Source organism: uncultured Roseobacter sp., assembly GCF_947491795.1.
Lineage (GTDB): Bacteria > Pseudomonadota > Alphaproteobacteria > Rhodobacterales > Rhodobacteraceae > Roseobacter.
The window spans coordinates 115,344-974,185 of record NZ_CANLKW010000003.1; the positions used below are offsets into that span (position 1 = coordinate 115,344).

The following is an 858,842-nucleotide window of genomic DNA, read 5'->3' on the forward strand; positions in this document are numbered from 1 at the left end:
CTGCTCTGCGGCCTGGTAGTCCGGTTCAAGCGCTGCATAGGCGATGGGCCATCCCGGCGTCACACCGCCCGGGTGTTGGACAGGCCCAAAGTCGGCCTCCCGGTAGCGGATCAGCGCCGCGCCATAGAACCTGGAATTGCCGCCGACGTTGTAATAATTGCCTGGATTAAACGGCCTGTCCGCGCCATCCAGCCAGTCCTCCGTACTGCGAAAAATGCCATCGCCAAAGATCGCACCCGCATCGCGATCATGCGCGGAGGGGCGCAGATGCTCTCCGCGTTCAAGGATCAGTATGCTGCGCCCGGTCGGTGCCAGGGCCGCCGCCAGTGTCGCACCCCCCATGCCGGAGCCGATGATAACAACATCCGGCTGCATCAGGGCGCGATCCTGCTTTCGGTCGCAGGATCAAAGGCCACGGCCTTTTCCATATTCACCGCAAAGCTGAAATCCGCGCCCGGCCGGACATCTGCATCTGAGCGCATCCGCGCGATCACGTCCTTGCCACCCAGGGTCATGGTCACAAAGGTGTCGGAGCCTGCAGGCTCAGTCACCACGATCCTGTTGGTCAGATGTGCAATATTCGACGACTTGCGATCAGCCGCGTCCTCGTCGGTGATCGTCTCGGGCCGGATGCCAAGCAGAATTTCCTTGCCGGACCAGTCCGCCATGTTGTCCTGGCTGAATGGCAGCGCCACAGGCGATCCGTCATGCAGCGCCACCTGCGCCACCGGCCTGCCGTTTTCCACCGCAACCGTTGCTTTGACAACGTTCATTGCAGGCGATCCCATGAAGGTCGCAACAAAGATGTTTGCAGGTTTGTCATAGATCTCCTGCGGGGTTCCGAGCTGCTGCACATAGCCGCCGTTCATCACGGCGATGCGCGTTGAAAGCGTCATCGCTTCGATCTGATCGTGGGTGACATAGACGATCGTTGTGCCCAGTTTCTGGTGCAGCTTCTTGATTTCGGTGCGCATATCAACGCGCAGCTTGGCATCCAGGTTCGACAGCGGCTCGTCGAACAGGAAAACGTCCGGATTGCGCACCAGCGCACGCCCCATTGCGACGCGCTGGCGTTGTCCGCCGGACAGCGCCCCCGGCTTGCGCCCCAGCAGGGGTTCGATCTGCAACAGGGCGGCCGCTTCTTTCATGGCCTTTTCACGTTCAGCTTTGGGAACACCGTGCATTTCGAGCCCGAAGGTGATGTTCTGACCGACGGTCATATTCGGGTAGAGGGCATAGGACTGGAACACCATTGCGATGTTGCGCCGTGATGGATGGACCCCGTTCATCAGATTGTCTTTGATGCGGATCTCGCCGCTGGTGATCTCTTCCAGGCCCGCAATCATGTTCAGCAGAGTAGACTTGCCACAGCCGGACGGACCCACCAGGACAAGAAACTCCCCTTCCTGCACAGAAATGTCGACATTGTGCAGAACTTCGACCGAGCCATAGGCTTTTGTCGCGTTGTCGATATCAAGAAAGCCCATCGGTCTTATCCTTTGACTGATCCCGCCATCAGGCCACGCACGAAGTAGCGGCCTGCGACGATGTAGACGAGAAGTGTTGGAAGTGCGGCCAGGATCGCGCCGGCGAAATGGACGTTGTATTCCTTTACGCCGTGGCTGGCCTGCACCAGATTATTCAGCGCCACCGTCATCGGCTGACTGTCAGCACCGGCAAAGGACGCCCCGAACAGAAAGTCATTCCAGATGTTGGTGAACTGCCAGATGATCGAAACCACGGCAATCGGCCCCGAAGAGGGCAACAGAATGCGCCAGAAAATCTGAAAGAAACCAGCGCCATCGATCTGGGCTGCACGGATGAGTTCTGTGGGAAAGACGGCATAATAATTGCGGAAGTAAAGCGTCGTAAAGCCGACCCCGTAAACCACATGCACCAGAACCAGACCCCAGGTGGTTCCGGCAAGCCCCATCAGCCCAAGCATTTTCGCCATCGGGATCAGAACGATCTGAAAGGGAATGAAACAGGCAAACAGGATCAGACCAAAGACGATCGTGTCGTATCTGAACCGCCATTTGGTCAGGACATAACCATTCAACGCGCCAAGCACGGTCGAAATCGCCACTGCCGGAACAACCATCTTGATCGAGTTCCAGAAGTACGGTGACAGGCCGGTGGGCTCCACGCCGATCTGCGCCGACGACCAGGCTTTTGCCCAGGGCTCAAGCGTAAAGACCTGTGGCAGGTTCATCATGCCCCCGCCCGTGATCTCGTCCAGCGGTTTGACCGAGTTCACGACCATCACGTAGAGCGGCAGCATGTAAAACAGCGTAAAAAGCAGCAGCACGAGGTAAATCAGCGTACGCATGACGCGCCCTGTGCGGATAGCGGTGTCCTGGGAGGCAACTGACATTACTTTTTCTCCCGCAGTTCGGCGTAGAGATAGGGGATCATGATGGCCGCAATCGTCATAAGCATGATCGTTGCAGATGCCGCGCCGATCCCCATCTGGTTGCGCGAAAAAGTATAGGAATACATGAAAGTCGCCGGCAGCTCTGTCGCCCGGCCCGGCCCGCCCCCGGTAAGCGCGATGACCAGATCAAAGGTCTTGATCGCCAGATGGCTGAGGATCACAAAAGCGGACAGAAACGCGGGGCGCAACTGGGGAATGATAATCCGGCGGTACAGGTTCCAGTTTGACGCGCCGTCCATCTGCGCGGCCTTCAGGATCTCATTGTCAATGCCCCGCAAGCCGGCCAGAAACATCGCCATCACGAACCCGCTGGTTTGCCAGACCGCAGCCAGAACGACCGTGTAAATCGCAAAATCCCGGTTTTTGATCCAGTCGAATTCAAAACTGGTCCAGCCCCAGCTCTGCATCACGTTTTCCAGCCCGATGCCCGGGTCCAGAAACCATTTCCACGCGGTACCTGTTACAATGAAACTCAGCGCCATCGGATAGAGGTAAATCGTCCGGATAAATCCTTCACCGCGAATTTTCTGATCGAGAAAGATCGCGAGGCCAAGGCCCAGCACGGTGCAGATCCCGATATAGAGAGCCGCAAAGATACCCATATTCGTAATCGAAGTTTCCCAATGGCTCAGGCGCCACAGCTTGGAATAGTTTTCCCATCCGACCCACCCGAATGAGGGCAGCAGCCGGCTGTCAGTGAATGACAGATAGACCGAGAAAAGGATGAACCCGTAGACGAACACCAGCACCATGGCCAGGGACGGCGACAAGACCAGCTTTGGCAACCAGGCCTGGAGTCGCGTTTTGAAGTCTGCGTTGGCGGACAAGGCCATCAGACGGCCTCCTTTGTGGTGACGGGACGGGTTCGGGTGCGGGATGGGGCAACGACCTGCGCTGCCCCGCCGCCGGTGATGATTACTGAGCGATTTCAACCGCGTCGACGAGTTCGACAACGGCTGTTTCGCTGTCGTATTCGCCGTTGAAATGCGCTGTGATCACGTCGTACATCGCGTTTTTGACGGATGCCTCATTGGCGTGGCCATGTGCCATGGAGCCAAAGAGATTGTCGCTTGCAGCTGCAGCGGCCAGGTCCGCCATGCCTTTCTGACCGCAGGCATCGAATGCCTCGTCAGAGACGTCGGTGCGTGCCGGGACAGATCCCTTGACCACGTTAAACGCAGACTGGAACGAGGGTGACAGGATTGCCGATGCCAGTGCGGCCTGTTCTGCCGAGACGTCACCACCCTGGTCAAACATCATGAACTGGTCAGCGTTGAAAGTGACCTGTTCAGACGTACCGGGGAAGCGGAAGCAAAGGAAATCCTCGCCCGGCACTTTATCCGCGTTCAGGAATTCGCCCTTGGCCCAGTCGCCCATCATCTGAAAACCGGCTTCGCCGTTGATGACCATCGCGGTTGCCAGGTTCCAGTCGCGACCAGAGAAGTTGTCATCCACATTTGCGCGGATCACGCCCATGCGGTCAAACGCCTCTTTCATGCCGTCGCCACCCAGAACTTCGGGGTCCAGATCAATGAAGGCTGCCTTGTAGCCATCCGGCCCGAGAACAGACATTGCAACCGCGTCAAAGACGGTGGCTTCCTGCCAGGCCTGACCACCATGGGCGATGGGCGTGATACCCGCGGCCGACAGGGTCTCCAGTGCCGCAACAAAGTCGTCCCAGGTTTCCGGCACGGCGATGCCATTGGCATCCAGAACCGCTTTGTTTGCCCAGACCCAGTTGGTCGAGTGGACATTCACAGGGGCCGAGACCCATGCGCCATCCACTTTCGCAAACTGCTGCAATGCGGCTGGCACAACGTCGTCCCACCCTTCGGCAGCGGCCACATCATTGAGGTTCGCCAGTGATCCCTGTTTGGCCCAGTCGATGATATCAAAGCCAAGACCCTGCACGGCTGTCGGCGCATTGCCTGCCGTGACACGGGCGCGCAGAACTGTCATCGCCTGTTCACCGCCACCACCGGCAACCGGCATATCTGTCCAGCCGATGCCCTGGCTCTCCAGATCATCTTTGAGCACATTCAGTGCGGCGGCTTCACCACCGGATGTCCACCAGTGCAGAACTTCCACTCCGCCGTGACCATCCGCAGATGCTGTGCCTGCTGTCACGGACAGCGCGAGCGCAATCGCCGTCTTCGTTTTCAAGAATGAACGCATGGTATCCTCCCAAAATTGCGTTTCGTTTATTCGGGCTGTTTCAGCCCTCTTGTTGAACCCAGGGTGTCCGGCTGCGCCCGACGCGCATGACCAGAGATTTCACCTCAAGAAACTCCTCAAATCCATAGCGGCCGATTTCGCGGCCCTGCCCGGATTGTTTGACACCCCCGAATGCAAGTTCAGGGTAACCGTCCATCCATGTGTTAGACCAGACTGTTCCTGCTTCGGCCCGGCGGGCGAATTCAAGGCAGGTATGGATATTCTCGCTCCAGATACCTGCAGACAGACCATAGCTGCTGTCATTGGTCAGCGCGATGGCCTCGTCCAGTGTCCGGTAGGTCAGAACAGTCAGGACCGGGCCAAAGACCTCCTCGCGCGCGATCGCCATGTCAGGAGAGACGCCGCTGAGGATCGTGGGCTGGTAAAACTGATCGCCCAGGCCATCAACAGGCAGCACGCCGCCGCCCAGTTCCAGCCGCGCGCCATCTTCCACGGCGGCCCGGACATATGCGTCGATTTTTGCGTTGTGATCAGCCGTTACGATAGCACCCACCTGCGTTTCAGGGTCCATCGGATCGCCGAATCTGACCTTGCGGGAAAGTGCCACGACACGGGCGACGAAATCCTCCGCGATGTCCTCATGCACGATGATCCGGCTCGACGAATTGCAGCACTGGCCGACGTTGAAATACACCCCAAAGGTCACGGCATCTGCAGCACTGTCCAGATCAGCATCCGGGCAGATCACCTGCGGGTTTTTGCCACCAAGCTCCAGCGCGACTTTCTTCAGCGTACCCGACGCGGCCTGCGTGATCAGCTTTCCGACAGCGGTAGAGCCGGTGAAGGTCACCATATCCACCTCTTTGTGCGACGACATCAGGCTGCCAACAGGGTGGCCATACCCCAGCACGATGTTGCAAACCCCGGCAGGCAATCCTGCCTCCAGCAACAGCTCTCCCATCATTACGGTCGATGATGGGGTCATTTCAGACGGTTTGACGACCACGGTGCAGCCGGCGGCGAGGGCAAAGGGCAGTTTTTGCGACAGGATCCAGAAGGGGAAATTCCAGGGCGTGATGATCGAGACAACACCGATGGGGTCCTTGAGCACGACCCCCAGCATGTCTTCGCCAAGCGTATTGTGACTGTCGCCATGCGCCGTGCGCGCCAGGGACGCCGCATAGCGCCAGAGGTCTGCCGCACCGCCCACTTCACCGCGCGACTGCGCGATTGGCTTGCCGCTCTCCAGTGTCTCAAAAACAGCGATCCGCTCGACATTGGCCTCGATAAGGTCAGCAGTTTTCAACAGGACTGCGGCACGTTCTTTGCCCGACATCCGGCTCCATGTCCCGGCAGCAAATGCGGTACGCGCCGCGCCGATCGCCTGTTCTGTGACAGCCTCATCCCCTTTCGCGGAAATGCTGACAACGGTGCCATGCGAAGGCGAGACGCGCTCAAACGTCTCTGCACCTTCGATCCACTTTCCGTCAATCAGATGCCTGCCAGCAAAAGGCGCAGGCAGGTCGACATCTGTCGCAGTGTTGATTGTCAGGTCATTCACAGATCAGTTTCCATTGAATTCAGGGGGGCGTTTATCAAGAAAGGCCTGCACGCCCTCGTCGCGGTCCCCGCTGGCAGCCGCCGCAGCGCTGCCGAGCATTTCGATGGCGGCTGCCCGGTCTTCATTCACAGCCGCGTGGATCATCGCTTTGGCAATTTCGTTGGCCCGGGGCGAGACATCTGCCAGAGACGCCACCATATCCTGCGCCCAGGCCACCGGATCGTCCGCCACATCTGCGGCAAATCCAAGCGCCAGGGCTCTGTCTGCGGTAACCCGACGCCCAAAAAGCGCCATTTCCTTGACGACAGCTTCGGGCAGCAACCGTGCCAGACGTTGCGTGCCTGACCAGCCCGGCACGATGCCGACCCGCGCCTCGGGAAGCGCCAGCGTGGCCCGGGGTGTCATCACGCGGATATCGCAACAGGCCGCAAGCTCCAGCCCGCCCCCAAAGGCATGTCCGTTGATCGCACCAATCGTCGGTTTGGACAGACGCGCCAGCCGGTCAAATACGCGGTGACCGTCACGGACCCAGTGCCTTGCAAATTCCGCAGGTCCAAGCGACCCCCATTCAGCAATATCAGCCCCGCAGCAAAACGCCTTTGGCCCGTCACCTGTTACAATAACGGCGCGCACGTCCGCGTTGCGATCCACCTCAGCCAGATGCGCCTCAAGCCGGCGCAGCATGTCTGTCGTCAGCGCATTCAGCTTTGCCGCGTTGCGCAGGGTCAGAACTGCGGCACCGGCTTCATATGTGCAACTCACCGTGCTCAAAGCGTCAGACCCATCGGCGACTGCCCCAAAAGCGATCTGGGCATGATGCTGGCGTTTTCGGCAATCTGAACTCGCCTCTGCGACGGGCCAACAATGTGTTTTTGCGGGTCTATTCCAGGCATGATCTCAGTTGCGACCAATCCGTTCCCGGTCAGACGGATCACACAGCGTTCGGTGACATACATCACGTTCTGTCCCTGCTCGACGGCCCGGCGCCCTGAAAAAGTGACATGTTCGACCTCATCAACCATTTTGGTGAATTTGCCGGGTGCGGCAATGTCGATGCCTTCCTCGTTCAGCGAAATCTTTGCCCCGGCTTCAAACCAACCCGAAAAAACAATGTTTCTGGCGCGCGCGGTGATATCCACAAATCCGCCGCAACCGGCTGTAAGATAGGGTTTCTTGCCAAGTTTTGAGACGTTCACATTGCCATGGGTATCGACCTCAAGAAACGACAGGAACGACATGTCGAACCCCCCACCCTGGAAATAGATGAATTGCTGGGGCGACGGCACAAATGCATCGGCATTAGAGGCACAGCCAAAGGCGAACCCTGTCAGGGGCACCCCCCCAACGGCCCCTTGCTCAATCGCCCAGGTGACCGCATCGCTGTGGCCTTCTTCCAGCAGCACGCGCGGGATCATGGCACTGATGCCAAAGCCGAGGTTGGCCGTCATTCCACGGCGCAGTTCCTGAGCCGCGCGGCGCGCGATGACCTTTTCCACACCGTGTTCTGCCAGGCCGAAACTGTCCCACGGGCGCATCACCTGCCCCGATATGGCCGGATCATACAGCGTTTCGGTGGTTTGCTTCTGGTCGGGATCAACCACCACGCAATCGACCAGATGCCCTGGCACACGGACGTCATGGGGCCTCAGGCTGCCGGCTGCGGTCACACGTTTGACCTGTGCAATGACCAGTCCGCCGTTGTTGCGCACGCATATCGCCTGTTCGAGCCCGCCCAGATAGGCGCCCTCGTGCTCATAGGTCAGATTGCCCCGCGTATCAGCCGTCGTTGCACGAATGATCGCCACATCCGGCACGACATTGGGAAAATGCAGCCAGGTGTCACCCGCAAATTCGGTCCGCGACACGATCGGCGTGGCCGCCCCCAGTTCATTCATGGCGCAGCCCTGGCGCTCCGGATCAACAAAGGTGTCGAGGCCGACCCTGGTCAGAACGCCCGGTCGGTGCGCTGCTGCCTCACGGTGCATATCGAACATAATGCCCGAAGGCACGTTGTATGCCGCGACACGGTTCTCGACGATCATCTTCCAGATTTCGGGCATCTCGACACTTGACGGTCCGGACGGATACGACCCGGCCAGCACGCGGGTCAGCAGACCATCTTTAGCAATATGATCCATTCCCCTGACGCCATAAACGTCGCCTGCCGCAATCGGATGCAAAGACGTGATGCCGCGCGGATGCCCTTCTTGTTCAAAACGCTCACCAATCGCTTTCAGAACGGCGTCCGGGCAGCCAAGCGTCGAGGAAGACGAGACAGACACGACAGCGGCGTCCGGAATACGGCCAACCGCTTCACTGACTGGAACAGTCTTGTTCATACTACCTCCCCCGGCGCCAATTCCATGCGATCTGAAACTGGAACGTTCCACAAATTGATATTGGAACGTTCCAGTTTTGACAAGGAGTTTATGACAGGGCCCGTAATACTCGGAATTTATGTACTTTTTAGTTCATTTTATCTCGTAGAGTTCGACAGGCAGCCCATCGGGATCAGCAAAGAACGTGAACCTGCAACCGGTGTTTTCATCGATTCTCACCGGCTCGGTCTTTACGCCTTTGGCCGCAAGCTCGCGCATTGAAACGTCAAGATCCGCAACCCGAAAGGCGAGATGCCGTAGGCCGCAGGCTTCGGGCCGCGTCGGCCTGTCGGGGGTATCCGGAAAGCTGAACACTTCCAGCTGTCCGCCATCTGCCAGCCCCAGATCAAGTTTCCAGGACTGACGCTCCGCCCGGTAACTCTCCAGGATAACGGGCAGACCAAGCGTCTGCGTATAAAACTGCTTTGACCTTGCGTAATCACTCACAATGATTGCGACGTGGTGAAATCTGAGATCCATGTAAAACCCTTCTGATCTTTGCCCGGTATGCTCTCATTCATGTCATCGGCCACAGGTTTTGAAAACTTCGAAGTCCAGACTTGCTTTGGTTCAAAAGCAGTATCGGTCACCACGTTAAATTGTCGCTCGGTCTGGTCTCTGCCCTTCTGCCAGAGCTTCATTGGGCCCCGCTGCACCAGAACAAAATGCCAGCCGCCGATGCAGGAGTTTTGTGTATCACGCAGCGGCAATTCACCCGCTTCACAGATGCTCTGCACCAGAGGGACACAACCCGAACCCGGGCAGAACCTGCCTTTGCCGAGCTGCCGGATCCTGCACCCCACATGCGGTGATCGTGGACCACGCCGCTGTCTTAAAATCCGGCGCTGACCCGGTGCGCATGCGCCAGCCGCTCTGCAAGTCGTCCGTTTTCACCGTGCAAGCGATGCCAATGCGGTTACATCTTGCCCGCCGGGCCATCATCTGGCAGGTTCCCTTTATCTCTGGCACAGACCTCAAGGGCCGCTGAAGGAACTCCGGACTTCGGAGTGCCAAAGGAGGCATTGTGAGAGAACTTACCTGCAGCGGCGGCCACACAGCGCTGACCAACTGGCCGAGACATCTGACCCTGACATCCTGCTGTTCAGGTGCCGCAACATGACACCTCGGCACCATACGCACAAAATCGCAGGTGTCGGCGTACCGGTATCTCTGCTGAGCGACCCCGAAGCCTTTGGCGGTACGGTTGAGGGCGATCTCCGGGCAGGCACTCTGTTGGTGAGGGACGGCCGCGCTGTCGGCCTCGAAAATCCTGGCGCCCATCAGCCTGTGTCCCGGATCGTGATGCCGCGTCTGACCGAAGCCCATGTGCACCTGGACAAATGCCATACCGTGCACCGGATGGATGCCGTCGGCGGTGATCTGGCGGCGGCGCTGGCCGCGCAGCGCGAGGACAAAGCCAACTGGACCGGGGACGACCTGCAGGCGCGTATCCGGCGTGGCCTGGATGAACTTGCCCGCGCGGGCTGCGGTGCCGTACGCAGTCACATCGACTGGGCCGCCGGGACCGATACGTCTGACGCACCACTGGCATGGGAGGTCATCTGCGCTCTGAAAGACAGCGCACAGGATCAGGGCATCCTCCTCCAGCCTGCGGCCCTCACCGGTATCGATGAAATGGCGCGGGGAGATCAGGCCATGGCCGTTGCGCGCCGCGTCTCGCGCGATGGTGGCGTGCTGGGCAGCTTTCTGCTGGCCCACGAAAATCGCCAGGCGGGCCTCAGAGCACTGTTCAGGGCCGCTGACAGGTTTGGACTGGCGCTCGATTTTCACGTGGACGAAGGGCTGGATGCATCCCTCAACGGTCTGGAGATGGTCGCAGATCTCGCGCTGGAAATGCGCTTTGAGGGGCCGCTGCTCTGCGGGCATGCCTGCAGTCTTGCCTCCAAAGCGCCCGGCGATGTGACGCGTATCGCGGACAAGCTGCAGCGGGCCGGAATTGCCGTCGCGGCCCTGCCCTCTACCAATCTCTACCTCCAGGGGCGTCGTTCCGGTACGCCGGACCGGCGCGGGCTGACCCTGCTGCACGAACTGGCCAAACAGGGAGTGGAAACGCTGGTCGGGACAGACAATGTGCGCGACGCTTTTTGCCCCGTCGGGCGGCATGATCCGGTCAGCACGCTGTCGCTTGCGGTGCTGGCGGGGCATCTTGATCCACCGTTCGGCAGGCATCTCCCCATGATCACAACCACCGCCCGAAAAGCCATGGGGCTTGCACCCCTGCGCATTGACGGCGCCGCCTGCGCGGACCTGATCGCGACACCCGCAACCGACCTGTCGGAACTTCTGTCCGGCACTGCCGCCCCCGTTTGTCTCACAAACCTGATCCGGGAGGCCCGCCATGACTGAGCCCATGACCGATGCACGGCGCGCGCGCATCATGGCAGATCTTGCGCCGGTCGCCGTCACTGATGACCCTGTTACAGTCAAAAAGCGCAGCCGCGATTTTTTCTGGTATTCACCGCTGCTCAACGCGCAGCTGCGCCGCACCTTCGGGGATCTGGTGGCAAGCCCGGCGACGAGGCAAGAGCTGGCGCATTGCCTGTCTGTTGCCTGGCAACATGATCTGCCGGTTGTGCTGCGCGGCGGTGGTACGGGCAATTATGGTCAGGCCGTACCGCTCCGGGGCGGGCTGATCATTGAGACAACGGGCATGAACCGCGTGCTGGAGACCGGCGCGGGGTTTGTCCGCGTCGAGGCCGGTGCGCTGATGGCGGATATCAACGCCGCCCTGCAGCCCGAAGGGTACGAACTGGCCATGTTTCCCTCAACCCAGGACATCGCCACAATCGGCGGTTTTGTCGCCGGGGGCAGCGCTGGCATCGGCTCGGTGTCCAACGGCCCGCTGCGCCAGAACGGCAACATCATCCGGATCAGCGCGCTGTCGGTCAGCGAAAACCCGCAGGAGCACGTGTTCGACGGCGAAGACGTCCTTGGGATACATCACGCCTGGGGGATAAACGGGGCCATAACCGAGGTCACGATGCGCACGGTGCCCACACAGGACTGGATCGGCTGTATGGCCGGATTTGCCAGCTATGAACAATGCTACGCCGCCGGTTATGCCCTGGCCTGCGCAGACGACGATGCAATCGGGCGCAAACTCTGCTCGGTGGTGGATGCACGCATTGCCGGCTATTTCCCGCGCCTGCGCGAGCACGTGCCACAGGATCAGCACCTGCTGGTCACCCTGGTGCCGCGCGCGCATCTGGCGGCATTCCGTGCGCTCACAGAGGCCCGGGGCGGAACGGTGCATCTGGCGATTGACGATGCGGAACGCACCGCGCTGAAACTGCCGCATGTCTTTGAGTTCGCCTATAATCACACCACCCTGCAGGTGCTCAAAGCCGACCGTTCGGCCACCTACCAGCAGATCGGCGTGCCCGATCCCGGTGACGCTGCCCGCGTGGCGGCCATGCGCGACCGGCAGGGGGACGAGGTCTGGCCGCACCACGAATTCACCCGCTGGGACGGTGCCGTCATCTGCGCCGATCTGCCCATCATCTGGTATTCGACCCCCGAACGTCTGGCAGAGATCAACGCCACCTACGCCGCGGACGGCTTTACCGTCTACGACGCCCATATCTGCGCCATCGAGGGCAACCACATGCAGCCCGACTTCCGCCACCTCGCCTGGAAAAAACGCATGGACCCGCAGGGCCTGCTCAACCCCGGCAAATCCCGCGCCTGGGAAAAAGTGCGCCACCTGAGTGCGGACGAGATCGAAGCGCTGACGACGCTGGATGGGGTGTAGACGGACGGCTGGCCCGACCTGAGACACCTTTGCGCCAAAGATAAGAACCGCTCAGCGGGGCCGGCACCATTATGTCCATCCACGCGGCCATGCCAAAAAGACTGAAGGTCCGCCTGGAGCCCGAAATTACCGATGCTGCGCTGGTCAAGAAAGTTTGCAAATTGCTAAATTCGCAGACGCGAACTAGTCGCTTGGGTATTGCCCGCAGCTTCGGTGGTCGTAAAATGTAGAATTGTCAAAGTCAGATTGGGAGCTTGCGACAAGCTCAATCGGTTTTCCTTGTGCGAAGTCAAAGGCATCTGCCCGGTCCAGTTGTAGCTCGAACAGTTCTTGTCCACCAAACTCGAATTTGATTTCAAGAATCTTGTCGGTCAGGTGCCATGTTCCGTCTTCCGCCCGATCATCCCGTCCAGCTGAATTGCCCCGTTCGGATGTGAAGACCCTGTACCAAAGTTTGCCGTCAGAAAATAGTACCGCCTGCAAGGAATAGTCGTTTTCTTCAGGGCCAAGTGGCAGCAGCTCACCGTCCGGCAACTTATCGTTATAGCGGTCTGTTAGTTCGTTGAACAGGGTACGCAGTTCTTTCCTACCTTTGGTTTCGCCCCAGCTAAAGTTGCAAGCGTAAAGTGCTCGAGAAGTAAAAATCAGTTGCTCGTTGGCCTCTGTGAGAGTTAGGTACTCTTTCTGTGCCGTATCCAACAATCTTGTTTGAGCAGCATGGGTTTTGCCCAAAACGTCGAAGATACCGCCCCAAGTCAGTAAAGCGGCCGCGGCCAAAGCCCCAGCACCGCCTGCGAGGAACTTGTAGAACCCATCGTTTTCCCAGAAGCGCAGCTTCGGCGGAGGTGCTTGAAGTTTCATGGCTTCGGTGTACTTCAAAAGATCATCGCTGTTTTTTATCGAGTTTTCTACCCTATAGAGAGTTTCTTCACTGAGTTGCATCGGACATCCTAAAGACTATTGCGATTGTTCGAATCTTAGGAGCCAACCGCATGCACAGCAATACTGCTCCAGTTTGAGCCCAACAATTCGCTGCGCTTGTGGTTGACCCCCATTTGGCCATTGATCAAAAGTCGTGCGTTTCCGTTAACTGCGAAAACGGCCGTTTTTGACACTGCAAATTCGGTAGTGCAGACCTCGGCGAAGTCGCAGCGAAAGCTCACTTCGTCCGCACAGCCGCCCTTAACCCCGCATCAACTTTTCCACAGCGTACGCTCTGTTATTGCGCCAAAACCCGCGCAACACCGCCGTTCGCACCGACGTTATACCGACGCAACACCGACGTGATACCGACATCGAATTTTCCTTTGTTTTGCTGGCAAAAGGGCCAAAGTTTCACCCCGGGGCCCCATGCCCTCACGCGCCGTTGCGCGTGCGCTGCGTTAACACCCGGCGCGCGGTCCGCGGCTCCTTACTCTCCGCGCGCCACGCCCTTGCCCGCTATCCCTCCAACACAGACGGTGGTGCCGCGTTGGCAGGGAGCAGGCAAAACCCCCGGCTGTTGCCAGTGCGTCATGCGCGGCATTACAAAGCCGCCGATATCGCCGGGGTCGCCGCCATATCCCCGGTCTGGTCTGTGTACCTACCGGGCGGTCTCTCGGCGTATTATGAGACCGTGCTCCCGGTCAGCGACTTTTTGCTCCAGTCGGCAAACTCATCCCGGTTCATACATCTTTCGCTGCCCGGAAGTTTCAGGCGTGATCCTTTGCCTGTCTCCGCTGGCACGTCACGCCAAGACGCACATAATATCCCGGGCAAGGACGCATTCAGAAAACGCGGTCCGGGAACGATTGGTAAAGGTTCGTTCTGATCCTACTGCACCAGCTGCCGGCTGGTTTCGATCAGTCTTTTCCGGCCCGAACAGGCGGGCGGCCCCGCTTCAGGCTTTGGAACAGAGCGCCGAGCGGAACCACGAACGCAAAGAGGGCTATGGCCAGCCAGAGCGGGCTTTGCGCATCACCTGTTCTGTCAAGGACCGCCCCGGCGACAGGGGGTGCGATAAGCAAAAAGGCGTAATAGACCGTAAAGAAAACACCCATGCCAAAGGCGCGGACCTGAGGGCGCATCGCCTCGCCTGCAATGGCGATGATCACCCCGGCAGGGGCCATGCCAATCAGGCCAAAGAGCACGCTTGCGCCAACTCCGGCACCGGGCACGCTGAGCAGCAAAAGCGACGCGATGGCTCCGCCCATACAGACCGCCAGCACAATGGTCCGGCCTCCGAAACGATCCACGATCTGCCCACAGGCGGCACCGGATGCAATCATGATCCAGCTCGCGATACTGATGGTGCCTGCCGCCGCGATGGTGGACTGGCCCAATCCCTCAAGGACCTTCGGGCCAAAAGAAAGGTAAGTAACGTAGGCCGCGTTAAATGCACCCCACGCCGCCGCCGCACAGAACGTCAGTTTCCATTCCCGGCCGGTCAGTGCCGCGGCCGCGCCCGCGCCTGCCTGCAGCTGGTTCTGCGGTGACCGGTAGAGCAGCAAAAGTCCGAGTGCCGCGACCAGACAATAGGCGGATGCCGCGTGAAACGGGACCTGCCAGCCAAAAACCTCTGCCAGCCATGCGTGACCGATCTGACCCATGGCAATACCGAACGGCCAGCTCATGACCAGCACGCTCATAGCCGTCGCGATTTCACGCCCTTCGAACCAGTCGGCAACCATTTTGGTAAAAAAAATCATCGTAAAAACGAATCCCGCCCCGGCGACGATCCGGCCCAGACCAACGGTCCAGCTTTCTGTGGCAAGGGAGGATATGAGCCCGCCTAAGGCCAGCGCCCCCAGTCCGGACACGACCATGATGCGATCGGTGGCGCGCTGCCCCCAGTAACCGGCAGGTATCGCCAGAAACAGCCCTGGCGCCATGAAAAGCCCGATCAGAAAGCCAAGCTCGGCATAGTCCAGCCCAAAGACAGTGACCAGATCATCGCCCACGGATGCAACAGTCTGGAACTGCAGCCCAACGCCGATACGGGCCAGAAACAGCAGCCCCAGAACACGCCAGCGCATTACCCCCAGCCCAGCCCGCGCAGCGCCTGAACATCGTTCCAGATCTTTGTCATGTGGCTGATCCTGTCCCCGTCAAACTGCATGACGTAGGCATAATCTGACACCACGGTTCTGCCCGTCGGCGCCACGGGCCCGCCCTCACCGGTGTGTGTGCCGTGAAACTCTGCGGCGGCAATAACGCAACTGCGCGCTTCATCCACCGCAAAGGCCGTCAGCACGTAGCGACCGTCTGGTACGGGGGTCAGCAACCCTTTCATCCAGTCTGCATAGGCGGCGAGCGTTGTCGTTCCCGCAAACGCATCTGCCTGACATGAAAAACCCGCTTTCTCATGAACCCATGATTTACATCCCTCCCACCCCTGTCCTGTTTCGCAGGCATGGAAAAAGGCGGTCGCCGTATCGTGCATTGTCATTGTGCTGTTCCCTGTGATGCGCTTGCCTGTGTGACCATAGAGGACAATCGCAGCGGCCGTGTATCCCGCAGATGCAGTAAATCCGATGTCCGGCCTGCAGTATTCAGACTACAGCATTTGCGGGATTGCGTGCTGGCACGGTTCTGAGCAGACTTGTGTCAGGGTACCAGGGGAAGGAGCTTTTCAGATGTCGGAACACGTCGGCCTCAGCCAGAGGGAATTGCAGATCGCAAATTCCTATGCGGGTGGCGCGACCTACCAGACAATCGCGGATACGCTGTGCATTGCCCCCAGTACGGTGCGCACACATCTGGCGACAATCTACCGAAAGCTTGAGGTTTCCTCGAAACTGGAGCTGGCGAACCACCTCAGTGGCAATGCTGCACAGCCCCGTAACCCTTCCGAACTTGCGAAGGTTGTCTCCGAGCTTGCCCTGAGCCTCGAAGAAGCCATCAGCCGGGAAAAAGCGCTCAGCGAAGTGTTACGGATCATCAGCGCCGCCCACGGAGATCTGGATGCGGTGATGCCGCTGATCCTGTCCTATGCGCTCGAGCTTTGTGACGCGGAATTCGGCATTTTGTTCGAGTACCGGCAGGACTGTCAGTTTGTTGCCAACCACGCGCTGGGAATACCGGCACCCTTCAGGGCATGGCTGGACGATCAGGGCGTTTTCGTTGCGGGCGCTGAAACGGGCCTTGGCCGGATGAACCAGCAGCGCAGGGTGATCAGCATCATCGATGTCAGATCCGAAGCCGTGTATCTGACGGACGATCCGCTGCGATATGCGACGGCGGATCTGGGCGGCGCGCGCTCCTTTGTTGCGATCCCCATGCTCGCGGGTGACAGGCTGGTCGGCGCTTTTACCATCTACCGGCAGACGGTCCGGCCCTTTTCCAACGATACAACCCGACTGGCGCAGATGTTCGCGGATCAGAGCGTGATCGCTCTGGAAAACGCCCGTATGATCAGAGCAATGCAAGAGAATATATACTGACGTCCGCCATTTTCAGGGGCAGAAATCACGGCTGCCTGGGTCACAGGCAATGGTGATCTGATCTGCATAACGCATCAGATTCAGGCCCGTCTGGTCACAGATCACAGTCAACCGGCACAGCGAACAGACCCGGCGGCAAAAGCCAAACTGGCCGGGCCCTGGCGCGGTTCAACCGCATCGCCAACGCCATGCCGCAGCCGCCGGGACAGTACGGTATCCGCCCCGACGAAACCCATCCTTCTGCGCCGCCCCCCCACGCAGGGGTTACCCTGCGAGTGATGGCAGGAAGAGCACGATCCCGGGAAAGGCAACCAACAGGGCGATGGTCACCGCATCGGCCACAAAGAACGGTGTCACACCCTTGAAAACATCCTGCACTGTCAGGTCATCGCGCACGCCTGCGACGACGAAACAGTTCAGCCCGATGGGCGGTGTAATCAGACAGAACTCGGCCATTTTGACCACCAGAATACCGAACCAGATCGCGCACATCGGACCGGACATGCCAAAGGCACTGTCAGCGGCACTGACGAACTCCCCGCCGTTCAGCGCCATTACGGCCGGGTAGACGACGGGCAGCGTCAGCAGCAGCATGCCGATGGCGTCCATGAACATGCCCAGAACCGCATAAGCCAGCAGGATGCAGATCAGGATCAGCATCGGCGACATTTCGAGCGCGGTGATCCAGGCGGCAAAGGCTTCGGGCAGTTCCGCAAAACCCAGAAAACGCACATAGATCAGCACACCCCAGATGATCGAAAAGATCATCACCGTCAGTTTGGCGGTATCCAGCAGCGCCACTTTGAGCTGTTGCCAGCGCATGCCGCGATAAAGCGCCATCAGAAAGATGATGAAAGCGCCGATTGCGCCACCTTCTGTTGGTGTGCCCCAGGCGTCTCCGAACGGGTTATAGACAAAGAAGATGATAATCACGACCACCGCGAAAATCGGCAGCGCCGGAGGCAGGGATTCAAAACGTTCACGCCATGTAAAGCCACCAACAGGCGGACCGACTGTTTTGAAGATCACTGCTATTCCGATAATCAGGATGGCATATACGACCGCCGAGAACATGCCGGGCAAAAAGCCCGCAAGCAGCAGTTTGCCCACGTCCTGCTCGACGATGATCGCATAGATCACCAGAATGGCCGACGGCGGGATCAGCGAGGCGAGAGTACCACCGGCGGCAACAACCCCCGCGGCGAACTGTTTGTTGTAACCGATCTTGAGCATTTCCGGGATCGCAATACGCGCGAAAACGGCCGCCGTGGCAACCGACGCCCCCGACACCGCGGCAAAACCTGCTGTGGCAAAAACGGTAGAGACGGCCAGACCGCCAGGCACCCAGGCGATCCACCGTTTGGCGGCTGTAAACAGCGCCGTTGTCAGCTTTGCGTGATAGGCCAGATAGCCGATCATGATGAAAACAGGGATCAGGCTGAGGACCTGTGCGGACACTTTGGAATGCGGGGTCAGACCTGCGATTTTGACACTGATCTCCAGTGCCTTGCCAAAGCGCTCCGGGTCATAGTCAAACCCGTTCCAGCGCAGCCAGACAAGGCCGACAAACCCGGCAAGCGCGGCGGCAAAGGCCACGCGCATCCCAAGCACAACCATGACCAGCAGACCACCACTGACCCAGAGGCCAATCTCGATCGGTTCCATCAGTCAGAGCCCTCCAGCGCTTCTGCCTCGAGCCGAGCCTGTTCGGCGACCGACAGGTTCAGCGGCACAGCGACGGGGTTTTCAAGCCCCAGCACAAGCGCACGACCATAGCCCCAGGCCTGCAACAACAGCCGCAGAACCAGAACGCCAAAAGCAATCGGCACCACCAGTTTCGACGGCCAGATCGGCAGACCGATATCGATGGAGCTGTCACGGCTGCACAGCGGACGGGCGCAGTCAAAAGACCGGTCAAAATGGTCCCATGCACCCCAGGTCAGCGCCACAATCAGCACCAGAATGAGCAGGACCGACAAAAGCTCAAAAAACCACAGCATCCGGCCCCTGAGCGCGCTGACCAGCATGTCCATGCGGACGTGCGTGCCGTCTCGCTGGACAAAGGACACGCCCATAATCGCAATGATCGGCATCGCCGCTTCGATATAGTCCACATATCCCGCCAGCGGAGACGCAAAGAATTTGCGCCCGGTCACAGACCATGCAGCCAGAAACATAAGTGAGAAAATCGCAAGACCGCTCAGCAGCGCGCAAAAGCGTTCGATTGGTAATAATGCTCGATCCAGCCTGCTCAGCAGACTGGAATCTTCGAGCACCGCAGCTGATCCTGCCATTGCTCTGCCCCCCGGTCGTCTTATTGAAAAGGGCCGCCCCGGTCAGGGACGGCCCGGGTAAATCAGCTGCCGCCTTTTGCTTCAGCCAGTGCATTGACCACCAGGTCATAGAGCTCCTGGCCTGGCAGGCCCTGAGATTCCATGTCAGCAATCCATGCGTTTTTGGCAGGTTCTGCCGCAATCGTGCGGAACTCGGCAATAACAGCTTCGTCGATCTCGACTTTCTGAACACCTTTTTCCTCGAGCACGGAATCCCATCGCTCGAGCAGTTCAGCATAGTTGGACAGGTAGTGCGCGATGGCTTCATCAACCGAGCTGTCCAGTGCTTCGCGGTGCGCATCCGACAGCGACTCGTAGGCGTCGATGTTCACCACAACGGGGCAGTTCACGGTGCCGGGGTTGAGGTTCGCCGTCCACCAGTCCGCCTGGTTGATCGTGCCAAAGCTCAGGTGCGCGTGCTGGGCAAAGGCCACTGTGTCCACAACGCCGCCTTCCATCGCCTGATAGGCTTCGGTTGCTGTGACGGATGTCGGTACGCCGCCCACGGCTTTGAACGCTTCGCCCAGGCCACCGGTTGCACGGACACGCATGCCTTCAAAATCGGCCAGTTCGTCACGGGGCTCGCCTGTGCCGACCAGGTTGTACTGCGGCATCGGCGAGGTCATCAGCAGTTTTGCGTTCCACTGTGCCATTTCTTCTGTGGCTGCAGGGTGCGCATAGACCGCTTTGGACACTGCGACTTCCTGCTCCAGGTTCTCGACCCCCAGGAACGGCAGTTCCAGAACGGTGATCACGCGGTTTTTGTCACGGTGATACCCCGCGCAGAACTGCGCCATCTCGAACGCGCCAATGGAAATACCATCGAGATTTTCACGGTTCTTGCTCAAACCGCCGTAGCTGACGTTCATCGTGAATTCGCCGCCCGTTTTTTCGGACACCAGCTCGGCAAGTTTTTCAACATGCTCTGTGAACGCGCGCCGCTTTCCCCAGACGGAAACGTTCCATTCTGTAGCTGCGGCCTCGGATACAAATGCGAAGCTTATGGCGCCAACCGCTGCGGCGCTGAGTAATCTGTTCATATGTTTCTCCCTGTTTGCACACCTCACAAGGGGCGTGCTTGGCGCAAAACTAGTACCGCAGGCTCCTGGTGCCAAGCCCTGAAACGCGCATCACCCAGGGGCGCTCGGCGATGCAGTATCATTCGTCCGGGCGGCTGATCCCTTTTGCACTTATGCTGCAGAGCAGAACACAACCCGAACGGGAGCCAGCGCCAAAAGCAGGAATTGACAGTCAATCCGCAGGAAAGACGCAGAAAATTGCGCCGATATCAAAATGCTTTACAGATGCCGCAAATGCGAAATCAACAAATTTACAATTAAACCTATATATTCCGGTGGGTTATTCACTTCTTTTCAGATAACGGTATGATCCGCGCACATCTGCCCGCTGATCCGCCCTGTGCCAGGGATGAGAAACCTGCGGTGCGGCGAATATAACTTCTGGGGGGACACCTGAATGGCCGATACCGGTTCCGCGCAAAAAACCTTTCCACCATCTGCTGAAATGACTGCCCGGGCACATATCGACGGCGCAAAGTATGATCAGATGTATACCGCCTCTGTCACTGACCCGGACGCATTCTGGCGCAGCGAGGCCGAGAGGATCGACTGGATCAAGCCCTTTACGCAGGTCAAGGATATCGACTTCACGCTCGGAAACGTGTCGATCAACTGGTACGCGGACGGCACGCTCAATGTTTCGGCCAACTGCATCGACCGGCATCTTGAAACACGCGGTGACCAGACGGCGATCATCTGGGAGCCTGACAGCCCGGAGGACACGGCAAAGCACATCACCTATCGTGAGCTGCACACCTCCGTCAGCAAAATGGCCAACGTACTCAAAGATATGGGCGTCGCCAAAGGCGACCGCGTCATCATTTACATGCCGATGATCCCAGAGGCCGCTTATGCCATGCTGGCCTGTGCACGGATTGGCGCAATCCACTCGATTGTCTTTGCCGGCTTCTCTCCGGACGCGCTGGCGGCCCGGGTCAACGGGTCCGAGGCAAAGGTTGTCATTACAGCAGACGAAGCCCCGCGCGGTGGCCGCAATACGCCGCTCAAAGCCAATGCAGACACGGCTCTGGCGCAATGCGCCGACAGCGTCAAATGCCTCGTGGTAAAGCGTACCGGCGGTCAGACAACATGGACCGAAGGCCGCGATTTTGATTACAACGCGCTGGCCGCAGAAGCCTCGGCGGATTGCCCGCCCGAGGAAATGGGCGCAGAGGATCCGCTCTTTATCCTGTACACATCCGGCTCTACCGGTATGCCCAAAGGCGTGGTGCACACCACCGGCGGCTATATCGTCTACGCCGCCATGACACATGAGATCACCTTTGACTATCACGAGGGTGATATCTTCTGGTGCACCGCAGATGTCGGCTGGGTGACCGGCCACAGCTATATCGTCTACGGACCACTGGCCAACGGGGCCACCACCGTCATGTTCGAGGGGGTCCCCACCTATCCCGACGCCTCGCGTTTCTGGCAGGTCTGCGAAAAGCACAAAGTCAATCAGTTCTACACAGCACCAACAGCCATCCGCGCGCTGATGGGCCAGGGCAACCAGTTTGTTGAGGGCTGCGATCTGAGCGATCTGCGTGTCCTTGGCACGGTGGGTGAGCCCATCAATCCCGAGGCCTGGAACTGGTACAACAACGTTGTGGGCAAGGGAAAATGCCCGATCGTTGACACATGGTGGCAGACCGAAACCGGCGGACACCTGATGACCCCGCTGCCCGGCGCGCATGCGATGAAACCCGGCTCTGCGATGAAGCCGTTCTTTGGCATTAAACCCGTGGTGCTCGAACCCACATCCGGTGAAGTCATCGAAGGCAATGACGTGGAAGGTGTTCTGTGTATTGCGGACAGCTGGCCGGGTCAGATGCGGTCTGTCTGGGGGGATCACGAACGGTTCGAGAAGACCTATTTCTCGGATTACAAAGGATACTATTTCACAGGTGATGGCTGCAAACGCGACGCGGACGGAGATTACTGGATCACCGGTCGTGTGGACGATGTGATCAACGTCTCGGGCCACCGGATGGGCACGGCCGAGGTGGAAAGCGCGCTGGTCGCGCATGCCAAAGTTGCCGAGGCTGCCGTGGTCGGCTATCCGCATGATATCAAAGGCCAGGGCATCTATTGCTATGTCACCCTGATGGGCGGCGAAGAGCCCTCCGAAGAGCTGCGCAAAGAGCTGCGGACCTGGGTCCGTCAGGAGATTGGCCCGATTGCCAGCCCGGACCTGATCCAGTGGGCACCGGGCCTGCCGAAAACCCGCTCTGGCAAAATCATGCGCCGTATTCTGCGTAAAATCGCTGAAAACGACTATGGCGCTCTGGGCGATACGTCGACCCTTGCGGATCCGTCCGTAGTGGATGATCTGATCGACAACCGTATGAACCGCTGATGACAGCACGCGACACTCTGACCGCGCGGCCCACGAGCCGCGCGGTTGCGTTTTAAACGGTCGAAATCGTTTGGTGCGCCTTGCCCGCACAGGTGCGGGCGTTATGTCGAAGCTGAACAGCGCTCTGAGGACGCAACAGCCCGTGGCAGATACTCCCCTGAACTTTGAGCCGTCGCCTGACGACACCGGCAACCTGCGCCGCGCTTTCGGCTGCTATGCAACGGGCGTGACCGTGATCACCACAGAACGGCCCGAAGGCAGTCTGGGCATGACGGCAAACTCTTTTTCTTCGGTGTCGCTGGACCCACCGCTTGTTCTGTGGTGCCCGGCAAAAAATTCAAAACGTCACAATGCCTTTGTTGAGGCAGAGCGTTTTTCAATCCACGTTCTGGCGGCGGATCAGCTGCATGTTGCCCGTCATTTTGCGACCAGCGGCGATGGTTTCAGCACAGCCGACTGGGCCCCGGGGGCGGACGGCAGACCCATATTGCGCAACTGCCTCGCCGCCTTTGATTGCGTGCCTTACGCCGTGCATCCGGCGGGCGATCACTCGCTTGTTCTGGGGCTGGTCAGAAAAGTGACGCTGAACAACCGCAACGCACCCGGTCTGTTATTTGACCAGGGCCGGTTCGGCAGCTTTACGGAAACGACGCTTACCGCTCAGTAGTCGCGCTCAAAAAAGATGCCCACACCGGTGTTTCCGTCACCGTCGACGGACCCGCGCGCCTTGAAGGAATCCGTCAGGTCGATGTTCAGCGAAATCTCGGCATCACCGCCGGACGTGGTGACATCTGTGTAGACATTTTCGGAGATGTACTTGCCCGCACGTACTTCGGTCTCACCGCTGTCAGAGGTGGTGACATCAAAGTCATCGAGCCCGAAGCCTTCGCGCAGGTTGCCAATGATGCCTGAGCCGCCGCGGCCTGCCAGAGTGGCAACAGCGTTGGCCAGTTGCAGCGCCTGAAAGGCGGACAACTGGCTGATATCACGGCCAAAGAGCAGCTGCGCCAGCACTTCGTCCTCAGGCGCATCCGGATCAGAGACAAAAGACACCTCCAGATCATCGGCGGCCCCCTCGATCACAATGCTCGCCGTTCCGTCACGTGTCGTCGAGGTGGTTACAAAGCGGATATAGGGCGTCAGACTGCCCAGAAACTGAACCGACCCTTCGGTCAGATCATAGCGTTTTGCCAGAATATCCAGGCGACCACGGACCAGATCAAACTGACCGGCAGAGATGATGCGCGCAGTGGTTCCGGTGATCTCAAGGTTCCCGCCCAGTTCAGCATCGAGGCCGCGCCCCCTTACGAAAATACGCCCCGGCGCATTGACCACAATGCCTAGGCCAAAGACAGGCCCACCGGCTGACGCCCCCTGCCCGCCGCTGTCAGGCTTTGGGATAACATCCGCGCGCCGGCGCGTCACATTAACATCCCCCGGCGCGCCGACATGTGTGATGGGCGGAATGCTCCCGATGCTGGTCAGCCCCGTCGAAGGCACCGTGACAGTCGTGTCGCCGATATTGATCTCTCCGCCGATACGCGCACCGCCGCTGAGTGGGCCATTGATGCCGATATTGCCGTTCAGCGTCGTGGTATAGAGCCGCGGATCTGTCAGCACAGTATTGAGCAGCCGCACGGTCAGATCAGCGGGCAGCGACCCGCCCAGACCCAGACTGCCACCGGCCTCGATCCTGCCACCCGCAACTACGTCACCGCCCATATCAATCTGAGCCCTGCCGCCGGACAGATTGATCCTGGTGTCCAGTCCGGTCAGGCCAAGGCGCAGGTTCGGCGCAGTGAATGTAGCGCCGGAGGTCGTAATGCGCCCGCTGACAGCCTCGAGCCCCGGCGCGCCCTGCACGGCCAGATCAAACTGCGCCTGCCCCTGCAGACTGCGCGGCGCCAGAAAAGGCTGCGCGAGACCAAGTGGCAACGCGCCATCAATCGTCATATCCAGCATCCCGTCCGGCGCGACAGTCCCTGCGATGTCAGCGCGCGTGCCCGAAGGACCGAGCGCCTCTGTATCCACGCGCCAGGCCTCACCCGCCCGCGCGGCAAGGCCTTTGAGGTTCAGCGGACCCCGAATTTCCGGCACAAAAACCCCGATGTCCGGCAGATCCGCGGTGAAATTGACTGACGCGTCCGGTCCGGTGGCCAGACCATTGACGGCCACACGCGCCTGAAAGGGCCCGCCGGCTGTCGCATCGACACGGTAGCCCTGCGGAGATTGCCAGATACGCGCAGCGGCATCCAGCGGTCCGCTCGCCTGGGGGACCAGCGGGCTGATCTCTGGCAGGCTGACCGTGATGTTCATGTCTGCGTCCGGTCCGGTGACGAGGCCCGCCACAGTGAGCAACCCGTCATAGGGTGCCTCGACCTCACCGTCGACGGTCCAGCCGCGCGCATCCTGTGACGCTTCGGCCGTCACAACCACAGCGCCCTTATACTGTGGCAGCACCAGCGCGATGTCAGAAAGGGCAGCCCTGCCTGCCACGGCGCTCTGACCACTTTGCAGCGATGCATCTGCGGCCACATCCAGAGCTGCATTGCGCAGCAGCAGATCGCGCACGAATGTGCCCGACTGATCCCGGACAGCCTGCAGCGACAGCTCCGTCCGCCCTTTCATCAGCGCATCTGCCTGTTCAATCTGCAGCGTGATATCATCTGTGCTGCCCGCAATCCGCAGATCAAATGTACCGGCCAGGGGCGTGATATTGCCGGACACTTCCAGATCAGCGGCCCCCGCAACCGGCTGCCCGGCCAGAGGTGCAAACCGCGAAAGGTCAGCAGCTTTGACGGCCAGTGTCAGTCGCGTTGGAAAGCCGCCATCGAGGCCGCGGATAATGACATCGCCGTCCAGCCCGTAGTCCGCACCGGACACCCGCAAATCGCTGATCCGTATCGGCTGGCCTTCGATGTAGTTGATGTTGGCCTGGCCGGTCACGCTGTCGCCGAGGGCCGTTGCCACATCCGGGTCTGCAAGCTCAATACCCGTGGCCGCCAGATCAAGGTCAGTGAGCAGCTGCCCGATGCTGCCCGGCGTCCCTTCGAGCGTACCATCCAGCCTCAGCTGCGTTCGGGCGATCTGCACGTCTTTCTGCACAAGATCACGGATGTCAAAGTCACCCCTGAGCATATCGCCGTTGGCCGCGTCAAAATCCACCGACAGGGTCACGGCACTGATGGTTGTTCCGGCATCTGTCCCCGGCAGAACAACAGGCTCGCCGCCCTTGCCGATCTGTCCGTCCACATCGATAAAAGCAGGCCACCCGTCTTCGTTGATGCGCACGCTGCCCTCAAGCTGTGCCGCCGCCGAACGCAGAGCAAAACGGCTGACATCCACGGCACCGCTTGCCTCCAGCAGGGTATCCGCTGTCAGACCCACGTCCTGGCCAAAGAAATCGCGGTATTCCGGTGCCAGAATTGCGGTGATGTCGCCACCAATCTCTGCAATGATACGCCGGTCCGGCGCTGCGCCTTCTGCCTCTGGGGTCAGGGCGATCAGGTCCACGCGCCCTGCCATCCGGGGCGCGCCATCCGTGGCCAGGTTGATCTCGGCCGTGAACGCATCGAGCGGGCCCTCGCCCGCAACACTGAGATCGACGGACGGGTCTCCCGGCAGGTTCAGCAGATGGGATGCGATCCCTCCGGCTTCTTCCTCCAGATCGAGATCCAGCAGGATAATTTCGGTTTCCCGCGCAAACCCGGCCTTGAGCAAAAAACGCCCCGCAGCGCTGTCGAGGCGGTCAGCCGTCAGGTCCAGCTGTAGCCCGTCATCGTCCAGACGTGCCGCCGCCGCAACTTTCAGAACCGTCTCTTCGCCCAGCAAGGGAGCGCCCAGTTCAATGCGGCTGACCTCAAAGGCTTCGATATTGATGCTTACGGGCAGATCGGGCAGCGCAAATCCACCCGCCTCGGCTGCAGGCAGCTCCTCCGTTTCCTCCGCCTCTGGCAGACGGGGAAGTATCAGCGACGCGGCACTCAGCCTGTCCACCTGCAGGCGTCCGCGCAGCAGGGCGGCGCGGCTCCAGTTGAGCGTTACCTCTTCCAGCGTCAGCCAGATACCTTCGGCATCCGCGATCGTCATCCGGTCAAAAGACGCCTCTGAACTCAGCGCGCCGCGAAACCCGCTGATCTGGACATCGCGCCCGGCACCGGAGAGCGCATCCTCTATCGTGCGGGTCAGAAAGCCGCCGCCGTCATCGTCCTGCGCAAAAGCAGCAGGCACCAGAAGGCACAAGGAAATCAGCAGACCAAGTAGATGTCTCAAAACGATTGTCCTATGCCAATATAAATCTGAAAGGATGAGGCATCATCGTTGCCGGACGTTGCCGTGGCCAGATCCACACGGATCGGCCCGATCCCGGTGTCATAGCGCAGACCCACCCCTGCGCCGGATTGCCATTCGCCTGATCCATCAGGAAAGGATTCCTCGCCGATGTAGCCCGCGTCGATGAAACCCACATACCCCAGGCTGCCGGACGTACGGAAACGCATCTCTGCACTTAACCCCAGAAAAGACCGGCCGCCGACTTCGCGCCCACCGCCCAGATCCACACCCAGCGACTGGAAATCATGACCCCGCACCGTGCCACCGCCGCCGGAGTAAAACAGGAAATCAGCCGGTGCCACGTTAAGCGCCGGTCCGGCCACCGAGCCAAACTGCAACCGCAACGCCAGGGTGGTCGGGTTCGTCTCTCCAAAGGTGCGGTACCCGCGCAGATCGGCGGTGGTCAGCACGCCATTGTCCGCGCCGCTGAGCGCAACAAAGGGTGAGACTTCGACATCGGCATAATATCCCCGGCGCGCATCCAGCGGCCGGTCGCGATAGTCAAAAGTGGCACCTGCAGGGACCAGCAAAAGCGTATAATCGGCTTCACCAAAGTCGTCGCGCGTCTGCGCACGACGCAGCCCAAGTCCGAGCCGGTAGCTGCGCTGGTCAGATGCAATACGTTCAATCCCAGCCTCCACCGTCACCTGGCGCGAGAAGAAACTGACCTGATCCAATTGTTCGATTTCGGTCAGTGCATAAAAGCCTGTGTCCTCGTTAAAGGTTGCCGGACGATCAAAACGTGTCTCGAGACGGTAATCCGTGCCGCCGGTCTCCCCACCGATGCCCTTGATCTCTCCCTCAAAGCGCAGCCGCTCGGCACCGCCCAGCAGGTTGCGGTGCATCCAGAACGCACTGAGGGTCAGCCCCTCCAGCGTCGCCAGTTCGGCACCGAAACCAAACCGCCGTGGTTTTGCATCAGCCACTTTTACCGTCACGGGCAGGGCATCCCCAACCACCGGTCCATCGGCCTCGACCATCGCCACAGAGCTGAAAGCGCCGGTACGGCGCAGCCGGTCACCCGATGCGCGCAGTTCGTCAGGCGAGAATACCTCCCCCTCGGGCAGGCCTGCGATTTCAAGGATTCGCTTTGTGCGAACGGTGCTCTCCCCTTCAACCGACAGAGGGCCAAAACGGAAACGCGGTCCAGGGGCCAGAACCAGGTCTGCGTTGATCTCCTGTTGCGCGTGGCGTGCGGTCAGCGACTGGCTGGCCAGTTCCGCGCGGGCATGACCTGCGTCGCGCCAGCCATCGATCCCCGCGCTGGCCGTGTTTTTGAGCAATCCCAGCCCGGCGGTCTGGCCAGTGGCGAAACCCTCAGGCAGGTCTGTTCCCGGTGCAAGCGGCGCGATGGAGGCCCGGCCAAACCGGAAAACACGCCCGGGCCGGATCGTCACAACGGCCTGTCTGACAGACGAAGGCGGATTTACAGGGGGGATGGATGTCGCCTCGCGCCCATCCAGTTTGATCTCTATGACTGCGCCGAAATAGCCCGCATCGTAAAGCACCGCCAGAAGTCTCTGATAATCGGCCTGAGCAGTGGAGACGATTTCCTGTGGTGAAACAGCCTCTTCTGACGCGGCCTGCTCGACCAGGAGCGAGCCCCCCTCCAGCTGAACGCGCAGCGCTTCATCAAGCTCACCACGTATCTGAACATCAAATGCGGCTGCGGGCAGTGCCAACAGGCAGGAAAACAATACAGTTACGCAAACAGGGTACAGCGGTACCCACCTGGCCAAAGCCGAAAATCGCATAGTCTGCCCCCCAGGGCCTGCTCGTGAAAAGCACGACGGGCAGCGTCGTGCCGGAACTCGTAGTCCTGTGTAACGGGTTCCGCCACCGGACTGCAATCAGTCTGCTTGGGAAATTTGACGCACCCGCGCCGGTCAGCCGGTGCGGCGTGCGATGCACACCTGCCAGGGGCCGAGGTGCAGGCGGTTTTCCGCACCGGGACTGCAACCGCCCAGTTCCTGGGCGATGGTTTCCCATTCGCCAGGCGGCAGCGCATGCATGGACGGGGTGTCCGACATGTTAAAGGCACAGAACAGTGTTTCATCATCAGCAGAGCGGGTGAAATGCAGGACATCACCATAGGCAAAAACGCCGTCATGTGTCCCATGCCGCAGCGCCGGGTGTTCTTTGCGGAAGGCCAGCGCGTGGCGGTAATGCTGCAACAGCGATCCGGGCGCTTTCTCCTGAATATCGACGGCGTGTTCCAGGTGGCTGTGCGAAACCGGTAACCAAGGAACAGACGGTGTGAACCCCGCATTCAGTGCGTCGGCGGTCCAGGCCATGGGTGTCCGGCACCCGTCACGGCCTTTGAATTCCGGCCAGAATTCAATGCCATAAGGGTCCTGTATGTCTTCGAATGGCACCTCTGCCTCGGGCAATCCCAGCTCTTCTCCCTGATAAAGGCAGGCGGCACCGGGAAGGCACAGCAGAAGCGTCGCATGCAGCCGCAGCGCCGCCGGTGTCAGGTCCCAGCGGGACCCGTGGCGCATCACATCGTGGTTCGAAAACGCCCAAGCCGCCCCGCCATTTCCCGCAACACGCCCCAGCTCATCAAAGACCTGCGCGACCCTGGAGGCCGTCAGCTTTTCGCCTGCCAGAAACTCAAAGGCATAGCACATGTGCAGCGCGTCATTGCCGGACGTGTACTGCCCCAGCAGGTCCAGCCCATGCAGCGCGTCGCCGATTTCGCCCAGAGACGTGATTGCGTTGTATTCATCCAGCAGCGCGCGAAACCGGGCAAGAAACTCGAGGTTTTCAGGACGGTTCTTGGAAAACACATGGTCCTGGTGGTTATACGGGTTGACCGATGGGGTCAGCACCGCCGAACGCTCTTCTTTTGGCAGCGCAGGATTGTCGCGCAGATCCCGGTCCGCATAGTAGAAATTCACTGTATCCAGACGGAAACCGTCTACCCCGCGGTCCAGCCAGAACCGCGTCACACCCAGCAATGCGTTCTGTACATCCTCGCTGTGGAAGTTCAGATCGGGCTGCGACGTCAGGAAATTGTGCAGATAGTATTGTTCGCGCTGTGCATTCCACTGCCACGCGGGACCACCAAAGATAGACAACCAGTTGTTTGGCGCAGTGCCATCGGGTTTCGGATCTGCCCAGACGTACCAGTCGCTGCGCGGGCCTTCGCGGCTGGCCCGGCTTTCGATGAACCATGGGTGCTGATCAGAGGTATGAGACAGCACAAGATCGATCATAACGCGCAGACCATGATGGTGTGCGGCCTCAACCAAGGCATCAAAATCGGCCAGTGTGCCGAACATCGGATCGACATCACAGTAGTCGGTCACATCATAGCCAAAGTCTTTCATCGGCGAGGTGAAGAAAGGAGAAATCCAGATCGCATCCACACCCAGCGAGGCAATATAACCCATCCGGTCTACGATCCCGCCCAGATCGCCGATACCATCGTCGTTGCTGTCCTGAAAACTGCGCGGATAGATCTGGTAAATTGTGCAGCCTTTCCACCAGTCGGGGTCTGTCTGCAATTGTGTTTGCTGAACCATCTTTTCCTCAGGTCGCTGTGTGCCCGGTCAGGGCCACAGGTAACCACCATCCGACAGGAATAAAACCCTGCAGCACGGGCCGGCCGGTCAAAATCAGGTAAAAAAGCGTGCTGCTGCACAGTGGCGCTGCACTCAGGGCTGCGTCAGACAGTGGCCCCGTCTGACGCGACACCGACATCTATTCCGACGGCCAGCGTCGCCAGGATTTCACCACCCGAATCGACGTATTCATAGATCGTGAACTGCTCGCCGCTGCCGTCCGTCACAGTGCCCAGCCCGGCATCCCACAGGCTCTCGCCTGCGCCCGTGGTCACGTTCAGAGTATCGCCGGTTTCACCATAGATCGTGACACTTTCCGGCAAAGCCGCGCCAAGCAGTGCCTCCAGATCCGTGTCGGGCGTATCGGACAATGACACGATGTCTGCAAGATCCAGTTCAAGCGCGTCCGCGCGCCCGTTGTCCATGTCAATTGCCTCAATCCCCGACAGGTCAGTTGCCGCCAGCAGTGCCGTGATGTCAGCAACATCCGCCGCAAAAACGTCGCGCCCAACGCCCCCGCGGACCACGTCAGTGCCAACCGGCATTTCGCTCGCTGTGATCCGGTCGTCACCATCACCCGCCAGAACGGTGTCGTCCCCGGCACCGGCGTTGATGATGTCATCCCCATCATAGGCAAGAATGACATCATCACCGGCCCCGCCGTTGATCGTATCGTCCGCGTCGCTGCCAAAGAGCAGATCCGCATCGTTCAGACCCGTGATGACCTGTGCGCCGTCCGCACGTCCAAGCGCATCGAGCGAAGTCAGTTCCAGCTCAGCTGTGCTTTTGTCGCCATCCGTGTCAAAGCGCGCCGTAATCGTCAGACGGTTATCATTGCCCAGAAGATCAGCGATATTTTCAATTGAGGCCAGCGGGAGTTCATAGTCGATGCCCTCCAGCCGGAGCCCCGCAATCGTCTCGTCAGCGATTTCGCCACGATCAACCCCGTCTGCTTCGAGCACGACAGAAAGATCGATCAGCTCAGGTGCAAAAAGAGGCGTCTCCTGAAAGGCCGCCGCCAGATCCGAAGGGGACGCAAGCAAACTGGCGTCCGGGTCCACATCCCTCAGCTGAACCAAATCCGCGTTGCCAAAACCAAATGCGCTTATGAAAACCGGGTCCCGCCCGTCGGCAGGGTTGGTCAGATCCGCAAGAGACGTCTCCCAGCCTCCGCTGGATGGTTTGCCATCGGTTACAAAGATCATGTAGTTCGTCTGGCTGGCCGGCTCTTCCAGCAGAAACTCGCCCGCCTCACTGAATGCCTCCTGCCAGTTTGTCCCCGTCCCCAGGTAGGGCAGGCCTAGGATCACAGAGGACAGGTCGTCGCTTTGCAGATCGACCTTTGCGGAAGACGAAGCGAATGATGCGAATGTCACAAAGCGCAGGTCCACCTGTGTGGACGAGCCCGCAAACTGATCCGCAAGTATCTGCATCGCATCATCCACAGACTGCAGCAGACTGGCCCAGAGGTCTGTCGAAATACTGCCCGAACTGTCCATAACAACCGCGAGGTTCACCCGTGTTGTCGGCGCGTCGTTTTCTACGTCAAAGACGACCGCACCGGCGGCGGTATCCGCAGTTGCATGGCGAGACACGCCGATCGTCACACTCTGATCGCCATCCGTAACATCGGCGTTTTCAACCTCGATCTCGACAATACCGGTGGTCTGGCCACCATCACCATCCGCAACCGTATAGGTAAAGCGGTCGACACCCATAAAGCCCGGATCAGGAATATACGTGAACGTCCCGTCAGAACCGATTGATACACTTCCATTTTCCGGAGCATCACCGCCCGCTGCAAAAGTCAGCGGACCGGTGCCGTCAATGTCGAGGGCTGTCAGCGTATCCGCAACGGCGATACCATCTGTCGTCTCAAAAATACTGGTCCGGCTGACGATCGGCGCGTCGTTTGTGCCGGTCACGGTCACCGTCACCGTTTCGTCGTCAAAAGCGCCAAACTCATCTGTCACGCGCACGGTCAGCGTTTCTGCAGCCGTTTCGCCTGCTTCCAGCGGGTCAGCTGCAGCGTTGTCGATGGTGTAGGTCCAAACCCCACTCGCTGTTACCGAGAAAACGCCATAAACTGCGGAGGATGCCGCAATCGTCCATGTCAGCACAGAAATGTCATCTGCATCCGTGGCCGCGAGAGTTCCCGAGATGCTGGTATCCTCGACGGCCTCGTCGATGTCTCCGCTCAGATCGCTGTCACCCGCGCTTGCTACAGGCGCGTTGTTAATACCGGTCAGCGTGATCGACACCTGCTGGTCCGTCGACGCAGCCGCAGCATCCGTAACGGTCGCTGTAAAGGTTACGACTTCGGTTTCGCCCTGAGAGATACGGCGCGCACCGTCCGGGTCCAGGGTAAAGGTCCAGGTGCCACCAGGATCGACACTGAACGCGCCGAACTCGCTGGTTCCGGTACCCGACCAGGTTTGCGTGTCGCCCGGGTCGATGTCACCGGCAACGAGATCGCCACTGACCGTTTCCACGGTCGGACCAACCGTAAGAGACCCGGTCAGATCAGACGATCCGGGGATGACAAACGGCGCGTCGTTTGTCTGGGTCACAGTAAGCGTAACCACGCCATCAGATGTCAGACCGTCGGGGTCCGTGACGCGGAAACCGAAACTGTCAGTGCCAGCAAAATCGGTATCCGGCGTGTAGGAATAGGTACCGTTGTCCTGCAGCACCAGTTCACCGTTGGCAGGTGCACTCAGGACAGAAAACGCGAGGACGTCGCCGTCGATATCGGTCGCAGGTGCGGTTCCGATCAGAATACCATCTTCCGGGACACTGGCAGCACCGGCGGTCGCCACCGGTGCGTCGTTTACCGGCAGAACTTCGACAAACACAATACCCTGCGCGGTATCACCTTCTTCGTCCACCACAGTAAAGCTGAAGCTGTCCGTCCCGTTGAAATCGGGGGCCGGCTCAAAACTGAACGATCCATCCGGATTAAAGGAGACGGTTCCTGCGCCGGGCGGTGCGGACAGCGAATAGATCAGCGTGCCTGTCCCGCCAACGACATCGACCTGTCCGGAGATCGCGCTGGCGCCGGATGCATCCTCAGGGCCTGACACGGTGAAAATCTGTGGTTCGTCGCTGAGGTCGGGTTGCAGTTCGCCATCATCAAACGGCACAAAATCATCCGTGTCGTCGGCATCGACATCCGGCACTGTTTCGATGGTGGTTGGTTCGTCTATGGAGTCGACCTGGAGGCTGTTGTCACCTGTAAGTCCGCTGCCCGACGGCAAAGGAGAAACATCCGGATCGCTGAGCGTCACAAATGTGTCACCGCTGTCAACGCGCGCAACAGCGGAACGGAAAGCAGCGAAGGCCTCCGCGATCAGAAGATTGTCATCCGCATCATCCTGAAGGGTGCGCAGAACTTCACGTGTTTCTCCACCGGCAGACGAGACCAGCCATTTGGTGTCCGTGTCAGTAATATTGGCGACGAGGTTGCCATCAGCGTCCCGCAACTCAACAATGCCAACACTGCCATCCGGGTCGCGGGTCAGGGTGACCGCACTGGTCACAACACCGCCTGTGGCAGTGACCTGCACCAGAACGGTCGTACCGCGGATACCCATAGTGGACGACGGGGTGCTGACTTCCATATCTCCGGTTTTGGCGACCTGCCCGGCGATGAAAACAAAGCTGCCCTGCAGCAGGCTGAACCCCCCGGCATTCTCCGTCGACTCCGGATCATAGATAAGTTCGTCGATCACCATCCGCGAGGCCGACGCCAGCGTGAAAATTGTTCCGTCGACAAAAGTAACAGAAACCGCTGCGCCGTCAGCCGTCTGGATCACATCCTGCTCATAGATCCGCGATCCGACCTGCAGCACCTCAACCGTGCCATCTGTCCGCTGTACCGTGGCCTCGCCGTTCACGGTCTCGACCTGACCGATCGGGTTACCGCCCGGGGCAACAGCACCGGTCTGCGCATACTGACCCGGCGCCAGTGGTCCGGCCAGAAGCGCAATCGTTTCGCCCTTGAGAACAGCGCCGTTCGGATCATAAATGTCGAACGGATTTTGGCTCAGGAAATAGCCTGGAATGAAAACATCCGGCATACCATCGTGTGAAATAAAAAGATCGGATCCGGACCGCGTGAACGTCCCGGCAAACAGCTGGTCGCTGTTTTCAACGGTCAACCGGCCGTCACTGCCCGCAATGAGTGCAACAACAGCTTCAGAAGGCTGACGGATCCCTGTGATCTGCAAAGACACTTCAGTATTCCCAGTACAAACAACTTAATCAGTTTTTTAACAATTACCGCGCGGCCCGTATGTGAACCACGACACATTCCCCTGACAATTGCCCAAATGCTGCCACAATTCAGCGCAAGAGCAACTTTTTAGCTCGATTATTAACACTTTAGAAACAATTAGACGAATCCCACAGGGTTGATCCGCTCAGCTTTTTGGTCACAAATGGTCCTCAGGAATTCAAAAGTCGGCCTTGATGCTGATATTGTTCACAAATTAACCGTCAGGCCTGCGCCCCTATGAAAGACTGGTTTTCCAAGTGGCTCGGCTGGATCAGGGTTTTTGCCTTTTTAGGGCTGCTGTTCGGTCTGGCGATTCGGGTTGGTGACCCGCTGCCGCTGGCCACGCTGCGGAACGCTGCATTTGATTTTTATCACCAGTCAAAGCCGCGCGATCTCGCCCAGCTGCCCGTCACAATCCTTGACGTTGACGACACAAGTATTGAAGAGATCGGCCAATGGCCCTGGCCCCGGACCCGTGTCGCAGAGCTTGTGACGAGGGCGACCATGGACGGTGCCGTCGCCATAGGGTTCGATATTGTGTTTTCAGAACCCGACAGGCTGTCCCCGCCCCAGATCGCAAGGGACAATCCGGACATGCCAGGGGAACTGGCAGAACAGTTGCGCAGGATGCCGGAGAATGATGCACTGCTGGCTGAGGCTTTTGCAAAATCACGTGTGATCGTCGGTCAGGCGACGGTCCGGTCGCTCGCCGGGAACCGCTCCGAAAAACGTGAGATGGTCGATATGCCCCCGGCTCTGATCGGCCCGGATCCGAGGCCCTTTCTGCTGAGCTTTCCGGACATTCTGCAGAACCTGCCGGAGCTGGAAGCGAATGCTGCCGGACGCGGAATGTTTGCAACGCGGCCTGATCCGGACGGTGTCTACCGCAGGGTGCCACTGGTGATGCTGGTCCAGGGCAAAATACGGCTGGGACTGACGCCTGAGCTGTTACGGGTCGCGACCGGCGGCGGCACCTATGCGATACGCACGAACGAGGCCGGCATCGAGGGGGTCGTTCTGGCGCGCCAGCTTGTTCCAACCGCACGCGATGGCACTGTCTGGCCCTATCTGACCCCTTCGTCCGCGGCCCGATACGTGCGCGCGGCGGACCTGCTGGAGGGACGAATGCCGCCCGGGCGAATGGCAGGTCATCTGGTGCTGGTGGGGACCTCTGCCATCGGGTTGGAGGATTTTCGCGCCACCCCGCTGGGCGTGCCGATGGCCGGGGTGGAAATCCATGCCCAGGTGTTGGAAAACATTATGGCCAAAACGCTGCTGAACCGGCCCAACTATGCGATTGCCGTCGAGCTGGTTCTGACGCTGGTGCTGTGTTCGCTGGTGATCATTTTTGCACCCAGCCTGACCGCGCGGCTGCTGATTTCCAGCTCGATGGTGTTGCTGGCGGGTTATGTCGCCTGGTCGTATTACATGTTTTACGAACACCGAGTTCTGGTGGACCCGACGTTCCCTGTGCTCGCAACGGCCACAGCGATCATGCTGATCTCGACCGTGAATTACCTGCGCGAGGAACGTCAGCGGCGCGAGATCAGAAATGCCTTTGGCCAGTATGTCTCGCCTGATCTCGTCAACCAGCTCAGTGAGAACCAGGGCCAGCTGACCCTCGGCGGAGAATCGCGAGAACTCACACTCCTGTTCAGCGATGTGCGTGGCTTTACCGCCATTGCAGAGGATTTCAGGGACGACCCACAGTCCCTGACGGTCCTGATGAACCGCTTCCTTACCATCCTGTCCAAAGCTATCATGGACAACAAAGGTACCATCGACAAATTTATGGGCGACGCGGTCATGGCCTTTTGGAACGCGCCGCTGGATCACGACCAGCACCCCCATGCCGCCTGCCACGCCGCGCTGCGCATGATCGCGGATGTGGAAAAATTCAACACGCGGCGCGCCCGCCCCGGCGCGCGGCGCGCCCGCCCCGGCGCGCGGCGCGCCCGCCCCGGCGCGCGGCGCGACAAGGCAGACGGGCGCTCTACACACCGGCTCAACGTCGGGATTGGGATCAACACCGGACAGTGTGTCGTCGGCAACATGGGAAGCGATACCCGCTTTGACTATACCGCTCTGGGCGATCCGGTGAATGTTGCATCGCGGCTGGAAGGACAATCGCGCTATTATGGCTGCGCGATCATTCTGGGTCAGACGACCGCTGCGTTTGTGCGCGACGACATGGCTCTTCTCGAACTGGACCGGATACGCGTGGTCGGCAAAGAGGTGCCGGAAACTGTTTTCGGGCTCTTCGGACACGACAGGCTGCGGTCTGATGCGTCGTTTCAGGCACTGACTGCCGCAAACGACCGGATGCTGGCGGCCTACCGCGAGCGGGACTGGGACACAGCAGACAGCACTCTTGCGTCACTGTCCGGGCTGAGCCGCGCTGCCGGTGTTGATCTGGAAGAATACCTGGAGCTTTATCGCGGCCGTATCGCTGACCTGCGCGTCGACCCGCCACCCCACGACTGGGACGGGGTCTATGCCTCTACCGGAAAGTAACCGCTCAGCGCTCGCGCAGTGCTTCAGCGCGTGCGCGCAGGATCGGTTTCGCAAGGTAGGATAAAACTGTTTTCTCGCCGGTCTGAATATCAACCGACGCAATCATGCCCGGCGTAATCGGCAAGGGGTTTTCATCTGTCCCCAGCCACGCCTTGTCAGTCCGCACGATCACGCGGAAAAACTCCTGGCCTTCCCCGGTTGTGATTGTATCTGCACCGATACGCACAACTTCACCGTTCAGCGCACCGTAAACCACATAGTCATAAGCAGATATCTTGACCGATGCAGGCTCACCCGTCCGCACAAAGGCAATGTCGCGGGGGCCAAGGTCTGCCTCAATCAGCAGGCTGTCATCGGCAGGCACAATTTCGATCAGGGCCGCACCGGGCTGCACAACCGCGCCGATGGTCGTTGCATTCACCCGGTTGATCGTGCCGCGCACGGGCGCGCGCAGTCTGGACCGGGTGACACGGTCGTTTGCACTGCGCAGCGTTTCCTGAACCACCGCCAGTTCCAGTTGCAGTTTTGCCAGACGCTGCCGCGCTGTCAGCACATAGGCCGACCGGGCGGCGCTGATCTGGTTCTGCGCTTCCATGATCGCAGCCTCAAGCCTGGGTTCACTGGCCTGGCTGACGGCGATGTCACCGTTCAGCTCAGCAAAACGCGCCTGCAGACGCAAAAGCTCGATTTGCGGCACCAGCCCACGATCAAACATATCCTGCGTCAGCGTTATTTCCTCGGCCAGGGGTGCCAGGATATCGCGTGTCCGCTGGCGGATCGCGCGCACCTCGTCCAGCTCGCTGCGCCGCTGCTTAAGCTGAGAGGCCAGCACTTCAAGCTCGCGGGTTAACTGTTCGCGGCGGCTGGCGAAAACCTGTTCTTCTGCGGTTGTTGCCAGCGGCGCACGGGCAATCAGATCGTCCGGATAAACCAGCGCTTCCAGGAAGGCGGCCTCGGCTTCCAGACGGTGGGTTTCCGCGAGGATGGCGGCCTCGCGTTCCAGCAGCTGGCCACGTTCGGCATCAAAGCGCGTATCGTCAATCTGCATCAGCACGTCTCCGGCCTCGACAAGATCTCCCTCACGCACAGAGATATCCCGCACGATCCCGCCTTCAGAGCTCTGGACGACCTGCACCTGCTGTGAGGGGATCACCCGGCCGGTTGCCCTGGCTGTTTCTTCGATGCGGTGTGTTGCCGCCCAGCCCAGAAAAGCCGCAATGCCAAGGGCCGAAACCAGCAACAACCGCCAGGGCCCGCGATCGCGGTCGCCCGGGCCAGCCGAGCCGATGTTGTTGACAAAGAGATCTTCCTCTCGGTTACCGAACACGGGCATCTCCCTCGTCGCCGGCCTGTGCAGCGCCCATAGCGCGCAGCCGCTCCATGATATCGTCCGGTGGGCCATCCATGACCGCGCGCCCCTGATCCATCACCACCAGCCGCCCGGCCATTGCCGCCAGCGATTGCCTGTGGGTCGAGATCAGCATGCCCATGCCGCCGCGGTTCAGCTCCTGCAACCGTTCAACAATCTGCTGTTGCATGCGCTGATCCATTGCGTTTGTCGGCTCATCAAGAAACAGCGTCGCCGGGCGACGCAGCAGCAGCCGCGCCAGAGCGATCCCCTGCCGTTGCCCCCCGGACAAACGGCTGCCCTGCTCGCCGAGAAAAAGGTCGAGCCCTTCGGGTACTGCGGCCACGAATTCATCCATCGCGGCAAAGTACAACGCGCGCCCGATCTCTGCGTCTGTCGCCGCCGGAGCGCCGATCACCAGGTTCTCGCGCAGTGTGCCGGTAAAGAGCTCCGGCGACTGTGGCAGATACCCGATGCTGCGCCGCAGCTCTGCAGGCTCATACTGTTCCAGCGCGATCCCATCGACGAGGACGCTGCCAGCTTCGGGCTTCAGCAGCCCGGAAACGACCTTGCCCACTGTTGTCTTGCCGGACCCGACACGCCCCAGCAAAGCAACGCATTCCCCCGGTTTCATGTCCAGACTGAAGCCGGACAGTGCCGGGCGTTGTGCTTCCGGATAGGTAAGACTCACCTCGTGCAGCGAGATGGCACCCCTGGAGACAGCCGCATCAGAGCGCACAGCCCCCTGCTGCTCCACCGGCAGGGACATAAACCTGTTCAGCGCCCCGAGTGCACGGAAGGCGTATTGCGCCCGGAAGATGGTCTGGGCAATTGTGCCCAGTGGTGCCAGCACCCGCCCGGCCAGGATGTTTGCGGCGATCAGCCCGCCGATCGTGATCTGCCCTTCTGATACCAGAAAAACACCCCAGACGATGATCAGAACACTGACAGACTGCTGCACCAGTATGGTGCCATTCGCCGCCACATTCGACCAGAACCGGGTGCGCCCGTTTACCTGAGAAGACGCCGTAACGGCGGCCTCCCACTCGCGTTGCATCACCGGCTCGGCGTTCAGGCTTTTGATCGTTTCAATACCGGTCAGGGATTCGACCAGCACCACATGACGTTTGGTAGCCATTTGTTGTGCACGGCCTGCCGCACGCCCCAGTGGCAGCTGCGCCAGAAGCGCCAGGACCAGGACCACCGGCACCGCGCACAGGGGCACAAGCGCGATCGGACCAACGATAAAGTACAGTGCTGCAACAAAAATTCCGATAAAGGCCAGATCGATGACAGCGACAAAGGTGGCAGAGGCAAAGAACTCCCGCACGACTTCAAAATCGCGGATCGTGCTGACAATCCCTGCCGCCCCTCCCGGCCTGCCCAGCAGCCTTGCCTGCATTGCCTGACGGAAAAGCGCCGAGGCCACCTTCAGATCCACGCGGCGGCTGATGTTTTCAAGGATATTCGCCCGGATGGTGCGCATCACCAGATCCATCGCCAGTGCGATGCCAACCCCTGCGGCCAGTGTCCACAGCGTCACATAGGCAAGATTTGGGATGACCTTGTCGTAAACGTTCATAACGAAAAGCGGCAGCGCAAGGGTCAGCAGGTTCAGCAGGAATGCCGCGAGCAGGACCTGCAGCCAGCCCGACCAGCTGGCGCGTACCGGTTGCCAGAACCAGTGGCCGCGCGGTGCAGCGGCGGAAACCGCCTGAGGGGACAGCATTCCTGCGGCACGGTCATCCGCAGGTGTCACCAGCAGAACATCCGGCCTGATCATGCGCCTCAGCGCAGAGGTTTTCATCTCGGTCACCAGACCGCCTGCTACGGGATCGACTGCAGTGACATTTTTGCCCCGGCCCGCCAGCCCGGTCACAATCAGCGGCCCACCCGACGTGCGGAATACAACAAATGGCAGCGCAACGGGATCAACACGTGCAGGGTCCCGCCGGATCAGCCTGCAGCGCAGTCCCACCGCTTCCAGCGCACGGGCGAGCAGCCCCGGATCCGCCGGGTCCGCACCCTGTGGCAGGCGTGACGCAACGGCTGTTTCAGAAAATGTGCAACCGAAATGCGCAGACAGCCAGTGAACAACCCGGAAACGGTCGGACACCGGCGGGGTCCCCATCGGCACGGCCTTTGGGGCGGTGCCATCCTCGGGGCTCACTTCAGCGGCTCTATCGTTACGTCGAACACGTTTACCGGATTTGACGCCGCGCGGTCCCGGAACTCAGGCTTCAGCGCCAGTTCGCTTTTGGGCAGCCCGAAATGATCGGCCAGGCGGCTTTGAGCGGCCAGGGCCCGATAGGTGCTGAAAACAAGCCCCGACTGTGCGCCCACGCTCTCAAACTCTACCGTGAACCGCGCGCGCTCCACTTCCAGCAGGTCCAGCAGGGTACGTTTTGCAGCCTCAAATTCGTCCCCGTATACTTCGACAATCGAACGGTTGATCCGCAGCTGATCCGACAGCTGCGACGCGCGCTGACGGTCGGTGGTATAGGTATTCCATGTCCGTGCAGCCAGTTCACGGATATCGCGAACTGCAACTTCCTGAGCAGCAATGGCACGGCTGTTCATTGCCGCAAGCGCGTTTTTCTCGGCCTTGCGCCCGCCCTGGTAGATCGTCCAGCGCATACCCACACCGATGCTCTCGTCTGTGCGGGTGCTGCGGACACCGTTTCTGTTGATGTCACGCACGACGCCTGCGCCCAGCGTGAACTGCGGATAGCGGTCGGCCAGAGCGGCCTCTGTTTCAGAGCGTGTCTGATCAATCTGCGTTCTGGCAAAGAGCAGCCGATAGCTGTTTTTGAGCGCGTTTTCCGTCAGCTCCTGCAGAGATTTTGGCGCAGGGGCGGCAGGCGTGCTCATCCCCCCAGATGGTGCGCGCCCGACAACCCGTTCGTAACGTGCATTGGCATCGCGCAGTGCGCGTTCCACTTCGAGCTGCGCAAGCTTTGCGGACCGGATCCGGTCCTCGATGGTCAGCTGATCGCTGAAAGGCAGCCGTCCGCCCTCTACAAGACCGGTGACCTGGCGCCCGATCTCTTCGTGTTTGGAGACATTCCGGCGGGCCACTTCCAGCAGAGTGCGGTGGCGCGCCACATCAATATAGGCTTCGGTCGCATTAAGCGCCATTGTCTCGGACGCATCCAGAAGGCGGAAAATGCTGCCATCGACCCGCGCCGCATTGGCGTACACAAGGTTGGAGCGGCGATACCCGTCAAAGAGTACGATTTCGGCACGCACGCCGATCTGGTTGCGCGGCTTGCCGGAGAAATTGTCTTCGACCGATAATGAGGTCGGATCATCGACCCGCTGGTAGCCCGTTTCACCCGAAACTGTGACCGTTGGCAGATACTGACCGCGCAGCTGCATCAGTTCCCACGCCGCCGTACGCATTTCAGCCGCATTGGCCCGCACCGACGGATTGGTTGTCACCGCGAACCTGACAGCGTCACGCAGACTTTCCGCCTGAACCGGCTGCGCCACCGGCGAGGCCAGGAGCAGTGCGCACAACAGCTTTTGCATGATCTTCAAGACACATCCCCCGCAGGCAAAACAGCCCACAACCCTTTAAACTGCCTTTACGTTAACCGACTGCCGGGAAAAAGCAATCTGAAGCAAAAGCCGCAACCATGGCGGGAAATCAGGGGGTTATGCGAAAAAAGCGGGGGGACTTCAGCCTGCGGCGAGGGCAAGCCAGAGCCATATCATCCCGATATAGGTCAGCTGATGCAGTGCCTGGTCAATGCCGGAAGCGCGCCAGTAACCGGCATCTGAAGGGGTGAGATTCTGATCCGATGTATGCCGTCCCTTCCACCAGTCTATGTGGAAATGCACTGCCCATTCAGCGAGCACAAGCGGGATGACAAAGCTGAATGGCGCGCCGATCAGCGCAAATGCAATCAGCGAACCTGCCGCGTGAACGCCGGCATGCAGGAAACGGCCCAGGTGCATGTACTGATCGCGGCCATCCAGCATGATACGTGTCTGAAGGAAGTAATCGCCCAGCATATGTTTGATCTGCAACAAACACAGCAGCACCAGTAACACACTATACGTTTCGCCCAAAACACGCCCTTCCGAACATCTCGCCGTAAACAAATGTTAAGGCGAGCAGCCCCGATCTGTAAATCCGCCTTACACTCAATTCAGCGCACAAGCGCTTAATATTTGTTATGACGTGGCGCCCCCTGCCCGTTACAGGGGAAATGTACCGCTGAACTCCCTCCCTTTCCAGGCTGTCAGTCACGGTACAGCAACGAGTGCCCGTTCGAGAAGAGATGCACCTTTTGCGGAACGGCCGTCATATTCAGTACCTTTCCGCGGACGTCAGAATGAATGCCAGGCAGTTTGCCGATCACCGAGCCGTCCTGGCCGGCTGTTTTCGCGAAATAGAGCTGTGTAACCTCGCCCAAAGCCTCAACAATCTCAACCTTGCCAGAGAATGCAAAATTCTCATCGTCGGTTTGCACCATGTCCTCGGGTCGGATACCGACGTTCACCTTCAGCCCCATGTCGCTGTCGCGGGTGGGAATGGCCGCCGCTATTGTGCCCTGCCCTGCGTCGAGGCGCACCTGCGTGCTCTCGCCTGTTCCGACAACCTCTCCGGACAACAGGTTCATGGCGGGCGAGCCGATAAACTGCGCGACAAATTCGTTCTCGGGCCGCTCATAGAGTTCCAGCGGTGTGCCGACCTGAGCGATGCCCTTGTTTGCGAGAACCACAATCCGGCTTGCGAGCGTCATTGCCTCGACCTGGTCATGCGTCACGTAGATCATGGTGGAATTCGGCATGCTCTCTTTGAGCTGCGCGATCTCGATCCGGGTGGCCACGCGCAGCGAGGCATCCAGGTTGGACAGCGGTTCGTCAAAAAGATAAACCTTCGGGTCACGCACGATGGACCGTCCGATGGCCACACGCTGGCGCTGCCCGCCGGACAGGGCTTTGGGCAGACGGTCGAGGTATTCGTCAAGCTGCAGCACCCGCGCGGCACGGTTCACGGCCTCATCAATTTCCTGAGGTGACTTCTTGGCCAGTTTCAGCGCAAAGGCCATGTTGTCCCGCACGGTCATATGCGGGTAGAGCGCATAGGACTGGAACACCATCGCGATGCCACGCTGTGCCGGTGGCACGTCATTCATCCGGTCGCCGTCGATCTGCAGCTCGCCCGAGGTGATCTTTTCCAGACCGGCAATCATCCGCAGCAGTGTGGACTTGCCACAACCGGACGGGCCGACAAAGACGATCAGCTCGCCGGTTTCGATATCCAGGTTGATGTTTTTGAGAACCTCAACCGTTCCGCCATAGGCCTTGCCGACATCCGTCAGTTTCAGATTTGCCATTGCTGTCCCTCTCCCTTCAGGCCGGTGTATCTGACGCGATTGCGTACAGAGCCTGGTGGGGCGGCAGGTCTGTGCCTTCCGCCGTTTCGATAAATGTAAATGGTGCGCCACGGTCGATGTCCCATGCCCCCTGGGGCAGCTCAATCCGCTGGACGGTGTCCGACAGATTGAAGGCGCAGAAGACACGCGCGCCCTGATGCCGCCGTTCGAAACACAGCCTTGTGTCGTCGGCGGAAATCAGCGTGATGTCGCCTTTCAGGATCGGCAGATGCGCTTTGCGAAAGGCCAGCATGTCCCGGTAGAACTGCAGCATCGAACCGCTATCGTCCGCCTGGCTCTGGGCGGCGCGCTGCACGTGTTCCATTGCGACAGGCAGCCATGGTTTCTCATCCGAGAACCCGCCATTGCGGTTGTCCCGCGACCAGGGAAACGGCGTGCGTGCGCCGTCACGGCCCTTGAACTTTGGCCAGAACCGTTTGCCATAGGGATCCTGCAGATCTTCATAGGCCACATAGGCTTCCGTCAGACCCAGCTCTTCTCCCTGGTAAAGGCAGACCGACCCCTTCAGGCTCATCAGCAGCGCTGCATAAAGACGCAGACGTGGCTCATCCATGTTCCAGCGGGTCGCATGACGGACAACATCGTGGTTGGAGTATGCCCAGCAGGCCCAGCCTTCGGTGACGATCCGGTTGAAACGTTCGAGGATATCACCGACATGCCCGCCGGTCGGATAGGCATTGGCCAGAAATGCAAAATCATAGCACATGTGCAGCAGATCATCGCCCGCCGTATAGGCCGCCTGCACTTCCATACCGCGCTGGCTTTCGCCCACTTCGCCCACGGCTGTGGTTCCGGGATATTCATCCAGCAGCGCGCGGAACCGGCGCAGGAAATTCAGGTTTTCGGGCCGGGTCTTGTCGTAGAGGTGATCCTGGAAGTTATAAGGGTTTACAGACGGTGCCGTATTGTCATTGCGCTCCTCCTCGGGCAGCGGAGGATTGTCGCGCAACTGCTGGTCGTGCACGTAGAAATTCACCGTGTCGAGGCGGAAACCATCCACCCCGCGCTCCAGCCAGAAACGGGTGATGTCCAGCAATTCATTCTGAACTTCGGGGTTATGAAAGTTCAGGTCCGGCTGCTCCGACAGGAAATTATGCAGATAGTACTGCATCCGTTCGCCGTCCCACTCCCATGCGGAGCCCCCGAAAATGGACAGCCAGTTGTTAGGCGGGGATCCGTCGGGTTTTGCATCGGCCCAGACGTACCAGTCAGACTTTGCATTGTCCCGGCTGGCGCGGCTTTCCTTGAACCAGGGGTGCTGAGCGCTGGAGTGGCTGAGGACCAGATCAATGATCACCCGCACCCCCAGCTGATGGGCACGTTCGATCAGTGCGTCGAAGTCATCCAGCGTGCCGAACATCGGATCCACGTCGCGGTAATCCGAGACATCATAGCCGAAATCCAGCATCGGAGACCGGAAGAAAGGCGAAATCCAGATCGCATCAACACCGAGATCCGCAATATAGGGCAACCGGTGAATAATCCCGGACAGATCGCCGATACCATCGCCGTTGCTGTCCTGAAAACTGCGCGGATAGATCTGGTAGATCGCCGCACCACGCCACCAGTCCGGATCGTTCTTCAGGCCCTGGTCGGGCATACCGACTGTGTCCATCTTGCTCATCAGATGCGTTCTTTCGTTACTTGACGGAGCCGGCCAGAAGACCGCGCACCAGATAGCGTTGCATTGTAAAGAATACCGCCAGCGGAACCGCGATGGAGATAAATGCAGCGCCCGCCAGAATACCCCAGTCCCCCCCGCGCGAGCCGAGCAGATCATCCGCAATTTTTACGGTCATCACCCAGGATTCCGAATTTGACGGCAGAAACACCTTGGCCACCAGCAGATCGTTCCAGACCCAGAGGAACTGGAAAATTGCGAAAGACGCGAGTGCCGGAAAGCTCAGCGGCAGCACGATCTTGGTAAAGACCTGAAAATCCGTGGCCCCGTCGACCTTGGCGCTTTCAATAATGTCACGCGGCAGGCCGACCATGTAATTCCGCAACAGATAAATGGCGAGCGGCAGACCAAAGCCGGTATGCGCCAGCCAGATGCCCAGAAAGCTCTGACCGATGCCGACCTTGTTGTGCAGCTGCAACAGCGGCACAAGGGCCAGTTGCAGTGGCACGACCAGCAGCCCGACGACCATAGCGATCAGAAATCCGCGCCCTTTAAAGTCCATCCAGGCCAGGGCATAGGCCGCAAAGGCAGCGATCAGGATGGGGATGATGGTGGCTGGAATCGTCACCGTAAAGGTGTTGATGAACGCCACATCCATACCGTTGGAGAAGAGAATGGTCCGGTAATTCTCCAGTGAGAACCGCGGCGGCGACAGGCTGGTGACATAGAGCGATGGTGCCCTGCGCAACTCCCCTTCGCTGACATAGCGGAAATCACCGTTGACCTGAGCCTCAAGACTGCGGTCCAGAACAGCCGTATCTGTCAGAATACGGTTGCCGTCGTCATCTGTCTCCGGGAATGCCGGGTCCGACCCGACCGGATAGGCCAGCTCCAGCCGCGTGTCATCGATCGTCCCGTCGGGCTCTTCGACATCCACGTTGAACCGTGCGTACACCTGACCGGGTGACGCAGCGTTCGGCGCGCGCGCGGTGATCCCGAACCCGGACACCTCGCCGCTGCCTTCTGCCCCGAACAGGTTCCCTTCGAGGACCGAATAACCGTTGTCCTCCGTGACGCCATCCAGCTCAGGCTGAACACGGTAAGCCTGTTCGACCGAAAACGGCGACAGCCACCAGCCGGTTGCCGTGATCGCGTCCCGGTCCCTGAAAGACGACACCAGCAAACCCACGGTCGGAATGAGCCAGAGCACAACAAGGGCGACGACCGAAATGTGCACGGCCCAGCTGAGAGAAGATTTGGTACCTGCGATATTGTCCATTATCTCATCTCCGCTCTGGCTTGCCGGATGTTCCAGATCATCACCGGCAGCACGATTATCATGATGACAAAGGCCACTGCCGTGGCGCGTCCATCATCGCGGAACATGTAGGACATCATGTAACTGGGCAGGATCTCGGTCCCGAAATTGCCACCGGTCATGGTGTAGACGATGTCAAAAACCTTGAGCACCAGGATGGTGATCGTTGTCCAGACCACCACAATTGTGCCCATGATCTGCGGCACCTTGATCTTGAAGAAAACCTGGAACGGGTTGGCCCCGTCGATGATGGCAGCCTCTACCGTTTCTTCGGGAATGCCGCGCAGCGCGGCCGACAGGATCACCATGGCAAAGCCTGTCTGGATCCAGATCAGAATGAACATCAGAAAGAAGTTGTTCCAGAAGCGGACCTGCAGCACATCGAGCGGCTCTTCGGCACCAAAAAAGTCACGCAGCGCGTTGATCAGGCCGATGTCGGCGTTGTTGGCATAGACAAATTTCCAGATCAGCGATGCACCCACAAAGGAGATGGCCATCGGCATAAAGATCAGAGATTTGGCGATGTTGCCCCATTTCAGCCGGTCGGTCAGCTGCGCAACCAGCAGACCAAGGAAGGTCGCGGACGCGGGCACAAAGAGCACCCACAGAAAGTTGTTGAACAAGGCGACCTGAAATCCATCGTCGGAAAACATCGTCATGTAGTTGCCCAGACCGATGAATTCATCGCCCGACCGGTTATACAAAGACCGCCAGAAGGATCCGATCACCGGATAGACAAGGTAGAGACCCAGGGCCGCCATCGCGGGAAAAAGGAAGAGCCAGGGACGTACAAGGTTGGCGCGGTTGATATTCAACCCGGGATTTTCAGAACGGGTCGGAAAAATAACCTTGTCGAGAATGAGGTTGGACAGAAAGAAGTATCCGACGCAGCCGCCGACACCGATGAAAATAGTCAGCAGGCCCTGAACCAGCGGCGACATAGCATCCCTCCCAAGACGTGATGTACCCTGTTGCGCGCACCCCGGCACTGCAGCGCGCCGGGGTGTATCTTATAAGGTCAGCTTACTGGATCGCGTCCCAGCGTTCCTGAATACCCCTGGCAACGTCCGCCGCGGGTGTGCCGGTGGTGTAGTCAACCATCCCTGTCCAGAACGCACCTGCACCGATCTCTCCCGGCATAAGGTCTGATGCGTCGAAGCGGAAGGTTGTGGCATTCAGCAGGATTTCACCCTGTGCCCGCAGGCTGTCGCTCGCATATGTTTCAGGGTTCACACCTTTGTGCGGTGTCAGGAAACCGCCCTGTGCCATCCAGAGCTCGTGGCTGACCGGCAGCTTGAGGAACTCGATCATCGCATTGGTCGCCTCAGACGGGTTGGTGATGGCGAAAAGTGCGCCTGCACCCAGGACAGGTTTACCCAGATCCTTGCCCTCGTAGGCCGGGAAGTAGAAGAAATCCACATCCTCACCCACTTCGGTACCTTCGGGGAAGAAGGCCGGGATAAAGGAGGCCTGCCGGTGCATGTAGCAGCTTGGCGGGATTGCAAAGAGGCCTGCAGGGCTGTCACGGAAATCAGTGTTTGCCACTGCCGTGGAGCCACCGTCCACATAGTCGTCGTTCAGCGCAAAATAGCCAAACTCGTCCATGGCGGCGATGATCGCGGGATCATCAAACTTCATCTCGTTTGAAACCCACTGGTCGTAGACCGCAGGTGGTTGCGTGCGCAGCATCATTTCCTCGACCCAGTCGGTCGCCGGCCAGCCGGTCGCAGCACCGGAACCCAGCCCGATGCACCAGGGTGTGCCACCGTCATCCACAATCTGGTCTGTCAGCTCTTTGAGCTCTTCCATGGTTTCCGGAATGTCATAGCCTGCTTCATCAAAAGCAATCGGCGAGAACCATACCAGCGACTTCACGTCGACCCGGTAGAACAGACCATATGTCTGATCATTGCCGTCGGCGTCAGCGTATGTGCCCAGATCAACCCAGGACTGGCCAGCCGCATAGTTGTCTGCAATCCACGCGGCCGATCCTTCGGGCAGCGGGCTCAGCAGGCCCTGGCTGGCCAGGTCTGCCGCAAGTCCGGGCTGCGGGAATGCCGCAAGGTTCGGTGCCGAGCCGGAGCGTGTCGAGATAACGATGTCCTGCTCAAAGCTGTCGGATCCGGAATAGTTCACAGTCGCGCCGGTCGCGGATTCAAAATACGAAAAGACGGCATCGACCTTTTCTTTTTCGTTGCCCGTCCATGCACCGGTGATCTCCACCGTTTGTCCGGACAGATCGTATTTGTCCGCGAATGCCGTGAAGCTGTCCCAGCTGAAACCGCCCTCGCCCACTGCGAAAGGCTGATGCCCGTCCGCATGTGCCATTCCTGCGAAGAGAGCCAGCGCCGCAGCGCCGGCATATAAACGTGCCGTCATGATTTTCTCCCGTTGCAGTGCCTTTGCCCGGCACCGTCGTGCTCATTTTTTAAGCGATCAGAATCACTCCAAAGCGCTTTGAATAGTGAAAAGGTGAAGCAACGCGCATTGCCTGTCAACTCAGGGATGAAAAAACAGAATATTTTAAAACACGTATCACAAGCGGCTTGTCTGCGGACCCGATTACTCTTTGACGCGGGCAAATTCTCTGCCTAGGGTCGGCCCGGCAAAAATGACGCCCAAGCGGAAAAAGCGCCGATGAACCTCAAAGAACTGTCAGAGCGGCTTGCCCTGTCACCGACCACCGTCAGCCGGGCGCTGAACGGATATCCCGAGGTTAATGAGGCAACCCGTCTGCGCGTCACCGAGGCTGCCGCGCGGTACAATTACCGCCCAAACGCGCGCGCCCTGCATCTCGCAACAGGCAGGTCCATGTCGATCGGGCACATCATCCCGTTTTCGCGCACAAATGAAATGGTGAACATCGTTTTTGCCGATTTCATTGCCGGTGCGGGCGAGGTCTATTCGCTGAACGGGTACAACATGACCCTGACTGTTGTCCGGGACGAGGACGAAATGTCTGCCTATCGGCGGATTGCCGAAAACGGATCGGTGGACGGGCTGATCGTTCAGTCTCCCGTCTGCGATGACCCCCGTATCGCGCATCTGGCTGCGCTGGACATCCCATTCCTCGTGCACGGGCGCGCATCTGACATCAATATTCCCTATGCCTGGATGGACGTGAACAACACGCAGGCACTGGAAGTGCTGACGGGCCACCTGATCGGCCTGGGGCACCGGCGGATCGGGTTTATCAATGGCCAGGAACGCATGGATTTTGCACAGCGTCGCCGGCAGGGATATCTGAATGCCCTGAAAGCCGCAGGCATCACGCCCGAGCCTGCGCTGATGTATTCGGGGGAAATGAGCGAGCAGAACGGGCACGCCTCAGCCGACGCCATGCTTGCCCTTGATGATCCGCCCACAGCTTTTGTCACCTCCTCTGTAGTGCCAGCCCTTGGCATCCGCCGCGCCATAAGCGCGCGCGGTCTGCGCCTTGGTCAGGATATTTCGCTTGCGTGTTTTGACGACGATATCTCTTATCTGCGCAACGGCGATGTCGTGCCTGAATTCACAGCCGTGCGCTCATCCGTTCGGGCTGCGGGACGGCGATGCGCCCAGATGCTCATTGACCAGATAAACGCCCCTGATCACAGGCTGGAGCACGACCTGTGGGAAGCGGAACTGATTACCGGCCAGTCAACTGGCCCCTGCCCCGGAGTACAGACCTGATGCAGTTCAGCCGATCCGATTTCCCGTCCGGCTTCCAGTTTGCTGCCGCCACATCTAGCTACCAGATCGAAGGGCATGCCTTTGGCGGTGCCGGCCGGACACACTGGGACACTTTCGCAGCTACTCCCGGGAATGTGGTGCGCGCAGAGCATGGGCAGACCGCCTGTGACCATTATCACCGCTGGGAAGAAGACTTGGACCTGATGCAGGCCATGGGTCTGGATGCCTATCGGTTTTCCACCAGCTGGGCGCGTGTGATGCCCGAAGGGCGCGGGACAGTGAACCCCGAAGGGCTGGATTTCTATGACCGTCTGGTCGATGGCATGCTGGCACGTGATCTGAAACCCATGGCCACACTCTATCACTGGGAGCTGCCGGCGGCGCTGGCGGATCTGGGCGGCTGGCGCAATCCGGACATCAGCCACTGGCTTGCCGATTTCGCCACTGTGGTCATGGAGCGCATCGGCGACCGGGTGTTCAGTGTCGCGCCGATCAATGAGCCCTGGTGCGTAGCCTGGCTGTCGCATTTTTTGGGTCTGCAGGCACCGGGCATGCGCGATATCAGTGCGGCAGCCCATGCCATGCATCATGTTTTGACAGCTCACGGCAGGTCGGTTCAGGCCATGCGCGCGCTGGACGTCAAAAACATCGGCGCCGTGTGCAATTTCGAGCACGTCATGCCACTGGATGACACCGCCGAAGCCCGGCGCGCAGCAGATGTCTATGAGGCGACGTACAACCGCTTCTTTGTCGGCGGTCTGTTCAAAGGCGAATACCCTGCAGAGGTGATGGAGGGGATCGAAAGCTATATGCCAAAGGGCTGGCAGGATAACTTTGACCTGATCAGTCAACCGCTCGACTGGTTTGGCGTAAACTATTACACCTGCAAGAGAATTGCCCCCGACAGCGGCGCCTGGCCCTCCTTGAAAGAGGTGCCGGGGCCGCTGCCTAAAACCCAGATGGGCTGGGAGATCGAACCTGATGGACTGGAATATATCCTGACCTGGTTGCATCAGAATTATACCGGCGATCTGCCCGTTTACATTACGGAAAACGGTATGGCGAACGCCGATACCCCGGACCGCGAAGACACAGAGCGCATGGCCTATCTCGACAGCCATCTTGCGGCTGCACTGCGCGCAATCGACAAGGGTGTGCCGCTGGCCGGCTATACCTTCTGGTCGCTTATGGACAACTACGAATGGTCACTGGGATATGAGAAGCGCTTCGGCATGGTGCATGTGGATTTTGACACGCTCGAACGCACCCCCAAGGCGTCATATCATGCCGTCGCAGAGGCCCTGCGCCGCTGATCACGGTTGAAACCAGATGGGTACGCCAAAGGGCGGCGTGTCCACTGTGCTGCCCGTCAGGCTCTCCAGAAACGCGACAATCTGAGCAATCTGGCGCTCTTCAAGGGCCCGCGCGTCGGGGGGCACAACTGCGGCCTGCCGCGCCATTTCGAGCCGGTCGTTCTGTATGACAAAATCGACGGCGGCCAGCCAAGGGATCTCAGGCAGGGCTGCGTCCGCCTGTGTCCAGGCCTCGCGTGCGGCCTGCGGGTTTAAATGATGGCGGACTGCGGCCTCCAGCGTGGGCCATGCACCGTTATGGCCATAGGGTGCGGTCAGCGCCACATTGCGCAGCATCGGTGTCCGGAACGCATAGGCATCCTCCAGACGATTGCTCTCGCCCATCCGCCCCACATCCCGCGCATAAGGATCGAAAACGCGGGTCCGGCCCGGACCGAATGCCGGCAGTCCCAGGGCGTGGAATTCCTGATCCGACATCAATGCACCCGCATGGCAGGTGCTGCACCCCGCATCGCCATAAAAAAGCGCCATGCCAGCCTGCTGGTTGGGCGTCAGCGCGGAACTGTCACCGGCCAGATACTGATCGAACGGGCTGTCAAAGCTGGTCCACTCGACCGCCATAAAGGCCGCGAGCGCGTTGGCAATCTCGACGATCGTCACCTCTTCGGGCGCGTTGATGTGATCAAAGGCCGCGACAAAACGCGAGCCATAGTCGCCGGTCGTCCGCACGCGCTTTGCCAGGATGGGCCAGGCGTTGTCGATCCGGTCATGGACCGCCCCGATCACCTCGTTTTCGCCCGGGTTTCCGGCCATCTCAAACTGTGCCACCAGCGGGAACACGGCCTGGGCTGCCAGCAATGAATTGAACCCCGTCGGCAGCCATTCCTCGGCCGGTGAGTTGAACCCGTTGCCATAGATGTCTGATATGCTCAGCCGCCCATCGTGGAACATCACCGACAGATCGCGCGCGCCCAGGTTCCAGAGGCCCGGCGCATTGCGCGGGATGCGTTTGCGCACACGGTCAGCACCCGTGCCGGGTGTCCGTTCAGGCCCCAGCCCCTGCCCGCCTTCGCCAATGCCCAGAGACAGCCCGTCGCCGGTGCCAAGATCCGGGTGATGACAATGCGCACAGGAGATATTGCGGTTGCCGGAAAGCACCGTATCGTAGAACAGCGAATGGCCCAGAGCGGCCTGGGCGGGCTCAAACGGAATAAAATCCGCCTGCGTCAGCGGCGGCGGCAGATCACCCGCCGTCACCAGCGTTGCAAAACAGGAGAAGACCAGACCATGCGCGCCGTATTTTTTGCCCTTGCCCTGCTTGCCACGCCAGCTGTTGCCGAGATTGAGGCCGCGCGGGACATGATGGAGGAAGGTCTCTTTGAGGAGGCTTATGAGGCGCTCTGGCCCGCGGCCCGGTCCGGCAATGCGGATGCCGAAGAACTTATCGGCGTGATGTATGCCATGGGCCTTGGTGTCCCACGCGACGATCAGCGCGCGTTCGAGTGGTACCTGCGGTCGGCCATGAAGGGCCATCCCGGTGCGCAGTCGGGCATCGGCTGGTATTATGAGGTCGGGCGTGGCATGCCCGCCCCCGATCTGGTGCGCGCATATATGTGGTACACGCTCAGCGCCATCGGCGGTGACCCCGATGCGGCGATCAGTCTTGAGGAAGTTGTGAAAAAGATGACGGCGGAAGAGATTGAGAAGGCGCATATTCTCGTCTCAGATTACAAGGTCTGGATGTACCCGTTCCGGTAAATGGCGGGGCGACCAGAAGGCCGCCCCTGCCGGTATCAGTTCAGATCCGCGTCACGCGAAGCGTTCACATCGGCTTCGGCCTCTGCAACGGCAGCTGTCAGCGCGTCAAAGATTTCCTCGCCGCGACCGACGTTGCCTTTGAACCAGTCAAACACTGGTGCAGCCCCTTCTTTGAAGGCCGCTTTCTGCTCGGGTGTCGGCACGTAGAGGTCACCGCCTTCTTCCACGAACTGCTCGTAGGCAGCGATGGATTTACGCTTGGGCGAGGCAAATGTCGCCTGCTGCAGCGCATAGAACCCGTCAACCACCACGCGGCGCATGTCCTCGGGCATGGATGTGAACTTTTCGTTGTTCATCCACCACAGCGCGCCCATATAGGCGTGACCGTCGAGCGTGACATATTTCAGACCCGCATCCGGGAATTTCATGCCCATGATGTCGGTGATACCGTTTTTGGAGCCTTCGACCACACCGGTCTGGAAGGACGTGAAGAGCTCAGGCCACGGGATCGGCGTCGGGGCAGCACCCAGCGCCTTCACTAGTTCCTGCGGCAGGTCCGCAACCACTGTCCGGATTTTCAGGCCTTCCATGTCGGACGGCTCTGCAACACGGCGTTTGGTGTTGGCAAAGTTGCGCCAGCCGCCTGTGTTACCGATCGTCATCAGACGGATTGAATCACCGGAGTCTTCCAGTGCCATCTCACGCATCTTGCGGGTGAAATCGCCCGAAAGGACATGCTCGGCGATCCGGTCGTCCGCCATCAGGTACGGCAGGTCGAGCACCTGTACATAGGGGAAGATACCGGATGCACCGCCCGAGGTGGACACATAGACGTCGATTGTGCCGTCGGCTACGCCCTGGAGGCATTCCGCGCCGTTGCCGCACAGCTGTGTGCCGATGAATAGCTCCACTTCGATGGCGCCGTTGGAGGCCGCCTCGACGTAGTTTTTGAAAACAACCAGACCGTCATAGTCTTCGTCGTTTTCGTTGGAGTTGGCTGTCGCACGGATCGAGAAATCCGCGGCTGAAGCAGCCATCGCCGACCCGGCCAGCATGGCCGCTACGGTCAGCGATTTAAGTGTAGTACTGAACATTTGGTATCCTCCCATTGGATTTGTTTTACTCAGTTCGCGAAGCCCGTCAGACGCGGGATCGTCATGGAAATCGGCTCGAAGTAAGTGATCAGGAAAATCACAACGACTTCAACAGCCAGGAACGGCAGAATTGCCTTCGAAATTGCCTCAACACGTTCACCGGAGACAGACGAGGCGACAAAAAGCACCAGCCCCATCGGCGGTGTTGCCAGACCCACCGTGAGGTTCACGCTCATGATGATGGCAAAATGGATCGGGTCGACGCCAAGCTCGACAAAGATCGGTCCGAGAATAGGGCCCAGAATGATGATCGCAGGGCCCGCATCCAGGAACATGCCGACCACAAACAGCAGCAGGTTGATCAGCAGCAACAGGATCAGCGGGTTGGACGTCAGCGACAGAACGAATTCGGCCATCGCCTCGGGCGCATGGCTGAGGCTGACAACCGTTTTGAAGGCCATCGCGGCCCCCACCAGCAACAGCACGACAGAGGACGTCAGACCGGACCGGCCCAGTACTCCCGGTAGATCGCTGAGTTTCAGCGTGCGCATGACAAAGAGCCCGATAAAGAGCGCATAGGCCACTGCAACCGCCGCCGCTTCGGTCGGTGTGAAGACACCAGCAAGGATACCACCAAGGATTATGACAGGTGTCAGCAGCGGGAAGAACGCCTTGAGGCTCGCCTGCCCCCGCTCGCCCCAGCTGTGTTTTTTGGTGGCGACAGGGAAGTCGTATTTATCTGCCTGAAGTTTGACCATGAGCATCAGGCCAAGGCCGACCAGGATCCCCGGCACAATGCCCGCAAGGAACAGAGCTGCAACGCTTTCGCCCATGACATAGGCGTAGATGATCATGATGCCTGACGGCGGAATGATCGGGCCGATAACCGAGCTTGCCGCTGTGATCGCGGCGGCAAATTTGCGGGTATAACCCTGTTTCTCCATCGCCGGGATCAGCATGGACCCCAGGGCGGAAGTATCCGCCACAGCAGAGCCCGACAGCCCGGCAAACAACATAGAGCTGAGGATGTTCACATGGGCCAGGCCACCCCGGAAATGCCCCATCATCGCCTGGCTGAATTCCACAAGGCGCATGGTGATGCCACCGCGGTTCATCAGCTCGCCGGCCAGCATAAAGAACGGGATCGCCATCAGCGGAAAGCTGTCCATCCCGTTGTAGACATTGCGGTAGAGCAGTGTGATGTCCTTGGTGCTGAATTCCGGGTCCAGCCAGAGAAGCAGTCCAGGCGCAGCCAGCAACCCAAAGAACACCGGCAGGCCGATCATCAGGAAGACGAGGAAGAGCGGAAGGAACCAGACCAGCATTATTCGGCTCCTACCTGTTCTTCGAGGGTTACAGGTGGCAACTGATCCTCGCCCCCCATCATGCGCACCAGCGCCCGGAGGATGAGTTCGACGTTCACAGAAATGAGCAGGACGACACCCACCAGCAGCGATGCCATCATCCAGCTGCGTGGCACGCGGAACCAGTTCTCAAAGCTCAGGTCGGTGGGCAGATAGAGCGAGGCCGTCGCAAAGCGGCCGGCAAATCCAGTTACTTCTGACCAGCCGATCCGTACTGCAATGATCAGCACCAGCAGGCTCAGGAAAAGCAAAAGCAGTGACAATAGCGCACCGACCGCCCGGGGCAGCAGGCGCACCAGCGTGTCAATGGAGACAAATCCACCTCTGCGGAACGCAGTGGGGGCCATCAGGCCAGTCATCCACAGCATACAGAAGCGCGCGGCCTCGTCGGGCCATGGCAAGGCATTGTTCAGCGCATAGCGGTAAAATACCTGGATCAGAATGGCCGCGACCATAAAGGCCACAGCTGCGACGCCGATCGCCCGGCCAACAGCCAGAACGGCCTCGTTGACCAGCCGGAGCGGTGTCATCACCGCCAGCAGTGCACCCATCACGGCGCCTCCTCCCTGTTGCCCGGGTTGACCCGGGTCAAAATCCTGCGGGTTTTCCCCGCAGGCCCATTGGCGCGTTTTCAGACGTCTTTGTCAAACTGTCCGAAGCGCCCTTCGCAAAAAATCAGTGCATCCCCCTCCCGGAATGCGGCCTGATGAACCTGTGCAACCACAATCGAATGATCGCCCGCGTCATGAATGTCCTGGGTTTCACACTCGAAACGCGCAAGACACTGACCCAACAGCGGCACACCCTGCGCGTTCACAGCGATGTCGAGACCGTCAAATGCAGCGCCTGAGCGTGCAAAGCCCATAGCAATATCGGCATGCTCAACACCCATCACATGAATGGCAAAGTGTTTCGCACCAATGAAATGTGCATAGCGGCCCGACGATTTGGCGGGGCACCACAATACCAGCGCCGGATCCAGCGAGACACTGGAAAAAGAGTTAGCCGTCATTCCGATGGGACCGGCGTCGGTCATTGCGGTGATCACGGTGACACCGGTGCCGAATTTACCCATCGCGTGGCGCAGATCACGGGCGCTCTCTGCGTCCGGCGCGAACTGCTGCATCTGGTTCATCTGAAGCGATCCGTCAGCCATCATGGCACCTCATATCCGTTAGCCGCCTCATAAAGCTCAAACCAGGTCTGGCGGTCGATTTCCACCCGGAGAGCGTCGCTGAACGTCGCAATACGCGACAGTGTATTGGTGCCCATCACCGGCAGAATGCCCGACGGATGCGCGAGTAACCAGGCGACAGCAACCGCCGCGCGGTCAACGCCCTGCGCTGCAGCAATCGCGTCCATCTTTACCGCAACGGCACTGTTTTCCGTCATCAGGCTGCCGCCTCCCAGCGGCGACCAGGCCATCGGGGCCACGCGGTGCATCTGCAGATGGGCGAGATCACCGTTGGCGTAGCTGTCCCGCGCGCCCAGGCTCAGCTCAATCTGATTGGTCACCAGGCGGCTGGTCATGGCCGATTGCAGCAGGTCCCAGTCCCACGGTCGGAAATTGGAAACACCTGCCGCTTTGATCTTGCCACTCTGCACAAGGGCATCAAGCGCAGCACCGGTTTCGGCTGCATCCATCATGGGATCGGGGCGGTGAATGAGCAGCACATCAATCTGCTCGATACCCATATAGGAGAGCGACGCATCGACAGAGGCGTTAATGTGCTGCGCGGATGTGTCGTAATACTTGACCCGGCGATCAGCATATTTCCCGATGGGTGCCACGATATCGCATTTAGTGACAATCTCCAGGTCATCACGCAGGCCGGGACTTTGCTTCAGGCAGGCGCCCAGAACTTCCTCGGCCACATAACCGCCGTAGATGTCCGCCTGGTCCATCGTGGTGATCCCCTGCTCCAGGCAGGCATCGATTTTGGCACGGACATGACCGGGCGACGTGTCTGAATCGTCCGCCAGACGCCACATGCCATAGACAATGCGGCTGAACTCAAGGCCTTCCGCCAGGGCGACGCGTTCCATACTCATTTGCGTTCTCCCGCAGCCAGAGGTGTTTTTGGTAATTCAGCCGGAACCCGGCCGTAGGCTTCGGGAAGCGAACAGGTTTTCAGATGCGGCATCACGAGGCGGCCAAAATGCTCGGCCTCGTCGATGTGCGGATAGCCGGAGAAGATAAACGCCCGCATGCCCATTTTCTGATACTCTTCGATCTGGCTCAGCACCTGATCGGCGGAACCCACAAGAGCAGCACCACAGCCCGAGCGAGCCCGGCCAACACCCGTCCACAGATGCGGTTCGATGTATCCGAATTCGTCAGCGATATCGCGGTTCGCCGACTGGTGTGACACACCCAGCGATGTTGCATCCAGCGCACGTTCACGGATTTTGCGGCCGTATTCGTCGTCCAGTTTCGACACGATGTAATCTGCGTATTCCTTGGCCTCGGCCTCGGAGTCGCGCACGATCATATGCACCCGCAGACCATAATCCAGCGTCCGCCCCTTTTCCGCCGCACGCGCGTGCACGGCCTTCATCCGTTCAGCCAGCTGGTCTTTGGGTTCGGGCCACATCAGATAGACGTCACAATGCTCGGCGCACAGGTCGAGCGCATCCGGAGAGTAGCCACCAAAGTAAAGCAGCGGACCGCCGGTCTGATACGGGCGCACCGGATCCGTTGTCAGACCCGAGAAGTTGTAAACCTCGCCTGCGTGGTTGATCTCGTCCCGGCTCCAGGCCTGCTTGAGGATCTCCACCACTTCGCGCGAGCGCTGATAGCGATAGGGGCTGGGTTCTTTCTGACCCGGGAAATCAGAACTGATGATGTTGATCGTCAGCCGCCCTTCGAGCATGTGATCAAGCGTCGCGATGGTGCGGGCCAGCATGATGGGCTGCATCTCACCGCAGCGCACAGCCGCCAGCAGATTGATCTTTTCAGTAATCGGCGCGCAGCCCGCAACAAAGCTCAGCGTATCCTGCCCCACCTGATAAGAGGACGGGCACAGGATGTTCCGGAACCCTTGCGCTTCAGCTGTCTTTACAATGTCCGAGCAATGCGCCCAGCTGGACCGCAGATCGCCGTCCGGCACACCAAGGAACTGATAATCGTCCGAGCAGAGCGCAGAGAACCAGGATACCTCGGCGGCATCAAGATCGGCAGAAGTCACTGGCACAATGGTCATTTTGTTTCCTGTTACAGTCGGTCTGTTTCTTCTTGCATAGCATTCTGATCATGGTAGATCAATCGTGTATCAATTTTACGGATTCCACCCTCTTCAATGGCGCCCGCTCCTGAAAATCCCGGCCCTCTGCCGAAATATGTTCAGCTTGCAGAATTGCTGATCCGGGACATTGACACCGGGCGGCTGATGGACGGCGAACGCCTGCCACCGGAACGTCAGATGGCGACTGACCTGCACACCTCTGTCGGCACGTTGCGAAAAGCGCTGCGCGTTATGGAGCATAAAGGCCTGCTGCGGCGCGTCCAGGGATCAGGTAACTACATTCAGCGCAAAGGCGGACCGGGCGGCACATATGCAATGTTTCGCCTTGAACTGCTGTCAGGTGGTGGCCTGCCCTCGGCGAAAGTCATCGACCTCGCCCCCCTCGAAAAACCTGATGATCTGCCCGTTTTTGGCACCGCGTCACGGGCCACGCGCATCCGCCGCGAGCGCTTTCTCAATGATACAGCAATTGCCGTCGAAGAAATCTGGCTGGACGCCGGAATGGGCGAGCTCAGCCGCGCGATGCTGTCTGATTCCCTTTACCAGACATACCTTCAGCGCCTCGGCTTCTGGGTCACCCGCGCCGAGGACAGGGTCAGCATCGGGACGCTTCCAGACTGGACGCCGGTTCACTTTGGCACCCCCGGCACGCCCTGCGGCTACATCGAACGCTACTCGTGGGCGGACCGGCCCCAGGCAATCGAATTTTCACGCACCTGGTTTGACCCGACGCGGGCCAGCTATGTGCAGCGACTGAGATAGGAACAGGACCCCATGAAAACTCCAACGCGTTATGGCATCATCGGTTGCGGCATGATGGGACAGGAGCATATCCGTAACATTGCTCTGCTGCCCGACACCGAAGTGCACGCGATTTTTGAACCGGACGCAGGTATGCGGGACGCAGCCGCAGCGCTTGCGCCGCATGTTCAGTTTGCCGCGTCGGTTCAGGAGCTGCTCGAAATCGATGCGCTCGACTGTCTGGTCATCGCCAGTCCGAACCATTGTCACGCGGCACAGATCCGCGAGATCGCTGAAAAACGCCCCCTGCCCCTGCTCGTTGAAAAACCCCTTTTGACGGACCCCGGCGATATCGCCCCGCTGCAACAGATCATCGCGGACTATTCTGCGCCTGTCTGGGTGGCTATGGAGTACCGCTATATGCCTCCCATTTCGGCCCTGCTGCTCGCGGCACCAGAGGTCACCGGCGGCATCCGCATGCTGAGCATCCGTGAGCACCGCTTTCCATTCCTGGAAAAAGTCGGCGACTGGAACCGCTTCAACGCAAAAACCGGGGGCACGTTTGTCGAAAAATGCTGTCATTTCTTTGATCTGATGCGGCTGGCCATCGGATCGGAGCCGGTGCGCGTCATGGCCAGCGCGGCCCAGTCTGTAAATCACCTGGACGAGGCCTATGACGGCCAGACGCCTGACATCATCGACAATGGATATGTGATTGTTGATTTCGCCTGCGGTGCCCGGGCCATGTTGGAGCTGTGCATGTTCGCCGAAGGCGCGCGATATCAGGAAGAAATCTCTGCCGTTGGGCCAGCCGGCCGGGTGGAGGCTTTTGTGCCCGGCCCCGGGCGGTTCTGGCCTGCCGGGCTGGGCGATGCGCCGGTCCCTCTTCTGGAGCTCAGCCCGCGTCATCCCAAAGGCCCCAAGATCCGGGAGATTCCGGTGGACCCTGCCCTGTTGGAAGCGGGCGATCACAACGGCTCGACGTTTTACCAGCACCGCGGGTTTCTGGAGCTGGTGCGCGGTCAGCGCAATGCGCCGGATGTGTCCTTTGACGATGGTCTGATGGCCGTTCGAATGGGCATGGCGGCTCAGCAATCCGCACTGACCGGTCAGGTGGTTACCCTGTGAGTGCGTATCCAGACGAAATCAGGGTTGTGTCCGGAATGCGACCGATCTCAAAACTGCCCTCATCTCAGGCTGCCGTCATGTCGGCGATAAGGTCTGCGTTCCGGCCGGGCATCTGTGCGACTTCAACCACAATGGCGGCGCATGCTAACTTCTCAGGCAAGGCGACCATCACGCGTCGCAACCGAAATTCTGTCAGGGCCGGGCGCGCGGTGATTTGGCGAATGCTGCTGGCAGAAACATTGCCGGCTTGCGCTGAGCCAAAAAACCAGTGTTCGTCCGCCGCGAATACGCCGACAAGATGGCGCATACATTCTGGAGCATTCGGACAGAGTACGCCTTTACGAAGCGCTGCACGCGGTGCTCCGCAGATATGCAAATGGGACAGCCGCAGCCTGTCTGCCTGCTGATTAAGCACGCTGGCTTCCTTCAGAATGTCACGCGCATTCCGTGCCGCCTGAGCGTCCGACAGTGACGAGGGTAAATTCGCACATCAGTTGGCGATATTGTCCTGGCCCGGGCAAGATGATGCCACTGGGAACAAGAGTATCCTTGTTGCGCACAAAACATTCCATGAAGCAGTCTTCTTCGGTGAAGTGCGCCCCCTGAGTGAAAAACGGGCTGCATCTGCGTCCCGGACCGGGGCAATTTCGGTCTGCAGAGGCGATCGTGCATATGCGCAGGGTTCAAACCCAATCGACAAGCCGAATTTTCGCTATTCCCCTCTTGCACGATGCGCGCAAACTGACTAAACGACCGCCGAGTGCCCCTATAGCTCAGCTGGTAGAGCAATTGATTTGTAATCAATAGGTCCGCGGTTCGAGTCCGTGTGGGGGCACCATTTATCCCTTTAAAACAATTGTTTTAATGGCAATTCTTTGAGATGCGCCCGGTTTTCACCCATTCCTCGGCTTCTTTCTGCCTGCACAGATGCTGACCTTAGAGCGATTTGGTATTGCCGGGAATCTTTCCCTGACTTTGACCAAACGGCTGCAGCCTTTGGCCGGAAATTACTGACCGCACCCTTTGGTGGGCACTGTCCGCGTCCTGTGGCACGGGTATCGATGTGGATGGTGAGACCCTTGCTTTACATGGGCTGTGTGGACGGATACCGGGCACGAAAGCGTCTTCACGACAATAAGTGCGTATTGCCCCGTTAGCACGGAACGAAAAGGCGAACTCATCAAAGCACACAAATTCCCGGTCCAGGCGCTGAAACTTCGAACAGTACTTTCGCGACGGCAACTTCTGGCCCATGGCTGCTGCTGTTGGACAAGGCCTTTGGATGCTGCGAATGCAGCCCGCATTGCGGTCATTCGCTGCAAGCGCGAACTCCGGGCTTCTTCAAACTTACGAACCGCGGGACGAAGCCGTCGTTCGCAAGCATCTTGTTTGTCAGCAGTCAAGCGTCGTGTCACGCTCCCATTGAGTAAGATGCTGGCAAAATTGCGTCCACTCCCGCATGCGCAATTTCAGATAGGCAAGCGAAAACTCCGAACCCAAGGCTGCCGTCAGATATTTGTCTTTCTCAAAAATACGCAACGCATCGAGCATGTTCAGTGGCAAATTCTTCGCGCTGCGAACTTTGTGCCCTTCAGAGTACATGTCGATGTCGAGCCGTTTGCCAGGGTCGAGCTGCCTTTCGAGACCATCAAGGCCCGCAGCTAACAGCACAGCTTGAAGCAGATAAGGGTTTGCCGCGCCATCGGCGAGACGCAGTTCCAAGCGTCCGCCATCAGGGATGCGTACCATATGGGTTCGGTTGTTACCCCCGTAAGTCACAGATTGAGGAGACCAGGTCGAACCCGAAAGGGTCGCTGGTGCATTGATACGCTTATAGCTGTTCACTGTGGGATTGGTGATCGCGCAAATAGCTTGCCCATGTGCCATTAATCCGCCCAAAAAGTGGTAGGCCACTGCGGACAGGCCCATCTCGTCTTCACCATCAAACACACAGGTTTGCCCATCGGCGGTCCAAAGCGAATGGTGCACGTGGCAGCCGTTGCCAGTCAGGTGAGAAAAGGGTTTGGGCATGAAAGTCGCACGGAAACCATGTTTCTCCGCGATTTCTTTAACCATAAACTTAAAAAATGCGTGCCGGTCGGCGGTTTCAAGGCATGGACCGAAGTCCCAATTGATCTCGAACTGGCCGTTCGCGTCTTCGTGGTCGTTTTGGTAGGGTTTCCAACCCAACTGGATCATCGACGAGCAAATCTCTGCAATAACATCGTACCGGCGCATGAGTGCTGACTGATCATAACAGGGCTTTTCTTGGGAGTCGCGATTATCGGAGATATCAGTCCCATCTGCATCGATCAGATGGAATTCTGGTTCCACACCTGATTTCAGCATGAACCCCTGATCCATAGTTTTCTTAACAAGAGACTTCAGGACGTTTCGGGGCGCCTGAGCAACGGGTTGACCGTTCATCCAGGGATCACCTGCAACCCATGCAAGTTCCGGTTTCCACGGCAATTGAATTGCGCTTTCGGCGTCAGGCATCACCAGCATGTCCGGATCGGCGGGCGTCATGTCGAGCCAGGCCGCAAAGCCTGCAAACCCCGCGCCACCCTCCTGCGCACCGGCGATTGCTTCAGCCGGGACAAGTTTGGCGCGTTGTACGCCAAATAGGTCAGTAAAGTTGCACAGGAAGAACCTGACGCCTCTATCGGCGGCCCATTGGGCGAGATCGGTCATAAGCAGTCTCCCTTTTGTCCGGGTATCCATTCAGTGCCTGCAAGAGGTACGCCCGCCATTGCGGCGGCTTCGATTGTAAGCGCGCAGAGGTCTTCCGGCTCGAGGTTCAGAACGTGGCTTTTGCCATTGGCCCTTGCGATGGTCTGGGCTTCCAGGGTCATGACTTTCAAGTAGTTGGATAGTCTGCGCCCTGCCGCAATGGGGTCAAGTCGGGCAGCCAGATTCGGATCCTGGGTAGTGATGCCCGCCGGGTCGTTTCCTTCGTGCCAATCATCGTAGGCACCGGCAGTGGTGCCGAGTTTGCGGTATTCGTCCTCAAGTGCAGGGTCGTTGTCACCCATGGCGATCAGAGCAGCGCTGCCGATGGACACTGCATCGGCCCCCAGTGCGAGCGCCTTGGCAACATCCGCTCCCGTTCGCACACCACCCGAAATTACAAGCTGTACCTTGCGATGCATGTCGAGATCCTGAAGCGCCTGCACAGCGGGTCGGATACAGGCAAGCGTCGGCTGGCCCACATGTTCGATGAACACATCCTGCGTCGCTGCCGTCCCGCCCTGCATTCCGTCAAGCACAACGACATCAGCGCCAGCTTTCACGGATAGGGTGGTATCAAAATAAGGGCGCGCTCCGCCGACTTTGACAAAGATCGGGACTTTCCAACCAGTAATTTCGCGAAGTTCGAGTATTTTGATCTCGAGATCGTCCGGGCCGGTCCAATCCGGGTGGCGACAGGCAGACCGCTGGTCAATCCCCGGGGGCAGATTGCGCATTTCGGCCACCCGGTCGTTGATCTTTTGACCAAGTAGCATCCCACCACCGCCTGGTTTGGCCCCTTGTCCGACAACAATCTCAATTGCGTCGGCTTTGCGCAGATCGTCAGGGTTCATCCCATAACGAGAAGGTAGATATTGGTAGATCAGCTTATTCGAATGACCGCGTTCCTCAGGCGTCATGCCACCGTCTCCGGTGGTCGTGGAAGTGCCCGCGGCCGACGCGCCACGCCCCAGCGCCTCTTTCGCCTGGCCGGACAGCGCACCAAAACTCATTCCCGCAATCGTGATGGGAATGTCGAGTTCAAGAGGTTTTTCGGCAAAACGCGTTCCCAGAGTAACCTGAGTGCCGCACGCCTCGCGATATCCTTCCAAAGGATAGCGAGACATGGACGCGCCCAAAAAGAGCAAATCATCAAAATGCGGAACACGCCGTTTCGACCCGCCACCGCGAATGTCGTAAATTCCGGTGGCGGCTGCACGCCGGATGTACGACGTCGTACGGTCGTCAAAGGTCCAAGGCTTTACGGGGTGCGTCTTGGGCGTTTGATCCATCAATAGGCTCCCGCGTTGTCGATATCAAAATTGTAGAGCTGTCTGGCAGAACCGTAGCGGCGAAACGTGGAAGGGTCGGCATCGCATTCGGCGGCGCTTAAAAGTTCCGACAGCTTCGCGATATGCTCGGGACGCATCTCCTTTTCGATGCAGTCTGCACCCAGGGAGGCGACCGAACCGCGTACAAAAACCTGCGCTTCGTAGATGCTGTCGCCCAGAGCGTCGCCTGCGTCACCGCACACGACCAGGGATCCGGATTGTGCCATGAACGCACTCATGTGGCCGATGTTGCCGTGGACAACGATATTGATCCCCTTCATGGATATCCCGCACCGGCTGGAGGCGTTTCCCTTGATCACCAGCAGGCCACCGTGGCCCGTCGCGCCAGCGTATTGGCTGGCGTTGCCCTCGACCACGACTTTGCCTGACATCATGTTTTCACAAACGCCCGGACCGACCGAGCCTGCCACGCGGATTGTTGCGTGCTTGTTCATCCCTCCACAGTAGTAACCGGTGGCACCTTTCACTTTTACGTCGATTTCAGCGTCGAGGCCGCAGGCAATAGCATGCGCTCCTTTCGGATTAAGAATCTCCCATTCAGTATGGTTTGTTTGGGCATCCTGCGCCTGCAACATGGCATTCACCTCGCGGAGGGAGTGGGTCTCAAGGTCCAATTGCTGCATCAATGGCTCCAGAAATAAACAGTGGCCGGCTCAGGTTCCCACACGTTGGCATGTGCAATTCCAGGCAGGTTTACCAAAGCGCGGTATTCCGACCCGAAGGCAACATATTGATCGGTCTCGGCCAGCACAGCCGGTTTGCAGGCAATTGGGTCTCGCAGAACGCCAAACCCGTTCTCGGTGCCCACGACGAAGGTGTAGAACCCATCAAGGTCGCTTAAGCCGGCCTCAAGCGCCTCGCCCAAGTCGTCACCCTGTTCCATGCGGTGCGTGAGGTACGCTGCGGCAACCTCAGTGTCGTTTTCAGTCTGAACCTGAGTGCCCTGACGCGCCAGCTTACGGCGCAAACGATTGTGGTTGGACAGCGATCCATTGTGCACAAGGCACTGATCAGCACCCGTTGAAAAAGGATGCGCCCCGAGGGTTGTTACTGCGCTTTCAGTGGCCATGCGCGTGTGCCCAATTCCGTGGCTGCCCGACAGATCAGGAATGTTAAAACGGTCAGCAACCGATTGCGGCAGGCCAACCTCCTTGTAGATTTCGATCGCTTTTCCACGTGACATCACGCGCAACCCGGGATGCGCAACTTCAATTTGTGCCAGAACTTCTGCGATTTCGTCAGATGGAACGGTCAGGATGGCGTGGGTGTCAATCACCTCGATTTTGACGCCAAGGTCCTGATGGAGGTCAGCGAAATCGACGGCTGGGTTTGCCGATTGCACGGTTATTTTGAAACACCCTGAGGCCGTTTCTCTGTAGACCGCGATACCAGCACTATCCGGCCCTCGATCGGACATGGTGACCAGCATATCCGTCAGCAGTATACCCAACTGAGGCTGCAATTGCTTGTCTTTCAGAAATAAGCCAACGATTCCGCACATATCCGCACCGCTTGATTTATCCGAAGCCTAGCTTCGGCGCCGATACTGTCGAGCGAAAACCTACCAAAGGGAATATTTTTTTCCTTTGGGGAAATTTCTGACTACTATCATTCCTGCGAGTAACAGATGATCGACAGGTACCGCGCTGGTAACTTGGTTAGTGTTTCCGGTCCGTGCGGTGCATCCGCGTCGAAGAACAAACTGTCACCCGGAGCGAGTTGGAAAAGCTCTGAGCCATGCCGGTAAGTCACGAAACCTTCAATCATGAAAATAAATTCCATTCCGACATGCTGAAATGTTTTGAAGGTATCGGATTCCTCGCTGAGCGTGATGAGGTAAGGTTCAACCACGACAGAACTTGACTGGGCGCTGAGATGGCCCAGCATGGTATAATGGTGACCGGCACGCGTTCCTGCGCGCTCTGCTTCCGCTCCTTCGCCAGCTTTGACCTGCATGACCGGGCGGTGCTCTTCATAACCTTGGAAGAACGCCGTGAGCGGAACAGACAGGCTGCGCGACAAAAGCTGAAGCATAGACAATGATGGAGACACCTGGCCGTTCTCTATTTTGGAAATCATCCCTTCGCTCACATCTACATCGAGCGCAAACTGAGCGATCGTCCATCCACGTTGCTTTCGCAACAGGCGGACTTGACGGCCAATGGCCAACTCCAGCTCCTTTTCGCGGAACTGCGCTGTGTTGTGCGGGTCTTGCGACAATACTGTTTTCATGTCCCCTCTCTAAAGCCACGATTTCAATTTGTCAGCTTGACCAGAACTCGGGCAATGGAAGCAGCGGGTATCTAAGGCCTTGGAGAAAGTTCGGATTGTCCGTTGCTTGTTCTGCAGCTCAGTTCCCGTATGTCGTTTTTGAGAACTTTGTGGCCTGGAACAGGGCGGCTGATCGCGGCTTTTGTCATTCCCAATGCCATGCAGGCTGGGCTCTTTGCGGTTGTTTGCTACGTTTTGCTCCGACGTCTGCCTAGTGCATTTTCGCGATCGATAGATCGAACGCAGCATTTTCAGTTATCAGGTATTGCTGCCCCAGCAAGGACGGCCCAGAGCAGATGAGGTGGATGGCTCCTGCTCCAACGGCATGGAGGGCCAGTGGCAATTACCACCCAAACAGGCCGGATACACGACTGAACTGACGGACCATCGCAAAACCACACAAACGCTTGCAATGCAGGAGCCATCCAAACACGACATTGAACGCCGGTCCCAGTCGCTTCGGTGCAGCTCGTCAAACTGGCCGTTCGCTGCGTGTGTTCCAGGCAACGAATTGCGGACATTTCGCCGACTGAACGAGGGTTCTCTCGGAGCTGAAACTCATAGGTCAAGCGCCGCTCGGTGTGGAGGTACCGGAGCATTCTGGCCGGATATCAGAGCAGCTTAGTCACCAGCACTTTGGCACTGTGTTTTCGCATTCAGTCAAAACGCCCCGGCATGCACAGGGCCTGCCGGGGCGCTTTTCTTTCGAATGCAACCAGCATCTGTATGAAAAGACGCCGGTCTGTCAGAGTTTACCGCTTGCTGGTTTCTACTCAGCCGCTGTTGCGTTACCGGACGGCCTCGGTTGTTGTGAAGCGTCATTGTCACTTTCGACCAGGGCGGTATCATCATCCGGCCTGGTCAACTGGCCGGGTGCCGCTCCGAGACTGTTCGCCAGACCGGCAACACCGTCTTCCATGGATACTCCCAGATCTTCCCCCAGTTTTTTCAGCGCAGGCAACTGGACCGCCATACCCATGATCGAATCGAGCGCCTGGTTGATGGGTGCCTTGTCGCCACCACCGCCTGCGCCAGCAGAACCGGGCAGTGCATTCATGCCACCGATATGGTGGATTTTGATGGAGTCGATTTTCTCGGCTGGCTTGACCATCTGGGCAACCACCTCAGGCAACTTCTCAAGGCGTGCGAGAGCGATTTTCATATTCACGATCTCGTCCGTGATCGCATTTTCGGATTCGACAATCGCCCGGCGGCCTTCGGCTTCGGCCAGCAGGTCGGCCTTTTTCGCGTCCGCTCGGATCGTCAGCGCATCCGCATCTGCGCGCGCTTCTTCACGCAGCGCCTCTGCCCTGTCCTGTGCTGCATCTTTTTCGGCCTGAGCCGCCAGACGGATACGGGTTGCTTCTCGTTCCGCTTCACGCTCTGCTTCGATCAGCGCGATGCGTTTGGAGCGTTCCGCGGTTGCCACCGAACGGGCAGTTTCAATGCTTTCGGAGGCCTTGGTCGCTTCGGCACGTGCCTCGTCGGCAGAGGCGCGGGCGCGGCTTTCTTCTTCTGATTTGGTCGCGATGATGATCTGGCGTTCCTGATCGGCTACTTCCAGTTCGCGGTCACGGGTAATCTCCGCCTCGCGGATGGCACGTTCGCGCGCAATATCTGCACCACGGATAGCCTCTTCACGTTTGATACGGGCCTGTTCCTTCTCGCGCTCCGCATCCTCCTGCCGGCGGGCGATCTCGGCTTCCTGCGCGGCTTCAAGGGTTGCGATTTCCTGGCGTTGCGCGATTGCGGCCTGCCGCTCATCCTGTTCGATTTTCAGCTTCAGACGTTCTGCTTCCATCGCGGCACGGCGCACGGACACATCTGCATCCGCATCAATCTCGGCGCGTTCTTTTTTGGATTTCGCGATAACTTCCGCCAGTTTACGCATACCGACTGCGTTAAAGGCGTTGTTTTCATCCAGTGCCTCAAATGGCGTCTGGTCCAGCGCCGTGAGTGATACAGATTCAAGTTCGAGACCGTTCTTAAGCAGGTCTTCGGAGACCGCATTCTGAACTTCCTGTACGAATTCCGCGCGGTTTTCATGCAGCTCGTCCATGGTCATCTGAGCCGCAACTGCGCGCAGACCGTCGACAAGCTTGCCCTCGATCAGTTCCCGCAGCTGGTCGACGAAAAACGTCCTGTCGCCAAGTGTCTGCGCGGCGCGACCGATGCCTTCTTCGGTGGCATTTACGGAGACGTAGAATTCGACGCCCACATCCACACGCATGCGGTCTTTGGTAATCAGCGCACCCTCGTGCGATCTCTGGACCTCCAGGCGGAGCGTTTTCATGTTCACCGGGCTGACTTCATGCAAAAGCGGCACAACAACGGTACCGCCGTCCATGATTACCTTTTTGCCACCAGCACCGGTTTTCACAAGGCTCACCTCGCGGGTCGCCCGGCGGTAAAGCCGGCCAAGCACAAGGCCCACAAAAACCAGAAATCCAATAATACTGGCAACAATTATGCCAAGTGTTGCGAGGTCCATATTCGTCTCCTTTATTCGTTTCGACAGTATTTTTCAGAATTCACGCATCAGCGGCCAGCGGTACAAGCCTGTAGCCCTGATCGCGCCGGTGGCGCAGCACCAGCACCTCAGAACCTGCCGGGATTGGTTCGTCATCCTTCAGCGGCTCACCGCGCAGGTAATGAACATTGCCGTACCGGTCCGTGACACGGACTTCGGCCGGACTGCCCCGCCGCGCGGTCCCCTGTGTCACCCTGCCGGTACGCCGCCCAAGATGACGGGCAGACAATGCCGTGGTCTCTGTTTTTGGCAGCAGTCTGGCAAAAACCACGCTGAACTGCCGGGCAAACCAGACGCCTGCGATGCTCGCCGGAACAATGGCTACAGAAGCAAGGAGGGGCGCTCCTGAAACAGACAGGGCCAGTTGCTGCACCACAAGTCCGGACAGACCAAAGCCCAGCAAAAGTGCTGCAATCCAGATCATGACCGGCACTTTGCCAAAACCGAGCCAGGCTGCGGGCCCGGCTGCCGCCCCTGCCCCGGCGCCCGCGTCGTAATCTGCGTCTATGTCCGCCAGTTCCACATCTGCAAGGTCCGCCGCGTCCAGATCAAGATTCAGATCGGCCAGGTCAACAGCGCCAAAATCCACATCGACGTCTGCTTCTGCACCGGCACCCAGAAGACTGCCGCCAATGAGCAGCAAAAGAGCTTCCAGCGCGAGCAACCCAAAAAGCAGCGCGAGCGAAAGTGTAAACGGAACAAGGGGTTCCGTCAGAAACAGGTCGAACATAACCCGGCCTTTCAATTGTGTACTGTGGTATACAGTATATAGGTTCTCACAGTTCCGTTACAAGACGACGCCGGCACCATAGGGCCCGGACGACGACACAAACAGGCAAAATTAGTCGGTATTGTGTCAAAACGTCAGGTATTTTTGCAAACCGCCACGAACAGGTCAAAACCCCTTCATGCACATGCTTAACCAGACGCCTGACAGGGATGGCCGGTGCCCGGACGTCACCGAGCAGGCATCACGCTGCAGGCACCGGCAAAGATTTCAGTTGATCGAATCAATGCGCTGGTCTAACGCCCGGAACAGCATTGGCTATGCCGGGAGAAGACGGATATCCGTCGCCGAAGGAGCAACCGCCCCGGAAACTCTCAGGTCCCAGGACCGGCACAGCCAGAACACTCCGGAAAGCGGCCCGAAAGGGTCCACCGTAGGAGAAAGCCCGGTATCGGGTGAAACTCTCAGGTTCCACGCACGGAGGGGGCAAGCGGCACAGTCCGCACGTGCGAGGAGAATTACTATGTCCAGAGTTGCTGTCATCGGCGCCGGTGTGACCGGCCTGACCACTGCCTATGAATTGCTTGACCGCGGTTTCGACGTCACTGTTTTTGACCGCAACCGCTATGCCGCAATGGAGACCAGTTTTGCCAATGGCGGGCAGCTCTCGGCCTCGAACGCGGAAACATGGACGCAGTGGGGCACTGTGCTCAAAGGGTTGAAATGGATGCTTCAGGCGGATGCGCCGCTTCTGGTGAACCCCGCTCCCACGCTTCACAAAATGCGCTGGATGGCAGAATTCCTGTCCAACATCCCGCACTACAAAGCAAACACCGTGGAAACCGTGCGTCTGGCAATTGCGGCCCGTTCTGTTCTGTTTGAAATGGCAGAGCGCGAGGGTATCGATTTCGATCTGGAACGCCGCGGCATCCTGCACTTCTACGACCGGCAGAAAGATCTGGCGCACGCACGTAAAGTGAACCTCTTGCTGCGCGAAGGCGGCCTTGAGCGCCGCGAAGTTGGTGTGGACGAAATGCGCGAGATCGAGCCCACGCTGCACGGCGATCTGGTGGGAGGATTTCTGACGGAATCCGACAGCTCGGGGGACATCCACAAATTCACCATGGGTCTTGCCCGCGCCTGTGCCCGCCGCGGCGCAGAGCTGCGTTTTGGTAACAGCGTGGATCGTCTGGTCTCCAAAGATGGCAAGGTCCGCATTTCCGAAGGCAGCCTGCGGCATGAATTTGATGCGGTCGTCGTCAGTGCGGGTATCCAGAGCCGTGAGTTCGCGCGCCAGCTTGGGGATCGCGTCAACATTTATCCGGTCAAAGGATACTCGGTCACCGTGTCACTGGACGATGCCGAGAGCCAGGCAGCGGCCCCCTGGATCAGCCTGCTGGACGACCGGGCCAAGATCGTGGCCAGCCGTTTTGGCGCAAACCGCTTCCGGATCGCCGGTACAGCTGAATTCAACGGTGCAAACCGCGACATCCGCGCCGACCGCATCCGCCCGCTGACTGAATGGTGCGAGAAACACTTCCCCGGTGTTTCGACCGAGAACGTGACCCCCTGGGCCGGACTGCGCCCGATGATGCCCTCCATGCTGCCGCGCGTTGGACGCGGCAATGCGCCGGGCGTTTTTTACAACACCGGTCACGGGCATCTGGGCTGGACACTTTCAGCAGCAACCGCGCGGATCGTGGCAGGCTGCGTGGCCGAAGCGCATGCGCCGGAAACCTTTGCAGCCGCTGAGGTTACGGCCCGCGCAGCCTGACCCCACGCTGACCGGGCAGGCCGTATCTGACATCATCGCCAGGTACGGCCTGCCCGCAGCTCTCTCCCCGGAGCCTTGCTCTTCAGGCAGCGGCTGAAACCGCACCAGGCGGTGTTACCGCTTTTTCCCCGGACCTGGGCGACAGCAAAGCCAGCCACTGTGCGGCATACTCCTCTGCGCTTGTCCCCGCTCTGACAGAAGCCGGAATTTCTGTCTGGCCGACCTCGTCCAGCCGTTTTTCGAGCACCCGCGCCCAGGCTTCGGGCGTTCGCTGCGAAACAGCGGAAATACCGGGGGTAATCTGATCCCTGAGACCATCAACAGCTGATACAAGAACGGATCGCCCCGACGCACGCGCCTCCTGCGCCACGAGACCAAAGGCTTCCCATCGGGAAGGCATCGCAACGATATCAACCTGTGCATAGGCGGCAGTCAGATCATCTGTGTGGCCTTTGAAGGTGATACGGTGGTCTGCACCGGCGAGCATCTGCAGTCTGTCCTGCTCCTGACCATCGCCAAAAATAACAAGACGCGCCCGGGTGTCGGGGCACAGGCGAAATGCTTCGATCAGCGTGTCAAAACCCTTTTGCGGCTCAAGCCTGCCAAAAGCGCCGATCGTGCGACCACCGGGCCGTGGCGCCGGAATACCGGTCAGGGCCGACATATCGACCTGAGGATGTATGACAGTCAGCGCGTCGTTCCGGACCAGAGCCCGGGTGCGCATCCATGCGGCCTGAGTGTGGCTTACGGCCACCACGTCATCAAAGAGCGAATACGCAACGCGCAGCATCGTGTGAAATCGCTTTTTCCGATTAACGTTTAATGCTGCAGACGCCGGGGTATAGCTGTGCTCGATGTGAATGATCCGGGCCAGAGGGTTGAGCGCCCGCAGGGTAACGAGCGCCGGCAGGCCGCGCCAGCTGAGCGCAAGATGAGAGACGATGACATCCGCACCGATGTGGTCTGCGGACCACGAGCCGCGCCGCACGGTTCGCACGGTCTGATGCACCTGCGCGGACAACTCTGGCAGCGTCAGAAGGTGGTCAAGCATTCGCATTATGCCGCCCGGAGTACTGTCATCGATCAGATGTACAATTCTAATGCTTTTCATGGGTGAAATCTCCTTTTCAATATCCGGGACGGCTGGCGATCAGCCTTGCCGCACAACGGACGGGCTTTGGACCCAGCACACGCAGAACTGCAGCGGCAGCAATGGTGACGCCGGATTTCAGCGGCTCTTCAAAAACGGGCCGTGTGGAACTGGCAAGCGCGCGCCGGATGAGAGGCCAGGCGTTGTCACCATCCATCGCACTGACCGCCCGACGGGCCAGATAACGCAGCTGGTACGCCCGCGCGGCCCCCAGGTGCGCGTCGAAAAAAGCAGGGTTAAACGGGCGCAGCTTCGCAATCATCAGCTCCCAGGCAGCCAGTTGCCTCTCGGTTGCAGATGAAAGTCCTTCGGGGTTGACCCGGTACCCTGTCAGCAGTCCGGGCACCCCCTCAATTTCCCAGTCCGTTGTGAGCATGAGCCGCAGCCAGCATTCAATATCCTCCGACTGACGGAACGTCTCGTCAAAGTACCAGTCGCGTCTGCTCTCTGTAGCGGGACGCCAGGCGATATCTGCCAGTGCCTGACGCCGCATGACCGCCGCCGATCCGTTGCCGACGGGGTTACGACACAGGACATGGCGCGCTGTGATGTTGCGCAGGCGGGGTTTCTGGGCCAGACCCGTCGGACGGGACTGTGCGTCGATAAATGCGGATCCTGAAAAGCTGAGGCCGACATCCGGTGCGCTGTCCAAGTGGTTTACATGGGTCATCAGTTTGTCAGGCATCCAGACATCGTCGGCGTCGCAAAATCCGACATATTCCCCGCGGGCCTGATCGATCCCGGTGTTGCGCGCACCGGCCAGTCCGCGGTTGGCCTGTGACAGAACGCGGATACGCGGGTCTGTCCTGAATGCATTTGCAACCTCCAGTGTGCTGTCGGCAGAGCCGTCATTGACGACGAGGATCTCAAAATCCTGAAAACTCTGTGCCAGCAGAGACAAAAGGGTTTCTGCAAGTGTCGTTTCACTGTTGAAAGCGGGTACAATAACAGAGGCTTTGGGCATTGGTCTGTCCTTTATCAGTGTGAAAAAAGCGCGCGTCGGGCTCGCCGGGGTAAAACGGAGACTGCCAGAGCGGCGAGCGCCGTAGCGCCCCCGCGGCGCAGCGGAAACAAAAACCCGGAGGCATCGCACCACAGGCCAGACGCGGTAAAACGCAGGGCTTCCAGCCGTCCGGTATCAAGACGCAAAGCCCGCCGCGCCAGATACCGCAGGTACGCGGCCTCCTGCGCAGGTGCAGGTTCATATCCGAACCGGCGGGCTGTGTGCAGCGCACTGCTGCGCCCTGCCCGCATCGCGTTCAGATCAGACGACAGGCCCGAGGGGCTGGTACGGTACCAAACGTGCAGGCTGCTGACCGGGTGCAGCTGGTGGCCGGCACCTGTAAAGCGGATCAGAAATTCCAGATCCTCGTTATGCACAATTTCTGGATCCAGCCCGCCGGTAGTCAGGAAAGCACCGCGCCTGACTGTCAGGTTCGACATTGTACAGACCGGGTTTTCCGCCAGCAGGTCCCTGATGCTTAGCGGGCGTTCCGGCACCTGCGAAACAGCCCGCCCATCGCCGGGTCTGGTACGGAAAAAACCGACACGTCCAAACGCGCCGGATACGCCGGGGCTGCGAAACAAATGGTTCAGCTCCTCAAGGCGACCGGCCAGCCACAGATCATCCGCATCACAGAAAGACAGCAGCGCACCGAGGGCCCGTGACGCACCAAAGTTGCGGGCATTGCTTGGTCCTTTCGACGGATTGCGCAACAACCGGATGCGACTGTCTTTCTGTGCTGCTCTGGCGACAATCTCTGCCGATCCGTCTGTGGCACCGTCATCAACGAACAACGCTTCCCAATCCGGCAATGTCTGCGCGCAGATGCTTTCGATGGTCTGCCCGATAACCTCTGCTTCGTTGAAAAATGGGACAATTACAGAAAACCGGGGCATATCAGCCTCTCCCTTGAAGGTGCGCCAGGCGCAGCGGAAAATGATAAAAGGCCGCACCCAGCATGATGATTGCCGATGTGATCAGGTAACCGGTGGCAACGGCCGTCAGACCGTGCGGTGCCAGAAGTGCCGTGTTGATCATCAGGCCGAGGGCCAGCAGAACGCTGACCGCCAGTTCATCGCCAGGCCGCCCACCGGACCGCAGCCAGCCCGCGACCGCGGACCAGATCACGGCAGGAAGGGCCGCAAGGCATAAAATCGAGACTACATGCGAGAATTCGCGCCACCCGTCGCCCAGCAGAAGCGGGACATACCAAGGCGCCAGTGCGGCCTGGGCCACAACAACCGGCGTCAGGACGGCAAGTGTGATCCCCAGACCGTCTTTCAGCGCAGCACAGCGGTCGTCAGCGGCGCAAAGATGCGGAAAGAGAACGACGGAAAACGCCTGTGTGAATGAGGTTGCAAGCCCCAGTCCCGCATTGAAAGCCATGAAATAAATCCCAAGGCTTTCGGCACCCAGCATTGCACCTACGATGAGTTTGTCCGCCTGCAGCCGCAGCACTTTGACGACTTCGACACCCAGCACCATCAGCCCATAGGTCCAGAACGGCCGCAGTGGCGCCTGCCCGGCACTCTGACACGCGGTCCAGGGCCGCAGACGGCGCATCAGTACAAGCCAAACGGGGGCCGCGACGATACGCGGCAGCACGAGCGCCAGGGGAGAGGGCCAGATCAGCGCCAGAAGAACCGTGGCAATGTTGGCCCCTGCGACCTGGGCCCCGGCAATTGCTGCCGTCTGCCGCAATTTGCCCTCGCGCATCGCCAGAGCCGCCTGGACCAGACCCGCTGGCATGAACAGATACTCCAGAGCCAGTAATCCCAGCAGCATTGCCAGCACTTCAAGGCCGCAGGCGGCCAGCACTACCGCTATCGCTGATTGCAGCAGAAACAGCCCCCCGCACCACCAGGTAAATATCCGCCGTGCGGTGTTGCAGCGCTGGTCCAACTCGTCCGGTGGGGAAGCTATGATGCGCTGCCCGACGCCATTTTCCGTCAGAGCCTTGAGGATGTCGCCCGCAGCCAGTGCTGCAGCGGCAACACCGATCACGGCAGGATCCATCGTGCGGGCAATCACGACAACCACAAGCAGTCTTGTTGCCTTGCCTGCTGCTTCAGAGGCCGCATAGGACAGCAACTGCCCTGCGAAAACCGTTGTTGCGAAGATACCCGCCATTACCCTGTCCGATCGTTAACCTGAAACCTGCACTGCTTCTAACGGAGGCAGTTTTCACTGTCCTGCGCGCTCCCGGACACAAAAGAGGGCCGTTCGGGCAGCAGCCTATCCGTTTGGATGATCCGATCATCCCGATGACAGTATTCTGAAAAACGGACCTGCCGTGTATCTCCGGGGCACACCAATGGAGTACGTTAAAGATGACCGGATTTTTGAAAAACAGCGTTATGAGCCTGGCCGCGGCCGCTACAGTTTCAGCATGTACAAGCATGCGCACCCCCGACAACATTGAACCTGTCGAAAGTGGCAAAGGGTATCAGTCCCAGTACAGAGAACCGGTTGTTGCCCGCAACTCGATGGAATTTCTGCAATCAAGCATGATCAACGAAAGCACGTGTCTGCCAGAGGCCGGCGGAAGCCTCGATGTGATCCCGGCCAAGTGGTCGAGCCCGACACTGAATCCTTTGCTGGGAGAAAAGCTGTCGCGCAACGATATGGTTCAGGTCACCATCGACGGCGATAACGCCCTCAGCGGAACCTTTGTTGTGTCGCGTGACGGGACGCTCAAGCTGCCCTACCTGGGCGCGGTTCCGGCACAGGGACGCACCGCCGTCGACGTGGAGCGCATTCTGAGTGCGGCACTTGTATCTGCCGAGTTCTACAACCGCCCGCCCAGACTGACAGTGCGCATCACGGATTTTGCCTCTGTAGTGGTTGGTGTGAAAGGCGCGGTTTTTGAGCCGCATGCGGTCGAGATTGGTGGCATCACCGGCGACGCTCTGGATGCGGGCCGTCAGAACGCGCTCGGCGCCTCAACCGAGGGGCGCAACCTGGCTGCGGCGCTGCGTGCGGCAGGTGGTGTGCGTCCCGATGCTGATCTTTCGTCGGTCGAACTGCACAGAGCCGGCCGCGTCTACCGGATGGATCTGCGCGGCGTGTTCGACGGCACCGACCCGACCGATATCATGATGCTCAGCGGCGATGAGATCGTCGTGAAAAGCCGCCATTGTTTTCAGGATGATCTGATGCGCCCTGGCCCGATCAGCCCGCCCGGCGTGTCTCTCTTTTTGTCCAACCTGACCCAACCCGCTGCAGGTAATGCGGTCTCGGCCATTGGCCGCGAAGTCCGCCAGATGCCCTATGGCACACGTTTCATGCAGGCAGTCGTTGACAGTAACTGTGTCGGCGGAGCGAAAACAACGAATGCCAACCGCAGCGCGGTGCTCTTTTCGCGCAATCCCATCACAGGCGTGTCCGTGGTGATCGAGCGTGACATCGAGGATCTGTTGCGCCGCGGAGACAGGGACGACTTTGACCCCTATGTACTGCCCGGAGACGCCGTGGCCTGCTATGACAGCACCGTCACCGGTATCGCCGAAATCGGCCGCGTCCTGGGGATTGTCGGCACGGGCCTGCTGATTGCTCAGTGAGCACTATGAAATGTCGGGTAACTTTCTGCGGGACGTTGCCCAGACACCCCGCGCCCGATGAGCCAGAACCTCAAGCCGGTCGTGCGCCTGGTGTTCAACCGCGACCTCGGCATCGATCAGAACATCGCGCAGTTCCGGCATGCCAAAAAGCGCTGCACTCCCGGCAATCCGGTGGCATTCCATTTTCAGGCTGCTCTGATCGCCGTGCTGCCAGGCCGCAGTTTTCAACCGCCCGATCAGGCGATCTGTTTCATCCGCGAAGCGGGTCAGCAACCCGGCAAAGGCCTCTTCGCCCAGATCCGTACGCATCTCTTCCAGCGTACCGTCACCAGGGTGACCGGATGTTACCTGCGCGCCGGAGCCGGTCACTTCGGCAAGCGCCCGGCGCAGAGCAGCAACTGAAATCGGTTTGCCGACAAAGGCATTCATGCCAGCATCGGAAAACTTTTCGACGGCATCGGCCAGCACATTGGCAGAGACCGCTACAATCGGGACATCGGCGGACCGCCCCGTCCCGCCGCGTATGTGCCGCGTGGCTGTCAGACCATCCATTACCGGCATACTGATATCCATAAGAATGGCGTCATATCTGTGAGCATCTGCGGCATCGACGCCGGATTTCCCATCAGTTGCCACCGTCACTTTGTGTCCGTCTTTTTCCAGCATGCGGGATATCACAAGCAGGTTGATTTCGTTGTCCTCAACAACCAACAGGTCAAGCGATCTGCTCTGCGCGGACGTATCGTTCACAGGTTGCCAGATTTTCTCCGGCGCCGAAGGCGGCAAGGGCAGACGCACCCAGAACACACTGCCTTCACCCGGTTCACTTTCTACGCCAATGTCACCGCCCAGCGCCTTGGTCAGGCGTTTCGCAATACCCAGCCCCAGGCCTGTGCCCCCGGCGACGCGCCCGATAGACGGGTCCATGGTGTGAAAATCCTCAAACACTGTCTCTGTATCTGCCGCGGCAATGCCAACACCGGTATCAATGATACGAAATTCCGTGACCGGCACATCTGTGATTTCAACCCGGCCGGAAACCTCCACCTCCACAGAAACCCGGCCCTGATGAGTAAACTTGATGGCATTGCCCACAAGGTTCAGCAGAATCTGACGCAGTTTCTGACCATCCGCGACCACCCAGGGCTGCGCTTCGCCGATCCACTGCCATTCGATCACGTTGCCCCGTTCCGCCGCGCTGCCGCTTTGACTGTCCACGATTTCCTGAACCAGCTCGCCCAGATTGACTGTGTCGCGCAGCACACTCAGCTTGCCTGCCTCAAAACGCGCGATATCCAGCACTGAATTCACATGGTTAAGAAGCACTTCGCCGGATATTTCCATGTTCCGGGTGAACTGTTTCTGGTCCGTTGAAAGGCGTGTGTCGCCCAGCAGGGAAAGGTTGCCGAGAATCCCGTTCAGCGGTGTCCGGATCTCATGGCTCATAACGGTCAGGAATTCGTCCTTGGCCTTTTTGCCCGCCAGGGCCCTGTCCCGCGCCGAAATGAGCTCCTGCTCATCAGCGACCTGGCGCGAAATGTCCCGGATAAAACCGATGATGATTTCGTTTCCGTCATCTGTCGCTGACTGCAGTGCCAGCTCGACCGGAAAAACCTCGCCACCGGCGCGCATGGCTTCCAGCTGAACCCGGCCCTTGCCGACCACATGTTTTTCGCCCTTTTTCTGCATGCGTTCCATACCAGTGTCGTGCGCATCGCGCAGATGCGGAGGAACGATCAGATCACCGATGGATTTGCCCAGCACATCGGGTTGGGCATAGCCGAAAATACTCTCGGCGGCCGGGTTGAAATGGATAATCTGCCCATCGATGTTCACTACAATGACGGCGTCCAGAGATGTCGCCAGCACAGTGTTCATCCGCGCGTTGACCTGCGCCGTCTCGGCACTGCTGCGGCGGATTTTGCGGTTTACAAACAGCAGCCAGATACTCACTCCGGTCAGGGAAAGGAGCAAAGCGCCCGAGAACGCCGCAAGTCGGCTCAGCGTGCGGGCCGTGTCCATTCGGCGTGCGTCTGACTGCCGGGCGAAAAAGTCCAGCCCCGCCACTGAAAGACTGCGGACCTCGCTTCTTATTGCCAGTGCCCTTCTCCAGATGTCATCTGTCTGTCGTTCGAGTTCCCTGTCGTCGCCATCCATCTGCCGGGCGGTCTCGTCCAACAGGTTCGAGACAACGGCGAGGGGCATTGCAAACTCTGGTTTTTCACGCAGATCCGCAAACAGCCGCGCGCTTTTCAGGGTGTCGACCCGGCTGTAAAAAATGTCGAACTGCCTGCGCAACCGGGGCAGGTCAATATCGCCTTCTTCTGTTCCGGAACGCGGCTCCGTATGTCCGAAATGCTCCAGCGCGTTGAGAAAAGAGAGGTATTCAACCTCTACCTGGGTCAGCGTCCACTGCACATTATCCGAGCTGGCGGAACGCTGTTGTTCCAGATCCTCGACGACCTGTCGTCCCAGAGCAATTGTTACTACTAGGAACGCGAAAAGCCCAAAGCCGATGAGCCATACGACCCACCGGCTTTGACGCGGACTGCGCAGTTTGCTGAGGTTCACATTACTGCCCCTGAATAATGCCTGACGCCCAGGCTATTCGACCATTTCGAGCCTGTCGAGTTGCCAGATACTGCGGGAATAGACCACTTCCGAGCGGAATTCCGGATCGCTGTCATACGGATAAACGATCCAGAGCGGCCCCTTTTGCCGGCGCGACATTGGCGCATCGTTCAGCAGATATGCGATAATCGGTGCCTGCGGGGTGATCGAGCTTACCGGTATCTCGACGGTATAGTCATTTATTGCGGTGGCCAGAACAGTCTGCGCCTCCGCCCCCACGGCTTCAAGAAGTACTGCCAGCGGCACACCGACAAACGTGTTCTCACCTTCTGTCCAGATCGTGCTGGTTTTGTATGTCCCGGCTGGAAGCGCAGACAGCATTTCTCTATCAAAACGGGCTGTGTCATCGACGTTTGTGTGACTGATTTTGCCAGTCACAATCAGAACCGGATCCCCCTGTGGCATATCGAGGTGTTCCGCAGCAACGAGCCCGGACCAGGCCAGCATAATACCGGCAAATATTCCTGTGATACGACGCATCGCGTCCTCCAATGATTCCCTGCAGTCCTTATGCACGGCACGTCACCGGCGTCACAATCAGGCATGTGGATAGCAGCCTATCCTTTCGGATAGGTTGCCGTTCAGCCCGCAGTCATCCGCTGTTTTTCCATTGTTTTCAGCTATGCCTGGCATTCCTGCGACTGGTGGCCTGTTCCGAACAACGTGCCGCCGGCATCAGGCCTTGCGCCTTCAGTAAGCCCCGCGCCCGGACAGGACCGCCCGGAGCGTCAGCCCCATCAGCACAATGTCGAGAAGGGTCGACTGCGACCGGACATAGGCCAGATCCATGTCGACCATTTTCTCAAACCCGATGTTTGCGCGCCCGGACACCTGCCAGACACCGGTGATACCAGGTTTCGCCCGCAGACGCCCTTTTGCGCGTTCGGGAAAGGCTGCTACTTCCTCGGGCAGCGAAGGACGCGGGCCGACAATGGACATATCTCCGCGCAGCACGTTGATCAGCTGCGGCAGCTCATCCATCGAGGTGCGACGCAGCAACCGGCCGACCCGTGTTACGCGCGGGTCGCTCTGCGCCTTAAAGCAGATGCCTTCGCGGTCGGAAGCCGCAAGCAATGCCGCCCGCGCCGTTTCCGCATTGGTGTGCATGGAGCGGAATTTGAGAATCTGAAACGGTTTGCCATCACGCCCGATGCGTGTCTGCCGAAAGAAAGCAGGGCCGCGTGTTTCAATTCGGATAACCGCCGCCAACAGCAGCAGCGGCAATGCCAGACAGATCAGCGCGGAAGCAGATACAGCAATGTCGACAGCGCGTTTTGTGACCACGTTCCGGTCGGATACGCGCGCAGCATGCAGCGCCGCACGACAAAGGAAAGCACCGTTTCCAATAAGATAGCGCTGAGCCAGCCGCCGCGGTTCGATTGCCAGCCGCCATGCCCATTCAAGGCGCGCCCGGCGCACAAAGACAGGTGCCCGGCGCACGTTACCCGCCAGAAAGTCAAACAGAGCCCCGACACCAACCACAAGATCCGCATTGATCAGGGCGCGGTTCCGGTCAATCCAGATTTCCTGCCGGGGAACCCCCATGGCAACCAGCACGATATCTGCGGCGGTTTCATTGATCTCTGCCACGGCATCTGCTGCCGGGTGGGCATCGTTATATCCATCGCGCGTTCCGGCTATGCGCAGACCAGGCAGGTCCATACAGAGCCGCGCAGCTGCCGCAGCTGCCGTACCTGGCGTGCCCCCGATGAGAAACACCGATCTCCCCAGCCGGGCAGCCTCGCGGAGCAAGAGTGGGATAAAGTCGGTGCCATTGAGGTTTGCGGTCAGTTTTTTGCCCCGCATTCCTGCAGCCATATCAACACCGACGCCGTCCGGAAGAATGTAGTCTGTCCGCCCCAGAGAGGCGGCATAGCCCCGGTGTTTCGCCCGTACGTTGGCGCAATGTGCGTTCACAAAGGCCACTGTGGCCCGACCGCCGGCCAGCAGGTGCTGTGCGGCTTTCAGCGGTTCTGCATCGACGAGAGGAAGCCCCATAACTTCCTGAACCGGCAGCGTCTGTCCGGCAACAGGCAGTGACCCTGGGAAAAGGCTGTGAGACGGTTGGTAGTGCATGGCGATGCTCCGTTTGTGGCAATGTCAAATCTGCTGCCACAGATGAAACATCGCCGCTCACCGCGACAGACGGGCGGACGGACAGGTCGCGGCGCTTGTGGTGGATTTGACCTCTCCTGCCGGTCGCGGAACAGTACGGTCAGGTGCCAGTTTACCCGAACGGGTAGAAAAACCTGTCCGATTGCCCGTATTTTTTGGTTAGTCACGAAGAGATATACCCGTATCAGTAGAGCACGATTCGCTGCAGGAGACTTAGTGTGAGAGTACTGATTGCCGACGACCATGGGTTGGTCCTGGATACTATTGTCGCCTATGTGCAGGCGGCAGGCGACGTTGAGGTCGTGACCGCGCCTGACTTTCACCAGGCAAAAAGCCTTATCGAGGAGCAGCCGCCTTTTGATCTGGTGCTGCTGGACCTCAACATGCCCGGTATGAACGGTCTGGAAGGACTTAAGACCGCCCTGACGCTGGATGGTGCAGCACATGTTGCACTGCTTACCGGTGAAGCGTCCCGCGACATTGCCGAGCGGGCACTGGAGGCGGGAGCCGCCGGTTTCGTGCCCAAGACCCTGCCCGCAAAGTCACTGGTCAACGCGATCCGTTTCATGGCCATGGGCGAGCAGTATCTGCCCGCGGGCTTTATGGCCGCCGCTGAAAAAGAAAACGATCACCCGCTCGCGCAAAAGCTGACACAGCGCGAACTGCAGGTTCTCAAAGGACTGACCGAAGGCAAATCGAATAAGGAAATAGCCCGCGACCTCGACTTGTCAGAACCCACAGTCAAACTGCATGTCAAAACGCTTTACCGCAAAGTCGGTGCAAGCAACCGGACACAGGCGGCCATGACGGCCCGCGAGGCTGGTCTGTTCTGAACACCGGGCACTATCCTTTCGGGTAGTACGGGCTACCCTTGCCCCGCCGGGTATCCGTTGGCGCAAAAGACACACTGCATGGCACATCGTATGACCTCTTCAGATTAAGAGGTATGTTATGTTCGGATCAGTTTCCCCCACTAACCAAAACGACGGCAGTGCGCGCAGCCTCAGTTGGCTGAGCGTCTCCAGACGGCCACTTTCCAGCCTTGGCTGGAGACGTGTGCTGTGCGGCGGACGTTTGTCAGATGCAGGCCGTCTGCCCCGCTATGTTGCGGTTTTTCTTTTCGGCGCAAGCTGTCTCTGGGCTCCAATTGCGGGGTATCTGACCACAGCGCCCCTGCAATACACGTCTCATGCATCGCTGATCCTGCCCGGGTCCGGAGCATCGGCCTCTGTAAACCTCAGCAACATCGGACAGGCATCTTCCTACGCCAATTCCGCTTTTTCCAATGGCTCCGTCAGCCCGACAGAAACCTACAAACGCCTGATCGGCGCGGACAGGATCCTTGAAGCGGCCGCTGCAGATCTGGACATCACCACCAAAGCACTGGGAAAACCACGCGTGACGCTGGTAGATCAGACCAGCCTCATACACCTCGAACTGAAGGGTGCGACACCGGCCCAGGCACAGATCTATGGCGACGCCATTATCCGTGCGTTTTTTAAAGAGATCGATGCCCTGCGTGCTGATGAAATCCGGACACGCGAAAACGGCAGTCAGGGCGCGATCGAAGAATACACCCGGTCTGTGAGCGAGATCCGCGGGGCGATCAACGAGCTGCAAAGGCGCAGCGGCCTTCTGACCGCAGAACAATATGCAGAAAAGGTCGCCGCCAATGATCGTCTCAAAGAGCAGATCCGGCACCTCGAAGCCCAGGCGGACGACCAGATGCAAAAAGTCGCAGCATTACAGGGTGCGCTCGGTCTGCCGCCGGAGACAGCCGCACTGACCCTCAAACTTTTTGCAGACAGCCAGTATCTGTCTCTGCTTGATGATGTAGCCACGCATTCAGCGACACTCGCACAGGCAGGTGCGGGATATGGCAGGCGTCACCCCAACTATATCAGTGCTCAGGAAGCGTTTGAGGGTGCACGTGATGCTGCTCTTGCGCGCGCGTCGACCGTCACAGGCCTCGCGCCGGAACTTCTTGCCGGTCTGGACAGGGCACCTGCGGGCGAGCGCGCCGCATTGCTTGCGGAACTGGTGCGCGAAAACGCGCAGCTCGCCGGGCTGACGCAAAGAGCTGAGACACTGAAGCAAAGAGCACAAACCGATGGCGCGCACCTGAGTGCATTGTCAGAAGCCGCCGCAGAACTGGAGGATCGCCAACGCGATTTCGCCGTTGCCGAGGCCGTTTTTGCCTCCGCGATCGCGCGTTCGGAATCCTCCAAAACAGACGTCTATGCATCCTATCCCCTGGTGCAGGTCCTTGAGGATCCTTCCCTGCCCACAGATCCCTCCTCGCCGCGTCGCAAACTCTCGCTTGTCGCGGGTGCCGCGGCAACCTTCCTGTTGATGATGGGCCTCCTTCTGGCATGGCTGCGTCAGCCTCTGATTTCTAAGCTTATCGTTGCACCGAAAAGGGCTGTGGAATGACGCGGGTTTCACCCGCAAACCCGGCCGAAAAGATCATCTGGCACACGCTGATCTGGACATGGGGTTTTTATGCCCTCGGTGCACTCTATTTGGTGGGCCCGGTGCTGGCCTGGGTGCTCGGTGCAATCGCTGCCCTGTCTGTCTATCTGGGTCCGGCGATCCGGTCAGATCTGCGCGCTTCCGGGCCTGTGCCCTGGATCATCTGGTTATGGTTTGCAGGCATGGCTGTGCTGCTCGTTGCGCTCTGGGCCGGACACCTGGACTGGGGGCTGGGGCTCAAAAAGAGCATCAAATCCTCCGTGGGATGGGCCAAGGGCTGGGCACTTCTGGCGCTCTTCCCTCTGGCGGGTGCGGTACTGCCGGTCCGGCGCGAAATCCTGATCAGAGCGCAGTGTATTCTGGCTTTGAGCACGCTGATCATCGCCCCGGTCCTGCTGGCTGCACCGTACGTCGGCCTGCCCGAGCGTATTTTCACTTCACCACTGAAAGCCGTGGGCGGACCGGGCCCTGAATACTTTACCGTCTATCTCTATACCTTTGATCCGGCGAGCTGGACCGCGCGCTGGCAGTTTTATGCGCCCTGGTCACCCTTTGCTGCGATCCTGGGCATTCTCACTGTCCTGTTTGCATTGGAAGAGCGCCACCGGGGCTGGATGCTGGCCGGGCTCTTTGCCGGGGTTCTGATGATCCTTGCCTCCAAATCCAGGATGGGCCTTGTCGGACTTGTGGCCTGCACAATGGGCCCGCGCCTTTTGCCGCTGGTAGCCCGGACCTGGGCGTGGATCGCCTTCTCTGCGTTGGTGGCCAGTCTGGCGGTTTGGGGCGCCTTTGCACTGGAGCTGGGCAAAGCAGGCATTGAGAACTTTCGCGGCGCCCGTGCTGACAGCACGCGGGTGCGCGAAACCCTGCAGCGCATCGCCTGGGAACGCTGGCAGACAGATGCCGTCTGGTTCGGGCATGGAACGGTACAGCCCGGGCCGCATCTGGTGGAATACATGCCCATCGGCAGCCATCACACGTGGTATGCGCTGCTCTTTGTCAAAGGGCTTGTTGGTTTTTTCGGATTTCTTGTGCCCTTTGTTGTCCACTTCACCATGGTGCTGACCGACACAGTCAGGTCGCCTCAGGGGCGGCTGCCACTGGGCATCATGATGACATTTCTGTTGCTGTCCTTTGGCGAGAACATCGAAATCGAAGCCTATCTGATGTGGCCTGCGCTGATCCTACTCGGGTGCCACATCCGCGAAATGGACAGCCGCAGACGCTGCGCCACCCCGACACCCGCCCCAAAGTTGGAGGCCACGTGATCCGGCGCTGTCAACCGACAGAGCATAAGACGTAAACCGGACTGGACCAGGCCTGCGTGCCATCCTCGAGTGTGACCCGTACGTAAAAGGGATTGTCCTCGCCCCGCTGCGGCCGAAGCGTCCGGTTCAGAGACACGGTTTTATGCGGATTTTCGTCCGGCAGACGGAAGAGACGGATACCACGCGGCAGAATGTCAGAGGCATCCAGAACAATGTCCTCATACCCGATGTCTGCCAGCGCGACCGTCTCACTGATCAGATCGGTACGGATATCGATGCTGCCAGACCTGCTGTCCTCCAGTGAAGCAATAAAGCCCGCCAGATTGCCCGTCGTCACGGACTGCCACGCCAGAGCCGATGCGCCTTTCTGCTCCAGGACCTTGTCCCGGTTAAAAAAATTGACCGGTGTCGCGGCGCGGATCCTGGCCGCGTCGAAACTGGCGGTACCGTCCCAGGGCACCGCGCGGAACCGCCCGCGGTACTCGGCTCCTTCCCACAATACGCCAATCCTGTCGCCCGGCGGCAGGTCTGCAAAGGGGCGAATGCACTCAAGATGCCTAAGCCCGTTGAAGATATCGATCCTGCGCACCGGTGAAGCGGCAGACACCTCCAGCCTCAGCTCCACATCCCCATCGGGCAGATGAACAATATCGCCCATCATCGCGCTGGTGCATGCTGCGTGCCGCGCATCCGCCACCAGCGCAGGATCGTCCAGATACAGCGTTGCGGGCTGATCAAAGGCCGCCGCCAGCTCCATACGGATCCGTCCGCTGGGCCCGCCGCTGGTCGCGTAATGATGCCGGCGGTTGATGCATTCGATAAGACCGCCCCGGGTCAGTTCGGGCATCAGAAAGCAGGTGAGCCCGCCCACTGCGCCAAACCAGCCCGCACCGGGATAACTGGCACCGGGCCGGCCCTTGTGGCCATCTGAATTGCCGATGATGCCAACGCGGTACCCGCTTTTGAATGCATCCTGCACGATCCATTCAAAGGTGCCCCACGCGGAATGCACCTCCACTGACTTTTCAAACCTGCCGTCATGGGCCAGCGTAATGTCAGCATACCGCCCGCCACAATGCGCGAAACAGATCACATCCCATTCGCCCTGATCGGCAAAAGCCTCAAACAATTCCGCCGCCGTGTGACAATCTGTACCCGCATCGCTCTGATCCTCGATCAGCGCATGGGATGACCGGCGCATTGTGCGCCCCTCCACAGGGAAAAACACGTTTCTGTCACCGCCAAGTGCCGTATTGCCCGACCACTCATACCCGGGCAGCGTTACAAACCGCCCCGGCTCGTCGAAATGCGCGGTCACAGCGTTCAGGTCTTTCCAGAAGGTGTCGGTCATCTGGAAATCGTTGCCCTGATGGGCGCAGGCATCCAGAAACGCCCGGTCCCGGCCAAAGGCAAAATAGTCCGCAGCGCTGTTTGTGCCCAGCGTCTCGTCCGACTGGCCGTGCAGATCGCCCCAGTAGCTGCGCAGCTCTGCAGATGCCACCACGCGGGCAGGATTGCACAGTGTCAGCAGTTGACCGTCTTGGGTACAGAGCCCGATTTCAAGCGGCCCCACCGCCTTTGCCACCAGCCCGGAGATTTCCGTTGCAAACTGACCGCTGGCGATGTCGATCACTGCAGGCAACCCGTCCAGAGGCTGATCCGGTTTTGCCACCAGTTTTGCATTGGCTTTGTCCGTCGGGTTGCCCCATCTGTCCTCTGCCTTGATCTTCAGGGTAAAGGGTTCGCCTACAACACAGGTCGACGGCACAACGGCAACCCATGTTTCTGGTGCGCCGGGTACAATCGAGATAGCGGGCTGTTCCGGCAGGGTCTGAAAATTATAGGTCGCAATCGGGTCAACCAGTACGCGGAATTCGAAGCGGCTTTCGCAAAACGTCTGCAGGCGCATGCCCGGACCACCATGGTCGGTAACGCCGAACCGGATGGTGATGGTGTCGCCTTCCTTCATGAACCCTTTGACCACTTTGACCTGCAGGGTCCTGTCCCAGGGGCGGATGTTCCCCTTGGGGTCAAACCGGGCCTGCAGCACCGCATTGTTCGAGGCGACAACCTCGGTGAAGCCTGCGGCAGACGGGTTGTCGAACTGCGGGTTGGTCTGGTCTGTGGCAAAGCGAAACGCCACACGCAGGCTGCCGCTGTCATCAATACCGAACCGTCCCGCGGTGTAGGTCAGCGTGAAACTCTGATAGCTGCCCGCCTCAAATGCGCCCGTTTTGTCCAGAACCGCAGTACCCAGCAGATCCGGCGCAATGGGGTTGCGCAATGCGCCGTTGTTGATCACAGGCGGGGTCATCTGCGGCAGAGTGTCGGACATGTGATTACCTTTCTGGCACGGGGCCGCTGTTGTCGGGCCTGTTGCGCCTGGCCGGGTTTCGCATTTTCCGGCAGGCGGGCTCAGTCGTCCATATTGCACTGACTGATAAATCTTGTTCGGCAGTAGGCGTCAAAACCCTCAGGGCCCCCTTCATAGCCAAATCCGCTGTCTTTCACGCCACCGAACGGTGCTTCGGCCAGCGCTGGCGAAAAATTGTTGATGCCGATCCATCCGGCTTCCAGATCATCGGCGATGTTGGTCGCTACATCCAGTGACCGCGTAAAAGCATAGGCCGCGAGCCCGTAGCTGAGCCCGTTGGCCCGTGCGACGGCCTCGTCATAGTCAGAAAACGGCACGACAGGCGCTATGGGCCCGAAAGGCTCCTGTGTCATGATCCGGCTGTCATGATCGAGATCCGTGACAACGGTCGGTGCCCAGAAATGCCCCCTGTTCCCGATGGCGTGCCCACCGGACAAAATCCGCGCGCCCCGGGCAGAAAGATCATCCATGATCTTTTCCATTCCCGCCACACCGCGCGCATTGGCCAGCGGCCCCATGGTCACACCATCGTCCATGCCGTTGCCGACCTTCAGCGCGGCAACCCTCTCCTGAAACCGGGCGAGGAACCTGTCGAAACCCTGCTCGTGCACATAGATACGGCTGACACCCAGACAGACCTGCCCGGCATTGCGATACTTGAACGCGGCGGTCATATCTGCAGCCTTTTCCGGATCAGCATCCGCAAAGACCAGAACAGGCGCGTGGCCGCCCAACTCCATCGTCGCAGGCTTCAGCATCTCACCGGCCAGTGCGCTGAGCTGCCGCCCCACCGCAACTGAGCCTGTCAGCGACACCTTGGCGATGACCGGTGACCTTATCAGATGTTCCGAGATCATCGCCGGATCGCCCATCACCATATTGAGCACACCATCCGGAACGCCCGCGTCCTGGCAGGCCCGCACGATACCCGCCGATACCGAAGGCGATTCCTCAGAGGGCTTGATGATCAGCGAACACCCCGCCCCCAGAGCCGCAGCAACCTTGCGCCCGAACATGACGCCAGGGAAATTCCAGGGCGCAAAGGCAGCAACCGGTCCGACCGGTTCCTTGATGGTTGTCTGACGAAACCCGCGGCCACGCTGGGGCAAAAGCCGTCCGTAGGTGCGGATTGCCTCTCCTGCACACCACTGGAAAACATCAACCGTCCGGTCCAGCTCTCCCATGGATTCTGCCAGCGGCTTGCCCTGTTCTCTGGTCATCAGAACGGCCAAATCCGACATACGCTCGGCAATCAGTGCAGCACACCGGTTGAGCACCTGCGCGCGCTCCCACGGCGATGTCCGCGACCAGACCCGAAACCCGGTGTCAGCTGCCGCAAGTGCCCGGTCGAGGTCATCCTTTGTGGCACAGGCCGCCTGGGCGACCGCCTCGCCCGTTGCCGGGTTGATCACAGCGATGGTTTCCCCGGCACTTCCGTTGCACCAGTCTCCGGCGATGAACAGTTTGCAGGTGTCCATGTTAAAAATCCCCGTTTTGCCTGCAGGGATCATCCGCAATCACCTGACGGTCCATTTATACATAGTAAAAACGATATCTGTACAGTTACTATATAGTAACTGACACATTCAGGATCACCGACATGCCCACGGCCACGATACTGCAACAGATCAACAACAGGCTTGATGCGCACAGAGCGCTGCATGGTCAGCAGGCCAAGTACCGGCAACTGTCTGAGGCGGTGCTGCAACTTGCTGAAGACAACATCCTGAAACCCGGCGACAGGCTGCCCACGGAATCAGAACTTGCCCGGTCCCTCCCCTTTTCGCTGGGGACAATCCAGAAAGCCCTGCGCAATCTTGCAGAACTGGGCGTGGTTGACCGGCGCGCGGGACGCGGGACAGTGATTGCCGCAAAATCCACAGAGATTTTTGATCTCTGGCAGTTTCGGTTTGTTGATCCCATGACCGACCGGGTGTTTCCGGCCTTCAGCCGCGTCACAGACCTCAGCCGGGTTGCGCCGGGCGACCCGTGGAGCCGGTTTCTGCCTGATGATCCGTGCTACGTCCGCATAGAAAGGGAAATTGATGTGGATGGGCGTTTTCGCGTTCTGAGCAGTTTTTACGTCCCGGACAGCCTGTGCACCGGGATGGGCGACCGCGCGCCGGCTGATCTGGAAGGCGTGCATCTGCATGCCGTGCTGCGCCGGGATTTCGGACTGTCCACCGGGTATCTGACAAACCGGATCACCTGTACAACAGTCCCGGATGCGGTCTGTCTGCGGCTTGGGCTGCCCTCTGCGGCGCGCGGGCTGCTGTGCCATATCCGTGGGTATTCGGCGCGGGACAAACCTTTGTGGTTTCACGAAATTCATGTTCCCGCAGATGCCGATCCGATGGAATTCCGTGAAGTCCGCCCCGCCCGTTGAAAAGTTGTTACCGGCCCATAACGGCAAACGGGGGGCTTTGCTGAGAGACGCTATGTCGAAATTAACTCCTTGCAGCGCTCACTGGCGCCATGAGACGCACCAGTGGTTCCGTCTGCGCCGCCACCGTTTCACAGAGCCTTTCCAGTGACATGCTGTCATCTTTGACGAAATCGATAAAGTTCTGATTGAGATTGTTGAACAGCAGCGCCCCGAGCGCCCTGCTGTCATGATGTTCGGCGATGTCCCCCCGGTGCTGGAGTTTTTCGACAAGGCCCGTCACCTGTGCTGCCAGCCGACGGTCAAGCGCGTTATAAAGCTGCCCGTTGCGCGTGCCCGGCGCTTCGATCGACAGGGCCATGGCCGTGCGCCACATCTCTTTGGACAGGTATTCGAGCGAATGATCATAGTAGCTGAAAACCAGTGCCAGAATGGCTCTGGCCGCGTCCCCGGGCGGGTCATGGACGATAAGGCTGCCTGCCTCCAGCACCTCTTCCACTTCCATCGCGACAACAGCGATCAGAATATCGCCCTTGGTCTGGTAATAATTATAGACTGTGCCGACTGATACTCCGGCTTCGCGGGCGATGTCCTCGATCCGGACAGACCGGTACTCGCTTGCGCGAAACATCCGCACCGCCGCCCCGAGAATGCGCCCTCTTCGGTCGGCCTTCTGTTTTTCGCGCAGTCCGGACATTTGATATCCCCGTTGGCCGATTTATGTCACAGCAAGTGTTGACTGAAATAATGAATGGGTTCAACTTTTTGCACAAGCCGCGCCACAGCGGCAGATTACCAACCAGCGGGAGACCAAAAATGAACCGACTTAAAACTGCCCTGACGGGTACCACAGTCCTGACACTTGCAGCGGGTGCTGCCATGGCAGAGGGCGAACTGAACGCGCTGGTCTGGTGCGATCACACGGATCCGGGCCTGATTGAGCCCTTTGAGCAGGCGTTCGGCGTCAAGGTGAACCTGCGCGAGTATGAGGGCACCGGAGCGGCACTGGCACTGCTGGAACAGTCCCGACCCGGCGACTGGGACGTTCTGGTGATTGACGGTATTGACGTGTTCCGCGCGGTTGATGCCGGTCTGCTTGCCCCCTTGCCCGACGAGGCACTGCCCACGGATGATTTCTTTCCACAGGTGGTGATGGCCGAAAACAACTCTGTAGACGGCGTGACGTATGCCGTGACCGAGAAGTTCGGCTATAACACGATCTCCTATAACGCAGACAAAGTTGATCCGGCGGACATGCAGAACCTGTCCGCTGTTTGGTCCGAGAAATACGACGGCCGGATCAGTATTTATGACTACTATCTGCCGGTGATGGGTCTTGCCGCGATTGCAAACGGTATCGATACAGCCGGTATTGATGGTGCCTCGCTCGCCGCCATTGGCAGCACGCTGGGTGAAATGCGCGCGCGCGCAGCCTCAGTTGCAGGTGTCGTCGCCGCACAGACTGCACTGGCCACAGGCGAGGTTGACATCGTCGTGGGCGGCGGCGAATGGCTGACCGCCGTTCTGGCCGAGGAACAGCCCGAACTGACCTGGACCATTCCTCAGGAAGGTGCCGTCCGCTGGGCACAGTCCATTGGTGTGCTGGAAAGCAGCGAAAACAAGGATATGGCCGTTGAATTCGTCAAGTACATTACCAGCCCGGAAGGCCAGGCACGCCTCGCGACATCGTCGTGTTTCTGGGGCATGCCCGCCAATGCAAAGGCCGGCGAGTTTCTGACAGATGCGCAGAAAAACACGCTGCGCTGGGATGAACAGCCGGACTATCTGGCGCGGACACAGCTCTATCCGGCGCCGGACACTGATCTCGATATCGAGATGCAGGACCTCTGGCTCGACACACTGCAGCAGTGAGCACAGGCCATCAGCGCCTGAAAGGGCCGGGCTTTGTAACACCGGCCCTGATCTGGACGTTTGCTTTCTTTGTCGTGCCCTTTCTGGTGATGGGCACGATGAGCCTTGCAACGCTGGAGGGCCGCACCCTGGTGTGGGGGCTCTCGCTGGCCAATTATGCTGAATTGACGGAAAAGGCCTATCTTTGGCGGGCCATCATGGTGTCGCTGGAAATCACACTGACGGTCACTGTGGTCTCGGTTATTCTGGCTTATCCGCTGGCCTGGATCATCGCCTACCGAATTCCGCCACGCTGGCAGCGGCTTGCACTGCTACTGGCGATTTTGCCCTTCTGGACGTCCTACGTCGTGCGCTCCTATGCCTGGCTTCTGGTGCTCGCCCGTGAGGGGGTGGTCAATCAGACACTCATCAGCATGGGGCTGATCTCCGAGCCGATAACGCTCGCAAACACCCGTTTCGCCACGGTGACGGGTTTTGTGCATTTCTTTGTGATGCTGCTGACGCTAACGATTTATGCCAACCTGGTGCAGCTGTCACCGAACTACCGCAGGGCAGCCATGGATCTGGGCGCGTCCGCGTTCCAGACATTCCGCCATGTGGTTCTGCCACTGACCCTGCCGGGCATTGTCACAGGTGCGTTTCTGACCTTTGTGCTCTGCATCGGCGACTATGTGACGCCGCAGATCCTCGGCGGAAACACCGAACTGACGGTCCCGCAGGTCATCATGGTGCAACTGGGACGGCGCGCAGATTTCCCACTGGCCTCGGCCCTGGCCATCGTCCTGATGGCTATCGTGACACTGGTCTACATCCTGTCGGCCCGCTGGCTGAGGCTCGACCGGTTATGACACGCCTGCTTCCCTGGCTCTACCTGGCCGCGGCATTCCTGTTCATCTATCTGCCCGTCGCAGCACTTGTGCTCTTTTCCTTTCAGGACGGTGGTCTGCCGGTGCCGCCGTTCGAGGGGCCATCACTGCGATGGTATGCTGATATTCTGAGCGATGACGACGTGATGGCGGCTTTGACTAATTCGCTGATGGTCGCGGTGGCCTCTGCGGCGGTTGCCTGTGTGCTGGGGTTTCTGGCGGCCTATGGCCTCGCACGGCATGTCCTGCCCGGATCAGCCCTGATACGCGGGTTGCTGATCGCCCCCCTGACGGTCAGTTACCTGATTGTCGGGCTTGGGCTGCTCATTGTTATCCAGCGCACGGGGCTCGGGCTGTCGCTCTTTACCGCCGGGATCGGCCATGTGGTGATTAACCTGCCATTGTGTTTTGCCATCATCTACGCCTCGATGGGCGCGCAGCAACAAAATGCAGAACGGGCCGCGCGCGATCTTGGCGCTGACGAATTCCGGGTCATCACACTGGTGACGCTCCCCATGCTGGCCCCGGCGCTCGCCGCTGCCTTCTTTTTGTCGGTGACACTCAGCTGGGACGAATTCATCATCTCTTTTCTGCTCACACGGTTCGACGTCACCCTGCCGGTCGAGATCTGGTCCATGCTGCGATCCGGCCTTTCGCCGCGCCTCAATGCCATCGGCAGCCTGGTTTTTCTGATCTCTGTCACCGCGGTGCTGGTGCTTGAAATATTTGTTTTCCGAAAGCGACGCCCATGACTGCGCCCGTCACGCTCACCTCTCTCAATCACTGGTTTGGTGACTATCACGCTCTGCGTGATATCACTCTCGACACTGATGCGGGCGAATACGTCACGCTGCTGGGCCCGTCCGGGTGCGGAAAAACCACTCTGTTGTCCGTTCTGGGTGGTTTTATCGAACCGACAGACGGCACCGTGCGCATCGGCGGGCGCGATATGACACGGGTCCCCCCTGCGCGCCGACCGACCACAACGATGTTCCAGGATTATGCGCTTTTCCCGCATATGTCCTTGCGGGACAACACCGCATTCGGGCTCCGGATGGCAGGCGTGGCCCTTGCAGAACGTCATGCACGCGCACACGAGATGCTGGAGCTTGTCGGGCTCTCTCACGCCGCCGCGTCCCGGCCGCATGAGTTGTCCGGCGGTCAACGCCAGCGCGTGGCCCTGGCGCGGGCACTGGCGGTCAGGCCCGATGTTCTGCTGCTGGACGAGCCCCTGGGCGCGCTGGATCTGAAGCTGCGCCGGTCAATGCAGGACGAACTGAAATCGATCCAGCGCAGCATCGGCACAACTTTTGTTCATGTCACCCACGACCAGGAAGAGGCGATGGCCATCGCAGACCGTATCGTTGTGATGAATGCCGGCCGGATCGAGGATGCGGGCACGCCTGCACGGATTTACCGGCAACCCTCGACCCTCTTTGCCGCTGATTTCATGGGCGATATGAACCATATCCCCGCGCAGGTCTCAGACGGCATTGCCACGACGGCATTCGGCAAACTGCGGGCGCCGAATGTGCCCGATGGTGCCGCGGTTCTGTGTATCCGACCCGAAGCGCTGGGCATTTCAGGCGATCTGGATATCGGCGCAGCAACGGTGACAGATACCTCATTTTTTGGCACATACGTGCGGGCGCATCTGAGACTGGAGACAGCCCCCGATCTGAAGGTGACAGCGCATCTGCCGCCTGAAAACCCGCCCGGGCCCGGGGCACAGGTGCAGATGTTCGCCACAACCGGTGCGGTCAGCATCTTTGCAAAAGGAGACTAGCAGCATGGACCGCGTCAGACCCGAGGACTGGTACCGACTGGAGCGCAAGACCGATGATGTGACGCTTATTGCAGAGCCATGGATACAGGAGTTTTACCGCTGCAACATCTGGCACGTGCGCGGGCGCGAACGGGACATGCTGGTCGACAGCGGTATGGGCGTCGTCTCTTTGACCGACTGGGTGCCGCTGGTGACCGAACGCGCACTGACCGCCGTGGCAAGCCATACTCATTTCGATCACATCGGGTGTCATCATGAGTTTGACGACCGCTGCGTGCACCGTCTTGAGGCAGATATCATGGCCAATCCGACACGCATCGCCACGCTCGCCGATCCCTATGTCACGGACGATATTTTTGACCGGCTTCCACCGCTGCCCTACACCTCGATCGACTATGCGGTGAAGGCAGCACCGGCAACGCGTCTGCTCGAGGATGGCGATATTGTCGATCTTGGCGACCGGCATTTTGAGATCATACATACGCCCGGCCATTCGCCGGGCGGCATCGCGCTGTGGGAGGCGTCAACGGCCACGCTCTTTTCGGGCGACATCGTCTATGACGGTCCGCTGATCGAAGACACCTGGCATGCGAATGCGCGCGACTATTTCCGCTCGATGGTGCGGCTGCTGGATCTGCCCGTGCGTGTTGTGCACGGCGGCCACTTTCCCAGCTACGGCCAGGATAGGCACCGGGAGATCATCCGCGCCTGGCTGGACGGTAAGGAGAAAGCCTGAGAGAGCGGGAAACATCCCGCCCCCTCAGGCACTTATCACACAAAGCTTACGCCGTTCTCTGCCATAGGCAGGCTGGAAACCCGCAGCGCGCTGGCGGCAGCGATCGCGTTTGCCAGTGCAGGTGCTGCGGGCGGCGTGCCCGGCTCTCCGACACCTGTTGGTGCTTCGGCAGAGGCAACGATATGCACATCAATCTGCGCAATGTCGCTGATCCGCAGGGGCTCGTAGTCCGGGAAGTTGTACTGATCTACAGCGCCATCTGTCAGCGTGATCTGGTCGCGCATAACATGCCCGATACCATAACCGATCCCACCTTCCATCTGCGCTTTGATCACGTCCGGGTTCACGGCCACACCACAATCCGCTGCGCAGGTGACTTTCTCAATCCGCACACCGTCATCGGCATTGCCTGATATCTCAACAACTTCGGCGACATAGGTGCCAAAGCTCTTGTGCACCGCAACACCCTGGGAGCGGCCTGCAGGCGCATTGCCCCAGCCCGATTTCTCTGCTGCCAGTTTCAGCACGCCAGCCATACGCTGCTGATCAGCCTCGCCGCCGTCAAGGTATTTCAGCCGGAATGCGACCGGATCCTGCCCGGCGGCATCAGCGGCCATGTCCATCATGACCTCCATCACATAGGCCGTGTGCGTGTGACCGACCGCGCGCCACCACAGAGTGCTGGTCGCTTTCTCTGTGTCGGTCAGACCGAAATGCGCGCCCGGGATAAGATAGGGCGTGTCTGCCGCGCCCTCGACCGAGCTGTGGTCCACACCGTCGCGCACGGAAAACCCTTCGAAGGCAGTGCCTTTCATAATCGACTGCCCTGCAATGCGATGCTCCCAGCCGACAATGCTACCGCTGTCATCCAGACCGACACGCACCTTATGCCCGAAGGCCGGGCGATAGTAGCCGCTGCGCAGGTCGTCTTCGCGCGACCAGACCAGTTTTACCGGCCGCGACCGGTCTGTCATGACAAAGGCAAGCGCGGCCTCCACCTGATAGTCAGCCGAAGGTGTCGCCCGGCGTCCGAATGACCCGCCCGCCAGCATCGTGTTGATCCGGATTTTTTCCATTGGCAGCTGGAATATTTCAGCCATCGCCATATGCGGTCCGGTGGGGAACTGGCAGCCGTCGTGCAACAGAATGCCGCCGTCTTCGGTGGCTTCAATCGTACAGTTCAGCGGCTCCATCGGTGCATGGGCGAGCAGCGGAAAATAGAACGTTTTCTCGACAACCGATGCCGCGCCATCAATGGCTGCAACCGTGGCTGCAGCATCCGATTTGTTGACGTTATAGACAGGTTCTGCATCAAGCGCTGCACGGATTTCCGCTTCGATCTGATCGGATCCACGTGTTTCCGCAGCCGAAACATCCCATGTCACGTCCAGCGCATCGCGCGCCTGCATGGCGGCCCATGTGTTTTCTGCATAAACCGCAACACCTGCCTGATTGGGCAGAACCGCTGCGTTGATGAACCCTTTGATCTCTTTCGAGGCGGCATCATCAAACCCGGTGGCCAGAGCCCCGCGCTGCTCGGGACGCGCGATCATCACAACCATCTGGTTGGGCAGATGAACGTCCATTGCATACATTGCAGTCCCGTTGCCTTTGATTTCGCTGTCCAGACGCCGCACATCCGGGTTACCGATCAGACGGAACGCGCCCGGGTCTTTGAGTGCGGGTTCCGCAGGCGGCTCCAGCCCGGAGGCCGCCGCGACGAAATCGCCCAGAGGCGCAGACTGCCCCGCGCCTGTAACGATACCATCGACGATATCCAGCGTCGCAGGGTCGGCATCCCACGCGGCCGCCGCCGCCCTGATCAGAACGTCACGGGCAGCAGCGCCCGCCTGACGGTACTGCAGGTAAGAGTTTGCCATCGCCGTTGACCCGCCGGTTCCCTGAAAGGGACCAAACAGCAGATTGTTGTAAACCTGTGGGTCAGAGGGCGCGAATTCATAGCCGATCTGATCCATCGTCAGACCGATTTCCTCGGCGATCAGCGTGCTGAGACCTGTCGCAGGTCCCTGCCCCTTTTCAATGTGCTTGACGATTGCCGTGACAGAGCCATCGGCCCCGATCCTGACAAACGGGTTCAGCATGGCGCCCTCGCCCCCGGCGGCCAGAACGCCGTCAGGGCGCAGTCCGACCATCAGAACAGCGCCGGTCGCAGCGGCGGCTTTGAGAAACCCGCGGCGGGATGTATTCACTGTCATATCAGGCCTCCAGAATTTCTGCAGCGCGCTGAATGCCGGCGCGGATGCGTTGATACGTGGCGCAGCGACAGGCGTTGCCGTACATGTAGCTGTCGATGTCTTCGGCCGATGGCTTTGGGTTTTCGCTCAGCAGTCCGACGGCTGACATGATCTGACCGGACTGACAGTATCCGCACTGCACCACGTCCAGCTCAACCCATGCCTGCTGGACCGCCGCACCGATTTTCGTGTCTGCCATCGCCTCGATTGTTGTAATCTCAGCACCCTCCACGTCTTCGATGTAGGTCTGGCAGGACCGCACCGGTTCCCCATCCAGGTGCACAGTGCAGGCACCGCAGGACGCGACACCACACCCGAATTTCGTGCCGGTCATTTTCAGTTCGTCGCGGATCACCCACAAAAGCGGCGTCCCCGGTTCGGCGTCCACCTCGTGCGACTTGCCGTTCAGTTTCAGTGAAATTGCCATGTTATACCTCCATGCTGCTCCTCAGTGACCTAGTCACCGGCAGGATCACTGCAAGTATAACGCGAAAAACAAATTGAGTCCTCGCCGGAGTTTTTCGCCATGACCGGTACCAGCGGTTTCCGGCCAAAGCGTCGCTCGTCAGAATTCAACGCCTTTCTGAGCCTTGACCCCGTCCCGGAACGGGTGGCGCAGCAGCGTCATTTCTGTGACCAGGTCGGCTGCCTCGATCAGCTCAGGTTTGGCGTTCCGACCCGTCAGACAGACATGCGTCATGTGGGGTTTTTCGTCCTGCAGAAAAGCAACGACTTCGTCGATGTCCAGATAGTCGTAGCGCAGCGCGATATTGATCTCATCCAGTAACACAAAACCAATCTCCGGATCGAGGATCTGCTCTCTGGCGATTTTCCAGCCGTTCTGAGCCGCAGCAATATCCCGTTCGCGGTCCTGCGTTTCCCAGGTAAAGCCCTCGCCCGAGACAAAAAACCGGCACTCATCGGCAAAACGGTCGCGCAGGAATGTCTTTTCACCTGTGTCCCAGTTGCCTTTGATGAACTGCACCACGGCGCAGGGAATTTCATGGGCAATGCAGCGCATTATCATGCCAAACCCGGAAGATGATTTTCCCTTGCCCGGACCAGTATGGACCATGATCAGGCCCTTCTCCTCGGTCTTAGTCTCCATCATTTTGTCACGCGCGGCTTTGATCTTGCGCATCTTTTCCGCGTGGCGTTCGTTCTCGTCGGTCATCGGGGCTCTCCGGTGGCGGGTTCTGGCCCGCACTAAACGCATTCCGCAAAGCGATGGTCAACCATTGACATCCCCCCCGCTGCCTGAACAATGCGTGCTTCGATGGTTGTTCCGGATTGCACCGGAACGCAAAAGGGAACGCGGTGAAATACCGTGGCTGCCCCCGCAACTGTAAGCGGAGAGCGTGCCTGCACCATGCCACTGGTCTGACCTGACCGGGAAGGCGCAGGACCGCATCGACCCGCAAGCCAGGAGACCTGCCATCGCGTAACGCAAATCAGCCCGGGCGGGGTGTCCCGGAGGAAAGAGAGAGATGATGTACCCAGCTGCCACGCCAGTGGAATGCCGCCCCTCGGGGGAGGCTTTCACATGACTGAAATCACCGAACTGCTTGTCTGCGTCAAATGCAAACGCGGTACCGAGGTGACCGGTGACGGTGAGCGACCCGGCACCCGCCTGATGGAAGAACTGCAGGCGCGGGGCATGCCCGAAGGCGTCGTGCTCAAGGCCGCCGAATGCCTGCAGAACTGCGATCACGGCTGTTCTGTTGCCCTGCGCGGCGGGCCCGCAAAATGGACCTATGTGTACGGAAATCTGCACGAGACGTCGCATCTGGACACGCTGCTGGAGGGCGCTGCCCTTTATCATGAGGCAGGTGATGGTCTGATCCCGTGGCGCACGCGCCCGGAACATTTCAAACGTAACTGTATCGCGCGCATTCCGCCGCTGGAGGACAACAATGGCTGATCTGGCAAAACTCCCTGTGACCGTCGTAACGGGCTTTCTGGGCTCGGGCAAAACCACACTGATCTCGAACCTCATCAAAAATCCCGGCGGCAAACGTCTGGCGGTTGTTGTCAACGAGTTCGGTGACGTGGGCGTGGACGGCGACATCCTCAAAAGTTGTGCTATTCCGGACTGCCCGGCAGAAAACATCATGGAGCTGGCGAACGGTTGCATCTGCTGCACAGTTGCCGATGATTTCATTCCGACGATCGAGGCGCTGATGGCGCTGGAGCCGCGTCCCGAACATATCATCATCGAAACCTCTGGTCTGGCCCTGCCGAAACCATTGCTCAAGGCGTTTGACTGGCCGGATATCCGCTCAAAGATCACCGTGGATGGGGTGATTGCGCTGGCCGACGCCGAAGCGGTCGCAGCGGGCCGGTTTGCAACAGATGTGGCCGCCGTCGATGCCCAGCGTCTGGCCGATGAAAGCATTGATCATGAAACGCCGCTGTCCGAGGTTTTCGAGGACCAGATTTCCTGCGCTGACATCATCCTGCTGACCAAGCCGGATCTGGCTGGTCCGGAGGGGGTCGCAAAGGCCCGCGCCGTGATCGAGGCGGAAAGCCCGCGTGCCATTCCGGTGGTCGAGGTCGCCGAAGGTGAAGTTGACCCGCGCATCATCCTCGGGCTGGAGGCCGCGGCAGAAGACGACATGGACGCGCGCCCGTCCCATCATGACGGCCACGATGATCACGAGCACGATGATTTTGACTCAGTCGTCGTGGACATCCCTGAGGTCACCGATCCTGCCGAACTGGTTGCCCGCATCGAAGATCTGGCGCGCAGCCAGAACGTGCTGCGGGTCAAGGGCTATGCCGCCGTTGCAGGCAAGCCGATGCGATTGCTGGTGCAGGCCGTGGGAGCCCGTGTGCGCCACCAGTATGACCAGCCCTGGGGTGACCGCCCCCGCACAGGCCGTCTGGTGGTGATCGGCGAGCATGACGATATCAGCATGGATGCGATCCGTGCGGTTCTGTCGCCCGCCCGTGAGGCTGCTGAGTAACGAGCTATGCATGTAGTCTTCCGCGAGAGCCATGGTCTGGAAGAGACAGAGACACCAACCGATCTGGGGCAGTCGCCTGCGGATCTGGTGGTGCTCAGCCTGTCTGATTCCGACCTCGGCGCACTCGCGGAAGCCTGGCATCGCGGCGGCGGGCCCGAGGGGCGCCTGCCGGGTCTGAGGCTCGCCAATATTGCCGCGCTCAAACACCCGCTGTCCGTCGATACCTATGTGGACCAGACGCTCAGCGGTGCAAAAGGTATTCTGATCCGGCTGATCGGCGGTGTGCCGTACTGGCCCTATGGTCTGCAGCAGATCGAGGCGCTGGCGCGGGACAAGGGCATCGCACTTGCCGTTCTGCCCGCAGACGGGCGCACCGATACCCGCCTGGATGATATCTCGACCCTGCCGGTTTCAACGCTGCGTCGCCTGCAGCACCTGTGCGATACAGGCGGCGTCGTTGCCTGGCAGGCAGCACTGGCGCAGATGGCGCTGGCCTCCGGTCTTTATGCGGGTCCCGTGCGCGGGGCGAAAACCCTGCCGGTCGTGGGCGGCTGGACACCCGAGCATGGTGTGGGCTGCCCTGTCCTCGCCGGTGGAACAGACAGGCCGCTGGTACTGGTAGTGTTCTACCGTTCCTATCTTGTGGCCGCTGATCTGGCCCCGGTGGAAGGGCTGTTTGCGGTCCTGCATGCCGAAGGGATGGAAGTCATGGGCCTCTTTGCCCCCTCTCTCAAAGCGCCGGGGGCCGCGGAATGGCTGGCGCGTCAGTGCGCGCATCTGAAACCCGCGGCCATCGTCAACGCCACCTCCTTTTCAGGCCAGGGCGCGCAGGGGCGTTCGCCGCTCGATGCCGCAGAAGTTCCCGTGTTTCAGGTTGCGCTGTCGACCTCGGGCGCACAGGCCTGGGAAGAGGCTGAACGCGGACTGTCACCGGCGGATCTGGCCATGCATGTGGTTCTGCCAGAAGTTGATGGCAGACTCTTTGCCGGGGTGGCCTCTTTCAAAGAGCCTCAGCCCCGTGACCCGCACCTTGAGTTCTCCCGCTTTGTGCACAAGGCCCACAAAGAACGCATCCGGGCAGTGGGAAAACGCGTTTCTGCCTGGATATCTCTTGCAGCAAAGCCCGCCGCCGAGCGCCGCGTCGGCATCGTTCTGTCCACCTACCCGGGCCGCGACTGGAACTTGGCGCATGCTGTAGGGCTGGATGCCATCGCATCCGCCAGCGCTGTCCTGGAAGATCTGCAAAAGGCCGGGTATGAGACAAGCGGTACCGTCTCGGCAGAAGATCTTGCTGAGGCCGCTCTGAACTGGTCTGAGGACGCCTATTCTGCTGCGCTCAGCGCCCTGCCCGAAAATCCGCGACAAGACCTGGAGGCGGCCTGGCCCGCCCCGGAAGCGCCACAGGCCCTGCGGGCGTTCAGACGGGGCAATGTAATTGTCGGACTGCAGCCCGAACGCGGCAATCCTGAAAATCGCGGCGATGAATACCACGACCTGTCGCGCGTTCCCTGCCACAGCTATGTCGCGTTTTATCTCTGGCTGCGCAGTCAAGTTGATGTGATCGTGCATATCGGTGCCCACGGGACACTGGAATGGCTGCCCGGTAAAGCCGTGGCCCTGTCCGGAGAATGCTGGCCCGAGGTTCTGACCGGCGGCACCCCGGTCATTTACCCGTTCATTGTCAATGACCCGGGCGAAGCAGCCCAGGCCAAAAGGCGTATCGGCGCCGTCACCCTGGGGCACATCCCCCCGCCAATGGCGCAGGCGCAGACACCGGGACGGCTGACGCGCCTCGAAGCGCTGCTGGATGAATTTTCCAACGCCGACGGTCTGGATCCGAAACGCCGCGACCGGTTGCAGGATGATATACGATCCGAAGCGCGCGCGTTGGGGGTCGAGGACGAACTGGGCCTTGCCACCGCCACCTGCGAGGCCGAGGCGATCACCCGGATCGACCGTTTTGTCTGCGATGTGAAAGACAGCCAGTTCGGAGACGGTCTGCACATCTGGGGCCGCGCGCCGGAAACCGAAACAACGTTCGACGCTGCCCCCTCTGCGCGCGCTGAACAGGCCGGATTACTTGCAGCACTGGATGGCAAAAGGATAGACGGCGGCCCGTCCGGCTCCCCCTGGCGCGGCCGTATGGATGTTCTGCCAACCGGACGCAACCTTTACACCGTCGACCAGCGCGCCGTCCCGACCCGCGCCGCCTCAGCCCAGGGCAAAAAGCTCGCGGATGAATTTGTGCGGCGGTATCTGCAGGATGAGGGCGACTGGCCCCGCGCACTGGTCGTTGATCTGTGGGGGTCTGCCACCATGCGCACAGCCGGTGAGGAATTCGCCATGGCGCTGGACCTGATGGGCATTCGTCCGGTCTGGGACAAAAACTCCGAACGGGTGTCGGGGATTGAAGTGATCCCCATCACCGAACTCGACCGGCCGAGAGTCGACGTCACGCTGCGTGTATCAGGCCTCTTTCGCGATGTTTTCCAGACACTCACGGCGCTCTATGCCCAGGCGGTCAGGGTGCTTTCGGAACGTGACGAGGCGGCGGACTGGAACCCCTATGTCGCCGCCGCCGGCGCACGGGTGTTTGGCCCTGCCCCGGGAAGTTTCGGGGTCGCAATGGGGTCGCAGATCGGTGACTATTCCGAAGACGCACGCGCCGCGGCAGGCAATGCATGGCTTGCTGCATCCTCCTGGGCGATTGATGGCGCCGCGATCACCCATGCGCCAGAAGCGCTGCGTGCACGCGTCGCCGGGGCATCGGCTTTTCTACATCTGCAGGACCTTCCTGAGACGGACATTCTGCTGGCCGAAGACTATGCAAGCCACGAGGCAGGATTTGCAGCCGCTCAGGGTGTCGCCGGTGGCAGCGCCAGGCTGTATCACATGGACGCCACGGATTTTGACAATCCGCGTACACGCAGCCTGACCGAAGAGGTCGCCCGCGTCGTTCACGGCCGCGCAACACAGCCCGCGTGGATCGCCGGGATGCAGCGCCACGGCTTTCGCGGTGCGGCTGAAATCGCGGCAACTCTGGAAAACATGGCGGCCTTTGCGCAGCTGGCCGATGTGGTGCCGGACCATCTGTTTGATCTCTACTATGACGCCACGCTGGGCGATCCGTCTGTCGCGGCCTTTCTGGGTGACGCAAATCCCGAAGCCTTCGCCGCTATGAAGGACCGGTTTGCCGCCCTGCACGCAGCAGGGCTCTGGAAGTCACGACGCAATTCCATCCTCGCCTCGCTTGAGGCTGCGGAATGAGTGCTGCCCCACGGATACGCGGATGGTGCCCCGGTGCCTACAGGCCAATGATGTCGGGCGACGGATTGGTCGTACGGGTCCGCCCGCGTTTGTCGCGCATCAGCCGCGATCAGGCGCTGGGTCTGTGTGATCTGGCGGCCCGGTTCGGCAACGGGGCAATTGACCTGACAAGCCGTGCAAACCTTCAGATACGCGGCGTGACCGAAAGCGATCATCTGACGCTGATCAATGCATTGGTGGCACTGGACCTGGTAGATGCAGACCCGGAAGCAGAACACCGCCGCAATATCGTCGTCACGCCAATGGCACCGGCAGGTGACCTGACGCGCGCGCTGTTCGACGTTCTGGTGGAACAGTTGCCCGGATTGCCGGAGTTACCCGACAAAGTGGGCTATGCCATCGACACCGGGCCCGCGCCTGTTCTGAGCACGGTATCAGCTGATTTCCGTTTCGAGACCGCGCCCGATGGCACAGCGATCCTGCGCGCGGATGGTGCCAGCAGCGGCATGTCAGTCACCGCCGCTGATGCCATGCAAAAGCTGCGCAGGCTTATCGACTGGTTCTGCGCAACCGGCGGCCCGGAGGCGGGGCGCATGTCGCGGCACCTGAAAAACACAGCTCTGCCCCGGGAATTCACCGGCAGCCTGCCCGCACCGGCAGGCAGGCCAATGGCGCCCGGTGCGGCTACGGACGGTCAGGTTTATGGTGCTACTTTCGGGCAGACGGATGCGGATGCACTCAGATCTCTGGTTGTTGACAGCAAAGCCACGGCGCTGCGTGTGACCCCCTGGCGGCTGCTGGTGCTCGAGAATGCCGAACCGGTTTCCGGATCAGATTTCATTGCCACGCCGGGCGATCCACTGTTGCGCGTTCATGCCTGCCCTGGCGCGCCGCGCTGCTCTCAGGCGCAGGTCGAAACCCGCAGCATCGCAAAACGGCTCGCGCACCAGCTGGTGCCGGGCACAAACCTGCATGTCTCGGGATGCGCCAAGGGCTGCGCCCACCCCCGGGCCGCCGATATCACTCTGGTCGGCAATGCAGCGCGCTTTGATCTTGTCAGAAAGGGTGCGGCATGGGATGAGCCTGCGCGCAAATCACTTTCTGCTACAGAGACACTAAAGGAAATGACCGGCTGATATGCCCTATGAATACGAAAAAAACGGCGCGGCAATCTATCTGGAAAGTTTTGCCACGATCCGGGCAGAAGCCGAGCTTGCGGGGTTTGAACCGGATGCCGAACAGGTTGTCGTGCGTATGATCCACGCCGCCGGTATGGTCGGTCTTGAAAAGCATGTGAAGGTCACTGACGGCATGGTGGCCGCCGCGCGGACCGCACTGGAAAATGGCGCGCCGGTGTTCTGCGACGCCTATATGGTCAGCGAGGGTGTCACCCCCAAACGCCTGCCCGCAGACAATGACGTCATCTGCACGCTGCGCGACCCGCGGGTTCCGGATATGGCCGCACAGATGGGCACCACCCGGTCTGCGGCAGCGCTGGAACTGTGGCGCGAGCGGCTGGACGGGGCTGTCGTTGCGATCGGCAATGCGCCCACCGCGCTGTTCCACCTGCTGGAAATGCTCGAGGATCCGGCCTGTCCGCGTCCGGCTGCAATCATCGGCTGCCCTGTCGGGTTCGTCGGCGCGCGCGAAAGCAAAGACGCCCTGTGGGACGCACAGCCCGTTCCCTGCATCATCGTGGAAGGCCGCCTTGGCGGCAGCGCAATCACCGTCGCCGCAATCAATGCCATCGCGAGCCGCACGGAATGACCGGGACGCTTTATGGTGTGGGTCTGGGCCCGGGTGATCCGGACCTGATGAGTGTCCGGGCCGACCGGCTTGTCCGGCAGACCCGCCACATCGCCTGGTTCTGCAAGGCAGGCCGCAAGGGCCGCGCACGCAGTATCGTGGAAGGTATGTTCCGGGAGGATGCAGAGACCTTTGCGATGGAATATCCAGTGACGACGGAAATTCCCCTGACGGATCCGCGTTACAATGAAATTCTGTCCGCGTTTTACGCCGAAAGCTGCGCGCATCTGGAGAAAGCCGTGGCCAGCGGTGAGGATATGGTGGTGCTGTGCGAGGGGGATCCGTTTTTTTACGGCTCATTCATGCATGCGTACACGCGCCTGAAAGACCGGATCCCGGTACAGGTTGTACCCGCGATTACGGGGATGTCCGCGGCGTGGACGGCCTCAGGTGCGCCGATCACCTGGGGCGATGATATTCTGTCCACGGTGATGGGCACACTGGATGAAACCACACTTTGCGATGCTATGGCGCGTGCCGATGCGCTGGTGGTTATGAAGATCGGCCGCAACCTGCCCAAAGTGCGCCGGGCTCTTGCAGCGGCGGGCAAGGCAGACAAGGCGGTCCTTGTTCAATATGCGAGCATGCAGGGTCAGACGGTCTGCCCCCTTTCAGAATACGACGGTGAAACCCTTCCCTATTTCTCCATCATCGTCGTGCACGGCCAGGGGCGGCGACCATGACCGGACAGGTTGTCATTGCAGGGCTGGGCCCCGGTGCCGGCGACATGATCACGCCACAGGTCGCACAGGCCGTAGAGCAGGCCACCGATGTCGTGGGTTACATTCCCTATGTCCGGCGCATCGCGCCGCGCCACGGTCTGACGCTGCACGAAAGTGACAACCGGGTCGAACTGGACCGTGCGCGCCATGCGCTGGAGATGGCGTTGCAGGGCAAAAGGGTCGTTGTCGTCAGCTCCGGTGATCCGGGTGTCTTTGCCATGGCTTCTGCCGTTTTTGAGGCGCTCGAAGCGGGCCCGCCCGAATGGCTGGATCTCGATATTCAGGTCCTGCCCGGCATCACAGCAATGCTGGCGGCGGCAGCAGCAGCCGGCGCTCCGCTGGGACATGATTTCTGCGCGATCAATCTCAGCGACAATCTCAAGCCCTGGGCATTGATTGAAAAGCGGCTGCGTCTGGCCGTCGAAGGGGATTTTGCCATGGGGTTCTACAATCCCCGCTCAAAGTCACGGCCTGAAGGATTTGCGCGCGTTCTGGACGTCATGACAGAGACCTGCGAGCCGGAACGCATCATTCTCTTTGCACGCGCCGTCAGCACGCCGGAACAGGTGCTTCGTGTTGTCCGCCTGGCTGATGCGAGACCGGAGATGGCCGATATGCGTACCGTTGTCCTCGTGGGATCATCGCTCACACGTCTGATCGAAAGGCCCGGCGCGCCGATTGTCTACACCCCAAGGTCGGCACCGGTATGAGCCAGCCAGTCCAGAACCGCATCCGCTGTCGTGACCTCGTGCCTGTCCGGCACCGATGGGCGGTCAATCATGATCACCGGCAAACCCAATCGGCGCGCAGCGGCGATTTTCGCATAAGCCCCTGTTCCACCGGAGTTTTTGGAAACAATAATATCGATGTGATGGGCCTGCATCAGCGCTGTGTCTTCCGCCTCGGCAAACGGGCCGCGCGACACGATGACTTCTGCGTCGGGAAAGGGCAACGCGCCCACCGGTGGGTCCACCAGACGCAGCAGATAGAAATGCTGTGGGTTCGGGGCAAAGTCTGCCAGATGCATACGGCCGACCGCCAGCATGATCCGCGCCATGGGCCTGTCCAGCGCCGCAACAGCACCGGCAATACTGTCCACATGCGTCCAGCGGTCACCGGGCTGCGGCGTCCATGCAGGCCGCGTCAGCGCGACCAGCGGCACCCCCGTTTCAGCAGCGGCGAGACAGGCATTCCGGCTCATCTGCGCGGCAAAAGGGTGTGTTGCATCCACAAGGTGGCTGATCTGATGGTCGCGCAGAAACCCGGCCAGCCCCTCCGCACCGCCAAACCCGCCCGTACGCATGGGCAGTGGCTGGCGGAGGGGCCGGTCCACGCGTCCGGCAAGCGAATAAACCCCAGACAATCCGGCTTCGGCGACGGTTCTGGCCAGGGCCGTTGCCTCGGAAGTTCCGCCAAGGATCAGCAGGTTGGGTCTCATGTCTGAGTTTCCGTGGATTACAATCATCGGGCTGGGCGAGGATGGACCGGATGGTCTGACACCTGCAAGCCTCGCCGCACTCCAGAAGGCCGAAACCATCATGGGCCCGCCGCGGCACCTGGCACTTTTGCCCGAAACCGGCGTTGAACGTATCAGCTGGCCTGTTCCCTTTGCCGACGGTCTCGAAACGCTTGCGGGTTTTGCGGGCAGACAGGTTGCTGTGCTGGCCTCTGGCGATCCGTTCTGGTTTGGCGCGGGCACCGTGATCACCCGCCGCTTTGGAACTGGTGCTGTCAGAACCTTTCCGGCGCCATCAACCTTTGCCCGCGCGGCGGCCCTGATGGGTTGGGGACTGGAGAAAACGGTATGCCTCGGCCTGCACGCGGCGCCTTTGCAACGTCTGCGCCCGCAGCTTGCCTCCGGCGCACAGCTTCTCGTGTTGCTGCGCGACGGCGATGCTGTCTGTGCTCTGGGACAGTATCTCGAGGACGTCGGGTTCGGCAGCTCGCAGCTCACCGTGATGGAGGCACTGGGCGGCAAGTCTGAGCGTGTCACCAGGACAAACCCGTCCGGTGCTGCGACCGGCACCTGGGCCCACCCTGTCTGTGTTGCGATTACGGCTGCTGGCGCGGGGCCTGCATTGCCCGCCACAGCAGGGTTACCGGATGATCTGTTTCAGAGCGACGGCGTTATGACCAAGCGGGCGGTTCGCGCAATGACGCTGTCGGCGCTGGCGCCCTGTGCGGGCGAGCGGCTCTGGGACATAGGCGGCGGATCCGGGTCTGTGTCAGTCGAGTGGCTGCTGGCGCATCCTGCCTGCCAGGCCATCGCAATAGAGCCGCGCGAAGACCGTATCGGCTTTATCCGCGCCAACGCCCGAACGCTCGGAGTGGACAGGCTGGAGATTGTCACCGGCAACGCCCCCGACGCGCTGGATGGCTTGCCCGCACCCGATGCTGTTTTTGTCGGCGGCGGGCTGAGTACCGATCTGATCGAATATCTGAAAAATACGCTGCCACCCGGCACGCGTGTTGTCGCCAACGCCGTAACGATCGAGGCAGAAGCGCTGCTGGCCGGGCTGCACACAGAAAAGGGCGGTGAACTGTTGCGCCTGGATTTTTCGGTTGCCCGCCCGCTGGGCAGCAAACGCAGCTGGGACGCTGCCTATCCGATCGTACAATGGAGCGGGACGCTGTGATTGTTGCAGGCTTTGGATTTCGCAGCAGGGCAACCGTGCAGAGCCTGCAAGGCGCGTTGAGCGCAGCGCAGGTGGGTACACCCCTGAAACCAGACGCCGCCGCGACCATCAGAGACAAGGCCGAAGCCCCTGTTTTCCTGAGATTTGCCGCCGATCAGAACCTGCGCCCCGTTGCTATTGACGACGCCGATCTGCAAAGGCAACAGACAACAACACAATCGGCCGCATCACTGGCCGCGCGCGAAACCGGTTCGATGGCAGAAGCAGCCGCTCTTGCCGCCGCCGGACCAGGCGCGCGTCTGATCGCCCCAAGGGTCGTTTCGGACGACGGTATGGCCACCTGCGCACTGGCACAAGGAGAGACCACATGACCGTGCATTTTGTCGGTGCCGGACCAGGGGCCGCGGACCTTCTGACCCTGCGCGGGCGCGATATCATTGCCGCCGCGCCGGTGTGCCTTTACGCGGGATCTCTTGTGCCCGAGGCCGTGCTGGCGCACTGCCCGGCGGGCGCGCATATCGTCAACACGGCACCGATGGATCTGGACGCCATCATGACCGAAATCGAAGCAGCCCACGCCCAGGGCAAAGACGTAGCGCGTCTGCATTCGGGCGATCTGTCGGTCTGGTCGGCCATGGGTGAACAGATCCGTCGCCTGAAAGCGCTGGAAATTCCCTATACAGTCACGCCGGGTGTGCCCTCTTTTGCTGCAGCAGCCGCCAGCCTTGGCCAGGAACTGACCCTCCCGGGCCTGTCTCAATCGGTTGTACTGACCCGAACGCAAGGCCGGGCTTCTGCCATGCCGGACGGCGAAACACTGGCGGGCTTTGGCGCAACGGGCGCAACGCTTGCCCTGCACCTGTCGATTGGCAACCTGGCACGTGTGGTGTCCGAACTGACACCGCATTACGGCGCGGACTGCCCTGTTGCCGTGGTCTTCCGCGCGACGTGGCCTGACGAGCGCATTATCCGGGCAACGCTTGCAACGATTGAAGCACAGATGGACGCCTCGGTGACGCGCACGGCGATCATTTTCGCAGGGCCCTCCGTGTCCGGCGAAGGATTCGACAACAGCCGCCTGTACGCGGCCGACTATGACCGGCGGTACAGGCCACAAACGGCCGAAAGCCCCTGGTCAGAATGGAAACATGGCGATGACTGATACCCCCGGCGGCATTCTGATCTCTGCCCCCTCTTCGGGCACCGGAAAAACAACGGTGATGCTGGGCCTGCTGCGGGCGCTGCGTGACAGCGGACTGCGCGTACAACCCTACAAATCCGGCCCCGACTACATTGACCCCGCCTTTCACAGGGCCGCCTCCGGGCGGGCCTCTTTCAATATCGATACCTGGGCGATGCACGATGATCTGCTGAACGGCATCGCGGGCCAGATGTCGGATGCTGATATCTGCGTGGCCGAAGGATCCATGGGTCTTTATGATGGCGTTGCGACGCGGGGCCAGACCGGTTTCGGCTCCAGCGCGGAGACCGCCCTGCGCATGGGCTGGCCTGTTGTTCTGGTAATCGACGTCGGGGGTCAGGCACAGTCTGCCGCCGCGACGGCACTGGGTTTCCGGGCCTATGCACCTGATCTGCCCTTTGCCGGGGTGATCCTGAACCGGGTGGCCAGCCCCCGTCATGAACGCCTCGCGCGTCTGGGCATGGATCAGGCCGGCATCCGGGTTCTGGGGGTGTTGCCACGCCGGGGAGATCTGACCCTGCCAGAACGGCACCTTGGATTGATCCAGGCGGTCGAGCACCCCGATCTGGAGAAAGCCATCGCGGGCTATTCAGATTTTCTGACGGAGCATGTTGATATTGCGGCCATTCGTGACGCGGCAGCCAGCAACGGCGTGCCCAAATCCGGGCATCTGCCGGCACCACCTGCACAGCGTATCGCACTCGCAAAAGATGCAGCCTTTTCATTTGCATATCCGCATCTGGTAAAAGGCTGGCGGGATGCAGGTGCTGAAATCCTGCCTTTTTCCCCACTGGGCAACCAGGCTCCCGCAGCGGATGCAGACATCGTCTGGCTTCCCGGCGGATATCCGGAACTGCACGCAGGCAACATTGCATCAGCTGAGACATTCCTGAGCGGGCTGCGAAAACACGCCGAAACCCGCCCGGTGCATGGGGAGTGCGGTGGCTATATGGCGCTGGGAACAGCGCTCATCGACAAGGACGGCACGCGGCATCAGATGGCCGGACTGCTGGGCCTTGTGACATCCTATGAAAAACGCAAATTCCATCTGGGGTACCGGCGCGCCGTTCTGCAATCAGCACTGCCCGGGTATGAGGCCGGTCAGGCACTGCGCGGCCACGAGTTCCACTATTCCAGTATCCTGGACCAGCCCGACAGCCCGCTGGCAGATGTATTTGACGCGGACGGAAACCCTGTACCCGAGACCGGATCCCGCCGGGGCAACGTCACCGGCACATTCTTTCACCTGATCACGCCAGAGGCCCCATGAGTGGTTTTGTATCCTTTGTGGGCTCCGGACCCGGTGATCCCGAACTGCTGACACTCAAGGCCGTGGACCGCCTGAAACGCGCTGATGCCGTGCTCTTTGATGACCTGTCAGCGGGGCCGATCCTGACCCATGCCCGCGCGGGCGCGGACCTTGTCGGCGTTGGGAAACGCGCAGGCCGACCTTCGCCCAGACAGGACCATGTGAGCCGGCTGCTCGTGGATTATGCGCGCGAAGGCGGGCGAATCGTGCGCCTCAAATCCGGCGACAGCGGTCTCTTTGGCCGTCTGGAAGAAGAGCTGGTTGCCCTGCGGGATGCAGGTATCAAATACGAGATCATTCCGGGCGTTCCGTCCGCCGTTGCAGCCGCTGCGGCCTGCGGCATCCCCCTGACCCGGCGCCTGACGTCGAGGCGTGTTCAGTTTGTCACCGGGCATGACGCGACAGGTGCCCTGCCCGAAGATCTGGATCTTTCGGCACTGGCCGATCCAACGGCCTGCACTGTTGTTTTTATGGGCAAAAGAACCTTTCCGGCGCTCTGTGCTGCCCTTGTTAAACGGGGGTTACCGGAAACGACACCTGCCATTCTGGCCGAGGCCGTGGGCACGCCGGAGCAGACCATTACCCGTAGCACGGTCACCGGTCTTGCGACGCAGCTTTCCGGTGAAATCGGCCTGAAACCCGCGTTGATCCTCTACGGTCCGCTGGCAGCACTCTAAGGCCGCTCCAGCGACATCTGACGTCGCCTTTGGTCTTGTGCGACCAGGCGCACCTGTTATGGTTAAAAGTGCTTTCGGTGCTGCAGCATGCAGCTGAAAAGGGAACAGGGTGAAATGCCCGGACTGCCCCCGCAACTGTAAGCGGTAAGCGCAATGGAAGACCACTGGCCCGCAGGGCTGGGAAGGCCGGCGCGCAGCAAACCGCGAGTCAGGAGACCTGCCGAAAGAGAGATCAACGCCGGTGCGCCCGGTAACATGCTGCCGGAGGGGCAGCGCTTAGAAAGGAATAACCCATGCATATCGAACCCGGTGTTGTCGACAGCGCAAAAATGGCCCTCGCCTATACCACTGCCGCAGGTGCCGCCGCATACAGCGCGAAACTGGCGATCGAGGATCTTGGCCGCAGCAACGCCGTTTCATTCGCCGCGCGGGCCGCAATGGCGACGATCGGCGTTTTCATCTTTTTCGAGGTTCTGCCGCACTTTCCGGTGGGCGTCTCTGAGGTTCACTTCATTCTGGGTACAACGCTCTTTCTGCTGATGGGTGCCGCTCCCGCCGCAATTGGCCTGGCAGTGGGTCTGTTGATCCAGGGCACCTTCTTTGCCCCAACCGATCTGCCGATGTACTTTGTCAACGTAACGACACTTCTGGTGCCGCTTCTGGCGATCACTGCACTGTCGCGACGCCTGCTGCCGCAGGAACGCGCCTATGTCGATCTCAGCTACAGCCACGTGCTGAAACTGTCAGCCATGTATCAGGGCGGTGTTGTCGCATGGGTCGCCTTCTGGGTGCTTTACGGACAGGGCGTCACGGTTGAAGCATTCTCCTCCATCGGTACATTTGCCGCGGCCTACGCAATCGTGCTGCTGATCGAGCCTGTTGCCGACCTGGCAGCGCTGGCCGGTGCAAAAGCAATGCGCGGCGCGACAGCGGCCGGGCTCTTCACGCAGCGTCTTTACAACGCAGCCTGAACGTAAAAACAGACCCGGTACCTGAGAGGGTGCCGGGTCTTTTTGTGTCCGGAGTGTCGCGATGATCAGGGAACTTTGGCTAGTCGGCATTGGAACCGGGTCGCCGGTACATCTGACGCTGGAAGGCCGCGACGCTTTGCGGAATGCCGCGGCGATCCTGCTGCCGCGCAAAGGACCGGGCAAAGACGATCTGGCGACACTGCGGTCTGATCTGCTGAAATCCGTCGGGTCCGGGGCCAGGGTCCTTCCCTTTGACATGCCGGTGCGCGACGAAACCCTGCCCTATATAGAGCGGGTCGAACGCTGGCATGACGAGATTGCGCAGCGGTGGCAGCAGACACTTGCCAAGGCCGGGGAAACAGGGCCTGTGGCACTGATGGTCTGGGGCGATCCGGGGCTTTATGACAGCACACTGCGGATTGCAGAGCGGCTGGACCCTGCACCTGACATCCGGGTCGTGCCGGGTATCACAGCGCTTCAGGCGCTGACTTCGGCCCATGCGGTGCCCTTTAACACGATTGACGGCACGGTTTGCATCACCACCGGTCAGCAGCTGCGCGAAAACGGCCTGCCACCGCATGCGACGTCGGTTTTTGTGATGCTGGATGGTCAGTGCAGCTTCCGTTCCGCCGCGACAGATCACTGCTATATCTGGTGGGGTGCGTTTCTCGGCATGCCGGAACAGGTCATCCTCAAAGGCCCCGTTCAGGACATCGCCGGTCAGATTGCAGAACGCCGAGCGACAGAGCGTGCGCGCCACGGCTGGATCATGGATACCTATCTGCTGCGGCCAATGGGCTGATCCGTCAGGCGTCGAGAAAATCCAGCACCAGCGCGTTAAACAGCTCTGGCTTTTCCAGATGCACGGCATGTGCACAGCCCGGCACCACAGCCAGCTGCGCGCCCGCCGTGTCCTGCCAGAGCTGTTCGACCTGTGGCCACTGGTACGTCCTGTCGCCATCGCCCCAGAGCACCAGCGTCGCGGCGGCGATATCAGGCAGCCAGTCCACACCGCTCCAGGCATCCATCGCGGTGAGCCCCCCCTCGAAAGCAGCAAGACCCGTCTGTTCTGCTATGGCCGCGCACCCGGGGTATCCGGGCGCATCCGTTCCATCCTGAAACCACGTCGCGGAGATACGCCGCGCACTTGCAAGAACGCCGTCACGGGCGGCGCGGGCCTTGCTCTCAGCGATGGTTTCAAAACGACCGGGCAACCGGCCACGCGGGCCGGTGCCATAGAGCACAAGACGGCGCACCCGATCCGGCACCTGGTGGATCATCTGCTGAACGATCATACCGCCCATGGAATGGCCCAACAGATCAAATCGCCCGATCCCGCGGGCATCGAGCTGACGGATCACATCGTCCGCAAAGCCTCTGATACTGGCCACAGCTGCCTCGGCATTGCGCGCCCCAAATCCGGGCAGGTCCAGCGCGATCACATCGCGCCCCCGGCTGAAGGCTTCGGTCTGGTGCTGCCACTGGGCGCTTCCCCCCATAAAGCCATGCACCAGAACCAGTGGGATCATTTACGCTGGCCCTGCACAATCCGGTCAAGGATCATCGCACAGAAGAGGATAGAGAACCCGGCCAGGATACCCTGCCCCACGTTAGCATATTGCAGCGCCTCAAGAACGTCCTCGCCCAGCCCCTTGGCCCCGATCAGCGAGGCAACAACAACCATAGCCAGTGAAAGCATGATCGTCTGGTTGATCCCGGCGCGGATAGACGGTGCCGCCAATGGCAGATCAACCTTGGTCAGAAGGTACCATTTGTTGGCCCCAAAGCTGATTGCCGCCTCGCGCACACTTTCAGGTACCCCGCGCAGCCCCAGCACGGTCAGCCGGACGACAGGTGTGCCGCCAAAGATCATGGTAACCACAACAGCAGCCGGTTTGCCGACGCCGAAAAAGGCGATAACGGGCACCATGAAGACAAAGGCCGGCATGGTCTGCATGAAGTCCATAATCGGCTGGATAAAGGAATAGAACCTCGGGCGCCGCGCCGCGAACATGCCCAGCGGAATGCCGATGGCAATCGACAGACAGGCCGCTGTGCCCAGCAAGGCAAGTGTTGTCATCGCAGCTTCCCAAAAGCCCAGAAGGCCCATGTAGGACAAAAACGCGCCCGAATAGATGGCCGTACGGATACCTGCCGTCAGCCAGGTCAGCAGCACGATCAGACTGGCGATCACGATCCAGGGGGTCTGAACCAGAATAACCTCCAGCGCGTCCAGCAGCGTGCGAATACCAAGGGTCAGAATGTCAAAGAATGCCTCGCTGTTGCGCACACACCAGGCGATGAAATCCTCGACCCACTGAATACCTGTCAGACGGATATTCGGGTCGGTGGGAAATTCGCTGAGCAATGAAAACCGCCCCGGAAAACTGTAGTGGATCATCGCGGCTGTTACGATCAGCGCCATGAAAATCGCGCTGAAGACGATCTCCTGCACAGGCATTGCAGACCGTACCGTGCGGTCAGACAGCCACTCGGAAAACCGTCCTTCCAGCGCCCAGTTTGCCACAACCGCCTGAACGGCCTTGGCGATCAGCAGGATGGCAAGACCTGTGAGCGCGATGCCTGGCCCGTCAGCAGCCATAGCCTCGGCCTCGGCACGGATACCGCCGATGTTCGCCTCCAGCGACTCGACGGTCCTGCGATACACGTCAATCTTGTCGGAATTTGCCTCGATTGCCGCTTCCAGCTGCCTGCGGCGCAGATCCAGCGTCCCTTCGATCGAAGCGATGCGTTCCATCGCATCCGCTGCCAGATCGCCAAAGAGACCCCGGGCCATCTGAACAAAGGCCAGGGTTTCAAGGATCAGAAACGGCAGCGCCCAGGTCCACAGGCCCCGCGCCCCAAACCACACGGGGCCAAAAATGCCTGCCATCAGGTTGAACGTGGCGGTAAACCGTGACGATTCACCGATCCTGTCAAAGTTGCTGATGTAATAGTCAGGGCTGGTTCTGACGAATGTGCGGATGTTCTCGCGCCGCTCTTCGGCATAGGCCAGTGCCGCTTCGCTTTCTGTGTCTTCCAGGGGGTTTACGCCATGCGGGTTCACATCAGAGGTGCTCATGATACTTCGGTCCCTTCGATCACTGTGCGGAGCAGATCGGCACGGGTTATGACGCCGACATCTTTGTCGCCCTCTTCCACAAGAATGGCGCTGCTGTTGTCGATGGCCAGATTGATCAGTGTGCTGAGGTTTTCGCCTTCGTTTACCCGCGGCGCGTCCGCTGGCAACGGACCATGTGTGGCGACGTATTCGGGGATGGGCTGCATAACCGCATGGGCGCGCACGACCTTGAGGCGGGATATCCCCGCGACAAAATCCGCCACATAATCATCCGCCGGGTTCATCACGATATCTTCCGCGGTCCCGATCTGGACGACCTTACCATCGCGCATGATCGCAATCCGGTTCCCGATGCGCACGGCCTCATCAAGGTCATGCGTAATAAAGATCGTCGTCTTCTTGAGGATTTTGCTGAGCCTGATGAATTCATCCTGCAACTGCCGCCGGATCAGTGGATCCAGCGCCGAGAAAGGCTCGTCCATCAGCAAAACATCCGGGTTGGCGGCCAGTGCCCTCGCCAGCCCGACACGCTGTTGCATACCACCCGAAAGTTCATGCGCAAACTTGGCACCCCACGCGCCAAGCTCAACAATGTCCAGAATGGCCGCGGCCTGCCGCATGCGCTCGTTTTTACTGACCTGCCGGATCTCCAGCGGCATGGCCACGTTATCCAGGACCGAACGGTGCGGCATCAGCGCAAAATTCTGGAACACCATGCCGATTTTCTGGTTGCGGAACTGCTGAAGCTCCTGCGTCCCCAGCGCCATCACGTCAGTGCCTTCGATCTCGATCTTGCCATCTGTGGGTTCCAGCAACCGGTTAAAGTGGCGCACCATCGTGGATTTGCCACTGCCCGAGAGGCCCATGATACAGAAAATCTCGCCCCGGTTTACAGACATACTGACATCGGCAACGCCGACCACACAGTTAAATTCAGCAAGCACTTCGGCCTTTGTCAGGCCCCTGTCCCTGATCGCCTGCAAGGCAACCTCGGGCTTTGCGCCAAAAATCTTCCAGACATTCGAGATTTTGATAACGGTATCGTCGCTCATGACTTACCTTCTCTTCGATCAAACGGGGTGAGGCCGGATCGGCAGACAGGCCGGCCCGGCAAACGCCGGACCCGCCAATTTCAATCAGCTCGTCTGATCAGAGACCCAGCCAGGCGTCGACACGCTCGGGGTTTGCTTCGACCCACTCGCGTGCAACATCTGCCGGATCACGTCCATTGCCGCTGATTTCATAGGCGAAACCGGACACGTCATCTGCCGTCAGAGAGAAGTTCGCGAAGAATTCCGCAATTGCCGGGGACCGCTCTGGCAGGGAATTCGACCATGCGATCTGAACGTTTTTCAGAGCGTCCTTGGTCGCCACGGAAGATTTTTCATACCAGTCAGCATCGTCGGAGGGCTGCACCATCACGTATTTGGCCGGATCAAACGTCGGCTCGGACAGCATTTCAACGTCAAACTGGTACCAGATTGCGTGCGGCTTATAGCAGTAAAATGCGTAGCCCTCATCCTTGGCGATCGAATCCTTTACACGTGCTGTCTTCACACTTTCCTCGGCGCGCACAGGTTCGATAAAGTCCAGCAGACCATAGTCGCGGACTTTAACCTCGTTGACATTGGCAGAAGCCCAGCCGGGCGCGCCAATCCACATCTCACCTTTGCCGTTACCATCGCTGTCCATCAGTGCAGCAACGTCAGGACGGCCCAGATCAGCGATATCGGTGATGCTCTGCGCCTCGGCAAAATTCTTGGAGACGCAGAAGCCCTGATTGCCCTCGTACGGGTTCGACGACAGGGTCACAGTTCCGGCCTCGTCTACGTATTTTTTCGTAAAGCTCTCCTGGTTGGGCAGCCAGACATCTGGGTGTACGTCAATATCGCCTTTGCCCTGATCCATCGCCTGAAAGATCGTGGCGTTGTTGCCCGGCACCATCTCGGCTTTGCCGCCAATGCGCATTTCGACAACGGCTGCCAGCAGATGCGCAATAGCCTGGGCACCCGTCCAGGACGGTACGCCGATTTTCACTTCCTCAGCCGCCAGTGCAGGCGCTGCACTCAGGGCCATCGCAGCCGTGGCGGAAATCAGTTTCATTCTCAGTGACATATTCATTCTCCTTGTTGGTCGTTTTTTGTCGTTTTTTAATTTGTGTATCCCGGCAGATCGAAAGTTTCCGGGTATCCGAAAAGCGCGGCACTGCCACCAGTATGCAAAAACACAATGTTTTCCATATCGCCAAAATGGCCTTTGCGAACCAGATCAATGAGTCCATCCAGCCCTTTTCCCGAATAAACCGGATCGAAAAGCAGCCCCTCTGTCTCGGCCAGTAGCCTGACCGCCATTTTCATGCCCTCGGTTGGCAGGCCATAGCCGGGGCCCACGTAGTCGCAGTTTGCCCGCACCATGTCGCGGTCAATCTCCAGCCCTGTCCCCAGCTTGGCGGCCGTGCGCTGCGCCAGATCCCAGACCATCTGCTCCTGTTTTTCCTGGGGTGCACGAACCCCGATCCCCAGCAGGTGGATGTCGCTCTGAACGGCTGCAAGACCGGTTACAAGGCCCGCCTGTGTGCCGGAGCTGCCGGTAGCATGAACCAGGGCATCGATTTTAAGGCCAAGGTCGACGGCCTGCTCGGACAGTTCGCGCGCGCAGTTGACGTACCCCAGTGCCCCGATCGGATTGGACCCGCCGCCCGGTACCACATAAGGCTTGTGGCCGTCGCTTTTCAGTTTTTCGGCAACAGCGTCCATTTCTGCATTCATATCGGTGCCGTCACCGCGTTTTGAAACAGTCGCACCATGCAGACGGTCCATCAGCACGTTGCCGTTCAGAATGTAATTCGGGTCGTTAAAACCTGTCCGGTCCTCAAGCAGGATATGGCACGCCATGCCCAGTTTCGCAGCCGCCGCAGCGGTCTGACGGGCATGATTTGACTGAGTTGCCCCCTGGGTGATGATCGTGTCAGCGCCCTGGGCCTGAGCATCCGCCATCAGATATTCCAGCTTGCGCGTTTTGTTGCCGCCCGACGACAGACCGGTACAGTCGTCGCGCTTGACCCAGATCCGCGGGCCGCCAAGCATTTCGCTCAGCCGGTCCATTGGTTCCAGAGGGGTAGGCAGATGCCCCAGGCGTACTCTGGGAAACTTAGCCAGGACAATCGACAGTTCCTTGCACAGCCCCTTTGTCATCTCTGGTGACTGCGCCTCTGCCGGTTGTGTCATAACTGTATCTTCACTCACACGCCTGCCCCTTCTCCCTGATTCAGCCAAAGCGTGCCGAATAGCAGATTGGAAAAAAAGTGCTTTTATCTTAGGCTGCCCATACAAATTGTTTGGGCAAGGGAAATACATCTTGGATCTGCACTGGCTCGATGACGTTCTCGTCCTCCTTGAAGAAGGCAATATGACCCGGGCGGCGGCCCGCCGGAACATTACCCAACCCGCATTCTCGCGCCGTATCCGCGGGTTCGAGCGCTGGCTGGGGACCGAAATATTGTCACGACATGCAAACTCGGTAGAGATCAGTCCGGCACTTGCCGCAAACGAACATGAAATCCGGGCACTTATGGCCCGTATCCGCGAACTGCGCGGGCGTATATCTGCCTTTGATCCGGCCAGCACAACACTGGCCGTCGCGGCTCAGCATGCTCCGGTGTTTTCCGCATTCTCCGAGATGGTTCTGCACGCCCGGCGCAGATATCCGGCGGTCAGGTTCAGGTTGCGACCCGGCAATCTGAGCGATTGTGTCTCCACCTTCCTGCGCGGCGACAGCAATCTGTTGCTGTGTTATGTCTCCGAGACATCCCGGCCTATGCCCTTTGGCGATACAATACGGCGCGAGATCTGGGGCGAGGATATTCTGCTGCCAGTCATAGGCGGCCCCCTGCGTTACACGCTGCGTGACGATGGCTCAGTGCCCGCCGACACGCCAGCGGTGGTCTATCCGGAAAACAGCTATCTGGGAGAACTGCTTCAGGCGTCTGAACGCTCTTTTGCAACCAGCAGTCTGAGCAACAACGCAGTATGTGAAACCGCCCTGTCGAGCGGGATCAGAGAGCTGGTTTTGCAGGGCGTCGGTGTCGGCTGGCTGCCTTTCAGCATGGCATTCCGGGAGATTGAAAGCGGGCAGATGATCTCGATGGCCGGCCGCTATGGCCAGGAACATGTGAAAACCGCGCTCTATGGTGATACGCGCGACGAAATGGCCTGCGCGCTGTTGGATCTTTGGAGCACGGGTCGGCGGTAACCGGGCACCATTCGCAATAAGCCGTTGACCGCATGTTATAGCCGGTAAACTGCGGGCATGTCACAAAACCTGCAAACGGTATCAGGCGTCAGGGCTATGACCTTTGGTGCAAATGCGGTTTTTGAAACGTTGAGCGGAAACACTCAAAGGATAGGCTTCAGATAGATCTGTGATGTAGAATTTCGGTATTGCCGCTGCAGACGCGCAGCATTTTTCAATCCCAATCTGCGGTCACAGAATAGTTTCGCTCTTTATGCAATTTGCAGCCCCTTCATCCGAAGTCTCTGAACAGCATTGCGCATACACTGGTCCTGCTTCGATCCAAGAGATCAATTTTGTGGTTCAATACTTAAGAGACGGGCTTCAGACCGGTTGCCGATGTTTTTGCAGCTTGCCGGGATCACGCGGTGTTGCATCGCAGAGACGGAAACAAGTGTTCGGTGACAACCGAAAGGGCGGCAGCCAATCGAAACGACCGCGAACTTTGCATTGGTCCACGCTGGTCAAACACGCCGAAACGCAGCGCCTCAGGGATCTACCTGACAGCCTACCAGTCGTTTCGCTCGTATGTTTCGTTCATTTCGGGGTCCTGCCCGGCATCCGGGTTATCGGCAATCTCTTCATTGAGCGCGTTTTCGTCTTCTTCATCGCCCGAAGGTCCGCTGTCCGCTGTCTCCACCCAGGATCCTCCGGCCTCTGTGTCAGAGCCGGCAGCCCATGCATCCTCTTCTGCACTGTTGTTGCCTGACGAAGTGTTTTCGACATCGCCGACATTCAGAACAAAGGGACTGGAACCCGTGACCTCTTGTCCGTTGAATGCAGTATCTGTGGTAATGACTTCGCCATTGATCCGGCCTTCGAAATCAGGAGGCGGGGCGATTTCCAACAGGTCAAGATCCCAGCCGGACAAGTCCACTTCTCCGCCGTCAGCAACCGCAACCTTGTCATCGCTCATCAGAATCGTGTCTGCCGGCAACCCTTTGATCACGACGCTGGCCGCGTCCGACAGCCCCGGGTCATCAAGTTCAACCGCAATCATTCCATTCTGTTCGACGCTCAGATCGTCAGAGGCGGTGACCAGTTCCCGACCATCTGTGCCGGGGCCTTCCCATTCAAGTTTCAAACCGGCATGCCCGTAATTCTCGAAGTAGCGGATCTCGACTTCATGCGTACCAGGTTCCAGCTCAATCTGCCCGCTTCTTGTCCGATAGCTGTGCAGGCCATCGTCTGCAACGACCTCTTCGCCATTGATAAACAAGACGACGCCGTCATCTCCGCCCAGAAAGAAATTGTACTCCCCCCCCTCTGACACATCGATTTCGCCGGTAATGCGGGCGCCGAAAGTGTCATCGTCTCCACCCTCCCAAAAGGAGTTGCGGCTGTTTGTATAGTTGATCTCGCTGACAACTTCTTCATGCGTAGGCTCCGAAGACCAGTCGATCTCATCAAGGCGGCCAAGGCGACCATCGACATCAAAGTAGCTGGCGCGAAAGCCGGTTGTCATCGCGTTGTCAGGCGCTGGCAGTTCGGCCTGATCAACCTCAAATGTAAGGCTCTTTTCAGTTGTGACCGAAACGCCGCTTTCGGATGTCGTTGTCGTCACCACACGCGCCTGCGCCGTCCCGGTAAATTCTACGGGTGTCGTTACAGACAGCATTGAAAGATCGAGCCCGCTGATATCAACGGCGCCGCTTTCATCTGCGGTCAATACGGTTCCATCCACCTCGACCCGGGTGCCCTCGGGAAGGCCGTCCAGGACGTGCTGCGTCACCACACCATGGCCCGCGCCCTGGTCAAGATCCAGTGCCAGCGTCAGCGGCATCCCGTTCACAGTCTGCAGATCGTCAAGACCCGGCGCGGTCACCAGTTCGCGGCCGTCTGTTCCAGGGCCTTCCCACTCGAGTTTCAGACCGGCATGACCGTAGTTCTCAAAGTAGCGGACTTCGATGTGATGGGTGCCCGGTTCAAGCTCAATGTCACCGGAGCGGGTCCGATAGGAATGCAGCCCGGCATCGGACACGACCTCCTGACCATTCACAAAAAGCACAACGCCATCATCACCGCCCAGATGGAACGTGAATGCACCGCCTTCTTCGACTTCGATGTTTCCCGTTATCCTTGCGCCGAAAGTATCCGTATCCCCACCGTCCCAAAAGGAATTGCGACTGTTGGTGTAGTTGATGTCGCCAACGACCTCCTGGTGTGTGGCCTCTGCAGTCCAGTCGATATCATCCAGATTGCTCAGTCGCTGATCTACGTCAAAATAGCTGGCATGGAACCCACTGCTTCCGCTGAAGTCCGGAATGTCGATCACTTCCAGTCCGAAATCCTGCGTCATCGAAAAACCTGACGGCCCCCGGGCCGTCACTTCCAGCGCCAGAGGGCCGGTGTCGTCATCCGAGAAAACAACACCTTCGCGCAACCGGATCTGGCCACCATCAACTTCGAACCGATCGTCTGAAACTTCAAAAATATAGTCGGAATAGTCTCCGTCACCTGTCAGTTCCAACTCCCCGACAACAAAACCATCGGTATCCGTCGGAATGCCCATACCGGAAATGGTCAGCCCATCGGGCTCGGGAATCGCGGCAGGCAGTTCAACCTCAAATGCACGGGTGACAGCCGGGTCGCCATCGACATCAGCAACGATTTCCACACGAACGGGGCCACCGGCGCTGTCCGGGAAATCTGCCTCAGGTGCTACCTGTAAACCAAAATCGATGATTTCAAAACGGGCGTCGGACACGGACAACCGGTCAATGCCACCGGCTTCATTTGCGAAATCTGTCAGATCGATCAGTACACCCGCCCCGCTTCCGGCGTCGTCAGAGTTTTGAGAGCTGTCAGGTTCTGCTCCAGAACCGCGGTTCTGATCCGACGATGTCGCCTGTGGATCAGGCTGCACACCGTTTTCGTCTTCAAACACAGGCGGGGTGGATTGATCAAACCCATCATCACGCGGAGCGCCATTGGCGCTGGCCTGCTCCTGCTCGCCGTAGTGCAGAGTGCTTCGGGACGTATCTTCCTGCCCTGCGTCAGTGCCTTTAAGCGACTGAACGGCAACCTTTTCTTTGTCCGACGTGGTGTCCTGCTGATGAAGCAGAATGCTGTCGTCCTGTGAGTTCTGATCGCTTTCGGCCATTGTCGCATCTCCCTGAGCAGCGTGCAGACCATAGTCAGAACGGCATAATAAATCACTTCAAATAAAAACTTTAAGCAACTGTTTTTATTAAAATACTATCCAAATTTCGCAATGGGTAAATGGTTTGATAATGACCATGGTTTATCCGTTCCTCGGGGATGGCAGGAGGTGCGCAGGGCGTGCGAAAATCAACAGTCATGAATGGGAACATTGTTCGGCCGCCAAGGCTCGGTGCACCGGTTATCGTCACATCACTGTGCGTTAACCTGCTCGCACTCGCGCTGCCACTGGTTGTGCTGCAGGTGTTTGACCGGGTTATTCCGTTCGAATCCTATTCGACGCTCAGCCTGCTGTTCATCGGCCTGTGTATCGTTGCCGTTCTTGACTTTGCCCTCAAGTGGGCCCGGCTTATTCTGCTGGGACATGAAGGCGAGAAATTTGAGCTTGATCTGGGCGAACGGTTTTTGGACAGATCTCTGAACGCTGACCCCTCTGCCTACGACAAGTCATCTACCGGTGATCATCTGGAGCGTCTGAACGCGCTTGCCCAGCTCAGGGATTACTATTGCGGGCAGGGTCGTCTTTCTGCAATCGACCTCCCATTCTCTGGAATTTTTATTGTCATGATCGCTCTGATTGGCGGTTGGCTGGTTCTCGTACCTCTCACTGGCCTGGCACTGCTTTACGCGTTCAAATTCGTACTGCAGCGCGCCCAGGCGCCGGTTTTTGAAAAGCGGAAATCGTTGGACGGGCGTCGGTACTCCTTTCTCATTGAGTGTCTGTCCCAGATCATGACGGTCAAAGCCGACACTATGGAACCGCAACTCCTGCGCAGATATGAGGTTTTGCAAAACCAGTCGGTCGATATCAGTGAAAAACTGATCAGGCTGTCCGGCCTGTCGCAGTCGTTTGGCGCACTCTTTTCACAGGCCGCAGTGGCCGCAACGGGTCTTTTCGGTGCCTACCTGGTCATCAACGGTCAGATTGGTGTTGCAGAGCTTGCAGCGTGTATGCTGCTGAACGGTCGGACGGTTCAGCCGCTGCTGAAAATGCTGAGCCATTGGGCACAGTCTGAAAGTGTTGAAGCCGCGCTTGCCAGGGTCAACGAAACAGGAAATCTGCCACAGCGCACCAAAAGAGCGCGACCTGACGGCCCTCTCAAAGGTCACCTGGTTTTTGACACCGTAAGTGCCAGACCAAATGCCGATGGTAAAAGACCATTCTCAGATGTGAATCTGGACGCGCAGCCTGGTGGGATCATCAGCGTACTGGGTTCTGCAGGAACTGCCCGGGAAACCTTCATGCGTATGATCCTAAGCGAGGAGATGCCCGAGTCCGGTCACATAAGTCTTGACGGTCGGCCTGTAGAAGAATTCAGCGAAGCACGCGGACACGGGGGTATTGTTTTTCTGGATCAGAACCCGGTCATGTTCTCGGGCACTCTTCTGGAAAACATTTCCTGTTTTGGCGAAGGCGAGGCAATTGCCCGAAGCCTGGAATACTCCGCTCTGCTTGGCCTCGAAAAGACCGTTCACCGCATGCCAATGGGCTACAATACCGTGATCGGTCCGGTGGGAGAGATCGCCTCCAGCCTTGCCCTGATGCAGACGGTTGCCCTGGTACGCGCATTGTCACTGGAACCAGCCGTACTGCTCATGAATGATGCCACGTCGGCGATGGACGACCGTGCTGTAAGACGGCTCGTTGACTGCCTGCAGTCATTGCGTGGAAAAACGACGATTGTTCTGTCGTCAGGCCAGGCAATGCTCAATGACATCGCGGATCAGTCCATTCTGCTCGCCGACACGCGCGACCAGGACTTCAGCCTTTGGGACGAAGACGCCGAACTGGACAGTTCGTCACAGATCCGTATCAGCAGCAGGAGCGCGTGATGGAACTCTCAGTTCACCCCGGCCTCGGCCTCCTCCAGCGCCTTATGATGGCAGCAGGATGGCACAGCAGCCACCGCAACCTGACCGAAGCTGCACCGCATCTGGCCGCCGAAATTTCGGCCAATGAACTGCTCGCGACACTCGAAAACCTGAACGTTCCTGTTTCCAAAGCAAAAACCAGACCTGACAAAATAACTCCTGACGACTGCCCCGCCCTCTTTGTCGAGAAATCAGGGCACCTTTACGGAATTCTGGACGCACGTGATGGCAGTCTGCTGACCTTCGCCGCCGGCGACAGTGAGCCTGTCTGGCGGGCCAGGGACGCCGGAACCGGAACGCTTGTGCGGATTGAACGTTTTGCTTCCTCCGATGAAACGGATGTACAGGATGATTTCCGAACCATCACATCCGGTTTCGGGGGGCTGATGCCCGGCCTAGTCCTCGCCTCTTTCATGACCAATCTGATGGGGCTTGCGACACCCCTGATGATCATGATGATCTATGACCGGGTCATCCCGGCAAGCACGGTGCCTCTTGTGGTTTCGCTCGCCGCTGCGGCCGCTCTGGTGCTTGCGGCAGATGCCGGTTTCCGCATCGCGAGGTCCCGCGCCGTTTCCTATATGGGTAAAACGGTCGAGCACCGGCTTGGCCTTGCGCTTTTTCGCAAACTGATGTCGCTGCCGACGGATCAGATCCAGAGCTCCGAAGTCGACCAGCAGATTGCACGGTTCAAACAGTTTGAAGGACTGCGCGATCTGTTTTCAGGTCAGATCATGATGACCCTGCTGGATATGCCGTTCATCCTGATTTTCCTGGGGCTCATTTTTTATCTCGCACCGCCTGTGGGCTTTCTGGTGATCGGGCTGATGGTCGTTTTTGCACTTGCCATCTGGATCACGCTGCCGGTGCTGGAAACGCTGAACGCGCAGGCCGCAAGGGTCAAAGCGCGGCATCAGAAGCTTATGTTTGAAACCGTGAAACTGCAGCGCAACATCTACAGGCTGGGGCTGGGCGAATACTGGCAGCAGAAAAACGCAGCCATCGCCGGGGAATCTGCGTCAGCCTCAAGGATCGCGCGGCGGTTTCAGCTGTTGTGCCAGACATTCGGGCAAAGCCTGATGATGGTTGCGGGTGTTGGTGCGATTGTCCTTGGCACGGTTTCGGCGATGCAGGGAGATATGACTTTCGGTGCTCTGATCGCGGTCATGGCTCTGGTCTGGAAGGTCCTGACCCCGCTGCAGTCCATCTATTCAAACGCGTCCCAACTGGCCGGTTTTCTGCGTAGCCGCAAACAGATTGACCGCGTTCTGGCGATGCCTCAGGAAACTGTACGGGGTGCTGCATCCTCTCATCAGAAAACCTTTGAGGGTAAAATCTCCATGTCCGGTGTCACGCATCGTTTCCCGGATGCAGCGGACCCGGTAATTTCCCAGGTATCGCTGGATATCCCCGCAGGGTCTCTGGTTACCATTTCCGGCAACAGCAGCAGCGGCAAGACCACCCTGATGGAAATGATGATGGGGCTGCGCACCCCTCTGATCGGATCTGTTCAGCTGGATGGTATGGATGTGCGCCAGATACCTGTTGATGACCTGAGGCAGGCATTCAGTTATGCCCGCAAAAAACCCGACGTCTTTCACGGCACCCTGCTCCAGAATTTCAGGCTGGCCGCGCCGACCGTTGGTGAAGATGACATTCACCGGATGATTTCAGTGATGAACCTGGACGAAGACCTCGCTGCTTTACCCGAGGGGCTGAACACCCGTCTGACGGAAAAATTCAGACGATCACTGCCGTCATCTGCATCGCGTGGATTTGCGCTGGTCCGAACATTTATCCGACCTGCGCGGGTCTACCTGCTCAACGACCCGGACGCAGGTCTCGATTATCTGCGCAAAGAAGCTCTGATCGCGCATCTGCAGGAAATTCGGGGCAGTCATACTGTGGTCGTGGCATCTAACGATCCCGACTACATCCGCCTGGCAGACCGATGCATTTACATGTCAGCAGGCCGGATCACCGCAAACGACAAAGGTGCTGACGGCCGCCGCAAGGTTACGGCTCTTATCGCAGCGAACAAGGAAACCTGACATGCCAGGACACTCGACAGAACCTCACAGGCCCGGTGTTTTCGAGCAGAAAAAACTGCGTGAAAAGTCCCATGCGCCCCGCATTTCCTCGATGGTAGCATATACACTCAGCGCGTTCATTGCCGGCGCTGTAGCAGTTGCCATGACAACAACCATCCCTGAGCTTGCCCGTGCTCCCGGAGAAATCACCACCGCTGGCCGGGCCCATCAGGTGGAAAGCATCAATGGCGGCATCGTGCAAAATGTCCACGTCCGTGAGGGCCAGACTGTTGCGCAAGGGCAAATCCTCGCCAGTCTTGTCTCTCCGGAGCTGGACAGAAACATCAGGGCCGTTCAACAACAGATCACTGCGATGAATTCGCGGGTCGAAACCCTCGAAAGCATCCTTGAATATCTTGATCGTCCCGACGGAGAAGCGGCACTGAGCCCGGTACAGGCGACGGATGTCCGCGACTATGCCCGTTCTCGTGTCTGGTTGCATGATCTTCAGAAGGAGATTTCTCAGGCGCGGGCGGAAAGTCTGAAGAATATTATTACCGAGTTGGAAGCCGCGCAGACTTTGATGGCAGGCAGAGTACGCGAGAAGGAAATTTCGGTCGAACGGTTGAGCCAATTGTTCGATTCCGGCAGTATCACAAGAGTCCGGCTCGAAGCCGAGCAGCAGTCACTCGACGAATTGCGCGGCAGGCTGATTGATGCCGGGATCGAGCTGGCCACCAACAAGGCGAACTATGCAGAGATCAGAGATAAACCTCTTGAGAGCGATCTGGCCCTGCGAGAGCAGACGCTGACCGAGTTGTTCGGTCTGCAACAGGAGACCGATCAGTTAAACACACGCCTTTCGACCCTTGAGACACAACGACAGGAACTGTTGATACGCGCTCCTGTTGCCGGTGCCATCCAGGCCGTCGATTTCCCAAAAACGGGAGAGGTTATCGAAGCCGGCAGCACACTGTTTGAACTGATAAACACCGATGAGAACCTTATTGCGGAGCTTCGGGTCGGAGAAGCGGACATCGGCCACATTCAGGTAGGTGATCACGTGTCTCTTAAACTGACTACCTACGATTCACGCAGGTACGGCGAAATCACTGGTCGCATTGAAAGCCTGTCTCCCAATGTCGTTACAGATCCAACTGACGGATCGACTTTCTTCCGCGGTGTTGTGGCGCTGGATACACTGACGATTGGCCAGGGCGATCTGGAGCGGCCCGTCCGTGTCGGCATGGCCGGCGTCGCAGAGGTGGTGACTGACGAGCGGAGTATGATGGCCTACCTTGCAAAGCCGGTTTACCGGTCCCTCGAAAGCGCATTTGGTGAAAGATAAAAATCGGGTTGTTTGAGACATCGGGCATTTTACGGCATCAAAAAGAATGCATTGCCCGTTTCAGACAAAATCGGTGAAGGCTGCTCCCGCAATCTGATCACAGGTATGGCCAGCGTTCATTCTTATCCAACCGAATACTGTGTTCCAAAGCACGCATTTGGTACCAGTTTCGTTCAGCGCAACAATGAAAACAGACCCTCCATGCGCCTTTCAGGCGCGCTTCAGATGAGTAGCATTCGCCCGGTATTCCGACAGGAAAGTCGCAGTTTTTGCAGCATTCATCGGATAGGCCAGTGCATAGCCTTGCAGATACCCACATCCAAGGGTTTGCAAAATTGAAACGTGATCTGGCGTTTCAACCCCCTCTGCGACGACTTCGATGTCGAGCATCCTGCCGATCTGGATGATTGTTTCAACCAGCGCGCGCTGCCGTTCCGACCTGACAACCGGCTGGATGAGCAATCGGTCAATTTTCAGTTTCTTCGGAGCAATCTCTAGCAGGCTGACAATAGAAGCGTGCCCACTGCCAAAATCGTCAATTTCAACGTCGATACCCATCTCATCAATCAGTCTGAGGTTGTTTTCGATCACGTCGTTTTTGGAATCGAGAAAAGCCGATTCAAGAAGCTCGAAAGAAACCCGGCCGCGGGGAATATTCAAACTCTTGATTCTGTTTCCGAGCGACGGATCGTTGAGCCTGTGGGCAGATACATTGACAGAAATCCGCGGTACCCCGACCCCCTTCTCTTCCCAGGAAGTCATATCGCTCAGCGCTTTTTGCAAAACCAATTCATCAAACTGGGCAACGAGACCCATATCTTCTGCCATGCCAAGGAATTCATCCGGCATCAGCAAACCAAACTCTGAACTTTCCCACCGCACCAGCGCTTCAAGGCCGGAAACCTCCAGCGTCCGGGCGTCAAACTGCGGCTGGTAATGGCAGGTGATCTCGCCCTGATCGAACCCCGCCAGCAAGGCATCAAATGAATTCTTTCGGCGTTTCGCCTCTTCACGCATGGCCCGGTCGAAAAACCTGCAACGGCCACGGCCGGCTTTCTTGGCCTGGTAAAGTGCGATATCGGCATCAATGAACAAAGAGTTCCCCAGAGAGCTGCGGCTCCTCGACACCGCAATGCCGATACTCGTTCCGATGTTACATTGCTGGGATTCGTAGAAATACGGGCGTGCCATTTCCGATATTATGCGTTTTGCGATCTCTCTCAGCACATCATCGGTCGGCGCGTCCGGAACCAGTGCCACGAATTCATCGCCACCAACTCTGGCGACAAGAGCATTGTCCGGCAGGTTATCCTGCAACAAAGCAGCTGCATGTTTCAGGGTCGCGTCACCCGCGTCATGGCCCAGTGTGTCGTTGATCTGCTTAAAGTGGTCGATGTCAAAATGTAGAACAGCAATCCTGTCGCGATGTTTGCTTTCGCTGTTGATTAGTTCGGTGAAGACGTCATCAAGATACCGCCGGTTCGCCATTCCGGTCAGCGCATCATGCCGGCTGTCATGTTCAAGCTGGGCACGGGCGGCTTCCAGTTGCTGAGCGTGTTCATAATCAGACGTCACATCGAAGTTCACACCGAAATATCGGGCCCCGTGATCACTTGATTTGACATATTTACCGCGCGTTCGGATATACCGCACTGAACCATCAGGTCGCAACATACGATAATCTGTTGCGATGTCGCGCTCTTCGGCAAGACACTGTTCCGAAAGCCGGGTGACGGCCTCGCGATCTTCCGGGTGTATTGTCTGTGACCACGCGTCTGCATCAACAATGTTTTTGCCTTTTGGCATATGGAAAATTTCCAGAAGCTGGTCGTCCCAGAAGGCATATTTTGCACCGACATCGTATTCCCAACGCCCCATGCCGGCGGCTTCCATCGCGATTTCGAGGCAGCGCGCGATGTGCTGGCTTTCTGCCTCGCCCGCCTTGATGTCGGACACATCCGTATCGGTGCCGATGATCCTCGCCGGCCTGCCTTCCTTGTCGCGACGCACAACCATACCGTTGCTGAAAATCCAGACCCAGTGACCCGCGGTGTGCTTTTGCCGGAATTTGTAGCTGATGGTTTCCGTCTCACCGGTCTCAAGACGCTCAAGTTCGTGGAGAATGTGGTCTCTGTCCTGTGGGTGTATCGTTTCCAGCCAGTCATCATTGTTCGTCGGCACCTCAGCGTCCTGCGTCATACCGCGCATGCGGCGCCATCCGGCGGAAACATAATGCTGGTCGTTTTCAAAATCGTGATCCCAGACGCCCTGGCTTGCACTGACGATTGCGGTGCGCCAGCGCCACTCGCTTTCCGCCAGACTGCCGGGTTCCGGCTCATCAATCCGGAGCACTGCAGGATGTTGCCGACCTGCATCCAAGCCTTCTGCAAAGGTCTGTGCCTGGTAGAAAAACAAATGCTCCTCGCTGTCCGGCACCCGAAACGCGCGGAGTCTGAAAGCAACCGGCGGCTGCGCCGGCGGGCCGTTCAGCTTTGCAACACAATCGCCGGAAACCCCGGACCATACCTCTGCCAGATCGGTTTCTGACGGGCACCCGGTAGACGGACAGCATAAAGACCGCAGATCGGCGCCGGCAAGATTGGCTTTGGACGGGAGCCCGAGGATTTTTGCGGCCTCCTCGTTCGCTGCACGGATTTTCAGGTCGGCGCCGGCCACAAATGCAGGAAAAGCCACGGCATTAAGTAATGCCGTACTCATTTCCGTTGTCTGATCCGGATAGTTATCGCCCAAAACAGCGCCCTCGTTTCTGACGGCCTTGGTACGATGCGGGCTTTAAGGACCAGTTATCATTTAAAAATCTAGGTTTAATCTGTCACAGATCAATTTGATCGCAGGTTGTCTGCCCTGCTTCAAACTGCAAGGGTAACACGGTGCTTTCCGGTGTTGGCACGCCATTGATACGCGCCAGCAGATGACGTGCGCCGGTGATCCCCATCAGCCGCCGCTGTGTCCGGATTGTTGTCAGTTTCATCGGCAGGACGGTCGCCAGATCAAGTCCGTTGAACCCTACGATCCCGATGTCTCCCGGCACCGAAAGACCGCGCGCCTGACAGCACATCAGACCACCGAAGGCCATGTGATCATTGAGATAACAGATGATATCCGGACAATCCGCATCCAAGAGTTTTGCAGTGCCGTCAAAGCCTGTCACAAAGGCATTTCCCAGCGATGGTCTGGATGCCGCTACATCGGCCCCGCCAGCCGGACCAAAAACACTGCGCAATCCTTCCAGTCGCGCATCTGCGCGCTTGTCATGTCCCAGCGGTGTGCTGACGAAGGCGGGCCGGCGGTACCCCAGAGACACAGCATGTTCCCCGATCATCTGACCGGCTCTGAAGTGATCAATGCCGACACAGATGTCGATCGGATCATCCGTATGGTCCCAGATTTCCAGCACGGGTATCGGTGAGGCCCGCAACAGTTCCCGGGTCTCCGGATGATGATCAATGCCTGTCAGTATGATCGCGGCGGGCTGCCATGAAAGCAGCCGTCGAACCCAGCTGAGCTCTGCATCCGGATCATATTCGGTGGTGTCAATCACACTGGAGTACCCGGCGCTGTCAAAAGTCTGACGCATGCCGTTCAGAATATCCGCAAAGACCTCTCCGGCGAAAGTTGGCAGGGAAATACCAATGAGGTTCGAGTTAGAGACCACCAGTGAGCGTGCCGCACTGTTAGGCATGTATTTCATCTGACGCGCCACTTTGAGGATGTCCGCGCGCGTTTTTTCCGAGACGCCCTCAACGCCTCTGATAGCGCGGGAAACGCTCATGACACTGACCCCGGCCCGTCGGGCGACATCCTCAATCTTTGTCGGCGTGGCACGTCGCGGCACTCTGGCTCTCCCGTCATCAGGTCCAGCGGATCTCTGAATTACTCAGCAGAATCAATCGGCTGAACAGCGATTTACGTTAACGTTAACGTAGTTTTCGGTTTTTGTCCTTCCTGAATTCAGCGGGGGCATGCACTCTGTAAGGACCGGTCGGCTGCTTCATTGTGCTGTCCGGATGCGCATCGGGGGGAGAACGACGTGCCGAGAATTGTGTTTGATCAGGTGGCTAAAAGCTATGGCTCTGTAGAGGTGCTGCCACCCTTTGATCTGGAGCTCGACGACGGCGAGTTCACCGTTCTTGTTGGCCCGTCGGGCTGCGGAAAATCTACAACCCTGCGCATGCTTGCTGGCCTTGAAACACTGTCGGGCGGCGAGATTTACTTTGATGAGCGACCGATCAGCCGGCTGGATCCCAAGGAAAGGGACCTGGCGATGGTGTTTCAGGACTATGCTCTTTATCCGCATATGAACATCGCCAAGAACATGTCCTTTGCGCTGCGCCTGGCCCGGGTGCCAAAGGCGGAAATCGACGAAAAGGTCCAGCGCGTCGCAGAAATGCTGAACATCGCGCATCTGCTTGACCGCAAACCGGCAGAGCTTTCGGGCGGTCAGCGCCAGCGCGTTGCGATGGGCCGGGCGCTGGTCCGGGATGCGGGCACGTTTCTCTTTGATGAACCGCTCTCCAATCTGGACGCAAAACTGCGTGGCAAAATGCGCGCGGAACTGGCCGAGATGCGCGATACAATCGACAAAAACATGGTCTATGTGACCCACGATCAGGTCGAGGCGATGACGCTGGGAGACCGGATTGTCGTTATGAGCGACGGGCTGATCCAGCAGCAGGGCTCGCCCCAAGAGCTGTTTAAGGAGCCGCGCAACAAATTCGTGGCAGGCTTTATCGGCTCGCCGACAATGAACTTTATCGACGGTGAACTGACAGAGGAACAGGGGACCATCTGGGTGCGCGGAGACGGCTTTCACCTGCCGCTGGACGCCGATGCGGGCGCCCGCGCAAAATCTGCACCCGACCGGAACATCACTCTGGGCCTGCGCCCTTCGAGCTTTACCACGGATGTCACCCAGGGGGCGCCGATCGAGCTGCGTGTCGTGGTTTCGGAATATCTGGGCGCGCAATCGGTCCTGGTGACGCGTTGCGGTGACACGGACGTTCTTGTGGAGACACAAAGTGCGGCCCCTGTCAGATCCGGCGGCACCCAGACCTTTGGCGTCCTTACGGACGAACTCATGATTTTCGACAAGACGTCGGGGCTCAGGCTCTGACACATCAAAAGAATAGCATCAGGGAGGACTGACGAATGCTATCACTCAAATCAATCCTGACGGGGACAGCCGTTTCCGTTTCAATGGCCGGCATGGCGCTGGCTGACGGACATGGCGGGCCCTACGCGCCCTACGCCGGCACCACGCTGGTGATCAACGTGCCCGCGCACCCCCACTATAACGCCATGATGAAGGTGATCCCGGAATTCACCAAAGAGACCGGCATCGAGGTCGAGGTTGACCAGCTGCAGTATCTCAAGATGCGCGAGCGTCAGACGCTGGAGCTGACCAAGAGCGAAGGCGACTATGACATGATCGCCTATGTGGTCTTTTCCAAGGCGGATTACATCTATGCGGATCAGCTGGAAAATCTGGCCAAATACTTCATGAACCCTGCACTGGCGGATCCGAACTATGACCAGGGCGACCTGATTTCAGGCTATGTTGAGAACATCGGTGTCGCCGGTGGCCAGAAGGGTTACCTGCCCGGACAGCTTGGCTCTGCGTACGGCATTCCCTTCGGCTCCGAGACATCCGTTCTCGCTTACCGCAAGGACATCTTTGAAAAGCACGGCATCGGCGTGCCGGAAAGCTATGACGATCTGCTGGATGCGGCCTGCAAGATCCCCGAGGTCGAGGAAGGCATGGGTGGCATGGCCTCCCGCGCGGCATCCGGCCACCAGGCCAGCCACGCATTCCTGCTGCACCTTGCCCCGCTGGGTGGTCGCGTCTTTGACGACAGCTGGGAGCCGATCATCAACAATGAAGCCGGTGTCGCAGCGGCCAACGCTCTGAAAACCATCGTGGATTGTGGCCCCGAAGGCAGCCAGACGTTCGGTCCCGCCGAAGCTGCCGCTGCTTTCAGCCAGGGTCAGGCCGCGATGTTCATGGACAGCATTGCCTTTGCTGCCGGGTTTGAAGACCCGAGCAAATCCAAAGTGGCCGGCAAGGTCGGTTACGCGCTGCACCCCGCAGGTGTGCGCCGTGGCAGCCAGACCGGTGGTTTTGGCATCGCGATACCGAAAAACGCCCAGAACAAAGAGGCCGCATTCCTGCTGATGCAGTGGCTGACCTCGAAAAAGGGTGACCTGATGGTGGCCATGGCGGGTGGTAACCCCTCGCGCTTCTCCACCTACGAGAACGCTGAGCTGAACGCCAAATACCCCTACTCCGCGACCTTTGGTGAAGCGCTGAAGTACGCTGACCCCGACTGGCGTCCGATCATCCCCACATGGGGCAAGATCAATGCCGACATCGGTACAACCATGAGCCAGGTGCTGACCGAGGGCCTCGACCCGCAGGAAGCGCTGAACGGTGTGGCTGAACGCGCCCGCGCAATCATGGATGAGGCCGGGTACTACACCTGGCAGTAAGCTCTCCCTCCCAGGAGCACCGCCGGGCCGCACGATCTGCGGACCGGCACCCCCACCCTGCACCGATGGATCCGTGACATGCAGACCGCAAACGTCAACAGGCTCACGCCATATCTCTTTCTGGCCCCTGCCGCGATCATCATGGGCATCGCCCTGCTCTACCCCATCGGCTACATGGTCTATGCCAGTTTTCTTGACTGGAACCCCAGCCAGCGCATCGGAGAGGCAGAGTTTGTAGGCCTGCGGAACTACATCAACCTGCTGGGCGATGCCGCTTTTCTGGAAAGTTTCTGGGTCACCATCAAGTTTGCCGCCGTCGTTGTGACACTCGAGATGTTTCTCGGTGTTGGCCTCGCGCTGCTGCTCGACCGGAACATCCGCGGCATGTCGTTGCTGCGCACGCTCTTTATTCTGCCGATGATGATCGCACCCATCGTTGTGGGTCTGATGTGGCGCTACATGTACCACCCGACCGTCGGCATCTTTAACCGCACCCTGAAATCATTGGGGCTGGACTCTGTGCCCTGGCTGTCGGACGGCAACTGGGCCTTTGCCTCGGTCGTGATCGCCGACGTCTGGCAGTGGACACCGTTCATTTTTATTCTGTCACTGGCAGCGCTCCAGTCCCTGCCCCAGTCTGCGATGGAGGCCTCGCGCATTGATGGCGCCACCGGCTGGCAGCAGGTCATCTACATCAAACTGCCGCTGATGCTGCCCGTGCTGATTGTGACACTGCTGCTGCGCCTCATTGATGCCTTCAAGGTGCTGGAGGTGATCCTGGTGCTGACCAACGGCGGGCCGGGTCTGTCGACCGAAATTCTGTCGTTGCGCATCTCGCGCACCGCATCAGAGTTCCGCGAGCTGGGCGAGGCTGCGGCCATGTCGAACTTCCTGCTCATCCTGCTGATGGTCCTGACCTTTGGCATGTTCTTCTACAACAAGGCGATGGAGGTGCGCGCCGCGCGCCTGCGCGCCGCCGCCGAAGAGGATCTGTAATGGCCGACAAGACCTACGACCGTCAGAACCCAGCGTTTTATGCCCTGCTGGTCGCCCTGGTGGTGATGTCCGTCGGGCCGATTGCGATGATGCTGATGACGTCGCTCAAGCTCAACGTCGACATCATGTCGGATACCTCTTCGCTGCTCTTTATGCCGACATTGCGCAACTATGAAACCGCGCTCTGCGACTTTCTGTGGTACGAGGCCCCGCACATTGACTACTGCGACAAGACCTTCGGGCGGGCGCTGGTCAACTCGCTGATCATCGCGCTGGTCTCGACCGTTCTGACGCTGGTGATCGGCTGTATGGCCGCCTATGCGCTCGTGCGGTTCCGCTTTATGGGGCGGGACACGGTATCGCTGGCCACACTTGGTATGCGTATGGTGCCGCCGGCGGTCCTGCTGGTACCAGTGTTCGGCATCTGGACGTTCCAGTTCCAGATCGACGGGACACGGGCGGGTATCATCCTGGTCTATGTCGCGATGAATCTGCCTTTTGTGATCTGGATCCTGCAAAGCTTTATCGTTCAGGTGCCGATCCAGCTGGAAGAGGCCGCGCGCATGGACGGTGCCGGACCCTTTGGTGTGTTTTTTCTGGTCGTCCTGCCGCTCATTAAACCGGGCCTTGCTGCTGCGGCGATCTTTACCTTCCGTGTGGCCTGGAATGAGTTTTTGCTGGCTAACGCCCTTGCTGACCGAAACTCCCGAACTGTGCCGGTGACAATCGTGAATTCCATGACTGAGTTTGATATCGACTGGGGCGTGATCATGGCGACCGGCATGCTGCTGGCCATTCCGCCGATTATCTTCACCTTTGTGGCCTCCCGCCAGATCATCACAGGAATGACCGCAGGCGCGGTCAAGGGCTGATGCTGGGCTGGCTGCTTGCACCAATGGACCCGGGGGTGGCCCATGATGTGGGCGGTATGCTCAGCTGGCACGCACGGGTCATGGTGCTGGCCTGGGGCGTGCTGGTCCCCTGGGGGATTTTCGTTGCGCGCTACTTCAAAGTGCTGCCGGGCCAGGACTGGCCGCGCAAGCTGGACAACCATGTCTGGTGGAACACGCACAGGATCTGCCAGTACACGGCCTGCGCGCTGATGCTCGCCGGTCTCTGGCTGATCCTCAGCGCCGGGCCGGTCACTACGCGCCCAGGCCCGCATGCACTGATCGGCTGGGCGGCCCTGGCGCTGGCGCTGGTTCAGATTGCCGGTGGCATCCTGCGTGGCTCCAAAGGCGGGCCAACAGACCCGGCAGCAGATGGGACGCTGCATGGCGATCACTATGACATGACCCCCCGCCGGCTGGTTTTCGAATATGTTCACAAATCAGCGGGGTATGTGGCCCTGCTGTTCGCGGTGGCCGCAATCCTGACCGGCCTCTGGCAGGCCAATGCGCCGAACTGGATGTGGCTTTGTCTCGTTTTGTGGTGGGGCGCCCTTTTGGTCGCATCGGTCATTTTGCAAAACCGGGGCATGGCCGTGGACACCTATCAGGCCATCTGGGGCCCGGACCCCCGATTGCCCGGCAACCAGCGTAAACCGATCGGTGTCGGTGTATCCCGACGCGGAGAAGGCAGCGATATTCAGGGCTCTTCCTGAAAAATCAGACAATCTGCGCCAGTTTCATCCGCTGGATTTTGCCTGATGGCCCTTTGGGGAGTTCGGAAAGAAAATGAATGCGCTCAGGCGCTTTGAACTGCCCCAGTTTTTCGATGCAGATGCTGATCAGATCACCGTCAGACAACCCCGATCCGTTGCGTACTCTGACTGCGGCCTCGACCCGCTCGCCATAGGTCTTGCAGGGCCTGGCAAAAGCAGCGGCCTCGATCACGTCGCCATGTGAATAAAGCGCTTCATCGATTTCGCGCGGGGCGATGTTTTCGCCGCCTTTTATAATCAGTTCCTTGAGCCTGCCCGTCACAAACAGGTATCCGTCTGCATCTCTGCGCCCGAGATCACCGGTGCGCAGCCAGTCTCCGGAAAAGGCCTGCTCTGTAGCTTCGGCATTTTTCAGATATCCGAGCATCACATTCGGGCCCCGCACGACAATTTCCCCTTCTTCATCCTCATTACAGGGGGTCATATCGGAGCGCATCACTGCAACCTCGTTGCCCCATGCGACGCCGGGAGAGCCTATTTTACGCAGGCCTGGTGGCAGCGGATTGGACAGGATCTGTGCAGCCGTTTCGGTCAGCCCCATGGTTTCGACGACGGCCACGCCAAAACGTTTCTCAAACGCCTTCTGAACATCGGGCGCCAGCGCCGATGATGCGGAGCGGCCAAACCGCAACCGGGTTTGCGTGCCCTGGTCCGGATCAGCCTCACCGTGCAGCAGATGTGAAATGATCGTCGGCACAACCGAAAACCACGTAGCGCCCGTATCCGCCAGCTGGCCCCAGAACCGGCTGGCAGAAAACTTCGGACACATCGCCACGGACCCGCCCGACACCAGCGCGCCCATCAGTGTCACGCACAGACCGTTAATGTGGCAGATCGGCAGAACACAGAACCCACGATCCCTCTCGTTCAGGTCATGGGCAATGGCTGCTGTCCAGCCCCCTGCGAGCAGGCTGGACTGTGTGTGCAAAACCCCCTTGGGACGACCGGTGGTACCAGATGTATACATCAGCAGGGCATGGTCTCGCGGACCGACCGGATCAGGCTCCCCGGCTCCGGCACCGGTCCGAGGTACAAATCGGGCCATATCAGCCGGACGTGTTGCCTCAAAAACATCCTGTACGCTGTCGTGCACCAGCGCGAGGCGCGCGTCACAGTGATCCAGCGCAAATGCTATCGCCTCGCGTCCGGCGGCCAGATTGATCATCGTTGCCCGGAACCCGCCATAAACCGCCGCGTAAAAAGCCAGAACTCCTTCGCGGCCATTGGGCTGCATGATTGCGATGCTTTCCCCGGTAACGGCGCCTTCCGCCTTGAGTTGCAGGGCGATATCGCGCGCCGCCTCCCGCAGGGCGGTCCAGCTCAGATCAGGTGTTCCGTCAGTAAAGACAAACGCGGCACCACCTGCTGCCGCACGCATGTCCAGCCAGGTGCGCAGAGTGCCCGCCGGCGGACAGCCGACCTCCGCTTTCATTGGCCTGCAACCTTCCAGTAGTCACCGAAAACCTCTTCCAGAGAGGGCTCGCGCACAGGGATTTCCCGAATGATTTTCGTGGTCTGCATGAAGTGTTTCCAGTGCAGATTGTCATCGATCGAATTGCCGCCCCATGAGCCGCACCCCATAGACAGCGAAAACGGCATCCCGTTGTTGAACGCGCCACCTGTGGCAAAACAATGAGCCTGGTTCACGATCACCCGGCACGTCGGCAGAGCACGTCCCAGAGTAACAGCGCGGGCGTCATCCTGCGAATGCAGTCCGACCGAATGCCCCGCCCCCTGATGGGCCAGAATCCGGCCCGTGACAGCCACTGCATCCTCAAAGTCCGCTGCCCGGTAGAGTGCCGCAACCCGCGACAGTTTTTCACCCGACAAGGGATGACCGGGGCCAATGCCAGACGTCTCAACCGCCAGGTATTCCGTGCCTTCAGGCACATCGTTTTCCATCCCCAGCGCGCGCAGCATTTTGTCGGCATCCTGCGCAATGACCGATCTGTTCAGGTGCCCGTCCGGCCAGAGGGCGCTGACAATCCGCGCCTCGTCCCGGACAACCGCGCCTCCTGCACGGGCCATGGCTGCCAGAAAGGCGTCATAGACCGCGTCCACAACAACAATCGCGTTTTCGGAAGAGCACGACGTGGCATTGTCAAAGGTCTTGGAAGCGCGGATTTTTTCGGCGGCTGCATCCAGATCGCAGGTTTCATCCACGATGACGGTGACATTACCTGCCCCGACCGCCAAAGCCGGCGTGCCGGACGTATAGGCCCGCCGCACATTGTTCTGCGAGCCGGTGACGACGATCAGATCCGCGGTCTCCAGCAGCCGCTGGGTCTGTTCCTTGCTGCCCTTGCCCGGCACCATCTGCACCAGGTTCGGATCTTCTCCGATCTTCTCAAATTCGCGGTGCACGTAATCGAGCAGCGCGACACAGGCAGGCACGCCTTTGGGCGATGGCGACAGCACAATGGAATTGCCGCACTTCAGCGCGTTAATGATATTGTTCGCCGGCGTTGCCGCCGGATTGGTGGACGGCACGACCGCACCGATCACACCCATGGCACGCGCGATACGGGTGATCCCCGTTTCGGCATCCTCACTGATAACACCATAGGTTTTCTGACCCGCGATGTCGCGCATCAGCCCCAACGTTTTGCGGTGGTTTTTGGTGATTTTATCCGCTGTGTTCCCAAGGCCCGTGGTTTCGACGGCAAGCCCGGCCAGATGGCGGTTGCGCGCGGGCTCCATAGTCGCCCATGCAGCTGCCTGCGCTGCACGGTCATAGCGTTCCTGCGACCCCTGCGCCTCATACATTTTCTGGGCGGCACGGGCGCGGGCCACGATCTCATCTGTCTGAGCAAGACTGTCCGGCGCGTTCATGATGTTTTCCCAATGCCTGGGCCCCACCCCGCAGGTGCGGGATGGGGCGTATTGATATCAAAGACCGGCAAGCAGCTCTTTGAGTGTTTCCTCGCGGGCAGCCCACATGGCCAGCACCTCGTCCCGGGTCATGATGTTCATCGGCGATCCACCGGCTTTCATCTTTCCGGCCACGCGTGTGTTTTCAAACATCGCGGGCACCGTCTCGGCCAGCTTGTCGATCACACCCTGCGGCGTGCCTTTGGGCACCATGACACCGCGAAAGTTCACCGAGGAATTGTCAACGTCCAGGCCGCTTTCCTTCATGGTCGGCACATCGGGCAGAAATTCGTTGCGCTCCAGATCGGCGACGGCCAGGATTTTGACATTACCCGCCTCACGCGCGCGGAACGCGTCGCTGAGGTTGTTGATACCGGCCAGCACTTCGCCTGCAATCACCGCTTTCATCGCTGCAGCACCACCCCCTTTGGTGGGGATATAGGCCATTTTGAACCCGCCTGCTTTTTCCATCTGCAGCGCGGCAATGTGGTGACCCACAAAAAGACCCGCACCGGATGTCGTCAGCTTGCCCGGATTGGCGGAGGCGAAATCCATGACATCCTGCAGCGTGTTGAATTCACTGTCGGCACCGACAACCAGAACCGCCGGATCAGCGCCCCAGTTTGCAATCGGCTCAAAGCTGTCTGCTGAATACTCAACGCCGCCCTTGATCGACTGCGCGATGAAATGCGGGATGTTGTAGGCCCCCAGCGTATAGCCATCGGCCTCGGCCTGCGTGGCCAGCCAGTTCCAGCCGACACGCCCGCCCGCACCGGGTTTGTTCAGGATCGCGATGGGCATGCCCAGGGCGTCCTCGTTCCCGGCGGTCATGGTCACGATACGCGCCTGAAAGTCGGTCGCGCCACCTGCGCCATAGCTGACCATCATCATGATGGGCCGCTCAGGATAATTGGCGTGTCCGTCAGCAGCCGCTGATGTCGTCAGACCCGCGAGGGCAATGGCCGCCCCTGCCAGTAGTTTCTTCATGTTTCTTCCTCCCAATGAAATTCTGCCGCTTTGCGCGGTTCAGAAAAATATCTCCCGCGGTGTGTACACCTTGAGCAACAATGCAAAGAGACCGTACATAACGGCCATAAAGCAGGCCGTGATGATGATGCGCCGGACCCATGACCTGGCTTCCCCGTGAGGGGCCGGATCGTACAGGCTCAGCAAGATGAAAAAGGCGATGGCAGTGGCGGTATAGAACCCCAGACCCCTGGCCGCCCAGAAGATATAGATCAGAGCAACCAACAGCCCCGGTGCCAGATTGGTCAGCTGGCGCAACGAGAGGCCATTGCCAACCCGGGTCCATCCGAGGCACGCCTTGGCGAAAGTCCACAGTGCCAGAACGACAAAGACCGTTGCAATCAGGCGCGGAAACAGAAAGGCCTCTGATGGCTGCTGGGTATAACTAACCCATGTCACCCAGATGCCAACGGCGGCGACAACACCCGAGCCGATGATGTGCTGAACCCGCGGAAGGGACATATCGCTCATGCCATGATCTCCTCTTTTGAGGTGTACCGGCGCGCGCGCAGCTCCATCCATGCCGAATAGATGATCGAGGCAATCACCACCACGATCAGGAAAATGTTGAGCGTGCCGCCAAAGAAATAGGGGGCCATGCCGTCTGTTGCGCTGGCAATCATGCTGCCCTGGATAAAGTTGGATTCGGCAATGGGCCCGAGGATCAGGCCCAGCACGAGCGGTGCTGCCGAAAAGCCGAAACGCTCGAGGAAATACATCATCACGCCGAGACCCGCCATGACATAGACGTCACCCATACTGGACTGCACCGAGTAGCTGCCAAAAACCGCGAGGCCCAGAACCACAGCGGCCATCACGCTGTGTGGCACCTGGGCGACCTTTGCCGCCATGCCCGCCACATAGAGCCCGAAGAGGCACATCAGAACCTGTCCGATCAGCATCGAATTGATAAATGTCCAGGCCACGTCCGGGTGGTTGTCAAACAGATCCGTGCCGGGAAAAATCCCATGGATCAACAGCCCGCCCAGCAACACAGCCGCCGTCGGGGAGCCCGGAATAGACAGTGTCAGCAGCGGCACCAGCGACGGGCCAACCATGGCGTTGTTTGCAGATTCTGCCGCGACCAGACCCTCGGGATGCCCGGTGCCGAATTTATGCTGATCGGGGCTGAACTTCTTGGACTGATCATAGGCTACCAGCCCGGCAATCTGGCCACCCACCCCGGGAATGAGCCCGATGATCGACCCGGTGATCGTGCCGATGCCCATCGCGCGCTTGTTCTTCATCAGTTCACGGACCGCACCGCTGATTGGGTGTTTTTGCACACGGATCACCTCGGCCCCGTCGTTGCGGCGTCCCTTGGCAAACATCGTGATCACCTGCGGAATGGCAAACAGCCCGATAAGCGCCGCAATGATGTTGATGCCACCGCCCAGAGCAGGATGGAAAATGAAACGCTGCGCGCCCATAATGTCGTCAAATCCGATGGTGGCCAGCCACAGGCCGATGCAGCCCGACAAAAGACCCTTTACCACCGAGCTGGAATCGAGCGAACCAATGACCGTGACACCCAGAATGGCCAGCCAGAAGAGATGGCTGGGGCCAAAAGCAAGCGCCCATTGCGCCAGAACCGGTGTCAGGAAAATCAACAGCAGCACACCAAAAATACCGCCGACAGCAGACGACAGGAACGACAGCTGCAGCGCCTTGGCCCCCTCGCCTTTCTGCGCCATAGTGTGCCCGTCAAGGGTGGTGGCGATGTTGGCCGGCGCGCCTGGGATCTTGAGAAGAATGGCAGATACGGCCCCTCCGGCCACGGTAGAGGTATAGGCCGCGCCCAGCAGGATCAGCCCCTGGGCCGCTTCCAGCTGAAACGTAAACGGGATAAGAAGAGCCACGGCCATCGTCGGAGACAGACCTGGTGTCGCGCCAAGGATCAACCCGCCAATGGTCCCCAGCAGCAGCAAACCAAAGTTCACCGGTGTGAAAACATCGCCAAAGTAAAAAATGAATTCCACTGTGCCTCCCCGGGAGCAAGTGCCCTTGACTTAAAAACCGTAAACAATGAAAACAGTTTTGCAAATGTTTTCATTTTTACTTTCAGATATGGTCTCAAGTGGCTGAAAAAAATCATAATAAAGTTGATATTTTCGATGTCGCGAGGCGTTCCGGCGTTTCGATTTCAACCGTATCGCGCAGCTTTAACCACCCCGAACAGGTAAAACCTGCGACTCGCAAAAAGATTGACCGGGCCGTGCGGGACCTGGGCTATATCCGAAATCGCGCGGCTCAGACCATGCATGGCATCCGCAGTGGCACGATCGGGCTGGTCGTGCCCACGATTGACCACACGATTTTCGCGGAGCTCATCCATTCCTTTTCCCAGTCAGTCGAAGAACAGGGATTTCTCATTCTGGTTGCCAGCCACGGATATGACCTGGAAAAAGAATACGCCGTGGTCCGTAAATTCCTGGAGCACCGCGTCGACGGTGTCGCTCTGATCGGTCAGGACCATTCCGAGGCAACCTACCAGCTGCTGGAAAGCAACGGCACACCGGCAGTGTCCATGTGGAATTACGACCCGGCGTCCCGCCTGTCCTGTGTGGGGTCAGACAATGCGCTGGCGGGGCAGTTGGCCGCACAATGCCTGCTCGACCATGGGCACCGGGATATCGCGATGCTGTTTCCGCCCCGGTCAGACAACGACCGTGCGCGGGGCCGGTATGACGGTGCGATGCGCACCCTGCAGGCCGCAGGTGTTCACCCCGAAGGCGATATGCTGGCCGAAAGCCTCTACAGTCTGCGCGAGGCCCGCGAGGCGATTGCCGGTGTCCTGCGCCGCCCGTCACGCCCGACAGCATTGCTTTGCGGAAACGACGTGCTCGCCGCCGGCGCGCTCTGGCAGGCACAGGACGAGGGTCTGCGGGTGCCGGACGATCTGTCCATCGTCGGTATCGGCGATTTCAAAGGGTCCGGGGAGATGAGCCCTGCCCTGACCACAGTTCATCTGCCTGCACGCGAAATCGGTTTTCTGTCAGGTCAGCAGATGGTGGCAATTATCGCGGGCAGTGCCAGCCAGACCATACGTATCGACTGTGCCATCAGGTTGAATGTGCGCCAGACCTGCCGCCGGATCTGACGCCGGAGTTATCCAGCAAAAAGTGGCGTGCTGGCCGCGATTGCCCAGGCAAAGCACAATCCCAGAGCAATACCCGCTGTTTCGGGTCCTGCCCTGCGGCTGATCCAGTGGCCCATCGTCCCGTAGACCAGCCAGAACAGCAGCAGAACCGGCAGCACCGTAAAAAGAAGTCCCATCTGGCCTGTGCCGGTGCTCATTAACAGCGCCAGAACGCCCACCGGCGCAACACGCCCGGTTATCCGCTGCCACAGTGGCGCGTTGTGATGCAACATCCGGTCGGCGAGCATAAACGGGAGTGTTCCAAGGCACAGAACGGCCATCAGCGGCAACCGGGGACCGACTGGCACAAACGCGGCACCATACCGGTCCAGCGCCAGCGCAAACACGCCAAGACCCCAGAAAAGGAGCAGCGCGGTACCGGCAGGCGACGGCGCTCTGAACCTTCGTCCGCTTTTGTACAACAGCGCCAGGCAAACAGCCCCCCAGACACACAGAAAAACGGCGAGGCCCTGAAAAGCAGCGATCCCCGCGACGCTTCCCGCGCCAAAGGATGCCGCCACGAAACCCGCGCTCCCCGCCGCCACCTGAATTCCCAGATAGCGGCCAGGGTTCAGTGGCGTCCCCTCAATCTGGCCGGCGGGAAGGACACGGGACAGAGGGCGTAACAACATTACCAGCGAGACAAGCAGCACAAGTATCCACGGGCTCGTAACAACAGATCGCCCGTCGGGCGTATGCCCGAGCGTTGCCGCCAGCCAGTCGCGGGTTTCCCGAAGTGTTGTTGTGCTGAAAAGAACGCTCAGATGCTCCGTACCTGGTGCCGCGACCGCGCGGCGCATCAGATCACCGCGCCGCACTGTCTGGCCTTCGACTGCCTGCGGGTCCGTCTGCGCCAGATAGCCAAGCGCTACGGCGCGCAGCCGGTGCTCCCAGGCGCCCGAAATCATAAGCAGCGCTCCGGGGGCCGTTTCAGTGACCGCATCCGAATACATTGAGATCGCAACGATGGAAGAAGCATCCGGTGTGTTTTCTGCGGCACGGATTATGACATCTGTTGCCATGGAATGCCCGACAAATCCGGCAGGCCCTGTCAGACCGGTATGGCCGCGCAGCCAATCCAGAACCTCTGCCGTCTGCGCCACCAGCTGCCGTGTCGTCCCCTCGATCCGCGTAATATCAGCGGACATAAGGGGTCTGCTGCGGCCATGACCGTGAAAATCAAAAGCCGCGACCGTAAATCCGGCGCGCGCCAGATCGAGCGATATGGTTTGCATCAGCGTTGTGGACCCGGCAAACCCGTGTGCAACAACCACAGGCGGGCCCACCGCGCGGCCCCCTGCATGGTAAAGCGTGACCGGCCCGGCACCTGTTTCGATCCGCTTAACGGTGATCCCTGCGCGCTGCTGCTCAAGCTGCCACACCGACAAAAGCACCAACAGCGCCGCAGCAACCGCTAACCAAAAATCATACTTCTTCAGCCCTGCCATACCGCAGGACATAACCCACCGCCGCGCCAATGACAGGAAAATGATCCCACCTCTCTCGACCGGTCGCGTCGCGCGCACTACGTCCGGATTATGTTTGTCGTGAGCCAGAGCACAGTTCTCAACCCCCAGGCACTGGAGACGGTGACCGTGCCGAAAAGGATGCTGGGTCGTATCGCCATTCTGCCACGGCGTGGCGCCGGTCTGCGGATCATAGCGCGGCTGGTCTTTGAAGCGCAGATGCTGCGCTATCTTTGTGCTCTGGCGCCATTTGTGATCGCCATGTTCATCTGGCCTCATCTGGCGCTGCCGATTTCGCAGGCACCTGTCCCTATGCTGATCGTGATCGCGGTGGTGGAGACAAAGGTATTTGCCATCAGGCCCGATGCGCGCGAGGCTCTGATCAGCGATGCGGACATGGCCAGACAGCTGGACGCTCTTCGATTTAACAGCCTGCACATCCTGACCCGCATCGCTGCTGCGCGCCAGATTACGACAGGTGAATTGCATCTGGTCGTGGAACAATCTGAGATTGCGCGGGTGTCCCCGCTCACGCTGGTGTCCGCCCAGATGGGCGGGCAAAAGCCCCGGGTGCTGACGCTTGATCCGACCGAGCGTGCTCTGATCACCGATGCGCTCTTTGATGACACGCTGACCGAACGCGATCTGCTGCGCGTCAGCCTGCGCGAGGACAAAAACCTGCATGACACAGTACTGGATGCCAGCACCGTTCCCGCCCACGCCCGGATGGCGGCACTAATGGATCAGTACTCAGCATCCCCTGCCCTGCAGGAGGCATGAACGGATGTCCGTAAACACAGCCCCCCTCTCGGCAGGCCGGGTTCTTGATCTGCTGCGTGCGGGATGGGCCGCTCAGAGGGACGGCGCCCTGACAGCGTCGTGGATGCTTCATGGCAGACCAGGCGTCGGCAAGACCGATATCGTCCGGCAACTGGCCGAGGAAACCGGTGCCACGCTCTTTGACCTGCGGCTTACCACAATCGAACCGCAGGATCTGCGGGGCCTGCCCTACTATGACCATGCCGCGTCCAAAACCGTCTGGTACCGGCCCGAAGACCTGCCGGATGATCCGGATCAGCCGGCTATCCTGTTTCTGGATGAGCTGACGGCCGCGTCTCCCTGGCTGCAGCCAACGGTTTACGGTCTGTTGCAGGAGCGTCGTGTTGGCCGGCACCGCCTGCCCGACAATGTGTTTATCGTCGCCGCTGGTAACATGGTCGAGGACGGTGCAATCGCCTATGAGATGGGAACCGCCCTGTCAGACCGGCTGATCCATCTGATGATCCGCGCCGATGCAGAGGACTGGCTGCTCAACTTTGCAGCGCCGCGCGGGCTGGACCCGGCCGTTACCGCCTTTCTGCGCGGCCGCCCCGATCTGCTGGAAACGACCGCAGACAGTCTGCAGCGCGGCCACATGATCGCCTGCACGCCGCGATCATGGGAACGGGTCAGCGCGATTATGGGCGCAGTTCAGGACCGGGCCTCCCGCCAGGCGATGATCGCCGGAACTCTGGGCGACGCGGTCGCTGCGGAGTTTTCTGTTATCGCCGATGACATCAGCGCAACTGTGCATATCGGTTCTCTGCTCGCGGCATCCGACAGGGACCGCCCGGCACAGTACCCGAACACGCTGCACGGTCTGAACGCTGTGGTGTTCGGACTGGTGGGCGCGACCACGCAACAAACCGTCACGCAGGCGATTGCGGCCATGGAGGACATACGACATCTGGCAGAAACGCGTCCGGCGGAGGGTTTCGGGCGATTGCCCCTCGCCGAGCTGTGCAGTTTCGGCTTTGAAATGCTGATGGCCCGCGCGCTCAAAGAGGATATGGGTGCGGCTTTTGCTGCCTCGGAACCTTACGCGCGATATGCAGCCGACCGCCGTGCTGCGGGCCTCGACTGAGTATGGTGCAGAGATCCCGGCGGGCCGAACGGGCGCTGGCGCATCTGCCGGGTGCAGACCCGGGCCTCGCGATGCTGGCCTTGTGGTGTGACGTGACCGACGCAGAGGACGGCACGCCGGATACAATCACCGCAGACCACCGCATATATGTCGGCGAAACCTTTGCCGCGCACCCGATGCATGAACAGATTGGCCTGATCGGGCATCACATTCTGCATGTTGCCCTGCGTCACAGTGCCCGCGCCCAAGCCATGGCCGCACGCTGCGGAGCTGCTTTTGAGCCGGAAATCTATGCGCTGGCCTGCGATGCCGTTGCCAATGAAATCCTGGTCCAGGCAGGTCATGCCCTGCCCCGCCCTGCTGTTTTGTTGCGCAGCCTGCTGCGTGACGTCTTGCTGGAACCACAGGAGCCGGAGCACGCAATTCTGGCCCAGTGGGATACGGACAGGCTCTATGCCATACTGGCCGCTCAGGACGGCAGGGGGTGCACGCGGCGGCAAAAATACCAGCAGGCGCATGGTTTTCGTCCGGACGTGGAGCCAGGTGCAAAAGCAGCAAATGGCGCAATGCCACCCGACGAATGGCGTGGCCATCTGGTGCGCGCAGCGGGTGCTGCTCAGGGTGCCGGTCGCGGGATCGGGCCGCTGCTGGCCGCCCTGGCAGAGACAGCACAGGACCGAACCCCCTGGGAGGTGCTGTTGCGACGTCTGCTGGTCAGAGCAACTTCCCCGCAGCCCGGAAGGTCGTGGCGGCGACCGGACCGTGCCTGGGTTGCCGCAGAGGCAGACGCCCGGTCGCGCGGCGGACCTGAGCCTGTTTTTCAGCCTGGCCGATCGAGAGACAGGCTGCGCCCGCGCATTGTCATTGGTATGGACAGCTCCGGGTCTGTTCCCGACAGCCTACTGGCACGGTTTTCCGCAGAGTTCTCGGCCATCGCCAGGCGCACCGGCGCCGAAGTTCATCTGATGGCTTTCGACGAAACAGTGTACCACCACATGGCCCCGATGGCCGGGGCGTCGGACAGGCTGCCCGATGATTTTCAGGTGCGTCGCGGTGGCGGCACAGCATTCATCGACGTGGTGGAAAAGGCCGCGGCTTTGCGCCCGTCAGCGCTGGTTGTGCTGACCGATTTGGAGGGGCCATTCGGTCCAGCCCCGCACATGCCTGTCATCTGGGCTGTTCCTGATGTGACGTCGATCACCCCACCCTTTGGCGAAGTCATCACCCTGACGCATTGACCCTGCCTGAAAGACCATAACCCGGGACATGAAACGCCCGCCGGTCCTCTGCGATATCCGCGATTGCCTGCTTTGCCTTGTTCAGGCCTGTGATGGCAGCCGCGCGACCCCCATGTAAATCACTGCCTGAACCGGCAGGGACCCGAAAACAAAATCTCCCCGTCTGTTCAGACCGCGCGGCCCCAGACCGGTGCTGGCACCGGGGACAAGCCCCGCTCCCGTCAGCGCAACGCGCAGTTCCGCGGGCCGGATAAACATTGCCGGGTCATGGGTGCCTTTTGGCAGCAGCCTCAGCAGATCCTCGGCTACGGTGACAACCACCGTCCGCGCGATAATGTTGCGGTTTATCGTATCATACAAAAAGAGCCCGCCCGGGCGCAGAACGCGGGCCACTTCTGCCAGCACCTGAGGCAGATCACGCACGTGCTCCAGCACATCCACACAGACCACGATGTCAAAGCTGTCGCTGGCATAGGGCAGCGCCTCGCCGTATCCGGTGTCATACCTGATCCCGAGCCCCTGCTCTGAGGCATGTGCACGTGCTGCCGCGACGGCCTCGGCCGCCGGATCGATACCTGTCACCTGCGCGCCGCGTTCGGCGAGCGCTTCGGCCATGAAACCACCGGCGCATCCAAGATCGAGCACATCTGCGTCCTGCCAGTCAGCATAGGTGTCAAACCATTTCAGCCGTCCCGGCACCATATTCCGAAGCGTGCGGACCCATCGCACATCGTCGGACCACCACTGCTGTGCGAAATCATCATAGATGCCAAGGTTGTTTCGCCCGGCACTGCTCACAAAAGCACCCGGGGGATGTCGCTGACCGTTTTCGCATTCACGACCATCAGGAGGCTTCTTCCTGATCCTGATGGCGTTTGAGAATACGCTGCAGGGTCCGCCTGTGCATGTTCAGCAGGCGCGCGGCCTGAGAGACATTGCGACCTGCTGCCTCGAACACGGTTTCAATGTGGGCGATCCGGGCCTCGTCAGGGGAAATCGGTGCTTCGGGCGGGGCCGGCTGGGTGTTGCGGGGCGCCGTGAGCGCGGCAATGATTTCATCCGCGCCTTCGGGTTTTGCGAGATAGTCCACAGCACCCGCTTTGATCGCTGCTACCACCGTCGGCGTATTGCCGTAACCGGTCAGCACGACAGCGCGTGCTGACGGCCATGTGTCCCGAAGCAGGTCAATGATCTCGAGCCCATTGCCGTCCCCGAGCCGCAGGTCGACCACGGCAAAATCGATCCGTGCCTGCGCGATGGCATCGCGCGCCTCGCTGACGGTACCCAGACAAATGGTGTGATATCCGCGCCGGGTCATCGCTTTGTCCAGACGCGACCGAAAGGTCACGTCATCATCAAGGATCAGAAACGTGCCTCCACGTCCGGCTTTATCGCTTTTCATCTCAAACTCCTTTGAGAAGAATACGGGCCGCGTTTCAGACGGGATCACCATCGCGGCATTCTGTCGCGAATGTGCCTGCCCGCAGCACCGGCGCCAGAACCCTGTCCAGATCGACCCGCGCCCTGAGGCGGGTCGCCAGAAGGTACATACCGCCCACTTTGCGCTGCAGAAACAATGCGTCTGCAGGCGGAATGACCCAATAATCACCCTGCGCCGCAAAATCCATGCCTGCCTGACGCAGCCGTCCAATCAGATCGCTCTGGCCGAAATCAAAAACGCCACCCGATCGCAGAGGGGCCATGGCCATGTCAAACATATTCCATATCGCTTCTGCATGATGCGGGCGTGTGTCTGTCGCCAGAAATCCAATCGTTTCCAGACAGGACAAAACAGCATCACGGTCCCCATCGAGACCCGCGCGAAAAAGCCCGCGGTATTGGCCTGTCAGTTGCGCGGGTATGGAACGACTGGCCCCGAAATCCATCAGGACGATCTGACCGCTGTCCGCGTCCCAGGCATAGTTGGCAAAGTTCGGATCGGTCTGCATCAGCCCATATTCAAATATCTCCTGCATCATCAGCAGGATCAGGCGGGACACCACGTGGTCGCGTATGTCCTGCGGTGCGCTGCTCAACTGATCCACAGATCTGCCCGGCATGTAGCTCATGGCCAGAATACTGTCCGTCGTCAGATCGTTATGCAGCTCCGGCACCAAAAGGTCCGGATCATCCGACAGCAGCTCGCCGAAACGCGCCATCATCAGGCCCTCACGCGCATAGTCTGCTTCTTCATGCAACTGGCGACGCGCCTCGCCCAGCAACGGCTCTATGTCCAGCTCGCGCGGCAGCAGACGGGACATTCGCAGCAGCAGTGCGACGTTGGCAACATCACTGTCGATACTGCGCCGCACCCCGGGATACTGTACCTTGATCGCCAGATCATGACCATCACGGGTGCGCGCGCGGTGCACCTGCCCGATGGAGGCCGCTGCAATGGGACGTACGTCGAAACGGTCAAACCGCTTCATAAAATCCTGACCCCAGTGACGGATCAGAACCGTTTTCAGCTGTCGGGGCGGCATGAAATCCGCGTCATTGCGCAATCGCGCGAGGATCTCTGCCATCTCAGGTGGCAGAAAGTCATCGCCCTCCATCGACAACAGCTGCCCCATTTTCATCGCAGCGCCCCGCATCCGCGAAAGCTCCCGCGTGATCCGACCGAGATTTGCCGGTGTCAGAACCAGCCGGTCCACCCGGGGGCTTGACCCGCTCAGCCATTCGCGACCGCCATGAAAGGCCACGTTTCCTGCCACGCCAAGCGCCATACCCCCCAGTCGTGACAGACGCGACAGGCGCGTCCCCGGAACGGCAATGCCTCTGGGTGTCTGGCGGGTATCTGACATTTCAGCCTTTCAAAACTGCTCAGGCTGAGAGTTAGGGCACCCGTCCCCGAAACCAATGCAATCGCGCGTTTCGCGGAGTGTTTTGCAAAAACAGTGGCAATTTTTCAGAACAGCAGCGAAGGTAGCCGTGGGTGAAGTAAGCGACGGGGCATCGTCGCTGTGTTTTTTTGGGGAACTACGTGGTCCAATCTTTGTCAAATCCGTTTCGCGGCACCGGCCTGCCTGCGGATAGCAGTGTGCAGAAACTGTACCCGTCTGAAAACGCGCGGGCCGTTTCAGAACTGCTCGCCCTGTGTCCTAAACATGTTGAGACACCACTGGTCGATGCGCAGGAAGTTGCGATGGCCGCCGGTGTCAGACAAGTCAGCATCAAAGACGAACGCACGCGCATGGGGCTGGGGAGTTTCAAAGCTCTGGGTGCGGCCTATGCCATCGCACAGGACGCACAGCGTGCGCAGGCGGGCGACTGGGCGACAGCCCTCACTGAGCGGGTGTATGTAACTGCCAGCGCTGGCAACCATGGCCTGTCCGTTGCGGCGGGTGCGCGGATTTTCGGTGCACAGGCCGTGATCTATCTGGCAAAGAGCGTGCCCGAAGCATTTGCCGAACGTCTGACCCAGACCGGTGCGCGGGTGGTCCGTGCCGGGGATACCTATGAGCAGAGCATGCAGGCCGCAGCAGATGCCGCTGACGCCAACGGGTGGCAGCTGCTCTCTGACAGTTCCTGGGCAGGATACACCGAATGGCCGGGCGCGGTGATGGAAGGATACCTGCAGATGGGTGCGGAAATATCCGCACAGCTGACAGAGGCACCGGATTACATCCTGCTGCAGGCAGGAGTGGGCGGCATGGCGGCAGCACTGGCCGCGCATTTCCGAGCCGAATGGGGCGATGCACCTGTAATTGCAGTGGTCGAGCCCGAAGCCGCCCCGGCGCTGATCGAGAGCATTCGCGCAGGACGGCTGACCGACACCGCAGGGCCGGTGTCGCAGATGGGACGTCTGGATTGCAAAACCCCTTCGATGATCGCGCTGGAGGGTCTTGCCCGGGATGCCGATCTGTTTCTGACAATCACAGAAGAAGAAGCCGCCGCCGGTGTTGCATCGCTGGCACCATTTGGTTTTGAGACGACGCCGTCGGGGGGCGCGGGGCTCGCTGCGCTGTTGTCCGGCGCACCGGGGTGCGATGCCGAAACTTCTGTACTGGCCGTTCTGAGCGAAGGCCCGGAGGATGTCTGACCCGGCGACGCGGTTCCCGGCAAGTGAATTCCGAAACCGCGTTGACGCGCTGCAGGCGGGATTGCAGGCATCTGATACCGACGCCCTGCTGCTGACGTCTCCTGCTGATATCTTCTATGTCACTGGTTTTCTGACGCGATTCTGGGAAAGCCCGGCACGACCATGGTTTGTCATTGTGCCCGCGCGCTCCGCCCCCATTGCCGTTATCCCTTCGATCGGCCTGGAACTGATGTCGAAGTGCTGGATCAAGGACATCCGTACCTGGGACGCGCCCTTTCCAGGCGATGACGGTGTCACGCTGCTCGCTGACACGCTGCGGTCAGTCATTCCCGAAAACGGGCGGCTTGGGATACCGATGGGCGCGGAAACTCACGTGCGCATGCCGCTTGCGGATTTCCAGAAAGTTGTCGCGCTGCTGACCCCACGCCGGGTCGTGGATGCAACAGAAACGCTGCAACGTGTGCGTGAGATAAAGTCTGATGCCGAGATAGAGCGGATCAGGGCAACCTGCCGCAGCGCTGACCTTGCCTTCGGCCAGATCGCGGATATCGCAGCGGCAGGCATGCCCATGGAGCAGGTATTCCGCGATTTTCAGATCGCCCTGCTGGCCGCAGGCGCAGACTGGGTCAGCTATGTCGCCGGGGGCGCAGGCCGTGGCGGGTACAGTGACGTCATCTCGCCCGCCCCAAGGCGAAAGCTTGCGCCTGGTGATCTGCTGATGCTGGATACCGGTGCGGTCAGAGGCGGATACTTTTGCGATTTTGACAGGAACTTTTCAATCGGACGGGCCGACGATGCGTGCAGGCGCGCCTATGATGCGCTCTTTCAGGCGACGGAGACTGTCCTGCAGGACCTGCGTCCGGGCAACAGGGCCTGCGACGTTCACCGTATGCTTTCTGACGGGCTCAAAGACGCCGGTGCGACGCCAGGCGGTGGCAGGCTCGGGCATGGTCTGGGAATAACTCTGACAGAATGGCCCTCGTTCATTCCCGCGGATCAGACAGAACTGCGCGAAGGCATGGTGCTGACCATCGAACCCAGCGTCGAAATCAGCCCCGGGCGCTTCATGGTGCACGAAGAAAACATTGTTCTGCGTGAAAACGGCCCCGAGCTTCTGAGCCGCCGCGCGGCAACCGAGCTGCCTGTACTGGTGTGAAAATATGGAGAATTTCCCCTATCAACTGACAGGCCCGATTGGCACCGGTGCGACGCTGGGGCTTGTGGTGCTGCAGACAGATGAAACCGTTGAGCAGGACTTTCGCCGCCTTTTCCGTGCAGATGACACGGCACTTTATGTGACACGCATTCCCAGCGGCGCAGACGTTACACCCGACACCCTGCGCGCCATGCAAAAGGCTCTGCCGGAGGCAACCAGACTGCTGCCCGCTGCTGCAGAATTCGACTGTGTCAGTTACTGCTGCACCTCCGGCGCGACACTGATCGGCCCGGACAACGTCGCCCGTATTGTACGCGAGAATGCGAGCGTACGTGCGGTTACCGACCCGCTGACAGCGTCCAGGGCGGCCTGCAAAGCTGTCGGCGCGGAAAAGCTGGCCATCGTTTCTCCTTATATCGCTGCGGTCGCGGCCCCCATAAGCGACGCTTTCTCAGAGGCGGGCTTCAAGGTGACGGGCGCTCTGTCTTTTGGCGAGGAGATCGAAGCGCGCGTGGCGCGAATTGATCCCGCATCCATCCACACCGCCGCGCTCAGTGCAGGAGAAAGCAGTGACTGTGACGCGGTTTTCCTGTCCTGCACGAACCTGCGCACGCTGGATATCATCGACGATCTGGAAGAGCGCCTTGGCAAGCCGGTGATCAGCAGCAATCAGGCGCTGGCCTGGCACACGGCGGGTCTGGCGGGGGGAACAGCGCTCGATCACCCACCCGGCAGGCTATTCCGCCACCCGGGATCCGGATCGTAGAGGACCGGCCGTTCAGGTCAGGTCAGCGGTCTGCCAGTCGTCAAAACGCGCAGCCGCTGGCAGATCCGTCAGTGGCGCGTTCAGATACCCGCCAGAGAACAGACGAAACTTCACCCCGGCATTTTGTGCTGTGTGAAAATCCACGGCACTGTCGCCCACGTACAGCGCCTGATCCGGAGCAACGCCAAGTGCGTTCAGACAGGACAACAAAGGGTCTGCATCCGGTTTACGGGCCAGACCCTCGCGGGCCCCTGTTATAGTCTCAAAGTACTGGCTCAGGCCAAGATCGTCGCAGATCATATGTGCCGGCCTTTCAGGTTTGTTGGTGCAGACGCCCATCAGACAGCCCGCGTCCCGCAGCACCTCCAGACAGGCAGTTACGCCGGGATAAGGCACCGTGAGCCGGGTCATATTGGCTTCATAGACTTTCAGGAACACTTGCAGGGCTTTGCGATGCAGCATCTCGTCCGAGCCGCCGGTCGCCGTTAAAGCCAGATCAACAAGAACAGGCACACCATTGCCGATAAAGGATATTACCTGATCCAGGCTGATCCTGTCGCGGTCCAGCGTCGACAGCGTTTCATTCACAGCAAAGTGCAGATCGGGCGCGCTGTGCACAAGCGTGCCATCGAGATCAAAGATGACCGCTGCCGGCAGCCCCGCGCCTTTTTGGCTCACGTCATGCCCAGCGCTTCTTTGTACATCTCCAGAACCGCTTCTTCTTCGGCGATGTCATCGGCATCACGTTTGCGCAGAGCAATCACCTTGCGCAGAACTTTGGTGTCATACCCGCGCGCCTTGGCTTCGGCCATCACTTCCTTCTGCTGTTCGGCAATGTCTTTTTTTTCTGCATCCAGGCGTTCGATCCGCTCGACAAACTGGCGCAGCTCACCCGAGGACGCGCGATATGTGGCATCGGCCTGGGATTCTGTGGCGGTAGGGTCTGTGGCGGTGTCACTCATGATGCGCTCCTGGTGCGATGTGGATCAGCTGTCTGCCTACCGCCCTGCCTGCGCTGCTGCAAGCAGGTTTGACGCACCCCTTCCGACCCTGCGGCATTCAGGCGCGCATGCCCTGCTCTTGCCAACGGCCCTGCGATTGAGTAGCCACCGCGAACATGGAAAACAGCAGTCCAACAACCATTTTCGACATCATCATCTGGTCGGGTGCGGGCGTGTCGCTCCTGGGCCTTGCAGGTCTGGTTTGGTGCATTGTCTACGTGGCCCGCGCCCGCCGCGCCAGGCTGTCGGATGAGGACATGCGTGCGGTGCTCGCGAGAGCGCTGCCATTCAACCTGGGCGCATTGTTTTTGTCTGTGATCGGCCTTGTCCTGGTAATAATCGGCATCTTTCTGGGCTGATCGCGCACTTGCACCGCCACACACATCGGACGTATGCTGGTGGCGGTTCATAGGAGCGCGCTTATGTCACCCGATGTTACAGCTTTTTTTGATACGGCCACCAATACAGTCAGTTATGTCGTCCAGGATCCGAAAGGTACTGCCTGCGCCATTGTCGATTCTGTTCTGGATTTCGATCATGCGTCCGGGCGGACCGATACGACCTCTGCCGACCGGGTCATCGAATTTGTTCAAAAGGCCGGTCTGCAGGTTCAGTGGATCCTGGAAACGCATGTGCATGCCGACCATCTGTCTGCGGCCCCCTATCTCCAGGAAAGTCTTGGTGGCCGCATCGGGATTGGTGCGCAGATCACCACTGTCCAGGACACGTTCGGCAAGGTGTTCAACGAAGGGACGGAATTTCAGCGGGACGGCAGTCAGTTTGATGCGCTGTTTGAAGAGGGGGCGTCTTTTCACATCGGACAGATGCGTGTTGATGTCCTGCACACGCCGGGACATACCCCGGCCTGCATGACCTATGTGATTGGTGACGCAGCCTTTGTCGGTGACACGCTGTTCATGCCAGATTTCGGGACCGCACGCTGCGACTTTCCGGGCGGGTCAGCGCATGATCTCTACCGTTCTATTCAGAAAATCCTGTCCCTGCCGGACGAGACCCGCATTTTCGTCGGCCACGATTATAAAGCACCCGGACGCGAGGAATTTGCCTGGGAGACAACCGTTGGCGCTCAGAAAGCCGCTAACGTGCATATCGGCGACGGGCGCGATGAGAACAGTTTTGTGGAAATGCGCGAGGCACGCGATGCCACGCTGGGCATGCCGAAACTGATCCTGCCCTCGCTTCAGGTGAACATGCGGGCAGGACAGATGCCTGAACCTGACGAACACGGCGATGTCATGCTGAAACTGCCAATCAACAAAATATAGCAGAGCAATGTATTCAGACTGGATTATGGGCGCCTTTGGCGGATTGATGATCGGCTGCGCTGCGGCTGTGTTTCTGCTGGGCAACGGGAGGATTATGGGGGCCTCCGGGATCCTGGGCGGCCTCTTTGACTCAGCAGAGGGCAACTTGCGCCCTGAGCGGCTGGCATTCCTCGCCGGGCTCATTGGCGTTCCGGCAGTTATTCACCTGCTGGACCCCACACCCGCTGAAACGGGTCTGACCGGCAACCTGGCACTTGTGATGATCGCCGGGCTGCTGGTTGGGCTTGGAACACGTATCGGAAATGGCTGTACCTCCGGTCATGGTGTCTGCGGCATTTCCCGGCTGAGCCTGCGCGGTATGGTCGCCACCGTCATTTATATCAGCGCCGGTGCCCTGACGGTCGCAGCGCTGCGTCACTTGACGGGGCTGATCTGATGCGGCTGTTGATTGCATTGCTTGCCGGTGGTTTGTTCGGGGCCGGTCTTTATGTATCCGGTATGACTGACACGCATAAAGTTCAGGGCTTTCTGGATTTTGCAGGCGCATGGGATCCGACGCTGATGTTTGTGATGGGGGGCGCGATCCTGCCAATGGCAATTGCCTGGCGGCGCACGCAATCCGGAACGCCTTTGACAGGTGGCAGCTTTCCTGCCGCATCCCAGGCCGGTGTGAACCGGTCACTTGTTACCGGAGCCCTTCTTTTCGGCGCGGGATGGGGGCTGGTGGGGCTGTGTCCGGGGCCTGCGATGGCCTCATTGAGCTATGGGGGTTTGGGTGGTGCCGTTTTTCTCGTGGCGATGATTGCTGGCATGCTGGGCGCAATTCCGCTGCGCAGGCGTCTGGACAGCCGCGCGCACCTCGCCTAATCCTTGCGGCTATGGATATCCGACAGATTACACCGACGTTTTATGCAGCCCCTCAGCTGACCCCCGAGGATGTGCCTGCCCTGCTTGAAGCAGGGATCCGGCTGATTTTGTGCAACCGTCCGGACGAGGAGGTCCCGCCCGGATACCAGGCCAGCGACATGCGGGCGGCAGCGGAAAGCGCTGGCATCCGTTTTGAGGAACAGCCGCTGACACACTACACCATGACACCGGACATTATTTCGCGAAACTATGCGTTGATCTGTGATTGCGACGGACCCGTTGTGGCCTATTGCGCGTCTGGGACCCGGTCGACGATCGCATGGGCGCTGGGATCAGCCGGCGATATGGACGCCGGTGAAATTGTCGAGGCGGCGCGTTCAGGGGGATACGATCTGTCTGGGCTGCGCCCCACGCTGGAGGCCGCATCACAGCGCTGAACGGATTGCGTCTACGCCGTGTTGAGGCTTGGCAGATCCTCAAGTTCGGGCAGATCATCCAGCTCCGGCAGATCTCCCAGATCTGGCAGGTCCGGCAGTTGCCCGGCATCGCTTTCCGCGCCGGAGCTGTCCGCCAGATCCGGGAGATCCGGCAGGTCGGGAAGATCCGGAAGATCGGGCAGCCCGTCTGGTGAAGCTTCTGAGAAATCTGTGTCCGGCGAAAGCTCGATGTCTGGCAAATCGGGTAAATCCGGCAGATCATCCGACATCGGCGAAATGTCGGGCATACCGCTGTCCACCATATCGCGCGGCGCCGGCATTCCCATTGCCGCCATATCGACCGGCGCATTCTCGCCCTGTTTTGCCTCTTTGTTACCCGGCATCTGCTGTTGCAGCTGAAGAGCCCTGAAACCGTCAATCTGGCCCATGGCGCCCTTTGCAATGACTTTGCCCTGGGCTGTCACCAGAGACACCCGGTCGAACGCATCCACCGGTATCGACAGCGTATCGCCGACGGCAAGTGCGCTGACCCGGGAAAGAGGCAGGCGTTGCCTTGCGAGAACGGCGGACAGGTCCGCTTCCAGTTCCATGACCGAGTTCTCAAGTGTTACGGGAGGCGCGGGAACAGTACTTTCCCCCTCCTGCTGCGGCGCTGCCGATTCTTTGTTTTTCTCGGGAGCAGGGATCAGAAGGACAATCGGGGCCTGACCTGTACCTGCGGCAATATCCACCGTCAGGCGCAGCACGGCATATTCGCCCCCCTCAAGAGCGAGATCAAAGAGACGCGCGTTTTCGGCGCGCGCGCCAAAGCGGAAGGCCCGGATCAGCTGGCGGTCTTCGGGCATCTCGACGATATCATGACACCGCTGAAACAGTGTATTTATCAGGGGTGCACACAGGGCCGCATCCGTCGCGGTCGGACGCCGACTGAAATCGTCCGGCAGTGCAGAGACCCGGCCCGTGGTCTGTTGCTGCACCAGCGCATGCACCAGACCCATTCCCAGCGAGATTCCCGCTGTTGATCCGTCCGGACCGTCGAGCAGGATGAGCATGCTTTCTTCTTCCACAAGCTCCTGCAGGCTGTCGCCTTCGAAACGGTCCTGGGAAATGGCAATCACGGCCAGCGCCAGATCAAAAATATTGTCTGCGACCTTTGCCATACAGACGCGCATAGCCTTTGGCACGGTCATAGCCCGCGCCTGATGTTCCTGTTTTCCTGCCTGCGCCTTGCGCTGCAAAACTGACATCTGTGGCCCTTATCCAACGTACCGGACGGCTGAACACGGACCGGCACCTCTGTCTGTGGGAGTAAAGGTGAATGGTTACCATTGCCTTTAAAAAACAACAGAAACCGCGTGTTAAAGTGGTGTTTTACTGTGCGGCAAGCGCCAGTGTCTGCGGCATCATCACCCGAAAGGCCGTGCCGCCGGAATCGTCAAGATAGGACACATCGCCCCCAAGACGCACCATAATTTCGCGACAGATTGCCAGGCCCAGGCCCGCCCCGTTGCTGTCCTGCGCCCCGATCCGGCTGAACTTCTCGAACATCATCTCGCGGGCCTCATCAGGAATGCCGTTGCCATTGTCGCGAAAATCAATAACCACAGTTTCGCCGTGACGGGCGGCCTCAATCCGCAATTCCGGCGTCTCTGACGCGCAGTATTTCTGGGCGTTTGTGATCAGATTAATGAACACCTGTGCCAGCCTGTCGAGATCCGTGTTCAGGGTAATCGTCTCGTCCAGACGCCTGCGGTGTATGGTAATTTCGCGCGCCTCGCTGGCCTGTGCGGTTGCGATGGCCTGGTCCAGCAGGTCACCCAGATTGCCGCTCTGACGGTTCAGCGTCACCTGTCCGTTTTCCAGGACAGACAGATCCAGCAGATCATCCAGCAGACGGGTCAGACGTATAGCTTCGGTATTGATAATACTGGCATATTTGGTCTTTTCCAGCGGGCGCAGCCCATCGGTGTCCCGCAAAATCTCGGAGAACGCGCGGATAGAGGTCATGGGTGTGCGCAGCTCGTGGCTGATCTGGCTGAGAAAGGCATCTTTCTGCAGACTGATCTGGGTCAGCTTCTCGTTGGCGCGGCGCAGCTCTCCGGCTGTGCGGCTCAGCTCGCGGGACTTTGCTTCCAGCTGACTGGAATATTCCAGCATCTGCGCGGATTCGTCGGCCACAGCCATCAGATCCTGTACCGATACGGCGGTGCCGCCCACAATCTGCCCGATCATCGCATGGGCCGTCGCAGCACCCACGGAGCCCGCGAGCTCTCTCTCCAGACGTTGCAGAAAATCCGGTGTTGGTTCAGGCAGATGCCCGGGCATCCCCTGCGCGCGCGTCTGGGTTTCAAACAGATGACGTGCCTCCTCCGCTCCCAGAATACGCTGCGCCATGATCAGCAGATCTTCGCTTTCAGCAAAGGAAGCATGCCATCCTCTTGCCTGCCCCGAATGATCAAAAACATTTACGAACTGCGCACCCTGCAGTCTTTCCAGAGGCAAAGGAAAGCTGATCAGCGAAAAGACAGCAAACCCGAGGACGTTCAGCGACAGGCTCCAGAATACTGCATGCACTGTCGGATCAAGGCCCGCGATGCCAAACAGCGCCTGCGGATTCAGCCACCCGATCCCCCACAGGCCCGACGCGAATGTTTCAGCAGAGAAGACAACGCCCGGACCAAAGCTGGGAAGCAGCATCGTAAACATCCAGACGGAAAACCCGATCGCCAGCCCTGCAAGAGCCCCGACCCGCGTGGCGCCGCGCCAGAAAAGACCGCCCAGCATCGCCGGTAGAAACTGTGCCACACCGGCAAAGGAAATCAGCCCGATGGCCGCCAGTGCCCCGGAGCCGCCCGAGGCCTGAAAATAGATGTAGCCCAGGCCAATGATGCCCAGAATCGACAGTCGCCGGGACAGGATGACCACATCGCGCACATCGCCTGACTGCGTCGCCCCGCCCTGCCGCAGATACAGGAACACGGGCATAACCACGTGGTTGGACACCATGGTCGAGAGCGCGAGTGTGGCCACGATCACCATGGAGGTGGCCGAAGAGAACCCGCCCAGAAAACTCAGCATCGCGAGCCCCTCGCGCCCCTCACTCAGGGGCAGGCTCAGCACGAAAAAGTCAGGATTGGACCCGGCGGGAAGCACCTCGAGGCCGATCACCGCGATAGGCACAACGAACAGGCTCATCAGCATAAGATAAAGCGGAAAGGCCCAGCTTGCGACCTGCAGATGGCGCTCATCATCATTTTCGACCACCATGACCTGAAACATCCGTGGCAGGCACAGAAAGGCCGTTGCAGACAGCAGCGTCAGCGTCGCCCAGCGACTGCCGTCCGTCTGCCAGGTGCCAAGCGCCGAGGCATCTATCCGCGCCATAGTCGCCGAAAGCCCGCCGGCAACGCCCCAGACAACAAAGACCCCGACCGCCAGAAGTGCGATCAGTTTAACAACCGCCTCTACCGCCACCGCGATGACCACACCGTGGTGGCGCTCATTGGCATTCAGGTTTCTGGTCCCGAAAAGCACCGTAAACAGCGCAAGCCCGATGGCGATCCACAGCCCGCCCGCGCGCGAGGTTTCAGGGTCCGGCACGCCCCCGGTTTCCGCGGAGGAAAAGATCGACAGAGACAGCGCAACCGATTGCAGCTGCAGTGCGATGTAGGGCGTCACACCGATCACCGCCATGATCGTCACCACAATCGCCAGTGTGTTGGACTTGCCATAGCGCGAGGAGATCAGATCAGCGACAGACGTCACTTTGTGACTGCGCCCGATCCGCACCAGCCGCCTGAGGATCCACCACCATCCGATAATGACCAGGCTCGGGCCAAGATAGATGGTCACATATTCCAGCCCGGACCGCGCCGCGTTGCCGACCGCACCGTAAAATGTCCAGGCGGTGCAGTAGATCGACAGGGACAGCGTATACACCAGCGGCGAGCGCAGCAGCCAGTCCGCCCGCCCCCTGACCCCCGCGCGTTCGGCTGCAAAAGCAACGCCGAAAAGCAGTGCCACATAGGCCATGCAGACGGCGATCAGGACGTTGAGCGACGTCACTGCGGGTCCTCGTCTTCGCTTTTATCTTCTCCGGGCATCCGGCCCATACGCCGCACCAGAAAAGCGCCGGCGCAGATAAGCGCCAGCCAGACCCCAAACACATAGTAAAGCGCATGAGACATCGGCATGCCGCCGCCCGTTGAGCCCGCATCCGTCGGCCAGAGCAGCGGGATCATCCACAGAACCGCGCCCAGAACCGCAAGAAGCCGCACCGCATCCGTAACCCGCCGCTGGCGATAGCTTCCACGCTGCAGAAACAATGGGGACTGGCCACGGTCTGCCATCTGCTCAGCTCTGCTGACGGTGCAGACACAGCATGTCACGCACGGCGTTCAGCACCTCAGTATTGGAAAACGGTTTGGTCATAAAACGGCTGACCCCGGCCTTTTCGGCCATTTCCCGGTCACGGCTCTGACCGCGCGCTGTCAGCATCAGCACCGGCAGATCCGCAGTCTGCTCGTGTGCGCGCAGCTCTTCCAGTATATCAAACCCGTTTTTGCCGGGCAGCATCACATCAAGGATCACAATATCGGGTTTCAGGTCACGGATGACCTCGGCCGCATCCGTCCCGTTTGAATGTGTATCCACCTCCCAGCCTTCGCGGCTCAGCAGGAAGCGGATGGCCTCGATGATATTTGTCTCATCCTCGACCAGCAGCAAATGGTGTGACATGATCCCCTCCTCACGGGAAGCGCGCCGCGGGCCTCTCCCTGACCGAACTGCGATGCGCCGTATTTGAGTATTGTCGGATTCCACAGGGCAAGTCAAAACCGGACAGCATGCAAAACATACCCATCCGGCCCTAGTTGTTTGGCGCAGCTAACCACCGGCTGCATCAGATCATGCAGGTCCTTGCCGAACACCCCAACAGGGCATCATCATAACCCGTCACGCAGGATAGAAGGCTCGCGCCTGCCCGGGCAGGAAACACGCGGACAGACCCGACAGGTACTCCCAACCTCGGACACAGATTGCTCTGGGACTTCGGGGCTGGCAGCGGGCAGGATCAGCATACTGGCCTGCAGCAACGGGGGCACATTGTACTGCGGGTGCCCGGTAATTTCAGAGATGGCAAAACACTCGAATGCAGCACGCCCCCTGCCAAGCTGTACCACAGGAGTACGGATGACCTGCCCCGGCTGAGCGAGCGCCTGGAACAGAGGCCAGAGCACGCAGGCCGGAGCAAAGCGCGGGATGACGAACTGCCCGACCGGTTTGCGAAAAAGAATGCTGCCCGCCCTGTCACAGACCACAAGACCGCATTTCGGGTCCTGCAGGCTGGCCATACGCCGCATCACAGCCGCGACCGGCACGTCAAGTAACGCCGCAAGGCGCACGGGGTCCGGTCCGGTTGTGTCCACAGCTGCGCCGAGCGCATCAATGCTGACCAGTGCCGCATCATCCCGCATCCTGGTGAGCACCGCGAGGGCAAGCTCGCGTGCGGCCTGTGTGCGCAGACCAGTGGCTGCTTTCAGGACGTCCTCAGGTGCTGTTCCGCCTTCCTCAAAATCCTGAAAAAACCAGTTGTTCTCGCTCAGAAAGGCATCGACTTCGTCTTGGGGGCTGGAGGCCGCGTCCTCTGCGCCCTGCCCGGCCTCAAAATATTCGACCAGGGATTTTGAACTGTCCGCCAGACGGCGGCTGTCTTCATTCAGGTTCGCATGGAACCTGTCACGCCACTGATCTTCCAGATCTTTTTCGTCCGCGAGGATCGAGGCCGTGGAGCGAATTGCAGCGGCGGTGGAGAGCAGTTCATGCACAGATGCCGCCAGCAGCGGGTCGTGCGTCAGACGGTCGTTGAGCGTTTCCACTGTGCGTTCCAGAGTGGCAATCCGGCGATGACTGGCCGCCAGAACCTCTGCCCAGCCGGGAAAGCGGCCTGCAAGCTCGTCGGCCCGCTCGATCTCGGAGGACGGCAGGTTAGCGCCCGTCGCCGCCTCGCGCAGCGTTGCGATAAGTGCGGCCTCTGCCCCCTCGGTCAGCATCGTGGGCTCCACGCCGAGGGTCTTTGCAATGTCCAGCAGCAGTTTGCCGCCGATTCTGCGCCGGTTGTGCTCGATCAGGTTCAGGTAGGAGGCTGATATCCCCAGAGCCCGCGCCAGATCGGCCTGGCGCATTCCCGCAACCGACCGCCGCTCCCGGATCCGGCTGCCCGTAAGGCCTTCGCGTGGCATGTGAACACCTCCCGTAATTCAGCGCGATATCAACAGGTTTCTGCGTTGCAACAACACTTAATTTACATAAACCATGGTGTGATTGTAGATTTATTTACAAAATAATTGTGCATTTCAAGGGACTTGTTGCGCAATTTTCACTTCACACGCCATAAGTTATCTGCACCTGTGTGCCTCATGTTGCTTAGGGAGGAGTCCCAGGGCGGCCTGATTTTATCAACTGGGAGGATATTCATGTCCAATTCGAAACTCACACGTCGTGGTCTGATCAAGACCGGCGCTGTGGCCGGTGCTGCCGGTCTGACGCTGCCGACGTATCTGCGTGCGGACGGCCACGCCGGCTTTACCAACGCACCTACAGGCGACACCGTGACACTCGGCTTTAACGTGCCGCAGTCCGGTCCCTATGCCGACGAGGGCGCAGACGAGCTGCGCGCCTACGAGCTGGCGGTCGAGCACCTGAACGGTGGCGGCGACGGCGGCATGATGAATACTTTCTCGTCCAAAGCGCTCAAAGGCAACGGCATCCTCGGCAAGAAAGTCGAATATGTCACCGGTGACACGCAGACGAAATCCGACGCGGCGCGCGCATCTGCCCGCTCCATGATCGAAAAAGACGGCGCGGTGATGATCACCGGTGGTTCGTCCTCTGGTGTGGCTGTTGCTGTTCAGGCGCTCTGCCAGGAAGCCGGCGTCATCTTCATGGCCGGTCTGACACACTCCAACGACACAACCGGCAAGGACCGCAAGGCCAACGGTTTCCGTCACTTCTTCAACTCCTACATGTCCGGTGCCGCTCTCGCGCCCGTTCTGGCGGCAAATTACGGCACAGACCGTAAAGCATACCACCTGACGGCGGACTACAACTGGGGCTACACCACAGAAGAAGCGGTGAAATCCTCGACCGAAGCCATGGGCTGGGAAACAGTCGCCGCTGTGAAAACACCGCTGACGCAAACTGACTTCTCGTCCTATATCGCCCCTGTTCTGCAGTCCGGCGCGGATACGCTGGTTCTGAACCACTACGGTGGTAACATGGTGAACTCGCTGACAAACGCGGTTCAGTTCGGTCTGCGTGACAAGCAGGTCAACGGCAAAGACTTCCAGATCATCGTTCCGCTCTACTCCCGCCTGATGGCGAAGGGTGCGGGTGCCAACGTTAAAGGCATCTTCGGTTCGACAAACTGGCACTGGTCGCTGCAGGACGAAGGCAGCCAGGCATTCGTCAAATCCTTTGGCACCAAGTACGGCTTCCCGCCAAGCCAGGCTGCACATACATGCTACGTGCAGGCGCTGCTTTATGCGGATGCGGTCGAACGTGCCGGCTCCTTCAACCCCTGTGCGGTTGTGGAAGCTCTGGAAGACTTCGAGTTCGACGGTATGGGCAACGGCAAGACGCTCTATCGCGGCGACGACCACCAGTGCTTCAAAGACGTGCTGGTTGTGAAGGGTAAAGAGAACCCGACATCCGAGTTCGACCTTCTCGAAATCGTCGAAGTCACACCGGTCGCTCAGGTCACATACGAGCCGGACCACCCGCAGTTTGCAGGCGGCAACCTGGGAACATGCAACCCGGGCGCATAAGCCTCTGAGAGCTGACAACAGTGCCGGGCGGAGTTCCTTCGCCCGGCTTCTCCCCAGGCGCGACTGTGCCTGAACACGCATCCTGAAGGTGGGACCATGGACGCAATCATCCTGCAAGTTCTGAACGGCCTCGACAAAGGATCAGCCTATGCGCTGATCGCTCTGGGTCTGACACTGATTTTCGGCACCCTCGGGGTTGTCAACTTTGCCCATGGGGCGCTCTTTATGATCGGCGCATTCTGTGCGGTGACGCTGAGCCGTATCCTGACGCTCAGCCATACGATCATCGACGATACAAAAAAAGACTTCCTGGGCAACCCGCTCAAGGTGGAAGTGCCTTATATCTATGATATTTTCGGGCAGACCACCGGTGATGCGATCATCGACTGGGCCGTCCCGCTGTCGATCCTCTTCTCGATCCCCGTCATGGTTGGCATCGGTTTTGCGATGGAGCGCGGCCTGATCAAACACTTCTACAAGCGCCCGCACGCGGACCAGATCCTCGTGACTTTCGGCCTTGCGATCGTTCTGCAGGAGATCATCAAGTATTTCTACGGTGCAAACCCGATCCCCACCCCTGCACCCGAGGCCTTTACCGGCTCGTTCGATTTCGGCGCAATGCTGGGCTTTGATCCGAACACGATCATCTATCCTTACTGGCGTCTCGTCTACTTTGCCTTCTCGGCCATTATCATCGGTGCTGTCTTTGCCTTCCTGCAGTTCACCACCTTCGGGATGGTGGTCCGGGCGGGCATGGCGGATCGCGAAACCGTGGGCCTGCTGGGCATCAATATCGACAAGCGCTTTACCATCATGTTCGGCATCGCCGCCGCTGTCGCGGGCCTTGCGGGCGTGATGTACGCACCGATCAACTCTCCGAACTACCATATGGGCATGGACTTTCTGGTTCTCAGCTTTGTGGTGGTCGTTGTCGGCGGCATGGGCTCGCTCTCGGGCGCTGTTCTGGCCGGCTTCCTGCTGGGTATTCTGGAAAGCTTCGCGTCTATGGGCGCGGTTCTCGAGATCCTGCCCGGCATCAACCAGATCATCATCTATCTGGTGGCCATCATCATCTTGCTTACCCGTCCACGTGGTCTCATGGGCCGCAAAGGCGTGATGGAGGAATAAGACATGTTCGGACTGACAAAACGCGACACAAAGCTGCTGATCATCGTAGCAATCCTTGCAATCTTTGCACCTTTCATCCTGAACCCCTTCCCCGAAGGCTCAGCAATGGCTCAGTTCAACGGCGGGTATCCCGACCTGATGCAGCGCCTTGTGATCTTTGGTATCTTTGCCATCGGCTTTAACATCCTCTTTGGCCTGACGGGCTATCTCAGCTTTGGTCACGCGGCCTTTCTGGGTGTGGGTTCCTATGCCGCCATCTGGATGATGAAACTGCTGACGATGAACGTCATCCCGGCGATCATGATCTCGGTCATCGTTGCGGGCCTCTTCTCGCTGCTGGTGGGCTGGATCTCGCTGCGCCGCTCGGGCATCTACTTCTCAATCCTGACACTGGCCTTTGCGCAGATGTCCTATTCGCTGGCCTATTCGGTGCTGACGCCGATCACGGGCGGTGAAACGGGCCTGCAGCCAAAGGTGGACGATCCGCGCATCCTCGACGGTGCACTTGAGGCCGGCCAAAGCCCCCGCGCGAACCTCTTCGGGCTGGAAATGGGGTCGAGCTATGAGCTGAACCTCGGGTCCTGGGTGTTCACGTTCAACGCAGGTTACTACATCGCGGCGGTTGTGATGCTGCTGGCCTTCTATCTGTCGATCCGCATCTTCCGGTCGCCCTTTGGCATGATGCTTAGGGCGGTGAAATCCAATCAGCAGCGCCTGAACTATACCGGCCTGAACTCAAAACCCTACACGCTGGCGGCCTTCGTGATCTCTGGCATGTATGCGGGTCTTGCGGGCGGTCTGCTGGTGGCCATGGACACACAGGTGGGCGCGGAACGGATGTTCTGGACCGCTTCTGGCGAGGTCGTTCTGATGACCATCCTCGGCGGTGCCGGAACGCTCATCGGCCCGGTTCTGGGTGCGGGCTTCATCAAGTACATGGAAAACATCATCTCCAAGATCAACAAATCGATCCTGGAACAGTGGTTTGCCTTTATGCCCGACGGGATGGAAGATTTCTTTATCACCATCGTCTACCCCTTCATCGGCAAGGGCTGGCACCTGACGCTGGGTCTGATGTTCATGATGGTCGTGATCTTCCTGCCAGGTGGCCTGGTGCAGGGTGGTCAGAAAATCGCTGGTCTTTTCCGCGGCAAGAAAGCGTCTGACGACGCAGCCGACGGCAAAACCACACCTGCAGAATAAGGAGACGACGTTATGGGTATTCTTGAAGTCAAAAACGTCGGCAAACGCTTTGGCGGTCTGCAGGCTCTGGGCGATGTGAACCTCTCGGTTGCCGAAAACTCGGTCCATGCGATCATCGGGCCGAACGGTGCGGGTAAATCCACCCTGCTGAACTGCCTTGTGGGTAAGCTGATCCCCGACACCGGCTCCGTCAGCTTTGACGGCCAGTCGGTGCTGGGGCGCAAGCCTTATGAGATCAACCAGATGGGCATCAGCCGCGTGTTTCAGACACCTGAGATTTTCGGTGACCTGTCGGTGCTGGAGAACATGATGATCCCCTGCTTTGCCAAGCGCGATGGGGCGTTTGAGCTCAACGGGATTTCGTCTGTCTCCAGCCAGAAGGATATTCTGGAACGCGCTGAACATATGCTCGAGGACATGAATATGGCCGACAAGCGCCACATGACCGCAAGCTCCATGTCCCGTGGCGACAAGCGTCGCCTTGAGATCGGCATGTGTCTCAGCCAGGAGCCCCGCCTGTTGCTGCTCGACGAACCCACGGCTGGTATGGCCCGTGCGGATACCAACAACACCATCGACTTGCTGAAACAGATCAGCGACGAGCGCGACATCACCATCGCGATCATTGAACACGACATGCATGTGGTGTTCAGCCTGGCAGAGCGCATCACCGTGCTGGCCCAGGGCACGCCCCTGGTCGAGGACACGCCCGACAATATCAAAGGTCACCCCAAGGTGCGCGAAGCCTATCTGGGCGAAACCCAGACAGCGGCGTAAGGAGTATTTCAGATGAACGTCAAACCCGACTTCTCCAAAAACGCCAACCACGCAGCAACGGCCCCGGCCTTTCTGTCGGTCTGGGACATGCATGCCTACTACGGCGAAAGCTATATCGTGCAGGGCATCAGCTTTAACGTGCACGAAGGCGAAATCCTGGCCCTGCTTGGCCGGAATGGTGCGGGAAAAACCTCCACCCTGCGGGCCATTGCGCGCCTTGCAGATCCGGAGGTCAGACATGGCGAGATCTGGCTGGACCACCAGCCGCTGCACAAGATGAGCAGCTATCAGGCCAGTCAGGCCGGTCTGGGCCTCGTGCCTGAGGACCGCCGCATCATCGCCGGTCTGACGGTTGAGGAAAACCTCAAGCTTGCGCAGATTGCGCCGCCCATCGGATGGTCTCTGGACCGGGTCTATGATCTCTTCCCGCGTCTGCGGGAGCGCCGCAACCAGGAGGGTGTGACCCTTTCGGGCGGCGAGCAGCAGATGCTGGCCATTGCCCGTGCGCTCTGCCGCGACATCAAGGTTCTGCTGCTTGACGAGCCCTATGAGGGTCTGGCGCCGGTCATTGTGGACGAGATCGAAAAAACACTGCGGATCATCAAGGATCAGGGGATCACCACGATCCTGGTTGAACAGAACGCCGTAAGGGCCCTGCAACTGGCAGACCGCGCGGTGATCATGGACACCGGCGGTATCGTCTTTGATGGCAGCGCCGCCGAGGTGCTGGAGAACAAAGAACTGCGCGAAGAATACCTCGCCATCTGATCCGTCAGAGCTCAGCGCCCGCGCGCCATTCGCCCCAGCGTAACCGCGCAGTGGCACCCGCACGGGCGATCATATCAGGCGGCAACTTCTTTGGGGCTGCCGCTTTTTTCATGCGCGACCAGGCCTCTGAGATCACCCCGTTTGCGGCTTCAGCGGCAATCATGCCCGCCAGAGTACCCTTGGCCGTGCCCAGACCGTTCTGACAACAGGCCGTCCAGAGCCCCGGCTCCAGCTCGCCCACCACCTGGACGTTGTTGCGGCTGAGGCAGAGCCGTCCGCCCCAGCGGTACTCCATCCCGACGCCTTTCAGCATCGGGAACCTGGCTGCAAAGGACCGGTCGTGATCGCGCCCCGCCGACGCAACACGGCCATCGGGCACCTCCATTGATGGGTCAAAAGTGAAACGGTTCCGTATGACAATACGGTCCCCGCCGGTGCCGGATATGCGCCGCACCGTGGTGCCCAGCGGGTCCGCCGGTGTTAGCCCCCAGTTTTCGTTACCCCCCAGCCTCGCGCATTCCTCACGGGTCAGTCGCCGGGTCATTGAAGCGTAGGTGAAAACATGCATCAGTTGTCCGGCCATATGCCCGAAACTCTGCAAATGGCCGTTCACAGCCAGTATGACCTTTGGCGCCGTTACCTGTCCGGACGGCGTTTCCGCAATCCAGTCGCCCGCGCGCTTCAGCGATGTCACGGGGCTGTTTTCAAAAAGCGACACCCTGTTTGATGCCAGCCCGGCAGCGAGGGACCGCACAAAAAGCGCGGGCTGCACCACGGCAGCGCCAGGCGTAAACAAACCGCTGGTGTAATAGCCGGTGCCCGTAATTTCGCGCATCCGGTCCGCATCCAGCATCTCGAAGGGTTCGTTCATCGCGCTCAGATGACGTGCGAAATCCTGGTTATGCGCATCTCCGCGCGGGCTCGCCGCACCGTTGATTTTTCCCGTTTTCGAAAAGGCCTCAGCAGTCATTCCAAAGGTGCGCGCCATTTCCTCTGCAAACCCGACACCCCGCCGGTTATCTGCCGTCTGAGCCAGGTCGGCAGCCAGAGCACCGCCATAATTGTCTGACGCCAGATCATGCGGCAGGTCGATCATAAAACCGGAATTCCGCCCGGCAGGCCCCTGCCCGACCCGTGTTGCCTCCAGCACGGCGACGCGGTCGCCCGGGCACAACTGCGCCAGGCGGTACGCGGCCGCAAGCCCTGCAAAACCAGCGCCGATCACCAGCCAGTCTGCGGTGATGCGGGCCTCCAGCGACACCGGCGCGGGGGCTGCGGGCAACAGCGCATTCCAGCCCGCCGGGCCGGGATCTTTTGGCAGCCGGGCGACACGACCCGCCACGATCAGAATTCCTGGTTCAGCGCATCCGCCGCCGGTATCTCGTGTTCGCGCCGGGCAATGTAGTCGCGCAGCGCCTCATCGACACCGCTATCCAGCTTTGGCTCTTCGTATTCGTTCAGCATGTCACGGCAGCGTTGCAGGGCGCGTTCGTTGATCTCTATGCCCCCTTCGGCCTGCCATTGCTCGATGGAGTTATTGTCGAACATTTCCGGCATAAAGAACGCTCGCTGGAAATTTTCCAGTGTGTGCGGGTGCCCCAGGTAGTGCCCGCCCGGGCCGACGTCACGCACCGCGGCCAGGCCTGCATCGAAATCATCCCACCGGATGCCTTCGGCCATCCGATACCCCATCGCGCACATTTCGGCATCCACCATGAATTTCGCCATGGAACAGTGCATCCCGGCTTCGTTCCAACCTGCCGAATGCCACATATAGTTCGCGCCGGCCATCAACACGGCATTGAGGGTCATGGCACTTTCATAGCCCGCCTGTGCATCGAATGTTTTAGCACCGCCCAGCGTGTTTGACGTCCGCCAGGGCACACCGTAAAACCGCGCCATCTGCCCGATCATAAAGTTCATCAGACTGATTTCGGGTGTTCCCGCCATCGGCGCGCCCGATTTCATACTGACCGTACTCAGATAATGGCCGTAGATTGCGGGCGTTCCCTTGCGGATCACCTGGGTATAGGCGAGAGCACTCAGCGCCTCTGCGTTCAGCTGTGCCACCGCGGGTGCGACAGAGGCCGGTGTATTGGCTCCTCCCAGCACAAAAGGAGAGCACAGGACCGGCTGGTTGCGCCGCGCAAAAGCCCGCAAGGCCCCCAGCATGGTCTCGTCCCAGACAAGGGGGCTGTTGCCGTTGCAGTTTCCCGTACATACGGGATGCGTTTCCATAAATTCTGCGCCGAACAGAATGGCACACATCTCCATCACATCCTCGGCGTTTCTGGGGCTGGTGGTCATGCCCATGAATGTCTTGTCGGAATGTTTCATCGACGAATAGGTGATGCGCAGATGCCGCTGGCTGATCGGGTGATCATAGGGCTCGACAATGTGATGCGCCGACGAATGCATGCTGGGCAGCATATGGCTTAGCTTGTGAAAGTTCGCCAGATCTTCCAGCATCGGATTACGGCGTTTGTCGTCGAGATCCCGCAGATAGGGCGCGCCGGTCATCGGCACAAAAATCCCATGGTCTGCACCAAAGGGAAGGTTTTTCTGCGGATCGCGGGCGTGGTACGTAAAGGTTTCCGGAATTGTCGCGATCAGTTCGCGCACCAGGCCACGGTCCAGGTGCACCCGCTCACCCCGCACGTCGGCCCCGGCGCGTTTCCAGTCCGCCAGCGCGATATCATCGCGGAAAACAACGCCGACATCCTCAAGAATGCCCATAGAGGCGTCGTCAATCCGCGCGATCTGGCCTGCATCCATCGGCTCAGTCAGAGGCAACCGCCGCCTGAGCGCGGGGAGCATGGTCACGTTGCGCGTTTCACGCACCTTTCTGCGTGCCCCCCGTCCACGGCGGACGGTTCCAACGGCATCGACACTCACTGTGCTGTCTCCATGCTGGCTCTGATCCGGCTCAGCAATGCGGGCAAACCATCAAATGCCCCCGCGCCTTCCAGCCCTTCCACCATCTGGCGGTTCAGCGTACCAGGCGTGGCAAGCGCGCGCTTTTCGGCATCAAGCCGCCCTTGCTGCGCAAAATCACCATGCCAGAGAAACCCGCCCGCAAGTCCCGATGTATAAACCTCTGCGGCGGCCCGCTCCCCTGTAGTCTCGCCCAGCCATCCGGCAGCCGACCCCAGCAGCCCCAGAACACCCGAGACCAGGGATGAAGCCGCAAAATAGGCGGAAAGGTCCGCTTCATCGGACAGCGGAATAACGGCGTTGGTCCCGCCAAAAAGCTGCTGCACCGCGCCGGGATCCCCAGCGACAGGCAGCGGGCAGCCGCCGAACTCGATAAACCCATAGGGAATGGTCGAGCAGACAGTGGCGGCAGGCGCGCTGGTTTCGCGCAGGTCTGACAGTGTCACGCCCGCCATAACGGAAATAATCCGGTGGCGTGCGTCCCAGCTCAGGTCTTGCACCACGGATTGCCAGACATCAGGCCTCAGACAGAGAAAGACGATGTCGCTTTCATCAGCCACCTGCTGGTTCAGGCCGACCCGGATGCCAAGCCCGGCCTCGGAAAGACCGCGCGCGGTGTCTGAATTGCGCTCAGAGACGATCACTTCATGCCCGTCCCGCGCCAGGGCACGCGCCATCGGCGCTGCGATATGGCCGGTACCGATGAACCCGACGCGGCTCATCCCACGTTGTCCCCGTCTGCAGGATCGGTGAGGTCAATCCAGATGGTTTTCAGCTCCGTATACTGATCATGGGCGTGAACCCCGTTGTCACGCCCTCCGAAACCGGATTGCTTGTATCCGCCAAACGGCGTCGACATATCGCCCTCGCCATAGCAGTTGACTGTGACGGTTCCCGCCCGGATGTCCCGGGCCGCGCGGATAGCCCGGCGGGTGCTGGCGGTGAAAACACTGGCCGTCAGCCCGTAGTCGGTATCATTGGCGAGAGCGATTGCGGCTTCGTTCGTCGCGACGGTCATGACACAGAGGACGGGGCCAAAAATCTCCTCCCGGGCGGCCTTGTCCTGCGGGTCGACCTCCAGCACCTGCGGGGTCACATAGGGGCCGGTGTCTTTGCTGCCCAGATAGCCACGCACCTTCCTGCAGTGATCGGCATCAATCAGCGCACCGATATGGTTTGCCGGATCGAGCGGATCGCCGGTTTTCCAGTCCCGTAACCGCGCGTTTATCCGCTCCATCAGGGGCTCTTTCACATCACGGTGTACGATCAGCCGGGACGCCGCAGAACAGTTCTGACCAGCATTCCAGAATGCTGCATTGACGACGTGCCCGGCAACATGATCGAGGTTTTCTGCGTCTGACAGGACCACGGCCGGGTTTTTGCCACCACATTCCAGCACAACTTTTTTCAGGTTGCTGTCGGCGGAATAGTGCAGGAAACGGCGGCCCGTTTCGGTCGAACCGGTAAAGCTGACCATGTCAACGCCCCCGTGCCGGCCCAGCGGCTCTCCCACCGCGGGGCCATCTCCGGGCAGAACCTGCAGCACACCGCGCGGAACACCCGCCATATGTGCCAGTTCCGCGATACGCAGGGCGGTCAGCGAGGTCTGTTCGGCTGGCTTGACAATTACCGAACATCCCGCCGCCAGCGCAGGGCCGATTTTCCAGGCCAGCATCATCAGCGGAAAGTTCCACGGCAGCACGGTGGCAACAACACCGACAGGCTCACGTACAATCATTGAAATTGCATCGTCACCCGCAGGCCCCGCCTGATCATAGATTTTATCGATCGCCTCGGCATGCCATTTCAGGCAATGGATCGTTTCAGGAATATCTGTCAGTTCGCAGTCGCGCACGGGTTTGCCGGAATCGATGCTTTCCATCACTGCCAGTTCGCGTCGTCGGCGCGTGATGAGTTTGCAAAGTCGGATGAGGACATCTTTGCGATTTGCAGGATGCAGCCGCGACCAGTGCCCCTGATCGAAGGCCTCGCGCGCTTTGCGGACGGCCAGGTCAATATCCTCGCCCCCAGCTGTGGAAATCTTCCCAAACTCCTGTCCGGTTGCCGGATTGATTGTGGGCATATCCGGGCCTGTGCCACGGCGGAACCTGCCATCAATGAAAGGCGACAGAGGCAGGTCCAGGTCCCGGGCAATCGCCTCGTATTCGGCTTTCGTCAGCAGATCTGTCATGTCGATGCTCCTTCAATTGCAGCAATTGCCGTGTTCATCGTCCGGATGACTTCCTCAAGTTCGCGCTTTTCGTCTTTGTTGAGCGGTTGCAGAGGTTTGCGCGGCGGTCCTGCATCAATTCCCCGCGTGCTCAACCCGTGTTTGATACATTGAATAAAGGTGCCGCCCTGCTCCAGAACCCGCATCAACGGCATCATGGCCGACATAATGGCACGTCCTTTGGTGAAATCACCCTCCAGCGCACAGGCGCGGTACAGAGCGATATGTGCTTCGGGCGCAAAATTGGATCCTGCGCATACCCAGCTGCGCGCACCCCAGGCAAAAAACTCCAGAGCCTGGTCGTCCATTCCGCAGCTCAGAGCGATGTGTGGATAGTCCCGGGCCAGCATATGCAGCCGGTCCGGTTCCCCCGAACTCTCTTTAATTGCGCGGAAATTCGGGCTGCGCCCCAACCGGTCGAGGCATTCCGGGCCCATATTGACGCTCATCCTGCCGGGGTAATTGTAGAGCATCACAGGCAGATTTGCAGCGCGATCCACGGCAAGGCAGTGCAGTGCGATCTCGCGGTCATTCGGGTTGGCATAGGGCGGTGTCGCCACAAGTATGGCGTCCGCGCCCTTGTCGCGTGCAGCTTTGGCAAGCGCCACGCTGTCTTCTGTCCGCATGGCGCCGGTGCCAACGATCACTGGCACCCGGCCAGCAATCATTTCCCTGACGGTGTCGATCAGTTCAATCCGCTCGGGCATCGACTGAGCGTAGTATTCGCCGGTCGTTCCCGCTACAATAAGGCCGTGGACCCCAGCTTCAACCAAAAGATCAATAACGTCATGCAACTCTCTCTTTTTAATTGCATAAGCGTCATCATATGGCGTGACAACCGGCGTGTATATTCCCTCAAACTGCATCTTTTTCCTTTCGCGCCACCAGGTCTACAGGCAGCGGATCGGGGCGCACAAAACGCTCGATACTGTCCCGGGACAGATCCCAGTGCTGCAGTGTCAGTTCTATGGCGAGATCACCATCCCGGGCATCGATTGCACAGATCAATGCGTCGTGCTGCTCTGAAGCACGCGTGACAAGTGACGCTTCACGAGGGCCTGCAGGGCGGTAGAAGGTCTGGCTCAACCGGGTGTGATCAATGAGCAATCGGTTCAGGGCAGCGACCAGATAGGGGTTCTGCGCCATCTCGCCGATCAGCGCGTGGAACCTGTGATTGCAAAGTGCTGCAGCGGGCGCGTCCCCTTCTGATGTGCAGTTTGCAAACTCAGCCTGCGCTCTTTGCAAATCAGACAACTGCGCCCCTGTCCTGTTTTCTGCTGCCAGCCGGCTGATGTTGGCATAGACCATCGGTGCTGTCTGAAAAAACGTGCGCATTGTTGTCACGTCCATCGAGGCCACTTTGGCGCCTCTGTTCTCGCGTATCGACAGATACCCATCCCCGGCAAGACGCTGCAATATTTCCCGCAAGGGCGTGCGCGACAGACCGAAATGCGCGGCGAGCGAGGCTTCATCCAGCAGCATGCCCGGCTCCAGCTCCATCCGCAGAATGCGCAGCTTAAGCTCGTCGAGACAGGCCTCTTTTGATACCCGTGGCATGGCTTCTCCTTTGTATACAATATGTATACAAAAAGACTGTGCCATAGGTCTGTTTGCGACGTGTCCGCATTGCAAACTGCCGCTTTTCGCCCGATTTCATCGGATGTGCCCCGGTGCGTGCCGTTTCACGCCCTTTACCCTTTCCGGAGAATCGCTCTCAGATCCGTCTTGAGAACCTTGCCGTAGTTGTTCTTGGGCAGCTCCTGAACAAAGATGTAGTCCCTGGGTCGTTTAAACCGCGCGATACGAGCCAGGCAAAGGCGATCCAGCTGTGCGGGATCTGCATGTCCGACCACGAAAGCCACCACTTCCTCGCCCCACTCCGCATGCGGCCGCCCGACAACGGAAACCTCTTCAACGCCCGGGTCCGTCTGCAGAACCTCTTCCACCTCCCGGGGATAGACATTTGATCCGCCGGTAATGATCATATCGCGGGACCGGTCACGCATGGTGACATAGCCCGCGTCGTCTATAAACCCCATGTCGCCCGTCATCAGCCAGCCATTGCGCAGCGTGTCCGCCGTTGCCTTTGCGTTCTGCCAGTATCCGGGCATAACCGTATCCCCGCGCACCATGATTTCTCCATGTGAGCCCGGTGCAACCGGCATACCCTGCTGGTCCCCGATCCTGACCTCAACTGCGGCCTGGGCGCGACCGACCGACTGCAGCCGCGCAGCCCGGTCAGGGTGCGTGCGGTCCGCCACATCGTGACGCGACAGGGCCGTGATGCCCATCGGGCACTCCCCCTGTCCGTAAATCTGGACAAAAACCGGGCCAAATGTCTCTGTGGCCTCGATAATATCGGCGTTGTACATCGGCCCACCTGCATAAACGACCGTGCGCAGCCCCTCTCCGGACAGACCATGTGCACGGGCATGGCGGGTCATCCGCTGCACCATTGTCGGCGCGGCAAACATCTGAACACTGCCGAAATGCGCGCTCAGCGAAAAAATCTCAGCGGGGTCAAAACCGCCTGACAACGGACAGACATGCCGCGCCCCGACGCGCACATGCATCATGTTGTAAAGCCCTGCGCCATGGCTCATCGGCGCGGCATACAGCACAGCGTCGCCCGGCAGGACAGGATCGACATCCAGCGCGTAACACAGGCTCATGGCAAAGAGCATGCGGAAGGTGATCATCACGCCCTTGGGCCTGCCTGTGGTGCCGGATGTGTAAAAGAGCCAGGCCAGATCAGATGCGGCGCGGTCCGCAACCGCCATGAGAGGCCGGTGCGCTGTTACAGCCTCAAAAGCATCCTTTTCCGTATCGATGACCCTGCCAGACACACCTGCCTGGATCAAAGCCTCTGCCAGAGCACCGGAGCCAAAGGTGACGGCAGCACCGGCATCAGAGATAATGAATGCTGCTTCCTTGCCGTGCAGCTTGGAATTGATTGGCACAACCACCGCACCGGCACACCAGACGCCATAAAAGATGATCAGAAAATCGGGGCTGTTGCTCATGAACAGGGCAACGCGGTCACCGGGCTGCACGCCCTGCGCTTTCAGCCATCCCGCAACAGCCAGCGCACGCTGGAAAAAGGTCTGGTAGTCAGCCACACAGGTCTCGCCGGCAAAAAGAGCCGGTCTGTCGGGCGTCAGTGCCGCGGTTTGGGCCAGCCAGTTTGCAAGGTTCATCTGTTCCCCCCGTTTTTCGGCAAGGATACGGGCGGTACGGACCGGTGCAAGAGGCGGGTTTCCATGGCGTAACCCTTGGCCTATAACAGGCAGGCAGAAAGGGGCCGGGACAGACAAGGCCCGCCCAATGGTTGAGGACTTACATGACAAAGAAGAATCATGACGCGGACGTGGCCTTTATCCAGGCCCTGGCGGAATTGCTGCGGGAAAACGATCTGACCGAGCTTCAGGTCAAACGGGACTATGGCACCGATGACAGCCTGAATGTGCGGGTCAGCCGCCACATCCAGCAGGTCGCGGTTCAGGCCGCACCGGTGGCACAGGCGGCAGCACCTGCCCCGGCCGCCGCAGCGCCGGCAGCAGCAGCAGCGACGGCAGAAGCAGACGACCCGGCAGACCTGCCAGGCGCGGTGACATCGCCGATGGTCGGCACCGTCTACATGCAGGCCGAACCGGGTTCGGACCCCTTTATCAGTGTCGGTGCAAAAGTGGCCGAGGGCGACACACTGCTGATTGTCGAGGCGATGAAAACAATGAACCACATCCCGGCGCCGCGTTCCGGCACGATCCGGCGCATTGTCGTCGAGGATGGTGCCGCTGTTGAATTCGGCACACCTCTGGTCATCCTCGAATAGGAGGGTGCGCCCATGTTCAGTAAAATCCTGATTGCCAACCGCGGCGAAATTGCGCTGCGCGTTGTCCGGGCGGCGCGCGAGATGGGCGTGGCAACTGTTGCCGTGCATTCCACTGCGGACAGCGATGCGATGCATGTGCGGATGGCCGACGAATCCGTCTGTATTGGCCCGCCGGCGGGCACGCAGAGCTATCTGTCGGTGCCCGCGATCATCTCTGCCTGCGAGATCACCGGAGCAGAAGCCATTCACCCCGGCTATGGGTTTTTGTCCGAAAATGCCCAGTTTGTTCAGGTGGTTGAAGACCACGACCTGACATTCATCGGCCCGACGGCGGAGCACATCCGCATCATGGGCGATAAGATCACCGCCAAAGACACCATGAAAAAGCTCGGGGTGCCCTGTGTGCCCGGCTCTGAAGGAGGGGTTGCTACGCTTGAGGACGCAAAGCGCATCGGCGAAGAGATCGGCTATCCGGTAATCATCAAAGCCACAGCGGGCGGCGGCGGACGCGGCATGAAGGTTGCCCAGAATGCAGCAGGCATGGAAAAAGCGTTCATGACAGCGCGCGCCGAAGGCAAATCCAACTTTGGCAATGACGAAGTCTACATCGAGAAATATCTGACCACGCCCCGGCACATCGAAATTCAGGTGTTCGGCGACGGCAAGGGCCGTGCGGTGCATCTGGGGGAGCGTGACTGCTCGCTGCAACGCCGCCACCAGAAAGTCTTTGAAGAGGCGCCAGGCCCCGCAATCTCGCCCGAGGAACGCGCGGCCATCGGCAAAACCTGTGCCGAAGCGGTAGCGCGCATCAACTATATCGGCGCTGGCACGATCGAATTCCTGTACGAGAACGGCGAGTTCTATTTCATCGAGATGAACACGCGTCTGCAGGTGGAACACCCCGTGACCGAGGCCATTTTCGGTGTCGATCTGGTGCGGGAACAGATCCGCGTGGCATCCGGGATGGATATGTCCTTTGTGCAGGAGGACCTGAAAATCAATGGCCATGCCATTGAGGTTCGGATCAACGCGGAAAAGCTGCCCAACTTTGCGCCCTGCCCGGGTCGGATCACGCAGTATCATGCGCCGGGTGGCCTGGGCGTGCGGATGGATTCCGCGCTCTATGACGGCTACTCGATCCCGCCCTACTACGACAGCCTCATTGGCAAGCTGATTGTGCACGGTCGTGACCGCCCGGAAGCGCTGGCGCGGCTGAAACGCGCGCTGGGAGAGCTGATTGTGGATGGCGTGGACACCACCGTGCCGCTCTTTCATGCGCTGCTCGAAGAAGAAGCGGTGTTGTCAGGCGGGTACAATATTCACTGGCTGGAGCATTGGCTCGAGACCAATCTCGGCGGCGGCTGACGCGGGGCTGCGATGCAGCTGACGCCTGAACTTCTCATGCAGGGGTATGCATCGGGCATCTTTCCGATGGCCGAGCACCGTCACGACGATGAGGTTTTCTGGGTCGATCCGCGCCGCCGGGGCATTCTGCCGCTGGATGGGTTTCACATATCGCGTTCGCTGCGCCGCGACATGCGAAAGTCCGGCTTCACGGTTACCATCAATGAGGGTTTTGAGGCCGTGGTAGACGCCTGCGCCGACCGGCCGGATACCTGGATCAATGAGACGATCCGCGATCTCTATCTGGCTTTGCGGGAACGGGACCAGGCGCACTCGCTCGAAATCCGCGATGATGGCGCGCTGGTGGGCGGTGTTTATGGCGTGACACTGGGGGCCGCTTTCTTTGGCGAGAGCATGTTCTCGCGGCGCACGAATGCGTCAAAAATTGCACTGGCCTGTCTGATCGACCGTTTGCGCGACGGCGGATACCGGCTCTTTGACACACAGTTTCTCACGGCGCATCTGGCCTCGCTGGGCGCACAGGAGATTTCGCGCAAGCAGTACCGCGCGCTGTTGCGCACGGCAATCGAGCACAACGCCGACTTTCACGCAGCACCGGTTCGCAGCCTTCAGGAGGTTGTGCAGCGCATGACCCAGATGTCGTAACGTGCATGATCCATTGCAGAAAGTGCGGGGGTCGAGGCGATCATCCAGCCGGAAAACACCTCTGCGTCCCGGTTGGTATCGCGGATGCGCAGGGCTGCAAATGCGTCGCCCGCCGGGTTGCCCACAGGATAGCGGCAGGCGCTGAGTGAAATCTGCAGGGCCCCGAATGTGGCCGTTTCACCGACCGGCAGATCGATGTCGTAGACAAGGCCGTTGATCTTATCGAGGCCGCGCAAAATCACGCCCGGCGCATCGGTCGCGGCCTGCTGGGCGGAGACAGCCGTCCCCAGCAGCACTGCAGCACAGACCGCCGCCGTTTTCATTCGGACTGGCCGCCCACAAACTTGAGCAACAGGCTGATCAGACTGACGGCACCCTGAGTGTCTTCGATGGTGTCGCCCGGCTCGTAATAAAACGGGGAGCCACCTGGCACGATTTCCACAAAATTGCCGCCCAGAAGGCCTTCGGAGGAGATCACGATCGCGCTGTCATCGGGGATTTCGATCCCCTGCTGTACCAGCACTGTCGTGTCTGCACGGTATGTCTCGGGGTTCAGCGTGACCTCGGTGACAGAACCCACACGGACCCCGGCCAGACGCACCTCGGAGCCGACGCTGACGCCTTCCATGCTGCGGAAACTGGCTTCCAGCGGGTAGCCGGCAGAACCGCCGGAAAACCCGGAGACCTGGCCTGCATAAACCACAAAGGCAACGGCGGCGGCCAGTACGGCAGCCCCTGTCAGTACTTCGGTCGTATTCTCAGCCATGTGATGCTTACTCCGGCGTCCAGGCCTCGTAATCGCTGCGCGGCGCGGGATCACCCTTGCGGATCGATCCCTGAGGCGCGTAGGCGAGAGCCGTGCCTGTCAGATTTTCCTGATGCGGTTTTTCCCAGGATTTATGCGCCAGCGGCTTGTCCGTGGGCGGTGCATCCCAGGTGTGATGCAGCCAGCCGTGCCAGTCCGGGTCAACACGGCTGGCCTCGGCCTCGCCGTTATAGATCACCCAGCGGCGCGATTTGTCCTTGTTTTCATAGAAAATATTGCCCTGGCTGTCCTCTCCGACGCGGATGCCATGACGGGACGTCCAGAGCTGTGTGTTCAGCGTCTGGCCGTTCCACCAGGTCACGGCGCGCAGCAAGGTGTTCAGTATGCCCATGGGTTTGTCTCCGGTCGCACTGTTCCCCCACATATGGCCGATCACAGGGCAAAGGTCCAGCGTGATGCGGGGGCAGACCTGCGGCTTTCTGCCCGGATCAGCCCGCGCCGGGCAACAGAGCAGTCACCTCGATCTCGATACGGAATTTCGGATCAATCAGACCGCATTCGATCATCGTTGCTGCGGGGGGCTCGGCACCGAAGGCTTCGCGCAAAACAGGCCAGCAGGGTTCAAACTCGGCACGGTCGGGCAGCATATAGGTGACGCGGACCACATCGCCGAAACCACACCCCGCTTCGGCCAGTGCTTTGCTGATGGTGTCCAGGGCCGCGCGGCACTGCTCTGCCACTGTGTCGCCCTCGCCCACGGTGCCCGCCACATGCACCCAGCCGCCCGCGATCACCACGCGGCAATAGCCGATTTTACTCTCGAATGCGCCGCCGGAATGGATACGTGTGATGCTCATGTTGCCCTCGCTTTTGTCTGTCTGTGCGAGCCGTCGGTGGCACGTCGGTAAAGCGTCGGTTTCACGTCGGTATTACGTCGGTGCGCGGCGCGCGCATGATTTGCCCCTTTTTAACGTCTCCGGGCGGTGCCGGAAACGCAAAAAGGCAGGTCCGGGACCTGCCTTTTGCAATAATCTGGTGGATCGTCCGGGGGCCGGTTCAGCCTGCGCTGGCCGGTTCCTTTTCCGCGTCTGCGTGGATCATCAGCGGTGCCGCGTCAGAGTTCACAGCCTCTTCGTTCACGACGACCTCGGTCACTGAATCCAGTCCGGGCAGCTCAAACATGGTGTCGAGCAGAATATCCTCGAGGATAGACCGCAGGCCCCGTGCACCCGTCTTGCGCTCGATGGCGCGTTTGGCAATGGCCGACAGCGCGTCATCGGTAAAGCTCAGCTGGGTGTCCTCCAGCTCAAAAAGACGCTGGTACTGTTTGACCAGAGCATTTTTCGGCTGTGTCAGGATGGTCACGAGCGCGTCCTCGTCCAGATCCTCGAGCGTTGCCAGAACCGGCAGACGGCCGACGAATTCCGGGATCAGACCAAACTTCAGCAGATCCTCGGGCTCGAGATCTGTAAAGATCTCTCCCACGCCCCGTTCGTCATTGTCCCGCACATCGGCACCAAAGCCCATGGCCGAGCCCTTGCCGCGCGCGGCGATGATCTTGTCCAGACCGGCAAAGGCGCCACCACAGATGAACAGGATGTTCGTGGTGTCCACCTGCAGGAATTCCTGCTGGGGGTGCTTGCGCCCGCCCTGCGGCGGCACGCTTGCCACGGTGCCTTCCATCAGTTTCAGCAGCGCCTGCTGCACACCCTCGCCCGAGACGTCGCGGGTGATCGAGGGGTTTTCGGATTTGCGCGTGATCTTGTCGACCTCGTCGATATAGACGATGCCGCGCTGCGCCCGCTCGACGTTGTATTCAGAGGCCTGCAGCAGTTTGAGGATGATGTTCTCGACATCCTCGCCCACATAGCCGGCTTCGGTGAGCGTGGTGGCATCGGCCATCGTGAAGGGCACATCAAGGATGCGCGCCAGCGTCTGGGCCAGCAGCGTCTTGCCGCAGCCGGTGGGGCCGATCAGCAGGATGTTGGATTTCGCAAGTTCGATATCGCCGCCCTTCTGGGCGTGGTTGAGGCGTTTGTAGTGGTTGTGCACGGCAACCGAGAGCACGCGTTTGGCCATGGCCTGGCCGATCACGTAGTCGTCGAGCACCTCGCAGATGTCTTTGGGTGTGGGCACACCGTCTGTGGACTTGAGCCCGGAAGCTTTGGTCTCTTCGCGGATGATATCCATGCACAACTCGACACATTCGTCGCAGATGAACACTGTGGGTCCGGCGATCAGCTTGCGCACCTCGTGCTGGCTCTTGCCGCAGAAGCTGCAGTAAAGCGTATTCTTGCTGTCGCCGCTTGAATTCGTTGCCATGACAACCCTTTCAGGTCTTACGTGTTATCAGTTGCCCCCGTCCGGAAACGGAAACTCCTCACCCTTTATGCCAGCTTAAGCCAGCACCGGCAGGTCCACAATCGCTAATTGGTAAACTCACTGTGCGCCTGCCGGACCTTATCAGCTGTCGTCATCCTCTTTGGAACGGCTCTCGACGATCTCGTCAATCAGGCCGAATTCCTTTGCTTCCTCGGGGGACATAAAGTTGTCACGCTCCAGCGCGGCCTCGACTTTTTTCAGGGTCTGGCCGGTGTGGCGGACATAAATTTCGTTGAGCCGGTCCTTGAGTTTCTGGGTTTCGGCGGCGTGAATCATGATGTCTGTTGCCTGGCCCTGGTAGCCGCCGGAGGGCTGGTGCACCATCACCCGGCTGTTGGGCAGCGAGAACCGCATGTCTTTTTCACCGGCGGTCAGCAGCAGCGAGCCCATGGAGGCGGCCTGGCCGATCACCAGTGTCGAAACCTTGGGTTTGATGTACTGCATGGTGTCATAGATCGACAGTCCGGAGGTCACGACACCGCCCGGGCTGTTGATATACATGGATATTTCCTTGGAGGGGTTCTCGGCCTCCAGGTGCAGCAGCTGGGCCACGATGAGCGATGACATGCCGTCATGCACCGGGCCGTTGAGAAAAATAATCCGCTCCTTGAGCAGGCGCGAGAAGATGTCATAGGCCCGTTCGCCCCGGCTGGTCTGCTCCACCACCATAGGGACAAGGTTCATATATGTTTCAACTGGATCGTTCATGAGGGGTGCCTGTCTGCTGTTATCCTCCGAGACCATACCCGCAGGACCATTTACGAAACCTTAGTATCGCCACAGGGGGGCTGCAAGGGGGCGGCGGGGAAGTTTTCCCGCCCGCGTTGAACAGGCCGGCGCGCGCGCCAGGTAGCGCGGTATGACAGTCTCTGATCTCTTTATCCCCGACCGGACCGCAGCGCTGGAACGCCTGCAGCAATTTCTGCCCCATGCCGGGCGCGACTATGCCGCGCGGCGCAATTATGACACCGGGCCCGGCGCACCGGCGGGTGTCTCCATGCTGTCGCCCTGGCTTCGCTGTCGTCTGATCACCGAAGAAGAAGTGGTGCGCGCGGTGCTGGGCCGGCACAGCCACGCGGCGGCGGAAAAGTTCGTGCAGGAGGTGTTCTGGCGCACCTACTGGAAAGGCTGGCTGGAGCTGCGGCCCGGTGTCTGGAACCAGTACCAGGCCGCAGTGGGCGCACACTGGGACGCGGTGCAGACCCAGGCCGGGCTGCGCGCCCGCTGGGAGGCGGCCTGCCGGGGCGAAACCGGCATCAGTTGTTTTGATTTCTGGGCCAGGGAACTGGCAGAGACGGGCTGGCTGCACAACCACGCGCGCATGTGGTTTGCGTCCATCTGGATCTTTACGCTGGAGCTGCCCTGGGAGCTGGGCGCGGATTTCTTTCTGCGCCATCTGCTGGACGGCGATCCCGCGTCCAACACGCTGGGCTGGCGCTGGGTGGCGGGGATACAGACGCCGGGCAAGACCTATCTGGCGCGCACATCAAACATTTCCAAATACACCGAAGGGCGGTTTCACCCCAAATGGCAGCTGGCGGGCGTGGCACGGGCCATCGAGGCCCCTGCCCCGCCGGCGGCGGGCCTGTTGCCCGCGCCCGCCGCCCCGCGGCCCGGTCTGCGCACCGGTTTCGTGCTGCATGAGGACGATCTGAGCCCCGGTTTCATGCTGGACGGACCCGACAGCATCAGGCCGCAGGCTGCAGCACTGCTGATACCGCAGACCCGGCTGGGCCCGCTGCAGAGCGCGCCCCATGTGGCGGCGTTCCGGCGTGCCGCGCTGCGCGACGCGGCCGCGCGCTGGCAGGACCGGATGGGCGGTCCGCCGGCAGAGGCAGAGAGCACCGAGGCCCTGCTGGACTGGGCGGCGCGCGAGAACCTGGAGCAGATCATCGCGCCATACGCCCCGGTGGGACCGGTGGCCGGAACGCTGGCCGGGATAAGCGCGCAGAAAGACGCCCCGGCACTGGTTCAGATCATGCGCCCCACGGACAGGGCGGCCTGGCCGCTGGCCACGCGCGGGTTCTTTCCCTTTAGCAAACACATCCCCGCCCTGATTGAGCAGATGATCTGAAATTCTTGCATTGCGCGAAGTTTCCCGATTAAGCTGGCCGGTGCCGGACTGTCACAGCGCCGTCACAAGAAGCGGTCAGAAAGACACCGGACCTGCGCTGCGCAGGGGCGCGCAAGGATGCGCGACAACCAACTATTTCCAGCAAGGGAGCCAGAAATGGATCGCAAGAGTATTATCAACGACCCCGAACACGGCAACAAGGCGGAAGCCTTTGAGGCCTTTGACGACATTCCGACAAACCCCAATCTGGGCCGCACCATCGGGGATGTGATCAACGCCCGCTATGGCCGCCGCGACGTGATGAAGGGCATCCTGGGCGTCAGCGCCACAACCGCTCTGTTCGGGACCTCTGCGATGATCGCGCCAAAGCAGGCCTCTGCCGCCGCGGGTGGCCGATACAACTTTGAGGAACTGACCTGGGGCAATGACGAAGAGCACCATATCGCGGAAGGCTACAACGCCGACATCCTGCTGCGCTGGGGCGATCCGATCACCGCAGATGCACCCGAATTCGACGTGATGAACCAGACCGCCGAGGCACAGCTGAAGCAGTTCGGGTATAACAACGACTATGTGGGTTTTACCGCCCTGAATGACGAAGGCACGCGCGGCCTGCTCTGTGTAAACCACGAATACACCAACGAGGAAGTGATGTTCCCCGGCCTTGGCCGTCAGGACCGGGCCGACTTTGAAGGGATGACCAGAGAGCTGGTCGACATCGAGATGGCCGCCCACGGGGGCAGCGTCGTCGAGATCGCACAGGGAGACGATGGCAAATGGGCGCTGGTGCGTGACAGCCAGTACAACCGCCGCATCACTCCGCACAGCACGGAAATGACCATCAGTGGCCCCGCCGCCGGTCATGCCCGCATGAAAACCAACGCCGACCCCGAAGGCATGACCGTTATCGGCACGGTGAACAACTGCGCGGGCGGCATGACGCCCTGGGGCACCTACCTGATGGCCGAAGAGAACTTCCACGGCTATTTCTGGACCGACAAGGTGGACGCAGAGGGCAAGCCGGACATCTCGGAACAGCCGGAAGCGGCGAGCATGAAGCGCTATGGCGTGCCGGGCCGCTGGTATGCCTGGGGTCAGTACCACGACCGCTGGAACATCGACAAAGAGCCCAATGAGCCCAACCGCTGGGGCTGGATCGTCGAGGTGGACCCGCGCAACCCTGATGCCGCACCGATCAAACACACAGCGCTGGGACGGTTCCGCCACGAGGGCGCGGAGACGACCATTTCGTCGAGCGGCAGGCTGGTAGTCTATTCGGGCGACGACAACCGTTTTGACTATCAGTACAAATATGTCTCCAACGGCACGGTGACGGATGACGCGGGCTTTGGCAGTTCGCTGCTCTCGGACGGCACGCTTTATGTAGCGCGCTTTGACGCCGACGGCACGGTCGAATGGATGCCGCTGGTGCATGGTGAGGGCCCGCTGACAGCGGAGAACGGGTTTGACAGCCAGGCGGATGTGATGATCGACACGCGCGTCGCCGCGGATCTGCTGGGGGCAACCCCGATGGACCGCCCCGAAGACGCGCAGCCCGGCCCCGATGGCACGGCCTATCTGATGCTGACCAACAACACCCGGCGCAAACCCGATCAGGTCAACGCGGCCAACCCACGGGCTGAAAGCTCCTTTGGTCATATCATCGAGATCAAAGAGGACGGTGGAGATCATGCATCGCCTAAAGGCACATGGTCGATCCTGGTGAAATGCGGCGATCCGGCAATTGCCGAAGTGGGCGCCCAGTGGAACCCGGAAACCTCGGAAAACGGCTGGTTCGGCTCGCCCGACAATGCCGCCATCGACGCCGAGGGCCGGCTGTGGATTTCGACCGACCAGGGCTCCGGCTGGGGCAAGACGGGCAAGTCCGACGGGCTTTATGCGCTGGAGACCAGCGGCGAGCTGCGCGGCACCTCGAAGCTCTTCTTCCGCTGCCCTGTGGGCGGCGAGCTTTGTGGTCCGTACTTCCACGACAGCGGCGAGACGCTGTTCCTGGCCGTACAGCACCCGGGCACAGATGGCACCAAGGATTTCAAAGGGTTCGAGCGCAATTCGACCTTTGAGGACCCGGCAACCCGCTGGCCCGACTTTGACCCGGCGATGCCGCCCCGGCCGTCGGTTGTTGTGGTCACGAAACAGGGCGGCGGCAAAATCGCCGTCTGACCGGAGGGTCGTGAGAAATGCGAAACCCCGCTTCAGTGATGAGGCGGGGTTTTTTGGTGGTGAGGCTGTGAGGGGGCGGTTTGAGGCCGAAATTACTGATGCTATGCAACGCACCTGGGTCCGCTTTTGCGATGACGTCATGCCGCCAAAGTTGCTAGTTTGATCGCATGACCAGCAAATCCACCTACACATTTCAGCGAGCGTCCTTGGATGATCTTGCCTTACTGGCAACATGGCAGTCGGCTCCACATGTGCGCAAATGGTGGGATTCTGACGAGCCATATGATTCCGGATATCTGGCAGATCCTCGGGTGGCACGTTGGATAGTCTCATTCGCTGACCATGCTTTCGCGTTCATGCAAGACTACACAGTGCACGGGTGGGACGACCATCATTTCGCTCATCTGCCCCAAGGATCGCGCGGTATTGATCAATTCATCGGAGATCCAGCCATGGTGGGCTGCGGGCACGGATCGGCATTCATCAAACAGCGCATGGACCAACTATTCGAAGGTGGCGCACCGGTCATCGCAACCGATCCACACCCGGAAAACAAAAGAGCGATTGCGGTTTATGGGAAGGTGGGTTTCAAACCCTTGGGACCAACCCGGGAAACCAGATGGGGTTTGATCCTTCCGATGGCTGCAAAGAGGTAGCTGAACCTGGGTTCCCTTTTGATGTGTGCCAAGGAGTAAACTACTATGATTGATACGACCTATGCGCGGACAATGGCGCGGTATGACAGATGGCAGAACCGGTCACTCATCGCGGCGGCAGAAAAGATGACGGACGAAGACCGGTGGAAGAACCGGGGCGCATTCTTTGGGTCAATTGCTGAAACACTCAACCACGTGCTTTGGGACCATCGGGTCTGGCTTGCCCGTCAGCGGGGCGACAGTGCTGCCGTTCATGAGATTGGCGTACGCCATCCTTATACCGATGCCCCGCGCGACTGGTCTGACTACAAGCGCCAGCGAGAGGCGTTGGACAAGGAAATCAGGTTATGGTGCGATAGCCTGACCGATGCCAACATAAGACGAGAAGTCAGATGGATGAGGGGTGACACGCCTGCAGAAACAAATTTCGGTTACAGTCTCGTCCATATGTTCAATCACGCTACACACCATCGCGGGCAGGTTCATGCGATGCTCACGGGTGCGGGTATTGATCCGGGTTCTACAGACTTGCCAATGCTACCGGACGATGTCTGAACAAGAACAGGCGGATTTTCAGATACCGGGGCAAAGCCGCCATCGGTGCATCCGCAGCGAAAGTCGGAAATTTCCCGCAACCCGGTCACGCCCCCCCGAGACATTCCGTCAGCGCGTCGGCGATCTGCTGGAGCAGTGCGCCATAAAAGCCGGGACCGGGGATCAGACCGGCGCCGACCGGATCGGCGGTCACAATCCGCAACCCGTCTTCGGAGGCGACCGCGTCGATGAGCCCCTCGCCGGAGGAGGGATCGTTGAGCGCGCAGGCGGCCCCGGCGCGGCCCACGGCGGCGCGCACTTCTGACAGTCTGCCCGCGCTGGCGGCACCGGCGTCGGCCAGGGTGATGGCAGCCACCGCAGAGACGTCAAAGCGCGCCTCGAAATAGTGATAGGCGTCGTGAAAGACCACAAAGGGCTGGTCGTGCAGCGGCGCCATCTGCGCGCGGATCACCGCCTGTTGCGCGGCGACGGAGGCTGCGGCCGTTTCGGCATTGCGCTGGTAGAGATCGGCATTTTCCGGGTCAATTTCGGCCAGGACGTCTGCGATCATGGCCAGCCAGACCTGCGCGTTTTCGGGATCGAGCCAGAGGTGCGGGTCGGCGCCGTCATGGTCGTGACCGTCATGGCCCGCGTGATCCTTGTCATCCGCATGGCCCGTGTGGTCGTCATGGCCCTTTTCCGCGGCGTGTTCATCATGCGCGTCGTGATGGCGCTCTTCGCCTGCGTGTTCGTCGTGGTCGTCGTGATGGCCCTCTTCGCCTGCGTGGTCGTCGTGGTCGTCGTGATGCCCCTCTTCACCTGCGTGGTCGTCGTGGTCATCGTGCCCGTCATGGCCGTGCTCATCATCATGGCCGTGATCCTCCGCCTTGTCGTGAACCGCGTGATCATGGCCGGAAAAATCAGCGCCCTCGCGGAACGCAAGCAGCGTGACACCGTCGGTTTCCGTCAGCGTCACATGGCGCGCTGACGCGGCCAGCGTTTCCACCGGCCCCGCAAGCCAGGGGGTCAGAGACGGCCCGATCCAGAAGACCACATCCGCGCGCGACAGGGCGCGTGCCTCGGACGGGCGCATGGCATAGGCATGGGGCGAGGCGCCGGGCGGGATGAGCAGGTCGGGTTCGCCCGCGCCCTGCATCACCTGCGACACAAGGCTGTGCACCGGCCCGATGTCGGTTGCCACACGGGGCGCTTCCGCGCGGGCCGCAGCGGCCAGAAGAACGAAACAGGCGAAAAGACCGGACAGCTGACGCATAGTACCCCCTTGAAGATCAGACGATGACCGGGTATCAGGCATGTTATAACATATCAACCCCGAAAGAACCGGAGACGGCATGTCCCCCAGAGGTTTCAGCTGCCACGACCACGCAACCTGCATGTCCGACATGCTGGAACGTGCCGAAACGCGGTGTCGCGACAAGGGTCTGAACCTGACGCCGGTGCGCCGCCGGACGCTGGAAATCCTGCTCGATGAGCACCGCGCGCTGGGGGCCTATGATCTGCTGGCGCAGCTGGCCGCCGAAGGCCTGGGCTCGCAGCCGCCTGTGGCCTACCGTGCGCTGGATTTTCTGGTGAATGCGGGGCTGGCGCATAAGATCGAAGCACTGAACGCCTATGTGGCGTGCACCCATTCCGGTGCCGACCACGCGCCCGCCTTTCTGATCTGCCGGGGCTGCAGGGCGGTGGCCGAGGCCAGCACCGCGCCCGCATCAGGACGGCTGGGCGATGCGGCAAGGGCCGCCGGTTTTCAGATCGAGCGCACAGTAGTCGAAGCCCAGGGCCTCTGCCCCGACTGCCAGCAGGACCCGGCGGCATGAGCGCGCTGCTGGAGACACGGGGGCTGAGCCTGGGCTATGGCGGTCAGCTGGTGATGCGCGATGTGAACCTGTCGGTGATGCGCGGCGAGATCGTGACGATCGTCGGGCCCAACGGGTCGGGCAAATCCAGCCTGATCCGCGCCTGCATCGGGGCGCTGAAACCCGCAAAGGGGCAGATCACCCGCATGAGCGGTCTGAAAATCGGCTATGTGCCCCAGACACTTGCCATTGATTCCACCCTGCCGCTGACCGTAGCGCGGTTTCTGGGACTGCCCCGGCGGATCTCTGCCCGGCGTGCCGAAGCCGTGCTGGCGGAGGCAGGCGTGCCGGGGCTGGGCAACCGGCAGATGCGCGATCTGTCCGGCGGGCAGTTTCAGCGGGTGCTGCTGGCGCGCGCGCTGCTGGACGCGCCCGACCTGCTGGTGCTGGATGAGCCGACCCAGGGCCTGGACCAGCCCGGATCAGCCGCCTTTTACCAGCAGATTGAAAACGTCCGCCAGCAGACCGGTTGTGCGGTGCTGATGGTCAGCCATGATCTGCATGTGGTGATGGCCGCCTCTGACCGGGTGCTTTGTGTGAACGGGCATATCTGTTGCGAGGGCACGCCCGAGATTGTCGCCAGTGCGCCGGAATACCGCGCGCTCTTTGGGACGGGCACCCGCGGCGCGCTGGCGCTTTACCGGCATGAGCACAGCCACAGCCACGGACCGGCCTGCGAGGATGATCATGGCCACGACCACGGTCATCACGGAAATGAGGCGGCAGAGTAATGCTGGATGATTTCATGGTGCGGGCCGCCCTGGCGGGCCTGGGTGTTGCGCTGGCCGCTGCCCCGCTGGGCTGTTTCGTGGTCTGGCGGCGCATGGCCTATTTCGGCGATGCCACCAGCCATGCGGCGATCCTGGGCGTGGCGCTGGCGCTGGCGCTGGATGTACCGGTCTTTGGCGGCGTGCTGGTGATTGCGCTGGCCATGGCGCTGGCGCTGACCGTGCTGACCGGGCGCGGCGTGGGCAGCGATGCGCTGCTGGGTGTCTTTGCCCATGCAGCCCTGGCGCTGGGACTGGTGGCGGTTTCGTTTGTGCCGACGGTGCGCGTGGACCTGATGGGCTATCTGGTGGGCGATATTCTGGCCGTATCGTCCGGTGATCTGGTTGTGATCTGGACGGGTGCTGTGCTGGCCTCTGCGCTGATTGCCTGGCGGTGGTCGGCGCTGCTGTCGGCCACGCTCAGCCCTGATCTGGCACAGGCCGCCGGGCTGAACCCGCGGCGCGAACATCTGGTGCTGACACTGGCGCTGGCGGTAACGGTGGCCGTCGCCATCAAAGTGGTCGGCGCACTGCTGATTGCCGCCCTGCTGATCATTCCGGCGGCAGCGGCCCGCCCGCTGGCACGCACGCCCGAAGCGATGGCCGTGGCGGCGATGGCCATTGGTGCAGGCTCGGCTCTGGGCGGGCTGATGCTGTCCTTTGCGCTGGACACACCCACCGGCCCGACGATTGTGAGCCTGGCCGCGGCGGTTTTCTGTGTCACCCAGGTGATGCAGACCGTGCACGGCTGACCCTGCCCAACGGGCTCAGTTCTGTGGGATTTCGGCGGTGGCCTCGATCTCGACCCGGGCCTCGTCTTCGATCAGGCCGGCCACGACAACCATTGTCATCGCCGGGAAATGGCGGCCCATCACCTCGCGGTAGGCCGCGCCGACCTCGGCCTGGGCTGCGAGATATTCTTTTTTGTCCGTCACATACCAGGTCAGACGGGTGATATCGCCGGGTGCGCCGCCCGCGGCTTCGACCACCGCGCGGATGTTGCTGAGGGCCTGGCGCATCTGGCCGATAAAATCATGCACCTCAAAAACCTGCTGTGCGGTCCAGCCGATCTGCCCGCCCACATAAAGGGTGCCACTGTCGCTGAGGACACCGTTGGCATAGCCTTTGGCGGGCTTCCAGCCGTCGGGGTGTATGATTTTATGGGCCATTGCGGGCTCCCTTTATTGCGGTTTCGGGCGCTCAGACACCCAGATACTGATCGGCGATTTCAGGCGTGATCCCGGACATCGGGCCCGCCCAGACGGTGGTGCCCCGTTCCAGAATAACCGCGCTGTCGGCGACCTGACGCAGTTCGGACAGGGATTTGTCCACCAGCAGGATCGCCATTCCGGTTTCCGATTTCAGCCGCCGGATTGCGGCCTGAATTTCCTGGCGCACCACGGGGGCCAGGCCCTCTGTCGCCTCGTCCAGAATGAGCAGGCGCGGGTTGGTCATGAGCGCGCGCCCGATGGCCAGCATCTGCTGTTCGCCCCCCGAGAGCGACACCGCCATCTGGCCCGCGCGTTCGCCAAGGCGCGGGAACAGCTCTGCCACACGGTCAAGATCCCAGTCACCCGCCCGGGCAGCGGCAATCAGGTTTTCGCGCACCGTCAGATTGGGAAAACAGCGCCGCCCCTCGGGCACCAGCCCCAGGCCCAGACGGGCCGCCCTGTGCGGCGGCAGTGCGGCGATATCGCGCCCGTCAAAAGAAACCGAACCGCCGGAGTGTTTCAGCAGGCGGCAGATCACCCTGATGGTCGAGGATTTGCCCATGCCGTTGCGCCCCATCAGCGCACAGACCGCCCCGGGCTCCAGCGTCAGATCAACCCCGAACAGCGCCTGTGCCGGGCCGTAGGAGGCTGTGATGCCTTTGAGTTCCAGCAGGCTCATACCCCGGCCTCCTCGCCCAGATAGGCCTCGCGCACCTCTTTGTTGGCGCGGATTTCCGCAGCCGTACCGGTCGCGATGATCCGGCCATACACCAGCACCGAAATCCGGTCCGCCAGGGCAAAGACCGCGTCCATGTCATGCTCGACCAGCAGGATCGGCGCTTCGCGGCGCAGATCATCCAGAAAGGCGGTGAGCGTCTGTGAGCCATCGGTGCCCAGCCCCGCCATCGGCTCGTCCATCAGAAAAGCACGCGGGCGCAGGGTCAGGGCCACGGCAACCTCCAGCAGGCGGCGCTGGCCGTGGCTGAGTTCGGCGGTGCGCTGTGTGACGAGCGTTTCAAGGCCGACGCGTTCTAATGCCTGTTCGGCCCGCAGACGCAGCGCACTGTCCCCCATCACGGGCCGGAAGAACCGCCAGACCGAGCCCGCCTGCCCCAGCGCGCCCAGCATGGCGTTCTGCAAGACGGTGTATTCCATCGCCAGCGCAGAGATCTGAAAGGTGCGGCCCAGACCGGCGCGCGCGCGGGCCACGGTGCTGAGTGCGGTCACATCCTGGCCGTCAAAAACGACGCGGCCTGCATCCGGGGCCAGCCCGCCCGCGATCTGTTTGATCAGCGTGGATTTCCCGGCACCGTTTGGCCCGATCAGTGCGTGGATTTCACCAGGGCGCAGATCGAGCGAGACATCATCCGTGGCCCGGAGTGCGCCAAAGGACTTTTGCAGGTTCTCGGTGCGCAGCAGCGGTTCAGTCATGTGCGACCTCCCGTCCGGCGAGCGCCCCGATCAGCCCGCCGCGGGCAAAGAGCACGACCAGCAGCAACAGCAGACCCAGGTACACGTGCCAGAAATCACTGAGCCCGCCCAGCACATGTTCGAGCAGAATAAAAAGCGCGGCCCCTGCAACCGGCCCGTAGAGCCGTCCGACCCCGCCCAGAATGATGAAAATCATGATCTCGCCCGACATCTGCCAGCTGAGCATCGTGGGGCTGACAAAACGGTTTAGGTCCGCAAACAGCGCGCCCGCCAGTGCTGTCACCGCGCCCGAGATCACAAAGGCAACCAGACGGAGGCGATAGGGCGACAGACCCACTGTCTCGACCCGCTCGGCGTTTTGGCGCGCGGCCTGAAGGGCGAGACCAAAGGGCGAGGCCGCCAGCCGTCCTGCTCCCCAGAGCGCCAGTGCCAGAAGCACAAAGGCGATCGCAAAAAACTGGATGGGATCGAGCGTGTTCAGCCCCGGGAACCCGTTGCGCACCCAGATCGACAGCCCGTCTTCGCCGCCGTAAGCGGGCCAGCTGATGGCGAAATAATAGAGCATCTGCCCGAAGGCGAGCGTGATCATGATGAAATAGACACCTGTGGTGCGCAGCGACAGCGCGCCGATGGCGAGAGCCGCCAGAGCCCCCGCGATCACGGCGACGAGCCAGATCACCGGCATGGATTTGGTGCCCTCGATCAGAAAGGGGGCCTGCATCAGCGGAGTAAAGCTCTGCGCATGAGAGGCCAGAATGCCCATAGCGTAGCCGCCGATCCCGAAAAACGCCGCATGGCCGAGACTGACCAGCCCGCCCAGACCCAGCGCGATGTTGAGGCCCACGCCCGCCAGCGCCAGAATGGCAACTTTGGTGGCCAGCGTGATGATAAAGGGCTCGTCCAGCATCAGGGCCGCACCGGCGGTCAGGGGCAGCATGGCAAAGAGCGCCAGATTGATCAGACCCGCACGCGACATATCAGCGGCTCCCGTAAAGGCCGGTGGGGCGGAAAATCAGCACCCCGGCCATCAGAATGTAGATCGACATCGACGCGAGCGAGGAGCCGAGCGCTGTTGCGGCGGATGCCTCCATAAAGGTGGCGAAAAACCCAGGGAGCAGTACCCCGCCCAGCGTATCCGTCAGACCAACCAGCAGCGCGCCCACCAGCGCGCCTTTGATCGAGCCGATACCGCCGATCACGATCACCACAAAGGCAAGGATCAGAACCGGCTCTCCCATACCGACCTGCACCGACTGGATCGCACCGACCAGCGCACCGGCCAGGCCCGCGAGCGCCGCCCCCAGCGCAAAGACGATGGTGTAGAGTTTCGAGATGTCGACACCCAGCGCCGCGATCATCTCGCGGTCGCTTTCACCGGCGCGGATGCGGATGCCGATGCGCGTGCGCGCGATGAGCTGAAAGAGGCCGATAGCGACCAGCAGACCGACGCCGATAATCACCAGACGGTAGAGCGGATACTGGATGCCACCGGGCAGCATCACCGGGCCTGCCAGCGCATCGGGGATGTCTAAAAACAACGGAAATGACCCGAAAAGCCAGCGGGTTCCTTCCGAAAATATCAAAATTAATGCAAAAGTGGCTAAAACCTGATCCAGATGGTCCCTGTCGTAAAGACGACGGATCACCGTGAGTTCGACCACGGCCCCTGCGGCCGCAGCGGCCACCAGACTGGCAATCAGCGCCAGCACGAAAGACCCTGTCGCCCCCGCCACCGCCGCTGCCGCAAAGGCGCCGACCATATAGAGCGACCCATGCGCCAGATTGATCAGCCCCATGACCCCGAAAATCAGCGTCAGGCCCGCGGCCATCAGGAACAGCATCACGCCGGACTGCAGACCGTTGAGCACCTGTTCAATAAGCAGAATGACAGACATCGGATATGGGGTCTCCGGCCCGCTGGCGCGGGTTTTTCAGAACGATGGGTGGAAAGGGCCGTCCGCGACCGGAGCCGCGGACGGTGGTCGCATCAGTAGCTGCAGTCAGCGGCGTAGGCGTCGCCGTGATCGGTCAGGCTGGCACCGATGATCTTGTTGGTGAAAACGTCACCCTCTTTGATCACCTCGCGCACGTAGAAATCCTGGACCGGGTGCTGGTTTGAGCCAAAGGCGAAATCTCCGCGCACCGAGTCAAATTCGGCAGCGGCAAGGGCTGCGCGGAATGCATCAGCGTCGCTGACGTCGGCTTTGGCCATCGCGCTCAGCAGCAGGTTTGCGGTGTCATAGCCCTGGCTGGCATAGAGCGACGGCAGGCGTCCGTATTCCGCCTGAAAGGCCTCGACAAAGGCCTTGTTGGCCGCGTTGTCGATGTCCTTGTTCCACTGGCTGGTGTTTTTCACACCCAGTGCCGCCTCGCCCACGGCCTGGAGAATGCCCTGGTCAAAGCTGAAGGCGGGGCCGACAACCGGCAGGTCCACGCCCGAGCCTGCATATTGTTTGAGGAACGAAATCCCCATACCGCCGGGCAGAAAGAAAAACACAGAGTCAGCACCCGAGGCACGGATCTGCGCAATCTCGGCGGCATAGTCGGTCTGACCCAGTTTGGTGTAGATCTCACCGGCCAGCGCGCCGCCATACATGCGTTTGTACCCGGTCAGCGCGTCCTGCCCCGCGGGATAGTTGGGCGCCAGAATAAAGGTGTTTTTGTAGCCTGCGTCATTGGCATAAGCGCCGGCTGCCTCGTGCAGATTGTCATTCTGCCAGGCCACGTTGAAATAGAGCGGATGACAGCCTTTGCCCGCCAGTGCCGACGGGCCCGCATTGGGCGAGAGGTAGAATTTGCCCTGCGCCGTGGCCGCCGGGACCACCGCCATCGCCAGGTTCGACCAGATAATACCGGTCATAACGTCGACCTTTTCGGACTGGATCATCTTGTCGGCCAGTTGCACGGCAATCTCCGGTTTGCGCTGGTCATCCTCGATCACGACCTCGAGGTTGTCATTGCCGGCCATCTTTGCGGCCAGCATAAAACCATCGCGAACATCAATGCCCAGGCCTGCGCCGCCACCGGACAGCGTCGTGATCATGCCAACCTTGACCTTGCCTGCATGACCATCGGCCAGGGCGAGGCTGCCTGCTGCGGCCAGACCTGCCGCCAGCATAAGTGATTTGAATTTCATCCCGTTATCTCCCTTTTCCGGGGCCGTTCCGGCCCGTTATTGAAGGTGCCTGTGCACCTTTGTGTTGCGCATCAGGTAACCCTGTTGCGTGTTTTGAATTTCGGGTCATCCCAGAGGCGATCATGCATAACACGCGCGATCCGTTCCACCGCAATTTCAACATCTGCCGCATCAAGATAAAGCGGTGTAAAGCCAAAGCGCATGATGTCCGGCGCGCGGAAATCACCGATAACATCCATGTGGATCAGCGCCTGCATCGCGGCATAGCCCTGCTCAAAGCGGAAAGAAACCTGGCTGCCGCGCCGCGCCGGATTGCGCGGGCTGACCAGTTCAAGCTGCGGGACAGCCCTCTCAACACCGGCAATAAACTGTTCCTGCAGGGCGATGGAGGCGTTGCGCACGTCCTGCATGTCCACCCCTTCCCAGGCCTTCATTGCAAACTCCAGAGCAGCCATTTGCAAAACCGGCGGCGTGCCCACCCGCATCCGCTCAATTCCGGCACCGGGCTGGTAATTCAATTTGAATTCAAAGGGTTGCTCATGCCCCAGCCAGCCACTGAGGGCCGGATCAATTGTGTCTGCCAGATCGGGACGCACATAGATAAAGGCCGGCGCACCAGGCCCGCCGTTGAGATATTTGTAGGTGCAGCCCACGGCCATTTCGGCCCCGCCAGCGGTCAGATCGACCGGGATCGCACCGGCAGAATGCGCCAGGTCCCAGATCATCACCGCACCCTTGTCGTGCGCGGCGCGGGTAACGGCACCCATGTCGTGCATGCGGCCCGTGCGGTAATCCACTTCGGTCAGCATGACGGCTGCAACATCCATATCGATGGCTGCCGTCACATCGCCGGGGGCCACGGTGCGCAGCTCATACCCCTGGTCAAGCGTCCGGATCAGCCCCTCCACCATGTAGAGATCTGTGGGGAAATTGCCTGTGTCCGACAGAATAACCTTGCGGCCCGGACGCATCTTTAACGCGGCGGCCACCGCCTGATAGACTTTGATTGAGAGCGTATCGCCCATCACAACAGACCCCGGTGCGGCACCGATCAGACGCCCCACGGTATCGCCCACGCGTGTCGGTTGCTCCATCCAGCCAGCGGCATTCCAGCCTTTGATCAGCAGATTGCCCCATTCATCCTGCAAGACCGACCCAAGCGCCTCTGGTACAGACTTTGGCAAAGGCCCAAGGGAATTGCCGTCCAGATAGATCACGCCATCCGGGATATGAAACATGTTTTTTCTTGTAACGTCAGCCACCTACAGGGCTCCTCTCACGTTCCATAACTCCGGGAACAATTCCACTTCGAGCATCCGGCGCAGATATCCGACGCCGGAGGTGCCACCTGTACCGCGCTTAAACCCAATCACCCGTTCCACCGTCGTGACATGATTAAAGCGCCAGCGTCGGAAGTAGTCCTCCAGGTCCACAAGCTTTTCCGCAAGTTCATATATTTCCCAATGGGTTGCGGGGTCTTCATAAACCTGTTTCCACTGGTTTTGAACAGCGTCATCCGCCGTACGCGGTGCGGTCCCCGGGGCACCTGATAGGTCGTCCTCGCCAAGCCTGTCGGACAGAAGGGAGAGTGCCACCTGATAAAGGCTGGGACGTGCAATCTCTGCTTCGAGGGCTGCCAGGGCGGGCGGATTGTGCCGGTGCAACTCCATCAGTCTGAGGTTGCGGTTGCCCAGCAGAAACTCTATCAGCCGGTACTGATGGGATTGAAAACCAGAGGATTTGCCCAGCGATGGCCTGAAAGCCGTATATTCGCTGGGGGTCATCGTCCGCAACACGTCCCAGGCGTTGTTCAGCTGTTCAAAGATCCGGGCGACACGCGACAACATCTTGAAAGCAGGACGTAATTCTCCGTTCTCAAGCGAGGTTCGGGCGGCCTGCAACTCATGTATCGCCAGACGCATCCACAGCTCAGAGGTCTGGTGCTGCACAATGAAGAGCATCTCGTCATGTGCCTCTGACATCGGATGCTGGGCGTCCAGAACAGACCCCAGACGCAAGTAGTCGCCGTAGGACATATCCTGCGAGAAATCCATCCGGGCGCCTGCGGCGGGATCCTCACTCATGATCCAGTCCGCAGAGCAAAACGCTGGATCTTTCCAGTCGCCGTTTTTGGCAGCGTGTCGGTGAAGCGCACATCACGTGGGTATTTATAGGGTGCAATTTTTGCTTTAACATGATCCTGCAACTTACTGATCATAGTTTTATTTCCGATCTCACCCTCGTTCAGAACAACATGCGCCTGCACGATGCTGCCCCGGCTCTCATCCGGGTGAGCGACCACGGCGCATTCGCGCACGGCCGGGTGGGAAAGCAAAGCGGCCTCCACTTCAGGACCCGCGATGTTGTAGCCTGCAGAGACGATCATGTCGTCATTACGCGCGGCGAAGTACAGATAGCCATCGGCGTCCATGCTGAAGCTGTCTCCGGTGATATTCCAGCCATCGGTGACATAGGCCGACTGGCGGTCGTCCGCCAGATAGCGGCAACCTGTCGGCCCGCGCACGGCCAGCCTGCCGACCGTGCCCGGCGGCACGTCATGCCCGTCTGCATCCAGTATCCGTGCCTCATATCCCGTGACCGGCCTGCCGGTACAGGCCGCGCGGTGATCGTCGAACCTGTTGGACACAAAGATGTGCAGCATTTCGGTGGCACCGATCCCGTCGAGCATGGGCTTGCCGGTCTTTTCCTGCCAGTCGGCGTAGACCGGAGCGGGCAGCGTTTCCCCCGCCGAGACGGCGGCCCGCAGGCTGGACAGATCCGCGCCCTCTTCCATCGCCGCCAGCATCGCACGATAGGCGGTGGGTGCCGTAAAACAGACCGTAGCGCGGTATTTTTCGATGATTTCAATCATGTTGGGCGGCGACGCCGTTTCCAGCAGGGTCGCAGCAGCACCAAACCGCAGTGGGAAGATTGCCAGGCCACCCAGCCCGAAGGTAAAAGCCAGCGGCGGAGAGCCCACAAAGATGTCCTCTGGCACAACGCCCAGCACGTCGCGCGCGTAGCCGTCCGCGATGATCAGCAGATCGCGGTGGAAATGCATTGTCGCCTTGGGCGATCCGGTGGTCCCGCTGGTGAACCCCAGCAGGGCCACGTCGTCCTGCGCTGTGTCCGCCGCCGTGAACTGCACCGGTTTTTCCAGAGCCAGCCTGTCCAGTTCGGCATCGTGGTTCGAGGTGCCGTCAAATCCGACAACAGAGGTGAGCCAGTCGCTGGTTTTCGCACAGGCTGTCAGCTCGTCCATCAGGCGGGTGTCACAGAGGGCGTGGCTGACCTCGGCCTTGTCCACAATTGCGCTGAGCTCGCCCGCGCGCAGCATCGGCATGGTGTTGACCACCACAGCACCCGCCTTGGTCGCGGCCAGCCAGCAGGCGACCATCGCCGGGTTATTGGCGGAACGGATCAGGACCCGGTTGCCGGGACGCACCCCCAGATCATCGACCAGCGCGTGGGCCAGCCTGTTCGTCCAGTCTGCCAGTTCCTTATACGTCCGGCGACGCCCGTTCCCGATCAGCGCGGTGTGATCGCCAAAGCCCCGGTCGACCATCGCATCGGTCAGTTCAACTGCGGCATTCAGGCGGTCGGGGTAATCGTAGCCGTCGAGCAGGAGATCGGGCCACAGACTGTCGGGCGGCAGATTGTCCCGCGCAAAACTGTCCTCGTGACCGGAGCGCCGCATCACAGCGGCGCCGTGCTGGTGGCGGCCTGCCCGCGCGGGACACCAGCGGTCTGCGTCTTTCTGGCCAGCGGCACTGTATCGTCAGAGAAGACACGGCGCGGCCAGCACACTGTGGCCGTTCCGGACAAAGAGTTCAGCATGGCTCACCCCTCTGTGTTGCGCACGGCAGAGCCGCACCTGGTGCCCCAGACGTTAGGATGAGTCGCAAAATGCTTCAAGGGAAAATATTTTAGACCTAAAGTATTTTCCCTCAGTGCTGAAAGGATCAGCGAATACGCGCTTCGGTCTGCGCGTCAAAGACCATAGCGCGGCGTGCCTCAAAGGTTACATCAACGGTATCGCCTTCGTTTGCGCGCTCGTCACCACGCTCCTCGACGATGATGCGCTCACCTGTCGGTGTATCGAGGTGCAGATAGGAGACCCCGCCCAGCGCCTCGGAAAGCTCCGCCTTGAGCGCGCCCTGCCCGATCTGAACTTCCAGATGCTCGGGACGCACGCCCAGTGTCACAGGCGTTCCGGGTGCGGGCAGATTTGCCTCGACAGCCACGGTGCGGCCAAGGCCCGGCACTTCGACACCGCCCTCGGCGACTGTGCCCCTGAGGAAGTTCATCGCGGGCGAGCCGATAAAACCGGCCACGAATTTGTTGTCCGGGTTGCGATAAAGCTCCAGCGGCGCGCCAACCTGTTCGATTTTGCCCAGGCGCAGCACGACAATCTTGTCTGCCAGGGTCATCGCCTCGACCTGGTCGTGTGTCACGTAGATCATCGTGGCACCGATTTCCTTGTGCAGGCGGGCGATCTCTACCCGCATTTCCACCCGCAGTTCGGCGTCAAGGTTCGACAGCGGCTCGTCAAAGAGGAACACTTCGGGGCCGCGCACAATGGCCCGGCCAATGGCGACCCGCTGACGCTGACCACCCGACAGAGCCGCCGGTTTCCGGTCCAGATAGACATCCAGCTTCAGCACGTCAGAGGCGGCTTTGACCTTGGCGTCGATCTCGGCTTTGGGCACGCCGTTCATCTTCAGGCCGAAGCCCATGTTTTCCTTGACCGTCATGTGCGGATAGAGCGCGTAGGTCTGGAACACCATGGCCACGCCGCGCTCGGAGGGATCCATATGGGTCACCTCGCGCGCGCCGATGTGCATCTGGCCCTCGGTGGTTTCCTCCAGGCCCGCAATCATGCGCAGCAACGTGGATTTACCGCAGCCCGACGGGCCGACAAAGACGCAGAATTCTCCGTCCTCAATCTCCAGATCAATCCCGTGGATAACCTGAACATCACCATAGCGTTTAATGGCTTTCTGAAGCGTGACACCTGTCATGGTTTACGTCCCTGTGTTTTGCAAAAATGAATCGGGGAACCGCCAGGCCTGTGCATCAAGTGCAATGGACCGGGCAGCAGCGGCAAGCCGTGGCGCGAGCGCGCCCAGCTGGTTGAGTGAGGTTGTCCGGGTGGAGCCGGTCACGGACAGCGCGCCCAGCACGCGGCCCTGATCGGTCAGAATGGGCTGTGCGACACAGATGATGCCGGGCTCGTGTTCTTCGTCGTCAAAGGCGTGGCCACGTGTGCGGATCCGCGCGAGTTCCGCACAGAGCATCTCCCGGCTGATCAGGGTTTTGTCTGTGAAGCGGTGAAACGACTGCTGTTCCAGCGCACGCTCCAGCTCCGCTTCGGGCAGAAAGGCAAGCATCGCTTTGCCAACGCCGGTGCAGTAGGCCGGGCCGACCTTGCCTGCGTCCGAAAACATCTCGACGGGCTGTGCGGCGTTGCGCTTGTCGACATAGAGCACCTGCGCATGATCCATCTGTGCCAGGTGCACGGTCTGGCCCACTTCGGCGCTCAGCTGGTCCAGCATCGGGCGGGCAATCGGTGCGAGGCTGCTCTGGGTCCAGGCCGCATGGGCCAGGCGGACGAGACGCACACCCAGCGCATAGGTCTGCGTGTGAGAATCGTATTCCAGCATCCCCTGAGAGGTCAGCGTCTGCAGAAACCGGTAGAGCGTTGCCTTGGGAAAGCGGCTTTCCGCCAGCAGCACGGCAAAGCGGACGGGCCGGCCATATGCGGCCACCTGATCCAGTACATCCAGTGCTTTACCGACGGTGCCGTCCCCCGACATGTCAGCTGCCTCCCTCTGTTTTGCCCCGACTGCGGCACCCGGTGCCGCGCCTCCCCCGGGGCGTTGTCTTCTGTGTCAAAAGCAAGAAGACTGTTGACAGTTTAGACAGAGTGCGCTGTAGTTTTCAATATATAAAACTTGGTTTCAAATAATGGAACAACATTAGGCGAAAACCAGGGGGGACCAAAACCGCAAACGTACCTTAGGGAGGACACCATGCGTTTCACCACCAAATCAATGCTTATGGCATTGGCCGGCTCCACGATGCTTGCCGGTGCTGCGTCAGCTGAGCTGACAGGCGAGTTGAAGATTTTCCTCGACACGTCGAACCCGGCGCCCCGCGCCACCATGGAAAAGATGATTGCAGACTTTGGTGCAGAGCACCCGGGCCTGGAGATCTCGACCACTGTGATCGACCGCGAAGCCTATAAAACACAGATCCGGAACTTCCTGACAGCAGACAGCCCGGACGTTGCCACATGGTATGCGGCCAACCGGATGACACCCTATGTGTCAGCGGGTCTTTTTGAGGACGTATCTGATCTGTGGGCAGAGCCTGAAATTGCCGAGAACCTGGCCTCCACCAAGGGTGCGATGACCATCGACGGCAAGCAGTGGGGCGTGCCTTACACGTACTACCAGTGGGGCATCTATTACCGCAAAGACATCTACGAAGAGCTGGGCCTGAACGAGCCGGCCAACTTTGATGAGATGAAGTCCAACTGCCAGGCGATTATTGATTCGGGCCGCAAGTGCTACACCATCGGCACCAAGTTCCTGTGGACGGCCGGCGGCTGGTTTGACTATCTCAACATGCGGACACACGGGTTTGACTTCCACATGGAGCTCGCACAGGGCAATGTGAAATGGACAGATGACCGCGTGAAAGAGACTTTTGCCAACTGGCGTCAGCTCATCGACATGGGTGCTTTTGTCGACAACCACCAGAACTACTCGTGGCAGGAATCGCTGCCCTTCATCGTAAACGGTGAAGCTGCGGCTATCCTCAAGGGTAACTTTGCCGTGGCGCCGCTGCGCGAAGCGGGTCTGGATGACAGCAAGCTGGACTTCTATCAGTTCCCGGCGATCAACCCGAATGTTGAACTGGCCGAAGATGCGCCAACAGATACGTTCCACATCCCCGCCAACGCTTCCAACAAGGAAGCCGCGCGCGAGTTCCTGCGGTTTGTTGTGTCTGCCAACGTACAGACAGAGATCAACAACGGCGCGAACCTGGGCCAGCTGCCTGTGAACGCGGGTTCTGCTGTGGATGACGACAAGTTCCTGAACGAAGGCTTCACCATGCTGTCCGAGAACAGCCCCGGTGGTGTTGCACAGTTCTTTGACCGTGACTTCCCGGCTGAAATGGCCGCTGAAGCCATGCAGGGTCTGCAGGAATTCATGGTCTTCCCGGATAACTTGGACGACATCCTGGCCCGCCTCGAAAAGGTACAGGACCGGGTTTACAAGTAACCTGACCAGTGGCCGGGCGCGACACAGAGCGCCCGGCCTTCCCCACTCCTGCGACACGTTCGCCAGCACGGTTTTCACGTGCTGCCGTGCGCGCCGCGCCACCCCCGGTGAACCCTGCGCGCTGACCAGCGAGGAGATGCGTCGATGACAGCAACCGATCCCACAATTGCATCCGCGAAATCAGAGCGGGGCTGGTACAAGCGAAATGAAATCGCCGTCACGCCGTGGCTCTTTCTCGCACCTGCCATTCTGTTTTTTGCCTTTTACGTGATATGGCCGATCTATCAGTCGATCGCGATTTCTTTTTATGACTGGGACGGGCTGGGAGAGGCGCAATATGTTGGCATGGCCAATTATGTTGAGCTGATGGACGACAGCGCTTTTGAGGTCTCGCTCTGGAACAACTTCAAGTGGCTGCTGTTTTATCTGCTGGCCATTCCGGGTGGTCTGTTTATTGCGCTGTTTCTGAACCAGACGGTCACGGGCATCCGCATCTACAAGTCGCTGTTTTTCTTTCCCTTTGTGCTGTCCCAGGTGGTTGTGGGTCTGGTGTTCTCGTGGTTCTACCTGCCTAACGAAGGGCTGCTGAACGGTGTGCTGGGCCTTGTGGGTCTGGGCCCGGTCAATGTGCTGGGTGATCCGACGATGGCCACCTATGGCATCATTGCCGCCGGTCTCTGGCCGCAGACGGCCTATTGCATGATCCTCTATCTCACCGGTCTGAACGCGGTGGACCCTGAGCAGATCGAGGCCGGACGGCTGGACAATGCCAAGGGCTGGAAGATGCTGTGGTACATCATCATTCCGCAGCTGAAGCCTGCGACATTCATTGCCTTTGTGGTGACGATCATCGGTGCTTTGCGCAGCTTTGACCTGATCTCGATCATGACCAATGGCGGCCCCTTTGGTCAGACCCGGGTGCTGTCGTTCTACATGTTCGAAAAAGCGCTTTCGGAATACGGGTTCCGCATGGGGTACGGGGCTGCCATCGCCGTGGTGCTTTTCCTGATCATGCTGGTCTTTATCGCCTACTTCCTGTGGTCCATGTGGTCCGAGGAGAAAGGCCGATGAGCGTGTTTCACCCTCAGGACGCCTCCGGCGGGAGTATTTACCGAAGGGTGAAGGGGGTGCGCTCATGACGCGGCCCGACTTTGATGCGCTCTGCGCTGTGCACCCGGGTGCGGTGCTCTCCGGTCCTGGTGAGTTGGATGCCTGGAAAGTAGGCGGCAAGATGTTTGCCTGTTTCGGTCACGCCGAAAAACGCGCTGTGAACACGGAAACCGTTGCTGTGAAATGCCCTGACGCTGATACGGCCGCGATGCTGATCGACGCTGGGGCCGCCAGCAAGGCACCCTATTTCCACCGCTCATGGGTGCAGCTTGATCTGCCCGCGCTCGTCGCAGACGAGGCCCGCCACCGCATTGCCATCAGCTATGACACGATCCGTCGTGGTCTGCCAAAATCCGTCCGGGAGGCGCTTTGATATGTTTCCGACACCGATTGAAAAAACCCCGCGTTCATGGCAGCTGACCTATCAGTCGCTGTTGCCCATTGCCCTGATCATGTGGCTGCTGCCGCTGATTGCGGTGGCTGTCTTCTCGATCAAACCGGCCGTGGACTTTACGCAGGGCAACTACTGGGGGATGCCGTCCTCTTTTGAGCTTTTCAACAACTACGGGCAGGTGTTTTTCAACTCCGATATGCCGCGATACATGCTGAACTCTGTCTTTATCACGGTGCCCACAGTGATTGGTGCGGTGGGTCTGTCCTGCCTTGCCGGATTTGCTCTGGGTATTTACAGGTTCAAGGCCAACATCTGGATTTTCTTTATGTTTGTCGCGGGCAATTTTGTCCCGTTCCAGATTCTGATGGTGCCGGTGCGGGACCTGACGCTCGATATGGGTCTTTACAACACCAAAACCGGTCTCGTGCTCTTTCACGTGGCCTTTCAGACCGGGTTTTGTACGCTCTTTATGCGCAACTTTATCCGTGCCCTGCCCATCGAACTTGTTGAGGCTGCACGTGTCGAGGGCATCGCGGAATGGAAGATTTTCTGGTATGTGGTGATCCCACTGATGAAGCCTGCAATTGCAGCTCTCAGCGTGCTGATCTTTACCTTTATCTGGAATGACTATTTCTGGGCTGTGGTTCTGACGCAGGGCCCGGAAAGCCAGCCTGTGACCGCCGGTATCACGTCATTCAACGCCCAGTTCCGCGCCGCCTATCATCTGATGAGTGCGGGCTCGATCGTGGCGGCTCTGCCGCCTGTGCTGATGTTCTTTCTCATGCAGAAGCACTTTATCGCGGGTCTGACCCTGGGGGCCGTAAAGTGACACAATGCTGGCGGCTGGATGACGAGCGTCAGACCCTGGCGCTCGCCTCCTCTGGTGGCCTGTGCCCGCAGGTCATCTATTGGGGTGCCCCCCTTCCCGCGTCTGAGGATCTGACGCAGCTGGTGCAGACAGCCACGCTGGATGTGACCGGCGGCATGCTGGATGAAAACCCGGAACTGTCGATCTGCCCTGAGGCCTCGCGGAGCTTTCCGGGCCAGCCCGGGCTGGTGGTGCGGGATCAGGACGGCACGCCGCTCCTGCCGAAATTCCGTCTGAAAGAGGTGGTAGAGGCCGACCAGAGGCTGACAGTGATCTGCGAGGATGCCGCTAACCGGCTGACCTATGAGGCAGGCTTTGCGCTGGATCCGGAAACCCATGTGATCGAGATGGACGCGCGGCTTGCAGCGGACCGCCCGCTGCATCTGCACTGGCTGGCCGCGCCCGTTTTGCCGGCACCGCAGCATTCCGATGAGATGATTGACTTCGCCGGACGCTGGTGTGGTGAATTTCAGATGAACCGCACCGCCTGGTCGCCCGGTATCCGCTACCGGGAAAACCGCACCGGACGAACGGGGCATGAGCATTTCCCGGGCCTGATGGTGCCTGCACGGGGTGCCACCAATGCCACCGGCGAAACCTTTGCCTTTCATTACGGATGGTCCGGCGGGCACCGGATGATCGCCGAAGAGCTGCCCGATGGCCGCCGCCAGATTCAGTTTGGCCACGCTGCGCGCATGGAAACGGCACCGGCGACCGAATTCCGCACAGCGCCACTTTATGCGGTTTACTCCTCGGACGGGCTGAACGGTTGCGCCGTTTCGTTCCAGCGCCACCTGCGTGACCGGATCGTGACCTGGACGGATACGGGCCGCCCCCGTCCGGTGCATTACAACTGCTGGGAAGCGGTTTATTTTGATCACGATCTGCCAAAGCTCAAAGATATTGCGACGCGCGCGGCCAGCCTTGGGGCGGAGCGGTTTGTGCTGGATGACGGATGGTTCGGGCAGCGCGACGATGACACCTCGAGCCTGTCGGACTGGGAAGTTGATCCGCGCAAATATCCCGATGGCCTGGGGCCCCTGATTGATCATGTGCACGCCGAGGGTATGAGTTTTGGCATCTGGTTTGAGCCGGAGATGATCAACCCCAACAGCAATATTCACCGTGCTCACCCGGACTGGGCGCTGGGGTCCGAGGATCAGATCCTGGGCCGGCAGCAAAAGGCGCTGAACATGGCGCTGCCAGAGGTACGCGATTTTCTCTATGACCGGATCGGCGCGCTGCTGGCCGCCCATCCGATCGACTATATCAAATGGGACCACAACCGTGTTCTGCCGATGCCCGATGCCGCGCAGACACGCGGGTCTTATGCGCTGATTGACCGGCTGCGGGCTGATTTTCCCCATGTGGAGATCGAAAGCTGCGCGTCCGGCGGGGGTCGGATTGATTTCGGTATTCTGAGCAGGACCCAGCGGGTCTGGTTGTCTGACAGCAATGATGCGCTGGAGCGGCTGATCATGCAGCACAACGCGGCACTTTACCTGCCCTCTGTCGTCACCGGCAGCCATGTGGGCCCGCGTCACTGTCACACCTCCGGGCGCACGCTCGATATTGAGTTCCGCGCCTGGGTCGCTGCCCAGCGTCATATGGGGTTCGAGATGGACCCGCGCGAGCTGACCGACCACGAGGCAAAAGTGCTGCGCAACGTCACCGGTTGGTGGAAAGACAACCGCGACTGGATGTATGACGCGGACATCCTGCGGCTTGACGCCTCTGACGCCTCGGTGATTGCGGAACAGCAACAGGCGCGCGATGGCGGCCGCTTTGTGGTTTTTGCCGGTAAGTCCGGCACCTCGCCGCAAATTGCCCCGCGTCCGCTGCGGATGACGCGGCTGGACCCGCAGGCCCACTACGAGGTCAGCCTTGTGAACCGGGCCTCTGCCCCTGCCCTGTCCCGCGGCAAGCTCAAACTGAAAGACGGCGCTGTGACCCTGACCGGCACCGCCCTGATGCACAACGGGCTTACCCTGCCCTGGCATTTTCCCGAAACCATGTGGGTGCTCGAAGGCCGTCGGCTGTAACGGATACAGCCCGCCCGGGACCCCTGAAATCAAGGCATACCCATGACACAGACTGCAACATTTCACGACCTGAAGGGCGCATCGGTTTACATCACCGGTGGTGGCTCTGGCATTGGCGCTGATCTGACAGACGGATTTCTGGCACAGGGCGCGCAGGTGGCCTTTATCGGCCGCTCGGACGCCAGTGCCTTTGTCGATGAGATGGCGGAAAAGCACGGCCGCGCACCACTGTTTTTCCAGGGTGACATCACCGACACCGAAGGGCTGCGCGGCACCATCGCCGCAGCGGCAGAGGCGCATGGACCTGTACAGGTGCTTGTCTCCAACGCCGCCAACGACAAACGGCACAACTGGCTGGAGCTGACGCCCGGGGAGTGGGACAGCCTGCTGGCCGTAAACCTCAAGGCGTACCTTTTTGCAGCCCAGGCTGTGGCGCCGGGCATGATCGCCAAAGGCGCGGGGTCAATCATCAATTTCAGCTCGATCAGCTACATGATGGGCAACGCGGGCTACCCGGCCTACACGACAGCAAATGGCGGGATCACCGCAATGACCCGCAGCCTCGCGCGTGAACTGGGGCCCAACGGCATCCGGGTGAATGCACTGGCCCCGGGCTGGGTTCTGACCGAAAAGCAGCTGGACAAATGGGCCACGCCCGAAGGGCTCGCCGCGCATCTGGAGCGACAGTGTCTGAAAACGCACCTGGAACCCCGCGACATCGTCGATGCGGTTCTGTTTCTGGCCTCAGAAACCAGCCGAATGATGACCGGGCAATGCATGGTTGTTGACGGCGGCGTGGTAACCACCGGATAAGCAGCCCATGACAGACTTCCTGACACCAGATTGGATCGCCGTTGACTGGGGCACGACAAACCTGCGGGCCTGGGCCATGCAGGGGGCAACCGTGCTGGACCGTGCGTCTTCTGATCAGGGTATGGGCGGGTTGTCACGGGACGGGTTTGAGCCTGCGCTGGCATCGCTGATTTCTAAGTGGACCGCGGCGGGCCCGGTACCTGTTGTCGCCTGCGGCATGGTCGGCTCCCGCCAGGGATGGGTCGAGGCGCCGTATCGTTCGGTGCCCTGCACGCCGATGGACAGCAACCTGACCCCTGCGCCGGTGTCCTGCGGTCTGGACGTGCGGATCATCAGCGGCCTGTCACAGCAGGCCCCCGCGGATGTCATGCGGGGCGAGGAAACCCAGATTGCAGGGTTCCTGCAGCTGAACCCCGGCTGGGACGGCGTATTGTGCATGCCAGGGACCCATACCAAATGGGTCCACCTGAGCGCGGGTGAAGTCGTCAGTTTTCAGACCTTTATGACGGGTGAGCTTTTTGCCCTGCTGAGCAACGCCTCTGTGCTGCGTCATACGGTGTCTGGCGAAGGCTGGGATAATCAGGCCTTTGAGAAGGCCGTCAGCGACACGCTGGCGCGGCCGGAAAAACTGGCGGGCATGCTCTTCGGGCTGCGGGCCGGACAACTGCTGGCGGACACGGCGCCCGAACAGTCACGCGCGGCGCTTTCGGGGCTGCTGGTTGGTGCCGAACTGGCCGCATCACGCCCCTACTGGCTGGGCCAGAACCTGGCCATCCTGGGCACCGGCACACAGGCCAATGCTTACCGGAACGCGCTCACCCCCCAGGGGGTCAGCTGCCTGATGGTCGATACCGAACGTGCAACCCTGGCCGGTCTGACGGCTGCATACAGATTGCTGAGAGAGGCGCCATGACCCTTCCCATTATCGCCATCCTGCGCGGTGTCACGCCCGCAGAGGCCCCCGCCATCTGTGCCGCCCTGATCGGCGCCGGTATCACCAAAATCGAAGTGCCGCTGAACTCGCCCGATCCACTGGACAGCATTGCCGCACTGGCGCGCGAATTCGGTCATGATGCTCTGATCGGCGCGGGCACTGTCCTCAGCGTGGCGGATGTTGACGCCGTAGCCGGTGCCGGTGGCCGCCTGATCGTATCGCCCGACTGCAAACCCGAGGTGATCCGCGCTGCCAAAGCGCGCGGCATGGAAAGCTGGCCGGGGGTTTTCACCCCCACCGAGGCCTTCGCCGCTCTGGATGCCGGGGCCGACGGGCTGAAGCTTTTCCCGGGGTCGATGGCGGGGCCGTCCGGTCTGCAGGCCATGCGGGCCATACTGCCACCCGGCACGCAGGTCTATGCAGTGGGCGGCGCAGGGCCTGACAATTTTGCCGAATGGATCGCTGCGAGTGCTGACGGATTTGGCATGGGGTCCGCGATTTACAAACCCGGGCTGAGTGCCGGGGATGTTGCCGGACGCGCGGAAACCATCGTCAATGCCTGGCGCGCAGCAACGTCATGACCCCGGCGGCTTTTGACGACCGCTCCTGTCGTCTGGGCGAAGGGCCGCTCTGGCACCCCCGGCGTCAGCAGCTCTTCTGGTTTGATATATCGGGGAAAAAGCTGCTCAGCAGGAACAGCTCCGGCGCAATGGAATGGACATTCGACGAAGAGGTTTCCGCCGCAGGCTGGATCAGTGAAACCATGCTTCTGATCGCGTCGGCCTCTGCGCTGTGGTCCTTTGATCTGTCGGGCGGGAGCCGCAACCGCCTCTGCCCGCTTGAGGCGGACAACGCTGTCACACGCTCAAATGATGGCCGCGCCGATCCCTGGGGCGGGTTCTGGATCGGCACCATGGGGCGCAATGCCGAAACGGGTGCCGGTGCGATTTACCGCTTCCACCAGGGCGTCCTGCGCCGATTGTTCAGCGGTATCACAATTTCCAACGCGATCTGTTTCGCGCCGGACAGGAGTTGTGCCTATTTCACAGACACGACGACATCGCAGGTCATGCAGGTGGCACTGGACCGCAATGGCTGGCCGTCCGGCGCGCCGGTGGTGCATCTTGATCTGTCCGCCGAAGGCCTCGCGCCGGATGGCGCGGTCACAGATGCCTCCGGCACGCTCTGGATTGCGCAATGGGGCGCCTCGCGCGTCGCGGCCTATCAGGGCGGCGCACTTGTGCGGACAGTGGATCTGCCGGCAGCCCATATCACTTGTCCTGCTTTTGGCGGTTCTGACCTGACGACACTCTTTGCCACTTCCGCCACCCAGGGTATTTCACAGGCGGATCTGACCGGGGCGCATGCGCATGGTCAGACATTCGAAATCCCCGGCGTGGCACAGGGCCAGGCCGAACCACAGGTTCTGTTGCTATGAAACGCAGCCTCGGCGTCTGCTATTATCCTGAACACTGGCCCCGCGACATGTGGGAGAAAGACGCCACACGCATGGTGGCCAGCGGTATCACATGGGTACGGATCGGCGAATTTGCCTGGAGCCGGATAGAGCCCGCGCCCGGCACGTTCGACTTTGACTGGCTGGATGACGCCATTGACGTTCTCAGCGCTGCCGGTCTGCAGATAATCCTCGGAACACCGACCTGCACCCCGCCTGTCTGGATGACGGAGCGCTTCCCCGACATATTCGCCCGCGATGCCCAGGGACATGTGCGCGGTTTCGGCTCGCGCCGGCACTATTGTTTCAGTCATGCGGGCTACCGCGAGGCCGCCGCAGAGATCTGCACGGTGCTGGGCGCGCGGTACGGCCGGGACCCGCGCATTCATGCCTGGCAGATCGACAATGAATACGGGTGCCACGACACGGTCCTGTCCTGGTCAGAAGCCGCGCGCGATGCGTTTCAGACCTGGCTGGCCACACGCTACGAGACGATTGACGCGCTCAACACGGCCTGGGGCAATGTGTTCTGGTCGATGGAATACAGCCGCTTTGATCAGATCGGCCTGCCCAGTCTTATGGTGACCGAGGCCAACCCAAGCCATGAAATGGCGTTCAGACGCTTCAGTTCCGACCAGGTCGTGCGCTGGCACGAAGCGCAGGTCAGTGCGCTGCGCGCACAGACCGAGGCACCGCTGGTGCACAATTACATGGGCCGCGTGCTGGATTTCGACCATTTCCAGGTTGGTGCCTCCATCGATATCGCCAGCTGGGACAGCTATCCCATCGGGTTCCTGTCTGACCGGCTCGAAGGGCCCCCGGAACACAAAGCCCGTTATCTGCAACAGGGTGATCCCGATATGCAGGCCTTTCACCACGATCTGTACCGCGCTGTCGGGCGGAACGGCCGGTGGTGGGTCATGGAACAGCAGCCTGGTCCGGTGAACTGGGCGCCCTACAACCCCGCGCCGCTGCCCGGCATGGTGCGGCTGTGGACCTGGGAGGCCTTTGCGCATGGGGCCGAAATGGTGAGCTATTTCCGCTGGCGCCAGGCGCCCTTTGCTCAGGAACAGATGCACGCGGGGCTGCTGCGCCCGGATGATGCACCCGCTCCGGGTCTCGGAGAGGCAGAGGTGGTCGCACGCGAACTGGCAGATATGCCCGACGTCAGTGTGGTCCGCGCAGATGTTGCGCTGATTTTTGACTATCCGTCCGAATGGGCGTGGAACACCCTGCCGCAAGGGGCTGATTTCAATTACTTTCGTCTCGCGCTTGATACCTATCGCGCGTTGCGGCGCCAGGGGGTGTCGGTTGATATCCTGCCCTCTACTGTCAGCGATCTGGAGGGCTACAGCCTGGTGCTGGCGCCTGGCATGGCCAGCCTGCCCGAAGCACTACGGGAGGCATTCAGGGGCCGGACGGTGCTTGCCGGTCCGCGCACCAATTGCATAACGCCCGAGTTTTCGATCCCGGACCCGATGGGGCCCGCGCTGCCGGGCCTCGACGCAACTGTCAGCCGGGTCGAAAGCCTGCCACCGGGCATCGTGCGGAGCGTTCCCGATGGCGGCGCAGTGCTGCGCTGGATCGAAACACTGGAAACGGAAGCCACGGTAGATTTTGAAGATGAGACAGGCGCGCCGGTTCTCGTGTCCTCCGGAAACGTGCATTACCTGGGCGCCTGGCCGGACGAAATGCTCTGGGCCCGCATCATTCCGATGCTGGCAGAAAAAGCGGGTGTCGCGCTGACGCCGGTCCCGGAAGACCTGCGCATCAGGGACACACAGACGCACAGATTTGCGTTCAACTACGGGCCTGATACTGTTGAATTCAATGGAGAAGTTATCGCAGCCGCCGGTGTCGCATGGTGGCCGCTTCAGCCCATCGAGCGCGCATAGGCGAGGCATCCGAGCAGGGCTGCTTCGTCCTGGGTGATGACAGAAACACGCAGGGGCTGCATGTTCTGTTTCACCGTGGGCTGACCTTTCAGGGTTTCGACAAAAGTCTCCCGCGCGGGGCTGGACAACAGACCGCGCACAACGGACCCGGCCAGATAAATACCCCCCGACGGCATATAAAGCAGCCTCAGGTCCTGAATAAATGCGCCCAGCATGCGTGCGTAGACCAGGGTAGAGGCCAGCGCATCCGCATCCCCCGCACCGGCAGCGGCCATCACATCACTGGCATCTATCAACGGTGTGCCTGTCGCAGCAGAATGAAGTTCCGCAAGGCCAGGGCCCCGAACCGCATCCTCGGCACATCGGACCCAGCTTGCCGGGCCGCCAATATATTCTTCCAAGATCTGCTGTACCCGGGACGGCAGGCTGGTCAGGCCGGCCTCGGCCCTCAGACATACCGTCTGAGCACCGGAGCCAAGCACCGGGCTGACGTTGAACCCAGTGCCCGCACCAACCACCAGGCGCTGATCATCGCTGTGTATGTCTGCAGGTAGGACAACCTGCGCGCCCTCTTCATCCAGACTATCAAGAGCGTATCCCAGAGCACTGAGATCATTCAACAAATGCGCTGGAGCATTTCCGTATTTTTCGGACAATTCCGCGGTGTCAAAATCCCAGCCACGGTTGGTCAGGCGGGCACGGGTGCCATTCACCGGGCCGGCAACAGCCACGGTCAGTCCGGCCACCTGCCCGACACCCGCCGTCTTCAGATACGCATCCAGAGCGGCATCAAAGCTGGCATAGTTGTCGTTGCGATACCTGCGGATAGCAGGGGCATCGATCACCCCCCCGCGCGCTGTTGCGAAGCGTACGTTCGTACCACCCACATCCGCCAGTATCAGAGCCATTTCGTCCCGCCTTCAGACAAATCTGTTTACATAGTTCTCAAGTATTTCCTGCCGGCCAGACCGTGGTTCCGGGTTGATACCATTCTGCTCAACCGCAGCCGAGATACTCTCAAGGCTTTCGGACGTCAGCCAGGATTGGGCCTGATCACTCTGCCAACCGGCATATCGTGCTGCCCGTGCGTCTTCAAGGCCACCGTCTTCCAACATGGCCGCTGCAGCTTTCAACCCGCGGGCACAGACGTCCATCGCACCGGCATGCGACGCAATCAGATCAACAGGATCCAGGCTCTGGCGGCGCAGTTTTGCGTCAAAATTAGTGCCGCCTGTCGTGAAACCGCCCGCCTTGAGAACCTCGTAATATGCCAGCGCCACCTCGGGCACGGAATTCGGGAACTGATCGGTGTCCCAGCCAGACTGATAGTCGTTCCGGTTCATGTCGATGGATCCGAAAATTCCGAGCGAGGCTGCCATTGCCAGCTCATGCTCAAAACTGTGACCGGCCAGGATGGCGTGGCCCTGCTCCAGGTTCATCCGAACCTCATTTTCCAGGCCAAAGTCTTTGAGGAACCCGTAAACGGTTGCAACATCATAGTCATACTGATGCTTGGTCGGCTCCTGAGGTTTTGGTTCGATCAGGATTTCGCCTTTGAAACCGATCTTGTGTTTGTAGTCGACAACCATCTGCAGCATGCGTCCCGCCTGGGCACGTTCCTGGGTCAGATCGGTGTTGAGCAGTGTCTCATACCCCTCGCGCCCCCCCCAGAGGACATAGTTTTCCCCACCCAGACGGTGGGTGACATCCATGCAGGTTTTGATCGTCGCCGCGGACCAGGCGAAAACTTCAGGATCCGGGTTTGTCGCCGCACCCGACATAAAGCGACGATGTGAGAACAGGTTTGCCGTCCCCCAAAGAAGCCGTGGGCCACCGGCAGCCATTTTCGCTTCAAGATAGTCGGCTATCTCATTCAGGTTTTGTGTATTTTCGGCAAAGCTGCTTCCTTCGGGGCGGATGTCCGCATCGTGAAAACAGTAAAATGGCTGGCCAAGCAGGGCAAACATTTCGAAAGCCACATCAGCTTTGAGCCGGGCCAGATCCATCGTGTCGCCAAACCATGGGCGTTCAAAAGTCTGACCACCAAAAGGATCGCCACCGGGCCAGGCAAAGCTGTGCCACCAGGCAATGGCAAACCGCAGGTGTTCGGCCATTGTTTTGCCAGCCACCACTTCATCCGGGTTATAGTGCCGGAAAACCAGCTGATCGGCCGGGGCATCCGGTGCATAGCGGAGCGGTTCGATACCGGCGAAAAAGTCTGTCATAGTGCCTCCCTGAGTGCGTGGTATGCGGCGCGGTAACGGGTCAGTCCCGCCTCAAACGCGTCGCTGAGTTCGGTGTCCGGCGCGATCGTCCGCGCGGTAGACGGCGGCTGTGCCAGTTCCGCACCACCGCCCGTCGCGGCCATTTGCCCAAGCCGGGCGGCGCCGAAAGCACCGCCAAAATCGCCCGCCTCGGGCACGTCGATGGGCATATCCAGCACGGTCGCCAGCAGTTTCAGCCAGTATTCAGACCGGCTGCCACCTCCGACGGCAACCAGACTGTCGATGATTGTTCCTGTAGATTTCAACGCTGTGGCGCAATCCGCAAAGGCATAGGCAACGCCCTCCAGAACAGCGCGCGCACCAGCTGTCCTGTCCGTGGCATGGCCCAGTCCCAGGAATGCGCCTCTTGCGGCGGCATCATTGTGCGGTGTGCGCTCCCCGCCCAGATAGGGCAGAAACAACGTCTGAGACGGTTTTTCAAGAGAACCGAGCTCTCCTGTCAGTGTTTGCGCATCTGACCCGACCAGTGATGCGTACCAGTTCAGCGCATCCGTACAGGCCAGAATGACACCCATCTGGTGCCAGGTGTCCGGCAGTGCATGGCAGAACGTGTGGACCGCACTGGGTGCATCGGGCTGATAGGCACTGCTGGAGGCGAACAGAACTCCGGAGGTTCCCAGGGAAATGAACGCCTGCCCCGTCTGTACTACACCCATGCCTACCGCAGAGGCCGCGTTGTCTCCCGCACCCCCTGCAAAAACCACATCCCGGCGCAGCCCCCAGCGGTGCGCAAGCTCACTGCGCAGATGTCCCGACACTGCGGACCCTTCGACGAGGCGCGGCATGTGATCACGGGTCAGTCCCGAGGCGGACAAAAGCCTGTCCGACCAGTCGCGTGCCCCGGTGTCCAGCCAGCTCGTCCCTGCGGCATCTGACATTTCTGATACAAACTCACCGGTCAGCCAGTACCGCAGATAATCCTTGGGCAACAGTACCCTGGCGCAGTTTGCAAATACCTCAGGCTCGTTTGCAAAGACCCAGGCGACCTTTGGCGCGGTAAAGCCGGGAAATACGATGTTCCCTGAGATATCGCGCCAGAGAGGGTCTGCATCCATCGCCGCCGCTTCACGGTGGCTGCGCGTGTCGTTCCAGAGCATACAGGGGCGCAGAACCTCACCGGCGGCATCTAGCAGGGTCGCTCCATGCATATGTCCGCTGAGCCCGATCCCCTGAACCGCCGTCAGGTCATGGGCACGGCCCAGGTCTGTCATAACGGCCTCTGTCGCACCCAGCCAGTCTGCAGGGTTCTGCTCCGACCAGCCATCATGCGGCCGCTGCACTGTCAGCGCAGCGGATGCCTCGCCGAGCAGCGTCTGATCTTCGCCGATCAGCACGCCTTTCAGCCCCGAAGTTCCCAGATCCAGTCCCAGATACATGGGTCAGGCCGCTTTATCAGGCTTTTTGCCCATAATGATCATGCTCAGAATATCGTCTTCGGTGACATCCTCAACGCGTTCAGTTCCAATGAGCTGGCCGTTTTTCATGACGGATACACGGTCGCACAGCTCCAGCATTTCACGCGTGTCGTGGCTGATCAGAAAGATGCCGAGGCCCTGTTTTTTGAGTTCCTGGATCAGTTCCGCCACCATCTGCGTTTCATGCACCCCCAGCGCGGCGGTTGGCTCGTCCATGATCAGGATTTTGGCGTTGAAGTAGACAGCGCGCGCAATCGCAACAGACTGCCGCTGCCCACCGGACAGGGCGGACACAGGCTCTTTGAGCTTGCGGAAGTTCGGGTTGAGCCGCGCCATAATCCTGCGGGTTTCCGCTTCCATTTTGTCATCATCGACAAAACCCATCCAGTTGGTCAGTTCCCGGCCCAGAAACAGGTTAGAGGCCGCATCGAGGTTATCCGCCAGCGCAAGCGTCTGGTAAATCGTCTCGATGTTGTAGCGGCGGGCGTCACGGGGCGTGGCGATACTGGCCTTTTCCCCCTCGACATAGATTTCACCGCTGTCGGCTTTATAAGCCCCTGACAGGATCTTGATCAGGGTGGATTTTCCAGCGCCGTTGTGGCCCAGAAGACCGACGACTTCGCCAGGGTTCACGTGGATTGAAACGCCATCCACCGCGCGCACGCCGCCAAAGGAAATGGAGATGTCGCGCATTTCACATAAAGGTGCCATTTACCGGCCTCCTGTCTTTTTGCGGTAGATCGTGTCGATCAGGACGGCGGCCACCAGCACGGTGCCCACGACGATGTTCTGCAGCGGCGCGTCCACGCCCACCATGGCCATGCCGGATTGCAGCGACTGCATGATAAGCGCGCCCAGAATGGCACCGTAGATGGTGCCGATGCCGCCCGCCAGAGCCGTACCGCCGATCACAGCCGCCGCAATAACGCGCAGCTCATCCAGCGTTCCGATGTCATTGGAGTGGTTTGTCAGCCGGGCCGAGGCAACCACCGCAGAGAGCGCGCAGAGAAAGCCCATCAGCGCAAAAATCTTGACGGTCAGCATACGGGTGTTGATGCCAGAAAGCTCTGCCGCATCCGGGTTGCCGCCTGTGGCAAAGATGTAGCGACCAAGCCGTGTGCGCTGTGCAACAAGGGTCATCGCGACGGCCACAGCGATCAGCAACAGAACGGATACCGGCAGGCCATAAGCGGCTGTGAACCCTTCGGGCATGGTCTCTCCACGCGCCTCAAACATCCGCTCCAGGCGGCGTTCAGGGATCTGATAGGCATTGAGAATTCCGATAAATCCAAGGATCCCGACCGCGATGATACCCGCGATTGTTGCCTCCGCCCAGGCCGGCTTCACAGGGAAATCATGCGCGATCTTGGCCTTGCGCGCGGACCACAGCGCCCAGAGCGCCCAGGCAACGGCCAGGATACCGAAGATCCAGCTCCAGGTCTCTCCCAGCGTACCGTTGATGCCACCGAATTTCATGAATGTCGGGTCCAGCGGGCCGATCGTCTGACCACTGGTCTGATACCAGGCAACGTTGCGCCAGACGAGCAGACCACCCAGCGTAACAATAAAGGCCGGAATGGCGAGAAAACCAACAAGCCAGCCCTGAAAAGCGCCGATGACCGAGCCAACCAGCAGACCCGCTGCGATGGTAACCCACGGGGTCAGCGGATGGCCGAGCCCCAGGCCAAACATGTCCGGCAGATACCGGGTCTGCAACATGGCCATAAAGGCAGAGCAGGTCGCCAGGAGCGCACCTACCGCCAGGTCGATGTGGCGGGTGACGATCACAAAGACCATTCCCGTCGCCATGATGGCGACGCTCACGGTCTGGATCGTGAGGTTAAAGATGTTCCGGGGCGTCAGAAAACGCCCTTCTGTCAGTATGTTAAAACAAAAACAAATGACCAGAAACGCGCCAATCATGCCCAGAAGCCGGGTGTCGACCTCCAGCGCCTGAAACCCTGTGCGTTTCTTTACCTGTGGTGCGGATACATCCGTCATGGGGTGCTCCCGGGTAAAAAGGGGGTGAGTGCCCGCGCCGGTCCGGCGGGGCATCGAAGGGTGGGCAGGCCCCGGAACAGGGGCCCGCCGTTTTCAGAGAAATCAGTTACAGGGAGCGGGGCCGCCGGAGACGCCCTGGCAGAGTGCTTCCTGTGTGATCCAGCCCGCGTCAACAACCGCGGACAGGTTCGCAGCTGTTACCGGCACGGGGGCCAGGAAACGTGCTGTCATTTTTGTACCACCGGGGGACGTCCATTCCTGGGCGCCATCCACTGCGGACATTTCAGTACCTTCTGCGAGCGAAACAGCGATTTCGGCGGCTGCTTTGCCCAGATCACGCGCGTCTTTCCAGACAGACACAGTCTGCGTGCCTTTGGCGACACGGTTCAGAGCCGCGTGGTCACCATCCTGGCCGGAAACCGGGATACCTTCCATGCCCTGAGCTGTCAGCGCTGCAACAACACCACCCGCGGTGCCGTCGTTGGAGGCCACAACAGCATCAACTTTGTTGTCGTTGGCTGTCAGGATCTGTTCCATGTTGCGCTGTGCGTTCGCAGGCAGCCAGCCATCTGTATAGGCTTCGGCAACAATGTTGATTTTACCCGCATCGATGGCGTCCTGCAGAATTTCCTGCTGACCGCCGCGCAGGAAGTCTGCGTTCGGATCAGTGGGCGAGCCTTTGATCATGACATAGTTGCCTTCGGGCAGTGCTTCGAGCACGGCACGGGCCTGCATGCGGCCAACCTCGACGTTGTCGAATGTCAGGTAAAAGGCGCGGGGATCTTCGATCAGACGGTCATAGCCGACAACCGGAATACCTTCATCCGCAGCCGCCTGAACCGCCGGGCCGATGGCCGCGCTGTCCTGCGCCAGGATGATCAGAGCGTCGACGCCCTGTGCGATCAGGCTTTCCACGTCCGACAGCTGCTTGGCCGAGGAGCTCTGAGCGTCAGCGGAGACATAGGCAGCACCAGCAGCCTCGAGCGCCGCCTTGATGGCCGCTTCGTCCGTTTTCCAGCGTTCTTCCTGGAAGTTTGACCAGCTGACGCCAACGGTCATGGAATGGCCGTCTGCCAGTGCGGTTGTGGAGAGAGCAGCCGACAGTACGACGCCCATAATTGCGATTTTCTTCATTGTATCCTCCCAAAGGACAGCTCTGTGTCTGTTGATGCCGAATGTTTGTCTGGCATGGCATTAAGGATTGACTGTTTTAATTCAGCTGTCAAAATAAATTTATCGTCTTTGCGCAAAAAAACCGTGCAAGCGGCGAAAAATTTCGATCTGACGCCCTAAATTCTGGGATTTTTGGACGTTAATTTTTGAGAGGCTGAATAAATGAATGTCGAAATCCCCCGTTCAGACCCCTCGGACGCCCCTGCCGGATGCGGCCCGATCCGCCCCGAATCAGACGCACCAGCCAACAGCCTGCGGCACCGGGTGTTCGAATGCGTCAGGTCTGCGGGCGAAATTCCCCGCATTGATGTTGCCAAACAATTGCGGGTCAGCCCTGCTTCGGTGACAACGGTTGTCGGTGAGCTCATCGAGCTGGGCCTGCTGCAGGAAAACCCCGACAACAGCCGTGCACCCAGCCGTGGCCGGCCACCTGTTGCACTGTCTGTTCAGCCTGATGCGGGATATGTCGTTGGGATCAAACTGTCGCGCACACGGCACACCGCCCTGCTGGTTGATGCTGCAGGACATCCGCTGGCCGAGGTCAGCCTGGAGACAGATCAGCGCAGACGTTCGCTCGACCAGGTGCTGACCGAAACCGGTGAGGTGCTCGATGCGCTGCTTGCCAAATCGGATCTGCAAAGGGCAGACATCGCCTGCATCGGCCTTGGCATGCCAGGCATGATTGATTATGGATCTGGTCGAATGGTCTGGTCACCACTGCTTACGGAAACGGACCGCCCGTTGCGGCATCTGGCCGAAGACCTTTTCGGCATTCCCGTCGCCGTCGATAACGACGCCAATCTTGTGACGCTGGCCGAGCTGTGGTTCGGCAAGGGCCGTGCGATGGCGGATTTTGCCGTCGTGACCATTGAACAGGGTGTGGGCATGGGGCTGGTGCTGAACCACCGGGTCTATCGTGGTGCGGGATCGCTGGGTATGGAACTGGGTCACACCAAAGTGCAGATGGACGGTGCCCTGTGTCAGTGTGGTCAGCGCGGATGCCTTGAAGCCTATATCGCCGACTATGCCCTTGTCCGCGAAGCCTCAACCGCGCTCGATTCCATGAACGCAGGGACCGTCGGACCGGAAGTCATGCTTCAGCAGCTTTATGAGCAGGCAAAAGCCGGGAATGAAGCTGCGCGGGTCATCTTCCGGCGTGCCGGGCGTTTTCTGGCACTGGGGCTTGCGAATGTTGTGAACCTTTTTGATCCCTCGCTGATCATTCTGGCCGGCGAGCGGATGCAATATGATTACCTTTACGCAGATGACGTGATGGGCGAGATGCACCGGCTGGCCCTGAACCGGCCCGAGGATGCGCCGCAGAAAGTCGAAACCCATGCCTGGGGGGATCTGATGTGGGCGCATGGCGCTGCGGCCCTGGCCCTGTCAGAAATCGCCGATGCAATGGCCGAGGGTCACACATGAGGTGGCCTGTTCTGGCCCTGGCACCGGCAATATGCGGACAGGCTCTGTGGGCAGAGGTCCGGTTTGAGGATATGTCGCACCACCTGCCCCCGCACGTCTACGCCGGCGGCTGGGAGCATTTTGTGGGCGGCGGTGTCGCTGTGCTGGACTGCAATGGTGACGCTCTGCCCGATCTCGTTGCTGCCGGTGGCGAAAACCCGGCGCAGCTGATGATCAACCGGGGGAACATGCAGTTTACAGCCGGCGGGTTTCCCACCCTGACCGGCACGACCGGTGCCTGGCCGCTGGATGCGGATGGCGATGGGCACCTGGATCTGATGGTGCTGCGTGTTGGTGAAAATCAGCTGCTGCGCGGCGATGGGTCCTGTAGGTTCACCGCAGCCAATGCCGATCTTGGGTTTGATGGCGGAACAGCATGGTCCACGTCGTTCTCTGCGACCTGGCTCGACGATGCTCTGGTCATGGCTGTGGGCAATTATGTCGACCGGGACAACCCCGAAGGCCCGTTCGGGGCCTGTGATGACAACAGTCTGCACCGCAAGGTTGGTGCCAGGTTCCGGGCTGAAACGCTCAGCCCTGGTTTTTGTGCGCTGTCAGCGCTGTTTGCGCGTGATGCCACTGGTAAAACGCGGCTGCGGCTGTCAAACGACCGGCACTATTACGTGCGCGGCGGCTCAGAGCAGATGTATGACCTGCAGCTTGGCCGCTTTCTGGGGCCCGAGGACGGATGGGAAAATGTCCAGCTCTGGGGCATGGGCATTGCCAGCCGCGACATTACAGGCGACGGACGCTCCGAAGTGATGCTGACCTCCATGGGTGACCAGCTGATGCAGATCGCCGGTGCGGACGGTTACTACACCCCGGCTCCCTATGCACTGGGAACCTATGCGCAACGCCCGCACCTGGGCGATGACGGACGACCGTCAACCGGCTGGCATGCGGAATTCGGAGACATCAACAACGACGGCCGGGCCGACTTGTTTATTGCCAAGGGCAACGTGGACCAGATGCCGGGGCTTGCGATGGAAGATCCGAACTCGCTGCTGATCCAGCAGGCGGACGGCAGTTTTGCGGAACAATCGGTCGGGGCAGGCGTTGCCACGACGGCCCGCTCCCGTGGCGCCGCCCTGGCGGATCTGGATGGGGACGGCAGGCTGGATCTGGTTGTGATGAACCGCCGCGCCGGAATGGAGCTGTATCGCAATATCACCGAAGTTACCGGGAACTGGCTGCAGATCAGCCTGCGTGCGCCCGCGCCGAACACCCGTGCTGTATCTGCCCTGGTTACAGTGACGGCAAACGGACAAAGCCAGCTGCAGGAAGTTACCGTCGGCGGCGGTCATGGTGGCGGGCAGTCGGGGCCTTTGCACTTTGGCCTGGGCGCTGCGGAGGCGGCACAGGTCACTGTGACCTGGCCTGACGGCACGCTTCTCGATCTGCAGGCCGACGCAAACCAGCGCCTGGTGCTGACGCCCTAGCGGTCTATGGGCAGACCACTGGGGACGGCATCCGGAATGCCGAGGCGTCCCTGTATCGCGGTCTCGTCGGTCAGGCTGCCCAGAAAGGCAATCAAACGGTCAAGGTCTGTATCTGAGAGAGGCCGCGCGGGTGCAGTGACAGAAGCTTTCAGGCTGGCCTGAGCCGCCGGGTCATCGATGTGTCGCCAGTCCGACACCCCGGGCAGGTCCGGCAGTCGCACCGTTGCCGGGTCATAACCGTCAAAGGCAGTCGCAGGGTCCGCGTGATAGGCCAGAAACCCCCGCAGGTCTGCATGGCTGCCGGTGTGCCCGTAGGGACCGGTCGCAGCGACATTACGCAGCGATGGCGTGCGGAATGCATAGGCGTCTTCCACACGGCCCGTGACACGCATCCTGCCGGTATCACGAACGTGCTGTTCAAAGCGGGCGGCTTTGCCGGGCCCGAACTGCGGAACCCCCATGGCATGAAAGCTGTGATCCGTCAGGAACGGGCCACTGTGACAGTCTGCGCATCCCGCGCTGCCATAAAAGAGATCCATACCAGCAGCCGCAGTGCCCTGCAGCGCTTGTTCGCCACGCAGGTGCGCATCAAACGGGCTGGTATCGGAGCGCCATTCAAAGGCCATAAATGCTGCAATGGCATCCGAGATATGGGTAAAACCAAAATCCTCTTCATCCGGGAAAGCGGCCGTAACCAGGGGCGCATAGCCCGGCGTTTCCTGCACCCTCGTGCTCAGCAGGTCCCAGGCTCCACCCGACCCTGTGATGCGTCCCTGACGTACGGCTTTGCTGATCTCGTTCTCGCTGTAGTGGCCCGCCATTTCATCCGCGCTCAGAACCGGGAACATTGTCTGTGCAGAGAGCAGACTGGCAAAGCCGGAGTTCATTTCCGCCCCCATGGGCGTGCGGATGCCACCTGGTTTACCGGCGTCGGCCTCGATACGGCCATCGTGAAAGAGCACGGTGAATTCCCGCGCGCCCAGATTGAACAGGGCTGGCGCGTTTCGCGGTATGCGCTGCTCGGGCATGTTGTCAGGGTCCGGGCGCCGCTCCGGCCCCAGACCGATACCGCCCTCGCCCAGCGACAGCGCCACACCATCTGCGGTGCCGAATTTTGGATGATGGCAGGTCGCACAGGAGATGTTGCGGTTCCCGGACAGGAGCGGATCATAAAACAGCATCTGCCCGAGGCGGACCTGCGCCATATCCACCGGCCCATAGTCTGCATCCGTCACAGCGACCGGTGGCCCGGCGACGGCCGCCGAACCGGCAAGAACCCAGACGGATATGCCGCGCAGGTATTTCTTAAAGTTTCCGGTCTTATCAGGCACGGCGGCGTTCCCTTTTCGATGTCGCGGGATGCTTTTCAAAGCCAGCCGCCGTGTCAAGAGGCAGGTGCCTGCGGATCAGGTTTTAACGTCCGGATCCACGCGCCCGATCAGGTTCTGCAGATCAGCAATCTGCAGCAATGCGGCGCGCACCTGAGACAGAGCGGTTTCCGCATCCAGACCATGATCTTCGCCGGGCGCTGCGTATTGCTCCAGATAGACCCGCAGGGTGGCACCCTCTGTACCGGTGCCTGACAGCCGCAGAACAGCGCGCCCGCCTGAGGCAAATCCGATGCGCAGCCCCTGGTTTTCACTGACCGATCCATCCACCGGGTCGTGATAGGAAAAGCTGTCGGCTGAACTGACTTCTGCGCCTGCGGCCGTGGTCCCTGGCAGGCTGGAAAGCTGGCCCGTGACATGGTCCATGACGGCATTGGCCGCTTCGGTCGGCACCGCCTCATAGTCGTGCCGGGAGTAGTAATTGCGCCCGAACTCCGCCCAGTGATCGTTCAGCATTTCTGCCACTGATTTACCTGTCTCTGCCAGAATATTCAGCCAGAGCAGAACAGCCCAGAGGCCATCTTTTTCCCGTACGTGATCGGACCCGGTGCCGGCACTTTCCTCGCCGCAGAGTGTGGCCTTGCCCGCATCAAGCAGATTGCCAAAAAACTTCCAGCCGGTCGGTGTCTCAAAACTGTTGATCCCCAGCTTTTCGGCAACCCGGTCGCTCGCACCACTGGTCGGCATAGAGCGCGCCACACCGGCAAGGCCGCCCTTATACCCCGGCGCCAGATGCGCGTTTGCTGCCAGCAGTGCCAGGCTGTCTGACGGGGTCACGTAGACGCCGCGCCCGACAATCATGTTGCGATCCCCGTCACCGTCAGATGCAGCACCAAAATCGGGCGCGGTGTCCGACATCATCTCATCCATCAGGGTTTTGGCCCAGACCGGGTTCGGATCGGGATGACCTTTGCCAAAATCTTCGCTGGGAACGGCGTTGATCACCGTGCCTTCCGGCGCGCCCAGACGTTCTTGCAGAATGGCTTTGGCATAGGGTCCCGTCACGGCATGCATGGCATCAAACCGCATGGTGAAGCCGGATGCGAACAGCGCTTTGATTTTGTCAAAATCGAACAGCGTCTCCATCAGCGCCTGATAGTCGGTCACAGGATCAACGATCTCGACCTCCATATCGCCAATCTGCGCCGTGCCGGTCGATCCCAGGTCTGCATCTGCTGTGTCCAGCGTCGCATAGGACGTGATCGTCTGGGTCTGCTCAAAAATCCCCGCGGTGATGTTCTCGGGTGCAGGGCCGCCATTGGCAATATTGTACTTGATCCCGAAATCCGCATCGATGCCGCCGGGATTGTGACTGGCGGATAAAACAAGGCCGCCATCTGTGCCGCGCTGTCGGATCAGGTTCGATACAGCCGGCGTCGACAAAAGACCGCCCTGCCCGACGATCACACGGGCTGCGCCATTGGCCGCAGCCATACGCAGAATGGTCTGAATGGCATCTTTGTTAAAGAAACGCCCGTCGCCGCCAACCACAAAGCTTTTGCCCTGCGCCCCGCCGATGGCATTGAAAACCGACTGCACGAAACACTCCAGATACCCGGGCTCCATGAAGACACGGGTCTTTTTGCGCAGTCCTGACGTGCCTGGTTTCTGCCCGTCAAACGGTCCTTTTGAAACGGTTACGATTTGCATCCGGTTTCCTTTCTGCTGTCTTTGTGTCCTGCAGACCTGCCCGCCCGGGCCATGATCTGCGCGGTTCGTTTCAGGCCCGGGTTGCCCGCGAGCTCCTCGACCCTGGCAGGATAACGTCTTTGCCAGTTGGGATGTTCCGATATTGTGCCCGGCAGGTTCTGTGCATCCGTTACATTGAGCACATCATCCAGCTGTACCGCAACCAGTGCCGCAGCGCTGCGCGACAGCGCACGGTGCACGCCGTCTCTGAAGCTATCTCCCTGCGCAGCCGTGCCACCGCCCCCACCGGGCAGTGTCGCCAGATCTTTTTTGCGTGCAGTTTTTGCTTTGGCCACCTCGTCTCCCGAGATCCACCCCAGCTTTTCCCACCAGCGGATATCATCGCCCGCGCGGTATCCCTGCAGGGTCGGTGTGTCATGGGTCCCAAAGCAGGCCAGCGACCGCGACCGCAGGCGCGAAGGCCGCCGGAACCTGCCGTTGCGGGTTTTTTCGTACTGCAGCACGGTATAGCCATACAGGCCCCTGGCGGCCATTTCATTGCGAAAACCGGTCGGTACAAGACCCAGATCCTCGCCGACAATGGCTGTGCCTGCGCGCTCGGCCTCGATGGCGATCACTGCCATCAGAGATCGGAAAGGCTGGCGGATGTAGCCCCCCGGAGTGCCGTCATCGGGGATCCAGTAGCTGCGATTCATACCCAGCGCATGATCGATGCGCAAAAGACCACAATGCCGCATGGACTGCGCCAGCACCTGGCGAAACGGCGCATATTGCTGCGCGCGCAGTTTCACGGGGGCATATCCGGTCAGTTGCCAGTTCTGCCCTGCGGGGCTCAGATGATCCGGTGGTGCACCGATGGAGACCCCTTGTGCCTGAGAGGCCTGTGCGCCCCAGGCTTCGGCCCCCCCCAGACGCGCGCCAACAGCAAGATCGAGATACAGTCCGACAGGCATGCCCGCAGATAGCCCCGCCGATTGCGCGGCGCGCAGCTGTGCGTCTGCCATCCACTGAAGCCACAGATGAAACCGTATCCGGTCATCCGGCGCACCCGGCGCACTGGCCTGCGGTATGCGCAGATGGTCCGGCCAGACACGCCAGTCGGCCCCATGAGTTTCGCTCAGCGTCTCAAACCGTGCAAAATCCAGTAAAGGCTTCCCGCCGTTCCTGCAAAATGCGTCGAAACTCCGTTCCTCAGCGGTGGTACGTGATGTCCCGAAGAGGTCAAATGCTGCGGCGAGCGATGCATCATGCAACGGTCGGTGCGTTGCGTAATCAATCAGCGGGCCAGGCGAACAGGACCGGTGCCTGCCTGGTACTGCGATATGTCCGGTGTGCAGAAAACCGCGATGGGACGGCGAATAGGGGCTGATCGTTGAATTATCCGACCATCCCAGCGCATGCACCGGGTTGATGCCCAGAAAACCCGCGCCCGAACGCCCCGCCGTGCGCGCCAGTTCTGCGAGATCACTGTAGTCGCCCGGCCCGGCGTTTTCCTCGGAATGCAGCCCGTAGAGTGCGGCAACGATGCCCCAGGTTTCCTGCCCCGCACCCAGATCGGACAGTGAAGGGGTTTGCCGGGGGCTGACAATCAGACTGAAAGACTGTTTTTCACCGCCCGCGTCCAGGTGCAGGGTATGCACACCCGACACCAGTGGCGGCAGGCTTATCCGGCAACCCTCGGATCGTCCTGCGGCAAGGACCTCGCCTGTGGTGTCTGCGCAGACATGCCAGGCCACTTCCTGGCGGGCAGTCAGAACAGTCGCCTCACCTGTGGTGGCGTATTCATCGCGCCCCAGCAAGGCGGACTTTTCTTCCGCCTCCAGTGCCTGCAGACTTTCGGACACCTCTGCCGGTGTGCCTGCCGCAATCCCGCAGGCCCTCAGAAGAGCGCGGTATGTATCGGGGCTGGTCGGACGGACCTGTTGTTCAAGATCCCGGAACCTTGGGAAAATGCCCGCCTTTGCCGCAAGCGCAGAGAGACGATCATCCGCCGTCATTGAGTGGCACCGGGAACTGCATAAAAAGCGACCACCGCGGGGCCGTCCACGCTTACTTTTCCACTCTCAACGGCCTCGCCGCTGAAGCTGTCCGAAGCGCCGGTGTTCACGCCGGTGTGCCAGAGGTATCCCCCCGGCAGCGCCGGCAGAGTGACCACGGTGTGGCCAGGTTCGTTGATGAACACCACATGCACAGCATCGTTGAGCGATGCCGCCTCAGATACTTCTGCAGAGCCGCGAAAGGTCACACAGATCGCCGACAGCCCCGGATCGAACCAGTTCAGCTCCTGCCCGTCTGTATCGTACCAGACAACGTCCCGGGCCCCATCCGCCGGGCGCGCTTCTCCGTGCAGAAAACGCGACTGGCGCAGCGCAGGGTGGGCGCGTCGAAACGCCGACAGCCCGGCCACGAAATCGGTCATATCCGGATCCGCAGACGCCCAGTCCAGCCAGGTGGTTTCGTTGTCCTGACAATAGGCATTGTTGTTACCACCCTGCGAATGTCCGATCTCGTCGCCCGCCAGCAGCATCGGCGTCCCCTGGGACAGGAACAGAGTGGCCAGCATATTGCGCTGACGGCGGCGGCGGCGGGCTGCGATGTCGGGACTGTCGGTTGGCCCCTCGACACCGCAGTTATCCGAATGATTGGTGTGGTGGCCGTCCCGGTTGTTTTCGCCGTTCGCCGCGTTGTGCCGCTGGTTATAAGCAGTGATATCGGCCAGTGTGAAACCATCGTGGGCGGCGAGGAAATTGATCGAGCTCCAGGCCCTGCGGCCACTGTGGTCAAACCGGTCAGCTGATCCTGTGAGGCGAGCACCAAGCTCCTGACCTGAATGCGCGTCCCCTTTCCAGAAGCGCCGCGCCGTATCCCGCCAGGCGTCATTCCACTCGGCAAAGGGCGGGGGAAAGCCACCCAGCTGATAGCCGCCCGGGCCAATATCCCATGGCTCCGCGATCAGTTTGACGCCCGCCAGAACCGGATCCTGCCGCAGAGCATCAAAAAAACCGCCCCGCGGATCAAATCCGTGGTCCTCGCGCGCGAGGGTTGAACCGAGATCAAAACGGAAGCCGTCAACGCCCATCGTTTCCGCCCAGAACCGCAGGCTGTCCATCACAAGACGCAGCACATGCGGATGGGCGACATTCACGGTGTTGCCGGTGCCCGTGTCATTGACGTAGTACCGCGCGCGGCCTTTATGCAGGCGATAGTAGGACGCATTGTCCAGCCCGCGGAAAGAAATCGTCGGCCCGCGCTGATCACCTTCGGCGGTGTGGTTGTAGACGACATCAAGGATCACCTCGATGCCAGCGGCGTGAAACCGTTTTATCATGTCCCGGAACCCTGCCAGACCGGCGGGCCCGAAATACCTGGGCTCGGGCGCAAAAAAACCAACGGTATTGTAACCCCAGTAGTTGGTCAGGCCCTTTTCCAGCAGGAATGCGTCGTTCAGAAACGCATGGACGGGCAACAGCTCCACGGCGGTCACACCCAGCCTGTGCAGATGGTCAATCACCGCGTCGGATGCCAGCCCCTCGTAGGTGCCGCGCAGCGCCTCAGGCACGCCCGGATGGCGCTGCGTAAGCCCTTTTGCATGGGCCTCATAGATCAGTGTATCCTCCCAGGGTGTGTTCAGGCGCGGCTCGCCCGGCAGGAAAAGCTCAGGTTCCGAAACCACGGATTTTGGGACAAGCGGCGCGGAATCCACCGTGTCAAAGGAAAGATCCTCCTCCCGCGCGGTCTTTTTGTATCCCAACAGTCCGGGGCCGTTACGCCAGGCCCCCCGCAGCTCGCGGGTGTACGGGTCCATCAGCAGTTTATGGGGGTTGAACCTGTGCCCCTCCAGCGGAGCATAAGGTCCGTAAACGCGGTAGCCATAGAGCGCGCCAGGCCGCAGCCCGGGCAGAAACCCATGCCAGATGTCCCCGCTGCGTTCCGGAAGCGTCAGCCGTTGTTCTTCGCGTGCACCATCGGGTGAGAAGAGGCACAGCTCCACCCTGTGCGCATTGGCCGAGAACACAGCAAAATTGACCCCGTCGCCCTGGAGCGTGGCGCCCATCGGATGCGGGCTGCCCTGCGTGATATCAAATGACATGTTCTTTTGTCCGTCAGGTCGCAGGGTCAGCTAGACTGCGGTAGAGTGCCATGTACTCCTGTGCCGCGCTGTCCCAGCCCACAGGGTGTTTCATCGCGCGGCGCATCATGCCCGTCCAGACTTTGGGCTGCGCAAACAGATCGCAGGTCCGGGCAATGGCGTCTTCCAGTGCCGCTGTGGTGACGGGCGCAAACTGCACACCCGTTGCAACACCGGCGGTCAGTGCCGCCTCGTTCGCATCAATCACAGTATCGGCCAGCCCGCCGGTCCGCGCGACAACCGGCAGTGTGCCGTATCGCAGGCCATAAAGCTGTGTCAGCCCGCAGGGCTCGAACCGGGAGGGGATCAGAATAGCGTCACTGCCTGCCTGCATCAGGTGGGACAGCGGCTCGTCGTAGCCGGTGACCACGCCCACTGTCCCGGGGTGCGCATGTGCTGCCGCCACAAATCCGGTTTCCAGCTCTTTGTCGCCGCTGCCCAGCAAAGCAAGGCGCGCGCCCCGTGCCACAAGGTAGGGTACGGCCTCCAACAGCAGATCCAGTCCTTTTTGCGTGGTCAGCCTGCTGATCACACAAAAGAGCGGCCCCTTGCCAGGAGACAGCCCAAACCTTTTGAGCAATGCCTTTTTGCTGGCTTTCTTGCCGCCCATGGCGCGCGCTGAAAAAGGTTTGGCAATATGCGGATCTGTGGCCGGATCCCAGACATCCGTGTCGATCCCGTTTAGAATGCCCAGCAGATCGTCGCGGCGGTACCGCATCAACCCTTCCAGCCCCATGCCGAACTCCGGCAGCATGAGCTCTCTGGCATAGGTGGGGCTCACGGTCGTGATCCGGTCTGCCATCGCCAGACCCGCCTTGAGAAATCCCAGGTGGCCCCAGAATTCAGCACCGTCCCGGGAGTAGTGGCGCTTTTCCAGGCCAAGCTTTTTCATCATCGCCGGGGGGAACAGCCCCTGGAAGGCGATGTTGTGGATCGTCATCACCGTCGGAGGCGGTGTGCCGGACTTCTGGCGCATGTAGGCCGGGACAAGCCCCGCCTGCCAGTCATGCATGTGCACAAGATCCGGCTTCCATTTTTTCAGTGCACCGATTCCGACGGCCGCCGCAACACAGGACAAAGCTGCAAAACGCTCCGCGTTATCCGTCCAGTCTTTTCCATCCGGGCCCAGATAGATCGAACCCTCTCTGTCATAAAGATGCGGTGCGTCCAGCAGCAGCAGATCAATGCCTTCTGATGTGCAGGCCAGCAGCCGCGCCGGCCCACCCATCAGTTTTTCTGCATGCCAGACCTCTGCCGCGCCCGCGACCAGCGCTTTGAGTGCCGGATAGGCCGGCAGCATCACGCGGGCCTGAATGCCTGACTGTGCCAGCGCCTTTGGCACGGCGCCGATCACATCGGCAAGTCCGCCGGTTTTTACAAACGGCGCGCACTCAGAGGCGACAAAGAGTATCTTCATACTGTCAGGCGTCCAGTTTATCGATCATCGGCTGTGTGATCAGACAGATGCCGTTGTCTGTGCGCCGGAACCGTTTTGCGTCCGCTTCCGGGTCTTCGCCGACCACCAGCCCCTCCGGGATCGTCACACCGCGGTCGATCACCACATTGGTCAGACGTGCATTCCGCTTGATCTCGGCATAGGGCATTGCCACCACACCGCGCAGTTCTGAATAGGAATGCGTCCGCACGCCCGTGAACAGAAAACACCGGTCAAGCTGCGACCCTGAGATGATACAACCACCCGAGACCATGGACGATACGGCGTGGCCCCGGCGGCCCTCTTCGTTGTGGATGAATTTGGCCGGTGGCACGAGTTCGGAATACGTCCAGATCGGCCACTCGGTATCATAGAGATCCAGATCCGGCTCGAAGTCAGTCAGGTCGATATTGGCCTGCCAGAAGGCATCCACCGTACCCACATCACGCCAGTATGAGCCGTCTTCGCGGTCCGTGCGGACACAGGAGCGGCTGAACGGATGCGCCACGGCTTTGCCTTCGCGCACGATTTTCGGAATTACATCGCCACCAAAATCGTGGTTGTATCCTTCTTCTGCGGCGCATTCTTCCATGATACGGAAGAGATAAGCCGTCTCGAATACGTAAATGCCCATGCTGGCCAGGGCCTCGTCCGGGTTGCCGGGCATCGGTGGCGGGTCTTTGGGCTTTTCAACAAAATCAAGAATGCGGTCTTCGGTATCAACCTTCATGACACCAAAGCCCGTTGCCTCCATCCGCGGCACTTCTATACAGCCCACAGTGACATCCGCACCGCTTTGCACATGGTGGCGGATCATCTCCGAGTAGTCCTGTTTGTAGATGTGGTCGCCTGCGAGAATGATGATGTACTTTGGACCATACCCTTCGATGATGTCACGGTTCTGCGCGACGGCATCTGCGGTGCCCTTGTACCAGTTTTCATCGTTCATCTGCTGGGAGGCCGGCAGGATATCGAGCGATTCATTACGTTCTGCGCGAAAGAAGCTCCAACCGCGCTGAAGATGGCGGATCAGCGAATGCGCTTTATACTGTGTGGCGACACCGATACGGCGGATGCCTGAATTCACAGCATTGGACAAAGGGAAGTCGATGATCCGGCTTTTGCCACCGAAATACATGGCCGGTTTCGCGCGTCTGTCGGTAAGCTCATAAAGCCTGCTGCCCCTTCCGCCTGCCAGAACAAAGGCCATGGTCTGCTGTGCAAGTCGTTGCGATTCCCTGTTCATTCGTCGTCCTCCCCTTCTTTGTTGCCGCTCCCCTTTTGACCCGTCGCTCAGTCGCGTTCGGGTACAAAAAACAGCGTTGTCAGCGCAGGCAATGTCAGACTGAGCGCATGTGGCCTCCCCGCCACCTCGCGTTCCTGCGTCCGGACACTCCCCATATTTCCATTTCCATCACCACCATACACAGTAGCGTTCGTGTTCAAACGCTCAAGCCACACGCCAGGTTCCGGCACGCCGACAAGATAATTTGTTCTGGTGACAGGTGTCATGTTGGACACCACAAGAACCGGTGGCGTGTCACCCTCTCCCCGGCGCAGCCAGGAAAACACCGATTCCTCGGCATTGTTCTCTTCTATCCACTCAAAACCCTCAGGTGACGCATCGCGCTGATAAAGCGCAGGGCACGCCCGGTAGAGCCCGTTCAGATCCCGTACGAGTGACTGCATACCGTGGTGCTGACTGTGCTCGAGCAGATGCCAGTCCAGACTGCTGTCGTGGTTCCATTCTGTGCCCTGGGCAAACTCGCCGCCCATAAAGAGCAGCTTTTTACCCGGGTGCCCCCACATAAAGCCGTAATACGCCCGCAGATTGGCAAACTTTTCGTCGCCATTTCCCGGCATTTTGTCGAGCAATGAACCCTTGCCATGCACCACTTCGTCATGGCTCAGCGGCAGCACGAAATTCTCGGAAAATGCGTAGTGCAGCCCGAAAGTCATCTTGGAATGATGGTATTTGCGGTGAATGGGGTCCTCGGCCATATAGCTGAGCGTGTCATTCATCCAGCCCATGTTCCACTTGAAGCCAAAGCCCAGACCGCCCTGGTCGGCCGGCGCGCTGACACCAGGAAAGGCGGTGGATTCCTCGGCCACCGTCATGATCCCGGGCACCTCGCCATAGGCCTGAATGTTCATGTTCTGCAAAAAGCTGATGGCCTCATAATTTTCCCGGCCACCGTCTTTGTTCGGCACCCATTCGCCTTCTTTGCGCGAATAATCCCGGTAAAGCATTGACGCCACGGCATCCACGCGAAGCCCGTCAACATGATGCTCCTGGAGCCAGTAAAGCGCATTGGCCGTCAGATAATTGCTGACCTCGGCCCGGCCGTAGTTGAACACAAGCGTGTTCCAGTCCGGGTGAAACCCTTCTTTGCGGTCCGCGTGTTCATAAAGATGCGTGCCGTCAAACTGCCCCAGCCCATGTGCATCCTCGGGAAAGTGCCCTGGCACCCAGTCCAGGATCAGCCCCAGACCGGCAGCATGACAGGCTTCGACAAATGCGCGGAATTCGTCTGCCGTGCCATGGCGGATCGTCGGCGCATAGAGCCCGACAGGCTGATATCCCCATGATCCGTCAAACGGAAACTCTGAGACAGGCATCAGCTCAATGTGGGTGAACCCCAGGTCACTCGCATAGCTGACAAGCTGCTCGGCATGCTCGCGGTAGCTCAGGGGCCGGTTGCCGTCTTCAGGCACCCGACGCCAGGATCCCAGATGCACCTCGTAGACAGAAACGGGTTTGTCATGCCGCTGCAGGTCAGCCCGTGACGACATCCAGTCTGCATCAGACCAGTCATACCCACGGATGCTGCGCACAACCGAACCCGTGCGCGGTGGATGTTCAGCGCCAAAGCCAAAGGGGTCTGCCTTTTGTGGCAGCGGATTGCCACCGGCATCCAGAATTTCATACTTGTAGACAGCACCATCGCCTGCGCCGGGCACAAAAATCTCCCAGACACCGGTCGCGCCACGGCGGCGCATCGCATGGCGTCGCCCATCCCAGAGGTTAAAGTCGCCGACAACTGAAACCCGCAAAGCGTTGGGCGCCCAGACCGCAAAATGCGTACCCGCGACGCCCTCGTGAATCATCACATGAGCCCCCAGAATACGCCAGAGCTGCCGGTGTGACCCCTCGTTGATCAGGTGCTCATCCATGTCACCGATCACAGGTCCGAACCGGTACGCATCTTCCTCTGTCCAGGTGTGGCCGTTTCCAGTCACGCGGTACCTGTAGGCAAAGGGCTTTTTGCGCCGTGTGGCAACTCCTTCGAACAGGCCCGGAGTATCCTTGACGGGAGACAGGCTGACGATCCGTCTGCCCGTTTTGATATCGACCGCTTCGATCGCTTCTGCGCCCGGAATAAAGGCGCGCAGCACAAAGCGGCCGTCGACTTGCTGCAGGCCCAGAACCGAAAACGGATCGCCATGGCGTCCGGCCGCAATATCATGTCTGTCACTATCTGGCAGGGTCAATGATCCAGCTCCTTTCGGAAAGTATTGCGCAATCAGGCAACGTCGCGGCGCTGACCACCTCCAGCGCTGAGAGAACGGACGTTCCAGATATCACGGGCGTATCCATTGATCGTGCGGTCAGACGAGAACCAGCCGACACGCGCGGTATTCAGTGCGGCCAGACGCGTCCAGGCACGTCTGTCGCGGAATGCCGCGTCAACGTTGCGCTGCGTGCTGTAGTAGCTGTCGAAATCACAGGTCACGAGGAAATAGTCGTGGTTCATAAGCCCATCCACCAGACCGGCGTAGCGGTTTTTGTCAGCGCCCGAAAAGGCACCGCTGCGGATCTGCTCCAGTACACGCTTAAGCCGTGGGCTGGCAGCAACTGCCTGCGCGGCATAGCCTGGCACCAAACGGCGCTCGGCCACCTGGGCTGCGGTCAGGCCGAAAAGAAAGAAGTTTTCCGCCCCCACACATTCGCGGATCTCCACATTTGCGCCATCCAGCGTACCGATGGTCGGCGCGCCGTTCAGGGCAAATTTCATGTTGCCCGTGCCAGAGGCCTCTTTCCCGGCTGTCGATATCTGCTCGCTCAGGTCCGTGGCAGGAATAAGCAGTTCGGCCATCGAGACGTTGTAGTTTTCCGGATAAACCACCTGCAACAGGTCGCGCGTAACCGGATCATTGTTGATCACAGTGGCCACGTCATTGATCAGGTGAATGATTTCCTTTGCCACCACGTAACCGGGGGCCGCCTTGCCACCGAAGATTTTGACGCGCGGCGTCCAGTCCGCAGACGGATTGTCCCGGATATCATTCCACAATGCCACGGTTTCCAGCAGGTTCATCAGCTGGCGTTTGTATTCGTGTATACGCTTGATCTGCACATCGAACATGGCGTCGGTATTCAGGGTGACGCCGTCCCTGTCGTGCAACCAGGCCGCAAGACGGGATTTGTTTGCATCCTTTGCCTGCTGAAAACGGTCCAGAAACGCATTGTCGTCCAGATGTGCGTTCAGACCCTGTAACTGCTCCAGATCGTCCGGCCAGCCGGTGCCGATTGTATTGTTGATCAGGTTCCGCAGCGGTGCGTTGCAGGAATACAACCAGCGCCGCGGGGTGATGCCGTTGGTCTGGTTGATGATACGCCCCGGATAGGCGGCGTTCAGATCAGCAAAAACGGTTTCCTTGACCAGATCAGAGTGCAGCGCGGAAACGCCATTGACCCGGTGTGCCATAACAAAGGCAAGTTCACCCATTTTGACCTCACCATGCTCAAAGATCCGCACGGTGTCTCCGGCTTCGGCAAAATGTGCAGCTTCGATCAGCTGAATGATGCGGTGATGTCTGGGCAGGACACGGGCAAACAGGTCCTCGGGCCAGCGCTCAAGCGCTTCTGGTAAAAGCGTGTGGTTGGTATAAGCGAGGCAGTTTCTTGCCGTTCTAATCGCTTTCGATACCTCGAAGCCGTGCATATCGACAAGGATGCGCACCAGTTCCGGCCCTGCGATTGCGGGGTGTGTATCATTCAGCTGGATGGCCACATGATCGGCAAGCGCTTCCAGATCGCCCTCTTCACTCAGATAGCGGCGGATAAGGTCCTGCAGGGAAGCCGAGGTAAAGAAGTACTCCTGCTTGAGGCGCAGCTCCTTGCCAATCTCTGTCGTATCGTCCGGATAAAGCACCCGGCTGATCGTGCGTGCGAGCGCCTCGGGCGCGCTGGCTGCCAGGTAGTCGCCCCGATTAAAGCTCTCGAGATCGAAGTTGATATCAGGCCGTGCGGCCCAGAGCCTCAGCGTATTGGCCCAGCTGGCTTTCCAGCCGACCACCGGTGTATCATAGGCCGAAGCAATAACCGTCTCGCCAGGGTGCCAGACCGTTTTGCCTGCCTCGGTTGTGACCCGCCCGCCAAAGTGAATGGGATAGGTCACTTCCGGACGCTCGAACTCCCAGACATGGCGCTGTTCGAGCCATGTTTCGGCTGTTTCGATCTGGCGTCCTTTGTCGAAATGCTGCTCGAACAGGCCGTGTTCATAGCGGATACCATAGCCATATGCGGGGATGCCCAGTGTCGCCAGCGAGTCCATGAAACAGGCCGCCAGACGCCCCAGCCCGCCGTTGCCCAGTGCGGCATCAGGCTCATCGGCAACGACAGCCGCATAGTCCTGGCCCAGTTCGGCCATTGCCGCAGCAGCAGTCTCTTCCATTTGCAGATTGACGGCGACGTCTTCGATCAGACGGCCCATCAGAAATTCCATCGACAGGTAATAGACACGCTTTCCCCGCGCCTCATACGTGCGGCGAGTGCTTTCGAACCACGGGTCTACAACCATGTCGCGCAGGGCCAGTGACATGGCGACACGCCAGTCATAGCGTGACGCGTGCGGGGCATCTTTGCCCAGTGATGTTTTAAGATGGCTCAGAACGGCGGCGCTGAACTCGGAAACGGAAGGAATGCTCTGATCGGGCATAATATCTCTTTACTGTTATCTGGGCCGCATAAGCCCGTGTATCTGGAGCGTGACCCTAAAGCGAAGTCACGCCGGGTCCAAGGCGGAAAGCTCATGCGCCCAGGGCGGGTTCGCCCCGGCACGTGACACGGTGATGGCCGCGACCTCTGCGCCACGGCTCAGTGCGGCGCGCATATCCACCTCTGTAATCTTTGAAATTCCTGCGCGGTTCAGCAGCCCGCGGGCGTTCAGGGCTTCAAGCACGCCCGCATTGAACGTATCCCCTGCCCCCACGGTATCGGCCACCTGGACCTTGCGGGCAGCGACGTCCACGTGACTGCCATCCGCAACCCATGCCGATGCGCCCTCGCCACCGCGCGTGACAATGACCACAGAAGGGCCTTTTTGCTGGATGGCCTGCGCTTTTTCACCGATTGGTCCGGGCCCGGGCAGGATCCATTCCAGATCCTCATCCGAAACCTTCAAAACGTCTGTACGCGCAATCATCTTGTCCAGACGGGCCCTGTAGCGGGCCTCGTCGCGGATAAATCCAGCGCGGATGTTTGGGTCCATAACGATGGCGCGGCGGTCCGCCTCGCGCAGCGCAAGGCCTGCATAAAAGTCAGCGCAGGGTTCGCTGATCAGGCTGATACCCCCGAAATACAGCGTTTCCACATTATCTGGCAACGCGGGCAGGTTGTCGGGTGACAGGCTGCGTCCGGCGGTGTTTTCGTCATAAAAAGTGTAGGTTGCGTGGCCGTTTGTCAGGCGCACAAAGGCCAGCGTTGTTGGCAGATCGGACAGAACAGACTGGCTGAAATCCACGTCGCTTTCCGACAAAGCAGTCCCAAGAACTTCGCCGAAAAGATCCCGCGAGAGCCCGGTCAGAAACCCGGGCTTCACGCCCAGCCGACCGAGCGCGATTGCCGTATTGAAAACCGCGCCCCCTGCGTGTGGCACAAATCCGGTATCACCGCCGGTTGTGGGCGACGGGATCATGTCAATGAGTGCTTCTCCGCAACACAAAATCATATCGGTATCCGAATTCCTGTTCTGACTGTTATTCAGACCGCAGGGGCCTGCGTCAATCCTGGTGCGGCTCAGCGACCCAGCGCAGAGGCCTCACTGGCCAGCGCTTCAATCCCCGCCCAGTCACCTGCGGCGACCTTGTCAGAGGGTGCGACCCAGCTGCCGCCTGCGCAGATAACATTTGGCAGTGAAAGATAATCCATTGCGTTTGACGGGCTGACACCGCCTGTCGGACAAAAGGATATCTGCGGCAGTGGAGCGCCGATTGCCTTGAGGGCAGGCGCGCCGCCCGAGGCCTCGGCAGGGAAAAACTTCAGCACATCATAGCCGCGCTCCAGCATCCGCATGGCTTCTGAGGCTGTCGCAGCCCCGGCAAGCAACGGCAGTTCGTGCTCTTCGCAGGCGGCAATCAGCGCGTCCGTCGCGCCCGGTGACACGCCAAAGGTGGCGCCTGCAGCCTTGGCCGCGACCACGTCCCGGGGGGTGACAAGCGTCCCTGCACCGACAACACCGCCGGGCACCTGCGCCATTGCTGCGATAGCATCCAGTGCTGCGGGCGTGCGGAGTGTGACCTCAAGCGCAGGCAGACCGCCTGCGACCAGGGCTTCGGCCAGTGGCAGCGCTGTTGATGCGTCCTTTACGACCAGCACGGGCACAATCGGTGCCAGACCACAGATTTCACGGGCTCGCAGGCTTGCTTGTTCAGGAGTCATCATCGTTTCAGGTCCTTTAAAAAAACACGCAGGCGCCGGTGTCGGCGGTGCCGACTTCGCGACGGAAATTACGGAATAACTCTCGCCCCAGGCCGAACGCGTTACCGGACAGGTCAGCGGTTGCCGGCTCTCTGTCCATCACGTTTTCGGTCAGAATATCCAGGGTTCCGGCAACCGCATCCACCCGCACAATATCGCCATCCTGCAGTTTGCAGATGGCACCGCCATCCAGTGCTTCCGGGCTGACATGAATAGCCGCCGGGACAGAGCCTGAAGCGCCCGACATACGGCCGTCAGTTACCAGCGCCACGTTCAGACCCCTGGCCTGCAGGTTCTTGAGCAGCGGTGTCAGACTGTGGAGTTCCGGCATACCGTTGGCTTTTGGCCCCTGAAAACGGACGACAACCACAGTGTCGGCTGTAATCTCCTGCGCCCGGCAGGCCGCCTTGACGGCTTCCTGATCGCTGAACACGCGCACAGGTGCCTCGATGATCTGATGTTCCGGCTTGACCGCAGAAACTTTCATCACCGCGTTGCCCAGAGAACCCGAAAGGCGTTTGAGGCCTCCGGTCGCCTGGAACGGGTCGGCGGCGGGTCGCACGATTTTTTCGTTCAGGCTTTTTGTTGTGCCCGCTTCCCAGACGGCCTTGCCGTCGCGCAGCTTGGGTTCCTGGGTGTAAAGCTCAAGCCCGCCGCCCGCGACTGTCGTCGTGTCGGCATGTACCAGCCCTGCCCCCAGCAACTCGTGGATCATATACCCCAGACCGCCTGCGGCATGAAAATGGTTCACGTCCGCAAGACCGTTGGGGTAAACACGCGCCAGCAGTGGCGTCACTTCTGAAATCTCAGAGAAATCGGCCCAGTCCAGGATAATCCCACCTGCCCGCGCCATGGCGACCAGATGAATGAGCAGATTTGTCGACCCACCTGTCGCATTCAGCCCGACGATTCCGTTCACAAAGGCCTTTTCGTCCAGCACATCGCAGACAGGTGTATAGTCATTGCCAAGATCGGACATCGCCAGTGCACGGCGGGCGCCCTCTTTGGTCAGCGCGTCACGCAGACCGGTGTTGGGTGTCACAAAACTTGTGCCCGGCAGGTGCAGCCCCATGAACTCCATAAGCATCTGGTTGGTGTTTGCCGTGCCGTAAAAAGTGCAGGTGCCGGGGCCGTGATACGCCCCCATTTCCGCCTTCATAAGCTCTTCGCGCCCGACTTCTCCGGCGGCAAATTTTTGACGAACCTGGCTTTTCTCTTCGTTTGACAGCCCCGACGTCATCGGGCCCGCAGGCAGGAATATCGTCGGCACATGACCAAAGGTCTGTGCGGCGATCACCAGCCCGGGAACGATCTTGTCGCAGACGCCGAGATAGACGGCGGCGTCAAATGTGTTGTGGCTCATGGCAACGGCCGTCGCCATTGCGATCACATCGCGCGAAAAAAGGCTGAGCTCCATACCGGGCTCACCCTGGGTGACGCCATCACACATCGCAGGCACACCACCTGCCACCTGTGCCGTGCCCCCGGCTTCGCGGGCGGCATCGCGGATAAGTTCGGGATACCGCTCAAAAGGTTGATGTGCAGACAGCATATCGTTGTAAGTCGTAACGATCCCGAGGTTGCCTGCGGATTTATGCGCCAGAGCGTCCTGATCCGCACCGGCACCCGCATAGGCATGCGCCTGGCCAGAGCAGCTCAGATGTGCCCGGGCAGGCCCCTTGGTGCGCGCTGCCTGCATTCGTTTCAGATAATCACCGCGCGGGCCCTCGCTGCGGGCGATAATACGATCAGTGACGCGTGCAATTGTATCGTTCAACATCATCAACCCTCCTCAGAGAAGGTAAGTTTCCGGTTTGCGCCTCAGACTTTGGACAACTGCGCCAGTTTACGGCCGGTATCGATCATGCGGTTCGCAAAACCCCATTCGTTGTCATACCAGCTGACAACCCGGACAAGCCCGTCTGCCGTGACGCTGGTCTGCGCGGGAGCAAAAGTCGAGGAATGCGGGTCGTGGTTAAAATCGATGGAGACCAGCGGATCGGCCTCATATCCCAGAATACCCTTGAGCGGGCCCTCTGCGGCGGCTTTCATCGCAGCATTGATCTCGTCTTTTGTCGCCGTTTTTTCCGGCACAAACGTCAGATCCACCAGCGATACGTTGGCGGTCGGCACGCGCACGGCAGAGCCTTCGAGGCGGCCTTCAAGGTGTGGAAGTACAAGCGAGATCGCCTTTGCCGCCCCTGTTGATGTCGGCACCATCGACAGTGCCGCAGCACGTCCGCGGTAGGGATCTTTGTGCGCAGAATCGTGGGACGGCTGGTCGCCTGTGTAGGCGTGGATCGTTGTCATGTAGCCGGTTTTGATACCGATCAGCTGATCAAGAACCAGGGCCACAGGTGCCAGACAGTTCGTTGTGCAGGACGCATTCGAGATAATGATATCGTCCTTTGTCATGTCCTTGTCGTTCACGCCAAAAACGACCGTGCGGTCAACGTCTGTCCCAGGCGCGGAAATCAGCACACGACGCGATCCGTTTTTCAGGTGTGCTTCGGCCGCAGAGCGTTTCGTGAAAAACCCGGTGCATTCCATCGCGACGTCCACACCGCTCCAGGGCAGCTCTTCGGGGTTGCGGATGGCCGTGACCTGAATGCTCTTGCCATTCACCACCAGCGCGTCCCCCTGGACGGATACCTCACCGGGAAAGCGGCCATGCACGGAATCGTATTTCAGCAGGTGCGCAAGGGTTTCCGGTGAGGACAGATCATTGATCGCTGTTACCTCAACATCTGAAACACCGTTTTCTGTGATTGCACGCAGCACACCCCGGCCGATCCGGCCAAATCCGTTAATTGCGACTGTATTCGACATGGTCTTCCTCCTGAAAGATACGGTCTGCAGGCGCTGCAGGCGGCGCCGCTGTCTGTTAGCGCTAACGACCACATAACGGCGGAAAACGCAATGGCTGAATCAGGCAACAGTTGCCTGGAGGGTGCGTCATAACTGCGCGCCTACCGAACACCCTTAAACATAGGCCATGCTGTGCAATTGAACAGAATTACACAACCAGCGGTTCGTCAGAGCACGGATTCCATAATGCTGATCAGTGTCTTTTCGGGCAATTCACACGGGTTGGCCTTCATCGAGGATGCTGTTGCAGCCTCGGCTGCGATCGCCCCAAGGTCAGAGTTTTCCCGCGTCCACTGGCCCAGCCGGGGAATCTCCCAGCTGTCGAGAAGAGGCGTAAGCTGCGAAAATACATCGCTTTTCAGGCCGAAAGCCTGCCCCACGGCCTGCTCAACCATATCAAAACGTGACAGATCTGCGCCCATCCGCGCCAGACAGGCGCGGTTTTCCGTCAGCACCGGCCCGAGCAGACGCCCGCAGATCAACCCGTGTGGCGCACCAAGACGACCACCCAATACACCTGCAAGTCCGTGAACCGCTCCCAGCCCCGCATTGGCCAGCGCCAGACCGCCGGACAGGCTGCAAAAAGCCATCTCATCGCGGGCTTCCGGATCCTCACCCCGCTCCAGCTTTGCGAGTGCCTGAAGCCCTGAGGGAATCGCTGCAACGCACAATGCATCCGTCAGCGGGTTCGCCCGGTTGCACAGATAGGGCTCAATCACCTGGGTGACCGCGTCAAGCCCTGCAGCAAGCGTCACAAAACGCGGAGAGCCGTCTGTCAGCGCGGGATCAATAATTGCGACGTCGGGCAACATGCGGTCGTCGCGCAGGCTGACCTTGCGCCCGGCCTCCGGCACCGCAATGACAGCGTTCTTTGTGACTTCAGCGCCCGTGCCCGATGTGGTTGGCAACGCGACAAACGGCAGCGGCGATGCCGCAAGTGGCAGGCCATGGCCCACGCCTTCGAGATGGTCAGGCACGTCGCTCTGGCCAGGGATGAGAGCTGCGGCGGCCTTTCCAAGATCAACAACGGCACCGCCGCCGACAGCAACAACCACATCGCAGGCGGCGGACCGGCCCGCAGAAATGGCCTCCTGCACCATAGTTACTGTCGGCTCTGTGCTGCAGATACATTCCGTGACATCCGCGCCTGACTGGCGCAGACCCGCGGCCAGCTCATCCGCAAAAGAGACCGAACGCCCCCGAACCAGCAAAACACGTGACCCGAAAGACAGGACGGCGTCGCCTGCGGACGTTGCGCTGCCACGGCCAAATACAATGCGGCCGGATGTCAGGAAGCTGAACGATTGCAGCATCAGTCCGTCAATATGCCAGTGTCGATTCTACCGCGCGCTTCCAGTCGCCGTATTTTGCGCTTCTCTGGTCCTCTGCCATCTGCGGGTCAAACGTGCGTTCCAGTCGCCAGCTTTCCGAAAATCCGGCCATGTCCGGATAGATGCCCGCCCGCTGACCGGCGAGCCAGGCAGCGCCCAGTGCAGTTGTTTCCAGCACTTCGGGCCGGTCAACAGATGCACCGATAATGTCGGACAGGAACTGCATCGCCCAGTCAGACGCAGACATCCCACCATCCACACGCAGGGTCGCACCCGCCCCCTCGCCCTGCCAGTCAGCCTGCATCGCCTCCAGCAGATCGCGGGTCTGGTATCCGACACTCTCCAGTGCCGCGCGCGCAAACTCCTCAGGGCCTGAGTTCCGGGTCAGACCATAAATCGCGCCGCGGCATTCCGCGTGCCAGTATGGTGCGCCGAGGCCGACAAACGCGGGCACAAGAACGATATTCTGGTTCGGGTCGGCTTTTTCTGCCAGCGGCTGGGTTTCAGCAGCGTCACGGATGATCTTCAGCCCGTCCCGCAGCCACTGGACGACCGCACCAGCCACAAAGATCGACCCTTCCAGCGCATATGTCGGTTTGTCGTCAAACTGATAGGCGATCGTTGTCAGCAACCGGTTGTTGGAGGTCACAGCTGTCTCGCCGGTGTTCAGCAGCGCAAAACACCCCGTGCCATAAGTGGATTTCAGCATGCCAGGCTCAAAGCAGGCCTGGCCGATGGTCGCAGCCTGCTGGTCACCCGCCACACCCAGGATCGGCACCGGACGTCCAAAGAGATCGGGCCGGGTCATGCCAAAATCTGCAGCACAGTCTTTGACCTCCGGCAGCATGTTCATGGGGATATCAAAGAGCTCGCAGATCGTGGTGCTCCAGCGGCCCTTGTGAATGTCGTAAAGCGATGTGCGTGCGGCATTTGTGGCGTCGGTCACGTGCGCCGTGCCGCCGGTCAGCTTCCAGATCAGAAAGCAATCCACAGTGCCAAAGAGCAGCTCACCCCGGCTCGCCCGGTCGCGCGCGCCCTCGACGTTATCGAGGATCCATTTCAGCTTGGTCGCCGAAAAGTAAGGGTCTGCCAGCAAACCGGTCCGCGCCCTGATCATCTTGTCGTGCCCGGCCTCGCGCAACGCGCGACAGTAATCCGCCGTGCGGCGGTCCTGCCAGACAATTGCATTATACACCGGCTTGCCGGTCTCTTTGTCCCAGACAACAACAGTTTCGCGCTGATTTGTGATGCCAATGGCGGCAATTTCGTTCGGGCCCAGCCCCGCTTTTTCGATTGCCGCCCGGCAGGTGCCTGCCGTTGTGGACCACAAATCGCCCGGGTCGTGCTCGACCCAGCCGCTGTCGGGGAAGTGCTGCGGAAACTCTTCCTGCGCGGATGCGGTGATTTTCATGTCAGCGTCAAACACGATAGCGCGCGACGATGTGGTTCCCTGATCGATGGCAAGAATATGGGTCATGGGTCCCCCGGGCATCTGATGTTAATTTCGGGCGGGATTAACCCGCAAAAAAGGCCGGGGCGCAAGTCAGCGCACCCCGGCCTTATTTTCAGTGATTTACTGCCAGGACTTGATCAGCTCGTCGTAGCTGACTGTCATTGGCTCTTCGTCCTCGTTCTCCAGCTTGGCATAGGGCGCGCCTGGCTGTGCAAACCAGTACTCTGCATCCTGCTCTTCGTTCAGAACAGGACCCAAATCGCCCTGGACGCCTGCACGCTCAAGACGCTGGAGCACACGCTCCTGATCTTCGCACAGAGCATCAAGTGCTTCCTGAGGTGTTTTGGCACCCGACATTGCGTCGCCGATGTTCTGCCACCACAGCTGGGCCAGCTTTGGATAGTCAGGTACGTTTGTCCCCGTGGGCGACCATGCCACACGCGCAGGCGAGCGGTAGAATTCGACGAGGCCACCCAGCTTGTCGGCACGGTCGGTGAAGTGCTGGCTGTCGATGGTGGATTCACGGATGAACGTGAGACCAACGTCAGACTTCTTCAGATCGACCGTTTTGGAGACCACGAACTGGGCATAGAGCCATGCGGCCTTTGCACGGTCCACAGGTGTGGATTCCATCAGTGTCCAGCTGCCTGCGTCCTGGTAGCCGATCTTCTGGCCTTCTTTCCAGTAGACACCGTGCGGGCTGGGCGCCATGCGCCACTTGGGCGTGCCGTCCTCGTTCATCACGGGCAGACCGGGCTCGACAGTTGCCGCGGTAAAGGCCGTGTACCAGAACATCTGCTGGGCGACGTTACCCTGCGCCGGGATCGGACCCGCTTCGCCGAATGTCATACCGGCAGCGGCTGGTGGCGAGTACTTTTGCAGCCATTCAATAGCCTTGGTCACGGCGTAAACAGCAGCGGGCGAGTTGGTCGCACCACCACGGGCCACACAGGAACCTGTCGGCTGGGAGTTCTCGTTGACACGGATACCCCATTCATCGACCGGCAGACCGTTTGGCTCGCCCACGTCGCCCATGCCCGCCATGGACATCCACGCGTCAGTGTAGCGCCAGCCGAGCGACGGGTCTTTTTTGCCGTAGTCCATGTTGCCAAAGACTTCGCCTTCAACACCCATATGGCTCAGGTTACGGCCCGTGAAGAACTCAGCGATGTCCTCATAGGCTGTCCAGTTGACCGGAACACCAAGGTCGTAGCCATAGGCGGCTTTGAAGTCGGCCTTGTTCTTTTCGTCGTTGAACCAGTCATAGCGGAACCAGTAGAGGTTCGCGAACTGCTGTGTGGGCAGCTGGTAGAGTTTACCATCCGGACCGGTTGTAAATGACGTCCCGATGAAGTCATCAACGTCCAGAGACGAGAGGGTCACGTCAGCGCCCTCGCCTGCCATCCAGTCGGTCAGGTTGCGCACCTGCTGGTAGCGCCAGTGCGTGCCGATGAGATCGGAGTCGTTGACATAGGCGTCATAAATGTTTTCGCCCGACTGCATCTGCGTCTGCAGCTTTTCGACAACGTCACCTTCGCCGATCAGGTCGTGCGTGACCTTGATACCGGTGATGGCTGTGAACGCCGGTGCAAGAACCTGGCTTTCATACTCGTGCGTTGTGATCGTCTCGGAGACCACCTTGATCTCCATACCCTGGAACGGTGCGGCAGCATCAACAAAGAACTGCATCTCCGCTTCCTGTGCGGCACGGTCCAGCACGGACAGGCCGGCAATCTCGTTGTCGAGAAACGCTTTTGCAGCCTCCATGTCGGCCCACGCCGGCATTGCCATACACGCGACCATCGCGCCCACAGCTGTGGTTGATTTCAGTGAAAAGTTCATTCTGGCCCTCCCTTAGACTCTTTGAACTGTATGTACGGCCGCCCGGAACACTGCCCGGACGCACCATTCTTCCTGTCTCAGACCCAGCGGAAAACCACCGCGGCCCAGACAAGGCACGCCAGCAGCGCATAGGGCTGCGGTGCGACCTCAAGACCCAGCCAGATCAGATTGATAAAGGCCGAGCCCAACAGCGTGATGAACAGACGGTCACCGCGCGTTGTTTCAATGCGGAGAATGCCGACGCGCGGCGTCTCCGGATACTTGATTGCAAGTATCGTGAAGGTGATCAGCAGGCAGGCGATCACGCCGAAGAAAATTGCCGTCGGTACGGTCCATGCCATCCAGGCCATTGTTTTCCCCCCTTATACCCGCCCGAGGGCAAAGCCCTTGGCGATGTAGTTGCGCACGAAATAGATCACCAAAGCCCCCGGCACGATGGTCAGGACACCCGCCGCGGCCAGCACACCCCAGTCGATGCCCGCAGCCCCCTGTGTTCGCGTCATGATGGCAGCAATCGGCTTGGCGTCAACCGTTGTGAGAGTTCTGCTGAGCAGCAATTCCACCCAGGAGAACATGAAGCAGAAGAACGCCGCGACACCGATGCCGCTGGCAATAAGGGGCGTGAAAATTCTGATGAAGAAACGTGGGAAGGAATACCCGTCCAGGTATGCCGTCTCATCGATTTCTTTGGGCACACCACGCATGAAACCCTCCAGGATCCAAACGGCGAGCGGCACGTTGAACAGACAATGCGCCAGCGCCACGGCAATATGCGTGTCGAACAAGCCCACGCTGGAATACAACTGAAAGAACGGCAGTGCGAAAACCGCCGGTGGTGCCATCCGGTTTGTCAGCAGCCAGAAAAACAGGTGCTTGTCGCCCATAAAGCTGTAGCGGCTGAAGGCATAGGCCGCGGGCAAGGCCACTGCGAGGCTTATGACAGTATTCATCACCACGTAAATCAGAGAGTTCACATAGCCGATGTACCAGCTCTCGTCCGTGAGGATCTTGACGTAGTTTTCCAGCGTCAGATCACGCGGAAAGAGCGAGAACTCCCCCAGAATTTCCGTATTGGTCTTGAGGCTCATGTTGAGCAGCCAGTAGATCGGCAGCATCAGAAAGAGCAGATACAGCCCCATGACGATGGCAGACCGGTTGATCCGCGGCTCCCTTCGCCGGGCCACCTTTACGGACGATCCAACGACTGCGCCCGACGGCGCCTGAACGGTTGTATCAGTCATCAGACGCCATCCCTTTTGTCGAGGTTTGTCATGACCGTGTAGAACACCCAGGAGATCAGCAGGATCACAAGGAAGTACATGATCGAGAAGGCAGCGGCTGGTCCGAGATCAAACTGTCCCAGAGCCATTTTCACAAGGTCGATGGACAGGAACGTCGTTGCGTTGCCTGGACCACCACCTGTAACCACGAAGGGTTCGGTATAGATCATGAAACTGTCCATGAACCGCAGCAGAATCGCGATCATCAGAACACCGGCCATTTTGGGCAATTCGATGTAGCGGAAGACTTTCCAGCGGCTTGCCTGATCGATTTTTGCAGCCTGATAGTAGGCGTCCGGGATCGACTGCAGCCCGGCATAGGCCAGCAGAGCCACAAGCGATGTCCAGTGCCAAACATCCATGACGATAACGGTTACCCAGGCGGCAAAGATGTCCTGTGTGTAGTTGTAAGAAACACCCATTTTATCAAGCGTGTAGCCCAACAGGCCAATGTCGACACGGCCAAAAATCTGCCAGATCGTGCCAACAACATTCCACGGAATAAGCAGTGGCAGCGACATCACAACCAGGCAAAACGATGCCCAGAAGCCGCTCTTGGGCATGTTGAGCGCCACATAGATACCCAGCGGGATTTCGATCGCCAGAATGATGCCCGAGAACATCAGCTGCCGCCACAGAGCTTCCCACATACGTTCTTCGGCCAGCATAACCTCGAACCATTCAAGCCCTGCCCAGAAGAACTCATTGTTGCCGAACGTGTCCTGAACCGAGTAATTGACCACTGTCATCAGTGGGATGACCGCCGAAAAGGCGACCAGAACCAGCACTGGCAGTACGAGAAACCATGCTTTCTGATTGACTGTCTTGTTCATCAGGCCGCCTCCCCCTGTGGTGCAATCCGCCAGTCATCGGCGTACACATTGATACCTTTGGGATCGAAAGTGATGCGGGCCATATCGGCAGAAAAGTCATCACCTTCTCCCGCGATTGCACTGATCCGGTTGCCATCCACATCCAGCCGCACGATTTTATGACGCCCGACATCTTCCACCCGCGTGATGCGGGCTGGCAAACCGCTTTCGGCATGCCCGATGCGGATAAACTCGGGGCGAACGCCAACCTGCAGACGCCCACCTGACGGCGCATAGGCTGCGCCCAGCGGAACGCGTGTCCCCGCAATCCGGGCCGTATGGCCGTCAATCTCGGCATCAAAGAGGTTCATACCCGGCGAGCCGATGAAATACCCGACAAAGGTGTGTGCAGGGCGTTCAAAGAGCTCCTGCGGTGTGCCGATCTGCACAACGCGTCCGTCATACATGACCACCACCTTGTCGGCGAAAGTCAACGCCTCGGTCTGGTCGTGCGTGACGTAAATCATGGTGTGTCCGAACTCATGGTGCAGCGATTTCAGCTGCGTTCTGAGTTCCCATTTCATATGCGGATCGATCACTGTCAGCGGCTCGTCAAAGAGCAGGGCGTTAACATCCTCACGCACCATGCCGCGTCCGAGCGATATTTTCTGTTTAGCGTCCGCGGTCAGACCACGCGCCTTGCGATCCAGCTCGGCCTCCATACCAATCATCTGAGCGATCTGGTTGACACGTTGCGCGACATAAGAGGCGTCCTCTCCACGATTACGCAGCGGGAAAGCCAGGTTGTCGCGCACTGTCATCGTGTCATAAACGACCGGAAACTGGAAAACCTGAGCAATATTGCGCTCTGCAGTCGGCGCCTCTGTGACATCCTGATCATTAAAGAGGATCCGGCCCTGGCTTGGATGCAGCAAACCGGAAATAATGTTCAGCAGGGTCGACTTTCCGCACCCCGAAGCGCCCAGCAGGGCATAGGCCTCGCCGTCAACCCAGTCGTGGTTCAACTCCTTGAGCGCAAAATCATCCTCTGACTTTGGATTGGGCAGGTAAGAATGCGCCAGATTATCAAGCGTGATTTTCGCCATTATGCCGCCTCCGCATAGGGGGCTGCGGATACCAGCGCACCGTCTTTTGCAAACAGATAGACATGTGCCGGGTCCAGATAGACCGACAGGTCCTGACCAGGCTGCAGGCTGTGCACACCATGAACGAGCCCGACCCATCGCGCGCCATGGTGATCCAGATGCACAAATGTTTCAGAGCCGGTGATCTCTGTGACGCTCAGCTTTGTATCAAACCGCATCGTCCCCGCCACGTGCGGCGCGAGCTCGAGGTGATTTGGCCGAAATCCGGCAGTGTATTCGCCGTCTGCAAGGCCAGCCGCACCCGCTGGTACCGGGGTTGTCTGATCCGAGCCAAACTTCAGTTCGTGCCCGCGCTTGTTCACAGTCAGGAAATTCATGGGCGGATCGGAAAAAACCCGTGCAGTTGTTGCGTTGACGGGCCGGCGATAAACCGAAGGTGTCAGACCGAACTGCGTGACCCGCCCCTCCCACAAGGCCGCGGTGTTTCCACCAAGCAGCAGCGCTTCTTCGGGTTCTGTGGTTGCGTAGACAAAGATCGATCCGGATTCTTCAAAAATGCGGGGAATCTCCGCGCGCAGTTCCTCGCGCAGCTTATAATCAAGGTTGGCCAGCGGCTCATCCAACAGCACAAGTCCTGCGTTTTTCACCAGTGCGCGGGCAAGGGCACAGCGCTGCTGCTGTCCACCGGAAAGCTCCAGCGGCTTTCGTTTCAGCATCGGTGTCAGCTGCATCAGCTCAGCGGTTTCCCGGACGCGCGCATCGATTTCCTTGCGGGATTGCCCCAGCAGCCGCATGGGAGATGCGATGTTATCATATACTGTCATCGACGGATAATTGATGAACTGCTGATACACCATGGCCACTTTGCGGTCCTGGACACGCACACCGGTAACGTCGTCACCATTCCAGATAACACGCCCCGTCGCCGGCACATCCAGCCCGGCCATCAGCCGCATCAGGGTTGTTTTGCCCGAAAGCGTTGGCCCAAGAAGCACATTCATTGTGCCTCTCTGCAATTCAAGATCAGTCGGATGGATATGAGTATCCGCACCGACAGTTTTCGACACTCCCTCAAGTACCAGGGTCATGTCATCCTCCCCCCGTTTATTCTGCGGCCTCCGGCTGCAGAGAAGGCCATTCCGATCGCATAAATGCGTCCAGATCAGCCACTTCATCGTCGTTGAGCCTGAGCCCCAGTTTGTTCCTGCGCCAGACGACATCCTCGGCAGTGCGCGCGTATTCACGTGTCATCAGCCAGCGCACCTCACGCTCGGTCAGTGTCGCGCCGAAAGACCTGCCCAGTCCAGCTTCATCTGCAACATCGCCCAGAACATTCCAGCTGTCCGTGCCATATGCGCGGACCAGACGACGGGCCCAGAAGTCGGACAGAAACGGATAATCCTCGAGCAGACGCGTCACCAGTGTATCAAATCCACCCACAGCAAAATCGCCACCTGGTAAGGGCACACCCGCCGTCCAGTGACCTGAAGTACCGGCAAAAAACGGCACGATCTTCTCCATCGCGTCTTCAGCCAGCTTTCGGTAGGTGGTGATCTTGCCGCCGAACACGTTCAGGATCGGCGCGCCTCCGGTGTCATCAACTTTGAGCGTATAGTCGCGGGTTGCTGCGGTCGCGCTGCTCGCACCATCGTCATAAAGCGGCCGCACGCCGGAATAGCTCCAGACCACATCATCCGCCTTTATATCTTTTTTAAGATACTGATTTACAAAATTAATCAGGTAGTCCCGCTCTTCGACGGAACACTCCGGACGCTTGTCAGGGTCTGCATGTTCCGCATCCGTAGTGCCGATCAGCGTAAAATCGGTTTCATACGGGATTGCAAAGATGATACGGCCATCAGTGCCCTGGAAAAAATAGCATTTGTCGTGATCGTAGAGCCGTTTCGTCACGATATGACTGCCGCGCACCAGACGAACCCCTTCCGAGGAATTGATCCTGACTTTCTGCTGAATGATGTCGCCAACCCATGGGCCGCCTGCGTTCACAAGCAGTTTTGCAGACTGCGTTTTCTGCTCTCCGCTCAGTGTGTCCTCGGTCACGATCTCCCAGACTTCGCCGACGCGGGATGCAGAAACGACCTTCGTGCGCACCATTATGTCGGCACCACGGTTTTCCGCATCCCGGGCGTTCAGAACAACAAGCCGGGAATCCTCGATCCAGCAATCGGAATACTCATAGGCTTTTTGAAACCGATCCTCGATCGGTGCGCCCTCGGCTGTGCCACTCAGCGAAAGCGTTGTGGTCGCGGGCAGAATTTTGCGCCCCCCGAGACTGTCATAAAGAAACAGACCGAACCGTATCAGCCAGGCAGGTCGGCGCCCTTTCATCCATGGCATAACCGTGTTGAGAATACGCGATGTGGGGGTGCTGCCCTCAAACCGCATTTCCGGGTGGTACGGCAGGACGAAACGCATCGGCCAGCTGATATGAGGCATCGCCCGCAACAGTGTCTCCCGCTCGGCGAGCGCATGCCGAACCAGGCGGACTTCAAAATATTCAAGATAGCGCAGACCGCCGTGAAAAAGCTTGGTAGATGCAGAGGACGTGGCAGAGGCAAGATCGTTCATCTCAGCCAAAGCGACGCTCAGACCCCGGCCCGCCGCGTCCCGCGCGATGCCGCAGCCATTAATCCCGCCGCCGATGACAAAAACATCGTAAACTGACTTGTCTGCTTCCGACAAAAGTCCCTCCCGGTTCTCCGAAATCACCCTGAAAGGCGTACCTCAGTGAATGTGCGTTTTCAAGTTAATATTTTCGCTTTTGTTCGTTTTTGCATTTTCGAACTGGGAAATCCAGCGCCCGATCCACGGCAAAAGCAAACTGAAATCGCAGCGCGTTGAATCCAATAAATAAATTGCTTCTGCCAGGTATCAGCGATCAGGCCAGAAACAACCCGAAAACCCCGGATCCAGTGTTCACCATTGATAACAGGCACATTGTCGACCACAATTGACGCTGTAGGAGGCAGCATTCATGTCCCAGACTTTCAGGCACCCCGACATCCTTGATATTGCAAGGCGGGAGGGAAAAGTAACGGTGGAGCAACTGGCCGCTCACTTTGGCGTCACGCTGCAGACGATCCGTCGGGATCTTACCGAGCTGGCAGAAGCGAACAAACTCGAACGTGTGCATGGTGGCGCGATTTTACCGTCCGGTACTACGAACATCGGGTACGACGAGCGTCGCAATCTCAATGAGACGGCAAAGCTGTCTATCGCAAAGGCCTGCGCTGAACATATACCAGAGGGGTGTTCGATTTTTCTCAACATCGGCACCAGCACAGAGGCCGTCGCGCGGCAGTTATTGCGGCACCGGGATCTGATGGTCGTCACAAACAATATGAACGTCGCAAACATCCTCGTCGAGAACCCGGACTGCCAGGTGATCGTGACCGGCGGCACAGTAAGACGTGCGGACGGTGGACTGGTCGGAAACATTACCATCGACACGATCCGCCAGTTCAAATTTGATATCGCCGTGATCGGTTGCTCTGCGATGGACACCGATGGCGATCTGCTCGATTTCGACACCCAGGAAGTCGGCGTCAGCCAGACCATTATTTCACAATCGCGCAAAGCCTTCCTGGTTGCTGACCATTCCAAATTCGCACGAACCGCGCCCGCGCGTATTGCATCAATGCGATCGCTTGCAACCATTTTCACAGACAAGCCATTGCCCGACGACCTGGCCCGCAGGTGCCGCTCGTGGGATACCGGGGTTTTCGTGGCCGGGTGATTACCCGGCGCGGCCCACAGTCGGCGGCACTGCCATCTTTTCCAGTCCACGCAGCATCTGAATAAACCCCCGCACCTGGTGGTGGGCAGTCGTCCGCCCTTTCTGCGCGCTCGCAAGGTGGGCTTCGCCTGTGACGCCATCAGGGTTCAGATCGGATGCGACCCAACCATAGGCGACCGGCCCGACCGGCGATATCTCAGACGTTTCTGCCGACGATCGGAAGTCGCGGGCGGCTTCCATGTCCACTGTTTCGGGGCGGAAGGCCAGCATCAGTGACGTCTCAACATCCCCCCCGTGCAATCCGTGAGCCAGCTCATGTTCTGAATACAGCCCGTCCGGAAACCCAAAGGCACCCCATTGACACCGGACGGCCAGCATTCCCGCATCAATCCGCAACCGGCGTACCAGCACAGAGAGCAGATCAGAATTCCCGCCATGACTGTTCACAAATACGATTTTCCGTATCCCCGTTGCGGCGACGGACAAAGCAATATCTGACCACAGGGCAAGAGCGGTCTCGGCGCTGAGAGTGATAGTGCCAGCAACAGCCGCATGTTCATCAGATTTTCCAACGGCCTGAACAGGGAGAATACAGATGTCAGGTCCGGTGGTGTTCTGGCGCCGCAGCTCCTCAAGCATCCCCTCGGCAATCATGCTGTCCGTTCCCGTCGGCAGGTGCGGGCCGTGTTGCTCAATGGCGGCAACTGGCACAATCGCTATCGTGCGCGCAGGGTCAGCTTTCTGAAAGTCACCGGCACGCATCGCGACCCAGTCCAGCGTTTGCCCCATCACACGTTCCTTTTCTTGCGGGAAAACATCATCGGGACGGTTCCATGTAATGGGGCGCAGCACAAGTCAGGCTTGTTTTGCCGCGGTGATTGCCTTTTCAGCCGGATCTGCAGACCATGGCCTGCAGGTGTTCTTTGTGATCCGGGCCGACGATAGCCCAGACTTCTGTTTCCGCGTTTTTGTGATGGACCACAGAAACGTCACCTTCGAGGCCGCCGCTCCACATGACGGTTCCGGGAGTATCCGTGTCCCAGGTGTGTGTCGCACTCCAGTGCCGGAAAACGGCCAGCCGCCGGGCCGTTTCGAGATCGCCCAGGATCTGCTCTTCTTCACCCTGGCGGCATTTTATTGTTGAGGTCGCGATATCCGACAACAACAAAAGAATGTCTGTATCGTCTCCTTCAGGCTTGCAGAAAGCTTCCGCCAGTTCGTCGGCAGAAATGCCTTCGGCGTTTTCAAAATTGGCGCCTTCAGGACGCTCAGCCGTTACGTCAATCGTCAGAGCATCCTTGCACAGAGACCGGATTGTTTCGCACAAAGCCTTGGCATCATTCGTTGTTGGCCTGCTGTGCGCCGCTTCCGACGTCAGCTGGTCAGAGGCCTCGATTGCTTCGAAAAGTCTTCTGTTTCCTGCAGAAACTTTGATCCACGCGCCTGTGTCACTGGTAAACCGCAAATGTCGATGGAGGATAGTTTCCCCGATTTCGCGAACTACAGCTTCCCATGCGCTGCCTGCCTCTCCTTTGAAAATCCGCCTCCCGGAAGGACCGTTTTCAGATGGGCCGGATGCCAAAAGTGTCAGCGCGGCATTCAATCTGCTGGTGTTATTGCCACTCATGCATCCACACCTGTCTCGGTCAAAACTGTGCGGGCCGCATTGACCAGACCATCAATATCACAGCCTTCTTCGCACAGGAAACAAAGCGCTTCCTCGCCCAATACCGGGGAGCGTACGTGGCAGGCAGTTTTGTCATGGAAACGTGACACAGCATACCAGGCGCCTGCAACAGTCTGTCCATGACCTCGTGCATTGAAGACGTCAGGCATATCAGGCGCGAAACATCTTCCTCCATCGCGGCACAGTGCGTCAAAGGTTTCCTGGCCAACGCGTTCGGTCGTGCTGGAAACCAGAACCATCCCTGTAGACAGATCAGCAAAAACCGCGATTGCACAGCCGGGAAAACGGGCTCGCAGATCATTCAGCCTTGCACTCATCGTCATTTTTTTCACCAATGTATGACGGTTTCACCGGTCCGGTTTTCGGAACACAGCTATCAGTATCCATCGATGATGCAATTTTGGTTAACGGACTCAGGAGAATTTGGGCGCGAATGACACTTCGTCATCTTCGTCCGGGTCAGGTCGGGCGGGCCGGACAACTCGCTGGCCAGAAGTTACGGGTCTTCGAGGTGTCACGGAGCCTTCAGCGGCAGTATAGAGGAGTTCCGGCTCACCAACTTCAGGATCGGCTTCGTACGATGCGAGACCTACGGGTAATGGCTGGTCGTCTGGCAACTCCCCGCGCGCGGCAATTTCTTCTCTCAAAGACCCGACAATCTCGAGAAACCGCGCGACAAACTGATCTGCACCACTTTCTTCCCAAAGGGTTTCATCGTCTCCGCTGTCGCGCGCCTGCAACAATGAGATCATCAGCGTATCAGCGAAAACATCCTGAGTTTCAGCCGTTACCCGTCGCAATACCCGGGCTTTGTCGCGCTGGGTGGCCAACATGTCTCCACGCGTCAGCAACAGCAGCGAGCGCGCGTGCAATTCTTCCGGCAGTGATTTCCATACTGCGGCCTCACTCTGGCGCCAGGCCTGTGTCGCAGGACTGCACCACACAACTCCATCCGCCAGCGGCAATACGCGCTCCCAGACATCAGACGACATGTTCGGGTCAGATATTCCGGGAAGGTCAAGAATATCGCAGTGTTTCAGGATTTCCTCACGACAACAGACACGGATATATGCGGTGCCTTCACTGGGTATCGATCCCGGGTTTTTCAGGTCGCATTCTTTTTCCGTACCGTCCAGGCCAACAAGCACCGGTTCACTGTCGCCCCACGTCACCCAGACCGGTGGAAGCTGGGTTGCGATGACCTGCTCCGGCAGGTGATTTGTCCCGATCATCAGATTTGCCAGCGTGCTTTTGCCCGCGCTGAATTCCCCCATCAGGGCAATTCTGGGCAATCGAAAGCCTGTTTTATCTGCGGCGGAAAATTTCGGAGAACCGGTCATTCTGCCACCAGCCCCCTGAGGGTTTCAATCGCAGTCTTCATCTGCAACTGCCGTTCACGTGGTGCACTGTTTTCTACAAACTCGGCGAGTTTCCCGGCCCCCTTCTGATACATCTTTTCCATAGTTTCAAACACGGACAATTGCTCGTTAACAAAAGTCTCAAATTCCGCGCAGGCTGTCTGACGCACGCTTTCAGCAAGGTCGTCGCGCAATTCTTCAACAAAAGGATCCGTTTCTGCCCGTATCAACTCGACGAAACCGGAAGCGTAGGCCTTGTATCCTTTGCGCTGGACCCACCAGCGCTTCCACCAGCTGCCCTGAAGATCCAGCGCAATGGTGCGCCCCAATGAAACCGGGGGCGGCACCTGCGGCGCTGCCGGCAGTGTTATCGGGATATCTTCAGAGCCGAGGCCGAATGCCTGGTGGTAGACACCGGCGATCTCCTCTGCCGCTTTGCCTGCCGCTTTGTCGAAAGCAGCCGTGCTTTTGCGCGCCAGAACTTTATGCGAAGCGCTCAGCAGTACCCGCAATCCGGCCGGATCATATGTCCATGGGCTCTGTTCGCCGAACTTTTCCAGGTGAACGGTCAACGACGCTGTTGCGCGCTCCAGAAAGCTTTCCTGCACTCTGTTCATGCGTTCAGAAAAGCTTTCGATGATTTCGTCGAATGCTTTGTCGAGATCACGGGCTGCAGATTCTGCGATTTTGTGCATTTTTACCCTGGCGTCATCAACAGACAGGCTGCCCTTGTTCCTCTTCGCCGGATCAGCATCCAAAAGGCTGTTTGCAGCAGTAAGGCCATTGGCCAGGTTCAGTCCGCTGGTCGCCGCCCGGTGCAGCATGGCCGCGCCAACTCCCTGTTGAATCCGTTCCGCAACTGCTTTCTGAAGCTCCGGAAGTCCGGAGAACGCCCATGCAGCCTCAAGCGGATCATCCATCGACAGGTCTTCAGCCCCGGCAGGTGGGTTTTCGTGTGAAATTCGCGTGTCCAATGCACGCTTGCTGGCCGGCGGAAGCGAACCGAGATCTCCATCGAGAGCTGCACAGGCCCAGAGTGCGCTGCCGAAAATGACCTGCGCATCTGTGGGGCCATTGTGCGCTTCCAATGTGTCGGCAATTGACTTTGATATCTGATTTATCTGCGCGGGCGGATCGGCCAGTTCATCTGTGCGGTTTACAAAAATCAGAACATCACGCGATTTCACATGCGCAATCAGTCTGATCAGTGCAAGGTCGGTTGAAGAGAGCGCCTGATGTGCCGACAGCACAACGACACAAAGCCTGCTGTCGCGTATGGCCCGGATTGTAATCTGCTCGCGCATGAGAAACGTGTCGTTCACGCCTGGTGTGTCGCGGATACAGATTGGCATTGGCAGGGCACCGCGCTGCAATGAGATATCCGCAGACTTTGTGATATCCGCAAAACGACCCTGTTCATCACCGCCGGGACCGTCAGGATCTTCGTAGTCGTCACCCAGGCACACGTACCGTTCCACAAGTTCCTTGTCGAAATAGCCGTAATCATGCTCCTGACCGAGAAGCATCTCAAATTTCCGCCCCAGGCGTGCTTTGGACTTCTCGCGCATGCGCGAGACCTGCTCTTTGATCTGTTCCAGTTCCTCGTCCGCACCTGCGCGGCTCGCAAGTTCGCCAATGCGCCCTCCACCGCACACCAGCTTTTCCCACTCGTCCTCGTCAAAAAACCGGAAGATCGCGGTGTTTTTAAAATCCGGCTTTTCGGGATGCATATGCAAAGACGTTACGACGGACGTCCATGGGTTCACATCAGCAGGCAAAAGATCGTTGTGACCAGCAAATGCGTTCACAAGAGTAGTTTTACCAGATTTTATTTGCCCGATCATCGTAACGCTGGGTTCAAATGCATCAATCTGGCGGACTACCCGTGCCGCGCGGCGGGCGGCATTTTCGTCGGCGCAGGTCTCAATCACTTTGAGCGCATCACGCAACCGTTCTGTATCCTCGGCCAGAAGATGCAGATCAGACAGCCCGGCGGAGAGCAGTCGGGCGACTGCAAAATCCGTCCGGTCAGTGATGTTCATAACGTTCATGCCAGCCCTCCTGGCCAGCGGGACCGGCCAGAATACGGCGTCGTGACCGTGATCAGCCTCCGTATTCTGCGCATTCATGCCCCCGGGGTAAAAACCTGCTCACGCCCAAAATGCAGTCAAAAAGTGCATACTTTGTGACTTTTGGCTGGCCAGAGTGTTAAGTTTACCGAGGATTTGAAACAAAATTTTCAAGTTGGAGGTCGCGAGACAGCTGTACAACAATGGATACTGCGTCTGCGGCGGAACGTGTGTCGTTCTCCAGGCCCATCAGCACAAGCCTGTCACTTGCGTCAATAAGCTCATCTTCCCAGTCGCGAAGCCCGGTGCAGTCGGTATCATTTTCTGACACTGCATCGCTCAATGCTTCGGACAAGCTGTTACAGATATCGAAAACTCTGTCCGTTTCCTCATCACCTGCGGAACCGATTGTGACAAGCTGCTCTGCGTGTTCCGAAATGAGCGCGCGTACTTTTTCAAGTCCGGGACCCCAGTATCTGGTCGGGTTTTCACTGGTTTCTTTTTGCGGGAAGGCTTCGACGCTGTGGCGTTCGAGAAACAGGAGGGCGCTGTCCAAGTCAGCACGACGTCCAGACGCGGCAATACGCCGGACCGTTTCGCAAAGAGCCGTCATTCCACTTGCGGAACGCTGGGCAGCATCCGGCGTTCCACCGCTGCTCAGAACGGCCTCGACCGATTTTGCAGATGTCGGGAACATGCTGTGAAATTCTTCTGAGACGATGTACTGCAGCGCGTCAATTCGTTCTTTCAGTTGGCCCGCGTCCATCAGTTCGTCTGCTTTTGTCAGCACCAGAAAACTGTGGTCTTTCAGATGATCAGGCGCTTCTGCCCAGATTTCAGCTTCGTTGGCCGCAAACGACTGACTGCACCACAGCACAATATCGGCCAGTTCGAACGCGTCCTGAGTCGCTTTACTGAACGCCGCTGGCTCGGTGGGCAGATGTATATCGATCAGGCAGATGTCCTGCAGGAATTCAGCATCAATGCATATCGGCGGTCCTGCTTCCGGAACAAAGTCAATGCCCGGGTTCGCGCCTGCACGCACGTAAACAAAGGTCGTTTCCTCTGGTTCATGGGCAGGTACTTCCTCGTTGATCAAAGCCTTGCACAGGGTGGATTTACCACTGCCGCCGCTACCCAGTACCACAACTCTCACGCCGGTTTTGAGACGGCTGTACAAGTCAAGGGCATGCGCCCGGTTCACCGCGCTGAGGGAAGACGCCGAGGTGGCAGCATTCAGTCTTTTCAGCGTGCGTTCAAACTCTTCACTATCCGGCACGGCGTATGCCTTCCCCCTGCACTCCGGAGTGGCCGGTCGCACCGATACTGGCGGCTTCCTGCAGTTTAACCAAAGAGAACGAAACGTTATCGAGCTCGGGGTCTTCCAGTGCAATGACCCGGTCCATCAGGTGATCTGCAATCGCTGCACTGCTGTCGTGGCTGTGTTCTGTCAGCACAGTTGTGATTTCTTCGTCTGTCAGGAACTGCAGACCGTCGCTGGCCACAATCAGAATATCGCCTTGTGCCAGAGAAAATGGGGCGTCCGGGCAATCCACATGGGGTACACTTTCTCCGAACAGGACGGATGTCAGAATATTGCGGTCCGGATGATGGCGCGCCTCTTCCGCACCCATCAGACCATTGCGCACCATGAAATCGATCTGTGGCGCCATCGAGTGATCCTCGTTCAGCTGCCTGAGCGCTCCGTCACGAAACAGAAACAGCGGCGAGTCGCCTATGGATATCCAGTAAAGATGCTGGTTGAGAATGACAGTGGCAACAAGCGTTGCACCCATCCCGTGCGTTTCGGGATGCGCCTGGACATGCGCGCGCAGGCCAGCGTTGGCAGCCATTGCCGCTTCGGTCAGGCGGGTTTTGATCTGCTTTTCAAAACCCTCGCGGTCACCGCATTGAAACATCAGTTCACTGAAGACCTCTGTCACGACGATCTTGCTCGCAATGTCGCCCGCCGCGTGACCACCCATGCCGTCTGCCAGCACTGTAAGACCGATGTCAGAGCCTCGGGAGTAATCCGCAATAACGGCGTCCTCCTGGTAACTCCGGCCGCCCTTGCTCAGCGCCGACGCCGCATCAAAGTCAAAACGATGCGGCATGGCCATCTTCCGTCATCTCCCATCTGAAATCAGATCCGCACAGCGCTACGAAACGGAGTGTGGTTTCGCCGATACGGATCAGATCCGTATGGTTCAGCTCCTCTGTGCTCAGCACAGGGCGGGCGTTGCGACGGATGATGTTCGATTTGCCACCGTGGCCAATGTAGAACTTGTTTTGTTCCTCGTCATAGGCAATCGCCGCATGGTTCTGGCGTGAGATCGAGTTGTCACCGAAATCCAATCGGATCATCTGATCCTCACCGCGACCGATCATCGACGCACCGCTGAAGATACTGAAAGAATGACCAACACCGGGGCCTTCGACCACAACCAGCCAGCCTACCGGAAACTTCTCATGCTGCGGTGCCGCAGTGGCTTCGTTGACGGCACCAAACGGATCAGCAGGGTCCGGCTCAGCACGATTGAAACCCAGCAACCTGGTTTTCACACGACCTGCACGACGGCCAGCGCGGCCTTCGGCCGGAGCGGGCAGACTGGAAAGATCAGCTGCTGGTGCTGTATCCGGTTCTTGCGGGCCCGTCGCATCTGCCGGAGGCTGCACATTCAACTGATCCCTCGCAAATGCGCTGAGATCCAGACCACCTTCAGACGGCTCCGGTTCCGACTCTGCGATTTCCCCGGAAACCCGCACTTCTGCAGTTTCTGCGATGTCGGGAGACGTAGTTTCGGCAGGCGATGCGACTTGCTCATCCTCATCCCCCGGGGCTCCGGCCTCGCGCGCTCGTGCAAGCAGGGCACTGATGTCCGCGTCGTCCGAAGCGGTTTCGCCCTCGACTATTGCGATGTCTTCGCTTGTTTCCGACACCTCAGACGCGCCATCGAAGTCATCAGTATGGACCTCCGCGTAGAGAATTTCCGGCTCTTCTGCTGAATATTCTTCTGCAGGTGCTTCCGGCGCATCGCAACCTTCGTGGAAATCATTCGCTCCGAACGCGGATTGGTCCTCCGACGGCTCACCGATCAGATCTTCTTCTGCTTCGCCGGGCCCGGTCGTAGCGGGGGGTTCCGAATCCTCACTGCCCTGAACCGCAAACGGATCAAGTCCCAGCGGGCTGTTGTCTTCCAGAGACCCGCGCATTGCCTCGCGCAGCGCGTCCTCGTCGGGTGCATCCAGCGCGGTCGCCTCCTGTGACTGGTTCTGAAATACTTTTCTGAAAAGTGTCATCCGTTCGCCTTTCCTGTTTTTGCAAAAGCAGAAAGGGTCATCTGCCCGATGCCTTTCCGATGAGAGATTTCGTCTCGTTGCCGTGTCATTCTTCAGCCTCCAAGCCCGCCGCGGTGCACCCGGACGGACTGGCTGTCCGGTTTGTTCCAGTCCGCAATTCCCTGCTCCAGCATCTGCATCGGCGCACGCGCTGCGGCCTGTACCGGTTCAAATTGCAGGGCCACGTGGGTGTACAAAAAGAACGAACAGAAAACGACAGGAACGGTGGCGAGGCGCCGTTTGTTGAGCTTTACCTTCGGGAGTTTAACTTTTGGTGTGTCTTCGGCGTGAGACTGTTCGAACCTGACCCGCTGGGCGGCGGCCACAATTCGGGCATAGGGTGTTTCGCGGGCGGTCGTCTGCGCAGGCCCGTCAGTTGGATCAGCATCCGTTGCCCGACGTGCCGGGTGTGCATCCACGCCGTCGGAGGCGAGGATTTCCCCGTCGTCCAGTGAAAGAATTTCCTGCGGCCTGTCCGGTTTCGCCCCGATATCCTGGGGAACAGGGTCCGTGGCTTCAACCGCCGCCGCAGCTTTGGCAGTGTCGCCGAGGTCTTTGTTGACCCTGCGCACCAGATCCATCACCGTCAGATCAATAGCCTTATCATTCTGCGCTTCAGCGCGGGCGAGTTCTGTGCGCCGCCGGCGGTCAATCATCAGCGCCCATTCGCTGGCGGATTGCAACCGTTCGGATGGCGCGATGTTCATCGACTTGTCGATCGCCTGAAGAAAGGCCTCGTCATATTCGGGGAACCTGCCAGCAAGCGGTTCATAGAGATCGGGCTGGTTTGCCGCGAGTGCGCCAAGGCGCGCCTGACTGTTGGGCGGCGCCTCTCCGGTAATGAGGTGATACAGTGTTGCGGCCAGAGCATAGAGGTCGCTGCTGGGGGACTGCTGGCTGCCGGCCACGTAAAATTCCTGCGGAGAATAGCCGTCTTTGACCACCAGAACCTGCGACATTACCCGGCTTTTCCGGCTGGCTTCTTCGCGCGCGGCGCCAAAGTCGATCAGAACAGGGCGCCCGGTCGTATCTACCAGAATATTGTCTGGGGAGATATCGCGGTGCAGCAGATCCTGCGCATGGACATGACCGATGGCATCCAGCAGCTTGATGGCCATGGTATGTACTTCATGCGGCTCCATCACCGGACCGCCTTCTTCAATGATCTCCAGCAGATCTTTTCCGTCCACCAGATCGAGCGCCATATAGGCTGTTTCGTTATCCTCGAAAACCTGGTGCACACCCACCACGCTCGAATGGTTGAGACGCGACAGGGCGTGCGCCTCGCGGATAAAGAGCTTTACGATTGACTTGAAATCGTCCGAGTAGTTCCGCGTTCTGGCGCGGACCGTTTTGTTGACCCTCGCGCAGAATGCCTCCGGAAAACACTCTTTGATAACGACCGTTCTGTTCAGGCTGTCACGCGCCAGATAGGTGATCCCGAAACCGCCGCTGGAGAGATAGCTGATAATCTCATACTGACCGCTGAGCAGGCGGCTCCCCGGGGCAAGGGCCTCTGCGCATACCTCTTCGGGCAAATCTGCGTCCTGCGTGCTCATAGTTCTGTTATCGATCCGTAGCCTGCGAAAACCCGGCCCGGTTTCAGACGGACGGCGGGCAGTGATTTCGCAGTCAACTTACATCAGAAGCTGTGGCCAAAAGATGGCTCAAGATGGGTGTACGCGTGCCCAGAAATTCTGATTTATCGATAATTTTAAAATACTTACGGGGTATTTTTTGCCAAAAGTGCGACAGCCGGCGGGTGCGTGACCGCCGGCTGTACGTGTAATAACTGCCTGTCAGAACAGGAGAATTTCAGAGCGCGACGCGCGTCGCCTTGCCCTGCGCCTCCGCCTCCCGCGCGGCAACAGAAGCGACGGCGAGATCCTGAAGGCCTACACCAGTCCCGTCGAAAAGAGTGATCTCATCGGCGCTGCTACGGCCGGGGTGGTCCCCGTTGATCACAGCGCCAACCGGTGTGATATCTTTCTCTGCGATCAGCCCGCTGCCCACAGCATGCTGTGCTTCTCCGATGGTGATCGATTGCGCGATCTCATCGGCGAAAACCGTGGCACCCGCGAGGATCTGCGGGTCCACTTCCTGTTTGCCCCTGGTGTCTGTGCCCATGCAGGCGATATGCGTGCCGGGTTTGATCCAGTCCTTCATCAGCAATGGCTCGAAGGCAGAAGTAATTGTGATGATGACATCAGCCTGCGCCCCCAGTTCCTCCTGAGATACAGCCTCAAACGCCAGGCCCAGTTCCCCGGCCACCGCGCCCAGACGGGGGAGCATGTCAGGATGCGGGTTCCAGGCAACCACTTTCTCAAAGTCACGCTGCTCTGCCGCCGCACGCAGCTGGAAAGTTGACTGGTGCCCTGCCCCGACCATGCCGAGGACCTTCGCGTCCTGCCGCGCCAGGTGCGCAATTGATACCGACGACGATGCCGCTGTGCGCACGGCCGTCAGATAGTTGCCGCCAACCAGCGCCTGCAGCATACCTGTATCCGGATCAAACAGAAAAATGGTGGATTGGTGGTTGGTCAGCCCTTTGTCCATATTCCCGGGCCAGTACCCTCCCGACTTTACACCAAGCGTCTTGCCTGCGCGGTCAAACCCGGACTTGAAGCCATATAGGGCATCCTCGTATCCGATGGCTTCGCGGATCACCGGAAAATTGTATGCGTCGTCCCGCGCCATGGCGCCGAATACAGCTTCGACAGCCGTAAACGCATCTGCGCTGCTCACAACTTCTGCACAAACGTCTTCACCAACGATCAGTAATCCTTCGGACATCGGGTCTTCCTGTCTTTGTCTTGAAGTGAAACGCGCCCGGGATGGCCCGGACGCGCGAGTAAGGGTGCGTGCCAGGCAGTTCAGTAGGCTTTGCCGCGGGCAGATACCGGCCAGAGGGTTTCGACCTTGCCGCCCCGCACACCGACATACCAGTCATGCACGTTGCACGTAGGATCGCAGTGACCCGGCACCAGTTTCAGCTTGTCGTTGACCTTCAGAACAGCATCGGGGTCAGCAACGACACCATGCTCATCCGAGCATTTGACATATTCCACGTCATCGCGCCCGAAGATGGTTGGCAAACCGCTGTCCACAGACTGTGCCTTGAGCCCGGCATCAACAATCGCCTTATCTGCTTTCGCATGGCTCATCACCGATGTCAGGATAAAAAGCGCGTTTTCCCACTCACCCTGGTCAATGCGGTTGCCATCCTTGTCCAGGATCCGGCCATAGTCCGCATCCATGAAAGCATAAGAGCCACACTGCAGCTCGTTGTAGACGTTCGAATTGGACTCGAAGTAGTAGCTGCCTGTACCACCGCCGCCAACGATGTCGCACTCCAGACCTTCAGCCTTCAGAGTATCGACCGCATCCTGCACCATATCGATAGCAATCTGCGTCTTGGCCTTGCGCTCGTCGTAGGAATCAAGGTGCTGCATCGCGCCCTGATAGGCCTGGATACCGGCGAATTTCAGACCCGGTGCGGCATCAATCGCCTTTGCCAGCTCAACCACCTGCGGGGTCGTCGTCACACCACAGCGGCCCGCGCCACAGTCAATCTCCACCAGGCATTCAATCTGGGTGCCGTGACGGGTCGCCGCTTCGGAAAGGTCGGCCACATTGCCCGGCATGTCCACACAGCAGATCGTGCGCGCACCAAGTTTGGGCATCCGCGCCAGACGATCGATCTTGGCCGGCTGAGTCACCTGGTTGGAAACCAGTACATCCTTGATGCCGCCGCGGGCGAATACCTCCGCTTCCGATACTTTCTGGCAGCAGACACCGACAGAACCGCCCAGCTTTTCCTGCAACAGCGCCACGTCTACCGATTTGTGCATCTTGCCGTGAACACGGTGACGCATACCGTGGCTGGCCGCATAGTCGCCCATCTTTTTGATGTTACGTTCCAGAGCGTCCAGATCCAGCACCAGACAGGGTGTCTGAATTTCACTCTCATCCATCCCGATGGCCGCCGGAATGTCATATCCCACTTCGTAGTCTTCAAAGTTTACTTGCTTGTTCATTTCATTCTCTCCTCAGCCCAGTGTCCAGGGCAGTTTATCCAGATCCACATTGCCGCCGGTGATCACCACACCTACGCGTTTGCCGCGAAACAAGTCGGGGTTGCGCAGGATCGTGGCCATTGGAACCGCACAGCTCGGCTCCATCACAATCTTCATGCGTTCCCAGGTCAGCTTCATCGCATCGATGATCTCCTGTTCGGACGCCGTCAGGACATCCGTCACGAAATTCGATACAAAATGCCATGTGTTTTCTTTGAGTGGCACTTTCAAACCATCGGCGATGGTATTCGGCGCGTCATCGGCGATGATATGACCTGCACGGAAGGAACGCGCCGCGTCGTCGGCCTGATCCGGCTCGGCGGCATAAATTTCCATATCCGGGGCCAGATTGGACAGGGTCAGGCAGGTGCCGGAAATCATACCACCGCCGCCGATGGGTGCAATCACTGCATCCATGTTGTCGACCTGGCTGAGCATCTCCAGCGAACACGTCGCCTGTCCGCATATCACACGCGGGTCGTTGTAGGGATGCACAAATTCAGCACCTGTGGCTGCCTGTACTTCCGCGAAAAGTGCCTCGCGGCTTGTCGTGGATGGCTCACATTCAGTGATGATCCCGCCGTAGCCGCGCACCGCCGCCTTTTTTGCCTCGGGCGCCGTGCGGGGCATGACAACATGGCACGGGATGCCCCGTCTGCCTGCAGCATAGCTCAGTGACAGCGCATGATTGCCGGACGAGTGCGTCGCCACGCCCTTTTTCGCCACTTCGTCACTCAGACCGAATACGGCGTTTGACGCCCCGCGCACCTTGAATGCGCCTGCTTTCTGAAAATTCTCGCATTTGAAGAACAGTTCCGCACCGGTCAGCTCATTGAAGTAGCTGGACGTCAGAACGGGCGTTTCGTGTATATAGGGCTTGATGCGCGCGTGCGCAGCACGCACATCCTCGATTGTGAGGTCAGGCCCGGTTCTCTGATCCAGCATGATATCTCCCTCAGGCTGCGGATTTAACGGTCGCGCCGCTGTTGGCGCGCAGGAATTCCTGGGCCGCAGCAACCCCGCTGCCCAGTTCAACAGGATAGTCCAGATCTGCCATAGCCATTTCAATTGTGGCGAGCCCGGACAGCACCATAACGTCCGTCAGGCTGCCAAGATGTCCGATACGGAAGGCTTTTCCGTTCATCTCTCCCAGTCCGATGCCAAAAGACACACCATACTGGCTGAACGCCTGATCCGTCAGCGCATTGCTGTCAAAACCCTTGGGTACATAGATGGCGCTAACAGTGTCAGAGTAGAGGTCCGGACTGTCTGCCACAAGGTCCATACCCCAGGCGCTGACCGCGCGACGCACGCCTTCGGCAAGACGCGTATGGCGTGCATAGACGTTGTCGAGCCCCTCCTCGAACAGCATCTTCAGGCTTTCACGCATACCGTAGATAAGCTGCAGCGGCGGTGTATAAGGAAATCCGCCCGACGCGTTCGCCTCCATCATGTCCCGGAAGTCAAAGAACGTTCGCGGCAGCTGTGCCGTTTTCATGTGATCAAGTGCTTTTTCGCTCACACCAAGGATGGCCATGCCCGTGGCGAGCATGAACCCTTTTTGTGAACCGGACACAGCAATATCCACACCCCATGCATCCATGTCGAAGGGCATCGATGCCAGCGAACTTACACAATCCACAAACAGCAGTGCGTCGTGGCTGGCCGCATCCATCGCGGCGCGCACAGCAGCAACGTCAGACTTTACGCCCGTGGCCGTTTCGTTGTGTGTCACAAGAACGGCTTTGATCTCGCCCGCTTTATCTGCGGAAAGGGCCGCTTCGAATTTTTCCGCCGGAGCGCCGCTGCCCCACGGGCACTCGATTACCTGCACATCAAGACCGTGGCGTTCGCACAGATCAATCCACTTGTGACTGAACATGCCGTACCGGGCGACGAGCACTTTGTCGCCTGCACTCAGTGTGTTACAGACCGCAGCCTCCCAACCGCCCGTACCGCTCGCGGGGAAAGTGATGATCTTGCCAGACGCCGTCCCGAACACTTTTTTGGTGTCCTCAAGAACCGGTGCGAATGTTTCAACGAAATCAGGGGCCCGGTGATCGCGGGTCTGAACCTGCATGGCCAGACGCAGCCGGTCGGGTATATTTGTCGGGCCTGGGATAAATACGGGGTTCTGATCTGACATAGCGGTATCCTCTCCTGTCTCGCCTTTGAGACTAAACGATAGCGCGGCGATTGCAATTTTCTCGAAATCGTTTTTCAAAAATGAAATTAAATACCCTACCTGCTGTTTTTAATCATTTAATTGTTTTTCAAAAAATATTTTCAAAAATCAGTTGAAATTATTTTTCATTCCTGTTCTTATTTTGGAAACCTGTGATCCCGGGAGGGTCAGCAAGACATGACAGTACAAAAGCGTCAGCGCGGACGACCAAAATCTCAGTTCCGTGAGAGCTCTGCCGGCACGCTCCAGTCGCTGGACCGTGCACTGGGCATTCTTATCGGTGTCTCCCGCGCCCAGCGCGCGACCCTGACAGATCTGTCGATGTCGCTTGGCGTTCCGACAGCGACAACCCACCGTATTCTGACGACGCTGCAGAAACATGGCTTCGTTGCCTTTGATGAAGAGCATCAGGACTGGTCAGTCGGCATTGAGGCCTACCGCGTCGGCGCGAGCTTTATGAACAGAACGAACCTGACAGAAGTGAGCCGCCCTGTCATGCGTACACTCATGGAAAAAACCGGGGAGACATCTAACCTGGCGATCCCTGATGGCGCTGAAGTTGTGTTTGTCGGCCAGATCGAAACGCCCAATCCGATCCGGGCCTTTTTCTCCCGCGGGACGAGGACATCAATGCATGCTTCGGGCACCGGCAAAGCGATTCTGTCTGCGCTGCCTGAACAAAGGGCCCGGGACCTTCTGATGGGGGCCGGTCTTACTGCTTTTACGGAAAACACGCTGGTGACACCTGCGGCTCTTTTTGAAGACCTGAAAGGCACCCGTGCGCGTGGCTGGTCATTTGACAAAGAAGAGCGCTATGACGGGATGTCCTGCATCGGAGCGGTCATTTTCGACGAACACGCCGAGCCCTGTGCAGGCGTTTCAATATCCGGCCCGAGCACCCGTTTTGATGCCGTCCGGGTACCTGAACTGGGCAGCATCGTTTCTGGTGCAGCGCAGGAAATCACGCGGCTAATCGGCGGCAGAAAACCGGGAATCGCCGGATACGGCGACCATAATCCCACAACGGAAAACCGCTCAATTCAAATAACTTAAGTCAGAAACACCGAAGAAAAGATTGAAAGGTTAATTGCGTATCGGACGGAATTTTCAGAGGAAATCACCCGGTTTCTATCAGGGGTTGCGCAGCCGTCACGATTATTCAGGAGGGACGACTTGTCGCAGGCAGGATACCTGCTAATTCAACGGGTGAAAGATGGAGGATTTGACGTCCGGGCGTCTCGGAGGAGGACCAGCCCGGACCGAAGCGCCCCGCGTGGCGTTCCCGCACTTTCACCATGCTAACGGCCTGACGGCCACAAACTGTATGGGGGCATCCCGCCCCTTCCATGGGAGGAAACATGACAGATAAACTTAACCGCAGAAAGTTCCTGCGCGGCTCCGCGGTTGCGGGCGCAGCAGCTCTTGCAACACCGGCGATCGCGGATGGTCACGGCACGACTCTTAAAATGCAGGCGGCCTGGGGCGGCGGTATCTTCCTTGAGAACGCCAAGTCCTTTGCGAATCGCGTGAATGAAATGTCCGGCGGCTCGCTGACCATCGAAGTCCTTTCTGTGGATGCGGTTGTGAAAACCAGCCAGATGCAGGACGCGGTACACCGCGGCGTTCTGGATGCGGCCCACTATGTACCTGCCTACTGGTACGGTAAGTCCAAAGCGGCTTCGCTCTTCGGCACAGGCCCCTGCTTTGGCTGGTCGAGCCAGGAAGTTCTGGGCTGGGTCCACGCAGGCGGCGGTCAGGAACTCTTTGACGAACTGATGGATACACTGCGTCTGAACGTTGTGTCGTTCTTCAACTCGCCGATGCCAGCACAGCCTCTGGGCTGGTTCCAGGAGCAGATCACTGATGCCTCCCAGATGGACGGTCTGAAGTACCGTACCGTTGGTCTGGCGGCTGACGTTCTGCTGGAAATGGGCATGTCGGTTGTTCAGCTGCCCGGCGGCGAAATCCAGCCGGCCATGAAATCCGGCCTTATCGATGCGGCGGAATTCAACAACCCGACATCCGACCGTGACTTTGGTATGCAGGACGTATCCAAGCACTACCACCTGGCGTCCTACCACCAGAGCCAGGAATTCTTTGAGGTCACGATCAACAAAGACAAGTTCAACGCTCTATCGCCCGATCATCAGGCGATTATCAAAAACGCTTCCATGGCGGAAAACTCCGGTTTCTACTGGGGCAATACCAAGCGTTATTCCGACGACCTGCTGAAACTGCAGGAATCGGACGGCGTGAATGTGTACCGTACGCCGGACAGCGTTATGGCTGCCCAGCTGGAAGCATGGGATGTGGTTACAGCGCGTATCGCAGAGGACGATCCGTTCTTTGCCAAGGTGATGGAGTCACAAAAGGCCTACGCCAAAGACGTGATGAACTACCTCAACCTGAACCAGCCTGATTACAAACTGGCCTACAACCACTACTTCGGTTAAGCCGTTCAGTTTTCAAAACAATTCCGGGTGCCTGACCTTTGGGCGCCCGGCTCGGAATACAGGGTGCCCGGCCCGGCGCCCGTCCACAAGTCGCAGGGGGAGCCGACCTGATGAAATTTGTTCACGCCATAGAAGGCCTCAGCCTCTGGGTCGGACGTGCCTTTGGATGGTGCATCCTGATCCTGACGCTGTCCGTGTCTTATGAGGTTTTCGTTCGCTACGTGCTGAATGCGCCGACGGTCTGGGCTTTTGACATGATGATCCAGATGTACGGCGCTCTCTTTTTGATGTGTGGTGCATATGCTCTTGCCCAGGACACCCACGTGCGCGCCGACGTTGTTTACCGGCTCTTTCCGGTGCGCGTTCAGGCGACCCTCGATTTCGTGCTCTACTTTCTCTTCTTTTTTCCGGGCATCACGGCGCTGGTCTGGTTCGGCTACGAGATTGCCTCCGACAGCTGGCGCTACAAAGAAGTCAGCTTCAACAGCCCGGCCAGTATCCAGATCTACTTCTTCAAGTCCCTTATCCCCGTCGCGGGCGGCCTGCTGATGATCCAGGGCCTCGCCGAGCTTGTGCGTTGCGTCCTCGCGATGCGCAGCGGCGAATGGCCTGAGCGCCTCGCTGATGTGAAAGAAACCGAAGATCTGCTCTCAGAATTGGATCTGAACGAGATCGCGGCAATCAAGCCGGCCAACAAATAAACTCGCTCACGCGCACGGAAAGACAAAAAGATGACAAATCCCGAAGTTGCCCTGTTGATGCTGGGCCTGTTTATTGTGCTGGTTCTGCTGGGTTTCCCGATTGCTTTCACCCTGCTCGCAATGGGCGTCGCCTTTGGCTACTACGCCTACCATCAGGGCGGCTCGATCGAGAGCTTCAGCGATATTTTCAACAACAATATCTTCTATCTGCTGAACCAGAACACCTATTCTGTGATGGAAAACCCGACGCTCGTGGCCATCCCCCTCTTTCTCTTTATGGGGTATGTGGTGGAACGCGCCAACATCGTGGACAAGCTGTTCTTCTCGCTCTACCAGGCTGCGCGCAATCTTCCCGGCTCGCTGGCCATCGCGGCCCTTCTGACCTGTGCAGTCTTCTCGACGGCTTCGGGTATCGTTGGTGCGGTTGTGACGCTGATGGGCCTTCTGGCCTTTCCTGCGATGGCCAACGCCAACTACAACAAAAGCTTTGCGTCGGGGGTTATCTGCGCTGGTGGTACGCTGGGCATTCTGATCCCGCCGTCGATTATGCTGATCGTTTACTCCGCGATTGCTGATCTGTCGCCCCTGCGGCTCTATGCGGCGGCGGTATTCCCCGGGCTGCTGCTGGCCGGCCTCTACATCGTCTATGTGATCGTGCGCGTCTGGTTTAATCCGGCCCTCGCCCCGAAACCGACCGATGAAGACGTGCCCCCCCCGCGTGAGATCTACATGAACCTGCTCATCAGCTTTGTGCCGCTGACCGTGCTCATTGCACTGGTGCTTGGCTCAATTCTGGGCGGTCTTGCAACCCCTGCCGAGGCCGCCGCAATGGGCGCGCTTGGCGGCATGATCCTGGCTGTGCTCTACCGCTCCATGAGCTGGACAAAACTGAAAGAGAGCGTCTTTCTGACCGCCAAAGCCACGGCCATGGTCTGCTGGCTCTTTGTCGGCTCCTGGACCTTTGCCTCGGTCTTCTCTTATCTGGGCGGGCACGACATTATCGCTGACTGGGTCGGCGGCATGGATCTGGAACCCTGGCAATTCCTGGTGCTGGCGCAGGTGATTATCTTTCTGCTGGGCTGGCCGCTCGAGTGGTCGGAAATCCTGATCATCTTCGTGCCGATCTTCCTGCCGCTGCTGGAAGTATTCGGGGTAAATCCGTACTTCTTTGCGATGCTGGTCGCGCTGAATCTGCAAACCTCCTTCCTGACCCCGCCCATGGCTATGTCAGCCTATTACCTCAAGGGAGTTCTGAAAAAACAGATCGAACTGATGGATATCTTCAGAGGCATCATGCCCTATCTGGGCATCGTCATCTTCACCATGGTCCTGATGTACCAGTTTCCTGGCATCGCACTGTGGTTCCCTGACTATCTCTTTGGTGAATACATTCCGTGAAGATAAAACCACATGATCTGAGTGCTCAGGAGGCGGCGGCCTACATCGCCTCCGGACAACTCAAATCGGTCCAGCTGGTACGCTCCTGTCTGGACCGGATTGCAGAAACCGATGGCCAGATCAAAGCATGGGCGCATCTGGATGAGGAGGCCGCTCTGGCACAGGCCGCCGAGTGTGACCGGATCCGCGAGCGCGGACTGGCAACCGGCCCCCTGCATGGTCTGCCTGTTGGTCTGAAAGACATCATCGATACCGCAGATATGCCAACCCGGCGCGGTACCGCGATCTTTGCCGACCGGCAGCCTGACAGCGATGCCCGCACTGTAGAAATGCTGCGCGAAGCCGGTGCGGTGATCATGGGCAAAACGGTCACGACCGAACTTGCCTTTGTGCACGCGAACGAAACACGCAATCCCCATGACCTCAAACACTCACCGGGTGGTTCCTCCAGTGGCTCTGCAGCCGCAGTGGCAGCCAATCATGTGCCCCTGGCGATCGGCACTCAGACCAATGGGTCGGTTATCAGGCCGGCCTCTTTCTGCGGCACGTTCGGGTTCAAACCGACGCGCGGGATGATCCCGCGAACTGGTGTGCTGCAGACATCCGTCTCTCTCGATCAGCTGGGCACATTCGGGCGTACGCTGGGCGACGTTGCTCTGTTGGCGGATGCGATCAGCGGCTACGACCAGCGTGACCCGGTCAGTTTTCCCCGTGCACGGCCCGACATGACGGCCGGCGCAGCCGCAGAGGCTCTGATGGAGCCGAATTTCGTCTGGTTTGACCTGCCCTTTAACGACAGACTGTCCGAAGCTGCGGCCGAAGGGCTGGAAGGCGTGATGGAGATCATCGGTGACGGGCGCGTCGAGAGGATGGAACCCGCCAACCAGATGGGCGAGCTGGTGGCTGTCCAGGCGCGTATTCACGAATACGAAATCTGCCAGCATCTGAAAGAAACCTTCGACGCCCACTGGGAAGATCTGAGCGACACGCTGAAACCTGTGCTGGAACGCGGACGTCAGATCGGGCAGGCAGAATACGAAGACGCCCTGGCGGTCAAAAGCTCTGCAGAGAGCTTTTTCGCCGATTTCTTTACCGAGTTTGACGCCATCATCGCACCCGCTGCCGCAGGCGAGGCGCCAGAGTTCGGCAACGGGACCGGAGATCCGATCTTTTGCACGCTCTGGACCCTCGCCGGATTGCCCACCGTCACACTGCCGCTGCTGGTCGGTGACAACGGGCTGCCCGTCGGCGTGCAGATTGTCGGGGCGGCGGAAAAAGACGACAGGCTGCTGCGCACTGCGCACTGGCTGCAAAAACACATCGCGGCGCGAGCCGCCTGATCAAAAGGACGTAAATGATGTCTTACGGTATCAAACTGATCATGGGCCTGATTGGCACCGCCCTGCTGTGCATATTTGTCGGTGGGCTGGCACAGAGTATTTCCAGTGGCTTTGCCGGGTTCTGGGGCGGCTTTCCGTTTATGGTCATCGCGATCATCGTTTGCGGCATGGCCGTCTATGACTATTTCGACGAATGCATCCGCAAGAAAAAATAACCCATGGCTGACAAACCCCGCCTCTGGATCACCCGGAAACTGTCGGATGCAACGCTGGAACGCGCCGCGCGTGACTATGACACCGTTGTCAATCTCGCCGACACGGCGGGCAGTGCCGACGAGCTTATCCGCGCATCTTCAGAGTTTGACGCGATTATCCCCTGTCACTCAGAGCATTTCAGCGCCGAAGTTGCAGCACGTCTTGATACCCGCCTGAAAATCATCGCCAACCATTCTGTCGGCGTGGATCATTGCGATCTTCCGGCCCTCAAGGCCCGGGGCATTGCCGTGACGAACACGCCGGACGTGCTGTCCGATGCCACGGCCGAGCTGGCGATGCTCCTGATGCTGGGAGCCGCGCGCCACGCGGTAGCCGGAGACCGGATTGTACGGACCGGCGCATGGGATTTCTGGTCGCCTTCCTTCATGGTAGGCAAACAGCTGACCGGGGCACGGCTTGGCATCATCGGAATGGGCCGTGTGGGGCGGGCCTTTGCAGCAAAAGCCCGTGGGTTCGATATGGAAATCCACTACTACAACCGTTCTGAGCTGACGCCGGAAATGGCACAAGGTGCAACCTATCACGACAGCGTCGACAGCCTGCTGGGCGTCGCTGACTTTTTGTCCCTGCACTGCCCCGCGACGCCCGAAACGACCGGTCTGATGAACGCAGAGCGGTTTGGGCTGCTGCCTCAGGGTGCCGTCATTGTAAACTCTGCCCGTGGCGCGCTGGTGGACGAAGAAGCGCTGATGGCCGCGCTTGACGCGGGCCAGGTCGCGGCTGCCGGTCTTGATTGTTTTCAGACGGAACCCGGCGGCAACCCGGCCTTTGCAGCATATGACAATATATTCATGTTGCCCCACATTGGCAGCGCGACGGCGCGCACCCGTGATGCCATGGGGTTTCGTGCGCTGGACAACCTCGATGCCTTTTTCGCAGGGAAAACACCCGGCGATCTGCTTTGACGCCCAGGCATTCCTGAACGAATAACGGCGCCCTCTAAGGCGCCGTTTTCCTTTGACCTTTGAGCCGGAAGTTTCAGTCGAGGCGCACGGCCCCACCTGTTCCCTGTTCCTCAGCAGAGAACCCCATCTCATCAAGGGCAACATCCGCCCCGACAGCGATGGCCGCCATGGCAACCAGTGCAAGCAACAGAGCCTTCATGACGCACCTCCGGAACTGTTCTGGCGGGCCTCCACGTCATCAACCCACAGGCTGTGGTGTTCGCGCGCCCACTGCAGTTCGACCTCGCCCGAGCCCATAGCGTCATAGGCACCCTCCATGCCGACAGACCCAATGTAGATATGCGCGAGGATGATCCCCATAAGCACAAAGCTGACGATGGCGTGCCAGAGCTGGGCAAACTGCATTTCTTCATGCGGTGCCAGATCGGTGCGCAGCTCGCCAAAGCCCAGCATCTGCGGCAGCCCAAGCGCGTTCAGCTTTTCAAAGGTGGCCGCAAACATTGGCAGCTCGAACGGAAAGAGCAGTGACAGCCCGGACGCTGCAATAGACCCGCCCAGAATGATCACCGACCAGAAGATGATCTTCTGACCCGCGTTGAACTTTTTGGCAGGTGGGTGCCCGCCGCCCAGAATACCGCCGCCTTTGAGCAGCCAGTTGATATCCGTCCGGTCAGGCAGATTATGCACGACCCAGAGAACAAAAACGAAAACCAGCGCCAGCATAAAGGCCCATGAGACATTATTGTGGATCCACTTGGAACCGATCGCGAGAACTGAAAAAGCTTCATGTCCAAAAAGCGGTATCATCACCTTACGCCCGGCAAGCGTGATCAGACCTGTCAGCGCCAGAAGGATGAATGAGCTTGCCAACAGCCAGTGTGAAAAACGCTCAAATGCCTTAAAGCGGGTGATGGTCTTTCCGGTCTTTTCTCCGTCAATGCGAATGCGCCCGCGCAGCAGGAAAAATACGGCCAGAAGCACCAGCATAACACCCAGAAAACCCGTGCCCCAGGTCAGCAGAGGCCCCTGTCTGAACTGCAGCCAGCGCATTCCGCCGTCCTGGATCAGGACAGCCGCAGCGGGCCCACGGACCTGGGTTGTGATATCAGCTGCGTCAAAGCGCAGCGCCCGCCAGAGGTCCGGATCAGAAGCGCCGCCACGTGTTCCCAGCAAGGCCGATGGGTCAGCACCTGCGGCATTGCCGGTATTGTCGCTGCGAAAGCTGTTGTCGACATTCAGGCCCTGCTGCCGGGCCATAATATCCTCGAGCGTCTGCGCGCCACCGGTTTTTGTGCGATCCGGTGGCGGAGCAGCCTCCTGGGCAACCGCGCTGAAACTAAGGATGAAGGAGAAGAAAAGGGCGACGAAGATACGAAGCATGCGTATATCCCGTTTATGCAATAACGGGGCGACGCGCCGGCGCCGCCCCTGATCAGGTACTACCTATACTAGTACGATGGCTGAATAAGTCAGCCGCCTTTCTGGTCGTAGGCTGTGCCCCATCCCCAGGCGCCGGATCCGAAACCGCGTGCAACGACGCGCTCGCGGTAGATGCTGGAGACCACATCGCCATCACCGGCCAGCAGTGCCTTGGTTGCGCACATTTCCGCGCAGATCGGCAGTTTGCCCTCGGCAATACGGTTGCGACCATATTTGGCGAATTCGGCTGTGGAGTTGTTCTCCTCGGGACCACCGGCACAGAAGGTACATTTGTCCATCTTGCCCCGGCTGCCGAAGTTGCCCGCCTGCGGGAACTGCGGTGCACCGAAGGGGCATGCATAAAAGCAGTACCCGCAGCCAATGCAGAGGTCTTTGGAGTGCAGAACCACACCCTCTTCGTTCTGGTAGAAGCAGTCTACCGGGCACACCGCCATACAGGGTGCGTCCGAGCAGTGCATGCATGCTACAGAGATCGACCGTTCACCCGGTTTGCCGTCATTGATGGTGACGACCTTCCGGCGGTTGATACCCCATGGCACCTCGTGCTCGTTTTTACAGGCTGTGACACAGGCGTTGCATTCAATGCAGCGTTCAGCGTCGACGAGAAATTTTGCTCTTGCGGCCATTTTTCATGTCCTCCCTTATGCTGCCCAGATTTTGCAGAGAGTGGCTTTGGTCTCCTGCATCTGGGTTACGCTGTCATAGCCATAGGTCTGTGCAAGGTTGGTTGATTCACCCAGCACATAAGGATCGGCTCCTTCGGGATACTTGCCCCTTAGGTCCTCACCTTCCCAGTGTCCGCCAAAGTGGAACGGCATAAAGGCAACGCCCGATGCGACCCGTTCGGTGACCATGGCCATAACCTTGACCTTGCCGCCTTCGGGGCCCTCGACCCAGACCTGTTCGCCGTCACGGATGCCCAGGTTGTTGGCATCGCGCGGGTTCACCTCGACAAACATGTCCTGCTGCAGTTCAGCCAGCCAGGGATTGGAGCGCGTCTCATCCCCGCCACCTTCGTACTCAACCAGACGACCGGATGTCAGGATCATCGGATAGTCAGACGAGAAGTCATTGTCCTGGATCGACTTGTACATCGTCGGCAGGCGCCAGAACTTCTTGTCCTCGTAAGTCGGATAATCTGCCACAAGGTCGCGGCGGTTGGTGTAAAGCGGCTCGCGGTGTTTTGGCACCGGATCCGGGAAGGTCCAGACAACCGCGCGGGCCTTGGCGTTCCCGAAGGGCGCACAACCGTGCTTGATCGCGACCCGCTGAATACCGCCCGAAAGGTCGGTTTTCCAGTTGGTCTTGGGTCCGGCCACCGCGTCAATCGCTGCGCGTTCGTCCGCGGTCAGATCGCCGTCCCAGCCCAGGTCCATGAGCATCTGCATCGTGAACTCAGGATAGCCATCCTGGATTTCTGCGCCAGGGTTGGAGACCCCTTCGGCCAGCAGATTGTCACCATCCCGCTCGACGCCAAAGCGTGCGCGGAACGCAAGACCGCCCTCAGCCACCGGCAGAGACATGTCATAAAGGTTGGGCGTTCCGGGGTGGTTCATTTCCGCAGTGCCCCAGCTCGGCCATGGCAGACCGTAATAGTCACCGTCAGCCGGTCCGCCAATGGCCCGCAGCGATGTACGGTCAAAGGTGTGCTGGTTTGCCATGTGCATTTTCAGGCGCTCAGGCGACTGCCCGGTGTACCCGATGGTCCACATGCCACGGTTAAACTCGCGGGTGATATCCTCAACGTTTGGCTCTTCACCATCCATCGCGATGTTGCGGAAGATCTTGTCGTGGAACCCGAACTTTTTAGAGAACATCGACAGGATCGTGTGATCCGGCAGCGATTCAAACAGCGGGTCCACAACCTTGTCCCGCCACTGCAGCGACCGGTTGGATGCTGTAACAGATCCGCGTGTCTCGAACTGTGTACAGGCCGGCAGCAGGTAAACGCCGTCCGAGCGGTCCTGCATCACTGCCGTGACCGTCGGGTATGGATCAACCACGACAAGCATGTCGAGTTTCTCCATCGCCGTTTTCATTTCTTTCATCCGGGTCTGCGAGTTGGGCGCGTGACCCCAGAAGACCATGGCCCTTGTATTGTCGGGCTGATCCATGTTCTCGGCATCTTCGAGAACACCGTCGATCCAGCGCGATACCGGAATACCAGTCTGGTTCATCATCTTCTTGTCGCCAAATTCGGCATCCGAGAATCGGCCTTTGAGCCAGTCCAGATCTTCTTCCCAGACCCGCGCCCAGTGGGCCCAGGATCCGTCGGACAGACCGTAATAGCCCGGCAGCGTGTTCGCCAGAACGCCAAGGTCGGTTGCACCCTGAACGTTGTCGTGGCCGCGGAAGATATTTGTACCACCACCGGCAGTGCCCATGTTGCCAAGCGCCAGTTGCAGGATGCAGTACGCGCGGGTGTTGTTGTTACCGTTGGTGTGCTGGGTGCCGCCCATGCACCAGATCACCGTGCCGGGGCGGTTATTGGCCAGTGTCCGCGCGACGCGCTTGAGCTGGCTGCCCGGTGTGCCGGTAACCCGTTCAACTTCTTCAGGGTTCCACCTGGCGACCTCTTCCTTGATCTGGTCCATGCCCCAGACGCGTGTCCGGATGAACTCCTGATCTTCCCAGCCGTTCTCAAAGATGTGGTAGAGAATGCCCCAGATCAGGGCCACGTCCGAACCGGGACGGAAGCGTACATATTCATCTGCATGTGCGGCCGTGCGCGTAAAGCGCGGGTCGCAGACGATGAACGGCGCATTGTTCTGCTCTTTGGCTTTCAGCATGTGCAGCAGCGAGACGGGGTGCGCCTCTGCCGGGTTGCCACCAATCAGGAAGATCGCCTTGGAGTTATGGATATCATTGTAGCTGTTGGTCATGGCGCCGTAGCCCCATGTGTTCGCCACTCCGGCCACAGTCGTCGAGTGACAGATCCGCGCCTGGTGATCCACGTTGTTCGTGCCCCAGTAAGCGGCGAACTTGCGGAAGAGATAGGCCTGCTCGTTATTGGACTTGGCAGAGCCCAGCCAATAGACAGAATCCGGTCCGCTTTCCTCGCGGATTTTCATCATGCCGTCGCCGATCTCGTCGACCGCCTGCTCCCACGAGATACGGACCCATTCGCCGTTCTCTTTTTTCATCGGGTACTTCAGACGACGCTCCCCGTGGGCATGCTCCCGTACCGCTGCACCTTTGGCGCAGTGAGCACCAAGGTTGAACGGGCTGTCCCACCCGGGCTCTTGTCCTGTCCAGACGCCGTTTGCGACCTCTGCAACGACGGTACAGCCAACCGAGCAGTGTGTGCAGACTGATTTGATGGTTTCAACTGCACCGCTCACGGCTGTCTGTGCAGACGCCTGCGTTACTGTTCCGCCAGTTGCGGCCACGGCGGCGAGGCCCCCGATGGCGAGACCGGATCCGCGCAGAAATGCACGGCGGTCTACGGATGTGGATGCCGCTTCAGCGAGAATATTTGTCCGTCCCGCACGCTGGCTGACCGAGTTGGTCTTTTTCCTAAGCATATTTTCCTCCCTTGCTGCCCCTTACAGGTGGCTGGGTTATTGATGTCTCAGCAGTCCGGCGGGGTCACTTTGTGATCTTTGCCGGGCCGCCACCTGTTCAGAAGCGTGTGCTTTCCAGATACGCACGGGTGTGTGCAGTATCCTGCATTTTGTCCGAGGACAGATCGACCGGAGCAGCCTCTGCAGCAGAGCCTCCCGCTGCGACCGCTGCGACGGCAGCCGGTGCGGCCGTCCCCGCCAGTTTCAGAAAATCACGGCGGCTTGCGGCGCCCTCAGTTTTCTTTGTCATGTCTTTCCTCCTCATAGTCTTTGTTGGGCGGCGTCCCGCCCGGTCTGCGCAGATCAGTCTGCTGTCATACGAAATGCTTCGCGTTCGATTGCCATAAACTCCCGGCCAACCGCGCCAACGGACGCATAGAAAACCGACGACTTTGCGGCTTCCAGATCCGTATAGAAATGCGTGGCCCAAGGGGCGATATGGTTGTTAAAAAAGGTGCGCTGCTGGTCGAGTGTAGCCGCATTGCCAAACCGGCCCACAATCATGCCTGCCATCATCTCCATCAGCGACGCGATGCTGTCTTCCGGCTCGAACACATTGTCCGAACGCGTCATCTGGTGCGCCAGCATGTCCTGACGCAGCCTGGCCAGCGGCTTTTCGTTCAGAAACCCGGTGAGATAGTAGCTGGCATAGGGCAACAGCTCGCCCCGGCCAAGCCCGATGAACAATGCGTTGAATTCGCGCTCAACCGCCTTTGGTTTGCTGGCTCTCGCAACGCGCGCCAGACCGGAAACGGCCTCTCCCAGCCCGCTGCTGTCACCGCTCAGGCCCGCTGTCTGATCCAGCGTTCCCTGATCAGCAGGCCGCGCCAGCAGCAATCCCAGAAAATTGTAGAGATCAGCGCGCAGCCGGTCTTCTGCGGTCACTTCGGGGGTTTGCACCTGCGCGGTCATACAGTTGCCTCCTCAAACCGGAAGGCCATACGCCGGCGCGGGGCCGCATCTTCTGACGTGGGCGGGCTGTTTTCGATGGCCGGCTGCTCCGGGACAGCTTCCTGCGGCGCAGCATCTGCAACGGTTTCTGCTTCTGCTGCCTCATCCGCCGGCGAAAGCTGATCATCCGCTTCTGGCTGCGGCAGATCCTCTTCATTGATGGCTGCCAGTGCTTCGCGTTCCTGACGCTCCATCTCCTCGACGTGAGCCAGCATACCCTTGCCAACCTGATAGGCGGTCTTGATCACCTGGCCCGTCATGCCGATCGTGTAGTCGTCGTCATATTCATTCAGCCCGTCCACGTTGGCGAGAACCGGATTGCTGCGCCAAAGTTTTCTCAGGGCGATCTTGCGGAAACGTTCCGGCACCTCCTGCGCCATGAAAACCGAAAAGTCATCGCCTTCTTTCAGCGTTGCCGGGTCTGGCAGGTTCAGACTGGCCAGAAGCTCAGTATCGTCCCGCCCGGCATATTCGGCCTCGCGCGATTGCGCGGCAGCATTTTCTGCTGATTTCTCTTCGGCCTGCGCCTCTGCGGCAACAGCGGCCTTGCGCCTTTCCCAGAATGAGACGGTTGCGTTCATTCTGACACCGCCTTCAGGCGGACTGGTGCGCGATAGACATCACTGGTCTGAGAAATCCGCGCGTCCCCGATGCCATTCACCGGTTTACCTGCGCCCGCTTTATCACGGCGCCGTTTCACAAAGGGCTCTTCGACGTGATGTGCGTCCACAAAGCCGCGCACCCAGGCCAGAACTGCCGGGGGCATCGGCACCTTCTCGACAATCTCTTCACCGGAATCGGCGTAGTCCTGCGCCTCGTAGGGAGATGCGGTGATCTGCACCACTTCCAAAGGCGTATCCGTCTCTGCCGCGAGTGGCGTCCGGAGCACAACATAAAGAGATGGATGCGCGGTGCCGAGCTCATGCGTATAGGCTTCTGTGTCGGAAACATAGAGCCACACATCGCAGGTCTGCGCATGGTACTCGGACACATCGCCTTCAGAGCGAAGCAGTTTCCAGTCGGCAGGTGCGGCACCAGGCAGGACATCGGTTGCTTTCCATACCCACGCAGCCCAACGCGTCACGCCCGGCGTGCGGCGCATGACAACTCCCATCGGCATTGACTGCGAATTTGGATAGGCTACACCCAATTTCGTTCCCTGTATTCTGTGTGTCCCTCACCCTAGCAAATCGTACGCGTTATCCCAGAAAAAATTGCATGCATCTGCACACATTCACGCGCCCTGATGAACTATGCACCCGGCTCACTGCGTCAGAGCCATGATTCAAAGGCGGAAACGGCAAATGCGCTGCGCCCTTTCCGGGTGGAAATATAATGCACACAATCAAAGCTATCCATGTTTTGCGTCTTTTGGTGCTCGAATCCTGTTTACCTCCGGCTCCAGACCTGAATAGCTGTGCAGCGTCGCGCCACCGGGAGGAGGATTTCCCTGCGGACCGGCAAAACAGGGAGAGGACATGAGCACCAAACTGATCCTGTGTGACTGCCTGGGCAGCCAGTCGCCCGACGCAGATGTGATTTCGCGCGTGACCGGGCTGGAATGTGCGGGCACGCTTTCTGACGCCTGTGGCAAACAGATCGATCACACCGCGCGGCTGATGCAGGACGGCGATGTGATGATCGCCTGCCAGCAGATGGCGCGGCTTTTCAGTGATCTGGCCGATGAGGTAAATGTCCCGACACCCGCTTTTGTTGATCTGCGCGACCGCGCAGGGTGGAGTGAAGAAGCAACAGCCGCACAGCCGAAAACCGCCGCTCTGGTTGCCGAAGCGCTGTTGCCGCGACCGGCTGAGAAGACGCTGGATATCTCCTCCGAGGGTCTGTGCCTGATAACCGGACCGGCAGAGGCGGCTCTGGCCGCTGCCGCCGAACTCAGCGCGACATTGCCCGTAACTGTCCTTACAGACACGCCTGGAACGGTTGATCCGGCTGCATCTTTTGATGTTGTGGCTGGAAGTATCGGACGCGCCACCGGATCGCTGGGCCGGTTCAGCCTGCGGATCGATGCCTTCCGGCAACCTGTGCACGGCGGGCGTGGCGATACTGTCTGGACGGAGCCGCGTGACGGTGCCATGACCGAATGCGATATTCTGCTTGATCTGTCAGGAGACGCGCCGCGCTTCAGCGCACATGAAAAGCGGGACGGATACCTGCGGGCGGACCCGCGCAACCCTGCCGATGTGTCGCGCGCGCTGCTGGAAGCGGCGCAGCTGACCGGCACCTTTGAAAAGCCTCTCTATGTGCGGCTTGAAGCTTCGCTCTGCGCCCATTCGCGGGCAGAAAAACCGGCCTGCTCCAAATGCCTGAATGTATGCCCGACAGGTGCAATCACATCGGCAGGAGAGCATGTGGCGATTGATCCGCTGATCTGCGCGGGCTGTGGCGCGTGCTCTGCTCTTTGCCCTTCGGGTGCGATCACATATGACGCCCCGCCGGTTGCGACCGTTTTCTCACGGCTGAATACACTCGCCTCAACTTTTCGCAAAGCCGGTGGAACAGATCCGCGTTTGCTGGTGCATGACGCGCACGGCGGCGAAATGATTTCTCTGGCGGCGCGCTGGGGTCGCGGGTTGCCCGCGGATGTTATCCCGCTTGAGGTCAATGCCCTTGCTGGTTTTGGACACGCGGAAATGCTTGCGGCGCTGGCCTGCGGCTTTACATCTGTCAGCATCCTGCCTGCGCCGAAAACCGAACGGGCCGTTGTGCAATCCGAAATGGACCTGGCAAACGCTGTCTCAGGCGGGCACCGGGTCCGTCTGCTGGACCTGAATGACCCTGACGCGCTGAGCGACGCCCTTTATAATGCTGAGCGACCTGCTTTGTCCCACGATCCGGTATTGCCTATGGGCACACGCCGCCAGGTCACGCGACTGGCTGCCAAAACGCTTCAACCCGACGCCGAACTGCTCGCTTTGCCGGCAGAGGCACCCTACGGTGCTGTACTGGTCGACACAGATGCCTGCACATTGTGCCTGGCCTGTGTATCGCTGTGCCCGTCGGGCGCGCTCGGCGACAACGCTGACCTGCCTCAGCTGAGGTTTCAGGAGGACGCCTGTCTGCAATGCGGGCTGTGCAGCAATGTGTGCCCGGAAAAAGCGATAACGCTGGAGCCGCGCCTGAACCTGACGGATGAGGCCTTTAGCCAAAAGGTCCTGCACGAAGAGGAACCCTTTGCCTGCGTTGAGTGCGGAACGCTCTTTGGCACGAAATCTACCGTTGAGCGGATTATGGAAAAGCTGGCAGGCAACCATCACATGTTTGCCACAACAGACGCGGCGCGCATGATCCAGATGTGTGATAACTGCCGCATCCAGGCGCAGTTCCACTCTGAAAACAACCCGTTCTCAGGCGGCGAAAAACCAAAGGTGCGCACGACCGACGACTATCTGAGCAAACGCAGGGATCACTGAAGTTGCAGCGGAGCGCCCAGATCGGCCGGGCTCACGCCCGACATATAGGCGAGGATCGCCTCCAGATCGTCGACCGTCAGTTCGACCGGCACGATCGGCGGCGGCAGGGACGGGTCAAAGGGATCGGTCACGCCGTCAATCTGCGTAAAGCTGGGGTGGGGATTGAGCAGGTGGAAATTTGCAAACCGCCGGTCCCAGTCACTGAAGCCGCGCAGAACGCGGAACGAGGGTGTGGACCCCATGCCGTTCATCCTGTTGCTTTCGTTGATCACATGGCATCTGCCACACAGCGAGAGCGAGAGCTTTTCGCCCCTGACACTGTCGCCGTCAAAAGAAACCTCAATCTCGACTTTTGCCGCCGTCAGCTCGGCCGAATAGGTCGTACCATCTTGTGCCGTGAAACTCTCGATGGTGCGCTTGCCCACATCAGAACGCAGCCAGTCCAGAAAACGAACAGCGCGCGGATCACCGTTGTGCTCCAGCCCCCAGCGTTGCGCGGGCCCCTGGAATACGGCTGTTCCGCCGGACGTGAGTTGCATCTCGGACGCCTCGCCCGGCCCGACGCGGGTGATCCGCACAGATGTCTTGAGCGAAAAGCGCGGGACGAGATACTGCGCCAGACCGGAAACCTCCAAAGCCTCTGGTACGGAAAGCCGCAACTCTTCAGCTGTCAGCGCACCGGGCAGCAGACCCACAGTGCAGACAACCGCCCCGATCCATCTCCGCATGCCGCGCCTCCTGTGCTGCCCCTATTGCACACAGCCTAGGCGGGCGTTTTATCCACCGTCAAGTTTTCATCCTGATCTCGAAAAGGACCACACCATGTCAGAAGACTTCAACATGTCGATGCGCAAATTCCTCAAACAGGTCGGTGTGACCTCGCAGCAGGCGATCGAGGAAGCGATGCGCAACGCCGGTGACACCACCGGAAAAACCTATGAAGCCCGCGTCGTTCTTACCATCGACGGGCTGGATATTGAACACGTTGTAACAGGCCAGATCACGGGTGGGCAGGGATAAATGAGTGTCACCCGTGAGGCGGTGCTGGCCGCACTGAAAGAAATTGAAGATCCGGTCAGCGGCTCTGATCTGATGTCTGCAGGCCTGGTCAAAGCGCTGACGGTGGGCGACGATGGAGCGGTGCGTTTTGTGGTGGAAGTGCCGCCGTCACAGGCCGAAACATATACCAAAGTGCGGGACACCGCCGAGGCCGCACTCAGGGGCCTGGGTGCAGAAAACGTTTCGGTTGTGCTGACAGCGCACAGCAGCCCGGCAGCCCCGCCCGATCTGAAACCGCAACGCAGCGCTGAACCCTCCGGCCCGCAGAAAGTACCCGGCGTCGACAGGATCATCGCGATTGCCTCCGGCAAAGGTGGCGTGGGTAAATCCACGGTATCGTCGAACATTGCCTGTGCGCTGGCCGCAGAAGGCCGCCGCGTCGGCCTGCTGGACGCTGATGTCTACGGGCCGTCGCAGCCGCGTATGCTGGGCGTATCGGGCCGTCCTGCCTCGCCCGACGGTAAGACAATTCTGCCGATGCGCAATTTTGGTGTAACCATGATGTCCATCGGCCTGATGACCAACGATGATCAGGCAACGGTCTGGCGCGGTCCGATGCTGATGGGTGCGCTGCAGCAGATGATGAACCAGGTGCAATGGGGCGCGCTGGACGTGCTGATTGTGGATCTGCCGCCGGGAACAGGCGATGTGCAGATGACCCTCGCACAGAAATTTCATGTGGATGGTGCTGTTGTTGTCTCCACACCTCAGGACGTGGCGCTTCTGGATGCGCGCAAGGGCATTGACATGTTCAACCAGCTGGGCACGCCCATTCTGGGTATGATCGAGAATATGTCGACGCATATCTGCTCCAGCTGCGGGCACGAAGAGCACGTGTTCGGACATGGTGGCGTGGCCGCCGAAGCCGAGAAAATAGGTGTACCTCTGCTGGCCGAAATACCGCTGCATCTGGACATCCGGATCGCAGCCGACGGAGGCGCGCCCATCGTCGTCTCAAAACCTGACAGCCCGCAAGCGACAGCTTTCCGGGATGTGGCAAAGCGGCTGATCGCTGACGGCAAGGCATGAGCAGTCCTCAGTTTCCACCGCTTTTTACCGGCATGGCCACCGCCGGGGCCGATCCGCTGGCTGCTGCCTGTGCAGAGGCCGGGCGGGGCTGTGATGCCGGTCTTGTCACGTGGGATATCCGACCCGAACGCCTGCGGGCCGCTGTTGTTTTTGCACCGGAGGTTTCGCTGGCAGAGGCGATGGTGATGTTGCCCATCTGCGGCGTGGGGTTTCAGAATGCGCTTGGGGCGCTGGCACCACCCGAGGTCAGTGTGCATCTGGACTGGTCGGGAACGATCAGAGTAAACGGCGCGCGCTGCGGCGCACTGACACCCGTTGCATCCTCAAAAGATGCGTCCGAAGTGCCCGACTGGCTGGTTATCGGGCTGGATCTGACATTTTCGGACGGCACCGAGGAAACGGGGCTGACCCCGGATGTAACATCGCTCAGCGCCGAAGGCTGCGCGGAAACAGACCCTCGCGATCTGCTGGAGGCATGGGTGCGGCATACGCTGGTCTGGATCAACCGCTGGATGGATGAGGGGCTGCGCCCGGTGCACCGGGAATGGGAAGGGATTGTGCATGGCCTGAACGAAGACACCCGACGGGGCGGCCATACCGGCACCTTTCTGGGTGTCGATGAAGGCTTTGGAATGCTGTTGCAGAACGAGGGCCGGACGAGCATCATACCGATGACAGATACCCTGCAGGACATCCCATGAAACTTGCCCGTGCCATTCACTTTGACGACAGCGACACCCGGGTCTTTCACAGCCCTGCCAGAACCGGCGAGTGGTGTATCTCTGGCGGGTTTGAGTTTTCAAACTGGTCCGAAGGCGATCTGGTCGGAAAGGCAAAACAGGCTTTCACCAATGGGTGGATGGGTGTGGAAACCTTTGGTCGCACCAGTTTTGTCGCCGTCACCCAGATCGAGCAAAACGAAATCGACGCACTGGCACTGGCACTGGCTCAGCACTTCGTCGACATCTATGGCGCACCATCGCCCGAAGCGGCCCTGCCTGTCGCCGTTGAGGAACTGAACCAGATGATCAGCCTGTGTGATGACCACGCGGCCAACACGCTGCTGACGGTCACACGGGAACTGACCGATGCCGGCGTGCGCGAAACCTACAGCATGATAGAACCACAGGATGCAGGCATTGAGCAGTTTGCCGTGCACGGGTCACTGGATGACGAGCCGCATCAGCACTGACCGCTATTTCGGAACCGCGTTAAAAGTGAACAACGCCTCGCCGGCGATCGTATAGCCGTTGATCAGCTCAACGGCCCGTTCGCCCGTCAGCCATGTTTCCAGCTGCGCCACCAGATCGTTTTGCACATGCGGATGTTTCTGTGGGTTTACAGGCAGATAGGCGTATTGGTTAAAAAGTGCGGGATCGCCGGAGTAAAGCAGCACCAGGTCCCCCTTGTTCCCAAAATTCAGCCAGCTCGCGCGGTCCGCCAGGATATAGGCATTCAGGCCCGATGCGGTGTTGAGACTGGCGCCCATGCCCGCACCGACCTCGCGGTACCAGCCCGTAAAACTGCCTGCGTCCAGCCCGGCCGCACGCCAGAGCGACAGCTCTTTCTTGTGTGTGCCACTGTCGTCACCACGGCTGACGAAAGCAGGCTTTTCCTCACCGATTTTCTGAAGGGCATCCGCAGCTGACGTGGCGATGCCAACGGCTGCCGGATCGTCAATCGGCCCGACAAAGACAAAATCGTTGTACATGATCTCGCGCCTGTGCGTGCCATAGCCGCCCGCGACAAAGGCTTCCTCCGCAGCACGGGAATGGACAAGAATGGCGTCTACATCGCCCGCCTCGCCCAGTCGCAGGGCCTGACCGGTTCCGACCACAAGCAATTGCACATCGATCCCTGTGTCTTCCCTGATTGCCGGCAAAAGAACATCCGACAGGCCGGAATTCTCAAAGGATGTCGTGACAGCCAGTTTAACTTCTTCGGCAAACACAGTGCCCGAAATCACAGATGCCGTCAGAACGGCAAGCAACCTGACAATCATGCCACGATATCCCCTCTCAGAAAGGCCCCGAGTTCTGCGCTCTCCGGGGCGTCGAAAAACTGTGGTGCAGGGCCGGATGCCCCGATCTTTCCATGCAGCATGAACACCGCATCACTGGCAAGACGCCGCGCCTGACCCAGATCATGGGTTGTCATCACAATCCGTGTGCCGGCGGCAAGGGCATCGCTGAGCAATGCCTCAATGGCCCGGGTCGAAGCACCGTCGAGATTGGCGCAGGGTTCATCCAGAAAAAGCACCTGAGGGCGTCTGATCAATGCGCGCGCCAGCGCTAGGCGTTGTTTTTCCCCACCGGACAAACGGGTGGCCTGCAGTTTCATCCTGTCCTGCAGATCAATGCGCTCAAGCCAGTCGGACACAGCCGCTTCTGTCTCAGCGCGTGGTGTTTTCACCAGGTGCAACGGATAGCGCAGGTTGTCGCCGACCGAGCGCCTGAGCATGATAGGCGTCTGGAACACATAAGCCTGGTGGTGCTGTGCGTGCTCGTCCGGCACGGCCCAGCGGACACGGCCCTCGCTGATCCGCTCAACCCCGTGCATGACCCGCAGCAGAGTGGTTTTACCGCTGCCATTCGGTCCGATGATGATGGTGAGACCCTCTGGCGCCAACGCATAGTCGACAGGCCCGATCAGCCGTTTTCCACGACGCCGCACAGAGGTGTTTTCCAACACAAGAGGCAAAATCGAAGTCACCATCGCCCCTCCCGCTCTGTTCTGGACAGCCAGTGGATCGCGATGTTGACGCCGATGGCCAGTGCAATCAGCACAAAACCAAGCGCAAGCGCGAGAGCGAAATCCCCCCTGCCCGTCTCGAGCGCGATGGCCGTTGTCAGCACCCGTGTTGCGTTGTCGATATTGCCCCCGACGATCATGATTGCACCGACCTCGCCGATGGCCCTGCCAAAACCCGCCAGAGAGGCCGTCAGCAGATTGCGCCGCCCGTCAAGAATGAGTGTCGTGATCCGCTGCCGTCCGGACGTGTTCAGCGAGATCAGGAGATCATGATACTCGGCCCAAAGCTCCCGCATCGCCTGGTGGGTAATCGATGCGATCAGCGGGGTGATGATGATGACCTGGGCAATGATCATGGCCGTGGGCGTAAAGAGCAGCCCCAGCACCCCGAAAGGGCCCGAACGCGACAGCAGAATGTAGACGATCAACCCGACCACGACCGGCGGCAGACCCATCAGGGCATTCAGCAGCGAAATCGTCAGGCGACGATAGCGAAACCGCCGGATCGCGAGCAGCGTTCCCAGAGGCAGGGCAATAGCTGAAGCGATGACCAGCGCTGTGAGGCTGACCTGGAGCGAGCGCAGGCTGATCTCGATCAGGTCTGCATCCAGCGTCATCACCAGCCAGAATGCAGCTGCCAGACCTTCGTAGATATCGTTCATGTGCAGGTCAGCCCGGGCACCAGAAATTGCAAAAAGCGTCCCGGATGAGTAGGCCAATCAGGCAGCCTGTGCAACGCTCGCACCAGTGGTTTTTCCCGGCGTTCCGAATTCAGTGCCCGTCTTTATCTTTGCCTGCAGGCAGCTTGTCCCAGATTTTCTGCAACAGGCTGAGCAGCGCAAAAACACCCACAGCCCAGATCAGCAGCTCATAGGGCGCCGCATCCGTCCCACTCAGCCAGCGCGCCAGCAACCCGCCCTGAGGGCGCAGTTCCTCAATGCCAAAGAGCCCGGAGCGCGGCCAGAGCGACCATGTCCAGAAACGCGACAGGTACAGGATAATCGCGGTCACAAGACACATGAACGCAAGGGTCAGAACGCGGCGCATTATCTGACAACCTCCACTGTGGCAGGGTCCATCTTCAGCACCAGCAGATCGCCCCGCCGTTCCACATCGCCCTCAAGCGAGATGAACTGTGCGACGTGATGATAGGCGCTGGGTGGCAAGGCAGTGCCTTCGGGCCCGGTGATCAACAGAAATTCGTGGCCCTCAACCGGTTGTGTGGTGACAAACACCGGCGGGATATCTCCCAGCAGACACAGGTTGGCACAGGCTTTGTGCGCAATGCCGCGCCCGGGACGCATCGCGCCCGCAAGACATTTGCCGTCACAGATCTCGCCCGCCAGACGCCAGCGGCCAAGCTGCTCAGTCTGCATCTGCGGCGCAGTGCCCTCAACTGCCGACAGGCCATTCCGCCCACCCCGCAGTTGCAGCATTTCCAGATCTCCGCGGTCCAGGATAACGCCTGACACTTTTACCAGCTGCCCTTCAAGCGGGCTCGCGCGCGTCATGATGCTGTTTTTGCCTTGCCCGGACAGCATAAGGGTCTGCCCGTCTGCGATGCGCTCATTGCCTTCGGTCACACGCACAACGGGATAGGGCGTCATCTCCAGCACGCCGGTAACCGTCTGACGCCCGTAGTCAAAACGGAACGCCCCATCACCCGGATCATCCTGGGCGACACCAAGCGCCAGCCCAAGACCCGCAAGCCCGGACACAAAGACCACACAGATCACCATCAGAAACGTGCGCAATGCCTGTGGCGCAGAGAGATATCCGACAAAGAACGGGCTGTTTTTATCGCTCATGCCGGGGCCTCCTGCTGCGCATGGCCGGGCACTGCCACGGGCTCCACGTAGGTGCCCGGCGGATTGGCAGCCGGGTCCACCTGTACCCGTGTGCCATCAAGGCGCAGGTTGTATGTGGGCACTTTTTCCGTGAAGGGCGCAGGAGAACGGCCGGAAGTCACATCGTACTGGAAACCGTGCCAGGGACAGGTCACCAGACAATCGATGATGCGCCCCTCGCCCAGCGGGCCATTCTGGTGCGCACAGGCATTGGATATTGCGCTCAGCGTACCGTCGTTCAGATACACGGCGACGCGCTCGCCCGATGGCAGCAGCCGTATCTTGGCGAACCCGTCGGACATCTCTGAAACATCGCAGATATCAACCCATGCAGCTGCGCGGGCCGCAATGGCCGCATCGGCCCGGCGTTCATGCAGGGCGGCCATCAGATGCAACACGCCCACAGCGACGGCTCCGCCGATGAAAATAACAGTGAATACATGGTTCTGCTGATCCTGCAGGATGCCCAGAGAGACATGCGCCACAACTGAAAGATATGCGGGATAAATCAGGTAGTGAATGCGTTTCCAGACCGGAGGTGTCAGAAACTTCATCCAGAAGTCGTGGCTGGTTGCGGCCAGGATGACCAGAACGGTGAGGGCGAAAATTCCAAAGACCTCGAACGGGAATCCGCCAAGCTGCGCATAAGATGTATTTGCGAACAGCAGCGCTTCGAATTTGTCCGAACTGGAAAATGCGAAATACCAGTTCAGGATGTACGAAGCATGTGTGATCGCCACAAAAACCGTCATCACACCGAAATGGCGGCGGTTGTACAGCAGCGGGAGAAAGCGCTGGTCCAGACGGGCAAGGGGTCCGATGCACAGGATCACCGTCAGCATCACAAAGGCGCAGGCCCCGAAAGCACGGGCGTTGTGAACCTGTGGATTGACAGGCCTTTCATGACTGAGAAGGCCCGGTGCCGCGTACAGGAAAACATACAGAAACAGCGCCACGCCGGCGAGCATCACGACATCATAGATGTATTTGTTGTTGTTCCACTGAACGGGAATGTATTTGACGCTCACTGGCTCACCTCCTGGGCCGTGGACAGCTGCACAGGGGCAATATCTGCAGGCCATGTCTGGCGCAAAACCAGACCTGTCAGAATAATGACCGCAATTCCCACCGGCAGGATCAGACCGACCGCGAAATGCGCGCGGCGCGGTGGTGCGTAGCGCCTGCTCCAGACCTCGCGCCCGCTTTCGTAAACATACCAGCGCCACAGCACGAGCGGCCATATCACAAGGACACCGGGGATCAGCAGAGGTCGAAAAATATACGCACCCTGCGCATCCTCGTCGATCCGGTCCATGCCGACGGTCAGGAATACTGCGGCCACGACAGCCCCGATCATTGCCCAGACACGCAGGCCCATCAAAATGGCTTCAGCTTCGTTCATCGGTCTCCCCGGAAAAGTGGCGTTTGTTGCGCGCAGGGTGCGTCAGAATGCAGAGGATTCAAAATCACATTTTCACTGCCGCTCGGGGAACGGACTGATTTATCGCAGTTGTTGCACAGCAGCGTCGGTCAAGCCGCTCAGTAACCACTATTTTTCGATCAGCGAGACACCGCGCACGGCCCGTACACCCGCCCGCACAATGGCAACCACCGTCAGGACGGTCAGACCCCAGAAAAACCAGGTGATCGGCCCACGGAACAGAATGGCCGGATCGCTTCCTGACATCAGCATTGACTGGCGGAAGTTATCCTCCAGCAAGGGCCCCAGGATAAAGGCAATCAGAAAGGGCGCTGCAGGGATCCGATAGCGTACCATCATGAACCCGACCCAGCCCATCACAAACATCACGCCAACATCAAAGATGTTATTGTTTACGGCAAACACTCCGTAGATGCACAGCACGAGAACGCCCGGGATCAGAATGCGTTTGGGTACGTCCGCCACGTATTTGAAGCCGCGGATCGCCACGGAGCCGATAACAAACAAAAAGACCGAACTGACGATCAGCCCGATAAAGAGCCCGTAGATGATGTCGACATTTAGGATGAACATCATCGGACCCGGCTGCAGCCCGTGGATCATAAAGGCCCCAATGATGATGGCCGTGATCACATCGCCCGGCACACCGAGTGCCAGCAGCGGGATGAGTGTCGCCCCGGCAACCCCGTTGTTCCCGGCCTCGGACGCGGCAACCCCCTCGACTTCGCCCTTGCCAAAGTTCTCCTTGTTTTTGGAGGTGCGGCGCGCTTCCGAATAGCTCAGGAACGCCGAAGGCGCCGCACCGATCCCGGGGATAGACCCCAGGAAAACGCCGATAAAACTGCCGCGTACAATGGATTTAAAGCTGCGGCGGTAGTCGGCAAATGTCACCCAGTTTTTGCCCAGACTGCGCGCTGTTCCCACATGCGCTGTCGGATGCCAGACCATCGCCAGAATTTCAGGAATTGCAAACAGCCCAATCAGTACTGCAATGAAATTCAGCCCGCCCATCATGTTCGGATCGCCAAAGGTAAACCGGTTGGTGCCGTACACAAGGTCCAGTCCGATTGTCGCCAGCAACAGACCCAGCAGCGCCGAGAGCGCACCGCGCAGCAGGCTTTTGCCGGACACACCCGCGATAATGGTCAGTGAAAAGAGGATCAGGGTGAAGAATTCCGGCGGGCCAAAGCTGAGCGCGAAAGAGGCCAGCCACCCGGCAAAGAGAATAAGTGCAAGATTCGAGATCACATCCGCCGTGCAGGACGCCCAGAGCGCCATGCCCAGCGCGCGCCCGGCCTCTCCCTTCTCGGCCATGGGGTACCCATCCAGAATGGTCGCCGACGAGGCCGGTGTTCCCGGCGTTTTGATCAGGATGGCCGGGATGGACCCGCCAAAGATGCCCCCCTTGTAGACACCCAGCAGCAACAGGATTCCGGTGATGGGCTGCATCGCAAAGGTAAACGGCAGGGTCAGAGCAACGGCCATGGTTGCGGACATGCCCGGGATCGCACCGCCGACAACACCGATGGCGACACCAACAAAAAGCGCCAGAAAGGCTTCGATGTTTCCAACGACACTCAGGCCGGCGGCAATACTGTCGAGAAAACTCATGGCAGCCTCAGAAAATTGCCCTGCGGGATCGCAACTCCGGCGACATGCGCAAAGAAGGCGTAGAGCACCAGCGGAATGATCACAGCGCAGACCACTGCGGTAACCGGGTGGCGCGTGCGCACCAGAAAGGCGGTGGCGACAAAGACAAGCATGGAGGTCAGAACCATACCCAGACGCGGCAGCAGAAACATCGTCAGCGCCATGATAACCGCCATGCCCAGCAGCCGCATCCAGGCGGCACCGGCATCCTGTGTCGGCTCATTGACCGGGTTGCCGTCATCCGTCATGCGCAGACCACCCAGCACCAGGCCAAGCCCGACAAGACCTGTAAACCCGGCCAGCGCAAAAGGCCAGAAAAGCGGTGACAGAATGATTTTCTGAACGTTGCTCGGCGAAGATACCCACTGCGGGATCGCCCATAAGACCAGAAACAAAGCCGCGGCGATCGCCCCCAGCCCCAGTCGCATCTGCACCTGCCACTCTGTCATCTGCCATCCCCCTGCCCGAAACGTTAGAGGCGAAAACGCCGGGCTACAAGAAGCCCGGCGCGTGTCGTCCGTCACCGATAAGACCGTCAGCCCTCGATACGCATTCCCAGATCATCAACAAGCTTGCGGAAGGTGTTATACTGACCTTCAATAAACTCGTTGGCCTTTACCGGGTCCATCAGTTCGATGACCGACCCGCGGGATGTCATCTTTTCCAGGAAATCCGCATCTGCCGTGGCTTCTGCCATCCAGGCTCCCCACTTGTCGGCGACGTCATCAGGCAGGTCGTCCGGCCCGGCGATGCCAGTCCAGCCCACAAGCTGATGCAGCGCCGGCTTGCCCAGATCCGCCGCCGTCGGCGCATCAAAGCCAGGCACGGGATCCGGGGTGGTCACCATCAGCGGAACGAGTTGCTTGTTCGCAACAAATCCGGCAAGCGCAGAAGAGTTGGTGCACAGGAAGGTGGCCGTCCCGTTCAGAACTGCCGTGGCCGCGGCACCGCCGCCTTTTTGCGGAATATGTGTCGTCTGTGTCAGCGGCTCCTCGACACCGAACTCAGACAGTACCATAACGGCGGCAATGTGCAGAAGCGAGCCCACGCCAGAGGATGAATATGTAACGCCGCCTTCGGCAACTTTCGCAATCAGATCATCCATGGATGTGATGCCCGAGGAGGGGCTGACCGCGCAGGCCACCGGATTGATTTCGTAAACGGTCACAAAACGGAAATCATCCAGCGTATAGGGCAGCGTAGCCTTCATCGCGGGGTTCACCGAGTGCGAGCCGACACGCGCGAAAAGCATGGTATACCCGTCGGCCCTGGCGTTCTGAACGGCCACGGAACCTGTCGCGCCACCGGCGCCTGTTACATTGGCCATGACCAGCGGGCTGCCGACCGCGTTGCCCAGTGGCTCTGCGATTGTGCGCGCTGAAATATCTGTGGCACCTCCGGCACCGTAAGGAATGACCATGTTGATCGGACGTTCGGGATATTCGGCAACCGCCGCAGTCGCCAGTCCGAGCCCAAGAGCGCAAACCGCGCCAATAGTTCTGAATTTCATCGTTTTCCTCCCAGTTCGATCCATTTTCAGACCTGACGGTTCAACAGCCCCCAGTGCCCTTGACAATTGGTATCGTTAAGACTTCCTTTGAAGAAGCAATATAAAATTACACAGATCGTTAGCTGAGCTAACACAAAAGGCTGTCCCTCATGTCCATCCGAACCCTGCGGACACTGATCGCCATTGACGACCACAAGACGTTCAGTGCCGCCGCCGATGCGGTCTTTGTCACGCATGCCGCCGTCAGCCAGCAGATGCGTGCTTTGGAGGAAAACTGGGGAGTTCAGCTTTTTGACCGGAGCAGACGAACACCGGAGCTTACGCCGCTGGGGCGCGCGCTTGTTGCAAAAGCACGCGAAGTGGTCCGCGCCTATGACCAGATCCTGCCATCCGTTCTGGGTGAAACCGGTGTCAGCGGTGAAATTGCCCTCGGTGCACTGCCCACGACACTGACCACGCTGGTCCCTTCCGTCATTTCGATGCTGATGGCGCGGCATCCCGATGTGCGCGTGCGGCTGTTTCCGGGGCTGACCACCGGTATGGTGTCACAGCTTGAACGCGGCGCGCTTGATGCAGCCCTGATCACCCGGCCGGAAACACTGCCGCCCGGCCTCGCGTTTCACGACATCGCAGAAGAACCCGTACAACTGCTGGCCTCGCAGGATACGGACAGCGATGACCCTTTTGAGCTGCTTGCAAAAATGCCGTTCATTCGCTTCAACCGCGACGCGGTGGTCGGTCATATGATCGAGGCCTGGCTGCAGAAAAAAGGGCTGCGTGTGAACGAAACGATGGAGCTGGAAGACCTGGAGGCGATCTCCAGCATGGTTCAGGCCAATCTCGGGGTCGCAATCGTGCCGCGGCGCTGTGTGCAGATGCGCGCGCCCCTCCCGCTCAAGCGGCTGTCGCTGGGGCCGGATGCGCCGGTCCGCCTGCTGGGTCTGGCGCACCGGCATGACAATCCCCGCACGCGCATCATCACCGAACTGCATGCGCTCAGCCTGCGCGCTGTGGCAGAAAACAGCCCCCATGATATCAGGGCATGACCGGTCAGGAGGCGCTTTTCATTGCGATGGGCGCGGCAGCAGCCGGGTTCATCAATGGTATGGCGGCTTTTGGCACCGCTCTTTTCGCCCTTGGCTTTTTTCTGACGGTGATGCCCCCGGTTCAGGCCGTCGCGCTGAGTGTTACTATGGCAACCATTAACGGCCTGCAGGGGTCCTGGCTCGTGCGGCGCGAAATTGCGGCGCAGAAACTTCGGCTTGCCCGTTTTGTTCTGCCCGGACTGGTCGGCGTCCCGCTGGGTGTATCGCTGTTACAGCAGATCAACGTTGATGTGCTCAAACTGACGATTGCCGCTTTTCTCATCCTCTATGGTGGCTACTTTTCACTGCGCAGGCAGCTGCCGGAGATCGGGCACCGCACTCCCTTTATTGATGGTCTGATCGGTTTTCTGGGCGGTGTTCTGGGGGGGGCCGCCGCTTTGTCGGGTGCGCTGCCCACGATGTGGTGTTCCCTGCGCAGCTGGCCGCGACGCGAACTGCGGGCCGTGCTGCAGCCCTTTAATGTGGTGATACTCTCTTCAACCCTGGCTCTCCTGATCCTGAACGGAGCATTTACGCGCCAGACGCTGATTTTCCTTGCGCTTGCCCTGCCGGTTGCGGTCGTCTTTGCAAAACTTGGACATGCAGTTTTCAACCGCTTGCCGGACCAGGTATTCCGCCGCCTGCTGATCGGGCTTTGTCTTGTCTCAGGCACCGCACTGCTGCTCAGGGAGCTCATATGAAGATTGACCGTATTGAAGTCTTTGTGTTCCGGGCTCCGACGCCTGTGCCGGTTGCGACATCATTTGGGATCATGCGGGACAGACCCGCTGTATTCCTGCGCCTGACGGATGACACGGGCGCCTCGGGCTGGGGCGAGATTTTCGCAAACTGGCCGTCTGCCGGGGCAGAGCACCGCGCAGAACTGCTGATACAGGATATCGGGCCGCTGGTGCTGTCACACAGGTTCGATGCCCCAGCAGACCTGTGGCGGTACCTGACAGAGCAAACCCATGTGCGGGCCCTGCAATGCGGGGAGCCTGGCCCCTTTGCACAGGTGCTCGCTGGTCTCGATACAGCGGTGCATGATATCGCCGCGCGCCATGCGGGACTGCCGCTCGCACAGGCGTTGAACGCTGGGGCGGCAGACAGAGTGCCCGTCTATGCCAGCGGCATTGCCATCAAACAGGCGGCGACCCTGATCCCCGGGGCCCGCGCAAAAGGGATCAGCCGCTTTAAGCTCAAGGTAGGCTTTGACATGGCCGGGGATATCGCGCTGCTCTCAGAACAGGTCGCAGGGTTGAAAGCGGGCGAGGAAATCTGCGCAGACGCAAACCAGGCATGGACACTGATACAGGCCTTGCAGTTTGTCTCGGCTGTCGGTGGCATGGGGCTGCGGTGGCTGGAAGAGCCAATCGCAGCAGACCGTCCGGCGGCGGAGTGGGCCGCACTGGCAAATACAGGCGCAGTACCACTGGCCGCCGGAGAAAACATCGCAGGCATGGCTGCGTTTGACGCAGCTGTCGCAGATGGCAATTTGGCTTTTCTGCAACCGGATGTGGCGAAATGGGGCGGTGTAACGGGATGCTACGACGTGGCACGAAAAGCTCTGGCCGCCCGTGTCAGCTATTGCCCGCATTTCCTCGGGGGCGGCATTGGTCTGCTGGCCTCGGCACACCTGCTTGCCGCTGCGGGCGGTCCAGGCCTTTTGGAACTCGACGCAAACCCCAACCCGCTGCGGGATGCCTTTTTCGAAGAGGAGCCCGTAACAGCCGGGCAATGGGCCGTGAATTCAGCTGCAGGCCTTGGCATCGACGCATTGCCGGAAGCGATTGCCCCCTTCCAGACTCACGCGCTTGAACTCCACTGAAAACACCCCACCATACCGGTGAACAACGCTGGGGGAAAATCATGTACACGCTCTATATGGCCAAAGGCTCATCTGCTCTCGCGGCGCACATCCTTCTTGAGGAAATCGGGGCGACCTATGAGACAGAAGTGCTGTCAGTTCCCGCAGGCGATCACCTGGCCCCGGGTTATCTGGCAGTAAACCCGCGTGGACGGGTACCTGCCCTCAAAACGCCGCACGGCGTGATTACAGAAAACCCGGCCATACTCGCCTATCTCGCCCAGGCGCATCCCGAAAAATCGCTTGCGCCCGAGGATCCGTTTTCCTTTGCACGTGCACAGTCAGCCAACATGTATCTGGCCTCTACCATGCATCCCGCCTTTGCCCACAAACTGCGCGGGGCCAGATATGCCGATGACCCGGCCGCGATTGAGGCGATGAAAGCGAAAGTGCCGGCCAACATCCGCGAATGTGCGCGCCTGGTCGAAGACCACCTGCTGCAGGGCCCATGGGTACTTGGTGCGGATTATTCGATGTGCGATCCGTATTTCTTTCTGGTGCACCGCTGGATGGCCGCCAATGACGTCTCACTGGACGACTTTCCAGGGATCAGCGCTCATGTCCGCGCGATGAAAGCCCGGCCCGCGACCAATGCCGCACTGGCGCAGCATATACCCTAACCGATGATCTCATCCGAGCGGTCGTCAGTTTCACCATACCGGCGCATGACGGCGGGTTTCGTACCTTCGTAAATCCGGTCGATGTTTGCCTCGATCTTTGCGTTCTCACGCTCAAACAGGCAGTCGCCGTTCATGTCAGAGGCAACAATGAATGGCCCCATGCGGCGGGCACGGATGACCCACATGGCCTGTGCAATACCGAGCTCTTCGTGCCAGTGAACGGCCTCGACCGTTTCGACCCCGCGCCCCAGAAGCGCGCCGGTGCCGTACCCGACGGTGGAAAGATAAACGGCACCATTGGGCACAAAGTATTCCTTGTAGTCCTTTGAGGACATCCCGCCCTTGCCGATAATCAGCCGGGCACCGGTCCGCGCAATCCATTCGGGCAGCCATTTGGCAAACCGAAAGCTCGCCGTGGCTGTGACTGCGCCAAGATCAAAGGACCCATCCTGCCGGATCACGGCCGCCGGAGAGCAATGGAAATTAGCCGCACTTTCGGACGGCAGTTCCATCGGGATGTTTGCGTTTTCCTCAAGTGCGCGCATGTAAACGCCTTCGCGCGCAGTATAGATCAGACCATCGAGATAGACGATGTCCCCCAGACGCAGATCGGCAACGGCTTCGGGCGTGGGTGTGGTGCTCAGTACGACTTCGCGCAGGCTCATTGTGCTGCCTCCAGAGCCGGTTCCCAGTCGATGCCCTCGCGCCGCTGATAGTCCGTAAACCAGTCCGGATCAGTCCGGTGTTCCACACGGCCATCGGGAAAGATGCGCGCGACAGCGCGGCGTGACGACAGGCAAAAGGCATGCACCGACATCTGCATGCCACCCGTATGGCAGTACCCCACCTCTATGTTGCAATCGATCACCATGTTTTTCCCGACAAAGCCCATCGCCCCCATGCCGATGGAATTACCCAGTTCTTTGAATTCGTCCTCCAGCGCCGCAATTTTCGGATCAGAGTTCCGGCTGCCTACAACGCGCAGGGTGGACGCGCGTTTGCCCAGCACCATGCAGGTATCCTTGGACCCGCCGAGGCCGATGCCGATGATGGCTGGCTGGCAGGCAAGTCCACGTTTCCCAAAGGCCATCAGGCTGTCCAGATAAAAGCGTTTTATCCCCTGAATGCCGTCTGACGGGAAAAGCATGCGGTAATCCGTCCCGAAAAGGCCCCCTTTGTGCACGGTGATCAGGTCGATCCATTCGCCCTCAGGCTCAAAACCATATTCAATTTCCGGCGCGCCAATGCCGACGTTGTTGTTGTGATCTGTTCGCCAGAGCGGATGCACGCGGTTTGGCCGCAGCGGCACGCCACTTGTCGCATTGGCTGTGGCCCGCCGCAGTGCCGCCTCAAGCGCGACAGGTCCGCCTTCAATGCGGGCCTCATTGCCCATCTTCACAAACCACCTTGGCACACCTGTGTCCCCGCACATGGCCCGGCGATCCTCTTTTGCAGCCTCATAATTGTCCAGCATTGCTTTGAGAACAAAGGAGGACAGATCGCCATCTTCCGTTTTTGAGGCTGCTTTCAGGCCGTCGAGGTAGTCCTGCGGGATTTCAATGGCTGCCTTGTCCATCAGCGTCCCGGCTGTGCTTTCAATCAGACCAATGGGTATCATCCAGGTTCTCCCTTAGCTTACTCAGGCCGACCGGGCCGGTGTTTGCCCGAACCGCTTTCGGGCACGCCTGCCCGCCCGTACAACGGATGCGCACGCACGCATCATTGGGCGGCGACAAGAGTTTCCGGCTCACCTTCCGGCAGGATGGTCTCGCCTGGTTTGACAACGGTAAACTGAACATCCTCGCGGGTCACATCCACGCCGGTTTCTGAACAGCGCGCAACGGTAAAGTAACTTTCCTCAATGGATCCCTCGCCCGGAAAATCCTCGCGGAAATGCGCGCCGCGCGAGTTCTCTCTTTGAAGCGCGGCCTTTGTGATCACCTCCGAGACTTCGCACAGGCTGGCAAGGTTCAGCCAGTCATGCCACGTCAGGTTGAACGCCAGATTGTCCGATGCAACGCCGGTCTGCAGCAGTTCTGCACCGACCTCCCGGATGCGTCCCAGCCCGCGGGTCAGCCCGGACGCTGTGCGCATCACGCCCACGTCCTCCCACATCGCTTCCTGTAGCTGGTTTCGCAACGGCTGCACCAGTGCGGGCTTTTGTTTCAGCGGACGCATGGCGCGGTCCACCTCGGCAGACAGCACGGTCTCATCCGGTTCGCGCAGCGCACCCATATGCCGGATATCAGCGCCCATAACATCACCGGCGATCCCGCCATACACTGTCGAATTCGCAACGCCATTCCCGCCCAGTCGGTTGGAACCATGCGCACCGCCGGCATCTTCGCCCGCCACATACAGCCCTTCGAGCGCTGTGCGCGTGTCTACATCAACCACAACACCACCCATGAAATAATGGGCAGTGGGAACCACCTCGACCAGGCCACCGGCCAGATCAAACCCGCTGTCTGCACAGCGTTTTACCATCCCGCTGAATTTCTGACGCACGTTTTCGGGGCCCAGATGCGCCATCGAGATGAACATGCCCTTTTGTTCCGGATCGTTGTTCTTGCGCATTTCTGCATAGATGCCCCGGCTGACAACATCGCGCGTCGCCCGCTCGCCCAGGCCATCATAGTCGTACATGAAACGGTGCCCGGCTGCGTTCAGGAGCTGCCCGCCGGCACCGCGCAGACCTTCTTCGAGGACCGTGCCGGTCATCCGGCTGTGATCGCCCGCCAGAAGCCCCGTGGGGTGGAACTGCACCATCTCCATGTCCCGCAGCGGCAAGCCCGCGCGCAGTGCCATGGCAAGACCGTCCATCGTCTTGTCACCGCTGGGTGTGTGATACTTGTACATCGTCGGCCCGCCACCCGTCGCCATCAGCACGGTTTTGGCCCGCACAAAGCGGAAACGCCCGGTGCGCATGTCGATCATCAGAACGCCTGCCAGCGCAGAGCCGTCGGCCGTCGGGATCAGGCCGACCGCGCGGTGTTCCTGCAGCTTTTCCAGCGGACGCGACAGCACCTGCTCCATCAGCCGGTTGATAATCTCGATGCCGGTCAGATCCCCTTTGTGCACTGTCCGGTCAGCGGTCTGACCCGCAAAGGCCTTCTGGTGCAGCGACCCGTCCGGGTTGCGGTCAAAAAAACAACCTATTTCGTTTTCAAGTTCGGTAATCCTCACGACTGCCTGCTCACACAGCCGCCACGCCATGTCCTGATCCGGCAGCCATTTGCCGCCATGGATCGTGTCCATGAAATGCCGCTCAACCGTATCACCACCGCCGAGCGCCACGTTGTACCCCCCCTGCACCATTCGGGTGCAGCCGCACTTTCCGATGAGCCCTTTGACGGCTATCGTGATTTTTGTGCCCGGCGGGGCGGACTGCTGGGCATGTAGCGCGGCAAAGAGCCCCGCGCCCCCGGTGCCGAGGATCAGAATGTCCGTTTCGTGTCTGTCGATGGCCTGTGTCATACGGAAATCACCTGAAGAAAAAATGCGCCGGACAGCAGCAGGGCAGCACCAACCGCGCCCGCCGCGAGGGATTTTTGCGGACCACTCCACGGAAGCCATTCCATCGCCATCAGACGCAGCCCGCCTGCCAGGTGTACAGCCAGCAGAAACACCAGGCCGAATTCAGCAATTTTCACAAGCGGCTGATCTGCAAAGCTGAGAAACCGGTCGAGCTTTTCCGGTTGTGTCAGCGCATAGGACAGAACCCAGAAATGCACCGGCAAAAAGAGCGCGAGCGCCACACCCGACACCCGGTGCAGTACAAAGGCGAGCCAGAGCGGATGCGCGCGCGAAGGTCTCATGCGCCACCTGCCCCGGCGGTTACTGCCCAGACGGCTCTCGCCCCCATCGCAATGAGCACCGCAAAAACGGCCCAGGTCAGCGCCGTCAGTGTCTTGCCGGAAATGCCGACGTGTTCATAAACGATCACACGCAGCCCGATTGCCGCATGAACAGACACAGCGGCAACAAAGGTGCCGTAAAACAGAAACCAGAAAACAGAGCCCTGGGTTCTGCCCAGAATTTCACCAGCCGACAGCCCGCCCTGAACGGCCCAGATCATAACGGCGATGTGGCCCAGCGTCAGCGGTGCCATGATCAGCGCCGAGATACGCTGCGCCATGTAAAGCCGGAGATCGAGCATCTGTCAGCCCCGCTTTCTGAAGAAGTTCTTCGCCGTTTCGCGTTTCAGGCCCGCGATGGCCGACATCGGATCAAGTTCATTTGGACAATAGACCGTACAACTGCCCATAGAATGGCAGTTATGGCATCCACCCGTCCCGGACACCGCATCCAGAATACTCTCGCGGGCGTCATGTTTCGCATCATTATAGAGCGTCCAGGCCCGTTGCAGCGCGGCAGGTCCGAGGTAATCTGCATTGCCTGCGACCGTATCACAGGCCGCATAACACACAGAGCAGTTGATACATTCGATACCGGCGCTTGCCTCTGTCCGTTCAGGCCCTGCGGGGTCCACCGGTTCTATCGGATCATAGCGCGAACCACTGGGTGCGTGAACACCACCGGCGGCAACCCATTTGTCAAAAAACGGGTCCATGTCCGCCGCAAGGTCCTTGATAACCGGCAGATTTCGCAACGGCCCGATTTGTACCGCGCCATCTTTCACCACGGTTTTTATATGCGTTCGGCACGTCCAGCGCGGACGGCCGTTCACCATCATGGCGCAGGACCCGCACATACCCACCCGGCAGGCAAAACGATAGGTCAGGGTAGGATCCGCATATTGCTGAATCCATGAAACGACATCCAGGATAGTCTGGCTCTCGTACGCAGGCACCTGAAAGGTCTGATATGCCCCGTCGGAATCACCCCGCCAGACCGACACGTCCAGTTTTTCGGCTTGCGCGCTCACCCGGTGCTCCTGACTTGTGGAAAACAGCTTCGGCAAGGTATAACTTGGAGCACAGCTAACGAGAAGGAATATGTTCTTATGGTTTTCGTAAGCACTGCTTACAATGCAGGCAGCAGTCACCATGGATGATACCGGTCTTGAAACGCTGATCTGTGAACGGTTCGGAGAGGCACCGGAGGTGCCGGAAAGCCTGAAGAAAAACATCGGGCTTTGCCGTATGGCCGGCCGCGGCTCCTGCAGGTCATTTCTGCCAGGCGCTCCGGACAAAGCTGTTCTGAAGACGCTCGCAGCTGTCGCACTCGCCGCGCCCTCGAAAAGCGATCTGCAGCAGCGTGACATTCTGCTCGTCCAGGATGCTCACAAAACCGCACAGCTTAAAGACCTTCTGAAAGCACAGGAGTGGATTGCCGGCGCACCTGCTTTCGTTGTGTTTCTAGCCGACAACCGCCGCCAGCGGCAGATACAGGACTGGCACGCACAGCCCTTTCCCAACGATCACCTGGATGCGTTCTTTAATGCGTCGCTCGACGCGGGAATCGCGCTGAATGCATTCATGACGGCCGCAGAAGCGACCGGGCTGGGATGTTGCCCGATCAGCACGATCCGAAACCACATGTCAGAGGTGCGCGATCTCTTCGGGCTACCGGATCATGTCTTTGCCGTTGCTGCGATGGCGGTAGGCCACCCCGCAGAGCGCCCGCGTATCAGCCCCCGGCTGTCGCTGGAAACAACAGTTCACTCAGATGTCTATCGCGACACCAACTGGCCGGACGTCGCAGAATATGATGCCAGACGGCGCGGAAATTCAGACGCGCCCGCCTGGTCTGAGGCAAAAGCCCAAATGTATTCAAAAACACAACGCACCGGTTTCGGCGATTTTATCCGAAGGATCGGGTTTCGCACTGATTAAGTGCGTACATCAAAGCACAGCATCAAAAGTCTTTTTCAGCTTGCTGACAATCTCGTCCACATGCGCGTCTTCCATAATAAATGGCGGTGCAAGCAGTACGTGATCGCCGTATTGTCCGTCGACCGTGCCACCCATCGGGTAGCAAAGCAGCCCGTTGGCAAAGGCAGTCTGTTTCAGTTTCTTGTGCGTGGCCTTTGACGGGTCAAAGGGTTGTTTGTCTGCTCTGTCCCGGACGACTTCCAGCCCGATAAAGAGACCGCGCCCACGGATATCGCCAATGTGCGGATGCTGTCCAAACTCGGACCGCAGAGCTGCCTGCAGGGTTTCGCCCATTTCGGCACACCGTGCGACCAGCCCGCCTGTCAGTTTGGCGACAACCGCATTCCCGGCAGCGCAGGCCGTAGGGTGCCCGATGTACGTGTGCCCGTGCTGGAAAAAGCCCGACCCGTTCGCGATGGCCTCGTGAATTTTGCCCGTGCACATCATAGCCCCGATCGGCTGATACCCCGCGCCCAGTCCCTTGGCGATAGTGACGATATCTGCTGTTATCCCCTCCTGCGCATGTGCAAAAAGACTGCCGGTGCGTCCCATGCCGCACATAACCTCATCCAGGATCAGCAGAATGCCGTGCCGGTCGCAGATGTCCCGGACCCGTTTAAAGTATCCTTCCACAGGTGCGACCGCCCCAAGCGTGGCGCCGACAACCGGCTCTGCCACAAAAGCGATAACCGTTTCGGGTCCGACCCGCTCCAGTTCAGCTTCCAGCTCATTGGCGACGCGCTGTCCGTAGTCAAACGCGCTCTCGTCTTCCTGTTGCCCCCTGTATGCATAGCAGGGCGAGATCAGCGAGGTATCGACCATGATCGGCGCAAAAGCCTGCTTGCGCCACACATTGCCGCCGGTGGCCAGTGCACCCAGCGTGTTGCCATGGTAACTCTGCCGCCGTGCGATAAAATGCCGGCGCGCAGGTTCGCCTGTTTCAACAAAATACTGACGCGCGAGTTTCAGCGCCGCCTCAACCGCTTCTGATCCGCCGGAAACGAAATACACTTTCTCCAGATGACCCGGGGCCGCCGCAACCAGGCGGTCGGCAAGTTCTTCGGCAGGGTCGGATGTGAAAAAACTTGTGTGAGCATAGGAAAGAGAGGCGACCTGCTCCTGGATCGCCCGGATGACGTCGGTGTCTCCGTGTCCCAGACAGGACACGGCAGCTCCACCCGACCCGTCGAAATACTGTTTTCCATCAGCATCATAGAGATAGACACCCTTACCGGACGCCGCCCGGGGCGGCACCGACTTCGAATTGCGCGCAAAGACATGTGACACTGATCTTTCCCCCGTCTGATGGTCATCACAACTGAAACACATGGCGCTCAAGTTGACAATGCGGTGAAACAAATGAATCATCCGCGTCAGATTCGATTGGGGGATGAATGTCCGGTTCAGCGCGGCTCGACAGCAGAATTTCGGCGCAGTACAGCGACCTGAGCGGTCGTCTTAAACAGGCGGCGGACTATGTGGTGGCGCACCCTTTTGACATCGCCACGAGGTCGTTGCGGTCTGTTGCCGCCGAAAGCCGGATTGCACCGGCGTCTTTTTCCCGGCTGGCGCGTGCACTCGGGTACGACGGTTTTGCAGACCTGCGCGGTGATATCCGCACCGCGATGAACCACCGTGTGAACAGCCAGACCCATCGGGCAGCACAGCTGAGCAATCTGCAAAGTACACCCCAGCGGGACTTTATGGCCGACCACATGGATGCCTGCGTCGGAAATATTCGCAGCCTGCAGGCGCGCATGGACCCACAGATCATGGCCGATACAGTGTCCCGTCTGCATGCGGCACGCACTGTCAAAGTATTCGGCGCCCCCGGTTCATCCGGAATTTCCGAACAACTGACGTATATGGCCAGCCTGCTTTTCGATAACTGGCAGTTTGCAGGCCACATGGGAGCATCTCTGGGGGCGGAAATTGCCGCTCTGACCGATCAGGATGCCCTGATCGTGATTACAAAGCGACCTTTTGCGCCCAGATCAGTGCGTGCGGCGGAACTGGCGCGTCAAAAAGGTACCTTTGTGGTTGTAATTACGGACACGCACACCTGCCCTGCCTTGCAACATGCATCGGCGCAGTTCATCATTCCAAGCGACTCACCAAATTTCTTTTCATCATATACGGCGAGCCTTTTTTTTGCAGAGACCCTGATCGGGATGCTCGCTGGTATCGGCGGGGAAGCGTCCCAGGCGCGGATTGCCGAGGTGGAAAGTAATAATCGCCGTCTGTTCGAAGTGATCGACGGTTAAAAGACGACCAAAAACAAATGGGAGAAACCAATGTTTAACAAACTGAAACTGACAGCGGCAGGCGCCAGCCTTGCGATGCTGATGGCACCTGCGGCAATGGCCGAAGAGTTCATCACCATCGGGACAGGCGGCGTTACCGGCGTTTACTATCCGACAGGTGGCGCGATCTGCCGTCTGGTGAACAAAGGCCGCAAGGAGCACGGCATCCGCTGTTCTGTGGAATCCACAGGTGGTTCGGTCTACAACATCAACACAATCCGCGCAGGCGAGCTTGAGTTCGGCGTTGCCCAGTCTGACTGGCAGTACCATGCCTACAACGGCACCTCCCGTTTCGAAGAACAGGGTGCATTTGAAGACCTGCGCGCTGTGTTCTCTGTACACCCGGAGCCCTTTACGGTTGTGGCGCGCGCAGATGCGGGGGTGAAAACCCTCTCTGACATCAAAGGCAAGCGTGTGAACATCGGCAACCCCGGTTCCGGTGCGCGCGGCACCACAGAGGTTGTTCTGGAAGCAATGGGCTGGTCCACCGATGATCTGGCACTTGCGGCAGAGTTGAAAGCGGCAGAGCAGTCAGCCGCGCTTTGCGACAACCAGATCGACGTGATGATCTATACCGTCGGCCACCCGTCGGGCTCTATCCAGGAAGCGACAACCGCCTGCGATTCCGTACTGGTCGAAGTGTCCGGTGCCGAAATCGACAAGCTGATCAGCGAAAACTCCTACTACCGGACGGCTAAAATCCCCGGTGGAATGTATCGCGGGTCGGACGCGGATGTCAGCACATTTGGTGTAGGCGCAACCTTTGTGACCTCAGCCGGTGTGTCAGAAGATGCGGTTTATGCTGTTGTTGCTGCGGTGTTTGACAACTTTGACGATTTCAAAAAGCTGCACCCGGCGTTCGCCAACCTCGAAGCTGAGGAAATGGCAACAGCAGGTCTGTCTGCGCCGCTGCACCCCGGTGCTGCGAAATACTACAAAGAAAAAGGCTGGATTGAATAATCAACCGGCTTTCTGATGATGTCAGGGGGCGGTTCGCCGCCCCCTGCGCACCCGCACCAGCGGGACATATTTAAAAATGTAAAAGCCGTATAAGCGGTATTTCAGGGAGACAGTAACATGGCCGAACAGACCGGTGGCGGACGCGCGCTTTCCGACGAAGAACTGGCAGATCTCGTTGCATCCTCGGACGCAGGGGGACGGAACCCCGTCGGTGCCGTGGGCACTTTTCTCGCCATTACCGCAATCATATGGTCATTGTTCCAGGTGATCCTTGCGTCACCGCTGGCCAACCAGCTGCTGCCAGGATCGGTCATTAACAACTCCCGCCAGATCCACCTGGCCTTTTCAGTTTTCCTGGCTTTCATGGCCTACCCGATGTTCAAATCCAGCCCGCGGCACTACATCCCGCTGCAGGACTGGGGGCTTGCCATAGCGGGTGCCGGTATCGCGATGTACGGGTACATCTTTTACGACAAGATCGTGAATTCAGGCGGTCTGGCCGATGACGTCGACAAGTGGTTTGCGCTGGCCGGTCTGATCATCCTGTTCGAAGGCGCGCGCCGCGCTCTTGGGCCGGCGATGGCGATCATCGCCACGATTTTCCTGCTCTATGTCTTCTTTGGATCGTCGCAGGCGGTTCCGGACGTTATCCGCTGGAAAGGCGCGAGCCTGCAAAAGGCGATGAGCCATATGTGGATCACCTCCGAAGGCGTTTTCGGCATCGCTCTGGGTGTTTCGACAAAGTTCGTCTTTCTCTTCGTGCTCTTCGGCGCCCTGCTCGATAAGGCGGGAGCGGGCAACTATTTCATCAAAATGGCGTTTGGCGCGCTCGGTCACCTCAAGGGTGGCCCGGCCAAGGCGGCGGTTGTGGGCTCTGCTGCAACCGGTCTGATCTCCGGCTCTTCAATCGCCAACGTGGTGACAACCGGTACCTTCACAATTCCGCTGATGAAACGCGTAGGCTTTTCGTCCGAAAAGGGCGGCGCCGTTGAAGTGGCGTCCTCTGTGAATGGCCAGATCATGCCACCGGTCATGGGGGCTGCTGCCTTTCTGATGGTGGAATATGTCGGCATCTCGTACGTCGAGGTCATCACCCACGCCTTCCTGCCCGCAACGATCTCATACATCGCGCTGGTCTACATCGTCCACCTTGAGGCGGTGAAGAACAACATGCCGACGCTGGGCAACCGAGTCGTTTCGATGGGCAAAACCATTGGTGGCATGGCAGCCTTCTTTGTGGGCTTTGCCGGCCTGTGCTATGGCGTTCAGTACCCGGTCGGCTGGATCGTGGCGGCCACGGCGAATTCCGGGCTTGTCCTGTCCGTACTGATCTTTGTGGCCTATGCGCTGCTGCTCTGGATGGCATCCTCTGTGCCCGATCTGGAACCGGACGATCCGAACGCAGAAGAAGTCGAACTGCCTGTAGTCGGCGAAATCTACAAATCCGGTCTCTACTATCTGCTGCCGATCATCGTGCTGGTGTACTTCCTGATGATCGAACAGAAATCACCCGGCCTGTCTGCTTTCTGGGCAACGATGCTGCTCTTTGTCATTCTGCTGACCCAGAGACCGCTCAAAGCCATTTTCCGGGGTGAGGGCAGCGTTCTGATGGAACGCTTCCGCGACGGGGTGGCGGACCTGCTGCAGGGTCTCATTGACGGCGCGCGCAATATGATCGGTATCGGTCTGGCGACAGCGACCGCCGGTGTGATCGTGGGTACCGTGACACTGACCGGTGTGGGCCAGGTTATGGCAGACCTTGTTGAGTTTCTTTCGGGCGGCAACCTGATCCTGATGCTCATCATGGTCGGGATTCTCAGCCTGATCCTTGGCATGGGTCTGCCGACGACGGCAAACTACATCGTGGTGTCATCGCTCATGGCGGGTGTCGTTGTTGAACTGGGCGCACAGTCCGGCCTGATTGTGCCGCTGATCGCGGTGCACCTCTTTGTGTTCTACTTCGGTATTATGGCGGATGTGACACCGCCCGTGGGTCTGGCGAGCTTTGCCGCCGCTGCGGTGTCCGGCGGTGATGCGATCAAGACCGGCTTTGTGGCCTTCTTCTACAGCCTGCGCACAATTGCGCTGCCGTTTGTGTTCATCTTTAATACTGATCTGCTGCTGATCGACGTCACCTGGGCGCAGGGCATACTTGTCTTTATCTCTGCGACGATTGCCATCCTGGTCTTTACAGCCGGTACAATGGGCTACTTCCTGACACGCAGCCGCATCTATGAAAGCATCGCGCTGATCCTTGTGTCGTTCATGCTCTTCCGTCCTGACTTCTTCATGGACCGTCTGCAGCCTCCGTTCGAGGACATCGCGCCGGCAGCCTTTGCGGAAAAGGTGGAAGCTGCGACGCCTGGCAAAGAATTCCGTGTGGTTGTGAACGGCCCGGATTTCGATACAGGCGAGCCGCTGGAAACCACGCTGCTGGTTGTCGTGGGCGATGAGGCCGAAGGCAGCCGCATGGACGCACTTGGGCTTCTGACAGTGCCCGACGGCGATGTGGTCACACTGGAAGAGCCGCTCTTTGGCACGCCCTATGCCGACACATTCCAGGGCTATGACTTCTACGGTGACGACTTTGTGACCATCACGGCTGTCAAAGCCCCGGCGGATCAGCTGCCCAAGGAACTGGTGTTCATTCCGGCCCTGCTGCTGCTGCTCGTGATCGTCATGCTGCAACGCGGACGGGCAGCGCGTGAACCCGAGCCCGTAGCGGCGTAAACGATATGCTGCGGCGCTGCACTGATCCGGTGCGGCGCCGCAGCATTTTTCGCATCTGTCATATTTCTCTCATATAACAGCGGTACAGCGTCAGCGTGATCAGTTGCCGATGTTACCCGCAATTCCCCGGCAGGCAGTGCACCCCCACAGTGCGCTGCCTGTTCATTTCATGTTGCAAGGCAGGGCTGAGCCGGGGACAGAAGCAGACACCCGGGGCCCGCACGCAAAATACCGCGTCGCAACCCTTCGCAGACAGGACCGGAGAGAACCGAGACGATGACAACTTATGCACTGAATGGCCTGGGACGGATTGGCAAACTCGCGCTGCGTCCAATGCTGGAGGCAGGCATGGATATTGCCTGGGCGAACGATGCGACAGGGGATGCAGCCATGCATGCGCATCTGCTTGAGTTCGATACAGTGCATGGTCGCTGGCCAGCTGAATTCAGCGCCACATCAGGGGCCATTACCATCGATGGAACGCATCTGCCGGTTTTCGGCCACAGCCGACCGGAAGACCTGCCGTTGGACGGCGTCGACGTCGTCGTGGACTGCACGGGCGCTTTCAAAACCGAAGCTGCGCTCGCCCCCTATTTTCAGGCTGGTGTGAAAAAAGTCGTTGTCTCTGCGCCGGTCAAGAATGGCCCGACTGCAAACATTGTCTACGGCGTGAACCATGATGTCTACGATCCTGACCAGCACTGCATCGTTACGGCTGCCAGCTGCACCACAAACTGCATCGCGCCTGTGGTCAAAGTCGTGCATGAAAACCTGAAAATCAGGCACGGATCAATCACAACGATTCACGACGTTACCAACACGCAGACAATCGTTGACCGGCCTGCAAAAGACCTGCGCCGTGCGCGGTCCGCCCTGAACTCCCTGATCCCGACGACGACGGGAAGTGCGACGGCGATCACCCTGATTTATCCTGAACTCAGGGGGCGTCTGAACGGCCATGCCGTGCGGGTGCCTTTGCTGAATGCGTCGCTGACGGACTGTGTTTTCGAGCTGGAGCAGGAAACCACAGCAGAGGAGGTCAACGCGCTGTTCCGCGATGCTGCAAACGGCCCCCTCAAAGGTATCCTGGGCTACGAGGAACGTCCCCTTGTCAGTGCGGATTACACGAACGACCCCCGGTCCGGCATTGTGGATGCGCCCTCGACCATGGTGGTCAACGGCACGCAGCTGAAAGTCTATGTCTGGTATGACAATGAGTTCGGCTATGCACACCGGCTGGTCGATGTCGCGCGAATGGTGGGCGACAGCCTCTGATGGCACGCGACGCCGGAACACAGGACGGGCTGGCGGCTTATATTGCTGTCACTGTTGCGTACTGGGCCTTTATGCTGACCGATGGCGCGCTGCGGATGCTTGTTCTGCTGCACTTCCATACGCTGGGCTTTTCACCCGTTCAGCTTGCCTATCTGTTTGTGCTCTACGAGGTTGCCGGTATCGTCACCAATCTCAGCGCCGGCTGGATCGCGGCCCGGTTTGGCCTGACAAGTACGCTCTACGCCGGGCTGGGCATTCAGATCCTTGCCCTAGTGTCGCTGACCCTTTTGGATCCGTCCTGGAGCGTCGGCGCCTCGGTCGTTTTTGTGATGGCCGTGCAGGGGGCGTCCGGCGTGGCCAAGGACCTGTCAAAAATGAGTGCCAAGTCTGCCGTGAAGCTGCTGGCGCCGCCGGAAAACGGCGGTCTGTTCCGGTGGGTGGCGCTTCTGACCGGGTCGAAAAATGCCGTCAAAGGTTTGGGGTTCCTGCTGGGTGCTGTGCTTCTGGGAATTGCAGGCCTCAAGGCCGCCGTTCTGGGTATGGCTCTTGTGCTGACACTTGTGTTTGTCGCTCTGGTGGTGCGGATGCCATCTGGCCTGCCCACAGGACGAAAAGATGCAAAATTCAGGGATGTTTTTTCCAGCAATCCGAACATCAACTGGCTCAGCTTTGCGCGCGTGTTTCTTTTTGGCGCGCGCGATGTGTGGTTCGTCGTCGGCATTCCGATCTATTTCTACGCCGTTTTGTCGGATGGCACCGAAGCTGGCAACCGCGCCGCGTTCTTTATGATCGGGAGCTTTATGGCGCTTTGGATCATCCTGTACGGCGCGGTTCAGGCCAACGCGCCAAAAGTTCTTCGCGCCGCGACGCGGCCCGGCGCGGAACTTGTGGCGGCTGCTCGCAACTGGAGCGCAGCGCTGGTGGCGATCCCGGCGCTGCTGGCTGTACTTGTCTGGGCAGCGAACACCCCTGCGCTGTGGCTGACCGCAACACTGGTTGCAGGGTTACTGGTCTTTGGCGCAGTATTTGCTGTGAACTCTGCGCTGCATTCCTATCTGATCCTCGCCTTCAGCACAGGCGAGCGTGTCACGATGGATGTGGGGTTTTACTATATGGCAAACGCCGCAGGCAGACTGCTCGGAACAGTGTCGTCCGGTGCCAGCTACCAGATCGGCGGTTTGCCTGCCTGTCTGGCCACAGCGGCAGCTATGCTGGTCCTCAGCACATTCGGCGCATCAAGACTGCGTGCCTAGCCCGTGCTGGTTGCCAGAATTCTGCTGATTTCTTTCAGGGAACGACCTGATTGATCGGCCCAGGTGTTGAATGCCGCCTGCACGGCCATCATCGACTTTTTTGACGATGGTGCCTTGTCGATGACCCCTTCTGCCACAAGGCGGCCAACAACATCACGCGACAGGATGTACCCGTCCACACCCATGAAGCGCAGGAAGTACTGACCCGTTGCCCCACCCAGCCGGGAACCGTCCGATTTGAGGCGCAACAGCAGGCTGGCGAACTCTGGTGCCGGCCAATCCGCGATGAAACGCCCAAAACCGCCGTGCTCTTTTCTGATATCAAGAATAAACGCCGCATTTTCCTGAACTGCACGAATCTTGGGCCCGTGCCGGACAATGGATTTGTCTGTCACCAGCGCGTCAAACCATACGTCATCCATGAAAGCGCAGGGACCTGGATCAAACCCCCGGAAAGCAGTTTCAAAACCGGGCCACATGCTGTCCACGACTTTCCAGTTAAAACCTGCCTGAAAGATTGATCTGGTCATCTGCGCCAGCCACCGGTCATCCGGGATCTGAGATATCTCGCCCGCGGTCAGAGAAGGTTCAAACCCTTCAAATAATGCTGTTTCGCCACCTTTGCGCTCACTGCTGATGGCCAGAATATCGTTCAGGGTCCGCATGGATCGCTCCTCAGGTGTCAGAAAACGTCAGGATGCCACAAAACCACAGGATACTGCCATAACCTGACAGCAGGTCGCAGGGCTTGCACCCTCCGGGCACCTGCACGACAGTACATCCATGATCCCGCGCATCCTCTCTGCCCTGATACTTCTGTGCTCTTGCCTGACACTCACAGTAACGACCGTGCGGGCCGAACAGATTACCGTTTTTGCGGCGGCCAGTCTGAAAAACGCGCTCGAGGAAATTGCTGCGGCCTACGAAAGCCAGAGCGGTCATAGTGTCCTTTTTTCTTTTGCGGGCTCGTCTGTGCTGGCCAGACAGATCGGGCTGGGGGCACCTGCGGATGTGTTTGTTTCCGCCAATTCTGACTGGATGGCATACCTGGACACCAAAGGCGCGACGGCAACGGGCACCCGCTTTGACCTCACGGGTAACCGGCTCGTTCTGATTGCTTCCCCTCCGGTCGGACAGAAAAGCGTGGCAATGACGGCCAAGAGCCTTTCGAGCATTATTGGTGCGGACCGGCTCGCCATGGCGCTGGTCAATGCGGTTCCCGCGGGTGTTTACGGCAAAGCCGCGCTGCAAAAGCTGGGCGTCTGGCAGGAGCTTGAGGCAAAGGTTGTTCAGACAGACAATGTGCGGTCCGCGCTTGCACTGGTGGCTACAGGCGCTGTGCCCTTCGGGATTGTCTACGCCACGGATGCCCTGGCGGAGCCCCGCGTCAGCCTTGTCGGTCACTTTCCGGATGGCAGCCATCCTCCGATCATTTACCCGGTGGCCGCAGTAACAAACCGGGACAGCGAAACCGTGCGCGCATTTCTTGACTATCTGCGCGGCCCGCAGGCAGATAAAGTCCTGACGCGGCTCGGTTTTGCCGCGCTGGCGGAGTAGGCATCCCATGGAGTGGCTGAGTGCAGACGAATGGCAGGCCGTTGCGCTGTCGCTGCGTGTCGCCTTCTGGGCCACTCTGTTGAGCCTGCCCCCTGGCCTTTGGATCGCTTTTGTCCTGGCCCGGCGCGAATTTCCGGGCAAGCAGCTGGTCAACGGGCTCGTATTGCTGCCACTGATCCTGCCCCCGGTTGTCACAGGATACCTGCTGTTGCTGGGCTTTGGGCCTCAGGGCCCGCTGGGCCGTTTACTGGATGTGTTTGGCATCACCGTCGCCTTTCACTGGACCGGTGCCGCACTGGCTGCAGCCATCATGGCCTTTCCGCTGATGGTACGCGCAATGCGCTTGTCCATCGAAGCCGTTGATCGGAAGCTCGAAGACGCAGCGGGCACGCTGGGCGCATCGCGCCTGTGGGTTTTTGTGACAATCACTCTGCCCCTGATCCTGCCGGGCATTCTGGCCGGTGCAATTCTGGCCTTTGCCAAAGCCATGGGGGAATTCGGCGCAACCATTACCTTTGTCTCCAACATCCCCGGGCAGACGCAGACGATCCCGTCGGCAATTTATGCATTTCTCCAGGTGCCCGGCGGCGAGAATGCCGCACTGCGTCTGGTCATGGTGTCTGTCGCCATTGCGATGGCAGCGCTGCTTTTGTCGGAAGTGTTGTCCCGGCGCATCGCACGCCGCATCGGAGGTAAGTGATGCTCAGCGTCCGGGTGACCCAGACTTTCTGCGAATTTACCTTGGATGCCGCATTTGAGGCACCGCGGGGCATCACTGTCCTTTATGGGCGCTCTGGCACCGGGAAAACCAGCATCATCAATGCGGTTGCAGGCCTGCTGAACACCGCATCGGGGCGCGTCACTATTGGTGACCGGGTTCTTTTTGACACCGAACAGGGTATCTGGGTCCCGCCGCACAAACGCAGGGTCGGGTACATTTTCCAGGAAGGGCGATTGTTCCCACATCTGACTGTCCGGCAAAACCTGCTCTATGGACGCAGATTTGCGCCGCGCACTGCCGCACCGGAAAGCCCCGACCGCGTCATCGAAATGCTGGGTATTCATCACCTGCTGGATCGACGGCCCGCATTGCTGTCCGGCGGGGAAAAACAACGTGTGGCCATTGGCCGGGCGCTGCTTGCCAGCCCGGAGATCATCCTCGCAGATGAGCCACTCGCAGCACTGGATGACGCCCGGAAATCGGACATCCTGCCCTATTTCGAGCGGATCCGTGACGAGGTGTCAGTGCCGGTGCTCTACGTAAGTCACTCCGCCAGCGAAGTGACCAGACTGGCCACAACCGTCATAGCACTTGAGAGCGGCCGCGTTACCGGACAGGGACCAGCGCTGCAGATCCTGAGCGATCCGGCGGTGATGCCACTCGGCGTGCGGTCTGCGGGTGCTATGCTGAACGCGACACTGGTGCGCCATCACGACGATGGGATCAGCGAGCTGTCAGCCGGCGGGTTGCCTTTGCTGCTGCCGCGTGTCGATCACCCGCCCGGGCGCGCACTGCGCATAAGGATTGAGGCGCAGGATGTGATGCTGGCCACGCGCCCACCCACGGGCATATCCGCCCTGAATGTCCTGCCGGCGACCCTGACTGATCTGCGACAGGGCGACGGGCCGGGTGTGCTGGCGCGTCTTGATGCCGGCGGAAACACGCTCCTTGCGAGGATCACGAGGCGCTCCTGCGATGCGCTGGACCTGCGCCCCGGCATGCAGGTTTATGCCGTGATCAAAGCAGTATCTGTGCCCCGCGATGCGGTAGGCGACGGGCACGGATCAGACGGGCGGTGACCGGTCCTGCTGCATAAGCCCGGCAAGCAGCGGGTTGGGAAACCGCCGCGCGACCGTCACACCATAGAATGTCTCTGTCAGCTCCGGCAAAACGGCAAGTTCCGCCAGAGTTCCGGCGGCAATTTCGTCGCGGACTACAATGGGGGGCAGAACGGCCAGGCCCGCACCATCGCGCACCAGCAGGCGCATCATGGCCATGTCATCCACCTCTGCCGCAATCTGCGGACGCAGGCCCAGCCGCTCTGTCAGGGCATCGAACCCGGCCCGGACACCGCTGGCACGCGTTGGCAGGATCAGTGGCGCGTGCAACAGCAAATCCGTCAACGGCATTTTCATGCTGACAGTATCCGGAGGACCAATGAGGCTGACATTCTGGCGGTCCAGCTGCTGCACCTGAAAAGGCGTCAGCGCATCTGCGGGCGGCGGCTGATTGGTCAGAACCAGATCAAGGTGCAGCGCTGCCAGCGCCGTACTCAGCTCCGCCATACTTCCTGACCTGAGGACAACCTCAACATCCGGACGCCCCAGCACCGGCTTCAGAAACGCCAGCTGAAAGTTGCGCGACAGTGTTGAGATTGCGCCGATGCGGCAAACCTGCCGCGCGGCACCGGTCTGTTGCAGCGTCGCGACCATTTCGCGCCCCGTCGCAAAGATTGCGTTGGCATGATCCAGGGCGATGCGCCCGGCCTCGGTCAGCAAAAGCGCGCGCCCGCGCCGCTCAAACAGGTCCTGACCCAGGCGTTCCTCTAACTGCCGGATCTGCATAGAGACCGCCGATTGAGACACGTTCAGGATTGATGCAGCCCGGGTGAGGTTTCCCTCTTCGGCGACAGCCTGAAAGTATCGCAGATGGTGATAGTTGAATTCCATATGTTCTTAAAAACAGAACATTTTAATACATACAATATATTTTTCTTATTTATCGGCAAAAGCTAACTCCCGTGCAACACACCTTTGCGCCGGAGTTCGCCATGTCCGTTTACCTGATCCCACTGATTGCACCTGCCCTGCTGGCCATTGTTGCGATTGCTGCACGCACGACCCCTGGATACCCGACCGACCGTCTGGCACGCGCCAGTGAATGGGCCGCACTGGCAGCTGTAACTTCCTCCGCTGCAGGGCTAGTCGCACTGCTGATCAAAGGTCCCGGCTCGGCAGGTCTGATCGCGGCTGGTTTGTCGGTGCGTATCGATGCGCTGACGGTCACCATGTCCCTGCTGGTCTCCTTTGTGGGCTGGGTGGTTTTGCGTTACAGCGGCACCTATCTGCGCGGGGAAAAAGATCAGAACAGGTTCACCGGTCTGATCTGCGCGACGGTTGCCAGTGTTCTGCTTTTCGTTCAGTCGGGTGGCCTGACTGTCCTGGTTGTTACCTGGATCGCTACAAGCCTGTTTCTGCACCAGCTGTTGATTTTCTGCAAAGACCGCACAGCCGCAACACGGGCTGCATTTAAGAAGTCAGTGACCGCGCGGCTCAGCGATGCGGCGCTTATCGCGGCCACCGCACTTTTGGCCGGTTACTACGGCACTGCCGATATCGCCGGTATTCTTTCTAAGGCCCAGGCGGGATCTGGCGCACCTGAGCTTTATGCAGTGGCTGCCTTGCTGGCCATCGCGGCCGTCCTGAAATCCGCACAGTTTCCATTTCACGGATGGCTGACGGAGGTCATGGAAACTCCGACGCCCGTTTCTGCTCTGCTCCACGCAGGCGTCATCAATGCCGGTGGTTTCCTGCTGATCCGCTTTGCGGACGTTATGCTGCTGGCACCGGCAATACTGGCTTTTCTGGTTCTGATCGGTGGCTTTACAGCGCTGCTTGCCGGGCTGGTCATGCTGACACAACCCGCGATCAAAACCTCACTGGCGTGGTCAACGATCGCACAGATGGGGTTTATGGTCCTGCAATGTGGCCTGGCGCTCTTTCCCATTGCCCTCCTGCACATCGTGGCACACTCACTTTATAAGGCGCATGCATTCCTCTCCTCCGGTACGGCGGTTGACGCCGTGACAGCCGCTCGCAAACCCGGCCCAGTCGCAATCCCCGGTCCGCGTGCTGTGCTGCTTGCTTTCACCGTAGCGCTGACCATCTATGGCACCCTCGCAATTCTCTTCGGTTTTTCTGGCAAATCACCACAGGCACTTGCGCTTGGCGCCATCCTGATCTTTGGGGTCGCGTATCTTCTGGCCCAGGGTTTTGCTGACCGCGCACCGGTCCAGCTGACACGACGCACAACCCTTTATGCGCTTGGGGCATCGCTGAGTTACTTTGCGCTGCAGGCAGCCGCGGACGCCATCTATGCGGGGACACTGCCCCTGGCCCCCGTCCCGGGCGCGCTGGAATGGATGCTGATTGCGCTGGCGCTGATCAGTTTTGGTACCGTCGCCGTCGCACAAAGCATGTTTGCACATTGGGCAAACATCCCTGCAATCGCTGGCCTGCGCGTCCACATCGCCAACGGATTTTACGCCAATGCACTGACGGACAGACTGTTGAAAACACGCAGCCTGACAAAACTTTCATGATGACGCTTACAGAGGACGCCCCCATGGCCCTGGACAACACTTCGCAATCACTGCACGCTGAAACCCTTGTGAAAATCGCTGAGGACGCCGGACGGCAGATCCCCCCGGTCTGGCCGCTTTCCTCCTCTGTCGCGGTCAACCCTTATCTCGGTCAGAGCACTCAGTCTCTCGCCGCGACAGGACAGATGCTGTCCCGGATAAGCACCGCCAGGGTCACGATGCCGCGGTCCTGGTATCAGCAACAGATCATGGACGGACAGATTACCGACACAGATCTCGCTGGCGCGCTGGCGGCCTGCTCCCATGGCATCAAACCCGAGACAACCGAAGTGCTCAAACTGGCGGCCAAAGGATCGGAGAAGACGCGCGCGCCACTGCCGACCGTTGCAGATCTCGCCGCAGAGCAAACCGGCTTTGACTGGCCCGGCTTTGTCGCAGAGCGCACAGGTGCCTGGGCTGGCGGATATTTTGATGCAGGTCAGGCCATGTGGCACGCACCAAAAGACACAGGCACCTGGGCCGCTTGGCGCGCCTGGGCCACAGCCGATCTGAGCCCTCAGATCATGGGGCTGACGACATTCCGCGCGCATGTCCGCGCGACACCACTCGCGGCTCAGGACGCAATCGCGCAGGCCTGTGCGATCCTCGGCCTGAGCGAAACGGCATGTGCAAGTTACTTCCATCAGCTGTTGCTCGGTCTCGGTGGGTGGAGCCAGGTCGCAAGGTATGAACTTTGGAAAGCTGAACTGGCAGGTACGACGGACACCACTCTGACAGATATGCTGGCCATAGCCCTGACGTGGGAAGCTGCGCTTTTCAAAGCTTTTAAAGCAAAGCTGGAGAATACCTGGTTCGCCGTGCAGCTGACCCATGCCGAGCCTGCCCAGATCACGGAGGCGTTTGTCATTGACGAGATTTTGCAGGAAGCAGGGGAACGGGCGCATCAGCGGCAGATTGCCGGAAAATTTTCACCCCGGACCGCTGCAAAGACCGGACGCATGGCGCTTCAGGCGGCGTTCTGTATCGACGTCCGGTCAGAGGTCTTCCGCAGAGCGTTGGAAAACACCGATACCGGGATACAAACCCTCGGATTTGCGGGGTTCTTTGGCCTCGCGGTGAAGCACAATGCGTGCGGCTCAGACGTTGACGAGCTGCGGCTGCCCGTATTGCTTAATCCAGGCCTCAGCTCTGCCGAAACCGGGACGGATGCTGATGCTGCGCGCGCAGATAACCAGTCACGCTGGCTGGCCCGGGCCGAGCGCGCCTGGGGTCGGTTCCGCCAGGCTGCGGTGTCCTGTTTTGCCTGCGTTGAAGCAACCGGACCCTATTATGCCGCGCGGCTCGTGTCCGACGGGCTGGGCCAAAGCGCCAGGACCGCGCCCGGAATGCAGAGCGCCTGCCCGCAGCCTGACATGGACACCGGCGCACAGATCAGCGCCGCCGCTGCAATCCTGCAGGCGATGTCGCTCACCGACGGCTTTGCCCCTGTTGTGCTTTTGTGCGGCCATGGCGCAGAAACCAGCAACAACCCGCACGCCAGCGGACTGCAATGCGGTGCCTGCGGTGGATACTCCGGCGAAGTCAACGCAAGGTTGCTGGCGGGCATCCTGAACCGGGCCGACGTGCGCGCGGGTCTGGTTTCGCATGGAATATCCATCCCGCAGGATACGGTTTTTGTGGCGGGGCTGCATAACACAACGACCGATGATGTGGCTGTGTACTGGCAGGACATCGATCTGTCGGTATATGCGCCGGACAAGGCGCAGACAGAGGCCTGGCTGAAGCTTGCCTCACAGAGCGCTCGGTCCGAGCGGATGCCAGCGCTGCCGGGTGCCGGCAGTCACAGCGACATTCACACCCGCGCACAAAACTGGGCGGAAACGCGCCCCGAATGGGGACTTGCCGGTTGTCGCGCGTTCGTTGCCGCACCGCGGAGCCAGACCGGCGCGGACAGCTTCGACGGACAGGTGTTTTTGCATGAATACGACCACCACAAGGATGCCGGTGCCGGATACGGTGTACTGGAACTGATCCTGACCGCCCCGGTCGTGGTCGCCAGCTGGATCAGTCTGCAATACTATGGCTCATCGGTGTCTCCTGACGTTTTCGGGTCTGGAAACAAGCTGCTGCACAACGTGACCGGTGGCATCGGCGTCGTTGAAGGCAACGGGGGCATGCTCAGAACCGGCCTGCCGCTTCAATCCGTTCACGATGGCGAAACGCTCCGGCACGAGCCGCTGCGGTTGTCGGTCTACGTGGCAGCACCCCAGGAGGCCGTGACCGCAATACTTGAGAAACATCCGCAAGTCCGGGCATTGTTTGACAACCGCTGGCTGCATCTGTTTGTCCTCTCGGACGATGGTCAGGTCACGGACCGTTATTCAGGGGATCTGACCTGGACAAAGGAACACGTTGGCTGATCCGGGCGGGTTTAAACCGTTGGCAGTCTTTGCTTTTCGACGCTACTGCGCCAGCAGCTCCTGGGATGTTTCAGATTTGAGGAGCTGCCAGATGCGCGCTTTATGCCGCACTACAGCTGTTTCGTGCAGGCATCTGAGGCGAACGTCTTTAAGCGCCCTGCGCAACCGGTGAAATTTGCGCCGCCGTGATCCTGCCATTCCCAAACAGGAGGATCATTTATCCTGGCCGTCTCATCTCACATTGATTTCAGACGATGGCCCGGATTTGTCTACGCCCCCGTCGCGGCGGGAGGCACCCCGGTCAATATACTGCTTTTGGTTATCGTGGCAGTCCGGCGCATGGCTGCCGATCTGTTGTGAGATATTCAGGACGTATCATCGCGGACTTGCAGGCTGAATCTCGTGGTCCCCAGGCCGGTTAATTTTTTGCAAATGTCGTTCAGGAACGTTTGCGTTTAACGTCATGCGGAGGATGAGAACTCCGCAACCCTTGTCTGCCATTGCGCTTGCGCTGCGGATCAAAAAACCACAAGGCGGGTGCCTCGCTCATCACCTCACAATTGCTTCGGCCTCAATCTCCACACGGTAATCGCCGATCAGCCGGGACACCTCCAGCAAAGTATTGGCAGGTTTCACATCACCGAAAACACGCCCATGCGCTTGAGAAACCGCGAGAACATCCTCAGCATCACTCAGATAGACCCGTGTCCGGATAACATCCTCGGTACTGGCCCCCAGAGCGCTGAGCGCCGCACCGATTTTGTCCAGAATGAAGGTGGTCTGGGCCCCCGCATCGCCACCTGCAACAACCCGGTCCGAACCGGCCGTTGCCGTTGTGCCCGAAACCAGTATCCGGTCTCCGATCCGGCGTGCTCGGCAGTAGCCCGCGATATCCTCCCATTCGCTTCCTGTCAGCACCCTTGTCTCACCGGGCCGGTCGGGCACCTCTTCGACGGTCATTGCACGCGGCATTTCATCCAGGTGATGGCTCAGATCACCTGATGCCGTCAGGAACGGCGGTTTGCGGTATTCGTCACCACAATCACCCGGCAATGGCCGTGACCGGCCAAAGGCGTCGTTCAGTGCGGCATGATCTTCTGCATCCAGCTCAAAGCTGAACAGCCGCCGGTTGTCAGCGGAATGCTGCGCCTCGCCCAGCCTTGCGCCGATAATGACACCGGCAACGGCAGGGTTTTCCAGAACCCAGCGCGTGGCGACGTTTGGTATGGAAACACCGTGCTTTTTCGCTATTCCGGCCACCACTTCAAGCAGGGACTGAAAGACATCCCAGCCACCGGCGGTGTCGATAAAGCGTTTGTATTTCATTTTGCTCCAGTCGCCGATGTCTTCGGGCTCGGCACGGCCCAGCCAGCGTTCGGACAGAAAGCCACCCGCAAGCGTTCCATACCCCAGAAGACGGACACCACTGGCAGCGCACAGTTCTGCAAGCGGACCAGCCGCGCGCCTGTCAATCAGGGAAAACGGCACCTGATTGCTGACCAGCGGAATGCCATCCGACAACGCCAGTCTGAGATGTGCGGCATCAAAATTTGTCACACCGATTTCGCCGATCAGCCCCTCGTCGCGCAGCTTTGCCATCTCGTGGAGCGCATCAAGCCAGGCGGGGTGTTCAAAACTCCACCAGTGAAACTGCAGCAGATCCACACGGTCTGTCCCAAGTCTGTCCAGCCGCTCCCGGACCCCGGCCCGCACGACCTGCGGTGTCATCGCGCCAGGCACAGGGCACCATTTGGTGCAAACCACAGGGCGCGTCCCGGTATCACGGCGCAAAAGCGCGCCGGTTATGAGCTCTGAGGTGCCATAGTGATCGGCCATATCAAAGGTCCCGAACCCGTCCCGCACATAGTCTTCCAGATATCCCGCACCTGTTTCCGGATCGATCAAATCACCGTCTTTTTCGATGTCCGCGACCTGCCACAGGCCTACCAAAACGCGGGATATGGAGAGTCTGTCGGTCAGCGGATACTGCGGGAGCGGCGTCATAAGTTCTCCGGTCTGAGGGCATTAAGTGATTTCTGATTGATCACGCACCCGTTGTCCATGACCCGCCGTGCAGCTCAGAGACAGTAGCGGTTGACAGCCCGCTCTGTTAGCCGCAGCCTGATGAAAAGACCGGATATTGTCCTGCGAACGGCAGACCGGCGCTTTGGGGGTAAAAGATGACAACCGGCCCGGATGATAACGGCTTCTGGCTTTACGACCTGCGTGTGGAAACCGTGATCGGAGACCGAACACCCGTTTGCCGGCACGTTGAGGGCGAGAGTTTCCGGGTTGAAGGCGAGTTGCTGATTTTTGATCAGGGACAAAAAGTCTCTATGTACGCGCTCGCAGCGCTGTTGCCTTTGCTGCCGGCGAAACAGCGTCCGACTGCGCCCGCCGACTGGATGTCCACAGACGCGGAGATCGACTGCCCCGATCCGCACTGCGGTGGCCGGTTTCGTATCCTGCGGGGGGAGAAACGCTGGTTCTCGCATGCCGAGACCACCGGACTGCCCGAGGCGCGGGACACACCCTATTGGCTGAAAGAACAGGAGAGCCCGAGTGGCTGAGACAGCAACACTGCGGCCCGGGCATGACATTTCCCGGGTGATCAAAGGCGGCTGGCAACTGGCAGGAGATCACGGCGAGGTGGACCGCGAGAGTGCCATCCGCGACATGGAAGCTTTTCTCGATGCCGGCATCACCACTTTCGACTGCGCGGACATTTATGTCGGTGTAGAGGAAATGATCGGAGAATTCATAGCGGATGTCCGCCAGCGGCGGGGGGCGTCTGTTGCCGACAGGATCTGCGTGCACACCAAGCTCGTGCCCGACCTGACCCTTCTGGAACATATCCGGCCAGCCGATGTTGAAGCCATTATCGACCGCTCCCTGAAACGGCTGCAGGTCGAAAGGCTGGATCTGGTGCAATTCTACTGGTGGGACCTGAAGATGGGCGCACCGCTTGAAGGGCTGAGCGTGCTGAAAGACCTGCAGGCAGCGGGCAAAATCGGAAACCTTGGTATCAACAACTGGGATCGTGGCCAGATTGCGCCCTTTGTCGAGGCTGGTTTTGATATTGCCGCAGCCCAGGTGCAGTATTCGGTGCTCGACCGCAGACCAGCGGGCAGCCTGTCAGACTGGGCAACAGATCAGAACATTCAACTGGTGTGCTATGGCACTCTGGCGGGCGGATTTCTGACAGAAAACTGGCTGGGCAGACCGGACCCGGGCTTTCTGTTTGAAAACCGAAGCCTGGTTAAGTACCGGCTGATCATTGACGAATTCGGCCCCTGGGACGTCTTTCAGGAATTGCTGCGTGCGCTGAAAACTGTCGGCGACCGGCATGGTGTGTCGCTGAGTTCAGTTGCCACCCGCTGGGTCCTTGACCAGCCTCAGGTCGCGGCAGGAATTGTCGGCGCACGCTACGCCCGCCACCTGCCCCGTACACTGGAAGTCTTTGATCTCAGTCTCGACGAAACGGATCGGGCGACGCTGGATGCCGTGCTGACCCAGGCGCCGGGACCACAGGGCGATGTCTTTGCGCTGGAAGCCGACCGGACCAGCCGGCACGGTCGCATTATGAAATACAACCTGAACACAAAACCCGTTGATAATGTGCTGGGTGCAGATGGCTGAGACAATCCTCAGCCTGCGCGGGATAACCCGTGATTTCGGACCGTTCCGCGCCGTGGATGACATCACTGTGGGCATCGAAAAGGGCAGCATTACCGGCTTGATCGGACCGAACGGCGCCGGGAAGACAACGCTTTTCAACGTGTTGTGCGGCACACTTGCGCCCACATCCGGCACAGTCATGCTCAAAGGCAGCGACGTGACCGCTATGCCGTCGGACAGGCTGTTTGCGGCTGGTCTGGGACGGACATTCCAGATACCCCGCCCGTTTGCAAAAATGTCTGTGCTCGAAAATGTCATGCTCGCGCCGCTTGCCCAGACAGGTGAAAAGCTTGCCGGTCCGTTCCTGCGCGCGCGAGACATGCGCCGCGAAGAAGATGCAATCCGCGCCAGAGCGATGGAGGTCCTGGAGTTTGTCACCCTAGATCATCTGACCGATCAGGCCGCAGGGCAGATCTCCGGTGGTCAGATGAAACTGCTGGAACTGGCAAGAGTACTGATGGGGGATCCTGATCTGATCCTGCTGGACGAACCCGCCGCGGGCGTGAACCCCACGCTGACCCGCGTGCTGATCAGTAAGATCGAGGAACTGAACCGCGCCGGCAAAACCTTTGTGATTATCGAGCATGACATGGACTTTGTCATGCAGCACTGTGCGCCGGTGATCGCGATGGCCGAAGGACGCATGGTGTTTCACGGCAGCCCCGAAGAGGCACAGAACGACCCGTTGTTGCTCGAAGCTTATCTGGGGGCTGCGGCAATTGACTGATCCCGTCCTGAAGGCCCATGGAATAGTGGCGGGCTACGTGCCCGAACTCCCGATCCTGCAAGACGTTTCACTTGCGGCGGAACGCGGAAAAGTAACCGTTGTTATCGGACCTAATGGCGCAGGAAAATCCACTCTGATCAAAGCCATAGCAGGGCTGGTTCCGGTCAGCGCCGGTCAGGTGCATCTGAGTGGCCAGGACATCACCAATCCGCGCCCGGACACCATGGGCGCGCGCGGTGTGGCCTATGTTCCGCAGACCGACAACATCTTTCGTTCGCTGACAATCCGGCAAAACCTTGATCTGGTTCTGCGACGCGCCGGACAGGACCGTGCGCGACGGCTGGATGAGCTTTTTGCCCGGTTTCCCCCGCTGGCAGCAAAACAAAAGGAAAAAGCCGGTGCGCTCTCTGGCGGGCAACGGCAGTTTCTGGCAGTTGCCATGGCGCTGGCGATTGAGCCGTCCGTGATCCTGATGGATGAACCATCTGCCGGTCTTGCCCCCAGGGCCGCAGAAGAGGTCCTGCAACAGGCCCGCGCCCTTACGGACAGCGGTGTTACGATCGTGCTGGTGGAGCAGAACGTCCGCCAGGCGCTGCGTATTGCCGATCACTGCTACATTCTGGCGGATGGCCGTAACCAGGTGGACGGGCCTGCCGCCGATCTGATGAATGACCCGGTGGTGGGCCAGATTTATCTGGGCGGCAAGCGGATGGCCGCAACATGATCCAGCATTTTGCAGACGGCATTCTGGTAGGATCGATCCTGTCTCTGGGCGCAATCGGGCTGACCATGGCCATGCACATGCTGCGGTTTGCGAACTTCTCGCATGCCGAGCTTCTCTCTATCGGTGCCTATTGTGCGCTGGTTTTCGACGGCATTTTTGCGGGCATTCACAATGGTCTTGCCGCAGCGGTCGGACCGCTCAGCCTGACCTGGTCACTGTCCCTGTCGATCATCGTGGCGATGGGCGTGACCGGGCTTTCAGCTGTTGCGATTGACCGGCTGGTGTTCCGACGCGTGCGCGCAAAGGGGGGCGAATTGTCGATGGTTTTTGCCTCTTTCGGTGTCGCCATGATCGTTCGGAACATTCTGGGGCTGATCTTCGGCCTCCAGGCGCAACTCTACACAAATGATATTATCTTCGCGGTGATGATCAGCAGTGATCCGCTTTTGCTGATCAAGCCTGATCAGGTGTTCTCGCTTGTTGCGGCCCTGGTGATCATGGTGATCCTGCATCTGGTGCTGTCGCGCACGACCTTCGGCTACAGCCTGCGTGCGGTCGCAGAAAACCCGACACTCGCGCAGGTATCCGGCATCAGCCTGAACAGAATGATCACTCTGATCTGGCTGATCGGCGGCGGCCTGGCTGCGGCAGCCGGTATCTTTTACGGGCTGACCAACCAGATCAACCCTGTGCTGGGCCGCGATCTGGTGCTGCCCATATTCGCGGCAACCATTGTTGGCGGCATCGGCAGTATCTATGGCGCAGTTCTTGGCGGGTTTCTGGTTGGCATTGCGTCAAATGTCGCGCTTCTGATCCTGCCTTCGGGGTACAGCCCCGCCGTACCGTTTCTGATCATCCTCGCCGTTCTTCTGGTACGCCCGACCGGGCTATTCGGAGAGGAGCGCACGTGATCGGCGTCATTTCATATCTGGTGTTCTTCACAACGGTCGCCGCGATCCTGGCCATTGCCGTGCTTGGCCTCAATCTCCAGTGGGGAAATACCGGGCTCTTTAACGGTGGAGTTGTCGCCTTTTTCGGCGCAGGTGCTTACGGCACCCTGATCCTTGGCGGCACGCCCCAGGACGCGCATCTGGGCGGATACCAGCTCTTTTACCCGCTGGCGCTGCTGGGCGGAATGATGGCTGCCGGACTGATGGCTTGGGTGGTGGGTGTACTGACACTGCGGCTGCGGCATGACTATCTGGCGATTGCCACCTTCGGCGTCGCCGTAGCCTTTGAAAACCTCCTGCGCAACGCTAGCGGGTTTGCCGGCGGCGCACAGGGGCTACGCGGGTTCCAACGCCCGTTGCTGGCCTGGCTGGGGGACGGTTTTACCTACAACCTGCTCTTTCTGGCCTTTGTTCTGATCTTGCTGGTACTGGTCTATCTTTTCCTGCAACGTCTGATCCGGTCGCCGTTTGGCCGACTACTGCGCGCGATCCGCGAGGACGAAACTGCGGCAAAATCGCTGGGCAAGAACCCGGCGCGCATCCGTCTGATCTCATTTATAACAGGATCAGTCATCATGGGCCTGAGTGGTGGACTCTATGGCACCTTTTACGCTTTTATCAGTCCACAGGATGTGCTGCCGATCCTCACATTCCAGATCTGGGCAATGCTGATCGTTGGCGGGGCGGGAAATAACCGTGGCGCTGTTGCAGGTGCCTTTCTGATCTGGGGGGCCTGGACGGCCAGTGGCTGGGCCCTGTCGCGATTTGCGCCGCTGGAGATGCAACTCTACACCGGTTCGGTCCAGTTTGTTCTGATCGGTTTTGTCATTGTGGGCATGCTCATGTGGCGCCCGCAGGGGCTTTTTGCGGAAAGACTGGTTGTCTCGCAAACGGGACGTGCCAGACAATAATTACAACGGGAGAAAAACATGAAAATTAACGTTACAAGAACCGGCCTTGCCATGGGCCTTGCCGCGGGCATTTCAGCCGCAGGCGGTGCTGCAGCAGCGCAGGACTGCACCACCAAAATCGGTGCGGTGCTGCCAACCTCCGTAGACTGGGGCAAACCGATTGCTGCAACCGCGCAATATGTCGTTGAACAGGTCAACGAGGCAGGTGGTGTTGCAGGCTGTGATATCGAAATGGTTTTGCGCGACAGCCAGGTTGATCCAAAAGTCGGCGTCGACGCGGCCAAGGCGCTGGTCGACCTGGACGGTGTTCAGGTGCTTCTGGGCGCTGTATCCAGCGGTGTTTCCATGCCTATCCTGACCTCTGTAACGGCACCTGCGGGCGTGATGCAGATGTCGTGCTGCTCTTCCTCCACGGCTTTCACCGGACTGGCCGAAGAAGGCAAGACAAAGGGGCTGTGGTTTCGCACTTTTGCAACCACCGGCGTTCAGTCTGCCGTGGCCGCAATGGTGGCACGTGACAAGGGCTACAAGTCAGTCGCCGTTCTTTACAAGAACGATGACTGGGGCCAGGACATTGGCAAGCTCGTGGCGGCCGATTTTTCAGCCCTTGGCATCGAGGTCACCGGCTCGGTTGCGCTGAACGACGGCCAGGCATCTTACCGCGCCGAAGTGACGGAAGCGCTCAAGGGTAAGCCTGAAGCGGTCTATCTGGCGCTCTACCCCAAAGAAGGTACAGCTGCCGTGCGCGAGTGGCTTTCGCTGGGTGGCACGCAGAACATGATCGTGGCCAATTCGCTGAAATCTGACGAATTCCGTGAAAACGTCGGCCTTCAGTATCTTGGCAACATGGTTGGTACTGATACCGCCTCGCCACGCAGCGCGTCGGCCACAAAGTTTGTCGATCAGTACACTGAGCACTTTGGTGCCGCGCCAAATGGTCCGGGCCTGTCCAACAGCTATGACGCGACAATGATCGCGCTCCTGGCGATGGAAGCTGCCGGCAAGGATGCCACCGGAGAGGCCATCGCAGCCATGGTCAGCAAAGTGACAGATCCGGACGGGACGCCCGTTTCTGCAGACGCCGAAGGGTTTGCTGCTGCCAAGGAAATTCTGGCTTCGGGCGGCAACGTCTTTTACCAGGGCGCGACAGGCAACGTGCGTTTCGATCCCAACGGCGACGTTTCGGCACCTGCGGTGACCTGGGGTTTCACTGAGGCTGGCATCGAAGAGTTGCAGTACATATCGCTGGATGAAGTTGACGCCTTTATGGGCACACTCAACTGAACCAGCCGGCGATGGAGTCCGGGCCGGTCTGAGAAAGAGCGGCCCGGTTTTTTATGAACTAACCGGCTGACAGGCTGGTCAGTTAAAGTGGATCGGACTATTCGGCCGCCAGACGCACCGGCAAAGGAGCCGTCTTTTCTGACGGCGCTGATGCCGTCTTTTCTTTTTCTGCCCGGCGCGCACTTGCGTATAGCAACGCAAAAGCAGGCGGTGTGAAGTAGAACGACACAACCGCGGACAAGAGCACACCTCCCGCAATCGCGACCGCAAATGGTGGCCAGAACCCGCCACCTGCGAGGATCAGAGGCAGAAACCCTCCAAAGGTCGTGATGGTTGTCGAGATGATATGACGGCTTGAGCCCCCCACAACGCGTGCCATGGCCTCGGTATCACCCGCGACTGCTTTGCTGTCCGCCTTCAGACCGGTCAGAATAATGATGGCTGCATTGACGGACACACCAATCGATCCGATGACACCGATGATCGCGTTGATCCCAAAAGGAAACTGCATTGCCGCAAGCGCAAGGAACGAAAGCCCCGCTGACAGCACACAGACCACCAGGGCAATCGCGGTCAGCCGGAATGAGTTGAATGTCAGAACAATGGTCGCGATTGTCAGCGTAATGATCAGGCCGACAGAGGCCATCAGATTGCCCACTGTGCTGGAGCGCGCATCTGAATCGCCCCCCAGTTCCATGCGATATCCCGACGGCAGGGCAAACCCGGCATCATCCAGAGACGCGAGTACGGACTGCAATGCTTCTTCTGGCAGAACACCCGGCACAATAAAGGCCTGCACCGTGTTGGTACGTTCGCCGTTGCGCCGCGTGATTACGCTTTCCGCCGGCTCCAGAACCGGCTGTGCCAGCGCAGACAGGGGCACCGCAGGAAAGACGCCTTCGGCCGACAGGGTTGCTGCACCGGGAAGTACAATGGGCATATCTGTGATCGCAGTGAGGTCGCTGCGCACGCCCTGCCCCATCCTGACCCTCACCGGCAGCTGATCCGTTCCCTCAACAAGACTGCCGCCCGTTACACCGACCAGCGCCGTTTCCAGCTGGCGTGCGATGTCAGTGACATTCAGTCCAACCAGCCGGGCCGCAACCTCGTCGATTTCGAACCGTAACTGCGGCGCGCCGCCGGCAACCACAGACCGGGCCTGCGTCACCAAAGGCAGGTTCGCCATCAATGCGCGTGCCTCATCGCCAAGGTCGCGCAACACCTCCAGATCAGGGCCAACAAAGCGCACCTCTACCGGAGCATCCACAGGCGGGCCCTGCACGAGTGAGCGCAGAATGATGCGCGCCTGAGGAAAGCGTGCCTCCAGTTCCGCCTGAAGGGACGGCACCAACTGCGCGGCATCCCCGGCCGTCTGCGTTTTGATCATCGCCTGGGCATACCCCGGCTCGGACGACCGGCCTGCGGTGATGTTGTAGTAAAACGCAGGACCAGAAGAACCGATACTCCAGTAAACCTTATCGATCCCGTCTTCTTTCGCCAGAACACTGTCGATCTCGCGCGCAATCCTGGCGGTTTCGTCAATCGCCGTTCCAGGCGGCATGTCCACTTCCAGGTAGAACTGGTCGCGCTCTACACCGGGAAAAAACTGTGCCGTCAGGGTAGGAAAAGAGGCAAATCCCACCACCGGCAAGATCAGCGCAAGCGCCATCGAACGCAACGGATTGCGCACAGACCACCGCAGCGATGCAGCAAACAGCTTTCCAACAAACGGAACAGCGATGCCCGACGCCGATCCTGATTTCAGGAACCATCCGGCCAGTGCAGGTGTCACCGTCAGCGCCACAATCAATGACCAGACCAGCATCATCACAACCGCAATTGCGATGGCGCCCACAAAATCCCCTGCCGGGCCGGGCAGCAGGATCATCGGCGTGAATGACAACGCAGTTGTAATGGTCGACGCCAGCAAAGGTGCGGCCAGCCGTTTAGTGGCATCACCCGTCGCTGCCTGACGGGACATGCCGCGTTCCAGCCGCTGACGTACTTCATCGACCATGACGATTGCGGCATCAACCAGCAGGCCCAGTGCCACGATCAGACCGGTTACAGACATCTGATGGATGGGCAGTCCTATGAAATTCATACTCGCCAGCGTAGCCAGCGACACCACCGGCAACACCAGAGCGACAATTGCCGCCGCACGCACGCCAAGGGTCAGAAACAGCACAGAGACCACAAGGCCGACCCCGATTGCCATGTTCGTGCCGACTTCGGTCAGGCGGTCGGCCGTATACTGGCTCTGGTCGAACATCAGCGTTTCGGACAGACCCGACGGCACAAGGGGGCCGCTCTCTTCCAGAGTGTCGCGCACAAATCCCATCCAGCGGTCAATCTGCACACCGTCCTGTGCCAGAACGCCCACAAGCACCGCAGGCCGGCCGTTTGCGATGGCAAGCTCTTCGGCCGGATCTGCCTCGGTTCGTCGGATTTCTGCAATATCGCCAAGCAAAACCCGCGCGCCCTGAGCATTCTCGCGCAGAACGACCCGGCCAAGGCGCTCCAGTTCTTCGATTGCGCCGGACGTTGTGATTGTCAGGTCGGTGTCACTGCGCTGCAGCCGGCCGGCCTGGACTTTTCCGTCGGCGGCTGCGATGCGCGCTGACACTTCATCCGCTGTCAGGCCGAGTGCTGCAGTAGTCTCTGGTTCAAGCTGCACCAGAACCTCAGGTATAACCTCGCCAAAAAGGTCGACAGCGCGGGTCGCAGGGACCGACCGCAACCGGTCCGCCAGGGCGTCCGCATGGGCCTGAACCACTGACATCGGAACCATGTCGTGCTCTGCGGTCACGGCGATGACCGCAGAATAGGCAGATATCCCTTCCGCGTTGAATTCAGGCGGCTGGACACCCGCAGGAAACCTGCTGCGGGCTTCTTCCACGGCATCGCGGGCTTCTGACCAGACCTGCTCGATGGTCTCTTTGCCGAGTGTTTCCAGCAATTCGACCGACACAACAGAGACGCCGGAACGTGAAACCGATGAGATAACATCCACCTCGGCAATTTCGCGAAGCTCCTCTTCAATCTCGGAGGTCACCAGGGTTTCAACGCGCGCAGGATCCGCTCCGGGAAAGGCTGTTGTGACGGTTGCGAAAAGGTTGGTGATTGTCGGGTCTTCCTGCCGGCCAAGCGACAGGAATGACGAAAGGCCCGCTGTAATCAGCACAAGCAGTATCAGTGCGACCAGACGTGGCTGGCGAAACGTGAGCGTTTCCATCGATCAGCTCTCCCCCGTCATGGGGCGCACGCGCTGCCCCGGCACCACCCGGTGTGCTCCCGAGATGACAGCCAGAGCGCCCTGTTCGAAAGAGCCGCGGATAAAGGCACGTGTGCCCTGCATGTGGATCAGCTCGACCGACGCCGCTTCCAGGGTGTCATTCTCGACCAGATAGACCGTCCACTGACTGCCCGCCCCTTCTTTGAGGGCGTCCACAGGCACCCAGGCTCCCTGCGCCTCGACCGTCACCGGCAATTGCAGCGTCGCTGTCTGTCCAAAGACCATAGCGTTTTTGTTTTCAATCGTAAAAAGCGCCGTGCGCGTGCGCGTGACCGGATCAAGATCAGGCCGGATCTGACGCAGCCGGGCATTAATTTCGTGCCCGCCGAGCGACACGGTCACTTCGCTGCCCACCACCACGTCAATCGCGACCGGCAGGCCTACGCGCACTTCAGGAGCTGTGGTTCTGATGAGTGTCAGAACAGGCTGCCCAGGCGACAGAGTGACAGCAGGATCGGCATGTTGTGTGCCGACCCGCCCGGAAAACGGTGCGGTAACCACCGACTTGCTGATGTTGATCTGCACCATATCCAGGGCCGCTGAAATCTCTGCCATCCGGTTGCGCAGTGCGTCCCTTGTGCTGACGGCCTGATCAAGTGCTTCCTGGCTCGAAAAACCACTTTCACGCAGACGGGTGGCCCGTTCTACCCGGCTTTCGGCAAATGTCAGTTCATCCCGCAGGGCCGCCCGAGAAGCATCAAGTCGCCGCGCATCCGCCTCCAGCAGCGCTGTGTCGAGGCGCGCAATGACCTGCCCTTTGGTCACAGGCTCGCCTTCACGGACGGTGAGATCGCTCAGCCGGCCAGAGAGCTCGAATGACAACGTTACCTCTTCGGCGGCCTCGATCTGGCCTGAGAAACTGCGCATCACCGAATAGCTGTCCTCGTACGTCAGTACCGCGACCTCAACGGGTGTCAGATCTGCGGCGTCGGGCAGTACAACGTCCGCAGCCCGCCCCGCGAGAAAGCCGCTTGCCATGGCAACAATCAGACCGGCTGCGGCCATTGTGCCCAGTGTGCCAGCGATAGTGGCGGCGCGGCGCAGACCCCGGCGGAGCCTTCCTGACTTCTCTGGTTTGCTTGTCATCACTCTCAGATCCCGTCTTGCATGTTAGCATCTCTAACATATGTTAGCGGCTCTTACTTTGACAAGAGTTACGTTCTCTGAAAAAGATTGGATCATGGAAACAGATGAAAAAACTTCTGCGCGCACCAGCTATCACCACGGTGATCTGCGCGCCCAGCTTCTGGAAGCAACGCGTCAGCTGGTGGAAGAAAAAGGCCCCGACCGTTTCTCTGTTTCAGAGGCGTGTCGCAGGGCCGGTGTTTCCACTGCGGCGCCCTATAAGCATTTCAAAGACAAAGAAGAAATGCTGCATCATATCGCTCTGGCGGGGATGGAACGTCAGCGACAACAGATGCTTGAAGAGCTTTCGCTCTGTTCGGCTGGCACCCTGGACCGTGTGGTCGCGATGGGCCGCGTCTACATCAGATTTGCGCGGGCAGAACCCGGGGTTTTCCGGCTGATGTTCGGTTTGTCAGAGGATCACGCGGACCATTGCGACATGGTCCAGCTGGGAGATGACACATTCACTGTGGTCCAAAGCGAAGTGGCCAAATGCCATGGCCGGGACACCATCATCGAATCAGATGTGAACGAAGCCTTCTTGCTGTGGAGCTTTGTTCACGGGCTTTCTTTTTTGCTGATCGACGGCAAACTGAAAGACGCCAAAGTCCCCTTTGATCTGGAAACGACCCTGCGCGAAGTCGCCGAAAGGGTCGTTGGAACGGAAATCAGCGGCGGATAAGGTTGCCTGGCCTCAGACCTGTGATGTCTGCCGCAGTCTGAGGATTTCAACCGCCTCCTGCGATGTCGCCACCCGGCATCCCAGGCTTTCAATCAGGCCCGTCACCGTGGCAACCTGCCCGGCATTCGATGTCGAGGGTTCACCCGGACCGGCCCAGAGGGAATCTTCCAATCCCACCCGCACGTGACCCCCGCCCGCAATGGACTGTGCGGCGATCTTCATTTGTTGTGCGCCCGCCCCAAGCACAGACCAGACCATATCGTCGCCGAACAGGCGCACCGCCGTGCGTCGCATATGGGCCACGTCATCCGGATGCGCGCCAATGCCCCCAAGCAGTCCAAAAACCGTCTGCACGAAAAAGGGCGGCTCGATCATGCCCTGATCCGCAAACCAGGCAAGATTATAGAGGTGAGAGGTATCGTAGCACTCAAACTCAAACCGGGTGCCATTGTCACGACAGGCATCCAGGACAAAGCCGATATCTTTGTAGCTGTTCCGGAACACCAGATCGCGTGACCCCTCCAGGTGGTCTTTCTCCCAGCCGCCAATATCGGGATACCGGCCCAGCATCGGGAAAAGCCCCATGTTCATCGAACCCATATTGAGCGATGCCAGCTGCGGCGCAAAATGCTGCGCGGGGCGCACACGTTCCGCAACGGTCATATACGGGCTGCCCCCTGTTGTCAGGTTGAGCACAGCGTTTGTTCGCTCCCGGATTTCCGGCACGATGCGGGCGAACCCCTCGACACTCTGATCTGGTTTGCCGGTGGCCTCGTCGCGGGCATGAAGATGCAGGATTGCCGCACCAGCCTGTGCTGCATCAACTGCAGAAGCAATGATTTCCGCAGGGTTTGACGGCAGATGGGCGGACATCGACGGTGTATGGATTGCGCCTGTAACAGCACAGGTGATGATAACAGGACGACGCCTGGCCATGGGAACCTCCGGTGGCAATTCGGGTCCGGCAAGGCTTGCATGAGACACAATGGTTTACAATCAAAGTCGTACGGGGGAACCTCCGCTTCAGTGCGGCGGAGGGCCTGATGAATATTCTCTATATTATGTTCGATCAGTTGCGGCATGACTATCTGGGCTGTGCAGGACACCCTGCCCTGAAAACGCCGAACATCGACAGGCTGGCCGCCAGGGGCGTTCGCTTTTCGAACACCTATACCCAGTCGCCCGTCTGCGGTGCGGCACGTATGAGTTGCTACACAGGGCGTTACGTGTCCTCGCACGGTGCACAGTGGAACGGATACCCCCTGCGCGTCGGGGAACAGACGCTGGGAGATCACCTGCGGGCCGGCGGGACCGATTGCTGGCTGATCGGGAAAACCCACATGAAAGCCGATGCCGAAGGGATGGCACGGCTTGGGCTGAGCCCGGACAGCACCATCGGTGCGCGCCAGGCGGAATGCGGGTTTGATGTCTGGTGCCGCGATGACGGTTTATGGGCCGAAGGACCGGATGGGTTTTATGACAGCAGGCGAAGCCCCTATAACGCCTACCTTCAGGAAAAGGGATACCCGGGCAATAACCCCTGGGCTGATTTTGCCAATGCCGGTGTCGATGGAGACAACATGGCCAGCGGCTGGTTCATGCAGAATGCAGATCGCCCCGCGAACATCCGCGAAGAGGACAGCGAAACGCCATGGCTGACCTCTCAAGCCATTCGTTTCATCGACGAGGCCAAAGGGCCCTGGTGCGCACATGTCAGCTATATCAAGCCACACTGGCCTTATATCGTGCCCCGCCCCTACCACAATATGTACGGCGTTCAGGACATCGTTCACCCCGTCCGCGCGCCATCCGAGCTCGAAAACCCAAACCCTGTTTACAAAGCCTTCACCGAGAGCTTGGTGGGTCGCAGCTTTTCAAGAGACGAGGTCCGGGAAAAAGTGATCCCCGCGTATATGGGCCTGATTGCCCAGTGCGATGACCAGATGGGCCGGTTGTTCGACCATCTTGAGGCCACAGGGCAGATGGAGACCACAATGATCATCCTGACGTCCGATCATGGGGACTATCTGGGCGATCACTGGATGGGTGAAAAAGACCTTTTCCATGATCCTTCTGTCAAAGTACCTCTCATCATTTATGACCCGCGCCGCGAGGCCGACCCCACACGGGGGACCGTCTGCGATGATCTGGTTGAAGCTATTGATGTCACTGCCACAATAATCGATGCCGCCGGGCAAACCGTTCCAGATCACATCGTTGAAGGGCGTTCTCTGATGCCCTGCCTGCGGGGCGACAAAAACCGCAAAAAGCGTGACTTTGTCATCAGCGAATATGACTACAGCCAGCATCCGGTTGCGGCGGAACTGGGGCTTGCGCCCCGTGACGCCCGATTGTTCATGGTTGCCACGCAGTCATGGAAACTGGTGCACAGCGAAGGTGGCGTTCCGCCCATGTTGTTTGATCTGCACAACGACCCCGATGAGTTGTGTGACCTTGGCCGTGATCCGGCTTTTGCTGAGAAACGGGACGAGATGTATGCGCTGCTGCACGCTTGGACCAGACGGATGTCCCAGCGCGTTACTGTCAGCGACCAGGACATCAAAAGGCGTGCGGAAAGCCCACCGACAACGGGAATACTGCTCGGGCTTTTTGACGGCACAGAGGTAAACGCGGAGTACTCGGCACGCTATCGCGGTAAGGCAGCCAAGGATTTCACCAACGGCTGAGTATCACGCATTTTTGCCCGCAGCCTTCAGCGCCTGTCGCAGGATTTCGCGATCACCGATGTGATTGCTCAGGATCAGGATCAGGCGTGCATTAAAGGCATCGCTCTCGGCCTTGCTCAATTCATGATGCGCGGCGAGCAGTTCGTCATAAAACCCATCAGGGTCATCGAGGCCGGGATCAAGTTTCAGATCAGCCATTCCTGTCTCCTCCTGTCGCCGCTGTCAGCGCAGCAGCAATGGCCGCGGGTTCTGCCTGCGGCCAGCGGGCTGCCACATGCTGGTCCGGGCGAATGAGATAGGCAGCCGATGCTGCATTCCCCAGATAGCGTTCAGCCAGCAGCTGTGACGGATCATCGGTTGCCGTATCCAGCAGAACAACGCGCAATGGCACGCACAATTCATCGGTCACTGTCATTTCCGTGTTGATACACAACAGCGTAAATTCTCCCATCAGCAGGTCCAGCAGAAAGCCGTCTGCCAGCGGCGCGTCCACACAGGCAGATCCCGGACGGGTTTCAGCAGGCCCATCCAGCGCGTCCGGCGTGTCTGACCCTGTAGTGTTATATACGCAGGGAACAGAAAGGCGGCCCGAATTCACCAGAGGCCGGGCAAATGGGTATGTGCCAGCCAGCTCAAGCACTGCGTTGCGAAAGACGGAGCTCATTTCCGATTTGGGCGTCAGGAAATCAGTCGCGCGGGTGGAATTCAGTATGTTTTCGTCAGCTGCAAGCACCCGTTCGTCGCAATAGCTGTCCAGAAGCCTTTCCGGTGCCTGCCCGCGAAGCACCATATCCAGCTTCCAACTCAGGTTGTCCGCGTCCTGTATGCCCGAGTTTGCGCCCCGTGCCCCGAATGGTGACACCTGATGCGCCGCGTCGCCTGCGAAAAGCACACGGCCATGTCTGAACTTCTCCATCCTGCGGCATTGGAACGTGTAGATCGAGGTCCATTCCAGCGCGTATTCCACGCCTTCCCCAAGCATCGCATCGACCCTGCTCCGCACCCGGTCCGGTTCCAGCTCCAGCGCTCTGTCGATATCCCAGCCCAGCTGAAAATCGATGCGCCAGATGTCGTCTGGTTGTTTGTGCAGCAGGGCTGACTGGCCGCTGTTCTCGAAAGGCGGCTCAAACCAGAACCACCGCTCAGTCGGGAAGTCCGCCTTCATTTTCACGTCTGCTATCAGGAAGTTATCCTCAAACACCCGTCCGTCAAAGCTCAGCCCCATCATGTGTCTGACCGGTGACCTGGCCCCGTCACAGGCAATCAGCCAATCGGCCTCAATAGCATAGGGCCCGTCAGGCGTATCCACCTGCAGCACTGTGTAATCAGCGCGTTGCTCCAGCCCCGTTACCGCATTTCTGCCCCTTATCTCTATGGGCGCTCCCGCATTCTGAGCCGCGCGGATTTCATCAATCAGAAACTTTTCGAACCATGGCTGCTGCAGATTGATAAACGCTGGCCGTCGGTGACCCGGCTGTGGCTGCAGATTGAACTCGAAAACACGCCGGTCGCCATGGAACACCTTGCCGACATTCCAGACGACCCCCTTGTCGACCATTTCCTGCCCAGCCCCCAAACGGTCAGCAATTTCGAGAGTGCGCTTGGAAAAACAGATGGCCCGGCTGCCTTGCCCCACGCCTTCATGATCATCCAGCACCAGAACAGGGGTTCCCTTTTTACCCAGGTCCAGAGCGGCAGCCATGCCAACCGGCCCACCGCCAACAATAACGACCGGGTGCCTTCGCGGGGCGGCGTCCTGCGCATCCACGCGTTCATAGGGATAAAGGCGAAACGCGATGTCATACCGGACGTCAACCATCAGACTGCCCTCCCGCTCAGCCCTGCAGCTGTTCCCACATTTCCAGGTCGCGCTTGTCGGTCCAGATACGCGGCGTATCCATGCCGCGCGCCTCATCAAACGCCCGCGAGACATTGAAGGGCAGGCAGTGCTCATAGATCGCATAATCACTGAATTTAGGATCGCAGGCAGCCCGCACAGCCTCCCAGGCCTCTTTCAGCGTGCCCCCCCGCGCAGCTACGCGGGCAGCGGGCCGGTATGTGCTGTCAACAAAATCACGGGTTGAGGAGATCGCGCGGTTTACAGCCTCCTGTCCGACCAGCGCACCGCCACGACCGGGTGCGACGGCGTCCAGCTCATAACTCCGGATTACGTCGAGAGTGCCTCCCCAGTCTGCAAAATGACCGTCACCGCAATAGCAGGCCGAGTGGTCCTCGACGATGTCGCCAGTGAACATGACGTTCTGATCCGGCACATGGATCACCGCATCCCCTGCTGTATGCGCCCGCCCGGGGCAACTGATGTCTACCCGGCGCTTACCCAGATAAACGGTCATGCTTTTGCTGAAAGTCGTCGTCGGCCAGGTCAGGCCGGGAATGCTCTCATGTCCCTCAAACAGACGCGGAAACCGCTGGAACTCACTGTCCCAGTCTTCCTGTCCGCGCTCGGCCACCATGGCCCGGGCCTGATCAGACATGATGATCTGACCTGCATCATAGGCCGATGCGCCTAAAACACGCACAGCATGATAATGTGTCAGCACCAGATGGCTGATCGGTTTGTCCGTCACCTCACGGACTTTTTCGATAACCAGGTGTGCAAGCCGCGGTGTCGCCTGGGCTTCGACGATCATCACGCTTTCATCGCCGATAATCACGCCTGAATTCGGGTCTCCCTCGGCTGTGAATGCCCAAAGCCCTTCCCCTACTTCATCAAAAGTGATCTTTTTCTCACTCATATCACCCTGAGATGCGAATTTCTTTGACATTTTTCGATTTCTCCCTGCCTGGCGCTGCCCGCACCCTGTATTGCCGATTTTGGAACCGGCGTCGCCTTATCTCTGGCCTGCTGTGTGCACCACCTGATCGATGGCACCAAAAACTGACTGCCCCTCAGCGTCTTCCATCCAGATCTTCACCCGATCCCCCCCGCGCAGAAACGGTGTCACAGGCCTGCCTGTCCGGATCAATTCAATCATACGCTGTTCAGCAATACAGGCGTAACCTGCACCACCTTCAGCCACAGGTTTCCCGGCCCCCCCATCCAGCTTGTTCGACACCGTGCCTGACCCGACGATGGTACCGGCTGCAAGGCGACGTGTTTTAGCGGCATGGGCAATCAGCGTTCCAAAATCAAAGGTCATATCAACCCCGGCATCGGTACGGCCAAAGGGCTCGCCGTTCAGATCCACGTGCAGAATGCCGTGCAGCCGCCCGTCCTTCCAACCGGGCAGCGCGTCCGGAGTGACCGCCACAGGTGAAAAAGAACAGGCAGGTTTGGACTGAACAAAACCAAACCCCTTGCCCAGTTCGTCCGGAATAAGCGCGCGCAGCGAGACATCGTTGCACAGCATAACAAAGCGGACAGCCCCGAGCGCCTGTTCGCGGCTGGCCCCCACAGGGACCTCTCCGGTGATGACGGCTATCTCGCCTTCAAAGTCGATCCCCCAGTTCACGTCGCCGGTAATGTCCTCTCGCGGGCTCAGAAAACTGTCTGAACCGCCCTGATACATCAGAGGATCCGTCCAGAAGCTGTCGGGCATCTGCGCACCGCGCGCCTCGCGGACAAGTTCGACATGATTGACGTAAGCTGATCCGTCGAGGAACTGATAGGCCCTTGGCAGAGGCGAGGTACAGCGCGCTTCTGAAAAAGGCTGCGCATCGCCCTCGGGGACGATCCGATGCGCATCAAGCGCGGCCTGAAATGTCCGGCTCCCCGCGAACCGCTGCGTTTTCAGATCGTCCGAGACCACCACCAGCCGTCCGTCCGGCGTGCCATCGTTCAGCGTTGCAATTTTCATTTCTTTTCCGGTTTCCCGTCAAATTTTTTCCCCAGGCTTTCCCAACAATCGATGTAGTCATCCTGGAGTGGCGCTTCTTTGCCTGCAAAGACTGTCAGATGTTGCGGAAAGCGTGTCTCGAACATGAATGACATCGTGTTATCGAGCTTGTCAGGACCCAGGTTGGCATTGCTGGCCCTCTCAAATGCATTCCGGTCCGGACCGTGCGGCAGCATCATATTGTGCAACGACATCCCGCCCGGAACGAAGCCTTTGGGTTTGGCATCATACTGACCATATATGTTGCCCATCAGCTCCGACATTATGTTTTTGTGATACCAGGGAGGGCGGAATGTTTCCTCCGCCACCATCCAGCGTTCCCGGAAGAGCACAAAGTCAATGTTCGCAGTGCCAGGCTGACCCGAAGGCGCTGTCAGCACTGTGAAAATCGACGGGTCCGGGTGGTCAAAAAGCACTGCACCAACCGGGCAGTATGTGCGCAGATCATACTTCAGCGGCGCGTAATTCCCGTGCCATGCGACCACATCAAGCGGTGACTGGGCGATACGCGTCTGATGAAACTGACCGCACCATTTAACCGTCACAACAGATGGTGTTTCGCGATCCTCAAAAGCGGCAACGGGCGCTTTGAAGTCGCGCGGATTGGCCATACAGTTTGCGCCGATCGGACCGCGGCCAGGAAGCTCGAACTTCTGTCCATAGTTCTCACATACAAAGCCGCGGCATGGTCCCTCCAGCACTTCAACGCGATAGAGCAGCCCGCGTGGCAGAATAGCAATTTCTTTGGGTTCCAGATCAATAATACCCAGTTCTGTACAAAACCGCAGCCGCCCCTCCTGCGGCACAACAAGCAGTTCGCTGTCCGCCGAGTAAAAGTAGCTGTCTTCCATGGACGCCGTCACCAGATAGACGTGACTGGCCATCCCGACCTGTGTGTTCACATCGCCCGCTGTGGTCATTGTGCGCATACCGGTCAGCCAGGTCAGCGGGCTGTCCGAATGCGGCACCGGGTCCCAGCGGTACTGGCCCAGACTGCTCACATCCTCCGGCATGTGTGGCGCAGATTTCCAATAGGGCAGGTCCGTTTTTTCATAGCGGTGCGAGTGTTTTACAGACGGGCGGATCCGGTAACACCATGTCCGCTCCGGCCTTTCATGCGTAAAGGCCGTTCCGCTGAGCTGTTCGCCATAGAGGCCATAAGCACATTTCTGAGGGCTGTTCATTCCCTGCGGAAGCGCGCCGGGCAGTGCCTCGGTTTCAAAATCATTGCCAAATCCGGGCATATAGCCCTGGTGCGCACCCTGCAACGAAGGCGCCTGGATCATTGTGTCGCTCTGGATATGACTGTTCACGGGGTAACCTCGCCAGCGTCAGTTGTGCACAAGGTGTATTTGTTGCTTTTGTAACTATCAACAGCTGCATTGGATCTCTGAAGCCGGATAAAGACTGCGCAATGCTTCTGATGCCAGCAAGCGCTCCGATCACCTGCCGGCGCGGCGGGTCAGACGCTGGACTTCGCGGCGGATATCTTCGGCCGAAAGAATAAAAGCATCGCGTGCAGCAGGGTTCCCGGACGTACCTGGTCTGAGCGCTGCGACCATACCAACCAGCTGACCACGGGTGTCGAAAACCGGCCCTCCGGAAAATCCGTGGCGCACGCCTGGCATGCTGACGATGAAACCTCTGCCAAAGGGACGCACGGTCTGCAATGCTGATGAAACCCTGCCTGTTGCGGTTACCTGGCGTCGGGGCGACCCGCTGGCAGCGACAACACCCACCGCGTAGACACGTGCGCCGCGTCCGTCGCGGGCCGATCCAAACGGCGTTACAGGAAGCACCGCATCGGCCACTGACAGAACTGCTAGATCCATAAGCGGGCTGATGGCGACGACACGGGCAGAAATGCGCGGGCGGTCCGGCACCATGAGATAGACCGTATCACCGGCCCTTTTCGCGCCGATCACATGCGCATTGGTCACGGCCATGCCTTCTGAAACAGAGAATGCCGAGCCGGTAACCGCTCCGTTCAGCACGGCTGCGTGATACTTTACCGGCTGCCGGGCTTCTATCGCCAAAACCTGACTGACCAGGACCGTTACTGACAGAAAAACCGCGGTAAAAAACCGGACAAAAATGCGACGGACACAGATGTGATTGTGCCCTGCCCTGACAGAAAGCATGGTATTACTCCGACCCAAATTGCCCGAAACTTCGGACAAACCCGGGACGGATACTGGCGCGGTGGTCTTAACCAGGCGCTAAGATCATGATCTGCAATTCAAGCGATTTTAGTAAATTACGTCACCTGGCCGGTCAGAAACGGGCTACGGCCCCAAGAAAGAAACGGGTTTCGGCGTCTCCGTCCGGCGTATCGCTGGCAGTGCCACTGATCTGGCGAACAATCTGGGGCGTCAGTGAAAGCCATGGCGTTACGGCAATCTGTGCGCCGACGCCAAAAGAGCCAAGGTTTTCCCACTGCTGACCATCGCGCAGCACCGATCTGTCATAGGCGCGCCCGTAGTCCACAAAAGCATAGACATTTGCTGCTTCGGCAAACCTGCCCAGAAATTCGGGGCTGAGGGTGCGCCGCAACTCGGCGCGGCCTGCATAGCCGGCGTCGCCGGACGTATTTCCAGGCGCAAATCCACGGCCAATTGTTGCCCCGCCCAGATAGAACCGTTCGGAATTCGGCTGAACACCCCGGGACAGCTGACCCACGGCTTCGCCATAGAGCGACCAGGGACCCTGCCCGAGAGATTGCAGACGCGAGACACGGAACTGTGCCGATGTGAACGACAACTCGCCCGCAGCAGGCCCCGTGGCTGAACGTCTTGCTCCGGCGATATCGAGGCCCTGGCGCAACGAAACATCCACCAGACTGATCCCACCTCGCCGGTCGGCGATATCCCAGGCGAACCCGGTTTCCAGCACCACCAGTCTGTCCTCTTCGCCGGTCGTCAGACCCGACAAACTGGTTTCTGCATCACTGTGCCTTGCGGTAAGCCCGAAGCGGCCAAAAAGGTTTGACGTACGCGTACGCACAAACGGCACTACCAGAGTGGCCGATACTTCCTGCTGTTCCGAAATGGTCGTCAGGCCCGCGGTTGCCCCGGCCTGGGTCAGATCAGGATCGCCTCGGAACACATTGGCGTCCAGCCGCAGGCGTGCGCCATCAAGGACCGTGCCGGAAACACCTGCCAGCGGGGCATCAAAAGTCACGGCACCAAAAGCGAGCGAAGTCCCCTGAGGAGCCAGTGCCAGCGTGTAATCCAGCGTTTCGTTGAGGCCCAGCGCGTTGAAACTGCGCAGCCCGGCCCCAAGCGTCCATTCACCATAAAGCCGCGATCCCCGGTTATCCGCGGAGAAGTACCCAGTCAGTTTCTGCGGAGTGATGCTGACATCCAGATCAGCTGCACCAAAAGTGTCCGGTGACGGGCCCAGCACTGTTTCCACAGAAGTGGCAGAGGCCCCGCCAACAGCATCACGCGACAGCAGCACACTGCGCTCAAGGGTTTCGAGACGCAGTGGTTTATCGGTGGCTGTTGCCTCAAAATATTGCGCAACAAGCCGTTGCTGTTCAGGCGCGCCGCCATTCAGTCGCAAATCGTCGATGAAACCTTCGACCACCAGAATGCGGACAATCCCGTCGTCGATGGTTTGCGCTGGCAAAATTGCCTGGGACAATACATAGCCGCCTGCCCTGTAAGCTGCACTGATCCGGGCAGCGATCCCATCAAGGGTTGCAACTGTCACCGGTTCGCCCAGCAGATCTGTCCAGATCGGCTCCAGATCCTTTTCAGGCAAGGCAGAAGCGCCTTCAAGGCTGACCCCGCGCAGAATGAAAGATGGCCCAACACCGCCTGGCTGCAGTGGATCCTGATTGTCCAGGTCAGCAGGTGCGGTTACCTGCGCACCAGTCTGGGAACCTGTATCTGGCAGCGTTGGCACCTGCGGCGCCTGGGCAAGCGATACAGCCGGAGTTGTCATCAGCAAAAATGCGGCAACTGAACGGATCCGGCGCATCAGTTCTGCTCCCAGTAGTTCTCCGAGCGCACAACGGAAACGCACCCCGCCCTTGGGGCCGTACCGATGTTCGCAGCAACCCCGCAACTGCCCGTGGCGGTATCTTCGGCGCCACCGGCTGCAGGCACAAAGCCTTGAGAACCTGCATCACCTGCAGGCGCAAATGTGACAACCTCACCCAGCGAATAAGTCAGCGCGAAGGGACCGGCCTGCGCCAGCGGTGCGTCGCGCTCGGTGGTACGGAAAGCGGCGTCCCCCGGGGTCAGTGGATAGGCGCGGCGCCCGGCGCGGCGCACGCCGGTCACGCCACCTTCGGTCAGGTTTGAAACCGCGAATCCCTCGGGCGCAGGCGACCCGACTGTCAGTGTGCCATCTGCGAAAGTGATGGCGTAATTCGATGACGTCACACCACCCGGTGTGATCGCGAAAAAGCCCGCCGGGCTGGCCGGTGTCGCGGCTGTGGTAAGGGTGAGAGAACCTGCAAGGTCAGCCAGGCTTTCGCCCAGGACGAACCCAGTGACAGTTTCAGTAAAGACCGGATTGGGTGCACCAACATCTCGGCTGGCGTCATTTGCCGCAATGGTAAGTGCTGCCGGGTCGATCGTCAGCGTGCCGTCATTGGTGATCAGATTGTAGCCCTGGTTTGACGCTGTCGCAGACATGACGATCGCATAGGGGCTGCCCGCAACCGGTGCCGTCGCAACGGCCCCCGTGCTGCTGACGGATGCGGGCGCTGTCAGCGCTGTCGCTTCACTGTCTCCGGGCCGGAGTCCTGACGTTGAAAAAGACAGCAGGCCCGTCGCGTCCTGCCCGTATGTCTTGGTCAGTGACGTGGCCGTCAGCGTCAGCGTCGGTTGCTCTCCGTAAACGATCCGGTTGCCTGCAAAACCGCGCAGCGATCTGGGGCGCGTTGTTGCATAGGGCCTGTTGTAAAGGTCAAACTGACCGGAAGCAGGCTCAGTCCCGCTCAGACCGGCAAAGGTGTCAATGTAGAGCAGCCAGCGCGCATCTGCCCGGGTCGTCTGAAGAACGTCAGCGCCTGCATCATTGCGAAAAGACGGGCCCGCCGCGACCACCACGGGCGTGCCCGCGCTTCTGCCGGTGATCCGCGCGTCACGGTCCAGCTGCACACCAGCGTCTGTCTGAAGCAGGACCGTGGTTGCCTCGACCGGGCCACCGATACGGATCATCCCACCGGCACCGGCGTCAGCTGTCGTGCGCACATCAAAGCGTTGGTTGAGCGATTGAAAACTGCCGGAAACGAGCCGGAAATCCGATCCCGCGTTCAGATCAAAACGCGGGCGCACCGTTGCGGTGACGTCCCCGGTGATCGTTGTATCGCCTGTACCACGAACGAAACCGTCCCATGTCTGCGACGCTGCGTCGAGTGTCAGCGACGCGCCGTTCAGAGCCTGAACCTGTCCTCGTGCCCCACCAGCGCCGTTCGAGACAATCAGAGTGTCCGCATCAATGCTGATCGAGCCATCGCGCCCGGCAAGTATCTGTCCGTGGCCCCGGTTTGAGCCATCTCCACCACGCACTGTCACCAGAGGCGCCGTCAACGAGATGTCGGAACCGCCGTTGGCTGTCCGGCCCAGACGGGCAAGTTGCCGCGTACCCGTACCGCCCTGAACGCGGATTTCTGTACCGGCCACAATGTCAAGATCACCGGAATTGGAATAGACTTGGGTATTGCGGTTGGCGGCGTTCGTCCGTTCGATCAGAACACTGCCGGTCGTTGCCTCAAGCAGCATGCGACCGGAGTTGCTCCTGAGTACCTGATTGCCACCGGAGCCCCCGAAAATGACATCTCCGCCGCGCGATTGCACCGTCAGATCCCCGCCGCGGCGCGAAATAACATTCTGATTAACAACCACATCGTTCTGCGCGCGCAGATCAATGTCGCCTTCGCCGCGGGACTGGATCGATCTGTTGATCACCAGGCGGTCACCTGCATCAATCAGGTACCGGCCTGTACCGCGGTTTTGCTGTCCACGATCAACGGTCACCAGACCGTCTGCCCGGATTTCCACGTTGCCCGCGCCCCGGCTGAACACTGATCTGTTGAGATCGACATTGCCCCCGGCATCGATGTTGATGTTACCCGTGTTAAAAGTCTGAACGTTGCGGTTGATCGCCACGTCGCCCAGGGCCGTCATTTGGATATTGCCCGTGCCGCGCGACTGAACATCACGCTGAATTTGGATTTCGTCGCCTGCGTTCAGGGTCAGATTTCCCGCACCTCTGGTTTGCAGCGACTGGTTAACAAAGATACCGGCGTCCGCATCCAGCGTCAGGCTGCCAGCCCCGTTCCAGCGCAACGCAGAAGCAAGAGTGATGTTACCCGCATCCGTGGATCCGGCCTGATCCGTAGTGATCGTTACATCGGAGCCTGCATTCAGAACATTCAGAACCGAATTGCGTCTGATCCGGAAATCCCCGGTACCCGCCGGGGGGTTATTCGTTCCGGCAACGATATCGGTGCCGTTGCGGACAATTGTCACGTTGCGCGGGTCGAGCAGCCATTGGCCGCCGCTGCCAAGCGAAACGTCTGCGTTTTCACCCACATCCAGGTTGATGCGACCGGAGGTTTCGACAAAGCCACCACCAATGCCGCCTGAAGCGGAAACCGCGCCGTCAAACCATGTCGATCCGTCCGACCAGACAACGATTTTTCCGCCATCCCCATCCGCACCATCTGCAGAGAGCCGGGCCCCTTGCGCAACCCGTGTTTCCCAGGAGCGACGCAGATCGCCGCCGCCTTTGACGTCGCCCCCCACCAGAATACTGCCGCCGTCCGTCGCGCCATCTGCTGACAGCCGCGCCTCTGGCGCCAAAGTGACAGTCTCGCCCAGTACCCAGATACTGCCGCCCGCGTCATTGTCCGATGCAACATCCAGATCCCCGGATACCGTCACGGATGTCTGTCCGCGCCCGACCAGTTCAATACTGCCGCCACGCTGCGTGCCCGATGACGCGCGGATAACGCCGGATGTGTTAATAACGGCATCCAATGCACCCGCAGCACCTCCTGCCGTCAGCAGCACGCGCCCGCCTGATACGTTCACCGACCCGGATTGCGTCACTTTTGCACCGGCCCGGTCACCGTCAACAGACACCTGGAAAACCCCGTCACCGGCGAGATCAATTGTCGTCAGTTCACCAGAGGCCAGGGCCACTGTGCCCATGTGTGCCATGATCACACCGGCATTTTCGACGTCAGTGCCAACCAGGGCTGCCAGCCCTGCCTCACCAATCGTGAACTCGCCCTCATTTAAGACGCGTGCGCCATGCCGCTCCCCGCCTCCGATGCGGAAATTGCCAGAAGCCATAAAGTGCCCGGGGTCGACGCGCTGGCTGGCCGCAACAAGACCGCCCGCATCAACGCGCGCACTGCCGGAAAACACCACGCCTGCTGTATTCTGAATGACGATTGTACCCGGTGCTGTCAGCGTTCCCTGGATCAGGCTGGGAGTGACCGACTGGACACGGTTCAGCGTGGCCGAGCTCCGCCCCGGCTGATCAAAAGTAACGGTATGGTTTTTGCCAACGTCAAAACTCTGCCAGTCAATGATCGCACGCTGGGTTGTCTGGCTGATGACCGACTGGCTGCTGTTTTGCGAAATCGTTGCCGCGCCGGATGCAACAACACCGCCTTGTGGTGATTGCGCATTTGTCTGCCCCGAAGCGAGCGCCAGAACCGCGGCTGCCGCTGTCGTCAGCAGAAACCGCGTGTTGCGTTTACCTCCGGCGGAGAAACACCTGAAATCCGAACACTGCATACCTGTATTCCACTTTCCAAAACTGGATCGATTACTCGTATTTCGACTAAAATTTTACTCAAAGTATAAAAACCACAAACATTTTTGGAGTGTTTAAATTGCAATAGGTTAATGCAGTTCAGGCGCTGATTTTGCACACCGTCACATCCCTGACGGGTGGCAGCTCAGGTTTTGCAACCCCTGCCCATCACAGATACGTTCTGAGTTCAGTCCGCCTTTGGGCCGGCGAGCGACCCGCGCAGGCAGACTTTGGCCTCCAACTGCACTGTCTGGCCTGTGATGCCTTTCTGGACCATCGCAAGCAGCGTGCGCGCGGCCCGTCGTCCCATTTCCCTGTGCGGCACATGAACTGTCGTCAGCGGCGGGGTCAGGATACCCGCCAGCTCGATGTCATCAAATCCGGTGACAGATACATCACGCGGGACTTCTATGCCCATTTCCCCGGCAGCCTTCAGTGCGCCTGCAGCCAGCACATCATTTCCACAAATAACTGCGGTCGGAGGGGTATCCGCTTGCATCAGATTATGGAAAGCCTCTGCTCCGTTTGCGATATCATAAGGGGTTTCAATAACCGGTACCCCGGCCATATCCAGACCGGCAGCTGTTACCGCATCTGAAATGCCTTCGACCCGGCGCCTTGCCCGGTCATTTCCGTCCGTAATCCCCGAAATGACACCAATCCTGGTGTGGCCCAATGCGAGGACTTCTTCTGTCAGCGAACGCATGGCACGCCGGTTGTCAAAGCCGATAGACGGCAACTCCGCGTCGGCCTCGTAGCTCCAGGCCGCCAGGGCCGGCGTTCCCTGTTTCCTGAGGAATTCAGACACAGTTTTGGTCCGGTCATGCCCGATCAGGAGCAACCCGTCAGCACCGCGGGCAATCAGAGCTTTGATCTGCTCCTCTTCGATCTGAGGGTCATAAGCAGAACTTGAAACCAGCAGCGTGTATCCGCCCGCACGCAGCTCTTCCTGAAAAGCCTGAAGCCCACGTGCAAAGATCGCGTTTTCCATGGTCGGGATAACGGCACCGATGGTGTAGGTGCGTTTGGCCGCCATCGCTCTGGCACCAAAGTTCGGCGTATACCCCAGTTGATTGATCACCTCGAGCACGCGCTTGCGGGTGTGCTCGACGACCTGTTCAGGCGAGTTGAGACATCGCGAAACGGTCGCGGTCGAGACACCGGCAGTCTTGGCGACATCATACAATGTCGGAACGGACCTGTTTGATGTCATTTCCTGACGCCTTCGGGCATTATTGATCCATTCAGTCTCATAAAAACAGTATGCAGGCCATTTCTGATAAAGTAAATCATTGCAGTCACTGCAAAATCCTTCCGGCACGACGCGGTATAGTTGCAGGTATCATATGAAATGTAAGCCGTTGCATTAAGTTAATGTAACGGCTTACACTCAAATCACGAACCGATTCTGTACGGAGTTTTCCCGATGTTTCTTGCTGCTTCAGCTGTGGTTTTCGCCATTTTTGCCGTGAACGTCGCACTGGGTGCTTTCACAGGAAACGTGTTTATGGGGGACGTCTCAGAAATGCTGGTTCTTTTTGCTGCTTCGATCCTTTTCGTCGTGGCAATTCTGAAAAAAGAAGCTGACCGGAAAAATAAAGACGGCGGCTGACTGTCCAATGGGAGGACGAAGATTGGATAACGAACGCAAAGAACTGGCCTCGGCAGAGCGCCGGAATTTTCTGAAGCTTGCGACGACAGGCAGCTTCACTGCAGCGCTGGTTGCTGGTGCCGCTGGCACGCTCTGGTCGACAGAGGCCGCGGCCCAGACAGCCAACGAAGAGCGTGACCGGGAAAAGGCAGCCGAACACATCATGACAGTTGCCACGGCCTATGTGCTGGGCGCGTCACGCAGCTACCCCATCATGCAACTGGACCTCAAAGAGAACATCCAGAACGCCACAAACGGCAAGATCTACGTCAAACTGGCCCCGGGCGGTCAGCTTGGCGCGGGTGGTTCGCTCGTACAAAAAGTACAGGGCGGCACCATTCAGGCAGCCCAGCATTCGCTGTCGAACTTTGCACCATTCGCCTCGACAGTTGACCTGATCAACATGCCGTATCTGTGCGGTTCCAACCAGCGTTTCACCAACCTTGTCACGTCTGACTACTGGAACACTCAGGTGCATCCGGGTGTTGAGGCTGCAGGCTTCAAGGCTCTGTTCTATGTCAACATCGATCCGCGTGTTGTCGCAGTACGCAAGGGCGGTGCCGGCGCAGTTCTGAGCCCGGGCGACCTGTCAGGTGTGAAATTCCGCGTGCCAGGCTCGAAGATGCTGCAGCAATACTACCGTATGGTCGGTGCGAACCCGACGCCGGTGGCGTGGGGCGAGACGCCTTCCGCGATCAAGCAGGGCGTTGCAGACGCGCTCGATCCTTCTGTTGGCGCTCTTTATGTCTTTGGCTTTAAGGACATCCTGAGCCATGTGACCTTTACCCAGGCGGTGCCGGACAGTCAGGTCTATTCGTGCAATCTGGAATGGTTCAACAGTCTGCCGGCGGATGTGCAGGAAGGTGTGATGTGGGGGTCAGAGATGACCGCACACCAGAACCTCTCCAAAGTGCCCTCAGCCCGTGCCTATGCGATGTCAGAACTGGCGAAATCCGGTGTCGAATTCCACTCGCTCAGCAGCGATCAGCTGGCCGAGTGGCAGGATGCAGGTGGCTATCAGCGGTCCGAATGGGACCCCTTCAAGACCGAACTCGCCGGATCGATGGATGCCTTTGCCAAGCTGGAAGAAGCAGCGGGCACGCAAGGAAAATACTACGTCCACGACGCGTAAACACCCCAGCGGGCACCTTTGGGTGCCCGTTTTTCCGTCCGCCCAGACTTTCAGAACCGGCCGGGTGCCGGAGCGGGTGGATTCCATACTCTGACAATCGGATGCCCTATGGATATTCTGCGCCGAATTGACCGCGATGCCGAACGCTGGCTGCTCCTGACCTTTTACGTAATGCTCGTCATCACAATGGCTGTCGAAGTTCTGCGACGGGAGATTTTCGCATATTCCTCAATCTGGGGAGAGGAGATCGTCCGGTATTCGTTCATCTACCTTGCCTGGATCGGTGCCGCTGCGGCGGTCAAGGAACGTGCACATATCCGCATCGACGTTCTGATGCATTACCTGCCGCCGCGTCCCAGGGCACTGCTCTATATTTTCGGAGACCTGGTGATGTTTGCTGTGGCGATCATCGCCCTCTACTGGTCGTTTGAAACCGTTCATGTGTCAGCAAAATTCGGGTCGGTGACTGACGGGCTGCGTGTATCGAAAGTCTGGTTTCTGATGGCTGTGCCTGCTGGTTTTGCCCTGATGGTCTGGAGACTTCTTCAATCTTTCGCGTGTGATCTGCGCTCTCTCAGGGACGGAACACCCGTCTTTGAGGGCGACAAGCTGTTTGACTGAGGAGACAGGCAATGCTTTGGAATACCCTCAATCAGACCGTTGAACTGGGCTGGGATTTTTACGTCCCCGTCATCATGTTTGTTGTGCTCATCGCGCTGGCGGTGCCCGTCTGGGCGGCAATCGGATCAGCAGCTATTGTAATGCTGGTCATGTCCGGCGACCTGCCGCTGAGCCTTGTTGGCGAGAGCCTTTTCGCCGGCATTGATGCCTTTGCTCTGACGGCTGTGCCGCTTTTTATCCTGACGGGTGACGTACTGGTGCGTACGGGGCTGTCCCGCAAGTTTCTGGATGTTGCAGAAGCACTGACCTGCTTTGCCAAGGGGGGCTTTGGCTCTGCAACGGTGCTGGTCTGCGGTATGTTTGCCGCCATATCCGGCTCGGACGCCGCGGGTGCCGCGGCGGTGGGCCGCATGACAATCGACCGCCTTGTGGAAAGCGGATACCCCCGCCCCTACGCCTGTGCGCTCGTCGCTGCCGGCGCCTGTACGGGCATCCTGATCCCGCCCTCCATCGCCTATATTATCATCGGCCTGGTGCTGGGTATATCGGCATCAACGCTCTTCCTTGCCGCTCTCATCCCCGGACTGGCCATTCTGATATCAATCCTGGCAACCAATATCGTCATGAACCGGCTTTATGGCTGGGAAGGTGGCGGGAACATGTCCATGGCCGAATGGTTCAGCAATCTGCTGCGTTCCCTGAAATCCGGTTGGTATGCATTCATCGTGCCCGGGATCATCTTTTACGGGATCTTTTCCGGTCGCCTGACACCCACCGAAGCCGGCGCCACAGCCGTTGTCGTTACCATCATCATGGGCTTTATCCTCGGCACCCTGCGTTTTGCCGACTTTCCCGCCATGCTGGTCAGTTCCGCCAAGGTGAACGGCGTTATTCTGCCGATCATAGCCTTCTCTGCGCCACTCGCCGAGGCGCTGGCAATCATGGGCGTGCCTCAGGGTTTTGTGACCTCCGTCACCTCTTTGACGGATGATCCTGCAATGCTGATCCTGCTGATGATCTGCATTCTCGTGGCGGCTGGGTGCGTTATGGAAACAACGCCGAACATTGTGATCCTTGCGCCGATCCTCAAGCCACTGGCCGACAACATCGGCATGAACGAAATCCAGTTCTGCATCATGATGATCACAGCTCTGGGTGTTGGCTTTATTACACCTCCCCTCGGCCTCAATCTCTTTGTTGTCTCAGGGATCACGGGCGAATCCATTCTCAAGATTGCCTACCGTGCCGTACCGTTTGTGCTCTTTATGCTCGCCGTGACGTTGCTGATTGCCTACGTTCCGGCGATTTCGACTTCACTGTTGCCAGAGATTTACCGATAAACGGATCTGTGTCCGGGTGATTTGATACGTGTCAATGTGCCCGGACAAAAGGTATCCTATGCTATAGCCTGGGTGTTCCGAACCAATGGCCGCCTGAAACACTGGGCGCACCGGGCGCGCATGACGGAGGAAAAACATGTACAAGAATATTATCGTCCCAATGGCACTGGATCACGGGGTGTCGCCTCAGTCTCTGGAAATCGCCCGGGCATTGCTGGAGCAGGGCGGCACGATCACTGCCCTGCACGTTTATGAAGCGCCCGAAGGTTCAGTAAGCGCGTATGTGGACGAGGAGACAATGCGCGCGGCGTATGAAAAGGCCGCAGAACGCCTGAAAGAAAAGGTCAGCGGCATTGAAGGCGTGACCGCGGTGATCGTCAGAGGGCACTCTGCCCGCACGATCATCGACTATGCGGTCGAGAACGCAGCCGATTGCATTGTCATGGGCTCACACAAGCCGGGCATCAGAGACTATTTTCTGGGATCAACCGCTTCGCACGTTGTGCGACATGCAAAATGCGCAGTTCATGTGCACCGGGACAGCTGAGCGTTCAACTTTCGTATTTCAAAGAAGCAAATCTGAGCCACCACTCGGTTCGTACCGCGTGGCGTTTTTGGGTCACAGGTTTCGGCAAAGCACGCAGTATGACGCGTCTTTGCAAGTCCAGCCGTTGTGATCTCAAACCGTCAATTCAGGGTTTTGAATTGCTGCGGGAACACTGCATGCCGAGATCGGAGCACTGTACACGAGCCCGTCTTATTCATAACTGCCAAGGGTTCACCAACATGTTCAGGCAACCCTTCCCGGAAACGTTCGAGGGCGCGCGCAACCGCATCATCCGGCGGCATATATCGGTAGCTGTGCTCGATCACCTGACGCCAGACGTCTGTGCCAGACGTCCCTGATCCCGGAGCATAGCAAAAAGCTTACTTTGTCGGCTGTGCTCGCCTGACAACGGCCCAAGCGCTTTGACACAGGGGCGTCGTTGAAACCGATGTATGGTCCGACACAGCCGCGCGTCGAACCATAGTGCTGTGTCACCTATCCCCGGATATACTGCTCCAGAGCAGCGGTTGTGCCTTTGGACCAGATCAACTCCAGCCAGCCCGCGAACGCAGCTCTGAAAGCGTCATTGTCCGCCAGGGCACCATAGTACTGGCGCTGTTCCAGCCAGCGTTGCGGGTTGTCTTTTGCTTCCAGGGCTGTCTGGTTCAGGTCATCCCAGAACGGATCGTTCGGCTCGATAGCACTTCCATCTTCACGTGTGCCTGCACACATCCGAGCCCAGAGCGCCTCGACAAGGCTGAGACCGGAAACGCTGCCGCCTGCAGCAAGTGCGTCTCGCAGGACAGGCAGAATAAAACCGGGGTGGCGGGAAGAGCCGTCAAAGGCAACCCGCCGGGTCGTGTCGCGTATTTCCCGATTGGCGAAACGTGTTTCAATCAGCTCTGCATAAGCCTGTGGTGTCATGCCCGGCACCGGATCGACCTGCTGTGTAATCTCGGCTCTCTGAACCTTGCGAAAGAAATCCAGAATTAGGGGATGCGCCATGCATTCAGCGATGGTTCCGCAGGACAACAACTCGCCCGCATTTGCGATAACCTGGTGACCGCCGTTCAGAATGCGGATTTTCATGGCCTCATAGTCATGCACGCGGTCAGAAAACACAGCGCCAGCTTTGTCCCAGTCGGGACGCCCGGCGCAGAATTCATCCTCGATGACCCACTGGCGATAATTCTCGTGCGTCACGGGTGCTGAGTCATCGATACCTATGCTCCTGGCGAGGGCTATCTCTGACGGCCCTGTGGCCGGCACAATGCAGTCGACCATCGAATTCGGGAACGCCGCCTCGTTGTCGATCCACAGGGCGAGTTCGGAATCCGACATCCGTGCCAGTGTTACCAGTGTCTGGCGCAATACCGCGCCATTGCCCTGCAGATTGTCGCAGCTTTGCGCTGTGAACGGCCCGACACCGGCATCCCTGCGCAGGCGCAGCGCGGCGATCATCGCGCCAAAGGCCGTGCGCGGCGCGTCCGGGTGGGCCGCGTCATAAATCATGTCCTCGTGCGTGGAATCAAAGCCACCCGTCGCCGGATCAATATAGTAGCCGCCTTCTGTGACCGTCAGCGCAACAATCCGTATCGCCGGATCGGCCATCGCCCTGATCAGAGCGCCGTTGCCTTCTTCGATCGGCAGATAATCTGTCATCGCGCCCGACACTTCTGCTGACATGCCGGTGGGATCAAGTTCTATCAGGGTGGTCAGGCAGTCCTGTGCGAGCAGTTTTTCGCGCATTTTCGCGTCATAAGGCCGGACACCGGCGCCGATTATTGCCCAATCCTGCGCCAGGCCTTCCTGCATCAGACGATGCAGATACCACGCCTGGTGCGCACGGTGAAAGTTGCCCAGGCCGATGTGAACGATCCCAGGTGTCAGAGCGGTCCGGTCATATGCCGGGCGCGGAATTCCTGCGGGTACATTGCCCAGCGTCTCGTTGCTCAGGCGTACTGCCATTTGCGGATCTTGCACTGTATCCCCCATCAGCTCATCCATTGTCCGCCGTCAACATTGTAGCACTGCGCCACAACGTAGTCGGCATCGTCACTTGCCAGAAAAACGGCCATCCCGGTCAGATCTTCCGGCCGGCCCATGCGACCGTAGGGAACACCTGCCGCGACTTCGCGCTTTTTCTGTCCGGGCGCCTTGTTTTCGTATTTTGCAAAAAAAGCGTCCACGCCGTCCCAGTGCTCACCGTCGACCACGCCCGGGGCGATGGCGTTCACATTGATACCGTGCTCTATCAGGTTCAGACCCGCAGACTGGGTCAGGCTGATAACGGCTGCCTTGGTCGCGCAATAGACCGCAACCAATGGCTCTCCGCGGCGTCCCGCCTGGCTGGCCATATTGATGATACGGCCTTTTACACCGCGCTCGATCATATGTCTGGCGACAGACTGCATGGTAAAAAGGCAGCCGCCGACATTGATGTCAAACACGCGGTTATAGTCAGCGCGGTCAATCTCCGTAATCGGGGCAGCCGTGAAAAGAGCGGCATTGTTGATCAGAATATCAATCTGACCAAAGGTTTCCGCCGTTTTTTCCACAGCGGCGTCTATACTCGACTGATCAGTGACATCCATACGGACGGCAATCGCGGACGGCCCGAGCGCGCTGGCAGATGCCTCGGCCCGGGCCATGTCGATGTCAGCGATTGCGACCTGCGCGCCTTCTGCGACATAGGCCTCAGCAAAGCTGCGGCCTATGCCCCGCGCTGCCCCTGTGATCAGGGCGGATTTACCCGCCAGTCTGGTCATCCGATCCGGAGCCCCTGCGCATCAAAGCGGTGCACAACGTCCTCACGCGGTGTCAGGTAGACCGTATCACCATGCTTGAAGCTGACTTCACCATCAGCCCGCACCGTGAGCGTCTCCGCAAGGCCCGTGTCGTGCACGTGGAAGAATGTATCAGAGCCAAGGTGTTCAGATACACCTACGCGCCCTTTCCACGCTCCTTCCGTGCCCGAAATCGCAATGTGCTCAGGGCGCACGCCGACTGTGTGAGCATCGTATTTGGCAGCCTCTGCTCCCTCAACGAAGTTCATTTTAGGTGACCCGATGAACCCGGCCACAAAAAGGTTGCGCGGTGCTTTGTACAGTTCCAGCGGGCTGCCGACCTGTTCGATATGACCGGCGCGCAGCACGACGATCTTGTCGGCCATTGTCATGGCCTCGACCTGGTCGTGGGTCACATAGATCATCGTTGTCTCAAGCCGCTTGTGCAACTCGCTGATTTCGAGCCGCATACCTACCCGCAGAGCCGCATCAAGGTTTGACAGCGGTTCGTCAAAGAGGAATGCAGCAGGTTCACGCACAATCGCCCGGCCAATGGCCACACGTTGTCGCTGACCCCCGGAGAGCTGACCCGGGCGGCGGTCGATGTAGTCAGCCAGGTTCAGAACGGAAGCCGCATTGTCCACACGGCGATCAATTTCCACCTGATCCATCTTTGCCATCCGCAATGGGAAGGCGATGTTCTTGCGAACCGACATATGCGGGTAAAGCGCATAAGACTGGAACACCATGGCCAGGCCGCGTTTTGCAGGTGGCACGGCTGTCGCGTCCATGCCGTCAATGTCGATGTGACCGGTGGTGATATCCTCAAGCCCGGCGATCAGGCGCAGCAACGTTGACTTACCGCAGCCGGAGGGCCCGACAAAGACGGTAAACTCGCCGTCTTCGATGGTCAGGTCCAGCGGTGGAATGACCTGTGTTTCGCCGAAACTCTTGGTGACTTTATTGAGTGTAATACGTCCCATGATATTTTCCTATTTCACAGCGCCGAAAGTGAGGCCGCGGACAAGTTGTTTCTGGCTGAACCAGCCAAGGATGAGGATTGGTGCAATCGCCATTGTCGATGCTGCCGAAAGCTTGGCGTAGAACAGACCCTCAGGGCTGGAGTAACTGGCGATGAACGCGGTAAGCGGTGCCGCATTTACAGCTGTCAGGTTCAGCGTCCAGAAGGCTTCGTTCCAGGCGAGGATAAAGTTCAGCAACAGAGTGGATGCGATACCCGGGATGGCCATCGGTGTGAGAACGTAAAGGATCTCTTCCCTGAGGCTTGCCCCGTCCATCCGCGCAGCTTCCAGAATCTCACCCGGAATTTCGCGGAAGTAGGTGTAAAGCATCCAGACAATGATCGGCAGGTTGATCAGCATCAGTACGATCACCAGACCAAAGCGGCTGTCCAGCAGTCCCAGTTTGATAAAGCCCAGGTAGATGGGGTAAAGCACACCCACCGCCGGAAGCATTTTTGTGGACAGCATCCAGAGCAGGATGTCTTTGGTCCGCCTCGAAGGGACGAACGCCATCGACCAGGCCGCTGGCACCGCGATGATCAGACCCAGAACAGTAGACCCCCCCGCGATGATAACCGAGTTCCACAGGAACTTCATGTAGTTGGATCGCTCCTGGACGACGGCGTAGTTTTCCAGCGTCCAGTCAAAGAACAGAAAGATCGGTGGATCGTTGATCGCCTGCGCTTCTGTCTTAAAGCTGGTCAGAATGGTCCAGAGGATCGGGAAGAAGATCAGCAGACCAATTGCCCATGCAATGGTGGTGTTCAGGATCTTGCGGTTTGTTGTGACAGTTCGTGCCATGTTCGACCCCCTCCTAATTGTCCAGGTTCTTGCCGACGATGCGCATCAGGAAGATGGCAACGATATTGGCCAGAATGATTGCATAAACGCCGCCTGCAGACCCCAGTCCGATGTTCTGGCTTTCCAATACGCGCTGGAAGATCAGATACGTCAGCGTACGGGTTCCAAAGGCACCACCGGTGGTGACGAAGATTTCCGCGAAGATCGAGAGCAGGAAGATCGTCTGGATCAGGATCACAATTGTGATGGCCCGGCCGAGATGCGGCAGGACGATGTACCAGAATCGCTTGATAAAGGGTGCGCCGTCCATCTCGGCTGCTTCGAGCTGCTCTCCGTCCAGCGACTGTACTGCTGTCAGAAGGATCAGCGTCGCAAACGGGAGCCACTGCCAGCTGACGATCATAACGATCGATTGCAGCGAGGCCTGGCTGAGCCATTCAACGGGCGTAGCTCCAAAGAATTTCCACAGATGGGCAAACAGTCCGTTCACCGGGTCCATGAACATGTTTTTCCAGACCAGTGCGGATACCGTTGGCATCACAAAGAAGGGCGCGATCACAAGGATACGGACGATACCCTGCCCCCACATTGGCTGATCAAGAAGAAGCGCCAGAACGATCCCCAGCAGAACAGTAATGACCAGCACGCCACCCACAATAATCAGGGTTGTCTGGACACTGGGCCAGAAAGCACTGGATCCGATAAACCGGGTATAATTTTCAAAACCGACCCATCCCTGATCTCCACCGCGGAGCGGCAGATAGCGACGGAATGAGAAGTACAGTGTCGTAATGAGCGGCGCGAGCATCCATCCGAGCAGGAGGATCACAGCGGGCGCCATCATCAGGCGGGCTGCTGAGCGTGAACTCTGTGTGGCCATGACATACCTCTTTCGTTGACGGAAAAACCCGCCTTAGGAGATGACTGTGCAATTTTTTGGGGAAAAGTGCCAGGGGGCGGACGTGCCGCCCCCTGATTTAACGGTAGCCGGGCGTTAGCGGTAGCCGGCAGCTTCCATTGCGTCGTTGGTAATGGCCTGAGCTTTTGCCAGCGCTTCGTCGATGGACTGCTGTCCAGCGTAGACTGCCGAGAACTCCTGGCTGACTTCGGTGGCGATACCAGCGAACTCAGGGATAGCGGCAAACTGAATACCTACATAAGGTACCGGGTCGACCGTTGGATTTTTCGGATCTGCTGACAGAATGGAGTCCAGCGTCATCTGCGCGAAAGGCACCTCAAGATAGTTCGGGTTTTCGTACAGCGATGTACGCGCACCAGGAGGTACGTTCGCCCAACCTTCGTTCTCAGCAACCAGTTCGATATAACCAGTGGATGTTGCCCACTCGACGAACTCTTTTGCAGCCGCTTCTTTCTGAGTACCGGCAGGAATTGCGAGAGCCCATGCCCAGAGCCAGTTAGAACGTTTGCCAAGGCCATTATCGGGTGCCAGAGCAAAGCTCACGCTGTCGGCGACAGTCGAGTCGTTCGGGTTGGTCACAAAGGATGCCGCAACGGTTGCGTCAATCCACATGCCGCACTTACCCTGTTGGAAGAGCGACAGATTTTCGTTGAAACCGTTTGTCGCGTATCCGGGAGGGCCCGATTCATTCATCATGCCGACGTAGAATTCCAGAGTGTCTTTCCACGGCTGCGTGTCGAACTGTGCATTCCAGTCTTCGTCGAACCAGCGTGCGCCAAAAGAGTTGGACATTGCTGTGATGAATGCACCGCCTTCACCCCAACCGGCCTTGCCCCGGATGCAGATGCCGTTGATCTCGTTGTCACGATCGGTCATTGCCGCCGCCGCTTCACGAATGAACGACCATGTGGGCGCTTTAGGCATTTCGAGGCCTGCTGCTTCCATCAGATCTGTGCGGTACATGACCATCGAGCTTTCGCCATAGAATGGCGCGGCATAGAGCGTACCATCGTAGCTCAGACCGCCCGCCATTGCCGGCAAAATGTCGTCGACGTTGTAATCGTCAGACAGATCGTCCAGCGGCACAAGCCAGCCGTTGGCACCCCAGATCGGCGTCTCGTACATGCCGATTGTCATGATGTCGAAGGCACCGCCCTTGGTCGAGATGTCTGTTGTCACACGCTGACGAAGAACGTTTTCTTCGAGCGTGACCCATTCAACTTCATGACCGGTCTTGGCTGTGAAGTCATCGGTCAGGCCCTGCATACGGATCATGTCACCGTTGTTCACCGTCGCGATTGTAAGTGTTTCTGCCTGAGCGGCGCCTGTTGCGATAATCGCAATGGCGCTGGCTGCACAGAGTGCTTTAGAAAAGTACATCCGGTCCTCCCTGTTTTGGATGCTGTGGGGAGACCATACGAGTTAGATTAACCATTCGTCAAATTAAAATTTTACGCGAGTAAACTTTTATTTCTTAATTGAATGAAACCAATTAGTTAGGCGGACATGCGCTTCACCAGTCTGCCCTCAAACAGTTGTTCGCGGCGCGCAGGGTACTCAGAATCGCCCAGACTGAGCAGCGTCAGAAGCGTTTCAACAGCAGAACTGGACACGGCCGCATAGTTTTGCGCCACAGTCGTGAGCGGCGGGCAGGTGAACCTGGCAAAGGGGTGATCATCCATACCGGCAACACGCAAGGCGTTCTGCGGTCCGACCCCGACGCGATAGCCTTTCTCAAAGCAGGCAGCCAGAAAACCAATGGCCAGGCGGTCATTACTGCAAAGCACTGTGTTGGTCTGCAGAAGACGCTTTTCGATAACCGCCATACCCTGTCTGTAACCAATGTCCTCAAAGGCCCATCCGGTGCCCTCAACACTGATGACATGCGGCTCATAGCCAAGCTCTTCCATGGTCTGAAGATAACTCTGACGCCTTTTGTTGGCATTTGGGTTGGCAGGTGTCCGCATCTCGAAAAAGCACGGAGGCTCACCTGAACGGCACAGGTACTCTACAATGTCCCGGGCGTACTGGCGGTTATCCGCACCAACAAATCCATGACCTATATTACTGATATTACTGTCAAAAAGAACGGTTGGCACGTCCTCACAAAAAGCTTCAAGCGCCGATCTGTCAGATTCCCGGCCCAGTGGTGCGATCAGCACCCCCGCCGGACGAAACGAGCGCAGGCTTTCCAGGTTTTCGACCTCATGCTCGGATCGGCCCTGTGAGTTCAGAAGAATAGGCCGGTAACCTGTTGCAATAATCAGATTCTCGATGTTCCGGGCGATTTCCGCAAAGAACGGGTCCACCAGAAACGGCACAACAAGCCCGATGCTTTTGGTCAGCCTGCGGTTCTGGTTGATAGCATAGATGTTTGGCCGGTACTCGTGCTGCTCCAGTGCCTGTTCAATGCGCATCCGCGTCGATTTGCGTACGCTTTCCGGATCGTTGAAATATTTGGAAACAGTTGGTCGCGAGATGCCACTGACGGCCGCAAACTCTTCCATGTTCCGTATTCTCGGTTCGCTCATGTGGTCTGCGTTTCCTGTTTTCCGTTAACGACCCCGCGCTGTTCGCGCCGGCTCTGTCGCCAGGATAGACGATAAAACTTCGCGCGCGCAAATTTTTCTTAATCATGTTGTCAAGAAAGTTACTGCGCACCGCGACATGCCGCCTCGTTGAGCGCTGTGCGCTGCCACCCTCTTGTTCTCTGCAAATTTGGAACATAAAGTGAACAAATGGCAAAAATGACAATTGAACAAAAACTGGCAATCCTGTCCGACGCTGCAAAGTATGATGCTTCCTGCGCGTCTTCCGGCTCGGACAAGCGCGATTCACGCGCGGGAAAGAGCCTGGGCTCGAATGAGGGCAGCGGGATATGTCACGCCTATGCACCCGACGGACGCTGCATCAGCCTTCTGAAGATCCTGATGACGAATTTCTGCATCTATGATTGCAGTTATTGTATCAACCGGTCCTCCTCCAACGTGGCGCGCGCCCGGTTTTCAGTGGATGAGGTGGTGCAGCTGACCGTTGAATTCTATCGCAGAAACTACATCGAGGGTCTGTTTCTGTCCTCGGGGATCATCAGGTCGCCGGATGCAACCATGCTGGATATGGTGCGCATTGCACGCAAACTGCGGCATGTGGAAAATTTCCGGGGATACATCCACCTGAAAACCATTCCCGATGCCGCCCCGGAACTGATCGCGGAAGCCGGCCTGCTGGCCGACCGGTTGTCCATAAACGTAGAAATGCCCACAGATGCTTCGGTCAAGCAATATGCACCGGAAAAGAGCCCGCAACAGATCCGCCGTGCGATGGCGGACGTCCGGCTGCGCAAAGAAAGCGCAGGCGACAGGTCATTCAGCGGCAAACGGCCGCCGCGCTTTGCACCTGCAGGCCAGTCGACCCAGATGATTATCGGGGCAGACGCATCCACCGACACCACGGTTCTGCACCAGTCGACACGCCTCTATTCCGGTTACCGACTGAAACGCGTGTACTATTCGGCATTTTCACCAATACCCGACGCCTCAGCCAGGCTGCCACTGATCAGCCCTCCCTTGCAGCGCGAGCACCGTCTGTACCAGGCGGACTGGTTGCTGCGTTTCTATGGTTTTGAGCTGAACGAAATCACAGGTCACAGACCGGACGGCAATCTGGATCTTGATATCGACCCGAAACTGGCATGGGCGCTGGCGCATCGGGATCTGTTTCCCGTGGACATTAACAGAGCGCCCCGGGAATTGCTGCTGCGTGTGCCTGGCTTTGGCACCAAAACCGTCAAACGCGTTCTGGGCACCCGGCGTCACAGGACGCTGCGCTATGATGATCTGGTCCGAATGGGTGCCCCGATGAAAAAGGCCCGGGCGTTTGTGACCTGCGCAGGCTGGACGCCCGGGGGTCTGACAGACAGCGAAAACCTGAGGGCACGGTTTGCCCCGCCCCCCGAACAGATGTCCCTTTTCTGATGCCACATGTCGTTCTGCCCCGCATTGGTACCGATACGGCCTGGCGCGATGCGGCGCGTTGTTTTCTGGCGGCCAGCGTGCCCCCGGATCGCATCACATGGGGGGACACGTCTGGCCAGAAAGGATTGTTCGATGACCCTGCCCTGCCCAGCGCACCAACAGCTGTTACCGTGCCGCGCGCGTTTCTTTCGATGGCCAACTGTGTTGTCTGGCACAGCGATCCCAGCCGTTTCGCCAGGCTTTACAGTTTTCTCTGGCGGCTGAAGCAACACCCGCATCTGATGTCAGACCGGGGCGACGCAGAGTTGGCCAGGCTCCGGCATATGGAAAAGAACGTGCGCCGGTGCCAGCACAAGATGAAAGCCTTTGTGCGGTTTCGCGATACCGGCACCGACAGCAGCGGGCGCCGGTCCTTTGCGGCCTGGTTTGAACCAACGCACCATACGGTAGAGCCAACAGCACAGTTTTTCGTACGACGTTTTGCGGATATGGACTGGCAGATTGTGACGCCGGACATTTCCGCATTCTTCCAAAACGGTCAGCTGCATTTCAAACAGGACCTGGAACGTCCCGACCTGCCCGAAGATGCCAGTGAAGCGCTCTGGGTCACGTACTTTCGCAACATCTTCAATCCGGCCCGCCTGAAGGTTCAGGCGATGAAATCGGAGATGCCGCAAAAATACTGGAAGAATTTGCCGGAGGCCGCAGCCATTTCGGAGCTCGTGTCTGCCGCCCCTGCACGCGCCCGCGAAATGGCGCGCAACGCGCCCACCCTGCCCCCTGCCCGTGTCGCTTCAATCCGTGCGCAACAATCAGCAAATACCTCTGCCTGGACGGGCGACGGAGGTGAACTCGAAGACGCCATCCGCGCCTGTGACCGGTGTGCTCTGCATAAAAACGCAACGCAGGCTGTGGTCGGGGTCGGCCCACGGCAGGCAAATCTCATGATCGTCGGGGAACAGCCCGGTGATGCCGAAGACCTTTCTGGTTTGCCGTTTGTGGGACCGGCAGGAAAGCTATTTGATGAGATTGCCGTCCAGGTCGGACTGGACAGGAATAAGGCTTTCGTCACGAACGCTGTAAAGCATTTCAAGTTTCTCCCACGCGGGCGAAAACGTATCCACCAGCGTCCCGACGCGGGCGAGACAGAGCACTGTAAGTGGTGGCTGGACGCCGAACTGCGCGCAGTACGCCCCAGCCTTGTGCTGGCGATGGGATCCACAGCAGCGTTCTCCCTGACGGGCAACAAAAGAGGCCTGAAAGAACGGCGCGGAACAATCGAAAGCGGCCCTGGCTGTGTTTCTGTTCTGATTACGTATCATCCGGCTTACCTGCTCCATTTGCAGGATCCGGCTACCCGGGCAGCGGCGACAGCTGCCTTTCGGACAGATCTGCAGGCAGCTGCGGCCTTTGCTTCTTCAGAGGGCGTAGTGGATGCGAAAGAAATCAGGTCCGTTTGACTGCCAGGCAGGGCTTTCTCAGCCGCACAGTCTCCTCAGTCCGCTTTAGAAGACGGCAGGCGCAGCAGAACAATGACAACCAGCTGTCGCCGTGGCATCCTGACAGAACAGAATAGGAGCAGCGCATGAACCTTGCAAAACTGGCCGCAGAAGCAGGCGATCGGGGCACGCCGGTCCGTGCGGGACTGATCGGCGCCGGTAAATTCGGATCAATGTTTCTGTGCCAGGTTCCGGGGATAAAAGGGCTTACGGTACCAGCGATTGCTGATCTGAAGCCGGACCGGGCTCGCACGGCCTGCGTCGCGGTCGGCTGGGAAGACACGCGCATCGATGCCACGGCCTTTCTGGACAGCGGTTTGGCACTTGCCGAACGCGACGATCTGGATGTCATTATCGAGGCCACAGGCAATCCGCGCGCGGGCATCGCGCATGCGCGGGCTGCGATCGCTGCGGGCAAACACGTCATCATGGTCAACGTAGAGGCCGATGTCCTGGCGGGCCCTGCGCTTGCCTGGGAGGCCCAGCGGGCCGGTGTTGTATACTCAATGGCTTACGGAGATCAGCCCGCGCTGGTGGCCGAGATGGTGGACTGGGCACGGGCAACTGGTTTTTCGGTCGCCGCTGCGGGAAAGGGTACCAAATATCTGCCGGAATATCATTCGGTCACACCGGACAATGTCTGGGATCACTATGGCCTGACATCCAAGGAAGCGGCACGCGCCGGGATGAACCCGCAGATGTTCAATTCCTTCCTCGACGGCACCAAGAGCGCTATTGAAATGGTGGCAATCGCAAACGCCTGCGGGCTGGACGTACCCGCACTGGGGCTTTCTTTTCCGCCCTGCGGCGTGGATGACCTGGCTCATATATTGCGCCCCCGGTCCGTTGGAGGTCAGCTTGACGGACGTGGTCTTGTGGAAACGGTGTCGTCTCTTGAACGCGACGGAAGGCCGGTCTTTCGGGATCTGCGCTGGGGCGTTTATGTCGTACTTGAAGCTCCGAATGACTATGCGGCCGCCTGTTTCCGCCAATATGGCCTTCCTACCGACGACACCGGCCGTTTTGCCGCGATGCACAAACCCTTTCATCTGATTGGCCTCGAGCTGTCCGTGTCCGTCCTGAGTGCTGCCCTGCGGCAAGAGCCGACTGGCTGCGCGCAGGCGATGCGCGGCACGGTGGCCTCGGTCGCGAAGCGCGATCTCAGAGCCGGCGAGGTACTGGATGGAGAAGGCGGATACATGGTCTGGGGCAAAGCCATGCCAGCCGGACAGGCGGGAGAGGCTCTCCCGATTTGCCTGGCACACGGCGTGGCTCTCGAATGTGACGTGCCGGCAGGTGCTGTACTGAAAATCAGTGACGTCCGCTCTGACGAGGATGCAGTAACGGATTTGTATCTCTCACTTTTGCCAGAGCGGTCCTGAACAGGCATCTCGCGCGGGTCTCTCGGGAAGCCGAACAGTTTAGCCGTTCCTCGGCTGAAACCGGTTTTTAGTCCTGAGGGCACCACCTAATATACGGTCTGACTGTCGACCAATACGCATTGTGCGATTCAGCACACTCTCATCATTCTGTACAGTGTTGAAACGCCGGCTTCTGACAGCGTTTGTTTGCCTCAAAAGCACATTCTGACAGCCTGGTTTTCGGCTGTGGTGGCGGTTGTTCAGAAGTTGCTTTCCGCTGCAGGAAAACAGCACCAAACAGCCCGGCCGTTAGGGGAAATTTAAATCACCCGAACTATTGGTCGCAGCTGACTTACCTGCGGGAGCTGCGAACATGAACATTCTGGGTAAAATTGGTGTCGGTGGTCGGCTGTGCCTGCTTGTGCTGATTTCGGTTGCAGGAATCTTTACGATGCAGAAGGTCTCGATCAAGACTTTCTACAGCGCCTCTCTGGAGCAAAAGGGTGTGGAACTCACCCATCTGACAGATCTCGCGATGTCGATTGTTCAGAGCTACTATGTATTATCTGAAAACGGTGAGCTTTCGGTTGATGAAGCTCAATCAAGAGCGCTCGGTGTTCTTGGCGAACTCCGCTACGAAGGCGACAACTATTTCTGGGTAAACAACCGCGCGCACGAGATGCTGGTTCACGGCGCAAATCCCGCTCTGGCAGGCCGAGACTTTTCTGATTTCACCGACCCGAATGGTGTTTATCTGTTCCGCAAAATGGTTGAGGGAACACGGGACGGTAGCCCTGCGACGGTGGCCTATCAATGGGCCGCACCTGGTGCCGCTGAGGGCGATCCCCCTGTCGACAAGCTTTCTGTTGTACAGCCTTTCGTCCCCTGGGAATGGGTCATTGGGACCGGAGCGTACCTGACCCGCATTGAAGCGGCACAGGTTGGCATCAACAGGGATCTGAACCTCATGCTTGCGCTTCTTGCAGCGGGCCTTATGTGCGTCGCAGCCGTTATCGCATACAGCGTTACACGGCCGATTCGCCTGCTCACATCCCGGATGTCCGCCCTGTCAGATGGCGATACCGAGGCGCCGGTACCCTATGGACGTGATCGGACCGTTTTTGGCGAAATTTCCCGGGCGTTGGAGACTTTCCGACTTGGCATGATCGAACGAAAAGAAATGCAGGAGCAGGAGAAAATCCGCGCTGAAGAAGAGCGCGAACGGGAGCGCATGTCGGAAAAAGAGCTTCGGGAAAAAGAAGCGGCGCAGCTGAAAGCAGAACAGGCTTCCGAAGAGGAGAAACACCGCGCGGCGGAAGCACTGAGAGCCGAGAAAGAAAAACAGCAAAGAAAAGAGATGGAAGAGCGCGAAGCGCGCGCGGCTGAGTTGAACCGCGTCGTTGATGCCCTGGGCGCTGGCTTGCAAAGCCTTTCCGAAGGCAACCTTCTCAGCGACATCACAGAGCAATTCCCGCCCGACTACGAAAAGCTGCGCGGAGACTTTAATGCGGCTCTTGGATCATTGCGAAAAGCAATCGGTGCTGTGATGGAAAACGCAGAGTCCATCAGCCTCGAAACCGGCCAGATCGCCACGTCGGCTGATGACCTGTCGCGCCGTACCGAAAAACAGGCCGCAACTCTTGAAGAAACAGCGGCCGCGCTGGATGAGCTGACAAGCTCCGTCAAATCAGCGGCTGAAGGTGCCGACGACGCGGCAAACATGTCTGCAGAAGCAAGGGACCGCGCCGAAAAAGGCGGCCAGGTGGCTGGTAAGGCTGTTGAAGCCATGGACAGTATTCGCAACTCGTCTAAAGAGATCTCCAAAATCACTCAGGTGATCGACGACATCGCTTTCCAGACAAACCTGCTCGCTCTGAATGCGGGAGTTGAAGCTGCACGTGCAGGAGAAGCGGGGCGCGGGTTTGCCGTAGTTGCGACAGAAGTCAGGGCGCTTGCTCAGAGGTCTTCTGAGGCAGCACAGGAAATTCGAACTCTGATAACAAATTCCAGTGGTCAGGTGGAAGAAGGGGTTTCGCTGGTAGGCGAGACCGGCACTTCACTGGAAGTAATTTTACAATCAGTAACAGATATCTCCGAAAGGATTTCGACTATTGCGGCTTCTGCGCGCGAGCAGTCCGCAGGCATCGGGGAGATAAACTCAGCCGTTAACGAGCTTGATCACGTGACACAGCAAAACGCAGCGATGTTCGAGGAAACCACGGCAGCCAGTCATGCCCTGACACAGGAAGCCGGAGCATTGGTCCAGGCTGTAGAGCGCTTTAGCCTTGGACAAAGCACCACCCGGAAGCATGCGCGGCCTGCAAAGAAACCAGAACCGGACCATACAGCTCCGACGCCAGCTCGCAGAAAAGCTGTTTCTGCAGGCACATCTCTGGCACCGGCAACTCCTGACTTTTCTACAGACGAGGGGTGGGAAGACTTTTAACCGGGAATACACTCCCGGAAACTGAATGAAATCAGGTGGCTTGGTTTCCGACGCAGTTCGATCCGGCATCGGGCTTCTCCTGTTCCATTATCCATTCGTATGGTGTCCACGAACATACTTTGCTGAGCCGGGAACCAGACCTCTAGTCAATGGAGCCGTGTTCAATTCGCATTCTGGGCAACCTGATTTTTCTGGTGACTGGACTTGCGGCATGTCAGAGATATCGGAACCATAGAGACCGTTCGGGCTGCACTGATGTCTGAAGGCAAAAGTTTCAAAAAAACGACATAAATACAGCAGCTGAAATCAGGCTGATCACCGGTTTTGAGACCAAACTCTGGAAACTCCATTGTTTGGCTACGAACAGGAGGATTTCCTCGCGGGCCTAGTCTGCACAGCTCAATATCCCAGCTCCGGGCTCACAGTGTTCAGCAATGGATCACCTGCGATCCAGCGCTTCAGGTTATCGAGAAACAGCGAGAACGAAGCTTTTTCCCAGCCAGCGTAAACAGATGAACAATGTGGGGAGATCAGCACATCGGACCGGCTCCAGAATTCATGGTTGGCCGGCAAAGGCTCGGTCTCAAAGACATCCAGTGCCGCCGCCGCGATCTGTCCAGATCGCAGGGCCTGCACCAGCGCGCGCTGATCCACGACCCCGCCTCTCGAAACATCCACCAGTATCGCGCCAGGTTTGACACACGCGAATTCCGCGTCTCCGAGAAGCCCTCGTGAATTTGCAGTCAATGGCGCGCAAACCGCCAAAAAATCCGCCTGCGCTAACAATCGTGACAATTCCTCCGGTGCACACACCTCATCGATATTCTCCATCTGACGCGGTCGCGCCCTGGTGCCGGCAACATTCATGCCCAGTGCTTTCGCACGTAGTGCAATCGCCTGTCCGGTTTTTCCAAGACCGACTATAACCAGGCTGGATCCTTTTAGCGGCCGAACAACGCGCTGGCGCCAGATCCGGTGCTTCTGGTCACTGATCAGGCCGGGAACATCCAGCGTGAAGTGCAAAAATGCTCCCACCACATACTCGGCCATCATATCCGCCGCGACGCCAGCGGCATTAGTCACCGTGACGATGTCAGCGTCCCAGAGCCCAAAGTGATCGGTGCCCGCCCCGCCGTTTGCCACCCATTGCGGACCGTCATTACCAAACAGAGCATCACGGGGAAAACCATTCGATCCGGCGAAACGGACCGTGTAGACAATGTCAGGGCGAAAGCGCGCGATCGCTTCTGGCAAGCCTTCGTAAGAGTTGCATTCTGCCACCTCTGCCGCAGGGCATGCTTTGACCAGCTCAGCCGCAAGGCTGCTTGTCTCTTTGTTGTGCAGGAGCACCCTTGGTTTCATTGCTCAGACCTTTTTCCGGTACGCATGGACGACAGCGCGGCTGAAAAATGACACGCACCAACCGGTTTCTGAACACCCCGGAGATATGCGCGCCGCATTCACTTTGTTGATGTTGACAACAACCGGCCAAATCCGTGCAGTTGTCCTTTCCACGAGACAGCCCTGATGACCGCAGCCAGAAGCGCCTGATTTGACGTAATGACGGGCTTGCCTGTCTCTTTTTCCAGCGCATCAATGATTTCGACGCTGCGCATGTCGGTACAGGACAGCACGATTGCCCCGATGTCGTCACGATCTGCCGCCAGGCCCAGATTGAAAACCTCTGAAGGGGTCATAGCGCCCTGTCCTTCGTTGCTCAGAGCACTGTCCACTTCAGCCCGGGACACAACCTGAAACCCGGATTTTTCAAGGTAGGACACAGCAAGACTATTGATTTCAGCTACATAGGGTGACGCAAAGCCAATCCGGTCGACACCTGTCCGTCGCAGACCTTCCACAAGCGCCCCTGCCGCTGTTATGGCCTCGCAACCGCTCATTGCCGACATTTTTTCAGACAGGCTTTGATCAAATGAAGGCCCGTGCGTCAGCGTCGCTGAAGTACAGCCATAAACAATCACGTCCGGATGCGCGCCATTCAACAGACGGAGAGGTTCATCCAGACCCGACGTACCCAGCCCCCGCATCTGATCTGCGCCGGGGATCGCTTCTTCTTCGTAGCCTCCCATGCGCACAGTATGCACCATAAATTCCGGCGGGCACATCAGTGCAAAATCAGGCTCGAGGTTGGTGTTGGTAAAAGGAACCATCAGCCCGATCCGAAATTTCCCACGTCTGCTGCTCATGCCCGCTCACCTTCTTGCCAACGTATTAACGCGTCGAAAGCAGCCTGCATGCAAGGCTCCTGGGCAATGGTCCAGCGGAGGACTTGCGGCAAAGACGCTGCATTCTGGCGCCGGAGAAAAATCCCAGCCTTTTTCAGCGCATTGTCTGCCTCTATAGCTTCGGCTGCATCATCAAACCGCAAAAGCAGAAAATTGGTGCATCCGGGTACCGCGTTGAACCCGGCTGACTGCAATTTTCCGGCCCACAGGTTCGCGATCTCTGCGGTCTGCGCACATGTCTGACGCATGTATTCGCGGTCCTCCAGAGCTGCGACAGCTGCAGCCTGAGCGGTCAGAGCAAGGTTGTTCGGATTGAGCACTTTCCGCACGTGGTTCGCCAGTTCCCCGGGGAAATACCCCCAACCCACGCGCAGACCAGCAAGCCCGTAAGCTTTCGAAAAACTGCGCAGAACAATGCAGTTTCCAGCATCGGTCATGTCCCAGAAACGCTCGCCCAGATGGTCATTGAACTCGGCATATGCTTCGTCAACAACCAAAAGGATATCCGGCCGCAAGCCGGCCCTGAGCCTGCGCAGCGCGTCCGATGAAATGCGTGTCCCCGTCGGGTTCCCCGGGTTTGCGACAAACACGATCCCCGTGTCAGGGCGGACAGACTGCAGCAGATTGCTGACGCTGACACCCGATCGTGTTTCCGGCGCAGTGTCGAACCGGGCGCCGGACATTGCGGCCGAGGTTCGAAAAAACGGATAAGCATGCACAGGTGCGAGCACGGCCCGTCCGGGACCAGAGAAAGTTCTCGCAACAGCGGTAATCAGGTCAAGCGAACCGCTGCCGCATAAAATGCGGTCTTTCTCTATTCCGTGGAAGTGGCTCAACGCATCCCGCAGCAGCGTCCATTCCGGATCAGGGTACAATTCTGCACCGCTCAGTATTTTGCGGACTGCTTTCATCACTCCCGGGGCGGGTGGGCGCAGACTTTCGTTCTGGGCCAGCATCACAGGTGCAATGCCGTCCGGGACTGTCGTATCTGCCAGTGCATATGGGGACATCACCGCCACATGCGGCTGAACGGGTATCATGGTTTTGCTCCAACGTATTTTCTTGCGCCTTCCGGACTGACTAAGCCGGCTTTGACATCTGCCTCCAGGGCCGCTCTCGCTCTGTTTTCCGGAGGTCCGAAACCACCGCCGCCTGGTGTTTCAAATATAAGCGTATCGCCGTTGCTGACCTCAAAAACCCCTTTTCCCGGAAGATCGCCTGAGCCTGCTCCCTGCTTTTCAAGCCGGATACGGCCAGGTTTACCATTCATGCCACCCATCCGGCCCCGCGCCGCGTTGCGTACACGTTCCACAGACAGGAAAACCATAAACGCCTCACCGCCAGACGGGCCGATTTCAATGCGCTGTCCAAGACCGCCGCGCCTTTCACCCGCACCGCCGGAATCCTCTCTCAGTTCTCTTCTGCGGAAAAGTACCGGCGCAGCGGCCTCAGTCGTTTCAATCTGGCTGCCCCAGACACCGCTGGGAAAGGCCGTTGCGGACAATCCGTCAAGCCCCGGCCGCGCGCCTGTTCCCCCGTTGAATACCAGCTCCAGTGCGAAATGACGGCTCGGGTCCGACGCGGCGCCGGGTGTGTGGCGCAGCGGCAGATCATACATACATGACGCTCCTTCGGCTGGCACAGCTTGGGGCAGCGCTTGCGCAAGGCAGCCATAAATCAGATCCGGCGTCATCTGGCCCAGTGTATGCCGCATGGCCACAGGCGCCGGCGACAGAGCATTCAGAATGCAGCCATCCGGTGCTGTTACGCGAAAAAGTTCCAGTGAGCCGGCATTATTCGGGATATCCGGGCCTACGATACAGCGCAGAGCAAAAACAGTGTAGGCCGTCGCATAGTTCAGCGGAACGTTGATACCCTTGTCCACACAGGAATCCGTTCCGGCAAAGTCCACGTCAATGCCAGCTTGCGAAACGGTCATGCGCGCGCAGAGCCGGATATCAGCATCATAGCCGTCACAGATCAGTTCACTTGTCCAGGTGCCCTGCGGCATCGCAGCGACCGCGCGCAGAGTAGCATTGCGTGATGTTGTGATGATGTAGTCGGAGAGGTCCGTGAGGTCACTTATGTCAAATTCCTGCATCATGTTTTGCAGCCGGTTCGCGCCCGTTTCACAGCACGCAATGAGCGCATATATATCGCCTTCGTTTGCAATAGGCTCTCGCGAGTTTGCACGGACGATATCCATCAGAAGTGTGTTCAGATCGCCGCCCGATACGAGCTTGCACGGGGGGATCAGCAAACCTTCATCATAAATATCCGATCCCTCTGGCCCCATCCCAAGTCCACCAAGGTCAACAAGATGCGAGGTACAGGCCGAGAAGCCGACCACACGGTCGGAATAGAAAACGGGCATCATCAGAAGAAAATCGTTCAGATGCCCGGATGCGATCCAGGGATCGTTTGTCAGGAAAATGTCGCCCGGGTGCATCTGCCGTGCATCAAATGTCGCGCAAAGGGTCTTTACCGCCTCTGCCATGGTGTTGATGTGCCCCGGCGTCCCGGTCACTGCCTGAGCGAGCATCCTGCCATCTGCGTCGAATATACCCGCCGAGATGTCACCACATTCCCGCACGATCGGGCTGAATGCAGCCCGCACGAGCGCCTGGCCCTGCTCTTCAACTATGGCCAGAAGCCGGTTCCACATAACCTGTAACTGCATAGTAGCTGGTTTCACTGGCCCCGCTCCCCCGTTGATGTCAGCCAGATATTGCCATCCGCATCGGTGCGTGCACTGAAATCAGCGGTGACCAGCGTTGTCGTCTGCGGCTCGCAGATCAATGCAGGTCCGTTGATCTCGTCGCCTGCACTTAGTTCTGACCTTTGAAATACTCCGGCCTTGCGCCATGTGCTTGTGACGCTGCACCAGATCTGGCGGAACGTATCCGCCGATTTTGTGGTTCCGGACGTCGCGACAGCACCAGATGGTGGAACCGGCGCGTCCGACCAGACCGAGACACCCCAGTTGAGCACTTCTGTGATCATGCCCGGGACAACCCGGCCAAACTGACGGCTGTATTCCTGTTCAAATGCAGCAATCAGACGGGCGCGGTCGGAACTGATCAGCTTCTGACTGCCCAGATCAACCTCAATCTCATGCCCCTGACCATGATAGCGCATATAGGCTGTGCGCCGCTGGTACAGCCGGCTCTCCGGCGCGCCGGCACGAACAACGGCCTCTGCTTCACCGATCATGTCGTCAAACAGCGCGTTAATCTGATCTGGTTCCAGCCTGTCAATCCGCGTGTATCTGGAGCGGATAATCTCAAAAGAAACCGGCGCAAACAGAAACCCTACCGCCGAGCCGACACCCGGATCAGGTGGTATCAATATGCGTGAAATTCCTGCGCGCCTTGCGACCCGCGTTGCGTGCAACGGGCCATTTCCACCGAATGCGATCATTAACCGGGAACTGATATCCTTACCGGATTCAACGGCGTGCATGCGGCCTGCGCTGGCCATCGCCTCGTCCACAATCTCGCTGACGGCTGTCGCGGCCTCCTCAACCGTGAGGTTCAGAGGCGTTCCGACGTCCCCCAGCAAAGCTTCAGCGGATAGATCAGAACTGACCTGCAACCTGCCTTCGGCAAACCCATCGGGCGGGATATACCCCTGAATAATGTCCGCGTCGGTGACGGTCGGTTGCGTGCCGCCTTTTCCAAATCCGGCGGGTCCGGGTTCGGAGCCCGCGCTTTGCGGGCCAACAGTCACCCGCCCCAGATCATCCGCCGCGGCGACAGAGCCGCCCCCCGCCCCGATCTCGATCATTTCAATCACCGGTATTCTGACCGGCATTCCCGACCCTTTTATGAAACGGGCAGCTCTGGCAATTTCGAACCGTCGTGCCATCTGCGGACGGTATTCGTCTATCAGGCAAAGCTTCGCCGTGGTTCCGCCCATGTCAAAAGACAGGATCTCGTTTTCCTTTACGCCCTGTGCAATTCGCGCAGCCAGAACCGCACCACCGGCAGGCCCGGATTCGACCAGCCGGACCGGCATGCGCACAGCCGTCTCAAGCGTCGTCATGCCACCACCAGCCGTCATCATCAGCACAGGGCAGCGCAACCCGTTTTCTGCGAATTTTCGCTCAAAATCAGCAAGGTATCTGGACATCAGGGGCTGGATATACGCATTGGCAATCGTTGTGCACAGCCGGTCAAACTCTCGCGCTTCCGGGCTTATCTCATGGCTCAGCGAGACAACTGTCCCGGGCAGGTATTGTTGCAGCAGTTCTGCCAGCCTGCGTTCGTGGGCAGGGTTCGCATATGCGTGCAGCAGGCAGATCGCAACCGCCTCGACACGTGCCTCCCGCAACCGGTCCGCCAGATCAGCGACCGCAGCTTCATCCAGGGGGATCAGTTCTGCACGGCGCGCATCCATCCTACCACCGATTGTGAAGGCACGCGATCTTGGGACAAGCAGATCCGGCTTCACCAGATTGATGGCGTACTGACTGTACCTGCGCTCATAAGCAATTTCGAGGATATCGCGAAACCCCTCGGTGGTGACTGTTGCAACTCTGGCACCGCGCTTTTCGATATGCGCGTTGGTCGCAAGGGTAGTGCCATGGATAAACCCATCGATTTCCTGCATGGAAGCACCGGCCGCGGTAAGGGCTTCCTGTGCACCAGAAAGAGCGGCTTCGACAGGGGCGTCCGGAGTTGTCGGGACTTTACAGGTCGCGACAACCCGAGCGTTGGCGTCCACAATTGCTGTGTCTGTAAAAGTGCCACCGATATCGATTGCCATGCGCAATCCGCGCGACTGTGTCATTGGCATATCCTGAAGATGAGAAAACGTGCAAGTTGCAGGCCCGCATGTCCGGGCTGGGCTGATCTGCTGTCAGACGACGAGGTCGCACCCCGTATGCCGGCGCGTCATGCCCGCGGCTCCGGATATCAAAACAGTATCTGTGCCAATCAACATATGTGCCTCTCTCAGGGTCTGAGTTTAGGCAGTGGCCATGAGGATCTGTCAAGGATCAATATCTATTTCGCAAGCTCACATGAGCGCTCATCCTCATGAAAGGCGGCGAAGAAGGATCGGCCCGTTATAGGAATAGTGACAAATTTTTGTACTTGGATTTCGCCCGTAAAGCAGCCGTTTACCGGTTTAGTGGCAGTTTGCGGCAGCAAAAGCTGAATGGGCGGAAAAGCATTGTATCGGATAATCGAATGTCTGACCCAGGAACATGATTACTTCCTTGTCGCCGCCGCCGCTCTTGTCTGCGTCGTTGGTTCCTGCCTGTCCGTCCTCATCGCACGACGCCTGATTTTCGCGACGGAACGGCGCAAATACATCCAGTTGGGTCTTGGCAGTCTCATCTCGGGTGCAACAATCTGGTCCACACATTTTATCGCCATGCTTGCCTATGAACCCGGTTTCGAACACGGATATGAACCTGTTCTGACCGGTGTTTCCCTGGCGGTGGGTGTGCTGGGCGTTCTGGCCACAAATACCTTTCTTGCCTTTGGCAAGCATCGCTGGGTTTTCGTGATCGCGGGAGCCGGTTTTGGGTTGACTGTTTCAGCCATGCACTATGTGGGCATGGCCGCTTTTCTTCTCCCCGGGCAGATCAACTGGAATGTCACCAGCGTGGCCGCATCGATCATATTGGGAACGACGCTGGGTGCCGCAGCTTATCACCGGATAGTTTATCCGGTAACGCGATATTGCTGGATGGGTGGCGCTTTTCTCATGGTTCTGGCGATTTGCTCTATGCACTTCACCGGAATGTCTGCGATCACGCTTGAGCTCAGCCCGTTTATCATTGTTCCGGAACAGGTTTTGCCTGATGGTCTGCTGGGTCTTCTGGTTTCAGCCGTGACAGTAATCATTCTTGTTGTCGGCTTCGCTTCTATCAGCCTTGAGGTGAACCTGGAACGCGAAGCGATTGAACAGCTGGAGCATACTGCCCATCATGATCGCCTGACAGGGCTGCCCAACAGGCTGGAGCTGTCCCGCCAGACAAAAGTATTCGATAAAACCCTCGCTGATTTTGGCGGCATGAATGCGGCAACGTTCACCATTGATCTTGATCTTTTCAAGGAAATCAACGACCTGCACGGAAACGCTGCTGGTGATGAAATCCTGAGAAAAATCGGGCAGCGGCTTGGTGCTCTCTGCGGCGAGGGCGAATTCATAGCGCGTAGCGGTGGGGATGAATTCGTTGCTCTGAAACTGAACATCGTAACAATAGAAGAAGCAAAAGCTTTTGCGGAGCGCATCAGCAACCAGATTTCCATACCGGTCGATATTGCAGGATTGTCTACGATCGTCCGCGCTTCAATCGGTGGTGCGACGACGCTTGATGACGGCAGAAAAACATCGGATCTTCTCCAGAAGTCTGACCTTGCGCTTTATCGGGCCAAGCTCGATCCCGAAACGGATGTCTGTTTTTACCACCCGGACATGGATGAACAGAGCCGCGAAAGGCTTCTGATGATCGCAGATCTGCGGCAGGCCGCGTCGCGCGGCGAGTTTGAACTGGTTTATCAGTTGCAAAATGACCTGGTATCACTTGAACCGGTAGGGTTTGAGGTCCTGATCCGATGGAACCACCCGGAAAAAGGCCGGATCAGCCCAAGTGAGTTCATCCCTCTGGCGGAGGAAACGGGTCTGATCCGCGAAATTGGTCTTTGGGTTTTGCGAACTGCCTGCCTGCAGGCTGCCACCTGGACCAAACCGTTCAGCGTCGCGGTCAATGTCGCGCCCCAACAGCTTGTACAACCTGCTTTTCTTGAGCATTTGTCCGACATCCTGATGGAAAGCAGATTGCCGCCAGAGCGTCTTGAACTGGAAGTTACAGAAGCCAGCATTATCGAAGATCAGGCCTCAACCATTGAAGTGATGCACAAGATCAAGAAAATGGGCGTTCGGATCGCCATGGATGACTTTGGCACCGGCTATTCCTCACTGGCGACACTGCAAGCGTTTCCATTCGACAAAATCAAAATCGATCAGAGTTTTATACAGGACGTCGATACGGATCATCAGCGGGCGGCCATCGTGCGCTCGACACTGCTTCTGGGTGACGCGTTGAAAATCCCCGTCCTTGCTGAAGGTGTCGAACAGCTGAAAGAGCTGAACTTTCTGCGGTCCGAAAACTGTACCTATGTTCAGGGTTACTATTTCGGAAAACCCCTCAGCCTTGAAGACATCCAGCCAATCGTGAGAGCAGTGGACGCAAAAAAGGTTTCGTGACCTCACCTTTTCGTTGCTTTGCAGAATTCAGGTCAGCGCAAGAACATCCACGGGTTTCTCAACCCCTTTCAGTTCCGGCTGCATAAAGTCAGCGGGGTCATGTTCCAGGCCCGCTGCTTCGCAGGTGGCCCGGCTGATCAGTGCCTGTCCTGCGCCCGCCGCAGCAGATATACGCGCCACCACGTTTACCTCGTGTCCAAAGGCACTGATGTCCTGGATGTCGTTGCTGGCAGCGGCAATCGTGCCGAGGTAAGCTTCTCCGGTATGCACACCAATGCCAATCGGCAGCTCAATCCCCCTGGGCGCCAGTTTGCCGACCTCCTGCTGAAGACGCCGGGCGGCGGCAATCCCCTTTTTGGCATGATCGGCTCCGGCAATGCCGGGTGGCCAGACGGCGACGACGCCATCACCAATGAATTCGAGCACTGACCCATCCGTCTTGGCCATTGCATCCAGCGCCACATTGCGCAGTTCGGCCACCAGGTTCATAAACTCCCGCGCCGGCATGTCTGCAGAAAGGCCGGTTGAATTCCGAATATCCACAAACATCATGGTCATCGGCGTGTCGGTTCCGCCGGGATAGGCCTTGAGAAACTCATCACATGCATTGCAGAACAGTGGATTTCGTTTGGACTGGCGGATCCCTTTGAACGTACGCAATGCCCAGCCACCCAATCCACTGAAGGGCGCGATACAAAGCTTGCATCTTGGATCACTTGGCAGTGACCCAAAACGTTTTTTCTTGGACAAAAGAAGCGGATGGCCCTCGATCAGGACAAGTTTCCAGACTTCCTCGTTGCCGTCTTGTCGCGCATAATCTGAAGTCATTTTAGGTATTCCTATTGTTTTGCGATCAGGAACCGGTCCGGTGTGGGTGAGATATTCATCGATTCAGCCTCCGGGCAGGGCATGACAGCCTCGCTGTTTGATACGCCTGTTGCGCAGAGCACCGTGTGCCCCACAGTGACCTGACGGGGCGGCCCCATCCCGCGATACATCACCTCGATGGTTTCTCCGTTGGCAAAGGGGCTTGAGCACGGAATAGTCGGCTTCCCCTCAGCGTCACGCAACCGAACCGAAGGTACAGTGACGATCACGCCGGCTTTCAGAAGGGTCGGATGAAGCCAGGAGGGCGCGGATTTCAACGTCAGCTGATGATCATAGTCCGGCCCAAAAGCATCGGGCTCAAACGGTCCGCTGGCCAGACTGGCCGTTTGCAGATTTGTCATATGCGCTTCACCATCCTCACCAAAAAGCAGGTATGTAGCGATGTCAGGCTGCTGGTAATGGTGGGCAAATGGACGGAACAGAACCATCCGTCCGACAGTTGCGGTAAAATCGCCCGCGATCGGCTGGACGACTTTTTCAGGATCCCATGGGAAAAAATGTGGATCATCCAGGAATTCGGGCGGAAAAGACGGCATGCCCTGAAAAATATTGGCGCGGAATGTCCGCTTTTCCCGGGAGGGTATCGCCGGAATAATGAAGGGATCTTCGGCGTGATTGCACATCACGATAAAATCGCCCGGGTTATTGCGGCGGACCTGGCGGTATTCTTCCAGCACCGCATCCGGCAGCTCTGCGCGATAGGCAATCTGATACTTGTGAACTTCGTGGTGATACTGGGTCATATGAACTGCAAAGACATGCTCGTAACCAATCAGCGAGAACGCATGCAGATGGGGGGGATTGTAGACAACATTCGCCAGCTGTGGCTCAATTGCGCCTTCGGGCGGTGCGTGATGATGTGAATGATCCATTTGCAGTCCCCCTCAGTCCTCTGGCGTCTTGATGGCTTCGATCGCTGCCGGCAGATCGGAAGAACTGTCGGGCAACTGTGGCCCCTCATAGGGTGAGCCACCCGCACGGTAATACTCCCGCCCGTGATCAAACTTGTGCTGATCGCGCACATAGTGTGCAGCTTCGGTCGCGACGCCGTGGAGCACTTTTATGATTTCCGGCGTAAAATCCCCTTTTTTGGTCTGGGTCAGCCACGGGTTCTGCTGTGTGGAGATCAGGAACTTGATCCCGACGCCCGGCTCCGGGTTCACACCGATCCGCCGCGCATAATTGTCGACAAACTCCTGGCCGTACACATCCGGATCGAAGCTGGAGGCCGTCACCAGCAGATCGACGCCCGGTTGCCCGTCGTCACTGAACTTTTGCATGCTCATCGCTTCGAACATGCGTTCGTTCATTTCATTCAGGCGCGAAATTTTCCGGTTCTGAGCATACCCGTCGATATAGTTAAAAGAATAGGCCACGATGCACTGATCCGAACCCATTTCCGCAAAAAGCTCACGCAGTTCAAAATCATGCGCCAGGGCGGCCAGCAGATCATCATCAGACGGTGCCTTAAAGACCTTGTCCCGGATCATGGCTATCTGTTTGCGCACCTCGGTTCTGGAAGCGCCAACCTTTTCGGCCGGCAACCGCTGGAAAGTGGTCACATAAAAGGGATCTTCCGGCCCGGCCATTCCCACCAGCCCGGCGTAGAAACGCTTGCTCGCGAACATGCATTTTCCCAGCAGGGCACCGTAACCTGTGCGATCCGCAGGGATCAGGCTGTGTGACATGTAAACAGCAGTGGCCGCAGCACCGGGTTTTGACCCCTCCACCCCGTAAAAGCCGACCGATTGGGCGATGTCGCCGTGCTGAACTACGGGGGATGCAAAAGCGATCAGATGGCGCAGTCCGCCGTTCCGGTAGCACAGTGCGCCTGCCGGGTAGACGACAAATCCGCCCTTGTGCGGGTCAACGGTGATTGTATCGCAATGATGCAGTGCTGCGTACTGCCGCCGTACATATTCGTTCAGGTCGATGCCTGGCGCAAACTGCACGTTGCGCCGCGTGAACATATCCTTGGAAGCCCAGTCTTTGAGACTGGGAACCTTGCCCGGGGGCACAGATGACTTTGACGCGGGCAGTTGCGTGTCAGGCAGCGCATCGGGGTCATCCACACCGTAAATTTTTATCATCTGGCGTTCCAGATCGGCGCGCTCTGCATCTGTTTTGGCAGCGTCATACTGCCTGTCCAGCCAGGAATTGCGCAGCATGGATGCAAAGTACCCACCCCATGCTGCATCCGCATGCAAAGAGAACTCCAACCCACGCTGGCGAAACTCGTTTCGGATTTTGACGATCTCATGCAAAGGATCGACAGCGCTTTCTTCGGTGCTTCCAATCACTGCAACGACCTGAACGACAGGTCTGCCTTCCTGCAGGCACGCCTCCAGCATCTGCCGCAGATGAACGGGATCGGTCCGGGCGTCCAGATCCACCCTTATGCCGTGCACCGCGGCGCGACCAAGTCCCAGCAGCGAGCCCGCCTTGATCCATGAATAATGCGCGGTTGCAGGCGTCATGACCACCGGGGAAGGCGTATCCGGCAGAAAACGCCGGTGGAACTCCAGCAGTCCAAGATCCTGCACCGAATACGCCGCCAGAGCAGCCTTCAGAGTGTCTTCGCTGATACCGGCCGTTTTGCTGATGCGTGTCGGCAGTTTGATCGCCTGATCAATCGGCAGGTTCAGCAGGCTCCAGTTATCCAGATCCAGCAAACGCCGTCTTTTGCCCTGCAATGTGGTAACAGTAACGTCCCGTGCCGCAGCCATATCCGGATCATGACGAATGGCCTGTGCCAGCCCCACCCCCAGATACTTGATGTTTCTCGCGGCCCACATGCTTTCGATATTTGCAACACTGCCGTCACAGGTAATGTGACCCCACGGACGAATGGCTCCGTGACGCACCGCCTCGCGATCCGGAATCGTATAGCCCAGCATGCGACACATATCGTCGCCCGCCTCCATCTCCAGAGCCGTGGTGATGGGCGAGGCCTCGGGTGTGCAGTTGTTCTGATTGTAGAGCATCGTGGAAAAGTAACCGACGACGCTGGGCAGCGTTGTATCCCAGTACATATGGCTCTGGTTACGGTAGCTGGACATCGGGACAGAGCCCTTCAGAAAACCCAGTACCTCCCTGAAACGCTCCTCAAACAGCGCCCGTCCAGTGGTGTATCCGCTGTTCTCCAGTTCCGTGACAGAGAATGCTTCAGGATCATCCGGCTGGTACTCCCGCCGGGCACTTACGGCCTCGTCAATTGCAAGAGTGATCATTTCGCGCAGGAAGTCTTCGTTTTCGGCCTTGGGGCCCAGAAACCACGCCGCAGGCAGACTGCCACCTGGCCGGTCGAGACTGAGCTTATCCTGGAACGCGTTACGCCTGAATTCGTCGATATCGCGCACGAGTTTCGTGCGCTGGCGGCTGATCACCATTGTATCCCCCTGTTCATCCCGCGACCTTTGCTGTGCGGGCCGTCTTTTGACGTAACGGTAACAACTAAACTCCTCAGCGACTAGAAAAATCGCCTTTCCTACAATTCAGAGGAGAAAAGCGGCGCGAAATCATACAGAAAACGGCAATACTGTTCCTGTTCACACCTGTTTGGCGCGAGTCTCATGGAACACTGAGAGCAACCCGCAGCAGATGCGTGATTGCACCTGACATTCGTATTTTGCAGACACAATTCGCCCCCGCCATTTTTCGATTGAGGTGAATTCAGAACCTGTTGCCGAGCCGGATGTTATCACGGCAATCCAGCGCATTTGCTTTGGCAAACCTGGTAAAATAGCCCATCACAAATCGCTCGTTATGTGGCAGGCGCCCCGCTGAACGAACGCGCCACAAAGGCCCACTGGGACAGCGCACCTGCAAGTCACAAGCCTGTACGGATGCTGTAAACCAGGCCTCTCGTCGTACCGTCTGATGCCATCGCTTACAGCTGGGAAACGGAAACCACGCTGGATCACTGAGCCGCGCCACCCGCCGTTAAAAAGTTGTGAACAGCGGGTTTCAGTCGCGCGGGCCAGACGTGCGCAGTGCCGGTGCCAGAGCAAATGCCAGCAAGGCAAGCAGTGCCAGCAGCACGAAGGAAAGCCTTAAGCCGGTCATCTGAGCCACGAAACCAATAACGGGGGGCCCGAGTAACAAGCCACCGTAACCGAGTGTTGCTACTGCGGCGATTGCCGGGCCCGGTGCCACATGTGCGTCACGAGCGGCGCGCGAAAAGGCGAGCGGCATAAGGACAGCGTACCCGGCCCCGACCAGCGCGAAACCACCCAAAACAACAATCGGTGTTTGGCCAAGAACGACAGTCGTCAGTCCGGCAAATGCCGAGGCAGCACTCGCTCTAGTCGTTACCACCGGCCCGAAACGCTCAACCAGACGCCCGCCGGACAGGCGGACGAGCACCATCGTCACACTGAATGTGGCATATCCCAGAGCAGCCTGCGCTTTTCCGGACCCGACCGCAGTGCGCAGGAAAACAGCACTCCAGTCAGCGATTGCGCCCTCTCCCATCGAAGCTGTAAATGCGATCAGACCAATCAGAACCAGCGGACCGGTCGGCAAGGCGAGCAGCGGTCCGGATGTGTTGTCTGGTGTGGCCGCCACGCGCTCCTGCACTGCAGGGATCATAATTGCAACCGCAGTCAGGCCGCCGGCAAATGCCACGATGATGAAATGGACCTGTGGCTCCAGTCCAGAGCGCACGGCAACATACCCACTGGCGGCGCCGATCCCGGCCCCCAGACTGAACATTGCATGAAAAACCGACATCGTGCTACGTTTCAGCCGATCTTCACATTGCGCGCCCCAGCCGTTCATGGCGACATCCATTGACCCGTGCACCGCCCCGAAGAGAAACAAGGCCGCCCCGAGAGAAACCGGCCCCGGTGCCAATGCGAGCCCGACGAGAACCGGCCCGTATACCCAGCCGCAGCGCAGCGTTAATCTGTCCGCACCCCATTTTTCAGACAGGGCCCCGGCCAGTGGGAAGGACACGATTGCCCCCGCCGCCAGAGCCAGCAAAAGCAGCCCCAGCGCGCCGGGTTCGAGGTCAAAACGCTCTTTGAAAGCGGGAACGCGGGACGCCCAGACACCAAACAAAAGCCCGTTAAACAGAAAGGCTGCGGTAACCGCACGCCATACGCCATCCCGCCAGAGTGGTCCGCCGGCAACCGGCCCGCTTTGTGTTTCTTCAGACATTCAGCAAATTTACCCCTGCATCGCGCAACAGCCCCGCCCGGCACCTGTCTACAGAGGGCACAATGACGTTAAATTCGGCGAGCGCCAGTGGCATCCAGGGCAGGGGCGCTGACAAATCGTAAGCTGAACTTGATTTGCGAACGCGGGCGGGCCGTTCAAAGCGTTACCACTGTTGTCAGTGATGCTGCAGGCACCCGGTGTCGCAGTACGCATAACCGAAACCTTTGCATTGGCTGAATTTCCCGGCATTCTGCGAGAGAACAATACAGGCAGAACATCATGGAGACAGATCTGGTCATACGCGGCGGCCGGGTGGTAACGCCGGGGGGCGTTACCAACGGTGATGTTGGTGTGCGCGCCGGAAAAATCGTCTCCGTCGGAGAACCTGTCGATTATTCCAAAGAAACCATTGACGCGACGGACATGCTGGTGATGCCCGGCGGGGTGGATACCCATGCGCATATCGAACAGATGTCCGGTATGGGTCTGTGGAACGCCGATACCTTTGAAACTGCGACACGTTCTGCGGCCATGGGCGGCACCACAAGTGTGATCTCTTTTGCCGCCCAGGGTCGGGGCCAGACGCTTGCGGAAACCGTTGCCGACTATTCGGTCCGCGCGCGACGGGGTGCTATGATTGACTATGCCTTTCACATCACGGTGACGGACACCAAAGTTGCGGATTTTGAGAAGGACTTGGCAGAACTCGCAGCCGCAGGACATCGTTCTCTGAAAGTCTTTACCACCTATGATATCCGGCTCGGTGATGCAGAACTGCTCTCTGTTTTTGAGCTTGCCAGACAGAGCGGCGCGTTGGTCTGCGTACACGCGGAAAATGACGCAATTATCGCGCAGGCCCGCGACAGGCTGATCCGGAGTGGGCAGACAGCCCCGGTGCATCACGCGGCATCCCGCCCCGAAATGGCCGAGATCGAAGCGATTGAACGCATTTGCCGCTTTGCAGAATACCTGGGTCAGCCGGTCATGGTTTTCCATGTCTCTACCGCCGGCGGCGCCGCCGCCATCTGCGCGGCCAGAGCCCGGGGCGCGCCGGTCAGGGCTGAAACCTGCCCGCATTATCTGCTGATGACAGCTGATGTTCTGGACAAGCCCGGGCTCGACGGCGCGAAATGGATGTGCTCTCCGCCTCAGCGCGGCATTGCCGATCAGAACGCGCTCTGGGACGCTCTCGCAGACGGCACCCTGTGCCTTGTGTCGTCAGACCACGCGCCCTACCGTTTCGATGAAACGGGGAAACTCTCCGCCGGGCCGGACGCCGGTTTTCATCAGATCGCCAATGGATTGCCAGGGCTGGAAACGCGTCTGCCGTTAATGTTTGATGCCATGATATCCAACCAGCGGGCTGGGGCAGAGGCATTTGCAAAAATAACCGCAACAGAACCTGCTGCGGCTTACGGGCTTGAGAACAAGGGGGCAATCGCCCCGGGAAGGGATGCAGACATCGTGATCTGGGATCCGGAAAAGTCTGTGACTTATGGCGAGAACGATCTGCATGACAACACCGGTTACAACCCCTGGGCCGGGCGCACAGTCCGGGGATGGCCGGAAAGAGTGATTTTGCGCGGGCGGACGATTGTTCTGAATGGCACGCTCACCGCCCTGCCCGGAGATGGCCGGTGGATAGACAGGCCAGCACCAGCGGCGACAGCAAGGCGGGGGAAAAGCATATGAACACAGTTCTGGAGATGGTTCAGGGTATATGAAAACACTGGTTGTCATAAATCCGAACGCGTCACAGACCGTGACGGCGGGCATTGAACAGGCACTTGATCCACTGCGCCCCTTTGGCATTCCAATACGCTGTCTGACGCTGGCCCAGGGCCCGCCGGGCATTGAGACCCAGGCGCAGGCTGACCTGACAATCGCGCCAATGCTTCGACTGGCCGCACAGCAAACCGATGCGGCCGGGTATGTCATCGCCTGTTTCGGTGATCCCGGGCTGCATGCGCTTCGGTCACAGACCTCCCTTCCCGTCACGGGTATTCAGGAAGCAGCCGTGATGACCGCACTGACGCTGGGCCAAAGGTTTGGTGTCATCGCAATTCTGCCCGCATCCGTGCCGCGCCATCTGCGCGCCTTTGGCGCGATGGGCGTGCTGGACCGGCTGGCCGGCGACAGGGCATTGGGCCTGGGTGTGGCAGATCTGGCCGATCCTGATCGTTGTCTCGATGCGATGATCGGCACCGGCAAAACCCTGCGTGACCAGGACGGGGCCGAGGTGCTGATCATGGGCTGTGCCGGAATGGCGCAGTACCGTGAGAGGCTGGAACAGGAAACGGGCCTGCCTGTCGTAGAGCCCACTCAGGCCGCGGCGGGAATGGCGCTGAGCCAGATCGCACTGGGTCTGGCACACCAGAGCGGAGCCAGCGATGATTAACGAGAGCACCCGGGGCGTATTCACCATCGCCGCAACGCCATTCCTGCCAGGCGGCGCCCTGGACCTCTGCAGTATGGACAGTTTGACAGACGCCTACATTGAGCGTGGGGCCAACGGGCTGACGATCCTGGGTATGATGGGGGAAGCCGGAAAACTCACTGCCGAAGAGTCCACAAGCATCGTGAAATCGGTCACATCCCGGGCGGACGTTCCGGTCATCGTCGGCGTCTCCGCGCCCGGATTTGCTGCGATGGCGTCCCTCGCGCAAACCTCGATGGCGGCAGGCGCAGCGGGGGTCATGGTGGCGCCACCCCCGTCACTGCGGACTGATGCGCAGATCCTGGCATATTACCACCAGACAGCGGAAACTCTTGAGGACATTCCTTTTGTGCTCCAGGATTTCCCACTTGCCACCGGGGTCCAGATATCTGCTTCCGTGATCCTGCAGATCGTGCGGGACTGCCCGACCTGCGTCATGCTCAAACATGAGGACTGGCCCGGGCTCGAGAAAATATCCGCTCTGCGGGAAGCCTCAGATGCTGGCAGCAGGCGCATTTCCATCCTGTGCGGTAACGGTGGCATGTACCTGCTCGAAGAAATGATGCGCGGCGCGGACGGTGCAATGACCGGGTTCGGGTATCCGGAGATGATGGCGCTGGTGACCAAAGCATACAATGACGGCAACGCAGAACGCGCCCGTGACATCTTTGATGCTTATATGCCAATGATCCGCTATGAAGCGCAGCCCGGCATGGGGCTGGCGATCCGAAAATACTCGCTGTGGAAGCAGGGCGTGATCGCACACCCGGTCCTGCGCAGGCCTGGCGCTGTACTTTCCCAGACCGCCTGCGCAGAAGTTGACGCACTCGCTCTTCGACAGGTGGCAAAACTGCGGGACCTCGGCATCGAACCGGCTGTGTGATTACGCTCCTTGTCGGTTAAATCTCCGTTTTACTGATCCGGTCAAAAATCCGCAGCGCATCCAACCTGACCTACCGGATCGGCGCTCTGGCCGTTTCCAGGGGTCATTTGGGTGCGGCCACCCAGGTGAACTGCGGTCTCTTGTCCGGCAAGCATCCAACCTGATCGCCGTACCGGGTTCGGGCTACTCCAGAAACTCTCTCAGGTGGTCGATGAGCGCGCGGATGCGCGCCGTCAGATGCCGCCCGGGCGGATACACTGCATGCAGACCGATCGGCGGGCTTTCGTGTGTCTCAAAGAGCACCTGCAACCGGCCGTCGCTGATCAGCGGGCGCGCGGTATAGAGTGGGACCCGTCCGATCCCAAGGCCGCCGGCAGCCATCCTGGCAACGGCCATCGGTGAGTTTGCCCGGAACGAGCCGCGCACAGGAATGGCCTTTGTCTGGTTATCAACAAAAAAGGTCCAGTGATCCGTCGTGCTTCCAGCGGACTGAAGCAGACAGTTATGCTCTGTCAGGGCCTCCGGCGTGTCCGGCATCCCATGGGACGCCAGGTACTCCGGCGATGCGCAACAAATAATCCGCATATCCAGCAGCTTTCTGGCCACCAGGGTGGAATCCTGCAGATCACCAAATCGGATGGCCAGATCAAAACCCTGTTCGACAACAGAGACGTGATGATCTGACAGGTTCAGTTCGATCTCCACGCGCGGATGCGCGCTCTGAAACGGGCGTAACGCGTCAACAAGATGCGTGCTGCCAAAGCCGGTTGGGGCTGTAATCCGTACGGGACCGGCCAGCTCTGACTGTTTGTCCTGCACCAGGCCCTCAAGCTCATCGAACTGATCCAGAAGCGGCAGGCAACGGTCATAGTATGCGCGCCCCGTTTCGGTCAGCGTGACGCTGCGCGTGGTTCTGTGAAGAAGCTGCGCGCCGAGCCTCTCTTCCAGCTGGCGCACGTATTTGCTGGCCAGTTTGGTGCTGATACCAAGCCGGTTCGCGCCCCCGGTAAAGGACTGCTCTGCCGCAACAGCGGCAAAGGTACGCATTCCGTCAATCGTATCCAAGGCCGCACCTCACTCCGCCGGGCTCGCTCCGAGAAACCAACCGGTTCTCTGGCACCCTGCACGTTACACGTGTGGTCTGATCTGGTACACCAATGCGCTGGCCGTGAGCGGATTTCTGATCATGTCAGGTGAGAAAGTCTTCCCGGCGCGGGGTAAAACAATCGATAAGCTCGCCAGCTTCGCGGCAGATGCAGCCGTGTTCTGTATCTGCTGGTATCACCAGGCTGTCGCCTGGCCCCAGTTCATTTTCGGCACCACCGCAAAAGAACAGAAAACGCCCGGATCTGACATAGGTGGACTGCACGTGTGGATGCTGGTGAAGCCTGCCCTCTGCCCCCTTTTCAAAGCGGAACGAGACCATCATCAGATCGGGATGGTCTGCCAGAACCTGACGCGTCACGCCGGGATCAGTTGCAACAACCGGGTGGGTATTCTTCATGAAAAGTCATCTCCTGCGGAGCTGTGTGGTCGAGCGCGGCGCCTGTTATTCAAAGTAGTCTGAATGTTTGATATGGATTTCCGCGATGGTTTCATCCAGACGGCCCAGGTGCCTGCGCGTTACCTCTGTCGCGGCCTCGACATTGCCTCCGGTAAGCGCTGTTGCAAGCTCTCTGTGATCAGAAAACAGGGTCGCAGCCTCACTCTGACGTCCCAGACTGAGCACGCAGAGCCGGTCAATGCGCTGTTTGCACTCCTGAATAGTGTTAAAGGCAAGCGGGTATCCGCCCAGCTCGCAGATCAGTTTGTGAAACTTGTAGTCAAGCCCGTGGAATGCCTCTGCATTCCCCGTACTGATTGCTTCCGCCTGTTCCTCAAGGTTCCGGCCCAGAGTATCCGTGTTTTCTGCGCTCCAGGTCAGACAGGCGCTGCGAACAACTTCCAGCTCAACCGCAAGCCTTACAAACCGCGCATGTGCGATACGTAACAGGGAAAACCCGCGTACTTTGGTAGCCTTCTGCGGTCGGATCAGCAGCAGATCCTGTGCCTCCAGACGATTGAATGCATCCCTTACCGGTTGACGCGAAACACCAAACCGTTTCGCAATGTCCGCTTCTGACAGCTTGGCACCCGGCAGGATTTCCAGCGACACGATTTCTTCAAGCAGTTGATCAAAAACGATATCTGTCGTTGTGCGCCGTTCAAAGACTTCTGAAAATCCCTGCATAGGTCTCTTTTGTCCTTCTTTCCGTGTCCCCTCGCGGGTCAGAATCCGCGGGCACCGTCACATATCACCGGGTTATCCGCATCCTCTGCGCCCGCCAAGGCTTTCCCGTTTGGCGAGAGCACTTGATGCCGCCCGGGCGACAGACGCCATAAACATAGTTGTTGACAATACTAGTATACTAGTCGTCTAAATAATCCAAGAGACTCATTCGACTAAATCTGCCGGTCCGTCAGCGGCCCGTCAGGCAAACCAGAAACGAGGGACAACGGCATGGATCAGCCACTGATCGACACGGCAAAGAACGGCCGCAGTCTGGAAGGCAAGACAGCGATCGTGACGGGTGGTGGCAGGGACATCGGACGCGCCTGCGTGATGGACCTTGCACGTGCAGGTGCCAGTGTTGCCATCAATTACCACAGCTCCTCTGAGGGCGCAGAGAGCGCCGTATCAGAGATCAGGGCCGCCGGAGGGCAGGCCTTTGCCCGGCAGGGCGATATGACGAGCGATCAGGATGTTGCCGCCCTCGTTGAAGAAACCGCACAGACTTTCGGACAGGGTGTGGATGTGCTCGTGCATGTCACTGGCGGTCTTGTAGCGCGCAGGACAATGCTGGAAATGGATACCGCGCACTGGAACTATGTCATGGACCTGAATGCAGGTTCGTTCATGCGCGCCACCCGCGAAGTTCTGCCGCATATGTCCGGTTCAGGATCAATTGTGGGCATCGCAAGTCAGGCGGGACGCGACGGAGGAGGCCCAGGCGCCGTGGCCTATGCGGCCTCAAAAGGGGCGGTTATGACAATGACGCGGGGGCTGGCCAAAGAGCTGGGTCCGGGCATTCGCGTGAATTCTGTCTGCCCGGGAATGATCGACACCGATTTCCACAACACTTTTACAAAAGACGAAGTCCGCAGCCACGTTGCGAATATCACGCCACTGAAACGCGAAGGCACGTCAGAAGAGGTCGCAGCGCTGGTGAGCTTTCTGGCATCAGACGCGGCCTCGTTCATAACAGGAACAAATATCGACATAAACGGAGGTTTGATTTTTTCATAACCGGCCTGTGGCCGGTACGCTGGACAGATGTCCACCATTCAAGGGAGGAAAGAATGACTTATTCACTGACAAAAACACTGCTGGGCGCAGCAACTGCTGTATCTGTACTTTGCACGGCCGCTGTCGCGGCAGACTGGCGTGGCTGGAACATCCACACCGAAGGCTATCCGAACACAATCGCGATGGACCGGTTTGCAGAACTTCTGGCGGAAAAAACCGGCGGCGAGGTCACGCTGCAAATGTTCCATGGCGGCACTCTGGGCAGCCAGCCTGACGCGATTGAGCAGGTCCGTCTGGGTGGTCTGGAAATCGGCAACTTCAATCTGGGGCCAATCGGGCCGATAGCCCCCGAAGCCAATGTAGTTTCCCTGCCATTCATCTTTAAAGATGTCCCGCACATGTTCCGCGTTCTGGAAAGTGACGGCGGTGCTGCGATTGCCGAAGGCATGGCGGCCAAAGGGCTTGTGCCTCTCGCATGGTATGACGCCGGCGCCCGTTCATTTTACAACGGCGACAAACCGATCAATGCACCGGCAGATGTGGCAGGCATGAAAGTGCGGGTCATGAACAATGATCTCTACTCTGGCATGATTGCAGAGCTGGGCGGAAACCCCTCGCCCATGGCATTTGCCGAAGTCTACCAGGCGCTGAAAACCGGCGTTGTGGACGGTGCGGAGAATAACTGGCCCTCCTACGAGTCCACCGGTCACTTTGAGGTGGCAGGCTATTACTCACTCAGCCAGCACCTGATCATTCCGGAATGCATCTGTGTGAATGCTGATGCCTACAACGCGCTGTCTGACGAAATGAAAACCGCTGTGAAAGAAGCCGCGATGGAATCCGCGGACATGCAGCGGGAGCTTTGGGCGGAACGCGAAGCCAGCAGCCGGAAAATGGTCGAGGACGGCGGCGTCATCGTGAATGTGATTGCGGACAAAGGTCCCTTTCAGTCCGCTATGACGCCGGTTTACGAGACGTATCTGGCGAGCAACCCGGATCTGCGTCCGCTGGTCGAGCTGATCCAGGCCACTGAATAAATCTGGCCTGACGTCGCGCGCCCGCAGACACAGCGGGCGCGCGATCCATTGATTTCCGGAGATTGCAGATGTCAGAGCATCAGACCAATGCGGATCTGTCCCGCCCCGTCGCGGCCTTTGAAAGGCTGCTGGACAGTATCGCCGCGATCTGCCGGGTCTTAACGGGTGTGTCACTGGTGTTTCTCACCGTGATCTTTGGCTGGCTTGTTTTTGGGCGTTATGTCCTGAACGCCACACCGACGTGGGTGGAGCAGGCAGCATTACTGCTGGTCATGACCATCGCATTTCTGGGCGCGGCAGTGGGCATACATGAAAACACACATCTGTCTGTGACTGTCCTGCGCACAGCTGTCCCTGAAAAAGTACAGCGCATCCTCGCCGCAGCCAGCGACATACTGCTCGCCGGTTTCGGGTTTCTGATGCTCTGGCAGGGCGCAAAACTCACAGCATTCAAATGGGGCTCTATGATACCGTTGATACATCTGCCCGAAGGTTTGCGATCACTGCCTCTGACCATCGGTGGCGGTCTTATTGTACTCTTCACGCTCGGCCATCTGATGCGCCTTGTACAGGGACGCGACATGCGTGCCGCCAGCCTGCAGCAGGATATCTGAATGGGCCTCTTCGTTCTTCTTGGGATGTTCGCGCTGAGCGTCATCATCGGTGTGCCGGTCGCTTTTGCACTGGGCATCTCCGCAATCGCCGCCTTCTGGTACGAGGGACTGCCCCTGATGATCGGCTTTCAGCGGATCATTTCAGGGATCAACGTCTTTTCGCTGATGGCCATTCCGTTTTTCATCTTTGCGGGCGAGCTGATGTTTCACGGGGGAATCGCCGCCCGGCTTGTGCGTTTTGCTTCTGCCGCTGTTGGTGCGGTGCGCGGCGGTCTGGGCATCGTGAATGTCTTTTCGTCCATGCTCTTTGGTGGCATTTCCGGGTCTGCAGTCGCCGATATCTCTGCTCTGGGGTCCATACTGATCCCGGTGATGAAGGAAAAAGGCTATGACGCCGACTATGCTGTAAACGTCACTGTCACGTCATCAATTGCCGGTATTGTCATTCCGCCCAGCCACAACATGATCATTTTTGCCATCGCAGCCGGCGGCGGCATCTCAATCTCGAAACTGTTTCTGGCAGGTGTCCTGCCCGGCATTCTGATGTGTCTGTGCCTCGCTGTCGCCGCCTATGTCGTTGCGGTCAGACGCGGCTACAAGGCCGAAACCTTCCCGGGGTGGCAGGCGCTTCTTCTGAGTTTTGCAGCGGCAATCCCGGGGCTTTTTACAGCCGTGATTATTGTCGGCGGCGTTCTTTCCGGCATCTTTACCGTGACGGAGTCAGGTGCATTCGGCGCGATATACGCATTCGTTGTCACGCTGCTGGTTTATCGCAGCATCACCTGGATAACGTTCAGAACCGCCGTTGCCCAGGCCGTACGCACGACGGGAATGGTGATGATCCTGATCGCCTGCGCGGGTGCGTTTGCCTATATGCTGACGTTTTACCGCGTGCCTGCACAGATGGTCACACTGCTGACCGGACTGACCGACAATCCAATTCTGATCCTGTTGCTGATCAACGTCGTGTTGCTGATCCTGGGCATGATCATGGATATGGCCGCCCTGATCCTGATCTGCACGCCGATCTTTCTCCCGGTTGCAAACAGCCTCGGTATTGACCCGCTGCAGTTTGGGATGATCCTGATGGTCAATCTGGGGCTGGGACTGTGCACGCCGCCTGTGGGTGCCTGTCTTTTTGTCGGATGTGCGGTCGGAAAACTGCCCATGGAGCGGGCAGTACGCACGATCTGGCCTTTTTATCTCGCGATTTTTGCGGCCCTCATGATGATCACTTTTGTGCCCGCCATTTCGCTGACCCTGCCACGATTGCTGGAATAGTGCGCCTGTCTCACTCCCGCCCACCGGCGGGCTTACCGCACCGGCCCGCCCCACAGATCTGAGGTGCCCGCCAGACGTGCGGCACCCTGGGGCACATGTGTCCAGTCCAATGGCAGAACGTCGTCAATGCATCCCATGTCCGGGGCCAGATCCGGCCTGTCGATAAAGGCAAGCATGATCTGCCGTGCACAGTCTGTCCCCTGTGCTGTCGGCGTCGCCCCCAGGACGCCATGTGCGCCCTGGGGAAAAACAGCAAGCCAGCCGTTTTCGATCTGCAGTTGCTGTGCAGCAAGGCGTGCTGCATCCAGCGGTGCGGGCGCATCCAATGCGCCATGCAGGACCAGAACGGGCGCTTTGCCGGCCTCTGTCAGAGCTGTATCCGGCACCGGGGGATCATACTTGGGCCAGGTGGGATGCAAGCGCGCGTACTCTGCCTCAGCGCCGGTTGAAAGGACGGCACTTTCAAAGTCAGCCTGCAGGCGCGCCGCACTCTGACCGGGCCGGTACATTTCGGAAAGAACGACGTGGTTGTGCAGTACTGCAGAGAACGTTCCGTTGCGCGTGGCCGCAGAGAAATTCAACACCAGACGCGATACGAACCAGATATCCCGCCAGCTGCAGCGCCTGATGCGGTGCACAAGCGGCGGGATCAGAACACGCGTATCGGCAAAGAAAGTCATGGCCGCCAGAAGACGTCGCGCCACATCAGGCGACAGGTTCAGAAATCCACAGTGCCCCGCCTCCAGCTCTGTGAACATCCGGGAAATCTGGTCTTGCAGCGGGCTGTCAAAATATCGGCTGCAACTGATTGAGCCATCACATTTATCCAGAAAGGCCAGCGCACCGGCTTCCAGATTTGCATCATAACCGGTCATACCCCCGTCAGATGCCACGAGGCCCTCGAGCACTGCACCGGCAGGCGGATGCTGCGTCAATTGCAGATACCGGCGCACGAGGTGGGTTCCATAGGAGCCGCCATAGACAAACACGGGGACCTCAGGTTCACGGAATTTTCGCACAAGCGCATCAAGATCGAGCGCAGACGCTTTGGTCGAAAAGTGCGCCAACCGACTGCCCTGATCATTCCTGACGGCCCGGATACAATCAGGCCATTCCGATGGTACAATCAGCGCACCGCCCGGGCTGCCAGCGGCCTCCTGCCCGGCACAGCCCAGGCGCTCTGATCCTCCGACCCCCCGATGATCCACCGCATAATAAGCGATGTCCGGGCGCAGTTCTTCAACGCCCGCGCTGAGATCAGGCATCCCGGCGGTGGCGGAGGCACCAGGCCCCCCATGCACCAGCCAGATCTGGGCTGTGGTATTTCCAGCAGGCAGACGCCGTTTTACAAGAAGATCAATCTGATCTTCGGATGGCACGCTGCGATCGAGGGGCACCGAAATACGCGCACATTCCGCCAGCCTGTCACGGGCCAGTGGGTCCCAGGCACAGTCCTGCCACAGCGGTGGCTCACTGAGATCGGTCGCGATGAGATCATCCGGAAAGTAGTCAGGCACAGGTTTCCAGAGCAGGAAAACAACAGCACTCATCACAACCAGCAGCACAAGAACGCCAGCCGTCAGAATACGTTTCAGCCTGGATCCGCGCGGACGTGTCATACGAAGAGAACGCTAACACGACAGGACCTGCACCGAAAGCCAGCCACATCAGGACATCGTCAGTATGTCGAAATCGCGACCTCTTTCGAACTGTCTGCCTGCGCATGAACCACCCTTTCCAGGTCTTCCAGAAACCGGTCCGTGCTCCGGGCATGGATGGGTGTCAGCGTCATTTGCAATCCGACCGGGTGCGCTGTGCGGCTGGTGTACCAGCCCAGGCGCCCAAGACGGTCCTCGGAAATGAAGGCGTCACGGCCGGGAGACATAAATGAGAGCACGCCAAGCGGTTGCTTTCCCATCAGCTCAAATCCACCGATGTCGCGCAGTCCCGCTTCGATGCGGGCCCGTGTCTGCATGATCTGCCCGGCCCGCTCTTTGTATCCCTTCTCGCCAAGATTAGTCATGACCGCCCAGGCTGCTGCCAGCGCGCCACCTGATCGGGTGCCTGCAAGAGTGCGGGTTTCATAACCGCCCTTGGGCCAGTTATCAAAGTAAAAGCGGTTGCGCGCCAGGTCCTCTGCATCCCGGTATGCGATGAGTGCGTTTCCCTTTGGGGCATAGCCATATTTGTGCAGGTCTGCTGACAGGGATCTGACACCCGGCACGGACAAATCATATTCCGGCACCGCGTGGCCCTGCGCACGCACAAAGGGCGCGAGGTATCCCCCCAGACAGGCATCCACATGCAGCCAGAGATCATACTTCTGCGCCAGAGCGCCCAGTGCCGGTATGGGATCGACCGTACCAAAAGGCAAAGATGGTGCCGACCCGACGATACCGGCAACATCACCGGTGACCGCGCCCGCAACGGCCCCCGGGTCCATGCAAAAATCCGACCCGAGAGGCACGCGGTGGATGTGCATGCCCAGCAGGCCCGCTGCTTTTTCCCAGGCCGGATGCGCACTCCGACCGGCCAGAACCACCGGACGGGCCAGCGCCGGCCGCTGTTCGCGGGCGCGGTGACGGATTGCCTGCATGGCGAGGATAATGCTTTCTGTACCGCCCGAAGTTACCGCAGCGCCTGCACCAACGGGCGCCTGCCACAGAGGCAACGACATCGCGATGATCTCCTGTTCCATCTGCTGCAAGCCGGGAAAGGCGCGCGGCGCGAGCGCGTTGCTCTGCTGGAACATCGTATAGGCCTGAGCCGAGATCCTCTGAACATCCTCACCCGCCCAGTAAACATGCAGCGCGGAGCGGCCCGCACGCCAGTCTGCATCGGATGACTGCAGATCCTGCAGGCGTCTGAACACTTCTGTCTCACAGGTCCCGGTCCGGGGGAGTGCGGATTCTGAAGGGGCCTGCGGGACCATCATCCCGCCTGCTCCGGAAACCAGAAACGGTGCATTCTCGGGGTAATGTCCGGATCCGGCGAGGCGAGACAGGCAAACTGCCCGTTTTCCAGCACTAGCTCCTGCAGGTAAAACTCCGGGCTCCGCGGGTTACGCATCCTGACGGGTTCTTTGCCTGTTTCGGCCCCAACAACACAAAAACTGTCCAGCGGTACAGAAAGTCCGGTTCCGATGGCCTTGAGCACAGCTTCTTTCCGCGTCCAGATGCGATAAAACCAATCGAGGCGTTCCGATGCAGGGACATGGGACAGGAGCTGTCTTTCAGCCGGGTGGAACATTCGTGCGATACCGAAGAGTTCGGGAACAGGCCGGCGGATTTCGAAATCCAGTCCGATCTCTGCCCCTTGGGAAACCGCAATCAGCGCCGTGCTTTCGCGCCGGGAAACGCTGAAAACAAGATCGCTGTGTTGCAAAGCAGGCTTGCCAAAAGGACCAGCGCAAAACCGCAATTCTGACGCGGGCAGATGCGTGATGTGACCCAGCAGCATGCGCAGCGCGACACGCGTCGCCGCCCGGTCAGCGCGACCGGCAGTTGCCAGCCTGTCAGATTGGTTCAGGTACGGATGGCTCAGAACTTTTCCGCATATGCGGCTCAGATCAACGTGCCAGATGTCCACAGTTCTGCCTGGCTGGTCTGTCTCCCGGTCTTTTCCATGTGCGGTCCGGGACAGTGTGCTGTTCTCACCCATACCAGACCGATCCGACCGACGCTCCCTGAGAGTTCAGAGACGACATCATTGCCTTTATCCGGCGGGCCAGCGCCTCTTTCTGCATATCGATAAAGAAATGGCCGCCAGGTAACTGTTCAAAGGTGCCGCCCATCACACTCAGCGGCAACCATGCGGCGAGATCAGCAGCCGTGACTTTTTCGTCCTCTCGGCCCCCAAGGGCGTAAACCGGCACAGGAATTTGTCGTCTGTGCGCAAACTGATATGTCTCGCAAAGCTGAAAATCAGCGCGCAACCGCGGCAGAACAAGCGCCATCAACTCGCTGTCTTCCAGCATCTCGGGCGGTGTTCCCTGGAACCGGACGAGCTCTCCGATCAATGCGTCATCATCCATCAGATGAAGCGGCAGTTCGCGGGCCGGAACCTGTGGTGCGCGCGTCGCCGCCGCGATGAGAACCGCGGGCAATGGGCCATTCAGATCCATAAGGCGGCAGACAAGTTCGTAGGCAATCATTGCGCCCATGCTGTAGCCGAACAACCCATAGCTTCGATCCGCCCTGCCCTGTAAAACCGGCAACAGATATTCGACGGCGTCCTGCATGCGCAAAAACGGCGGACGGTCATAGGACGAGCCGCGCCCGGGCAGATCCGGTGTCACCAGTGTGATGCGCCCGGTTGTCTGTTCTGCGAGGCCCGCGAACATCGCAGAGGTTGCGCCCGCTGCATGCAGACAGACGAGTTCGGGCACTGATCCCCGAGGCGCAAAAGAGCCGTTCACGGCGTATCGCCCGAATTTGCAGGCGGTGCGGGCGGTGCGGTTTCCCGGACGCCGCGCGCAATACGTCTGATCCCCCGGCGCTCCGGTTCGCCCTGGTTCGAGGCGGCGCGCTCTGCCAGACCTGCCGCCGTTGGATCAATGAAGAAATCGCGGATACCCAGATCAAGCGAAAAACGGTCATTTGCGCGCGCCAGAGCCCGCGCGGCCAACAACGAATGACCCCCGGCAGCAAAGAAGTTTTCATGCGCCGCGACCTCATGGCCCACCACTTCGGAAAAGACGCCTGCGATATTCTGTGCAAGTTCATTATCGGCATTTGCCGACCTGGGCACCTCAGGCTCTGCTCCGGCTGTGTCAGCGCTCAGGACCAGAGCGGTACGGTCAATCTTGCCCGATGGTGTCTGCGGCATCTGGGCCAGGATGATGATACGTTCAGGAACCATATGCGCAGGCAGCGAGGCGGAAAGGGTTGCGCGTATCATTGCGATATCCGTGTCGGCATCCCCGTGCGCCGTGATCCAGGCCCATAATCTGGTACTGCCGTCCGGCCCCGGAACACCGGCAGCTGCAACTGCAGCAACCCCATCCGTTGCCGCCAGGGCCGCTTCAACTTCGGCCGGGTGTACCCGCATCCCGCTGATTTTCAGCTCATCATCCATACGGCCCAGTATCTCAATGCGCCCGTCTGTACGCCGGCGCGCGCGGTCGCCGGTGGACAGCAGCTGCAGCGTGCCATCAGACGTGTCGAGCGAAACGAACCTGTCTGCATCCGGGCTGTTGTCGTGAACAATCCCAATGCATGGCGCCGCACCACCTGCAAAAAGCTCACCCGGAACGCCGTCGGGAACGGGCTGACCCCTGGCGTCAAGAATAACGGTCTCAACACAGCTGATCGGCGCCCCCACCGGCACCGGGTCTGTCATCGCTTCCGGGTCCGGATCAGTGTCACAACACATATCCCAAGCCTCTGATGTGCCGTAAATGTTAAAGAGCCTGGCCTGCGGAACAGCGCTTGCAAACCTGCGGGCCAGCTCGGCTGGCAGTTTTTCTCCGGTGATGAACCAATGGGTCAGCTGTGGCAGCCGGTCGCCCGGATCAGGGACCGCTTCGAGCAACAGCCGCAGATAGGACGGGGTCAGCCACATACGTGTCACACCGTCCTGCGCCAGCTGATCGCACAGTGCGCCCGGCTCCAGCAGCGTTTCGGTATCTACAATCGTGGCCGGACGCAGAGCAATCAGTGGCCCCGCAAGCTCCCAAAGAGAGTCGATAAAACTGGTAGCTGTTTTGACGGCCTCCACCTCATGACCGGCGTGCGGAAACGTCTGCCACATCCAGTGCAGGCGGTTCAGAACCTGACGGTGCGGCGAAACAGCGCCGCGCGGCTGCCCGGTGGATCCGGAAGTATAGATGATATGGCTGGGATCCTCTGGCGACAGCGGAACAGCTGCAAAAGGAACAACCGGCTCAGACAGGTCGCCGATTGCACTATTGACGTTCAGCCTGGGAATAGTCTCCGGCAGACCTTCTCCCGTGTCATGCCGGACGATCAGAAGCGACGCTCCGGCGTCACCCGTCATGAACGCTAGTCTGGCAGCCGGATAGGCCGGATCAAGCGGCAGATAGACGGCGCCTGTCTTCCAGATGGCCATCAGCGTGGCGGCAAGCTCGACAGACCTTGGCAGGCAGACGCCGACCACATCGCCCTTACTGATACCTGCCCCGGCGAGTGCTGCCGCAATTCTGTCAACGCAGGCGGCAACCTGTCCGATGGTGGCACAGGCCTCACCTATATAGAATGCAGGCGCGTCCGGGGCCTCCTCCGCCGCCTGTGAAAACAGCGCCGTTACTGGAGTTTCCCCCCACGTCGCATTAATTGACATTGGGATCCGGGGGTGCTCACCCTCCAGGAGAACATCCAGAGAGGCAATTGGCGTTTGTGGCGCCGCTATAGCCTGGCGCAGCAGGTATTCCAGCCGCTGGCTGATCCTGTCGACCGTCTTCCGTTCAAAAAGGTCAGTAGCGTATTCGTAGGTAAAGTGCAGTTGTCCGTCCTGGACATAGGCCGTGACCGTCAGATCGAACGCTGCAGCCGAACGCTGGTAATCTATCATCGCCGAGCCACCACCCGGCTTGTCCTCTGTCGCGTTCTGCAGTTGGAAGACAATCTGAACCAGAGGGTTACGGCTCAGATCACGCGGCGGGCTGAGCTCCTCGACCAAACGTTCAAAAGGCAGGGACTGGTTCGCATAAGCGCCCAGCGATGTCTCGCGCACTTTCTCAAGGGCCTGTGCAAACGTTGCGTCTGCGGGAAGTTCGGTACGCAACACCAGCGTGTTCAGAAAAAACCCGATCATCCCCTCGATCTCGGTGCGTTCGCGATTGGCAATGTAGGTTCCAACGGCGATGTCCTCGCTGTCAGACAATCGCGCCAGCAACGTTTTGAAACCGGTCAGCAGGGTCATGAACAGCGTGACGCCCTGCGCCCTCGAAAATGCTTCCAGCGCTTCGGTCAGATCGCGCGGAAAGGTACTGTTGTGGAACGCGCCCGTGTAGCTCTGGACAGCGGGCCGGGGAAAATCCGTCGGAAAATCCAGCGGTTTCATGTCGGACAGTTTTTCTGCCCACCACTCCAGCGCGCCGGAAAATCCGCCGCCGTCCCCTTCTCGCCGCTGCCAGGCTGAAAAATCCCCGTACTGCAGTTCCAGCGGTTTCAGTGGTGAGGGCCGGCCATCGGCAAAAGCCTCGTAGAGCGCCGTCAGTTCCCGGCTGAAAATACCCATCGACCAGCCGTCAGCCAGAATGTGGTGCAGGTTGAGCAGCAACAGATTTCGTCCAAAGGTCAGGCGCACAAGACGGGTTCTCACAAGCGGCCCGCGCCCCAGATCAAATGGCTCGGTTGCACAGGCCTTGCGAATATCAGCAAGGCGTTTGTCGCGCAGGCTGGCCGGCAAAGTGCTCAGGTCAATCTGTTCAAGCGGCACATGCAGTTCTGTCGCCACTTTCTGAACCGGCTCGCCGTCCACTTCGACAAAGGTCGTACGCAGCGATCCGTGCCGCTCCACCACCCCGTTGATCGCAGCTTCCAGTACTGCGGTGTCAATCGTTCCCAAAGGCAGTGCGGCCTCGACATTATACGCCGGGCTGTCCGGCGCCAGCCTGTGCATGAACCACAACCGTCGCTGTGAGTAGGAAGCGGGATATGTGCGCGGCAGTCTGCGCCCGCCTGACAACCGCTCGCGCAGCAACCTGCGTTTTTCTTCTGTCGACAGTTCTGCTGTGCTGTCCGTCATGGAACGTCGTCCCCTGTCTCTGCCTCCAGCAGTGCCAGAGCACGTTCCAGATCCTCTGCGTTCATAGTGTCGATATCGGGCTCCTCCAGCGACGCGGTGATTGCCGGGGACTGATCACCAGCTTTTGCGCGCTCGATCTCGCCGGTCAGACCGGCAACCGTGCCATTTTCAAAAATTGCCCTCAGCGGCACGGTCACGCCGAATTCGGTTGCGATACGGGAAATGACCTGCGTTGCTTTCAGTGAGTGCCCGCCAAGGCGGAAAAAGTCGTCATCCAGTCCGACCTGCGGCACCTGCAGAACCGCGCAGAAAATCTCGGCGAGGCGCTGCTCGGTATCTGTCCGGGGCGGACGCGCCGGGCCCCGCGTGGTCGTCATAACACTGGCCGCAAGCGCTTTGCGATCGACCTTGCCGTTGGCATTCAGCGGCATCTGGGACAGTCGGACATACCCCTGCGGCAACATATAGTCGGGCAACAACTGTTCCAGATAAGTCCCCAGTTCAGTTTCCAGCCTGCGCAGACCGCGCCCGCGTGCCGGGTTGCTGGTCAGGCACGCGTCCGTTCCAGGCGGCACAGCGGGCATCAGGGTGCCTCGGTCCAGGGTGTCCGCAGAAAGCCGCAGGTCAAAACAGGCCGGATCCGCATTCCACACAATCTGAACGCTCAGGCCTGCATTGTCGCAGGCACGCCAGACCGCTTCCGGTGAAATGACTGTGCTCTCTGCCCCATTGTCAGATCGGACAAGCGCATCGACCGGCACACCAACAGGCGCGTCCCGTAACATCTGCATGTCGCCCACGGCCTGCGCGGTCCGTGCGTTCGGAACCCCACGAACAATCAGATCGGGCGATCCCTTTGCCGGTGCACGGTCCAGAACATCATCAAGCGTCGTAACATCCCCGCCCCAGGATATTTCGGCAACCGTTCCGGGATCAGTTCTTTCTCCGGGCCGCAGCACCACATCATACCGGAAGCGCGCCAGCTCGTTATGGCCCTCGCCACGTTTGAGCTGAATGGACACATCGCCGAGACCGGCAAACCGGTCGCGCAGCCCGGTAAACCAGTGCGGGTCCAGCAAAAGCTCCTGCTCCTCTTCGACACGTCTCGTGACTGCGCCCCAAACAGCAGAAGCGGCGGCGGCACCGTCGGCCCGGTTCAGCTCAATCTCTGTCTGAAACGCCTCAAGCAGTCCCAGATGGCGGATGTCGCCAAGAAACACAGCGCCACCCGGCCGCGTCACGCGCAGCAGCTCTCCGATCAGCGTTTCCAGATATTCCGCAGACGGAAAGTACTGGACCGTCGAGTTCAGAACGACTGTATCAAAACTGTCATCTGCTATATCAGCAATCGCCTCGGCGCTGCCCTGCCGGACGGAAATGTTCGTCAACTCAGACGCTTCAGCCGTGCTGCGGACATGTTCGAGAGCACGCTCAGAAATATCAATCCCCAGGATCGATTTCACATGCGGCGCCAGCGGGAACATGATCAGACCGGTACCACAGCCAAACTCCAGAATATCGCCGCCACCGAGTGCCAGAATACGATCACAGGTCTGCCGGACCTGTTCCGCCATGTCATCCTCAGACAGCAGCGCCCCGGTTGCGGTGTCGGTCCAGCCGGTTATGTCAAACTGTGCATCCTTGTCCGGTCCGGCACCAACGTCCTGATAGACGACCTCGTCATAAATCTTTTGCCAATAGGCCACCGCCTCATCCTCGGTTTCGGAAACGGTATCGGCGGCATCATCATCGGACACTGGCAGGTAAAACGCCATGACACGGTTGTCGGCGGACCCATCACTGCCTGGTGCTTTGCTGATCAGAGCCTGTGCCTCTGCAATGCGGGGGTGTGACTGCAGTGCTGTGGCGATTTCATCGGGTTCGACGCGGAACCCGCGGATTTTCATCTGGTCGTCATATCGCCCCAGAAAATCGATGGACCCATCATGGCGCATGCGGACCCTGTCGCCTGTGGCATAAAGCCTTTCGCCCTCTCTGAACGGGCTGGGGCCGAATTTTCGAGAAGACTGATCGGGATCACCCAGATAGCCCAGAGCAACCCCGGGGCCGCCCAGAAACAGCTCTCCGGGAACGTTGCGCGGAACAAGGGTGCCTTGGCGGTCCAGAATATACGCCGTTGTGTTCACAATGGGCTCACCGATCGGCACGTTGACCAGAGGCTGATCAAAGTCGCCGATCTGCCAGGTCGTTCCCAGGGTCGTTGCTTCTGTTGGCCCGTAGGCGTTTACAAAGACGTCCGGGCGGCCCGCTGAGACGACACGGCGTACACAGTCCGGTTCCAGACGCGATCCTCCTGTTATCAGGGTTTTGAGCGGCGCGAAAATGCCCGGGGCTTCTTCGGTCAGCCGGTGAAAGAGGGCGGTGGTCACAAAAATATGGTCAAAATCGCCCGCAGTGATGCGTTGTCCGATCTGAACGGGAGACAACAGTTCGTCCCGTTCGACCCCCACAAGACGGCAGCCGTTCAGCAAGGCGGTCCAGACTTCGAGGGTTGCAGCATCGAAGGCGCAGTTTGACGCCTGGGCGATACCATCCCCCGGACAGGGTCTCCAGAATTCCTGGACTGTGGCGAGCCGCACAATGCCCTCATGCGGAACGAGCACGGCCTTTGGTTTGCCGGTCGAGCCCGAGGTGAACATGATATTGGCAACATCGCCGGGCGCGGTAACAGTTCGTTGCCAGGGGTCAGCCTGCAGCCAGTCAGAGATATCAGCAGACAAAACAGGCCTGTCGCCGCCACCGGGTATTGCGGCATGGTCCGCGTCACTGACAACGGCGGCTGCATCGATTGACTCCAGCAAACCCTGTACCCGCGCAATGGGGGTATCTGTGTCCAGCGGTACATAGACAGCCCCCAGCTTCAGTATCCCCAGCCAGGAAATGACCATTTCCGGCGATCGCGGCAGAAAAACACCAACATGATCGCCTGCAGCGACACCCATGTCAGAGAGCCAGGCCGCGACACCGTCTGATGCGCGATCAACCTGCGTATAGGTGCAGGTGCGACCATGCCAGTCGAGTGCAACGCTGTCTGCGTAACCAGCGGCAATCTGCTCGAAACATTCGACAATACCAGCATCCTGCGGCCAGGGCCTGTCCGACTGGTTCGTATTTTCCATCAGCCAGTCAAATTCGCGCTGCGACATCACCCCCGCTTCGGCCACCGGCTGATCAGGCATGGTCAGAAGCTGATGCAACAACACCTGGAACTGTTCGGCCATCAGCTCGGCTGTCGCGTGATCATATAGGTCCGTGCTGTATTCCAGCTCGCCCGCATAGCCTTCGTCTGTGTCCCAGAGATCCAGCCTGAGATCAAACTTCGACGTGCCGCGCTGACGCTCCTCGGGTGTTTTGTTGCCCACGGTCCGGTCGGGCGCCGAGAACAGCTGAAACACAACCTGTGCCAGCGGGTTCCGGTCTCCGCGCCGCTGCGGCGCCAGTTCTTCGATCAGCCGGTCAAAAGGAAATTCATCGTGCGAGAATGCCTCAAGGCAGGTGTCGCGCACCCGGCTGACCACTTCGCGGAACGTCGGCTCTCCGGACAGATCGCCGCGCAACACGAGCGTGTTCACGAAAAACCCGATCATGGCTTCCAGCTCGCGGCGCTCCCGCCCCGCCGAGGGCGCTGCCACCAGGATGTCGTCCATGTCCGAATACCGGCCCAGCAACACCATCCAAGCCGACAGCAGAACCATAAAAGGCGTGTAGCCTTCTTTGGAACAGAGCGCCTGGATATGACCCGCGTACTCCGCGTCCAGTTCAAATGGCACAAACGCCCCGCCATATGTGGGAATTGCAGGGCGCTGGAAGTCGACAGGCAGTGACAGTTCCGGCGCGTCCTTCAGCTGGGTCCGCCAATAGTCAAGATGTCCTGCCATGCGTGTGCCATTCAGCAGATCACGCTGCCAGACGGCAAAGTCGCGGTACTGCGTCGTCAGATCCGGCAGCGTGTGTGGCCGGCCTGTTACCAGAGCCTGATATATTTCCGTAAGCTCACGCCCCAGAACCTTAAGAGACCAGCCATCGCAAACAATGTGATGAAGTGTCAGCAACAGCAGATGGCGCGAAGCCGACAGACGGACCAGCCGCGCAACGGCCAGAGGCCCCTGCATCAGATCGAAACTGCGCGCCGTTTCCTCGGCGGAAAGATCGCCCAGCATCCGCATCACAACAGACTGCGGACGCCCGGACAGATCAATGCGTTCCATCGGAAATTGCGGCTCACGGTGCAGGATCTGCACCGGCTGTCCGTCTTCTTCGGCAAAAGTTGTGCGCAAAGCATCATGCCTTCGGGCAATTTCGAGAAGCGCATTTTCCAGATGGTCCGGGTAGACCACGCCATTCAGCGGAAGCTCCAGGCTGACGGTATAAAACGGATTTCCCGGCGCCAGCCTGTCCAGAAACCAAAGACGCTGCTGCGCAAAGGACGCAGGCACCGGGCCGTCATGATCCAGCGCAGGGATGCCTGTATCAACGGGCGTCGAGGCATCGCTTTCACCACGCCGACGCCGCAGCAAGGCAAGGCGCTTTTGTTCTGTGGTCATGGGGGACTGCAGGTTTTTATTCATCAGACAGGCTTTCAGGTTGTGCCAGAAGGGCGTCCAGTGCGGCGTCATCAAGGTCTTTTGTTGCCTGGTACTGCCCGGCGATGGACCGGGCGTCAGGGATCTGATCTGCGATGCAGGCGGCGAGTGTTTCCGGGCTGGGGTTCTCGAACAAAAGCCTTAGCGGCAGCGCATCGCCAAAAAACTCCCGCAGGCGTGCGACGGCCTGGGTTGCCAGAAGAGAATGCCCGCCCAGGGCGGCAAAGAAATCGTCTTCCCTGCCGACCTGCGTGATCCCCAGCACCTGGGCAAAAACATCCGCGATGACCTGTTCAAGGGCATCTGACGGGGCTTCAAAAACAGTCTCCCGCACCGGTTCATGCGGCATGTTCCGGGTCAGCGACAGATAATCCAGTTTGCCACTGGTAAGCGTCGGCATCCGGTCCAGAACAGCCACGCGCGCAGGACACATCACGGGCGGAAGCCGCTCCTCCAGCCAGGCGCGCAGTTCCGGTGCCAGATGCGCGGTCAGCGCCCGCAGGGTTGGCTCCGTTGACAGGGTCAGGCTGGTGTTTCCACGGCCCGGCCGGGCCGCATCAATACTACCGGCGAGTGTTCCGTCATGCACCACCAGATCAAAGCAGTCGGGATGCCCCCTGCCTGGCAGCAGCTCGGTCGTCAGACCTTGCTCTTTGGCCAATTGCACAAGGGCGCCTGGAAAAACCGCGTCCCGGGACGCTTGTTCAGCTTCCGCCAGCAGCTCTCGCCGCGTCGCGGACGGATCAGCCTCGCGTATCAGATGCGACAGGGCAACATCCCTTGCCACGCGGGCGTTTGGAATACCGTGGACGGCAATCGGGCAGGCGCGGTTTGCAATGGCCTGGCGAATGCCCGCCAGGCTCGTCTCTCTGCGACGCCAGTTAAGCCATTTCAGGCGCGCAGGATCAGCAGCGTCGCCGCGCCGGATCGACACGTCATAGCGATAGGCAAAAAGCTCGTTTTCATCCGACGCATTTTTCAGCCGGACGGCGACATCGCCCTGTATCTCTCCGGCACCCAGCCGGTAAAAAAACTCCGGATCAAAAAGCAGCTCTTTTTCCTGAGAACAGGCAGCCTCGATCCTTTTGCGCAGATCATCCACTGTTGCACTGTCTGACGCACGCTCCAGTTCGGCAGCCGTATGAAATGCACGCAGAAGTCCCAGCGGCCGGACATCCCCGATGAACAGTTTTGCGTTTTCCGGCAGACGCGAAGCGTTGCTTTCAAGCACGTCACGCAGATGTTGTGCGCCCGGCAGGTACTGGACGACCGAATTCATGACAATCGTGTCACAGCCCTGCAGACCGATACCATCAGTTTGGTCCGCGGCCGCCACATACAGGTCGACATTGCCCGGATCGTTCTGCGCCACCCATGCGCTCAGCCGCCCGATCACAGGTGCCGACAGATCACAGCCGACATAGCGCACGCAGTTACCGGCGAGACGGGACAGGATCAGACCGGAGCCGCAGCCGATTTCGAACACGCCCTGCGGCTCCAGCGCCGCGATCCGTTCTGCTGTCTCATCTGCCCAAAGGCGCATCTGCGCGGTTGGAATAGGCTGTCCGTCAAAGCTGCTGTTCCAGCCCGTGAAATCATTGACCGCGTCCTGCGGAACATCATCGCCATCGGCATAGACAACCTCATAAAGGCTTTCCCAGTCGGCGACCGCTTTTGCCTCTGTGCCCCTGCGCAAAGTCTCACAACGCGGGTCATCGCGCAGGGTCACAAAGGCTGCCAGCGCTGGCTGGTCCCGCTCGGTGTGCAGCACAACGGCAGCCTGTTCCACGAGTTCGTGGCCGGACAGCACTGCTTCAATCTCGCTCAGCTCTATCCTGTTGCCGCGCAGTTTGATCTGTCGGTCCCGCCGGCCTGAACAGCGCAGCACGCCGGCGTTGTCATACCAGCCCATATCGCCGGTCAGAAACGCCCGTTGACCCGTCTGTGACAGGGTGACAAATGACGCCTCTGTCAGATCGTCACGCCCCAGATACCCATTGGCCAGAGGTGCCCCTGAAACAGCGATTTCACCCCGCATACCAGGCGGACAGATCAGGCCATTCTCATCCACAACCAGTACTGTGCAATTGTGAACGGGGCGTCCAATCGGCAGGGGGTCTTGCTCGTCCGGGCTGACAGCATGCCAGGTGACATCGATAGTGGCTTCTGTCGGTCCGTACAGGTTGATGATCTGTGCATCACCGAAAGCCGCTCGCAGGCTGTGGCTCAGTTGCGCGGTCAGCGGCTCGCCCCCGCAGCAGAGTATCCGCACCGCCGCACCGGCCCGCGACAGATCCTCGTTGGCCAGCATATGTGTCAGCAGTGACGGCACACACTGAACGATTGTGGGCTGCATATCCTCCATCGCCTTTTGCAGCGCAGATGCGTCGGCCGCATGGAATTCAGGCGGCAGACACAGTGTCGCCCCCGTGGTCAGCGGCAGCCAGAATTCCCAGATGGACGCATCGAACTGCGCGGGTGTCCGTTGCAAAACCCGGTCGCCGGAATGTGCGGAGAATGCCTCCTGCATCCATTGCATGTGATTGGCCAGTGCGCCGTGCGAGACTTCCACGGCTTTGGGTACTCCTGTGGAACCCGATGTAAACAGAACGTAGCAGATCTCCTCCGGTCCAACCGCGGGAAGCGCGGCCAGCGGCTCGCATGCAGACGCAAACTCCAGCAGGTCACCGACCCGACCGCTGGCACCGTGCTCGTAGGCCGGGCCTTCGTCTGCGGTGATCATAATCCGGGGGCTTGCTGCATCGGCCATGGCTTTGAGCCGTCCTGGCGGGACAGCCGGATCAACGGGCAGATAAGCGGCCCCAAGTTTCAGCGCCGCCAGCATACAGATGACAAATGACCGGTTCCGCGGCAGGGCCAGACCCACAATATCGCCTTGCGAAATGCCAGCCTGCTGAAAGGCCGTCGCCACCTGATCTGACTGCAAATCCAGCTGGGCAAATGTCATCTCGCCGACTTCGTCCTGCAGAGCAGTCAGGCCTGAATGCTCCGCCGCTGTTTCGCAGAACCACGCATGCATGCTTTCAAAGGGTTGGTTTGTGGATTTGCCGGTAAGTCGCGAAACAGCACGCCTGCTGAACTGCGCGTCACAGACCGGCAGGTGCGACAGTGTCAGTTCCGGATCAGCGGCGGCTGCCACCACCACCAGGCGAACGGCTTCAGCAATACGCGCTACCGTTTCGCGGTCGAACAGATCCGTCGAATATTCCATGCCGCCGATCAGACCGTCCGGCGTTTCCCAGAGCGAAAACGCCAGATCCAGGATGGCGGAGCTGCGTTCAACCCGGCGAAAATCCTGCCCACCCGTGACCGGCCGCTCGGAAACGCCCGGCGCGTTCTGGATCTGGAAGGACACCTGAAACAGCGGGTTGCGGCTCAGATCACGGTCGGGGCGCAGCTCTTCCACCAACCGCTCAAAGGGCAGGTCCTGATGGGCATAAGCTTCCAGGGTTGTGTCACGCACCCGCGCAAGAATTTCAGAAAACGCAGGGTCGCCGGACAGATCACTGCGCAGCGCCAGAGAGTTGACAAAAAACCCGATCAGCGGTTCCAGATCAGAATGCGCACGATTGGCAATAGGGGCGCCGACAACCACATCCCCCACCCCGGCATAGCGCGCCAGCACCGATTTGAACGCCGCGAGAAGTGTCTGGAACAGAGTGCATCCGTGCTCGCGTGCAAGCCTGCGCGCGGCATCTGTCGTCTGTTTGTCAAAGTCGACGTCCAGAAAATCACCCCGGAAAGTCGCTGCAGGCGGTCTTGGGCGGTCTGTGATCAGCGGCAGGTCCTGCGCGCCGTCGAGCTTGTGCCGCCAATACCCCAGCAGCTCTTCAAGTGCCGTGCCAGACAGCCTGTCCCGCTGCCATTGTGCAAAGTCACCGTACTGGATGTTCAGTTTCGCCACGGTAGCTGCCCTGCCCTCCTGCCCTGCGGCATAAAGCTCAGTCAGTTCTCGAAACAGTACCCCCATAGACCAGCCGTCCGCCGCCACATGGTGAACGGTCAGCAGCAATACGTGACGGGCGCGTGACACCCGTATCAGTCGGAACCGCATCAGCGGCCCGGTGGACAGATCAAATGGCAAGGCGGCCTCGCTGGCAGAGATATCATCCAGCGCCTTTTCCGCCGCAGCGAGACCGCCGGTGGATAAATCTGTGATTTCGAGCGGACGGTGCACATGCGGGCGCACAATCTGACAGGGCTGCCCGTCAATTCGCTGATAAACCGTGCGCAGGCTCTCATGCCGCAGGACAATTGTGTTGAGCGCTTTTTCAAGGGCATCCACGTCAATCTGACCGTTCAGCGGGACCGCCGCCGGTATGTTATAAAACGAATTGCCGGGTGCCAGTTCCTGCAAAAACCAGATGCGTTGTTGCGCAAACGACATCGGCATCGGTCCATCGCGGGCCGTGCGGACAATCCCGGGCACCTGTGTTCTGTTGTGCTTTTTTTGCTGCAGGCGCTGTCTGAGAAAGGCGCGCTGATCCGAACTGCGGTCCTTTCGCTCGGCAGATTTCTCTTTGGGGCGCAATTCTTCTTCGTCGTACATCAGTCTTCTTCCCTGCTGCCAGGCTCGAACTCGGCCAGCAGTATGTCCTCCAGCCGCGCGGCCAGACCGCGTACAGTCGGGTTTTCAAAAATGGTCTGCAGCGGCAGGTCGATATCCAGCGTCTCGCGCAGCCGCGTCACGACCCGGGTGGCATGCAATGAATGACCGCCCATATCAAAAAAGATACCATCCGGCGGCACCGAGGACTGGCCGAGAATTTCTGCGAATGTTTCGGCCACGAGGTCTTCAACCTCTGTCAGCGTATCGGATGATCCGGCCCCGGTGTCAGGCAGGGGCGGCAGGGCAAGCAGGGCCGCGACATCAACTTTTCCGTTCTCACCCAGTGGCAGCCTGTCCACAGGAACGATGGCCGACGGACGCGCCTGCGCCTGCAACCGCCCTGCCAGGGCACCGCGCAACAGCGACACATCCGGCGTCTCATCTTCGAAAACAACAAAGGCAATCAGGGCCTTTTCGTCCGCCCCGGCACCGCGCACAGCCACCACACAATCGCGCACGCCCGGGTGTTCACGGATCTCACGCTCGACTTCGCCGGGTTCAATCCGAAAGCCCCGGATTTTGACCTGCCGGTCGCAACGGTCCAGAAATTCAAGCTCTCCGTCAGATGTCCAGCGCACAAGATCTCCGGTGCGGTAGACCGTCCCGCCATCCGGATCAACCGGGTCGGGAACAAACCTGCCATTCCCTGCCCTGTCACCCAGATACCCCGGCGACACACCTGCCCCGCCAGCGACCAGTTCGCCGGGAATGCCTGCTGGCACCGGATGGCCCTCCGGATCCAGAACCCGCAGCCTGGTGCCCGGCACAGGCCGTCCGATACGGATACCTGCGTCTGCCGCATCAGGGCGGTCCATAACGGAAAAGCATGTAAAAACAGTATTTTCCGTGGGGCCGTAGCCGTTGATGACTGTTCCGCCGCGTTGCAGGATGCGTCGCACCGCCTGTTCAGACAATACATCGCCGCCGGCAAACACAGCCTGGAGCCCGGCGAGCCTGTCCGGGCAAACTTCGCTCATCTGACTGAACAGCCCGGCAGTGAGCCATGCTTTGGTCACACCCGCCTTTCTGATCCAGACATCCAGTTCCTGAGGAGACAACTGCCCCTCTGGCGCCAGCGCGATGCAGCCGCCCCCAAGCAACGGACCCCAAATCTCAAACGTCGACGCGTCAAATCCAAGAGGCGCAAACCCCAGCATCGTCTCGCCAGGGGCAAAGGAAAAAGGTGCTCCACCCCGCATCAGCCGGATCACTGCACGGTGCATGGTGGGTACGCCCTTGGGCGTTCCGGTCGAGCCGGACGTAAAGGCTGCATAGGCGATGGACGCAGGCCTGACCAAGCTCGGATCTGTGTCGCCCTCAGCATCAGGCACATCTGCAGACATGCATTCAAGGCCCAATTCCAACCATCTGTCCGCATCACCTTCCGCGATCACCAGCTTCATCTCTGTGGTGTCTGCGATGGCACGCAGGCGACCGTCAGGCCAGGCCGGATCAAGGGCAACATAGGCAGCACCTGCTCTGACGATCCCCAACAGACTCACAATCCGGGCGCGGGTACGCGGCAGCGCAATACCGACATACTCTCCGGGCTGAATAGCGGCCCTGATAAGTGCCCCGGCAATGGCACCGGACCCGGCCTCAAGATCGGCGTAGGTCATATCGCCTTCGACATCGCGCACTGCGGGCGCATCGGGGTAACGCTTTGCAATCTGCGCAAAGAGCTCAGGCAGTGTGGCGTCTTCCGGAAAGTCCTTGCTGCCTTCAGCCCATGAACCCAGCAGGGCCTCCCGCTCGGCGTCGGTCAGCATGTCGATCTGCGCCAACGGGATGTCGGGCTGCTGCAGTGCTCTTGCCAGCAGAGTATTCAGATGACCTTCCAGGCGGGCTATGGTTTCGGGCTCATAGAGATCGCGCGCGTATTCTATGCGGCCTTTCAGAACGCCGTCCTCTTCCCAGAAGTCGAGTGTCAGATCAAAATTAGCAAAGCCTCTGTGCAGATCGACCACTTCGATGGACCCGGTCTTTGTCCGCTCCAGCGGGTTGGAAAGATACTGGCTGGTCACACGAAACAGCGGGTTCAAGGACAGGTCTCTTTCAGGGTCCACCAGTTCCACAACCCGCTCAAAGGGCAGGTCCTGCAGCGTAAGCGCCTCGGCGACGGAACGGCTGATCCGCTGGGACAGTTCGCGGAACGTGGGATTGCCGCGCAGATCCGCACGCAGCACAAGCGTGCGCACAAAAAACCCAATCAGCTCTTCGAGATCGGATCTGTCGCGCCCTGCGGTGGGCATCCCGATCATGAAATCTTCAGCCCCGCCATATCGCCGCAGGACCTCTGCAAAACAGCCTGTGATCAGCGCATAGGGGGTCGCAGCGAATTCACGGCTGTGCTCCCGGCAGGCCCGGGACACATGCGCTGGCAGGACAAAGCGGTGATGCGCGCCGGGCTGTGTGCTGCCCGGACGCCGCGGGTGATCCGAGGGCAGATCCAACTCGCATGTTTCTGCCAGATAAGAGCGCCATCCGTCGATCAGCGCGTCTTGTCTGTCGCCTTCGACCTGGTCACGCTGCCAGGCGGCATAATCAATGTATTGTATAGGCAGATCCGGCAACTGAGCAGCGCGGCCAGACACTTCGGCCACGTAAAGCTCCAGCAGGTCCCGCACCAGAATGTTCATCGACCAGGCATCTGAAATGATATGATGGATGGTGATCAGCAGAACGCTGCGGCCCGCTGGCATCAGCACCAGCCCGACCCGCAGCAAAGGCGCCGTGCCAAGCTCAAAAGGGGTCGCTGCGTCCTGCTGGGAAAGGAGCGCCAGCTCTGCTTGGGCTTCTGTTGCGCGCATGCTCCGCAAATCAGCCATCTGCAGGCAGGATGGCACGTCTTCGACAACACGCTGCACCGGTTCGTACCCATCCCAGTCAAAACAGGTGCGCAGCGTTTCGTGCCGCATTGTCAATGCCACACAGGCCGCCGACAATGGCTCGGGCAACAGCGCAAAGGGCGTTCTGAGCGCGGCATGCAGATTATAAGCCGGATTGCCCGGTGCGATCTGATCCATCAGCCAGAGGCTCTGCTGACCGTGAGAGCAGCGGAAAACGTCGGGTTCTGAATGCTGGTGATGCACGGTGGTCATGCCTGCCAGATGTCCTTTCGTGCTTATTCGCTGCCCTTTTGCCCCGGCTCATCGCTGTCAGAGACACGCGCAACGCTGCCGTCCGGGGAAATTGCAAAGGCCTCCTGCCGGGCATCGCCGCGCGCAGTGCGCCGGGTGAAGGATTTGACCATCGTGCGATCGGCTCCACGGCCAGACGTCACCGGCTTGCTGTCAGACGCATCCTGAGGCTTTTTACAGATCGACTGGTCCAAAGCTTCCGCCAGGTCTTCGGCCTGCAGGATCACAGCGCCGATACTTGCAACTGTGACCACAAGGTTGCCGCGCAAAAATACGAATGTCCCCTGGCCGGGCACGGCCTCGGCCTCGGCAAAGCGCGGCGGGATGCGCAGCAGATCCGCAGGATCACGCTGAAACCGCGCCAGTGTTTCCATGAAAAGCGCGCGGCCCTGGCCGGCATCTTCTGTTTCCAGAATTTCGATCCGGGCCATACTTTCCGAACCTGTGGCCTGCGCGTTGACCTGGATCAGCCGGACACCCCGCCCGGTATCGATTTCCCGCGCACGGGCAAATATCCAGCCGGGCAGCATATCCGCCGTGAATCCAAAATTGCGGACCGAGATTTCCTCCTCTGGGGCGGGCGCAAAAGCCTCCTCACCCACAGCCTGACCAACGGCATCCATCTGTGCCCGGGACGTCGCAGTAAAATCGGTGTCGCTCATATCAGTGCGCGCCTCCGTCGCTCTTCAGGCAGGGGGTGGCAGATCAGCAGGGACTCCGGTGCTGCAAGCATGCGCCTGTAAAAGGTCTGCCATATCGAACCAAACGGAATGCCCGCGGGCAAAAGCGGCACGGGCAGATGGGCAAAGGGCGACAGGTTGCTGTCGACAACAACTGAAGCATCATAGATCGCGTCATCCTGTTCGCAGTCGCCACTCCAGCCGACTTCGTGAAACATGAACCCAAGACCCAGATTGCACGGGCTGCCCCAGGAACTGTGGCCGATGGTCTGGCTGTCGCGCAGCATAAAGGCGGGCACATACTGGCCCATACGACCCTGCCAGAGGTCCGCGCCCAGCAGATTGGCAAAAGTTGATACGGCACAGGCGCAGTCTGTGCAGTTCACGTAGGGCCCGTTACCCAGTCCTCCGCGCGCGCGCTCCAGAAAGGCGGTCAGATCGAAAATCCCCATGGGCGTGTTGGTGTACATCTCACGAGCACCCACCGGGCAGCCATACTCGATCTGGCCATAGCCCATAGCATGTACACCTGCGCATATCATCGCAGCCACATCCCGCTTCAGCCGTGCACCCGATGCCCAGCTGCAGGCGAGCTCCAGCGCACCCGACCAGGGCAAAGCACTGTTCCAGACTTCTGCGGGCTCCTGCAACCAGGGGGTCGCCGGCAGATCAAGCGTGGTGAATATCCGGTGGAAGGAGGTGTCAAAGTCCTGCCAGCGTGGTGAGGTCGCTGTCCGATACTGCCAGCGCCAGGCGATCTCGTGAATGCCGACGGCACTGGCCCGCAGACGCCCGCCATTCAGCTTCAGAAAAACCGCGCCGCTCTCACCGTCCGCACCGATTGTGACCGGCGTTGGTGGAATGCGCCCCAGGATCGGCGGGGCGTCGGCTGCCAGTTCGGCAAGAGATGCGTAATAGCGCGAAAGGGTTGGATTGATCGGTGCCCAGCTGTCTGCCAGAGACCTCAGCAGAGCTGTGCGCGGATCGGCGTCTGACAGACGCGGTTGAGCCGGAACGGCCTGTATCTCCAGCCTTTGTGGCGGCAGCCCGTTCCAGGAAAAATTCGCAAAAATGCCGAGGGCGCCAGGATCAATGTGACGTGCAGCATAGGCGATGGGCAGTTCAATCGGCAGTCTGACCGAAGTGCGGGACCATTCCGGCCCGACAATGGCCTCGTCATAGTCGATGCGCAGGTTCAGCGCGCTGCCACGTTTGTCTGTGGCGTCGTGATTGAAAAGAAGCTGTTTCAGCGAAGCGGACACTCAAATACTCCCACAACTGGGGCCTGCCAGCCCGGTTACTCTTGCTTCTTCGCACCTGTCTTGCCGGTCGCCCGGGTTCCGTCTTTTGCGGCAGTGCCGGATTTTGCCGGGCCCGAAGCCGCAGATTTCGTTACTTTGGTTTTGCTTTTTGCAGTGCCGGTTCGCGCAGGGGTCGGTTTTTTCTTAGCCGCAGCTGGCCTGGCTGCCGCTGCTTTCTTTGCTGCCGGTGCTGCCTTTTTCGTTTCAGCAGGCTTTGCCTTGGCTGGTTCCGGCACGTTAACCCAGCTTGCCCGTGGCATGCTCGCGGTACTCACGGACATCGCTTTTGTCGCCCGGGCGGTGTCGGCTGCAGACCGTGCCGACGCCGCTGCAGGTGCGGGTCTTGCGACGGGTTTAGGTGCGGCAGCTACCGGCGCCGGGGCCGCCGGCTTTCGCGTGGTCGTCGCAGTGGACCGGAACTCACTGGCCGGGGGTGGTCTGCCCGCGCCGTCGCCACCGTCCAGTTTGTCCTGCCAGAAGTCGGTCGCGGCTTGCGCTGCCGTCTGGTAGGCCTCCGCCATATCCTCGCTGACAGCCGTAATCTCGGCGCTGAAGTCCATGACCGTCGCATTCAGATCAAAGGTCTGTGACGCTTCTTCGGCCGCACGGCCAATGCTGCTGTTAAGCTCCTCAGCCGCCTGCTGCAGGCCTTTGCTGATCTCTTCCTGGAGTGCGCTGAGGTGACTGACATAGTCGCTCTGGGCCCCGGAAATCTCACCAGCGAGGCTGTCGTTTACCAGAGTGCTGTTCAGTTCCTGATAAAAGGCCTCAATTGCTTTTTGCGTGGCGCCGGCAGGGTCCGCATCGGTTTGCGCCTCTTCCATTGCCGCACCAAGTCTTTCCTGCGCCGGAGCCACGATGTCAGCCCAGCGCGCAGGATCCACATACTCGCCGTACTTCATTGCAAAGGAATTGAAGGCCTCAACCGTTGGCTCAAGACTGGGGCTGCCAGCATAGACCGTCGATACTGTCTCTGCGTAATTCTGGTAAGCAGCCGTAACGCGGTTGCTCAGATCAGACATGTATCCCTGCTGAACCTGCGTCAGCTTGCTCAGTGCCTCCCGGTACCGGCCATCCAGGGGTTCAAGTGCGGATGTCAGCGCCTCGGCATAGACAGCAAGAGCCTTTTGCTGAATTTCGGCGTGATCAGCAGCCATTTCAGCTGCGCTCATTATATCTGCGGAAGCCACGGCATACTCCCAGAAAAAAGTTCCAGAACAAGTCAGATGCGGTCAGAAAAAACCGCCCGAATTCAGATTTCAGCAGCAACAGAAAAGCCGCAGAAACCAGTGTCAAAATCAACTGTCACGATAACGTGAAGCTAGCATCGCAACCCACGATTCCGCAACAAATAAAGTTAACAAGCCCTACTCCTGCGTGTGTCTTTTCCAACTTTTACGTGTACACCAATAGCGATTTCCTATTATTAACAGGTGCTTAAAAAACGCGCTTATACCCGCAAAGGTTAATTTTTCTGACAGGTTGCAGCATGCGGCGCGGGGCACGTATCACGTAGTTTGGGACCGTCAGATCAGGCAATGTGCACCGCAAAAAGCATTCCGGTACAATGCTTTGTCAACGGCGAACCGCGCGCCAGGCAAAGGGTCTTTTCGGTCAATTTGAGCGGCGTTTCACAACCTGTTGCACGCTGCAGATTTGCAGCAGGTTCGCCGACAGGTTCTGGCCGCGGCGTTCAGGCGTGAATCCGCCGACAGGCAGGCCCGGCCACGTCCGACAAAAGACCGCACGTTCAGAAAATCACGCTCATCACCAGGAGGGATACCACCAGGAACAGGAGGGTCATGATCCCGCCGCTTTTGATGAAATCCGTCACTCTGTAACCGGCGGGCCCCATGATCAGCGCGTTCACCTGATGCGTGGGAATGAGAAATGAGTTGGACGTCGATATCGCGACCGTCAACGCGAAAATCGCCGGATCTCCTCCGGCTGCAACGGCAATCGATACCGCCAGCGGGACCAGCAGAACCGTGGCACCGACGTTGGACATGATGAGTGTGAAAACCGTTGCCAGAACAGCCACGCCAGCCTGCAGCGACCATATGGGCCACCCATCCAGCAGCATCAGGATCTGCTGGGCAATCCAGCCCGCGGTTCCTGTCGTCTGGACGGCCTGGCCAAGGGGTATCAGGCTGGCCAGCAGGAACACGGTGCTCCAGCTTACGGCCTCGTATGCATCATCGATATCCAGCACACCCGTCAGGATCATGCCGACAGCCCCTGTCAGCAGACAGAGTGACAGACGCAGATCGGTGAAGAGGATCAGTGTCAGGGCGATCAGGAAAAACAAAAGTGCCCAGCCGACTTTTTTGGGCCGCAACTCCTCCTGCGGGAAATCCGTTGTAATGACCACAAAGTCCCGGTCCCGGGTCAGACGGGTCAGCGCCTCCCAGGTGCTGTGAATGACAAGGGTATCACCCGCGTGAAAGGGTTCTTCGCCAACGGCGGTTGGCGCATGATCCTCGGTTTCCACATAGCTCATCGTCTCGCCGTCCCGGTGGATCGCCAGCAGACTGGCCCCATAGGTTTTGCGGAACACCAGATCGTGCGCGCATTTGCCAATGACCGAAGAGCCGGGTGGCACAACCATTTCGGCAACGCCGGACTTTGTGGCGGCATAGTCCTCTGCAAAGACCTCGAGGCTGTCGTGGAGGATGTATCCCCCTTCGCGGACCATCTGTTCAATGACTTTGGCCCGTCCCAGAACGGCGATGCGGCAGGGGGCGGTAATCTCGGTCTGAATGACCGGTGCAAACCAGCGTTTGCCCTGGTACGCGCTGCCGATGATATAAATGTGATAGCGCTGCATAACGTCGTCAAAAGTCTCGCCGACACACGGATGCCCGGCCGGAATGGAAATTTCGAAAATGTCCGTTTTCAGCCCGTATATGTTTTTGAGATAGTTCTTCAGGGACTGCCCGCTTGTGCCGTCGCCGACCTTTTTGCCGGCCGGCAACACCCAGCGCCCCAGCAGCGTGAAGTACAGAATGCCGGTCAGAACGAGGCACACACCGACGGGCGTGACCGAGAACAGACCAAAGGGTTCCATCTGCTGATCTGCCGGCAGGGTCTGATTGGCACTGAGCAACAGGTCGTTGAGCAGGATCAGGGGCGAAGAGCCGACCATAGTCATTGTGCCGCCCAGGATCGCACAGAACCCCATCGGCATGAGCAGGCGGCTGAGCGGCAGTTCGGTCCTCACTGAAATCCGGCTGACCACCGGCAGGAAAAGAGCCGCAGCGCCCACATTCTGCATAAACGACGATATTACCCCGACGGTACCGGAGACGATCGGGATAATCCTTGTCTCTGTTTTTCCGCCATGCTTCAGGATCAGCGAGGCGACTTTGCTCATCAGGCCGGTTTTATCGAGGCCCGCACCGATGATCATGACTGCGATGATGGAAACCACAGCGTTGGAAGCCAGACCGTCAAAAAGCGTGCTGACATCTGCGAGCGATCCCAGCCCGGGCAACTGACTGAGCAGGCCAAGCAGAACCATCACGAGGATTGCGGCAAAATCGATCCGGACAATTTCCGAGACGAAGAGAAAAACTGTGAATGCCAGAAGGCCGAGCACAACGGCCATCTCTGTTGTCAGGCTGATCAGTTCCAATGCGTTAATCTCCCCCATGCAATTGTTACTACCAGCAAGCTGTTTTACGCAACAAAACCTTATGGCAAATACTGTGGTTGCGTGTTTTCCGCTGTGCCGGATGTTCCGGAACATCCGGCCAGTGCTGTTCAAACAAGGGCGCTTTGCGGATTCTCAAGGTCACAACGGCGCCTTCATCATGCGCCGGTAATGGCCCGGATGAGCAGTTCATCGGACGCCAACCCCAAAGAGGCGCAGACGCGACGCACGCAGGTTGGCCAAGCCGGCAACCATGGTCGGGTATGCTGTTATCGGATGGGTGCAATTTGTCCGTTTCAGCCACGCTGCGCGATTGCGCAGTGCTGGAACGACGGGTCGAGATGTCACCCGGGCAGCATTTTGCACCGGGGAGCAATGCCAGCGGACTGATTATGCGCCACAACGCGTCACCGTCGCGCGGGCACCCGCTTTGTGCTAGCATATCGCCGGAAAAAGGGGACTTTCATGACAAAATACTTTGATCTGGGCACCTATTCGCGCCCTGCCAGCCCGCATCCGGAAGCTCAGCTCTGGGCGGACAGAGGGCTGATCTGGCTTTTTGCCTACAATCACGAAGAAGCGGTCAAGTGCTTTGAAAAAGCCGTTGCGGCCGACCCGACATGTGCCCTGGCTTATTGGGGGATCGCTTATGGCATTGGCCCGAATTACAACAAGCCCTGGGAGGTTTTCAGCCCTGAAGAGAAGGCTCCCGCCCTTGCACTGGCGCATGCGTCGCTGGCAACAGGACTGGCGCTCAGCCATGCCCGCCCGGAAGAAAGCGCGCTGCTGGAAGCTCTGGCGCTGCGCTATCCGAATAACCCGGCGACCGAAGACTATCAACCTTTTGCAGATGGCTTTGCCGCTGCAATGAAACCTGTCTACGAGACGTTCCCGGATGACCTGGACATCGCCTGCATTTACGCAGAAGCACTGATGAACCGTACACCGTGGAAGCTGTGGGATTTCTGGAAAGGCATTCCTAACCCCGAAGCCTCGACCGAAGAAGCTATGGCGGTTCTGGAACGTGCCTTTGCACAGACCCCGGGTGCCTGGGATCATCCCGGTCTGCTGCACATGTACATCCACCTGATGGAAATGTCGCCACACCCGGAACGTGCGTTGCGCCATGGAGACCGCCTTACCGGGCTTGTGCCGGATGCGGGCCATCTGGTGCATATGGGTTCGCACATCGATGTGCTGTGCGGGGACTTCCAGAATGTTCTGTCGCGCAACCTCGCTGCCGCCGAAGCGGACGAAAAATTCAAAAGCTACGCAGGGGCCGCAAACTTTTACGCGCTCTACCGTATACACAATCTGCACTTTGCGCTCTATGGGGCGATGTTTCTGGGGCAGAAAACTGCGGCCCTGAGCATCGCTGACCGGCTGCTCGCTGAAGTGCCCGAAGAAGTCGTGCGGGTCTATCCGGATCTGTTTGAAACCTTCGTTGCAGCGCTGCCCCATGTCTACATCCGGTTCGGCATGTGGTCAGAAGCCCTGGTGCTGGAACAGCCCGAAGACAAGGAACTCTACACGACAACCAACGCACTTATTCTCTATGCCCGGACCGTTGCGCTGGCAAATCTGGGCAGGCACGACGCGGCGGAGGTCGCGAAATCCGCTTTCATGCAAGCCTATGCCGCCGTGCCCGAAGAGCGGATGCTGTTCAACAACAGTGCACGGGATGTCCTGGCTGTGGCAGAACAGATGATGCTGGGCGAGGTCGCTTTCAAAGCAGGGCGACACCAAGAGGGCCTGGATCATCTGCGGGCCGCGGTCGCGCTCGATGATGGCCTGATGTACGAAGAACCCTGGGCCTGGCCACAACCCACCCGGCACGCGCTGGGGGCTTTGTTGATGGAAGCCGGCATCTGGGACGAAGCGGAAGCCGTGTACCGCGCGGATCTCGGACTGGATGACCGCCTGCCGCGTCCAAGCCAGAATCCGCGTAATGTCTGGGCTCTGCACGGACTGCACGAATGCCTGAGCAGGCGCAATGAGGTCACAGAAATCGTTCACATCAGCCGGCTGCTTGATCTGGCTAAATCGCGCGCGGACATTCCGATCCATGCCAGTTGCCTGTGTCGTTCCGGAGCGGCCTGAGAACAGCCGTTTCAGCGCCCCGGAATACGCGGGCAGCGGTGGGCCGACCTGAATGCGTCGCCGAAACACCGGCAAGGCCTGACATATCCCGATCACCTGGAAATCTGGCCTGGCCGGGTTTTCGCCGCTTTGAGGGGCCTGGCGAAACGACAGCTGTCCGGGCAATGTCACCTGCGCTCATTTTGGTAGTATTTCACATGCGACCGAACTCAACCCGGAGGACAATCAGTTTGTTTGCAGATCGCATGAGCCGCTGTTTTCAGCCATCGAGCGTCAGGGTCACCCGGTCACCGGCAAACCAAGTCCGGCCATATTCGACCGGGTTGCCCTGACTGTCTGCATTCACCCCGGTGGACCGCAAAAGCGGATCGCCTTCGCTGATCTGCAGGTGAAGCGCCTGCGTGGCATCTGCCAGGACAGCCGTAAGGCGCGTGGAAACCCGCGTGTAGTCGGCCACCCCAACGAGATCCAGCGCCTGAGTAACCCCCAGGGTCTGCTGCAGGGCCTGGCCAATTCCAGGCAACCGGGTTTCAGGAAACATGCTTTCAAAAAACGCAATCGGCCTGCCATCCGCAAGGGAGAGCCCGAGGCAGGCGCAGATATGATCTCCTGTGGCAATTGCCAGCGCTCTGGCCTCGCGGGGTGTTGCTGAACGCGTCACCGTCTGGAGCAGGCGCTTTTCGGGATGCCGCCCGGCTGCCAGAAGGTTTTCATGAAACCTCACGCGCTGACCGATCGGATAATCGGTTGGCGTTGCGGCCACAAAGGTGCCCGATCCACGCCGGGTCCGCACCAGGCCCTCATCGCTCAGCGCCGACAGCGCGTGGCGGACTGTATGACGGTTTACATCAAAACGCCCCGACAGCTCAGCTTCGGTGGGCAATCTGTCACCAGACTGATAGCGCCCTTCGGCGATGTCCCCGCGCAGACTGGTCGCAATGGCCTGCCAGATCGGGGTGCGCCGCTTTTTTGGTTTATCGCCTGCCAATGTTCGCAAAGACCCTGTCGGAATGGAGTGATGCCTGATAGGATATGTATAGTTGTATAGATTTCGAAAGAGTTGTCCAGATGCACCGACATGCCGTGAGCGTTTGCCATCAGAACCAGACACAGGGAGCGGCTTGTGCCTGAAACCTGGTGGCTGTACAAAACGCGCCCTCACCCAATCTCAAGGCGGCAATGCCCTAGCACCAGGCCGACAATTTGCCGGGCACACCCAATAAGGGTGCAGCCCATGTCGATGAGTGGATTTCGTTTTCAGTCAGTGCAGGCCGGATACGATTTGTTTCTGAGCCAGCCTCAGAAAGCAATAGATGCAATTGCGGTACGACTGTCCGAAACAACTGTACGCCAAACTGGCCTCACTGATCACCCTCGCTGTCACTCGACCATGGCAAAAGCCTGCGTGACCAGCTCACCGGATGCCTTATCATGACGCGCGGATGTCTTGTTGCAGTGGTCGGTCCCTCTGGCGTTGGCAAGGATACAGTTATCCAGGGCATCGCGGCGGCGGCCCCGTCGCTGAGCATTGTCAGAAGAACAATAACCCGGCAGGCGTCCTCGGGCGGCGAAGAACATGACGCAATCAGCCAGGCGGCATTTGAAAGATCTGCAGCATGCGGCGCATTTTGTCTGCACTGGCAGGCGCATGGCCTGCGTTACGGCATTCCAGGCCGTGTCGCCGGGGATGTTCAGCGGGGCAGGATCTGCGTCGCCAACCTGTCACGCAGTGTTCTGGAGACAGCTGCTACTGTCTTCCCCGCTATTTTCGTGCTGCATGTCACGGCCTCCCCTGAGGTATTGGCTGCGCGCCTCGCCGCACGGGGCAGAGAAAGCGAAACAGAAATCAACAGCAGGCTGGCTCGCAGTACCCTGCCGCTCGCTGACAGCTTGCCCATCGCAAACATCAGCAACGATCGGACCCCGAAAGAAGCGATTGCCGCAGCCCTTTCCGCATTAAGAGAAAGCGGGCTCATCCCGTGAGGTCATTTTCCCGAAATCAAATGAACGCTAAGATCAGCAGTGCAGCCGGGCAAAAAGACCCGGACGGAAACTGTGCTCTTCATGATCAGGGACGCAAACTATTCGCGGCGCTTTCCTCAAAAAGGCATATGAAATGAACACACCTTCGGACCCTTTGCCCAAAGCCATCCCCTCGCGGAGCGGTGAGACCGGCAGTCTGTCTCTGGCGAATGCGCAGCTGGTTCTGCCCGACAGAGTACTGACCGGAAGCGTTACCATTTCAGACGGACAGATCACTGCGATTGAGGAAGGCACCCATGTACCAGACGATGCGGTGGACTGCCACCTCGACTGGGTCATGCCAGGGCTCGTCGAACTGCACACCGACAATCTGGAGCGCCATATTGAGCCGCGTCCCGCCGTTGACTGGCCGCACCTGCCCGCCCTTATTGCGCATGACGCCGAATTGGCCTCCACCGGAATTACCACAGTGTTTGACGCGCTGCGGGTCGGCTCTGTTCACAGCAGCTCGGCACGCTACGGTGCCTATGCGCGCAAAATGGCAAATGAAATTCTCGCAGCCCGCGCAGAGGGGTGCCTGCGCATTAGTCACTTTCTTCATCTTCGCGCAGAGATCTGCTCGGAAACACTGATGCAGGAAATGAGCGAGTTCGGGCCCGCAGACCGCGTCGGGATTGTCAGCCTGATGGATCATACACCGGGCCAGCGGCAGTTTCGCGATATGGCAGTCCTGAAAAACTATGTGTCCAAAAGAAGAGGCCTGTCAGACAATGAATTCACGGCCCATGTCGCGCATCTGCGGGAGCTTCAGAAACATTATGGTGACCGACACGAAGCCGGTGCCGTGATCGAGGCGCGGCGGTACGGCGCAGCCCTGGCCAGTCATGATGACACAACTGCCGCTCAGGTGGCCCAATCTGCAGACAAAGGGGTCACCTTTGCCGAATTCCCCACAACAAAGGAAGCAGCCGAGGCCTGTGCCGACAAAGGGATCGCCGTGATGATGGGCGCGCCCAATATTATCCGCGGGGCCTCTCATTCGGGCAATGTCTCGGCACGTGAACTGGCAGGTGCAGACCTGCTGGATATTGTATCCTCAGATTATGTGCCCTCTGCACTGCTGCTTTCTGCGTTTTACCTGGCTGAACAGTGGCAGAGCCTGCCCCGCGCAATCCGGTGCGTTACCGAAAACCCCGCCAGAGCGGCCGGGCTCGCCGATCGTGGCAGGCTGGAGACCGGGCAAAGGGGTGATGTGATCAGAGTGTCTTCGCATGCGGGAACGCCGCTGCTGCGCGGCGTCTGGTGTCAGGGCGTCAGGGTAAGTTGAGAGAAGGCGGCAGTGACCCCGGTTATTCATCATGGCGCACTGTCAATTCCGGGGCCGCGCACCAAGTTAGCAGGTACGTTGAACTGGTAGGCCACCCCGGATGAAAGCATGGATCACAGCTGGGATACTCGTTTATCATCTGAGCGGAGCGGCCGCATTGTCGGAGGATCTTACACTGGAATTGCAACCGCGCTGGGAATATGTGGCAGACAGTGTCATGGGCGGCCTGTCAGAAGGTCAGGCAGGTAAAACTGAGGTGCAGGGACGCCCGGCGATGCGTCTGACCGGCGAGGTTTCTACCAGAAACAACGGCGGGTTCATCCAGATGGCTTTCGATCTGAAACCGGATGGCAGCGCCTTTGACGCGAGCTCCTGGCGTGGCATTGCATTCGAGCTTTCTGGCAACGGTGAGGAATACGATATCCGTCTGCGCACAGATCAGCTGGAACGCCCGTGGCAGTCCTTTCGCACTTCAGTCACGGTAAATCCGGCATGGTCGACCATCCGGATTGATTTCGGCGAATTTGCCGCCCACCGTACCAGTGCAGTTTTCGATCCTGCACAGCTGCGACGGATCGGTGTTCTGGCCATTGGTCGCGAATTCACGGCAGATGTTGCAGTCGCAGGTATATATTTTTACCGCTGACTGAAACAGACAGTGGCTCAGGGGGCGTTATGATGATCTCAGTCGGGCTTATCGGTTATGGTGCCATTGGCGCGGAAATACTTGATCAGCTGAACGGTGACAGCGCGCTGCGGATCGCGGATGTCCTGGTGCGCCCGGAACGCGTCACAGAAATGCCTGCCCCGCCGGACAGCCACACCCGCCTGATCACACATCCGGATGGCTTCTCGTCTGATATCGGTTTCGTGCTGGAATGCGCAGGCCATCAGGCGCTTGCAGAGATCGGTCCCGACGTAATCAGAAAAGGGATCAGCCTTGGTGTGCTTTCCGCAGGAGCGCTCGCTGACCGAACTGTTCTGCAAGAACTGAAGGACGCAGCAAAAGAAGGTGGGTCACAGATATCTGTACTCCCAGGAGCAATCGGTGGCATTGATGCACTGGCCGCAGCAGCGGCCGCCGGACTGACAGAGGTAATTTATACGGGCCGAAAACCACCTCAGGCCTGGCGCGGAACCCCGGCGGAAGACACATGCGATCTGACGGAGATCAAAGAGGCAACAACGGTTTTCGACGGCTCTGCTGGGGATGCCGCCCGGCTTTTCCCCAAAAACGCCAATGTTGTTGCAACGGTTGCGCTGGCGGGTGTGGGGTTTGAGAACACACAGGTCACGCTGATTGCTGACCCGGGGGCGACTGGAAATTCGCACCGTATCCAGGCACGGGGGCCACTGACCTCGCTTGACTTTACAACCGCGGGCGCACCGCTGCCATCCAACCCGAAAACCTCGGCACTGACGGCAATGAGCGCTGTGAGAGCGCTCCGAAATCAGGCGGGTCTGATCTGTATCTGACCCCCGTCAGAAGGACTTCATCCAGTCCAGCGTTTCATCCGTCGCCAGGGTTGATTTGTACTCGGCACCCAGTGGTTGCACGTATCCGATCTGCGCAAGATGTGCAAAGATATGGGCATAGCTGACCTCCCCATGATCAGGCGTTCCCCTGTCCGGCACACTGGCAAACTGAATATGGCCGATCATGGGGAGAAGGCGGCTCAGACGGTTTGTAAGATCACCTTCGATCAGCTGAATGTGGTAACAATCAAACATCAGTTTCAGGTTTGCTGCCCCCAGATCGTCGATCAGCGTTTTTGCCTGCCCGGTAGAGCTCAGGAAGTATCCGGGCGCGTCGTAGGGGTTCAGCGGCTCGATCAGAACAGTAACCCCGGGGCCCGCGGCTTGTTCGCAGGCATAGGCCAGATTTGACCGGAAACAGGCGTCCGCCTCAGGACCATGTGCAAAGCCGGCCATAACATGCACAGCCCCTGCCGCAATGGCCTGGGCGTAGCCCATCGCCTGATCAATCGCCGCGCGCGCTTCTGCCTCGCGGCCTGGTAGAGCAGACAACCCGTTCTCCCCCGCGCTGACGTCCCCGCGGATGGTGTTCAGGCCCAGCATGGCAAGCCCGGTCTCGTCCAATGCCGCCCTGACATCAGCGGGGTCATTGTCATATGGCCAATGGCATTCGACAGCAGCAAACCCGGCAGCATGCGCCGCGTGTATCGCATCAGCCAGAGGTCTGTCAGCCCAGAGAAATCCGAGATTTGCAGAAAAAAGCGTCAATCATCCCACTCCACATCAAACTGTGTTACCAGCGCGCTGACCTGCTCCGCCGTCAGCATCCGCGCCTCGACACCTCGCATCATCATGGCAAGCCGGGCGGTATCTTCGAGCTCTTCAATTGCGTTACAGGCGGCTTCGACGTCTTTGCCCGCGACCACCGGCCCGTGATTGGCCAGCATGACCGCCGAGCGCTTCCCCGCCAACCCGCGTACAGCTTCGCCCATCGCCGGATCGCCCGGCAGGAAAAAGGGCAGCAGTTTGACCTTGCCCAGCTTCATAATGGCGTAGGGCGTCAGGGGGGGCAGAAAATTGTCGTCATCCGCATCCGGCATCATCGACCAGGCAACCGAATGACATGAATGCAGATGCACGACCGCCCCGGCGCTGCTCCGCGTGTCGTAAAATGCTGAGTGCAGGGGCATTTCTTTCGTCGGAGAATCGCCACCGATCAGCCGGCCCGAGGCATCAAAACGACTGAGCCGGCCTGGATCGAGGCGCCCGAAGCTTGTCCCCGTGGGAGAAACCAGCAGACCTCCATCGTCCGTCCGGGCCGAAATATTGCCTGTACTGCCTCCGGTGAGACCCCGCTCAAAAAGAGAGGCCGCCAGAGTGCATATCGTTTCACGCAGATCGGCTTCAGTACTCATGGTATCCGTTCATAACAGGTTCGCAATTCCGTACAATGGCACTGTGCACAGGCGTGTTCAGAGCTGGTGAAAGCGGTGCCGCCGCAAAAGACCGATGAGCAATGCGCCTGCCTCTTTCCGGTGCGCGTGGTGTATCCGGTGGGCGGCTTCGGCGTCCCCTGCCCGGATTGCCTCAAGCACACCGCAATGATCTTCGTGCGATTTGACCGGCGCCGGCCTCATATACAGCGTCATTGCCCGTGCCCGCCGCACCTGATCAGCCATCATCGCCGTGATCGCTTCAATCCGGCCGTTCCCGCCAAGGTGCACCAGAGCTGCGTGAAACCGTTCGTCCGCGTCGGCCCAGGCCTGGCGGTCGTCGGCCTCAAGCGCTTTTTCCATATCGCTGATACTGCGCTCCAGTGCCGTCAGATCGCGATTTTCCTGCGCTGCTTTTGCCGCGTTCGCAGCAGCAAGTGCCTCCAGTTCCGTCAGAATGTCATAGATCTCCTGCATGTCCTCCGGAGACACCGGCAGAATGCGCATGCCGCGGCGGGGACGAACCTCAACGAGCCCCTGCGCTTCGAGCATCAGAGCGGCCTCCCGCACGGGTGTGCGTGACATGCCCAGGCGCTCGGCAAGTTCGGTTTCAAGGTGGTCCGACCCCGGAGACAGTTCCCCGGAAAAAATCAGCCTGCGCAACTCGCCGACTGCCCGGTAGCTGTTTGACTTTTCGCGAAAATCATTCGGCGGGCCAAAGATCACATTGACACCTTTCGTCCTTGCTCGGCGGATGCGTAGATCGCATCGCGCACGCGGATTACGGTCAGATAGTCGGCAGCAGTATTCTCGGGCGTTTTGCCCCGGCGCAGGCAGTCCACCACATGAGACTGCAGATGGAACACGCAGTCTCCGCCGAACCCCGGCCACGGATCGGGACCAAGAACCTCTTCGCAGATATCGCTTCCAAAGGCCCGGAACGACACGCTGCCATCTCCGGCGAGTGACAGCGACCCGGTGGTGCCTTCAAACAAGGCTTCTCCCATGGTCCGGCGCAGATTGTCGGCGGCATGATCAGACAGTCGGTTGCCGTCCAGCAACGTACGCACGCCGCCCGGATGGTCGAACAGAACCATTCCCGCATCCTCGCCGGAAATCACCGGATTTAGCTGCCTGAGATCGGCATAAACGGCAGTAGGATCCCCGAAAATGAACCGGAAAGTGTCAACCCAGTGCACGCCGGTTTCATGGATCAGAAAACGCGGCATCTGCTGGAAATACGGTTGCCGGTCAAGATAGGCGTCAGGCCCCTGCCCATCGCCCGGTCGCAGACGGAATGTCGCCTGCATCGGAGTGCCGATCCTGCCTTCTTTTATCTGCGAGCGGATGGCGCGGTACCAGGGCATGAACCGGAAATTTTCATGCACAACCAGTGTCACACCGGCTTTATCCGCCTCTTCGACAATCTGCTGCGCCTCAGCCAGATCAAGACAAAAGGGTTTTTGGCAGATAACGGTGCGGACACCTGCCGCAATGGCTGTGCGCACTGCAGACGCATGTCCCGGCGGTGGCAGTATGATGTCCAGGATATCCGGCACGGCGGCCTCCAGCATCGCACCGAGCGATCCGAAAGCTGGCAGACCGGTTGCCCGGGCAGCAGCGATGTTCAGATCTGCGGAACCAACTGTTCTGACGCCCTCGATGCGCGACCAGGCATCATAGTGAAACTGGCTGAAATAGCCCGCTCCCAGGCAGGCAACCGTCAGCTGGTCCGTGGCGCTCACAGATCCAGTTCGGCAGCGACGGCCTGCGCTGCCTCCTCTGTTCCGGCGGCGCCCCCCAGGTCGGCAGTCAGAAAGCGCCCTTTGGCAATGACGGCTTCAACGGCCTCACGCAGTCGCCTGCCATCGGTTTGCAATGCCGGTGTGTCATGGCGCAGACCCAGCCAGTCGAGCATCATGGCGGCAGACAGGATCATCGCCAGCGGATTTGCTTTTCCCTGCCCGGCAATATCGGGTGCGGAGCCGTGACAGGGCTGAAACACTGCATTGTCGAGGCCAATGTCGGCAGAAGGCGCAACCCCCAGGCCACCCATCAGCCCCGCCCCAAGGTCTGACAGAATGTCGCCAAACATATTTTCTGTCACCAGGACGTCGAAATCCCAGGGTTTGAGCACAAACCAAAGCGCAGTTGCGTCAACATAGGCGTGATCTGCTGCGACATCGGGATGTTTCTGTGCCTCGGCATCAAAGAGTGACCGGAAATATGCAAAAGCCCGAAAGACATTTGCCTTGTCCACACAGGTCACCTTTCCCGGTCCACGTCCGGCCGCTTTGCGCTCGCGCGCCAGCCCAAACGCGAATTCAAAAAGTTTTTCAGATATCTCCCGGGTGATCAGAAGCGTTTCGCGTGCTTCATCTGCAGTCACTTCGCCTTTGCCCTGCGTGTGGAACAATCCTTCTGTGCTTTCGCGGATCAGCACGAAATCAACTTCGCGGCCGTCAGGCATTTTCAACGGTGTGCGTTGCCCGGGAAAAATGCGGACAGGTCGCACACCGGCAAAAAGCGTCAGCGCCTTGCGCAGGTCAATCTGCGGCGAAATTTCCGTCCCGTCCGGATACCGGACGGAGGGAAGACCCATCGCCGACAGCAGGATCGCATCTGCATCTCTTGCTGCCTGCATCGAGCTTTCGGGCAGCGACTCGCCCGTTTTGGCGTAATGCGCAGCCCCCGCTGGTGCCACGGCAAAGCGCATGCTGTATCCCCCGGCCTCGGCCAGAGCGGCAAGTATCTCCACCGTTGGCCGCATTATCTCAGGTCCGATCCCGTCACCCTCAAACACAGTAACTTCAAATGCCGATTTCATTCTTTCTCCTGACGTTGGGTCTTAACAGATCAAACCGATGTTTTCTCTTTAATGTATACATTAAATTATGCAAGAATATATTCATTAACCAGCAGCACGCGTCTTGCCCGATCAATCAGTCCGGTGCAGTCTCAAGTCGGTGCCGCGCGCAGGCTCAGAAAATACAACCAGAGGCACATTATGTTTGCAGTTACAGTAACTTTCGAAATTCACCCCGATCAGATGGGGCACTTCCTCCCACTGATGCATGCAAACGCATCTGCTTCTCTGGACTCTGAACCCGGCTGCCGCCAGTTTGACGTGGCGACTGATCCATCGCGACCAAACGCAGTCTTTCTGTACGAGTTGTATGAAACCGAAGCCGATTTTCACAAACATTTATCTCTGCCGCATTTTCTCAGCTTTGCAGAAAAAACCGACCCGATGATCGCTTCAAAAGCAGTCACAACCTGGTCGGAGGTCCGCCAATGAGTGTCTGGGAAGTCCACGCCATAAAGTATGCCGACCGCAACAGCCGGACCCGCGCAGACAGCTTTATCTTTGATGACAATCACGACGCACCGCATCCGATGGACTATTTCATGTGGCTGCTGCGCTGTGGTTCGGAAAAGATCCTCGTAGATACAGGCTATGACACAATGGAAGCGAGGGAACGCGGGCGTCCGATCCGGCTGGATCCGGGCGCGGCCCTCGCGCCGCTGGGTATCACGCCAGATGATATCACTGACATCATCGTCACCCACCTGCACTATGATCATGCCGGTGGTCTGCATCTGTTTCCGAATGCGCGGTTGCATCTGCAGTCGGCCGAAATGGCCTATGCGACCGGACCGTGTATGTGCCATGACACACTGCGCATGCCATTTACCGCCGGTCACATCTGCGAAGCTGTGAAGCGGCTTTATTCGGGCAAAGTCGCCTTCACGGATGGCGATGCCGAAATTGCCGAAGGTGTTACCGTTCATTGCATCGGCGGTCACAGCCGCGGATTACAGGCCGTACGGGTGCGCACGGAAGCAGGATGGATGGTCCTGGCCTCGGACGCCGCGCATTTTTACGAAAATGTCTTTTCCCGCAAACCGTTCCCGATCGTGGTTGACTTGCAGAACATGCTGGATGGCTTTGACACGCTGCGCCGTCTCGCCAGCCGTCCGGAACTGATCATACCCGGCCACGATCCACTGGTGACACAGGTTTTCCCGTCAGGTCCGGCAGAACACATCTGCCGCCTTAATCAGGGCCCGGTGCATGGGATACCCGGCCTGTCCGGCAACGCCTGAGCGGGCCTGAACTGCACAAAATTTGGGCATCTTTTGATGGCGGCGTTCAAAAGGTTAATTGAAGTTGGTGAATCGCAAAGAGCCATGTGACAGTCTGGCAGACGATCTGAAACACCCGAAAGCTGTCCCTTTTGCTGATGCGTTCCCCGACACCTCTGGACCAACCACGCGCCATTGGACAGGCACGTGTCGGAGTCCGGTCACGCGGGTCTGTCACAGCCATTGACACGCTCCGCCAGTCGGGCGCGCTCAAACTGCTTTTCCCCAGGCAAAGCACCCGGGTGGAGGCCGTCCTCGTCAACACTGCGGGCGGCATCACCGGCGGCGACAGGTTTGACACCGAGGCAACAGCCGGTGCCGGATCAGATCTCACAGTAACCACCCAGGCGGCAGAGCGGGCCTATCGTGCACAGACCGGCCAGACCGGAACCGTGCGCAACCGTCTGGCGGCACAGGGCGAGGCCACGCTGCGTTGGCTGCCGCAGGAAACCATTTTGTTCGATGGCGCTTCGCTCAAACGGGACCTGCGCGTCGATCTGGCCGAAACGGCCCGGTTTCTGATGGTCGAGCCTGTTCTCTTTGGACGGCAGGCAATGGGCGAGGATGTCCGGCAACTTTACTTTTCAGACCGGATTAACGTCAGGCGCGAAGGCACGCCTGTTTTTCGCGACGGTTTGCATTTCGACGGTGACGCTGCTGCCGAACTGGACAAACCCGCCGTTGCAGACGGCGCGCGTGCAATGGCCAGTCTGCTCTGGATCGCGCCCGGTGCGGGCGGTGCGCTTGGTGCCACCCGCGACATCATCGGGCATGCCGGAGGAGCCAGTCTGCCAGCCCCTGACATTCTGGTCTGCCGCCTGCTGGCGCAGGACGGGTTCGAATTGCGCCAGAAGCTCGTTCCACTGCTTGATCATTTAACACAAAACAACCTGCCCCGATGCTGGAGACTGTAATCCTGTGCAACTGACCCCGAGAGAAAAAGACAAACTGCTGATTTCCATGGCCGCAGAGGTCGCCCGCCGCAGGCTGGCGCGTGGCGTCAAACTGAACCATCCGGAAGCCATTGCGCTGATTACCGATGCCGTGGTCGAAGGTGCACGGGACGGACGGTCTGTCGCCGACATGATGGAGGCAGGCGCACAGGTCATCACCCGTGATCAGTGCATGGAAGGTGTTCCCGAAATGATCCACGACGTTCAGGTGGAAGCGACCTTTCCCGACGGCACCAAGCTGGTGACCGTTCACAACCCGATCCGCTGAGGAGGCCACGATGATACCAGGAGAGATCATAACCGTCGCAGGCGATATCAAGCTGAACGAAGGCGTTGAAAGCATCACACTGATGGTCGCCAATACCGGTGACCGCCCCGTGCAGATCGGCAGCCATTACCATTTCGGCGAAGCCAACGAAGCACTTGAATTTGACAGAGCAGCAGCGCGTGGCATGCGCCTGGACATAGCTGCCGGAACGGCCGTGCGTTTTGAACCCGGGCAACGGCGCGAAGTGCAGCTCATTCCTGTTTCTGGTGCCCGTCGCATTTTCGGTTTCAACCAGAAGATCATGGGAGACCTCTGAGCCATGGCAACCAGTATTTCACGCGACAACTATGCGGCCATGTTCGGCCCCACAACCGGAGACCGTGTCCGCCTCGCAGACACCGATCTGATCATTGAGGTTGAAAAAGACCTGACAACCTATGGCGAAGAGGTCAAATTTGGCGGTGGCAAAGTCATACGCGACGGCATGGGCCAGAGCCAGGTCACCAGGGCAGATGGCGCCGTGGACACCGTCATCACCAACGCGCTGATCGTCGATCATACGGGTATCTACAAAGCGGATGTGGGACTGCGCGATGGCAGGATCGAAAAGATCGGAAAAGCGGGCAACCCGGATACGCAGCCTGGTGTCGATATCATTGTCGGCCCTTCAACAGAGGCCATTGCTGGCGAGGGGCGCATTCTGACTGCCGGAGGTTTTGACAGCCATATCCATTTTATCTGCCCCCAGCAGATAGAGGACGCACTGCATTCCGGTATCACGACAATGCTCGGTGGCGGCACTGGCCCGGCCCATGGCACGCTGGCCACAACCTGCACCCCGGGCGCCTGGCATATCGGGCGGATGCTGCAGGCGCTGGACGCGTTTCCGATGAATTTCGGCATCTCCGGCAAGGGTAACGCATCCCAGCCTGCCGCACTTGTGGAAATGATCGAAGGCGGTGCCTGCGCCATGAAACTGCATGAGGACTGGGGCACAACTCCGGGCGCCATCGACTGCTGTCTGAGCGTTGCAGACGATATGGACCTTCAGGTGATGATCCACACAGATACGCTGAACGAAAGCGGTTTTGTGGAAAACACCGTTGCTGCAATCAAAGGCCGGACCATCCATGCCTTTCATACCGAAGGCGCGGGCGGCGGCCATGCACCGGACATCATCAAAATCTGCGGTGATGCCAATGTGCTGCCCTCCTCCACCAACCCGACGCGGCCCTTCACAGTGAACACGCTCGAAGAGCATCTCGACATGCTGATGGTCTGCCACCACCTCGACAAATCGATCCCCGAGGATGTCGCCTTTGCCGAAAGCCGCATCCGGCGGGAAACAATCGCTGCCGAAGACATTCTGCACGACATGGGCGCCTTTTCGATCATCGCAAGCGACAGCCAGGCGATGGGGCGTGTGGGCGAGGTGGCAATACGCACCTGGCAAACGGCTGACAAAATGAAAAAACAGCGCGGCAGACTGGCAGAAGAGACCGGCGAGAATGATAATCTGCGTGTCCGGCGCTATATCTCGAAATACACCATCAATCCCGCAATTGCCCACGGTATCAGCCATGAGATCGGCAGCATCGAGGTCGGAAAACGCGCGGATCTGTGCCTCTGGGATCCGGCGTTTTTCGGCGTCAAACCCGCAATGGTGCTGATGTCCGGCACAATCGTCTGTGCGCAGATGGGTGATCCGAATGCGTCGATTCCGACGCCGCAACCGGTGTACAGCAGGCCCATGTTCGGCGCGTTCGGCCGGTCAGTTGAACGGTCAGCTGTGACCTTCGTGAGCGCAGCGGCAGAGGCGGCGGGCATTCGCGAAACACTTGGACTGGCAAAAGATATCGCCGCTGTGAAAAATACGCGCGGTATCGGGAAAAAGGACCTGATCCTGAACGATGCCCTGCCCCGGATCGAGGTTAACCCCGAAACCTATGAAGTCAGGGCCGACGGCGAACTTCTGACCTGCCAGCCCGCCGACGTGCTGCCCATGGCGCAGCGCTATTTCATGTTCTGACGGAGACTAAAGATGCTGACCGCACAATCCGTATTGCTACAGGCCGCAGATGCCAGTGACGAGATTTGCCTGGACTATGATGCGCGTTTTCTGCGGCGCAAAGTACTGACCACGACAGGTGGGCAGCAGGTTCTCGTTGATCTGCCGCGAACGACCTCGATTGATCACGGGGATGCCCTGGAAACGGTGGACGGCAGCCGCATTCGCGTAATCGCCGCGCCTGAACCACTGCTGGAAGTCACCGGGGACGATCTGCACCGGATCGCCTGGCACATCGGGAACCGTCACACGCCCTGCCAGATCGAAGACACACGGCTGCTGATCCAGCGCGACAGGGTGATGGCGGATATGCTGGCGCAGCTGGGCGCGCATATTCACGAAGTGACCGAACCCTTTACTCCCGAGGGCGGTGCCTACGGTCACGGGCGGACACATGGCCATGACCACACGGCGGCTCATGGCCCCGGGCACAGCCATGAGCATGGTCATGAGCACTGATTTACTGACACTGATGCAGTGGCTGTCGCCCGGTTTCCCGGTCGGCGCCTTTGCCTACAGCCATGGCCTTGAGGACATCATCACTTCAGGCAGGATTTCCGACGCAGATACGCTGCAGATCTGGATGCAGGATCTGGTGTCGCAGGGCAGCGGGAGAAGCGATATCTCTCTTCTGGCACGCGCGTGGCGCGGGGAGGCTATGGATGAGCTGACCGCAACCGCTGTCGCTCTGGCCGGCTGCTCTGGCCGGGTGACGGAAACAGGCGAACAGGGCGCTGCCTTTTGCCGGACAGTCGACGCCGTCTGGGACACCGGGATCGGGGTTCAGGCATATCCGGTCGCTGTGGGGTGCGCTGCGGCACGGCACGGTCTGCCCCTTGAACTGACGGCACAGGCATACCTGCATGCTTTTGCCGCAAATCTGATCAGCGCCGCGGTACGGCTTGTACCCCTTGGTCAGACAGAGGGACAACAGGTGCTGGCCACGCTGGCGCCGCTGATCTGTTCTGTCGCACAGGAGGCCACAGCCGACGGTGCGCCGCTTTTCAGCAATTGCATTGCCGCAGATATCGCCGCGATGCGTCACGAAACTCTCTATTCAAAAGTGTTCCGCACATGAAACCGTCAAGGGGTGAGACATGACAAAACTGAACGGTCCGCTGCGCATTGGCATCGGTGGCCCGGTGGGGGCTGGCAAAACAACCCTGACCGCCGCATTGGCCAGAGCCCTTTCGCCGCAGCATTCCATCGGGGTGATCACCAACGACATCTACACCCGCGAGGATGCCGAGGCACTGATGCGCCTGCAGATTCTGCCACAGGACCGGGTTATCGGGGTGGAAACCGGCGGCTGTCCGCACACCGCAATCCGGGAAGACGCGTCAATCAACCTTGCCGCAGTTGCCGAAATGCAGGCACGGCATCCGGGGATCGAGGCCATTCTGATTGAAAGCGGCGGGGACAATCTGAGTGCTACTTTTTCGCCGGAGCTGGCGGACGTGACGCTCTATGTTATCGATGTTGCCGCCGGAGAGGAAATTCCGCGCAAGGGCGGGCCCGCGATCACACGCTCCGATATTCTGGTCATCAACAAGACAGACCTCGCGCCTCACGTCGGCGCATCGCTCGAAGTTATGGAACGTGACGCCACACGGATGCGGGCCGGCAGGCCGTTTATCTTTACGTCGCTGCGCCACGGCGATGGCGTGGACACAGTGATCAGTGCCTTGCGCGCCATTTCGGGGCTGGGTCTGGAAACAGCTCCGGCCTGAGACCTGCCTTTTCAGTCAGTGGCGCAGGGCTGGCCCGCATTGCCCCAGATGCGCAGATCCCGGATGTGTATCTCCAGGCTATAGGGTGCAGGTTCGCGGGTGCCGCCCGGCGTCCATGCCCAGTGCAGGATCACATCGTGATCAAGATGCTCTGCCAGTTCCTCCGCGGTCCGGTCTCCGTTCCTTTCGGGATCCCGTAACTGCTCACAGATCGTTTCGCTGGACTGGCCGAACCAGTGTGCCTCCACTGGTGCAAGACGCCATGCATCCGCGACCTGAGGTGCGGCATGGGGCGTTTCGTTCCGGGCGTTTTCTGCCGTGACATGGCAGGTGCGGCAGGGAATATACTCTGCACCGATCCGGCTCTCGCCTGCCCGGACGTTCATACCGTGCACACGTGTCTGCCCATATGACGGCCCCGACCACATCGGCCTGTCCGAGGGACCCGTGTGGCAGTTTGAACAGCGCGGGTGTGACACAACCTCAAAAATCCGGTCCCAGGCAGCCAGGCCATCTTCGGGACTGACCGTCACCTGCTGCGCCAGTGCCATCCCGGGGAGCAGACAAATCGCAAAACCGAGGCGCACTACGCACCATTCAGACTGCGCGCAGCGGCCTTTACGGCAGCGCGAATGCGCGGATAGGTGCCGCAGCGGCACAGATTACCACTCATTGCCGCGTCAATGGCCTCTTCGTCCGGGTCGGGGACCAGATTCAGAAAAGACACCGCCTGCATGATCTGCCCCCCCTGACAATAGCCGCACTGTGCAACCTGATGCTCGATCCAGGCGGTCTGAACCGCGTGCAGAGCCTCAGCAGAACCAAGACCTTCAATCGTTGTGATGTCACCGTCAACGTCGCCCACTGCCAGCTGACATGACCGTACAGCGATTCCGTCCACGTGCACGGTACAGGCGCCGCACTGGGCAATCCCGCATCCATACTTGGTGCCGGTCATTCCGAGAGTGTCACGCAGGACCCAGAGGAGAGGCATTTCCTCTGCCACGTCCACATCAAAATCAGTACCGTTTACCGTCAGTTTCATTGGATGAATTCCTGCCTGTATTCAAATCAGGATAGGTCAGGACCATTCTTGCCGCAATGCTGACGCTGTGTCCGCAGGCTGCTCAAAACTCCACAACAGCGCGGATGGATTTACCCTGGTGCATCAGGTCGAACCCGTGGTTGATCTCGTCGAGGGTGAGTTTATGGGTGATCATCGGGTCGATCTCGATCTTGCCGTCCATGTACCAGTCGACGATTTTCGGCACATCCGTGCGCCCCTTGGCACCGCCAAAGGCCGTGCCGCGCCAGACCCGGCCGGTGACCAGCTGGAAAGGCCGCGTCGCGATCTCGGCGCCCGCAGGGGCAACCCCGATGATGATGCTCTCGCCCCAGCCCTTGTGCGCGGCCTCAAGTGCGGTGCGCATCACGTTCACATTGCCCGTGGCATCAAAGGTATAGTCACAGCCCCCGCCTGACAGCTCCACCAGATGCGCGACCATGTCGCCCTCCACTTTCGAAGGGTTCACAAAATGCGTCATGCCGAAATGGCGGCCCATTTTCTCTTTGTCGTCATTCAGATCGACGCCGATGATCTGATCCGCGCCGGCCATCCGCAGCCCCTGGATCACGTTCAGACCGATGCCGCCCAGACCGAACACGGCCGCCGTCGAGCCGATCTCGACCTTGGCGGTGTTGATCACCGCCCCGATGCCCGTGGTCACGCCGCAGCCGATGTAGCAGATCTTGTCAAAGGGCGCGTCCTTGCGGACTTTCGCCAGCGCGATCTCGGGCACCACCGTGTGATTGGCAAAGGTCGAGCAGCCCATATAGTGGTGAATGGGCGTCCCATCGAGCATCGAAAACCGCGTGGAGCCATCGGGCAACAGCCCCTGCCCTTGCGTCGCGCGCACCTTCTGGCAGAGGTTGGTTTTGGGGTTCAGGCAATAGTCACACTCGCGGCATTCCGGCGTGTAGAGCGGGATCACATGGTCGCCCACTTCCAGGCCCGTGACCCCCTCGCCCACCTCAATCACAACGCCCGCGCCCTCATGGCCCAGGATCGCCGGAAAAATGCCTTCGGGATCATCGCCCGAGCGCGTGAACTCATCTGTGTGACACAGACCCGTCGCCCTGATCTCAACCAGAACCTCGCCCGCCCGCGGACCCTCCAGGTTCACTTCCATGATCTCCAGAGGCTTCCCAGCCTCAACAGCAACTGCGGCGCGCGTTCTCATCAACATATTTCTCCCAGCCGTGGCGTTCTGTGCACCACTGTATTCAACCACCAGTATGAGCCCGGGGCCGCGCTGCAAACAATTAAGACAATGGTGGGTATTGGGATGCATCGACAGCCGCGCGATGCTCCGCCATACTATCGCAAAACGGGGGAGGACGCCGGGACATGTTGCTCAGAATGGCACTGATAGTTGCGTTGCAGGGCGTGACCGCACCGGTTCTGGCCGCGGATTTTGCGGACCCCACCTGGCCCTGTATCCAGCGCAAGGTCGAAACTCTGTCTGCCGGGCTGATGTGGGCCGCACCCATTGATACTGCCGCACCGCAAGACACTGCAGATCTGGAAAAGGACGTCCGCGAAATTGCCGATCTGCTCGCTCTGCGGCGGCTGTCTGTGGACGAACTCAGACCAACCGTGGAGACTTTTGCCGCCAGATACGACGGCAACCCGGCGGTGCTGGGTCAGGTCTTTGAGGATGTTTTCACCTCTCTCAACGCCCGGCGCTCGCGCATCATCGGGGGGATCGGGGATTTCTCGCTGAGCCAGATCGCGCTTTCAGAGCGCATTGAGGCCGCGCGCATGCAGATGGATGCGCAGATGACCGCTGACGCGCCCGATTACGACAAGGTCGACGCGCTGGAAGAGCAGCTGGACTGGGATCAGGTGATTTTCAGCGACCGCCAGAAGTCCATCCAGTATCTTTGCGAAACACCCGTGATCATCGAAAAACGGCTCTTCGCCATCGCGCAGATGCTCCAGCAGATGATCAACTGAGCGGCCCGGATCAGTCCCATTCCAGTTCGGTAAAGGCAACGGTCGCATTGCGCGGATTATAGGCCTCGAAAAGGGCCCAGTTGCCGCGCTCTTCTGCACCGATGGTCTCCACCGCCTCTCCCAGCCGCGTGCCTGCGTCGATCGCCGCCCGGGTGTCGGTTTCCAGCACCTTCAGATAACGGTTCAGCCCCTCTGCGCCCTCCGGCCAGTCCAGCACCGGACCCCCATGGCCGGGCACGATGCGGGCCACCTCCAGCGTCGCCATCTCGGCCAGCACCGCGCGCCAGCCGGTCAGGCTGCCATCAAGCGCGGGGGTATGGCGGTGAAACACCAGATCACCAGTAAACAGGGTCCCGCTCGTCTCGTCGAAAACCGTGATGTCCGATCCGGTATGCGCCAGCGGCCACGCCCGAAGATGCACCCGGCGCGCCCCCAGATCAAGGGTCAGTGCCTCATCCACCGTCACATCGATGACAGGCCCCCGCGTGCCGATCATCGCCTGCGCCCCGATCAGACGGTCCAGGCTTTCGATGTAATTCGCCTGCCGGTCCAGCAGCGCACGCGGCAGCGCATCGTGGCCGACAATCTGCGCACCGGTACCCGCAAAAGCCGTGGCACCCAGGACATGGTCCGGGTGCATATGCGTCAGGATCACATGGCTGACAGGCAGCTCCGTACGCTGGCGAATGGCACGCCACAGCGCCTCGCCCATCCAGCGGGCCGTACCGGTGTCAATAACCGCCACGTGGGTCTCCCCGACCACAAAGCCCAGGTTGGAGACGTCGCCCAGGTTCCCCGTATCAGGTTCCTCGACCGCGCCCATATGCACAAAAACGCCTGGTGCTGCTTCCTGCATGTCCAGGGCCGGCCCTGCGGCACGGCATTCCGGATTATCGGCGAATTGCAGGCCCGGGTCCCGGGGCAGTGCCGGGGGCCGGGCGCGCAACGCCCCGGCGCAACCCGCCAGATCTGCCGCTTCATACCCCGGGATCAGCTGGGCCCGGCAGATCTCCGGCGCGCTTACGAGACAGGCAAGGATTACGGCTTCGAACATCGAAAATCTCCTGCGCGAAACTCTCACATCGCGATGCTGTGACCTATTACGCCATAGGTATGAGTGTTTTTTCCACGGAATTCATGCTATGGCAAAGCGCCTGCCCTGATGGAGGACTGCTGACATGACACCCAGGATCTTACTCGCGACTGCCGTTGCGGTTGCCTTTGCCGGACCCGGCTGGGCCGGATCGACGGTCAAAAATCCTCTGACGGACAGCGCAACATGGGACGACCTGCGCGGCGATGTGATCGGTGACGTGGCGCTGGGCGATGCGGCGTCCGTTCTGTCGGTGGATGCGCCCTACAGGGCACATGACGCGGCAACCGTCCCCGTCGTTCTGACCCAGACCGACCCCGGTACCCGGATCACCGGCGCGACTGTGGTTGTTGATGAAAATCCGGCCCCGGTTGCAGCGGTTTTCGCCTTTGGCGAAGCCATGGGCCAGCTGGACTTCGAACTGCGGGTGCGGGTCAATCAGTATTCAAACGTGCGCGTCATCGCTGATACGCCGGACGGCTTCAAAATGACCGGGCGCTTTGTCAAAGCATCAGGCGGCTGTTCCGCGCCCGCGTCCAAAGACCCGACCGTCGCGCTGAACAACATGGGCAGGATGAAGCTGCGGACGTTCAGTGCCGCCAGCGCCCAGATGTCGACACCCCGGCGCGAAGCACAGATCATGATCCGCCATCCGAATTATTCCGGCCTGCAGCGCGACCAGATCACCCAGCTTTTCATCCCCGCGCATTTCATTGACCACATCGAAGTGTGGCAGGGCACCGATCTGCTGTTCACAATGGATGGCGGCATTTCGATTTCCGAAAACCCGGTTTTCCGCTTTGGCTATAATGACAACGGGACGACCACGCTGACCGTCAGGGCAACGGATACGGATGGCAACAGCTGGGATCAGGTGCTGCCCAAGACAGGCGAGAGTTAACAGCTCTCCTCAGGGGATATGACCGGCGCCGCTGTCCCGTTGAGGGCCGCGGCGCTTTTTTCTGCCAGCGCCCTTAGCAGGGTCTGCGCTTCAGAAACACACGATCTCTGCCTCGGCCTGTGCCCGGCGCAGGCGTGCAACGATCTCTTCGGCCATGGCGGAACTTTTGAAAAAGGACATCCGCTCGCCCCCGACCCGGCGCATGGAGAGTACCGTTTCCGCTTCCAGATAGGCGTCATAGGTCAGGATCGACGCAACCTCGTCGATAGAGCAGGCACACCGTTCCAGCATTTCGCGGCTCTGGCCATTGGCGGCCATGCAGGCGAACACATAATCCGCCCGCGCCGCTGTCGGAAAATCATTGAGCCGTTCGGCCGCCGTTTGCGCCATGCCGGAAACCGGCACCGCCGCAAGTACGACCGACAAAAGGACGCCGCGCATCATTCGGCCAGCTCAAGCCGGTCGAATTTCAGCTCGGAGCGGTAGACATCCCCGCCCGAGGCCTCTGCCACAAGGCTCATGTACCAGCCGGGTACCGCGTCGGACATGGTCACCCGCAGTTCCAGATCGCCAAAACCCTGCATACGGTCGCGGTTGGGATCGTCGCGGAACGGATAAATCCGAATCGTGCGGGTCGGCACGGTCTGCCCGTTCACCTCGCCTTCGCCCTCGATGATATCAGAGGTCCGGATCAGCGAATCCTTTACCCTGTTGCGGATGTAGTAGGGCGACCCCCCCGCCGCTTCGGCCATGTCGCGCACCACAGTCTCGTAAAAATACATGATCATCGGATTGCCCACGCTGGCCGGAAAGCTGCCCAGCTTGCGGTACTTCTCATCCTTGCGGAACTCCAGCTGTGCCATGGTTGCCTGCCCTTCGGAAAAGCTGAGCGCTATCTGCCCGGTGTCGCGGTCTTCGGCCTCCGGGTTCAGCGTATTCGTCACGGTGCGCGCGTAAACCAGTTCGGCCGCGCGGCTCACCTCATCCAGTGTGCCGTTGCGAAACAGCATGTCATAGGTCTTATCACCTTCCAGCGGCGTGGCTGCCGCAATCCCGGCGATCAGTGCAGCAACAAGGCTGCCGGTCAAAAGCTTCTTCATGGCGATCCCATCCTCCCTTGTTTCAAACCTCATGCCCGGAGGCGCGGCTGTCATCGCAGACTTTGGTCTGTAGTTCCGTCTCTGCCGCCTGCCCCGACTTGACGTGCAGGCGGATTTTCCAGTCCATCAGGGGCCGCAGCCGGGTCAGGTTGACCGGCTTGGTCAGAACCGACACGTCCCTGGGCACACTCGCGCGCCGCCGGGCAACACCGCGATCCGCCGTAATCAGGATCGCAGGCACATTCGATGCAAAAGCCTGGCGCAGCGCGTTGATTGCCTCGACACCTGTCTCTCCGTCATTCAGCTGATAATCTGCCAGCACGATGTCGGGCGGCATGCCCAGCTCTGACGCCAGCGTCATCGCCTCACCCACCGAAGAGGCCGCCAGCACACTGGCACCCCAGTTCTCCAGCCAGCGCACCGTGCCAAAGAGCACATCCGGATCGTTCTCGATCACCATGACAATGTAATCCAGGGGCACCTCGTCATTGCGCTCGATCCGGCTTCTGGCGGGCTGGGGTGGCACGACATCGCTGACCACCTCCATCCCGATGCTGAAAACAGACCCCCGCCCCGGTTTCGATCTGAGGGACAGTTTATGATCCAGCAGTTTGCAGGCCCGGTCCACAACGGACAGGCCAAGACCGACGCCGGGCTGCGTCATCACCGAATCCGCCCGGGCAAACTCCTCGAACACCCGTTCCTGATCGGATCGCGAAATCCCGATGCCTGTATCCCAGACCTGCAGCACCGCGCGCCCGGGCTTGCGGCGGCACCCCACCAGCACCCGGCCCCCCGGTTCGGTGTACTGGATGGCGTTGACGACCAGGTTCTGAATGGAGCGCAGCAGATAAACCGGGTCGGAGCGCACCACCAGCGTGCTGGGCACCACGTCCAGACGCACCGACTTTTGCGCCGCCAGCAGTTCCTGATCCGCCCGGACCCCGTCCATCAAAGCGCCGAGGCTCACAGCCGCAGGGTCGACCGTATCTGCATCCGCGCTGTCCAGACGCGAGATATCCAGCAGCGAATGCAGGATCTGTTCAGACGAGCTGAACGCGCCCTGGAGCCGCTCGACCATGGGCAGGAAGGGCGTGTCCCGCGTGGTTTCCTCCAGCGTCGAGATCAGCAGTTTGGCCGCATTGATCGGCTGCAACAGATCATGGCTCGCACCGGCAAGAAAACGGGTCTTGGAGGACACGGCAGCCTCTGCGCGTTCCTTGGCCAGACGCAGTTCCTCCTCGATCCGGGCCAGCTGGTCATATTGTTCGGTCAGGTTGGCATTGGCGCGGGTCAGCTCTGCGGTACGCTCCATCACTCTGTTTTCCAGCAGTTCGGTAGAGCGTGTTTCCAGCGTCACATCCTTGATCTCCACCAGAAACCCGCCGTCGGGCAGTTCGTTGGCGTGAATGTCCAGCACCCGCTGCGCCCTGTTGCCAAGCCTGCGGCGCAGAAAGCCGCGTTTGCTCAGCTCCTGCCGCCAGGATTCCACAAGCAACAGATCGTTTTCCGCGATCATCGACCGCCCGTGCATGAAATCGAGCAGTTCCTGCAGCGGCATGCCCGGTTGCAGCACGGTCATCGGCAGGCCCAGGATCTCCCGGAACCGGCCATTGTGCATCATCAGCTCGTTGCGGGCCGAAAAGCAGCAGATCCCGGCGCTCATGTTCTCGAACACCGCGTTCAGATAATCGGCCTGGCGGTCAATCAGATGCTCTTTTTCGACCCGGTTGCGGCGCATCAGTGCCGTGATCTCGGTCAGCAGGATCACGATGTTATGCGGCGCGGTCACCTGCGCGCTGATCTGATACCAGCGGTCGCGCACAAACTCCGCCACCATGGAAATCGGCGCAGAAGTTTCAGAGCCCGCCACCAGCCGGCGGCCAGCCGCCCTGAGATCGCCGTCAACAGAGACCAGTTGCGAACTTCCCGCCAGCAGCCCGAAAAAGGTCTCCAGTTCCAGGCCCGGTTCCAACCGGTCCGACACATCCGGCAGCAGATTGCGGAACAACTCGTTGCACACGCCCAGCTGCCCGTCGAAAAAGAGCGCAAACCCCTCCTCCATCGAGGACAGCGCCTGCGTCAGGCTGATCCGGGTCTGCTCGGTTTCATGGCGGACGCTTTCCAGTTCACGGCTCTGCGCGGCGACCTGCTGCTGCAGCTCGATGGCGGACTGAAAGGCCTGATAGGCGGATCGGTTTATCCCGTTCTGCCGCCCGGCCCTGCGGATCAGCGCGTCGATGATGCGGGTCTGTTTGGCGACCTGCACATCGGGCGTGTCATTCGGGTCAATCATGCTCAATGCAGGGTCCCCTTTGCCGGTTTGAAAAAGGCGATGCCCACAAAGGTCTGGTTCATATGCACCCCGCCCTGCTGCTCGCCAAAGGTATTAAAGCCAAAGACCCGCTCGTCGCACAGGATGTCGCTGACGGGCCGGCCCAGCTGCTTTTGCTCAATCTCCAGCTTGCGCAGCACGCAATCAAACCCAAGGATGAAATCCGGGCGCACACCATGGGTGTCGCGGATGTGCAGACCGGAACGCAGCGTCTCGATGATTTCCTGCCCGCGCCCCAGACGCATCACCAGACCATCATCAATGGCGGCCAGAAAAGACAGCGCGCCCGCGTCATCCGCATCCGAGATCGCGCGCACATAATGATGGTTGCGGTATTCAACCAGCAGGGGGTTTTCGGCAAAAACCTGTGGCGACAGTTCCTGCACCGGACAGCCGACCAGCCGCGCATATTCAGAGGCTGCGGGCGCGCCGTTGATCTCGAACACCTTGCGCGCATCCGGGTCCGCGTCGGTAATCACAATCTGCGTCTCGGCCGGCAGGAAATGGTCAAAGCCGATGCCGGTAAAGGGCAGATCGGTTTCCAGCAGCAAAAGCACCGCCGCGTTGCAATAGGCCTGGCCACCCTGCAGCACAAAGGTCTGTTCAAACTCCAGCGCATCCCCGGCAGAGCCCCCAAAGATGGGCAGATCATCCAGCACCGCTTCCAGCGTCGCGACCAGCAGATCTTCCTGACGCGACAGCCCGTCTGTAAAGACCAGCCCCAGACGGTTCCATCCCGCCGTATGGCGGAATTTGCCCGAATGACGCTGCACCTGTTCCGCAATCGCGGTGGTAGAGAGCGGGGCCAGCGGTTCGATCAGGATCGAGGAACAGCGGAAATGCTGCTTGGGGAAAACAAGCAGCAGCAGGACGTCGGTTTCATAGCCCTGCCCGGTGATCTGGCCTGCGGACGAACAGCCAAAGACCGGCATACCGCCCAGGCGGTGGTCCAGCTCCCGCGCGATTGTCGCAATGTCCTGCCCGCCCGACACAAAGGCCAGCGCAAAGCAGCTGTCATCCACATTGACCTGTGCGGCGACCTCCTCGACTGCCATGACCGGATCGGTCGCGGCAGAGGTCACGGCGCGCACGAACATGGGACCGTCACGAATAACGTCAGCCATCGCGCGGGTCAGTTGCGCAGGAAGGCCAGCGCCTCCGGCTCATTGGCGGCCTGCCGGGCCACGGCCCCTTCAACCAGCACCACCGCCTGCGTGCGGTTGCGCACCCCAAGCCGCCGCAACAACGCCGTGATATGCGCTTTTACGGTGGCCTCGGCGAGCGACAGCTCATAGGCGATCTGCTTGTTGGGCTTGCCGGTGCAGATCAGCTTCATGATCCGCTGCTGCTGTGGCGTCAGTTCGGACAGAACCGGGTGGCTGGCATATGTGGCGTTGTCCCTCGGGGCCGCCCCGTTGGTCCGGTAGTCTTTCGGCACATAGATGTGGCCCCGCACGATCTCTGCCAGAACACCCTTGAGCTCTTTGGCCGAGGCGTCCTTGGGCACGAAACCCGACGCGCCAAGCCCGATCAGCGATTGCACCAGATCAACCGAAGCCAGCGAAGAAATGACCAGAATACGCGCAGAGGGCAGTTCTGCCCGCAAGCGCCGGAACCCCGAAATCCCGGAGACATCCGGCAGTTTCAGATCGAACATCACCAGCTGCGGGTCAAACCGGCCGGCGCAAACGCTGATCGCCTCGCCCAGTGACCGGGCCTTTTGGATATCGCAGTCCGGAAACATCACCGTCAGTGCCGATTCCAGTGCATCAAGATAAAGTGGATGGTCGTCTACAATCAGAATTGAGGAAATATCCTCCTCAGCGACCAGCTGCGTCGCACAACTCATATTAGAATCCTCCCAGATTGAGACTAACAAACATCTGAGCAACTACAAATGCTTATGTGCCGGCGTGTGCCCCTGCGGCGCTGCGCCAGGCGGCGCACCCTCAACCGCGGGTCGTGATCTGCGGGCGCGCTTTCACAAACCGGCGCGCAAATTCGACAAGGTCGGGCGGTGCCGTGCTGCGCGCAAACAGCCCCTTGTCGAGGGCTCTGAGAAGGCTCTGGCGCTGGTTTGAAGGGCCATCGCGCGCCAGCATCTGTGCGGCGACCCGCCGCGTCCGGGCGGTGTTGCCTGCGCGGGCCGCCTGCCGCAGATGGCGGGTCAGCGGATCAAGCAGGGCAAACCGGTGCAGCGCTGAAACCCCCTGAAAGCGCCAGCCGGAAACCGCCGATGCAAGGCCACCGGCAAAGACCAGCGCCCCCAGCAGCAGCATGCTCCACCCCGGCAACCGCACCGATGAAGCCGAAGATTCTTCCACCCCGGGCACTGGCACCGGCGGCGGGGTCACATCCCCATAGGCGATCCGCTGCGCCGAAATTTCGATGCTGTGGCTCTGGCGGGTGTGCGTGTCAAAGTACTCCAGCGTCACCGGTTCCACCACGGTCGAGGTGTCGTTGCCCGGCCGGATCGTCCAGCGCCAGAAGGCATAGGAAATCGGCCCTTCGGGCGAGAGTTCCACCAGCCGTTTGTCCGGGTGCGGAAAGACGATGCCCGAGGGCGAGCGCAGTTCCGGCATGGGTGGCAACATCTCGGGTGTTACGCCAACCGCCTCGACCCGGATGACGCGCAACACCCCCTCGCCCCGTTTCAACTGGTCCGGCGCGTTGGACCACTGGTCAGAAATCCGCAGATCCCGGACCGGAAACCACCAGGCTTCGGACACCGGGGCCGGGTCCACGCTGATCGTAACCGGCTCGGACCGGACCGCGTGTTCAAACCATTCGTCCTGTTCATCTGTCAGGGTCAGGTTGTGCGTAAAGGCCCCGATGGTCAGCTCGCCCGCGCCATCAGGATAGATCGCCATACGCCGGGTCATGGTTTTGACCTTTTCGCCGCCGATCCGTTCCTCGCGCCAGGTGTCCGCGCCCAGCTGGGTCCAGCTGAAACCCGCAAAATCCGGCTGCTCCAGCGCCTCGCGGGTGATGTGCCGCCGGTAAATACCGTGGATCGTCAGGATCACCATCTCGCGCGCCAGGGGTCTGTGCCCGGTGGTCTCCACGGTGACCGACAGTTCCAGCTCTTCTGGCAGGACGGTCCTGGATTGCGCCAGCACAAAACCTGGCAGACACCACAGGCAAAGCAGCAAAGCCAGCACCCTCATCGCGGATCCTCCGGATCGGGGGGCGACAGGCCCAGCTTCTGCCGCCGCCTGTGCTCCTGAACAATGCGCGCCTTCATAAAACTGCCGGGCACGTCCGACAGCTGTTGCAGCCAGCGATCATCCGCCACGATGAACTTGTCGTCAAAGACACGCCGCACCTCCAGCCGCCCCCTGCTTTCCAGCTCCGCCAGCCCCATCATCGTGTTGTTGTTGGTGACCTCGCTGCCGGTGCCCGCCGCGCGGCCATCACCCCGCGCCACAAAGCTCTCCTTTTTGGGGCCGTCCCTGTCCCGTTTGGGAAACAGTGCCAGCGAGGCCGCATCAATACCGAGGCCCGCGTAATAGGCGGCGACCACGTCGAAATTGGCCCGCGCGTCCGGGTTCCCGGCAACAATCGCCTGGTCGAGCGATTCCAGCGCTGCCGCATACTGTCCCGCATGGGCCTGCGCGGTGCCCAGGCCATAGGCATCCCCCGCCGCCTCAAAGGCCGCCGCCGCCTGATCAAACGCGCCCGCCCGAAAGGCGGCAACCCCGCGCCACTGCGGATCGCTGAACGCCAGCAGTGCCGGGCCGGGCAGCCCCGCCCCCAGCAACACACGCCCCAGCGGGGCCATGCCCCCCAGCGCAAAGGCCAGCACCAGCGCCACAGCAGTCAGAAGCGCCAGAACCCTCATGCCTCGCGCCGCCTGAACAGCAAAAGCAGCGGCAGGAGCGCCAGCAGCAGAATATAGCGGCCCATGTCCTTCCAGAAGAGCAGCGGATAGTCCTGCGCCTCCAGCCGGGTCCGGGCATCCTGTTGCATCCAGTCCGCCAGTGCATCGGTCTGCTCCAGCGTGAAAACCCGGCCCCCGCCCGCGCTGGCGTGGGTGCCAAAGGCCGCATCCGGTGCCTCCGGCGCGATCAGCGACAGGCGCACGCCCTGCGCCGACAGCGCTGCGGCTTCCTGCAGGGTCGCAGGGCCCAGCCCCTCCCCGTCCGTCAGCAGGATCACGTCACCCGCGATCACACTGGCCTCCTCCAGCAGACGCCGCGCCAGGGCCAGGCCGCGTTCCGGCCGCGATCCGGGGTCCGGCATCATCTCTGCATCGATCAGCGAAAAGGTCTGGCCCAGCTGCAGATGATCCAGCGTCATATCCGTGGCGACATAGGCGTCGCCGCCAAAAACGATCAGCCCGCCGGGGCGCGTGCCCAGCGATGCAATGCCAAAGCGCCCCATGGTCTGCATCTGCGGCCAGCGCGCGTGTTCCATGACGCTCTGCGAGGCATCGACCAGAAACAGCACTCCGTCGAGGTTGCGAAAAGACAGCGTGTCGCGCCGCTCTACCGCCGGGCCGCAGAGTGCCAGCACACACAGCGTCGCGGTCGCCAGACAGGCGATCAGCGGCAGGCGGCTGGATGACTGATCAACCCGCCCCAGCGCCGCCATCGCCTGCAACAGCGCGGGATCTGCTGCCCGGTGCCAGTCACCCAGCCCGCCCCGCCGGGTGAACAGCCACCAGCCGGCCAGCGCCAGCGGCGGCAGGGCCAGCAGCCACCAGGGCCGCAGCAGCGCAAACTCCAGGCCACTCATGACACATCCCTGAAGGCAAACCAGAGCATCAGCACCGCCGCGAGACCCGCAGGCCAGGCCCAGTAGTCGTGAAACACCTCTGCCGCCAGCCCGTCGCTGTCGGTGGATTCCAGCGCGTCCAGGGCCGCACCCACCTTAAACAGGTCATCGGTTGTTTTAACGCGGAAACTCTCGCCCCCGGACATTTCGGAAATCGCCTGCAGGGTCACCACATCGACCACCCCATGCTCACCCTCTTCGGCGCTGGCCATATCCTTGGGCCCCAGGGCGATGGTATGCACCCGCACGCCCATCTCTGCCGCCAGTTCCGCGACCCCGCGCGGGTTGGTGGCCCCTGCGTTATTGACCCCGTCCGACAGCAGGATCACCACGCGCGAGGCCGCATCGCTGTCCTGCATGCGTTTGAGCGCAAGGCCCAGCCCGTCAGAAATATTCGTCGCCCGGCCCGAGATGCCGATGGTCGCCTCTTCGATCCGGCGGGCCACGGCCTCGGTGTCAAAGGTAAAGGGGGCCGCGTAATAGGCCTCCGAGCCAAAGAGGATCAGCGCCACCCGGTCCCCTGCCCTGCGGCGGGCAAAATCCGCGCCCACCGCCCTGACGGCCTCCAGCCGCGTGATCTGCCTGTCATCCAGATAAAAATCATCCCGCACCATCGAGCCCGACAGATCAAGCACCACCGCCAGATCGCGGCCCGTGACCTTGAGCGCCGAGACAGGTGCCAGCTCGCGCGGACCAGAGATCGCAACCAGCACAAGCGCCCAGACCAGCCAGAGCAGCCCCTGCCCGGCAAACAACCGGCCGATGCTGCGCGCCTCCTGCTCCTGCGCCAGCAGCCGCCCGCCGATCCGGTCGGGCACGCGCAGCGCCCCGCCGGTCATGCGCCCGCGCCCCAGCAGAAATACAGCCAGAACCGGCAGTGGCAGCAACACCAGCGCCAGGGGATTTGCCAGATCAAACAAGGCGTTCCAGCTCCGCTTGCAGCGCCTCGGAGGTCAGAGCGCTCCGGGGGTGATAGAGATCGCGTGCCAGCTGAGCATAGCGCTCCGGCGCGTGGTGGCGCAGCAGATGCAGAAACGCCGGACGCCGCTGGCTTTCGGGCAGGTCGCGCAGCTGGCCAAGCCGGTCCTTCAGATCAGGCGGACCGCTGCGCCGCGCCCGCCGGCCAAGCGCCCGCAGACCGCCAGCCACGATCAGCGCTGCAACACCCGCCAGACCGACCGTCATCGCCAGATCCGAGGCAAGCCCCCCGGCGGCCTGCGCGGGCAGGCTGATGTCATGCAGACTGGCCAGCATGGCCTCTTCGCTCAGCGCCCGCTCCGCCATCAGTGCTGCCCTGCCGGAAAGGCGGAGGCGATCCGCTGGGCGGTCTGCTCGATGCTCTCACCTGCATCCAGTACCAGCGCAGGAAGGCCTGCGATCTCCTCTTCGCCCGGGTTCTGTGATGCGCTGTCTGACCCCAGGGTCAGCCGCGCGCGGCGTCCGTCTGCCAGGCGCACCGGGTAGCGTCCGCGCGGGATGTTCCGCACGGCCTCGTCGCTGATCAGCACCAGCCGGGGCGTGCGCCGCCGCGCCAGCGAGGCCAGCCGGTCCTCCAGCGCGGCACCCGGCGCATCAAAGCCCGAGGCGATCACCAGCTCTGAGCCCGAGGGCACCAGCCGCTCCACCCGCGACAAAGCCTGATCGAGAGGGGCATCCTCCCCCTGCCCTGCCGGAACTGCCTGCAGGGCACTGGCATGGGCCTGCACCAGACCGCCGATCACATCGAGCATCCCCCGCTGCCGTCCGCGCGGCGGCACGATCACGGGCTTGTCCGGTGTTATTGCAAACAGCCCCACACGCCCGCCGCTTTCCACGATCGACCAGCCGATCAGCGCCAGCGCCTCTGCTGCCGCGACCGACCGCAGGGCACGGCGCAGCCCCCAGAACATCGATGGCCGGAAATCCGCCACCAGCAGGTTGATCCGGTCGCGCTCCTGCTGAAACTGGCGGATGTGCATGCGCCCGGTGCGCGCTGTGGCGTTACGATCCAGATGCCGGATATCATCGCCCGGCACATATTCGCGAATGTCGGCAACCTCCAGCCCGTGTCCCTTGCGCCGGGTCGAAAACCCCCCCGGCAGATTGGCCAGCACCGGCCCTGCCGTGGCCTGCAGCATCACCCGGCGCAGCGCAATCAGCTCCTGCGAGCCAAGCGCGACACCGGGAGCCTGCAGCGCCGCCGTCACAACGGCTCGACCGCGTTCAGAATATCGGCAACCACATCGCGCGGTCTGCGCCCATCTGCCACTGCGCGCCAGGTCAGCACCATGCGGTGCGACAGGGCATCGGCGGCCAGCACCGCCACATCCTCCGGAATCGCATAGTCGCGACCCTGCATAAAGGCACGCGCCCGGGCAGCCGCCGCCAGCGTCAGCGTGCCCCGGGGCGAAACCGCATGTTCGATATCACCACACAGCGCGCCCTGCCGCGTCGCGGCCACAAGGCGCACGATATAGTCCCGCAGTTCCGGGGCCAGATGCACCGCACGCACCGCCGTCCGTGCTGCCGCCAGATCGGCCAGCGACATCGGCTCGGGGTGCCGCTCGCCCGCCTGGGCCTCTGCCTCGACCAGATCCAGAATGCGCCGCTCCGTCTCCATGTCCGGCAGCTTCAGCTCCACATGCAGCAAAAAGCGGTCCAGCTGCGCCTCGGGCAGCGGAAAGGTGCCGTCATGCTCGATAGGGTTTTGTGTCGCCACCACCAGAAACGGGTCCGGCAGCGCATGGGTGTCATTGCCCACCGTGACCTGATGCTCTGCCATGGCCTCCAGCAGGGCTGACTGCACCTTGGGCGGGGCGCGGTTGATCTCATCCACCAGCACCAGGTTGTGAAACACCGGGCCGCGCGCAAACTCAAACGCGCCGTCCTGCGGGCGGTACACCAGCGTGCCCGTCAGGTCCGAAGGCATCAGATCGGGCGTGCACTGGATGCGGGCAAATGTGCCCTCCACGGCCTCGGACAGCCATTTCACCGCGCGGGTCTTGGCCAGGCCCGGCGGTCCTTCGACCAGGACATGCCCGCCGACCAGCAAAGCCACCAGCAGGCGTTCGATCAGATCATCATGGCCGATCAGACCCTGGGACAAATGCGCCCTCAGCGTCGCGACACCGTTGGGCGCGATTTCAGCTGCTGTGTCCATGGCTCCTCCCAACCGCCGGAACGGGCGGTTTCCCCGCATAACGCTAGCCCATGAACCGGACCCTACAAATACACCATAAGGTCTTAATGCCGCTAAAGGTCCGGGGCCGCGCAGACAGGATCAAGGATGGCCGCATAGGCGGGATCACCCATGGTCGCCTGCGCGCGGGTATAAAGATCGTCGTAATTGGCGTCGACATATTCGATAAAGGCCGGCTCGTTGGTCTGGTCCACAGGCGCTTCGGCGACCGCATACATCATGAAAACATCAAAGGTGCACAGCCCCGGCGGGTTAGACCGCACCAGAGCACGCATAAAGGCCGGCGATTCCCAGGGCAGCCGCCAGAGGTTGAGCGGGGTTTCCTGCAGCTTGGAGCGCCAGGCGACAGAGCGGTCAAAGATCAGGATATCCATGCCAAAGGTAAAGGACTGGAACAGTTCCTCAATCAGGATGGATTTGTAGAATGCGGCTTCGATCCTGCTGCGGGGGGCAGCGGCAGGCTGTTTGACCATGATATGCGTCCCCTGCCCCTGACGCCCGAAAAAGGTCTGTGCCATGGCAGGCGATGTCGCCGCGAAATACCCGCGCCCGGGCAATTCCAGCTGATAGGTGCGGTCCATCCACTGCAGGTCCGCCGACAGCGCCGTATTGGGCGGAAACCCGGAGTAGAGCCGCAATATCACCGTGCGCCCCGATCCGCAGGCGCTGGCGTCCTGCCCGGCATAGCGCATGGTCATAGGCTTGCCATAGGTCTGCAGCAGCAGGGCGCGGAAACTGTCGATTACCTCCAGCGAGGTGCGCCGCGGCCTCTCTCCCACCACGCACAGGCTGGCCCCCGCCAGCTGACGCCCGTTGATCAGCACCGGGATCGACAGATCCCGCCCGATCATCGTGGTCCGCAACTCATAGCTCCAGCCGCGTTTTGCCAGCTCGATATATGTCGCACGGTCCGCATGAGCCGCCGGACCGCAGAACAGGACAAGAAGGACGAGCAGATAACGCAACGGGCATTCCTTTCGCTTCAGGCAAGGTAGTGCGCGCCGCTGTGCGGGTCCAACCTTTCCTGTGGCGCGGCGTTCCCGGCCTTGGGAAATGCAATAACTACAGGGGGTTACCCTTTGCATAGGAGGCAAAGAAAGCCAGATAGGCCCGGTCAGGGTCTTTTGCGGGTTCCTTTGTTGCCGCCCAGGTGCGCCATTCGCTTTCGACAAAATAGATGTCATAGCCCGGATGGCGCAGCCGCGCGGTCTGATAGGTGTCGGTCATCAGCGGCGCGCCGAATTTTTCCATCGCAGCCGGACGTGGTTTCAGATCGACGCCCGTCACCACCTCGGCGGTGCCTTCGGTACGCGGTTTGCGCCCGACCTTTGAAAACGTCAGTTCGCGCGCACTGGCCCCGACCCCATCCGCGTCCTTGCGCCACCAGCGCAACTCCACATGGGTGATCCTGCGCCCGGTCTTGATCGGATCGATCTGCACTTCGAAATCCGACAGCGCGTTGACCTCCTTGATCGCCGGTTGCAGGGCGCGCAGGTTCAGGTTGGACCAGCTGGTCAGCTTGCCGTCCGGCACCCCCAGAAAGCCGCGCAGCTCTTCCAGCCGGAAGCGTTCTTTGGAGATGTATTTCAGGTTGCCGCGCTTTTGTACGATCTCGTAGAGGGTCAGCGCATATTTTGACGTCAGCGCAAACATCACCTCGCGTTTGAGCCGGGCAAAGACGGTCGAATCGCCGATGATCCGGCGCAGGCGCGCGGGTATTTCATAATGCAGCAACCCGTCACGTTTGAGCGATTCGACGTTTCCGCCCAAAAGCTGCACCCGCTCCAGATGCGGCTCGCCGTTGCGGCTGGTTTTAACTCGCACGATCGCAGACATCAGCCGTTCGATGCTCTCGCCCACCCGGTCATTGGAATTGTGACTGCCGCGCAACTCGGATTTGGAGATCACATGCTCCACCTTTTTGTCGATGGCATCCCAGGCGTTTTCCAGCAACAGGTTATAGATACGCCGGTCGTTCAGCGTCAGCGGCGTCACCTCGACCACGTCAATCAGCTCGCCGGGCTTGACGATTGACTCGGCGTTCGGACGCACCTCTCTGGTACGGGTGATGGTGGGTTTGCTGACCACGAAGGCTCCTGCAAAACTCTTACATTATTGCTGCTCTCGACGTAAGAGTAATGCGGCTTCCCCCGGCGGGCAACTAAAATCCCCGCCCTGCCCGAAACACCCGAAAAGTAAGTTTTAGCGATCGTGCAGAACAACGGACCCGCAACATCGTACTGAAAAGACTCTGAAAAAGCCCAGTGTTAGGGACAGTTTGCGAATCGTCCCGATATGTAAGCTTTGCGCGCACCCAAAAGGTAACGCCAGCCCACCCGATCTGTAAGAATTACCGTCCCGATCTGTAAGCCAAACCATCCCCGTATGTAAGCCTGAGGATCACAAACCATATATTTTTCAGTATATTACGGTTGATGAATATAGAATCTAAAGAACTAAGAAAAGAGGGTTTTCTTTTCATGGTATTTTGGATTTTCAGATGCCACGCGCTGCGCACAATGGCAAAACACCTGAAATATGCCGGCGTTTGCAGGCAGGCACCCTGCCCCACCGGCAGATTACGCTGGCAAGCGGTGCGTTTTTGGAGCATTTTGACAAAAAAACCGAACCCCGATGCGTTTTGCAAAAAAGTTCGAACAGGAGAGCAATATGTCATTCAGGTCCGATCCCGGCAGGGTCAATCTCGCCCAACTCAATATGCTGGCGGATCGCTCGCACGATATCATCGAACGGCTCAGAGACCAAGTCTATGCGCCGGATGCGCGCAAAACATTGGATATCCGCTTTAATGTAAAGACCGCCGCCGAGATGGTGGGCCGCAGCGAGAAGTCCATTCGCGAGGCGGAAGCCGCGGGACATCTGCAGCATCCCGACAAGGACCCGGTCACCGGCCGTCGCAGGGGATATACGCTCGCGCAGGTCAACGCCATGCGGGCCCATTTTGGCGCCCTGCCCCACCGGCAGCCTGACGAAAACCCGCTGGTGATGGCTGTGCAGAACTTCAAGGGCGGCGTGGGGAAATCCACAGTGGTCTGCCACCTGGCGCAGTACTTTGCCCTGCGGGGCTACCGCGTCTGTGTGGTCGATTGCGACAGTCAGGCCTCCACCACGTCGATTTTCGGGCTGAACCCGGATGTGGATGTGGATGAAGACGAGGACACGCTCTATCCGTTCTTCCGGCACGGCGGGCCTGGCGATCTGATCTATGCGATGCGTGCGACCTACTGGCCGAATATTGCGCTTATCCCGGCGAACCTCGGGCTCTATGATGCCGAATACGAATTTGCCGCCCGTATGGCGCGGGAAAGCGATTTCGTGCTCGACCGGTTGCGCGACGGTATCGCCACGATCAAGGGCCGCTTTGACATTGTGTTGCTGGATCCCCCGCCCGCACTGGGCATGATTTCCCTGTCGGTGCTGCGCGCCGCAGACGCGCTGCTGATCCCGGCGCCGCCCAACAACATCGACTTTGGATCAACAGCGCATTTCCTCAAGATGATGGCCGCGACGCTGGAGCAGCTGGCCGAGGCGGGCGGTGCGCGCGATTATGCCTTTGTCAAGATTCTCGCCAGTAAAATGAATGATAACAAATCCGCTCATGGCGCAATCAAACGCATGATGGATGCGGTCTTTCCCGAAGAGATGATGACCGCCGTGCTCAAGGACAGCGCAGAGATTGATAATGCGACGGCAAATCTGGGCACCGTTTACGAGGTCACCGGACCGGGCGCGCGGACGGAAACACACAAACGCTGCCGCGCCTATCTTGATGCTGTCGGGCGCGAGATCGAACTGCTGGTGCGCAAGACCTGGCCCAGCCATCACAAAGCGCTCGAGATGGAGGGGCTGCTATGACCAAACGCCATGATGATATCTTTGACGCTGTGCTGAGCGGCACACCGGACGCGCGCAGGGCAGGTGATGAGGCGGGCGGCAAGGGCAGGGCGCCCGCGCGCTTTCTCAAGCGTGGTAATGCCATCAGCGACCGACTCTCGGGCGAGAATGAGGAGAAGACCCTGCATTGGGTGGACCCCGCGCGCTGTCGTATGTGGGCACGTCACAACCGGGACTATGATCTGCTGACCGAAGAGACCTGCAGCGACCTGATCGAGGGCATCCGGGCGCAGGGACGGCAGGAATTTCCAGCCGTGGTGCGCCGGATCGATGACCCGGATTTTGACTTTGAGGTCATCTGTGGCGCGCGCCGTCATTTCGCGGTGAGCTGGCTGCGGGCGAACAATTATCCGCAGTTCAAATATCTTATCGACGTGCGGGATCTGAGCGATGAAGAAGCCTTTCGCCTCGCAGACATCGAGAACCGGGACCGCGAGGATATCTCTGACTACGAGCGGGCGGTGGATTATGCCGAGGCGGTAAAGCTCTATTACGGCGGCAGGCAAAAGGCGATGGCCGAACGGCTGGAGGTCTCGGAAGTCTGGTTGTCGCGCTACCTGGAACTGGCGCGTCTGCCGCAGCAGATCGTTGCTGCGTTTCCGACGGTGCGTGACCTGCGGGAGCTGCATGCCCGGACCCTCAAACCACTTCTGAAAGACGCCGCAAACCGCGAGGCGCTGTTGAAATGCGCGCGCAGTATCGCTGCCCGGCAAGACCAGGCGCGCGCGGGGCAGGGCGGCTTTGTCGACGCGCAAAAGGTCATGTCAGAGCTCAGGGCCGTGGGAGCCGCGCCAAAGCCGAAAACGGCGCTGAAAAAGACCTATGCCGCCCCCTCTGGCGGGGGTGAAATTACGCTGCAGCGGCGTGGGAAAAAGCTGCAGATCGAGGTGCCTGCGGGCATGTCGCGCAGTGATCTGGAAGCGGCTTTTGCCCGATTGCTGGATGCGGAATACTGAGAATTACCAATTGGTAATTTCCAGTCTTTCCAACTGGTAATTTCAGGTATTATTGAATAATAACAGTGATCTGTGCGAAACGGGGCGACTGGAAATCAGTCCGCCTGAACCACGCCGCGCTGAGGCTGTGCGCGGTAATTCAGCGGAGCATCGACCTGCACCGCATGGGTGTTGGCCTGCTGTTGCAGTGCACCGTGATGGGGGGATTTGATGCAAACCGGATCGGTCGCATTCGGATCGCCGATGATGGCCATGGCCTGACAGCGGCAGCCGCCGAAATCGACCGTTTTGCGGTCGCAGCTCTGGCAGGGTTCGGGCATCCAGTCCGTCCCGCGATAGGCGTTAAAGGCAGAACCCTTGTACCAGATTTCCTGCAGCGGCTTGTCCTGCACCCGGTCGAATTCCAGGTGCGGAATGGTCTGTGCCGCGTGGCAGGGCAGCACCTGTCCGTCCGGGGCCACGTTGAGCCCGGAGGTGCCCCAGCCGCCCATGCAGCGCTTGGGGTAATCGTCGTGATAATCGGCGGGCACATAGTCGATCACCAGCGTGCCTTTGAGCGACTTGCGGGCCTCGGCCACGATCTGCGTGGCCTCCTGCGCCTGCGCGCGCGTCGGCATAAAGGCATCGCGGTTTTTCAGGGCCCAGCCGTGAAACTGCACGGTGGCGACCTCGATCCGGCGCGCGCCCATTTCAACGGCCATCTCGATGGCGCGGGGCAGCTGGTGCAGGTTGCGCCGGTGCAGCACAGCGTTCAGCGTCAGGGGAAAGCCGATCTGGCCGATCCATGTGGCCACCTGCATCTTGCGTTTGAACCCGCCCTTGTAGCCGCCGATCTCGTCGGCCATTTCCGGGTTGGTGCCCTGCAGCGAGAGCTGCACATGATCGAGCCCCGCCGCATCCAGCGTCTGCAGCCGTTTTTCGGTCAGGCCGATGCCCGAGGTGATGAGGTTGGTATAGAGCCCCGCGTCGCGCGCGGCGGTGACCAGCTCTTCGAGATCGCGCCGCGAGGCAGGCTCGCCCCCCGACAGATGCAGTTGCAGAACCCCCAGGCCAGCGGCCTCGCGAAAGACCCGCGCCCAGGTCTGCGTGTCCAGTTCCTGATCAAGCCGGGTCAGTTCCAGCGGGTTGGAGCAATAGGGGCAGGAGAGTGGGCAGCGGTGCGTCAGCTCGGCCAGCATCGCGATGGGGGGCGGGATTTTCATGAGACGACATCCAGAAAGCGGCGGTCGCGCAGCGCGTCCAGAAACCCGGAACTGTCACTGGAGATCTGCTCCTGCGGCGCGCCAAAGCTTTCCGCCAGGTGATCGACGATTTCCTCAAAGCGCCGGGTGCCATCCACGGCGTTCAGAATGGCATGTCCGACACCATCAAGTGTCACCGCCCGTTCGGGGGCCAGCAGCACCCAGGTGTCGCGTACCCTGTCAAAATGCAGTCGGACACCGCGGGGCAGGGCAGGGATGTCCTGCGCCTCCATCAGGAGGCCCTCTGGAGCGACAGACCGGTGCCGGGCTGCCATGCCCCCGGCGGGATGCGTGCAGGCGCCACATAAGCGCCCCAGAGCGCGTCAAGCTGTGACCAGAGCACATCGGTCTTGAAGATCAGCGCCTGTGCCGCCATGTCGCGTTTTTCGTCGGTGTCGGCGTGATCCAGCACCCAGGCCAGCCCAAAGGCCACGTCTTTGGGGGCTTCTTTCAGACGGTTCTGGAAATAGGCCATCGAACTGTCATCGGCAAAATCGTAATTGGCCAGCAGCCCTTTGATCCTGTTGGCGTGGATTTTGGGCGCAAAGAGTTCGGTCAGCGAGGCCGCAACAGCCTCTAACAGGGTCTTTTCGCGTACAAACCGCACGTAGGCATCAACGGCGAACTTCGTGGCCGGCAGCACGCCCTCGCAGGAGGCGACATAGTCCGGGTCGAGCCCCACGGCCTCGGCCAGCCGCAACCAGCGTCTGATGCCGCCTTCGTTCTCTGCGGTGCCGTCGTGATCCTCGATCCGGCTGCGCCAGGCGCGACGCAGGGCAGGGTCCTCCACGCGGCTCATAAAGGCGGCGTCCTTCATCGGGATCGAATGCTGGTAATAGTACCGGTTGATGACCCAGGCGCGCACCTGATCCGGCGTGCAGTCACCCCCATGCAGCCTGTCGTGGAAAGGGTGCAGATCGTGGTAGCGTTCCGCCCCGATCTGGCGCAGCCGGGCCTCGAATGCATCTCGGTCCGTGGTCATAGGGTGATCTCCATTCCGTCCTGAGCGATGGTCCAGCCTGCGGCCCCGGCCTCTGCATGCTCCGGGGATCCGGGACGCAGCACAGGGTTGGTGTTGTTCATATGAACATAGATTTTCCGGCCAATGTCCATTCCGACAAAAGCCGCAATCGATCCGTCCTCACCGCTCATGGACATATGCCCCATGCGCGCGCCGGTTTTCTGGCCCAGCCCCGCGCGGACCATTTCGTCATCGCGCCAGAGCGTGCCGTCGAAAAACACCGCATCCGCCCCGTCCAGACGCCCGCGCAGGTCGTCATTCATCAGGGCGCAACCGGGAATGTAATAAGCGGTGGTACCGCCGCCTTCCAGCCTGACCCCCACGGTCTGATCGCCGATCAGATCGGTCTGCACCTGCTCGCCCTCCAGATAGAGGGGGACCTTGCCGGGCACCGCAAAGAGCGTGGCCGTCAGTGTCGGTGTCAGGGCAAAGGGTGTATCGAGCGCGATGGTCTCGCGCAGGACAACCGCACTGTTGAGCGCATCAAAGATCGGGTTCGCCGACAGAACCTCATGAATGCCGGCTGTGGCAAACAGGGTAAAGGGCTGCATTTCGCGCAGGGTCAGCAGGCCCGCCACATGGTCGATGTCACCATTGGTCACCAGCACCGAGGCCAGCGGCACATCGCGCAGCCCGGTCGGGTGCAGGGCAGGGGTCTGTGCCAGTTGGTGGCGGATGTCGGGCGAGGCGTTCAGAACGGCCCAGGAGGCACCATCTGCGGTCACAGCAAGTGAGGATTGTGTCTGGGAGGGGATTTTGCCCGCGCGGGCCAGATTGCAGTTTTCACAACCGCAGTTCCACTGGGGCAGCCCGCCACCGGCTGCTGCCCCAAGGATATGCGCGCGGAAAGACATGGTTCCCCCCACGCGCCAGGATATCAGATCAGGACTTCGCGCTCTTCGTCGCTGTCCGGACCGTACATGTTGATTTCCATGCCGCACTCGATTTCGCGGATGATGGGTTTTGTCCAAGCCATGCCAGTTCCTCCAGGGTTAAGGCCAATTGCCTTTGTCAAAAATGCCAAAGGTCGCGGCAATGATCGACTCTTATTTTATAAGAAGAAACTAGACTTTGGTCGGTGTTACCCGTCGTCAGGCACCGGAACAGTGCCTGAAAAGCAAAAGCCCTTATTACGTAACGTTTTGATTTCAAAACTAAAATACTGCCCCGAGAGCTTTTTGCGCAGATAGCCGATATAGACGTCCACAACGTTTTCGTTACCAGAGCCGTCCGAGGCCCAGAGGGTCTCAAAGATCATATTCCGGGGCAGGGGGGTCTCTGCGTGCCGGATCAGGAGCGACAAAAGCTCAAATTCGCGCTCGGTAAAGACCACTTCCCGGTCGTCGCAGCGCAGTTTCCGCTGTGCAGAGCACAGCGTTGCCCGGCCCGGGCGATGGCTGCCGGCGCGGCGTTGCTGGACCCGCAGCCGGGCGACCAGCTCGTCAAAGCTGAAGGGTTTGACCACATAGTCATCCGCTCCGGCTTCGAGCCCCGCGGCGCGGTCCTCCACATCTGACAGGGCAGAGAGCATCAGGATCGGCAGGGTGACACCGGCGGCACGGACCTGGCGCACCAGATCAATACCGCTGTCTGCCCCGAGCATCACGTCGATGATGGCCCCGTCAAAACCGGGCTGCGTCAGCCGGGCCAGCGCCCGGTCGGCGCGGTTTTCGGTCCGGGCCTCATAGTCATGCAGCGCGAGACCCCGGGCCAGGGCAGAGGTGATTTCCGGGTCGTCGTCAACGATCAGAAGGCGGGTGGTCATGGGCAGAGGTTATCCTGTCGCACGGGGCAGGCAAACCGAAATGACCGTGCCGGTGACGCCCGCGGGGCGCAGGGGCGCGGGCAGGGGGCTTTCTGCGGTGATCGTGCCGCCCTGCTCTTCGATGACCCAGCGGGCCAGCGCCAGCCCGAGGCCAAAGCCCTTGCCCGCATCTGCGCCCTTGCCCTGTTCGAACCGGTCGAAAATCCGGGGCAGCTGGTCTGGTGCAATGCCCGGGCCGTGGTCGATCACCTGCAGGGTGATCTGCTCTGCATCCGGTTCTGCCGACAGCTGTACGACACCGCCAGAACGGGCGTGGCGGATCGCGTTGCGCATGAGACCGACAAGGACCTGCCGCACCCAGTTGGGATCACAGTGCAGCACAACCTGCGGCATCGCGCCGACCCGCAGATCAAGGCCTGCGTTTTCCGTTTCCGCCCGGATTTCCGCGATGGCCTGCTCTGTCAGACCGGGCAGGGGCGTGTCCTGCAGCTCCAGCCCCAGCTGGCCGCTGTCCGACCGGGCGATCCGCAGCAGATCGTCGATCCGCCGGTTCAGGCGGGCGGCGCGGGTCTCGATGGTGGCAAAGGCGTCAGCGGCCTCTGGTGTGGACTTTCTGCCGATCTGCGCCTCCATCAGGATCACCGTGAGCGGCGTGCGCAATTCGTGACTGACATCTGCGAAAAAGCGGCGGCGGTTGGTGTCGATCTCCTCCAGCGTTGCGTTTGCGGCGCGCAGCGCTTCGGTGCGTTCGCGGATGGTTTCGTTCAGCCGCGCCCATTCCGACTGCACCTCCTGCCGGCGGTCGGCCAGTGCTGTGGCCATGCGGTTGGTCTCGGCAGAGATCTGTCCGATCTCATCCATGCGCATGACCGGCAGGGCGACGGCAAAATCCTCCTGCCCGATCCGCTGTGCCGCATCCCGCAGCCGGTCCAGGCGGGCGAACTGCGGCCGCACCAGGCCCAGGTAAAAGGCCGCCACAAGAGCGAGGGTGACAAGCGCGATGACCAGTGCCGCCAGCGCCAGGCGTTTGCGCAGGTCGTCGATGCCGGTCAGGATCTCGTTGCGGAACCGTATCTCGTTGTTCACCGCCTGGCTGAGCAGCGGATCAAAGCCCGAGGCAAAGCTGTCGATATAGGCGCGCAGTTCGTCCGCGTCCCCGGTGTCGGTGCCGAGCCCGGTTTCGGTGTTTTCCAGCAGCGCCTGCATCCGCGCCAGCCCCAGAGACTGTGTGGCAACGCGGGACTGGGCATCCAGGCCGATCTCCTGCGCCCGGTTTACGGCGGTTTCGGTGTCTGCGTTCAGCTGTGCAAATGTGCTGCGCAGGCGGTCTGTCACGGGGGCGATGCGGTCGCGGCGCACGGCCCTGGATTGCCCGGACTGGATCATCTCGGTGGTGATCACCAGAAAGGTCGCGGCCTGCTGAGAGAGGCTCGAATAGCGCGCCATGCGGGTTTCGGCCTCCAGCGCGGTGCTGAGCCGTGTGGAAACCTCATTCAGCCCCGAGACGAGAATAAGCGCGGTGACGAGCGTGCCCGCGCCGAGGATCGCCGCCCCGATACCCAGCCGCGCCTTGAGCGACAGCACGCGAGTGGAAAGGGGGCTGCGGCTCATGGGCCGGACACCCCGATAAGTGCCTGAATTCTGTGCAAAGGGGCGTTCCGAAAGGGCCGGAACAGGGCGATTAAGGATAATTTTACCGACTTTAGTCTATGTTCGGGCGTGCGCAGAGCAGTTAAACATACAGGAACGGACCCGAAATGATTGAGCTTCTTTTTGTCGCCTGTCTGGCCAATGCGCCGGATGATTGCCGTGAACGCAGCCTTGTCTTCAGTGATATCAGCCCGATGCAGTGCCTGATGGGCGCGCAGCCGGAACTGGCGAAATGGTCGGTGGCCCATCCGAATATGGAAATCCGCAGCTGGCGGTGCCAGGCCGTTAACTTTGCCGAACAGAAGGCCTGAGCCGGTCATCGCGATTTGCGCTGCATCAGCCCGCGCGCTGGGTCATAGCCCCACATGGCCGCGAGGCTGAAGAGCACCGACCAGAACACCACCCAGCCCAGGGCGGTCAGGTTCAGCTGCAGATAGAGCAGGAACCGGATCAGTTCGACCGCATGGGTGAACGGGTTGAGCGCACAGATGTCGCGCAAAAGCGGTGAGCTTTCCGCCATTTTCCACAGGGGATAAAGGGCGGAAGACAGGAAAAACATCGGGAAGATGACAAAGTTCATCACACCTGCAAAGTTCTCCAGCTGCCGGATGAAACTCGACAGCACAAGACCCAGTGCGCCCAGCATCAGCCCGCCGAGGATCAGACCCGGCAGCACGGCCACATAGCCCATGAGCGGCATCGTGATCCCGAAGATCGCGGCGATCCCGAGGAAGGTGTAGACCTGCAAAATCGAGATTGCCGTCGAGCCCAGCAGCCTGCAAAACAGCAGCCACCAGCGCGGAAAGGGACTGGTCAGCAGCAGGCGCATGGACCCGGTCTCGCGGTCATACACCAGGCTGAGCGAGCTTTGCATGCCATTGAACAGCAGGATCATCGCGCAGAGCCCGGGCACGATATAGGTCTCGTAGGTGATATAGGTCTGATAGGGCGGGATGATCGACAGGCCAAGTGCGGCGCGAAACCCGGCGGCAAAGATCAGCAGCCAGACCAGCGGGCGCACCAGAGCGGCAAAAAAGCGTTCGCGCTGATGCACGAATCGCAGAAACTCCCGCCCGACAATGGCCCGGGTGACCGTCCAGTATCCGGTCATGCCGCCACCTTAGTGCGCGCCAGGAACCAGTCATTCAGCGCGCTGTCACCGCGGATATCACCGCATTGTCCGTCGGCCAGAATTTCGCCCTGATGCAGCACCAGCAGGCGGTCGCTGTCGCGCACCTCGTCGGTCAGATGGGTGGTCCAGAGCACGCAGAGACCCTGATCCGCCAGGTCGTGCACATGGTCGGTGATGGCCGCGCGCGAGGCTGCATCGAGCCCCACCGTCGGCTCGTCCAGCAGCAGCACCTTTGGCTGGTGGATAAGCGCACGCGCCAGCTCCATCCGCCGCCGGTGCCCACCGTTCAGCGCGGCGGCTTTTTCATCCGCCCTTTCGCCCATGCCCAGCCGCGCAAGTGCCGTTTCGATCCTGCCGGGCACCTCATTGCGGGGCAGACCATGCAGCGCGGCGAAATAGGCCAGGTTCTGACGGACTGTGAGGCTGAGATCCAGGGTCGGCTGCTGAAAAACGACGCCGAGGTCAGCCAGGGCCATGCGGGATGCGCTGCGCAGGTCGTGGCCCGCGATATGAATGGCGCCGTCGCGCGCAACGAGCAGGCGGGTCAGCAGCGAGACCAGCGTCGATTTACCCGCCCCGTTCGGCCCCAGGAGCGCGCAGAACCGGCCGGGGGACAGGTCAAAGGAAACGTCCCTGAGGGCGGTTTTCGGACCATAGGAGAAATTCAGCCCAGCGACCGTCAGCCCACCCGTCATTGCCGTTTCCTTGCGTCATTTCCCACTGCTTTGCAGACTGCCCGCAAATCGACAGGGTCACAAGCGCTTGCAGGGCGCGCATGTGTCTTGACAAACTTTGCCAGGGTGCCCAGATTGGCAGTATGGCGACGATGAATGTTTCTCTTCCCGATCCGATGAAATCCTGGGTCGAAACCCGCACAAAAGACGGGCGTTACAGCAATGTCAGTGACTATGTGCGCGATCTGATCCGCAGGGATCAGACCCGCCAGCAGTCCATTGACGAAGTGCAGGCGCTGATTGACGAGGGCGTGCAAAGCGGTGCGCCGCGCGCCTTTGACGTGTCGGGCTTTATCCGGACCAAAACCGGGGCGTGATCCGGCAGATCCTGTTCCGGCCCCGCGCCATCGCTGATCTGGAAGACATCTGGCAGTACACAGAGGAAACCTGGTCTGTGGATCAGGCCGCGCGCTATCTGACGGGCCTCGACGCAGCGGTTGCCCTGCTCGCTGAGTTTCCCGACATGGCGCGTGCCCGGACAGAATTCACGCCGCCCGTCAGGATACATCCATACCGGCGGCATCTGATCCTGTATCTGGCCGAAGAGGAGAGCATCGACGTGCTGCGCATCGTGCACGGTCGGGCCAACTGGGCGGAGTTTCTGGCGGACGATGAGGAGGCCGGGGGAACCGGTGCCTTTTAGCGCGGGGCGCAGGGGCGGTTGCGTTCTGCTGCTCGCACGTCCCTGTGACGCAGCGCAGTGCCGGTTTTTATGGGTTTGGTGCACCCCTTGCCAGACAACATGCGGATGCAGAAGAAGCCGGATAACGTCCGTCATCTGAAAATCCAACGGGCGCCAAAATTCAGACAAGATCCACCGGTATTTGTTGGAGAATAAACCCAGACGGGTGGTTCGGGCTGGTCAGATCAGGGCCCTGCCACCCCGTTTTGTTTGAATGTTCAGGACCCGATACCGATGATTTCCAGATTACTGAGAAAGCCAAAGCATCAGCCTTTTCTGGCATTAAGAGCACCTGCGGAGAAAATGATCCGCCGCAGGCAGTTGCCCACGATCGACCAGTTGCGCAGTGAGATCACAGTGGCGTCTTCGAATATCGCCGGTTGGGCTGCGATTGAAGACAAGCGCCACAGGCTCAGCTCCGGCGTTCCGCCAAAGCCGGACATGGCACCGCTTCTGGCCTCGGTCAGTGCCGATATCACGAGACTCCAGCCAATTGAAAAAGGCAGGGGCATGACCGTCGAGCAACTGGCCGAGCGGTCGACGATTTACCGCCTTGTGGCGTCGCAGGGTCAGGATGCGGAGGATGTGATCGCTCTGTTTAAAGATCGCGACGCTGCGCGTGCCCTGTGGCTGCGCGCTGAAGCGATACGCGGGCAAATCGACCGTTACGAGACAGAAGCCGAAGCGTACCGCCGTGCGATGTCAGACTGGGAGCAGAACGGGAATATCCCGCGCTATCACGAGGATGAAGATCTGGTCGGCATTCTTCGGGAAACCGAACCGCATGACAGGGATTTGTGGCATGTGATCGCCTGCGAAAGTGAGCCGGGCCGGAAAGCGGATCATGACGCACTTTACTGGATTTTCGCGCAACCTGCCTGTGATAAGGCCAGCGTTGCAGCGTTTATCCAAAGGTATGCCTCTGCGGGTTATCTGGAGTATCTGGCGAAAGCCGGGCAAAAGCACGGGCACACAGAGTTTGCGGATCAGACCGCGCAGATCATTCAGCGTTGGAATGACGGGTTTTACAAAACCAGTGAATTCGGGTTTGCCGGCAAAGACCTGGAAACTGTGGAGCAGGCATTTCTGCGGCAACGGGACAGGGCAGAGGAAATCCTTGGCCGCACGCCCTGGGGTGTTCCGGATGGGTTGTTCCGATCATTTGAGGGGAGAGCACCGGCACCCGCTCTGCATTTTCGACATGGTGACGGGCTGATGAAGTTACCGCCGCGTCCGGAAGACTTTTTTACGTCCCTGGCGACAGGAGGCTCCTGAGCGGGGCAGTCACTGAAGTAGCGTCAGCCGATGCCGTTCAGGTTACGCACGGCGGTCCTTTTGGGACAGCCTTTAAGGGGCAGCATTAAACAAGAAAGCGGGTGGCGCCGTGCGGGTGTGGCGCGGATTTGACCCATATGGACCGGGTTCCGCCAGTGGTGTGAACCAAAGGCTGTTCGCCATCGTCCATATTTGCGTAAGACTTATTATGTAAACCCGGAAGCGGTATAATCAGAACCTCTCTGGCCCCGCGACGGTTACCCCAGCATGTCTGCTGTAATTCCCGCATACCATCCTTCGGATTCCTCATAGGTCGCTTTTCTGACATCTCCGGTCTCGCCGACCTGCGAGATGAAACCGTCGACCCGGGAGATTTTTTCTGGGGTGGCTTCATAGGTGGCTCCGACTTTCACGCCGTCGTTCTCGGAGATCAGGGACCAGCAGGTATTTGCGTAGCGGGCGGGAAACACCGCAGAACCGGTCAGCGCGCCGCGTACCGCATTTGCGCAGACCTTGGCCTGGCTGTTGGCGGAAAAGGCGGATTTTGGCATATCGCCCTGCTGAGCGGCATCGCCGAGCACGTGGATGTCCGGATCGGCCCTGCTGGACATATCGGCGGCCTGCACGGGCGCCCAGTTGCCATCGGTGACCCCTGCGATCTCGGCGATGCGCCCGGCTTTCATGGCAGGGATCACGTTGCAGACATCCACTGCGAGCGTTTCACCGTCAATGGTGAGGGTCATCGCGCCGGGATCAACCTCGACCACACCGCCCCCGAAATCCTCGCCGATCCAGTCGATCATGCCGGGGTAATGATCACCCCAGCCCTCCTCAAAGAGCGACATCTTGGAAAACTTTGGTTTGGGATCGGCCACGATGATTTTGGCGGTCGGGTTATGCGTTTTGAGGTAATGCGCCACCATCGACACCCGTTCGTAGGGTCCGGGCGGGCAGCGGTAAGGGTTGGGCGGGGCGACCATGGCAAAGGTACCGCCTTCGGGCATGGCTGCGATCCGGGCTTTCAATAGCTCTGTCTGCGATCCGGCCTTATAGGCATGAGGCATGGCGTTCTGCGCTGAGATATCCCAGCCCGGAACGGCCCCGTCGACAAAATCAATGCCCGGGCTGAGGATGAGCTTGTCATAGCCCAGGGTTGCCCCGCCTGCCAGGGTCACGCGGCGCAGGTCGCGGTCCACGCCCACGGCCCAGTCATGCACCACGTTCACGCCCGCTGCGGCGAGCCGCCCGTAGGAATGGCCGATATCGTCAATGGCCTTGAAGCCGCCAAGATAGAGGTTGGAGAAAAAGCAGGAGTAATAGGTGCGCGTCGGTTCGATCAGGGTGACAGAGATATCCCCCGCGCTGTCTTTGGCGATGTAGCGCGCTGCCGTGGCCCCGCCCGCGCCGCCGCCGATTACGACCACACGGGGTTTTGCATGCCCTTCTGCCAGTACCATGGGCGCGGCCAGCGCTGTGGATGCGACAGCCGTCGAGCGCAGAAAGCGGCGTCTGTTCATGGTCATGGCGGGTCTCCTTACAGGTCGTTTCAGGGGTCGAGCGTGTTGAAGTAGGCGGCCAGTGCGGCAATTTCTGCGTCTGAGAGCCGCCCGGCAATCATCTGCATAACCGGGTGATCCCGGCGTCTGGCCTTGTAGGCCTGCATGGCAGCCACAAAGTCAGCCTCGGGCCAGTTCACGATGGACGGGATACCGGCATCGCGCCCCTCCCGGTGATGGCAGGTGGTACATTCGCCGCTGAGATAGGCGCCATAAGCAGGATCGCCCCTCAGCTGTGACGTCTGGGTCTCTGCAAGGGCTGTCTGACTGCTGAGCGCCACCGAAATAAGCACAAGGCCTGCAGGGCGGGGCGCAAAGCGTCTCACGAGGTCACTGTGACCCTTTTACTGTCGTGGTAGACCGCGCCGTCATCGTCATACCAGGCAAAGGTAAACGTGCCCGATGCGGGCACGCGCGCCTCGAACTGGAAATAGGGATTGGTGGAAATGGAGGGCTCCATCGCGATGTCGATCACGCTCTCGCCATTGAACGCAGCGGTGAAGCGGTTGATGATCGAGCGGGGGATCAGGTTGCCGTTGTCGTCGGGGCGATGCCCGCTTTCCATTTTGTGACTGACCAGCGTCTTGATCGTGATCGTCTCGCCCGCGGCCGCGGTTTTGGGCACTTTGACCCGCGTCTTTACACCTTCTGCCATTGCGGTTCTCCTTTTTGTCGCGTGTCAGGCACCACAGCCGCCCAGGGTGACATCCACATGGGTGCGGGCGATGCGAAACGACCCGTCGGGCATCTCGGCCAGTGCCACGACTGTCTGGGTTCTGGCGAGCCGGATGCGCGTCGAGACGTCGCGCGCACCGCTGAGCGGGCCGAAACGAAAACGGGCGACACGGGGGGCCGGGTTGTGTTCTGCAAGCACCGTGATCGCCACGGCCTCACCGGGTGCGCTGACCCCCAGCGGCACGGTATAGCCATCCTCTGCGACGGCGGGCAGGGTCAGTGTCACGCCGCCCTCGATAACGGGCGCATTGCCGGTGAGCGCCGCATAGGCTTCTTCAAACAGCGAGGCCTGCGCGGGCGCGCCGACCAGACCCGTCGCAACCAGAGCGCCGGTGCCGATCACAAGCGTGTGCCGCCTTGTCAGTTTCATGTCACCCTCCCGGTCCGCTGTGCGCAGGCTTTGGCGCCAGCCTGATCCGATGGGTCAATTCTAACCATAATGATCCTTTTTGCACCTTTTTTGATGCCAGACCGCCGCTGCGATGACGGGAAGTTGATGACGTCCCGGGGATTGCACCCTGATCTGTTGGCCGGAGCGTAAGAATGCGCAGCGCCAGACGTTCGGCCTCTGGCAGCGGGCGGGTCGCGGATTTCTGCCCGGCAATCAGCCTTTCCGTCAGGGTGCCCACCGATTTTGCGGTCCCGGTGTCGAAGCCAAGCTGGATAGTGTTTGCCAGTTCCCGGTTGACGGTCCCGGTTTTCAGGACGGCCAGACGCACCACGGGCAGATCACTGGCCGGGGCCGATACGCTGAGCTGTGATCAGAGCAACCACCCGCCAGATAACGCATGGTGATCTTCTGTGGTGCGCCACCGCAACGGGTTACTCCGCGCGGCGGCTGACTTCCTTCAGGTCACTGTCCAGCTTGATATCGAACTGGTTGCCGCCTTTGCAGATCACGTCATCCAGATCATAGCCGTCGTCTTCGACCTCGATGTCATCGGGGTCCATCTGGCATTCGATGGAGGCAAGAAACGCTTCGATTTTGGCGACTGTATCCGCATCCACATGTCCGTCCGCATGGAGCGGCGCTGCCAGGGTGGTGAGGGCGAGAGTGCACAGAAGTTTACGCATGATAATGCCTTTCGAATTTTACTGGATAGAGAAAGTGACCGATTGGCTGTCGCCGGTAGAGCCGGGAATACGCAGGGTGTGCCGGCCGGGCTTGATGGCGATAAACGACAGCTCCACCACACCTGCCTTGTCGAACTCAATGGAATCGATGGCCATGGGGCGTATTTCGATCGAATTGATAACGATCTCGTTCATCCAGATCGCGCGAAAGAAACCCGCCCCTTCCAGCGCCAGTTCCGCCGATCCGTCTGCCGTGATCTCCAGTTTATAATAGGCGCCCGATTGCAGTTCGACGTCCTCGCCCACGGGCTGACCAGAGGCCAGCGTCAGACTGATCGTCTCGCCGCGGTTGCACTTGGCCAGCAGCCCGGCAAACCCCAGATCATCGCACAAAGGTGCGGCCAGCGCGGGCGTGGACAGCGTAAAAGCCACAATGGCTGCCAATAGTTTTTTCATGGTCGTCTCCCCGGATTTGTTATCAGTCAATTGTCACCACGCCCCAGGGCTGCTGGCCCACCTGCACAGAGCGGATCGCCTTTTCCCTGGCCACGTCGATGACGGTGATGTCGTTGGAGTTGCCGTTGGTGGTCAGCAGGTATTTTTCGTCCGGCGTGAAGTCGAGCTGCCAGACCCGCTGGCCGACCAGAATGTAATCGAGCACCTCAAGGCTTTGCGCGTCCACCACGGCGACCCGGTTTGCGGGCCCCAGCGCCACAAAGAGCCGCTTGCCGTCCTGCGTGACACGCGCACCCACGGGCTGCAGCCATTCCGGTTGCACCCCGGCGACCTCAAAGGAAATCTTGCCAATGACCGTTGGCGTACCATCCTCGGCAATATCCATGACGCTCACAGTGCCGCCAATTTCGGAAGTCACGAACAGCCGTTTGCCGTCGGCGGTGTAATGGGCGTAGCGCGGGCGCTGGTCCACCAGGATATTGTGCTTGATCTTGTAGTCTTCGGTCGAGATGAAATGCGCCATGTTGGTCGTCTCGGAGGTGTTGACCACGAATTTCGCATCCGGGCTCATCCCCATGCCTTCGGGCTCCACGCCGACGGGCACTTCGGCCAGAACGGTGCGGGTTTCGGTATCTGTCACCGTCACCAGATTGTCGTCCTCGTTCGCGATATAAAGCCGCTTGCCCGAGGGCTCCAGAATGAAGAGCTCCGGGTCCGGGCCGGAGGGCAGGCTTGGCAGTTCCTCATAGGTGGTGGAATCAAACACCCGCACCAGATTATCGTCCGAGGCGCAGACATAGATCTTGCTGCCATCTGGGCTTACGGTGATCCCACGCGGGCGGTGCCCGGCAAAGAACTCGGTTTCCACCTCCCACGTGTCGGTGTTGACCACCGTGATCGTGTTGCCGCGTTCATTGGACACAAATGCCTTTCCGGCCAGGGCAGGCGCTGCGAGCAAAAGGCTGATGGCAGTCGTCACGACGAGGGATTTCATCGGGAGGTCTCCTTAGTTGAATGCGGTACAGTTGGATTCAGGGCGGTCCAACCCCATCGTGTCGAGCGGCGATACCTGATGCAGAAAACCGTCCTGCGGCGAAACACTGACCGTGATGCTGCCGTCATAGAGCAGGATTGGCTGGCGCAGCTGCCCGTTCCAGTTCCGGAAGGTCACCCGCGTGCCCTTGAAGGCGGCAAGCTCAAAAGCATCGGAAACCGCATAGTCGCGCACACCCATCGGGTCGGCGGTATTGGCGCGGGTGACGGCCTCTCCCACCACGCGCAGGGCCAGCCAGACGTTGTAGTCCTGCGGTTTGGCGTAACGCCCGGTCAGCGCTTCAAAGCGGGTCTGGAACTGTGTTGCGCCATAGGCTTCATGGGCTGCATGAAAGGTCGTGGGCACCAGCCCGCCCGACCCCATGACCGGGCGCGGGGTCCAGAGGTGATAGCTCAGATACCGGGCGAAGTAATCCGTACCATCCGCTGCGACCACCACATCATGGTCATCAGCGCCCTGCGTGAACGTGGGCAGTTGCCGCTGCACCAGCACATGCCCGGAATCGGTCCGCCGGGACCCGCCTGTATCTGTAAACTCCCGGTCCTCCGTGATGCGCACGCCGAACTTGCGCGCCGATGTCCGGTAGGCTTCGGCCAGGGCGATATCCTGCGGATTCGAACCGGAGATCAGGAACCATTCGTCCCATTTCTTCCAGACTGCAAATTGCGCCACCGCATCGGCTTTCATGGCATCGCTCGGGGCGATGTGCAGCAGGTTTCCGCGACACTGGTCGTCACGCAGCGCCACGTCGCCGGTCGCCGCATTGAAAACCAGCGCACCCGCCGCCGCTGCCTTGTCGGTCAGGCGCAGCAGATCCTCTCCGCGCGCCTGCACGACGATCAGCCGGATGCCCTGGGCCAAAAGCGCGTCAAACGCGCTGTCGGCCTCTTCGGGGGCGGTGGCGATTGTCGTGGTCTCGTAGGTATGGCCCAGAAAACTGCCGGTGGTGCCATTGTCCTCATCCGCCAGAGCGGCCCCGGCAAAACCCAGATCATCGGGGCGCAGATCATAGCGGCTGATTGGCAGCAGGGTGGGATAGTCTACACGCAGGACCGCTGCTTTCACATCGATGGCCTGTGCCGGAATGGCAAACGCAATCCACGAAAAAGCCGCCAGCAGAGCCGCTGAAAGTCGTCCCACGATGTCCTCCCCAGAAGCATTTTGCTTCGGTTTTTTTATTCAGTTCCGACAGCTGGTTGTGAACCTATACTTTTGGCCGGGTTGCTTTCGGGAGCCTATCACCCGCACCATCAACTACGAATCTTATTTTTTAAGAATGACCATATGCGGCTGATATTGCTTATATTTCTGCTGACTTCAGCCGCTGCTCAGGCCGAAGACAAAGTGGCGTTCTTTGGCATCTTTCTGCTGGACAGTTCCCTGCAGACCACCGAACTGGGCCAGGACCCGGCAGAGCAGGCGCGGCTGGAGATGCTCAATACCATGGTCGCAGAGCGGTTTGCGGCCGAAGGCTATGCTTTCGTCGATCTGCAACCGGCGGCGGGCGACATTGACCGCTATGTCAATCTGGCCAAATGCTATGGCTGCGACAGCCGTATCGCGCAGAAACTCGGCGCTGATTTCTCGCTGGTGGGCGAGGTGCAGAAAACCTCTGACCTGATCATCGCCATGAACCTGCAACTGCGCAGCGCGGGGACAGGCGATCTGGTCCGGGGCGGCGTTGTCGACATCCGGGGCAACACCGACGACACCTGGCGCCGCGGCATGCGCTACATTCTGAACAACCGGATTTTCACGAAGGAGGCGAAATGAAACGCAGAACACTTTTGGGCGCGGCTTGTCTGGCACTGGCAATGCCGGGACTGGCGCTCGCCCATGGCCCGACACGGCAGAAAATCACCCTGACGGCAGAGGTCGGCGCGTCGCCTGACGCGGTCTGGGCGGTCATAGGCGATTTCCAGGATATGTCCTGGCACCCGGCGGTCTTTGCCAATGCGGGCGAAAACGGCAACGAGATCGACGCCACGCGGGTGCTGACGCTCGGCGCAGAAGGCGGGCCAACGATTTCGGAAATCCTCTACAAATACAACGCCGAAAAGATGAGCTATTCCTACCGGATCACCGATGTTCTGGTCGAGGTGCTGCCGGTCACGAACTATTCCTCGCATCTGACGGTCAAACCGCGCGACGATGGTGGCGCGCAGATTGAATGGCGCGGCGCGTTCTACCGCGGCTATCCCAACAACGATCCGCCCCCCGAACTGAACGACGAGGCCGCGATCGCCGCAGTCAGCGGTGTGTATCAGGCGGGGCTGGATGCACTGGTTGAAAGATTTGGTGCGCCGGGTTCCTGAGCTCATCAGCGTCGCGGCCTGTGTCGCGATGCCTGTGATGGCGGATACCGCCTATGTGACCTGCCAGACCGGCGATGCGCTCAGCGTCATTGATCTGTCCGCGGGGCAGGAAACAGCGCGCTGGCAGCTGCCGGGCAAGCCTGCGGGTGTTGCCGTTTCCGCAGAGGCGGTCTTTACCGTCTCGGCCGACAGCAAGACAGTGCAGCGGATGCATCCCGGCACAGGCACCGTCGAGGCCGCGAAAACGCTGGAGGGCGGCCCGGTTGGCATCGCCCTTGATCCGGCGCGCAACCGGCTCTTTGTGTCTGATTGGTACAGCGCGCGGATCTGGGTGCTGGCGGCGCCGGATCTGACCGTCCTGCAGCAGCTGGTGGTCGGGGCCGCGCCCGCCGGGCTGGCCCTGTCGCCGGATGGCCGGTTTCTGGCCTCTGCCGACAAAGAAGCGGATCAGGCCAGTGTTTTTGATGCGCAGACCCTCGAGCCGCTGCACCGCATTTCCGTCGGCACGCGGCCTTTCGGGTTGTCCTTTGCACCCGACGGGCGGCTGTTCGTCGCGAATGTCGGCACCAATGACGTGACCGTGGCCGACCCCGCGACCGGCGTGGTCCTTGCCACCATCCCGGTCGGCGACCGCCCTTATGGTGTGGCTTTTGCGCAGGGCCATGCCTTTGTCACCAACCAGTATGACGGCACGGTCAGTGTGATCGATCTGGAGACGCTCACCGTCACCAAAACCCTGAGCGTTGGTGAATATCCCGAAGGGATTGACGCTACGCCCGATCAGAGCCGGATCGTTCTGGCCAACTGGTTCGACAACACCGTCACAATCATCGACGCAGGCACGCAATCTGTGATAGAAGACGTGGAAACCTGTGACGGCCCGCGCGCCTTTGGCGCTTTCATTCTGGGAGAACAGCAATGACACGAATGACCCTGGCTGCAGCTTTGCTCTGCGCGACCGCCCTGCCCGCCTTTGCTGCGGGTGAAGCCTGGGAGTCTGTCAGAACGCAGCTTTATGGTGAGCGCGGGCTGCTGGATGGCCGCAACGTGATCGCCATCGACGCGCCCTACCGGACCTATGAGGACGCCCGCACGGAACTGGCGGCACAGATTGTCGCCCCCAAAGGCACGGCCGTGTCCAAAGTGACGCTGGTGCTGGATGAAAACCCGATGCCGGTTTCTGCGGTTTTTGCGCTGGAAGAGCCGCAGACCACCTTTTATTTTGACGTGACCATGCGCATCAACGGCCCCACGCCCATGCATGTCATCGCCGAAACCACCGATGGCCGGGTTTTTGTCTCTGAACAGATGGTCAAAACGTCCGGTCAGGGGGCCTGTGCCGCACCGCCGGGCACGGACCCTGAAGCGGCTCTCGCCACGCTGGGCCAGATGCAGATCGACGTTGCGGGCGACCTGCCCGGTGTCGGCGACGGCAAGCTGCAAAGCCTCGCCGCGCGGCTGAGCCGCATGGACCTGGACATTTCGCACCCGTCCCATTCGGGCATGCAGATGGATCAGATATCGCTGCTGTTCATCCCGCTGCGCTATGTCGAGACGGTCGACGTTGATCTGGACGGCGCGGGCTTTGTGGAGATGACAGGCTCGATCTCGCTGTCTGAAAACCCGCGCGTCGGATTGTCTGTGCCGCGTCGCACGCAATCGGTGGATGTCACCATGACCGATACCGACGGGACCATTGCGACTGCTCACAAAACGCTGCCGGGGTTCTGAGCCTGCGTCAGTTGCCGGTTTGCGGCTGCCCTGCCTCGGGGTCCGTTTTCGCGACCGGATAATCCCAGAGCTGCCAGCCATCGGTGCCCTCGGGCAGCCAGAAAACGGACGTATAGCCCCATTCGAGCGCGCGTCTTGCGGCGTTCCAGCTCATCCAGCAATCCTCGAGACAAAAGAAGACGAGCGGGTGGTCCGGATTGCCCCCGCTGGCTTTCTCCAGTCCGGCGCGAAAGTAGTCAGCCGTGACATCCGCAATGGCACCGTATCCCACATTGGGCAGCCAGACAGCACCAGGAATGGTATAACGCGGCTTGTCACGCCAGATCGTGCCTTTGGGCAGATTGGCCGGTTTGGGCGGCTGCGGCATAACGTCGATGAAACCGGCGCCGCCGGCCTCCCACATCTCAAAGGCCTGTTCAGGCCCCACGACAGTGCCGCCGGTAATCGCATCCGGCACCGGCGCACGGTAATGATCCATCCGGTAGTCACCCGGTTCGGGAACGGTTTGCGACAGGGCAGGCAGGGGCAGCAGAAACAAAGCTGCCACCAGCGCCCGGATCACTTTGAGATCTCCAGCACCTCTGTGCCAAGGTCCGTGGTCAGGGGCACTCCGGCCTCGACAAGCAGCGTGTTGATTTCATCCTGATTGCGCCGGATCAGCGAATTGAGCTGGCGCTGCCAGACCTTTTCGCCCTGCCGGACACCCATGGTGATCCGGAAAAACAAACGCGGCGGTCGCTCTTCGCCGACCAGCGGGATGACCCTGAGACCGGGATACCCGGATTTGACAAGCGGACCGCCCAGAGGCCCCCAGAGGATCGCCGCCTGCGTCTCACCCGCCACAAGATCATCGAGCATATCGTTTGCGGGGGACTGATACCGCCGGTCCACAACCAGGTTATAGACCTTTGAGCGTGCAATCAGGCCGTTGCGCGCCAGATGCGCTGATGGTGGTGTGCCCGCAATGATGCCGATCCGCTTACCCTTCAGCGCCGGATCCGTCAGCGTTGTCACCCCCGCCAGATCACTGTCTTTTGGCACAATCAGCGTGTAGACTGAGGTGAAATAGTGGTTGGTGTTCAGAACCAGTTCGTGCCCCTGCGCATAGCCCATGACCACATCGCATTTCTTGGCGGTCAGCGTGTTGCGGATAAAACCGGTGGCCATCGGATACCAGGTGTATTGCACCGGCAGCTCCAGCTTGCCTCCGACCATATCGGCCAGATGGTTCTCGAACCCGGTCCCTTCCTTTGTGGACATGGGATAATTTGCGGGGTCCGCGCAGACCCGCAGCGCAGAGGACGACACAAGGTCAGACGTCTGGGCGGATGAGCCGGACCCCGCCAGGGAGAGACCCAGCAGACACAGAACAAAGAGATGCCTCAGATTTTCAGCCCATGCAGGCATCTTCATCCTCGCGAATGATATCTGATTTCGCTTCTTTTTTGGCAGGACGTCCCCGGGGCAGGACATCGAGCCCGCGCGCCTTCAGGTAGACGTAAATATCGTCGAGGTAACACATCACATTCCGGTTGTCGCCAAAGTGCGGCATCACAGAATTTCCGTTTTTGCGGCCATTGACGACCACCTCGAAAAAGCCGTCATATCCCAGGCTGATCGAGGAATTCTTGACCGCAGGCGCATAGGTCGAGCCTTCGCCATCAGGGCCGTGGCAGACGTGGCATTCCGCATGGTAGCGGCGAAAGCCGGAAAACGTCAGCCAGTCGACTGTGCCGTCTTCCTGAATATTAAAGGTGGGGACATCGTCATCGGTATAGTACCGCCCGTCCTCGCTGTAAGCTGCCTCATAAAGCTTTGGGTCGACAGGGCTCTCTGCCAGCGCCGCCAGTGGCAGGGCCGCGATCAGGCTCGTCGCAATCAGGTTTACCGTTTTCATTCTCTCACCCCTTTGGTTGGGAAAGCGCGACCCCGAAAGGCCGCGCCAACCATCATTTCAGACCAGGCGATCAGTCTGGCAGTGCAAAGACTGTCAGCTGTCCCCCCAGCGCGGTGTAGTCGCTCAGGGCTGCATAGCCGCCCACAGCACCCAGACCGTCGTTGGGATTGGTCAGACCAGCTGCGAGACCAATACCGGCCCAGCCGCCGACACCCGACAGGATGCCGATGTACTGTTTGCCGTTGGACTCGTAGGTCATCACGTTGCCGATGATACCCGATGGTGTTTTGAAGCGGTAAAGCTCCTCACCCGTGTCAGCGCTGACCGCTTTCAGATGACCTTCGAGCGTGCCGTAGAAGACCACGTCACCGGCTGTGGCAAGTGCGCCGGACCAGACCGAGAACTTCTCGGGGATCGACCACTTGATCTCACCGTTGATGTTGTCCCATGCGATGAAGTTGCCCATGCCGCCATGGCTGTCAGGGGCAGGATACATCGACAGGGTCGCACCCACATAGGGCTGACCGGCGGTATAGGAGACCCGGAACGGCTCGTAATCCATGCAGACGTGGTTTGTCGGCACGTAGAACATTTCCGTTTTCGGGCTGTAGGCCGCAGGCTGCTGGTCCTTGGTGCCAAGTGCTGCCGGACAGACGCCGGTGGTGTTGACGTCTTCACCGTTCTGGGCAGTGGAGTACTGCGCCACAACAGCAGGACGACCGTATGTATCCGAATTCGGATCCATGTCGACGCCGGTGGTCCAGTTCACGACGGGGTCGTATTTCTCGGCAACCAGAAGCTCACCCGATACACGGTCCAGCGTATAGCCCAGACCGTTACGATCAAAGTGGGTCAGCAGCTTGCGCTCTTCACCGTCGATCGACTGCTCGGTCAGGATGTTCTCGTTGATACCGTCATAATCCCACTCGTCATGCGGGGTCATCTGGTAGAACCACTTGGCCACGCCCGTGTCGATGTCACGCGCCATGAGCGTCATGGACCAGCGGTTGTCACCCGGACGCTGAGCAGGGTTCCAGGTCGAGGGGTTGCCTGTGCCGTAATAGAACAGGTTCTCGTCCAGATCTGCAGAGAACCAGCCCCATGTGGTGCCGCCCCCGATCATCCACTGATCACCTTCCCAGGTGTTCGTGCCTGAATCTGCGCCAACCGGCTTGCCCAGGTGCGTCGTGTTTTCCGGATCCGCCAGGATGTCACTGTCCGGACCCATGGAATAGGCCCGCCAGACAAGCTCGCCGCTGTTCATGTCATAGGCCGTTGTATGGCCGCGGACACCGAATTCACCGCCCGAGATGCCAACAATCACCTTGTCTTTCACCGGCAGGACTGTGGCTGTGTTGGTTTCACCGATTGCCGGATCACCGTTGACAGCTTCCCAGACCACGTCACCGGATTTGGCATCCAGTGCCACAAGTTTGGTATCGGCCTGATGCAGGAAGATCTTGCCGTCGGCATAGGCCACACCGCGGTTCACGGTGTCACAGCACATCACCGGGATAACGTCCGGATCCTGCTTGGGCTCATATTTCCAGATGATCTTGCCTTCGTTCTGGAGATCAAGCGCGTAAACAATATTCGGGAATGGCGTGTGCACATACATCACGTCATCAACCACGAGGGGCGAGCCTTCGTGGCCACGCAGAACGCCCGTCGAGAACGTCCAGGCCACCTGCAGATCGCCCACATTTTCCGCGTTGATCTGGTCAAGCGCAGAGTAACGGTGGTTCTTGTAATCACCGGTTTGAATTGCCCATTGCGTGGAATCACCCATCTGGGACACGAGATCGTCATTTGCGGTAGCCATGCCGGCGCAAAGCGCGATCCCGGAGGTCAAAAGCAAAAGCTTTTTCATAGTAGTGCCTCCCTAAATGCGGCGGAATTGCCGCGAAAACGGCCCCTGGCCCCCCTTTGGGCCAAACGCCAGGTCTTTTTCATTGCGGGCCGGTTCTGTTGCCATCCCGCAAAGAAAAACTCGAATTACGACCCGTCCGCAGGGAAGGTCGCCAGATATGCAATCACGTTCATGCGGTCGTCTTCCTTGCGCAGTCCGGCAAAGCTCATCTTTGTGCCCTTTGCATAGGAACGCGGTTTTTCAAGAAAGGCCGCCAGTTCTTCGGGCGTCCAGGTCTTGCCCTCTTCGGCCAGGCCGACCAGAACATCGGAGTACTTAAAGCCATCGGCAGAGGCGATGGGCCGGTCGATAATGCCATTGAGCACCGGACCGACCTTGTTTTCGGCCCCCTCGCCCACGGCGTGACAGGCCTTGCATTTACGAAAGACCTTTTCGCCCGCAGCCGCGTCACCGGTGATATGGCCGTCTGCAAAAGCCAGTGTCGGCAACAGCAGCAGACCGGACGCGGCAAGTACTCGTTTCAGCATAGATATATCCTCTGTATCCTGTCAGTTCAGTCGCTCGGCGTGCCATTCCACATGGTCACGGGCGAAAGTGTTCACGAAAAAATAGGAGTGGTCATACCCCTCCTGCATACGCACCTGTCCCGGCTGGCGGCGGCGCGCCATCATATCGGCCAGCGCTTCGGGCTTGAGCAGGTCAAGGAACTGATCGTCCGCGCCCTGATCCACCAGCAGGTCACTTTTCCACCCGAACTCTTCCAGCAACAGCGTGGCGTCGTGCTCTGTCCAGGTCGACTCGTCATCGCCCAGATAGGCGCTCAGCTGTTTGCGGCCCCAGTCGGACTGGGTCGGGTGCGCGATCGGCGCAAAAGCCGAGAGCGAGTCGAACAGGTCCGCATTGCGCAGCGCCAGTGTGATCGCTCCGTGCCCGCCCATGGAATGGCCGGTGATCCCGTGACGGTTCTGAACGGGCAGATTGTCCATCACCACCCCGCGCAGCTCGTTCAGGATGTAGTCATACATGCGGAAATGCCGCTTCCAGGGATCACGGGTCGCATTAACGTAAAACCCTGCGCCCTGGCCCAGATCATAGGCTTCATCATCCGTGACCCCTGCGCCCCGCGGTGAGGTATCGGGATAGATAACGGCCAGACCGTGCCGGGAGGCATGCTCCTGAAATCCACCTTTGAACATGGCGTTTTCGTGGGTGCAGGTCAGACCCGACAGATACCACAGCAGCGGTACCGGATTGTCAGAGGCCTGCGGTGGCAGGTAGACCGCAAAGGTCATTTCGCATCCGCAGGTATTGGAAGGATGTCTGAACACCTTCTGGCGTCCTCCGAAACTCCGGTTTTCCGATACCAGCTCCAGCGTCACCTCAAAACTCCACAACAGCGCGGATGGATTTACCCTGGTGCATCAGGTCGAACCCGTGGTTGATCTCGTCCAGGGTCAGTTTATGGGTGATCATCGGGTCGATCTCGATCTTGCCGTCCATGTACCAGTCGACGATTTTCGGCACATCCGTGCGCCCCTTGGCACCGCCAAAGGCCGTGCCGCGCCAGACCCGGCCGGTGACCAGCTGGAAAGGCCGCGTCGCGATCTCGGCGCCCGCAGGGGCAACCCCGATGATGATGCTCTCGCCCCAGCCCTTGTGCGCGGCCTCAAGTGCGGTGCGCATCACGTTCACATTGCCCGTGGCATCAAAGGTATAGTCACAGCCCCCGCCTGACAGCTCCACCAGATGCGCGACCATGTCGCCCTCCACTTTCGAAGGGTTCACAAAATGCGTCATGCCGAAATGGCGGCCCATTTTCTCTTTGTCGTCATTCAGATCGACGCCGATGATCTGATCCGCGCCGGCCATCCGCAGCCCCTGGATCACGTTCAGACCGATGCCGCCCAGACCGAACACGGCCGCCGTCGAGCCGATCTCGACCTTGGCGGTGTTGATCACCGCCCCGATGCCCGTGGTCACGCCGCAGCCGATGTAGCAGATCTTGTCAAAGGGCGCGTCCTTGCGGACTTTCGCCAGCGCGATCTCGGGCACCACCGTGTGATTGGCAAAGGTCGAGCAGCCCATATAGTGGTGAATGGGCGTCCCATCGAGCATCGAAAACCGCGTGGAGCCATCGGGCAACAGCCCCTGCCCTTGCGTCGCGCGCACCTTCTGGCAGAGGTTGGTTTTGGGGTTCAGGCAATAGTCACACTCGCGGCATTCCGGCGTGTAGAGCGGGATCACATGGTCGCCCACTTCCAGGCCCGTGACCCCCTCGCCCACCTCAATCACAACGCCCGCGCCCTCATGGCCCAGGATCGCCGGAAAAATGCCTTCGGGATCATCGCCCGAGCGCGTGAACTCATCTGTGTGACACAGACCCGTCGCCCTGATCTCAACCAGAACCTCGCCCGCCCGCGGACCCTCCAGGTTCACTTCCATGATCTCCAGAGGCTTCCCAGCCTCAACAGCAACTGCGGCGCGCGTTCTCATCATGGCGGGGTCCTTTCGCTGAATATGACGGTTCAACTCAGAAAGACAGAGCGCTGCGATGTCAAGTCTCAGAGGTCAGGGCAGACAGGGTGCGGTCAGAGACTGGCGATCAACAAACTCTGTCTCCAGCATCACCGATGGTTCGGTCCCGGGACCATTCACTCCATTCAACAACAGCCGGGCTGCGGCCTGACCAATCTCAATCTGAGGCACACGCACCGTCGTCAGCGCAGGATGTACCACGCGCGCAAGCCCGATGTCATCGAAACCAACGAAAGACATATCAGCCGGCAGACTGAGCCCCATCGAACGCGCCTCTGTCATAGCGCCGGCAGCCAGAACGTCATTACCACACAGTACGACTGTCGGTTTTTCCCGCTGCGCCATGATTTCTGAAAACGCGCGCCCGCCGTCATCCAGCAGATAAGGGGCCTCGGCGACATGGGTGATCCGCGCGTGGTCACCCCATCCGTTTACTGCGTCCCGGACACCGTCAAGCCGGGCGCGTGCCCGGTCATTGCCTGCAACCCGACCGCTGATCACGGCGATACGCCGGTGTCCCAGAGCAAGCGCCCGTCTTGTGGCGTCCGCCGCGGCATCTTTGTTGCTGAACCCCACAAACCGCGACCCTGGACGGGCAACGTCGCACCAGGCAACAATGTGAGCAACACGGCGTTTGTCCAGAAACGCCCAGGTTGCTGCCGGACGCTCGTTCCCGATCAGCATCAGACCGCCGGCACCATGTGCGACCAGCGATTTAATCGCCGCCATTTCCTGGTCCGGATCAAACCCCGTTGTCGCCACAAGCAGATTGACCCCGGTCTCGGACAGTGCTTCCTGAAAGGCCTGCAGTGCGTTGGCAAACATCGCGTTGGCCATAGAAGGGATGACTGCGCCCACTGTGTTCGCACGCCCGGAGGCCAGAGCGCGGCCCCCGAAATTCGGCGTATACCCGAGGTTTTCAACTGCCTGTTCGATACGGGCACGGGTCTCCGGCGCGACTTTCTCCGGTGAGTTAAGCGCACGCGATATGCTTGCCGTGGACACACCGGCCAGGCGTGCAACATCTTCCAGTTTTGGCGCAGACATTCGATCGATCCGTATTTTGCCCGGTTTCCGGAACACGCTGGCCGGGCGGCTTACAAAAAAGTTAACACCGATGTGTGTAAGCGCTTGCATTGATCGATGCAAGCGCTTACACGAGACATCAGATCAGGAGAATCCCCGATACGTCCGGACAAGGACTTTTTGGGCCAGCTCCCGAACACAGCATGACCCGGGAGGTGCGCACATGGCACGTGATTATCTGAAAAAAGCAACCAAGACAGCGATGACGGACGCAGGTGACGTCCGCGAAACCGTTCAGGGAATTCTCGCTGATATCGAAGCTGGTGGAAACGAAGCCGCCCTCAGATACGCTGAGAAATTCGACAAATACAAAGGCAACGTGATCCTTACGGCCGATGAAATCGACGCGGCAGCCAGCCAGGTTTCCCAAAAGCTCAAGGACGACATCGCATTTGCCCACGACAACGTGCGCCGCTTTGCCGAAGTGCAGAAATCAACAATGACAGACGTGGAGCTGGAAGTTGTTCCCGGGCTGATCGCGGGTCAGAAAGCCATCCCCGTGCGGGCCGCCGGCTGTTATGTGCCCGGTGGACGCTACAGCCACATCGCCAGCGCGATCATGACCGTGACAACCGCGAAGGTTGCCGGCTGCCAGCACATCACCGCCTGTTCGCCCCCGCGTCCGGACGTTGGTATCGCTCCTGCTATTGTTTATGCGGCACATCTTTGCGGTGCGGACAAAATTCTGTCCATGGGTGGTGTTCAGGGCGTTGCGGCCATGACATTCGGTCTTTTTGACCTGCCCAAAGCGGACATTCTTGTGGGCCCTGGCAACCAGTTTGTTGCAGAGGCAAAACGCATTCTGTTTGGCCGGGTCGGCATCGACATGATCGCCGGCCCCACAGACAGCCTGATCCTGGCAGACAAAACAGCAGATCCGTTCATCGTGGCCACCGACCTGGTGGGCCAGGCCGAACATGGATATAACTCGCCGGTCTGGCTGGTTACGGACGACCGGGCCCTTGCGGAAAAGGTCATGGAAACGGTGCCGGGGCTCATTGCCGATCTGCCAGAACTGAACCGCGCAAACGCCGAAGCCGCCTGGCGCGACTATGCAGAAGTTATCGTCTGCGCAGACCGCGAAGAAATGGCCGCCTGTTCAGACGATTATGCCCCTGAACACCTGACTGTTCAGGCCGAGGACCTGCCCTGGTGGCTGGAACGCCTGCAGTGCTATGGCTCCCTCTTCCTTGGTGAAGAAACCACCGTTGCCTTTGGCGACAAAGCGTCGGGAACAAACCACGTTCTGCCGACGTCGCAGTCGGCGAAATACACCGGTGGCCTGTCCGTGCACAAATACATGAAGATTGTGACCTGGCAGCGTGCAACACGCGATGGCGCAAAACCGGTCGCAGAGGCAACAGCGCGGATTTCCCGTCTGGAAGGCATGGAAGGGCACGCCCGCACGGCGGACGCAAGGCTGCACAAGTATTTCCCACAGGAAAACTTCGACCTGTCTGCGGCAGACTGAGCCGATGAACGGGCTGTTTGATGTCAGCGGCAGGGTGGTCTGTGTGACCGGTGCCAGCAGCGGGCTCGGCCGTCAGGCCGGGATCCTGCTCGCGGAAGCCGGGGCAAAAGTCGTCGGTGTCGCACGCCGCGTCGACGCCCTGGCCACCTGGGCCGGGGAAGCCGGAGGCGAGACAGCCTGTATCACCGGTGATCTCTCGGATCGTCACGCCCTTGGCACTATTGCAGCCGCTGCGGCAGAGCCTTTTGGTGCGCCGGACATTCTTATCAATGCTGCGGGCATTAACACCCGCCAGAATGCAGATGATGTTACAGCAGAAGGCTGGGACGTCACCCTGAACCTGAACCTGGCAGCACCGTTTTTTCTGGCACAGGCCATGGTGCCCGCAATGAAAGAACGCGGCTGGGGGCGTATCATCAATTTTGCCTCGCTTCAGTCGCGCCGCGCCTTTGCGAACGGTATCACATATGGTGCGTCCAAGGGCGGCGTCGAACAGATGACCCGCGCCATGGCAGAGGCCTGGTCCGCCGATGGCATAACAGCCAATGCCCTCGCACCCGGGTTTTTCCGTACAGAACTGACCGGGCCGGTTTTTGCCGATGCTGCTCTCGCGCAGCGCAACGCAGACCAGACATGTATCGGACGTAACGGAGAGCCAAGCGACCTGGATGGCCCGCTGATGTTTTTCTGTGCCCCCGCCTCTGACTATGTGACGGGCCAGGTACTCTTTGTGGACGGGGGGTTCACCGCAAAATGAAAGCACTTGTATACACAGATGTTGAGGAACTGACCTATCAGGATCGCCCGATGCCCACTGCGGGTGCTGGCGAACACCTGATCCGCATTATGGCGTCTGGCATCTGCGGGTCCGACATGCATGCCTTTCTGGGGCATGATGCGCGCCGCCCTGCCCCTCTCACGCTCGGTCATGAAGCTGCCGGTACAATAGTAGGCGGACCGCGTGACGGGGACACAGTCACAATCAATCCACTTGTTGCCTGCCAGACCTGCAACGCCTGTTTGTCCGGCAAGGAAAACCTTTGCCCTAACCGCCAGATTATTTCCATGCCACCACGTGAAGGCGCGTTTGCCGGATACGTCGTCATGCCGGAACGCAATCTGGTAAGCGTGCCCACAGGGGTTGATCTGCGGCATGCGGCTCTGGCCGAACCGATTGCCTGCGGATGGCATGCCGTGCGGCTTGGCCGCGATGTGCTCGGTGGCGATCTGATCAGTCGCAGATGCGTTGTTATCGGCGGCGGTGCAATCGGTGTTGGTGCGGCCTTATCGCTGCGCGCGCAGGGTGCAACAGACATTTCTCTGATCGAGCCAAACGATCTTCGGCGCGACCGTCTTGCAGGTGTCGAAGGCTTCAGTGTCTTTGCGCCAGATGATCCCAGCGGACCTGCCGCCGGAACTGCCGATCTGATTGTCGACGGCGTAGGCTATGCTGCGACACGTGCCGCTGCCTGCGCGCTGGCAAAGCCCGGCGGTGTAATCACACACATCGGTCTTGGCGAAGATACCGGGGGGCTCGATGTCCGCCGGATGACACTGCAGGAAATCACATTCATTGGCACCTACACCTATACTGCTGAAGATTTCCGCTACACAGCCGCTGCCATCTTTGACGGGCGTCTTGGGGCGCTCGACTGGATTGAAACCCGCCCTCTGGCCGATGGCCAGCAGGCGTTCCGAGATATTCGTTCCGGTGCAGTTGCTGCACCGAAAATCATTCTGATCCCCGAACACGAGGAGTAATCAAACGTGTCCATCAGTTCCAAAATTGTGGACGATTTCGTCGCCGAAGGCGTTGAATTCATCACCACAGTGCCCTGTAAACAGCTCGCAGGCGTTATCGACGAAGTCGAAGCGCGCCCCGAGATACACCACGTCCCGTCCAACAAAGAAGACGAAGGCATGGGCCTGTGCGCAGGTGCCTTTATGGGCGGCAAAAAACCAGCCATCATCATGCAGAACACTGCAATCGGTGTGACCATCAACACACTGGCAACGCTGACCCAGTTTTACCGCATGCCACTGCCAATGCTGATCTCTTACCGGGGTGAGCTGCGTGAGCCGGTATCCTGTCAGGTTGAGATGGCCGTTCACACAAAGGCACTGCTCAACCAGATGCTGATCCCGACGTATCACTTCCACAAAGAAGCGGATGCGGCCGAACTGCCCGAGATTCTGAAATACTGCTTCATGTCCAACAAACCTGTGGCGATCCTGACGGATGCGTCCTTCTGGGGAGGCTACGGAGACCAATGATCCGTTCTGATATCCTGCGCGAAATCGCACCAATCCTTCGGGATCAACTCGTTGTCTGCAACATCGGTCTGCCCAGCCAGGAGCTGCACATGATCGACGACAACGCCAAAAACTTCTACATGCTCGGCACAATGGGCCTGTCATCCTCCATCGGTCTGGGTCTTGCCATGGCGCAGGACAAAACAGTCATTTCCATCGACGGCGACGGCTCGGTCCTGACGAACTTTGGCACCCTGCCGACGATCGCAAACAACGTGACCGACAACTACATCCTGCTGATCATCGACAACGGCTCTTATGGCTCGACCGGTGACCAGCCGACATATGCGGGCAAGAAGACAAAGCTTGAGGATGTTGCAAAAGCCTGTGGCTGCGAAAACGTTGTGACCTGTGCTGCTGAAGATACGGGCGCCGTCCTGCAGGCCGCGATCGACAGCAAACAGATGACGATCATCGTGGCCAAATGCGAAAGCGGCAACATCAAGCTGCCCGTCATCACCATGGACCCTGTTGTGATCCGTCACCGGTTCATGGAAGCGGTAAAGGTATAAGAACCCGTGGGAGGGGCGAACGCCATCCACTCTTATGCAGACGCGCGGCGGCTGGCCCGCAGGCGACTGCCGTGGATGGTGTTCGATTATATTGACGGAGCGGCCGGAGAAGGTGTGGCAGAAGCCCGCAATCTGGCCGCTCTGCGCGACATCGCGCTGGACCCGCGTGTCCTGGTTGACGTCTCGGACCGCGATCTGGGCGTAAAGGTCTTTGATCACGATGGCACCGTGCCATTCGGCATCAGCCCGATGGGCATGTGCAACCTCTCGGGGCCTGGTGCAGACCTGATGCTGGCGCGGATCGCCGCAAAACATCGCGTCCCCTGTGGCGTATCCACAGTCGCCTCCACATCACTGGAAACGATGATTGAGACAGCGGAGGGCCATGCCTGGTTTCAGCTGTATTTCTCAGGTGATGGCAGCGGGACAGCCAAACTGGTAGAGCGGGCCAAGGCCGCTGGGTACAAGACGCTGATCATGACGCTGGACGTGCCAGAAGTCGGACGGCGCCCGCGCGAGTTACGGCGCGGCTTCAAGATGCCGTTTCGGATTGGCCCCAAACAGTTCATTGATTTTGCCCTTCATCCACTGTGGTCCATCTCGAGCCTGCTGGCCGGTGCGCCCGATCTGGCGAATTTTCAGACGCCCGGGTTTACGTTTGATCGCACCGAAAGCCGTGCGCGTGCGGACTGGGAATTTCTGAAACGGCTTCGGGATCAGTGGGATGGTAATCTTGTCGCCAAGGGCGTGACCCATGTCGGAGATGCGGAGCGTCTGCGCGACGAGGGCGTTGACGCCATCCAGGTATCAACACACGGCGGCCGTCAGCTGGACAGCGCGCCGCCGCCGATCCTGGCCCTGAAGGCGATCCGGGACGCTCTGGGCCCTGAGTATCCGCTGTTTTATGACACCGGCCTGCGCTCCGGCGAAGATGTGGTCAAAGCCTACATGATGGGCGCGGATTTTGTGTTTTTCGGGCGTGCGATGCAGTTTGCGATCGCCGCCGGTGGCCGGGACGGTCTGAACGCTTTCTGGAAACTCCTGACCGATGAGGCGAGCCTTACCCTTGCCCAGATGGGGCGCGTCAGAATGCCGGACGCGACTGCGCGGTTCTGATCTTCTCAGCGCCCCGCATCGTGACTTCGCTGTGTTGAAGGACGGATCATATCAGCGGCCCTGCGCGCGAGACGGGCGTGCATCTCGTCCCCTTGGTCCAGGCAGCACTCCACACCCCGGGCTGTGCAGATATCCAACCTGGATTATCCGTTCACCCAATGCCCGCGCCCGGGTTCTCATCCGCGGAATTGCCCCGTGACTGCCACCGGCGGAGATCAATCGATTTGTCTACCCGTTGCAGACAGCTCAGGCACGATTTTCCAGAAATCATTGCCACCGCCATTCAGGATCACACTGCCTTACAGGCCTGGATATGTTAAATCCAAGCGCACCCAAAATCGAGAATCGGAGCAATGAATGCGTCCGGAACGCAGCGGTCGACAACCGGTTCATTCAGGATCTTTCGATGGCAGACGACACCGGTGCACCCGAGCCATGATGCCAGACCAGCCCAGAATAACCCATGGTCAGAAAACAGGCGTGGTAATCCTCAGATATCTACCCGATGCAGACCAGCGGAGCGCCCGCGATGACCAGAAATCAAAAGAATGCGGATCATTCTGACCCTGACGGCTTGCCGTCATGCTCATGTGGTCTAACCTGCACTTGCGTGACCACCAAATATGAGGCGGAACTCCTTTGACACCCGCCACCAACAGACCAAAGAGACAGTGATCTTCTGTGTTTCCGAAACAGACGGAACAGTATGCTGCACTGGCTCCCTGCGGAAGGCCCTGAAATGAAACTGCGCGACGCTCATCATTATCCTTCAAGACGGTCCGCCGTGCTGGCGGACAACATCGTATCGACTTCTCAGCCGCTTGCGGCACAGGCAGGTTTATCCATGCTCGCGCGGGGCGGCAACGCGGCAGACGCGGCGATTGCGGCTGCGATCACCCTGACACTGGTAGAACCGACCGGTAACGGCGTCGGCTCTGACGCCTTTGCGATTATCTGGGATGGCAGCGACCTGCACGGGCTGAACGCGTCAGGGCGCGCGCCGGGAGGCTGGACGCCTGAGCGTTTCGCGGGCCTTGAACAGATGCCTTTTCACGGCTGGGACAGCGTGACCGTACCGGGAGCTGTCTCTGGCTGGGTCGCGGTGTCAGAGCGTTTCGGATCACTGCCTTTTGCCGATCTTTTTGAACCCGCCATCCACCTTGCAGAAACGGGTTTTCTGGTATCGCCCAAAATCGCAACACTCTGGGCCCGCGCGGCTGATCAGCTGGCAGAATATCCCGGATTTGCCGGGACATTCCTGCCGGACGGGCGCGCACCGCAAGCCGGAGAGCGTTTTGTGAACGCGCCTCTGGCCGAGACGTTCCGCAAGATCGCGGAAACCCGGGGCCGCGCGTTTTACGAGGGTGACCTGGCACGTGCCATCACTGATTTTGCTGCACAACACGGGGCTGCACTGTCGATGGCGGATATGGCGGCCCACCGGGCTGACTGGTGTGGCACTATCAGCCGGCGTTTTGCTGGTACCGAATTGCACGAAATCCCCCCCAATGGTCAGGGCATTGCTGCACTGATGGGTCTGGGTATCCTGGAACACAGCAGCATCCGCGACCTCGATGCCGATGATCCGCAGGCCTTTCATCTGCAGATCGAAGCCATGAAACTGGCGCTCGCCGATGTCGAAACCTTTGTTGGCGATATCGAACATATGACGGACACGACCGTTGCCCATCTGTTGGACGACGGCTATCTGGCTTCGCGCGCTGAACTGATCGATCCGACCTGCGCACAGGATTTCGGTGCAGGAGCGCCGAAACACGGCAGTACGGTTTACCTGACCGCGGCGGATGCCTCAGGCATGATGGTGTCGTTTATCCAGTCAAACTATGCAGGCTTCGGCTCTGGCGTGGCTGTTCCCGGCACAGGAATTCATTTGCAGAACCGTGGCGCCGGGTTTTCGCTGGACCCGGAAAGCCAGAACTGCGTGGGCCCGGGAAAGCGCCCTTTTCATACGATTATCCCCGGCTTTCTGATGGGTCCGGACGGTCCGCTGATGAGTTTTGGCGTGATGGGCGGTCCAATGCAGGCGCAAGGGCATGTTCAGATGGTGTTGCGGACGCAGATCTGGGGACAGGACCCGCAGATGGCCGTCGACGCGCCGCGCTGGCGGGTCACGGAAGCTCTGGGTGTGGCGATTGAAGACACAATGCCAGACCGCATTCTGGACGCGCTGCGCGTGCTCGGGCATGAGATTTCGCTTGAGACGCCGGACAATGCATTTGGATTTGGCGGTGCACAGCTGATCTGTCGCTTACCCGGTGGTGGGTATGCCGCAGGGTCTGACCCGCGCAAAGACGGTGCTGCCGCAGGTTTCTGAAAAGAAAACGCCCCGGAAGTTCCGGGGCGTGTTCAGGCATTGACTTGTGGCAGGATCAGGCCAGATCGAACCGGTCCAGTTCCATGACTTTGACCCAGGCGTCCACGAACTGCCGGGCAAAGACTTCTTTGGCATCATCCTGCGCATAGGCCTCGGCCAGCGCACGCAGCTGCGAATTGGACCCAAACACAAGATCAACGCGCGTACCTGTCCATTTTTTCTCACCACTGGCGCGGTCGGTCCCTTCATAGATACCTTCTTTGCCAGACGCCGGTGCCCAGGACACGTTCATGTCAACGATGTTGGTAAAAAAGTCGTTGGACAACGTACCGGTATTGGCCGTGAACACGCCATGGTCAGACCCATCTGCGTTCGTACCAAGCACACGAAGGCCGCCAACCAGAACCGTCATTTCAGGAGCGGTCAGGCTGAGCAGCTGGGCCTTGTCGACCAGCATTTCTTCAGCCGATACAGAGAACTCACGTTTCTGATAGTTGCGGAAACCGTCTGCCTGAGGCTCCAGCAGCGCAAAGCTCTCTTCATCGGTTTGTTCGGCCGAGGCGTCCATGCGGCCTGGCGTGAACGGCACGGTGATATCAAACCCGCCATCACGCGCAGCTTTTTCAACACCGGCCGTACCGGCCAGCACGATCATATCCGCCAGCGACACGGGTTTGGCAAAACCCGCACGAATGCTTTCGAGCACTTCAAGAACCCGCGACAGCTGCTCAGGCTGGTTCACTTCCCAGTCTTTCTGAGGTGCGAGGCGGATACGTGCCCCGTTGGCGCCACCGCGCTTGTCTGAGTTGCGGAACGTCGAAGCCGAGGCCCAGGCTGTTGAAACAAGCTCAGATACCGTCAGGCCAGAGGCCAGCACCTGTTCTTTCAGCGCTGCGATATCCGCATCATTGATCAGCTCGTGGTCAACTGCCGGGATCGGATCCTGCCAGATCAGATCTTCCGCAGGCACTTCTTCGCCCAGATACCGGGATTTTGGCCCCATATCACGGTGGATCAGCTTGAACCAGGCACGCGCATAAGCATCCGCAAATTCATCCGGGTTGGCATGGAAATGCCGCGAGATTTTCTCGTATGCCGGATCAAAACGCATTGCCATGTCCGCAGTGGTCATCATGGGCGCATGTTTCATTTCGCCTGTTGCGGCATCCGGTACGGACCCTTCGCCGCCGACGGCTTTCCACTGCTGTGCACCAGCGGGCGACTTTGTCAGTTCCCACTCATAGCCAAACAGCGTGTCGAAATAAGACATGTCCCAGGTCGTGGGTGTGGGTGTCCATGCACCTTCAATCCCGGAAACGGTCGCGTGCCCGCCGACACCGGATTCAAAGGCATTTTTCCACCCCAGACCCATTTGTTCGATGGGGGATCCTTCGGGCTCGGGGCCGACCAGTGCCGCGTCGCCCGCGCCATGCGCCTTGCCAAATGTGTGGCCACCGGCTGTCAGCGCGACGGTCTCATAGTCATCCATCCCCATCCGCGCGAAAGTTTCGCGAATGTCACGGCCTGATGCCACGGGATCGGGGTTTCCGTCCGGACCTTCGGGGTTCACATAGATCAGACCCATCTGCACGGCCGCCAGCGGATTTTCCAGCTCCCGGTCGCCGGTGTAGCGCGCATTGCCGAGCCATTCGGTCTCTGTGCCCCAGTAGATGTCTTCTTCAGGCTCCCAGGTGTCCGCGCGACCGCCGCCGAAACCGAAAGTTTTGAAACCCATCGATTCCATGGCAACGTTTCCGGCCAGCACCATCAGGTCAGCCCACGAAATCTGATTGCCATATTTCTGTTTCACCGGCCACAGAAGACGCCGCGCTTTGTCCAGGCCGCCATTATCAGGCCAGCTGTTCAGCGGTGCAAACCGCTGGCTGCCAGAACTCGCCCCGCCGCGCCCGTCGCCTGTCCGGTAAGTCCCTGCAGAGTGCCAGGCCATCCGCACGAACAATGGTCCGTAGTGGCCGTAATCCGCCGGCCACCATTCCTGGCTGTCTGTCATCAGCGCCGTCAGGTCTTTCTTCAGGGCCTGATAATCAAGGCTTTTAAACTGTTCAGCATAGTCAACTTCATGTCCGAAAGGATCGGTTTGCCGTGCGTTCTGATTGAGAATTTTCAGGTTCAGCTGGTTTGGCCACCAGTCACGATTGCTCCTGACTTCATTTGTAGCGTGGATACTCGCTCCATGCATCACCGGGCATTTTCCGATATCGTTTCCGTCCATGTTTCTCTCCGTCCGTGAGGTTATTCAGGCGATCCAGGCTTGGAGTTAGCGCGAACACGTCTTTGATCGAGTGCGCTTTGCCAGAATGGCAAAATCGTTCTTCACCCAGCTTTCTTCAGAACAGTAACAAAGAAAAATGATTAGTATAAGTTGTATTTTCTGATCGTTTCGATAATATTTTCCTATGATAAACCCTACTCTCCGACAGTTTCGTTATTTTGAGGCTCTGGTGCGTCATGAACACTTTGGCAGAGCGGCAGAAGCAAGCGGCGTCTCACAGCCTGCTTTGTCCATGCAGATCAGAGAGCTGGAGGAAACACTGGGCTCCGCACTGTTTGAACGCGGGATGCGGCAGGTAAAACTGACGGGTTTTGGCGAAACCGTATCACCACGCATTCACGACATTCTGCGCTCCGTCGACGAGCTGGGCGATATCGCCCGCATCGCCGGCAAAGGACTGGCAGGCCCGCTGCGACTGGGTGTCATCCCGACGATCGCCCCCTATCTGCTGCCAGGGATCATCCGCGAATTGTCCGGCAGTTTCACTGGTACAGATGTTCAGGTCAGAGAAACTCTGACTGACCGGCTGATTGCTGAATTGTCAGACGGGCGGATCGACGCCGCCATCGTAGCCTTGCCGGTCTCGGAGCCGTCCTTGCAGGAGACCGCGCTTTTTGATGAGGAATTTGTGCTTGTCCGCCCTGTTTCAGCACAGGGTGAGCCAGTGCCGGACCGCGACAACCTGCGCGCCCACCGATTGCTGCTGCTGGAAGAAGGCCACTGCTTCCGGGATCAGGCCCTGTCGTTTTGCAACATCAGCCCGTCGCTACCCCGAGACGGGCTTGACGGGTCTTCCCTTGCGACACTGGTGCAACTTGTCGGCTCCGGCATCGGTATCACGCTTATTCCCGAAATGGCGGTCGGTGTAGAGACCGGTTCGGCACCTGTGGTCACGGACCGGTTTTCCAAAAACCCTCCTCACCGGACTGTTGGCATGATCTGGCGCAGATCGAGCCCGCTGGGACCGCAGCTGGAACAGGTTGCAGAAGTGGTACGAAAGGCCGCTGCTGCAAAGAGCGCGGCATTGCCCCGCCAAAGCGGGAACGCAGGTACCCGCTGACTGATTTCCGGGCAGAATTAACTTTCATGACAGAGACCACAGCAAAAACCTGCGCAATTAGTTTTCACGTGTTGCCAAGTTTTATTTTATAACATAACAAATTCCTGTAACGGAGGGTTGGGAAGTGAGAAAACGCGCGGCAGCCCGGCAAAGTGATGTACTGAGCGTTCTGGACGCCTGTGACCGTCCTATGACGGCCTATCAGATCCTTGAAAAACTGCAGGAGAATGAGCCGGATATCGCACCGCCAACGGTTTATCGCACGCTTTCCGCGCTGACCGATCAGGGACGCGCGCACCGTCTGGAGTCAAAAAAAGCGTTTGTGCCCTGCCGTTGCCGGCATGTCGAAAGCGTTCCCGTGCTGGCGATCTGCCAGGACTGCGGTTCCGTTGACGAACATGACGGGAGCGCACTTCTGCCCCGCCTGACGGCACTGACCGACAATAATGCTTTTCGTGCCGACCGGCACATCGTGGAAATTCACGGACGATGCGGTGCATGCGCTGCCAGCACCGCCTGAAACAGGGAAATCACTATGAAACACTCACTGACACTGCTTGCGCTCTTTGCTGCTGCCCCTGCCCTCGCAGAAGAAACCCGCGAAATGGACGCACACGAACACGGCGTGGGTGAACTGAACATTGCCGTTGAGGCCAGCACAGTTGTAATGGAATTTCACGCGCCCGGCGCGGACATAGTCGGCTTTGAATACGAAGCGAAAAGCGATGCTGATCTCGCAGCCATCGATGCGGCCATTGCAAAACTGAATGCGCCGCTTGATCTTTTTGTTCTTCCGGCGGCCGCCGGATGTACCGTTGTCTCGGCACATGCTGAGCTTGAAAGCGAAGACGAACATGACGCTCATCACGAGGAAGAAGAAGAACACAGCGCCCATGATGATCACAAAGAACACGAGGAGCATGCGCATGACGAGCATGACCACGATGAGCACGCGCACGACGAACACGGGCACGACGAGGCAGAGGCCGGGCATACTGAATTTCATGCAGAGTATGAGCTGACCTGCAACAACCCCGACGCTCTGATGGCGATTACCTTTGCTTACTTCGAGACCTTTCCAAACGCACTGGAGGTGGAAGTGCAGATCGTGACGGCAAAAGGTGCGCAGGCCTTTGAAGTCGAACGCACTGCGCCGGTTCTGACTCTGGAGGGCATGATCTGAGGTGACGGATCTGGTTCTGGAACTGTCTGATGTCCGGTACAAATGGCCAGGCCGGGGCGCTTTTTCGCTTGCCGTGCCCCGTTTGTGCGTGTCGCAGGGAGAGACGGTCCTGCTTCTGGGCGAGAGTGGTTCCGGCAAGTCAACGCTGCTTTCACTGATATGCGGGACAGTTCTGCCGGATCAGGGTGACCTGCATGTTGCAGGTTGCTCGCTGAAAGGGCTCTCCGGCGCCGCGCGGGACAGGTTCCGGGCCGAACAGATCGGTGTGATTTTTCAGCAGTTTAATCTGCTTCCTTTCGGAACAGTTTCCGACAACATTCTCTTGCCGCTGCGGTTTGCACCCAGGCGGCGCAAGCGCGCGGGCAACGCAGGCGCAGCGGCTGAAAAGCTCTGCTCGGACCTTGGATTACCGCCTGGCCTGGGCCGGACGAAGGCAAATACACTGAGTGTCGGCCAGCAACAGCGCGTAGCGGTCGCGCGCGCGCTCATTGGTCAGCCTCCACTGATCATTGCTGATGAGCCGACCTCTGCTCTGGATGCAAACAGCCAGGCGGCGTTTATGGATCTGCTTTTTCAACAGGTCGCCCATTACGGGACGTCTTTGCTGATGGTCAGCCACGACGCGCGTCTCGGTGACCGTTTCGACAGGGTGGTACATATGGACGAGATCGCCCAGGTCGAGCGGGCAGCGGCATGATCATGCGCCTTGCCCTGGCCTCGCTGTTGGCCCGTGCCCTGACCGTTGCAATGACAATTCTGGCAATCGCCCTGTCCGTGGCGCTTTTTCTGGGCGTCGAAAAAGTGCGTACCGGCGCAAAAGCCAGCTTTGCGGATACGATTTCCGGAACCGATCTGATCGTGGGCGCACGTTCCGGATCGGTGCAGTTGCTGTTGTATTCGGTTTTCCGCATCGGCAACGCGACCAACAACGTCACGTGGGAAAGCTATCAGGACATTGCCGCCCGACCGGATGTTGACTGGATTGTGCCGATATCGCTGGGCGACAGCCACCGGCAGTTTCGTGTTATGGGAACCACCCGCGCGTTTTTTGAACACTACAAATACCGTCAGGGGCGATCGCTGGACGTCAGCGCGGGGGACATACCAGACGACCTTTTTGATGCTGCCATCGGCGCAGATGTCGCGGCGACACTGAGCTATGAAATTGACGATCCTATCATTGTGGCGCACGGGCTTGCCTCCTTTACAGAGCACAAGGACCAGCCTTTTCGCGTGTCGGGTATTCTGGAAAAGACAGGCACGCCCGTAGACCGCACGGTTATCGTCAGTCTGGAGGCCATCGAGGCCATCCATGTTGACTGGCAGGGCGGCGCCCAAAAGCCAGGCCAGCCGACGCCGGTCGAAGCGATAAGGGCAATGGACCTGACGCCGAGGGCGATTACCGCCGCCCTGATCGGTGTTGAAAGTCCGCTGCAGACCTTTGCGTTGCAGCGGGCGATCAACGAATATCCCCAGGAGCCGCTCCTGGCGATCCTGCCTGGTGTCGCACTGCAGGAGTTGTGGGGCATCGTGGGCATTGCAGAGACGGCTCTGCTCGCTGTCTCAGCCATGGTCGTCATCACAGCGCTGATCGGCATGATGGCGACGATTTTTTCCAGCCTCAGCGAACGTCGCAGGGAAATGGCCATTTTCAGAGCCATGGGCGCGCGGCCCGTAACAATCCTGGCACTTCTGGTGCTTGAGGCGATGGTCATGGCTGCGGTCGGGGCTCTTCTGGGGCTCGCATTACTATACATTGGCCTGATGGTCGCCCAGCCACTCGCAGACAGCGCGTTCGGCCTCTGGTTGCCGATAGAGGCGCCGACACTACGGGAATTCCAGGTGCTGATTACCGTTGTCTTCGCTGGCGCAATTGTGAGCCTTGTCCCTGCATTGCGGGCTTACAGAATGTCCGTTGCTGATGGTATGATGGTCAGAACGTAACGCTGAAACTCAGGTGAACTGTATGCTGAACCGGAGAACAACACTCTCTTTGTTATCAGCCGCTCTGGCGATACCGGGCAAAGCATTTGCCGCGTCTCCCAAAGAGATCATGTGGGAAGACCTGATCCCCCCCGGGGTGCCTTATTCCGAGATTATCGGTGAAGGCGAACTGGATGAGGTAAACGACTTCTGGAACCCGATCTATGACGAGAACGGCACCAAGCTGAACACGGCCCTCGATGGGGCCTATATCAGAATGCCCGGCTTCATTATCCCGCTCGACATCAGCGCCGACGGTGTAAGAGATTTCATGCTCGTCCCCTATGTAGGCGCCTGCATCCACACGCCGCCGCCCCCGGCTAATCAACTGGTTATAGTTCGCACAGACAAACCCTGGCCCGGTGATGAGCTCTGGGAGCCGGTCTGGGTGACCGGCGTGATGCGTACGCAGCTTCAGTCAACTGATCTGGGCCAGACCGGCTATGCGATTACGGCGGACGAGATGGAAATATACGAATGGTGAGATCAACCGTCAGCCGCCGGGCGATGCTGGCCGGAATGACAGCCACAGCCGTAGTGCCAGGTGCAGTCAGGGCCGAAGCTTTCACGGATCTTGACTGGCAGGACCTGCTGCCCGAAGGCGAAGTTGTGGTCCCGGACGTTTTAAGCGGGCTGATCGATCACGACAGCGCGCCAATGTCGAGCCAGCAACCTGTGTCCAGCGGCGTGAGAACGGACTGGAACGGACAGATCATCAGGCTGCCTGGTTTTATCCTGCCCATTGAATACGATGGGACAGGCGTCACAGCGTTTATCCTGGTACCCTATGTGGGCGCCTGCGTGCATGTGCCGCCGCCGCCTGCAAACCAGCTGGTATTTGTGACAACCGAAACACCCTATGAAACCGAAGGGCTCTACGAGCCCGTGAATGTGATCGGTATGTTCGGCGTGTCTTCTGTCTCAACCCAGCTGGCAGAGATCGGATATGCGTTGTCGGCTGACAGGATAGAGCCGTTCGGCATGTAACCTTCGTGGTGCCGGAGGCGTTTTTCCGGCAATCGGTGAGTTATGAAGTGGTGCACCGGGGAGGAACAACCTAGAACCTTCTGAGTGCGACCAGATCCTGACAGAATTAGAGGAATGGACAAGCATTCTTCGGGCCGAGCCAGAAATTATCCACAGGCTGGCGGCGTTTGCTGAGCCGGCGGAAGATAATGCAGATCAGATAGACGATAGTCCAGAATTGGGCGCTTCGTTTGAGGAGCCTGCGCCATGACCCGCATTGCCTCGTCGGACGATTCCAACGTCAAGCCTGTGTTCGCAAAGGCATCCTTGGGCAAAACACGCACGGCGTTGTCGCCATTGACTCTGCGCCTGACACCGGAAGAGCGTGCTCGGTTGGAAGAACTGGCGGCGGGGATGACCTTGAGTGCCTACGTTCGGGCTTGCGTGTTTGCTGAGAAGACTAAGCTCCGCAAAACGCGACCTGCCGACGCCGTCGAAGAAAAGAAAGCAGCGGCGGAAGCTTTGGCTCTGCTAGGGCAGTCGCGGATCGCCAGCAATCTCAACCAACTCGCCTACCACGCCAACATCGGCGCACTCATCGTCGGTGAGGCTGAGAAAGCCGATATCGCTGAAGCCAATGCCCATCTTTTGGCCATTCGAACGCTTTTGATGGACGCGCTTGGCAAGAAGACGCGCCGCTCCTCTGGCAGGAGACGTCAGGCGTGATCCTGAAAGGCAACGAACGCGGATATGGCGGACAGCTTGCGCATCACCTGCTGAACCCGCGCGACAATGATCATGTGACAGTGCATGCCATCGACGGGTTTGTTGCCGACGATCTGTACGGTGCGTTTGCCGAAGCTGAGGCGGTCTCGAATGCCACTCGCTGCGACAAGTATCTGTTCTCTCTGTCGCTGAACCCGCCACAGGATGCCAAGGTCTCTGTCGAAGATTTCGAAATGACTATTGCCGAAGCCGAGAAACGACTTGGCCTGACTGGCCAGCCCCGCGCGATTGTCTTTCATGAGAAGAACGAACGGCGGCATGCGCATGCGGTCTGGTCGCGGATTGATGGGCAAGAACTCAAAGCGATCAACCTGCCGCACTACAAACGCAAGCTTGGGGGGCTCGCGCGCGAGCTCTACCGCAGCCATGACTGGGAGATGCCGCAAGGCTTTGTGGATGCGGAGAAACGCGATCCGCTGAACTACTCCCGACAAGAGGCCGGACAGGCGAAACGGGCCAGGCGCGGTCCACAAGCTTTGAAAGCCATGTTCCGCGCTTGCTGGGAGGCCTCAGATTCCAGGGCCGGGTTTGAGGCTGCCTTGAAAGAACAAGGTTTTGCCCTGGCGCGCGGCGACCAGCGCGGCTTCGTTGCCGTCGATGCCAATGGCAAGGTCTGGTCGCTCTCTCGCTGGTGTGGTGTGAACCCGAAGGAGATGCGCAGGCGTCTCGGGTCCGAGATGGAACTGCCATCGATTGAGGATGTCGCGGAGCATCTGAGTGATCTCCCCAGACAACCCGTCGATCCATACAATGCCGCCTTTGAAGAACGGCGTACCAAGCTGGTCGCAACTCAGCGCGCAGAACGTACCGCGCTGCTGAAAGTTCAGGAAGAACAGCGGTTGAGAGAGATCGAAGCTCGGCAAGCGCAATTGCCCACTGGCTTGCGCGGGCTGTTGTCGCGTGCAACGGGTCAATATCAAGCGACACTCAAACGCTTTGAACAAGACGCCCAGACCGCTGCGCAGCGGGATCGTGATGCGCGGCGGGCGCTCATCTCCAGACACCTTGCTGAACGACAAGCCCTGACCCGTGACGGTCAATCGCAAGGATTGTCACCAGCCTTTCACGCGCAAAGGCAATCTGATCCAAAGCAGGCCTTGGTTCTGCCCGATGAAGGCCTCCCCCATTCCAGGGCCCAACTGATCCGGTCACCTGCCTTGGTGCTGGATCATGTCTCGCGGACCAAAGCCGCCTTCAAACGTGTTGATGTGTTGCGCGCGCTGGCGAAGCGGATCGATGATCCGATGGCGTTGCAAAAGGCTGCAGATCAAGCGATGCAGTCACCGCAACTGGTGCGATTGGCCGATGATGGATCAACGCCTGTCTTTACGACGGTAGATTACCAGCAAGCCGAACAGTCCTTGGATCGCGCTGCGGCGTCGATGTCGGCCAAAACCGGATTTGCCGTCAACACCACACATATCAAACAAGCGATCACAGCACAGAACGTCAAAATGCGCCGCGCCTTTGGCGGCACGTTGAGCGACGAACAACAGGGCGCTTTGCGTCATATCCTCGGTGCACGACAAATGTCGTCCGTCGTTGGGCTTGCAGGCGCGGGCAAAAGCACTTTGTTGGCCACAGCGCAGGAAGCGTGGAATAAGCAAGGCATGACGGTCCACGGCGCAGCGCTCGCGGGGAAAGCCGCAGAAGAGTTGCAAAGCGCGTCCGGGATTTCCAGCCGGACATTGGCGTCGTTGGAGATGTCCTGGAAGAATGGATATGAGCCGATCTCAAAAGGCGATGTGCTGGTCATTGATGAAGCTGGCATGATCGGGACCCGCCAAATGTCCCGCATCACAACGAAAATGGACGAAATCGGCGCGAAGCTGGTTCTGATGGGTGACCCCGACCAGTTGCAACCGATTGAGGCCGGGACGCCCTTCCGGCGCGTGGTGAAAGACCAAGGGGCGGCGCGCCTGACTGAGATTCATCGGCAGAACGCGGATTGGCAGAAACAGGCCTCCCGAGGACTGGCGGCGGGTGAGCTCACAAAAGCTGTCGACCAATACCGTAAGATGGATGCTGTGACGCAAGTGAATGATCAAGCTGACGCCATCGAAGCCTTGGTCGAAACCTATGCGATGGATATCGCCGCAAATGGCGCCACCAAATCACGCCTTGCCTTTGCCCATAAACGCAAAGATGTGCATGCCCTCAATCAAACTATTCGCGCCGCGCTGCGAGCAAATGGGGATGCGCCACCGGAGACACTGTTCGCAACCGCTACTGGCAAACGCGCCTTTGCAACGGACGACCGTATTGTCTTCACGCCCAACGACAAAGATATCGGCGTTAAGAACGGCATGTTAGGCACGGTCATAACCGTGCAAGATGGCGAGATAGCCGTTGCTCTCGATGGGGACAGAGACCACCTCGTTCGGTTCAATCCGCAAGACTTCCGCAGCTTCGACCACGGATACGCCGTTACCATCCACAAGTCGCAAGGCGCGACGGTCGACCAATCCTACGTCCTCGCCTCCCGTTCCATGGATCGTCACCTCGCCTACGTCGCCATGACCCGCCATCGCGACGACATGCGGCTGTTCATCAACAAAAAAGATCGACCGAGGTGGGCGACAGATCATCAACGTTACAGCCGCCCGGCACAGGTGCGTAATCGAGGTGGGCCGTCGCTGGGGTGATCTTGTCACGCCTAGATGACAGCAGCCGTTCATGCAGAGCGCAGAGAAAGCTGACTGTGAGCCCAGAGTCACCGATGCCGCGCTATGGACGAATGTCCGCGTTTTATGAGTTTTTGGAAATTCATGCGTCTTCGTTGCCGCTGTTTCGAAAACCTGGGATGTTCATAAGATCAAGCCAGAACCTTACTCTCGCTCGTGTCACGACCTCAGAATTGTCTTCAACCACGAAGCCGTTCGGGCCTTGAATTGCAAGGTAAGCCAAAGACTCACTGTCCTCACTGAAACGAATAGTAGATGTGTCAGCGCTTTCGTAAGGTTCCCAAGCAACATTATCTTTAACTATGAAAAAAACCTCTTCGCCGTTTTTAGGGCGCTCAATCGCGAAATACGCAAGATGAACACTGTTCGGGCTAAATAACAAGCCACCGGAGCCGAAGGAATCATACCGATCCCATTCATTACCATCAGCGACGACAAAAGCCTGCCCACCATCAAGTGCAACGTAGGCAAGTCGTTCACTATCTGGGCTAAATGTCAGTGTATTTTCCCCCGAGCTATCGTAAGCCCGCCATACGCGGCGATCAACGACGACGCGGTGCATGTCGCCTTCTATGGCTATGTAGGCAAACCTTTGAGAGTCCGGGCTAAACTTCAGGCTATTGTTCACAAAACTTTCGAAATTCATCCAAGGTTGGCCATCGACGACGGCAAATACCTGATCGCCCAAAAAGGCAGAAAAGGCCAACCGCTTTGAATCAGGGCTAAAAGTTAGTGAATCACGCCCAATGAAATCATAGGGTTGACTGGTCCACTCGTCGTCGACAACTACAATCTGATGTTCAGCATTCTCATCTGAAGAGGCGACTATTGCACCGTAAGCAACGCGAGTAGAGTCGGGGCTAAACTCTAATAGGCCTCGAACAAAGGAGCGTGAGCGAAACTTCCAAGGGGCATTGTCTTTGACCAAATAGTACAGCCCGGACCTACCCGAAGCGAGATAGGCAAGGCTCTCGCCATTGTCCGAGAAAGTCAGTGTTTCGTTACCTACGCCGTGATGTGGATCCCAAAGGATGCCGCTATTGTTCACGGCAATCCCTCCGTCCTTAGCATCAACCAAAAATGCGACGCTATCGCCCTCCTTCGAACAAACAATTGTATCTACAAATGCATGCTCAGAATTGGCAATCTTCTCGCCGTTTCTGTATACGTATACTGTACTATCTTCCATTGCCGGATAAATGATCTGGTCGTCCATGAAGCAATACGTCATGAATTCAGGATAGCACTCTTGATAGAACCCAAGTGGTTCGCCATTGACCAGCACAATGGCGTCATCTCGAAGCCTGTGCTGAAGGCACGTAACAATCTGCGACTGACTTTCATTAATCGCAGGATCAGAAAAATAGCCTTCTCTCTGCATTGTCTCGAGAAGAATGTCTTCAAAGCTCCGCTCGGCAGATAAACCATTATCGCCGATGGGTATGAGGTAAAATGAAGCTCCTAGAACTACCGCTAGCACAAATGCAACGATTAGTGTTATGCCAACCGCACCAACGCCAGACTTGCTCACTATTGAGATGTCGCGCCCTGCTTCAGCTTTGCCTATAAAAGAACGCGCACTCGGGGCGGCTGAACCCGAGCCGCCGGTCAATTTCCCGACGGCGACCTTACGTTCTTGAACGTCATATCGCCCTGGGAGCTGGCTGTTTTTGCTCTGATCCCTTCGACGGCGTCAAACAGCAGTGACCCGCCAGCCATAATGTCATCGATGTTCACTGCATAGCTTGACCGAGTTTCTGCTGAGAGTGCTTCAATCGATTCTCGTAACGTTTCTGCAAGCGCCAGTAGCTCCGCATCTTCCGCTATCGCAGGTTTTTCCAGATCGGCCTTGACCGCAGCCTCAAAGGCTGGATTGTCCGCTGCATCTTCTAGAAGTGATAACGACTTGAGCTTGTGCCGTTCAATCAATCGGGACTTAATCGCCTCATAGGCACTCTTTCCACCGGCCTTTGAGAATTCTCCGAGCGCGCTAGATGCGGCGAGCTTAGCGCCACTTACGAGTAGGCTGAACAATAGTTCAATCAATTGAATCTCCAATCAGTAGAGTCAGAGTTTTAACGTGCACCGGTGTCCATCAGGATTTCAACAAAAAAGGATACCTTCAAGAACGCCGCAGCTTTTTTCAGAAGTTTGTTAGTCCTCGCCGTTGTTTCCATCTACCCAGGCAAAAGCAAAAAAAGGTCAAATTCGATCGCACCGCAACCCACAAACATTTATCCGCTCGGCGCTTCGCGGGACAAGGAAAAAGCAGACAGTACCACTCATGGCAGCACAATCTTTCGTGGCGCAGTTTCTCTAAAGCAGCCGATCGATCAGCCGCAGCGAAAGTCAACTTTGTCCCGCAATTCACCCCTTCGTCCCGATTGCAGCGAATGATCTTTTCTCTTTGATTGCTTAGCGATCCGATGCCGCGCGCATTTCTGGCGGGAGCATTGATGCGATCCTGAACCGCAGGGTCAGGATCGCAATTTTATTTTCGGCTTGTAAACGTAACCTCACAGGGCAAGTATTACGTCGCTCTGTGAGGTCTGGATCGTCATTCAGCAGCAATGGCGACTTCTGCTTCTGCTGCCTCAGCAACTTCCTCAAACCCGCTGCGCTCGGTATATCCCTGCTGTGGCACCGCCATGTAGCGCGGTGTCCAATTCTCCACCTTGGCGATACGGGTGCCATCAAGGCAGGCTTTGATGATGGCTTTCTGGGTCTTGGCGGTCGCCGTGACATGCTCTCGTGCGGCACTGTCGCCCGCAATTTCCGCAACCATGCCATTCAGTGCTTCTTTGTCCCGGATCAGGTCAAAGAACGTCTCGTCGATTGACCACGCTGCCTGCATGTCGGTGCCAAAGCTCTGCGCCAGAATTTCGACCACGCCTGTTCCAACTGCGAGACTGTCCGCCATCAGACAAGTCAGCACACGCATGACCTCGGTATCCTCCAGCGCCATCAGCTTCGTCAGCACTTCGGCAATGTCGGGACGCGCGTTGTAGTCGTTATGTTTGCGCATCAAGGCACCATCCAAGCCCAACAACTCAGCAACGGTATGGTGTTCCACCTCAAATGCCTGCTGCGCGGTATTGGTGGCAAGACTGTCCGTGATCTCAGACTTCGCTGCTTTTTGCGGGTCAGCTTTCACATCCCACAAATCAGACCCCGCAATCATATGCGCCGTGATCAGGCGCAACGCCACATTAGGATGACTGAGCAAATCATTCCGCACGGCGGCATGGCGGTGCAGTTCAAGATAGTTGCCCATGGCTTTGGTGATCTCAGGCCGCACGGTTGTTTGTGCTGTCTCGCCCGCCTTGGCTCTTTCACGCGATTTGATCTCCTTGCGTGACAATTGCCCTTCGTAGAACGTCACCTCGCCATCATGGGCGATATGCACATAGACCTTGCCGCCATTCTCTTTTGGGGTGTCCACGTATTCGTAGCTGGGGAAGTATTCACCGACATTGAGCAGGATGACCTCATCCCAATCGGCGTCCAGATAGGTCGCCTTGGCCTCGGCAATTGCGACATTCTGCAACGCCCAGAACGCCTCTGGATCATCAAAGTAGCTGTCTTCACCAAAGAGATCAGAGATGATGTTGCCAGCATAGCTCTCAAGATCGAACAGCGCGTTGTCGGTTGAGATTTCGGTGCCACCAAACAACCATTGTTTTAACCGATACCCTTGCGGTGCATGATCTTCCTCACTGCGGAATAGGTCTAGCCAAGCCTTTTGCTGCTTTTTTGTCGCCATGGTCAGCAAGCGCAGGGTTGCGGGTTGGATTTGATCCTTGCGATACGCCGTCAGAATAGGATTAAGCAGATTCCCCAAAGCCAGCCGCTGCTGCACCATGCGCTCTGTCAGGCCAAAGCTATAAGCGATGTCATCAACGCTCTTGCCCTGTGCCACGAGCTTGGCAAAGGCCTTGTACTCGTCCACTTCATCCATGGGAGCACGTGCCATGTTTTCCGTCAAGGACGCTTCTATTGCGGTGACATCGTCATCCGCTGACATGACGACACAAGGAACGGGATCAATCTCGGTATCCTCGGCGATCTGACACAATGCATGATAGCGGCGTTGCCCTGCAACCACCTCGAAGGCCTCCCCTGCGGGACGCACCAGCAAAGGCTGTAGCAAGCCAATGGTGCGGATGGACTGCACAAGGGCATCCACGTCTTTTGCACCCGTCTTGCGCACGTTGATGTTGGTGGTTGTGAGATTTTCTAATGTAATGTGTTGAATGTTCATGGTCATTTTCCTTTTTGACTATCGGCACAGGATTGCACCCTGAAACCGCTCAAGCAGAGCGGCTTGGGGCTGCACTCCAGTCATGCGCTGCGATAAATCAGGGAGGTGCCTGCAATCTCGGTTTGCGCGTAGTCGAGGCTCAGGTCACGGGCGATGGCGTCATAGTCGATGTAGAATTGCAGGCGTTCGGGAATGTCCCCAAACAGACCATCGCCTACGAACTGCTCGGCAAGATCGCGCATCGTGTCCAACTCGTAGATATCCACGTCAAAATCGCTTGGCTGGGTGCTGGCATCGAAACTGTAGCCGCACTCACCAACAGCGATGATGACAACGCGTTTGTCGTGATCGTTCCACTCGTCAACGGCATCGAAATACTGCGCGATTGTGCTTTGATAGAGGCCGATGGCTTTCGCCAGTTCACAATCAATCGCCTCGCCATCAATGAACTGGATTTCGAATTCCTCGACAGGGTCGCCGTAGTCATTCCGTAAAGCTGCCGCCTTGGCTTGATATTCCCCCACTGTCTCAAAGTAAAAACCTGTGGCCGCTAAATCGTAGGGTTGTGCGTGGAGTGTCACCGCCCTCAAGTAGCGAAGCGGTAGGGCATTTTCATTTGTCATCTTTCTTTTCCTTCCTTGGATCAGGGGTTGCGTTTGCAACCCTTGGCCCTCGCCGAGAGTGGGGGTGCAAACGGAAGGAAAAATCGGCGAAAGAGCCTCTTCATTGTTGGGGGCAACCTTTAGGGGGAGCCGACAATGAAAGGGTCTCTTCGATCTGTTTTTGCTGAAGTGCGCTGGTGGGCGAAGCCGCAAGACTTGACTTTAAAAAAACGTGCGCAGCGCAAAACCTGTGCGAGGGATGGACGCCGACTGGCCGAGACTGCACCGCAGGCTTGGTTCACGACAGCCCGGTCCGCCAACGGCGGATGCACCAAAAAAGAGGCGAGCTAAAGCCCGCCTCTTCCCCACGCAAACTGATTACAGAACTATCCCGCTGGGGATCGCTCAATCACGTCGCCTTCAGCCTGGCGATCATCTGACGGCTCGCGCAAAACAAGCCTGCCATCAACTGGTACCGCGTCCATGCGCACTTCAAAGCCCTGTCCGTCTTTGTGTGCCCATGCCGCCGCCACACGGCTCCAGGATGATTTCTTGCCATCGCCGATCTGTTTGACGGAATAGCCGATCATGTCAGGACGGCGTGCGCGTGTTGGTTCTAAATGTTCGGTGTTCTTGTCTGTGGTACTCATAAAATATCCTCACTCAATATTGGTTCAACTTATCGGAACATATAGTGAACAAATACAGCCGATGATTGCAAGAATAATCATGAAAAACATACGCTTGTATGTAACGGAGTGGGGCGGAAAGGAGCCGTTCGCTGCGGGTGCGAAATACATTTTTGGCATCAATGAAAGCAGCCGTTCCGCCTTCGTGAACCACACGCAGAACCCCAACTACAACTCCGATAGATTGCGAGAATATTGCCGATAAGGAATTGAAGCTTAAGCACCAGCCGGAATGTCAACTGGCACGGCTATTTGATTTTCAATTTCTGTCCTGAGATCAACCTCTGCCTCCGCGCGCAAACTTAAAACAAGCGCGTAACGTACGGTTCGATCATACCGCCCAAGGGCAGCCTTTTCACGCCACCAACCTCCGACGGGAAACACTGCCATTCCATTCAGGTCAGCTAAATCTGAGGCCACACCTCTCCAGATGTCCGAATGCAGTGACCCAAGGTCACGCAGGTTCGGCCCAAGGGTCCAGCCATCACCACCGCCACCTCCTTGGGAGCTTTCGGGTTCGCGCGCAGCGGCATTAATGCGACGTCGGAAACGCTGCAGGCTTTCATCGGGGCGCTTCAGGGCAAATCGCAGACCATGACCAGGATAGCTATGGCGTTTGGTCCATCCGCGTTCGCCGGGGTTGGGCTCGACGAAGTAGCTCAGCGTGACGCGCAGTTCGACGGGCATATTCTCCAATGCTTCGAGTGTCGTCGTTGGCCAAGGCAGATCGTGGAGGATCATCTCATTAGTTTTGATCCCGCCTTGATTCTTGAGAAACGGTGTGATGTCGCGTTCGATGACGATGGAGACATCATTATCCGTTCCTGCAATCGCTCGACCAAGATTTGGCAACCCAAATCCATAGCGCCGAACGATCTGGCGCATTTGAGTCTTATTTGGTTTTGCAGGGACGTGAGAGAGCATCTTGGGCGTCCATTCGGCTGATTGGACAATCAAAGCACGAACGGTCTCTGGCCATAGACCGGGTTTTGCAGACATGATCTGAGCCGCCATACGCGCTGCGTTTGCGGTCGCAGCGCTGGTGTCGAACGTCGTTGTAAATGCACGCTCTTCGGGTGCACGAAATGTCGTCAATAAGCCGAGATCATCTATTTTTTGAATATGGCCGTCTGTCGGATTGACCGCATAGTTACCCCCCTCAAAAACGACGTCAGGCTTGAGAGGCCAAACTTGAGACCAAGGCAGAGATGTTCTGCTGGCCGGAGACAAATCTCCCCCCGCATCGACGACTTCCCAACCATCATAGGTTTGGTCGGTGACGTTAAGTTTTTCGGTAGTGGCACCGACTGTCAGCACATTCCAAGCTTGAGCGGGATTTTCGATGCCGGAGACATCATTCTGGTTGAGGTATTCATTTGCAGGGTAGGGAGATGCGATGTTGCCTGCTGAAACGGTGATGAAACGCTGTGCCTCGCCTTCACCGTATGCAAGCTCGTCTAGTCGAGCGGACCAAGATGAAGGGCGACCGGTGATATAGGTGTCGGCACTTGTTACAGCTAGGCAGAACGCTCGTTCTCTGAACGGTGCTTCGATTTCGGGAAGGCTGATGGCAGATGCCGTGATATGCCCGTAGAGTTCAGGCGGATTTGCTCCAACATCGGGTAAGATTTTCACCGATTCGAGCTTGTGGCTGAGGGCGACTGCTCCTTGACCTGCAATAAGCTCTGTCAAATCACCATAAAGGCTAACTCCGCTCATCTCGGTACCGTGTCCGCCCCAAGGTTCTTGGCTTACATCCTCAACCGGAAGGCCCTGATCCCAGGCCTGTTGATCTGCCGCCGCAAGACCGGGGCCGATCAGGGGATGACGGCGAGTTGATCCACTGTCGAGCAAACAGACAGCTGGCGCGTCGTCGGAAGGCGGAACGATGCGATCTGCAAGTTCCTGCGCCCAGTCATATTGCTCACCACCGTCCATCAGCATGAATTGAGAAGGCGTATCAGTCGCCAGCCGAAGCTCGGCGATTGCATCTGTGTTCGATACGATTTGTCCAAGTTGTTCTGCTGTACCCCGGGCAAGAAGTACATCCCGCTCTGCAAAATCTAAGATATGTTGGCGGCTTTCCATTCCAACGGCGGCTGCAGCACGGAAAAACACTTGCCGCCTATTGCTGCGCAACCAAACTTCCCACCAAATGTCGCGATCAGGTGCGGGATAGGATGCCGGTCTGCCGGTGAAGAGAGATTTGACTTGCCCGAGTCGCGCGTCTTCCATGGCCGCAACCAACGCTTGGTTTTTGGGTCGCCTGGATTTTTCTACTGGTTGGCCGTCTCTGAGAACTCGGTTACCTTCGTCATCTTTCTCATATGTAACGTTGTCCTCAGTTTCATAGGCATCGATGCGTTGCACGTAGTGACCGCTCTTGCTCTCTGGGACAAAGACAGTTGCCGACAATCGTGCTTCATCCTCAGGATGTTGACGCACGGAAACCAACTCGATTTGTTCTTTGCCTTGACGTGCTTCAAGCTTCTCAACAACAGCTGGATTGGATGCATCTACATCGATCTCCAGATAATATCCCGACGTACCTCCTTCGATCTCAGGATCGCGAGCTTGGATGAGCTGATCGCCAAGTGCTAGCGCGTCATGGATAGCCGTTTTGAGTTTGGCGGCGTGTAACGCCCTATCCCTTGTGGGCAATTTGCCGCTGCCACCCCCCGTCGATGGGGACGTGAAGTCTTCGCTTTGACCATGACCGCTGAAATAGAAGTGGGACTTGTTGCGGCCGGGAGTGTCTACCAAATGGAGTTAGCCTTTATGCTCTTGAGGAACGTTTTCGATCCGAAATGGCCGTGTTGAAATCGGCAAGGGAAATGATCGTCCTACCGTCGAGTACCGAACTTTTTGCTGCATCTGCCGCTACGCGCGCCAACTCAGCCTGGCTATATCCAGAGGTTGCGTCCACAACTGCATCCCAGTCCAGATCAGTGGTATCGAAGGTTCTTAGACGGGCTTTCAGAATACCTTTGGCGATTTCATTGGTTGGAATCTCGTACTCGATGACGTCGTCGAACCTGCGAAATAGAGCGGGGTCAAGCAACTCAGGGTGATTTGTCGCAGCAACAATGAGTCCGTCACTGTCATCGTTTTCGAGGAGCTGCAGAAACGAGTTTAAAATACGTCGTACCTCACCGACATCATTGGTTCCGGTGCGCTTTGCCCCGATTGCGTCGAACTCATCAAAGAAATAGACGCCCCTTGTTTGGCGCATCGCTTCAAAAACCAAGCGCAGCTTTGCGGCCGTTTCACCCATAAAACGGGTCATTAAGCTCTCGAAGACAACGGTAAACAATGGCAACGACAACTCACCAGCCAGAGCCGACGCTGTCATGGTTTTCCCAGCACCTGGCGGACCAATCAGGAGGACTTTGCGGCGCGGTTTGAGTCCGTGTTCCGCGAGTCTCCTCTGTTGCCGATGTTCATGGATGATCCGCATAAGGCGCAATGACAAGTCCGGTGTCAGAACCATGCTGGACAGTCGGGTTTCGGAGTAAGATGCCGACAAAAGTTCCGCTAGATCGCCCTTAGGCTGTGCAAGGGCGATTGGCCGCGCTGTCTGAACTCTCTTTTTGGACCGCGCTTCTTCAACGATTGAACGCAGTTCGGTTGCCACTTTCCCGTGCCCTTTGCGAGCTTCACTGGCAGCCATCTGAAGCGCAACCGACAGAAATTGGTCGTTGTCCTCATCAATGTGGCTGCGCAAGAGAGCCAGAAGATGTTTGGAAGTCGTCATCAGTTAAACCATGCTCAAATTCTCGGGCGGATGCTCTCCGCGAAGCCTAAATTCATCCTAGGGTAACAAGGCTGCTCAAGCAATGAATGAGCTGCATCGTTGATACAAAGTGCTGTTTTCGCAGAACACACCATCGTGCGTCACCGCTTCGGCGTGTGCATTGCTCCGAATACCGCAGCGTACATTAACGTCAGCTATGTCGAGCCGCCCTACAGCATCGATCACCGCATCTGGATGTCTCTCTTGGGCCGCCCTGTAAGCGGCCCTCTTTGTTAGATTTCGATGGCTTCTGCGATGGCCAAAGCATCTTCAAGTTCAACACCAAGATATCGGACAGTGCTATCCATCTTGGTATGCCCCAACAAAAGTTGAACAGCACGCAAATTGCCTGTTTTCTTGTAAATCTGCGTCACCTTCGTCCGGCGCATCGAATGGGTGCCGTAGGCGGTCGCTTCCAAGCCAATCGACGTCACCCAATCCCGGACGATCCGCGCGTACTGACGGGTTGAGATGTGTAGGCGTTCATGGAAGCGGCCAGGCCAGAGATATTCCGACCCAACCATCAGCGGATCTTCCATCCACTTTGCGACCGAAGCTCGAGTGCCTTCAGAAATCTCGAACCGAACGGGTTTCTGTGTCTTGCTTTGTAGAACCGACGCCCGCTCCTTGATCTGGCCTGACGCCATCACATCGACGACTTGCATGCGACAGAGGTCACAACCACGCAGCTTGCTATCAATCGCCATGTTGAAGAGGGCAAGATCACGATGGTTCTCTGCTAGCTCCAAGCGAACCCTGATCGCCCAGACATGCTTTGGCTTCAACGGGCGTTTCTGACCGACGATGCGGCCCTTGTTCCAAGCGGGGCGAAGCGCGCGAATGGCAGGTAAGTTTGGTGTTTCCATGACTGATCCTCCGATCCACCATTCCCTCCCACAACGACAACCAGACGTTGACCGAGGCAGCATATCACAGGATGCTGCGCCTCATCCGATGGCAGTTCTGAGCCCACAGTTACCGATGCTGCACAGAACACAAATGTCGGCAATGCCTTTTCGTGAAGTTCGCTATCTTTCAAATTTGGGAACGATCATTGGTTAGAAAATCTTTATGATCGCCCAACGACTTTCAGTTCTCCAAGGCTCTGTTCAAAGCCTACCATCCAGACAGATCACGGGAGGAAACCATGAAACTCTACAAGTCCGGCAGCGACACCCTGCCACCAAGCATCGAAAACGCCGCTATGTCACAAGGCGCTCGAACAGACAATGTCAACCGCCGCGAGTTTCTCGCCATGGCGACGACCTTCGGGGCCACAACGGCAACCGCCTATGCCATGCTGGGGATGTATGCACCCGCGTGGGCGTCCGAGATCCCAAGAGCCGGAGGCACGCTTCGGGTTGGCATGGTGGTTCGAGCAGGCAAAGACCCCCGATCCTATGACGACAGTCCACAGGCCAACATCAGCCGGGGCTGGTTGGAGTACCTCGTGCGGTACACGCATGACTTCACGTTTGAACCGATGCTGCTGGAAAGCTGGGAGATCAGCGAAGACGCAAAGACCTACATTCTGAACGTGCGCCCCGGCGTGACGTGGCACAACGGCGATGCGCTGACGGCGGAGCATGTTGCGCACAACATTGCGGGTTGGTGCGACAAGGATGTCGAGGGCAACTCCATGGCCGGACGTTTCGGGACATTGATCGATCCCGAGACAGGCAAGGCTGCGGAAGGCACGATTGAGATCGTGGATGACATGACCGTCCGCTTGAACCTGCCCGCGCCGGACATCACTCTCATCGCTGGCATGGCCGACTATCCTGCCGCCATCGTGCATCCAAGCGCAGGCAGTGCGGACCCCTTCAAGGCTCCTCTGGGTACCGGCCCCTACACCCTTGAGAGCCACGAGGTCGGCGTGAAAGCGGTCCTAGTCCGCAAGGAAGGTCACACCTGGTGGAACGCTGGTAACGGGGCTTGGCTCGACCGCATCGAATACATCGACGTGGGCACCGACCCCACGGTGATTGCCTCGCTCTACGAGTCCGAAGAGATCGACGCGAATTATGAGAGCAGCGGTGAGTTTGTGGCCCTCCTGACTGATCTGGGGCTTGAGCAGAACGAGGCTGTCACAGCGGCCACAATCGTTTTGCGGACAAACCAATCCACGGACACAGATCCTGACAACCCATATGCTGACGTGCGTGTTCGCCGCGCCTTGTCCATGGCCGTTGACAACAACATCCTGCTGGAACTGGGGGTCAACGGTCTGGGTATCACGGCTCAAAACCACCATGTCTGCCCGATCCATCCTGAGTACGCCGAGGTCGAGCGCCTGTCATATGATCCGGCGGGGGCCATGGCCCTGCTGAAAGAAGCCGGGATGGCAGACTTTGAGCATGAACTGATCTCGATCGACGATGACTGGCGCAAGAACACAACCGATGCCATGGCGGCACAGCTGCGCGATGCCGGCATCAAAGTGAAACGCTCCGTCATTCCCGGCTCATCTTTCTGGAATGATTGGGCAAAGTTCCCGTTCAGCTCAACCAACTGGAACATGCGCCCGCTCGGGGTGCAGATTTTGGCACTTGCCTACCGCTCTGGCGAGGCATGGAATGAAACGGGGCTCAACAATGCCGAATTCGACAGCTTGCTTGCCGATGCGTTGGCCACGCCTGATGCGAACGCACGACGCGAGATCATGGCCAAGCTGCAGACCATCATGGTGGAGGAAGGCGTGGTGACGCAGCCCTACTGGCGGTCCCTTTACAATCACAGCCGTCCCTACGTGAAAGGCATGGGCATGCATCCGACCTTTGAAATCCATATGGATAAGATGTGGTTGGACGGGTAAGGCAACGTCCATGTCGGCCGGGGATGAACAGCTGAAGGCTGGCACAAGCAAGGAATGGAACTGGCATCCGGATCTGCCTCTCGCCGTCACACCCCTGTTTTCCTGGCCGCCGAGGCCATTGGCAACATTGCGGTGGTTTGTAACTAACTGGCTGCCGATCACCGAATACCTAATCTATGCACTGATGGCCTGGGCCGTCTGGGCTTGGGTGGTGCCACCCTTGGAGCAAATGCAGCACTTAAGCTGGGGATGGGTGTTGCAGCTTTGGGCGCGCAATTTGATCCTGATGACCTTCGTTGCACAAGGGCTGCACCTGTGGCTTTACGGATGGAAGAAGCAGGGCGACGATTTCAAGTTCGACCGGCGCGGGCTGGCCAAGAACGCGCGTGTTTTCCTGTGGAACGATCAGTATTGGGACAATGTCACTTACGCGCTTCTGTCGGGGGTGACCGTGTGGACCTTCTATGACTTCATCGTTTGGATGGGCTATGCCAACGGTTGGGCACCGATGATCACATTCAGCAGCAATCCGATCTGGTTCTTGGCCCTGTTCCTGTTGCTACCCGTTCTACAGTCTTTCCATTTCTATTGGCTGCATCGCGTGCTGCACGTCCCATGGATCTACAAACGCGTGCATTCGGTGCATCACCGCAGTGTTTCGGTGGCCCCTTGGTCCGGCTTTTCCATGCATCCGGTCGAGCATGTCGGCTACATGTCTCTGCTGCTGATCTTTCTGGTTCTCCCTGCGCATCCGACCCACTTCCTCTTCATCGGATATTCCCTGGCGCTTGCCTCAGCTACGTCGCACGCCGGATTCGAAAAACTGGTTCTTGGAGACAAGGCCCACCTGAAGGTCGGCTCGTTCCACCACCAACTGCATCACCGGTACTTTGAGTGCAACTACGGCGGCCCGGAGATGCCGTGGGACAACTGGTTCGGCAGCTTTCACGATGGCAGCCCGGAAGCAACAGAACGTGTGCGTGATACCAAGCGGCGCATGCACGCGAAGTGAGGGCTGAATCCCCGTGGAGACCGCCTCCCTGTCAAGCAGCTGTCTGTGTGGTTCTAACGGTCGGGTCGGACTCCATCTCCGCTATCAGCCAATCCACGAAAAGGGCAATGCTCGGGTCGGGCTTCCCCTCCTTTTTTGTCGCAACAAACCACGGCAGAGGCTCGGGGACCGTCTGCTCGAAGGGTTTGATCAGGCGACCAATGGCCAGATCACGCGCGACAAAAGGCGCACGCGCAATGCCAATGCCCTTGCCATTCAGCACCGCTTCGCGAACCAGCGGGTAGTGGTCAAAAACTGGCCCGTAGGCCATTTTTTCGGGGCTTCTGCCGACGTGGCGCAACCAACAGTCCCAGTCCGCCACGTTCCCGGTGTTTGGGACGGAGAGAAGTTCTGCAGTGTCCAGCAAGGCCAGATTAGCGGGACCTTCTTGCGCTCCCGCCCAACCCGGCGCGCAAACCGGGAAGATGTCGGTTTGAAACAGGAACCGATAGTCATATCGGGGATCAAAAGGCGGCCCGTTGAAAACGCCTACGTCAAAGCGGTGAATGTCGTAGTTCCCATCTTCAAAGGACGAAATGATGCGGACCCGGATCGTCGGATTGTCCTGCAAGAATTCGGCAAGCCGGGGCTGCAGCCACATCGTGTTGAAGCTGTTGTAGGATTGCACCCGCAGAACATTCGCCTCATCCGGCGCTTGCAGGCGCTGCGTGGCGTCCATGATGCCCTGAATGTGTTCACGGATCGACGGATAGTATTGCGCCCCTGCCGGTGTCAGTTCCACGGACCGGCTGTTTCGAACGAACAGTTGGATGCCGACAGCTTGTTCCAGTGTTTTGATTTGATGGCTGACGGCAGCATGGGTGACATGCATTTCATCGGCTGCCTTTCGAAAACTCCTGAAGCGCGCGACAGCTTCAAAAGCACGAAGAGACGTTAAGGTGGGTATGCGTGTAGCCAAGTATTCTTCCCTTCAGAGTGAAGCGCGGGGTCAGCCGAAAAACCCCGCAGCAAACGGTAAATATCTTTTGCCGGTGAAACAATTCATTTCACTACTCAACGCGAGGCCGGGCGGTCAATCTGTCTGAAGAAAAACGGCCGGAAAATCCGGCTCATCAGGATCATCCATGTCTGGTACGAACACAGAAAAATCCATGCGCATCCATGCGCTCGTCCGCGCGATCATCCAGTTTTTCGAGGCCAATCGTGCCCGTGCAACGGGCATAGATCAGGCGTTGGAGAAGATGCGGGCCATGGACCTTTCATTGAGGGCCTCCGTGGATGTCCCACCGCGTGACACGCGTCATGCTACTATTCTGACCGAAGCGATTGAAGACATCACCTCGCCGGACTTGCGTGACATTGCTAGCTGCCTCAAACGCGCCCGACGCGATCTGGTCTGGCGCGAAGACAACGCACAATTCTACGCGCCGAATGCCGATCTTGGCGACGGGTATCGCAATTGCAACTTGCACAGCCTGCTTATCGGTCCGAATGCATGTGGGTTTGAAGCGCAAGACTTCTGTCTTGGCTTCTTCATGCTGGGACCGCGAACACTTTACCGCGATCATGCCCATGACGCACCAGAGCTCTACGTGAACCTGTCCCCTCGCTCGGGATGGAGGTTGTCGTCCAAAGTGTGGCAAGACTACGAGGCCGGATCGATCATATGGAATGCGCCCGGCGAATCCCATGCCACACGCGCATATGACCGCCCCTTTCTGTCGGTGTTCGTCTGGTTGGAAAACATCGGTTCCATTTGCCGAGTCGTTCCGTTCCCGGACTGGGTAGAGATAGAAGATAGCCTGTTCCGGAACGAGTTTTGACACCACTGGCGGACATTGCCTCGGAGTTCGTGTAAGGCAGCAATGTCCCGCGATGTGTGAGTTCGACGAAGCCAGAAGTTCGCGCTTGCAGCGAATGACCGCAAAGCGGGCTGCGACTGCAGCATAGCGATTGGGTGGTTAATGTCTCTTATGGGCCGCCCGCATCGGTAGCCGATTTGACCGCAAGGAGATGCCGCACCGCTTTCGATGTACGTTGAGAGTCGTACCTACCGCATCGCTGCAAAACGACGAATGGCAACTTTGGGGCCAACGGCCAAGTGCGAAGCACTAACATAAGTCACTTCGGTCAGGTTTCAGAGATACAGATTGGCGTACAGATCGCGACTTTGCTTGCCTTGGGCGGATAGGGCGCGGGCAGGGGAGAAATTCTATTGACGCATCGAGGATCGAGGTATATGTGAACCGCATGAACAAGATTGCGAACACACCGAACCTGCTCGACCCCGACTATTGGGGCAATACGATTAAAATGAGCCTGTCAAAGTTCTTCATTCTTTGCGTTCTGCAGGATGAGGAATTGCATGGCTACGACATCGCCAAATCGGTTAAACGGCGCACTGATGGCTGCTGCACCCCGCGTGAAGGCACGATATATCCAGTGCTCAAGCAGTTCACCGAAGGTGGATATGTCACCTTCAAATCCGAAATCGTCTCGGGCCGGGAACGCAAGATCTACGCGGTGACCGACAAGGGACGCGAGGCCTTCCAGGTCGCCTTGACCGAATGGATGAAGATCACACGCTGCCTTCAGGACTGTTCCTGCACGACCTGCCCATAAAAAATTTGCCAATATACTTTGATGCTCGATGCATCGAGCCAACGACAAGGACCCATCATGAAAATCGTCAGCTTCAAGATCTGCCCGTTTGTTCAGCGCGTCACCGCACTGCTGGAAGCCAAAGGCATCGACTATGACCTGGAATTCATCAGCCTTAGCAACAAACCCCAGTGGTTTTTGGACATCTCACCCAACGCGCAGGTGCCGCTCTTGATCACCGACGAGGGCGAGGCGCTTTTTGAAAGCGACGCGATCGTGGAATACATCGAAGAAGCCTACGCCCCCCTTCGCGCAGGCCTGACACCTGTGGAAAAGGCGCGCGAACGCGCTTGGAGCTATCTGGCTACCAAGCACTACCTGCCCCAATGCGGCGCGCAGCGCAGCGCCGATCAGGACATCCTGACCGAACGCAGCCAAAAGCTGAACAAGGCCTTCGACACGGTCGAGGCACAGTTGGGCGACACTAAATTCTTTGCGGGTGATGAGATTGGCATGGTTGATGTAACTTGGCTGGTGCTGTTGCACCGCGCCTGCATCATCGAACAGAAAAGCGGTTATGACTTCCTTGGCAACCGGCCCAAGCTGAAGGCTTGGCAAACCAACATCATGCAATCCGGCCTGCCCGCCAAATCAGTCGCACCCGACTTTGTCGCGGATTTCTCGGACTTCTACCTGTCCGACCAGACCTATCTGGGCCGTGGTGCCGCCGCCAAAAACCACGCGTTCAGCGACAGCACGCCGTTGGAAATGTGCTGCTGAGCGCGGGATAGGACACGGCCATGAGCATATTTGACACCGCCCCCGCGAAAACAGGCGACACCTTTGTGCGCCACAACCCCAACTATCTGAAAATGTTCTACGGCACCGATCAGGTCACCCCGTTCTGGGTGGCCGATATGGACCTGCCCATCGCCGACCCGATCAAAGAGGCCCTGAAATACGTCGCCGAACGTGGGCAATTTGCCTATGAATTCAATTCAGAAGGCATCTTTGCCGCGATCTCTGGCTGGTTCGCCCGCCGACATGACCTGGTGCTGAACCCAAAAAACTTCGTGCCGTTCCCCGGCGTGTTGACGGCGATTTCCTTGCTGATCCGAGAGCTGTCTGACAAGGGCGATGGCGTCCTGATCCAGGTCCCCGCTTACCACCAGTTTGGCAAGATCATCAGCTCTGCAGGGCGTGAGATTATCAAATCGTCGTTGATCAACGACGACGGCCACTACCGGATGGACTTTGCCGATCTTGAGGCCAAACTGACCCCCGAAAACGTCAGGCTGATGTTGCTGTGCAACCCGCATAATCCGGTTGGCCGGGTCTGGACGGCCAAGGAACTCGCACAGGTTGTCGCAATTGCCGAACGTCACGGTGTGACGATCATCAGTGACGAAATCCATGCCGACATCCTTTATGGCGACCACAAGTTCACCAGCCTATCGTCTCTAGATAACCAGCGGCATGTCGCGGTGCTGGGGTCCCCTGCCAAAACCTTTGGCATGCAAAGCATCTCAAATGGCTACATCTACACAGAAAACGAGGGCATCCTGAAACGGATGAAACACGTCGAAGACGCGATGTATCTTGGCCATGGCAATGCCTTCACAACATTTGCCACCATCGCAGCCTATGAAAAGGGCGACGCATGGGTCGATGAGCTGTTGACCTATCTGCAAGGCACCGTGGACTGGATCGGCGCGTTTCTGGCCAATGATCTGCCCAGCGTGAAAATGTCACCGGTCGAAGGCACCTATCAGGTCTGGCTGGATTGCACGGATACCGGGCTCGAGGGCGAAGCGCTCAAGGCCAAACTAGGCGAAGCAGGCTTCGGTGCCACGCCGGGCACATGGTTCGATGATACGGCCACCCAGTTCATCCGCATCAACATCGCCGCCCCGCGCAGCGATATTCAGGATTCGCTTCGGCGTTTCAATGATGTGCTGGATCGAGTGGAGGTGTATGGCGATTAGGGTGCCGGTTGCCTACATCCGCTAACGGTATCTTGTTCCCACAACGAATGGCAGGAATGCGGATTGCAACCGCAGCATCGTAGGTGGGCGTTGAATGTCTCTTAAGGGCCGTCCTCATCCGTGATTCAGCCCGCTTGGTTGCGGGATCCTGCGCCGCCTTCGTTGACCGCGAAGAGCCCACTCTGTCAAGCGCTGCGCCGCGAACGAAAGTCCGGTCTAAGTGAATGCTGAGTTGTCTATGGCTTTGTCGCAATCTGGCTTACGTAAGACATAAAGCCGAAGAAGGTCTTCTCAGCCACCCGGCGTCGTGCCTCGGCCTTCAACGCCTCTGCTGTTTCGGGAAACAGAACACGTTCTTCGATCATACGGTCGGCACCTCGGTCTATGACAGTCAAGAAGTATGTCGCTTCTGCTTCGGCGACGTATCCATGCCCCTTTCGTGCCCCAAGTTGAAAGCCCGTCTTGGCGAGTATTCCGGAGACTTGTCGCATGATCCAAAGGTTGGTGACGTTTTGATTGATCATGAACCGAATAAGTTGATCCAGCGGATCGAAATCTGCAATCTGTGCCGTCGCGGTATCGTAATCGCCGTCGCAAATCGCCAACACACCGCCCGGCTTCAGGATGCGGAAAGCTTCCTGCACAACAGCTTCAGGGCCGGGCACGTGACACAGCAAGGTATGCATCAAAACCAGGTCGAATGAGGCGTCCTCAAACCCCGTGTCCTTTGCATCACCGATGTCGAAGCTGAGCCGTGTATCATTTCCAAAGCTCTTTTTCGCCCGTTCAACCATCACCGGTGAAGGTTCCAGCCCATGCGCTGTTTTCGCGCCAGCAAGGTCCAGTAGGTCCTTGGTTACGTGGCCTGTGCCGGACCCGAGTTCCAACGCACGCGCATCGCTCGGGAGCTTTAGGTCACTCAAGTAGGCCTTGCGAATTGCGACCTGTGCGGGCTCAAGGCAACGGGCTTCCATCGCCGCTGCTATACGTTCCTGAAGCGCAGTGTCTTGTGCGCCAAGATCAGAATATGGGTCAGACATGGCTTAGCTCTCAAAATACATCCTGCCGAAATGCTAGACACACTTACCCAAGAAATCAAAAAACCGGGCCTTTGAGCAGCTCGATCAGACGGTAACTTGGTGTCCCGCGACCCGGTCATACGCATTGTGGAAATGCTGCACGCTGCGCGAAGGTCCGCTATGCGGGCTGCGATCGCAGCATGGCCGAGGGTGGGCTGATGTCTGATTGGGGCCGCTCCCAACAAAGCGGGTGCCCTTGGTTTCAGCATGCCGCGTTCGCTCCGAAGGCCGCTTGCCGCGTTAGTGGTTTTACTCACCGGCCTTACCGCTGGAACCGAAGTAAAGCTTCGTCGGACTACTCATTTGGCGGCAACGCGCCAATTGAAGTCATGACCGCCATCAAATCGGTAAAATAGCGCATCTCTAGGATCTGGCGATCGCGGAAGGTCAGTATGGTGACATCAGGAACACTCACTTCGGCACCGGATGCAGGTACACCCAGGAAAAGACCATCGTGTGTGCCGCTGAGATGACCCATCACGACAACGTTGTTTCCTTCGGCAACAATTCCCTGGATCGACATTTCCAACCGTGGAAATCCGACGAACAACTCTGCGTTGAAGTCGATCATGTTTTCGACTCCGGTTACAGGCGGGAACGCATGAAAGTACGACGTTGCGCTTTCCGATACGGCCGATCGCCAGTGATCTTGCCAGCCGTCGCTTGTGCCCCAGCCAGCGCTGAAGAATTGCTGTGCTGCGCGCACATTTTGGGCCTCTTCCGTTGAACGATCCTCTGCCAAAACTTGTCTTCCTGAAATGAATGCTGCGCACAACAATGCTTGCCAACTTCCATGCATTTCGATGTTCTATACAGTATGTATGGTGGTTCTTATTGCATGCCTTAGAATTGGATTCCATACATACCGTATGGAACAGGGTACTCCGCAAAGTGAGCAATTCTCTCGGGACGCCTGGGTCGCTGCGGCGCTAGGCCTCTTTGAGAGCGGTGGTCCGAAGGCGGTCTGGGTCGATTCAATTGCAAAGAGCCTGCAAATCACTCGAGGCAGTTTCTACTGGCATTTCGCGAACCGCGCCGATCTGCTTAATGCGCTGCTGGAGCGATGGACCGATGAACAAACAAAAAGAATTATCTCTGAAAACGAAGCGCAAGGCGGAGCGCCTCGCGAACGTTTGCTTCGCCTCCTAAAGATATGCGCCGCAGATGATGGCAGGCTGGAATTGGGGATCAGAGACTGGGCAAAAGAAGATGGAAAGGCGCGAGCGGTTCTTCAAGGCGTCGATAAACACAGAACGCACTACCTTGCCCGATTGATCGAAGGCTGTGGACTTTCAAAGAGCGAAGCTGAGGTCCGAGCAAACCTTGTCTATCTGTCATGGCTTGGTCTCTACAGTAACGCAGCAGTCCCCAATGTGGATCAACGCATTCAACTCATGGTCGATCTTTGCAATATCATGATATCGAGAGGCAAAACGTCAGAGTGAAGGCCCGTGGGGATGACTTCTTCGAGAACGTCCATAAAGTCATCCGCGCCCGTAGGATCAAGTGGCACGGACGATCGGCGCGATGAGTGCGACGAACAACGGCAAAAGCAACGCGACATCGATCCAGACAACGCGATTGATTTGCGCACTCGACCCGTCACGCCAGCCAAGCAAGACAAACGATCCGACGCTTATCAAGGCGCCAACAAGTGCAATGGTCTGAACGGACGGTTTCACCGAAGCGTAAATCAGGAATGCACCAAGCAGACCAAATAGAATGGCGCGATGGCGCAAGAGAAGCTCAAGATCAGGTGTCGAACCCTCAACTCCGTACAGTCTTTGCAGATGTGCTCCCCCAAGCACGCCCGACAGCGGGATCAGGTGGATGACGCCAGTGACCAGCAGAGTTCCGATGATAAAATACTGCATAGAAAGACCGATTGACTCAGGTTGATAGTGAATTCTAACATCTGAGTAGTAATTTGCAACCCAGGCAGGATTGAGGTGATGCCTTGACGGAAACGAGTCGCGCAGTTCAGCGATCTCCGGTTGCGCCGGTTGACTGCAACCTGGCGCGAGCTTTCGAAGTTATCGGGGACAAATGGAGCCTGATGATATTGCGGTCCGTGCTTTATGGCGTGGTCCGCTTCGATGATATCCAGGCCGATATCGGTGTTACGAAATCGGTGCTCAGCAGTCGTCTGAAGCGGCTTTGTGACGCCGGCTTTCTTCAAAAGGAAGGCTACAAGATCAAAGGGGAGCGGGCGCGCATTGAATATGTGGCGTCACCCATGACGCATGCGCTGACCATTCCCTTCATCGCACTCACACAATGGGCGGATCATTGGCTGGATGAACGCGAGGGAAAGCCCGTTCGCTTTCGAGAGCGACGAGATAACTCGGATCTCCGGGTTGCATTGGTGAACGACGACAAAAGAGTGGTGGACTTGCGGGATGTATTTCCTGAGTTTTCGCAGACATCTCGATGAATAAGCTGATTATCGTACACCTACCAAAATTGCGTCTCGCTCGCTTCGAAGCGCGGTTCCGTCCATAGATCGGTGCGTAAAGTGAGATAGCGATAAATGTCCGCTTCCGGGAAGCCGCAATGCAACATCGATGAGCATCTTCAGCGTCTGACTAGGGCCGGGTTAGGCAATTCGTTGTTCGGGTATTTGACCATTGATGTGTTGGGTCAAATTTCGGGGTTCAGTCAGAGCGTTTTAGCTGAAATCTGCAACGCGTTCGGTAACAGTTCACGCACCATTCCAGCAAATTTTGCACCAGCATAACCGGCGGCGCCATCGGGCGTGGGGTGCATCTGGGGCGCTTCCTCCATTTCCTGGATTTCAAGGACAGTGTAGGGTCTTTGGTAAAGCCATTCGCGGTTCTCGACGGCGGTCAGGTCAGGGTTCGGGCGATGCTCGTCAGTGAACGCGTAAAAGTACAGCGTAAATCCGAACCCATGCACATGCTGCACGGAGAGTGGAGTCATTCCCCAATCCAAACAGCTTTTGTGGATGGCGGCGATGTCATGGGTCCTGAGCGTCAGGAGATTGAGCGTAGCCCCTCCCCCCAAACGCGCGGTGTCGTGTTGCTGGTCGGGTCGATTTCCTTTGAACCAATGCTCGATCAGTTCAATTGTAAAGCCTTCTGGATCCTGAAAATGTGCAAGGTACCCGATGTCCTGAAACTGACGGGCCGCGCCGACCTGCACGCCTTTGCGGTGCAACTGATCACAGGCCAATTCGATATTGGGCACCGCGAGTGCGATTTTCCAGTACACATCCTGATTTGACGGTTGATATGGTTTTTCCGCAAGCTCGAAAACCAGCCCTGCTTCCTCATCCCTATACCCAATCGTTCCGTCGTTGCGACCAACCATGCCCAGAACGTCGACGTAGAACCGTTGCTGCGCTTGGGGATCGCGGCAGCGCAACGTGATCTGATCAATTCTGGGCATGGTCTTGTTCCTTTCGCTGCGAAGGCGCTTATTGTGCGACCTCAAAATGGTCTTCGCGCAACAGCGCCGTTCCATCAGGCTGAAGCGCCCAGAGCTCTTTGGTGATAATGCCATGCGCTTTGTTCATGCGCCATTCAGCGGAGACCACGGCAGTTTCCAGATCCTGAGCGACAACGGTGGTTGTATTGAAATAGACAACGTCGTCAAAGCCGCCTTCGACAAGCTGTGTCCAGAATGCCTGGATGGCTTCGCGGCCTTCGAAAGTCCCGAATGGCTCGGCCACCATCACGGCATCTTCTTCGTACATGGCGGCTGCGCCTGCAGCGTCGCCCGCGTTGAAGGCATCCCGCCACTGGCGGCTTGCTGTCGCAACGGCCATGCTGAGTTCGAATTCGCTTGCCGCGCGCGTAGCGGCTTCGTCGGCATGGCCCGGAACTGCCGACAAGGCCAATAATGCGGCGACAGTCAGTCCGAGCGGTGTCGTAAGCTGGTTATGCATTTCATTCTCCGTTGTTGATGACAGAGAAATACGCATGTCCCTTTATCCGAAAAACCCACTCGCACCGGACTGAGCGTTCGACTAAATCGGACAGTGTGGTCTGCCGGCGAAAGGCCCTATGCCACCTCGCTCAACTTCTGCTTCATGAAATCAATCATCGCACGAACGCTCAGCGGCGGGACGGTTCCGAAGGGGTGGATCGCGTAGATGCCCGTTGAGCGCGGCTCGTATTGCGGCAAGAGCTCAACAAGTTCTCCGGTCTCCAGCCTGCCACGCAAGAAGAAGTGCGGCAGGATCCCGATACCTGCGCCATTGCTGATGAGCGCCTGAACTGCATTGACCGAATTGGCCGTAGCAATCTTGTGGAACCTGAAAGTTTTCGATGTGCCCCCCGCCCGCGCCGCGACGCGATGCACTGCATCTGAAGTTTCCCAGTGATGCGCAACGTACGGAAGGCCTTGCACGGCTTCCGGGGCAATCCCGACCTCAGGGTCGAGGCCGTGGTCGCGACAAAACGAAGTTGAGGCGCAGAGGATATCCCTGGCAAAGCCGATCCGTTGCGCCTTGAATTCACTGTCCGGAAGCTCGCCTACCGTTATTGCCAGATCGATGTTGTCCCGGATCAGATCAAGGCGCTTGTCGTCCACAATCAACTGCGGTTCGATGCGGGGATAGCGCGCGACCAGATCGCCAAGTGCAGGCGCGATGGTGCATTCGACCATTGCGTGAGGTCCGGTGATCCGAAGCAGGCCCATGGGCTCGGCAAGGTGCTCGCTGACCTCTTCCAGAGCCGCATTCGAAAGGTCGTTCATTTCCCGGCAGCGACGGTAGAATTTTTCGCCCATGGCTGTGAGGCTCTGACGGCGTGTCGTTCGGATCAGCAGCTGTGTCCCAAGCGACGCCTCAAGTTGTTTGAGCGCATCGCTGACACCTGACTTTCCCATATCAAGCGCATCTGCAGCTTTGGTAATCGATCCCGCATCTACAATGGCCAGAAAGATGCGAACGTGGTTGGAGACAAGGTATTTCATTGTCCGGAAACTGACGCCACTTAGCGCGTGAGTGCAATCGAAATCGGACAGTGAATTGTTTCGATGTGCGGGCGCTGCATTTCAGTTTGGGCGAAAAGCCAACTGAAAAGCCCTGCCGCGCTGCCAGATTACTCGTATCTCACCATCGCACTCACTTCGGCAAAGGTACGCTTTCGGTACTTAAACTGCAGCGGGGCAATATTTAACGGATGTCAGATTTGACCCGATACTAATTTGGTAGCACGAGAAGCGGCTTCAAAATGCTACCCATATGATACCCAAGATGGAATCTTATCGAGGGCACTGTCAGTGAAGCCCATCTATCACTTTGATTTTAAATTATTTTTGTGGTGCCCGGGGGCGGAATCGAACCACCGACACGAAGATTTTCAATGCGCGTCACGGCAGGGTGAGTAATTGAAATTGTTAAGTGCAAATCGAACTGTGCTAGCGTTGTACTAATTGGGTCATGAACACGCGGACCAGTATTTTGGGACCATAGAGCAGCGGACTGAGTATACTTCGACACTTGATACGAGAAATAAGCGTCATCTTGACATGTACGTACATCGTACGTTAAATGGGCATTGAGTTAGGAGTGTCCTATGATCCCCGCAAGCGACCCAACATCTGCATTCAACGAGCCCAAGTCTCAGCGCAAAGACCTGCGGTTTAAGCCATCGGTGATTGATGCAATCGAACGTGCATCGAGTGCTGTTGGCATGGACAGCAGCACATTCATAACGTCTGCAGCATATCGTGCGGCTCAGGAGATTGAAGCTGCGCAGCACAAAACAGTTATTTCATCAGAGGCCTTTGACGCGTTTGCTGCTGCTGTTGATCGTCCAGCGCAGGCCAACCCAGCTTTGTCCGCTCTGTTCGAAAAGCGAAGCGAACTGCTAGGCGATGACTAAACCAAAATTCAGCGTTCAAAAGTTCGACAAAGCCTCGCATGATCGCGAGGCTTTTTCTTGTGGCGTTCTAGCCATGGATAGGTGGTTTAGGGAAGGCATCTCAGATCAGATCAAAGCCAACCGAACTCGAGTTTGGTGCGCGGTTGACCAAACCGGCAAGGTTGCTGGTTTCTATGCTTTGTCCGCCCATGCTGTCGAACCTTCCATTTCTCCTGCACTTGCAACTCGAAGAGATCGGCATCCAATTCCCGCCGTTTATCTTTCTGCTTTGGCAACTGATCTTTCGGTTCAAGGACAAGGGCTAGGCAGCGCGCTTATAGCGGATGCAATGGCCAAGGCACTCGAGATTTCAGAGATCATAGGCGCTGCAGCCTTGGTTTTGGATGTGCTACAAGACGACGCCTATGACGAGCGGATGAAATTCTACACTAACCTTGGGTTCACACCAATCGGTCCTGACGTAAATCCGAAAAGAGTATTCCTATCGATTAAGGAAATCTCACAGTCTGCCGCGATGCGGCGGATACTCAAGTAACTGAAATCTAATCACTTATTGACGGATGGATAGAGATGTATAGCTTGCAGACAGCCTTGGACGGATCACATCCATGACGAACACTGACGTTGATGCACAGCTTGCTGAAACGCTTAACGAGCGCCTCAAAACGCCTCGTTCAAATTTCTACGAAATGGATAGCGGTGATACTCTCTTCGAAGACCTTCGGCTCATGCTGAGAAAGCTCGGCGAAGACCAGTTCAGCGAGAAACTTGATTAATTCAAATTTGCATAGACCCGTCAAAAGGTGCCGAGCCACCCTATCCCAAGACCTCGAGCTGCAAACCTCAGGATCATATTCCAGAGCGGAATTTCATAAGTTGGTTTGGAGCCAGCCCATGACAGAGTTGGCACCGAGCATCCGTGTATCAACCACCTTGATCTCTGCTGCATGCAAAGAACACTGTGTGCCAGCTCCGCCGCGCGGATACTGGTCAAAGGTCCGTGCCGGAAAACCAAAATCAAAAATCCCGTTGCCAGCTCGCCCACCGGGAATGTCAAACTGCATCCGCATCGGTCGGCCAAGGAGTAGAGCAGATTCACTTCCGCCAGAATTTTTGAGTTCCATTAAAGAACTACGTGTTCAGATTTTTTCGGCTGTGCGGATCAGCCAGCACGTTCAGAAGAACCAGGGAAACCCTACAAGCCGCATCAAGGGCATTTGGCGCGTCCTGTCCAACGCACTTGCTGATTTTGGCGGTGTAATCATCCCCAAACTAGATGAACCAACGTCGGCGATCATCCGAATTTACCACCAGAGCGTCTTCATAGACTTAGAGTTTTGTGGCGGCTCCGAGGACGAACCAAGAAGCAGAGCAACCCCATCATTGCTTATGTTGACCATGACCAAGCAGGGCGGAACCAAAGAGCCCGTCAAAATCTGGAAAGACGCGGAAGACGCCGCCTTGGAGACAACGCTACATGAGATCACAACCGAAATTGTTGTTCTGGCAGAGATCAAAGAGCGCGATGCTCAAACTGCCAGATATGCATGGCAAATTGCTCAACTAAAACAGGAGCAAACCAACCAAATTGAATGCGATGTACAGCGCCAAGAGGAAGCTGAAACACAGTCTGCAGCGCGCGTTTCATCTCTTCTGGAGCTTGCAAAACGACATGAACAAGCAAACACACTACGTTGCCTGTTGGCCAAGGTCGACGTCAACTACCCCTCAGGATCTGACCTGGAAATCCAAATGTGGCGCCGCTTAGTTGTCGCAGAAATCGAACGCTTGGATCCGCTGATCGACAAACGTTTTCTGACCGTCCCTGGCACCTATCCCCATTCTGCAAAAGCTGCATAGCTCCGTTTCATGGCTTCGGGAGCATCCCTCACCACACGGTTTGGGGGAAAAGAATACGTCGAGAAAATTTCTTGAGGACAGTTTCTTGAAGATTTTTCTTGGGAAAGACCGCCTCCTTCGCTGGAGACGCTTGCAGGATCGGCACATCGACGCAGCAGTGGACGTTAGATAAAAGTCGAAGCCAACCAGGCTGAATGCTCGAACAGCCAAAGCACCGCCGACCAAAATTTCCTTTAATCAAGCAAACAATGAGTGAAGCACCTAAGGGAAAACGAGAAAAGGACGAACTGGCACGGTGACCATCGTTCAATCCAACGTTGTTGGTGACACTGGTCGAAAAACGTGCTTTTCTCCAACAAGTATACTACAGCATACCTTTCCGAACCGCGATTGAGTACCAGATGCCCCTGAGAAATATTATCTCATCGATTTCCCCAATAGAATTTCTAGAGCCAATTTCAAATGTCCTAAATAGCATAGTGCAGTCCGCAAAGTCAGCGAACCCCAAAGCTGACTTTAGTATTTGGCTTGCTGAAGAATATGAGCCCGATTGGCACTTCTTCTACTTGGCAGCATCAACACAGAAAATCGGTGAGAGCCCAGATACATCAATAATTTCATCACCGATACAAACAAGTGTGTCTGATGAAGAATTAAAAGAGAGCATTTCCAAGGAATTTGGCGGATCTTACGCCGAGCATTTTCCTTTCTCCGGACCACGCTTTGGCCAAAAGTATCGCGACCAATACCTCTATCCTGTAAGGTCGCTTATTGGATTCATGACGGTCGCAGGAGAGCACGATAGAGCCAGCGTAGACGCAGTTCTGTCCCTTGCATCTACTCTAATTTGGCAGCATCGGAGCAGTCGATTTCTCGCATGCGAAAATACTGTTCGGCAGACCTTGGAGAGCGCGAAAGAACGAAATGTCAATTGGAAAGAAATTATCCCTAAACTAAGTGCTGTAACGCACTCGGACACGATTACTATCTTTCAAAGAAACAAGGGCGAATTGCAGTGTAGGTTCGCTTTGGATGAATCTGTAATGGGAGTTGAGTTTTTCAAACAAGAGATTGAAGAAAATATGGGAGAACTCTTATCTGGACGCTGGCTAAGAAGTAAGTGGACCACATTGAAAGACGTAGAGGATAATCCATACTGGATGGTTGTTCCGATACAGTCAACTTTCTATAGCCATGAGGAATCAAACGCCAATTCTCAAGAACTAAGAGTCACATCTAGGGCGCAGCATTTTGCAGTTTTTGAAACACTTCCTACAGAGTTCAGTAGTACATTTAGATCCATGTACTCATCGGCAGATCGTCGTGTCATTGAGCAATCTCTAACAAGATATCTTGATGGAATTGCACAATTCCGGATTGAATTTCATACAAATCAGATACTCAAGCACCTCCCAACAGTGTTTCCAGAGGACCCTTTACCTGCTCTGGAAGCAATAATGGAAGAAATTTGCATTTCAGTTCATGATGTTGTGGGCGCTTTTGCTGTAGAAGCCACCAGTATAAAGAACGAAAAGGGATTCTTTAAATCGTTCATTGGCTCAAACATACCGGAGAACCTGGAAACAGAACAACTTGAAAAACTACTAATGTATGATCACATCGCAACGTCGTATATGAACACACATCATGAGAAGTGCGTCAAGATCTCCGGATTTGACTGTTTAGCGTTCAGTATTGGGACAGTATTTCGAAAGCGTTTTCTCATTTTTATGTTTAGCGAGCCATATTCGAGCTACGTTACAACCGAAATTTGTTCGCGCCTTGCAAGCAAAATAGAGCTTTTTTGGAAGGGTTGTGACCTACAGAATGATCAAACTTCGATGCTTACCCAAATTTCTCATGTATTGCGCGGCCCGGTCAATTCGGCTTTGGAAGATATCAAAGCAATAAACCAAGGCAAAAACTCTCAGATTCTACAGAAATTTACCATCAAGGGTGAGCGAACAGACAGACAGATTATGGCTGATGTCATTTCGTCATTGTCGAGAGCCAGAGCGCTTACAGATTCGGCAAAACACCTTCTGGGGGCATTAAAAGAAGGCAACTTTCAAAACAGGAAAGTTGACTTCCTTTCGGTTTACAATGAAGTTCGATATTCTTTGGAAGTTCAGCGCTCGCGCCGGAATGTGGTGATCGATATGAGCGATCAAACCAGTCCAGTAGACAAAGGCACGCTTTTCATCCTTGGGGATGAAGATTTACTGTGGCTTTTGCTCTATAACTTAATGGAAAACGCAATAAAATACAGCCGTAGAGCGTCAACTGTGCAGGTTCGAATAGTCGATGTTCCAGGTGAACACATTCGTTTCACGGTTGCAAACGAAGGCGATCTAATTTGGGAGAGCGATGTGGAAAGAATCTTCTACCCATACCAGAGAGCCGTTGGTGGTATGCCGATGAACGGTAGGCAAGGAACCGGGATCGGCTTACCAGCAGCCCTTCAGATCGCAGAAGCATTTGCTCCAAACTTCGGTATTAGGCTACACCAGTCCAACAAAAGGTCCCGAGCGGTGAAGACTGGCACTATTACTTTTGAAACGAGGCTAGAGAGATTCAATGATAAGTAGAGTCTGCGTAGTACACGTGGATGACGAAGAGGAAGCACAACGAAAACTTCCGGAACGTTTGCTCCATGACGCCTTCCCCAAGTTCTTTCCGATCGACGAGATAAGTGAAGCGTCATTTACCGCCGAAGATGGAGGGTTTGGTACGGTCTCGATACTTTGGACACATGCTGCCAAGAAGTATGAAATCAAGTACTTCAAATGCTTAACTGCTGACGAGATCAAGGCGGTTCAAGTGTCTGAATACGAAGTTGTCGTTTTCATTTTTGACGTACATCGAGACAACGATAACGGCCAAGGTGCTGGAACGTTCTTGGAGCAAAGTGTGCGAGCCGCAGAGGAGCTGGTTGGGACGAATGAACTCCGTGCTGTGATTTGGACGCACTTTCCCACTTCAGATGCTGCAAAGAAATCGCGATACGATGCGGTAAGGAAGCAAGACACCTCTGCTTTTGCAATGAGAATCATGGAGATGTTGGGGTTCGAAACCAGTGGATGAATTATTTCAGCAAAGAAAGTGGCGTGAATGGCTAGATGCCGAGGACTGGAACCTAGTATCTGACTTGAACGATGTATCCTGGGATCCAGTGTCGGTTTTACCTGATGGAGTTGTCGCTAGTTGGGTTTTCGACGATAGATTCCAATCTCTGTCTTTCGTATGTGGTGTTGCAAGTGGTTCTAGCAGATTTTTTGGAGATCCTTTTCGGGATAAGAAGGAGACCCAATTAGTCTATTTTTTGTTGGCCAAAGCAGTGTGGCAAACACGTGAACATCCCGAAACGCCCTTTTCTTCCATAAGGGAGATCTTCTTACGGGACTTAGGTCATGCGGAAATAAGTCAGGAAGACAACGAGAGGCTTGAATGGTTGGCAGAGAATTGTACGTTGTACAGCCTACTAGATGGCGAGTCTTACATGTGTGTGTGTATGCCAAGTCATTCTAACGCTAACAGCCGACGTATCTACTCGGAAACAGAAGCTCTACCACGCCTCCAAGCTAACCTAGCGCGATATCTCGCATATAACCCGACTTACAAGGTCATCCCTTCAAAGTTCTTCGAACTGAATTCGAATTCTCCTGAACAGCTATTTAGGAACTACTGGTCTCCAAAAGTCTTCTTACCTGATAGTACTTCCGAAAAATTTTGCTGGCCATGGCAAAAAATTGTTCGAGACAATGATGGGAAGTTCCGGGCGCAGAGCATTGAAACAACATCAATTTGCGTTGACCTTAGGCGATCAACAAAAGCGATGGAATTGTCAAAAAATAAGGCGGATTTTGCAAGGTTCATTACAAATGCCGTTACCGAAATGCGGTCCATTACAACGCGAAACGGTGGATTTTTCGACAAAGAAACGGGAGATGGGATTGTGGCTCACTTCATAGATGATTCTGGCATGCGAAGTGCTTCACAAGCATTGAATGCGTGTCGTGAAATTCGCGCCAGTATTAGCGGCCTATGCAGTGACTTTGTTAGTGATTGCTTGACGCAGAGATTCAAATTCAATGTTGGCATCGGAATACACACTGATGCGGGACATTGGTTTGCAGTTCAGAATGAAAGAGTATCAGCAATCGGCGCTTCCGTGGTTGGTGCTACGCGTATTTGCGGTGGAGCAGGAGTAGGACAGATTCTTATGTCCCAGTCGGCCTATCGATGTGCTCAAGGCTGCGAAAGTGGCGTGAACTGTAGGACTGAAAAATACGTTGAGGTCAAGTTCAAAGAATACGCAGAACCAATCGAAGCTTTCTCGATGTCAGAGTAAAACACTACAGAAAAAAGGCTATGACTGCAGCCAACCCCAAGAATACGGTCGACAAGACAAATTGAATATACTTTGACGAAGCAATATTGGATAGAACGTAAATTTGCTCGACAATGTCTTTTTCCCCATCAGAAATTTCGCCAGCAATAATCGATGAATCTCTTAACTTCTCTTCGTATGCTTTCGACGTCGGAAATGCTGCTACGTCGGAAAAGAAATACGCGCTTCTTTCAACCGAATCATCGCTCGTCGTGATTTTTAGACTTTTGCCAATCCTGTTAAAAATTCTTACCCGTACGTTGTGTTTAGACAAAGCTGGAAAAACAGAGACTGCGGATACCAACGTAGCTGCGCAAAACAATGATAACGCAAGAAACTCTGCGGCAGCAGTATCTTTGACACCCAGAATGGTCAGAACATTCCATGAGACGCCGGGTTCGATATACACATAGCTATAGTATGAGGAGGCTAGCGTTGCACTAAGCCCAAACAAAACGCCATTCTTAGCATCGGCAAACCGTAAGTAAGCTCCGATTTCTCGCCAGATATTCAAAAGGTTACTGTTATTCATACGGCTGCATCCCCTTCCCAAGTGTTATTTCATTCTTGTCGCCGACTTGCAAACTTCCAGATTACTTTGTCGTTCTATCATAACTAATTTCTGGCTTGCTTGCACTTTGGAGTTGGCAACATACGGAACTTCGCTGTTGTCCTTGGTTGTCAATTGGCTTTGGGGTTTTATCTGCCCCTACTTAGCGTTTGCGAGGCAAGCAAAACTGTCTGTGCGATTTTGGCGGAAAATACTGACTGATCTCTCTTAGGCAAGCGCGGTACGTCGTCAACTTTAGGTTATACCCGTCAACTTGAAGAACCTAACAAAACTCAAGTTTTCTGCTCCTATGCCCTACCAAGTTGAGATCCTTGGCAATCAGAAAACGGTCGCTCTGCCCGTTAGGTGACAACATAACGTTTGCAGCTCTCCTTCAGGAAAGCGTTACGTTTCAGTCATTTGGCGGAGAACAGATGAAACAGGCAAAAGTGTTATCTTCTGAGGAGCTAAAGCGCGTGATGGCCATCTGCGCAAGCATGCAGAACGGCAAGCGCAACAGGTTGATGCTCATGCTGTCACATTATGCTGGGCTGCGTGTGGGTGAGATCGCCTCGCTCAAATGGGCTGATGTGCTGGATCGTGAGATGAAGCCCAAAGCGATGTTCTACTTGAAAGCTGAGAACACCAAAGCCAAGGAAGCACGGCAGGTGCATCTGAACGCTAAGCTGCAGAAGGAGCTTTCAACCTACTGGGCGCAACTGGATCGCTGGAGGGCACCTGATCGGCCTGTGATCGAGTCTCAAAAGGGTGGGCATTTCACGCCCAACGGCATGGTCCAGGCCTTTGCCCGTGTATTTGATGCGGCTGGGATTGAGGATGCGTCCTCACACAGCGGGCGGCGTTGGTTCATCACGCGTCTGGCCCATTCTGGGATTTCGCCAAAGGTGATCATGGAGCTGGCTGGGCACAAACAGCTGACCACCACACAACGCTATATTGATGTGTCCGATGAACAGAAGCGCAGCGCGGTAGAGGTGCTGTAGGTTTTCCCAGGAAAATTCTGCCAAGAACTTTTCTGCGGAAAGTTTCCACGAATTCTTTCCGGAGAAAGCCGTTTCCTACTGGCCGCCAAGATGAGCGTCTATGTCCATCCGCTCATGCAGCACACGGACAACAAGGATTTGATCGTCACCAGTTTCCCGCAGCACAATCAGATGCCGCCCTTGTTTCAGTTTCAGCATGTTTGAATGCTTGGATTGCAAAGGTCGGATCGTGGCCAAACCTTTGGCCACACGATCCATTGCCTGCTCCAGACCATCCAAGTAGCTGTCAGCTTGCTGCTCACCCCACTCCACATATGTGTAAGCGTAGATTTCGCGCAGATCAGTACGGGCAGCGCGTGTAAGTCTTAGATGTGGCAAAGGTCATCTATCTATGATCTGTTTCGCCAGCGCCTTGCCTTCGGCCCGAACAGCGTTCCATGAGAAGTCTTCATCCACACCGCTGTCCAAACCAATCTGGATCGCAGCATCCAAAGCGTCTATTTGCCTGTCACGATCTTCAACGAGCCGTAGGCCCTCGCGGATCACCTCACTTGCTGATGCATAACGGCCCGCCTCCACCTGTGTGGCTACAAAGCTGTCAAAATGCTCACCAAGGATGAACGATGTTGTCTTGGGCATGGTGGCCTCCGATGACTTATAGCAGATACTAGTATTTAGGCTGGCACGGATCAAGTGTTTGGCTATGCTGCGTGAGATTGCAGAGCTGGAAACCGCAGATGATCAAGCTCAATGCCATAGCCGATGATGATCCCCTGCTGGACCAATCCAAGCTGCTCTACGCGTTGGAACAGACAATCCGATATGCTGAGGAAAACGGCGGCGTCGGCTTGACCCAAACCAAACTGTTCAATCGCAAGTTTGCCCATTGGGGTGCGCGGAATTTCAACTGGCCCACTTATTCAGAGGAAAAGCTGCTGAGGGTTCAAAAGGTACTGAACGAATGGGACGTGCCACCGGTGATGGTGGTCCATGATGTGATGACCATTGCCAAATGGGGTCGGCACGTGAAGGGCAAGTTTCTGCTGTCCAAAAGCATCAAGCAGCTGGCGCAGCATCGTGGTCAGCTTTTTGGGGAACTGACCCAACAGTTTCCGTTCCGCTACAACCATGGCCGTATGAGCCGCATCGATTTTCAAGCACCTGGGGATTGGCGAGACTTTTTGAACATCATCAACGTTGAAGCCCATGAAGGCATGACTGAACCGCAGTTGGTCAAAACTCTATATGGGATGGACGAGCCAGATGATCCGTTTGAACGAGAGTACCGCGATCATCGTAGGTTCCTATCATCCGAGGTACTGCGTCCACTGTGCTGGATGGGTTTCCTAGAGGAAATACGCGTCAATGAGGACCGACTAGCTGACCGCATGTTTTGGAAAACCCCGCTTTGGTCCAAGTGCTTCACGCTGGAGACAGATCACTATCTGGTCGAACCAACCAAACACTGATTTTCCTCAGAAAACCATCACGTGAATAATGATTTTCCTTTGCCAAGGCGTCAGAGTCTAAGCAAGCCAAAGACATATTTGAAAGGAAAACAATGTTTTACGATCTTGGAACTCTGAACTTCGACGAAAAGCTGCGTCGATATGTTTATTTTGAAGACTACTCCAGTGTAGCTGACGGGGATGTATTTCACGCTTGGATGATCGAAGCACTATTTGACCCGTACAAAACAATAACTCCTCACTTCATCAATGAAGTGCGTTATGCCGAGCGCAAACACGACCCGATCGCTATGGAAGAAAAGATGGAGCACATCGTTGTGTTGGGGCTTTCAGAGTCTACTGACTATGATCAGATGCGGCCTAGGGATCGCCTGGATGAAGACGAAATCAAGATCGAAATCACCGAAGGTTTCATGGACTCGACTATCACGATCACTCTTCTAAAAGACATCAACAAGTCTATTGAAGTCTTAAGCGGTTTGCGTCTGTTTGTAGAACATAGAAAGCACCAAAAAGCCGCGTAAGCATCTGTGAAAAAACAACTTCTCGCCGCGATGTGCGGCGGGAGGCACATTGGATGCATGACACAGACATCCAAACACATCTACTTCGTTATCTCCGTTCAACACTTCATACCAACAGGCGGGATTGGGTCCTTCTTCAGGGGTTTTCTGAGAATGGCCAATGCCTCCAACTGGGATGTTACGGTTGTGCTGGACAAAAAGCCCTTTGGCCAATCCCGTGAACTGATGGAGGCTTCGACGAACGCCAAGTTCGTTTGGCCTGCCACGGTCCGTTCCTACGCCGAACACACCAAAGCCACCCAGTTCAAAGGCGAGCAAATCAACCAAGCCAAAGTCGCCAACTTCAAAGACGCGTTGGGCATGGCGCTGGCTCAGCGTGAACCTGACCACATCCTCATCAACACACCGGATGCCTTTCAATCTGTGGAAGAGCTGGGTCTGCAGGATCGGTTCCGCACCACATTCTACACCCTCCATGAAAACTTGGTTGTGCCACCCGGTGAGGCGTCAGATGTGTTTGCGCAGGAATACAACGAATTTCTGTATCGTATCCCAAGCGTACCGAATGTCCGCATTGCCACGCAGTCGAATTTTAATGTGCAGCGGATGAACGCGCTGAAATTTTGGACATCACCTATCATCTTGCAGATGCCTATCCCTGATGCCGAATTGTTGCTGCCATACACAGGCCCTCGATCCGGCGTTTTGTTCATCGGTCGTCACGAACCACGCAAAGACCCCAAGCTTTTTGTAAAGACAATCGCGGCAACTGGCCTGCCAGCGAAGGTGCTCACTAACAAGCGTGGGATCAAGAAGTTCCAAACGCTCTTTGCCAAGCATGGCGTTACAGATTTTGAAATCAAAGGTCAGATCACTGGCAAGGAAAAGACCGACTTCATCAAATCAGCCAAAGTGGCGTTCCACCCAGCCACATCGGAATCCTATGGGTTTTCAGCGATGGAGACGCTGGCAGCTGGAGTGCCAACACTGCTGATTGAAGAACGTGAGTGGTGGCGTTCTTTTGCAAAGGATGGCGTGCATCTGACTTCTGCTGGGGACGTCCCTTCAGAGCTTTCGAAGCTGTATGCGACTGCGAAGCCTCAAAACGCTCAAATTTGGGCCGCACGTGAGCAAGGAACGCAAATTGCATGGCAAGCGTACATCTGACCGATTGAGGCGGGGCTATTCCCTGCCTCAATCTTCACATGGGCATATTGATTTCCACGGGATTGCCCTTTTGCGTTAGCATGAGCGGGAGCGTTATTGAGTAGGCCATAGGCAATCCTCGGATGTGGAACTTCAACCCTGTCAGTCCCTGATGCCCGGCCAAAAGATCAATCTGATACGTAACCCCGTAGTCCATTGTGAGCTGGATCAGCTTGCGCACCATATGGAAGTCCGCGAAGCGCAGGCCCTCGGGGCGGTCTATCAGCGGCTTTGATACCAGCTGGCCCAAATCACACCGGTGGTCATCGCGATCCGGCAAGGCAAGCTGCAACCCATCATCTTCAACGCAAAGCAGTTGGTAGCGATGAAATGCATTGCGACCATGCAGTTTCAGCTTGGCGAACTCGGATTTCCAGAGATGCAGGTTTTCCAGCATTGGTTTGGTCAGCTCATAACTCGCAAGGGTCACTAGCTCAGGATCAAGATTGCGCCAAGTGACAACGCCTTCGACATCACTCGCCGGAAACACTTGTTTTCCATCATGTGAGCGCAGCGCCAAGCCTTTCGCTTTGCGGATCAGTTTCCAGGGTGTCTCATGGGGGAATTTCTCAACAAACTGAGCTGCGATCCGACTTGGTATCGAAAGCGGGCGATCAAACAGTGGTCGCTGGGGTCGGCGGTCAAACTGAAGCTCAAAACTGGGGTTAAAGGGTTGAGTTGTGATGCTCGTGCCGTGCCATCCAGTTTGCGTTTGCCGGAACTGCAAAGCATCCAATAGAATAAACTTCTTGGCCATCTGCAGTGCTTTGGCGTCACGCTCCTCTTGCGTGACCTCATCGCCATAAGGCTTCGCTTCCGAACGGTTTTCTCGCCACCAATCCATGTACGCTGCCATTTCTTCAGCTGACGGATTCTCTCCAAGAACAGGTTGCCTACTGTTTTGAGTGGCCCGCTCCCAATCCTCAACAGCGGCGATCTTGGGCAAGAAGCGTTGGAAGATATCGCAAGTTGCAAACAAAACGTAGGCAGGTTCTTTCGACAGCAAACCGCGCGCCAGTTTGGCTTCATCGGGAACCAAAGCAGCAACGTCAGTCATCACCTTTTCGTCTGAAACGCCTGTATAGAGCTTCACCAGCTGGAACCTGTTATTGTTCACGTGGATCATTGCAGGCACGAAGCCGGTCTTGCTGATCGGCATTGGCATAGACTGAGAGAATTTGCCGGACGGTAAACTGCTGCTGCTTGGTGTATTCAGCAAACTCTGTTTGGCTCGCGCAAACTGTTGGGGGAGTTTTTCCGCATATTTTTCAAACGGGTCTAAACGCGCACCTTCTGCGGCCTTATCGTACAACTCATTGATAGATGAGGATGATAATTCCGTCACCAACTGATCAGACGTCATGCCATGCTTGAAGGCGTGTTTTAGGATCATCCGGTATTTTGAAAGCTGCGGTGCAGCCGTCATCGACTTGTTGGTCTTCGGATTGATGATATCGAAGGCCACCGAGACGATACCATGAAAGAAGTTGCTATCGCTCTTGGCTGTCCATGGTTGATCTTGATACTGCAAATATTCCTTCAGTGCGGCGAAATCGTCCTCAAATCCTGCAAATATCCGCCCAAGCTCAAGCGCCTTACCCAAAGCCACATAGGTGGCTTCGTTGGACTTTTTCTGCAGTTTAGCTGCTGAGCACAGGGACGTTTCGATGTCACTAAGTACATCATTGTATTCTTTGAATTTCTTTTCTGCATTGTCGCCGATTTGAGCGTCTGAGTGATCTTTCATTTTCCAAATACTCCTTCGTAAGACAACGCATCGAGTTGGACCGCCCACTCGTCGATCACAGCGAACGGATCTTTTGCGATAAAGACGGCGCGGATAATCTTGTTCAAATGGGCGACAGACTCTGGCCGATCTGGAAAGCTCTTTTCGTCCAGGAACCGGTAAGCCTTGCGGAAACCTTCGATGAGAGCCTGCGTATTATGATGAACCAACATCGCTTGCTGCAACGCTGATGGCACCCTATTGTAGGTCTTCGGATCGGCAGTCCCGACCAAGTCTTTTTGCCGGAGGATGTACCCAAGCGTTGAACGTGCTTTGTGCCGTCCATATTTCTTCGCGACCCATGCGTCAGCGGTGTCTGCCAACAGCACGTCTGATCCAAGGTACTTTTTGAGATTGGTTTTCTCAGTCCGGACGCTCCAGCGATCCGGTCCAAAGTCATATCCGACGATGGCCTGATATCCGTTGGCCATAGCATCCACAGGGCTCTTTGAATCAAAGGTTAGCTGGATGCCCTTGGCGTCCGTGTATTTGCGCAAGGCCCGTTGGATCATCGACAATGCGCACCCCACTTTGAACGTCGAGACACCCAAAAAATGCATGTAGCTGTTGGGCCTTAGCTTGCCGTCATCGCGCATCTGAATCAGACGCCGCAAAGTGATCGACAAATGTACAGAGTGCTTCCCAGCAAAGGCCCATCCTTCAAATGGGAAATCTCGGACTTGCTCGTACCAGAACCTGCTCTCTTCCTCATTGCGTCCTTGGATGACGTTGAGAAGGTTGGTGGCTCCTGGAACGCGGTTCGTTGCAAAGTAATCGTTGTTTTGGCGGGTGCGGATTAATGCTGCCATGTAGCTGCTGGAAAAGCCCGCTTTCTTGGCTTCGCCAAACACATCAACCCCTTCAGCGATTAGCATCTCTGTGTGGGGCACCAACGCTCCAGTGGCGACGCCGCCAGTCGGAAAATCCAGCACCATGGATTGATCCGCAACGCGTTCGAGCCAGCGCAACATGCGCTCAGGTGTCGTTTGCGGGTCAAATGGGATGGATTGTTCTTGAATCTGATAACCACCGCTATCACCGAGCAAGACCACACGCTTGTCGCGAGGTGTTTTGGTTATCCAATTGTTGCTGATTGCAGAGTTGGCGGTGCGGGCACCTTGGCCACCGCTGAACAACGCCCACGGGTAGAAACACAGTTTGGAGTCCGGGTTGGTGAACTTCAGGTCTTCAGCGCCAAAGGCAAATCCATCAAATGGATCCTCGCTCGGATCGGAGGTCTTTTGCGCTTCGATCTCGCGCATCCCCAAGCGTGCAACCGAATTTATGTACCCCTCGCTCAGCGCCGGAGTATAGCGTGCCACATTTTTAAACAGCTTGGATTTTGAATAGTCCAAGTTGGGGTTCTGGTGTTCAAACAGGGCCTGGTGAGCTTGCAACGCCAAACGCAGTTCTTGTTCGTCTTCGATGTCATCCAGAGGTTTCTTGGCCCGATGTTTCGCTATTTTGATGGTCGTTTTCTTATCGAAGGACATGGCGATACAGCTCCCTTCCGTTGAAAAATTCGTCACCAACAGAGACAGCCAGTTCTTCCAAGGTTGATGGATCGCGGCTTTGAATTGCGGCTTCAATGAACTGCGCGAGCTGTCTCGCGTGATCCGCAACGGCTTGTTCGTTCGCACTCCATTCCGACGGATACGCCCGGTCCCCATAGATTTCGGTGTAACTGAGCCGATTGGGTACAATGGGAACGGCACCAGCCAGCAAACCTTCGAAGGTGCCGATACCCAGTGTCTCTTGCAAGCTTGCTGAGAACACCACCAAAGCGCGGGCCAGTTCCTGATGATATTGCTGCTTGGTCAGCGCCTGTTCTTGTGCAAAGACAATGCGGTACTGAGGAAGGTGATCTCGCAGAATTTCCAAAGCTTTGGGCATTTTTTCTGAGGCTAAGCGGTGCGGGAACAAGATCGTGTCCTTTTCCGTGGAACCGGCCAGTGGCTCCAGCAACGGGCAAAGGTATTCCATCGGCCAACCGACAGTCTTCGCCCGTTCGGGTTGGTCAGGTCTCAAGGCGTCATGGAACATCTCCCAGTGAAACTTTGTTGCAAAATAGTTGGTGTCGCTTGCCTGGAAGACCGCTTTCTCAAAAGCGTAGCTCCAAGCCTTGTTGGAGACCTTTTGGCCGAGCTGGTCCCATGGGTCATAAGAACCAGCATGCCACATCACGTCGATGGAAAGATCGATATCCAGAAGGTCTGCGATGTACCGACATTGGATCACCCCTGGGTGCCAAGCATCTGCAAACAGAACGCGGTCGCTATCCCGAACCGTGCCAGACTGGACCATCGCAACAAATTCGCTGACCTGCGCTGCCTTGTAGGCATTGGTTTCGGCAAAATCGAGGAACCCACCAATCGACGTTTTGCCGGAAGTTTGGTGACCTGACACTACCTCAAGGCTCCACGCTTTTTGTCCTTTCAAGTACATCGCAGCATGAAGCTGTTGAGGTAGAGTTTTTTGCCACTCGCCGGTGTAGCGTTGTTCATGGGGTTCGATGTCAAAGAGCCAAAGCCTAGGCATTATTGCGCCTCCTTTTGACTCACAAAGAATGTGGTATCGAAGGACCAACCGAACCGATAAATGACCCATAGAAAGACCGCGAATGGTGCGACGGACGCGCAACCCGCAATAACAAAGCTCTGACGAGCATGGCCCACTTGCAGCGTCGTGCTCATAAAGCAAACACCCCCAATGCCCGCGAGCACCAAGACCAAGTGCCAGATACGCAGCTGATTTCCCAAGTGCTTACGCAGATTAAAGAAAATCTGACTAACAATCATAAAGCTGAGAGCGACACCAGTTTGCGCTAGGCTGTCCCTTAGGAACCAGGCGACTGCAATTATGAGAATGGGATGGTAGAACTGTAAGGGCGTCCATACCCAGCGGGTGAGCAAGAATAATACGATAACAGCGTATCCAAGTATGAACTGCTGGACGACGAACAACAGCGCATTTTCGAAGTTTGAAACCCAAAAAAGGTTGTTCACAATTGCAAGCAAAACTGTGGGTACGAGCACGACCAAAGTGGCCGTCGGTGATTGTCCGAAATGTGGCTCACTCATGTAGCCACCTGCGTCGGCGAAGCTTTTTCACGCCGGTTCAGCACGGCCCAGAACACCAATGCTCCAAGCATTTTTGCGGCGCTGACCAAAGCAACGGCTGTCCAATCGAAGATCCCAACCATCTGCAAAAACACGATGGTGTCCACGGGAACGGCCACAGCCGATGAAAGCAAAATGCGCTGTGACAAAGGTTTGCGTGTGAACGTGTAAACGGCCCAATCAATGGCTTCAGAGATCAGAAAAGCCGTCACGCTGGCCAAAGCCACAACCGGGGCCGACATGAAATAGCTTATGCCACCCGCAACCAGCATGGCGATGACAACCCAATGCCCAATCTCCCTTTGCGCAAAATCCCGGAACACAAACACAAAGCCAACGACGAGCATCACGGGCGGGAACATCGTTCCCAACACGGGCACCATGGGCACCACAACAAACAGCCAATTGATGGCCACCACCGCGCCGATATAGGCGGTTGTCGAAAACCCTTTGGGCATTTTCCCCTCCACAGTAATTTTTATGGGGGAACAGTTGGCAGAGTTTTTGCGGGTCGTGTGTGCGGATATCCCCTAGATGGGATGCGGAAATCCCCTAGATCGGCTTGGCTGGAAGAAATTTCCCAAGAAAAAACTCGGAGAAACTTTTCTGCGGAAAGTTCTTTGGTGTTCTTTTCTGCACTGCTGCTTACGCTTCCGGATGCACCTGCTTGGCGAAACGCAGTTCTGCCCGATTCGGCTGAAGCTCAAACTGTGCATCAAGCAGCTGGGCAATCTGTTTGACGATATCCAAACCAAACCCAGCTTGGCCATTCACGTTGGTACTAGTGGTGACCTGATCAGCGACAGTGATGACCAGCGCGTCGTCGGCTTCCATCGCTTGAACCATGACCACCTCACCTTTGGAGCTCAATCGGATGGCGTTCTGAACCAAGTTGGATAAGGCTTCCCAAAGCAGATGAGCATCAGAGTTGAGCTCTAAATGGGTGTCTTGAATATCCAATTGAATGCCTCCAGCGTCAGCTTGAGGCCTAAACGTCTGTTGAACTTGGTCAAACACCCTTTGGATTGCAAAGCGTTCCGCCAGCAACTCGACCTTGCCCGCATCCCGTTTCGCGTAGTTCAAAACACGCGAGATGAAGTCACCAGCAGTTACGCTGATATCCCGTGCTTGCTCCAAGCGTTCTGCGGATGCCGTGCCCTTATGTTCTCGTACCAACCCTTGCATCATCATATGGATGGATTGCACGGGTTGCCGCAGATCGTGGCCAATGGATCGCATCAGATGCTGCTGGAATTCATAGGCTTCACGCAGTTCGGCAGTACGATCATGCACCTGCTGCTCCAAGTTTTCCTCGCTGCGTTTGACGGCATCAAAGGCCAACTGCCGATCCGTGATAGCGGCACCAATCATCAAGCTGATGCCAGCGGACACCAGTAGGAGAAATTGTAGCGGCACCCGATCTCCTTCAAACCCAAGCAAATATGCAGTTGGGGGAGTTAACAGCGTAGTTAATGCTGTGGCTGTCGCCGCTGATGGGAACCCACCACGGACTGCAAAGAACACCGGCGGGATCAAAATCACATACCAAAGCGGCCCTAAGCTTGCCGCCTGTTGTGCGCCCCAAAACGCTATGAACATGGCGAGCAGGATCACCAACACTTGGAACGCTGTGACGCTTAAATCTGGAAAAACCGATTGTTTGTTGTTGGGTTCAAACAGGCGTTTCAACAACGGAACCAGCAGAGGTGGCACGATGAACGCGCCGATGGCGTCGCCAACCGCCCAAGGTGTGAGGATGTCCCAGGCGACTGACCATGGAAAATTGCCAACAGCAGCATGCAGTGAGACACCACTCAGAGCGCCGATGATTGCCGCGAGTATCGTGACCATCAGAACTCTGATCTGGTCTTGCAACTCGTTGCTGCTGTGAATGCCGAAACCAAACCGCAGCAGCAGGCCCGCACCGCCATAAACGAGAAACAGCCGGAAACTATGCAGGATGGGATCACGATACCCAGTGTGTTCAATGCCCAAAATGTTGCAGATGATTGGGACAGCCAGCAGCAAATTGGCTACCAACGGGGCCAACACAAACCGAACCGGCGCAACCATGGTAATGGAAAGCGTCACGCCAGCTGGCAGAAACCACAGGCTGGAATAGGTCTCAAAGAAGTTGAATACATCAGCGGATTTGTAGGCGACCAGCCAAAGCAAGATCAGTCCAACAAAGATCACTGCATCGCGGCTGGTAAATTCAAACGTCTTTCTCATGTCCGTCAAATGAGCCAAGCTGCTGACATAGATCAACAAAAGAAAATTGCGTGATGAAAAGCCTGTTAATCGCAGACGACCATCTGATGTTTGGTAATGCCATGGCCTACATGCTGAGCCAGATTGACTCTGACGTACGCGTTGTGGCTGTAGGTTCTGTGGATCAAGCCTTGGATCAACTGGCGACAGCCGGACCATTCGATCTGGTTCTTTTGGACTATGACATGCCCAGGACCAACGGCTTGCAGGGTTTGGAAATGATCCAGCAGCAGTTTCCGAACCAAACCGTTGGGATGCTATCGGGCCGAACCGATGCACATTTGGTGAAATCCGCCATCGATGGCGGTGCCATTGGTTGGCTTCCCAAAGTGATGTCTGAGGAACCATTGCTGCATGCGCTGCGGATGATGGCTGTTGGCGGTCAGTTCATCCCCAAAGAAGTGCTCGCAGAACTCAAGCAGTTGGAGGATCGTTGGGGTTCGCTGACCCAAACGGAAACACAGGTCGCCAACTTGGTTGCTGAAGGGCTCACTGACAAAGAGATTGCAGCGCAGATGGAGCTGTCGCCGAAAACCGTGGAAAACCATGTGCGGTCGCTGCTGAAGAAGGCCGGTGCGGTAAACCGAACCAAGTTTGCCGTTATGTATGTGGCGGAACGAACGTGAAGGCCGAAATCGGGCCTTTGTCATCGTATTTGATTATAAAACACTGCCTGCTTGAGAGCAGACATTCCTTCCGGGCACGATAGATTTACCGAGGTAAGAGGCTCAGCTAGTGTGGACAGTAAGGTGGCCACAAATTGGCATATACAGTCCCGTTCGCACAAAATTTGACACATGAGCAGCAAGAATGACGAACAAAATTCTTATACAGAGGCGTTTTGCCCCCACAGAGGAAAAGCAACTCAGTGATCCCGACTACCTTTCGTATTTCGGAGACCAACCTCACGGCGTCAAAGCATGGTCAGACTTATTAGGAATGAGTCCTGTCGTGGTGCTTGGTGAGGGGCGTATTGGTAAGACCTTCGAGTTCATGTCGCAAGTTGAGCAACTGAGATCACAGGATCAATTTGCATTTTTTGTGCCGTTGGAACGCCTACATGATGAGAGTTTTGATGAAGCGTTAGAGCCAGAAGATATTGAAATATTCGATGCCTGGAAAAACTCGGCAAACTGCACAGGCTTCTTTTTTCTAGATGCTTTGGATGAGTTGAAACTCCGCGAAGGCACTCTGCGCAAGGCTCTAAAGAAGTTAACGGATGCAGTTGAACCTTATTTTGGGCGCGTCAATGTCATTCTGTCCTGTCGCCCCTCCGATTGGAAACATTCGGTAGATCAACGTTCCTTGAAGCGTTTCTGCATTTCAAGAAATGCGAGCCGACCAGAAGTCACTGCAGATCCAGAAGCAGCTTTTCTTGCTTTGGTTTCAAAAGAAGACACAAGTACTGAAGAGAAAGGCCCAGCGACTACCGAATATGTTGGCGTAGATCGAAGCCAAGTAAACATCGTTTCCATGTTACCGCTAAGCAAGAATGAAGTACGAGATTTTGCGGGGCTTTACTCCGAAAATTACGCAGAGGAGTTTTGCAATCACCTTGAAACCAATGATCTCTGGCATCTTCACCGTCTGCCCGCAGAGATCATGGACACTCTTGATCAGTTGCAGGCGGGCCAGCCGCTGGGACATTTGGAAGAGCAAGTTCGGTTTGGTATTCAGGAAAAGCTTGCTGAGACTGAAGAAAATAAGCGCCGGTCCTTAAGCTTAGACAAAGCCGTAGCTGGGGCCGAGCGGATCGCACTTGCATTGTTCCTTCTCAAACGTCGCAGCTTGAAGACTGAGAAAAACAATGATCCTGACACCTTGCACGTAAACGACGTTCTCACTGATTGGCAACCTCAAGAGCAGGAGGAACTGATTGGGAAGGCATTGTTTGACCCAAGCGGCGTTGGAGCAGTTCGCTTTCACCATAGGTCGTCGCAAGAGTATTTAGCCGCCCGAAGGTTGCTCCATCTACGTGAGCAAGGCATGCCAATCCGTGAGTTTTTCGAGCTACTTTTCAGCAATATCGGCGGTAAGCAGGTCGTCAGGCCTAGTATGGCACCGATAACGGCTTGGTTGTCGCTGTGGCTTTCAGATGTTCGTCAACAGGTATTGGTTCTCGAACCAACTCTTCTTTTTCGACAAGGTTTGCCCAGTGCTTTGCCACTTGATTTGAAGGCTGAAATTTTAAGAGCATACGTCAAACAGTATTCAAATAAGGACTGGTGCCGAACAGGGATTGACGCAGAAAACCTGCGACGAATTGCAGATAAAAATCTAGCTCCGGTGGTGCGGGAGCTTTGGGCGGAGGGCTACACCGGGCACGACAGCCGAGAAATCCTACTGGATTTTATCTACGCAGCTCCAATTTCGGAGTGTGCTGATCTCGCACTTGACGCCGCTTTGGATTCAGAAACCGGGCCCGTTCACCAAACCTACGGAGCTTGGGGCGTTCTAGATGGCGGTACGGACGATCAAAAGCATTTGCTAGCTGACGAGTTGCTGCAAGGCCATTTGTCAGAGCGGGTTACGAGGAACATACTGCCGCGATTGGTCCCGCAACAAATCGGCATAGATGAAGCCTTTTCTCATATTGATGGCATGGTGGAGATACCAAATTCAGTTCATGGATTGAATTATACGGTTTATCAAATCTCGAAGAACGCAGAGGTGTCACGTTCGGATAGGATTTCATTGCGCAGCAGCTTAGCTGACGCCATTTGGCGAACACGGCGCGCCGATTGTAGAATGTACCAGGCGCGCTCGGAGAAAGATCACTATCAAGATGGTCTCATTGCTGCATGTGCCGCATCGATACCTACAATGAGTGAGAATCCCCAAGTCTGGGCGCGTGCTGTTGCTATAGCAATGCACTTCGGTGAACGACGTGAGAGCATCATCGCAAAAGAGGAGACCAAGGCAGTTTGGGTTGCTTTCGGTGAGAACCCCATCCTTCGCGCGAGCTTGTTCTGGGCGTGCCTTGAGATGGCCGACGAACTTGAGGGGCATGAGGATGACTGGCCGAGGTTCATTCGATCGATTTCAGAGAGCAGAAGATCAACCCGACTGGACGACAGCGACTTAGAATGGCTTCTTCCAGCTCTCGAAAACGATGCACCCGAATACCAGCGAGGCGTCGCATTTGAGGCCGTAAAGTACTTCTTTGATCTGAGAAATAATGCGGATTTGGCGCAATCAGTGTCGCAGAGGATTCAAGACAAGCCAGCATGGTGTGAAACATTGCATCACATTTTGAATCCGCAGCCGCGCGAACCCGATGAATTCGAGCTGGAGATGCAGGCTCGGGATGCAGAACATAAGCAGGAAGACGCAAAGCGAGTACAGGACTGGGTTGATTGGCGCTCAGAAGTGCTTGCTGATCCAGACTTTCTGTTGGGTGGTGACAAGCGTCTCGGAGTTCTTTTTGATGCTCACAAGGTGATCGAGCAAGGCGTGCAACGTGACAGCCACTGGGGGCTCTGGGATAGTAATCTCATTGCTGGTACCTTTAGCGAACAATTCCTTGAACGATACCGAGCGGAATTGTCCAAATACTGGCGCGAAACAGAAGTATTGTTGCCAAGTGAACGCGAGACCAGCCAGCGCAATACGATTTTCAACAAGTACCTCCTGGCCCTGGCAGCAGTTAAGGCAGAGGCAGAAGTTCCAGGTTGGGCAACCCGACTTGCACACGAAGAAGCTATCCAAGCTTCGCGCATTGCTTGCTTGGAACTAAACGGATTTGGCAGCTACTATGTTGAACTCGACAAAGAGCACCCAGACGCGACGGCACAAGCCGTTGTCCAAGAGTGCCTGGCGCAACTGAACCAGCTGGGTGAAACAGGTCGCGCAGACATGTTTCATGACGTTTTTTATCACGGAACGGACAACATAAAATCTGCCTTTGCAGCTCATGTTGCACCGCAGCTGAGCACTACACCGCTGGATGACATTCAAGGTTTACGCGACGCCGTTGACTACGCCGTCCGTATCATTTCTACGCACGGCTCGCACGAAGAAAAGCAGATCGTAACAAATGCGTTGCAGTCTGGAATGACCGGTGACTGGCCAATTGGCTTCAACATTTCCCTTTTGGCAACCCTAAATCCTGAAATTGGGTGTCAGGCACTTTTGGATCAAACATGCGATCTAGACGACAACTCTCAACGTTCTGAAGCTGTGGCAATTTTCGCATTAGTGTTTGGTGACCGGCACGACCGCCGAACGCCAAACCTGAACTCAATTCCCGTTGAGCGCCGAGTGCCTTTGCTTCGTGATCTCATATTGCGTGCCTATCAAGCTGTTCGCCGCGACGAAGATGTTAGTCACGATGGTGTCTATTCGCCAGGGGTACGAGACAACGCTCAAGATGCGCGATCATTCCTGTTTGACACCTTGCTAGATGTAAAGCACGCGACTGTTCTATCCGTGCTACATGAACTCGCAGAAAGAGCAGAGTTCTCCCATATGCCTGACCGGCTCCGCCAAATGTCCTATGAAATCGCTGCACAGATCAGCGACGATACACCTTGTCCGCTGACTGTGTTTCAAGCACTAGACCGTGAGAGTGCCTTTGTTCCATTCGACAAGAGATCGCTTTTTGTAGCAATGATGGGACGGCTTGATGCATTCGAGCACGACATTCTGCATGCGGAAGATCGGCCAATTGAGGCTCTCCGATTGCTAAAACCGGAGACAGATTTGCGCTCATTCATCTCAAATTGGCTTCGGGGACGAGATAGAGGGGTTTTTGACTTCACCCAAGAGGCAGTTGTCGCTGATGAGAATCGTACCGATTTGCGTCTCCATCCAAAGTCTATGCCAGGATATGCAACTGTCGAGCTAAAGCGCGAGACGTGGAGCATTTCTGAGTTTGAAACCGCCCTTCACGATCAGCTTGTCGGCCAATACCTGCAACATGAAAGATGTCAGGTTGGCTGCCTACTAATTTGCCAACGAGTTCAGAAACAGTGGCGGAACCCAGAGGGTGGAGAAATGTGGGGACTACAAGAAGTCGTTGCTCATCTCCAAACACAAGCTGATGAGCTGATGTCTCAAAATCCAGAGTTACATCTCTCGGTAAAGGGCATCGACTATTCATAATTTTTTCAAGAGATAGCCGTTCTCGAGTGTAAACTCTGCATTTTGGTTTTCAGAAGGGGCGAAATGGACCCTAAGGATCGCTACCCGCCCTACGCTGTGAGCCCCATTACTTCCGACGATACTGCAGCAGCCGCTTCTTTGACCAATCCGGTATCAGCTGCGCGATCTCATCGGTGGGCCTGATCTTGCTGTAGTAGGCATCGATCATTTTGCTTGATGTGCCAACGTTGCGACCCAACAGATGGTGCCCAACACCTTCCCGGATTTGCTGGGTGATGTAGAAGTGGCGGAAGCTGAAACTGTCTCTGAGTTTACCGTTGCGGGCCTCACGTAGGTCAGCGGCGACCAGTAGTTTGGCCAAACCAATTTTGAAACTGCGGATGCGCTTGCCTTCGTGGTTGAAGAACACTGGATCACTGTCCTCGGGCATCCTACCTGTAGCCACATAAAACAGTGACTTGAGCAGGTTTATGAATGTCAGCGTTTCCGGCATGGCAGCCATCTCACGTTCTTTGCCTTTGCCGCGCACCTGCATCACGGTGACATCACAGAGTTCACCGTTTTCCGCGTGGATTTTTCTCGCTTCGATGTCACCCCAGCTGAGATTGAACAGTTCGGTGGGCCGCATGCCGGTGAACGCCGCTATCATGCAAAAGCAATGAAGTCGGAGCCGGTCCTGATAGGTTTTTTGATTTTTTCCGGTTGGGTCATCTTGGGAAAATTCATACTCGCGCACACGATTTTCGGAGACGGATTTCAGATGCATGAACTCCTCCCAAGTGAACCCAGGCCTGCTGTTGTCTTTGCGTCGTTTGTCTTTGGGCGCATGGATCTCAGGGATTTCAATGACGTAGCCACGGCGTTGGCCAAACTCGAACAGCTGGCGCAACAGTAGGCTTTCCTTGTGCAGGGTCGATTTCGATGGATAGCCTTCCTTAACGGGCCGGAAAACCCGCGTTTTCTCTCCTTTGATCATGCGGGTGTATTCGATCAGTGGGTTTTTCGAACCGGGGCCGGTGATCCAGTATTCCTTACGGAAATCCCAGTACTCGTCGATGTCATCGGCTTTCAGCGCACTCATCAGCTTGCCTTTGAAGTGCTCCACAAAGTAGCGGCGGACAATCATCGGATACTGTTTCGCGTGATATTCTGCTTTCTCCCCGCGTTGGACAGCCAGTTCGATGCCCGCGATGAACTCTTCTGCGATCTTCTCGAAGTGCTTTTTGTTTACGGACAATCCCACTTCGGCCAGTGCACATGCTTTGATCCATTTGGATTGAGCGCGGCGTTCCGCCTCAATGGGGTCTGAGGTGCCCAAAGACAGCCGCTGCTGCCCCTGGCCCTTGATTGAGTACTGCACGTAGTAGCGCCCGTTGGGTGGGCGTTGATAGAGCGTGTAACCTTCTGAAACTGGGTCCATTTTGATCTGCCTGTGGTTGATGTCACCTTTGGCATAAAGCCACCGCATCATCTGGACGAGTTCAAGAAGTGGTTCTTACGGGCTTAGCCTATGGATCACAGTCGCCCCAAAGTTCATGCGCAAAAACAATATCTTCGCCAAACTTGAGGAGTGGGTCAGACCCAACGTGTCAACAAAGGAGACACGCAATGGAACAATCCAAAATCAACCGCTGGGTCGAAGTGAGTTTTCAACGCGACCTAGTTCACGGTGACAAAAATGTTGAGGTGCCTATCGGCAAGCAGCATCGTCATCGCGTTACGTTTTTCGTAAGGGTAAATGTGCATCATGCGGATCGTGAAATCGAGTATTTTGCCCTTCGCAAGTTCTGCATGGAGCTTTGGTCCGGTGACACGCACCAAGTTGGTGATGCCAGCCTGGAGGCTATTGCTGAACGCATGTTGAGCCAACTGGTGGCTGAATATCCAAACCGTAATTGGGAACTGCGTGTTTTGGAAGATGCCGAGAATGGCGCGGTGATCCAATACGCAGATGCCGCCTAAGACCCAATAGGAAAGCCGCTGGCGCGAACCAGCGGCTTTCACAGCAACGCACTGCTGGACTACCCTTTTGGCTTGCCAGCGGGTTTCTTTGGCTTCGTTTTGACCATCTGCTGCAGTGCATCATCCAACTCTCCGGCCAGAACCGCTGAACGAACCGTCTGCAGCACCTCAACCAAGTTGGTGATCTCACCAACTTCGATGCTGTTCTTGTCTTCCAGCAGTGGTAGTTCTTTCGCCCCATCCCGCAGGGTCAGCATCCAAGCGCCGGTGTGATGTTGCCACCACCATTTGCGCACTGCGCGTTGTTCGGTGATCTGTTTGCGCTCGCCGTCCTCCCCGCGCACCCATTTGCGGATATCTTCGAGGAATTCTTCGTCACGCAGCTCAGCTTCAGCAGCTTCGATTTGGGTTTCCAGCTTGCGCAGGAGGTTCAAACGCTTCTTTGCCACCGGTGAAACAGGTGTCTTCTGAGAGCTTACTGTGAGTGAAAGTTGGGGGAGATGTTGCATGGCATGGGCCTTCTTTTGTGGAACATGCCAGGATCAGTTAATGCCACCTGGATCGAAGAGCGACTGGTTTATGCGTCTTCCAGCACCTGCAAGTCATCCATCACCTCCACAAAAGTCATCTCAACGTTGATCCGCGCCACCAATTGTTCCAACTGATCATACGCTTGGTTCAAGTTTTCCGCATATGGTTGGCGGAAATGCTGGTTGCCAACGAATGCGGCCATGATGGTTTTGGTCACACTCATCAGTGTTTCCAACACGCGCCGACTTGGTTGGCGGTTCCGCGTGACCATGCAGGAATAGTATGATGGCCCCATTCCCAGAATTCTGCGTGAAAATGCCTGCTGGGACCGGGTTAGGTTGTTTCGTCGGTATAACTGGAACGCATCTCGTAGAATATTGTCACCGGCGTATTCGTTGTATCTCATGGATTTTTTCCTTTGCTGCTCAGCTATTTATCCGCGCAGCGAAGCCGCCTTAAATAATGATTTCAGAACAGCGAAGTTGTATAAATAGAAGCAGTTGCAGGAGACTGCACTGCACATAGAGGGAACTGAACTTGAAACGGGGGCGGGACGAAGACCGTCACTATGAGGCACCCTTAGCCGACTGGAACGTAGCTGCGTTGGGCCCTGAAAACCGAATGGGACATCCCAACAATTGGACTGCCAGGCATCGTCAGATGCGAAATGGTCACCTCCGTGGAGAACTGTGGCTTCTTGATGGGGTAGAAATTTGACTGTGGTAGGCGTTGGAAATTGCGCTGAAGCAGTGCTTGCTGGTGTCGGTTTCATAGCACCAATAAGCAGCTGGATATCATATCCTAACCGTGCATTGAGGTCGGGAATGAGGACGGATAACGGGGCACCGCCGTCCAAGCAACACGCACATTCCTTATGAAAAAAGCGATCAACTCGTCTGAAGTCTGGAACTTCGAAGACCCTCTCCCCTCCACAACCACTTCTTCCAAGTTGGTTCGCTGGGGGGGGGAGAAAAAGCTCTAATCTGTCTGAGTATGGAAGTTCAGCTTTCAGCTTCACTCAAGTCGCCAGTGATAGTCATCCAAAATCAGTGTTCTTGGTTCTTTCAAAAAGCAATGAAACGAAACACAAAATCGATGTTCACGCCAGTTGAGCGTCAGCGAATACTGGATGTGCACAGAAGATTTGTGCGGCATGTGCGCAAGCAGATGCCAAAGCGACCAAGCTTATGATTGCTTATGGATTTGTTTGCGTTCTGTGCCTGATCGGACTGCATTGGCTTCCCGGATATCTTTGCAAAACACAACCAGCGCAGGAAAAGGTCTGTGTTCATCAAAGACGCTCAATGCTTGGCGGCTTTCAATTCCACCGGGTTCACATAGACGGTGCTGTCACCAACAGACACCATCACTTCGCCTTCTTGGATATTCACCTGCATCTGCATGCTGCGGCTGGCCAATTCGGCCAGTTGTTTACTCTCCGATTGAGCGAGGTTCACCACCGTGAGGTTATCAAACCGCGTGGTGCTGTTCTTGATCTTTGACCACCACATCTCCGCTGGATTGCCGCCATACGAATAGATGATCACGGACTTGGCCTTACCGCAGGATTGGCGGACGATTTTTTCACTGGGCAAACCCAATGTGATCCACCTGTTGAGTTCACCGCTTAGGCTTCTTTCCCAAATGTCTGGCTCATCATCAGTCGAAAGACCTTTGGTCATTTCCAGCTGTTCATCCGCATTCAACGCAAACGCCAAAATACGCAGCATCATGCGTTCATCGGTTTCCGAAGGATGCTTGGCCACAGTCAGTTTGTGCGTCTCATAATAGTGGCGATCCATATCTGAGACAGAGAGCTCGACTTTGTAGATGGTGGCTTTCTGCGCCATGTTGGCTCCCGGTTGCTTGGTTAGGGATGCCTATTTGGTCTGATGGGCCAGTGAAAGCTCAAAACCAACCAAAGGGGCACGCAACCAAGTTGGGAAAACCAACCAAACTTTCCTGAAAAAACTTCTTCCAAGAACTTCCCCAGAAAAATCCCATCACATAGGCGGTTGCTGACGTGTCCGACGAATGTCCCGATAATACAATTCTGCTGGTTGCACCCGACGCAAACTATCCGCGTTGGCCAAGTAGATGCCAAAATCAAAGTGGTTCCGCCCCACATGCTCGGGGATCAAGGTGCGCCCGTTGAACTGAACCCTTTGCTGGCCATCCACAAACACACGAACTTCCCCATCATTCCCGGTGCTCCAGCGCACATACACAACAAAATGTGCCCACCGCCCCTCAATCTCGCGCAGGTCAATCACAGGGATCAATTCATCTGGTTGGCAATCACCGTGACGATGCCCAGGAATGATCTGGCTGGTACGCAAATGCAGCATATGAGAGTTCCGCCCGCCCCAAATGCCAAAGTTCATGTGCGGGCAAACCCCGTTGTGCCATTGCCCAAACAGATAGTAGCCACGGGTTTGGCGAGGCCCAAAAGGAAAACCGTCGGGGAAACCAATATCCCATTCATACCAAGCTTCACGGGGCTGAATGCGACCAAAGCGGGTGCCACGATGGTTGTTTTCCGCAAGCTCACTGCGCACAGCATTGTAGGAACAATCGCCTTGATCCAGAGGGCTACCGCATTCACCGGTTCTGATTTCAAAGCGATGAACTGGACCGTTGCCACTTCCGCCAAATGGGTCTGTGCGGATCACGCTGTAGCTGTTGGGTAGGTTCCGGTCCTTTTCAAAGAAGGCCCGTCGCGGCCCTGTTTCCATGCTGTTGTAAGTGAATGTGCCGTGGTTTTCCTGTGCATGGATTGTCGATGGTTGGGTTGAACCAATCAACAGCACCAAAATTGTGGCGAAGACTTTCATAAGATATCCCTTTGGGCAAAATGCGTGAGATTGAAAACTTGATCAAATCAAGTTTTTGGCCAGTTAATCGGTCAAGTTGATCGACCGGATGGTTGCTTCCCAACGCAAAAATGGGTGCAAAGCAGGGTCCACATCATCCAACTGCAACACCGGCCAACACTCGCTCCAAACTTGGTTCACACCGATGATGCGATCCGTGTTGTCGTATCGGGTGGCCAAAGCGCGGGAGTGGTTCCGCTGATATCCCTGCAGTTTGAAACGCAATCCGGTAATGGCGGCATCACCACCATTTCGCACTGTGATCCGCACATGATCTCTGGGGCAGTTCTGCGCAAAAGCAGCCGAAATGATCACATTCTCAGTGTCTTCGGCCAGCTGATCTGCCCCATATTTGTACAGCGCAGCAATGCAGCAGAGCCCAACAATAAGCCAACGCGGATTGCGGAAACCCCACCCCAAAAGGTGGAACGCGAGCAGCAGAAACAGCGCAACAATGAGCCCCGCCAGCAGCGCCATTCAGCGAAGTTCACCCGCATAATTGTTGAGCACCGAACCCCGCCCGTATTGGGCTTCCAGCTTGCGAACCGCATCTGTTTGTTTCGACGCACTCACTTGCACTTTGGTGGTCTGTCCATTGCTCAGTCGAACTGTGGCTTCAAAAGTCTTCATCTGCTGCTCCTTGGCGTTCAAAGACGGGTTTGATCTCAAATATCGGCTCTTAGAGCCGACTACCGCAGCAATAAGCGAAACCACATTACATGGGCAAGTGCTTTACACGGCTTTATAGATCATCATATGAGTAAGCAGTTGAAACAAAACATCGGGTTGCGCGTGAAAGCAGCACGTACCCAACAGGGGCTCACACAGGCTCAACTGGCGGAAGCCATCGACAAAGCGTTCGAGACAATTTCCAACATCGAGCGTGGCAAAACTGCGCCCAACTTTTCCACACTCTATGACATCGCCAATGTGCTGGGTCTGCCCATGCGGGAGTTCTTCGATGTGGATGAAGAGGATCTAACCGATGCGCGTCAACGTCTTCTCATGCAAGTGAACTCAATGATTGCACAGATGGATGATCGACAGCTGAACTTGCTGTTGAAGTTGGGTCAGGTGCTGCGGGAAGACGGCGAAAGCTGAATTTTCGGGGAAGTTTTATTCAAAACTTTTCTCACGAAAGTTTTCCTGCGTTTTTACAGCAGCGATAACCTTCAAGAACTTGATCAAATCAAGAAATCTACGCGTTTGGATTGCACATCACAGTTCTCGCAGCGGAAATCATCGTAGCAGCTGTGAAGCGTCCATTCCTGTGCGTTTTCATCCCAACACGCATATGCATCCCGTAAGATGTCGGAGCTCCCACAACTTGTGCAGCGTGGCTTTGGCATCTGCTCTGGTTCCACCATCACCATTCCTCCGCCAGCATGACGGTGAGCACACGTTTGGTCCTGCTTAGGTCCGTAGGATCATCCGAACCCATGGAATAGTCGTAGTCATACGCGTCAATCTTCCAGAAGCAGGTTTCGCCCAAATATTCAAAGGTGCCACAGTCGTGCTCCCCGTGTGGGTCGTTGTCCTCTGTGAACACATTGAACTCACTGACAGTCCGAACGATCTCATCACCATCCACACTGTTCCGTTTGAGCAGTTCGATGATACCCGCTGTGAGGAACCGCATCCCTGGTATGCTTGGATCACATCGTCGGAACTGGTCGTTCAGTTGAGCGATGAGCTTGACTGTAGGTGACGCCATTGGGGACCTCATACTGTGGGGTCCAAAGCAGTTATGGCGATATGGTTCAAAGAGCGACTGAAGAATGACTAATTGAAGCCGCCGTTCGTGCAGCATGCAGCGGATTCAACGAAAGAGCCCAATGCGCCGAATGCTGCGGTGTTCATCAATGTCCGCCTTGCTAGTTGCGGCCCCAAAAGTGACAGGTTCAAAGCTATTTATGGCGTACAGATATTAGCAAGACGCTTATGTCAGGTGTACAGGACTTGCCGCCATCAGCTCCGCTAGATTTTCCGTTCGAAGAACAACGCCCACGTTACCCGATTAGGAACTCCGCGAGCGTGCGGTTGTAGCTCTCCCAGCATGGGCTACCGTACAGGGGCACGTGGTTGGCCGTCTCAAGAACCACCAGTTCGGCCCCCGGAATGCCCGCCGCCAGCTTTTGTGCTTGCGACAGGGGGTGCACGGAATCGTCGCGCGCATGCAGGATCAACACCGGGCAGCGCACTTGGCCTAGCAGATGCGCGACTGTCGCATTGTTGACCGATTCGCGGGCGCGCAGCATCATCTCGGGTGGGCAAGCAGCCTGCGACATGTGCTGGATTTCGCGCCTTTCCTCTACTGGGCCTTCGGGAAAGTAGGTCGTCGCAAAGCCACTCGCGAAGGCGCTTTCGGGCCGCGCCCAGCCCTCGGCTATCATGCTCTTCAACGCGTCGGGCGACGGATCCGCGCTGCGACGCGACCGCCCCTCGACATATCCGCCCACGATTGCCAACCGTTCAAGCCGCTCGGGATAGAGCGCCGCGAAAGTCAGCGCGGGAATACATCCGCCCGAATAGGACACTGCGGCAAAGCGGTCAAAGCCGGCCGCATCGACGACAGCCGCTGCGTCACGCGCCTCGATTTCAAAGTCCAGGTCACGCAGGACTCGTTCCGACTGGCCGCTACCGACGTTGTCGAAGCGCAGGTATCGTGTGTAGAGCGCCATCGACGATATCCAAGATCGATGAAGCCCGTAGGCCCATTCGAGTTCCAGATCGTGGAGTGACGGAGGGCCGAACCGCAGCACGGGCGTGCCTTCACCGCTGACGGCATATGCGATTGCATTGCCATCCTCGCTTCGGCAAAAGCGAATTCGCTGGGCCGCCGGAGTGGTCGTCGGAGAAGGGGCCGCAACCGAGACATCATCTGGGGCGTTCGCGTCACCCTCCACCTCTGCCACAAGCATCAGCCCCCGCCGTGCAACGGTTCGGATGACCGCTTGTTCCTTGCCGGTGTCACCTACCGCCTTTCGCGCCCCCGCGATGCAGGCGGAGATCGCTGACTCCGACACCACCCTCCCGTCCCAAACCTCTTCTACCATCCGGTCTCGGGTCACAAGGTCCCCGGCATTGCGCACCAACAGATGGATCAGGTCGAACACTTTGGGCTCGACGGCAACTTTGCTGCCGCCACGCGTGAGCGTCAGGCGGGCGTCGTCCAGCGTGCAATCGGCGAAGTGGTGTTCCATGTGCCCATAACTAAAACGCTTTTTGAGGGCCTCGCCAACAAAAATCCAAACGCCCGTAGAGTTTCCCAAGACAATCCAAAGGGTTTCCAAACCTTTCCCACAAGCAAGGGCATGCGGGACCGTCCACCTTTGGGTCATTAGCCAAGGAGACAAACCATGATGACCCCTTTTCACACCGACCTTACGAAATACAGCACCCCAGTCGCCCCAACCACGCATGAGCGTCACGCGATGCGCAGTCTGCGCCAAGTCCGCCGCGTAGCGCTCTCCGCGTTCATAAAATGGGTCCTGTCGCATGTCCCGCGCTTCCCGGTCGCGGCGAAGCGGTCGCGCGCCAACGCGACATCCTGATACCAACACGCCTGCCAATTCGACCAGTACCTTCGCAGCAGTATGCAAATGCTGCTTTCCCTTCAGCTAGAATGCTTTGCGGTGGCGTGTAGTCATGCAAGGGCGGTCTAACGAGCATCGCAGGATCTTCCAAACTGTCAGGCTTTCTGCAAAGAGTGTGAACAACCGATCGTAGCACGGCCGAACTCCGAAGCCGATCTTAGCGCAGCCGCAGCAAATTGGTGCTTTGGCCGCCGTTTACCCGTTCAATTATTCTGCTGCGAAGGTCCACTTCAACTAAAGAGTTGATCAAATCAAGATTTTGCGACGCAACGAACCGCACAAAAACTCTTAAAAACTTTCGTCACGAAAATTCGTAGCGAGACTTTCCTGCGAAAAGAAATTTGTCTTGACAACCACTTGGCCACAAACCGCAAAAACCACAGATTTCACCAAACAATTCCAGCAGCTTAAACCCACATCATCATTCCCAAAGCACCATAAGCACGGCAAGGAGCGTTGCTAGGCTGATGTGCTAGAACTGTGCTAAGCGCACGGCGCGGCGCTCACAACACACTGTGCTAACAGGTGTTTTCCCAACTGTGCTAACACTGTGATAGGATATTTTCGGGTTTTCAGCGATTTATGCTGCATCGCAGAAATCCAGCAAGCTACTGTTTTCGCTTGATTTAAATGGTGCCCGGGGGCGGAATCGAACCACCGACACGAGGATTTTCAATCCACTGCTCTACCCCTGAGCTACCCGGGCACGGGATGCCAAACACATGGCTGGGTGAGCGGGTTCTAGGAGTTTGTTGCCAGGGTGTCCAGAGCCTTTTTGCCGTCTTCACACATTGCTTTGGATGTTGATGACGTATTGGCCTTTACACGGCTCAGGGACGCACACTGCCGGTTTGTCTGAACCCGTCAACAGTGCGCTTCAGTGGGGCCTTTCCAGCTTGTCTTCGGATTGTGCGGCCTCGTCAAGAGCTTCCTGCAGCTCGTCAATGCTGTCAGGATCTTCAGATGCCACCGCGTAACTACCGTTGAACCAGCGGGCCAGATCCAGATCGGCGCAGCGTTTTGAGCAGAACGGACGCAGGCTCTGGACCACAGGTTTTCCGCAGATCGGACAACTCACGTAAAAACCTCCGACAATGGCAGCCGGGCACGTTTACGCTGTAGTTCATAGTGACCCAGCGGTGTCCATCCGACAAGCGCAGTGTCAGTGTCGTCATTGCGCAGGGCCTGCCTGAGCGCCGTCTCAAAACTGCGCCGGTCCTTTTTGGGCATTGGTGCGGGATCGATGACGATCTGGCCGCCCAGGCCGCGCAACCTGAGAGCGCGGGGCAAAGCCCGGGCACAGGCAAGATTTGCACGCAGACCAGCCGCCAGGGACACATCGGCACCTGTGTTCACGTCCACAGCAACGAGCGCGCGTGTCGGCTCTACAAACATCGCACCGCCACCCTCAAGCGCAACACGCGGTGAGTGCAAGGCTTCAATGGCATCCAGCGCGCCATGTACCTCCAGGCCACCCGGCTCGGTGCTGACCTCGGCCGGTGCCGTCCACTCGCGCCATGCCACGATGTGAGGACCGTCGCCCTCGACCAGGGTCTCCGCTCCCTGCCCTGTGTCTGTAGCGACCCGCTCCGCAAGTGCAGCCATAGCCGCAATGTCGTCGGCGATGTCATCGCCTCCCACGCCGTCACAGCATGAGCGCAGGATCAGACCGTCCTCTGAGCCCTCCATCGCATCATGTGCGATCTCAAGCAGTCGGTCGCGTTCGGCTTCATCACGAACTGTGCGGCTGATGTTAAGCCCCAGAGCACCGGGCGTAATGATCGCGTAACGGCTCTTGAAGAGCAGTTTCTGTGTCACAGGCAGCGCCTTGCCGGGTTCCGCATATCCGGTCACCTGCACGAGGATCATTTGCCCGGGTGCCAGCCCACGGATCTGGCGCAGGAAAGCAGGGCCATCAGGTGTTTTCAGGAACATGCCGCCCTGCCCTTTCACAGGCCGGTCGGCGATTGCGCGATAAACCGTTCCAGGGCGCGGCTGATCAGTATCCGTCAGCAGATCATCCAGATGCCCGTCCACCATCAACGCCGCGGTTTCGCGGCCCTGCCAGTGATCCAGAATAACGGTTCGTCCTTTCATGAAAACACCTTTATGCCAAAGGCCTGCAACAGGCTCGCCGTCTCTGAAAGCGGGAGTCCGACAATACCGGTGAACGAGCCACTGATCCATGGGATCAGTGCACCCGCCGGACCCTGGATACCATAACCGCCCGCTTTCCCCCGCCAGTCATCTGTTGCGAGATAGCCAGCAATCTCCGATTGCGACAAAGACTTCATCCGCACCATGCTGACGACGTCTTTTTCCGCAATTTGCTCACCTTTTCGCACCGCCACAGCAGTAATGACGCGGTGCCGGCGACCCGACATTGCACTCAGAAAAGCCCGCGCCTCGTCTGCATCTGCGGGTTTTCCAAGGATGCGTCGCCCCAGGGCCACGGTGGTATCCGCACAAAGCACCACGTCACCGTCTTCTGCGGGGACGGCCAGCGCTTTTTCACGGGCCATCCGCGCGCAGTATGGCCGCGGCAGTTCACCGATTTGCGGGCTCTCGTCGATGTCAGGTGCCCTGATTTCGTCCGGCACAACACCGATTTGCGCCAGCAATTCCTTGCGGCGCGGCGAGCCTGACCCGAGAATAAACAAGGGTTATTTAAAGCGGTAGTTGATCCGACCCTTGGTCAGATCATAGGGGGTCATCTCGACCTGCACCTTGTCGCCTGCCAGAACGCGGATGCGGTTCTTGCGCATTTTGCCTGCCGTATGTGCGATAATCTCATGGCCGTTTTCAAGCTCGACCCGAAATGTCGCATTTGGCAGGAGTTCCTTGACGACACCGGGGAATTCGAGCGTATCTTCCTTGGCCATGGTTTCTCCTGATTTGCACGTCCACCAGGGTGTGAACGCCGCTTAAATGCGCTTGTTTGACCGTTATTTCAAGAGCAATTCAGCGCAACTGCACAATTGTGGCACCGGCGTCACGGCCCGTCTGCTCTGTCCAGTGCGTTTTGTTCAGCACGACGCCATCCGCGCGCACATGCGCAATCCGCGTTGGGTCAATCTCGGCAAATGTCCATCCGGGACGACCTGTTTCCCCAACGGCCAGGACACCATCAGATGGAAATCCTGTATCCGGCGGCCCGAAAACACCCCCCGCACCTGTCGTGACATCCACCGCATCGGACCATGCCGCCTCGCCCACAAGTGAGGACATGATGGTCACACACTGGTTCTCCAGAGCGCGTGCCATGGCACCGATGCGCACCCGCCAGTACCCCGTCAAGGCTTCGGTACAGGACGGCACGAGAATGTAATCACATTCCGCCAGTGCCCTCCCAAGCAGGGGAAACTCGGCATCATAGCAGATGAGAACGCCGATTTTACCCAAGGCCGTATCGAAAACCTGCAGCGGGCCGCCGCCCTGAACCCGCCAGACATCGCGTTCAAACCGGGTCATTATCTGTTTGTCCTGAACGCCATGCCTGTCGCCCGGCGCAAAGAGGCGCGCGCGGTTAACCGGCCTCGCTCTGGTCGCCGCCGGACCGGAGGCTGCGAGGATGTGAACGCTGAATTCTTCGGCCAGCCGGACATGCAGTGCGTCGGCATCCGCCAGCCGGTCCGAGACCGCAAACAATGATGCCTCCAGGTCAGCGGCGACATCTTTTCCTGCAAGCGTCGCAAGCTCCATGGCACCGTATTCGGGAAAAACCAGAAGCTCGGCACCTTTTCCGGCGGCTTCGCGGACCCAGGTATAAATCTTGTCCTCGTATTGCGCCCAGGATGTCAGAAAATCCAGAGGATAGGCGGCGGCGGCGGCTTTCACAAAATGTCTCCTAAAGGCGTTTCCCGCATCGTCTGCAATAAGATGCACGCTGACAAGGTGTCATGTACCTTTTACATTTTCCGAATAAATAATCTGGGATCGATATAAAACGTTGAATTTTTCACCGGTCAGATTAAAAAAAACAGAAAGCAGCACGAAAGACCACCATGACAATGAAAGGCGTTACACTGCGCGGACTGGAAGTGTTTGAATCGCTTGCCGGAACCGGATCAGTTGCCAAAACAGCAATGCAAACCGGCCTCAGCCAGCCGGCCGTAAGCCAGCAGATGCGCAATCTGGAAGCCGCACTCGAAACCGAGCTTGTTGATCACTCGCGCCGGCCGATGCGCCTGACGCAGGCCGGAAAAACTTTTCTGGTACGTACGGAAAAAGCGCTGGCAGAGCTGCGCAAGGCTCAAAGCGAAATGACCGTAATGGATCTGGCGCATGTCAGGTCCCTGAGCATCGGAATAATCGATGACTTTGACGATAATATCACGCCCAGGCTGGCAACGATCCTCGCAGACAGTCTGACCGGCTGCAGTTTTCAGATGACCACCGCTTCCAGCCATGATCTCACAGCCGCGGTGGCTGAGCAGAACCTGCAGCTGGCTGTTACTGCAACCGCAGAAAACATGCCTGACAATATCGTTGAGCACCCGCTCGCCCGCGACCCTTTTATGGCCGTCGTCCCGCGCGGTGCCGGGCTCAGCTCGCAGACACTGTTCAGTCAGCGCAGCCTGCCGTTTCTGCGCTATGAACAGGACCAGCTGATCAGCGTTCAGACAGAGGCAGCCCTGGAAAAACAGGGCATTGTCCTGCCAAAACTGTTCGAAATCGGCAGCCACCAGGCGCTGATGGCAATGGTCGCCAGAGGCATCGGATGGGCAATTACCACGCCTCTGGGATACATGCGCGCGCAGCGGTTTCACGGCGCTCTCGAAGCGCTGCCCCTGCCAATGACACCATTTGCGCGACAGATCTCGCTGATTACGACACCGGAATGGGATGGGGACGTGCCGCGCGACATTGCAGATACGCTGCGCCGCCTGATGAAGAGCGAGATGACCGATCCTGCTCTGGCAGACCTGCCTTTTCTTGCAGATGAGCTGCGTATACTGGACCGGTAACAGGCGCATAAGAATGGAGCTGGAATGATGCCGCAAAAAATCGTTATCCTGACTGGTGCGGGCATCTCTGCCGAAAGCGGGCTGGGAACCTTTCGTGCCGAGGGAGGCCTCTGGGCGGAGCACAGGATCGAGGACGTCGCGACGCCGGAAGGGTTCGCGCGAAACCCACAGCTGGTCATGGACTTCTACAACGCCCGGCGCGCGCAGGCGGCAGCGGCCAGTCCGAATGCGGGTCATGAGGCACTCGCCCGGCTGGAAGCCGGGTTCAGCGGCGAGGTCATCCTGATCACGCAAAACGTCGATGACCTGCACGAGAAAGCGGGAAGCCAGCGCGTGATGCATATGCATGGCGCACTCACAGGGGCGTTGTGCGGTGCCTGTGAGCACCGCTGGCCAGCGCCCGACCGGATGTCGCCGGGAGACAGCTGCCCGCAATGCAATGCGCCGGCGGCACGTCCGGATATCGTATGGTTCGGCGAGATGCCCTATGACATGGACGAGATATTCGACCACCTGAGCGGGGCGGACCTCTTTGTCAGCATCGGCACTTCCGGCAATGTGTACCCTGCTGCCGGTTTCGTCGCAGAAGCGAGGCGACATGGCGCGCAAACCATTGAATTCAATCTGGAACCCTCTGAAGTGGGCAGCCAGTTCGATGATATCCGCCTTGGTCCTGCGACCCGGACACTGCCGGACTGGGTCGCAGAAGTTCTGGGCTCCTGAGCGCGGAGCAGACGCGGTCAGTCAGTGGCGCCATGATCCATTTTGCTGTGATCATGCGACATACCGGTGTGCTCTGGTTTGCGCTCGTTGTCTACGGGGATCGTGACCGAAACCTCTCCGGCCTTTTCGAAAGTGAAGACCACGATGACCTCGCTGCCCTGCTCCAGCGGCATCTCAATCCCCATGAACATCACATGGTCGCCGCCGCGTTTCATCATATGTGCAGCACCGGCAGGAAGGATGATGCCGTCCTCCAGTTCCGTCATTTTCATGACGCCGTCGCCCTGATCCTTGTGGGTGTGCAACTCGACACGTTTGGCCACATCGGAGGTCACGCTGACGAGCCGGTCATCCGTTGAACCGGCATTGCGGATCATCATGAAAGCGGCACCCGTTGGTGCATTTGGTCTGGACACGCGCGCATAGGCATCGGTGATAACGATGTCACCGGCAAGTGCAGCACCGGGGAGAACGCAGAGCGCAGAAAGAGCCGCGCCGCGCAGAAAGGTTTGAAAGGACATAACTGTCTCCTGTCTGATCTGAAGTTGTAAACGCTGAAATCAGATCAGAAGGGAGGCGCCCGGGTTCGGTTGTCCCGCGCAAGAGCCAGCCGCGCCCCTGGTACGGAATAGCCTGGCAGGACCAGTAAGGTTTCCGCACGGACCGGGCTGCAAACAGTGTCCCTTGTTGCAGTCGGCGCGATCGCCGCAGCTGTGCATTCCGGGCAGATATGAGGTGCTGAGGTCGGATTGCCCTGGGTGTCTGTGTAGACTGTTTTAGTGACAGAGCCGGTGCAGATCACCATCTGACCTGTCGCCGCCGCCGCACCGCGCGCAACGGCCATGCTCTGGCCGGTTGCAATCAGCACCAGACAGAGAACACAGGCCAGCCAGGATTTCAGTACCGCATTCATGCTTCAGATATACCCGGACGCAGAGCACTTGCCCTGTGCCAAAACGACGCGAACCCTGCCCGTTGCAGGGCAGGGTCCGGTCTGTTCGTCCTGTCGGTCAGATCAGCTGAGTGCTTCAGCAGTGTCCGAGGAGTTCGCGATGGCTTTTTTGACTTTCAGCGCATTCGGGGACAGCTCAGCGTCCTTCGCTTTTGCCAGGAACTTGTCGAGGCCACCACGGTGATCGACTGTACGCAGAGCAGCAGCGGAAATGCGGAACTTAAAGCTGCGACCCAGTGCTTCGGACTGCAGGGTCACATCATTCAGGTTCGGCAGAAAACGCCGGCGTGTTTTGTTGTTGGCATGGCTGACATTGTTGCCAGTCATCGGGCCTTTTCCGGTCAGTTCGCAAACGCGTGACATGGGTTCTTCCTTTTTTCTCACGTCGCCCCGGCGGTCCGGTAAACGACAAAAGGGGGCAGCCTCAGGCCACGCCCCGGAAATTCGTTCGCTGGCTTTAGTGGGAATCGCGCAAAGCGTCAACCCGCGCAGGACAGGTTTCGGCTACTTTGACCCCGTGTTGCCGTGCAACCGGGCGATAAACTCTTCTGCCGCTGCAGATGGTCGTAATTCACCCGCTGCAACTGCTTCACCAAGTGCCGCGAGCGTTTGTCGCGCGCCGGGGTTTTCCAGCTGGGACAGCAGCGCATTTCTGACGTCCTGGCCAAACCAGTAACGCGCCTGATCCGCACGCGTTCTGTCCCAGAATCCGGCATCCCGGCGCCAGGCCACAAGCGCGTTGAGATCCTCCCAGACCCCTGCAAGGCCTTCGTCGTGCAAGGCAGAGACCATCACCGCGCGGGGGTAGCCCTCCGGATCCTGCGGGCGTTTGCGAAGCAGGCGCAACGCGCCGGAATAATCCGCACAGGTCCGTGTGGCTGCTGCTTTCAGATCGCCATCTGCCTTGTTCACGACAATCATGTCGGCGATTTCCATGATACCACGCTTCACGCCCTGCAACTCATCGCCACCCGCTGGAGCGAGCAACAACAAAAAGACGTCAGACATCTCTGCCACTACCGTCTCTGACTGCCCGACACCCACTGTCTCGATCAGAACTGTGTCAAAGCCCGCCGCTTCGCACAGAGCAACCGCTTCACGCGACCGGCGCGCAACACCGCCCAGATGCGTCTGACTTGGCGAAGGGCGGATAAAAGCGTTCGGGTCGCGGGACAGCCTGTCCATCCGCGTCTTATCCCCCAGGATCGAGCCACCGGAACGGCTGGACGAAGGATCCACAGCAAGGACAGCAACTTTCAGCCCCTGCCCTGTCAGCATCATCCCAAAGCTTTCGATAAAAGTTGATTTGCCGACGCCCGGTGTGCCGGAAAGTCCGATCCGCAGCGCCTGGCGGTCTTTGGGCAGCACTTCCAGCAGTTCAGCGGCCTGTGCCCGGTGATCAGAGCGCGCGCTTTCCACAAGCGTAATTGCACGGGCCAGCGCCCGGCGCTGTCCGTTGGCAACTCCCTGTGCAAGTTCTGCGATATCCATGGCCCTGCCCTGCGTTTCCCTGACAGGTTTTCCGGTCTTGTACGGCAAAAGTCCAGTGCTTGGCGCGCCGTTGCGGTTTCGCTATGCAGGGCACATGCGGTTTTCCCTGCCCATTGATGATATCCTGCAACGCGTTACGGATGTTCTCCGGCGCGACAGACGCGTTGTGTTGCAGGCACCGCCCGGCGCAGGCAAAACCACGCGGGTGCCGCTGGCCATCCTGGAGGCGGGCCTCACGGACGGGCGCATTCTGATGCTGGAGCCGCGCCGGCTGGCCGCACGGGCCGCAGCCGACAGAATGGCGGCAACTCTGAACGAAGAACCAGGCCAGACGGTGGGCTACAGGATGCGGGGCGCGTCCAAAACCAGCAAATCCACACGGATCGAGGTGATCACCGAAGGCATCCTGACACGGATGCTGCAGGAGACGCCCGACCTGCCGGGGGTTGGTGCCGTCATTTTCGACGAGTTCCACGAGCGCTCTCTGAACGCTGACCTTGGCCTTGCGCTTTGTCTCGAGGTTGCATCGGCGCTGCGCGACGATCTGTTGCTGGTCGCAATGTCAGCGACACTGGATGCCGGACCGGTCGCCGGTCTGATGCAGGCCGAAATCCTGACATCCCAGGGACGGGCCTTTGCTGTCACCGAGCACTTTCTGCCCCGCCCGCGTGGCAAGGAACGCCTTGAGCAGGCCGTCGCCGATCTGACACTACACGCTCTGTCTGCCTCAGAGGGCAGCGCCCTGGTGTTCCTGCCGGGCGAAGGCGAAATTCGCCGTACAGAAGCCGCGTTGCGGCGCCGGTTGCCGAACGGCGTTACGCTTCACCCTCTGTTCGGCGCGATGGATTTTCGTGCACAGCGCGCAGCAATCAGACCCGCGGAAACCGGGCGCAAAGTCGTGCTGGCCACGTCCATCGCGGAAACATCGCTGACCATCGAAGGGATACGCATTGTGGTGGATGCGGGCCTGTCCCGCCGGGCGGAATCCGATCCGTCATCCGGAATGTCGCGCCTTGTTACAACGCGCGTCTCGCGCGCTGAAGCCACCCAGCGCATGGGACGTGCCGGACGCGTAGCACCCGGTGACTGCTTCAGGCTCTGGACCCGCGGCGAAGATGGCGCGCTGGCCGCTCAGCCGCCGGCAGAGATCGAGGCTGGTGATCTGGCGGGGTTTGCCCTTGAGCTGGCCGTCTGGGGGAGCAAAGCTGCGGATATGGCGTTCGTGACACCGCCTCACGCGGGGCGCCTCGAAGAAGCCAGATCGGTTCTGAAAATGCTCGGTGCGCTGGACGGGGATGACCGTATCACGGCTCACGGCAGGCAACTGGCGTCCCTTCCGCTGCATCCCCGGCTTGCACATATGGTTGCAAAAGGGGGCAGATCTGCACCGCAGCTGGCGGCAATCCTGTCCGAACGCGATGTTTTGCGTGATGCACCTGTGGACCTGTCGCTGCGTGTCAGGGCCGTAGCGGATCCGGGTGGTTTCGAACGCGACACAGGGCGCGTGCCCGACCGGTCGACCCTCTCGCGCATTCGCGAAGAAGCCAGAAGACTTGCACAGCAGATAACCGGAGGCGGCCCTGAAGAAACCGCCGTCCTGGCAGCACTGGCCTATCCGGACCGTGTGGGCTTTCGACGCAGCGGCGATGCACCACGCTATGTGCTTTCTGGTGGTAAGGGTGCTGTGATCCCACAGGGCGATCCTCTGTCCGGTGCCCGCCTGATTGTGGCGACCAGCCTCGACGGGGATCCGCGCGAGGCGAAAATCAGACAGGCACTGGAGATCAGCGAAGCAGATCTGCGCGAAACCTTCGCCGATCAGATCACCTGGCAAAACCTGTGCCAGTGGTCGCGTCGCGAGGGGCGGGTTATGACGCGCCGCCAGGAGCGCTTCGGCGCGCTCGTCCTGGCGGATCGTATATGGCAGGACGCACCCCCCGAAGACATTGCGGCCGCCATGCTGACAGGTGTCCGGCAATTGGGATTGCTGCCCTCTGCTTCTGCGGAACGCTTTCTGGCGCGGGCCCGGCTGCTGCAGTCTGCAACCGCTTTTCCGGATTTCGGCGAAGAACACCTGCTGGACACGCTTGAGGACTGGCTGATGCCGCACATACATGGTGTCCGCACAACGTCCGACTGGAAACGGTTCGACATCACGGATGCCCTGCGCGCCAGGCTGAGCTGGGACCAGATGCAGCAGCTTGACCGCGAAGCGCCTGCGCATTTTACGACACCCCTGGGGAACCGCGTAGCCATCAGTTATGAAGGTGCCCAGCCACAGATTTCTCTGCGCCTGCAGGAACTCTTTGGTGTGACGCGACATCCGACAGTTGCCGGAACGCCGTTGCAGCTGACCCTGCTCTCGCCCGCGCGCAGACCCGTGCAGGTGACAGAGGATCTGCCCGGCTTCTGGGCGTCATCCTATGCGGATGTGCGCAAAGACATGCGCGGGCGCTATCCCAAACACCCCTGGCCAGAAGACCCGACAGCGGCCGACCCGACACTGCGCGCCAAGCCACGAAAGAGCTGATTTTTCAGCGCTGGAGACACCAGCGCATGATCGCTTTCTGCGCGTGCAGCCGGTTTTCGGCCTCGTCAAAGATCACCGAATGCGGCCCGTCCATTACTTCGGATGTTGCCTCGTCATCGCGATGCGCCGGCAGACAATGCATAAACAGCGCATCAGGTTTTGCCTGCGCCATCAAATCCGCGTTGACCTGATACCCCCGCAGCTGGTTGTGACGACGTTCGCGCGCAGACTGCGGATCGTGCATGGAAACCCAGGTGTCTGTAACCACCAGATCAGCCCCCTGAACCGCCTTTGCCGGGTCGCGTTCGATCGAATACATCCCCTCAAGTGCGGGTTCAGGATCCAGCGGGGGCGGGCCGGTAAAGACCAGGTCGAAATCAAACTGCCGGGCCGCGTGCGCAAAGCTCGCAAAAACGTTGTTGCCATCGCCCGACCAGACGACCCTGCGCCCTTTTATCGGCCCGCTGTGCTCCTCGAACGTCATCACATCCGCCATGATCTGGCAGGGATGTGTGCGGTTGGTCAGACCGTTTATGACCGGAACAGTCGCGTGTTCTGCCATCTCCAGCAGTGTCGCCTCCTCAAAGGTCCGGATCATGATCAGGTCAACGTACCGGCTCAGTACCCGCGCGGTATCGGCGATGGTTTCCCCGTGGCCAAGCTGCATGTCTGTGCCGGACAGCACCATCGTCTGACCGCCCATCTGCCGCACCCCGACATCAAAGGAAACGCGGGTCCGTGTCGAGGGTTTTTCAAAGATCAGCGCGACCATGTGGTCCCGGAGCGGCTGCGCCTCGTCCAGCGCCCCCCGGGGGCGGCCCGCACGGGCAGCCTTCATTGCAGCGGCACTGTCAATGATGCCGCGCAATTCAGCCGGGTCAGTGGTATGGATATCCAGAAAATGGTTCATGTTATCGGACTTTTCAAAAAAGGATCAGGGTCAGGCAGCGGAAACGGCTGTGGCAGCCGCGTCCAGACGCGAGACGGCTTCAGCGATCTCATTGTCCGAGATCGTCAACGCAGGCAGAAGGCGGATGACATTGTCTGCCGCAGGAACAGTCAGCACTTCACTGGCATATCCCGCCGCGACGATATCCGTGTTCGCAGCCCTGCACCGTATCCCCAGCATCAGACCGCTGCCCCGCACGCTCTCAAAGACATCCGGATGGGCAGCGATCAGCCCTTCCAGCTTCTGGCGCAGCAATCCGGCTTTGCGGTTTACCTCCGCCAGAAAATCGCGGTCTGCGATGACATCCATCACTGCACAGCCAACGGCACAGCCCAGTGGGTTGCCGCCATAGGTCGAGCCATGGGTTCCTGCCGTCATCCCCGAGGCGGCCTCTTCGGTCGCCAGCACAGCACCCAGGGGAAAGCCGCCCCCGATCCCTTTGGCCACCATCATGATATCAGGCGAGATCCCGGCCCATTCATGCGCAAAAAGCCTGCCCGTGCGGCCCACGCCGCACTGTACCTCATCGAGGATCAGCAGGATGCCGTGCTCATCACACAGATCGCGCAGCCCTTTCAGACACTGGTCCGGCACCGGACGGATACCGCCTTCGCCCTGAACAGGCTCGATCAGAATGGCTGCGGTATTTTCAGTGATCGCAGCGGTAAGGGCGTCATGATCCCCAAATTCCAGATGAACAAACCCGGGCAGCAGCGGACCAAACCCTTTGGTCATTTTCTCTGATCCTGCTGCGGCAATTCCAGCAGCGGAGCGTCCATGAAACGAACCGGAGAACGTAATGATCTCCGTCCGCTCCGGCTGATCTTTGTCGAACCAATACTTGCGTGCCATTTTGACCGCCAGTTCACAGGACTCGGTACCTGAATTGGTAAAGAATACCGTATCTGCAAATGTGTGCGCAGTCAGTTTGTCCGCCAGCTCCTGCTGCTTTGGGATCTGGTACAGATTGGACGTGTGCCACAGTGCCCCGGCCTGATCCGTCAGTGCCGCAACCAGTGCCGGATGCGCATGCCCCAGCGCATTGACCGCAATGCCCGCACCCAGATCCAGAAAACGTCGCCCGTCTGCTTCCACCAACCAGGAGCCTTCGCCTTTTACAAAGCTCATCGGGGCACGGGAATAAGTCGGCAGTATGGTCGGGATCATCGGATCGTCCTTGTCAGATGCGCTCTGGCTGAAGCACGGAACGTGCATGAGCCTCTGGAGCAGGTCAACATTTTTTAAAGAGGAGGAAAACAATGGGCACAGGGCCCGGGATCACGCAGTGGTGGTTCAGGCGCTCAGGCGTCGTCGGACCGGATATGTCTGCAAGGTGATCATGCTGCTGGCTAACCCGGGAAAGCGCGGAAGAAAAGCCTTTTGTGCTCTTGTCAGCAAACGGGTTCGGGCGCATAGGGCGGCATGGCTGCAACAACCGCGCAAAATCCCAGGCTTGCCCTCGTCCTGATGGCCGTTGCCACAGCCTTTATTGCCGGCACGATGCTGATCGCAAAAACGCTGGGCAGCACGGCCTTTGGCCCCGCGCTGCATCCCTTGCAGATATCACACGGCCGGTTTGTCTTTGCCTTTATGACAATTGCGGCGGTGGCTGCCATGATCCGTCCGCAATTACAGCGGCCTGCGTGGCGGCTGCATCTGGCGCGTACTGCCTTTGGGTGGGCCGGTGTCACGCTCATGTTTGCGTCAGTGGCATGGATCCCGCTGGCCGATGCGACCGCGATTACATTTCTCAACCCGGTTTTCGGAATGATGCTGGCAATTCCATTGCTGGGGGAAAAAGTGGGGCGCATCCGGTGGTCGGCGGCGGCGATGGCCATTGCCGGGGCAATGATCCTGCTGCGCCCTACCCCGGAGAGCTTTCAGGCCGCAAGCCTTCTGGCACTTGGTGCTGCGATGCTGATGGGAATGGAACTCATTTTCATCAAAAAACTGGCCGGGCGCGAGACTGCCTTTCAAATTCTGCTGATCAACAACTTTCTCGGCCTGCTCCTGTCATCGCTGGCTGTTCTGGCTGCCTGGGAACCGCCGACACCTCAGCAGTGGATGCTGCTGGTGGCTCTGGGCAGCTGTATGGCCGCGGCCCAGGCCTGTTTTGTCAACGCCATGGCCCGGGCGGATGCCAGCTTCATAGCGCCTTTCAGCTATGGCACCCTGCTTTTTGCGGCGGTTTACGACATGGTTTTTTTCGGGCAGTTCCCGGATTTTGTCACCATTCTGGGTGCCTGTGTTATCCTGACAGGCGGTATCATTCTGGCAATCCGTGAGGCCAGCGCCCGCCCGGCGGCACCCAATCCACAAAGCTGACCGTTCACCGCTTGTAACTCGCCGCGCGTTGCTTAAAATAGAGCACTGACGAAATGACAGAGCGGTCCGGGAAACAGGGCCGCTTTTGACGTAAGGAATATCCGATGTCCTGGACCGACGAACGCGTTGAGATGCTCAAAAAGATGTGGGGGGAGGGCCAGTCCGCCAGCCAGATCGCCAAGGAGCTGGGCGGGGTGACCCGCAACGCGGTCATCGGCAAAGTGCACAGGCTGGGTCTGTCAAACCGTGCAACGGCTGCTGCCAAGCCCGAGGCCAAGGCAAAGCCAGCGCCCAAAGCCGAAGCCAGGCCAAAGCCCGCCCCTAAACCAGCAGAACCTGCAGCACGTGCAGAGGCGGAGCCCGCGGCACCAAAACCGCTGCCCGCACGCAAGCAGATCATTCCGGCAGGTCAGCCGCTTCCGCCTCAGCCCTCGGCCAATGAGATCAGCCCAGAAGCGCTGGCCAAAGTGTCCGAGATCGAGAAAAAGGCAAAAAAGCTCTCTCTGATGGAACTTACCGAGCGGACCTGCAAATGGCCCGTGGGAGACCCGGCAACCGATCATTTCTGGTTTTGCGGCCTGCCCGTTCAGCAAGGCAAGCCATACTGCGAGGCGCATGTCGGCGTGGCATTCCAGCCAATGTCATCGCGCCGCGACAGACGCCGCTGAGACCGCTTCGCTGAAATTTTTCCAACGCAATGGTGAGTTGCGCTCGCGCGGGCATCGTATATGCCCTTGCCCGGAGAGATGAGACGGAGAGACGCAGATGTCCAACCCCCAGACAATTCGGGCCGCAGATGCGCTGGCGCAACGGTTGTACAGGGCGGGCTGCAGGCACGCCTTTGGCATGCCCGGCGGCGAGGTTCTGACCCTGGTGGATGCACTTGAGGCGGCAGGCATCCGTTTTATCCTGGCAAAACACGAAAACGCAGCTGCCTTTATGGCCGAGGGCGTCTATCACCGGACCGGCGCGCCAGGCATTCTGGTCGCCACGGTAGGACCAGGTGCACTGAATGGTGTGAACGCGGTTGCCAATGCCCATCAGGACCGTGTGCCGCTGATCGTTCTTGCAGGTGCGGTGGATGCAGATGAGGCACAGACATATACTCACCAGGTACTGGACCAGCAGGCAGTGTTCCGCCCGATCACCAAGGCAAGTTTTTCGCTGGTGCCCGGAGCCGCGCATGTGATTGCCGACAAGGCGGTCGGGATTGCAACCGAGGGCAGACCCGGCCCGGTTCATATCGACGTGCCGATCACAGTTGCAGATGCCAGAATCTCAGCCGAAGCCCCCGCACCGCGCGCTGACGCGGCGATCGTTGCACCGGCTGGCGCGGATCTGCAGACCGCCCGGGGCTGGCTGGCACAGGCGCGCCGCCCTGTGATCGTGGCCGGCCTTGATGCGATGAACGATGCGGCGGGAGACGCTCTGGTTGCTTTTGCCGAAAAACACCATATCCCTGTCATCACCACCTACAAAGCCAAAGGGTTGATGCCCGAGGATCACCCGTTGTGTCTGGGGGGTGCCGGTCTCTCTCCTCTGGCGGACAGGCACCTGCTGCCGTTTTTGGCCCGGGCCGATCTGATCCTGTGTCTGGGCTATGACCCGATCGAGATGCGCACGGGCTGGCGGGATGCCTGGGATCCGCGAACGCAGAATGTCATCGACATCACTGCAGAGCCGAACCACCACTTTATGCATCAGTCGGGTCTGAACTTTATTGCCGATTGTAACGCTGCACTGAAAGCACTGTCTGACGGCGTGGCGCCGCTGGAAACCTGGGCGGACGGCGGCATTGAAAGCACAAAAGCCGCCCTGGCAGCGGCCTTTCCGAAGGACGACGTATGGGGCCCGGCAGCCGTGATCGCGACATGCCGTGACATCCTGCCTCGCAATACGCTCGCCACTGTCGACAGCGGCGCGCACCGCATTCTGCTCAGCCAGATGTGGGAGTGTTATGAGCCGCGCGGCCTGACCCAGTCCACCGCTCTGTGCACGATGGGATGCGCCATCCCGCTGGCGATGGGCGCACAGGTCGCCGAACTTGACCGGCCCGTCGTCTCTTTCAGCGGCGACGCCGGATTTCTGATGATCGCGGGAGAGCTGAGCACGGCCGCCGAACTGGGGCTGCGCACGGTTTTCGTGGTATTTGTGGACGCCTCTCTTTCGCTGATCGAACTCAAGCAGCGCTCACGCCAGCTGACCAATCACGGCGTCGACTTTGCGCGCCATGACTATGCGGCGATGGGACAGGCATTTGGCGGTGCGGGCCACACGGTCACAAACCGGTCCGAGCTGGAAACTGCGCTCAGCACAGCACTTGCTGCCGACACGTTCACGGTGATTGCCGCTGTCATCGACCGGGGTGGGTATGACGGACGCATCTGATACACCGATGGCGCTCGACGGACTCGTCGTGCTTGATCTCAGCCGGATCCTCGCGGGTCCCACAGCCACACAGTTGCTGGGCGATTTCGGCGCAACTGTGATCAAGGTCGAGAACCCCAAAACGGAGGGTGATGACACCCGCGGCTGGGGGCCGAATTATGCGCTGGATACAAATGGCCAAAAGACAGACCTGTCTGCCTATTTCATGGCAGCCAACCGCAATAAGCAATCGGTTGCGGTTGATCTGTCTACAGACGCGGGGCAGGAAATGATCCGCCAGCTTGCCGCCCGCGCCGATGTGGTGGTCGAAAATTACAAACCGGGCGGGTTGCGCAAATACGGGCTGGATCACGAGACGCTCTGTGCAGCCCACCCGGGCCTTGTCTATTGCTCGATCTCGGGTTTTGGCCAGACCGGGCCAAACCGCGATCAGCCCGGATATGACCTTATGGCACAGGGCTATGGCGGCATCATGTCCCTGACGGGTGCACCGGACGGGCCACCAATGAAGGTGGGCGTTGGCATCGCTGATGTCATGTGCGGGATGTATGCGGCCGTTGGCATACTTGCTGCTTTAAGGCACCGGGATGCAACCGGCGAGGGGCAGCACATTGACCTTTCGCTGGTGGATGCGCAGATGGCCTGGCTGATCAACGAGGGCACAAACTATCTGACCTCTGGCAAGGAGCCGGTCCGGCGGGGGAACGCGCATCCGAACATCGTGCCCTATGATGCCTTTGCCTGTTCCGACGGCCACATTCTGATTGCCGTCGGAAACGATGCACAGTTTGCGCGGTTTTGCGATGTTCTGGGTCTGGGTCAGCTGGCAGAGGATGACCGTTTCAAGACCAACGTGGCACGGATCGAAAACCGCGACACGCTGATCCCCCTGCTGTCACCCGCAGTCGCCGCGCTCAGCACTGCTGAAGTGCTGGACCGGCTCCATTCAGTCAAGGTACCGGCGGGCCCGATTCACACGGTTGCGCAGGCGCTTGGCTCCGATCAGGCACAGGCCAGGGGAACTGTAGCAGAGGTCGCCGCAGACGGGGTGCAGAACGGGCATGTCAGGTTGCTGGGCAACCCACTGAAGCTGTCGCGGACGCCGGTGCAATACCGCAAGGCGCCGCCGTTTTTCGGGCAGGATACCGCTGCGGTCTGCGACACCTTTGGCCTGAGGCCGCCAAAGGCGTAACAATCGCCCGCTGACCGGCAAAATTTTGCCTTTCTATTCATCTTCTGGCTGTAAATCGCTGAAACATTGGCGCGAACGGGACACGGTCCTTCACGTTGGCGTGTGTCCGGCCGGACGCGCCTTCGCCCGCACCAATATTGCGATACACAGAACCCATAACTTGTAAAAGGCGCGTTCTCGATGAAATACGATATCTGCCAAGGCCCCGTATCCCTGACGACCGATGATGCGGTGTCGGAATGGAACAGCATGGTTCATGCTTTCCTGGCACACGGAACAGCAACACCCACCCACCTTGGAGCGGTGTTGAAAAGTCATCCGGATTTCGCAATGGGCCATGCCGCGCGCGGTCTTTTTTCAATGATGATGGGCCGCAAGGAACTGGTCACGGTCGCGCAGGAAGCCGCCGCTGCTGCACACAGAGCGGCAGGCAACAGCGCAATCTCCCCGCGCGAACGCGCCTGGATCGATGCCCTGGATCACTGGCTGTCCGGCAGCCTGTCCGGCGCGGTCACCGAAATGGAGAAAATCCTCAGCCAGAACCCGGCGGATACGCTTTCAGCCAAGGTCAGCCACGCCATCCGTTTTATCCTGGGCGATGCCCACGGTATGCGCCGCTCTATTGAACGGGTTCTGGAGGCACATGACGAAGATCACCCCCTGCGTGGTTTCGCACTGGGATGCCATGCATTTGCGCTTGAGGAAACGGGCGACTATGAAAACGCGGAAAAAGCCGGGCGTCACGGTCTTGTTCTCGTACCCCAGGACAGCTGGGGGCTGCATGCGGTCACCCACGTCTACGATATGACCGCACGTTCCGGCGATGGCATCCGGATGATCGAAGACCACACAAGCGCCTGGGACCACTGCAATAATTTCCGCTATCACGTCTGGTGGCACAAAGCGCTGCTCCATATGGACCGCGGAGAGCTGGACGTTGCTCTTGGACTCTATGACGCCCAGATCCGCGCGGACAAAACGGATGATTACCGCGATATATCCAACGCCACCTCACTGCTGACACGGCTGGAGCTCGAAGGCGTCGATGTCGGACCGCGCTGGGATGAACTGGCCGATCTGGCGCAGAACCGAACGGAGGATGGCTGTGTGGTGTTCGCGGACCTGCACTACATGCTGGCGCTCACCGGCGCTGACCGTCCGGACGCGATTGCCGAGATGACGGACCGTTTTGCGCGGGATGCTGCCTGCGACGGCGAGATGCAGTCGCGCTATGCCGATCCCGGCGTTGCCGCACTGCAGGGTTTAAACGCTTTCGCCGAGGCACGCTATGACACCGCCTTTGCAAACCTTGCCGCCGCGCGCCCTGCAATGCAGACAATAGGCGGCAGCCACGCGCAGCGCGACGTGTTCGAGCGGCTGACGATCGACGCAGGTCTGCGCGCCGGGCGCTATGACGCCACCGAAACCATTCTGTTGGACAGGCTCGACCGCCGCGCGGGAAATGCCGACCGTTACACCACGTCGCGCATGGAAACCATTTCCCGGGCCCGGCGAATCCCTGCGCAGTGACACCGGCGACCTGATGACATTCGCGCAGCGACGGAATAAAGACCGGCTATGACACTTGCCGACCCAAATACGCTTTCTGCCGGTGCCCCGGGTACTGCCGCTGCGCGCGCGCGCGCTCAGGGCTCAGGACGTGTGCGTGATCTCAGGCTCGACTTTTTCCGTGGTATTGCGATGTTCATTATTCTGTTCGCGCACACGCCGGGAAATTTCTTTACCTCATGGATTCCTGCCCGCTGGGGTTTTTCGGATGCGACAGAAATTTTTGTGTTCTGTTCCGGCATGGCCTCTGCAATTGCTTTCGGGTCAACCTTTGACCGGGCTGGTTTCGTTCTGGGCACAGCCCGTGTGGGCTACCGCGTCTGGCAGGTTTACTGGGCGCACGTCGGTCTGTTTTTCGCAACGGTCGCGATGGTCGTTTTCCTGACTGGTCTCGACATCACCGGACGCAATTACTGGGGTCAGCTCAATCTCTGGCCGCTCTTTGTCGAAAGCGAACGCTGGGCGAACCAGGACATATGGCTCAGCTTTATGACGCTGCGCTATGTGCCGAACTACTTTGACATTCTGCCCATGTACATGATCGTGCTGGTGATGATGCCGGTTGTGATGGCCCTGGCCCGGGTAAACCTGTGGCTGGTAGCAGCTTTCATTGCCGCAACATGGCTTATGGGACAACGGGCCCTTACAGATATGCTGGGCCTGCCGCACTGGAATTTTGTGGCCGAGCCCTGGATCAAAGACAACGGCACGCAGCGGGAGTGGTTTTTTAATCCGTTCGGATGGCAACTGATCTTCTTTACCGGCTTTGCCTTTATGCGCGGCTGGCTGCCCAAACCACCCGTTGCGCCATGGCTGATCGGTCTCGCACTGTTTCTGGTGCTGGCGAACATTCCGCTGAGCAACATCGGCGTCCGCGAATTCGGGTTTGACTGGGCGCGTGACTGGCGTGTTGAGAACCGCGCGTGGATCACGAAATCCGATTTCGGCATTTTGCGCTATATCCATTTTCTGGCCCTTGCGTACCTCTGCTGGGTGGCCGCCGGGGACAAGGGCGCCCGGTTGCTGGCCACAGGTCAGAGCATTGCTGCGCGCGTCTGGCAGCGCGCGCTGACGATCATCCTGAAAGTGGGGCAGCAGTCTCTTGCCGTCTTTATCGTCAGCATGTTCACCGCGCGTGTCAGCGGTTTTGCGCTCGACGCGCTCGGGCGGGACACTCTGACAGTGATCGCTGTAAACTTTGCGGGCATGGGCATTCTGGTCCTGACCGCCTACAGCGCCAGCTGGTTTAAATCCCAGCCATGGCGCGTACAGAAAGGAGCTGCCTGATGCTGCGACGTGATGTTCTCAAATCACTGATGGCAATGGTGGCGGTGCCAACAGTTGCTCTCGCGCAGGAGCCTGGCCTGCAACTGGGGGACGGTACGCCTTTTGACGCAGAAACTGTAATCAGCCGGGCCCGCGCTCTGGCTGCAAAGCCCTACAGCCCGCGCGATTTTATCCCGGAAAGCTGGCGCAATCTGACCTATGACCAGTACCGCAAGATCTGGTTCGACAGCCGCAATGCGCTCTGGGAGGGCACGGATAGGCCGCAGCGCGTTGATGTATTTCCGCCCGGGCTCTACTTTCCGCAGCCGGTTGAAATCAGTGTCATCGACGGCGGCCGCGCAAGGCCTCTGGCCTTTGACATGGGTGTATTCGACAAGACGGACAAATTCCCGGATGTCGAGATCGACGGCACACTGGGATACTCCGGGTTGCGACTGCGTGCAGAGCTCGAACAGCCCGGGATTTTTCAGGAATATGCCGTTTTCCAGGGGGCCAGCTATTTCCGCGGCATTGGAACCGGCGAGATTTACGGGCTGTCGGCGCGCGGTCTGGCCCTGAAAACCGGTGATCCCGCGGGCGAAGAGTTTCCGGATTTCACGGCCTTCTGGCTGGAAACACCACAGCCCGGCGCAAAACGGGTGGTTCTGCATGCGCTGCTCGACAGCCCCAGTTGCACAGGCGCGTACAGGTTCGACATTATGCATGGCGAGACCCTGCAGATGCGTGTGTCTGCAACCCTTTTTGCCCGCGAGGACATGCGTCACGTCGGCATTGCCCCTCTGACATCCATGTTCCTTTTTGATGAAACAATGCGGCAGCGGTTTTCTGATTTCCGCCCCGCGGTTCACGACAGCGACGGGCTGCTGATCCACAATGGCGCAGGTGAAGTGATCTGGCGGCCCCTGGCAAATCCAGTGTCTTTGCAGATCAGCGCCTTTTCAGACAACAATCCGCGCGGTTTTGGCCTGATGCAGCGCCCGCGCACCTTTGGGGATTTCGCGGATCTTGAGGCGCTTTATCACAAGCGCCCCGCGCTTTGGGTGACCCCTGGTGAAGACTGGGGCCAGGGCTCCGTGGCGCTCGTGGAAATTCCGGCTGATCTTGAGATCTACGACAACATCGTTGCCTACTGGCGTCCGGCACGGCCCATTGCCGTAGGCGAAAGCCACCAGATGAGCTATACGCTCGACTGGGGTGCATCGCCTGCCCCATCATCCGGTATGCCCCTGCGTGTGCTGAACACTGCGATCGGCGGCAGGCCAGAGGGTGGCAACATCGTCGCAATTGACTTTGAGGACAGCGCGCTGGTGCCCGATGACCTGTCGCGGCTGGACATTCTCGTGCGCGGCAGCGCAGGCGAGGTCACGCCCGGGCTGGTGCAGCGCAACCCGGAAACCAACGGACCGCGCCTGGCGTTCACATTCAAACCGGGAGAGGCCGATCTGATTGAATTCCGTGCGCAGCTGCGTCTGGACGGTGCCCCGCTGAGCGAAGTCTGGCTCTACCGCTGGACTGCCGGATGACAGAGCAGCCGCATATCTCCATGCCCCCCCGGGCGCCTTTGCAGATGCGGGTGCAGGACCTGACCGCGACGCCGGAGCCGAGGCCAACAGCCCACACTGCGCCGCCGCGCCTGATGCGCTGGCGACTGGGTGTATTCCTGCCTGCGTTGATGGGAACAGCGTTGCTGGTTGCGGGCATGTATGGCTGGCTGTCCGAGACCGGTATGACGGGCCTCGAATGGGCGCTTCTTACGATGATCGGGGCGACCTTTGTGTGGGTTTCACTTTCTGTAAGCACCATCGGCGTTGCCGTCGCCGGACTTCTGGCGCGCGAGGATGCTGATGATCCGGCAGTTGCCACAGCTGCCGGAATGGATGTCGCGCTGCTGGTGCCAGTCCACAACGAAGACCCAAGCGATGTGTTCGGCAACGCGGCGGCAATGCTTGACGATCTTGCCCGCCGTGACAGCCCGCACAGGTATACGTTGTTCATCCTTTCCGACAGTTCCGATGCTGACATCATCCAGGACGAAACCCGCGCCTTTGCAGCACTCGAGGCGGGGGCACCCACCGGGTTTGCCGTGCACTACAGGCGCCGCGAAACGAACACGGACAAGAAGGTAGGCAATCTGGTCGACTGGATTACCGGTTGGGGTGCCGGCTGGGAGGCCATGCTGGTGCTGGATGCTGACAGTCTGATGACCGGCAAGGCCATAGACAGGCTGTCCAGTGAGCTGAGCCGGGATCCTGACGCCGGTCTGATCCAGACCTTTCCCATGCTGATCGGTGCGGGCACTCTTTTTGCCCGGCTGCAGCAGTTCTCGAATATCGCTTACGGCTGGCTCCTGGCCGAAGGGCTGGCAAACTGGGCGCAGACCGAAGGCAACTACTGGGGTCACAATGCCATCATCCGCACCCGTGCTTTTGCCGCCTCTGCCGGGTTGCCGTATCTGGCCGACAGCAAGGGGCGTTCCGAGCTTATCCTCAGCCACGATTTTGTCGAAGCCGGTCTTCTGCGCCGCGCGGGCTGGCAGGTGCGTTTCCTGCCACGCGTCACCGGCAGCTTTGAGGAAACACCTGGCACGCTGATCGACTATGTTCTGCGCGACCAGCGATGGTGCCGCGGAAATCTGCAACACCTGCGCCTGCTGGGCACCGCCGGGCTGCATCCGGTTTCCCGTTTCCATCTGCTGCATGGTGCCGTGGCCTATCTGTTGTCGCCCGCCTGGTTCTTTTTACTTGTGGTCTGGGCTCTGCTCGGGAAAAGCGCTGAAACCAACGTGATCCGCTACTTCAACGAAGCCAATCCGCTCTTTCCGGACTGGCCCCCCGCGATGAGCCATATCGATTCAGCCGTCTTTCTGGTGATTATGTATGCGATGCTGCTGACCCCGAAACTGGTTGGCGCGGGCATCATCGCCCTGCACCCCAAAGCAACCAGGGTTTACGGCGGCAGACCTGCTTTTCTGGGCGCATTCCTGGCCGAGATTGTGCTGTCGGTCGCCTATGCGCCGATACTGATGATCCAGCAGACCCGCGCTGTGATCCGGGCGGGATTGGGCAAAAAAGTCACCTGGGCACCCCAGGCCCGTGCGGCCCGCGCTTACCCCGCATCCGTTTTGCTGCGGTTTCACTGGGTTGAAACCCTGCTGGGCGCCGTGCTGCTGGCCGGGCTCGCATCCGGCCTTGTTTCCTTGTGGCTGGTGCCGATTGCGGTAAGCCTTGCGCTCGCCGTGCCGCTCTCGGCACTCAGCGCACTGCCTGTGGCTGGCCGTATGCCGGGCCCTTTGCGCATGAACAGCCCGCACACGCTGCGCGAGCCTGCTATCGTTGCCCGCGCGCTGGAACAGCGACGCAGGGTCTCCGAGCACCTGTCCGCAACAAGAGTGCCCGCTGAATAGAGCTGGGTGTTTCGTCCGCTTCCGAATTACAGCCAAAAAAAACGTTCTGAGCCCGGGGGGGCATCAGAACGGTTTCCGACGGAGCCGCTGGTGCTCCGTCTTGGGTCAATAATTCAGGGCCTGTAGACCGGCAGTTCCCGCTTGATCCAGCCGGGGCCGGCACCAGACCCCAGCATGCCCTCAGGCACGTCAATGATCCGGGTGAACCCTGCCGCCTGCAAACGTTCGGTCATGCGCCGCGAACGAACGCCGCGCGCGCAGATCAGCGCCACTGGCATACTGCGATCGCCGTTGGTTTTCAGCAGCAGCTCATCGATGAAATCAGCGCGGCGCATATCAATCGGCAGGGCACCCTCGCCAACGCCCCAGCGCTCCCACTCATCCGGGCGCCGGATGTCCACAAGTGTGATTTCACCGCCGACAGCGGCTCGGTGTGCCTCGTCCGGACTGATGGCAGCATCGCCGCCGTTTTCGGCCAGCACATTGTACCACTGGGCAGCGACAGCACCACCGGTGGCAATACCGGCGAGGCCCAAAACAAGTGCACCCCGCCGCGTCATCCGCAGCGGGGGTTTTGGCTGGCCGTCCCTGGTCAGATCAGGCCGGTGCATGATCAGTTAACCGGTGCAGAACTGGAAAACTGTGGAATGGCGCGGTCAGAAGCCGCCGCGGATTCAATGTTTACCCAGTTGTTTTCAGACTTGGACAGGTTGCCGGAAATGTCTTCTTCCCAGAAGCCCACCACGTTTCTGGTGATGTTCAGGTAGAGTTTGTCATCCACGATCCGCCACAGGTTGGGGTTGGCCGGTACTTTGCCGCCCTGCGCCACGCCGTAAGCGCAATGCCCGTCGTACTGAGGCGCGTAAGCGGCCGGATTGGCAACAAAACGGTCGCGGTTTGCTTCGCTCGAAAAGGCGAAAACGGCACCATTGTATTCAGCGGTAATGTCTTTGTCGCCGGGAACGGCCGCAGGCTGTGCTGTGCCAACGGATGACTGCTCCAGGTCAAAATAGGCGACGACGTCGTAACCTGAAACGGCAAACCCTGTGGGGTCGACATACTGATCACCCGCATAGGACGCTGTTGCGAAAGTTGCTGCTACGGCTGTTGCAGCCAGAAGATTCATGGGGAAACGCATATGGGCATACTCCGGTTCTGACGGTTTTCGCGGACCCAGCGTCCGCCTGTGGCCAACATGTAAAAGCTAAATCCCTCGCTGTGCACCCTGTTACCGCCCTTCTCGCAGGCTTGTGACAATTTCCCGATATGCGTGATCAGAATGTGAATACCTCCCCGTAAAGACGCCCGATTATTTCAGACGCGGCGGTTTTTCAGGATCGCTCCCCGGGGCCGCGGGGACACTGGAAACGTTTTCCGGCAGCTGTGGCAGATCAAATCGCAGACCGTACTGCTCCAGCTTGGCTGCCAGGGGGTCGGCGCTGCTGAAAAAGCCGACATCCATTTCACCGGCCTCGATACCGGAAAACGTCAGCGCTTCGGCTGCCGCTCGGGCGAGCGCATCCTGTGCCTGGGGCACAGCGTCGACAAAGGCCAGAAGATGCCCCCGACCGCCGCCGTCGTAGTGCACCCCGGCAAGGCACGCAAAACGCGCAAGCCCCATCGCGGTTGCCAGTTTTGTGTCTATTGCGGCGATCAGACTGTCGGGCAGACCGGCGGGCGCCTCGACCTGTGTGATCCGTGCTTCCACCTCGTCCGGTGCATTTCCCAAGGTCCGGGCAAGCCACTCCGCAGCCTCTGCCGGCAGCAGCACTGATGACGGGGCCACATCGGGGTTCAGGCCGAGGCCGATCCCCTGCCCTTGCAGCATCCCGGCAATCGCCCGGCCGGAGAGTGCCACGTAAGCTGCAGTCTGTCCGGCGAAGGCCGCCAGCCTTTCCAGCCGGTCAAACACCAGAACATAGCGGGCATCGCCCACGTCGAACAGCTCCGGCGTTACCGTTTCATCCGTGTCATCAGGTTCTGCTTCCAGCATCAGAAACAGTTCGCAATCGGCCAGCCGTTCGTAAAAACCCAGACGCGCCGTATCGCTGTCCGGGGCGGCCATCATCGCGGCATGTGCGGCATCCAGTGGGGTTGTGTCAGTCATCCGGTGCCTTTCTTGCATCCTGCCGCGGCCCGGGCAAACCGTTGGCCTCGAACCACGGGCTTTGTCGAACCTATCCCGTATTGCGCCAGCTCGGATGTGGCAAGACCCGGATGCCCCGGCTGCGGCCGGTCTGTTTCCGCACCGCTGCGGTTACCGATGCGACAGGTCCCCGGAGGTTTTTTATGGCACAGGCACCAATAGCCAATGACACAGCCACAGCCGGCAGCATCCTGAGAACGTCTTTGCGCCAGGTCGAGTGAAGATGCGGGGTGGGCATAAACCAAAAAACCGGTCCAGTGGCCGGCCGGAAAACCGGGGCGCGCGCAGAGTACAGGCAGACGGTTCCGAGCGGATATCTTGCATAAAAACTGACGTAAGGCCGGCACCACCCGATGAAATGACCCGGCCGTCACTTCCGGAAACCACAAATGACCAAACTTTGTGCAGACAGCTAATGAAGCTCCGGGTTCAGGAGGCTGTCAGTCTGACCTGCCTGACCAGGTTATGATCGCCGTGCGGCGGGAAATTGCGCACAATCGTTTTTCGCAGGCATGTTATCGCCAACAAAGCGCCGACAATGCTGGGCTGCGTTGTACATTTGTTTCAATTCGCGACATAATTAAGTCAAATTCAGTGGATATTCCTGAAAATAAGCTCTGGCTTTAAAGAGCATTCAAGCCCGTGTCGGGCCAAAAGAGGCAGGCGGAGCAGTCATGCTGGCGTTCGAGAATGTATCCAAGTCCTTCTGGACCGGGACTCAGCACAAGGTCATCCTGGATCAGGTGTCCTTTAAGGTTGAGCTTGGCAATTCGCTTGGCATCCTCGCGCCGAACGGGACCGGGAAAACGACCCTCATCAACATGATGGCCGGCCTTGAAAAACCCGATACCGGTGAAATCAGGCGGGGATGCAACATCTCGTTTCCGCTCGGTTTTATGGGTGGCGTGGTCAACAAGGTCTCGGCGGTTGAAAACGCACGCTATATCGCGCGGCTCTACGGGCTCGACCCCGACTACGTCGAGAGTTTCTGTCGCTGGATGTGCAACCTGGATGAATACTTCGAGCAACCTCTGGGCACATATTCCGCAGGCATGCGGGCACGGTTTTGCTTTTCGCTGATGCTGGCGCTCGACTTTGATATGTATCTGATTGACGAAGGCATGCCATCAACCACTGATGCAGAATTCAACCGGCGTGCGGGAGAAGTTCTGCGCGAAAGGTTGCAGTCCACGACAATCGTGATCGTCTCTCATCAGCCCGAAATACTCGAGAAATTCGCCCGCTCTGCTGCAGTTCTGATCGGCGGTCATTTTCATATGTTCGATACTCTGGAAGAAGCGAAACAGCTTTATGACTACGAAACCCACAGCTAAAAAATACCGCATCAGACGCACGGGCCCAGGGTTGACAGCACCGACTGCGGATCCTGCGCGACGTCCGGTTTCTCACGAACCTCCGAGGGCAGATGCCGGGACGAAGGCACCGGCGGCAAAGGCGCCCCGGCAAAAGCACCATACCCCTGCCGTTCAGGTATCTCAGGCGCGCATGCATTCTGATCCCCACGCAACAGCAGGCGCAAAAGTGCAGCGGCCCGGGCAGCCTGAACGCAGAACACCCGCGTCACCTCAGGAACAGGCAGCGCATGAGATCGACGCCATCCGTCAGGAGAGCCTTACGGGTCGGCAGCTGCGCATGGCGCGCCGTGTCGCACAGAAACACGGAATGGCCCCTGCGTCGGATTTCGATGCCGTGCGGCTGCTGCGTCAACGGGGGATCGACCCCTTCCAGCGTTCGACACTTCTGGAACTGGTGGTTCCTGATCAAGAGGAAGTCACACAGAAACCCTCTGAAAAAGAGCCGCGTGTTCAGCTGCCCCAGACGGTTCCGCCCCCCGGTGAGACCCTGCCCTCAACCGAAGTGAACCCCGCCGACTGGCGCAACCGCCAGATATCTGAAATTCAGCAGGACATTGCCCGTCGCCGGAAGCGCAAAATACGAATGCTTGTTGCCAGACTGGCAGCATTTGTTTTTCTGCCAACACTGCTGGCCGGCTGGTACTTCTTTGCTGTTGCCACGCCGATGTATGCGACAAAATCGGAGTTCCTGATCCTTCAGGCCGATGGCCAGAGCGGCGCAGGCGCATCGGGTCTTCTCAGCGGGAACCAGGTTGCAACCTCTGCCGACAGCATCGCAGTTCAGTCCTATCTGCAATCCACCGAAGCAATGCTGAGGCTCGACAGTGATCTCGGGTTCAAGTCCCATTTCTCGCAGCCATTTATTGATCCGATTCAGCGGCTGTCTGACGACTCCACCAACGAGGAAGCGTACCGGACTTACCAGAAGTCGGTCAAAGTCGGATATGACCCGACAGAGGGCGTTCTCCGGATGGAGGTTATCGCCGCAGACCCGGAGGTGAGCACAAGCTACAGTGAAAAGCTGATCGGCTATGCCGAAGAGCGGGTCAACAGCCTCAGCCAGCAAAAGCGTGGCGATCAGATGGCAGATGCCGAAGAAAGCTTTCGCAATGCGGATGAAGAACGCCGTGCTGCACAGGAAGCCCTGGTAAACCTGCAACTGCAGGGTGCGACGCTGGACCCGGAGGCCGTCATCGCAAGCCTGCGGGCACAGATCACACAGATCGAGCTGCAGATCCTGGAAAAAGAGCTGCAACTGGCTGCGCTGCTGGACAATGCCCGCCCCAACCAGTCCCGCGTAGACGGTGCGCGCGGCGACATCCGGCGTCTGAACGACCAGCTTAACGAGCTGAACACGCGGATGACCGATGCCAGCCAGGGCGAAAACTCTCTGGCCCAGCTCAGTGTGCGCATCCAGATGGCACAGGCCGACCTGGCCACGCGCGATATGCTGCTCCAGTCAGCTTTGCAGCAGATGGAACAGACACGGCTCGAAGCAAACCGCCAGGTCCGCTATCTGACGATCAGTGTGAAACCTGTTACGCCGCAGGAAGCAAGTTATCCGCGCAGTTTCGAGAATACCCTGCTCGCCTTCTTGATCTTTGCGGGTATCTACCTGATGGTCTCTCTGACGTCTTCAATACTCAGAGAACAGGTGACTTCCTGATATGCAGCATGTTTCAGTCGGCGATCTGACGATAGGCAATGACCTGCCCCTGACCATCATCGCGGGCCCCTGCCAGCTGGAAAGCGAAGACCACGCGCAGATGATCGCTGGCAAAATGAAAGAGGCCTGCGCGGCGGCCGGTGCCGGCTATGTGTTCAAGGCCTCCTATGACAAGGCAAACCGCACGTCGCTGGACGGGAAACGCGGGCTTGGCATCGATCAGGGCCTGAAAGTGCTGCAATCCGTCGGCAAAGCAAACGGCGTGCCTGTGATCACTGATGTACACAACGAGGCACAATGCGCTATCGCCGCTGAAGTGGCGGAAATTATTCAGATCCCTGCGTTTCTGTGCCGGCAGACCGATATGCTTCTGGCCGCCGGTAACACCGGTGCAGCGATTAATGTGAAAAAGGGTCAGTTTCTGGCACCCTGGGAGATGGAGAACATCTGCACCAAGATCGAAAGCACCGGCAACAAACGCATCCTGCTGACGGAACGCGGTACAACATTCGGCTACAACACACTTGTCGTCGACATGCGCTCGCTGCCTCAGATGGCGACCACGGGCTATCCGGTTGTGATGGACGCCACGCATTCGGTGCAGCAACCCGGCGGGCGTGGCGGCTCATCCGGCGGTCAGCGCGAGTTTGCACCCGTCATGGCGCGGGCGGCAGCGGCGGTCGGTGTTGGCGCCATCTTTATGGAAACGCACCAGGATCCGGACAACGCGCCCTGCGACGGCCCGAACATGATCTATCTTGACCAGATGCCTGCCCTGATTGAGACGCTGATGTCTTTTGACCGGCTGTCCAAAGCATCACCGCTTCAGTTCTGAGCGGCCAGAAAGAGACACAGCATGAAACCTGCACCCATCGTTACCCCGAACACGTGGGAATTCCTGCGCGATCCGATGATCGCCCCGACCGGGTTCCGGGAATATGACGCGCGCTGGCAGTACCCCGAAGAGATCAACCTGCCGGGGATGACCGCCCTGGGCCTGGGCCTGGGCACGCAGATACACAGACGGGGAATTGAGCCCGTGATTGCTGTGGGCAACGACTATCGCGACTATTCGCTGGCCATCAAAAACGCGCTGATGATCGGCCTGATGCAGGCTGGTATCCGTGTGCGTGACATCGGCCCGGCGCTTAGCCCGATGGCTTATTTTTCGCAGTTTCACCTGGATGCGCCCGCCGTCGCCATGGTAACGGCAAGCCACAACCCAAACGGCTGGACCGGTGTGAAGATGGGGTTTGAGCGCCCCCTGACCCACGGACCGGACGAGATGAGCGAACTGCGCGATATCGTTCTGAATGGTCAGGGCGCGCCGCGTCCCGGCGGCTCCTATGAATTTGTCGAAGGAGTACGGGAAGCATACCTCGACGATCTGGCAGGCGATTTTCGCATGTCTCGCCCCCTCAAGGTAGTCTGTGCAACCGGAAACGGAACCGCTGCGGCCTTTGCGCCTGACCTGCTGCGCCGCATCGGTGTCGAGGTGGTCGAAAGCCACGCAGAGCTGGACTACACCTTCCCGCACTACAATCCGAACCCCGAAGCGATGGAGATGCTGCACGACATGTCGGCATCCGTCAAAGCTTCCGGCGCTGATCTGGCCCTGGGTTTTGACGGAGACGGTGACCGCTGCGGCGTAGTCGATGATGAGGGCGAAGAAATATTCGCAGACAAGGTTGGCGTCATCATGGCGCGCGATCTTGCACAGCTGCATCCGGGCGCGACATTCGTTGCCGACGTCAAATCCACCGGCCTTTTTGCGTCCGATCCGGAGCTGAAAAAACACGGTATCGTGGCGGACTACTGGAAAACCGGGCACAGCCACATGAAACGCCGGGTGAAAGAGCTGGGCGCACTCGCCGGATTTGAAAAGTCCGGGCACTACTTTCTCGCCGAACCTATTGGCCGGGGCTATGACTGTGGCATGCGGGTGGCCGTGGAAATCTGCAAACTGATGGACCGCAACCCAGGCAAATCCATGTCAGACCTGCGTCGCGCGCTGCCGGTGACCTGGTCTATGCCCACCCTGTCGCCATGGTGTGCTGATACAGAAAAATACGATACGCTGACGCGGATCGTCGCCAAAATTGAGGCACTTGCCCAAAACAGCGGCACGCTCGGCGGGCGCGGCATCTCTCAGGTTGTGACCGTCAACGGCGCGCGCGTGATTCTCGACAACGGTGCCTGGGGGCTGGTGCGCGCGTCTTCCAACACGCCCAACCTTGTCGTGGTCTGCGAAAGCCCGGACAGCGAAGCCGAACTACGCGCCATTTTCAGCGACCTTGACGCGATCATACGCACAGAACCAGGTGTCGGTGACTACGACCAGTCCTTCTGAACCTGTCAGTCAAACAAACCGCGCAGCTTGTCTTTGACTTTGTCTTTGGCGGCATCCTCAATTGACTTGGTCGCCCCGCCAAGTTTTTCGTCAATTTTTTCCTTGGCCTTGGCTTTCAGCTCTTCTTTTTCCTGCTCAAGGCGGAAATCAACCGCGGCTTCGAGATCCGGGCGGATTGACACATCTGTCCACGGCCCCTGGAACCGGACCGGAATGGCGATCCCCTGACCGCTGTTGGCGCGCAGCGCCACCGGCGTGAAGGTATAATCAACATTCTGCGCACCGATGCCGACAATACCCTCGCCGGAAGCACGGTAGTTTTTGAGCTGCAACAGCAGGTCGCGATTATTGAGAACGCCGCCGGCGATCGTCCAGGAGCCGGTGAGACTGTCAAATATGGTAGTGCCCCCGCCTGCGTCCCCTGATCGCATCAGCCGGTCAAGGTTGATCCCCTCTATGGTGCCCTGACCAATGCTAAGACTGCCATCACCGGACAGAGACTTCATGATCGCATCCACAGAAGACCCGGCCCCCAGAAAGCTCACTTTGAGGTTTCCGACACCGGTAAGACGGTCCAGATCAATGGCATCCCGCAGGACAAGCTGCATCTGGATGGAAGCTGCGTTTATCGCGCCCCCGACAGACAGCCCGCTGCGATTGTTGATCACAAACTGTCCGGTCACGTTACCCTGATAGGCTGCAACTTCACGCAACTGGAACACCATTCGGGAATTATCGTTGCTCAGCACCGTGCGCGTCTGCCCCAGCTGGAACGTGCCGAGATCGATACTCTGGGCGCTCAGCGCGATATCTCCATTGAAAGCTGCAAGGCCGCTGGCATCCACCGGATCTTTGGGCCAGCCACCCGATGACGCGGCAGGTGATCCGCCTGCCGAGCCGCCGCTCTGCCCGCCGTCACCACTGCTCAGATCGCTGAGATCCAGTGGGCCTGCGTCCAGTTGTGCATTGATCTGTGGTACGCCGTTCAGCCCGATATCAGCAGCACCGGTCAGCCGGTTACCCCCGAGATCCACAACAAGATCACGCAGCGAAAGCTGCCGGTCCGCAGTCAGCGTGAGCGCCGTCGACAGATCGATACTGCGCCCAAGCTTTGCCGGCAGATCAACCCCCGGCAGGCCAAGTGATTGCAAAAACGCCGACGTGTCGGCGGTGTTCATCGCCAGTTGACCCGCCACTTCTCCGGCCGTGCTTGCCCGGCCATCCAGCGACATCGTGCCCGGGCCCGCCTTTACCGACAGTGTAACGTTCTGCACGTTGCCGGTGATAAAGCCCGCAAACCCGTCAACAACGGCCTCTACTTCAACAGGTGTGCCAGCAGGGCGCAGCGTGGCCCGGATATCCGCGGGCCCGAGACGCTCGGGCCAGTCGAGCGTCAGATCAACTCCGGCATAAGACACGATATCGCTGCCTTCGGCGTCATAGATAAGCTGGGCGTCTTTTATACTGACACGCTCAATACTGATCGGGCGCGCCTCGCGGGCCGGCGAGGTTTCGGTTTCTATCTGCGCCTCGCCGCTTGCGTCCGTGAACTGCCAGCTGGCGCGTCCGTCGCGCTTTTGCTCCAGACGGATCGTCGGGCTCTCTGCCTCGATATTGGTGATCCGGATTTCACCTCGCAGCAGGCTCGCGGCATCCACACCGATAGCGGCATTCGCAGCCTGCAGCATCGGACCCTGTTCGGACCAGTCTGCATTGCCAACTTCCAGCCCGGCGGCCCGCACGCCCAGTACCGGCCAGAACGTCAGCGCGACATCCCCGTTGATTGAAACGTCCCGCCCGGTCACTGTGCGCAGCTGGTCCGTTGCAATCCGGGCAATGCGGTCTGCCGGCAGAAACATCACCGACACAACAAGAATAATGGCCAGAACGACCACCAGCGCCAGAATCCGGAAAACCCACTTCATGACCTGCTCCTCATAATTTCACCGCCCCTTTTCGCTGGGGCTCAACTGCACTATAGCGCGGTACATGAGCACCAACCCGCCCGATCTTCGCCCTGACATCGCCCCACGTGCCCGACTGGCAGACCCTGCACGCGCAGGTCAGCCAACGGTCGGGATGGTCAGCCTGGGCTGCCCCAAAGCTCTCGTTGACAGCGAACGCATTCTGACGCGGCTGCGGGCCGAAGGCTATGGCATCTCTCCTGATTATGCAGGGGCAGATGCGGTCATTGTCAACACCTGCGGTTTTCTCGACAGCGCAAAAGCAGAGAGCCTGTCCGCTATTGGTGAGGCCCTGGCGGAAAATGGTCGCGTGATCGTGACCGGCTGCCTGGGCGCCGAGCCGGAATATATCACCGGTGCCCACCCTAAAGTGCTGGCTGTGACGGGGCCCCACCAGTATGAACAGGTGCTCGATGCGGTACATGCCGCAGTACCGCCGGACCCGGACCCTTTTGTTGATCTGCTGCCTGCCAGCGGCGTCAGCCTCACGCCCCGGCACTTCAGCTATCTGAAGATTTCCGAAGGCTGCAATCACAAATGCAGGTTCTGCATCATCCCTGACATGCGCGGCAGGCTGATGAGTCGACCAGCGCATGCGGTTGTGCGCGAGGCAGAGAAGCTGGTCGAAAACGGTGTACGCGAACTGCTGGTGATCAGCCAGGACACGTCGGCTTATGGGGTGGATATCCGCCACGCAGAAGATCGCGGGCACCGCGCGCATATCACCGATCTGGCGCGCGACCTTGGCTCGCTGGGGGCCTGGGTGCGGCTGCACTATGTATACCCCTATCCCCACGTGCGGCAGCTGATCCCGCTGATGGCCGAAGGACTGGTCCTGCCGTATCTGGATATTCCGTTTCAGCATGCGCACCCGGAAGTACTGCGGCGCATGGCGCGCCCGGCGGCGGCGGCAAAAACGCTGGATGAAATCGCCGCCTGGCGGGAGATCTGCCCGGACCTGACACTGCGTTCGACCTTTATCGTGGGATACCCCGGCGAAACGGAGGCGGAGTTCAGGACTCTGCTGGACTGGCTGGACGAAGCACAGCTCGACCGGGTTGGCTGCTTTCAGTACGAAAACGTAGAAGGCGCACGATCCAATGCCCTGCCCGATCATGTTGCAGCGGATGAAAAACAGGATCGCTGGGACCGTTTTATGCAAAAAGCCCAGAGCATATCGGAGGCGAAACTGGCCGCCAAAGTGGGACAGACGCTTGACGTTATCGTCGACGAGGTGGACGACGAAGCCGCAACCTGCCGCACAGTGGCGGACGCGCCGGAAATCGACGGAAACCTCTTTATTGACGAGGGTTTTGAAAACCTGCGCCCCGGCGAGATCGTTAAAGTGCTGGTCGATGAGGCAGGCGAATATGACCTCTGGGGCCGTCAGCTGTCTCAATAGTCAGGTTTTGACCTGAGCGTGACCCGCTCCATGTTGTTGCAACAGTACCAACAGCGGAGAGGCAAATGTCCGATACACCCAAAGTCGCCAAAAAAGGCCCCTACCCCGTGGATGTGACCGCGGGGAAAACCTATTTTTGGTGCACATGCGGCCAGTCCGGAAACCAGCCTTTCTGCGACGGTTCGCACAAGGAAACCGGCTTTTCCCCGATGAAGTATGAGGCCGAAAAAGACGGGAAACTCTTCTTTTGCGGGTGCAAGGCCACTGGGAATGCCCCGCTCTGTGACGGATCGCACAACAAACTCTGAGCAGCGGATACAGGCTCCATCAGTGGCACAACCGGGTGCCGGGTGCCGCTGCACTTGAAAATGTTCTTGTTATGTTCCAGATTAACAGAACATGAATGGAGCAGTTATGTCCTTACATCCCGCCCTCCCCGGATTGCTGACGCCGCAGCAGGGTACGCTTGCCTTGCACCAGCCAACGCCGGGAAGTGAAAAACAGATCCGCTACGCCCAGGCACTGGCGCGCCGGTCCGGTGTGTCGTTGCCGGGCAGCGTCATACGTGATCGCCGGAAGCTTTCGGAGTGGATTGACCTTCACAAACCGCGCTTACCCGAAAGCCGTTTTTCTGACTATCCCACGTCAAAGCAGGTTGCTTTTGCCGAGCGGATTGCCCGGGTTCGCCGACGCGACATTCCGCGTGAGTGCTTTCGTGATAAATCGCTCATGTCCGGGTGGATCGACAGCAATAAACCACGCTGAGCGTTTCGTCGCACCGGGCTGGTGATGGCGGAAATGAGACCTATCTGCCGGACATGATGGAACAACAATCTGACGAGACCGCAGTCCTGTACAACGATGCCTGCCCGGTATGCGCCAAAGAGATCCGGCACTATGCCGGCATCAGCGAAAAGCAGGCACTGGCGATCAGATATGACGACCTGAACGATGCAGCACGGCTGCAAAGCTGGGGTCTGACGGCCGATCAGGCAGCCCGGCGCCTGCATGTACGCAAAAACGGTCAGGTTCTGGACGGAATACCCGCATTCATTGCCCTGTGGCAGGATATCCCGCGGTATCGCTGGCTTGCGCGCCTGGTATCACTGCCCGGTGTGCATATTACTGCCCGTCTTTTGTATGATCACATTCTGGCGCCGCTGTTGTATCGCCGTCACCTCGCACGTTCGGCGCGCGGCTGATAAGGTCAGAGTCCGGCGGCTGTTTTGCGCACGATTTCGATGCGTTGCGCGTTCGGCGGATGGGTTCCCAGGAACCGATCGCCAGGATCAGGGATGCGGGTAAAGAACTTTGCCCCCCGCAACGGGTCATAGCCTGCACGTTTCGCGATGACAGTGCCCAGAGCATCCGCTTCCAGCTCAAAATCTTTTGAATAGGTGCGCGCACCTACCCGGGCCCCTGTACGCTGTGCATTCTGTACCGAGACAGGATCGCCCCCCAGCAACACCGCGAGACTGCCCGCGATCACAGCACCGGCGACAGCATTCTGCTGCTGACGTGCGATGTGCCCGGCAATGTGGTGCGCCGCCTCGTGCCCCAGGACAAAGGCCAGCTCGTCCGTGTTGCGCGCATCATCAATCAGCGCGAGCGTGAACGCGATTAGAGGTCTGCCGGATTTGTCCAGGGTCTGAAAGGCATTGGCGGGCATGCCCGGACGATCATCCACAAGGATGCGGAAATCGCAGTTTACGCCGCGGGTACGCGCGCGGCACTCCCGTTCGGCCACAGGTTCCACCGTTCGGACGACCTGGTCAAAACTGCGCTTTGCCGCTGCAGAGGATGTGCCGGTGGGCGCGGTAGCGCTGCCCGACTGCGGTGAGGCAGGACCTTGCACAGTGGTAACTTCGCACCCCGCCAGCAAGACAGCCATCGCTATCATCGAAACTTTTCTCAGCATCACCATGGCGCCTCTGATTACCTTACAACCGGTTTCCATCTTAGCGTCTCTGTGATCAGGTGCCACCCCGAAGACGCCGCTTTGTGAGCCTTGCAAAGACCTGCGCATGGCGTAGTCTGCGCCTATGTTTACCATCGAGCATGAATTTGACGCGACAGTTGTCACGCTGGTTGATGAAGGCCAGGCACCGCTGCAGGAAGATGTCACTGTGCACGCCACAGAGAGTGCTATCCTGCTCAATCAGTATGACCCCAGGACGGACAAGACGGTTTCGGTGACCCTGTCTCCGGAACAGTGGCGCGATCTGAACGCCGCCCTTAACCTGCCTGAAGGCGTCTACAGAACCGAGTGAGCGATTGACCACGCCATAAGGCGATGATGTAACGTTCACAGATCGTCAGGGAGAGGGCAGATGAGCACCGGTACAAATATTGTGACCTGGTTCCGGAACCAATGGCACAGGGAAGATGTGGCCATTATGCGCGCCGCTGATCACGGCTCCTGGCTGGGAACCAGCGTTTTTGACGGCGCGCGCATGTTTGCGGGCCGTACACCGGATTTGCTGGCACATTGCGAGCGGGTCAACCATTCCGCACGGGCGCTGATGATCACGCCAACCGTCGCGGCAGCTGAAATGGTGGAAATGATCCGGGAAGGTCTGCGCCACTATGGGCCCGATGATGCGGTCTATATCCGCCCGATGTACTGGGCGATCCATGGTGACGCCACGGCCATCGTTCCCGATCCGGATGCGACCGGTTTTGCCATCTGTCTGGAACAGATCCCGATGGCACCGGCAGATGCCTCGACGACCCTGGGCAGGACACGTTTCCGCAGACCCGTGCTGGAAGACAACGTGGTAAACGCAAAGGCGGGTTGTCTTTACCCGAACAACGCACGGATGCTTACCGAAGTGCGCGCCCGCGGATTTGGCAATGCGCTGGTGGCAGACGCTATGGGCAATGTCGCTGAATCGGCCACGGCAAACGTGTTTATGGTGCGCGACGGAGAGGTCTTTACCCCCATTGCCAATGGCACCTTTCTGGCGGGCATTACCCGTGCGCGCCACATCACCAACATGAACAGTGACGGGATGCGCGTACACCAGTCGGTTCTGAGCTTTGAGGATTTTGAGCGGGCGGATGAGGTTTTTCTGACCGGCAATATGTCCAAAATCACCCCTGTCACCGCATTTGAGGACAAGTTTTACCAGATTGGGCCAGTCGCCCGGCGTCTGCGCGAGATGTACTGGGACTGGGCAGCGTCCGAGACCCTGTAATACCAGAGGCGGAGATCAGGCGCTCATCCGTCGGCGGCGGGAAGTTTGCGATTGCGCACGGTCTGCCCAGAGGTCATGATCTGCCCAAAAGGGAGGCGTCAGAAGATGCGCAAGTTTCTCGTTATTCTCGACGACAGCAGGGAATGCCTCAACGCGATGCGGTTTGCCGCGATGCGCGCAGCCCACACCGGGGGCGGTGTCGAGGTGCTGGCGGTTATTCCCCCCGATGAATTCAACCACTGGATCGGTGTCGGCGAGATGATGCGCGAAGAAGCCCGCGAGCGGATCGAAGTGCACTATGAGGTCTTTGCCAAGTGGATGCGCGACCGGCAGGGTGTAGAGCCCGAACTGGTGATCCGCGAAGGACAGCCCGTTGATGAGATCATGGCGCAGATACGGGAGGACCCGGAGATCGGCGTACTGGTTCTGGGCGCTGGCACGGACAAAAAAGGCCCAGGCCCGCTTGTAACACAGCTGACAAAAAACGCCGGAGGGTTGCCCATTCCGATAACGATCGTTCCCGGCGATCTGAGCAAAGAGAAGCTGGAAGCGATCACCTGAAGCCAGCCTTTGGGGCTGCGACCGGTGCCTGCATCAGTGCACAGATTAGAATCGTTCCAAACCTTGACTTACTCAGGCGCTGTCCGCATATCTGATGGACCCTCAGGAGAGAGCAGATGTTTATCCAGACCGAATCCACACCGAACCCTGCAACGCTCAAGTTTCTGCCTGGCCAGACCGTGCTCGACATGGGAACAGCAGATTTCCCAACGCCGGACACAGCTGACAAATCGCCGCTGGCGACGCGTATCTTTGCCGTCGAAGGTGTGACAGGTGTATTTTTCGGCAATGACTTCGTCACGGTAACAAAAGCAGACGCCGTGGACTGGGATCACATCAAACCCGCTCTGCTGGGTGCCATTATGGAGCATTTCCAGTCTGGTCAGCCGGTCATGGCAGGTGATCACACACCCGTCTCCGGCCATGCGGAGCATGATGGCGAGGACGGCGCAGTCGTCAGCCAGATCAAAGAATTGCTGGACAGCCGTGTGCGTCCGGCCGTAGCCCAGGACGGCGGCGATATTACATTCCACGGCTTTGAACGCGGCGTGGTTTACCTGCACATGCAGGGTGCCTGCGCTGGTTGCCCCTCTTCGACGCTGACGCTGAAAATGGGCATCGAAAACCTGTTGCGGCACTATATCCCGGAAGTCACAGAAGTACGCCCGGTCGCAACCTGATCCGCTGAATCCCGGCCGGAGCATGCACCGGCCCGGACAGACGGAGACCAGACAACTATGACCCAATCCGTTGTGCAACCTGCCTCCGGTGACCAGCCGCTTGTACTGGCGTTTGACACGTCTGCCGCACGCGTCGCGGTATGTGTACTGCACGGCCAGAACGTGCTGGCGCAGGCCGAAGAGGAAATGGCTAAGGGTCAGGCTGAACGCCTTATGGGCCTTTGCCAGGAAACCCTGAAGTCGGCCGGCGCGGCGACTTCAGACATCAGTCTTATCGCAACAGGCACGGGCCCGGGCAACTTCACAGGCATTCGCATTTCCGTGTCTGCGGCCCGTGGTCTGGCACTGGGGCTGGACGTGCCCGCAATCGGCATAAACAACCTGGAGGCGCAGGCCTTTGGGATTCAAGGCACTGTTTTCTCCTCGCTTGATGCACGGCGGGACGCGCTTTATCTGCAGGTTCTGCAAAACGCGGAACCTGTCGGCGCGCCGGTTCTGTGTGATCTTGAGAGCCTGCCTGAAGTGCCCGCAGGTGTTCCGCCGCTCTGTACAGGCCACCGGTCAGAGGAAACAGCAGCCCGGATAGGTGGACAGTCTGTGCACCAGAAACTCCCGGTTGCTGAAACCATCGCACGCTGCGCACGCGCCCGCCGTCACCTGCAGAACCCGCGCCCTGCACCCGTTTATATCCGTCCCGCTGATGCCGCACCGGCGAAACACGCTGCCCCTGTGATCCTGCCGTGACCCCCGGGGAAATGAGTCTGATACATCGGCGTGCTTTTGAACAGGAGCGAGGCTGGACATCTGATGAAGTGGCCGCACTGCTGGCATCCCCACATGTATTTGCGGTCTGCCGGGCACATGGCTTCGCACTCATACGGGTCGTCGCAGAGGAGGCCGAACTGCTCACGCTGGCCGTTGATCCGGCGCACAGACGCGAGGGGATCGCCGATGCGATCATGACCGAATGGATGCAAAACTGCGACGCCACCGAAGCCTTTCTCGAAGTCGCCGAGGACAACCACGCAGCGCGCGCGCTTTACGCAAGGCACAGATTCGCGCAGGCAGGATGCCGCAGGGCCTATTATGCGCGCGCAGATGGCCCGGCGGCAGACGCGTTGCTGATGCGCGCGCCGCTGACCCGCGGTCAGATGCCCTGACACCGTGTCTTTCCTGCAAAAACCGGTTGACCCTGCCTGCCGGACAGGTCCTAATTTGGCGAGGATCAGATAACATCTGCTCAATACGGGCAGCACCGGCAATAAATGACTGGTGCGAACCCCGAAACACAACCTGGGAGACACCTGAATGACCCTTTTTAACAAACTTCTCGGCGCTTCAGCCGCGCTGGCTCTTTCTGCCGGTGCAGCACTGGCCGAGCCTGCGCTGATCTTCGATCTGGGCGGCAAATTCGACAAATCTTTTAACGAAGCGGCGTTTAACGGTGCTACCCGCTGGTCCGAAGAGACCGGCGAAAGCTTCCGCGAGATCGAACTTCAGTCCGAAGCACAGCGCGAGCAGGCTCTACGCCGCTTTGCCGAGGCAGGCTCCAACCCGATCGTTATGGCCGGTTTTGCCTTTGGCGACGCGCTGGGTCAGGTTGCGGCTGACTATCCGGACACGAGCTTTGTCATCATCGACATGGTCGTAGATGCACCGAACGTCCGCTCCGTTGTCTTTAACGAGCACGAGGGCTCCTATCTTGTTGGCATGATGGCGGCTCAGGCTTCCTCTTCCGGCACTGTTGGCTTCATCGGCGGCATGGATATTCCGCTGATCCGCAAATTCGCCTGCGGCTATGCTCAGGGCGTCAAGGCGGTGAACCCCGACGCGACCGTCATCGCAAATATGACAGGCACAACACCTGCTGCGTGGAACGACCCTGTAAAAGGCTCGGAGCTCACCAAGGCACAGATCAGCCAGGGTGCTGATGTGGTTTATGCCGCTGCAGGCGGTACCGGTGTTGGCGTTCTGCAGACAGCTGCGGACGAAGGCATCCTGTCGATCGGTGTGGACAGCAACCAGAACTACCTGCATCCGGGTAAGGTACTGACCTCCATGATGAAACGCGTCGACAACGCTGTCTATGAGGCCTTTACCGACGGCCCCGGCCTTGAAACCGGCTTCCAGGTCATGGGTCTGGCCAACGGCGGTGTGGGCTATGCCATGGATGACAACAACGCATCTCTTGTCAGCGCCGACATGCAGGCCAGCGTCGACGACGCAGCTGCCAAAATCGCTGCGGGCGAAGTGGCAGTGCATGACTATATGTCCGACGACAGCTGCCCCGTTCTGAACTTCTGAGCAGGCTGAGTATACTCCGGGCCGTGCCGCATGATCTGCGGCGCGGCCCGCTTTCACAACAGGAAGCCAAAACCGAACAGGCACCGCCCGCCTGGCATACGGATTTCTGACAAGGCTTCACGGGAACGGACACCGCACCATGACAGCCCCCGCGATTGAGCTCAAAGGCATCTCCAAGGCCTTCGGACCGGTTCAGGCGAACAAAGACATCTCCATCCGCGTCATGCCTGGCACAATCCACGGCATTATCGGTGAGAACGGCGCGGGAAAATCCACGCTGATGTCCATCCTCTATGGCTTTTACAAAGCCGATAAGGGCGAGATTTTCATCTCCGGCACCAAAACGGAGATCCCCGACAGTCAGGCCGCCATCGCCGCAGGCATTGGTATGGTTTTTCAGCACTTCAAGCTGGTCGAGAATTTTACCGTCCTGGAAAACATCATTCTGGGTGCAGAGGACGGCGGCCTGCTGCGTCCGTCACTGGCCAAAGCCCGCAAGTCACTGATCGGCCTTGCGGAGGAATATGGTCTGAATGTCGACCCGGACGCGCTGATCGAAGAGATCGGCGTGGGCATGCAACAGCGTGTCGAAATCCTCAAGGCACTCTACCGCCAGGCGGATATCCTGATCCTGGATGAGCCCACAGGCGTTCTTACCCCGGCAGAGGCCGACCAGCTATTCCGGATCTTGGGACGTCTGCGTGAAGAAGGCAAAACCATCATTCTGATCACGCACAAACTGCGCGAGATCATGGAGGCCACCGACACCGTCAGCGTCATGCGGCGCGGCGAAATGACGGCAACGGTCAAAACATCTGACACCTCCCCAGCGGAACTGGCCGAGCTCATGGTAGGCCGTAAGGTTCTGTTACGCGTGGACAAAAAACCTGCAGCCCCGGGGGATGTCGTTCTGGATATCAAAGGTCTGCGGGTTGTTGACGATCAGAAGGTCGAGCGCCTCAAGGGCATCGACCTGCAGGTCCGCGCCGGCGAGATCGTTGGCATTGCCGGTGTTGCGGGCAACGGGCAGTCGGAGCTGCTGGAAGTGCTGGGCGGATATGCGGATGGCACGGGCGTGGTCACACTGAACGGCCAGACCCTTGATCTGAGCGGCAAACACTCGGACGGACGATCACGCCGTGGCCGGGGGATCGGACATGTACCCGAGGACCGCCAGCGCGAGGGCCTGATCATGGATTTCTCGGCCTGGGAAAACACGGCGTTTGGATACCACCGTGCCGAAGCCTACCAGTCGGGCCTTTTGCTTAACAACCAGGCCATTCGCAATGACACCGCCGAAAAAATGGCGCGTTTCGATGTGCGCCCGCCAAATCCGGCACTTGCCGCCAAGAATTTCTCGGGTGGCAACCAGCAGAAAATTGTTCTGGCCCGCGAAATCGAGCGGAACCCTGATCTGCTGCTGATCGGTCAGCCGACACGCGGCGTCGACATCGGCGCTATTGAGTTCATCCATCAGCAGATCGTCGCACTGCGGGACCAGGGCAAGGCTATTCTGCTGGTTTCTGTGGAGCTGGAGGAAATCCTCGCACTTGCCGATCGTGTGGCAGTGATGTTCGACGGGCACATTATGGGAGAACGTCTGTCGTCAGAGACGGACGAAAAAGAACTTGGCCTGCTCATGGCCGGGGTGGGGAGCTGACGCATGGATGTGATGCCTAAATGGGCCGAGGTTGTTCTCGTGCCACTCATTTCGCTGATACTGGCCGCAATCCTGTCTGCACTGGTCATCCTTGCCATCGGCGAGGACCCGGTCGAGGCCGTGAACCTGATGATCACCGGCGCGCTCGGCAGCACCTATGGCTGGGGCTACACCCTGTATTACGCAACGAATTTTCTGTTTACCGGGCTCGCCGTCTCCGTCGCCTTTCATGCCGGTCTCTTTAATATCGGTGGCGAAGGTCAGGCGATGCTGGGCGGATTGGGTGTTGCTCTTGCCTGCCTGCTGATCCCCTGGCCGCACTGGACGCTGGCGCTGATCGGGGCAACCCTGGCCGCCGGGCTCTTTGGCGCAGCCTGGGCAGCAATTCCAGCGTTTCTGCAGGCCAAACGTGGTAGTCACATCGTGATCACCACGATCATGTTCAACTTTATCGCAGCCGGTCTGCTCAACTATGTTCTGGTCAATCTGATGCGCCCGGCGGGCAGCATGGACCCGGCGACAGCGCGTTTTCCCGAAACGGTCCATTTGCCCACCCTGCACGATATCCTGGGAACCGTCGGCATCAGTTTTTCCAAGGCCGCGCCGGCAAACGTAACCTTCCTGATCGCCGTTGTGGCCTGTGTTCTGGTCTGGCTGCTGCTCTGGCGCACCTGGCTCGGGTACGAGATCCGCAGCTACGGAAAATCAGAAGCCGCCGCTAAATACGCCGGAATTTCACCCGTCGCCATTACCATGATCGCCATGCTGATCTCGGGTGCTCTGGCGGGGATGATGGCCATCAATAACGTGATGGGCGAGGCGGAACGGCTTGTTCTGAACGCCGTTGAAGGTGCCGGATTTATCGGGATCGCCGTGGCCCTTATGGGGCGCAGCCATCCCTTTGGTGTGTTCCTTGCAGCCATCCTTTTCGGGTTCCTCTACCAGGGCGGCGCTGAACTGGCCCTCTGGACATCGATCCCGCGCGAACTCATCGTTGTGATCCAGGCTCTGGTCATTCTGTTTACCGGTGCACTCGACAATATGGTCCGGATGCCGCTTGAACGTCTGTTCCTGATGATGCGCCGGGGGGATGCATGATGGACTTCCTGACGCTCATTCAGCTGCTCGACAGCACGGTACGCCTCGCCACTCCGCTGCTTCTGGCCTGTCTTGCCGGACTGTTTTCCGAACGCGCCGGTATTTTTGATATCGGCCTTGAGGGCAAGATGCTCGCCGCCGCCTTTTTCTCTGCCGCGGTTGCAGCCCTCAGCGGATCTGTCTGGGTCGGGCTGCTGGCAGGCATCGGCGCGTCGGTCGCTCTCAGCCTGCTGCACGGGCTGGCATCGATCACATTTCGCGGCAATCAGCTGATTTCCGGTGTCGCGATCAACTTTCTCGCCGCCGGTCTCACGGTCCTGATTGCGCAGGACTGGTTCAGCCAGGGCGGGCGTACGCCGTCGCTTATGGGCGGCGCGCGGTTCGAGCCGGTCTCCCTGCCCTTTGCAGAGGCACTGTCCGCTGTTCCCTTTCTGGGCCCGGTTTACTCTGAGCTCATCTCGGGCCACTCCGTGCTGGTTTACCTGGCTTTTGCGACCGTTCCCATGACCTGGTGGTTGCTCTACCGGACACGTTTTGGTCTGCGCCTGCGCGCCGTAGGTGAAAACCCGGCCGCCGTCGACACAGCGGGTGTCTCCGTGATCGGCCTTCGCTATGCTGCGGTGATCATCTGTGGCGTGCTGTGCGGGATTGCCGGCGCCTACCTGTCAACCGCACTACAGGCAGGATTTGTAAAGGATATGTCTGCCGGACGCGGGTTTATTGCGCTGGCAGCGCTGATTTTTGCAAAGTGGCGTCCGTGGTACGCGCTCTGGGCAACACTTCTTTTTGGCCTTTTCGGTGCGCTGGAAACACGTCCGGATGTGATCCAGTCGCTGATTGGCATCAAGGTCCAGGGCCAGTTGCTGGCCGCGCTGCCCTACATCATGACGGTTATTATCCTGGCTGGTTTTGTGGGCAAGGCAATTCCGCCCCGCGCCGGTGGCGAGCCTTATGTGAAAGAACGCTGAAAATAAGTCCAGTTCAGTGATTACATCGGTCCTGTTTGCTGCAGAGCAGCAGGACCCATTGATTTTGAAACCATCGGGGCCTAACAGAGGTCATGCAGATATATCTTCCCATCGCCGAAGTATCGGTCAATGCCTTCCTGTTGCTGGGGCTTGGTGGGATTGTGGGTGTTCTGTCCGGTATGTTTGGTGTCGGCGGCGGTTTTCTGATGACGCCACTGCTGTTCTTTATTGGCATACCCCCGGCAGTCGCCGTCGCAACAGAAGCCAACCAGATCGTCGCCTCGTCCTTCTCCGGTGTTCTCGCACATCTCAGACGAAAGACGGTGGACCTCCGAATGGGTACCGTGCTGCTCATTGGCGGCCTTATCGGGGCCGCTCTGGGTGTTGTGGTCTTTAACTATCTCAAGGCGCAGGGCCAGGTCGATCTGCTGGTTAAGCTCTGCTACGTGGTTTTCCTGGGGATTATCGGCGGGCTGATGTTCTTTGAAAGCCTGCGGGCCATCCGGAACACCAAAAAGGGCAAACCGCCTACACGCAAAAAGCACAACTGGATCCACGGCCTGCCCTTCAAAATGCGGTTCCGTGTCTCCGGACTTTATATCTCCGTGATCCCCCCGGTGCTGGTCGGTATCGCCGTTGGTATTCTGGCAGCCATCATGGGTGTCGGCGGTGGCTTTATCATGGTGCCTGCAATGATCTATCTGCTGGGCATGCCCACCAAGGTCGTAGTCGGGACATCCCTTTTCCAGATCATTTTTGTGACAGCCTTCACCACAATGCTGCACGCCACCACCAACTTTACCGTGGATGTGGTCCTTGCAGTTCTGCTGCTCGTGGGCGGTGTGATCGGGGCGCAGATCGGCACACGTATCGGTGTGAAAATGAAGGCCGAGCAATTGCGCATTCTTCTGGCAATGATGGTTCTGGCGGTTTGCGGCAAACTGGCGCTGGATCTGCTGATCATGCCATCCGAGCTCTACTCCATCGGCGCGGCGGGTCACTGATGCGCAGACTGGCCCTCCTGATCACAGTCCTGCTGCTGGCGCTGCCTGCAATAGCCGAAGAGGTTGTGCTGGGTCTGAGCAAAGACACGGTTTCGATCAATACCAGCTTTGACGGCTCCGAAATCCTGATTTTCGGCGCGGTGAAACGCGAAGCGCCGATCCCGGACGACCCGCGTCTGCAGGTCATTATTACCGTCGCCGGACCAGACGAGACATTCACCGTCCGGCGCAAGGAAAAGAAGTTCGGCATCTGGGTCAACACCGACGCCGTCGAGGTCGACCGAGCTCCCAGTTTTTACGCGGTTTCGACCAGTACGGCGCTGGGACTATCCCTGAGCAACACAGAAGATCTGCGGCACAAGGTATCTATCCCCCGCGCGATCCGGTCCGTCGGGGCGCCCGATACGATCAGGGATGCGACCCTCTTTACCGATGCGCTGATCCGTATCAAGTCCGGGTCGAACCAGTACCAGCTCAACGAAGGTACAGTCAGCGTCGATGCCCAGACTCTGTTCCGCGCAGCGATCGAGCTCCCGGCCGCGCTGACAGAAGGGGATTACGAGACACGTATTTTCCTCACCCGGGGCGGAGAGGTCATCTCGCGGTATGAAACCAGCATCTATGTCCGCAAAGTCGGCCTGGAGCGCTGGCTGTTCAAGCTGTCACGGGAAAATGCACTGATGTATGGTCTGATGTCGCTGGCCATTGCGATCAGCGCCGGCTGGGCCGCATCCGCCGTGTTCCGCATCTTCCGCGCCTGAGCCAATACCCGGAATGAGCCTAGCCACGCCCGATGTAGGGCATGGTTGTCGCCATCACCGTCATGAACTGCACGTTTGCCTCTGCCGGCAGGTTTGCCATATGCAAGACCGAGGATGCCGCATGGGACACGTCCATCGTTGCCGTGCCGGGCTGGGTCTTTTTCAACTCCTGCAGCAGCGCCGTTTCCGCATTGCCTATGTCGATCTGACCACAGGCGATACCGAACGGCCTGCCATCCAGTGACAGGGTTTTCGTGAGCCCCGTTACCGCGTGTTTCGTTGTGGTATAGCACACAGAGTTCGGCCGCGGCACATAGGCGGAGAGCGACCCGTTGTTGATAATGCGCCCACCCTGGGGATCCTGGGCACGCATCCGCGCAAAGGCGAGGCGTGCCGCGATGAACATCCCTCCGACATTGACGGAAAGAACCTGCGCCCAGTCCTCCAGCGGCACCTCGTCTATGGTCGCGGGCGGGCCAAAAAGACCCGCGTTGTTAAACAACACATCGATATGCCCAAAGGCCTCAAAGGCCGCCGCCATCGCCGTCGCATCGGTGACGTCTGCCGGCAACGGCACCGCGGTTTCGTACCTGTCGGCCAGCGCCTCCAGCAGATCGCCCCGCCGGGCGATCAGACCAACGCGCCAGCCTTCCGTCAGGAAAAGCTCAGCAGTGGAGTGTCCGATGCCGGAACTGGCTCCGGTGATGATAATGGATTTCACAGCAGATCCTCCTCAGGGGGTTCAGACAGGGTCAGGGCAGTAGCAGGCACACTGCGCAGGTCATCGGTGTTCAGTGGCCCGGAGGGACGCGCGAGCCGGTTTCGCACCACCCACACCAGACGCTCCTGTGCACGCGTAATCGCGACATAGGCAAGGCGTTTCCAAAGGGGCTGACCGGCCTCTGTCCGCCCCATCCGCGCAGCCGTATAAAGATCCGGCGCAAAGACCTGGACTGTATCCCACTGGGAGCCCTGGGCCTTGTGTATTGTCACGGCAGCACCATGCAGAAACGTGGCCCCCATCCTGGCCGCGAATGGAATAAAGGGCTCTTCCTCGTCCGGCTTTTCGATCTTCACGATTGATGCGGCAGAAACCTGCGGATCCTCGGCCCCCATGACATGCAACCGGCTGAACCCTGGCTTGCGCCCCTCGCCCAGAAAAATGACCTGCGCGCCTTTTATCAGCCCACGCGCCTCGAGATCGAGCCGTTTTTTGCGGTGTTTCAATGGCAGCTCAAGACCGTCGCATATCAGCGGCTCACCGGCGAGCAGTGCATCCTCGGGCGCACCATGCACCTGGCGGAACGCGTTGATCAGCCGGATACGCGTGGCATTGCGCCAGACCAGCACAGGGCTGCGGGCCATCAGATCAACCTCGACGCGCTGACCCCAGACGACACGGTCGTCCCGGGCGGCAGCCTGTTCAACCATCCGCTCAAATTGTTCAAAGGTCAGGTCCGGATCGCTGAGCGCATGCGCAAGGTCGAGAATCGGGTTGTCGGCATCCTGACGGTGAATACGGCTCAGGTTCAGCACCCTCTGCTCTGGCAGCTTGTCGAATACCATTGTGCCCGACTGATTGACCGGTGCCAGCTGTGCAGGATCGCCAAAGAGAAGCAGCGTCGGGAAGATTTCCTGCAAGTCCTCAAACTGCCGGTCATCCAGCATCGAGGATTCGTCGATAAATCCTATGTCCAGCGGCTCTTCGCGCCGTTTCCATCCCGTGATGAAATCCGACCCGCGCAATCCGGCGGCAGCCAGAGCGCCGGGGATGGACTTGTTGCCGGCATAGAACTTTGCTGCCCGTTCAAGAGCCTCGTCGGTCAGGCCCTCGATTTCCGGCTTTTCACCGTTTCCCGTCAGCCATTCCGCGATCCGCTCGTATTCAGGGTCATACACCGGGGTGTAGAGAATGCGGTGAATGGTGGTCGCCGGCACGCCCCGCAGACGCAGGACAGAGGCCGCTTTGTTCGTCGGCGCAAGCACCGCCAGCGTGCGTTTGTCCTTTTTCCGCCGGCTTTCATAGTCACCCGAGACAATTTCAGCGCCCGCCCCTTCCAGCGCCTTGTAAAGCTCTGCAAGTAATAGCGTTTTCCCGGACCCGGCCTTGCCGGTGACAGCGAGAACCGAGCTCGTTGTGCCCCGCGGCGGCGTTAGTAACTGGTCATCCAGATTGACACCTGCGCTGCGCAGCACGTCGGAAATCGTGTCAAAGGCCTGCGCCTGATCGTCGGAAAATGTGAGCGCCGGTGCATTCATAGCGCGACCCTACAGTCAGGCCGCGCCGGGTGCCAGATGTCACGTGCCGCTCAGCAGGCACGAACCAGTTTCGGCGCGGTTGTTGCACCGAATGCCCGTTCAAACCACAGGCGGGACAGCTCGGGCGACACACCTGCCCGACGCGCGACCAGAGCCTGTGCTTCGGGCGTGAATTCCCACAGACCGACGCTGATTTTGTCGCGGCCTTCACCTTTGCTGCCCAACACGTCCGGGGACGAACCGATCATACGGTAGATCCGCACCATGCGTGCGTCGAACACACCCACAAAGTGTCTTACCCCGAAACCGTTCATGATCTCTCCGCCCCCCAGCATCAGTGCGGCCGCAACTGTGCTTGGTGCTTCGCGGTTCAGACAAAAGCGGGTGCATTCCCAGATCAGGGGGCTGGTCACAGTGCCGCCGCCCATCACATCGGTGAAATGGTCGTTTACCATCGTGCGTTCGGTTGTGGGCAGAAAGCGCATGGAGCCACCGTGCGTGCCATCGGCTTTTTCCCAGATCACGTACAGCGGATTGAGGTCGTCATATTCGTCACGTTCCCAGCCCTGTGCATCAACATTCACTTCCCAGCCAAGTCTGGTTTTGAACTGGTCTGCCCGGTCCCGGAACATGGTATCTGTCAGAAGCGGGTACTGTTTCAGCTGGTCTGCATAGAGGTAACGAAGCATGTTGTTGATCCTTTGGTCGCATCAGAAGGTGCACCAAGGATTGCTTGATCATGATTAACCGACGGAAACCGCCACGCGCGGCCCGGTAACCTTTTCGGGCAACAAAGGTCGGGTTTTCACACCACAATGACGCCGCGGCTGATGGCTCTGGCGACGGCATGGGTCGTGTTGGCAGCGCCCAGTTTGAAGCGGGCGCTTTCAATGTAGACACGCAGTGTATGCTCTGAAATCGAAAGGGTTTCAGCCACTTGCGCCCTGTTGTATCCGATTGCCAGCAGTGTCAGCGCATCCGTTTCGCGCGGCGACAACGGCTGGGAATGTTCCGGAGTTTTGTTCGGCTCAAACTCCAGGGCCTTTTGGTTAAAATAGTGGGCGATCAGGATCAGTTCACGCCGGTTGGTTTCTGTGAAGGTCTCCCACTCATCGTCGTCACAGGTGTGATTCACGGTAAAGAGCGCGAACTGCCCGTTAGGCCCTCGGATGGGAATCGAGTACCCCTGATTCCCTATTCCGTATTCTACAGATTCTGCCTGGAGTGCCCGGGCAGCCTTGCTGGACCAGTCCAGCTTTTTCCAGTCTACCGGATGGAACCGCTGGTAACATCCGATAACCACCGGGTCGATGCGCAGGTAGTTCTGCTGCTGATAGCGTTCGGCCCAATCGAGGGGATAAGTGCCGTAGCCATACTGAGCGCCTGCGCTATCGACCCAGTGATATACGATATTGTCGACCTGAAAGTGCGACCTGAGGGCGACAATCGCATCCTGGATACCTTCAAGCGTGTCCGCCTGCTCCAGCGCCGCCAATACCGCTTCCACCGGGTTCAAGTTGTCTTTCATGTTGCGTTTCGCCCTGCGTCTTCTCATGAAGCGCCGCAATTTCGGCCAGAGCAACAATCGCGGTATCGTCTAACTGTTCGGCAAGTACCGGCAAGTCATTCGCTGTCGCAAAAGTTTTCAAGTCCGTCAGAACGTCCAAAATCCAGTCACTTCTCATATCAGACTCGCCTTTTAAAGGTTAATGAAGCATTAACACAACTCTAGCATGTACTAATACCACTTGAAAATTCGCGGTTATTTACTCCCCAGAAATAGCGAGGGCGAATTTTCTAAGTCACTGTTCCCAAAAAGCGACACACGTATAACGGGAAAACCCTGTGAAATCGTTAGTCGATTCGCAGGGTTCAGTAAAGTAAAACGACTCGCTGGAACCTTAACGCCTGGCCTCAAGCGCATCCTCGAGCGTTCTCAGACCCGTGGCAGGTGCCTGCACCAGCACAGACATGTTCCCGGGCTTATGCTCGTTGCGCATCATCTTCATATGCGCCTGGGGCAGATCGTTCCAGGCGAACACTTCGGACATACATGGATCAAGACGGCGCTCCAGCATCAGCTTGTTCGCTGCACTTGCCTGCTTGAGGTGTGCAAAGTGGCTTCCCTGCAGGCGTTTCTGATGCATCCACATATAACGTACATCAAAAGTGAGGTTAAAGCCGGTGGTACCCGCACAGATCACAACCATGCCGCCCTTTTTGACAACAAAGGTCGAGACAGGGAAAGTAGACTCGCCTGGGTGCTCAAAAACCATGTCGACATTGACACCCTTGCCGGTGATGTCCCAGATCGCCTTGCCGAACTTGCGGGCTTCCGTAAACCACGCGGCATATTCGGGGGTATTGACCGTCGGCAACTGACCCCAGCAGTTAAAGTCGCGCCGGTTCAGCACGCCCTTGGCGCCAAGGTCCATCACAAACTGACGTTTGCTCTCATCAGAGATCACACCGATGGCATTGGCCCCTGCCGTATTGATGAGCTGGATCGCATAGGAACCAAGCCCCCCCGACGCGCCCCAGACCAGAACATTCTGCCCGGGTTTCAGGTCATGCGGCTCATGCCCGAAAAGCATTCGGTAGGCAGTTGCCAGTGTCAGCGTATAGCAGGCCGCTTCTTCCCAGGTCAGATGCCGTGGCCGCGGCATCAGCTGCTGGCTCTGGACGCGGGTGAACTGACTGAAAGATCCGTCGGGTGTTTCATAGCCCCAAATGCGCTGGCTGGGGGAATACATCGGATCACCGCCATTGCATTCTTCATCGTCGCCGTCGTCCTGGTTGCAGTGGATGACCACTTCGTCGCCGACTTTCCAGCGGGTGACCCTGTCACCAACGGCCCAGACGATGCCCGCGGCATCCGATCCTGCAATGTGATAGGGCTGTCTGTGTCCGTCAAACGGGCTGATCGGCTGGCCAAGCGCCGCCCAGACGCCGTTATAGTTCACACCGGCCGCCATAACGAGGACCAGCACGTCCTGGCTGTCGAGCTCAGGGACATCGACAACTTCCTGGAGCATGGCTTTGTCCGGCTCGCCATGCCGTTCACGGCGGATCGCCCAAGCGTACATCTGTTTGGGCACATATCCCATGGGCGGCATCTCACCGACCTCATAGAGATCTTTCTCCGGGGCCTCGTATTGAGCGATCGTTGTATCCAGTGCCATGCCAGTCTCCAGCTAACCAAAACCATGCCGCATCGCAGAATCGCGGCGCTTTGAGACTGGAATAGGCACCATCACGCAACATTGCAACCGTTGAAGGGCATTTTTTGTAATTTTATAACCGAGCGACTGCAGAAACCCTCGAAATTAGTCCCTCGATTCCAAAAACCGGTGCGAAACTGAATGCGCATAGAAATCGAGAACAGCCTCTTCTCCGGCGCAGACCTGCCAGTGTCCGCCTTTTTCCCCGATCACTTTGTGCCTGGTCAGCAGGGTAAGCGCGCGGATGACTGCCTGGGAAAACTCATCAGAGGACATCTGCGGCATGTGCTCCCGCACACTGCCAGACATTATCACTGCCCGGTCCAGGACCTCAGCGGATGTCAGCGGGGCATCAGCTGTCCGGATCACCTGCGCCACCAGTGGCACCATCAGCACCGGCATCGCATCCTCGATACGCTGCATCAGTTCACCGGCCAGCGCCTCCACCGGTTGCTCCGGGCCGAAACTGCGCAGCGACAGCGGCTCGCCAAAAACTACGCCCGCTGTGCCAAAGCGGATGATCCGTCCGCGCAGCCCCTGCCAGAACTTGCGCAGAACAAAACCGACCACAACTGACACCCGTGCACCAAACCGGCGATCCCCGCGTTTACCGGCAGCAATAAGCACCCGGTCCTCCAGCACCCTGTCATAGTTGATCGCGACAGGGACAAAGACCACATCGCGTCCTTCGGGGTCATATCCATCCCTGAGGTATGTGAGCAGGCCCATCTTTGGTGGCATCAGCCGCCCGGTCAGGCTCAGCCCGCCTTCGGGGAACACCCCCTGGGCCACGCCGCCCTTGGTCGCCATCTGAACGTACCGGGCCAGCACCTTGCGATAGAGCGCGCCCCGTGATTTGCGCCGGATGAAATAAGCACCCATCATCCGGATCAGGCGGCTGATGGGCCAGACCCGCGCCCATTCACCGACTGCATAAGACAGTGCAGAGGCCCGTGCAGCCAGATAAGTGACCAGCACATAGTCCATGTTCGAGCGATGGTTCATGATGAAAACGATGGTGGCATCGCGTGGGATGCTCTGGATCACGGCATCATTGCGCGGGCCGGTCCATACCTCATATATCGCGCGCACCAGAACCCGGGCCATCCGTGTACCGAGGCCGAAGTAGGTAAAGGCGCTGAAACTGGGTACGATCTCACGCGCATAGGTCCGGGCCTTCTCAAATCCGACGTTCTCTGGCACGCCGTGCTCATGGGCGTAGTTGACGATTTCCTGGGTGACTTCGGGGTCATAGATCAGGCGCTGGATCATGTCATAACGGCGGGCCAGCTTAAACGGCTCGATCGGACGGGTCAGGCGCTGGTTCAAACGCGCAACCGCCCGCTCCAGCCGCCGGCGAAAGAACCAGCGCACCGAAGGAAACAGAAAATGCGAAGCAAATGTCACCGCCGCGAAAAGCAGCACCAGCACAAACAGCCAGACCGGGATTTCAACCACTTGCGTCATGACGCCGACACTTACAGGCTCTCTGTCAGAGGGCAATGATCAAAAAACACCGACCTGTTTATGCTGCAGTGCAAATGCCGCGTCGCGGCGAATTGACAACGGTATAAAATTGCAGGTATCTGTCATCTGACGCAATAAAATTACCATTCCGATTCAGGAGCGCCGCAGATGACCGAAACACGCAAAGACCGCCCCTGGTTGATCCGCACCTACGCCGGACACTCCACAGCCAAAGCATCCAACGCGCTGTACCGGTCAAACCTGGAGAAGGGTCAGACCGGTCTTTCCGTAGCTTTCGATCTGCCAACACAGACCGGTTACGACAGCGATCACGTTCTCAGCCGGGGCGAGGTGGGCAAGGTCGGTGTGCCGGTCTGTCACCTGGGCGATATGCGCACGCTTTTTGACGAGATACCTCTGGAGCAGATGAACACGTCAATGACAATCAACGCCACAGCTCCGTGGCTGCTGGCCCTCTACATTGCTGTCGCGGAGGAACAGGGCGCGGATGTTGCCGGCCTCCAGGGGACAGTTCAGAACGACCTGATCAAGGAGTATCTGAGCCGCGGGACCTATATCTGCCCCCCTGCCCCGAGCCTGCGCATGATCGCGGACGTGGCCGAATACTGCTATACAAATGTGCCGAAATGGAACCCGATGAACGTCTGCTCCTATCACCTCCAGGAGGCGGGCGCGACGCCCGAGCAGGAGCTGGCATTTGCGCTGGCCACAGCCACGGCGGTGCTGGACGCGCTGAAACCGCGCGTACCGGCAGAGGATTTCCCGGCTGTTGTTGGCCGCATTTCTTTCTTTGTGAACGCAGGCATCCGGTTTGTTACCGAGATGTGCAAAATGCGCGCCTTTGTCGATCTCTGGGACGAGATCTGCCGCGACCGCTACGGCGTGGAGGACCCAAAATTCCGTCGGTTCCGCTATGGAGTGCAGGTCAACAGTCTGGGGCTGACCGAACAGCAACCCGAAAACAACGTCTACCGCATTCTGATCGAAATGCTGGCTGTGACCCTGAGCAAAAAGGCCCGTGCGCGCGCCGTGCAACTGCCCGCCTGGAATGAAGCACTGGGCCTGCCGCGCCCCTGGGACCAGCAGTGGTCGATGCGGATGCAGCAGATCATGGCCTACGAGACCGACCTGCTCGAGTTTGATGACCTGTTTGACGGGAACCCGGCGGTGGACGCGAGGGTCGAGGCGCTGAAGGAAGGCGCGCGGCATGAACTGGCCAATCTGGATGGCATGGGCGGCGCAATCGAGGCGATCGACTATATGAAAGCACGCCTCGTGGACAGCAACTCCGACCGCCTGGGCCGTATCGAAGCCGGTGAAACCGTGGTTGTCGGCGTGAACAAATGGCAAAAAGGGGAGCCTTCGCCCCTGATGACCGGAGATGGCGGGATCATGGTCGTGGACCCGGCTGTCGAGGCCGAACAGATCAACCGTCTGGACGCATGGCGCAGCGAGCGTGATGCGGAGGCCGTGAAAGCCGCTCTCGCGGATCTGCGCGCAGCCGCAGCTGAGGGGCGCAATATCATGCCGCTCTCCATCGCAGCGGCAAAGGCTGGTGTGACAACGGGCGAATGGGCCGCGCAGATGCGGGCCGTGCATGGCGAATACCGTGGCCCCACCGGTGTCTCGGGCGCCCGGTCCAACAGGACCGAAGGGCTGGATGATCTGCGCGAAGCGGTCGATGCGGTCAGTGACCGCCTGGGCCGCCGGTTGAAATTCCTTGTGGGAAAACCGGGCCTTGACGGGCATTCAAACGGTGCAGAGCAGATCGCCGTTCGGGCACGGGACTGTGGCATGGACATCGCCTATGAGGGCATCCGGCTGACACCGTCAGAGATCGTTGCCGCGGCACGCGACGATGCGGCCCATGTTGTCGGCCTGTCGATCCTGTCCGGATCGCATATTCCCCTGGTCGCCGACCTGATGGACCAGATGCGGAGTGCGGGCCTGGCCCATATCCCCGTTATCGTTGGGGGAATTATCCCTGATGATGATGCAGACCGCCTGCGTGGAATGGGCGTGGCCCGCGTATATACACCCAAGGATTTTGAGCTGAACACAATCATGATGGATATTGTGACACTTGCCGACCCAAAGGCGGTTGCAGCCGAATAGCCGCCTGCCCGCCAGAGGCGAAGTCTGTTCAACAGCCTTGTGCAAGGCCTCTGCCTGGTAGTAATGACCCTGTCAGACCCTAACGCCGGAGGAGTGACAGTGGCCGACCTGAAGAAAATGAACCGCAAGCAGTTGGAGCGTCTGATCGCAGATGCGCGACGTGCCCTTAAATCCATTGAGACAAAGGAAAAACGCGAAGCCAAAAAGGCGGCCGAAAAGGCGGCTGCGAAATTCGGGTTCAGCCTGTCTGATCTGGTGGGCGCAGAGAAACAGGCAAGTGCAGGCAAAAAGAAGGCCGCCCCCCGTGCACCGGGCAAACCCAAATATGCAAACCCCGCAGACCCATCGCAGGTCTGGACGGGGCGCGGGCGCAGGCCCGGGTGGTACACACAGGCTGTTGAGGCCGGTGCCGATCCTGCATCCATGGAAATCTGAGAGATGACAGTTCACATCGGAGCCAGTGCCGGCGATATCGCGGAAACCGTGCTCATGCCGGGCGATCCCTACCGCGCGAAATGGGCAGCTGAGACATTCCTGGAGGATGCGAAGCTGGTCAATGAGGTGCGCGGCATGCTGGGTTTCACCGGCATGTGGCGGGGCAACCGGGTGACGATACAGGGCTCTGGCATGGGGATGCCCTCCCTGTCGATCTATGCTAACGAGTTGATTTCAGAGTATAATGCACAAACGCTAATTCGTATCGGCTCCTGCGGCGGCATGCAGTCTCATGTGAAAGTGCGCGACGTGATCATTGCCATGTCAGCCACCACCATCACCTCCCCGTCCTCGGGCATCTTCCGCGAAGTGAACTTTGCCCCGACGGCCAGTTACGACCTGCTTGCTGCTGCTGTACGTGCCGCGGAAAGCCGGGGCACGCCGACCCATGTGGGGGGGATTTATTCCTCGGACGTCTTTTATGCCGAACGCCCGGATCTGGACGAACAGATGGTGCGGCATGGTATCCTGGGCGTCGAGATGGAGGCGGCGGAGCTCTATACTCTTGCGGCGCGTCACGGGCGCCGGGCGCTGGCTGTGCTGACGGTGAGCGATCATCTGCAGACCGGCGAGGCGCTGCCTTCGGAAGACCGGGAAAAGACCTTTGGGGATATGGTTGAGATCGCGCTGGAGGCGGCCTTTACCTGAGTGTTGCCGCAACGGCCGGTGGCTGCCGCCGGCCGTTTTCAGTGGTTTTCACCTAAGCCGCTGAATTTTCTCAGAATCCCACGTCGGTTTTACGTCGGTATAACGTCGGTATTTCGTCGGTGCATATGTCAGTGCCGGGCGGTTTTGCCGTGAAAAACCGGCAGGACACCCGGAATGTTAACCGTTTGCGCCCCCTGGCGCACGCTGGGACATGAGTATTTTTGGAAGGGTGAAATCAGGGGCCGTGGGTGCCATCGTAGCGGGAGGCCGCGGGGCTTTGCCAGCCGTCCAGCGCGCCCGGTGCCGGGGCAAAAATCTCTACCAGCAGCGGGTGACAGCGGGCGGCATCGCTGGAATGCCCGGACGCGCAGTCGCCGCCGGGACAGGCCGAGAGATTGCCCAGCAGATCGGTTTCGGCAAAAAACTCGATGAAATCGCCGGGGCGTACCGGGCTTGCTTTCATAAAGTACTGGCCGGTGTCGCGGGTGAAGCCTGTGCACATGAAGACGTTCAGCACGTCATGCACCAGCGGTTCTGCCTCTGCCCGGGACAGGCCCATATGTGCGGCCAGTGACCGGGTCAGGTTTGAGTGGCAACAATGGTGATACTGGCCACCATCCGACAAAAGCGTATGGGTGTAGGGATCGCAGCGGGTGCCGATCACATCGTGCACGGAGCCGCCGAAGTCATCGATACCGTACCAGCCAAGCGTGTCGTGGGTGACCGTGGCGAGCGGGCGCAGATGCGGAAACGAGGACCACATGCGTTCGCCCGTGGTGATATGGGTGCCATGCAGGGCCCGCGTCTTGCCGGAATAGAAGCGTTCCGAAAGATCATGGGCGTTGTGCAGGTTCAGATCGCCCACCTGCGCGCCCTGGACCGAGGTGATGCGGAAAAAATGGCCCGCGGGCACCTGAAAGCAGCGCGCATCCCGCGGGGGCACTGTGACCTCTGCGGTTTTTGTCAGCTTGGCACGCGCGGCGGTATAGAGCGCCATATCGGCCTGGGGCAGTGTGTCTGTCGGATAGCAGATCACGGGCGGGACGGCGCGGCGGGCGTCGGCATCGGCAGGCCTGGTCATCGGGCGGGGCTCCTGTAGCAGGTGTCTGCGTCTCTTAAACCTTTGGCAGTTGCGATTTGCAATCACGCGGCGGGCCGCCGGTGGCAGAAAAGCCTGTCGCCCCGCAGGCCGCACAGCGGTATTTTTTCAGAGCACCGCGATCGCCGGTATGATCGGCACGCCAGCGGCAGTTGCGCGTCGCCCGGTTCCGGCGCGCGAAAATGGCCACGATGACAAAGGCGATGATCAGACCGATGACAATATGCATGAAAGGCCATGTAGTCAGGGGAAAGGGTGCTGTCCAGAGTGCCGGATTGTCCGGGCGCGCTTTGTCTGTTTCGCGTTGAAAAAGATGCATTATTAACCGGGCCGGGCAGGCAATACGGGGTGAGCACTGCAAAACGGCGCAAAAACCTCCGAAATGTGTTCAGAATGTGTTAAGCTGTGAGTCCGACAGATTTAAAAATTAACCCCCGGAGCTTATTATGATTTCCATTTCCAGTACGAGAATTTCCACCCTTGCCGCAGCAGCACTCGCTGTCGGGACAATACTGTCCGGATCGATGGCCTCTGCGGCGTCCGTCACCAGCGACGTTGACCTGACCAACGCGCTCAGCACCACAGCCCTGGCCGGTTTCGCGACCAGCGGCACCAGCGGTAATGCCGACAGCGATATGGATGGTCTTGTGGCAACAGGGTCATTTGACGGTGTGGCCGATGAGGCACTGACCTTTGCCGCAGGCACAACCGCGCCGGGCAGTTTCACGCTGACACAATCGGGCGACACCTTTTTCAACAGCTGGTCCCTGACAGTTGCTGATGGCTTTCTGCTCACCTCCCTGCTGCTGCAGGGCGGACCGGGTGACACGGTGTTCGACATCGCAACAGGCGATGCGGGAGGGTCCACGACGGGCAGTTCTGCCGGCCTGACTTTTGCTGAGACTTCTGGTCTGACCGGGTCCATCGACGTGACATATTTCAACCCGGTTGGCGTGACGCCGGATGATCCGGTGGGCGATATCTTTGAAAGCCTGCTGATTGATCTTTCTGGTCTGGACGGAGGCGGTCTGAGTTTTGGTCAGACCCTGACGTTTAACCAGGACACGGACAACCTGAGTATTTCGGGTGATATCCGGCCCATGAACCCTGTGCCGCTGCCTGCCGCCGGCTGGATGCTGATCGCCGCACTTGGTGGTATCGGCGTCATGAAACGTCGCGGCAAAGCCTGAGAGGCCTTACAGATCTGCGGATGGAACGGGCCCTGGCGGGCCCGTTTTTTTGGGTAAGGTGCGCCGGTTTGTTCTGATCGCAGGCGGCACGGCGGTGAACTGCGATCCGATGCGCCCTGATCTGTCCGTTCGGACAGGGCCCCCACCATAAGGACAGGGTACCTCTCCCGATGCGCGCTCGCGCCGGAGGATCCGATCTGCAACACCCGCTGCAACAGACAGCAGGAGTTCAGAGTATGAGTATCATCAGACAGTTTATTGCATCCGCCGCTGTGGCAATCGCCCTGAGCGGCTTTGCCCAGGCGGCAACGGTCGACATCACCAGAACGGACGGCACCCTTCAGAGCACCACGGGCCTGACCGGATACACCACCGGCGGGGCGGATATGGACGGGATGGTTGTGACGGCCGGTTTCCGGAGCGGCGCGACCCGCCGCGCGGTCTTTGCAACCACCGGCACCCGTGCAGGTGCGGCCAAAGGCGAAGGGTTCGCCCTTGGCTTTTCGGGTTTATCGACATTTTCGGCACCCTTTGAACTGAGTGTGTCGCGGGGCGTTCTGACATCGCTGCGCATCGACGCGCTGGCGGGGGATACGGTGTTTGACACGGCTTCCGGCAATACCGGCACGCCGGGCAGTGCCAATGGAACCGGTTTTCGTCTGCGCGGCACGGTCGACGGGCCGGTTTCGGTTCTGTTCACCGACATTCTGGCGCTGGAGAACGAGACACCGGCGGGGGATCTCTATGGCACACTGCGCATCGGGTTTGAGAGACTGGCCGGGGGCGGGCTGCAGTCCGGGAGCACATTCAGCTTTGTGCAGGATACCGACAACCTGACAACGCCGGCCGCACCGGTTGTTACTTCGGTGCCGCTGCCATCAGGCATGCCGCTGGTGCTGAGCGGGCTTGTCGCTCTGGGGTACCTGCGGCACAGACGCACGCGCGCCTGACCGGGCCCCGAAACGGAAAACGGGTGCCTGCACGCGGAAGGCACCCGTCTTTATCTTTGCCTGGCAGCTGGATCAGACCCGGCGTTCGACCATCATTTTCTTGATGTTCGCGATTGCCTCTGCAGGGTTCAGGCCCTTGGGGCATGTTTTGGCGCAGTTCATGATCGTGTGGCAGCGATAGAGTTTGAACGGGTCTTCCAGATCGTCCAGACGCTCTCCCGTGGCCTCATCCCGGCTGTCGATGATCCAGCGGTAGGCGTGCAGCAGGGCCGCTGGCCCGAGATAGCGGTCGCCGTTCCACCAGTAGCTGGGGCAGGAGGTCGAGCAGGAGGCGCACATCACGCATTCATAGAGACCATCGAGCTTTTTGCGGTCCTCAATGGATTGCTTCCATTCCTTGGCCGGACGGTTCGTTTTCGTTTCCAGCCAGGGCATGATGGAGGCGTGCTGGGCGTAGAAATGCGTCAGATCCGGGATCAGGTCCTTGACCACGGGCATGTGCGGCAGCGGGTAGATTTTCACATCGCCCTTCACCTCGTCCATGCCGTAGATACAGGCCAGCGTGTTGATGCCGTCGATGTTCATCGCACAGGAGCCGCAGATGCCTTCACGACAGGAGCGGCGGAAGGTCAGCGTGGGGTCGATCTCGTTCTTGATCTTGATCAGCGCGTCCAGGATCATCGGCCCGCAGGTGTCCATGTCCACGAAATAGGTGTCCACGCTGGGGTTTTCACCGTCATCCGGGTTCCAGCGGTAGATTGAGAATTTGCGCAGGTTGGTGGCACCTTCCGGCCTGGGCCAGGTCTTGCCCGTGCGGATACGCGAGTTTTTCGGCAGTGTCAGTTGAACCATGTTCCGGGTCTCCTGTCGGGGTCAGAGTGTCAGCGCAGCAGCCGGGGCGGCGGCGGCGAGGCATTGTTGTGTCACCGGGCGCGCAAGCACGGCCCGGATGGTATCGGCGGTTCCGGCGTCCACACCGGTCACGGCGTCTGCGGCAAGGGACTGAACCTCGCTGGCGTCCGCGTTGTCGACGACGCAGTCGGTAAAGGGTTTGAAGAGGCTCTTGGGCACCTGCGGAAAATAGACCGCCAGCGCCTCGGGCAGGATGGTTTTGGCCGTGTTGCGGCCCGCCTGATCGGTCGCCTGCTGGATGTCTGCGCAGGCGCCGAGCACCAGGCAAAGAGGAAGTATCAGTCTGATCATACAGCCCACCTTGTAAAAACGATGTTCATATTTCCCGGTCCTGCGGCACCCGCATCAGGTTCAGACCCACGCAGCCGGGGCGCCGGGGTTCTGGCCGGGTGCACTGTCTGCCCCCTGCCCCGCAGGTCCTGGCGCATCTGCCACGTGGTATCGGTGTCTTTGCCCATCAGTTCAGCGTTGTTCCGTGCAAAAGATATTGCCGCGGTAAAACCCGGTAAAGCCCGCAGGACAGGCCTGGTGACGCGGGGCGCGGACGGCACGCACAGGGACATAACAATAAAGATCACCCCGGTAGATGCCCCGGTGCTCGACCGGGCAAAAGGCCAGAGCATCGCCATGCCCCCCGCCGCGCAGCACCTGCCGCTGGCCGTGCGTGTATTTGCCACCGTGATATTTCTGGTCGGTAATGCCGCGCGACACATCCGCCATGGCGGCCGTGGCCCCGGTCAGCAGCAATGCCAGGGTCGCCGCACCAGCGACTGTGCGGGTCAGACGGCCCATCAGAACGTCCTCTTTTTCGGAGCGATCTTTTTGGGGTCGATGCCGCCGTCATTGTGGCTGGTCAGCGCCTGTTCATGCACGCCACGATAGCCCAGGCTCGCTTTGCTGCCCTTGAACCAGATCAGCGAGTGTTTGCGCCAGTTCACGTCATCGCGCTCGGGGAAATCCTCATGCGCGTGCGCGCCACGGCTTTCCTTGCGCGCTTCGGCCCCGGTGATGGTCGCCACGGCGTTGGGGATGAGGTTGGCCAGTTCCAGCGTTTCCATCAGGTCCGAGTTCCACACAAGGCTGCGGTCGGTCACGCCCACATCCGCCCATTTGCCCGCGACCTCTTCCATAGCTTTTTTGCCGTCAGCCAGAGTGTCATTGGCGCGGAACACGGCTGCGTCCTTCTGCATGGTCTGCTGCATTTCGAGCCGCAGTTCCGCCGTGGGCGTGTGCCCCTTGGCGTAGCGGGTGTTGTCAAAGCGGTCGAGCGCAGCCTGGATCGAGTTTGCATTCGGTGTCGGCACAGCACTGTCCGGATCGACGATTTTACCCGCACGGATCGCCGCAGCCCGGCCAAAGACCACCAGGTCAATGAGCGAGTTGGAGCCCAGGCGGTTGGCCCCGTGCACGGAGGCACAGCCGGCCTCGCCCACGGCCATCAGGCCCGGCGAGACGCGGTCAGGGTCGTCGGATGTCGGGGCCAGCACCTCGCCCCAGTAGTTCGTGGGAATGCCACCCATATTGTAGTGTACGGTGGGCAGCACCGGGATCGGCTCTTTGTTGAGGTTCACACCGGCAAAGACGCGCGCGCTTTCCGATATCCCCGGCAGGCGCAGTTTCAGCGTCTCGGGCGGCAGGTGGCTGAGGTTGAGGTGAATGTGGTCACCGTCCTTGCCCACGCCCCGGCCCTCGCGGATTTCCATCGTCATGCAGCGGCTGACATAGTCGCGCGGTGCGAGGTCTTTGTACTGGGGCGCATAGCGTTCCATGAAGCGCTCGCCCTCGGAATTGGTCAGGTATCCGCCCTCGCCGCGTGCGCCTTCGGTGATCAGACAGCCCGCGCCGTAGATGCCCGTGGGGTGGAACTGAACGAATTCCATGTCCTGCAGCGGCAGGCCCGCACGTGCCGTCATGCCGCCGCCGTCGCCGGTGCAGGTGTGTGCGGACGTGGCCGAGAAATAGGCACGGCCATAGCCGCCCGTGGCCAGCACGACCATTTTGGAGGCAAAGAGATGCAGCGTGCCGTCATCGAGTTTCCAGCAGAGCACCCCCTGGCAGACGCCATCGTCGGACATGATCAGGTCGATCGCGAAATATTCGATGTAGAATTCCGCGTTGTTTTTCAGCGACTGGCCATAGAGCGTGTGCAGGATCGCGTGGCCGGTGCGGTCAGCGGCAGCACAGGTCCGCTGCACGGCGGGGCCTTCACCGAATTCGGTGGTGTGACCGCCAAAGGGACGCTGATAAATCTTGCCTTCTTCGGTGCGGGAAAAGGGCACGCCGTAGTGCTCCAGCTCATAAACCGCTTTGGGGGCCTCGCGCGCCAGGTATTCCATCGCATCCGTGTCGCCCAGCCAGTCAGAGCCTTTGACGGTGTCATACATGTGCCACTGCCAGTTGTCGGGCCCCATGTTGGCCAGCGAGGCGGCGATGCCCCCCTGGGCCGCAACCGTGTGCGACCGGGTCGGAAAGACCTTGGTCACGCAGGCGGTGCGCAGCCCCTGTTCGGCCATGCCCAGCGTGGCGCGCAGACCAGCGCCCCCGGCCCCGACGACAACAACGTCGTATTCGTGTGTTTCGTATTCGTAAGCAGCCATGGAATTTCTCCCGGATGTGTGAGGTTGCGCCGGGCACGTACGGCCCGGTGCGGAATGTTCGGTCAGAGGGCCAGTCGCACGATGGCGTAAAGCCCGGTCGCCATTGCGGCATAGGACAGGCATGTCGTGGCGATGATGGTAATTTTCTGCGCCAGCCCGTGCACGTAGTCCTCGATCAGGGCCTGCACCCCGCCGGCAAAATGCTTAAACGTCACGATGATGGTCAGCGCTGCAACGACCGCCGGGAACGGACGGGCGAAATAGGCGGTGACGTCCTCATGGGGGGCGCCCAGCATCGGGCCAAAGGTAAAGACAAAAAGCGGGATCAGGATCAGCAGGGCGCCGGAACTGACGGTCATGGACCAGTGGTGTTCTGTGCCGGTTTTGGCCGACCCCATTCCGGTGGCGCGTTTTCGGTCAGTCAGATAGCTCATACCGGCCCCCTCAGACAATGATGATGGTCAGCAGGGTCAGCACAAAAGAGCCGCCGATCACTGCATAGCCGAGTTTATAGGCTGTCTCCAGGTCCAGCCCGACGCCCTGATCCCAGATCAGATGCCGCAGACCGGCCAGCGTGTGATACCACAGGCCCCAGACCGACAGCAGCATGACCAGATCGCCGAACCAGCTGGTCAGCACCCCGTCTGCAACGGCGAAATACTCAGGAGATGTCGCCGCGGCCAGAAACCACCAGACCACCAGCAGCGCAGAGATCAGCAGCGCATTGCCGGTGATCCGCGTCAGGATCGACGTCATGGAGGTAAGCTGCGGGCGATAGATCGACAGGTGCGGTGACAACGGGCGATTGCCCCGGTTCACATCGGCCATAATAGATTCCTTTTGTTCCCTGAGCGTATTAGTACCCTATATTGCCGTATTGTCACCTGGCCGGAGCGGCCACAGGCGCGGTAATTTGGCGCGATTTAGCAGAATTCTGTTCACTTTTTGATAATGTGATCACAAGAAAAACCTGTGTGATCACATTGTGGCAGACCACTGAGCTGCCGCGTGGTCTCGCGCTGCAGTTTGCGGCGGATCTGCGCAGGGTAATCCTCAAAGCCATTGGCGGTGATCACAAAGGCCCCCTCGCCCGTGATCAGGTTCTCGTAAAACCAGCCCGTCAGATCGGTTTCGTCTGTCTCGATCGCCAGGGCGTTGACCGTCACGCCCATTTCCGCGAGCGCTGCATGGCGGGTGGCGGGCTCCGGCCCCTCGTTGGAGATCCCGTCGCCCGAGACATCAATCACGCGGCGCGCACAGTGCGGCACCTGCAGGAGAGCAGCTTCTGACGCGCTCAGTGCCTCGCCGATGGCCGTCGAGAAATTCCGCCAGACACGTTTGTTCGTGGCAACAGCCTCGGCCAGAGCGTCTGCATCATCGCCGCTGCGCACCGGTGTCCAGGGGATGGTCTGGCGCTGGCGCGAGGAGCCTGTCCACTGGATCACCGTGACCATCGCCTCCTGACTGATCAGCGCGTCAATGACGATACCGTCCCGCAGCGCCTCGGCCAGCCCGTCCATCTGAATTCGGAATTCCCGCGCATCGACCGAGCCGGAGACATCCACGGCCAGAACAAGCGCCAGCTGACAGGCCATGGCTGGCGTGCCGGTAATGAGTGTCAGGAGGATGGCAAGCGTCCGGAGCATGCGGCCAAGCCTACCCGACCCGGCGCGGTTGTCACCTGGAAAGCGGTGGGGTGGGATGGCCGGTTTGAGCGTGCACCCACTGAGATACCACATTGCTTCAGTATCTGCTGTTGAGCATTTCGCCCGATGATGTTCTCTGTGTGCGGAACAAAGCTGTCAGATCTGAGCTCAAACGCCTGCAATGGATACTTCAGGATTTTGAGGACACCCGGAAAATGGCTGATGCGCCCGATCGGCTGGAGATTCCGTACACGTGGCACAAAGTCATTCCGTTTATCGGCGAACTGACACCGGCTCCGACCATCAGTAACCCGAACGCCGTGGTCATGTTCGGCTCTTATACCCTGTGGCGATACGCACTGGCCAACGACCTGAAACCCGGTGTTTTTAAAATCAGACCCTTTGTCCATGAGATACCCTGGCACCCGTTTCTGCTTAATGGTGCGGATGCTCTTTTCTTAACGCTGCGCGATGTTCCCGAACACCTGCCCGATGACGGAAAAGACTGGTTCTTACGCCCGGTGGAAGACAGCAAAGAAGAGCCGGGAAACGTAAAGTCTGCCGGTGAAATCATTGATTTGGCCAACAAGGTACTCGCCCTGGAAGAGCACGAAATACCAAAAGGCTCTCTTCGTCACGATACAGAAATGATGTTCACGCCGCCCGTTCGCATTCTCAAAGAATGGCAACTGTGGGTGGTAAGAGACGCAATTGTTACTTTCTCTCTCTCTCTACAAAGAGGGCTCGCGGGTCGTTTACAGAACTGAAATTGATGATGACGCCCTGGAATTTGCAAGGACGCTGGTCGCGGCGAACCCAGGCTATGCACCCGCTTATGTGATCGACATCTGTCGCACAGATGACGGGCTGAAGATGCTCGAAACGAACTGCATCAATGCTGCCGGCTTCTACGAGGCTGACCTGCTGAAGCTGGTATCGTCCATCGACGCATTTTCGGCTGGCTGACATCAGAAACTGAGTTTTTGCTGTCGCGGAGTTGCGTCGGGTTTGTCGCGCACATTCCGCCCCTCAACACCCCACCTGCGCCCGGCACATCCCGCGCGCCGCGGCCTTGCTTCAGAAATCCGCCAGGTCGCGCAGATACCCGTCGAGTTCAGTGCAGATGGTGATGCGTGCCAGTTCAGGATCGTAGAACCCGTTGGCCTCGCCGCAGTCCCCGACAACGATGTCCAGCTGCGCGGGCAGGTCAAAATCGGTGTTCAGTGCGGCAACCTCCTCTGCCACCAGTGCGCCGATCAGCGTGTCGCGGGGGCCGTCATAGACCATCGACTGCGCGGGATCACCTGCGGTGATGTCATCCAGCACCGGGCCCCAGCTGTCAGCGGCCAGCGCGTATTCTTCCTCGCAGGTCTCTGCGCGCTCATCAGGCAGATCAAGCTCGGCGGCCAGATCCGCGCGGTCCCCGGGATTTGCGCCATAGAAGAGGCAGATCATTGTATAATAGCGCTGAAGGTCAGGTCCGTGCACATCCCACAGGGCCGGTTCGTTTTCCTGCGCCTCGCCCAGAAAGCCAAAGGCCGCATCATAGATAATGCCCGTGGCGTCGTCCTCGTCATAGAGGTCGTGGATCAGCAACACGCTCAGCACATCGGCTGCGTCCTCTTCCTGGCCAAAGACCGGCAGCGCCAGCAGGTCAATCAGCGCATGCCCCATCTCATGATAAAGGATGGCCAGCACATTGGCCTCGACAAAGGCATCTTCACGCTCGGAGGCCAGAACGCCGCCCCCAAGACAGAGCAGAAAGGAAATTGCGGCGGTCAGCGTTCTCACAGGGTCTCCCGGGGATCAGAGCGGCATCAGCGCCCAGTAGTCCAGATCGAGCAGCACATGCGGCAGATATTTGCCGTCTTCGCCCCGCAGCGTAAAGGGGTCGCCGCCTTTTGTCGCCACCAGTCGCAGCCGGATGGTTCCGACCCCCGGCGCATCGGTTTCTGCCTTGTCCAGCACTTCGGACCAGGCGCGCACCGTGTCACCGGCAAGGCATGGGTTGGCATGGGCGCCGCTGTTCAGCCCCACAACCATCTGTGCGTTTGCCAGACCATTAAAGCTGAGCGCGCGTGCCATGGAAATCACATGGCCGCCATAGATCAGACGGGTGCCATCAGGCCGGGCCGACGTGTCAAAATGCACTTTGGCTGTGTTCTGCCACAGTCGCGTGGCCATCATATGCTCGGCTTCCTCGATCGTCACGCCGTCAACGTGATCGATCTGTTCGCCGATGGCGTAATCGCCCCAGCGATGCGGCTCGCCCGCAAGGGTGAAGTCATAGCCGGTAAAGTCGAGGCCTCCCGGGATCACCAGCCGGTCTGCCGGGACAGCCTGTGCAAGCTCGGGGATCACCGTCTCCGGCGCGGGTGCGTCCAGCCGGTTTTTGCGCACCATGACCCAGCGGACATATTCCAGAACAGTCTCGTCATGCTGGTTGAGGCCACGCGTCCGCACCCAGACCACGCCGGATTTGCCATTGGAGTTTTCCTTGACCCCGATCACCTCGGATTCCGAGCGCAGCGTGTCTCCCGGCCAGACAGGTGTGATCCAGCGCCCTTCGGCATACCCCAGATTTGCAACCGCATTGAGCGAGATATCCGGCACCGTTTTGCCGAAAACCACATGAAAAGCGATCATGTCATCCAGCGGGCTGAACGGCAGGCCCGAGCTCTGCGCGAACTGATCCGAGGAATAAAGCGCGTGCCGGGCGGGATAGAGCATGTGGTAAAGAGCCCGCTCGCCCATCTTAACGGTCCGCGGCACGGCGTGGCGGATCACCTGGCCGGGCGCGTAATCCTCAAAGAAACGGCCCGGGTTCGTTCTGGCCATTACTGCGCCCCCAGTCTGGTGTCAGCGGTATAGACGCCGGGCGCGTCTTTTACGACGGCCTGGCCGCAGCGCATGACACCGGCCGCATGATCCCAGGTCTGGGTCGGGCTGCCGTGCAGCTCCCAGCCTTTGTTCAGCGCCTCGGTGACCTTGTGACAAAAGGCGGATGTGTCCTCTTCAGAGAGAAAACGGTAAAGTCTCATCAGGATACCCCGTGTTCAGAGAGGGAAGGGCCAGACGCCCAGCCAGTTGTGAAGCGCGGCGATGGCCGCAAAGAGCACCAGCGAAATGACCGCCAGACGGATATAGGTGGCACGCCCCGCGGGCTCGGGCGCGGTCCAGTCGGGCTCGGCGCGGTTGATCACGATGACCTGTCCCACGGCCCAGGCCAGCAACCCGCCAAACAGGATCAGCGACGCCAGATCCCCGTTTACCAGCAGGTGCGCAAAGGCCCAGATCTTGAAACCGGTCAGCTGCGGGTGGCGCAGTTTATACGCGGGCCAGGCTTTGGCACCTTTGGCGGCACTGGAGCCATAGACCCACAGCGCCAGCAGCATCAGCGTGTTGTTGACATGCACCATAAAGGCCGGCGGGTTCCAGACGGGCACAAAAGGCGCCGCGCGGTAGCCCATGATCATCAGCACCAGCCCGGCAACAATGCCCAGCGCCACCAGCCCCTTGCCCGCATTGCCCAGGCCCGCGCGCTGTGCCGGCATGATCCGTTTGAAATAATGTGCCGCAGTCCACAGGATCAGCCCAAGGACCAGCAGTGCTATGAAAAACAGACTCATGGGGTCACTCCGCGCGCATGGCTTCTATTGCTGCGGACTTTGCCAGTGTTTCGCGTGCCGTGGCAACATGCAGATTTTCAACGATCCTGCCATCGACCACAGCAACCGCCTGACCTGCGGCAACAGCGGCGTCATAGGCTTCTATCTGCCGCGCAGCCAGGTCGACCTCCCCTGCAGTGGGCGAAAACGCGTCGTTGGCGGTGTCGACCTGCGCAGGGTGGATCAGGGTTTTGCCGTCAAACCCCATATCGCGGCCCTGGGCGCATTCGTGTTCCAGGCCTTCGGTGTCTTTGAATGCATTGTAGACACCATCGACGATCGCAATCCCATGGGCCTTTGCCGCAAGCAGGCAGAGCGACAGCCCCCCCATCAGTGGCAGCCGGTCCGTGCGGAAACGCGCGCCCATGTCTTTTGCCAGATCGTTGGTGCCCATCACCATCCCCTGCAGCGCGGGATGCGCCGCGATGGATGCCGCATTTATAATGCCCAGGGGGGTCTCCATCATCGCCCAGACCGGCAGATCGCCGGTGATTGCCTGCAGCGCATCCAGGTCATCAGGTCCGTCCACTTTGGGCAAAAGCACCGCATCTGCCCCCATCGACGCAACAGCATGTGCGTCATCAGCGCCCCATTCCGTGCCCAGCGCATTGATCCGCACAATTTTCAGGCGCGCACCATAGCCGCCCGCCGCCAACGCAGCGGCCAGTGTGCCCCGGGCGGTCGTCTTTTCGTCAGGGGCCACCGCATCCTCAAGGTCGAAAATGATGGCATCCACAGGTAAAGACTTGGCTTTTTCCAGCGCCCGGTCGCGGGAGCCGGGGATATACAGCACAGATCTGAGCGGGCGGGATGAGGCGGTCATTGAATTCTCCGGTTCCGATACGCCGGTCGGGCGCATTATAAAGTTGCGCGGACACACGCATTTTTTTGCAGAAAGTTCAAGAAGAATCCCGCTGCAATGCAGCAAATATCAAATTCGAACAGTTTGCGTGCGGCGGGTTAACCAATATTTCAGTCCTGAGGACGATGCTGTACGTGTTCCTGATGCCGGATCCGCCTGGGTGGTGAAACTGCCTGGCAGAGCTCCCGGGGTCGCCGGAACGCTATCTTGAACCGGGGCCGCCCGGTCATCGCCGGGAACCGGCAGGCCAGATGACAGCGGGTGAAGCCTTTCGAATGAAGGCATACACACTATGAAACGCACATCAAAGATACTGCATCTCGGCGCTTTAACCGCCGCATCGGCGCTGTGGATTTCCGCGACTACGGAAGCTTCTGCGCAAAACACCCGCAACTGCGGTCCGCGTGAAGCCGTTGTTGACCGGCTAGCAGACGGCTATGGCGAGACGCGCCAGTCCATGGGGCTGGGTGCCAACAACGCCGTGGTCGAGGTTTTTGCCTCTGACGAGACCGGCACATGGACGATCACTGTCACCACCCCGAACGGTATGACCTGCCTTGTGGCATCCGGTCAGTCGTTTGAGGAACTGGCAGAGGCTCTGCCCGCCAAAGGCAACGACGCCTGATCAGAAGCGGCTGTGCAACGGCCTGCCGGGAGAACCGGCAGGTGTCTGCGCGCCAGCCGTGCATGAAAACCGGGCGCCGGCAGCCCCGGCAGCTCAGAAAAGCCCGTCCCAGATCAGCTTGCATCCGGTCACGGTGAGCAGCACGTACGTGAGGCCGAAAAACAGCCTCTCCGGGAAAAGGTAGTGCGCCCGCACCCCCAGCCATGCGCCCAGCAACGCAAAGGGCGCAAGGTAGAGATTGGCTAGCGCCGTCTCGGCCGTGAACATGCCCAGCCAGGCATAGGGAACGAATTTTCCGATATTCACAATCCAGAACACCAGCACGGTTGTGGCCTGGTATTCTGTTTTCGACAGGCCCTTTGACAGCATGTAGATCGCTGCGGGCGGGCCGCCTGCGTGGCTGACAAAGGACGTGAACCCTGCAGCGACCCCGGCCAGCGCCCCCGCCCAGGCCGGAACCTCTCTCTTTCGGATCGAAACAGTGCCCCGCCGCTGGGCAAGCTGCCAGATGACAAATCCGACAGAAATGCCCCCGATCAGAATGCGGAAATGATCCGGTTGCGCCACACGGTAGAGCAGTGCGCCCAGCACCACACCGGGCACGGCCCCCAGCATCAGCAGCTTTGCAGCCTCTCTGTCCCAGCGTTTCCAGTAAGGCGCCAGCGTGCTCAGGTCGATCAGCATCAGCAGTGGCAGCATCACGCCCAGTGCCAGCCCCGGATCAATCACCAGCGCCAGCACACTGGCCGATGCAAAGGCCGCACCCGACCCGAACCCGCCTTTGGATATGCCCGCAAAGACAACCGCGGGCCCCGCGATGGCAAAGAATGTCTGGTCCATAATCAGCACGCGCCAACTCCTGGCGCGAAACAAGGCACTTGTCCATGGCGCACGCCGCGCGGGGCACGCCACATCACGCTTTGCGCTGTGAACTTGCGCTTAGAGGCATGATTGGATAGCACGATGCCAACCTAAACCGCATGCGGAGCATTCACCAATGGCAAGACCCAAAATTGCGCTGATCGGCGCTGGCCAGATCGGCGGCACACTCGCCCATCTCGCCGCTCTTAAGGAACTCGGAGACGTGGTCCTTTTCGACATCGCAGAAGGCACCCCCGAGGGTAAGGCGCTGGACATCGCGGAGAGCGGTCCGGCCGGTAAATTCGACGCATCGCTGTCCGGCACACAGTCTTACGAGGACATCGCAGGCGCAGATGTCTGTATTGTAACCGCCGGTGTGGCCCGCAAACCTGGAATGAGCCGCGACGACCTGCTGGGCATCAACCTCAAAGTGATGAAATCCGTGGGCGAGGGCATCGCCGCGCATGCACCGGACGCTTTTGTCATCTGCATCACCAACCCGCTGGATGCGATGGTCTGGGCGCTGCGCGAATTCTCCGGCCTGCCGCACGAGAAGGTCTGCGGCATGGCGGGCGTTCTGGACTCTGCCCGCTTCCGTCATTTCCTGGCCGAGGAATTCAATGTCTCCATGAAAGACGTCACGGCCTTTGTTCTGGGCGGACATGGCGACACGATGGTGCCGCTGGTGCGCTATTCCACGGTTGCCGGTATTCCGCTGCCTGATCTGGTGAAAATGGGCTGGACAACCCAGGAAAAGATGGATGCGATCGTCCAGCGGACGCGCGATGGCGGTGCTGAAATCGTGGGACTGCTGAAAACCGGATCGGCGTTTTATGCGCCCGCCACATCCGCAATTGAAATGGCGGAAAGCTATCTCAAAGACCAGAAACGCGTGCTGCCCTGTGCCGCCTTTGTGGACGGTGCCTACGGCCTGAACGGGTTTTATGTGGGCGTGCCCACCGTGATCGGTGCCGGTGGCGTCGAACGTGTCGTCGAAATCTCGATGAACAAGGAAGAACAGGCCATGTTCGACAGCTCCGTAAAGGCTGTGAAAGGTCTCGTAGAGGCCTGCAAAGGCATCGACGGCAGCCTTTCCTGAGCGATTCTCCAGGAAATCAGTTTGAAAAGCCGGCGCCGAGTGGGGCCGGCTTTTTTTGTGCAAATCGCTCAGCGCATTCCTGATTTCCCGCGATGGTAGAGATTTTGCCCTTATTTGGCCATTTTCCCAAAAATCAGTTCTTAAATGCCCTGTTAACGTTTAGTTTACTTTTGCGGGAGTGTTCCCGTCGGGTTGGAATTATCCACCTGGTACCATGCAAATCCGGCCTCAGAAAAAACCGGTCGGAAAACGAGGGATACAATGTTCACAAGAGTACTCGCGACGGCGGCAGTCGTTGCACTTTCATCTATGGCGGCACATGCCGCTACTTTTGACTTTGATGCTGACGCAACTGCGTTCTTTAATTCCAGCGTCGACAATGTCGGTGGCAAAAAGTTTGAAGGCACCTTCGATCAGGTTTACGGCGACAGCGCACGCGCCGTCGATGCCGGTACTTCCGGCAAAGACACAAGCATGGGCATCACCGTGGCAGCCTCTTCGCTGACAGGCACGCATCCGTTCATGGACGCGCGCAATGCTGGTCTGGGCGTCTGTTCGTCCGGCACCTTTGGCGCGGGCATCAGCCAGTGTTCGTCCAACGTCGGCACAACACCGGGCGATGACAACCTGGTCAGCCCCGAAGAACTGACACTGTCTTTCAGCACGAGCGTCAAACTGACAGCGCTGCAGATCCGTGACGCAGGTCACAACCTGATCAGCAACGTGGTCGGCGCTCTGCTGATCGATGGCGTTGCCTTCGATACAGGCGACAACGGTATGGTCATTCTCGACGCGCTGGGTTCTTCCCGCGACTTCGACTTTACCAGCATCGGCTCAGCAAAGGGTCAGGAAATCTACCTGTCCGTTGCTTCCGTCGAAGCCGTGCCGGTCCCGGCATCCCTGCCCCTGCTCGCAGGTGGTATGGGCCTGATGGGCTGGTACGCGCGTCGTCGTAAAAACGCCGCCTGATACAGCTGACGGGACACCCTGTCCAGGACACAATGCGTCGCCTCCGGGCGGCGCATTTTTTGCGAGTCGCGCAAAAGTGCTGGAATCAGCAGAATAATTAAGAATTTATTGCCAGCCACCGTTTTGTGATCACACCCAAAATCCCTGTGATCACAAAATTTGCTTTTCTTCGCCACATCACGGGTTTACGCCTGAAACCGGTTGTTTTCGTCCGTTGTTGTCCTCTTAGTTGGGACAAGACTCCAGACACAACCACAGGACGGACACCATGAATATCCATGAATATCAGGCCAAGGCACTGTTGCGCAGCTATGGCGCCCCTGTTTCTGACGGACGCGTTGTTCTGCGCGCCGAGGAAGCAAAGACCGCTGCAGGCGCGCTTGATGGTCCGATGTGGGTGGTCAAGGCGCAGATCCACGCAGGTGGCCGCGGCAAGGGCAGCTTCAAAGAACCCGACGCCGGCGAAAAGGGCGGTGTGCGTCTGACGAAATCGGTAGAGGAAGCCGCGGAAGAGGCCAAAAAGATGCTGGGCCGCACGCTGGTCACCCACCAGACCGGCCCCGCAGGCAAACAGGTCAACCGGATCTACATCGAAGACGGCTCCGGCATTTCCACCGAGCTTTATCTGGCGCTTCTGGTGGACCGCCAGACCAGCCGTGTAAGTTTTGTCTGCTCCACCGAAGGCGGCATGGACATCGAAGAGGTTGCAGCCGCCACGCCCGAGAAAATCCTGTCCTTCTCTGTTGATCCCGCCTCCGGCTATCAGGCGTTTCACGGTCGCCGCATCGCCTTTGCCCTCGGGCTTGAGGGCAAGCAGGTCAAACAATGCGTCGGTCTGATGGGGCTGCTCTACAAAGCCTTCATGGAAAAAGACATGGAGATGCTGGAGATCAACCCGCTGATCGTGACCGACGGCGGTGATCTGAAGGTCCTGGATGCCAAAGTGGCCTTTGACGGCAACGCGATCTACCGCCACGCGGATATCGCCGAACTGCGCGACACCACCGAGGAAGACAGCAAGGAGCTGGAAGCCTCCAAATATGACCTCAACTACATCGCGCTCGATGGCGAGATCGGCTGCATGGTCAACGGCGCGGGCCTTGCCATGGCGACGATGGACATCATCAAGCTCTATGGCGCCGAGCCTGCCAACTTTCTCGATGTGGGAGGCGGTGCGACCAAGGAAAAGGTGACCGAGGCGTTCAAAATCATCACCTCTGACCCGAACGTCAAAGGGATCCTGGTCAACATCTTCGGCGGCATTATGCGCTGCGATGTGATCGCCGAAGGTGTGGTCGCCGCGGTCAAAGAGGTCGGCCTGCAGGTGCCGCTGGTGGTGCGCCTCGAAGGCACCAACGTTCAGGAAGGCAAAGACATCATCAACAACTCTGATGTGGATGTAATCGCCGCCGACGATCTGAAAGACGGCGCACAAAAAATCGTGAAAGCTGTAAAGGGCTGATCTTTGGCACCGGCTGGCCACATGTCTGTTGCAGCGGCCTGTGCGGCTGTTCTCCTCGGCGGATGTTCCGCCGGGGCAGTTTCCTCTGATGCGGCAGAGCTGAACAACATGTGGCGCGCCAACCAGGTGCCCAAGGCAACCCCCGCGCAGATGGTCGCGACCTTTGACCGCTTCTGCGTGAACGGCAGCCGTGATACAGCCCAGGCCGAACGGGACCTGCGCGCGGCGGAATACATCCCCCTGCCGAACAGCCGCAGCCCCGGCGCGCGCGCCTGGGTCGAGGATGACGAAGCCCCCGCCGTGGCGCTCTCGGACAGCATGTGCGTGGTCGCGGCCAGCAGCCGCTCCGGCCAGACGGACCGGTTCCGGCGCTATGTGGCCGATACATTCCCGCGGGCCCGCGCGGTTGATCCCTCCCCCCTGGGCAAAACGATTGAACAGGCCTGGGAGGTTGACGCACCAGCCCCGTTTCTGATCGCCACGGAACGCACGCCGGATGTCGACTGGTACCGCTATATGCTGATCCTCTACCGCCCGGAGGCAGAGGCATGAGCAGGTTTGTGAAACCCCTCGTGGCGGCCCTGGCCCTCGCTCTGCCGCTGCCTGTCGCGGCGGACAGCCCCGCGGATATGGCAATCGGTGCCTTTAACGCCATCTGTTTCAAAGCGGGCCAGACCGCAAAAGAGGCCCGCGACCGGATGGAACAGCGTGCAGGCAGCCCCCTGCCCTTTGATCTGGAATTCTGGGACCGCACGCTGGAGCCCGGGCCCGCCGACAATCAGCGTATCGAACGGCGCTGTCAGGTAAGCTTTGATGGCAGCCACACCGGTGCTGCAATCACCGCGCTGCGCGCGCAGATGGCCAGACCGCCGGTCTTTGGCTTTGCCATTGACCTGCCGGACACCCACACCGCCGAAACTGGCACCGCGCTGCTTGAGGGGCGCGAACTGCTGCGCGGTCGTGTGGCGGTCGTGCATGTGGGCACACGCGGCGCGCGCACCTTTATGGCCGTCGACCGCCTGCCCGCCGGATGGGAGGACAGCTGACATGCATGATGCCCCGCCCCGCGCCTGCCCCTGCTGTGACAGCACCAGAGCCGAGCCCTGGACCGCCTATTCGCCGGACAGCTGGGAGGTCGTGCGCTGCACCAGCTGCGATCTGACCTATCTGCGCAATCCCGTCGCCTATGAAGCGCTGGAGACAGATTTTGCCTGGGAAAAAACCTATGAGGCGAAAAAGGAAAGCTCCAAAGGCTCTACATCGCTCAGCCCGGCGATCCGGTCACTGCGCAAAAAGCTGGGCCTGACCCATCGGGACAAACAGGCAAAATTCCGCAGCTGGTTCAATGATGGTCATGTGCTGGACATCGGCTGTGGTCTGGGCGGGCGTATCCGCCCACCGATGACCCCTTACGGGATCGAGCTGTCGCGTGAACTGCATGCCCGGGCGGATGCCTATATGCGCGAACACGGTGGTTACTGCGTCTTTGGCCCCGGTGCCGAAGCGATCTGGGAATTTGACGCGGGCCAGCTCGATGGCATCGTGATGAACTCCTATCTGGAGCACGAAACCGAAGTGCTCAAAGTACTGCGCGGCGCACACCGGGCGCTGAAAGACACAGGGGCCGTCTATATCCGTGTGCCCAACTTCGGCTCGGTCAACCGCCGGGTCATCGGGCCGAAATGGTGCGGCTTCCGCTATCCCGACCACGTCAATTACTTCACCCTGTCCACCCTGCGCGACACCTGCGCGCGGGCCGGTTTCCGTACGGAACTGATCAACCGCATCGCGCTGCCGGTGGACGACAACATTACCGTGCTGCTGCACAAGGAAACCTCCTGATGCAGCGGCCCAACACCAACAGAACCGCTGGCGGACCCACCGCCGCTGTCGCCAAACTGTAAGTCAAAGGAACCAACATGGCCGTACTCATCGACGAAAACACCAAAGTGATCTGTCAGGGGCTTACCGGCAGCCAGGGCACTTTCCACACCGAACAGGCGATTGCCTATGGCACAAAAATGGTCGGCGGCGTGACCCCGGGCAAGGGGGGTCAGACGCATCTCGATCTGCCGGTCTTTAATTCGGTGCACGAGGCGAAACACGTGACAGAAGCCAATGCCAGCGTCATCTATGTGCCCCCGCCCTTTGCGGCGGATTCGATCCTCGAGGCGGTTGATGCAGAGATGGAGCTGATCGTCTGCATCACCGAAGGCATCCCTGTTCTGGACATGATGAAAGTACAGCGCGCGCTCGAAGGCTCCAAAAGCCGTCTGGTCGGGCCGAACTGCCCCGGTGTGATCACGCCGGATGCCTGCAAGATCGGCATTATGCCCGGCCACATCCACAAACGCGGCTCCTGCGGGGTGGTCTCGCGCTCCGGCACGCTGACCTATGAGGCCGTCAAGCAGACGACCGATCTGGGTCTGGGCCAGTCCTCGGCCGTCGGCATCGGCGGTGACCCGATCAAAGGCACCGAGCATATTGACGTGCTGGAAATGTTCCTGGCTGATGACGAGACACAGAGCATCATCATGATCGGCGAAATCGGCGGCTCTGCCGAAGAGGACGCCGCACAGTTCCTGGCCGATGAAAAGAAAAAAGGCCGCTGGAAGCCGACTGCCGGTTTCATCGCGGGCCGCACGGCGCCTCCGGGCCGCCGCATGGGTCACGCAGGCGCGATTGTCGCCGGTGGCAAGGGCGGCGCCGAGGATAAGATCGAAGCCATGCGCGCCGCCGGCATCGTTGTGGCCGACAGCCCCGCGACGCTGGGCGAGGCCGTGAAAGAGGCTATTGATAAGGGGTGAGGACCGATCCGGGCATAAGCGAGGCGAAAGCGCCTGTGGCGCTTTCGAGCGGCGAACGGGCGGAGCTCCGGGCCGGTCTCAGTATGCGCGCGGCAGAGGCCCGACGGATTGGCACGCCATCCGAACCAGCTGAACCCCGATTTACGACTTACCGTCAGACCAACGCGCTGAGGGCAGCGCCCAACCCTGGGGTGGGCGAGAAGCGCCCTTCCTGTGGGGAAGGTCCGGCGCTGCCCGGCGGTATCCGTGGGCCTGGAGTTCTGTGCAAATGACATTCAGACAAGCCGTCATCACCTGCTTTCAGAAGTATTTCACCTTCTCTGGCCGCGCTTCACGGTCAGAATACTGGTGGTTTTTCCTGTTTACCGCACTGGGCGGGTTTGTTGCAGGCTTTCTGGAAGGCTTTATCAACGCTGCCTCAGGCACGCCCGGTGGCCCGACCCTGCTGTCGGGCGCTTTCAACCTGGCGACCTTCATTCCCGGCCTCGCCGTTGGCTGGCGGCGGATGCACGACAGCGGGCGTTCCGGCCTCTATCTGCTCTACCCGATGATCGCGATTGTCGGCCTGTCGCTCTTTATCGGCATGTTCGGCGGTGCCGAGGTGCTCAATGGTTCGGATCCTTCCGCTTTGTTTGAGGGCGCCTTCGGGATTGTTGTCATCCTGGCACTCATCGTCGTCGCCATTTCGCCCTTTCTCGTTCTTTTCTGGCTCACGCGGCCTTCGCAACCCGGTGCAAACCAATACGGTCCCAACCCACATGAGGTATCCCCATGACCGAACATTCCCCCAATGACCAGTTCCATGCCTCTTCCTTTATGCAGGGGCACAACGCGGAATATCTCGAACAGATGTATGCGCGTTATGCCAATGACCCCCAGGCGGTTGATGATGCCTGGCAGGCGTTTTTCAAGGCGATGGGCGACGATGAGGTCTCGGTCAAGCGCGAGGCCGCGGGCCCGAGCTGGGCGCGCGCGGACTGGCCGCCGCAACCGGGTGACGACCTGACCGCGGCCCTGACCGGCGAATGGGCCCCCGATGCCGAGCTGAAAGGCGCAGGCGACAAGATCAAGGCCAAAGCGGCCTCTGCCGGTGTGGACGTCTCTGAGGATCAGATCAAACGCGCCGTGCTGGACAGTATCCGCGCGCTGATGATCATCCGCGCCTATCGGATCCGGGGGCATCTGGTGGCCGATCTGGACCCGCTGGGCATGCGCAACAACGACCCGCACCCCGAGCTTGACCCCAAATCCTATGGCTTTTCCGAAGCGGATATGGACCGGCCGATTTTCATCGACAAGGTGCTGGGTCTCGAGATGGCCTCGATGCGCGAGATCATTTCGATCGTGAAACGCACCTATTGTGGCACCTTTGCGCTGCAGTACATGCATATCTCCAACCCCGAAGAAGCAGGCTGGCTGAAAGAACGCATCGAAGGGTTTGGCAAAGAGGTCACCTTTACCCGCGAAGGGCGCAAGGCGATCCTGAGCAAACTGGTCGAGGCCGAGGGGTTCGAGAAATTCCTGCATGTGAAATACATGGGCACCAAGCGTTTCGGCCTTGATGGCGGCGAAAGCCTGGTGCCTGCAATGGAGCAGATCATCAAGCGCGGTGGCGCGCTGGGGGTCCGCGACATCGTGATCGGCATGCCCCACCGCGGGCGTCTGTCGGTGCTCGCCAATGTGATGGCCAAACCCTACAAGGCGATCTTTAACGAATTCCAGGGCGGGTCCTTCAAACCCGAGGACGTGGATGGCTCGGGCGATGTGAAATATCACCTCGGGGCCTCATCCGACCGTGAATTTGACGGCAACACCGTGCACCTGTCGCTGACAGCCAACCCCAGTCACCTGGAGGCGGTGAACCCGGTGGTGCTGGGCAAGGCGCGCGCCAAACAGGACCAGAACAACGACGACCAGCGCACGAGCGTAATGCCCATTCTGCTGCACGGGGACGCGGCTTTTGCCGGACAGGGCGTGGTGGCGGAATGCTTCGCGCTCTCGGGCCTCAAAGGGCACAAAACCGGCGGCACCATGCACCTGGTGGTCAACAACCAGATCGGCTTTACCACGGCCCCGCATTTCAGCCGTTCGAGCCCGTACCCGACGGACAACGCGCTGGTGGTCGAGGCGCCGATTTTCCACGTGAACGGCGATGACCCCGAGGCGGTGGTCCATGCCGCCAAGGTGGCGACAGAATTCCGTCAGAAGTTCCGCAAGGACGTGGTGATCGACATCATCTGTTATCGCCGGTTTGGCCATAACGAGGGCGACGAGCCCATGTTCACCAACCCGGTCATGTATAAAAAGATCAAGGGCCATAAAACCACGCTGAGCCTCTATACAGAGCGTCTGGTGCGCGACGGTCTGCTGCCCGAAGGCGAGATCGAGGACATGAAAGCGGCCTTTCAGGCCTACCTCAGCGAGGAGTTTGAGGCGGGCAAGGAATACCGCCCCAACAAGGCCGACTGGCTGGATGGCAAGTGGTCACATCTGGACAAACAGAAAAACAGATACCAGCGCGGCAAGACGGCCATTTCCAAAGGCACAATGCAGGAGGTCGGCAAGGCGCTGAGCAGCGCGCCCGAGGGCTATCCGCTGCACAAAACAGTCGGGCGTCTGCTGGAGACGAAACAGAAAATGTTCGACAGCGGCGAGGGTTTTGACTGGGCGACCGCCGAGGCGCTGGCCTTTGGCTCGCTGCTGACCGAAGGCTACCCGGTGCGCCTGGCAGGCCAGGACAGTACACGGGGCACGTTCTCGCAGCGTCATTCGGGGCTGGTGAACCAGGACACCGAAGAGCGCTACTACCCGCTCAATAACATCAAAACCGGCCAGGCGCAGTATGAGGTCATCGACTCGATGCTCAGCGAATATGCCGTGCTGGGTTTTGAATACGGCTACTCTATGGCTGAACCCAATGCGCTGACCCTCTGGGAGGCGCAGTTCGGTGATTTCGCCAATGGTGCACAGATCATGTTTGACCAGTTCATCAGCTCGGGCGAAAGCAAATGGCTGCGCATGTCCGGTCTGGTCTGCCTGCTGCCGCACGGGTTCGAGGGCCAGGGGCCCGAGCACTCATCCGCGCGGCTGGAGCGGTTTTTGCAGATGTGCGGGCAGGACAACTGGATCGTGGCCAACTGCACAACGCCGGCGAACTATTTCCACATCCTGCGCCGGCAGATCCACCGCTCTTTCCGCAAACCGCTCATTCTGATGACACCCAAATCGCTGCTGCGCCACAAAATGGCGATCAGCAGGGCCGATGAGTTCACCACCGGATCGAGCTTTCACCGCCTGATGTGGGACGATGCCCAGCAGGGCAATTCCGACACAAAGCTGGTCGAGGACAAGAAAATCAGACGCGTCGTCATGTGTTCGGGCAAGGTCTATTACGACCTGCTGGAAGAACGCGATGCACGCGGGATTGACGATGTCTATCTGCTGCGCGTCGAACAGTTCTATCCTTTCCCGGCGCAGTCCGCGGTCAAAGAGCTGGAACGCTTCAAGCAGGCAGAGGTCATCTGGTGCCAGGAAGAGCCCAAAAACCAGGGCGCCTGGACCTTTATCGAGCCCAACATCGAATGGGTGCTGGGCCGTATCAAAGCCAAACATCCGCGGCCCCGCTATGTGGGCCGCGCCACATCCGCCTCGCCCGCCACGGGCCTGGCCTCGCAGCACAAAGCACAACAGGCAGCGCTGGTGAACGACGCGCTGACCATTGAAGGGAAGTAAGCCATGACCACTGAAGTACGCGTGCCCACGCTGGGCGAATCCGTGACAGAGGCCACTGTGGCCACCTGGTTCAAAAAGCCCGGTGAAACGGTTGCCGTGGATGAGATGCTCTGCGAGCTGGAAACCGACAAGGTCACGGTCGAGGTGCCCTCGCCCGCCGCCGGAACCCTGGCCGAAATCGTCGCCGCCGAGGGAGAGACCGTTGGCGTGGACGCGCTGCTGGCCACGCTGACCGAGGGCGAAGGCGCAGGTGCCGGGAGCGCTGCTCCCGCCGCTGCACCCGCACCGGCCGCCCCGGCGGCCGCCGCGCCGTCGGGCGGCACCGTGGACGTCATGGTGCCCACCCTGGGCGAGAGCGTCACCGAGGCCACTGTCAGCACCTGGTTCAAGGCAGTGGGCGACACCGTGGCCCAGGACGAAATGCTCTGCGAGCTGGAAACCGATAAGGTCTCTGTCGAGGTGCCCGCCCCGGCAGCAGGCACGCTGACCGAGATCACGGCAGCCGAAGGCACAACCATTCAGGCTGGTGGCAAACTGGGTGTGATGGCACAGGGTGAAGGCGCGGCTGCCGCGAGCCCCGCCCCGGCGCCTGCCGCTGCCCCGGCCCCTGCTGCCGCCCCATCGGGTGGTGCAGATGTCGAGGATGCGCCCTCGGCCAAAAAGGCCATGGCCGAGGCCGGGATCAGCCGCGATCAGGTCACAGGTTCGGGCCGCGATGGCCGGGTGATGAAGGAGGACGTGGCCGCCGCTGTGGCCGCCGCCTCTGCCGCGCCTGCTCCGGCAGCAGCCCCTGCTGCACCACGCGCCCCTGTCGCCGCTGACGATGCCTCCCGCGAGGAGCGGGTCAAAATGACCAGGCTCAGACAGACCATCGCACGCCGCCTCAAGGACAGCCAGAACACCGCTGCCATGCTCACCACCTACAACGAGGTGGACATGACCGGCGTGATGGAACTGCGCAATGAATACAAAGACCTGTTCCTCAAAAAGCACGGGGTCAAGCTGGGCTTTATGTCCTTCTTTACCAAGGCCTGCTGCCACGCGCTGAAAGAGGTGCCGGAAGTCAACGCAGAGATCGACGGCACCGACATCGTCTACAAAAACTTTGTGCATATGGGCATCGCCGCAGGCACCCCCACGGGCCTCGTGGTGCCGGTGATCCGGGACGCGGACGCCATGAGCTTTGCCGCCATTGAAAAGGCCATCGCCGAAAAAGGCGCCCGCGCCCGTGACGGCAAACTGAGCATGGCCGAGATGCAGGGCGGCACCTTTACCATCTCCAACGGCGGGGTCTACGGCTCGCTCATGTCCTCGCCCATTCTGAACCCGCCGCAATCGGGCATCCTGGGCATGCACAAAATCCAGGACCGCCCCATGGCCATCGGCGGCCAGGTGGTGATCCGCCCGATGATGTATCTGGCCCTGTCCTATGATCACCGCATTGTCGACGGCAAAGGTGCCGTGACCTTCCTTGTGCGGGTCAAGGAAGCGCTGGAGGATCCGCGCCGGCTTCTGATGGATCTCTGAGCCGGTGTCGCAGCTGCTCGACCATATCCCCAAGGAATGGCCACGGGTTTTCTCCGTGGTCTCCATCGGGTTTGTCGGGATCTATGCTGCGATCGAGCTGCACGGCGATCTGAACGGGCTGGACAGTTTTTCCATCATCGGCTGGGCGCAGGAAACCATTGAACCGCTGTCGAGTATCGGCGCGGGCATGATCCTGTTCCTGTCTGTTTTTGCCGCCTATGCGGTGGGCGAACTGATCACCACCATGGCACCGGTCTATGTCACGCAGGAGCAGAAAAAGCGGCGGCTGCAGATGCTGATGGCCGCCCGCGACGACAAGAGCGGTTTCATGCGCGAACTGCTGCGCAAGACCGATAACAAAGTGGAGTTTTTCTGCGGGCTCTTCATGATCATGATGATCTCCTGGAGCGCAAAACTGATCGTGCTGGCCGCAGGCGGCTTTTATGGCGGCGCGCTCTACCAGGTGCCGGGCATCGTGCTCAGCCTCATACTCTTTCACTTTGCCCGGGTGATGGCGGTGCGGGACATCCGGATGATGATCCGCCTGAAAGAAGAACATGACGCAGAGGCACGGCGCAATGCCTCCTGAAAGGACGGACACATGACCGAAACAACAATTCTGGCCCTCTATGGCCTGCTGGTGCTGCTGACGCTTCTGCTGCAGGCCACCGGCGCTCTGACGCAGCTTGGCATGGGCTATCTGCTGGGCAGCCGCGACGAGGGGCGCACCGTTTCCGGCATCGCCGCGCGGCTGGAACGCGCGCTGGCCAATTCGGTCACGGCCATGGTGCTTTTTGCGCCTGCCGTACTGCTGATCGAAATGGCCGAGAAAAACAGCAGCCAGACAATGCTCGCCGCGACCGCGTTTCTGATTGCGCGCCTTGTGTATCTGCCGGCCTATGCCTTTGGCATCACGGGCATCCGCAGCCTCGCCTGGACGGTCGGTTTCTTTGCCACCGCACTGCTCTACTTTCTCGCACTCTGACCCGCGCAGACCAGACCCCGGAACATGACAGGACGGCCACCCGATGACCCCTGAACTCACTGTGCTGACCCTGGCCGCCCTGTTGCAGGTGGCGCAGTTCGGGCTGATGGCCATCCCGGCAAACCTGGAACTGGGGACCGCCAAAACGCTCTCGCCGCGCGATACGGACCGCATGGGGGGCAAACCGCTCGCCGATCAGATGAGCCCGCGCACCGCCCGGCTGAACCGCGCGCTGAACAACCACTTCGAGGGGCTGATCCTGTTTTCCATCGCCTGCCTCGTGATCACCCTGTCCGGTCAGTCCACCGCGCTGACGTCCACCTGTGCCTGGATTTACCTGGCCGCACGCCTGGCTTACGTGCCGGCCTATGCCTTTGGCCTTGTGCCCTGGCGGTCGCTGATCTGGTTTGCGGGTTTCATGGCAACAACAGTGATGTTGATTGCCGCCCTGATTTGATGCCACTGTATGAACAGACCCCTGATGCAGCGTGCGCCGCGCACCGACGTAATACCGACGCTGTACCGACGTAAAACTGACGCACCACAGACACGCAAAACAAAGGAATTTATCAATGGCCAGCTATGACGTCATCATCATCGGTTCAGGTCCGGGCGGCTATGTCTGTGCGATCCGCTGCGCGCAGCTGGGTCTGAAAGTTGCCTGTGTCGAGGGGTGCGACACCCTGGGCGGCACCTGCCTGAATGTGGGCTGTATCCCCTCCAAGGCGCTGCTGCATGCCAGCCATATGCTGCATGAGGCCGAGCATAACTTTGCGGCCATGGGCCTCAAGGGCAAAAGCCCTACTGTGGACTGGAAACAGATGATGTCCTACAAGGAAGACACCATCGGCCAGAACACCAAGGGCATCGAATTTCTGTTTAAAAAGAACAAGGTAGACTGGCTGAAAGGCTGGGGATCGATCCCTGAAGCTGGCAGGGTCAAAGTTGGCGATGAGGTGCATGAGGCCAAAAACATCATCATCGCCTCAGGCTCGGAGCCTGCCTCTCTGCCAGGGGTCGAGGTGGATGAAAAAGTTGTCGTGACGTCCACCGGCGCGCTGGAACTGGGCAAGGTTCCCAAAAAGCTGGTGGTCATCGGTGCGGGCGTGATCGGGCTGGAGCTGGGCTCTGTCTATGCGCGTCTGGGCACCGAGGTGACCGTGGTGGAGTTTCTGGACGTGGTCACCCCCGGCATGGATGCCGAGATCCAGAAGACATTTCAGAGAACGCTGAAAAAACAGGGCCTTACCTTTGTCATGGGGGCCGCCGTGCAAAAGACCGAGGCCACAAAGACGAGGGCAAAAGTGCATTACAAGATGCGCAAGGACGACAGCGAACACGTGATCGAAGCAGATGCGGTTCTGGTCGCCACAGGGCGCAAACCCTTTACCGAAGGGCTGGGTCTTGACGCGCTGGGGCTGGAAATGTCCCCCCGGGGACAGATCGCCGTGAACGACAAATGGGAAACGAGCGTCAAGGGCATCTATGCCATCGGCGATGTGATTGACGGCCCGATGCTGGCACACAAGGCCGAGGACGAAGGCATGGCCGCCGCGGAACAGGTTGCGGGAAAACATGGCCATGTGAACTATGGTGTGATCCCCGGCGTGATCTATACGCACCCCGAGGTGGCCAACGTCGGTGCGACCGAGGAAACCCTCAAAGACGAGGGCCGTGCCTATAAGGTCGGCAAATTCAGCTTTATGGGCAACGGGCGCGCCAAGGCGAACTTTGCCGGGGATGGTTTCGTGAAAATCATCGCGGACAAGGAAACCGACCGCATTCTGGGCGCGCATATCATCGGCCCGGCGGCGGGCGATCTCATTCACGAGATCTGTGTGGCAATGGAATTCGGTGCCTCAGCCGAGGATCTGGCGATGACCTGTCACGCGCATCCGACCTATTCCGAAGCGGTGCGCGAGGCTGCCCTCGCCTGTGGTGACGGACCTATTCACATGTAACGGCGGGGCATTGGGTGCTGCGCGTTGGCGACACGCGCCGCGCGGCCCCAATGCTGTCAGCTCCACATTGTGCCTGCGGCCCGGTCGGCCCAGGCCTCGTCATAGGGTCTGCCGCCCTCTTCACCGTCGGTCTGCTCGGCGAGGATTTCCCCGACCGTCGGCAACCCACCGCTTTCATCCGCACCCGACCAGGTGCCCGAGCGGATCAGCGCGCGCGCGCACTGGGTATAGATCTCTGCAATCCCGATCACGATAACAGTCGCGGGCAGGTGCCTGTCGCGGGCAAACCGCTGGCGCAGGTCTGCATCCTCTGTCAGCCACGCCTGCCCGTTCACGCGCACCACATTGTTCGATCCGGGCACCATGAACATCAGCGACACGCGCCCGTCTTCGACAATATTGCGCAGTGAATCCAGACGGTTATTCCCACGCCAGTCCGGCATCGCGAGCGTGCCCGGATCCAGCTCGGTGACCACTGGTCCGGCATCCCCGCGCGGGCTGCCATCGGTGCCTCCCGGCCCCACGGTAGTCAGCACGCAGAATTTCGAGGACATGATCCACTTGCGGTAAAGCGGCGTCATCTGCCGCGCCACCTTGCGCAGGGACGGCGCGCCCGGCGTACCATAGAGCGCTTCAAGTGCGTCAATGCTTGTGATTTTCTCAGCCATCTTTTGCTGCCTCAAACCCGGCCTCAGCCATCAGCGCGTCCGAGCGTGCCTCGACCGACTGCTCCAGTTGCTCCATAAAGACGTCCCGCGACAGGCCCGGCTCGATCACGGGCAGAAACTCCACCACAGCAACGCCAGGTTTTCGCAACAGGCCGCGCTTGGGCCAGAGCACCCCCACGTTGGTGGCGACAGGTGCCACAGGCTGTCCCAGCTGCTCATAAAGCACCCCGGTGCCGACTTTGTAGGGCATCTTTTTGCCCGGTGGCACCCGCGTGCCCTGCGAATAAATGATCAGTTGTCCAGGCTGCGCACGGCCTGCCTCCACATCGGCAACCATCTTGTCGATGGCCTTGCCACGTTTGCCCCGGTCCACTGCCACACAGTCCAGCATCCGGGCGTACTGCCCGATAATGGGCATCATCAGAATTTCCTTTTTCATGATGAATTTGGCCGCTGGCAGGGCCGTGAAAATCATCATGATATCCAGGAAAGACTGGTGTTTGGCCGCAATCAGCGCCTCGCCTTCGGGCGGTGTACCGCGCACTTCGCATTTCATGCCGACCATCCAGGACGCGGTCCAGAAGACCCAGCGCGAATAGCCCTTGCAGGCCGCATAGGCCCCGCGTCTGCTGAAAAGCGCCCAGGGCAGCAGCCCGATGCCGATGATGGGCATGGCAATGTACATCTGTGTGATGAACAGGACAGAACGGATGTATTGAAACACTATGCCAACTCCTTCAGCGCCCGGTGGGCCGCAATGCGGGTCGCCACAAAGGCAACAGCCGCCATCAGCGGCGGGATGACCGCAGGCAGCAGCCAGCCTGCGCCCTCAAACCCGATGCCGGACAGAAATCCGGCCATATCCGTGGCCGCAGGCATCATGCGCAGCACTACCATGCCCAGAGCAGCCCCCGCAAAAGCGCCCAGCAACACGCGCAGTGTAAACCGCCGCACGAAAGCCTGGGCGATGTAGCTGTCCGTGGCACCCACCAGGCGCAGCACGCGGATGACCTGGGCGTTGGCTGCAAGCGAGGCATTGGCGGCCAGGGTGACCATCGCAGCCGAGGTCAGCCCCAGCAGCAGCACGCTGATCCAGCCCACCGAGCGCAGCCGTTCTGCGGCAGCAACCAGGGGCGCGCGCCACTGACTGTGATCATCCAGAGCAGCGCCGGGTACTTCTGCTTCCAGTCGCAGGCGCAGGCCTTGGGCGTCAAAGCCCTGAGTTGCCTGCGTAATTTCGACGAGGCCAGGCAGCGGCAGCGCCGACAGATCCAGCCCGCTGCCAAACCAGGGCGTCAGAAGCGCCTGCTGATCCGCTGTGCTGAGCGTGCGGACGCTGTCGACCCCGGCGGTGGATTCCAATATGGCCGCGACCTCTGCCTGCAGGGCCGGCATCTGGTCTGCAGGTGCAGTGATGCGCACGGTTGAGGTCCGCGCCAGTTCACTGCCCCAGTTGTCCGCCAGACGCCCGGCCGCCACCGACAGAGCCAGCGTAAAGACCGCAAGAAACCCCATCGCGGCTGCCGCAAACACCGTCAGTCGCGCGGTAAAGCCCGAGGGCGGCACCACGCGGTCAGACTGTGCGTCGCCGCGGACCAGCATGATCAGATCGTCTGCCAGGCTCACAGATCTGCCCCCGCCTGCTGAACCCGGCCATTTGCGATGCGCAGCACACGGGCCTGGACCTGTGCCTTGGCTGCGCGGATCAGGCTCAGGTCATGGGTTGCAACGAGGACGGTTTTGCCCATGCGGTTCAGCTCGGTCAGCAGGCGCAGCAGGCGCTGGGACATTTCCCAGTCCACATTGCCTGTCGGCTCATCGGCCAGTACCACGTCCGGCGACATGATCACCGCCCGTGCCAGGGCCGCGCGCTGGCGCTCTCCGCCCGAGAGTTCCGGTGGCAGCGCATCCGCCCGGTGTGTCAAATCCACCCAGGCCATCAGTTCGCGCAGATCGTCTTCTGCTTCCGATGTCTGCCGGCCCGCGGCGCGCAGGGGCAGCAGGATATTTTCCGACAGGCTCAGATGATCGAGAAACTGGCAGTCCTGGTGCACGACACCCACCCGCCTGCGCATCAGCGCCACACCGTCACGCTCCAACCCCGCCATGTCCTCGCCAAAGGCAGAGACCTGACCGGTGGTGGGCAAAAGCGCCCCGTAGCAGAGTTTCATGAAGGTGGTCTTGCCCGCCCCGGAAGGACCGGTCAGAAAATGAAATGACCCCGGAGCAAAGCTCATGGTTATGTCAGATAAAAGTGCACCACCGCCGTAGCTGTAGGCGACGTTGTCCAGCTTGATCACAGGGCCTCCGATCACGTACAGGCGCTGTTGTGCCTCAGCACAGGTCTGGTTTCAATGCATCACTTGCCCGCTTAAACACCAGATAACACTTTTCGCAGAGACACGAAGAGCCTAAGATAACGCAAAACCAAAAAAAGTGGTCCGAGGTTATGAAAAAGCAGGTTTATCCATGCGACTGATATGCCCGAATTGCGACGCCCAGTACGAAGTGCCCGACGAGGTGATGCCACCCGAAGGGCGCGATGTGCAATGCTCGAACTGTGGTCAGACATGGTTCCAGGACCATCCTGACGCGCTGGCCGAAGCCGAGGCTGCAGAGTTAGCGGCCCCACAGGACGACGAAGAGGATGTGGCAACCGCGCCGGATCGCCTGTCGCAGGAGGATGCGCCGCAGCTGGCCGCCGCCCTGCCGGATGAACCGGCATCCGAACCGGAAGATACAGCGCCCCGGACACCGCCGGAACCGGTGCAGCGCCGGGTCGATCCGGCGGTTGCAAGTGTTCTGCGCGAGGAAGCCGAGCTGGAAGCCCGCGCGCGCCGCAACGAATTGCCCGATGCGCTGGAAACCCAGCCAGACCTCGGATTGCCCGAAGCCGGCACAGGCGACGACGCCGCGCGCCGCTCTGACGCGGCAGGGATGCAGGAAGACGCGTCCGGAAAAACAGATGCCCAGGCGCGTGACGCCACACAGGGCACCGCCGCAGCTGCCGCTGCCATTGCGGGCTCGCGTCGTGATCTGCTGCCGGACATCGAAGAGATTAATTCCACCCTGCGCTCGAACAGCGATCGCGGCCCGGGCGGAGATCCGGGCCAGACCGCTCAGGCAGAAGTGCTGGAGAAACGCAGCTCAAGACGCGGCTTTGTGCTGGTTGTGGCACTGGTGGCCGTTCTGGCGCTGGTCTATGTCTATGCGCCGCAGATCGCCGAAGCCCTGCCGCAGCTGGAAAATGCTCTGCAGACCTATGTGGCGGTGATCGACGACTGTCGGGTCTGGCTGGATGCCCGTGTCGCGGCCATTCTGAGCTGGCTGGATGATGTCGCTGTCTCCAGCAGCCAGTAAGCGGGCGCTTCAGGACACCCGCTAACGATCAGAAACGGTCCAGCAGACGGTTGAGGTAATCACGCTCCACTTCCGGACGCGCGGCCTCACCGGACCGGCGGCGGATCTCATCCAGCAACTCGCGGGCCCGGCCATAGGCATCATCGTTCAGAGCCAGCGGGCTGTTGTCTCCGTCTGCGCCTGAGTTACCGGCTTCGCGTCCCAGCGGATCCCGGTTATCTGCGCGGCGATCTGATTCCTGTGCGCCCTGCCCCGGTTGCTGCTGTTGCTGCTGCTCGGCCATCATCTCTCCCAGCGCACGCATGCCCTCGCGCAGGGCCTCCATCGCCTGACCCTGGTTGTCGATGGCTTCTGCCAGATCGTTCTGGCGCAGAGCCTCTTCTGCCCCTTCCATCGCACGGCCTGCACGGTCCAGCGCGTCACGTGCAGCGTCGCCTTCGGGAGAGCCCGCACCCGGCAGGTTCTGCTGCTGGCGGCGCAGTTCATCGCGCAGGGCCTGCTGGCGGTTTGCAATGCTGCCTTCTGCATCCCCGTCACCGCTCTGGCCCGGTGCGCCCTGCTGGGCGTTCTGGTCGCCGTTGCCCTGACCCTGGCCCTGCTGGCCCTCATGGCTCTGGCCCTGCCCCTGACCGCCATTGCGCCCCTCGTTGCCCTGGCTTTCACCGGCCTGGGCCCCGGGATTAAACTGCTCCTGCAGATCGCGGAAGGCCTGATCGCTCAGACCCTGCTGTTCGCGCAGCGTCTCTGAGAGGCCCTCCATCGCCTGCTCGCCTGCGCTCTGACCGCCCTGGCCCTGCTGGCCCTGGGTGACGCGCATATTCTCCATCATCTGCTGAAGCTCCTGCAGCGCCTGCTGTGCCTCGGCCATGCGGCCCTGCTCCATCAGTTCCTGGATACGGTCCATCATCTGCTGCAGATCGTCCTGCGTCATCTGCATGGAATTCTGCTGTTCGCCCTGCTGTTGTTGCTGGCCGTTCTGCTGTTCCTGCTGCTGGCGCTGTGCCTGACGGGACAGCTGCTGCAGATAGTCTTCGGTTGCGCGGCGCAGCTCCTGCATCAGCTCAGCGATTTCCTCATCTGAGGCGCCGTTTTTAATCGCCTCATTCAGGCGCTCCTGCGCGCGGCGCATGCGTTCTGCCGCATCTGCCAGATCGCCCTCTTCCAGCAACAGCGCCAGGTCCCAGAGCTCCTCTGCAATCCGGTTCTGCTTTTCGTCACTCATGCCGTGTCTGGCATGCGTCTCCAGCTGGCGGATCACCTGGCGCAGACGCAGCACGTCGGTCTGGCTGCGGAACACATCGTCGGGAACATAGGTCACGGTACGCAGGACCTGCGCAATGCGGGTCATGTTTCCCCGCGACCACAGCAGATCACGCCGCGCCTCGATCACAGCTGCAGCCAGCGGATCAAAAAACCGCCGTCCGGGCAGCACGATGGCACGCGGGTCTGTTACTGCCGTCTGTTCTGCACCATCCAGCGCCTGCAGGCTGACCTGCACGGGCAGATTTGCCCAGGGGTGTTCCGAGAAATCCTCGATCAGGTTTTCCTCGAACGCGGCGCGGTTGCCTGCAATCGGCGTCGGCAGTGGCACCACCAGATCCGGGCGCGGTTCGGGATCAATGGTCAGACCATAGCGCCGGTCAACCGACACCAGATCCAGAGTAAAAGTGGCCTCTCCCGCCTCGACGCCATAGTCATCGCTGGCCTCAAACGGCAGGGTCATTTCCCCCATGGCAGAGGCTGTCGGATCGGACAGGACCGCAATCTGAGGCGGCTCATCGGCAATAACCGTGACCTGCCAGCTGCGTCCGCCCGGGCCCATAATCGCAATTTCGCCGTCGCGCGTGACGGTGAAATCCTGTGCAGGGTCAGAAGCGGGCGGCACTTCCGTTCTGCCGGAAACTGTCTCTGACAGGGTCAGCGCGCCAATCTCGCCGTAAAGGCGCAGCGTGATCAGGCTGCCTTCGGGGATTTCCAGTGTTCCGGCGTCAATATCGTTAAGGTAAATCGTTGGTTTACCCGTATAGCGCGGGCTTTCCGCCCAGCCTTCCCAGACGGGACCACCCGCCAGACCACCAGCCCCCGGGGCCATGTCGGCAACGGTGCCGACCCGCCAGATGGATCCGAACAACAAGGCAACGGCAAAGAACAAAACAGCCATATAGCGCAGCGCATAAGGGTCGCGGTCAGCAATGCGCAGATCGGCGGGCACCGCTTCGGCCTTGCGCGCCCGCGCGGCCATCCGGGCCTGGTGCGCGCGCCACACAGCGGCAGAGGCCGCATCCTCCTGGCCGATGGTCTGCGTGTCGAGCAGAGCCTGCATCGGCCTGCCGGGCAGGCTGGCATCCAGCCGGGCCAATGCTTCGGATTTTGTGGGTTTTGTGAACGTTCTCAGGGCATAGACGGTTGCAGCCACGCACCCCAGCACGGCAAACACGGCACCGCCCCAGACGACCTCGACGCTCACACCGTCCTGCACGCCCAGCATCAGCGCGGCAAGCACCGTCAGCACAAGAGTCATCAGCGGCCAGCAACTGCGCAAAAGCTGTTCCGAGATCATCCCCAGATGCGTCAGCCGCAGAGGCCAGCGCAGGGACAACAGTGTTTTATCTGCGTCGTGACGGGAAAAAGATGACATCGGTACCTCTCCAGCGGGCGGGTCGGGCACTCTGTGCCATCACAACCATTCAGGAATGGTATCCCGATTTATCATTTCGTCAAAGGTCGGCCGTCGGCGAATAACCGCAAATTGATCGTTATGGACCAGAACCTCGGGAATCAGAGGTCTGGAATTGTACTCACTGCTCATTACCGCGCCATAGGCGCCCGCCGAGCGGAATGCGACAAGGTCCCCGGCGGCCAGCGGCGGCATCATACGCGCGCGCGCAAAAGTGTCACCGGATTCGCAGACAGGGCCCACGATGTCATACCTGACCTGCTCCACACCTGCCGCGGTCTCCTTTACCGGTACGATGTCGTGATATGCCTCATACATCGCGGGCCGGATCAGGTCGTTCATGGCGCCGTCGATGATCAGAAAGTCACGGTCTTCACCAGATTTGACATAAATTACCTCAGAAACCATTAACCCCGCGTTACCAGCGATCAGACGGCCCGGCTCGATCTCGATCTCGCAGCCCAGATGCCCCAGTTTGCGGCGCACCATCGCGCCATAGTCCGACGGCAGCGGCGGCGCCTGGTTGTCACGGGCATAAGGAATGCCCAGACCGCCCCCCAGATCGAGACGCCGGATGGTATGCCCATCGGCGCGCAGCACTTCGGTCAGCTCGGCAACCTTTTCATAGGCCAGTTCAAACGGGGCCAGCTCCGTCAGCTGGCTGCCGATATGCACGTCGATCCCGATCACTTCGAGCCCGGGCATGGAGGCGGCCAAGCGGTAGACCTCGCGCGCGCGCGAAATCGGGATGCCGAACTTGTTCTCGGATTTACCCGTGGCAATTTTTGCATGGGTTTTCGCATCCACATCCGGGTTAATGCGGATCGTTACAGGGGCCACTTTGCCCATTGCCTGCGCCGTGGCATCCAGCACCACCATCTCCGGCTCGGATTCCACGTTGAACTGGCGGATGCCGCCCTCCAGCGCCAGACGGATTTCGGCGGCGGTTTTGCCGACACCGGAAAAGACAATCCTGTCGCCCGGCACACCGGCGGCTTTGGCGCGCATGTATTCGCCGCCGGAGACCACATCCATACCTGCTCCGGCCTGTGCCAGCGTTTTCAGGATCGCCTGGTTGCTCGCCGCTTTCATGGCGTAGCAGACCAGGTGGTCGACGCCTTCAAGCGCGTCGTCAAACAGTTTGAAATGACGCAGCAGAGTGGCTGTGGAATAGACGTAGAAAGGGGTTCCTACAGCATCTGCTATCGCAGAAACCGGGACGTCCTCGGCGTAAAGCGCACCGTTTTTATAGAGAAAATGATCCATGTCCGCGCTTTAGCCATGAATCGCGGGGCAGATCAATGCAGATTGCCGCTCCGGCGGGGGCACGACGTACCGAACGGACAAAGCTGCCCGCGCAGTTACGCCTGCCGCGCGTCACGGAATGTACGCAGAAAAAGATAGAGCGGCAGCCCGCAGCTGACCCCGATACAGAATGTCGCCGGGATGGCGATCAGACCGCGCCAGTACCGCGTGCGGACAGTTTCCGCGATGATCCAGACTGTCAGTGCCGTGGCGGCCACGGTCAGGTCCCAGACCAGACCACTGGTGGCTGCGTTGACGTGCCAGGCATCGACCATGGCCATCAGGTCATAGCCGTTCTCGTTGAACCAGGCGATGAACCAGCTCATCGGATGGATGGTGCCCCAGACGGCCAGGGCCAGGTAAACGTAGCGCATGCTGACTAGAGCCCCTTTGAGACGCCAAACCGCGCATCACCCGAAAAGGTCACGCCTGTCTGCGGCGCGGGATCGCGCGGGATCGGTTTCAGCGTGGGATCAACCGGCGCAGGCCGGGTACAGGCCGCCAGCAGAACACACAGGCCGACGAGCGCACAAAGTCGTATCACAGGCCCACCCGCACAGAGACGGGGCCGCGGCCCAGGCCGATGCTGGCACTGGGATAGATGCCACTGTTCGAGATGGTCACACCGCCATTCACGGTCGGCCGGACGGGTTCACCGTCGGCGCCGCAGGCGGCCAGCAGACCCAGTATCAGGGCGGCTCCGGTCAATCTGATCATGCCATCAGCTCCTTCCAGCGGGCGACCTGTGCGCGGACCTGCGCAGGGGCTGTCCCCCCATAAGATGTACGCGAATTCACCGAATTTTCCACCCCGAGCACGTCAAAGACGCCCTGGGTGATGCCATCATGGGCGGATTTCATCTCGTCCAGCGACAGATCCGGCAGGTCGCAGCCTTTGGATTCGGCCAATGCCACAAGGCTGCCGGTGATATGGTGGGCATCGCGAAAAGGCAGGCCAAGCACGCGCACGAGCCAGTCGGCCAGATCGGTTGCCGTCGAGAAACCCGACCCCGCCGCCGCCGCCAGACTGTCGCGGTTTGCCGTCATATCCGTCACCATGCCCGTCATCGCCGCCAGCGCCAGCATCAGATTGTCAGCGGCGTCAAAGACCTGCTCTTTGTCTTCCTGCATGTCCTTGGAATAGGCCAGCGGCAACCCTTTCATCACCATCATCAGCGCGGTGTTGGCCCCGAAGATCCGGCCCACCTTGGCGCGGATCAGCTCTGCGGCATCGGGGTTTTTCTTTTGTGGCATGATTGACGAGCCGGTCGAGAAACGGTCGCTCAGCGTGACAAAGCGGAACTGGGCCGAGGACCAGATCACCAGCTCTTCGGCAAAGCGGCTCAGATGCATCGCGCAGATGCTGGCCGTGCTCAGAAATTCCAGCGCGAAATCACGGTCACTGACGGCATCCAGTGAATTGGCCGCCGGGGCATCAAACCCCAGCGCTTCGGCTGTCATATGACGGTCAATCGGAAAGGATGTGCCGGCCAGGGCCGCGGCGCCCAGCGGTGAGGTATTCATGCGCGCCCGCGCGTCGCGCACGCGGCTCAGATCACGCCCGAACATCTCCACATAGGCCATCATGTGGTGGCCCCAGGTCACCGGCTGCGCCGTCTGCAGGTGGGTAAACCCGGGCATCACCCAGTCGGCACCGGCCTCTGCCTGATCCAGCAGCGCGCGGATCAGCGCCTGCAGGCCCGTCTCGCAGGCATCAAACTGATCGCGGACCCAGAGTTTGAAATCCGTGGCAACCTGGTCGTTGCGGCTGCGGCCCGTGTGCAGACGTCCCGCAGGCTCTCCGATGATGTCTTTCAGACGCGCCTCCACATTCATGTGAATATCCTCAAGCGCTGAGGAAAACGGAAAATCGCCGGCCTCGATCTCTGACAAGACCGTGAGCAGGCCTTCCCTGATGACCTCAACATCGCTAGCTTCCAGGATGCCTGTCGCCCCCAGCATTGCGGCATGCGCGCGCGAGCCTGCGATATCCTGTGCCGCCATCCGCTGGTCAAATCCGATCGAGGCATTAATTGCTTCCATGATCGCATCGGGCCCGGCTGAGAAACGGCCACCCCACATGGCGTTGGATCCGCCGGGCTTTTGTGTGTCGCTGGAATCTGTCATCTGCCTGAACCCTCCGGAGGGGATATGAAAAACCTTATTTCTGCGCTCGTTTATACGGCCCTGTCACTCGGCGCAATCACAGGCGGCACCGCCGTTCGCGCCGATCTGGACGCCGCAGCGCTCCTGCGCGAGGGCGACATGAAAAAGCTGGTGATCCACGAGGTGCCCCAGGCCACATCGGACGCGCAGTTTGATCTGGCAGACGGCGCGGGCAAGACATCGCTCGAGGCGTGGCGGGGCAAGTATGTGCTGTTGAATTTCTGGGCGACATGGTGCGCGCCCTGTCGCAAAGAGATGCCGATGCTGTCCGAGCTGCAGACCGAATTCGGTGGCGACGATTTCGAGGTGCTGACCATCGCAACCGGTCGGAATTCGCCCGCGGGCATTCAGAAATTCTTTGAGGAAACCGGGATTTCCAACCTGCCGCGCCACCAGGACCCGAAACAGGCACTGGCCAGTCAGATGGGCATATTTGGCCTGCCAATCACCGTCCTGATCGATCCCGAAGGACGCGAGATTGCCCGTCTGCGCGGGGATGCGGACTGGTCGTCAGACAGCGCCAAAGCCATTCTGGCCACGATCCTCGGAGAAGACGGCGGCAGCTGACCCTGTTACGCCGCCCGCCGCAGCGCAGCCGTTTTTTGGCGGCATGCATTACAGCCGCAGATCCAGGGATCAGAACCTATACCGGCCAAACTCACGCGCAGCCGTGATTGGCTGCCAAACCTGTCGTCGTGACAGCGCTCTGGTGTCACACGCCAGCGCCAGATCGTCAGCGCGCAGAGTGTCATTGCGCGCCTCACCACCACGGGGTGCGGATACGCACGCCCGGTAAAAAAGAGAGCCCCTGGCCACACCATGCATTTCTGAGATGACAAAGGACCCCGGCTAACCCGGCTTTATCTCAGCCCCCATAGCCCATCTCTTGGTCAGTGATCTGCGCTTTTCCTGCGGTTCCAAAAAGCAGGCCGGGCAACCGGTCACACCGCCTGCAAAGGGTGCCGGCGGTTTCTACAAAAAGCGGGCAAAACCTGTTCGTATCAGACGTACGGACATCCCCCCCGGCTTTCACATGTTCGGAGACCGCATCAGCCGCCGGGTATCAGAACCAGATTGCCCAGGTGTTTTTTGGCGACAAATGCCTCCTGCGCCGCACCGATCTGCGACAAAGGCCATGTCTGCGCCAGCAATGGGCGCACTTCATCCTGTTCGATGTATCCAACGAGGTCACGGAAAACCTGCGGCGGCAGCACGGTCGAGCCGGTAAAGGTCAGATCCCGCAGATAGAGCGTTCGCAGGTCCAGCGAAACGATGGGGCCGGCTATCGCGCCCGAGCAAGTGTAGCGCCCACCCCGCGCCAGTACGTCGATCAGCGCGGCAAATCCGTCACCCCCAACGATGTCAGCTACCACATCAACGGTGTCCCGTCCGGTCGCTTCCTGCAGAGCCGCACCGAGGTTGTCGGGCGCACGCGGCAGGATGGCAGAGGGATTCAGCGATGCGACCTGTTCCCGCTTGGCCTCGCTTGTCAGAGAGACGACCCGGGCACCTCGGCGGTGTGCCAGCTGCACCAGCGCAGAGCCGACACCGCCCGACGCGCCTGTGACCAGCACGGTGTCATCCGTTGTGACCGCCGCGCGGGTCAGCATCCCTTCTGCCGTGCTGTATGAGCAGGCAAAAGTCGCCAGTTCCGCGTCGGACATCGGGCTGTCCACAGGCACGGCATTGCGGTGATCCACCGCCATAAACTCTGCAAAACCACCATCACACTCGGACCCGACATAACCTGTTTTGCTGCGGTCCATCGGATCACTCCAGTCCCGCAGCCAGCAGTCGACCATAACCCGGCGCCCGGTCAGCGACGGATCAGCATCGCTGCCTGCCGCGACCACCTCGCCCACGACATCTGCCCCCTGAATCCGCGGAAAATGAAGTGGCGCACCACCCCAGCTGGGAGCGTCATCCGCCGCGTCCTGCCCGTCGCCGGTGCCCCTGGTTGCAGATTTTCCATACCAGCCGGTGCGCGTGTTGATGTCGGTATTGTTGATCCCGCAGGCGCCCACGCGGATCAGTACCTCGTCAGATCCCGGCACCGGAACGGGCCAGTCATTGCGCACCTGCAGCATGTCAGGGCCACCATGGCCGGTCAGCACCGCCGCCTGCATTTTTTCAGGATGGGACATGATCTGGCTCCTTTTCCGGGCAGTCGCGCGCCGCGCGTTCAGGCAAATGGGTAAATCAGAGGAGACCCAAAGACCAGCAGCAACGGGCGGGTGCGTTTACCGAAAATTTTCACTCCCCGCGCATAATGGGCCCACAGAGCTGAATGTCAGGAAAGGGGCACAGATGAGCGGAGCAGATGTGGCCCGAATTTATATCGGTGGCCTGACCGAGCTTTTTCTGAGCGCTCTGGGGTGGACAGTTGTCATCATGCTGCCGCTGCACAAACTGACGGTCGCGGGTAACATTGGCCTCGACACAGGCGCTGCATTCCTGTTGATTTTCAGCTCGATTGTCCTGATGGCGCTCTGGCCGGGGCAGACATTCTGGACCATTCGCCGCAAAACCGCCGCCGGCTTTGAGCACAGTGTCATCGGTGCCCCCAGCGATGATGACGAGGCGGCGCGGATCCGCCTGATGGTGCGCCATCTTACCGGTGGGTCTGGTTCCTGAGCGGTCAGATACAGACGGCTGGGTTCAGCCGCATTTGGAATACCCGCATGATCCACAGGTCATGCATCCCTCGACCATCCGCAACTCATACTGACCACAACTGCTGCAGGCCTGACCGCGCTGGTTTTCGAGGCCCACAACCTGCGCCCGCGGGTCGCTCTTCAAACCCATTCCCTCGCCCGCGATAAATCCGGTCGCGATCATATGCTGCTCGATCACCCCACCGATCGCGGCCAGGATCGACGGAATGTACTTGCCCTGCATCCAGGCACCGCCGCGCGGGTCAAACACCGCCTTCAGCTCCTCCACCACAAACGACACATCGCCACCGCGCCGGAACACGGCAGAGATCATCCGCGTGAGCGCCACCGTCCAGGCAAAGTGTTCCATATTCTTGGAATTGATAAAGACCTCAAAGGGTCGCCGGTGACCGTTCAGCACAATGTCATTCACGGTGATATAAAGCGCATGTTCGCTGTCTGGCCATTTGACCTTGTAGGTGTTGCCTTCGAGTTCCGACGGCCGGTCAAGTGGTTCGGACATATAGATGACGTCGCCGTGGGGCTGCTGCGGTTCGGCGTCCGAGGTGGTGATGACTTCGGGGGCGGTTTCCGCTTCACCGAAAAGGAGCCAGCCGGCAGAGACACCGAAGTGCTCAGCAGCTAGTTTTGCTCCTTCTTTGGAAAGATCCTGCATACCCGTCGTCCAATTCGCGTACCGACTTCTGGCAACACCAAGTTTGTCTGCGGCAGCTTTTTGAGTGTCAAATCCAGCATTTTCTTGTGCCCATTTTAGCCGTTCTGCTGCGGATCCGAGAACCGGCTTTTTCTCCTCCGACACGCTCAGCACAGACCCCGTCACGGCATTCGGCCGGTAGGTCGTGCAGCCTTTGCAGCCCGTATCCCAGGCCTGCATGTAAACGTCCTTAAAGGCATCAAACCCGATGTCTTCCGGGCAGTTGATCGTCTTGGAAATAGACGAATCCACCCATTTCTGGGCTGCTGCCTGCATCTTGACGTGCTCTGCCGGGGCCAGTGTCTGCGCGTTCACGAAATACTCCGGCAGGTCGGCATCGCCGAATTTCTCGCGCCACATCTGCACTGCGTAATCGACCACTTCCTCTTCGGTGCGCGATCCGTCCTTCTGCAGCACCTTGCGGGTATAGGCATAGGCGAAGACGGGCTCGATCCCTGACGAGACATTGCCCGCATACAGGCTGATGGTCCCGGTGGGCGCGATAGAGGTCAGCAGCGCGTTGCGGATACCGTGTTCGCGCACGGCCTCCCGCACGTCCTCATCCATCATCTGCATAGTGCCCGAGGCAAGGTATCCTTCTGCGTCAAACAGCGGAAACGCGCCTTTCTCCCTGGCAAGCTGCACCGACGCCAGATAGGCGGCGCGGGCGATCAGGCGCAGCCATTGTCCGGTCTGACGCGCCGCCTCGTCCGATCCATACCGCAGACCGACCATCAGCAGCGCATCCGCCAGTCCGGTGACCCCAAGACCAATCCGCCGTTTCGCCTGCGCCTCACGGGCCTGCGCCTCCAGCGGGAACTTTGAGGCGTCCACCACATTGTCCATCATGCGCACGGCCACGGCCACCAGGTCTTCCAGCGCGTCCTCGTCCAGTGCGGCGTCCTTTTCAAAGGCATCCGTGACCAGCCGCGACAGGTTCACCGATCCCAGAAGACAGGCGCCATAAGGCGGCAGCGGCTGCTCGCCGCAGGGGTTGGTCGCCGCGATGGTCTCGCAATAGCTCAGGTTGTTGGCCGCGTTGATCCGGTCAATGAAAATCACGCCGGGTTCGGCATAGTCATACGTCGCCTGCATGATCCGGTTCCACAGATCCCGCGCCTGCAGACTGCGGTAAACCTTGCCTTCAAACACCAGATCCCAGGACGCATCGGCTTTGACCGCCTCCATAAAGGGGTCAGTGATCAGCACAGACATGTTGAACATGCGCAACCGGGCAGGGTCAGATTTCGCCGCGATAAAATCCTCGATGTCCGGGTGATCACAGCGCATTGTTGCCATCATCGCGCCACGGCGCGACCCTGCGGACATGATCGTGCGGCACATGGCATCCCAGACATCCATAAAGGACAGCGGGCCGGAAGCATCAGCCGCCACACCGTGCACATCGGCCCCTTTGGGACGTATGGTCGAGAAGTCATACCCGATGCCGCCGCCCTGCTGCATGGTCAGGGCCGCCTCTTTCAGCATGTCGAAAATACCACCCATGCTGTCGGGCACCGTGCCCATGACAAAACAGTTGAACAGTGTCACCGAGCGCGCCGTGCCGGCCCCGGCGGTGATGCGACCTGCGGGCAGGTACTTAAAGTCTTCCAGTGCCGCATAGAACCGGTCTTCCCAGACTTCCGGCTCCTTCTCGACGCTGGCAAGGTCCCGTGCGATGCGCCGCCATGTGTCTTCTACAGTCACATCCTTTGGCGTACCGTCAGCGTCCTTGAAGCGGTACTTCATATCCCAGATCTGTTCGGCAATAGGGGCGGCAAAGCGGGTCATCGACAGGTATCTCCGGTGTGCAGGAAGGAAACCCAGACTAACCTGGAATCGCACCGTATTCCACAAGAACTTGAAGCAGACCTCGCCCGCATTACCGTATATAGTAGCGACTCTGAGATTCTGTGCGTAATGCGGTGGGTAACCTGTGGATAAGTCCGTTCATCTGATCAAACTGTCTGTCGGGACTGAAAATATCGAAGGACTGGCGGACTGGCAGGCCACAAAACGCGCGCAGGCGCCGGACGGTCTGCCGCGCCACGTCACGCGCATGTGGCCCCGCCGCGAGGCCGAGGTGCTCAATGGCGGGTCGATCTTCTGGGTCATCAAAGGGGTCATCCAGTGCCGCCAGCGGATAGAACGGCTGGATGAATACATCGGCCAGGACGGTATCCGGCGCTGCGCGATCGTACTGGACCCAGAACTCGTCCGCACACAGACCAGCCTGAAACGCCCCTTTCAGGGGTGGCGGTATCTGCACCCTGCGGACGCACCGCCCGATCTGCCGCAGGGGCGGAGCGATGAAGAACCCTTGCCGGTCGAGCTGAACCGCGCACTTGCCGAGATCGGCGTGCTCTGAAGCAGAACTCAGCCTGCGGTCAGGCGTTCCGTCAGTTCCCGCGCCACCAGCCTGTCAGCGTCGGACAAATCTGCAACCCGGCTGCGCCAGAGCGTCGCCTGACTGCGCAGCACCGGCCCGTCTGACAGCACTTTGAGGTGATTGGCGCGCAGGGTTTCACCGCTGGAGGTAATGTCCGCGATGGCCTCGGCGGTCTCATTGGCGACGGTCCCTTCGGTCGCGCCCTGACTGTCGACCAGCGCATAGTCTGCAACGCCACCCTGACGCAGATATTCGCGCACGAGCCGGTGGTATTTCGTGGCGATCCGCAGCCGCATCCCGTGATGCTGCCGGAAAGCTGCCGCCACGGCGTCGAGATCATCGAGCGTGTCCACGTCGACCCAGGCGCGGGGCACCGCCAGCACCAGATCGGCAAAGCCAAAGCCCAGCTCCTGCACCGGGTCGACCTGCTGTTCCCAGAGCGGCAGTTTCTCCTGGATCAGATCGGTGCCTGTCACGCCGAAATGAAGCCGCCCGGCAGACAGCTCGCGCGGTATCTCTCCGGCCGAAAGCAGGACCAGCGATACACCGTCGATCCCGCCCACAGCGCCGGCATACTCCCGGTCAGAGCCACTGCGTGACAGGGTTATCCCCGCCTTTGCAAACCACTCAAACGTCTTGTCCATCAGCCGCCCCTTGGACGGCACACCCAGCCGGACGGTCACAGAGCGCCCTCCAGTTCCAGCATCAGACCCGGCCGCAGCACACCGCCCACCGCCGGTATCTCTGCGCCACCACCCAGCCTGCGGGTCAGCGCATCATAGCGCCCACCTGTCGCAACAGGCGGCAGGTCAGGACGGTCGGCACTGAAAAAGCCAAAAACCATACCGTCGTAGTACTCCATGGACGTGCGGCCAAAGCTTGCCTCAAACGGCAGCGCGGCCACATCCACCCCGCGCTTTTCCAGAGCCTCCGTGCGCGCGGCCAGGCGCTCTGCCGCAGGTGCAACAGAGGTCAGATCAACCGCCAGATCACGCAGCTGCTCCAGCGCAAAGGGCAGTGTTTCGCGCACGTTCAGCAGTGCATCCAGCAGTCCGACTTCTTCAGCGGAGAGCGGATCAGCGGCTGCATCAGCGCGTAGGGCCGCGATGCGCGTCTCAATTTCCTGCCCCGTCCGCCGCCCGGTGTGCGGTGCCTCGCAGAGGGCCGCTTCTCCCGACAGCAGCGCTGCCCGGGCGGGGCTGATTTCTGTGCGCCCGGCAAACCGGTCCAGCAGCGCGCGGAACCGGCGGGGCCGCCAGATGTGCCGTTGCAGCGCCGCCTTGCGCGCATCCGTGGTGCGCAGGCCCTGCACCGCATCCATCAGAAAGCCGATATCCCCCATGACAGACCGCAGGTTCAGCCCGCTGACAGCATCTGAAAAAAGCGCGAACACTTCGGCATCCGCAGCCGCCGGGTCTGTGCGGTCAAAAACCTCGTATCCCACCTGGATGTATTCACTGGCCCGGTCCGGATCGTGTTCCTGACGGCGAAAAACCTCGCCAGAATAGGTGTAGCGCGCAGGTTCCGCTCCGCCGGCCATATGCATCTGCACGACCGGAACGGTAAAATCCGGGCGCAGCATCTGCTCGCCCCGCAGCGCGTCCGACGTTACATAGGCACGCGCACGGATTTCCTCTCCGTAAAGGTCCAGCAGCGTGTCCGCAGGCTGCAACACCGGGGTCTCAGCCGGTATCGCACCCGCAGCCTCAAAACCGGCCCGCAAAGACGCGGCCCGCGCAAGGGTCTGCGCGCGGCTTATCATTTTGTGCCCTCGTCCAGACCGTGCGCGCCCAGAATTTCGCGCACCTTTTCCACCAGCTGGTCACGCGGCACCTCAAACTGGCTGGGCCGGTCTTTCCATTCCTCCAGCGTGGCGCTTTCAGCAATTTTCGCACCCAGGATCAGGTCCTTGATCTGGATGACCCCGCGCTCTTTCTCGTCGCCACCTTCGATCACCGCCGCCGGGCTGCCACGCCTGTCTGCATATTTCAGCTGGTTGCCAAAGTTCTTGGGGTTGCCCAGGTAAACCTCTGCCCGGATACCCGCCTTGCGCAGCTCTGCCACCATCGCCTGGTAATCCGCCATGCGGTCGCGGTCCATCACGGTCACGACCACCGGGCCTGCCGTGTCTGCCTGCAAACGCCCCTTGGCCTGCAGCGCGGCCAGCAGACGGTCAACCCCGATGGACACGCCCGTCGCAGGCACGGCCTGGCCGGTGAACCGTTTGACCAGATCGTCATAACGCCCGCCGCCTGCCACAGAGCCAAAGTTGCGCGTGCGCCCCTTTTCGTCCTCGATATCAAAGGTCAGCTCAGCCTCGTACACCGGGCCGGTATAATACCCCAGGCCGCGGACGACGGAGGGGTCGATGACGATACGGTCCGGGCCGTAGCCTGCAGCCTCGAGGAGCGACGCAATTTGTTCGAGTTCATCTACGCCTTGTCTCCCGACATCTGAGCCCAAAATGAGATCCTTGAGAACACTCACGGTCTCACGCACCCGCATTTCGAGCACTTCCGGAAATTCCGCGAATACTTGCCTTTGGTAGTCGTCACCCGCGAGTCGTGCCGCGGAAGCAACTAGGTTCGCGATCCCGGGCATCGCTTTCGCCTTCTCCAACAACCGATTGTCCACATGCTCGCTTGCGCCGACGAAATTCATAATCGGGATAATCTGAGCCTCGCTCAGACCGGCTCCTTCGGTAAAATCCCCACTCTCGTCCTTACGGCCCGCACCCAGCAACGCGCGGACGCCTTCAACACCCAACCGGTCCAGCTTGTCGATCGCGCGCAGCACGATGCCGCGCTCGCGCTCTTTGTCATCGCCCGCCAGTCCGGCCACTTCCAGCACGCCATTCAGAACTTTGCGGTTGTTCACCCGGATCACATAGTCACCACGCGGGATGCCAACCTCTTCCAGGCAGTCGGCCAGCATGGCGCAGATCTCGGCATCGGCGGCCACCGACGGTGCACCCACCGTATCCGCATCACACTGATAAAACTGACGGAACCGCCCGGGCCCGGGTTTTTCGTTGCGCCAGACCGGCCCCATCGCATAGCGGCGGTAGGGGGTGGGCAGGTCATTGCGGTGCTGCGCATAGACGCGCGCCAGCGGGGCCGTCAGGTCATAGCGCAGCGCCAGCCAGTCGCCCGGCTTGTCGGTGTCCGCGTCTTCCTGCCAGGCAAAAACGCCCTCGTTTGGCCGGTCCACATCGGGCAGGAATTTCCCCAGCGCCTCGACCGTTTCCACGCCCGAGCTTTCCAGCGCGTCAAACCCATAACGATGATACACCCCGGCAATCCTGCGCAGCATTTCGGTGCGCTGAGTGACCTCGGCACCGAAATAGTCACGAAAGCCCTTTGGCGTCTCTGCCTTGGGGCGCGGGGTTTTCTTGGGCTTGGCCATGGGATTCCCTTTGTGCCAGGTTTCGCGCGGGGTCTAGCGGATGGGGCAGGCTGAGACAAGGCGCGGCGGGTGCCTCTTTCCCGCAGGTTCCGCCCGTGCTAGGGCATGCCGCCGCAGGAGAGACACCGATGACCCGGAAACTGGAAGAACAGATCGCCCACCTGACCCGCACGGTCGACGAGTTGTCGGATATTGTTGCGCGCCAGGAAAATGAGATCGCGACGCTGACACGGCGGGTGCATATGCTGATGCAGCGCGAAGGGGAGCGAGACTCTCAGGCCACCGGCGGTATCGTTGTGGGCGACGAGCGCCCGCCGCACTACTGACGTCTGCACCGACGTAATACCGACGTTTTACCGACGTTTTACCGACGCAGCCAATCAGGTCAGATATCCTCGACTTCGAGAACCCCGCTGAGGGATTTTATCGCGCCTTTGATCTGCGGGTTGACGGCGAAATCCTGACCCAGATCAACCTCTACCTCGCCCGGCAGATCGGGGTGCATCAGACAAAGCTGAACAGGGCCGCGCCCCGCCCCGCGCACCGCGTTTGCAGCGCCCTCGAGCACGCTGGCAACAGCAGATACGGCAGAAGCTTCATCTACAAACACCCGCAATCCCATGCCGCCCGCATCCGCCGTAACCGTGTCTATCGGCGCCACGGAACGGCCCAGCAGCTTGAGCTGATCGGCCTCCATATTCGCCTCGACCGTGACAACAACCTTGGCACCTGTTTCCAGGTGTTCGCGTGATTTTTCAAGGGTTTCCGAGAAAAGCGTGACCTCAAACGCGCCGGTCGTGTCGGACATCTGGCAAAAGGCAAACCGGTTGCCCCGGGCAGATTTGCGTTCCTGCCTGCCTGCCACCACTCCGGCCAGCTTTGCCACCAGCGGCGCGCGCTCGGCCTTCGACGTCAGCTCATCCAGGGTCAGAACACCTTTGCGCTTCAGCGGCCCCATGTAGTCGTCCAGCGGATGGCCCGAAAGATAAAAGCCCACGGCCCGGAACTCTTCGCTCAGACGTTCCGCGGGCAACCAGTCGTCCAGAGGATGCAGGCGCGGCTCGGGCAGATCGTCGCCCGCCTCTCCGAACAGTGACACCTGGTCCGAGGCGCGCTGCTCGTGGATCGCCGCGGAATAATTCACAAGGGAATCAAGTGCTTCAAAGACACGCCTGCGGTTGCCATCCAACTGATCAAACGCACCGGATCGCGCCAGCATTTCAAGCGGCCGTTTGCCAACCCGTTTCAGATCGACCCGCCGCGCGAGATCAAACAACGTGGCAAAGGGTTTGTCGCCACGGCCTTCGGTGATCAGTTTCATTGCCTCGGTGCCGACGTTTTTCAGAGCACCCAGGGCGTAGACCAGAGCACCGTCGACCACTTTGAAAGTCGCATCTGACCGGTTCACACAGGGCGGCACCCAGGGCAGTTCCAGTTGCTTGCGGACCTCCTCAAAGTAGATCGCCAGTTTGTCGGTCAGGTGGATATCGCAGTTCATCACGCCGGCCATGAATTCCACCGGATGATTGGCCTTGAGCCAGGCCGTCTGATAGCTGACCACCGCATAGGCCGCCGCGTGTGATTTGTTAAAGCCGTAGTTGGCGAATTTCTCCAGAAGGTCGAAAACCTCGCGGGCTTTGTCCTTGTCGACCCCATTAGCCACAGCGCCCATTTCGAACTTGGGGCGTTCCTTGGCCATTTCCTCGGCGATCTTCTTGCCCATCGCGCGGCGCAGCAGATCAGCCCCGCCAAGGCTGTAACCGGCCATGACCTGGGCGATCTGCATCACCTGCTCCTGATAGACGATAATCCCTTGAGTTTCCTTCAGAATATCGTCGATGAGCGGGTGAATGGATTCCAGCGCACGCTGCCCGTTCTTGACCTCGCAATAGGTCGGGATGTTCTCCATCGGACCGGGCCGATAGAGCGCAACAAGCGCCACGATGTCCTCGATACAGGTGGGTTTCATGCGCTTCAGGGCATCCATCATGCCCGAACTTTCCACCTGGAACACGGCGACTGTTTTGGCACTGGCATAAAGCTTGTAAGAGGCCTCATCATCCAGTGGGATGGTGGCTATGTCGTCGATCAGCCCCTCGGGCGGTTCAAAAAGTTCCGTACCATCAGCGGCGATATGCAGATGCCGGCCTGAGGCTTTGATCTGATCCACCGCGTTCTGAATGACGGTCAGGGTTTTCAGGCCCAGAAAGTCGAATTTCACCAGGCCGGCCTGCTCGACCCACTTCATATTGAACTGAGTTGCGGGCATGTCCGAGCGCGGGTCCTGGTAGAGCGGCACCAGCCGGTCCAGCGGCCTGTCGCCGATGACCACACCAGCAGCGTGGGTCGAGGCGTTCCGGAGAAGCCCCTCGACCTGCTGGCCGTATTCCAACAGGCGCGCCACGACCTCCTCGTTGCGCGCCTCTTCGCGCAGGCGTGGCTCGTCTGCCAGCGCCTTTTCGATGCTGACCGGTTTCACACCTTCGACCGGGATCATTTTGGACAGACGGTCCACCTGACCGTAGGGCATCTGCAGTACACGCCCGATATCGCGTACGGCAGCTTTTGACAAAAGCGCACCAAAGGTGATGATCTGCCCCACCTTGTCGCGGCCATACTTGTCCTGCACGTACCGGATGACCTCCTCACGCCGGTCCATGCAAAAGTCGATGTCGAAGTCGGGCATGGACACCCGTTCCGGGTTCAGAAAACGCTCAAACAGCAGGTTGTAGCGCAGCGGATCAAGGTCGGTAATCGTCAGCGCATAAGCAACCAGCGATCCGGCACCCGAGCCCCGGCCCGGGCCTACCGGAATGTCTTCGTCCTTGGCCCATTTGATGAAGTCGGCAACGATCAGAAAGTAGCCCGGGAAGCCCATCCCTTCGATAATGCCCAGTTCGAAATCAAGCCGTTTCTCGTATTCCGCGACGCTCACAGCATGTGGAATGACGGCGAGACGGTTTTTTAGCCCCTCATGGGACTGGCGACGCAGTTCCTCGATCTCGTCATCGGCGAACTTTGGCAGGATCGGATCACGGCGATAGGCCTGAAAAGAACAGCGCCTGGCGATTTCGACGGTGTTTTCAATGGCCTCTGGCAGGTCCGCAAAAAGGGCGGCCATCTCTGCCTGGCTTTTGAAATAGTGCTGCGGGGTCAGACGCCTGCGTGCGTCCTGCTGGTCAACATAGGCCCCTTCGGCGATACAGATCAGCGCGTCATGCGCCTCGTACATTTTTGCATCCGGGAAATACACGTCGTTTGTAGCAACCAGCGGCAGATCCATCGCATAAGCCATTTCGACGAACCCACGTTCTGTCAGCCGTTCGGCCTCCGGCTGTCCGTCCTCGCCCGGGTGTCGCTGCAGTTCGACGTAGAGCCTGTCTCCATAGATAGCTTTGAGCCGGTCCATCAGCGCCTGTGCGGCTGGCAACTGCCCGGCCCGCAGCAGCCGGCCTACCGGCCCATCGGGTCCGCCGGTCAGACAGATCACATCCGCCGGAAAGCTTTCCAGCTCCTCCGGAGTGACCTGCGGCAGCTGACCGCCCTTGTCGACGTAAAGACAGGAGTTCAGACGCATCAGATTTTCGTACCCGGCCTCTGACTGTGCCAACAACACCACAGGTGCCGGGTCCGGGGGTCTGTCTCCGGGGCGGGCCGCGAGATAGGCGACATCAACCTGACACCCGAGAATTGGCTGCACCCCCGCGCCCGACATGGCAACCGAAAACTCCAGTGCGGAAAACATGTTGTTGGTGTCGGTCAGTGCCATCGCGGGCATGGCGTTTTCGCGGCACAGAGCAGGCAGCTTTTTCAGCCTCAACGCCCCTTCCAGCAGTGAATACTCGGAATGCGTGCGAAGGTGGATGAATCGGGGATCAGTGCTCATTGCGCAAGGCTATGCGAGAGCAGCGTCTCCCACCAGTGGCCCGATGCGATCAGGTGATGAATTTTTCACAGCAGCCGGGCAGGTCGCAGATTTGCCGGATCGTTTTCCCTTGCCAAGGGCCATCGTCGCCCGATAGCCTCACTGTCGATATCGCCCGTCCGACGTTCTACGCCGCATCGAACATCGGACCTCACTGTGGGCTTATGGTACCGCGGCGGATCTGACCGAATGAACATCACGTTTCGCCTGAACGGAGAAACAGTGGCGCTGACAAATGTCGCGCCAACCCAGACGCTGCTGGACTGGCTGCGCGAGGAGCGCGGACTGACGGGCACAAAGGAAGGATGCAATGAGGGCGACTGCGGCGCATGCACGGTTATGATCACCGATGATACGGGCGCGCAGACACTGAACGCCTGTATACTGTTTATGCCGCAACTGAATGGCCGGGCCGTACGCACGGTCGAGGGTATTTCGGCACCCGATGGCTCCCTGCACCCGGTTCAGGAGGCCATGATTACCCACCACGGATCACAGTGCGGCTTCTGCACCCCCGGGTTTGTCGTTTCAATGGCCGCCGCGCATCTGAACGGGCGCAGGGATCATGACACGGAACTGGCCGGTAACCTGTGCCGCTGCACCGGATATGCGCCGATCATTCGCGCCGCTGATGCTACTGCCCACAGTCCGGTGCCCGAGCACATGCACGACCAGGCGCCTGCCGCCTGCCCGCAGACCGTCGCGCCCCATGCGCAACCGGAAAACAGCGATGAGCTTGCTGCGTGGTACGCGGAAAACCCCGATGGAACACTCGTCGCGGGCGCGACAGATGTCGGCCTGTGGGTCACCAAGGGGTTTCGCGATCTGGGACCGGTCGCATTCCTGAACCGCTGCTCGGACCTGCGCGGTGTCACTGTCAACGACGATCAGGTGGAGATTGGTGCGACCACCACGCTGTCGGAACTGGAAGCCGCCATGGAACCGCTGCATCCGTCATTCGCCGCGATGATCCGCAGATATGGGTCCGTCCAGGTCCGGAATGCAGCAACTATTGGCGGGAACATCGCGAATGGCTCGCCCATCGGTGACGGGCCGCCTGCCCTGATCGCTCTGGGTGCAACGCTGCATCTGCGCAACGGATCGGAACGTCGCAGTCTGGCCCTCGAAGATTTCTTTCTGGACTATGGCAAACAGGACCGTGCGCCCGGCGCCTTTGTCGAACGCATCACCATTCCACGACAGACCGACCGGCTGCGGTGTTACAAACTGTCCAAACGCTTTGACCAGGATATCTCTGCTGTCTGCGGGTGTCTGTCTGTTCGTGTTGAAGACGGCTTGGTGCGTGAGGCGCGGATCGCCTTCGGCGGCATGGCCGGTGTGCCCGCACGCGCGGCCAAAGCAGAGGCCGTTCTGCTCGGCGCTCGCTGGACAGAAGAAACCGTTCAGGCCGCCATGACAGCCGTTGCTGATGACTTCACACCCCTGTCTGACATGCGGGCCAGCGCCGGATACCGGCTGGAAACAGCGCAGAACATGCTGTTACGCTACTGGCTTGAGGACAGCGGCAGTCTTGCCAGTGTGCTGGAGGTGCGGTCATGAGCGTGGCGAAATCACTGCCCCATGATGCAGCGCGGCTGCACGTTACAGGCGAGGCCCGCTATACCGATGATGTGCCATTGCCCGCCGGCGCTCTGCATCTCGCCTTCGGGATCAGTGACGTTGCTGCAGGTACAATAGACAGGCTTGACCTTGCCGCCGTACGCGCAGCAGAGGGTGTCGTGGCGGTTCTGACCGCCGCCGATCTGCCCTTTGCAAATGACGTCTCGCCTTCGGCGCATGACGAGCCGTTGCTGGCCACAGATCAGGTCCACTACCTTGGGCAACCACTCTTTCTGGTCGTGGCAACCTCCCACCTTGCCGCACGCCGCGCTGCCCGGCTGGGTGATGTTGCCATCACAGGGCACAAAGCCATCCTGAGCATAGACGACGCCATCGCGGAAGACAGCCGGTTTGAAGAAGTACCCCGCATTTACGGGCGCGGCGACGTTGCGGCTGATCTGAAAGAAGCACCACAGCGCATTCAGGGCACCCTTAAAATCGGGGGCCAGGAGCATTTCTACCTCGAAGGCCAGGCCGCAGTCGCTCTGCCACTTGAAGGTGGCGATATGCATATCCTGAGTTCGACACAGCATCCCACGGAAATCCAGCACAAGGTAGCCGATGCCCTGGGTGTGCCGATGCATTCGGTCCGGGTCGAAACACGCCGCATGGGTGGGGGATTTGGTGGCAAGGAAAGTCAGGGCAACGCGCTTGCGGTGGCCTGTGCGGTGGCCGCACGACTGACAGGACACCCCTGCAAAATGCGTTATGACCGGGATGATGACATGATCATCACCGGAAAACGCCATGACTTCCGCATCGCCTATGACGTCGGTTTTGACGACAGCGGGCGGATCAGCGCGATCGATTTTACGCACTGGGCAAGGTGTGGCTGGGCGCAGGATCTGTCTCTGCCCGTTGCCGACCGCGCTATGCTGCATGCGGACAACGCCTATTTCCTGCCTGCTGTGCGCATTACCAGCCACCGGCTGAAAACCAATACCCAAAGCGCCACGGCCTTTCGCGGGTTTGGGGGCCCGCAGGGGATGGTCGGTATTGAACGCGTGATGGATCATATCGCGGCACATCTTGGACTGGATCCGCTGAAAGTCCGGCGCGCGAATTTCTACGAAACAGGGGGCAGCGCACGTGACCGCACCCCATATGGCCAGGCGGTTACAGATTTTATCCTGCCGGACATGATCCGGGACCTGCTGACAAGCAGCGACTATGCAGCGCGCAGAGAAGCGATAGCAGCATGGAATGCATCCAGCCCGGTCCTTAAGAAAGGGATCGCCCTGACGCCGGTGAAATTTGGCATTTCCTTTACGCTGACGCATCTTAATCAGGCAGGCGCGCTCGTGCACGTCTACCAGGACGGATCGGTGCACCTGAACCATGGCGGGACGGAAATGGGCCAGGGCCTGTTTCAGAAAGTGGCCCAGGTGGCCGCCGACCGTTTCGGAGTGGAAATGTCTGCGGTGAAAATTACGGCCACGGACACCGGCAAGGTGCCCAACACCTCTGCCACGGCCGCGTCTTCGGGCAGCGATCTCAACGGGATGGCCGTTATGGCGGCCTGTGACACCATACGCGACAGATTGGCAAAGATGCTGGCGGAGCGACATCAGGCTGATCCTTCGGATGTGGTTTTCGTGGATGGCCAGGTCACGGTGGGACAAGCCTCGGTGCCTTTTGCTGATGTTGTAAAAATGGCCTATGAAGCGCGGATCAGCCTGTCGTCCACCGGGTTTTACAAAACACCCGGTCTCGCCTGGGACCGTATCCGCGGAGAGGGCAAACCGTTTTTCTATTTTGCCTATGGTGCCGCCGTGACCGAGGTTGTCATAGATACGCTGACCGGCGAAAACCGCATATTGCGCGCGGACCTGCTGCACGATGCGGGCGCGTCGCTGAACCCGGATCTGGACATCGGGCAGATCGAGGGTGGCTATGTCCAGGGCGCCGGATGGCTGACGACCGAGGAACTGGTCTGGGATGATCAGGGGGGGCTGCGCACCCATGCGCCATCAACCTACAAGATACCCGCCTGCTCCGACCGGCCGGATGTTTTCAACGTCCGGCTTTGGAATGCCCCGAACAGCGAGGAAACCATTTACCGGTCCAAAGCCGTGGGAGAGCCACCGCTTATGCTGGGCATATCGGCCTGGTCTGCCCTGGCAGATGCGGTGCAGTCCTGCGGCAATAACTACGCGGACCTTCAGGCCCCCGCGACCGCAGAGGCTGTTCTGAAAGCCGTGGCCCGTGCCCGGGGGAAAGGACAAGGCGATGTCGTTTGACCGCGAGGGCCTGATCTCTGCCTGTCGTCGTGAAGGGCGCGTGGCCCGTGTTGTGGTCGCACGTGTTGCCGGATCCACCCCGCGCGAAACCGGTGCCTCCATGCTGGTCTGGCAGACCGGTCAGTCGGGCACGATCGGCGGGGGAGAGCTGGAGTTTTCCGCAGCCCGGGCCGCGCGGGAGATGCTGGACACTGGCAGGTCCGGGCGCACCAAACACGCGCTGGGTCCGGACATGGGACAGTGCTGTGGCGGCGCTGTGGAGTTGCTGACAGAGATCTGGACGCTGCAGGAGGCTCTTGATCTGCCAACAGATGTGGTAGCGCGTGGTTCGGGCGCTGCACCGCTTGAGGTGCGCAGAATACTGGCTCAGATGCGCAATGCTGGTCAGCGCCCGGAGCCCGCCCTCATCGGTGAATGGATGGTCGAGCCGGTCACGGCCTCCTCACGACATGTCTGGATCTGGGGCGCAGGGCACGTGGGTCGCGCCATTGTGTCGGTTATGGCTCCTTTGCCCGACGTCACCATTACCTGGGTCGATACGGCCGACGATCGGTTCCCGGACATCATTCCCCCCGGTGTGCAGAAACTGCCAGCCGCAACACCCCGGAACCTCGTGCGATATGCACCTTCGGCAGCCGAGCACCTGATCCTGACGTATTCGCATGCGCTTGATCTGGAGCTTTGTCACCAGCTGTTGCTGCACGGATTTGGGTTTGCGGGCCTGATCGGGTCCGCCACCAAATGGGCACGCTTTCGCAAACGGCTCGCGGCCCTGGGGCACACACCAGAGCATATCGCCGGCATCACCTGCCCGATCGGAGAGCCTGCGCTCGGAAAACATCCTCAGGAAATCGCCCTGGGCGTCGCAACAGACCTGCACCGCCGCCGCGTCCTGACCGTGGAAAGACTGGAAAACTCTGCATGACTGCCCTCTTGTCGCTTTCGGGCCTGACCAAAGCCTATCCGGGCGTTGTCGCAAATGATGACGTATCTCTGGAAATCGCGCCCGGCGAGGTACACGCCCTGCTGGGCGAAAACGGTGCTGGAAAATCCACACTGGTCAAGATGATCTATGGTCTGGTCAAACCGGATCAGGGCGAGATGCGCATGCGGGGCGAGGCCTTTACCCCGGCGGAGCCCCGCGCGGCGCGCGCGTCAGGCGTTGGTATGGTCTTTCAGCACTTCTCGCTGTTCGATGCGCTGACCGTTGCCGAGAACATTGCGCTGGGGATGGAAAATGCGCCCGCCATGCGCGCGCTGTCAGAGCAGATCCGCCAGGTTTCTGACACCTATGGCCTGCCGCTCGCGCCTGACAGAACCGTCGGTGATCTTTCCGCAGGTGAGCGTCAGCGGGTCGAGATCATCAGATGCCTTCTGCAGGAGCCGAAACTGCTGATCATGGACGAGCCCACTTCTGTTCTGACTCCGCAGGAAGTGGAAATTCTGTTCGAAACACTGCGTAAACTCAGCAGTGAAGGCACCGCAATTCTCTATATTTCCCATAAGCTTGAGGAAATACGCACGCTGTGTGACGCTGCCACCATCCTGCGGCTGGGCAAGGTCGTAGGCACCTGCGTCCCGCGTGAGACGACTGCGCGCGATATGGCCGAGATGATGGTTGGCAAAGTGCTGGCGACACCAACGCGTGCAGGGCATTCTCCGGGCGAGCCGGTCCTGAAACTGTCCGGCCTGTCGCGCGCTTCACCTTCTGCTTTTGGCATGCCGCTGCGGGACATTACGCTTACGCTGCGCAGGGGAGAGGTTCTGGGCATCGGCGGCGTTGCAGGTAACGGTCAGGACGAATTGCTTGCTGCCCTTTCCGGCGAGATGATATCGCCTGCTGGCATGATCGCGTTCAAGGGGGCTGATATCGGTACTGCAGGGCCGGATGCACGTCGCCGCCTCGGCATTCTGGCAGCGCCGGAGGAACGTCTGGGGCACGCCGCCGCACCCGATATGACACTGACCGAAAACGCGATGCTGACAGGGGCCGAGCGCGAGGGGCTGGTGCGCAATGGTTTTCTGAACTGGCCCGCAGCACGGGATTTCGCAGAACGCATCATCAGCACCTTTGATGTGCGCACGCCCGGCCCCGGCAATGCGGCCCGGTCCCTTTCGGGCGGGAACCTGCAGAAGTTTGTGATCGGACGCGAAGTGCTGCAACGGCCCGAGGTTCTGGTCGTCAATCAACCGACCTGGGGTGTTGATGCCTCTGCCGCAGCCGCCATCCGTCAGGCACTGCTCGATCTGGCGACGGGCGGTGCGGCTGTGATTGTCATCAGTCAGGACCTCGACGAACTGATGGAGATATCAGACCGTTTTGCAGCCCTCAACGAAGGCCGGCTGTCAGAGCCGCTGCCGGCACAGGGCCTGAGCGTCGAGCAGATCGGCCTGATGATGGGCGGTGCACATGGCATGGAGGTGGCGCATGTCTGAGCTGACCAGCAATGGCTGTAAACGCCACAGAAAAGGAGCCGCCTTGTGATCCGGCTTGAAAAACGCCCCCAGCCCAGCCGGGCCTTTGCCTGGGCGACGCCGCTGCTCGCAGTACTCGCAACATTCTTTTTCGGCGGGCTGCTTTTTGCCGTGCTGGGCAAGGATCCGATACAGTCCATTCTGACGATTTTCTGGCAGCCTCTGTTCGGCGAATTTTCGTTTTTTTACCGCCCGCAACTGCTGATCAAGGGTGCTCCCCTTGTGCTCATTGCCATAGGTCTCAGCCTCGGCTTCCGTGCGGGCATCTGGAACATCGGCGCCGAAGGACAATACATCATGGGTGCGCTGTTCGGGGCTGGTGTCGGCCTGGCCTTCTATCCGGCAGAGAGCGCGCTGATCTTTCCCGCAATGGTGCTTGCGGGCGCGTTCGGCGGGTGGATCTGGGCAATGATCCCGGCGGTCCTGAAGGTTCGCTTTGGCACGAATGAAATCCTGGTGTCGTTGATGCTGGTCTATGTGGCTGAGCAGTTTCTGGCCTCTATGTCGCTGGGACTGATGAAAAACCCGGAAGGTTTCGGCTTTCCCGGCAGCCGCAACCTCCAGCAATACCCTTCGGCGCACAACGCCGAACTGATCACCGGATCGGGCATGCACTGGGGCGTGGTTTTTGCGATGATCGCCGTGATTTTTGCCTATGTTCTTCTGACGCGTCACCGCCTCGGATTTGCTGTCCGCGTCACCGGTGAGGCCCCGCGCGCCGCAAAATTCTCGGGCGTCAATCCCGGTCGGCTGATCCTGTTCTGCCTTGGCACATCCGGGATGCTGGCGGGACTGGCCGGCCTTTTCGAAGTCTCCGGGCCGTCCGGCCAGGTGACCATTGATTTCAACACTGGCTATGGGTTCACGGCCATCATCGTCGCCTTTCTGGGCCGCCTGCATCCCATCGGGATCGTGCTGGCGGGTCTGCTGATGGCGCTGACCTATATCGGCGGTGATATCGCGCAAAGCCAGCTGGGCCTGCCCGCTGCTGCAATCCAGGTTTTCCAGGGGATGCTTCTGTTTTTCCTGCTGGCTTTTGATCTCTTTACCAATTACCGGCTGCGCACAGGCCGGACGGAGGCCGCATAATGGACCTGTCCGCAATCAATCCCATTCTGCTGATTGCCGCTCTGATGAGTGCAGCCACGCCCATTCTGCTGGCGGCCACCGGCGAGCTGGTCGTGGAGAAAGCGGGTATTCTGAACCTCGGGGTCGAGGGTATGATGATCATCGGCGCTATCTGCGGATTCGCCGTTGCCGTGGAAAGCGGATCACCCGTAACCGGTTTTGTGGCTGCCGCCGCGGGCGGCGCCGTTCTCAGCCTGCTCTTTGCCCTGCTCACGCAACTGACACTTGCAAACCAGGTTGCCTCCGGCCTCGCGCTTACACTGTTCGGGCTCGGCCTGTCGGCCCTGCTGGGGCAGGGATATGTCGGCGTCAAACCTCCCTCGATGCCGGACATCAGCTTTGGCTTTCTCTCAGATCTCCCAGTGATCGGCCCGATCATTTTTGGCCATGATCCTGTGCTGTACTTTGGCCTGATGCTCGTTGCGGCGGTCTGGGCGGTGCTGCGCTTCACCCGCGCGGGCCTTGTGTTGCGCGCCGTGGGCGAGAACCACGACGCAGCTCACGCGCTGGGGTACAAAGTTATCCGTGTGCGGACGCTGGCGATTATGTTCGGAGGGGCCTGCGCCGGAATGGGTGGTGCCTACATCAGCCTGATACGCGTTCCGCAATGGACAGAAGGCATGACAGCAGGTGTCGGCTGGATCGCGCTCGCCCTGGTGGTATTCGCTAGCTGGAAGCCCTGGCGGGTTCTTCTGGGTGCTTATCTTTTTGGCGGAATCACGCAGTTGCAGCTTAATCTGCAGGGTGCCGGCGTTGCCATTCCCGTGGAATATCTGGCAATGTCCCCTTACCTGATCACCATCGTCGTGCTTGTTATTCTTTCTGCAGATAAAAGCGCGGCACCCGGCTCACTGGGCCGGCCATTCCATGCCTCCGGATAGAGGCCAATCAACGCCCCGGAAAACGGGGCGAATTAACATGGGGAAGACCTGAACATGAAATTCACCACACTTCTGGCAAGCGCCGCGGTCGCACTTGGCCTTGGTGCCGCTGCTTATGCTGATGGCCACGAAAAGACCAAAGTCGGTTTTGTTTACGTGGGCCCGATCGGCGACGGCGGCTGGACATATGAGCACGACAAGGGCCGCCTCGCGGTCGAGGAAGCACTGGGCGACAAAGTCGATACGGTCTACGTGGAAAACGTGGCCGAGGGCCCGGATTCGGAGCGTGTGATGACGCAGATGGCGCTGGACGGTGCCGATCTGATCTTCACCACGTCCTTTGGCTATATGGACCCGACGATCAACGTGGCGGCGAAGTTTCCGAATGTAAAATTCGAACACGCCACGGGCTATAAGCGCGCAGACAACGTCTCGACCTATTCCGCGCGTTTCTACGAGGGCCGCGCAATCCAGGGCCACATCGCCGGCAAGATGACCAAATCGAACATCATCGGCTACATCGGCTCTTACCCGATCCCCGAAGTGATCCGCGGCATCAACTCTGCCTTTATCCATGCACGCAAAGCCAACCCCGATGTGCAGTTCAAAATCGTCTGGGCCTACACTTGGTTCGATCCTGCCAAAGAAGCGGATGCCGCCAAGGTTCTCATCGAACAGGGCGCTGATGTCGTGCTTCAGCACACAGACTCTACAGCGCCCCAGGCGGCCGCACAGGAAGCCGGGAATGTTGTGACATTCGGCCAGGCCTCTGACATGGGCCAGTATGCGCCCTTCCCGCGCGTATCCTCCATCATCGACGACTGGGCGCCCTACTACATCGCGCGCACCCAGGCAGTGATTGACGGTACATGGGAGAGCACAGACACATGGGATGGCATCGGTGCCGGCATGGTTGGCATCGGCGAGATCTCTGACGCTGTACCGGCAGATGTCAAAGCCGAAGCTCTGGCGCTCAAGGCGTCTCTGGCCGATGGATCCTATCACGCCTTTACCGGCCCGCTGAACAAGCAGGATGGTTCTGCTTTCCTTGCGGATGGCGAGGTTGCAGACGATGGAACGCTTGCCGGAATGAACTTCTATGTCGAAGGCATCGAAGGCGATATTCCGCAATAACTGCAGCACTGCTGGAAAATCCGGGCCCTGCGCATCGCGCGGGGCCCTTTTTTGTACGGGTAAGTGTCGCGTGCACCAGGTTTACTATGTGGAACGGCAGCGGCGGTTCGCCCCCGTCAACCCGGCGCCGGTGTCAGCCGGTTGCGACAGACGCGCACTGCCTGAAATGCGAGCAGGCCTGCCGGGCCAAACATGAAAACCAAAGGAAGACAGGGGGCCACAAACCAGAAGCGTATGCCTTCCATGCGCGCTGTGCGACAGACCCATGCCCCGATAAAGAGGTCAAAGGCCAGAAAGTGCACCCAACCAGCAAGTGCGGCCTGCTCATACGAAAACAGCTCCATCACGTCTGCCAGTGTACCAAAACCGCCTCCTTTTTCATGAGCAGGCCAGATCAGGAGACCGAAATAAATGAGTGACAGAAAGACCGGCAGGATCACTCCCGCGATACGGTCTGACAACTTTGGAAACAGCGGCGAGAACAACAGAAAAAGCCAGCCGGTCAAAGAGATGACACCGGCGAGGGAGAATAGGGTTTCGAAATTCATGTCAGATGCCTGTCTCAGAGTTGGAGTGATCAGATAATATCGTGCAATATGCTTGCATACGCAATCGATTCGCAATAGATAAACTCTATGACTGATCAACACACAACCAACGCACTTCGCCTGCTCCAGGTCGCAGACGACTTCCGGGCCGGACTGGCCAGCGAGTTTTCGTCTGTTCACGGTATTTCTGTGAACGAATTTATTCTGCTGCTCCATCTGGAGCGTGCAACGGCCAATCGCCTGTCCCGCGTCGATCTCGCCAAACGGATGCACGTCAGCGCATCAACGATCACGCGCATGGCGGCTCCAATGGAGAAAATTGGCCTGGTCGGCCGGGAGACCGATGAGCGTGATGCGAGGCTGGTTTTTGTGGTCGCCACAGACGCAGGCAGGGAAAAACTGTCTGACGCTCTTGCGACCTTTTCCAAACGTGCGGGCTATCTGTTCAAGGATCGCCTGGAGGAGGCTGAGACAGATCAGTTCGCCTTCATGCTGCGTCGTTTGATGGCCGGGACGGGAGATACGCTGGCCTGACATCAAGGTGGAGTTGATGGCCAAACAAGCGCCCCCCACCAGCCAGTTATGGCCGACGCCACCACAACGCGCACCACAGGCTTTTCCTGCACCGGCCCGATGCCTCCCAACCATCGTCTGGTTTTCCCGGTCAGAACGGCACTGGCCGGGTGGTGCGTTGTAGCTTTCCAAACAATCCGGGCACAGTTCGCCTAAACTTCCCGGACTATGTCCCGGGATTTCCCAGTCGATGATCCCTACAGCAATCCCGACGGTCGCCTGTTCTTACCTGGCCGACGCCAGACGCGCGCCTTCTGAAAGCGCCGCAAGCTTCGCATAGGCGATCTCCGGATCAACCGCGCCAAATCCGGCAAAAGTGCCAAAGCCGCAATCAGATCCCGCGATCACCCGATCAGCGCCGACGATACCCGTAAACCGTTCGATCCGCTGGACCACCACTTCGGGATGTTCCACAAAATTGGTTGTCGTATCCACCACCCCGGGCACCAGCACCTTGCCTTCCGGAATATCCGCTTTGCGGTCACGGAACACCGTCCACTCATGCGCGTGACGCGGGTTTGAGGTCTCAAAGAGGACATAACGCGCACGCGCGGACATCAGCGTCTCGAACACTTTGTCCATGCCGATGTCACAGGTATGCGGGCCCTCGTAATTGCCCCAGCAGATATGGATGCGCACCCGCTCTTCGGGCACATTGGCCAGAGCGTGGTTCAGCGCCTCGACATGGCCGGCCGCGATTTTGAGAAACTCTGCATCGCTGAGATCATTGAACAGCATGTGGCGCGACAGGGCGAGATCGGGGCAGTCCAGCTGCAGATCAAGACCGGCAGCGACAATGGTCTCGTATTCCGCGCGCATGGCATCGGCGAGAGCGGCCAGATAGGCATCGCGGGTTGCATAGTGTTCGTTTTGCAAAAACAGAGAGATCACACCCGGACTGGCCGCATTCATAAAGCCGCGTTCAGCGCCATGTTCCTTCATGCCCGCCCTGAGGTTGGCTATGTCTTTTTCCAGCTCCCCCTGGCCTTTTGAGCGCACTTCCCCGGTGCACATCGGGCGCGCGTATTGCGGTGTACCACCCTCGTCGGCAAGACGTTTCAGAAACGATGGAAACTGCTTGAGATCAGCAGGGGCATTGCGTTTGCTGTCTCCGGAAAACCCGGTGTAGCGGTCCTTAACGTATGTGGCATAGGAGATTTTGGAGGTCTCACCGTCACTGACGATGTCAACGCCCGCTTCGACCTGTCGGCGCACCGTTTCGGATACGGCAGCGGTCATAGCTGCATCAAATGCCTGTTGGTCAAACGGCTCCTCCCGCTCGCGCGCAAAGATAAAATCCACGACGTCCTGCGTCCGCGGCAGGCTGCCTACGTGTGTAGTTCTAACCATGTCGTTCTCCTTGCTGGTCCGGACCCGCGCCATCGCGGATCCGGTATTTGTCTCAGGCCTGCGCGGGCGACCGCTGCAGAAACCATATGTTCAGGCGCCACATTCCCCAGGCCAGCGGTATGGCTGCAAACCCGCCAATGACATAGGCCAGTGGCTCACTATAAAAGGTCTCGAACATCTGTGTATAGGCATGAATACCTGCAAAGGTCACCGCCGCGTTGAACAGTCCCCGCTGATTTTTATGCGCGGCCACAAACATGATCCCCGCCAGAGCCACGGCCCAGAGGATTGTGAAAACGTGTTCGCTGATGACCAGAGCGCTGGCGCGGAAAGCCGTAACAAGGTCAGACCATTCCTGATAGGCAAGCCCCCTGTTTGACCACCGCGCACCAGGCCCCCAGACGGTTTCGCCGACAACATCCCCCCAAAGGCTGCCAACCAGAGCGCAGAGGTTCGCCACAACAAACCCCATCATCACATGGATGCGCGCATGCCGGGCCAGCCGCTCGGGCATCCGTTGTGCAAGCCAGAGCATGGTCACGATAAGCAGGGTCATCTGCAGAATGGAGAGCGTCGCCTCGGGTGAATAAAAAACATATGCCGCATGGAAATAGAGAGTTCCCGTGTCGAGCATCTGGGCGAAAGGAACAATCGCGAGTGCTGAAACCAGCCGCACGTTTGTCAGCCACCCGGCCCCGGCAACAAGCACAGCACAATAGAGCCAGAAGGCCGAGACCGGCAGGCCGGACATTTCCGCGTCCCAGACCATGAAACCCGCTCCGGTCAGATGCAGCGCCAGAGCCATAAGCATGACCGACCCGCTCAGAAATGCTGTGCTGACGTGCCGGCCTGCGCGCGCCCACGCCGCAAGACAGACCAGCACCGCCCCCGCCAGTGCCATAACCGGACCGGCAATATACCTGAAGTTTTCCGTCAGCTCGAACCCGGCACCGCCAATCAGCATACCCGCACCGATCAGTGCTGCCGCATTGCCGAACATTGCATAAAGCAACGCTCCTTTGCGCAGAACCAGCGCACCGGCGGTCACCAGGATCAGACCGGATACCGCAACGGCAAAGGCATCTGCCAGCCAGAATATCAGTCCGAAAGTTGCAAACAGAATACCTGTACAAAGAACGGCGTTAATGGCCAGCGCGACCATTGCACCGCGCGCCCTTTCTTTGATGATGCCGGCGGCCTTTTCCGAAATCACGCTCTCTTCGACCAGCATGTCTGTGTCAGCTATCGTATACATTTCTTACCTCGTGAACATTGTTCACAATTCAGATAACTGATGTCATGGCGCCGATCAAGACTTTTCGTGAACTACGTTCATTTTTCTGTCCAGGTCGCACCTGCCGGGTCGTCTGTCGCTACGATATGATACAGACCTGCTGCTCCGGTCATCGAGGGGAAGGCCGTGTGCATCAGATTTTCGGGCACAGACATCGTATCCCCCGGGGCCAGGGTTGTGCTGCCGCCTTCCCAGGTTACGTGCCAATGGCCCTGAACCGGCATGAGCACAGATGGCCGGTCATGACTGTGCATTGTCCGGACCGAGGAACCGCGCGTGACAAAATCAACTTCAAACCCCGGACGGTCGCGCAGAATGCCCTCTGCCCCGATTACCTTTACCGGCTTTTTGTCGGCCAGCGCGACCATATCCCAGTAGCGGGCAACATACCCCGGAACCACATCGCGGGCTGAGCGTTCAGGGTAAGATTTCAGCTCCTCGTCTGTCAGGACCGGCATGGGCCCCACGCCCTCTGGCAGTGCCTCGCCTTTTTTGCTGTCGTAGAGCTTGCCCTGTTCTGACAGCACGAGCCCATGGGCCTGCGCGTCCTTTATCACCTGCGGAGCCCAGATCACGCCACCACCGGCGTCGTCGCCCCCCAGGATCGCCATGATCATCCCATAGTCCTGGCCGATGTTCTCAAACCCCCGAAAAATGCCCGTTGGAATGTTGATAATATCACCCTGCTCCAGAATGACTTCGCCCGCATCGCCCCACCGGCCCCAGAAAAAGCGCCAGCGCCCGGACAGAACAAAGAACACCTCAGCCGTCCGGTGACTGTGCAGACTGTTACGACATCTTGGCGGCTGGCCTGCGGCACCGATGTTGAAGCCGTGGGGAACAGCGATGTGTACGTGCTGATCCGGGCTCTCTGAAACGCCGCCACCGATAATCGTAAAGTTTTCTTTCTGGTCACTGCCTGGCGTATGCGCATCAATAAAGGCGGTCTTGCAGGGTTTCAGATCGCCATATCGGACGATGCGGGATTCCATTTCGGCGGGTGTCATGTCATCTCTCTCAGTGCGGTTCAGGTCATCCGGCCGTTCAGCCGGTTTGCAGCATGATCTGTTTCCAGATCGCCGTTTCGTCGTAGATCACGTATTCGCGTCGCAGACCCCAGGGCCCGAATTCGGCGTGGCAGATGCCCAGCAGATAGATATCCGCTCCGGTCGGTGCCCCGAACGTGCCCCAGCCGCTGTGTTTTCCGGTCAGAGACCAGCGAAGCGCTGCTCGGGGCGGCATCAGCGGATCGTCACGTCCGATCTGGTGATCAATGCGGAACTCAGCATCCGGAAAAGAAGCACGCAGCCCCATCCAGAACTGATCAACCGCCGGATGGCTGTGCACACTCATGCCCCCGGGATACTGGGCATGAACTGCGCGGTCATACTCTGCGGGGATGGCGGCCATATCAGCACCCATGATCCGGGTCAGGATATCCGCGTGTTTCTGGCCCCACTCATTGTCATTGCCGCGCCCTTTGTAAGGGCCGGGCTGATCATTTGCCGGGCTCAGAGGCTGCACACATTTCTCCGGGCCACCCTCTTTTTCGATCAGATCAGCGGCATACTGCCTGGGGTCCACACCCAGCTGCCGGACAATCGCCCCCTGATCCCGGATCAGCCATTCATCGTTGATCTGGTTATTGATGGCATGACAGTCCGCCAGAATGCGGTAGACCAGCGGCTTGCCGGTGGCCTTGCCGTAGACACCATCCCGCGCATGGGTCGCGGTACTCAGCAGCCTGTGGGATGACAGCATCCCCTCCTCCGGCGTGCCCGACCAGATCACGTCCTCTCCCAAAAGGGTCCGGTCCGGAAACTCTGCCAGTGTCGCCATGGTCGCACCAATGACATTCTGGTTGCCGATGACCACCGAAGCAGGCGTGCGCACCACGATATCTTCTGAGTAGTACCGGTGCAGTGTCGCAATACCGCGATCTTCCCAGATCTCTTTGGTGATCCCGATAATGTAGTCGGGGAAATCCCTGAATTTCGGATCGAAACCTTTCACGGGCATTATTCCTTTGCTGTGCGGGCAGAGCCGCGGATCATCAGCGGACCGTCCAGCGCAATGCGCCTCGGTGCCGTTTCCCGGTCTGACAAGCGGTCCAGCAGAACGCTGACCGTCTCGGCGACCATACGGTTGGCGGGCTGGCGTACTGTCGTCAGGTCATAGCTGGGCCAGCAGGCCAGTGCCACATCATCATACCCCACAACTGATACGTCTTGCGGCACTCGGAGCCCCAGCTCGAAGCGCAGAACATCCATAACGGCAAAGGCCATATGGTCGTTGGCGACGAATACGGCGTCGGGCCGTTCTGTACCCGAGAACATTTCGCGCGCAGCGGCGCGGGCCTTTTCAAAGTTAAAATCACCCGCCGCCCGCGCATAAAGTGTCTGACCGGCGTCTTTGAGCCCTGCGACAAACCCGGTTTCACGGTCGATCTGTGTCGAGGCACCTTCCCAACCGGCGATATGCGCAATCCGCCGGTGCCCGCCCGCGACCAGAAACTCTGCCAGTTTGCGGCCACCCGCAACATTGTCAGAGGTGACGCTGGACAGCCGGTCGTCGTACTGGTGGCGGTTGAAAAGCACAATCGGGATGCCCAGACCTTCGCAGCGATCAGTCAGATCATTCGACAGGCCAACAGAAGCCGCGACGATCGCATCCACCTGATAGTCCAGCAACTCGTCGATCACGCTCTGCGTTGCCTCGTGATCATTGGACGCCATGAATACGAGCACGTGATACCCTTCGGCCTGAAGCGCTTTGGACAGTCGCTCAATTGCTTCAGGGTAGAACTGGTTTTCCAGATAGGCGACCACGAGCCCGATGATGCGGCTGCGGCCGGTGATCAGCGAGCGGGCCAGGACATTCGGGCGATAGCCAAGCTGCGCTGCGGCCTGGCGTACCTTGTCCGCGGTCCGCTTGCTGACCGATGCACCCGGTGTAAACACACGGCTGACAGCCGAACGGCTGACCCCGGCTTTTTCGGCCACTTCCAGAGAGGTCACCTTACCCATGAAAGGGGCCCCGCCGTTTTATGTGCCGCTGCGGTACCATCATCCGGCGGTCCAGCCGCCGTCGATCAGCATGGACGTGCCTGTCACCATAGCAGAGGCGTCTGATGCCAGAAATACAGCAGCACCCATTACATCCTCGACCTCTCCGACACGCGGGAGTTTGATTTTGTCCATGATCCAGGCGAGCCGTTCCGGATTGTCAAAAGTGACCTGGCTGAGCGGTGTGCGGATAAATGTGGGACAGATCGTATTGATGCGAACACCCGATTTGCCCCACTCAATCGCCATAGATTTCACCATGCCTTCGAGCGCATGTTTTGAGGCGCAGTAGACAGCACGGTCCACACCACCCACGTGCCCCATCTGACTGGAGATATGAATGATGGATCCAAGCTTTCCTGCTTTCATCAGCGCATCCGCCGCATATGCAGACAAAAAATACGCGCTGCGCAGGTTGACGTTCATCACGGCGTCATAGTCGTCGGGCGTCGTCTCCACCGCGGCCGAGTGACGCGCGAGGCCTGCCGAATTAATCACCACATCAAAGGGCTGCTCAAACACATCCGCCAGTGTAACAAGATCCGTCTGGTCAAGCGGCAAGGCTTCTGCAGAAAGACCAGCGGATGCCATGGCCCCGACGGCTTCCTCCAGCGGACCGGGCCGCCGGGCGGCACAGACCACATGCGCACCGGCCTCTGCCAGGGCAACGGCGCATCCCAGCCCGATGCCGGATGATGCGCCGGTGACAAGCGCGCGCCTGCCGGTCAGATCGAATGCGGGTGTTCTGGGTAGGTTGCTCACAGCGCTGCTCCGGTTTCGGGATCAAACCCATGTCTTGCCTTGTTAAACTCCCGCATACGGGCCAGTACGTCGACCCCGATCTGATCATACATGTGCAACAGATCGACCATGACCCAGTTTTCGCGAATGCGGCCATCTTCGAGGCGCCAGAAGTCCAGACTGCGCATCGTGATCTTTTTGTCCGGTGGCGCGATCCCCAGCCAGCCACCTTCTGTGATCGACTGCACCATATTGGGCCAGCCCGTTACAGCGGCGTAATTGCGATCACCAAAGAAATGATATTCGATCTCATCAAGGTACTGGCCACGGTCGGGCATCGCATTCAGGAACGGGATCTGATGCCAGTTGCGAAAGCCGCTGACGCCACGCCCTGTCCCAATACCCGAGGGTCCGTACCAAGACATCTTCGGGTGCCAGAACCGGTCCATTTCCATGACCTCCGGCCCGCCTTTTGAGGGATGTTTTTTCATGTGGCTGAGCATATCGACAATACGCTCACAGGAGCGCATGGCGGCTGCTTCGTCTGATGGGCCCGGAACCAGCCCGTCACAGGTGGCAGGGCCAGGGACATGCCATTCGCGCCCCAGCGACGGGCTCATCGGCCAGGCACCCGCCTGCATCATCACTTCGGGAATGTCCCAGAGCGCCTGCATTTCGGTAATGCGCCCGTCTTCGACCCTGTAAAACTCGTGAAACCGCAGGTGCATCATGTGACCGGTGGCGGGAACGTCGAGCCAGGGCGCGGCAAATGTTCCGCAATAGTAACCACCGCATCCGACCCAGTCAGCACCTTCGGGCGTCGGACCCGCCATGACGATAAAATCGCGGCGTTCCAGATCAGGCACAGCACGCAGCAGCGGCATGTAGGCACCTTCGACATAGGCGTCGACACCACGGATGGTTTCAAAGGGAAAAGCCAGATGAAACACCGCATCCGGTGCGCATATGTCATGCAGAACCCGGCGCAGCACATCCGGCTCGAAATCATACAGTGCCGCCCGCAGCGGCGCGATCAGTTCTTTGTTTCGGGTATGTCTGTCGGTCGTCATGTATTTACCTGCGCGTGCATCCTGGCAAAAAGATCGACGCCCATCTGCGCAAAGAGATGCACCATATCCACGAAAACCCAGTTTTCCGTGAACTGACCACCTGTGCGCAGCCAGAAATCGAGGCCTGAAACTTCAATCGGACTGCCCGTCGCCGCATGCCCAAGATAGGTGCCCCCGTGCGATCCGACGACCCCCATCGGGCCCGAGGCCGCCAGCAACCTGTCTTCGGCAAAGAGGCTTTCCAGGTGCATGACCTTGCGGTCCGGAAAGGCAATGAGCCAGGGCTGCTGGTGATAAACCTCAAATTCTTTCAACGACATGCAGGCGCCTATGCCACCGGGCCCGTACCATTTGACGTTCGGGTGAAAGAACCGGGCCATTCCCATACTGGACAGGTCGTTCTCGTCAAAGCTGTTCAGCCCGCCGAAAATAAAGTTGCGGCCAAACGCCAGTGTCTGCCGTGTCTCATCGAGGTTCTGATGCCCTGTCAGCACGCCATCATATGCGGTGGGCGCGGGATAAACATGCGCGGCCCCACGCGGTGCAGGCAAAACCGGCAGACCGATCTGGTCAAACCAGTCCACAAAATCCCAAATGGTCTGCGCCCGGATGATCGCGCCCCCGGCATCAAAGCACAGAAATTCACCCCACCGGATCCGCAGATCGTGACCGGTTGCCGGAATGCCAAAAGCAGGCTTTGCCGCCCCACCGGTGTAGTATCCCGTCCCTGCAACCCACCATGCGCCGTCACCCTCCCCGCTCTCATGCGCAGAGGACTGCCCGCCCATCAGGATATGTGTCTCGCGGGCCAGATCCGGGATCGCCTCCCGCAGTGGCGCGAACACGGTTTCTGTCACCTCTGCCGCTGTGTTCATCCGCCCGAAAGGCTCCGGCCCCTGCCAGTGCGACAGATGTTCCAGCATCGACAGTGCCGCGGCGGGGTCTCTGTCCAGCAGAGACCACAGTCGCAGCGCCGTCTGCTTGTTTCGCTGGTTTTTGTCCACCGGCAGTTACTCCGCCGCCGCTTTTGCCGGTGCACCTTCGCCGTAAGGCACATTCACACCGCCATAGCGACGGACCCGGAGGTTGCACTGCTCGGCGTGCCCCACGAACCCCTCAAGCATACAGAGCCGCGAGCCATAGGCGCCGATCTCGGCGGCGGCCTGATCGGTCGTCACTTTCTGATAGCTGTGGGTTTTGAGGAACTTACCCACCCAGAGCCCGCCGGTATACCGACCGGCCTTTTTGGTTGGCAGCGTGTGGTTTGTCCCGATCACCTTGTCACCGTTCGCCACATTGGTGCGGGGCCCAAGGAAAAGCGCGCCGTAACAGGTCATGTTATCGAGGAACCAGTCGTCGCGTTCTGTCATGACCTGCACGTGCTCTGACGCGATATCGTCGGCCACCTGCAGCATCTCCTCCCAGGTGTCGCACAGGATAACCTCGCCATATTCGTCCCAGCTGACCCGCGCCGTTTCAGCCGTGGGCAGAATGGTCAGAATACGGTCGATCTCGGCCAGGGTTTCATCGGCCAGCCTGCGCGAATTGGTCAGCAGCACAGCGGGAGAGTTATATCCGTGCTCGGCCTGGCCCAGCAGGTCGGTCGCGCACATCTCGGCGTCTACGGTCTCGTCGGCGATGACCATCGTCTCGGTCGGGCCCGCGAAAAGGTCGATGCCCACACGGCCAAAAAGCTGCCGCTTGGCCTCGGCGACAAAGGCGTTCCCCGGCCCCACCAGCATATGCACCGGCTCAATCGTTTCGGTGCCGATGGCCATGGCGCCCACGGCCTGGATGCCCCCCATGACATAAATCTCATGCGCACCACCCAGATGCATGGCGGCGATGACCGCGGGGTTTGGCTTGCCCTTAAACGGCGGCGTGCAGGCGATGATGCGCGGCACACCGGCCACGCTGGCCGTCGCCACGGACATATGCGCCGAGGCGACCATGGGGAATTTGCCGCCCGGCACATAGCACCCCACGGATTGCACGGGGATGTTTTTGTGGCCAAGGATCACGCCTGGCATCGTCTCGACCTCGATATCCAGCATGCTGTCGCGCTGCGCCTGGGCAAAGTTGCGGACCTGCGCCTGGGCAAATTCGATATCGTGCAGCTCCTGCGGGCTGAGCTGCGCAATCAGCGCGTCGATCTCTTCCTGGCTCAGTCGAAAGGAAGCTGGCGAGTAGTTGTCAAATTTCTCGCTCAGTTCGCGCAAAGCCGCGTCGCCGCGGGCTTCGATATCTGCCAGCGTGCTTTCGACCGCCGCGCGGGTCTTTGCATCATCATCCGCGCGTTCTGCATCCGATTTGCCGCGCTTGAGATACTCAATTGCCATTCTTCCTGCTCCTCACTGACCGGGGCGCGGCGGGGTTTTCTCGCCGCGATCAAAGGCCTCCCAGCCTTCGCCTCCGAAAACATCATGACCCAGCTGGGCCAGCACATGCGGGAAATCCACCATCACCCAGTTGTCGGTGATCTTCCCCTCTTCTACTTTCCAGAAATCCATGTAGCGGATCTCAACCCGCCTGCCGGTCGGTGCGATCCCCATAAAAGTGCCGGAATGGGTTGCTTCCTGGCGGCCAAAGGCGGCTGCCCATTCGCCCATATAGAGACGCGCCTCATCCACACAGACCTTGTCGGAAAACGCCGCCTGAAAAGGGCGCTGCCAGTTGTCCTGGAATTCGCGCAGACCGTTTTTCGTGCCGCAGCCCTGATTGCCCATCCAGCGGAAACTTTCGGCAAAAAACGATCCGATATCGTCGATGCGATGATCGTTGAGCCCGTCCACCATGCCTTCGATCACGGCGCGGGTTTCGTCTGTCTTGCTCATGTCCGTGTCTTTGCTCAGCACGGCCTGTTCTGGTCTGGAGCCCTTCATCCGGACCCTCCTTTCTTCATCAGGTTGGGAACGCGTTGCTTATCCGCGTGTCCCACCGATGAAATCGCGGGGCATCCTGTTCAGTGCCGGGTGGCGCTGCATCCGCCCTGATCTGGCGTTTCTGCTCATCAGCCCTTCACCGCCCCTGCTGTCAGACCGCTCACAATCTGCCGCTGGAATACCATGACCAGCAGGAAAAGCGGTGCTGTGATAGAGACCGCAGCGGCCACAGCCTCGACCTGATCGGTCGTGGTGGTTTCGCGGTTAAAGTAACCTGCAATGGCCGGCACCATCGTCTGGTTCTGCGCATCAAGGAGCAGCGACGTTACAAGAAAATCGTTGTAGCCCAGCAGGAAGCTGAAAAGACCTGTCGTGATAACGCCCGGCCACATCACCGGCATAATCACCCGTCGGAAAGCCTGGAAATGGCTGCATCCATCAACGCGGGCGGCCTCATCAAGCTCGGCCGGAATGTTCTGAAAGAAGCTGCGCAACATCCAAATGGTGAATGGCTGGTTGATGGCGACCAGCGCCGCAATCACCGCCCAGGGCTGGCCATAGAGCGTGGGCGCACCATCGCCGAGGATGGGCCGCAGGATTTCGCTGGAATTGATAAAAACCGGCAGGTAGCCCGCGACGAGCACAGAGTGTGGCAGAGCACGGAATACAAGGGCCAGGATCAGCAGCCAGAAAGCCAGATCAGAGCCCGACCGTGCAAGGCCATATCCGGCCAGTGTGCCCACCGTCAGCGAAATGGTCACGACGCCTGCCGTCACCAGCATTGAGTTCAGGAAGTTCCGGTAAAACTCATTCTCTGCCCAGACAGACACATAGTGTTCGGTGGTCAGGCCGAGCACGGGTGTTCCCAGAGGCCCCAGCAGGCTGTTCAGTGCACCGAGCACCAGCGGCAGCAGGCCAAAGAAGATCAGTACAAATGCAACAGCGTATAAAACGGCACCAAAGACCCACCCCAGCACAATCAGCGATGGCGGGCAGTACTGCTGCACAAGCCCGGGCAGGCGCGTGAAAGCCCAGCGAATGGCAAAGTAAAGGACAGCGAGACCCGCAATGATGTCAATCACCGACAGGCCGTGCCCTGCGGCCCGGGTCGCCGGGCCCGTGATCACGTCCCAGGGACTGTCGGCAAAGGCGTCAACAGGCGATTTGAAGCTCATCACGGCGATCCAGAAGATCGGAAAGGCCGCAAGCAGGCACCAGAAGGCAAGGAAAGCGCCGGAAGAAAACCGCAGTGCGAATGACTGCTGCATGGCTTTGGGCGTAGACATCAGTGTGCGCTCCCTTTGTGGTCACGCCATGTGCGGCGCAGTGGCAGGATCAGCAGAAAGACGATCCCGATCATGGTCAGCATGGCCGAGGCCGAGGCACGGCTGATCGCCCGGTTGCCGGCGTCATCCGGTGTCATGAAGTCATAGGTCAGCCATTGCAGCGAAATGACATGCGCCTGACTGCGGAAACCGACAATCTCTTCGAACACACGGTAGCAATCCATCAGGTGAATGAGGGCGATGAAAATGATGAGCGGCATCAGATGCGGCACAATCACGTGGCGCAGGCGTTCCCAGCGGCTGGCACCGTCAATCACCGCTGACTCCAGAGTATCCATGTTGACGGTTTGCAGGCCCGCGTAAAAGATCACAAAAGCAAATGGGGCGACATGCCAGACGCGATAGAAATACATCAGCAGTTCGATCGTCCAGGCCTGTGCAAACATCGAGATATTTGTGCCGGTCCAGCGTTCCATCATCGCGGTCAGAATGCCGTCACCGACAAACAGCCAGTAAATCGACAGCGACCCGATCACCGGGGTGATGATGAACGGCAGCAACGAAATAAAGATGATCGGTCCGCGGATAGCCCGCGCCGCATTGTTCACCGCAAGTGCTATGGCAAGCCCCACTCCGACGACGAGCGGCAGGGTCAGAAGCGTAAAGGAAAGCGTGAACCGCAATGCCTTCCAGAAATCGATCTGCATGATCTCATTCCAGCTGCCATTGCCAATCGCCGCCCAGACCTTGTCCATTTGCAAAACGTTCTTGTAGCTTTGCAAACCCACCCATGATGTCTGCGTCATGGTTTTGCCATCCTCACCGAGGATTGGCACCGTCTTGATCTCGGTCGTGCAGGTTTGTGTCAGAAACCCAGGCGTGCAGGTCTCTACCTCAACCTGCTGGAGGATCGGTTGGGTCACCTGAAAGCTCTGAATGAACACGCTGATAAGCGGTGCCGCGATAAAGAGTATCATCATAAAGACCGACGGGCCGACAAAGGCTGCAAATGTCTTGAACTTCATGGGGTTACTCCTTGCGGCAGCACGGTTTGCAAATCATCCGGGCAGTTTTGCAAAACCAGCCCATGGTCTGGTTTCGCAGAACGCCCCGGGTTGGCGACGCCGGCCGGGACATCCCGGCCGGCGGTATGTCTTACTTCAGCACACCGGCTTCTTTGGCCGATGTGGTGTAGGCTTCCTCAATTGCCGCAAGCGTCGCCGCAGCGTCCTGTTCGCCTGTCAGGAAGGACGGCAGCACGTTGCCCAGTGCCGTGTGCAGCAGGCCCATCTGCGTCGTAGAGGGATAGGCCGGAGGCGCAGGATTGGCAGTTGCCGTTTCAATCGCACCCTTTGCGATGTCCGTCGGTGAATAGCCGTTCACCAGCCAGATTGCCGCGTCGTTGGCACTCTCGACCATCTCCTTGTCGAGACCTTCCATCGCCAGGCGAAACGCAGCATCCGCTTCTTCGTCGGTGATGTTTTTCGCGATCACGATACCGTCCCACCACAGCGTTGTAGCAGGTGCACCGTCGGCCACGGCCCGGGGTGCCGCGGACATTGCAACCTTGCCAACGACCTGGCTTTCAGCTTCGTCGTTCATCGCACCGGCACGGCTGGCCCAGAGGTTTGCCATGGCAATTTTGCCCTGCTGGAACTGCTGCTGCACATATGTGGAGTCGCTGACCAGCACTTCCGGATCGGTGTAAGCCATGGCCTTTTTCATGGTCGCCAGTGCCGCCAGACCTGCGTCTGAGTTTACGGCGGTCGTGTTGTCGTCGTTAAAGAATTTGCCACCGTGGCCTGGGTACATGTTTACGAATTCCTGGGCCAGGTTCCAGCCGGATTTCATGGTCGCACCAAGCGGATAGTCTACAACACCGGCTTCTTGGATCTTGTCCGCAGCAGCAAAAACCTCATCCCATGTCGTGGGTGTTTCGATGCCCAGATCCGCCAGAATATCAGAGCGGTACATCAGGTGCTGTGTGTTCACCATCATCGCCACGGCCATGATTTCGCCGTTGATGCGGATCAGCTGGTTCGGGCTCAGGTTCTGGCCATATTTGGCGACCAGATCGTCCAGTGGGCGGATGGTGCCCGCGTTCAGAAGCGGCGTGATTGTTCCGTTGGAAACACCACCGATCTGGTAGAGCGAGGGATTTGCCTCGAATGCCGCGGGCTGTTTGGTGCGGAATTCCTGATCCAGCTCAGCCTGGAAATTTCCGCACTCGCCCATTGCATCTGTCACGGCTTTCCATGCTTCAAACCCGGCCGAAAGTGATTTCAGCGGCACTTCATTTTCATAGGAACACGCTGCAAAAGCAGCGCTCCCCATCAGCGAGACAGCGCCCGCCAGAGCAATTCTTTTCAAAAACATATGCAAACTCCCTGTTGCGTTTACGCGGGTGCATCTTGCAAGACTGCACCCTTTGTTGGCCCCCTGCCGGGGACGTGATCTGTTCAGGACGCAGAGATCCGCGCCCCACTGTCCCTGTCGAACAGGTGACAGATGCTGACCGGTACGGAAAAGGAGATCATGTCCCCGATTTCCGCCCGGAATTCTTTGTGCGCTTTCACCGAGACAAGCTGCCCGCCTGCCCTGACTGTCAGCATGGTGGCATCGCCCAGCAGCTCGATGGTGTAGATGGGGGCGTTGATCTGGCCCTGACCCGCCTCTGCCAGTGTTGCATCCTCCGCGCGGAACCCCAGCGTGACGGCGCCATCGGACGCTGCAAGGCCCGAAATCTCTACATTCTTGCCTGTGAAAGTCCCGTTGCTGATGTCGCCGTCCATCAGGTTCATCGCCGGGCTGCCAATAAAACTGGCAACAAATGTGTTGGCGGGATTGTCGTAGATGTCGGTGGGTGTACCAACCTGCTGCACTTTACCCTGCTTCATCACCACAACGCGGTCTGCAAGCGTCATCGCCTCGATCTGGTCGTGCGTTACGTATACGGTCGTTACTTTCAATTCGTGGCTGAGGTTCTTGATCTGGGCGCGTGTGGAAACGCGCAGCTTGGCATCAAGGTTGGACAGCGGCTCGTCCATGAGGAACACGTTGGGCTCGCGCACGATGGCACGGGCCAGAGCCACACGCTGGCGCTGCCCGCCCGAAAGCTCGGCTGGTTTGCGGTGCAGGAAATCGTCCAGCTCGACCATCGCAGAGGCACGGCGAACACGTTCGTCATGCTCGCTGTCCGGCACTTTGCGCACCTTGAGCGGAAACCGGATGTTCTCGTACACATTCATATTCGGGTAGAGACCATAAGACTGGAAAACCATCGCCACATCGCGGTCTTTCGGATCGAGATCGTTGACGACCTGACCGTCAATTATGATCTCACCTTCTGTGGCATCTTCCAGCCCAGCGATCATGCGCATGGTCGTTGTCTTGCCGCATCCTGAGGGGCCCAGCAGCACCAGAAATTCCTGATCCTCGATTGTCAGGTCAAAGTTATCGACACCGACAAAGCTCCCCCAGCGTTTGTTGACGTTGCGCAGTTGAATTTCGGCCATATTGCCCCCACTGACACGAGCCCACGGATTGCGGGTGTTAACCAACGCTAGTCAACGGTGTTAACGGTTGGCAAGGCTTTTTTGCACACGTGTGCAAAAATCAGCGGCAGGGGCGGAAAATCAACCCGCTGCTGAAGCTTGATCTCAGATTACTCAGGTGGCAAAGCCCCCCAGGTTGTGGCGGAGAGCGTAATTAGGCCGTACCATCACATTACCTCAACAGACTATGGAAAATGTGCCCGGGTGATGCGGCGTCTGCGGTTCGGAAAACCTGAGGTGGAACCCGTGCCATCAAGCGCCCGGAATTGCCGCGCAGTACTTGCCATGGCTGTTCCGGTACCTGCCCGTTTTTCAGGCGCCGTCCGGGTTACCGGGCGACGCTCCGAGCTGATCAGATTACCGGTACAGACCTGGTTGCACCCGAATCATCGCGCTCCACCAGATCGCTCGGCAGGTCAGAAAAACGCCTGAATACCGGTCTGTGCCCGCCCAAGGATCAGCGCATGTACGTCATGCGTGCCCTCGTAGGTATTGACCGTCTCAAGGTTCATCATGTGGCGCATGACCTGGAATTCACCCGAGATCCCATTGCCGCCGTGCATATCCCGCGCGTGACGTGCCACCTCAAGCGCTTTTCCGCAGTTGTTACGTTTTACAATGCTGATCATCTCTGGTGCTGCACTGGCAGCATCCAGCAGCCTGCCAACCTGCAGCGAAGCCTGCAGTCCCAGCGAAATCTCGGTCATCATATCCGCCAGTTTCTTTTGGAAAAGCTGTGTCCCGGCAAGAGGTTTGCCGAACTGGTGCCTGTCGAGCCCGTATTGCCGTGCCGCGTGCCAGCAGAATTCGGCGGCACCCATGGCGCCCCAGCTGATCCCGTAACGCGCACGGTTCAGGCACCCGAATGGCCCTTTGAGGCCCTGTACATTGGGCAGCAGAGCGTCCTCGCCCACTTCCACGCCTTCCATTACGATCTCACCTGTCACAGAGGTGCGCAGCGACAGTTTGTTGCCAACTTTCGGCGCGGTCAGCCCCGGCATGCCTTTTTCCAGAATAAAGCCGCGGATTTTCCCACCGTGTTCTTCTGACCTGGCCCAGACGACAAAGACATCCGCGATCGGTGCATTTGAAATCCACATCTTGGACCCGGTCAGCCGGTAGCCGTTCGCCGTCTTCTCGGCACGCGTTTTCATCCCGGCGGGGTCGGAGCCAGCGTCAGGTTCCGTGAGGCCAAAACACCCGATCCATTCACCAGAGCACAGTTTGGGGAGAAATTTTCGGCGCTGCGCCTCCGAGCCGTAGGCATAGATGGGATAGATCACCAGGCTCGACTGTACCGACATCATGGAACGGTAACCGGAATCAACGCGCTCCACCTCGCGCGCGACGAGGCCGTACGACACGTAAGAGCCACCGAGCCCACCATATTCCTCGGGGCAGGTCACCCCCAGCAACCCCATGTCGCCCATTTCGCGGAAAATGCCCGGCTCTGTCGTTTCATCAGCAAAGGCGCTGATAACACGGGGTTGCAGCTTTTCCTGCGCATACGCGTGGGCGCTGTCGCGGATCATGCGTTCATCTTCTTCCAGCTGGTCGGAGAGACGCAGCGGATCGGTCCAGTCAAATGCACCGAGATCAGGTGCGTCCTTGGCCTTGAGCAGCGGGGCTTCAGCATTCATGACTTTTCCTTTCGACGAAATCAGCAGGTTTTGCGTTTGGGGCATTATTGCAAAAGAACGCGGGAATGACTAACGATGCTTTGTCGCGTGATGTATGAGGAAAAATCATATGATTGCCCCCCGCCGGTTTCTGCCCTCCGTTTCTGCGCTGCTGTGTTTCGAGGCTGTTGCAAGGCTGGGCAGTGCGACGCAGGCCGCCGCTGAGCTTTCGCTGACGCAGGGTGCGGTCAGCCGCCAGCTGCGCGCGCTGGAAGACCAGCTGAATGTCCGGCTGCTGGAACGGGCAGGCCGTGGCCTGACCCTGACGGCCGCCGGTACAAAGTACGCAGAAGAGGTCCGGACCATTCTGGCCAGCCTCGCACGGGCCTCTGTTGGCGTGCAGACCGACGCGTCGGGCGGGACACTCAACCTGTCGATCCTGCCGGCCTTCGGGATGCACTGGCTGGCCCCGCGTCTGCGCGACTTTGCCCGGCAGCATCCCGAAGTCACCGTGAACCTCTCGACCCGGCTGGCCCCTTTTGACTTCCGGGGCAGCACATTTGATGCCGCCATTCACTTTGGCCGCGAGGACTGGCCGGGAGTACATTACCTGCCGCTGATGCCCGAGACCGTCGTCCCGGTCTGTGCGCCCGAACTTTTTGCCCGACCCGCAGATGACCCCGCGGATCTGCTCAGACATGATCTGCTGCACCTGGACACCCGCCCGCGCGGGTGGGCGCGCTGGTTCCGCGCTGTGGGGGTCACAACGGACCCCGCAGGCGGCATGGTCTTTGACCAGTTTTCCACCATGGCCCAGGCCGCCATCCACGGGCTGGGCATTGCGCTGCTGCCCACGTTTTTTGCCGAACCCTATCTGGAGAGCGAACAGCTTGCGCTGGCATCGCGCCATACAACAGAAAGCATCGGCAGCTATTATCTGGTCTGGCCCGCAGGCCGGGAGACGGACGCGGCACTCACGGCCTTCTGCGACTGGCTCTCGGCGGAAACCAGCCCGTGACAACGCACCCGCCGGCTTTCCCCTATAACGAGAAAACCTGTTTATTTTGAATATTGTAGCCGGAACAGAAACACTCTGTATGCACCCGGAATGCCGCGTGTGAGCCATTGCCCTGGCCCAATTCAGTCTCAATTCAAATTTATCACAAACTCATCTGCTGATTGGGTGGGGCTGGTCTGAGGATGTTTGTTTTGCGAGTTAAATCTGTTTTTGTTGTTACCCTGTTCTTCCTCGGACTGGCCCCATTCAGCGCAGCAGCGCAGGAGGTCCGCGAACACGTTATATTCATCCTTGCGGGCACCTATTTTCCGGTCGTGACGGAGGTTACCGCGGGCGATCATGTCCGCTTTGTCAATGTCAGCGGCGCGGCGCACAGTGTGCGCCACCTTGAGGGCCTCTGGGAGACACCGCAGATGCCCGAAGGGCAGGAACTGGTCATTGCCGTCACGGATGAAATGACCGGCATATTCAAAGATGACGCCGGCCATTTTGCACAGGGCGAGCTGAAACCGCTGAGCGCACCGCAACAGGACTGAGACCGGGTCAGCTTTCTGCTGCTGCCGCCTCGTCTGACAATGGCCGGATCAGCTCCGGCCCTGATGCCCGGTTGGAATTGACGGTACGGGCCACGCGGTAAAAGGTCAGATGCTCTTCGGGTGCGGCCTTCATCAGAACGGCGGCCCCGTGCCCTTCTTCTCCAAGCCAGAGCGCGATGTCTTCTGTGCGCAGAATCACCGGCATACGGTGGTGAATCGTGGCCATTTTCGGGTTGGCTGCTGTTGTGACCACGGCGCAGGTCCGCAGGGTTTCACCCTCTGGCCCGGTCCATTCCTGCCAGACAGCCGCCATCACCATAGGGCCACCGTCAGCCGGTGCGATATACCAGGGATTGCGCGCGCCATCGGGCGTTTTTGTCCATTCGTAAAAGCCATCTGCCACCACAAGCGCCCGGCGGTGACGCACCGCATCGCGAAACGCCGGTTTTTCAGCAATGGTTTCGCCGCGCGCATTGATCAGCAGCGGCCCGCCCGCTGGTTTTTTGTACCAGCGCGGCAGAAATCCCCAGCGCATCATGGTCAGACGACGCGGCACATCCGCACCGCCGGTGACAACATGAATGCCGGTTGTCGGGCAGACATTGTAGTCTGGCACCTCTGGCAGATCATTGTCAGGCCGGGCTGAAAAGAGCTGCGCCATGGCGTCACTGGGCAGGGTTATCGCAAAACGTCCGCACATAACCTATGAATAAAGCTCATTGGTCGGCTCTGCCACATGAAAAACGCCCGGGGGGTCCCCCGGGCGTTTTTTGCGTTTTCCGGCCGTCCGTGCGGCGTCGGTATCACGTCGGTAATACGTCGGTATTACGTCGGTGCGTGGCGCACGGGCGCGTCACTTTTTGGTAATCCGCCCGTCTTTGTAGGGCGTGTAGGGCGCGTTGGCTGCGATGAATTCAGCCGTCACATCCGCCAGATCAGGACCGAAGTCATAGGCATTCTGCGCGTCCTGGAACATTTTGTACCCGTCCCCGCCGTTGCGGACGTAGTTGTTGGACACAACGCCATAGAGCTTGTCAGGGTCTACAGGCGCGCCGCCAATCATCACATCGCTGACACGACTGCCCGCAGGCTGTGCCGCGTCAAAGGCAAAGCTCATGCCGGAGACCTGCGGGAAGCGGCCCGCGCCTTCTTCGATCTGACTGACACCGTTTTCCAGCGCCGCGACGATTGTGGCGCCGGTCACCTCGAACGTGCTGAGCGTGTTCTGGAACGGCAGCACGGTGAGCACCTCGCCCATCGTGACCTCGCCCGCGTCGATGCTGGCGCGGATGCCCCCGCCGTTCTGGATGGCGACATCAATGCCCTGGTCTTTCACCCGGTCGAGCATCGCATCTGCAATCAGGTTACCCATGGCACATTCCACGGCCCGGCATTCTTCGCGCACGCCCACGATTTCCTGCGCGGTTTCGGCCACCACACGGTTGCGGATTTCCTCGAGCGGTGCGGCAGCGGCGGCAATGCGCGCGGCGGTGTCCGCATCCGCCGTCACAGCGGCATCGATGATCAGCGGCTCGCCTGCGGCTTGGGTGATGTTGCCCGCGTCATCAAAGGTGAGGTTCAGCTCGCCCAGGAATTTGCCGTAGGCATAGGCCTGAACGATGGCCGTGTTGCCCACCATCGTGGGATAGGGGCCGACCGCACGTTCATTGGTGTTGGACAGCAGGCTGTTGGAGTGCCCGCCGACGATCACGTCAACACCTGTGGTTTCGGCGGCCACACGCTGGTCGGTGCCATAGCCCGAGTGGCTGAGCACGATGATTTTGTTCACGCCCTCGGCGGTGAGCCGGTCGACCTCGGCCTGAACGGCGGCCACCGGATCAGAGAAGGTGATGTTGGGACCGGGCGAGGCCAGCTCGTCTGTGTCCTCGGGCGTCAGGCCGATCAGGCCCAGCTTTTCGCCGCCGCGTTCGATCACTGTGGATTTCGCGAGCGTATCGGCCAGCAGGGGCTCGCCCGAGACATCCGCATTGGACATCAGAACGGGGAAATCCACCGCGTCCATGAAGCCGCGCAGCACTTCAGGGCCATCGTCGAACTCGTGATTGCCCACGGTCATGGCGTCATAGCCCAGCTTGTTCATCATCTCGGCGGCCAGCGCGCCCTTGTAATAGGTGTAGAAAAGGGTGCCCTGGAACTGGTCACCGCCGTCTACAAGAATGGAGTTATTGCTGCGGGCACGGGCCTCGGCCACGGCTGTGACCAGACGCGCGGAGCCGCCAAAGCATTTACCCTCGGCATCGTCCTCGGCAGAACAGCCGCTGTCATATTTGCTGATCGGCTCGAAGCGCGCGTGAAAGTCGTTGGTATGCAGGATGGTCAGGCTGTAATCAGCCGCGGCCATACCGGATGTCACGGCCAGGGCGGCTGTGGCGGTCAGGAATCGTTTCATCATTTTACCCCTCAGAAAACGCATTGCGTCATGGTGGCGCGGCTTTGCCAGGGTGTCAAAGCCTCTCTGGTTCAAAGGCGGTCTGCCCCTGCGTCAGCCGCCCTGCCCTGCCTCTTGACCGGGCGCGGGGCACAGGGCATGAGCGGCGGTATGGAGATTTACAAGATATTCCGCGAGAGCGAATGGGCGCAGCTGCGTGCCGATGGCGAAACAACGGGTGCCCCGGTGGACGTGGCCGACGGGTATGTTCATTTCTCGACCGCAAAGCAGGCCGCTGAGACCGCCGCCCGGCATTTTGCCGGTGAGGACGGGCTGATGCTGCTGGGCATTGAAGCGGATCGGCTGGGCGATGACCTGAAGTGGGAGCCGTCGCGCGGCGGGCAGCTTTTTCCGCATCTCTACCGGGTGCTGCGCCTGTCAGACGTGGCCTGGGCCCAGCCCTTGCCGCTGACCGGTGGGCAGCATGTCTTTCCGCCGGGTCTGGGGATTTCTGAGGCATGAGCCCGAAAACGCCGCAGGACAAACTGTGAAGGACCTGCTGGAACAGGCTGGTCTGCGCGTGTTGCGGCGCATCGACCCGGAGACAGCGCATGCTCTGGCGCTGCGGGCGCTGAACGCAGGTCTGGCACGCGGGCCGGGGCCTGTAACCTCCGACCGGCTGCGCACGGATCTCGCCGGGATTGCCCTTGATAACCCGCTGGGCCTGGCCGCCGGGTTTGACAAAAACGCCGAGGCTGTTCCCGCCCTTTCGCGCGCCGGTTTCGGCTTTGTCGAAGTGGGGGCGGCGACGCCGCTTGATCAGCCCGGAAACCCAAAGCCCCGCCTCTTTCGGCTGACGGAGGATCAGGGCGCGATCAACCGCTTTGGTTTCAACAATGACGGGATGGAGGCCATCGCCGCACGTCTGGCAAAGGCCCCTGCCGCCGTGCCGGTGGGCATCAATCTGGGCGCTAACAAAACCAGCACGGACCGGGCTGCGGATTTCGCGCAGGTGATGGAGAAAATGCGCCCGCATGTTGCCTTTGCGACGGTCAATGTCTCTTCGCCCAACACCGAAAAACTGCGGGATCTGCAGGGGCCGGAAGCTTTGGCGGCCCTGCTGGACGGGGTGATGGCGGTGCGCGGTACCACGCCGGTTTTCCTGAAAATTGCGCCCGATCTCGGCCCTGCAGAGATCGGCGATATCGCGTCAGTGGCGCGTTCTGCGGGTGTGCACGGCATCATCGCGACAAACACCACGCTGGCGCGCGAAGGGCTGAAAAGTGCCCACAGCGCCGAGGCGGGCGGCCTGTCCGGTCAGCCGGTGTTCGAGCGGTCGACCCGGGTTCTGGCGCAGCTGTCTGCGCATTGTGACATTCCGCTGATCGGGGTGGGTGGTATCTCGAGCGGGGCGCAGGCCTATGCCAAAATCCGCGCAGGGGCCTCGGCGCTGCAGCTCTATACGGCGCTGGTTTTTGGCGGATTGTCGCTGGTTACGCGCATCCTGGAAGATCTGGACCAGCGGCTGGCAGACGACGGATTTTCATCCGTCGCCGAGGCCCGGGGAACCGGGCGGGATAACTGGCTCTGATCACATGGGTCAGTTGTTGCTGCGAAACGGGTTTTGCGCATTGCTCTGGCGGTCACCACAGTCAACAGAGCGTTTGCGTTCCTGCTGTTGCGGCTGAAGCTGCAGCACAACCGCCGGAATAACCCGTGCGACAGGGCCCAGATCACCGGCATTCCAGGCCGTGGCAATCCGGCTTTTTTCCGTCGGGGTCAGCTGCGCCATCTCGAGCATCAGTTTCATGATCAGCGTTTCACGCACATCCCCGAAACCACGCGCCACCAGGTGGAACGCACCAGGGCCGCCGATCACGCAGTCTGCGTAAAACCGGGTGACCCGCTGCTGGGGAGACTCCTCGAAAGACGGTGCGCCGGCAGAGACCTCGATCGGCAGGCCGTTGACCGTCAGCCCCATGCCCAGCAGGCGTTCGCGTGCCTGAAGGATGGCGGATCCGTCATTGATCACACCGTCGCCGGAGATATCGATGATGTAGTCACGCGCAGTGACCGGCAGCGCAGACATGGCTGTTTCTGCCGCCAGCAGCGCGTCGCCCACAGCCGTGGGCTGCAGATACATCGGATCGTTTGCGCGGTCTGGAATGGCCATGATGTCATCGGCAAACTGAACCATTTCCGCATGGGTCGACATCACCCGGATCGGCAGATGCACCCGCTGATAGCGCTTGCCGCTCCATTCCATATAGGCGATGGCAACACGCCCCGCCCCGCCCCCCAGCGCCATAGCGGCCACGCGCGGATCGCGGAGCGCCTGGGCATAGGCCTCGCGCTGAAAGAGCCGTTCTGACGAGCTGATCGAGGACGAAACATCCGCAGCCAGTACCAGCGCGATATCGACCCGGGTGGGATCATTGATATCTGCCTGGCCCGAGGCATAGCGCAGATGTCCTGCGTCGCGCGCGAAACTCATTGACGTCAGCAGTGTGAAAATCAGTGCCAGCAGAGCGGTGCCCAACTGACGCGTCGTGCAATTCGTGTACATTTGCCGCCTCCTTCAAGGTACGGCCATCTCCCACGTGCATTAAATGCGGTACGGTTTTAGCAAAAAGGCGTTAACAACTGATTTGCGCCGCGCCCCCCTGTGGAAAAGACCGCAGGACAGTTGCATTTGTGCAAGAACGCAAGGGGGCGCGCCGGTCAGTTTCCGGCCTGTCGCTCCAGCGCCGGGTAGCGCAGACCCAGCGTGATGCCCCGCGCGACAAAGGAGATCAGCAGCGCCAGCCAGAGCCCGTGGTTGCCCAGCACAGGCAGCAGGATGAGGATCGCCGCCCAGTAAATCACAAAGCTGAGCGCCATCATGTTGCGCATATCGCGGCTGCGGGTGGCCCCGATGAATATCCCGTCCAGCATCCAGGCTGCACAGCCCAGAAACGGCGCGGCGACCATATAGGGCAGAAAGACCCGCGCGGTGTCCTGCACATCTGTATCCTTGGCCATCAGGTCGATGATCCAACCGCCGGACAGGGCAAAGGCCAGGCCCATGCTGACGCAGATGACCAGGCCCCAGGTCGACGTCACGAGCGCCGAACGGCGCACATAGGACCTGTCACCGCGCCCGATGGCCCGTGCGATCAGGGTTTCTGCCGCAAAGGCAAAGCCATCCATCGCATAGGCGGTGATATACATGAACTGGATGAGGACCTCGTTCGCGGCCAGGGTCACATCACCGAACCGCGCGCCAAGAAAGACAAAAGACGAAAAGATGATCATCAGCATGGCAGAGCGCAGCAGGATATCGGTGTTCAGCAGCGCCATGCGGATCAGTTTGGCCCGGTCAAAGATGCGCGGCCAGTCGCGCCAGTCGGGCCGCGAAAAGGCGCTGCGGCAGAACCACAGCCCCAGGCCCGCACCCGTCAGCTCGGCGATCACCGTGGCCGAAGCTACACCCGCAACACCCCAGTCAAAGACCAGCACAAAGAGCAGATCGAGCAGGATATTGACCCCGTTCATCACCAGCTGGACCCAGAAAACACCCGCGGTTTTCTCCATCGCCACCAGCCAGCCGGTCAGCGCGTAGACGGCAATGGCGGCCGGCGCCGTCCAGATGCGGATGCTGAGGTAGGTGCGCGCCAGGCTCTCGACCTCGTCACTGGCCGGTGCGAGCGTCAGGGCCCCCCAGAAGATCAGTGGTTGCAGCACGATGAGCGCCAGCCCGCCCGCCCCCGCCACCAGCAGGGCGCGCGTGAGCCAGGCAGAGACCTCTGCACTGTCGCCGGCCCCGTCCGCCTGGCCCACCAGCCCGACCGTGCCCATGCGCAGAAAGCCAAAGATCCAGTAGACGGTCGAGAGGATTATCGCGCCCAGACCCACGGCCCCGATGGGAGCGGCCTCGCCCATCTGGCCCACGACGCCCACGTCGACCGCGCCGAGGATCGGCACGGTGGCATTTGACAGCACGATGGGCAGGGCGATTTTCAGAACCCGGCGGTGACTGACCGCGGCCTTTGCCTGAGCGGCGGTGTCAGTCACGCGGCTGTGGCATCAGAAAATGGCCGGTGGCCTGGGCAAAGAGGCGGTCGCGGTTGTCTTGCCAGGCCTCGACATGCACGCTGGCATAGCGGCGGCCCGAGCGAATGATACGCGCGCGGGCATAGGCATCACGCGGCAGGCCGGATCGCAGGTAATCGGTTGAAATATCGATTGTTTTTGGCAACCTCGGCAGGCCGTCGGTCTCGAGCCCCGAGGCATCGATTGCGCCGGATTCCACATCCTCCCACAGATAGGTCCAGCTCAGCGTGATGATCGCCGTGACCTCCAGAAAGGCGGCTGTGACACCGCCGTGGATGGCGGGCAGCATCGGATTGCCGATCAGTTTCTGGTCAAAGGGCAGGATGCCGGTCAGTTCATCGCCCCGGCGCTCGAACCGGATGCCGAGAAACTGGATATACGGCACGCCGTCCACCAGCGCGCGCAGCGTCGCATCGCGGCGCTGTTTGATCACCTGGACGGGTTCGGGCGGGCGGCGGGGGGATTTCATCGGCTGCCCTCCACGGTAAAGGCACCGGTTGCCGCTGCGACCGGGTTGTCCGCATCTTCGTCCGTGGCTGTGGCGCGCACAAAGGCGACCGACCGCGTGACGTGATAGCAGGTGGCGCGTGCTGTGATCCGCTGACCGGGTTTTGCCGCGCGCATATAGTCGATGCGCAGGTCAATGGTCGCTGTACCGCCCGGGTTGGCCGGATGGCTCATAACCGCGGCCCCGCAACAGGTATCCATCAGGGCCGACACAGCCCCCCCGTGGATCACACCGGTTTCCGGATCGCCCACAAGACGGCTGTCATAGGGCATTTCGATAACCGCCACGCCATCGCTCAGTTCGGTCAGCTGCATGCCGAGCGCCCTGCTGTGGGGAATCGCCTCGATGAACTGACGGGCGATTTCTGTCTTTGATGCCATGATTTACCTGCTCTGTTCCGGCCGCCGCGCGGCCCCTGCCCCTTTATCAGCGCAGACATACACCAGGATCAAGAGCAGGAGTTGCGCTTGGCTGAAACGCGGCCTACGTTTGGCGTGGGAGAGAGAAAAGATGACATCAGATCGTCTCACGTTCAAAGAGATGTGCGCGGCCTTCGACGTGACGCCCCGCACCCTCAGATACTATGAGTATATAGAGCTGTTGCAGCCGGACCGCGAAGGCCGGTCACGCTTTTACGGACCCCGCGAAAGGGCCCGGATGAAGCTGATCCTGCGCGGGCGGAAATTCGGCTTTCAGCTCGAAGATATCCGCCAGTGGCTGCTGATTTACGAGAATGAGGGCAACGAGGCGCAGATGCGCGCCTGGATTGACCTTGCCGATCAGCAGCTTGGACAACTGGCAGAGGACAAGGCCCAGCTGGAAGAGGCCATGGCCGAGTTGCAGAAACTGCGCGACACCACAGAAGCCTCGCTCAACCAGTAACCGCGTCACCCGCGTCGCTTTTTTCGACGGCCTGCGACAGACGCTCCAGGGCTGCTGCCATCAGGATCAACTGGGCCACCAGCTCTCCCGGCTGATACCCGGCCAGCTCGTAGGCCGCCGTTTCGGTCAGGCGCGCGGCCCGGCGCAGCTTTTGCACAGGCGTTTCGGTTTCCGACAGGTCTGTGCCGTCGGGCTGACCGGGAGATCCGGCATTTGTGCCGGAGATATTGTTCATGGGCATTGCATCACTCGCTCAAAATACTGATGCGGTCTCATAAAAGCTGTGGCTCGATACGTCTGTCACGCACCTGCGCGACAAACACAGTGTCAGACCACCTGCCCGCCGTGAAAGTGCAACAGCCCTGATCCCAGCCCCCGGATGGCGGCTGTGGTGCGGTCGTTGACCTCCAGCTTTTCAAAGATGCGCCGCGTCAGGGTGTCGACACTGTGCCGCGAGATGCCGAGGATTTCGGCGATGACAGAAGTGCTCTTGCCCCGCGCGATCCACCGCAGAACCTCATGTTCACGCGGTGACAGGGTCTCGGCGCTGGCATGCGCACTCTCGGTCAGTTCACAGTAGCGCAGATGGGCAATCTGTGCGGCGCATTGCAGCTCGAACACCATGCCGGGGGCCAGTTCGGGCCGCTGGCGGCCAAACCCCATACCGACATAGGCATTGCGCATGTTGGGCCCGTGCACGCGCATCGCAACACCGTCGCCCAGGCCGGAACCAAGCAGCGTCTGCATATATGCCTCACCCTGTTCGCTCAGCCGGGTCAGTGCGGGCGCTTCGCTCCAGAAAAACGGGCGCGCAATCATGCCGGTCAGTTCCGGGATCGGGTCAATCAGGTGCAGTTCGGTTTCGATGTACTGGCACACCCAGCGCTCCGGAAACCCTTCGGTGACAATGCCCAGCGGCTGACTTGAAGGCGCATCCGCATGGTCGCTGTGATAGCTGACCATTTCGATGCCGCGTACCTGCAGAAAGTGCAGGGTATGATGCCACAGCACGGACACCCTGTCCGTTTCGCGGCACAGCAACACAAACGCGTTCAGAGACCCCTCGCCGGACACTGCTTTCCCCCATCATGATCCGCTGCGCGAATCCCCTGCATGATCTCAGCACAAATCCCGCAACCGGCAAAGACCGGCCGAAAACAGCCTGCCGTAAAGTCCGCTTTCAAAGTGACGCAACGTTCGGGTTACGTAAACGTGAGCCGATGTTGTAGCAGATATTCCACCGACTATCTGAGGCGTATTCCGTCGCCACGAGAGAAAAGCATATGCCTGAAACATATATGACCATCCGCCAGATGTGTGACGCCTTTGATGTCACGCCGCGCACGTTGCGGTTTTACGAATCCAAAGAGCTTCTTTTCCCGCTCCGCGAGGGCCAGAAACGTCTTTTCACGCGCCGTGACCGCGCGCGGCTCAAACTCATCCTGCGTGGCAAACGCTTTGGGTTCAGCCTGGAGGAAATCCGTCAGCTGCTGGATCTTTACGACGCAGGCGACCAGCAGCGCACCCAGATGATGGCAACATTTGACGTGGCGCAGCGCCGGCTGTCCAGCCTTGTCGAGCAGCGTGACGCGCTCAATGACGCAATCGACGAGCTGCGCGACCAGCTGAAATGGGGCGAGCAGATGCTTGCTTCGATGAACAAGGCCCCCCGGGCCGCAGAATAACCAACACACGACCGATTTCGTATCAGGGAGAAACCGATGCCCAGCTATACCCCGCCCACCAAAGACATGCAGTTTGTGCTGCATGATGTGCTGAATGTCACCGGCCAGGACATCCCGGGCTATGACGAGCTTGAGGCTGATTTCACATCGGCCATCCTGGAAGAAGCCGGCAAGCTGACCGCGGGCGTTCTGGCCCCGCTGAATGTTGTGGGCGACGCCGAAGGCTGCCGCCTGGAGAACGGTGTTGTCCGCACGCCCACCGGGTTCAAAGCGGCCTTTGATCAGGTGAAAGAGGGCGGCTGGCCCGGTCTGGACATGCCCGAAGAGTTTGGCGGTCAGAACATGCCCTATGTGCTGGGCACTGCCGTGGGCGAGATGTTTTCCTCGGCCAATATGGCCTTTACGATGTACCAGGGCCTGACCCATGGCGCGGCCTCGGCGATCCTGGCGCACGGCAGCCAGGCACAGAAAGAAACATATCTGCCAAAGATGGTTGCCTGTGACTGGACCGGCACGATGAACCTGACCGAGCCCCATTGTGGCACTGATCTGGGTCTGATGCGCACCAAAGCCGAACCGCAGGACGACGGCAGCTACAAAATCACCGGGCAGAAGATCTTTATCTCCGCCGGTGAGCACGACATGTCCGACAATATTGTTCACCTGGTGCTGGCCAAGATCACCGGTGCGCCAGAGGGCATCAAGGGTGTATCGCTCTTCATTGTACCGAAATTCATGGTCAATGACGATGGCAGCCTGGGCGCGCGCAACGATCTGGCCGTGGGCAAGATCGAAGAGAAAATGGGCATCCACGGCAACTCGACCTGCGTGATGAATTATGACGGTGCCACCGGCTTTCTGCTGGGCGAAGAGCACAAGGGCATGCGCGCGATGTTCACCATGATGAACGAAGCGCGTATCGGCGTCGGCATGCAGGGTCTCAGCCAGGCCGAGGTCGCCTATCAGAACGCCCTGGAATATGCCAAGGACCGCCTGCAGGGCCGCGATGTGACCGGCACAAAAAATCCCGATGGCCCGGCTGATCCGCTGATCGTGCATCCCGACATCCGCCGCTCGCTGATGGACCAGAAAAGCTTTGCCGAAGGCGGGCGCGCGTTTCTCCTCTGGGCCTCTACGCTGATCGACGCCTCGCACCGTGGCAAGGACGCGGATGCCGATGGTCTGGTCTCCCTGCTGACCCCGGTGATTAAAGGGTTCCTGACCGATCAGGGCTACGACATGACCATCAAGGCGCAGCAGGTCTATGGCGGACACGGCTACATCGAGGAATGGGGCATGTCGCAATATACCCGCGACGCCCGGATCGCGATGATCTATGAAGGTGCGAACGGCGTTCAGGCGCTGGATCTTGTGGGCCGGAAACTGGCCCAGGACGGCGGCAAGCACGTGATGGCTTTCTTTGATCTGGTGAAGTCTTTCATCAAGGACAACGCGGGACAGGACGCAGATTTTGACGCTCAGTTCCTCGAGCCCCTCAAGGCTGCGAGCAAGGATCTGCAGGCCGCAGGTATGTACTTCATGCAGAATGGCATGAAAAACCCCAACAATGCGCTGTCTGGTTCTTACGACTTCATGCACCTCTTTGGTCACGTGTGCCTTGGCCTGATGTGGGCGAAAATGGGCAAATCAGCACGCGACGCTCTGGCTGCCGGTGCATCCGACGTGGCGTTCTACGAGACAAAGCTGCATACGGGCCGGTACTATATGGCACGCCAGCTGCCCGGCACCGCCCTGCACCTGTCGCGCATCCAGTCGGGTGCGGACACGGTCATGGCGCTGGATGCGGCCAACTTCTGAGGCGGGGCGCGGGCAAGACCCGCGCCTGTGCCAGACGTTCTGAGGAGCCCGGATGCCAAAACGTTTCCGCCTGACCCGCCGTTTTCCGGTCGCCATGACAGAAGACGGGTACCGCAGGCTGAAACGTCTCGCCAAACAGGCCGGGCTGGACGAAGGTGAAGCGTTGTCGTTTCTTTTCGAGAACTTCGACAGCGTGATTGACGCGGAGAGCTTTGGCCACCGGCTGCGGCTCTCTAATGCAGAACTTGACGCGCGCAGGCGCTGATCTGACGGACAGAGCCCGGGGGAGCACCATGAATACCAGCCCATCTGCCTGGATGACCGACGAACACCGCATGATTGCGGAGATGACGGCACAGTTTATCACCAATGAATGGGCGCCGCGTTTCGAGACCTGGCGCAAACAGGGCGAGATGGACCGCAGCACCTGGAGCGAAGCGGGCGCACTCGGGCTGCTGTGCCCCTCGGTGCCCGAGGAATACGGCGGCGCGGGCGGTGATTTCGGACATGAGGCCGCCATCCTGATCGAGGCCAGCCGCGCCAATCTGGCAAGCTGGGGACATGGCATTCATTCCGGCATCGTGGCCCACTACGTGCTGGCCTATGGCACCGAGGACCAGAAAAAACGCTGGCTGCCAAAAATGGCGTCGGGCGAACTGGTGGGTGCGCTGGCCATGACCGAACCCTCAACCGGCTCGGATGTCCAGCGCATCCGGACCCGCGCACTGAAGGACGGAAACGCATACAAGCTTTCAGGGCAGAAAACCTTTATCACCAACGGGCAGCATGCCAGTCTGATCATCGTCGCGGCCAAAACCGACCCCTCCGAAGGGTCCAAGGGTGTCTCGCTGGTAGTTGTCGAAACAGATGGAGCTGACGGGTTCAAACGGGGGCGCAATCTGGACAAGGTCGGACTGCACGCGGCCGACACATCTGAGCTTTTCTTTGACGAGGTGGAAATCCCGCCCGAAAATATTCTGGGCGGCTCCGAAGGCCAGGGTTTTTACCAGATGATGCAGCAGCTGCCACAGGAACGCCTGATCATTGCCTGTGGCGCTGTCGGCGCCATGGAAGGTGCCGTGGCGCGGACAATCGAATATTGCAAAGAACGCGAAGCCTTTGGCGGACCGCTCACGCAGTTTCAGAACACCCGTTTCAAACTGGCTGAGTGCAAAACCAAAGCAGCCGTATCCCGGGCCTTTCTGGATGAATGCATGGCCGAGCACCTTCAGGGCGCGCTGACCGTGGAAAAGGCCGCGATGGCCAAATACTGGCTGACTGATACCCAGGGCGAGGTACTGGACGAATGCGTTCAGCTGCACGGCGGTTATGGTTTCATGCAGGAATACGCCGTCGCGGAAATGTGGGCTGACGCGCGGGTGCAACGCATCTACGGTGGGACCAACGAGATTATGAAAGAGCTGATCGGGAGGTCACTGTGAAAGCACGCAGGTCAGCACTTTGGGAAACCGGCGGCAGCCTCCGGCGGGAGTATTTTCAGAAAGGTGAAGACGCGAAGACACTTCAGCCTCTGGGCGTTGGCCATCCCGGCCGAAGCGCCTTCACCCTTCACGGTCATCGGCTCTCCAGCCTGTACCGTGAACAGAATTTGCCCGCATCAGGGTTAACAAATCGTTCAGGGCGGTGCGGAATGCCGCTTCACCCTTCCAAAAATACTCAGATACCGGCCTGACAGCCCGCTCAGAAGGACGCCATTTTATGACCATCCAACTCTATTGCTTCGGGGAAAGCGGTAACGCGTACAAGGCGGCACTGTCGCTGGAGCTTTCCGGCCTGGACTGGGAAGCCGTCAAAGTCGATTTTTTCGGTGGCGAGACCCGCAGCCCGGAATACCGCGCTGATGTGAATGCGATGGGCGAGGCGCCGGTTCTGGTGGATGGCAGTATCCGGCTCAGCCAGTCGGGCGTTATTCAGGACTATGTCTCCGAGAAATCAGGTAAATTCGGCGGAAAAGATGCGCACGAACGGCGAGAGATCCTGCGCTGGGTATTCTGGGACAACCACAAGCTCAGCTCTGCCGCCGGGATGACCCGGTTTCTGATGAATTTCCTGCCCGAAGACAAACGCCCGCAGGAGGTAATCGGGTTCCAGCTCGGGCGGCTCAAAGCCGCGTATGCAGTGCTGAACGATTACCTTGAGGGTCGCGACTGGATCGTGGGCGATGGGCTGACCAACGCCGATATCAGTTGCTGTGGTTATCTTTTTTACCCCGAGCCCTTTGGCTTTGACCGGGCCGACTGGCCCAACATCGACGCCTGGCTCACCCGCATTTCTGAAACGCCGGGATGGAAACATCCCTACGACCTGATGCCCGGCTCCCCTGCGGACCGGACCTGACAAGACAGGCGCACCAGGCGCCTTTAGGAGAAGAAAATGACCGAAGCCTATATCTATGACGCGCTGCGCACCCCGCGTGGCAAGGGCCGCAAAGATGGCAGCCTGCATGAAGTGACCGCGCTGCGCCTTTCGGCCCAGACCCTAAACGCCGTGAAAGAACGCAACAACCTGGAAGGTCACGCCGTTGAGGATGTGATCTGGGGCAATGTCACTCAGGTGATGGAACAGGGCGGATGCCTGGCGCGCTCGGCCGTGCTGGCCTCTGATCTGGACGAACGCATTCCGGGGCTGGCGATCAACCGCTTCTGTGCCTCGGGCATGGAAGCTGTGAACCTCGCGGCCAACCAGGTGAGGGGCGGCGCCGGTGACGGCTATATCGCCGGCGGTGTCGAGATGATGGGCCGTGTTGCGATGGGGTCGGACGGGGCGGCAATCGCTGTCGATCCCACGCTCGCGATGGAGAAATACTTTGTACCCCAGGGCATCAGCGCCGACATCATCGCAACGGAATACGGGTTCACGCGGGATGATGCTGACCAGCTGGCCGTTGAATCCCAGCGCCGCGCCAAAGCGGCCTGGGATGATGGCCGTTTTGCAAAATCCGTGATCGAAATCCGCGATCAGAACGGTCTGCCCATTCTGGATCACGATGAATACATGCGTCCCCAGACGGATATGCAGAGCCTTGGCGGTCTGAACCCGGCCTTCCAGGCGATGGGCGAGGTCATGCCCGGCTTTGATAAGGTCGCGCTGATGAAATATCCGCACCTGGAAAAGATCAACCACATCCACCACGCAGGCAACTCCAGCGGTATCGTGGACGGGGCAGCGGCCCTGCTGATCGGCTCCAAAGAGTTTGGCGAAAAACACGGGCTGAAGCCGCGTGCGCGCATCCGTGCGACCGCCAAGATCGGCACCGACCCCACGATCATGCTGACCGGCCCCGTGCCCGTGACCGAGAAAATCCTTTCCGACAATGGCATGGACATCAAAGACATCGATCTTTTCGAGGTCAACGAGGCCTTTGCGTCGGTGGTGCTGCGGTTCATGCAGGCGTTTGACGTGGATCACTCTAAGGTCAACGTCAACGGTGGTTCGATCGCGATGGGCCACCCACTGGGGGCGACCGGTGCCATGATCATCGGCACACTGCTTGATGAGCTGGAACGCGCGGATAAAGAAGTCGGGCTTGCCACGCTCTGTATTGCATCCGGTATGGGTGCCGCCACGATCATCGAAAGGGTCTGACGCGGGGCATGCACAACGCCAAGGCCATATATCAATCCGTGCTGGACAGGCTCGCACAGGCGGTTTTCGACAACGATTACCGGTCCTGGTCGACAGTCTTTGGTGTGCCGTTTAAGATGACGACCGCCGAAGGCACTCTGGTACACGAAAACGAGCGTGATGTTGCTGTGGGGTTTGCCGATTTCGTCGGTGCCCTGCGGCGCAAAAATGTCGTGCGCATGGCCCAGGTCTGTCAGTTTGCCTATCTGTCAGAGCCGGACACGATCACAGGCTACCATGACACGGTGATGTATCAGGCGGATGGGACCGCCCTGCCGGAATACACCGTTAAATGGGTTCTGCATCTGCATCCTGCGGGGCACTGGCAGATCACCAAGGATATCAGCACGATCAGCGCTGAGGACAGACAGCTTTTGCCGCACAGCGACTTCACACAGTTTCAGCGCGAGGACACCTCGGAAGAGCTGCGGCTGCGGCGCGTCGTCCAGACCATGCTGGACAAGGCGGACAGCACACTGCTGCATGGCGCTTTTGAGGAGTGGCAGAACTCGTATCTGCTGCCGCTGGTCGTCGAGACGCGTCAGGGGCAGACCATCATAGAAGATGCCAAACACCTCCGCGAGGATTTTGCGATCTACCGCAAGGAGTTCAGCATCCATAATGTGACGGACATAACCCGGGTGATCCGCACCGCAGAAATGCTGGACCAGGACCTGATGCTCGCGACCTACCGCGCGCATGTGATCAGCGGTGCGCGTTATGTCGTGCCCCCCTGGACAGGTGCAATGACCTTCCGTCGCCACGACGGGGCCTGGTACATCACCAAAATCATGCACGCGATGGGACATCTGAACTGGAGCGGCCGCGCCTCAGATATTCAGAATGACAGCGCGACTGACAACATCATCGAAATGAACAGACAACGCCCGGGAAAAGGGAAGACGTGAAATGACTGACTTTACAATGAAAACAGATGCCGATGGCATCGCAACCATCACATGGGACGTCGAGCATAAATCGATGAACGTGATGACCCTCGATGCCTGGGACGTGCTCGAAGGGCTGGTGGATGACGCTCTGGCCGACGAGGCCGTCAAGGGCATTATCATCACGTCGGGCAAGGACAGCTTTGCAGGTGGCATGGACCTGAATGTCATTGCAAAAATGAAAGAGATGGCCGGTGACAACCCTGCCAAAGGTCTCTTTGACGGCATCATGAACGCCCATCGCATCATGCGTAAAATCGAACTGGCCGGCATGGACCCGAAAACTCAGAAGGGCGGCAAGCCGGTGGCAACCGTGCTGCCCGGCACAGCCCTGGGCATTGGTCTGGAAATCCCGCTCTCGACCCACCGCATTTTTGCGGCCAGCAACCCAAAGGCCAAAATCGGCCTGCCCGAGATTATGGTCGGCATCTTTCCCGGTGCGGGTGGCACAACGCGCCTGACCCGCAAAATGGGTGCCATGGCGGCCTCGCCCTTCCTGCTGGAAGGTAAACTGGTGGACCCTGCAAAAGCCAGGGCTGCGGGCCTCATTGACGAGGTATCTGACGACCCGATGGCCGACGCACGCGCCTGGGTTTTGTCGGCGAAAGATGCCGATCTGGTCAAACCCTGGGATGCCAAAGGCTACAAAATGCCCGGCGGCGCGCCCTATCACCCGGCGGGTTTCATGACCTTTGTCGGGGCCTCTGCGATGGTCAATGGCAAAACCCAGGGCGTTTATCCCGCTGCAAAAGCACTGCTGTCGGCTGTCTATGAAGGCGCGCTTGTGCCCTTTGACACAGCCCTGAAGATCGAGGCGCGCTGGTTTACCTCTGTGCTGATGAATCCATCCTCCGAGGCGATGATCCGCTCGCTCTTTATCAACAAAGAGGCGTTGGAAAAGGGTGCTGTGCGCCCGGCAGACGTGGCCGACCAGCGCGTGAAAAAACTTGGCGTTCTGGGGGCTGGCATGATGGGGGCCGGCATTAGCCTGGTCTCTGCTCAGGCGGGCATTGAGGTCGTGCTGATCGACCAGACGCAGGAAGCCGCCGACCGGGGCCGCGACTATACGGCCAAATTTGCCGACAAAGGCATCGCGCGCAAAAAGACCACGCCGGAAAAGAAAGAACAGCTGCTGTCGCGCATCACGGCCACAACTGACCTCGATGCGCTCAAAGACTGCGATCTGATCATCGAGGCGGTTTTTGAGGACCCGAAAGTCAAAGCCGAGATGACGCAAAAGGTCGAGGCGGTGATCCCGGAGGACTGCATCTTTGCCTCCAACACCTCGACCCTGCCGATCACCGATCTGGCCAAAGCCTCGGGCCGTCCTGAGCAGTTCATTGGCATCCACTTCTTCTCGCCTGTCGAGAAGATGCTGCTGGTGGAGATAATCAAGGGCAAGGGCACGGGCGACCGCGCGGTGGCCAAAGCGCTCGACTATGTGCGCCAGATCCGCAAGACGCCGATCGTCGTCAATGACGCGCGGTTCTTCTATGCCAACCGCTGCATCCTGCCATACGTGAACGAAGGGGTGCGGATGCTGAAAGAAGGCGTGGCGCCTGCGCTTATTGAGAATGCGGCGAAACTGGTGGGCATGCCGCTGGGTCCGCTGCAGCTGACCGACGAAACTTCTATCGATCTGGGTGCCAAGATCGCGCGTGCGACCAAAGCCGGGATGGGCGAGGCCTATGACGACTTTGCCGATGAGGTAATCTTCTGGCTCGAAGAAGAGGGCCGTCTGGGCCGCAAGAGCAACGCAGGCTTTTATGCCTATGACGAAAAAGGCAAGCGCCAGGGGCTCTGGGAAGGCCTGACAGAGAAGTACCCGACATCCGACGAGCAGCCCGATCTGGTTGATGTGCAGCATCGTCTGCTCTTTGCCCAGACGCTGGAGGCCGTGCGCGCGCTGGAAGAGGGAGTTCTGATGGACATTCGTGAAGGGGACGTGGGCGCGATCCTGGGCTGGGGTTTTGCGCCCTGGTCCGGCGGGCCGCTGAGCTGGTTTGACATGCTGGGTTCGGCCTATGCGGCAGAGCGTTGCGACGCGCTGACCGCTGCCTTTGGCGCGCGCTTTGCCTGCCCGGATCTGCTGCGCGAGATGGCGGCGAAAAACCAGAGCTTTTACGGACGTTTCGGAGCGAATGCCGCGGCCGCCTGACAGGCATCTGACATATGATCCGAAGAAAGGGGCTTTGCGGCCCCTTTTTTCATGCTCTGCTGCCTGAAGCACAGTGCGAAAACCTGAATCACTCAACGCTGACTGAAATCAGGGATTTCAATGCGTTAAGAGATCAGCGATGTCTCAGGTATTTCTCACTGTGCTCCAATTGCCGCGAAATCAGTCGCGGTCTGCGGCGAAAACGCAGACACAGTCTTTTCAATCCGCGCAAAAGCAATATCCTGTGCGACGCGGCGGGAAAATGCTGTGATCATATCGGCTGGGGAGAGAGACGATGGGCTGGATGAGCGATGAGACCGGGCTGGAAAAATGCGCGGCAAATCATGTGGCGCTGACGCCGCTGTCCCATCTCAGACGCGCGGCCCGGGTCTTTGCCGGTCGCACGGCTGTGATCTACGGCGCGCACCGGGTGAGCTATGCGGAATACTATGCCCGCTGCAGCCGCCTTGCCTCGGCACTGGCAGCGCGCGGTGTGGCCCCGGGCGATGTCGTCGCCACCCTGATCCCCAACCTGCCCGCGCAGGCCGAGGCACATTTTGGTGTGCCCGCCTGTGGCGCGGTGCTGAACACGATCAACACGCGGCTCGATGTGGATACGGTCAGCTATATCTTTGACCATGGCGAGGCCAGGGTTGTGCTTGTCGATACGCAGTTTCTGGACCTGGCCGAGGCGGCGCTGGCCCGGATGGATGGAACACCGCCTCTGCTCATCGAGGTGGCCGATCCGGCCGCCGGTTACCCGGCCACCGGGCGGCACCCCGAATACGAAGAGTTCCTGGCCTCGGGGGATGCAGGGTTTGACTGGATCATGCCCCGGGACGAATGGGAAAGCCTGTCGCTGAACTATACGTCCGGCACCACAGGCAGGCCCAAGGGCGTGGTCTGTCACCACCGCGGGGCCTATCTGATGACGATGGGTACGGTGGTCAGCTGGCAGATGGTCCTGCGGCCCGTCTACCTGACCATTGTGCCGCTCTTTCACTGTAACGGCTGGAACCACACATGGATGATGCCCATGCTGGGCGGAACAATCGTGTGCTGCCGTGATATCACCGCAGGGGCAATCTATGACGCCATCGCGGACGAAGGCGTCACGCATTTCGGCGGCGCACCAATTGTGCTGAACATGATCGTGAATGCCACAGAAGCCGACAGGCGCAGCTTTGATCACGTTGTCGAGGTCTTTACCGCAGGCGCGCCACCGGCGCCGGCCACCCTGTCCAAGATCGAGGCACTGGGGTTCAATGTGACCCAGGTCTATGGCCTGACGGAAACCTATGGCCATGTCACCGAATGCCTGTGGCGCGGCGAGGACTGGGACGCGCTGGACAAACCCGCGCGCGCTGCGGTCAAGGCGCGCCAGGGCGTGGCCTTTCCGATGATGGAGGACATCACCGTTCTGGACGGGGAGATGCAGCAGGTCACCCGGGACGGTGCAACACAGGGCGAGATTATGATCCGCGGCAATTCAGTGATGAAGGGGTACTACAAGAACCCCGAAGCAACGCGCGAGAGCTTTGCCGGTGGATACTTTCATTCCGGCGATCTGGCCGTCCAGCACGATGACGGCTACATGCAGATTGCTGACCGCGCCAAGGACATCATCATCTCGGGCGGGGAGAATATCTCTTCGGTCGAGGTCGAGGGCGTGCTGATGGAACACGACGACGTTCTGCTGGCGGCTGTGGTGGCAAAACCCGACGAGAAATGGGGCGAGGTGCCCTGCGCCTTTGTCGAGCTGAAACCCGGGGTTGCCGGCGATGCCGCGGCACTTATTGCCTTTTCCAGACAGACGCTTGCCGGGTTCAAAGCGCCAAAGCAAATCGTCTTTCAGGAACTGCCAAAAACCTCGACCGGCAAAATACAAAAGTTCGAACTGCGCAAACTGGCCAAAACTCTCTGACGCGGCGCGGCATTGCCGTTTCGCACAGGCCGCGCGGGTGCTAGACTGCCTGCGAGTGGGAACGGGCAGACATATCCGCAATGACGGCTCTGACGAAATACGCAAGGATCGAAGCAAGCGGTCTGTGGCGCGCGTCGCTACAGGACCAGCGCCGTGAGGTGGTGGTCTCGATTGGCGAGGCAACGCTGACCATTGCCGATATGCAGGACCGGCCCGTCACGCACTGGTCGCTGGCTGCAATCCGGCGCGCCAATCCCGGCAAGCGCCCGGCGGTCTTTCACCCTGATGGCGATCCGGGTGAGACGCTTGAACTGGACCCGTCAGAAGCCCAGATGATCGACGCGATTGAACAGTTGCGCCGCGCGGTGGAACGCGGGCGGCCCAGGCCGGGCCGGCTGCGCTGGGTCGGAATGGCGGTATCTCTGGCGCTGGTCGCGGCGCTCGCTGTCTTCTGGCTGCCCGGCGCGCTGGTCAATCACACTGTCAGCGTCGTGCCCGGGGTGAAACGCGCGGAAATCGGTGCCGCGCTGATGACCCGCATTGAACGCATGACCGGTCCGGCCTGTTCGGATCCGGCAGGCATACGTGCGCTGAGCAAACTGCGCGCGCGGCTGGGCACCGGACCGATCAGCCTGATGCCGGGCATCATCGGCACCAGCCTGCATCTGCCTGGCGGCAGGATCCTGATGGACCGCGCCCTCGTCGAGGACTACGAGGAGCCGGATGTCGCCGCAGGCTTTGCGCTGGCCGAGCATACGATGGCGCGCCGCTCCGACCCGCTGCGCGATCTGCTGGAAGCCACCGGGACATGGTCGAGTTTCCGACTGCTGACCACCGGGCGGCTTGAAGGCGAAATCCTGGACGGATACGCCGAACAGCTGCTGACACAGGAGCGCGGCACCCCACCGATGGACGGCCTGGTCGAAGCCTTTGACGCGGCCTCTGTCCGCAGCACCCCCTATGCCTATGCCATAGATATTACAGGCGAATCCGTCCTGCCTCTGGTCGAGGGAGACCCGATGTCGGGCAGGCAGACGGTCGCCCTGCTCAGCGATGCTGACTGGCTGCGTCTCCAGGGGATCTGCGGCGGCTGAGGGCGATCACCTGTCGCTGTCGCGTTCACGCATCGGCGCTGTGAGCGACCAGGTCTGCTGCATTTTGCGGTGTCCCTCCAGCGTCTGTTCGGCGCGGCGCGGGTTCATGCGGCCATCCGTCCAGGCTTTGCGGTATCCTTTGGGCACTTTCACCGGCCGGTAATCGCGGCGCTCTGCCCAGACATGGCGCGGCAGGACTCTGTCCCTGTCGCCAACACCCAGCTCTGATGCGGTCTCTGGCGTGACCACGACCCCCACCGGCGCCGAAGGTGCGCTGCGTGTCACAGGTTTCTTTGCCGACACCGGCACCATTGCGCGGACCGGCCGGGGCGTGGGCCGGGTGACCTGAGCCGGGGCTGTCACGGGTGCGGCAGCAACGGCGGCAACAGACAACGGTTCGGCCTGAGCGGGAGCCTCCTGCACCTGTGGGGCCGGGGCGGCGGCAGCCTGTGTGCTGGCCGGGGGCAGTTGCGGAACCTCGATCACCACTTCGGTGCCGCGCGGGATGATGACATTTTCTGTGACAGGGGCAGCTGTTGCCGCCGTCGCAAAGGTTGGCGCACGGCCACAGATATGCTGGCGGTTGCGGTCAACGCGCGGTGCCCAGCGAACAGCATCATCAATTCCGATCCGCGTAAAAACGCATCCGGTGCTGTCCACAAACTGAGTTCCGGTGAACGACACAGGCGGCAGTTCACCCGGCTGCACGCTCTGTTGCGCGCTGACCCCTGCTCCAGAGAAAGCAAGGCAGAGCGCCACACCACAGACCGCAACAGTTCTGGTAATTTTCATCATTGCCCCCACAAGATGTGGAGACGATGCCCGAACACGGGCGGCTTAGCAAGATGAGAGCCGCCACAGCGCAGCGGTGCGGGTGGTTATTTGGTCCCGAACATCCGGTCACCTGCATCCCCGAGGCCCGGAACGATGTAACCGATATCATTCAGGCGTTCATCCACCGCTGCCGTTACAATCGGCACATCGGGGTGCGCCTCTTTCATACGGGCGATTCCCTCAGGGGCGGCCAGCAGACACAGAAAGCGGATGTTCGTGGCACCGGCTTTTTTCAGCAGATCAATGGCCGCGATCGAGGAATTGCCTGTCGCCAGCATCGGGTCCACCGCGATCACAAGGCGGTCGTCCAGCCCCTCGGGGACCTTGAAATAATACTGAACCGGCTGCAGCGTTTCCTCGTCCCGGTAGAGACCCACAAACCCGACACGCGCCGAGGGGATCAGCTCCAGCACACCATCCAGCAGCCCGTTGCCCGCGCGCAGAATAGAGATCAGCGCGAGCTTTTTTCCGTCCAGCGTCGGCGCATCCATCGCCTGCATGGGCGTCTCGATCTGTTTTGTTGTCATCGGCAGCCCGCGCGTCACCTCATAGGCCAGCAGCTGGCTGATCTCGCGCAGCAACTGACGGAAAACAGCTGTCGGCGTTTCCCTGTCCCGCATGATGGTGAGTTTGTGCTGGACCAGCGGATGGTCAACGACGGTCAGATGATCGGACATGATTTCTTCCTTGCAGGTTTCATTTCCTTTAGACCTGAACGGGGCAGTCCCGCAAGAGACAGGCGCGGTGATCAGGCCGGAACCGCAACACCCAGATGCCGGGCCACCAGACCGGCCACATCCGTAAAGCCCATCTGCCCCAGCGCGCCCTGCCCGGCACCGGCAACCAGAACCGGCACACGCTCGCGGGTGTGGTCTGTACCGCTCCATGTCGGATCGTTACCATGGTCTGCCGTCAGCACCATGATATCCCCGGGTCTGAGGGAATCGACGATCCGGGCAATTTCGCCGTCGAACCACTCCAGCGCGCGCGCATAGCCTGACACGTCCCGCCGGTGTCCGTACAGGCTGTCAAACTCCACAAAATTCGCAAAGGTCAGACTGCCGTCCTCCGCCGTTTTGACCGCATCCGCCAGATGCTGCATCAAAACCGCATCGGGACCTTTACGGACATCATCAATCCCTTCCATGGTGAAAATATCACCAATCTTTCCAATAGCATGAACCGCTCTGCCTGCCGACTGAACCCAGTTCGTCAGGATCGGTGCCGGGGGCCGTATGGCATAGTCGCGCCGGTTGGCTGTGCGTTCAAACCCCGTCTCGGGCGTGCCCCTGAACGGACGTGCAATCACCCGGCCCACGCGCATTTCATGCAAGGACGGTGCCAGCCGCGCGCAGAGGTCCAGCAGGGCCTCCAGCCCGAAGTATTCTTCGTGCGCAGCAATCTGAAACACGGAATCCGCGGAGGTATAACAGATGGGATGCCCGGTCCGGATATGCTCCGCACCGTGTTCTGCGATGATGGTCGTGCCAGAGGCATGACAGTTGCCCAGAATGCCGGACGCGCCCGAAATCTCGCAGACGCGCGCCACCAGATCAGCGGGAAACGCCGGTGTCTCATCCGGAAAATAGTACCAGGCCCAGGGCACCGGCAAACCGGCCAGTTCCCAGTGACCCGAGGGCGTGTCCTTGCCGCGCGAGACTTCGGTGGCCGCGCCCCACTGCCCTTCAGGCTCCTGGCCCAGTCCCGGCGCGGTTAAACCGCTGGCCAGTTCCAGTGCCCGCCCCAGCCCCAGCCGGTCCAGACACGGCATCTGCAAGGGCCCGCTGCGCCCCTCCTCTGCCTCGCCCGCAACACAGGCCCGGGCGATGTGGCCCAGGGTATTAGCGCCACTGTCCGGGCGCGTGCCGTTGAAAAACTGGTCCGCATCCGGCGCGCCCCCGATCCCGACGGAATCCATCACAACCAGAAAAGCGCGGCCCATCAGTCAATCCTTTCGTGAATGAGTGCCGGGAGCATCGCAGGCGCGGTATCGTCTATACGCATTGCGGCGCGCACCGCGGCTGCGGCGGCATCGGCGGCATCCGGGCGCGCAGCGTGTACAACACCCAGCGGCTGACCCCGCGCAACCGGGTCTCCAAGCCGCAGCAGACCGGTCAGCCCGACCGACGGATCAATGCGGTCCGTCTCGACACGCCGCCCGCCGCCCAGGGCCACAACCGCAAGCCCCAGCGCCTCGCCGTCAATTGTCCCGACAAACCCGTCCTGTGCTGCCCGGACCTCGCGGATGACAGTCGCTTCGGGCAGAAAACGGGCCCGGTTTTCCAGGAACTGAACAGGCCCGCCCATCGCTGCCACCATTTTTGCAAACCGTTCAGCCGCACGGCCATCGCGTACAGCGGCATCAATGGCATCCGCCCCGGCCTGCACGTCAGATACAAGCCCGGCGTTGGACAGCAACACACCGCCCAGAGCGGCAGATATCTCGATCAGCGGGCCGCGCACCTCACCTGTCAGAACGTGTAGCACCTCTGCCACCTCAAGCGCATTGCCCAGCGCAGGGACCAGCGGCTGGTTCATGTCGCTGATCACAGCCGTCGTCGGGCACCCGGCAGCATTGGCGGTACTGACCAGCGCGCGCGCCAGATCACGGGCTGCATCAGTGTCTTTCATGAAAGCACCGCTGCCGGTTTTCACATCCAGCACCAGCCCGTCGAGTCCGCCTGCGAGTTTCTTGGACAGAATGGACGCACAGATCAGATCGAGACTGTCCACGGTCGAGGTTACATCCCGCACCGCATAAAGCCGCCTGTCCGCAGGAGCGATACCAGCGCTGGCACCCACGATCGCGCAGCCCGCCGCCGCAACTGTCTGACGAAACCGCGCCTCGTCCGGCTGAGTAATCAGACCCGGGATCGCATCCAGCTTGTCCAGGGTGCCCCCGGTGTGCCCGAGGCCGCGCCCCGAAATCATCGGCACATATGCCCCGCAGGCCGCCAGCGCCGGTGCCAGCAGCAGCGACACACAGTCACCGACACCGCCGGTCGAATGTTTATCCAGGACAGGCCCGTCGAGATCCCAGGCGAGTACCTGGCCGCTGTCGCGCATGGCAAGGGTCAGTGCCACGCGGCCTGCCTCGTCCAGACCACGCGCGCAGATGCCCATGGCAAATGCCCCGGCCTGGGCGTTGCTGACCGATCCGTCGGCCAGCCCCCGCGCCATCCATCGCAGATCTGCCGGCGTCAGCGGCACCCCATGCCGTAACCGGCCCAGCAGAGAACGCGCGTCGCTCATCTCAGCCCGCCATATGCGCGCTGTTGAAAACACCGGGCAGCAGGTCGCCCACGGTTGTCTGTTGCTCCTGTCCGCCGGTTGTCGCCATGGTCACCACAACGCCCGCGCCTGCAAACTCCGCCAGTTTCTGACGGCACCCGCCGCAGGGTGTCACCGGCTGCGGCGATCCGGCAATCACATAGGCCTCTGTCAGCTCCGTCTCACCCGCAGCGACCATGGCGGCGATGGCACCCGCTTCAGCACAGGTCCCTTCGGGATAGGCCACATTCTCGACATTGCAGCCAACATAAACGGTCCCCGAAGCGCCGCGTACCGCCGCGCCGACCCGGAAACCCGAATAGGGTGCATGTGCGTTGTTGCGCACGGCTGTCGCCGCCTCTCTGAGGGTCATGGCGATGTCTCCTGTCACAAGTTCCAGGCCCCAGCCTGTCGCCCGACGCGCGCCATTGCAAGGGCGCGGTGTTAAATTACGGTCTGAACGGGCGTTGTTTCAAAAACCCCCGGCAGGGAAACTTCCAGCAGTTCCAGATCCGGGCTCAGATCATCATAGCGAACAGCCATACCGGGTGGGATGACAAAGGCATCCCCTGCCTCAAGGCTGTGCGGCGCCCTGCCATCTGCGTTCAGGGTCATCCGCCCCTCCATGACAAAGGTAAAAAGGATGTCACTATCGTGCACACTGGCAGGCACCTCTCCCTCCCCGGGCCGGACCACATGCACACCCGCCACATTGCCGGTATGCGCCGCAATCGTGGTGTCGCGGCTGAGAAAACCGGGAATGCGGAACGGTGCCCAGACCGCCTCCTCTGCCCGGTGGTGCACAAACCGCTGACCCTGAAACAGACGCGCCGGGTCTGGCGGGCCGTTGGGCAGCTCCATCTCATGATCGATTGTAGTGACATGCTCCGCAGGCACACCGATCTCGATCACCTCGATATTGTCTGATGCAAAAAGCACCCTGTGCCGGATCTCCGGCGGCTGGATCACACAGTTGCCCGCCTGCAGGCGAAAGGGCTCTCCCTGATCCTCATAAACCAGATCAACCCAGCCCCGGTAACAAAAGATCAGCTGAAACCCGACCGTGTGGTAATGCACCATATCCGACACCGGCCCGCCGTCGGGAATACGGATATGGCTCGCAATGATTGACCCGCCCAGCCGGTCGGGGATCAGATCACGGTAATGCATGCCAGCACGCCCGATGATCCAGGGCGCCTGATCCGCCAGACGGCGCACCACAAAACTGTGCACCGTCTCCGGCATCACCAGGGGCTCGTGCAGCGGCGCAATCTCGACCCGGGTGCCATTGGGGGCGGTCAGCCCGCGCGCACCTTCCGCAAACCTGTCCGGATCTTCCGTCAGTATACGCAGAACGCCGGGTGGGTTTTGCGCATCCCTGTCGATCCGCACCCGCAGACCATGGCCTGAAAACACAGCTACCGACGGGTCATCCGCCGGATAGATCATATCCATCCGCATCCCCAGCACTTTGGTAAAAAACGGAATGTCTTTCCGCAGATCACCTGTCGGCAGCAACACCTCGGCTCTGATCTCAGCCATATCACCCTCGCAGTTATGCGCGCAGACTGCGCCGCACCCCGGGGTTTGACAAGAGCGTGCCCCTTCTTCTGGCCGGAAATATCCCGGGGTGTCTGAGGGGCAGCGCCCCTCAGCCGGTCACAGGCCGCCCCGCGCGCTCTGATCACAATTGCGCCGCCCGGGCCTCTGCCGGCGAACTACGCCTTGGCGCTCCGGCCCGGGTCGTTTAAGGCTGAACCATATCCGGAAATACGGGAGAGGACATTCCATGAGCGACACCAGCAACCTGCGCCAGGCGGCCCTCGACTACCATGAATTTCCAAAACCCGGGAAACTGGAAATCCGCGCCACCAAGCCGCTGGCCAATGGCCGGGACCTGGCACGCGCCTATTCACCCGGCGTGGCAGAGGCCTGCCTGGAGATCAAAGAAGACCCTTCGGCTGCCGCCCGCTATACCGCACGCGGCAATCTTGTCGCCGTTGTCTCCAACGGCACCGCAGTGCTGGGCCTTGGAAACATCGGGGCGCTGGCCTCCAAACCGGTGATGGAAGGTAAAGCTGTTCTGTTCAAGAAATTCGCCGCCATCGACTGTTTTGACATTGAGGTCGATGAAACCGACCCCGAAAAACTCGCCGATATCGTCTGCGCGCTCGGGCCTACCTTCGGAGCCATCAACCTTGAGGACATCAAGGCGCCGGATTGTTTTACCGTTGAACGGATCTGCCGCGAACGCATGAATATCCCGGTGTTCCACGACGACCAGCACGGCACCGCCATTGTTGTCGGTGCCGCCGTAAAGAACGCGCTGCATGTGGCGGGCAAGAAATTCGAAGACATCAAAATCGTCTCGACCGGCGGGGGCGCGGCGGGCATTGCCTGTCTGAACATGCTGCTCAAAATGGGGGTGAAACGCGAAAACGTCTGGCTGTGCGATATCAACGGTCTTGTCTACGAAGGCCGCGAGGTGGACATGAACCCGATCAAATCGGAGTTTGCCCAGGCCTCTGACCTGCGCACCCTGGGTGATGTGATCCCGGACGCGGACCTCTTTCTGGGGCTGTCGGGCCCCGGTGTGCTGAGCCAGGACATGGTCAGAAAGATGGCCAAAAGGCCGATCATCTTTGCGCTGGCGAACCCGACACCCGAAATCCTGCCCGATCTCGCGCGCGAAGTGGCACCAGACGCCATTATCGCCACGGGCCGGTCTGATTTTCCCAATCAGGTGAACAACGTCCTGTGTTTTCCCTTTATTTTCCGCGGTGCGCTGGATGTCGGTGCGACCACGATCAACGACGAGATGCAGCTGGCCTGTATTGACGGGATTGCCGAGCTGGCGCGTGCGACCACTTCGGCCGAGGCTGCCGCTGCCTACCAGGGTGAAGAGCTTACCTTTGGTGCGGACTATCTGATCCCAAAACCCTTTGACCCGCGCCTTGTGGGGGTTGTGTCCTCGGCGGTGGCGCGGGCCGCAATGGAAACTGGTGTCGCCACCCGGCCCATCGAGGATCTGGAGGCCTACCGTCTGAAACTCGACGGCTCGGTGTTCAAATCGGCCCTCTTCATGCGCCCCGTCTTTGCCGCCGCCCGCAGTGCCACCCGCCGCATTGTCTTTGCCGAGGGCGAGGACGAACGCGTGCTGCGCGCAGCCCAGGCCGTGCTCGAGGAAACAGTGGAACGCCCGATCCTTATCGGCCGCCCGGACGTGATCAACAGCCGCCTGGAACGGGCAGGCCTGACCATAAAACTGGGTGAACACGTGGATCTGGTGAACCCCGAAAACGATCCGCGCTACCGCGACTACTGGGAAACCTATCACCACCTCATGGCGCGGCGCGGCATCACGCCCGATCTGGCCCGCGCCATCATGCGCACCAATACCACCGCAATCGCCTCGGTTATGGTGCATCGCGGCGAGGCCGAAAGCCTGATCTGCGGCACCTTTGGCGAATTCACCTGGCACCTGAATTACATCAATCAGGTGCTGGGCCAGGACGGCCTGCATCCGGTCGGCGCGCTGTCGATGATGATCCTGGAGGACGGCCCCCTGTTCGTCACCGACACCCAGGTCCACCTGCACCCCGATCCGCAGCAGATTGCCGAGATTGCCATCGGTGCCGCGCGCCACGTGCGCCGCTTTGGCATTGAACCGCGCATCGCCTTCTGCTCGCAGTCCCAGTTCGGCAACAAGGGCGAGGGCACAGGCGGGCGCCTGCGCGCTGCGATCCGCCTGCTGGACGAGGGCAACTATGACTTCTGCTACGAGGGCGAGATGAACATCGACACCGCCCTCGATCCCGAGCTGCGCGACCGCATTCTGCCCGGAAACCGCATGCAAGGCGCCGCAAATGTGCTGGTCTTTGCCCATGCAGATGCGGCCTCCGGTGTGCGCAATATCCTCAAGATGAAAGGCGGCGGGCTGGAAGTCGGCCCCATTCTGATGGGCATGGGGAACAAGGCGCATATCGTGTCCCCCTCGATCACCGCGCGGGGCCTTCTGAACGTCTCGGCCATCGCCGGCACGCCGGTGGATGTCTACGGCTGATCCCGTTTCAGGCGGACAGCTGCTGCCTGACTGTGCATCTTTCGCGCCCGGCAGGCCAAAGCAATGTGCGAGGGGTTGCCAGACCCCCCGCATCCGCTACCTTCAGTAGTACAAAACTGCTGTCCCGGCGGAGGAAACCGAATGCGCTCCAGATATGCCCTCGTCCTGACGATGCTCCTGCTGGCGGCCTGTGGCACGGTCACGTCCCAGGAAACATCGACCATCCGGTTTGAGGGCGACGACTATCTGCTGCGCACCCAGACCATCGATCAGGGCGGCAGGTCATATACCACATCGCATGTACAGGTTCTGAACCGCTGGTACCTGTGCATCCCGGACAGCCCCGGGGACTGCCAGTCTGCCGTGCGCACCGGGTTGCGCGAATACTCACTGCGCTGATCCGCAGCGCCGGGCATCTGGCCGCGAAATCGCCCCCGACAGCGCACAGACCCGGCGGGCCGCGTGAAACTGACGCAGGTCTTGCGCGCGACCCGTTCCAGGGCGTAACCATACCCCAGCAATGCGACCGGGGGAGGGACTGCCGTGAATTACCGTGAAACCTATCGGGCGAGCCTGGACGATCCTGAAACCTGGTGGATGCAGGCCGCAGAGGCCATCGACTGGGACCGCAAACCGCAAAAGGCGCTGACGGATCTCGGGGACAGTCTCTATGAGTGGTATGCCGACGGTATGGTCAACGGCTGCTGGAACGCGGTGGACCGGCACGTGGCCGCCGGGCGCGGCACGCAGGCCGCCATTATCTACGACAGCCCGATCACCGGAGCGAAATCCACCATAACCTTTGCGGAACTGCAAGGCCGGGTCGCCTCTCTCGCCGGGGCGCTGGTCGCTCAGGGTGTGGGCAAGGGTGACCGTGTCATCGTCTATATGCCGATGGTGCCCGAGGCGCTGGAGGCGATGCTGGCCTGTGCGCGCATCGGTGCCGTCCATTCTGTCGTCTTTGGCGGGTTTGCTGCCAATGAACTGGCCGTGCGCATCGATGACTGCACGCCCAAGGCCATTCTTGCTGCCTCCTGCGGGCTGGAGCCCGGGCGGGTGGTGAAATACAAACCCCTGCTCGATGGCGCAATTGAACTGGCCGATCACAAACCCGACGTCTGCATCATTCTGCAGCGTGAGCAGGAACGCGCAGAGCTGATCCCCGGCCGCGATCTGGACTGGCACGCAGCCCGGCAGGGTGTCACGCCTGCGGACTGTGTCCCGGTGGAGGGCAATCACCCTGCCTATATCCTCTATACCTCCGGCACGACCGGCGCGCCCAAGGGCGTGGTCCGCCCCACCGGCGGCCATCTGGTAGCCCTGCATTGGACCATGAAAAACATCTATCAGTGCGATCCGGGTGATGTGTTCTGGGCTGCGTCAGATGTGGGCTGGGTCGTGGGGCACAGCTATATCTGCTACGGCCCGCTCATTCACGGCAACACCACGGTTGTGTTCGAGGGCAAGCCCGTGGGCACCCCGGATGCCGGCACATTCTGGCGCGTGATCTCTGAGCATAACGTGCGCAGCTTTTTCACCGCCCCCACGGCCATCCGTGCCGTCAAGCGTGAAGACCGCAAAGGGCTGGAGCGGCAGAAATACGATCTGTCCTGCCTGCGCGCGCTTTATCTGGCCGGGGAACGGGCCGACCCCGACACCATCGAATGGGCGGGCGACATTCTGGACGTGCCGGTTTACGATCACTGGTGGCAGACCGAAACCGGCTACACCATCGCGGGCAACCCCGCAGGGCTCGAGGCGCTGCCCGTCAAGATCGGCTCACCCACCGTGGCCATGCCCGGCTATGACGTGCAGATCCTTGACGAGGCCGGACACCCGATGAAACCCGGAGAACTGGGTGCCATCGCCGTGAAACTGCCCCTGCCGCCCGGCACGCTGCCCACGCTCTGGAACGCCACCGAACGGTTCCGCAAAAGCTATCTGACGACGTTCCCCGGCTATTATGAGACCGGTGATGCGGGCATGATCGACGAGGACGGGTATCTCTACATCATGGCGCGCACCGACGACGTGATCAACGTGGCCGGGCACCGCCTGTCCACCGGTGCCATGGAAGAGGTCCTGGCCGGTCATCCGGATGTCGCCGAATGCGCCGTCGTGGGCGTGTCGGATGCGCTCAAGGGCCAGTCGCCTCTGGGACTGCTGTGCCTGACCACAGGCGTGAACCGCCCACATGACGAGATCACAGCCGAATGCGTGAAGCTGGTGCGTGAAAAGATCGGCCCGGTGGCCGCGTTCAAAAACGCCCTGGTGGTGGACCGGCTGCCCAAAACCCGCTCGGGCAAGATCCTGCGCGCCACGGTGGTCAAAATCGCCGATAACCAGGACTTCAAAATGCCCGCGACCATTGATGATCCGGCCATTCTGGATGAAATCCGCGCCGCCCTCAAAACCATCGGCTACGCGCAGGAAAGCTGAAAACAGGCCCTGCCCAGAGCGATCAGACCACCCCGGGCTTTCGGGGATTGGCGCGGTTTCGGCGCCAATCCTCAATCGCCCGCGTCATTGTTTACACCCCTTTCGCGCCCCGGTGGAAATCCGTTCACGTTTTTGTTTACCGCTGTGTAAACTTCTTGTTTCCCCGCGCCCGACCAGTCCTTTTGCATTTACATAAAAATGTCAAAAATGGGACGAAGTAAGGGAAATAAATGGTATACAAAAGTGTTATTGCCGCCGCCGCTCTGCTGTTTGCAGCGCCCGTGGCCTCCTTCGCAGGGACAGTAAACCTCGTAGATGATGTCTACTACCTGACGGATTACAACATCGGTGCCGCGTCGAACCCGCGCACTTTCTACAGCAACCACGTGACCGGCAGCGGTGTCAGCATCCACTGGTCCGCTGACCGGCAGAGCCGCTTTGTCGTCGAGGGCGAAAAAGCCACAATGACCGGATCGGCAAAGAACACGGGCGCTTCAGGCCTGACCTTTGATTTCGAACTGAGCTTCACCCGCTCCGGCCCCGGACCCAAAGGTGCCTACTGCCAGTTCCTGGGCAGGATCGACCAGGGCTGTGATGACGACAACACCAAAGAACTGATTGCTGCCGGTGATCTGGACCCGACCGCCTGGGACTATTTCAACCTGGACATGGGCACGATCACAGGTACCGGCGATCTGGCGGGCTATGCCTGGGCGCTGACCAACAACAGCGGTCACCAGACACAGGCCGGTGCCAGCGCCAATGCGCTGCTGCTGGATGGCGCGCTGGGTCTGTCGCTGTGGTATGACTACACGCTGATCAGCGCACCTGACCAGCAGGCTTCGGCCTTTGCAGCACAGTCCGTGCCTGCATGGTCTGTCCGCGAACGCGGCAAAGGCGACATCAACGCCGACCTGATCCCCACGCCGCTGCCCGCAGCCGCGTGGATGCTGATCGCCGGTGTTGCCGGTCTCGGCGCGATGGGGCGCAAAAAACGCAAAACGGCCTGAGACCACCCGCACAGGGCCGACAAAACAGGGAAAGGGCGCTCACAGGGGGCGCCCTTTTCAGTACCGGGTCCGGCCTTTGACATCCCCGACACACCCCATATTCTTTGCCCGGGCACCACAGCGACAGGCCCCGAGGGTAAAGCGATGGACACTGTCCCCGGCAGAGATGACACAGCAGATACCACCGTGCTCGCTGCGCAACTGGTCCGGATGGGCCTTGCCGGCGCGCATTTCGCTGACATTCTGGAAACATTCGGCACCGGCGTGAATGCCGCTGGCATCCCGCTGATGCGCGCCCATGTCACGCTGCGCGCTCACCACCCCGAATACGGCAGCCTTTCGCACCGGTGGCACCGCCAGGACGGGATAGTCTCGGAAAGTTACGAACACACCGACGAGCTGCGCGGGAACTGGCTGGCAAGCCCCCTCTATCACCTCCTCGCCCATGACATTTCTGAACTGCGCGTGTCACTGCGCGATACCCCCGCCGATATGGAGTTTGAGGTCTTTGACGACCTGCGCGCACAGGGCGGTACAGAATATCTGGCCCTGAAAACGTTCTTTTATGATCCCGGCGACAGCCTGGCGGTCGATCCGGACAGCCCGCCCGAAGGCAGCCTGATCTCGCTGACATCGGATGGTCCGGACGGCTTTTCCGACGTGCAGGCGGATGCCCTGCGGCAGCTGTTGCCGGTGCTCAAACTGGCACTGAAATCCGGTGCCAACCGGCGCATGGCCAGTGATATCGCAGATATCTACCTGGGGCGCGATGCGGGGTCGCGGGTGCTGTCGGGTGACATTCTGCGCGGCTCTGTGCGGCGCCTGGATGCGGTGATCTGCTACTTTGACCTGTCGGGCTTCACGAGGCTGTCAGAGACCCTGTCCGGCCCCGACATCATCGCCATGCTCAACGACTATTTCGGCGTGGCGGTTGATGTGGTCCAGAACCACGGCGGGAACGTGCTCAAATTCATGGGCGACGGCATGCTGGCGATCTTTGACGTGACCACAAATGAGGATGCGGGTGCCAGTGCCGTACAGGCCACCGTGGCTCTGCGCGAAGAGCTGGCCCTGATCAGCAAGCAGCGCAGCGACAAGGGGCTGACCGCAACCGGCTTCACCGTCGCCCTGCACAGCGGAGAAGTGCTCTATGGCAATATCGGTGGGCGCACACGGCTTGATTTCACGGTGATTGGTCCGGCGGTGAACACTGCCGCGCGGCTTTCGGGCATGTGCGCCCATGTGGACCAGAACATCGTGATTTCCGCCACTGTGGCACGGCCACTGCTGACCCGTCGCAACGATCTGGTCTCTCTGGGTCAGTACCGGCTGCGGGGCGTGGCCGAGCGCCAGGAACTCTTCACGCTGGACTGACCCTGCGCGGCCCGGCACCCCACATCCGAAAAACGTGATCGCGCCGCGCCACCATTTGTGTTGACCGGTGACCGGGGCACCGCCAGGCTGGGTTCATCAGAAAGGAGCCTCCATGCACAGAATTTTCAAAGCGGCCCTCGGCCTGTTGCTGGCGCCCCTCGCCCTGCCCGTTTCGGCATCCGAGGGAACGCGCATTCAGGTCACGGGAGAGATCATCGACACCTGGTGCTATTACTCCGGCGTGATGGGCGGCCCCGACGCGGTGGTCGGCTCTGCGCATCACACCTGCGCACTCTGGTGCTCGGCGGGCGGCATTCCCGTCGGTCTTCTGGCCGAGGATGGCACCGTCTATATGGTGCTCAAAATCGAACAGGACGCGGGCTCTGCCAGCGGCGACACCCAGCTCAGCCTGGCAGCACACACCGTCACCGCCGATGGGATGCTCTATGAACGCGACGGTCTGAACTATCTGGTGGTCAGCGAAGTCGTCAGTGACCTGGATATCGCCAACATGACCCACGAGGACTATGGCACCGTTCCCCCCTTCTCCTTTCCGGATCCGAACAAATGAGAAAAACAGCCCTTTTGCTGGCCCTGCTGGCCAGCCCCGTCACAGCCCAGGATTTCTCCGAAGGCTCTGAAGCAAAAACCTGGAACCTCTATGCAGAGGTCCCCGCCCGGTTTGAGGCGACCGTCGTGGATGTTCTGTGCGAGCTGACCGGCGACTGCCCCGCCGACTGTGGTGCCGGAACCCGCCAGCTCGGTCTTGTGCGCAGCGCCGATGATGTGCTGGTTCTGCCGATGAAGAACAGCCAGCCCGCCTTTACCGGTGCTGCCGAGGAACTGCTGCCCTTTTGCGGCCAGACGGTCGAGGTCGACGGGCTGATGATCGAGGATGAGGATCTGGCGGTGAACAACGTCTACCTTGTGCAGCGCATCAAGGCCGGCGACGCCGACTGGATCAAGGCCAACACCTGGACAAAGAAGTGGGCGAAAAAGTACCCGGAGGCCAAAGGCAAAGGACCCTGGTTCCGTCGTGACCCGCGCGTCAAAGAGGTGATCGGGCGCGAGGGATATCTGGGCCTGGGCCCGGAGGCAGACGCTGCTTACGCCGAGGAGAACTTCTGATGCGGCTGGCGGCGCTGGCACTGACGGGCGCGCTTGGTGCCAGCGCGGCGACCGGCGGCACCGGTACGCCGCTGCCTTTTGACATCGGCGGCCCCTATGAGCTGACCGATCAGTACGGCCAGACCAGGACCGAGGCCGATCCCGATGGCCGCGCGCAGCTGCTCTTTTTCGGCTATGCCAACTGCCAGAACATCTGTTCGGCGGCCCTGCCGGTGATGGCCGGTGTGGTAGACACCCTGGCCGCCGAAGGGATCCAGGTCACCCCGGTGATGATCACCGTGGCCCCGGATCAGGACAGGGTCGACACCATGGGCGCACCGCTGGCCGCAATCCATCCGGATTTCATCGGGCTGACCGGCACAGACGCTCAGCTTGCTTCCGCCCGTGATGCCTTTTCGGTCGAGGTGGAGCCGCTGTTTCAGGACCCTGAATATGGCTGGATCTATTCACATGGCAGTTTCGTGCATCTGCTCGATGCACAGGGCGACATGCTCACACTTTTGCCGCCCGTGCTGAGCGTCGGAGAAACCGCGCGTATCCTGCGCGGCTATCTCAGCGCCGAGGGCTCATAAAAAAACGGACGACCCTTTAAAGGCCGCCCGCTGATACTCGTTACTCTTTTACATCGCGCCTGGTCAGGCCGCGTTTTTCACACTACGGAAAAATTCGTCGACCTGATGTTCGGCGTCGGCTTTGGCAAGCCCGTATTTTTCCTGGACAAGGCCCACGAATTTCTCGCGCTCACCGCTGGCTTCGGAAATCTCGTCCTCTGTCAGCTCGCCCCATTTGCTTTTAATCTCGCCGGTCATCTGCGACCAGTTGCCTTTGATGATGTCCCAGTTCATTGGTCTCTCCTTCGTCGTTGTGTCTCAGTTGAGCCAGGCACATGCGCATCACATGCTCTTGCCACAACAACGTGTCCGCAGAGCAAAGAGTTCCAAAAAAATCGCAGAAAAACCGGAGGCGTCCGTCAGGGGGCGGAATCGTCGCGCCTCTCACCCGGTTCGGGTGTCAGATCATAAGGGGCGGCAATATCCCACACATGCCCCGGCACCATGTTCTTGACCCGGGCGGGCATCTGCCGGCGCAGGTGCAGGATCGTTTCCGCCGCTTTCATCTCCAGCCGGGCACGCGCAAATTCCAGCCCCCGCGGTCCGGTGCGCGGCTGCAGCCAGCTGACCACCGGGCGCAGCCAGTCGGGCATCCGGCGCAGCGGCAACCCGCCTGCGGCCCGTGCCGTATTGGCGATGAACCCTTTGACAGCACCAGCGCGTTTTCCCGCAGATCCCGGCGCGCTCAGGACAATCCGGTCCCCCAGCGCCGCCAGTATCTCGGCCCCCCGCGCGTTGCGCACAAGCAGCCACTGATCGCCCTCGCCACCCATATAGCCCACGGTGATATCCGCCAGCGCATTGGTATAATCCACGCAGGTCCGGCAGGTCAGCGGAAAGAAATCCTGCGGCAGGTCCGAGATGGGCAGCGACAGAAACGGAATGAACCGCACCCGCCCATCCGCATAGCGCAGCTCAACCCGGTAATCGGCGCGAAACTCCAGATAGGTGATGCTGTCCGGATCCTCGTCCAGCAGCGCCAGAAAGCTGTGAAAGTTCTCGGTTGTTGTATTGTCCGAACAGGGCGTGCCGATCACATAAAGCGCCTCCAGCCCCAACTGTTTCTCCAGCCGGCGCAGCGCATAGATCTGACAGGGAATGCCAATCACGGCCAGCCGCGAAAACCCGCGCGCCTGTGCCTCCTCCAGCAGCGCCAGCAGCGGCGCATATCCCATGCGCATGCCCCGCGCTGCTGCCATGCCCTCGGGGTCGGTGATCAGGGCAGGCACCGGCCGCCAGCGGTCGTGGGCGTCGGGCACCATGGTCAGCACCGCCTCCACAGCCCCATCCGTCAGCAGTTGCGCGCCCAGCGCTGTGGTGATCCCTGTCCATTGTGCGCCCTCGGTGGCCGGGGTCAGGCGGGCGCGGTGCATGGCGTGAAAAGGCCCGAAAAACCGCTCGTCTCCCTCCCGACGCGCCCGCCCGTGCACCTGCTCTTCCATGGCTGGATAATCGGGTGCGATAAACTGGCAGGCCCGCCCGCAGTCTTTTGCGTTTTTCATGCGCGACAGGCCGCAATCGGTGCACAGGCCCCGCTGTGCCGGCTCTGCCAGATCGGGCGTGATAATCACGTGAACTGCTCGTTGATCAGGCGTTCCTCCAGCCCGTGGCCCGGGTCAAACAGGATCCGGTGCGCCACCGAAGGCTCGGAACGGATTTCCACCGTGACCACACCGGTGACCGATTTGGCATCGGCCTCGGCCATCACAGGGCGCTTTTCCGGTTCCAGCACATCAAAGCGCACCGTGGCATCCTTGGGCAGCAGCGCGCCGCGCCAGCGCCGGGGCCGGAAGGCGCTCATGGCGGTCAGCGCCAGCACCTCCGAGCCGATGGGCAGAATAGGGCCATGGGCCGAATAGTTATAGGCGGTCGAACCTGCGGGCGTGCTGACCAGCGCCCCGTCACAGACCAGTTCGGCCATGCGCAGCCGGTCATCAATGGTGATCTTCAGCTTGGCTGCCTGGGGGCCCGCGCGCAGCAACGAGACCTCATTGATCGCCAGGGCCTCGACCACCGTGCCATCCGCCTGCGTGGCCCGCATGCTCAGCGGGTTGATCACTGCCTCTTCGGCGGCGGCCAGCCGGTCGCGCAGGTCAGTCTCGGAATAGGTGTTCATCAGAAAGCCGATGGTGCCCCGGTTCATGCCATAAACCGGCGCATCCAGCTGCTGCGAGGCATGCAGCGTCTGCAGCATAAAGCCGTCGCCGCCCAGCGCCACGATAACTTCTGCATCCTCGGGGGCCACGTTGCCATAGCGCGTGATAAGCGCCGCGCGGGCGGTCTGGGCCACTTCAGCGCGGCTGGCAGTAAAGGCGATTTTGTCTGGCATGGTCTTTCGCCCATCAGGATTTTCTCCCTGAAACAAGCACATATGGCGCGCCATGACCAGTGCCCAGCCACCGGGTGGGTGACAGGGGTTTCCGATGCGCGCGGGCAATGCCGCCGCAAAGCGGCAGGGCGTCGCTTTACCGCCTTTTGCCGGAGGAGCGATTAGGGTATGAGGCGCGCATATCTGCTATTTTGCCAGGGAGACTGCCTCATGAATGCCCCGCACCGCACACCCGGATTTTTCACCGAAAGCCTCGCCGACCGTGATCCGGAAATCTTTGGCGCCATCACCGATGAACTGGGACGCCAGCGCGACGAGATCGAACTGATTGCCTCCGAGAATATCGTCTCCGCCGCCGTGCTCGCAGCTCAGGGCTCGGTCATGACTAACAAATACGCCGAAGGCTATCCGGGGCGGCGTTATTATGGCGGCTGCCAGCATGTGGATGTCGCGGAAAACCTGGCCATCGAACGGGCTTGCAAACTCTTTGCATGTGACTTTGCAAATGTGCAGCCCAACTCCGGCAGCCAGGCCAACCAGGGGGTTTTCCAGGCGCTGCTGCAGCCCGGTGATACGATCCTGGGGATGTCGCTGGATGCAGGCGGCCACCTGACCCACGGCGCGCGCCCCAACCAGTCGGGCAAATGGTTCAACGCGGTACAATATGGTGTGCGCAAACAGGACAATATGCTCGACTATGATCAGGTCGCAGACCTGGCCAGAGAGCACCAGCCGAAACTGATCATCGCCGGTGGTTCTGCAATCCCCCGCCAGATCGACTTTGCAAAGATGCGCGAAATCGCGGACAGCGTCGGGGCCTATCTGCACGTGGACATGGCGCATTTCGCCGGTCTGGTCGCTGCGGGCGAGCACCCCTCGCCCTTCCCGCACGCCCATGTCGCCACGACCACCACGCATAAAACCCTGCGCGGCCCGCGCGGCGGCATGATCCTGACCAATGACGCCGATCTGTCCAAAAAATTCAACTCGGCCATCTTCCCCGGCATTCAGGGCGGACCGCTGATGCATGTGATCGCGGCCAAGGCCGTGGCCTTTGGCGAGGCCCTGCGTCCGGAGTTCAAAAGCTACATCCAGCAGGTCATCACCAACGCCCAGGCCCTCAGTGATCAGCTGATCAAAGGCGGCCTCGACACAGTGACGCACGGCACCGACACCCATGTCGTGCTTGTCGATCTGCGGCCCAAAGGCGTCAAAGGCAACGCCACAGAAAAGGCCCTGGGCCGCGCGCATATCACCTGCAACAAAAACGGCGTACCGTTTGATCCGGAAAAACCGATGGTCACCTCCGGCATCCGTCTGGGCAGCCCTGCGGGCACGACACGCGGTTTTGGTGAACCGGAATTCCGCCAGATTGCAGACTGGATCATCGAAGTGGTCGACGGTCTGGCCGCCAATGGCGAAGATGGCAACGCAGCCGTCGAGGCCAAGGTAAAGGCCGAGGTCGAAGAGCTCTGTGCGCGCTTCCCGATGTATCCCGGCCTCTGATCACTAGAACCTGAATACCCTCTTAAAAAGGGCCCTGCATATCTTGTGCGGGGCCTTTTTGGTGACAGACCTCAGCCTTCTGCAGGTCGGGGGTGACGTTCACGCGGCAGGGCGTCGATCTCGCGCGGCTGCAGCATACGCGACTTCACCCGGCGGCTCGACTTCACGTCGCAGGCGGGCGATTCCCCAAACTGGTGTGACTGTCCCTGCAGGTCCGTAAACCCCCAGCGGGCCACCACAAGCTGGAAAATCTTGACCTCTTCGCCGTCGTCATCGGCATAATACTGGTGCTGCCAGGCCCCTTTGATCTGCACAGGCAGGCGGATGGCATCCTTGGGCGGTGCGGGGCGGCGCTCCGCCGCGGCGCGCTGCGCGGCCAGGCTTTCCAGCGCCTGCAGCGTCTGCGCCAGCGGGCCGGTGTCCAGCGCCCGGCGGCCGGAAAACAGGGTCACAATCTCTTTGTCCTGCTGAAAAAAGGCCCGCGCCAGAAACAGGTATTTTCCGGATCGGTGAAACCCCGGCACGATCTCCACCCTGATCGGCCCGCCATAGGTGCGGAACAGGTCGCGGTCTTCCTGCTCTGGTGTCTCGCCCAGACGGCCGATAAAGTTTTTATTCATGATACGGGCAGGTCCTCGCGCCTTCTTGCTCAGTCAGCGCCCCCGGACTGTGAGTAGTGTGCAAACCTTAACAAAATCTTATTACGGACCGTCTCAGACCAGCCAGACTGGCGCATGGCGGCAAAATCCGCTACCTCCGGGCTCATGCTGAACTACACCGAGACCGGCGCGCCGGACGCGCCCACCGTCATAATTGTCCACGGGCTATACGGCTCCGGGCGCAACTGGGGTGTGATTGCCAAACGGCTGTCCGACCGGTTCCGCGTGATCACACCGGACATGCGCAATCATGGTATGAGCCCGCGCACGGACAGCCATTCCTACCCGGATATGGCCGGTGATCTGGCAGAGCTGATCGCCCATCTGGGGGGGCCTATGCATGTGGTTGGCCACTCGATGGGGGGCAAGGCCTCAATGCTGCTGGCGCTGACCCGGCCCGACCTGGTGGCGCGCCTGATCGTTGCCGATATCGCGCCCGTCTCTTACGGCCACAGCCAGATCCAGTATATCAATGCCATGCGCGCTGTGGACCTCTCCAAAGTCACCCGCCGGTCAGAGGCAGAGGCACAACTGGCCCAACTGGGTGTGGAGCCTGCCCTGTGCAGCTTCTTTACCCAGTCGCTGGATGTACCAGGCAAAAAATGGCGGCTGAATCTCGATACACTCGCGGCAGAGATGGACAAAATCCTTGGCTTTCCGCAGGTTGACGCACGTTTTGAAGGTGACACCTTAATTCTGTCCGGTGCCCTGTCTGACTATGTCCAGCGCGACCACAGGCCAGAGATCAAACGCCTCTTTCCGCAGTCACATTTTGCAAAACTGCCAGGTGCCGGTCACTGGCTGCACGCCGAAAAACCGCGCGCCTTCGAAGCAGCGGTGCGCACCTTTCTCGCAGGCTGACGCCACCCCCGGCCCGCCGCCGGAACAAAGACCTGTGGAATCGCCCATTCCCCCTTGCGCAGCGGGTTCTCATGCCTATAACGCAGGACAATTTGGACACATGGGGGTGTCTGATCAACAGGGGGCCGCGCCATGCCAAAGAGAACCGATATCAAGTCGATTATGATCATCGGAGCGGGGCCCATCGTGATCGGTCAGGCCTGCGAATTCGACTACTCCGGCGCACAGGCCTGCAAGGCGCTGCGCGAGGAAGGCTACCGGGTCATCCTGGTCAACTCCAACCCCGCCACGATCATGACCGACCCCGGTCTGGCGGATGCCACTTATATTGAGCCGATCACGCCCGAAATGGTCGCCAAGATCATCGAAAAAGAACGCCCCGACGCGCTGCTGCCGACCATGGGGGGCCAGACCGGTCTGAACACCTCGCTCGCGCTCGAGGAAATGGGCGTGCTCGACAAATACAACGTCGAGATGATCGGCGCCAAACGCGAGGCCATCGAGATGGCCGAGGACCGCAAACTCTTCCGCGAGGCGATGGACCGGCTGGGCATCGAAAACCCCAAGGCCACCATTGTCACTGCTCCCACAGATGCCAATGGAAAGAAAGACTTGGCCGCCGGCATTAATGCGGCACTTGAAGCTCTGGAAGAGGTCGGCCTGCCCGCGATTATCCGCCCCGCCTTCACCATGGGCGGCACCGGTGGCGGCGTCGCATACAACCGCGATGACTACGAGGCGATCTGCCGGTCGGGCATGGATGCGTCTCCCGTCGGTCAGATTCTCGTCGATGAATCGCTGCTGGGCTGGAAAGAATACGAGATGGAGGTGGTGCGTGACACGGCTGACAATGCCATCATCGTCTGCTCGATTGAAAACGTGGACCCGATGGGCGTGCACACCGGCGACAGCATCACCGTGGCCCCGGCGCTCACGCTGACGGACAAGGAATACCAGATCATGCGCAACCACTCGATCGCCGTGCTGCGCGAGATCGGTGTGGAAACCGGCGGCTCCAACGTGCAATGGGCCGTGAACCCGGTCGATGGTCGTATGGTCGTGATCGAGATGAACCCCCGTGTGTCGCGTTCCTCGGCGCTGGCCTCCAAAGCCACCGGTTTCCCGATTGCCAAAATCGCCGCCAAACTGGCCGTGGGCTATACCCTGGACGAGCTGGACAACGACATCACGCGGGTGACCCCTGCCAGTTTTGAGCCGACCATCGACTATGTGGTCACCAAGATCCCCAAGTTCGCCTTTGAGAAGTTCCCCGGCGCCGAGCCGAACCTGACCACTGCGATGAAATCCGTGGGCGAGGCCATGTCCATCGGCCGCACCATCCACGAGAGCATGCAGAAAGCACTGGCCTCGATGGAAGAGGGCCTGAGCGGATTTGACGAGATCGACATTGACGGCGTGGGCGTGGCCCACTGGGAGAGTGACGGCGCCAACAAGGCCGCCATTGTCAAAGCGATCAGCCAGCAGACGCCCGACCGTTTGCGCACCATCGCCCAGGCCATGCGGCACGGGCTGTCGGATGATGAGATCCACGGCGTGACCATGTTTGACCCATGGTTCCTGGCCCGTATCCGCGAGATCGTCGAGGCCGAACGCGGGTTGCGCGACGCCGGGCTGCCCCAGGATGCAACCGCCATGCGCCGGCTCAAGATGATGGGCTTTACCGATGCCCGACTGGCCGCCCTCACCGGTCAGACCGAAACCGCCGTACGCCGCGCGCGTACCGATCTGGGCGTGACGGCTGTTTTCAAACGCATCGACACCTGCGCCGCCGAGTTCGAGGCGCAGACACCCTATATGTACTCCACCTACGAGGCACCCGTCTTTGGCGAGGTCGAATGCGAAGCGCGCCCCAGCGACCGCAACAAGGTGGTGATCCTGGGCGGTGGCCCCAACCGGATCGGCCAGGGGATCGAGTTCGATTACTGCTGTTGTCACGCCTGCTACGCGCTGACCGATGCGGGCTATGAGACGATCATGGTCAACTGTAACCCCGAAACCGTTTCAACCGACTATGACACCTCCGACCGGCTCTATTTTGAACCGCTCACTTTTGAGCACGTTATGGAAATCCTGCGCGCCGAGCAGGAGAACGGTACCCTGCACGGCGTGATCGTGCAGTTTGGCGGCCAGACACCGCTGAAGCTGGCCAACGCGCTGCATGACGCGGGCATCCCGATCCTGGGCACGACACCCGACGCGATTGATCTGGCCGAAGACCGCGAGCGTTTCCAGCAGCTGGTCCAGGGTCTTGGTCTGAAACAGCCCAACAACGGCATCGCTCATTCCGACGCCGAGGCGCTGGAGATTGCAAAGGACATCGGCTTCCCGCTGGTGATCCGCCCCTCTTATGTGCTGGGGGGCCGCGCGATGGAAATCGTGCGCGATCAGGCGAGCCTTGAGCGCTATATCACCTCTGCTGTGGTCGTCTCGGGCGACAGCCCGGTGCTGCTCGACAACTATCTCTCCGGCGCGGTGGAGCTCGACGTCGACGCGCTTTGTGACGGCAGGGACGTGCATGTCGCCGGGATCATGCAGCATATCGAAGAGGCCGGCGTGCACTCCGGTGACAGCGCCTGTTCCCTGCCGCCCTACTCGCTCTCTGCGCAGATCATCGAACGGGTGAAAGAGCAGACAGAGGCACTGGCCCGGGCGCTCAACGTTGTGGGTCTGATGAACATCCAGTTCGCGATCAAGGACGATGAAATCTACCTCATCGAGGTCAACCCGCGCGCCTCGCGCACCGTGCCCTTTGTGGCCAAGGCGACCGATTCGGCCATCGCCTCGATTGCCGCGCGCATCATGGCCGGCGAGCCACTCAGCAACTTCCCGCTGCGCGCACCCTATGACGCCGATGCCGCCTATGAGGCCGTGCTGCCGCTGGGCGATCCGATGACCCTTGCCGACCCGGACATGCCCTGGTTCTCGGTCAAGGAGGCCGTTCTGCCCTTCGCCCGCTTCCCGGGCGTGGACACGATCCTGGGGCCTGAAATGCGCTCCACGGGCGAGGTCATGGGCTGGGACCGTGACTTCCCCCGCGCCTTCCTCAAGGCGCAGATGGGCGCAGGCAACCCGCTGCCCACTTCCGGCTGCGCCTTTATCTCGATCAAGGATGCGGACAAGACAGATGACATGCTCTCAGCTGCAAAAATCCTGCTGGAGCAGGGCTTTACCCTGGTTGCAACCCGCGGCACGGCCCAATGGCTGAACGAACATGACCTGACCTGCGGCACGGTGAACAAGGTCTACGAGGGCCGCCCGGATGTCACCGATATGATGAAGAACGAAGACATCCAGCTGGTGATGAACTCCACCGAGGGCACCCAGGCCGTCGAGGACAGCAAATCCATCCGTTCCATCGCGCTCTATGACCGCATCCCTTATTTCACCACCGCTGCCGGTTCCTATGCCGCAGCTCTGGCGATCCGCGCCCAGGCCGACGGCGATGTCGGGGTAAAATCGCTGCAAGGGTGAAGTAGTTCACAGACTTTCCACTTTAAAGGGAGCAGGCTCAGACAATCACAACCGACTTGGAGGTCGTCATGAGTCTGTCTACCCAGGAATTCAAAGCGCTGCGCCACCCGTCTGAAGCCTTCAGATTTACCCTTACACTCTTTGTTCTCGTCCCTGCTGTCATCATCGGGTCCGTGATCGTTATGGCCACCTCGGGCATTGCCCTGATTGTGATCCCCACGGTTATTGTGACCCTCTGGTTCGCTGTGCGTCTTTTTGCGGCCAACCACCTGAACAACTCCATCGAGTGTTCCGAGCAGAATTTCCCCGAAGTGATCCGCGCGGTCCAGGACGCCAAAGAGTACTTTGGCTACAAGGGCGAGGTCATCGCCTTTGTCGTTGACGAGGGCGATTTCAACGCAAAACTCGTCATGCTGCTGCGGCGCAAATATCTGATGATCAATGCCGGCATACTCTCCGAACCTGACAGCGACGCGCAGATGCGCTTTGTCGTCGGCCGCTTTGTGGGCGCGCTTGCCACCAAAAAGTACCGCTTCATGTGGCTCCAGGCCGTTCTGTCGTCGGTCGAAAGACTGATGATCTTTAACCTGCTGCTCTATCCCTATGAACGTTCGACGCAGCTCTCGGGCGACCAGATGGGTCTGGCCATGATCAACGGCAATCTCGACGCAGCACTCAACGCTATGATGCGCATGACCGTCGGCAACAGCCTGGCCAACCGGGTCAGCATCGAGGGTTTTGTGGAACAGGGCCAGCGCCACGGACACGGGTTCTTTTCCTGGCTGGTCCGGGCCCTCTCGACCTTTCCGCATAACACCAAACGGGTCGAGAACCTGATCGAGTTTGCCGAAGTGCTCGAAGCCCGGCAGACGGTCGTCCGCACCCCGCAGCATGTCGCGCAAGGCGACAAAACGCTGATGCCCCTGCCCGCCTGACCCGGGACCGGCCCGCGTTCCATCCGGGGCGCGCGGCCTGCCCTGCGGCATGGTGGCCGGGGCCCGTCACGGCCGCCCCACAGGTCACAGGCCGGAACGGGGCCGCAAATATCCGGCCTGGAATGATGCGGCCAGATGCGCCCGGGCGGTCAAAGACCCCATCCATCCGCCCCGGCGCGCTCTGCAACAGAAAACCGCGCGCGCCCCTGGCGTCTGGTTCAGATGCCGAACCTCTCGCAATGCGACACAGGCTGACGGCGATGTTGGGGAAATCACTGCAGGGGCACAAACAGCACACGCCTCCGGCTGTTGAACGCAGTGTTCTGCCGATGCAGGGCGGCAAACAGGCCTTTCAGCCAAGTACCGCTGGGCACCCTCTTTTCAGGGCCTCTTCGCCCTGGCTCATGTCTGCTGGCATGATGGCGGCAGAACGCTAAAAACCACTTGGATTTTGAAAGAGGATTTGTGGAAGCATCAGTCTGCAACTTTTTCGGGCCCGTCAAAACGGTGTGTTCCTGCAAACTACCTGGCGATTAAAAGGGCTGATCATTGCAGAGATGCAGATGACACACACAATCAGAATACGCAAAAGCCCTGTCGACTTCGAAAAGAAATGCGGCTTAAACGATCTGCAGCGTCAGTAGAAAAACGCGAAAATTCCAATGTAGCAAAAAGTGTGGAAAACCTTTGCCGTCAATAGAACCTGAAAAGACCGCTTACAGGGCTGAAATAGACGGGCTGAGAGCCTTTGCTGTCCTTTCGGTTGTTTCGTATCACGCCTTTCCGGCCGGCTTACCCGGTGGCTTCACCGGGGTTGACGTCTTTTTCGTCATCAGTGGTTATCTCATCACGGCCCACATCTTCACCAGCCTTGACGAAGATAAGTTCTCTTTTCTGGACTTCTTTCAAAGACGCATCCGGCGGATTTTTCCAGCCCTCATTCTTGTGATGGTCAGCTCTCTCATTTTTGGCTGGTTCGCACTGATATCAGAAGAGCTCCAGCAACTTGGAAAGCATCTTTTCAGCGGCGCGGCCTTCATCGTCAATTTCGTTCTTGTGAGCGAAAGCGGGTATTTCGACACAGCCGCGGATACCAAGCCCATGCTTCATTTGTGGAGCCTGGCCGTCGAAGAGCAGTTTTATATCTTTTGGCCGGTTGTTTTGTGGCTGGCCTGGCGGCAACACTTCAATCTCATATGGATCACGTTATTGGTTGCTGTTGCATCGTTCTGTTTCAATATGCGCTTTGTGACGCCAAACCCGACCGAGGTTTTTTTCTGGCCTTTTGGTCGCTTCTGGGAACTTTTGAGTGGCAGCATTCTTGCCTGGCTGACGCTGTATAAGCGGGACGCACTGGATCTCGCCAGGAAGCGCATAGACACATGTATCGCGCGGATTGTGCCGTTCTCTGTTGAGCGTGGAAAGATCGCCTTTACCGAAAACATCATGGCTCTGGGTGGGCTTTGCCTGTTGATCTACGGTTTCGCAGAGATCAGCTCAAACGCGCCGTTCCCGTCCACCTGGGCCCTCGTTCCGGTTTGCGGCACCTTACTCACCATAGCAGCGGGAGCAGCGGCGTGGTCCAATCGGATATTTATGATGAACCCTGTTGCGGTCTGGTTCGGGTTGATCAGTTATCCACTTTATCTTTGGCACTGGCCAATTCTGTCATTTCTCCAAATTGTCGAAAGCGGTGAACCTCCGCATCGGGATGCACGCATTGTCGCGGTAGTTCTGGCGATTCTTCTTGCCTGGCTCACAGTAAGGTTTGTTGAAAAACCCTTGCGGTTTGGACACCGGAACGCCCACCTGAAGACAGTCGGTTTGACAGGAACTATGATTTTGGTGGGTGCAGCGGGGCTGTTGATCAGTCGGACGGATTTATCGGAATCGCACACGCTCGAAAAGCTGCTCGTCGAACGCCCGGGGGCTGAACACATTTATGGCCGATCTTCGAGATGGTATCAGGGTCAGGAGGACTGGCTGTTTTTGGGGAATGCGTTTGACGACACAGTTGCCAAACTGAAGCTTGCCTCTCCTCCTGATCCGGCGAACATTGAGCAAGAGACAACTCTTTTCGCAAACCTGGCTGAAGCCGCCGAAACAGCGGGATCTCGGGTCGCGTTATTGATCAGCCCCAATAAATCAACCATCTACCCGGAATATCTCCCCGTCGGGATCGAACCTTCTGAGCGGCGCTACGTAAGTTACTTTTCTGAGCGCCTGGACGCCATTGCAAACTTGACTGTGGTTGATCCAACCGAAGACTTGCTGCGCACCAAACAAAGCGCAGGATTGTTGTACTACAGAACTGACACGCACTGGAACGACAAGGGTGCGTTTCGGGCTTTCTCGGTATTGGCAGACCGCATCGGCTTGCCCGTTCCTGAAGTATCTTTTAAAGCCAGCACGCCGTACTCAGGTGATTTGGTAGGAATCTCTGATCTTGCGGGCTTTCCCGTCACCGCCGGCGACAATTGGCAAATCGAATGGGCCAGCCAGCCAGATCTGGAATCCCTGCCTCTGGAGCACCAACCGGAAACGTCCTTTGGCCGCACTGAGATTGTGATGAACAATGCGCCACTATCCGAACAGACAGTATGGGTTATCGGTGATTCCTTCACGAACTCTGTAGCGCCTTACATCAACGCTGCTTTTCAAGAGGTCCATTATCGCGGGCACTGGAATTCGAAACTGCGCACACTTCCCCAGGACCTTACAACTGCGAAGGAAAAACCAGACCTGATCATCGTGATCCGCGTGGAGCGGTCGTTTTGAACTGAAACTGAGAAAGCTCCACCAATATGCGTGATTTGCTGCAAAGGTCAGGGTCATGGGTTCGAGCCCGGAGGGTTCCAAGATGACCGCTCGCTGAACGATCCCGAAGCAGCCATCGGGCCAACGCAGACATGTTCGCAAGTCCCGCACACACCCGCCACCGGCGTCATCCGGTTTGGACACAAGCCCCCGTTCGGCATAGACTGCATTCCATTCACTGATGGAGCAACAGCATGCGTTTTGTCACCGCCATTATTTGTGCAGCCCTCGTCGCTGCCTGCACCCCTGCCCCCGAACCCGTCACCGGGTCTCTGCCGCTTTTCGGCGACGGTTACCGGTTCAAGGGCGATATCTGCCGCCGCGTGGGCGAGGATGATTTCACCAACCAGTTCCTTGATGACGCCGCTGATCTGGTGGGCTGTCCCGAGGATGCAGAGAACCTCGGCGTGTTCGTGATCGACACCGGCGCGGTCGAGGTCGCGCGGCGTGACGGATACGTGCTTTACTCGGTGCCCGTACGTTAAGACCGGGTAACCGCCCCGTGCGCGCCGCACCGACGTAATACCGACGTTATACCGACGCGATACCGACCCGGCACCGACGGCGGCTCTGGCCCCGCCGGACGCTGCGTCACTTTCGCGGCTGTGGCTTGACGACGCGGGCCTCTTCCGGCGAGAACGGCACACCCTGGGAGAGATGAGCCATGCATACACCTGCCATTACCGGAACCGGCGTTTTCACCCCTGAAAACGTGATCACCAACGCGGAACTGGTCACCGCCTTCAACGCATATGTGGACCTTTTCAACGCGGAACACGCGGACGACATCGCCGCAGGATCGGTGAGCGCCAAAGAGTATTCGTCCGAGGAATTCATCCTCAAGGCATCGGGCATCGAACAGCGCTATGTGATTGATAAAACAGGTGTTCTGGATCCGGAGGTGATGCACCCCCTGCTGCGCCAACGCAGTGATGACGAACCGTCACTGATGGCTGAAATGGGTATGGACGCCGCGCACAGGGCCCTGTCACAGGCGGGCATTGACGCCCGCGATGTTGATCTGGTGATCTGTGCGGCCTCCAATATGGAGCGCGCCTACCCCGCAATTGCCGTGGAAATTCAACAGCTTCTGGGTGCGGGCGGTTTTGCCTTTGACATGAACGTTGCCTGTTCCTCGGCCACGTTTGGCATTCAGACCGCGGCGGATATGATCCGCGCGGGCTCTGTCCGGCGGGCTCTGGTGATCAACCCCGAGATCTGCTCCGCCCACCTGGAGTGGCGCGACCGGGACTGCCACTTCATCTTTGGCGACGTGGCCACAGCGACCCTGATCGAGCGCGCAGAAGACGCAACGGGCGCGTTTTTCGAGATCATTTCGACCCGCTGCGCCACCGAATTTTCCAACAATATCCGCAACAATAACGGATACTTACGCCGCTCACGCCCTGCAGGGATGGTGGATCGGCGCGATATGCAGTTCATGCAGAACGGCCGCAAGGTGTTCAAAGAAGTGCTGCCCATGGTTGCCGAACATATCGCAGCGCATATGCAGGGCGTCGGCACCGGTGCTGCGGATCTCAAACGTCTCTGGCTGCACCAGGCCAATAAAACTATGAACGATTTTATCGGAAAAAAAGTGCTCGGCCGCACGCCCGCGCCTCAGGAACAGCCGAATATCCTGCAGGATTACGCCAATACGTCCTCGGCGGGCTCGATTATCGCGTTTTCAAAATATTCCGATGACATGGCCGACGGCGACATCGGCCTGATCTGCTCATTCGGGGCCGGATACTCCGTCGGATCGGTCCTGTTGCGCCGGCGGGGATAAGCCCGCAACCCGCCTCAGGCGCCCCCGTGGTCCTGCTCCAGGTGCAGCTTCATATCGACCAGAACCTGCTGCAGCATCGTGGTCTCTTTCAGCAGGCGTTTGGCCTCGTTGATGGTGATTTTGCCGTCTTCCATAGACTGCTGATATTCAGCCATCAGCATCGCAAACCGTTGACTTAACGCGATAACATCGCTGTTCACGCCCCCGGGCCGCTCTTCATTCGGGCGGCGCTCATCGTATTGGAGAGACGTGCCCGAAAGCTCGGCCAGCGCCCCGGTGACATGCGGATACCCGGACGCCTTTTCCAACAGCGCAACTGTCTCGATGGGCATGAACCGGTCAGCATGTTCGTCGTGATCTGAATAGTAGCGGCCAAGCGTCGCCTTGGACTTTCCGGTCACCCGGCAGGCCTGCTCAATGCCCACATCCTTGACCAGAGCCTCGGTATGTTTTTTCAGATATCGCCCGATCGCAGTCATAAAGTTCACCTTCCCCACCCGTATCAGCCAGAAAACCATTGAGAAATCTGTTCTGGCTTTCCCCATTAATCGGATGGCAGGGAAATGTCATTTATAAAAACGCACCCACGTGTACTGGGGGTTTATGAGTGGCCGGCTTCCCGCAGCCGGTAATTTGGTAGGAGCAGCGCTGCGCTCTGTTCATACGGGAGAACAGTCCGGCCCCCGCCGGATGTTGCGCAGCTGCTCCCCTTTGCCCTTCCGGCGGCTTGCGAGCCCCGCTGGCAAGGCCTATCAAGCAGTGTATGGCCAAGCTCTACTTCCACTACTCCACCATGAATGCCGGCAAATCGACAGTGCTTTTGCAGGCCGCGCACAACTACCGGGAACGGGGGATGGTGCCGTATCTGCTGACCGCGCGATTCGACAACAGAGCCGGTGACGGCAAGATCGCCTCGCGCATTGGCATCGGTCAGCCGGCGGATACCTTTGAAGAAGGGGACGATCTGTTTGAGCGGCTGCGGCTGCGCCAGGCAGAAGGTCCGATGGCCTGTGTTTTCGTGGATGAGGCACAGTTTTTATCACGCGACCAGGTCTGGCAGCTGGCGCGCGCGGTTGACGATCTGAAGGTGCCCGTGATGTGCTTTGGACTGCGCGTCGATTTTCGCGGCGAGCTGTTCCCCGGCTCTGCAACTCTCCTCGCTCTTGCCGATGAGATGCGTGAAGTGCGCACCATCTGTCACTGCGGAAAAAAAGCCACGATGGTCGTCCGGATGGATGCCAACGGCAAGGCCCTGCGCGATGGTGCTCAGGTGCAGATCGGCGGGAACGAAACCTATATTTCTCTGTGCCGCCGACACTGGCGGGAAGCCGTCGGCGACACGGGCTAGACAGCGTTCGGCAGTGGTTTACCGTCAAAAAACGCCACCAGATTGTCGACGCTCATCAGTCCCATATCCTCGCGAACCTCAAGTGCCGCCGTCCCGATATGCGGCAACAACACCACATTCTCGAGCCTCTTGAGCGCTTCCGGGACCGAGGGTTCGAACTCGTAGACATCGAGGCCCGCCCCGCCGATGCGCCCGGTCTGCAATGCATCGATCAGGGCCGCCTCTTCAACGACATTGCCGCGCGCGATGTTGATCAGATGGGCATGCGGCCGCATGGCCGCAAGAACCTCTGCATTGATCAGATGATGCGTCTCAGCGCCGCCTGGAACGGCCAGAACCAGCACATCCACTGACCCGGCCAGAGCCTTCAGGCTTTCGGCACGGGACGCCGGAAAACTCAGTTCTTTGGGCGACCGGCTGTGATAGGCCACCTTCATGCCGAACCCATCATGACAACGCCTGGCGATGGCCTGCCCGATGCGCCCCATTCCGACAATGCCCACCGTTTTGCCGCCCAGGTGCATCCCCAGAAGCTGCGTCGGATGCCAGCCTTCCCAGGCACCTGCGCGGACCAAGCGCTCGCCCTCGCCTGCGCGACGCGCACTCATCAGCATCAGCGTCATGGCCGTGTCGGCCGTGGCGTCTGTCACAGCACCAGGCGTGTTGGACACGGCAATGCCCGCGGTACGGGCTGCATCTGTATCGATATGGTTGTAGCCCACTCCAAAATTGGCCAATACCCTGCAGCGCGCATCAGGCACGGCTGCAAAAACCTCTGCAGAAAACAAATCACCCAGCGTCGGAACGACACCGTCAAAATCGCGCAGCGCTGCCTGCATTTCCTCGGTGCTCAGAGGACCGGTTTCAGGACGGACGGTCAGATCAAACCTGTCGCGGGCGGCGGCCTGGACACGTTCCGGCAGCGGGCGGCTCATGAAAATCCGGGTCAATGCATCCGCCCTCCGTCGGGCACCGGGTGGTCCGGGCTCAGTAACACGACCTCTCCGTTCTCATCGGCAACCCCCAGCAACAGGACCTCGGACATAAACGGGCCAATCTGTCTGGGCGGAAAATTCACCACCGCCATCACCTGTTTGCCAACAAGCGTCTCCGGGTCATAGTGCGCCGTTATCTGGGCAGAGGTCTTTTTCTCGCCAATATCCGTCCCAAAATCGATCCAGACTTTGAGCGCAGGTTTGCGAGCCTCCGGGAATGGTTCGGCGCGCAGCACAGTGCCTTTGCGGATATCCACTGCCATAAAATCATCGAATGTAATCTCAGCCATCTGCCAGCTCTCTTGATCTTTCTGTTGCTGCCTTTACTGCGCGTTTCAGCAAAGCAGGAAATCCGTTATCTGCATCCATCAGCACTTCGAGTGCCGCCTGTGTCGTGCCGTTGGGTGATGTCACATTGACGCGCAGCTGGTCCGGGCCAACATCTGCGTCGCGCGCCAGAGCGCCCGCACCGGCCACTGTCGCCGTGGCCAGTTTCATTGCCAGTTCAGGGGAAAGACCCTCTGCCACACCGGCGGCAGCCATCGTTTCAATCATGTGAAAAACATAGGCCGGGCCTGAACCGCTGACACCGGTCACGGCATCAATATCCGCCTCTGTCTGGAGCCGGACGACCTCCCCGACAGCGCTCAGCAGCGTTTCGGCCTCTTCCATTGCCCGCGTCCCGGCTGCGCTGTTGCCGACAATCGCTGTGATCCCCTGAGAGATTGCAGCAGGTGTGTTGGGCATGGCGCGTACGATGGGTGTCTGCGCGCCAAGTATCTGTTCAAAATACCGGATCGTGATCCCCGCGGCGACGCTGACAAAAACCGTGTCTGAATTGCCCATGGCCTTGAGGGAGGGGAGCGCATCTGCCATCATCTGCGGCTTTACCGCAACCAGCACAATGGCGGGCTTTTCCGGCAGCTCTGCGTTCAGGTGGACGCCCGTGCCCTGCAACCAGTCAGACGGAAACGGATCACTGACAAAAACCGATGCAGGTGGCAGGCCCCGGTTCAGCCAGCCCTGAAGCATGGCCGATCCCATCTTTCCGCATCCAAGCAGCACAAGTCCTTGGCGCGCAATCCGGCTTTTGTTCATGAGACCCCCAATTAACTTTGTCTTCGGGGGTCAGGTTTACGCGCGCCCGTAGGCCTCTGCAATGGCCACCTGCAGCGCTTCGCTGGGGGTCCGGTCTCCCCATGCCAGCAGTTGCAGCGCCGGATAGTAACGCTCGGCGCTCATCACCGCCGCGCCGATCATGGTATCAATCTGCTCCGCGCTTGCCACATGGCCACCGGACAAAACCAGCCCGTAGCGGTAGACCATCAGTTTCTGCTCGTCCCAGTAGGTGAATGCACCCGCCCAGCACTGGTCATTGATGTGATTGAGCAGCTCATAGATCTGTGCTTGTTTTTCCTCTGGCGGTTCCATATCGAATGTACAGATCATCCGCAGTGTCTCGTCATAGGCCGACCAGGCCAGCGTCAGCGAGTAAGTGCGCCACTGTCCCTCAACGGCCATCGCAATCTGTTCGTCGGAAATCCGGTCAAAATCCCACTCGTGATGGGCTGCCAGATGTTCAACGATGTCGATGGGGTGAATGTCTTCTTCCAGATACTGCTCGGACAGGGCCATAGATACACCTCTTTTGTCGCTCTGGCGATGGAGGCAGGGTGCGCCCCCAGGAACCAGGTGCCTGCGCTATGGATCGGGGCGATCCCCTCGACCCATACAGGATATGGTGCTGTGCCAGCGCCAGTGTGACAACCCCTTTTATTGCGGGTTAACACAATAAGTTGTGGATATCGTATGAATCGGCCCAAAATCTCCGCAACCGTTAACACTTGGCACGGGGGTAAAGAATTTGTTCACCGGCTGGCCGGGTATTTTGGATTAACGCATGAGCTATTGGTTGTCTGGCAGCGACGCGGTCAGCCTTTGGCTTCGAGGGCGTCGAGACGTGCCTTCAGCGCTTCGTTCTCCTCGCGGGCTTTCTGCGCCATGCTGCGCACCGCGTCGAACTCCTCGCGGGTAACGAAATCGCGGTCCGCGAGCCAGCGGTCCACAAGGCTTTTCATCGCCGTCTCGGCCTCTTCCCGCGCGCCCTGAGCCACACCCATTGCGTTGGTCATAAGCTGTGAAATGTCGTCGAACATTTTGTTGCGCGTCTGCATGCCATGTCTCCGTTGTGCTGCACAGCTAATATGGGGTCGATTGAAGGCGCCTGCAAGGTTGACTTCCGCATCCCGGCGCGGGCAATTGAGCGCATGCACGCAGTGATCCCGTTTCCAGACATATCCCCCGAAATCTTTTCCATCTCTGTTTTCGGGTTTGAACTGGCCCTGCGCTGGTACGCGATGGCCTATATCGTGGGCATCGTGATCGGCTGGCGGCTGGTTATCGCGGCGCTGCGCCGGCCCGCCCTGTGGCGCAGCCAGACCCCCCCTGTGACACCCACCCAGATCGAGGACCTGCTGACCTGGATCATCCTGGGGGTGATCATCGGTGGCCGACTGGGATATGTGGCTTTTTATCAGCGCGCCTACTACCTGGAAAATCACGGTGAAATCCTGGCTGTCTGGCAGGGGGGCATGGCCTTTCACGGCGGTCTGCTGGGAGTTGTGGTCGCTGCATTTCTCTATGCCCGGCGGCAAAACCTGCCGATGACGGGCCTTGCAGATGCGATTGCGCTTGGCGTGCCGCCCGGTCTGTTGCTGGGGCGGCTGGCCAACTTCATCAACGGAGAGCTTTGGGGCCGGCCCACTGATCTTCCCTGGGGCGTTGTTTTTCCCGGTCCGGACGCGCAGTTCTGCCCCGATGTCACTGGTCTTTGCGCGCGGCACCCGTCCCAGCTTTATGAGGCGGGGCTGGAAGGTGTTGTTCTGGGCGCGCTGCTGATCTGGATGGTCTGGCGATCCGGGGCGCTGCATCGCCCGGGCCTCGTCGCGGGGACGTTTTTCGCAGGCTACGGGCTTTCCCGCTTTGTTGTGGAGTTTGTGCGCCAGCCGGACGCGCATTTTGTCTCTCCCGGCAATCCGCTGGGTCTGGCATGGCATATCGGCGGCTGGGGGCTGACCATGGGTCAGATACTGTCCCTTCCAATGATACTGGCCGGTCTGTGGCTGATACAGCGGGCACGGCGCACGACATGAGCCTGAGCGATCTGCTGAAAGCGCGTATCGCCGCTGACGGTCCGATTTCTGTTGCCGAATACATGCACGAATGCCTGCTGCATCCGGAGTTCGGCTACTATGTGACCCGCGAGCCTTTCGGACGCGCGGGAGATTTTGTGACAGCGCCCGAAATCAGCCAGATGTTCGGTGAACTGATCGGCCTCGCGCTGGCACAGGCGTGGTGCGATCAGGGCAGTCCCTCTCCTTTTACACTGGCCGAGGCAGGTCCGGGGCGCGGAACGCTCATGGCCGATATTCTGCGTGCCGCGGGTCAGGTGCCAGGGTTTATAGATGCAGCCCGGGTGACACTGATCGAGGCCTCGGACAGACTGCGCAATGTTCAGCGAGAGACCATCGCAGGCGTTGATCTGCATTTTCTGGAGAGTTGTGACGCCCTGCCGGAGGCCCCGCTGTTTCTTGTGGCAAATGAGTTTTTCGATGCCCTGCCCATAAGACAGTTTCACCGTAGCGACGCTCACTGGCGCGAACAGCAGGTCGGGCTGCAGAACGGAAGACTGTCCTTTGGGCTCGGGCCGGAACTGCCACAGCCCGCGCTCAGTGCCCGTTTGGACGATACCGCCCCGGGCGATATCGTGGAATACTGCCCCGCCGCCGCCCCAGTAGCCGAGATGGTGGGCCGCCGCATTTCCGAGCACGGCGGCGTTGCACTGATCATTGACTATGGCGACTGGCACAGCCTGGGCGACACCCTGCAGGCCCTGCAGGACCACAACCCCGCCGATCCGATTGCGGCTCCGGGCACTGCCGACATTACCGCTCATGTGGATTTCGAAGCACTGAGTATTGCCGCACCCTGCGCGCATACAAAACCGACGCCACAGGGCGTTTTTCTGGAACGCCTTGGGATTACAGCACGCGCGCGGGCCCTGGCTGCCGGACTGAGCGGTGACGCGCTTGAGCAGCATATCGCTGCACATCGCCGCTTGACGCACCCGGAGGAAATGGGAAACCTGTTCAAAGTTCTCGGGTTGTTTCCCGAAAATGGCTCTCCGCCACCGGGACTGGATGCATGACACTCGAAATTCTGACCAGTGACGCCCTTTCCGCCGTCAGACACGGTTTTTTCACACGTCGGGGCGGGGCGTCCTCGGGCGTATTCGAGGGGCTGAACTGCGGCACAGGCAGTTCGGATCAAACCGAAATCGTCGCCATCAACCGGGCGCGGGTGGCTGCTGCCATGGAAGTTGCCCCGGATCATCTGGTCGGCGTGCATCAGGTGCATTCGGCAACTGTGGTCACAGTGGATGCACCATCAGAGAAAAAGCAAAAAGCAGACGGTCTTGTTACGTCGACGCCCGGCATCGCTCTGTCCGTTCTGACCGCCGATTGCCAGCCTGTGCTGTTTGCCGATACCAGAGCGGGGGTTGTAGGAGCAGCGCATGCAGGATGGCGCGGCGCGCTGGATGGCATTCTGGAAGCAACCGTCGATGCCATGGTGGCTGCCGGGGCAGACCGTGCCAGTATCAGCGCCGTGATCGGGCCCTCCATTTCACAAGCTGCATATGAGGTTGGACCGGAGTTTTTCGAAACCTTCATCGCCGAGGACCAAGACTTCACCCGCTTTTTTGCCAACGGAGAAGGCGACAGGATGCATTTCGATCTGCCCGCATTCGGCTTGTACCGGTTGCGCGCGGCCGGGATCGGCTCTGCAGAGTGGACACGGCATTGCACCTACGCAGATCCCGACCGGTTTTTCTCCTACCGACGGAGCACACATGCACGCGAAGCTGACTATGGCAGGCTGATCGCCGCGATAGCGCTTTGAAATCGAACGGATACTGGCAGGAACAAGGCACTTACCGCCGCGAAATCGCCTGATTTTCGCTGAACAATCCGTGCCAGCGTGTTCGATTGTCGCCGAAGACTGCGCTTTGGTTCGGGTTTTACCTAATAAATTCAATTCTCTGAAGAATTTCAACAAACCTGGGCAATTCGTTCAAAATTGCAGCCCGGGGCCCCGGAATATTTTTTCTTTTTTTGCGACAATGCCAAAATGCCGCCGGAATGAAGGGGCAGATTAGTGGTCAGCAAGAGGCAAAAGGCCCAATCGCAGATAATCGAGCAGGACGCGATAATGAAAACGAACGCACACTTCATCGCTTCGGTCATCCGAACAGCCGCTACCAGCAGCGCAGAGCTGCCCTGGTCGCGGGGTGGACATCGCGCCGCTTTCATTGCACGTCGCAAAACCGGGCAGACCCCTCTGAAAAGGTCCGCCTGAACCCCTCTGTCCCTGGAGGTTTTACTGTCCGTAAAAGCCCTCTCGCACCGAGTTGCGGGAGGGTTTTTCTTTGGCACAGGCAAAACCCGGATTGTGACAAAACCCGTTCTGCGAACGAAACAATGCCGGAAAATGATCGCAACTGATCCTGCGCACCGAACAGTTTTCTGATTTTTTTGACAGAATGGACTGCGGCGGGGCAAATTACCCGAACCCAAAACACGAAAGAACACTAAATCGTCCTTTCCGTGATCGTCGGTGGGGGCCGGCACGGGATGTGACCAACCTGATAAAGGTGATCGCATGACCCTGAACCATCCCCCCGCCACGCACCGTGGTGACCGCGCGTTGCGACCAGAGCGCAGAACCGGACAACAGACCGCTGTCGGGGCCCGCATTGTCGACATTGCTGCGCTGCGCGAGGATGGCAGCATGGTCGTCGGACAACGCAGAGTGCCGGCGATGCCATTGTTCGATGCGGCCTTTTCAGCCTTTGCCCAAGGGACACTGATCCAGACCGATACCGGACAGGCATCAATAGAAGATCTTCAGCCAGGAGACCGGGTCCTGACGTCTGATGGTGAAATGAGCGAGATCACCTGGATCGGATCCGCCGTCTTTGCGCCTGCGGAGAACGCATCAAAGATGCCGCTGACGCGCATTGTAGCCGACAGTTTCGGGGTGAGTCGTCCCGACAGTTTCATCAGTCTCGGCGCGGGCGCCCGGTTGTTGCAGCCGCTTCCGGGCATGTCTGGCGGGCGGGAAGGTCAGCAGGTTATGACACCTGCCAGTGCATTTGTTGACGGCGTCAACGTCATCGGAATGTCGCCCCCCACGCCCGTACGCCTGTTTCATATCGCACTTCGGCGCCATGCAGCAATAATTGCCGCTGGACTGGAGGTGGAAAGCTATCATCCCGGGCGCGACCCGCTGCGCAATGTCTCACAAACCCTGAGCGATGTTTTTATGACGCTCTTTCCACATATGGACACACTGGGTGCATTTGGTGCTGTGAGGTTTATGCGCTTTAATCCCGGTGACGAGGACCTGACCGCGGCTTAGCTGTCAGATGCCAGCCGTTCCTCGAGAACATCAAATGGTACACCCGGCTCGTCCTTGGCCCCACGGATGACAAGCGATGTTTTGACGCTGGCGACATTTGGCGTCGTCAGCAACTCGCCTGTCAGAAACTTCTGAAATCCTGACAGATCGGGTGCCGCGCATTTCAGGATGAAATCAACCTCGCCGTTCAGCATGTGGCATTCCCGCACAAGCGGCCACGAACGGCACCGGTCCTCAAACGCGGTCAGATCTGCCTCTGCCTGACTGGCCAGGCCAACCATCGCAAAAACCTGGACCTCAAACCCCAGTTCGCGGGCATCAACCTCCGCGTGATACCCTCTGATGTACCCGGATTCCTCGAGCGTGCGTACACGGCGCAGGCAAGGCGGCGCTGAGATGCCAACACGGCGCGCCAGTTCAACATTGGTCATGCGTCCGTCAGCCTGCAATTCAGCCAGAATTTTTCGATCAATCGGATCAAGCCGCGTTCCAGCCATAAAGCCCCCTCATTTTGCGGAAGTTATAGCATACGCCAAAGTATGCGCAATAATGTTTCGCAGTTGCGCAACATTATTTCTTATCTTTCCAAATCGCTCAATTCGGAGTTGCAGTAAACGCCATGACAGCAGGGGTTTAAGAGCGCCGCCGCGATCTGTATATCGGGTCTGCTACTCAGTGCCAGATTCTTGGGGGATTCAATGGGCGACACACGGAAAACACGCGTTCTGATCATCGGGTCCGGTCCTGCGGGATACACCGCAGGCGTCTATGCCAGCCGCGCGATGCTGGAACCCATTCTGGTACAGGGCATTGAACCGGGCGGGCAGCTGACCACAACGACCGAAGTGGAAAACTGGCCAGGCGATACAGAGGTTCAGGGCCCCGATCTGATGGTGCGGATGGAAGCACATGCCAAGGCAATGGGTACAGAGATCATCGGGGACATCATCAACGACCTGAATCTGAGCAATCGGCCTTTTGTCGCGACGGGTGACAGCGGCACGACTTATATTGCCGATGCTGTCATACTGGCGACAGGCGCACGTGCGAAATGGCTGGGTCTGCCGTCCGAGGAGAAATTCAAAGGCTTTGGCGTGTCCGCCTGTGCGACCTGCGATGGCTTTTTCTATCGCGGGCAGGAGATTGTTGTGATCGGCGGCGGCAACACCGCCGTGGAAGAAGCCCTTTTCCTCACAAATTTCGCGTCAAAGGTTACACTCATCCACCGCCGCGACGAACTGCGGGCCGAGAAAATCCTCATCGACCGGCTGATGAAAAACCCAAAGATCGAACCGCTGTGGTTCCATGAACTGGACGAAGTTGTCGGAACAGACGCGCCGCTCGGCGTGGAAGCGGTGCGCGTGAAACACACCAAAACAGGCGAAATCACCGAAATCCCGGCAAAGGGTGTTTTTGTGGCAATCGGCCATGCACCCGCCAATGAACTGGTTGCTGACGTGCTTGAAACCCATATGGGCGGCTATGTCGTCACAAAGCCAGACAGCACTGAAACCTCCATTCCCGGAGTGTTTGCCGCGGGCGACCTGACAGATCATAAATACCGCCAGGCCGTTACGTCGGCGGGCATGGGGTGTATGGCAGCGCTCGAAGCGGAACGGTTTCTGGCAGAGAATGAAGCGGACGAGACCGCCGTCCTTGCGGAAAGTGCTGCAGAATAAGGCCGCAGCGCCGGGGTGTTGCGTGCGTACGGTGGGTTAAGCCGCTCCCAACCTTGCAGATGGATAAAGCAGTCTGTGCCCTGTCGGGTGCTGCCATTGTCCGTTTCATGCGAGGTCTCCCATGCCCACCCGAGCCGCTCTTTCCCACATTCCCGGCCCCAAGGCCCCGCCCATCATTGGCCACACACTGACCATCGCACGCGACAGCTATGGCACGCAGCAGGATTACATCAGCCGCTACGGGGATGTGTACAAAACGAAAATGCTGGGCGTCTGGCGGGTCAATCTGTGCGGCCCCGACGCGCTTGAATATGTCCTGATGGACAAGGAAAAAAACTTTTCCTCAGAGGGCGGGTGGGACGCCCTGAAACTCATTTATCCCGGCGGGCTGATCCTGCAGGACTTTGACCATCACCGGCAGAACCGCCGGATCATGACCGCGGCGTTCCGCGCATCGGCGATCCGTGACTACCGGGAGCGGATGGCCGCCACGATGCGCGATCTGCTGACCACCTGGCCCAAAGACGAGCCCTTTTGCTTCTACACCGCAATCAAGGATCTGACGCTGCGTGTTGGTGGTGCCGTCTTCATGGGGCTGCCGCTGGACGGGGATCTGGCGAAGCGCATCAACCGCGCCATCACAGACGAAATCCGCGCGTCTGTGACGCCGATCCGGCAACCGCTGCCGTTCACGCCGATGTGGCACGGGGTCCGCGGCAGGGACTTTCTGCGCGAGACTTTCCGCACTCTGATCCCCGAGCGTCGCGCAAAGGGGGGAGACGACTTTTTCTCGCAGATGTGTCTTGCCACAGACGATGACGGCAATGCGTGGAGCGAGGACGAAATCCTCAATCAGTTCAATCTGCTGATCATGGCGGCACATGACACAACCGCCACCTCGCTGTCCGTCATGATGGCGGCTCTGGGCACACATCCTGACTGGCAGCGCCGCATTTCTGCCGAGGTCGCGGCACTTGGGAACGGCGCACTGGACGAAGACGCACTTGGCAGGATGACCGATACCGACAGGGTGTTCCGCGAGGCGCTGCGCCTTGTGCCACCTGTCCCGTTCATTCCACGTATGGCGTTGCGCGACTTTCACTGGCACGGGTATGATATCCCGGCAGGTACTTCGCTCGCGCTGAACCCGGGCGTCACTATGTTGTCACCGGAGCTTTATACCAACCCAACCGAGTTTGATCCGGACCGTTTCTCGCCGGAACGCGCAGAAGACCGGGTGCACCGTTTTGCCTGGACACCATTCGGCGGCGGCGCCCACAAATGTATCGGCATGCATTTTGCCACCATGCAGGTAAAGCTGTTTGTGGCGACGCTGTTGCGGGACCATCACATCGTGCTGCCCCACGGTGCCCCTGAATGGCAAAGGATGCCGATCCCAAAACCCAAGGGAGGCCTGCCCATCGTGCTGCGCCGATCCGAGCCACTGCGCCTTGCTGCCTAAATCCCTTGCGGAAAGGTCACTGTCCCGGACATGACGACAGCACCGGAGCCGCTGACCTTTACGCCTGAAATCGCATCGCGCGGCCCCAGGACCTCGACACCTGCGCGGCCGGGGCGGCCCATGCCATCACCCTGGGCCGCCGTAAAACTGTTGGCAGCGATATGACCGCCCGCCCAGAGATACGCCGCCATTGCGCCGGTGGCAGAGCCGGTAAACGGATCTTCGGGAGGGCTGGGTGGCGCCAGTAACAGACGACTGAGCGTCGAGGCCCCCGCAGGCGTATCCTCCAGTGTCACCCAGAACGGCTCCATCATGTCGACATCCTCCTGGCCGAGGTGATCCGCCAACCGGCGCAGCGCCCCGGCGTCCATTTGCAGGCTTTCCAGCACGTCGCGGTTCCGGAGCAGTGTGATACAGAATGGCAGCCCCGTTGAAACGATACGGGGCGGCGCAATGATGTCTTCGGGTGCAATGCTTCCTACCGCGGCAACCAGCGTCTCCGGAACATATGGACCAAACTCCGGCGCAATCTGCGTCATCTGCACGTCGTTACCCCGCACAATGACCGGCACAAGCCCCGCGCCTGTTTCCAGCACAAGCTCTCCGTCGGGGATCATATCCCGCTGGCGCAGTGCCACAACAGTTGCGATTGTCGGGTGGCCCGCAAAGGGGATTTCGCGACTTGCCAGAAAATACCGCACACGCAGGTCGGCAACGTCCGAAGGCCCGGTAAAGGTGCATTCCACCAGGGATGTCTCGCGCACGTAGGCCATGCACATTGCATCGGACAAACCAGCGCCCTCATGCACCACCGCACAGCCATTGCCACCGAACTGGCGGTCCGAAAAGGCATCCACCCAATCAAAACGGAACTGCACCTCATCGCCTCCCGGTTCAAAAAAAAGCCGCTGTGATCAGCGGCCTTTCATGTATTTGCGGATCAGGCGCGGGCGTCAATGCACCGCGACAGGCGCATAGTCATTTTGCCGCGCGAGGCGAAACGCCAGACGCCGGTCTGCCACGAGAGCCAGTTGCTGCCCTTCGCTGTCATGTACTGCGTAGAGCTGTTCAAATCCTTCGACCTGGCCCTGCACTTCATCCGGCAGCTCGGCCACATCAACGGTCTTGACGTAGACAATCCGGCTTTCCTGTGGCGCTGTCTCAAATGCGTCGGTCATAGCTCAGCCCTTCCTGATATTGATTGTCTGCACGACCTTTTGCGGTTTCGCGCGGGTCAGATCGACATGCAGCAGCCCGTTTTCCATCACCGCCTCGCCCACATCCACGCCGTCGGCCAGGACAAAACTGCGCTGGAACTGGCGCGCTGCGATGCCGCGATGCAGAAACACACGGCCCTCACTGTCATCATTCTGACGCCCGCGGATAACCAGTTGCCTGTCCTCAACGGTGATCGAGAGGTCGTCTTCGGCGAAACCGGCCACCGCCAGTGTAATGCGATAGGAAAAATCAGATGTCTGTTCGATATTGAAAGGCGGGTAGCCTTCGTTGCCGGACTTGGCGGTACGCTCAAGCAGGCGTTCCAGCTGCTCAAAGCCCAGCATATGGGGATAGGATCCCAGGGTCATTTTCGTCATGCGACACGTCCTCTGTGGTCAAGCGACAGTCTGTTAAAAGCCCCGTTACGGCGACTCCTGACAGGAATATGGGGGCCGGAATGTGATGACGCAAGGGCTAGGCGCTCAGGACATGAAGGCCTATGATGGGGGTGCTGAAATCTTGGAATCATACCTTCATGAATGCTCCCTCGGATCTGTCGATGAAAACCGATGAGGTGCTGCGCGTGGAGCTGGAGGTTTTCCGCCGCGAACACCGGGACCTTGATGAAGCTATTCAGGCCCTCGCGGACAAAGCGGTCAGCGATCAGCTGACGTTGCAACGTCTCAAAAAACGCAAACTGAGGCTCAAAGACATTATCGCGCAGATTGAAGATCGCTTGACGCCCGATATCATTGCCTGACCTACGGTTTTGGCTATAGTGCCGCTTCGCAGGTTACGGGCGTAAGGGGCCTTTTCATGACATCAGTTTCCGTCGGGATTATCATGGGCAGTCAATCCGACTGGCCCACAATGTCCGAGGCCGCAGAGATCCTGGACACGCTGGGCATCAGCTTTGAAAAACGCATCGTATCGGCGCATCGCACGCCGGATCGTTTGTGGGACTATGGCAAAACGGCCGTCGACCGCGGGCTTCAGGTGATTATCGCGGGTGCAGGTGGCGCGGCCCACCTGCCCGGTATGATGGCGTCCAAGACGCGCGTGCCGGTGATCGGTGTGCCGGTTCAGACGCAGGCCCTGTCCGGCGTCGATTCCCTCTATTCGATTTTGCAGATGCCACGCGGCTACCCTGTTGCGACCATGGCAATCGGTGCAGCCGGCGCAAAGAATGCCGGCCTGATGGCAGCTGGTATTCTGGCCTTGCAGGATCAGGCTCTGGCAGGCCGGCTGGAAGACTGGCGTGCAGCCTTGTCTGCCTCTATTCCGGAGATCCCCGTCGATGAATAGCCCCCTGCCATCCGGCGCAACCATTGGCATTCTGGGCGGTGGGCAACTGGGACGCATGTTGTCTGTCGCCGCGGCGCGTCTCGGCTTTAAGACGCATGTTTTTGAGCCGGGCTCCGACGCCCCGGCCGGTCATGTGGCACAGACTGTGACAACAGCTGCCTATGACGACGCAGGCGCGCTGGAACGTTTCGCGCAAAGTGTCAGCGTGGTCACATATGAATTCGAAAACATTCCCACCGAAGCACTCGACATCATCGAGAAAACTGTGCCGATCCGTCCAGGCCGTGAAGCATTGCGTGTCAGCCAGGACCGCCTGACAGAAAAGAATTTCCTGCAGGATCTGGGGCTGCAGGTGGCGCCATATGCGGAAGTGTCTGATATGGGTTCGCTGGAGCAGGCGATTGCAAAGACGGGTATCCCGGCGATCCTCAAAACACGCCGGTTCGGTTACGACGGCAAGGGTCAGGCGCGGCTCAGCTCGGCGGATGACGCGACGGGCGCATTGAGTGACATGGCCGGGCAACCCGCAGTCCTCGAAGGATTTGTGAACTTCTCGCATGAAGTCTCTGTCATAGCCGCGCGCAGCGCTTTGGGTGAGGTTGCCTGCTTTGATCCGGGCGAAAACGTTCACCGCGATGGCATTCTGCACACAACCACTGTGCCTGCCCGGCTGAGCAGCGCACAGCGAACGGATGCGGTTTTGCTGGCGGCCAGAATTCTCAACGCACTGGACTATGTGGGCGTCATGGGCGTCGAGCTTTTTGTCACGCCGCAGGGCCTGATCGTGAACGAGATTGCACCGCGCGTACACAATTCCGGTCACTGGACGCAAAACGGCTGTGCCGTCGATCAGTTCGAACAACATATCCGCGCGGTTGCCGGCTGGCCGTTGGGCGACGGCACCCGGCATTCCGATGTTGTGATGGAAAACCTGATTGGCGATGACATGGACAAGGTCCCCGCTCTTGCCCGCGAAGCTGGTGCTGCTCTGCATCTCTATGGAAAATCAGAGACCAAAAAAGGCCGGAAGATGGGTCACGTCAACCGCGTGACCGGTTGAAGCGCGCTAGCCGAACAGGCGGTCTCCGATCGTACCGCTCAGATAGCTTAACTGCCCGCCTGCGAGCGTCGCCGCAACATGCCGTGTCTCTTCGTGCAGAATAACGATGTCCGCGCGCATGCCCGGTTCCAGTGTTCCGCGATCTTCAAGACCCAGTGCCCGGGCCGGACCCTCAGAGATCATGCGCCAGGCTTCAGCAAAACTGACGACACCACTGTCCGCCAGCAATAGTGCGGCCCGCCGTGGGCTGGGGTAATGATAGTCCGAGGCCAGCGCATCGCATAGTCCCATCGATACCAGATCCAGAGCACTGACGTTACCCTTGTGTGATCCACCACGCACGACATTCGGCGCGCCCAGGACAATTGTGTCACCCGCGTCCCGCGCGGCTTCTGCGGCTTCTGCGGTTTCCGGAAACTCCGCGATCCGCGCGCCACGCTGATGCCAGACAATGCGCCCTTCGGCCGAATGATCATCGTGACTTCCCAGGCGTACACCCTGTGCCGTCAACCGGGGACAAAGCGCATCCAGCGCTGCAGGGACCTCAGCGCGGCGCGCGTGCAGATCAAGCAACATTTCAAAGTGCTTTTCCGGATTGCGCCCGGCTTTGAGCGCCTGCCCTGTCAGACGCGGTGGTTTTCGGCCTTCTGCCAGACGATCATGCGGCAGATGGTCATTAAACACCACGTAGTCGACATTCCAGTCTGACAGGCGATCAGGCAGGTCTGCATAGAGCTCAAGAAGATGGATTTCGAGGCGCAGCTGCGCGCGGATGTCCGTCACAAGTGCTGGCGCGGTATCGCGGATGGCTTCAAAAACCTGCGCGGCAAATTCCGGCCCCCTGACGCCGCCTTCCCAGCTGACGAACTGGGCCAGAACACCCGTTGTGATACCGTTTGCTGCCAGTTCAGCCCCTGTCGCAATCAGGCCTTCTGACATCTGTTTCATTGCGCCACGCCGCGGGGCCAGGTGCCGCTCAAAACCATCGCCGTGCAGGTCGATAATTCCTGGCAGCAGAATGTATCCGCTCAGGTCTACCACGCGCCCGGTGGTATCCGGCGCGATCCGGCCCTCGTGAACTGAAAGGACACCCGGTTCTAAACCTGCAGGCCCAAGAATTTTGTCAGATTTCAGATCAAGGTTTGCCAATGACCGTCCCCACCCCTGGCACACAGCTGCCATCCGGGCAGCCCAGCTGGCTGAGTACTGCATCAAGCCAGCTGAGGGAATGATCAAATTCACCTGTTTTCAGAAATGCGACTGTCTGCGCGATGACGCGCGGGTTGTTCATCATAAAGGTATGTGTGACCGGTAATACGATGTGATCCCGCATCCCCGCGACACGGGTGGACGACACGGAAACCTTGCCATCATCGCGGCCCGGCAACAGCGACGAAAAATACGGGTTGAGCGACTGATCACCAGCGATCACACCCAGTGGGAATGTCACCGGCGGCAGCCTTCTGGGCAGCGAGTCCGGACCTGTCCCCAGCTGCGCACCTGCCGGGCCATTGATCCAGTCAAAGGCCTCGATATCGTCCAGAACGTCCACAACCTCACTGCCCTGGTTCGGTGGTGCCAGCATGACGACCCGGCCAATTCTGGCATCGGGGTTCGCGGCGGCCCACTGACGCACGAGAATTCCGCCCATAGAATGGGTCACAAAATCCACGCTCTCGCGCGGCCCGCAGGATGCCACCGCGTCGGGAACGGTGCGGCGTACCAATTCCTGAACTTCCGCTTTGGTCGATGGATAGCCCGGGCGCACAACCTCGTAGCCCTCGCCGGCCAGTGCGGCTTCCATCAGTGCAAATGAGAATTCTGTCCGGGCGAGCCCATGCAGCAGGACCACGCAACGTGCCTGAACAGGCGCCGCAAAGACCCAGAGCAGGGAGACTGCGGCAAGAATTATGCCATGAACTTTCATACGCAATGAGATAGGGCTGATCACAGAACTAAAAAAGAATGACGTCACGCGAATTTGCTGGAAGATTCTAAAATGCCCACAAAATCACCCAGAATTGCCGCGCGCGCCGTTATCGTACATGAAAACCGCCTTCTTCTGGTAAACGCCTGGCCGGGCGGCAAGAGCGATCTTCTGTGCGCGCCGGGTGGTGGGGCGGAACCTGGTGCCAGCCTGCCCGACAACCTGAAACGGGAGGTCTTTGAAGAGACCGGCCTGCATGTGTCCGTTGGCGCGCCCTGTCTGATAAACGAATTTCATGATCCCCGCGTCGGGTTTCATCAGATTGAAATATTCTTCAGGTGCACGGTTACAGGAGATGCGCAAATTGCCAGTAACTGGCAGGATCCTGAGGACATTGTCGATCGTCACATCTGGGCGCGTCAGGATCAGCTGGGCGATTTGCGAGTTAAACCCGACAGCCTGGCGCAGGCAGCGTTTTCCGAAGATGGCCCGGCTATTTACGACGCGCTGGAAACGATTGTGATGTAATCGCAAGGGCGATGCCTCCAAGAACCATTGCTGATGCAGCAAGTGTCGAAAACGCTATGGCCTCACCCAGAAAAAGTGCTCCGCCAACGATTGCGATGACCGGCACGCTCAGTTGTACCACCGCAGCGATGCTCTGGCGAAGTTGCGGCAGCACGAGATACCACAGCGCATATCCAAGGCCCGACGTCAGCCCACCGCATACAAGTGCCAGCAGGTATCCATTCAGGGTTACCTGCCTGTCCGGAACGGCCAGCAGGATAATGATCAGTGGCAGGCACAGCATGAAATTTGCGCCTGTTACAGAAAGCGGATCAACTGCTGAGCGCCCTGTTATCGTGTAAACCGCCCAGCCGACTCCTGCGACAATCATCAACAATGCGCCAGTCAGATCGGTCTGACTTTCGGCACCGGGCCAAAGCACCACAAGCAGACCACAAAACGCGACACCCGCGCCTGTGAACTGCCGGGCTGTTGGCCCCTGGCCTTTGATCACGCCGTGCGAAAACATCGAAATCTGAACGACACCGAACAGGATCAACGCGCCAAGTCCTGCGTCGAGTGTAAGGTATGCCAGAGAAAACCCTATCATGTAGGAAGCCAGACTGAGGGCTCCCACAAAACGTTTTGCCGGGCTGAACACGATATCGCGTCCGGACAAGATCATGATCACTGCCAGCACACTGGCCCCGGCCAAAACCCTCAGCACTGCAAAGCTGTAAGGATCGGCGGCGCCGGATTCCACTGCCATTCTTGTCAGCAGAGAATTCGACGCAAAGGCGATCATTGTAACGGAAGTCAGGAGAACAAGACGCATTCAGCGGGCTTATCCGTTGTCTGTTCCGCTGCCAAGGGGCGGGCGGCTCACACTTCTGGCACCGTTCAAAGTCGCTGATTTCAGTTCAGGGTCCGGGAGTGCGCCGCGAAAAAAAACCTGTGCTGTCGCGCTATCAGCAAGGATGTCCTCGTTGCCATGGAAATCAGGTCTGCAGAACGACGTGCGACTGGGCTTACCGTCAGACATCGCTGTCAGTACTGCGTCCTGCATCAACAAGGGGGTCAGGCTGTTCTTGTCCAGAACTGCGAGCTCCGGGTTTGACGATGCAGCCAGCTCCGGAGAAGAAGACACCAGAATGCACCCGCATCCTGCGGACACTGGAAAATCCCTGAGTGCGGAAACCACCCTGTCGCCGCGCACATCGGGCAAGTGATAGTCAACGATAACAACATCCACTGCTTCTTCCCGCATCACCTGCTTCAGCTCTCGGGTGTCACTCACGGTTGTCACCTGTGCCAGGAGCCCGGTGCCTTCAAGTGATTTTTGAAGCAGTAGTCTGTCGGCCTGATTGTCATCAATAATGACGACAGCGATTGGTCTCGGATAAATACGGTGGAGCGCAGGCTGGCGAGCGACAGCAGCATTCATGTTTTCTTCTCCATTGTCCGGCCGGAAAGTTCTTTTCCGGACCGCTAAGCCGACTAATATTCAAAATGTGTTGCATGGTCAGGTGCCCGATCGGACACCGGGGAACACAACTTTGACCGTTGTGCCTCTTTCTGTCGCGTCTGACAGAATGGAAATCGAACCGCCGTACAGATGCGCGATCTTCCGTGCGATGGCGAGCCCCATACCGCTGCCTTCGACCTCATCGCGCGGCTTCAGTGTCGTCATGGCATCAAAGACCTGCCTGTGGAAATTCTCTGGAATCCCCGGCCCGTCATCCTGCACGGAAAGGACTGTCACGGTTCCCTCCCCGTGCGCGGAAACGGTAATTTTGCCGGCCTCCCGGTCATGGTGTTTAGCTGCGTTTGAAACCAGCGCAGTCAGCAGCGTCAGGATATCGCGTTCACCTACATGTATGTGAGAACAGTCAAAAGCGCTCGTGATCTCAAAACTGCCGGGTATCGAAACCTCATCCAGCACCTCGTTCAATGCTTCCCCAAGATCAACAGCGACAACTTCCTGCATCCGTCCGACACGGGAAAAAGCCAGTAAGTCCACGAGCATACGGTCAAGGCGTCCGGTGTGCCGGTTCATCAGTTCAATATTCTGGGCTATCGGTCCTTCAACACGAAAACCGGCTTCGACCAGGTCCTCTTCGATCCATTGCGGAAGCTCAATGAGTGCGCGCACTGAGTTACGAACGTCATGGCTGATCAGATATACAAAGTCTTCAAACTCTTTTGAGGACGAAAAGTCTGCTGCTGCGTCCGGACCGGATCCGGTATCAGACTGCAGTTTGGGAATATTCATGAAACGGACCTCTGATACTTTGTCCCCGGGCTGATATCAGCCAGCATTGAATACTCGGTTAACGGTGGAGGTCTGACCATCTGCCAAAGCACGGGTCCTGCCTGCAACCATGATGCAAACGTCCGGTGTCAGGGACAGCAAGTGCGGCGCTGGAAATAATCCGTAAAGGTTTATCGTTTTATACTCATTTGACTTCGGGGGCCCGGGATCAGCACATCGACATCCGGCGGCTTCGGTTTTTCCCTGCGGCGTTTCCATGCCGCGCCGGATGGCACATGCGCATGCCGCGCTGAAACAGAATACGATTACCTGGGAGACTGGTGAATGTCACAGCACACCAAAGAAGCGACCTTTCTGCTCGTAGATGACGACCGGGTGAGCATCATGTCACTGGAGCGTGCGATCAAAAAACTCAAGATCGTCAACCGGACAATTGTCGCCCGGGACGGTGAGGAAGCGCTGGAAATTCTGCGATCCGAGGCTGCAGAGGCCAACGGCACGCTTCCACCTTTCATTGTAACGCTGGACCTGAACATGCCGCGCATGAACGGTCTGGAGTTTCTGGATGAGGTGCGTGCTGACCCAACGCTGCGCCGGCTCGTTGTCTTTGTTTTCACAACATCTGATATGCCGCATGACATTCAGTCTGCCTATAGTCAGAATGTTGCCGGATACCTCGTCAAAGACAACCCGGGCGAGACCCTCTCACATGCGTTGCAGATGCTGGGCACCTACTCTCGCATTGTCGAGCTACCGGCTTAGCCTCTGCCCAACCATACCCGTACAATAAAAAAGGCCCGCCACACAGGCGAGCCTTTTCTCATTTCGGATGCCGGGTGGCTTACATCATGCCGCCCATGCCGCCCATGTCGGGCATGCCGCCACCGGCGCCGCCTGCGCCCTCTTTGGAGGGCTTGTCAGCAACCATTGCTTCTGTAGTGATCAGCAGACCAGCAACAGATGCCGCGTCCTGCAGCGCGGTACGTACAACTTTGGCCGGGTCGATCACACCGAAAGCGAACATGTCGCCGTATTCTTCGGTCTGAGCGTTAAAGCCATAGGTAACGTCCGAGCTTTCGCGGATTTTGCCAGCAACAACCGCACCGTCAACGCCCGCGTTTTCGGCGATCTGACGCAGCGGCGATTCGATTGCCTTGCGAATGATGTTGATGCCAACGTTCTGGTCGTTGTTCACGCCTTCGAGGCCGTCGAGTGCTTTGCCCGCCTGAACAAGAGCAACGCCCCCGCCCACGACTACACCTTCCTGAACAGCGGCACGTGTCGCGTTCAGAGCATCGTCCACACGGTCTTTGCGCTCTTTCACTTCGACTTCGGTCATGCCACCGACGCGGATCACAGCAACACCGCCTGCCAGTTTGGCAACACGTTCCTGCAGTTTTTCACGGTCGTAATCGGAAGTGGTTTCTTCGATCTGGGTGCGGATCTGAGTAACACGCGCTTCGATTTCGGCTTTCTCGCCGGCACCGTCAACGATGGTTGTCTCGTCTTTTGTGATCTGCACTTTCCGGGCCGAACCCAGCATGTCCATTGTGACGGACTCAAGCTTCATGCCCAGATCTTCGGAGATGACCTGACCGCCTGTGAGGATCGCGATGTCCTGCAGCATGGCTTTGCGGCGATCGCCGAAACCAGGTGCTTTGACGGCTGCGATTTTCAGACCGCCGCGCAGTTTGTTCACAACCAGAGTTGCCAGTGCTTCGCCTTCAACATCCTCTGCGATGATCAGCAGCGGCTTTTGCGACTGAATGACCTGCTCCAGCAGCGGAACCATTGGCTGCAGCGAGGAGAGCTTTTTCTCGTGCAGCAGCACGATGCAGTCTTCCAGCTCTGTGGTCATTTTGTCGGCGTTGGTGACAAAGTAAGGGCTCAGGTAGCCGCGGTCGAACTGCATGCCTTCGACAACGTCTGTTTCTGTTTCCAGACCTTTGTTTTCCTCAACGGTGATAACACCTTCGTTGCCAACCTTCTGCATCGCGTCTGCGATCTGCTGACCAATTTCAGCTTCACCGTTTGCAGAGATGGTGCCGACCTGCGCAACTTCTGCGCTGTCGTTGACTTCACGGGATGCGGATTTGATTGCTTCAACCACTTTGGTTGTTGCCAGATCGATACCACGCTTCAGGTCCATCGGGTTCATGCCCGCTGCAACCGATTTCATGCCTTCTTTGACGATGGCCTGGGCCAGAACGGTTGCGGTTGTTGTACCGTCACCTGCTTCGTCATTGGTGCGGCTGGCCACTTCTTTGACCATCTGCGCGCCCATGTTCTCGAACTTGTCTTCAAGATCGATCTCTTTGGCCACGGACACACCGTCTTTGGTGATGCGCGGAGCGCCAAAGGATTTGTCCAGAACAACGTTACGGCCTTTCGGGCCGAGCGTCACTTTCACCGCGTCTGCCAGGATGTTCACACCCTTGAGCATACGGTTACGGGCATCTGTGTCGAATTTGACTTCTTTTGCCATGTTGTCTTCTCCTCTTGAGAAATATCAGTTTGAAATCAGCGAAAGGTTCAGAGCAGCGGGTGCGCTTACTCGATGATCCCCATGATGTCGCTTTCTTTCATCATCAGCAGCTCTTCGCCGTCGAGTGTCACTTCTGTGCCGGACCATTTGCCGAACAGAATTTTGTCACCAGCTTTTACGGCCATTTCGATCAGCTCGCCGCTGTCCTTGCGTGCGCCTGCACCGCAAGCCACCACTTCGCCCTCGGAGGGCTTTTCCTTTGCGCTGTCGGGGATGATCAGTCCGCCAGCAGTTTTCTCTTCGCTTTCCGTGCGGCGTACCAGCACGCGGTCATGAAGCGGTTTCAATGCCATCTTTGCAGCTCCTTGAGGCTCAAAGTTTCTCCCATTCAGAACCGCCGCACTCTCTGGCAGACGGTCCGTTATCACTCACCACAGGCGAGTGCTAACGCGCCTTAGCTAAGGAAGGCGCCCGAGCCTGTCAACCAGAGCATTTGCAAAAATTTTCGGAATCGTCCGGTGGACGTTCAGACCGCGCCCAACACATCACCGCCACTGGCCACAGCTTCAGCCCCGGCAGGTGTCAGGCCGTAAATTCCTTTGTCGACGCGTTCAAACCACCCATAGTGGTCGTCCGCCATCATGCGCGTCGCACGGGGCACGCCGGTTTCTCGCGCAACATCCGACCCTTTGCTGGCACCTGCCTCAAACAGAAAGACCGCCAGCCGCAGGGCATCCTGCCTGTAGGCAGTCACCAGACCCCGGCGGGTTTGCCCCCCTTCATTCGGATCGCCCGTTCGTCTCGCAAACTCCCTGAGCAAAGCGGCGGTCCGCTTTTTTGACTTTCTCGGCGAAAAAGGCCCCGGATCGCAATGTACCTGCACAAGACCATCTGACAGGCGCACCGTCAGAAGCCCGAGCCCGAGACGCCGGGCCATTGCCGTGTTGTCCCTGACAGCACGGGCGAACCGCTTCCCGGGTTGCCGGCTGACAGCCATGTAGACGTCATCCGTGGTCGCCTGCCGTGCGATACACTGGTGAAAGAGCGCCAGCGAAAACCCAAGCTTGAGCTCAACAATCACGGGCGGCTCACCACCGCGCAGCGCCACCACATCCGCCGCACCCACTTCGGATTTGACCACATATCCCTGATCCTCAAGAAAGGATTTCACAGGAGGATAAAGATCCGTCTCGCTCGCCTTTGCCATCACTTCTGCCCCGGAACCGGTCGGCCTGATCCTGTACGCAACAGGGCCGGAACTGCAACCACCCCCTTGCGTTTACCACAATGCCGCACTGCAGCATTGAAGGGGGTGACACAGCAGTCGCCCATGTTATAAGGCCCGCAAATATGACGCATCATCAGGAACGGATATTATGACAACGCTTGTTTTCGGCCACAAATCCCCGGACACTGACAGCACCGGTTCACCTATCATCTGGGCGTGGTATCTCAGCCAGATCAAAGGTGAAGAAGCCGAAGCCGTTCTGCTGGGAGAGCCGAACACAGAGGCCAGATTCATGCTCGAGCGCTGGGGGCTGACCATGCCACGCGTTCTTGGCAAACTCGCAGAGGACGCACCTGTTGTCATCGTGGACACGAACAACCCCGCCGAACTTCCAGACAATATTAATGACGCGGACATCCGCCAGATCATAGACCACCACAAACTGGTGGGTGGTCTTGAGACGAAAGGGCCGATCGATATCCGTATCGAACCTCTGGCCTGTACGGCGACGATCATGTGGAAGATGATCGGTAAGGATCTGGCGCAGATGCCCGACAATATCAAAGGCGCAATGCTTTCCTGCATCCTTTCAGACACTCTGGAGTTCCGCAGCCCGACCACAACCAACGAAGACAAGGCCATTGCATGGGATCTGGCACAGGCGCTCGATATCAACATCAGCGAATATGCCGCTGAAATGTTTGCTGCCAAGTCGGACGTGTCCGCATTCTCCGAAGCCGAACTGCTGCGCATGGACAGCAAGGAATACGGCGTTGGCGGCAAACAGTTCCGTGTCTCTGTTCTGGAAACCACGTCGCCCGCGCAGGTACTCGCCCGCAAGGGCGCGCTGATGGATGCGATGCCGGGTGTCGCAAAAGAGGACGGCGCGGACGAGGTTCTGCTCTTTGTCGTGGATATTCTGAACGAAGAGGCAACGCTGCTGGTCCCGAATGACACAGTAAAAGCAGTTGCAGAACAGAGCTTTGACGCAAAAGTCAGCGGCGATACCGTGGTTCTGCCCGGTATCATGAGCCGCAAAAAACAGATCATCCCCAATCTGAAAGTCTGAGGCTCATACCTCTGCCCTTTGAAATTCCGAATGGCGCCCCTGTGGCGCCATTTTTCCATTCCAGACCCGGTTTATGAGCTGTTCAATCCTTGTTTCTGCCGGCCTGGTGATCATCAATCTGGTGAGTTTCGTTGCGTTCCGGGCTGATAAGATCCGCGCTACAGATGGTGGCCGCCGTGTTCCCGAACGCAGCCTGCTGACACTCGCTTTTCTTGGCGGTTGGATTGGTGCCAAAATTGCGCAGCGGATGTACCGTCACAAAACCACAAAGCAACCATTCCGGCTGATGCTGGATCTCGTGCCCGTCGCCTGGCTGGGGGTGATCTTCATTCTGATTGCTGCAACTGCGATGCCAGACGTGGACTGGCCCGGCTTCCAAATGTCATCTGATCGCGAAACACCGCGGTTCTTTCAGCGCGTCGGCAACTGACAGCCCGACATGGGGGTGGCGCGCCGCCGGTCTCTGCGGCATAGAACGCGCAGCAGTCTGTTTTCTGAAAAGGTGCTCGCATGACCCGTATCATCTCCGCTCTCTCTGAAGTGTCACAGCAGTATGATGCGCTCTTCGTCGATTTGTGGGGATGCGTGCACAATGGTGTAAAAGCCCTGCCGGGCGCGGTATCAGCGCTCCGGGAGTACCGGGCGGGTGGAGGCAGGGTGGTACTGGTCACCAATTCCCCGCGGCCGCGCGCTGGCGTAAAAAAGCAGCTTGTACACTTTGGCGTTCCTGATGACACCTGGGATACCATCGCAACGTCCGGTGACAGTGCACGTTCCGCGATGTACCGGGGCGTCGTGGGGCAAAAAGTCTGGCACATCGGGCCGCCAACCGACCTGAAATTCTTTGAACCGCTCCAGGTGGTTGAAAACCCCCTGACCATCGAACGGGTGGAACTGGAGCAGGCCGAAGGCATGGTGTGCACCGGACCTTTCGACAGCCTGGCCGACCCTGACGTGATGCGACCACAGTTTCTGATGGCAAAACAGATGGGACTGCCACTGCTCTGCGCAAACCCTGACATAGTTGTTGATCGCGGCGATGTGCGTGAATGGTGCGCGGGTGCGCTGGCAGGTCTGTACAGCGAGATGGGCGGCGAAAGCCTTTACTTCGGCAAGCCACATCCGCCCATCTATGATCTCGCGCGGCGCAGACTGGCGGCGCTCGGCACTCCGGTGCCCGACGACCGTATTCTCGCCATCGGTGACGGAGTTCTGACCGACATCGCGGGCGCAATGGGCGAGGATATCGATTCGCTCTTTATCTCGGGTGGTCTGGCTGCCGAAGAAACAAATACCTCCGACCAGCCTGACCCGGATTCGCTAACTTCTTACCTTCAAAAAGAAATGTCCAATCCGACCTACACAATAGGACACCTTCGCTGACATACTTTCCCCTTGATTTTCTGCGTGCGCAAAGTAATAAAGTTTCAACTTTAATGGCGTAAGTGTCAGAAAATTACCGGAAGGGTCATCATGTTGGACAATCTGCCCCGCGGAACGATTTGTATCGAAGACATCGAAATGGGCATGTCGCGCTACCTGCAAAAGGTCGTGACGGATGAGGACATTGAGATGTTCGCGCAGATTTCAACCGACCGGAACCCGGTGCACCTGGACGATGACTACGCCCGCGACACCATATTCGAAGGGCGTATTGCCCACGGAATGCTCACCGCCGGTCTGATTTCAGCTGTGATCGGGGAACAGCTGCCAGGCCACGGCACCGTTTATCTCGGCCAGTCGCTGAAATTCCTCGCACCTGTCCGCCCGGGCGATCTGGTGCATGCCGAAGTCACTGTTACAGACATCGAACCCTCGCGCCGCCGTGTGAAAATGGAATGCCAGTGCCTGGTTGATGGGAAAAAGGTGCTGGTGGGCGAAGCCACTGTCATGGCGCCCTCGCGGAAATTCGACTGACCGGAAGCGCTGCTTTCCGGCGCGCACCGCTTGCACCCGTTAGCTGCGGCGGCTAACCAGGAAGCATGAAGATCCTGCGTGACTACCAGTATGTTGACCCGGCAGATCGCGGTGCCACCGCAGCTATCGGCAATTTTGACGGCGTGCATCTGGGCCACCAGTCAGTGATCGATCTGGCGCGCAGCGCAGCGCCCGCCGCCCCTCTGGGGGTTGTCACGTTTGATCCGCATCCGCGCGCGTATTTCGCACCCGACGCCGCTCCTTTCCGCCTGATGAGCCGTGAAGCCCGTGCCAGCCGGCTGGAAAAACTGGGCGTCGAGATGCTGTATGAGATAAATTTCAACGCGGCTCTGGCCGCGCTGACACCGGAAGAGTTCGCCCGCCGTGTGATCGCAGACGGCTTTGGTCTTACCCATGTTATCGTCGGCTCGGATTTCTGCTTTGGGCGGGGGCGCGCTGGCACGGCGGCAGATCTGGAGCGTTTTGGCGTAGAGATGGGATTTGGCGTCACAATTGCCCCGCTTGTCGCACAGGCAGAGACCACCGTTTCCTCAACAGCTATTCGCAAAGCGCTCAGCCGTGGTGCGCCGCGTGAGGCAGCCGCGATGCTGGGGCACTGGCACCGGATCGAGGGGCCGGTGATCGGCGGTGAACAGCGCGGACGGGAACTGGGGTATCCGACGGCGAACATGTCCATCGACGGACTGCACCCGCCCGCCTTTGGTGTCTATGCAGTTCTGGCCGATGTGCTCAGCGGCCCGCATCAGGGCAGCTATCACGGTGTGGCCTCTATGGGGGTGCGCCCGATGTTCGGTGAAAACCGTCCGAATCTGGAAACATTTATCTTTGATTTCCAGGGCGATCTTTATGACACGCCCCTGTCTGTGGCTCTGGTCGACTACCTGCGCCCCGAAGAAAAGTTTGACGGGCTTGACGCGCTGATCCGTCAAATGGACGCCGACAGTGCCCGCGCCCGCGATATCCTGGCGGCATTGTGACAGATCCAATCAACCGCACCGGGCTGAAGCCGCGCTTCTGGGAGCGCAAGCCACTGGCGAAAATGAACCAGCAGGAATGGGAAGCACTCTGCGACGGCTGTGGCAAGTGCTGCCTGAACAAACTGGAAGATGAGGACAGCGGGGATGTCGCCCTGACGCGCATCGCCTGCCGGTTGCTGGACGATGACAGCTGCCGTTGTGCGCAATATGATGTTCGTCACCAATTTGTGCCTGACTGCATCGTCCTGAAGCCCGACAATCTGGACAGCCACGCATACTGGATGCCTGAAACCTGCGCCTACCGGCTGCTCTGGCAGGGCAAACCGCTCTATGACTGGCATCCGCTGATCAGCGGCACGCCCGGCTCGGTACATGACGCCGGGGTCTCTGTGCGGGGCATCACACTCAGCGAGTTCGACATTCCCGAAGATGAGTGGGAAGAGTATATAATTGAGGAACCAACCTGATGTATTTTGCTTCTGACAATGCCGGTGCCGCGCACCCTCAGGTGATGCAGCATGTCACAGATGCCAATACCGGCTTTGCCCTGCCTTATGGTGCTGATCCGATCATGGAGGGCGTGCGCGCCAAAATCCGCGAGGTGTTTGAGGCACATCAGGCCGCTGTCTATCTGGTGGCAACAGGTACCGCCGCCAACAGCCTGGCACTGGCCTGCTATTGCGCGCCCTGGCAGACGACGTTCTGCTCTGAGGTGGCCCATGTGCACGAGGACGAATGCAACGCGCCGGAGTTCTTTTCAGGGGCCAAACTGACCCTTGTGCGCGGCGGCGACAAGATGACTGCAGACGCGCTGGAAACGGCGATCCGCTCTGAAAACACGCGCGGTGTACATGGCCCCCAGCGCGGGCCTGTGTCGATCACTCAGGTGACAGAACGCGGCAGGATTTACAGCCTGGAAGAGCTGCGCGCGCTGACTGATGTGGCGGCCAGATACGCATTGCCCGTGCACCTGGATGGCGCGCGGTTTGCAAATGCAATGGTGGCTCTGGAGTGCACCCCGGCGGAGATGACCTGGAAGGCCGGCGTTGACGTTGTCAGTTTTGGGGGCACAAAAAACGGTTGCCTGGGGGTAGAAGCGGTCATCCTGTTCGATCCGGACAAGGCCTGGGAGTTTGAGCTGCGGCGCAAACGGGGCGCGCACCTCTTTTCCAAGCACCGCTATCTGTCGGCGCAAATGGCGGGATACCTGGAAAACGATCTCTGGCTGGACACCGCGCGCCAGGCGAATGCGAATGCCGCGCATCTGATCGCAGGGTTGCGGTCTGCAGGGGCAGAATTTGTGCATGAACCGCAGGCCAACATGATCTTTGCCGCGTTTCCGCGCCGCATTCACCGCGCGCTGCACAACGCCGGAGCGGTCTATTACATCTGGTCAGGCGAGCTGGAGGGCGATGACCCCGAAGAGATGCTAGAGGCGCGCCTTGTCTGTGACTGGTCAGTGACAACCGCGCAGATTGACACGTTCCTCGGTCATTTCGACCAGTGACCGGATTGCTTCTGCGCTCTCTCTGGCGTGGGTAACAGGGGCCATATGCCCGGCACCCTCGATCGTCACCTCATGCGCGTCAGGCAGCCTCTCTGCCAGCGCGTGATTGATGTGGCCGGTGACTTCCAGACTTCGCGCCCCACGAACCAGCATCACAGGCATATCTGCCCGCTCAGCGGCACCAGACCGTAACAGACCCGCATTATCGTCAAAGATCGCAGGTGCCTGGGCCGGCACCATATGAACACGCTCTGTCATATAATGTTGTGACTTTTCAGGGATATCTACCCAGCGCGTGCCATCCCCCCACTGGCGGTTGAAAAGCCTTGCGGCCAGGGCAAAATCCCCGCGTTCTATCGCCTCCGTCCATGGTATGGCGGACGTGATATGGGTTGCCAGATGTGCCTGCCCGGTCTCGTTCAGTGCGGCAAAGAATACCGGCTCGAACAGGGTCAGGCTGCGCACCATCTGCGGATTTTCGACCGCCAGCCGCAACGCGACCGTGGCCCCAAACGAATGACCGATCAGGTGCAGCGGTGCGGTCAGATACGGCAGCGCGGTATCGCAACAGGCGCGGTGCAGATCTGTGGTGCCGTCCCATGCGGGGCCCCGCCCATGGCCGGGAAGATCAAAGGCGGACAGGGTCAGCAGGTCGCTCAGATGCTCGCCAACCCCGCGCCACATGCCCGAATGTCCCAGCGTACAGTGGATGGCCAGAGCCGGGTATGGACCCGAACCCCATACCCGCGCCCCGGAATGTGCGGTCACAGCTTTCCGGACAGATGCGCGTCCAGGTCGTCGATGCGGTCCTGCCCCCAGAAACGTGCGTCCCCATCCGTGATGTAGAAGGGTGAGCCGAATACGCCCCGCTCCACAGCCTCTTCGAGGTTCGCCGCATAGGTTTCCGCCCCGACCAGCATACCGCTGTCCGCGAGCGACGGGTCAAACCCTGCAGCCTCCAGGCAGGCGCGCACAACATCGTCCTGGGCAATGTCTTTCTCTTCGGCCCAGACGGCGCGGCAAATGCCCGCACAAAGCTTGCCCATATCCCCGCCACCGGCGTTCTGCGCCGCGATCACCGCATAGGCCGAAGGCGCCTGGTTCGTGGGCCAGTATGCCGGTTTCAGGTTGAACGGCATATCCAGTTTTCTGGCCTGGCGCACCAGTTCCTGTGCGCGGTAATCCACGCGGCTGAAATGCCGGTCTTTGGGCGGCGTGCCCCCTGTGCGGGAAAACAACCCCATAATATCCAGCGGTTTATAGGTGATTGTGGCACCATGCTTTTGCGCGACCTCTTCGGCGCGGTTCCCGGCAAGGTAGGCATAAGGAGAGATGGTTGAGAAAAACAGGTCGATATGCGCCATTTTGCGGCTCCTTGCTGGGTCTGGGTTCTTTGCCGATTGGTAAGGCCGTGTTAGGTGGAGTCAACATCACGAATCTGTCACATTCCCGTGCCTCTGCTCCAGGACCCCTCCCCCATGCCACAGCTTCACGAACCAAAACTGATCTCCGGCAATGCAAATATGCCGCTGGCCCAGGCCATCGCGCGGCGCATGTCGATGCACCGGGGCATGCAGGTGGGGCTGGTCGATGCCCGGGTCGAGCGGTTCAACGACGGTGAGATCTTTGTTGAGGTGTTCGAGAATGTGCGCGGCGAGGATATGTTCATCCTGCAGTCCACCTCGAACCCTGCCAACGACAATCTGATGGAACTGCTCATCATGGCCGACGCGCTGCGCCGGTCCTCGGCCGCGCGGGTCACAGCCGTTCTGCCCTATTTCGGCTACGCCCGCCAGGACCGCCGCACCAAAGCCCGCACACCGATTACGGCCAAACTGGTCGCCAACATGCTGGTCGGCACCGGTATCGAACGGGTCCTGACGATGGATCTGCACGCGGCTCAGATCCAGGGTTTCTTTGATATTCCGGTGGACAACCTTTATGCTTCACCGATCTTTGCCCTTGATATCAAATCAGAATTCAAGGGCCGGATGGACGAGCTGATGGTCGTCTCTCCCGACGTGGGCGGCGTGGCACGTGCGCGCGAACTGGCCAAGCGGATCAACTCGCCCCTGTCCATTGTGGACAAACGCCGCGAAAAGCCGGGTGAAGTTGCGGAAATGAAAGTCATCGGTGATGTGACGGGGAAAATCTGCCTGATTGTGGACGATATGTGCGACACCGCCGGGACGCTTTGCAAGGCCGCCGAGGTGCTGATGGAGCACGGTGCCAAAGAAGTGCACTCCTATATCACCCACGGCATCATGTCCGGCCCCGCGGTCGAACGTGTCACGGCCTCGGTCATGAAGTCGCTGGTCATTACCGACACGATTGCGCCGACCAAATCCGTCACAGAGGCTGCCAATATCCGCGTTGTGCCCACAGCGCCGGTCTTTGCCCAGGCGATCCTGAACATCTGGAACGGCACCTCGGTCTCTTCGCTCTTTGAGGCGGACACGCTGAGCCCGATCTATGACGGGATGTATGCCGCGGAGTAAACGCAGCGTACGCGCAACACAGCGGACACGGTGGTGGGGCCCCGGGTCAGCACGCGGGAAAACCTCCTGTAAAACATGGCAAAACCGCAGGTCGGTATCACGTCGGTAAAACGTCGGTATTACGTCGGTGTTTTTGTCGGTGTGTCCCGCGCGGTGGCTGAAACGGGCTGTTTCCAAACGCTCCCTTACCGCTGCGACCGGTGCATGCCATCCCCGCAGACCCCTGCCGCGGAGCGCCGGACGCGTGTTCTCACGCGGCCCGGGGCATGGCGTCTGTCCCGCGCGCCCGCGCGGGGCAGTCCTTTGGATCAGAGCGGGTTCACGACCAGCGGATCAGCCCGATAATGGCAGAGGTCGCGTAAAAGAACTGCAGCACCAGAAAGGCCCAGCGTTTGTCGATCACCGCCCAGCCCGCAAAGAGCAGCGCCGAGGCCAGCAGCAGGGCAAAGCCGGTGATCTCGTTGCCGGTGTTCGAGGCAATGAGCAGCGCATAGAGGATCGCAAGACCCGAGCCCAGCACCTCAAAGAATGTCGTCCATCTGCGCTTGTTCATCGCGTCCTCACATATTCGGGAAATAATCCTGGCAGTCGCCTTCACGGTAGACGTCAGCTGTACAGCAATGCAGCCCGCCGCCAAAGGCATAGGCGTCGCGCAGTTCCACTTCGACGACCTCCATACCCAGTTTATCCATCTGTTCGGCCTGGTAGACTTCTGATTTCTCAACACAGACGGTTTTCGGGTCCAGCACCAACACATTCATGCTGAGCCAGGTCGAAGAATAGCACAGCGGCGGGGGCGTGTTGTGCGCAGGCTGTGCGGCATCGACAATATCCCAGCCGTTTTTCTCGAACATACCGCGCTGGTCGTCCGGCAGACGGCGCTGTGGGTTGTTCAGAATCAGGCCCGGGCGCAGGGGTGTGAATGTCGCATCAATGTGGATCGGATACGGGTCACCGGGGAAGTTCACCGTATGTACGCGATGCTCGGGGAAATGCCGGCGCAGCCATTCGATCCCTTTGAGGTTCGTGGTAAATCCGTGCTGCACCACCAGGTCGCGGCCAAAGCGCAGCACATCGGCGGCATCAAAAAGCGGCTCTTCCTCGGTGGTGACAAAGAATTTCTCTGCCGCCCACTGCAGGCGCTTTTCCACGCCGATTTTATCGCTCAGATAGTCCGGGTGGTAATCCGCATCTGTCAGGCGTGGCTTTGGCGCGCTTTCATGGCGGAAGTTCGGGTCTTCATCAAAATACTGCTGCATCAGCGGGCGGTAGTTGAGGTATTCAAACCAGCGGCAGCGATAGGACATCGTGGCCTCCAGCATCTCGGACCCCACGGTCAGCAGCACGTCGCGCGGCGGCATGCAGCCAAACTGGCTCTCGGTATGAAAGTCCGGGGTTGTGGCGGGCAGCGAATGGTCAATCGACGTGGGCCGGTCGACCCGGATGCCGCGCGCCTGCAGCTGTGCGGCAAAGTTGTCCAGCAGCTCGTTGGCGCGGTCGATGGTTTCCTGCGGGCGGCGGCCCCACTGGCCGCGCATGTCACTGTCTTCAGGCACTTTGGCATCCAGGGCGGGCTCTTCGGGCGGGATGTGGCAGTCATCCGCGCGCCCGACGATCACATGTTTCAGCGGGTCCCATTCGTTCCAGCTGTTGACCACTGTTTTTGCCATGTCGCACCCTCCCCGGCGTATCTGTCCCGCCTGTTCCTAGGACCATTCCGCCCGGGTCTCAAGACCTGCTGCGACAGCTTGCGGCCGGGGCGCGACCTGGCGGCGGGTGCGCCGGTTTTCGGGGCGGAACCTGTCGCCGCCTGCAGCGCGCGTGCTGGTCAGCGGGTTAACCTGACCGGGGAGGCTCAGGTGCAGAATTGAATCAAATTTTAGGTAAAGTCGCGCTGTTTACGCACTGAATTTTCGACCAATTTTACAATGAACTTAACATCCTTTTAGGAAATTCCGCTCTAAATCAGAAGGGTGCGGAACACAGAGCAACAGCGTTCCGAACCGCACGGGATACATAGTTTCAGTGGAGTAAGTGGATGAACTGGTACGCAGAACTGCTGGACGATATTATTGCAACGGGCGCCGATCTGGGCGCCGAAAAGGTCGAAGAGCTGCGCGCTGCACGTGACAGGCTGGCGCAGGGGGCCAGTGTGCTGCCGCGTCACAGGGCGACCGACGAGATCATGGGCGAGATTGACGAAGCCGAGACCCTGGATCAGGTGGCCGCCGTCTTTGGCCGCATGCCCCAGGAATACGGGTTCAACGATGCCACGCTGATCATTCTGAGCGAGGGCAAATCCTGCCTGTCGCGGCGTGTGATCTCCAGCCTGCCCGCCGCCTGGTGGGATGACTATAACCGGCTGGGATTGTCCGAGGATGATCCGGTGATCGGCGGGATCACCTCACAGGAGCATGAGCTCTTTCTGGACGAGCTTGTGCCGACCCATGATGCGCCGCTGCGGTATCTGCGCGCCGCAGAGGCCCATAACATCGGCTGTAACGGCGTAATTTTCAAAGTCAGCTATCACACAGGCCTGGTGGCGGCTGTGGTGCTGAACACCGTGAAAACGCCGGACTATGCGCGCCGCCAGTTCCGCATGTTCCGCGAGGATCTGCATCTGCTGGCCCATGCGGTCTGTGACGCGCTGGTGTATTTTTCGCAGGTGGGCACCTCGAATTCCGCGCCGCTGACGCCCGAGGAAATCCGGTTTCTGCGGCTTGTCGCGATGAACGAGGACCCGGCAGCAGCACTGGAGATGAAATGCTCCTTTGGATCCCCCCAGACCCTGCAGATGCAGGTCATTCGTAAACTGGGGGTCAAGTCGATCTTTCAGGCCGTCATGGTCGCCTCGCGCCAGGGGCTGATCGACACGGCTCTGCTGCACCCCGACGAGATCATCCCCACCCGCCCAAAGATCACCGGCTGGGATCTTGCCTCACAATGGCAGGAGATGGACACAGAGATCCCCGGTCTTGCAGAAGACCCGGCCGAGATGCCGGGCCCGCCCGAAAACCGGGGCCGGGGCAGACGCAGATACACCTGAACACCCCGAAACCAGACACCAAAGCCCCGCAGGACCAGCGTGGCTTTTTTGCGCCCGGGCAGGGTGCACAGGGCTCAACGGCCGCGGCGCACCCAGCTCTGCGGTGCTTTCCAGCGTCCGCGCGCGCCGGTTGTCCGGCGCTCCACCTCGGACATCAGTCCGGTCTGCTCGGGCAGTGCCCCCCGGTGCCCCCAGACGTCCTGGCGGGTTGCTGTCTTCAGAGTATGTGAAAGTATGCCGAACATATCAGTCTCCTTGATTTCTGTACTGGCACCCAACATAGTGGCATCAACCGGATCACAGCAAAGCAATACGCTTTTCAATATGTAAGTTAAGATTATAGATATGAACTGGAGTACCATCCCTTCCCTCGCTGCGCTGCGCGCTTTTGAGGCAGCGGCACGGCATCAGAACCTGAGTGCGGCGGCGCGGGAACTGAACGTGACGCACGCGGCAATCGCCCAGCATGTGCGCGCCCTGGAGCAGGAGTTTGGCGAGAGCCTGCTGGTGCGCGAGGGCCGCGGTGTGGCCCCCACAGATGCAGGCCGCCAGCTGGCCGCCGGGCTTGCGGAGGGGTTTGGCCAGATCGGGGAGGTAGTCGCAGAGCTGCGCCAGCGCGGTGCAGAGCGGCCTGTGACCATCAGCGTGACACCCGGTTTTGCGGCGGGCTGGCTGATGCCGCGGATCGGGGCGTTCTGGGCCGCGCATCCGGATGTGCAGATCAGCATCAGCCCCGCCACGACTGTGATCGATCTGCGCCGGGACGGGTTTGATGTGGCGGTCCGCTATGGCGACGGGAACTGGCCGGGTCTCAGCGTTGAACTGCTGACGCGGGCGGATTACACGGCTCTGGCGCATCCGGACCTGATCGCGGGGCGCAGGGTGACCTGTCTGGATGATCTGCTTGATCTGCCCTGGCTGCTGGACACGCAGGTAATGGAGCGCCGCCGGACCATCGAGCGCGAGGGTGTCGATCTGGATCAGGTCAAAGTGACCATGCTGAATACCAATGAACTGGCCCTGTCAGCGGCTGTTTCGGGCCTCGGGGTGACGTTCCAGCCGCGATCCCTGGTTGAGCGCGAACTGAAAAGCGGGCAACTGGTGGCCCTTTGCGCGCTCCAGGAACAGGGGGTCGGGTATCACATCGTGACGGTACCGGGCCGTACCTCTGCGCAACTGGACACGTTTCTGAAATGGCTGAGGGCGCAGAAACCGCAGAGTGTCAGCGCTTCGGAGTAACACTGGCCTGGCACAGCGCGGTCTTTCCATGGTCGAACGCGGCTAGCAGGATCTGTCGCCTCAGGGTAAAGTCGAAACACTGTGAAGTGCCCTGCCAAAACCCAGGATCACGCGAGGCCGCCTGAAACCAGGAAAGTTAACCCGGTGTGTCATGCCCTGGGTATTTCGCCAGCCGCCATAGCTGCCGCCGGATGCACAAAAGGCCCCGCACCGGGGGCCTTTCGAAAATGTACTGGATATCGCGCGACGTGTCAGACGCTGATGTGATCGCCCACGGCCACCATATCGGCCAGCAGCTTGGCTGCATCATCTACGGGACCGGGTTCGTTGGCAAAGGCCTCTTTGGCGTTTGCCAGCGCTTCCTCGGCCTCTTTCACCATCGCATCGTGGTCCGCTTTGGTCATATCGGCCTTGGGGATCGCACGCTCGGCCAGAACCGAGATACCCTCGGCGCTGATCTCGGCAAAGCCACCGGTCACCACGTAATCCGTGGTGCCGTCCGGCCCTTCGGCGCTCAGCACACCGGGGCGCAGCGTGGTGATGGTGGGCGCATGGCCCGCCATCGCTGTCATGTCGCCGTCGGCACCCGGGATCTGCACCGCAGTCACCTGCGCAGAGGCGAGGCGGCGTTCCGGTGAGACGAGGTCGAACTGGACTGTATCTGCCATTGTTCAGGCTCCTTAAGCGGCGTCGGCCGCCATTTTCTCGGCTTTGGCTTTCACTTCCTCGATGCCGCCAACCATGTAGAAGGCGCCTTCGGGCAGGTGGTCGTATTCGCCGGCCACAACTGCTTTGAAGCTTTCGATGGTCTCGGTCAGCGGGACCTGAACACCGTCAGAGCCGGTAAAGACCTTGGCCACGTCGAAGGGCTGGCTGAGGAAACGCTGGATTTTCCGGGCACGGGCCACGGTCAGCTTGTCCTCTTCGGAGAGTTCGTCCATCCCCAGGATCGCGATGATGTCCTGGAGCGATTTGTAGCGCTGCAGAATACCCTGTACGTCACGGGCCACCTGATAGTGCTCCTCGCCGACAACGGCAGGGTCCATCAGACGCGATGTGGAATCGAGCGGGTCCACAGCCGGATAGATGCCCAGCTCGGAAATCGCACGGGACAGAACCGTTGTCGCGTCAAGGTGCGCAAAGGATGTCGCAGGCGCAGGGTCGGTAAGGTCATCCGCAGGGACGTAGACGGCCTGCACAGATGTAATGGAGCCCGCTTTGGTCGAGGTGATCCGTTCCTGCATCGCACCCATGTCGGTGGCCAGTGTCGGCTGGTAGCCCACAGCGGATGGAATACGGCCCAGCAGAGCGGATACTTCGGAGCCCGCCTGTGTAAAGCGGAAGATGTTGTCCACAAAGAACAGAACGTCGGTACCGGACTGGTCACGGAACTGCTCTGCCAGTGTGAGACCGGTCAGAGCCACACGCATACGCGCTCCGGGAGGCTCGTTCATCTGACCGTAGACCAGAGCCACCTGAGAGTTCTCGAGGTTTTCGGGGTCGATCACGTTGGATTCGATCATCTCGTGGTAGAGGTCGTTGCCCTCACGGGTCCGCTCGCCCACGCCCGCGAACACGGAGTAACCCGAGTGCACTTTGGCGATGTTGTTGATCAGTTCCATGATGAGAACGGTTTTACCCACGCCCGCACCGCCGAAGAGACCGATTTTACCACCCTTGGCGTAGGGGGCGAGAAGGTCGATCACCTTGATGCCGGTTTCAAGCACTTCGGAGGAGGTGGACTGTGACGCGAAATCAGGGGCTTCCTGGTGGATGGAGCGCCGCTCGTCTGCGTTGACGGGGCCCTGCTCGTCCACAGGCTCGCCCACAACGTTCATGATACGGCCCAGTGTGGCGTTGCCCACGGGGATCGAGATCGGACCGTCTGTGTCGGTCACGGTCTGACCGCGCACGAGGCCTTCGGTGGAGTCCATCGCGATGGCGCGCACTGTGTTCTCGCCGAGGTGCTGTGCGACCTCGAGGATCAGGCGGTTGCCGTTGTTGTCTGTTTCAAGCGCGTTCAGAATCTCCGGCAGGTGATCCTCGAACTGGACGTCGACGACCGCGCCGATGACCTGTGTAAGTTTGCCGACTGCATTTGCCATGTCGTTTCTCCGGTTTGTTCTTTACAGCGCTTCCGCGCCGGAAATGATTTCGATCAGCTCGTTGGTGATGACAGCCTGACGCGAACGGTTAAATTCGATGGTCAGCTTGTCGATCATCTCGCCAGCGTTGCGGGTCGCGTTGTCCATTGCAGACATCCGCGCACCCTGTTCAGAGGCACCGTTCTCCAGCAGAGCAGAGAAGATCTGTGTCGCCACGCCGCGCGGCAGAAGATCGGCGAGGATCGCCTCTTCGTCCGGCTCGTAATCAAAGAGCGTGGAGGCCTCATCGCCCTCCGCTGCTTCGAATTTGGCGGGGATGATCTGCTGTGCTGTCGGGATCTGGCTGACCACGTTCACGAACTTCGCATAGAAGATCGTGGCGACGTCAAACTCACCACCGTCAAAACGTGCCAGCACGTCTTTGGCGATGCCCTGTGCATCTGCATAGCCCACGCGCTTGACCTCGGTGAGATCCACGTGGCCCACAGAAAGCGAACCGAAATCGCGTTTCAGCTGGTCGCGGCCTTTTTTGCCGACGGTGAGGATTTTGACCTCTTTGCCCTCGGCCTGCAGTTTTGCTGCGTGGGTCTTGGCCAGCTTGGCGATGTTCGAGTTGAAACCACCGCACAGGCCGCGCTCGGACGTCATGACGATCAGAAGCTGCACCTTGTCGCTGCCGGTGCCCGACAGCAGTTTGGGTGCGGAATCCGAGCCGCCCACGGAGGCGGCAAGGTTTGCCATCACCGCGTTGAAACGTTCCGTGTAGGGGCGCGACTGCTCGGCAGCCTCCTGCGCGCGGCGAAGTTTCGCCGCGGCGACCATTTGCATGGCCTTTGTGATCTTGCGGGTCGATTTGACCGACTCGATCCTGTTTTTCAGGTCCTTAAGACTTGGCATGGGCCTACCTTTTAAGCGAAGTCAGTGGCGAAGTCGCTGATCGCTGCTTTGAGCTTGTCGGCGGCATCGCCTTTGATCTTCGGATCCTCATTGGTGATCCATTCCAGCACGTCGTTGTGCTTGGAGCGCATATGCGCCAGCAGACCTGCCTCGAACCGGCCAACGTCCTTGACGTCCACCTTGTCGAGGAAGCCGTTTGTACCGGCAAAGATCACGCAGACGATTTCCGCGTTGGTCAGCGGCGAATACTGCGGCTGTTTCATCAGCTCGGTCAGACGGGCACCCCGGGCCAGCAGCTGCTGGGTAGAGGCGTCGAGGTCAGAGCCGAACTGTGCAAAGGCCGCCATTTCGCGGTACTGCGCCAGCGACAGTTTCACCGGACCGGCCACCGACGACATTGCGGATGTCTGCGCCGAGGAGCCCACACGGGACACCGACAGACCGGTGTTCACAGCCGGGCGAATACCCTGGTAGAAAAGTTCTGTTTCCAGGAAGATCTGACCGTCGGTGATCGAGATCACGTTGGTCGGAATAAAGGCCGACACGTCACCGCCCTGGGTTTCAATGATCGGCAGAGCCGTCAGCGAGCCGTTTCCGGCGGCATCACCCAGCTTGGCAGAGCGTTCCAGCAGGCGGGAATGGAGATAGAAAACATCGCCCGGATAGGCTTCGCGGCCCGGCGGGCGGCGCAGCAGCAGGGACATCTGGCGGTAAGACACGGCCTGTTTGGACAGGTCATCATAGATGATCAGCGCGTGGCGGCCATTGTCGCGGAAATGCTCGGCCATGGCTGTCGCGGCATAGGGTGCCAGGAACTGCATGGGTGCGGGCTCGGACGCGGTCGCGGCGACCACGATGGAGTAGTCAATCGCGCCGGTTTCTTCGAGCTTTTTCACCAGCTGCGCCACAGTGGAGCGCTTCTGGCCAATGGCGACGTAAACGCAGTAGAGCTTTTTGCCCTCATCGTCGCCGGCAGCATCGTTGTAGGATTTCTGGTTCAGGATCGCGTCCAGGGCCACGGCTGTTTTGCCGGTCTGACGGTCACCGATGATCAGCTCACGCTGGCCACGGCCGATCGGGATCATGGAGTCGACGGCCTTGAGGCCTGTCGCCATTGGCTCGTGCACGGATTTACGCGGGATGATGCCCGGCGCCTTGACGTCTGCCTGCGAAGAGGTTTTCGCGTTGATCGGGCCCTTGCCGTCAATGGGGTTGCCCAGACCGTCAACAACGCGGCCCAGCAGTTCGTCACCTGTCGGAACGGACACGATCGAGTTCGTGCGCTTGACGGTGTCGCCTTCTTTGATGTCACGGTCGGAGCCGAAGATAACCACACCGACGTTGTCGGACTCGAGGTTCAGCGCCATACCCTGGATACCACCGGGGAATTCGACCATTTCACCGGCCTGCACGTTGTCCAGACCGTACACACGCGCGATACCGTCACCGACGGAGAGCACGCGGCCAACTTCGGCCACTTCGGCTTCCTGGCCGAAGTTCTTGATCTGGTCCTTCAGGATCGCAGAAATTTCTGCTGCTTGGATACCCATTTATCCGACCTCTTTCATTGCATTCTGGAGGGAATTCAGTTTCGAGCGGATCGACGTATCGATCATGCGCGAACCAACTTTGACGACGAGACCGCCGATGAGGCTGTCATCGACGGATGTTTTCAGTTTGACGTCCTTGCCTGTGGAGGCTTTGAGCGTTTTGGCAAGCTTGTCCGCCTGCGTTTTCGTAAGTTCCTTGGCCGAGGTCACCTCGGCGGTCACCTCGCCTTTGGCTTCTGCGATCAGCGCCTGCAAAGACGTCAGCAGCTGCGGCAGCACGAACAGACGGCGTTTCTGCGCCATCAGGGCCAGCGTATTGGCCATGGTCGCTGAAAGACCCATTTTCGCAGCAATCGCCGTGATCGCGGCCCCCTGCTCGTCCCGGGTGTAGACCGGCGAGTGGATCAGCGCGTTGAAATCAGAGCTGTCGGCCTGAGCGGCCTGAAGCGCATCAATGTCCGCCTCCAGCGACGTTACGGCTTTGTCCTCGTTTGCGATCTCAAAGATCGCGGTTGCATAGCGTGTCGCAATGCCTGTGGAAATCGAAGCTGGTTCTGACACGTCCACCCTTCCGATGTTCTGGCCCCGGATATGCGAAATAGTCGCGTCACCAGGCTTGTTGGCGCGGCTTGAATCAAGTCAAGACGTCGAAATCAGCGGTGATGTAACAGACGTGATCAGACCCCGCAACATATGATCGTTAACCCGTCAGAGAGGTGTTTCCCCATGTTTTCAGACCCTTGGCACAGGTGCGACGGTTTGGCAGGTCAGAAACTTCGCGAAAATGCTGAAATATCCCGCCATCTGCCCGATTCCCATGCCGGAAAATCGGGCATTTCGCGCAGATACGGCCTGCCCGTCTGTCAGACCGGCTTGGCCGCGGGCTTCATAACACCAACGGCACTCGGGCGGCGCGATTTCTCCACTTTGCCTTTGGGCGGATAGACCAGTTTCGTGGCCTCGACCATAAAAGCGCCACCCGCCATCATCGTGGGCATCCGCCGTCCGATGTTCTCGAAGGCCGCGCCCGACTTCATCCACCAGCGTTTGCTGGAAGGCACCTGGTAAAGCGCCCCGAGGTGACGCTCTGGCAGAAACTGATGTTTGCGTAATTGTGTTTCCAGCTGCCCCGGTGAATAGGGCCTGCCAAACCCAAAGGGCGTCCGGTCCCGCCGCGCCCAGAGCCCCGCACGGTTGGGCACGATAAAGAGCGCGCGCCCCCCCGGCCCCAGCACGCGCCAGCATTCCTCCAGCAGATCAAAGGCCCGTTCAGAGGTTTCCAGCCCGTGCAGCAGTACCAGCTTGTCCACATGGCCTGTCTCGATGGGCCAGTGGGTTTCCTCGATCAGAGCAGAGACATTGTTGAGCCCGGGCGGCCAGGGCATCACCCCCTGCGGCCCCGGCATCAGCGCCATCACCCGGCGTGCATCCTTGAGATAAGGGCGCAGCAACGGGGCGGCAAAGCCGTATCCGACGACCGTCTGACCCTTGGCTTCGGGCCAGATTTCCAGCATCCGGCCCCTCAGACTGGCCTGCGCGGCCCGGCCCAGAGCAGAGCGGTAATAGAAATTGCGCAGGTCCTGGACGTCCAGATGCATTGCAGCCGGTCTCATGTTGGGTCACTGTTCAGGCGGCAGTGTCGCAAATGTGCAGGAGAATGACCATGGCCCTCGAACTCGTTACCATCCCGTGTCTCAGCGACAATTACGCCTTTCTGCTGCATGACACAGGCACCGGCGACACCGCGCTGATCGATATTCCTGCGGCAGGTCCCATCCTGGCCGAGCTGGCGCGCCGGGGCTGGACGCTGTCGGATGTCTGGATCACGCACCACCATGATGACCACGTTCAGGGTTTGGGGGAGGTGCTTGCGGCCCACCCTGCCCGCGTGACAGGTGCTGCCGCGGACGCGCACAGGCTGCCACCGCTGGATGTGCAGGTGGCCGACGGCGACACGCTGGAATTTGCAGGTAACACCGTTGCCGTTATGGATGTCTCCGGCCACACGGTCGGGCATGTGGCCTATTATATACCGGCAGCGAATACGGTTTTTACGGCAGACAGTCTGATGGCTCTGGGCTGCGGGCGGCTCTTTGAGGGGACGGCGGAGCAGATGTGGGGGTCGCTGACAAAGCTGATGGCGCTGCCCGCTGACACGCTTGTATGCTCAGGTCATGAATACACCGCCGGGAATGCTAAGTTTGCATTAACCATTGATCCCGATAATCCTGAACTTATATCACGCAATGAGCAGATCACGGTGGCGCGGGCCACCGGGGTTCCCACTGTCCCTTCAACTCTGGCTCTCGAACGGGCGACCAACCCGTTTCTGAGAGCTTCAGACCCCGGCATTCGCAGTCGTCTGGGCATGACAGACGCTTCAGACGCCGGGGTTTTCGCTGAAATCCGCGCCCGCAAGGACGCATTCTGACGCCTGTATCGTGACCAGCATGACGGCTTCACACAATTTGTGACTGCATTTGAGCAGAAAAAACTTGAAGCCGGGACATGATCAACCAAACTCTAATACTACGAGGCTATGGTTGGATGAGGGGCTGGCATAAATCAGCCTTCCCACCGACCCCGATAAGAAGGAGCACTGACCGTGCCTTCATTTTCGACCACACTGGAACAGGCAATTCATTCTGCGCTGGCGCTGGCCAATGCGCGCCGGCATGAATTCGCAACGCTCGAACATCTGCTGCTGGCTCTGATTGATGAGCCGGACGCAACCCGCGTGATGAAGGCCTGCAGCGTCGATGTCGACGATCTGCGTGCCACACTGGTGGAATTTGTCGACGAGGACCTGAGCAATCTGGTTACCGACGTGGATGGCTCCGAAGCCGTGCCCACCGCTGCATTCCAGCGGGTAATCCAGCGCGCCGCGATCCATGTACAGTCTTCGGGCCGCACAGAAGTGACAGGTGCCAACGTCCTGGTCGCTATCTTTGCCGAGCGCGAAAGCAACGCCGCATACTTCCTGCAGGAGCAGGACATGACACGCTATGATGCGGTGAATTTCATTGCCCACGGCGTAGCCAAGGACCCCGCCTATGGCGAACAGCGCCCGGTGTCCGGTGCGCCCGAAGCCGAGGAAGAAGCCCAGGGCGTCACCGAAGGCGAGAAAAAAGAGAGCGCGCTTGAGAAATACTGCGTGGATCTGAATGCCAAATCCCGTGAGGGCGACATTGACCCGCTGATCGGTCGCGATTCAGAGGTGGAACGCTGCATCCAGGTGCTGTGCCGCCGCCGCAAGAACAACCCCCTGCTGGTGGGTGATCCGGGCGTGGGCAAGACGGCAATTGCCGAAGGCCTCGCACGCAAGATTGTCGCCGGTGAAACACCCGAGGTTCTGGCCGAGACCACGATTTATTCGCTGGATATGGGCGCGCTTCTTGCGGGCACACGGTATCGCGGCGATTTCGAGGAACGTCTCAAGGCCGTTGTTTCCGAGCTGGAAGATCACAGGGATGCGGTTCTGTTTATCGATGAAATCCACACGGTAATCGGTGCAGGCGCCACATCGGGCGGGGCGATGGATGCCTCCAACCTGCTCAAACCTGCGCTTGCAGGTGGCAAACTGCGCACCATGGGCTCCACAACCTACAAGGAGTTCCGCCAGCATTTCGAGAAAGACCGCGCGCTGAGCCGCCGGTTCCAGAAAATCGACGTCAATGAGCCGTCGGTCGAGGATGCGGTGAAAATCCTGCGGGGTCTGAAACCCTATTTTGAGGATCACCACTCGGTGAAATACACCGCCGATGCGATCAAGACGAGTGTCGAACTGGCGTCGCGTTATATCAACGACCGCAAACTGCCGGACAGTGCCATCGACGTGATCGACGAGGCCGGTGCCGCGCAGCATCTGGTGGTCGCGGCCAAACGTCGCAAGACCATCGGCACCAGAGAAATCGAGAATGTAGTCGCCAAAATCGCGCGCATCCCGCCGAAAAACGTCTCCAAGGATGATGCTGAGGTTCTGAAAGATCTGGAAGGCTCGCTGAAACGCGTGGTCTTCGGCCAGGACAAGGCAATTGAGGCGCTTTCCTCGGCGATCAAACTGGCCCGTGCGGGTCTGCGCGAGCCTGAAAAACCAATCGGCAACTATCTTTTTGCCGGCCCCACCGGTGTTGGCAAAACCGAAGTGGCAAAACAGCTGGCCGATACGCTGGGTGTGGAACTGCTGCGGTTCGATATGTCGGAGTATATGGAGAAACACGCAGTTTCCCGTCTCATTGGCGCTCCTCCGGGCTATGTCGGCTTTGACCAGGGCGGCATGCTCACGGATGGTGTCGACCAGCATCCGCATTGTGTGCTGCTGCTGGACGAGATGGAAAAGGCGCACCCGGATGTCTACAACATCCTGCTGCAGGTGATGGATCACGGCAAACTGACCGATCACAACGGCCGGACTGTGGATTTCCGGAATGTCGTACTGATCATGACGTCGAATGCCGGTGCTGCCGAACAGGCTAAAGAGGCAATCGGCTTTGGCCGGGACCGTCGCGAAGGCGAAGATACAGCCGCGATCGAACGGACGTTCACGCCGGAGTTCCGCAACCGTCTGGATGCGGTGATCAGCTTTGCGCCACTGCCCAAAGAGGTCATCCTGCGCGTGGTCGAAAAATTTGTGCTGCAGCTGGAAGCTCAGCTGATGGATCGGAATGTGACCATTGAACTGACCAAACCCGCAGCCGAATGGCTGGCTGACAAAGGGTATGACAGCAAGATGGGCGCGCGTCCTCTGGGCCGCGTGATCCAGGAGCACATCAAAAAACCACTGGCCGAGGATCTGCTGTTCGGAAAGCTGGCCAAGGGCGGTGTCGTCCGCGTCGGTGTCAAAGCCGGCGAGATCGATCTGAAGATCGAGGGACCCGACAAGCCGCGTTTGTCGGGCAACAAGCCGCCGCTGCTGACAGCGGAATAACCAAAACGGACAAAGCCCTGCCAGAAACGGCGGGGCTTTTTCGTTCCTGGTCACCTGAAGTTTTGCAAACCTGAACAGGGACGTTTTTTGACAGCGTGTGCTGCGTATTGTGAAACAGGTCCCAGTGCCCGGAGAACGCCGGGTTGCGTAAAATCGGGCCGAGATTCCCACCCCTGGAAGACCTGACAAGCAATCTGACGGAATGCAGCCCGGGGCCTGCGTTGGTGAGGTTCGGCGTTTCCAGAGGTTTGCTCAGAGAAACGCTGCCATTCCGGCTGCTCAAACGGTCTGTGGCGGGGAATCCCAGGATTCAGATATTCGGGGGTTTGGCCAACCTTGCTCAAACCGGATGCTGACCCAGCGAGCGCCCGGCGTTGGCATATGCAATCCGGCTCGGATCGCATCGTGAACCTCTCCACCGCTTGCAGCCCGATTGCCTGCCTGTGGCATTGATCAGACATTCTGTACTTCAGAGCAGATGCATCACCGCGACAGATTTCATGCACGGCGCCCTGCAACCGTCTAGAAAATCCGGCAACCTGCTACTTTTCAGTGAATTTCAGTTCAATGCGCCGGTTGAGTGCCCGGGCTTCTTCGGTGTCCTCTTCGGCCACGGGCTGGAACTCGCCAAAACCATTGGCCGCCAGCCGGTTTGGCGGAATACCCAGCGCGCTGACCATATAGCGCACGACGGACAGGGCCCGCGCCTGACTGAGTTCCCAGTTATCTGCAAAAGCACCGAAACCTGACAGAGGCAGGTTATCTGTGTGACCGTCCACCCGGATGATCCAGTCAATCTCCGGTGGGATTTCGCCCGCCACAGCGGCAATGATCTCCGCCACTTTTGCGATCTCCTGCTGACCTTCGGCGGACAAGTCGGCGCGCGCAGGCTGAAACAGAACCTCAGAGGAGAACACAAAGCGGTCGCCTTCGATCCGCACGCCTTCCTGGCGGCCCAGAACATCCCGCAGCCGGCCAAAGAATTCGGATCTGTACTGCTCCAGATCCTCGGCTTCAGCGGCAAGGCGCGCGGCCTCTTCTTCAAGCCGACGGCGCTCCGCCTCTTCCAACTCGGCGCGGCGGCGTTCCTCGGCCGCAACACGGGCAAGCGCTGTGTTCAGATCCGAACCCAGAGACTGCAGTTGTACCTGCTGGGCCGCGTCGCGTTCTTTTGCGTCATCCAACAGCGCCTGCAGACCGCCCAGTTGTGTGCGCAGCGCTGCCACCTGCTGGTTCAGCAGTTCGGTCTGACGCTGCGCCTCGGCGCTTATGGTTTCCTCATCGGCCAGCGCACGGCGGGCTTCGGCCAGAAGTGCTGCACGGCGGTCGGCTTCTGTGCTGGTATCCTCGGCAAGCGTCTCGGCGGCAAGTTGCGCCGCCAGCGCGCGGGCCAGTTCAGCGCGTAGGGCCTCGCGGTCGGTCGCGGCGGTTGTGAGCGCACCCGCAAGCTCGGCCTCGGCTGCAAGACGCTCTGCCTCCAGACGCGCGGCCTCTGCCTGCGCCTCTGTCAGCTGTGCTTCTGCCGCCTGCAGCCGGTTTTCCAGGTCCCGCGTGCTGGTCTGCAGCGCGTCGACCTGCGCCCGGGCAATCGCCAGGGCTTCTGCCGTTTCAGCGCCGGAGCTTTCCAGGCCCTGCGCACGCAACAGAGCAGCGGCAAGGGCGCGGTCGAGGTCAGCCTCCGCCGCGCGGGCAGCGGCCAGCAGGGTCAGGGTGTCTTCTGCTTCTTTGCGCTGCGCCTCGAGCGCGAGTGTCATAGCGGTGAGTTCCGCATCTGCATTGGCCAAACGTTCGCGCAGTGCTTCGGCAGCGGCGGCCTCGGCAAGCCGTACGGCTTCCTCAGAGGACAGGGCCTGCCGGGTTTCGTCCAACGCGCCTGTCAGTTGCGAGATCTGGCTGTCGGCGGCCTCGTTGCGGGCGCGCAGATCGGCGACCAGCGCATCAAGTGCCTCTCGCTGCGCCGCGGCCAGGCGGGCCGCCTCCTCCTGAGCATCCACCTCATCGCGCGCGGCGGCCAGGGCCAGGTTCAGCGCTTCCTGTTCACTGAGAAGCTCCGCCTGCGCTGCCTCAAGGCTTTCCTGAACATCCTCCAGGGCCACGACATTGCCTAACGCGCTGTCCCGCTGGGAGATCAGTGCGGCAACCTGTGCTTCAAAACCGGTGATCTCAGTGCGGGCCGCCTCGAGCGCGGCAACCTGCGCATCGCGGTCCGCCGTCAGCGCCGCGATCCGGCTTTCCGCGTCACTGAGCGAGGCATCCAGCGCACCGACCCTGTCACGCAGTGTTTCATTTGTCTGTTCCTCAAGACCCAGCGCCTGGGCCAGGGCTGCAACCTCGCCTGCGAGCTGGTCCAGTTCGCTTTCCTGACCGGTGATCCGTTCTGTCAGAACAAACTGCACCACCATGAAAATGGTCAGGACGAACATCAGCACCAGCAACAGGCCGGTCATGGCATCGACAAAACCCGGCCAGATCGAGGCCTGAAACCGGGTGCCGGTGCGCCGCGAGAGAGCCATGTTCAGCTCTCTCCGCCGGGTCGCCGTGGGACCGGCCGGCTGCGTTGCGCGCGCAGCACCTCGGCCAGACCTGCGATATCACGGCGCAACTCGGCCATGCTTTCCTGGCGTCCGGCCGAGATTTCCTCGAGAATGCGCAGCATCTGTACATCGATAGAGCGCAGACGCATCCGGCTTTCAGCATCGATGCCGTCACCGCCCTGCCCCTGGGATTCAATAAGGGTGATCAGCCGTTCCTGACCCGCAGCCACCCGCTCAAGCGCTGAATTGGTGGGGTCCGCCCCCTCAATACGCTGCGCCATATGCTCAATCGCGCCCACAACAGCGCCCAGCCGTTCCTCGACGGCGGAATTCCGTGCATCAGCATTCAGGAACATGCCCTGCAGCGCTTCCATCTGTTCGCCCATGTGGTCCACGACGACGGCCATGACGTTGCCGTCCGCCGCGGCTTCCTCACCAGAGGAGAACCCGACGCGGGTGATCGAGCTCAGCCATTCTTCTAGCTCGCGGTAAAAGCGGTTCTGACCGTGGCCCGCAAAAAGCTCCAGCAGCCCGACGATCAGCGAGCCCGCCAGCCCCAGAAGTGACGAGGCAAAAGCCACGCCCATGCCCCCCAGCTGGGTCTGAAGGCCGCTCATCAGCCGGTTAAAGACCTCGACACCGCCCTCCCCGTCCCGGGGGGCCAGCCCGCTGATAGTTTCCACGATAGCCGGCACCGTGGTCGCGAGGCCGTAGAACGTGCCCAGCAGACCCAGGAAAATCAGCATGCTGACGATGTACCGGGTGATCTCGCGCGCCTCTTCGATGCGGTTGACCACAGAATCCAGAATGGACCGGGTCGACGAGGCGCTTACCTGCATCCGGGCCCCACGCTGGCGCAGAAGTGCGGCAAGCGGTGCCAGAAGCTGCGGTGCCTTGACGCTGGAATCCAGCGTGTCGGTTGCAAAACGTTCGATCCAGCGCACAGAGCCGATCAGCTGGAACACCTGATAGAAACAGGCGAAAACGCCGATGATAAACACAACAACGATAAAGCCGTTCAGATAGGGGTTTGCCTCAAAGACAGGCAGAACGCGCGGCAGCGCCAGAAAGACGCCAAAGCCGGAGAGGCTGAGTGCAATGAGCATCAGCGAAATCTGCCGCCAGGGCTGTGAGAATACGGGTCTGATTTCCTGGTCCGGTAACGCCATGCGCCCTTCGCTCCTGACCGTTATTGTTCTGCTCTGCGCGCAGTTTAACCTGAAAAGGACAGGCAGCGCCAAGGAATTATGACGTCAGCGCGCGGACCCTGTGGCTGAGCCATTCCAGATCGGGATCATGCAGGCCGATCTCTGCCAGGTGACTGGCGGTATTGTAGAGATATTCGTCATTCGGCCCCATGCCGCCCCGTGCGCGCGCGATGATCTGCGCCTGGTCTTCCAGAGGCATACCGCCACAGTACTGCACGTGGTCCGGGTTGATCACGTAGACCACGGCGGTAACCCGCCGCCCGTCGTGCAGATCAATCTCAAGCTCGCGTTCCAGATAGGCCGAGGAGATCAGCTCGCGTTCCCGCAGGTAGGCGAGCGTTTTCGCTTCTTTTCCCGCGGCAACTGCCAGAGCGACCCCTTCGCAGGCATGCGACGGGTCCGCATCCAGCGCCAGCACCAGGCCTGGTTCTGTTTCGGTGCCTCGGTGGTGGATCGAATGCATGCAAAAAGAGCGCGCATACCCCGGCAGGGTCGCAATGGCCTGTTCGGCCACCTCGAACCCGGGGTTCCACAACAGGCTGCCGTATCCGAATACCCACATGGTCATGACGCTGGTTCTCCTTGCATGCTTTGCGTAAACCTCAAATCGAGGCAAAGGAAAAGGGGCGGTAATGCGACGGATCGTCTGGATAACACTGGTGGCCGCGGGGCTGTGGTCGGTCTGGTGGGGCATAACCGCATTTGGGTTGCGAAACAGCATCGACACCTGGTTTGAGGAGCGCCGCGCCGAAGGCTGGCAGGCAGAGCTGAGCGGTATCGGACTGTCCGGCTGGCCACTGTCGGTCATTGCCGCTTTGCAGACACCCGTTCTGGCAGACCCCGACACAGGGGCCGCTTTTTCAGCGCCAGGGCTCACATTTACGGCTGCGGCCTGGTGGCCCGGCTACGTTACGCTGAAGCTGCCGGATGACGGGGTCACTCTGGCCAGCCCCGAAGGCCGCGCACAGCTGACCACGGTTGATGCCACCGCCGGGTTGCGGCTGCGTCCGGGTGCGGCACTGGAGCTGGAGCAGCTTGCAGCGGAGGCCGCAGGCTGGGGCATTACAATTGCCGCTGGGGATCTTGCGTCCGGTGGCCCGCTGACAGCTGTGATGGAACAGTCACCTGAGACGGCCGCGAGCTACAGCCTGTCGTTCGATGCAGCTGCGTTCCGGCCAGGATCTGTGCTGCGCGATGCGCTGTTTGTACCCGCAGACTGGCCGGTGACCTTTGACGCGCTGCGGCTGGATGCGGATATCACTTTTGACAGACCCTGGGGTATTTCCGCCCTGGAAGAGGCACGCCCGCAACCGCGGGACATTCATCTGGAGCGGGCCGAAGCGGTCTGGGGAGACCTGCTGATCCGGTTCGCCGCCGATCTGACAGTAGACGGGGGCGGCATTCCCGAGGGCAGCCTGAGCATTCAGGTCCGCAACTGGCGCGACATCATTACGCTGGCCGCGCGTGCCGGAACGCTGCCCCCGGCGCTGGTGCCACAGATTACGCGCACGCTGGAGACATTCGCCGGGCTCAGCGGCAACCCCGATGCGCTGGATCTGGATCTGACACTGAGCGGAGGGCTGGTTTCGCTGGGGTTCATACCAATCGGCCCGGCCCCGCGCCTGATCCTGCGCTAGCGGCAATAAGAGCCGCCGCCGTGGCGCGCCGTGTCGAAGTGAAAATGATCCTGGTGAAAACGGTCCGATTCAGGGCCCAGCACCGTGCCAAAAATTCCACAGGCATCGCGGTGCATGTTTTTCAGCGGTTTAAAGCCGCGTTTGGAATCCCAGTCTTTGAGCACTGTCAGCTCGGAGCCGTCGCGCAGGCGGAAGCCTGAAATGTCGATCGCCTTGCCCTTTCCGTGCTCAGAGATCCGCGCGCCGGAGCGGTTGTTGCGGGTCCGGCAGGCATAATGCCCGACAACCCGCATCGCGCGCAGGCCGCCACCTGTTTTGCGCAGGCGCGGCACGGCGGATTCTGTGACCCAGAAATTCAGCGTCTGCGCGGTCCGGCAATCCATCACAGATGCCGGGCTGAGAGAGATGCCGGAAACAGAGCGCACGCGCACGGCCTCTTCAATGCCGCATCCCCTTGTGGGCGAGCTGACACGCCCGATGGGTTCGCCCTGGATATCCGGGTTTCCGCAGATGGCGCCGCGTTCGCGCAGCAAAGCGGCCTGGCGCCCCTTGCGTATCACGCTGCGGGGGCGTTTGAGCGGTCGCAACACCTGCAGAACCGGTGCTGCAGCAGGTGCAGGCTGGGTCACGGGCGCGGGTGTTTCCGGGCGCGGTTTTGGGCGCGGCGACGTATCAGCCGCTGCTGCAGCATTCCCCGCGAACAGCAGACAGCCCAGAGCAACGACCCGGATCAGCCTCACGGTTTTTTCGCACCACGGCCAAAGTCAGGCGCGTCCGTGTCCTGGCCGGCCTCGATAATGCCGCGCCGGATGGCACGGGTCCGCGTAAAATAGTCATGCAGATGCGCGCCATCGCCTGTGCGGATGGCCCGCTGAAGCGCGAAGAGCTCTTCGGTAAAGCGCCCGAGGATTTCCAGCGTGGCATCTTTGTTGGACAGAAACACATCCCGCCACATGGTCGGATCACTGGCAGCAATCCGGGTGAAATCACGAAAACCCGCGGCGGAGTATTTGATCACTTCGCTGTCGGTCACGCGGCGCAGATCGTCTGCGACACCGACCATCGTGTAGGCGATCAGGTGCGGCGCATGACTGGTCACGGCGAGGACCAGGTCGTGGTGATCCGCCTCCATCTCCTCGACATTGCTGCCGAGATCCTCCCAGTAGCGGCGCAGCCGGTCGACAGCCGCGCGATCTGTGTCTTCGGGCGGGACCAGCAGGCACCAGCGCCCGTCAAAGAGTTCTGCGAAACCGGATTCCGGGCCTGAATGCTCTGTGCCGGCGAGCGGGTGCGCAGGGACAAAGTGTATACCTTCGGGCAGATGCGGCTGCACGGCGTTGATCACTTCGCGCTTGACCGAACCCACATCGGTCACCGTCGCACCCGGTTTCAGCGCGCCCGCGATTTCCGCGGCGACATCGCCCATAACACCCACAGGGACGGCGAGGATGACCAGGTCCGCGTCCTCAACCGCCTCGGCCATGTTGTCGCAGACGCGGTCGCACAGACCGATCCGCCGCGCGGTATCCCGGGTTTGCCGGCTGCGGGCATATCCGGTGACCTCGCCCGCCAGGCCCTTGCGTTTCATCGCCCAGAACATCGAGGAGGCGATCAGCCCCAGACCGATCAGCGCCACACGGTTGTAAATCACGCTCATGTCGCTCCCCGGAATGTTGCCAGTGCGTCCAGCACGCGGGTGACGTCCTGTGCACTGCCGACGGTGATGCGCAGCGCTTCGGGAAAACCGTAGCCTTTCACGAGACGCACAAGGATGCCGCAGGATTTCAGGTGCGCATCGGCTGCCAGTGCCTCTGCCTCATCCGCGAAACGTGCGAGCACAAAGTTTGCCGCGCTGTCATCACAACCAATCCCCAACTGCCGCAGCCCGCCTGTCAGACGCGTCCGCTGCTCTGCATTGTCCGTCAGGCAGCGCGCCACGAAGGCACGGTCGCGCATGGCGGCCTCGGCCCCGGCGAGAGCAATGTTCGACAGGTTAAAAGGACCGCGGACCCGGTTGAGCACGTCGATCACTTCCTGCGTGGCATAGGCCCATCCGACCCGAAGGCCACCCAGCCCATAGAGTTTAGAAAAGGTACGGGTCATCACCACGTTGGAATGCGCGTCAACAAGGCCCGCGCCGCCGTCGTAACCGTCTGAGAACTCTGCATAAGCACCGTCGAGCACCAGCAGGCAGGTTTCCGGCACAGCCCCGGCCAGGCGGGAAAGTTCGTCAGCCGCCAGGGCAGTTCCCGTCGGGTTGGCGGGATTGGCGATATAGATGAGCCGCGTCCGGTCCGTGATACGCGCAATCAGCGCATCAACGTCCACGCAGCGGTTCGTCTCTGGCGCGGTGACCGGCGTGGCCCCGGCGGACAGGGCAAAGATGCGGTACATCGAAAAGCCGTGCTCGGGGTAGAGAACCTCGTCGCCCGGACCTGCATAGGCCATTGCCAGCAGGGTCAGCAGCTCGTCCGAGCCTACGCCGCAGATAATACGCTCCACCGGCAGGTCGTGCACCTCCGCGATAGCCGCGCGCAGCGGTGAATGGTCGGTCGACGGGTAACGGTGCAACCCCAGCGCTGCTGCACTGACGGCAGCACTTGCCAGGGGGCTGCAGCCGAACGGGTTTTCGTTCGAGCTGAGCTTGAGCGGATTGTCCTGGCCCTCAATTTCTGAGGCACCGCCCTGGTAAAGGGCGATGTCCATAATGCCGGGCTGCGGGCGAAGCGCTGTGGTCATCTCTCATGTCTCCTGTCGGGCGGACATTATCGGGCGTTCCGGGCGAGTGCCACCACCAACAGCGCCGCTGCGGGCGGAAAAACGCGCGGTCATCCGGTTCAGTTTCGCGCAGATACCGGCGTGCGACGCCAGGGTTGAATTTCGAGCACCCCGGCCAGAAGCACCAGCGCCCCGCCCGTCATTTCCAGCGCGCTGAGGTATTCGCCCGCGATCACCGCCGCGGAAACCGCCCCCACCAGCACTTCGGACATAAACAGGATACCGGTCCGCGCCGGTTCGAGCCGCACGGTTGCCCACATCAACCCCACCACAAACAGGCTCCACCACAAAGCGCCGGTCAGCAGAGCCAGCCCCGCAACCGCTGCTGAATTCTGGAACGGTATTGCAGTGGGCAGTGGATCGAGCAGTAAAGCGATCGGCAGGGCGGCGCAAAAGGCGCCCACCACAAAGACAAGTGTGGCGTCTGCCGGTTCAAGATCCGTGTGAACCCGCATGCCGGTCGTTGCAACTGACCACATGATTCCAGAGACCAAGGCCAACCACTCGCCAACATTGCGCGGAATGGGCGCTTCGCCACCAGCGCCGAGCATGACACCGAGCCCCACAAGGCCCACGACAATCGCGAGTATACGCATTATTGGTGTGTGCCAGCCCATGACAAAACGCCCGATCAGTGTGCTCCAGACCGGTGTCAGGAAAAACAGCAGGATGATGATGGCGACCCGGCCATAGACAAACCCGATGGAATAAAGCGCAAAGGACGCGCCGCCGAGGCCCACCCAGAAGATCCCTGTGTATGATTCTGTGCGCAGGCGGCTCCCCCGTAACAGCGTAACGACCAGCATGACCAGCACCGCACAAAGAGTGACTGCAGCGGTTCCCCAGGCCCCTGAAAGGCCCATGGTCTGGAGGCTGCGCACGGGAAGCCAGTAAATGCCCCACAGGATACCGGAGGATACGACGAGGAGTGAAGCTGGCAGGGCGTTGCGGTTTTCAGTCATTTGAGTGCCATAGAACAAGCTTTTCAGCGTGCAGCATACCTGCGCAATAAAAAAAACCGCGCAGCGATCTGCGCGGTTTCTGGTGTTCTTCAGTGTCGCGAAGAGGCTTAGTTCTTCGCGTAGAATTCGACCACGAGGTTTGGTTCCATCATCACCGGATAAGGCACATCGCCCAGTGTCGGTGTGCGCACGAACTTGGCAGCCATTTTGGAGTGGTCGGCTTCGATGTAGTCCGGCACGTCCCGCTCGGGCAGTTGTGTCGCTTCGATCAGTGCGGCCATTTGCTTGGAACGGTCACGGACTTCGATCACGTCACCCTCTTTCACGCGGTAAGAGGGGATGTTAACGATCTGGCCGTTTACGCGCACGTGCTTGTGATTCACGAACTGGCGCGCTGCGAAAACAGTCGGCACGAATTTGGCGCGGTACACAACCGCGTCGAGGCGACGCTCCAGCAGACCAATCAGGTTTTCACCGGTATCGCCTTTGACACGTTCAGCTTCGGCATAGATGCGGCGGAACTGCTTTTCGGTCAGGTCGCCGTAGTAGCCCTTGAGCTTTTGCTTGGCGCGCAGCTGGATACCAAAGTCGCTGAGTTTGCCCTTGCGGCGCTGACCGTGCTGGCCGGGGCCATATTCGCGACGGTTCACAGGGGATTTGGGGCGACCCCAGATGTTTTCGCCCATACGGCGATCGATTTTATACTTGGCAGACGTGCGTTTTGTCACGGCTGATCTCCTTCGTTTAAGGTTTCGAAGGGCGTTGTCCTCTTTCCGGATTTGGCCGGACTGACAGGAAACCCCTTGCGGGGGCCACCAACACCAATGAGGCCGCGCTTATACGCAGCCCCAGCCAGGAGTCAACGCCTGATCAGCGCCTTTACCTCTGTGTGTCGCGGGCAGGTTGTCAGGTGATCGTTGACCATACCGACCGCCTGCATAAAGGCATAGACAATCGTTGGGCCACAAAAGCGGAACCCCTCCTTTTTCAGATCTTTAGATATCTGCTCCGACAGGGCTGTGAAAGCCGGCACCTCTGCCAGCGTCTTCCAGCTGTTCTGAACCGGCGTGCCGCCGACATAGTTCCATAAATACGTGTCGAAACCCTCCCGCGCCTCAATCTTTTGCCAGACCCGCGCGTTTGAGAGGGTGGCTTCAATTTTGCCCCGGTGGCGGATGATGCCGGCATTGCCAAGCAGCCTGTCCACATCATCCGGGCCCCAGGTCGCGATGACATCAGGATCAAATCCGGCAAAGGCTTCGCGGAAGTTCTCACGCTTTTTCAGGATGGTGATCCAGCTCAGCCCGGCCTGGAACCCATCGAGGATCAGCTTTTCCCAAAGCGCACGGCTGTCATACTCTGGCACGCCCCAGTCGGTGTCATGGTATTCCAGATAGATCTGTTCGGGCCCTGCCCAGCCACATCTTTCCATAGGTTCCGCCTCCTCCCGTGACCTGCAATCCACCTCAGATCAGAGCACAGATAAAATTAGAACAAAATGCGAAAATTAACGCGGCTTTAGGACCTGCGGTGCAAATGTGTTCCCGCAGCAGACACGGAGAATGATAATGCCCGGCAACCAGAAACGCATCATAGAAAACCTGCTGTCAGGGACCGACGCAACCCTCAGTTTCTCCCCGTCCTGCGAGAACCGCGAAACCCTTGAAATGGTCGCCCGGGCGATCCGGCAGAAACAGGTCCTGCTGGCATACCAGCCGATCATGCAGGCCCGGGATCAGACCTGCGTCGCCATGTACGAAGGGCTGATCCGTGTGCTGGATGACAGTGGACGCATCATTCCGGCGGGTGATTTCATGGGCGCTGTCGAGGATCACGAGATGGGGCGTCAGCTGGATACGCTCGCGCTCGGTCTTGGCCTGCGCACCCTGCACGAAAACCCGGATCTGCGTCTTGCAATCAACATGTCTGCACGATCCATCGGCTACACCGCGTGGGACCGCACACTTGAGCAGTGGTTGTCGCGTAACGAACTGATTGCCGAGCGGCTGGTGCTGGAGATCACCGAATCCTCGGCAATTACGGTACCTGAACGTGTTGCCGGTTTCATGCACAGCCTGCAGCTGCGCGGTATCAGCTTTGCGATGGACGATTTTGGCGCCGGGTATACTGCTTTGCGGTACTTCCGGGATTTTGATTTCGATATTGTCAAAATAGATGGTCAGTTCGCGCAGGGCATAGCACAAAACCCGGACAATCAGGTCATAACGTCGGCGCTCGTGTCGATTGCCCGGCAGTTCGACATGCTGACCGTTGCAGAGTTTGTCGAAAACGAGGAAGACGCGGACATGCTGACAAGCCTCGGCGTCGACTGTCTGCAAGGGTATCATTTTGGTGCTGCCATTACACAGCCTCACTGGCTCGCCGAGCCACGGCTGAAGAAAGCCGTCTGACGCTTTTCCCAGCCATGCACGCAGTGCAAACCGGCTGACCAGGCGGTGCGACCGGACGTCATGTTGCCGCATGATTTGCCATTTCGTATGCACCCCCGTATGGAAGTATGGGGGTCCGCAACGCCGTTTCTGCGCTGTTTCACCGGGCCCGCCCGGATAAATGGCAAAGGACCAGAACATCATGACGAACGTCGTAATCGCATCGGCTGCCAGAACTGCCGTCGGCAGCTTTGGCGGGTCTTTCGCAAACACACCCGCCCATGATCTCGGCGCAGCGATGCTGCAAGAGATCGTAAAGCGCGCCGGTGTGGATGCATCGGAAGTCTCCGAAACAATTCTTGGTCAGGTTCTGACTGCGGCGCAAGGCCAGAACCCTGCCCGTCAGGCGCACATCAACGCCGGTCTGCCGCAGGCCAGCTCGGCCTGGACAATCAACCAGGTCTGCGGCTCCGGTCTGCGCTCTGTTGCGCTGGCCGCCCAGCATATCCAGCTTGGCGATGCGGATATCGTTGCGGCTGGTGGTCAGGAAAACATGACACTCTCGCCCCATGCTGCCCCGCTGCGTGCCGGCCATAAAATGGGTGATATGAAGTACATCGATACGATGATCCGCGACGGATTGTGGGATGCCTTCAACGGCTATCATATGGGTCAGACGGCAGAAAACGTCGCTGAGAAATGGCAGATCAGCCGTGACCAGCAGGACGAATTCGCGGTTGCCTCGCAAAACAAGGCAGAAGCCGCGCAAAAGGCCGGGAAATTCGACGACGAGGTTTTTGCCTATACCGTCAAGACCCGCAAAGGCGACATCGTGGTCGACAAGGACGAATACATCCGGCATGGCGCGACCATGGAAGCGATGCAGAAACTGCGCCCCGCTTTCACCAAGGACGGGTCTGTTACGGCAGCCAACGCGTCGGGTCTGAATGACGGCGCTGCCGGAGCACTGATGATGTCGGCCGATGCGGCCGAAAAACGCGGCATCGAGCCGCTCGCGCGCATTGCGAGCTATGCCACTGTCGGCCTTGACCCGTCAATCATGGGCGCAGGCCCGATCTATGCAAGCCGCAAGGCGCTGGAAAAGGCGGGCTGGAAGGCCGAAGACCTGGACCTTGTAGAGGCCAACGAAGCCTTTGCCGCCCAGGCCTGCGCAGTGAACAAGGACATGGGCTGGAACCCTGAAATTGTGAACGTGAACGGCGGCGCCATTGCGATCGGCCACCCGATCGGCGCCTCTGGTGCGCGTATCCTGAACACACTGCTCTTCGAAATGAAGCGCCGTAACGCCAAAAAAGGTCTCGCCACTCTCTGCATCGGTGGCGGCATGGGCGTGGCCATGTGCCTTGAGCGTCCCTGATACATCCAGGGCGGTGACCTGAAAGGGTCCCGCCCGCTCTTTCGCAGCGCGCGGTAACACCCGCTGTATCCCAAACCGAAAAAACAGGAGAACAATCCATGTCGCGAGTCGCACTTGTCACCGGAGGCAGCCGCGGAATCGGCGCCGCAATTTCCAGCGCTCTGAAAGACGCAGGCTACAGCGTCGCCGCCACCTATGCCGGCAACGACGAAGCTGCCGCCAGGTTTACCGATGAAACCGGTATCAAAACCTACAAATGGAATGTTGCGGACTACGATTCCAGCAAAGCAGGCATCGAGAGTGTGGAGGCCGATCTGGGGCCAATCGATGTCGTTGTTGCCAACGCAGGGATCACACGCGATGCGCCTTTCCACAAAATGACCCCTGATCAGTGGAATGACGTTATCGACACAAACCTCACCGGTGTTTTCAATACGATCCACCCGGTATGGCCCGGCATGCGTGAACGCAAGTTCGGCCGGATCATCGTGATCAGCTCCATTAATGGACAGAAAGGTCAGTTCGCTCAGGTGAACTATGCAGCCACAAAGGCGGGTGACCTCGGGATCGTCAAATCACTCGCACAGGAAGGCGCGCGTGCCGGCATTACCGCCAACGCGATCTGCCCAGGCTATATCGCCACTGACATGGTGATGGCTGTTCCTGAAAAAGTCCGCGAATCCATCATCGCTCAGATCCCCGCAGGCCGTCTGGGCGAGCCCGAAGAGATCGCCCGCTGCGTGGCGTTCCTCGCCTCTGACGATGCGGGCTTCATCAATGGCTCGACCATTTCCGCAAACGGCGCGCAGTTCTTCGTCTGATCTGACGCCACTGCATGCAAAAGGGCCGGTTCCACCAGGAGCCGGCCCTTTTTTCATCCCGTAAGAAAGCTGCAGTCAGTCAGCGGGAAGAAGAGGCAAACAACCAGCGCCATGCGTCACGCATCGCCTGAGCGCGTTCTTCGTGGGCACGTTGCATCGCTGTGCGGGCGATCGGGTTTGTTGTGGCTTCAAGCATGTCGTTTCCTTTTCGGTGGATACCAGTGTTTCTGAACTGAACCCTATATGGCAGTCGCTAACAAAACTGACAAACGAGACTTTTCAACGCTTCACTTAAGATATACTTAAGTGATCATGAGTGATCGCCTGCCCCCGCTGACCGCCCTGCGCGCTTTTGATGCCGCCGCACGCCATATGTCATTTGCCAAAGCGGCGGACGAATTGTCCGTCACGCCCGCCGCGCTTAGCTTTCAGATCAAATCACTTGAAGAGCATCTGGGCGCGCAGCTGTTCCGTCGACTGAACCGCGCGGTAGAGCTGACCGAAGCAGGCGCGGCACTGGCCCCTTCTGTGGCAGATGGCTTTGCCTCGCTCGCCGCAGGCTGGCGATCAGCTCAACGGTTTCAGGACGAGCAGACGCTTACTGTAACGGCTGGGCCCGCATTTACAGCAAAATGGCTGGCGCCGAGACTGTACGAGTTTGCCCAGGCGCATCCGGAGATCGAGCTCAGGTTCTCGGCCTCTCTGAGGAAAATGGATTTTGCCCGGGATGGGATCGATGTTGCCATCCGGTTCGGGTCAGAGGGTGACCCCGGCATGTACTCGCTGCCTCTTGCAGATGAATGGGTAGCACCGGTCATGACCCCGGCACTGGCGGCCCGCTTTCCGACGCCCGAAAGCCTGACGTCTGCCCCGCTGGTTTTTGACGATTCCATCAATTTCCTGAACCCGCCGTGCGACTGGACGGCCTGGTTCCGCGCTATGGGCATCGATTTTGCCCCGCACCATGGCCCGCGGTTCAGCCAGGCGGATCATGCCGTTGATGCGGCTCTGGCAGGTGTCGGTGTGGTGCTCGGGCGACGCGCGCTGGTGGTAAAGGACATCGACGAGGGACGGTTAGTGATGCCTTACGGCACAGCGATCCCGACCGGCGCCCGTTTCAGGTTTCTGTGCCCCGATGGTTCTGAGAACCGGGCACAGATCGTTGCGTTCAGAGAGTGGATGCTGGCGGAAATAGACAAAACCACGCATATCACCGAAGCACTGACAATCCTGAACGTTCCGGGGTCGTGATCGGGGCGCTGCGCCACCGCGCATGCGCCCGCTGGTTTCTCAGTTGGTGAGTCGGCTGATTTCTTCTTTCAGCCTCAGTTTTTGTTTTTTGAGATCTGCAATTTCGAGGTCGTCGATACCGGGAGCGCGCTGCGCCTGCTCCACTGCCTCGCTGAGGGTTTCATGTTTCTTTTTCAGTTGGTCAACATGTGCTGTTAAGCTCATTCAGTCCTCCATTTTTCGACACGTAAATTGGACCACACCCCGTGGGACAAGTCACGCCGCACCCGCAGCATGGGCACAAAACAGGTTAAAAATGTCTTAATTTGGCTCAGAATGGCAGCGATGCGCCCTCTCTGAGCACTTCACGTATAGGTTGAACATAGCTGTCGCCGTCTTTTTCGTGGCGTGCGCCCTCATGGAGAATCAGCGGCGCGTGCAGACAAAACGCGCCCCGTCCTGATTTTCGGGCCCGCACGATAACCAACTCGGGTGGGCGTCCTGCGCGTGCGCAGAGCGGCAAAACCTCGACGCTGCCCAAGTCATGCTCCATCGCGCCCAGTATCTCTGGCAGACGGTCGCAGCGGTGAATGAAATGGGCCATGCCGCCCGGTGCCAGTCGTTTTCCAGCGATCCGGACCCAGGTTGCCAGTGGTGTCCCACTTGCCAGAGCATTCTCGCGTTTGGTGTTCTGGCTCGCACGCCGTACACGCGGATCGAAATATGGCGGGTTTGCGATCACATGCCGGAACTGACGCTGGCGCAGTGCGAGCGGCATGTCTGCGATATCTGCCGTGATAACTTCCAGAGACCCGCCGCCGTTGCGCCTTGCAAGCTCAGCGTATTCAGGCTCAATCTCTACGCCGGTCAGTTCGAGCCCGGGCACACGCGCGCCCAGGCACAACGCCGCCGCTCCGACCCCACAACCCAGATCGAGAACGGTATCCCCGGCTTTGGCAGGCACCGTTGCCGCAAGGAGGACCGGGTCAATCCCCGCGCGGTAGCCTTTACGCGGTTGATACAGGTGGAGTTTGCCGCCCAGAAAGGCGTCGCATGTCAGATCGTCCGTCACAGTCCAAGCGGGATTTCATTGTCTCGCATGACCCGGATCGCAGCATCGTGATCATCCGTGCGCACCATAAGGCGGCGCGGGAAGATTCCGATGCCGCCTTCGAGAATGCTCATGTTTACGTCCATTTCAAAGCAAGCTATATCCTCCCCCTGAAGAAGGGCGGTGGCGAAAGCGATGATCGTGGGGTCGGTGCTGCGCAAAAGTTCCTTCATATCAGGGATGTAAGGGCAGGATCGGCGCGTGTCGAGCCTCACTGCCGGGGAAGTTATGCAAAAGACCGAAAATTCGCAGAAACCGCATGACAGAATGGCCGCCTTTCTGGCCGAAGATATGGCTGCGGTAAACACGCTGATCCGAACGCGGATGGCCTCTGAACATGCGCCGAGGATTCCCGAAGTAACTGCACATCTGGTCGACGCAGGCGGCAAACGCCTGCGCCCCATGCTGACGCTTGCCGCAGCTCATCTGTGTGGGTATTCGGGCCCGTTTCACATCAATCTGGCGGCCACCGTTGAGTTTATCCATACAGCGACGCTGCTGCATGACGACGTCGTAGACGAAAGCGGTCAACGGCGCGGCCGCCCAACGGCCAACCTGTTGTGGGACAACAAATCCTCTGTGCTGGTCGGCGATTACCTGTTTTCGCGCAGTTTCCAGCTGATGGTGGAAACAGGCTCACTTCGGGTGCTGGACATTCTTTCCAATGCCTCTGCCACCATTGCCGAGGGTGAGGTTTTGCAGCTGACCGCAAGCCAGGATCTGGCCACGACAGAAGACATTTACCTGCAGGTTGTACGCGGCAAAACGGCGGCGCTCTTTTCAGCCGCCACCGAAGTCGGTGGAGTGATTGCCGGCGCACCCGAAGCGCATGTACGGGCGCTCTACAACTATGGTGATGCGCTGGGTATCGCGTTTCAGATTGTGGACGACCTGCTGGACTTTCAGGGTGACAGCGGCGCGACGGGCAAGAACATCGGTGATGATTTCCGTGAGCGGAAACTGACCCTGCCCCTTATCAAGGCCGTGGCCCGCGCGGATGCCGGGGAGCGGGCCTTTTGGGTACGTACGATCGAGAAAGGACGCCAGCAAGAAGGCGATCTGGACACTGTGCTGGATCTTTTACACCGGCACAACGCACTGACGGACACGGCGGCGGCCGCACGTGGCTGGGCAACCCGTGCACGGGAAGCACTCGGGCCACTGCCAGACCATACTGTAAAGACCATGCTGGCAGATCTGGCTGATTACGTCGTAGAACGGATTAACTGAAAAGACTGTCAGAGCAGGGGTTTGCCGGTACGACCCACCAGTCCGGGAAGGCCTGTCGCAGATACGCTGTCGCGGAATCGCGATCCTCAGACGACTGCATCAGGGCAAAACAAGTGGCCCCGCTCCCTGACATCCGGGCAAGCTGGCACCCCTGCTGAGCGCGCAGGATCTCCAAAACCTCGGCTATAACAGGTTCCCGGGCAATAGCGGCAGGTTCGAGGTCATTTCGCTGTGCGCACAGCCAGCGCATCTGGTCCGCAGGGTCAGCACCCACCGGAAAACCCCCGGAAAGTGGCGCATTGGTTTTGGACGCCAATTCCCGAAAAATAACGGGGGTAGGCACTGAAACCCGCGGATTGACGAGGATCATGGGCCAGTCCGGTGCTGCCCCAAGCCGCGAGACCAGTCCCCCTGTTCCCTGCATTCTGCTGAGGCCATTCACCATACAGACGGGCACATCCGCGCCCAGTGCCAGCAGAGCATTGCGCCCTGGCAGCGGTTGGTTGGACATACGTGAAAGCGCACGCAGGCAGGCTGCAGCATCAGAAGAACCACCACCGATACCGGCTTCTGCAGGGAGGTGCTTTTCCAGGGTAATTTCTGCGTCACAGGACATCAGAGCCGCGGCGCGCAGCACAAGGTTTGACCCGTCGGTCGGAATGCCACCGGCACTAGGGCCGCTGATGCGCAGCGTCGTTTCTGAAGATGGTTTAACAGTTAAATTATCACCAACATCCACCAGCACCACCAGCGAATCCAGAAAATGGTAACCGTCAGCTCTCTGGCCGGTCACATGCAGAGCGAGATTGATTTTGGCAGGAGCAAAGGCGCGGACAGGCGCACATGCTGTCATCCGTCGTTGGCGACCGTCAACGGCTCAGCACCTTCTTCGGCCAGAACCTGATCGAGCCCCACCTCAAGCTTTCGCCGGATACGATCCGGGTCTGCGTCATCAGACACATTTTCAAGATCGACAAATGACAGCGCACGGGCCCACTGGAACTCCGCCTCGCGGGTCCGGCCGACCGCCCAGTAAACATCCCCGAGGTGATCATTCACCACAGGGTCAACAGGCATCAGCTCTACCGCACGCTCCATATGGGGAACTGCTTCCTCAAACCGTCGCAGGCGGTAAAGAGCCCAGCCGAGCGAGTCGATGATGTACCCACTGTCCGGGCTTGCCGCGACCGCGCGTTCAATCATATCCAGCGCTTCGTCCAGCTTTTCCCGTTTTTCGACGAGAGAATACCCAAGGTAATTCAGCACCTGAGGCTGGCCCGGATTGATTTCCAATGCTGCGCGAAAATCTGCTTCTGCGCTGTCCCAGTTGCCCAACCGCTCGTTCGAGATTGCCCGGGCATAGAGCAGAAACCAGCTGGATGCGCCGGTTTCCTCTGCCAGATCAACAGCCACATTGTAGGCTTTCACCGCCTCAGCATAGCGATCCTGCTGGCGGTAAGCATCGCCAAGGGCCGACTGAACTGTCGCCATGCCACCATGGCTGCGCGCGAGTTGTTCCAGCACCTCAACAGAGGCATCAGGCCGGTCAGACCGGCGCAGGGCAGCAGCGCGCCCCAGCTCTGCAGCATGGTAAGCCGGGTCTTCTGCTGGCACTTCGCGGTAAACTTCGATGGCTGAACCGTATTGTCCAAGGCTTTCAAACAGCTGAGCGGTCGTCAGCAGTGCATCCACGTGATCAGGGCGCAGAATGCGCGCAGCCTGCGCATAAAGCAGCGTGAACTCTGCCCCGGCTTCCCCGCGCAGCGCTTCAGCGACCGAGAAAAACACCTCGGCAAAACCGTCCTGGACAGAAGCAACCTGGCTGTATGGCAGAACCGTGCCGCTCTGGAGCGACGCGACCACCACATCGATCTCCGGGTCCGTGGCACCGGCAAACATTGTCCGAACAAGCTCCAGCGCCTCGTCAAAGCGCTCCAGCTGGGACAGAACTGCGACACGTGCCAGCACCCCTCTGCGGGTCTGCAGGGCAGCACGGGCGGCATCGGTTGCGAAGATGGCTTCTGCGCCCTCAAAGTCACCCACGGATGCCAGCGCGTTGGCCTCGTGATACAGCGCAAACCCCTCCAGCGCAGGCTGGGCACGTATGTCCTCGAAAGCGGCAAGCGCCTGACTGACCTCACCTTTCCCCATGTAGCCCCAGGCGCGCAGCAGACCGTCGACAAGCGGCCCTATCCCGCGGCTCTCTTCAACGGGCGCTGTCAGCGTATCCCAGGCACCTTTGCGGATCATGTCAATTTTGATGACCAGTTCGGCCACCTGATTGCGCTCGCCCGCGCTCTCCAGAGCCTGCGCAATTGGCAGGGCCCTGTCGACCCGTCCCAGTGCCATTTGCGCCAGCAAAGCACTCCCCATAAGATCCGTGTTGCGCGGATCACGCGCCAGTGCCCGGGTATAATAGGCGGCTGCCTGCTCAAAATTGCTTTCCATTGCCGCCACACGGGCCGCCAGATAAGGACCCGCGACAGACTGTGCAGCCAGCGGCCCGGCAACCATAAGACTGACCGCGGCTGCGGCCAAGGGGCGAAGAAGAAAACGCATAATGCCGGACCTTTTCTGACTACTGCCGCGTCAGGCTATCAGTTTCGCATACAAGCGCAATGCCTGGCGCGGCGCGGGAGCGGCCAGCGCTGCCCCGGTTGGTTACATATTCGGATAGTTGGGACCGTCACCACCTTGCGGGGTTGTCCAGGTGATGTTCTGCGCCGGGTCCTTGATGTCGCATGTCTTGCAATGCACACAGTTCTGGAAGTTGATGACAAAGCGTGTGTCTTTGCCTTCTTCTTCTACAAACTCGTAGACCCCGGCAGGGCAATAGCGTGCTGAAGGGCCGGCATATTTTGGCAGATTGCTTGAAACAGGAACAGACGCATCGCCGAGGTGCAGGTGCGCCGGCTGGCTTTCCTCGTGGTTCGTGAAGGAAAACGCGACGTTGGTCAGCCGGTCAAAAGACAGTTTCCCATCAGGTTTCGGATAGTCGACAGGCGTATGCTTTGAGGCTTCCTCGGTCGCTTCTGCGTCGGATTTCCCGTGCGACAGCGTACCCAGAAAGGAAAACCCGACTGTATTTGTCCACATGTCCACACCACCCATGATCAGGCTGGCGGTCAGTCCGTACTTTGACCACAGCGGTTTGACGTTGCGCACTTTTTTCAGATCACGGCCAATTTCACCGTTACGGACTTCGGTCTCGTATTCTGTCAGTTCATCCGAGGCGCGGCCATTTGCAATCGCTGCGATGGCCGCCTCGGCGGCAGCTTTGCCCGACAGCATCGCGTTGTGGTTGCCCTTGATGCGGGGCACGTTGACCATGCCCACCGAGCACCCCAGCAGCGCAACACCCGGTGCCACCATTTTGGGCATCGACTGATAACCGCCCTCGCTGATGGCCCGTGCGCCGTAGGCGACGCGTTTGCCCCCGTCCAACAGCTCTGCGACCATCGGATGGTGCTTGAATCTCTGGAACTCCATATAGGGGAACAGATGCGGGTTTTTGTAGTTCAGATGCACCACAAATCCGACATAGACCTGATTGTTATCAAGATGATAAATGAATGACCCGCCGCCGGCATTGCTGCCCAGCGGCCAGCCCATGGTATGGGTCACGGTGCCTTCGCGGTGTTTGGCGGGGTCGATCTCCCAGATTTCCTTCATCCCAAGGCCAAATTTTTGCGGCTCATAGCCGTCACTCAGATTGTATTTGCTGATAACCTCTTTGGACAGGCTGCCGCGCACGCCCTCGGACAGGAAAACATATTTCCCGTGCAGTTCCATGCCAGGTTCATAACTGTCGCCCTGACTGCCATCCGGGTTCTTGCCGAACTCTCCGGCAACCACGCCTTTGACCTCGCCATCATCGCCATACACAAGCTCGGAGCAGGACATGCCGGGGAAAATTTCCACGCCCATTTCCTCGGCCTGCTCCGCCATCCAGCGGCAGACATTGCCCATAGAGACGATGTAGTTGCCGTGGTTATTCATCAGCGGTGGCATCGGGAAGTTCGGGATCCGCAGTTTGCCTGCCTCACCGAGCATATAAAAGTTGTCTTCGCGCACCGGGGCGTTAAGTGGCGCACCTTTTTCTTTCCAGTCCGGGATCAGCGCATCCAGCCCGACAGGATCAAGCACTGCGCCTGACAGAATATGCGCACCCACTTCGGAGCCTTTTTCGAGCACCACGACGTTGCAGTCCGCATCCAGTTGCTTGAGCCGGATCGCTGCGGAAAGACCGGCAGGTCCTGCGCCGACGATGACGACATCGTATTCCATTGCTTCACGTTGGTTGTCGGACATCGATCAGCTCCCTTTTCGTGTAAGTTGCCGGTCTGGCTGCACCGGCGCAATAATCGTTCGCGATTGGCTAAACCACGCGCCCGGTCAATGCAATCACAACCGGGCGTCACAATTGCATGATTTGCGCTGACGGCGCGTATTTCCGGCACATCTGTTCACTATGCGCTCACTCCGGCCGGTCACCCATCAGATACCGCGGCCCCTGCCCCGCGGCTGCGGCTTTGTCCTCGCGGTTATAAAGCGCACAGGCCGGCAGGCTGAGACATCCACAACCGATACAGCCATCGAGGTTGTCCCGCAGCCGTTCCAGCGCTTCGATTTTCTGATCCAGCCGGGTGCGAAAAGTCGCGCTGATGTTTGCCCAGTCTGCTTTTGTTGGTGTGCGTCCGCCCGGCAGACGGTCAAGCTCCTGGCGGATTTCCGGCAGGGTAAAACCGAACTGCTGAGCAATCATCACAAAGCTGAGTCTGCGCAGATCAGACCGCTGAAACCTGCGTTGGCCACCGGGATTGCGCCAGGGCCGGATCAGACCCTGAGCTTCGTAGTATCGTATCGCGGAGACCGCCAGACCTGTCCGGCGTGCCAGTGCTCCAATGCTCAGACCATCATTCATGACCAAAAAAATCCCTTGACCTAAAGTTAGGTTTAGAAATTACAAAGCATGCAGGCAAGCCATTTTTGAAAGGAAAAACCATGACCATCGAACTCGAACATGCAAACGTCACCGTCTCGGATGCGGATGCAACAGCTGCGTGGATGTGCGATCTTTTTGACTGGAAAATCCGCTGGCAGGGGCCCAGCCTGGACAGTGGCCGGACCATTCACGTGGGCACAGATACATCCTATCTGGCAATCTATCAGCCCGCCGGTGAGACACAGGCAAAGCAGACAAGCTATTCAACACGCGGTGGCCTGAACCATCTGGCCGTCGTTGTGCCGGACATTGACGCGATGGAAAAGGCCGTGTCATCCGCGGGCTTTACCGCTGGCAATCATGGGGATTATGAACCTGGCCGCCGGTTCTATTTCCACGATCATGACGGCATTGAATATGAAGTTGTCCAATACGACTGACCCTTCGTTTACGGCTCCGTCAAAGGACAGGATCACGGCGGCGGGGTAACGACTCCTCTTGCAATTCCCAACGCCCTGAGTTCAGTTATTAAGAATCTTACCCTCGCGGCCCCCGGCACCACCGGCGGGCCGCAGTATTTCGTGGATCGCGCACATGGACAAAATACCAATGACACGCCAGGGGCATTCTGACCTGGAGGCCGAGCTCAAACAGCTCAAGTCAGTAGAGCGCCCGACGATCATCAAGGCCATTGCAGAAGCCCGCGAACACGGGGATCTGTCGGAGAATGCCGAGTATCACTCCGCGCGCGAAAAGCAGTCCTTTATCGAAGGGCGCATCAAGGAGCTCGAAGGGGTTCTGGGTCTTGCCGAGGTCATTGATCCCGCGAAACTTTCCGGCAGCATCAAATTCGGCGCGACTGTTACGCTGGTTGATGAGGACACAGACGAGGAAAAGACCTGGCAGATCGTCGGAGAGCATGAGGCCAGCATCGAAAAGGGTCTGTTGAACATCAAATCGCCGATCGCCCGCGCCCTTATTGGCAAAGAAGAGGGCGACAGCGTAGAAGTACGCACACCGGGCGGTGAGAAATCCTATGAGGTTCTCAAAATCGTTTACGCCTGACAGGATGCACAGCGATGTCAGATGTCACTGATAGAGAAGACGATATTCCGGCGCACAGCCGGCCAACTCCTCTGGGCATCTACGATCGCCCCGGCACAGATGGCATCACCGATATCGAGGTGATCGCGCTGGCGCTGTCAGGTCTTTGGCTGCTCGCAGCCATACTGTTTTTCATTTTTGCACCGTCTGATCCTGCGGCGGCAGAAACAACGGGCAGCAGTCTGCGTTTCATCATGATCATGCTGGCGGTTTTTATGCCCGTTGGCATGATCTGGGTCGCAGCTACGGCCGCGCGCTCCAGCCGGGTGATGCGCGAGGAGAGCCAGCGCCTGCAAACAGCGATCGATGCGATCCGCCAGGCCTATATCACCCAGAACCAGAGCGGTGCGATGGGGCCGGAGCCGGCAACAGTTGCGCGGCGTCTGGATGAGATCGCCGCAGCCACCCGCAACACTGAAACGGTCCTGGCCACCTTTACCTCGCGGCGTGATCAGGACCGCGCCCCGGCACCAGCGTCTTCTGAACAGAATGCTGCATCCGATGACCAGCCCGCTCTGGCGCTCGGCACAGATGTGGGAGAGCTTGCCCCGCCACTGGCGCGTGAGGACTTCATCCGGGCGCTGAACTTCCCTGAGACCGCAGAGGACGAGGCGGGTTTTGCAGCACTGAGGCGCGCATTGCGCGACCGGCCCTCTTCACAGCTTATTCAGGCGGCACAGGATGTCCTGACCCTGCTCAGCCAGGATGGCATCTATATGGATGATCTGCGCCCTGACCGTGCGCGACCGGAAATCTGGCGCCAGTTCGGACAGGGTTTGCGTGGACGCCCGATTGCCGCACTTGGTGGGATACGCGATCGGTCATCACTCGCGCTGACAGCAGGCCGTATGAAACAGGACCCGATTTTCCGGGATGCCGCACATCACTTTCTGCGGCTTTTCGATAAGACATTTGCAGTCTTTGAGAAAGATGCCACGGACGGCGAGATCTCTGCACTGGCTGAAACCCGGACGGCGCGGGCCTTTATGCTGCTGGGGCGTGTTGCCGGGACTTTCGACTGAGGGTGATCAGAGTCCGAAACTGCTGAACGGGATGTAGCGGACAGATGTGCCCGGCGCGATTTCTGCAGCCTCCATCGGCAATTCGACCAGACCGTCCGCCCAGGCCAGCCCACTGATCCTGCCCGATCCTTCTGAGGGAAACACTTCTGCAGCACCGTTCCGGAGACGCGCGCGCAGATATTCCGAACGCCCCTCCTTTTTGCTTTTGTGGAATGCTGCCGGAACGTCAAAACCCTGCGGCTCGGGCCATGTTTCACCGGCAAGAACCGCTATAGCAGGGCGCGCAAAAACCAGCGCACAGACAAGTGCTGCGACCGGATTGCCTGGCAGGCCAAAAACAGGCGCGCGGTCCCACAGGCCCAGGGCAAGCGGCCTGCCCGGCTTTACTGCGATCCGCCACATTGTCATTGTGCCGGTTTCCTCCAGCAGGGCAGAAACATGATCTTCATCACCGGCAGAAGCCCCACCGCTGGTCAGGATCACATCTGCCTGTTCTGCAGCGGCATCAAGCCTGGCGCGCAACGCGGCCCTGTCGTCATCAACCCGGCCCATATCAACGGGGCTGTGTCCCATCCTGCGGATCAACTCCAGCAGCATCGGACGGTTGGCATCGAATATCTGCCCGTCGCCAGCCGTATCACCAGCCTCGACAAGTTCAGCGCCAGTGGACAGGACCGCGACGCGCAACTGGTCGTGCACGGTCACATGCTGCACACCCGTCGCCGCGAGCAATGCAGCCTCCGGCGCGCCAATGCGCTGACCCTGCGGGACGGCTATGTCACCTGCGACCACATCCTCACCTGCCTTGCGGGTGTTGGAGCCTGTGCGCACCGGGCCACGAAAGGAGATAAATCCATCTGTGACGGTCACGTCTTCCTGCAGGACAACCGTGTCCACGCCCGCAGGAAGTGCCGCACCGGTCAGAACCCGCATCGCCGTGCCCTGCGGCAGGTCCACAGGCGCATCCCCCGCCGCCGCGCGTTGCGTGGCAAGGGGCAGACGGTGCACGCCCTCTTCCCTTCCCCCGGTAAATCCATAGCCATCAACGGCCGTATTTGGCAGTGGCGGGTTGCTGCGCTGTGCCTCGACCGGCTCTGCTGTAACAAGGCCAGTTGCACTAGCAACAGCCACGCGTTTTCTGGCTGTCACCGGCGCCAGGTTGGAACGCAGATGCGCGAGCGCGTCCGCCACGGGCGTCCAATGCACCCCTGGCGGCAAAGCAAAACAACTGTTGGTCAGCACAGGCGGCAGCGACGCGGCGGCGCGCAGTTCCTCTTCACAACCCAGTCCAAGGATCCAGCCTTCTTCAGGCGCATCGACCGACAGCATGCGGGACAGGGCATCCGGCGTCAGCAGGGACAGCGCGCGGGCCGTTTCGCTTACCTGCCATGCGTCCCGGATCACCCCCGCCGGCTCTTTGCCAAGCGTCAGCGAGGGCCAGACCTCAACCAGTGCAATATCCGCATCCAACGGCTCAAACGGCCACGCCGCTGCACCAAACCGCTGGCGCAAACGAGCCAGAACCGGCAACCCCATCATCACCTGGCTGCCAACTGCGCCCGCGCCCGCCATCTGCCAGCAGGTAAATGCACCCGGGGCTTTGGTCTCAGCACGTCGTTTGTCGGTGAAAGGATTGTGATAGTCCTGTTTGTTACGCGGTAGCCCCTCAATATCCCGCTTCAGGGCATTGGCCCAGAAAGGCCCCCTGCCGCCATGTTCGCGGTTGATCCGGCCCGCAATATCAAAACGGTTATTGCTCTCCGGTGCGTCCTCAATCTGCGTCTCGAACCAGTCCCAGAGCGCCAGCGGATTGTCCGTGCCGGTCAGTGCGCGGCAAAAGCCGGTCGGATACCCAAAGGGAAAATCTAAACCCGCAAGCACCCTCCGACCCGCCGCTCGTTCGGTTTCAAAGAAGTCTGCAAGCCAGGTCTCGGCAACCTGCCGGTTGCGCAGATACAACGGCTCTTCGCTGCGCCCGCCACGGGCAACACAGGCCCATATTGCATCTGCGCAGGGCCTGGGGCCTTTGTCGTTACCCCCCGACCAGTCGACTACCAGAAAACTGTCAAAGGCGCTCACAGGCCGACCTCTGCCAGGATGAAATCAGCTATCGTGGCGGTATCATTGAGATTAAAAACCGGCCGGTCAGTGTCCAGCGGTGTGTCGCTGGCCACCGCCCTGATCGTTGTGTCATTTTCAGCGATCAGCGGATTCCCGGGCTCTGCGCGAAAGGCCTCGATCTTGGCATGTGCATCGCGTTTGTAGCCCTCGATCAGAACAAGATCCACCGGTTCCAGTTTCGCCAGCAGAAGATCCAGCGTGGGTTCGTCCTCTTCACGCAGTTCGTGCATCAGAGCGAACCGGCGGCGGGAGGCAAGCAGAACTTCTCTGGCCCCGGCCTGGCGGTGCCGGTAGCTGTCTTTGCCCTTGTGATCCACGTCAAAGACATGATGTGCGTGTTTCACGGTTGAAACTGAAAAACCCCGGCCCGCGATTTCGGTGACCAGCCGTTCCATCAGCCCGGTCTTTCCTGCGTTCTTCCAGCCAACGACACCATATACCTTCACAGCAGCTCTCCGGCACGGCTCAGATCGTCCGGCGTGTTCACGTTGAAAAAGGGATCGAGCCCGGCCACGGGGAATACAGCCTGCTGCGCGTTGTGGCCGTCCGTCCATATGACCACCTTGCGCAACCCGCCCTGCAGCGCCGCGCGCAGATCATGACGCAGCGCCACCGGCCAGAGCCCGAATGTCGGATGGCGCACAATGCCCCGTTCAGGATCAGGCGTTGCGGCCAGCGCCAGAGGGTTTTCCATACCATCGGCAGCCAGCAGAAGCTGCGGCACCAGATCACCCGGGAAAAAGGGGGTGTCCGCCGCGGCGGTCACGATTGTGTCCGCGCCCTGCCCGGCTGCCCAGTCCAGACCGGCCAGAACACCTGCCAGTGGCCCGGCAAATCCGTCGATGCTGTCGCTTAGAACAGGCAGAGCAAAATCCGCGAACCGGGCCGGATCACCATTCGCGTTCAGCGCCAGCCCGGCAACCTGGGGCTCAAGCCTTTCGATCACGTGATCAAGCAGACGCTGCCCACCCAGTCGCAGCAATCCTTTGTCACCACCGCCCATCCGGGTGGCCTGGCCCCCGGCCAGAATAACGCCCAGCGGTTGTTTCACGCGGCCCCCTTGCGACCGGCGCGCGGCGGTTCCTGTGGGACCTGACCCGGGTCAGCATCACGCACCAGTCTGTCTTCTCCCGACAGGCAGACAAACCGGCTGCCTTTCATGCGCCCGATCAGAGTCAGCCCCATTTCGCGGGCAATCTCGACACCCCACGCCGTGAAACCAGAGCGCGATGCGAGAACAGGAATACCCATCATGGCGGTTTTGATCACCATTTCCGACGTCAGGCGACCCGTCGTATAAAGGATTTTGTCGTCCGCGCTGATCTTTTCGGACAGCATCCAGCCTGCGATTTTATCAACCGCGTTGTGGCGCCCGACATCCTCCATATAGACTAGCGGACGATCCGCCTGGCACAGCACGGTTCCATGGATCGCACCGGCTTCCAGATAAAGCGATGGTGTCCGGTTAATCCGCGCACTCAGAGCATAGAGCCAAGAGGTGCGCACAGGTGTTTGTGGCAGAATGACGCCCTCAAGACCTTCCATCATATCTCCGAACACAGTGCCGACGGCACAGCCGCTCGTTCGCGTTTTTTTGCGCATTTTGTCTTCGTAGTCGGTCTGACGGGCAGTGCGTACGATGACTGTTTCCAGTTCTTCGTCATAGTCGACGCCGGTGATGTCGTCTGCGTCACTGAGCATGCCCTGATTGCGCAGGAAACCCAGTGCGAGATAGTCAGGATAGTCACCGATGGTCATTGCCGTTACGACTTCCTGGGCATTCAGAAAAATGGTTAGCGGGCGTTCCTCGACAACGTTGGCGTCTATTTCGGTGCCGTTCTGGTCTGTGCCGGTAACCGCCCGGGTCAGCCGCGCCGCACCCGGATCAGGGGCGATCAGATAGTCGCTGCTGTCTTCAATCCGTGCCAATTGCATCCCCCCGGTCGCTGCGATAGGTCTCGCGCGTCACTTTATAAAGCATCTCATGCCTATCACCACATCGAAAACACCCGTACCGGCAGACTGGTTTCGCAAGGGGCTGCGCGACGGTACGCCCTTTGTACTGGTTGTCGGGCCCTTTGCGGTGCTTTTCGGTGTGCTGGCCACCGAGGCCGGGCTGAACGTTCTGGAAATACTTGTTTTTTCAGTTGTGGTGATTGCGGGAGCTGCGCAGTTCACCGCCCTGCAACTGATGACAGAAGAAGCGCCCACAGTCATCGTTCTGGCCTCGGCGCTTGCGGTCAATCTGCGCATGGCAATGTATTCTGCATCGCTGACGCCCTGGATCGGTGCAGCGCCGTTGTGGCAGCGCGCGATCGTTGCCTATTTCACACTGGATCAGTCCTATGCCTGCGCCATCGCGCAGTATGAAGAACGGCCTGATATGAGCGTACCGGAACGTATCCGCTATTTTGCCGGCGCGGTGCTGCCGGTCGTGCCGACCTGGTATGGATGCACTGTTCTGGGCGCTTTGCTGGGCGCACAGATCCCCCAGGGTTTTGCGCTGGATTTCGCGCTGCCCATCACATTCCTGGCCCTCGTTGCGCCTATGTTGCGGACGCCCGCCCATATCATCGCGGCGTTTGTATCAATCATCGTCAGCCTGCTGGCCGCCGGCGTACCGTGGTCACTGGGCCTGGTGATTGCAGGCGTTGCGGGCATGATGGCCGGTGCCCGCGCCGAGCTGTGGTTCGCGACAAGAGGGGCAGGCAGATGATCGACAGCATTACCCTCTGGACGGTCATTATCGGGCTGGGACTGGGCAGCTATCTGCTGCGTTTTACATTCATCGGCCTGGTGGGAGACCGCCCCATGCCAGCCTGGCTGCTGCGCCATCTGCGGTATACAGCTGTGGCGGTACTGCCAGCGCTCGTAGCCCCGCAGGTAGTCTGGCCCGCCGCGACAGGCGGTGAGCCTGATCTGCCACGCCTGACTGCAGCCTGCGTCACGCTGCTGGTCGGCTATTTTTCACGGAATGTCTTCGCGGCACTGATTTCCGGTGCCGTTTCGCTTTTCGCCATGCTCGCACTTGTGGGCTGACCTGCTCAGATTTGTGCGCCTGCGATACCGTCGCGGACATCGCCTGCATCGTTTTCGTAATACCGATCCGTGACCACACCGGGACGCGTCTCCAACTGCTCCATCAGGCGCACCGGGAACCACGTATGATCGACGTCCTCGAAACCCGGGATTTTCCGCATGATGTCAGAGGTCGCATTGGTGCAGAATGATCCCGGCACAGCGCCCCGTGAACGCACGAGGGCCAGGGCCGTCTCTGCCTGTTGCGGCGTAACGGTAAACTCCTGGGATACCACGTGGTAGGTGCTGCGGGCATGTGCGCTTTTGTAGGCCTGCACCCACCCGGGCGTCACCCCGTACATGACATCCCCTCGCCTGGCGATGTCGGGATGTTGAAAGGATCCGGCGGGATCGAAAATAACCTGCTGCGAACCACTGACCATCAGGGCTGTGTGCCCGCCACTGCCGGTCCGGTTATTGACCATGGTAAAAACGGTGATTTTCGGTGGCCCCGGCGGCACATAAACCGAAGCCGCAATGCGCTCTGCTGAGGCCTCATCCGGACGCGGGCCCGCGCAGGCCGCGACCAGAAGAACAAGCATCAGTGCTGCCAGGATGCGCATTGGACGGACCTGCCTGCCGTTTATGTCAGGTGATGAAAATCGCCATCCAGATGATGATACCGATGATGACGATGACCGACCATTTGGTCCAGGCCATAAAACCGGCAAAGGTTTTTTCCTGCGTTTCGGTGTCCATCTCGCCGTGTTTGTGTTCTGCCATTGCCGCAGTCCCCGTGTCTGAAACGTTTCCGCCCAAGCCCTAATGGATTCGAAACCCGCTGTCACCCGCATTGCGCCCTGATGCGCGCAAATGCCCGGGGCACGAGGCAGCCAGCCGATCAGGTGGCATCATCACTGTCAGTTTTCCCGCCAGCCTCAAGGTCCTCAACCAGACGGAACCCGATACGCTGAGGTGCCTCGCGTTCACGTGGTACGGGCAAAGCGCGCAGCATGACGTTCAACTGGCTGACATGCTGGATCAGTTGCATCCGGGAGCCGCTTTCATCACTGCCATAAAAGGTTACGATGTCAGGGTCAAAATACCCCATGCCTTCGATCCGCAGGACGCCGGTGTCTCCGCCAGCAAACCCCATCGCCACTTCCTGGGTGTTGTCGAGTTCCTCTTCGAAATTTTTGAGGTAGACGATGATGCGCTCATAGGCCCACCGCGCGGGAGATTTCTGTTCCGCCGGTTTGGCGGACAGCGCTTTGGGGACAGGCCGGTCTCCCGCATTCTGCGCGTCCGGACGGGTATGGACTTCGTGCAGCCCGGCCAGAACAGCCGCCTCACGTACTTCTGCGGATGTCCTGATTTCGTCGCCCATTACTTATCCTTTGCGCTGATACACCCACGCACCATCATCGCGCAGGCTGCGTGTTGCACGCCCTTCCTGATAAAGATGGCTCAGATGTGCGACGGCTTCAACCAGCGCCAGACCATATTCACCTTCGCCGATGCTCCGCTTGAAGAGTGGCGCAAAGCACTCTCCGGCGGCCTTTGGCGTATCCAGAAAATCCAGCAGTCGCGCCAGCGCGCCATGGTGGTTGTCGATCAGCTGCCGCATCCTTACCGGCAGGCCGGTAAAGGGCAGCTTGTGCCCCCCCAGCACAAGATGATCGGACCGGGCCAGCTGTGACAGACGCTCGCAGGCCTCCAGCCAGTCCGCGACAGGATCGGCCATCGGTTCTGTCGGGTAGACGCCGATGTTCGGGCTGATTGACGGCAAAATCTGATCCCCCGCCAGAACGAGATTGTCGTCACGGCTCCAGAAAGTTGCGTGCTCGGGCGCATGACCATTGCCAATATGCACGTCCCAGTCACGCCCGCCCATGCGGATCACATCGCCCTGTTCCAGCCGCGTGTAGCCGAGTGGCAGTGGCGCCACGACATCGGCGAAGTTAAACGGGCGCTCCGTTCTGCGCTTTTCCAGGATTTCCGCATCCATGCCTGCCCTGCGGAAAAATTCCAGCGCTTCGGGTGCTGGTACGTCCTGCACATCCAGCGTCAGCATGCGCGCCATCAGCCATGCCGTGCGTGTGGTCAGCAACTCTGCACTCTGTTGCTGCATCAGCCAGCCAGCGAGGCCGACATGATCCGGGTGATGGTGGGTCACGACAACACGGTTCACGGGACGCCCGCCGAGAGGCCCGGCGATCAGAGCTTTCCAGATTTCTTTGCCACGCCGCGAGGCAAAACCGGTGTCAATAATTGTCCAGCCATCGCCGTCATCCAGCGCATAGACATTGACGTGATCCAGTTTCATCGGCAGCGGGAGCCGCATCCACAGCACACCCTGTGCGACTTCAACAGCCTCTCCCTCTGCGGGGGCTTCCTGCCAGGGATATCTGAGCGGTTCCGGCGACTGATCCTGCATCAGGCGGCCAGTTCATCCGCGCTGAGGGTGTAGAGATCACCGGCGCCATTGCGCGCCTGCGCCAGCAGAGCGGCGTGTTCCGGCAGCAGACGCAGAATGTAGAACCGGGCCAGTTTCTCGCGGGCGGTGTCTTTGCCAGCAAGTGCCGCACGCAGATGCACCCATCCGCCCAGAACGCGCGCAAATGCCCGCAGGTAAGGAACCGCGCCGCCAAAACGTGTGGTCATGTCCTCTTCGCTGACCAGCCATTCTGTGGTTTCACGCAAGGTTTCGCTGGCCTGCCAGACGGCATCTCCAAGGTCGGGAAAGCTGCTGCGGGCCTCTTCTGCGCAGGCTTCGATCTCGTCGAGCAGCCTGAACGCTGCATCCCCCCCGTCCATCATTTTGCGCGCCACAAGATCCATCGCCTGGATACCGTTGGTACCTTCGTAAATGGCGGTCACCCGCACGTCCCGGCAGAACTGTGCCGCACCCGTTTCCTCGATAAAGCCCATCCCACCATGTACCTGCAGCCCCATGTCGCTGACGGCGATGCCAGTCTCGGTGCCAAAGGATTTGTTGACAGGTGTCAGCAGAGCAGCCCGGGCTTTCCAGTGGTCCTCTCCGGTGGCATTCGCCATATCAATTGCGACAGCGCAGCTCAGCGCGATACCGCGCGCAGCAAATGTATCCGCCTTCATGCTCATCAGCATGCGGCGCACATCCGCATGATCGAGGATTGTGCCTGTGCCATCTGACACGGTGCTGCGACCCTGTTTGCGTTCCGTCGCATAGGCCAGTGCATGCTGAAACGCAGCCTCGGCCACGCCGATACCCTGAACACCGACACCAAGACGGGCATTGTTCATCATGGTGAACATGGCCGCCATTCCGCCCTGTTCCTTTCCGATCATCCAGCCGGTGGCATTGTCATATTCCATCACCGCGGTGGGTGAGCCATGCAAGCCGAGTTTGTGTTCCAGACTGACCACGCGGACACCGTTTGCCTTGCCCGGCGCCCCGGTATCATCCGGGATAAACTTGGGCACGAGAAACAGGGAAATCCCCCTGGTGCCCGCCGGCGCACCCGGCAGCCGGGCCAGCACCAGATGGCAGACATTCTCTGCCGCGTCGTGATCACCCCAGCTGATGTATATTTTCTGGCCGGTCACCGCATAGGTGCCGTCACCGTTATCGGTTGCTTTGGTCGACAGGGCACCCACGTCAGAGCCCGCCTGAGGCTCGGTGAGGTTCATCGTACCACTCCACTCTCCCGAAATCAGCTTCGGCAGATAGAGCGCCCGGATTGCATCGCTGGCATGGTGCTCCAGCGCTTCGATCTGCCCCTGGCTCATCAGCGGCGCAAGTTGCAGCGACAGGCAGGCCCCGCTCATCATATCGTTCACAGCTGAGGCAAGGGTTATCGGCAGCCCCATGCCCCCATGCCCGGGATCAGCCGAAATACCAATCCAGCCGCCCTCTGCTATCGCTTTCCAGCCGTCTGCGTAACCCGGCGACGTGCGCACGACGCCGTTTTCCAGATGCGCCGGATGCAGATCCCCAGGACGCTGAAGAGGTGCCAGAACGTCTTCGGAAAGACGTCCCGCCTCGGTCAGGATGGCGCGGGTCATGTCCGGTGTCGCTTCTGCGAAACGCTCTGTCTCTGTCACGCGATCAAAGCCGACGACATGGTCAAAAAGAAATGTGAAATCATCCACGGGCGCGGTATAGGTCATGGAAAGGTCTCCGGCATCGCTGCGCGCTGGCTTGGCAAGTCGCACGGCAGCTTATAAGGCGTGATCCAGATCATGGAACGGCATTGCCCGGGCGGCAACCAGAACGCGGCGTCACGAAGTCAGATGAACCAGAGCTTAACCCAAATGCTGACGGCAGATGATGCAGGCATTGCGCGTGCGGCTTCCCTGTTGGAAAGCGGCCTGACCGTCGCCTTTCCCACCGAGACGGTGTACGGCCTCGGTGCGGATGCGCGCAACGGAACGGCTGTGGCGGCCGTTTATGAGGCCAAGGGCAGGCCAGCTTTCAACCCGCTGATCGTGCACGTGGCAGGGACGCAGCAGGCACAGGAATACGTTCACTGGAGCGATACAGCGGACCTTCTCGCGCGACATTTCTGGCCTGGTCCGCTGACACTGGTTCTGCCGCTGCGCGAGGGTCATGGGCTGGCATCGCTGGTCACAGCGGGGCTGCCGACCGTGGCCATCCGCGTCCCTGCCCATCCTGCCGCCCGCGCACTGCTGCAGGCCTTTGGGGGCCCGGTCGCGGCACCTTCTGCAAACCCCTCCGGACGTATCAGCCCCACGCGGGCCGACCATGTGATGGCGGGACTTGGAGGAAAAATCGCGGCGGTACTGGACGATGGCCCCTGCACCGTTGGCCTGGAAAGCACGATCGTGGCCACCGATCCGCAAGCGCTGCTATTGCGCGCGGGCGGGCTGGCAACCGAAGAGCTCGCGCGCGTGCTGGGAGAGATGCCCGGCCAGCCGGAAGCGGGAGCTATCACCAGCCCCGGGCAATTACTGTCGCACTATGCGCCGGGCGCGCCATTGCGGCTTGATGCCTGTGCGCCCGTTTCAGGCGAAGTAATGCTCGGTTTTGGCCGGATGGACTGCGATCTGAACCTGTCAGAACGGGGCGACTTGACAGAAGCCGCCACCCGGCTTTTTGACTGCCTGCATCAGCTGGACCGAACGGGCAAACCCATCGCCGTAGCGCCGATCCCGGAGCATGGTCTTGGCCGCGCCATCAACGACAGGCTGCGGCGGGCTGCCGCCCCGCGCTGAGACATCAGGCGTGACCGGCCTCGCTTGACAGCAAAACCGGGTCAACGCCCATAGTTTTGAGTGCTTCAAGCCACTGCAGCCGGGCGGCGGTGCCAAACACCAGCCGCTGTGAACCTTCGGCAATCAGCCAGCCATTGCGGGCGATCTCGCTCTCCAGCTGCCCGGGACCCCAGCCTGCATACCCCAGCATCATCAGTGCCCGTTTGGGTCCCTCGCCCTTTGCGATCTCTTCCAGGATATCCAGCGTGGCGGTCATCCCAAAGCCTCCCGGAACCGCAAGCGTGTGCAGTGCGGACTGGTAATCACCTGAATGGAGCACAAAACCACGACCCGTCTCGACCGGCCCACCAAAATGCACAGGCATGGATCTGGCTTCTTCTGTCGGTTCGATCTCGAGCTGATCGAGCACATCGCTCATACGGATATCATCGGTGACTTTGTTCAGGATCAGGCCCATCGCGCCCTTTTGCGAATAGTCGCAGATCAGCACAACGGACTGCTCAAAACGCGGATCATCCATTGCCGGCATGGCCACCAGCAACCTGCCAGCCAGATGCAGTCCGTTTTCTGAGTTGAGTGCCCCCGTCATAGCTCAACCATGGCGACTTGCCCTTTGTGGCGCAAGTCCCGCACCGGGGCAAAAACGGCGAAACATGGCTGACCTTAACGTGACTTGGCATTTCAGCGCATCGGGCGCATATCGGAAGCATGAAAAACGCAATTCTGTTCTCTGCCCTCATCAGCCTTGGCATGGCCGGACCATTGTCTGCGCAGTCCGGCTTCAAAGAACCGGTCACAGCACAGGTCTTGCCCGGCTGGGTGAAAACCGACGGTACACGGGTCGCCGCGCTGCATCTGTCGCTGGCGCCAGGCTGGAAGACCTATTGGCGCGCGCCGGGCGACGCTGGTATCCCGCCTGCATTCGACTGGGCCGGATCTTCCAATCTTTCTTCGGTCGGCATTTCCTGGCCTGCACCAAGCGTATTCGACCAGAATGGCATGCGGTCTATCGGGTACGAGAATGAGTTGATTATTCCGCTGACAATTACTCCCCGCAGCCCGGGTAAACCTGTCAGGCTGTCTGTCGACATGGACCTTGGCGTCTGTTCAGACATCTGCGTGCCATATGAACTCGAATTCGAGGCCACGCTGGACAGTGACGCAAGCCGCCCGACTCCGGCAATTGCTGCAGCGCTGGCCCAGATGCCCTATTCCGCCAGAGAGGCCGGTGTGACCTCTGCGACATGCCGGGTGGAGCCGACCGAGGATGGCATCAGGCTCGAAGCGCGTGTGTCTATGCCCTCTGCCGGTGGCCAGGAAGTCGCAGTGATTGAACCGGGTGTTCCGGGGGTCTGGGTCAGCGAAGCGGACACCCGTCGCAACGGAAACAGCGTCGTCGCAGTATCAGAAATGATCCATGCGGACGGCGGGGCAATTGCACTTGACCGAAAAGCGATCCGGATCACGGTGCTGGGCAGCAGCCATGCCGTTGATATTCAGGGCTGTACACCCGGCTGAAGCGGACGGCGGCGCACAGTAAGCCAGGCCGCAGCAGTAACATAAGCCACCAGCGAAATCACGGCACATCCCGCAACAAATATCACAAACGCCGCCGTAACCGGTGCAAGCCCTGCAATGAATGGGACAGCGCGCAGCATCACCTCTGGCAGGGCGTCCCGCCATGCAACCATCCCCAGTGTTGCGCATGCCCAGACCGCAATCACACTCCACAGCATCGCAAAACTGACCCTGACACCCCGAACGGGTGCGCGCAGTCCCCGGCGCATGGCTGCAATCTGCCGGGACAGGTCATGCCCGATGGCCAGCAGAGCGGGCACCACCAGCAACACCAGTACGACACCAAAGCCCAGGCCGTATACCAGTGTGATGATGGACGGTTTGAGGAACTGCGCCTGTACGCTTTTCTCGTAAAGCAGCGGCGCCATGCCCAGAACTGTTGTCAGTGTTGTCAGCAGAACCGGTCTGAGCCGGTCTGCAGCGCCATCGATAATCGAGGGGATCAACCCGCGTTCCTGCGCATACTCGTCGATCGTGGTCACAAGAACGATAGAGTCGTTGATGATGATACCCGTCATGCCCAGCAGGCCCACAACCGTGAACATGCTCAGCGGCACATCCCAGACGACATGCCCATAGATCGTCCCGATCAGACCAAAGGGAATGATGACCATAACGACTGCCGGGCGGGACCAGCTGCCAAATATCCAGGCCAGCACCAGGTAAATGCCCGCAAGGCACAGAATCTGACCGTTCAGCGCACCGCTGAGAAACGCACTTTCCTGCTCGGCAAGGCCAGCCAGCCTGTAGCGGATCTGACGTTCGCTGGCCACGGAGGGCAAAATTTCGTCCTGCAGTGTCTGCTGGATTTCATTGGCGCGGGCCGGATTGTCCTCCGAGATATCTCCTTTGACAGAGATCACGCGCACACCATTGTAGCGCTTGATCTCGCTGAAACCCGCACGCCGCTGCACGGTAACGATATCCGTCAGTGGGACGTAGAGACCCTCGGGCGTGCGCAGCTGAGTGCTTTCCAGAAAATCTGCTGTCAGCTCGTTTTCGGGCAGTTCCACGCGTATTTCGGCACTGCGTCGCCCTTCGGGATAGCTTGCGGCCTCGATCCCGCCCAGACGGTTGCGCAGCGTCTGGCCCAGAGCGTCGCTTGTGAACCCAAGCGCTTTGCCCCGCGCCGTCAGATCAAGGATCAGCTCTTCGCGGTCATATGCCAGCGTATCCTCAAGTGCCGAAACCTCAGGAAAACTGCTCAGAGCGGCCTGAATGTCGAGACTTGCGGCTTTGAGCGTCTGCGCATCAGCACCAAAGAGTTCGATGTCGAGCGTGTCCGCTTCCGGCCCGGACCGGGTGCGCCGGAAACTCACCACCTCTGCCAGCGGATGCTGGATCACTGCCTTCTGCAGATCAGACACAAAGGCGCCGCTGGTAAAGGGGCGCAGATCGGCGTCCGTCAGTTCAATGGATATGCCGCCCAGCAGGTCGCCATCCTTGCCCTCAGCACCTGACAGACCTCTGCCCGCGTTGCCACCAATCCTGGCGACGGCGGACGTCACCGGCGCCACACCAAATTCTTCCTCGTACTCCGCGGAAACCTTGTCGAGCGCACTCTGCAGAAGGCCCATCATCGCGACGGTATCTGCACGCGACGCACCCTCTGCCATGGCAAAGTTTCCATAGAGCACACTGCGTTCCGGCGCGTTAAAAAACCGCCACTGCACGTCGCCGCGCAGAAAAACAGCAATCTGACTGGCCAGCAAAAGAATGGCTCCGGCAATTACCGCATACCGGCAGGTGATCACACCTGCCATGAAGGGTCGGAACAGCTTTTCCCGGAACCACACAAATCCCTTGTTTACCTGGCGGCTTGGCCAGTCATACCAGCGCTCTTTTGCCCGCGCCGCAAGCGCGTGGGACATGTGGTTGGGCAGTATCAGAAAGCATTCGATCAGCGATGCTGTGACAACCGCAATGACCGTAAGCGGGATATCTTTGACAAACCGCCCGTACCATCCGTCAATCGCAGCAAGCCCCATAAAGGCGATAATCGTGGTCAGCGTCGCAGCCAGCACCGGCAAGGCCATGCGGCGGGCTGCATTTTCGGCTGCAACAACGGGGGGCTCGCCCAGGTGCCGCGCGCGGTAATCTGCGTGCTCTCCCACGACAATGGCATCATCAACGACGATCCCCAGCGTGATGATCAGGCCGAAAAGCGTGATCATATTCAGTGTCTGCCCACCGATATACATGATCGAAAGCGCCGCCAGCATCGCAACCGGGATGCCCGCAGCCACCCAGAACGCCGTGCGGGCGTTCAGAAACAGGAACAAAAGCGTCACGACCAGAGCAAGCCCCGTCAGACCATTATCAATCAGCATGCTGAGACGGGCGGAAATTGCCGCTGAGCGGGTGTTCACAAGTTCTGCGGTGACACCTTCGGGCAGGGTCATCTGCAACTGCGCGACTGCCTCTTCCACCGATTTCTGGATATCAATCGCATCGCCCTGAACTGATCGGTCAATGCGCAGCGAAACAGCGGGGGTGTCGCCTACAAAAAAGCTCAGATCGCGATCGGGGCCGGGCCTGCTGACCGTGGCAACATCGCCCAGGGTCAGCTGCGAACCGTCTTCGTTTGTCCGCAGTACGATACCCGAAATCTGATCGGCTGCACGTTTTTCCGAGCCTGTGGAAACGCGCGTGTTGGTTCCAGACACATCACCGGCAGGATCGGTATCAACCTCTGCCGCGATGATCTGCGCAATTTCGGCCATCGAAAGATCGTATGCCACCAGGTTCACCGATGGCACTTCGACAACTGTCTGCGGCGCCGCAACCCCCTGAAGCGTCGTTCGCGTAACACCCCGCGTGTACAGCATGGCAATCAGTTCATCGCCAAAGAGCCCCAGTTGGTAGGCATCCACGGGACCATGAATAACAACATTGGTCACCCGGTCGCGCCAGCCGGTTGCGCGCACTTCGGGTTCCTCAGCGGCCTCTGGCAGGTCGGTTGTTTCATCTACAGCGATGCGCAGATCTGCGATGCCACGTTCCAGGTTCCAGTCAGGTTCAAACACCACATAGAGATACGCGCGCCCGGACTTGGCAGAGGAGGTCACGGTTTCCACCCCGTCCACTGCCATGAGTGACGGCGTCATCAGATCAACAACGGCGCGGTCCACCTCCTCGGCCCCGGCGCCCTCCCACTCTACCGTGACAGATGCCGCCTGGCGCACCACATCGGGAAAAAACTGCGCACGCAGATTGGGCAGTGACACAAGCCCTGACAGCAGGAGCACGACCAGTAACAGGTTGGCGGCCGTCCGGTGGCGGGTGAAGTAAGACAGAATGCCCGATGGGGTGATCGTCTGCAGCCCGCGCATGTCTATCCGCCCATCCGGCTTTCAATGCGGCGCACGACCCTGCGAGGCACCCGGGTCTCAGCCAGTTGCGCAAGCACGCGCGCGCGCGCCGCTTCCGGCATTTCCCCGTTGTCGCGCACAAAGGCCACAAGGCGCGCACGCCGTTCATCGGTTAGTTCAATATTTTCAGACACGGCAGCGGCCTGCTCTTCGAGTGCGGCAGCAGTGTCCAGCGGCCGTACCGCGATACCGGGGCCAAGCAGCGGCGTGCGTGCGTTGACCACATCACGTCCCTCAAGGCCCTCACCGGATACGATAATCTCGTTCCCTTGCCGGCGCAGAAGCGTGACAGGCACCGAGATCAGACGACTGTCTTCTCCCATCACCAGTACATCGCCTGCAGCCCCCAGTGCTGCGGCTGGCAGGCGTACCACACCGTCCAGAGGAGGTTCCTGAACTGTGACGGTCACAAAGTCGCCCGGGCGAAAACCGCGGGGGTCCGAAAGTGTCGCAAATATCAGCCGCCCGGTCTGACCCTCGGCAGCACCTGCACTGACACGGGTGATCGACCCGACCGCACGCAGATCTGCGCCCGTGACGTCAAGCGTCGCAGTCACAGAGGCCGGGATGAGATCCCCCGCAGCATCCAGAAGGCGGGTATATTGCGCCGTCGAAACACGGAACGCGACCTCCAGGTCGGAGGGGTCGATGAGATCGGCAAGGCGTTCGTTGACGCTGACCAGCCCCCCTGCAACCACGGCAGTTTCGCTCAGAACACCGTCAAACGGTGCCTTTATTGTGGTGTCCGTCAGACTGCGCCGGGCGTCTTCGAGGGCGATTTCCGCGCGCGACAGACGTGTGGCTGCCAGATCTATGCGGACCTCTGCCTGCGTCACGGCCTGGCGCGTCGAAATCACGACCGCGCGCGCCGCCGCTGCGGCCAGTTCTGCGGTCTCAACAGCGGCGGCTGTGCCCACGCCCCTTCCTGACAGATCAGACTGCCGCTCGAATGCCCGCGCGCGCAGGTCGGCCTGGTCTGCCGCTGCTTTCTGCTCTTCCCGCGCCAGCCCCAGGCTGCGTCCGGCATCGCGCACTTCGGCACGGGCGTCTTCCAGATCGGCAGTCAGCCGGTCAAGCTCTGACTGGGCATCGCGCGGATCGATCTGCAACAAAACATCGCCCTCGGAGACCGAACCGCCGTCCTCAAATTCCTCAGACAGCGAAATTATCCTGCCCGCAACAGCGGTCCGAAGTTCCAGCGTCCGCCGCGACGAAATCTCGCCAAAAGCGCGCAGCACGGGCTGTTCCCTGCCCGGCTCGGCTCTGGTGAGTGTGACGGCGAACACACGTTCGCGTGGCGCTGCGGATGGCGGCGCATCTGCAAACCGTACCTGCAGCGCGTCGCGTATCATCAGACCGGCAAAAACCAGCATGCCCAGCGTCATCGACGCCAGGAAAAATCCGATCATACTCTGTCTCAAAAACCGCATGTGCTTCGCATTTCCAGGAGGTTGAGCCTGTCCACTATAACCTAGAGGGCCCGAAAAAAATACCAACCCACAAGGGTGTTACGAAGCAAAAGCCTATTTCCGTCGCTGACTTTCTGTCAGCCTGGGCAGAATTTCCACAAAATTGCAGGGACGGTGCCGGAAATCGAGCTGCATCTTCAGAATCTCGTCCCAGGCATCACGGCAGGCACCCGGACTGCCCGGCAGCGCAAAAAGATAGGTGCCATTGGCCACGCCGCCGGTGGCACGGCTTTGAACGGCACTGGTGCCGATCTTTTGCATCGAAACGATGGTAAAGACCGTGCCAAAGGCATCAATTTCTTTTTCGTATACATCCCGGTGCGCCTCGACCGTGACATCGCGGCCCGTCAGCCCGGTGCCACCCGTCGAAATGACAACATCAATTGCACTGTCGCGGCACCAGGCGCTCAACTGTGCGGCAATATCCTTTCGTTCGTCAGGAAGAATACGGCGGTCTGCAAGCTCATGGCCCGCCTCAAGCAGACGCGCGACAAGAACATCCCCGGACCGGTCCTGCGACAGATCACGGCTGTCTGACACCGTCAGAACCGCAATGCGCACCGGGATAAAGTCTTTGCTCTCGTCAATCCGGCTCATCGGACCTCACTTTCCTGAGTTTCGGTGGCTTCCGTCATCTGCAATCCGCGCGCTGATTTCCAGCAGATCGGTCCAGGCCTCGCGTTTCGCCGATGGTGTGCGCAGCAGATAAGCGGGATGGCACATCGGCATGACCGGTACGCCGGCGGCTTCCGTCCAGGTGCCACGCAGTCGCGTGATGCCGCGTTTTTCCAACAGGGCGTGGGCGCTGTTGTTGCCCATTACGACGAGAACCTTCGGCTGTGCCAGTGCAATATGCCGCAGCAGAAATGGGCGCATCATTGCGATTTCTTCAGGAGACGGATCACGGTTCTGCGGCGGCCGCCAGGGCAGGACGTTTGTGATATAGACCGGAGCAACGGTATCTGTGCGCGCCATGCCGATGGCCGCAAACATACGGTCCAGCAACTGGCCCGCAGCACCGACAAATGGCCGGCCTTCTCTGTCCTCATCACGGCCCGGGGCTTCGCCGACAATCATCACCGGCGCACCTGCCACACCATCACTGAACACCAGATTGCGGGCGCCTCTTTTCAGGGCACAGTGCTCAAACTGCTGCATCTCTGCACGTAAAGCCTCCAGCGTATCAGCAGCGGCGGCAGCTTTCTGTGCCGCAGCGACAGCGTCTACTGACGGTTTGCCCGGTTGCGCAGGTGCCGCTGCTGACGCTTCCGCGGCTGGTTTGGCGGCAGCCGGTTTCGCTGCTGTTTGCGGCAAGTCATAGCAATTCACCGGGGCGTCACAGATGGCCTCTGTCGCACCCAGTTCCACCTGCCAGTCCAACAGCGCCAGCGCATGATGAAAATCTGTTGATTCCATGCGGGCACCTTAACGCCTCTGCCAACAGGACTGAACAGACGGAATCGCCGGATGAGCCTGCTTGCCCGCCCGTCTCCGCGTCCCTATAAGGTGAAAAATCGCCAAAGGTTGCCGTCATGACGTTTCCGCACCGACATCTGCTTGGAATCGAAGCTCTGCGCCCAGGGGAAATAACGGCTTTGCTGGATCTGGCAGATCAGTATGCGTCGCTCAACAGGCAGCCGGACAAACACGCGGACGCATTGGCCGGGCTGACTCAGATCAACATGTTTTTCGAAAACTCGACCCGTACGCAGGCGAGTTTCGAAATCGCCGGAAAGCGTCTGGGGGCGGACGTTATGAATATGGCCATGCAGGCCAGTTCCCTGAAAAAGGGCGAAACCCTTATCGATACAGCCCTGACACTGAATGCCATGCATCCTGATCTGCTTGTGGTGCGCCACCCGCATTCCGGCGCGGTCGATCTGCTGGCGCAGAAGGTGAACTGTGCCGTGCTGAATGCCGGAGACGGACGCCACGAACACCCGACGCAGGCGCTGCTGGATGCGCTGACCATCCGGCGCGCAAAAGGCCGCCTGCACCGGTTGTCGATTGCAATCTGCGGCGACATTGCACACAGCCGCGTTGCCCGGTCGAACATCATGCTGCTGGGCAAAATGGAAAACCGGATCCGCCTGATTGGCCCGCCCACACTGATGCCATCGGGTATTTCAGAGTTTGGTGTCGAGGTTTTCGACGACATGAAGAAGGGGTTGCAGGACGTCGATGTGGTCATGATGCTCCGGCTGCAGAAAGAGCGCATGGATGGGGGGTTTATCCCGTCCGAGCGTGAATATTTCCACCGTTTCGGGCTGGATGCGGAAAAACTCTCCTACGCCCGTACGGATGCGATTGTTATGCACCCGGGGCCTATGAACCGCGGTGTTGAAATCGACGGCACCATCGCGGACGATATCAACCGGTCGGTCATTCAGGATCAGGTGGAAATGGGCGTCGCAGTACGTATGGCAGCCATGGATCTACTGGCCCGCAACCTGCGACTGATGCGCGAAGGTGCTGCATGAGCAATGTAATAACCGTCCCAGCCGGTGAGGCCGCGACGATCCGTGTTTTTGCGGTCAACCGGCCCGTCGACACGATACGCGCAGATCTGGCACATATGCCGGTTTCTGATCTGGCACGGGACCTTTTGGGTGATCCGCACCTGAACACTGCCAGTACAGAGATTTTCCCGGCAGCCGATCTGGCTGGGGTCGGGCTCGCCTCCTATCTCAGCGAAGGCTATGCCGTTTCAGAAAACGATCTGACGCCGGACCGTGCAAAGCTGGACGCGCTGGAGGGGTATATTCTCCTGCTTTTTTCCGACAGCTTTGCAGGCGCCGCCGCAACGCTGAAGCCCGGATCAGATGTCGCGCTGATCGGCAGCTATGCGGAATTCAGGCCCGGGTATTCCTCCGGATCTCTCACGGCGGACAGCGCAATGCCCTACACCGGCGTTCCCGGTGTCGTCCCGATGGCACCTGCAAAGGGCGCTGCGGGCAGCATTATGGTGGTTATCGCCATCGCGATCCTGATCGTTCTTGGCCTCTGGTGGTTGCTGACATGAAAACACGAAAGATGGGCGGATGAACGAACCAAAAGATCCGAAAATGTCCGGCCGTGTTGCCATGATCGCCCTGATCATAGCCTTTGCGATCGTTGGGCTGATGGTTTGGGTGGGGGCCTGATCGCATGAGCAGGCTGACATTTCTGAACGCACGTCTCGTCAACCCGGAAACCGACGAGGTTGTTACCGGTGGAGTGACTGTCGAAAACGGCCGTATCACCGACGTTGCCAAAGGCAGTGTTTCGCCACCGGCAGAAGGACGCATCATTGATTGTGGCCTGAAGTACCTTGCCCCCGGCATTGTCGATATCGGCGTCAAAGTCTGTGAGCCGGGCGAGCGGCACAAGGAAAGCTACCGTTCCGCCGGACTGGCCGCCGCGGCAGGCGGTGTCACAACAATGGTGACCCGCCCCGATACAACACCGGCTATCGACAGCCCGGAAACGCTGGAATTCGTGACACGCCGTGCGAACGAAGCGTCACCTGTCAACGTATTGCCAATGGCCGCCCTGACCAAAGGGCGCGAAGGCCGTGAGATGACGGAAATCGGTTTCCTGTTGGATGCCGGTGCTGTTGCGTTTACTGACTGCGACCGCGTGATCGCAGACACCAGGGTGTTTTCGCGGGCTCTGACCTATGCGCGTTCGCTGGATGCCCTGGTCATCGCGCACCCGCAGGATCCGGGCCTGAGCAGGGGGGCGGCTGCAACGTCCGGCAAATTCGCCTCCCTGCGGGGGCTGCCCACTGTATCGCCGATGGCCGAGCGCATGGCGCTGGACAGAGATCTGTCGCTGGTGGAAATGACCGGCGCCCGGTACCACGCAGATCAGCTGACCTGCGCCAGGGCCCTTCCCGCGCTGGAACGCGCCCGGGCAAACGGCCTGGACGTCACCGCTGGAACATCCATTCACCATCTGACCCTGAATGCGCTGGATGTCGCGGATTACAGAACGTTCTTCAAGATCAAACCGCCCCTGCGGGACGAACAGGACAGGCTGGCCGTCGTCGACGCCGTTCGCACCGGACTGATCGATATCATCTCTTCAATGCACACCCCGCAGGACGAGGAGAGCAAACGCCTGCCTTTTGAGGAGGCCGCATCCGGCGCGGTGGCCCTTGAAACACTGCTTCCTGCTGCGATGCGCCTCTATCACGCCGGACTGATCGAATTGCCCGTTCTGTGGCGCGCCATGTCTCTGAACCCGGCCAAACGGCTGGGGCTTGATGCTGGCAGGCTGACGCCGGGCGCCCCGGCGGATCTGGTGCTGTTCGATCCGGATGCGCCCTTTCTGATGGATCGCTCAACACTGCGCTCCAAGTCGCGCAACACACCGTTTGACGGCGCGCGAATGCAGGGCCGGGTCCTGGCGACCTATGTGGGAGGCACCTGCGTGTTTGAAAAAACATGATGCCAGCGATTGAAAGCACCATTGGCCTGCTCGCCTTCTGGGCGGTTGCGGGGTATCTGCTCGGGTCCGTTCCCTTTGGCATGGTGCTGGCTCGGGTGATGAACCTTGGCAATCTGCGGGAAATCGGTTCGGGCAATATAGGTGCCACCAATGTACTGCGCACAGGCAGCAAAAAAGCGGCAGCACTGACGCTGCTGCTGGATGGCGGAAAAGGGGCCGTTGCGGTCCTCGCCGCACGCGCAATGGGTGGAGAAAATACCGCTCAGGTGGCAGCCCTGGCCGCAATGCTCGGCCATTGTTATCCCGTCTGGCTGAAATTCGCAGGCGGTAAGGGTGTCGCGACATTTCTCGGCATCGTCCTGGCGATCAGCTTCCCCGTCGGACTGGGTTGCTGTCTGGCCTGGCTGATCGGTGCCTTTTCGGTACGCATTTCATCTGTGGGTGCACTTGTCTCAGCTGCGTCGGCACCGGCTCTCATGGCTTTCCTGGATACAGGCGATGCGATCGGGCTGGCGGTCTTGCTCGCTGTGCTGATCTTCTGGCGGCACCGCGCAAACATAGCGCGGTTGCGGGCCGGAACCGAACCCAGAATAGGACAAAAATCCTGAGCGGGGACGATGCAACCGCCTTTGCTGATGCGCTGTCTGCCCTGCCCGTCGGCACGCATACAGGACACGCTCACGGTCGCCGGTACATATTCACCAAGACGCTCTTTAACAAAGGCCGCTCTGTCAAACTGGTCGCTGAGGAATTGGGTGGTTCTGACTACATCAGCCTCAATTTCTACTGGCTGAAAACCGGGCGCCGTCTGTTTCCCTGCGAGATGAGCAGGGAAAAAGTCACCCGGTTTGTAACAGCCCTTGTGCCGGATCATCCCTCTGTGGAATAGCCCCCATCCGGGTCGTGCACCTCATCGCCTTGCAGGGCCGGTGAGAAAACACAGATCAGCCTGAGCGGCACGTCATGATCGTTCCGAACCCGGTGCCTGTCATGTTTATCCGGCGCATACAGAATACCCGGCGCGATGCGATGTTCAGTTTCCGTTGCATGGTCGGTCACTGTGCCCTCGCCTGAAATGCAGTAACAGGCCTCGATGTGATGCTGATACTGCAGCTCCAGATCAGCGCCCGGCAGAACCTCTGTCTCGGTCATGGAAAAGCCCATGCCATCCGATTTCACCAGCAAACGCATACTGGTCCAGCCCGGACCGGACGCATCACGTGCTGTACCTTCCAGCTCTTTCCTGTCTGTAACGATCATCTTCTGCTCCGAATATTGCAGTATCAGATGAGCATTGCATGGTCGCGGCCCTCATGCCACTTCTGACGGTATGACAAAAACACTGACCACACCCGACGGAACCCCTGCCAGCCGGCTGGCCTTTGGAACGATGCAATTTGGCGGACGGGCCGATGAGGCCGCATCACGCGACATGTTCGAGGCCAGTTATAACGCGGGCATCAATCACTTTGATACGGCGTATGTCTACAACGACGGCGCGTCTGAAAAATTGCTGGGCTCAATGATAGGTGACCGGCGTGACAAACTGCTGATCGCGACCAAGGCCGCCTATAACGGTGGCGGATCGCGCAAAAACATCCATGACAGTTTTGCGGTGTCGCAACAGCGGCTGGGTCTGGACATGGTGGATGTTCTTTACATGCACCGGTTTGATCCGCACACCGACCTGCGCGAGAGCCTCGAAGCGCTTGCCGATCTGAAGGCTGCCGGAAAGATAAGGTACATCGGTGTGTCCAACTTTGCCGCCTGGCAGGTGGTCAAAGCGATTGGGATTGCCGCAGAATTTGACGTGACCGTCGACATTCTGCAGCCCATGTACAACCTGGTGAAACGCCAGGCAGAGGTGGAAATCCTGCCAATGTGCGCCGATCAGATTGTCGCCTGCGCACCCTATTCGCCACTGGGCGGCGGCCTGCTCACGGGCAAATACGCTGCTGGTGCAGGCGGTCGGCTGACCGAAGATGCAGGCTATGCAAAGCGATATGGCCCGGAGTGGATGCATCAGGCAGCTGTTGATCTGGGCCGGATCGCAGAGGAAGAAGGCACGCATGTTGCAACTCTGGCCGTCGCATGGGCCGCCGCGCACCCGATGGGCCCCACGCCGATCATTTCGGCGCGCAGTACAGAGCAGCTGGAGCCGTCACTCGCCGCTCTGGACCATGAAATGGACGCAGCGCTTTATGCAAAGCTCGCAGCGCTCAGCCCGACACCTCCCCCTGCGACGGACCGGCTCGAAGAACAGACGTGAAACGGATTGTCGTCATCGGGGGCGGAATTGCCGGACTGTCTGCAGCAGCAGAGTTGGCGGCAGATGCCGACGTAACGGTTTTGGAGGCAGAGAGCAGCACAGGCTATCATGCGTCCGGGCGTTCTGCCGCACTGATTGAACAAAACTACGGCGCTGCGTCGGTGCAGGCTCTGAACCGCGCCAGTGTGGATTACCTGAGCACCCACGACGGCGGTTATCTCAGCCCACGGGGGCTGATGATTATCGCGCGGCACGAAGATGCTGCAGCTTTTGCGGACGACATCGCCAGCATGGGGCTGGACCGGATTTCAACACAGGACGCCTGCCGGATGGTCCCGGTTCTTGATCCTGAGCGCGTTAACCTCGCGGGGTATCACGCTGATGCACAGGACATTGACACCGACAGGCTTTTGCAGGGATTTGCACGGCGGCTGCGCCAACTGGGCGGCGAAATTGTCACAAACCGGCGCGTCTCCTCTGTCACGCGCCGCACGGACGGATGGACAGTACGCTGCGGCGACGATGAATATGACGCCGACATTCTGGTCAACGCAGCTGGGGCATGGGCGGATACTGTCGCTCGAATGGCGGGGGTCGTACCGATGGGCATTGTGCCTCACCGCCGGTCTATGGCGCGCATTCCGGCACCGGGCGGGCAGGATGTCAGCCACTGGCCAGTGTTCTTCGGTGTTCGCGAGAGCTGGTATGCAAAACCCGATGCCGGAGCGCTTCTTGTCTCTCCCGCCGACGAGGACCCGGTCGAGCCGCATGACGCCTGGGCGGATGACATGACACTTGCTGAGGGCCTTGCACTTTACCAGGACATGGTCACCGAGCCAGTAACCCGGATGCTGTCAAACTGGGCAGGTCTGCGCAGTTTTGCGCCCGACCGGACACTGGTGCTGGGTCCGGACCCTGACGAGCAGACCTTTGTCTGGTGCGCAGGCCAGGGTGGATACGGTATTCAGACATCACCTGCTGCATCGCGGCTGGTTGCCGATCTGGTGTTCGGACGCCCCCCCGGGATTGATCCGGCCAGCGTAGCGGCCCTGCGCCCGGAGCGTCTGCGATGAGCGGAGACCGCAGGTTGCCCCCCAGTGCCAGCGTCGCAACGCCGATCACGGGCGTGAAAATGCATGCGCCTTCGGCCATGCGTAATGCAATGGCACTGACCGAGCTTGTGTCACGGCACGCACCGGCCAAAGGACGCGCGCTTGAGCTGGCCAGCGGGACCGGGCAACATGTGACGTCCTTTGCCAGGGCAATGCCTGCACTGGACTGGCAGCCCACTGAGATTGCGCGCGACCGGATGGCCAGCATAGATGCCTATGCTGTTGACAGTGGCCTGAAAAACCTGCGCCCGGCCGCAATGCTGGATGCGACGCAGGACGGCTGGTCAGAGCGCGTACCAGGCCGCGACCTGATCGTGGTGGTGAACCTGCTGCATCTGATTTCGACACCGGCGACAAGGATACTGCTTGCCCAGGCCCTGTCCGCACTGGCGCCTTCAGGCCGGTTCGTGGTGTACGGCCCGTTTCGGCGTGATGGCAAACTGACCAGCGACGGGGACGCCCGCTTTGATGCTGACCTGCGCGGCGCAGACCCGGCGATCGGGTACAAAAATGATGCTGACGTAAGAGCCTGGCTGTTTGAGGCAGGTGCCGCTGACATTACCTGTGAGGAAATGCCAGCCAACAACCTCGCCTTTGTTGCGACACGTTAGCCATCGACGCGAATACGTTCGTTTTTCGGATCATAGGGGCTGTCCTCGACCACTTCCGCATCCCACAGCCGATCGAGCATTTTAACCTTTAGCTTTGTGCCCGGTGTGGCCAGATCGGGCGTCACGTAACCCATGCCAATGGATTTTCCAAAGGCGACGGAATACCCCCCCGAAGTCAGCCTGCCAACACGCGCGTCCCCATGATAAAGCGCTTCACGCCCCCAGGGATCAGCATCCGCTGGTCCATCGATGAGCAGCGTGCAGCACTTTGCCCGGACACCTGTTTCCTCCAGCTTTGCCTTGCCGTGAAAATCCTTGGACAGGTCGACAAAGCGCGGCAGATCGGCCTCCAGCGGTGTCGCGTCGCGGCCCAGTTCAGTGCCAAAGGCGCGATACGACTTCTCCTGCCGCAGCCAGTTCTGAGCCCGCGCGCCCACCAGTTTCATACCGTGCTTTTCACCCGCTTTTTCCAGCAGGTCGAACAGATAGTTCTGCATCTCAATCGGGTGGTGCAGCTCCCAGCCCAGCTCACCTGTATAAGCAACCCGGATCGCGCGCACCGGGCACATCCCCAGCTCGATATTGCGCATCGTCAGCCAGGGAAACCGCTTGTTCGACAGCACCGTGGACGGATCGGCGTCTTTGACGACTTCGTTCAGCACATCGCGCGATCTGGGACCGGCAATGGCAAAGACACCCCATTGCGTGGTCGCATCGTGGCATTCGATGTATCCGAACTCCGGCGATTTATCCTCGATAGCTTTGCGCAGATAATCCGCGTCATAGGCCGTCCATGCTCCAGCGCTGACCAGGTAATATTCATCCTGCGCCAGGCGCACAATCGTGTATTCCGTGCGTGTCGTGCCATGGTCCGTCAACGCGTAGGTCAGATTTATCCGCCCGACAGAGGGCAGTTTGTTGCAGGTGAACCAGTCCAGAAATTGCGTCGCACCCGGCCCCCGTACAAGATGTTTGGTAAAGGCGGTGGCATCAATCAGGCCAGCGCCCTCACGCACGGCTTTCGCCTCTTCGACGGCATACTGCCACCAGCCACCCCTGCGGAAAGAACGTGCGTCGTGGTCAAAATTTTCCGGTGCATCAAGCGGCCCGAAATAGTTTGGGCGTTCCCACCCATTGACCCAGCCAAACTGCGCGCCCCGGGCGGCCTGGCGGTCATAGGCCGGTGAGGTCCGCAACGGGCGACATGCAGGGCGTTCCTCGTCAGGGTGGTGCAGGATGTAGACGTGTTCGTAGCATTCCTCGTTCTTGCGCGCTGCAAATTCTGTGGTCATCCAGTCGCCATAACGCTTGGGATCAAGGCTGGCCATATCGATTTTGGCCTCACCCTCGACCATCAGCTGCGCCAGGTAATACCCGGTGCCACCCGCCGCTGTAATGCCAAAAGAAAAGCCCTCGGCCAGCCACATGTTGCGCAGGCCCGGTGCAGGACCAACAAGGGGGTTGCCGTCAGGTGTGTAGCAGATCGGGCCGTTGAAATCGTCTTTCAGGCCACTTTCCTCACAGGAGGGAACGCGGTGGATCATCGCCATATACTGCTCTTCGATCCGTTCCAAATCGAGTTGGAACAGGTCCGCACGAAAGCTGTCCGGCACGCCATATTCAAAACGTGCAGGCGCATTTTTCTCGTAGACGCCCAGAATCCAGCCGCCGCGCTCTTCGCGGACATAAGACTGCGCATCAGCATCGCGGATGACCGGGTGCTCGACATTGCCTTCTGCGCGGAACCTGACCAGCTCGGGGTCCTGATCCATCACGATAAACTGGTGCTCTACCGGGATCGCAGGAATTTTGAGACCCAGCATCTTTGCTGTGCGCTGCGCATGATTGCCGGACGCGGTCACTACGTGTTCCGCAGTAATCACAATCTGCTCTTCAGAGGGCACCAGATTGCCACCCTTCTCGACCATTTTCGTGGCTGTGACTTCCCAGTGTGTACCGTTCCAGTGGAATGCATCTGCCTGCCATTTGCGTTCGACCATCACGCCGCGCTGGCGCGCGCCCTTGGCCATCGCCATCGTCACATCGGCGGGGTTTATATAACCGTCCGTGTGATGATAAAGCGCGCCTTTAAGGTCCGCGGTACGGATCAGCGGCCATTTGGCTTTGATCTCGTCCGGCGTCAGCCACTGATACGGAACACCGCAGGTTTCGGCCGTCGACGCATAGAGCATGTATTCATCCATACGTTCCTGGGTCTGTGCCATGCGCAGGTTGCCGACAACTGCAAATCCCGCGTTCAGCCCGGTTTCCTCTTCCAGAGTTTTATAGAACCGGATGGAATAATCGTGAATATGCGTGGTCGCAAAGGACATGTTGAAATAGGGCAGCAGACCCGCCGCATGCCATGTTGAGCCAGAGGTCAGTTCGTCGCGTTCCAGCAGCATAACATCGTCCCAGCCGGCCCGGGCCAGGTGATATGCGATGGAAGTTCCGACAGCGCCGCCGCCGACAACAAGTGCTTTCACTTCGGTTTTCATGACCCGAATCCTTCGTCCTGCAATCCTGTGACATTTCTAGAAAAAGCAGGGCGGTCCGCGCCCGGCCCAGCCGACCGCACAGCGCGCAAAAACGACCTTCTGCAGCGCCTCTGGCCTGTCAGGGACGGCGGGTGAAAACAACCTCGCCTACGGGTTGCAGGCCGCTTGCACGCAAAAAGTCCGGATGCGCTAGCAGCCTGACGGATTGGCGGGGCTGTGTCGGATCGTTTGCACTGTTGTAATCCGGCCCGCCGTCAGCGCCCGCGTCCCATACCCATAGCGGGTGTGACAGCTCATCGAACCATTCGGTTTCGTTGCGCAGGGAAACGCCGGAAATACCCGAAAACCAGTCCGGGCTGGGCGCCAGCATGGTCGCAAAAGAAACCCTGTGAAACCGCTCTGACAGCGCCAGCTCAAACACAAATTCTGCACGACCACCAGGGGTGCCGGGCAGTACCACCGGCGCTCTGGCGCGGTTGCGACGGGAAGCCTCGCTCAGTTCGGCCTCCAACACGTTTGTGCGGCCGTTTGTAGCCACCAGCGCCAGCCCGCTGGACGCCGTGTCACCGTCTGTGAAAAGGCTGTACCTTTTCGAATGCGCAAAGGCGATCAGGCGGGACCAGTGCGCATCGGTGGGCGGGTTGAGTGCGGTGTCCTCCGACCAGTTCAGAATGACCCGTACATCGTATATGACGTCCTGTGCTGCAGCGTTACCTGTCCCAGCTATGAGAACCAGCACCGCCAGAAAACCGGTCAAAAGCTTTTTAGTCATCGCCTGCCAGTATCTTGCCCGGGTTCATGATGTTGGCCGGATCCAGCGCGGCTTTTATTGCGCTCATAACCACCGTGGCATCCCCCAGCTCCTTTTTCAGATAGGCCTGTTTGCCCTGACCGATACCATGCTCGCCTGTGCAGGTTCCACCCATTGAAATTGCAAGATTACTGAGCCAGCTGACATACGCGCGCGCTTTGGCCACTTCTTCGGGATCATCCATGTAAACCAGCGGAGTCACATGAAAATTCCCGTCGCCTGCATGACCGACAATAGGGGCGATCAAACCCAGCTCAGCGGCGCGATCCTGTGCGGCTGTGACGCATTCCGCCAGTTTTGAAATCGGCACACAGGCATCGGTGGCCACACCCTTGGCGCCGGGCCGATATTGCAGCATAGCCCAGTATGCTTCATGCCGGGCTTTCCACAGACGGGTGCGTTCCTCCGGGCTGGCCGTCGCCTCAAATCCACTGCCCCCCACTTCTGCTGCCAGGTCGCCAAAGATTTCAGCCTGTTCACGCACACCGTTTTCGGTGCCATGAAATTCCAACAGCAACAACGGCGTTTCCGGCAGGCCCAGTGCCGCATATCCGTTCACGGCCCGGACCATAGTTTCATCCAGCAGTTCAATACGGGAGACAGGCACGCCATACTGGATCACAGCCGTCACAGCTTTGCAGGCGGCATCGACAGAGGGGAACGAACAGCGCGCGGAGCTGATGGCCTCGGGTATCCCGTAAAGACGCAGTGTAATTTCAGTAATCACCGCGAGAGTACCCTCGCTGCCCACTAGCAAACGCGTGAGATCATATCCGGCAGAGGATTTCCGGGCGCGCGTGCCAGTGCGGATGATCCGCCCGTCCGCCATGACAGCCTCGACCGCAAGCACGTTATCCTTCATCGTCCCGTACCTAACGGCATTCGTGCCCGAAGCGCGGGTCGAGGCCATGCCCCCGAGCGAGGCGTTGGCACCGGGATCAATCGGAAAGAACAGCCCCTTGTCGCGCAGATATACGTTCAGATCTTCGCGGGTCACGCCCGGCTGCACGCGGCAATCCAGATCATCGGGATTGACCTCAATCACTGCATTCATCTGGCTGAGATCGATACAGATACCGCCGGCAGGCGCGTTCACATGCCCCTCGAGCGAGGTGCCGGTTCCATAGGGGATGACAGGCACATCGTGTGTGGCGCAAACCTTTATCAGTTCCGAAACCTCTTCGGTATCGGCTGGAAAAACAACAGCGTCCGGCGCCTGGTTTTCGATCCAGGTCGTGGTATGGCCGTGCTGTTCACGGATCGCCTGCCCGGTCTGCAGGCGCTCCCCGAACTGCTGTTTGAGAATTCCCACAACTGTTTCAATCCCGCGTTCGTTACGGGGCAAAGATGCAATTTCGACCAAGTCTGTCTCCTCCGGACGTACGCTCAGCGCCCCAGCGCGATCCCTTCGCGGCGCGGATCTGCCCCGCCCTGAAGTGTTTCTCCGATCGCAACTGCATGTAAACCTGAGGTCAGCGCACGGGCATTCACCTCAAAACCCATACCGGACAGGGGTTCAGACAGCGCTTCTGCCCCTGTACCCTGTTCAACGTCATATGTGCCAAAACGGCTGACCGCATGCGGCACCGAAACGGCTTCCTGAATGTTCATGCCCCAGTCGAGATAGGCGATGATGCTCTCTGCAACATACCCGATGATCCGGCTGCCGCCCGGGCTGCCGATGGCCAGCACCGGCGCGCCGTCTTTCATCACGATTGTAGGTGCCATCGATGAACGCGGGCGCTTGCCGGGCTCTACGCGGTTCGCGATCGGCACACCTTCGCTGTGCGAACGGAAGGAGAAGTCCGTCAGCTCGTTGTTCAGCAGGAAACCGCGGACCATAAGGCGACTGCCAAAACCGTTTTCGATGGTTGTTGTCATCGACGCCACGTTTCCGGCAGCATCCACAATAGAGATATGCGACGTGGACGGCAGTTCGATGGATACGTCATCCGCATAGTTCAGCGCGTGATCGAAAGCAGGTGCACCAGCACCGACTTCGGCCAGCGCGCCGTCTCCCTCCAGCAGTGCAGCCCGCTCTGCCAGATAGGCAGGATCAACAAGACCTGCAGCGGGCACGGGTACATAATCGCTGTCGGCCATATAGCGGCCGCGGTCCGCAAATGCGAGACGCGACGCATCTCCGATCAACCGGCGAACACTCGGATCCGCGGGACCAGCCGTCAGATCATAGCCCTCCAGCATGCCGAGGATCTGCCCCACGGTCAGAGCACCAGAGGAAGGCGGCCCCATCCCACAGACGTCATGCGCGCGGTATACAACACAGACAGGTGCGCGCTCTTTGACCTCATAGATGCTGAGGTCCACAGTGGACAAAACGCCGGGGTTACCGGAGGCCGACTGGACTGTGGCCACGATATCCTGGGCGATGTCACCGGTATAGAATGCCTCAGCACCTCCGCGCGCCATGGCGCGCAGAGTGTCTGCGTATTCAACATTGATCAGCGTGTCGCCCACGGCCAGCGGCGCGCCGTTTGGCATAAAGTAGGCGGCGGTTTCAGGAAAACGGCCCAGGCGCTCCGCATCTGATTCAATCAGACCGGCAAGACGCGGCGACACCGAGAAACCTTCTTCGGCGCGTTCGATGGCAGGTGTCAGCAGGTTCTGCCAGTCCAGCTCACCCCACCGCGCATGCACTTCGCCCATCAGCGCCGGCGTCCCCGGCGTTCCGACAGACAGCCCGCCGACAACTGCGTCGAAAAACTTCAGCGGCTCGCCCTCGGCGTCCTGGAAAAGACGCGGCGTCGCAGCCAGTGGCGCAGTTTCACGGCCATCCAGCGTCGTAAGCGTGTCTGTCTCTGCATCGTAATAAACCAGGAACGCACCACCCCCGAGACCAGACGACTGCGGCTCTACCAGACCCAGCATCGCCTGAACGGCGACCAGAGCGTCAGCAGCCGTGCCGCCCTGTTCCAGCATCTGTGCACCGGCCTGAACCGCCAGAGGATTGGCCGCAGCGACCATCCACTGCCCTGCCTCGACCGGCTGCCGGGCAGCCTTGGCGTCGAACGCTGCTGCAACTTCCGGGGACAGCGCCTCAAAAGCACCCTGTGTTGCGGGTTCCGGCTGAACCGCATCAGCGGCCTGTTGCGCCTGCGCGGCAGTAAAAGCAAGGAGTGCAAAAGCCGTCAGAAAAATTCGCATCGTCTGTCCTTTCAGAAATCAATCCGTCAAAGCATGGATGGCACGACCTGATCAGGTGGCCTGTGACCGTCATCAAAGGTCTTGATGTTGATGATGACTTTCTCGCCCATCTCCATCCGCCCCTCGCGGGTGGCCGATCCCATATGCGGCAAGAGTACCACATTTTTCAGCTCACGCAGGCGGGGATTTGCCTGGGTGCCGTGTTCATACACATCCAGTCCCGCGCCAGCGATCTCACCTGCACGCAGCATCCTTGTCAGCGCGTTTTCATCGATCACCTCACCACGGGAAGTGTTCACGATTACGGCCTCCGGCTTGAGCAGTTTCAGCCGTCTGGCGTTCATCAGGTGAAAGGTCGACGGCGTCGCCGGACAGTTGATCGAAATAACATCCATGCGGGCCACCATCTGATCGAGGCTCTCCCAGTATGTCGCTTCCAGCGCTGTTTCCTGCTCGGGGCGCAGCCTGCGACGGTTATGATAGTGCACCTGCATCCCGAACGCAGACGCCCGGCGCGCCACCGCCTGACCAATCCGGCCCATTCCAAGAATGCCCAGCCGCCTGCCACCGACGCGGCCGCCCAGAAAAGCGTTGGGTGCCCATCCGTCCCATTCGTCCGCCTGCATCACTGCAAGCCCTTCGGGCATCCGGCGCAGCACAGACAGGATCAGACCCATGGTCATGTCCGCTGTATCATCCGTCAGCACACCGGGCGTATTCGAGACGAGAATGCCCCGCTGACGGGCAGTTGCCACATCGATATGGTCCACGCCCGCACCGTAGTTGGCGATCAGTCTGAGGCGTTCGCCCGCCTGCCCGATCAGCGCCGCATCAATGGCGTCTGTTACGGTGGGCACAAGGACATCCGCATTGCGCACCGCCGTGGCCAGTTCATCCCGGGTCATTGGCGCATCACTGTCGCGCAGGGTTACATCAAAAAGCTCACAAAGGCGGGTTTCGACTGCTTCGGGCAACCGTCGCGTAACGACAACACTCAACCGCGGCTTTGACATTCGGAGCCTCCCAGGACTTGGCGTGCACACTGTTTTCATGGCATGGTGACGGAACTGGTGACGAGGCACAAGAACCCCGCGCCATCTTATGAGCAAATTACGAATTACAGGCTGTTTTGATGATCAGAATTCTCCGCCGGATTTGCGCCGGCCTGCTTGCATCCGTGATATGTGCCGGGGCCGCACTGGCGACACAGAACGGCCCGGTGACCAATCTGCCGCTGCCGCGCTATGTCTCGATGAAAGCATCCGAAGGCAACGTGCGTCGCGGCCCGTCCCTGACACACCGTATCGACTGGGTATTCAAACGACGGGATATGCCGCTGCAGATCACTGCCGAGCACGGACACTGGCGCAGAGTGGAAGACCGCGAGGGTCAGGGCGGCTGGGTCCACTATTCCCTGCTGTCGGGCGTTCGCACAGTTATCGTAGAGCACGACATGCTGACACTGCACCAGCGGCCGGATGCAGATGCCCCGGTTGCTGCAGCACTTGAGATGGGCGTCATCGCGCGCCTGGGCAAGTGTGGCGACACCTGGTGTCAGCTGCGCTCCGGCGGGTTTCGCGGATGGGCGCGCAAGGATCACCTTTGGGGTGTGAGCCCGCAGGAAATCAGGGACTGACCGGGCCCTTTGCGGCCAACCTGCTGTTTTAGCTTTCGCGCCGCTGCGCGCTGATCTAGCCTTCGCCGCAAAGCAGTGCAGGGGACGAAAATGCGGGCAGTTACATATGACAGATTTGGCGGTGCCGCTGACGTGCTCACATCGGGCTCGCTGGACAGTACGCCCCCCGGACCCGGCGAAGTGTCGGTTGCGCTGAAGTATTCAGGCGTCAACCCGTCCGATGTAAAAGCACGCGCGGGCTCGCGGCCCGGCGTCACGACACCTCCCTTTCCGCAGATCATCCCCCACAGCGACGGAACCGGCGAGGTGACAGCCGTGGGAAATGGTGTCGATCCCGGCCGGATTGGACAGAAGGTGTGGATTTGGAATGGTCAGTGGCAACGCGCGCACGGTACGGCTGCAGAAACGATCACCCTGCCCGCAGAACAGGCCGTCGCGATGCCTGCGCAAATGACCTGGGAACAGGGCGCTGTCATGGGCATTCCAGGGCTGACAGCGGCGCAGGTTGTCTTTGGCGGCGGGTCGGTCGAGGGCAAAACCCTGCTGATTCAGGGCGGTGCGGGAACAGTTGGATACCTGGCAGTTCAGCTCGCCAGATGGGGTGGCGCGCACGTCATCGCGACGGCAAGGGGCGCAGGCGCCGAGAGGTGCAGAGATGCCGGCGCGCATGCCGTGATCGACTACTCCGCCGCCGATGCTGCCGCGCAGATACACGACGCAAACGACGGGCGCGGGGTTGACCGCATCGTCGAAGTTGAGTTTGGCGCAAACATTGGGATAAGCGCAGAGGTCATCGCGCCCAATGGCACAATTGCGGTCTATGGTTCTGCGTTGAATATGACCCCTGAGATACCTTTCGGTCCGTTGTTGTTCAAAGCGGTCAAAGTCGACATCAGCCTGATCTACATTCTTCCTGCAGCCGAGCGGGCGGAATGCATTTCAAGTCTTCACAGATGTGTGGCCGATGACGCACTGCACTGCCCCACGGATAAGATTTTTCCTCTGGAAGAGACGGCAAAAGCGCATGAGGCCGTCGAAGGCGGCGCACGCGCCGGATCGGTGCTGATAGACGTAACGGCCTGAACCGGGGCTGCCCGACGGGCCCGAGCGCCGGTGCCGGGGGTAACTTTTGTTAAGTCTTTTTTGGAAAACGGGTCTTGCACGTTGCATCACATCGGCTTAATTACCGCGTCACGTTGGGATGTAGCCAAGTGGTAAGGCAACTGTTTTTGGTACAGTGTACCGTAGGTTCGAATCCTACCATCCCAGCCACCCACTCCTGAGATTCTGACTGCCGAGCACTTGCCGCTTGATTCTGGCGTGTTTTCGGGCGCCTGGCACAGTCGGTTTCCAACAGAGACCCGCACTTGAATGCAGATCGGGCCAGTTTCAGGCCCTCGTCTCTGTTTGCGATTCCGACGGCACGGGTTTGAGGGATTGCGGAAGGTCTCAGCTTACAGCTTCGCGAACTTTGCGCGCTGTTCTGACCAGTCGGCGGGAACGCCTGACTTGATGACACGGTCAGACGTCACACCCTCCGACTGCTCACCGGCTGCGATCGCATCCAGG

Annotated in this window: 802 protein-coding genes, 3 tRNA genes, 1 pseudogene and 3 riboswitches (1 of these 809 only partly in view); of the genes and pseudogenes, 347 read left to right on the forward strand and 459 right to left on the reverse strand. The window is 59.3% G+C overall.

The window, feature by feature from the left end:
- The 10 genes from Q1A34_RS12540 to Q1A34_RS12585 form a co-directional block, all read right to left on the reverse strand.
- A protein-coding gene (locus Q1A34_RS12540) for a GMC family oxidoreductase (RefSeq protein ID WP_300034413.1) crosses the window boundary here: on the reverse strand, nucleotides 1-375 show its 5' portion. 1,119 nt of this gene lie to the left of the window's left edge; the window shows 375 of its 1,494 coding nt (coding positions 1-375); the start codon lies at nucleotides 373-375; the stop codon falls past the left edge of the window.
- On the reverse strand, nucleotides 375-1,487 hold the full coding sequence (gene ugpC, locus Q1A34_RS12545) for a sn-glycerol-3-phosphate ABC transporter ATP-binding protein UgpC (RefSeq protein ID WP_300034416.1): 1,113 nt from the start codon (nucleotides 1,485-1,487) through the stop codon (nucleotides 375-377). Before ugpC (Q1A34_RS12545) ends, Q1A34_RS12540 begins: the two co-directional genes overlap by 1 nt.
- Nucleotides 1,488-1,492: 5 nt before the next feature.
- Nucleotides 1,493-2,374: a carbohydrate ABC transporter permease gene (locus Q1A34_RS12550; protein WP_300034419.1), complete on the reverse strand. Its 882-nt coding sequence runs from the start codon at nucleotides 2,372-2,374 to the stop codon at nucleotides 1,493-1,495.
- Nucleotides 2,374-3,267 (reverse strand): carbohydrate ABC transporter permease, encoded by an 894-nt coding sequence (locus Q1A34_RS12555; protein WP_300034422.1) that lies wholly within the window; start codon nucleotides 3,265-3,267, stop codon nucleotides 2,374-2,376. The genes Q1A34_RS12550 and Q1A34_RS12555 overlap by 1 nt, the downstream gene beginning before the upstream one ends.
- Nucleotides 3,268-3,349: 82 nt before the next feature.
- Nucleotides 3,350-4,561: an ABC transporter substrate-binding protein gene (locus Q1A34_RS12560; RefSeq protein WP_300034425.1), complete on the reverse strand. Its 1,212-nt coding sequence runs from the start codon at nucleotides 4,559-4,561 to the stop codon at nucleotides 3,350-3,352.
- Between the two features lie 88 nt (nucleotides 4,562-4,649).
- Nucleotides 4,650-6,170, reverse strand: coding sequence for an aldehyde dehydrogenase family protein (locus Q1A34_RS12565; protein WP_300034428.1), 1,521 nt, complete (start codon nucleotides 6,168-6,170; stop codon nucleotides 4,650-4,652).
- A 3-nt stretch (nucleotides 6,171-6,173) separates the two neighbouring features.
- Nucleotides 6,174-6,932: an enoyl-CoA hydratase/isomerase family protein gene (locus Q1A34_RS12570; protein ID WP_300034431.1), complete on the reverse strand. Its 759-nt coding sequence runs from the start codon at nucleotides 6,930-6,932 to the stop codon at nucleotides 6,174-6,176.
- A 5-nt stretch (nucleotides 6,933-6,937) separates the two neighbouring features.
- Entirely contained in the window at nucleotides 6,938-8,509 is a 1,572-nt protein-coding gene (locus Q1A34_RS12575; RefSeq protein ID WP_300034434.1) for an acyl CoA:acetate/3-ketoacid CoA transferase, read from the reverse strand.
- 132 nt (nucleotides 8,510-8,641) lie between these two features.
- Nucleotides 8,642-9,028, reverse strand: coding sequence for a VOC family protein (locus tag Q1A34_RS12580; RefSeq protein WP_300034437.1), 387 nt, complete (start codon nucleotides 9,026-9,028; stop codon nucleotides 8,642-8,644).
- On the reverse strand, nucleotides 8,992-9,285 hold the full coding sequence (locus Q1A34_RS12585) for a hypothetical protein (protein ID WP_300034440.1): 294 nt from the start codon (nucleotides 9,283-9,285) through the stop codon (nucleotides 8,992-8,994). The genes Q1A34_RS12580 and Q1A34_RS12585 overlap by 37 nt, the downstream gene beginning before the upstream one ends.
- A 379-nt stretch (nucleotides 9,286-9,664) precedes the next feature.
- Between Q1A34_RS12585 and Q1A34_RS12590 the strand changes: the two genes are divergently transcribed.
- Nucleotides 9,665-10,915 (forward strand): amidohydrolase family protein, encoded by a 1,251-nt coding sequence (locus tag Q1A34_RS12590; RefSeq protein WP_300034443.1) that lies wholly within the window; start codon nucleotides 9,665-9,667, stop codon nucleotides 10,913-10,915.
- A complete protein-coding gene (locus Q1A34_RS12595) occupies nucleotides 10,908-12,320 on the forward strand; it encodes an FAD-binding oxidoreductase (protein ID WP_300034446.1) in 1,413 nt (470 codons plus the stop codon). The genes Q1A34_RS12590 and Q1A34_RS12595 overlap by 8 nt, the downstream gene beginning before the upstream one ends.
- 183 nt (nucleotides 12,321-12,503) lie before the next feature.
- Here Q1A34_RS12595 and Q1A34_RS12600 read toward each other — a convergent pair whose 3' ends face one another.
- The 3 genes from Q1A34_RS12600 to Q1A34_RS12610 all read right to left on the reverse strand — a co-directional run bounded on the left by Q1A34_RS12600 (nucleotide 12,504) and on the right by Q1A34_RS12610 (nucleotide 15,747).
- Nucleotides 12,504-13,262 carry a hypothetical protein gene (locus Q1A34_RS12600; protein ID WP_300034449.1) on the reverse strand — a complete coding sequence of 253 codons (759 nt, stop codon included), beginning with the start codon at nucleotides 13,260-13,262 and terminating at the stop codon, nucleotides 12,504-12,506.
- A gap of 899 nt (nucleotides 13,263-14,161) precedes the next feature.
- Complete coding sequence (locus tag Q1A34_RS12605) at nucleotides 14,162-15,334, reverse strand: MFS transporter (protein ID WP_300034452.1); 1,173 nt, start codon at nucleotides 15,332-15,334, stop codon at nucleotides 14,162-14,164.
- On the reverse strand, nucleotides 15,334-15,747 hold the full coding sequence (locus tag Q1A34_RS12610; RefSeq protein WP_300034455.1) for a nuclear transport factor 2 family protein: 414 nt from the start codon (nucleotides 15,745-15,747) through the stop codon (nucleotides 15,334-15,336). Before Q1A34_RS12610 ends, Q1A34_RS12605 begins: the two co-directional genes overlap by 1 nt.
- 187 nt (nucleotides 15,748-15,934) lie before the next feature.
- Here Q1A34_RS12610 and Q1A34_RS12615 point away from each other — a divergent pair, with 187 nt between their 5' ends.
- Nucleotides 15,935-16,741, forward strand: a complete 807-nt coding sequence (locus Q1A34_RS12615) for a LuxR C-terminal-related transcriptional regulator (RefSeq protein ID WP_300034458.1) — start codon at nucleotides 15,935-15,937, stop codon at nucleotides 16,739-16,741.
- A gap of 264 nt (nucleotides 16,742-17,005) precedes the next feature.
- On the opposite strand, the gene Q1A34_RS12620 is transcribed toward Q1A34_RS12615, so the two are convergent.
- From Q1A34_RS12620 to Q1A34_RS12630, 3 genes are all read right to left on the reverse strand, one after another.
- Nucleotides 17,006-18,406: a TRAP transporter large permease gene (locus Q1A34_RS12620; protein WP_300034461.1), complete on the reverse strand. Its 1,401-nt coding sequence runs from the start codon at nucleotides 18,404-18,406 to the stop codon at nucleotides 17,006-17,008.
- Complete coding sequence (locus Q1A34_RS12625) at nucleotides 18,406-19,035, reverse strand: TRAP transporter small permease subunit (protein ID WP_300034464.1); 630 nt, start codon at nucleotides 19,033-19,035, stop codon at nucleotides 18,406-18,408. The genes Q1A34_RS12620 and Q1A34_RS12625 overlap by 1 nt, the downstream gene beginning before the upstream one ends.
- A 62-nt stretch (nucleotides 19,036-19,097) precedes the next feature.
- Nucleotides 19,098-20,114: a C4-dicarboxylate TRAP transporter substrate-binding protein gene (locus Q1A34_RS12630; RefSeq protein ID WP_300034467.1), complete on the reverse strand. Its 1,017-nt coding sequence runs from the start codon at nucleotides 20,112-20,114 to the stop codon at nucleotides 19,098-19,100.
- Nucleotides 20,115-20,550: 436 nt separating this feature from the next.
- Here Q1A34_RS12630 and acs point away from each other — a divergent pair, with 436 nt between their 5' ends.
- Together acs and Q1A34_RS12640 are read left to right on the forward strand one after the other, a co-directional pair.
- The gene (acs, locus tag Q1A34_RS12635; protein WP_300034470.1) at nucleotides 20,551-22,512 is read left to right on the forward strand and encodes an acetate--CoA ligase; all 1,962 of its coding nucleotides are present in this window, start codon (nucleotides 20,551-20,553) and stop codon (nucleotides 22,510-22,512) included.
- 142 nt (nucleotides 22,513-22,654) lie between these two features.
- A complete protein-coding gene (locus Q1A34_RS12640) occupies nucleotides 22,655-23,179 on the forward strand; it encodes a flavin reductase family protein (protein ID WP_300034473.1) in 525 nt (174 codons plus the stop codon).
- Here the strand turns inward: Q1A34_RS12640 and Q1A34_RS12645 are convergent.
- From Q1A34_RS12645 to Q1A34_RS12660, 4 genes are all read right to left on the reverse strand, one after another.
- On the reverse strand, nucleotides 23,173-26,784 hold the full coding sequence (locus Q1A34_RS12645; protein WP_300034474.1) for a translocation/assembly module TamB domain-containing protein: 3,612 nt from the start codon (nucleotides 26,782-26,784) through the stop codon (nucleotides 23,173-23,175). The genes Q1A34_RS12640 and Q1A34_RS12645 overlap by 7 nt on opposite strands.
- A complete protein-coding gene (locus tag Q1A34_RS12650; protein ID WP_300034475.1) occupies nucleotides 26,781-28,526 on the reverse strand; it encodes an autotransporter assembly complex family protein in 1,746 nt (581 codons plus the stop codon). Before Q1A34_RS12650 ends, Q1A34_RS12645 begins: the two co-directional genes overlap by 4 nt.
- A 204-nt stretch (nucleotides 28,527-28,730) precedes the next feature.
- Nucleotides 28,731-30,371 (reverse strand): alpha-amylase family glycosyl hydrolase, encoded by a 1,641-nt coding sequence (locus Q1A34_RS12655; RefSeq protein WP_300034476.1) that lies wholly within the window; start codon nucleotides 30,369-30,371, stop codon nucleotides 28,731-28,733.
- Between the two features lie 143 nt (nucleotides 30,372-30,514).
- On the reverse strand, nucleotides 30,515-34,645 hold the full coding sequence (locus tag Q1A34_RS12660) for an Ig-like domain-containing protein (RefSeq protein ID WP_300034477.1): 4,131 nt from the start codon (nucleotides 34,643-34,645) through the stop codon (nucleotides 30,515-30,517).
- 278 nt (nucleotides 34,646-34,923) lie between these two features.
- On the opposite strand from Q1A34_RS12660, the gene Q1A34_RS12665 reads away from it, so the two are divergent.
- Nucleotides 34,924-37,200, forward strand: a complete 2,277-nt coding sequence (locus tag Q1A34_RS12665) for a CHASE2 domain-containing protein (protein WP_300034478.1) — start codon at nucleotides 34,924-34,926, stop codon at nucleotides 37,198-37,200.
- 4 nt (nucleotides 37,201-37,204) lie between these two features.
- On the opposite strand, the gene Q1A34_RS12670 is transcribed toward Q1A34_RS12665, so the two are convergent.
- The 9 genes from Q1A34_RS12670 to Q1A34_RS12710 form a co-directional block, all read right to left on the reverse strand.
- Nucleotides 37,205-38,527, reverse strand: coding sequence for an HlyD family type I secretion periplasmic adaptor subunit (locus Q1A34_RS12670; RefSeq protein WP_300034479.1), 1,323 nt, complete (start codon nucleotides 38,525-38,527; stop codon nucleotides 37,205-37,207).
- Nucleotides 38,517-40,718, reverse strand: a complete 2,202-nt coding sequence (locus Q1A34_RS12675) for a type I secretion system permease/ATPase (RefSeq protein ID WP_300034480.1) — start codon at nucleotides 40,716-40,718, stop codon at nucleotides 38,517-38,519. Before Q1A34_RS12675 ends, Q1A34_RS12670 begins: the two co-directional genes overlap by 11 nt.
- A complete protein-coding gene (locus tag Q1A34_RS12680) occupies nucleotides 40,715-42,079 on the reverse strand; it encodes a TolC family protein (protein WP_300034481.1) in 1,365 nt (454 codons plus the stop codon). The genes Q1A34_RS12675 and Q1A34_RS12680 overlap by 4 nt, the downstream gene beginning before the upstream one ends.
- 150 nt (nucleotides 42,080-42,229) lie before the next feature.
- Nucleotides 42,230-42,622 carry a DUF3307 domain-containing protein gene (locus Q1A34_RS12685; protein ID WP_300034482.1) on the reverse strand — a complete coding sequence of 131 codons (393 nt, stop codon included), beginning with the start codon at nucleotides 42,620-42,622 and terminating at the stop codon, nucleotides 42,230-42,232.
- A gap of 173 nt (nucleotides 42,623-42,795) precedes the next feature.
- Nucleotides 42,796-43,896, reverse strand: a complete 1,101-nt coding sequence (ugpC, locus tag Q1A34_RS12690) for a sn-glycerol-3-phosphate ABC transporter ATP-binding protein UgpC (RefSeq protein WP_300034483.1) — start codon at nucleotides 43,894-43,896, stop codon at nucleotides 42,796-42,798.
- A 16-nt stretch (nucleotides 43,897-43,912) separates the two neighbouring features.
- Nucleotides 43,913-45,580 carry an alpha-glucosidase gene (locus Q1A34_RS12695; RefSeq protein ID WP_300034485.1) on the reverse strand — a complete coding sequence of 556 codons (1,668 nt, stop codon included), beginning with the start codon at nucleotides 45,578-45,580 and terminating at the stop codon, nucleotides 43,913-43,915.
- Nucleotides 45,581-45,596: 16 nt separating this feature from the next.
- Nucleotides 45,597-46,856 (reverse strand): carbohydrate ABC transporter permease, encoded by a 1,260-nt coding sequence (locus Q1A34_RS12700; protein WP_300034486.1) that lies wholly within the window; start codon nucleotides 46,854-46,856, stop codon nucleotides 45,597-45,599.
- Nucleotides 46,856-47,836, reverse strand: a complete 981-nt coding sequence (locus Q1A34_RS12705; protein ID WP_300034488.1) for a carbohydrate ABC transporter permease — start codon at nucleotides 47,834-47,836, stop codon at nucleotides 46,856-46,858. The genes Q1A34_RS12700 and Q1A34_RS12705 overlap by 1 nt, the downstream gene beginning before the upstream one ends.
- An 82-nt stretch (nucleotides 47,837-47,918) precedes the next feature.
- Nucleotides 47,919-49,274, reverse strand: a complete 1,356-nt coding sequence (locus tag Q1A34_RS12710) for an ABC transporter substrate-binding protein (protein WP_300034490.1) — start codon at nucleotides 49,272-49,274, stop codon at nucleotides 47,919-47,921.
- A 258-nt stretch (nucleotides 49,275-49,532) separates the two neighbouring features.
- On the opposite strand from Q1A34_RS12710, the gene Q1A34_RS12715 reads away from it, so the two are divergent.
- Both Q1A34_RS12715 and Q1A34_RS12720 read left to right on the forward strand, forming a co-directional pair.
- Nucleotides 49,533-50,567: a substrate-binding domain-containing protein gene (locus tag Q1A34_RS12715; protein ID WP_300034492.1), complete on the forward strand. Its 1,035-nt coding sequence runs from the start codon at nucleotides 49,533-49,535 to the stop codon at nucleotides 50,565-50,567.
- Nucleotides 50,567-51,880 carry a GH1 family beta-glucosidase gene (locus Q1A34_RS12720; RefSeq protein WP_300034494.1) on the forward strand — a complete coding sequence of 438 codons (1,314 nt, stop codon included), beginning with the start codon at nucleotides 50,567-50,569 and terminating at the stop codon, nucleotides 51,878-51,880. The genes Q1A34_RS12715 and Q1A34_RS12720 overlap by 1 nt, the downstream gene beginning before the upstream one ends.
- Here the strand turns inward: Q1A34_RS12720 and Q1A34_RS12725 are convergent, their stop codons facing one another.
- Nucleotides 51,881-53,137 carry a cytochrome c peroxidase gene (locus Q1A34_RS12725; protein WP_300034496.1) on the reverse strand — a complete coding sequence of 419 codons (1,257 nt, stop codon included), beginning with the start codon at nucleotides 53,135-53,137 and terminating at the stop codon, nucleotides 51,881-51,883.
- A gap of 30 nt (nucleotides 53,138-53,167) precedes the next feature.
- Here Q1A34_RS12725 and Q1A34_RS12730 point away from each other — a divergent pair, with 30 nt between their 5' ends.
- A complete protein-coding gene (locus Q1A34_RS12730; protein WP_300034498.1) occupies nucleotides 53,168-53,638 on the forward strand; it encodes a tetratricopeptide repeat protein in 471 nt (156 codons plus the stop codon).
- 35 nt (nucleotides 53,639-53,673) lie between these two features.
- Here the strand turns inward: Q1A34_RS12730 and dctP are convergent, their stop codons facing one another.
- The 6 genes from dctP to Q1A34_RS12760 all read right to left on the reverse strand — a co-directional run bounded on the left by dctP (nucleotide 53,674) and on the right by Q1A34_RS12760 (nucleotide 59,299).
- The gene (gene dctP / locus Q1A34_RS12735; RefSeq protein WP_300034500.1) at nucleotides 53,674-54,732 is read right to left on the reverse strand and encodes a TRAP transporter substrate-binding protein DctP; all 1,059 of its coding nucleotides are present in this window, start codon (nucleotides 54,730-54,732) and stop codon (nucleotides 53,674-53,676) included.
- 29 nt (nucleotides 54,733-54,761) lie between these two features.
- Nucleotides 54,762-56,057, reverse strand: a complete 1,296-nt coding sequence (locus Q1A34_RS12740) for a TRAP transporter large permease (RefSeq protein ID WP_300034502.1) — start codon at nucleotides 56,055-56,057, stop codon at nucleotides 54,762-54,764.
- Nucleotides 56,057-56,647 (reverse strand): TRAP transporter small permease, encoded by a 591-nt coding sequence (locus tag Q1A34_RS12745; protein WP_300034504.1) that lies wholly within the window; start codon nucleotides 56,645-56,647, stop codon nucleotides 56,057-56,059. The genes Q1A34_RS12740 and Q1A34_RS12745 overlap by 1 nt, the downstream gene beginning before the upstream one ends.
- Nucleotides 56,648-56,727: 80 nt before the next feature.
- Nucleotides 56,728-57,252, reverse strand: coding sequence for a flavin reductase family protein (locus tag Q1A34_RS12750; RefSeq protein ID WP_300034506.1), 525 nt, complete (start codon nucleotides 57,250-57,252; stop codon nucleotides 56,728-56,730).
- Nucleotides 57,252-58,142, reverse strand: a complete 891-nt coding sequence (locus tag Q1A34_RS12755) for an aldo/keto reductase (protein ID WP_300036657.1) — start codon at nucleotides 58,140-58,142, stop codon at nucleotides 57,252-57,254. The genes Q1A34_RS12750 and Q1A34_RS12755 overlap by 1 nt, the downstream gene beginning before the upstream one ends.
- Nucleotides 58,143-58,144: 2 nt before the next feature.
- The gene (locus Q1A34_RS12760) at nucleotides 58,145-59,299 is read right to left on the reverse strand and encodes an LLM class flavin-dependent oxidoreductase (protein ID WP_300034509.1); all 1,155 of its coding nucleotides are present in this window, start codon (nucleotides 59,297-59,299) and stop codon (nucleotides 58,145-58,147) included.
- Between the two features lie 96 nt (nucleotides 59,300-59,395).
- Between Q1A34_RS12760 and Q1A34_RS12765 the strand changes: the two genes are divergently transcribed.
- Both Q1A34_RS12765 and Q1A34_RS12770 read left to right on the forward strand, forming a co-directional pair.
- Complete coding sequence (locus Q1A34_RS12765; protein WP_300034512.1) at nucleotides 59,396-60,103, forward strand: GntR family transcriptional regulator; 708 nt, start codon at nucleotides 59,396-59,398, stop codon at nucleotides 60,101-60,103.
- A gap of 12 nt (nucleotides 60,104-60,115) precedes the next feature.
- Nucleotides 60,116-61,210, forward strand: coding sequence for a Gfo/Idh/MocA family oxidoreductase (locus tag Q1A34_RS12770; RefSeq protein WP_300034515.1), 1,095 nt, complete (start codon nucleotides 60,116-60,118; stop codon nucleotides 61,208-61,210).
- A 64-nt stretch (nucleotides 61,211-61,274) separates the two neighbouring features.
- On the opposite strand, the gene Q1A34_RS12775 is transcribed toward Q1A34_RS12770, so the two are convergent.
- On the reverse strand, nucleotides 61,275-61,625 hold the full coding sequence (locus Q1A34_RS12775; protein ID WP_300034518.1) for a hypothetical protein: 351 nt from the start codon (nucleotides 61,623-61,625) through the stop codon (nucleotides 61,275-61,277).
- A gap of 347 nt (nucleotides 61,626-61,972) precedes the next feature.
- Between Q1A34_RS12775 and Q1A34_RS12780 the strand changes: the two genes are divergently transcribed.
- A tRNA-Thr gene (locus Q1A34_RS12780) sits at nucleotides 61,973-62,048 on the forward strand.
- A gap of 554 nt (nucleotides 62,049-62,602) precedes the next feature.
- Here Q1A34_RS12780 and glnT read toward each other — a convergent pair.
- The 7 genes from glnT to Q1A34_RS12815 form a co-directional block, all read right to left on the reverse strand.
- Nucleotides 62,603-63,904 (reverse strand): type III glutamate--ammonia ligase, encoded by a 1,302-nt coding sequence (gene glnT, locus Q1A34_RS12785; protein ID WP_300034521.1) that lies wholly within the window; start codon nucleotides 63,902-63,904, stop codon nucleotides 62,603-62,605.
- Complete coding sequence (locus Q1A34_RS12790; protein ID WP_300034524.1) at nucleotides 63,901-65,232, reverse strand: FMN-binding glutamate synthase family protein; 1,332 nt, start codon at nucleotides 65,230-65,232, stop codon at nucleotides 63,901-63,903. The genes glnT and Q1A34_RS12790 overlap by 4 nt, the downstream gene beginning before the upstream one ends.
- A complete protein-coding gene (locus Q1A34_RS12795) occupies nucleotides 65,232-65,915 on the reverse strand; it encodes a protein GlxC (RefSeq protein ID WP_300034527.1) in 684 nt (227 codons plus the stop codon). Before Q1A34_RS12795 ends, Q1A34_RS12790 begins: the two co-directional genes overlap by 1 nt.
- Entirely contained in the window at nucleotides 65,915-66,793 is an 879-nt protein-coding gene (locus Q1A34_RS12800; RefSeq protein WP_300034530.1) for a glutamine amidotransferase family protein, read from the reverse strand. Before Q1A34_RS12800 ends, Q1A34_RS12795 begins: the two co-directional genes overlap by 1 nt.
- 107 nt (nucleotides 66,794-66,900) lie before the next feature.
- On the reverse strand, nucleotides 66,901-67,524 hold the full coding sequence (locus tag Q1A34_RS12805) for an XRE family transcriptional regulator (protein ID WP_300034533.1): 624 nt from the start codon (nucleotides 67,522-67,524) through the stop codon (nucleotides 66,901-66,903).
- An 808-nt stretch (nucleotides 67,525-68,332) separates the two neighbouring features.
- Complete coding sequence (locus tag Q1A34_RS12810; RefSeq protein ID WP_300034536.1) at nucleotides 68,333-70,054, reverse strand: flotillin domain-containing protein; 1,722 nt, start codon at nucleotides 70,052-70,054, stop codon at nucleotides 68,333-68,335.
- Between the two features lie 40 nt (nucleotides 70,055-70,094).
- A complete protein-coding gene (locus Q1A34_RS12815) occupies nucleotides 70,095-70,823 on the reverse strand; it encodes an OB-fold-containig protein (RefSeq protein WP_300034539.1) in 729 nt (242 codons plus the stop codon).
- 311 nt (nucleotides 70,824-71,134) lie between these two features.
- Nucleotides 71,135-71,220, forward strand: a riboswitch (glycine riboswitch).
- Nucleotides 71,221-71,343: 123 nt separating this feature from the next.
- Between Q1A34_RS12815 and Q1A34_RS12820 the strand changes: the two genes are divergently transcribed.
- On the forward strand, nucleotides 71,344-72,594 hold the full coding sequence (locus Q1A34_RS12820; RefSeq protein ID WP_300034542.1) for a D-amino acid dehydrogenase: 1,251 nt from the start codon (nucleotides 71,344-71,346) through the stop codon (nucleotides 72,592-72,594).
- 82 nt (nucleotides 72,595-72,676) lie between these two features.
- On the opposite strand, the gene Q1A34_RS12825 is transcribed toward Q1A34_RS12820, so the two are convergent.
- The 4 genes from Q1A34_RS12825 to Q1A34_RS12840 are packed head-to-tail and all read right to left on the reverse strand — an operon-like array spanning nucleotide 72,677 to nucleotide 76,877.
- Nucleotides 72,677-73,705 (reverse strand): glycosyltransferase family 4 protein, encoded by a 1,029-nt coding sequence (locus tag Q1A34_RS12825; RefSeq protein ID WP_300034544.1) that lies wholly within the window; start codon nucleotides 73,703-73,705, stop codon nucleotides 72,677-72,679.
- Nucleotides 73,706-73,721: 16 nt separating this feature from the next.
- On the reverse strand, nucleotides 73,722-74,708 hold the full coding sequence (locus Q1A34_RS12830) for a glycosyltransferase family 2 protein (RefSeq protein WP_300034547.1): 987 nt from the start codon (nucleotides 74,706-74,708) through the stop codon (nucleotides 73,722-73,724).
- Nucleotides 74,709-74,722: 14 nt separating this feature from the next.
- The gene (locus tag Q1A34_RS12835) at nucleotides 74,723-75,643 is read right to left on the reverse strand and encodes a glycosyltransferase family 2 protein (protein WP_300034550.1); all 921 of its coding nucleotides are present in this window, start codon (nucleotides 75,641-75,643) and stop codon (nucleotides 74,723-74,725) included.
- Between the two features lies 1 nt (nucleotide 75,644).
- Entirely contained in the window at nucleotides 75,645-76,877 is a 1,233-nt protein-coding gene (locus Q1A34_RS12840) for an oligosaccharide flippase family protein (protein WP_300034553.1), read from the reverse strand.
- Nucleotides 76,878-77,104: 227 nt separating this feature from the next.
- Here Q1A34_RS12840 and Q1A34_RS12845 point away from each other — a divergent pair, with 227 nt between their 5' ends.
- Nucleotides 77,105-78,307 (forward strand): polysaccharide biosynthesis/export family protein, encoded by a 1,203-nt coding sequence (locus Q1A34_RS12845; protein WP_300034556.1) that lies wholly within the window; start codon nucleotides 77,105-77,107, stop codon nucleotides 78,305-78,307.
- Nucleotides 78,308-78,310: 3 nt separating this feature from the next.
- Here the strand turns inward: Q1A34_RS12845 and Q1A34_RS12850 are convergent, their stop codons facing one another.
- The 3 genes from Q1A34_RS12850 to Q1A34_RS12860 all read right to left on the reverse strand — a co-directional run bounded on the left by Q1A34_RS12850 (nucleotide 78,311) and on the right by Q1A34_RS12860 (nucleotide 83,014).
- On the reverse strand, nucleotides 78,311-80,878 hold the full coding sequence (locus tag Q1A34_RS12850; RefSeq protein ID WP_300034560.1) for a PAS domain-containing hybrid sensor histidine kinase/response regulator: 2,568 nt from the start codon (nucleotides 80,876-80,878) through the stop codon (nucleotides 78,311-78,313).
- A gap of 33 nt (nucleotides 80,879-80,911) precedes the next feature.
- Nucleotides 80,912-81,418 carry a molybdopterin-dependent oxidoreductase gene (locus Q1A34_RS12855; protein ID WP_300034563.1) on the reverse strand — a complete coding sequence of 169 codons (507 nt, stop codon included), beginning with the start codon at nucleotides 81,416-81,418 and terminating at the stop codon, nucleotides 80,912-80,914.
- 210 nt (nucleotides 81,419-81,628) lie between these two features.
- A complete protein-coding gene (locus Q1A34_RS12860) occupies nucleotides 81,629-83,014 on the reverse strand; it encodes a WecB/TagA/CpsF family glycosyltransferase (protein WP_300034566.1) in 1,386 nt (461 codons plus the stop codon).
- Nucleotides 83,015-83,271: 257 nt separating this feature from the next.
- Between Q1A34_RS12860 and Q1A34_RS12865 the strand changes: the two genes are divergently transcribed.
- The 3 genes from Q1A34_RS12865 (at nucleotide 83,272) to Q1A34_RS12875 (ending at nucleotide 86,793) form a co-directional block, all read left to right on the forward strand.
- On the forward strand, nucleotides 83,272-83,886 hold the full coding sequence (locus tag Q1A34_RS12865) for a response regulator transcription factor (protein WP_300034569.1): 615 nt from the start codon (nucleotides 83,272-83,274) through the stop codon (nucleotides 83,884-83,886).
- Between the two features lie 118 nt (nucleotides 83,887-84,004).
- Nucleotides 84,005-85,486, forward strand: coding sequence for a hypothetical protein (locus tag Q1A34_RS12870; RefSeq protein ID WP_300034572.1), 1,482 nt, complete (start codon nucleotides 84,005-84,007; stop codon nucleotides 85,484-85,486).
- Complete coding sequence (locus Q1A34_RS12875) at nucleotides 85,483-86,793, forward strand: O-antigen ligase domain-containing protein (RefSeq protein WP_300034575.1); 1,311 nt, start codon at nucleotides 85,483-85,485, stop codon at nucleotides 86,791-86,793. Before Q1A34_RS12870 ends, Q1A34_RS12875 begins: the two co-directional genes overlap by 4 nt.
- 10 nt (nucleotides 86,794-86,803) lie before the next feature.
- Here the strand turns inward: Q1A34_RS12875 and Q1A34_RS12880 are convergent, their stop codons facing one another.
- Together Q1A34_RS12880 and Q1A34_RS12885 are read right to left on the reverse strand one after the other, a co-directional pair.
- Nucleotides 86,804-89,128, reverse strand: a complete 2,325-nt coding sequence (locus Q1A34_RS12880) for a DUF3604 domain-containing protein (protein ID WP_300034577.1) — start codon at nucleotides 89,126-89,128, stop codon at nucleotides 86,804-86,806.
- Nucleotides 89,129-89,208: 80 nt separating this feature from the next.
- Nucleotides 89,209-90,645, reverse strand: a complete 1,437-nt coding sequence (locus tag Q1A34_RS12885; RefSeq protein WP_300034581.1) for an NAD-dependent succinate-semialdehyde dehydrogenase — start codon at nucleotides 90,643-90,645, stop codon at nucleotides 89,209-89,211.
- Between the two features lie 122 nt (nucleotides 90,646-90,767).
- Between Q1A34_RS12885 and Q1A34_RS12890 the strand changes: the two genes are divergently transcribed.
- On the forward strand, nucleotides 90,768-91,553 hold the full coding sequence (locus Q1A34_RS12890) for a GntR family transcriptional regulator (RefSeq protein ID WP_300034584.1): 786 nt from the start codon (nucleotides 90,768-90,770) through the stop codon (nucleotides 91,551-91,553).
- Between the two features lie 61 nt (nucleotides 91,554-91,614).
- On the opposite strand, the gene Q1A34_RS12895 is transcribed toward Q1A34_RS12890, so the two are convergent.
- Nucleotides 91,615-92,247 (reverse strand): TetR/AcrR family transcriptional regulator, encoded by a 633-nt coding sequence (locus Q1A34_RS12895; protein WP_300034587.1) that lies wholly within the window; start codon nucleotides 92,245-92,247, stop codon nucleotides 91,615-91,617.
- A gap of 119 nt (nucleotides 92,248-92,366) precedes the next feature.
- Here Q1A34_RS12895 and Q1A34_RS12900 point away from each other — a divergent pair, with 119 nt between their 5' ends.
- Genes Q1A34_RS12900 through Q1A34_RS12920 form a run of 5 tightly spaced genes read left to right on the forward strand, consistent with a single transcriptional unit; the run spans nucleotide 92,367 to nucleotide 96,810 of the window.
- The gene (locus tag Q1A34_RS12900; protein ID WP_300034589.1) at nucleotides 92,367-93,422 is read left to right on the forward strand and encodes an extracellular solute-binding protein; all 1,056 of its coding nucleotides are present in this window, start codon (nucleotides 92,367-92,369) and stop codon (nucleotides 93,420-93,422) included.
- Nucleotides 93,419-94,270, forward strand: coding sequence for an ABC transporter permease (locus Q1A34_RS12905; protein WP_300034593.1), 852 nt, complete (start codon nucleotides 93,419-93,421; stop codon nucleotides 94,268-94,270). Before Q1A34_RS12900 ends, Q1A34_RS12905 begins: the two co-directional genes overlap by 4 nt.
- Nucleotides 94,267-95,040: an ABC transporter permease gene (locus Q1A34_RS12910; RefSeq protein ID WP_300034596.1), complete on the forward strand. Its 774-nt coding sequence runs from the start codon at nucleotides 94,267-94,269 to the stop codon at nucleotides 95,038-95,040. The genes Q1A34_RS12905 and Q1A34_RS12910 overlap by 4 nt, the downstream gene beginning before the upstream one ends.
- Entirely contained in the window at nucleotides 95,037-96,074 is a 1,038-nt protein-coding gene (locus tag Q1A34_RS12915; RefSeq protein WP_300034599.1) for an ABC transporter ATP-binding protein, read from the forward strand. The genes Q1A34_RS12910 and Q1A34_RS12915 overlap by 4 nt, the downstream gene beginning before the upstream one ends.
- Before the next feature lie 4 nt (nucleotides 96,075-96,078).
- Nucleotides 96,079-96,810, forward strand: a complete 732-nt coding sequence (locus Q1A34_RS12920) for an MBL fold metallo-hydrolase (RefSeq protein WP_300034602.1) — start codon at nucleotides 96,079-96,081, stop codon at nucleotides 96,808-96,810.
- Nucleotides 96,811-96,845: 35 nt separating this feature from the next.
- On the opposite strand, the gene Q1A34_RS12925 is transcribed toward Q1A34_RS12920, so the two are convergent.
- From Q1A34_RS12925 to cobO, 3 genes are all read right to left on the reverse strand, one after another.
- Entirely contained in the window at nucleotides 96,846-99,026 is a 2,181-nt protein-coding gene (locus Q1A34_RS12925) for a molybdopterin cofactor-binding domain-containing protein (RefSeq protein WP_300034605.1), read from the reverse strand.
- 1 nt (nucleotide 99,027) lies between these two features.
- The gene (locus Q1A34_RS12930) at nucleotides 99,028-99,492 is read right to left on the reverse strand and encodes a (2Fe-2S)-binding protein (RefSeq protein WP_300034609.1); all 465 of its coding nucleotides are present in this window, start codon (nucleotides 99,490-99,492) and stop codon (nucleotides 99,028-99,030) included.
- 138 nt (nucleotides 99,493-99,630) lie between these two features.
- Nucleotides 99,631-100,239, reverse strand: coding sequence for a cob(I)yrinic acid a,c-diamide adenosyltransferase (gene cobO / locus Q1A34_RS12935; protein WP_300034612.1), 609 nt, complete (start codon nucleotides 100,237-100,239; stop codon nucleotides 99,631-99,633).
- Between the two features lie 86 nt (nucleotides 100,240-100,325).
- Nucleotides 100,326-100,519, forward strand: a riboswitch (cobalamin riboswitch).
- An 89-nt stretch (nucleotides 100,520-100,608) separates the two neighbouring features.
- Here cobO and Q1A34_RS12940 point away from each other — a divergent pair.
- The 7 genes from Q1A34_RS12940 to cobJ are packed head-to-tail and all read left to right on the forward strand — an operon-like array spanning nucleotide 100,609 to nucleotide 108,536.
- The gene (locus Q1A34_RS12940; protein ID WP_300034615.1) at nucleotides 100,609-100,986 is read left to right on the forward strand and encodes a DUF1636 domain-containing protein; all 378 of its coding nucleotides are present in this window, start codon (nucleotides 100,609-100,611) and stop codon (nucleotides 100,984-100,986) included.
- The gene (gene cobW / locus Q1A34_RS12945) at nucleotides 100,979-102,031 is read left to right on the forward strand and encodes a cobalamin biosynthesis protein CobW (protein ID WP_300034618.1); all 1,053 of its coding nucleotides are present in this window, start codon (nucleotides 100,979-100,981) and stop codon (nucleotides 102,029-102,031) included. The genes Q1A34_RS12940 and cobW overlap by 8 nt, the downstream gene beginning before the upstream one ends.
- A gap of 6 nt (nucleotides 102,032-102,037) precedes the next feature.
- Nucleotides 102,038-105,298 carry a cobaltochelatase subunit CobN gene (gene cobN, locus Q1A34_RS12950; RefSeq protein ID WP_300034621.1) on the forward strand — a complete coding sequence of 1,087 codons (3,261 nt, stop codon included), beginning with the start codon at nucleotides 102,038-102,040 and terminating at the stop codon, nucleotides 105,296-105,298.
- Nucleotides 105,295-106,434, forward strand: a complete 1,140-nt coding sequence (locus Q1A34_RS12955; protein WP_300034624.1) for a cobalamin biosynthesis protein CobG — start codon at nucleotides 105,295-105,297, stop codon at nucleotides 106,432-106,434. Before cobN ends, Q1A34_RS12955 begins: the two co-directional genes overlap by 4 nt.
- 1 nt (nucleotide 106,435) lies before the next feature.
- Entirely contained in the window at nucleotides 106,436-107,065 is a 630-nt protein-coding gene (locus tag Q1A34_RS12960; protein WP_300034627.1) for a precorrin-8X methylmutase, read from the forward strand.
- Nucleotides 107,062-107,787 carry a precorrin-2 C(20)-methyltransferase gene (cobI, locus tag Q1A34_RS12965; RefSeq protein ID WP_300034630.1) on the forward strand — a complete coding sequence of 242 codons (726 nt, stop codon included), beginning with the start codon at nucleotides 107,062-107,064 and terminating at the stop codon, nucleotides 107,785-107,787. The genes Q1A34_RS12960 and cobI overlap by 4 nt, the downstream gene beginning before the upstream one ends.
- Nucleotides 107,784-108,536, forward strand: coding sequence for a precorrin-3B C(17)-methyltransferase (cobJ, locus tag Q1A34_RS12970; RefSeq protein ID WP_300034633.1), 753 nt, complete (start codon nucleotides 107,784-107,786; stop codon nucleotides 108,534-108,536). The genes cobI and cobJ overlap by 4 nt, the downstream gene beginning before the upstream one ends.
- Here the strand turns inward: cobJ and Q1A34_RS12975 are convergent.
- The gene (locus Q1A34_RS12975; protein WP_300034636.1) at nucleotides 108,509-109,264 is read right to left on the reverse strand and encodes a cobalt-precorrin-6A reductase; all 756 of its coding nucleotides are present in this window, start codon (nucleotides 109,262-109,264) and stop codon (nucleotides 108,509-108,511) included. The genes cobJ and Q1A34_RS12975 overlap by 28 nt on opposite strands.
- On the opposite strand from Q1A34_RS12975, the gene cbiE reads away from it, so the two are divergent.
- The 7 genes from cbiE to cobF all read left to right on the forward strand — a co-directional run bounded on the left by cbiE (nucleotide 109,263) and on the right by cobF (nucleotide 115,422).
- Nucleotides 109,263-110,462, forward strand: a complete 1,200-nt coding sequence (gene cbiE / locus Q1A34_RS12980) for a precorrin-6y C5,15-methyltransferase (decarboxylating) subunit CbiE (RefSeq protein ID WP_300034639.1) — start codon at nucleotides 109,263-109,265, stop codon at nucleotides 110,460-110,462. The two genes, Q1A34_RS12975 and cbiE, sit on opposite strands and share 2 nt — an antisense overlap.
- Complete coding sequence (locus Q1A34_RS12985) at nucleotides 110,444-110,833, forward strand: cobalamin biosynthesis protein (protein ID WP_366942844.1); 390 nt, start codon at nucleotides 110,444-110,446, stop codon at nucleotides 110,831-110,833. The genes cbiE and Q1A34_RS12985 overlap by 19 nt, the downstream gene beginning before the upstream one ends.
- Entirely contained in the window at nucleotides 110,830-111,624 is a 795-nt protein-coding gene (cobM, locus tag Q1A34_RS12990) for a precorrin-4 C(11)-methyltransferase (RefSeq protein WP_300034642.1), read from the forward strand. Before Q1A34_RS12985 ends, cobM begins: the two co-directional genes overlap by 4 nt.
- Complete coding sequence (locus Q1A34_RS12995) at nucleotides 111,617-112,933, forward strand: cobyrinate a,c-diamide synthase (protein ID WP_300034645.1); 1,317 nt, start codon at nucleotides 111,617-111,619, stop codon at nucleotides 112,931-112,933. Before cobM ends, Q1A34_RS12995 begins: the two co-directional genes overlap by 8 nt.
- Nucleotides 112,930-113,649: a uroporphyrinogen-III C-methyltransferase gene (gene cobA / locus Q1A34_RS13000; RefSeq protein WP_300034648.1), complete on the forward strand. Its 720-nt coding sequence runs from the start codon at nucleotides 112,930-112,932 to the stop codon at nucleotides 113,647-113,649. The genes Q1A34_RS12995 and cobA overlap by 4 nt, the downstream gene beginning before the upstream one ends.
- A 58-nt stretch (nucleotides 113,650-113,707) precedes the next feature.
- Nucleotides 113,708-113,889: riboswitch (cobalamin riboswitch) on the forward strand.
- 53 nt (nucleotides 113,890-113,942) lie between these two features.
- A complete protein-coding gene (locus tag Q1A34_RS13005; protein WP_300034652.1) occupies nucleotides 113,943-114,620 on the forward strand; it encodes an energy-coupling factor ABC transporter permease in 678 nt (225 codons plus the stop codon).
- A 61-nt stretch (nucleotides 114,621-114,681) separates the two neighbouring features.
- Complete coding sequence (gene cobF / locus Q1A34_RS13010; RefSeq protein ID WP_300034655.1) at nucleotides 114,682-115,422, forward strand: precorrin-6A synthase (deacetylating); 741 nt, start codon at nucleotides 114,682-114,684, stop codon at nucleotides 115,420-115,422.
- Between the two features lie 4 nt (nucleotides 115,423-115,426).
- On the opposite strand, the gene Q1A34_RS13015 is transcribed toward cobF, so the two are convergent.
- The 5 genes from Q1A34_RS13015 to Q1A34_RS13035 all read right to left on the reverse strand — a co-directional run bounded on the left by Q1A34_RS13015 (nucleotide 115,427) and on the right by Q1A34_RS13035 (nucleotide 120,896).
- On the reverse strand, nucleotides 115,427-116,149 hold the full coding sequence (locus Q1A34_RS13015) for an alpha/beta hydrolase (RefSeq protein WP_300034658.1): 723 nt from the start codon (nucleotides 116,147-116,149) through the stop codon (nucleotides 115,427-115,429).
- A complete protein-coding gene (locus tag Q1A34_RS13020; protein WP_300034661.1) occupies nucleotides 116,146-117,702 on the reverse strand; it encodes an ABC transporter permease subunit in 1,557 nt (518 codons plus the stop codon). The genes Q1A34_RS13015 and Q1A34_RS13020 overlap by 4 nt, the downstream gene beginning before the upstream one ends.
- Nucleotides 117,699-118,754, reverse strand: coding sequence for a glycine betaine/L-proline ABC transporter ATP-binding protein (locus Q1A34_RS13025; protein ID WP_300034664.1), 1,056 nt, complete (start codon nucleotides 118,752-118,754; stop codon nucleotides 117,699-117,701). Before Q1A34_RS13025 ends, Q1A34_RS13020 begins: the two co-directional genes overlap by 4 nt.
- A gap of 97 nt (nucleotides 118,755-118,851) precedes the next feature.
- Nucleotides 118,852-119,817, reverse strand: a complete 966-nt coding sequence (locus Q1A34_RS13030; RefSeq protein ID WP_300034667.1) for a glycine betaine ABC transporter substrate-binding protein — start codon at nucleotides 119,815-119,817, stop codon at nucleotides 118,852-118,854.
- Between the two features lie 35 nt (nucleotides 119,818-119,852).
- Entirely contained in the window at nucleotides 119,853-120,896 is a 1,044-nt protein-coding gene (locus Q1A34_RS13035; protein ID WP_300036663.1) for a D-cysteine desulfhydrase, read from the reverse strand.
- Nucleotides 120,897-121,059: 163 nt separating this feature from the next.
- Between Q1A34_RS13035 and Q1A34_RS13040 the strand changes: the two genes are divergently transcribed.
- Entirely contained in the window at nucleotides 121,060-121,953 is an 894-nt protein-coding gene (locus Q1A34_RS13040) for a LysR family transcriptional regulator (protein WP_300034670.1), read from the forward strand.
- A gap of 547 nt (nucleotides 121,954-122,500) precedes the next feature.
- On the opposite strand, the gene Q1A34_RS13045 is transcribed toward Q1A34_RS13040, so the two are convergent.
- On the reverse strand, nucleotides 122,501-125,095 hold the full coding sequence (locus Q1A34_RS13045; RefSeq protein ID WP_300034673.1) for a PA14 domain-containing protein: 2,595 nt from the start codon (nucleotides 125,093-125,095) through the stop codon (nucleotides 122,501-122,503).
- 197 nt (nucleotides 125,096-125,292) lie between these two features.
- On the opposite strand from Q1A34_RS13045, the gene Q1A34_RS13050 reads away from it, so the two are divergent.
- The 3 genes from Q1A34_RS13050 to Q1A34_RS13060 all read left to right on the forward strand — a co-directional run bounded on the left by Q1A34_RS13050 (nucleotide 125,293) and on the right by Q1A34_RS13060 (nucleotide 130,404).
- Complete coding sequence (locus Q1A34_RS13050) at nucleotides 125,293-126,987, forward strand: ABC transporter transmembrane domain-containing protein (protein WP_300034676.1); 1,695 nt, start codon at nucleotides 125,293-125,295, stop codon at nucleotides 126,985-126,987.
- Entirely contained in the window at nucleotides 126,987-129,077 is a 2,091-nt protein-coding gene (locus Q1A34_RS13055) for an ABC transporter transmembrane domain-containing protein (RefSeq protein ID WP_300034679.1), read from the forward strand. Before Q1A34_RS13050 ends, Q1A34_RS13055 begins: the two co-directional genes overlap by 1 nt.
- A gap of 91 nt (nucleotides 129,078-129,168) precedes the next feature.
- Nucleotides 129,169-130,404, forward strand: coding sequence for an HlyD family type I secretion periplasmic adaptor subunit (locus Q1A34_RS13060; RefSeq protein ID WP_300034682.1), 1,236 nt, complete (start codon nucleotides 129,169-129,171; stop codon nucleotides 130,402-130,404).
- Between the two features lie 210 nt (nucleotides 130,405-130,614).
- Here Q1A34_RS13060 and Q1A34_RS13065 read toward each other — a convergent pair whose 3' ends face one another.
- The 3 genes and pseudogenes from Q1A34_RS13065 to Q1A34_RS13075 all read right to left on the reverse strand — a co-directional run bounded on the left by Q1A34_RS13065 (nucleotide 130,615) and on the right by Q1A34_RS13075 (nucleotide 134,260).
- The gene (locus Q1A34_RS13065; protein ID WP_300034685.1) at nucleotides 130,615-132,297 is read right to left on the reverse strand and encodes an EAL domain-containing protein; all 1,683 of its coding nucleotides are present in this window, start codon (nucleotides 132,295-132,297) and stop codon (nucleotides 130,615-130,617) included.
- Between the two features lie 96 nt (nucleotides 132,298-132,393).
- Nucleotides 132,394-133,122 (reverse strand): annotated as a pseudogene (locus Q1A34_RS22050) (PAS domain-containing protein); the annotation flags it as partial.
- Nucleotides 133,123-133,237: 115 nt separating this feature from the next.
- Nucleotides 133,238-134,260, reverse strand: coding sequence for a LacI family DNA-binding transcriptional regulator (locus tag Q1A34_RS13075; RefSeq protein ID WP_300034691.1), 1,023 nt, complete (start codon nucleotides 134,258-134,260; stop codon nucleotides 133,238-133,240).
- A 195-nt stretch (nucleotides 134,261-134,455) separates the two neighbouring features.
- Here Q1A34_RS13075 and Q1A34_RS13080 point away from each other — a divergent pair, with 195 nt between their 5' ends.
- The 5 genes from Q1A34_RS13080 (at nucleotide 134,456) to Q1A34_RS13100 (ending at nucleotide 139,510) form a co-directional block, all read left to right on the forward strand.
- The gene (locus Q1A34_RS13080) at nucleotides 134,456-135,538 is read left to right on the forward strand and encodes an ABC transporter ATP-binding protein (protein WP_300034694.1); all 1,083 of its coding nucleotides are present in this window, start codon (nucleotides 134,456-134,458) and stop codon (nucleotides 135,536-135,538) included.
- A 35-nt stretch (nucleotides 135,539-135,573) separates the two neighbouring features.
- On the forward strand, nucleotides 135,574-136,911 hold the full coding sequence (locus tag Q1A34_RS13085) for an extracellular solute-binding protein (RefSeq protein WP_300034697.1): 1,338 nt from the start codon (nucleotides 135,574-135,576) through the stop codon (nucleotides 136,909-136,911).
- A gap of 78 nt (nucleotides 136,912-136,989) precedes the next feature.
- Nucleotides 136,990-137,907, forward strand: coding sequence for a carbohydrate ABC transporter permease (locus Q1A34_RS13090; RefSeq protein WP_300034700.1), 918 nt, complete (start codon nucleotides 136,990-136,992; stop codon nucleotides 137,905-137,907).
- Nucleotides 137,907-138,779 carry a carbohydrate ABC transporter permease gene (locus tag Q1A34_RS13095; RefSeq protein WP_298836790.1) on the forward strand — a complete coding sequence of 291 codons (873 nt, stop codon included), beginning with the start codon at nucleotides 137,907-137,909 and terminating at the stop codon, nucleotides 138,777-138,779. Before Q1A34_RS13090 ends, Q1A34_RS13095 begins: the two co-directional genes overlap by 1 nt.
- Nucleotides 138,779-139,510, forward strand: a complete 732-nt coding sequence (locus Q1A34_RS13100; RefSeq protein ID WP_300034704.1) for a cytochrome b561 domain-containing protein — start codon at nucleotides 138,779-138,781, stop codon at nucleotides 139,508-139,510. Before Q1A34_RS13095 ends, Q1A34_RS13100 begins: the two co-directional genes overlap by 1 nt.
- Nucleotides 139,511-139,514: 4 nt before the next feature.
- On the opposite strand, the gene Q1A34_RS13105 is transcribed toward Q1A34_RS13100, so the two are convergent.
- From Q1A34_RS13105 to Q1A34_RS13125, 5 genes are read right to left on the reverse strand one after another with little or no spacing between them, the layout of a single operon-like run.
- Nucleotides 139,515-141,002: an AMP-binding protein gene (locus tag Q1A34_RS13105; protein ID WP_300034707.1), complete on the reverse strand. Its 1,488-nt coding sequence runs from the start codon at nucleotides 141,000-141,002 to the stop codon at nucleotides 139,515-139,517.
- On the reverse strand, nucleotides 140,999-142,402 hold the full coding sequence (locus Q1A34_RS13110) for an aldehyde dehydrogenase family protein (protein ID WP_300034710.1): 1,404 nt from the start codon (nucleotides 142,400-142,402) through the stop codon (nucleotides 140,999-141,001). The genes Q1A34_RS13105 and Q1A34_RS13110 overlap by 4 nt, the downstream gene beginning before the upstream one ends.
- A gap of 57 nt (nucleotides 142,403-142,459) precedes the next feature.
- Nucleotides 142,460-143,428, reverse strand: coding sequence for a tripartite tricarboxylate transporter substrate binding protein (locus tag Q1A34_RS13115; RefSeq protein ID WP_300034713.1), 969 nt, complete (start codon nucleotides 143,426-143,428; stop codon nucleotides 142,460-142,462).
- Nucleotides 143,429-143,467: 39 nt separating this feature from the next.
- Nucleotides 143,468-143,938: a tripartite tricarboxylate transporter TctB family protein gene (locus Q1A34_RS13120; protein ID WP_300034716.1), complete on the reverse strand. Its 471-nt coding sequence runs from the start codon at nucleotides 143,936-143,938 to the stop codon at nucleotides 143,468-143,470.
- Nucleotides 143,935-145,446 carry a tripartite tricarboxylate transporter permease gene (locus tag Q1A34_RS13125; protein WP_300034719.1) on the reverse strand — a complete coding sequence of 504 codons (1,512 nt, stop codon included), beginning with the start codon at nucleotides 145,444-145,446 and terminating at the stop codon, nucleotides 143,935-143,937. Before Q1A34_RS13125 ends, Q1A34_RS13120 begins: the two co-directional genes overlap by 4 nt.
- A gap of 98 nt (nucleotides 145,447-145,544) precedes the next feature.
- Between Q1A34_RS13125 and Q1A34_RS13130 the strand changes: the two genes are divergently transcribed.
- Nucleotides 145,545-146,567, forward strand: coding sequence for a LacI family DNA-binding transcriptional regulator (locus tag Q1A34_RS13130; RefSeq protein ID WP_300034722.1), 1,023 nt, complete (start codon nucleotides 145,545-145,547; stop codon nucleotides 146,565-146,567).
- A gap of 8 nt (nucleotides 146,568-146,575) precedes the next feature.
- On the opposite strand, the gene Q1A34_RS13135 is transcribed toward Q1A34_RS13130, so the two are convergent.
- On the reverse strand, nucleotides 146,576-148,054 hold the full coding sequence (locus Q1A34_RS13135) for an alpha/beta fold hydrolase (protein WP_300034725.1): 1,479 nt from the start codon (nucleotides 148,052-148,054) through the stop codon (nucleotides 146,576-146,578).
- Nucleotides 148,055-148,144: 90 nt separating this feature from the next.
- Between Q1A34_RS13135 and Q1A34_RS13140 the strand changes: the two genes are divergently transcribed.
- Genes Q1A34_RS13140 through Q1A34_RS13150 form a run of 3 tightly spaced genes read left to right on the forward strand, consistent with a single transcriptional unit; the run spans nucleotide 148,145 to nucleotide 151,213 of the window.
- Nucleotides 148,145-148,852, forward strand: a complete 708-nt coding sequence (locus Q1A34_RS13140) for a hypothetical protein (RefSeq protein ID WP_300034728.1) — start codon at nucleotides 148,145-148,147, stop codon at nucleotides 148,850-148,852.
- A gap of 4 nt (nucleotides 148,853-148,856) precedes the next feature.
- A complete protein-coding gene (locus tag Q1A34_RS13145) occupies nucleotides 148,857-149,975 on the forward strand; it encodes a MoxR family ATPase (RefSeq protein WP_300034731.1) in 1,119 nt (372 codons plus the stop codon).
- A gap of 2 nt (nucleotides 149,976-149,977) precedes the next feature.
- Nucleotides 149,978-151,213, forward strand: coding sequence for a VWA-like domain-containing protein (locus tag Q1A34_RS13150; protein ID WP_300034734.1), 1,236 nt, complete (start codon nucleotides 149,978-149,980; stop codon nucleotides 151,211-151,213).
- Nucleotides 151,214-151,294: 81 nt separating this feature from the next.
- On the opposite strand, the gene ubiG is transcribed toward Q1A34_RS13150, so the two are convergent.
- The 3 genes from ubiG to Q1A34_RS13165 are packed head-to-tail and all read right to left on the reverse strand — an operon-like array spanning nucleotide 151,295 to nucleotide 154,017.
- The gene (ubiG, locus tag Q1A34_RS13155) at nucleotides 151,295-152,011 is read right to left on the reverse strand and encodes a bifunctional 2-polyprenyl-6-hydroxyphenol methylase/3-demethylubiquinol 3-O-methyltransferase UbiG (protein ID WP_300034736.1); all 717 of its coding nucleotides are present in this window, start codon (nucleotides 152,009-152,011) and stop codon (nucleotides 151,295-151,297) included.
- Between the two features lie 46 nt (nucleotides 152,012-152,057).
- The gene (locus Q1A34_RS13160) at nucleotides 152,058-152,615 is read right to left on the reverse strand and encodes a response regulator (protein WP_300034739.1); all 558 of its coding nucleotides are present in this window, start codon (nucleotides 152,613-152,615) and stop codon (nucleotides 152,058-152,060) included.
- A gap of 34 nt (nucleotides 152,616-152,649) precedes the next feature.
- On the reverse strand, nucleotides 152,650-154,017 hold the full coding sequence (locus Q1A34_RS13165; RefSeq protein ID WP_300034742.1) for an AarF/ABC1/UbiB kinase family protein: 1,368 nt from the start codon (nucleotides 154,015-154,017) through the stop codon (nucleotides 152,650-152,652).
- 236 nt (nucleotides 154,018-154,253) lie between these two features.
- Between Q1A34_RS13165 and Q1A34_RS13170 the strand changes: the two genes are divergently transcribed.
- Genes Q1A34_RS13170 through Q1A34_RS13180 form a run of 3 tightly spaced genes read left to right on the forward strand, consistent with a single transcriptional unit; the run spans nucleotide 154,254 to nucleotide 157,177 of the window.
- Entirely contained in the window at nucleotides 154,254-155,255 is a 1,002-nt protein-coding gene (locus Q1A34_RS13170; protein ID WP_300034745.1) for a pyridoxal-phosphate dependent enzyme, read from the forward strand.
- Nucleotides 155,248-156,411 (forward strand): Xaa-Pro peptidase family protein, encoded by a 1,164-nt coding sequence (locus Q1A34_RS13175; protein ID WP_300034748.1) that lies wholly within the window; start codon nucleotides 155,248-155,250, stop codon nucleotides 156,409-156,411. Before Q1A34_RS13170 ends, Q1A34_RS13175 begins: the two co-directional genes overlap by 8 nt.
- 4 nt (nucleotides 156,412-156,415) lie before the next feature.
- Complete coding sequence (locus Q1A34_RS13180) at nucleotides 156,416-157,177, forward strand: aspartate/glutamate racemase family protein (protein WP_300034751.1); 762 nt, start codon at nucleotides 156,416-156,418, stop codon at nucleotides 157,175-157,177.
- Nucleotides 157,178-157,189: 12 nt separating this feature from the next.
- Here Q1A34_RS13180 and gph read toward each other — a convergent pair whose 3' ends face one another.
- Together gph and Q1A34_RS13190 are read right to left on the reverse strand one after the other, a co-directional pair.
- A complete protein-coding gene (gph, locus tag Q1A34_RS13185) occupies nucleotides 157,190-157,855 on the reverse strand; it encodes a phosphoglycolate phosphatase (RefSeq protein WP_300034754.1) in 666 nt (221 codons plus the stop codon).
- Nucleotides 157,852-158,139, reverse strand: a complete 288-nt coding sequence (locus Q1A34_RS13190; RefSeq protein WP_300034757.1) for a DUF2312 domain-containing protein — start codon at nucleotides 158,137-158,139, stop codon at nucleotides 157,852-157,854. Before Q1A34_RS13190 ends, gph begins: the two co-directional genes overlap by 4 nt.
- 155 nt (nucleotides 158,140-158,294) lie before the next feature.
- Here Q1A34_RS13190 and Q1A34_RS13195 point away from each other — a divergent pair, with 155 nt between their 5' ends.
- The 5 genes from Q1A34_RS13195 to Q1A34_RS13215 all read left to right on the forward strand — a co-directional run bounded on the left by Q1A34_RS13195 (nucleotide 158,295) and on the right by Q1A34_RS13215 (nucleotide 160,768).
- Nucleotides 158,295-158,537, forward strand: coding sequence for a hypothetical protein (locus tag Q1A34_RS13195; protein ID WP_300034760.1), 243 nt, complete (start codon nucleotides 158,295-158,297; stop codon nucleotides 158,535-158,537).
- A 63-nt stretch (nucleotides 158,538-158,600) separates the two neighbouring features.
- A complete protein-coding gene (locus tag Q1A34_RS13200; protein ID WP_300034763.1) occupies nucleotides 158,601-159,464 on the forward strand; it encodes an MBL fold metallo-hydrolase in 864 nt (287 codons plus the stop codon).
- Between the two features lie 7 nt (nucleotides 159,465-159,471).
- On the forward strand, nucleotides 159,472-159,900 hold the full coding sequence (locus Q1A34_RS13205; RefSeq protein WP_300034766.1) for a YeeE/YedE thiosulfate transporter family protein: 429 nt from the start codon (nucleotides 159,472-159,474) through the stop codon (nucleotides 159,898-159,900).
- On the forward strand, nucleotides 159,900-160,331 hold the full coding sequence (locus Q1A34_RS13210) for a DUF6691 family protein (RefSeq protein ID WP_300034769.1): 432 nt from the start codon (nucleotides 159,900-159,902) through the stop codon (nucleotides 160,329-160,331). The genes Q1A34_RS13205 and Q1A34_RS13210 overlap by 1 nt, the downstream gene beginning before the upstream one ends.
- An 11-nt stretch (nucleotides 160,332-160,342) precedes the next feature.
- Complete coding sequence (locus tag Q1A34_RS13215) at nucleotides 160,343-160,768, forward strand: TIGR01244 family sulfur transferase (protein WP_300034772.1); 426 nt, start codon at nucleotides 160,343-160,345, stop codon at nucleotides 160,766-160,768.
- A gap of 11 nt (nucleotides 160,769-160,779) precedes the next feature.
- Here the strand turns inward: Q1A34_RS13215 and Q1A34_RS13220 are convergent, their stop codons facing one another.
- From Q1A34_RS13220 to Q1A34_RS13240, 5 genes are all read right to left on the reverse strand, one after another.
- Entirely contained in the window at nucleotides 160,780-162,015 is a 1,236-nt protein-coding gene (locus tag Q1A34_RS13220; RefSeq protein WP_300034775.1) for a FliM/FliN family flagellar motor C-terminal domain-containing protein, read from the reverse strand.
- Nucleotides 162,016-162,139: 124 nt separating this feature from the next.
- Nucleotides 162,140-164,833 carry an ATP-binding protein gene (locus Q1A34_RS13225; protein WP_300034778.1) on the reverse strand — a complete coding sequence of 898 codons (2,694 nt, stop codon included), beginning with the start codon at nucleotides 164,831-164,833 and terminating at the stop codon, nucleotides 162,140-162,142.
- The gene (locus tag Q1A34_RS13230; RefSeq protein ID WP_300034781.1) at nucleotides 164,830-165,117 is read right to left on the reverse strand and encodes a hypothetical protein; all 288 of its coding nucleotides are present in this window, start codon (nucleotides 165,115-165,117) and stop codon (nucleotides 164,830-164,832) included. The genes Q1A34_RS13225 and Q1A34_RS13230 overlap by 4 nt, the downstream gene beginning before the upstream one ends.
- A 4-nt stretch (nucleotides 165,118-165,121) precedes the next feature.
- Complete coding sequence (locus Q1A34_RS13235) at nucleotides 165,122-165,505, reverse strand: response regulator (protein WP_300034784.1); 384 nt, start codon at nucleotides 165,503-165,505, stop codon at nucleotides 165,122-165,124.
- Between the two features lie 206 nt (nucleotides 165,506-165,711).
- Entirely contained in the window at nucleotides 165,712-167,007 is a 1,296-nt protein-coding gene (locus Q1A34_RS13240) for a short-chain fatty acyl-CoA regulator family protein (protein ID WP_300034786.1), read from the reverse strand.
- Between the two features lie 234 nt (nucleotides 167,008-167,241).
- Between Q1A34_RS13240 and Q1A34_RS13245 the strand changes: the two genes are divergently transcribed.
- The 5 genes from Q1A34_RS13245 to Q1A34_RS13265 all read left to right on the forward strand — a co-directional run bounded on the left by Q1A34_RS13245 (nucleotide 167,242) and on the right by Q1A34_RS13265 (nucleotide 172,467).
- Nucleotides 167,242-168,591: a substrate-binding protein gene (locus tag Q1A34_RS13245; protein ID WP_298836844.1), complete on the forward strand. Its 1,350-nt coding sequence runs from the start codon at nucleotides 167,242-167,244 to the stop codon at nucleotides 168,589-168,591.
- A gap of 96 nt (nucleotides 168,592-168,687) precedes the next feature.
- Nucleotides 168,688-169,719, forward strand: coding sequence for a branched-chain amino acid ABC transporter permease (locus tag Q1A34_RS13250; protein WP_300034789.1), 1,032 nt, complete (start codon nucleotides 168,688-168,690; stop codon nucleotides 169,717-169,719).
- Nucleotides 169,720-169,722: 3 nt separating this feature from the next.
- Nucleotides 169,723-170,922: a branched-chain amino acid ABC transporter permease gene (locus Q1A34_RS13255; protein ID WP_300034792.1), complete on the forward strand. Its 1,200-nt coding sequence runs from the start codon at nucleotides 169,723-169,725 to the stop codon at nucleotides 170,920-170,922.
- Between the two features lie 12 nt (nucleotides 170,923-170,934).
- Entirely contained in the window at nucleotides 170,935-171,699 is a 765-nt protein-coding gene (locus tag Q1A34_RS13260) for an ABC transporter ATP-binding protein (RefSeq protein ID WP_300034795.1), read from the forward strand.
- Between the two features lie 12 nt (nucleotides 171,700-171,711).
- A complete protein-coding gene (locus Q1A34_RS13265; protein ID WP_300034798.1) occupies nucleotides 171,712-172,467 on the forward strand; it encodes an ABC transporter ATP-binding protein in 756 nt (251 codons plus the stop codon).
- A 4-nt stretch (nucleotides 172,468-172,471) separates the two neighbouring features.
- Here the strand turns inward: Q1A34_RS13265 and Q1A34_RS13270 are convergent, their stop codons facing one another.
- The 7 genes from Q1A34_RS13270 to Q1A34_RS13300 form a co-directional block, all read right to left on the reverse strand.
- Complete coding sequence (locus tag Q1A34_RS13270; protein WP_300034801.1) at nucleotides 172,472-173,809, reverse strand: FAD-binding oxidoreductase; 1,338 nt, start codon at nucleotides 173,807-173,809, stop codon at nucleotides 172,472-172,474.
- A 2-nt stretch (nucleotides 173,810-173,811) separates the two neighbouring features.
- On the reverse strand, nucleotides 173,812-175,362 hold the full coding sequence (locus Q1A34_RS13275) for a trimethylamine methyltransferase family protein (protein WP_300034804.1): 1,551 nt from the start codon (nucleotides 175,360-175,362) through the stop codon (nucleotides 173,812-173,814).
- Nucleotides 175,359-176,123: an NAD(P)-binding domain-containing protein gene (locus Q1A34_RS13280; protein ID WP_300034807.1), complete on the reverse strand. Its 765-nt coding sequence runs from the start codon at nucleotides 176,121-176,123 to the stop codon at nucleotides 175,359-175,361. Before Q1A34_RS13280 ends, Q1A34_RS13275 begins: the two co-directional genes overlap by 4 nt.
- Nucleotides 176,120-177,592 (reverse strand): aldehyde dehydrogenase, encoded by a 1,473-nt coding sequence (locus tag Q1A34_RS13285; protein ID WP_300034810.1) that lies wholly within the window; start codon nucleotides 177,590-177,592, stop codon nucleotides 176,120-176,122. The genes Q1A34_RS13280 and Q1A34_RS13285 overlap by 4 nt, the downstream gene beginning before the upstream one ends.
- Nucleotides 177,589-178,497, reverse strand: coding sequence for a dihydrodipicolinate synthase family protein (locus tag Q1A34_RS13290; RefSeq protein WP_300034813.1), 909 nt, complete (start codon nucleotides 178,495-178,497; stop codon nucleotides 177,589-177,591). Before Q1A34_RS13290 ends, Q1A34_RS13285 begins: the two co-directional genes overlap by 4 nt.
- Complete coding sequence (locus Q1A34_RS13295; RefSeq protein ID WP_300034816.1) at nucleotides 178,487-179,188, reverse strand: GntR family transcriptional regulator; 702 nt, start codon at nucleotides 179,186-179,188, stop codon at nucleotides 178,487-178,489. The genes Q1A34_RS13290 and Q1A34_RS13295 overlap by 11 nt, the downstream gene beginning before the upstream one ends.
- Before the next feature lie 134 nt (nucleotides 179,189-179,322).
- Nucleotides 179,323-180,828, reverse strand: a complete 1,506-nt coding sequence (locus tag Q1A34_RS13300; RefSeq protein WP_300034819.1) for an AMP-binding protein — start codon at nucleotides 180,826-180,828, stop codon at nucleotides 179,323-179,325.
- 143 nt (nucleotides 180,829-180,971) lie between these two features.
- On the opposite strand from Q1A34_RS13300, the gene accB reads away from it, so the two are divergent.
- Genes accB through aat form a run of 3 tightly spaced genes read left to right on the forward strand, consistent with a single transcriptional unit; the run spans nucleotide 180,972 to nucleotide 183,473 of the window.
- Nucleotides 180,972-181,463: an acetyl-CoA carboxylase biotin carboxyl carrier protein gene (accB, locus tag Q1A34_RS13305; protein WP_300034822.1), complete on the forward strand. Its 492-nt coding sequence runs from the start codon at nucleotides 180,972-180,974 to the stop codon at nucleotides 181,461-181,463.
- 12 nt (nucleotides 181,464-181,475) lie between these two features.
- Nucleotides 181,476-182,828 (forward strand): acetyl-CoA carboxylase biotin carboxylase subunit, encoded by a 1,353-nt coding sequence (gene accC, locus Q1A34_RS13310; RefSeq protein WP_300034825.1) that lies wholly within the window; start codon nucleotides 181,476-181,478, stop codon nucleotides 182,826-182,828.
- A 12-nt stretch (nucleotides 182,829-182,840) separates the two neighbouring features.
- Nucleotides 182,841-183,473, forward strand: coding sequence for a leucyl/phenylalanyl-tRNA--protein transferase (aat, locus tag Q1A34_RS13315; protein ID WP_300034828.1), 633 nt, complete (start codon nucleotides 182,841-182,843; stop codon nucleotides 183,471-183,473).
- On the opposite strand, the gene Q1A34_RS13320 is transcribed toward aat, so the two are convergent.
- The 6 genes from Q1A34_RS13320 to Q1A34_RS13345 all read right to left on the reverse strand — a co-directional run bounded on the left by Q1A34_RS13320 (nucleotide 183,437) and on the right by Q1A34_RS13345 (nucleotide 187,329).
- Nucleotides 183,437-183,796: a DUF2155 domain-containing protein gene (locus Q1A34_RS13320; protein WP_300034831.1), complete on the reverse strand. Its 360-nt coding sequence runs from the start codon at nucleotides 183,794-183,796 to the stop codon at nucleotides 183,437-183,439. The two genes, aat and Q1A34_RS13320, sit on opposite strands and share 37 nt — an antisense overlap.
- Entirely contained in the window at nucleotides 183,793-184,239 is a 447-nt protein-coding gene (gene mlaD, locus Q1A34_RS13325; protein ID WP_300034834.1) for an outer membrane lipid asymmetry maintenance protein MlaD, read from the reverse strand. The genes Q1A34_RS13320 and mlaD overlap by 4 nt, the downstream gene beginning before the upstream one ends.
- A gap of 7 nt (nucleotides 184,240-184,246) precedes the next feature.
- On the reverse strand, nucleotides 184,247-184,630 hold the full coding sequence (locus Q1A34_RS13330; RefSeq protein ID WP_300034837.1) for an NADH:ubiquinone oxidoreductase subunit NDUFA12: 384 nt from the start codon (nucleotides 184,628-184,630) through the stop codon (nucleotides 184,247-184,249).
- Between the two features lie 97 nt (nucleotides 184,631-184,727).
- Nucleotides 184,728-185,096: a RidA family protein gene (locus Q1A34_RS13335; protein ID WP_300034840.1), complete on the reverse strand. Its 369-nt coding sequence runs from the start codon at nucleotides 185,094-185,096 to the stop codon at nucleotides 184,728-184,730.
- Between the two features lie 199 nt (nucleotides 185,097-185,295).
- Nucleotides 185,296-186,561: an ATP-dependent Clp protease ATP-binding subunit ClpX gene (gene clpX, locus Q1A34_RS13340; RefSeq protein WP_300034843.1), complete on the reverse strand. Its 1,266-nt coding sequence runs from the start codon at nucleotides 186,559-186,561 to the stop codon at nucleotides 185,296-185,298.
- Nucleotides 186,562-186,702: 141 nt separating this feature from the next.
- Nucleotides 186,703-187,329 carry an ATP-dependent Clp protease proteolytic subunit gene (locus tag Q1A34_RS13345; protein WP_300034846.1) on the reverse strand — a complete coding sequence of 209 codons (627 nt, stop codon included), beginning with the start codon at nucleotides 187,327-187,329 and terminating at the stop codon, nucleotides 186,703-186,705.
- Nucleotides 187,330-187,480: 151 nt separating this feature from the next.
- On the opposite strand from Q1A34_RS13345, the gene Q1A34_RS13350 reads away from it, so the two are divergent.
- From Q1A34_RS13350 to Q1A34_RS13365, 4 genes are all read left to right on the forward strand, one after another.
- Entirely contained in the window at nucleotides 187,481-188,695 is a 1,215-nt protein-coding gene (locus tag Q1A34_RS13350; protein WP_300034848.1) for an FAD-binding domain-containing protein, read from the forward strand.
- Nucleotides 188,696-188,851: 156 nt separating this feature from the next.
- Nucleotides 188,852-190,876 (forward strand): PhoX family phosphatase, encoded by a 2,025-nt coding sequence (locus Q1A34_RS13355; RefSeq protein ID WP_300034851.1) that lies wholly within the window; start codon nucleotides 188,852-188,854, stop codon nucleotides 190,874-190,876.
- 167 nt (nucleotides 190,877-191,043) lie between these two features.
- Nucleotides 191,044-191,532 (forward strand): GNAT family N-acetyltransferase, encoded by a 489-nt coding sequence (locus Q1A34_RS13360; RefSeq protein ID WP_300034854.1) that lies wholly within the window; start codon nucleotides 191,044-191,046, stop codon nucleotides 191,530-191,532.
- Nucleotides 191,533-191,577: 45 nt separating this feature from the next.
- Complete coding sequence (locus Q1A34_RS13365; RefSeq protein ID WP_300034857.1) at nucleotides 191,578-192,087, forward strand: DinB family protein; 510 nt, start codon at nucleotides 191,578-191,580, stop codon at nucleotides 192,085-192,087.
- An 85-nt stretch (nucleotides 192,088-192,172) separates the two neighbouring features.
- On the opposite strand, the gene Q1A34_RS13370 is transcribed toward Q1A34_RS13365, so the two are convergent.
- Nucleotides 192,173-193,339, reverse strand: a complete 1,167-nt coding sequence (locus tag Q1A34_RS13370; RefSeq protein ID WP_300034859.1) for a zinc ABC transporter substrate-binding protein — start codon at nucleotides 193,337-193,339, stop codon at nucleotides 192,173-192,175.
- A gap of 79 nt (nucleotides 193,340-193,418) precedes the next feature.
- On the opposite strand from Q1A34_RS13370, the gene Q1A34_RS13375 reads away from it, so the two are divergent.
- The 3 genes from Q1A34_RS13375 to Q1A34_RS13385 are packed head-to-tail and all read left to right on the forward strand — an operon-like array spanning nucleotide 193,419 to nucleotide 195,459.
- Nucleotides 193,419-193,901: a Fur family transcriptional regulator gene (locus Q1A34_RS13375; protein WP_300034861.1), complete on the forward strand. Its 483-nt coding sequence runs from the start codon at nucleotides 193,419-193,421 to the stop codon at nucleotides 193,899-193,901.
- The gene (locus tag Q1A34_RS13380) at nucleotides 193,898-194,671 is read left to right on the forward strand and encodes a metal ABC transporter ATP-binding protein (protein WP_300034863.1); all 774 of its coding nucleotides are present in this window, start codon (nucleotides 193,898-193,900) and stop codon (nucleotides 194,669-194,671) included. Before Q1A34_RS13375 ends, Q1A34_RS13380 begins: the two co-directional genes overlap by 4 nt.
- Nucleotides 194,671-195,459, forward strand: a complete 789-nt coding sequence (locus Q1A34_RS13385; protein WP_300034866.1) for a metal ABC transporter permease — start codon at nucleotides 194,671-194,673, stop codon at nucleotides 195,457-195,459. The genes Q1A34_RS13380 and Q1A34_RS13385 overlap by 1 nt, the downstream gene beginning before the upstream one ends.
- 15 nt (nucleotides 195,460-195,474) lie before the next feature.
- Here the strand turns inward: Q1A34_RS13385 and Q1A34_RS13390 are convergent, their stop codons facing one another.
- From Q1A34_RS13390 to Q1A34_RS13445, 12 genes are all read right to left on the reverse strand, one after another.
- On the reverse strand, nucleotides 195,475-195,876 hold the full coding sequence (locus Q1A34_RS13390) for a RidA family protein (RefSeq protein WP_300034869.1): 402 nt from the start codon (nucleotides 195,874-195,876) through the stop codon (nucleotides 195,475-195,477).
- Between the two features lie 31 nt (nucleotides 195,877-195,907).
- Nucleotides 195,908-196,597 carry an ABC transporter ATP-binding protein gene (locus tag Q1A34_RS13395; RefSeq protein WP_300034871.1) on the reverse strand — a complete coding sequence of 230 codons (690 nt, stop codon included), beginning with the start codon at nucleotides 196,595-196,597 and terminating at the stop codon, nucleotides 195,908-195,910.
- Nucleotides 196,594-197,349 (reverse strand): ABC transporter ATP-binding protein, encoded by a 756-nt coding sequence (locus Q1A34_RS13400; RefSeq protein ID WP_300034874.1) that lies wholly within the window; start codon nucleotides 197,347-197,349, stop codon nucleotides 196,594-196,596. The genes Q1A34_RS13395 and Q1A34_RS13400 overlap by 4 nt, the downstream gene beginning before the upstream one ends.
- Entirely contained in the window at nucleotides 197,342-198,325 is a 984-nt protein-coding gene (locus Q1A34_RS13405) for a branched-chain amino acid ABC transporter permease (RefSeq protein ID WP_300034877.1), read from the reverse strand. Before Q1A34_RS13405 ends, Q1A34_RS13400 begins: the two co-directional genes overlap by 8 nt.
- A gap of 1 nt (nucleotide 198,326) precedes the next feature.
- A complete protein-coding gene (locus Q1A34_RS13410; RefSeq protein WP_300034880.1) occupies nucleotides 198,327-199,244 on the reverse strand; it encodes a branched-chain amino acid ABC transporter permease in 918 nt (305 codons plus the stop codon).
- Between the two features lie 92 nt (nucleotides 199,245-199,336).
- The gene (locus tag Q1A34_RS13415) at nucleotides 199,337-200,485 is read right to left on the reverse strand and encodes an ABC transporter substrate-binding protein (RefSeq protein WP_300034883.1); all 1,149 of its coding nucleotides are present in this window, start codon (nucleotides 200,483-200,485) and stop codon (nucleotides 199,337-199,339) included.
- A 71-nt stretch (nucleotides 200,486-200,556) separates the two neighbouring features.
- Nucleotides 200,557-201,723, reverse strand: a complete 1,167-nt coding sequence (gene kynU / locus Q1A34_RS13420; RefSeq protein WP_300036666.1) for a kynureninase — start codon at nucleotides 201,721-201,723, stop codon at nucleotides 200,557-200,559.
- A gap of 24 nt (nucleotides 201,724-201,747) precedes the next feature.
- Nucleotides 201,748-202,569 carry a tryptophan 2,3-dioxygenase family protein gene (locus tag Q1A34_RS13425; protein WP_300034886.1) on the reverse strand — a complete coding sequence of 274 codons (822 nt, stop codon included), beginning with the start codon at nucleotides 202,567-202,569 and terminating at the stop codon, nucleotides 201,748-201,750.
- A complete protein-coding gene (locus Q1A34_RS13430; RefSeq protein ID WP_300034889.1) occupies nucleotides 202,566-204,185 on the reverse strand; it encodes an AMP-binding protein in 1,620 nt (539 codons plus the stop codon). The genes Q1A34_RS13425 and Q1A34_RS13430 overlap by 4 nt, the downstream gene beginning before the upstream one ends.
- Nucleotides 204,182-204,322 (reverse strand): hypothetical protein, encoded by a 141-nt coding sequence (locus Q1A34_RS13435; protein ID WP_300034892.1) that lies wholly within the window; start codon nucleotides 204,320-204,322, stop codon nucleotides 204,182-204,184. Before Q1A34_RS13435 ends, Q1A34_RS13430 begins: the two co-directional genes overlap by 4 nt.
- A 125-nt stretch (nucleotides 204,323-204,447) precedes the next feature.
- Nucleotides 204,448-205,506: a sn-glycerol-3-phosphate ABC transporter ATP-binding protein UgpC gene (gene ugpC, locus Q1A34_RS13440; protein WP_300034895.1), complete on the reverse strand. Its 1,059-nt coding sequence runs from the start codon at nucleotides 205,504-205,506 to the stop codon at nucleotides 204,448-204,450.
- Between the two features lie 3 nt (nucleotides 205,507-205,509).
- On the reverse strand, nucleotides 205,510-206,301 hold the full coding sequence (locus tag Q1A34_RS13445) for an IclR family transcriptional regulator (RefSeq protein WP_300034898.1): 792 nt from the start codon (nucleotides 206,299-206,301) through the stop codon (nucleotides 205,510-205,512).
- A 216-nt stretch (nucleotides 206,302-206,517) separates the two neighbouring features.
- Here Q1A34_RS13445 and Q1A34_RS13450 point away from each other — a divergent pair, with 216 nt between their 5' ends.
- The 10 genes from Q1A34_RS13450 (at nucleotide 206,518) to Q1A34_RS13495 (ending at nucleotide 217,286) form a co-directional block, all read left to right on the forward strand.
- Nucleotides 206,518-207,774 (forward strand): ABC transporter substrate-binding protein, encoded by a 1,257-nt coding sequence (locus Q1A34_RS13450; RefSeq protein ID WP_300034901.1) that lies wholly within the window; start codon nucleotides 206,518-206,520, stop codon nucleotides 207,772-207,774.
- Between the two features lie 144 nt (nucleotides 207,775-207,918).
- Nucleotides 207,919-208,845, forward strand: coding sequence for a carbohydrate ABC transporter permease (locus Q1A34_RS13455; protein WP_300034904.1), 927 nt, complete (start codon nucleotides 207,919-207,921; stop codon nucleotides 208,843-208,845).
- A gap of 64 nt (nucleotides 208,846-208,909) precedes the next feature.
- A complete protein-coding gene (locus Q1A34_RS13460; protein WP_300034907.1) occupies nucleotides 208,910-209,257 on the forward strand; it encodes an MmcQ/YjbR family DNA-binding protein in 348 nt (115 codons plus the stop codon).
- Between the two features lies 1 nt (nucleotide 209,258).
- Nucleotides 209,259-210,107, forward strand: coding sequence for a carbohydrate ABC transporter permease (locus Q1A34_RS13465; RefSeq protein ID WP_300034910.1), 849 nt, complete (start codon nucleotides 209,259-209,261; stop codon nucleotides 210,105-210,107).
- Nucleotides 210,104-212,188, forward strand: a complete 2,085-nt coding sequence (locus tag Q1A34_RS13470) for an alpha-galactosidase (protein ID WP_300034912.1) — start codon at nucleotides 210,104-210,106, stop codon at nucleotides 212,186-212,188. Before Q1A34_RS13465 ends, Q1A34_RS13470 begins: the two co-directional genes overlap by 4 nt.
- Nucleotides 212,189-212,230: 42 nt before the next feature.
- Nucleotides 212,231-213,001 (forward strand): SDR family oxidoreductase, encoded by a 771-nt coding sequence (locus Q1A34_RS13475; protein ID WP_300034915.1) that lies wholly within the window; start codon nucleotides 212,231-212,233, stop codon nucleotides 212,999-213,001.
- 7 nt (nucleotides 213,002-213,008) lie between these two features.
- Nucleotides 213,009-213,914, forward strand: coding sequence for a 2-dehydro-3-deoxygalactonokinase (locus Q1A34_RS13480; RefSeq protein WP_300034918.1), 906 nt, complete (start codon nucleotides 213,009-213,011; stop codon nucleotides 213,912-213,914).
- Nucleotides 213,911-214,516: a 2-dehydro-3-deoxy-6-phosphogalactonate aldolase gene (locus tag Q1A34_RS13485; protein ID WP_300034921.1), complete on the forward strand. Its 606-nt coding sequence runs from the start codon at nucleotides 213,911-213,913 to the stop codon at nucleotides 214,514-214,516. The genes Q1A34_RS13480 and Q1A34_RS13485 overlap by 4 nt, the downstream gene beginning before the upstream one ends.
- Nucleotides 214,513-215,373 (forward strand): SMP-30/gluconolactonase/LRE family protein, encoded by an 861-nt coding sequence (locus Q1A34_RS13490; RefSeq protein WP_300034925.1) that lies wholly within the window; start codon nucleotides 214,513-214,515, stop codon nucleotides 215,371-215,373. Before Q1A34_RS13485 ends, Q1A34_RS13490 begins: the two co-directional genes overlap by 4 nt.
- Nucleotides 215,370-217,286 (forward strand): beta-galactosidase, encoded by a 1,917-nt coding sequence (locus Q1A34_RS13495; protein ID WP_300034928.1) that lies wholly within the window; start codon nucleotides 215,370-215,372, stop codon nucleotides 217,284-217,286. The genes Q1A34_RS13490 and Q1A34_RS13495 overlap by 4 nt, the downstream gene beginning before the upstream one ends.
- On the opposite strand, the gene Q1A34_RS13500 is transcribed toward Q1A34_RS13495, so the two are convergent.
- From Q1A34_RS13500 to xylF, 6 genes are all read right to left on the reverse strand, one after another.
- Complete coding sequence (locus Q1A34_RS13500) at nucleotides 217,265-218,194, reverse strand: glucokinase (RefSeq protein WP_300034931.1); 930 nt, start codon at nucleotides 218,192-218,194, stop codon at nucleotides 217,265-217,267. The genes Q1A34_RS13495 and Q1A34_RS13500 overlap by 22 nt on opposite strands.
- Nucleotides 218,195-218,206: 12 nt before the next feature.
- Nucleotides 218,207-219,511, reverse strand: coding sequence for a xylose isomerase (xylA, locus tag Q1A34_RS13505; protein WP_300034934.1), 1,305 nt, complete (start codon nucleotides 219,509-219,511; stop codon nucleotides 218,207-218,209).
- On the reverse strand, nucleotides 219,508-220,947 hold the full coding sequence (xylB, locus tag Q1A34_RS13510; protein ID WP_300034937.1) for a xylulokinase: 1,440 nt from the start codon (nucleotides 220,945-220,947) through the stop codon (nucleotides 219,508-219,510). The genes xylA and xylB overlap by 4 nt, the downstream gene beginning before the upstream one ends.
- A gap of 3 nt (nucleotides 220,948-220,950) precedes the next feature.
- Nucleotides 220,951-221,697: an ATP-binding cassette domain-containing protein gene (locus tag Q1A34_RS13515; protein ID WP_300034940.1), complete on the reverse strand. Its 747-nt coding sequence runs from the start codon at nucleotides 221,695-221,697 to the stop codon at nucleotides 220,951-220,953.
- Complete coding sequence (locus Q1A34_RS13520) at nucleotides 221,698-222,987, reverse strand: sugar ABC transporter permease (RefSeq protein ID WP_300034943.1); 1,290 nt, start codon at nucleotides 222,985-222,987, stop codon at nucleotides 221,698-221,700.
- 102 nt (nucleotides 222,988-223,089) lie between these two features.
- The gene (gene xylF, locus Q1A34_RS13525; protein WP_300034946.1) at nucleotides 223,090-224,121 is read right to left on the reverse strand and encodes a D-xylose ABC transporter substrate-binding protein; all 1,032 of its coding nucleotides are present in this window, start codon (nucleotides 224,119-224,121) and stop codon (nucleotides 223,090-223,092) included.
- A 201-nt stretch (nucleotides 224,122-224,322) separates the two neighbouring features.
- Here xylF and Q1A34_RS13530 point away from each other — a divergent pair, with 201 nt between their 5' ends.
- The gene (locus Q1A34_RS13530) at nucleotides 224,323-225,585 is read left to right on the forward strand and encodes an ROK family transcriptional regulator (protein WP_300034949.1); all 1,263 of its coding nucleotides are present in this window, start codon (nucleotides 224,323-224,325) and stop codon (nucleotides 225,583-225,585) included.
- Nucleotides 225,582-227,063, forward strand: coding sequence for a CRTAC1 family protein (locus Q1A34_RS13535; RefSeq protein ID WP_300034952.1), 1,482 nt, complete (start codon nucleotides 225,582-225,584; stop codon nucleotides 227,061-227,063). The genes Q1A34_RS13530 and Q1A34_RS13535 overlap by 4 nt, the downstream gene beginning before the upstream one ends.
- Here the strand turns inward: Q1A34_RS13535 and Q1A34_RS13540 are convergent.
- From Q1A34_RS13540 to Q1A34_RS13645, 22 genes are all read right to left on the reverse strand, one after another.
- Nucleotides 227,060-228,352, reverse strand: coding sequence for a cytochrome c peroxidase (locus tag Q1A34_RS13540; protein ID WP_300036669.1), 1,293 nt, complete (start codon nucleotides 228,350-228,352; stop codon nucleotides 227,060-227,062). The genes Q1A34_RS13535 and Q1A34_RS13540 overlap by 4 nt on opposite strands.
- A 117-nt stretch (nucleotides 228,353-228,469) precedes the next feature.
- Nucleotides 228,470-230,101, reverse strand: a complete 1,632-nt coding sequence (locus Q1A34_RS13545) for an alpha-D-glucose phosphate-specific phosphoglucomutase (protein ID WP_300034955.1) — start codon at nucleotides 230,099-230,101, stop codon at nucleotides 228,470-228,472.
- Complete coding sequence (gene malQ / locus Q1A34_RS13550; RefSeq protein ID WP_300034957.1) at nucleotides 230,089-232,098, reverse strand: 4-alpha-glucanotransferase; 2,010 nt, start codon at nucleotides 232,096-232,098, stop codon at nucleotides 230,089-230,091. Before malQ ends, Q1A34_RS13545 begins: the two co-directional genes overlap by 13 nt.
- Entirely contained in the window at nucleotides 232,095-234,191 is a 2,097-nt protein-coding gene (glgX, locus tag Q1A34_RS13555; protein ID WP_300034960.1) for a glycogen debranching protein GlgX, read from the reverse strand. The genes malQ and glgX overlap by 4 nt, the downstream gene beginning before the upstream one ends.
- Before the next feature lie 13 nt (nucleotides 234,192-234,204).
- Nucleotides 234,205-235,647: a glycogen synthase GlgA gene (gene glgA / locus Q1A34_RS13560; RefSeq protein ID WP_300034963.1), complete on the reverse strand. Its 1,443-nt coding sequence runs from the start codon at nucleotides 235,645-235,647 to the stop codon at nucleotides 234,205-234,207.
- 4 nt (nucleotides 235,648-235,651) lie between these two features.
- On the reverse strand, nucleotides 235,652-236,911 hold the full coding sequence (glgC, locus tag Q1A34_RS13565; RefSeq protein ID WP_300034966.1) for a glucose-1-phosphate adenylyltransferase: 1,260 nt from the start codon (nucleotides 236,909-236,911) through the stop codon (nucleotides 235,652-235,654).
- Nucleotides 236,912-236,958: 47 nt separating this feature from the next.
- Nucleotides 236,959-239,157 (reverse strand): 1,4-alpha-glucan branching protein GlgB, encoded by a 2,199-nt coding sequence (gene glgB / locus Q1A34_RS13570; RefSeq protein WP_300034969.1) that lies wholly within the window; start codon nucleotides 239,155-239,157, stop codon nucleotides 236,959-236,961.
- 32 nt (nucleotides 239,158-239,189) lie between these two features.
- A complete protein-coding gene (locus Q1A34_RS13575; RefSeq protein WP_300034974.1) occupies nucleotides 239,190-241,607 on the reverse strand; it encodes a glycogen/starch/alpha-glucan phosphorylase in 2,418 nt (805 codons plus the stop codon).
- Between the two features lie 66 nt (nucleotides 241,608-241,673).
- Nucleotides 241,674-242,618: a carbohydrate kinase gene (locus Q1A34_RS13580; protein WP_300034977.1), complete on the reverse strand. Its 945-nt coding sequence runs from the start codon at nucleotides 242,616-242,618 to the stop codon at nucleotides 241,674-241,676.
- A 68-nt stretch (nucleotides 242,619-242,686) separates the two neighbouring features.
- Nucleotides 242,687-243,328: a bifunctional 4-hydroxy-2-oxoglutarate aldolase/2-dehydro-3-deoxy-phosphogluconate aldolase gene (gene eda, locus Q1A34_RS13585; protein ID WP_300036671.1), complete on the reverse strand. Its 642-nt coding sequence runs from the start codon at nucleotides 243,326-243,328 to the stop codon at nucleotides 242,687-242,689.
- A gap of 16 nt (nucleotides 243,329-243,344) precedes the next feature.
- Nucleotides 243,345-245,147, reverse strand: coding sequence for a phosphogluconate dehydratase (gene edd / locus Q1A34_RS13590; RefSeq protein WP_300034980.1), 1,803 nt, complete (start codon nucleotides 245,145-245,147; stop codon nucleotides 243,345-243,347).
- Nucleotides 245,148-245,188: 41 nt separating this feature from the next.
- On the reverse strand, nucleotides 245,189-246,196 hold the full coding sequence (gap, locus tag Q1A34_RS13595) for a type I glyceraldehyde-3-phosphate dehydrogenase (protein ID WP_300034983.1): 1,008 nt from the start codon (nucleotides 246,194-246,196) through the stop codon (nucleotides 245,189-245,191).
- Nucleotides 246,197-246,402: 206 nt separating this feature from the next.
- Nucleotides 246,403-247,548: an iron-containing alcohol dehydrogenase gene (locus Q1A34_RS13600; RefSeq protein WP_300034986.1), complete on the reverse strand. Its 1,146-nt coding sequence runs from the start codon at nucleotides 247,546-247,548 to the stop codon at nucleotides 246,403-246,405.
- 7 nt (nucleotides 247,549-247,555) lie between these two features.
- Nucleotides 247,556-249,043 (reverse strand): glycerol kinase GlpK, encoded by a 1,488-nt coding sequence (glpK, locus tag Q1A34_RS13605; RefSeq protein ID WP_300034989.1) that lies wholly within the window; start codon nucleotides 249,041-249,043, stop codon nucleotides 247,556-247,558.
- Nucleotides 249,044-249,139: 96 nt separating this feature from the next.
- Nucleotides 249,140-250,861, reverse strand: coding sequence for an ABC transporter substrate-binding protein (locus tag Q1A34_RS13610; protein WP_300034992.1), 1,722 nt, complete (start codon nucleotides 250,859-250,861; stop codon nucleotides 249,140-249,142).
- A 77-nt stretch (nucleotides 250,862-250,938) separates the two neighbouring features.
- A complete protein-coding gene (locus Q1A34_RS13615) occupies nucleotides 250,939-251,211 on the reverse strand; it encodes a DUF2160 domain-containing protein (protein WP_300034995.1) in 273 nt (90 codons plus the stop codon).
- Between the two features lie 12 nt (nucleotides 251,212-251,223).
- Complete coding sequence (locus Q1A34_RS13620; RefSeq protein ID WP_300036674.1) at nucleotides 251,224-252,000, reverse strand: carbohydrate ABC transporter permease; 777 nt, start codon at nucleotides 251,998-252,000, stop codon at nucleotides 251,224-251,226.
- A 101-nt stretch (nucleotides 252,001-252,101) separates the two neighbouring features.
- Nucleotides 252,102-252,974, reverse strand: a complete 873-nt coding sequence (locus Q1A34_RS13625; RefSeq protein ID WP_300034998.1) for a carbohydrate ABC transporter permease — start codon at nucleotides 252,972-252,974, stop codon at nucleotides 252,102-252,104.
- On the reverse strand, nucleotides 252,974-254,059 hold the full coding sequence (locus Q1A34_RS13630; protein ID WP_300035001.1) for an ABC transporter ATP-binding protein: 1,086 nt from the start codon (nucleotides 254,057-254,059) through the stop codon (nucleotides 252,974-252,976). The genes Q1A34_RS13625 and Q1A34_RS13630 overlap by 1 nt, the downstream gene beginning before the upstream one ends.
- Complete coding sequence (locus Q1A34_RS13635; protein ID WP_300035004.1) at nucleotides 254,059-255,147, reverse strand: ABC transporter ATP-binding protein; 1,089 nt, start codon at nucleotides 255,145-255,147, stop codon at nucleotides 254,059-254,061. The genes Q1A34_RS13630 and Q1A34_RS13635 overlap by 1 nt, the downstream gene beginning before the upstream one ends.
- Nucleotides 255,148-255,163: 16 nt before the next feature.
- Nucleotides 255,164-256,789: a glycerol-3-phosphate dehydrogenase gene (gene glpD / locus Q1A34_RS13640; protein ID WP_300035007.1), complete on the reverse strand. Its 1,626-nt coding sequence runs from the start codon at nucleotides 256,787-256,789 to the stop codon at nucleotides 255,164-255,166.
- Nucleotides 256,790-256,821: 32 nt separating this feature from the next.
- The gene (locus Q1A34_RS13645; RefSeq protein ID WP_300035010.1) at nucleotides 256,822-257,052 is read right to left on the reverse strand and encodes a hypothetical protein; all 231 of its coding nucleotides are present in this window, start codon (nucleotides 257,050-257,052) and stop codon (nucleotides 256,822-256,824) included.
- Nucleotides 257,053-257,054: 2 nt separating this feature from the next.
- Here Q1A34_RS13645 and Q1A34_RS13650 point away from each other — a divergent pair, with 2 nt between their 5' ends.
- Nucleotides 257,055-257,816, forward strand: a complete 762-nt coding sequence (locus tag Q1A34_RS13650) for a DeoR/GlpR family DNA-binding transcription regulator (protein WP_300035013.1) — start codon at nucleotides 257,055-257,057, stop codon at nucleotides 257,814-257,816.
- Here Q1A34_RS13650 and Q1A34_RS13655 read toward each other — a convergent pair whose 3' ends face one another.
- The 12 genes from Q1A34_RS13655 to bhcA form a co-directional block, all read right to left on the reverse strand.
- Complete coding sequence (locus tag Q1A34_RS13655) at nucleotides 257,817-258,605, reverse strand: creatininase family protein (protein WP_300035016.1); 789 nt, start codon at nucleotides 258,603-258,605, stop codon at nucleotides 257,817-257,819. It lies immediately after the preceding gene.
- 97 nt (nucleotides 258,606-258,702) lie between these two features.
- Nucleotides 258,703-259,281 (reverse strand): hypothetical protein, encoded by a 579-nt coding sequence (locus Q1A34_RS13660; protein ID WP_300035019.1) that lies wholly within the window; start codon nucleotides 259,279-259,281, stop codon nucleotides 258,703-258,705.
- A 158-nt stretch (nucleotides 259,282-259,439) separates the two neighbouring features.
- A complete protein-coding gene (locus Q1A34_RS13665; RefSeq protein WP_300035022.1) occupies nucleotides 259,440-259,826 on the reverse strand; it encodes a hypothetical protein in 387 nt (128 codons plus the stop codon).
- A 90-nt stretch (nucleotides 259,827-259,916) separates the two neighbouring features.
- Nucleotides 259,917-260,795 carry a dynamin family protein gene (locus Q1A34_RS13670; protein ID WP_300035025.1) on the reverse strand — a complete coding sequence of 293 codons (879 nt, stop codon included), beginning with the start codon at nucleotides 260,793-260,795 and terminating at the stop codon, nucleotides 259,917-259,919.
- Between the two features lie 44 nt (nucleotides 260,796-260,839).
- The gene (locus Q1A34_RS13675; RefSeq protein WP_300035028.1) at nucleotides 260,840-262,912 is read right to left on the reverse strand and encodes a dynamin family protein; all 2,073 of its coding nucleotides are present in this window, start codon (nucleotides 262,910-262,912) and stop codon (nucleotides 260,840-260,842) included.
- 1,286 nt (nucleotides 262,913-264,198) lie between these two features.
- Complete coding sequence (locus Q1A34_RS13680) at nucleotides 264,199-265,044, reverse strand: protein phosphatase 2C domain-containing protein (protein ID WP_300035031.1); 846 nt, start codon at nucleotides 265,042-265,044, stop codon at nucleotides 264,199-264,201.
- Nucleotides 265,028-266,230 (reverse strand): FHA domain-containing protein, encoded by a 1,203-nt coding sequence (locus Q1A34_RS13685; protein ID WP_300035034.1) that lies wholly within the window; start codon nucleotides 266,228-266,230, stop codon nucleotides 265,028-265,030. The genes Q1A34_RS13680 and Q1A34_RS13685 overlap by 17 nt, the downstream gene beginning before the upstream one ends.
- A 92-nt stretch (nucleotides 266,231-266,322) precedes the next feature.
- On the reverse strand, nucleotides 266,323-267,828 hold the full coding sequence (locus Q1A34_RS13690; RefSeq protein WP_300035037.1) for a serine/threonine-protein kinase: 1,506 nt from the start codon (nucleotides 267,826-267,828) through the stop codon (nucleotides 266,323-266,325).
- A gap of 256 nt (nucleotides 267,829-268,084) precedes the next feature.
- Complete coding sequence (gene bhcD / locus Q1A34_RS13695; RefSeq protein WP_300035040.1) at nucleotides 268,085-269,062, reverse strand: iminosuccinate reductase BhcD; 978 nt, start codon at nucleotides 269,060-269,062, stop codon at nucleotides 268,085-268,087.
- A gap of 80 nt (nucleotides 269,063-269,142) precedes the next feature.
- Entirely contained in the window at nucleotides 269,143-270,306 is a 1,164-nt protein-coding gene (bhcC, locus tag Q1A34_RS13700) for a 3-hydroxy-D-aspartate aldolase BhcC (RefSeq protein ID WP_300035043.1), read from the reverse strand.
- A gap of 12 nt (nucleotides 270,307-270,318) precedes the next feature.
- Nucleotides 270,319-271,290, reverse strand: coding sequence for a beta-hydroxyaspartate dehydratase BhcB (gene bhcB / locus Q1A34_RS13705; RefSeq protein ID WP_300035046.1), 972 nt, complete (start codon nucleotides 271,288-271,290; stop codon nucleotides 270,319-270,321).
- Nucleotides 271,291-271,300: 10 nt separating this feature from the next.
- Nucleotides 271,301-272,491: an L-aspartate--glyoxylate aminotransferase BhcA gene (bhcA, locus tag Q1A34_RS13710; RefSeq protein WP_300035049.1), complete on the reverse strand. Its 1,191-nt coding sequence runs from the start codon at nucleotides 272,489-272,491 to the stop codon at nucleotides 271,301-271,303.
- A gap of 216 nt (nucleotides 272,492-272,707) precedes the next feature.
- Here bhcA and Q1A34_RS13715 point away from each other — a divergent pair, with 216 nt between their 5' ends.
- The 7 genes from Q1A34_RS13715 to Q1A34_RS13745 all read left to right on the forward strand — a co-directional run bounded on the left by Q1A34_RS13715 (nucleotide 272,708) and on the right by Q1A34_RS13745 (nucleotide 279,603).
- Nucleotides 272,708-273,583 (forward strand): IclR family transcriptional regulator, encoded by an 876-nt coding sequence (locus Q1A34_RS13715; protein ID WP_300035052.1) that lies wholly within the window; start codon nucleotides 272,708-272,710, stop codon nucleotides 273,581-273,583.
- Nucleotides 273,584-273,888: 305 nt separating this feature from the next.
- The gene (locus Q1A34_RS13720; protein WP_300035055.1) at nucleotides 273,889-274,983 is read left to right on the forward strand and encodes a TRAP transporter substrate-binding protein; all 1,095 of its coding nucleotides are present in this window, start codon (nucleotides 273,889-273,891) and stop codon (nucleotides 274,981-274,983) included.
- Nucleotides 274,984-275,093: 110 nt separating this feature from the next.
- Entirely contained in the window at nucleotides 275,094-275,684 is a 591-nt protein-coding gene (locus Q1A34_RS13725; RefSeq protein WP_300035058.1) for a TRAP transporter small permease subunit, read from the forward strand.
- 30 nt (nucleotides 275,685-275,714) lie between these two features.
- Nucleotides 275,715-277,082, forward strand: a complete 1,368-nt coding sequence (locus Q1A34_RS13730; RefSeq protein WP_300035061.1) for a TRAP transporter large permease subunit — start codon at nucleotides 275,715-275,717, stop codon at nucleotides 277,080-277,082.
- Nucleotides 277,079-278,422: an amidase gene (locus Q1A34_RS13735; RefSeq protein ID WP_300035064.1), complete on the forward strand. Its 1,344-nt coding sequence runs from the start codon at nucleotides 277,079-277,081 to the stop codon at nucleotides 278,420-278,422. Before Q1A34_RS13730 ends, Q1A34_RS13735 begins: the two co-directional genes overlap by 4 nt.
- Before the next feature lie 17 nt (nucleotides 278,423-278,439).
- Entirely contained in the window at nucleotides 278,440-278,637 is a 198-nt protein-coding gene (locus Q1A34_RS13740; protein WP_300035067.1) for a hypothetical protein, read from the forward strand.
- Between the two features lie 3 nt (nucleotides 278,638-278,640).
- Nucleotides 278,641-279,603, forward strand: coding sequence for a D-glycerate dehydrogenase (locus Q1A34_RS13745; protein ID WP_300035070.1), 963 nt, complete (start codon nucleotides 278,641-278,643; stop codon nucleotides 279,601-279,603).
- 73 nt (nucleotides 279,604-279,676) lie between these two features.
- Here Q1A34_RS13745 and Q1A34_RS13750 read toward each other — a convergent pair whose 3' ends face one another.
- The 8 genes from Q1A34_RS13750 to Q1A34_RS13785 form a co-directional block, all read right to left on the reverse strand.
- Nucleotides 279,677-279,802, reverse strand: coding sequence for a hypothetical protein (locus Q1A34_RS13750; RefSeq protein WP_300035073.1), 126 nt, complete (start codon nucleotides 279,800-279,802; stop codon nucleotides 279,677-279,679).
- Nucleotides 279,799-280,983: a formate dehydrogenase subunit gamma gene (locus Q1A34_RS13755; protein ID WP_300035075.1), complete on the reverse strand. Its 1,185-nt coding sequence runs from the start codon at nucleotides 280,981-280,983 to the stop codon at nucleotides 279,799-279,801. Before Q1A34_RS13755 ends, Q1A34_RS13750 begins: the two co-directional genes overlap by 4 nt.
- An 89-nt stretch (nucleotides 280,984-281,072) precedes the next feature.
- Nucleotides 281,073-281,669: a formate dehydrogenase FDH3 subunit beta gene (fdh3B, locus tag Q1A34_RS13760; protein WP_159975708.1), complete on the reverse strand. Its 597-nt coding sequence runs from the start codon at nucleotides 281,667-281,669 to the stop codon at nucleotides 281,073-281,075.
- A gap of 15 nt (nucleotides 281,670-281,684) precedes the next feature.
- On the reverse strand, nucleotides 281,685-284,567 hold the full coding sequence (locus tag Q1A34_RS13765; RefSeq protein WP_300035078.1) for a formate dehydrogenase subunit alpha: 2,883 nt from the start codon (nucleotides 284,565-284,567) through the stop codon (nucleotides 281,685-281,687).
- Between the two features lie 97 nt (nucleotides 284,568-284,664).
- Nucleotides 284,665-284,856 carry a twin-arginine translocation pathway signal protein gene (locus Q1A34_RS13770; protein WP_300035081.1) on the reverse strand — a complete coding sequence of 64 codons (192 nt, stop codon included), beginning with the start codon at nucleotides 284,854-284,856 and terminating at the stop codon, nucleotides 284,665-284,667.
- Nucleotides 284,857-284,909: 53 nt separating this feature from the next.
- Nucleotides 284,910-285,518, reverse strand: coding sequence for a molecular chaperone (locus Q1A34_RS13775; protein WP_300035084.1), 609 nt, complete (start codon nucleotides 285,516-285,518; stop codon nucleotides 284,910-284,912).
- A complete protein-coding gene (locus Q1A34_RS13780; RefSeq protein ID WP_300035087.1) occupies nucleotides 285,515-286,138 on the reverse strand; it encodes a DUF3306 domain-containing protein in 624 nt (207 codons plus the stop codon). The genes Q1A34_RS13775 and Q1A34_RS13780 overlap by 4 nt, the downstream gene beginning before the upstream one ends.
- Nucleotides 286,135-286,677, reverse strand: coding sequence for a DUF3305 domain-containing protein (locus Q1A34_RS13785; protein ID WP_300036677.1), 543 nt, complete (start codon nucleotides 286,675-286,677; stop codon nucleotides 286,135-286,137). The genes Q1A34_RS13780 and Q1A34_RS13785 overlap by 4 nt, the downstream gene beginning before the upstream one ends.
- Before the next feature lie 358 nt (nucleotides 286,678-287,035).
- On the opposite strand from Q1A34_RS13785, the gene Q1A34_RS13790 reads away from it, so the two are divergent.
- Nucleotides 287,036-288,988: a 4Fe-4S binding protein gene (locus tag Q1A34_RS13790; protein WP_300035090.1), complete on the forward strand. Its 1,953-nt coding sequence runs from the start codon at nucleotides 287,036-287,038 to the stop codon at nucleotides 288,986-288,988.
- Here the strand turns inward: Q1A34_RS13790 and Q1A34_RS13795 are convergent.
- Nucleotides 288,982-289,716 carry a hypothetical protein gene (locus tag Q1A34_RS13795; RefSeq protein ID WP_300035093.1) on the reverse strand — a complete coding sequence of 245 codons (735 nt, stop codon included), beginning with the start codon at nucleotides 289,714-289,716 and terminating at the stop codon, nucleotides 288,982-288,984. The genes Q1A34_RS13790 and Q1A34_RS13795 overlap by 7 nt on opposite strands.
- A 94-nt stretch (nucleotides 289,717-289,810) precedes the next feature.
- On the opposite strand from Q1A34_RS13795, the gene Q1A34_RS13800 reads away from it, so the two are divergent.
- Genes Q1A34_RS13800 through Q1A34_RS13815 form a run of 4 tightly spaced genes read left to right on the forward strand, consistent with a single transcriptional unit; the run spans nucleotide 289,811 to nucleotide 292,268 of the window.
- Nucleotides 289,811-290,008 carry a DUF6494 family protein gene (locus Q1A34_RS13800; RefSeq protein WP_300035096.1) on the forward strand — a complete coding sequence of 66 codons (198 nt, stop codon included), beginning with the start codon at nucleotides 289,811-289,813 and terminating at the stop codon, nucleotides 290,006-290,008.
- On the forward strand, nucleotides 290,009-291,076 hold the full coding sequence (locus Q1A34_RS13805; protein ID WP_300035098.1) for an Mrp/NBP35 family ATP-binding protein: 1,068 nt from the start codon (nucleotides 290,009-290,011) through the stop codon (nucleotides 291,074-291,076).
- Complete coding sequence (locus Q1A34_RS13810) at nucleotides 291,073-291,777, forward strand: biotin/lipoate--protein ligase family protein (RefSeq protein ID WP_300035100.1); 705 nt, start codon at nucleotides 291,073-291,075, stop codon at nucleotides 291,775-291,777. The genes Q1A34_RS13805 and Q1A34_RS13810 overlap by 4 nt, the downstream gene beginning before the upstream one ends.
- Nucleotides 291,774-292,268, forward strand: coding sequence for a DUF6505 family protein (locus tag Q1A34_RS13815; protein WP_300035102.1), 495 nt, complete (start codon nucleotides 291,774-291,776; stop codon nucleotides 292,266-292,268). The genes Q1A34_RS13810 and Q1A34_RS13815 overlap by 4 nt, the downstream gene beginning before the upstream one ends.
- A gap of 3 nt (nucleotides 292,269-292,271) precedes the next feature.
- Here Q1A34_RS13815 and Q1A34_RS13820 read toward each other — a convergent pair whose 3' ends face one another.
- The 10 genes from Q1A34_RS13820 to Q1A34_RS13865 form a co-directional block, all read right to left on the reverse strand.
- Nucleotides 292,272-293,078: a substrate-binding domain-containing protein gene (locus tag Q1A34_RS13820; protein ID WP_300035105.1), complete on the reverse strand. Its 807-nt coding sequence runs from the start codon at nucleotides 293,076-293,078 to the stop codon at nucleotides 292,272-292,274.
- Nucleotides 293,075-293,791, reverse strand: a complete 717-nt coding sequence (locus Q1A34_RS13825) for an ATP-binding cassette domain-containing protein (RefSeq protein WP_300035108.1) — start codon at nucleotides 293,789-293,791, stop codon at nucleotides 293,075-293,077. The genes Q1A34_RS13820 and Q1A34_RS13825 overlap by 4 nt, the downstream gene beginning before the upstream one ends.
- A complete protein-coding gene (locus Q1A34_RS13830; protein WP_300036681.1) occupies nucleotides 293,785-294,489 on the reverse strand; it encodes an ABC transporter permease in 705 nt (234 codons plus the stop codon). The genes Q1A34_RS13825 and Q1A34_RS13830 overlap by 7 nt, the downstream gene beginning before the upstream one ends.
- A 109-nt stretch (nucleotides 294,490-294,598) precedes the next feature.
- Nucleotides 294,599-294,874 carry a hypothetical protein gene (locus Q1A34_RS13835; RefSeq protein ID WP_300035110.1) on the reverse strand — a complete coding sequence of 92 codons (276 nt, stop codon included), beginning with the start codon at nucleotides 294,872-294,874 and terminating at the stop codon, nucleotides 294,599-294,601.
- Entirely contained in the window at nucleotides 294,874-295,635 is a 762-nt protein-coding gene (locus Q1A34_RS13840) for a hypothetical protein (RefSeq protein ID WP_300035113.1), read from the reverse strand. Before Q1A34_RS13840 ends, Q1A34_RS13835 begins: the two co-directional genes overlap by 1 nt.
- Nucleotides 295,632-296,702 (reverse strand): Rieske 2Fe-2S domain-containing protein, encoded by a 1,071-nt coding sequence (locus tag Q1A34_RS13845; RefSeq protein WP_300035116.1) that lies wholly within the window; start codon nucleotides 296,700-296,702, stop codon nucleotides 295,632-295,634. The genes Q1A34_RS13840 and Q1A34_RS13845 overlap by 4 nt, the downstream gene beginning before the upstream one ends.
- Complete coding sequence (locus tag Q1A34_RS13850) at nucleotides 296,699-297,076, reverse strand: hypothetical protein (protein ID WP_300035119.1); 378 nt, start codon at nucleotides 297,074-297,076, stop codon at nucleotides 296,699-296,701. The genes Q1A34_RS13845 and Q1A34_RS13850 overlap by 4 nt, the downstream gene beginning before the upstream one ends.
- A gap of 147 nt (nucleotides 297,077-297,223) precedes the next feature.
- On the reverse strand, nucleotides 297,224-298,726 hold the full coding sequence (locus tag Q1A34_RS13855) for a tripartite tricarboxylate transporter permease (protein ID WP_300035122.1): 1,503 nt from the start codon (nucleotides 298,724-298,726) through the stop codon (nucleotides 297,224-297,226).
- Nucleotides 298,723-299,214: a tripartite tricarboxylate transporter TctB family protein gene (locus Q1A34_RS13860; RefSeq protein WP_300035124.1), complete on the reverse strand. Its 492-nt coding sequence runs from the start codon at nucleotides 299,212-299,214 to the stop codon at nucleotides 298,723-298,725. Before Q1A34_RS13860 ends, Q1A34_RS13855 begins: the two co-directional genes overlap by 4 nt.
- An 86-nt stretch (nucleotides 299,215-299,300) precedes the next feature.
- On the reverse strand, nucleotides 299,301-300,275 hold the full coding sequence (locus tag Q1A34_RS13865) for a tripartite tricarboxylate transporter substrate binding protein (RefSeq protein ID WP_300035127.1): 975 nt from the start codon (nucleotides 300,273-300,275) through the stop codon (nucleotides 299,301-299,303).
- A 149-nt stretch (nucleotides 300,276-300,424) separates the two neighbouring features.
- Between Q1A34_RS13865 and Q1A34_RS13870 the strand changes: the two genes are divergently transcribed.
- Genes Q1A34_RS13870 through Q1A34_RS13885 form a run of 4 tightly spaced genes read left to right on the forward strand, consistent with a single transcriptional unit; the run spans nucleotide 300,425 to nucleotide 303,847 of the window.
- Nucleotides 300,425-301,321: a LysR family transcriptional regulator gene (locus tag Q1A34_RS13870; RefSeq protein WP_300035130.1), complete on the forward strand. Its 897-nt coding sequence runs from the start codon at nucleotides 300,425-300,427 to the stop codon at nucleotides 301,319-301,321.
- Complete coding sequence (locus Q1A34_RS13875; RefSeq protein ID WP_300035133.1) at nucleotides 301,318-302,061, forward strand: sulfite exporter TauE/SafE family protein; 744 nt, start codon at nucleotides 301,318-301,320, stop codon at nucleotides 302,059-302,061. Before Q1A34_RS13870 ends, Q1A34_RS13875 begins: the two co-directional genes overlap by 4 nt.
- The gene (locus Q1A34_RS13880) at nucleotides 302,058-303,188 is read left to right on the forward strand and encodes a mandelate racemase/muconate lactonizing enzyme family protein (protein ID WP_300035136.1); all 1,131 of its coding nucleotides are present in this window, start codon (nucleotides 302,058-302,060) and stop codon (nucleotides 303,186-303,188) included. Before Q1A34_RS13875 ends, Q1A34_RS13880 begins: the two co-directional genes overlap by 4 nt.
- Before the next feature lie 41 nt (nucleotides 303,189-303,229).
- Complete coding sequence (locus Q1A34_RS13885) at nucleotides 303,230-303,847, forward strand: glutathione S-transferase family protein (protein WP_300035139.1); 618 nt, start codon at nucleotides 303,230-303,232, stop codon at nucleotides 303,845-303,847.
- On the opposite strand, the gene Q1A34_RS13890 is transcribed toward Q1A34_RS13885, so the two are convergent.
- The 6 genes from Q1A34_RS13890 to Q1A34_RS13915 form a co-directional block, all read right to left on the reverse strand.
- A complete protein-coding gene (locus Q1A34_RS13890) occupies nucleotides 303,844-304,512 on the reverse strand; it encodes a fumarate hydratase C-terminal domain-containing protein (protein ID WP_300035142.1) in 669 nt (222 codons plus the stop codon). The genes Q1A34_RS13885 and Q1A34_RS13890 overlap by 4 nt on opposite strands.
- On the reverse strand, nucleotides 304,509-305,465 hold the full coding sequence (locus tag Q1A34_RS13895) for a fumarate hydratase (protein ID WP_300035145.1): 957 nt from the start codon (nucleotides 305,463-305,465) through the stop codon (nucleotides 304,509-304,511). Before Q1A34_RS13895 ends, Q1A34_RS13890 begins: the two co-directional genes overlap by 4 nt.
- 101 nt (nucleotides 305,466-305,566) lie before the next feature.
- Nucleotides 305,567-307,324, reverse strand: a complete 1,758-nt coding sequence (locus tag Q1A34_RS13900) for an FAD-binding protein (RefSeq protein WP_300035149.1) — start codon at nucleotides 307,322-307,324, stop codon at nucleotides 305,567-305,569.
- Entirely contained in the window at nucleotides 307,321-307,665 is a 345-nt protein-coding gene (gene sdhC / locus Q1A34_RS13905; RefSeq protein ID WP_300035152.1) for a succinate dehydrogenase, cytochrome b556 subunit, read from the reverse strand. The genes Q1A34_RS13900 and sdhC (Q1A34_RS13905) overlap by 4 nt, the downstream gene beginning before the upstream one ends.
- A complete protein-coding gene (locus tag Q1A34_RS13910) occupies nucleotides 307,662-308,006 on the reverse strand; it encodes a succinate dehydrogenase (RefSeq protein ID WP_300035155.1) in 345 nt (114 codons plus the stop codon). The genes sdhC (Q1A34_RS13905) and Q1A34_RS13910 overlap by 4 nt, the downstream gene beginning before the upstream one ends.
- A gap of 3 nt (nucleotides 308,007-308,009) precedes the next feature.
- The gene (locus Q1A34_RS13915; protein ID WP_300035158.1) at nucleotides 308,010-308,735 is read right to left on the reverse strand and encodes a 2Fe-2S iron-sulfur cluster-binding protein; all 726 of its coding nucleotides are present in this window, start codon (nucleotides 308,733-308,735) and stop codon (nucleotides 308,010-308,012) included.
- Nucleotides 308,736-308,838: 103 nt separating this feature from the next.
- Here Q1A34_RS13915 and Q1A34_RS13920 point away from each other — a divergent pair, with 103 nt between their 5' ends.
- Complete coding sequence (locus Q1A34_RS13920) at nucleotides 308,839-309,645, forward strand: nitroreductase family protein (RefSeq protein WP_300035161.1); 807 nt, start codon at nucleotides 308,839-308,841, stop codon at nucleotides 309,643-309,645.
- Between the two features lie 9 nt (nucleotides 309,646-309,654).
- Here the strand turns inward: Q1A34_RS13920 and Q1A34_RS13925 are convergent, their stop codons facing one another.
- Complete coding sequence (locus Q1A34_RS13925; protein WP_300035164.1) at nucleotides 309,655-310,971, reverse strand: aspartate aminotransferase family protein; 1,317 nt, start codon at nucleotides 310,969-310,971, stop codon at nucleotides 309,655-309,657.
- Nucleotides 310,972-311,078: 107 nt separating this feature from the next.
- Here Q1A34_RS13925 and Q1A34_RS13930 point away from each other — a divergent pair, with 107 nt between their 5' ends.
- The 5 genes from Q1A34_RS13930 to arsJ all read left to right on the forward strand — a co-directional run bounded on the left by Q1A34_RS13930 (nucleotide 311,079) and on the right by arsJ (nucleotide 318,205).
- Nucleotides 311,079-311,948 carry a MurR/RpiR family transcriptional regulator gene (locus tag Q1A34_RS13930; protein WP_300035167.1) on the forward strand — a complete coding sequence of 290 codons (870 nt, stop codon included), beginning with the start codon at nucleotides 311,079-311,081 and terminating at the stop codon, nucleotides 311,946-311,948.
- Between the two features lie 30 nt (nucleotides 311,949-311,978).
- Nucleotides 311,979-312,947, forward strand: coding sequence for a TAXI family TRAP transporter solute-binding subunit (locus Q1A34_RS13935; protein ID WP_300035169.1), 969 nt, complete (start codon nucleotides 311,979-311,981; stop codon nucleotides 312,945-312,947).
- Nucleotides 312,948-313,064: 117 nt separating this feature from the next.
- A complete protein-coding gene (locus tag Q1A34_RS13940; RefSeq protein WP_300035172.1) occupies nucleotides 313,065-315,677 on the forward strand; it encodes a TRAP transporter permease in 2,613 nt (870 codons plus the stop codon).
- A 276-nt stretch (nucleotides 315,678-315,953) separates the two neighbouring features.
- The gene (locus tag Q1A34_RS13945; RefSeq protein WP_300035174.1) at nucleotides 315,954-316,952 is read left to right on the forward strand and encodes an ArsJ-associated glyceraldehyde-3-phosphate dehydrogenase; all 999 of its coding nucleotides are present in this window, start codon (nucleotides 315,954-315,956) and stop codon (nucleotides 316,950-316,952) included.
- Nucleotides 316,952-318,205 (forward strand): organoarsenical effux MFS transporter ArsJ, encoded by a 1,254-nt coding sequence (gene arsJ / locus Q1A34_RS13950; protein ID WP_300035177.1) that lies wholly within the window; start codon nucleotides 316,952-316,954, stop codon nucleotides 318,203-318,205. Before Q1A34_RS13945 ends, arsJ begins: the two co-directional genes overlap by 1 nt.
- Here the strand turns inward: arsJ and Q1A34_RS13955 are convergent.
- Nucleotides 318,202-318,870: a DNA-3-methyladenine glycosylase I gene (locus Q1A34_RS13955; RefSeq protein ID WP_300035180.1), complete on the reverse strand. Its 669-nt coding sequence runs from the start codon at nucleotides 318,868-318,870 to the stop codon at nucleotides 318,202-318,204. The genes arsJ and Q1A34_RS13955 overlap by 4 nt on opposite strands.
- Before the next feature lie 118 nt (nucleotides 318,871-318,988).
- On the opposite strand from Q1A34_RS13955, the gene modA reads away from it, so the two are divergent.
- From modA to modC, 3 genes are read left to right on the forward strand one after another with little or no spacing between them, the layout of a single operon-like run.
- Nucleotides 318,989-319,762, forward strand: a complete 774-nt coding sequence (gene modA / locus Q1A34_RS13960; RefSeq protein WP_300035183.1) for a molybdate ABC transporter substrate-binding protein — start codon at nucleotides 318,989-318,991, stop codon at nucleotides 319,760-319,762.
- 7 nt (nucleotides 319,763-319,769) lie between these two features.
- Complete coding sequence (gene modB / locus Q1A34_RS13965) at nucleotides 319,770-320,462, forward strand: molybdate ABC transporter permease subunit (protein ID WP_300035186.1); 693 nt, start codon at nucleotides 319,770-319,772, stop codon at nucleotides 320,460-320,462.
- Nucleotides 320,462-321,562, forward strand: coding sequence for a molybdenum ABC transporter ATP-binding protein (modC, locus tag Q1A34_RS13970; protein ID WP_300035189.1), 1,101 nt, complete (start codon nucleotides 320,462-320,464; stop codon nucleotides 321,560-321,562). Before modB ends, modC begins: the two co-directional genes overlap by 1 nt.
- Here modC and Q1A34_RS13975 read toward each other — a convergent pair.
- A complete protein-coding gene (locus Q1A34_RS13975; RefSeq protein ID WP_300035192.1) occupies nucleotides 321,548-322,432 on the reverse strand; it encodes a LysR family transcriptional regulator in 885 nt (294 codons plus the stop codon). The two genes, modC and Q1A34_RS13975, sit on opposite strands and share 15 nt — an antisense overlap.
- Nucleotides 322,433-322,533: 101 nt before the next feature.
- Here Q1A34_RS13975 and Q1A34_RS13980 point away from each other — a divergent pair, with 101 nt between their 5' ends.
- A complete protein-coding gene (locus Q1A34_RS13980; protein ID WP_300035196.1) occupies nucleotides 322,534-324,084 on the forward strand; it encodes a proton-conducting transporter membrane subunit in 1,551 nt (516 codons plus the stop codon).
- Nucleotides 324,085-324,107: 23 nt separating this feature from the next.
- Nucleotides 324,108-326,504 (forward strand): YbcC family protein, encoded by a 2,397-nt coding sequence (locus tag Q1A34_RS13985; RefSeq protein ID WP_300036684.1) that lies wholly within the window; start codon nucleotides 324,108-324,110, stop codon nucleotides 326,502-326,504.
- 549 nt (nucleotides 326,505-327,053) lie between these two features.
- Here the strand turns inward: Q1A34_RS13985 and Q1A34_RS13990 are convergent.
- The gene (locus Q1A34_RS13990; protein ID WP_300035199.1) at nucleotides 327,054-328,508 is read right to left on the reverse strand and encodes an aldo/keto reductase; all 1,455 of its coding nucleotides are present in this window, start codon (nucleotides 328,506-328,508) and stop codon (nucleotides 327,054-327,056) included.
- A 176-nt stretch (nucleotides 328,509-328,684) separates the two neighbouring features.
- Here Q1A34_RS13990 and Q1A34_RS13995 point away from each other — a divergent pair, with 176 nt between their 5' ends.
- The 7 genes from Q1A34_RS13995 to Q1A34_RS14025 are packed head-to-tail and all read left to right on the forward strand — an operon-like array spanning nucleotide 328,685 to nucleotide 334,778.
- Entirely contained in the window at nucleotides 328,685-329,074 is a 390-nt protein-coding gene (locus tag Q1A34_RS13995; RefSeq protein WP_300035202.1) for a TIGR04076 family protein, read from the forward strand.
- A complete protein-coding gene (locus Q1A34_RS14000; protein WP_300035205.1) occupies nucleotides 329,067-330,143 on the forward strand; it encodes an aldo/keto reductase in 1,077 nt (358 codons plus the stop codon). Before Q1A34_RS13995 ends, Q1A34_RS14000 begins: the two co-directional genes overlap by 8 nt.
- Before the next feature lie 4 nt (nucleotides 330,144-330,147).
- Nucleotides 330,148-330,909, forward strand: a complete 762-nt coding sequence (locus tag Q1A34_RS14005; protein ID WP_300036687.1) for an ABC transporter ATP-binding protein — start codon at nucleotides 330,148-330,150, stop codon at nucleotides 330,907-330,909.
- On the forward strand, nucleotides 330,902-331,633 hold the full coding sequence (locus tag Q1A34_RS14010; protein WP_300035208.1) for an ABC transporter ATP-binding protein: 732 nt from the start codon (nucleotides 330,902-330,904) through the stop codon (nucleotides 331,631-331,633). The genes Q1A34_RS14005 and Q1A34_RS14010 overlap by 8 nt, the downstream gene beginning before the upstream one ends.
- Nucleotides 331,630-332,544 carry a branched-chain amino acid ABC transporter permease gene (locus Q1A34_RS14015; RefSeq protein ID WP_300035211.1) on the forward strand — a complete coding sequence of 305 codons (915 nt, stop codon included), beginning with the start codon at nucleotides 331,630-331,632 and terminating at the stop codon, nucleotides 332,542-332,544. The genes Q1A34_RS14010 and Q1A34_RS14015 overlap by 4 nt, the downstream gene beginning before the upstream one ends.
- The gene (locus Q1A34_RS14020) at nucleotides 332,541-333,494 is read left to right on the forward strand and encodes a branched-chain amino acid ABC transporter permease (protein WP_300035214.1); all 954 of its coding nucleotides are present in this window, start codon (nucleotides 332,541-332,543) and stop codon (nucleotides 333,492-333,494) included. The genes Q1A34_RS14015 and Q1A34_RS14020 overlap by 4 nt, the downstream gene beginning before the upstream one ends.
- An 18-nt stretch (nucleotides 333,495-333,512) precedes the next feature.
- Nucleotides 333,513-334,778, forward strand: coding sequence for an ABC transporter substrate-binding protein (locus Q1A34_RS14025; protein WP_300035217.1), 1,266 nt, complete (start codon nucleotides 333,513-333,515; stop codon nucleotides 334,776-334,778).
- 97 nt (nucleotides 334,779-334,875) lie between these two features.
- On the opposite strand, the gene Q1A34_RS14030 is transcribed toward Q1A34_RS14025, so the two are convergent.
- Together Q1A34_RS14030 and Q1A34_RS14035 are read right to left on the reverse strand one after the other, a co-directional pair.
- The gene (locus Q1A34_RS14030; protein ID WP_300035220.1) at nucleotides 334,876-338,013 is read right to left on the reverse strand and encodes an efflux RND transporter permease subunit; all 3,138 of its coding nucleotides are present in this window, start codon (nucleotides 338,011-338,013) and stop codon (nucleotides 334,876-334,878) included.
- A gap of 3 nt (nucleotides 338,014-338,016) precedes the next feature.
- Nucleotides 338,017-339,159 (reverse strand): efflux RND transporter periplasmic adaptor subunit, encoded by a 1,143-nt coding sequence (locus tag Q1A34_RS14035; RefSeq protein WP_300035223.1) that lies wholly within the window; start codon nucleotides 339,157-339,159, stop codon nucleotides 338,017-338,019.
- Nucleotides 339,160-339,253: 94 nt separating this feature from the next.
- Between Q1A34_RS14035 and Q1A34_RS14040 the strand changes: the two genes are divergently transcribed.
- Nucleotides 339,254-339,880 (forward strand): TetR/AcrR family transcriptional regulator, encoded by a 627-nt coding sequence (locus Q1A34_RS14040; RefSeq protein ID WP_300035226.1) that lies wholly within the window; start codon nucleotides 339,254-339,256, stop codon nucleotides 339,878-339,880.
- A gap of 12 nt (nucleotides 339,881-339,892) precedes the next feature.
- Here Q1A34_RS14040 and Q1A34_RS14045 read toward each other — a convergent pair whose 3' ends face one another.
- Nucleotides 339,893-340,816, reverse strand: a complete 924-nt coding sequence (locus Q1A34_RS14045; RefSeq protein ID WP_300035229.1) for a 3-keto-5-aminohexanoate cleavage protein — start codon at nucleotides 340,814-340,816, stop codon at nucleotides 339,893-339,895.
- 107 nt (nucleotides 340,817-340,923) lie between these two features.
- On the opposite strand from Q1A34_RS14045, the gene Q1A34_RS14050 reads away from it, so the two are divergent.
- Nucleotides 340,924-342,567, forward strand: coding sequence for a sulfatase-like hydrolase/transferase (locus Q1A34_RS14050; protein ID WP_300035232.1), 1,644 nt, complete (start codon nucleotides 340,924-340,926; stop codon nucleotides 342,565-342,567).
- 3 nt (nucleotides 342,568-342,570) lie between these two features.
- Here Q1A34_RS14050 and Q1A34_RS14055 read toward each other — a convergent pair whose 3' ends face one another.
- From Q1A34_RS14055 to Q1A34_RS14095, 9 genes are all read right to left on the reverse strand, one after another.
- Complete coding sequence (locus tag Q1A34_RS14055; protein WP_300035235.1) at nucleotides 342,571-342,765, reverse strand: DUF2783 domain-containing protein; 195 nt, start codon at nucleotides 342,763-342,765, stop codon at nucleotides 342,571-342,573.
- Nucleotides 342,758-344,386 carry an FAD-dependent oxidoreductase gene (locus Q1A34_RS14060; protein WP_300035238.1) on the reverse strand — a complete coding sequence of 543 codons (1,629 nt, stop codon included), beginning with the start codon at nucleotides 344,384-344,386 and terminating at the stop codon, nucleotides 342,758-342,760. Before Q1A34_RS14060 ends, Q1A34_RS14055 begins: the two co-directional genes overlap by 8 nt.
- Nucleotides 344,387-344,402: 16 nt before the next feature.
- Nucleotides 344,403-345,353 carry an MBL fold metallo-hydrolase gene (locus tag Q1A34_RS14065; protein WP_300035242.1) on the reverse strand — a complete coding sequence of 317 codons (951 nt, stop codon included), beginning with the start codon at nucleotides 345,351-345,353 and terminating at the stop codon, nucleotides 344,403-344,405.
- Nucleotides 345,354-345,419: 66 nt separating this feature from the next.
- Nucleotides 345,420-346,385 carry a fumarylacetoacetate hydrolase family protein gene (locus Q1A34_RS14070; RefSeq protein WP_300035245.1) on the reverse strand — a complete coding sequence of 322 codons (966 nt, stop codon included), beginning with the start codon at nucleotides 346,383-346,385 and terminating at the stop codon, nucleotides 345,420-345,422.
- Complete coding sequence (gene hmgA, locus Q1A34_RS14075) at nucleotides 346,382-347,710, reverse strand: homogentisate 1,2-dioxygenase (protein ID WP_300036690.1); 1,329 nt, start codon at nucleotides 347,708-347,710, stop codon at nucleotides 346,382-346,384. The genes Q1A34_RS14070 and hmgA overlap by 4 nt, the downstream gene beginning before the upstream one ends.
- 156 nt (nucleotides 347,711-347,866) lie before the next feature.
- On the reverse strand, nucleotides 347,867-348,565 hold the full coding sequence (locus tag Q1A34_RS14080; protein ID WP_300035248.1) for a serine protease: 699 nt from the start codon (nucleotides 348,563-348,565) through the stop codon (nucleotides 347,867-347,869).
- Nucleotides 348,566-348,698: 133 nt separating this feature from the next.
- Nucleotides 348,699-350,408 (reverse strand): POTRA domain-containing protein, encoded by a 1,710-nt coding sequence (locus tag Q1A34_RS14085; protein ID WP_300035250.1) that lies wholly within the window; start codon nucleotides 350,406-350,408, stop codon nucleotides 348,699-348,701.
- On the reverse strand, nucleotides 350,408-354,190 hold the full coding sequence (locus Q1A34_RS14090; protein WP_300035253.1) for an MBG domain-containing protein: 3,783 nt from the start codon (nucleotides 354,188-354,190) through the stop codon (nucleotides 350,408-350,410). Before Q1A34_RS14090 ends, Q1A34_RS14085 begins: the two co-directional genes overlap by 1 nt.
- Nucleotides 354,191-354,396: 206 nt before the next feature.
- On the reverse strand, nucleotides 354,397-355,422 hold the full coding sequence (locus tag Q1A34_RS14095; protein ID WP_300035255.1) for a LacI family DNA-binding transcriptional regulator: 1,026 nt from the start codon (nucleotides 355,420-355,422) through the stop codon (nucleotides 354,397-354,399).
- Nucleotides 355,423-355,635: 213 nt separating this feature from the next.
- Between Q1A34_RS14095 and Q1A34_RS14100 the strand changes: the two genes are divergently transcribed.
- The 5 genes from Q1A34_RS14100 (at nucleotide 355,636) to Q1A34_RS14120 (ending at nucleotide 359,500) form a co-directional block, all read left to right on the forward strand.
- On the forward strand, nucleotides 355,636-355,821 hold the full coding sequence (locus Q1A34_RS14100) for a hypothetical protein (RefSeq protein ID WP_300035258.1): 186 nt from the start codon (nucleotides 355,636-355,638) through the stop codon (nucleotides 355,819-355,821).
- 7 nt (nucleotides 355,822-355,828) lie between these two features.
- A complete protein-coding gene (locus Q1A34_RS14105) occupies nucleotides 355,829-356,992 on the forward strand; it encodes a TRAP transporter substrate-binding protein (RefSeq protein WP_300035261.1) in 1,164 nt (387 codons plus the stop codon).
- Between the two features lie 108 nt (nucleotides 356,993-357,100).
- Complete coding sequence (locus Q1A34_RS14110; RefSeq protein ID WP_300035264.1) at nucleotides 357,101-357,613, forward strand: TRAP transporter small permease; 513 nt, start codon at nucleotides 357,101-357,103, stop codon at nucleotides 357,611-357,613.
- Between the two features lie 11 nt (nucleotides 357,614-357,624).
- Nucleotides 357,625-358,953, forward strand: coding sequence for a TRAP transporter large permease (locus Q1A34_RS14115; RefSeq protein WP_300035268.1), 1,329 nt, complete (start codon nucleotides 357,625-357,627; stop codon nucleotides 358,951-358,953).
- Nucleotides 358,954-359,089: 136 nt separating this feature from the next.
- Entirely contained in the window at nucleotides 359,090-359,500 is a 411-nt protein-coding gene (locus tag Q1A34_RS14120) for a universal stress protein (protein ID WP_300035271.1), read from the forward strand.
- Between the two features lie 495 nt (nucleotides 359,501-359,995).
- On the opposite strand, the gene Q1A34_RS14125 is transcribed toward Q1A34_RS14120, so the two are convergent.
- From Q1A34_RS14125 to Q1A34_RS14155, 7 genes are all read right to left on the reverse strand, one after another.
- Nucleotides 359,996-361,468, reverse strand: a complete 1,473-nt coding sequence (locus Q1A34_RS14125) for a mannitol dehydrogenase family protein (RefSeq protein WP_300035276.1) — start codon at nucleotides 361,466-361,468, stop codon at nucleotides 359,996-359,998.
- 26 nt (nucleotides 361,469-361,494) lie between these two features.
- On the reverse strand, nucleotides 361,495-362,268 hold the full coding sequence (locus Q1A34_RS14130; RefSeq protein WP_300035279.1) for an L-iditol 2-dehydrogenase: 774 nt from the start codon (nucleotides 362,266-362,268) through the stop codon (nucleotides 361,495-361,497).
- Nucleotides 362,265-363,269 carry an ABC transporter ATP-binding protein gene (locus Q1A34_RS14135; protein WP_300035282.1) on the reverse strand — a complete coding sequence of 335 codons (1,005 nt, stop codon included), beginning with the start codon at nucleotides 363,267-363,269 and terminating at the stop codon, nucleotides 362,265-362,267. Before Q1A34_RS14135 ends, Q1A34_RS14130 begins: the two co-directional genes overlap by 4 nt.
- Nucleotides 363,270-363,278: 9 nt before the next feature.
- Nucleotides 363,279-364,109, reverse strand: coding sequence for a carbohydrate ABC transporter permease (locus tag Q1A34_RS14140; RefSeq protein ID WP_300035285.1), 831 nt, complete (start codon nucleotides 364,107-364,109; stop codon nucleotides 363,279-363,281).
- A 13-nt stretch (nucleotides 364,110-364,122) separates the two neighbouring features.
- The gene (locus Q1A34_RS14145) at nucleotides 364,123-364,989 is read right to left on the reverse strand and encodes a carbohydrate ABC transporter permease (protein ID WP_300035289.1); all 867 of its coding nucleotides are present in this window, start codon (nucleotides 364,987-364,989) and stop codon (nucleotides 364,123-364,125) included.
- 114 nt (nucleotides 364,990-365,103) lie between these two features.
- Nucleotides 365,104-366,408 (reverse strand): sugar ABC transporter substrate-binding protein, encoded by a 1,305-nt coding sequence (locus Q1A34_RS14150; RefSeq protein ID WP_300035292.1) that lies wholly within the window; start codon nucleotides 366,406-366,408, stop codon nucleotides 365,104-365,106.
- Nucleotides 366,409-366,524: 116 nt separating this feature from the next.
- Entirely contained in the window at nucleotides 366,525-367,559 is a 1,035-nt protein-coding gene (locus Q1A34_RS14155; RefSeq protein WP_300035295.1) for a LacI family DNA-binding transcriptional regulator, read from the reverse strand.
- Between the two features lie 207 nt (nucleotides 367,560-367,766).
- Here Q1A34_RS14155 and Q1A34_RS14160 point away from each other — a divergent pair, with 207 nt between their 5' ends.
- The 4 genes from Q1A34_RS14160 to Q1A34_RS14175 all read left to right on the forward strand — a co-directional run bounded on the left by Q1A34_RS14160 (nucleotide 367,767) and on the right by Q1A34_RS14175 (nucleotide 374,308).
- Nucleotides 367,767-369,002, forward strand: coding sequence for a putative DNA modification/repair radical SAM protein (locus tag Q1A34_RS14160; protein WP_300035298.1), 1,236 nt, complete (start codon nucleotides 367,767-367,769; stop codon nucleotides 369,000-369,002).
- Complete coding sequence (locus Q1A34_RS14165; protein ID WP_300035300.1) at nucleotides 369,002-370,462, forward strand: UdgX family uracil-DNA binding protein; 1,461 nt, start codon at nucleotides 369,002-369,004, stop codon at nucleotides 370,460-370,462. Before Q1A34_RS14160 ends, Q1A34_RS14165 begins: the two co-directional genes overlap by 1 nt.
- A gap of 125 nt (nucleotides 370,463-370,587) precedes the next feature.
- Nucleotides 370,588-371,883, forward strand: a complete 1,296-nt coding sequence (locus Q1A34_RS14170; protein ID WP_300035303.1) for a Gfo/Idh/MocA family oxidoreductase — start codon at nucleotides 370,588-370,590, stop codon at nucleotides 371,881-371,883.
- Between the two features lie 352 nt (nucleotides 371,884-372,235).
- Nucleotides 372,236-374,308, forward strand: coding sequence for a methyl-accepting chemotaxis protein (locus Q1A34_RS14175; RefSeq protein ID WP_300035306.1), 2,073 nt, complete (start codon nucleotides 372,236-372,238; stop codon nucleotides 374,306-374,308).
- A 399-nt stretch (nucleotides 374,309-374,707) separates the two neighbouring features.
- Here the strand turns inward: Q1A34_RS14175 and Q1A34_RS14180 are convergent, their stop codons facing one another.
- The 5 genes from Q1A34_RS14180 to Q1A34_RS14200 form a co-directional block, all read right to left on the reverse strand.
- Nucleotides 374,708-375,658, reverse strand: coding sequence for a D-2-hydroxyacid dehydrogenase (locus Q1A34_RS14180; RefSeq protein WP_300035309.1), 951 nt, complete (start codon nucleotides 375,656-375,658; stop codon nucleotides 374,708-374,710).
- Between the two features lie 110 nt (nucleotides 375,659-375,768).
- The gene (locus Q1A34_RS14185; protein ID WP_300035312.1) at nucleotides 375,769-376,512 is read right to left on the reverse strand and encodes an Asp/Glu racemase; all 744 of its coding nucleotides are present in this window, start codon (nucleotides 376,510-376,512) and stop codon (nucleotides 375,769-375,771) included.
- Nucleotides 376,509-377,591 carry a histidinol-phosphate transaminase gene (locus Q1A34_RS14190; protein ID WP_300035315.1) on the reverse strand — a complete coding sequence of 361 codons (1,083 nt, stop codon included), beginning with the start codon at nucleotides 377,589-377,591 and terminating at the stop codon, nucleotides 376,509-376,511. The genes Q1A34_RS14185 and Q1A34_RS14190 overlap by 4 nt, the downstream gene beginning before the upstream one ends.
- On the reverse strand, nucleotides 377,588-379,246 hold the full coding sequence (locus Q1A34_RS14195; RefSeq protein WP_300035318.1) for a hydantoinase B/oxoprolinase family protein: 1,659 nt from the start codon (nucleotides 379,244-379,246) through the stop codon (nucleotides 377,588-377,590). The genes Q1A34_RS14190 and Q1A34_RS14195 overlap by 4 nt, the downstream gene beginning before the upstream one ends.
- Nucleotides 379,243-381,342 (reverse strand): hydantoinase/oxoprolinase family protein, encoded by a 2,100-nt coding sequence (locus tag Q1A34_RS14200; protein ID WP_300035321.1) that lies wholly within the window; start codon nucleotides 381,340-381,342, stop codon nucleotides 379,243-379,245. Before Q1A34_RS14200 ends, Q1A34_RS14195 begins: the two co-directional genes overlap by 4 nt.
- A gap of 369 nt (nucleotides 381,343-381,711) precedes the next feature.
- On the opposite strand from Q1A34_RS14200, the gene Q1A34_RS14205 reads away from it, so the two are divergent.
- A complete protein-coding gene (locus tag Q1A34_RS14205; protein WP_300035324.1) occupies nucleotides 381,712-383,772 on the forward strand; it encodes an EAL domain-containing protein in 2,061 nt (686 codons plus the stop codon).
- Between the two features lie 27 nt (nucleotides 383,773-383,799).
- On the opposite strand, the gene Q1A34_RS14210 is transcribed toward Q1A34_RS14205, so the two are convergent.
- The 4 genes from Q1A34_RS14210 to Q1A34_RS14225 all read right to left on the reverse strand — a co-directional run bounded on the left by Q1A34_RS14210 (nucleotide 383,800) and on the right by Q1A34_RS14225 (nucleotide 389,820).
- Nucleotides 383,800-384,600, reverse strand: coding sequence for an adenylate/guanylate cyclase domain-containing protein (locus Q1A34_RS14210; protein WP_300035328.1), 801 nt, complete (start codon nucleotides 384,598-384,600; stop codon nucleotides 383,800-383,802).
- A gap of 11 nt (nucleotides 384,601-384,611) precedes the next feature.
- Nucleotides 384,612-385,532, reverse strand: a complete 921-nt coding sequence (locus Q1A34_RS14215) for a hypothetical protein (protein ID WP_300035331.1) — start codon at nucleotides 385,530-385,532, stop codon at nucleotides 384,612-384,614.
- Nucleotides 385,533-385,544: 12 nt separating this feature from the next.
- Nucleotides 385,545-388,049, reverse strand: coding sequence for a pyridoxal-dependent decarboxylase (locus Q1A34_RS14220; protein WP_300035334.1), 2,505 nt, complete (start codon nucleotides 388,047-388,049; stop codon nucleotides 385,545-385,547).
- 577 nt (nucleotides 388,050-388,626) lie between these two features.
- Entirely contained in the window at nucleotides 388,627-389,820 is a 1,194-nt protein-coding gene (locus Q1A34_RS14225) for an MFS transporter (protein WP_300035337.1), read from the reverse strand.
- Nucleotides 389,821-390,099: 279 nt separating this feature from the next.
- Here Q1A34_RS14225 and hydA point away from each other — a divergent pair, with 279 nt between their 5' ends.
- The 3 genes from hydA to Q1A34_RS14240 are packed head-to-tail and all read left to right on the forward strand — an operon-like array spanning nucleotide 390,100 to nucleotide 393,140.
- Entirely contained in the window at nucleotides 390,100-391,512 is a 1,413-nt protein-coding gene (hydA, locus tag Q1A34_RS14230) for a dihydropyrimidinase (protein WP_300035340.1), read from the forward strand.
- A 28-nt stretch (nucleotides 391,513-391,540) separates the two neighbouring features.
- A complete protein-coding gene (locus tag Q1A34_RS14235; protein WP_300035342.1) occupies nucleotides 391,541-392,218 on the forward strand; it encodes an aspartate/glutamate racemase family protein in 678 nt (225 codons plus the stop codon).
- On the forward strand, nucleotides 392,211-393,140 hold the full coding sequence (locus Q1A34_RS14240; protein WP_300035345.1) for a dihydrodipicolinate synthase family protein: 930 nt from the start codon (nucleotides 392,211-392,213) through the stop codon (nucleotides 393,138-393,140). The genes Q1A34_RS14235 and Q1A34_RS14240 overlap by 8 nt, the downstream gene beginning before the upstream one ends.
- Before the next feature lie 183 nt (nucleotides 393,141-393,323).
- Here the strand turns inward: Q1A34_RS14240 and Q1A34_RS14245 are convergent, their stop codons facing one another.
- From Q1A34_RS14245 to Q1A34_RS14255, 3 genes are all read right to left on the reverse strand, one after another.
- Complete coding sequence (locus Q1A34_RS14245; protein ID WP_300035348.1) at nucleotides 393,324-394,205, reverse strand: LysR family transcriptional regulator; 882 nt, start codon at nucleotides 394,203-394,205, stop codon at nucleotides 393,324-393,326.
- A gap of 124 nt (nucleotides 394,206-394,329) precedes the next feature.
- Nucleotides 394,330-394,644 carry a cupin domain-containing protein gene (locus tag Q1A34_RS14250; RefSeq protein ID WP_300035351.1) on the reverse strand — a complete coding sequence of 105 codons (315 nt, stop codon included), beginning with the start codon at nucleotides 394,642-394,644 and terminating at the stop codon, nucleotides 394,330-394,332.
- A gap of 45 nt (nucleotides 394,645-394,689) precedes the next feature.
- On the reverse strand, nucleotides 394,690-395,370 hold the full coding sequence (locus tag Q1A34_RS14255) for a GntR family transcriptional regulator (RefSeq protein ID WP_300035354.1): 681 nt from the start codon (nucleotides 395,368-395,370) through the stop codon (nucleotides 394,690-394,692).
- A 270-nt stretch (nucleotides 395,371-395,640) separates the two neighbouring features.
- On the opposite strand from Q1A34_RS14255, the gene Q1A34_RS14260 reads away from it, so the two are divergent.
- The 4 genes from Q1A34_RS14260 to Q1A34_RS14275 all read left to right on the forward strand — a co-directional run bounded on the left by Q1A34_RS14260 (nucleotide 395,641) and on the right by Q1A34_RS14275 (nucleotide 399,358).
- A complete protein-coding gene (locus tag Q1A34_RS14260) occupies nucleotides 395,641-396,426 on the forward strand; it encodes an SDR family NAD(P)-dependent oxidoreductase (RefSeq protein WP_300035357.1) in 786 nt (261 codons plus the stop codon).
- Between the two features lie 53 nt (nucleotides 396,427-396,479).
- Nucleotides 396,480-397,463, forward strand: coding sequence for a TRAP transporter substrate-binding protein (locus Q1A34_RS14265; protein ID WP_300035360.1), 984 nt, complete (start codon nucleotides 396,480-396,482; stop codon nucleotides 397,461-397,463).
- 68 nt (nucleotides 397,464-397,531) lie between these two features.
- Nucleotides 397,532-398,077, forward strand: a complete 546-nt coding sequence (locus tag Q1A34_RS14270) for a TRAP transporter small permease (protein ID WP_300035363.1) — start codon at nucleotides 397,532-397,534, stop codon at nucleotides 398,075-398,077.
- The gene (locus Q1A34_RS14275; RefSeq protein WP_300035366.1) at nucleotides 398,078-399,358 is read left to right on the forward strand and encodes a TRAP transporter large permease; all 1,281 of its coding nucleotides are present in this window, start codon (nucleotides 398,078-398,080) and stop codon (nucleotides 399,356-399,358) included. It abuts the gene before it with no gap.
- 32 nt (nucleotides 399,359-399,390) lie between these two features.
- Here Q1A34_RS14275 and Q1A34_RS14280 read toward each other — a convergent pair whose 3' ends face one another.
- The 12 genes from Q1A34_RS14280 to Q1A34_RS14335 all read right to left on the reverse strand — a co-directional run bounded on the left by Q1A34_RS14280 (nucleotide 399,391) and on the right by Q1A34_RS14335 (nucleotide 425,075).
- A complete protein-coding gene (locus Q1A34_RS14280; RefSeq protein ID WP_300035369.1) occupies nucleotides 399,391-400,977 on the reverse strand; it encodes an alpha/beta hydrolase in 1,587 nt (528 codons plus the stop codon).
- A gap of 59 nt (nucleotides 400,978-401,036) precedes the next feature.
- Nucleotides 401,037-402,230: an aminotransferase class V-fold PLP-dependent enzyme gene (locus tag Q1A34_RS14285; RefSeq protein WP_300035372.1), complete on the reverse strand. Its 1,194-nt coding sequence runs from the start codon at nucleotides 402,228-402,230 to the stop codon at nucleotides 401,037-401,039.
- 59 nt (nucleotides 402,231-402,289) lie between these two features.
- Entirely contained in the window at nucleotides 402,290-403,018 is a 729-nt protein-coding gene (locus Q1A34_RS14290) for a 4'-phosphopantetheinyl transferase superfamily protein (RefSeq protein ID WP_300035375.1), read from the reverse strand.
- A complete protein-coding gene (locus Q1A34_RS14295; RefSeq protein ID WP_300035378.1) occupies nucleotides 403,011-403,745 on the reverse strand; it encodes an alpha/beta fold hydrolase in 735 nt (244 codons plus the stop codon). The genes Q1A34_RS14290 and Q1A34_RS14295 overlap by 8 nt, the downstream gene beginning before the upstream one ends.
- Before the next feature lie 26 nt (nucleotides 403,746-403,771).
- Nucleotides 403,772-407,068, reverse strand: coding sequence for a condensation domain-containing protein (locus Q1A34_RS14300; RefSeq protein WP_300035381.1), 3,297 nt, complete (start codon nucleotides 407,066-407,068; stop codon nucleotides 403,772-403,774).
- The gene (locus Q1A34_RS14305; RefSeq protein ID WP_300035384.1) at nucleotides 407,065-411,657 is read right to left on the reverse strand and encodes a non-ribosomal peptide synthetase; all 4,593 of its coding nucleotides are present in this window, start codon (nucleotides 411,655-411,657) and stop codon (nucleotides 407,065-407,067) included. Before Q1A34_RS14305 ends, Q1A34_RS14300 begins: the two co-directional genes overlap by 4 nt.
- Nucleotides 411,650-416,242 carry a non-ribosomal peptide synthetase gene (locus Q1A34_RS14310; RefSeq protein WP_300035388.1) on the reverse strand — a complete coding sequence of 1,531 codons (4,593 nt, stop codon included), beginning with the start codon at nucleotides 416,240-416,242 and terminating at the stop codon, nucleotides 411,650-411,652. Before Q1A34_RS14310 ends, Q1A34_RS14305 begins: the two co-directional genes overlap by 8 nt.
- Nucleotides 416,242-419,403: an amino acid adenylation domain-containing protein gene (locus Q1A34_RS14315; protein WP_300035391.1), complete on the reverse strand. Its 3,162-nt coding sequence runs from the start codon at nucleotides 419,401-419,403 to the stop codon at nucleotides 416,242-416,244. Before Q1A34_RS14315 ends, Q1A34_RS14310 begins: the two co-directional genes overlap by 1 nt.
- Nucleotides 419,404-419,426: 23 nt before the next feature.
- Nucleotides 419,427-420,104 (reverse strand): hypothetical protein, encoded by a 678-nt coding sequence (locus Q1A34_RS14320; protein WP_300035394.1) that lies wholly within the window; start codon nucleotides 420,102-420,104, stop codon nucleotides 419,427-419,429.
- Nucleotides 420,101-421,384 (reverse strand): hypothetical protein, encoded by a 1,284-nt coding sequence (locus Q1A34_RS14325; protein ID WP_300035397.1) that lies wholly within the window; start codon nucleotides 421,382-421,384, stop codon nucleotides 420,101-420,103. The genes Q1A34_RS14320 and Q1A34_RS14325 overlap by 4 nt, the downstream gene beginning before the upstream one ends.
- Before the next feature lie 35 nt (nucleotides 421,385-421,419).
- Nucleotides 421,420-422,595 carry a hypothetical protein gene (locus Q1A34_RS14330; protein ID WP_300035400.1) on the reverse strand — a complete coding sequence of 392 codons (1,176 nt, stop codon included), beginning with the start codon at nucleotides 422,593-422,595 and terminating at the stop codon, nucleotides 421,420-421,422.
- A 578-nt stretch (nucleotides 422,596-423,173) separates the two neighbouring features.
- A complete protein-coding gene (locus Q1A34_RS14335) occupies nucleotides 423,174-425,075 on the reverse strand; it encodes an SLC13 family permease (RefSeq protein WP_300035403.1) in 1,902 nt (633 codons plus the stop codon).
- A 465-nt stretch (nucleotides 425,076-425,540) separates the two neighbouring features.
- On the opposite strand from Q1A34_RS14335, the gene Q1A34_RS14340 reads away from it, so the two are divergent.
- The gene (locus tag Q1A34_RS14340; RefSeq protein ID WP_300035406.1) at nucleotides 425,541-427,175 is read left to right on the forward strand and encodes a hypothetical protein; all 1,635 of its coding nucleotides are present in this window, start codon (nucleotides 425,541-425,543) and stop codon (nucleotides 427,173-427,175) included.
- A 259-nt stretch (nucleotides 427,176-427,434) separates the two neighbouring features.
- Here the strand turns inward: Q1A34_RS14340 and phnF are convergent, their stop codons facing one another.
- Nucleotides 427,435-428,163 carry a phosphonate metabolism transcriptional regulator PhnF gene (gene phnF, locus Q1A34_RS14345; RefSeq protein ID WP_300035409.1) on the reverse strand — a complete coding sequence of 243 codons (729 nt, stop codon included), beginning with the start codon at nucleotides 428,161-428,163 and terminating at the stop codon, nucleotides 427,435-427,437.
- A 443-nt stretch (nucleotides 428,164-428,606) separates the two neighbouring features.
- Here phnF and phnN point away from each other — a divergent pair, with 443 nt between their 5' ends.
- The 4 genes from phnN (at nucleotide 428,607) to Q1A34_RS14365 (ending at nucleotide 431,961) form a co-directional block, all read left to right on the forward strand.
- Entirely contained in the window at nucleotides 428,607-429,158 is a 552-nt protein-coding gene (gene phnN, locus Q1A34_RS14350) for a phosphonate metabolism protein/1,5-bisphosphokinase (PRPP-forming) PhnN (protein WP_300035412.1), read from the forward strand.
- Between the two features lie 133 nt (nucleotides 429,159-429,291).
- Entirely contained in the window at nucleotides 429,292-430,485 is a 1,194-nt protein-coding gene (locus Q1A34_RS14355; RefSeq protein ID WP_300035415.1) for an alpha-D-ribose 1-methylphosphonate 5-triphosphate diphosphatase, read from the forward strand.
- A gap of 157 nt (nucleotides 430,486-430,642) precedes the next feature.
- Nucleotides 430,643-431,131: a CIA30 family protein gene (locus Q1A34_RS14360; protein WP_300035418.1), complete on the forward strand. Its 489-nt coding sequence runs from the start codon at nucleotides 430,643-430,645 to the stop codon at nucleotides 431,129-431,131.
- 29 nt (nucleotides 431,132-431,160) lie between these two features.
- Nucleotides 431,161-431,961 (forward strand): aspartate dehydrogenase, encoded by an 801-nt coding sequence (locus Q1A34_RS14365; protein ID WP_300035421.1) that lies wholly within the window; start codon nucleotides 431,161-431,163, stop codon nucleotides 431,959-431,961.
- A 6-nt stretch (nucleotides 431,962-431,967) separates the two neighbouring features.
- Here Q1A34_RS14365 and Q1A34_RS14370 read toward each other — a convergent pair whose 3' ends face one another.
- From Q1A34_RS14370 to Q1A34_RS14390, 5 genes are read right to left on the reverse strand one after another with little or no spacing between them, the layout of a single operon-like run.
- Entirely contained in the window at nucleotides 431,968-432,729 is a 762-nt protein-coding gene (locus Q1A34_RS14370) for a TIM barrel protein (RefSeq protein ID WP_300035423.1), read from the reverse strand.
- Complete coding sequence (locus Q1A34_RS14375; RefSeq protein WP_300035426.1) at nucleotides 432,726-433,376, reverse strand: aldolase; 651 nt, start codon at nucleotides 433,374-433,376, stop codon at nucleotides 432,726-432,728. The genes Q1A34_RS14370 and Q1A34_RS14375 overlap by 4 nt, the downstream gene beginning before the upstream one ends.
- A gap of 57 nt (nucleotides 433,377-433,433) precedes the next feature.
- Nucleotides 433,434-434,120 (reverse strand): GntR family transcriptional regulator, encoded by a 687-nt coding sequence (locus Q1A34_RS14380; RefSeq protein ID WP_300035429.1) that lies wholly within the window; start codon nucleotides 434,118-434,120, stop codon nucleotides 433,434-433,436.
- Nucleotides 434,117-435,139 (reverse strand): Gfo/Idh/MocA family oxidoreductase, encoded by a 1,023-nt coding sequence (locus tag Q1A34_RS14385; protein WP_300035433.1) that lies wholly within the window; start codon nucleotides 435,137-435,139, stop codon nucleotides 434,117-434,119. Before Q1A34_RS14385 ends, Q1A34_RS14380 begins: the two co-directional genes overlap by 4 nt.
- A complete protein-coding gene (locus Q1A34_RS14390; RefSeq protein ID WP_300035436.1) occupies nucleotides 435,136-436,221 on the reverse strand; it encodes an isocitrate/isopropylmalate family dehydrogenase in 1,086 nt (361 codons plus the stop codon). The genes Q1A34_RS14385 and Q1A34_RS14390 overlap by 4 nt, the downstream gene beginning before the upstream one ends.
- A gap of 180 nt (nucleotides 436,222-436,401) precedes the next feature.
- Between Q1A34_RS14390 and Q1A34_RS14395 the strand changes: the two genes are divergently transcribed.
- From Q1A34_RS14395 to ureG, 9 genes are all read left to right on the forward strand, one after another.
- A complete protein-coding gene (locus Q1A34_RS14395) occupies nucleotides 436,402-436,692 on the forward strand; it encodes a putative quinol monooxygenase (protein ID WP_300035439.1) in 291 nt (96 codons plus the stop codon).
- On the forward strand, nucleotides 436,689-437,501 hold the full coding sequence (locus tag Q1A34_RS14400; protein WP_300035441.1) for an N-acyl homoserine lactonase family protein: 813 nt from the start codon (nucleotides 436,689-436,691) through the stop codon (nucleotides 437,499-437,501). Before Q1A34_RS14395 ends, Q1A34_RS14400 begins: the two co-directional genes overlap by 4 nt.
- 137 nt (nucleotides 437,502-437,638) lie before the next feature.
- Nucleotides 437,639-438,454, forward strand: a complete 816-nt coding sequence (locus Q1A34_RS14405; RefSeq protein ID WP_300035443.1) for an urease accessory protein UreD — start codon at nucleotides 437,639-437,641, stop codon at nucleotides 438,452-438,454.
- Nucleotides 438,455-438,458: 4 nt separating this feature from the next.
- A complete protein-coding gene (locus tag Q1A34_RS14410) occupies nucleotides 438,459-438,761 on the forward strand; it encodes an urease subunit gamma (RefSeq protein ID WP_300035446.1) in 303 nt (100 codons plus the stop codon).
- 10 nt (nucleotides 438,762-438,771) lie between these two features.
- Nucleotides 438,772-439,077: an urease subunit beta gene (locus tag Q1A34_RS14415; protein WP_300035451.1), complete on the forward strand. Its 306-nt coding sequence runs from the start codon at nucleotides 438,772-438,774 to the stop codon at nucleotides 439,075-439,077.
- A gap of 3 nt (nucleotides 439,078-439,080) precedes the next feature.
- Entirely contained in the window at nucleotides 439,081-440,790 is a 1,710-nt protein-coding gene (ureC, locus tag Q1A34_RS14420; RefSeq protein ID WP_300035454.1) for an urease subunit alpha, read from the forward strand.
- A 12-nt stretch (nucleotides 440,791-440,802) separates the two neighbouring features.
- The gene (gene ureE, locus Q1A34_RS14425) at nucleotides 440,803-441,288 is read left to right on the forward strand and encodes an urease accessory protein UreE (RefSeq protein ID WP_300035457.1); all 486 of its coding nucleotides are present in this window, start codon (nucleotides 440,803-440,805) and stop codon (nucleotides 441,286-441,288) included.
- Complete coding sequence (locus Q1A34_RS14430) at nucleotides 441,278-441,907, forward strand: urease accessory UreF family protein (RefSeq protein WP_300035460.1); 630 nt, start codon at nucleotides 441,278-441,280, stop codon at nucleotides 441,905-441,907. Before ureE ends, Q1A34_RS14430 begins: the two co-directional genes overlap by 11 nt.
- 19 nt (nucleotides 441,908-441,926) lie before the next feature.
- Nucleotides 441,927-442,559: an urease accessory protein UreG gene (gene ureG / locus Q1A34_RS14435; protein WP_300035463.1), complete on the forward strand. Its 633-nt coding sequence runs from the start codon at nucleotides 441,927-441,929 to the stop codon at nucleotides 442,557-442,559.
- An 11-nt stretch (nucleotides 442,560-442,570) separates the two neighbouring features.
- On the opposite strand, the gene Q1A34_RS14440 is transcribed toward ureG, so the two are convergent.
- From Q1A34_RS14440 to Q1A34_RS14450, 3 genes are all read right to left on the reverse strand, one after another.
- Nucleotides 442,571-443,146, reverse strand: a complete 576-nt coding sequence (locus Q1A34_RS14440) for a hypothetical protein (RefSeq protein WP_300035466.1) — start codon at nucleotides 443,144-443,146, stop codon at nucleotides 442,571-442,573.
- A complete protein-coding gene (locus Q1A34_RS14445) occupies nucleotides 443,146-443,604 on the reverse strand; it encodes a (2Fe-2S)-binding protein (protein ID WP_300035469.1) in 459 nt (152 codons plus the stop codon). Before Q1A34_RS14445 ends, Q1A34_RS14440 begins: the two co-directional genes overlap by 1 nt.
- A gap of 82 nt (nucleotides 443,605-443,686) precedes the next feature.
- Nucleotides 443,687-444,799, reverse strand: coding sequence for an S-(hydroxymethyl)glutathione dehydrogenase/class III alcohol dehydrogenase (locus tag Q1A34_RS14450; RefSeq protein WP_300035472.1), 1,113 nt, complete (start codon nucleotides 444,797-444,799; stop codon nucleotides 443,687-443,689).
- A gap of 167 nt (nucleotides 444,800-444,966) precedes the next feature.
- Between Q1A34_RS14450 and Q1A34_RS14455 the strand changes: the two genes are divergently transcribed.
- Entirely contained in the window at nucleotides 444,967-445,575 is a 609-nt protein-coding gene (locus Q1A34_RS14455; RefSeq protein WP_300035475.1) for a hypothetical protein, read from the forward strand.
- Nucleotides 445,576-445,585: 10 nt separating this feature from the next.
- On the opposite strand, the gene Q1A34_RS14460 is transcribed toward Q1A34_RS14455, so the two are convergent.
- On the reverse strand, nucleotides 445,586-446,629 hold the full coding sequence (locus Q1A34_RS14460; protein ID WP_300035478.1) for a quinoprotein relay system zinc metallohydrolase 2: 1,044 nt from the start codon (nucleotides 446,627-446,629) through the stop codon (nucleotides 445,586-445,588).
- Nucleotides 446,630-446,753: 124 nt separating this feature from the next.
- Here Q1A34_RS14460 and Q1A34_RS14465 point away from each other — a divergent pair, with 124 nt between their 5' ends.
- On the forward strand, nucleotides 446,754-447,569 hold the full coding sequence (locus Q1A34_RS14465; protein WP_300035481.1) for a quinoprotein dehydrogenase-associated SoxYZ-like carrier: 816 nt from the start codon (nucleotides 446,754-446,756) through the stop codon (nucleotides 447,567-447,569).
- Between the two features lie 90 nt (nucleotides 447,570-447,659).
- On the opposite strand, the gene Q1A34_RS14470 is transcribed toward Q1A34_RS14465, so the two are convergent.
- The 14 genes from Q1A34_RS14470 to Q1A34_RS14535 form a co-directional block, all read right to left on the reverse strand.
- A complete protein-coding gene (locus Q1A34_RS14470) occupies nucleotides 447,660-448,010 on the reverse strand; it encodes a hypothetical protein (protein WP_300036693.1) in 351 nt (116 codons plus the stop codon).
- Nucleotides 448,010-448,669 (reverse strand): hypothetical protein, encoded by a 660-nt coding sequence (locus Q1A34_RS14475; RefSeq protein WP_300035484.1) that lies wholly within the window; start codon nucleotides 448,667-448,669, stop codon nucleotides 448,010-448,012. The genes Q1A34_RS14470 and Q1A34_RS14475 overlap by 1 nt, the downstream gene beginning before the upstream one ends.
- Before the next feature lie 22 nt (nucleotides 448,670-448,691).
- Nucleotides 448,692-450,965 carry a PAS-domain containing protein gene (locus Q1A34_RS14480; protein ID WP_300036696.1) on the reverse strand — a complete coding sequence of 758 codons (2,274 nt, stop codon included), beginning with the start codon at nucleotides 450,963-450,965 and terminating at the stop codon, nucleotides 448,692-448,694.
- Nucleotides 450,966-450,967: 2 nt separating this feature from the next.
- Nucleotides 450,968-452,128: an FIST N-terminal domain-containing protein gene (locus Q1A34_RS14485; protein ID WP_300035487.1), complete on the reverse strand. Its 1,161-nt coding sequence runs from the start codon at nucleotides 452,126-452,128 to the stop codon at nucleotides 450,968-450,970.
- Nucleotides 452,129-452,136: 8 nt separating this feature from the next.
- Nucleotides 452,137-452,853 carry a response regulator transcription factor gene (locus tag Q1A34_RS14490; protein ID WP_300035490.1) on the reverse strand — a complete coding sequence of 239 codons (717 nt, stop codon included), beginning with the start codon at nucleotides 452,851-452,853 and terminating at the stop codon, nucleotides 452,137-452,139.
- A gap of 100 nt (nucleotides 452,854-452,953) precedes the next feature.
- Complete coding sequence (locus tag Q1A34_RS14495) at nucleotides 452,954-454,171, reverse strand: hypothetical protein (protein WP_300035492.1); 1,218 nt, start codon at nucleotides 454,169-454,171, stop codon at nucleotides 452,954-452,956.
- Entirely contained in the window at nucleotides 454,168-454,845 is a 678-nt protein-coding gene (locus tag Q1A34_RS14500) for a hypothetical protein (RefSeq protein ID WP_300035495.1), read from the reverse strand. Before Q1A34_RS14500 ends, Q1A34_RS14495 begins: the two co-directional genes overlap by 4 nt.
- Nucleotides 454,842-455,741, reverse strand: coding sequence for a VWA domain-containing protein (locus Q1A34_RS14505; RefSeq protein WP_300035498.1), 900 nt, complete (start codon nucleotides 455,739-455,741; stop codon nucleotides 454,842-454,844). Before Q1A34_RS14505 ends, Q1A34_RS14500 begins: the two co-directional genes overlap by 4 nt.
- Nucleotides 455,738-456,700, reverse strand: coding sequence for a VWA domain-containing protein (locus Q1A34_RS14510; RefSeq protein ID WP_300035502.1), 963 nt, complete (start codon nucleotides 456,698-456,700; stop codon nucleotides 455,738-455,740). The genes Q1A34_RS14505 and Q1A34_RS14510 overlap by 4 nt, the downstream gene beginning before the upstream one ends.
- Nucleotides 456,693-457,064, reverse strand: coding sequence for a hypothetical protein (locus Q1A34_RS14515; protein ID WP_300035505.1), 372 nt, complete (start codon nucleotides 457,062-457,064; stop codon nucleotides 456,693-456,695). The genes Q1A34_RS14510 and Q1A34_RS14515 overlap by 8 nt, the downstream gene beginning before the upstream one ends.
- Nucleotides 457,064-457,966 carry a DUF58 domain-containing protein gene (locus Q1A34_RS14520; RefSeq protein ID WP_300035507.1) on the reverse strand — a complete coding sequence of 301 codons (903 nt, stop codon included), beginning with the start codon at nucleotides 457,964-457,966 and terminating at the stop codon, nucleotides 457,064-457,066. Before Q1A34_RS14520 ends, Q1A34_RS14515 begins: the two co-directional genes overlap by 1 nt.
- Entirely contained in the window at nucleotides 457,963-458,919 is a 957-nt protein-coding gene (locus Q1A34_RS14525) for a MoxR family ATPase (RefSeq protein ID WP_300035509.1), read from the reverse strand. The genes Q1A34_RS14520 and Q1A34_RS14525 overlap by 4 nt, the downstream gene beginning before the upstream one ends.
- Nucleotides 458,920-459,011: 92 nt before the next feature.
- On the reverse strand, nucleotides 459,012-459,923 hold the full coding sequence (locus tag Q1A34_RS14530) for a hypothetical protein (RefSeq protein WP_300035511.1): 912 nt from the start codon (nucleotides 459,921-459,923) through the stop codon (nucleotides 459,012-459,014).
- 97 nt (nucleotides 459,924-460,020) lie between these two features.
- Nucleotides 460,021-461,046, reverse strand: coding sequence for a replication initiation protein (locus Q1A34_RS14535; RefSeq protein ID WP_300035513.1), 1,026 nt, complete (start codon nucleotides 461,044-461,046; stop codon nucleotides 460,021-460,023).
- A 582-nt stretch (nucleotides 461,047-461,628) separates the two neighbouring features.
- Between Q1A34_RS14535 and Q1A34_RS14540 the strand changes: the two genes are divergently transcribed.
- Nucleotides 461,629-462,834, forward strand: a complete 1,206-nt coding sequence (locus Q1A34_RS14540) for an AAA family ATPase (RefSeq protein ID WP_300035515.1) — start codon at nucleotides 461,629-461,631, stop codon at nucleotides 462,832-462,834.
- The gene (locus Q1A34_RS14545; protein ID WP_300035517.1) at nucleotides 462,831-463,829 is read left to right on the forward strand and encodes a ParB/RepB/Spo0J family partition protein; all 999 of its coding nucleotides are present in this window, start codon (nucleotides 462,831-462,833) and stop codon (nucleotides 463,827-463,829) included. Before Q1A34_RS14540 ends, Q1A34_RS14545 begins: the two co-directional genes overlap by 4 nt.
- 95 nt (nucleotides 463,830-463,924) lie before the next feature.
- On the opposite strand, the gene pqqE is transcribed toward Q1A34_RS14545, so the two are convergent.
- The 7 genes from pqqE to Q1A34_RS14580 form a co-directional block, all read right to left on the reverse strand.
- The gene (gene pqqE, locus Q1A34_RS14550; RefSeq protein ID WP_300035519.1) at nucleotides 463,925-465,031 is read right to left on the reverse strand and encodes a pyrroloquinoline quinone biosynthesis protein PqqE; all 1,107 of its coding nucleotides are present in this window, start codon (nucleotides 465,029-465,031) and stop codon (nucleotides 463,925-463,927) included.
- The gene (gene pqqD / locus Q1A34_RS14555) at nucleotides 465,028-465,303 is read right to left on the reverse strand and encodes a pyrroloquinoline quinone biosynthesis peptide chaperone PqqD (protein ID WP_300035521.1); all 276 of its coding nucleotides are present in this window, start codon (nucleotides 465,301-465,303) and stop codon (nucleotides 465,028-465,030) included. Before pqqD ends, pqqE begins: the two co-directional genes overlap by 4 nt.
- Nucleotides 465,303-466,052 carry a pyrroloquinoline-quinone synthase PqqC gene (pqqC, locus tag Q1A34_RS14560; protein ID WP_300035523.1) on the reverse strand — a complete coding sequence of 250 codons (750 nt, stop codon included), beginning with the start codon at nucleotides 466,050-466,052 and terminating at the stop codon, nucleotides 465,303-465,305. The genes pqqD and pqqC overlap by 1 nt, the downstream gene beginning before the upstream one ends.
- Nucleotides 466,049-466,945: a pyrroloquinoline quinone biosynthesis protein PqqB gene (pqqB, locus tag Q1A34_RS14565; protein WP_300035525.1), complete on the reverse strand. Its 897-nt coding sequence runs from the start codon at nucleotides 466,943-466,945 to the stop codon at nucleotides 466,049-466,051. The genes pqqC and pqqB overlap by 4 nt, the downstream gene beginning before the upstream one ends.
- Nucleotides 466,946-466,968: 23 nt before the next feature.
- Entirely contained in the window at nucleotides 466,969-467,067 is a 99-nt protein-coding gene (gene pqqA / locus Q1A34_RS14570; RefSeq protein ID WP_300035527.1) for a pyrroloquinoline quinone precursor peptide PqqA, read from the reverse strand.
- A 105-nt stretch (nucleotides 467,068-467,172) separates the two neighbouring features.
- Entirely contained in the window at nucleotides 467,173-467,856 is a 684-nt protein-coding gene (locus Q1A34_RS14575; RefSeq protein WP_300035529.1) for a response regulator transcription factor, read from the reverse strand.
- A 9-nt stretch (nucleotides 467,857-467,865) separates the two neighbouring features.
- A complete protein-coding gene (locus tag Q1A34_RS14580) occupies nucleotides 467,866-469,467 on the reverse strand; it encodes a HAMP domain-containing sensor histidine kinase (RefSeq protein WP_300035531.1) in 1,602 nt (533 codons plus the stop codon).
- Between the two features lie 146 nt (nucleotides 469,468-469,613).
- Here Q1A34_RS14580 and Q1A34_RS14585 point away from each other — a divergent pair, with 146 nt between their 5' ends.
- The gene (locus tag Q1A34_RS14585; protein ID WP_300035533.1) at nucleotides 469,614-469,817 is read left to right on the forward strand and encodes a hypothetical protein; all 204 of its coding nucleotides are present in this window, start codon (nucleotides 469,614-469,616) and stop codon (nucleotides 469,815-469,817) included.
- A 5-nt stretch (nucleotides 469,818-469,822) separates the two neighbouring features.
- Here the strand turns inward: Q1A34_RS14585 and Q1A34_RS14590 are convergent, their stop codons facing one another.
- Both Q1A34_RS14590 and Q1A34_RS14595 read right to left on the reverse strand, forming a co-directional pair.
- On the reverse strand, nucleotides 469,823-470,617 hold the full coding sequence (locus tag Q1A34_RS14590; protein WP_300035535.1) for an ABC transporter permease: 795 nt from the start codon (nucleotides 470,615-470,617) through the stop codon (nucleotides 469,823-469,825).
- Nucleotides 470,614-471,333, reverse strand: coding sequence for an ABC transporter ATP-binding protein (locus Q1A34_RS14595; RefSeq protein WP_300035537.1), 720 nt, complete (start codon nucleotides 471,331-471,333; stop codon nucleotides 470,614-470,616). The genes Q1A34_RS14590 and Q1A34_RS14595 overlap by 4 nt, the downstream gene beginning before the upstream one ends.
- 122 nt (nucleotides 471,334-471,455) lie before the next feature.
- Between Q1A34_RS14595 and Q1A34_RS14600 the strand changes: the two genes are divergently transcribed.
- The 3 genes from Q1A34_RS14600 to Q1A34_RS14610 all read left to right on the forward strand — a co-directional run bounded on the left by Q1A34_RS14600 (nucleotide 471,456) and on the right by Q1A34_RS14610 (nucleotide 473,329).
- Nucleotides 471,456-471,689 (forward strand): type II toxin-antitoxin system ParD family antitoxin, encoded by a 234-nt coding sequence (locus tag Q1A34_RS14600; protein ID WP_300035539.1) that lies wholly within the window; start codon nucleotides 471,456-471,458, stop codon nucleotides 471,687-471,689.
- On the forward strand, nucleotides 471,686-472,015 hold the full coding sequence (locus Q1A34_RS14605) for a type II toxin-antitoxin system RelE/ParE family toxin (protein ID WP_300035541.1): 330 nt from the start codon (nucleotides 471,686-471,688) through the stop codon (nucleotides 472,013-472,015). The genes Q1A34_RS14600 and Q1A34_RS14605 overlap by 4 nt, the downstream gene beginning before the upstream one ends.
- A 342-nt stretch (nucleotides 472,016-472,357) precedes the next feature.
- The gene (locus Q1A34_RS14610; RefSeq protein WP_300035543.1) at nucleotides 472,358-473,329 is read left to right on the forward strand and encodes a hypothetical protein; all 972 of its coding nucleotides are present in this window, start codon (nucleotides 472,358-472,360) and stop codon (nucleotides 473,327-473,329) included.
- 257 nt (nucleotides 473,330-473,586) lie between these two features.
- Here the strand turns inward: Q1A34_RS14610 and Q1A34_RS14615 are convergent, their stop codons facing one another.
- The 8 genes from Q1A34_RS14615 to Q1A34_RS14650 form a co-directional block, all read right to left on the reverse strand.
- Nucleotides 473,587-474,852: an NAD(P)/FAD-dependent oxidoreductase gene (locus tag Q1A34_RS14615; RefSeq protein WP_300035546.1), complete on the reverse strand. Its 1,266-nt coding sequence runs from the start codon at nucleotides 474,850-474,852 to the stop codon at nucleotides 473,587-473,589.
- A gap of 23 nt (nucleotides 474,853-474,875) precedes the next feature.
- Nucleotides 474,876-475,211 (reverse strand): c-type cytochrome, encoded by a 336-nt coding sequence (locus Q1A34_RS14620; protein WP_366942856.1) that lies wholly within the window; start codon nucleotides 475,209-475,211, stop codon nucleotides 474,876-474,878.
- Nucleotides 475,208-475,540, reverse strand: coding sequence for a thiosulfate oxidation carrier complex protein SoxZ (soxZ, locus tag Q1A34_RS14625; RefSeq protein WP_300035550.1), 333 nt, complete (start codon nucleotides 475,538-475,540; stop codon nucleotides 475,208-475,210). Before soxZ ends, Q1A34_RS14620 begins: the two co-directional genes overlap by 4 nt.
- Nucleotides 475,541-475,564: 24 nt before the next feature.
- Nucleotides 475,565-475,990, reverse strand: a complete 426-nt coding sequence (locus Q1A34_RS14630) for a thiosulfate oxidation carrier protein SoxY (protein ID WP_300035553.1) — start codon at nucleotides 475,988-475,990, stop codon at nucleotides 475,565-475,567.
- Nucleotides 475,991-476,442: 452 nt separating this feature from the next.
- The gene (locus Q1A34_RS14635) at nucleotides 476,443-476,694 is read right to left on the reverse strand and encodes a PepSY domain-containing protein (protein ID WP_300035558.1); all 252 of its coding nucleotides are present in this window, start codon (nucleotides 476,692-476,694) and stop codon (nucleotides 476,443-476,445) included.
- An 18-nt stretch (nucleotides 476,695-476,712) separates the two neighbouring features.
- Entirely contained in the window at nucleotides 476,713-477,150 is a 438-nt protein-coding gene (locus Q1A34_RS14640; protein ID WP_300035561.1) for a hypothetical protein, read from the reverse strand.
- A 22-nt stretch (nucleotides 477,151-477,172) separates the two neighbouring features.
- Nucleotides 477,173-478,144 carry a YVTN family beta-propeller repeat protein gene (locus Q1A34_RS14645; RefSeq protein ID WP_300035564.1) on the reverse strand — a complete coding sequence of 324 codons (972 nt, stop codon included), beginning with the start codon at nucleotides 478,142-478,144 and terminating at the stop codon, nucleotides 477,173-477,175.
- A gap of 12 nt (nucleotides 478,145-478,156) precedes the next feature.
- Nucleotides 478,157-479,344: an ABC transporter substrate-binding protein gene (locus Q1A34_RS14650; protein WP_300035567.1), complete on the reverse strand. Its 1,188-nt coding sequence runs from the start codon at nucleotides 479,342-479,344 to the stop codon at nucleotides 478,157-478,159.
- Between the two features lie 144 nt (nucleotides 479,345-479,488).
- Between Q1A34_RS14650 and Q1A34_RS14655 the strand changes: the two genes are divergently transcribed.
- Genes Q1A34_RS14655 through Q1A34_RS14670 form a run of 4 tightly spaced genes read left to right on the forward strand, consistent with a single transcriptional unit; the run spans nucleotide 479,489 to nucleotide 482,250 of the window.
- Nucleotides 479,489-479,977 (forward strand): DUF3280 domain-containing protein, encoded by a 489-nt coding sequence (locus Q1A34_RS14655; protein ID WP_300035570.1) that lies wholly within the window; start codon nucleotides 479,489-479,491, stop codon nucleotides 479,975-479,977.
- A complete protein-coding gene (locus Q1A34_RS14660; protein WP_300035573.1) occupies nucleotides 479,974-480,519 on the forward strand; it encodes an SRPBCC family protein in 546 nt (181 codons plus the stop codon). The genes Q1A34_RS14655 and Q1A34_RS14660 overlap by 4 nt, the downstream gene beginning before the upstream one ends.
- Nucleotides 480,503-481,441, forward strand: coding sequence for a YncE family protein (locus Q1A34_RS14665; RefSeq protein ID WP_300035575.1), 939 nt, complete (start codon nucleotides 480,503-480,505; stop codon nucleotides 481,439-481,441). Before Q1A34_RS14660 ends, Q1A34_RS14665 begins: the two co-directional genes overlap by 17 nt.
- Nucleotides 481,438-482,250: a quinoprotein dehydrogenase-associated SoxYZ-like carrier gene (locus Q1A34_RS14670; RefSeq protein WP_300035578.1), complete on the forward strand. Its 813-nt coding sequence runs from the start codon at nucleotides 481,438-481,440 to the stop codon at nucleotides 482,248-482,250. The genes Q1A34_RS14665 and Q1A34_RS14670 overlap by 4 nt, the downstream gene beginning before the upstream one ends.
- A gap of 7 nt (nucleotides 482,251-482,257) precedes the next feature.
- On the opposite strand, the gene Q1A34_RS14675 is transcribed toward Q1A34_RS14670, so the two are convergent.
- The 8 genes from Q1A34_RS14675 to Q1A34_RS14710 form a co-directional block, all read right to left on the reverse strand.
- Entirely contained in the window at nucleotides 482,258-482,812 is a 555-nt protein-coding gene (locus tag Q1A34_RS14675; RefSeq protein ID WP_300035581.1) for a PQQ-dependent catabolism-associated CXXCW motif protein, read from the reverse strand.
- Nucleotides 482,809-483,657, reverse strand: coding sequence for a substrate-binding domain-containing protein (locus Q1A34_RS14680; protein ID WP_300036699.1), 849 nt, complete (start codon nucleotides 483,655-483,657; stop codon nucleotides 482,809-482,811). The genes Q1A34_RS14675 and Q1A34_RS14680 overlap by 4 nt, the downstream gene beginning before the upstream one ends.
- Nucleotides 483,641-484,147, reverse strand: a complete 507-nt coding sequence (locus Q1A34_RS14685; RefSeq protein ID WP_300035584.1) for a c-type cytochrome, methanol metabolism-related — start codon at nucleotides 484,145-484,147, stop codon at nucleotides 483,641-483,643. Before Q1A34_RS14685 ends, Q1A34_RS14680 begins: the two co-directional genes overlap by 17 nt.
- Nucleotides 484,148-484,217: 70 nt before the next feature.
- The gene (locus tag Q1A34_RS14690; RefSeq protein ID WP_300035587.1) at nucleotides 484,218-486,017 is read right to left on the reverse strand and encodes a methanol/ethanol family PQQ-dependent dehydrogenase; all 1,800 of its coding nucleotides are present in this window, start codon (nucleotides 486,015-486,017) and stop codon (nucleotides 484,218-484,220) included.
- A 125-nt stretch (nucleotides 486,018-486,142) separates the two neighbouring features.
- On the reverse strand, nucleotides 486,143-486,544 hold the full coding sequence (locus Q1A34_RS14695) for a cytochrome c family protein (protein ID WP_300035590.1): 402 nt from the start codon (nucleotides 486,542-486,544) through the stop codon (nucleotides 486,143-486,145).
- Nucleotides 486,545-486,565: 21 nt separating this feature from the next.
- Nucleotides 486,566-487,390, reverse strand: coding sequence for an S-formylglutathione hydrolase (gene fghA, locus Q1A34_RS14700; protein WP_300036703.1), 825 nt, complete (start codon nucleotides 487,388-487,390; stop codon nucleotides 486,566-486,568).
- Between the two features lie 7 nt (nucleotides 487,391-487,397).
- Nucleotides 487,398-488,510 (reverse strand): S-(hydroxymethyl)glutathione dehydrogenase/class III alcohol dehydrogenase, encoded by a 1,113-nt coding sequence (locus Q1A34_RS14705; RefSeq protein ID WP_300035472.1) that lies wholly within the window; start codon nucleotides 488,508-488,510, stop codon nucleotides 487,398-487,400.
- A 75-nt stretch (nucleotides 488,511-488,585) separates the two neighbouring features.
- Nucleotides 488,586-489,599: a LacI family DNA-binding transcriptional regulator gene (locus Q1A34_RS14710; protein ID WP_300035593.1), complete on the reverse strand. Its 1,014-nt coding sequence runs from the start codon at nucleotides 489,597-489,599 to the stop codon at nucleotides 488,586-488,588.
- Between the two features lie 202 nt (nucleotides 489,600-489,801).
- Here Q1A34_RS14710 and hisD (Q1A34_RS14715) point away from each other — a divergent pair, with 202 nt between their 5' ends.
- The 7 genes from hisD (Q1A34_RS14715) to Q1A34_RS14745 all read left to right on the forward strand — a co-directional run bounded on the left by hisD (Q1A34_RS14715) (nucleotide 489,802) and on the right by Q1A34_RS14745 (nucleotide 497,385).
- A complete protein-coding gene (gene hisD / locus Q1A34_RS14715; protein ID WP_300035596.1) occupies nucleotides 489,802-491,109 on the forward strand; it encodes a histidinol dehydrogenase in 1,308 nt (435 codons plus the stop codon).
- 4 nt (nucleotides 491,110-491,113) lie between these two features.
- Nucleotides 491,114-491,866, forward strand: coding sequence for an SDR family oxidoreductase (locus tag Q1A34_RS14720; protein WP_300035599.1), 753 nt, complete (start codon nucleotides 491,114-491,116; stop codon nucleotides 491,864-491,866).
- Nucleotides 491,863-492,870, forward strand: coding sequence for an alcohol dehydrogenase catalytic domain-containing protein (locus tag Q1A34_RS14725; RefSeq protein ID WP_300035602.1), 1,008 nt, complete (start codon nucleotides 491,863-491,865; stop codon nucleotides 492,868-492,870). The genes Q1A34_RS14720 and Q1A34_RS14725 overlap by 4 nt, the downstream gene beginning before the upstream one ends.
- A gap of 6 nt (nucleotides 492,871-492,876) precedes the next feature.
- A complete protein-coding gene (gene comD, locus Q1A34_RS14730; protein ID WP_298837398.1) occupies nucleotides 492,877-493,383 on the forward strand; it encodes a sulfopyruvate decarboxylase subunit alpha in 507 nt (168 codons plus the stop codon).
- Nucleotides 493,380-493,934 (forward strand): sulfopyruvate decarboxylase subunit beta, encoded by a 555-nt coding sequence (gene comE, locus Q1A34_RS14735; RefSeq protein ID WP_300035606.1) that lies wholly within the window; start codon nucleotides 493,380-493,382, stop codon nucleotides 493,932-493,934. Before comD ends, comE begins: the two co-directional genes overlap by 4 nt.
- Nucleotides 493,935-493,940: 6 nt before the next feature.
- Nucleotides 493,941-495,050, forward strand: coding sequence for an alpha-hydroxy acid oxidase (locus Q1A34_RS14740; protein WP_300035609.1), 1,110 nt, complete (start codon nucleotides 493,941-493,943; stop codon nucleotides 495,048-495,050).
- Nucleotides 495,051-495,789: 739 nt separating this feature from the next.
- Complete coding sequence (locus Q1A34_RS14745; RefSeq protein WP_300036705.1) at nucleotides 495,790-497,385, forward strand: gamma-glutamyltransferase family protein; 1,596 nt, start codon at nucleotides 495,790-495,792, stop codon at nucleotides 497,383-497,385.
- A gap of 55 nt (nucleotides 497,386-497,440) precedes the next feature.
- Here the strand turns inward: Q1A34_RS14745 and katG are convergent, their stop codons facing one another.
- Entirely contained in the window at nucleotides 497,441-499,618 is a 2,178-nt protein-coding gene (gene katG / locus Q1A34_RS14750; RefSeq protein WP_300035611.1) for a catalase/peroxidase HPI, read from the reverse strand.
- A 184-nt stretch (nucleotides 499,619-499,802) separates the two neighbouring features.
- On the opposite strand from katG, the gene Q1A34_RS14755 reads away from it, so the two are divergent.
- From Q1A34_RS14755 to Q1A34_RS14795, 9 genes are all read left to right on the forward strand, one after another.
- Nucleotides 499,803-500,738, forward strand: a complete 936-nt coding sequence (locus Q1A34_RS14755) for a hydrogen peroxide-inducible genes activator (protein ID WP_300035614.1) — start codon at nucleotides 499,803-499,805, stop codon at nucleotides 500,736-500,738.
- A 124-nt stretch (nucleotides 500,739-500,862) separates the two neighbouring features.
- Nucleotides 500,863-501,258 carry a Fur family transcriptional regulator gene (locus tag Q1A34_RS14760; RefSeq protein ID WP_300035617.1) on the forward strand — a complete coding sequence of 132 codons (396 nt, stop codon included), beginning with the start codon at nucleotides 500,863-500,865 and terminating at the stop codon, nucleotides 501,256-501,258.
- A gap of 15 nt (nucleotides 501,259-501,273) precedes the next feature.
- Nucleotides 501,274-501,921, forward strand: a complete 648-nt coding sequence (locus Q1A34_RS14765) for a DUF2796 domain-containing protein (protein WP_300035620.1) — start codon at nucleotides 501,274-501,276, stop codon at nucleotides 501,919-501,921.
- Between the two features lies 1 nt (nucleotide 501,922).
- On the forward strand, nucleotides 501,923-502,618 hold the full coding sequence (locus Q1A34_RS14770) for an ABC transporter ATP-binding protein (protein ID WP_300035623.1): 696 nt from the start codon (nucleotides 501,923-501,925) through the stop codon (nucleotides 502,616-502,618).
- Nucleotides 502,615-503,865 carry an ABC transporter permease gene (locus Q1A34_RS14775; RefSeq protein ID WP_300035626.1) on the forward strand — a complete coding sequence of 417 codons (1,251 nt, stop codon included), beginning with the start codon at nucleotides 502,615-502,617 and terminating at the stop codon, nucleotides 503,863-503,865. Before Q1A34_RS14770 ends, Q1A34_RS14775 begins: the two co-directional genes overlap by 4 nt.
- 22 nt (nucleotides 503,866-503,887) lie before the next feature.
- Nucleotides 503,888-504,388: a DUF3299 domain-containing protein gene (locus tag Q1A34_RS14780; RefSeq protein WP_300035630.1), complete on the forward strand. Its 501-nt coding sequence runs from the start codon at nucleotides 503,888-503,890 to the stop codon at nucleotides 504,386-504,388.
- Nucleotides 504,382-504,891, forward strand: a complete 510-nt coding sequence (locus tag Q1A34_RS14785) for a DUF3299 domain-containing protein (RefSeq protein WP_300035633.1) — start codon at nucleotides 504,382-504,384, stop codon at nucleotides 504,889-504,891. Before Q1A34_RS14780 ends, Q1A34_RS14785 begins: the two co-directional genes overlap by 7 nt.
- Nucleotides 504,892-505,137: 246 nt before the next feature.
- Nucleotides 505,138-505,596 carry a hypothetical protein gene (locus Q1A34_RS14790; RefSeq protein ID WP_300035636.1) on the forward strand — a complete coding sequence of 153 codons (459 nt, stop codon included), beginning with the start codon at nucleotides 505,138-505,140 and terminating at the stop codon, nucleotides 505,594-505,596.
- On the forward strand, nucleotides 505,593-508,301 hold the full coding sequence (locus Q1A34_RS14795; protein ID WP_300035639.1) for an AAA family ATPase: 2,709 nt from the start codon (nucleotides 505,593-505,595) through the stop codon (nucleotides 508,299-508,301). The genes Q1A34_RS14790 and Q1A34_RS14795 overlap by 4 nt, the downstream gene beginning before the upstream one ends.
- A gap of 121 nt (nucleotides 508,302-508,422) precedes the next feature.
- On the opposite strand, the gene Q1A34_RS14800 is transcribed toward Q1A34_RS14795, so the two are convergent.
- The 8 genes from Q1A34_RS14800 to Q1A34_RS14835 all read right to left on the reverse strand — a co-directional run bounded on the left by Q1A34_RS14800 (nucleotide 508,423) and on the right by Q1A34_RS14835 (nucleotide 518,551).
- Nucleotides 508,423-509,871, reverse strand: a complete 1,449-nt coding sequence (locus Q1A34_RS14800; RefSeq protein ID WP_300035642.1) for a hypothetical protein — start codon at nucleotides 509,869-509,871, stop codon at nucleotides 508,423-508,425.
- A gap of 77 nt (nucleotides 509,872-509,948) precedes the next feature.
- Nucleotides 509,949-510,398 carry a hypothetical protein gene (locus Q1A34_RS14805; protein WP_300035645.1) on the reverse strand — a complete coding sequence of 150 codons (450 nt, stop codon included), beginning with the start codon at nucleotides 510,396-510,398 and terminating at the stop codon, nucleotides 509,949-509,951.
- Nucleotides 510,399-510,897: 499 nt separating this feature from the next.
- Nucleotides 510,898-512,601, reverse strand: a complete 1,704-nt coding sequence (locus Q1A34_RS14810; RefSeq protein WP_300035648.1) for a ParB/RepB/Spo0J family partition protein — start codon at nucleotides 512,599-512,601, stop codon at nucleotides 510,898-510,900.
- Between the two features lie 80 nt (nucleotides 512,602-512,681).
- Entirely contained in the window at nucleotides 512,682-513,182 is a 501-nt protein-coding gene (locus Q1A34_RS14815) for an antirestriction protein ArdA (RefSeq protein WP_300035651.1), read from the reverse strand.
- A gap of 407 nt (nucleotides 513,183-513,589) precedes the next feature.
- A complete protein-coding gene (locus tag Q1A34_RS14820; protein WP_300035654.1) occupies nucleotides 513,590-513,853 on the reverse strand; it encodes a hypothetical protein in 264 nt (87 codons plus the stop codon).
- Between the two features lie 255 nt (nucleotides 513,854-514,108).
- On the reverse strand, nucleotides 514,109-516,655 hold the full coding sequence (locus Q1A34_RS14825) for a S8 family peptidase (RefSeq protein WP_300035657.1): 2,547 nt from the start codon (nucleotides 516,653-516,655) through the stop codon (nucleotides 514,109-514,111).
- 13 nt (nucleotides 516,656-516,668) lie between these two features.
- Nucleotides 516,669-517,646, reverse strand: coding sequence for an AAA family ATPase (locus Q1A34_RS14830; protein WP_300035660.1), 978 nt, complete (start codon nucleotides 517,644-517,646; stop codon nucleotides 516,669-516,671).
- A gap of 272 nt (nucleotides 517,647-517,918) precedes the next feature.
- The gene (locus Q1A34_RS14835) at nucleotides 517,919-518,551 is read right to left on the reverse strand and encodes a tyrosine-type recombinase/integrase (protein WP_300035663.1); all 633 of its coding nucleotides are present in this window, start codon (nucleotides 518,549-518,551) and stop codon (nucleotides 517,919-517,921) included.
- A 281-nt stretch (nucleotides 518,552-518,832) separates the two neighbouring features.
- On the opposite strand from Q1A34_RS14835, the gene Q1A34_RS14840 reads away from it, so the two are divergent.
- Nucleotides 518,833-520,500, forward strand: a complete 1,668-nt coding sequence (locus Q1A34_RS14840; RefSeq protein WP_300035665.1) for an ABC transporter substrate-binding protein — start codon at nucleotides 518,833-518,835, stop codon at nucleotides 520,498-520,500.
- A 10-nt stretch (nucleotides 520,501-520,510) separates the two neighbouring features.
- Nucleotides 520,511-521,512: a sterol desaturase family protein gene (locus Q1A34_RS14845; RefSeq protein ID WP_300035668.1), complete on the forward strand. Its 1,002-nt coding sequence runs from the start codon at nucleotides 520,511-520,513 to the stop codon at nucleotides 521,510-521,512.
- 31 nt (nucleotides 521,513-521,543) lie between these two features.
- Here Q1A34_RS14845 and Q1A34_RS14850 read toward each other — a convergent pair whose 3' ends face one another.
- Complete coding sequence (locus tag Q1A34_RS14850) at nucleotides 521,544-522,470, reverse strand: LysR substrate-binding domain-containing protein (RefSeq protein WP_300035671.1); 927 nt, start codon at nucleotides 522,468-522,470, stop codon at nucleotides 521,544-521,546.
- A 166-nt stretch (nucleotides 522,471-522,636) separates the two neighbouring features.
- Between Q1A34_RS14850 and Q1A34_RS14855 the strand changes: the two genes are divergently transcribed.
- The 4 genes from Q1A34_RS14855 (at nucleotide 522,637) to Q1A34_RS14870 (ending at nucleotide 526,098) form a co-directional block, all read left to right on the forward strand.
- Nucleotides 522,637-523,335: a dimethylsulfonioproprionate lyase family protein gene (locus tag Q1A34_RS14855; RefSeq protein ID WP_300035674.1), complete on the forward strand. Its 699-nt coding sequence runs from the start codon at nucleotides 522,637-522,639 to the stop codon at nucleotides 523,333-523,335.
- 427 nt (nucleotides 523,336-523,762) lie between these two features.
- Entirely contained in the window at nucleotides 523,763-524,134 is a 372-nt protein-coding gene (locus Q1A34_RS14860; RefSeq protein WP_300035677.1) for a PadR family transcriptional regulator, read from the forward strand.
- A 57-nt stretch (nucleotides 524,135-524,191) separates the two neighbouring features.
- The gene (locus Q1A34_RS14865) at nucleotides 524,192-524,893 is read left to right on the forward strand and encodes a glutathione S-transferase family protein (protein ID WP_300035680.1); all 702 of its coding nucleotides are present in this window, start codon (nucleotides 524,192-524,194) and stop codon (nucleotides 524,891-524,893) included.
- A 20-nt stretch (nucleotides 524,894-524,913) separates the two neighbouring features.
- A complete protein-coding gene (locus Q1A34_RS14870) occupies nucleotides 524,914-526,098 on the forward strand; it encodes an aminotransferase class I/II-fold pyridoxal phosphate-dependent enzyme (protein ID WP_300035683.1) in 1,185 nt (394 codons plus the stop codon).
- A 236-nt stretch (nucleotides 526,099-526,334) separates the two neighbouring features.
- Here Q1A34_RS14870 and Q1A34_RS14875 read toward each other — a convergent pair whose 3' ends face one another.
- Together Q1A34_RS14875 and Q1A34_RS14880 are read right to left on the reverse strand one after the other, a co-directional pair.
- Complete coding sequence (locus Q1A34_RS14875) at nucleotides 526,335-527,138, reverse strand: methyltransferase domain-containing protein (RefSeq protein ID WP_298922481.1); 804 nt, start codon at nucleotides 527,136-527,138, stop codon at nucleotides 526,335-526,337.
- Nucleotides 527,139-527,472: 334 nt separating this feature from the next.
- Nucleotides 527,473-527,919, reverse strand: coding sequence for an ester cyclase (locus Q1A34_RS14880; protein ID WP_300035686.1), 447 nt, complete (start codon nucleotides 527,917-527,919; stop codon nucleotides 527,473-527,475).
- A 127-nt stretch (nucleotides 527,920-528,046) separates the two neighbouring features.
- Here Q1A34_RS14880 and Q1A34_RS14885 point away from each other — a divergent pair, with 127 nt between their 5' ends.
- A complete protein-coding gene (locus Q1A34_RS14885; RefSeq protein WP_300035689.1) occupies nucleotides 528,047-528,622 on the forward strand; it encodes a TetR/AcrR family transcriptional regulator in 576 nt (191 codons plus the stop codon).
- Nucleotides 528,623-528,679: 57 nt separating this feature from the next.
- Here Q1A34_RS14885 and Q1A34_RS14890 read toward each other — a convergent pair whose 3' ends face one another.
- Nucleotides 528,680-529,051 carry a hypothetical protein gene (locus tag Q1A34_RS14890; RefSeq protein ID WP_300035692.1) on the reverse strand — a complete coding sequence of 124 codons (372 nt, stop codon included), beginning with the start codon at nucleotides 529,049-529,051 and terminating at the stop codon, nucleotides 528,680-528,682.
- Between the two features lie 83 nt (nucleotides 529,052-529,134).
- Here Q1A34_RS14890 and Q1A34_RS14895 point away from each other — a divergent pair, with 83 nt between their 5' ends.
- On the forward strand, nucleotides 529,135-529,611 hold the full coding sequence (locus Q1A34_RS14895; protein WP_300035695.1) for a helix-turn-helix domain-containing protein: 477 nt from the start codon (nucleotides 529,135-529,137) through the stop codon (nucleotides 529,609-529,611).
- Nucleotides 529,612-529,835: 224 nt separating this feature from the next.
- Here the strand turns inward: Q1A34_RS14895 and Q1A34_RS14900 are convergent, their stop codons facing one another.
- The 3 genes from Q1A34_RS14900 to Q1A34_RS14910 form a co-directional block, all read right to left on the reverse strand.
- Nucleotides 529,836-530,585 carry a VOC family protein gene (locus Q1A34_RS14900; RefSeq protein ID WP_300035698.1) on the reverse strand — a complete coding sequence of 250 codons (750 nt, stop codon included), beginning with the start codon at nucleotides 530,583-530,585 and terminating at the stop codon, nucleotides 529,836-529,838.
- Nucleotides 530,586-530,613: 28 nt separating this feature from the next.
- On the reverse strand, nucleotides 530,614-531,084 hold the full coding sequence (locus Q1A34_RS14905; RefSeq protein WP_300035701.1) for a nuclear transport factor 2 family protein: 471 nt from the start codon (nucleotides 531,082-531,084) through the stop codon (nucleotides 530,614-530,616).
- 116 nt (nucleotides 531,085-531,200) lie between these two features.
- On the reverse strand, nucleotides 531,201-532,115 hold the full coding sequence (locus Q1A34_RS14910; protein WP_300035704.1) for a LysR family transcriptional regulator: 915 nt from the start codon (nucleotides 532,113-532,115) through the stop codon (nucleotides 531,201-531,203).
- A gap of 605 nt (nucleotides 532,116-532,720) precedes the next feature.
- Between Q1A34_RS14910 and Q1A34_RS14915 the strand changes: the two genes are divergently transcribed.
- From Q1A34_RS14915 to Q1A34_RS14925, 3 genes are all read left to right on the forward strand, one after another.
- A complete protein-coding gene (locus Q1A34_RS14915) occupies nucleotides 532,721-533,029 on the forward strand; it encodes a DUF1778 domain-containing protein (protein ID WP_300035707.1) in 309 nt (102 codons plus the stop codon).
- The gene (locus Q1A34_RS14920) at nucleotides 533,022-533,564 is read left to right on the forward strand and encodes a GNAT family N-acetyltransferase (RefSeq protein WP_300035710.1); all 543 of its coding nucleotides are present in this window, start codon (nucleotides 533,022-533,024) and stop codon (nucleotides 533,562-533,564) included. The genes Q1A34_RS14915 and Q1A34_RS14920 overlap by 8 nt, the downstream gene beginning before the upstream one ends.
- 73 nt (nucleotides 533,565-533,637) lie before the next feature.
- Nucleotides 533,638-533,805: a hypothetical protein gene (locus Q1A34_RS14925; protein ID WP_300035713.1), complete on the forward strand. Its 168-nt coding sequence runs from the start codon at nucleotides 533,638-533,640 to the stop codon at nucleotides 533,803-533,805.
- A gap of 93 nt (nucleotides 533,806-533,898) precedes the next feature.
- Here the strand turns inward: Q1A34_RS14925 and Q1A34_RS14930 are convergent, their stop codons facing one another.
- The gene (locus Q1A34_RS14930) at nucleotides 533,899-534,153 is read right to left on the reverse strand and encodes a hypothetical protein (protein WP_300035716.1); all 255 of its coding nucleotides are present in this window, start codon (nucleotides 534,151-534,153) and stop codon (nucleotides 533,899-533,901) included.
- Here Q1A34_RS14930 and Q1A34_RS14935 point away from each other — a divergent pair.
- The 4 genes from Q1A34_RS14935 (at nucleotide 534,143) to Q1A34_RS14950 (ending at nucleotide 539,240) form a co-directional block, all read left to right on the forward strand.
- Complete coding sequence (locus Q1A34_RS14935; RefSeq protein WP_300035719.1) at nucleotides 534,143-534,889, forward strand: hypothetical protein; 747 nt, start codon at nucleotides 534,143-534,145, stop codon at nucleotides 534,887-534,889. The two genes, Q1A34_RS14930 and Q1A34_RS14935, sit on opposite strands and share 11 nt — an antisense overlap.
- 323 nt (nucleotides 534,890-535,212) lie before the next feature.
- Nucleotides 535,213-537,477, forward strand: a complete 2,265-nt coding sequence (locus Q1A34_RS14940) for an ATP-binding protein (protein WP_300035722.1) — start codon at nucleotides 535,213-535,215, stop codon at nucleotides 537,475-537,477.
- 16 nt (nucleotides 537,478-537,493) lie between these two features.
- Nucleotides 537,494-537,973: a hypothetical protein gene (locus tag Q1A34_RS14945; protein ID WP_300035725.1), complete on the forward strand. Its 480-nt coding sequence runs from the start codon at nucleotides 537,494-537,496 to the stop codon at nucleotides 537,971-537,973.
- Nucleotides 537,966-539,240, forward strand: a complete 1,275-nt coding sequence (locus Q1A34_RS14950; protein ID WP_300035728.1) for an adenylate/guanylate cyclase domain-containing protein — start codon at nucleotides 537,966-537,968, stop codon at nucleotides 539,238-539,240. The genes Q1A34_RS14945 and Q1A34_RS14950 overlap by 8 nt, the downstream gene beginning before the upstream one ends.
- A 4-nt stretch (nucleotides 539,241-539,244) precedes the next feature.
- Here the strand turns inward: Q1A34_RS14950 and Q1A34_RS14955 are convergent, their stop codons facing one another.
- Nucleotides 539,245-539,811, reverse strand: a complete 567-nt coding sequence (locus Q1A34_RS14955; RefSeq protein WP_300035731.1) for a hypothetical protein — start codon at nucleotides 539,809-539,811, stop codon at nucleotides 539,245-539,247.
- Nucleotides 539,812-540,263: 452 nt separating this feature from the next.
- Here Q1A34_RS14955 and Q1A34_RS14960 point away from each other — a divergent pair, with 452 nt between their 5' ends.
- Nucleotides 540,264-540,833, forward strand: a complete 570-nt coding sequence (locus tag Q1A34_RS14960; RefSeq protein ID WP_300035734.1) for a site-specific integrase — start codon at nucleotides 540,264-540,266, stop codon at nucleotides 540,831-540,833.
- Nucleotides 540,834-540,908: 75 nt separating this feature from the next.
- Here Q1A34_RS14960 and Q1A34_RS14965 read toward each other — a convergent pair whose 3' ends face one another.
- Both Q1A34_RS14965 and Q1A34_RS14970 read right to left on the reverse strand, forming a co-directional pair.
- A complete protein-coding gene (locus Q1A34_RS14965) occupies nucleotides 540,909-541,211 on the reverse strand; it encodes a type II toxin-antitoxin system RelE/ParE family toxin (RefSeq protein ID WP_300035737.1) in 303 nt (100 codons plus the stop codon).
- A 3-nt stretch (nucleotides 541,212-541,214) separates the two neighbouring features.
- Nucleotides 541,215-541,472 carry a type II toxin-antitoxin system ParD family antitoxin gene (locus Q1A34_RS14970; protein ID WP_300035740.1) on the reverse strand — a complete coding sequence of 86 codons (258 nt, stop codon included), beginning with the start codon at nucleotides 541,470-541,472 and terminating at the stop codon, nucleotides 541,215-541,217.
- Between the two features lie 98 nt (nucleotides 541,473-541,570).
- Between Q1A34_RS14970 and Q1A34_RS14975 the strand changes: the two genes are divergently transcribed.
- The 3 genes from Q1A34_RS14975 to Q1A34_RS14985 all read left to right on the forward strand — a co-directional run bounded on the left by Q1A34_RS14975 (nucleotide 541,571) and on the right by Q1A34_RS14985 (nucleotide 543,993).
- On the forward strand, nucleotides 541,571-542,302 hold the full coding sequence (locus tag Q1A34_RS14975) for a hypothetical protein (protein WP_300035743.1): 732 nt from the start codon (nucleotides 541,571-541,573) through the stop codon (nucleotides 542,300-542,302).
- Nucleotides 542,303-542,394: 92 nt separating this feature from the next.
- Nucleotides 542,395-542,826 carry a hypothetical protein gene (locus Q1A34_RS14980; protein ID WP_300035746.1) on the forward strand — a complete coding sequence of 144 codons (432 nt, stop codon included), beginning with the start codon at nucleotides 542,395-542,397 and terminating at the stop codon, nucleotides 542,824-542,826.
- Between the two features lie 153 nt (nucleotides 542,827-542,979).
- Nucleotides 542,980-543,993 (forward strand): glycosyltransferase, encoded by a 1,014-nt coding sequence (locus Q1A34_RS14985; RefSeq protein WP_300035749.1) that lies wholly within the window; start codon nucleotides 542,980-542,982, stop codon nucleotides 543,991-543,993.
- A gap of 34 nt (nucleotides 543,994-544,027) precedes the next feature.
- Here the strand turns inward: Q1A34_RS14985 and Q1A34_RS14990 are convergent, their stop codons facing one another.
- The 6 genes from Q1A34_RS14990 to Q1A34_RS15015 all read right to left on the reverse strand — a co-directional run bounded on the left by Q1A34_RS14990 (nucleotide 544,028) and on the right by Q1A34_RS15015 (nucleotide 551,169).
- Nucleotides 544,028-545,779, reverse strand: a complete 1,752-nt coding sequence (locus Q1A34_RS14990; RefSeq protein WP_300035752.1) for a hypothetical protein — start codon at nucleotides 545,777-545,779, stop codon at nucleotides 544,028-544,030.
- The gene (locus Q1A34_RS14995) at nucleotides 545,776-547,311 is read right to left on the reverse strand and encodes a hypothetical protein (protein ID WP_300035755.1); all 1,536 of its coding nucleotides are present in this window, start codon (nucleotides 547,309-547,311) and stop codon (nucleotides 545,776-545,778) included. The genes Q1A34_RS14990 and Q1A34_RS14995 overlap by 4 nt, the downstream gene beginning before the upstream one ends.
- Entirely contained in the window at nucleotides 547,298-548,356 is a 1,059-nt protein-coding gene (locus tag Q1A34_RS15000; protein ID WP_300035759.1) for a hypothetical protein, read from the reverse strand. Before Q1A34_RS15000 ends, Q1A34_RS14995 begins: the two co-directional genes overlap by 14 nt.
- Nucleotides 548,356-548,898 (reverse strand): hypothetical protein, encoded by a 543-nt coding sequence (locus Q1A34_RS15005; RefSeq protein ID WP_300035762.1) that lies wholly within the window; start codon nucleotides 548,896-548,898, stop codon nucleotides 548,356-548,358. The genes Q1A34_RS15000 and Q1A34_RS15005 overlap by 1 nt, the downstream gene beginning before the upstream one ends.
- Nucleotides 548,895-549,395, reverse strand: a complete 501-nt coding sequence (locus tag Q1A34_RS15010; protein WP_300035765.1) for a hypothetical protein — start codon at nucleotides 549,393-549,395, stop codon at nucleotides 548,895-548,897. Before Q1A34_RS15010 ends, Q1A34_RS15005 begins: the two co-directional genes overlap by 4 nt.
- A gap of 187 nt (nucleotides 549,396-549,582) precedes the next feature.
- On the reverse strand, nucleotides 549,583-551,169 hold the full coding sequence (locus Q1A34_RS15015) for an MASE1 domain-containing protein (protein ID WP_300035768.1): 1,587 nt from the start codon (nucleotides 551,167-551,169) through the stop codon (nucleotides 549,583-549,585).
- 53 nt (nucleotides 551,170-551,222) lie between these two features.
- Here Q1A34_RS15015 and Q1A34_RS15020 point away from each other — a divergent pair, with 53 nt between their 5' ends.
- Both Q1A34_RS15020 and Q1A34_RS15025 read left to right on the forward strand, forming a co-directional pair.
- Nucleotides 551,223-551,834: a response regulator transcription factor gene (locus tag Q1A34_RS15020; RefSeq protein WP_300036708.1), complete on the forward strand. Its 612-nt coding sequence runs from the start codon at nucleotides 551,223-551,225 to the stop codon at nucleotides 551,832-551,834.
- Between the two features lie 184 nt (nucleotides 551,835-552,018).
- A complete protein-coding gene (locus Q1A34_RS15025; protein ID WP_300035771.1) occupies nucleotides 552,019-556,311 on the forward strand; it encodes a hypothetical protein in 4,293 nt (1,430 codons plus the stop codon).
- Nucleotides 556,312-556,417: 106 nt separating this feature from the next.
- On the opposite strand, the gene Q1A34_RS15030 is transcribed toward Q1A34_RS15025, so the two are convergent.
- Nucleotides 556,418-557,782: a tyrosine-type recombinase/integrase gene (locus tag Q1A34_RS15030; RefSeq protein ID WP_300035774.1), complete on the reverse strand. Its 1,365-nt coding sequence runs from the start codon at nucleotides 557,780-557,782 to the stop codon at nucleotides 556,418-556,420.
- A gap of 137 nt (nucleotides 557,783-557,919) precedes the next feature.
- On the opposite strand from Q1A34_RS15030, the gene Q1A34_RS15035 reads away from it, so the two are divergent.
- Nucleotides 557,920-558,273 (forward strand): hypothetical protein, encoded by a 354-nt coding sequence (locus Q1A34_RS15035; RefSeq protein ID WP_300035777.1) that lies wholly within the window; start codon nucleotides 557,920-557,922, stop codon nucleotides 558,271-558,273.
- A gap of 59 nt (nucleotides 558,274-558,332) precedes the next feature.
- Here the strand turns inward: Q1A34_RS15035 and Q1A34_RS15040 are convergent, their stop codons facing one another.
- The 6 genes from Q1A34_RS15040 to Q1A34_RS15065 form a co-directional block, all read right to left on the reverse strand.
- Nucleotides 558,333-558,782, reverse strand: a complete 450-nt coding sequence (locus Q1A34_RS15040; protein WP_300035780.1) for a DUF6641 family protein — start codon at nucleotides 558,780-558,782, stop codon at nucleotides 558,333-558,335.
- A gap of 68 nt (nucleotides 558,783-558,850) precedes the next feature.
- Entirely contained in the window at nucleotides 558,851-559,210 is a 360-nt protein-coding gene (locus tag Q1A34_RS22055; RefSeq protein ID WP_366942857.1) for a DUF6626 family protein, read from the reverse strand.
- Nucleotides 559,211-560,105: 895 nt separating this feature from the next.
- Nucleotides 560,106-560,654, reverse strand: a complete 549-nt coding sequence (locus Q1A34_RS15050; RefSeq protein WP_300035786.1) for a YaeQ family protein — start codon at nucleotides 560,652-560,654, stop codon at nucleotides 560,106-560,108.
- Nucleotides 560,655-560,807: 153 nt separating this feature from the next.
- A complete protein-coding gene (locus tag Q1A34_RS15055; RefSeq protein WP_300035789.1) occupies nucleotides 560,808-561,638 on the reverse strand; it encodes a heparin lyase I family protein in 831 nt (276 codons plus the stop codon).
- 63 nt (nucleotides 561,639-561,701) lie between these two features.
- Nucleotides 561,702-562,154: a hypothetical protein gene (locus tag Q1A34_RS15060; RefSeq protein WP_300035792.1), complete on the reverse strand. Its 453-nt coding sequence runs from the start codon at nucleotides 562,152-562,154 to the stop codon at nucleotides 561,702-561,704.
- Nucleotides 562,155-562,307, reverse strand: coding sequence for a hypothetical protein (locus tag Q1A34_RS15065; protein WP_300035795.1), 153 nt, complete (start codon nucleotides 562,305-562,307; stop codon nucleotides 562,155-562,157).
- A 126-nt stretch (nucleotides 562,308-562,433) separates the two neighbouring features.
- On the opposite strand from Q1A34_RS15065, the gene Q1A34_RS15070 reads away from it, so the two are divergent.
- On the forward strand, nucleotides 562,434-562,778 hold the full coding sequence (locus Q1A34_RS15070) for a helix-turn-helix transcriptional regulator (protein WP_300035798.1): 345 nt from the start codon (nucleotides 562,434-562,436) through the stop codon (nucleotides 562,776-562,778).
- Between the two features lie 265 nt (nucleotides 562,779-563,043).
- Here the strand turns inward: Q1A34_RS15070 and Q1A34_RS15075 are convergent, their stop codons facing one another.
- The 8 genes from Q1A34_RS15075 to Q1A34_RS15110 form a co-directional block, all read right to left on the reverse strand.
- Complete coding sequence (locus Q1A34_RS15075) at nucleotides 563,044-563,316, reverse strand: DUF3768 domain-containing protein (RefSeq protein ID WP_300035801.1); 273 nt, start codon at nucleotides 563,314-563,316, stop codon at nucleotides 563,044-563,046.
- A 370-nt stretch (nucleotides 563,317-563,686) separates the two neighbouring features.
- Nucleotides 563,687-564,949 (reverse strand): alpha/beta fold hydrolase, encoded by a 1,263-nt coding sequence (locus tag Q1A34_RS15080; RefSeq protein ID WP_300035804.1) that lies wholly within the window; start codon nucleotides 564,947-564,949, stop codon nucleotides 563,687-563,689.
- 955 nt (nucleotides 564,950-565,904) lie between these two features.
- Nucleotides 565,905-565,979 (reverse strand) — tRNA-Phe (locus tag Q1A34_RS15085).
- Between the two features lie 171 nt (nucleotides 565,980-566,150).
- The gene (gene yacG, locus Q1A34_RS15090; protein ID WP_300035807.1) at nucleotides 566,151-566,351 is read right to left on the reverse strand and encodes a DNA gyrase inhibitor YacG; all 201 of its coding nucleotides are present in this window, start codon (nucleotides 566,349-566,351) and stop codon (nucleotides 566,151-566,153) included.
- Nucleotides 566,348-567,370, reverse strand: coding sequence for a ribonuclease E/G (locus tag Q1A34_RS15095; protein WP_300035810.1), 1,023 nt, complete (start codon nucleotides 567,368-567,370; stop codon nucleotides 566,348-566,350). The genes yacG and Q1A34_RS15095 overlap by 4 nt, the downstream gene beginning before the upstream one ends.
- Nucleotides 567,367-567,933: a nucleoside triphosphate pyrophosphatase gene (locus Q1A34_RS15100; RefSeq protein WP_300035813.1), complete on the reverse strand. Its 567-nt coding sequence runs from the start codon at nucleotides 567,931-567,933 to the stop codon at nucleotides 567,367-567,369. Before Q1A34_RS15100 ends, Q1A34_RS15095 begins: the two co-directional genes overlap by 4 nt.
- Before the next feature lie 3 nt (nucleotides 567,934-567,936).
- Nucleotides 567,937-568,155 carry a translation initiation factor IF-1 gene (gene infA, locus Q1A34_RS15105; RefSeq protein WP_005978431.1) on the reverse strand — a complete coding sequence of 73 codons (219 nt, stop codon included), beginning with the start codon at nucleotides 568,153-568,155 and terminating at the stop codon, nucleotides 567,937-567,939.
- Nucleotides 568,156-568,234: 79 nt separating this feature from the next.
- Nucleotides 568,235-569,110: a carbon-nitrogen hydrolase family protein gene (locus tag Q1A34_RS15110; RefSeq protein WP_300035816.1), complete on the reverse strand. Its 876-nt coding sequence runs from the start codon at nucleotides 569,108-569,110 to the stop codon at nucleotides 568,235-568,237.
- 167 nt (nucleotides 569,111-569,277) lie between these two features.
- Here Q1A34_RS15110 and Q1A34_RS15115 point away from each other — a divergent pair, with 167 nt between their 5' ends.
- On the forward strand, nucleotides 569,278-570,240 hold the full coding sequence (locus Q1A34_RS15115) for a LysR family transcriptional regulator (RefSeq protein WP_300035819.1): 963 nt from the start codon (nucleotides 569,278-569,280) through the stop codon (nucleotides 570,238-570,240).
- A gap of 27 nt (nucleotides 570,241-570,267) precedes the next feature.
- Nucleotides 570,268-570,963, forward strand: coding sequence for an NAD-dependent deacylase (locus Q1A34_RS15120; RefSeq protein ID WP_300036711.1), 696 nt, complete (start codon nucleotides 570,268-570,270; stop codon nucleotides 570,961-570,963).
- 17 nt (nucleotides 570,964-570,980) lie between these two features.
- Here the strand turns inward: Q1A34_RS15120 and Q1A34_RS15125 are convergent, their stop codons facing one another.
- The 4 genes from Q1A34_RS15125 to meaB all read right to left on the reverse strand — a co-directional run bounded on the left by Q1A34_RS15125 (nucleotide 570,981) and on the right by meaB (nucleotide 573,406).
- Complete coding sequence (locus Q1A34_RS15125) at nucleotides 570,981-571,484, reverse strand: copper chaperone PCu(A)C (RefSeq protein WP_300035822.1); 504 nt, start codon at nucleotides 571,482-571,484, stop codon at nucleotides 570,981-570,983.
- A 44-nt stretch (nucleotides 571,485-571,528) separates the two neighbouring features.
- Nucleotides 571,529-571,876, reverse strand: a complete 348-nt coding sequence (locus Q1A34_RS15130; RefSeq protein WP_300035825.1) for a DUF2946 family protein — start codon at nucleotides 571,874-571,876, stop codon at nucleotides 571,529-571,531.
- A gap of 102 nt (nucleotides 571,877-571,978) precedes the next feature.
- Nucleotides 571,979-572,278 carry a 50S ribosomal protein L28 gene (gene rpmB, locus Q1A34_RS15135; RefSeq protein WP_300035828.1) on the reverse strand — a complete coding sequence of 100 codons (300 nt, stop codon included), beginning with the start codon at nucleotides 572,276-572,278 and terminating at the stop codon, nucleotides 571,979-571,981.
- Nucleotides 572,279-572,419: 141 nt separating this feature from the next.
- On the reverse strand, nucleotides 572,420-573,406 hold the full coding sequence (gene meaB, locus Q1A34_RS15140; protein ID WP_300035831.1) for a methylmalonyl Co-A mutase-associated GTPase MeaB: 987 nt from the start codon (nucleotides 573,404-573,406) through the stop codon (nucleotides 572,420-572,422).
- A 94-nt stretch (nucleotides 573,407-573,500) separates the two neighbouring features.
- On the opposite strand from meaB, the gene hrpB reads away from it, so the two are divergent.
- Nucleotides 573,501-575,936, forward strand: a complete 2,436-nt coding sequence (gene hrpB / locus Q1A34_RS15145; RefSeq protein ID WP_300036714.1) for an ATP-dependent helicase HrpB — start codon at nucleotides 573,501-573,503, stop codon at nucleotides 575,934-575,936.
- A 4-nt stretch (nucleotides 575,937-575,940) separates the two neighbouring features.
- Here hrpB and argF read toward each other — a convergent pair whose 3' ends face one another.
- Both argF and Q1A34_RS15155 read right to left on the reverse strand, forming a co-directional pair.
- A complete protein-coding gene (gene argF / locus Q1A34_RS15150; protein ID WP_300035834.1) occupies nucleotides 575,941-576,846 on the reverse strand; it encodes an ornithine carbamoyltransferase in 906 nt (301 codons plus the stop codon).
- Between the two features lie 30 nt (nucleotides 576,847-576,876).
- The gene (locus Q1A34_RS15155) at nucleotides 576,877-578,052 is read right to left on the reverse strand and encodes an aspartate aminotransferase family protein (protein ID WP_300035837.1); all 1,176 of its coding nucleotides are present in this window, start codon (nucleotides 578,050-578,052) and stop codon (nucleotides 576,877-576,879) included.
- Nucleotides 578,053-578,307: 255 nt separating this feature from the next.
- Between Q1A34_RS15155 and Q1A34_RS15160 the strand changes: the two genes are divergently transcribed.
- The 8 genes from Q1A34_RS15160 (at nucleotide 578,308) to mdoH (ending at nucleotide 589,049) form a co-directional block, all read left to right on the forward strand.
- Nucleotides 578,308-579,210, forward strand: coding sequence for a DMT family transporter (locus tag Q1A34_RS15160; protein WP_300035840.1), 903 nt, complete (start codon nucleotides 578,308-578,310; stop codon nucleotides 579,208-579,210).
- 104 nt (nucleotides 579,211-579,314) lie between these two features.
- Nucleotides 579,315-579,878, forward strand: a complete 564-nt coding sequence (locus tag Q1A34_RS15165) for a GcrA family cell cycle regulator (protein ID WP_300035845.1) — start codon at nucleotides 579,315-579,317, stop codon at nucleotides 579,876-579,878.
- A gap of 97 nt (nucleotides 579,879-579,975) precedes the next feature.
- Nucleotides 579,976-581,598 carry a thiamine pyrophosphate-binding protein gene (locus Q1A34_RS15170; RefSeq protein ID WP_300035847.1) on the forward strand — a complete coding sequence of 541 codons (1,623 nt, stop codon included), beginning with the start codon at nucleotides 579,976-579,978 and terminating at the stop codon, nucleotides 581,596-581,598.
- Complete coding sequence (locus tag Q1A34_RS15175; RefSeq protein WP_300035850.1) at nucleotides 581,582-582,790, forward strand: CoA transferase; 1,209 nt, start codon at nucleotides 581,582-581,584, stop codon at nucleotides 582,788-582,790. Before Q1A34_RS15170 ends, Q1A34_RS15175 begins: the two co-directional genes overlap by 17 nt.
- Before the next feature lie 180 nt (nucleotides 582,791-582,970).
- Nucleotides 582,971-584,320, forward strand: a complete 1,350-nt coding sequence (locus tag Q1A34_RS15180) for a tetratricopeptide repeat protein (protein ID WP_300035853.1) — start codon at nucleotides 582,971-582,973, stop codon at nucleotides 584,318-584,320.
- A 48-nt stretch (nucleotides 584,321-584,368) separates the two neighbouring features.
- A complete protein-coding gene (locus tag Q1A34_RS15185) occupies nucleotides 584,369-585,646 on the forward strand; it encodes an OpgC family protein (protein WP_300035856.1) in 1,278 nt (425 codons plus the stop codon).
- Nucleotides 585,646-587,169, forward strand: a complete 1,524-nt coding sequence (locus Q1A34_RS15190; RefSeq protein WP_300035859.1) for a glucan biosynthesis protein — start codon at nucleotides 585,646-585,648, stop codon at nucleotides 587,167-587,169. The genes Q1A34_RS15185 and Q1A34_RS15190 overlap by 1 nt, the downstream gene beginning before the upstream one ends.
- Nucleotides 587,166-589,049 (forward strand): glucans biosynthesis glucosyltransferase MdoH, encoded by a 1,884-nt coding sequence (gene mdoH, locus Q1A34_RS15195; RefSeq protein ID WP_300035862.1) that lies wholly within the window; start codon nucleotides 587,166-587,168, stop codon nucleotides 589,047-589,049. Before Q1A34_RS15190 ends, mdoH begins: the two co-directional genes overlap by 4 nt.
- A gap of 113 nt (nucleotides 589,050-589,162) precedes the next feature.
- Here the strand turns inward: mdoH and Q1A34_RS15200 are convergent, their stop codons facing one another.
- The 3 genes from Q1A34_RS15200 to Q1A34_RS15210 form a co-directional block, all read right to left on the reverse strand.
- Nucleotides 589,163-589,660: a rhodanese-like domain-containing protein gene (locus Q1A34_RS15200; protein WP_300035865.1), complete on the reverse strand. Its 498-nt coding sequence runs from the start codon at nucleotides 589,658-589,660 to the stop codon at nucleotides 589,163-589,165.
- Between the two features lie 2 nt (nucleotides 589,661-589,662).
- Nucleotides 589,663-590,175: a YHS domain-containing (seleno)protein gene (locus Q1A34_RS15205; RefSeq protein WP_300035868.1), complete on the reverse strand. Its 513-nt coding sequence runs from the start codon at nucleotides 590,173-590,175 to the stop codon at nucleotides 589,663-589,665.
- 183 nt (nucleotides 590,176-590,358) lie between these two features.
- Nucleotides 590,359-591,156, reverse strand: coding sequence for an SseB family protein (locus Q1A34_RS15210; RefSeq protein WP_300035871.1), 798 nt, complete (start codon nucleotides 591,154-591,156; stop codon nucleotides 590,359-590,361).
- A gap of 713 nt (nucleotides 591,157-591,869) precedes the next feature.
- Between Q1A34_RS15210 and Q1A34_RS15215 the strand changes: the two genes are divergently transcribed.
- The 4 genes from Q1A34_RS15215 to Q1A34_RS15230 are packed head-to-tail and all read left to right on the forward strand — an operon-like array spanning nucleotide 591,870 to nucleotide 596,587.
- The gene (locus tag Q1A34_RS15215) at nucleotides 591,870-592,529 is read left to right on the forward strand and encodes an ATP-binding cassette domain-containing protein (RefSeq protein WP_300035873.1); all 660 of its coding nucleotides are present in this window, start codon (nucleotides 591,870-591,872) and stop codon (nucleotides 592,527-592,529) included.
- Nucleotides 592,507-594,237, forward strand: a complete 1,731-nt coding sequence (locus Q1A34_RS15220) for a capsule biosynthesis protein (RefSeq protein WP_300035876.1) — start codon at nucleotides 592,507-592,509, stop codon at nucleotides 594,235-594,237. Before Q1A34_RS15215 ends, Q1A34_RS15220 begins: the two co-directional genes overlap by 23 nt.
- Before the next feature lies 1 nt (nucleotide 594,238).
- The gene (kdsA, locus tag Q1A34_RS15225) at nucleotides 594,239-595,072 is read left to right on the forward strand and encodes a 3-deoxy-8-phosphooctulonate synthase (protein WP_300035879.1); all 834 of its coding nucleotides are present in this window, start codon (nucleotides 594,239-594,241) and stop codon (nucleotides 595,070-595,072) included.
- A gap of 21 nt (nucleotides 595,073-595,093) precedes the next feature.
- Complete coding sequence (locus tag Q1A34_RS15230) at nucleotides 595,094-596,587, forward strand: phosphomannomutase/phosphoglucomutase (RefSeq protein WP_300035882.1); 1,494 nt, start codon at nucleotides 595,094-595,096, stop codon at nucleotides 596,585-596,587.
- 5 nt (nucleotides 596,588-596,592) lie between these two features.
- Here the strand turns inward: Q1A34_RS15230 and Q1A34_RS15235 are convergent, their stop codons facing one another.
- On the reverse strand, nucleotides 596,593-598,512 hold the full coding sequence (locus Q1A34_RS15235; RefSeq protein ID WP_300035885.1) for an AsmA family protein: 1,920 nt from the start codon (nucleotides 598,510-598,512) through the stop codon (nucleotides 596,593-596,595).
- Between the two features lie 64 nt (nucleotides 598,513-598,576).
- Here Q1A34_RS15235 and rimO point away from each other — a divergent pair, with 64 nt between their 5' ends.
- The 4 genes from rimO to Q1A34_RS15255 all read left to right on the forward strand — a co-directional run bounded on the left by rimO (nucleotide 598,577) and on the right by Q1A34_RS15255 (nucleotide 601,155).
- Nucleotides 598,577-599,953, forward strand: a complete 1,377-nt coding sequence (gene rimO, locus Q1A34_RS15240) for a 30S ribosomal protein S12 methylthiotransferase RimO (protein WP_300035888.1) — start codon at nucleotides 598,577-598,579, stop codon at nucleotides 599,951-599,953.
- A 65-nt stretch (nucleotides 599,954-600,018) separates the two neighbouring features.
- Nucleotides 600,019-600,261, forward strand: coding sequence for a CDGSH iron-sulfur domain-containing protein (locus Q1A34_RS15245; RefSeq protein ID WP_300035891.1), 243 nt, complete (start codon nucleotides 600,019-600,021; stop codon nucleotides 600,259-600,261).
- Between the two features lie 91 nt (nucleotides 600,262-600,352).
- Nucleotides 600,353-600,718, forward strand: coding sequence for a hypothetical protein (locus Q1A34_RS15250; RefSeq protein ID WP_300035893.1), 366 nt, complete (start codon nucleotides 600,353-600,355; stop codon nucleotides 600,716-600,718).
- Nucleotides 600,719-600,771: 53 nt separating this feature from the next.
- Nucleotides 600,772-601,155 carry a thiol-disulfide oxidoreductase DCC family protein gene (locus Q1A34_RS15255; RefSeq protein WP_300035896.1) on the forward strand — a complete coding sequence of 128 codons (384 nt, stop codon included), beginning with the start codon at nucleotides 600,772-600,774 and terminating at the stop codon, nucleotides 601,153-601,155.
- 5 nt (nucleotides 601,156-601,160) lie between these two features.
- Here the strand turns inward: Q1A34_RS15255 and Q1A34_RS15260 are convergent, their stop codons facing one another.
- Complete coding sequence (locus tag Q1A34_RS15260; RefSeq protein ID WP_300035899.1) at nucleotides 601,161-601,871, reverse strand: M48 family metallopeptidase; 711 nt, start codon at nucleotides 601,869-601,871, stop codon at nucleotides 601,161-601,163.
- Nucleotides 601,872-601,995: 124 nt separating this feature from the next.
- Here Q1A34_RS15260 and Q1A34_RS15265 point away from each other — a divergent pair, with 124 nt between their 5' ends.
- From Q1A34_RS15265 to Q1A34_RS15320, 12 genes are all read left to right on the forward strand, one after another.
- Nucleotides 601,996-602,223, forward strand: a complete 228-nt coding sequence (locus tag Q1A34_RS15265) for a hypothetical protein (protein ID WP_300035902.1) — start codon at nucleotides 601,996-601,998, stop codon at nucleotides 602,221-602,223.
- Nucleotides 602,224-602,283: 60 nt separating this feature from the next.
- Nucleotides 602,284-603,150 carry a branched-chain amino acid aminotransferase gene (locus tag Q1A34_RS15270; protein WP_300035904.1) on the forward strand — a complete coding sequence of 289 codons (867 nt, stop codon included), beginning with the start codon at nucleotides 602,284-602,286 and terminating at the stop codon, nucleotides 603,148-603,150.
- A 105-nt stretch (nucleotides 603,151-603,255) separates the two neighbouring features.
- Nucleotides 603,256-603,711, forward strand: a complete 456-nt coding sequence (locus Q1A34_RS15275) for a universal stress protein (protein WP_300035907.1) — start codon at nucleotides 603,256-603,258, stop codon at nucleotides 603,709-603,711.
- A gap of 116 nt (nucleotides 603,712-603,827) precedes the next feature.
- Nucleotides 603,828-604,391, forward strand: a complete 564-nt coding sequence (locus tag Q1A34_RS15280; RefSeq protein WP_300035910.1) for a NifU family protein — start codon at nucleotides 603,828-603,830, stop codon at nucleotides 604,389-604,391.
- 57 nt (nucleotides 604,392-604,448) lie between these two features.
- The gene (gene tsaB, locus Q1A34_RS15285; RefSeq protein ID WP_300035915.1) at nucleotides 604,449-605,135 is read left to right on the forward strand and encodes a tRNA (adenosine(37)-N6)-threonylcarbamoyltransferase complex dimerization subunit type 1 TsaB; all 687 of its coding nucleotides are present in this window, start codon (nucleotides 604,449-604,451) and stop codon (nucleotides 605,133-605,135) included.
- Nucleotides 605,136-605,146: 11 nt separating this feature from the next.
- A complete protein-coding gene (locus Q1A34_RS15290) occupies nucleotides 605,147-605,551 on the forward strand; it encodes a GNAT family N-acetyltransferase (RefSeq protein ID WP_300035918.1) in 405 nt (134 codons plus the stop codon).
- Between the two features lie 148 nt (nucleotides 605,552-605,699).
- Complete coding sequence (locus tag Q1A34_RS15295; RefSeq protein WP_300035921.1) at nucleotides 605,700-606,695, forward strand: BMP family ABC transporter substrate-binding protein; 996 nt, start codon at nucleotides 605,700-605,702, stop codon at nucleotides 606,693-606,695.
- Between the two features lie 139 nt (nucleotides 606,696-606,834).
- Nucleotides 606,835-608,355 carry an ABC transporter ATP-binding protein gene (locus Q1A34_RS15300; RefSeq protein WP_300035924.1) on the forward strand — a complete coding sequence of 507 codons (1,521 nt, stop codon included), beginning with the start codon at nucleotides 606,835-606,837 and terminating at the stop codon, nucleotides 608,353-608,355.
- 3 nt (nucleotides 608,356-608,358) lie between these two features.
- A complete protein-coding gene (locus tag Q1A34_RS15305) occupies nucleotides 608,359-609,453 on the forward strand; it encodes an ABC transporter permease (protein WP_300035927.1) in 1,095 nt (364 codons plus the stop codon).
- Nucleotides 609,453-610,421 (forward strand): ABC transporter permease, encoded by a 969-nt coding sequence (locus Q1A34_RS15310; protein WP_300036717.1) that lies wholly within the window; start codon nucleotides 609,453-609,455, stop codon nucleotides 610,419-610,421. Before Q1A34_RS15305 ends, Q1A34_RS15310 begins: the two co-directional genes overlap by 1 nt.
- Before the next feature lie 92 nt (nucleotides 610,422-610,513).
- Complete coding sequence (locus Q1A34_RS15315) at nucleotides 610,514-611,425, forward strand: sulfite exporter TauE/SafE family protein (RefSeq protein ID WP_300035929.1); 912 nt, start codon at nucleotides 610,514-610,516, stop codon at nucleotides 611,423-611,425.
- Entirely contained in the window at nucleotides 611,422-612,186 is a 765-nt protein-coding gene (locus Q1A34_RS15320) for a TIGR02186 family protein (RefSeq protein WP_300036720.1), read from the forward strand. The genes Q1A34_RS15315 and Q1A34_RS15320 overlap by 4 nt, the downstream gene beginning before the upstream one ends.
- Nucleotides 612,187-612,205: 19 nt before the next feature.
- On the opposite strand, the gene Q1A34_RS15325 is transcribed toward Q1A34_RS15320, so the two are convergent.
- From Q1A34_RS15325 to Q1A34_RS15355, 7 genes are all read right to left on the reverse strand, one after another.
- Nucleotides 612,206-612,907, reverse strand: a complete 702-nt coding sequence (locus Q1A34_RS15325; protein WP_300035932.1) for an SDR family NAD(P)-dependent oxidoreductase — start codon at nucleotides 612,905-612,907, stop codon at nucleotides 612,206-612,208.
- Nucleotides 612,904-614,445, reverse strand: coding sequence for an AAA family ATPase (locus tag Q1A34_RS15330; RefSeq protein ID WP_300035935.1), 1,542 nt, complete (start codon nucleotides 614,443-614,445; stop codon nucleotides 612,904-612,906). Before Q1A34_RS15330 ends, Q1A34_RS15325 begins: the two co-directional genes overlap by 4 nt.
- Before the next feature lie 50 nt (nucleotides 614,446-614,495).
- Nucleotides 614,496-615,134, reverse strand: coding sequence for an acyl-homoserine-lactone synthase (locus Q1A34_RS15335; RefSeq protein WP_300035938.1), 639 nt, complete (start codon nucleotides 615,132-615,134; stop codon nucleotides 614,496-614,498).
- A gap of 116 nt (nucleotides 615,135-615,250) precedes the next feature.
- Nucleotides 615,251-615,973, reverse strand: a complete 723-nt coding sequence (locus Q1A34_RS15340) for a LuxR family transcriptional regulator (RefSeq protein WP_300035942.1) — start codon at nucleotides 615,971-615,973, stop codon at nucleotides 615,251-615,253.
- On the reverse strand, nucleotides 615,909-616,130 hold the full coding sequence (locus Q1A34_RS15345; protein ID WP_300035945.1) for a hypothetical protein: 222 nt from the start codon (nucleotides 616,128-616,130) through the stop codon (nucleotides 615,909-615,911). Before Q1A34_RS15345 ends, Q1A34_RS15340 begins: the two co-directional genes overlap by 65 nt.
- 216 nt (nucleotides 616,131-616,346) lie before the next feature.
- On the reverse strand, nucleotides 616,347-617,627 hold the full coding sequence (gene ccrA, locus Q1A34_RS15350; RefSeq protein ID WP_300035949.1) for a crotonyl-CoA carboxylase/reductase: 1,281 nt from the start codon (nucleotides 617,625-617,627) through the stop codon (nucleotides 616,347-616,349).
- Between the two features lie 144 nt (nucleotides 617,628-617,771).
- A complete protein-coding gene (locus tag Q1A34_RS15355) occupies nucleotides 617,772-619,133 on the reverse strand; it encodes a 1-acyl-sn-glycerol-3-phosphate acyltransferase (protein ID WP_300035952.1) in 1,362 nt (453 codons plus the stop codon).
- A 168-nt stretch (nucleotides 619,134-619,301) separates the two neighbouring features.
- Between Q1A34_RS15355 and Q1A34_RS15360 the strand changes: the two genes are divergently transcribed.
- The 3 genes from Q1A34_RS15360 (at nucleotide 619,302) to deoD (ending at nucleotide 622,412) form a co-directional block, all read left to right on the forward strand.
- On the forward strand, nucleotides 619,302-621,269 hold the full coding sequence (locus tag Q1A34_RS15360) for a protein meaA (protein WP_300035955.1): 1,968 nt from the start codon (nucleotides 619,302-619,304) through the stop codon (nucleotides 621,267-621,269).
- A 99-nt stretch (nucleotides 621,270-621,368) separates the two neighbouring features.
- Nucleotides 621,369-621,704 (forward strand): H-NS histone family protein, encoded by a 336-nt coding sequence (locus tag Q1A34_RS15365; RefSeq protein WP_300035958.1) that lies wholly within the window; start codon nucleotides 621,369-621,371, stop codon nucleotides 621,702-621,704.
- Nucleotides 621,705-621,707: 3 nt separating this feature from the next.
- Nucleotides 621,708-622,412: a purine-nucleoside phosphorylase gene (gene deoD / locus Q1A34_RS15370; RefSeq protein WP_300035960.1), complete on the forward strand. Its 705-nt coding sequence runs from the start codon at nucleotides 621,708-621,710 to the stop codon at nucleotides 622,410-622,412.
- Between the two features lie 235 nt (nucleotides 622,413-622,647).
- On the opposite strand, the gene Q1A34_RS15375 is transcribed toward deoD, so the two are convergent.
- Both Q1A34_RS15375 and Q1A34_RS15380 read right to left on the reverse strand, forming a co-directional pair.
- Nucleotides 622,648-623,493: a DUF1989 domain-containing protein gene (locus Q1A34_RS15375; RefSeq protein ID WP_300035963.1), complete on the reverse strand. Its 846-nt coding sequence runs from the start codon at nucleotides 623,491-623,493 to the stop codon at nucleotides 622,648-622,650.
- Nucleotides 623,494-623,527: 34 nt separating this feature from the next.
- The gene (locus Q1A34_RS15380; protein WP_300035966.1) at nucleotides 623,528-623,740 is read right to left on the reverse strand and encodes a hypothetical protein; all 213 of its coding nucleotides are present in this window, start codon (nucleotides 623,738-623,740) and stop codon (nucleotides 623,528-623,530) included.
- A gap of 217 nt (nucleotides 623,741-623,957) precedes the next feature.
- Here Q1A34_RS15380 and Q1A34_RS15385 point away from each other — a divergent pair, with 217 nt between their 5' ends.
- Both Q1A34_RS15385 and Q1A34_RS15390 read left to right on the forward strand, forming a co-directional pair.
- Entirely contained in the window at nucleotides 623,958-624,701 is a 744-nt protein-coding gene (locus tag Q1A34_RS15385; RefSeq protein WP_300035969.1) for a VPLPA-CTERM sorting domain-containing protein, read from the forward strand.
- A gap of 236 nt (nucleotides 624,702-624,937) precedes the next feature.
- A complete protein-coding gene (locus tag Q1A34_RS15390) occupies nucleotides 624,938-625,651 on the forward strand; it encodes a hypothetical protein (protein WP_300035971.1) in 714 nt (237 codons plus the stop codon).
- Nucleotides 625,652-625,723: 72 nt separating this feature from the next.
- On the opposite strand, the gene Q1A34_RS15395 is transcribed toward Q1A34_RS15390, so the two are convergent.
- From Q1A34_RS15395 to Q1A34_RS15425, 7 genes are all read right to left on the reverse strand, one after another.
- Nucleotides 625,724-626,503 carry a succinate dehydrogenase iron-sulfur subunit gene (locus Q1A34_RS15395; RefSeq protein WP_300035974.1) on the reverse strand — a complete coding sequence of 260 codons (780 nt, stop codon included), beginning with the start codon at nucleotides 626,501-626,503 and terminating at the stop codon, nucleotides 625,724-625,726.
- Between the two features lie 21 nt (nucleotides 626,504-626,524).
- On the reverse strand, nucleotides 626,525-626,854 hold the full coding sequence (locus Q1A34_RS15400) for a hypothetical protein (RefSeq protein WP_300035977.1): 330 nt from the start codon (nucleotides 626,852-626,854) through the stop codon (nucleotides 626,525-626,527).
- 171 nt (nucleotides 626,855-627,025) lie between these two features.
- Nucleotides 627,026-627,355, reverse strand: a complete 330-nt coding sequence (locus Q1A34_RS15405; RefSeq protein ID WP_300035980.1) for a hypothetical protein — start codon at nucleotides 627,353-627,355, stop codon at nucleotides 627,026-627,028.
- Complete coding sequence (gene sdhA / locus Q1A34_RS15410) at nucleotides 627,355-629,160, reverse strand: succinate dehydrogenase flavoprotein subunit (RefSeq protein ID WP_300035983.1); 1,806 nt, start codon at nucleotides 629,158-629,160, stop codon at nucleotides 627,355-627,357. Before sdhA ends, Q1A34_RS15405 begins: the two co-directional genes overlap by 1 nt.
- 62 nt (nucleotides 629,161-629,222) lie before the next feature.
- Nucleotides 629,223-629,594, reverse strand: coding sequence for a succinate dehydrogenase, hydrophobic membrane anchor protein (gene sdhD / locus Q1A34_RS15415; protein WP_300035986.1), 372 nt, complete (start codon nucleotides 629,592-629,594; stop codon nucleotides 629,223-629,225).
- Between the two features lie 10 nt (nucleotides 629,595-629,604).
- Nucleotides 629,605-629,988 (reverse strand): succinate dehydrogenase, cytochrome b556 subunit, encoded by a 384-nt coding sequence (sdhC, locus tag Q1A34_RS15420; RefSeq protein ID WP_300035989.1) that lies wholly within the window; start codon nucleotides 629,986-629,988, stop codon nucleotides 629,605-629,607.
- Nucleotides 629,989-630,098: 110 nt separating this feature from the next.
- Complete coding sequence (locus tag Q1A34_RS15425) at nucleotides 630,099-630,806, reverse strand: DUF1194 domain-containing protein (RefSeq protein WP_300035992.1); 708 nt, start codon at nucleotides 630,804-630,806, stop codon at nucleotides 630,099-630,101.
- A gap of 215 nt (nucleotides 630,807-631,021) precedes the next feature.
- On the opposite strand from Q1A34_RS15425, the gene Q1A34_RS15430 reads away from it, so the two are divergent.
- Both Q1A34_RS15430 and Q1A34_RS15435 read left to right on the forward strand, forming a co-directional pair.
- Entirely contained in the window at nucleotides 631,022-631,573 is a 552-nt protein-coding gene (locus Q1A34_RS15430) for a hypothetical protein (RefSeq protein WP_300035995.1), read from the forward strand.
- On the forward strand, nucleotides 631,518-631,772 hold the full coding sequence (locus tag Q1A34_RS15435) for an ATP-grasp domain-containing protein (protein WP_300035998.1): 255 nt from the start codon (nucleotides 631,518-631,520) through the stop codon (nucleotides 631,770-631,772). Before Q1A34_RS15430 ends, Q1A34_RS15435 begins: the two co-directional genes overlap by 56 nt.
- A gap of 111 nt (nucleotides 631,773-631,883) precedes the next feature.
- Here the strand turns inward: Q1A34_RS15435 and Q1A34_RS15440 are convergent, their stop codons facing one another.
- Genes Q1A34_RS15440 through Q1A34_RS15460 form a run of 5 tightly spaced genes read right to left on the reverse strand, consistent with a single transcriptional unit; the run spans nucleotide 631,884 to nucleotide 635,297 of the window.
- Nucleotides 631,884-632,597: a DUF4344 domain-containing metallopeptidase gene (locus Q1A34_RS15440; protein ID WP_300036000.1), complete on the reverse strand. Its 714-nt coding sequence runs from the start codon at nucleotides 632,595-632,597 to the stop codon at nucleotides 631,884-631,886.
- Nucleotides 632,598-632,612: 15 nt separating this feature from the next.
- Nucleotides 632,613-633,644 carry a MaoC family dehydratase gene (locus Q1A34_RS15445; protein ID WP_300036003.1) on the reverse strand — a complete coding sequence of 344 codons (1,032 nt, stop codon included), beginning with the start codon at nucleotides 633,642-633,644 and terminating at the stop codon, nucleotides 632,613-632,615.
- The gene (locus tag Q1A34_RS15450) at nucleotides 633,644-633,847 is read right to left on the reverse strand and encodes a DUF1737 domain-containing protein (protein ID WP_300036006.1); all 204 of its coding nucleotides are present in this window, start codon (nucleotides 633,845-633,847) and stop codon (nucleotides 633,644-633,646) included. The genes Q1A34_RS15445 and Q1A34_RS15450 overlap by 1 nt, the downstream gene beginning before the upstream one ends.
- 15 nt (nucleotides 633,848-633,862) lie before the next feature.
- Nucleotides 633,863-634,435, reverse strand: coding sequence for an NnrU family protein (locus Q1A34_RS15455; RefSeq protein ID WP_300036009.1), 573 nt, complete (start codon nucleotides 634,433-634,435; stop codon nucleotides 633,863-633,865).
- Nucleotides 634,436-634,439: 4 nt separating this feature from the next.
- Nucleotides 634,440-635,297 (reverse strand): CoA ester lyase, encoded by an 858-nt coding sequence (locus tag Q1A34_RS15460; RefSeq protein WP_300036012.1) that lies wholly within the window; start codon nucleotides 635,295-635,297, stop codon nucleotides 634,440-634,442.
- A gap of 331 nt (nucleotides 635,298-635,628) precedes the next feature.
- On the opposite strand from Q1A34_RS15460, the gene Q1A34_RS15465 reads away from it, so the two are divergent.
- Complete coding sequence (locus tag Q1A34_RS15465) at nucleotides 635,629-635,961, forward strand: hypothetical protein (RefSeq protein WP_300036016.1); 333 nt, start codon at nucleotides 635,629-635,631, stop codon at nucleotides 635,959-635,961.
- A gap of 93 nt (nucleotides 635,962-636,054) precedes the next feature.
- Here Q1A34_RS15465 and Q1A34_RS15470 read toward each other — a convergent pair whose 3' ends face one another.
- Nucleotides 636,055-636,801 carry a sulfite exporter TauE/SafE family protein gene (locus tag Q1A34_RS15470; RefSeq protein ID WP_300036723.1) on the reverse strand — a complete coding sequence of 249 codons (747 nt, stop codon included), beginning with the start codon at nucleotides 636,799-636,801 and terminating at the stop codon, nucleotides 636,055-636,057.
- A gap of 157 nt (nucleotides 636,802-636,958) precedes the next feature.
- Here Q1A34_RS15470 and mdh point away from each other — a divergent pair, with 157 nt between their 5' ends.
- From mdh to lpdA, 14 genes are all read left to right on the forward strand, one after another.
- A complete protein-coding gene (mdh, locus tag Q1A34_RS15475) occupies nucleotides 636,959-637,921 on the forward strand; it encodes a malate dehydrogenase (protein WP_300036019.1) in 963 nt (320 codons plus the stop codon).
- A gap of 261 nt (nucleotides 637,922-638,182) precedes the next feature.
- Nucleotides 638,183-638,890, forward strand: a complete 708-nt coding sequence (locus tag Q1A34_RS15480; RefSeq protein ID WP_300036022.1) for a PEP-CTERM sorting domain-containing protein — start codon at nucleotides 638,183-638,185, stop codon at nucleotides 638,888-638,890.
- 268 nt (nucleotides 638,891-639,158) lie between these two features.
- Complete coding sequence (gene sucC, locus Q1A34_RS15485) at nucleotides 639,159-640,352, forward strand: ADP-forming succinate--CoA ligase subunit beta (RefSeq protein WP_300036025.1); 1,194 nt, start codon at nucleotides 639,159-639,161, stop codon at nucleotides 640,350-640,352.
- Nucleotides 640,353-640,373: 21 nt separating this feature from the next.
- Nucleotides 640,374-640,904, forward strand: a complete 531-nt coding sequence (locus tag Q1A34_RS15490) for a hypothetical protein (protein ID WP_300036028.1) — start codon at nucleotides 640,374-640,376, stop codon at nucleotides 640,902-640,904.
- Entirely contained in the window at nucleotides 640,901-641,398 is a 498-nt protein-coding gene (locus tag Q1A34_RS15495) for a hypothetical protein (RefSeq protein ID WP_300036031.1), read from the forward strand. Before Q1A34_RS15490 ends, Q1A34_RS15495 begins: the two co-directional genes overlap by 4 nt.
- Before the next feature lies 1 nt (nucleotide 641,399).
- Nucleotides 641,400-642,194 (forward strand): class I SAM-dependent methyltransferase, encoded by a 795-nt coding sequence (locus Q1A34_RS15500; RefSeq protein ID WP_300036034.1) that lies wholly within the window; start codon nucleotides 641,400-641,402, stop codon nucleotides 642,192-642,194.
- A gap of 77 nt (nucleotides 642,195-642,271) precedes the next feature.
- Nucleotides 642,272-643,159: a succinate--CoA ligase subunit alpha gene (gene sucD, locus Q1A34_RS15505; RefSeq protein WP_300036037.1), complete on the forward strand. Its 888-nt coding sequence runs from the start codon at nucleotides 642,272-642,274 to the stop codon at nucleotides 643,157-643,159.
- 268 nt (nucleotides 643,160-643,427) lie between these two features.
- Entirely contained in the window at nucleotides 643,428-643,934 is a 507-nt protein-coding gene (locus Q1A34_RS15510) for a DUF805 domain-containing protein (RefSeq protein ID WP_300036040.1), read from the forward strand.
- On the forward strand, nucleotides 643,931-646,891 hold the full coding sequence (locus Q1A34_RS15515; RefSeq protein WP_300036043.1) for a 2-oxoglutarate dehydrogenase E1 component: 2,961 nt from the start codon (nucleotides 643,931-643,933) through the stop codon (nucleotides 646,889-646,891). The genes Q1A34_RS15510 and Q1A34_RS15515 overlap by 4 nt, the downstream gene beginning before the upstream one ends.
- A gap of 3 nt (nucleotides 646,892-646,894) precedes the next feature.
- Nucleotides 646,895-648,418 carry a 2-oxoglutarate dehydrogenase complex dihydrolipoyllysine-residue succinyltransferase gene (odhB, locus tag Q1A34_RS15520; protein WP_300036046.1) on the forward strand — a complete coding sequence of 508 codons (1,524 nt, stop codon included), beginning with the start codon at nucleotides 646,895-646,897 and terminating at the stop codon, nucleotides 648,416-648,418.
- Between the two features lie 4 nt (nucleotides 648,419-648,422).
- Complete coding sequence (locus Q1A34_RS15525; RefSeq protein WP_300036050.1) at nucleotides 648,423-649,007, forward strand: hypothetical protein; 585 nt, start codon at nucleotides 648,423-648,425, stop codon at nucleotides 649,005-649,007.
- Between the two features lie 12 nt (nucleotides 649,008-649,019).
- Nucleotides 649,020-649,403 carry an MAPEG family protein gene (locus tag Q1A34_RS15530; RefSeq protein ID WP_300036053.1) on the forward strand — a complete coding sequence of 128 codons (384 nt, stop codon included), beginning with the start codon at nucleotides 649,020-649,022 and terminating at the stop codon, nucleotides 649,401-649,403.
- Between the two features lie 43 nt (nucleotides 649,404-649,446).
- Nucleotides 649,447-649,860, forward strand: a complete 414-nt coding sequence (locus tag Q1A34_RS15535; RefSeq protein ID WP_300036056.1) for an MAPEG family protein — start codon at nucleotides 649,447-649,449, stop codon at nucleotides 649,858-649,860.
- Nucleotides 649,861-649,975: 115 nt separating this feature from the next.
- Nucleotides 649,976-651,364, forward strand: a complete 1,389-nt coding sequence (gene lpdA / locus Q1A34_RS15540) for a dihydrolipoyl dehydrogenase (protein ID WP_300036059.1) — start codon at nucleotides 649,976-649,978, stop codon at nucleotides 651,362-651,364.
- 56 nt (nucleotides 651,365-651,420) lie between these two features.
- On the opposite strand, the gene Q1A34_RS15545 is transcribed toward lpdA, so the two are convergent.
- From Q1A34_RS15545 to Q1A34_RS15560, 4 genes are read right to left on the reverse strand one after another with little or no spacing between them, the layout of a single operon-like run.
- Nucleotides 651,421-652,032: a pyridoxamine 5'-phosphate oxidase family protein gene (locus Q1A34_RS15545; protein WP_300036062.1), complete on the reverse strand. Its 612-nt coding sequence runs from the start codon at nucleotides 652,030-652,032 to the stop codon at nucleotides 651,421-651,423.
- Nucleotides 652,025-652,756 (reverse strand): 1-acyl-sn-glycerol-3-phosphate acyltransferase, encoded by a 732-nt coding sequence (locus tag Q1A34_RS15550; RefSeq protein ID WP_300036065.1) that lies wholly within the window; start codon nucleotides 652,754-652,756, stop codon nucleotides 652,025-652,027. Before Q1A34_RS15550 ends, Q1A34_RS15545 begins: the two co-directional genes overlap by 8 nt.
- On the reverse strand, nucleotides 652,756-653,634 hold the full coding sequence (locus Q1A34_RS15555) for an FtsX-like permease family protein (RefSeq protein ID WP_300036726.1): 879 nt from the start codon (nucleotides 653,632-653,634) through the stop codon (nucleotides 652,756-652,758). The genes Q1A34_RS15550 and Q1A34_RS15555 overlap by 1 nt, the downstream gene beginning before the upstream one ends.
- A 20-nt stretch (nucleotides 653,635-653,654) precedes the next feature.
- Nucleotides 653,655-654,332, reverse strand: a complete 678-nt coding sequence (locus Q1A34_RS15560; RefSeq protein WP_300036068.1) for an ATP-binding cassette domain-containing protein — start codon at nucleotides 654,330-654,332, stop codon at nucleotides 653,655-653,657.
- A gap of 169 nt (nucleotides 654,333-654,501) precedes the next feature.
- On the opposite strand from Q1A34_RS15560, the gene Q1A34_RS15565 reads away from it, so the two are divergent.
- Nucleotides 654,502-655,392 (forward strand): zinc-ribbon domain-containing protein, encoded by an 891-nt coding sequence (locus Q1A34_RS15565; RefSeq protein WP_300036071.1) that lies wholly within the window; start codon nucleotides 654,502-654,504, stop codon nucleotides 655,390-655,392.
- 28 nt (nucleotides 655,393-655,420) lie between these two features.
- Here the strand turns inward: Q1A34_RS15565 and Q1A34_RS15570 are convergent, their stop codons facing one another.
- From Q1A34_RS15570 to argH, 6 genes are all read right to left on the reverse strand, one after another.
- Nucleotides 655,421-658,030: a TIGR02302 family protein gene (locus tag Q1A34_RS15570; protein WP_300036074.1), complete on the reverse strand. Its 2,610-nt coding sequence runs from the start codon at nucleotides 658,028-658,030 to the stop codon at nucleotides 655,421-655,423.
- Between the two features lie 39 nt (nucleotides 658,031-658,069).
- Nucleotides 658,070-659,335 carry a diaminopimelate decarboxylase gene (gene lysA / locus Q1A34_RS15575; protein ID WP_300036077.1) on the reverse strand — a complete coding sequence of 422 codons (1,266 nt, stop codon included), beginning with the start codon at nucleotides 659,333-659,335 and terminating at the stop codon, nucleotides 658,070-658,072.
- A gap of 95 nt (nucleotides 659,336-659,430) precedes the next feature.
- On the reverse strand, nucleotides 659,431-659,748 hold the full coding sequence (locus tag Q1A34_RS15580; protein WP_300036080.1) for a DUF2834 domain-containing protein: 318 nt from the start codon (nucleotides 659,746-659,748) through the stop codon (nucleotides 659,431-659,433).
- Between the two features lie 5 nt (nucleotides 659,749-659,753).
- Nucleotides 659,754-659,918 (reverse strand): hypothetical protein, encoded by a 165-nt coding sequence (locus Q1A34_RS15585; RefSeq protein WP_300036083.1) that lies wholly within the window; start codon nucleotides 659,916-659,918, stop codon nucleotides 659,754-659,756.
- Nucleotides 659,915-660,091 carry a hypothetical protein gene (locus Q1A34_RS15590; RefSeq protein WP_300036086.1) on the reverse strand — a complete coding sequence of 59 codons (177 nt, stop codon included), beginning with the start codon at nucleotides 660,089-660,091 and terminating at the stop codon, nucleotides 659,915-659,917. Before Q1A34_RS15590 ends, Q1A34_RS15585 begins: the two co-directional genes overlap by 4 nt.
- On the reverse strand, nucleotides 660,088-661,500 hold the full coding sequence (gene argH / locus Q1A34_RS15595) for an argininosuccinate lyase (RefSeq protein ID WP_300036089.1): 1,413 nt from the start codon (nucleotides 661,498-661,500) through the stop codon (nucleotides 660,088-660,090). Before argH ends, Q1A34_RS15590 begins: the two co-directional genes overlap by 4 nt.
- Before the next feature lie 24 nt (nucleotides 661,501-661,524).
- On the opposite strand from argH, the gene Q1A34_RS15600 reads away from it, so the two are divergent.
- Nucleotides 661,525-662,106, forward strand: coding sequence for a TlpA disulfide reductase family protein (locus Q1A34_RS15600; protein WP_300036092.1), 582 nt, complete (start codon nucleotides 661,525-661,527; stop codon nucleotides 662,104-662,106).
- Between the two features lie 482 nt (nucleotides 662,107-662,588).
- Here Q1A34_RS15600 and Q1A34_RS15605 read toward each other — a convergent pair whose 3' ends face one another.
- On the reverse strand, nucleotides 662,589-663,683 hold the full coding sequence (locus Q1A34_RS15605; protein ID WP_300036095.1) for an alcohol dehydrogenase family protein: 1,095 nt from the start codon (nucleotides 663,681-663,683) through the stop codon (nucleotides 662,589-662,591).
- A 163-nt stretch (nucleotides 663,684-663,846) separates the two neighbouring features.
- On the opposite strand from Q1A34_RS15605, the gene Q1A34_RS15610 reads away from it, so the two are divergent.
- Nucleotides 663,847-664,173 carry a hypothetical protein gene (locus Q1A34_RS15610; RefSeq protein ID WP_300036098.1) on the forward strand — a complete coding sequence of 109 codons (327 nt, stop codon included), beginning with the start codon at nucleotides 663,847-663,849 and terminating at the stop codon, nucleotides 664,171-664,173.
- A 24-nt stretch (nucleotides 664,174-664,197) separates the two neighbouring features.
- Here Q1A34_RS15610 and Q1A34_RS15615 read toward each other — a convergent pair whose 3' ends face one another.
- Nucleotides 664,198-666,699 (reverse strand): adenosylcobalamin-dependent ribonucleoside-diphosphate reductase, encoded by a 2,502-nt coding sequence (locus tag Q1A34_RS15615; RefSeq protein ID WP_300036102.1) that lies wholly within the window; start codon nucleotides 666,697-666,699, stop codon nucleotides 664,198-664,200.
- A 145-nt stretch (nucleotides 666,700-666,844) separates the two neighbouring features.
- Between Q1A34_RS15615 and Q1A34_RS15620 the strand changes: the two genes are divergently transcribed.
- Nucleotides 666,845-667,276: a DUF1489 domain-containing protein gene (locus Q1A34_RS15620; RefSeq protein WP_300036105.1), complete on the forward strand. Its 432-nt coding sequence runs from the start codon at nucleotides 666,845-666,847 to the stop codon at nucleotides 667,274-667,276.
- A gap of 8 nt (nucleotides 667,277-667,284) precedes the next feature.
- Here the strand turns inward: Q1A34_RS15620 and hisG are convergent, their stop codons facing one another.
- The 3 genes from hisG to hisS are packed head-to-tail and all read right to left on the reverse strand — an operon-like array spanning nucleotide 667,285 to nucleotide 670,702.
- On the reverse strand, nucleotides 667,285-667,980 hold the full coding sequence (gene hisG, locus Q1A34_RS15625) for an ATP phosphoribosyltransferase (RefSeq protein WP_300036108.1): 696 nt from the start codon (nucleotides 667,978-667,980) through the stop codon (nucleotides 667,285-667,287).
- A complete protein-coding gene (locus Q1A34_RS15630; RefSeq protein ID WP_300036111.1) occupies nucleotides 667,977-669,059 on the reverse strand; it encodes an ATP phosphoribosyltransferase regulatory subunit in 1,083 nt (360 codons plus the stop codon). Before Q1A34_RS15630 ends, hisG begins: the two co-directional genes overlap by 4 nt.
- Nucleotides 669,056-670,702: a histidine--tRNA ligase gene (gene hisS, locus Q1A34_RS15635; protein WP_300036114.1), complete on the reverse strand. Its 1,647-nt coding sequence runs from the start codon at nucleotides 670,700-670,702 to the stop codon at nucleotides 669,056-669,058. Before hisS ends, Q1A34_RS15630 begins: the two co-directional genes overlap by 4 nt.
- Before the next feature lie 128 nt (nucleotides 670,703-670,830).
- Between hisS and Q1A34_RS15640 the strand changes: the two genes are divergently transcribed.
- Nucleotides 670,831-671,028 carry a SlyX family protein gene (locus Q1A34_RS15640; protein WP_300036117.1) on the forward strand — a complete coding sequence of 66 codons (198 nt, stop codon included), beginning with the start codon at nucleotides 670,831-670,833 and terminating at the stop codon, nucleotides 671,026-671,028.
- A gap of 59 nt (nucleotides 671,029-671,087) precedes the next feature.
- On the opposite strand, the gene dnaE is transcribed toward Q1A34_RS15640, so the two are convergent.
- Complete coding sequence (gene dnaE / locus Q1A34_RS15645; RefSeq protein WP_300036120.1) at nucleotides 671,088-674,588, reverse strand: DNA polymerase III subunit alpha; 3,501 nt, start codon at nucleotides 674,586-674,588, stop codon at nucleotides 671,088-671,090.
- 228 nt (nucleotides 674,589-674,816) lie between these two features.
- Between dnaE and xdhA the strand changes: the two genes are divergently transcribed.
- From xdhA to Q1A34_RS15680, 7 genes are read left to right on the forward strand one after another with little or no spacing between them, the layout of a single operon-like run.
- Nucleotides 674,817-676,187: a xanthine dehydrogenase small subunit gene (xdhA, locus tag Q1A34_RS15650; RefSeq protein WP_300036123.1), complete on the forward strand. Its 1,371-nt coding sequence runs from the start codon at nucleotides 674,817-674,819 to the stop codon at nucleotides 676,185-676,187.
- A complete protein-coding gene (gene xdhB / locus Q1A34_RS15655; RefSeq protein WP_300036126.1) occupies nucleotides 676,184-678,487 on the forward strand; it encodes a xanthine dehydrogenase molybdopterin binding subunit in 2,304 nt (767 codons plus the stop codon). The genes xdhA and xdhB overlap by 4 nt, the downstream gene beginning before the upstream one ends.
- Complete coding sequence (gene xdhC, locus Q1A34_RS15660) at nucleotides 678,477-679,412, forward strand: xanthine dehydrogenase accessory protein XdhC (RefSeq protein ID WP_300036129.1); 936 nt, start codon at nucleotides 678,477-678,479, stop codon at nucleotides 679,410-679,412. Before xdhB ends, xdhC begins: the two co-directional genes overlap by 11 nt.
- Nucleotides 679,409-680,923 carry an ABC transporter ATP-binding protein gene (locus tag Q1A34_RS15665; protein ID WP_300036132.1) on the forward strand — a complete coding sequence of 505 codons (1,515 nt, stop codon included), beginning with the start codon at nucleotides 679,409-679,411 and terminating at the stop codon, nucleotides 680,921-680,923. Before xdhC ends, Q1A34_RS15665 begins: the two co-directional genes overlap by 4 nt.
- Nucleotides 680,924-680,968: 45 nt before the next feature.
- The gene (locus Q1A34_RS15670; protein ID WP_300036135.1) at nucleotides 680,969-682,051 is read left to right on the forward strand and encodes an ABC transporter permease; all 1,083 of its coding nucleotides are present in this window, start codon (nucleotides 680,969-680,971) and stop codon (nucleotides 682,049-682,051) included.
- Complete coding sequence (locus Q1A34_RS15675) at nucleotides 682,051-682,971, forward strand: ABC transporter permease (RefSeq protein ID WP_300036138.1); 921 nt, start codon at nucleotides 682,051-682,053, stop codon at nucleotides 682,969-682,971. Before Q1A34_RS15670 ends, Q1A34_RS15675 begins: the two co-directional genes overlap by 1 nt.
- Before the next feature lie 54 nt (nucleotides 682,972-683,025).
- Nucleotides 683,026-684,105 (forward strand): BMP family ABC transporter substrate-binding protein, encoded by a 1,080-nt coding sequence (locus Q1A34_RS15680; RefSeq protein WP_300036141.1) that lies wholly within the window; start codon nucleotides 683,026-683,028, stop codon nucleotides 684,103-684,105.
- A gap of 116 nt (nucleotides 684,106-684,221) precedes the next feature.
- On the opposite strand, the gene Q1A34_RS15685 is transcribed toward Q1A34_RS15680, so the two are convergent.
- Nucleotides 684,222-684,653: an ABA4-like family protein gene (locus Q1A34_RS15685; protein ID WP_300036144.1), complete on the reverse strand. Its 432-nt coding sequence runs from the start codon at nucleotides 684,651-684,653 to the stop codon at nucleotides 684,222-684,224.
- An 87-nt stretch (nucleotides 684,654-684,740) separates the two neighbouring features.
- On the opposite strand from Q1A34_RS15685, the gene Q1A34_RS15690 reads away from it, so the two are divergent.
- Nucleotides 684,741-685,187, forward strand: coding sequence for a MarR family transcriptional regulator (locus Q1A34_RS15690; RefSeq protein WP_300036147.1), 447 nt, complete (start codon nucleotides 684,741-684,743; stop codon nucleotides 685,185-685,187).
- 264 nt (nucleotides 685,188-685,451) lie between these two features.
- Here the strand turns inward: Q1A34_RS15690 and Q1A34_RS15695 are convergent, their stop codons facing one another.
- From Q1A34_RS15695 to Q1A34_RS15765, 15 genes are all read right to left on the reverse strand, one after another.
- Complete coding sequence (locus Q1A34_RS15695) at nucleotides 685,452-686,576, reverse strand: cobalamin-independent methionine synthase II family protein (RefSeq protein ID WP_300036150.1); 1,125 nt, start codon at nucleotides 686,574-686,576, stop codon at nucleotides 685,452-685,454.
- Nucleotides 686,577-686,628: 52 nt separating this feature from the next.
- Nucleotides 686,629-687,831: a hypothetical protein gene (locus Q1A34_RS15700; protein WP_300036153.1), complete on the reverse strand. Its 1,203-nt coding sequence runs from the start codon at nucleotides 687,829-687,831 to the stop codon at nucleotides 686,629-686,631.
- 77 nt (nucleotides 687,832-687,908) lie between these two features.
- Complete coding sequence (locus Q1A34_RS15705; RefSeq protein ID WP_300036156.1) at nucleotides 687,909-688,877, reverse strand: cupin domain-containing protein; 969 nt, start codon at nucleotides 688,875-688,877, stop codon at nucleotides 687,909-687,911.
- 37 nt (nucleotides 688,878-688,914) lie between these two features.
- Nucleotides 688,915-689,883, reverse strand: a complete 969-nt coding sequence (locus Q1A34_RS15710) for a nuclear transport factor 2 family protein (RefSeq protein WP_300036159.1) — start codon at nucleotides 689,881-689,883, stop codon at nucleotides 688,915-688,917.
- A 5-nt stretch (nucleotides 689,884-689,888) separates the two neighbouring features.
- Entirely contained in the window at nucleotides 689,889-690,896 is a 1,008-nt protein-coding gene (locus Q1A34_RS15715) for a LacI family DNA-binding transcriptional regulator (protein WP_300036162.1), read from the reverse strand.
- 39 nt (nucleotides 690,897-690,935) lie between these two features.
- The gene (locus Q1A34_RS15720) at nucleotides 690,936-691,697 is read right to left on the reverse strand and encodes an SDR family oxidoreductase (protein WP_300036165.1); all 762 of its coding nucleotides are present in this window, start codon (nucleotides 691,695-691,697) and stop codon (nucleotides 690,936-690,938) included.
- Nucleotides 691,694-692,746, reverse strand: coding sequence for an ester cyclase (locus tag Q1A34_RS15725; RefSeq protein WP_300036168.1), 1,053 nt, complete (start codon nucleotides 692,744-692,746; stop codon nucleotides 691,694-691,696). Before Q1A34_RS15725 ends, Q1A34_RS15720 begins: the two co-directional genes overlap by 4 nt.
- Nucleotides 692,743-693,750: an ester cyclase gene (locus Q1A34_RS15730; RefSeq protein ID WP_300036172.1), complete on the reverse strand. Its 1,008-nt coding sequence runs from the start codon at nucleotides 693,748-693,750 to the stop codon at nucleotides 692,743-692,745. Before Q1A34_RS15730 ends, Q1A34_RS15725 begins: the two co-directional genes overlap by 4 nt.
- Before the next feature lie 6 nt (nucleotides 693,751-693,756).
- Nucleotides 693,757-695,085: a histidinol dehydrogenase gene (gene hisD, locus Q1A34_RS15735; protein ID WP_300036175.1), complete on the reverse strand. Its 1,329-nt coding sequence runs from the start codon at nucleotides 695,083-695,085 to the stop codon at nucleotides 693,757-693,759.
- Between the two features lie 12 nt (nucleotides 695,086-695,097).
- Nucleotides 695,098-695,628 (reverse strand): ester cyclase, encoded by a 531-nt coding sequence (locus Q1A34_RS15740; RefSeq protein ID WP_300036178.1) that lies wholly within the window; start codon nucleotides 695,626-695,628, stop codon nucleotides 695,098-695,100.
- Nucleotides 695,629-695,756: 128 nt separating this feature from the next.
- Nucleotides 695,757-696,914: a carbohydrate ABC transporter permease gene (locus tag Q1A34_RS15745; RefSeq protein ID WP_300036181.1), complete on the reverse strand. Its 1,158-nt coding sequence runs from the start codon at nucleotides 696,912-696,914 to the stop codon at nucleotides 695,757-695,759.
- The gene (locus tag Q1A34_RS15750) at nucleotides 696,914-697,939 is read right to left on the reverse strand and encodes a carbohydrate ABC transporter permease (protein ID WP_300036184.1); all 1,026 of its coding nucleotides are present in this window, start codon (nucleotides 697,937-697,939) and stop codon (nucleotides 696,914-696,916) included. Before Q1A34_RS15750 ends, Q1A34_RS15745 begins: the two co-directional genes overlap by 1 nt.
- Nucleotides 697,940-698,069: 130 nt before the next feature.
- Nucleotides 698,070-699,290 carry an extracellular solute-binding protein gene (locus tag Q1A34_RS15755; RefSeq protein WP_300036187.1) on the reverse strand — a complete coding sequence of 407 codons (1,221 nt, stop codon included), beginning with the start codon at nucleotides 699,288-699,290 and terminating at the stop codon, nucleotides 698,070-698,072.
- 83 nt (nucleotides 699,291-699,373) lie between these two features.
- On the reverse strand, nucleotides 699,374-700,429 hold the full coding sequence (locus Q1A34_RS15760; protein WP_300036190.1) for an ABC transporter ATP-binding protein: 1,056 nt from the start codon (nucleotides 700,427-700,429) through the stop codon (nucleotides 699,374-699,376).
- A 455-nt stretch (nucleotides 700,430-700,884) separates the two neighbouring features.
- Nucleotides 700,885-702,108, reverse strand: coding sequence for an acyl-CoA dehydrogenase (locus Q1A34_RS15765; RefSeq protein ID WP_300036193.1), 1,224 nt, complete (start codon nucleotides 702,106-702,108; stop codon nucleotides 700,885-700,887).
- 109 nt (nucleotides 702,109-702,217) lie between these two features.
- Here Q1A34_RS15765 and Q1A34_RS15770 point away from each other — a divergent pair, with 109 nt between their 5' ends.
- A complete protein-coding gene (locus Q1A34_RS15770; RefSeq protein WP_300036196.1) occupies nucleotides 702,218-703,105 on the forward strand; it encodes a LysR substrate-binding domain-containing protein in 888 nt (295 codons plus the stop codon).
- A gap of 191 nt (nucleotides 703,106-703,296) precedes the next feature.
- On the forward strand, nucleotides 703,297-703,641 hold the full coding sequence (locus tag Q1A34_RS15775; protein ID WP_300036199.1) for a hypothetical protein: 345 nt from the start codon (nucleotides 703,297-703,299) through the stop codon (nucleotides 703,639-703,641).
- Between the two features lie 7 nt (nucleotides 703,642-703,648).
- On the opposite strand, the gene Q1A34_RS15780 is transcribed toward Q1A34_RS15775, so the two are convergent.
- A complete protein-coding gene (locus Q1A34_RS15780) occupies nucleotides 703,649-704,341 on the reverse strand; it encodes an SOS response-associated peptidase (protein WP_300036202.1) in 693 nt (230 codons plus the stop codon).
- A 153-nt stretch (nucleotides 704,342-704,494) separates the two neighbouring features.
- Nucleotides 704,495-706,054: a bifunctional metallophosphatase/5'-nucleotidase gene (locus tag Q1A34_RS15785; protein ID WP_300036205.1), complete on the reverse strand. Its 1,560-nt coding sequence runs from the start codon at nucleotides 706,052-706,054 to the stop codon at nucleotides 704,495-704,497.
- Between the two features lie 147 nt (nucleotides 706,055-706,201).
- On the opposite strand from Q1A34_RS15785, the gene Q1A34_RS15790 reads away from it, so the two are divergent.
- Nucleotides 706,202-706,552, forward strand: coding sequence for a DUF952 domain-containing protein (locus Q1A34_RS15790; RefSeq protein WP_300036729.1), 351 nt, complete (start codon nucleotides 706,202-706,204; stop codon nucleotides 706,550-706,552).
- A 25-nt stretch (nucleotides 706,553-706,577) separates the two neighbouring features.
- Entirely contained in the window at nucleotides 706,578-707,621 is a 1,044-nt protein-coding gene (locus tag Q1A34_RS15795) for a quinone-dependent dihydroorotate dehydrogenase (RefSeq protein ID WP_300036209.1), read from the forward strand.
- Nucleotides 707,622-707,630: 9 nt separating this feature from the next.
- Here the strand turns inward: Q1A34_RS15795 and Q1A34_RS15800 are convergent, their stop codons facing one another.
- The 4 genes from Q1A34_RS15800 to Q1A34_RS15815 all read right to left on the reverse strand — a co-directional run bounded on the left by Q1A34_RS15800 (nucleotide 707,631) and on the right by Q1A34_RS15815 (nucleotide 711,010).
- Nucleotides 707,631-708,596: a DUF1194 domain-containing protein gene (locus Q1A34_RS15800; RefSeq protein ID WP_300036212.1), complete on the reverse strand. Its 966-nt coding sequence runs from the start codon at nucleotides 708,594-708,596 to the stop codon at nucleotides 707,631-707,633.
- Between the two features lie 155 nt (nucleotides 708,597-708,751).
- On the reverse strand, nucleotides 708,752-710,083 hold the full coding sequence (locus Q1A34_RS15805; RefSeq protein WP_300036215.1) for an MATE family efflux transporter: 1,332 nt from the start codon (nucleotides 710,081-710,083) through the stop codon (nucleotides 708,752-708,754).
- Entirely contained in the window at nucleotides 710,076-710,591 is a 516-nt protein-coding gene (locus tag Q1A34_RS15810; protein ID WP_300036218.1) for a PaaI family thioesterase, read from the reverse strand. The genes Q1A34_RS15805 and Q1A34_RS15810 overlap by 8 nt, the downstream gene beginning before the upstream one ends.
- Nucleotides 710,588-711,010: a PaaI family thioesterase gene (locus tag Q1A34_RS15815; protein ID WP_300036221.1), complete on the reverse strand. Its 423-nt coding sequence runs from the start codon at nucleotides 711,008-711,010 to the stop codon at nucleotides 710,588-710,590. The genes Q1A34_RS15810 and Q1A34_RS15815 overlap by 4 nt, the downstream gene beginning before the upstream one ends.
- A gap of 130 nt (nucleotides 711,011-711,140) precedes the next feature.
- On the opposite strand from Q1A34_RS15815, the gene Q1A34_RS15820 reads away from it, so the two are divergent.
- On the forward strand, nucleotides 711,141-711,512 hold the full coding sequence (locus Q1A34_RS15820; protein WP_300036224.1) for a MerR family DNA-binding transcriptional regulator: 372 nt from the start codon (nucleotides 711,141-711,143) through the stop codon (nucleotides 711,510-711,512).
- On the opposite strand, the gene Q1A34_RS15825 is transcribed toward Q1A34_RS15820, so the two are convergent.
- Nucleotides 711,502-711,747, reverse strand: a complete 246-nt coding sequence (locus Q1A34_RS15825; protein WP_300036227.1) for a hypothetical protein — start codon at nucleotides 711,745-711,747, stop codon at nucleotides 711,502-711,504. The genes Q1A34_RS15820 and Q1A34_RS15825 overlap by 11 nt on opposite strands.
- 92 nt (nucleotides 711,748-711,839) lie before the next feature.
- On the reverse strand, nucleotides 711,840-712,586 hold the full coding sequence (locus tag Q1A34_RS15830) for a LuxR family transcriptional regulator (protein ID WP_300036230.1): 747 nt from the start codon (nucleotides 712,584-712,586) through the stop codon (nucleotides 711,840-711,842).
- Nucleotides 712,587-712,795: 209 nt separating this feature from the next.
- On the opposite strand from Q1A34_RS15830, the gene Q1A34_RS15835 reads away from it, so the two are divergent.
- The 10 genes from Q1A34_RS15835 (at nucleotide 712,796) to Q1A34_RS15880 (ending at nucleotide 724,783) form a co-directional block, all read left to right on the forward strand.
- The gene (locus Q1A34_RS15835; RefSeq protein WP_300036233.1) at nucleotides 712,796-713,197 is read left to right on the forward strand and encodes a MerR family DNA-binding transcriptional regulator; all 402 of its coding nucleotides are present in this window, start codon (nucleotides 712,796-712,798) and stop codon (nucleotides 713,195-713,197) included.
- A gap of 36 nt (nucleotides 713,198-713,233) precedes the next feature.
- Nucleotides 713,234-715,015: an acyl-CoA dehydrogenase C-terminal domain-containing protein gene (locus Q1A34_RS15840; RefSeq protein WP_300036236.1), complete on the forward strand. Its 1,782-nt coding sequence runs from the start codon at nucleotides 713,234-713,236 to the stop codon at nucleotides 715,013-715,015.
- 52 nt (nucleotides 715,016-715,067) lie between these two features.
- Entirely contained in the window at nucleotides 715,068-715,280 is a 213-nt protein-coding gene (locus tag Q1A34_RS15845; RefSeq protein WP_300036240.1) for a hypothetical protein, read from the forward strand.
- A gap of 28 nt (nucleotides 715,281-715,308) precedes the next feature.
- Nucleotides 715,309-716,457, forward strand: a complete 1,149-nt coding sequence (locus Q1A34_RS15850) for an acyl-CoA dehydrogenase family protein (protein ID WP_300036260.1) — start codon at nucleotides 715,309-715,311, stop codon at nucleotides 716,455-716,457.
- A gap of 277 nt (nucleotides 716,458-716,734) precedes the next feature.
- Nucleotides 716,735-717,373 carry a glutathione S-transferase family protein gene (locus Q1A34_RS15855; RefSeq protein ID WP_300036263.1) on the forward strand — a complete coding sequence of 213 codons (639 nt, stop codon included), beginning with the start codon at nucleotides 716,735-716,737 and terminating at the stop codon, nucleotides 717,371-717,373.
- A gap of 36 nt (nucleotides 717,374-717,409) precedes the next feature.
- Nucleotides 717,410-718,621 carry an acetyl-CoA C-acetyltransferase gene (locus tag Q1A34_RS15860; RefSeq protein WP_300036266.1) on the forward strand — a complete coding sequence of 404 codons (1,212 nt, stop codon included), beginning with the start codon at nucleotides 717,410-717,412 and terminating at the stop codon, nucleotides 718,619-718,621.
- Between the two features lie 8 nt (nucleotides 718,622-718,629).
- On the forward strand, nucleotides 718,630-719,568 hold the full coding sequence (locus Q1A34_RS15865) for a hypothetical protein (protein ID WP_300036269.1): 939 nt from the start codon (nucleotides 718,630-718,632) through the stop codon (nucleotides 719,566-719,568).
- 1 nt (nucleotide 719,569) lies between these two features.
- Nucleotides 719,570-721,765, forward strand: a complete 2,196-nt coding sequence (locus Q1A34_RS15870) for a 3-hydroxyacyl-CoA dehydrogenase NAD-binding domain-containing protein (protein ID WP_300036272.1) — start codon at nucleotides 719,570-719,572, stop codon at nucleotides 721,763-721,765.
- 295 nt (nucleotides 721,766-722,060) lie between these two features.
- Nucleotides 722,061-723,689, forward strand: a complete 1,629-nt coding sequence (locus Q1A34_RS15875) for an AMP-binding protein (protein ID WP_300036275.1) — start codon at nucleotides 722,061-722,063, stop codon at nucleotides 723,687-723,689.
- A gap of 80 nt (nucleotides 723,690-723,769) precedes the next feature.
- Entirely contained in the window at nucleotides 723,770-724,783 is a 1,014-nt protein-coding gene (locus Q1A34_RS15880; RefSeq protein WP_300036278.1) for a hypothetical protein, read from the forward strand.
- A gap of 6 nt (nucleotides 724,784-724,789) precedes the next feature.
- On the opposite strand, the gene Q1A34_RS15885 is transcribed toward Q1A34_RS15880, so the two are convergent.
- The 6 genes from Q1A34_RS15885 to Q1A34_RS15910 form a co-directional block, all read right to left on the reverse strand.
- Nucleotides 724,790-725,575, reverse strand: coding sequence for a hypothetical protein (locus Q1A34_RS15885; protein ID WP_300036281.1), 786 nt, complete (start codon nucleotides 725,573-725,575; stop codon nucleotides 724,790-724,792).
- 86 nt (nucleotides 725,576-725,661) lie between these two features.
- The gene (upp, locus tag Q1A34_RS15890; RefSeq protein ID WP_300036284.1) at nucleotides 725,662-726,294 is read right to left on the reverse strand and encodes a uracil phosphoribosyltransferase; all 633 of its coding nucleotides are present in this window, start codon (nucleotides 726,292-726,294) and stop codon (nucleotides 725,662-725,664) included.
- 71 nt (nucleotides 726,295-726,365) lie between these two features.
- Entirely contained in the window at nucleotides 726,366-727,559 is a 1,194-nt protein-coding gene (locus Q1A34_RS15895; RefSeq protein ID WP_300036287.1) for a phosphopentomutase, read from the reverse strand.
- A complete protein-coding gene (locus tag Q1A34_RS15900; RefSeq protein WP_300036290.1) occupies nucleotides 727,559-728,869 on the reverse strand; it encodes a thymidine phosphorylase in 1,311 nt (436 codons plus the stop codon). Before Q1A34_RS15900 ends, Q1A34_RS15895 begins: the two co-directional genes overlap by 1 nt.
- Nucleotide 728,870: 1 nt before the next feature.
- A complete protein-coding gene (locus tag Q1A34_RS15905; protein ID WP_300036294.1) occupies nucleotides 728,871-729,260 on the reverse strand; it encodes a cytidine deaminase in 390 nt (129 codons plus the stop codon).
- A 71-nt stretch (nucleotides 729,261-729,331) separates the two neighbouring features.
- Nucleotides 729,332-730,429, reverse strand: a complete 1,098-nt coding sequence (locus Q1A34_RS15910; protein WP_300036297.1) for a cupin domain-containing protein — start codon at nucleotides 730,427-730,429, stop codon at nucleotides 729,332-729,334.
- Nucleotides 730,430-730,676: 247 nt separating this feature from the next.
- Here Q1A34_RS15910 and Q1A34_RS15915 point away from each other — a divergent pair, with 247 nt between their 5' ends.
- From Q1A34_RS15915 to Q1A34_RS15950, 8 genes are all read left to right on the forward strand, one after another.
- Nucleotides 730,677-732,950 (forward strand): NADP-dependent malic enzyme, encoded by a 2,274-nt coding sequence (locus Q1A34_RS15915; protein WP_300036301.1) that lies wholly within the window; start codon nucleotides 730,677-730,679, stop codon nucleotides 732,948-732,950.
- Nucleotides 732,951-733,091: 141 nt separating this feature from the next.
- The gene (locus tag Q1A34_RS15920) at nucleotides 733,092-733,349 is read left to right on the forward strand and encodes a hypothetical protein (protein ID WP_300036304.1); all 258 of its coding nucleotides are present in this window, start codon (nucleotides 733,092-733,094) and stop codon (nucleotides 733,347-733,349) included.
- 144 nt (nucleotides 733,350-733,493) lie between these two features.
- Nucleotides 733,494-735,389 (forward strand): propionyl-CoA synthetase, encoded by a 1,896-nt coding sequence (locus Q1A34_RS15925; RefSeq protein ID WP_300036307.1) that lies wholly within the window; start codon nucleotides 733,494-733,496, stop codon nucleotides 735,387-735,389.
- Nucleotides 735,390-735,619: 230 nt separating this feature from the next.
- Nucleotides 735,620-736,399 carry a VPLPA-CTERM sorting domain-containing protein gene (locus Q1A34_RS15930; RefSeq protein ID WP_300036310.1) on the forward strand — a complete coding sequence of 260 codons (780 nt, stop codon included), beginning with the start codon at nucleotides 735,620-735,622 and terminating at the stop codon, nucleotides 736,397-736,399.
- Between the two features lie 144 nt (nucleotides 736,400-736,543).
- Nucleotides 736,544-737,773 (forward strand): adenylate/guanylate cyclase domain-containing protein, encoded by a 1,230-nt coding sequence (locus tag Q1A34_RS15935; protein WP_300036313.1) that lies wholly within the window; start codon nucleotides 736,544-736,546, stop codon nucleotides 737,771-737,773.
- Between the two features lie 112 nt (nucleotides 737,774-737,885).
- On the forward strand, nucleotides 737,886-738,344 hold the full coding sequence (locus Q1A34_RS15940) for a hypothetical protein (RefSeq protein ID WP_300036316.1): 459 nt from the start codon (nucleotides 737,886-737,888) through the stop codon (nucleotides 738,342-738,344).
- On the forward strand, nucleotides 738,341-738,901 hold the full coding sequence (locus Q1A34_RS15945) for a hypothetical protein (RefSeq protein ID WP_300036319.1): 561 nt from the start codon (nucleotides 738,341-738,343) through the stop codon (nucleotides 738,899-738,901). The genes Q1A34_RS15940 and Q1A34_RS15945 overlap by 4 nt, the downstream gene beginning before the upstream one ends.
- Nucleotides 738,901-739,473, forward strand: a complete 573-nt coding sequence (locus Q1A34_RS15950) for an SCO family protein (RefSeq protein ID WP_300036322.1) — start codon at nucleotides 738,901-738,903, stop codon at nucleotides 739,471-739,473. Before Q1A34_RS15945 ends, Q1A34_RS15950 begins: the two co-directional genes overlap by 1 nt.
- Nucleotides 739,474-739,536: 63 nt before the next feature.
- Here the strand turns inward: Q1A34_RS15950 and Q1A34_RS15955 are convergent, their stop codons facing one another.
- From Q1A34_RS15955 to Q1A34_RS15965, 3 genes are all read right to left on the reverse strand, one after another.
- The gene (locus tag Q1A34_RS15955) at nucleotides 739,537-739,746 is read right to left on the reverse strand and encodes a CsbD family protein (RefSeq protein WP_300036324.1); all 210 of its coding nucleotides are present in this window, start codon (nucleotides 739,744-739,746) and stop codon (nucleotides 739,537-739,539) included.
- Nucleotides 739,747-739,871: 125 nt separating this feature from the next.
- The gene (locus Q1A34_RS15960; RefSeq protein ID WP_300036732.1) at nucleotides 739,872-741,080 is read right to left on the reverse strand and encodes a Coenzyme F420 hydrogenase/dehydrogenase, beta subunit C-terminal domain; all 1,209 of its coding nucleotides are present in this window, start codon (nucleotides 741,078-741,080) and stop codon (nucleotides 739,872-739,874) included.
- On the reverse strand, nucleotides 741,080-741,841 hold the full coding sequence (locus Q1A34_RS15965; RefSeq protein WP_300036327.1) for an NAD kinase: 762 nt from the start codon (nucleotides 741,839-741,841) through the stop codon (nucleotides 741,080-741,082). The genes Q1A34_RS15960 and Q1A34_RS15965 overlap by 1 nt, the downstream gene beginning before the upstream one ends.
- A gap of 210 nt (nucleotides 741,842-742,051) precedes the next feature.
- Between Q1A34_RS15965 and glyA the strand changes: the two genes are divergently transcribed.
- Entirely contained in the window at nucleotides 742,052-743,347 is a 1,296-nt protein-coding gene (gene glyA, locus Q1A34_RS15970; RefSeq protein ID WP_300036330.1) for a serine hydroxymethyltransferase, read from the forward strand.
- A gap of 71 nt (nucleotides 743,348-743,418) precedes the next feature.
- Here the strand turns inward: glyA and Q1A34_RS15975 are convergent, their stop codons facing one another.
- Nucleotides 743,419-743,967 (reverse strand): hypothetical protein, encoded by a 549-nt coding sequence (locus Q1A34_RS15975; RefSeq protein WP_300036333.1) that lies wholly within the window; start codon nucleotides 743,965-743,967, stop codon nucleotides 743,419-743,421.
- Between the two features lie 144 nt (nucleotides 743,968-744,111).
- On the opposite strand from Q1A34_RS15975, the gene Q1A34_RS15980 reads away from it, so the two are divergent.
- From Q1A34_RS15980 to Q1A34_RS16005, 6 genes are all read left to right on the forward strand, one after another.
- Nucleotides 744,112-744,867, forward strand: coding sequence for an alpha/beta fold hydrolase (locus Q1A34_RS15980; RefSeq protein ID WP_300036336.1), 756 nt, complete (start codon nucleotides 744,112-744,114; stop codon nucleotides 744,865-744,867).
- Between the two features lie 132 nt (nucleotides 744,868-744,999).
- A complete protein-coding gene (carB, locus tag Q1A34_RS15985) occupies nucleotides 745,000-748,359 on the forward strand; it encodes a carbamoyl-phosphate synthase large subunit (protein ID WP_300036339.1) in 3,360 nt (1,119 codons plus the stop codon).
- 68 nt (nucleotides 748,360-748,427) lie between these two features.
- A complete protein-coding gene (locus Q1A34_RS15990) occupies nucleotides 748,428-749,294 on the forward strand; it encodes a hypothetical protein (RefSeq protein WP_300036342.1) in 867 nt (288 codons plus the stop codon).
- 687 nt (nucleotides 749,295-749,981) lie between these two features.
- Complete coding sequence (locus Q1A34_RS15995; protein WP_300036345.1) at nucleotides 749,982-752,072, forward strand: acyltransferase family protein; 2,091 nt, start codon at nucleotides 749,982-749,984, stop codon at nucleotides 752,070-752,072.
- A gap of 233 nt (nucleotides 752,073-752,305) precedes the next feature.
- Nucleotides 752,306-752,596 (forward strand): hypothetical protein, encoded by a 291-nt coding sequence (locus tag Q1A34_RS16000; protein WP_300036348.1) that lies wholly within the window; start codon nucleotides 752,306-752,308, stop codon nucleotides 752,594-752,596.
- A gap of 179 nt (nucleotides 752,597-752,775) precedes the next feature.
- Nucleotides 752,776-753,900, forward strand: a complete 1,125-nt coding sequence (locus Q1A34_RS16005) for a beta-ketoacyl-ACP synthase III (RefSeq protein ID WP_300036350.1) — start codon at nucleotides 752,776-752,778, stop codon at nucleotides 753,898-753,900.
- Nucleotides 753,901-753,914: 14 nt separating this feature from the next.
- Here Q1A34_RS16005 and Q1A34_RS16010 read toward each other — a convergent pair whose 3' ends face one another.
- The gene (locus Q1A34_RS16010; protein ID WP_300036353.1) at nucleotides 753,915-754,379 is read right to left on the reverse strand and encodes a hypothetical protein; all 465 of its coding nucleotides are present in this window, start codon (nucleotides 754,377-754,379) and stop codon (nucleotides 753,915-753,917) included.
- Between the two features lie 284 nt (nucleotides 754,380-754,663).
- Between Q1A34_RS16010 and Q1A34_RS16015 the strand changes: the two genes are divergently transcribed.
- On the forward strand, nucleotides 754,664-755,248 hold the full coding sequence (locus Q1A34_RS16015; protein WP_300036356.1) for a thymidine kinase: 585 nt from the start codon (nucleotides 754,664-754,666) through the stop codon (nucleotides 755,246-755,248).
- On the opposite strand, the gene Q1A34_RS16020 is transcribed toward Q1A34_RS16015, so the two are convergent.
- The 5 genes from Q1A34_RS16020 to Q1A34_RS16040 all read right to left on the reverse strand — a co-directional run bounded on the left by Q1A34_RS16020 (nucleotide 755,245) and on the right by Q1A34_RS16040 (nucleotide 758,417).
- The gene (locus Q1A34_RS16020) at nucleotides 755,245-756,183 is read right to left on the reverse strand and encodes a D-glycerate dehydrogenase (protein ID WP_300036359.1); all 939 of its coding nucleotides are present in this window, start codon (nucleotides 756,181-756,183) and stop codon (nucleotides 755,245-755,247) included. The two genes, Q1A34_RS16015 and Q1A34_RS16020, sit on opposite strands and share 4 nt — an antisense overlap.
- Nucleotides 756,184-756,194: 11 nt before the next feature.
- Nucleotides 756,195-756,533 (reverse strand): tRNA-binding protein, encoded by a 339-nt coding sequence (locus tag Q1A34_RS16025; RefSeq protein WP_300036362.1) that lies wholly within the window; start codon nucleotides 756,531-756,533, stop codon nucleotides 756,195-756,197.
- The gene (gene proC / locus Q1A34_RS16030; protein ID WP_300036364.1) at nucleotides 756,526-757,341 is read right to left on the reverse strand and encodes a pyrroline-5-carboxylate reductase; all 816 of its coding nucleotides are present in this window, start codon (nucleotides 757,339-757,341) and stop codon (nucleotides 756,526-756,528) included. Before proC ends, Q1A34_RS16025 begins: the two co-directional genes overlap by 8 nt.
- Before the next feature lie 36 nt (nucleotides 757,342-757,377).
- Entirely contained in the window at nucleotides 757,378-757,878 is a 501-nt protein-coding gene (locus Q1A34_RS16035; protein ID WP_300036367.1) for a YbjN domain-containing protein, read from the reverse strand.
- A 296-nt stretch (nucleotides 757,879-758,174) separates the two neighbouring features.
- Nucleotides 758,175-758,417, reverse strand: coding sequence for an accessory factor UbiK family protein (locus Q1A34_RS16040; protein ID WP_300036370.1), 243 nt, complete (start codon nucleotides 758,415-758,417; stop codon nucleotides 758,175-758,177).
- A 93-nt stretch (nucleotides 758,418-758,510) separates the two neighbouring features.
- Here Q1A34_RS16040 and lgt point away from each other — a divergent pair, with 93 nt between their 5' ends.
- The 4 genes from lgt (at nucleotide 758,511) to Q1A34_RS16060 (ending at nucleotide 762,720) form a co-directional block, all read left to right on the forward strand.
- Nucleotides 758,511-759,395, forward strand: coding sequence for a prolipoprotein diacylglyceryl transferase (gene lgt, locus Q1A34_RS16045; RefSeq protein ID WP_300036735.1), 885 nt, complete (start codon nucleotides 758,511-758,513; stop codon nucleotides 759,393-759,395).
- Nucleotides 759,392-760,450, forward strand: a complete 1,059-nt coding sequence (locus tag Q1A34_RS16050; protein WP_300036738.1) for an SAM-dependent methyltransferase — start codon at nucleotides 759,392-759,394, stop codon at nucleotides 760,448-760,450. Before lgt ends, Q1A34_RS16050 begins: the two co-directional genes overlap by 4 nt.
- A complete protein-coding gene (pgeF, locus tag Q1A34_RS16055) occupies nucleotides 760,447-761,202 on the forward strand; it encodes a peptidoglycan editing factor PgeF (protein WP_300036373.1) in 756 nt (251 codons plus the stop codon). Before Q1A34_RS16050 ends, pgeF begins: the two co-directional genes overlap by 4 nt.
- A gap of 759 nt (nucleotides 761,203-761,961) precedes the next feature.
- A complete protein-coding gene (locus tag Q1A34_RS16060) occupies nucleotides 761,962-762,720 on the forward strand; it encodes a Hint domain-containing protein (RefSeq protein WP_300036376.1) in 759 nt (252 codons plus the stop codon).
- Here the strand turns inward: Q1A34_RS16060 and Q1A34_RS16065 are convergent.
- Nucleotides 762,717-763,217, reverse strand: a complete 501-nt coding sequence (locus Q1A34_RS16065; RefSeq protein WP_300036379.1) for an Lrp/AsnC family transcriptional regulator — start codon at nucleotides 763,215-763,217, stop codon at nucleotides 762,717-762,719. The two genes, Q1A34_RS16060 and Q1A34_RS16065, sit on opposite strands and share 4 nt — an antisense overlap.
- Before the next feature lie 201 nt (nucleotides 763,218-763,418).
- Here Q1A34_RS16065 and trxB point away from each other — a divergent pair, with 201 nt between their 5' ends.
- On the forward strand, nucleotides 763,419-764,399 hold the full coding sequence (gene trxB, locus Q1A34_RS16070) for a thioredoxin-disulfide reductase (RefSeq protein WP_300036382.1): 981 nt from the start codon (nucleotides 763,419-763,421) through the stop codon (nucleotides 764,397-764,399).
- Nucleotides 764,400-764,520: 121 nt separating this feature from the next.
- Nucleotides 764,521-765,861 (forward strand): cytochrome P450, encoded by a 1,341-nt coding sequence (locus Q1A34_RS16075; protein WP_300036385.1) that lies wholly within the window; start codon nucleotides 764,521-764,523, stop codon nucleotides 765,859-765,861.
- Here Q1A34_RS16075 and Q1A34_RS16080 read toward each other — a convergent pair.
- From Q1A34_RS16080 to Q1A34_RS16090, 3 genes are all read right to left on the reverse strand, one after another.
- On the reverse strand, nucleotides 765,858-766,739 hold the full coding sequence (locus Q1A34_RS16080; RefSeq protein WP_300036388.1) for a PhzF family phenazine biosynthesis protein: 882 nt from the start codon (nucleotides 766,737-766,739) through the stop codon (nucleotides 765,858-765,860). The genes Q1A34_RS16075 and Q1A34_RS16080 overlap by 4 nt on opposite strands.
- Nucleotides 766,740-766,814: 75 nt before the next feature.
- Nucleotides 766,815-767,039, reverse strand: coding sequence for a DUF1150 family protein (locus tag Q1A34_RS16085; RefSeq protein WP_300036391.1), 225 nt, complete (start codon nucleotides 767,037-767,039; stop codon nucleotides 766,815-766,817).
- Between the two features lie 3 nt (nucleotides 767,040-767,042).
- Nucleotides 767,043-767,456 carry an Hsp20 family protein gene (locus Q1A34_RS16090; protein WP_300036394.1) on the reverse strand — a complete coding sequence of 138 codons (414 nt, stop codon included), beginning with the start codon at nucleotides 767,454-767,456 and terminating at the stop codon, nucleotides 767,043-767,045.
- A 158-nt stretch (nucleotides 767,457-767,614) separates the two neighbouring features.
- Here Q1A34_RS16090 and Q1A34_RS16095 point away from each other — a divergent pair, with 158 nt between their 5' ends.
- Genes Q1A34_RS16095 through Q1A34_RS16105 form a run of 3 tightly spaced genes read left to right on the forward strand, consistent with a single transcriptional unit; the run spans nucleotide 767,615 to nucleotide 769,444 of the window.
- Nucleotides 767,615-767,839, forward strand: a complete 225-nt coding sequence (locus Q1A34_RS16095; protein ID WP_300036741.1) for a DUF465 domain-containing protein — start codon at nucleotides 767,615-767,617, stop codon at nucleotides 767,837-767,839.
- 56 nt (nucleotides 767,840-767,895) lie between these two features.
- Nucleotides 767,896-768,384, forward strand: a complete 489-nt coding sequence (gene purE, locus Q1A34_RS16100) for a 5-(carboxyamino)imidazole ribonucleotide mutase (RefSeq protein ID WP_300036397.1) — start codon at nucleotides 767,896-767,898, stop codon at nucleotides 768,382-768,384.
- On the forward strand, nucleotides 768,377-769,444 hold the full coding sequence (locus Q1A34_RS16105) for a 5-(carboxyamino)imidazole ribonucleotide synthase (protein ID WP_300036400.1): 1,068 nt from the start codon (nucleotides 768,377-768,379) through the stop codon (nucleotides 769,442-769,444). The genes purE and Q1A34_RS16105 overlap by 8 nt, the downstream gene beginning before the upstream one ends.
- A gap of 6 nt (nucleotides 769,445-769,450) precedes the next feature.
- On the opposite strand, the gene Q1A34_RS16110 is transcribed toward Q1A34_RS16105, so the two are convergent.
- Complete coding sequence (locus Q1A34_RS16110; protein ID WP_300036403.1) at nucleotides 769,451-770,593, reverse strand: alpha-D-ribose 1-methylphosphonate 5-triphosphate diphosphatase; 1,143 nt, start codon at nucleotides 770,591-770,593, stop codon at nucleotides 769,451-769,453.
- Nucleotides 770,580-771,371 (reverse strand): alpha/beta fold hydrolase, encoded by a 792-nt coding sequence (locus tag Q1A34_RS16115; RefSeq protein ID WP_300036744.1) that lies wholly within the window; start codon nucleotides 771,369-771,371, stop codon nucleotides 770,580-770,582. The genes Q1A34_RS16110 and Q1A34_RS16115 overlap by 14 nt, the downstream gene beginning before the upstream one ends.
- 72 nt (nucleotides 771,372-771,443) lie before the next feature.
- On the opposite strand from Q1A34_RS16115, the gene Q1A34_RS16120 reads away from it, so the two are divergent.
- Nucleotides 771,444-771,899 (forward strand): NUDIX domain-containing protein, encoded by a 456-nt coding sequence (locus Q1A34_RS16120; RefSeq protein WP_300036406.1) that lies wholly within the window; start codon nucleotides 771,444-771,446, stop codon nucleotides 771,897-771,899.
- Here the strand turns inward: Q1A34_RS16120 and Q1A34_RS16125 are convergent.
- The 3 genes from Q1A34_RS16125 to Q1A34_RS16135 form a co-directional block, all read right to left on the reverse strand.
- A complete protein-coding gene (locus Q1A34_RS16125) occupies nucleotides 771,865-772,713 on the reverse strand; it encodes a DMT family transporter (protein ID WP_300036409.1) in 849 nt (282 codons plus the stop codon). The two genes, Q1A34_RS16120 and Q1A34_RS16125, sit on opposite strands and share 35 nt — an antisense overlap.
- Before the next feature lie 9 nt (nucleotides 772,714-772,722).
- Entirely contained in the window at nucleotides 772,723-773,322 is a 600-nt protein-coding gene (locus Q1A34_RS16130; RefSeq protein ID WP_300036412.1) for a response regulator, read from the reverse strand.
- A gap of 78 nt (nucleotides 773,323-773,400) precedes the next feature.
- Nucleotides 773,401-774,150, reverse strand: coding sequence for a HAMP domain-containing sensor histidine kinase (locus tag Q1A34_RS16135; protein ID WP_300036414.1), 750 nt, complete (start codon nucleotides 774,148-774,150; stop codon nucleotides 773,401-773,403).
- 324 nt (nucleotides 774,151-774,474) lie between these two features.
- On the opposite strand from Q1A34_RS16135, the gene Q1A34_RS16140 reads away from it, so the two are divergent.
- Nucleotides 774,475-774,912 (forward strand): response regulator, encoded by a 438-nt coding sequence (locus tag Q1A34_RS16140; RefSeq protein WP_300036416.1) that lies wholly within the window; start codon nucleotides 774,475-774,477, stop codon nucleotides 774,910-774,912.
- 79 nt (nucleotides 774,913-774,991) lie between these two features.
- Here Q1A34_RS16140 and groL read toward each other — a convergent pair whose 3' ends face one another.
- The 3 genes from groL to Q1A34_RS16155 form a co-directional block, all read right to left on the reverse strand.
- Nucleotides 774,992-776,635 (reverse strand): chaperonin GroEL, encoded by a 1,644-nt coding sequence (gene groL / locus Q1A34_RS16145; protein ID WP_300036418.1) that lies wholly within the window; start codon nucleotides 776,633-776,635, stop codon nucleotides 774,992-774,994.
- A gap of 65 nt (nucleotides 776,636-776,700) precedes the next feature.
- Entirely contained in the window at nucleotides 776,701-776,988 is a 288-nt protein-coding gene (gene groES, locus Q1A34_RS16150) for a co-chaperone GroES (protein WP_300036421.1), read from the reverse strand.
- A gap of 173 nt (nucleotides 776,989-777,161) precedes the next feature.
- Nucleotides 777,162-777,842, reverse strand: a complete 681-nt coding sequence (locus Q1A34_RS16155) for a DUF2161 domain-containing phosphodiesterase (RefSeq protein ID WP_300036424.1) — start codon at nucleotides 777,840-777,842, stop codon at nucleotides 777,162-777,164.
- A gap of 169 nt (nucleotides 777,843-778,011) precedes the next feature.
- Between Q1A34_RS16155 and Q1A34_RS16160 the strand changes: the two genes are divergently transcribed.
- From Q1A34_RS16160 to Q1A34_RS16190, 7 genes are all read left to right on the forward strand, one after another.
- Nucleotides 778,012-778,932, forward strand: coding sequence for a manganese-dependent inorganic pyrophosphatase (locus tag Q1A34_RS16160; protein ID WP_300036427.1), 921 nt, complete (start codon nucleotides 778,012-778,014; stop codon nucleotides 778,930-778,932).
- Nucleotides 778,933-779,005: 73 nt separating this feature from the next.
- A complete protein-coding gene (locus Q1A34_RS16165; protein ID WP_300036430.1) occupies nucleotides 779,006-779,362 on the forward strand; it encodes a DUF1294 domain-containing protein in 357 nt (118 codons plus the stop codon).
- A gap of 80 nt (nucleotides 779,363-779,442) precedes the next feature.
- Nucleotides 779,443-780,315 carry a TIGR01459 family HAD-type hydrolase gene (locus Q1A34_RS16170; protein ID WP_300036433.1) on the forward strand — a complete coding sequence of 291 codons (873 nt, stop codon included), beginning with the start codon at nucleotides 779,443-779,445 and terminating at the stop codon, nucleotides 780,313-780,315.
- Nucleotides 780,316-780,405: 90 nt separating this feature from the next.
- Entirely contained in the window at nucleotides 780,406-780,849 is a 444-nt protein-coding gene (locus Q1A34_RS16175) for a MaoC family dehydratase (protein ID WP_300036436.1), read from the forward strand.
- A 65-nt stretch (nucleotides 780,850-780,914) separates the two neighbouring features.
- On the forward strand, nucleotides 780,915-781,847 hold the full coding sequence (locus Q1A34_RS16180; protein ID WP_300036439.1) for a bifunctional riboflavin kinase/FAD synthetase: 933 nt from the start codon (nucleotides 780,915-780,917) through the stop codon (nucleotides 781,845-781,847).
- Nucleotides 781,844-782,314 (forward strand): YcgN family cysteine cluster protein, encoded by a 471-nt coding sequence (locus Q1A34_RS16185; protein WP_300036442.1) that lies wholly within the window; start codon nucleotides 781,844-781,846, stop codon nucleotides 782,312-782,314. The genes Q1A34_RS16180 and Q1A34_RS16185 overlap by 4 nt, the downstream gene beginning before the upstream one ends.
- Entirely contained in the window at nucleotides 782,314-783,354 is a 1,041-nt protein-coding gene (locus Q1A34_RS16190; protein WP_300036445.1) for a low specificity L-threonine aldolase, read from the forward strand. Before Q1A34_RS16185 ends, Q1A34_RS16190 begins: the two co-directional genes overlap by 1 nt.
- On the opposite strand, the gene Q1A34_RS16195 is transcribed toward Q1A34_RS16190, so the two are convergent.
- Together Q1A34_RS16195 and Q1A34_RS16200 are read right to left on the reverse strand one after the other, a co-directional pair.
- The gene (locus Q1A34_RS16195; RefSeq protein ID WP_300036448.1) at nucleotides 783,304-784,122 is read right to left on the reverse strand and encodes an alpha/beta hydrolase; all 819 of its coding nucleotides are present in this window, start codon (nucleotides 784,120-784,122) and stop codon (nucleotides 783,304-783,306) included. The genes Q1A34_RS16190 and Q1A34_RS16195 overlap by 51 nt on opposite strands.
- Entirely contained in the window at nucleotides 784,119-784,718 is a 600-nt protein-coding gene (locus Q1A34_RS16200) for a 2-hydroxychromene-2-carboxylate isomerase (protein WP_300036451.1), read from the reverse strand. The genes Q1A34_RS16195 and Q1A34_RS16200 overlap by 4 nt, the downstream gene beginning before the upstream one ends.
- Before the next feature lie 114 nt (nucleotides 784,719-784,832).
- Between Q1A34_RS16200 and Q1A34_RS16205 the strand changes: the two genes are divergently transcribed.
- Nucleotides 784,833-785,852: a ribose-phosphate pyrophosphokinase gene (locus Q1A34_RS16205; protein ID WP_300036454.1), complete on the forward strand. Its 1,020-nt coding sequence runs from the start codon at nucleotides 784,833-784,835 to the stop codon at nucleotides 785,850-785,852.
- 319 nt (nucleotides 785,853-786,171) lie between these two features.
- Here the strand turns inward: Q1A34_RS16205 and Q1A34_RS16210 are convergent, their stop codons facing one another.
- On the reverse strand, nucleotides 786,172-786,405 hold the full coding sequence (locus Q1A34_RS16210; RefSeq protein ID WP_298839253.1) for a hypothetical protein: 234 nt from the start codon (nucleotides 786,403-786,405) through the stop codon (nucleotides 786,172-786,174).
- Nucleotides 786,406-786,412: 7 nt separating this feature from the next.
- Complete coding sequence (locus Q1A34_RS16215; RefSeq protein ID WP_300036457.1) at nucleotides 786,413-787,522, reverse strand: serine/threonine protein kinase; 1,110 nt, start codon at nucleotides 787,520-787,522, stop codon at nucleotides 786,413-786,415.
- A 368-nt stretch (nucleotides 787,523-787,890) separates the two neighbouring features.
- Here Q1A34_RS16215 and Q1A34_RS16220 point away from each other — a divergent pair, with 368 nt between their 5' ends.
- Nucleotides 787,891-788,898 carry an autoinducer binding domain-containing protein gene (locus Q1A34_RS16220; RefSeq protein ID WP_300036459.1) on the forward strand — a complete coding sequence of 336 codons (1,008 nt, stop codon included), beginning with the start codon at nucleotides 787,891-787,893 and terminating at the stop codon, nucleotides 788,896-788,898.
- Between the two features lie 74 nt (nucleotides 788,899-788,972).
- Here Q1A34_RS16220 and Q1A34_RS16225 read toward each other — a convergent pair whose 3' ends face one another.
- Nucleotides 788,973-789,143, reverse strand: a complete 171-nt coding sequence (locus Q1A34_RS16225) for a hypothetical protein (protein ID WP_300036463.1) — start codon at nucleotides 789,141-789,143, stop codon at nucleotides 788,973-788,975.
- Nucleotides 789,144-789,243: 100 nt separating this feature from the next.
- Here Q1A34_RS16225 and Q1A34_RS16230 point away from each other — a divergent pair, with 100 nt between their 5' ends.
- Complete coding sequence (locus Q1A34_RS16230) at nucleotides 789,244-790,137, forward strand: LysR family transcriptional regulator (RefSeq protein WP_300036466.1); 894 nt, start codon at nucleotides 789,244-789,246, stop codon at nucleotides 790,135-790,137.
- Between the two features lie 251 nt (nucleotides 790,138-790,388).
- On the opposite strand, the gene Q1A34_RS16235 is transcribed toward Q1A34_RS16230, so the two are convergent.
- The 6 genes from Q1A34_RS16235 to Q1A34_RS16260 form a co-directional block, all read right to left on the reverse strand.
- Nucleotides 790,389-790,805: a F0F1 ATP synthase subunit epsilon gene (locus Q1A34_RS16235; protein ID WP_300036469.1), complete on the reverse strand. Its 417-nt coding sequence runs from the start codon at nucleotides 790,803-790,805 to the stop codon at nucleotides 790,389-790,391.
- A 12-nt stretch (nucleotides 790,806-790,817) separates the two neighbouring features.
- On the reverse strand, nucleotides 790,818-792,242 hold the full coding sequence (gene atpD, locus Q1A34_RS16240; RefSeq protein WP_300036472.1) for a F0F1 ATP synthase subunit beta: 1,425 nt from the start codon (nucleotides 792,240-792,242) through the stop codon (nucleotides 790,818-790,820).
- 21 nt (nucleotides 792,243-792,263) lie between these two features.
- Nucleotides 792,264-793,139 carry a F0F1 ATP synthase subunit gamma gene (locus Q1A34_RS16245; RefSeq protein ID WP_300036474.1) on the reverse strand — a complete coding sequence of 292 codons (876 nt, stop codon included), beginning with the start codon at nucleotides 793,137-793,139 and terminating at the stop codon, nucleotides 792,264-792,266.
- Between the two features lie 11 nt (nucleotides 793,140-793,150).
- Nucleotides 793,151-794,689, reverse strand: coding sequence for a F0F1 ATP synthase subunit alpha (atpA, locus tag Q1A34_RS16250; protein ID WP_300036476.1), 1,539 nt, complete (start codon nucleotides 794,687-794,689; stop codon nucleotides 793,151-793,153).
- Nucleotides 794,690-795,250 (reverse strand): F0F1 ATP synthase subunit delta, encoded by a 561-nt coding sequence (locus Q1A34_RS16255; RefSeq protein WP_300036479.1) that lies wholly within the window; start codon nucleotides 795,248-795,250, stop codon nucleotides 794,690-794,692.
- A 302-nt stretch (nucleotides 795,251-795,552) separates the two neighbouring features.
- Nucleotides 795,553-796,287, reverse strand: a complete 735-nt coding sequence (locus Q1A34_RS16260; protein ID WP_300036747.1) for a class I SAM-dependent methyltransferase — start codon at nucleotides 796,285-796,287, stop codon at nucleotides 795,553-795,555.
- Between the two features lie 65 nt (nucleotides 796,288-796,352).
- Between Q1A34_RS16260 and gloB the strand changes: the two genes are divergently transcribed.
- Nucleotides 796,353-797,120, forward strand: a complete 768-nt coding sequence (gloB, locus tag Q1A34_RS16265; RefSeq protein ID WP_300036482.1) for a hydroxyacylglutathione hydrolase — start codon at nucleotides 796,353-796,355, stop codon at nucleotides 797,118-797,120.
- Between the two features lie 174 nt (nucleotides 797,121-797,294).
- A complete protein-coding gene (gene clpA, locus Q1A34_RS16270; protein WP_300036485.1) occupies nucleotides 797,295-799,616 on the forward strand; it encodes an ATP-dependent Clp protease ATP-binding subunit ClpA in 2,322 nt (773 codons plus the stop codon).
- A 542-nt stretch (nucleotides 799,617-800,158) separates the two neighbouring features.
- On the opposite strand, the gene Q1A34_RS16275 is transcribed toward clpA, so the two are convergent.
- From Q1A34_RS16275 to Q1A34_RS16285, 3 genes are all read right to left on the reverse strand, one after another.
- Complete coding sequence (locus Q1A34_RS16275) at nucleotides 800,159-802,129, reverse strand: peptidoglycan -binding protein (RefSeq protein WP_300036488.1); 1,971 nt, start codon at nucleotides 802,127-802,129, stop codon at nucleotides 800,159-800,161.
- A 2-nt stretch (nucleotides 802,130-802,131) separates the two neighbouring features.
- Nucleotides 802,132-803,319 carry a biopolymer transporter ExbB gene (locus tag Q1A34_RS16280; RefSeq protein WP_300036491.1) on the reverse strand — a complete coding sequence of 396 codons (1,188 nt, stop codon included), beginning with the start codon at nucleotides 803,317-803,319 and terminating at the stop codon, nucleotides 802,132-802,134.
- A 76-nt stretch (nucleotides 803,320-803,395) separates the two neighbouring features.
- Nucleotides 803,396-803,926: a gamma-glutamylcyclotransferase gene (locus Q1A34_RS16285; RefSeq protein WP_300036494.1), complete on the reverse strand. Its 531-nt coding sequence runs from the start codon at nucleotides 803,924-803,926 to the stop codon at nucleotides 803,396-803,398.
- Between the two features lie 64 nt (nucleotides 803,927-803,990).
- Here Q1A34_RS16285 and Q1A34_RS16290 point away from each other — a divergent pair, with 64 nt between their 5' ends.
- The gene (locus Q1A34_RS16290) at nucleotides 803,991-804,995 is read left to right on the forward strand and encodes a DUF2125 domain-containing protein (protein WP_300036497.1); all 1,005 of its coding nucleotides are present in this window, start codon (nucleotides 803,991-803,993) and stop codon (nucleotides 804,993-804,995) included.
- Here the strand turns inward: Q1A34_RS16290 and Q1A34_RS16295 are convergent.
- From Q1A34_RS16295 to Q1A34_RS16320, 6 genes are all read right to left on the reverse strand, one after another.
- Complete coding sequence (locus tag Q1A34_RS16295) at nucleotides 804,992-805,624, reverse strand: extensin family protein (RefSeq protein WP_300036500.1); 633 nt, start codon at nucleotides 805,622-805,624, stop codon at nucleotides 804,992-804,994. The genes Q1A34_RS16290 and Q1A34_RS16295 overlap by 4 nt on opposite strands.
- A 107-nt stretch (nucleotides 805,625-805,731) precedes the next feature.
- On the reverse strand, nucleotides 805,732-806,652 hold the full coding sequence (locus Q1A34_RS16300; RefSeq protein ID WP_300036503.1) for a prephenate/arogenate dehydrogenase family protein: 921 nt from the start codon (nucleotides 806,650-806,652) through the stop codon (nucleotides 805,732-805,734).
- Complete coding sequence (gene hisC, locus Q1A34_RS16305; RefSeq protein ID WP_300036506.1) at nucleotides 806,649-807,734, reverse strand: histidinol-phosphate transaminase; 1,086 nt, start codon at nucleotides 807,732-807,734, stop codon at nucleotides 806,649-806,651. The genes Q1A34_RS16300 and hisC overlap by 4 nt, the downstream gene beginning before the upstream one ends.
- Nucleotides 807,735-807,832: 98 nt before the next feature.
- Complete coding sequence (locus Q1A34_RS16310) at nucleotides 807,833-808,735, reverse strand: DMT family transporter (RefSeq protein ID WP_300036509.1); 903 nt, start codon at nucleotides 808,733-808,735, stop codon at nucleotides 807,833-807,835.
- Nucleotides 808,736-808,842: 107 nt separating this feature from the next.
- On the reverse strand, nucleotides 808,843-809,463 hold the full coding sequence (gene rpsD / locus Q1A34_RS16315) for a 30S ribosomal protein S4 (protein ID WP_298839302.1): 621 nt from the start codon (nucleotides 809,461-809,463) through the stop codon (nucleotides 808,843-808,845).
- A 131-nt stretch (nucleotides 809,464-809,594) separates the two neighbouring features.
- Nucleotides 809,595-810,167 (reverse strand): DNA-3-methyladenine glycosylase I, encoded by a 573-nt coding sequence (locus Q1A34_RS16320; RefSeq protein WP_300036513.1) that lies wholly within the window; start codon nucleotides 810,165-810,167, stop codon nucleotides 809,595-809,597.
- 136 nt (nucleotides 810,168-810,303) lie between these two features.
- Between Q1A34_RS16320 and Q1A34_RS16325 the strand changes: the two genes are divergently transcribed.
- From Q1A34_RS16325 to Q1A34_RS16340, 4 genes are all read left to right on the forward strand, one after another.
- Complete coding sequence (locus tag Q1A34_RS16325; RefSeq protein ID WP_300036516.1) at nucleotides 810,304-811,146, forward strand: EAL domain-containing protein; 843 nt, start codon at nucleotides 810,304-810,306, stop codon at nucleotides 811,144-811,146.
- A 181-nt stretch (nucleotides 811,147-811,327) separates the two neighbouring features.
- Nucleotides 811,328-812,503 carry an acetyl-CoA C-acetyltransferase gene (locus tag Q1A34_RS16330; protein WP_300036519.1) on the forward strand — a complete coding sequence of 392 codons (1,176 nt, stop codon included), beginning with the start codon at nucleotides 811,328-811,330 and terminating at the stop codon, nucleotides 812,501-812,503.
- A gap of 98 nt (nucleotides 812,504-812,601) precedes the next feature.
- Complete coding sequence (gene phbB / locus Q1A34_RS16335) at nucleotides 812,602-813,324, forward strand: acetoacetyl-CoA reductase (RefSeq protein WP_300036522.1); 723 nt, start codon at nucleotides 812,602-812,604, stop codon at nucleotides 813,322-813,324.
- Nucleotides 813,325-813,636: 312 nt separating this feature from the next.
- Nucleotides 813,637-814,575 (forward strand): transcriptional regulator GcvA, encoded by a 939-nt coding sequence (locus Q1A34_RS16340; RefSeq protein WP_300036525.1) that lies wholly within the window; start codon nucleotides 813,637-813,639, stop codon nucleotides 814,573-814,575.
- Nucleotides 814,576-814,614: 39 nt separating this feature from the next.
- On the opposite strand, the gene Q1A34_RS16345 is transcribed toward Q1A34_RS16340, so the two are convergent.
- From Q1A34_RS16345 to Q1A34_RS16355, 3 genes are all read right to left on the reverse strand, one after another.
- Entirely contained in the window at nucleotides 814,615-814,779 is a 165-nt protein-coding gene (locus Q1A34_RS16345; protein WP_300036528.1) for a DUF465 domain-containing protein, read from the reverse strand.
- A gap of 106 nt (nucleotides 814,780-814,885) precedes the next feature.
- Nucleotides 814,886-815,626, reverse strand: coding sequence for a methyltransferase (locus Q1A34_RS16350; protein WP_300036531.1), 741 nt, complete (start codon nucleotides 815,624-815,626; stop codon nucleotides 814,886-814,888).
- Complete coding sequence (locus tag Q1A34_RS16355; protein ID WP_300036534.1) at nucleotides 815,623-815,838, reverse strand: DUF2007 domain-containing protein; 216 nt, start codon at nucleotides 815,836-815,838, stop codon at nucleotides 815,623-815,625. The genes Q1A34_RS16350 and Q1A34_RS16355 overlap by 4 nt, the downstream gene beginning before the upstream one ends.
- 55 nt (nucleotides 815,839-815,893) lie before the next feature.
- Here Q1A34_RS16355 and Q1A34_RS16360 point away from each other — a divergent pair, with 55 nt between their 5' ends.
- Nucleotides 815,894-816,895 carry a polyprenyl synthetase family protein gene (locus Q1A34_RS16360; protein WP_300036537.1) on the forward strand — a complete coding sequence of 334 codons (1,002 nt, stop codon included), beginning with the start codon at nucleotides 815,894-815,896 and terminating at the stop codon, nucleotides 816,893-816,895.
- On the opposite strand, the gene Q1A34_RS16365 is transcribed toward Q1A34_RS16360, so the two are convergent.
- From Q1A34_RS16365 to soxR, 4 genes are all read right to left on the reverse strand, one after another.
- On the reverse strand, nucleotides 816,888-817,748 hold the full coding sequence (locus Q1A34_RS16365) for a 4-(cytidine 5'-diphospho)-2-C-methyl-D-erythritol kinase (RefSeq protein WP_300036540.1): 861 nt from the start codon (nucleotides 817,746-817,748) through the stop codon (nucleotides 816,888-816,890). The two genes, Q1A34_RS16360 and Q1A34_RS16365, sit on opposite strands and share 8 nt — an antisense overlap.
- Nucleotides 817,745-819,454: a tetratricopeptide repeat protein gene (locus Q1A34_RS16370; RefSeq protein ID WP_300036543.1), complete on the reverse strand. Its 1,710-nt coding sequence runs from the start codon at nucleotides 819,452-819,454 to the stop codon at nucleotides 817,745-817,747. Before Q1A34_RS16370 ends, Q1A34_RS16365 begins: the two co-directional genes overlap by 4 nt.
- Nucleotides 819,455-819,556: 102 nt before the next feature.
- Nucleotides 819,557-821,206 carry an electron transfer flavoprotein-ubiquinone oxidoreductase gene (locus tag Q1A34_RS16375; protein ID WP_300036546.1) on the reverse strand — a complete coding sequence of 550 codons (1,650 nt, stop codon included), beginning with the start codon at nucleotides 821,204-821,206 and terminating at the stop codon, nucleotides 819,557-819,559.
- Between the two features lie 166 nt (nucleotides 821,207-821,372).
- The gene (soxR, locus tag Q1A34_RS16380; protein ID WP_300036549.1) at nucleotides 821,373-821,825 is read right to left on the reverse strand and encodes a redox-sensitive transcriptional activator SoxR; all 453 of its coding nucleotides are present in this window, start codon (nucleotides 821,823-821,825) and stop codon (nucleotides 821,373-821,375) included.
- A gap of 74 nt (nucleotides 821,826-821,899) precedes the next feature.
- Between soxR and Q1A34_RS16385 the strand changes: the two genes are divergently transcribed.
- The 3 genes from Q1A34_RS16385 (at nucleotide 821,900) to Q1A34_RS16395 (ending at nucleotide 823,966) form a co-directional block, all read left to right on the forward strand.
- Nucleotides 821,900-822,280 carry a VOC family protein gene (locus tag Q1A34_RS16385; protein ID WP_300036552.1) on the forward strand — a complete coding sequence of 127 codons (381 nt, stop codon included), beginning with the start codon at nucleotides 821,900-821,902 and terminating at the stop codon, nucleotides 822,278-822,280.
- Nucleotides 822,281-822,434: 154 nt separating this feature from the next.
- The gene (greA, locus tag Q1A34_RS16390) at nucleotides 822,435-822,905 is read left to right on the forward strand and encodes a transcription elongation factor GreA (protein WP_300036555.1); all 471 of its coding nucleotides are present in this window, start codon (nucleotides 822,435-822,437) and stop codon (nucleotides 822,903-822,905) included.
- A gap of 14 nt (nucleotides 822,906-822,919) precedes the next feature.
- Nucleotides 822,920-823,966: a hypothetical protein gene (locus Q1A34_RS16395; RefSeq protein ID WP_300036557.1), complete on the forward strand. Its 1,047-nt coding sequence runs from the start codon at nucleotides 822,920-822,922 to the stop codon at nucleotides 823,964-823,966.
- A gap of 6 nt (nucleotides 823,967-823,972) precedes the next feature.
- Here Q1A34_RS16395 and glp read toward each other — a convergent pair whose 3' ends face one another.
- From glp to Q1A34_RS16415, 4 genes are read right to left on the reverse strand one after another with little or no spacing between them, the layout of a single operon-like run.
- Nucleotides 823,973-826,045: a gephyrin-like molybdotransferase Glp gene (gene glp / locus Q1A34_RS16400; protein ID WP_300036560.1), complete on the reverse strand. Its 2,073-nt coding sequence runs from the start codon at nucleotides 826,043-826,045 to the stop codon at nucleotides 823,973-823,975.
- Nucleotides 826,042-826,533 (reverse strand): molybdopterin-guanine dinucleotide biosynthesis protein B, encoded by a 492-nt coding sequence (mobB, locus tag Q1A34_RS16405; protein ID WP_300036563.1) that lies wholly within the window; start codon nucleotides 826,531-826,533, stop codon nucleotides 826,042-826,044. The genes glp and mobB overlap by 4 nt, the downstream gene beginning before the upstream one ends.
- Nucleotides 826,530-827,138 (reverse strand): molybdenum cofactor guanylyltransferase MobA, encoded by a 609-nt coding sequence (gene mobA, locus Q1A34_RS16410; RefSeq protein WP_300036566.1) that lies wholly within the window; start codon nucleotides 827,136-827,138, stop codon nucleotides 826,530-826,532. The genes mobB and mobA overlap by 4 nt, the downstream gene beginning before the upstream one ends.
- Entirely contained in the window at nucleotides 827,135-828,022 is an 888-nt protein-coding gene (locus Q1A34_RS16415; protein WP_300036569.1) for a formate dehydrogenase accessory sulfurtransferase FdhD, read from the reverse strand. The genes mobA and Q1A34_RS16415 overlap by 4 nt, the downstream gene beginning before the upstream one ends.
- A 49-nt stretch (nucleotides 828,023-828,071) precedes the next feature.
- Between Q1A34_RS16415 and Q1A34_RS16420 the strand changes: the two genes are divergently transcribed.
- Both Q1A34_RS16420 and Q1A34_RS16425 read left to right on the forward strand, forming a co-directional pair.
- Nucleotides 828,072-828,803, forward strand: a complete 732-nt coding sequence (locus tag Q1A34_RS16420) for an AzlC family ABC transporter permease (protein WP_300036571.1) — start codon at nucleotides 828,072-828,074, stop codon at nucleotides 828,801-828,803.
- Nucleotides 828,800-829,126 carry an AzlD domain-containing protein gene (locus tag Q1A34_RS16425; protein ID WP_300036574.1) on the forward strand — a complete coding sequence of 109 codons (327 nt, stop codon included), beginning with the start codon at nucleotides 828,800-828,802 and terminating at the stop codon, nucleotides 829,124-829,126. Before Q1A34_RS16420 ends, Q1A34_RS16425 begins: the two co-directional genes overlap by 4 nt.
- Nucleotides 829,127-829,131: 5 nt before the next feature.
- Here Q1A34_RS16425 and Q1A34_RS16430 read toward each other — a convergent pair whose 3' ends face one another.
- The 5 genes from Q1A34_RS16430 to Q1A34_RS16450 form a co-directional block, all read right to left on the reverse strand.
- Nucleotides 829,132-829,728 (reverse strand): hypothetical protein, encoded by a 597-nt coding sequence (locus Q1A34_RS16430; protein WP_300036577.1) that lies wholly within the window; start codon nucleotides 829,726-829,728, stop codon nucleotides 829,132-829,134.
- 25 nt (nucleotides 829,729-829,753) lie between these two features.
- On the reverse strand, nucleotides 829,754-829,888 hold the full coding sequence (locus tag Q1A34_RS16435; RefSeq protein ID WP_300036580.1) for an aa3-type cytochrome c oxidase subunit IV: 135 nt from the start codon (nucleotides 829,886-829,888) through the stop codon (nucleotides 829,754-829,756).
- Between the two features lie 118 nt (nucleotides 829,889-830,006).
- Entirely contained in the window at nucleotides 830,007-830,492 is a 486-nt protein-coding gene (locus Q1A34_RS16440; RefSeq protein ID WP_300036583.1) for a hypothetical protein, read from the reverse strand.
- A 3-nt stretch (nucleotides 830,493-830,495) separates the two neighbouring features.
- Complete coding sequence (locus tag Q1A34_RS16445) at nucleotides 830,496-831,542, reverse strand: MBL fold metallo-hydrolase (protein WP_300036586.1); 1,047 nt, start codon at nucleotides 831,540-831,542, stop codon at nucleotides 830,496-830,498.
- Nucleotides 831,542-833,257 carry an acyl-CoA dehydrogenase gene (locus tag Q1A34_RS16450; protein ID WP_300036589.1) on the reverse strand — a complete coding sequence of 572 codons (1,716 nt, stop codon included), beginning with the start codon at nucleotides 833,255-833,257 and terminating at the stop codon, nucleotides 831,542-831,544. The genes Q1A34_RS16445 and Q1A34_RS16450 overlap by 1 nt, the downstream gene beginning before the upstream one ends.
- 123 nt (nucleotides 833,258-833,380) lie before the next feature.
- Between Q1A34_RS16450 and Q1A34_RS16455 the strand changes: the two genes are divergently transcribed.
- Nucleotides 833,381-834,322 carry an L-threonylcarbamoyladenylate synthase gene (locus tag Q1A34_RS16455; protein WP_300036750.1) on the forward strand — a complete coding sequence of 314 codons (942 nt, stop codon included), beginning with the start codon at nucleotides 833,381-833,383 and terminating at the stop codon, nucleotides 834,320-834,322.
- 4 nt (nucleotides 834,323-834,326) lie between these two features.
- Here Q1A34_RS16455 and Q1A34_RS16460 read toward each other — a convergent pair whose 3' ends face one another.
- Nucleotides 834,327-834,911: a YqgE/AlgH family protein gene (locus tag Q1A34_RS16460; RefSeq protein ID WP_300036592.1), complete on the reverse strand. Its 585-nt coding sequence runs from the start codon at nucleotides 834,909-834,911 to the stop codon at nucleotides 834,327-834,329.
- Nucleotides 834,912-835,030: 119 nt separating this feature from the next.
- Between Q1A34_RS16460 and Q1A34_RS16465 the strand changes: the two genes are divergently transcribed.
- Entirely contained in the window at nucleotides 835,031-835,840 is an 810-nt protein-coding gene (locus Q1A34_RS16465) for a protein-disulfide reductase DsbD domain-containing protein (RefSeq protein ID WP_300036595.1), read from the forward strand.
- Here Q1A34_RS16465 and Q1A34_RS16470 read toward each other — a convergent pair.
- The 4 genes from Q1A34_RS16470 to Q1A34_RS16485 form a co-directional block, all read right to left on the reverse strand.
- A complete protein-coding gene (locus tag Q1A34_RS16470) occupies nucleotides 835,819-839,232 on the reverse strand; it encodes an efflux RND transporter permease subunit (protein ID WP_300036598.1) in 3,414 nt (1,137 codons plus the stop codon). The genes Q1A34_RS16465 and Q1A34_RS16470 overlap by 22 nt on opposite strands.
- A gap of 2 nt (nucleotides 839,233-839,234) precedes the next feature.
- On the reverse strand, nucleotides 839,235-840,701 hold the full coding sequence (locus tag Q1A34_RS16475; protein ID WP_300036601.1) for an HlyD family efflux transporter periplasmic adaptor subunit: 1,467 nt from the start codon (nucleotides 840,699-840,701) through the stop codon (nucleotides 839,235-839,237).
- A gap of 93 nt (nucleotides 840,702-840,794) precedes the next feature.
- Entirely contained in the window at nucleotides 840,795-841,337 is a 543-nt protein-coding gene (gene moaB, locus Q1A34_RS16480; RefSeq protein WP_300036604.1) for a molybdenum cofactor biosynthesis protein B, read from the reverse strand.
- Nucleotides 841,338-841,343: 6 nt separating this feature from the next.
- The gene (locus Q1A34_RS16485) at nucleotides 841,344-842,156 is read right to left on the reverse strand and encodes a uracil-DNA glycosylase (protein WP_300036607.1); all 813 of its coding nucleotides are present in this window, start codon (nucleotides 842,154-842,156) and stop codon (nucleotides 841,344-841,346) included.
- A gap of 116 nt (nucleotides 842,157-842,272) precedes the next feature.
- Between Q1A34_RS16485 and Q1A34_RS16490 the strand changes: the two genes are divergently transcribed.
- From Q1A34_RS16490 to plsY, 4 genes are all read left to right on the forward strand, one after another.
- The gene (locus tag Q1A34_RS16490) at nucleotides 842,273-843,220 is read left to right on the forward strand and encodes an aspartate carbamoyltransferase catalytic subunit (RefSeq protein WP_300036610.1); all 948 of its coding nucleotides are present in this window, start codon (nucleotides 842,273-842,275) and stop codon (nucleotides 843,218-843,220) included.
- Nucleotides 843,217-843,762, forward strand: coding sequence for a hypothetical protein (locus Q1A34_RS16495; RefSeq protein WP_300036613.1), 546 nt, complete (start codon nucleotides 843,217-843,219; stop codon nucleotides 843,760-843,762). The genes Q1A34_RS16490 and Q1A34_RS16495 overlap by 4 nt, the downstream gene beginning before the upstream one ends.
- A gap of 125 nt (nucleotides 843,763-843,887) precedes the next feature.
- Nucleotides 843,888-845,171, forward strand: a complete 1,284-nt coding sequence (gene pyrC / locus Q1A34_RS16500) for a dihydroorotase (protein WP_300036616.1) — start codon at nucleotides 843,888-843,890, stop codon at nucleotides 845,169-845,171.
- Nucleotides 845,171-845,779: a glycerol-3-phosphate 1-O-acyltransferase PlsY gene (gene plsY / locus Q1A34_RS16505; RefSeq protein ID WP_300036752.1), complete on the forward strand. Its 609-nt coding sequence runs from the start codon at nucleotides 845,171-845,173 to the stop codon at nucleotides 845,777-845,779. Before pyrC ends, plsY begins: the two co-directional genes overlap by 1 nt.
- A gap of 262 nt (nucleotides 845,780-846,041) precedes the next feature.
- Here plsY and Q1A34_RS16515 read toward each other — a convergent pair whose 3' ends face one another.
- Entirely contained in the window at nucleotides 846,042-846,431 is a 390-nt protein-coding gene (locus tag Q1A34_RS16515) for an ectoine synthase (protein ID WP_300036619.1), read from the reverse strand.
- Nucleotides 846,432-846,501: 70 nt separating this feature from the next.
- On the opposite strand from Q1A34_RS16515, the gene Q1A34_RS16520 reads away from it, so the two are divergent.
- From Q1A34_RS16520 to Q1A34_RS16530, 3 genes are read left to right on the forward strand one after another with little or no spacing between them, the layout of a single operon-like run.
- A complete protein-coding gene (locus Q1A34_RS16520) occupies nucleotides 846,502-847,440 on the forward strand; it encodes an aldo/keto reductase (RefSeq protein ID WP_300036622.1) in 939 nt (312 codons plus the stop codon).
- Complete coding sequence (locus tag Q1A34_RS16525; RefSeq protein WP_300036627.1) at nucleotides 847,437-848,513, forward strand: FAD-binding oxidoreductase; 1,077 nt, start codon at nucleotides 847,437-847,439, stop codon at nucleotides 848,511-848,513. The genes Q1A34_RS16520 and Q1A34_RS16525 overlap by 4 nt, the downstream gene beginning before the upstream one ends.
- Nucleotides 848,510-849,163, forward strand: a complete 654-nt coding sequence (locus Q1A34_RS16530; RefSeq protein ID WP_300036630.1) for a DUF938 domain-containing protein — start codon at nucleotides 848,510-848,512, stop codon at nucleotides 849,161-849,163. Before Q1A34_RS16525 ends, Q1A34_RS16530 begins: the two co-directional genes overlap by 4 nt.
- On the opposite strand, the gene Q1A34_RS16535 is transcribed toward Q1A34_RS16530, so the two are convergent.
- From Q1A34_RS16535 to Q1A34_RS16555, 5 genes are all read right to left on the reverse strand, one after another.
- Nucleotides 849,160-851,661, reverse strand: coding sequence for an FAD-dependent oxidoreductase (locus tag Q1A34_RS16535; protein ID WP_300036633.1), 2,502 nt, complete (start codon nucleotides 851,659-851,661; stop codon nucleotides 849,160-849,162). The two genes, Q1A34_RS16530 and Q1A34_RS16535, sit on opposite strands and share 4 nt — an antisense overlap.
- Nucleotides 851,662-851,779: 118 nt before the next feature.
- Nucleotides 851,780-852,433, reverse strand: a complete 654-nt coding sequence (locus Q1A34_RS16540; protein ID WP_300036636.1) for a spondin domain-containing protein — start codon at nucleotides 852,431-852,433, stop codon at nucleotides 851,780-851,782.
- On the reverse strand, nucleotides 852,426-853,835 hold the full coding sequence (locus Q1A34_RS16545) for an FAD-linked oxidase C-terminal domain-containing protein (RefSeq protein ID WP_300036639.1): 1,410 nt from the start codon (nucleotides 853,833-853,835) through the stop codon (nucleotides 852,426-852,428). Before Q1A34_RS16545 ends, Q1A34_RS16540 begins: the two co-directional genes overlap by 8 nt.
- Before the next feature lie 23 nt (nucleotides 853,836-853,858).
- Nucleotides 853,859-855,637: a gamma-glutamyltransferase gene (gene ggt / locus Q1A34_RS16550; protein ID WP_300036642.1), complete on the reverse strand. Its 1,779-nt coding sequence runs from the start codon at nucleotides 855,635-855,637 to the stop codon at nucleotides 853,859-853,861.
- Between the two features lie 26 nt (nucleotides 855,638-855,663).
- The gene (locus tag Q1A34_RS16555) at nucleotides 855,664-856,650 is read right to left on the reverse strand and encodes a D-glycerate dehydrogenase (RefSeq protein ID WP_300036644.1); all 987 of its coding nucleotides are present in this window, start codon (nucleotides 856,648-856,650) and stop codon (nucleotides 855,664-855,666) included.
- Nucleotides 856,651-856,769: 119 nt separating this feature from the next.
- Here Q1A34_RS16555 and Q1A34_RS16560 point away from each other — a divergent pair, with 119 nt between their 5' ends.
- The 3 genes from Q1A34_RS16560 (at nucleotide 856,770) to Q1A34_RS16570 (ending at nucleotide 858,545) form a co-directional block, all read left to right on the forward strand.
- A complete protein-coding gene (locus Q1A34_RS16560; protein WP_300036647.1) occupies nucleotides 856,770-857,273 on the forward strand; it encodes an SH3 domain-containing protein in 504 nt (167 codons plus the stop codon).
- Between the two features lie 90 nt (nucleotides 857,274-857,363).
- Nucleotides 857,364-858,356 (forward strand): NADPH:quinone reductase, encoded by a 993-nt coding sequence (locus tag Q1A34_RS16565; RefSeq protein WP_300036650.1) that lies wholly within the window; start codon nucleotides 857,364-857,366, stop codon nucleotides 858,354-858,356.
- A gap of 114 nt (nucleotides 858,357-858,470) precedes the next feature.
- Nucleotides 858,471-858,545 (forward strand) — tRNA-Gln (locus tag Q1A34_RS16570).
- Nucleotides 858,546-858,842: the final 297 nt, after the last annotated feature.

Coding starts and splice junctions, on each gene's coding strand:
- ugpC (WP_300034416.1), bottom strand. CDS start 1,487: ATGGGCTTTCTTGATATCGACAACGCGACAAAAGCCTATGGCTCGGTC.
- Q1A34_RS12550 (WP_300034419.1), bottom strand. CDS start 2,374: ATGTCAGTTGCCTCCCAGGACACCGCTATCCGCACAGGGCGCGTCATG.
- Q1A34_RS12555 (WP_300034422.1), bottom strand. CDS start 3,267: ATGGCCTTGTCCGCCAACGCAGACTTCAAAACGCGACTCCAGGCCTGG.
- Q1A34_RS12575 (WP_300034434.1), bottom strand. CDS start 8,509: ATGAACAAGACTGTTCCAGTCAGTGAAGCGGTTGGCCGTATTCCGGAC.
- Q1A34_RS12580 (WP_300034437.1), bottom strand. CDS start 9,028: ATGGATCTCAGATTTCACCACGTCGCAATCATTGTGAGTGATTACGCA.
- Q1A34_RS12590 (WP_300034443.1), top strand. CDS start 9,665: ATGACACCTCGGCACCATACGCACAAAATCGCAGGTGTCGGCGTACCG.
- Q1A34_RS12595 (WP_300034446.1), top strand. CDS start 10,908: ATGACTGAGCCCATGACCGATGCACGGCGCGCGCGCATCATGGCAGAT.
- Q1A34_RS12600 (WP_300034449.1), bottom strand. CDS start 13,262: ATGCAACTCAGTGAAGAAACTCTCTATAGGGTAGAAAACTCGATAAAA.
- Q1A34_RS12605 (WP_300034452.1), bottom strand. CDS start 15,334: ATGCGCTGGCGTGTTCTGGGGCTGCTGTTTCTGGCCCGTATCGGCGTT.
- Q1A34_RS12610 (WP_300034455.1), bottom strand. CDS start 15,747: ATGACAATGCACGATACGGCGACCGCCTTTTTCCATGCCTGCGAAACA.
- Q1A34_RS12615 (WP_300034458.1), top strand. CDS start 15,935: ATGTCGGAACACGTCGGCCTCAGCCAGAGGGAATTGCAGATCGCAAAT.
- Q1A34_RS12620 (WP_300034461.1), bottom strand. CDS start 18,406: ATGGAACCGATCGAGATTGGCCTCTGGGTCAGTGGTGGTCTGCTGGTC.
- Q1A34_RS12625 (WP_300034464.1), bottom strand. CDS start 19,035: ATGGCAGGATCAGCTGCGGTGCTCGAAGATTCCAGTCTGCTGAGCAGG.
- Q1A34_RS12630 (WP_300034467.1), bottom strand. CDS start 20,114: ATGAACAGATTACTCAGCGCCGCAGCGGTTGGCGCCATAAGCTTCGCA.
- acs (WP_300034470.1), top strand. CDS start 20,551: ATGGCCGATACCGGTTCCGCGCAAAAAACCTTTCCACCATCTGCTGAA.
- Q1A34_RS12655 (WP_300034476.1), bottom strand. CDS start 30,371: ATGGTTCAGCAAACACAATTGCAGACAGACCCCGACTGGTGGAAAGGC.
- Q1A34_RS12665 (WP_300034478.1), top strand. CDS start 34,924: ATGAAAGACTGGTTTTCCAAGTGGCTCGGCTGGATCAGGGTTTTTGCC.
- Q1A34_RS12680 (WP_300034481.1), bottom strand. CDS start 42,079: ATGCAAAAGCTGTTGTGCGCACTGCTCCTGGCCTCGCCGGTGGCGCAG.
- ugpC (WP_300034483.1), bottom strand. CDS start 43,896: ATGGCAAATCTGAAACTGACGGATGTCGGCAAGGCCTATGGCGGAACG.
- Q1A34_RS12695 (WP_300034485.1), bottom strand. CDS start 45,580: ATGAGCAAGATGGACACAGTCGGTATGCCCGACCAGGGCCTGAAGAAC.
- Q1A34_RS12700 (WP_300034486.1), bottom strand. CDS start 46,856: ATGGACAATATCGCAGGTACCAAATCTTCTCTCAGCTGGGCCGTGCAC.
- Q1A34_RS12705 (WP_300034488.1), bottom strand. CDS start 47,836: ATGTCGCCGCTGGTTCAGGGCCTGCTGACTATTTTCATCGGTGTCGGC.
- Q1A34_RS12710 (WP_300034490.1), bottom strand. CDS start 49,274: ATGACGGCACGTTTATATGCCGGCGCTGCGGCGCTGGCTCTCTTCGCA.
- Q1A34_RS12715 (WP_300034492.1), top strand. CDS start 49,533: ATGAACCTCAAAGAACTGTCAGAGCGGCTTGCCCTGTCACCGACCACC.
- Q1A34_RS12720 (WP_300034494.1), top strand. CDS start 50,567: ATGCAGTTCAGCCGATCCGATTTCCCGTCCGGCTTCCAGTTTGCTGCC.
- Q1A34_RS12730 (WP_300034498.1), top strand. CDS start 53,168: ATGCGCGCCGTATTTTTTGCCCTTGCCCTGCTTGCCACGCCAGCTGTT.
- dctP (WP_300034500.1), bottom strand. CDS start 54,732: ATGTTCAGTACTACACTTAAATCGCTGACCGTAGCGGCCATGCTGGCC.
- Q1A34_RS12740 (WP_300034502.1), bottom strand. CDS start 56,057: ATGCTGGTCTGGTTCCTTCCGCTCTTCCTCGTCTTCCTGATGATCGGC.
- Q1A34_RS12745 (WP_300034504.1), bottom strand. CDS start 56,647: ATGGGTGCACTGCTGGCGGTGATGACACCGCTCCGGCTGGTCAACGAG.
- Q1A34_RS12750 (WP_300034506.1), bottom strand. CDS start 57,252: ATGGCTGACGGATCGCTTCAGATGAACCAGATGCAGCAGTTCGCGCCG.
- Q1A34_RS12755 (WP_300036657.1), bottom strand. CDS start 58,142: ATGGAACGCGTCGCCCTGGCGGAAGGCCTTGAGTTCAGCCGCATTGTC.
- Q1A34_RS12760 (WP_300034509.1), bottom strand. CDS start 59,299: ATGACCATTGTGCCAGTGACTTCTGCCGATCTTGATGCCGCCGAGGTA.
- Q1A34_RS12765 (WP_300034512.1), top strand. CDS start 59,396: ATGGCGCCCGCTCCTGAAAATCCCGGCCCTCTGCCGAAATATGTTCAG.
- Q1A34_RS12770 (WP_300034515.1), top strand. CDS start 60,116: ATGAAAACTCCAACGCGTTATGGCATCATCGGTTGCGGCATGATGGGA.
- glnT (WP_300034521.1), bottom strand. CDS start 63,904: ATGACCGATCTCGCCCAATGGGCCGCCGATAGAGGCGTCAGGTTCTTC.
- Q1A34_RS12790 (WP_300034524.1), bottom strand. CDS start 65,232: ATGGATCAAACGCCCAAGACGCACCCCGTAAAGCCTTGGACCTTTGAC.
- Q1A34_RS12795 (WP_300034527.1), bottom strand. CDS start 65,915: ATGCAGCAATTGGACCTTGAGACCCACTCCCTCCGCGAGGTGAATGCC.
- Q1A34_RS12800 (WP_300034530.1), bottom strand. CDS start 66,793: ATGTGCGGAATCGTTGGCTTATTTCTGAAAGACAAGCAATTGCAGCCT.
- Q1A34_RS12805 (WP_300034533.1), bottom strand. CDS start 67,524: ATGAAAACAGTATTGTCGCAAGACCCGCACAACACAGCGCAGTTCCGC.
- Q1A34_RS12810 (WP_300034536.1), bottom strand. CDS start 70,054: ATGGACCTCGCAACACTTGGCATAATTGTTGCCAGTATTATTGGATTT.
- Q1A34_RS12815 (WP_300034539.1), bottom strand. CDS start 70,823: ATGTTCGACCTGTTTCTGACGGAACCCCTTGTTCCGTTTACACTTTCG.
- Q1A34_RS12820 (WP_300034542.1), top strand. CDS start 71,344: ATGTCCAGAGTTGCTGTCATCGGCGCCGGTGTGACCGGCCTGACCACT.
- Q1A34_RS12825 (WP_300034544.1), bottom strand. CDS start 73,705: ATGAAAAGCATTAGAATTGTACATCTGATCGATGACAGTACTCCGGGC.
- Q1A34_RS12830 (WP_300034547.1), bottom strand. CDS start 74,708: ATGCCCAAAGCCTCTGTTATTGTACCCGCTTTCAACAGTGAAACGACA.
- Q1A34_RS12835 (WP_300034550.1), bottom strand. CDS start 75,643: ATGCCCCGGTTTTCTGTAATTGTCCCATTTTTCAACGAAGCAGAGGTT.
- Q1A34_RS12840 (WP_300034553.1), bottom strand. CDS start 76,877: ATGGCGGGTATCTTCGCAACAACGGTTTTCGCAGGGCAGTTGCTGTCC.
- Q1A34_RS12845 (WP_300034556.1), top strand. CDS start 77,105: ATGAGCCTGGCCGCGGCCGCTACAGTTTCAGCATGTACAAGCATGCGC.
- Q1A34_RS12855 (WP_300034563.1), bottom strand. CDS start 81,418: ATGCGTCGTATCACAGGAATATTTGCCGGTATTATGCTGGCCTGGTCC.
- Q1A34_RS12860 (WP_300034566.1), bottom strand. CDS start 83,014: ATGCACTACCAACCGTCTCACAGCCTTTTCCCAGGGTCACTGCCTGTT.
- Q1A34_RS12870 (WP_300034572.1), top strand. CDS start 84,005: ATGTTCGGATCAGTTTCCCCCACTAACCAAAACGACGGCAGTGCGCGC.
- Q1A34_RS12875 (WP_300034575.1), top strand. CDS start 85,483: ATGACGCGGGTTTCACCCGCAAACCCGGCCGAAAAGATCATCTGGCAC.
- Q1A34_RS12880 (WP_300034577.1), bottom strand. CDS start 89,128: ATGTCCGACACTCTGCCGCAGATGACCCCGCCTGTGATCAACAACGGC.
- Q1A34_RS12885 (WP_300034581.1), bottom strand. CDS start 90,645: ATGGACACCTGCAAACTGTTCATCGCCGGAGACTGGTGCAACGGAAGT.
- Q1A34_RS12890 (WP_300034584.1), top strand. CDS start 90,768: ATGCCCACGGCCACGATACTGCAACAGATCAACAACAGGCTTGATGCG.
- Q1A34_RS12895 (WP_300034587.1), bottom strand. CDS start 92,247: ATGTCCGGACTGCGCGAAAAACAGAAGGCCGACCGAAGAGGGCGCATT.
- Q1A34_RS12900 (WP_300034589.1), top strand. CDS start 92,367: ATGAACCGACTTAAAACTGCCCTGACGGGTACCACAGTCCTGACACTT.
- Q1A34_RS12910 (WP_300034596.1), top strand. CDS start 94,267: ATGACACGCCTGCTTCCCTGGCTCTACCTGGCCGCGGCATTCCTGTTC.
- Q1A34_RS12915 (WP_300034599.1), top strand. CDS start 95,037: ATGACTGCGCCCGTCACGCTCACCTCTCTCAATCACTGGTTTGGTGAC.
- Q1A34_RS12920 (WP_300034602.1), top strand. CDS start 96,079: ATGGACCGCGTCAGACCCGAGGACTGGTACCGACTGGAGCGCAAGACC.
- Q1A34_RS12925 (WP_300034605.1), bottom strand. CDS start 99,026: ATGACAGTGAATACATCCCGCCGCGGGTTTCTCAAAGCCGCCGCTGCG.
- Q1A34_RS12930 (WP_300034609.1), bottom strand. CDS start 99,492: ATGGCAATTTCACTGAAACTGAACGGCAAGTCGCACGAGGTGGACGCC.
- cobO (WP_300034612.1), bottom strand. CDS start 100,239: ATGACCGACGAGAACGAACGCCACGCGGAAAAGATGCGCAAGATCAAA.
- Q1A34_RS12940 (WP_300034615.1), top strand. CDS start 100,609: ATGACTGAAATCACCGAACTGCTTGTCTGCGTCAAATGCAAACGCGGT.
- cobW (WP_300034618.1), top strand. CDS start 100,979: ATGGCTGATCTGGCAAAACTCCCTGTGACCGTCGTAACGGGCTTTCTG.
- cobN (WP_300034621.1), top strand. CDS start 102,038: ATGCATGTAGTCTTCCGCGAGAGCCATGGTCTGGAAGAGACAGAGACA.
- Q1A34_RS12955 (WP_300034624.1), top strand. CDS start 105,295: ATGAGTGCTGCCCCACGGATACGCGGATGGTGCCCCGGTGCCTACAGG.
- Q1A34_RS12960 (WP_300034627.1), top strand. CDS start 106,436: ATGCCCTATGAATACGAAAAAAACGGCGCGGCAATCTATCTGGAAAGT.
- cobI (WP_300034630.1), top strand. CDS start 107,062: ATGACCGGGACGCTTTATGGTGTGGGTCTGGGCCCGGGTGATCCGGAC.
- cobJ (WP_300034633.1), top strand. CDS start 107,784: ATGACCGGACAGGTTGTCATTGCAGGGCTGGGCCCCGGTGCCGGCGAC.
- cbiE (WP_300034639.1), top strand. CDS start 109,263: ATGTCTGAGTTTCCGTGGATTACAATCATCGGGCTGGGCGAGGATGGA.
- Q1A34_RS12975 (WP_300034636.1), bottom strand. CDS start 109,264: ATGAGACCCAACCTGCTGATCCTTGGCGGAACTTCCGAGGCAACGGCC.
- Q1A34_RS12985 (WP_366942844.1), top strand. CDS start 110,444: ATGGAGCGGGACGCTGTGATTGTTGCAGGCTTTGGATTTCGCAGCAGG.
- cobM (WP_300034642.1), top strand. CDS start 110,830: ATGACCGTGCATTTTGTCGGTGCCGGACCAGGGGCCGCGGACCTTCTG.
- Q1A34_RS12995 (WP_300034645.1), top strand. CDS start 111,617: ATGACTGATACCCCCGGCGGCATTCTGATCTCTGCCCCCTCTTCGGGC.
- cobA (WP_300034648.1), top strand. CDS start 112,930: ATGAGTGGTTTTGTATCCTTTGTGGGCTCCGGACCCGGTGATCCCGAA.
- Q1A34_RS13005 (WP_300034652.1), top strand. CDS start 113,943: ATGCATATCGAACCCGGTGTTGTCGACAGCGCAAAAATGGCCCTCGCC.
- cobF (WP_300034655.1), top strand. CDS start 114,682: ATGATCAGGGAACTTTGGCTAGTCGGCATTGGAACCGGGTCGCCGGTA.
- Q1A34_RS13015 (WP_300034658.1), bottom strand. CDS start 116,149: ATGATCCCACTGGTTCTGGTGCATGGCTTTATGGGGGGAAGCGCCCAG.
- Q1A34_RS13020 (WP_300034661.1), bottom strand. CDS start 117,702: ATGAGCACCTCTGATGTGAACCCGCATGGCGTAAACCCCCTGGAAGAC.
- Q1A34_RS13025 (WP_300034664.1), bottom strand. CDS start 118,754: ATGAGCGACGATACCGTTATCAAAATCTCGAATGTCTGGAAGATTTTT.
- Q1A34_RS13030 (WP_300034667.1), bottom strand. CDS start 119,817: ATGTCACTGAGAATGAAACTGATTTCCGCCACGGCTGCGATGGCCCTG.
- Q1A34_RS13035 (WP_300036663.1), bottom strand. CDS start 120,896: ATGACAAAGGGGCTGTGCAAGGAACTGTCGATTGTCCTGGCTAAGTTT.
- Q1A34_RS13045 (WP_300034673.1), bottom strand. CDS start 125,095: ATGGCCGAAAGCGATCAGAACTCACAGGACGACAGCATTCTGCTTCAT.
- Q1A34_RS13050 (WP_300034676.1), top strand. CDS start 125,293: ATGAATGGGAACATTGTTCGGCCGCCAAGGCTCGGTGCACCGGTTATC.
- Q1A34_RS13055 (WP_300034679.1), top strand. CDS start 126,987: ATGGAACTCTCAGTTCACCCCGGCCTCGGCCTCCTCCAGCGCCTTATG.
- Q1A34_RS13060 (WP_300034682.1), top strand. CDS start 129,169: ATGGTAGCATATACACTCAGCGCGTTCATTGCCGGCGCTGTAGCAGTT.
- Q1A34_RS13065 (WP_300034685.1), bottom strand. CDS start 132,297: ATGGAAGCCGCCGGCATGGGGCGTTGGGAATACGATGTCGGTGCAAAA.
- Q1A34_RS13085 (WP_300034697.1), top strand. CDS start 135,574: ATGCTATCACTCAAATCAATCCTGACGGGGACAGCCGTTTCCGTTTCA.
- Q1A34_RS13090 (WP_300034700.1), top strand. CDS start 136,990: ATGCAGACCGCAAACGTCAACAGGCTCACGCCATATCTCTTTCTGGCC.
- Q1A34_RS13095 (WP_298836790.1), top strand. CDS start 137,907: ATGGCCGACAAGACCTACGACCGTCAGAACCCAGCGTTTTATGCCCTG.
- Q1A34_RS13100 (WP_300034704.1), top strand. CDS start 138,779: ATGCTGGGCTGGCTGCTTGCACCAATGGACCCGGGGGTGGCCCATGAT.
- Q1A34_RS13105 (WP_300034707.1), bottom strand. CDS start 141,002: ATGAAAGCGGAGGTCGGCTGTCCGCCGGCGGGCACTCTGCGCACCTGG.
- Q1A34_RS13110 (WP_300034710.1), bottom strand. CDS start 142,402: ATGAACGCGCCGGACAGTCTTGCTCAGACAGATGAGATCGTGGCCCGC.
- Q1A34_RS13115 (WP_300034713.1), bottom strand. CDS start 143,428: ATGAAGAAACTACTGGCAGGGGCGGCCATTGCCCTCGCGGGTCTGACG.
- Q1A34_RS13120 (WP_300034716.1), bottom strand. CDS start 143,938: ATGAGCGATATGTCCCTTCCGCGGGTTCAGCACATCATCGGCTCGGGT.
- Q1A34_RS13135 (WP_300034725.1), bottom strand. CDS start 148,054: ATGGCAGGGCTGAAGAAGTATGATTTTTGGTTAGCGGTTGCTGCGGCG.
- Q1A34_RS13140 (WP_300034728.1), top strand. CDS start 148,145: ATGTTTGTCGTGAGCCAGAGCACAGTTCTCAACCCCCAGGCACTGGAG.
- Q1A34_RS13145 (WP_300034731.1), top strand. CDS start 148,857: ATGTCCGTAAACACAGCCCCCCTCTCGGCAGGCCGGGTTCTTGATCTG.
- Q1A34_RS13150 (WP_300034734.1), top strand. CDS start 149,978: ATGGTGCAGAGATCCCGGCGGGCCGAACGGGCGCTGGCGCATCTGCCG.
- Q1A34_RS13160 (WP_300034739.1), bottom strand. CDS start 152,615: ATGAAAAGCGATAAAGCCGGACGTGGAGGCACGTTTCTGATCCTTGAT.
- Q1A34_RS13165 (WP_300034742.1), bottom strand. CDS start 154,017: ATGTCAGATACCCGCCAGACACCCAGAGGCATTGCCGTTCCGGGGACG.
- Q1A34_RS13175 (WP_300034748.1), top strand. CDS start 155,248: ATGTCTGACCCGGCGACGCGGTTCCCGGCAAGTGAATTCCGAAACCGC.
- Q1A34_RS13180 (WP_300034751.1), top strand. CDS start 156,416: ATGGAGAATTTCCCCTATCAACTGACAGGCCCGATTGGCACCGGTGCG.
- Q1A34_RS13190 (WP_300034757.1), bottom strand. CDS start 158,139: ATGAGTGACACCGCCACAGACCCTACCGCCACAGAATCCCAGGCCGAT.
- Q1A34_RS13195 (WP_300034760.1), top strand. CDS start 158,295: ATGGAAAACAGCAGTCCAACAACCATTTTCGACATCATCATCTGGTCG.
- Q1A34_RS13200 (WP_300034763.1), top strand. CDS start 158,601: ATGTCACCCGATGTTACAGCTTTTTTTGATACGGCCACCAATACAGTC.
- Q1A34_RS13205 (WP_300034766.1), top strand. CDS start 159,472: ATGTATTCAGACTGGATTATGGGCGCCTTTGGCGGATTGATGATCGGC.
- Q1A34_RS13210 (WP_300034769.1), top strand. CDS start 159,900: ATGCGGCTGTTGATTGCATTGCTTGCCGGTGGTTTGTTCGGGGCCGGT.
- Q1A34_RS13215 (WP_300034772.1), top strand. CDS start 160,343: ATGGATATCCGACAGATTACACCGACGTTTTATGCAGCCCCTCAGCTG.
- Q1A34_RS13220 (WP_300034775.1), bottom strand. CDS start 162,015: ATGTCAGTTTTGCAGCGCAAGGCGCAGGCAGGAAAACAGGAACATCAG.
- Q1A34_RS13230 (WP_300034781.1), bottom strand. CDS start 165,117: ATGGCAGACCGTGGCCAGTCCCCATTGTTTCTGCAGCGTGGAAGCTAT.
- Q1A34_RS13235 (WP_300034784.1), bottom strand. CDS start 165,505: ATGTCACACCATTTGCTGCTGGTCGAGGATGAGACAAATATCATCGAG.
- Q1A34_RS13240 (WP_300034786.1), bottom strand. CDS start 167,007: ATGCCACGCGAAGGCCTTACGGGCAGCCGGATCCGGGAGCGGCGGTCG.
- Q1A34_RS13245 (WP_298836844.1), top strand. CDS start 167,242: ATGTCCAATTCGAAACTCACACGTCGTGGTCTGATCAAGACCGGCGCT.
- Q1A34_RS13250 (WP_300034789.1), top strand. CDS start 168,688: ATGGACGCAATCATCCTGCAAGTTCTGAACGGCCTCGACAAAGGATCA.
- Q1A34_RS13255 (WP_300034792.1), top strand. CDS start 169,723: ATGTTCGGACTGACAAAACGCGACACAAAGCTGCTGATCATCGTAGCA.
- Q1A34_RS13260 (WP_300034795.1), top strand. CDS start 170,935: ATGGGTATTCTTGAAGTCAAAAACGTCGGCAAACGCTTTGGCGGTCTG.
- Q1A34_RS13265 (WP_300034798.1), top strand. CDS start 171,712: ATGAACGTCAAACCCGACTTCTCCAAAAACGCCAACCACGCAGCAACG.
- Q1A34_RS13280 (WP_300034807.1), bottom strand. CDS start 176,123: ATGAGCCGCGTCGGGTTCATCGGTACCGGCCATATCGCAGCGCCGATG.
- Q1A34_RS13285 (WP_300034810.1), bottom strand. CDS start 177,592: ATGACAGATCTGCTGACGAAAGCCGAATACGAGGCGATTGCCCGGGAC.
- Q1A34_RS13290 (WP_300034813.1), bottom strand. CDS start 178,497: ATGCAGTTTGAGGGAATATACACGCCGGTTGTCACGCCATATGATGAC.
- Q1A34_RS13295 (WP_300034816.1), bottom strand. CDS start 179,188: ATGCCACGGGTATCAAAAGAGGCCTGTCTCGACGAGCTTAAGCTGCGC.
- Q1A34_RS13300 (WP_300034819.1), bottom strand. CDS start 180,828: ATGAACCTTGCAAACTGGCTGGCCCAAACCGCGGCACTGACGCCCGAC.
- accB (WP_300034822.1), top strand. CDS start 180,972: ATGACAAAGAAGAATCATGACGCGGACGTGGCCTTTATCCAGGCCCTG.
- accC (WP_300034825.1), top strand. CDS start 181,476: ATGTTCAGTAAAATCCTGATTGCCAACCGCGGCGAAATTGCGCTGCGC.
- aat (WP_300034828.1), top strand. CDS start 182,841: ATGCAGCTGACGCCTGAACTTCTCATGCAGGGGTATGCATCGGGCATC.
- Q1A34_RS13320 (WP_300034831.1), bottom strand. CDS start 183,796: ATGAAAACGGCGGCGGTCTGTGCTGCAGTGCTGCTGGGGACGGCTGTC.
- mlaD (WP_300034834.1), bottom strand. CDS start 184,239: ATGGCTGAGAATACGACCGAAGTACTGACAGGGGCTGCCGTACTGGCC.
- Q1A34_RS13330 (WP_300034837.1), bottom strand. CDS start 184,630: ATGGGCATACTGAACACCTTGCTGCGCGCCGTGACCTGGTGGAACGGC.
- Q1A34_RS13335 (WP_300034840.1), bottom strand. CDS start 185,096: ATGAGCATCACACGTATCCATTCCGGCGGCGCATTCGAGAGTAAAATC.
- clpX (WP_300034843.1), bottom strand. CDS start 186,561: ATGGCAACGAATTCAAGCGGCGACAGCAAGAATACGCTTTACTGCAGC.
- Q1A34_RS13345 (WP_300034846.1), bottom strand. CDS start 187,329: ATGAACGATCCAGTTGAAACATATATGAACCTTGTCCCTATGGTGGTG.
- Q1A34_RS13350 (WP_300034848.1), top strand. CDS start 187,481: ATGACAGTCTCTGATCTCTTTATCCCCGACCGGACCGCAGCGCTGGAA.
- Q1A34_RS13355 (WP_300034851.1), top strand. CDS start 188,852: ATGGATCGCAAGAGTATTATCAACGACCCCGAACACGGCAACAAGGCG.
- Q1A34_RS13360 (WP_300034854.1), top strand. CDS start 191,044: ATGACCAGCAAATCCACCTACACATTTCAGCGAGCGTCCTTGGATGAT.
- Q1A34_RS13365 (WP_300034857.1), top strand. CDS start 191,578: ATGATTGATACGACCTATGCGCGGACAATGGCGCGGTATGACAGATGG.
- Q1A34_RS13370 (WP_300034859.1), bottom strand. CDS start 193,339: ATGCGTCAGCTGTCCGGTCTTTTCGCCTGTTTCGTTCTTCTGGCCGCT.
- Q1A34_RS13375 (WP_300034861.1), top strand. CDS start 193,419: ATGTCCCCCAGAGGTTTCAGCTGCCACGACCACGCAACCTGCATGTCC.
- Q1A34_RS13380 (WP_300034863.1), top strand. CDS start 193,898: ATGAGCGCGCTGCTGGAGACACGGGGGCTGAGCCTGGGCTATGGCGGT.
- Q1A34_RS13385 (WP_300034866.1), top strand. CDS start 194,671: ATGCTGGATGATTTCATGGTGCGGGCCGCCCTGGCGGGCCTGGGTGTT.
- Q1A34_RS13390 (WP_300034869.1), bottom strand. CDS start 195,876: ATGGCCCATAAAATCATACACCCCGACGGCTGGAAGCCCGCCAAAGGC.
- Q1A34_RS13395 (WP_300034871.1), bottom strand. CDS start 196,597: ATGAGCCTGCTGGAACTCAAAGGCATCACAGCCTCCTACGGCCCGGCA.
- Q1A34_RS13400 (WP_300034874.1), bottom strand. CDS start 197,349: ATGACTGAACCGCTGCTGCGCACCGAGAACCTGCAAAAGTCCTTTGGC.
- Q1A34_RS13405 (WP_300034877.1), bottom strand. CDS start 198,325: ATGTCGCGTGCGGGTCTGATCAATCTGGCGCTCTTTGCCATGCTGCCC.
- Q1A34_RS13410 (WP_300034880.1), bottom strand. CDS start 199,244: ATGTCTGTCATTCTGCTTATTGAACAGGTGCTCAACGGTCTGCAGTCC.
- Q1A34_RS13415 (WP_300034883.1), bottom strand. CDS start 200,485: ATGAAATTCAAATCACTTATGCTGGCGGCAGGTCTGGCCGCAGCAGGC.
- kynU (WP_300036666.1), bottom strand. CDS start 201,723: ATGTTTCATATCCCGGATGGCGTGATCTATCTGGACGGCAATTCCCTT.
- Q1A34_RS13425 (WP_300034886.1), bottom strand. CDS start 202,569: ATGAGTGAGGATCCCGCCGCAGGCGCCCGGATGGATTTCTCGCAGGAT.
- Q1A34_RS13435 (WP_300034892.1), bottom strand. CDS start 204,322: ATGCTGAACTCTTTGTCCGGAACGGCCACAGTGTGCTGGCCGCGCCGT.
- ugpC (WP_300034895.1), bottom strand. CDS start 205,506: ATGACAGGTGTCACGCTTCAGAAAGCCATTAAACGCTATGGTGATGTT.
- Q1A34_RS13445 (WP_300034898.1), bottom strand. CDS start 206,301: ATGTCGGGGGACGGCACCGTCGGTAAAGCACTGGATGTACTGGATCAG.
- Q1A34_RS13450 (WP_300034901.1), top strand. CDS start 206,518: ATGCGTTTCACCACCAAATCAATGCTTATGGCATTGGCCGGCTCCACG.
- Q1A34_RS13455 (WP_300034904.1), top strand. CDS start 207,919: ATGACAGCAACCGATCCCACAATTGCATCCGCGAAATCAGAGCGGGGC.
- Q1A34_RS13460 (WP_300034907.1), top strand. CDS start 208,910: ATGACGCGGCCCGACTTTGATGCGCTCTGCGCTGTGCACCCGGGTGCG.
- Q1A34_RS13465 (WP_300034910.1), top strand. CDS start 209,259: ATGTTTCCGACACCGATTGAAAAAACCCCGCGTTCATGGCAGCTGACC.
- Q1A34_RS13475 (WP_300034915.1), top strand. CDS start 212,231: ATGACACAGACTGCAACATTTCACGACCTGAAGGGCGCATCGGTTTAC.
- Q1A34_RS13480 (WP_300034918.1), top strand. CDS start 213,009: ATGACAGACTTCCTGACACCAGATTGGATCGCCGTTGACTGGGGCACG.
- Q1A34_RS13485 (WP_300034921.1), top strand. CDS start 213,911: ATGACCCTTCCCATTATCGCCATCCTGCGCGGTGTCACGCCCGCAGAG.
- Q1A34_RS13490 (WP_300034925.1), top strand. CDS start 214,513: ATGACCCCGGCGGCTTTTGACGACCGCTCCTGTCGTCTGGGCGAAGGG.
- Q1A34_RS13495 (WP_300034928.1), top strand. CDS start 215,370: ATGAAACGCAGCCTCGGCGTCTGCTATTATCCTGAACACTGGCCCCGC.
- Q1A34_RS13500 (WP_300034931.1), bottom strand. CDS start 218,194: ATGGCTCTGATACTGGCGGATGTGGGTGGTACGAACGTACGCTTCGCA.
- xylA (WP_300034934.1), bottom strand. CDS start 219,511: ATGACAGACTTTTTCGCCGGTATCGAACCGCTCCGCTATGCACCGGAT.
- xylB (WP_300034937.1), bottom strand. CDS start 220,947: ATGTATCTGGGACTGGATCTGGGAACTTCGGGGCTGAAAGGCGTGCTG.
- Q1A34_RS13515 (WP_300034940.1), bottom strand. CDS start 221,697: ATGGCACCTTTATGTGAAATGCGCGACATCTCCATTTCCTTTGGCGGC.
- Q1A34_RS13520 (WP_300034943.1), bottom strand. CDS start 222,987: ATGACGGATGTATCCGCACCACAGGTAAAGAAACGCACAGGGTTTCAG.
- xylF (WP_300034946.1), bottom strand. CDS start 224,121: ATGAAGAAAATCGCAATTATGGGCGTCGTACTGTCGGCTGCTCTCTCC.
- Q1A34_RS13530 (WP_300034949.1), top strand. CDS start 224,323: ATGAATGTCGAAATCCCCCGTTCAGACCCCTCGGACGCCCCTGCCGGA.
- Q1A34_RS13535 (WP_300034952.1), top strand. CDS start 225,582: ATGAGGTGGCCTGTTCTGGCCCTGGCACCGGCAATATGCGGACAGGCT.
- Q1A34_RS13545 (WP_300034955.1), bottom strand. CDS start 230,101: ATGCAAATCGTAACCGTTTCAAAAGGACCGTTTGACGGGCAGAAACCA.
- malQ (WP_300034957.1), bottom strand. CDS start 232,098: ATGACGGCGGATGATCGTCTCTCTGCGCTTGCGGCAAAGGCGGGCATT.
- glgX (WP_300034960.1), bottom strand. CDS start 234,191: ATGTCATTTGATATCACGCAGGGCAGCCCGCATCCGATGGGCGCCACG.
- glgA (WP_300034963.1), bottom strand. CDS start 235,647: ATGAAGATACTCTTTGTCGCCTCTGAGTGCGCGCCGTTTGTAAAAACC.
- glgC (WP_300034966.1), bottom strand. CDS start 236,911: ATGAACAGGGAATCGCAACGACTTGCACAGCAGACCATGGCCTTTGTT.
- Q1A34_RS13575 (WP_300034974.1), bottom strand. CDS start 241,607: ATGCCCGATCAGAGCATTCCTTCCGTTTCCGAGTTCAGCGCCGCCGTT.
- Q1A34_RS13580 (WP_300034977.1), bottom strand. CDS start 242,618: ATGATTTTGTGTTGCGGAGAAGCACTCATTGACATGATCCCGTCGCCC.
- eda (WP_300036671.1), bottom strand. CDS start 243,328: ATGACTCCTGAACAAGCAAGCCTGCGAGCCCGTGAAATCTGTGGTCTG.
- edd (WP_300034980.1), bottom strand. CDS start 245,147: ATGTTGAACGATACAATTGCACGCGTCACTGATCGTATTATCGCCCGC.
- gap (WP_300034983.1), bottom strand. CDS start 246,196: ATGTCGAATACAGTCGCAATTAACGGATTTGGCCGGATCGGCCGGGGT.
- Q1A34_RS13600 (WP_300034986.1), bottom strand. CDS start 247,548: ATGCTGCAATCGTTCAGCTTCCTGACATCCGGCCGCATTGTATTTGGC.
- glpK (WP_300034989.1), bottom strand. CDS start 249,043: ATGACCCATATTCTTGCCATCGATCAGGGAACCACATCGTCGCGCGCT.
- Q1A34_RS13610 (WP_300034992.1), bottom strand. CDS start 250,861: ATGAACTTTTCACTGAAATCAACCACAGCTGTGGGCGCGATGGTCGCG.
- Q1A34_RS13615 (WP_300034995.1), bottom strand. CDS start 251,211: ATGGCCTGGATGGCATGGACCGTACCGACGGCAATTTTCTTCGGCGTG.
- Q1A34_RS13620 (WP_300036674.1), bottom strand. CDS start 252,000: ATGGGGCTGTATCTGCTCTTTCTGATGCTGCCGATCTACTGGCTGCTC.
- Q1A34_RS13625 (WP_300034998.1), bottom strand. CDS start 252,974: ATGAACAAGACAGTCAATCAGAAAGCATGGTTTCTCGTACTGCCAGTG.
- Q1A34_RS13630 (WP_300035001.1), bottom strand. CDS start 254,059: ATGGCGAAAATCACGCTTGATAATCTGGCGCATTCTTACCTGCCCAAT.
- Q1A34_RS13635 (WP_300035004.1), bottom strand. CDS start 255,147: ATGACCCTGGTACTTGAGGGAGTGTCGAAAACTGTCGGTGCGGATACT.
- Q1A34_RS13645 (WP_300035010.1), bottom strand. CDS start 257,052: ATGCTGCCTCCTACAGCGTCAATTGTGGTCGACAATGTGCCTGTTATC.
- Q1A34_RS13650 (WP_300035013.1), top strand. CDS start 257,055: ATGTCCCAGACTTTCAGGCACCCCGACATCCTTGATATTGCAAGGCGG.
- Q1A34_RS13655 (WP_300035016.1), bottom strand. CDS start 258,605: ATGGGGCAAACGCTGGACTGGGTCGCGATGCGTGCCGGTGACTTTCAG.
- Q1A34_RS13665 (WP_300035022.1), bottom strand. CDS start 259,826: ATGACGATGAGTGCAAGGCTGAATGATCTGCGAGCCCGTTTTCCCGGC.
- Q1A34_RS13675 (WP_300035028.1), bottom strand. CDS start 262,912: ATGAACGTTATGAACATCACTGACCGGACGGATTTTGCAGTCGCCCGA.
- Q1A34_RS13680 (WP_300035031.1), bottom strand. CDS start 265,044: ATGCCGCATCGTTTTGACTTTGATGCGGCGTCGGCGCTGAGCAAGGGC.
- Q1A34_RS13685 (WP_300035034.1), bottom strand. CDS start 266,230: ATGACACTTTTCAGAAAAGTATTTCAGAACCAGTCACAGGAGGCGACC.
- Q1A34_RS13690 (WP_300035037.1), bottom strand. CDS start 267,828: ATGAGCACGCAGGACGCAGATTTGCCCGAAGAGGTATGCGCAGAGGCC.
- bhcD (WP_300035040.1), bottom strand. CDS start 269,062: ATGTCCGAAGGATTACTGATCGTTGGTGAAGACGTTTGTGCAGAAGTT.
- bhcC (WP_300035043.1), bottom strand. CDS start 270,306: ATGAACAAGCAAGTAAACTTTGAAGACTACGAAGTGGGATATGACATT.
- bhcB (WP_300035046.1), bottom strand. CDS start 271,290: ATGCTGGATCAGAGAACCGGGCCTGACCTCACAATCGAGGATGTGCGT.
- bhcA (WP_300035049.1), bottom strand. CDS start 272,491: ATGTCAGATCAGAACCCCGTATTTATCCCAGGCCCGACAAATATACCC.
- Q1A34_RS13715 (WP_300035052.1), top strand. CDS start 272,708: ATGACAGTACAAAAGCGTCAGCGCGGACGACCAAAATCTCAGTTCCGT.
- Q1A34_RS13720 (WP_300035055.1), top strand. CDS start 273,889: ATGACAGATAAACTTAACCGCAGAAAGTTCCTGCGCGGCTCCGCGGTT.
- Q1A34_RS13725 (WP_300035058.1), top strand. CDS start 275,094: ATGAAATTTGTTCACGCCATAGAAGGCCTCAGCCTCTGGGTCGGACGT.
- Q1A34_RS13730 (WP_300035061.1), top strand. CDS start 275,715: ATGACAAATCCCGAAGTTGCCCTGTTGATGCTGGGCCTGTTTATTGTG.
- Q1A34_RS13740 (WP_300035067.1), top strand. CDS start 278,440: ATGTCTTACGGTATCAAACTGATCATGGGCCTGATTGGCACCGCCCTG.
- Q1A34_RS13745 (WP_300035070.1), top strand. CDS start 278,641: ATGGCTGACAAACCCCGCCTCTGGATCACCCGGAAACTGTCGGATGCA.
- Q1A34_RS13750 (WP_300035073.1), bottom strand. CDS start 279,802: ATGAAGGCTCTGTTGCTTGCACTGGTTGCCATGGCGGCCATCGCTGTC.
- Q1A34_RS13755 (WP_300035075.1), bottom strand. CDS start 280,983: ATGCTTCGTATCTTCGTCGCCCTTTTCTTCTCCTTCATCCTTAGTTTC.
- fdh3B (WP_159975708.1), bottom strand. CDS start 281,669: ATGGCCGCAAGAGCAAAATTTCTCGTCGACGCTGAACGCTGCATTGAA.
- Q1A34_RS13765 (WP_300035078.1), bottom strand. CDS start 284,567: ATGCTTAGGAAAAAGACCAACTCGGTCAGCCAGCGTGCGGGACGGACA.
- Q1A34_RS13770 (WP_300035081.1), bottom strand. CDS start 284,856: ATGACAAAGAAAACTGAGGGCGCCGCAAGCCGCCGTGATTTTCTGAAA.
- Q1A34_RS13775 (WP_300035084.1), bottom strand. CDS start 285,518: ATGACCGCGCAGGTGCAAACCCCCGAAGTGACCGCAGAAGACCGGCTG.
- Q1A34_RS13780 (WP_300035087.1), bottom strand. CDS start 286,138: ATGAACGCAACCGTCTCATTCTGGGAAAGGCGCAAGGCCGCTGTTGCC.
- Q1A34_RS13785 (WP_300036677.1), bottom strand. CDS start 286,677: ATGCCGATGGGAGTTGTCATGCGCCGCACGCCGGGCGTGACGCGTTGG.
- Q1A34_RS13790 (WP_300035090.1), top strand. CDS start 287,036: ATGAGCACCAAACTGATCCTGTGTGACTGCCTGGGCAGCCAGTCGCCC.
- Q1A34_RS13795 (WP_300035093.1), bottom strand. CDS start 289,716: ATGCGGAGATGGATCGGGGCGGTTGTCTGCACTGTGGGTCTGCTGCCC.
- Q1A34_RS13800 (WP_300035096.1), top strand. CDS start 289,811: ATGTCAGAAGACTTCAACATGTCGATGCGCAAATTCCTCAAACAGGTC.
- Q1A34_RS13805 (WP_300035098.1), top strand. CDS start 290,009: ATGAGTGTCACCCGTGAGGCGGTGCTGGCCGCACTGAAAGAAATTGAA.
- Q1A34_RS13810 (WP_300035100.1), top strand. CDS start 291,073: ATGAGCAGTCCTCAGTTTCCACCGCTTTTTACCGGCATGGCCACCGCC.
- Q1A34_RS13815 (WP_300035102.1), top strand. CDS start 291,774: ATGAAACTTGCCCGTGCCATTCACTTTGACGACAGCGACACCCGGGTC.
- Q1A34_RS13820 (WP_300035105.1), bottom strand. CDS start 293,078: ATGATTGTCAGGTTGCTTGCCGTTCTGACGGCATCTGTGATTTCGGGC.
- Q1A34_RS13825 (WP_300035108.1), bottom strand. CDS start 293,791: ATGGTGACTTCGATTTTGCCTCTTGTGTTGGAAAACACCTCTGTGCGG.
- Q1A34_RS13830 (WP_300036681.1), bottom strand. CDS start 294,489: ATGAACGATATCTACGAAGGTCTGGCAGCTGCATTCTGGCTGGTGATG.
- Q1A34_RS13835 (WP_300035110.1), bottom strand. CDS start 294,874: ATGCGCCGCGTTCTGACCCTTGCGTTCATGTGTCTTGTGACCGCGATT.
- Q1A34_RS13840 (WP_300035113.1), bottom strand. CDS start 295,635: ATGAGCGATAAAAACAGCCCGTTCTTTGTCGGATATCTCTCTGCGCCA.
- Q1A34_RS13850 (WP_300035119.1), bottom strand. CDS start 297,076: ATGAACGAAGCTGAAGCCATTTTGATGGGCCTGCGTGTCTGGGCAATG.
- Q1A34_RS13855 (WP_300035122.1), bottom strand. CDS start 298,726: ATGAGTTTTCTCGACAGTATTGCCGCCGGCCTGAGTGTCGTTGGAAAC.
- Q1A34_RS13860 (WP_300035124.1), bottom strand. CDS start 299,214: ATGACAGAGTGGCAGGTGCAGATGCGACTGGGGCTGGGGGCGATCGCC.
- Q1A34_RS13865 (WP_300035127.1), bottom strand. CDS start 300,275: ATGAAATTCAGAACTATTGGCGCGGTTTGCGCTCTTGGGCTCGGACTG.
- Q1A34_RS13870 (WP_300035130.1), top strand. CDS start 300,425: ATGTCCATCCGAACCCTGCGGACACTGATCGCCATTGACGACCACAAG.
- Q1A34_RS13875 (WP_300035133.1), top strand. CDS start 301,318: ATGACCGGTCAGGAGGCGCTTTTCATTGCGATGGGCGCGGCAGCAGCC.
- Q1A34_RS13880 (WP_300035136.1), top strand. CDS start 302,058: ATGAAGATTGACCGTATTGAAGTCTTTGTGTTCCGGGCTCCGACGCCT.
- Q1A34_RS13885 (WP_300035139.1), top strand. CDS start 303,230: ATGTACACGCTCTATATGGCCAAAGGCTCATCTGCTCTCGCGGCGCAC.
- Q1A34_RS13890 (WP_300035142.1), bottom strand. CDS start 304,512: ATGAGCCTGCGCGAAGTCGTACTGAGCACCACACCCACGCCCGAAGCC.
- Q1A34_RS13895 (WP_300035145.1), bottom strand. CDS start 305,465: ATGATACCCATTGGTCTGATTGAAAGCACAGCCGGGACGCTGATGGAC.
- Q1A34_RS13900 (WP_300035149.1), bottom strand. CDS start 307,324: ATGACACAGGCCATCGACAGACACGAAACGGACATTCTGATCCTCGGC.
- sdhC (WP_300035152.1), bottom strand. CDS start 307,665: ATGAGACCTTCGCGCGCGCATCCGCTCTGGCTCGCCTTTGTACTGCAC.
- Q1A34_RS13910 (WP_300035155.1), bottom strand. CDS start 308,006: ATGCTCGATCTCCGGCTTTACATGGCGCAGCGTATCTCGGCGCTGATC.
- Q1A34_RS13920 (WP_300035161.1), top strand. CDS start 308,839: ATGCAGGCAGCAGTCACCATGGATGATACCGGTCTTGAAACGCTGATC.
- Q1A34_RS13930 (WP_300035167.1), top strand. CDS start 311,079: ATGTCCGGTTCAGCGCGGCTCGACAGCAGAATTTCGGCGCAGTACAGC.
- Q1A34_RS13935 (WP_300035169.1), top strand. CDS start 311,979: ATGTTTAACAAACTGAAACTGACAGCGGCAGGCGCCAGCCTTGCGATG.
- Q1A34_RS13940 (WP_300035172.1), top strand. CDS start 313,065: ATGGCCGAACAGACCGGTGGCGGACGCGCGCTTTCCGACGAAGAACTG.
- Q1A34_RS13945 (WP_300035174.1), top strand. CDS start 315,954: ATGACAACTTATGCACTGAATGGCCTGGGACGGATTGGCAAACTCGCG.
- arsJ (WP_300035177.1), top strand. CDS start 316,952: ATGGCACGCGACGCCGGAACACAGGACGGGCTGGCGGCTTATATTGCT.
- Q1A34_RS13955 (WP_300035180.1), bottom strand. CDS start 318,870: ATGCGGACCCTGAACGATATTCTGGCCATCAGCAGTGAGCGCAAAGGT.
- modA (WP_300035183.1), top strand. CDS start 318,989: ATGATCCCGCGCATCCTCTCTGCCCTGATACTTCTGTGCTCTTGCCTG.
- modB (WP_300035186.1), top strand. CDS start 319,770: ATGGAGTGGCTGAGTGCAGACGAATGGCAGGCCGTTGCGCTGTCGCTG.
- modC (WP_300035189.1), top strand. CDS start 320,462: ATGCTCAGCGTCCGGGTGACCCAGACTTTCTGCGAATTTACCTTGGAT.
- Q1A34_RS13975 (WP_300035192.1), bottom strand. CDS start 322,432: ATGGAATTCAACTATCACCATCTGCGATACTTTCAGGCTGTCGCCGAA.
- Q1A34_RS13980 (WP_300035196.1), top strand. CDS start 322,534: ATGTCCGTTTACCTGATCCCACTGATTGCACCTGCCCTGCTGGCCATT.
- Q1A34_RS13985 (WP_300036684.1), top strand. CDS start 324,108: ATGGCCCTGGACAACACTTCGCAATCACTGCACGCTGAAACCCTTGTG.
- Q1A34_RS13990 (WP_300035199.1), bottom strand. CDS start 328,508: ATGACGCCGCTCCCGCAGTATCCGCTGACCGACAGACTCTCCATATCC.
- Q1A34_RS13995 (WP_300035202.1), top strand. CDS start 328,685: ATGACAACCGGCCCGGATGATAACGGCTTCTGGCTTTACGACCTGCGT.
- Q1A34_RS14015 (WP_300035211.1), top strand. CDS start 331,630: ATGATCCAGCATTTTGCAGACGGCATTCTGGTAGGATCGATCCTGTCT.
- Q1A34_RS14025 (WP_300035217.1), top strand. CDS start 333,513: ATGAAAATTAACGTTACAAGAACCGGCCTTGCCATGGGCCTTGCCGCG.
- Q1A34_RS14030 (WP_300035220.1), bottom strand. CDS start 338,013: ATGGAAACGCTCACGTTTCGCCAGCCACGTCTGGTCGCACTGATACTG.
- Q1A34_RS14035 (WP_300035223.1), bottom strand. CDS start 339,159: ATGACAAGCAAACCAGAGAAGTCAGGAAGGCTCCGCCGGGGTCTGCGC.
- Q1A34_RS14040 (WP_300035226.1), top strand. CDS start 339,254: ATGGAAACAGATGAAAAAACTTCTGCGCGCACCAGCTATCACCACGGT.
- Q1A34_RS14045 (WP_300035229.1), bottom strand. CDS start 340,816: ATGGCCAGGCGTCGTCCTGTTATCATCACCTGTGCTGTTACAGGCGCA.
- Q1A34_RS14050 (WP_300035232.1), top strand. CDS start 340,924: ATGAATATTCTCTATATTATGTTCGATCAGTTGCGGCATGACTATCTG.
- Q1A34_RS14055 (WP_300035235.1), bottom strand. CDS start 342,765: ATGGCTGATCTGAAACTTGATCCCGGCCTCGATGACCCTGATGGGTTT.
- Q1A34_RS14060 (WP_300035238.1), bottom strand. CDS start 344,386: ATGGTTGACGTCCGGTATGACATCGCGTTTCGCCTTTATCCCTATGAA.
- Q1A34_RS14065 (WP_300035242.1), bottom strand. CDS start 345,353: ATGTCAAAGAAATTCGCATCTCAGGGTGATATGAGTGAGAAAAAGATC.
- Q1A34_RS14070 (WP_300035245.1), bottom strand. CDS start 346,385: ATGAAAATTGCAACGCTGAACGATGGCACGCCGGACGGACGGCTGGTG.
- hmgA (WP_300036690.1), bottom strand. CDS start 347,710: ATGATCCAGGCGCCTTCGTTGCAGGGTGCGCACCAGGGCTATATGCCC.
- Q1A34_RS14080 (WP_300035248.1), bottom strand. CDS start 348,565: ATGCTTTCTGTCAGGGCAGGGCACAATCACATCTGTGTCCGTCGCATT.
- Q1A34_RS14085 (WP_300035250.1), bottom strand. CDS start 350,408: ATGCGCCGGATCCGTTCAGTTGCCGCATTTTTGCTGATGACAACTCCG.
- Q1A34_RS14090 (WP_300035253.1), bottom strand. CDS start 354,190: ATGCAGTGTTCGGATTTCAGGTGTTTCTCCGCCGGAGGTAAACGCAAC.
- Q1A34_RS14095 (WP_300035255.1), bottom strand. CDS start 355,422: ATGACATCAAACAGGTCCGTTCCGACATTGTATGATGTCGCCAAGACT.
- Q1A34_RS14100 (WP_300035258.1), top strand. CDS start 355,636: ATGTTTCTTGCTGCTTCAGCTGTGGTTTTCGCCATTTTTGCCGTGAAC.
- Q1A34_RS14105 (WP_300035261.1), top strand. CDS start 355,829: ATGGGAGGACGAAGATTGGATAACGAACGCAAAGAACTGGCCTCGGCA.
- Q1A34_RS14110 (WP_300035264.1), top strand. CDS start 357,101: ATGGATATTCTGCGCCGAATTGACCGCGATGCCGAACGCTGGCTGCTC.
- Q1A34_RS14115 (WP_300035268.1), top strand. CDS start 357,625: ATGCTTTGGAATACCCTCAATCAGACCGTTGAACTGGGCTGGGATTTT.
- Q1A34_RS14120 (WP_300035271.1), top strand. CDS start 359,090: ATGTACAAGAATATTATCGTCCCAATGGCACTGGATCACGGGGTGTCG.
- Q1A34_RS14125 (WP_300035276.1), bottom strand. CDS start 361,468: ATGGCAGTACGCCTGAGCAACGAGACGCTGGGCAATGTACCCGCAGGA.
- Q1A34_RS14130 (WP_300035279.1), bottom strand. CDS start 362,268: ATGACCAGACTGGCGGGTAAATCCGCCCTGATCACAGGGGCAGCGCGG.
- Q1A34_RS14135 (WP_300035282.1), bottom strand. CDS start 363,269: ATGGGACGTATTACACTCAATAAAGTCACCAAGAGTTTCGGCGAAACA.
- Q1A34_RS14140 (WP_300035285.1), bottom strand. CDS start 364,109: ATGGCACGAACTGTCACAACAAACCGCAAGATCCTGAACACCACCATT.
- Q1A34_RS14145 (WP_300035289.1), bottom strand. CDS start 364,989: ATGGCCACACAGAGTTCACGCTCAGCAGCCCGCCTGATGATGGCGCCC.
- Q1A34_RS14150 (WP_300035292.1), bottom strand. CDS start 366,408: ATGTACTTTTCTAAAGCACTCTGTGCAGCCAGCGCCATTGCGATTATC.
- Q1A34_RS14155 (WP_300035295.1), bottom strand. CDS start 367,559: ATGAGCGAACCGAGAATACGGAACATGGAAGAGTTTGCGGCCGTCAGT.
- Q1A34_RS14160 (WP_300035298.1), top strand. CDS start 367,767: ATGGCAAAAATGACAATTGAACAAAAACTGGCAATCCTGTCCGACGCT.
- Q1A34_RS14165 (WP_300035300.1), top strand. CDS start 369,002: ATGCCACATGTCGTTCTGCCCCGCATTGGTACCGATACGGCCTGGCGC.
- Q1A34_RS14170 (WP_300035303.1), top strand. CDS start 370,588: ATGAACCTTGCAAAACTGGCCGCAGAAGCAGGCGATCGGGGCACGCCG.
- Q1A34_RS14175 (WP_300035306.1), top strand. CDS start 372,236: ATGAACATTCTGGGTAAAATTGGTGTCGGTGGTCGGCTGTGCCTGCTT.
- Q1A34_RS14185 (WP_300035312.1), bottom strand. CDS start 376,512: ATGAGCAGCAGACGTGGGAAATTTCGGATCGGGCTGATGGTTCCTTTT.
- Q1A34_RS14190 (WP_300035315.1), bottom strand. CDS start 377,591: ATGATACCCGTTCAGCCGCATGTGGCGGTGATGTCCCCATATGCACTG.
- Q1A34_RS14200 (WP_300035321.1), bottom strand. CDS start 381,342: ATGACACAGTCGCGCGGATTGCGCATGGCAATCGATATCGGTGGCACT.
- Q1A34_RS14205 (WP_300035324.1), top strand. CDS start 381,712: ATGGGCGGAAAAGCATTGTATCGGATAATCGAATGTCTGACCCAGGAA.
- Q1A34_RS14210 (WP_300035328.1), bottom strand. CDS start 384,600: ATGACTTCAGATTATGCGCGACAAGACGGCAACGAGGAAGTCTGGAAA.
- Q1A34_RS14215 (WP_300035331.1), bottom strand. CDS start 385,532: ATGGATCATTCACATCATCACGCACCGCCCGAAGGCGCAATTGAGCCA.
- Q1A34_RS14220 (WP_300035334.1), bottom strand. CDS start 388,049: ATGGTGATCAGCCGCCAGCGCACGAAACTCGTGCGCGATATCGACGAA.
- Q1A34_RS14225 (WP_300035337.1), bottom strand. CDS start 389,820: ATGTCTGAAGAAACACAAAGCGGGCCGGTTGCCGGCGGACCACTCTGG.
- hydA (WP_300035340.1), top strand. CDS start 390,100: ATGGAGACAGATCTGGTCATACGCGGCGGCCGGGTGGTAACGCCGGGG.
- Q1A34_RS14235 (WP_300035342.1), top strand. CDS start 391,541: ATGAAAACACTGGTTGTCATAAATCCGAACGCGTCACAGACCGTGACG.
- Q1A34_RS14240 (WP_300035345.1), top strand. CDS start 392,211: ATGATTAACGAGAGCACCCGGGGCGTATTCACCATCGCCGCAACGCCA.
- Q1A34_RS14250 (WP_300035351.1), bottom strand. CDS start 394,644: ATGAAGAATACCCACCCGGTTGTTGCAACTGATCCCGGCGTGACGCGT.
- Q1A34_RS14255 (WP_300035354.1), bottom strand. CDS start 395,370: ATGCAGGGATTTTCAGAAGTCTTTGAACGGCGCACAACGACAGATATC.
- Q1A34_RS14260 (WP_300035357.1), top strand. CDS start 395,641: ATGGATCAGCCACTGATCGACACGGCAAAGAACGGCCGCAGTCTGGAA.
- Q1A34_RS14265 (WP_300035360.1), top strand. CDS start 396,480: ATGACTTATTCACTGACAAAAACACTGCTGGGCGCAGCAACTGCTGTA.
- Q1A34_RS14270 (WP_300035363.1), top strand. CDS start 397,532: ATGTCAGAGCATCAGACCAATGCGGATCTGTCCCGCCCCGTCGCGGCC.
- Q1A34_RS14275 (WP_300035366.1), top strand. CDS start 398,078: ATGGGCCTCTTCGTTCTTCTTGGGATGTTCGCGCTGAGCGTCATCATC.
- Q1A34_RS14280 (WP_300035369.1), bottom strand. CDS start 400,977: ATGACACGTCCGCGCGGATCCAGGCTGAAACGTATTCTGACGGCTGGC.
- Q1A34_RS14290 (WP_300035375.1), bottom strand. CDS start 403,018: ATGGGTGAGAACAGCACACTGTCCCGGACCGCACATGGAAAAGACCGG.
- Q1A34_RS14300 (WP_300035381.1), bottom strand. CDS start 407,068: ATGACGGACAGCACAGCAGAACTGTCGACAGAAGAAAAACGCAGGTTG.
- Q1A34_RS14305 (WP_300035384.1), bottom strand. CDS start 411,657: ATGAATAAAAACCTGCAGTCCCCCATGACCACAGAACAAAAGCGCCTT.
- Q1A34_RS14310 (WP_300035388.1), bottom strand. CDS start 416,242: ATGTACGACGAAGAAGAATTGCGCCCCAAAGAGAAATCTGCCGAGCGA.
- Q1A34_RS14315 (WP_300035391.1), bottom strand. CDS start 419,403: ATGACCACCGTGCATCACCAGCATTCAGAACCCGACGTTTTCCGCTGC.
- Q1A34_RS14320 (WP_300035394.1), bottom strand. CDS start 420,104: ATGAGCGACACCGATTTTACTGCGACGTCCCGGGCACAGATGGATGCC.
- Q1A34_RS14330 (WP_300035400.1), bottom strand. CDS start 422,595: ATGAGCGCAGCTGAAATGGCTGCTGATCACGCCGAAATTCAGCAAAAG.
- Q1A34_RS14335 (WP_300035403.1), bottom strand. CDS start 425,075: ATGGGGGAGATTAACGCATTGGAACTGATCAGCCTGACAACAGAGATG.
- Q1A34_RS14340 (WP_300035406.1), top strand. CDS start 425,541: ATGACAAAATACTTTGATCTGGGCACCTATTCGCGCCCTGCCAGCCCG.
- phnN (WP_300035412.1), top strand. CDS start 428,607: ATGACGCGCGGATGTCTTGTTGCAGTGGTCGGTCCCTCTGGCGTTGGC.
- Q1A34_RS14355 (WP_300035415.1), top strand. CDS start 429,292: ATGAACACACCTTCGGACCCTTTGCCCAAAGCCATCCCCTCGCGGAGC.
- Q1A34_RS14365 (WP_300035421.1), top strand. CDS start 431,161: ATGATGATCTCAGTCGGGCTTATCGGTTATGGTGCCATTGGCGCGGAA.
- Q1A34_RS14375 (WP_300035426.1), bottom strand. CDS start 433,376: ATGAGTACTGAAGCCGATCTGCGTGAAACGATATGCACTCTGGCGGCC.
- Q1A34_RS14390 (WP_300035436.1), bottom strand. CDS start 436,221: ATGAAATCGGCATTTGAAGTTACTGTGTTTGAGGGTGACGGGATCGGA.
- Q1A34_RS14395 (WP_300035439.1), top strand. CDS start 436,402: ATGTTTGCAGTTACAGTAACTTTCGAAATTCACCCCGATCAGATGGGG.
- Q1A34_RS14400 (WP_300035441.1), top strand. CDS start 436,689: ATGAGTGTCTGGGAAGTCCACGCCATAAAGTATGCCGACCGCAACAGC.
- Q1A34_RS14405 (WP_300035443.1), top strand. CDS start 437,639: ATGCGTTCCCCGACACCTCTGGACCAACCACGCGCCATTGGACAGGCA.
- Q1A34_RS14415 (WP_300035451.1), top strand. CDS start 438,772: ATGATACCAGGAGAGATCATAACCGTCGCAGGCGATATCAAGCTGAAC.
- ureC (WP_300035454.1), top strand. CDS start 439,081: ATGGCAACCAGTATTTCACGCGACAACTATGCGGCCATGTTCGGCCCC.
- ureE (WP_300035457.1), top strand. CDS start 440,803: ATGCTGACCGCACAATCCGTATTGCTACAGGCCGCAGATGCCAGTGAC.
- Q1A34_RS14430 (WP_300035460.1), top strand. CDS start 441,278: ATGAGCACTGATTTACTGACACTGATGCAGTGGCTGTCGCCCGGTTTC.
- ureG (WP_300035463.1), top strand. CDS start 441,927: ATGACAAAACTGAACGGTCCGCTGCGCATTGGCATCGGTGGCCCGGTG.
- Q1A34_RS14445 (WP_300035469.1), bottom strand. CDS start 443,604: ATGAAACTGACGGTAAACGGTACTGATTTTGATGTGGACGTGGCAGAG.
- Q1A34_RS14450 (WP_300035472.1), bottom strand. CDS start 444,799: ATGAGAACGCGCGCCGCAGTTGCTGTTGAGGCTGGGAAGCCTCTGGAG.
- Q1A34_RS14455 (WP_300035475.1), top strand. CDS start 444,967: ATGTTGCTCAGAATGGCACTGATAGTTGCGTTGCAGGGCGTGACCGCA.
- Q1A34_RS14460 (WP_300035478.1), bottom strand. CDS start 446,629: ATGTTCGAAGCCGTAATCCTTGCCTGTCTCGTAAGCGCGCCGGAGATC.
- Q1A34_RS14465 (WP_300035481.1), top strand. CDS start 446,754: ATGACACCCAGGATCTTACTCGCGACTGCCGTTGCGGTTGCCTTTGCC.
- Q1A34_RS14470 (WP_300036693.1), bottom strand. CDS start 448,010: ATGCGCGGCGTCCTTTTGTCGGTCGTACTTGCGGCGGTGCCGGTTTCC.
- Q1A34_RS14475 (WP_300035484.1), bottom strand. CDS start 448,669: ATGAAGAAGCTTTTGACCGGCAGCCTTGTTGCTGCACTGATCGCCGGG.
- Q1A34_RS14480 (WP_300036696.1), bottom strand. CDS start 450,965: ATGATTGACCCGAATGACACGCCCGATGTGCAGGTCGCCAAACAGACC.
- Q1A34_RS14485 (WP_300035487.1), bottom strand. CDS start 452,128: ATGGCTGACGTTATTCGTGACGGTCCCATGTTCGTGCGCGCCGTGACC.
- Q1A34_RS14490 (WP_300035490.1), bottom strand. CDS start 452,853: ATGAGTTGTGCGACGCAGCTGGTCGCTGAGGAGGATATTTCCTCAATT.
- Q1A34_RS14495 (WP_300035492.1), bottom strand. CDS start 454,171: ATGAGGGTGCTGGCTTTGCTGCTTTGCCTGTGGTGTCTGCCAGGTTTT.
- Q1A34_RS14500 (WP_300035495.1), bottom strand. CDS start 454,845: ATGAGGGTTCTGGCGCTTCTGACTGCTGTGGCGCTGGTGCTGGCCTTT.
- Q1A34_RS14505 (WP_300035498.1), bottom strand. CDS start 455,741: ATGAGTGGCCTGGAGTTTGCGCTGCTGCGGCCCTGGTGGCTGCTGGCC.
- Q1A34_RS14515 (WP_300035505.1), bottom strand. CDS start 457,064: ATGGCGGAGCGGGCGCTGAGCGAAGAGGCCATGCTGGCCAGTCTGCAT.
- Q1A34_RS14525 (WP_300035509.1), bottom strand. CDS start 458,919: ATGGACACAGCAGCTGAAATCGCGCCCAACGGTGTCGCGACGCTGAGG.
- Q1A34_RS14540 (WP_300035515.1), top strand. CDS start 461,629: ATGTCATTCAGGTCCGATCCCGGCAGGGTCAATCTCGCCCAACTCAAT.
- Q1A34_RS14545 (WP_300035517.1), top strand. CDS start 462,831: ATGACCAAACGCCATGATGATATCTTTGACGCTGTGCTGAGCGGCACA.
- pqqE (WP_300035519.1), bottom strand. CDS start 465,031: ATGAAAATCCCGCCCCCCATCGCGATGCTGGCCGAGCTGACGCACCGC.
- pqqD (WP_300035521.1), bottom strand. CDS start 465,303: ATGGAGGCGCAGGACATCCCTGCCCTGCCCCGCGGTGTCCGACTGCAT.
- pqqC (WP_300035523.1), bottom strand. CDS start 466,052: ATGACCACGGACCGAGATGCATTCGAGGCCCGGCTGCGCCAGATCGGG.
- pqqB (WP_300035525.1), bottom strand. CDS start 466,945: ATGTCTTTCCGCGCGCATATCCTTGGGGCAGCAGCCGGTGGCGGGCTG.
- pqqA (WP_300035527.1), bottom strand. CDS start 467,067: ATGGCTTGGACAAAACCCATCATCCGCGAAATCGAGTGCGGCATGGAA.
- Q1A34_RS14575 (WP_300035529.1), bottom strand. CDS start 467,856: ATGACCACCCGCCTTCTGATCGTTGACGACGACCCGGAAATCACCTCT.
- Q1A34_RS14580 (WP_300035531.1), bottom strand. CDS start 469,467: ATGAGCCGCAGCCCCCTTTCCACTCGCGTGCTGTCGCTCAAGGCGCGG.
- Q1A34_RS14585 (WP_300035533.1), top strand. CDS start 469,614: ATGATTGAGCTTCTTTTTGTCGCCTGTCTGGCCAATGCGCCGGATGAT.
- Q1A34_RS14590 (WP_300035535.1), bottom strand. CDS start 470,617: ATGACCGGATACTGGACGGTCACCCGGGCCATTGTCGGGCGGGAGTTT.
- Q1A34_RS14595 (WP_300035537.1), bottom strand. CDS start 471,333: ATGACGGGTGGGCTGACGGTCGCTGGGCTGAATTTCTCCTATGGTCCG.
- Q1A34_RS14600 (WP_300035539.1), top strand. CDS start 471,456: ATGGCGACGATGAATGTTTCTCTTCCCGATCCGATGAAATCCTGGGTC.
- Q1A34_RS14610 (WP_300035543.1), top strand. CDS start 472,358: ATGATCCGCCGCAGGCAGTTGCCCACGATCGACCAGTTGCGCAGTGAG.
- Q1A34_RS14615 (WP_300035546.1), bottom strand. CDS start 474,852: ATGACCATGAACAGACGCCGCTTTCTGCGCTCGACGGCTGTCGCATCC.
- soxZ (WP_300035550.1), bottom strand. CDS start 475,540: ATGGCAGAAGGTGTAAAGACGCGGGTCAAAGTGCCCAAAACCGCGGCC.
- Q1A34_RS14630 (WP_300035553.1), bottom strand. CDS start 475,990: ATGAAACTGACAAGGCGGCACACGCTTGTGATCGGCACCGGCGCTCTG.
- Q1A34_RS14635 (WP_300035558.1), bottom strand. CDS start 476,694: ATGCGTAAACTTCTGTGCACTCTCGCCCTCACCACCCTGGCAGCGCCG.
- Q1A34_RS14640 (WP_300035561.1), bottom strand. CDS start 477,150: ATGAAAAAACTATTGGCAGCCATTGTGGCTTTTACGCTGTCCACGCCC.
- Q1A34_RS14645 (WP_300035564.1), bottom strand. CDS start 478,144: ATGAAATCCCTCGTCGTGACGACTGCCATCAGCCTTTTGCTCGCAGCG.
- Q1A34_RS14655 (WP_300035570.1), top strand. CDS start 479,489: ATGCGGCTGATATTGCTTATATTTCTGCTGACTTCAGCCGCTGCTCAG.
- Q1A34_RS14660 (WP_300035573.1), top strand. CDS start 479,974: ATGAAACGCAGAACACTTTTGGGCGCGGCTTGTCTGGCACTGGCAATG.
- Q1A34_RS14670 (WP_300035578.1), top strand. CDS start 481,438: ATGACACGAATGACCCTGGCTGCAGCTTTGCTCTGCGCGACCGCCCTG.
- Q1A34_RS14680 (WP_300036699.1), bottom strand. CDS start 483,657: ATGCCTGCATGGGCTGAAAATCTGAGGCATCTCTTTGTTCTGTGTCTG.
- Q1A34_RS14685 (WP_300035584.1), bottom strand. CDS start 484,147: ATGAAAACGGTAAACCTGATTGCGACGAGCCTGATCGCGGCCCTGCCA.
- Q1A34_RS14690 (WP_300035587.1), bottom strand. CDS start 486,017: ATGAAAAAGCTTTTGCTTTTGACCTCCGGGATCGCGCTTTGCGCCGGC.
- Q1A34_RS14695 (WP_300035590.1), bottom strand. CDS start 486,544: ATGCTGAAACGAGTACTTGCCGCGTCCGGTCTGCTGCTGTTGCCGACA.
- Q1A34_RS14705 (WP_300035472.1), bottom strand. CDS start 488,510: ATGAGAACGCGCGCCGCAGTTGCTGTTGAGGCTGGGAAGCCTCTGGAG.
- Q1A34_RS14710 (WP_300035593.1), bottom strand. CDS start 489,599: ATGTCTGCGCCAAAACTGGAAGATGTTGCACGCCTGGCCGGTGTGTCC.
- hisD (WP_300035596.1), top strand. CDS start 489,802: ATGGCACGTGATTATCTGAAAAAAGCAACCAAGACAGCGATGACGGAC.
- Q1A34_RS14720 (WP_300035599.1), top strand. CDS start 491,114: ATGAACGGGCTGTTTGATGTCAGCGGCAGGGTGGTCTGTGTGACCGGT.
- Q1A34_RS14725 (WP_300035602.1), top strand. CDS start 491,863: ATGAAAGCACTTGTATACACAGATGTTGAGGAACTGACCTATCAGGAT.
- comE (WP_300035606.1), top strand. CDS start 493,380: ATGATCCGTTCTGATATCCTGCGCGAAATCGCACCAATCCTTCGGGAT.
- Q1A34_RS14745 (WP_300036705.1), top strand. CDS start 495,790: ATGAAACTGCGCGACGCTCATCATTATCCTTCAAGACGGTCCGCCGTG.
- katG (WP_300035611.1), bottom strand. CDS start 499,618: ATGGACGGAAACGATATCGGAAAATGCCCGGTGATGCATGGAGCGAGT.
- Q1A34_RS14755 (WP_300035614.1), top strand. CDS start 499,803: ATGATAAACCCTACTCTCCGACAGTTTCGTTATTTTGAGGCTCTGGTG.
- Q1A34_RS14765 (WP_300035620.1), top strand. CDS start 501,274: ATGAAACACTCACTGACACTGCTTGCGCTCTTTGCTGCTGCCCCTGCC.
- Q1A34_RS14775 (WP_300035626.1), top strand. CDS start 502,615: ATGATCATGCGCCTTGCCCTGGCCTCGCTGTTGGCCCGTGCCCTGACC.
- Q1A34_RS14780 (WP_300035630.1), top strand. CDS start 503,888: ATGCTGAACCGGAGAACAACACTCTCTTTGTTATCAGCCGCTCTGGCG.
- Q1A34_RS14785 (WP_300035633.1), top strand. CDS start 504,382: ATGGTGAGATCAACCGTCAGCCGCCGGGCGATGCTGGCCGGAATGACA.
- Q1A34_RS14790 (WP_300035636.1), top strand. CDS start 505,138: ATGACCCGCATTGCCTCGTCGGACGATTCCAACGTCAAGCCTGTGTTC.
- Q1A34_RS14810 (WP_300035648.1), bottom strand. CDS start 512,601: ATGAACATTCAACACATTACATTAGAAAATCTCACAACCACCAACATC.
- Q1A34_RS14820 (WP_300035654.1), bottom strand. CDS start 513,853: ATGAGTACCACAGACAAGAACACCGAACATTTAGAACCAACACGCGCA.
- Q1A34_RS14830 (WP_300035660.1), bottom strand. CDS start 517,646: ATGACGACTTCCAAACATCTTCTGGCTCTCTTGCGCAGCCACATTGAT.
- Q1A34_RS14835 (WP_300035663.1), bottom strand. CDS start 518,551: ATGGAAACACCAAACTTACCTGCCATTCGCGCGCTTCGCCCCGCTTGG.
- Q1A34_RS14840 (WP_300035665.1), top strand. CDS start 518,833: ATGAAACTCTACAAGTCCGGCAGCGACACCCTGCCACCAAGCATCGAA.
- Q1A34_RS14845 (WP_300035668.1), top strand. CDS start 520,511: ATGTCGGCCGGGGATGAACAGCTGAAGGCTGGCACAAGCAAGGAATGG.
- Q1A34_RS14855 (WP_300035674.1), top strand. CDS start 522,637: ATGTCTGGTACGAACACAGAAAAATCCATGCGCATCCATGCGCTCGTC.
- Q1A34_RS14860 (WP_300035677.1), top strand. CDS start 523,763: ATGAACAAGATTGCGAACACACCGAACCTGCTCGACCCCGACTATTGG.
- Q1A34_RS14865 (WP_300035680.1), top strand. CDS start 524,192: ATGAAAATCGTCAGCTTCAAGATCTGCCCGTTTGTTCAGCGCGTCACC.
- Q1A34_RS14870 (WP_300035683.1), top strand. CDS start 524,914: ATGAGCATATTTGACACCGCCCCCGCGAAAACAGGCGACACCTTTGTG.
- Q1A34_RS14875 (WP_298922481.1), bottom strand. CDS start 527,138: ATGTCTGACCCATATTCTGATCTTGGCGCACAAGACACTGCGCTTCAG.
- Q1A34_RS14885 (WP_300035689.1), top strand. CDS start 528,047: ATGGAACAGGGTACTCCGCAAAGTGAGCAATTCTCTCGGGACGCCTGG.
- Q1A34_RS14890 (WP_300035692.1), bottom strand. CDS start 529,051: ATGCAGTATTTTATCATCGGAACTCTGCTGGTCACTGGCGTCATCCAC.
- Q1A34_RS14900 (WP_300035698.1), bottom strand. CDS start 530,585: ATGCCCAGAATTGATCAGATCACGTTGCGCTGCCGCGATCCCCAAGCG.
- Q1A34_RS14905 (WP_300035701.1), bottom strand. CDS start 531,084: ATGCATAACCAGCTTACGACACCGCTCGGACTGACTGTCGCCGCATTA.
- Q1A34_RS14910 (WP_300035704.1), bottom strand. CDS start 532,115: ATGAAATACCTTGTCTCCAACCACGTTCGCATCTTTCTGGCCATTGTA.
- Q1A34_RS14915 (WP_300035707.1), top strand. CDS start 532,721: ATGATCCCCGCAAGCGACCCAACATCTGCATTCAACGAGCCCAAGTCT.
- Q1A34_RS14920 (WP_300035710.1), top strand. CDS start 533,022: ATGACTAAACCAAAATTCAGCGTTCAAAAGTTCGACAAAGCCTCGCAT.
- Q1A34_RS14925 (WP_300035713.1), top strand. CDS start 533,638: ATGACGAACACTGACGTTGATGCACAGCTTGCTGAAACGCTTAACGAG.
- Q1A34_RS14930 (WP_300035716.1), bottom strand. CDS start 534,153: ATGGAACTCAAAAATTCTGGCGGAAGTGAATCTGCTCTACTCCTTGGC.
- Q1A34_RS14955 (WP_300035731.1), bottom strand. CDS start 539,811: ATGAATAACAGTAACCTTTTGAATATCTGGCGAGAAATCGGAGCTTAC.
- Q1A34_RS14960 (WP_300035734.1), top strand. CDS start 540,264: ATGAAACAGGCAAAAGTGTTATCTTCTGAGGAGCTAAAGCGCGTGATG.
- Q1A34_RS14970 (WP_300035740.1), bottom strand. CDS start 541,472: ATGCCCAAGACAACATCGTTCATCCTTGGTGAGCATTTTGACAGCTTT.
- Q1A34_RS14975 (WP_300035743.1), top strand. CDS start 541,571: ATGATCAAGCTCAATGCCATAGCCGATGATGATCCCCTGCTGGACCAA.
- Q1A34_RS14980 (WP_300035746.1), top strand. CDS start 542,395: ATGTTTTACGATCTTGGAACTCTGAACTTCGACGAAAAGCTGCGTCGA.
- Q1A34_RS14985 (WP_300035749.1), top strand. CDS start 542,980: ATGGCCAATGCCTCCAACTGGGATGTTACGGTTGTGCTGGACAAAAAG.
- Q1A34_RS14990 (WP_300035752.1), bottom strand. CDS start 545,779: ATGAAAGATCACTCAGACGCTCAAATCGGCGACAATGCAGAAAAGAAA.
- Q1A34_RS14995 (WP_300035755.1), bottom strand. CDS start 547,311: ATGTCCTTCGATAAGAAAACGACCATCAAAATAGCGAAACATCGGGCC.
- Q1A34_RS15000 (WP_300035759.1), bottom strand. CDS start 548,356: ATGCCTAGGCTTTGGCTCTTTGACATCGAACCCCATGAACAACGCTAC.
- Q1A34_RS15005 (WP_300035762.1), bottom strand. CDS start 548,898: ATGAGTGAGCCACATTTCGGACAATCACCGACGGCCACTTTGGTCGTG.
- Q1A34_RS15010 (WP_300035765.1), bottom strand. CDS start 549,395: ATGCCCAAAGGGTTTTCGACAACCGCCTATATCGGCGCGGTGGTGGCC.
- Q1A34_RS15015 (WP_300035768.1), bottom strand. CDS start 551,169: ATGAGAAAGACGTTTGAATTTACCAGCCGCGATGCAGTGATCTTTGTT.
- Q1A34_RS15020 (WP_300036708.1), top strand. CDS start 551,223: ATGAAAAGCCTGTTAATCGCAGACGACCATCTGATGTTTGGTAATGCC.
- Q1A34_RS15025 (WP_300035771.1), top strand. CDS start 552,019: ATGACGAACAAAATTCTTATACAGAGGCGTTTTGCCCCCACAGAGGAA.
- Q1A34_RS15030 (WP_300035774.1), bottom strand. CDS start 557,782: ATGATGCGGTGGCTTTATGCCAAAGGTGACATCAACCACAGGCAGATC.
- Q1A34_RS15035 (WP_300035777.1), top strand. CDS start 557,920: ATGGAACAATCCAAAATCAACCGCTGGGTCGAAGTGAGTTTTCAACGC.
- Q1A34_RS15040 (WP_300035780.1), bottom strand. CDS start 558,782: ATGCAACATCTCCCCCAACTTTCACTCACAGTAAGCTCTCAGAAGACA.
- Q1A34_RS22055 (WP_366942857.1), bottom strand. CDS start 559,210: ATGAGATACAACGAATACGCCGGTGACAATATTCTACGAGATGCGTTC.
- Q1A34_RS15050 (WP_300035786.1), bottom strand. CDS start 560,654: ATGGCGCAGAAAGCCACCATCTACAAAGTCGAGCTCTCTGTCTCAGAT.
- Q1A34_RS15055 (WP_300035789.1), bottom strand. CDS start 561,638: ATGAAAGTCTTCGCCACAATTTTGGTGCTGTTGATTGGTTCAACCCAA.
- Q1A34_RS15060 (WP_300035792.1), bottom strand. CDS start 562,154: ATGGCGCTGCTGGCGGGGCTCATTGTTGCGCTGTTTCTGCTGCTCGCG.
- Q1A34_RS15065 (WP_300035795.1), bottom strand. CDS start 562,307: ATGAAGACTTTTGAAGCCACAGTTCGACTGAGCAATGGACAGACCACC.
- Q1A34_RS15070 (WP_300035798.1), top strand. CDS start 562,434: ATGAGTAAGCAGTTGAAACAAAACATCGGGTTGCGCGTGAAAGCAGCA.
- Q1A34_RS15075 (WP_300035801.1), bottom strand. CDS start 563,316: ATGCGGTTCCTCACAGCGGGTATCATCGAACTGCTCAAACGGAACAGT.
- Q1A34_RS15095 (WP_300035810.1), bottom strand. CDS start 567,370: ATGAAAGGACGAACCGTTATTCTGGATCACTGGCAGGGCCGCGAAACC.
- infA (WP_005978431.1), bottom strand. CDS start 568,155: ATGGCCAAGGAAGATACGCTCGAATTCCCCGGTGTCGTCAAGGAACTC.
- Q1A34_RS15115 (WP_300035819.1), top strand. CDS start 569,278: ATGACAATGAAAGGCGTTACACTGCGCGGACTGGAAGTGTTTGAATCG.
- Q1A34_RS15120 (WP_300036711.1), top strand. CDS start 570,268: ATGCCGCAAAAAATCGTTATCCTGACTGGTGCGGGCATCTCTGCCGAA.
- Q1A34_RS15125 (WP_300035822.1), bottom strand. CDS start 571,484: ATGTCCTTTCAAACCTTTCTGCGCGGCGCGGCTCTTTCTGCGCTCTGC.
- Q1A34_RS15130 (WP_300035825.1), bottom strand. CDS start 571,876: ATGAATGCGGTACTGAAATCCTGGCTGGCCTGTGTTCTCTGTCTGGTG.
- rpmB (WP_300035828.1), bottom strand. CDS start 572,278: ATGTCACGCGTTTGCGAACTGACCGGAAAAGGCCCGATGACTGGCAAC.
- meaB (WP_300035831.1), bottom strand. CDS start 573,406: ATGGATATCGCAGAACTTGCACAGGGAGTTGCCAACGGACAGCGCCGG.
- hrpB (WP_300036714.1), top strand. CDS start 573,501: ATGCGGTTTTCCCTGCCCATTGATGATATCCTGCAACGCGTTACGGAT.
- argF (WP_300035834.1), bottom strand. CDS start 576,846: ATGAACCATTTTCTGGATATCCATACCACTGACCCGGCTGAATTGCGC.
- Q1A34_RS15155 (WP_300035837.1), bottom strand. CDS start 578,052: ATGATCCCGACCATACTGCCGACTTATTCCCGTGCCCCGATGAGCTTT.
- Q1A34_RS15160 (WP_300035840.1), top strand. CDS start 578,308: ATGGCTGCAACAACCGCGCAAAATCCCAGGCTTGCCCTCGTCCTGATG.
- Q1A34_RS15165 (WP_300035845.1), top strand. CDS start 579,315: ATGTCCTGGACCGACGAACGCGTTGAGATGCTCAAAAAGATGTGGGGG.
- Q1A34_RS15170 (WP_300035847.1), top strand. CDS start 579,976: ATGTCCAACCCCCAGACAATTCGGGCCGCAGATGCGCTGGCGCAACGG.
- Q1A34_RS15175 (WP_300035850.1), top strand. CDS start 581,582: ATGACGGACGCATCTGATACACCGATGGCGCTCGACGGACTCGTCGTG.
- Q1A34_RS15180 (WP_300035853.1), top strand. CDS start 582,971: ATGAAATACGATATCTGCCAAGGCCCCGTATCCCTGACGACCGATGAT.
- Q1A34_RS15185 (WP_300035856.1), top strand. CDS start 584,369: ATGACACTTGCCGACCCAAATACGCTTTCTGCCGGTGCCCCGGGTACT.
- Q1A34_RS15190 (WP_300035859.1), top strand. CDS start 585,646: ATGCTGCGACGTGATGTTCTCAAATCACTGATGGCAATGGTGGCGGTG.
- mdoH (WP_300035862.1), top strand. CDS start 587,166: ATGACAGAGCAGCCGCATATCTCCATGCCCCCCCGGGCGCCTTTGCAG.
- Q1A34_RS15200 (WP_300035865.1), bottom strand. CDS start 589,660: ATGCACCGGCCTGATCTGACCAGGGACGGCCAGCCAAAACCCCCGCTG.
- Q1A34_RS15205 (WP_300035868.1), bottom strand. CDS start 590,175: ATGAATCTTCTGGCTGCAACAGCCGTAGCAGCAACTTTCGCAACAGCG.
- Q1A34_RS15210 (WP_300035871.1), bottom strand. CDS start 591,156: ATGACTGACACAACCCCACTGGATGCCGCACATGCCGCGATGATGGCC.
- Q1A34_RS15215 (WP_300035873.1), top strand. CDS start 591,870: ATGCTGGCGTTCGAGAATGTATCCAAGTCCTTCTGGACCGGGACTCAG.
- Q1A34_RS15220 (WP_300035876.1), top strand. CDS start 592,507: ATGACTACGAAACCCACAGCTAAAAAATACCGCATCAGACGCACGGGC.
- kdsA (WP_300035879.1), top strand. CDS start 594,239: ATGCAGCATGTTTCAGTCGGCGATCTGACGATAGGCAATGACCTGCCC.
- Q1A34_RS15230 (WP_300035882.1), top strand. CDS start 595,094: ATGAAACCTGCACCCATCGTTACCCCGAACACGTGGGAATTCCTGCGC.
- Q1A34_RS15235 (WP_300035885.1), bottom strand. CDS start 598,512: ATGAAGTGGGTTTTCCGGATTCTGGCGCTGGTGGTCGTTCTGGCCATT.
- rimO (WP_300035888.1), top strand. CDS start 598,577: ATGAGCACCAACCCGCCCGATCTTCGCCCTGACATCGCCCCACGTGCC.
- Q1A34_RS15245 (WP_300035891.1), top strand. CDS start 600,019: ATGTCCGATACACCCAAAGTCGCCAAAAAAGGCCCCTACCCCGTGGAT.
- Q1A34_RS15250 (WP_300035893.1), top strand. CDS start 600,353: ATGAATGGAGCAGTTATGTCCTTACATCCCGCCCTCCCCGGATTGCTG.
- Q1A34_RS15255 (WP_300035896.1), top strand. CDS start 600,772: ATGATGGAACAACAATCTGACGAGACCGCAGTCCTGTACAACGATGCC.
- Q1A34_RS15260 (WP_300035899.1), bottom strand. CDS start 601,871: ATGCTGAGAAAAGTTTCGATGATAGCGATGGCTGTCTTGCTGGCGGGG.
- Q1A34_RS15265 (WP_300035902.1), top strand. CDS start 601,996: ATGTTTACCATCGAGCATGAATTTGACGCGACAGTTGTCACGCTGGTT.
- Q1A34_RS15270 (WP_300035904.1), top strand. CDS start 602,284: ATGAGCACCGGTACAAATATTGTGACCTGGTTCCGGAACCAATGGCAC.
- Q1A34_RS15275 (WP_300035907.1), top strand. CDS start 603,256: ATGCGCAAGTTTCTCGTTATTCTCGACGACAGCAGGGAATGCCTCAAC.
- Q1A34_RS15280 (WP_300035910.1), top strand. CDS start 603,828: ATGTTTATCCAGACCGAATCCACACCGAACCCTGCAACGCTCAAGTTT.
- tsaB (WP_300035915.1), top strand. CDS start 604,449: ATGACCCAATCCGTTGTGCAACCTGCCTCCGGTGACCAGCCGCTTGTA.
- Q1A34_RS15290 (WP_300035918.1), top strand. CDS start 605,147: ATGAGTCTGATACATCGGCGTGCTTTTGAACAGGAGCGAGGCTGGACA.
- Q1A34_RS15295 (WP_300035921.1), top strand. CDS start 605,700: ATGACCCTTTTTAACAAACTTCTCGGCGCTTCAGCCGCGCTGGCTCTT.
- Q1A34_RS15300 (WP_300035924.1), top strand. CDS start 606,835: ATGACAGCCCCCGCGATTGAGCTCAAAGGCATCTCCAAGGCCTTCGGA.
- Q1A34_RS15305 (WP_300035927.1), top strand. CDS start 608,359: ATGGATGTGATGCCTAAATGGGCCGAGGTTGTTCTCGTGCCACTCATT.
- Q1A34_RS15310 (WP_300036717.1), top strand. CDS start 609,453: ATGGACTTCCTGACGCTCATTCAGCTGCTCGACAGCACGGTACGCCTC.
- Q1A34_RS15315 (WP_300035929.1), top strand. CDS start 610,514: ATGCAGATATATCTTCCCATCGCCGAAGTATCGGTCAATGCCTTCCTG.
- Q1A34_RS15330 (WP_300035935.1), bottom strand. CDS start 614,445: ATGAATGCACCGGCGCTCACATTTTCCGACGATCAGGCGCAGGCCTTT.
- Q1A34_RS15335 (WP_300035938.1), bottom strand. CDS start 615,134: ATGCTTCGTTACCTCTATGCAGACCAGCTGAAACAGTACCCGCTTCTG.
- Q1A34_RS15340 (WP_300035942.1), bottom strand. CDS start 615,973: ATGAAAGACAACTTGAACCCGGTGGAAGCGGTATTGGCGGCGCTGGAG.
- Q1A34_RS15345 (WP_300035945.1), bottom strand. CDS start 616,130: ATGAGAAGTGACTGGATTTTGGACGTTCTGACGGACTTGAAAACTTTT.
- ccrA (WP_300035949.1), bottom strand. CDS start 617,627: ATGGCACTGGATACAACGATCGCTCAATACGAGGCCCCGGAGAAAGAT.
- Q1A34_RS15355 (WP_300035952.1), bottom strand. CDS start 619,133: ATGACGCAAGTGGTTGAAATCCCGGTCTGGCTGTTTGTGCTGGTGCTG.
- Q1A34_RS15360 (WP_300035955.1), top strand. CDS start 619,302: ATGACCGAAACACGCAAAGACCGCCCCTGGTTGATCCGCACCTACGCC.
- deoD (WP_300035960.1), top strand. CDS start 621,708: ATGACAGTTCACATCGGAGCCAGTGCCGGCGATATCGCGGAAACCGTG.
- Q1A34_RS15375 (WP_300035963.1), bottom strand. CDS start 623,493: ATGACCAGGCCTGCCGATGCCGACGCCCGCCGCGCCGTCCCGCCCGTG.
- Q1A34_RS15380 (WP_300035966.1), bottom strand. CDS start 623,740: ATGCATATTGTCATCGGTCTGATCATCGCCTTTGTCATCGTGGCCATT.
- Q1A34_RS15385 (WP_300035969.1), top strand. CDS start 623,958: ATGATTTCCATTTCCAGTACGAGAATTTCCACCCTTGCCGCAGCAGCA.
- Q1A34_RS15390 (WP_300035971.1), top strand. CDS start 624,938: ATGAGTATCATCAGACAGTTTATTGCATCCGCCGCTGTGGCAATCGCC.
- Q1A34_RS15395 (WP_300035974.1), bottom strand. CDS start 626,503: ATGGTTCAACTGACACTGCCGAAAAACTCGCGTATCCGCACGGGCAAG.
- Q1A34_RS15400 (WP_300035977.1), bottom strand. CDS start 626,854: ATGATCAGACTGATACTTCCTCTTTGCCTGGTGCTCGGCGCCTGCGCA.
- Q1A34_RS15405 (WP_300035980.1), bottom strand. CDS start 627,355: ATGGGCCGTCTGACCCGCACAGTCGCTGGTGCGGCGACCCTGGCATTG.
- sdhA (WP_300035983.1), bottom strand. CDS start 629,160: ATGGCTGCTTACGAATACGAAACACACGAATACGACGTTGTTGTCGTC.
- sdhD (WP_300035986.1), bottom strand. CDS start 629,594: ATGAGCTATCTGACTGACCGAAAACGCGCCACCGGAATGGGGTCGGCC.
- sdhC (WP_300035989.1), bottom strand. CDS start 629,988: ATGGCCGATGTGAACCGGGGCAATCGCCCGTTGTCACCGCACCTGTCG.
- Q1A34_RS15425 (WP_300035992.1), bottom strand. CDS start 630,806: ATGCTCCGGACGCTTGCCATCCTCCTGACACTCATTACCGGCACGCCA.
- Q1A34_RS15430 (WP_300035995.1), top strand. CDS start 631,022: ATGGCTGATGCGCCCGATCGGCTGGAGATTCCGTACACGTGGCACAAA.
- Q1A34_RS15445 (WP_300036003.1), bottom strand. CDS start 633,644: ATGGCCAGAACGAACCCGGGCCGTTTCTTTGAGGATTACGCGCCCGGC.
- Q1A34_RS15450 (WP_300036006.1), bottom strand. CDS start 633,847: ATGAGACTTTACCGTTTTCTCTCTGAAGAGGACACATCCGCCTTTTGT.
- Q1A34_RS15455 (WP_300036009.1), bottom strand. CDS start 634,435: ATGAGTCTGTTTTTCATAGCACTGCTGGTCCTTGGGCTGATCCTGTGG.
- Q1A34_RS15460 (WP_300036012.1), bottom strand. CDS start 635,297: ATGACCGCCTCATCCCGCCCGCTCAGATCTGTGCTGTATATCCCCGGC.
- Q1A34_RS15465 (WP_300036016.1), top strand. CDS start 635,629: ATGAAACGCACATCAAAGATACTGCATCTCGGCGCTTTAACCGCCGCA.
- Q1A34_RS15470 (WP_300036723.1), bottom strand. CDS start 636,801: ATGGACCAGACATTCTTTGCCATCGCGGGGCCCGCGGTTGTCTTTGCG.
- mdh (WP_300036019.1), top strand. CDS start 636,959: ATGGCAAGACCCAAAATTGCGCTGATCGGCGCTGGCCAGATCGGCGGC.
- Q1A34_RS15480 (WP_300036022.1), top strand. CDS start 638,183: ATGTTCACAAGAGTACTCGCGACGGCGGCAGTCGTTGCACTTTCATCT.
- sucC (WP_300036025.1), top strand. CDS start 639,159: ATGAATATCCATGAATATCAGGCCAAGGCACTGTTGCGCAGCTATGGC.
- Q1A34_RS15490 (WP_300036028.1), top strand. CDS start 640,374: ATGTCTGTTGCAGCGGCCTGTGCGGCTGTTCTCCTCGGCGGATGTTCC.
- Q1A34_RS15495 (WP_300036031.1), top strand. CDS start 640,901: ATGAGCAGGTTTGTGAAACCCCTCGTGGCGGCCCTGGCCCTCGCTCTG.
- Q1A34_RS15500 (WP_300036034.1), top strand. CDS start 641,400: ATGCATGATGCCCCGCCCCGCGCCTGCCCCTGCTGTGACAGCACCAGA.
- sucD (WP_300036037.1), top strand. CDS start 642,272: ATGGCCGTACTCATCGACGAAAACACCAAAGTGATCTGTCAGGGGCTT.
- Q1A34_RS15510 (WP_300036040.1), top strand. CDS start 643,428: ATGACATTCAGACAAGCCGTCATCACCTGCTTTCAGAAGTATTTCACC.
- Q1A34_RS15515 (WP_300036043.1), top strand. CDS start 643,931: ATGACCGAACATTCCCCCAATGACCAGTTCCATGCCTCTTCCTTTATG.
- odhB (WP_300036046.1), top strand. CDS start 646,895: ATGACCACTGAAGTACGCGTGCCCACGCTGGGCGAATCCGTGACAGAG.
- Q1A34_RS15530 (WP_300036053.1), top strand. CDS start 649,020: ATGACCGAAACAACAATTCTGGCCCTCTATGGCCTGCTGGTGCTGCTG.
- Q1A34_RS15535 (WP_300036056.1), top strand. CDS start 649,447: ATGACCCCTGAACTCACTGTGCTGACCCTGGCCGCCCTGTTGCAGGTG.
- lpdA (WP_300036059.1), top strand. CDS start 649,976: ATGGCCAGCTATGACGTCATCATCATCGGTTCAGGTCCGGGCGGCTAT.
- Q1A34_RS15545 (WP_300036062.1), bottom strand. CDS start 652,032: ATGGCTGAGAAAATCACAAGCATTGACGCACTTGAAGCGCTCTATGGT.
- Q1A34_RS15555 (WP_300036726.1), bottom strand. CDS start 653,634: ATGCTGGTCCGCGGCGACGCACAGTCTGACCGCGTGGTGCCGCCCTCG.
- Q1A34_RS15565 (WP_300036071.1), top strand. CDS start 654,502: ATGCGACTGATATGCCCGAATTGCGACGCCCAGTACGAAGTGCCCGAC.
- Q1A34_RS15570 (WP_300036074.1), bottom strand. CDS start 658,030: ATGTCATCTTTTTCCCGTCACGACGCAGATAAAACACTGTTGTCCCTG.
- lysA (WP_300036077.1), bottom strand. CDS start 659,335: ATGGATCATTTTCTCTATAAAAACGGTGCGCTTTACGCCGAGGACGTC.
- Q1A34_RS15580 (WP_300036080.1), bottom strand. CDS start 659,748: ATGCGCTACGTTTACCTGGCCCTGGCCGTCTGGGGCACCATCCATCCG.
- Q1A34_RS15590 (WP_300036086.1), bottom strand. CDS start 660,091: ATGATCAGATTGACCGGAGCCGCCCTGATACTGGGTCTGCTGGCCGCC.
- argH (WP_300036089.1), bottom strand. CDS start 661,500: ATGACAGATTCCAGCGACACACAAAAGCCCGGCGGATCCAACGCCATG.
- Q1A34_RS15600 (WP_300036092.1), top strand. CDS start 661,525: ATGAAAAACCTTATTTCTGCGCTCGTTTATACGGCCCTGTCACTCGGC.
- Q1A34_RS15605 (WP_300036095.1), bottom strand. CDS start 663,683: ATGTCCCATCCTGAAAAAATGCAGGCGGCGGTGCTGACCGGCCATGGT.
- Q1A34_RS15610 (WP_300036098.1), top strand. CDS start 663,847: ATGAGCGGAGCAGATGTGGCCCGAATTTATATCGGTGGCCTGACCGAG.
- Q1A34_RS15615 (WP_300036102.1), bottom strand. CDS start 666,699: ATGACCCGCTTTGCCGCCCCTATTGCCGAACAGATCTGGGATATGAAG.
- Q1A34_RS15630 (WP_300036111.1), bottom strand. CDS start 669,059: ATGATAAGCCGCGCGCAGACCCTTGCGCGGGCCGCGTCTTTGCGGGCC.
- hisS (WP_300036114.1), bottom strand. CDS start 670,702: ATGGCCAAGCCCAAGAAAACCCCGCGCCCCAAGGCAGAGACGCCAAAG.
- Q1A34_RS15640 (WP_300036117.1), top strand. CDS start 670,831: ATGACCCGGAAACTGGAAGAACAGATCGCCCACCTGACCCGCACGGTC.
- dnaE (WP_300036120.1), bottom strand. CDS start 674,588: ATGAGCACTGATCCCCGATTCATCCACCTTCGCACGCATTCCGAGTAT.
- xdhA (WP_300036123.1), top strand. CDS start 674,817: ATGAACATCACGTTTCGCCTGAACGGAGAAACAGTGGCGCTGACAAAT.
- xdhB (WP_300036126.1), top strand. CDS start 676,184: ATGAGCGTGGCGAAATCACTGCCCCATGATGCAGCGCGGCTGCACGTT.
- xdhC (WP_300036129.1), top strand. CDS start 678,477: ATGTCGTTTGACCGCGAGGGCCTGATCTCTGCCTGTCGTCGTGAAGGG.
- Q1A34_RS15665 (WP_300036132.1), top strand. CDS start 679,409: ATGACTGCCCTCTTGTCGCTTTCGGGCCTGACCAAAGCCTATCCGGGC.
- Q1A34_RS15675 (WP_300036138.1), top strand. CDS start 682,051: ATGGACCTGTCCGCAATCAATCCCATTCTGCTGATTGCCGCTCTGATG.
- Q1A34_RS15680 (WP_300036141.1), top strand. CDS start 683,026: ATGAAATTCACCACACTTCTGGCAAGCGCCGCGGTCGCACTTGGCCTT.
- Q1A34_RS15685 (WP_300036144.1), bottom strand. CDS start 684,653: ATGAATTTCGAAACCCTATTCTCCCTCGCCGGTGTCATCTCTTTGACC.
- Q1A34_RS15690 (WP_300036147.1), top strand. CDS start 684,741: ATGACTGATCAACACACAACCAACGCACTTCGCCTGCTCCAGGTCGCA.
- Q1A34_RS15695 (WP_300036150.1), bottom strand. CDS start 686,576: ATGGTTAGAACTACACACGTAGGCAGCCTGCCGCGGACGCAGGACGTC.
- Q1A34_RS15700 (WP_300036153.1), bottom strand. CDS start 687,831: ATGTATACGATAGCTGACACAGACATGCTGGTCGAAGAGAGCGTGATT.
- Q1A34_RS15705 (WP_300036156.1), bottom strand. CDS start 688,877: ATGACACCCGCCGAAATGGAATCCCGCATCGTCCGATATGGCGATCTG.
- Q1A34_RS15715 (WP_300036162.1), bottom strand. CDS start 690,896: ATGGGTAAGGTGACCTCTCTGGAAGTGGCCGAAAAAGCCGGGGTCAGC.
- Q1A34_RS15725 (WP_300036168.1), bottom strand. CDS start 692,746: ATGACGACCGACAGACATACCCGAAACAAAGAACTGATCGCGCCGCTG.
- hisD (WP_300036175.1), bottom strand. CDS start 695,085: ATGGCAATTGAGTATCTCAAGCGCGGCAAATCGGATGCAGAACGCGCG.
- Q1A34_RS15740 (WP_300036178.1), bottom strand. CDS start 695,628: ATGAAGGGCTCCAGACCAGAACAGGCCGTGCTGAGCAAAGACACGGAC.
- Q1A34_RS15745 (WP_300036181.1), bottom strand. CDS start 696,914: ATGTCTACGCCCAAAGCCATGCAGCAGTCATTCGCACTGCGGTTTTCT.
- Q1A34_RS15750 (WP_300036184.1), bottom strand. CDS start 697,939: ATGAAGTTCAAGACATTTGCAGCCTTTGTCGGCCCGTCGGTCTTTATG.
- Q1A34_RS15755 (WP_300036187.1), bottom strand. CDS start 699,290: ATGTTTTTGAAAAGAATTGCTCTGGCGGGCGCTGTCTCGCTGATGGGG.
- Q1A34_RS15760 (WP_300036190.1), bottom strand. CDS start 700,429: ATGGCCGAAATTCAACTGCGCAACGTCAACAAACGCTGGGGGAGCTTT.
- Q1A34_RS15765 (WP_300036193.1), bottom strand. CDS start 702,108: ATGAATGCTGAAGCCCCGCTGCTCAAGGCCAAGGACGCACCTGATCTC.
- Q1A34_RS15770 (WP_300036196.1), top strand. CDS start 702,218: ATGATTGCCCCCCGCCGGTTTCTGCCCTCCGTTTCTGCGCTGCTGTGT.
- Q1A34_RS15780 (WP_300036202.1), bottom strand. CDS start 704,341: ATGTGCGGACGTTTTGCGATAACCCTGCCCAGTGACGCCATGGCGCAG.
- Q1A34_RS15785 (WP_300036205.1), bottom strand. CDS start 706,054: ATGATGAAACGATTCCTGACCGCCACAGCCGCCCTGGCCGTGACATCC.
- Q1A34_RS15790 (WP_300036729.1), top strand. CDS start 706,202: ATGGAGATTTACAAGATATTCCGCGAGAGCGAATGGGCGCAGCTGCGT.
- Q1A34_RS15800 (WP_300036212.1), bottom strand. CDS start 708,596: ATGTACACGAATTGCACGACGCGTCAGTTGGGCACCGCTCTGCTGGCA.
- Q1A34_RS15810 (WP_300036218.1), bottom strand. CDS start 710,591: ATGAAATCCCCCCGCCGCCCGCCCGAACCCGTCCAGGTGATCAAACAG.
- Q1A34_RS15815 (WP_300036221.1), bottom strand. CDS start 711,010: ATGGCATCAAAGACAGAAATCGCCCGTCAGTTCATCGAGGCGATTCCC.
- Q1A34_RS15820 (WP_300036224.1), top strand. CDS start 711,141: ATGACATCAGATCGTCTCACGTTCAAAGAGATGTGCGCGGCCTTCGAC.
- Q1A34_RS15825 (WP_300036227.1), bottom strand. CDS start 711,747: ATGAACAATATCTCCGGCACAAATGCCGGATCTCCCGGTCAGCCCGAC.
- Q1A34_RS15835 (WP_300036233.1), top strand. CDS start 712,796: ATGCCTGAAACATATATGACCATCCGCCAGATGTGTGACGCCTTTGAT.
- Q1A34_RS15840 (WP_300036236.1), top strand. CDS start 713,234: ATGCCCAGCTATACCCCGCCCACCAAAGACATGCAGTTTGTGCTGCAT.
- Q1A34_RS15845 (WP_300036240.1), top strand. CDS start 715,068: ATGCCAAAACGTTTCCGCCTGACCCGCCGTTTTCCGGTCGCCATGACA.
- Q1A34_RS15850 (WP_300036260.1), top strand. CDS start 715,309: ATGAATACCAGCCCATCTGCCTGGATGACCGACGAACACCGCATGATT.
- Q1A34_RS15855 (WP_300036263.1), top strand. CDS start 716,735: ATGACCATCCAACTCTATTGCTTCGGGGAAAGCGGTAACGCGTACAAG.
- Q1A34_RS15860 (WP_300036266.1), top strand. CDS start 717,410: ATGACCGAAGCCTATATCTATGACGCGCTGCGCACCCCGCGTGGCAAG.
- Q1A34_RS15865 (WP_300036269.1), top strand. CDS start 718,630: ATGCACAACGCCAAGGCCATATATCAATCCGTGCTGGACAGGCTCGCA.
- Q1A34_RS15870 (WP_300036272.1), top strand. CDS start 719,570: ATGACTGACTTTACAATGAAAACAGATGCCGATGGCATCGCAACCATC.
- Q1A34_RS15875 (WP_300036275.1), top strand. CDS start 722,061: ATGGGCTGGATGAGCGATGAGACCGGGCTGGAAAAATGCGCGGCAAAT.
- Q1A34_RS15880 (WP_300036278.1), top strand. CDS start 723,770: ATGACGGCTCTGACGAAATACGCAAGGATCGAAGCAAGCGGTCTGTGG.
- Q1A34_RS15885 (WP_300036281.1), bottom strand. CDS start 725,575: ATGAAAATTACCAGAACTGTTGCGGTCTGTGGTGTGGCGCTCTGCCTT.
- upp (WP_300036284.1), bottom strand. CDS start 726,294: ATGTCCGATCATCTGACCGTCGTTGACCATCCGCTGGTCCAGCACAAA.
- Q1A34_RS15895 (WP_300036287.1), bottom strand. CDS start 727,559: ATGGGCCGCGCTTTTCTGGTTGTGATGGATTCCGTCGGGATCGGGGGC.
- Q1A34_RS15900 (WP_300036290.1), bottom strand. CDS start 728,869: ATGAGCGACGCGCGTTCTCTGCTGGGCCGGTTACGGCATGGGGTGCCG.
- Q1A34_RS15905 (WP_300036294.1), bottom strand. CDS start 729,260: ATGACCCTCAGAGAGGCGGCGACAGCCGTGCGCAACAACGCACATGCA.
- Q1A34_RS15910 (WP_300036297.1), bottom strand. CDS start 730,429: ATGGCTGAGATCAGAGCCGAGGTGTTGCTGCCGACAGGTGATCTGCGG.
- Q1A34_RS15915 (WP_300036301.1), top strand. CDS start 730,677: ATGAGCGACACCAGCAACCTGCGCCAGGCGGCCCTCGACTACCATGAA.
- Q1A34_RS15920 (WP_300036304.1), top strand. CDS start 733,092: ATGCGCTCCAGATATGCCCTCGTCCTGACGATGCTCCTGCTGGCGGCC.
- Q1A34_RS15930 (WP_300036310.1), top strand. CDS start 735,620: ATGGTATACAAAAGTGTTATTGCCGCCGCCGCTCTGCTGTTTGCAGCG.
- Q1A34_RS15935 (WP_300036313.1), top strand. CDS start 736,544: ATGGACACTGTCCCCGGCAGAGATGACACAGCAGATACCACCGTGCTC.
- Q1A34_RS15940 (WP_300036316.1), top strand. CDS start 737,886: ATGCACAGAATTTTCAAAGCGGCCCTCGGCCTGTTGCTGGCGCCCCTC.
- Q1A34_RS15945 (WP_300036319.1), top strand. CDS start 738,341: ATGAGAAAAACAGCCCTTTTGCTGGCCCTGCTGGCCAGCCCCGTCACA.
- Q1A34_RS15950 (WP_300036322.1), top strand. CDS start 738,901: ATGCGGCTGGCGGCGCTGGCACTGACGGGCGCGCTTGGTGCCAGCGCG.
- Q1A34_RS15955 (WP_300036324.1), bottom strand. CDS start 739,746: ATGAACTGGGACATCATCAAAGGCAACTGGTCGCAGATGACCGGCGAG.
- Q1A34_RS15965 (WP_300036327.1), bottom strand. CDS start 741,841: ATGCCAGACAAAATCGCCTTTACTGCCAGCCGCGCTGAAGTGGCCCAG.
- glyA (WP_300036330.1), top strand. CDS start 742,052: ATGAATGCCCCGCACCGCACACCCGGATTTTTCACCGAAAGCCTCGCC.
- Q1A34_RS15975 (WP_300036333.1), bottom strand. CDS start 743,967: ATGAATAAAAACTTTATCGGCCGTCTGGGCGAGACACCAGAGCAGGAA.
- Q1A34_RS15980 (WP_300036336.1), top strand. CDS start 744,112: ATGCTGAACTACACCGAGACCGGCGCGCCGGACGCGCCCACCGTCATA.
- carB (WP_300036339.1), top strand. CDS start 745,000: ATGCCAAAGAGAACCGATATCAAGTCGATTATGATCATCGGAGCGGGG.
- Q1A34_RS15990 (WP_300036342.1), top strand. CDS start 748,428: ATGAGTCTGTCTACCCAGGAATTCAAAGCGCTGCGCCACCCGTCTGAA.
- Q1A34_RS16000 (WP_300036348.1), top strand. CDS start 752,306: ATGCGTTTTGTCACCGCCATTATTTGTGCAGCCCTCGTCGCTGCCTGC.
- Q1A34_RS16005 (WP_300036350.1), top strand. CDS start 752,776: ATGCATACACCTGCCATTACCGGAACCGGCGTTTTCACCCCTGAAAAC.
- Q1A34_RS16010 (WP_300036353.1), bottom strand. CDS start 754,379: ATGACTGCGATCGGGCGATATCTGAAAAAACATACCGAGGCTCTGGTC.
- Q1A34_RS16015 (WP_300036356.1), top strand. CDS start 754,664: ATGGCCAAGCTCTACTTCCACTACTCCACCATGAATGCCGGCAAATCG.
- Q1A34_RS16020 (WP_300036359.1), bottom strand. CDS start 756,183: ATGAGCCGCCCGCTGCCGGAACGTGTCCAGGCCGCCGCCCGCGACAGG.
- Q1A34_RS16025 (WP_300036362.1), bottom strand. CDS start 756,533: ATGGCTGAGATTACATTCGATGATTTTATGGCAGTGGATATCCGCAAA.
- proC (WP_300036364.1), bottom strand. CDS start 757,341: ATGAACAAAAGCCGGATTGCGCGCCAAGGACTTGTGCTGCTTGGATGC.
- Q1A34_RS16035 (WP_300036367.1), bottom strand. CDS start 757,878: ATGGCCCTGTCCGAGCAGTATCTGGAAGAAGACATTCACCCCATCGAC.
- Q1A34_RS16040 (WP_300036370.1), bottom strand. CDS start 758,417: ATGCAGACGCGCAACAAAATGTTCGACGACATTTCACAGCTTATGACC.
- lgt (WP_300036735.1), top strand. CDS start 758,511: ATGCACGCAGTGATCCCGTTTCCAGACATATCCCCCGAAATCTTTTCC.
- Q1A34_RS16050 (WP_300036738.1), top strand. CDS start 759,392: ATGAGCCTGAGCGATCTGCTGAAAGCGCGTATCGCCGCTGACGGTCCG.
- pgeF (WP_300036373.1), top strand. CDS start 760,447: ATGACACTCGAAATTCTGACCAGTGACGCCCTTTCCGCCGTCAGACAC.
- Q1A34_RS16060 (WP_300036376.1), top strand. CDS start 761,962: ATGACCCTGAACCATCCCCCCGCCACGCACCGTGGTGACCGCGCGTTG.
- Q1A34_RS16065 (WP_300036379.1), bottom strand. CDS start 763,217: ATGGCTGGAACGCGGCTTGATCCGATTGATCGAAAAATTCTGGCTGAA.
- trxB (WP_300036382.1), top strand. CDS start 763,419: ATGGGCGACACACGGAAAACACGCGTTCTGATCATCGGGTCCGGTCCT.
- Q1A34_RS16075 (WP_300036385.1), top strand. CDS start 764,521: ATGCCCACCCGAGCCGCTCTTTCCCACATTCCCGGCCCCAAGGCCCCG.
- Q1A34_RS16085 (WP_300036391.1), bottom strand. CDS start 767,039: ATGACCGACGCATTTGAGACAGCGCCACAGGAAAGCCGGATTGTCTAC.
- Q1A34_RS16090 (WP_300036394.1), bottom strand. CDS start 767,456: ATGACGAAAATGACCCTGGGATCCTATCCCCATATGCTGGGCTTTGAG.
- Q1A34_RS16095 (WP_300036741.1), top strand. CDS start 767,615: ATGAATGCTCCCTCGGATCTGTCGATGAAAACCGATGAGGTGCTGCGC.
- purE (WP_300036397.1), top strand. CDS start 767,896: ATGACATCAGTTTCCGTCGGGATTATCATGGGCAGTCAATCCGACTGG.
- Q1A34_RS16105 (WP_300036400.1), top strand. CDS start 768,377: ATGAATAGCCCCCTGCCATCCGGCGCAACCATTGGCATTCTGGGCGGT.
- Q1A34_RS16115 (WP_300036744.1), bottom strand. CDS start 771,371: ATGAAAGTTCATGGCATAATTCTTGCCGCAGTCTCCCTGCTCTGGGTC.
- Q1A34_RS16120 (WP_300036406.1), top strand. CDS start 771,444: ATGCCCACAAAATCACCCAGAATTGCCGCGCGCGCCGTTATCGTACAT.
- Q1A34_RS16125 (WP_300036409.1), bottom strand. CDS start 772,713: ATGCGTCTTGTTCTCCTGACTTCCGTTACAATGATCGCCTTTGCGTCG.
- Q1A34_RS16130 (WP_300036412.1), bottom strand. CDS start 773,322: ATGAATGCTGCTGTCGCTCGCCAGCCTGCGCTCCACCGTATTTATCCG.
- Q1A34_RS16135 (WP_300036414.1), bottom strand. CDS start 774,150: ATGAATATTCCCAAACTGCAGTCTGATACCGGATCCGGTCCGGACGCA.
- Q1A34_RS16140 (WP_300036416.1), top strand. CDS start 774,475: ATGTCACAGCACACCAAAGAAGCGACCTTTCTGCTCGTAGATGACGAC.
- groL (WP_300036418.1), bottom strand. CDS start 776,635: ATGGCAAAAGAAGTCAAATTCGACACAGATGCCCGTAACCGTATGCTC.
- groES (WP_300036421.1), bottom strand. CDS start 776,988: ATGGCATTGAAACCGCTTCATGACCGCGTGCTGGTACGCCGCACGGAA.
- Q1A34_RS16155 (WP_300036424.1), bottom strand. CDS start 777,842: ATGGCAAAGGCGAGCGAGACGGATCTTTATCCTCCTGTGAAATCCTTT.
- Q1A34_RS16160 (WP_300036427.1), top strand. CDS start 778,012: ATGACAACGCTTGTTTTCGGCCACAAATCCCCGGACACTGACAGCACC.
- Q1A34_RS16165 (WP_300036430.1), top strand. CDS start 779,006: ATGAGCTGTTCAATCCTTGTTTCTGCCGGCCTGGTGATCATCAATCTG.
- Q1A34_RS16170 (WP_300036433.1), top strand. CDS start 779,443: ATGACCCGTATCATCTCCGCTCTCTCTGAAGTGTCACAGCAGTATGAT.
- Q1A34_RS16175 (WP_300036436.1), top strand. CDS start 780,406: ATGTTGGACAATCTGCCCCGCGGAACGATTTGTATCGAAGACATCGAA.
- Q1A34_RS16180 (WP_300036439.1), top strand. CDS start 780,915: ATGAAGATCCTGCGTGACTACCAGTATGTTGACCCGGCAGATCGCGGT.
- Q1A34_RS16190 (WP_300036445.1), top strand. CDS start 782,314: ATGTATTTTGCTTCTGACAATGCCGGTGCCGCGCACCCTCAGGTGATG.
- Q1A34_RS16200 (WP_300036451.1), bottom strand. CDS start 784,718: ATGGCGCATATCGACCTGTTTTTCTCAACCATCTCTCCTTATGCCTAC.
- Q1A34_RS16205 (WP_300036454.1), top strand. CDS start 784,833: ATGCCACAGCTTCACGAACCAAAACTGATCTCCGGCAATGCAAATATG.
- Q1A34_RS16210 (WP_298839253.1), bottom strand. CDS start 786,405: ATGAACAAGCGCAGATGGACGACATTCTTTGAGGTGCTGGGCTCGGGT.
- Q1A34_RS16215 (WP_300036457.1), bottom strand. CDS start 787,522: ATGGCAAAAACAGTGGTCAACAGCTGGAACGAATGGGACCCGCTGAAA.
- Q1A34_RS16220 (WP_300036459.1), top strand. CDS start 787,891: ATGAACTGGTACGCAGAACTGCTGGACGATATTATTGCAACGGGCGCC.
- Q1A34_RS16225 (WP_300036463.1), bottom strand. CDS start 789,143: ATGTTCGGCATACTTTCACATACTCTGAAGACAGCAACCCGCCAGGAC.
- Q1A34_RS16230 (WP_300036466.1), top strand. CDS start 789,244: ATGAACTGGAGTACCATCCCTTCCCTCGCTGCGCTGCGCGCTTTTGAG.
- Q1A34_RS16235 (WP_300036469.1), bottom strand. CDS start 790,805: ATGGCAGATACAGTCCAGTTCGACCTCGTCTCACCGGAACGCCGCCTC.
- atpD (WP_300036472.1), bottom strand. CDS start 792,242: ATGGCAAATGCAGTCGGCAAACTTACACAGGTCATCGGCGCGGTCGTC.
- Q1A34_RS16245 (WP_300036474.1), bottom strand. CDS start 793,139: ATGCCAAGTCTTAAGGACCTGAAAAACAGGATCGAGTCGGTCAAATCG.
- atpA (WP_300036476.1), bottom strand. CDS start 794,689: ATGGGTATCCAAGCAGCAGAAATTTCTGCGATCCTGAAGGACCAGATC.
- Q1A34_RS16260 (WP_300036747.1), bottom strand. CDS start 796,287: ATGCATCTGGACGTCCAGGACCTGCGCAATTTCTATTACCGCTCTGCT.
- gloB (WP_300036482.1), top strand. CDS start 796,353: ATGGCCCTCGAACTCGTTACCATCCCGTGTCTCAGCGACAATTACGCC.
- Q1A34_RS16275 (WP_300036488.1), bottom strand. CDS start 802,129: ATGGCTCTCTCGCGGCGCACCGGCACCCGGTTTCAGGCCTCGATCTGG.
- Q1A34_RS16280 (WP_300036491.1), bottom strand. CDS start 803,319: ATGGCGTTACCGGACCAGGAAATCAGACCCGTATTCTCACAGCCCTGG.
- Q1A34_RS16285 (WP_300036494.1), bottom strand. CDS start 803,926: ATGACCATGTGGGTATTCGGATACGGCAGCCTGTTGTGGAACCCCGGG.
- Q1A34_RS16290 (WP_300036497.1), top strand. CDS start 803,991: ATGCGACGGATCGTCTGGATAACACTGGTGGCCGCGGGGCTGTGGTCG.
- Q1A34_RS16300 (WP_300036503.1), bottom strand. CDS start 806,652: ATGAGCGTGATTTACAACCGTGTGGCGCTGATCGGTCTGGGGCTGATC.
- hisC (WP_300036506.1), bottom strand. CDS start 807,734: ATGACCACAGCGCTTCGCCCGCAGCCCGGCATTATGGACATCGCCCTT.
- Q1A34_RS16310 (WP_300036509.1), bottom strand. CDS start 808,735: ATGACTGAAAACCGCAACGCCCTGCCAGCTTCACTCCTCGTCGTATCC.
- Q1A34_RS16320 (WP_300036513.1), bottom strand. CDS start 810,167: ATGGAAAGATGTGGCTGGGCAGGGCCCGAACAGATCTATCTGGAATAC.
- Q1A34_RS16325 (WP_300036516.1), top strand. CDS start 810,304: ATGCCCGGCAACCAGAAACGCATCATAGAAAACCTGCTGTCAGGGACC.
- Q1A34_RS16330 (WP_300036519.1), top strand. CDS start 811,328: ATGACGAACGTCGTAATCGCATCGGCTGCCAGAACTGCCGTCGGCAGC.
- phbB (WP_300036522.1), top strand. CDS start 812,602: ATGTCGCGAGTCGCACTTGTCACCGGAGGCAGCCGCGGAATCGGCGCC.
- Q1A34_RS16340 (WP_300036525.1), top strand. CDS start 813,637: ATGAGTGATCGCCTGCCCCCGCTGACCGCCCTGCGCGCTTTTGATGCC.
- Q1A34_RS16345 (WP_300036528.1), bottom strand. CDS start 814,779: ATGAGCTTAACAGCACATGTTGACCAACTGAAAAAGAAACATGAAACC.
- Q1A34_RS16355 (WP_300036534.1), bottom strand. CDS start 815,838: ATGAAGGAACTTTTGCGCAGCACCGACCCCACGATCATCGCTTTCGCC.
- Q1A34_RS16360 (WP_300036537.1), top strand. CDS start 815,894: ATGCAAAAGACCGAAAATTCGCAGAAACCGCATGACAGAATGGCCGCC.
- Q1A34_RS16365 (WP_300036540.1), bottom strand. CDS start 817,748: ATGACAGCATGTGCGCCTGTCCGCGCCTTTGCTCCTGCCAAAATCAAT.
- Q1A34_RS16370 (WP_300036543.1), bottom strand. CDS start 819,454: ATGCGTTTTCTTCTTCGCCCCTTGGCCGCAGCCGCGGTCAGTCTTATG.
- Q1A34_RS16375 (WP_300036546.1), bottom strand. CDS start 821,206: ATGTCCGACAACCAACGTGAAGCAATGGAATACGATGTCGTCATCGTC.
- Q1A34_RS16385 (WP_300036552.1), top strand. CDS start 821,900: ATGACCATCGAACTCGAACATGCAAACGTCACCGTCTCGGATGCGGAT.
- greA (WP_300036555.1), top strand. CDS start 822,435: ATGGACAAAATACCAATGACACGCCAGGGGCATTCTGACCTGGAGGCC.
- Q1A34_RS16395 (WP_300036557.1), top strand. CDS start 822,920: ATGTCAGATGTCACTGATAGAGAAGACGATATTCCGGCGCACAGCCGG.
- Q1A34_RS16415 (WP_300036569.1), bottom strand. CDS start 828,022: ATGCAATTGGCACGGATTGAAGACAGCAGCGACTATCTGATCGCCCCT.
- Q1A34_RS16420 (WP_300036571.1), top strand. CDS start 828,072: ATGCCTATCACCACATCGAAAACACCCGTACCGGCAGACTGGTTTCGC.
- Q1A34_RS16425 (WP_300036574.1), top strand. CDS start 828,800: ATGATCGACAGCATTACCCTCTGGACGGTCATTATCGGGCTGGGACTG.
- Q1A34_RS16430 (WP_300036577.1), bottom strand. CDS start 829,728: ATGCGCATCCTGGCAGCACTGATGCTTGTTCTTCTGGTCGCGGCCTGC.
- Q1A34_RS16435 (WP_300036580.1), bottom strand. CDS start 829,888: ATGGCAGAACACAAACACGGCGAGATGGACACCGAAACGCAGGAAAAA.
- Q1A34_RS16440 (WP_300036583.1), bottom strand. CDS start 830,492: ATGGGCGACGAAATCAGGACATCCGCAGAAGTACGTGAGGCGGCTGTT.
- Q1A34_RS16445 (WP_300036586.1), bottom strand. CDS start 831,542: ATGCAGGATCAGTCGCCGGAACCGCTCAGATATCCCTGGCAGGAAGCC.
- Q1A34_RS16450 (WP_300036589.1), bottom strand. CDS start 833,257: ATGACCTATACCGCGCCCGTGGATGATTTCACATTTCTTTTTGACCAT.
- Q1A34_RS16455 (WP_300036750.1), top strand. CDS start 833,381: ATGAACCAGAGCTTAACCCAAATGCTGACGGCAGATGATGCAGGCATT.
- Q1A34_RS16460 (WP_300036592.1), bottom strand. CDS start 834,911: ATGACGGGGGCACTCAACTCAGAAAACGGACTGCATCTGGCTGGCAGG.
- Q1A34_RS16465 (WP_300036595.1), top strand. CDS start 835,031: ATGAAAAACGCAATTCTGTTCTCTGCCCTCATCAGCCTTGGCATGGCC.
- Q1A34_RS16470 (WP_300036598.1), bottom strand. CDS start 839,232: ATGCGCGGGCTGCAGACGATCACCCCATCGGGCATTCTGTCTTACTTC.
- Q1A34_RS16475 (WP_300036601.1), bottom strand. CDS start 840,701: ATGCGGTTTTTGAGACAGAGTATGATCGGATTTTTCCTGGCGTCGATG.
- moaB (WP_300036604.1), bottom strand. CDS start 841,337: ATGAGCCGGATTGACGAGAGCAAAGACTTTATCCCGGTGCGCATTGCG.
- Q1A34_RS16485 (WP_300036607.1), bottom strand. CDS start 842,156: ATGGAATCAACAGATTTTCATCATGCGCTGGCGCTGTTGGACTGGCAG.
- Q1A34_RS16490 (WP_300036610.1), top strand. CDS start 842,273: ATGACGTTTCCGCACCGACATCTGCTTGGAATCGAAGCTCTGCGCCCA.
- Q1A34_RS16495 (WP_300036613.1), top strand. CDS start 843,217: ATGAGCAATGTAATAACCGTCCCAGCCGGTGAGGCCGCGACGATCCGT.
- pyrC (WP_300036616.1), top strand. CDS start 843,888: ATGAGCAGGCTGACATTTCTGAACGCACGTCTCGTCAACCCGGAAACC.
- plsY (WP_300036752.1), top strand. CDS start 845,171: ATGCCAGCGATTGAAAGCACCATTGGCCTGCTCGCCTTCTGGGCGGTT.
- Q1A34_RS16515 (WP_300036619.1), bottom strand. CDS start 846,431: ATGATCGTTACAGACAGGAAAGAGCTGGAAGGTACAGCACGTGATGCG.
- Q1A34_RS16520 (WP_300036622.1), top strand. CDS start 846,502: ATGACAAAAACACTGACCACACCCGACGGAACCCCTGCCAGCCGGCTG.
- Q1A34_RS16530 (WP_300036630.1), top strand. CDS start 848,510: ATGAGCGGAGACCGCAGGTTGCCCCCCAGTGCCAGCGTCGCAACGCCG.
- Q1A34_RS16535 (WP_300036633.1), bottom strand. CDS start 851,661: ATGAAAACCGAAGTGAAAGCACTTGTTGTCGGCGGCGGCGCTGTCGGA.
- Q1A34_RS16540 (WP_300036636.1), bottom strand. CDS start 852,433: ATGACTAAAAAGCTTTTGACCGGTTTTCTGGCGGTGCTGGTTCTCATA.
- ggt (WP_300036642.1), bottom strand. CDS start 855,637: ATGCGAATTTTTCTGACGGCTTTTGCACTCCTTGCTTTTACTGCCGCG.
- Q1A34_RS16555 (WP_300036644.1), bottom strand. CDS start 856,650: ATGTCAAAGCCGCGGTTGAGTGTTGTCGTTACGCGACGGTTGCCCGAA.
- Q1A34_RS16560 (WP_300036647.1), top strand. CDS start 856,770: ATGATCAGAATTCTCCGCCGGATTTGCGCCGGCCTGCTTGCATCCGTG.
- Q1A34_RS16565 (WP_300036650.1), top strand. CDS start 857,364: ATGCGGGCAGTTACATATGACAGATTTGGCGGTGCCGCTGACGTGCTC.